767 protein-coding genes, 8 tRNA genes, 9 pseudogenes and 1 riboswitch (2 of these 785 only partly in view) are annotated in these 922746 nt (G+C 42.8%); of the genes and pseudogenes, 370 read left to right on the top strand and 414 right to left on the bottom strand.

The window, feature by feature from the left end; translation table 11 throughout:
- Window positions 1–569: the 3' portion of a FecR domain-containing protein gene (locus tag QQL36_RS03730; protein ID WP_321568962.1), read on the top strand. The gene continues 532 nt to the left of window position 1, outside the view; only the last 569 of its 1101 coding nucleotides appear in the window; its start codon lies beyond the left edge, outside the window; its stop codon occupies window positions 567–569.
- A gap of 84 nt (window positions 570–653) precedes the next feature.
- Here the strand turns inward: QQL36_RS03730 and QQL36_RS03735 are convergent, their stop codons facing one another.
- The 3 genes from QQL36_RS03735 to QQL36_RS03745 form a co-directional block, all read right to left on the bottom strand.
- A complete protein-coding gene (locus QQL36_RS03735; RefSeq protein WP_321568963.1) occupies window positions 654–1217 on the bottom strand; it encodes a hypothetical protein in 564 nt (187 codons plus the stop codon).
- Window positions 1218–1462: 245 nt separating this feature from the next.
- Window positions 1463–1783, bottom strand: a complete 321-nt coding sequence (locus QQL36_RS03740) for a LytTR family DNA-binding domain-containing protein (protein WP_321568964.1) — start codon at window positions 1781–1783, stop codon at window positions 1463–1465.
- A 15-nt stretch (window positions 1784–1798) separates the two neighbouring features.
- Window positions 1799–2062: a hypothetical protein gene (locus QQL36_RS03745; RefSeq protein WP_321568965.1), complete on the bottom strand. Its 264-nt coding sequence runs from the start codon at window positions 2060–2062 to the stop codon at window positions 1799–1801.
- Window positions 2063–2175: 113 nt separating this feature from the next.
- Here QQL36_RS03745 and QQL36_RS03750 point away from each other — a divergent pair, with 113 nt between their 5' ends.
- The 5 genes from QQL36_RS03750 to QQL36_RS03770 all read left to right on the top strand — a co-directional run bounded on the left by QQL36_RS03750 (window position 2176) and on the right by QQL36_RS03770 (window position 6568).
- Window positions 2176–2853: a hypothetical protein gene (locus QQL36_RS03750; protein WP_321568966.1), complete on the top strand. Its 678-nt coding sequence runs from the start codon at window positions 2176–2178 to the stop codon at window positions 2851–2853.
- Window positions 2850–3722 carry a hypothetical protein gene (locus QQL36_RS03755; protein ID WP_321568967.1) on the top strand — a complete coding sequence of 291 codons (873 nt, stop codon included), beginning with the start codon at window positions 2850–2852 and terminating at the stop codon, window positions 3720–3722. The genes QQL36_RS03750 and QQL36_RS03755 overlap by 4 nt, the downstream gene beginning before the upstream one ends.
- A 19-nt stretch (window positions 3723–3741) precedes the next feature.
- Window positions 3742–4320 carry a hypothetical protein gene (locus tag QQL36_RS03760; protein ID WP_321568968.1) on the top strand — a complete coding sequence of 193 codons (579 nt, stop codon included), beginning with the start codon at window positions 3742–3744 and terminating at the stop codon, window positions 4318–4320.
- Window positions 4292–4930: a hypothetical protein gene (locus QQL36_RS03765; protein WP_321568969.1), complete on the top strand. Its 639-nt coding sequence runs from the start codon at window positions 4292–4294 to the stop codon at window positions 4928–4930. The genes QQL36_RS03760 and QQL36_RS03765 overlap by 29 nt, the downstream gene beginning before the upstream one ends.
- A gap of 63 nt (window positions 4931–4993) precedes the next feature.
- Window positions 4994–6568, top strand: coding sequence for an alpha/beta hydrolase family protein (locus QQL36_RS03770; protein WP_321568970.1), 1575 nt, complete (start codon window positions 4994–4996; stop codon window positions 6566–6568).
- Here the strand turns inward: QQL36_RS03770 and QQL36_RS03775 are convergent.
- The 4 genes from QQL36_RS03775 to QQL36_RS03790 all read right to left on the bottom strand — a co-directional run bounded on the left by QQL36_RS03775 (window position 6554) and on the right by QQL36_RS03790 (window position 12164).
- Window positions 6554–7084, bottom strand: a complete 531-nt coding sequence (locus QQL36_RS03775; protein ID WP_321568971.1) for an RNA polymerase sigma factor — start codon at window positions 7082–7084, stop codon at window positions 6554–6556. The two genes, QQL36_RS03770 and QQL36_RS03775, sit on opposite strands and share 15 nt — an antisense overlap.
- A gap of 259 nt (window positions 7085–7343) precedes the next feature.
- Entirely contained in the window at window positions 7344–7682 is a 339-nt protein-coding gene (locus QQL36_RS03780) for a hypothetical protein (RefSeq protein WP_321568972.1), read from the bottom strand.
- A gap of 86 nt (window positions 7683–7768) precedes the next feature.
- Window positions 7769–9097, bottom strand: coding sequence for a RagB/SusD family nutrient uptake outer membrane protein (locus tag QQL36_RS03785; protein WP_321568973.1), 1329 nt, complete (start codon window positions 9095–9097; stop codon window positions 7769–7771).
- Window positions 9098–9110: 13 nt separating this feature from the next.
- Window positions 9111–12164 (bottom strand): SusC/RagA family TonB-linked outer membrane protein, encoded by a 3054-nt coding sequence (locus QQL36_RS03790; RefSeq protein WP_321568974.1) that lies wholly within the window; start codon window positions 12162–12164, stop codon window positions 9111–9113.
- 226 nt (window positions 12165–12390) lie between these two features.
- Between QQL36_RS03790 and QQL36_RS03795 the strand changes: the two genes are divergently transcribed.
- From QQL36_RS03795 to QQL36_RS03810, 4 genes are all read left to right on the top strand, one after another.
- Complete coding sequence (locus QQL36_RS03795) at window positions 12391–12939, top strand: RNA polymerase sigma factor (protein ID WP_321568975.1); 549 nt, start codon at window positions 12391–12393, stop codon at window positions 12937–12939.
- Window positions 12940–13013: 74 nt separating this feature from the next.
- Window positions 13014–14174, top strand: coding sequence for a FecR family protein (locus QQL36_RS03800; protein WP_321568976.1), 1161 nt, complete (start codon window positions 13014–13016; stop codon window positions 14172–14174).
- A gap of 26 nt (window positions 14175–14200) precedes the next feature.
- On the top strand, window positions 14201–15196 hold the full coding sequence (locus QQL36_RS03805; protein WP_321568977.1) for a hypothetical protein: 996 nt from the start codon (window positions 14201–14203) through the stop codon (window positions 15194–15196).
- Window positions 15197–15947: 751 nt separating this feature from the next.
- Window positions 15948–16199, top strand: a complete 252-nt coding sequence (locus tag QQL36_RS03810; RefSeq protein WP_321568978.1) for a hypothetical protein — start codon at window positions 15948–15950, stop codon at window positions 16197–16199.
- 106 nt (window positions 16200–16305) lie between these two features.
- Here the strand turns inward: QQL36_RS03810 and QQL36_RS03815 are convergent, their stop codons facing one another.
- The 3 genes from QQL36_RS03815 to QQL36_RS03825 all read right to left on the bottom strand — a co-directional run bounded on the left by QQL36_RS03815 (window position 16306) and on the right by QQL36_RS03825 (window position 24005).
- The gene (locus QQL36_RS03815) at window positions 16306–18807 is read right to left on the bottom strand and encodes an alpha/beta hydrolase family protein (RefSeq protein WP_321568979.1); all 2502 of its coding nucleotides are present in this window, start codon (window positions 18805–18807) and stop codon (window positions 16306–16308) included.
- A 317-nt stretch (window positions 18808–19124) separates the two neighbouring features.
- Window positions 19125–20561, bottom strand: coding sequence for a RagB/SusD family nutrient uptake outer membrane protein (locus QQL36_RS03820; protein ID WP_321568980.1), 1437 nt, complete (start codon window positions 20559–20561; stop codon window positions 19125–19127).
- Window positions 20562–20624: 63 nt separating this feature from the next.
- Window positions 20625–24005, bottom strand: a complete 3381-nt coding sequence (locus QQL36_RS03825) for a SusC/RagA family TonB-linked outer membrane protein (protein WP_321568981.1) — start codon at window positions 24003–24005, stop codon at window positions 20625–20627.
- 222 nt (window positions 24006–24227) lie between these two features.
- Here QQL36_RS03825 and QQL36_RS03830 point away from each other — a divergent pair, with 222 nt between their 5' ends.
- From QQL36_RS03830 to QQL36_RS03860, 7 genes are all read left to right on the top strand, one after another.
- Window positions 24228–24770 (top strand): RNA polymerase sigma factor, encoded by a 543-nt coding sequence (locus QQL36_RS03830; RefSeq protein WP_321568982.1) that lies wholly within the window; start codon window positions 24228–24230, stop codon window positions 24768–24770.
- Window positions 24771–25016: 246 nt separating this feature from the next.
- Window positions 25017–25265: a hypothetical protein gene (locus QQL36_RS03835; protein WP_321568983.1), complete on the top strand. Its 249-nt coding sequence runs from the start codon at window positions 25017–25019 to the stop codon at window positions 25263–25265.
- Window positions 25266–25517: 252 nt separating this feature from the next.
- A complete protein-coding gene (locus QQL36_RS03840) occupies window positions 25518–28100 on the top strand; it encodes an outer membrane beta-barrel protein (RefSeq protein WP_321568984.1) in 2583 nt (860 codons plus the stop codon).
- Window positions 28101–28301: 201 nt separating this feature from the next.
- On the top strand, window positions 28302–28853 hold the full coding sequence (locus QQL36_RS03845; protein ID WP_321568985.1) for an RNA polymerase sigma-70 factor: 552 nt from the start codon (window positions 28302–28304) through the stop codon (window positions 28851–28853).
- A 58-nt stretch (window positions 28854–28911) separates the two neighbouring features.
- Entirely contained in the window at window positions 28912–30021 is a 1110-nt protein-coding gene (locus QQL36_RS03850) for a FecR family protein (RefSeq protein ID WP_321568986.1), read from the top strand.
- Window positions 30022–30091: 70 nt separating this feature from the next.
- The gene (locus tag QQL36_RS03855) at window positions 30092–31060 is read left to right on the top strand and encodes a hypothetical protein (protein WP_321568987.1); all 969 of its coding nucleotides are present in this window, start codon (window positions 30092–30094) and stop codon (window positions 31058–31060) included.
- 111 nt (window positions 31061–31171) lie between these two features.
- Complete coding sequence (locus tag QQL36_RS03860; protein WP_321568988.1) at window positions 31172–32170, top strand: hypothetical protein; 999 nt, start codon at window positions 31172–31174, stop codon at window positions 32168–32170.
- On the opposite strand, the gene QQL36_RS35565 is transcribed toward QQL36_RS03860, so the two are convergent.
- Window positions 32131–32697: a MauE/DoxX family redox-associated membrane protein gene (locus QQL36_RS35565; RefSeq protein WP_415751065.1), complete on the bottom strand. Its 567-nt coding sequence runs from the start codon at window positions 32695–32697 to the stop codon at window positions 32131–32133. The two genes, QQL36_RS03860 and QQL36_RS35565, sit on opposite strands and share 40 nt — an antisense overlap.
- A gap of 849 nt (window positions 32698–33546) precedes the next feature.
- Between QQL36_RS35565 and QQL36_RS03865 the strand changes: the two genes are divergently transcribed.
- Both QQL36_RS03865 and QQL36_RS03870 read left to right on the top strand, forming a co-directional pair.
- The gene (locus tag QQL36_RS03865) at window positions 33547–34218 is read left to right on the top strand and encodes a hypothetical protein (protein WP_321568989.1); all 672 of its coding nucleotides are present in this window, start codon (window positions 33547–33549) and stop codon (window positions 34216–34218) included.
- 2 nt (window positions 34219–34220) lie between these two features.
- Window positions 34221–35921: a tetratricopeptide repeat protein gene (locus QQL36_RS03870; RefSeq protein WP_321568990.1), complete on the top strand. Its 1701-nt coding sequence runs from the start codon at window positions 34221–34223 to the stop codon at window positions 35919–35921.
- A 304-nt stretch (window positions 35922–36225) separates the two neighbouring features.
- On the opposite strand, the gene QQL36_RS03875 is transcribed toward QQL36_RS03870, so the two are convergent.
- On the bottom strand, window positions 36226–37074 hold the full coding sequence (locus tag QQL36_RS03875) for an HNH endonuclease (protein ID WP_321568991.1): 849 nt from the start codon (window positions 37072–37074) through the stop codon (window positions 36226–36228).
- A 161-nt stretch (window positions 37075–37235) separates the two neighbouring features.
- On the opposite strand from QQL36_RS03875, the gene QQL36_RS03880 reads away from it, so the two are divergent.
- The gene (locus QQL36_RS03880) at window positions 37236–39590 is read left to right on the top strand and encodes an ABC transporter permease (protein WP_321568992.1); all 2355 of its coding nucleotides are present in this window, start codon (window positions 37236–37238) and stop codon (window positions 39588–39590) included.
- Between the two features lie 6 nt (window positions 39591–39596).
- On the opposite strand, the gene QQL36_RS03885 is transcribed toward QQL36_RS03880, so the two are convergent.
- The 5 genes from QQL36_RS03885 to QQL36_RS03905 all read right to left on the bottom strand — a co-directional run bounded on the left by QQL36_RS03885 (window position 39597) and on the right by QQL36_RS03905 (window position 46885).
- Entirely contained in the window at window positions 39597–39749 is a 153-nt protein-coding gene (locus QQL36_RS03885) for a hypothetical protein (RefSeq protein ID WP_321568993.1), read from the bottom strand.
- A 33-nt stretch (window positions 39750–39782) separates the two neighbouring features.
- Window positions 39783–41306, bottom strand: coding sequence for a tryptophan 7-halogenase (locus tag QQL36_RS03890; protein WP_321568994.1), 1524 nt, complete (start codon window positions 41304–41306; stop codon window positions 39783–39785).
- On the bottom strand, window positions 41293–42717 hold the full coding sequence (locus QQL36_RS03895) for a radical SAM/SPASM domain-containing protein (protein ID WP_321568995.1): 1425 nt from the start codon (window positions 42715–42717) through the stop codon (window positions 41293–41295). The genes QQL36_RS03890 and QQL36_RS03895 overlap by 14 nt, the downstream gene beginning before the upstream one ends.
- 141 nt (window positions 42718–42858) lie before the next feature.
- Complete coding sequence (locus QQL36_RS03900) at window positions 42859–45129, bottom strand: hypothetical protein (RefSeq protein WP_321568996.1); 2271 nt, start codon at window positions 45127–45129, stop codon at window positions 42859–42861.
- Between the two features lie 247 nt (window positions 45130–45376).
- Window positions 45377–46885 carry a ferritin-like domain-containing protein gene (locus QQL36_RS03905; RefSeq protein WP_321568997.1) on the bottom strand — a complete coding sequence of 503 codons (1509 nt, stop codon included), beginning with the start codon at window positions 46883–46885 and terminating at the stop codon, window positions 45377–45379.
- Window positions 46886–47114: 229 nt separating this feature from the next.
- On the opposite strand from QQL36_RS03905, the gene QQL36_RS03910 reads away from it, so the two are divergent.
- The 5 genes from QQL36_RS03910 (at window position 47115) to QQL36_RS03930 (ending at window position 53551) form a co-directional block, all read left to right on the top strand.
- Complete coding sequence (locus QQL36_RS03910) at window positions 47115–49688, top strand: glycoside hydrolase family 78 protein (RefSeq protein ID WP_321568998.1); 2574 nt, start codon at window positions 47115–47117, stop codon at window positions 49686–49688.
- Between the two features lie 94 nt (window positions 49689–49782).
- Entirely contained in the window at window positions 49783–51276 is a 1494-nt protein-coding gene (locus QQL36_RS03915; RefSeq protein WP_321568999.1) for an acyl-CoA dehydrogenase family protein, read from the top strand.
- A gap of 277 nt (window positions 51277–51553) precedes the next feature.
- Window positions 51554–51766: a hypothetical protein gene (locus QQL36_RS03920; protein WP_083729295.1), complete on the top strand. Its 213-nt coding sequence runs from the start codon at window positions 51554–51556 to the stop codon at window positions 51764–51766.
- 642 nt (window positions 51767–52408) lie between these two features.
- On the top strand, window positions 52409–53341 hold the full coding sequence (locus tag QQL36_RS03925) for a zeta toxin family protein (RefSeq protein WP_321569000.1): 933 nt from the start codon (window positions 52409–52411) through the stop codon (window positions 53339–53341).
- A gap of 15 nt (window positions 53342–53356) precedes the next feature.
- Window positions 53357–53551, top strand: coding sequence for a hypothetical protein (locus tag QQL36_RS03930; RefSeq protein WP_083729299.1), 195 nt, complete (start codon window positions 53357–53359; stop codon window positions 53549–53551).
- A 135-nt stretch (window positions 53552–53686) separates the two neighbouring features.
- Here the strand turns inward: QQL36_RS03930 and QQL36_RS03935 are convergent, their stop codons facing one another.
- The gene (locus tag QQL36_RS03935; protein ID WP_321569001.1) at window positions 53687–54796 is read right to left on the bottom strand and encodes a Fic family protein; all 1110 of its coding nucleotides are present in this window, start codon (window positions 54794–54796) and stop codon (window positions 53687–53689) included.
- Window positions 54797–54882: 86 nt separating this feature from the next.
- Here QQL36_RS03935 and QQL36_RS03940 point away from each other — a divergent pair, with 86 nt between their 5' ends.
- The 3 genes from QQL36_RS03940 to QQL36_RS03950 all read left to right on the top strand — a co-directional run bounded on the left by QQL36_RS03940 (window position 54883) and on the right by QQL36_RS03950 (window position 57478).
- Window positions 54883–55338: a TonB-dependent receptor domain-containing protein gene (locus tag QQL36_RS03940; protein WP_321570538.1), complete on the top strand. Its 456-nt coding sequence runs from the start codon at window positions 54883–54885 to the stop codon at window positions 55336–55338.
- Between the two features lie 60 nt (window positions 55339–55398).
- Window positions 55399–56184 (top strand): SDR family oxidoreductase, encoded by a 786-nt coding sequence (locus QQL36_RS03945; RefSeq protein ID WP_321569002.1) that lies wholly within the window; start codon window positions 55399–55401, stop codon window positions 56182–56184.
- A 409-nt stretch (window positions 56185–56593) separates the two neighbouring features.
- The gene (locus tag QQL36_RS03950) at window positions 56594–57478 is read left to right on the top strand and encodes a helix-turn-helix domain-containing protein (protein ID WP_321569003.1); all 885 of its coding nucleotides are present in this window, start codon (window positions 56594–56596) and stop codon (window positions 57476–57478) included.
- Here QQL36_RS03950 and QQL36_RS03955 read toward each other — a convergent pair.
- From QQL36_RS03955 to QQL36_RS03965, 3 genes are all read right to left on the bottom strand, one after another.
- Window positions 57475–58464 (bottom strand): aldo/keto reductase, encoded by a 990-nt coding sequence (locus tag QQL36_RS03955; RefSeq protein WP_321569004.1) that lies wholly within the window; start codon window positions 58462–58464, stop codon window positions 57475–57477. The two genes, QQL36_RS03950 and QQL36_RS03955, sit on opposite strands and share 4 nt — an antisense overlap.
- 153 nt (window positions 58465–58617) lie before the next feature.
- Window positions 58618–59460, bottom strand: coding sequence for an AraC family transcriptional regulator (locus QQL36_RS03960; RefSeq protein ID WP_321569005.1), 843 nt, complete (start codon window positions 59458–59460; stop codon window positions 58618–58620).
- On the bottom strand, window positions 59457–59672 hold the full coding sequence (locus QQL36_RS03965; RefSeq protein ID WP_321569006.1) for a hypothetical protein: 216 nt from the start codon (window positions 59670–59672) through the stop codon (window positions 59457–59459). The genes QQL36_RS03960 and QQL36_RS03965 overlap by 4 nt, the downstream gene beginning before the upstream one ends.
- Window positions 59673–59925: 253 nt before the next feature.
- Between QQL36_RS03965 and QQL36_RS03970 the strand changes: the two genes are divergently transcribed.
- Window positions 59926–60630 carry a hypothetical protein gene (locus QQL36_RS03970; RefSeq protein WP_321569007.1) on the top strand — a complete coding sequence of 235 codons (705 nt, stop codon included), beginning with the start codon at window positions 59926–59928 and terminating at the stop codon, window positions 60628–60630.
- A gap of 24 nt (window positions 60631–60654) precedes the next feature.
- Here the strand turns inward: QQL36_RS03970 and QQL36_RS03975 are convergent, their stop codons facing one another.
- The 3 genes from QQL36_RS03975 to QQL36_RS03985 form a co-directional block, all read right to left on the bottom strand.
- On the bottom strand, window positions 60655–62364 hold the full coding sequence (locus tag QQL36_RS03975; protein WP_321569008.1) for a GMC family oxidoreductase: 1710 nt from the start codon (window positions 62362–62364) through the stop codon (window positions 60655–60657).
- A gap of 5 nt (window positions 62365–62369) precedes the next feature.
- Window positions 62370–62870, bottom strand: coding sequence for a gluconate 2-dehydrogenase subunit 3 family protein (locus QQL36_RS03980; RefSeq protein ID WP_321569009.1), 501 nt, complete (start codon window positions 62868–62870; stop codon window positions 62370–62372).
- Between the two features lie 86 nt (window positions 62871–62956).
- Window positions 62957–64369: a hypothetical protein gene (locus QQL36_RS03985; protein WP_321569010.1), complete on the bottom strand. Its 1413-nt coding sequence runs from the start codon at window positions 64367–64369 to the stop codon at window positions 62957–62959.
- 181 nt (window positions 64370–64550) lie between these two features.
- Here QQL36_RS03985 and QQL36_RS03990 point away from each other — a divergent pair, with 181 nt between their 5' ends.
- The 4 genes from QQL36_RS03990 to QQL36_RS04005 all read left to right on the top strand — a co-directional run bounded on the left by QQL36_RS03990 (window position 64551) and on the right by QQL36_RS04005 (window position 69151).
- Complete coding sequence (locus QQL36_RS03990) at window positions 64551–65099, top strand: hypothetical protein (RefSeq protein WP_083729319.1); 549 nt, start codon at window positions 64551–64553, stop codon at window positions 65097–65099.
- Window positions 65100–65495: 396 nt separating this feature from the next.
- A complete protein-coding gene (locus QQL36_RS03995; protein WP_083729321.1) occupies window positions 65496–66500 on the top strand; it encodes a hypothetical protein in 1005 nt (334 codons plus the stop codon).
- Window positions 66501–66606: 106 nt separating this feature from the next.
- On the top strand, window positions 66607–67599 hold the full coding sequence (locus QQL36_RS04000; protein ID WP_321569011.1) for a virulence protein RhuM/Fic/DOC family protein: 993 nt from the start codon (window positions 66607–66609) through the stop codon (window positions 67597–67599).
- A gap of 346 nt (window positions 67600–67945) precedes the next feature.
- The gene (locus tag QQL36_RS04005; protein ID WP_083729325.1) at window positions 67946–69151 is read left to right on the top strand and encodes a hypothetical protein; all 1206 of its coding nucleotides are present in this window, start codon (window positions 67946–67948) and stop codon (window positions 69149–69151) included.
- Between the two features lie 417 nt (window positions 69152–69568).
- Here the strand turns inward: QQL36_RS04005 and QQL36_RS04010 are convergent, their stop codons facing one another.
- Entirely contained in the window at window positions 69569–70819 is a 1251-nt protein-coding gene (locus QQL36_RS04010) for a DEAD/DEAH box helicase (RefSeq protein ID WP_321569012.1), read from the bottom strand.
- A 202-nt stretch (window positions 70820–71021) separates the two neighbouring features.
- On the opposite strand from QQL36_RS04010, the gene QQL36_RS04015 reads away from it, so the two are divergent.
- Together QQL36_RS04015 and QQL36_RS04020 are read left to right on the top strand one after the other, a co-directional pair.
- Window positions 71022–71294, top strand: a complete 273-nt coding sequence (locus QQL36_RS04015) for a hypothetical protein (protein WP_321569013.1) — start codon at window positions 71022–71024, stop codon at window positions 71292–71294.
- Between the two features lie 536 nt (window positions 71295–71830).
- Entirely contained in the window at window positions 71831–72379 is a 549-nt protein-coding gene (locus QQL36_RS04020) for a DUF1345 domain-containing protein (protein WP_321569014.1), read from the top strand.
- A gap of 142 nt (window positions 72380–72521) precedes the next feature.
- On the opposite strand, the gene QQL36_RS04025 is transcribed toward QQL36_RS04020, so the two are convergent.
- The 4 genes from QQL36_RS04025 to QQL36_RS04040 all read right to left on the bottom strand — a co-directional run bounded on the left by QQL36_RS04025 (window position 72522) and on the right by QQL36_RS04040 (window position 75907).
- Window positions 72522–73481, bottom strand: a complete 960-nt coding sequence (locus QQL36_RS04025) for an HTTM domain-containing protein (protein ID WP_143709021.1) — start codon at window positions 73479–73481, stop codon at window positions 72522–72524.
- 190 nt (window positions 73482–73671) lie between these two features.
- A complete protein-coding gene (locus QQL36_RS04030; RefSeq protein ID WP_321569015.1) occupies window positions 73672–74151 on the bottom strand; it encodes a hypothetical protein in 480 nt (159 codons plus the stop codon).
- A gap of 433 nt (window positions 74152–74584) precedes the next feature.
- Entirely contained in the window at window positions 74585–75406 is an 822-nt protein-coding gene (locus QQL36_RS04035) for a hypothetical protein (protein ID WP_321569016.1), read from the bottom strand.
- A gap of 240 nt (window positions 75407–75646) precedes the next feature.
- Window positions 75647–75907: a hypothetical protein gene (locus tag QQL36_RS04040; RefSeq protein ID WP_083727284.1), complete on the bottom strand. Its 261-nt coding sequence runs from the start codon at window positions 75905–75907 to the stop codon at window positions 75647–75649.
- Window positions 75908–76245: 338 nt separating this feature from the next.
- Here QQL36_RS04040 and QQL36_RS04045 point away from each other — a divergent pair, with 338 nt between their 5' ends.
- Genes QQL36_RS04045 through QQL36_RS04070 form a run of 6 tightly spaced genes read left to right on the top strand, consistent with a single transcriptional unit; the run spans window position 76246 to window position 80070 of the window.
- On the top strand, window positions 76246–76920 hold the full coding sequence (locus tag QQL36_RS04045) for an NUDIX hydrolase (protein WP_321569017.1): 675 nt from the start codon (window positions 76246–76248) through the stop codon (window positions 76918–76920).
- 3 nt (window positions 76921–76923) lie between these two features.
- The gene (locus tag QQL36_RS04050) at window positions 76924–77325 is read left to right on the top strand and encodes an ADP-ribosylation/crystallin J1 (protein WP_083727288.1); all 402 of its coding nucleotides are present in this window, start codon (window positions 76924–76926) and stop codon (window positions 77323–77325) included.
- Window position 77326: 1 nt separating this feature from the next.
- Window positions 77327–77863 (top strand): NADAR family protein, encoded by a 537-nt coding sequence (locus QQL36_RS04055; protein WP_321569018.1) that lies wholly within the window; start codon window positions 77327–77329, stop codon window positions 77861–77863.
- Window positions 77864–77870: 7 nt separating this feature from the next.
- On the top strand, window positions 77871–78401 hold the full coding sequence (locus QQL36_RS04060) for an RNA 2'-phosphotransferase (protein WP_321569019.1): 531 nt from the start codon (window positions 77871–77873) through the stop codon (window positions 78399–78401).
- Entirely contained in the window at window positions 78398–79339 is a 942-nt protein-coding gene (locus QQL36_RS04065) for an ADP-ribosylglycohydrolase family protein (RefSeq protein WP_321569020.1), read from the top strand. Before QQL36_RS04060 ends, QQL36_RS04065 begins: the two co-directional genes overlap by 4 nt.
- Window positions 79339–80070, top strand: a complete 732-nt coding sequence (locus QQL36_RS04070) for a metallophosphoesterase (protein WP_321569021.1) — start codon at window positions 79339–79341, stop codon at window positions 80068–80070. The genes QQL36_RS04065 and QQL36_RS04070 overlap by 1 nt, the downstream gene beginning before the upstream one ends.
- Window positions 80071–80088: 18 nt before the next feature.
- Here the strand turns inward: QQL36_RS04070 and QQL36_RS04075 are convergent, their stop codons facing one another.
- The gene (locus QQL36_RS04075; protein WP_321569022.1) at window positions 80089–80577 is read right to left on the bottom strand and encodes a hypothetical protein; all 489 of its coding nucleotides are present in this window, start codon (window positions 80575–80577) and stop codon (window positions 80089–80091) included.
- A gap of 193 nt (window positions 80578–80770) precedes the next feature.
- On the opposite strand from QQL36_RS04075, the gene QQL36_RS04080 reads away from it, so the two are divergent.
- Both QQL36_RS04080 and QQL36_RS04085 read left to right on the top strand, forming a co-directional pair.
- Window positions 80771–81217: a DUF1572 family protein gene (locus tag QQL36_RS04080; RefSeq protein ID WP_083727299.1), complete on the top strand. Its 447-nt coding sequence runs from the start codon at window positions 80771–80773 to the stop codon at window positions 81215–81217.
- Window positions 81218–81456: 239 nt separating this feature from the next.
- Window positions 81457–83685: an InlB B-repeat-containing protein gene (locus tag QQL36_RS04085; protein ID WP_321569023.1), complete on the top strand. Its 2229-nt coding sequence runs from the start codon at window positions 81457–81459 to the stop codon at window positions 83683–83685.
- A 277-nt stretch (window positions 83686–83962) separates the two neighbouring features.
- Here the strand turns inward: QQL36_RS04085 and QQL36_RS04090 are convergent, their stop codons facing one another.
- Complete coding sequence (locus QQL36_RS04090) at window positions 83963–84277, bottom strand: hypothetical protein (protein WP_083727303.1); 315 nt, start codon at window positions 84275–84277, stop codon at window positions 83963–83965.
- A 108-nt stretch (window positions 84278–84385) separates the two neighbouring features.
- Here QQL36_RS04090 and QQL36_RS04095 point away from each other — a divergent pair, with 108 nt between their 5' ends.
- The 5 genes from QQL36_RS04095 (at window position 84386) to QQL36_RS04115 (ending at window position 89215) form a co-directional block, all read left to right on the top strand.
- A complete protein-coding gene (locus QQL36_RS04095) occupies window positions 84386–85969 on the top strand; it encodes a flavin monoamine oxidase family protein (protein WP_321569024.1) in 1584 nt (527 codons plus the stop codon).
- 99 nt (window positions 85970–86068) lie between these two features.
- Window positions 86069–87262 carry a pyridoxal phosphate-dependent aminotransferase gene (locus QQL36_RS04100; protein ID WP_415751066.1) on the top strand — a complete coding sequence of 398 codons (1194 nt, stop codon included), beginning with the start codon at window positions 86069–86071 and terminating at the stop codon, window positions 87260–87262.
- An 8-nt stretch (window positions 87263–87270) separates the two neighbouring features.
- Window positions 87271–88254 carry a Hint domain-containing protein gene (locus QQL36_RS04105; RefSeq protein ID WP_321569026.1) on the top strand — a complete coding sequence of 328 codons (984 nt, stop codon included), beginning with the start codon at window positions 87271–87273 and terminating at the stop codon, window positions 88252–88254.
- 200 nt (window positions 88255–88454) lie between these two features.
- Window positions 88455–89000: a hypothetical protein gene (locus QQL36_RS04110; RefSeq protein WP_321569027.1), complete on the top strand. Its 546-nt coding sequence runs from the start codon at window positions 88455–88457 to the stop codon at window positions 88998–89000.
- 11 nt (window positions 89001–89011) lie between these two features.
- Window positions 89012–89215 (top strand): hypothetical protein, encoded by a 204-nt coding sequence (locus tag QQL36_RS04115; protein WP_321569028.1) that lies wholly within the window; start codon window positions 89012–89014, stop codon window positions 89213–89215.
- A gap of 79 nt (window positions 89216–89294) precedes the next feature.
- Here the strand turns inward: QQL36_RS04115 and QQL36_RS04120 are convergent, their stop codons facing one another.
- Together QQL36_RS04120 and QQL36_RS04125 are read right to left on the bottom strand one after the other, a co-directional pair.
- Complete coding sequence (locus tag QQL36_RS04120; RefSeq protein WP_143709026.1) at window positions 89295–90044, bottom strand: hypothetical protein; 750 nt, start codon at window positions 90042–90044, stop codon at window positions 89295–89297.
- A gap of 168 nt (window positions 90045–90212) precedes the next feature.
- Complete coding sequence (locus QQL36_RS04125) at window positions 90213–92345, bottom strand: elongation factor G (RefSeq protein WP_321569029.1); 2133 nt, start codon at window positions 92343–92345, stop codon at window positions 90213–90215.
- 431 nt (window positions 92346–92776) lie between these two features.
- Between QQL36_RS04125 and QQL36_RS04130 the strand changes: the two genes are divergently transcribed.
- A complete protein-coding gene (locus QQL36_RS04130; protein WP_083727317.1) occupies window positions 92777–93079 on the top strand; it encodes a hypothetical protein in 303 nt (100 codons plus the stop codon).
- A 64-nt stretch (window positions 93080–93143) separates the two neighbouring features.
- On the opposite strand, the gene QQL36_RS04135 is transcribed toward QQL36_RS04130, so the two are convergent.
- A complete protein-coding gene (locus QQL36_RS04135) occupies window positions 93144–94085 on the bottom strand; it encodes a hypothetical protein (protein ID WP_321569030.1) in 942 nt (313 codons plus the stop codon).
- A 39-nt stretch (window positions 94086–94124) separates the two neighbouring features.
- Here QQL36_RS04135 and QQL36_RS04140 point away from each other — a divergent pair, with 39 nt between their 5' ends.
- On the top strand, window positions 94125–95045 hold the full coding sequence (locus QQL36_RS04140; RefSeq protein WP_321569031.1) for a GlxA family transcriptional regulator: 921 nt from the start codon (window positions 94125–94127) through the stop codon (window positions 95043–95045).
- Between the two features lie 336 nt (window positions 95046–95381).
- Window positions 95382–96140 (top strand): DJ-1/PfpI family protein, encoded by a 759-nt coding sequence (locus QQL36_RS04145; protein WP_321569032.1) that lies wholly within the window; start codon window positions 95382–95384, stop codon window positions 96138–96140.
- A 541-nt stretch (window positions 96141–96681) separates the two neighbouring features.
- On the opposite strand, the gene QQL36_RS04150 is transcribed toward QQL36_RS04145, so the two are convergent.
- The 6 genes from QQL36_RS04150 to QQL36_RS04175 form a co-directional block, all read right to left on the bottom strand.
- Window positions 96682–97665 carry a GlxA family transcriptional regulator gene (locus QQL36_RS04150; RefSeq protein ID WP_321569033.1) on the bottom strand — a complete coding sequence of 328 codons (984 nt, stop codon included), beginning with the start codon at window positions 97663–97665 and terminating at the stop codon, window positions 96682–96684.
- A gap of 177 nt (window positions 97666–97842) precedes the next feature.
- The gene (locus QQL36_RS04155; RefSeq protein ID WP_321569034.1) at window positions 97843–98910 is read right to left on the bottom strand and encodes a saccharopine dehydrogenase family protein; all 1068 of its coding nucleotides are present in this window, start codon (window positions 98908–98910) and stop codon (window positions 97843–97845) included.
- 25 nt (window positions 98911–98935) lie between these two features.
- Window positions 98936–99373, bottom strand: coding sequence for a DUF6526 family protein (locus QQL36_RS04160; protein ID WP_321569035.1), 438 nt, complete (start codon window positions 99371–99373; stop codon window positions 98936–98938).
- Between the two features lie 440 nt (window positions 99374–99813).
- Entirely contained in the window at window positions 99814–100611 is a 798-nt protein-coding gene (locus QQL36_RS04165; protein WP_321569036.1) for an AraC family transcriptional regulator, read from the bottom strand.
- Window positions 100612–100946: 335 nt separating this feature from the next.
- On the bottom strand, window positions 100947–102365 hold the full coding sequence (locus QQL36_RS04170) for an aldehyde dehydrogenase family protein (RefSeq protein WP_321569037.1): 1419 nt from the start codon (window positions 102363–102365) through the stop codon (window positions 100947–100949).
- A 367-nt stretch (window positions 102366–102732) separates the two neighbouring features.
- On the bottom strand, window positions 102733–103293 hold the full coding sequence (locus QQL36_RS04175) for a Crp/Fnr family transcriptional regulator (protein WP_321569038.1): 561 nt from the start codon (window positions 103291–103293) through the stop codon (window positions 102733–102735).
- A 70-nt stretch (window positions 103294–103363) separates the two neighbouring features.
- Between QQL36_RS04175 and QQL36_RS04180 the strand changes: the two genes are divergently transcribed.
- On the top strand, window positions 103364–104350 hold the full coding sequence (locus QQL36_RS04180; RefSeq protein WP_321569039.1) for an NAD(P)-dependent oxidoreductase: 987 nt from the start codon (window positions 103364–103366) through the stop codon (window positions 104348–104350).
- A gap of 228 nt (window positions 104351–104578) precedes the next feature.
- Here QQL36_RS04180 and QQL36_RS04185 read toward each other — a convergent pair whose 3' ends face one another.
- Entirely contained in the window at window positions 104579–105427 is an 849-nt protein-coding gene (locus tag QQL36_RS04185; protein WP_321569040.1) for an NAD(P)-dependent oxidoreductase, read from the bottom strand.
- A 264-nt stretch (window positions 105428–105691) separates the two neighbouring features.
- Here QQL36_RS04185 and QQL36_RS04190 point away from each other — a divergent pair, with 264 nt between their 5' ends.
- The gene (locus QQL36_RS04190) at window positions 105692–106054 is read left to right on the top strand and encodes a DUF2809 domain-containing protein (RefSeq protein WP_083727341.1); all 363 of its coding nucleotides are present in this window, start codon (window positions 105692–105694) and stop codon (window positions 106052–106054) included.
- A 119-nt stretch (window positions 106055–106173) separates the two neighbouring features.
- On the opposite strand, the gene QQL36_RS04195 is transcribed toward QQL36_RS04190, so the two are convergent.
- From QQL36_RS04195 to QQL36_RS04205, 3 genes are all read right to left on the bottom strand, one after another.
- Window positions 106174–108342 carry a glycosyl hydrolase family 18 protein gene (locus tag QQL36_RS04195; RefSeq protein WP_321569041.1) on the bottom strand — a complete coding sequence of 723 codons (2169 nt, stop codon included), beginning with the start codon at window positions 108340–108342 and terminating at the stop codon, window positions 106174–106176.
- Window positions 108343–108473: 131 nt separating this feature from the next.
- A complete protein-coding gene (locus QQL36_RS04200; protein WP_321569042.1) occupies window positions 108474–109745 on the bottom strand; it encodes an HAD-IB family phosphatase in 1272 nt (423 codons plus the stop codon).
- Between the two features lie 103 nt (window positions 109746–109848).
- The gene (locus QQL36_RS04205; RefSeq protein ID WP_220388829.1) at window positions 109849–110205 is read right to left on the bottom strand and encodes a winged helix-turn-helix transcriptional regulator; all 357 of its coding nucleotides are present in this window, start codon (window positions 110203–110205) and stop codon (window positions 109849–109851) included.
- A 93-nt stretch (window positions 110206–110298) separates the two neighbouring features.
- Between QQL36_RS04205 and QQL36_RS04210 the strand changes: the two genes are divergently transcribed.
- Complete coding sequence (locus QQL36_RS04210; RefSeq protein WP_321569043.1) at window positions 110299–111075, top strand: alpha/beta hydrolase family protein; 777 nt, start codon at window positions 110299–110301, stop codon at window positions 111073–111075.
- 73 nt (window positions 111076–111148) lie between these two features.
- On the opposite strand, the gene QQL36_RS04215 is transcribed toward QQL36_RS04210, so the two are convergent.
- The 5 genes from QQL36_RS04215 to QQL36_RS04235 form a co-directional block, all read right to left on the bottom strand.
- Window positions 111149–112663, bottom strand: a complete 1515-nt coding sequence (locus tag QQL36_RS04215; protein ID WP_321569044.1) for a carbohydrate-binding domain-containing protein — start codon at window positions 112661–112663, stop codon at window positions 111149–111151.
- 55 nt (window positions 112664–112718) lie between these two features.
- Window positions 112719–113150 carry an SRPBCC domain-containing protein gene (locus QQL36_RS04220; protein WP_321569045.1) on the bottom strand — a complete coding sequence of 144 codons (432 nt, stop codon included), beginning with the start codon at window positions 113148–113150 and terminating at the stop codon, window positions 112719–112721.
- Window positions 113147–113485: a metalloregulator ArsR/SmtB family transcription factor gene (locus QQL36_RS04225; RefSeq protein ID WP_321569046.1), complete on the bottom strand. Its 339-nt coding sequence runs from the start codon at window positions 113483–113485 to the stop codon at window positions 113147–113149. Before QQL36_RS04225 ends, QQL36_RS04220 begins: the two co-directional genes overlap by 4 nt.
- 173 nt (window positions 113486–113658) lie before the next feature.
- Window positions 113659–115830: a glycosyl hydrolase family 28-related protein gene (locus QQL36_RS04230; RefSeq protein WP_321569047.1), complete on the bottom strand. Its 2172-nt coding sequence runs from the start codon at window positions 115828–115830 to the stop codon at window positions 113659–113661.
- A 67-nt stretch (window positions 115831–115897) separates the two neighbouring features.
- Window positions 115898–116218: a hypothetical protein gene (locus QQL36_RS04235; protein WP_321569048.1), complete on the bottom strand. Its 321-nt coding sequence runs from the start codon at window positions 116216–116218 to the stop codon at window positions 115898–115900.
- Between the two features lie 72 nt (window positions 116219–116290).
- On the opposite strand from QQL36_RS04235, the gene QQL36_RS04240 reads away from it, so the two are divergent.
- The gene (locus QQL36_RS04240) at window positions 116291–116872 is read left to right on the top strand and encodes a TIGR00730 family Rossman fold protein (protein WP_321569049.1); all 582 of its coding nucleotides are present in this window, start codon (window positions 116291–116293) and stop codon (window positions 116870–116872) included.
- 87 nt (window positions 116873–116959) lie between these two features.
- On the opposite strand, the gene QQL36_RS04245 is transcribed toward QQL36_RS04240, so the two are convergent.
- The gene (locus QQL36_RS04245) at window positions 116960–117919 is read right to left on the bottom strand and encodes a GlxA family transcriptional regulator (protein ID WP_083727361.1); all 960 of its coding nucleotides are present in this window, start codon (window positions 117917–117919) and stop codon (window positions 116960–116962) included.
- 689 nt (window positions 117920–118608) lie between these two features.
- On the opposite strand from QQL36_RS04245, the gene QQL36_RS04250 reads away from it, so the two are divergent.
- A complete protein-coding gene (locus QQL36_RS04250; RefSeq protein ID WP_321569050.1) occupies window positions 118609–119367 on the top strand; it encodes an alpha/beta hydrolase in 759 nt (252 codons plus the stop codon).
- 108 nt (window positions 119368–119475) lie between these two features.
- Here the strand turns inward: QQL36_RS04250 and QQL36_RS04255 are convergent, their stop codons facing one another.
- On the bottom strand, window positions 119476–119814 hold the full coding sequence (locus tag QQL36_RS04255) for a S24/S26 family peptidase (protein WP_321569051.1): 339 nt from the start codon (window positions 119812–119814) through the stop codon (window positions 119476–119478).
- A gap of 101 nt (window positions 119815–119915) precedes the next feature.
- Between QQL36_RS04255 and QQL36_RS04260 the strand changes: the two genes are divergently transcribed.
- The 4 genes from QQL36_RS04260 (at window position 119916) to QQL36_RS04275 (ending at window position 122035) form a co-directional block, all read left to right on the top strand.
- Window positions 119916–120458 carry a hypothetical protein gene (locus QQL36_RS04260; protein WP_321569052.1) on the top strand — a complete coding sequence of 181 codons (543 nt, stop codon included), beginning with the start codon at window positions 119916–119918 and terminating at the stop codon, window positions 120456–120458.
- On the top strand, window positions 120455–121006 hold the full coding sequence (locus QQL36_RS04265) for a hypothetical protein (RefSeq protein ID WP_321569053.1): 552 nt from the start codon (window positions 120455–120457) through the stop codon (window positions 121004–121006). Before QQL36_RS04260 ends, QQL36_RS04265 begins: the two co-directional genes overlap by 4 nt.
- 85 nt (window positions 121007–121091) lie before the next feature.
- Window positions 121092–121439: a nuclear transport factor 2 family protein gene (locus QQL36_RS04270; RefSeq protein ID WP_321569054.1), complete on the top strand. Its 348-nt coding sequence runs from the start codon at window positions 121092–121094 to the stop codon at window positions 121437–121439.
- 23 nt (window positions 121440–121462) lie between these two features.
- Entirely contained in the window at window positions 121463–122035 is a 573-nt protein-coding gene (locus QQL36_RS04275; protein ID WP_321569055.1) for a Crp/Fnr family transcriptional regulator, read from the top strand.
- Here the strand turns inward: QQL36_RS04275 and QQL36_RS04280 are convergent.
- On the bottom strand, window positions 122030–122632 hold the full coding sequence (locus tag QQL36_RS04280; protein ID WP_321569056.1) for a class I SAM-dependent methyltransferase: 603 nt from the start codon (window positions 122630–122632) through the stop codon (window positions 122030–122032). The genes QQL36_RS04275 and QQL36_RS04280 overlap by 6 nt on opposite strands.
- A 30-nt stretch (window positions 122633–122662) precedes the next feature.
- Between QQL36_RS04280 and QQL36_RS04285 the strand changes: the two genes are divergently transcribed.
- Window positions 122663–123121, top strand: a complete 459-nt coding sequence (locus tag QQL36_RS04285) for a YcxB family protein (protein ID WP_321569057.1) — start codon at window positions 122663–122665, stop codon at window positions 123119–123121.
- Here QQL36_RS04285 and QQL36_RS04290 read toward each other — a convergent pair.
- Window positions 123118–124386 carry an MFS transporter gene (locus tag QQL36_RS04290; protein ID WP_321569058.1) on the bottom strand — a complete coding sequence of 423 codons (1269 nt, stop codon included), beginning with the start codon at window positions 124384–124386 and terminating at the stop codon, window positions 123118–123120. The two genes, QQL36_RS04285 and QQL36_RS04290, sit on opposite strands and share 4 nt — an antisense overlap.
- 105 nt (window positions 124387–124491) lie before the next feature.
- Here QQL36_RS04290 and QQL36_RS04295 point away from each other — a divergent pair, with 105 nt between their 5' ends.
- A complete protein-coding gene (locus tag QQL36_RS04295) occupies window positions 124492–124845 on the top strand; it encodes a winged helix-turn-helix transcriptional regulator (protein ID WP_083727380.1) in 354 nt (117 codons plus the stop codon).
- A 33-nt stretch (window positions 124846–124878) separates the two neighbouring features.
- On the opposite strand, the gene QQL36_RS04300 is transcribed toward QQL36_RS04295, so the two are convergent.
- The 3 genes from QQL36_RS04300 to QQL36_RS04310 all read right to left on the bottom strand — a co-directional run bounded on the left by QQL36_RS04300 (window position 124879) and on the right by QQL36_RS04310 (window position 127169).
- Entirely contained in the window at window positions 124879–125154 is a 276-nt protein-coding gene (locus QQL36_RS04300; protein ID WP_321569059.1) for a winged helix-turn-helix transcriptional regulator, read from the bottom strand.
- Window positions 125155–125335: 181 nt separating this feature from the next.
- Complete coding sequence (locus QQL36_RS04305) at window positions 125336–126211, bottom strand: NAD(P)H-binding protein (protein ID WP_321569060.1); 876 nt, start codon at window positions 126209–126211, stop codon at window positions 125336–125338.
- A 76-nt stretch (window positions 126212–126287) separates the two neighbouring features.
- Window positions 126288–127169, bottom strand: coding sequence for an AraC family transcriptional regulator (locus tag QQL36_RS04310; protein WP_321569061.1), 882 nt, complete (start codon window positions 127167–127169; stop codon window positions 126288–126290).
- A gap of 100 nt (window positions 127170–127269) precedes the next feature.
- Here QQL36_RS04310 and QQL36_RS04315 point away from each other — a divergent pair, with 100 nt between their 5' ends.
- Window positions 127270–128433, top strand: coding sequence for an ATP-binding protein (locus QQL36_RS04315; RefSeq protein WP_321569062.1), 1164 nt, complete (start codon window positions 127270–127272; stop codon window positions 128431–128433).
- Window positions 128434–128610: 177 nt separating this feature from the next.
- On the opposite strand, the gene QQL36_RS04320 is transcribed toward QQL36_RS04315, so the two are convergent.
- Both QQL36_RS04320 and QQL36_RS04325 read right to left on the bottom strand, forming a co-directional pair.
- A complete protein-coding gene (locus tag QQL36_RS04320; protein WP_321569063.1) occupies window positions 128611–129447 on the bottom strand; it encodes a helix-turn-helix transcriptional regulator in 837 nt (278 codons plus the stop codon).
- A 9-nt stretch (window positions 129448–129456) separates the two neighbouring features.
- The gene (locus tag QQL36_RS04325) at window positions 129457–129849 is read right to left on the bottom strand and encodes a nuclear transport factor 2 family protein (protein WP_083727390.1); all 393 of its coding nucleotides are present in this window, start codon (window positions 129847–129849) and stop codon (window positions 129457–129459) included.
- Here QQL36_RS04325 and QQL36_RS04330 point away from each other — a divergent pair.
- The 3 genes from QQL36_RS04330 to QQL36_RS04340 are packed head-to-tail and all read left to right on the top strand — an operon-like array spanning window position 129848 to window position 131461.
- Window positions 129848–129973, top strand: a complete 126-nt coding sequence (locus QQL36_RS04330) for a hypothetical protein (RefSeq protein WP_321569064.1) — start codon at window positions 129848–129850, stop codon at window positions 129971–129973. The two genes, QQL36_RS04325 and QQL36_RS04330, sit on opposite strands and share 2 nt — an antisense overlap.
- Window positions 129974–130006: 33 nt before the next feature.
- Window positions 130007–130780, top strand: coding sequence for a helix-turn-helix transcriptional regulator (locus QQL36_RS04335; protein ID WP_321569065.1), 774 nt, complete (start codon window positions 130007–130009; stop codon window positions 130778–130780).
- Between the two features lie 60 nt (window positions 130781–130840).
- Window positions 130841–131461 carry a class I SAM-dependent methyltransferase gene (locus QQL36_RS04340; protein WP_321569066.1) on the top strand — a complete coding sequence of 207 codons (621 nt, stop codon included), beginning with the start codon at window positions 130841–130843 and terminating at the stop codon, window positions 131459–131461.
- A 208-nt stretch (window positions 131462–131669) separates the two neighbouring features.
- On the opposite strand, the gene QQL36_RS04345 is transcribed toward QQL36_RS04340, so the two are convergent.
- A complete protein-coding gene (locus QQL36_RS04345; RefSeq protein WP_321569067.1) occupies window positions 131670–132551 on the bottom strand; it encodes an SDR family oxidoreductase in 882 nt (293 codons plus the stop codon).
- A gap of 85 nt (window positions 132552–132636) precedes the next feature.
- On the opposite strand from QQL36_RS04345, the gene QQL36_RS04350 reads away from it, so the two are divergent.
- From QQL36_RS04350 to QQL36_RS04395, 10 genes are all read left to right on the top strand, one after another.
- Entirely contained in the window at window positions 132637–133221 is a 585-nt protein-coding gene (locus tag QQL36_RS04350) for a Crp/Fnr family transcriptional regulator (RefSeq protein WP_321569068.1), read from the top strand.
- Between the two features lie 370 nt (window positions 133222–133591).
- Entirely contained in the window at window positions 133592–134122 is a 531-nt protein-coding gene (locus QQL36_RS04355) for a GNAT family N-acetyltransferase (protein ID WP_321569069.1), read from the top strand.
- A complete protein-coding gene (locus QQL36_RS04360; RefSeq protein WP_321569070.1) occupies window positions 134106–134690 on the top strand; it encodes a hypothetical protein in 585 nt (194 codons plus the stop codon). Before QQL36_RS04355 ends, QQL36_RS04360 begins: the two co-directional genes overlap by 17 nt.
- Before the next feature lie 187 nt (window positions 134691–134877).
- Complete coding sequence (locus QQL36_RS04365) at window positions 134878–135393, top strand: sigma-70 family RNA polymerase sigma factor (protein WP_321569071.1); 516 nt, start codon at window positions 134878–134880, stop codon at window positions 135391–135393.
- A gap of 150 nt (window positions 135394–135543) precedes the next feature.
- Window positions 135544–136467 (top strand): alpha/beta hydrolase family esterase, encoded by a 924-nt coding sequence (locus QQL36_RS04370; protein ID WP_321569072.1) that lies wholly within the window; start codon window positions 135544–135546, stop codon window positions 136465–136467.
- A gap of 2 nt (window positions 136468–136469) precedes the next feature.
- Window positions 136470–136937, top strand: coding sequence for a CYTH domain-containing protein (locus tag QQL36_RS04375; RefSeq protein WP_321569073.1), 468 nt, complete (start codon window positions 136470–136472; stop codon window positions 136935–136937).
- Window positions 136938–136943: 6 nt separating this feature from the next.
- On the top strand, window positions 136944–137381 hold the full coding sequence (locus QQL36_RS04380; protein ID WP_321569074.1) for a hypothetical protein: 438 nt from the start codon (window positions 136944–136946) through the stop codon (window positions 137379–137381).
- 40 nt (window positions 137382–137421) lie between these two features.
- Window positions 137422–138666, top strand: coding sequence for a PQQ-dependent sugar dehydrogenase (locus QQL36_RS04385; RefSeq protein WP_321569075.1), 1245 nt, complete (start codon window positions 137422–137424; stop codon window positions 138664–138666).
- A gap of 490 nt (window positions 138667–139156) precedes the next feature.
- Complete coding sequence (locus tag QQL36_RS04390; RefSeq protein WP_321569076.1) at window positions 139157–139915, top strand: SDR family NAD(P)-dependent oxidoreductase; 759 nt, start codon at window positions 139157–139159, stop codon at window positions 139913–139915.
- Between the two features lie 178 nt (window positions 139916–140093).
- Window positions 140094–141002, top strand: a complete 909-nt coding sequence (locus tag QQL36_RS04395) for a helix-turn-helix domain-containing protein (protein WP_083722664.1) — start codon at window positions 140094–140096, stop codon at window positions 141000–141002.
- 137 nt (window positions 141003–141139) lie between these two features.
- Here the strand turns inward: QQL36_RS04395 and QQL36_RS04400 are convergent, their stop codons facing one another.
- The 6 genes from QQL36_RS04400 to QQL36_RS04425 are packed head-to-tail and all read right to left on the bottom strand — an operon-like array spanning window position 141140 to window position 150241.
- On the bottom strand, window positions 141140–143689 hold the full coding sequence (locus tag QQL36_RS04400; protein ID WP_321569077.1) for a TonB-dependent receptor domain-containing protein: 2550 nt from the start codon (window positions 143687–143689) through the stop codon (window positions 141140–141142).
- 59 nt (window positions 143690–143748) lie between these two features.
- On the bottom strand, window positions 143749–144135 hold the full coding sequence (locus QQL36_RS04405) for an HYC_CC_PP family protein (RefSeq protein WP_321569078.1): 387 nt from the start codon (window positions 144133–144135) through the stop codon (window positions 143749–143751).
- 52 nt (window positions 144136–144187) lie between these two features.
- Entirely contained in the window at window positions 144188–144493 is a 306-nt protein-coding gene (locus QQL36_RS04410; protein WP_321569079.1) for a hypothetical protein, read from the bottom strand.
- On the bottom strand, window positions 144490–144786 hold the full coding sequence (locus tag QQL36_RS04415; protein ID WP_321569080.1) for a hypothetical protein: 297 nt from the start codon (window positions 144784–144786) through the stop codon (window positions 144490–144492). Before QQL36_RS04415 ends, QQL36_RS04410 begins: the two co-directional genes overlap by 4 nt.
- 2 nt (window positions 144787–144788) lie before the next feature.
- Complete coding sequence (locus QQL36_RS04420; protein WP_321569081.1) at window positions 144789–149792, bottom strand: DUF4132 domain-containing protein; 5004 nt, start codon at window positions 149790–149792, stop codon at window positions 144789–144791.
- Window positions 149793–149815: 23 nt separating this feature from the next.
- Window positions 149816–150241 (bottom strand): hypothetical protein, encoded by a 426-nt coding sequence (locus QQL36_RS04425; RefSeq protein ID WP_083722658.1) that lies wholly within the window; start codon window positions 150239–150241, stop codon window positions 149816–149818.
- Between the two features lie 156 nt (window positions 150242–150397).
- Between QQL36_RS04425 and msrA the strand changes: the two genes are divergently transcribed.
- Window positions 150398–150892 (top strand): peptide-methionine (S)-S-oxide reductase MsrA, encoded by a 495-nt coding sequence (gene msrA / locus QQL36_RS04430; protein WP_083722657.1) that lies wholly within the window; start codon window positions 150398–150400, stop codon window positions 150890–150892.
- A gap of 131 nt (window positions 150893–151023) precedes the next feature.
- Here the strand turns inward: msrA and QQL36_RS04435 are convergent, their stop codons facing one another.
- The 3 genes from QQL36_RS04435 to QQL36_RS04445 form a co-directional block, all read right to left on the bottom strand.
- The gene (locus QQL36_RS04435) at window positions 151024–151212 is read right to left on the bottom strand and encodes a hypothetical protein (RefSeq protein ID WP_321569082.1); all 189 of its coding nucleotides are present in this window, start codon (window positions 151210–151212) and stop codon (window positions 151024–151026) included.
- Between the two features lies 1 nt (window position 151213).
- Window positions 151214–151642 carry a hypothetical protein gene (locus QQL36_RS04440; protein WP_321569083.1) on the bottom strand — a complete coding sequence of 143 codons (429 nt, stop codon included), beginning with the start codon at window positions 151640–151642 and terminating at the stop codon, window positions 151214–151216.
- Between the two features lie 101 nt (window positions 151643–151743).
- The gene (locus QQL36_RS04445) at window positions 151744–152076 is read right to left on the bottom strand and encodes a helix-turn-helix domain-containing protein (RefSeq protein ID WP_321569084.1); all 333 of its coding nucleotides are present in this window, start codon (window positions 152074–152076) and stop codon (window positions 151744–151746) included.
- A 115-nt stretch (window positions 152077–152191) separates the two neighbouring features.
- On the opposite strand from QQL36_RS04445, the gene QQL36_RS04450 reads away from it, so the two are divergent.
- Entirely contained in the window at window positions 152192–153043 is an 852-nt protein-coding gene (locus QQL36_RS04450; protein ID WP_321569085.1) for an alpha/beta hydrolase, read from the top strand.
- Here QQL36_RS04450 and QQL36_RS04455 read toward each other — a convergent pair.
- Both QQL36_RS04455 and QQL36_RS04460 read right to left on the bottom strand, forming a co-directional pair.
- Window positions 153012–153689 carry a response regulator transcription factor gene (locus QQL36_RS04455; RefSeq protein ID WP_083722654.1) on the bottom strand — a complete coding sequence of 226 codons (678 nt, stop codon included), beginning with the start codon at window positions 153687–153689 and terminating at the stop codon, window positions 153012–153014. The two genes, QQL36_RS04450 and QQL36_RS04455, sit on opposite strands and share 32 nt — an antisense overlap.
- The gene (locus QQL36_RS04460) at window positions 153679–155133 is read right to left on the bottom strand and encodes a HAMP domain-containing sensor histidine kinase (RefSeq protein WP_321569086.1); all 1455 of its coding nucleotides are present in this window, start codon (window positions 155131–155133) and stop codon (window positions 153679–153681) included. Before QQL36_RS04460 ends, QQL36_RS04455 begins: the two co-directional genes overlap by 11 nt.
- Before the next feature lie 98 nt (window positions 155134–155231).
- Here QQL36_RS04460 and QQL36_RS04465 point away from each other — a divergent pair, with 98 nt between their 5' ends.
- The 3 genes from QQL36_RS04465 to QQL36_RS04475 all read left to right on the top strand — a co-directional run bounded on the left by QQL36_RS04465 (window position 155232) and on the right by QQL36_RS04475 (window position 159374).
- Complete coding sequence (locus QQL36_RS04465) at window positions 155232–157574, top strand: outer membrane beta-barrel family protein (protein ID WP_321569087.1); 2343 nt, start codon at window positions 155232–155234, stop codon at window positions 157572–157574.
- Window positions 157575–157737: 163 nt separating this feature from the next.
- Window positions 157738–158460: a helix-turn-helix transcriptional regulator gene (locus tag QQL36_RS04470; protein WP_321570539.1), complete on the top strand. Its 723-nt coding sequence runs from the start codon at window positions 157738–157740 to the stop codon at window positions 158458–158460.
- Window positions 158461–158927: 467 nt separating this feature from the next.
- Complete coding sequence (locus QQL36_RS04475; RefSeq protein ID WP_083722650.1) at window positions 158928–159374, top strand: hypothetical protein; 447 nt, start codon at window positions 158928–158930, stop codon at window positions 159372–159374.
- On the opposite strand, the gene QQL36_RS04480 is transcribed toward QQL36_RS04475, so the two are convergent.
- Window positions 159337–159759 carry a helix-turn-helix domain-containing protein gene (locus QQL36_RS04480; protein WP_321569088.1) on the bottom strand — a complete coding sequence of 141 codons (423 nt, stop codon included), beginning with the start codon at window positions 159757–159759 and terminating at the stop codon, window positions 159337–159339. The genes QQL36_RS04475 and QQL36_RS04480 overlap by 38 nt on opposite strands.
- 123 nt (window positions 159760–159882) lie before the next feature.
- Between QQL36_RS04480 and QQL36_RS04485 the strand changes: the two genes are divergently transcribed.
- Window positions 159883–160896 (top strand): MBL fold metallo-hydrolase, encoded by a 1014-nt coding sequence (locus QQL36_RS04485; protein ID WP_321569089.1) that lies wholly within the window; start codon window positions 159883–159885, stop codon window positions 160894–160896.
- 27 nt (window positions 160897–160923) lie between these two features.
- Window positions 160924–161793 (top strand): helix-turn-helix transcriptional regulator, encoded by an 870-nt coding sequence (locus tag QQL36_RS04490; RefSeq protein WP_321569090.1) that lies wholly within the window; start codon window positions 160924–160926, stop codon window positions 161791–161793.
- Between the two features lie 156 nt (window positions 161794–161949).
- Here the strand turns inward: QQL36_RS04490 and QQL36_RS04495 are convergent, their stop codons facing one another.
- Window positions 161950–163248 (bottom strand): alpha-L-fucosidase, encoded by a 1299-nt coding sequence (locus QQL36_RS04495; protein ID WP_321569091.1) that lies wholly within the window; start codon window positions 163246–163248, stop codon window positions 161950–161952.
- A gap of 260 nt (window positions 163249–163508) precedes the next feature.
- Here QQL36_RS04495 and QQL36_RS04500 point away from each other — a divergent pair, with 260 nt between their 5' ends.
- The 3 genes from QQL36_RS04500 to QQL36_RS04510 all read left to right on the top strand — a co-directional run bounded on the left by QQL36_RS04500 (window position 163509) and on the right by QQL36_RS04510 (window position 166949).
- Window positions 163509–163811: a hypothetical protein gene (locus QQL36_RS04500; protein WP_321569092.1), complete on the top strand. Its 303-nt coding sequence runs from the start codon at window positions 163509–163511 to the stop codon at window positions 163809–163811.
- A gap of 17 nt (window positions 163812–163828) precedes the next feature.
- On the top strand, window positions 163829–164806 hold the full coding sequence (locus QQL36_RS04505; protein ID WP_321569093.1) for an SDR family NAD(P)-dependent oxidoreductase: 978 nt from the start codon (window positions 163829–163831) through the stop codon (window positions 164804–164806).
- 184 nt (window positions 164807–164990) lie between these two features.
- On the top strand, window positions 164991–166949 hold the full coding sequence (locus tag QQL36_RS04510) for a six-hairpin glycosidase (protein ID WP_321569094.1): 1959 nt from the start codon (window positions 164991–164993) through the stop codon (window positions 166947–166949).
- On the opposite strand, the gene QQL36_RS04515 is transcribed toward QQL36_RS04510, so the two are convergent.
- Window positions 166938–167381, bottom strand: a complete 444-nt coding sequence (locus QQL36_RS04515; RefSeq protein ID WP_321569095.1) for a GNAT family N-acetyltransferase — start codon at window positions 167379–167381, stop codon at window positions 166938–166940. The two genes, QQL36_RS04510 and QQL36_RS04515, sit on opposite strands and share 12 nt — an antisense overlap.
- A 314-nt stretch (window positions 167382–167695) precedes the next feature.
- Between QQL36_RS04515 and QQL36_RS04520 the strand changes: the two genes are divergently transcribed.
- On the top strand, window positions 167696–169363 hold the full coding sequence (locus QQL36_RS04520; RefSeq protein ID WP_321569096.1) for a GH39 family glycosyl hydrolase: 1668 nt from the start codon (window positions 167696–167698) through the stop codon (window positions 169361–169363).
- A 112-nt stretch (window positions 169364–169475) separates the two neighbouring features.
- Here the strand turns inward: QQL36_RS04520 and QQL36_RS04525 are convergent, their stop codons facing one another.
- On the bottom strand, window positions 169476–170357 hold the full coding sequence (locus QQL36_RS04525; protein ID WP_321569097.1) for an alpha/beta hydrolase family protein: 882 nt from the start codon (window positions 170355–170357) through the stop codon (window positions 169476–169478).
- Between the two features lie 286 nt (window positions 170358–170643).
- Window positions 170644–171249, bottom strand: coding sequence for a Crp/Fnr family transcriptional regulator (locus QQL36_RS04530; RefSeq protein WP_321569098.1), 606 nt, complete (start codon window positions 171247–171249; stop codon window positions 170644–170646).
- Between the two features lie 57 nt (window positions 171250–171306).
- Between QQL36_RS04530 and QQL36_RS04535 the strand changes: the two genes are divergently transcribed.
- From QQL36_RS04535 to QQL36_RS04570, 8 genes are all read left to right on the top strand, one after another.
- Window positions 171307–172113 carry an enoyl-CoA hydratase/isomerase family protein gene (locus QQL36_RS04535; protein WP_321569099.1) on the top strand — a complete coding sequence of 269 codons (807 nt, stop codon included), beginning with the start codon at window positions 171307–171309 and terminating at the stop codon, window positions 172111–172113.
- Between the two features lie 60 nt (window positions 172114–172173).
- Window positions 172174–173004 carry a hypothetical protein gene (locus QQL36_RS04540; protein ID WP_321569100.1) on the top strand — a complete coding sequence of 277 codons (831 nt, stop codon included), beginning with the start codon at window positions 172174–172176 and terminating at the stop codon, window positions 173002–173004.
- A gap of 5 nt (window positions 173005–173009) precedes the next feature.
- Window positions 173010–173567 (top strand): Crp/Fnr family transcriptional regulator, encoded by a 558-nt coding sequence (locus tag QQL36_RS04545; RefSeq protein WP_321569101.1) that lies wholly within the window; start codon window positions 173010–173012, stop codon window positions 173565–173567.
- Between the two features lie 68 nt (window positions 173568–173635).
- Complete coding sequence (locus QQL36_RS04550; RefSeq protein WP_083722635.1) at window positions 173636–174025, top strand: RidA family protein; 390 nt, start codon at window positions 173636–173638, stop codon at window positions 174023–174025.
- Window positions 174026–174041: 16 nt separating this feature from the next.
- Window positions 174042–174656: a hypothetical protein gene (locus QQL36_RS04555; RefSeq protein WP_083722634.1), complete on the top strand. Its 615-nt coding sequence runs from the start codon at window positions 174042–174044 to the stop codon at window positions 174654–174656.
- Window positions 174657–174659: 3 nt separating this feature from the next.
- On the top strand, window positions 174660–174788 hold the full coding sequence (locus tag QQL36_RS04560) for a hypothetical protein (RefSeq protein WP_321569102.1): 129 nt from the start codon (window positions 174660–174662) through the stop codon (window positions 174786–174788).
- A 31-nt stretch (window positions 174789–174819) separates the two neighbouring features.
- A complete protein-coding gene (locus QQL36_RS04565; protein ID WP_321569103.1) occupies window positions 174820–175536 on the top strand; it encodes a CHAD domain-containing protein in 717 nt (238 codons plus the stop codon).
- 46 nt (window positions 175537–175582) lie between these two features.
- Window positions 175583–177079 carry a DEAD/DEAH box helicase gene (locus tag QQL36_RS04570; RefSeq protein ID WP_321569104.1) on the top strand — a complete coding sequence of 499 codons (1497 nt, stop codon included), beginning with the start codon at window positions 175583–175585 and terminating at the stop codon, window positions 177077–177079.
- Between the two features lie 170 nt (window positions 177080–177249).
- Here the strand turns inward: QQL36_RS04570 and QQL36_RS04575 are convergent, their stop codons facing one another.
- Complete coding sequence (locus QQL36_RS04575) at window positions 177250–177876, bottom strand: flavin reductase family protein (RefSeq protein ID WP_321569105.1); 627 nt, start codon at window positions 177874–177876, stop codon at window positions 177250–177252.
- Between the two features lie 97 nt (window positions 177877–177973).
- Between QQL36_RS04575 and QQL36_RS04580 the strand changes: the two genes are divergently transcribed.
- Entirely contained in the window at window positions 177974–178540 is a 567-nt protein-coding gene (locus QQL36_RS04580; RefSeq protein ID WP_321569106.1) for a hypothetical protein, read from the top strand.
- A 2-nt stretch (window positions 178541–178542) separates the two neighbouring features.
- On the opposite strand, the gene QQL36_RS04585 is transcribed toward QQL36_RS04580, so the two are convergent.
- The 5 genes from QQL36_RS04585 to QQL36_RS04605 form a co-directional block, all read right to left on the bottom strand.
- Window positions 178543–179214: a hypothetical protein gene (locus QQL36_RS04585; protein ID WP_321569107.1), complete on the bottom strand. Its 672-nt coding sequence runs from the start codon at window positions 179212–179214 to the stop codon at window positions 178543–178545.
- Between the two features lie 12 nt (window positions 179215–179226).
- Complete coding sequence (locus QQL36_RS04590; protein WP_321569108.1) at window positions 179227–179460, bottom strand: hypothetical protein; 234 nt, start codon at window positions 179458–179460, stop codon at window positions 179227–179229.
- Between the two features lie 143 nt (window positions 179461–179603).
- The gene (locus QQL36_RS04595; protein WP_321569109.1) at window positions 179604–180158 is read right to left on the bottom strand and encodes a hypothetical protein; all 555 of its coding nucleotides are present in this window, start codon (window positions 180156–180158) and stop codon (window positions 179604–179606) included.
- Window positions 180159–180267: 109 nt separating this feature from the next.
- On the bottom strand, window positions 180268–180624 hold the full coding sequence (locus QQL36_RS04600; RefSeq protein ID WP_321569110.1) for a VOC family protein: 357 nt from the start codon (window positions 180622–180624) through the stop codon (window positions 180268–180270).
- 215 nt (window positions 180625–180839) lie between these two features.
- Window positions 180840–181190 carry a helix-turn-helix domain-containing protein gene (locus tag QQL36_RS04605; protein ID WP_321569111.1) on the bottom strand — a complete coding sequence of 117 codons (351 nt, stop codon included), beginning with the start codon at window positions 181188–181190 and terminating at the stop codon, window positions 180840–180842.
- A gap of 157 nt (window positions 181191–181347) precedes the next feature.
- Between QQL36_RS04605 and QQL36_RS04610 the strand changes: the two genes are divergently transcribed.
- Window positions 181348–182046, top strand: a complete 699-nt coding sequence (locus QQL36_RS04610; RefSeq protein WP_321569112.1) for a nitroreductase family protein — start codon at window positions 181348–181350, stop codon at window positions 182044–182046.
- 196 nt (window positions 182047–182242) lie between these two features.
- Here QQL36_RS04610 and QQL36_RS04615 read toward each other — a convergent pair whose 3' ends face one another.
- Complete coding sequence (locus QQL36_RS04615; RefSeq protein ID WP_321569113.1) at window positions 182243–183814, bottom strand: glycoside hydrolase family 31 protein; 1572 nt, start codon at window positions 183812–183814, stop codon at window positions 182243–182245.
- Window positions 183815–183917: 103 nt separating this feature from the next.
- On the opposite strand from QQL36_RS04615, the gene QQL36_RS04620 reads away from it, so the two are divergent.
- Window positions 183918–184472, top strand: coding sequence for an HAD family hydrolase (locus QQL36_RS04620; protein ID WP_321569114.1), 555 nt, complete (start codon window positions 183918–183920; stop codon window positions 184470–184472).
- A 129-nt stretch (window positions 184473–184601) separates the two neighbouring features.
- The gene (locus QQL36_RS04625) at window positions 184602–185183 is read left to right on the top strand and encodes a hypothetical protein (protein WP_321569115.1); all 582 of its coding nucleotides are present in this window, start codon (window positions 184602–184604) and stop codon (window positions 185181–185183) included.
- A 166-nt stretch (window positions 185184–185349) separates the two neighbouring features.
- Here the strand turns inward: QQL36_RS04625 and QQL36_RS04630 are convergent, their stop codons facing one another.
- Both QQL36_RS04630 and QQL36_RS04635 read right to left on the bottom strand, forming a co-directional pair.
- Window positions 185350–186069, bottom strand: coding sequence for a hypothetical protein (locus QQL36_RS04630; protein WP_321569116.1), 720 nt, complete (start codon window positions 186067–186069; stop codon window positions 185350–185352).
- 320 nt (window positions 186070–186389) lie between these two features.
- The gene (locus QQL36_RS04635) at window positions 186390–186524 is read right to left on the bottom strand and encodes a hypothetical protein (RefSeq protein WP_255373866.1); all 135 of its coding nucleotides are present in this window, start codon (window positions 186522–186524) and stop codon (window positions 186390–186392) included.
- A 149-nt stretch (window positions 186525–186673) separates the two neighbouring features.
- Between QQL36_RS04635 and QQL36_RS04640 the strand changes: the two genes are divergently transcribed.
- Both QQL36_RS04640 and QQL36_RS04645 read left to right on the top strand, forming a co-directional pair.
- Window positions 186674–186985 (top strand): hypothetical protein, encoded by a 312-nt coding sequence (locus QQL36_RS04640; RefSeq protein WP_083722616.1) that lies wholly within the window; start codon window positions 186674–186676, stop codon window positions 186983–186985.
- A 574-nt stretch (window positions 186986–187559) separates the two neighbouring features.
- Complete coding sequence (locus QQL36_RS04645; protein ID WP_321569117.1) at window positions 187560–188363, top strand: DUF5984 family protein; 804 nt, start codon at window positions 187560–187562, stop codon at window positions 188361–188363.
- Between the two features lie 189 nt (window positions 188364–188552).
- Here the strand turns inward: QQL36_RS04645 and QQL36_RS04650 are convergent, their stop codons facing one another.
- Both QQL36_RS04650 and QQL36_RS04655 read right to left on the bottom strand, forming a co-directional pair.
- Window positions 188553–189323, bottom strand: a complete 771-nt coding sequence (locus QQL36_RS04650) for an alpha/beta hydrolase (protein ID WP_321569118.1) — start codon at window positions 189321–189323, stop codon at window positions 188553–188555.
- A gap of 299 nt (window positions 189324–189622) precedes the next feature.
- Window positions 189623–190819 (bottom strand): serine hydrolase domain-containing protein, encoded by a 1197-nt coding sequence (locus tag QQL36_RS04655; protein WP_321569119.1) that lies wholly within the window; start codon window positions 190817–190819, stop codon window positions 189623–189625.
- A gap of 263 nt (window positions 190820–191082) precedes the next feature.
- Between QQL36_RS04655 and QQL36_RS04660 the strand changes: the two genes are divergently transcribed.
- Both QQL36_RS04660 and QQL36_RS04665 read left to right on the top strand, forming a co-directional pair.
- Window positions 191083–192165 (top strand): sensor histidine kinase, encoded by a 1083-nt coding sequence (locus tag QQL36_RS04660; RefSeq protein ID WP_321569120.1) that lies wholly within the window; start codon window positions 191083–191085, stop codon window positions 192163–192165.
- 10 nt (window positions 192166–192175) lie between these two features.
- Entirely contained in the window at window positions 192176–192874 is a 699-nt protein-coding gene (locus tag QQL36_RS04665) for a response regulator transcription factor (RefSeq protein WP_321569121.1), read from the top strand.
- Between the two features lie 74 nt (window positions 192875–192948).
- Here QQL36_RS04665 and QQL36_RS04670 read toward each other — a convergent pair whose 3' ends face one another.
- Window positions 192949–193323 carry a winged helix-turn-helix transcriptional regulator gene (locus QQL36_RS04670; RefSeq protein ID WP_083722602.1) on the bottom strand — a complete coding sequence of 125 codons (375 nt, stop codon included), beginning with the start codon at window positions 193321–193323 and terminating at the stop codon, window positions 192949–192951.
- Between the two features lie 152 nt (window positions 193324–193475).
- Between QQL36_RS04670 and QQL36_RS04675 the strand changes: the two genes are divergently transcribed.
- On the top strand, window positions 193476–194273 hold the full coding sequence (locus tag QQL36_RS04675) for an SDR family oxidoreductase (RefSeq protein WP_321569122.1): 798 nt from the start codon (window positions 193476–193478) through the stop codon (window positions 194271–194273).
- A 280-nt stretch (window positions 194274–194553) separates the two neighbouring features.
- Here the strand turns inward: QQL36_RS04675 and QQL36_RS04680 are convergent, their stop codons facing one another.
- On the bottom strand, window positions 194554–195348 hold the full coding sequence (locus tag QQL36_RS04680; protein WP_321569123.1) for a T9SS type A sorting domain-containing protein: 795 nt from the start codon (window positions 195346–195348) through the stop codon (window positions 194554–194556).
- A gap of 55 nt (window positions 195349–195403) precedes the next feature.
- Window positions 195404–195910 carry a hypothetical protein gene (locus QQL36_RS04685; protein ID WP_321569124.1) on the bottom strand — a complete coding sequence of 169 codons (507 nt, stop codon included), beginning with the start codon at window positions 195908–195910 and terminating at the stop codon, window positions 195404–195406.
- Window positions 195911–196567: 657 nt separating this feature from the next.
- On the opposite strand from QQL36_RS04685, the gene rhuM reads away from it, so the two are divergent.
- The 5 genes from rhuM (at window position 196568) to QQL36_RS04710 (ending at window position 202360) form a co-directional block, all read left to right on the top strand.
- Window positions 196568–196828 carry a RhuM family protein gene (gene rhuM / locus QQL36_RS04690; protein WP_321570540.1) on the top strand — a complete coding sequence of 87 codons (261 nt, stop codon included), beginning with the start codon at window positions 196568–196570 and terminating at the stop codon, window positions 196826–196828.
- A gap of 161 nt (window positions 196829–196989) precedes the next feature.
- The gene (locus QQL36_RS04695) at window positions 196990–197505 is read left to right on the top strand and encodes a hypothetical protein (protein ID WP_321569125.1); all 516 of its coding nucleotides are present in this window, start codon (window positions 196990–196992) and stop codon (window positions 197503–197505) included.
- Between the two features lie 744 nt (window positions 197506–198249).
- A complete protein-coding gene (locus tag QQL36_RS04700; RefSeq protein ID WP_321569126.1) occupies window positions 198250–199605 on the top strand; it encodes a hypothetical protein in 1356 nt (451 codons plus the stop codon).
- A 536-nt stretch (window positions 199606–200141) separates the two neighbouring features.
- Window positions 200142–201332: a 4-hydroxybenzoate 3-monooxygenase gene (locus tag QQL36_RS04705; RefSeq protein ID WP_321569127.1), complete on the top strand. Its 1191-nt coding sequence runs from the start codon at window positions 200142–200144 to the stop codon at window positions 201330–201332.
- Between the two features lie 152 nt (window positions 201333–201484).
- Window positions 201485–202360 carry a helix-turn-helix transcriptional regulator gene (locus QQL36_RS04710; RefSeq protein ID WP_321569128.1) on the top strand — a complete coding sequence of 292 codons (876 nt, stop codon included), beginning with the start codon at window positions 201485–201487 and terminating at the stop codon, window positions 202358–202360.
- A gap of 510 nt (window positions 202361–202870) precedes the next feature.
- On the opposite strand, the gene QQL36_RS04715 is transcribed toward QQL36_RS04710, so the two are convergent.
- The 9 genes from QQL36_RS04715 to QQL36_RS04755 form a co-directional block, all read right to left on the bottom strand.
- On the bottom strand, window positions 202871–203227 hold the full coding sequence (locus QQL36_RS04715; protein ID WP_321569129.1) for a hypothetical protein: 357 nt from the start codon (window positions 203225–203227) through the stop codon (window positions 202871–202873).
- A 510-nt stretch (window positions 203228–203737) separates the two neighbouring features.
- Window positions 203738–203812: transfer RNA gene (locus QQL36_RS04720), tRNA-Pro, on the bottom strand.
- A gap of 130 nt (window positions 203813–203942) precedes the next feature.
- On the bottom strand, window positions 203943–204392 hold the full coding sequence (locus QQL36_RS04725; RefSeq protein ID WP_321569130.1) for an RloB family protein: 450 nt from the start codon (window positions 204390–204392) through the stop codon (window positions 203943–203945).
- The gene (locus QQL36_RS04730) at window positions 204370–204651 is read right to left on the bottom strand and encodes an RloB domain-containing protein (protein ID WP_321569131.1); all 282 of its coding nucleotides are present in this window, start codon (window positions 204649–204651) and stop codon (window positions 204370–204372) included. Before QQL36_RS04730 ends, QQL36_RS04725 begins: the two co-directional genes overlap by 23 nt.
- Window positions 204641–205642 (bottom strand): ATP-binding protein, encoded by a 1002-nt coding sequence (locus tag QQL36_RS04735; protein ID WP_321569132.1) that lies wholly within the window; start codon window positions 205640–205642, stop codon window positions 204641–204643. Before QQL36_RS04735 ends, QQL36_RS04730 begins: the two co-directional genes overlap by 11 nt.
- A gap of 21 nt (window positions 205643–205663) precedes the next feature.
- Window positions 205664–205966, bottom strand: coding sequence for a hypothetical protein (locus QQL36_RS04740; RefSeq protein WP_321569133.1), 303 nt, complete (start codon window positions 205964–205966; stop codon window positions 205664–205666).
- Window positions 205967–206438: 472 nt separating this feature from the next.
- The gene (locus QQL36_RS04745; protein WP_321569134.1) at window positions 206439–207701 is read right to left on the bottom strand and encodes a DNA-processing protein DprA; all 1263 of its coding nucleotides are present in this window, start codon (window positions 207699–207701) and stop codon (window positions 206439–206441) included.
- 12 nt (window positions 207702–207713) lie between these two features.
- Entirely contained in the window at window positions 207714–209807 is a 2094-nt protein-coding gene (locus QQL36_RS04750; protein ID WP_321569135.1) for a RecQ family ATP-dependent DNA helicase, read from the bottom strand.
- A gap of 154 nt (window positions 209808–209961) precedes the next feature.
- A tRNA-Pro gene (locus tag QQL36_RS04755) sits at window positions 209962–210036 on the bottom strand.
- A 314-nt stretch (window positions 210037–210350) separates the two neighbouring features.
- Here QQL36_RS04755 and QQL36_RS04760 point away from each other — a divergent pair.
- The gene (locus QQL36_RS04760) at window positions 210351–212843 is read left to right on the top strand and encodes a glycoside hydrolase family 2 TIM barrel-domain containing protein (protein WP_321569136.1); all 2493 of its coding nucleotides are present in this window, start codon (window positions 210351–210353) and stop codon (window positions 212841–212843) included.
- Window positions 212844–213286: 443 nt separating this feature from the next.
- Here the strand turns inward: QQL36_RS04760 and QQL36_RS04765 are convergent, their stop codons facing one another.
- The 6 genes from QQL36_RS04765 to QQL36_RS04790 form a co-directional block, all read right to left on the bottom strand.
- Window positions 213287–214531 carry a multidrug effflux MFS transporter gene (locus QQL36_RS04765; RefSeq protein WP_321569137.1) on the bottom strand — a complete coding sequence of 415 codons (1245 nt, stop codon included), beginning with the start codon at window positions 214529–214531 and terminating at the stop codon, window positions 213287–213289.
- Between the two features lie 116 nt (window positions 214532–214647).
- Window positions 214648–215379, bottom strand: coding sequence for a hypothetical protein (locus QQL36_RS04770; RefSeq protein ID WP_321569138.1), 732 nt, complete (start codon window positions 215377–215379; stop codon window positions 214648–214650).
- A 190-nt stretch (window positions 215380–215569) separates the two neighbouring features.
- Window positions 215570–216412, bottom strand: a complete 843-nt coding sequence (locus tag QQL36_RS04775; protein WP_321569139.1) for an NAD(P)-dependent oxidoreductase — start codon at window positions 216410–216412, stop codon at window positions 215570–215572.
- Between the two features lie 44 nt (window positions 216413–216456).
- Complete coding sequence (locus tag QQL36_RS04780) at window positions 216457–216813, bottom strand: hypothetical protein (RefSeq protein WP_321569140.1); 357 nt, start codon at window positions 216811–216813, stop codon at window positions 216457–216459.
- Window positions 216814–217015: 202 nt separating this feature from the next.
- Window positions 217016–217486, bottom strand: coding sequence for a Dps family protein (locus tag QQL36_RS04785; RefSeq protein ID WP_083722589.1), 471 nt, complete (start codon window positions 217484–217486; stop codon window positions 217016–217018).
- Between the two features lie 18 nt (window positions 217487–217504).
- The gene (locus QQL36_RS04790; RefSeq protein WP_083722588.1) at window positions 217505–217807 is read right to left on the bottom strand and encodes a hypothetical protein; all 303 of its coding nucleotides are present in this window, start codon (window positions 217805–217807) and stop codon (window positions 217505–217507) included.
- 599 nt (window positions 217808–218406) lie between these two features.
- Between QQL36_RS04790 and QQL36_RS04795 the strand changes: the two genes are divergently transcribed.
- From QQL36_RS04795 to QQL36_RS04805, 3 genes are all read left to right on the top strand, one after another.
- Window positions 218407–219162, top strand: coding sequence for an intradiol ring-cleavage dioxygenase (locus QQL36_RS04795; RefSeq protein WP_321569141.1), 756 nt, complete (start codon window positions 218407–218409; stop codon window positions 219160–219162).
- Window positions 219163–219238: 76 nt separating this feature from the next.
- Window positions 219239–219733 carry a hypothetical protein gene (locus QQL36_RS04800; protein ID WP_321569142.1) on the top strand — a complete coding sequence of 165 codons (495 nt, stop codon included), beginning with the start codon at window positions 219239–219241 and terminating at the stop codon, window positions 219731–219733.
- Window positions 219730–220410 carry a pirin family protein gene (locus QQL36_RS04805; protein WP_321569143.1) on the top strand — a complete coding sequence of 227 codons (681 nt, stop codon included), beginning with the start codon at window positions 219730–219732 and terminating at the stop codon, window positions 220408–220410. The genes QQL36_RS04800 and QQL36_RS04805 overlap by 4 nt, the downstream gene beginning before the upstream one ends.
- A gap of 271 nt (window positions 220411–220681) precedes the next feature.
- On the opposite strand, the gene QQL36_RS04810 is transcribed toward QQL36_RS04805, so the two are convergent.
- Window positions 220682–223042, bottom strand: coding sequence for an outer membrane beta-barrel protein (locus QQL36_RS04810; protein WP_321569144.1), 2361 nt, complete (start codon window positions 223040–223042; stop codon window positions 220682–220684).
- Window positions 223043–223228: 186 nt separating this feature from the next.
- On the opposite strand from QQL36_RS04810, the gene QQL36_RS04815 reads away from it, so the two are divergent.
- Window positions 223229–224284 carry a sensor histidine kinase gene (locus QQL36_RS04815; RefSeq protein ID WP_083722583.1) on the top strand — a complete coding sequence of 352 codons (1056 nt, stop codon included), beginning with the start codon at window positions 223229–223231 and terminating at the stop codon, window positions 224282–224284.
- Between the two features lie 172 nt (window positions 224285–224456).
- Window positions 224457–225959, top strand: coding sequence for a glycoside hydrolase family 28 protein (locus QQL36_RS04820; protein ID WP_321569145.1), 1503 nt, complete (start codon window positions 224457–224459; stop codon window positions 225957–225959).
- Between the two features lie 159 nt (window positions 225960–226118).
- Here QQL36_RS04820 and QQL36_RS04825 read toward each other — a convergent pair whose 3' ends face one another.
- From QQL36_RS04825 to QQL36_RS04890, 14 genes are all read right to left on the bottom strand, one after another.
- Complete coding sequence (locus QQL36_RS04825; protein ID WP_083722581.1) at window positions 226119–226799, bottom strand: hypothetical protein; 681 nt, start codon at window positions 226797–226799, stop codon at window positions 226119–226121.
- 474 nt (window positions 226800–227273) lie between these two features.
- Entirely contained in the window at window positions 227274–229598 is a 2325-nt protein-coding gene (locus QQL36_RS04830) for a glycoside hydrolase family 3 N-terminal domain-containing protein (RefSeq protein WP_321569146.1), read from the bottom strand.
- Complete coding sequence (locus QQL36_RS04835) at window positions 229595–232786, bottom strand: alpha-mannosidase (protein ID WP_321569147.1); 3192 nt, start codon at window positions 232784–232786, stop codon at window positions 229595–229597. The genes QQL36_RS04830 and QQL36_RS04835 overlap by 4 nt, the downstream gene beginning before the upstream one ends.
- On the bottom strand, window positions 232787–234454 hold the full coding sequence (locus tag QQL36_RS04840; RefSeq protein WP_321569148.1) for a RagB/SusD family nutrient uptake outer membrane protein: 1668 nt from the start codon (window positions 234452–234454) through the stop codon (window positions 232787–232789).
- Window positions 234455–234465: 11 nt separating this feature from the next.
- Window positions 234466–237741: a TonB-dependent receptor gene (locus QQL36_RS04845; RefSeq protein WP_321569149.1), complete on the bottom strand. Its 3276-nt coding sequence runs from the start codon at window positions 237739–237741 to the stop codon at window positions 234466–234468.
- 148 nt (window positions 237742–237889) lie between these two features.
- Window positions 237890–238825 carry a FecR family protein gene (locus tag QQL36_RS04850; protein ID WP_321569150.1) on the bottom strand — a complete coding sequence of 312 codons (936 nt, stop codon included), beginning with the start codon at window positions 238823–238825 and terminating at the stop codon, window positions 237890–237892.
- Between the two features lie 69 nt (window positions 238826–238894).
- On the bottom strand, window positions 238895–239497 hold the full coding sequence (locus QQL36_RS04855) for an RNA polymerase sigma factor (protein ID WP_083722575.1): 603 nt from the start codon (window positions 239495–239497) through the stop codon (window positions 238895–238897).
- A 161-nt stretch (window positions 239498–239658) separates the two neighbouring features.
- Complete coding sequence (gene msrB / locus QQL36_RS04860) at window positions 239659–240174, bottom strand: peptide-methionine (R)-S-oxide reductase MsrB (protein ID WP_321569151.1); 516 nt, start codon at window positions 240172–240174, stop codon at window positions 239659–239661.
- A gap of 166 nt (window positions 240175–240340) precedes the next feature.
- Complete coding sequence (locus QQL36_RS04865) at window positions 240341–241309, bottom strand: tartrate-resistant acid phosphatase type 5 family protein (protein WP_321569152.1); 969 nt, start codon at window positions 241307–241309, stop codon at window positions 240341–240343.
- 49 nt (window positions 241310–241358) lie between these two features.
- Window positions 241359–242867: a RagB/SusD family nutrient uptake outer membrane protein gene (locus tag QQL36_RS04870; RefSeq protein ID WP_321569153.1), complete on the bottom strand. Its 1509-nt coding sequence runs from the start codon at window positions 242865–242867 to the stop codon at window positions 241359–241361.
- A 14-nt stretch (window positions 242868–242881) separates the two neighbouring features.
- Entirely contained in the window at window positions 242882–245878 is a 2997-nt protein-coding gene (locus QQL36_RS04875) for a SusC/RagA family TonB-linked outer membrane protein (protein ID WP_321569154.1), read from the bottom strand.
- A 27-nt stretch (window positions 245879–245905) separates the two neighbouring features.
- Entirely contained in the window at window positions 245906–246907 is a 1002-nt protein-coding gene (locus tag QQL36_RS04880; RefSeq protein ID WP_321569155.1) for a FecR family protein, read from the bottom strand.
- A 51-nt stretch (window positions 246908–246958) separates the two neighbouring features.
- On the bottom strand, window positions 246959–247507 hold the full coding sequence (locus tag QQL36_RS04885) for a sigma-70 family RNA polymerase sigma factor (protein WP_083722569.1): 549 nt from the start codon (window positions 247505–247507) through the stop codon (window positions 246959–246961).
- 141 nt (window positions 247508–247648) lie between these two features.
- Window positions 247649–249097 (bottom strand): MBG domain-containing protein, encoded by a 1449-nt coding sequence (locus QQL36_RS04890; protein WP_321569156.1) that lies wholly within the window; start codon window positions 249095–249097, stop codon window positions 247649–247651.
- 385 nt (window positions 249098–249482) lie between these two features.
- Here QQL36_RS04890 and QQL36_RS04895 point away from each other — a divergent pair, with 385 nt between their 5' ends.
- The 4 genes from QQL36_RS04895 (at window position 249483) to QQL36_RS04910 (ending at window position 253720) form a co-directional block, all read left to right on the top strand.
- On the top strand, window positions 249483–249839 hold the full coding sequence (locus QQL36_RS04895) for a hypothetical protein (protein WP_083722567.1): 357 nt from the start codon (window positions 249483–249485) through the stop codon (window positions 249837–249839).
- A gap of 148 nt (window positions 249840–249987) precedes the next feature.
- Window positions 249988–252810 (top strand): DUF4135 domain-containing protein, encoded by a 2823-nt coding sequence (locus QQL36_RS04900; protein WP_321569157.1) that lies wholly within the window; start codon window positions 249988–249990, stop codon window positions 252808–252810.
- 441 nt (window positions 252811–253251) lie between these two features.
- Window positions 253252–253596 carry a DUF1016 N-terminal domain-containing protein gene (locus tag QQL36_RS04905; protein WP_321569158.1) on the top strand — a complete coding sequence of 115 codons (345 nt, stop codon included), beginning with the start codon at window positions 253252–253254 and terminating at the stop codon, window positions 253594–253596.
- Complete coding sequence (locus QQL36_RS04910) at window positions 253589–253720, top strand: PDDEXK nuclease domain-containing protein (RefSeq protein ID WP_143708823.1); 132 nt, start codon at window positions 253589–253591, stop codon at window positions 253718–253720. The genes QQL36_RS04905 and QQL36_RS04910 overlap by 8 nt, the downstream gene beginning before the upstream one ends.
- A gap of 63 nt (window positions 253721–253783) precedes the next feature.
- Here the strand turns inward: QQL36_RS04910 and QQL36_RS04915 are convergent, their stop codons facing one another.
- The 3 genes from QQL36_RS04915 to QQL36_RS04925 form a co-directional block, all read right to left on the bottom strand.
- The gene (locus QQL36_RS04915) at window positions 253784–256150 is read right to left on the bottom strand and encodes a glycoside hydrolase family 3 N-terminal domain-containing protein (RefSeq protein WP_321569159.1); all 2367 of its coding nucleotides are present in this window, start codon (window positions 256148–256150) and stop codon (window positions 253784–253786) included.
- A gap of 11 nt (window positions 256151–256161) precedes the next feature.
- Complete coding sequence (locus QQL36_RS04920; protein ID WP_321569160.1) at window positions 256162–258216, bottom strand: beta-galactosidase; 2055 nt, start codon at window positions 258214–258216, stop codon at window positions 256162–256164.
- A gap of 63 nt (window positions 258217–258279) precedes the next feature.
- Entirely contained in the window at window positions 258280–258582 is a 303-nt protein-coding gene (locus QQL36_RS04925) for a hypothetical protein (protein WP_321569161.1), read from the bottom strand.
- A 230-nt stretch (window positions 258583–258812) separates the two neighbouring features.
- Between QQL36_RS04925 and QQL36_RS04930 the strand changes: the two genes are divergently transcribed.
- Both QQL36_RS04930 and QQL36_RS04935 read left to right on the top strand, forming a co-directional pair.
- Window positions 258813–260042: a peptidase U32 family protein gene (locus QQL36_RS04930; RefSeq protein ID WP_083722561.1), complete on the top strand. Its 1230-nt coding sequence runs from the start codon at window positions 258813–258815 to the stop codon at window positions 260040–260042.
- Window positions 260035–260259 carry a ferredoxin gene (locus QQL36_RS04935; RefSeq protein ID WP_083722560.1) on the top strand — a complete coding sequence of 75 codons (225 nt, stop codon included), beginning with the start codon at window positions 260035–260037 and terminating at the stop codon, window positions 260257–260259. Before QQL36_RS04930 ends, QQL36_RS04935 begins: the two co-directional genes overlap by 8 nt.
- A gap of 55 nt (window positions 260260–260314) precedes the next feature.
- Here QQL36_RS04935 and QQL36_RS04940 read toward each other — a convergent pair whose 3' ends face one another.
- From QQL36_RS04940 to QQL36_RS04970, 7 genes are all read right to left on the bottom strand, one after another.
- Window positions 260315–260644 (bottom strand): hypothetical protein, encoded by a 330-nt coding sequence (locus QQL36_RS04940; RefSeq protein ID WP_321569162.1) that lies wholly within the window; start codon window positions 260642–260644, stop codon window positions 260315–260317.
- A 346-nt stretch (window positions 260645–260990) separates the two neighbouring features.
- Window positions 260991–262064 carry an SDR family oxidoreductase gene (locus QQL36_RS04945; RefSeq protein ID WP_321569163.1) on the bottom strand — a complete coding sequence of 358 codons (1074 nt, stop codon included), beginning with the start codon at window positions 262062–262064 and terminating at the stop codon, window positions 260991–260993.
- A gap of 147 nt (window positions 262065–262211) precedes the next feature.
- On the bottom strand, window positions 262212–262787 hold the full coding sequence (locus tag QQL36_RS04950; protein ID WP_321569164.1) for a Crp/Fnr family transcriptional regulator: 576 nt from the start codon (window positions 262785–262787) through the stop codon (window positions 262212–262214).
- Between the two features lie 243 nt (window positions 262788–263030).
- Window positions 263031–263102, bottom strand: a tRNA-Met gene (locus QQL36_RS04955).
- 262 nt (window positions 263103–263364) lie between these two features.
- Window positions 263365–264261 (bottom strand): oxidoreductase, encoded by an 897-nt coding sequence (locus QQL36_RS04960; RefSeq protein WP_321569165.1) that lies wholly within the window; start codon window positions 264259–264261, stop codon window positions 263365–263367.
- A gap of 192 nt (window positions 264262–264453) precedes the next feature.
- Window positions 264454–266910 (bottom strand): TonB-dependent receptor domain-containing protein, encoded by a 2457-nt coding sequence (locus tag QQL36_RS04965; RefSeq protein WP_321569166.1) that lies wholly within the window; start codon window positions 266908–266910, stop codon window positions 264454–264456.
- Window positions 266911–267090: 180 nt separating this feature from the next.
- Complete coding sequence (locus QQL36_RS04970; RefSeq protein WP_321569167.1) at window positions 267091–267804, bottom strand: helix-turn-helix transcriptional regulator; 714 nt, start codon at window positions 267802–267804, stop codon at window positions 267091–267093.
- Window positions 267805–268164: 360 nt separating this feature from the next.
- Between QQL36_RS04970 and QQL36_RS04975 the strand changes: the two genes are divergently transcribed.
- A complete protein-coding gene (locus QQL36_RS04975; protein ID WP_321569168.1) occupies window positions 268165–268971 on the top strand; it encodes an oxidoreductase in 807 nt (268 codons plus the stop codon).
- A gap of 5 nt (window positions 268972–268976) precedes the next feature.
- On the top strand, window positions 268977–269786 hold the full coding sequence (locus QQL36_RS04980) for an AraC family transcriptional regulator (protein WP_321569169.1): 810 nt from the start codon (window positions 268977–268979) through the stop codon (window positions 269784–269786).
- Window positions 269787–270178: 392 nt separating this feature from the next.
- Here the strand turns inward: QQL36_RS04980 and QQL36_RS04985 are convergent, their stop codons facing one another.
- Window positions 270179–270880 carry a LytTR family DNA-binding domain-containing protein gene (locus QQL36_RS04985; RefSeq protein ID WP_321569170.1) on the bottom strand — a complete coding sequence of 234 codons (702 nt, stop codon included), beginning with the start codon at window positions 270878–270880 and terminating at the stop codon, window positions 270179–270181.
- Window positions 270877–271896, bottom strand: coding sequence for a sensor histidine kinase (locus QQL36_RS04990; protein ID WP_321569171.1), 1020 nt, complete (start codon window positions 271894–271896; stop codon window positions 270877–270879). Before QQL36_RS04990 ends, QQL36_RS04985 begins: the two co-directional genes overlap by 4 nt.
- Before the next feature lie 171 nt (window positions 271897–272067).
- On the opposite strand from QQL36_RS04990, the gene QQL36_RS04995 reads away from it, so the two are divergent.
- Window positions 272068–273363: a hypothetical protein gene (locus QQL36_RS04995; protein WP_321569172.1), complete on the top strand. Its 1296-nt coding sequence runs from the start codon at window positions 272068–272070 to the stop codon at window positions 273361–273363.
- Window positions 273364–274212: 849 nt separating this feature from the next.
- Here QQL36_RS04995 and QQL36_RS05000 read toward each other — a convergent pair.
- The gene (locus QQL36_RS05000; protein ID WP_143708822.1) at window positions 274213–274731 is read right to left on the bottom strand and encodes a hypothetical protein; all 519 of its coding nucleotides are present in this window, start codon (window positions 274729–274731) and stop codon (window positions 274213–274215) included.
- Window positions 274732–274751: 20 nt separating this feature from the next.
- On the bottom strand, window positions 274752–275228 hold the full coding sequence (locus QQL36_RS05005) for a hypothetical protein (protein ID WP_143708821.1): 477 nt from the start codon (window positions 275226–275228) through the stop codon (window positions 274752–274754).
- A 504-nt stretch (window positions 275229–275732) separates the two neighbouring features.
- Between QQL36_RS05005 and QQL36_RS05010 the strand changes: the two genes are divergently transcribed.
- Complete coding sequence (locus QQL36_RS05010; RefSeq protein ID WP_143708820.1) at window positions 275733–276239, top strand: nucleotidyltransferase; 507 nt, start codon at window positions 275733–275735, stop codon at window positions 276237–276239.
- Window positions 276240–276522: 283 nt separating this feature from the next.
- On the opposite strand, the gene QQL36_RS05015 is transcribed toward QQL36_RS05010, so the two are convergent.
- The 3 genes from QQL36_RS05015 to QQL36_RS05025 form a co-directional block, all read right to left on the bottom strand.
- Window positions 276523–276921: a response regulator gene (locus tag QQL36_RS05015; RefSeq protein WP_083722548.1), complete on the bottom strand. Its 399-nt coding sequence runs from the start codon at window positions 276919–276921 to the stop codon at window positions 276523–276525.
- Between the two features lie 485 nt (window positions 276922–277406).
- Window positions 277407–278891 carry an ATP-binding protein gene (locus tag QQL36_RS05020; protein WP_321569173.1) on the bottom strand — a complete coding sequence of 495 codons (1485 nt, stop codon included), beginning with the start codon at window positions 278889–278891 and terminating at the stop codon, window positions 277407–277409.
- A gap of 9 nt (window positions 278892–278900) precedes the next feature.
- Window positions 278901–279605, bottom strand: coding sequence for a response regulator transcription factor (locus QQL36_RS05025; RefSeq protein WP_321569174.1), 705 nt, complete (start codon window positions 279603–279605; stop codon window positions 278901–278903).
- A 133-nt stretch (window positions 279606–279738) separates the two neighbouring features.
- On the opposite strand from QQL36_RS05025, the gene QQL36_RS05030 reads away from it, so the two are divergent.
- Window positions 279739–281034 carry a spondin domain-containing protein gene (locus QQL36_RS05030; protein ID WP_321569175.1) on the top strand — a complete coding sequence of 432 codons (1296 nt, stop codon included), beginning with the start codon at window positions 279739–279741 and terminating at the stop codon, window positions 281032–281034.
- A 136-nt stretch (window positions 281035–281170) separates the two neighbouring features.
- Here QQL36_RS05030 and QQL36_RS05035 read toward each other — a convergent pair whose 3' ends face one another.
- The 7 genes from QQL36_RS05035 to QQL36_RS05065 form a co-directional block, all read right to left on the bottom strand.
- Window positions 281171–282070: a PorP/SprF family type IX secretion system membrane protein gene (locus QQL36_RS05035; protein WP_083722546.1), complete on the bottom strand. Its 900-nt coding sequence runs from the start codon at window positions 282068–282070 to the stop codon at window positions 281171–281173.
- A gap of 5 nt (window positions 282071–282075) precedes the next feature.
- A complete protein-coding gene (locus QQL36_RS05040) occupies window positions 282076–286830 on the bottom strand; it encodes a tandem-95 repeat protein (RefSeq protein ID WP_321569176.1) in 4755 nt (1584 codons plus the stop codon).
- Window positions 286831–287420: 590 nt separating this feature from the next.
- A complete protein-coding gene (locus tag QQL36_RS05045; protein WP_321569177.1) occupies window positions 287421–288563 on the bottom strand; it encodes an AhpC/TSA family protein in 1143 nt (380 codons plus the stop codon).
- Window positions 288563–289963, bottom strand: coding sequence for a RagB/SusD family nutrient uptake outer membrane protein (locus QQL36_RS05050; RefSeq protein WP_415751053.1), 1401 nt, complete (start codon window positions 289961–289963; stop codon window positions 288563–288565). The genes QQL36_RS05045 and QQL36_RS05050 overlap by 1 nt, the downstream gene beginning before the upstream one ends.
- A 3-nt stretch (window positions 289964–289966) precedes the next feature.
- Complete coding sequence (locus QQL36_RS05055; protein ID WP_321569179.1) at window positions 289967–293263, bottom strand: SusC/RagA family TonB-linked outer membrane protein; 3297 nt, start codon at window positions 293261–293263, stop codon at window positions 289967–289969.
- A 186-nt stretch (window positions 293264–293449) separates the two neighbouring features.
- Window positions 293450–294631 (bottom strand): FecR family protein, encoded by a 1182-nt coding sequence (locus tag QQL36_RS05060; protein WP_321569180.1) that lies wholly within the window; start codon window positions 294629–294631, stop codon window positions 293450–293452.
- A 63-nt stretch (window positions 294632–294694) separates the two neighbouring features.
- Complete coding sequence (locus tag QQL36_RS05065; RefSeq protein ID WP_321569181.1) at window positions 294695–295294, bottom strand: RNA polymerase sigma-70 factor; 600 nt, start codon at window positions 295292–295294, stop codon at window positions 294695–294697.
- Between the two features lie 517 nt (window positions 295295–295811).
- Between QQL36_RS05065 and QQL36_RS05070 the strand changes: the two genes are divergently transcribed.
- The 6 genes from QQL36_RS05070 to QQL36_RS05095 all read left to right on the top strand — a co-directional run bounded on the left by QQL36_RS05070 (window position 295812) and on the right by QQL36_RS05095 (window position 301173).
- The gene (locus QQL36_RS05070; protein ID WP_321569182.1) at window positions 295812–296297 is read left to right on the top strand and encodes a hypothetical protein; all 486 of its coding nucleotides are present in this window, start codon (window positions 295812–295814) and stop codon (window positions 296295–296297) included.
- 88 nt (window positions 296298–296385) lie between these two features.
- Complete coding sequence (locus QQL36_RS05075) at window positions 296386–297288, top strand: hypothetical protein (protein ID WP_321569183.1); 903 nt, start codon at window positions 296386–296388, stop codon at window positions 297286–297288.
- 130 nt (window positions 297289–297418) lie between these two features.
- The gene (locus QQL36_RS05080) at window positions 297419–297979 is read left to right on the top strand and encodes a hypothetical protein (RefSeq protein ID WP_321569184.1); all 561 of its coding nucleotides are present in this window, start codon (window positions 297419–297421) and stop codon (window positions 297977–297979) included.
- A gap of 103 nt (window positions 297980–298082) precedes the next feature.
- Complete coding sequence (locus QQL36_RS05085; protein WP_321569185.1) at window positions 298083–299030, top strand: hypothetical protein; 948 nt, start codon at window positions 298083–298085, stop codon at window positions 299028–299030.
- An 82-nt stretch (window positions 299031–299112) separates the two neighbouring features.
- A complete protein-coding gene (locus QQL36_RS05090; protein ID WP_321569186.1) occupies window positions 299113–300252 on the top strand; it encodes an RHS repeat-associated core domain-containing protein in 1140 nt (379 codons plus the stop codon).
- A gap of 174 nt (window positions 300253–300426) precedes the next feature.
- Entirely contained in the window at window positions 300427–301173 is a 747-nt protein-coding gene (locus QQL36_RS05095; RefSeq protein ID WP_321569187.1) for a DUF2310 family Zn-ribbon-containing protein, read from the top strand.
- A gap of 69 nt (window positions 301174–301242) precedes the next feature.
- On the opposite strand, the gene QQL36_RS35570 is transcribed toward QQL36_RS05095, so the two are convergent.
- Both QQL36_RS35570 and QQL36_RS05100 read right to left on the bottom strand, forming a co-directional pair.
- The gene (locus tag QQL36_RS35570; RefSeq protein WP_415751067.1) at window positions 301243–301629 is read right to left on the bottom strand and encodes an ATP-binding protein; all 387 of its coding nucleotides are present in this window, start codon (window positions 301627–301629) and stop codon (window positions 301243–301245) included.
- Window positions 301630–301791: a hypothetical protein gene (locus QQL36_RS05100; protein WP_321569188.1), complete on the bottom strand. Its 162-nt coding sequence runs from the start codon at window positions 301789–301791 to the stop codon at window positions 301630–301632.
- A gap of 418 nt (window positions 301792–302209) precedes the next feature.
- On the opposite strand from QQL36_RS05100, the gene QQL36_RS05105 reads away from it, so the two are divergent.
- Window positions 302210–302680 (top strand): hypothetical protein, encoded by a 471-nt coding sequence (locus QQL36_RS05105; RefSeq protein WP_321569189.1) that lies wholly within the window; start codon window positions 302210–302212, stop codon window positions 302678–302680.
- Entirely contained in the window at window positions 302655–303146 is a 492-nt protein-coding gene (locus QQL36_RS05110; protein WP_321569190.1) for a hypothetical protein, read from the top strand. The genes QQL36_RS05105 and QQL36_RS05110 overlap by 26 nt, the downstream gene beginning before the upstream one ends.
- A 943-nt stretch (window positions 303147–304089) precedes the next feature.
- On the opposite strand, the gene QQL36_RS05115 is transcribed toward QQL36_RS05110, so the two are convergent.
- Together QQL36_RS05115 and QQL36_RS05120 are read right to left on the bottom strand one after the other, a co-directional pair.
- Window positions 304090–304914 (bottom strand): transposase, encoded by an 825-nt coding sequence (locus QQL36_RS05115; protein ID WP_321570541.1) that lies wholly within the window; start codon window positions 304912–304914, stop codon window positions 304090–304092.
- Window positions 304915–305173: 259 nt separating this feature from the next.
- A complete protein-coding gene (locus QQL36_RS05120; protein WP_321570542.1) occupies window positions 305174–305812 on the bottom strand; it encodes an IS5 family transposase in 639 nt (212 codons plus the stop codon).
- A 304-nt stretch (window positions 305813–306116) separates the two neighbouring features.
- On the opposite strand from QQL36_RS05120, the gene QQL36_RS05125 reads away from it, so the two are divergent.
- From QQL36_RS05125 to QQL36_RS05135, 3 genes are all read left to right on the top strand, one after another.
- Window positions 306117–306515 (top strand): hypothetical protein, encoded by a 399-nt coding sequence (locus QQL36_RS05125; RefSeq protein ID WP_321569191.1) that lies wholly within the window; start codon window positions 306117–306119, stop codon window positions 306513–306515.
- Between the two features lie 309 nt (window positions 306516–306824).
- Entirely contained in the window at window positions 306825–307736 is a 912-nt protein-coding gene (locus QQL36_RS05130) for a hypothetical protein (protein ID WP_321569192.1), read from the top strand.
- A 166-nt stretch (window positions 307737–307902) separates the two neighbouring features.
- Window positions 307903–308388 carry a DUF4372 domain-containing protein gene (locus tag QQL36_RS05135; RefSeq protein ID WP_321569193.1) on the top strand — a complete coding sequence of 162 codons (486 nt, stop codon included), beginning with the start codon at window positions 307903–307905 and terminating at the stop codon, window positions 308386–308388.
- Between the two features lie 492 nt (window positions 308389–308880).
- On the opposite strand, the gene QQL36_RS05140 is transcribed toward QQL36_RS05135, so the two are convergent.
- The 14 genes from QQL36_RS05140 to QQL36_RS05205 all read right to left on the bottom strand — a co-directional run bounded on the left by QQL36_RS05140 (window position 308881) and on the right by QQL36_RS05205 (window position 335817).
- The gene (locus QQL36_RS05140) at window positions 308881–309429 is read right to left on the bottom strand and encodes a hypothetical protein (protein WP_321569194.1); all 549 of its coding nucleotides are present in this window, start codon (window positions 309427–309429) and stop codon (window positions 308881–308883) included.
- A gap of 5 nt (window positions 309430–309434) precedes the next feature.
- Entirely contained in the window at window positions 309435–309680 is a 246-nt protein-coding gene (locus QQL36_RS05145) for a hypothetical protein (protein WP_321569195.1), read from the bottom strand.
- A 75-nt stretch (window positions 309681–309755) separates the two neighbouring features.
- Window positions 309756–310139, bottom strand: a complete 384-nt coding sequence (locus QQL36_RS05150) for a hypothetical protein (protein WP_321569196.1) — start codon at window positions 310137–310139, stop codon at window positions 309756–309758.
- Between the two features lie 490 nt (window positions 310140–310629).
- Window positions 310630–310890: a hypothetical protein gene (locus QQL36_RS05155; RefSeq protein WP_321569197.1), complete on the bottom strand. Its 261-nt coding sequence runs from the start codon at window positions 310888–310890 to the stop codon at window positions 310630–310632.
- Window positions 310891–311122: 232 nt separating this feature from the next.
- On the bottom strand, window positions 311123–311524 hold the full coding sequence (locus tag QQL36_RS05160; protein WP_321569198.1) for a hypothetical protein: 402 nt from the start codon (window positions 311522–311524) through the stop codon (window positions 311123–311125).
- Window positions 311525–311559: 35 nt separating this feature from the next.
- Window positions 311560–312453, bottom strand: coding sequence for an RHS repeat-associated core domain-containing protein (locus tag QQL36_RS05165; RefSeq protein ID WP_321569199.1), 894 nt, complete (start codon window positions 312451–312453; stop codon window positions 311560–311562).
- 148 nt (window positions 312454–312601) lie between these two features.
- Window positions 312602–312823 (bottom strand): hypothetical protein, encoded by a 222-nt coding sequence (locus QQL36_RS05170; protein ID WP_321569200.1) that lies wholly within the window; start codon window positions 312821–312823, stop codon window positions 312602–312604.
- 1377 nt (window positions 312824–314200) lie between these two features.
- On the bottom strand, window positions 314201–315106 hold the full coding sequence (locus tag QQL36_RS05175) for a hypothetical protein (RefSeq protein WP_321569201.1): 906 nt from the start codon (window positions 315104–315106) through the stop codon (window positions 314201–314203).
- 23 nt (window positions 315107–315129) lie between these two features.
- Window positions 315130–323580, bottom strand: coding sequence for a hypothetical protein (locus QQL36_RS05180; protein WP_321569202.1), 8451 nt, complete (start codon window positions 323578–323580; stop codon window positions 315130–315132).
- Window positions 323581–323665: 85 nt separating this feature from the next.
- Window positions 323666–324451 (bottom strand): hypothetical protein, encoded by a 786-nt coding sequence (locus QQL36_RS05185; RefSeq protein ID WP_321569203.1) that lies wholly within the window; start codon window positions 324449–324451, stop codon window positions 323666–323668.
- A gap of 11 nt (window positions 324452–324462) precedes the next feature.
- Entirely contained in the window at window positions 324463–331824 is a 7362-nt protein-coding gene (locus tag QQL36_RS05190; protein ID WP_321569204.1) for a hypothetical protein, read from the bottom strand.
- A 30-nt stretch (window positions 331825–331854) separates the two neighbouring features.
- Complete coding sequence (locus QQL36_RS05195) at window positions 331855–332286, bottom strand: hypothetical protein (RefSeq protein ID WP_321569205.1); 432 nt, start codon at window positions 332284–332286, stop codon at window positions 331855–331857.
- Window positions 332283–333380 (bottom strand): hypothetical protein, encoded by a 1098-nt coding sequence (locus tag QQL36_RS05200; protein ID WP_321569206.1) that lies wholly within the window; start codon window positions 333378–333380, stop codon window positions 332283–332285. Before QQL36_RS05200 ends, QQL36_RS05195 begins: the two co-directional genes overlap by 4 nt.
- Window positions 333381–333387: 7 nt before the next feature.
- Entirely contained in the window at window positions 333388–335817 is a 2430-nt protein-coding gene (locus tag QQL36_RS05205) for a hypothetical protein (protein ID WP_321569207.1), read from the bottom strand.
- Between the two features lie 689 nt (window positions 335818–336506).
- On the opposite strand from QQL36_RS05205, the gene QQL36_RS05210 reads away from it, so the two are divergent.
- The 4 genes from QQL36_RS05210 (at window position 336507) to QQL36_RS05225 (ending at window position 343811) form a co-directional block, all read left to right on the top strand.
- Window positions 336507–338327, top strand: coding sequence for a hypothetical protein (locus QQL36_RS05210; RefSeq protein ID WP_321569208.1), 1821 nt, complete (start codon window positions 336507–336509; stop codon window positions 338325–338327).
- 369 nt (window positions 338328–338696) lie between these two features.
- The gene (locus QQL36_RS05215) at window positions 338697–339587 is read left to right on the top strand and encodes a type IV toxin-antitoxin system AbiEi family antitoxin domain-containing protein (RefSeq protein ID WP_220388880.1); all 891 of its coding nucleotides are present in this window, start codon (window positions 338697–338699) and stop codon (window positions 339585–339587) included.
- Between the two features lies 1 nt (window position 339588).
- Entirely contained in the window at window positions 339589–340389 is an 801-nt protein-coding gene (locus tag QQL36_RS05220) for a nucleotidyl transferase AbiEii/AbiGii toxin family protein (RefSeq protein ID WP_083730186.1), read from the top strand.
- Between the two features lie 62 nt (window positions 340390–340451).
- Complete coding sequence (locus QQL36_RS05225) at window positions 340452–343811, top strand: DEAD/DEAH box helicase (protein ID WP_083730187.1); 3360 nt, start codon at window positions 340452–340454, stop codon at window positions 343809–343811.
- Between the two features lie 384 nt (window positions 343812–344195).
- On the opposite strand, the gene QQL36_RS05230 is transcribed toward QQL36_RS05225, so the two are convergent.
- Window positions 344196–344942: an alpha/beta hydrolase gene (locus QQL36_RS05230; RefSeq protein WP_321569209.1), complete on the bottom strand. Its 747-nt coding sequence runs from the start codon at window positions 344940–344942 to the stop codon at window positions 344196–344198.
- A gap of 103 nt (window positions 344943–345045) precedes the next feature.
- Between QQL36_RS05230 and QQL36_RS05235 the strand changes: the two genes are divergently transcribed.
- A complete protein-coding gene (locus QQL36_RS05235; protein WP_083730189.1) occupies window positions 345046–345387 on the top strand; it encodes a winged helix-turn-helix transcriptional regulator in 342 nt (113 codons plus the stop codon).
- Between the two features lie 56 nt (window positions 345388–345443).
- Window positions 345444–345680 (top strand): annotated as a pseudogene (locus tag QQL36_RS35575) (Fic/DOC family N-terminal domain-containing protein); the annotation flags it as partial.
- A 29-nt stretch (window positions 345681–345709) separates the two neighbouring features.
- Here the strand turns inward: QQL36_RS35575 and QQL36_RS05240 are convergent.
- Window positions 345710–346183 carry a hypothetical protein gene (locus tag QQL36_RS05240; protein ID WP_321569210.1) on the bottom strand — a complete coding sequence of 158 codons (474 nt, stop codon included), beginning with the start codon at window positions 346181–346183 and terminating at the stop codon, window positions 345710–345712.
- A 58-nt stretch (window positions 346184–346241) separates the two neighbouring features.
- Between QQL36_RS05240 and QQL36_RS05245 the strand changes: the two genes are divergently transcribed.
- The 11 genes from QQL36_RS05245 (at window position 346242) to tnpB (QQL36_RS05295) (ending at window position 356929) form a co-directional block, all read left to right on the top strand.
- The gene (locus QQL36_RS05245; protein ID WP_321569211.1) at window positions 346242–346649 is read left to right on the top strand and encodes a hypothetical protein; all 408 of its coding nucleotides are present in this window, start codon (window positions 346242–346244) and stop codon (window positions 346647–346649) included.
- Window positions 346624–348042, top strand: coding sequence for a Fic family protein (locus tag QQL36_RS05250; protein WP_321569212.1), 1419 nt, complete (start codon window positions 346624–346626; stop codon window positions 348040–348042). The genes QQL36_RS05245 and QQL36_RS05250 overlap by 26 nt, the downstream gene beginning before the upstream one ends.
- Before the next feature lie 729 nt (window positions 348043–348771).
- On the top strand, window positions 348772–350304 hold the full coding sequence (locus QQL36_RS05255) for an ATP-binding protein (RefSeq protein ID WP_321569213.1): 1533 nt from the start codon (window positions 348772–348774) through the stop codon (window positions 350302–350304).
- Between the two features lie 126 nt (window positions 350305–350430).
- On the top strand, window positions 350431–352194 hold the full coding sequence (locus QQL36_RS05260; protein ID WP_321569214.1) for an SWIM zinc finger family protein: 1764 nt from the start codon (window positions 350431–350433) through the stop codon (window positions 352192–352194).
- Between the two features lie 164 nt (window positions 352195–352358).
- Window positions 352359–353750, top strand: a complete 1392-nt coding sequence (locus tag QQL36_RS05265) for an IS4 family transposase (protein ID WP_143709190.1) — start codon at window positions 352359–352361, stop codon at window positions 353748–353750.
- 467 nt (window positions 353751–354217) lie between these two features.
- Window positions 354218–354514, top strand: coding sequence for a helix-turn-helix domain-containing protein (locus QQL36_RS05270; RefSeq protein ID WP_321569215.1), 297 nt, complete (start codon window positions 354218–354220; stop codon window positions 354512–354514).
- 30 nt (window positions 354515–354544) lie between these two features.
- Entirely contained in the window at window positions 354545–355036 is a 492-nt protein-coding gene (locus tag QQL36_RS05275; RefSeq protein ID WP_321569216.1) for a hypothetical protein, read from the top strand.
- Window positions 355021–355671 (top strand): hypothetical protein, encoded by a 651-nt coding sequence (locus QQL36_RS05280; protein WP_321569217.1) that lies wholly within the window; start codon window positions 355021–355023, stop codon window positions 355669–355671. The genes QQL36_RS05275 and QQL36_RS05280 overlap by 16 nt, the downstream gene beginning before the upstream one ends.
- The gene (locus tag QQL36_RS05285) at window positions 355652–356119 is read left to right on the top strand and encodes a hypothetical protein (protein WP_321569218.1); all 468 of its coding nucleotides are present in this window, start codon (window positions 355652–355654) and stop codon (window positions 356117–356119) included. Before QQL36_RS05280 ends, QQL36_RS05285 begins: the two co-directional genes overlap by 20 nt.
- A 245-nt stretch (window positions 356120–356364) precedes the next feature.
- Window positions 356365–356688: an IS66 family insertion sequence element accessory protein TnpA gene (gene tnpA, locus QQL36_RS05290; RefSeq protein WP_321569219.1), complete on the top strand. Its 324-nt coding sequence runs from the start codon at window positions 356365–356367 to the stop codon at window positions 356686–356688.
- A 1-nt stretch (window position 356689) separates the two neighbouring features.
- Complete coding sequence (gene tnpB / locus QQL36_RS05295; protein ID WP_321569220.1) at window positions 356690–356929, top strand: IS66 family insertion sequence element accessory protein TnpB; 240 nt, start codon at window positions 356690–356692, stop codon at window positions 356927–356929.
- Here the strand turns inward: tnpB (QQL36_RS05295) and tnpB (QQL36_RS35580) are convergent.
- The 4 genes from tnpB (QQL36_RS35580) to QQL36_RS05310 all read right to left on the bottom strand — a co-directional run bounded on the left by tnpB (QQL36_RS35580) (window position 356833) and on the right by QQL36_RS05310 (window position 358431).
- Window positions 356833–357057, bottom strand: coding sequence for an IS66 family insertion sequence element accessory protein TnpB (gene tnpB / locus QQL36_RS35580; protein WP_415751054.1), 225 nt, complete (start codon window positions 357055–357057; stop codon window positions 356833–356835). The two genes, tnpB (QQL36_RS05295) and tnpB (QQL36_RS35580), sit on opposite strands and share 97 nt — an antisense overlap.
- Before the next feature lie 3 nt (window positions 357058–357060).
- On the bottom strand, window positions 357061–357387 hold the full coding sequence (gene tnpA, locus QQL36_RS05300) for an IS66 family insertion sequence element accessory protein TnpA (RefSeq protein WP_321569221.1): 327 nt from the start codon (window positions 357385–357387) through the stop codon (window positions 357061–357063).
- Window positions 357388–357626: 239 nt separating this feature from the next.
- The gene (locus QQL36_RS05305) at window positions 357627–357977 is read right to left on the bottom strand and encodes a hypothetical protein (RefSeq protein ID WP_321569222.1); all 351 of its coding nucleotides are present in this window, start codon (window positions 357975–357977) and stop codon (window positions 357627–357629) included.
- A 1-nt stretch (window position 357978) separates the two neighbouring features.
- Window positions 357979–358431, bottom strand: a complete 453-nt coding sequence (locus QQL36_RS05310; RefSeq protein ID WP_083730628.1) for a hypothetical protein — start codon at window positions 358429–358431, stop codon at window positions 357979–357981.
- Window positions 358432–358921: 490 nt separating this feature from the next.
- Here QQL36_RS05310 and QQL36_RS05315 point away from each other — a divergent pair, with 490 nt between their 5' ends.
- Both QQL36_RS05315 and QQL36_RS05320 read left to right on the top strand, forming a co-directional pair.
- Window positions 358922–359320, top strand: a complete 399-nt coding sequence (locus QQL36_RS05315; RefSeq protein WP_321569223.1) for a PDDEXK nuclease domain-containing protein — start codon at window positions 358922–358924, stop codon at window positions 359318–359320.
- Between the two features lie 453 nt (window positions 359321–359773).
- Entirely contained in the window at window positions 359774–359923 is a 150-nt protein-coding gene (locus QQL36_RS05320; RefSeq protein WP_179091415.1) for a hypothetical protein, read from the top strand.
- A gap of 91 nt (window positions 359924–360014) precedes the next feature.
- Here the strand turns inward: QQL36_RS05320 and QQL36_RS05325 are convergent, their stop codons facing one another.
- Complete coding sequence (locus QQL36_RS05325; RefSeq protein ID WP_083730442.1) at window positions 360015–360905, bottom strand: LysR family transcriptional regulator; 891 nt, start codon at window positions 360903–360905, stop codon at window positions 360015–360017.
- A 100-nt stretch (window positions 360906–361005) separates the two neighbouring features.
- Here QQL36_RS05325 and QQL36_RS05330 point away from each other — a divergent pair, with 100 nt between their 5' ends.
- The 3 genes from QQL36_RS05330 to QQL36_RS05340 all read left to right on the top strand — a co-directional run bounded on the left by QQL36_RS05330 (window position 361006) and on the right by QQL36_RS05340 (window position 364890).
- Complete coding sequence (locus QQL36_RS05330; protein ID WP_321569224.1) at window positions 361006–362265, top strand: serine hydrolase domain-containing protein; 1260 nt, start codon at window positions 361006–361008, stop codon at window positions 362263–362265.
- 3 nt (window positions 362266–362268) lie between these two features.
- Complete coding sequence (locus tag QQL36_RS05335; RefSeq protein ID WP_321569225.1) at window positions 362269–363429, top strand: MFS transporter; 1161 nt, start codon at window positions 362269–362271, stop codon at window positions 363427–363429.
- Window positions 363430–364194: 765 nt separating this feature from the next.
- The gene (locus QQL36_RS05340) at window positions 364195–364890 is read left to right on the top strand and encodes a Fic family protein (protein WP_321570543.1); all 696 of its coding nucleotides are present in this window, start codon (window positions 364195–364197) and stop codon (window positions 364888–364890) included.
- A gap of 20 nt (window positions 364891–364910) precedes the next feature.
- On the opposite strand, the gene QQL36_RS05345 is transcribed toward QQL36_RS05340, so the two are convergent.
- A complete protein-coding gene (locus tag QQL36_RS05345; protein ID WP_321569226.1) occupies window positions 364911–365324 on the bottom strand; it encodes a hypothetical protein in 414 nt (137 codons plus the stop codon).
- Window positions 365325–365330: 6 nt separating this feature from the next.
- The gene (locus tag QQL36_RS05350) at window positions 365331–365732 is read right to left on the bottom strand and encodes a hypothetical protein (RefSeq protein WP_321569227.1); all 402 of its coding nucleotides are present in this window, start codon (window positions 365730–365732) and stop codon (window positions 365331–365333) included.
- A gap of 221 nt (window positions 365733–365953) precedes the next feature.
- Between QQL36_RS05350 and QQL36_RS05355 the strand changes: the two genes are divergently transcribed.
- From QQL36_RS05355 to QQL36_RS35585, 3 genes are all read left to right on the top strand, one after another.
- A complete protein-coding gene (locus QQL36_RS05355; protein WP_321569228.1) occupies window positions 365954–367642 on the top strand; it encodes a hypothetical protein in 1689 nt (562 codons plus the stop codon).
- Window positions 367643–368080: 438 nt separating this feature from the next.
- A complete protein-coding gene (locus tag QQL36_RS05360) occupies window positions 368081–368449 on the top strand; it encodes a hypothetical protein (RefSeq protein ID WP_321569229.1) in 369 nt (122 codons plus the stop codon).
- Window positions 368450–369052: 603 nt separating this feature from the next.
- Window positions 369053–369184, top strand: a complete 132-nt coding sequence (locus QQL36_RS35585) for a hypothetical protein (RefSeq protein WP_415751068.1) — start codon at window positions 369053–369055, stop codon at window positions 369182–369184.
- Window positions 369185–369323: 139 nt separating this feature from the next.
- On the opposite strand, the gene QQL36_RS05365 is transcribed toward QQL36_RS35585, so the two are convergent.
- A complete protein-coding gene (locus QQL36_RS05365; protein ID WP_321569230.1) occupies window positions 369324–369728 on the bottom strand; it encodes a hypothetical protein in 405 nt (134 codons plus the stop codon).
- Window positions 369729–369847: 119 nt separating this feature from the next.
- Here QQL36_RS05365 and QQL36_RS05370 point away from each other — a divergent pair, with 119 nt between their 5' ends.
- Window positions 369848–370630 (top strand): transposase, encoded by a 783-nt coding sequence (locus QQL36_RS05370; RefSeq protein ID WP_321570544.1) that lies wholly within the window; start codon window positions 369848–369850, stop codon window positions 370628–370630.
- A 19-nt stretch (window positions 370631–370649) separates the two neighbouring features.
- On the opposite strand, the gene QQL36_RS05375 is transcribed toward QQL36_RS05370, so the two are convergent.
- The 4 genes from QQL36_RS05375 to QQL36_RS05390 all read right to left on the bottom strand — a co-directional run bounded on the left by QQL36_RS05375 (window position 370650) and on the right by QQL36_RS05390 (window position 380833).
- The gene (locus QQL36_RS05375; RefSeq protein WP_321569231.1) at window positions 370650–376208 is read right to left on the bottom strand and encodes a DUF6443 domain-containing protein; all 5559 of its coding nucleotides are present in this window, start codon (window positions 376206–376208) and stop codon (window positions 370650–370652) included.
- A 23-nt stretch (window positions 376209–376231) separates the two neighbouring features.
- Window positions 376232–379654, bottom strand: a complete 3423-nt coding sequence (locus tag QQL36_RS05380; protein WP_321569232.1) for a hypothetical protein — start codon at window positions 379652–379654, stop codon at window positions 376232–376234.
- 407 nt (window positions 379655–380061) lie between these two features.
- Window positions 380062–380298: a phospholipase D-like domain-containing protein gene (locus tag QQL36_RS05385; protein WP_321569233.1), complete on the bottom strand. Its 237-nt coding sequence runs from the start codon at window positions 380296–380298 to the stop codon at window positions 380062–380064.
- Window positions 380299–380485: 187 nt separating this feature from the next.
- The gene (locus QQL36_RS05390) at window positions 380486–380833 is read right to left on the bottom strand and encodes a hypothetical protein (RefSeq protein WP_321569234.1); all 348 of its coding nucleotides are present in this window, start codon (window positions 380831–380833) and stop codon (window positions 380486–380488) included.
- A 226-nt stretch (window positions 380834–381059) separates the two neighbouring features.
- Between QQL36_RS05390 and QQL36_RS35590 the strand changes: the two are divergent.
- A pseudogene (locus QQL36_RS35590) lies at window positions 381060–381806 on the top strand (recombinase family protein); the annotation flags it as partial.
- A gap of 748 nt (window positions 381807–382554) precedes the next feature.
- Here the strand turns inward: QQL36_RS35590 and QQL36_RS05395 are convergent.
- Window positions 382555–382628, bottom strand: a tRNA-Asp gene (locus tag QQL36_RS05395).
- A 276-nt stretch (window positions 382629–382904) separates the two neighbouring features.
- Here QQL36_RS05395 and QQL36_RS05400 point away from each other — a divergent pair.
- A complete protein-coding gene (locus tag QQL36_RS05400; RefSeq protein ID WP_321569235.1) occupies window positions 382905–383102 on the top strand; it encodes a hypothetical protein in 198 nt (65 codons plus the stop codon).
- Between the two features lie 43 nt (window positions 383103–383145).
- Here QQL36_RS05400 and QQL36_RS05405 read toward each other — a convergent pair whose 3' ends face one another.
- From QQL36_RS05405 to QQL36_RS05415, 3 genes are all read right to left on the bottom strand, one after another.
- Complete coding sequence (locus QQL36_RS05405) at window positions 383146–383346, bottom strand: hypothetical protein (protein ID WP_321569236.1); 201 nt, start codon at window positions 383344–383346, stop codon at window positions 383146–383148.
- A 141-nt stretch (window positions 383347–383487) separates the two neighbouring features.
- Window positions 383488–384507, bottom strand: coding sequence for a threonine aldolase family protein (locus QQL36_RS05410; protein WP_321569237.1), 1020 nt, complete (start codon window positions 384505–384507; stop codon window positions 383488–383490).
- Window positions 384508–385066: 559 nt separating this feature from the next.
- Window positions 385067–386227 (bottom strand): acyl-CoA desaturase, encoded by a 1161-nt coding sequence (locus tag QQL36_RS05415; RefSeq protein ID WP_321569238.1) that lies wholly within the window; start codon window positions 386225–386227, stop codon window positions 385067–385069.
- Window positions 386228–386713: 486 nt separating this feature from the next.
- On the opposite strand from QQL36_RS05415, the gene QQL36_RS35595 reads away from it, so the two are divergent.
- From QQL36_RS35595 to QQL36_RS05440, 7 genes and pseudogenes are all read left to right on the top strand, one after another.
- Window positions 386714–386920, top strand: a complete 207-nt coding sequence (locus QQL36_RS35595) for a DEAD/DEAH box helicase (RefSeq protein WP_368678263.1) — start codon at window positions 386714–386716, stop codon at window positions 386918–386920.
- Window positions 386905–387456 (top strand): annotated as a pseudogene (locus QQL36_RS05420) (helicase-related protein); the annotation flags it as partial. The gene QQL36_RS35595 and the pseudogene QQL36_RS05420, both read left to right, overlap by 16 nt.
- Before the next feature lie 35 nt (window positions 387457–387491).
- Window positions 387492–387935, top strand: a complete 444-nt coding sequence (locus QQL36_RS05425; protein WP_083730499.1) for a cold shock domain-containing protein — start codon at window positions 387492–387494, stop codon at window positions 387933–387935.
- Window positions 387936–388185: 250 nt separating this feature from the next.
- The gene (locus QQL36_RS35600; protein ID WP_083730500.1) at window positions 388186–388344 is read left to right on the top strand and encodes a hypothetical protein; all 159 of its coding nucleotides are present in this window, start codon (window positions 388186–388188) and stop codon (window positions 388342–388344) included.
- Window positions 388345–388494: 150 nt separating this feature from the next.
- Window positions 388495–388731 (top strand): RNA recognition motif domain-containing protein, encoded by a 237-nt coding sequence (locus tag QQL36_RS05430; protein WP_083730501.1) that lies wholly within the window; start codon window positions 388495–388497, stop codon window positions 388729–388731.
- Between the two features lie 27 nt (window positions 388732–388758).
- A complete protein-coding gene (locus QQL36_RS05435; protein WP_083730502.1) occupies window positions 388759–389031 on the top strand; it encodes an RNA recognition motif domain-containing protein in 273 nt (90 codons plus the stop codon).
- Window positions 389032–389041: 10 nt separating this feature from the next.
- Window positions 389042–389233 carry a cold-shock protein gene (locus tag QQL36_RS05440; protein WP_083730503.1) on the top strand — a complete coding sequence of 64 codons (192 nt, stop codon included), beginning with the start codon at window positions 389042–389044 and terminating at the stop codon, window positions 389231–389233.
- A 1498-nt stretch (window positions 389234–390731) separates the two neighbouring features.
- Here the strand turns inward: QQL36_RS05440 and QQL36_RS05445 are convergent.
- The 3 genes and pseudogenes from QQL36_RS05445 to QQL36_RS05455 form a co-directional block, all read right to left on the bottom strand.
- Window positions 390732–391268, bottom strand: coding sequence for a hypothetical protein (locus QQL36_RS05445; protein ID WP_321569239.1), 537 nt, complete (start codon window positions 391266–391268; stop codon window positions 390732–390734).
- A 4-nt stretch (window positions 391269–391272) separates the two neighbouring features.
- Window positions 391273–392652, bottom strand: a complete 1380-nt coding sequence (locus QQL36_RS05450; protein WP_321569240.1) for a M91 family zinc metallopeptidase — start codon at window positions 392650–392652, stop codon at window positions 391273–391275.
- Between the two features lie 126 nt (window positions 392653–392778).
- Window positions 392779–393333: pseudogene (locus tag QQL36_RS05455) on the bottom strand (DUF4238 domain-containing protein); the annotation flags it as partial.
- Between the two features lie 559 nt (window positions 393334–393892).
- Here QQL36_RS05455 and QQL36_RS05460 point away from each other — a divergent pair.
- Window positions 393893–394924, top strand: coding sequence for an alpha/beta hydrolase (locus QQL36_RS05460; protein WP_321569241.1), 1032 nt, complete (start codon window positions 393893–393895; stop codon window positions 394922–394924).
- 277 nt (window positions 394925–395201) lie between these two features.
- Here QQL36_RS05460 and QQL36_RS05465 read toward each other — a convergent pair.
- Window positions 395202–395290 (bottom strand) — tRNA-Ser (locus QQL36_RS05465).
- A 201-nt stretch (window positions 395291–395491) separates the two neighbouring features.
- On the opposite strand from QQL36_RS05465, the gene QQL36_RS05470 reads away from it, so the two are divergent.
- From QQL36_RS05470 to QQL36_RS05490, 5 genes are all read left to right on the top strand, one after another.
- Window positions 395492–396571: a fatty acid desaturase gene (locus QQL36_RS05470; RefSeq protein ID WP_321569242.1), complete on the top strand. Its 1080-nt coding sequence runs from the start codon at window positions 395492–395494 to the stop codon at window positions 396569–396571.
- Window positions 396572–396857: 286 nt separating this feature from the next.
- The gene (gene fabF, locus QQL36_RS05475) at window positions 396858–398120 is read left to right on the top strand and encodes a beta-ketoacyl-ACP synthase II (protein ID WP_083724852.1); all 1263 of its coding nucleotides are present in this window, start codon (window positions 396858–396860) and stop codon (window positions 398118–398120) included.
- A gap of 471 nt (window positions 398121–398591) precedes the next feature.
- Window positions 398592–401468: an excinuclease ABC subunit UvrA gene (uvrA, locus tag QQL36_RS05480; protein ID WP_321569243.1), complete on the top strand. Its 2877-nt coding sequence runs from the start codon at window positions 398592–398594 to the stop codon at window positions 401466–401468.
- A gap of 176 nt (window positions 401469–401644) precedes the next feature.
- Window positions 401645–402121, top strand: a complete 477-nt coding sequence (locus QQL36_RS05485) for a DUF6452 family protein (protein ID WP_321569244.1) — start codon at window positions 401645–401647, stop codon at window positions 402119–402121.
- On the top strand, window positions 402081–402974 hold the full coding sequence (locus tag QQL36_RS05490) for a DUF6048 family protein (protein WP_143708902.1): 894 nt from the start codon (window positions 402081–402083) through the stop codon (window positions 402972–402974). Before QQL36_RS05485 ends, QQL36_RS05490 begins: the two co-directional genes overlap by 41 nt.
- A gap of 23 nt (window positions 402975–402997) precedes the next feature.
- Here QQL36_RS05490 and QQL36_RS05495 read toward each other — a convergent pair whose 3' ends face one another.
- A complete protein-coding gene (locus tag QQL36_RS05495; protein ID WP_321569245.1) occupies window positions 402998–403441 on the bottom strand; it encodes a GNAT family N-acetyltransferase in 444 nt (147 codons plus the stop codon).
- Window positions 403442–403894: 453 nt separating this feature from the next.
- Between QQL36_RS05495 and QQL36_RS05500 the strand changes: the two genes are divergently transcribed.
- The 4 genes from QQL36_RS05500 (at window position 403895) to QQL36_RS05515 (ending at window position 414755) form a co-directional block, all read left to right on the top strand.
- The gene (locus QQL36_RS05500; protein WP_235643873.1) at window positions 403895–409378 is read left to right on the top strand and encodes an Ig-like domain-containing alpha-2-macroglobulin family protein; all 5484 of its coding nucleotides are present in this window, start codon (window positions 403895–403897) and stop codon (window positions 409376–409378) included.
- A 264-nt stretch (window positions 409379–409642) separates the two neighbouring features.
- A complete protein-coding gene (gene pbpC, locus QQL36_RS05505) occupies window positions 409643–412018 on the top strand; it encodes a penicillin-binding protein 1C (protein WP_321569246.1) in 2376 nt (791 codons plus the stop codon).
- 422 nt (window positions 412019–412440) lie between these two features.
- Entirely contained in the window at window positions 412441–413610 is a 1170-nt protein-coding gene (locus QQL36_RS05510; RefSeq protein WP_083724838.1) for a hypothetical protein, read from the top strand.
- Window positions 413611–413645: 35 nt separating this feature from the next.
- Window positions 413646–414755 (top strand): hypothetical protein, encoded by a 1110-nt coding sequence (locus QQL36_RS05515; RefSeq protein ID WP_321569247.1) that lies wholly within the window; start codon window positions 413646–413648, stop codon window positions 414753–414755.
- 41 nt (window positions 414756–414796) lie between these two features.
- Here QQL36_RS05515 and QQL36_RS05520 read toward each other — a convergent pair whose 3' ends face one another.
- Window positions 414797–416056: a replication-associated recombination protein A gene (locus tag QQL36_RS05520; RefSeq protein ID WP_321569248.1), complete on the bottom strand. Its 1260-nt coding sequence runs from the start codon at window positions 416054–416056 to the stop codon at window positions 414797–414799.
- Between the two features lie 18 nt (window positions 416057–416074).
- Complete coding sequence (locus tag QQL36_RS05525) at window positions 416075–416578, bottom strand: hypothetical protein (RefSeq protein ID WP_083724833.1); 504 nt, start codon at window positions 416576–416578, stop codon at window positions 416075–416077.
- Between the two features lie 133 nt (window positions 416579–416711).
- On the opposite strand from QQL36_RS05525, the gene QQL36_RS05530 reads away from it, so the two are divergent.
- The 5 genes from QQL36_RS05530 (at window position 416712) to QQL36_RS05550 (ending at window position 420785) form a co-directional block, all read left to right on the top strand.
- Complete coding sequence (locus QQL36_RS05530) at window positions 416712–418769, top strand: M13 family metallopeptidase (RefSeq protein ID WP_321569249.1); 2058 nt, start codon at window positions 416712–416714, stop codon at window positions 418767–418769.
- Window positions 418770–418868: 99 nt separating this feature from the next.
- On the top strand, window positions 418869–419087 hold the full coding sequence (locus QQL36_RS05535; RefSeq protein WP_083724829.1) for a hypothetical protein: 219 nt from the start codon (window positions 418869–418871) through the stop codon (window positions 419085–419087).
- Window positions 419088–419093: 6 nt separating this feature from the next.
- Entirely contained in the window at window positions 419094–419405 is a 312-nt protein-coding gene (locus QQL36_RS05540) for a YHS domain-containing protein (protein ID WP_320579155.1), read from the top strand.
- Window positions 419406–419655: 250 nt separating this feature from the next.
- Window positions 419656–420057: a hypothetical protein gene (locus QQL36_RS05545; protein ID WP_083724827.1), complete on the top strand. Its 402-nt coding sequence runs from the start codon at window positions 419656–419658 to the stop codon at window positions 420055–420057.
- Between the two features lie 338 nt (window positions 420058–420395).
- Window positions 420396–420785: a DUF1398 domain-containing protein gene (locus tag QQL36_RS05550; protein ID WP_083724825.1), complete on the top strand. Its 390-nt coding sequence runs from the start codon at window positions 420396–420398 to the stop codon at window positions 420783–420785.
- A gap of 828 nt (window positions 420786–421613) precedes the next feature.
- Here QQL36_RS05550 and QQL36_RS05555 read toward each other — a convergent pair.
- The 5 genes from QQL36_RS05555 to QQL36_RS05575 form a co-directional block, all read right to left on the bottom strand.
- Entirely contained in the window at window positions 421614–424856 is a 3243-nt protein-coding gene (locus QQL36_RS05555; RefSeq protein ID WP_083724823.1) for a TonB-dependent receptor, read from the bottom strand.
- A 413-nt stretch (window positions 424857–425269) separates the two neighbouring features.
- Window positions 425270–426676 carry a hypothetical protein gene (locus QQL36_RS05560; protein ID WP_321569250.1) on the bottom strand — a complete coding sequence of 469 codons (1407 nt, stop codon included), beginning with the start codon at window positions 426674–426676 and terminating at the stop codon, window positions 425270–425272.
- Between the two features lie 38 nt (window positions 426677–426714).
- On the bottom strand, window positions 426715–429546 hold the full coding sequence (locus QQL36_RS05565) for a TonB-dependent receptor (RefSeq protein ID WP_321569251.1): 2832 nt from the start codon (window positions 429544–429546) through the stop codon (window positions 426715–426717).
- A 154-nt stretch (window positions 429547–429700) separates the two neighbouring features.
- Window positions 429701–430120 (bottom strand): hypothetical protein, encoded by a 420-nt coding sequence (locus QQL36_RS05570; RefSeq protein WP_143708901.1) that lies wholly within the window; start codon window positions 430118–430120, stop codon window positions 429701–429703.
- A 233-nt stretch (window positions 430121–430353) separates the two neighbouring features.
- Window positions 430354–431190, bottom strand: a complete 837-nt coding sequence (locus QQL36_RS05575) for a UDP-2,3-diacylglucosamine diphosphatase (RefSeq protein WP_083724815.1) — start codon at window positions 431188–431190, stop codon at window positions 430354–430356.
- Between the two features lie 280 nt (window positions 431191–431470).
- Between QQL36_RS05575 and QQL36_RS05580 the strand changes: the two genes are divergently transcribed.
- The 8 genes from QQL36_RS05580 (at window position 431471) to QQL36_RS05615 (ending at window position 439262) form a co-directional block, all read left to right on the top strand.
- The gene (locus QQL36_RS05580; RefSeq protein WP_083724813.1) at window positions 431471–432124 is read left to right on the top strand and encodes a DUF47 domain-containing protein; all 654 of its coding nucleotides are present in this window, start codon (window positions 431471–431473) and stop codon (window positions 432122–432124) included.
- Between the two features lie 39 nt (window positions 432125–432163).
- Entirely contained in the window at window positions 432164–433168 is a 1005-nt protein-coding gene (locus QQL36_RS05585; protein ID WP_083724811.1) for an inorganic phosphate transporter, read from the top strand.
- A gap of 214 nt (window positions 433169–433382) precedes the next feature.
- A complete protein-coding gene (gene rfbA, locus QQL36_RS05590; protein ID WP_083724809.1) occupies window positions 433383–434246 on the top strand; it encodes a glucose-1-phosphate thymidylyltransferase RfbA in 864 nt (287 codons plus the stop codon).
- 165 nt (window positions 434247–434411) lie between these two features.
- The gene (gene galE / locus QQL36_RS05595) at window positions 434412–435440 is read left to right on the top strand and encodes a UDP-glucose 4-epimerase GalE (protein ID WP_083724807.1); all 1029 of its coding nucleotides are present in this window, start codon (window positions 434412–434414) and stop codon (window positions 435438–435440) included.
- Window positions 435441–435545: 105 nt separating this feature from the next.
- Complete coding sequence (locus QQL36_RS05600) at window positions 435546–436511, top strand: transketolase family protein (protein ID WP_083724805.1); 966 nt, start codon at window positions 435546–435548, stop codon at window positions 436509–436511.
- Between the two features lie 154 nt (window positions 436512–436665).
- Complete coding sequence (locus tag QQL36_RS05605) at window positions 436666–437217, top strand: RNA polymerase sigma factor (protein WP_083724803.1); 552 nt, start codon at window positions 436666–436668, stop codon at window positions 437215–437217.
- Between the two features lie 122 nt (window positions 437218–437339).
- Window positions 437340–438773: a hypothetical protein gene (locus tag QQL36_RS05610; RefSeq protein ID WP_321569252.1), complete on the top strand. Its 1434-nt coding sequence runs from the start codon at window positions 437340–437342 to the stop codon at window positions 438771–438773.
- 66 nt (window positions 438774–438839) lie between these two features.
- Window positions 438840–439262 (top strand): hypothetical protein, encoded by a 423-nt coding sequence (locus tag QQL36_RS05615; RefSeq protein ID WP_083724800.1) that lies wholly within the window; start codon window positions 438840–438842, stop codon window positions 439260–439262.
- A gap of 64 nt (window positions 439263–439326) precedes the next feature.
- On the opposite strand, the gene QQL36_RS05620 is transcribed toward QQL36_RS05615, so the two are convergent.
- The 7 genes from QQL36_RS05620 to purD form a co-directional block, all read right to left on the bottom strand.
- Window positions 439327–440088: an MBL fold metallo-hydrolase gene (locus tag QQL36_RS05620; protein ID WP_235643871.1), complete on the bottom strand. Its 762-nt coding sequence runs from the start codon at window positions 440086–440088 to the stop codon at window positions 439327–439329.
- Window positions 440089–440181: 93 nt separating this feature from the next.
- Window positions 440182–441474 carry a rod shape-determining protein RodA gene (gene rodA, locus QQL36_RS05625; protein WP_235643870.1) on the bottom strand — a complete coding sequence of 431 codons (1293 nt, stop codon included), beginning with the start codon at window positions 441472–441474 and terminating at the stop codon, window positions 440182–440184.
- Window positions 441474–443432, bottom strand: a complete 1959-nt coding sequence (gene mrdA / locus QQL36_RS05630; protein WP_321569253.1) for a penicillin-binding protein 2 — start codon at window positions 443430–443432, stop codon at window positions 441474–441476. Before mrdA ends, rodA begins: the two co-directional genes overlap by 1 nt.
- Window positions 443433–443489: 57 nt before the next feature.
- Window positions 443490–443999 carry a hypothetical protein gene (locus QQL36_RS05635; RefSeq protein WP_083724796.1) on the bottom strand — a complete coding sequence of 170 codons (510 nt, stop codon included), beginning with the start codon at window positions 443997–443999 and terminating at the stop codon, window positions 443490–443492.
- Complete coding sequence (mreC, locus tag QQL36_RS05640) at window positions 443996–444886, bottom strand: rod shape-determining protein MreC (RefSeq protein WP_083724794.1); 891 nt, start codon at window positions 444884–444886, stop codon at window positions 443996–443998. Before mreC ends, QQL36_RS05635 begins: the two co-directional genes overlap by 4 nt.
- Before the next feature lie 58 nt (window positions 444887–444944).
- Window positions 444945–445967, bottom strand: a complete 1023-nt coding sequence (locus QQL36_RS05645; protein WP_012787871.1) for a rod shape-determining protein — start codon at window positions 445965–445967, stop codon at window positions 444945–444947.
- 296 nt (window positions 445968–446263) lie between these two features.
- Window positions 446264–447541: a phosphoribosylamine--glycine ligase gene (gene purD / locus QQL36_RS05650; RefSeq protein ID WP_321569254.1), complete on the bottom strand. Its 1278-nt coding sequence runs from the start codon at window positions 447539–447541 to the stop codon at window positions 446264–446266.
- 174 nt (window positions 447542–447715) lie between these two features.
- On the opposite strand from purD, the gene QQL36_RS05655 reads away from it, so the two are divergent.
- The 3 genes from QQL36_RS05655 to QQL36_RS05665 all read left to right on the top strand — a co-directional run bounded on the left by QQL36_RS05655 (window position 447716) and on the right by QQL36_RS05665 (window position 452281).
- Window positions 447716–449410, top strand: coding sequence for a peptide MFS transporter (locus QQL36_RS05655; RefSeq protein ID WP_083724790.1), 1695 nt, complete (start codon window positions 447716–447718; stop codon window positions 449408–449410).
- A gap of 168 nt (window positions 449411–449578) precedes the next feature.
- Window positions 449579–451597 carry an OPT family oligopeptide transporter gene (locus tag QQL36_RS05660; protein ID WP_321570545.1) on the top strand — a complete coding sequence of 673 codons (2019 nt, stop codon included), beginning with the start codon at window positions 449579–449581 and terminating at the stop codon, window positions 451595–451597.
- Between the two features lie 180 nt (window positions 451598–451777).
- Window positions 451778–452281, top strand: coding sequence for a hypothetical protein (locus QQL36_RS05665; protein WP_321569255.1), 504 nt, complete (start codon window positions 451778–451780; stop codon window positions 452279–452281).
- On the opposite strand, the gene QQL36_RS05670 is transcribed toward QQL36_RS05665, so the two are convergent.
- Genes QQL36_RS05670 through QQL36_RS05680 form a run of 3 tightly spaced genes read right to left on the bottom strand, consistent with a single transcriptional unit; the run spans window position 452278 to window position 456154 of the window.
- Window positions 452278–453480 carry a DUF1501 domain-containing protein gene (locus QQL36_RS05670; RefSeq protein WP_321569256.1) on the bottom strand — a complete coding sequence of 401 codons (1203 nt, stop codon included), beginning with the start codon at window positions 453478–453480 and terminating at the stop codon, window positions 452278–452280. The two genes, QQL36_RS05665 and QQL36_RS05670, sit on opposite strands and share 4 nt — an antisense overlap.
- A 10-nt stretch (window positions 453481–453490) precedes the next feature.
- Entirely contained in the window at window positions 453491–454933 is a 1443-nt protein-coding gene (locus tag QQL36_RS05675; protein WP_321569257.1) for a DUF1800 domain-containing protein, read from the bottom strand.
- A 15-nt stretch (window positions 454934–454948) separates the two neighbouring features.
- Window positions 454949–456154 (bottom strand): molybdopterin molybdotransferase MoeA, encoded by a 1206-nt coding sequence (locus QQL36_RS05680; RefSeq protein ID WP_321569258.1) that lies wholly within the window; start codon window positions 456152–456154, stop codon window positions 454949–454951.
- Between the two features lie 40 nt (window positions 456155–456194).
- Here QQL36_RS05680 and moaC point away from each other — a divergent pair, with 40 nt between their 5' ends.
- Both moaC and QQL36_RS05690 read left to right on the top strand, forming a co-directional pair.
- On the top strand, window positions 456195–456677 hold the full coding sequence (moaC, locus tag QQL36_RS05685) for a cyclic pyranopterin monophosphate synthase MoaC (protein ID WP_083724778.1): 483 nt from the start codon (window positions 456195–456197) through the stop codon (window positions 456675–456677).
- Window positions 456677–457255, top strand: a complete 579-nt coding sequence (locus tag QQL36_RS05690) for an NTP transferase domain-containing protein (protein ID WP_235643849.1) — start codon at window positions 456677–456679, stop codon at window positions 457253–457255. The genes moaC and QQL36_RS05690 overlap by 1 nt, the downstream gene beginning before the upstream one ends.
- Here the strand turns inward: QQL36_RS05690 and QQL36_RS05695 are convergent.
- Together QQL36_RS05695 and QQL36_RS05700 are read right to left on the bottom strand one after the other, a co-directional pair.
- Window positions 457230–457646, bottom strand: coding sequence for a molybdenum cofactor biosynthesis protein MoaE (locus tag QQL36_RS05695; RefSeq protein ID WP_321569259.1), 417 nt, complete (start codon window positions 457644–457646; stop codon window positions 457230–457232). The two genes, QQL36_RS05690 and QQL36_RS05695, sit on opposite strands and share 26 nt — an antisense overlap.
- A gap of 11 nt (window positions 457647–457657) precedes the next feature.
- Window positions 457658–457888 carry a MoaD/ThiS family protein gene (locus QQL36_RS05700; protein WP_083724864.1) on the bottom strand — a complete coding sequence of 77 codons (231 nt, stop codon included), beginning with the start codon at window positions 457886–457888 and terminating at the stop codon, window positions 457658–457660.
- A 40-nt stretch (window positions 457889–457928) separates the two neighbouring features.
- Here QQL36_RS05700 and QQL36_RS05705 point away from each other — a divergent pair, with 40 nt between their 5' ends.
- The 3 genes from QQL36_RS05705 to QQL36_RS05715 all read left to right on the top strand — a co-directional run bounded on the left by QQL36_RS05705 (window position 457929) and on the right by QQL36_RS05715 (window position 460639).
- Entirely contained in the window at window positions 457929–458291 is a 363-nt protein-coding gene (locus QQL36_RS05705) for a DUF7009 family protein (RefSeq protein WP_083724772.1), read from the top strand.
- Window positions 458292–458294: 3 nt separating this feature from the next.
- Window positions 458295–459260, top strand: coding sequence for a GTP 3',8-cyclase MoaA (moaA, locus tag QQL36_RS05710; protein WP_083724770.1), 966 nt, complete (start codon window positions 458295–458297; stop codon window positions 459258–459260).
- A gap of 245 nt (window positions 459261–459505) precedes the next feature.
- Window positions 459506–460639 (top strand): PepSY-associated TM helix domain-containing protein, encoded by a 1134-nt coding sequence (locus tag QQL36_RS05715; protein ID WP_321569260.1) that lies wholly within the window; start codon window positions 459506–459508, stop codon window positions 460637–460639.
- Window positions 460640–460874: 235 nt separating this feature from the next.
- Here QQL36_RS05715 and QQL36_RS05720 read toward each other — a convergent pair whose 3' ends face one another.
- The 6 genes from QQL36_RS05720 to QQL36_RS05745 form a co-directional block, all read right to left on the bottom strand.
- Window positions 460875–461948, bottom strand: coding sequence for a HesA/MoeB/ThiF family protein (locus QQL36_RS05720; RefSeq protein ID WP_321569261.1), 1074 nt, complete (start codon window positions 461946–461948; stop codon window positions 460875–460877).
- A 1-nt stretch (window position 461949) separates the two neighbouring features.
- Window positions 461950–462495: a GNAT family N-acetyltransferase gene (locus QQL36_RS05725; protein WP_083724764.1), complete on the bottom strand. Its 546-nt coding sequence runs from the start codon at window positions 462493–462495 to the stop codon at window positions 461950–461952.
- Window positions 462496–462738: 243 nt separating this feature from the next.
- The gene (locus tag QQL36_RS05730) at window positions 462739–464196 is read right to left on the bottom strand and encodes an IS1182 family transposase (RefSeq protein WP_321568592.1); all 1458 of its coding nucleotides are present in this window, start codon (window positions 464194–464196) and stop codon (window positions 462739–462741) included.
- 157 nt (window positions 464197–464353) lie between these two features.
- Complete coding sequence (gene serS / locus QQL36_RS05735) at window positions 464354–465625, bottom strand: serine--tRNA ligase (protein WP_083724762.1); 1272 nt, start codon at window positions 465623–465625, stop codon at window positions 464354–464356.
- 144 nt (window positions 465626–465769) lie between these two features.
- Window positions 465770–467434 (bottom strand): NAD+ synthase, encoded by a 1665-nt coding sequence (locus QQL36_RS05740; RefSeq protein WP_321569262.1) that lies wholly within the window; start codon window positions 467432–467434, stop codon window positions 465770–465772.
- A gap of 183 nt (window positions 467435–467617) precedes the next feature.
- Window positions 467618–468301 carry a porin family protein gene (locus QQL36_RS05745; RefSeq protein WP_083724758.1) on the bottom strand — a complete coding sequence of 228 codons (684 nt, stop codon included), beginning with the start codon at window positions 468299–468301 and terminating at the stop codon, window positions 467618–467620.
- A 68-nt stretch (window positions 468302–468369) separates the two neighbouring features.
- Between QQL36_RS05745 and QQL36_RS05750 the strand changes: the two genes are divergently transcribed.
- Entirely contained in the window at window positions 468370–469419 is a 1050-nt protein-coding gene (locus QQL36_RS05750) for a hypothetical protein (protein WP_321569263.1), read from the top strand.
- A 442-nt stretch (window positions 469420–469861) separates the two neighbouring features.
- Window positions 469862–470158 carry a helix-turn-helix domain-containing protein gene (locus QQL36_RS05755; protein WP_083724754.1) on the top strand — a complete coding sequence of 99 codons (297 nt, stop codon included), beginning with the start codon at window positions 469862–469864 and terminating at the stop codon, window positions 470156–470158.
- Here the strand turns inward: QQL36_RS05755 and QQL36_RS05760 are convergent.
- The 6 genes from QQL36_RS05760 to QQL36_RS05785 all read right to left on the bottom strand — a co-directional run bounded on the left by QQL36_RS05760 (window position 470133) and on the right by QQL36_RS05785 (window position 474865).
- Window positions 470133–471893, bottom strand: coding sequence for a c-type cytochrome (locus QQL36_RS05760; RefSeq protein ID WP_321569264.1), 1761 nt, complete (start codon window positions 471891–471893; stop codon window positions 470133–470135). The two genes, QQL36_RS05755 and QQL36_RS05760, sit on opposite strands and share 26 nt — an antisense overlap.
- Window positions 471894–471983: 90 nt before the next feature.
- Window positions 471984–472370, bottom strand: a complete 387-nt coding sequence (gene apaG, locus QQL36_RS05765; RefSeq protein ID WP_072364286.1) for a Co2+/Mg2+ efflux protein ApaG — start codon at window positions 472368–472370, stop codon at window positions 471984–471986.
- Between the two features lie 119 nt (window positions 472371–472489).
- Window positions 472490–472816: a DUF4157 domain-containing protein gene (locus QQL36_RS05770; RefSeq protein ID WP_083724750.1), complete on the bottom strand. Its 327-nt coding sequence runs from the start codon at window positions 472814–472816 to the stop codon at window positions 472490–472492.
- 140 nt (window positions 472817–472956) lie between these two features.
- Window positions 472957–473877, bottom strand: a complete 921-nt coding sequence (locus QQL36_RS05775; RefSeq protein ID WP_083724748.1) for a DUF5777 family beta-barrel protein — start codon at window positions 473875–473877, stop codon at window positions 472957–472959.
- 34 nt (window positions 473878–473911) lie between these two features.
- A complete protein-coding gene (locus QQL36_RS05780; RefSeq protein WP_083724746.1) occupies window positions 473912–474460 on the bottom strand; it encodes a YceI family protein in 549 nt (182 codons plus the stop codon).
- Window positions 474461–474493: 33 nt separating this feature from the next.
- Window positions 474494–474865 (bottom strand): hypothetical protein, encoded by a 372-nt coding sequence (locus tag QQL36_RS05785; RefSeq protein WP_321569265.1) that lies wholly within the window; start codon window positions 474863–474865, stop codon window positions 474494–474496.
- 317 nt (window positions 474866–475182) lie between these two features.
- Between QQL36_RS05785 and QQL36_RS05790 the strand changes: the two genes are divergently transcribed.
- Window positions 475183–476463 (top strand): UDP-N-acetylmuramoyl-tripeptide--D-alanyl-D-alanine ligase, encoded by a 1281-nt coding sequence (locus QQL36_RS05790; protein WP_083724742.1) that lies wholly within the window; start codon window positions 475183–475185, stop codon window positions 476461–476463.
- 404 nt (window positions 476464–476867) lie between these two features.
- Here QQL36_RS05790 and mce read toward each other — a convergent pair whose 3' ends face one another.
- The gene (gene mce, locus QQL36_RS05795; protein WP_083724740.1) at window positions 476868–477269 is read right to left on the bottom strand and encodes a methylmalonyl-CoA epimerase; all 402 of its coding nucleotides are present in this window, start codon (window positions 477267–477269) and stop codon (window positions 476868–476870) included.
- Between the two features lie 100 nt (window positions 477270–477369).
- Between mce and QQL36_RS05800 the strand changes: the two genes are divergently transcribed.
- From QQL36_RS05800 to QQL36_RS05835, 8 genes are all read left to right on the top strand, one after another.
- Complete coding sequence (locus QQL36_RS05800; RefSeq protein WP_415751069.1) at window positions 477370–478584, top strand: IscS subfamily cysteine desulfurase; 1215 nt, start codon at window positions 477370–477372, stop codon at window positions 478582–478584.
- A 120-nt stretch (window positions 478585–478704) separates the two neighbouring features.
- The gene (locus QQL36_RS05805) at window positions 478705–479145 is read left to right on the top strand and encodes an iron-sulfur cluster assembly scaffold protein (RefSeq protein ID WP_083724738.1); all 441 of its coding nucleotides are present in this window, start codon (window positions 478705–478707) and stop codon (window positions 479143–479145) included.
- Between the two features lie 212 nt (window positions 479146–479357).
- Window positions 479358–480092 carry a gliding motility-associated ABC transporter permease subunit GldF gene (gldF, locus tag QQL36_RS05810; RefSeq protein WP_083724736.1) on the top strand — a complete coding sequence of 245 codons (735 nt, stop codon included), beginning with the start codon at window positions 479358–479360 and terminating at the stop codon, window positions 480090–480092.
- 35 nt (window positions 480093–480127) lie between these two features.
- Complete coding sequence (gene gldG, locus QQL36_RS05815; protein ID WP_321569267.1) at window positions 480128–481834, top strand: gliding motility-associated ABC transporter substrate-binding protein GldG; 1707 nt, start codon at window positions 480128–480130, stop codon at window positions 481832–481834.
- A gap of 221 nt (window positions 481835–482055) precedes the next feature.
- A complete protein-coding gene (locus QQL36_RS05820; RefSeq protein WP_321569268.1) occupies window positions 482056–484557 on the top strand; it encodes a bifunctional UDP-N-acetylmuramoyl-tripeptide:D-alanyl-D-alanine ligase/alanine racemase in 2502 nt (833 codons plus the stop codon).
- A gap of 53 nt (window positions 484558–484610) precedes the next feature.
- Complete coding sequence (locus QQL36_RS05825; protein WP_083724730.1) at window positions 484611–485267, top strand: lipoprotein signal peptidase; 657 nt, start codon at window positions 484611–484613, stop codon at window positions 485265–485267.
- Between the two features lie 428 nt (window positions 485268–485695).
- Window positions 485696–488569, top strand: coding sequence for a TonB-dependent receptor (locus QQL36_RS05830; RefSeq protein ID WP_321569269.1), 2874 nt, complete (start codon window positions 485696–485698; stop codon window positions 488567–488569).
- A gap of 207 nt (window positions 488570–488776) precedes the next feature.
- Window positions 488777–489751 (top strand): sulfite exporter TauE/SafE family protein, encoded by a 975-nt coding sequence (locus QQL36_RS05835; protein WP_083724726.1) that lies wholly within the window; start codon window positions 488777–488779, stop codon window positions 489749–489751.
- A 285-nt stretch (window positions 489752–490036) separates the two neighbouring features.
- Here QQL36_RS05835 and QQL36_RS05840 read toward each other — a convergent pair whose 3' ends face one another.
- From QQL36_RS05840 to fumC, 4 genes and pseudogenes are all read right to left on the bottom strand, one after another.
- Window positions 490037–490246 (bottom strand): hypothetical protein, encoded by a 210-nt coding sequence (locus QQL36_RS05840; RefSeq protein WP_321568094.1) that lies wholly within the window; start codon window positions 490244–490246, stop codon window positions 490037–490039.
- A pseudogene (locus QQL36_RS35605) lies at window positions 490247–490461 on the bottom strand (transposase); the annotation flags it as partial. It abuts the gene before it with no gap.
- The gene (locus QQL36_RS05845) at window positions 490445–491209 is read right to left on the bottom strand and encodes an IS110 family transposase (RefSeq protein WP_321566635.1); all 765 of its coding nucleotides are present in this window, start codon (window positions 491207–491209) and stop codon (window positions 490445–490447) included. The pseudogene QQL36_RS35605 and the gene QQL36_RS05845, both read right to left, overlap by 17 nt.
- Before the next feature lie 264 nt (window positions 491210–491473).
- Complete coding sequence (gene fumC, locus QQL36_RS05850) at window positions 491474–492871, bottom strand: class II fumarate hydratase (RefSeq protein WP_083724724.1); 1398 nt, start codon at window positions 492869–492871, stop codon at window positions 491474–491476.
- A 523-nt stretch (window positions 492872–493394) separates the two neighbouring features.
- On the opposite strand from fumC, the gene QQL36_RS05855 reads away from it, so the two are divergent.
- Window positions 493395–493655: a hypothetical protein gene (locus tag QQL36_RS05855; RefSeq protein WP_321569270.1), complete on the top strand. Its 261-nt coding sequence runs from the start codon at window positions 493395–493397 to the stop codon at window positions 493653–493655.
- A 349-nt stretch (window positions 493656–494004) separates the two neighbouring features.
- On the opposite strand, the gene QQL36_RS05860 is transcribed toward QQL36_RS05855, so the two are convergent.
- The 6 genes from QQL36_RS05860 to QQL36_RS05885 form a co-directional block, all read right to left on the bottom strand.
- Window positions 494005–494961, bottom strand: coding sequence for a sensor histidine kinase (locus tag QQL36_RS05860; RefSeq protein ID WP_179091060.1), 957 nt, complete (start codon window positions 494959–494961; stop codon window positions 494005–494007).
- Between the two features lie 127 nt (window positions 494962–495088).
- Complete coding sequence (locus tag QQL36_RS05865) at window positions 495089–496144, bottom strand: S41 family peptidase (protein WP_321569271.1); 1056 nt, start codon at window positions 496142–496144, stop codon at window positions 495089–495091.
- 143 nt (window positions 496145–496287) lie between these two features.
- The gene (locus QQL36_RS05870) at window positions 496288–496470 is read right to left on the bottom strand and encodes a hypothetical protein (RefSeq protein WP_143708803.1); all 183 of its coding nucleotides are present in this window, start codon (window positions 496468–496470) and stop codon (window positions 496288–496290) included.
- Between the two features lie 110 nt (window positions 496471–496580).
- Window positions 496581–497357: an enoyl-CoA hydratase/isomerase family protein gene (locus tag QQL36_RS05875; protein WP_083722291.1), complete on the bottom strand. Its 777-nt coding sequence runs from the start codon at window positions 497355–497357 to the stop codon at window positions 496581–496583.
- 246 nt (window positions 497358–497603) lie between these two features.
- A complete protein-coding gene (locus tag QQL36_RS05880; RefSeq protein ID WP_321569272.1) occupies window positions 497604–498323 on the bottom strand; it encodes a hypothetical protein in 720 nt (239 codons plus the stop codon).
- A gap of 54 nt (window positions 498324–498377) precedes the next feature.
- A complete protein-coding gene (locus QQL36_RS05885; RefSeq protein WP_320579267.1) occupies window positions 498378–498797 on the bottom strand; it encodes a cobalamin B12-binding domain-containing protein in 420 nt (139 codons plus the stop codon).
- Between the two features lie 215 nt (window positions 498798–499012).
- Between QQL36_RS05885 and QQL36_RS05890 the strand changes: the two genes are divergently transcribed.
- On the top strand, window positions 499013–500701 hold the full coding sequence (locus QQL36_RS05890; protein WP_083722288.1) for a glutamine--tRNA ligase/YqeY domain fusion protein: 1689 nt from the start codon (window positions 499013–499015) through the stop codon (window positions 500699–500701).
- Window positions 500702–500774: 73 nt separating this feature from the next.
- Here QQL36_RS05890 and gltX read toward each other — a convergent pair whose 3' ends face one another.
- Window positions 500775–502307, bottom strand: a complete 1533-nt coding sequence (gltX, locus tag QQL36_RS05895; protein WP_083722287.1) for a glutamate--tRNA ligase — start codon at window positions 502305–502307, stop codon at window positions 500775–500777.
- A gap of 73 nt (window positions 502308–502380) precedes the next feature.
- On the opposite strand from gltX, the gene QQL36_RS05900 reads away from it, so the two are divergent.
- Window positions 502381–503007: a polysaccharide deacetylase family protein gene (locus QQL36_RS05900; RefSeq protein WP_083722286.1), complete on the top strand. Its 627-nt coding sequence runs from the start codon at window positions 502381–502383 to the stop codon at window positions 503005–503007.
- A gap of 161 nt (window positions 503008–503168) precedes the next feature.
- On the opposite strand, the gene QQL36_RS05905 is transcribed toward QQL36_RS05900, so the two are convergent.
- Window positions 503169–504056 (bottom strand): hypothetical protein, encoded by an 888-nt coding sequence (locus QQL36_RS05905; protein WP_083722285.1) that lies wholly within the window; start codon window positions 504054–504056, stop codon window positions 503169–503171.
- A gap of 129 nt (window positions 504057–504185) precedes the next feature.
- Between QQL36_RS05905 and QQL36_RS05910 the strand changes: the two genes are divergently transcribed.
- The 3 genes from QQL36_RS05910 (at window position 504186) to QQL36_RS05920 (ending at window position 506210) form a co-directional block, all read left to right on the top strand.
- Window positions 504186–504956 (top strand): TatD family hydrolase, encoded by a 771-nt coding sequence (locus QQL36_RS05910; protein WP_321569273.1) that lies wholly within the window; start codon window positions 504186–504188, stop codon window positions 504954–504956.
- 46 nt (window positions 504957–505002) lie between these two features.
- On the top strand, window positions 505003–506037 hold the full coding sequence (locus QQL36_RS05915; protein ID WP_083722284.1) for an asparaginase: 1035 nt from the start codon (window positions 505003–505005) through the stop codon (window positions 506035–506037).
- An 86-nt stretch (window positions 506038–506123) separates the two neighbouring features.
- Window positions 506124–506210, top strand: a tRNA-Ser gene (locus QQL36_RS05920).
- Window positions 506211–506958: 748 nt separating this feature from the next.
- Here QQL36_RS05920 and QQL36_RS35610 read toward each other — a convergent pair.
- The 4 genes and pseudogenes from QQL36_RS35610 to QQL36_RS05935 all read right to left on the bottom strand — a co-directional run.
- Window positions 506959–507783: pseudogene (locus tag QQL36_RS35610) on the bottom strand (recombinase family protein); the annotation flags it as partial.
- 92 nt (window positions 507784–507875) lie between these two features.
- Entirely contained in the window at window positions 507876–508631 is a 756-nt protein-coding gene (locus tag QQL36_RS05925; protein WP_321569274.1) for an IS5 family transposase, read from the bottom strand.
- Window positions 508632–508740: 109 nt separating this feature from the next.
- A complete protein-coding gene (locus tag QQL36_RS05930; RefSeq protein ID WP_321569275.1) occupies window positions 508741–509439 on the bottom strand; it encodes an IS5 family transposase in 699 nt (232 codons plus the stop codon).
- 474 nt (window positions 509440–509913) lie between these two features.
- Window positions 509914–510984: an IS110 family transposase gene (locus QQL36_RS05935; RefSeq protein ID WP_321566421.1), complete on the bottom strand. Its 1071-nt coding sequence runs from the start codon at window positions 510982–510984 to the stop codon at window positions 509914–509916.
- 162 nt (window positions 510985–511146) lie between these two features.
- On the opposite strand from QQL36_RS05935, the gene tnpA (QQL36_RS05940) reads away from it, so the two are divergent.
- From tnpA (QQL36_RS05940) to tnpC (QQL36_RS05990), 12 genes and pseudogenes are all read left to right on the top strand, one after another.
- Window positions 511147–511470, top strand: coding sequence for an IS66 family insertion sequence element accessory protein TnpA (gene tnpA, locus QQL36_RS05940; protein ID WP_321566418.1), 324 nt, complete (start codon window positions 511147–511149; stop codon window positions 511468–511470).
- Window position 511471: 1 nt separating this feature from the next.
- Window positions 511472–511831: an IS66 family insertion sequence element accessory protein TnpB gene (gene tnpB / locus QQL36_RS05945; RefSeq protein WP_321569276.1), complete on the top strand. Its 360-nt coding sequence runs from the start codon at window positions 511472–511474 to the stop codon at window positions 511829–511831.
- 68 nt (window positions 511832–511899) lie between these two features.
- A complete protein-coding gene (gene tnpC, locus QQL36_RS05950) occupies window positions 511900–513654 on the top strand; it encodes an IS66 family transposase (protein WP_321569277.1) in 1755 nt (584 codons plus the stop codon).
- Between the two features lie 185 nt (window positions 513655–513839).
- Window positions 513840–514910: an IS110 family transposase gene (locus QQL36_RS05955; protein WP_321566421.1), complete on the top strand. Its 1071-nt coding sequence runs from the start codon at window positions 513840–513842 to the stop codon at window positions 514908–514910.
- Window positions 514911–515869: 959 nt separating this feature from the next.
- Window positions 515870–516145, top strand: a pseudogene (locus tag QQL36_RS05960) (DDE-type integrase/transposase/recombinase); the annotation flags it as partial.
- A 35-nt stretch (window positions 516146–516180) separates the two neighbouring features.
- A complete protein-coding gene (locus QQL36_RS35615; protein WP_415751070.1) occupies window positions 516181–516309 on the top strand; it encodes an IS3 family transposase in 129 nt (42 codons plus the stop codon).
- A gap of 210 nt (window positions 516310–516519) precedes the next feature.
- Complete coding sequence (locus tag QQL36_RS05965; protein ID WP_321569278.1) at window positions 516520–519117, top strand: P-loop NTPase fold protein; 2598 nt, start codon at window positions 516520–516522, stop codon at window positions 519115–519117.
- 594 nt (window positions 519118–519711) lie between these two features.
- The gene (gene tnpA, locus QQL36_RS05970; RefSeq protein ID WP_321569279.1) at window positions 519712–520023 is read left to right on the top strand and encodes an IS66 family insertion sequence element accessory protein TnpA; all 312 of its coding nucleotides are present in this window, start codon (window positions 519712–519714) and stop codon (window positions 520021–520023) included.
- Window positions 520024–520025: 2 nt separating this feature from the next.
- A complete protein-coding gene (gene tnpB / locus QQL36_RS05975; protein WP_321569280.1) occupies window positions 520026–520424 on the top strand; it encodes an IS66 family insertion sequence element accessory protein TnpB in 399 nt (132 codons plus the stop codon).
- A gap of 82 nt (window positions 520425–520506) precedes the next feature.
- Window positions 520507–522081: an IS21 family transposase gene (istA, locus tag QQL36_RS05980; RefSeq protein ID WP_321566678.1), complete on the top strand. Its 1575-nt coding sequence runs from the start codon at window positions 520507–520509 to the stop codon at window positions 522079–522081.
- Window positions 522082–522141: 60 nt separating this feature from the next.
- Window positions 522142–522900, top strand: a complete 759-nt coding sequence (gene istB, locus QQL36_RS05985) for an IS21-like element helper ATPase IstB (RefSeq protein ID WP_321566677.1) — start codon at window positions 522142–522144, stop codon at window positions 522898–522900.
- Between the two features lie 371 nt (window positions 522901–523271).
- Window positions 523272–524831 carry an IS66 family transposase gene (gene tnpC / locus QQL36_RS05990; protein ID WP_321569281.1) on the top strand — a complete coding sequence of 520 codons (1560 nt, stop codon included), beginning with the start codon at window positions 523272–523274 and terminating at the stop codon, window positions 524829–524831.
- A 19-nt stretch (window positions 524832–524850) separates the two neighbouring features.
- Here tnpC (QQL36_RS05990) and QQL36_RS05995 read toward each other — a convergent pair whose 3' ends face one another.
- The 4 genes from QQL36_RS05995 to QQL36_RS35625 form a co-directional block, all read right to left on the bottom strand.
- Window positions 524851–525855, bottom strand: coding sequence for a reverse transcriptase domain-containing protein (locus QQL36_RS05995; protein ID WP_321569282.1), 1005 nt, complete (start codon window positions 525853–525855; stop codon window positions 524851–524853).
- 770 nt (window positions 525856–526625) lie between these two features.
- On the bottom strand, window positions 526626–526883 hold the full coding sequence (locus QQL36_RS35620) for a DDE-type integrase/transposase/recombinase (RefSeq protein ID WP_415751055.1): 258 nt from the start codon (window positions 526881–526883) through the stop codon (window positions 526626–526628).
- Window positions 526793–527026, bottom strand: coding sequence for a DDE-type integrase/transposase/recombinase (locus QQL36_RS06000; RefSeq protein WP_321569283.1), 234 nt, complete (start codon window positions 527024–527026; stop codon window positions 526793–526795). The genes QQL36_RS35620 and QQL36_RS06000 overlap by 91 nt, the downstream gene beginning before the upstream one ends.
- A gap of 16 nt (window positions 527027–527042) precedes the next feature.
- Window positions 527043–527315, bottom strand: coding sequence for an IS3 family transposase (locus tag QQL36_RS35625; protein WP_415751071.1), 273 nt, complete (start codon window positions 527313–527315; stop codon window positions 527043–527045).
- 408 nt (window positions 527316–527723) lie between these two features.
- Here QQL36_RS35625 and QQL36_RS06005 point away from each other — a divergent pair, with 408 nt between their 5' ends.
- From QQL36_RS06005 to QQL36_RS06040, 8 genes are all read left to right on the top strand, one after another.
- Window positions 527724–529919 carry a peptidase domain-containing ABC transporter gene (locus QQL36_RS06005; RefSeq protein WP_321569284.1) on the top strand — a complete coding sequence of 732 codons (2196 nt, stop codon included), beginning with the start codon at window positions 527724–527726 and terminating at the stop codon, window positions 529917–529919.
- A 78-nt stretch (window positions 529920–529997) separates the two neighbouring features.
- Complete coding sequence (locus tag QQL36_RS06010) at window positions 529998–531206, top strand: HlyD family secretion protein (RefSeq protein WP_321569285.1); 1209 nt, start codon at window positions 529998–530000, stop codon at window positions 531204–531206.
- Window positions 531207–531253: 47 nt separating this feature from the next.
- Window positions 531254–531511 carry a hypothetical protein gene (locus QQL36_RS06015; protein WP_321569286.1) on the top strand — a complete coding sequence of 86 codons (258 nt, stop codon included), beginning with the start codon at window positions 531254–531256 and terminating at the stop codon, window positions 531509–531511.
- Window positions 531512–531568: 57 nt separating this feature from the next.
- Window positions 531569–533197 carry a vitamin K epoxide reductase family protein gene (locus QQL36_RS06020; protein ID WP_321569287.1) on the top strand — a complete coding sequence of 543 codons (1629 nt, stop codon included), beginning with the start codon at window positions 531569–531571 and terminating at the stop codon, window positions 533195–533197.
- 197 nt (window positions 533198–533394) lie between these two features.
- Window positions 533395–534177, top strand: coding sequence for a transposase (locus tag QQL36_RS06025; RefSeq protein ID WP_255373922.1), 783 nt, complete (start codon window positions 533395–533397; stop codon window positions 534175–534177).
- Window positions 534178–534255: 78 nt separating this feature from the next.
- Window positions 534256–534507, top strand: coding sequence for a hypothetical protein (locus QQL36_RS06030; protein ID WP_321569288.1), 252 nt, complete (start codon window positions 534256–534258; stop codon window positions 534505–534507).
- Window positions 534508–534546: 39 nt separating this feature from the next.
- Window positions 534547–535617 carry a TlpA disulfide reductase family protein gene (locus tag QQL36_RS06035; protein WP_321569289.1) on the top strand — a complete coding sequence of 357 codons (1071 nt, stop codon included), beginning with the start codon at window positions 534547–534549 and terminating at the stop codon, window positions 535615–535617.
- 33 nt (window positions 535618–535650) lie between these two features.
- Window positions 535651–535929, top strand: a complete 279-nt coding sequence (locus tag QQL36_RS06040; RefSeq protein WP_321569290.1) for an alkaline phosphatase family protein — start codon at window positions 535651–535653, stop codon at window positions 535927–535929.
- A 463-nt stretch (window positions 535930–536392) separates the two neighbouring features.
- Here the strand turns inward: QQL36_RS06040 and QQL36_RS06045 are convergent, their stop codons facing one another.
- The 3 genes from QQL36_RS06045 to QQL36_RS06055 form a co-directional block, all read right to left on the bottom strand.
- On the bottom strand, window positions 536393–536686 hold the full coding sequence (locus QQL36_RS06045) for an antibiotic biosynthesis monooxygenase (RefSeq protein ID WP_321569291.1): 294 nt from the start codon (window positions 536684–536686) through the stop codon (window positions 536393–536395).
- A 135-nt stretch (window positions 536687–536821) separates the two neighbouring features.
- Window positions 536822–537109, bottom strand: coding sequence for a PD-(D/E)XK nuclease domain-containing protein (locus QQL36_RS06050; protein WP_321570546.1), 288 nt, complete (start codon window positions 537107–537109; stop codon window positions 536822–536824).
- A gap of 27 nt (window positions 537110–537136) precedes the next feature.
- Window positions 537137–538351 carry an AAA family ATPase gene (locus QQL36_RS06055; protein WP_321569292.1) on the bottom strand — a complete coding sequence of 405 codons (1215 nt, stop codon included), beginning with the start codon at window positions 538349–538351 and terminating at the stop codon, window positions 537137–537139.
- Window positions 538352–538666: 315 nt separating this feature from the next.
- On the opposite strand from QQL36_RS06055, the gene QQL36_RS06060 reads away from it, so the two are divergent.
- Entirely contained in the window at window positions 538667–539449 is a 783-nt protein-coding gene (locus QQL36_RS06060) for a transglutaminase family protein (RefSeq protein ID WP_321569293.1), read from the top strand.
- Between the two features lie 165 nt (window positions 539450–539614).
- On the opposite strand, the gene QQL36_RS06065 is transcribed toward QQL36_RS06060, so the two are convergent.
- The 10 genes from QQL36_RS06065 to QQL36_RS06110 form a co-directional block, all read right to left on the bottom strand.
- Window positions 539615–540280, bottom strand: a complete 666-nt coding sequence (locus QQL36_RS06065) for an OmpA family protein (RefSeq protein WP_321569294.1) — start codon at window positions 540278–540280, stop codon at window positions 539615–539617.
- A gap of 10 nt (window positions 540281–540290) precedes the next feature.
- Window positions 540291–540941, bottom strand: a complete 651-nt coding sequence (locus QQL36_RS06070; protein WP_321569295.1) for a TerD family protein — start codon at window positions 540939–540941, stop codon at window positions 540291–540293.
- 13 nt (window positions 540942–540954) lie between these two features.
- Window positions 540955–541521 (bottom strand): TerD family protein, encoded by a 567-nt coding sequence (locus QQL36_RS06075; protein ID WP_321569296.1) that lies wholly within the window; start codon window positions 541519–541521, stop codon window positions 540955–540957.
- Between the two features lie 3 nt (window positions 541522–541524).
- Complete coding sequence (locus QQL36_RS06080; RefSeq protein WP_143708802.1) at window positions 541525–542850, bottom strand: hypothetical protein; 1326 nt, start codon at window positions 542848–542850, stop codon at window positions 541525–541527.
- A gap of 3 nt (window positions 542851–542853) precedes the next feature.
- Window positions 542854–546666: a hypothetical protein gene (locus QQL36_RS06085; protein ID WP_321569297.1), complete on the bottom strand. Its 3813-nt coding sequence runs from the start codon at window positions 546664–546666 to the stop codon at window positions 542854–542856.
- 7 nt (window positions 546667–546673) lie between these two features.
- A complete protein-coding gene (locus QQL36_RS06090) occupies window positions 546674–548296 on the bottom strand; it encodes a hypothetical protein (protein WP_083722274.1) in 1623 nt (540 codons plus the stop codon).
- Window positions 548297–548308: 12 nt separating this feature from the next.
- Complete coding sequence (locus QQL36_RS06095; protein WP_083722273.1) at window positions 548309–548647, bottom strand: hypothetical protein; 339 nt, start codon at window positions 548645–548647, stop codon at window positions 548309–548311.
- 2 nt (window positions 548648–548649) lie between these two features.
- A complete protein-coding gene (locus QQL36_RS06100; protein ID WP_321569298.1) occupies window positions 548650–550071 on the bottom strand; it encodes a hypothetical protein in 1422 nt (473 codons plus the stop codon).
- Between the two features lie 209 nt (window positions 550072–550280).
- Complete coding sequence (locus QQL36_RS06105) at window positions 550281–551144, bottom strand: SDR family oxidoreductase (RefSeq protein WP_321569299.1); 864 nt, start codon at window positions 551142–551144, stop codon at window positions 550281–550283.
- Between the two features lie 77 nt (window positions 551145–551221).
- The gene (locus QQL36_RS06110) at window positions 551222–551800 is read right to left on the bottom strand and encodes a Crp/Fnr family transcriptional regulator (protein WP_321569300.1); all 579 of its coding nucleotides are present in this window, start codon (window positions 551798–551800) and stop codon (window positions 551222–551224) included.
- A gap of 136 nt (window positions 551801–551936) precedes the next feature.
- On the opposite strand from QQL36_RS06110, the gene QQL36_RS06115 reads away from it, so the two are divergent.
- A complete protein-coding gene (locus tag QQL36_RS06115) occupies window positions 551937–553505 on the top strand; it encodes a sulfatase (protein ID WP_321569301.1) in 1569 nt (522 codons plus the stop codon).
- Window positions 553506–553861: 356 nt separating this feature from the next.
- Here the strand turns inward: QQL36_RS06115 and QQL36_RS06120 are convergent, their stop codons facing one another.
- Window positions 553862–554791 carry an MBL fold metallo-hydrolase gene (locus QQL36_RS06120; RefSeq protein ID WP_083722268.1) on the bottom strand — a complete coding sequence of 310 codons (930 nt, stop codon included), beginning with the start codon at window positions 554789–554791 and terminating at the stop codon, window positions 553862–553864.
- 264 nt (window positions 554792–555055) lie between these two features.
- Window positions 555056–555625, bottom strand: coding sequence for a Crp/Fnr family transcriptional regulator (locus QQL36_RS06125; protein WP_083722267.1), 570 nt, complete (start codon window positions 555623–555625; stop codon window positions 555056–555058).
- 145 nt (window positions 555626–555770) lie between these two features.
- Between QQL36_RS06125 and QQL36_RS06130 the strand changes: the two genes are divergently transcribed.
- The 12 genes from QQL36_RS06130 (at window position 555771) to QQL36_RS06185 (ending at window position 569239) form a co-directional block, all read left to right on the top strand.
- Window positions 555771–556664, top strand: a complete 894-nt coding sequence (locus QQL36_RS06130; RefSeq protein ID WP_321569302.1) for an NAD(P)H-binding protein — start codon at window positions 555771–555773, stop codon at window positions 556662–556664.
- 12 nt (window positions 556665–556676) lie between these two features.
- A complete protein-coding gene (locus QQL36_RS06135) occupies window positions 556677–557594 on the top strand; it encodes a helix-turn-helix domain-containing protein (RefSeq protein ID WP_321570547.1) in 918 nt (305 codons plus the stop codon).
- Window position 557595: 1 nt separating this feature from the next.
- Window positions 557596–558159 carry a Crp/Fnr family transcriptional regulator gene (locus QQL36_RS06140; RefSeq protein ID WP_321569303.1) on the top strand — a complete coding sequence of 188 codons (564 nt, stop codon included), beginning with the start codon at window positions 557596–557598 and terminating at the stop codon, window positions 558157–558159.
- 98 nt (window positions 558160–558257) lie between these two features.
- Window positions 558258–558764: a YceI family protein gene (locus tag QQL36_RS06145; protein WP_321569304.1), complete on the top strand. Its 507-nt coding sequence runs from the start codon at window positions 558258–558260 to the stop codon at window positions 558762–558764.
- 210 nt (window positions 558765–558974) lie between these two features.
- Window positions 558975–559424: a DUF4268 domain-containing protein gene (locus QQL36_RS06150; RefSeq protein ID WP_321569305.1), complete on the top strand. Its 450-nt coding sequence runs from the start codon at window positions 558975–558977 to the stop codon at window positions 559422–559424.
- A 39-nt stretch (window positions 559425–559463) separates the two neighbouring features.
- Complete coding sequence (locus tag QQL36_RS06155; RefSeq protein WP_321569306.1) at window positions 559464–560999, top strand: M20/M25/M40 family metallo-hydrolase; 1536 nt, start codon at window positions 559464–559466, stop codon at window positions 560997–560999.
- Window positions 561000–561116: 117 nt separating this feature from the next.
- Window positions 561117–563909, top strand: a complete 2793-nt coding sequence (locus QQL36_RS06160) for an outer membrane beta-barrel family protein (protein ID WP_321569307.1) — start codon at window positions 561117–561119, stop codon at window positions 563907–563909.
- The gene (locus QQL36_RS06165; protein ID WP_143708801.1) at window positions 563906–564667 is read left to right on the top strand and encodes a GLPGLI family protein; all 762 of its coding nucleotides are present in this window, start codon (window positions 563906–563908) and stop codon (window positions 564665–564667) included. Before QQL36_RS06160 ends, QQL36_RS06165 begins: the two co-directional genes overlap by 4 nt.
- 280 nt (window positions 564668–564947) lie before the next feature.
- Window positions 564948–565463, top strand: a complete 516-nt coding sequence (locus QQL36_RS06170) for a hypothetical protein (RefSeq protein WP_143708800.1) — start codon at window positions 564948–564950, stop codon at window positions 565461–565463.
- Window positions 565464–565639: 176 nt separating this feature from the next.
- Window positions 565640–566659 (top strand): sensor histidine kinase, encoded by a 1020-nt coding sequence (locus tag QQL36_RS06175; RefSeq protein ID WP_143708799.1) that lies wholly within the window; start codon window positions 565640–565642, stop codon window positions 566657–566659.
- On the top strand, window positions 566656–567348 hold the full coding sequence (locus QQL36_RS06180; protein ID WP_321569308.1) for a LytTR family DNA-binding domain-containing protein: 693 nt from the start codon (window positions 566656–566658) through the stop codon (window positions 567346–567348). Before QQL36_RS06175 ends, QQL36_RS06180 begins: the two co-directional genes overlap by 4 nt.
- A 112-nt stretch (window positions 567349–567460) precedes the next feature.
- Entirely contained in the window at window positions 567461–569239 is a 1779-nt protein-coding gene (locus QQL36_RS06185) for a hypothetical protein (protein ID WP_083722256.1), read from the top strand.
- Window positions 569240–569309: 70 nt separating this feature from the next.
- Here the strand turns inward: QQL36_RS06185 and QQL36_RS06190 are convergent, their stop codons facing one another.
- Window positions 569310–569834, bottom strand: coding sequence for a hypothetical protein (locus tag QQL36_RS06190; protein WP_321569309.1), 525 nt, complete (start codon window positions 569832–569834; stop codon window positions 569310–569312).
- A 465-nt stretch (window positions 569835–570299) separates the two neighbouring features.
- Between QQL36_RS06190 and QQL36_RS06195 the strand changes: the two genes are divergently transcribed.
- From QQL36_RS06195 to QQL36_RS06205, 3 genes are all read left to right on the top strand, one after another.
- Entirely contained in the window at window positions 570300–572216 is a 1917-nt protein-coding gene (locus QQL36_RS06195) for an SPFH domain-containing protein (RefSeq protein ID WP_083722254.1), read from the top strand.
- Between the two features lie 192 nt (window positions 572217–572408).
- Complete coding sequence (locus tag QQL36_RS06200) at window positions 572409–573884, top strand: serine hydrolase (RefSeq protein WP_321569310.1); 1476 nt, start codon at window positions 572409–572411, stop codon at window positions 573882–573884.
- Between the two features lie 128 nt (window positions 573885–574012).
- On the top strand, window positions 574013–576358 hold the full coding sequence (locus QQL36_RS06205) for a glycoside hydrolase family 3 C-terminal domain-containing protein (protein WP_321569311.1): 2346 nt from the start codon (window positions 574013–574015) through the stop codon (window positions 576356–576358).
- Between the two features lie 68 nt (window positions 576359–576426).
- Here QQL36_RS06205 and QQL36_RS06210 read toward each other — a convergent pair whose 3' ends face one another.
- Together QQL36_RS06210 and QQL36_RS06215 are read right to left on the bottom strand one after the other, a co-directional pair.
- A complete protein-coding gene (locus QQL36_RS06210; protein ID WP_321569312.1) occupies window positions 576427–577677 on the bottom strand; it encodes a sensor histidine kinase in 1251 nt (416 codons plus the stop codon).
- A gap of 60 nt (window positions 577678–577737) precedes the next feature.
- Window positions 577738–583827 (bottom strand): HAMP domain-containing protein, encoded by a 6090-nt coding sequence (locus QQL36_RS06215; protein WP_179091058.1) that lies wholly within the window; start codon window positions 583825–583827, stop codon window positions 577738–577740.
- 165 nt (window positions 583828–583992) lie between these two features.
- Here QQL36_RS06215 and QQL36_RS06220 point away from each other — a divergent pair, with 165 nt between their 5' ends.
- The 4 genes from QQL36_RS06220 (at window position 583993) to QQL36_RS06235 (ending at window position 592097) form a co-directional block, all read left to right on the top strand.
- Complete coding sequence (locus QQL36_RS06220; RefSeq protein WP_083722250.1) at window positions 583993–584409, top strand: response regulator; 417 nt, start codon at window positions 583993–583995, stop codon at window positions 584407–584409.
- Between the two features lie 96 nt (window positions 584410–584505).
- Window positions 584506–588492 (top strand): DEAD/DEAH box helicase, encoded by a 3987-nt coding sequence (locus QQL36_RS06225; protein WP_321569313.1) that lies wholly within the window; start codon window positions 584506–584508, stop codon window positions 588490–588492.
- A gap of 31 nt (window positions 588493–588523) precedes the next feature.
- Window positions 588524–591319 (top strand): PAS domain S-box protein, encoded by a 2796-nt coding sequence (locus tag QQL36_RS06230; RefSeq protein ID WP_321569314.1) that lies wholly within the window; start codon window positions 588524–588526, stop codon window positions 591317–591319.
- 31 nt (window positions 591320–591350) lie between these two features.
- On the top strand, window positions 591351–592097 hold the full coding sequence (locus tag QQL36_RS06235) for a tetratricopeptide repeat protein (RefSeq protein ID WP_321569315.1): 747 nt from the start codon (window positions 591351–591353) through the stop codon (window positions 592095–592097).
- 78 nt (window positions 592098–592175) lie between these two features.
- Here the strand turns inward: QQL36_RS06235 and QQL36_RS06240 are convergent, their stop codons facing one another.
- The 5 genes from QQL36_RS06240 to QQL36_RS06260 all read right to left on the bottom strand — a co-directional run bounded on the left by QQL36_RS06240 (window position 592176) and on the right by QQL36_RS06260 (window position 598140).
- Window positions 592176–593030, bottom strand: a complete 855-nt coding sequence (locus QQL36_RS06240) for a polysaccharide lyase (RefSeq protein ID WP_321569316.1) — start codon at window positions 593028–593030, stop codon at window positions 592176–592178.
- Between the two features lie 152 nt (window positions 593031–593182).
- On the bottom strand, window positions 593183–595780 hold the full coding sequence (locus tag QQL36_RS06245; protein WP_083722245.1) for a T9SS type A sorting domain-containing protein: 2598 nt from the start codon (window positions 595778–595780) through the stop codon (window positions 593183–593185).
- A 143-nt stretch (window positions 595781–595923) separates the two neighbouring features.
- A complete protein-coding gene (locus tag QQL36_RS06250; RefSeq protein ID WP_083722244.1) occupies window positions 595924–597354 on the bottom strand; it encodes a phytoene desaturase family protein in 1431 nt (476 codons plus the stop codon).
- A 284-nt stretch (window positions 597355–597638) separates the two neighbouring features.
- On the bottom strand, window positions 597639–597890 hold the full coding sequence (locus QQL36_RS06255) for a hypothetical protein (RefSeq protein ID WP_083722243.1): 252 nt from the start codon (window positions 597888–597890) through the stop codon (window positions 597639–597641).
- An 82-nt stretch (window positions 597891–597972) separates the two neighbouring features.
- Window positions 597973–598140 carry a hypothetical protein gene (locus QQL36_RS06260; RefSeq protein ID WP_321569317.1) on the bottom strand — a complete coding sequence of 56 codons (168 nt, stop codon included), beginning with the start codon at window positions 598138–598140 and terminating at the stop codon, window positions 597973–597975.
- Between the two features lie 563 nt (window positions 598141–598703).
- On the opposite strand from QQL36_RS06260, the gene QQL36_RS06265 reads away from it, so the two are divergent.
- Both QQL36_RS06265 and QQL36_RS06270 read left to right on the top strand, forming a co-directional pair.
- Window positions 598704–600203 (top strand): HAMP domain-containing sensor histidine kinase, encoded by a 1500-nt coding sequence (locus QQL36_RS06265; RefSeq protein WP_321569318.1) that lies wholly within the window; start codon window positions 598704–598706, stop codon window positions 600201–600203.
- Between the two features lie 13 nt (window positions 600204–600216).
- On the top strand, window positions 600217–600918 hold the full coding sequence (locus QQL36_RS06270) for a response regulator transcription factor (protein WP_083722241.1): 702 nt from the start codon (window positions 600217–600219) through the stop codon (window positions 600916–600918).
- Here the strand turns inward: QQL36_RS06270 and QQL36_RS06275 are convergent.
- The 9 genes from QQL36_RS06275 to QQL36_RS06315 all read right to left on the bottom strand — a co-directional run bounded on the left by QQL36_RS06275 (window position 600905) and on the right by QQL36_RS06315 (window position 611807).
- Window positions 600905–601186, bottom strand: a complete 282-nt coding sequence (locus QQL36_RS06275) for a hypothetical protein (RefSeq protein ID WP_321569319.1) — start codon at window positions 601184–601186, stop codon at window positions 600905–600907. The genes QQL36_RS06270 and QQL36_RS06275 overlap by 14 nt on opposite strands.
- 24 nt (window positions 601187–601210) lie before the next feature.
- Window positions 601211–601771 carry a cupin-like domain-containing protein gene (locus QQL36_RS06280; protein WP_321569320.1) on the bottom strand — a complete coding sequence of 187 codons (561 nt, stop codon included), beginning with the start codon at window positions 601769–601771 and terminating at the stop codon, window positions 601211–601213.
- Between the two features lie 19 nt (window positions 601772–601790).
- The gene (locus QQL36_RS06285; RefSeq protein ID WP_321569321.1) at window positions 601791–601988 is read right to left on the bottom strand and encodes a hypothetical protein; all 198 of its coding nucleotides are present in this window, start codon (window positions 601986–601988) and stop codon (window positions 601791–601793) included.
- A gap of 705 nt (window positions 601989–602693) precedes the next feature.
- Window positions 602694–603716: a family 43 glycosylhydrolase gene (locus QQL36_RS06290; RefSeq protein ID WP_083722237.1), complete on the bottom strand. Its 1023-nt coding sequence runs from the start codon at window positions 603714–603716 to the stop codon at window positions 602694–602696.
- A gap of 67 nt (window positions 603717–603783) precedes the next feature.
- Window positions 603784–604500, bottom strand: a complete 717-nt coding sequence (locus tag QQL36_RS06295; RefSeq protein WP_321569322.1) for a DUF3823 domain-containing protein — start codon at window positions 604498–604500, stop codon at window positions 603784–603786.
- A 10-nt stretch (window positions 604501–604510) separates the two neighbouring features.
- Complete coding sequence (locus tag QQL36_RS06300; RefSeq protein ID WP_321569323.1) at window positions 604511–606403, bottom strand: RagB/SusD family nutrient uptake outer membrane protein; 1893 nt, start codon at window positions 606401–606403, stop codon at window positions 604511–604513.
- A 20-nt stretch (window positions 606404–606423) separates the two neighbouring features.
- Window positions 606424–609822, bottom strand: coding sequence for a TonB-dependent receptor (locus QQL36_RS06305; protein WP_321569324.1), 3399 nt, complete (start codon window positions 609820–609822; stop codon window positions 606424–606426).
- A gap of 296 nt (window positions 609823–610118) precedes the next feature.
- Entirely contained in the window at window positions 610119–611183 is a 1065-nt protein-coding gene (locus tag QQL36_RS06310; protein ID WP_321569325.1) for a FecR family protein, read from the bottom strand.
- A gap of 75 nt (window positions 611184–611258) precedes the next feature.
- Window positions 611259–611807, bottom strand: coding sequence for an RNA polymerase sigma factor (locus tag QQL36_RS06315; protein WP_083722232.1), 549 nt, complete (start codon window positions 611805–611807; stop codon window positions 611259–611261).
- Between the two features lie 592 nt (window positions 611808–612399).
- Here QQL36_RS06315 and QQL36_RS06320 point away from each other — a divergent pair.
- Complete coding sequence (locus tag QQL36_RS06320) at window positions 612400–613374, top strand: YafY family protein (protein ID WP_321569326.1); 975 nt, start codon at window positions 612400–612402, stop codon at window positions 613372–613374.
- Window positions 613375–613487: 113 nt separating this feature from the next.
- Window positions 613488–614105 carry a GyrI-like domain-containing protein gene (locus QQL36_RS06325; protein ID WP_083722230.1) on the top strand — a complete coding sequence of 206 codons (618 nt, stop codon included), beginning with the start codon at window positions 613488–613490 and terminating at the stop codon, window positions 614103–614105.
- 12 nt (window positions 614106–614117) lie between these two features.
- Here the strand turns inward: QQL36_RS06325 and rnc are convergent, their stop codons facing one another.
- The 3 genes from rnc to QQL36_RS06340 are packed head-to-tail and all read right to left on the bottom strand — an operon-like array spanning window position 614118 to window position 616359.
- Window positions 614118–614840, bottom strand: coding sequence for a ribonuclease III (rnc, locus tag QQL36_RS06330; RefSeq protein ID WP_083722229.1), 723 nt, complete (start codon window positions 614838–614840; stop codon window positions 614118–614120).
- A 4-nt stretch (window positions 614841–614844) separates the two neighbouring features.
- The gene (gene fabF, locus QQL36_RS06335) at window positions 614845–616098 is read right to left on the bottom strand and encodes a beta-ketoacyl-ACP synthase II (protein WP_083722228.1); all 1254 of its coding nucleotides are present in this window, start codon (window positions 616096–616098) and stop codon (window positions 614845–614847) included.
- 24 nt (window positions 616099–616122) lie between these two features.
- On the bottom strand, window positions 616123–616359 hold the full coding sequence (locus QQL36_RS06340; RefSeq protein WP_012788038.1) for an acyl carrier protein: 237 nt from the start codon (window positions 616357–616359) through the stop codon (window positions 616123–616125).
- A gap of 362 nt (window positions 616360–616721) precedes the next feature.
- Between QQL36_RS06340 and QQL36_RS06345 the strand changes: the two genes are divergently transcribed.
- From QQL36_RS06345 to QQL36_RS06355, 3 genes are read left to right on the top strand one after another with little or no spacing between them, the layout of a single operon-like run.
- Window positions 616722–617807, top strand: a complete 1086-nt coding sequence (locus QQL36_RS06345) for an efflux RND transporter periplasmic adaptor subunit (protein WP_083722227.1) — start codon at window positions 616722–616724, stop codon at window positions 617805–617807.
- 12 nt (window positions 617808–617819) lie between these two features.
- Window positions 617820–620903 carry an efflux RND transporter permease subunit gene (locus tag QQL36_RS06350; protein WP_083722226.1) on the top strand — a complete coding sequence of 1028 codons (3084 nt, stop codon included), beginning with the start codon at window positions 617820–617822 and terminating at the stop codon, window positions 620901–620903.
- Window position 620904: 1 nt separating this feature from the next.
- Window positions 620905–622218, top strand: coding sequence for a TolC family protein (locus tag QQL36_RS06355; RefSeq protein ID WP_321569327.1), 1314 nt, complete (start codon window positions 620905–620907; stop codon window positions 622216–622218).
- Between the two features lie 43 nt (window positions 622219–622261).
- Here the strand turns inward: QQL36_RS06355 and QQL36_RS06360 are convergent, their stop codons facing one another.
- Window positions 622262–622939, bottom strand: a complete 678-nt coding sequence (locus QQL36_RS06360) for a carboxypeptidase-like regulatory domain-containing protein (protein ID WP_179091055.1) — start codon at window positions 622937–622939, stop codon at window positions 622262–622264.
- Between the two features lie 229 nt (window positions 622940–623168).
- Between QQL36_RS06360 and prs the strand changes: the two genes are divergently transcribed.
- The 4 genes from prs (at window position 623169) to QQL36_RS06380 (ending at window position 630619) form a co-directional block, all read left to right on the top strand.
- The gene (gene prs, locus QQL36_RS06365; protein ID WP_083722223.1) at window positions 623169–624095 is read left to right on the top strand and encodes a ribose-phosphate diphosphokinase; all 927 of its coding nucleotides are present in this window, start codon (window positions 623169–623171) and stop codon (window positions 624093–624095) included.
- Window positions 624096–624492: 397 nt separating this feature from the next.
- Window positions 624493–628314, top strand: coding sequence for a SusC/RagA family TonB-linked outer membrane protein (locus tag QQL36_RS06370; protein ID WP_321569328.1), 3822 nt, complete (start codon window positions 624493–624495; stop codon window positions 628312–628314).
- A 13-nt stretch (window positions 628315–628327) separates the two neighbouring features.
- The gene (locus QQL36_RS06375) at window positions 628328–629788 is read left to right on the top strand and encodes a SusD/RagB family nutrient-binding outer membrane lipoprotein (protein ID WP_321569329.1); all 1461 of its coding nucleotides are present in this window, start codon (window positions 628328–628330) and stop codon (window positions 629786–629788) included.
- A 108-nt stretch (window positions 629789–629896) separates the two neighbouring features.
- Window positions 629897–630619 carry a DUF2490 domain-containing protein gene (locus QQL36_RS06380; protein WP_179091054.1) on the top strand — a complete coding sequence of 241 codons (723 nt, stop codon included), beginning with the start codon at window positions 629897–629899 and terminating at the stop codon, window positions 630617–630619.
- Window positions 630620–630807: 188 nt separating this feature from the next.
- Here the strand turns inward: QQL36_RS06380 and QQL36_RS06385 are convergent, their stop codons facing one another.
- Complete coding sequence (locus QQL36_RS06385) at window positions 630808–631371, bottom strand: YcxB family protein (RefSeq protein WP_321569330.1); 564 nt, start codon at window positions 631369–631371, stop codon at window positions 630808–630810.
- A complete protein-coding gene (locus tag QQL36_RS06390; protein WP_143708795.1) occupies window positions 631310–631879 on the bottom strand; it encodes a hypothetical protein in 570 nt (189 codons plus the stop codon). The genes QQL36_RS06385 and QQL36_RS06390 overlap by 62 nt, the downstream gene beginning before the upstream one ends.
- 1118 nt (window positions 631880–632997) lie before the next feature.
- Here QQL36_RS06390 and QQL36_RS06395 point away from each other — a divergent pair.
- Window positions 632998–633753 carry a geranylgeranylglyceryl/heptaprenylglyceryl phosphate synthase gene (locus QQL36_RS06395; protein ID WP_083722217.1) on the top strand — a complete coding sequence of 252 codons (756 nt, stop codon included), beginning with the start codon at window positions 632998–633000 and terminating at the stop codon, window positions 633751–633753.
- Window positions 633754–633894: 141 nt separating this feature from the next.
- On the opposite strand, the gene QQL36_RS06400 is transcribed toward QQL36_RS06395, so the two are convergent.
- On the bottom strand, window positions 633895–634623 hold the full coding sequence (locus QQL36_RS06400; RefSeq protein WP_083722216.1) for a LytR/AlgR family response regulator transcription factor: 729 nt from the start codon (window positions 634621–634623) through the stop codon (window positions 633895–633897).
- 64 nt (window positions 634624–634687) lie between these two features.
- Complete coding sequence (locus QQL36_RS06405; protein ID WP_083722215.1) at window positions 634688–635725, bottom strand: sensor histidine kinase; 1038 nt, start codon at window positions 635723–635725, stop codon at window positions 634688–634690.
- A 463-nt stretch (window positions 635726–636188) separates the two neighbouring features.
- Here QQL36_RS06405 and dxs point away from each other — a divergent pair, with 463 nt between their 5' ends.
- Both dxs and QQL36_RS06415 read left to right on the top strand, forming a co-directional pair.
- Window positions 636189–638147, top strand: coding sequence for a 1-deoxy-D-xylulose-5-phosphate synthase (dxs, locus tag QQL36_RS06410; protein ID WP_321569331.1), 1959 nt, complete (start codon window positions 636189–636191; stop codon window positions 638145–638147).
- 113 nt (window positions 638148–638260) lie between these two features.
- Entirely contained in the window at window positions 638261–639295 is a 1035-nt protein-coding gene (locus tag QQL36_RS06415) for an iron-sulfur cluster-binding domain-containing protein (RefSeq protein WP_321569332.1), read from the top strand.
- 125 nt (window positions 639296–639420) lie between these two features.
- On the opposite strand, the gene QQL36_RS06420 is transcribed toward QQL36_RS06415, so the two are convergent.
- The 9 genes from QQL36_RS06420 to QQL36_RS06460 all read right to left on the bottom strand — a co-directional run bounded on the left by QQL36_RS06420 (window position 639421) and on the right by QQL36_RS06460 (window position 646317).
- A complete protein-coding gene (locus QQL36_RS06420) occupies window positions 639421–639795 on the bottom strand; it encodes a hypothetical protein (RefSeq protein WP_083722211.1) in 375 nt (124 codons plus the stop codon).
- 268 nt (window positions 639796–640063) lie between these two features.
- Complete coding sequence (locus tag QQL36_RS06425) at window positions 640064–640540, bottom strand: Dps family protein (protein ID WP_321569333.1); 477 nt, start codon at window positions 640538–640540, stop codon at window positions 640064–640066.
- Window positions 640541–640713: 173 nt separating this feature from the next.
- Window positions 640714–641124: an OsmC family protein gene (locus tag QQL36_RS06430; protein WP_083722209.1), complete on the bottom strand. Its 411-nt coding sequence runs from the start codon at window positions 641122–641124 to the stop codon at window positions 640714–640716.
- A 294-nt stretch (window positions 641125–641418) separates the two neighbouring features.
- On the bottom strand, window positions 641419–641946 hold the full coding sequence (locus tag QQL36_RS06435) for a YceI family protein (protein WP_083722208.1): 528 nt from the start codon (window positions 641944–641946) through the stop codon (window positions 641419–641421).
- Between the two features lie 168 nt (window positions 641947–642114).
- A complete protein-coding gene (locus QQL36_RS06440; RefSeq protein ID WP_083722207.1) occupies window positions 642115–643014 on the bottom strand; it encodes a helix-turn-helix domain-containing protein in 900 nt (299 codons plus the stop codon).
- Window positions 643011–643799, bottom strand: a complete 789-nt coding sequence (locus tag QQL36_RS06445; RefSeq protein ID WP_083722206.1) for a segregation and condensation protein A — start codon at window positions 643797–643799, stop codon at window positions 643011–643013. The genes QQL36_RS06440 and QQL36_RS06445 overlap by 4 nt, the downstream gene beginning before the upstream one ends.
- A gap of 70 nt (window positions 643800–643869) precedes the next feature.
- Window positions 643870–644811 (bottom strand): DUF3078 domain-containing protein, encoded by a 942-nt coding sequence (locus tag QQL36_RS06450; protein ID WP_083722205.1) that lies wholly within the window; start codon window positions 644809–644811, stop codon window positions 643870–643872.
- Window positions 644812–644977: 166 nt separating this feature from the next.
- Window positions 644978–645418 (bottom strand): large conductance mechanosensitive channel protein MscL, encoded by a 441-nt coding sequence (gene mscL / locus QQL36_RS06455; protein WP_083722204.1) that lies wholly within the window; start codon window positions 645416–645418, stop codon window positions 644978–644980.
- A gap of 152 nt (window positions 645419–645570) precedes the next feature.
- A complete protein-coding gene (locus QQL36_RS06460; protein ID WP_083722203.1) occupies window positions 645571–646317 on the bottom strand; it encodes a PPK2 family polyphosphate kinase in 747 nt (248 codons plus the stop codon).
- A 91-nt stretch (window positions 646318–646408) separates the two neighbouring features.
- On the opposite strand from QQL36_RS06460, the gene QQL36_RS06465 reads away from it, so the two are divergent.
- Window positions 646409–647272, top strand: a complete 864-nt coding sequence (locus QQL36_RS06465) for a DMT family transporter (protein ID WP_321569334.1) — start codon at window positions 646409–646411, stop codon at window positions 647270–647272.
- Between the two features lie 119 nt (window positions 647273–647391).
- Here QQL36_RS06465 and frr read toward each other — a convergent pair whose 3' ends face one another.
- The gene (gene frr / locus QQL36_RS06470; RefSeq protein WP_083722201.1) at window positions 647392–647955 is read right to left on the bottom strand and encodes a ribosome recycling factor; all 564 of its coding nucleotides are present in this window, start codon (window positions 647953–647955) and stop codon (window positions 647392–647394) included.
- 158 nt (window positions 647956–648113) lie between these two features.
- Window positions 648114–649001 carry an MraY family glycosyltransferase gene (locus tag QQL36_RS06475; protein ID WP_235643572.1) on the bottom strand — a complete coding sequence of 296 codons (888 nt, stop codon included), beginning with the start codon at window positions 648999–649001 and terminating at the stop codon, window positions 648114–648116.
- Between the two features lie 462 nt (window positions 649002–649463).
- Here QQL36_RS06475 and QQL36_RS06480 point away from each other — a divergent pair, with 462 nt between their 5' ends.
- Window positions 649464–650300 carry a transketolase gene (locus tag QQL36_RS06480; protein WP_083722199.1) on the top strand — a complete coding sequence of 279 codons (837 nt, stop codon included), beginning with the start codon at window positions 649464–649466 and terminating at the stop codon, window positions 650298–650300.
- A 143-nt stretch (window positions 650301–650443) separates the two neighbouring features.
- Here the strand turns inward: QQL36_RS06480 and QQL36_RS06485 are convergent, their stop codons facing one another.
- The gene (locus tag QQL36_RS06485) at window positions 650444–651670 is read right to left on the bottom strand and encodes an FtsX-like permease family protein (protein WP_083722198.1); all 1227 of its coding nucleotides are present in this window, start codon (window positions 651668–651670) and stop codon (window positions 650444–650446) included.
- A gap of 17 nt (window positions 651671–651687) precedes the next feature.
- The gene (gene rbfA / locus QQL36_RS06490) at window positions 651688–652062 is read right to left on the bottom strand and encodes a 30S ribosome-binding factor RbfA (protein ID WP_321569335.1); all 375 of its coding nucleotides are present in this window, start codon (window positions 652060–652062) and stop codon (window positions 651688–651690) included.
- 145 nt (window positions 652063–652207) lie between these two features.
- Here rbfA and QQL36_RS06495 point away from each other — a divergent pair, with 145 nt between their 5' ends.
- Window positions 652208–654037, top strand: coding sequence for an ABC transporter ATP-binding protein (locus QQL36_RS06495; RefSeq protein ID WP_321569336.1), 1830 nt, complete (start codon window positions 652208–652210; stop codon window positions 654035–654037).
- Window positions 654038–654133: 96 nt separating this feature from the next.
- Here the strand turns inward: QQL36_RS06495 and QQL36_RS06500 are convergent, their stop codons facing one another.
- Window positions 654134–655186 (bottom strand): TraR/DksA C4-type zinc finger protein, encoded by a 1053-nt coding sequence (locus tag QQL36_RS06500; protein ID WP_143708793.1) that lies wholly within the window; start codon window positions 655184–655186, stop codon window positions 654134–654136.
- A gap of 4 nt (window positions 655187–655190) precedes the next feature.
- Complete coding sequence (gene ileS / locus QQL36_RS06505) at window positions 655191–658541, bottom strand: isoleucine--tRNA ligase (RefSeq protein WP_321569337.1); 3351 nt, start codon at window positions 658539–658541, stop codon at window positions 655191–655193.
- A 263-nt stretch (window positions 658542–658804) separates the two neighbouring features.
- On the opposite strand from ileS, the gene QQL36_RS06510 reads away from it, so the two are divergent.
- The gene (locus QQL36_RS06510; protein WP_321569338.1) at window positions 658805–659269 is read left to right on the top strand and encodes a PepSY-like domain-containing protein; all 465 of its coding nucleotides are present in this window, start codon (window positions 658805–658807) and stop codon (window positions 659267–659269) included.
- A 525-nt stretch (window positions 659270–659794) separates the two neighbouring features.
- Here the strand turns inward: QQL36_RS06510 and QQL36_RS06515 are convergent.
- Window positions 659795–660706, bottom strand: coding sequence for an AraC family transcriptional regulator (locus tag QQL36_RS06515; protein WP_321569339.1), 912 nt, complete (start codon window positions 660704–660706; stop codon window positions 659795–659797).
- 406 nt (window positions 660707–661112) lie between these two features.
- On the opposite strand from QQL36_RS06515, the gene QQL36_RS06520 reads away from it, so the two are divergent.
- The 5 genes from QQL36_RS06520 to QQL36_RS06540 all read left to right on the top strand — a co-directional run bounded on the left by QQL36_RS06520 (window position 661113) and on the right by QQL36_RS06540 (window position 670372).
- Entirely contained in the window at window positions 661113–662792 is a 1680-nt protein-coding gene (locus QQL36_RS06520) for a hypothetical protein (protein ID WP_321569340.1), read from the top strand.
- A 150-nt stretch (window positions 662793–662942) separates the two neighbouring features.
- Window positions 662943–664922, top strand: coding sequence for a DNA topoisomerase (ATP-hydrolyzing) subunit B (gene gyrB / locus QQL36_RS06525; RefSeq protein ID WP_083722192.1), 1980 nt, complete (start codon window positions 662943–662945; stop codon window positions 664920–664922).
- Between the two features lie 367 nt (window positions 664923–665289).
- A complete protein-coding gene (locus QQL36_RS06530) occupies window positions 665290–665679 on the top strand; it encodes a hypothetical protein (protein WP_220388731.1) in 390 nt (129 codons plus the stop codon).
- Between the two features lie 243 nt (window positions 665680–665922).
- A complete protein-coding gene (locus tag QQL36_RS06535; RefSeq protein WP_321569341.1) occupies window positions 665923–668967 on the top strand; it encodes a SusC/RagA family TonB-linked outer membrane protein in 3045 nt (1014 codons plus the stop codon).
- A gap of 10 nt (window positions 668968–668977) precedes the next feature.
- Window positions 668978–670372, top strand: a complete 1395-nt coding sequence (locus QQL36_RS06540) for a SusD/RagB family nutrient-binding outer membrane lipoprotein (RefSeq protein WP_321569342.1) — start codon at window positions 668978–668980, stop codon at window positions 670370–670372.
- 45 nt (window positions 670373–670417) lie between these two features.
- Here the strand turns inward: QQL36_RS06540 and QQL36_RS06545 are convergent, their stop codons facing one another.
- Entirely contained in the window at window positions 670418–671119 is a 702-nt protein-coding gene (locus tag QQL36_RS06545; protein WP_143708790.1) for an SIMPL domain-containing protein, read from the bottom strand.
- A gap of 94 nt (window positions 671120–671213) precedes the next feature.
- Between QQL36_RS06545 and QQL36_RS06550 the strand changes: the two genes are divergently transcribed.
- Window positions 671214–673151: a lectin-like domain-containing protein gene (locus QQL36_RS06550; RefSeq protein WP_321569343.1), complete on the top strand. Its 1938-nt coding sequence runs from the start codon at window positions 671214–671216 to the stop codon at window positions 673149–673151.
- Window positions 673152–673237: 86 nt separating this feature from the next.
- Here the strand turns inward: QQL36_RS06550 and mfd are convergent, their stop codons facing one another.
- Window positions 673238–676612 (bottom strand): transcription-repair coupling factor, encoded by a 3375-nt coding sequence (gene mfd / locus QQL36_RS06555; RefSeq protein ID WP_083722186.1) that lies wholly within the window; start codon window positions 676610–676612, stop codon window positions 673238–673240.
- Between the two features lie 103 nt (window positions 676613–676715).
- Here mfd and QQL36_RS06560 point away from each other — a divergent pair, with 103 nt between their 5' ends.
- On the top strand, window positions 676716–677441 hold the full coding sequence (locus QQL36_RS06560; RefSeq protein WP_083722185.1) for a ferredoxin--NADP reductase: 726 nt from the start codon (window positions 676716–676718) through the stop codon (window positions 677439–677441).
- Between the two features lie 109 nt (window positions 677442–677550).
- Here QQL36_RS06560 and QQL36_RS06565 read toward each other — a convergent pair whose 3' ends face one another.
- From QQL36_RS06565 to QQL36_RS06585, 5 genes are all read right to left on the bottom strand, one after another.
- Entirely contained in the window at window positions 677551–678981 is a 1431-nt protein-coding gene (locus QQL36_RS06565) for a glycine--tRNA ligase (RefSeq protein WP_321569344.1), read from the bottom strand.
- A gap of 37 nt (window positions 678982–679018) precedes the next feature.
- Complete coding sequence (locus tag QQL36_RS06570; protein ID WP_321569345.1) at window positions 679019–679969, bottom strand: YihY/virulence factor BrkB family protein; 951 nt, start codon at window positions 679967–679969, stop codon at window positions 679019–679021.
- A 25-nt stretch (window positions 679970–679994) separates the two neighbouring features.
- Window positions 679995–680321, bottom strand: a complete 327-nt coding sequence (locus tag QQL36_RS06575; protein WP_083722182.1) for a nucleotide pyrophosphohydrolase — start codon at window positions 680319–680321, stop codon at window positions 679995–679997.
- A gap of 266 nt (window positions 680322–680587) precedes the next feature.
- Window positions 680588–681040 carry a D-aminoacyl-tRNA deacylase gene (gene dtd, locus QQL36_RS06580; protein WP_321569346.1) on the bottom strand — a complete coding sequence of 151 codons (453 nt, stop codon included), beginning with the start codon at window positions 681038–681040 and terminating at the stop codon, window positions 680588–680590.
- Between the two features lie 15 nt (window positions 681041–681055).
- Window positions 681056–682327 (bottom strand): hypothetical protein, encoded by a 1272-nt coding sequence (locus QQL36_RS06585; RefSeq protein WP_143708789.1) that lies wholly within the window; start codon window positions 682325–682327, stop codon window positions 681056–681058.
- Between the two features lie 159 nt (window positions 682328–682486).
- Here QQL36_RS06585 and arfB point away from each other — a divergent pair.
- Window positions 682487–682885, top strand: a pseudogene (arfB, locus tag QQL36_RS06590) (alternative ribosome rescue aminoacyl-tRNA hydrolase ArfB); the annotation flags it as partial.
- 25 nt (window positions 682886–682910) lie between these two features.
- Window positions 682911–684431, top strand: a complete 1521-nt coding sequence (locus QQL36_RS06595) for a lipopolysaccharide biosynthesis protein (RefSeq protein ID WP_321569347.1) — start codon at window positions 682911–682913, stop codon at window positions 684429–684431.
- 107 nt (window positions 684432–684538) lie between these two features.
- Here QQL36_RS06595 and QQL36_RS06600 read toward each other — a convergent pair whose 3' ends face one another.
- Window positions 684539–685174: an MBL fold metallo-hydrolase gene (locus QQL36_RS06600; RefSeq protein WP_083722177.1), complete on the bottom strand. Its 636-nt coding sequence runs from the start codon at window positions 685172–685174 to the stop codon at window positions 684539–684541.
- A gap of 56 nt (window positions 685175–685230) precedes the next feature.
- On the opposite strand from QQL36_RS06600, the gene QQL36_RS06605 reads away from it, so the two are divergent.
- Window positions 685231–688656, top strand: a complete 3426-nt coding sequence (locus QQL36_RS06605; protein WP_235643570.1) for a hypothetical protein — start codon at window positions 685231–685233, stop codon at window positions 688654–688656.
- A gap of 85 nt (window positions 688657–688741) precedes the next feature.
- Here the strand turns inward: QQL36_RS06605 and QQL36_RS06610 are convergent, their stop codons facing one another.
- The 5 genes from QQL36_RS06610 to QQL36_RS06630 form a co-directional block, all read right to left on the bottom strand.
- Window positions 688742–689095, bottom strand: a complete 354-nt coding sequence (locus tag QQL36_RS06610) for a diacylglycerol kinase family protein (RefSeq protein WP_083722176.1) — start codon at window positions 689093–689095, stop codon at window positions 688742–688744.
- A gap of 15 nt (window positions 689096–689110) precedes the next feature.
- Window positions 689111–690469, bottom strand: coding sequence for a cell envelope integrity protein CreD (gene creD, locus QQL36_RS06615; RefSeq protein ID WP_321569348.1), 1359 nt, complete (start codon window positions 690467–690469; stop codon window positions 689111–689113).
- 53 nt (window positions 690470–690522) lie between these two features.
- Window positions 690523–690828 (bottom strand): winged helix-turn-helix domain-containing protein, encoded by a 306-nt coding sequence (locus QQL36_RS06620; RefSeq protein WP_235643568.1) that lies wholly within the window; start codon window positions 690826–690828, stop codon window positions 690523–690525.
- A gap of 52 nt (window positions 690829–690880) precedes the next feature.
- Window positions 690881–691525, bottom strand: a complete 645-nt coding sequence (locus tag QQL36_RS06625) for a hypothetical protein (protein WP_320579501.1) — start codon at window positions 691523–691525, stop codon at window positions 690881–690883.
- 198 nt (window positions 691526–691723) lie between these two features.
- Window positions 691724–692908 (bottom strand): aspartate aminotransferase family protein, encoded by a 1185-nt coding sequence (locus QQL36_RS06630; RefSeq protein ID WP_321569349.1) that lies wholly within the window; start codon window positions 692906–692908, stop codon window positions 691724–691726.
- A 111-nt stretch (window positions 692909–693019) separates the two neighbouring features.
- Here QQL36_RS06630 and QQL36_RS06635 point away from each other — a divergent pair, with 111 nt between their 5' ends.
- Both QQL36_RS06635 and QQL36_RS06640 read left to right on the top strand, forming a co-directional pair.
- Window positions 693020–693553 carry a gamma carbonic anhydrase family protein gene (locus tag QQL36_RS06635; protein WP_083722172.1) on the top strand — a complete coding sequence of 178 codons (534 nt, stop codon included), beginning with the start codon at window positions 693020–693022 and terminating at the stop codon, window positions 693551–693553.
- Between the two features lie 467 nt (window positions 693554–694020).
- Window positions 694021–694176, top strand: a complete 156-nt coding sequence (locus QQL36_RS06640) for a hypothetical protein (protein ID WP_179091052.1) — start codon at window positions 694021–694023, stop codon at window positions 694174–694176.
- Window positions 694177–694509: 333 nt separating this feature from the next.
- Here QQL36_RS06640 and rsgA read toward each other — a convergent pair whose 3' ends face one another.
- From rsgA to QQL36_RS06665, 5 genes are all read right to left on the bottom strand, one after another.
- Window positions 694510–695451: a ribosome small subunit-dependent GTPase A gene (gene rsgA / locus QQL36_RS06645; RefSeq protein WP_083730124.1), complete on the bottom strand. Its 942-nt coding sequence runs from the start codon at window positions 695449–695451 to the stop codon at window positions 694510–694512.
- 114 nt (window positions 695452–695565) lie between these two features.
- Complete coding sequence (locus QQL36_RS06650) at window positions 695566–696576, bottom strand: VWA domain-containing protein (protein ID WP_320579508.1); 1011 nt, start codon at window positions 696574–696576, stop codon at window positions 695566–695568.
- A gap of 226 nt (window positions 696577–696802) precedes the next feature.
- Entirely contained in the window at window positions 696803–697789 is a 987-nt protein-coding gene (locus tag QQL36_RS06655; protein WP_321569350.1) for a hypothetical protein, read from the bottom strand.
- Between the two features lie 24 nt (window positions 697790–697813).
- Window positions 697814–698677, bottom strand: a complete 864-nt coding sequence (locus QQL36_RS06660; protein WP_083730127.1) for a DUF58 domain-containing protein — start codon at window positions 698675–698677, stop codon at window positions 697814–697816.
- A 48-nt stretch (window positions 698678–698725) separates the two neighbouring features.
- The gene (locus QQL36_RS06665) at window positions 698726–699727 is read right to left on the bottom strand and encodes an AAA family ATPase (RefSeq protein ID WP_083730128.1); all 1002 of its coding nucleotides are present in this window, start codon (window positions 699725–699727) and stop codon (window positions 698726–698728) included.
- 284 nt (window positions 699728–700011) lie between these two features.
- Between QQL36_RS06665 and QQL36_RS06670 the strand changes: the two genes are divergently transcribed.
- The 5 genes from QQL36_RS06670 to QQL36_RS06690 all read left to right on the top strand — a co-directional run bounded on the left by QQL36_RS06670 (window position 700012) and on the right by QQL36_RS06690 (window position 702526).
- Window positions 700012–700353 carry a hypothetical protein gene (locus QQL36_RS06670; protein ID WP_083730129.1) on the top strand — a complete coding sequence of 114 codons (342 nt, stop codon included), beginning with the start codon at window positions 700012–700014 and terminating at the stop codon, window positions 700351–700353.
- 37 nt (window positions 700354–700390) lie between these two features.
- Entirely contained in the window at window positions 700391–700921 is a 531-nt protein-coding gene (locus tag QQL36_RS06675) for a GNAT family N-acetyltransferase (RefSeq protein ID WP_083730130.1), read from the top strand.
- Window positions 700922–700936: 15 nt separating this feature from the next.
- Complete coding sequence (locus QQL36_RS06680) at window positions 700937–701596, top strand: peptidylprolyl isomerase (RefSeq protein WP_321569351.1); 660 nt, start codon at window positions 700937–700939, stop codon at window positions 701594–701596.
- 37 nt (window positions 701597–701633) lie between these two features.
- Window positions 701634–702014: a glycine cleavage system protein GcvH gene (gcvH, locus tag QQL36_RS06685; RefSeq protein ID WP_083730132.1), complete on the top strand. Its 381-nt coding sequence runs from the start codon at window positions 701634–701636 to the stop codon at window positions 702012–702014.
- Window positions 702015–702139: 125 nt separating this feature from the next.
- Window positions 702140–702526 carry a VanZ family protein gene (locus QQL36_RS06690; protein WP_179091366.1) on the top strand — a complete coding sequence of 129 codons (387 nt, stop codon included), beginning with the start codon at window positions 702140–702142 and terminating at the stop codon, window positions 702524–702526.
- A gap of 113 nt (window positions 702527–702639) precedes the next feature.
- Here QQL36_RS06690 and QQL36_RS06695 read toward each other — a convergent pair whose 3' ends face one another.
- Together QQL36_RS06695 and prfA are read right to left on the bottom strand one after the other, a co-directional pair.
- A complete protein-coding gene (locus QQL36_RS06695) occupies window positions 702640–703317 on the bottom strand; it encodes an OmpA family protein (protein ID WP_321569352.1) in 678 nt (225 codons plus the stop codon).
- Window positions 703318–703523: 206 nt separating this feature from the next.
- On the bottom strand, window positions 703524–704588 hold the full coding sequence (prfA, locus tag QQL36_RS06700; RefSeq protein WP_083730135.1) for a peptide chain release factor 1: 1065 nt from the start codon (window positions 704586–704588) through the stop codon (window positions 703524–703526).
- Window positions 704589–704662: 74 nt separating this feature from the next.
- Here prfA and QQL36_RS06705 point away from each other — a divergent pair, with 74 nt between their 5' ends.
- Window positions 704663–705805, top strand: a complete 1143-nt coding sequence (locus tag QQL36_RS06705) for an amidohydrolase family protein (RefSeq protein WP_321569353.1) — start codon at window positions 704663–704665, stop codon at window positions 705803–705805.
- Window positions 705806–705824: 19 nt separating this feature from the next.
- Window positions 705825–706916, top strand: coding sequence for a mechanosensitive ion channel family protein (locus QQL36_RS06710; RefSeq protein WP_321569354.1), 1092 nt, complete (start codon window positions 705825–705827; stop codon window positions 706914–706916).
- A gap of 69 nt (window positions 706917–706985) precedes the next feature.
- On the opposite strand, the gene QQL36_RS06715 is transcribed toward QQL36_RS06710, so the two are convergent.
- From QQL36_RS06715 to QQL36_RS06725, 3 genes are all read right to left on the bottom strand, one after another.
- Window positions 706986–707498: a hypothetical protein gene (locus QQL36_RS06715; RefSeq protein WP_143709156.1), complete on the bottom strand. Its 513-nt coding sequence runs from the start codon at window positions 707496–707498 to the stop codon at window positions 706986–706988.
- A 9-nt stretch (window positions 707499–707507) separates the two neighbouring features.
- The gene (locus QQL36_RS06720; RefSeq protein WP_235643989.1) at window positions 707508–708134 is read right to left on the bottom strand and encodes a MerR family transcriptional regulator; all 627 of its coding nucleotides are present in this window, start codon (window positions 708132–708134) and stop codon (window positions 707508–707510) included.
- A 126-nt stretch (window positions 708135–708260) separates the two neighbouring features.
- Window positions 708261–709232, bottom strand: coding sequence for a M23 family metallopeptidase (locus tag QQL36_RS06725; protein WP_083730139.1), 972 nt, complete (start codon window positions 709230–709232; stop codon window positions 708261–708263).
- A 290-nt stretch (window positions 709233–709522) separates the two neighbouring features.
- On the opposite strand from QQL36_RS06725, the gene alaS reads away from it, so the two are divergent.
- Together alaS and QQL36_RS06735 are read left to right on the top strand one after the other, a co-directional pair.
- Window positions 709523–712138, top strand: a complete 2616-nt coding sequence (gene alaS / locus QQL36_RS06730; RefSeq protein ID WP_321569355.1) for an alanine--tRNA ligase — start codon at window positions 709523–709525, stop codon at window positions 712136–712138.
- Between the two features lie 115 nt (window positions 712139–712253).
- On the top strand, window positions 712254–713297 hold the full coding sequence (locus tag QQL36_RS06735; protein WP_321569356.1) for a PDZ domain-containing protein: 1044 nt from the start codon (window positions 712254–712256) through the stop codon (window positions 713295–713297).
- 79 nt (window positions 713298–713376) lie between these two features.
- Here QQL36_RS06735 and QQL36_RS06740 read toward each other — a convergent pair whose 3' ends face one another.
- Window positions 713377–714729 carry an aldehyde dehydrogenase gene (locus QQL36_RS06740; RefSeq protein WP_321569357.1) on the bottom strand — a complete coding sequence of 451 codons (1353 nt, stop codon included), beginning with the start codon at window positions 714727–714729 and terminating at the stop codon, window positions 713377–713379.
- 325 nt (window positions 714730–715054) lie between these two features.
- On the opposite strand from QQL36_RS06740, the gene gatB reads away from it, so the two are divergent.
- Together gatB and QQL36_RS06750 are read left to right on the top strand one after the other, a co-directional pair.
- Entirely contained in the window at window positions 715055–716509 is a 1455-nt protein-coding gene (gene gatB / locus QQL36_RS06745) for an Asp-tRNA(Asn)/Glu-tRNA(Gln) amidotransferase subunit GatB (protein ID WP_321569358.1), read from the top strand.
- Window positions 716510–716521: 12 nt separating this feature from the next.
- Window positions 716522–717670 (top strand): TlpA disulfide reductase family protein, encoded by a 1149-nt coding sequence (locus tag QQL36_RS06750; RefSeq protein ID WP_083723008.1) that lies wholly within the window; start codon window positions 716522–716524, stop codon window positions 717668–717670.
- A gap of 117 nt (window positions 717671–717787) precedes the next feature.
- Here QQL36_RS06750 and QQL36_RS06755 read toward each other — a convergent pair whose 3' ends face one another.
- The 6 genes from QQL36_RS06755 to QQL36_RS06780 form a co-directional block, all read right to left on the bottom strand.
- Window positions 717788–719188, bottom strand: a complete 1401-nt coding sequence (locus QQL36_RS06755) for a RagB/SusD family nutrient uptake outer membrane protein (RefSeq protein WP_321569359.1) — start codon at window positions 719186–719188, stop codon at window positions 717788–717790.
- 11 nt (window positions 719189–719199) lie between these two features.
- Entirely contained in the window at window positions 719200–722205 is a 3006-nt protein-coding gene (locus tag QQL36_RS06760; RefSeq protein WP_321569360.1) for a SusC/RagA family TonB-linked outer membrane protein, read from the bottom strand.
- A gap of 266 nt (window positions 722206–722471) precedes the next feature.
- Window positions 722472–723860, bottom strand: coding sequence for a SusD/RagB family nutrient-binding outer membrane lipoprotein (locus QQL36_RS06765; protein ID WP_083723005.1), 1389 nt, complete (start codon window positions 723858–723860; stop codon window positions 722472–722474).
- A 47-nt stretch (window positions 723861–723907) separates the two neighbouring features.
- Entirely contained in the window at window positions 723908–726988 is a 3081-nt protein-coding gene (locus tag QQL36_RS06770) for a SusC/RagA family TonB-linked outer membrane protein (protein WP_179091115.1), read from the bottom strand.
- Window positions 726989–727902: 914 nt separating this feature from the next.
- The gene (locus QQL36_RS06775; RefSeq protein WP_083723003.1) at window positions 727903–728592 is read right to left on the bottom strand and encodes a LuxR C-terminal-related transcriptional regulator; all 690 of its coding nucleotides are present in this window, start codon (window positions 728590–728592) and stop codon (window positions 727903–727905) included.
- A 182-nt stretch (window positions 728593–728774) separates the two neighbouring features.
- Window positions 728775–731198 carry an efflux RND transporter permease subunit gene (locus QQL36_RS06780; protein WP_321569361.1) on the bottom strand — a complete coding sequence of 808 codons (2424 nt, stop codon included), beginning with the start codon at window positions 731196–731198 and terminating at the stop codon, window positions 728775–728777.
- Between the two features lie 117 nt (window positions 731199–731315).
- On the opposite strand from QQL36_RS06780, the gene QQL36_RS06785 reads away from it, so the two are divergent.
- Complete coding sequence (locus tag QQL36_RS06785) at window positions 731316–733457, top strand: two-component regulator propeller domain-containing protein (protein ID WP_321569362.1); 2142 nt, start codon at window positions 731316–731318, stop codon at window positions 733455–733457.
- Between the two features lie 17 nt (window positions 733458–733474).
- Complete coding sequence (recO, locus tag QQL36_RS06790) at window positions 733475–734206, top strand: DNA repair protein RecO (RefSeq protein ID WP_083723000.1); 732 nt, start codon at window positions 733475–733477, stop codon at window positions 734204–734206.
- Here the strand turns inward: recO and QQL36_RS06795 are convergent.
- The 5 genes from QQL36_RS06795 to rsfS all read right to left on the bottom strand — a co-directional run bounded on the left by QQL36_RS06795 (window position 734181) and on the right by rsfS (window position 738638).
- On the bottom strand, window positions 734181–734969 hold the full coding sequence (locus tag QQL36_RS06795) for a UDP-2,3-diacylglucosamine diphosphatase (RefSeq protein ID WP_321569363.1): 789 nt from the start codon (window positions 734967–734969) through the stop codon (window positions 734181–734183). The two genes, recO and QQL36_RS06795, sit on opposite strands and share 26 nt — an antisense overlap.
- Window positions 734970–735011: 42 nt before the next feature.
- Complete coding sequence (locus QQL36_RS06800) at window positions 735012–735446, bottom strand: hypothetical protein (protein WP_143708842.1); 435 nt, start codon at window positions 735444–735446, stop codon at window positions 735012–735014.
- Window positions 735447–735519: 73 nt separating this feature from the next.
- Entirely contained in the window at window positions 735520–736155 is a 636-nt protein-coding gene (locus tag QQL36_RS06805; protein ID WP_083722997.1) for a LutC/YkgG family protein, read from the bottom strand.
- A gap of 6 nt (window positions 736156–736161) precedes the next feature.
- The gene (ftsH, locus tag QQL36_RS06810; RefSeq protein WP_083722996.1) at window positions 736162–738186 is read right to left on the bottom strand and encodes an ATP-dependent zinc metalloprotease FtsH; all 2025 of its coding nucleotides are present in this window, start codon (window positions 738184–738186) and stop codon (window positions 736162–736164) included.
- 44 nt (window positions 738187–738230) lie between these two features.
- Window positions 738231–738638 carry a ribosome silencing factor gene (gene rsfS / locus QQL36_RS06815; RefSeq protein WP_083722995.1) on the bottom strand — a complete coding sequence of 136 codons (408 nt, stop codon included), beginning with the start codon at window positions 738636–738638 and terminating at the stop codon, window positions 738231–738233.
- Between the two features lie 247 nt (window positions 738639–738885).
- Here rsfS and QQL36_RS06820 point away from each other — a divergent pair, with 247 nt between their 5' ends.
- The gene (locus QQL36_RS06820; protein WP_083722994.1) at window positions 738886–739629 is read left to right on the top strand and encodes a biotin--[acetyl-CoA-carboxylase] ligase; all 744 of its coding nucleotides are present in this window, start codon (window positions 738886–738888) and stop codon (window positions 739627–739629) included.
- Between the two features lie 547 nt (window positions 739630–740176).
- Here QQL36_RS06820 and QQL36_RS06825 read toward each other — a convergent pair.
- The 4 genes from QQL36_RS06825 to QQL36_RS06840 all read right to left on the bottom strand — a co-directional run bounded on the left by QQL36_RS06825 (window position 740177) and on the right by QQL36_RS06840 (window position 742797).
- Window positions 740177–740512, bottom strand: coding sequence for a translation initiation factor (locus QQL36_RS06825; RefSeq protein ID WP_083722993.1), 336 nt, complete (start codon window positions 740510–740512; stop codon window positions 740177–740179).
- A gap of 15 nt (window positions 740513–740527) precedes the next feature.
- Window positions 740528–741406, bottom strand: a complete 879-nt coding sequence (locus tag QQL36_RS06830) for a diacylglycerol/lipid kinase family protein (RefSeq protein WP_179091114.1) — start codon at window positions 741404–741406, stop codon at window positions 740528–740530.
- A 19-nt stretch (window positions 741407–741425) separates the two neighbouring features.
- On the bottom strand, window positions 741426–742271 hold the full coding sequence (gene nadC / locus QQL36_RS06835; protein ID WP_321569364.1) for a carboxylating nicotinate-nucleotide diphosphorylase: 846 nt from the start codon (window positions 742269–742271) through the stop codon (window positions 741426–741428).
- A gap of 106 nt (window positions 742272–742377) precedes the next feature.
- Entirely contained in the window at window positions 742378–742797 is a 420-nt protein-coding gene (locus QQL36_RS06840) for a DUF4783 domain-containing protein (RefSeq protein WP_179091113.1), read from the bottom strand.
- Between the two features lie 291 nt (window positions 742798–743088).
- Between QQL36_RS06840 and gpmI the strand changes: the two genes are divergently transcribed.
- The 3 genes from gpmI to uvrC all read left to right on the top strand — a co-directional run bounded on the left by gpmI (window position 743089) and on the right by uvrC (window position 747235).
- Window positions 743089–744612, top strand: a complete 1524-nt coding sequence (gpmI, locus tag QQL36_RS06845; protein WP_321569365.1) for a 2,3-bisphosphoglycerate-independent phosphoglycerate mutase — start codon at window positions 743089–743091, stop codon at window positions 744610–744612.
- Window positions 744613–744849: 237 nt separating this feature from the next.
- A complete protein-coding gene (locus QQL36_RS06850; protein WP_083722988.1) occupies window positions 744850–745416 on the top strand; it encodes a hypothetical protein in 567 nt (188 codons plus the stop codon).
- Between the two features lie 16 nt (window positions 745417–745432).
- A complete protein-coding gene (uvrC, locus tag QQL36_RS06855) occupies window positions 745433–747235 on the top strand; it encodes an excinuclease ABC subunit UvrC (RefSeq protein ID WP_083722987.1) in 1803 nt (600 codons plus the stop codon).
- A gap of 111 nt (window positions 747236–747346) precedes the next feature.
- Here uvrC and gldN read toward each other — a convergent pair whose 3' ends face one another.
- The 8 genes from gldN to QQL36_RS06895 form a co-directional block, all read right to left on the bottom strand.
- On the bottom strand, window positions 747347–748381 hold the full coding sequence (gene gldN, locus QQL36_RS06860; protein WP_083722986.1) for a gliding motility protein GldN: 1035 nt from the start codon (window positions 748379–748381) through the stop codon (window positions 747347–747349).
- A gap of 10 nt (window positions 748382–748391) precedes the next feature.
- Complete coding sequence (gene gldM / locus QQL36_RS06865; RefSeq protein ID WP_083722985.1) at window positions 748392–749927, bottom strand: gliding motility protein GldM; 1536 nt, start codon at window positions 749925–749927, stop codon at window positions 748392–748394.
- Between the two features lie 57 nt (window positions 749928–749984).
- A complete protein-coding gene (gldL, locus tag QQL36_RS06870) occupies window positions 749985–750743 on the bottom strand; it encodes a gliding motility protein GldL (RefSeq protein WP_083722984.1) in 759 nt (252 codons plus the stop codon).
- Between the two features lie 251 nt (window positions 750744–750994).
- Window positions 750995–752290, bottom strand: coding sequence for an SUMF1/EgtB/PvdO family nonheme iron enzyme (locus tag QQL36_RS06875; RefSeq protein WP_235643675.1), 1296 nt, complete (start codon window positions 752288–752290; stop codon window positions 750995–750997).
- A gap of 478 nt (window positions 752291–752768) precedes the next feature.
- On the bottom strand, window positions 752769–754802 hold the full coding sequence (locus QQL36_RS06880; protein ID WP_321569366.1) for a thioredoxin domain-containing protein: 2034 nt from the start codon (window positions 754800–754802) through the stop codon (window positions 752769–752771).
- 170 nt (window positions 754803–754972) lie between these two features.
- Window positions 754973–755764, bottom strand: a complete 792-nt coding sequence (locus QQL36_RS06885) for a uroporphyrinogen-III synthase (RefSeq protein ID WP_083722982.1) — start codon at window positions 755762–755764, stop codon at window positions 754973–754975.
- Window positions 755765–755797: 33 nt separating this feature from the next.
- On the bottom strand, window positions 755798–756829 hold the full coding sequence (locus QQL36_RS06890) for a DUF4271 domain-containing protein (protein WP_321569367.1): 1032 nt from the start codon (window positions 756827–756829) through the stop codon (window positions 755798–755800).
- A 61-nt stretch (window positions 756830–756890) separates the two neighbouring features.
- Entirely contained in the window at window positions 756891–757724 is an 834-nt protein-coding gene (locus QQL36_RS06895) for an AraC family transcriptional regulator (RefSeq protein WP_321569368.1), read from the bottom strand.
- 142 nt (window positions 757725–757866) lie between these two features.
- Here QQL36_RS06895 and QQL36_RS06900 point away from each other — a divergent pair, with 142 nt between their 5' ends.
- Both QQL36_RS06900 and hemW read left to right on the top strand, forming a co-directional pair.
- Window positions 757867–759075 (top strand): MFS transporter, encoded by a 1209-nt coding sequence (locus tag QQL36_RS06900; RefSeq protein ID WP_321569369.1) that lies wholly within the window; start codon window positions 757867–757869, stop codon window positions 759073–759075.
- Between the two features lie 29 nt (window positions 759076–759104).
- Window positions 759105–760229: a radical SAM family heme chaperone HemW gene (hemW, locus tag QQL36_RS06905; protein WP_083722978.1), complete on the top strand. Its 1125-nt coding sequence runs from the start codon at window positions 759105–759107 to the stop codon at window positions 760227–760229.
- A gap of 37 nt (window positions 760230–760266) precedes the next feature.
- On the opposite strand, the gene QQL36_RS06910 is transcribed toward hemW, so the two are convergent.
- From QQL36_RS06910 to QQL36_RS06920, 3 genes are all read right to left on the bottom strand, one after another.
- Window positions 760267–761448, bottom strand: a complete 1182-nt coding sequence (locus QQL36_RS06910; protein ID WP_083722977.1) for an aldose epimerase family protein — start codon at window positions 761446–761448, stop codon at window positions 760267–760269.
- A gap of 102 nt (window positions 761449–761550) precedes the next feature.
- Window positions 761551–762525, bottom strand: coding sequence for a deoxyhypusine synthase family protein (locus QQL36_RS06915; protein WP_083722976.1), 975 nt, complete (start codon window positions 762523–762525; stop codon window positions 761551–761553).
- A 208-nt stretch (window positions 762526–762733) separates the two neighbouring features.
- Complete coding sequence (locus tag QQL36_RS06920; RefSeq protein WP_083722975.1) at window positions 762734–763255, bottom strand: hypothetical protein; 522 nt, start codon at window positions 763253–763255, stop codon at window positions 762734–762736.
- A gap of 253 nt (window positions 763256–763508) precedes the next feature.
- Between QQL36_RS06920 and QQL36_RS06925 the strand changes: the two genes are divergently transcribed.
- The 6 genes from QQL36_RS06925 (at window position 763509) to QQL36_RS06950 (ending at window position 768511) form a co-directional block, all read left to right on the top strand.
- Window positions 763509–764105: an ACP phosphodiesterase gene (locus tag QQL36_RS06925; protein ID WP_321569370.1), complete on the top strand. Its 597-nt coding sequence runs from the start codon at window positions 763509–763511 to the stop codon at window positions 764103–764105.
- Window positions 764106–764157: 52 nt separating this feature from the next.
- Complete coding sequence (locus tag QQL36_RS06930; RefSeq protein ID WP_321569371.1) at window positions 764158–764748, top strand: DUF2911 domain-containing protein; 591 nt, start codon at window positions 764158–764160, stop codon at window positions 764746–764748.
- 276 nt (window positions 764749–765024) lie between these two features.
- Entirely contained in the window at window positions 765025–766164 is a 1140-nt protein-coding gene (locus QQL36_RS06935) for a cystathionine gamma-synthase (RefSeq protein WP_321569372.1), read from the top strand.
- A gap of 132 nt (window positions 766165–766296) precedes the next feature.
- Complete coding sequence (locus QQL36_RS06940) at window positions 766297–767070, top strand: TIGR02757 family protein (protein ID WP_321569373.1); 774 nt, start codon at window positions 766297–766299, stop codon at window positions 767068–767070.
- Complete coding sequence (locus QQL36_RS06945; protein WP_321569374.1) at window positions 767063–768046, top strand: DUF6263 family protein; 984 nt, start codon at window positions 767063–767065, stop codon at window positions 768044–768046. Before QQL36_RS06940 ends, QQL36_RS06945 begins: the two co-directional genes overlap by 8 nt.
- 138 nt (window positions 768047–768184) lie before the next feature.
- Window positions 768185–768511: a hypothetical protein gene (locus QQL36_RS06950; protein ID WP_083722970.1), complete on the top strand. Its 327-nt coding sequence runs from the start codon at window positions 768185–768187 to the stop codon at window positions 768509–768511.
- A 1-nt stretch (window position 768512) separates the two neighbouring features.
- On the opposite strand, the gene QQL36_RS06955 is transcribed toward QQL36_RS06950, so the two are convergent.
- A complete protein-coding gene (locus QQL36_RS06955; protein ID WP_083722969.1) occupies window positions 768513–769175 on the bottom strand; it encodes a sterol desaturase family protein in 663 nt (220 codons plus the stop codon).
- Window positions 769176–769699: 524 nt separating this feature from the next.
- Here QQL36_RS06955 and QQL36_RS06960 point away from each other — a divergent pair.
- The gene (locus QQL36_RS06960) at window positions 769700–770707 is read left to right on the top strand and encodes a fumarylacetoacetate hydrolase family protein (protein ID WP_083723012.1); all 1008 of its coding nucleotides are present in this window, start codon (window positions 769700–769702) and stop codon (window positions 770705–770707) included.
- A complete protein-coding gene (locus tag QQL36_RS06965) occupies window positions 770708–771586 on the top strand; it encodes a flavin reductase family protein (RefSeq protein ID WP_321569375.1) in 879 nt (292 codons plus the stop codon).
- An 87-nt stretch (window positions 771587–771673) separates the two neighbouring features.
- Here QQL36_RS06965 and QQL36_RS06970 read toward each other — a convergent pair whose 3' ends face one another.
- Window positions 771674–772420 (bottom strand): DUF4197 domain-containing protein, encoded by a 747-nt coding sequence (locus QQL36_RS06970; protein WP_083722967.1) that lies wholly within the window; start codon window positions 772418–772420, stop codon window positions 771674–771676.
- 147 nt (window positions 772421–772567) lie between these two features.
- Window positions 772568–773401: a universal stress protein gene (locus tag QQL36_RS06975; protein WP_083722966.1), complete on the bottom strand. Its 834-nt coding sequence runs from the start codon at window positions 773399–773401 to the stop codon at window positions 772568–772570.
- A 115-nt stretch (window positions 773402–773516) separates the two neighbouring features.
- Between QQL36_RS06975 and lysS the strand changes: the two genes are divergently transcribed.
- Window positions 773517–775031, top strand: a complete 1515-nt coding sequence (gene lysS / locus QQL36_RS06980; RefSeq protein WP_321569376.1) for a lysine--tRNA ligase — start codon at window positions 773517–773519, stop codon at window positions 775029–775031.
- Window positions 775032–775106: 75 nt separating this feature from the next.
- Window positions 775107–777212, top strand: coding sequence for a S9 family peptidase (locus tag QQL36_RS06985; protein WP_321569377.1), 2106 nt, complete (start codon window positions 775107–775109; stop codon window positions 777210–777212).
- Between the two features lie 473 nt (window positions 777213–777685).
- On the opposite strand, the gene QQL36_RS06990 is transcribed toward QQL36_RS06985, so the two are convergent.
- Window positions 777686–778024, bottom strand: a complete 339-nt coding sequence (locus QQL36_RS06990; protein WP_321569378.1) for a tRNA-binding protein — start codon at window positions 778022–778024, stop codon at window positions 777686–777688.
- 153 nt (window positions 778025–778177) lie between these two features.
- On the opposite strand from QQL36_RS06990, the gene QQL36_RS06995 reads away from it, so the two are divergent.
- From QQL36_RS06995 to QQL36_RS07000, 3 genes and pseudogenes are all read left to right on the top strand, one after another.
- Window positions 778178–778996 carry an IS110 family transposase gene (locus QQL36_RS06995; RefSeq protein WP_321569379.1) on the top strand — a complete coding sequence of 273 codons (819 nt, stop codon included), beginning with the start codon at window positions 778178–778180 and terminating at the stop codon, window positions 778994–778996.
- A 17-nt stretch (window positions 778997–779013) separates the two neighbouring features.
- Window positions 779014–779141: pseudogene (locus tag QQL36_RS35630) on the top strand (transposase); the annotation flags it as partial.
- Window positions 779142–779351 (top strand): hypothetical protein, encoded by a 210-nt coding sequence (locus QQL36_RS07000; RefSeq protein ID WP_321568094.1) that lies wholly within the window; start codon window positions 779142–779144, stop codon window positions 779349–779351.
- A gap of 537 nt (window positions 779352–779888) precedes the next feature.
- Here QQL36_RS07000 and lptC read toward each other — a convergent pair.
- Both lptC and QQL36_RS07010 read right to left on the bottom strand, forming a co-directional pair.
- A complete protein-coding gene (gene lptC / locus QQL36_RS07005; RefSeq protein ID WP_083722962.1) occupies window positions 779889–780443 on the bottom strand; it encodes an LPS export ABC transporter periplasmic protein LptC in 555 nt (184 codons plus the stop codon).
- 33 nt (window positions 780444–780476) lie between these two features.
- Complete coding sequence (locus tag QQL36_RS07010) at window positions 780477–781112, bottom strand: LON peptidase substrate-binding domain-containing protein (protein ID WP_083722961.1); 636 nt, start codon at window positions 781110–781112, stop codon at window positions 780477–780479.
- Window positions 781113–781171: 59 nt separating this feature from the next.
- Here QQL36_RS07010 and QQL36_RS07015 point away from each other — a divergent pair, with 59 nt between their 5' ends.
- Window positions 781172–782221: a glycosyltransferase family 1 protein gene (locus QQL36_RS07015; protein WP_321569380.1), complete on the top strand. Its 1050-nt coding sequence runs from the start codon at window positions 781172–781174 to the stop codon at window positions 782219–782221.
- A 17-nt stretch (window positions 782222–782238) separates the two neighbouring features.
- Entirely contained in the window at window positions 782239–783282 is a 1044-nt protein-coding gene (locus QQL36_RS07020) for a glycosyltransferase family 4 protein (RefSeq protein WP_083722959.1), read from the top strand.
- A 68-nt stretch (window positions 783283–783350) separates the two neighbouring features.
- On the opposite strand, the gene QQL36_RS07025 is transcribed toward QQL36_RS07020, so the two are convergent.
- Complete coding sequence (locus QQL36_RS07025; RefSeq protein ID WP_321569381.1) at window positions 783351–784223, bottom strand: glycosyltransferase family 2 protein; 873 nt, start codon at window positions 784221–784223, stop codon at window positions 783351–783353.
- Window positions 784224–784273: 50 nt separating this feature from the next.
- On the opposite strand from QQL36_RS07025, the gene meaB reads away from it, so the two are divergent.
- On the top strand, window positions 784274–785170 hold the full coding sequence (meaB, locus tag QQL36_RS07030) for a methylmalonyl Co-A mutase-associated GTPase MeaB (protein WP_083722957.1): 897 nt from the start codon (window positions 784274–784276) through the stop codon (window positions 785168–785170).
- On the opposite strand, the gene QQL36_RS07035 is transcribed toward meaB, so the two are convergent.
- Window positions 785130–786239, bottom strand: a complete 1110-nt coding sequence (locus QQL36_RS07035; protein ID WP_321569382.1) for a chloride channel protein — start codon at window positions 786237–786239, stop codon at window positions 785130–785132. The genes meaB and QQL36_RS07035 overlap by 41 nt on opposite strands.
- A 243-nt stretch (window positions 786240–786482) precedes the next feature.
- Between QQL36_RS07035 and QQL36_RS07040 the strand changes: the two genes are divergently transcribed.
- Window positions 786483–786743, top strand: coding sequence for a DUF2024 family protein (locus QQL36_RS07040; RefSeq protein WP_083722955.1), 261 nt, complete (start codon window positions 786483–786485; stop codon window positions 786741–786743).
- Between the two features lie 65 nt (window positions 786744–786808).
- On the opposite strand, the gene QQL36_RS07045 is transcribed toward QQL36_RS07040, so the two are convergent.
- The 15 genes from QQL36_RS07045 to QQL36_RS07115 all read right to left on the bottom strand — a co-directional run bounded on the left by QQL36_RS07045 (window position 786809) and on the right by QQL36_RS07115 (window position 803210).
- Complete coding sequence (locus tag QQL36_RS07045; RefSeq protein WP_083722954.1) at window positions 786809–787021, bottom strand: hypothetical protein; 213 nt, start codon at window positions 787019–787021, stop codon at window positions 786809–786811.
- A gap of 101 nt (window positions 787022–787122) precedes the next feature.
- Window positions 787123–787692 (bottom strand): DUF420 domain-containing protein, encoded by a 570-nt coding sequence (locus QQL36_RS07050; RefSeq protein WP_083722953.1) that lies wholly within the window; start codon window positions 787690–787692, stop codon window positions 787123–787125.
- Window positions 787693–787787: 95 nt separating this feature from the next.
- Window positions 787788–788468, bottom strand: a complete 681-nt coding sequence (locus QQL36_RS07055; RefSeq protein WP_083722952.1) for an SCO family protein — start codon at window positions 788466–788468, stop codon at window positions 787788–787790.
- Window positions 788469–788597: 129 nt separating this feature from the next.
- Window positions 788598–789014 carry a cytochrome C oxidase subunit IV family protein gene (locus tag QQL36_RS07060; RefSeq protein WP_083722951.1) on the bottom strand — a complete coding sequence of 139 codons (417 nt, stop codon included), beginning with the start codon at window positions 789012–789014 and terminating at the stop codon, window positions 788598–788600.
- A 45-nt stretch (window positions 789015–789059) separates the two neighbouring features.
- On the bottom strand, window positions 789060–789734 hold the full coding sequence (locus QQL36_RS07065; protein ID WP_083722950.1) for a cytochrome c oxidase subunit 3: 675 nt from the start codon (window positions 789732–789734) through the stop codon (window positions 789060–789062).
- A 31-nt stretch (window positions 789735–789765) separates the two neighbouring features.
- Entirely contained in the window at window positions 789766–790323 is a 558-nt protein-coding gene (locus QQL36_RS07070) for a heme-copper oxidase subunit III (protein WP_235643655.1), read from the bottom strand.
- Window positions 790324–790356: 33 nt separating this feature from the next.
- Window positions 790357–791241, bottom strand: a complete 885-nt coding sequence (cyoE, locus tag QQL36_RS07075) for a heme o synthase (protein WP_321569383.1) — start codon at window positions 791239–791241, stop codon at window positions 790357–790359.
- Window positions 791242–791380: 139 nt separating this feature from the next.
- Complete coding sequence (locus QQL36_RS07080) at window positions 791381–793216, bottom strand: cbb3-type cytochrome c oxidase subunit I (protein WP_083722947.1); 1836 nt, start codon at window positions 793214–793216, stop codon at window positions 791381–791383.
- Window positions 793217–793331: 115 nt separating this feature from the next.
- Entirely contained in the window at window positions 793332–794366 is a 1035-nt protein-coding gene (locus QQL36_RS07085; RefSeq protein WP_083722946.1) for a cytochrome c oxidase subunit II, read from the bottom strand.
- Window positions 794367–794438: 72 nt separating this feature from the next.
- Window positions 794439–795647, bottom strand: a complete 1209-nt coding sequence (locus QQL36_RS07090; RefSeq protein WP_083722945.1) for a quinol:cytochrome C oxidoreductase — start codon at window positions 795645–795647, stop codon at window positions 794439–794441.
- Between the two features lie 41 nt (window positions 795648–795688).
- Window positions 795689–796345 carry a c-type cytochrome gene (locus QQL36_RS07095; protein ID WP_083722944.1) on the bottom strand — a complete coding sequence of 219 codons (657 nt, stop codon included), beginning with the start codon at window positions 796343–796345 and terminating at the stop codon, window positions 795689–795691.
- A gap of 78 nt (window positions 796346–796423) precedes the next feature.
- The gene (locus tag QQL36_RS07100; RefSeq protein ID WP_083722943.1) at window positions 796424–797026 is read right to left on the bottom strand and encodes a DUF3341 domain-containing protein; all 603 of its coding nucleotides are present in this window, start codon (window positions 797024–797026) and stop codon (window positions 796424–796426) included.
- Window positions 797027–797084: 58 nt separating this feature from the next.
- Window positions 797085–798572 (bottom strand): NrfD/PsrC family molybdoenzyme membrane anchor subunit, encoded by a 1488-nt coding sequence (gene nrfD / locus QQL36_RS07105; RefSeq protein WP_083722942.1) that lies wholly within the window; start codon window positions 798570–798572, stop codon window positions 797085–797087.
- Window positions 798573–798701: 129 nt separating this feature from the next.
- Window positions 798702–801806, bottom strand: coding sequence for a TAT-variant-translocated molybdopterin oxidoreductase (locus tag QQL36_RS07110; RefSeq protein ID WP_321569384.1), 3105 nt, complete (start codon window positions 801804–801806; stop codon window positions 798702–798704).
- Window positions 801807–801935: 129 nt separating this feature from the next.
- Window positions 801936–803210, bottom strand: coding sequence for a c-type cytochrome (locus QQL36_RS07115; RefSeq protein WP_235643644.1), 1275 nt, complete (start codon window positions 803208–803210; stop codon window positions 801936–801938).
- A 429-nt stretch (window positions 803211–803639) separates the two neighbouring features.
- On the opposite strand from QQL36_RS07115, the gene purN reads away from it, so the two are divergent.
- Both purN and QQL36_RS07125 read left to right on the top strand, forming a co-directional pair.
- Window positions 803640–804206 (top strand): phosphoribosylglycinamide formyltransferase, encoded by a 567-nt coding sequence (purN, locus tag QQL36_RS07120; RefSeq protein ID WP_083723010.1) that lies wholly within the window; start codon window positions 803640–803642, stop codon window positions 804204–804206.
- Window positions 804207–804246: 40 nt separating this feature from the next.
- A complete protein-coding gene (locus tag QQL36_RS07125) occupies window positions 804247–804912 on the top strand; it encodes a hypothetical protein (protein ID WP_143708840.1) in 666 nt (221 codons plus the stop codon).
- On the opposite strand, the gene QQL36_RS07130 is transcribed toward QQL36_RS07125, so the two are convergent.
- Entirely contained in the window at window positions 804890–806995 is a 2106-nt protein-coding gene (locus tag QQL36_RS07130; RefSeq protein WP_321569385.1) for a TonB-dependent receptor, read from the bottom strand. The two genes, QQL36_RS07125 and QQL36_RS07130, sit on opposite strands and share 23 nt — an antisense overlap.
- A 130-nt stretch (window positions 806996–807125) precedes the next feature.
- Here QQL36_RS07130 and QQL36_RS07135 point away from each other — a divergent pair, with 130 nt between their 5' ends.
- Window positions 807126–807752 carry an SCO family protein gene (locus QQL36_RS07135; RefSeq protein ID WP_083722938.1) on the top strand — a complete coding sequence of 209 codons (627 nt, stop codon included), beginning with the start codon at window positions 807126–807128 and terminating at the stop codon, window positions 807750–807752.
- Window positions 807753–807754: 2 nt separating this feature from the next.
- On the top strand, window positions 807755–808183 hold the full coding sequence (locus QQL36_RS07140) for a Fur family transcriptional regulator (protein WP_083722937.1): 429 nt from the start codon (window positions 807755–807757) through the stop codon (window positions 808181–808183).
- A 68-nt stretch (window positions 808184–808251) separates the two neighbouring features.
- Here the strand turns inward: QQL36_RS07140 and QQL36_RS07145 are convergent, their stop codons facing one another.
- The 3 genes from QQL36_RS07145 to QQL36_RS07155 form a co-directional block, all read right to left on the bottom strand.
- Window positions 808252–809973, bottom strand: coding sequence for a M3 family oligoendopeptidase (locus QQL36_RS07145; protein ID WP_321569386.1), 1722 nt, complete (start codon window positions 809971–809973; stop codon window positions 808252–808254).
- Between the two features lie 291 nt (window positions 809974–810264).
- Window positions 810265–810915, bottom strand: a complete 651-nt coding sequence (locus QQL36_RS07150; RefSeq protein WP_321569387.1) for a DUF5606 domain-containing protein — start codon at window positions 810913–810915, stop codon at window positions 810265–810267.
- A gap of 154 nt (window positions 810916–811069) precedes the next feature.
- On the bottom strand, window positions 811070–812458 hold the full coding sequence (locus QQL36_RS07155; RefSeq protein ID WP_321569388.1) for a lamin tail domain-containing protein: 1389 nt from the start codon (window positions 812456–812458) through the stop codon (window positions 811070–811072).
- Between the two features lie 211 nt (window positions 812459–812669).
- Here QQL36_RS07155 and QQL36_RS07160 point away from each other — a divergent pair, with 211 nt between their 5' ends.
- A complete protein-coding gene (locus tag QQL36_RS07160; protein WP_083722933.1) occupies window positions 812670–813659 on the top strand; it encodes an aspartate-semialdehyde dehydrogenase in 990 nt (329 codons plus the stop codon).
- A 288-nt stretch (window positions 813660–813947) separates the two neighbouring features.
- A complete protein-coding gene (locus QQL36_RS07165; protein WP_143708839.1) occupies window positions 813948–814199 on the top strand; it encodes a hypothetical protein in 252 nt (83 codons plus the stop codon).
- A 318-nt stretch (window positions 814200–814517) separates the two neighbouring features.
- On the opposite strand, the gene QQL36_RS07170 is transcribed toward QQL36_RS07165, so the two are convergent.
- From QQL36_RS07170 to uvrB, 4 genes are all read right to left on the bottom strand, one after another.
- Window positions 814518–815183, bottom strand: a complete 666-nt coding sequence (locus tag QQL36_RS07170; RefSeq protein ID WP_083722932.1) for a DUF2461 domain-containing protein — start codon at window positions 815181–815183, stop codon at window positions 814518–814520.
- Between the two features lie 35 nt (window positions 815184–815218).
- Window positions 815219–816298, bottom strand: coding sequence for a porin (locus QQL36_RS07175; protein WP_083722931.1), 1080 nt, complete (start codon window positions 816296–816298; stop codon window positions 815219–815221).
- A gap of 254 nt (window positions 816299–816552) precedes the next feature.
- Window positions 816553–817935: an ammonium transporter gene (locus QQL36_RS07180; protein WP_083722930.1), complete on the bottom strand. Its 1383-nt coding sequence runs from the start codon at window positions 817933–817935 to the stop codon at window positions 816553–816555.
- A 575-nt stretch (window positions 817936–818510) separates the two neighbouring features.
- Entirely contained in the window at window positions 818511–820565 is a 2055-nt protein-coding gene (gene uvrB / locus QQL36_RS07185; protein WP_083722929.1) for an excinuclease ABC subunit UvrB, read from the bottom strand.
- Window positions 820566–820784: 219 nt separating this feature from the next.
- Here uvrB and QQL36_RS07190 point away from each other — a divergent pair, with 219 nt between their 5' ends.
- On the top strand, window positions 820785–821582 hold the full coding sequence (locus tag QQL36_RS07190) for a S1/P1 nuclease (RefSeq protein ID WP_321569389.1): 798 nt from the start codon (window positions 820785–820787) through the stop codon (window positions 821580–821582).
- Between the two features lie 188 nt (window positions 821583–821770).
- Here the strand turns inward: QQL36_RS07190 and QQL36_RS07195 are convergent, their stop codons facing one another.
- The 5 genes from QQL36_RS07195 to QQL36_RS07215 form a co-directional block, all read right to left on the bottom strand.
- Window positions 821771–822694 (bottom strand): PfkB family carbohydrate kinase, encoded by a 924-nt coding sequence (locus QQL36_RS07195; protein WP_321569390.1) that lies wholly within the window; start codon window positions 822692–822694, stop codon window positions 821771–821773.
- 55 nt (window positions 822695–822749) lie between these two features.
- Window positions 822750–824159 (bottom strand): MATE family efflux transporter, encoded by a 1410-nt coding sequence (locus tag QQL36_RS07200; protein ID WP_083722926.1) that lies wholly within the window; start codon window positions 824157–824159, stop codon window positions 822750–822752.
- Window positions 824160–824566: 407 nt separating this feature from the next.
- A complete protein-coding gene (locus tag QQL36_RS07205; RefSeq protein ID WP_321569391.1) occupies window positions 824567–826576 on the bottom strand; it encodes an OmpA family protein in 2010 nt (669 codons plus the stop codon).
- A 16-nt stretch (window positions 826577–826592) separates the two neighbouring features.
- Window positions 826593–827603: a PorP/SprF family type IX secretion system membrane protein gene (locus QQL36_RS07210; RefSeq protein ID WP_321569392.1), complete on the bottom strand. Its 1011-nt coding sequence runs from the start codon at window positions 827601–827603 to the stop codon at window positions 826593–826595.
- A gap of 69 nt (window positions 827604–827672) precedes the next feature.
- A complete protein-coding gene (locus QQL36_RS07215) occupies window positions 827673–839381 on the bottom strand; it encodes a gliding motility-associated C-terminal domain-containing protein (protein WP_321569393.1) in 11709 nt (3902 codons plus the stop codon).
- A gap of 739 nt (window positions 839382–840120) precedes the next feature.
- Between QQL36_RS07215 and QQL36_RS07220 the strand changes: the two genes are divergently transcribed.
- From QQL36_RS07220 to QQL36_RS07240, 5 genes are all read left to right on the top strand, one after another.
- The gene (locus QQL36_RS07220; protein WP_321569394.1) at window positions 840121–842685 is read left to right on the top strand and encodes a hypothetical protein; all 2565 of its coding nucleotides are present in this window, start codon (window positions 840121–840123) and stop codon (window positions 842683–842685) included.
- A gap of 55 nt (window positions 842686–842740) precedes the next feature.
- Window positions 842741–843649 (top strand): transglutaminase-like domain-containing protein, encoded by a 909-nt coding sequence (locus QQL36_RS07225; protein ID WP_321569395.1) that lies wholly within the window; start codon window positions 842741–842743, stop codon window positions 843647–843649.
- Between the two features lie 81 nt (window positions 843650–843730).
- Window positions 843731–845515: a chloride channel protein gene (locus tag QQL36_RS07230; protein WP_321569396.1), complete on the top strand. Its 1785-nt coding sequence runs from the start codon at window positions 843731–843733 to the stop codon at window positions 845513–845515.
- A 73-nt stretch (window positions 845516–845588) separates the two neighbouring features.
- Window positions 845589–846122, top strand: a complete 534-nt coding sequence (locus tag QQL36_RS07235; RefSeq protein ID WP_083722919.1) for an NAD(P)H-dependent oxidoreductase — start codon at window positions 845589–845591, stop codon at window positions 846120–846122.
- Between the two features lie 2 nt (window positions 846123–846124).
- The gene (locus QQL36_RS07240; protein ID WP_321569397.1) at window positions 846125–847999 is read left to right on the top strand and encodes a monovalent cation:proton antiporter-2 (CPA2) family protein; all 1875 of its coding nucleotides are present in this window, start codon (window positions 846125–846127) and stop codon (window positions 847997–847999) included.
- Window positions 848000–848006: 7 nt separating this feature from the next.
- Here the strand turns inward: QQL36_RS07240 and QQL36_RS07245 are convergent, their stop codons facing one another.
- From QQL36_RS07245 to QQL36_RS07270, 6 genes are all read right to left on the bottom strand, one after another.
- On the bottom strand, window positions 848007–848255 hold the full coding sequence (locus QQL36_RS07245; RefSeq protein ID WP_083722917.1) for a hypothetical protein: 249 nt from the start codon (window positions 848253–848255) through the stop codon (window positions 848007–848009).
- 57 nt (window positions 848256–848312) lie between these two features.
- A complete protein-coding gene (locus QQL36_RS07250) occupies window positions 848313–848555 on the bottom strand; it encodes a hypothetical protein (RefSeq protein WP_083722916.1) in 243 nt (80 codons plus the stop codon).
- Window positions 848556–848903: 348 nt separating this feature from the next.
- On the bottom strand, window positions 848904–850481 hold the full coding sequence (locus QQL36_RS07255; RefSeq protein WP_083722915.1) for a DHA2 family efflux MFS transporter permease subunit: 1578 nt from the start codon (window positions 850479–850481) through the stop codon (window positions 848904–848906).
- 137 nt (window positions 850482–850618) lie between these two features.
- A complete protein-coding gene (locus QQL36_RS07260) occupies window positions 850619–851716 on the bottom strand; it encodes an HlyD family secretion protein (protein WP_083722914.1) in 1098 nt (365 codons plus the stop codon).
- Between the two features lie 41 nt (window positions 851717–851757).
- Complete coding sequence (locus QQL36_RS07265; protein WP_321569398.1) at window positions 851758–853158, bottom strand: TolC family protein; 1401 nt, start codon at window positions 853156–853158, stop codon at window positions 851758–851760.
- Window positions 853148–853774: a TetR/AcrR family transcriptional regulator gene (locus QQL36_RS07270; RefSeq protein WP_083722912.1), complete on the bottom strand. Its 627-nt coding sequence runs from the start codon at window positions 853772–853774 to the stop codon at window positions 853148–853150. Before QQL36_RS07270 ends, QQL36_RS07265 begins: the two co-directional genes overlap by 11 nt.
- 359 nt (window positions 853775–854133) lie before the next feature.
- Here QQL36_RS07270 and QQL36_RS07275 point away from each other — a divergent pair, with 359 nt between their 5' ends.
- The 4 genes from QQL36_RS07275 (at window position 854134) to QQL36_RS07290 (ending at window position 858218) form a co-directional block, all read left to right on the top strand.
- The gene (locus QQL36_RS07275) at window positions 854134–855024 is read left to right on the top strand and encodes a carbohydrate kinase (RefSeq protein WP_321569399.1); all 891 of its coding nucleotides are present in this window, start codon (window positions 854134–854136) and stop codon (window positions 855022–855024) included.
- An 84-nt stretch (window positions 855025–855108) separates the two neighbouring features.
- Window positions 855109–856212 (top strand): carbohydrate-binding family 9-like protein, encoded by a 1104-nt coding sequence (locus tag QQL36_RS07280; protein WP_321569400.1) that lies wholly within the window; start codon window positions 855109–855111, stop codon window positions 856210–856212.
- A gap of 24 nt (window positions 856213–856236) precedes the next feature.
- Window positions 856237–857328, top strand: coding sequence for a family 10 glycosylhydrolase (locus tag QQL36_RS07285; RefSeq protein ID WP_083722909.1), 1092 nt, complete (start codon window positions 856237–856239; stop codon window positions 857326–857328).
- Between the two features lie 596 nt (window positions 857329–857924).
- A complete protein-coding gene (locus tag QQL36_RS07290; protein ID WP_321569401.1) occupies window positions 857925–858218 on the top strand; it encodes a hypothetical protein in 294 nt (97 codons plus the stop codon).
- A 339-nt stretch (window positions 858219–858557) separates the two neighbouring features.
- On the opposite strand, the gene QQL36_RS07295 is transcribed toward QQL36_RS07290, so the two are convergent.
- The 5 genes from QQL36_RS07295 to QQL36_RS07315 form a co-directional block, all read right to left on the bottom strand.
- Window positions 858558–861008, bottom strand: coding sequence for a TIM-barrel domain-containing protein (locus QQL36_RS07295; RefSeq protein WP_321569402.1), 2451 nt, complete (start codon window positions 861006–861008; stop codon window positions 858558–858560).
- 57 nt (window positions 861009–861065) lie between these two features.
- Window positions 861066–862610 (bottom strand): RagB/SusD family nutrient uptake outer membrane protein, encoded by a 1545-nt coding sequence (locus QQL36_RS07300; protein WP_083729827.1) that lies wholly within the window; start codon window positions 862608–862610, stop codon window positions 861066–861068.
- Window positions 862611–862633: 23 nt separating this feature from the next.
- On the bottom strand, window positions 862634–865588 hold the full coding sequence (locus QQL36_RS07305; RefSeq protein WP_321569403.1) for a SusC/RagA family TonB-linked outer membrane protein: 2955 nt from the start codon (window positions 865586–865588) through the stop codon (window positions 862634–862636).
- A gap of 382 nt (window positions 865589–865970) precedes the next feature.
- Window positions 865971–867575 (bottom strand): DUF6377 domain-containing protein, encoded by a 1605-nt coding sequence (locus tag QQL36_RS07310; RefSeq protein WP_321569404.1) that lies wholly within the window; start codon window positions 867573–867575, stop codon window positions 865971–865973.
- A gap of 59 nt (window positions 867576–867634) precedes the next feature.
- Window positions 867635–868675: a WYL domain-containing protein gene (locus QQL36_RS07315; RefSeq protein ID WP_321569405.1), complete on the bottom strand. Its 1041-nt coding sequence runs from the start codon at window positions 868673–868675 to the stop codon at window positions 867635–867637.
- Between the two features lie 293 nt (window positions 868676–868968).
- Between QQL36_RS07315 and QQL36_RS07320 the strand changes: the two genes are divergently transcribed.
- Window positions 868969–869520, top strand: a complete 552-nt coding sequence (locus QQL36_RS07320) for a hypothetical protein (RefSeq protein WP_083729831.1) — start codon at window positions 868969–868971, stop codon at window positions 869518–869520.
- Window positions 869521–869601: 81 nt separating this feature from the next.
- On the opposite strand, the gene QQL36_RS07325 is transcribed toward QQL36_RS07320, so the two are convergent.
- From QQL36_RS07325 to QQL36_RS07335, 3 genes are read right to left on the bottom strand one after another with little or no spacing between them, the layout of a single operon-like run.
- Entirely contained in the window at window positions 869602–869817 is a 216-nt protein-coding gene (locus QQL36_RS07325) for a hypothetical protein (protein WP_321569406.1), read from the bottom strand.
- Window positions 869817–870872 carry a DNA polymerase beta superfamily protein gene (locus QQL36_RS07330; RefSeq protein ID WP_321569407.1) on the bottom strand — a complete coding sequence of 352 codons (1056 nt, stop codon included), beginning with the start codon at window positions 870870–870872 and terminating at the stop codon, window positions 869817–869819. The genes QQL36_RS07325 and QQL36_RS07330 overlap by 1 nt, the downstream gene beginning before the upstream one ends.
- Window positions 870862–871626: a DNA polymerase beta superfamily protein gene (locus tag QQL36_RS07335; protein ID WP_083729834.1), complete on the bottom strand. Its 765-nt coding sequence runs from the start codon at window positions 871624–871626 to the stop codon at window positions 870862–870864. The genes QQL36_RS07330 and QQL36_RS07335 overlap by 11 nt, the downstream gene beginning before the upstream one ends.
- 357 nt (window positions 871627–871983) lie before the next feature.
- Between QQL36_RS07335 and QQL36_RS07340 the strand changes: the two genes are divergently transcribed.
- The 5 genes from QQL36_RS07340 (at window position 871984) to QQL36_RS07360 (ending at window position 875746) form a co-directional block, all read left to right on the top strand.
- A complete protein-coding gene (locus tag QQL36_RS07340) occupies window positions 871984–872154 on the top strand; it encodes a hypothetical protein (protein ID WP_321569408.1) in 171 nt (56 codons plus the stop codon).
- Window positions 872155–872214: 60 nt separating this feature from the next.
- Window positions 872215–872287: transfer RNA gene (locus QQL36_RS07345), tRNA-Ile, on the top strand.
- Window positions 872288–872338: 51 nt separating this feature from the next.
- Window positions 872339–872824, top strand: coding sequence for a ribonuclease H-like YkuK family protein (locus tag QQL36_RS07350; protein WP_321569409.1), 486 nt, complete (start codon window positions 872339–872341; stop codon window positions 872822–872824).
- A gap of 495 nt (window positions 872825–873319) precedes the next feature.
- A complete protein-coding gene (locus tag QQL36_RS07355; RefSeq protein WP_321569410.1) occupies window positions 873320–874954 on the top strand; it encodes a carboxylesterase/lipase family protein in 1635 nt (544 codons plus the stop codon).
- A 42-nt stretch (window positions 874955–874996) separates the two neighbouring features.
- Window positions 874997–875746, top strand: coding sequence for a hypothetical protein (locus tag QQL36_RS07360; RefSeq protein ID WP_321569411.1), 750 nt, complete (start codon window positions 874997–874999; stop codon window positions 875744–875746).
- 1 nt (window position 875747) lies between these two features.
- On the opposite strand, the gene QQL36_RS07365 is transcribed toward QQL36_RS07360, so the two are convergent.
- Window positions 875748–876407, bottom strand: a complete 660-nt coding sequence (locus QQL36_RS07365; RefSeq protein WP_321569412.1) for a hypothetical protein — start codon at window positions 876405–876407, stop codon at window positions 875748–875750.
- A 27-nt stretch (window positions 876408–876434) separates the two neighbouring features.
- On the opposite strand from QQL36_RS07365, the gene QQL36_RS07370 reads away from it, so the two are divergent.
- On the top strand, window positions 876435–876884 hold the full coding sequence (locus QQL36_RS07370) for a hypothetical protein (protein ID WP_321569413.1): 450 nt from the start codon (window positions 876435–876437) through the stop codon (window positions 876882–876884).
- Between the two features lie 211 nt (window positions 876885–877095).
- Here the strand turns inward: QQL36_RS07370 and QQL36_RS07375 are convergent, their stop codons facing one another.
- The 3 genes from QQL36_RS07375 to QQL36_RS07385 form a co-directional block, all read right to left on the bottom strand.
- Entirely contained in the window at window positions 877096–877920 is an 825-nt protein-coding gene (locus QQL36_RS07375; protein WP_321569414.1) for an alpha/beta hydrolase, read from the bottom strand.
- A gap of 303 nt (window positions 877921–878223) precedes the next feature.
- Window positions 878224–878886 (bottom strand): CPBP family intramembrane glutamic endopeptidase, encoded by a 663-nt coding sequence (locus QQL36_RS07380; RefSeq protein ID WP_321569415.1) that lies wholly within the window; start codon window positions 878884–878886, stop codon window positions 878224–878226.
- Window positions 878887–879165: 279 nt separating this feature from the next.
- Window positions 879166–879960: a hypothetical protein gene (locus tag QQL36_RS07385; protein WP_321569416.1), complete on the bottom strand. Its 795-nt coding sequence runs from the start codon at window positions 879958–879960 to the stop codon at window positions 879166–879168.
- A gap of 84 nt (window positions 879961–880044) precedes the next feature.
- Between QQL36_RS07385 and QQL36_RS07390 the strand changes: the two genes are divergently transcribed.
- Entirely contained in the window at window positions 880045–880734 is a 690-nt protein-coding gene (locus QQL36_RS07390) for a hypothetical protein (protein WP_083729845.1), read from the top strand.
- Between the two features lie 44 nt (window positions 880735–880778).
- Here QQL36_RS07390 and QQL36_RS07395 read toward each other — a convergent pair whose 3' ends face one another.
- Window positions 880779–881732 (bottom strand): SDR family NAD(P)-dependent oxidoreductase, encoded by a 954-nt coding sequence (locus QQL36_RS07395; RefSeq protein ID WP_321569417.1) that lies wholly within the window; start codon window positions 881730–881732, stop codon window positions 880779–880781.
- A 100-nt stretch (window positions 881733–881832) separates the two neighbouring features.
- Here QQL36_RS07395 and QQL36_RS07400 point away from each other — a divergent pair, with 100 nt between their 5' ends.
- Complete coding sequence (locus tag QQL36_RS07400) at window positions 881833–882741, top strand: AraC family transcriptional regulator (RefSeq protein WP_083729847.1); 909 nt, start codon at window positions 881833–881835, stop codon at window positions 882739–882741.
- 237 nt (window positions 882742–882978) lie between these two features.
- Here the strand turns inward: QQL36_RS07400 and QQL36_RS07405 are convergent, their stop codons facing one another.
- Entirely contained in the window at window positions 882979–883650 is a 672-nt protein-coding gene (locus QQL36_RS07405) for a dihydrofolate reductase family protein (RefSeq protein ID WP_321569418.1), read from the bottom strand.
- A gap of 579 nt (window positions 883651–884229) precedes the next feature.
- Between QQL36_RS07405 and QQL36_RS07410 the strand changes: the two genes are divergently transcribed.
- Together QQL36_RS07410 and QQL36_RS07415 are read left to right on the top strand one after the other, a co-directional pair.
- Complete coding sequence (locus tag QQL36_RS07410; protein WP_321569419.1) at window positions 884230–885720, top strand: papain-like cysteine protease family protein; 1491 nt, start codon at window positions 884230–884232, stop codon at window positions 885718–885720.
- A gap of 5 nt (window positions 885721–885725) precedes the next feature.
- Window positions 885726–885911 carry a hypothetical protein gene (locus tag QQL36_RS07415; RefSeq protein ID WP_321569420.1) on the top strand — a complete coding sequence of 62 codons (186 nt, stop codon included), beginning with the start codon at window positions 885726–885728 and terminating at the stop codon, window positions 885909–885911.
- A gap of 158 nt (window positions 885912–886069) precedes the next feature.
- On the opposite strand, the gene QQL36_RS07420 is transcribed toward QQL36_RS07415, so the two are convergent.
- From QQL36_RS07420 to hflX, 4 genes are all read right to left on the bottom strand, one after another.
- A tRNA-Asn gene (locus tag QQL36_RS07420) sits at window positions 886070–886143 on the bottom strand.
- 66 nt (window positions 886144–886209) lie between these two features.
- Window positions 886210–887787, bottom strand: a complete 1578-nt coding sequence (locus QQL36_RS07425; RefSeq protein ID WP_321569421.1) for an ArnT family glycosyltransferase — start codon at window positions 887785–887787, stop codon at window positions 886210–886212.
- A gap of 334 nt (window positions 887788–888121) precedes the next feature.
- On the bottom strand, window positions 888122–888460 hold the full coding sequence (locus QQL36_RS07430) for a Rieske (2Fe-2S) protein (RefSeq protein WP_321569422.1): 339 nt from the start codon (window positions 888458–888460) through the stop codon (window positions 888122–888124).
- Window positions 888461–888466: 6 nt separating this feature from the next.
- Window positions 888467–889681, bottom strand: a complete 1215-nt coding sequence (hflX, locus tag QQL36_RS07435; RefSeq protein ID WP_235643979.1) for a GTPase HflX — start codon at window positions 889679–889681, stop codon at window positions 888467–888469.
- A 62-nt stretch (window positions 889682–889743) separates the two neighbouring features.
- Between hflX and QQL36_RS07440 the strand changes: the two genes are divergently transcribed.
- Both QQL36_RS07440 and QQL36_RS07445 read left to right on the top strand, forming a co-directional pair.
- Window positions 889744–891750 carry a S9 family peptidase gene (locus tag QQL36_RS07440; protein ID WP_321569423.1) on the top strand — a complete coding sequence of 669 codons (2007 nt, stop codon included), beginning with the start codon at window positions 889744–889746 and terminating at the stop codon, window positions 891748–891750.
- Between the two features lie 77 nt (window positions 891751–891827).
- Window positions 891828–892604: an enoyl-CoA hydratase-related protein gene (locus tag QQL36_RS07445; protein ID WP_083722013.1), complete on the top strand. Its 777-nt coding sequence runs from the start codon at window positions 891828–891830 to the stop codon at window positions 892602–892604.
- Between the two features lie 58 nt (window positions 892605–892662).
- On the opposite strand, the gene QQL36_RS07450 is transcribed toward QQL36_RS07445, so the two are convergent.
- Window positions 892663–893364 (bottom strand): porin family protein, encoded by a 702-nt coding sequence (locus QQL36_RS07450; RefSeq protein ID WP_083722012.1) that lies wholly within the window; start codon window positions 893362–893364, stop codon window positions 892663–892665.
- A gap of 163 nt (window positions 893365–893527) precedes the next feature.
- On the opposite strand from QQL36_RS07450, the gene QQL36_RS07455 reads away from it, so the two are divergent.
- On the top strand, window positions 893528–894268 hold the full coding sequence (locus QQL36_RS07455; RefSeq protein ID WP_321569424.1) for a tetratricopeptide repeat protein: 741 nt from the start codon (window positions 893528–893530) through the stop codon (window positions 894266–894268).
- A 3-nt stretch (window positions 894269–894271) separates the two neighbouring features.
- A complete protein-coding gene (locus QQL36_RS07460) occupies window positions 894272–894817 on the top strand; it encodes a metalloprotease family protein (protein WP_235643551.1) in 546 nt (181 codons plus the stop codon).
- On the opposite strand, the gene QQL36_RS07465 is transcribed toward QQL36_RS07460, so the two are convergent.
- The 4 genes from QQL36_RS07465 to gcvT all read right to left on the bottom strand — a co-directional run bounded on the left by QQL36_RS07465 (window position 894814) and on the right by gcvT (window position 901110).
- A complete protein-coding gene (locus tag QQL36_RS07465) occupies window positions 894814–898557 on the bottom strand; it encodes a DEAD/DEAH box helicase (protein ID WP_083722010.1) in 3744 nt (1247 codons plus the stop codon). The two genes, QQL36_RS07460 and QQL36_RS07465, sit on opposite strands and share 4 nt — an antisense overlap.
- A gap of 231 nt (window positions 898558–898788) precedes the next feature.
- On the bottom strand, window positions 898789–899520 hold the full coding sequence (locus tag QQL36_RS07470) for a 2-phosphosulfolactate phosphatase (protein ID WP_083722009.1): 732 nt from the start codon (window positions 899518–899520) through the stop codon (window positions 898789–898791).
- Window positions 899521–899522: 2 nt separating this feature from the next.
- Complete coding sequence (locus tag QQL36_RS07475; protein WP_083722008.1) at window positions 899523–899996, bottom strand: SRPBCC family protein; 474 nt, start codon at window positions 899994–899996, stop codon at window positions 899523–899525.
- A 25-nt stretch (window positions 899997–900021) separates the two neighbouring features.
- On the bottom strand, window positions 900022–901110 hold the full coding sequence (gcvT, locus tag QQL36_RS07480) for a glycine cleavage system aminomethyltransferase GcvT (protein ID WP_083722007.1): 1089 nt from the start codon (window positions 901108–901110) through the stop codon (window positions 900022–900024).
- Window positions 901111–901402: 292 nt separating this feature from the next.
- Between gcvT and QQL36_RS07485 the strand changes: the two genes are divergently transcribed.
- From QQL36_RS07485 to QQL36_RS07510, 6 genes are all read left to right on the top strand, one after another.
- Window positions 901403–903016, top strand: coding sequence for a M20/M25/M40 family metallo-hydrolase (locus QQL36_RS07485; RefSeq protein WP_321569425.1), 1614 nt, complete (start codon window positions 901403–901405; stop codon window positions 903014–903016).
- 113 nt (window positions 903017–903129) lie between these two features.
- A complete protein-coding gene (locus tag QQL36_RS07490; protein WP_321569426.1) occupies window positions 903130–903531 on the top strand; it encodes a hypothetical protein in 402 nt (133 codons plus the stop codon).
- A 14-nt stretch (window positions 903532–903545) separates the two neighbouring features.
- Complete coding sequence (locus tag QQL36_RS07495; RefSeq protein ID WP_321569427.1) at window positions 903546–904232, top strand: NUDIX hydrolase; 687 nt, start codon at window positions 903546–903548, stop codon at window positions 904230–904232.
- 173 nt (window positions 904233–904405) lie between these two features.
- Entirely contained in the window at window positions 904406–905317 is a 912-nt protein-coding gene (locus QQL36_RS07500; RefSeq protein WP_083722003.1) for an NUDIX domain-containing protein, read from the top strand.
- An 11-nt stretch (window positions 905318–905328) separates the two neighbouring features.
- Window positions 905329–906744: a nicotinate phosphoribosyltransferase gene (locus tag QQL36_RS07505; protein ID WP_321569428.1), complete on the top strand. Its 1416-nt coding sequence runs from the start codon at window positions 905329–905331 to the stop codon at window positions 906742–906744.
- A 265-nt stretch (window positions 906745–907009) separates the two neighbouring features.
- The gene (locus QQL36_RS07510; protein WP_321569429.1) at window positions 907010–908593 is read left to right on the top strand and encodes a transferase; all 1584 of its coding nucleotides are present in this window, start codon (window positions 907010–907012) and stop codon (window positions 908591–908593) included.
- Window positions 908594–908762: 169 nt separating this feature from the next.
- Here the strand turns inward: QQL36_RS07510 and QQL36_RS07515 are convergent, their stop codons facing one another.
- The 5 genes from QQL36_RS07515 to QQL36_RS07535 are packed head-to-tail and all read right to left on the bottom strand — an operon-like array spanning window position 908763 to window position 915727.
- The gene (locus QQL36_RS07515) at window positions 908763–911942 is read right to left on the bottom strand and encodes an efflux RND transporter permease subunit (RefSeq protein WP_321569430.1); all 3180 of its coding nucleotides are present in this window, start codon (window positions 911940–911942) and stop codon (window positions 908763–908765) included.
- A gap of 30 nt (window positions 911943–911972) precedes the next feature.
- Window positions 911973–913046 (bottom strand): efflux RND transporter periplasmic adaptor subunit, encoded by a 1074-nt coding sequence (locus QQL36_RS07520; RefSeq protein ID WP_321569431.1) that lies wholly within the window; start codon window positions 913044–913046, stop codon window positions 911973–911975.
- 37 nt (window positions 913047–913083) lie between these two features.
- Window positions 913084–914439, bottom strand: a complete 1356-nt coding sequence (locus QQL36_RS07525; RefSeq protein WP_321569432.1) for a TolC family protein — start codon at window positions 914437–914439, stop codon at window positions 913084–913086.
- A 42-nt stretch (window positions 914440–914481) separates the two neighbouring features.
- Entirely contained in the window at window positions 914482–915114 is a 633-nt protein-coding gene (locus QQL36_RS07530; RefSeq protein WP_321569433.1) for a TetR/AcrR family transcriptional regulator, read from the bottom strand.
- Window positions 915115–915124: 10 nt separating this feature from the next.
- Window positions 915125–915727, bottom strand: coding sequence for a TetR/AcrR family transcriptional regulator (locus QQL36_RS07535; protein WP_321569434.1), 603 nt, complete (start codon window positions 915725–915727; stop codon window positions 915125–915127).
- A gap of 299 nt (window positions 915728–916026) precedes the next feature.
- On the opposite strand from QQL36_RS07535, the gene QQL36_RS07540 reads away from it, so the two are divergent.
- On the top strand, window positions 916027–916539 hold the full coding sequence (locus QQL36_RS07540; protein ID WP_083721995.1) for a hypothetical protein: 513 nt from the start codon (window positions 916027–916029) through the stop codon (window positions 916537–916539).
- Window positions 916540–916690: 151 nt separating this feature from the next.
- On the opposite strand, the gene QQL36_RS07545 is transcribed toward QQL36_RS07540, so the two are convergent.
- On the bottom strand, window positions 916691–917950 hold the full coding sequence (locus QQL36_RS07545) for a pyridoxal phosphate-dependent aminotransferase (protein WP_083721994.1): 1260 nt from the start codon (window positions 917948–917950) through the stop codon (window positions 916691–916693).
- A 390-nt stretch (window positions 917951–918340) separates the two neighbouring features.
- Between QQL36_RS07545 and dnaN the strand changes: the two genes are divergently transcribed.
- From dnaN to QQL36_RS07560, 3 genes are all read left to right on the top strand, one after another.
- The gene (gene dnaN / locus QQL36_RS07550) at window positions 918341–919459 is read left to right on the top strand and encodes a DNA polymerase III subunit beta (protein WP_083721993.1); all 1119 of its coding nucleotides are present in this window, start codon (window positions 918341–918343) and stop codon (window positions 919457–919459) included.
- Between the two features lie 242 nt (window positions 919460–919701).
- Complete coding sequence (locus QQL36_RS07555; RefSeq protein WP_321569435.1) at window positions 919702–920508, top strand: sterol desaturase family protein; 807 nt, start codon at window positions 919702–919704, stop codon at window positions 920506–920508.
- Window positions 920509–920512: 4 nt separating this feature from the next.
- Window positions 920513–920773, top strand: a complete 261-nt coding sequence (locus QQL36_RS07560) for a hypothetical protein (protein ID WP_083721991.1) — start codon at window positions 920513–920515, stop codon at window positions 920771–920773.
- 26 nt (window positions 920774–920799) lie between these two features.
- Here QQL36_RS07560 and QQL36_RS07565 read toward each other — a convergent pair whose 3' ends face one another.
- On the bottom strand, window positions 920800–921315 hold the full coding sequence (locus tag QQL36_RS07565; RefSeq protein ID WP_321569436.1) for a lipocalin family protein: 516 nt from the start codon (window positions 921313–921315) through the stop codon (window positions 920800–920802).
- Between the two features lie 36 nt (window positions 921316–921351).
- Window positions 921352–921459: riboswitch (TPP riboswitch) on the top strand.
- A gap of 86 nt (window positions 921460–921545) precedes the next feature.
- On the opposite strand from QQL36_RS07565, the gene thiS reads away from it, so the two are divergent.
- Complete coding sequence (thiS, locus tag QQL36_RS07570) at window positions 921546–921749, top strand: sulfur carrier protein ThiS (RefSeq protein WP_083721989.1); 204 nt, start codon at window positions 921546–921548, stop codon at window positions 921747–921749.
- 82 nt (window positions 921750–921831) lie between these two features.
- Window positions 921832–922746, top strand: partial view of a phosphomethylpyrimidine synthase ThiC gene (gene thiC, locus QQL36_RS07575; protein ID WP_321569437.1) — the 5' portion only. The gene runs 687 nt beyond the window's last position; only the first 915 of its 1602 coding nucleotides appear in the window; its start codon is at window positions 921832–921834; its stop codon lies off the right edge, out of view.

The raw sequence follows: 922746 nt of genomic DNA on the forward strand, positions 1-922746 counted from the left end.
TCACACTAAGTGATGGATCTACGGTCTGGCTGAATTCTATAACCACACTTCAATTCCCTTTGTCTTTCACAGGAAATACAAGAGAAATATCCATCAATGGAGAAGCATACATTGAAGTTGCGAAAAGCACAAAACCATTTTTTGTCAAATTACCTGGCAAGATGCTCCAGGTATTAGGAACTTCATTTAATGTCAATACATATGATAGCAATAAAGTGCAGGTGGCATTGGTCAATGGTGCTGTCAAAGTACAGGATAGAATATTGCACCCAGGCCAACAGCTAACCTATACGTCTGATCAGATGGACATAACCACATTTGATGAATCAGCACTCCTTGGTTGGCGTCAGGGTTTATATATTTTTAACAATACTTCCCTTTCCGACATTATGAAAGTAATACCCCGTTGGTTTGACAAGCAGGTAATAATGGATAATCCAGCAAAAGGCAAATCCAGATTTACAGGAGTAATTTATAAAAATGAGCCAGTAGAGCATTCCCTGGATATACTAAAGGCTACCAACGACTTTGATTATTATATTCAAGGAGACATCATTCACATTAAATAAATAATTCCTTACAGTACCAAACTACTTTCCTATAGGGTTTACCCCAAAAAAGGCACTCCGCATATAGCGAAGCGCCTTTTCTAATTACAATACTACATCCATCATCGTCTCATTCGCCGGCAGATCTTTCGCCACCGCTCTCACCTTACTCCCCGCTACCACACCATTCGCCACAGTAGCCGTATACAACCAATCCAATCCATTCGCCTGCAGCACTGCATCTCCCTGCTCAACCACATCTCCATTCGCGGAATAGATCACCAACCTCACACTCGCCACCTTGAAATCATCCACTGCTCGCAAAGTAATCGTAGATCCAACCAGCCCATCATACAGCTCCGTATTGATCTTCGTAATCTCCGGCGCCTTAAACGCATCTCTCATCGCCAAATTATAAGCACTCTGATCGCCCTTTATCGCCGTTGCATACAGCGCCTTCAAATCAGGATCATCCATTACCGCCTTGGCATAGATGATACTCTGCTTGAACTTAGCCTGCACTTCGAGCTGTTTAGACGTAGCTAATACACGACTCGCACCTCGATGCTTACCTAGCCGGGTAGCCCCGGATTTTGACTTCGTAATAGTCAATATTCCTCCTATCGACCCTGAAGCTTCCTTCAGGATCAGGTTTTCTGATTTTGCCATAAAAATTAATTTTTGGGGTTACACAATTTTGAAAGGCCTTACTAGACATTTTGTCGTTGTGAGTTCGACTAAAACCATCCAGTGAAATGAAAGGTGCCTCTCCTTCATTCCGGGCACAGCCTGGATGATCGATGCCTTACGACAACAATATTAACACGACAATACACATCAAAATGAAGAATCTTTTGAGGAAGCTATAAGAAGGAGTTGGGAAGCGATAAAATGAGGTTAAATAAAACAAACAGTCACATGATGATACGAATCCGGCTGAATAACATGGGAGCATAAGCTCTTGACAGGGGAATATCCCTGTCAAGAACTTTAACACTAGAATCTGTCACACTGGTAATTTGCTCTAATGCAACAATGTAACTACGATGTACACGGCAAAAGAGTGCCACGGGTAGCTTTTTTTCCAGTTGGCTGAGCGTACTACTTACCAGGTAATTACCCTCTCTTGTGATGATCCTGGAACATCCGCCACTGGCTTCTACCAGTATGACGACTTGGCTATTCACCTTAGTGAAAAGCCCTTTACTTTGATGGACAAACAAATCTACAGACATAAATAAAGGTTGTTTTTAAATCTCCTTCTTCAGAATAAAAAGTCGTGCAGCCGTTTCTTCTGGGTCAAAATCTGGAAAGGCTCTACAGAACTCCCTTAAACAGAGAGGATAGTCTTCAGATTTACCCAATTTAGAACGGGCTTTACCCAACCTTCTATTTCCGGTTTTAGGAGATTTTCGGGTTAATAATGCGATATCCTCAGCGAATACCGTTGTTGCAAGGATGCGGACAATAATCTCACGCGGGACATTATGCCCATTTTTGCCACTTTCCAACATTGAATGTTTTTCATGTTTAATTTTATTTGGGTTTGATTTTACGTGGCATACCAAATATAAAAATTATTCTTTTTATCACAAACACTTTGAATCATTAAAATTCACAATTTCTCATGCCTGAAAAACATAAACAGCGTACCAGCAAATGGCCCTTACAAAAGAAAAAAGTATCTACTGAATTGATACACATAGCACGTGTAGCAAAGCTAATCCGCACCGTGTGTTGTTGTGGTCCTATCTACATGCAACCAGACCGCAGTAGATTTAATCAACTCTCAAAATTTATTGTTCGCAAGTGTATCATCACCGATACATTACAGCCACCTGGGAAGCGAAATATATTGAATGCAGATCTGGAAACGCTGAAAGGTTATGAATTGGATATAGAATGTCCACTCGCTGAACACCTGGATATTCAATATCAAATCAACATCGGAAAGAGGATTGATATTTATTTCCCTGCTTTTATCCCGGCAGTACAGATTAACAACCCATCCGATGCTACGCATTGCAGGTTAATAGCCGTGACCGCGTCCCTGGATTTCGGTTATTATTCTGCCGTCATAAAATCAGATCAAACATTGCTGATCCAACTTTCTCATGAACCGGTACATCCATTCACCCTGCAAATGGAACTACCACAGCCATCACATCTACCAATCTTCATTGTACTAGGCCTTTCTTATTGCAATGAAATAAATCTGTCAAAATACTGCCAGGCTGTGAGAATTTTACACATTGAAAATGCTAACCCTGTTTCAATTTCATCAACCCAAAATACAATCCCATGACCTTCCCATTTTTACCCCTTCATGATCTACGAAATTGTTTAGAAGAATATCTTTTTACTCCGGATGATGGTACCGGATTTCTCTATGAAAAAGCCCAGGCATGTATTGAGCATATGCACCATACGATCGCTGACTTCATGCTATCTCCAAAAGAAGATGCTGTACTCAAAAGATACATGCGCACCTGGCAGGAACAGATCAGGCAATTATTCGACCTGGTGCCATTGTCGTGGGTAGAAGATCTGGATCCGGATGATCCCCCTGCTTTTGACGATCCTGCCTCATGGCATAAAAACATATGCTATGAATGCTTTCGCCTATTAAAGGAGATGCAGACCCAATACCCTATCTATTTTGAAAAAAGCGGGGCACCGCCACTCATTTACATAGAAGTAGAAAAGTCAATGTTTCATCACAAAGTATTAATCATCGCACAATGGATGGAAAAAAAAGGGCCGCAACTGCAAAAACTATGGCAGATACTACACCTCTCCATCCAACGAATATGGAACCAGGAGTACATCCGGTTTAGCTACGGGGAACACGATTATACCTGGAATCTGATCACCCACTTAATGACCCAGATTGACACACATGGAGATAATATGGGACAACGTCATATGTACTCATTGCTGTTTTATCTCAACTTCAATGATACCAGCTTTTTGCAATACCTCATATCTGGTATCAAAGAAGAAATTAGTAGGACCATCATCCCGGATAAGAAAATTAAAATTCTAAAAAAGATGGATAGCACCATGGGAAAACTCCTGGTCAGAAATGACGTGGTACTGGATCCAGGTAACCCACCTATCAATATAATGCTCCAGCGCTGGCTAAAAGGACAGCTGGAAGAACTTCAGTCCTGATACTCAAAACCATATCAATATGAATTATATCATTCATCTCAACGCCTTTTTAGAAAAGGCAGCAAAGGAGGAATGGATGGTACCGCACCACTATTCCCTTTACATGGCGCTGTTCAACACATGGAATAAGTTAGGGTTCAGAAAAACCATTTACGTTCGCCGTGAAGAAATCATGCGGGCAGCTAAAATTAAGTCTAAATGTACCTATTACCGCAGTTTACGTGAGTTAGCGGCCCGGCAGTACCTGGTTTATCAGCCATCGGCCTCGAGGTTTACCCCTGCAACAGTTTCTATGGTCCCGATGGGGATACGTAATGAACCCCTACAGGTACCACCAAAAGGACCATTATTAGAAACTAAAATAAAATCTATATCAAATGATGTGTCAAACGGTCTGCCGACAATGGACGAAGTAATAGCTTTTTTTACCAGCTACCAGTATAGCCAGGAAGAAGCCCGGAAATTCTGGTATCACCACGAAGCTACCGGGTGGCTCTCAGGAAATACACCTGTTCAACACTGGCAACCACTTGCTCATAAATGGATGTTAAAATCCCCTCAATTTAAAAATGATGAAGATTATAACCAGTCTTTTTGATTATAAACAGATCCTTCATCTCCTGGCTGAAAAAGGCAGGGAACAGTTCGGAAAACACTTCCAGATTTATAATGAAGACCTTTCCGTACTGCTCCCTGTCATCGCCTGGATGCTGCGTGATGAAGAAGTCGCACAACAGCTCAATATCGACCTGCACAAGGGAATTTTCCTTGGAGGTCCTGTAGGAGCGGGGAAAACGCATATCATGCAACTCATGCGCCTGCTGGTGCCAGGACCTTTGGACTACGAAATGCATAATTGTGACCGGATCAGTACAGACTTCACGAGGAAAGGTCCAGGGATCCTCGATAAATACATAGGTAACCCCGAAAATAATGACAACAAAAATTACCGGGTCTGGTGCTTCGATGATATGGGAAGGGAAGATCAGGCGCATTACTATAAGATTACCTGCGAGGTGATGAAGAAAATTCTGATAAGGAGATATGAATTATTCACAAGCTACGGTACGGTCACCCACATTACATCATCTTTAACCACAGCTGCTATTGAAAAACGGTATGGCTCGGAAGTCAGGAGCCGGATGCGGGAGATGTTAAATAGAATAGTTTATGACAAGTACACAAAAGACAAAAGAAGAATCCTGTAAATCATACTTTTTACCCATCAGTATTGTCTTATAATTGATACCAACCACTTTAAGTCAGGTACTATGCCAGCTTTATTCACATTTCTCCTGTTAGCCTTCCTATTGGGTCCAATAGCTGCTATAGGTATGCGGCAGCTGAATGACAGCAAAACAGAGATCTGTTTTATAGGGAATCATTATGCATTATTACAAAACAAACTCAACTACCAGGAATACTACTGGAATAAAACAATCATTGCGACCCTCTACCTGGTAGACATTGCCACTGGCCTGAGATGGAAAATTGCAGAAAATCCAAAAGCCTTACTCATCAATGGCACATTATCACCAGCTGAAAAATATGCAACCTGGTATGATGTAGCGCTCAAATGCTACCGCATTTACGACATTTCAACCGGTACCACCCATTCTCTTCCTAAACAAATCACCGCTATTGTAAAATGGCAGGAAAACGACACCTCATTCATCGCCTATGACAATTACGACATCTGGGAAATGAACCTTACCCAATCCCGCTGCCTCACCAACCACTACGGCCGAAAACAAAAGATCATCTTTCGCCAACTGGATGATACGCTACTCATTGCCCTCAATACAAAAAACAAACAAAACGGGTTCTGGCGACTGACAAAGGCAGATCCCATGAAATATACCATGGATGATTGCCTGTACTATTTTCCCATCTATCCAATCGATCAATTCAAACCCATTTACGCCAATGGAACATACCTGGTCAATAAGCAAACAGCTCAATCGCCACCTAACCTTTACACCACCACAAATTTCAACATATTCATACCACAAACAGCCGTACCACCAGCCTACACCATTCAGGTCCAGATGATGCGCTTTAAAGGCATTACCGGCATCTTATATATGCCTCAAGAGATCAACCCAACCCAAAAGTATCCCATCATCTTCACCTACTATGGCAAATATAGCAACAACCTACACCGCCACCTTCCGCTGCAACTCAGCGAAGGCACACTCAATATTCCCACCTATATTAGCAAAGGCTATATTGTTTTCATTCCCGACATCCAAGTCAAACCTGGTGCACCTGGGGCGAGTACAGCGAAAACAATCATTAAATCTGCTAAACACCTGGGCAAATATCCCTTCATAGACAAAAAAAGAATGGGGTTGCAGGGCTTCAGCTTTGGCGGATACATCACCAATTACATCATCACACACTCAGACCTTTTCGCAGCAGCACAGGAAACCGCCGGCCCCACCGACTTCATCAGCGGGTACGGCAGTATCCGAAAACTAACTGGTAATAGTTACCAACCGCTATATGAAACAGGACAAAACGAAATGAAGGTGCCCCCCTGGGGAAACCTAAAAAGATATTTACGAAATTCGCCTATTCTAAAAGTGCATCATATCAATACACCGCTATTGATCATGCACAACGAAGATGATAACCAGGTTCCCTGGGCACAGGCAGCCGAACTCTTTACAGCGTTACGCCGATTACAAAAACCAGTCTGGTGGCTACAATACAAAAACGAAGGTCACCAATTAACCAACCTTGCCAATCAACAGGATTTTACTACCAAACAAATGGAATTCTTCGACCACTACCTAAAAGGCGGCCCAATGCCTGAATGGATGTCTGGTTCAGGGCAACCCTAATATATCTTTTAATGACTTCCTGGCCCTACAGATCTGGTTTCGTACTACCTCCACTTCAATATTTCTCTCAACCGCAATTTCTTTATAACTCTTTTGCTCTACCACATGTAACCATAAGATCTCTTTGCACGCAGGTGGGTACACCTGCAAAATCGCCTTGTGTATATTGGCCAGAAATTCCTTTCTGGCCAGCTCACTAAATCCATCTCCCTCATCTTCTACATTAGGCAATTCATTTGTCAGATTATTGCGTCGCAATTCATATGCAACACAGATCTCTAACACACGCTGATATAAATAATCCGTCAATGGCACATCCACATCAATCTGCTTTCTATTTTCCCACAACTGAGAAAACACCTCCTGCAAAACATCATCCGCTGCAGCAGCATCTTTTAAGATAAATAAAGCACGTAAATGTACAAATCCTCCATAAGTACAATAAATGTGTGTAAATGCAAGTTCATTACCTTTTTTTAATAGGGACAACATGGATCTTTCCTCTGCGTTTTTCATAACAGAAAGTTTTATTTATAGTAAAGTCGTTTCCGGACTATTTTAATTAAACTTATTCCGCGCTGGCATATAGTGGGAAACAATTAAAGTGTAATAGCATTCACACGATTATTGTAACATGACTAACATAATGATTAACAAATGCTCGCTTCGAAATTAACATTCTCACAACAATTCCATGCGATACCTCCAAAAGGAGGTGGTGGCTCCGGAAATCAATTCCCTTTTCCGGAGCGCTCCCCCCCAAAATAATCCCTCCCTACTGATCTTCATCCGCATAAATGGGTAAATTCCATGAAATCCCATTTGTTACCGTATAAGTAAATCCTCCCCCTCCAATGGTCGTAGTTGTCAGTGTAACATCCAGAAATAACGGAATAGTTGGATGTACGCTTAACTGCGTCGGATCTGTTTGGAAAGTTCTGTAAGGTGCTAAAGTTGCATACCTTAATTGCAACGTAGCACCATTTGAATAAAAAATCCCTGTCGTTGTCAAATACAGGTTATTGAGGTTGTAACTAGCCACCTTATAGGCCAGTAAAAAATTGACTACTAAAAAAAAAGCAGTCACACCGAGAAAGATTCTTGCTTTTTTCATATCCCAAAGTTTTATAAGTAAAGGTAGCATTACCCTTACGGATAAACTTAGGAATACTCCTTGCTAATTAGGATAAAGAACATTGATTAATAGCCTGCATTCTGCTTCAGATAAGGGTTTGCTCTCAACTCACTTTCCATCAACGGATACAATTGTTGATAAGCTTGCCAGTTACTGGTTTTCGTTTTCATCACCTCATCCATGTTTCCACTTCGTTTTAAATCAAACCATCTGTGTCCCCATTCACTGAATAATTCAACCCTACGTTCTTGTATAATGGCACTTAATATTTGCTCTTGCGTATTAGCCTTCAATCCCTTAATTCCAGCTCGCTTTCTAATTATATTTAGATCTGCCAGCGCACCATTCAGATCCTTCAAATGTGCTTTTGATTCTGCCCGGATCAGGTATAACTCACCAACTCTTATCATCATCAGATATTCTAACGGGTTATCCACAGGTAAGTCACTCTTATACTTAAAAGGATAACCATTTAATACCCAGTTCTGCTGCCGCTTATCTCCGACTTCAAATGCATGCAACAAAGATTTACTACAGGCTGCCAAGGTATCTACAAGAAATAAATATCCTTCGTCAGTATAATTATTCTTCACTGGTTGTAACTGCCAAATAGCTTCCCTGCTATTCTTCAGAAATACATTTACCAACGGTACAGTATCAAACAGATCCTTTTTTTTCAGTATGGTATCGGCTGCTTTTACGGCCTTTTCATATTCTCCCGTATATAAATAAACCCGCGCCAACAAAGCCTTCGCAGACCAAATACCAGGCCTCACCCGATCGGAAGAAACTGTTTCTACATCACCTGCCAGAAAATCTCCGCTCAATACCTCCACGGCATTATTCAGATCATTTACAATCTGTGCATAAACAGTCAACGCGGCAGTCCTCGGCTGTACCGCATTATACTTGTAATCCGTATTCAATAATAAGGGCACATCTCCATATAAATTAACCAGGTAGAAATAACTAAATGCCCGCACAAATAAAGCCTCTCCTTTTAATTGTTTTCGCACCGTCTCTTTCAAAGACTGACTTTTTTCTAGTCCTTCTAATGCCAGATTTGCCTGGTAGATATAATTATAGAAATCCGTCCAACAATCCACATCTCCTGCCACCAGTGCATTTTGATATACTGCTTGCAGGTTCATATCACTTGCCTGTAAGATGAATTCATCCGCCGAAAGTCCACACAGGAATGACAATCCTTTATTCCCTGTTACCGGACCACCACTACTCATTGTAGAATAAATACCATTTAAAGCGGCAATAGCGGTGGTATTGCTCTCATATACTGTTACTGAAGTAACTTTATCAGTAGGTTGTCCTGCATCTAAGATCTTATTACAGGCACTACCAATAATTACAATCATTACGATGAATAAATACCTCATGTGTGTGTGTCTTTTAAATTTGTATCTGGATACCCACACTAAATGATCTAAGTAGTGGCAACTTTGACCGGTTCTGTGTTTCAGGGTCCAATCCTTTATAGGGTGTAAGCGTAAATAGATTCTGGCTTTGCACATAAACGCTACCATCTTCAAGATGCAGCTTACGTAAGGGTAATCTCCGGGACAATGTCAATGATTGACACCGTAAATACGAGCAATCCACATACGCCATATCACTCTCCAACATTTTCAGATAGCTCGTTCTCAATGTTCCGCCAACAGTCAGGCGCTGATGCACTGCATTATCACCTGTGTTACGCCAATACCCTTCAATTGCATTTTTATCCTGGTTACGTTGCATACCGGGTACATATACACGATCATATAAATCACTCAATCCAACCTGCTTTACATACATAAACACCATATCCAATCTCCATCTCTTATACATAAAAGTATGCTGTATACTCCCGTAATAAGTCGGCGAAGTGTTCACCAAATAAGGCCTGGGCAAGTTTTCAGTTGCGGCCAACTTATTACCATTACCATCAGAAAAAAGATAAGCACCTGTTTGTTTATCCACACCTTCGGATTTGTATACGAAAATGGATCCCAGGGGCTTGCCTACCTGTAAATAGTTGCTATTAGCATCTGATCCAGGGTAGCATAAGAGCATATTTCGTGGGATAGTCATATTGACTACCGATGACCAACTAAAATTGGCCGTCGTAATATTCTGTGTACGCATTTCCAACTCCCATCCATAATTCCTGATAACTGCCGGTATGTTGCCAACAATCGTATTGATGCCCACCATCGTCGGCAGCGGATATGAAGCCAACTGATTCGTAGAGTGATAAAGGTAGTAACATGCGGACACCATCCACTTATCATTCCAGAAGCCGAGGTCTAATGCCAACTCCAGTTTCCTGGTTTTCTCCCTGGCCAGATCTGGATTAGCCAGACTGGAAGGAGACAACGCATACCCATTCTGGTAGTTGTTCACAGGCGTATATTCATCCATGTATTGATAGTCGCCCACCTGGTCATTTCCTGTTGAACCATAGCTCACCCTTGCTTTACCAAAACTCAGCACTTTCAAATTGGAATCAATTAAATGTTCTTTCGAAAAGATCCAGCCCGCACCTATGCCTCCAAAAGTTGCGTATCGGCTTCTGCTACCAAACCGGCTACTCCCATCTCTTCTTACACTTAGATTCACTAAGTACCTTCCTTTATAATTAAACCCGATCCTACCATAAGCAGCCAGGTACCTATACACGCTTTTATAATTAGTCCCGGAAATAGAATCTGCATAAGCCAGGTTATCATAATGCCCATCATCCATAAATCCACTGGCGACCATTGTTACCCTGCTTTCCGTAGCACCCTGGTAAGTACCTCCTGCTAACATATCCACTTTTAAATCACTGATTGAATCAGCGTAAGCGATTTGCGGTTCCATAATCGTAGATCCAGCCTGATAATAATACATAGTCATACTTCCGGTTGTACCATTCCTCACCGCAGGTGCTACCATAGTGATAGGCATGATCGTCTTACTATTTCCCTTCAACAACTGATCACCCAACAATAATTTCAGTTCCAATCCTTTGCTGATCAGATATTGCGCTGCAAAGTTCCCAAACCGGTTATGCACATTCGCTGTGAACTCAGGTCCTACTAGCCCGATGTAAGGATTCACCCAGGAGTAATTCAGCTCTCCGTTAATATATGCTGGTGGCGTATTGGGTGGCAAATAAATATTATTGGTAAAGTCGGATGATGGCAGATAATAATGGATATTAAAATAGCTCCAACTTCCATTTAGATGCAAACGTTGCGTAGGTGCTCCTCTTGAGGCACTCAAGTGCAAACCCCATCCCTCCTGGTAAAAATTGCCAGGATACACAGTACCATTTTTCTGATAATTCGTACCCACATAATACTGAGTGGTATCATTCCCACCCGTAAAGGCGGACTGCATATTGTAAAATTTGGCCGTTCCACCAATTAAGTCCTTTTGCCAATCAGTGTACCGGGTGGTATCCCATTTTAACAGGTCAGGCGCATTTTGCACCGTAGGCAAAATTTTATCATTAACAAAAGCTTGCCTACGCACATCCAGGTACTCTTTTGTATTCAACAGATCCAGGTGCCTGGGCACATTCGCCGTCCCTGCTTTAACATTTAATGATAATCTCCCTGGTCCTTTCTGTGCTCTTTTTGTGGTAATAACAATTACACCATTTGCACCTCTTGATCCATAAATGGCAGTAGCGTCAGCATCTTTTAGTACATCAATACTCTCTATGTCAGCAGGATTGATATAAGCCAATGCAGAGGATACGGCACCCCAAATAGATGACCCAAGGCCATCCGTAATCTGGGATTTCACAGGTACCCCATCCACAATGATCAATGGCATAGTACCATTGGTCAAACTTAACTGTCCACGAATTTTAATATCTATGGCAGTAGCAAACATGCCTCCACTCATACTGATCTGCAATCCAGGCACCTGGCCTTGTAGTTGGTTCAATATATTACCTGTGTACTGAAATTGCGGTTTTATTCCCGGCGCTCTGATCGCAGGCACGGTGTTCCCTGTATTCAACAGGATAGTTGTCATTTTGTACCCGGATACCACTACTTCATCCAGGTTCCTATTAAACATAATTTCCTTGATCCCTTTGTCCAGGTTCTTCCGGTATTGTAAGAGCTGCTCATCAGGTTTCCCCTCTCTGATGGCAATTCCATTGTCGACAATTTTCCAGACAAATCCCCTCTTTATTAGTAGATCAGCTAATACCTCTTCCAGTGGCACCCTCCAATAACTAATATTTACTTTCTCATTTTGGTTCAGTTTATCATTACTATAACCAAATACTAACCCTGTTTGCTTTTGAATTTCGCTAAATACATATTCCAATGTTACATTTTGTGCTTTTAAGGTTACTTTATACCCGGAATACTGGCCATACACCTGCAGCGGGACACAAGTAAAGATGAAAGCACAAAAAGTATAAATAACAACAAGACAATTTACAGGTGTAGGAAGCCGCATAACCTGATTTTACATATTTTCAAAAAACTCCAAAGTGTCTTTCAATAGATCCTCTCATGTTCACAATAATCACCGGGTGATCTAATTGCATATATAAGTAGCTTTTGAAAGCGAAAAGTACCCATACACGTAGAAGAATAAATTTCCACAACCATTAACAATGAGTTAACGAACAACGAAATTCCTATTCGTAGCTTAGATACTCAAAAAGAAACAATAGTGTTATATGAGCAATTGCCATAATCACATTGGGGATGACTTACTTAAACTCATTAAAAAAGGAGATGAGTTAGCGTTCGCAGCATTCTGCGATCTGTATCGCACATTCCTTTTTGTAAATGCCAACAAACGTTTGCAGAATGAAGATGAATCGAAAGATGTAGTACAGGATATTTGCATCTGGATTTGGGAGCACCGTGCATCCATCGATGTTTCAAAAGGAGTACAGGCCTGGCTGAGGGGAGCTGTACGTAATAAGACGTCGGAATTGATCCGACAGAAAATAGCACGCCGCAATAGAGAACAGCACTTTGCCGACCAACAGACACAGATCGTTCAGATGTCTCGCCACATAGAGATGAAAGAGCTGGGAGCGCAAATTAACTCCGCCATCAGTGCCATCTCACCAGCCACACGCCAGGCATTTATTTTATCTTATCTCGAAGATAAAAGTCTGAAAGAAATTGCAGAAGAAATGGGTATTAATGTTCAGTCTGTTAAGAACCATATTCATCGTGCCCTGAAACAGCTCAGGAAAAAATTACCCAAAAAATAGTCGAAAGGATAAGTACCTTTTCATTTTTGATCCTACATAGTAAAGTATAAAAGCTTTACTCAAAATTCCAGATCATGCCGGTAGACTCCGACTATATAGAACAGCTTGTGCTGGAAGAAATTACCGGGGTTATTTCTCCGGAAGATCATGTGAAGCTTTTAGAGCTGATAGCGCAAGAACCAAAGGCAAAAGCGATATGGGATGAGCTGCATGCTCAGTTACCAGAGAACTATATGGCGGAACTCCGTCAGAAACTAGCCGTGGAACTTCCTGCAGATGGCATCCTGGACAAGATCCGGGAAAAGCGAAAGGTGAAACGGTTCACCATAGTTCGCCAGGCTGCGGCTTACCTGGCGGCCGCAGGGGTAATATTATTATTGGTCAAACTATTATGGTGGCCAGCGCCTAAAGTGTCCCAACCTATTGTAGAAAATACCATCTCTACCAGGGGAGCCACCCTGGAGGTCCCGGGCAAGGGGAACTTTACATTGAATAAGCGATTTGACACCCTGTCTTTAGGAGTTGTCACAGTATATAAAAATGACGATACGATCTGGTGGACAAATGGGGGGAAAGTAACAGATGCACATGCTACAATTCCGGATGGAATAAGTTTATATATGCGGTTTCCGGATGGAAGTAAGATCTGGATGAATGCGAGGTCTACGATCAACTTCCCCATGGCATTCAATGGTGATAACAGGGAACTCTCCATAAAGGGAGAAGCCTACCTGGATGTAGCGCCTGATCCATTGCGGCCATTTGTAGTAAATGTACCAAATGCAAAAGTAGCTGTATTAGGCACGGCATTCGGAATTAATACCCTGGATGGGAAAAAGGTGTCTGTTGCGCTGACAAGGGGAAAAGTCCAGATGAGGACCTTTAAGGATTCTCTGCTACTCACTCCGGGTCTGGCAGTCTGCTTCAAACAGGGGCAAAAATTAAAGGCAGTACCATTTGATACAGCGGCGTTGCTCAAAAGACAGAAGGGGATATATACGTTTAATAATGCGACAATTGGGGAAATCGTGAATGTCCTCAACCGGGTAAGGCCAGTTCCACTGATAATACAAGATAATGTAGATACGATGAGATTTTCAGGAGCGATAAATATGAAAGCCCCCTTAGCAAGAATATTTGAAGATGTCAGGTGGGAAAATCAGGAATTAGACTTCGACGTTTCATTGAATCAGGAGGATTCGGTCATACATCTGCTTAGAAGAAGAGGCAGGTAGGTTATTCATCTCATTAAACCATTAGCATGCACTCAACACTTAATAAAGCCAATAAACTATTACTCATAGAGAAAAAGAATAAAGCGATGCTGCCCGATGGGAATCTACCTGAGGAATACCGTAAGCTACGGATCCCATCAACAGGTTATTATTTCCGTCAGGATCAGGATTGTGATATCCTTTCTCAACATATAGATGTCGGACCTTTCAGCCTTTGGATGCACGATATCTTCGCTAAGGAAGATATCGTGCTGTTACCCTATTCACCTTATCATATCTGGGCATTGCACTTTATGTATGAAGACAGCCTGGCAGCTGAAAAAGAGAATGGAAGTGAGTTTAACCTGGAAGAAAAGGAGTGTAATTTATTCAATCTTCAGCCTGGGCTACATAAGGTACCTATGGAGGCAGATAAGAAGGTATTATCTTTTCATGTTAATATCAATCCTGATTCTATACAGGGGTTAGTTACGAAGTATCCTTCGTTAAAAAACCTGCTTAGTCAGCCTTCTCCAGATGTAAGTAGTCTGATCAACGAATCGTCACATCATATCAATCCGGTTGCCGATCTGCTTATCCAGCGAATTCTTAGCTGTCAACATACGGGTAGCCGGGCTTATTATTTCATCCGTCGTTGTTGTGCAGACCTTTTTTTGAATTTTGCCAAACAGGATGCAGATGCACAACAACCGTTCTTATTTTCGAGTGTACTACACATGGATACTTATATTCAGTTATTTGAATATTTGGTAGAACACCCTCATCGTATACATTCCATTCCCGAATTAGCGTATATGTATTTTCAAACACCAGAGCAGCTAAATCAGGGGTTTGAACAACATTTCTCGATCAGCATAGAGGGATTTATGCATATGATGAGAATGATGATAACATATACCTTGCTTCACAAACAACAGCTTTCATTGACAGATATTGCTGAAACAGGTAAGTTTAATAGTGTGAAAGAAATGGTGGATCAGCTGGAAGAATATTACGATTGTACCCTCAAACAAATGCAATAGTACATTAATTAATGTCGTTTTAACCCTATGGAAACCGCCGTGTCCTGGTGTCTCAGGACACGGTTTTTTATTTCCCATAAAACACCTGGATCTCCTAAGTATTTGCCAATAATCTCAACTTACCTTTAGACTAACGAAAGCTATATTTTTCTTTTTTCATTCTGACATCCATTATTTAGTGTCCCACCAAACGACCAAACCTGGTCAACATTTGCTTTTTTCATAATCAATATCCATGCGGCAGCAGAAGTAAATCCGGAGAGGAGAAAATAATAAACAGGTACCGGATACCTGGATTGTCATTTGAAGTGTAGCGATAATATGGCCCGGATTTACTTTCTGCTGTTTTTTTAAGCATTCCGTTGTCTCCTAAAAAATGATCGACCCTTAGTAAGTTTTAAAGCTTATCCATCCGTAACTTTATCATCGTAACCCAAATGAGGCCAACGTTATCATTTAAACCTTATTAGAAATAAGACATTCTATGCACACTATTATTATACATATCCACCGATGTTAAATTGATTCTGAAAATCTCACATGCTTACCTCACAGATTAGCTAATAGCAAAGCTATATTCAAAACATATTATTTACAGGAATAGCCTAATGTATGCGTTATCGTAGACAAGGATCCATCTATACGCGCATATTGGGCCGTTAAAGGGGAGTGCCGAAAACCCTTATAAGAGAGTAGGCAGAATTATTAAAAGACAAAGTTTAGCTTTTTGAATCAAAAAGCAAATTTTACTATGAAGAAAGCAAAATTAATCTTAGCAGCAGTTGCTGTTCTCGCTATCACAGGTGGTTCTTTCGCGTTCAAAGCGTCTGCTAGCCGCGGTTCTGTTGACTACTTTACAACTAGCGTTTTCAACGACCCTGCTCCTGCAGCTAATGTAATTCATAATGGATTACCGAATGCTAATCCTACAGGAAGAGTGTATTGGACAATTGTCGCAGGCGCTCAGGCAACTGCCTATAGCTCAATATCAGCTGGTGCTTGAGAAAACACACTCAAAAATATATTGTGAAATAAAATTCGTAATATAACAGAGCAAAACTATAGTATCTCATAAATAGTGAGATACTATAGTTTTTTTATCTTATGTTTTAATCCGCCGGTGCCATCCAGCTCGGCAAATCTTTCCCTTTCAGATAGTGATCAAAAAATTGAATTTGCCTCACTGTATAGTCATAAGCATTATGCTTATCTCTTAATACATGATCCTCTCCCTTATATATTAACATCCATACCTTTTTACGAAACTGCCGAAGTGCATTAAAAAGCTCCAATGCCTGCCCAAATGGCACTGCTGTATCATCTGTAGTATGCATCATCAATAAAGGTGTGGTAATTTTATCAAGATAAAACAAAGGCGAATTATTTATATATCGCTGGGGATCTTGCCAAAGTTTTACATTTAATCTAATTTGCCCTTTACTAGTCATCCAATGCACACTTTTCCCTTGAGATGTAAGTCCACCAGAAAAAGAAATTAAATCAGTTATTCCGGATGCTGAGCATGCTGCGGCAAATATATTAGTTTTGGTTAAAATAAAATTTGTCTCATATCCACCAAAACTATGCCCTTGAATTCCCATTTTTGTTGAGTCAACATAAGGTTTTGTAGCCATATACTCGGCAGCAGAGACTACTGAATTATAAGCGCTCATACCTGTCTCTCCGAACTTATAATGAATATCTGGCACAAATACAAGATATCCCTGACTAACTATGTATGGAATATTTATCGGACCGATAAAAGTACGCGGAATAAGATAAGAGTTTAAATTGTTTGCGTATTCTTCATAATAATAGTAGATAATAGGATATTTTATGTTAGGGTTGAAGTTTTCTGGTCTGTATAGCACTCCCTGGCAAGAATCCCCATTAAACGTTTTCCATATATGCAATTCGCTTGTAACCCAGTTATATTTTTTTTCTGGGTAAACATCACTAACAGGAGAAAATGATTTAAAATCTTTAGTAACGAAATAATTAGGCGATTCTTCCGCGTTCATTCTCCTTATTAGCCAAACATTAGAATTGGTTGCTTTTATTGGCTGATTATCATATCCATTATCTATCAAAACATGAGGATTATAGTATACATAATCACTCATCACTATTTTTTGAGGATCTTTCTGGATACCCCATTTTATCCTATAAAAACCATTCTGCTTGTTTGAGAAATTGAAGCCAACCAATATCAACTCTTCTCCTTTCCTAAACTTGAACGTCGAAAGGTCTGCAACTGGGTAGAATACAATATTATTTTTAGCTCCATAACCATTTGTAATATTGACTGGAATATGCTTACCAGAAGGATCTGCCTGCCATATATCTCTTTCGGCATATAGTATAACCGAACTATCATCATCAAGCCAATAACTTTGATAGTCCCATGCACTCGTAAATTCGATTTTATAATAAGGATTTTTAATTTTCCCCATTTCTGATGTAACTGCACGGGTAATATTAACTTTATTACCAGTTATTAAATTCCATGTAAAATAATCCTTATTAAGGGAATCTTGATAAAATATGAAATGACCTCCTCTTGAGAACATAGGATATTCAATAGGCAAATTTGATCTTGTTCCGTCTTGCAATGACACAAACAAATTTTTATACTGACTTTGGGGATTCCAATCCTCGTCTTCAATATCTCCATTCCCCGAAAATTGTCGAATTAACCCCAAATCATTACCAATATCAATAATCGTTTCATTTTTCTTATTAATTGAAATAATTGTCTTTCTAATTAAATCAATTGCATAAAAATATTGAGGGATTTCTTTTGCAGTTCTTTCATATTGAGATTTCAATTTTGCATCAGTATAACTCCAAATAGTTACATTAGCATCCTTTTTTATTTTTTTTATATCATCATGACCTTCTTTAGGTTGAGCGACTATAAATAATTTATTTCCGTTCTCTGAAAATCTGTGAATCCGAATAATTTCGTTAGATGAATCAATTTTAATTTCATTGGTATTGAAAATTAAAATAGCCTTCTCTTGGCCTGAATTATAGACCCATATCCCCTTTTCTCCCAAAGCTGATATACCAATAAATGCAATTTTCTCATTCGCATAATCGAACAACAAATTTTTCACTTCCTCTCCTTCCCAAATAACATTATTTAACCCCGTCTTTAAATGGTAATACGAAATAATACGCTTATTATTCTGTCCTATCTTAATCAAAATCAAGGCATCATTTTTTTTATTATATTCATATCTTATTATGCTGTCCAATACAGCTGTAATTCTATCGAAGGCACCAACCACCGATAGCTTTTTTGGATCAGTCTTGGAATTATACAATAAATAGTCTGATATTAGCCTAAAGGAAGACACCCCTTCTATATAAGATATATTATCGGTTCCAAGAGTTAATATAGCTAAACTATCATTTGATAAAATAAAATATCCCCTTTTACCATCAGGAGAAAATGAAATTGAAGTAGTAGCTGTATTGAAAGTTTTCTTCCATTTATTTGAAATTGACTGAACAATGACCTGACTCTTAATACCATTTACGTTACTGGAGTGAGCAATATTATAGGATACATACTTTCCATCACTATTTATATTACCACGTTCCACCTTTGGCCAAAACATTTTGTAACTGACATAAAAAAAAGAAAACAAAAAACTGAGCAACTCTTTAAAGCATTCATTTTAAACAAATAGCACACATACACTAAATGAATAATAATCCATGAAATATAACTTTTTAAAAAAAGGGTCAACTTTTCAATAGTTGAAAAAATGTGTCTCATTTGAATTGATTTTAATTATAGATTTGGGTATTACAAACATTTCATAACGTGCAGAATTTGGTCTGCACGTTATATTCATTAACATAGAAGTAAACAAAAATACTTGCCAGAAATTTTATTGAATTTGGAGATAAAGAATTTTTAGTACCCTTCATTTTGTACTAAATTGGGACCATACTGCAATTCGAGAGTAGATATTGGATAATATTGATCATTACTACTCCAAACCCCTCCTTTATTAACCGCGATGTCACTCATTACATTATTAACAGCACCAGTTCGCTTCAAATCCATCCAACGATGTCCCATCTCCGTAAACAACTCAACCTGTCTTTCGTGCATTATGCTATCCAGTAATATTTGTTGACTATTTGTACCTTCATAGTTTGGAAGGCCAGCTCTATTTCTGATGATATTTAAATCACTTATCGATGCAGAAAAATTATTTAACTGCGCATTTGCTTCAGACCTAATCAAATACTGCTCAGCTAATCTAAGCATCATTTGATATTCTGTCACAGAATTATTCAATGTTGCATTCTTATACTTAAATGGATAGCGATAAAGTATACCCCCGACTGTAATAGTATCAATCCAATTCGTAAAACGTAAATCATTATTTTCAATACTATTCAATAATTGATAACTCAAATAAACCGGATTGTTATCACTCGGCCCGGTCCTTGGGATAACAAACAATTTGCCATCTTCAGTGTTCCATCCAAGGTTTACCGGTTGAATTTGCCAAATTGCCTCTTTGCTATTTTTCAAAAAAACATCCGTTAAATCTGTTAAACTAAATAGGGAAGTATTATTTATGACTTCAGTTGACAATACAACAGCATTACCATAATCCTTCCTATATAAGAAAACCCTCGCTAGTAATGCCTTTGCTGCCCATTTATTAGGAACAGTACGTTCTGTACTAACGCTAATAGCATCTTTACCAACGAAATTGGAATTAAGAAGACCAGATGCATCCTGTAAATCAGCCACTATTTGTTGATAAACTTTGCTAGTATCTGATCTAGACAGTAACATATTTATTTTATAATCACTTGTAATTGCAAGTGGCACTGGTCCATATAAGTTAACAAGATAGAAATAATTAAATGCTCGCAGAAATTTTGCTTCTCCCAATAATTCATCCTTAACAGCTTTACTTAGTCCCTTAGATGCAGATATGCCTTCTATAGCAGAATTTAATTGAAATATATAAGGATAGCAAGTAGTCCAGACATTAGGACCACTTGAATTTAATAATTCATTGTGATAAAAGGCAATGTAATTCTGATTAGTAACGCCACTATATAAGGTGAACTCATCAGCAGATAAACCTGGATAAAAGGACATAAAACTATTAATAGATCCCCCATTTGGAATCGTTTTAGAGCTCATACTAGCATATATACCATTTAAAACAGCAATAGCATTTGCATTGGTCTGATAAGCATCATCTCCTGACGTGTAGCTTACAGGAGTATCTACCTCAACAAATTTATTGCAATTTGTAAATGAGATCGTTAGGAGAAGGCCGATTATATTTAAGTAAATCGCCAAACGGTATATTGAGTTCATATATTTAAAATTACCTATTGTAATAGAAAAACTGTTTGAATCCATTTATATCAGAAAGAAGTTTCAAAGGCCCAATTGTACACCAAATACGAATGTCTTTAATGGCGGTAATGTTATACTACTTAATGATTCTGGATCCAGTCCTTTGTAATTAGTAAATGTTAAAAGATTCTGTCCTTGTGCATAGAGTCTTAAATTTGAAATTTTTGCACGCTTTAACCAATTCTCCGGCAAATCCCAACTCAGAGATAAATTCTTCAATCTGCAATAAGAGGCATCAGAATAAGAAGCATCACTCGCAACTGAGTATATATAATTTATAGCTAATAAATTATTAGAGTTAAATCTTTGATGAGCAGCATTATCATTCACTTTTTGCCAGCGATCTAACAAATATTTTGGTTGGTTTTGATTGAAAGAACCTGGGTATGGCGCGCCTGCAAAATAATTAGCACCATTTCTCGACATATACTGAAATAAAGCACTTAATGAAATTCCCATATAACTGAATGTAGTGTTTAAACCAGCATACAATTTTGGAGACAAATTAACGGCAGTTTGTTGGTCTGTTACAAACTTAGGCGTTGAAGTGATTGCTCCTTTCGCATCCGTGAACTGATATAATCCAGTTTCAGGATTAACACCTAGTGAATGGAATACTTTTGTAATAGTAAGTGGTTGACCAACTATCAGCGAATTTGCATATGAGGATGATGAGAGGTTTTTAAACGCAATTAGTTTATTACGAGGAATAGTTAGATTAAAATTAACGTTCCAATCAAACTTAGATCGCTTAATGACCGTACTTGTCACTGTGAACTCCCATCCACTATTTTGAACGGTAGCTGGATAATTGGTTGTAATATTTGAAACTCCCGCAATACTAGGAAGCTTATAAGGCAATAATTGATTAGAGGATCGATTTATATAATAATTGGCATTCAACAAGATTTTATCTTTTATAAATCCGAGATCTAGTCCAAAATTTACTTTTTTAGTTTCCTCCCATTGAAGGTATGGATTATTTATGCCATTTGACACCAACGATGAAATCCCCCTATATGGAACGCCAACAACCAAAGGACTATATAAATTTAAGGTCGCATAGTCTCCTATTTGGTCATTGCCAGTTGTCCCATAACTAAATCTCAATTTACCATAACTTAAAGCGGGCAAATTATTCTTCATAAAATCTTCACTGGAAAAGATCCACCCTAATCCTATTGCTCCAAAATTGTGAAACCTGTTCGCAGATCCAAATCTGCTGCTACCATCTCTTCTCGCTGATAAATTAACAATATACTTATTATTATATGCATAGGTTACTCTTCCAAAGAGACCGGCATACTTATAGACCGACATTATGGATCCTGTACTTATAAGTGTTGTAGCTGAATTTATATCGCCAATAGCCTGATCTGAATTGAATCCTGAGCCAAACACTTCGTTCCCCTTGGAATTATTCTGTTGAAGGGAACTACCTAATAAAAAATTAAACTTATTAAATCCAAATGAACGGTCATAAGTAAGCTGAGGTTCTATTATCCAAGTGTTTATAGCATAATTACCGTACACCCCAAATCTATCTAAATATTGTTGTATTTCTGGAATATAAGTAGATAAAGGTACTTGCATAATTTCGTTGGAGTGCATATTAGTATATCCCAAACTAGTCTTTAAATTTAACCCAGGCATAATAGTATAACCTAACAAAAGATTACTAACCAGGTTTTCAGTATTTATATTAATTTTTTGATTTAACTGAATTAAAGGATTGTTGAATGTTGAAGCGCCTGAAGCATTAGGCATAAAATTAATTGTTCCATCAGCATTATATAAGGGAGGAGCATCTGGTGCGAGAGTAACTGCATAATTAGTAAAATCTACATTAGGAAGCTTATTATTATCAACCAGATAGCTTCCTGAGAATTGCATCTGAAATTTATTATCATTAGAATTACTAGTAATATTAAAATGTACCGATCCTTTTTGATCATTAAAGTTTGTTGGCAACACGGTAGTCTCCCTATGAAAAGTCCCTCCAATAAGATATTGAATATTGTTATTACCACCTGATATAGATCCATTAACATTCATATATTTAGCAGTTTTACCGATCAGCTCCTTTTGCCAGTTTACATTCCTTGTTGAATCCCAAAAGCCATTAACATCATAATCAGTAGCCCCAACAGCAATTTTATCATTTAATTTCGCTTCATGTCTCATGGCCAGGTATTCAGTAGTGCTCATTAGATCCAAATGGCGGGCAACTTTACCTCCTCCCTGTTGATAATCAATTGTTACTTTAGTTTTCCCCTGTTTCCCCCTCTTAGTAGTAATCAAGATTGCTCCATTTGCAGCGCGAGAACCATAGATAGCTGTTGCATCAGCATCTTTTAAGACGGTAATACTTTCAATATCTGCGGGGTTAATAAAACTCAGAGTGCTTCCTTTTGATTGAGTATTATAACCCCCTACACCTAAAACTGTAGCAGTTATAGAGAGATTTTGCGAAGGGTAGGGTACACCATCGATTACATAGAATGGATCATTGCCCTTTAAAATACTATTCTGTCCTTGAACAAGTGTCGTCACTGCAGAGCCACTAAAGCCATTTTTTTGATCTATCATAATACCAGGAACTCTCCCTGAAATGGCCATCAGTGGGTTGGTAACAGGACTACGGGCGATTTCCTCACCTTTGATAGTCGAAACATTTCCAGTTAATGTTCGCCCAGTTGTAGAACCATATGCTATCACTACTGCCTCATCCAATGCACCGATTGCAATTCTCAACTTAACAATCAACTGTGCATCATCATTTACTACTAACTCTTTTGTCTCAAAGCCAATAGAAGTAACTAGGAGAACATCACCTGACTCTACATCTGACAAGCGAAAGTAGCCATCTGCGTCAGATTTAGTACCTTTTTTAGTGCCTTTTACAATTATAGTGGCACTAGGAATTGGACTTCCATTTGTATCTAAAATTCTTCCAGCTACCTCCATTTTGGAGTTCAAAAGCTTAGACTCCCCTAATACATTATCATCCGATTTGCCTTTAAATTGCTGCTTCAATAAGATCGTACCATCTCTATATTGCCATATAACTCCTTTTGAACCTAATATACTGGAAAGCACATCATCCAATTGCACCTGCTGAAATGCAGCTTTTATCTTTTCATTTAAATTTAAAGCGCCCGCCGCATACATAAATCGTAAGCCCGTTTGCTTCTCTATTTGCTTTAATACATTATCCATAGAAATATCATTACCAACAATAGTTACTTTTTGCTTGCCTTCTTGTTGGTGGGCCTGGGCACTTTGAAACATACAAGCATTAATAATAAATACGTACAGTAAGATTCTGGCCACTATTGTACCGCAAGGTGTAGGAATGCACATAATAGAAAATGGTTGGTTTTTGGTGATAAATACAGGCATAATACAGAATAGACGTAAGCTTCCCTTAGCCTTGGAATCATTCACAAGCATTTTTAAGCAATTCTCAGACAATCACTTCCCCTCTTTAGCAATAACGCTAATATTATATTATAGTTGAATTAAGTGATAACTTATATCGTGTAACATTTTAAAAGGTACTCAAAGGACTTAACGAAAATTTCATATAGTACTTTTTAACGCAGCATACGATATGATGGTATCATGTTACATTTAAACGATGCCGAACTGTTAGAGATGGTCCAGAAAGGTCAGGAAGGGGCCTTTACCATCCTATACAACCGCTACCAACCAACCATGCTGGCTATAGCCAGAAAAAAACTCGTAAGTCGTCAGGAAGCAGAGGATGCTGTCCAGGAAATCTTTACTTCTTTTTGGCAACGTCGGAATCAAATATCTGGTAAGATTCCTGTCAAGCATTATTTCCTTCGGGCTGTGCATTTTCAATATGCATATAGATGCAGGGCGAATGCAGTTGCCAGAAAATACGAAAAATTCCTGGAATCATCGTCTGTTTATGAAGGCTATTTGGAATTTCTCGAAAATAAAGAGCTTGGTCAACAAATCCGGATTGCCATTCAAAAAATATCGGCACCAGCCTGTAGAAAGATTTTTGAATTAGCATATATAGAGGATAGAAGTTGTAATGAAATTGCCAATTCTTTAAATATTCAGGCACAAGTCGTAAGAAACCAAACGAGCCGGGCTTTAAAAGTAATAAGAGATCAACTTAGGCAAGTAGTCTAAGCCCCCTACCAACCTTCACGTTTATAAATTTCACGTCTGTATTTTATTTAAATAACAATATGTGACAATCTATATTGTCACTCCAGATTTCTATTACGCCATCTCAAAGGTTTATTCCTTGATTAGTAAAGTAAATATTCCTTGCGCAACTAATTTTGTAAAACCATCAAAAAATAAAGCTCATACTCAATTGAAACTTAATACCACCACCCAAAAATTTCCATTCTAACATCTAAAAAAAACTCCATGAGAAAAGTCAGATTCATCTTGATTGCAATTGCTGCAAGTGGCATATTAGGAGGCACCTTAGCATTTAAAGCATCCAAACGCGGTGCAATTGACTATTTTACAACCGATCAATTTAATGCAGTAGCTCCTGCATCCAATGTCGTATTTGCAGCAGGGGTTCGCAGCGGTACTGGTACTCGGGTATATTGGACAATCGTAGCAGGAGCCCAAGCTCCCAACTTCAACATAGTTGTCGCAAACAATTAAGTATACCTCAATTTTTATAAATCAAAACAGAGGCAAAGATGCTTCTGTTTTGATTTTATTAACAACTCCCTGCAACCATTTCACAGTAGAATTTTTTCTTCCTAAATTTCTATAAATATCTTATTTTCACTCGGTCAAAATATTAATTACCATAGGATACTTATGCCATTGTTATAACAGCCCAGGACACAATATTATGACACCCTAACAGCCAGCGAAAATAGTATCCATTGTAAACTGATACTCCTTCTCATGATAAGGATTAAATTATTTGTTGCCCTCTTTTTTCTTGTGGCTCTTGCTCAAGGACAAAATAAGTATTCCATTGACGCAATAGTAAAGGACTCAACCGGACAGGTACTAATTGGAGCAAATGTTTGGATAATAAAAGGTCCAGATTCTTTTCACACTATCACGGATCAAAATGGGCATTTTACATTTCCTCAAATATCAACCCCTATCTTTAATATTAGAATAACGCTCTTAGGGTATGAAACCTATAATAATAAATATAACTATCCACTTATTAATAATCATATACAGCTTCCTGACATCCTGCTCAATATTAAAACAAACATTCTTAAGGAGGTGACTGTAAGAAGTCAAATATCTCCCATTACATTAAAAGAAGATACAATAGAATATAATATAAGCAAATTTCATTTAAGGGATAATGCGCTGTTAGATGAATTACTTAGAAGATTACCAGGAATTGAAATAGATCAAAATGGGAGTTTAAAATTCATGGGACAACCTATAAGTAAGATTAAAATTAATGGGAAGGATTTTATGATAAATAATATTAAGGATTTAATAAGAGTTATCCCATTAGAAACCTTAGATAGAGTGCAAATATTAGATGATTATGGAAAGCTAGCTGAGATAACTGGTAGAACACAGGGTATAGCAGCTGGTAAAGTTATTAATTTAGAGACAAAAAACACGTTAAACACAACCCAAAACCTAAAGGCACAACTAGGTGTTGGAACAAGCAATAGAATTCAATCCAATTTTAACGCATCTTCTATAGGTAACAAAAAACAAATTATTCTATATGGTACAACGGACAACACAATTCCTGGACAGGGAGAGATCGTTAGTAGTAGAGGTGCATTTTTATTTAGAAATCAGATCAATGATCTATTTTATACAAATGGAGGAATATTTGCTGACCATGAAAGCAATAAATTACAATCATATAATACAACACAAAACCTAACATCGGAGGGAATATTATCCATAAATAGTAACAGTACAACAACTAGTACATATAATAACTACAGCCTGGCGGAAACAATAGAATACAAGGATAAGAAACGAAATAAGATTAGCCTGCAGCTATCAGGCGAAAGAAAAAAACAAACAGATCAAAATAATACTATTTCTTCCCAAACCGGCTTACAACACATTGAACAATCTTATTCTAATATCACACATGCCACTATTCCCAATTTAAGGACTAGCCTATATGGCATTCATCAATTTAATAACCCAGGAGAACTATTAGCATTCAGTGCTACTTACAATTACTCAGGAAACACTAGTTATCAGAATATCATTAACGCCTCTACTTATTATAATTCAGATGATACAGCCATTAAAGATTCACTACAATATCAATTATTAAATAAGCAGAATAATGCATACAACATTACCTTCCAATCTTCCTATATAAAACCACTCAGCACTACTGCGTCATTCGAAATTCTTTATAATTTAAAATCAAACAATAATTCTTTTGAACAGGAAACACAATGGGCCGATAAAGAAGGGAAAATGAAAATAATAGACTCACTTAGCAACCAGTTCGATTATAGGATCACAGAGCATAAATCAGGCATCAATTTCAATAATAAAAAGGGTAAAATAGAATACACAATTGGAGTATATTATCATTTTGCTAAGTACAACTCAAACCAAAGCCAATGGCTAGTCCCCAATTTAAATATCAAATACCAATTAAATAAAACTTCAAGGCTTTCCTTACATTATGAAGGCCATCCCAATTATCCCGACAACCAGCAACTAAGACCTATTACAGACAGAACTAATCCATTGTTTCCAATAATAGGTAACCCAGATCTCAAAGCAGGATTATATAATATCTTCTTGCTAGAGTATAGCTTAGTAAAGAAATCCATTTTATTCATTAATATTAGATACACTCCTATTACTAATCAAACTGTCACTAACTCCATCCTTATAAAGGATACCCTTAATACAGTTACTCAAGAAACACACTACCTTAATACAAATGGCCTCTACCTCTTATCTGGTAACTACTCATGGTCTCATCCTTTCGATGAAGGTAAATATCAACTATTCTTCGAAGGTAACGCCAACCTTAACAACAACATTTATTACTTACAAAATCTCCGGAATTCCTCTCAGAACCTCATGCTCACTCAATCCATACGCCTGGGTATATATCAAAAGTGGATAGAATTGAATACAAGTACAGGGTATACTCACAATCAAACAACTTATTCACTTTCCCAAACACCTACTAGCCAAATTGGCACCTGGAATCTTGCGTTTAATTCCAAATTTTTCGCCGGCCCATCCTGGTCATTCTGGCTCGACCTCAACAAACAATTCAACTCCGGCTACGCCAACGGCGTCTCCGCCAATCCCACCGACCTCGCCGCCACTATTGAAAAAACCTTCCTCAAAAAAGCCCTCTCCTGCCGCCTCCAGGGATTCAATTTGTTAAATCAAAACATAGGCATCGCACAAACCATCTCCGGCAACACCACCACCCAAACCCGCACCAACCAACTCGGCCGTTACATCCTCCTCTCCCTCATCCTCGACCTCAAAAAAACCAAAAAATAAAACTTTCATGCCATTAACAATAAGTTAACTTAACTCTAACCCCTATTTATTAGCTTAGTATGTGTAATTATGGGGGATACCACTACCAGGTAATCATTAAAAGACATATATTGTGTCACTCATTCGTTATCGTATATAGTGTCATGTGAGTACACAACAACCTGACAACATTACTAACCAAGGCTGAATTTAACTTTCGTTATGCAAAATCTAACTAGCTATAACGACGAGCAACTATTTCTGTTACTGCAGGGAGGGAACGAAGAAGCGTTTAACACACTTTTCGAACGCTACCGCAAACGTCTGTTTCTGGAAGCTTTCACTCGTTTACAAAACGAGGAAGAGGCCAACGACATCGTACAGGAAGTTTTCATGTGGCTCTGGAAAAAAAGATCGACACTCGACATCGGGAATTGTCTTAAACCTTACCTGGTAAGGGTAGTACGTAATAAAGTGGTAGATCATATCCGTAAAACTACCACCGCGAGAAACCACCAGCAGCAATACCACTGGATCGCAGATACGCACACGACTAAAATACCCATGGAAAATAAAGAGCTCGGTCAGCAGTTGTCTGATGCGATTAATAGCATCACACCTGCCAGCCGCCTGGCTTTCGAACAACTATACCTCCAGGACAAAAGCCTGCGGGAAATAGCTGTAGACATGGATATAAATGTACAGTCGGTAAAAAACCATATTCACCGCGCCTTAAAAATGCTTCGCAAGAATCTGAAGCACAGCTTATCTTAGGCAAAAATTTACTACCCAAATAAGTACTTTTTCAAAATTTATACGATCTAAGGGAAATATGTCTGTAAATCCGGAATATATTGAACAATTAGTGTTGGATGAGATAGCAGGGGTCATTACACCGGAAGACAGCGCTACCCTCAGTAATCTCCTCGCGCAGGAACCGGAAGCGCTTGTCATTCGTAATGATCTTTATGCTCAATACGGAGAACACCCCGTCCTCGAAAACCTTGCTGATACACTCCCCGTTGAAAAAGTTTGGGCGGGCATCAGGAAGCAAAAACGAGGAAAGACATTATTGCGTACCAGTATCGGAATCGCCGCTGCTCTACTAGTTATTGTCAGCGCCTATACTATATTATTACCGGGTATTCGTCAGCCCGCTATCGTCCATGTTACCTCCCCAAAGAATGTTGCGCTGCAGTTGCCAGGTGGGCAAGTGGTCAACCTAGGCAACGCGCAGCAACAGGTACAGCTCGGAAACCTTACACTGCATAACCAGGAAAAGACCTTGTCATACACAGGTAGCACAAATCAACAAGCTACCCTCATCGTACCGGCTGGCAAAGACTATTCGATTGTACTTGCCGATGGTACCCTCATACAGCTCAACGCGGCCTCCAAATTAGTATTCCCCTTTGCCTTTACGGGCAATACCCGGGAGGTGACCATTACCGGTGAAGCCTACGTGAAAGTAGCCAAAGATGCAACCCGTCCTTTCATTGTACACCTGCCCAATAGTACCGTACAAGTGCTAGGTACCGAATTTAACATCAACACCTACGATAGTGGCCAGGTAAAAATTTCCCTTGTCAATGGCGCTGTCCGGCTTAAAACACAGCAGGATTCCCTGCTCCTTCACCCCGGATATGCAGTCAATTATACCCAGGGCGATAAACTCCAGGAATCCCCTTTTGATGAAGAAGATGTGCTTTCCTGGCGCAATGGCCTCTTTATATTTAAAAACGCCTCCCTGGTTTCGCTGTCCAGAGTCATCACCCGCTGGTATGGCATTCCTGTTATAACCGATAACGCTGCTGTAACTACCCGCCACTTCAGTGGCGCCATGAATCGTAATAAGCCCATAGCTACTTTCCTGGAAGGCTTGAAGTTCACAGGCCAGTTTGATTATTATTTCGACAAAGACAGCGTATTGCATATGAAGTAGTAGATATAACCAGAGGCTGGTATAGAAAGAAACCCCTTTAAAGTTTATCATGCATTCCACATTGTATAACGTGAACAAAAGCTTACCGCTCGAAAGAACCACATATAGGTATACACCTGCTGATAAAATTCCTGCTGAATACCACCAGCTCATACTACCAGGAGCTGGTGCATTTTTCCGGCAGGACCAGGAATGTGATATTCTCTCCCAGCACCTTACACTCGGCCCATATTCTGTATGGCTCCATGATATCTTTTCGAAACAGCTTATTCAACTACGGTCATATACACCCACTCCTATCTTCAACATCCAGTTCATGTTCGAAGATAGTCTGCCCCTACCTAAAGCTGGCTATACCTTGGATGAACGGGAATGTAACGGCTTTTACCTCTTCCCTGGCCAACCACAAAGGGCGCCAATGATTGCAGATAAGAAGATATTTTCATTTCAGATTAATATCCAACCCATGCAAATGGCGGCGCTCATCAATAAATATCCCCAATTCCAGGAATTGATGCATGGTATTCATCCCAGAGTTTCCTCCCGGATCAATCCCCGCCCCTATCATATCAACGCAGTCTGCGATATGCTGATCCGCAAATTCATGACTTGCCGTTATCATGACAGTGTTGCTCAATACTATTTACAACGCTGTGTATCAGATATATTAATCAATTTTACGGCCCAACATACTGATTCTCAACAGCCCTTCCTTTTTGCCAGCATGTTGCACACAGATACCTGTCATAACATATTCAATTACCTGGCTGACCATCCCCACAAGACACACTCCCTCCCTTCACTGGCTTATATGTATAGTATAGATCAGGCGGAAATGGAACAAAGCTTCCGCCAACACTTTGCCATTTCCATTAATGAATACATGCACATGATAAAAATGATGATGATCTGGCACACATTACAAACGCCCACTTTTCCATTGACAGATATTTCGCGGGTAACGGGTTATAAATCCACAGATGAATTAATAAATGATGTTGTAACCTACTATGGGGTAAATCCAACCGATCTTAGCTAAAGGATGTTACATTCTTAGGGGAAGTGCAATGAAAAATAAGTAATGCACGGAGTTTAATAAATAGAATACCCAAAGATAATCATTGCCATTTTTACCCAAAACGCTACTGCTATGCTCTCACGTCCAGCAGGAACTGAAAAACTCTTCTATGTAGAAAGAGGAAAAGCTGCCTATGATGAGGTTACAGCTCTCCCGGAAGAATACCTTCAATTGATTTTACCTTTTGCAGGCGTATACTATGAAAGTGACGAATCCTGCGACATCCTTAGTCAACACAAACAATTAGGACCCTTTTCATTCTGGATCCAGGAGGTCTACGCTCACCAGGACATGATGCTTTGCCCTTATACACCTTACCCCATCTGGGCATTACACTTTATGTATGATACCAGTTTGAAGGTAGAACTGTACAAGGATTCATCATTTACTTTGCAAGAAAGAGAATGTAACCTTTTCAGCCTGGAATCTGACCTACACAAGGTACCACTGAAGGCGGGACAGAAATTGCTTTCCTGTCATATCAATATCCTACCTGAAGCTTTTAAGGAACTAGCCTGGTTTCATCCTAAATTGGCTCGCCTGGCAGCTTTACAATCCAAAGGTGTAAGTGGAGCCCTGAACCAGTACCCATATCACATCAATCCCGTTTGTCATCTAATCTTAGAAAATATGCTCTCATGCAGGCATATCAATATACCTGCTGATGTGTTCTTAACACGTTGTTGCCTGGATTTATTCTACAACTTTGCCCAGCAGGATCTGCAACTTCCACTAGAAGTAGCCGATGTATTGCACACTGATCAGCTCAATCAGCTTTTCAAATTCATGACCGAAAAGTCATACAAAGATTTTTCCATACCAGCACTGGCCAGGATGTTTGATCTATCGGTAAAAGATCTCAGGGAAAGCTTCCTGAAACAGTATTCTATACCAGTCAATCACTTCCTGAGAATGGTAAAAATGATGATGGTATTTGAATTGCTAACAGAAAAAGCTACATCCCTATCTGCTATTGCAGATGCGGTAGGTTATGTCTGCTGGCAAGACTTGGATCTGTCTTTTAGATACTATTATGGATGTGGGCTAGAGGAACTGAGACGCGCCATGTGATGGCTACGGCGATATATCCATATACCAGCAATAGCCAATAGAATATAAACGCAATTGAGTATAAGATGATCCCTCCATGATAATAATTCTATTACGCCACCGCAGCTACATGGTAAATGTGCGCTGAGTTTCATCAATAGAATGATATAAATAGTAAAGGACAACATCAATCCCAAAGCAATATAAAGACCTCTCAACCGTAATGCCGGTACCATCAGCATAACAGAATCAATGATCTCCGCCAGGGGTACAACCCATGCTATAATTTTAGCCACAGGAGCTAATACGGGAGACATCCCTATTTGGGCGCTGAATAACGAAAAGTCTAGGAACTTACTGATGGCTGTATATACAAAGAGGATAACAAACAACATGCAGATAACCTCCAAAAAGAAAGCGTTCTTTTTCATGATGAGCATACTTGCAATTTTAAAGATAGCGCCCACAAAGACAATGGTTTTTAGGATATGACAATAATACTTAGGAGGAAAAATACAAACTACTAGCGCTGATAGATAAGACTCCATCAAATATTCTACATACCCCAAATATTAAGTCTTTTATAAATGACTTATTAGGGAAAGCCAATTATTATATTTCCTTGGTAGTATGGGATACTGAATTTAAATCTATTCCATATATGTTATACTCACACGTTAAGTAAAATAAAAAAATCTAAAAAAAGTTTACACCTCAATCATACTTTTCGCTTTTTAGTATTGTCTTATCTATACCCTCTAAAATGAACCAGGTTGATATTCATGTCAGCCATGCTCTTTGCTTTCCCTTTTTAACCTCGAAGGCACCTGGCATTATATAAAAACCAGGAGTCGTGTATGCGGAAAAGCTGCATACAACTATATACCTCATTATTAACCAGTTGTCTTTCCATACGAAGACAACGAACCAGAAAGTTGTTTGAATTCATTACCCATGTCACCCATTCAGCCACCGCAAAGGAATTTCCTTTGGAACGGTGGCTGATCGGTGATTTTTCCTCCTTCTCCAAATCAAAAATCCAACAAAAGTAGATTAGGAATAAAACCGATCCACGCATTAATTCTTGTGCAAAAGCACATGGCGTTTTTTTATTGCAGCGACCGCTTTGAGGGTAAGAACCCACCATAGACAATCCAACACTACAAATCCAATATTGGATATCCAAAGGCTTATAGCTGTAACAGCCAGCACCCCCAACTAACAAATATTCAGATGTTTCAATTTGATTAAGATAGGCAGGATTAATTAATAGGCTCAAAAAATACAAACTAGTTGGTATGCTAAAAAAGCGCTCAAATACCTAATTTTACATATGAACACATGTGCTTCTTGTTAATTTTCACCCCCCCAGTATTATCAGTAAAACATAAGTTTCAATGACACCCCCAATCGAGAATGACCACACAAGTGAGCAGGCAAATAATGCACAACTTAATTCGTGGCAAACAAAATTACTCCCATGGGTATTATCGCTAGTGACGATTATGATCCTTGTCTTCTTTGCGCTAGCCACTATTCAATTTAATTACTTTCGAAACCAGATCTCATCTAATCGCACTTCGGAAATAGACAAGTTCCTGTTGAGTCCGAAGGAAGCGGCAGCAAATGGTCCTATTGACATTGAATACACCAAATTGTACTGCCTGGCGAAAATGGAAGAAACCGTACTGAATAAAAGATATAGTCAATTAGGTTTCCTTTTGTTATCCCGTACATATATTAAATACCTGGGCTTTTTCACAGGAATGATATTATCCATTACAGGCGCTGTATTTGTAATATCGAAATTCAAGGAAGAGAAAGTTGAAATCGGCTCGGATATCAGCGAGAAAATAAAGTTCACGTTAGCCACCTCCTCACCTGGTATCATCTTCGGCATTCTGGGCACCATTTTAATGTCAATTACAATCTTTTATAATTCCCCAATTGGCGCAGAAGAGCAGCCTTTTTATTTAAATCAGTTTACATTATCGGCACTGCAACAAAACACGGTAGATTCCACCGCACAACCAAATCAAACACCAGCATTTCAACCTTTAAATCAGTAACCATGCGATTCTATCTCCTTGTAGTATTGATGTGTATTTCCATATTCACATCCGGCCAGCAGCTGGTCCCCAAAAACAGTTATGACCAGGTATCTTCCTTAATCGCACAAAAACAATATGATAAAGCGGAAACACAAATTAACAACCTACTGAAAACGTATCCGGGAAATAAATCATTGTCATTATACCTGCTCTACATTTATTGCCACAAAGGCCAATATGATAAAGCTAAGATCCAGTATAATGCCCTGCAAAAAATACGGCTGGACAATGGAGAAACAAATTGGCTGAAAACGCAAATAACAGATCCATACGGTCCATACTTATTCCCCTCCTCAAGTCAACCTGCAAATCATACCAGGAACCTCGCTACAGCAGCATCTACACTACCAACCGCTTCCCACGTGGGCAAACTCGGTATCGTTTATAACTGCTTTGACACCTTGAGCTCCGTAGATCTCTCCCAAATGAAATCGATCCAGGAACTGGAGAAGAGAAGATATACGACCGACCAAATGGACAAAGCGATCGCTACAGTAAAAGCGATAGTTGGTCCCCAAAATAAGATTAGCAGCCAGGGACGATTTATACTTGTAAATACCCAAAACAAGCTCTCTGATTCTAATATTCGTTCAGTAGCAAATGAATTGGATAAAACATGGCAGTTCTACACCCGGTATTTTGACATCGCACCATCCAATGATATCATTACCGTCTATTTAGTCCCTAATGCGGCCGAACTTAAAAGAATGGCAGGGATCGTACATGGAATACGTGCCCCCAATGTAGACCTGGGGTATTCATGTATGTATGATAATAGTATACTTAGCATTTGCAATACTGGCACAGGCACCCTGCACCATGAACTATTTCACATAGTAGCCAGGAAGAGAATGACCGATATACCCACCTGGTTAGATGAAGGTATCGCCTGTTTATACGCTGTATATCAATGGAAAAATGACACCTTGTATGGAGCTTATAATAATTGGCGCACCCAGGTCATTCAGGATGCGACTTACAATAGTACGCTGGATATGCCCAATCGTGATAATACAATCGCGGTGCCCTCGTTAAAAACACTTCTTAACTATTCATGGGATCAATTCAACGGCATAATAGATGATAATTTATGCAAGGTGGCGATCAACTATTCTCTGGCTAATCATCTATTGCTGTACCTACAGCAGAAAAATCTGCTCCAAAAAGTATTCAATGCATATAAAGACAGTACAAATATCCCTGACACAACCGCAATACTGATCGCTGACAAAGATAACATCACACCTTTTGAAAAAGCCACGGGCGAACCGATCACCATTACCACAGAGAAATTCAGAAACTGGCTCATAGAAAGATATCATCTGAATGAAGGTTTGTCATTTGATGAGAATGTCAATCCCGATTTTAATGACGCATTACAAACCTGTCAAGCAGTTATTGACATGATTATGTTAGAAAGACCGGGAGGTATAACAAGCAAGCAATTAAGATCATGGAGAGAACAAAAAGAGGCCCTATCTGATGAATATATTACTATATCAGATGCAGACCTCGAAAAAATCGTGCGTACAAAAGATAAAAATCCTGAATTATTTAATAGTGTTACAGCAAACCGCGAAAAGCTGGAAGCATTAGATGTGTTATATAGTAAAACACGTCAGTTAGAACGTACATTACGAAGCAGCTTCTTTTTAAAATAAATCCCTGATGCTATATGAGAGTTATACTCCTAATGGTAGTATTACTAATACCTTATGGTTTGAAAAGCCAGGAGCTAATTGTTCCTGGGACACTATCACTCAGCGGCTTTTTGTCTGACAGCAAAATATTATGCCTGAGGATAGCGGCCCACTTCAAAAAATCCAGTTCATCAGACCGTGTAAAGGGGATATATTGAAATATAATAGTGAGGCCTACCAGCCAGGCGGCATGTATGCTTACTATGCTTAATTTCTTTTGGGTGATCAATTTTGGGGGGGTATTGTAAATATCCTGATATTTTCCTTATACAACAACCCTCCTCACAAATTTATCCCATCGTTCATTCAGTGCCTCCCTATCGGGTCTTTGACCATCATTCCTGGTTCTTACTACAACTCCGTCTAATGCCTCATACTCACTACCTATTAAGTGGTCGCTAATATGTACTTCCAGTGTATCAGGGTCGATCGCGATCAACCCCGCATCAAACAAATCATGTACATCAGCACGCATTAATAGCCCATTGCTAGAATGATTATTTCCTCTCAAATAATGAGGTTCAATATGGCAGGCTTTTAATACTTGCATCACCCCACAACCGGTAATACAACATTGTCCATCGTAAACATCTAATTGCTTTTTCTTTAGCCTGTTCTGACCATTTCTGGACCGCTTATATATAATGGCTGCTTTTCGTTCCTTATCGTCTGGGGCTTCTGGGCCAGATAATACTGTATTAATGATGACGCTGACTTCTTCCTCCAGCATCTCCAACTCTATGTCCCACCAGACTTTCACGGGGCTTTCATCTGTATTATTATAAGCATATCCCGACCCTTCATACACAAAAGGGTCTCGATCTTTCGTCCTGGTAAAAATAAGCACAGGGAAATCTCCGCTTAACATTTCATCGATGATCGGTTGTCCTTTCCGAGAGTTAGTTTTCCCATACCAGACTAATCGATCTCCTTCCCAATGATTATCATAATCATGCCCAGTTCTACCGGCGTCGCCTATATTCGCAAAGACAAAAAAGCGGTCTTTGTACTCTATATAACCTGTTTGCCAATTGCCGATTTTTCTATCTTCTTCAGAAACACCTAGAATGTCAAATAATTCTTTCTTGTGGTAAGCTTTCTTGGGTATTAGCATAATTTCGCAGTATAAAATTGACTACCAAATATACAAATTCGAACACCCTATTCTCAAATCCGAACACCATCTAAATATTTATAATATCTAATACTTAATATTATAAATACTTAAAAAGTGGCCATCTTTTTGTGCCCTGCCTACTATCCAAAATCCAACCCATGTACAGAAACTATCTCAAAATCGCTTTTCGCAATATTATCCGGCATAAGTCCTATACCACTATCAATGTATTGGGCCTTGCAGTCGGTATGGCTTCCAGCATTTTGATATTGCTATGGGTACAGCATGAAAAGAGCTATGACCGGTTTCATAAAAACGCTGATCAGACCTATAGGGTCATCGTCAACGCCAGCGACTTTATAGCAGCGGTAAACCCTGCCGGGATGCCTGCAGGGTTAAAAGAGGCGATCCCCCAGATTAAGAATACAGTAAGGTTGAGCCATTTAGAACAACACCTCTTCCAGGTGAATGAATTGAAATTCGAAGAGAAGAGGGTATTCTATGCGGATCCGAGTTTTTTGGAGATATTCAACTTTGCCTTAGTAAAGGGAGATGCCAAAACGGCACTTGATAGAGTAGATGGGGTGCTCATCACCCAGAATATGGCTAAAAAGTACTTCGGTACGGAGAATGCGATTGGGAAAACGCTCAAAATAGATAATGGAAGCTCAATAACAGTAACTGGGGTATTGGCTAACATCCCTTCTAAATCCCACCTGCAATTTGATTTCATTTTGCCAATGTCTGCAATAGCGAATATCAGTTCAGACCTAATCAACAACACCTGGACCAGCTTTAATTTCTATACCTATATACAATTGGATAAAAGCTTTATCCCTACACCAGCAGCCTTATCCAAACTAAACGCAGACATTACCCGGGTATTTAAACAACATGTACCCACCATGAAAGCCGAATACATGGCACAACCCATAACCAGCATTCACCTATCACCCGCTGCGCAGATAGATTTACCTGGTCATGGGAATGTACAATATGTAAATATCTTCTTTATAGTAGCAATATTCATATTGATAGTCGCCTGTATTAACTTCATGAACCTCGCTACAGCCCGTTCTGCCAGAAGAGCAAAAGAAGTGGGATTACGCAAGGTAATAGGTGCGGTAAGAGGGCAACTGATCAGACAGTTTTTGGCTGAGTCATTATTAATATCCTTTTTCTCTTTGATACTGGCTTTAATAATTGTCTGCTTATTCCTCCCTGTATTCAATTTACTGGCGGATAAAGATCTAACCCTCCATTTAAAGGATGTAGGTATCCTATCAGGTATTGCACTCTTCACTGGCCTGCTGTCTGGCATATACCCCGCACTTATTCTTTCAGGATTCCAACCTATCAAAGTGTTGAAAGGGAATAACAACCTCCCAGGCGGAAATTTAATCTTCCGCAATGGGCTGGTGATCGTACAATTTGTGGTATCTATTGTACTTCTAATAGGAACAGTAGTCGTGTATAAACAACTCCAATACATCAGAAACAGTAACCTGGGGTTTGACAAATCTAACCTGGTCTATATACCCATCAATGGTGAATTGTCAGACAAAACAAAGGCATTACAAACTGCATTAGAACAAAATCCACATACAGCTAATTATACGATCATATCAGAATTGCCTATCAATATCATCAGTGGGAATATGAATGTAATGTGGGAAGGGAGAGATCCTAATTTGCAGGTAGTCATCCCCAGCATGGGCGTAAGTGAAAACTTTACAAAGGTCTTTCAAATAAACGTGTTGAGAGGGAGAAGCTTCTCTACCGCATTTAATGACTCAAGTAATTTTGTGATCAATGAAACGGCTGTGAAACTAATGGGAATGACAGTCGATAACGCCCTAGGCAAACCACTATCATTAAATGGTACCAGTGGCAAAATCATAGGAGTGATAAAAGATTTCAATTTCAAACCTATACAACAGGTCATTGAACCACTCATCTTAGGGCTTAATAAATATGGCGGGTATGCAGTAGTCAAAAGCCAGCCAGGTAGTACAGAAGCGACCATCAAAGCCTTAGAAAAAATAAACACAGACCTGAACCCTTCTTATCCTTTCACGTATAGCTTCCTGGACCAGGACCTGGCTAATCAATACAAAGGAGAGCAGCAGATGAGCAAGATCTTCAATCTATTCTCTATCCTGGCAATCTTCATTTCCAGTTTGGGATTATATGGTCTCTCTGCCTTCCTGGCACAACAAAAGACGAAAGAAATTGGTGTAAGAAAGGTATTAGGAGCTTCTATCCTAAACATCATTTACCTGCTGACTACGGGTTTCACCAGATTAGTACTAATAGCTGTCGTTATCGCTATACCTATTTCTATATTAGGAATCAATCGCTGGCTGGAGACGTTTGCCTACCATGTACATATTGGCTGGGGGGTATTTGTAATAGCGCCATTAACAGCGTTAGCCATCGCATGGATGACTGTGGGGTTTGAGATCTTAAAAGCAGCGATGGTGAATCCGGTGATAAGTTTGAAGAGGGATTGATGATGATCATTTGGCTGTTACAATAGCATGGATTAAATCGCTGAATGTCCTTGCTTTCAGGCGAAGTTGAGCCGGGCGTTGCGCACCTTTGGCGCTAATATTGGCGGAGTTACTGCGGTTGGCAAAGGTTGAATTGGGTTGTTGACGCTGTTTGGGCATGCTGGAGGTTTAACAATAAAAAGATACGAAATTTTATTGATCAGCCTTCATCATCACCCTGTTATATACTAACCATCGGATAAGGTCCATTCCTAATAATTGGATGCCTTCTTTAGCGGTTCGCCTGTCTAAGAGATGAACCATCTCTACTACCGGCTTTTCATTCACATATACAAAAGGTGCTTCATGACCGGGTATCCTGATGCCTTGTTCATACTGAATGAGCTCTTTTCCTAATACAGGGATTTGTTCTACTATAGCAGCAGGGTTTGTTATCAACAGATCATCTGCACTTAATTTCAATACCTGGTCCTGTTCAATAAAAAGCGCTTTGCTTCGTTTCTCCCAAAACGGACTGTCATAAATATTTTGTGACTGATAAAATTGCTGCGTCCATTTCACATGCTTACTCACCTCATCTGCCACCATGTTTTCATAAAACGCTATCCCCGCTGCTGCATCTCCTTTTAATAGTGTATTTACGACTACCGCTCCCTGCACGGCAGTTTTTAATGCTTTTTGCACCCCCTGTGCAGATAAAGGGTCCATGGTAAACACCGCATCTCCTATTTTAATAAAATTCTTCCCTACAGGCGATTCATCTACATAAGCAGTAGCGGTACACATCTTTACTTCACCAAAGTAGCCTGAATTTATCAATTGAGAATCCCTTATCAATTGAACATCACTCATCAATTTAGAATCCTTCATTAATTGGATATCCCTCGTCAATTGGATATCCCTCGTCAATTGAAAATCTCTCATTAATTGAACATCCTTCATCAATTGAGAATATCTAATCAATTGAACATCCTTCGTCAATTGAGACCTCCGCATCAATTGAGAATCCTTCAACAAAAACTTCCGCATCAATTGAGAACGTCCCATCTTATCCACAAAAAACGCTAGCACTGAATTATATCTCTGCACCTCACCCGGATCCGCAAATACAAACCCCATTCCCCCTCCACCCCAATACCAACAACTCTCCCCCGCTTCAATAAAAGTCTCAATAGATGAAGAACACCTCGCATACGCCGCCACCGTAACCGGCAATATAGCTCGACGGCGCCCCTTTAAGAGAGGTCGCCGTCCTGTAGCCACTGCCAGAAATCTTGCTGAAAATGATTGTTCCTGTTCTATAAAAACATCCCACCCGCCATGTATATTCTCTATCGGATACGCATTACCAAAAATCACACGCGCACCTGATGCATTCAATAATAACTGATCAAACCATCCTCTATCCACATGCCAACCACCTTCTTTTTCCACCACCTCATTACTCTCCCATAATAATAAAGAACGGGGAGACAAACGCTTTTCCACACCCATACCTGAACCCATACCCACACCCACACCTACACCTACACCAACATCCACTCCCAATACCTTCAACCAATGCTCCACACCTGGTGATAACGAAATCCCTACATGTGGCCTTGGAAACTGCATCTTCTCTATTATCACCACACTATACCCAAACTCAATCAGCCGCTTTGCCATCGCACTCCCAGCTGGTCCTCCACCGAAAATACAAATGTCATACTTTGTCATAACCAGGCATCAATCTGTTTATCCTTTCATAAGACTGCAATGTATAATGCAGCCATCCCCTGATATAATCACAAGCACCTCTGCCTCTTTCCAATACCTCATGATGACAACCACCTCCACATAAATACCTCGCCCAACAACCACTACATGGCTGTTGATGATGTACATGTCGCTCTGTCAACCATGCCTGTTGTAAAGCAGCATCCACACCTTTATCCACACTACCCATCTCCGCCCGGGAGTCATTCACGAACCTATGACAAGCCGCCAATTCCCCATTTGCAGATACTCCCAAATACCCCGCACCAGCTCCACATGGATAAGGTCGATGTGTAGACTTCGCAATTTCTTTATAAGCATTCACCATATTCAAAAACGGATATCGACGTCCATTCAACACCGCCTCTTCAAACTGTAACCCACAAGCTATCATCTCCGCTAATAAATGCTCGAGATCATAAGCACTCATTTCATTCGCCCCATTATCCGCCCGCAATAATGGCGAAAATCCTACACTATGAAATCCCATATTAATAAACGTGTCCAACGCCTTATGAATGTGAATATTCATCGGCGTAACAGTCACCCTTGCAGATACCTGCATTCGTTTTTGTAATGATAACAAAGGCGAGATATTCGCCATTACCTGGTCATAAGTACCCTTTCCATTTTTAAAAGTTCGTATCCGATCATGTTCCTCCTTCAACCCATCTAAACTAATCGTCACCGCAAAACCATACTCTTCAAAAAAAGAAGCATCTTCCTCCCTAATCAAAGTACCATTAGAAGTAATCGAGAATCCAATATCCACTCCGCGTGCCAAAGCCTGCTTCGCAGCATACGCAGTAGCCATTCGTATCCCAGCCCTATTCATCAGTGGCTCACCACCTAAAAAAGATAACTGCACCTTATCACCAGCAGTCTTATCCTTCAACAACAAATCGACCGCCTTAAAAGCCATCTCTGCATTCATACTACTCGCCGCGCCAGTTCCAAATTCACCCTGCCCCGCATAGCAATAACTACACCCCATATTACAACTCTGCGATATGGCCAATGACAATGCATGCAAAGGAGGATCGGGAATTGTATCATCTATCAAAACAGGTCCATCTATCTCCATACCTAAAAGCCCTAAAGCAATAGATGCATCATCTTTAGAAGATAATAATGAAGATATAAAAGCCGTCTGCTCAGGGTTGCCCCTGAACAAACGGCTGCCATTTGGTAAAAAGATTAAAGGCTCACCACTACCTGGTATCATATGGACATGCGCAGATCCAGGAGCTGCATCTTTTGCAATCTTGGCCGCCAGCTTAGTGGCGAGCTTATTATATGTACCCATTATGCCTGTTTTTGTAGGATCTGTGTTCTTTGTATTCTCTCCGCTAAAGCTTATTCCTAAGCTCACCAGATATAACCATTATGCCTGTTTTTGTAGAACCTGTTTTCTTGTATTCTCCGCTAATGCTTATTATCAAGCTCACCAGATATACCCATTATGCCTGTTTTAGTAGGATCAATTTCCTTTATACTCTCCACAATCTCCCCATCACGCCTGTTTTTTACCCCCATCAGAATCCAACGCATCATTCCCCTTCACCAAAAAATTCAACTCCCCTTCCCAATCCAAAAACAAATCATCATAAGTCAGCAAACGACTATCTGCCCGATTATCCGGAATATAATTCCCACTCCGCTTCTTCGCCATCCAGTTATCCCCCCGACTAATCCCATCCGGACCCGGCACCACATTCACATAATCAGGTCGTGACGCTGCCCAGTAATAACAAGCACACTCTCTATAATCATTCTGCCATGGCGCACATAACCCCTGTGTTAACTCACCAGCATTAATAATATCATTATTAATTGCCGTACTATTCTCCTCAAAGAAATTATTCACCGTCATCACCACGCGCACCAGATTAGCATTACCAGTATTCAGATCAGCCGCACTCACCACCACCTCTGTATTCGACTCATCTTTCGTAAAGTAGCACTCCACTTCCTTCCCCTGATGCTGTAATACATATGCCAACCCGTTAGACCACTCCATAAAAGACACTCCATTCGGATTAAAGGTATTGATCAAAGGCAAATTTCCGCTCCGTGGAAAAGTAGGTCCTTGTGTAGGCACCATAGTCGGTTTACCTGCCACGCCTACTAACCGATGATACAAGAGATGTGAAAATTCCTCCTCCGTTTCCACAATGAAGTTGTTATTCTCAATCAAAGTGATCCCTTTAAACGCACGTCTCCACAAGTTTCTAAAGTCCATCTCCAATCCAGGAAAACAATTTGAAATCGCACTCCTTGCCATCACAGAATAAGGATTCCCATTCCCTTTATAATGTAACTGACCATATACATCCGCCACAGGAATACTAGTCGTCGTACTGGTATTCAACTTCGTCGCACCTGCCTGAAACATAGCAGACGCCGCACTCTGAATAATCGTATGAATCTGTCTGTAAGTAAAACACAACGCCCTGCCATCCGCACCACGCATCATGGCTGGCATTTTACGTCTTTCCTCATTGGATAAGTTACCAATGGTATCCGGTCTGCGCAATGCACTGTCAAACCACGTACTCGTAGAAGGTGTACCAATACCATTAAATACCCGTTCATGAATCGCCCTCACCGCCAGGTTATCCACAATAGAAGGGGCCATGATCGGTTCATACATCCTGCCAAAGTCATTTGAATCCTGTGCAGGCATCATACTCGCAGGTCGTGGTCTGCCATAATAATTATTCCCATTCATGATAGCGGTATTCATGAGGCGTACCGTTTCCAACGCTCTTCTTACGATCTCCTGCGCTTCTTCTATAGGCACTTCTTTATCCACATCCGGACCTAATAAGATTTGCTCTATCTCATCTGTCACCACACGTACCGGCAATGTATCCGGTGCATACGCTGGTGGTCCTGCACATACATGCGCACTTGCTGTCAACAAAGTTCCATCTGATTTTTTCAACTCAATGGTGATTCTGCCATCACACTCATCATCCACATATCCCCAACTCACCCTGTTATTACCCTGATCATATCCCGCAAAAATACCCGCAGGATTAGTCAAAATCGGTCTTTCCTGATTACCTTCCACATAATTGAACCAGTCTCCATCCTTACTATACAATAAGAAGTCATCTCCATATTTTAAATACAATGGATCTGGCTCCGGCGCACTCCCGTCATCAGGAATCCTCGTGGTAGAACAACCATAGATCCTTCCAGGCCCAGGTGTGAACCTAAATCGAATTTGAGGAAAATCAGTCGTAGGCTGAATAAACTGCACATGGCCCAGTGGTAATTTTCTACCCGAAACAAAGTTGGCGCACTCTCCATCCACGGGTATCAATTGATGCGACTGTATATAAGTGATCTCCGCATTGATCTTATCCTTCTCACTCTGTGTACGACGATACAATTTTATATTCGCCAGATGTACATGCCATGAAATACTATCCAGATTATAACCCGCTTTTGTCAACAGGTCTATCGTCAGAGGAACCAACTGATCCGGATTGTCCGTCGTAATCGCAAACACTTCCAGGAAAGGTGCTACAGGCCGCACTGTACCATTTTTCACATCTATGTTAGTCGCATCTTTGAAGATGACTTTCTCAGGTGTGAATTTTGTCATGATCCCTGTGGCAGGATCTACTTTATAAGATTCCTCTACTGTAATTTTTCTAAAATCAAGTGGATTTGTCGGGTCTACATCCAGCCTAAAAGCATCCATAGGCAATGAAGAGGAACCCAATCGCCCAATAGCGATAGGAGGCAAAATCCTTAAACCAGAAATTTGCATACAATATGTTTATGTGGGTGAATTAAATGGTTACAAGAATGATGACATTCGGAAATGCGATCAATCTTCCGGTAAAAAATAAACAGTTACGTTAGTGATGATATCGGTTACTTCTATCCATCTTCCAGTAAAAACTTAAACAGTTACGCTAGTGATGATATCAGCTACTTCTATCCATCCTATCATAAAAAATAAACAGTTACGCAGATCAATTCCTTCCTAAAAAAACTAAACAGCGCCACCATCCCTACTTCATACACACCTTATCCCCCGCCAATATCGCATCCGCCACTTCCATCAACTTCTTATCCGCCGCCTGCAATGAATACAAATAAGTACTATACTGCTGATTCCCAAACGCCAGCAACGCTGATATAATCCCCGAAGAAGCATCCAGCAAATCCTTATGCACCCGCCACTTATTCTTCTCCCCAAATGGCAGATCCAGCGTATAAGGCGACAAAAACGGTGGTCCCGCCTTCTTATCCGTTCCCCCACCTGCAGGCAAATTCATCAACACATTCGCCAACGTTCGCAAATTATACATCTCCCCAAACGTCGCATGTATAATCATCCCTCTCGGTGAATTGACCATATCATTATACCCATCTCCCAACAAAAAACTATGCGTTAAAAAATTCAACAACATCCGATAACGCACATCGAATAAATTCGCCCAGAACTTCGTCTGAAAATCCGTAATCATACTCACCCCATCACTCGGTATAGCACTCTGCTCAGGAGATACATAAGGGTTCGTGAGAATATTCTTAGAAGGATTAAACGTTTCAGGCAATTTCCGCCATGCCTTATAAATATTCAAAAACCGCTGGAAATGCGATTCATCTGCATCATCCGCATCCGGGTTCTCCCCCTGCTCTGCAATCGCTTTCACAGCAGCAACGGTATCTGTACGACAAGTTAATGGCACCACCAACACATTCGGTGTATTCGCCGGACTCGCATGCGTTGAATTCCCCCTCGCACCATGATCATACCCACGTTGCCATTCATCCGGCTTCGCCTGAAAAGGATAGGTCTCCACACCAAAGACATCATCAGGTATCATCTCTTCATTTTCCAACAATTCAATGATGCTTTCAAACAACACACTAATCGGATCACCTATATTCGCCGAAGGCAGCAACGCTTTAATCTCCTGCTTGATCGCCTTTGTCTCTGCATCATCGCTATCCTGTACATTCAGCCACCCTGCAGGTGACTCTGCATATACATACTTCGCCAGCGATGCTTTGGACAATGGCTCTAACGTAAAATCAAACGGATACAAAGATGAATCATAAGGAAAATCCTGCCTGGCAAAATTCAATGGCGCACCGATCACCCGCAATACATTTTGAATAGATACAAAATGCCCCATCTCTTCCTTCGCAATACCCATGATGACTTCCTGCCAACTCTTCACCAGGTCTTTCTGTGCATCAGGCACATGGTCGCCACCCAGGCTGTAGGCGGCATAAAGGTATTGCACCATAAGACTGTGCTCTAACTCCGCATCCACATGGAGCATATAAGTTAACCAGTCCTTAGGATTGAATTCCGGCGGAATCAGCGGGCCTGCGGTAATACCTTCCGCACTAAATGTAGAGGCATCTCCTGTAATAAATCCGGAGACAGCTTCTGCCGTACCTTCCGTACTAATAAACGCTGCTGCTCTCAGGGCGGTGACACCCCTTCTTTCAGGACGTGCCTGATCCAGCAGAAATGACAAATGTCGCTGCATGCTACTTCTCATAGAATGAAATAGTTAGGGTCGTGAAGGTGATTGAGTTGTGGTTATAAATATGTTATAAAATGCTGCCTTAATCGATCATAATTCACATGAGGGCTTCTATAATCAGCATATTTAACGTCTCGAAAAAGAATATGTTCACCGCACAGAAAAAATTATAATTTTCTAATTCATTTTGATAAATTTATCTCCACAGGTCTAAATTCATTCACACATTCCACATCATGCTCTTATGAATAAGCATATCAGTCTTATTTTCTTAGCCCAGGCGCTCTATCTTTCCCTTTCCGCGCAGGTACAGGTTAAACAACTGCTCACGGAGGGGTTAAAAGATCCGCAAACTATTGACAATGCACATCCCCGCTTCAGCTGGAAACTCAGCACAGAGCAAAAGAATACCCTTCAATCGGCCTATGAAATCACCGTAATGGATGGAAAGAAGACCACATGGACAAGTGGTAAGATCACCTCCGACGAGTCTTTGCATGCCCCCTATGAAGGTGACGCCCTCACTCCTGGCAAACTATATAGCTGGAAAGTAAAGGTGTGGGATAACCATGGTCATAACAGCGCTTCTACCGAACCCGCTTACTTCCGCATGGGAATTACGAATTGGAAAGCAAAATGGATAGAACCCGGTTATACCGAACAAGCTACTAACCGCCCATGTCCAATTTTCAAAACCAGTTATCGTACTGGCAAGAAAGTAGCTTCGGCCATCGCTTACATCACCAGTCATGGTTTGTACGAAGCCCGCATCAATGATAAAAAAGTAGGCGACGGCTTCCTCACCCCCGGTTTCACCAGCTATAACAAACGCCTGCAATACCAGGCATACGACGTTACCAACCTCCTGCAATCAGGCGATAACAATATTGAAATCACCGTAGGTTCCGGTTGGTACAGAGGCACCATCGGCTGGGGAGATAATAAATATGGTAAGACACTGGGTGTGTTATACCAAATGGAAGTCACCTATACCGACGGCACTAAAGAAACCATCATCTCTGACGAACACTGGAAATCAGGCACCGGCAAGATCACCTACTCCGAGATCTATAATGGCGAATGGCAGGACAACCGCAAAGAAACCACATGGACAGGTGTGAAAGTGATCGACGTTCCCCTGAACAACCTGGTAGCAAGCGTGGCGCCTCCTGTTACCAAACACCAGGTCTTCAGCAATATCAAGATGCTCAAAACACCTGCCGGTGAAAACGTGATCGACTTTGGCCAGAACCTCTCCGGCTTTGTTCACTTCAAAGCTAGCGGACAACCCGGCGACAGCATCATCCTCGAACATGGCGAGATCCTGGACAAGAAAGGCAACTTCTACAATGCCAACCTGCGCACTGCTGCTGCTAAAGACATCTTCGTACTCAGCGGCAAAGGGGAAGAATACTTCGAACCACATTTTACCTTCCATGGTTTCCGATACGTAAGAGTCAGGACCAAAGCTAAAATGACCGGCATAGAAGCAGTGGCCATTTATTCAAACACACCCGCTACCGGCGATTTCGAGTGCTCCAACGCTATGATCAACCAACTCCAGCATAATATTCAATGGAGCCAGGTGGACAACTTCGTAGACATCCCGACCGATTGCCCACAGCGTGATGAACGTCTTGGCTGGACAGGCGATGCACAGGCCTTTGTGCAAACTGCTACCTTCAATCACAACGTCAATACCTTCTTTACTAAATGGCTCCGTGACCTGGCAGCTGATCAGTTACAAAATGGTTCCGTGCCTTACGTAATTCCAAACGTACTAGGCAATGACGCCACGGGTTCTGCCGGCTGGGGAGATGCCGCCACCGTAGTGCCCTGGACGATGTACCAGGTATACAGCGACAAGCGCCTCTTAGAACAACAATATCCTTCTATGAAGGGATGGGTTGATTTCATCCAACTGCAATCTCCCAATAACATGTGGGCAAGTGGCTCGCACTTTGGCGACTGGTTATCTTATAAATCAGAGAACCGTTATGCCGATACCTATACTTATATCACCACCCAATGTTACTACGCGTTATCCACCCAACTTGTGATTAACGCTGCCAAAGTGCTCGGCAAACAGGATGATGTGGCAAAATATTCCGCCTTACTGAAAAAAATCAAAGACGCCTTTTGTGCGGAGTATGTGACCCCCAATGGTCGTATCATGTCTAATACCCAGACCTCTTATGTACTGGCGCTGGCATTTGACATGCTACCAGAAAACATCAGGGCGATGGCGGCCAAGAACCTTGTGGATGACATTGCCAGCTATAATAATCACCTGACCACCGGTTTCCTGGGTACCTATTTATTGTCAAATACGTTGACCAGGTTTGGCTATACCGATGTTGCCTATAAGCTCTTATTGCAAGAGACCTATCCGTCCTGGTTATACCCTGTAAAAATGGGGGCGACCACGATATGGGAGCGTTGGGATGGCATGAAGACAGACAGTACCTTCCAGACAACAGACATGAACTCCTTTAACCACTACGCCTATGGCGCCATCGGAGATTGGATGTATAAAAACATCACAGGGATCAATATGGACTCATCCACTACCGGCTTTAAAAAGATCAGAATTATGCCGAGACCGGGTGGCAACCTGACTTATGCAAAGGCCAGTTATGAGAGTGGATATGGCAAAATTGGCGTAGACTGGAAAATTCAGGACACAAAATTTATCATGGATGTAGAGATACCTGTTAACACCACTGCCGAAATCTATGTACCTGGAAAAGAAGGGAAAGAGGAAGTCGGAAGCGGTAAATATCACTATGAATCCACTATAAATACCACAAAAAAGTAGACATTATCTCCGGATAATCATCGATTAATATTGGCAAGACAACGGTCAAAATCCTATATTTAGGCCCCGATTGCTTTTTTTAAAGGATGATAATATGGAAAATTCAAGGAGTCTAGCAGAGTTTATCGCTGATTTTGAGCGGGCGCTTAGACGAATATTTTATGAACAAAACGATATTAATCAGTTAAGTCTTCAGCGTGGCTTACCCGATAATATATGGAAGGATATTATGGACATGGCGCCTCTTTCTGTAGCCATACCAACGGCATACGGAGGTAGAGGAGCGGTTGTAAAAGAATGTCTTTCATTATTGTCAGCCGCGGCTTATGAGTCTTTGCCACTATCGCTGACCTTTGGGATTAATATCGCTTTGTTCCTGGAGCCGCTGGCCAAATACGGCAATGACAAAATAAAAAAGGAAGTATTTGACAACTTCCTGCACCACCAGAGTATGGGGGGCCTCATGATCACGGAGCCCGATTTTGGGAGTGATGCCTTGAATATGATGACGGCTTACAAGGAGCTGAGTGACACTTTCGCCATCAAAGGTTCCAAGCACTGGCAAGGTCTGACCGGCCAGGCAAACTACTGGCTGATTGCTGCCAGAAAGGAACAGGAAGATGGCAGTTTGTCAAGAGACGTTGATTTCTTCATGGCAGACAACTGTAAGGAAGAGCAAAAAATCATTGTGGAGTCATATTACAATAATCTTGGTTTGTACATGATTCCCTATGGACTGAATAAAATCGACATACAGGTGCCCAAGGAACAGATATTGATTCCAGAAAGCACCGGTATTAAGATGATGCTGGACATCCTGCATAGAAGCAGGATGCAGTTCCCGGGTATGGGTATGGGCTTTATTAAACGAATGTTGGACGAAGCACTGGATCATACCAAGAACAGGATGGTAGGTGCGGGCAACCTCTACGCCATGGACTCCATTAAGTTCCAGTTGTCACGTATACAAACAGCCTTTACCATCTGCTCTGCGATGTGTTACAAGAGTAGCAAGATCAGCGGTATTGAAAATAACCTGGCTACCGAAGGACTGGAAGCGAACAGTATGAAGGCCCTCGTGACCGACCTGATGCACGAGTCCGCCCAGCTGTGTTTGCAGTTGTCCGGCGCCAACGGCTATAAGATCAGCCATATTGCGGGTAGAGGTATAGTAGACAGCCGGCCTTTCCAGATCTTTGAAGGCTCCAACGAGATGTTGTACACACAGATCGCGGATGTAGTGATGAAGAAGATGAAGCGCCATCATACCAGCAGTCTGTACGACTTCCTGTCTACCTTCCCGTTGACACAGCGATCATCAGAATACTTTAAAGAACAGCTTGCCTGCGATATATCCACGACTTTGACCCAACGTAAAATGGTGGATCTGGGTAAAATCATCAGCAGACTCATTTGTACAGATTATACACTGGAAATGGAAGATGCAGGGTTCAGAAAAGACCTGGTAGAGAACTGTATTGGCAACGTGCGGATAGAAATAGCGCACCTGGTATCCAATCTTGGCATTCCGAACCTGTCGGTTCCGGTAGACGACTATCGGGCAGACAGCGACTGGTTCTCCCTATAAGAACGATATTTAGTTAATATAAGCGCTGGCAACAGCGCTTATGTTTTTTATAGCCAAAAATAAAACGTACCTTTGCTATAATTTAGCATCTGTCTGGCACTATTATATAATACTAAATTATCCAACACTAACAGCGATCCAGACTAATACTACACCTTGCTATTACTTATCTATTGAGATGATAGTTAGCCTCGTATGGGGATGCCATTTTCTATTAAATTTATTACTAACATCGATCAATTCCTTTTGATCTATTCTATCACCAATTTTTTTTACTATGGCAATAAGCTGGAATAAAAAGACAAAAGAGAATAAAAAGAAGGTTGCAAAGCAGCAGAAAGAGGACAGGAAACAGGAGAGGAAAGCGAATTCTGCAAAAGGACAAGGCCTGGAAAGTATGATGGCTTACCTGGATGAGGATGGCAATCTGACAACGGTTCCGCCAGAGGAACGTGAGAAAGTTAAAAAAGAAGACAAAGAACAAGAATAATTAAAGGGGAGAGCCCCCCCTTTAATTAATGTTCTAGTGGAGTTATGTTTTTAGTGGTGGGTTCACGTGTATGTTTTTAGCATTGCTTTTACCGCACTCTTTCTATGCTTAGATACAGGAATCTCCTTCTCTGTATAGTTCAATCCCAGAATACTGCTTTACATGCAACTTATTTACTCAATGCAATCGGGTAAATCCATACCTGCTTAATAGCTTATCATTTAAATACAATGAGAAGTGCTATCCGATTTGTCAAATAACCGGCCATTTATGATCAAGTATCTATAGCAGGTTCTTTAATCCTTCATTTTCCATCTCACTTTAAATGATATTATGGAGTATCGATCTCCCTGATTAATAACAATGTTAGTTTCATCTTTTGCGGGGGAAAACTAACAGTGCATCACAAGAGGAATAATCAAGGAATGTGAAAATGGGGGCGATGGTTATGAATCTGGAAGCTAACAAAGCTATCATTTGTGCACTACTAAGGTCAGACTTCTCACTCTTACATCATTATTAATCATGCAATTCTTAATCATAATAAAAAAGTAAAAATTCCCTTTTTTATTGAATTTCCTGATGTAACTTAATATTGTAATGGCCCTGTAATAGGGTTCATTAGCCAATACACCACGATTTATGAGTGCAAATTATTCTCGACTCCTTCGGGATGACGACTTAGTACAACATTTTATTGAAAAAGTTCTTCAATTCAGAACTACTCCAAAAATCATCAGGAAAATTGTGACAAGTGAGAAAATGTTGATGGATTTTAAGGAGGAAGAAAACACGTTAATTAGTACAAAGCATAGAGACAGAGATTATGTAAGTGAACTAGATAGATGGAACTTAAGAGAACGTATCATTTCCGAATTGTATACACTACAAAGATTGGAGAATGAGGATGAAACAACACTGGGGGCAGGAGGTGCCTTACCTCGCATACCTGTAAGATCAGAAAGAAGAGCCTTCATACTAATAGGGCCTCCGGCATCAGGAAAATCTTCTATAGCAAATGCTATATCTGAAGATGAAGGTGCTATCATCTTAGATTCTGATTTCGCCAAAAGGAAATTGCCTGAATTTGAATATGACTGCGGGGCAACCCTTGTTCAGGAAGAATCCAATAAAATTGTTTTTGGCTTTGGAGAAAACAATCCACAAAAAATTCAATCATTATATAACCGGGCTATTGAAAATGGGAACAATTTGGTAATTCCTAAAGTTGGACCAGATCCAAAATCTATAATTAAACTCGCCGAAACGCTGACTAAAATTGACTATCAGGTCAACTTAACATTAGTTTCTCTAAAACGGAGAGAAGCCACCATCAGGGCATTACATCGTTTTAATACTACCAAAAGGTATGTTCCACTGGGGTATATATTTGATCAGGTTGGAAACGACCCGCTGCTGACATATTACTTAGTGAAAGAGAAAGGACAGGAATTTTTCAGCAGCTTTGGAGCTATTAGTACAGATGTTAATCTAAACGAAGCCCCTGAATGCATTGATCTAAAAGGAGATAATCCGGCTAAAAAATATAAACTTAATCAAGATCGATTTTTTTAACCAAACTGGCTTCATATGCAAAAGAAAATTATGACCGGGAAAATTTCTAAAAAGAAAAACAGAAGAGTTCCTAGAGGTTTTAAAAAAACAGACGCGCTGGTAAACAAAATGGACAGATACTACAGAGCTCTCTCTTACATTTATAAAGTGGAATCCGAAGCAATTGATATAATGATTGCATCTACAAATGCTTTTATTGCAAAGCAATAAATTTGAATAGCGATGTATCTATAATAAAATCCTGCATTGTTAAAATGCAGGATTTTATTATTAAAACGAACAAACATCTACATAAAAAAATCTGGTCATCAGGATATCGATCTCCTTAAAAAAATTCTTCAAAATTTAAATATTCAGTGCATAATGCGTACTCCTCCCACCACCTCCAATATAAATAACCGCCCCCATCACCAACAGATCCTGCAAATCTCTCGTAGCTGTAGCCTTTGATGTTTTCGTTATAGACATATACTTCTTCGCATTCATCCCTCCTTCAAAACCTTCAGGCCCCGCATCCAGCATTTTCAATATCGCCTTCGTCTGCCGCTCATTCATCTTATCTCTTAAAAGATCCACGAACTTTGTTTTCTTCAATGTAAACACAACCAGTTGCGTCGCTTCTATTTGCGCCTTCAAAATAGTAGTTACGAAGTAATGCACCCACTCCGTAATCTCATTACTTCTCTGGGCAGATTTGAGGTGTTGATAATAAGCTTTTCTATCCGCTTCGATAGTCTGGGATAGACTTAACAATACAGGCCTTCCTACAGTCTGTGACAAAGCCTTCTCAGCAATCGCTCTTCCTATTCTGCCATTACCATCCTCAAAAGGATGAATAGATTCAAAATACAGATGTGCAATTGCAGAACGAATCGCTGGGTTCCTAATGGCCTTATTACCCCCTGGAGCAGTATCATTGAACCACTGAATAAACTGACTCATTTCTACAGCCACACTAGCCGAAGGCGGTGCCTCATAATGAACGGTCTCTTTTCCAAATGAGCCGGATATCACCTGCATGGGAGACGTTCCTTTTCTCCATGCACCAATATTAATATGACTATTTCCCTGCATCAGCAGGTGATGCCATTCGAACAGCATTTTCTTTGTCAGCTTTTGATGATAGGTGTCGCGCACGGTCACCATCAATTCACCAGCGCCAGCAGCACTAAGGTCTTTAAAAGTATGATGTGGAGTAGGCAGGCCTAGCTTATTTCGAATAGAAGAAATCACATCCTGCCGGGTCAGAAATTCGCCCTCGATTGCAGAAGTTTTCATCGCTTCTACTACCATGATTTGAATAATGACTTCCTGCTGGAGATCCTGTGGAATAGCGTCCAACATGCCAGTTACATAACCAGTTTTCCCCGCAAATTCATACAGCACGGCTTCTATCTCCGGCGTACTACTATAGCGGAATTCACGCCAATCAGGTTGTTGCCAATTGTATTTCATGAGCCGAATAATTAACTTATTCGGCTCAAATATAGCCATTTTCTGAGCCGATTAACCCTTTTACCAAAAATCCCCCAAACCATTCAATCCACCCCCTCCATCCTCCCTACCACCGAAATCTTTTCCCCCTCCTTCCCCATTCTCCCACCTTTACATTCCTAACCTACAAAAACGACTATACCCGCTGGCTACCATCTGCCATGCTCAACTATGCCATCAACGACAACCACAACCTCTCCTTCGCACTGAAAAGCGATTTCAACAGACCCTCCTTTTGGCAAATGAATCCATTCATGACCTACTCCAGCAATAAATCAGGTGTAAATGGCAATCCATTTATCAAACCCACCCAAAGCATTCACGCAGAACTCACCTACGTCTACCACCAGAATTATATCTTCATGACTAGTTATGGCAAAGAGAAAAGCCTCTTCCAACAAGTCGTGACTTTAATACCACCTGACACATTCATCTATTACTGGAACAACTACGGTTTCTCCAAATCCCTTGCACTCACCTCCATGATCAAGATTAATGAATAGTGTTAAACATTTCGAAGAAATCGTCAAGTCTTAGAACGTCGGTGCCATGATCTTTGCAGCATGAAAAAAACAATCTTCATCACCGGTACCTCAACCGGCTTTGGCCGTGAGGTGACTAAATTATTTCAGCAACACGGCTGGAATGTAATCGCGACGATGCGCAATCCTGACAAAGAAGCGGAGTTGCAGCAGTTGGAAAATGTACTTGTTACCAGGTTGGATGTACAGGACCAGACTTCTATTACACAGGCGGTGAACGAAGGGTTGAACCGTTTTGGCAAAATAGATGTGCTCATCAATAATGCAGGATATAGTGTGATGGGCGCTTTCGAATCTTCTACCCACGAGCAGTTACTACAAATGTACAAGGTGAATGTATTCGGTCTCATGGACGTGACACGGGCTATCCTGCCTTATATGAGAGAGCAGGGACATGGTACGATCATTAACCTCTCCTCTATCGCAGGTGTATTGGGTTTCCCTTTTGGGAGTCCGTATGTGAGTAGTAAATTTGCAGTAGAAGGATTTTCAGAATCTTTACATCATGAGCTCAAGCCTTTAAATATTGGTGTGAAACTCATCGAACCGGGCTCTGTCGATACGAATTTCCGTAACAACGTACAGTTGATCAAAAATGAAATTGCGGCTTACAATGAACATTTTGCAACTTTCATGGGCAATTTATCAGCTTTGACAGCGCCTATGAAACCAACCACAGCAGCAGATGTAGCGCGATTGATCTACGAAGCGGCGACAGACAATACAGACCGGCTGAGATATATGATTGGAGAAGATGCTGAATTTTATATTAGGAAAAAAAATAACCAGGAAATACCATGGCAATAATAGATGGACTGGAGAAGATGCTGAATTTTATATCAGGGAAAAAAATAACCAGGAAATACCATGGCAATCATAGATGTATTGGAGATGATGCTGAATTTTATAGCAATATAAAAACAACAACCAGCAAATAACATGGCAATCACAGATGTATTGGAGATGATGCTGAATTTTATAGCAATATAAAAACAACAACCAGCAAATAACATGGCAATCACAGATGTATTGGAGATGATGCTGAATTTTATAGCAATATAAAAACAACAACCAGCAAATAACATGGCAATCACAGATGTATTGGAGATGATGCTGAATTTTATAGCAATATAAAAACAACAACCAGCAAATAACATGGCAATCACAGATGTATTGAAGAAGATGCTGAATTTTATAGCAATATAAAAACAACAACATGGCAATCATAGATATAAAATCTATTGCTGACCTGCACGAGATTGCAGGTCTTGGGAAGCCGACGCACCCGCTTGTGGCTGCCATTGAAATGACTGGTGTAAGACAACCTACCCCATCCAACTCCTCCTACAGGTTGGGTTGCTATAGTATTCTATGTAAACAATACATTGGCCAGTTAAAATATGGTCAGTCCTATTACGACTTCGGTGAAGGTTCATTGATGTTCACCGCTCCTGGCCAGGTAATGACCCCCAGCCCTGGCGATTATGTCGAGCAAGGCTGGGGATTATTTTTTCATCCTGACCTGATTAATAATAGTCCGTTGGGACGTAAGATCATTGATTGCTCCTTCTTTCATTATGCAACCAATGAGGCGCTGTTCGTGACAGAAGAGGAGAAACAGATTCTCACGACCTGTTTTGACAACATCCGGAAAGAATATTCACAACGTATCGATAAGCATACCAATAGTTTGATTCAGTCGAATATCGCCTTGCTGTTAGACTACTGCACCCGGTTTTATGACAGGCAGTTCTATACGCATGAAAAGGTCAATACCGATATGGTACAGCAATTTGAAAAACTGCTGAAAGATTATTTTGCACAGGAGCATACAGCGCTGCCAGGGGTTGCTTACTTTGCAAAGCAGCTAAACCTTTCGCCGAATTACTTATCTGATTTATTGCAACGGTTTACAGGTAAGACGACACAGGAGCATATTCATTTGCAGGTGGTAGATATGGCGAAATCGCTATTGTGGAGTACGGAGAAGAATATTAGTGAAATAGCGTATTCACTGGGTTTTGAACATGCTTCGCATTTTACGCGGTTGTTTAAGCAGAAAACGGGTTATGCGCCGAGTGAGTTTAGAAGATTGAATTAACCATTCAACGCTTTCATCAAAAACTCAGGATACCTCGTCCCCGCCGCAATTCCCGCCGGCATAATCGCTTCTATACTTTGCAAATCCTCCTGCGTAAGCTGCACTTGCTCTGCTGCAATATTTTCTTCCAGTTTATGTATCCGCTTCGTCCCCGGAATAGCAATAATATGCTCCCCCTGCGCCAACACCCATGCCAGTGCTAACTGTGTAGGTGTACACCCTTTCTGCGCAGCCAATATTTTGATTTGCTCCACCAGCTCAAGATTCTTATAGAAATTCTCCCCTTGAAAACGTGGCATATTTGGCCGGTTATCTTTCAGATCTTCAGGTGATTTTATATCACCAGTCAAAAATCCTCTGCTCAAAGGCGAATAAGCGACAATACCAATTCCCAATTCACGGGTAACAGGTAGCACTTCTGCTTCAATCTCTCTACTCCAAAGAGAATATTCAATTTGTAACGCTGTAATAGGCGCTACCGTCGCCGCTTTTCTGATGGTAGATGCAGATGCTTCAGAAAGACCAATGTACCGGATAACGCCTTTATCCACCATATCCGCCAGTGCACCCACCGTATCTTCAATAGGTACATTTGGATCTACACGCCCCGGTGTATATAGGTCGATGTAATCTGTTTTTAATCTTTGTAAACTGTAGAGAATAGCATTCTTTAAATAATCTGGATGCGCATTGACAGGGCCAAAACCAAATCCTTTATTCGCTGCAGGGGCGAACATTTGCCCTGTCTTTACTGAGAGAAACGCTTTGTCGCGCTTGCCTTTGATCGCTTTGCCGATCAATTCTTCATTGTGACCGGTGCGGTAATAATCAGCGGTGTCTAAAAAGTTATGTCCCAGCTCAAGTGCTCTTTCAATCACTTTAATTGATTCCTGGTCATCTGCTACGCCGTAGGCGCCTGATAAACTCATACATCCAAGACCGATGGATGATACGAGTGGTCCGTTTGTTCCAAATTTTCTATTCATGGTTCAAATTTCAGAAGAACCACTTAAGCGGGCCCGGACAAAACGTATTAGTTCCCTGACAAATCCTGAATAAAGAAGAAGGATAGGAACTACCGGAACAATCCCCTCAAAAATCCTGCATAAAAGTGATAACGGTCTTCACCCAGCAGCCCATCACAAATCCTGAATGAACATTGCGATCGTCTGACCAGTGACCTTCTTAAATAAGCGGGAGAAGTATTCGGGATCATTAAACCCCAGGTCATAAGCCAATTCCTTAATAGAACAGTTTCTTGCATAAAACAACCTACGCTTTGCTTCCAGTATGAGCCGGTTGGTAATGAACTCTTTCGGACTCAAACCTGAATATTGCTTAACAATGCTATACAAACTGTTTGTATTCAAAGCGAGTTCTTCTGCAATCTCAATAATACTGGGATGATCCGTGAGATTGTTCTCTATTAATAATTTAAAATTGATATACTTAGCAAGCTTGTCATCCGCAGGCTGTTTATCCACAGCGAAATAAGCGGAATTGATTTCTGTTAATAAACTATTGAGATGCGCCAGTATCAGGTCGGGATCGGTATCCATAGTACTGAGCAATCCGAGTAGCATTTCAAAGATGGATTTCAGTCTGGCAGCTGCGGGAGGGGTGAAGTGGATTTTCTGGTTGTTGAGAGGATTGATGAGGAAAGGGTATTGCCTTGGTAAGAGCGACAGACTACTTTCCTCAAAGCCCAGTTTGAAAAAGTTAATCCCTTTTTTTGAATCAGGTACATGGTGGATTTGGTGCGGCAACACAAAGAGGAGCTCGTTTGCCTGTATATCGAAATGCTGTAAGTCTACGCCATGGCGGGTAGTGCCTTCCAGCACAAAAAGGAACAGGTAATGTGTTTTGCGATGAGCAGGCGAGTGGGGCCCCAGGATTTCCGGAGGAAGGCTCCCGAAAGTAGGGGAGATGATACGGATAGGGAGTTTGTTGTTTTGTGTATGTTGATGAAGGATGGAATTCATTGTATAAAAGTAGGGAATAACTCAACCTCAAAAAATGTCTTGCCTTCCACATCCATCAAGACCAAAGCCGCCATCATATACGTCGCATCAGTCGTCACGATCAGGGCATCTTTGAATGCTTCATAACTATTCCACGAGCCTGGAATACAAAGGATCGTCTTTGCTAAACGGGGAGCCGGAGCTGATTCTTCTTTTTTATTAAAGAGCCACATGTAACTAAGATCGTAATTTTTCCCGAAATTATATGATGCCGCTTTACAAACAATACACACCCTACTTTTGCACATAATCCGTAAAGCCATTATCCGCTACCGGCCCAATAAAATCAATGTCTGCAAAAGATTGTAACAGATCACCTCAACGGATCATCGATTCGAAGATAGTATGTTGTGTACACATAAATTATCACCAACAATTAATATGCCCCGGAATAGTTCTATATTTATCTCAATAAAATTTTAACCCATGAAGATCCCTGAAGCATTCAACGACATCATCAAAGACCACCTCAATGTCAATGCCGCCTGGCTACCGATTACAAACACCTTTCAACTAGGTGACTACGGCATCTTCTCCAACGGTGTATTTATGCAACTAGGCAATATCAAAGAATTTGGTATTACGTATGAAACCGCCGAAGGCCCGGATAGCAGTATCAACTTCACCTCTTCCGAAACCAGTGTAATCAACTTTTCAGGAGACGCACAGGTAGATGTGATCCCGCCCACAGCCATCGATGCAAAAGTGACCATGAAATTCGGCCGGAAAGGGTCCTTCTTTGTAAAATCTCCTGTGATACAGGTAAAAGTAATGCAGAACATTCACCAGATAGGCACACGGCTCAAAGCCACTGAAGGCTGGAAGAGAAAATGGAAAGTCGTACACCAGCTATACAACGCACAAGATGCAGCCATCTTCTCTACCATTGCAGCAGATACCGACCTCACTTTTAGTGGCGATGTAAAAGCACTGAAAGCCTTGAATTTAGGCGCAGCAAATATCAATGTAAATACTTCAAAAGAAATGGGATTAGAAATGCATGGAAAGGCGGGGATCATTGCCCTTGGGTTATTTAAATTAAGATGGCTGGGTGATGGTGTTAAATCAATGGACTTTACCCAACAAGATATAGAATTACTACATGGCGAGATAGAAGATGATAGCCTGTGAGCATTGCTCACAGGCCTTGTATCATTATATCGTTCCTTTCTTCATTTCCTTCACCGCATAATCCACCGCTCTTGCCGTGAGCGCCATATAGGTCAAACTCGGATTCTGCGTACTGGTCGATGTCATACACGCTCCATCTGTTACAAACACATTCTTCACCAGGTGCATCTGGTTCCACTTATTCAGTAAAGACGTCTTTGGATCATGCCCCATTCTCACACCGCCCATTTCATGAATATCCAATCCCGGCGCCTGTTTGGAATCACGTGTTTTCAAATCAGTAAAACCTGCTTTTGTATACATATCCGTCATCTGCTCAAAGAAATCCTTCACCATTTTCTCATCATTATCATCATACCCGATATCAGTATGTAACAATGGAATACCCCATTCATCTTTTTGATCCTTATCCAGGTATAAACGGCTCTGCTCTTTCGGAATCGTCTCTCCCATCATATGAGAACCCACACTCCACGGACCTAATTCCTTTTTGAACAAATTATCTTTCAGCGCTGTACCAAATCCATCTGGTTTTGAAAACGAAGGACGCATGGCATGGAAGCCGGCAGCATAACCTCTCAGGAAGTCAGTCTCCTGTTTCACAAGATTCCTGAACCTCGGTATATATGCACTGGTAGGCCGTTTGCCATCAGTCGTATATTCCAGCAAGCCTTCATACTTACCAGTGATCACGGCGCGGTAATTGTGAAAAGCAAAATACTTTCCTAACAAACCACTGTCATTACCAATACCATTCGGAAAACGATCAGAAGTAGAATTGAGCAGGATAATATTTGTATTCACCGCAGCGGCATTTACAAATATCACCGGTGCAAAGTATTCAGTAGCAGCATGCGTCTTTGCATCAATCACACGTACACCAGTGGCCTTGCCTTTCTGTGCATCGTAGATGATAGAATGTACGACAGTATCAGGTTTCAAAGTAAGATTCCCGGTCTTCTCCGCCCATGGAATAGTAGAAGCATTGCTACTAAAATATCCACCAAACGGACAGCCTCGCTGACACAGGTCACGCTTCTGACACTGCATTCTACCTTGCTGTTTATGGATTTCCTGTGGCTCAGTCACGTGCGCACAACGTCCATAAATCACATGTCTGTCTGTATAGTTTTTACCTACAAAGTCCTTGAAGTACTGCTCTACTTTCGTCAAATCCATGGGAGGGAGGAACTCCCCATCCGGCAAACCGGGTAAGTTATCTTTGTTCCCGGAAATGCCGGCGAACTTTTCCACATAACTATACCAGGGTGCAATATCTTCATACCTGATAGGCCAGTCAACCGCAAAACCATCTCGTGCAGGACCTTCAAAATCGTAGTTACTCCATCGCTGTGTCTGCCTTGCCCACAGGAGTGATTTACCACCCACCTGGTAACCGCGGATCCAGTCAAATGGCTTATCCTGTACATATGGATGTTCCTTATCTTTTACAAAGAAGTGAAGGGCATCTTCCTTGAATGCATAACATTTGCTCACCACCGGATTATCTTCTTTTTGCTGTGCGGTGAGTTGCCCACGATGCGCAAATTCCCATGGCATCATGCTGGTGGTAGGGTAATCTTTCAGGTGTTTAACGTCTCTACCTCTTTCGAGTACTAAAGTCTTCAATCCTTTTTCCGTGAACTCTTTGGCTGCCCAGCCGCCGCTGATACCCGATCCGATCACAATCGCATCAAAGTTGTGGCTGGTATCGCCAGTATTTATATTTGGCATACAATTTATCCTTTATTGACCAATACACTTCCGTGGAATCGCCCTGGCACAAGCTCGTAGGGGAATACCTTTGTGAGATAATATTCAGAGCCGGTATAACCCTGGATTAATAAGCCTTTGTAAGTGTGATAGAAAGCGGAAGCCTCTCCTGACTCAGCAGTGGTCTCTTCCATCTTTTTCAGGTAAGCGACATCTCCCTTTTTCCAGTCTTTCTGGAAGGCTTTCATACCGGTAAGGAATTTTTCCCTGTCTGTTTTTGTGAAACAATCATCGACCAGCGTGAGCGCATACTGATCAGCCTTTACCTGGATAGCTCCGGGCTTATCTCCGCCAGGGATCAGGGTGTCAGCAAGTGCTGCAAGAGAACCTGTTTCCTCAGCGCTAAGTACAAAATTATTGAGTTTTTTTCCCGGTGGCTTTTTCTCATTGAAACATGAGGGTAAAACAGCAAGACCGGCAGATACGAACAGGACCTGTTTTAAAACGGTTCGTCTGGATACAAGCATTGGCGCGTTAGTTTTTCATTACGACAATAAGGTAGTGGGAATATCCTGTATTTCCAAACATTTGGGATGAGTGGGGTATATAATAATCACTTTCCATACACCTTCATATCCCACAGCATTCCACCGAACGTAGCCCCTACAATCAGGTTAAATAACTGGTACCGCAGCACCACCGGCGAAGCCAGCACACTAAATCCAACATTGACCAACCAGTAATAAGTAACAATTGTCAACGCATACCTGAAATGTTCATTCGCAATAGCACGGCCTTCCTGGTATAAATACCGGATCCAGCCGATGAGAAAAACAAGCATGGTGATCACCATCAGATAAGGATAAAAATTAAACAACCGTAGTTCTTCACCCGCACGCTTAAACACATGCGTATCCTTATATTGAAACCACTCCTTGGCCACCGGCAGAATAGTATCCACATCATCATTATACACACTCAGATTCTCTGCAGGTGGAAAAACATACTGCAATAAATTCGGGCAGATATAATACTGGATATAAGGCACAGGATACCGTGCAATCAGGTACTTACCATAATCATTCAGCAACGGTGCGATCTCCGCCATTTTGCGCAGATGTCCTGCATTGTCAGAGATGTGTAGTGCACCGGGTTCTGGCTGTAGTGGCGAACCCGGATCCCAGATAAAATAAGCCATAATAGGGCGATTGGGTCTATCAGCCATAGGCACAGAATCCAGCCATTGATCCACGCGTGCCTGAATGTTGGTGAACTGTTTAGGCACCGTATCTTTGGATCTTACCGGCATATGTACATATGCATACACCGCATTATTCGCCATTTGCCAACCACTAAAAACAGAGAATTGTCGCCTGCCCATATGAGTCTCCGTCTGTCTCGTGGTATACAAAATAAAGGCGCCTACAAGGAAAACCGCCATTCCGACCGCCCACACTTTGACCCACTTTGAATACTGACAAAACACAATCACCGTCATACTGATCACGGGATAAATCAACGCATGATAACGTACCGTAAATGCCAGTAACAGCACAACGAGATGCACGCACAATAAAAAGAAGGTAGGTTTATAAGTCAACCGGAATAACTGCGCCATCCACACCAGACTGATCCCAATAAAATACACATCGCTGGCCACATAATTACTTAAGTAAAGAATAGCGGGGTTTAAAAAGATAACGGCGAACATGGTCCATTGCAGCCATTTGCTACAGGGTCGCAGTTCCAGTAAGGTATAAAAATAGTACAGACCACAGATGTGATAGATGAAGAACTGAATAAAAACCAGCAAAGTATCACTATGGGAAAAGAACCCGGCAAAACGGATCAGCTTAGCATACCCTACCGGCCATAAATTAGCATCAATATTGGTAACCGCACTCCGCAGGTAATTGTAGGAGTCCTGCATAAAGTTAGGATACGGATACAGGTATTTGATCAAAATAAATTGCAGGACCATTGTAACTCCTGCTAAGAAACAGTAATGGTATCGCATTCTCATCATACGGCAGGAATTTAATCATTTGATTCAATATAAAGTTAGGAGATCCCGCAAAAGCGCGTTGCACAATCATTAAAAAAATAAAACGCACCTTTAACCAATTCTTAACGAAACCCAAATTTTACTTTATTAGTTTAGTGTAGAAATCAAAATTAGTTTAGTGTAAGAAATTAAACTTGCCAGCATGCACAAAGACCTTATTCGGATATTTGAAGCCCAGGCCCCCAACGAATTATCTCATTTCTTTTACGACAATGCCATCGCCATAGACCAGCTGATTCAGCAGTACGATGCGTGGAACCTGGAAAACACCCGTCAACAGATACACCGTATTCGTGAAATCAAAAAAGGTATTCGCCAGCGCACAGCCGATCATGGCTGGACCGATATTGACGGATTGGATATTTGTTATCAGTTTACCAGGCCGGACGTACCTTCAATCAACATAGAAGCAGGGTTCATAGTTACGCGTACACAACCTGCGGGAGAGTTTGTCATCAATGTAACCACAACCGGTATAAAGGCGTGGAATCATTACGAAGACAAGCTGCTGCAGGAGTATACTACTTTTGAGCCTGTGATCGCCATGCAGAAGACGGTATTGCGGGTAGCGACTATTGGGGGAGATCAACACGATAAGATGGTGGATACACTTCAACAGGTATACGATTTTTTACATACATTGTGTGTTCAGGCACAGGTACACAAGGTGACAGTGCCCGGCTTATCTTAATCATAATCAACTAATTAACATCTCCTTTTACATCGGAACCCCTTACTCACCAAGCAGTCTTAAGTTATCATTTTTATCTTTTTTGTTTCATTAACAAGTCATTAACCACTTACCCCAATCATTTTGTTAGTTTAGCAAAATGCTGGTCAATGCATGTAAGAAAGGTAGTCATTAGAAGGCATAGATAACTAACTATTCCGGTATTGGAACATACTATTTGCTGTAATGGAGCGTCTTAAACCCCCAACAGTTTGAATACCTGGCATTGTTCAAACCCGGCTGACACACTACCTGGCAATTTGATCATCATATTCATGTTTCATATTTCATGTTTCATGTGAAAGTGTTAACTACCATTTAAGGTGTAAACAAAATCGCCGTTAAAAAAACACGATTATGTACCCAGTATTGCACGACGAAAATAAGCTGCTTTTAATTGACCGGTTCATCACAGAATATGTTCATGCTGGTCATGTGCCGACGGAGTATCTACAATTGGTAATTCCGAGCGGGGGGCTGTATTTTGAGTCGGATAATGACTTTGATATGTTGTCTCAGCATATGCAGCTGGGTTATTTTTCAGTGTGGTTACATGATATATTTGCGAAGAAAGATATTGTTCTTTGTCCATATTCTCCCTATCATTTGTGGGCGTTGCATTTTATGTATGAGGATACATTGCGGGCGGAAACGATCACTATTCCTGAGTTTATGTTGGAAGAGCGGCAGTGTAATTTATTCAATCTTTACTCAGAGATGCACCGGGTGCCCATGAAAGCGGGGCAGAAGGTATTATCGTTTCATATCAATATCATGCCGGCGAATATCCCGAAGCTGGTGCAGCAGTATCCGGGGTTGTATAATCTGGCGAATAAGCGGTTGGAGAAGATCAGTGGCGTGATTAATGACAGGCCTTACCGGATAAATGCCGTGTGTAACTATCTTGTTCAGCATATATTATCTTGTAAGTATGTAGAGGAGATGGCGCAATATTATATGCATAGGTGTTGTGTGGATTTGTTTTTAAACTTCGCCTTGCAGGATGCCACGCCACCGCCATCGTTACAGTTGTTTACGCCGATACAGACGGTGATGTTGCACCAGGTGTTTAATTATGTGACCACGAACCCGCATATGAGGCATAGTGTAGCGGAACTGGCGAATATGTTTAATATGCCGGGGGCGCAGTTGGCACAGGGGTTCAGACATAATTTTTGTATAGGGATCACGCCGTTTATTAATATGGTGAGGATGATGCATATATATGATAGTATCATGCAGAAGTCGCTTACCTTGGGGATGATAGCGGCGTCGACGGGGTATAGGAATGCGATAGATATGTTGAAAGAGGTGGATGCGTACTATGAGTGCAATGTGATGCTGATGCGAAGGGAGCAATAGGAGATGCTTGATGGTATTGGGTTTTATCAGATTGATCGTATGATGATTTTTTGGTTTGCTTATTAAATACAGGTAATTTTACAGCGTTAACAAGCCAACCAAAATTATGTTAGACCAACAAATTGCATTATATAATACTCCAGACGGAAAAACTGTCATTGATGTTAAATTAGAGAATGATACAATCTGGCTCACACAAGCACAAATTGTTGAATTATTTGATTCAAGTAAAGCCAACATCAGCGAACACATTAAATATATTTACCAATCTGGTGAATTAGACACAGATTCAACTGTTCGGAAATTCCGAACAGTTCGAAAAGAGGGTAAAAGAGACGTTGCCCGTGACCTTGAACATTATAACCTGGACGTAATTATTTCAATTGGCTACAGGGTCAATTCTAAAATAGGTACACAATTCCGGATCTGGGCAAATAAAATTCTGAAGGAATATCTGATCAAGGGGTATTCTATCAATGAAAAACGCCTTCGGGAACAAGCAGAACAATATTCTGCTCTGAAACAAACTGTTCATCTGCTGGGCAATGTAATTAATGCTTCCCAGCTCTCAGGAGATGAAGCCAATGGCTTACTTAGAGTGATCACCGACTACACTTACGCACTCGATATTCTTGATCAATACGATCACCGTACCCTTGCAATAGAGGGTGTTCATAAAGCCTCATCTTTCATCGCCACCTACGACTCTGCCATGAACGCCATCAAAGGCCTGCGTGACAAATTCGGCGGCAGCTGCCTCTTTGGCAATGAAAAAGACGACTCCTTTAAAGGCTCCATCGCCAATATTTACCAATCTTTCGGAGGAAACGACCTCTACCCCAGTATAGAAGAAAAAGCCGCGCATTTGCTTTATTTCGTCGTAAAAAACCATTCATTTTCCGATGGAAATAAACGCATTGCAGCCTTTCTCTTTGTATGGTTCTTAGAAAAAAACGGCATCCTTTACCGGACTGACGGTTCTAAAAGAATTGCAGACAATGCCCTGGTTGCACTCACACTAATGATAGCAGAAAGCAAACCGGATGAAAAAGATATCATGGCCCAGGTCGTCGTAAATCTGATCAATGATTATAATTAAATTAGCCGGGCAAGAATGCCCGGCCATATGGATATAGACTAAAAAATTCAATCAATGTGCAATGCTAGACTTTTGTTCTCAGAATTCGGTTAATGCGGAGTTAATGATCTCATATTTTTTCCCTTTTACTCATATTATTTATTATTCGTAAATAATTGTTGTTCATACGAATCCTTACCAGCACGCCATCTCCCTACTGCTACTTAGGAAAAAATGAACGAAATGAACAGGCCGTATGATCGATATTTTCATATATTGCATTTACTATCAGGATCACCTATACCTGATACCCTCCAAATAACTATGAATAAAATTTACTATTGTTAACCATTAGCGCTAGCACATTATGAAAACTCCCTTGAACCCGCTGAATCAGCTGGTAGAAAGCCTGCAATTCCTTAAACAGCCCGAGGACAATATTACACCGTATGAACTGATCGCTACCATACACCAGGGTACCATCAATGCCATCAGTCATCTGAAAGCAGCACTCGAAACATGCCGGTTAAACGGGCTGCATGAACAGGCCATGCAACGTTACATCCTCATTTGTCAGCAAAGGCTGTGTACCGTGATTGCTGAATTGCCGACATCCTGGTTGAATACAGAACTATCATCATCACATACCATACAGGAAAACACGGCCCTGTTACGTGCGGATATTTGTTTTCAGCTGGATGAATTCCTGGTTTACCTGAGGGATACGTTTCCTCAATATTTCAACCGGTTGCTACCCTTACCGAATATTCACAGGGAAATCATCAGACAACAATTGCTACCCGGGATACCGCTGATTAAAAGGTGGTTTGAGATAACGGATGATAGCTGCCATGACCTGCAGAATTTGATTATGCAGTTGTTTGATCAATTGGATCCGGCATTGCCTTATCAATTGAATGATGCGAAACTGCATTTTTTAGTACAGCTACACCAGCATTTACTACGACTACTGGAACAGGAGAATTATAATTTACAGCATCACCAGTTGCAGTATGTGTTATTTTGCCTGAACTGTAACACCACTGATTTTTATCACTATTGTACGACCTGGTTGACCAGGCAAATGCATCTGGCGAATTCATTCGAAGAGCAGATGAAGCTGTTGAAAGAGACGTATAGTGATATGCAGCAGTTGCAGCTACGCTCAGGGCAGGCTTATTGTCCGGATGCGCCGGCTATCAGGGATCTATTGCAGGAATGGCTGTTTGTAGAGATCAATTTTCTGGAACGGAAAATGCAGGAGGAGCCGGGGGGATTGATAATACCAGAGAAGATCCGGACGAATATGTCCGTGTCGATGATGGCGCTGATAGTAAGGTTGCTAAGAGCGATGGGGCAGCTGTCGCATAAGCATGCAGAGGAAGTGTTTCGGTTATTGCCGAAGTACTTTTCAGCGAGGAGGAATGAGCCGTTTACGGAGAGTATTTTTAGGGCGAAGTATAAGGAGGTGACGAATAGTACATTGAATAGGATAGCAGGGATAGGGCAGGAGTTGTTGAAGATGATAAAACCGGAAGAACGGCCAAGGAGAACGAGACGATCGTCTTTATAATATAAAAAAGCCCCCTCTGTTCGAGGGGGCCGAAATATTATTTTTCATTAATGCTGAATCTGATTTTGGATCTCTGGTTCCTGATCTTCTGACCCCTGATTCCTGAATTTTAATTCCAGTTTAGATTCCTGATTCCAAATTCCTGGTCTTCTGAATACTGATTCTGATTTCCGATTCCTGAATCTTTTTCCAGTTTAGATTCCTGATTCCAAATTCCTGATCTTCTGAATACTGATTCTGATTTCCGATTCCTGAATCTTATTCCAGTTTAGATTCCTGATTCCAAATTCCTGATCTTCTGAATCCTGATTCTGATTTCCAATTTCTGAATCTTATTCCAGTTTAGATTCCTGATTCCTGATTTCTGATTCCAAATTCCAGTTTAGATTCCTGAATCTTAATGTGAATTCCAATTTCTCACTTCTTCTTCTTTTTCTTCTTCACCTTCTCCATCTCCGCATGATGCTGGTCAATCAACAACTGCCAGTTATCATTCGGTATATCCTCAGAAAACTTAATCGTCTCCCTATAATCATTCTTATCAATCTTCATCACCGTAATTTCCTTCCCTAAATACTTTTGAATCTCCTCCAGCACTGGCTTCTCCTCATCACTACAAAAAGACACTGCCTGTCCTTTCTGCACCCCACGACCCGTACGCCCAACTCTATGCACGTAATTCTCCGGCACATCCGGCAAGTCATAATTCACCACATAATCCACATTCGGAATATCAATCCCCCGCGCATTCACATCAGTAGTAATCAACAACTTCACCTTCCCCGTCTTAAAATCCTCCATCGCCTCTAACCTGTTCTCCTGCTCCTTACCACCATGCATCACCAACGCCGGCACCTCTACCCTTGCCATCGCCGCCTGCACACGTTCTGCACGCACCTTTGTTCTCACAAACACCAGGATCTTCCCTTCCGGAAACTCCTTCACCAACCGCTCCAGGAAGAACCGCTTATCATCCATCCCCACAAACGCGACCGCATGCTGTACATTCTTTGACACCGGATCTTCAGGGGAAATCTGGATCCTGATCGGATTCGTCACCACAGAATAAGCCAGGTCCTTGATATCCTTATCAATAGTCGCAGAGAAGAACAAAGTCTGGTGCCTGCGGGACATATGTTTCAATACATCTCTGATATCCCTGATAAAACCCATATCCAGCATATGATCCGCTTCATCCAGGATCAGGGTCTCGGTAAAATTCAGGTCAATAAATCCCCTGCTGATGAGGTCAAACATCCTACCAGGGGTGGCAATGAGTACATCTACCCCCTGGGCCAGCTTTTTCAGCTGAGGACCTTCGTCTACTCCACCGAAAAGGCCTAATATATTCAGTTTGGTATACTTTGCGATTACAGTAAATACCTCGGCGATCTGGATCGCCAGTTCACGGGTAGGCACCATCACGACACATCTTACCTCTCCTTTCGTCTTTCTGGGTAGCCTATCGAGCTTTTGTTGCAGCAGATGCAGCACCGGGATGGCAAAAGCCGCGGTTTTTCCGGTACCGGTCTGGGCTATCGCCATTACATCGTCCCCCTTCAATATAGATGGGATCGCCTTAAATTGGATATCAGTCGGGCGTTTAAATCCCAATTCCTCCAGGCTTCTTTTAATCTCCGGGGAAATACGATATTGTTCAAATTTCATAGTGCAAAGATATGGGTGTAGGGGGAATGTACCGAATGTGGGGGGTAAAAGTGGTTTTCGGGGGTTGGATCTGAGAAGATTTTTCATCAATTTGAATGCGAAAAAATCAGGTTGAGAAAGGGATAATTTTTGTTTTTTTATTTAGAACAATCGCAGTAAATTCAATACCAGTAAAGGTTTTAAAATAAAAACAAATTAAATTATGAATGTCAATTTGCAACAGGAAAAGCAGACAATTTTGGATGCTTTGGATCGCACCCGAAGTGGTGTGTGGGCTACGGCGCCAGAAATTGCCGGGTATTCAGGCGTCAATCTCGAAAATGTATTAAGGATTGTGTACAATTCCCGTGAATTTATGAAATGCACTGTTAGAAGTGATGATGGATTGCCCATGTTTACATCCCGGAAGGTGTATAAGGCAAGATCTCCATTCTGGCACAAATTTTATGACTTTTTAAAAGGAGAGTATGTTTAATATCTCTATTTCCGTGCTTTATTGCATGTTAGGCGCATTGGCAGTATTAATATTGCAGTTTATTGATGACTCTAAATTAAAACTGGAAGAAAGGCCTGATTACCTATCACCTCTGTATTACATCAGAGGTATATTAGGACTTATATTGGCTGGCATTCTTGGCTATGTATATTTTCAAAATGTACCGCTTATTAGCAATACGTCAATTTATTTCCATACGGGTGCATCCACGCCATTAATCATAAGGACATTGCAGAACACTTTGCCTCCGACTATGAAGGTAAAAACTAAAAAATAGTGAAAAATGTAGCATTTAACCCCTAATTTTTCTCCCTCATAATGCCTAACTTGCTCATTCACAAAACTCTTCCACATTGGCAAAGGCAAAAATAGACTCCGGCATACCATCACGCTCCCCCCTCTCCCGATTCTTCATCAACCTTCACCCAATCAAAAGAGTCCTCATCGCCCTGCTCTCCTGCACCATCGTCTGGCTCTTTATCAAAAACGGAGACATCACTACTCTTCTCAAAACCATGATCCTCTGGGACGTGTTCTCCTTCGTCTTCTGCATCGAATGCCTTTACATTTTCTTCAACCGCACCACCAAAGAAATTCGCGCATACGCCAGACAGGAAGATGGCAGCCGCCTTATGGTATTCATCTTAATCATCCTCGCCTGCTTCGCCAGCATGCTCATGGTATTACTACTCATGCTATCATCAGAATCCAGGGAAGCCGGACTCGCACTCTACCTACCTGTCGCTGTGGCCGGCATACTACTCTCCTGGGCCATGGTCCACTGTATGTTTGCCATTCACTACGCCCATATCTATTATGACGATGCTGAAGATGATGACACCCGCCATGTAGGGGGATTAGAATTCCCGGAAGAAAAGAACCCTGACTATCTTGACTTTGCTTATTTCTCTTTTGTAATCGGCATGACATTCCAGGTATCTGACGTAGAAATCAGCAATAAAAAATTAAGAAGAATTGCATTACTCCATGGGTTGCTGGCCTTCGGCCTGAATACATTTGTTGTAGCATTAACGATAAACCTGGTAGCTGGACTTAGGAATTAAGGGTAACAAGCCCAGGCTATTAACAGGCAACATGACTTCGGAATTAATAATAACAAGCAAAAAAAATTAACACTAGCAAGGCTAAGGAATTAACCGTAACAGGCCAAAGCAATTAACTCTAGCAGGGCTAATTTCTTAGCCCTCACTCCAAACTCCAAAACGCCTGTGTCGCCAGCAACTCTGCCCTCCTCAACATCCTCCTCTCCCTCAATGGCCTCACTATCCCCCAATACACCTGCGCGATATACTCCCATCCAAACGCCGCTGTACTAAACACAATCATAATCCCTGCAAATAACTGCAATCCCATCACCACAGATATCCCCACATGTAACAACACCACCGCCACATACGCATACACCCTCGTCTTCCTCCACCAGATAAATAAAGGATACCCCATCTCAATCAACAACGTACTCCAGCAAATCAACTTCGCCACCCACGGATACCCTGCCAGCCACTTCATATCAAACCTCGCAAACTGCCCCTGCATAAATGTCTGCCAGATCGCCTCTCCATTCCACCACTGTGCACCCATCGCCTTTTCCACACCAGAAGCCAGATACACTATACATAAATGTATCTGCAATACCCTTATCGACAACCTATTCCACTCACTCACACTACTCTCATTATTCTTCCACGTAAATGACTCACCCACCGGCATGAGAATACAATAAAACAATGCAATATGCAAAAACGTCTCTACCCCATACGCCGCCATAAATCCTGTATTAATAAACATCAGGTGCAAGCCCCATGCTACAATTGCCGCCACTCTTGTAAACATCCCCATCAACAAAAAGATCAGACATGCCAAATACGCCCCCATCAACAGATACACCATACTATCCCCAGGTATCCCCGTCGCTGCCACCAGTGGCTGTAACCAGGATAACTGTGGCATCAGGGGCGACACAATCCCCTTACTCAATGACCATGGAATCAAACCATCCACACCATACAACATCACCACATTTCCCAACAACCAACATCCCTGCACCAATCCAATAAAAGCAATCCCAATTCTAAAAAACGCCAATGGCTCGCCAGACGTAGGCGATAAAAAAAATCGCTGTAACACACCGGAATACCTGTTCATAAAATATATTTATAGATGAAGTAATCATCTCTGGCAGGGGGTATTAGAAAACCTTCAGGAAATTTTTAAAAAACCTTTAAGGAATCTTTAGAAAACCGTTATGGAAACCGTTAGAAATCCTTTATGGAATCTTTAGAAAACCTTAATGAACCTTAAGATAATTCCTAATCCTCCTACCGGACATGTTTAATTATTGACTGTTCTTCCTATAATCTTTCACCAAAAACGCCTCCCATTTTGGCTGTACGCCTTCTCTAAAATCCTTCATCTCCGGCACCAGTTTACTAATCACCGTCACTCTCACCATCGTACCATCCGCACACTTTTTTAACACATATGCCGCACAACTCCTCGCCAGCAAAGGCTGCGCTTCTTCAATACTGAAAAAATTATAGATCGTCTGTATCCGTCTGTTACACTCGGTATTCTGTCCTTCCAATCTCATCACATGCTGAGATTTACCATCCGCCACTGTATACAATACCGCAATTTCATTCCCGATATGCGGAGCGAAAAAACTAAAAATGTTCCCCGCACCTGTAAAGTCGCCATACCCGGATAACCAGGTAGCATGCTTTGTCCACTCCTTAAAATGAGCTGCATGCAAAGCAGCAACCGTCAAGTGGAACAGCGCGATGCTCATCCAACAAATATGCTTCCACGTTATCATAAAAAAGGTTAAAATGAAGCAGGAAAAAAGTTAAAAGAAGGAGCCAGCTGAAAACAGCGTGTAAGATTTCCGGCTGGCCCCGGGGTTAAGTAGTAATAAATGGATGAAGGGCCAAAAATGTAATAGGGGTTAATCAAAGTCCGACATCAAAAACAAACAGTTCAAAGGGGTTAATGAAAAAAAGCTGGTCCAAAATGTTTCAATACAACCAATCAACTCAATAAAATTAATCACCTCTATACTATCAATCATCTCTATACAACCAATCACTTCAATACACCAATCACCTCAATACAACCAATCACTTCAATACAATCAATCTCCTCAAAGCAACTAATCCACTCAAGCCAAATATGCATACATCTTCAGATACCCCATTCGCGCTCAACTTCGATCTATACCAATTTATTCCCGACCTTCCATCATTGATGAACTAATTAATCCCTAATATCGCTCCTCCGGCTACCTCCTCCACATTCAACTTCTCAAACCCTCTATCAAGCAAAACAAAATTCGCCCTGATATCTTTCAACACCTGCGGATCAAAACAGCCAATCATATTCGGGAACTTCCTCCTCAAAATATCCTCCCATCTCAAACTGGTATAAATCGTCAGCTTACTCCCTGCACCTGGCACCTGTGTAATATCTCCCAATCCATAAAATCCTCTCGTAAAATAAGGCAGCGCCGTACCCTGTGGCAGTGATAATCTAAATTGCTCCAACGGAGACTTCGCCAATACCTTCGTATCCACCACATCCGGTTGCAACCTGCTCGCCGCTGTCAAAAACGTCTTCGTCGCCAACACCTGCTGCTTAGTAGACAATTCCGTAATCGTCAGATCAGCAAAAGTCTTACTATCAACTTTTTGTATTAACGAAGCCGCTCTTTTAGCAATATCCAAATAGGGAATCATGGTAGGACACGTCTTTATCCAGATCTTCTTAAACGGTGCTTTGGTATACCCAATCTTCTCCAAATAAGGAAAAGGAATACCGCCATCGCCGAATTGGGTTTCATCGGATAGACTTCCATAACTTGCTTTGGTGATGTAATTATTTCCTGGTAATCCGTCAAAAGTAAGCAGATAGGTCTCCGGTGAAAGGTCTTTCAATATGGCATCCATCTCATCACTGCCTGTGGCAGCAGCCACAGCCACTTCCGAAGCAGGACGCAGTGAAGCTTTCTCTTTTGTGCAGGAAAACAAGGTCAGTGCAGCTAATCCAGCTACACCCGCTAATAGTTTGCGTTTCATCTTTTGGGGTTTGAGGTTTTTAAATAACAATTGTTTACGGCACAAAAGTCATGGAATTACCTCTTGCCCACAAGCAGAAAAACACCTGTTTTCACAACGTAGAAATACGCAAAATATGGGGTCAACAAATCAATAGAAGGTGAGCTACACCATAAGGCATAGCCCACCAGATATATAAGTCATCGGTAATGCGCTTACATATCAATTTCGCTAGCTGTCATATAGATTACAGTAATTAGATCATCTGATCCAAACGATCTTCCCAGCCTTGCTGGATTTGTAAGTACCGGTAGCAGCATCAAAATAGTACGTACAGGTACCAAAGTGATCGAATTGGCATTCGTAATCATAACCTTCTACACCTGCTTCATAATAATTGTTACCGTACTTATAATATTGAGTTTCCTCACGGTGATCTCTGGTGAAAGAGCTGGCAATAGCGGAACCGGCACCAATTACAACAGCCAGTGTCATTAACGATAATTTTAAATTTTGAGTCATGGGTTTTACATTTTGCGGGTGACAGGGTTAACAAAACTGGGTACGTACTTTAAAATATGGATGATCAAGGCCGAAAAACAATGTAACGAAGATATAAGAGTCTGCTGCAATGCTGCCGCAGTAACAGGTAATCATCATTTTTAACTTTTTATGTCGGGACTTCACTGCTAAAACGGAATAATATTGAGCTTTACGACAATTACACCGCATGCACCCAAACAGGAATTCCCCAGTTCAATAAGTGTATTTTATACCCTCGTTAAAAACACCCGTCTATAAAATAATTTCTCCATATCAAAATCCCACCTTACCTTTGCGTCAAAATAACACAAAGACCCATGCCATCATTTCATAGTTATAGAAACCCATCGCTGGCAGCGGATCTCGTTGTGTTTGGTTATCAACAGGGCACCCTTTCCATCCTGCTGCTAAACAGGAATACAGCGCCTTTCAAAGATCAATGGGTACTCCCCGGCGCCTTCCTCCTCATGGAAGAACGCCTCCGTGATACATGTGCCCGCATTCTGAAAACCAAACTAGGTATGGACGACCTCTATCTCGAGCAACTCTCTACCTACGACGAACCCGACCGTGACCCAAGAGGCCGCGCCATCGCCGTTGCCCACTATGCACTGGTCAACCCCGCGCGATTCGCTATCACCGCAGGCACAATGGCTAATGATGTGAAATGGTTCAATGTGAAAGAGTTACCACCCCTCGGCTTTGACCATGATATCATCGCCGCCGATGCATTGAAAAGACTACAGCACCAGATCCTCTATTACCCTGTAGGCTTCGAACTGCTCAACGACCTCTTTACCATGCCGGAACTGCACGAACTGTATGAATGCATTCTGGATATCAACATCGACAGAAGGAACTTTCGCCGCAAAATTCTCGATGCCGGATACATTATTAATACAGGCAATAAGAGGGAAGGATTGCACAACCGCCATCCCGACCTTTATCAATTTAACAAGGAATTAAAAAGTATTCACCTGAGTTTTGGTTAAGCCATGAAATTATTCAGACCCGTAGGCATCAAAGAGTTGCAACTCATCCTTGACAGTAACTGCACCCGCTTTCCACCCCGATTAAGCTGGCAGCCCATCTTTTACCCTGTTTTAAACCAGGCCTATGCTGAACAGATTGCCAGAGAATGGAATACACAGGATGAAAACTCAGACTATTGTGGTATCGTCACATCCTTCAACATCGATGACGCCTATTACCAACAATACGCTCCGCAAACTGTCGGTGATGACATTCACCAGGAGCTCTGGGTACCCGCCGAAGAATTAGCGAATTTCAACGATCATATCTTAAATGGTATTCACATCGTCAACGCCTTCTTCGGAGAAAATTTCATCCGGCCAACAACCCCCATTTTACACCACACCCTTTCAAAATTTTATTAAGATGACATACGACAACAATTGGCTCATCGCCCAAAAACCAACCCCAACCCTCTGCTTCTTCTGGGGCCACCAACCCTCCAAAGATGGCAGTATTACCAAATCCTGTTTCAGCCAATGGTGGTATGCCCCCTTTACCGTAAATGAAAAGACATACCCCACCGCCGAACACTGGATGATGGCTGGCAAAGCCACCCTGTTCGGAGATACTGAAATTGAAAAACAAATTCTCAATACTCCTTCCCCTGCTTCGGTAAAAGCACTCGGAAGAAAAGTAGCCAACTTCGACCCTGCTAAATGGGATGCTGCCAAAAGAGAGATCGTGACCCAGGGGAATTTTCACAAATTCTCCCAACACCCGGATCTCAAAGCATTCCTGCTCGACACAGGCAAAGAAGTGATCGTCGAAGCAAGTCCCATGGATAGAATCTGGGGCATCGGCATGGCCGCTACAAATGTAAACGCCCCATACCCTGAAAAATGGCGGGGACAGAATCTCCTCGGCTATGCACTCATGGCCGTGAGAGATCTACTTAAATAATAATCCCATGAATCAAAAAGAAACATCCAAATTTCTCAGTCTCATCCTCCGCCATCAACCGGAGCTCATCGGACTGCAACTCGACAACAACGGCTGGGCAGATGTAGATACCCTGCTTGCCCTTGCCGCACGCCGTAAACGCATTACCAGAGAAGAACTCGAAACCATCGTGGCTGAAAGCGATAAACAACGCTTTGCTTTTAATGAAGACCATTCTAAAATAAGAGCCAACCAGGGACATTCTGTTCAGGTAGACCTGGAACTCCCTGTCACCAAGCCACCGGAGTTCCTTTACCACGGTACCACCGGCGCATTCGTGGACGAAATTCTGAAAACCGGTATTAAAAAAATGAGCCGTCAACACGCACACCTCAGTATCGACAAAGCCACTGCCACCAAAGTAGGCAGCCGCAGAGGCATACCTGTTATTTTAACGATCCGGAGTGGTGACATGCACAGAGTTGGCATCCCATTTTTTGTATCTGCAAACGGTGTTTGGTTGACGGACCATGTACCGGCTAAATACATTTCACAATGAGTACTCCCATTAAAAACGCCCTTTTGGGCCTCGCTGTCGGCGATGCCCTGGGCGTACCCGTTGAATTTCAGTCACGCGACATACTTGAAAAATACCCTGTCACCAACATGCGGGAATTTGGTACACACGGACAACCCGCAGGTACATGGTCCGACGATAGTTCGTTAACTTTCTGTCTCGCAGAAACACTGGTGAAAGGATATGACCTCCAGGACCTGGCGAACCGCTTTGTCAACTGGCGCTACCATGCTTATTGGACGGCTCACGGTAAAGTGTTTGACGTAGGTAACGCCACAAATACCGCTATATATTATTTGTCACAGGGTGCTCCTCCCACCACTGCAGGAGGTAACGATGAAGATTGTAATGGCAATGGCTCCCTCATGCGTATTCTTCCCCTCTTATTTTATATAAAGGACCTGGATATACATGATCGCTATTGTCATGTACGGGATGTATCGAGTCTTACACACCGTCATATTCGTTCCATCGCCTGTTGTTTTATTTACCTTGAAGTAGCTCTCCATATACTGAAAGGCGAGCCACCTGTAGATGCCTATCTCAATGCCATCAATGAAGTAAACAAATACTTCAAAGAGAACAATTTACCCGACGAGAAAGAACAGGGCATATTGGCAACTACACTTTCCGGCTCACTGGTAGATAAACCAATCAGTGAGATTCACGGTACCGGCTATGTGGTACGCACACTTGAAGCAGCTATCTGGATACTCATCCATACAAATACATATGCAGAAGCAGTGCTCACCGCTGTCAATCTCGGCAATGACACCGATACTACCGCAGCAGTAGCGGGTGGACTCGCTGGCATGCACTACGGTTGGGAAGAAATTCCTGCCGAATGGTTAAACATTTTAGCTGGAAAGGATAGAATTGAAGAACTGATTGCTAACTTGCAGGTCAAATTCAATATCTAATGGCCCGGACGTTTGTAATTGGAGATATTCATGGCGCATTAAAAGCATTGGAACAACTACTAGGTCAACTCCTGTTGCAACCAACGGACAGACTTATATTCCTGGGCGATTATGTAGATGGATGGTCGCAATCCGCACAGGTGGTTGAATACCTGATGGTGCTGCAGGAAAAATATGACTGCCTTCTCATCAAAGGGAATCACGATGCCTGGTGCGAACGCTGGCTGAATGGAGAAGATCCGGACCCGGTATGGTACAGGAACGGTGGTAAGCAAACCATAGCCAGTTATGAAAATATATCTTATGAACGCCGGTTAGTACACCTGGAATGGTTTAACAGGCTTACCTTGTATTATGTAGATGATCAGAACAGGTTATTCCTGCATGCAGGGTTTGCAAGTATGCATGGTCCGGAGAAAGAACATTACGATACAAACTTTTACTGGGACCGGTCGCTGTGGGAAATGGCGCTGTGTATGGATAAGCGGATCAAAAAAGATTCAATACTCTACCCGAAAAGATTATTACTATTTGAAGAGATTTTCATTGGCCATACGCCCACGGTGAATTATGATATCACCACACCAATGAATGCCTGCAATGTGTGGAATGTGGATACAGGCGCGGCATTTATGGGAAGGATCTCTGCCATGAATATCGATACAAAAGAGTATTGGCAGAGTGAACCCGCCTATGTTTTTTACCCGGGCGAAAAAGGTCGAAACAAATAAAAGACGGGTGTCCGTCTTTTATTTTACCCCCATTTCTTTCTTGACTAAAGTCATGTGCTCATCATTCGGATCTTCCTGATAATAATACACAATCCCATCTTCCACCACAATCCTGTTCTGCAAATCCTCATCACTTAAATAATTACACCCTTTATACACCAGCCATGGATCTGTTACCTGTTTCCATCCACTTTTCGTAAACGACCAACTACTCATCACATAGGTACATCCATGCAAAGGCGCCTGGTATACAGAAAGATCATCGCTGCCATCATTATTTAAATCCCCTTCATTAATCAACCTGATTTCCCCAAAACCTGTTACCAAAGGTTTGATATCCGGATTTGAAAACCGGATCACATACTCATCCTGACCTTCTTCTTCCATTGCTTTTCTGTACAATACGCCATATGCCAAATCCAAATTTCCATCTCCATTAAAATCCCCTTCGATCCTGACAGTATCAGGTACAGCTTCCGGATTTACAGGAGGCGCGCCTTCAGTCATAATGCCTGTATCAACGCTTGCTGAATGACTTAACAAGGAATCTGGGGTATTGACTGATTTTTTCCCAGAGGAGTTACATGCGACTACGCCTGCGAGAAGGATAAATAGAAGGCTTTTATACATGGATTTAGCTTATTCAGGCAAAAGTATTAATTTCATTTTGATAATACATAATACATAATACATAATACATATGCTCACTACTACTCTTAAAACACTCTTTCGCAGAGACCTTGAAAAATTGGTTCAGGAACTATCACAATATACTAATGAAAGTAAAATCTGGTATACAGAGAAAGGGATTAGTAACAGTGCGGGAAATCTCGCATTACATCTTGTTGGCAATCTGAATACATTTATAGGTTTACACCTGGGGAACACAGGATATGTCCGTCACCGTGAATTGGAATTTTCTCAGAAAGATGTAGCGAGAACTACATTGATTAAAATGATTGAGGATACGATTGTGGTGATTGATAAAGTAATGGATGAGCTGACACCTGAACAGGTAGAAGCATTATATCCGATAGAAGTATTTGGCGGACCGATATATACAGGACATTTTTTAGTACACTTAAGCGGACATTTAATGTATCATTTAGGCCAGGTAAATTATCACAGGAGGTTATTGGATATTTAACCCCGGTTATTTACTCATTTTTTTTCGGAAATCACATGTTGCTTATGCATGATTTTTCACTTCATACAGATGAATGCTTCCTTTTCATGCCCTTATCACTCAATGCAATAGCCGCATCTCACTGCGCCATGCTATCACCGAAAACCCTTGACCCGCAAACGTTTGCGTAAATATATCTACCCATACCTGATCACCTGCCAAACAAATCCATGTAAATTCAGGTAAAATAACTCTCCGTTATGAAAACACTTCTACTAGCGCTGCTATGTTTGGCAGGAGCTAACCTCTCCTATGCGCAAACCCTCTATGTTTCCCCCAGCGGATCAGCCTCGAACACCGGCACCAGCATCAGTGCCCCGACTACACTTGCCAACGCACTGGCAACGGTAACCGCTGGCAACACCATTTACTTAAGAGGAGGCACCTATAGCTTATCTGCTTCCGTGATTATCACTGCCAGTAACAATGGTACTTCTTCCGCGTACAAGAGTGTCGTTGCCTATACTGGCGAAACCCCTGTATTAGATTTTTCCAGCATGGCGATTGCCGATGCCAATCGTGGCGTCATCCTCGATGGCGACTATTGGCATTGGACAGGTATCACCATCCAGGGTGCTGGCGACAATGGCATGCTGTTGGCGGGCAACAGCAACATCATCGAAAAATGTATCTTTAAAGGCAACCACGATAGCGGTCTGCAATTGAGTCGCTACGTGACGTCAAACACCACCCTCGCTTCATGGCCTACGAACAACACCATCCTCAATTGCGAAGCGTACGACAACCAGGACCCAGACAATGAAGACGCCGATGGGTTTGCTGCTAAACTCACCTGTGGCACAGGCAATGTATTCAATGGTTGTATCTCTCACAACAACATCGATGATGGATACGATCTTTATGCAAAAGATGACACAGGCCCTATTGGTCCTGTCACCCTCATTAATTGCCTCGCATATGGCAATGGTACGCTGAGTAGCGGCGGTACCTCCGGCGATGGTGATAAGAATGGATTTAAATTAGGTGGTAGCGGTATTGCAGTAGCACATATCGTGCGTCGTTGTGTATCATTCAACAATGGCCACCATGGCTTTACGGACAACAACAACCCAGGTGCGATCGAAGTGACCAACAACACCAGTTACAACAATGCGGAATCTAATTTCAACTTCCGCACGGGTAGTACAGCTACTTTCAAAAACAACCTTTCTTACAATGCAGGTTCATCTGATGCCACCAATGGTACAGATGTAACGCCAACGAATGTATGGTGGAAGAGTGGCGCCAGCTCTAACACAGGAGGCCTGGTAGTAAGCAGTGCCGACTTCCAGAGTCTTTCTCCTTCTGTAACTAAAAACAGTGATGGCAGTCCAAACCTGGGCACCTTCCTCGCACTGGCAAGTGGTAGTGATATGATAGACAAAGGTGTAACTACTACAGGCATTACCTATTCCGGTTCTGCACCTGATATTGGTGCTCGTGAATCCGGTGGTAGTACGAATCCTTCTACTTATACCGTGAGCGTAACAGTATCTCCATCAGCAGGGGGAACAGTTACTTTGAGTCCAAGTGGCGGTTCATACACTTCAGGCACTGTAGTAACCTTAACAGCTACACCTGCCAGTGGATATACATTTAGCAGCTGGGGAGGTAGTGCGAGTGGTACTTCTACTACGACTACAGTAACAGTCACTTCAAACCTATCTGTAACCGCCAGTTTCACCAGTACCAGTACTGGTGGAGGTTCTACCCTGCATATAGACGATGCTGCAACAAGTACCGGTGGATATTGTAGTGCAGATGGCAGCAGACAAAATACCTATTCAGGTGCTGATGGCGGATATTATATCAACCTGAGTAACGCAAGTGGCAAAGGTGTGAATTACAGTGTGAGCGTGCCTGCCGCAGGAACTTATTCATTTGTATTCCGTTATTCAAATGGAGGTGCAACCGTATCGACCACTGCACGGTTATTAGTCAATGGCAGCACCGCAGTATCAAGTGTATCATTCCCCAAAACTACCAGCTGGACGGCATGGACCACGACAGCAGCAGTGACAGCTACATTGGCAGCAGGTGTGAATACGATTAGAATTGAAACACTCTCTTCTACAGAATTTGCATTGATAGACTGGTTGGAAGTAACAGGCACAACACCCACTGCAGGTGCTTGTAGTTCATCAGCAAGAGCAGTAGCAGCTGTAAAACCTGAATTGACAGATACAAAGGTGTACCCTAATCCAGCTAGCAATACCGCTGCTATTAGTTTTTATAATGAAAAGACAGATCGGGTACAGATTAGGATGTACAGTTCGAATGGGCAGTTGCTAAAGACAGTGGTGGATAAAGAGTTTCCGGCAGGTAATAATCAGTTGACGATGGATGTGAGTAGTTTGCCACAATCCCTGTATTTAATAAAAGTAGAAAATTCAGCAGGTAGTAATACCCTGAAACTGGTCAAACAATAATGGACAGACCTCGCCTTTTGTCTGTTGGCAGGGGCGAGGTTTTATTTTACGTGTTGAAAGGATTTCTCTTTTTGCCAGTAAGCCTTCGCAGGGGGAGGTCTTATTTTACATATTGAAAGGATTTCTTTTCCCGTCAGTAAGCCTTCGCAGGGGGAGGTTTTATTTTACATATTGAAAGGATTTCTTTTCCCGTCAGTAAACCTTCGCAGGGGGAGGTTTTATTTTACATATTGAAAGGATTTCTCTTTTTGCCAGTAAGCCTTCGCAGGGGGAGGTTTTATTTTACATATTGAAACAATTCCACTTCCCTATAAGTCAATTTTCGCAACCTGCCACTATAAGGCGCGGATACAATTGTAATAGCATATTCGATCGTTTCCCATTGATAATCATCGGCATCCTTTTTCCTAATAGCCTTATCACCGATCCGTTCCCAGGAAAATTTGTCCTGATGAGTCAGCGTTTGTTTTTCCCAGGAGTAATAAGTACCACTCCCATCAGCTTTAAATTCATAAGCCCATCCCCATATGCCATGTAAACCACTACCATCGTCCAGGTCATTTTCCCAGGTACCAAGAATCTCATCTACCATATATATAAATTTAAATCATACAATCAAGTTACTATAAATCCTCCTTAATTATTCTTATTTTAATAGCAGCAAGGAAGTATTACCAGAACAACCCATATATCAACCAAAATGTCAATTTCCAGAAGGGAGTTCCTCACCAGAACAGGAACAATGGCTGCCGCCTATCCGGCCATGCTGGCTTTAGGGATGTTACAGGAAGCGCCTGCGCATGCCTTTTCGCTCAATGGCAGTGGCAAGGGTAAACACATTATCATTCTAGGCGCCGGTCTTGCAGGAATGGCAGCGGCTTATGAACTATTAAAACTCGGCTACCAATGCACCATTCTTGAAGCCCGGCAGCGATCAGGAGGGCGTGTATGGAGTATCCGAAAGGGAGCGACGCATACTGAAACCGATCTTCCTGTACAAACGGCTACATTCGACGAAGGGCTTTATTTCAATGCGGGGCCATCGCGTATCCCGCATCACCATGCATTGACATTGCATTACTGTAGAGAGTTGCAGGTGCCGATCCAGGTGTATAACAACATCAACGAAGCGGCCTATTTCTTCGCCGAAGGCAAAGGATCGCTTTCCAACAGGAAGATCCGGGTCCGGGAAATTCACAACGATCTCCGGGGATATACAGCGGAACTACTTGCCAAAGCGATAGATCAGCACAAACTCGACACAGGTCTTACAACTGAAGATACCCAGAAAATACTGGAATACCTAAGGGCAGAAGGAGGGCTGGACATCGATAAATTGTACAAAGCCTCTGACAGAAGAGGGTACATCGAGGGTCCCGGCGCCGGCGAACTTCCCGGCAAAATCGCACCGGCGCATAGTCTGGCGGATATTATCAATTCCGGTCTTGCTGATCCTGACTTCTACAATGTATCTGAATATGTATATGAACTACAGATGACCATGTTCCAGGCGATTGGCGGCAATGACCAGATTCCAAAAGCTTTTGAGAAGAAGGTAGGGCAATGTATACATTTTGGCTGCGAGGTGACGGGCATTCACAACCAGGCAGAAAGTGTGAAGATTAGTTATAAAGACAGCAAAGGCGCCAAAGAAATCGTTGCCGACTATTGTATTTGCACGATTCCTACACCAGTGCTGAGTAATGTGGATAACAACTTCTCTTCAGATGTGAGTCGCGCGATTGACTACATTCCTTACATGATCACGGGCAAGATAGGCATGCAGTTCAAGAGAAGGTTCTGGGAAGAAGATGAACACATCTACGGAGGTATTACACATACGAACAATGAACTCACCCAGATCTTTTATCCGTCTTATGATTATCTATCTAAGAAAGGCATACTGCTAGGTTATTACAACTTTAATGAGAAAGCCCGACAAACAGGGAGTCTGTCGCACCAGCAAAGAGAAAAATTAGCGATGGATAAGGGGCGGTTGATACATCCGCAATATGATAAAGAATTTGAAAGTTCATTTTCAGTGAGCTGGCATAAGACACCTTATAGCATGGGTGGATGGGCCTTGTATAATAGTGCTACCAGACAAACACATTATAAAAGCCTGTTGAAGGCGGATAAGCGGGTATACTTTGCAGGGGAGCATACAACTTATCTGAATGCATGGATGGCAGGAGCGTTAGAATCTGCAAGAAGGACAGTGACGGATTTACATGCAAGGGTATCAGAACAACGGATCTCTTATCCAATTACAACCAACATCTAAAAACTTATGATGATGCGTACCACCAACAAATCAATTAACAGGCGGGATTGGTTAAAGGCCACCGCGCTATTTACGGGAGGGTTGACAATGTTGCCACCTATGTTGCAAGGGTTGCAGGCAGCGCCTGCTACGGAGGCTTCTGTTACAACGTTAGAACCTCCCATTTCAGCTTTAGGTCATTCCGGGTTAGCGGCCAACAACCTACAGACCTCATTGACCAGTTTATCTGCAGAAACATCTCCGCTCACGGGTTTACATGCCGATGCCGCTATTGAGCCCCGTATTCCCGGTATACTCAAAGCCCGCTTATTTGCCAATGAAAACCCATTCGGCCCTTCCACAATTGCTAAAAAAGCGATGATAGACAGTATGGACAATGGCTATCAATATCCATTCATGCTACTCAAAGACCTGGAAGCAAAAATTTGCGCCTATGAAGGTCTCGATGCAAAAATGCTCATGACAAGTGCGGGATCATCTCCTTTACTATTAGGAACTGCTATTACATTATTAAGTAATGGTGGAAATGTCGTCAGCGCAGACCCTACTTACGATGACTTACCCACCCGCTGTGAAAAAATAAAAGCCACCTGGATCAAAGTGCCGTTAAAAGCAGATTACACCCATGATCTGGATGCAATGGAAAAGGCGATTAATAAAGACACGAAACTCGTTTACATCTGCAATCCCAACAACCCTACGGGCACCATTGTAGACGTAGCGAAATTAAAAGACTTCTGCGAGCGGGTATCTAAAAAAGTCCCTGTCTTTGTAGATGAAGCCTACATTGATTACCTCCCTGATCCAGCGGCTACTACACTTATAGAAAGCGTAAAGAAAGGACAGAACCTCATCATCGCGCGCACCTTTTCAAAAGTATATGGGCTGGCCGGACTTCGTATTGGTTACGTCATCGCCCAACCAGCTATGATCGATCTATTAGGCCATTATTCCGCTGCCGGTGGATATGCATTGTCATTACCAGCTATAACTGCTGCATTGGCAAGTTATAATGACAAACCTTATATAGATGAAGTGAAAAAGAAGATGGAAGCCAGCAAGCGCTTCTTGTATGAAACACTGAAGAAAGAGGGGTATACGTATATTCCATCTCATACTAACTTCGTCATGTTCCCTTTAAAAATGGAAGGCCAGCGTTTTGTAGAAGAAATGGGTAAAAGGGGGGTAGGGCTGCGCAACTGGAAACTAAATAACGAGGATTGGTGCAGGATCAGCATTGGTCGTCTGGATGAAATGCAGGCATTTGCAGCTGCTTTTAAAGAATTATCTTAAATAGAATTATGCGCACACTACTATTATTATATTTTTGTTTTGGCTGGATATACACAGCATTCGCACAATCAAGACCCATTCGCACGGACGAATACGACAGAGCAAAGACATTTACAGTAAAAGACCTGGATAACGATACGTATGTAAAGTTCAACAACGCGTACGTACTGGATCGCTATGAAATGCGCAAACCGTATATCATCACGGGAGATGATGGATTGAAGAAACGTATCGACCTTTATCGCCTGGTGGCCAAAGACAGTATGATGGATATTGGTACTGTAATATTCTACACAAATGAGAAAGGTACTTTATACACAGCGGTATTGCCTTTGTTCAACAGTAATCCTGAAATCTGGAATAAGTATTTCGAAGATATTCATGCGATAGACAAAGTAGAGAAAAACTATGTATTGAAATTATCCTACGTGCTCTCGCGCGAGTTTAGTTTCCAATTATATAAATCCATGAATGCGGGGAAAGATGTAAAAGCAGAAGGCGCAACGTATGGTACCGACATTTGTTTTCCGGGAGATGAACAGGTGACACTTGCCGATGGTTCGCAGAAGACACTAAAGAACATTCTGCCCGGAGATAAAATCATTAGCCTCGATGCGGTGACACATACGACCAGTATTATGAAAGTAAAAGAACTGGTGGTACATCAACCGGCAAATTATGCAATTACGCAATTACTGGCGGTGCATGTAGTAGCGAATGATACACAGGATGCACATGTAGTAAGTATTTCTGGAAAGATACTACAGGCAACACCGAATCATCCCATACAAACATCAGCAGGGAAGAAGAAGATGGGAGAGGTGAGTGATGGAGAAGAGTTGTTGTGTATAGATGAGCAAAGCAAACAGGTACTCACTTATGTAGTGGTAAATAAAACAGAAAAAGCGAATGGTACGCAGCCTGTATATAATATTGTAGCAGAAGGAGAGGGGACGTTTATCATGAATAGCATGATGGTTTTGCAGAAATAATTTTCAGGTGATTTACCTTAAGAAAAAGCGTTACTTACTTGCAGTAAGTAACGCTTTTTCTTATAAATAACAATGGCATTATCATTTAAAAAACCACATTATAAACTGAAAAAAATATTGAATTAGTTGCGTGTTTTTTCAACCTATATTCGTTAGCTTTAGATAGACAATTCCATTGTAGAAAAACCAAAACTCGCAACATGTCAATCTCATTTTACAATTTTGATCATTACATAGAAGCAAATGAAAAACGGGATACAGCAATAAGAACCGAATATGATAAAACGATTAGTCGGGTATCAAACATTTTAATTATTTATTCAGGCATATCTGCATTTCTGGTTTCAATTTGTAAAGATTTTTATTCTTTTCCATTTAATATCTGGTATTTCACTGCATTGATGTTATTTGGAATTCTCTTCCTGATATCATTTGTGTATGCAATTCGATTCTTATTTCCAATCGTTATTCCGTTTCTTTTGAGACCCCAAAGGTACTTTGGAGAATTACGATCAGAGCTTGAAGCGACCTTCTCTTCTAATGAGTCTGAGATTACAGATGATATAAAAGAGCAGATAAATCAACAAATAAAAAGCTCATATTTAGAGGAATTAAAAGGCTCTATTGATTTTAATAGTAAGGTAGTTATACGCAAACAAGGATATTACAACAAAGCATTAAAACATGCAATATTTTGCATATTCCCATTCATCATATGCATCATATTTTATTTAAGTCATAAATAAAAACCAACAAAATGAATAAAAAAAGTGAAAGAAGGATTTCAGATTTTAAACTGCAACCTGAATCTAAACCTAATGAAGGAACCATGTTCTTTGGTATTCCTGAAGACCAGCAGATAAAAGTAGAACTTGGGTTTATTAATTTCTGGACTGGCAAAATCACTCCGGGTAAGTTCATATTACCAAATGGGAAAGTAATATTAAATTACCCATATTAAAAAGAGCGCATTTGCTTTCGTGCAAATGCGCTCTTCTATAAACTAAACTATTACTCCCCTATCTTATCAATCACCCCATCTATTGTTGCAACAGCGTATCCACCTCCGGTACCACCCCTTCACTATCCACCATCAAATCATTATACTCAATCCTACTCGTCTCCGACAAATCCCTCCTCACATCCCCCTCTTTCATCCCCTTCACAAATTCCCCTTTCTGTATAATACAAATCGCCCCATACACATTATTCATACTCAACTGTACCCACACCTCTGCACCTCTATTCCTCAACACATACGTATTCAACTCAATCCCCCCGAACCCCACAGTAAATCCTCTCTCCTTATCATAAATCTCATCATCGCCCACTCTCTCCATCTCCGCCTTTGTTGGTATATCGGTACTTACTTTCACACCTCCCACACTCGTTATCATCTTATCATAACTCTTCTCCACCTTCGAAATACTAAACATTGCCGGTTTACTTTCCTCCCTCACCAACTCCGCCTTAAACGTCTTCCCTTCCACCGGCATCAATTTCCCATCAGCGAGAAAATATTCCTCACCTCTATCTTTCAACTTCACATTCCTATACTGATACCCCTTCGGCGCAGGGAAAAAAGGGAAATCCCCCAAATCTAAATTCGTCTTTGGCACCTTGCTCATATTAAATGCAGCACGTGCAACAGCAGGATAAGTCTCTGCAGTATCTGCAGCTACCATAGTATCTGTAACAGTGCTATCATTATGAACAATAGGTTGTTTATGCGGTTGGCAGGCTGGAAGTATATACAATAGAGGTAATAGCGCATAGAGATACCGTTTCATAGAATGCATATATTTGGCTGACATTAAACAACAATCATGCTAATAAAAGTTGGATAGCTAGGAAGACAAATATAATACGCTCATATTCAATATACAAGAGGCCAGCCAAAAAGATTCGGCTGACCTCCTGATTTATCGGGATTTTACATAATCTGGAACGATATTCCATCACACCACCACACTAGCCGGCGCCAGCTCATACCCTTCAAACGTAATCGACACAGCAGCCCTTCCCGCACACAACGATCTCAACGTATCCACATACCCAAACAACTCTGCCAACGGCACATCTGCAGTAATCACCTGCGCATTCCCTCTCATTTCCATATTCCTTATCATACCACGTCTTCTATTCATATCCCCCGTCACCACACCTGTATATTCCTCAGGCGTAGTCACCTCCACACTCATCACTGGCTCCAACAATCTTGGCCTTGCCTGCGCCGCCACACTCTTAAAACCAATAATCGCAGCATGTTCAAAATCCAGCGCATGAGAATCATTATCATGTATCACACCATCCAACAACCGCACCTTCATAGACTGCATCGGATACCCAGCCAAAACACCCGTCTTCATCGCCTCTTCAAAACCTTTCTGCACAGCAGGAATATATTCTCTGGGAATCGCACCACCCTTAATCTCATTCACAAACTCCAAACCAGCTAACCCATCCGCACGAGGTCCCAGTTCAAACTGAATCACCGCAAAACTACCACTACCACCATTCTGTTTCTTATACACTTCTTTGTGGATAACAGAAGATGTAAACACCTCCTTATAAGCAATCTGCGGTTGACCCTTACTCACTTCCAACTGATAATTCGTCGCTATCTTTTCAAGTACAACTTCCAGGTGCAACTCACCCATACCTTTCAGGATCGTCTGTCCGGAAGCCGCATCCACACTCACCTGCAATGTAGGATCTTCATCCACCAATCTTGCCAGCACCTCACCCAACCTGTTCGCATCTTTCGCCAGTTTCGCTTCCACCGCATAACCAATCATTGGCTCAGGGAAATGAATGCTTTCCAAAGAAACAGGATGTGCAGGATCAGACAGCGTATCACCCGTACGCACTTCTTTCAAACCTACTACCGCACCAATATCACCAGCACCAATTTCTTCCACGGCTTCAAACTTGTCAGACATAATACGCAGCAATCTGCTGACACGTACTTTCTTATTCGTACGACTATTCCACACCATGTCACCAGTACGCAACGCACCAGTATACACTCTTACCAAAGTCAACTTGCCGGCATACTCATCTGCCATGATCTTGAATGCTAACGCTGCCAACGGGCTTTCGATTATAGTAGGAGAATGACGTTCACTTTTTGCTGCCAACGGACTTTCACTTCCCGCAAGAGATTGACCTTCGCGTTCTGCTGAAAACGAACTTTCACTTCCCACAGAAGATCGACCTTCACCTTCTTCAGCCAATGGGCTTTCGACGTCCACAGGAGAAGGCAAATAACGCACCACCGCATCCAGCAAAGGCTGTACACCTTTATTCCGATACGCCGCCGCTGCCAACACAGGTATCAACACACGACTCAGCGTGGCCTTTCTGACAGCAGTAACTAAATCCTCATCCGTTACACTAGCCGGATCATCTGTGTACTTTTCAAAGATATGCTCATCAACCAATGACAGCTCTTCCAGTAATGTTTGCCTTGCCTGCAAAGCAGCCTGTTGCAAAGTAGCAGGTATCTCAGTAACCACAAACTGTTTACCATCATCACTATTCCACACATATGCCTCCATAGTGATCAGATCAATCACACCAGAGAAATTATCCTCTGCCCCAATCGGTATCTGCACCGGCACCGCATTCGCCTGCAACATATTTCTAATCTCCCGGACTACATGCTGGAAGTCCGCACCCTGTCTATCCATCTTATTGATGAGCACAATTCTCGGCACTCCATACTTATCCGCTTGTCTCCACACCGTTTCAGATTGTGGTTGTACACCGGACTTCGCACAGAACACCACGACACCACCATCCAACACGCGCAGTGAACGTTCTACTTCCGCCGTAAAGTCAATGTGACCAGGGGTATCGATCAGATTAATCTGATGATCTTGCCAATAAGTAGTAATGGCAGCAGAAGATATCGTGATACCACGTTTTTCTTCCTGCGGATCACTATCCATGACAGTATTCCCTTCATCGACACTACCTAATTTATGCGTCAAACCCGTGTAGAACAACATACGTTCAGTGACGGTAGTTTTACCAGCATCGACATGGGCCATGATTCCTATATTCCTATATTGAGATAAACGTTTCATAAAATAAATGTTAAAAAAAAGCGCCTCCCGTTTGGTAACGAGAGGCGCTTGCTATGTGCAAATGCATTCCCTGTTACCGGACTAGTCTGGTAATTACGATAATCAATAATTTAATTGTCAGGAGCATCATGCTGTAAATAATATAATTGCTAAAAGATTAATTTGACTCACGGGGGAGACAAGGCTTACTTGAAAAACAATAAAAGCGATTGTGGGAGTGTGTAGTAGATGATACAACATATCCGGGTGCAAGGCTGCCTCCCCGTCTTAAATAAAGACGATACAAGTACTGGCAATTACTGCCCTTATTATTGTACGATATGAGTTGTGAGTAAACATGGTGCAAATATATAAAGAATATCTATGAAAACAAAATCCACATAGGGGGGCATTGATTATCAATACCCTTAATTTTGTCGTAATTTACTGTTATGACTAAGGATCGGAAATCACCACATATACTAAATACCTCTACGAATTTGTTAGGCTTTTGCCTGATCGTATTGACATCTATCAAGGTAGCGCGGTTCAATCACGTCACGGTGATTGATGATGTAACAGGTATAGCGGCTATATTGCTGATGGCCAGCTGTTTGTTTTCCTTCCTATCCCTGCGTTCTTCCAGGCCACAGTGGAGTGAAAAATTGGAGACGGCAGCTGATTATATCTTTCTTGCCGCACTGGTGTGTATCAGCATCACCATTATTTTTGTATCCTTTAATTTATTGACTTAAGCTTAGTCTGCTTTATTAGCATCCACTATCATAAAGGTTACATCCTTAATTTATTGAAGTAAACTTATTCTTCATTATTGGCATCCATGATTTCATCATTTTCCACTTTCAACATAAAATAAGGGAATGCGGATTTCTTCTTTTGCAACAACACAACAAATGGCTTATCAAAAATAAGATTGGGTGGACGCTTCACTTCTCCTGAATCCAATGTAGCCGCAGCTACTCCCAATTCTGCAGCATCCACTACTTTCGCGCCTTCCTGATCCAATGTAAATGAGGTCTTCTGACGGGCGGTTTTTATTTTATAGCTCTGTCCTTTTGCCTTAAAATCAATTCCTTCCAGTTCCTTAAAGTGCTCTTCCTCCATAAATTTCAGTACCGGTATCTGCAATGAAGCATACTCCGTAATCGTCGTTCCCTTTCTGATGGCTCCCTGGATTTGCTGCAGGATGACATGTAGGTTAGCGCCCTTATTAAATCCCTTTGCCAATATCATATCTGAAGACTTATCCTTTGAATCTAAGTTCATGACAAAATGATCTTCATCTCTATAATAAATAAGGTGCGCTTCTCCAATGATTTCCGGATCATAATCTATCATACCAAATGCTTTCACTGGCTTACCATTAAAAGTAAATGGCTGATGCAGTGGTTGCATCGGCACTTCAAACCCTAAATCCTTTTGAAAATTAACCAGTAAAGTAATTTGCTCCCCATCTATCCTCACATCCTTTTTATACTCCTTAGGACCTAACAGATCCTCTGATAACGGACTATCATTCATCCACTTCACCGCCTTCGCCTTATTATTAATTGGCGCACCTACCTGTTTCCTCATCTCATTCCATGCCAATGTAAAACTCGCCGAAAACGCGATATTCTTACTCACATCCACCGGCGTCAGCATATTGGGAACAATCTGTGATCTCGAATAATATCTTGTTTTTTTACAGGCGATCATCAGCACCATGGCCGCCAGCAAATAGGGATATAAAGTTTTCATAACTCTAAGTTATAACAAAAATCGGCTACCTTTACCCTGATGGTCAACAGGGTCATATTTTTCATAGCCAGTCAAACGCACATTCTCGATCTCGCCGGACCTGTACAGGTGTTCTACGAGGCAGCAGAATATGGGCATCCCTATGAAATTATTTATCTCTCCGATCAACCGGAAAAAGCCTGCTCTTCAGGTTTGATGATTGGCCAGCTCCAACACATTAATGATATTACGATCCGGCAGGATGACATCATTTTTATTCCCGGGTTTCAGTTGCAGGCGGACAATCATGCACTCAGGGATTGGTTGATCCACATCGCTCACGCTGGCGCCACCCTTTGCTCAGTATGTACAGGTTCCTTTGCCCTGGCTGCCGCCGGTATTCTGAATGGACATGGTTGTACGACCCACTGGAAATATACCCAACGCCTGCAGGAGGAATATCCGGATACAAAGGTTTTCACTAACCGCCTCTTTGTAAAAAGTGGTAATATCTACACCAGCGCCGGCATTACCACAGGTATAGACCTGGCGCTTTTTATTATTGAAGAACGCCATGGTCCTGCTTTTGCCTGGCAACTGGCTGCTGAACTGGTGGTGTATATTCGCCGTGATGGCGACGATTCCCAACAAAGCGTCTATCTGCAATATCGCCGGCATATTAATAATCATATTCATCAGGTACAGGATTTTATCATTCATCATCTTGACCAGAAGCTATCTCTTGATACTTTAGCGGCGCAGGTGCATACTGGTTCACGGAATCTGACCAGGATGTTTAAAGCTGCAACCGGGATTACTATTGGGCAGTATATTGATAAACTGAGGGTGGAGAAAGCGGTTAATTTGTTAAAGGAGAAAAACAAGGTTACGATTGTGGCGCAGCAATGTGGGTTTAAAAGTGTGGTGCAGTTGAGGACGATGGTAAAAAAACATACAGGGGCGTTGCCGTCCAAGGTGTAATGAGGTTGTTAAGGTGGTCGTTAAAGTGAGTTGTTAAAGTGGGTCGTTAAAGTGAGCTGTTAAGTTGAGTTGTTAAGGTGGGTTGTTAAGGTGAGTTGTTAAGGTGAGTTGTTAAGATGAGTTGTTAAAGTGAGCTGTTAAGTTGAGTTGTTAAGGTGGGTTGTTAGGTGAGCTGTTAAGATGAGTTGTTAGGTGGGTTGTTAAGGTGAGCTGTTAAGTTGGCTTGTTAAGATGAAACGTAAAGATGGCTTTTAAAGATGTCCCGATTCTTTCCTTCCTTGTCCTTCTTCCTCCTTTTTTCACCTCCTACCTTTGTCCCATAAACTTACCGCCATTATGAAACGGATCATTTCAATCGTGCTTTTTACCATGTTGACCGCCTTTGCCAGCGCACAAACCTATATTTGCCCACCCTGCAATGGCCCCAGCTGTGACACCCTCACCTTCACCCAACCCGGCAAATGCCCCCACTGTGGCATGAAGCTGATTAAAAAAGGAGATGAAATCAAGAAACTAAACGTCTGCTTCTACCTCTACGACGGCATTGAAGTCCTGGACTTTGCAGGCCCACTGGAAGTATTTTCCTATGCAGGCTGCAATATCTATATCGTATCCAAGACGACTGACCCGCTTCATGCCCAGGGTGTACTCAAGGTATTACCTACCTACAGTATCGAAAATGCCCCTCCTGCGGATATCTTTGTCACCTTTGGAGGCAATGATGATGTAGCAACCAATGACCCGGAAGTGATTAAATGGATTCAATCCCGGATTCCCAATACCAAATACTTTATGTCCGTATGTACCGGTGCCTTTATCCTTGGCAAAGCCGGTATCCTGGATCATAAAACAGTGACTACTTTCCACAACAGCATTGAAAACCTGCGAAAAGCATTGCCAAACAGCACAGTACTGGCTGATAAACGTTTTGTAGAGGATGGAAATGTATTAACAACCGCAGGAATTTCTGCTGGTATAGATGGGGCACTGCACCTGGTAGAGAAATTACGTGGACATGATGTGGCTATACAGATAGCGAAACAAATGGAATATGATAAATGGGTGCCAGGCGAAGGACTGGTTGTAAAACAATAACAATTAAAATCTGGCTGTAAAGCAATAAAATTAGAATCTGGTTTTCTAAAACAACAAAAACCAGCATTATATCAAGGTCTTCCTTGCGCCATCAAGAACCGAAAAAAACGAGGCTGTATCTTAAGTAAGATACGGCCTCGTTTTTTCGGATACCTAATGGAGATAGGTAGTACTTTAAGCACTTCTGAGGAGGTTTATTTATTTTTGATACACGCTCGTTTTTTCAGGTCTGATAGAAACATCATTCAGATACCTGATGGAATCAACTATTCGTTTAAGTGATACTCAGGAGGTTTATTTATTATTGATACAACCTCTTACTTTATACTACGACTGCATCCGCATATTTATATTACAATAGCCATTATCCTGCAACTGCCTGCTTTACATTACAATCGTTTCTTTATACAGCAATCGCCGCCATTATCCAACAACTGCATGCTTTATACTGTAATCGTTTCTTTATACAGCAATCGCCACCATTATCCAACAACTGCATGCTTTATACTGTAATCGTTGCTTTATCCTGCTACTGACGCTCTCACACCGCAATCGCCTCCTTATTATACTTATTCCGATACTCCACCGGCGATAACCCCGTCTTCCTCTTAAATACAGTTCTAAACGCCTTATTATCCGCATACCCCACCTCACACATCACCTCATTAATATTTTTACGGCTGGTTTCAAACCCTTTTTTGGCAGCTTCTATCTTCACCCGTTGAATATATTCAGAAACCGTATTGCTGGTTGCCTTCTTAAATCTCCTTTCAAAACTCCTTCTCCCCATCGTACAAAGCGATGCCAATTGATCAACCGTGATCCGCTCCTGAAAGTTTTGCTCAATAAAATCCTGTGCCCGCTTAATATCATCATCCAGATGATCCCGCTGTCCGCGGAACATGATAAACGGCGACTGACTAAACCTGTCAATTTCAATAGCAAAGAACTTCGCGCAGAAGATCGCCATTTCCCGGTCAGTATATTTTTCTACCAGGTACAGGAGTAAATTCCAGAAAGAATTTGCCCCTCCGCTGGAATAAATCCCGTTCTCATCGGTGATAATCCTGTCAGATACCATTTCCACATCAGGAAACATTTTTCTGAACAGGTGCTCAGACTGCCAGTGGGTACTGCACTTCTTACCATCCAGCAAACCAGTGGCTGCCAGCAGAAAAGCGCCTACACATAGACTGGCAACTTCCGCTCCGCCTGCATACTGTGCCCTGATCCAGGGGAAGAAATCGCTGTTGGCGGCAATGACTTTGTCCATTTCCCCGTTTACAGCAGGGATAATGATCAGGTCAGTAGTGAAGTTATCCTGTATACTCAGATCCGGGGTTACTTTACAAAATCCATCATATACCATAGCATCGTGGGTCAGGCCTACCAGTTGGATAGTAAATAAAGGATCTTCTCCCCGGTCGGTCAGGAAGCGATTCACGTTAAAGAACATTTTATGTGTGCCTTCAATACAGCCCAGGGACGCGGCACCTCTGGGAATTAATATAGATATGTGTTTCATGGTTGTAGGTCATATTGTGCGAACCCTAAGTTACTGAAAAATGTAACTTAATGACCGATGCCGATCAACCGGGTTGATGGCATGGGCAAAATGCCATTCTATGACCAATACGAATGCCATTCACCGGGGAAGGCGTAGCAGGGCCCGGTACGACTCACTATTGAAATGATGTGGGTTTTATGCAACAAGTTCTCTTTTTACACCTTCTATTTCCATAATCAACTCCGCCCCATAGGCAGTAGCGGGTGTTTGATATCCTGATTTAAAATCCTTTTTTAATACTTTCTTTGTAATCAACAGCGCAGCCAACGCAGTCAATGTATAAGCTTCAGGCACCACCATATTTGCAGTAAGCACATCTCCTTTCGCATTACTCACTTGTGCCCAGATAAGCGCATTCGTTTTATCCCTCATTACCTGATCCGGCCCCGGTGATTGTCTTTTAACAATCGCATTGGCAATGCCACGTACAAATTGCGTCTTCAGCAACCAATTATAAGCACCTTGTCCTTTCAGGAAAAACCAGGCCGCTTTGTTTATATTAATATACGTCTCAATATTCGGTATACCTGTGGAAACATAAGCCGTACTCAAATCGCCCCATGGCAAACTCATTGTGAACAACTTCTTTTTCACCCCGGGGAATTGCACATACATCCCTTTTTTCCCTACAGGTTCTTCCACCAATCTTCCATCTATTCTTGACAAACCGGGTAGTCCCAATTTAAGCACGGTATTAATAGCTGTTCCTCTTGATAAAGCACTATTCAATATAGCAAATGCAATCTTCAACGAACGTGCATCCGGCATTTGTTGTTTCAACCATAGCGCAAGACAGTCGGTCGGTACCACATCATAACCTGCACCCGGCAGCAGCATCACACCACTATCGCGTGCCGCCTTATCATAAGTACGGATCATGTCATAAATAATCGCATCACCATTCAAATCCAGGTAATGCCTACCTTCGGTAATACATGCTTCGACGAGTTGCTTCGCTGTAAAGTCGTACGGTCCGGCAGCATTTACAACTACAGCGACCTCTTGCAAAGCCTTTTGCATAGCAGGTTTATCCTCCAATGCAAATACCCTGACAGGCAAGTTCAACGCTGCCCCCAATTTCTCCAATGCCGGTTTATTTCTACCAGCCAATATAGGTTGCAAACCAAATGCTGTCGCGTAGCGTGCTATTAATTCTCCGGTATAGCCATTTGCTCCATAGAGCAGGAATGTTTGATCCAACATGGGAGAAATGTACAAATATTCTTTGTTATACTCTCATATAATCACCCTGCCAATCTACAACTGCACGCTTAATCTGATCAGGTGAGAGGTTTTCCGCAATGGCTCTTTTTACCAGGTCAGGCAATTCTCCATCAGATGCGAACCTTAGGGCTAAGATCTGACCAAGGGAAAGATTCTTTTCTAATAGCTCAAACCGCTGGCCGGTGATAGTGAAGTATCTGAACCTTACTTCTAATCTGACGATCCTATCCTGGGTAGTAAGGGCGTAATGCTGTCTGAGCATGAAGCCGAGCCAACCGATGATGAGCAATAGGAGGGTAATGAATATCCATTCCCATGATGCATCCGGATGTTTAATGGCGAAGGAGATACTGCATATTATACCCACTAAAAGGACAGGGTAGAATACGAAGTGATGAGGTGGGTAGTACCGGATGTGGTTTTGATAGTTTTGTTTTTCCATGTGGTAAAAATAGAAAAGTCCTCTATTGAAGAGGACAATCTTAATAAAATTATATTATAATTCTTACTGCTAAATAGCCATGAATCTCCTCAAAGCACCGTTATTGGACAGGATATCAATTGCTTTATTTACTTCCTGCATTTTTTAGGTACAGGTATTTTACCTTTCAGCTTATTCAGCCGTTCACTTACAACCATGGTTACCTCACGATTGAATAACTCACTGTGAAATTTTAATACTTTTTCCTCTATATCAAATTTAAGCTTTTTTAATAAATAATGCATTGGCCAGAACAGCCCCTTCAAAAGGAACGATATCATTTTGATAATCCATCAATACACGAAACTTACGCACTCACCCTCACTACCCGGCTCTTCGAAGACCTCATTCAACTTACGCACTCACTCTCACTACCCGCCTCTTCGAAGACCTCATCCAACTCACGCACTCACCCTCGACGGCGCCACCCCATACGCCTTCTTAAACACAAACGAAAAATGTGACAAATCCTTAAACCCAACTTCCAAATACACATCTGTAGACTTCCATCCCTTCTCCTTTATCAAATAATACGCATCCTCCAATCGCTTCTGCTGCAACCACTTCCCGGGTGTAGTATGAAACACCTTTTCAAAATCCCGCTTAAATGTCGCCAAACTCCGCCCTGCCAAATACGCAAACCTGCTAATATCCACATTAAATTTATAATGCTCATTCATATACGCCTCCAGGTCTATCTTCCCTGGCGCACTAAAATCAAACAACAAATTCTTCAACTCAGGCTTCAATTGCAATAACAACATTGCTGCCTCCTTCACCTTCATCATTGTCAACATGGGATTATGCACTCCCTCCCCATCTATATAAGGCTGCAATGAATCTCTATAATGTGTCAATAGCTGATGCTCTGGCAAATGGAAATTCTTCTCACCACGAAAAATGCCATCCGCTTTCAAGCCCATTTCCTGACTTAAACTATGTAATAACTCCTGATCCATCCTAATCCCCACTGTCTTAAAATCACCTCCTCCAACTGGTGGAATCTTTACAAACTTCGCCAGCTGATTTCTTGCAAAGAACCTGAAATCACCTTCTTTAAACACATAATGCACTCCATCTAAATACACCTCCTGCGTACCCGCGACTACATAACCCAACGAATGTTCTCCAATGAAATTCTCACCCTCTCTACTCACGTGATGGTAACAAGACACCAGTATTCTATCCTTTTCTAACATAAGTTACAATTAAATTTCGGCAGGAATTTCACTTCCTGCCGGTCATTCCTGTTCATTATTTCAAGCGTTATTCTGATCTGTTCATTCTCTGAACATAGCTATCAGCCTTACTTAATGCTTCTATCTATCTTACTCATTCATTCTCAAATTACAGCCAATAGCCTTACTCATTATTCCAACCCATTCAACCTCTCATTCTCTCAAAGCCACCAACCTTCCTCATTCCTCCAACCCACACTATCCAGCATTCCCTAATTACTGTTCTCCCCCTTTCTCTCCTCCAATCCACACAAACGCTCATTGCTGCTAACGTTGGCCCCATTCCACTTCATCTCTCAATCCCGAATAATCGTCTTCGGCTCCACATACTCCTCCAATCCAAAGGTACCATATTCTCTCCCTATCCCTGATTGTTTAAACCCACCAAACGGCGCCATCGGATCATGCTGCAAGCTATTCACCATCACTCTCCCTGCTACTATCTGCTCCGCCACCTTCCTCGCCCTCTCTTCATTCGTACTACTCACATACGCCGCCAATCCATATGTCGTATCATTCGCCATCGCTATTGCCTCTTCCTCTGTTTTATATGTCAATACTGAAATCACCGGTCCAAAGATTTCCTCCCTCGCTATCCGCATATCAGGCGTCACATTTGTAAACACTGTTGGTTTTACAAAGTTACCACCTTCCAATCCTTCCGGATGCCCTGTTCCACCAGCTAATACCTCAGCACCCTGCTCTATGCCTAATTGAATATAAGACTGTACCCGCTCATATTGCTTTACACTTACCATAGGCCCGATGGCAGTACCGGCATCTGCAGGATCACCCACCTTCACATTCGCCACCTCCTCTTTCAACAATGCCTTCACTTCATCCAAACGCGCCTCCGGCACCAACAATCTCGTACCCGCTATACATGCCTGTCCGCTATTCATAAAACCTGCGGCCACCGCCATCGGAATCGCCTTTGAAAAATCAGCATCATCAAGTATGATATTAGGAGATTTACCACCCAACTCCAACGTCACTCTCTTCATTGTATCCACTGCTCCTCTGGCGATCGTCTTTCCCACAGCTGTTGAACCGGTAAAAGAGATCTTCGCCACATCCGGATGACGTGTCAACTCAGCGCCTACTACATTGCCCAGTCCATTCACCACATTGTAAATCCCTGCGGGCAAACCCGCTTCATGAAATGCTTCCAGCACCACCTGTGTTTGCAATGCACTCATTTCACTTGGTTTAATCACCACTGTACAACCAGCAGATATTGCAGTCGCCAGCTTTCCACAAATGAAGTTCGCATTTGCATTCCATGGTGTAATGATCCCTACCACACCCAACGGCTCCATTCTCACTACTGACCGACCCACCTTTCTCTCAAATTCAAAATCAAATAATACCTCCTGTGCATGCAAAAAAGCGGCCAGCGCCATCTCTGTACTTGCCCTGGCACGGGATACCGGCGCACCGTATTCCTGGATAGTAGCTGCAGTCAGATCATCAATACGCAAAGCAAGCGCATCGTGTAATTTTTGCAGGTATTTAATACGAGTCTGCCTCGAAGAAATAGAAAACGTCTTAAATGCTTCCTTTGCACTTGCTATCGCCAGCTGTGTATCTGTTTCATCACCCAGTCTTACCTGACCAATGAACGCATTTGTAGCTGGATTAATCAGCTCAAACATTTCCTGTCCATGTGGAGTCACAAATGCCCCGTTGATATAAATTTTATCTATCGTTTTCATAATTGATATTTTGATAGATCAAAGGTAGGGAGAGAAGGGGTCACGCTGTTTTGTTCTAAAGCTCAAATTACTTTGTTATAAGGATCAGGTTACATAGTATAATCAATTAAAGTTGTGTTGCTACAAAGGAGGAGATTACCTTACTACAATGGATCAGCTTACCCTGCTATAAAGAATAAGGTTACCCCTTACTACAATGGATCAGGTTACCTTACTATAAAGAATAAGGTTACCTTACTACAATAGATCAGCTTACTTTGCTACAATAGATCAGCTAACATTATTACAATAGATCAAATTACCATACTACAAAGAATCTGCTTACCTTATCACAAAGGATCAACTAACCTCCCGTCAAATGCCCAGCTTACCCTGCATTCTCCTTCAATATCCGGTTCAAACTCCTTACACTAATCCCCATATACCCCGCCAGATCCTGTTTTGTAAAAGCAATCTGCTGCGCAGCCAGCATTTTCTGCAATTGGGGCAATAGCGCTGCCATCGTATATAGTTGTTGTCTCGCCATCTTCACAGAAGAATTCGCTACCCGCGTAGCCAGCAACCGCATCACCAGATTATTAAAAGCAGGAATGGTCTGTAAAAAATAATGGAACTGCCCGACTCCCATCGCATACAGACTCACAGGTGTTACGGCATCTACGCTACAAACGGTTTTTGTACCACGAATCGCCTCTACCTCACCCAGCATTTCACCTTCACCCAGGAATTCAAGTATGTACTCTTTGCCATTCTCTTCCGTAATCAGGGGCTTGACCACACCAGAGCGGATGATATATACCTGCAGTATCTCCTGCTCCTGGAATATAAACCGTTGTCCGGCATCAAATTGTCTCATGGTAATTGCACCACCCGCTGCAGGCAGAATGTCATTGAATAATTGTAATAATGCGTGGTTTGTTTGGATCATATTGTAAATTGGGACAAATGTCCCGCGATTAATGTTTACCCAAAGTAAATTTACATCCTCAATTGATTATATGAAAATACTCATTACTGGTAGTTCCGGACATCTAGGCGAAGCATTGGTCAGAACCCTCTCTCCGCAAGGACATGAGATCGTGGCCATCGATATACAACCTTCCTCTTTCACCACCCATGTTGGCAATATCGCCAATGCCACCTTTGTACAACGCTGTATGGAAGGCGTAGATATCGTACTCCATACTGCCACCCTGCATAAACCACATGTAGACACTCACTCCCGTCAGGAATTTATTGACACCAATATCACCGGCACCTTGCAACTGCTGGAAGCGGCGACTGCCAATAAGGTAAAGGCATTCATCTTCACGAGTACCACCAGCGTATTCGGTGATGCTCTGATTCCACCTCCTGGTCAGCCAGCGGCATGGATTACAGAAGATGTAACACCTCAACCCAAGAACATCTACGGCGTTACTAAAACTGCTGCCGAAGATCTTTGCCAGCTCTTTCACCGCAATCAAAAATTACCTGTTCTGATCCTGCGTACTTCCCGCTTCTTCCCGGAACAGGATGATAATAAAGGTATGCGCGATGCATTTGCAGATGATAATCTAAAAGCACTCGAATACCTGTACCGCCGTGTTGATGTGGAAGATGTAGTATCCGCACATATCGCTGCAATGCACAAAGCGCCAGAGATTGGTTTCGGGAAATACATTATCAGTGCAACGACGCCTTTTACGACAGCAGATCTTCCTGTATTAAGAGAGCATGCACCACAAATAATAAAACAAATTTATCCGGAAGCTGCAAACATTTTCGCTCAGCACAACTGGCAATTCCTCCCAAAAATAGATAGGGTATATGTCAATGAAAAAGCACGCAGAGAATTGCATTGGCAGCCACAACACGACTTTGGTGCTTTGTTACAAAAACTAAAACAAGGGCAATCTATAAAAAGTAAACTGGCAGATATGATTGGCGCAAAGGGCTATCACTCAGAATCCTTCTCAGAAGGCCCTTATCCGGTAAATCATTAAAGGCCAGGTAAATTTTAAAAGATTCCGTGGATCACTAAAGTCCTGTGAATAATCAAAGGCTCCATAAATTACTAAATGCTTTCGCATCATCAAGGTCTCCGTAAATCTTCAAACCCCTTTGAATCATCGAAGATGTTACAATTCACTAAACCCCACCAATCACAAACCTCATTAAATTCACCAACCTTATTAAAAAAGGCGGCCTTCACCAAGGCCGCCTTTCAATTATTATAACACATCTTTACTAATCACCGTCCAATCCTTATTCCCAAACCCTTTATCTATCCACTCATCCATCACCTTCGCCACCACCGGTATCACATTCAGATTCGTTCCCGCACTCGCTGTCGCATCCATAAACAACCCCGCATCTTTCCTCGCCATATTCAACTCCCATGATGGCTCATCATAAGGCGCTGACAACATCCGCTTCAACCTGGATGTAACAGACAAACCCGGATTCCAATCTCCCAACAACGTCAGAATATCATCCCCATTTACACCCAATGCCTTACCCACTGAAAGCATATCCGTCAAACCTGCTGTCAAACATATTAAAAATGAATTTCCCACCAGTTTCATAGCAGCAGCCTTCCCAACTTCATTTCCAAAATTCACCAGTTTACCCGTCATTGGTGCCAACACAAGCTCCAAATTACTCAACACAGCAACATCACCAGACACCAGCATATAACCCGTACTTTCCAATGCATTGCCCGGTCCCATAAACACAGGTGCATGTTGATAAGTAAACTCTTTCTCTTTCCATTCTTTTGTACGTGCCTTCGCACCCTCAACGGTAGTGGTAGTATGATCTATAATCACAGCACCCGGTTTTAATCCAGGTTGCGCTGCTGCCAACACTTCATTCACCGCAGCATCATCCTTCACGACTATATGCACATAATCTGCACCCTTCACAGCATCCGCCACATTCGCAAAAGCCTTCGCGCCAAAAGCCTCCATCGCTGTGGCTCTCGAAGTCGTTCTGTTCCATACCTGTACCTGCTCTCCCTTTTTAATTAAAGCCTTCGTGAAATTTGATCCTAAAAGGCCCATACCTAAGAATGCTCTCATAATTCCGTTATTTTTATTAAAGTTACGAAAATTCATCCTTTCGTTCCGGAACGACAACACCATTTGAAAGATACACCTTATCAAGAGATCCAGTTTCAGCTGATGCTGAAAACGGCAATTGAAGGATAGAGTCTATCAAGAAAATCACTTAATGCTGATGCTAAAACCACCAATTGAACCTTAAGCTGTAACCCGCAAATCAAAAAGTACCCCTTCCCGTTAATCCTGATACATCCGCTCAATTATATTCCTATCTTAGCACTCATGCTAAAGTTTAGTCTAAAGTATTTTTTGCTGGCCCTGGCCCTCTTTATTACCGAGGTATTAATAGCCCTATACGTACACGACTCCTTCATCCGCCCCTATGTAGGTGACTATCTCGTTGTTATCTTCATTTACTGCGTGGTAAGAAGCATCTACCAGGCGCCTGTAAAACGTGTTGCCCTGGGAGTATTACTCTTTTCTTACCTGATTGAGATCGGTCAATACTTCAATCTCGTCAGCATGCTGGGCCTACAACATAACAAAGCCGCCAGAATCATTATCGGCACCAGCTTTGCGTGGAGTGACCTGATTGCATATACTTTAGGCATTCTGACTGTGATACTAGTAGAGAAAAAACGATAGCATCCCCAATAAAACATTCATAAAAAAAGGCATTCACCAACAGGGAGTGAAAACCATTTTCAAAGAAAAAAGCGCTTTCACCATACGGCAAAAGCGCTCCCAGGTTTTATCAATCAAGATTACAATCGTATCAGTTTCACACTCTTCTTCCGCGTACCCACTGCGTTAGAAAGCTTCACTATCCATGTACCTACCGGTACCTTACTAATATCTACACTTATCATCTGTGCACCTTTCGCACCTGCTGTATAAACTTTCCTCACTACCGGGCCTGTACCATCCACACTCCACAATTCAAGTACCACCTGCTCACCAGCCACCGCACTTACTTTCACCTGCAGCGTACTACCTGTCACAGGATTAGGATATACTGTCACAGGAATAGAATCAGCTGTTTCATAAGTAGTATTCGCTACTCTTGCACTGCTGCTACAAGCACCCAGTGGCTGCCACCAGTAATCAGCAGTACCCGGTGTTACATTGTACAAACCATTTGCCAGTGACACATACAGATAGCCATTGTACACCACTTTATCACCCGCATTATACACAGAAGGATAAGGCTGGTAAGTTGCCACACCTGCACAATTACCCGTGCTGGTAGAACCAGAAACTGTAATACTCACCGCACTGCTGGTAGTAGAAGCACCACCGTTATCAGTTGCTTTTGCGGTCAGAGAATAAGTACCTGCTGCTACACTTGTCCAACTATAACTATAAGGAGAAGCTGTAGATGTACCTAATAAAGTAGCACCATTGTAAAACTCTACCTTCGCAATACTACCATCAGCATCAGCAGCACTTGCTGTAATGCTCACAGATGCCGGCGCTGTATAAGATGCCCCTGATGCAGGAGCCGTCAAACTCACAGTAGGCGCTTTGTTAGAACCTGAAGAAGAACCACAATCACTTACATAAGACCACACCTGACCATCACCCGTATGTGTATCAGGCTGTTCATTCTGTGTCCACCATTTAGCAGTATACAATTTACTATTGTACACGACCTGTGCACCACCCAGATAAATATCTGTCGCCGTCCAGGTAGCTACACCACTACAATTACCACCTGTACTACCACCACCCACGGTGATCGTTACTGTAGAACTGGTTGTAGCGGCACCACTGTTATCAGTCGCTTTTGCTGTCAGGGAATAAGTGCCTGCAGCTACACTTGCCCAGCTATAAGTATAAGGAGAAGCGGTAGACGTACCTAACAATGTAGATCCATTATAGAACTCCACTTTCGTCACACTACCATCTGCATCAGCAGCAGTGGCGGTAATGCTGACTGTAGCACCAGCTGTAAAAGTAGCGTTGTTAGCAGGAGAGGTAATGCTCACTGTTGGATACTTGTTTCCAGTATTGCCACCGCCTTTCACAACCACTTCATCGTGAATTGCAGACAACAATGAATAAGTACCCGTAGCATCCATAGATAATTCCCAAATCATGATTCCACCACCCTGATCATAAGCGAGGTCTGTTTTACTCTTGATGGTAGTAATACCATTATAACCTACACCATTATAAGTATCAGCATAAGGACTGGCACCTCTTGCGATCAGCGCAGCATAGCTTTCCCATGAAGGACGTCCGTAAAAAGGAACACCTAATACAGTCTTAGCTGCTGGCAAACCTTTGCCTTTCCAGTAAGAAATAGATTGAGAAGCATAGGTATAGGTAGAGTGATCATAATTATTATAATCATACGCCATCAGGTTCAGAAAATCTACCTGAGAAAATACGCTACTCAATACACCATCGCCGCCAGTACCTACTACGGCAGCGGTTAATAATTTACCCTGTGCATGCAGCGAAGTCGCCAACGCGGTCATGAGAGATACATAGTTGTTCGCAGAAGTACCCGCATCCGGATATTCCCAGTCAATGTCTGCGCCATCCAGGTTGTACTGGTTAACGAAGTTCATGATGTTCGTCACGAATGCAGAACGGTAAGTACTGTTGCCGGCCAGTGTCTCAAAACCACTGTCATCGCCATTGTTCCAGCCACCTACAGAGATCATCACCTTTACACCATTGGCATGTGCCAATGATACAAGGCTCTGTAATTTAGACGGATTATCAATGGATTGTAATCCACCTGTTGCTGTAGGTAATAAGAAGGCGTAATTAATGTGAGTGAGTTTGCTGTACTGTACAGTATTCACATCTCCCTGCCAGGAGGGCATGTAGCCGATTACTTTGAACTGTGCATGGGACAAAAAGGAGGTGATAAGCAACAAACAGGATAGTATTCCTGCTCTTATCATTTGTTTTGTTGTCATTTATTTGGTTTTTTAGGAATGGTTATTATGAGTATGCACAGTAGTCGTACGAGAGGGGCAACAGTACTATATTTGAGAAAAAAAAAGCTCCTGTCTTACGACAAGAGCTTTTTCAATATTTAGTTTGAATCTTAGTATAAATATCTAAACTTAATCGTTCCTTCTATCTCTTTCAATCCTTTCAGCACCTGCTTATCATACTCCGCCGTCACATCCGTAATCACATACCCGATCTTATCATTCGTCATCAGGAACTGGCTGATAATATTAATCCCTCTCTCGGCAAATACCTGATTCACCTTCGCAATCATACCCGGTACGTTCCGATGAATACCAATCAAACGATGTGCATTCTCCACCGCCGGTAATTGCAGATGAGGGAAGTTACTACTCTTGAAAGTATCGCCATTATTAATAAACCTTGCTACGCGTTTCGCAACGGACAATGGTTTCTTCAGGTTATCAAATACCACAATTCCACGGGTAGTACAAGCATCATAATCAATGTGTGCACTACCATTTCCCATATAACCTATTACTTTCAGCTTAGGTGCCTGGTCTAACAACGCCAGATCCACCTTTACACCTGCTGCCAGTAATAGTATCCCTGCATCGCCAATCGCTTCCTCAGAAGTTTCAATAGCAAACCCATCTTTTTTCAGAAAATCTACTGGTTCCTGCTCTACCTCCCCCACTACCACACAGGTAATCCTATTCTTTGGATAAGACAATGCACTTGGTAAGTTATTCACATACAGGAACTCATCAAAACTCGGTGTCACGTGATCTGCTTTCTCCGCCACCGCCTTACGCCTGATGTTCTCCGTAAAGGCAAAGAACTTCTTGATCATCCCAAACTCCTTCAGCTGGAAGTCTGAATGCCCATCCCCAATACCATAGATATCGCCGGATAATTGCATGTCTTTCAACAGCTTTACCTTACCACCTTCGTCAGAAAGCGGGTTGGCTTCATCAAAACCAATGATTTTACCATCAGCATCGAACACAAAAGTATTAGCGTATATATTCTCTTTTTTGATATGATAAGGCAGTACTACAGGGGTAATGAACTCCTTGAACCCACCCGAAACAATCAATACATCGTCCGCATGGTGCTTGAAAAACTTCTTATTCCTGGAAAAAGAGACGGACACCTGCTTTTTCAGGTGTTTGATCAGCAATCCCAGGTGCTCTTTGTTGGCTTCCAGGAGCTTCACCCTGCCGGAAAGACTCTCTCTGAAAGACAGTTTCCCTTCCATGGCCAGGTTGGTCAGATCTTCAATCTTCTTGTAGATGGCCTCCCGCTCCGGGTGGTCCTGTAATGAAATGCGCGCCAGCTCATCCAATGCTTCGACCTGCGTAAAAGTGCTGTCGAAATCGATAATGTAATAGTTTTTATTCACAGATCAATTGGTTTAAAGCTACGCTCAGTGGGGGTAGCTCCCCGAAACAGGCGCTAAAACTACAAACGAAATGGGAATTTTCTAAGGAAAAAATTAAAAGTTATTACTCCCATTCCCTTTTCCCCCACTCATGCAAATCCTGCACGATCTCCAGCAATGCCGCCCCCTTCTCCGTCACCTCATACTTCACCTGGCAAGGCATCGTATCCGGCACATTCAACTTTACAGCCAGCCCTTCCGTAACAATCTCTCCTAACCGCTTTGACAGTACCTGATCCGAAATAGTAGGAAACACCTTTTTCAGCTGACTAAACTGGTACACCTCCTGAGAAATACAAAATAGCACCTGCATTTTCCATCTTGGACTAATCAGCTCCAATACCTCCGACACCTGACAATGTTCTGCCAGTACCTGCAGGTTGTGTGCATTCATGGAGCTGGTCTTGACTTTTGTTGCCATAATTAAATCATTCATTATGCGACTCACTTTCGGGTGAGCTATTGAATACCCAAATGACTACGTCTACTTTTGAGGTACAAAAATATCACAAAAATGAAAAGGAAATTTTTCTATTGTCTGCTGCTATCTTTTGCAGTGGTTGGCTTAAGTCATGCCCAGACTTTCGTGCTGGTACATGGTGCATGGCATGGGGGTTGGTGCTGGAAAGAAGTAGCCAAAGAATTGCAGGCACAAGGGGCAGAAGTATACACACCCACTTTAAGCGGATTGGGAGAGCACCAAAATGTACTCGATACCAACATTAACCTGGAAACACATATCCAGGATATTGTCAATTTTATTAACATGCAGGATCTACATGATGTAATATTAGTAGGACATAGCTATGCAGGGGCCGTCATCGCAGGTGTGGCAGATCGTATACCGGCAAGATTGAAAAAACTAATATTCTTAGATGCGATGCTCATTGAAAACGGGAAGAGTGCACTCACATCACAACCAGCCAATCTATCTGACAATGTAAGAGCAGCCACCGCATCCAGCCAGGGATTATCAGTACCCGTATGGTCTCCTGAAGTTTTTGGGGTAACTGATCCTGCACAAATCAAATGGGTGAGCGATAGGCTGACACCACAACCATTCAGAAGCTTTGATCAAACATTATCTTTAAAGCATGTTTACGGCAATCATCTGCCACTTACTTACATTGCTTGTATAAAGCCACAAATGGCGCAGTTAAAGGTATTCGGAGATAAAACAAAAAGTAGCAAGGATTGGAGTTATTATGAATTGCCAACCGGGCACGATGCGATGATAACAATGCCAAAAGAACTAACTGCTTTATTATACAAAATATCGCAAGTACAATAACGCGAAATTGTAGCGCCGCAGGACCACACAAAAAAATGGCTTTCGCCGAAGGTGAAAGCCATTTTTAAAATATTTATCCTTCCGAAATACTCCCACCAATCTGCGTCACCGTACTACTAGTCGTAAACGTCGTTCCACTCGTTCCCCCAGAATAACTACCACTCAAATACAACCCATTAAAACTACTTCCATCCGTCACATTCCCACCTGTATACACTGTATAAGTAGTATTAGACTTCAACTTACTCCCTGCAAACAACAACGTACTAAACGCCTTTGGTGCCAAAAATGTCATCGCCTCTGTTCCATCCGCCGCTTCTATATGCACAATTTTATTCGCACTACCACTCCCCATCACCAATGAATTCACTGTAGACACACTCGCAGTCGGCTCACTCGTCGCACCACCAATACCTACTATCAAACCACCAGTTATCTTTAATGTACGTGCATCCACATCTATCCCCGCCTCCGGCGATCCACTACCTGCTGCCACTACAATACCACCCGTAATCGTAAACGTCCCATTAGAATCCATCGCATCATTACCAGAACTGATACTATAAATATGCCCACCATTTATATAAATAGCAGTACCTGCATTTATACCATCATCCACCGTATTCGTTGACACATACCCATCATTGATCGTCAACACACTCTTACTCTCAATACCCTCACCCTCTGTAGTCGTAATCGTAATATTCCCCCCATTGATCGTCACATACGGCGTAATCGTCTCATCCCCATCATCATAAGTAGCACCAATACCTTTCCCGGCAGTATTAATCACAAAAGTACCATCATTCACTACGATATACCCTTCCTCACACTGAATACCATCATCACTGGATGTTATCTTGACGGTACCTCCATCCGCAATGAATGCATCATTGGTATGAATACCATCATCCACTGCACTTGTCACCGTAATATTCCCTTCGCGAATACGTACATACTGATCAGAACAAATCGCATGTTTATATTTACCCGTCAGGTTCAATGTACCTGTACCACTAAATATAACCTGCCCTTCTGCAAACAATGTCCCTTTCTGATCTTCTGTAGATGTAGCATAAGTCGCACCATCTACCAATGTATTCGTCGTACCATCTGCCAATACGATAAACGCACGCTTCTTTGATTGCAAATTCAATGCAGGTCCGTCACTATTGGTAATAGTCGCACCATTCAATGTCACTTGATATTTATTGTCGCTATAGATCTTCACAGATCCATCAGTAGTAGTACCCGAAATAACAAACGCTACTTTCGATGTAGTGGCAGTAACGGTTACATCGTTACCACTGGTCGTGACTGTCACACCATTGCCATCTAACGGATTCGTAACAGTAACAGTCGTTCCAAAGTCAATAGTCACCGTACTGGAAAATGTAGAATTTTCCACCAGGTCATCTTCATCAGCAGCCGTCTCAGTCGAGCCTTCGGCCGTACCTGTCGTAAATGTACTGTCAATGCTGGAACCGGAGCCAGTTGTCGTCGTTGTGTCGTTCTTTGAGCAACCGGTAGTGAACACTAGGGCTGCTGCAAACAGCGCTACATAATAAGGTAATCGGTATAGTTGCATAACAAGTTGTTAAAGAATCTTTGATATGCAAAACACCTGAAAGTTTAATGATAATTTAACTTACCTTATTCAGATAGTCTTTCAAAGAGATGGTCATGAGATGGGTCCATCCGCCTCTGAAGCTGTCTACAGCGAAATCAGGATGCTGCGGGAAGCTATCCAATCCTTCGTGCGTCAATTTTAATCTTGTTTGATCTCCTTCATCAAATAGTTCAAACGTCACAGTAGAGTAACCTTCATAATCCTTGTATTGCCAACTATATTGTAATTTCTGAAGCGGCTCTGCAATCGTCACCTCGCAAAGATGAATGTATTGTTCGCCCTTATGCCCTTGTCCCGGAAAACTAAATTGAAAGCCTTTCTCTGCTTTAAAATCATCCAGGTTGAAATACCACTGTTTCATCTTATCCTTATCAGTAAGGGCCTCCCACACTTTTTCCACAGGCGCATTGAATGTTTCTTCAATTACAATAACATGGTTGCTCATTTCTTTTTGGATTTATGGGGTGATGAATTGTCTTCAAGAAAGTTTTTCAATGCCTGCATCTTGTGTTTCCAGAACGATTCATATTGACGGATCCATTCCTGTACTTCTTCTAATTTCTCCAACCGGGCCGCGCAATACCGCTCCCTGCCCTGTTGCCTGATCTCAACCAAACCACATTCTACTAAGATCTTTATATGCAGGGAAATAGCTTGTCTGCTCACATCAAAGTTCTCCGCAATCGCGTTGAGATGACGGGGCTCGCGGGATATCAGGTGAATGATTTCCCGTCTGGTAGGGTCTGCTATTGCCTGAAACACATCTCTTCTGGCTTCCATAAATACGCAAGCATTTGCTTGCACAAATAAACAAAAAAAAGGCACACGAGCGCCCTTTTTAAAATTATTTATTTTATAACTCCACCTATATGGGTAACCCTGCCTGTTATTTTAAAAGTAATGTCTGGTACATACGTTTCACCCACATAATATCAACTCTTAAATCTGTCAGTTTACCTCACCTGGTACCCCTCTGCTTTCAAGGCTTTCTGGATATCCATCGTACCGAATTGATTATCATGGATAAATAAATTATTCACCACCCGACCTACGCCGTAAACGGCCAGGCCATTCTTTGCTCCACTTACTTTATTTCGCTCTATAATCGCATCCTGTACATCATTCACTTCGCCCCCCGGAGATACCCGGATATAGCTTTTCCCACTTAAGACATTTCGCCTGACCAAAGATCCTATGTTTAATCCGGAATACCCTGAACCAATTATGTTAATCTGTTGATCCCCACGGAATCTATCTTTCTGATTTACCTGTGGAGTATAGGTGCCGTCACTTAATTCACAATCCACGATGTCAATGTACCAATTCGGCTGTCTGCCATAATTCACATAAGAGCCTTTGCCTATGATACCTGCGCTACGTTGCATTTTTAATCCTGCTATCACACAGTTTTGGGCTGAGCCATAGAATTGAAAAGCACCTGCATCTGTAGCGGTGTTATTCACAAAAAATAAATGATCGCGGATCGTTGTGATACTAATAACTGAACTGGTATCTGGTTGCACAAGAAATGGTTCATCCAGTTCGATCTGGTCCATGGTATGCTGTACGATTCTTCTGAATTGTCCCGACCCTTTGCCATCGATGATAAAAAGCCCACCACCAATCCATTTATTAGCAGCCCATTGAAAGGTACTGCCATCTTTTCTAAGAGAAATACGGTTGCCACTGGCACCGCCCACCTTTCCGAAATACCCGCCGCTGCCACCATCCAGCGTCATCACTTCCCGGTCATTGATATAATTGAAGGGGGTTACATTTCTGGCTTCGTACAGATCATAGCTTTCATTGATGGTAGCTCCATATCCATAGCCGTTAGTTTGTTTATAACAGTCTTCGAAGATCAACCCCTGCGGATGAATTTTCATATACGTCTTTACACTACCACCTGCTTTTTCAAATCTACAACGCTGAATAAATCCGCTCACACCTACAAATGAAAACATCCCCGCGGTTTTAAATACACAATCTCTTACCCTGATATCGTGTCCTTTTAACTGAATCCCTGTCTTATTCCATTTGCTATCCAGTTCAGCGAGGGCGTTGCCAATGTCTTGTTGTACGATGAGTCTTTCTAAAATCACATGACCATCGCCACTATTCATTATGATGCCCAGTGCCCGGGATGCCCGAATAGTAAGATCCGTGAGACCAAAGTGATCGGCTCCACTGATAAGGGTTGCAGCGGCAACAGGTCCAAAATTGATGACCGTTCCCTTTTGTCCTTTTACCATCACCCCATTGGGGATAACTAATCCCTCTGATAATATGTAGTTGCCAGCGGGAACATTTACAATGCCACCATCATGTGCAGCTGTCAATGCTTTTTTAAAAGCTTCGGTGTCATCCTGCGAGCCATTCCCTTTCGCACCATATGTTTTTACATTGAAGGCCTGCGTAGACCACATTGCTTTGTTCACGATATTGACAGTGAGCGGTGTGCTCCATGCTGTTTTGCCACCAAGGCCATTGTGACAAAATAACTGGTATTTACCTTGCTGGATAGTAGCGGGGAGAGTTACTTTCACAGAGTAATCATCATAGATGCTATCTACTTTTACTTTAAACATTTTCCCATTGCTAACCAATACCACTTGTCCGCTACCACCTTTGCGAAACAGGTTCTTCCCTTGTATCCTCAATATATCTCCTGCCGCAGCTGCATTATATCCATCCTCACTAATCACCCAGTTTACAACCGGCACATTTACATAAAAGCCACTGACAGCACCTTTATTGTCTGTCATACGCACACAATACACCCCTTGCTGCAAAGCATCGGGTATAATTACTTTAACAGACTTTTCATTTTGCTGTATCTTATCCACAGGCATCATTCTTTCGCCGGCGATCATCCTACTTCCTTTGGAATCGGGTAAATGATCTGGTTCCGGCAATGGCACGTATGCAGGAGGAGAGTTATCCACCCGGTCATCTGTGAGCCGGCCCACTTCAATTTTTGAAATCAGGTCAATACCTTCTCCTCTTATTAACACAGTTTCCCCGGGTGCGGTAGCAGCAGTGGTAACATGAAAGAGTTGTGGCGTATTCTGCGCAAATGCAGGTAAATAAAAGATAATGATGGCAAGAAAAAAGAGACGTTGCATAGTATTACTTGTTTCAGTAAACACTGGACTATACTATATAAGCGCAGAAACTATGCCATGGTTATTACTATTCAAAAGGAGTGAATGTTGAAAACAGGTTACCCATCTCTTCCAGTCCGCCTACGGGTACATATTCACATACAGCGGCATATTCTTCCCATAATTTTAATACGACCGGATGTGTATGTGCCTGTTCAATGGCAGCATCAGATTTCCATTCAAAAACTTCAACGACAGTGCCATTTTTTGCTTTCATGATAATGGGAGTTCTGTCAGAAACAAGATCTGCGCCTTTTAATAAACTGTAATGTTTACGGGTTAATGTATCCAACTCTTTTTCTTTTCCGGGTTTAGGGTGGTAGCCAACGATAACAATTCTTCCAGACATAAGTTATGATTTTTAATGGGATTAAAATACAACAAATCCCAGTACCTTTGCAACATCAAACCCATCAAAATAATGAAAAGTATAACTGTCTTTTGTGGATCCAGTGCTGGTTCAGATAGCATCTTTATGGAACAAGCATTTCAGCTGGGTAAAACACTTGGAGAAAATAATATCGGACTGGTATATGGAGGAGCAAAAGTAGGCCTTATGGGCGCAGTAGCAGATGGTGCACTGTCAGCCGGAGGTAGGGTGACGGGGGTGATTCCCGACTTTCTGAGAGCAAAAGAAATTGCGCATACAGGTTTGACAGAATTATTAATTGTGGATAGTATGCATACCCGTAAGACGAAGATGAATGAACTGTGCGAAGGGGTAATAACGCTGCCAGGTGGGTATGGTACCATGGAGGAGTTTTTTGAGATGCTCACCTGGGCGCAGTTAGGTCTGCATAGAAAACCTATTGGCATATTGAATACTAACGGGTATTATGATGCGATGATCACATTGGTGCAAACTATGGTGGATAAAGGGTTTTTGAAAGAGATCAATCAGGATATGATTTTGGTGAGTGATGATATTGATACCTTGTTGTATAAGATGAAGAATTATGTGGCACCTGCGGTGGGTAAGTGGATTAATAAAGATGAGGTGTAAATATTATAGCGCCGTCTGAATTTCAGTATTGATGAAGTATACCGCTTACAGCACTGTCTGAATTTCAGTATTGATGAAGTGTACCGCTTATAACGCCGTCTGAAAACGTTTCCTGTATTCGGACGGCGTCACATCAAATACCTTCAAAAACACCCTGCGCATATTTTCTGCATTCTTAAACCCGCAAGCAGCAGCAATCTCTTCCTGTGTCAGATGTTGCGCTGTCAAACTTCGACACGCTGCCTCCACACGCATCTTTTCCATAAACTTCACAGGGGTAATGTTCATTTCCTTCACAAACACCCTGGCAAAATTCCTTGGGCTCATCAACACTTTTTCCGCTAATTCTTCCACAGTTATTTCCACCTGCAAATTATCCATGATCCAATCTACCGCCTCCCGCACAGGGGCATGATCGATTGCCTGCGCAGCAAGTACCGTACTATATTGCGCCTGGTTACCGGGTCTTTTTAAAAACAACACCATTTGTCTGGCGATCTCCAAAGCAAACCGTTTCCCCATATCTTCTTCCAGCAATGCCAGTGCGAGGTCCATTCCAGTAGTAATCCCCGCTGAAGTATACACATTTCCATCTTTGACAAAAATCGGCGCAATATCCACGTTAACTGAAGGATAAGCTGCCACTAATCGCTCACACAAGCTCCAGTGGGTAGTAGCTTTTTTACCATTTAATAACCCAGCTTCCGCAAGGATAAAAGCTCCAGAGCAGACAGAACAAATTCTTCTGATCCGGGGGGCTTGCTGCTGAATCCATTCAATCGCTTTAGGATGGATATTTGCTGGCAGGTCTTTAGGCAAGCCTGCTATAATCAAAGTATCGATCGCTTGATGAAATGTAGCATAGTTATGCTCACAGGTAATATGCATACCCGATGAAGTCCGGATCTGATTCGTTGCTTCTAATGATACAATATGTGTCTGGTATATCGCCCCTGCCTTGTCGATGGCTTTGGTAAATACTTCCAGCGGCCCGGCAAAATCCAGCAGGGTGGAATTGTGCGTAATCAAAAAGACAATGTGCTTCACGAAAACAAAAGTAATTGGTTGGAAATATCCTTCACAAAAAACAAATGTAGCTGTTCGGAAATATGCCTTACGAACATAAAGTTACCGGCTTAGAGACATCCTTCACAGAAACAATGTTACCCACCCGGAAATACACCTCACGAACATAAAGTTACCTGCTTGAAACAATGTTACCCACCGGCTATACCCCTCACGAACACAAAGATACCTGCTTAGATACATCCTTCACAGAAACCATATTACCAACCGGCAATACTCTCACTAACACAAAGTTACCTGCTCTGATACATCCTTCACAGAAACAAAGATACCCACTGACAATACCCCTCACTAACATAAAGTTACCTGCTTAGATACATCCTTCACAGAAACAATGTTACCCACCGGCAATACTCTCACGAACACAAGGTTACCTGCTCTGATACATCCTTCACAGAAACAAAGATACCCACTGACAATACCCCTCACTAACATAAAGTTAACGGCTCAGATACATCCTTCACAGAAACAAAGTTACCCACCCGGAAATGCCCCTCACGAACACAAAATTACCTGCCCTGATGCATCCTTCACAAAAACAAAATTACCCACCCGGCAATCCCCCTTACGAACACAAAAATAACCATTTTGGCAGGAATTGCAGGTTCTTTGTCTTCCTGCCACCCAATCATTCCTTCTACTTTTGCTACATGGATACAATTCTTTTACTACATGGATGGCCGCAGACCTCGCATATCTGGCGGCATGTGATACCTGCCCTTTCTACACAATACCATCTACTGGCACCAGATCTGCCTGGTCTAGGCACTAGTCCTTTTGCGACACAGTATGATACCGGGCACATCGCTCAATTAATAAAAGATTACCTCGATGCCGAACAGGTACAACAGTGTCACATAGTAGGCCATGATATCGGTGGCTGGGTAGCCGTCGCCTTTGCCTTACAATTTGAATCAAGCTGTTTATCACTGACAGTGATGGATGCAGGGATTCCCGGATTGATGCCTTTGCAGATGTTCCAACCCGGCAATGCGGGAAAGGTATGGCAGTTCTATTTCCATGCGGTAGCTGATATTCCCGAAATATTGGTCCTCGGCAAGGAAGAGGAATATTTAAACTGGTATTTCAGTCACAAATCATATGTAAAAGGTACGATTGACAATGAAGTCTATTACAAAGCCTACAAAGGAAAGGAGCGCCTGGCAGCAGGTTTTAATTATTACAGGGCATTCAATACAAGTGCAGAACAAAACAAGGCGCAGCTAAGAAAATTGAAGATACCGGTAATGGCTGTAGGAGGGGAGTATGCAGTAGGAGAAAATATGCGGGCTGTAGCGGAGGTGTTGTCAGAAGCGGGAAGGACTGTGGTGATACCGGACTGTGGGCATTATATCCCGGAAGAACAGCCGGTAGCAGTGATGAGTTTGTTAAGAGAATTCCTGGAATAGTAGTGCTTTTTACTGAGAGAATTCCTGGAATAGCGGAATGGTGTTGGTTCCCTGTAAATTTCCAGAAACGCGCTGGTAGTTAATAGCTCTGTGTAAATAACTCAATAGCTATTTCGCCCCCGTCACTTCACTCCTGTAAATCACCTGGTGCTGATACTCCCCCAGCACCACCTTCCCATACACAATCCTCGTCCACCCATTCTCATACCCATGATTATTCGCAATCAAATACCCCTTATGGGCATCCATCTTAATCACCTTATGCGCATCAATATACCTCCCTTTCACCTTACAAAACACAATATCTCCAATCTGATATCCCTCCGCTCTCACAAACGTCAAGGTACTGCCACTCTTCAAAATCGGTAACATCGAACTCCCAAAGGCTTTCATCTTTCCCGTCCCATTTTGGGCCAATTCACTCTTTAATCTTTCAAATTTGTTCATCTTATTCAATTTTTAATACCCAAATATCCACCTCTCCTGCGCAGCTTTTTTGCGCAGTATTACATTTTTTTATATATTTATCCCTATAAAGACCTATTCCTATGAGCAACAATCTTGTCATCAATCAGGTGATCCCCCACCTGACCGGTTTGATGTTTACTGCCCCCGACAAATTTTTTGCCCAGACAAAAGCGGTCGCAGCAACAATGTCTCCTCAAACACTCCCTTTATTACGTAGTCACCTCCATTCGGACTTACCCGTTCCCGACGGTGTAGATCAGTCACAACTGGGCCTCACAGGATGGTTATCCGCCTGTCAGTACACCATTTTCGAAGTCATTTATCATATTGGCACCCCGGCAGTTCCTATGCTGAAAGAGATTGCCTTTGGCGAATACGGCTGGATCCAGGCAAATGCCCTCGACCTCCTGACCCGCTTCTATATGGATGGCAAATTAGGGGCAGAGATCATCGATGAAATTGATTCTAATCTGGGTGACATGCGATATGAATCACATTTATATTACGCACAACATTTGATAGCTTTGAGGCGCAAAGATCAACGATATGAAACGCAGGTGATTCAGCGGATAAAAAACCCACATCTGCATGACGCCATCAAAGAAATCATGAATGAAAGATGACTTATGAACGGCCACTAAACGAACAGGAAGAAGCCTACTTTAAAAGCAGACTAAGACACCGCAACTATTGCAGAATAGCCATCTGGCCATTACTAGGCATATTAATAGGTATATTGACACAAGCCTGGCAAGGGATTATTTTCTTTCTGGCAATGGGTACGTGGCTCACGTTTTTCATCAACTTTCACTACCGGGAAGTCAGGCGTTTCTTACAAAAAAATCGAATCACAGTACTCCCCATCCGTGCCACCCGATATCTAAAAGTGCGAGAACAGTTTGGTGATGGTGACTTATATTTTTTTCAATTAACAGATGATACGATCATTCTGGTGAATATGCAGACATCATTTGAACCAACAGATGATTTCGAAATTATCACGGGCTATGGTATGCATGACCAGATCATCTATCGATATTTTATGCATATTGGCGATCCTATACCACTTGTAGCTGAAATAAAAGATCCTTTAATCAATCCACCATTTGAGTTTACAGAATATCAAACTTATAGTGTGGCGCATGGCCAGATAGAAGATCTGTTAGTATAACCCTTTTTGTCATAAAACCCTTCAACTACTTAAACATTTTCCCCCTCCGCATTCCCGTCCTTTGCCCTAACAAAATCAACATCACATGATACCATCAGTTGAAACCATGATAGAGCAATACGTCAACACCTGGAATGCTACCCACCTCGACGCCTACAAAACAGGCTTCACCTCCTGCTGGGCGCCGGACGCCATTTACACCGACCCCAACCATGCCCACATCCAGGGTGTAGATGCCCTCGCCGAACTCGCCCAAACCTCCTGGAACAAAGTCCCCGGCAGAATATTCAACATCCTCAAACGGCCCGTTTTCCACCACAACAGTGGCCGATATTACTGGACCGTTGCCCTACCGGAAGGCCCCCGCCAAGGCCTCGACTATTTCGAATTCAATGACCAATTCCAGATCACCCGCCTTGTCAGCTTTTTTTAATATCTTTTGCATTAAAAGGCTACATGCACAACCGGTTCCTCACCAATTTAGCACTACACATATCCCTGGATCCATCTGAAACAGACCTCGTCCTGGCAAAACTCCATTCCCGGCAGGTAAAAAAGAATACCTACCTCCTGCGCGAAGGAGACATCTGCAGACAATTTTATTTTGTCAATGAAGGCTGTATCAGATTATTCCACACAGATAGTAAAGGTGAAGATCATAATATTTTATTCTGTCCCGAAAACTGGTGGATCACAGACATCACCAGTTTTTCGGGACAACTACCGGCATTCTATAGCATCAGTACAATGGAAGATTCAGAAATATTCTACTTCACTCATGATGAATTAGAACAACTCTATCTCACCGTTCCAAAGATCGAACGCTTTTTCCGTATATTAATTCAAAACGGCTTCAGCATGTATCAAAGGCGTATCACCTCCAATCTATCACTGGCGGCCGATGAAAGATATGCCCGTTTTAGTCAGCTATACCCCGGCCTCGAACAAAGAATTACCCAAAAACAAATCGCTTCGTATCTCGGCATTACACCTGCATTCCTCAGTATGATCCGGGGAAAGAAACTATGATTTCTTACACTTTATCAGGTAAAACGGATAGTTCTCCGTCACCTCATTGACTTCATACAATCCCGCATTCCCAAATTCCGCCTGAATAGACTCTCTATCATAAAAGTACATATTCACCCCACCAAACATTTCATATCGATCCTCACTCAACCAGGTACCCTGCCCATAAGTAGGCGCAGCTTTCGAAATCACCGTAAACACCATATACCCACCCGGTTCCAGCTGTTCATAACAATCCCGGATCAATTTCGCCCGCTCACTACCATCCAGTAAATGAATCAGTGCATAACAAAATACCCCGTCATATTTCTCTTTATCAAACGGCATCTCCGTAACAGAACCATGATAAATCGTCATGGCCGTTCCATAATGTTTGCGCGCCATATCAATGGCAGTCTGGGAGATCTCAATCCCCGTCACATCCATCCCATTCTCCCTGAAGATCTCCGCATTCCGGCCATAACCATACCCAGGTATCAACACTTTTTTCACCCCTTGCTGCAGGAAGAGTTCCTTTGTCAATATAGCCGATTGAGCAGGCTCAAAGCCCCACATCTCCTGCTTTTCATTAAAACTCTTTTCCCAGAATTCTGTCATAATTCTCTACCTTTATTAAAAATATTTTGAATGACGTCTTTTTCACATACTTCTAAAATATCCCCTGCAGCCTACATAAAATTCCTCTATGCCCAATTCTATAAAAAGCCAACGATCCTCGTTCTCTACCTCTTTGCTTTCTACTTTCTGACCCGTATCATAAATGATACCGCTGGTATCCCTTCATTTGAGTTTTATTTTATCATTTTCAGCGTTATTTTCCCTAGTTTGATGATATACATCACTTTGAAGAAACCAGGCGTAAAAAGGTACGTTTACGCCCCATTACAATATACCTTTACTGACGAAGCCATACTTATCCAGGGCGAAGACTTCAAAACCGAATTAAAATGGTCTGCCATCCGTAATGTGAAGGTAATGAAGCACCTTCTTTTCTTCAAAACAACAAGAACCAATGGTACCCTTTTCGATAAAGACCTGCTCACTCCCGAACAATTGGTATTTATCCAATCCAAAATAGCTGCTTAATTATACAGTTTCTTCGAATGTTGTTCGAATCCGCTTCGAGTGTTGTTCGAATGTTGTTCGAGTGTTCTTCGAATGCTGTTCGAGTGTTCTTCGAATCCGCTTCGAGTGTTCTTCGACGCTTGTTCGACGCTTGTTCGACGCTTGTTCGAATAAACCCCTACCAAAAACGCCCCGCCTAACAACCCCAAACTCACCCAAACCACCGCATGTACCCCTCCATGGACAATCACCATACCGCCTGCCGTCGTACCGATCGTGACTGCCAGATTGCCACAGGAAGTAAATACACTACTTATAAACTCCGGCGCCTCCGGTGCCGACGATATCACATTCATATTCGATATTAAAAATCCCCCCGTATGCACAAATCCCCATAACAACACCAACCCCACCATCGCATAAATACTCCCTCCGAAAAAATAAACCAACCCCAACACACCCCCTAACAAAAGAATAAACCCTAAGGTAGTCTTCTCCATACTCCTACTCAATAACCTTCCGGAAAGCCAGTTCCCCCCAATCCCCACCACACCAAATAACAACAACATCACACTTATCCACATTTCATTCATTCCCGTCACTTCCTTCAAATACACAGAAAAATACCCATAGGTCGCATACATCGCCGCTATCATCAAACAAGCCAATACAAACTGTCTCCACATCCTCACACTCTTTAACACGGCCAGTTGTGCGCCATACGATTGCCTGACACCCACCGGCATAGAAGGCATCAACACCCACAAACCCAACATCGACAACACATTCACACCTCCACACAACAAAAACGCTGCCTTCCAGCTAAACAAAGTAGCCATGTAAGCAGTCAGCGGTACGCCCAACACACTCGCTATCGTAAACCCACCAAACACAATCCCCGCCGCCCTCGGCGCTTCTTGCTCCGGCACACTTTTAATCGCGATCGTCAATGCAATCGACCAAAACACCGGATGCAAAAACGCCGGCAACATCCGCAAACACAACAAAACATAAAAGTTATGCGTACATGCCGACAAAAATGTGGATACTGCAAACACACCTAATACCATCACCATCGCATGCTTACGATTCAACCCCGAAAATAACAACACCATAAACGGCCCAAACAATGCAATCACCAATGCAAACGCACTCAATAACCACCCAGCCCTATCCGTTCCTATCCTGAATGCCGCTGCTAATTGCGGTAATATCCCGATCACACTAAACTCCGTAGTAGTGATCCCCAATACCCCCAATCCTAATAGATATAATTTCCCTTTCATGCGCTTACATATTTTTTGCGCAAATTTGCAGGAAACAATCACCCACCTGATTGTATATACTTTTTAGTATGCTACTTACTTTTAGGAAAGTAAACCAATAACAACATGCCTGAATTCTTTCACGACAGCAAACTATATTATACGCCTATTGAGTTTGCACTCAGACACATCGGCGGTACCTGGAAAATGCCGATACTATGGCGCTTACAAAACAAAACCCTACGCTATGGTGAATTAAAGAAAGATATTCCCCACATTACCGACAAAATGCTTACCACACAACTGAGAGAACTGGAAGAGCTAGCACTCGTAACCCGCACCCTGTATGCAGGTGTACCACCCAAAGTAGAATATACCCTCACAGAAAAAGGAATGAAAGCCATCCCCGTTATCGAAACAATTATGAAATATGGATTTGACCTGATCCAGGAAGCAGGCATCGAATACCCACCCAAATAAATAATCGATATCACCACCGACCTCATCACCCATTCAATAGGCGGAGTCAACATCTGACCCTACAAATTCCACCTTCATTTCCTTTACCACTGAACCAGGCCAAAAGTACATAAATACCTTGGCAGAAACCCCACCTGGAATAGCTGTCTGTAAGTCTTTAAAACGACGCTTCTCATGTTGTAAAAGCTGGAGAATCACTTCCATTTTCCACTTGCCATTCAGCACATCCAGGATGTCGTGTGCGACTCCCAGTTGCTGGTTGCAGTCCTTGTTCGAACTGAGCATTGTCTGTATTGGACATCCTTTCATACCATAAAAATAAATTTTTTTATGCCATCCGGATAATTGCTTTTAAAGTAGCCTGCTTACCAGCATACTACTGCGGATAAATATTACCTGAGATAGTTGCTTTCTTCAAAGGTTTGTCTACATAAAGATTTCCTTTCTACAAATCTACAAAGCCCCCTCTAAAAAGAGTTTTCAGCTACTTTTAAAAAGCAGCTGAAAACTCTTTCGCAAATTCTTCAATAGTTGTACGTCCCATTTCCTTTGGTGGATGCAGATCATAATCAGACCTCATGGCACCACTGTGAATCGCTGCGCCCAGTTCTACCAATGGTGTTACCTGAAAGGGTTGCATCCCTCGTTCTAACAGCGCCTTTGTTACCTGCTCATCTGATAAAGTGACCCATTGCAGATCAGGCTTCCCGATTGCTGCACCGATGGCCTTTGCAGCAGCACTGGCAGTGATATCTACACTGGCTACATAACGTACCAGATCGCTTTCTTTTTTCACTAACTCCTCTGCCGCAACAGTGGCAATATCTCTTGGATGTACCATCACTACCTTATCATCACCACCATAATTAGCACCAATAAATCCTGCATGTTTGATCATGCCCACAAAACTATACAAGTTGGTAAAAAATGAACCGGGACGTAAATGTGTGACAGCAACTTCATTGAGCGTATTAATAATCTGCTCTGCATGATAAGACCCCGTAATAAAACCAGTTCCATTTTCTAAATGCGCCCCCCAACTGCTGAGATGTACAATACGGTTTACACCAGCAGCGTTTACAGCCGCCACATAACTACGCGCAATGGTGGAATAATATTCAATATGATCAGGTGCACCGAAATTAGGTGGCTCCATCGCAAACAGTGCATCTGCTCTTTCCAAAGTCTTTGTAAGAAAATCAACATCTTCCAGTTTGCCGATAGCGGCCTTTGCACCCAACGCTGCTATATCCTGTTGCTTTTCGGGATTCGTGCTGATGACAGTAACCCGATGTCCCTGCTGTAATAAATCCTGCGTCAATGGCTTGCCTATGTTCCCAAGAGAACCAGTGATAACAATGTGCATGGTGAATTATTTTTTATAGGACAAAGATCTATCGATAAAGGGTTCCTGATAAGGGCTGAAAGATGGGAAGATTGGGTTAAAAGTCGGAACCTTGCTTGTAAGCAGCCGGTGACATACCGGTTTGGTTTTTGAAAAACTTACCAAAAGTAGATTGATCTGCAAAATGCAGCATGTCTGAAATCTGAGAAATATTCAGGGAAGGGCTCTGTAATAAAACCTTCGCTTCCAGGGTAACGGCTTCGGAGATCCAGTCACCCGCAGTTTTACCAGTGATCTCTCTCAGGGTTTCTGTGAGGTGTTTAGGGGTAATAAAGAGTTGCTCTGCATAAAACTTCAGACTCCGCTCTTTCATAGAATGTGTATTGACCAATCGCTTGAAATCCGCTACCAATAGTTGTCCTCTATTCAGGTTTGCGGTAGAAGCTGCTGTATAAATGGCGGCAATTTCATATAGCAAACTATTGATGAGGTTGCGGAGTACATCATCTTTATAAGTTTGCTCCTCAAGGCATTTCTGTTGCAAAAACCGGATAGAATTAATGATCGGCTGCGGTGAAAGTAAATCTATTACCCCCTTAGCGCCCGCCCAGAAGAAACTGAATTTATCAGGATTCACATGATTATTAGTGGTAATAAAATCTCTTGTAAAGAAGATATCTGCCAGCTCATATTCAGGCGACATGTATTTCCATTGTTTGATCACATGAGGAGCCAGAATAACCAGGTTTCCCGGCACCACCTGATAGGTATCGAGGTTGATGCTCACTTCCGCATGCCCATTTACACATACCCCCAGTTTGTAAAAGTTACTACGGTAGGGCTGGTCGATGGCGATCTTTGGAATCTCCGGCTTTTGTCCGAGGAAGAAGACACCCTGCGCATCGTTGGTAGTCAGCTGGCCGAGTTGATATGTAGGAATGTGGTTGCTCATTAATTGCAATGATAACGATTTTCTCAAACCAACAATTAACTACGCATTTTAAACATAAAATGTTCAAAATACGTAGTTAATTCAAATTTTCTATTCATTTTAAATATTATTTGTTAAATTTACATGGATGATAATTCGCAGATTAGAAGATAAAATAAAGCAAACGCTACAGCGTATTCCATCTGTTGCATTGATGGGGCCACGCCAGATTGGTAAAACGACCCTTGCGCTAAATATTTCTGAGGGAATACCATCAGTGTATCTAGATTTGGAGAACTCGCTTGATTTGGAAAGGGTTGCAGATATAAATACTTTCCATGAACAAAATAGCGATAAATTAATCATTCTTGACGAGGTGCAGCGTAAGCCTGAAATGTTTACCTCTTTAAGAGGTATTATTGATACTGAGCGCCGCAAGGGCAAAAAATCAGGACATTTTCTTTTCCTTGGTTCTGCTTCCATTGATCTTTTACAACAATCCAGCGAATCTCTGGCCGGTCGGATTGCTTATATTGAACTAAATGGAATTGATGCACTTGAATATTCTGGTGCATTAAATACACTTTGGTTAAGAGGTGGATTTCCAGAAAGTCTGCTTTCAAGTAATGATAAAAATAGTCTCGATTGGCGTCGCGATTTCATTCGTACCTATTTAGAGAGAGACATACCTCAATTGGGACCACGTATTCCGGCACACTCCCTGGAGCGTTTCTGGACAATGCTGGCACACAGCCAAGGTGGTGTGGTAAATTCCTCACAACTAGCCAGAAGTCTGGAAGTATCAGCTACTACGGTCAATCGTTATCTCGACCTCATGGTTGATTTACTACTTGTAAGGCGTCTGCAGCCATGGACTTTTAATATTGGAAAACGTCTTGTACGCTCTCCCAAAATTTACATCCGTGACAGCGGCATCACACATGCATTATTAAACATTGTTGCTTACAATGATTTGCTTAGCCATCCGGTCGTAGGTGGTAGCTGGGAAGGTTTTGTAATTGAGAATTTACTTTCGGTACTTCCAGCTAATGCTTTGCCTTACTATTATGGCACTCCGGGTGGTGCTGAAATAGATCTTGTACTGGAGTTCTCGGGCAATGAGAAATGGGCGATAGAAATTAAAAGAAGTTCATCGCCTGCATTATCAAAAGGATTTCATATTGCATGCGATGATATCAAAGCAGATCGTCGTTTCGTAGTGTATGCAGGTGATCACCGCTTTACAATGCGGGAAAATATAGTTGCTATTCCAATTCAGGAGTTAATGCAAGAGTTACTTAATCGTCATTAAAGCAAGACTGGGGAGGCGGCTACTTACAATTAATTTTTGTATACTTTTACGGACGGTTGCTTTCAGCAAAGACCTGGACGACGGCTCTTATGGTTATTACATAGGCTATAATGAAAAGGTTGAAATCTGTAGATTCCTCAACGATTTCAACCTTTTAGAATGGAATAAACAATAATATTATTGTCCCGTTCCATACACGAGCGTTTCCCGATACACCAATGGTGACACCTCTGCATTATTCTTAAAAAACCTGCTAAAATAAAACTCATCATTAAACCCCAACTCAAATGCAATCCGCTTCACCGGCTTCGCAGTCATATACAATTCCCGTTTCGCCTCCGTCATAATCCTCTCCGCAATCAGATGACCAAGGGTTCTGTTAAAATGCGTTTTGCTCAATTTATTCAACGCCTTCGGTGTAATATTTAATAACCCTGCATAATACCCCGGACTATGTTCCCTTCTATAATATTGCTCAATTGCATCCTTCAATGATTGCAAAATAAAAGGCTCATTACCTACAGGCACCACCACTTCCTGCCTTTCCAACTTCATCCTGGATGCATTGATCAGGAAGATCTTCAAAAACGCCATCACCACCTCATACTGTGCCAATGCCGGTCGCGACATCTCCTGTTCTATCTGTCTCACAATATTCATCAAAGACGCCATTTCATCCACCTGCAATTGCATCAACGGTGGCGCATAGATATTATTAAACAATACACCATTGCAAGCCACTTCCTCCTCATGTTGATAAATACAAAAAAAGTCAGGATGAAAATTGATCAACACACCTTCAATATCCCCTTTCACCTGAAAAGGCTGATACAACCCCAACGCCAACAACGTATTCTCCTGGAAAGTATATTCATACAGCTGTCCGCTTCCCTTTGTCACCAGCAGGATAGAATAATAATTATATCCTTTCTGTTCCTGCAATAACGCCCCTTCTTCAAGGCGAGACACCCTGAAAGCCATATTACCCGTCCGCGAACTGACCAATGTATACATACACTAAAGTTAGAAAAGTTTACGCTCCGATGCTGCAATCGCCAAATCATTTATACTGGCAAATCGTCTTTGCATCAACCCGTTCTCATCAAACTCCCAATTCTCATTACCATAACTCCGGAACCATTGTCCCTGTGCATCATGCCATTCATATTCAAATCGTACCGCTATGCGGTTATCCATAAACGCCCACAATTCTTTCTTTAATTTATAATCCAGTTCCCGTTCCCACTTGCGCTGCAAGAATGTTTTGACTGCTTCCCGGCCATTAATGAATTCATGCCGGTTACGCCATTCAGTATCCACGGTATAAGCTAAACTTATGCGTTCAGGATCTTTTGAATTCCAGGCGTCTTCTGCTTTCTGTACCTTTTGTAAGGCTGTTTCTAATGTAAATTTCATGATGCAAAGTTGCAACGATAACCATAACCAGTACATGGACAAATGGAATGAGTGCATGGACAATCCGGCCAGACCCGAAGCACTGGATGCAGAGAAAGAACTGGCGTTCTCTACGAATATTTAAGATAGAGGAAATTTCTCCTATCTTTATCTCATCATGCAACACATCCCCATCAGAACAAATACAAGTTTTAGCATCCGGGATATCAACGATTATATGTCCGGTCAGGATATGATTCAATCGCTCCACCGTCATGATTTCTACTATTTGTTAGTGCTGGAAAAAGGCGCAGGTACACATAGTATTGACTTCACAGATTATACGATTACCGACCATTCCATCTTCCTCCTTCGCCCCGGCCAGGTGCATGCCATCCACCTACATTCCAGCAGCACAGGGTATCTATTACAATTTAATCAAAGCTTCGATCCCAGTCCTTTATTGCACACTGCTGCACAGCAAAACTTTTATCAACTGGAAAACACACTTGCTATATGCACGCAAATCTTTGAAGAATTTACCCATTCCAAAGAAAAATACGAAGATGTCATAAAATCATTACTACACATATTTTTCATCCATCTGCTTCGCACACAAAAAACCCTCACTGCCAATGATGAGTTACATACCTTACAGACGCTCATTGCTACTCATATCACCACACATAAACAGGTAGCAGATTACGCCGCCATGCTACACTTATCCTCATATCAACTCAACGCCATTACCAAATCAGCCCTCGGCAAGACATGCTCTGCCCTGATCAATGACCACATCATCCTCGAAGCCAAACGCCAACTTCTGGCCACGAAGAACCTTGTCAATGAAATCTCCTGGGCACTAGGCTACGAAGACGTTTCCTACTTTATTCGTTTCTTCAAAAAACATACAGGTCATACCCCCGAATCCTTCCGTCAAAACTTTAAATAGATCCGATTCAATTTCATTTTTGTCCTATCAGCAAGCGATCATCTGTGATAAATTTGTGTCATGACAAACGAGCAATACAAAACAAGATGGGATAACCGCTATCGCGAAACTGATTTCGCCTATGGCAAAACACCGAATCTATTCTTCAAAGAATGGTTAGATCGGCTTGAAAAAGGCAGCCTCCTCATGCCCGCAGATGGCGAAGGCCGAAATGGTGTATACGCAGCGGCAAAAGGTTGGCAGGTAACCTCTACAGACCTGAGTCCGGAAGGGAAAATCAAAGCACTGCAACTAGCCGGTGAATTAAATACGAATCTTACTTACATCATAGGCGATCTCGAAACTATCAAATTTGAGCCTGCATCATTTGATGCCATCGGTTTGATTTATGCACATTTTCTTCCTGATAAGAAATCAATTTTACATCGTCAGTTAGATACCTATTTAAAACCCGGTGGCATTATCATCTTTGAAGCATTTAGTAAAAACCACAAAGCGAATGCACAGGTAGGAGGGCCTACAGAAATAGCATGGCTTTTCTCGGAAGAGGAGATAAAACAGGATTTTTCTGATTATGAAATATTACTATTGAAAGAAGAAGTGGTAGGGTTGGAAGAAGGGAAGTATCACAATGGAGAGGGAACAGTAATAAGATTTGTAGGAAGAAAAAAGGCCGTCTAGCGGTAGTATTTAATCCTTTGTGTAAATAGTATACAGTTGCCTATTATACTATTTACACAAAGGATTAAATACTACCCTTAATTTTCAACTTTGATTTTTCTCCTCTTTAGTTAGCGTCTAATTTTATACATAATATTTAAAACAGGAAAGGCAAACCTAAAAGATTTGCCTTTTTGTTATTACTTGATCAAACAAGGAGATATTTACCTTACTTAAAATAATTCTCCTCCATATCCTCAATCAATCCCACCTCCTTCGGCTGCCATCCCAATTTCTCCTGCGTCACCTTACCTGAACTTGGCTGATCCATAGACCACATCATCCCCAAAAGTCCCATGCCCGCACCTGCCTCTTCCGCTGGAATACTCTTCAAAGGAATATCCAGGTGCTTCGCCATCACACCCGCCAGTTCCTTCGTTGTAATACCTTCTTCCGCCACCGCATGATATATCGCCCCCGGGGTAGATTGCTCCATCGCCAGAACAAACAACCTGGCCGCATCATTCCGATGTACCGCTGGCCATCTATTCTGCCCTTCACCAATATAAAAAGCGGCACCACCTGTCTTTGCGGCATTGATAATAATCGGAATAAATCCCTGATCACCAGCAGCATGCACAGTAGGCGTCAATCTCACGAGAGAAGCATTTCCTCCACGCGCCACCACAGCAGCAACCGCCTCTTCTGTAGCAATTCGGGGAATTACATCTGTACTAACCAGTGGTTGATCTTGCTCCGTAGTTACAGTTCCCCTGGCAATCAACGCCGTTCCTGACGCCACAACTATAGGCCCTTTTACAACTTCGCCCATCGCCCCGATCACCTGCCGGTCCAGCTCACAATATTTCTTAAAATTAGCAAAGTCATGAATAAACCCGGTATGTATTATAGCATCTGCCTTTGCCGCCCCACTTTTAATACTTTCCAGATCTTCCAGGTGTCCTCTATGTACCTCCACACCTGCAGCTTCCAGTTTCTGCACAGCGGCATCGGTACGTGCCAATCCAATCGGATAATGCCCTGCCTTTAATAATTCCTTTACAATGGCTGAGCCAATAAAGCCCGTAGCGCCGGTCAAAAATACCCGCATAAAATTTTGATTTTATACTACAAATTTGACACAGAATAGGTGCTCAAAACAAGGTCATTTGACACAATTTTACTACTTTCAAGGTATGTTTGATCGTCTGGAAGCATTATTAACTGCGCAACATTCCTTTACACCTGAAGAGTTACAGGAAATCAATTCGCGTACATTAGTCAGAAAAGTACGCAGAAAACAACTCCTGCTCCAGGAAGGAGAGATATGTCAATATAAAATGTTTGTGGCCGAAGGCCTGCTCAAGACATATTATATAAAGGACGACGGTTCCGAGCATATCCTCGGATTCGCCACCGAAGGCAGCTGGACTACTGACGGCCAAAGCCTTAAGAACCAAACGGTGTCAAAGCTGAATATTGAAGCCATGGAAGATTCCGTTGTTTTATTATGGACACATGAGCACATCAGCCATTTGGTCAAAACCATTCCGGGTTTAAAAGCCTATACGCAAGATCTCATCAGCCGAAGCCTCTATTCCAGTTACGAAAGGATCCTGAGTAATATCAGTGCGACTTCCGAAGAGAAATACCAGGAGTTTGTGAATAAGTTTCCTGATTTACTTAATAGAGTACCGCTTCATCTGATCGCTTCTTTCCTTGGCGTATCGAGAGAAACCCTCAGCAGAATCCGCCATGCCCAAATGAAACAATCTCACTAATCCGGATTACTTAGATTGAAATCCTTATCCGCTATATAGAACTAATACATTCTCTAATCTGGACGACCTATCTGGAACCATTAGCCAAATATGTCATGCACAACTAATACAATCTCTAATCTGGATTACCTACTTAGAACCTTAGCCAAATCCACCATGCACAACTAATACAATCTCTAATCTGGATTACCTGCCTAGAACCTTTAGCCAAATCCACCATGTACAACTAATACAACCTCAAATCAGGACTACCCACATAGACAATTTAGCCATATCTGTCATGCACAACTAAAGCATTCTCTAATCTGGACTACCCCCATTATTACAAATGGACTACATGAATCATCCAGTCAAGTATTAAATTTGTCCTATGAGTTTCAATATCCAACCCACCTTAGAAAACGATCAAATTCTATTGGCACCATTGCAGCCAGCTGACTACAACGCCTTATACGCCGTAGCTGCCGACCCCGCAATCTGGGCCCAACACCCACAAAACGACCGTTGGAAAGAAGATGTCTTCCGCGACTTTTTTGATACAGCCATCAAAAGCCACGGCGCTTTCAAAATCATAGACAAAACCACTGGCGAAATCGCTGGCAGTACCCGTTACTATGAATTCGATCCTGCCCAAAGCACCATTCATATCGGCTACACTTTTTACGCCACCAAATACTGGGGCACCGGCTTCAATAAATCAGTAAAGAAACTCATGCTGGATTATGCCTTCCAATTTGTAAATAACGTAGGCTTCCATGTAGGTGCATATAATTTCCGTTCGCAGATAGCTGTAACCCGTCTTGGTGCACTCAAAGTAGCAGAAGTAGACATGGCTTACCCTGATCAACCAAACCGACATAATTTCGTATACAACTTACCTAAAAATGATTATCTGCTTTGAAGGTCCCAGTGCAATTGGCAAAACGACTTTATGCCAATCATTACAACAGGAATACAATATTATTCCTGAAGCAAATGTATTGTTCAAAAGATCCAGCAACGAAACTCCTTTTCAATATATTGACTACCAATGCAAGCGCTATCAATTAGCGAAACAACAAACGCCTTCCATATTAGATGGGGATATCTTCCAACCCTTATGGTATAACTGGACCTTTCAGGAGCCTATTAGCGCTGACTATTATATCAGGGCCATCGAAGAAAACCGTATTCAATTTCCCGATATATATTTTCTCTTTTATACAGACCTACAGGAATTAATCAAAAGAAAAGACAACGATGCTAACAGACAAAGAAGAAACTTTACCAAACATCTTGCACTCATTCATTCCCAACAACAATACTTTAATTTCCTAAAAGAACATACCAGTATCCCCGTAATATTCATTGAATATACCAGTGTAAAAGATACGAGAGATCACCTGCTACAACATTTATCCACATTTACGCCCTCCCCCAAAAATGACCTCGCTGATTTAAAAACAATTAGTCTTTGGCTACGGCCTTAACGGTCAGTTTCCAGTATTTCCCATTAAACAAAGTGAAGAATTACCTATTCTCATTGTATTTTTGAATCTTGAAAACCGGACCGTTATCATCACCAGAAATGTCGTATCCGGGATTGAAGGTGTCCCAGGCTTAACCAATGTGCCAGAGATGAAAAATTTCAAACACGGTGACTTAAAAGATTATTTCATGACGAACGAGATTCAAATAGCACTATACGATCATATCAGCGCTTATCTTCAAAAATTAAATGTAGATGAAAGCATCCTGAAAGACATTCGTCAGGATATCTTTCTCAAAGCCCATGATTCTATTGATACCCTCAAAGATCATAACAAAATCTTCTCCTGGCTGCAGGTGATCACCTACAATGCCGTGATCGATCATTATAGAAAAACGAATCGCGCTACGCCTGTTATCGATACAGAAAACAATCTGAATGAAGGAAATGAATCCCTTATCAAATGCATCTCCCTGCTCATTAAAAGCCTCCCTGACGAGCAAAAGCACGTTATGGAAGCAATAGAAGTCACAGGTATATCTCAGGTGCAATATGCTGAGCAATATAATCTTCCACTCAGTACGGTGAAATCGCGTGTACAAAGGGGCAGAAAAAAAATCAAAGAAACGGTGATGAGTAGCTGTTTTATAAGAACGGATAAATTCGGGAATGTGACTGATTATAATCTACCAAAAGGAATTTAAAGAATCCGCATTGATCAGCATTTTAACCCTCAGATACTTTCAGGGGATCCCACCCATTCCCCAACAAAATAAATTTACGCCCCCCTCCAAAAAATATTCCCAAAATCCTGCGTCTTTTATCCCCGCCCCCCCGTCTATCCCTATAAAATCATGAAAAAAATGATCTTAGGTGCTTTATTACTATTAATTACCGCGATCGCGGCCCTGTTTCTCTATTCATACAGATGGAACCTCTTACATCCCAACAAATCTCACACCCTGGGTGATCGTACATTCATCTACCATGTACCTAAACATCTAAAACCCAACCCCAAACTCATCATCATCTACCACGGCTCCCGCCTTAAATCCTTCATGATGCAAATCCTGACCGGCCATGAATTCGATCTCCTGTCAGATAAAACCCAGGATGCCATCATAGTTTACCCACAAGGCTATTTGAATAACTGGAATGATTGTAGGAAAATGGCCCCATTCCCCGCCAAACAACTTAACATAGATGACATCACTTTCACAAAACAAATCATTCACTACTTCAAAGAACAATACCACATCAACCAGGTTTACGCCATCGGCTTTTCCAACGGTGGCCAAATGGCCTTCAGACTCGCCGCTACTGTTCCGGATCTATTCACAGGCTTCGCCACAATAGGCGCCACCTTACCAGTACCAGCAAATAACCTTTGCGCAGACATCACACAACAACCCGTCTCCATCATCCTGATCAACGGCCAACAAGACAATATTGTCCCTTACGACGACGGCGAAGTCACCCTCGATGGCAAAAGCTTCGGCTACTCAGAAAGTGCACCATTCACCGCCGAACACTGGCGTGCTGCCAGCAATGCATCGCAGATATCAACAATACACTATGGAGACAATGCTGTTCAAACGAATTACTACAACAAGGCTAACAACAAAAAAGTAAGTTTCGTCACTATAAAAGACGGTGGTCACAATATCCCAAACAAGCATTTCCGCATTCCTATCAGTAAGTTAGGACACATCAATAAAGACATAGATGTCCCTGTCGTAATCTGGGATTTCTTCTTCAAAGATGCCCTATCTTTGTAACCATGGCACAAGAAATAGAAAGAAAATTCCTTCTCAATCTCTCCCAATGGCAACAAGTTGAAAAGCCAAAGGGAGAGCATTTCAGACAAGGCTACCTGGTCACCGACCCGCAAAAAACGATCCGGGTCAGACTGACAGATACCACCGGTTATCTCACTATCAAAGGGATTTCGGTTGGCGCCACCCGCCTGGAATATGATTACGAAATTCCACTCACCGAAGCCAAAGAGCTGCTGGATAATTTCGCTATTTCTGAACTCTCCAAGATCCGATATAAAATCACTTACCACAATAAAGTTTGGGAAGTAGATGAATTTCTTGGTGCCAACGAAGGACTACTGGTCGCAGAAATAGAACTGCAAAGTGAAGAGGAGGCATTCGATCTGCCAGCATGGGTAACGAAAGAAGTAACAGGAGAAGAGAAATACTACAACTCTAACCTGACCACACATCCCTATAAAAACTGGTGACCCAATATGATTATCTCATTTGACCTTGATGATACACTGATACCCGGTACTAAGAAATTCGATACATTGGAGCGTACATTTTTGCAGAAACTCTGGAAAGTAGAGAGGCTGCGTATTGGTACGATTGAGTTGATGAAAACCTGTAAGGCCAAAGGCCATAAGGTATATGTATACACAACATCTTACCGGCCACCACGCAAGATCTGGTGGATGTTTTACTTATATGGTATCAAACTGGACAAGGTGATTAATCAGCAGGTGCATAATAAATTTGTACGTATACCGGCGAAGCCATCAAAATATCCACCTGCGTTTAATATTGATTTGCATATAGACGATTCAAAAGGTGTGGAGATGGAGGGTAATCATTTTAATTTTCGGACTATAATAGTGAGTGAAGATAATTTGAATTGGGCGGAGGATATTTTGGCGGCAATTGGATAAGCCCGATTTTTGCTACACTTCATACTTAAATTCCATCAATATGATCAGACCTATTCAACTCTGTGCGACTGTACTGGCATTTACCCTTGTGTCGTGCTCCTCCTCAGGAGGCGAGCATGTCAATAACCCAACTGACAGTACGGGTACCGACAGTCTCCTCGCACCTGTGGAAACTAAAGCACCCAATTCCGATTACAAACCTGCCTTCAAAGGCCAAACCCGTATTGGTGGTGTAAAAACAAAAACTCCTTACGAATTCAAAGTCCTCACTACCGGACTCGAGAATCCATGGGGCATCACCCAACTACCAGACGGCCGTTTCCTCATCACAGAGAAAAAAGGCGATCTCCGCATAGCCACCTCTACCGGTGAACTCAGCGCTCCCATCACCGGTCTGCCAGCCGTAAATTCTGCCGGCCAGGGAGGTCTCTTAGGCATCCGGGTAGACCCTGATTTCAGCAAAAACAGAATGGTCTACTGGGTATTTTCTGACCCACTGCCAGAAGGTAACCTGACCGCCGTAGCCAAAGGCAAACTCTCCGCCGATGAAAAAACCATCGAAGGCGCCATCGTTATTTACAAAGCGACACCAGCCTACAATGGCATCCTCCACTATGGCGGTAGAATCGTTTTTGATAAAAACGGCAACCTCTTCATCAGCACGGGTGAGCGCTCTGACCTTCAGACCAGACCACAGGCTCAACAACTGAATTCCGCCCTTGGCAAAGTTTTACACATTACCAAAGATGGCCAACCTGTAGAAGGCAATCCATTTACCGGTCAGACTGATAAACGTGCAGAAATATGGAGTTATGGACATAGAAATGTGCAGGGATTGGCTTTCCATCCTGAAACCGGCGATCTGTGGGAAACTGAATTTGGTCCACGTGGCGGGGATGAAGTGAACCGCATCGAACCAGGTAAGAACTATGGTTGGGCTACGATTACTTACGGTATTGAATACTCTGGTGAAAAAGTCGGCGAAGGTATTCAACAAAAAGCTGGTCTGGAACAACCTGTTTATTACTACGATCCGGTGATCAGTCCAAGTGGTATTACTTTCTATTCCGGCAGCGCGATTCCTGAGTGGAAAAATAACCTCTTCATTGGCGCACTGAGTGGTATGCACATTGCCCGTTTGGTGATCAAGGATAATAAAGTAGTAGGAGAGGAAAGGTTGCTGGCTGATGAGCAACAGCGATTCCGGGATATTACTGAAGGGAAGGATGGGGCTTTGTATGCGATTACAGATGGTGGCAGGTTGTATACTATTCACAAGAAATAGTATTGACTGCTGCAGGATCGAAGCCATTCTCAGGAAATGAGTGAATGAATACCATGAACTGCTGCAGGATCGAAGCCATTCTCAGAAAAATGAGTGAATGAATACCATGAACTGCTACAGGATCGAAGCCATTCTCAGAAAAATGAGTGAATGAATACCATGAACTGCTACAGGATCGAAGCCATTCTCAGAAAAATGAGTGAATGAATACCATGAACTGCTGCAGGATCGAAGCCATTCTCAGGAAATGAGTGAATGATACCATGAACTGCTGCAGGATCGAAGCCATTCTCAGAAAAATGAGTGAATGAATACCATGAACTGCTACAGGATCCAGGCCATTCTCAAAAACTATTAAATTCTACCTCCAATAACTGAAGCAAAAATCAAATCATTTTCCAGAATGATTTGATTTTTGCAAAAAACAGATTGATTCCTTTAAACACCACCCGCCCATCCGCTGTTAACTTTGCTGTAAACATTACAAACAATGGCAAACAAAATAGCACTCATCACCGGCGGCAGCCGCGGCATAGGCCGCGACTCAGCTTTAAAACTGGCTGATAAAGGACTGGATATCATCATCACTTACAATACCCGCATCGAAGATGCACAATCAGTAGTCTCTGAAATCGAAGCAAAAGGTCAAAAAGCCGCTACTCTTCAACTGAACACCGGCGTGATCAGCACCTTCGAAGACTTCGCCACACAGGTAAAAAACACCTTAAGTACTCACTTCGATACAGACCACTTTGATTACCTGATCAACAATGCTGGACAGGGTGGATACGGCGCCATCACCGAAGTCACCGAAGCCTTCTTCGACGACCTACTCAATGTACATTTCAAAGGCGTATATTTCTTGACGCAAAAACTCCTCACTCTTCTGAATGACGGCGGTGGTATTGTAAATATCTCATCTGGTCTGACACGTGTATCATTCCCTGGATCTTCTGTTTATGCATCTTTTAAAAGTGCAGTCGAAACCTTCACCCGCTACCTCGCAAAAGAACTCGGCAGCAGAGGCATCAGGGCAAATGTAGTCGCACCAGGTGCTACTATGACCGACTTCGGCGGTGCACACCTCCGAAACAGTCCAGATACACAAAAAATAGTCGCTGGGGGTACTGCCTTAGGCAGAGTAGGAACAGCAGAAGATATTGGTGGTGCAATAGCTTTCCTGTGTACAGAGGATGCACGTTGGGTGAATGTACAAAGAATAGAGGCTTCCGGTGGGATGCTTGTATAATAAAAGGAAAGCTTCCATAACAACAGGATGCTTGCATAAGAACGGAATTCTCCTATAATTAAATGAAAGCTCCTATAACAACAGGAGACTAGACTTGTATAAAAAAGGAATTCTCTCAAATTTAAATGCCTGCCGTACTCACCACGGCAGGCATTTAACTAATTACTACCTTTATCATATGCTTACCACTACCTCTCTCGAAGAATTTTACAAACGTAACGCCGCCACCTTTCCTGCCGGCATTACAAAGGATACAGGACATTTCAATGTCTTCGACCCTCAAAAGCTCTTTGACAAAGCCACCGGTAACCGCATCATGCCCTACAGCCGCAGAGCTTACTATAAGATCAGCTGGCTCAATGGCAAAAGCCGCGCAGAATATGCTGACAAAGTGATCGAAGTTGAACAAAACGCCCTCCTCTTCGCCACCCCAAAAATCCCTTATCACTGGATCCCCGCTGATAGCAACCAGCATGGCCTCTTCTGCATCTTTACAGCTGATTTTCTCATGCCCCGCAAATCAGGTGTCGTATTGGAAGAATTACCACTATTCCAACCCGGTCATGTGCCACTATTTCATTTAAGTGAAGAAGAAGCACAGGAAGTAGCTTATATCTTCAGAAAAATGCAGAAAGAACTGGATGCTGATTACAAATTCAAATTCGACTTACTCCGTAATCTCGTCATGGAACTCATCCATTATGGTCAAAAGTTACAACCACTTACTGCACTCAATCCCGCACAAAACGCCTCTCAACGTATTTCCATGTTGTTCTTAGAACTACTGGAAAGACAGTTCCCACTGGAATCTCCTGAACAAAGACTAAGTCTGCGTACCCCAAAAGAATACGCAGACCGGTTAGCAGTACATGTAAACCACCTGAATAAAGTATTGAAAGAATCTACAGGTCGTACTACTTCAGAACTCATCAGCAAACGCCTGGTAGAAGAAGCTAAGGTCCTGCTCAAACAAACTAGCTGGAGTGTTGCTGATATTGCATATGTGTTAGGTTTTGATGAGGTATCACACTTCTCTAATTATTTCAAAAAACAAACAGCTGCCGCGCCGCTTACTTTCAGAACATAGTCTCCTCTCATGACCTCATTTGTGCGAATGCTCGTCCTTATAAATGAATTTCTTCTTCATGTAGTAATGGGGGCTAGGTTTTACGGCGCCAAATTATATAGATAATTTTAATAACCTATGCCCCCATTATTCAATCATTAAATTTTATATCTCAGTCCTCCGTAAAACATTCTTCCAATCACCGGTCCCCACACCATACTCGCATCAAAACCAGCACTAAACGGCTGTCCCGCATTGATCACCGGATCCTTCTGGTAAAAATTAGTCAGGTTCTCTGCCCCAACATAAATATCCAGTTTCTTCGCAAATGTCTTACTCGCCTGTGCATTCATCGTCACATAACGCTGTGAATACGCCTCCGGACTCACCGCCGTCATTGGTATACGCTTTGGTCCATTGTAATTCACCGTATAATCAAACTTCCAGGTCTTCACCCCATAGGCCAGATTTGCAAATACACGATGCTTAGCTGTCAGCGGCCGCTGTTTTAAGGTACCACTATAGGTCGTCTTTACATCAAAATAACGGTAAGCTACCCGCACATCCAGCTTTGGCAACGGCTCTGCTGTAATCTCCGCCTGCATACTATTGGAATAAGACTTCCCATCCAAATTATAAAACTTCACCGCTGTAGGGTTTTCTACATCTACTACCACCTGATTATTAAAATCATTCCTGAAATAATCCACACTCACCATCGCATCACGACCAAATAATGTCAGTTTCTGATCTATACTCATCCCTTTATTCCACGCTACTTCAGGATTCAATCCATACGCCTTCCCATCTGTCGCCCCTAAGATCTGTAACGTTCTCGCACTCGCCATCACACTCATATTCTCCGCCAGTATATTCGCTGTTCGCTGACCTCTACCCGCACTCACACGTACTGTTGTACCCGGAATAGGCTCATACCTCACATGGATGCGGGGTGTCAGAAAAAAACCAAACAGGCTGTTATTATCTCCACGCAAGCCAGCTACTACACTGAATTTCTCCACCGGTGCAAATGTGTATTCAAAAAATGCACCCGGTACCACCTCTGTTCTTTTATACTTCAGCGCATTGTATGACTCGTTATAATCATCATTCAAAAAGCTAAACCCTGTTCTGAATTTATGGGTCGTACTACCAATAATTGATTGATAGATCAGGTTCGCATACACACTCTTCTGGTCACCATCATACTTCGTCAATCCAAAGAAGGAATTCTGCGTATGACTAATTCCGGCTAACTGCAAACCAACGCTTTTGTAAGGCTTCGCCGGAAAGGTATACCCGATCTTTGCAAACGCTTCATATCTGTCAGTATTGATCCCCAATCCATACAAAGAAGAACCGGATTTATAATCGATCTGTCCTCCCTTTTTTTCATCCTTCAACACCTTCACACCAAAGATGGTCATGAACCCTTTGCCATTATCATACTTCCACCTGTTCACAGCACTGAACAGATTGCCCGTCGGCACATCTCTAAAACCATCCCTGGTGAAATCTACTTTCTTATTCACCAGAAAGTCGTCATGCAATAACAACCCTACCGACCATTTTGAATTGATCTTCTGCGCCAGATTCACATTCACATCCGTTTTGCCAAAATCATTCACATACACATTGGCATATAATTGTTCATTGCTCTCAGGTTTCTTTAATTCCACATTGATTTGTCCGGCTATGCTTTCATAACCATTGGCTACAGAACCAATCCCTTTGGTCAGCTGGATAGATTCTACCCAAGGCCCCGCAATTGAATTCAGGCCCAGGGGTGTAGCCAATCCTCTTGGACCAGGCAGGTTTTCCACTGTCAACTGTGTATAATTCCCACTCAGCCCCAATAACTGTATCTGCTTGGAACCCGTGATCGCATCATTATAAGATACATCTACTGATGGATTGGTTTCAAAACTCTCACTCAGATTACAACAAGCTGCTTTCAACAATTCTTTACTCGTTACTATTTCTGTTCTTGCAGTAGCCAGCGAAGATATTTGCGTCGTCTTCACCCTTGAATTCACCGTAAATTCTTTCAACTGCTGCTCATTCACCCTGTAATGACAACATTCTGGCAATGCATTGTAAGACTTTGCACTGGCCTTCCTGTTATCCACATCATGCCCTACTTTCAGTATACGCTCTTCAACGGCATTCAAATTAGTCTGTGAAGGATCATATTCCAGCTGCAGGGTTTTAGTGGCTACCTCCCAATGCACCATACTCACCCCATTGCCCTTTGCAGCAGTCTCAATTCTTTGCTGACATTGCTCACAAGCGCCGGATACTGGTATCTTAGCCTGATGCGCAGTGGATAACGGTGTCGTACTTTGCTGAGAGCCTGTTACAGGCGTCGTAACCTCATGTTCTGTTGTTGCCTTCCTATACTGACAACACCCTGGCAATGCATTGTAAGCCTTCGCACTGGCCTTCCTGCTATCCACATCATGCCCTACTTTCAGTATACGCTCTTCAATCGTATTCAAATTAGTTTGTGTGGTATCGTATTCCAGGTGCAGGGTTTTAGTCGCTACATCCCAATGCGCCATATTCACCCCATTGCCCTTTGCGGCAGTTTCAATTCTTTGCTGACATTGGTCACAAACGCCGGATACAGTTATGGATGTGTGTTTTTGTGCGGATAGGATATTGACATAGCATAATAGGAAACCTATTAGCATAATAAGCTTATACATAAAATTCTAAATTAAAAGGGGAAAAATTGCAGTTGGCTAATTAAACAAACACGGGGGGATCAAACTCTATAAATACAGTTCAGAATATACCTGGAGATAATATTATATAATGGTGGCCCATTACCATAATTAAACTGGTAAGGCAGATCTATAACAGGTGGAACACTCCATGAATTGAGCTGTACATTCAACAGCGTAAAGAAGAAAGTAGCAGGCACATTCACATGTGTAGCAGAGAAATGACTATCCTCTACCTTCAGGGTCTTAAATGTCGTTTCACAACAACCCTTGTGTTGTTGATCCATCTCACAATGATGCCCATCGGCGCTGGCCAGCCCAACAGACACTTCCGCCAGTTTACCACAACAATAAAACTGCTTTACACCCAGACCAACCAGTGTCAGGGAGTAAAGCAGTAATAAACATATTGCGGTTACCCTTTTCATGTACCAGCAAAGGTACAACTCAGGATGTATATAATTTCAGATAAGATGTATATTATTTCAGCAAGAGGTTGCGCCGGATCTTACCTGAATTCAGACAGCCCAGTTTCTGGCCGTCATATAACTCATATACATCGCAATGAAACTTGCGTCTCAATTGTCGAAGCACAGGTTTTAATTGCTTCCAGGTAGCATCATTCGCCTGTTTCAATGGCACACAGATACCCAATGCATCGCCCCCGTTTATACCCAGCCCAGGCATAGGAACTAATTCAAAAGGCAAACCCGGTGCATAAAATGCCTGCTGTATTTTCACGAAATCCAGCGGCCCTGCGCTTTCAGCCATGATATTAAAACTCATAATATGATATCTACACTTAGTAATTTAGGATGGTTGTACAGCTGAGAAATCCTGTCTTTCAACAAGTTAACTGTCGATGGAGGGATCTCCTGCCCCCTGGCGTCGATTTTTACCCTGTGCTTTGCCGATCGCGGCAATTGCACATCATAAAACCGTAATCTTCCCACTACAAACCGGATCGTCCTGTCTACATCCACCTCCGTTTTGAGAGTATGGTTGTAGATATACAGACATTCATTTGTGATGATGTTCGTGGCCTCGGGGGTGACCTCACCCCATTCTAAGTTATACATAATCAAAACGTTAACTGCTGAATAATGGTCGGATCCTGGATCTCTTTGTCCCTTGCGAGCAACAATACCTTGGACATCACTTCGGCCGACTTCGGATCGTCGTCGGCAAATGGCAGGAACAACCTCCCTCTTTGCTGAGAATGCACCGGCAGAATAGACAGGTACCTTCCCGGCATCATGTGCACAATGGCACTGCCCAGGTGTACGCTGTATTCGCCGTATTGCCCCTTAATTTTGGCGTGATTACCGATTACCTGCACATTGTCCAGTTTAAACAACCGTGCCGTTTCTGCCAGCAATACCGCCCTCATTTCGATAGTGGAGTGACTCGCCTCCGGATCTACACCACCTACATGTGCCACACTCACGACCAGGTCTATATCACGCATGACCTCACTGAAAATGCGGGGATCGATGTCTTTGAAAGCTACGTTCTTGTAAGTCTTCAGATCATGGAAGATCACCTGCTCCAACACCGGCGATTCTACTTCCGCAGGAGAGAACCAGTTCGCCTGTGCATACATCTTCACCACAAAGCCTTCTTTATGAAATGCCTTCTGCAAACCTTCTTCATGATCTACTTTCCAGCCTCTTGACTTCAGCAATGCCACCGTCTTCGCTGGCTGTACCTGGTGTCCGGCATAACGGCGGGAGATGGATTTCTCTTCCAGCTCTTCTGCCAATGGGGTATATAGCTCACGGAAGATCTGTTTGAAAGGTTGTTGTAAGCGCTGTTCAAAACAATAATGCTGGTAATCGCCCCAGCTACCACTGGCATAGAGATCTGTACAGTGCGCTATGCGAACCAATGCATCCGGCTTTATTGGAAACTGCTCGCCTTTTGCTGATACCAACCTATTATCTTTCCAGAAACCATGGCCTTTATCCGTCACAAATACCAGCTTTTCCAAATGCTTTGCTATTACTGGATGACTAAACAAATTAGCCAGCTCTGGCGCTTCAAAACCATCACCTCTTACCATAGCTTCTTCCAGTGATTTGCGGGAACGACGGAATTGCTCTTTCAGTGTTTTCTTAAACTCCTGTAGTTCCAGTACTTTCTTATCCTTCTTGTATTTCGCCGGTATAGCAGCCAGTTTTTTATCCCCCCTAAAAGCGACTACATCTGCTTCACCATCCTCTTCAATGATCAGTCCTATCAATACATCATCATACTGCACCTGTGTTTCTTTAGAAAGGATATTCTGCACCTGTTTGGTTTCCATGGCCCAGCTTAAGCGCATCGGATCAGCATATCCGGCATTCCTTGCCAGGTTCTCCATCGCAATACGGATCGCAATGCCTTCGCTGGTTTGCTTCTGCGCACCGAACTGTTTGCTTTCCTTTTTGAATTGCTGGATGTATTCATATCTGCCAAGTATATCCTTTTGTGCATTCGCCTTGCTCAACGGAATCAATCCATACATACGCAGGTAATCCTGGTCTCTTTTCTCTTTCACCTTTTGCGTCACCTCTTTGATCTTGAGATCACCGGTGATCACATCGGCGTACAAACGCGCCCGGCGATGACCATTCCCATCACTGATGTATTTTGCAGCATTATATACTTTTTGCCAACGGTCTTTACCTATTTCCTTGTACGCTTGCTGGAACCAATCTTTATCCACCGCACCATCTTTGAAGTCCTGCAATTCGATAGAGGTATACAATGCAACTGCACTTTCAAAATCCGCATTCTTCGCTGAATAGGCATCAGACTTAGTATGCACATGCAACCACCAGATAGCGGTATCCAATCCTTTCCAGTTCAGACAACCACTTACCAGCCGTTGCCATTGCGGCGCATACACCGCTGCTTCTATCAATCGTTCTTCTTTTGCACTGATAGCTTTCATAGCCTCATTAAATTTCTCCTGCGTATCAGTGGCAGATGGATAACATTTTTTAAGTAGCGAACTGAATAGCTGTTGTTTATTTTTATGATCAGCAGCATAAATGTATCCTTTATGCAGGGAGTCTTTGCCCAAGCCAGCCAGTATCTGAGCAAAACGATGTATACCTTCCAGTCTTTCTATTTCAGTAACAAAGGCAGATACAGGCGTAGCAGAGTCACCACGTTTCAATTCAATATCCAGCAGGTGTTCTCTCACACGGTTATACATAGGTTGCAGGAAAGGATAGTCAGCGAAATAATCACGCTGTCCCCTATACCTGCGCTTTGTGGATAACTCACGGATATGATTACGGGACAAGATTCCTCTGTACATTTCGCTTTCAGAAATTACACCTTTGCTAAATGCACTACAGAATAGATCCAATGGCGGCATAGCGACCATGATATTCTCCTTCAGTCCACTAAACTGCCGCCAGTGATAGAGTTGCCAGACAGCAGGCAGCAGGTGATCCGGGATCTCAGGCACATTGATCTTTAATAAGAACCAGTTCAGATTCTGATCTGCCTGCCAGCCATAATTATAATTTCCTGAAGTAAGTCGCTCATCAGGAATACCTGCAAACACTCGGGTAGTGGCCCCAATCAGGAATTCTGTTTTTTCCTTAAATGGAAAAATCAATCGCAGCGCACCGATGACACCTGTAATCAGGTGCAGCTTACCAGTGCGCACTTCCTTCGTAACATCATCCGGCAGGAAGAGATCCATTTTAGGAATAAATGAGGCTGCCAACGGATCTACATTCAGGTATGCATAATTGTATTGGTTAGCTGCAACACCATCCAGTATATACAGATCTCTTGGTTGTAACCCGGATTGTTCAAACCATTGTTTCCATATTTCAGGTAATGGATAGCTGGCGTATTGTTCTTCCGGTGTCTGTCCTTCAGGCGCTCTGTAATGCTTGCTACGAAAGGCATTCCCCAGCAGCAGTTTATAATTCGCTTCGTCATACGTCTCCACGTCGTACTCATGATCCTGATTCGCGAGGAACAGGTCAATTAGTTTTTTGATTTCACCCTGAATGTATGATGTAGGTTTAGATACGCCATATGGTCCTTCAGCAAGGCATTTGCCATAATAATCGTTCTCATCCACCACAGGTCTCACAACTGCCTGTATCAGTGCAGGATCATACAAACCATATCCATTCTCCTCATTATAAACGATGGTCGCAATTTCAGTGGTGAGCTGATTGAGTAAGATTTCCTCCTTCGGAGAAATATTCTTCCTTTCTTTAAATGCATCCAGCAAAGGTTTGATCTCAGCTGTCAAACGATCCTGCTGTTTACACTGACTGGCAATGTCCAGACCTGCAAGGCGCTGTTCAACATCACCTTGCAGCAAGGCAGTCACCCCATTCAGCAACAAAGCATCCGTTTGATTTAACAGGATCCCGATCGCCCTGCTTCTCATACCGCTGCTCTTGCGTTTCAGCATATCAATCAATACGGCATTCTCCTCTTCATCCAATTGTAATGTATCCAGTACATTGAAAGCTGTCTTTTGCAGGAAGTCGCCTTTCTCTTTAATGATGCGCATGGCAAAGTTGCGCTGAAACTGTGTAATAGCCTTTACTGGCTTAGTATTATCAAAATGGTACACGGCATATCCAGGCAGCATTACCCTGGCGAGTTTCTCTTTTACATCCAGGGCCATTTCATCAAAGTAGGAGAGTACAATATCCAGTCGCTCCTGGTATTCTAATACCAGTGTGAGCATAGCAGAGAGAACATTACTCCTGCTATAAGTGAGATTCAGCCAGGAAAATGCAATACCGTTGAAGTTCTTTTCCTTTACTTCAGAGCGTTGCAGGATCCGGTGCAGTTTATCAAACAATCCCGGGTAGTAGGTATCATAGTGGGGAGGATTGTAGTACAAACGTTTGTTCAACATATCCACAGCGATTGCATTGACTGCCAGACTTTCATCTTCAATGCCCGCCATGATCACGGGCAGATCCAGTTGAAAGTGACCTGCTTCGTGTGCAAACTTCACAGCTACCACCCGCTTCTCTTCCGACTTCGCCTGCATCAACTCCTGCAAATAAGGCAATGTCTGTTCTACATCATACACACCCTGTGCCCAGAGGGCCATATATACATCTGCATTATTCTTGCTTTTAACACCTTCCGGAATCTGGGAAGTTTCAAACATATAGGTACATGCTTTGCTGAGAAAAGCATTGATCGCCGATTCCTTTTCCGCTTCCCAGCTCACCCCTGCCCATACATCAATCGCCCTGATCACAGCAGCAAACCGGGTGAGCTTATTCTCAGCAATGACTTTGATCATATGTCTGAAAGCCCCGATTGTACTGGTATCAATCGATTCAACAATGCTTTGTCGCAGACCTTCCTGTCGCTGTGCAGCAATCAATAATTTCTCTACCAGCACCCAGCAATCTTCCCGTTCACTCATCAACAATGCTTTGATGATATTGTGGGAGACCTTTCCGGTTTCTTCTTTATTGAAAATAATATTTTCTAATAACTGGAAAATTTCTTCATTCCCATCATCCAGTGCTGCCGCCCATATATAATACAGGTATCCCATAGATCGCTGATGGTCCCAGATAATCTGTTCCTGTAAAGTCGTATCGTACACAATGAAGGAATAAGAATGGCCGTATTCCTTTTGATATACCTGGAAGATGGTATTCACCAGGAAATCCAGCTGATTGGGCAGGTACAATTCTCTTTTGCCCGGAGAGCGGAAAGAGCGGCGATAATAGCCTTTCTGATAGGTGAGTCGTGGGAATTTCTTCCATGCAATACGCACATACACCGCTTTCTCATCGCCAAAGATATAACGAAGCAGGTTATACATTTCAGGATCATCCCATTCATTATCAGGCAGCAATTTCACCATGCCCTCATAACGCGGGCTTCCGTATTGGATCTCAGTAGTAAAATCATTGTATCTAACAGTGTAGCCCTCTAATTGTCCCAATAGTAGCAGTGCTACTTCAGCATTACGTTTCGTAAGCAGTTCATGCGTGGCTTCGCCCTTGTATACAGACTGTAAAGTGGTAGTGAGGTTTTTCTCAAAGTCTGGAAGTATCCTCGTGTCGAGGAATTCTTTTGCATTCATTGTAAAATGATTTTTGGGTCCGGTTACCAAATACTACCGGAAAGAAATGTTAATCGAATAAAGGTGATAACTGTATCAGGGTTAAGGTCAAAATGATCACTTAATTGTTTCAGTTCTTCCTCGTTGGCAAATATGGCATACATACCATCTTCAAACGCCAGTAGTGCTGTTTCCTGCGCTTTGGTCAGATCTGCTTTTTCTTCATTGTAAATGCTTCCAAAACCGATCTTGCCATTGGCAGCTTGTCCCTCCATTTGTTCACTGGTCAGGTATGGCAATGCATTTGTTCCTGGTTTTTTAGTATTGTATGCATGTACCTGTTGTTTGACCACGGCAGTGATCAGCTCCTTCACAGTAGGTTTGGGTCCAATGTCATCCAGCTCTATTTTTTGTTTTTCAAGAATGGCATGTTTACGTCCCGCTTGTTTAATGTTGACAATTACGAACATCAGGGTTAAAAATTTAAACAATCCGGTGGCAATATATATAAATTATCTGACGAATGATCTCCATTTTTGACAGAGAGCGCCCATTAACTGCTAAAATGACTGTATATTCCCCTTTGGCATAAAAGATGATATTTATCAGTAATAAAAGTAGATAACATGGCTAATCAAACTGCAATACTTGCTGGTGGTTGTTTTTGGGGTGTAGAAGAGCTCATCCGTGAATTACCGGGTGTGATCAATACGCATGTGGGTTATACGGGTGGTGATGTGCCAAACGCGACATATCGGAATCATGGCTCCCATGCAGAGGGCATCAAAATAGAATTCAATCCTGAGGTGATTTCTTATCGCCAGTTGCTGGAATTCTTTTTCCAGATTCATAATCCGACTACCCGGAATCGTCAGGGGAATGATATCGGTATGTCTTACCGGTCTGCTATCTTTTACCTGGATGCAGCACAGCAGGAAACGGCTGAAGCGCTGATAAAAGAACTGGATGCGGCAAAGATCTATCCTAATCCGATCGTAACAGAGGTGGTACCTGCGGGAGATTTCTGGGATGCAGAAGAGGAGCACCAGGATTATTTACAGAAACATCCGAATGGATACACCTGTCATTATATCCGTCCCGAATGGGCATTGACGAAATAAGATTAAAGTTATACATACCAGGGCCTGCTGATGATTATCAGCAGGCTTTTTATTTTATATTACCTTTCCGCCCGAATAGTGAATAAACCAAAGGCGGCTCGGTGAGCGGCCTTTGGTTTGATGAGGAAGTTTTAACGGCACTTGATGGGAGGTGCCGGGGGGGGGCCTATCCTCACGCTGCTTGCAAAATATTTCAGACGGACAGCAAGTGCTTCTTCAAAGGTCAGGTCTACTTTACCTATATAACCTATCACGTGATGTTTACCTTCTCTTTTATCTTCTTCTATCATTTCTTCAAAACCTGAAATAAATTCAGCCATATTAAAAACCATTTAAATTGTTAGTGAATATATTGAATGTAGTAAACGACTTATCTGAATACTTTAATTGCCTGGTTGGATAATCCATATAAAGAAACCTATCCTGAAACAGACCGGCTATAAATGAATGTGTGTATGATAACGCATCCAAATCTGTCGTATCAAAAACAAACAGCCCCATTCCCTTTCTTTTTTTTATCAATTCTTTGGTCGATAATTCTCCAACCCAAATAAAGCCCGGCATAACCTTCTTTAACAAAGCATCCTTTGATGGTTTTGGAATAGAAGGATCTTTTGCCAGATGATCTCTAAATGAATCACTGGATGTTAAAAACATCCGGATAAATAATGATGAATGCAGTGCGATATTCAGCTCAGGCGTGCAAAGTATCGTCTCAGGATTGGAACAAATAACAATGGTATTGTCCATAAATCTGGGCACTAAAAAGTGAAACAATGGTTAATCTGGTTGCGTCTTTCTTATACGCAAGGTAAAGACATTACTAACGGATAAACAAATATTTTTTTCTTCTACTCAATCCTAAATAACTGCCCCCATCTTTTCAATTCTACTATTACCGGAATGATCTTCCTACCCACTTCCGTCAACCCATACTCCACCCTTGGCGGCACCTCCGGATACACCTTCCTTACTATCAACCCATCCTGCTCCAACTCCCTCAAATGCTGTATCAACATCTTCTCTGACACATCCAATATCCCCCTCTTCAAATCCCCATACCTCATACACTCCCCCTGAGAAAGCAAATTCAATATCTGCAACTTCCACTTCCCATTGATCGCATTCGACGCGAAACCCACCGGACACTCAAAAATCTTTTTACCTAATTTAAATTTCTCCATCTCAATCAATTAAATTTCAACAATTTTTACTTTAAAGTAAGTACCGAACTTTCCAGTAAGTACTTGACTAAAGATATATACTAAGATAGCTTTGCCCATAAATAATTAAAAATTTATGCGCAGCACAATCAATGTAGACGGCCTACAGATCAGCTACCTCAGCGGAGGAACAGAGAATAAAAAAGTCGTATTACTATTACACGGATGGCCACAAACAAGTTACTCCTGGAGATTTGTAATCCCCTCTCTCGTCAATGAAGGATATCATGTCATCGCCCCCGACCTCCCAGGAATCGGAGATTCTGATATACCCACATCATTTGATAAAAAACATATCGCAGGTATCATTCACAAAACTATACAACAACTTGGATTCAATGACATCTACCTCGTAGGCCACGACTGGGGCGCATCTGTAGCCTATAGCTACGCAGCACAATTTCCGCAGGAAACAAAATTACTCGCTCTGCTCGATGTACCACCCGTAGGTGAATACCTGGAAAAACTGCCGCTATTACCCAGAAATAACAAAGCCCTGTGGTGGTTCGCCTTCCATCAGGAACAATACCTCCCCGAATTACTCATCGCCGGAAAAGAAAAAGAATACCTCACCTATTTCTACCTCAATTCCTCTTTCAACAAAAGCGTCTTCGATGAATCTACCATCAATGAATATTGCCGCACCTATTCTCAAAAAGAAAAACTAAGCGCCAGTCTCAACTACTACCGTACAGTACTCCAGGATATTGATGATAATAAAACGATACTCCCCATGCCTGTACTGACAATAGGAGGTGAGCAGGGACTCGGCCACCTCGCCTATAATATTACAAAGACATTGGCTCCTGATATCACCAACGCTATCATCCCCAATTGCGGCCACTATATCCAGGAAGAACAACCAGCTGCCCTGGCCAATGAACTCTTACAGTTCTTTAAACAATCAACTTATACCCCGCCCCTCTAATACTCATCAACTGCACCCCCGGCTCCCCCTTCAGCATCTTCCTCAAATGACTCATAAACACATCCATACTCCTCGCATTATAATACGTATCATCCCCCCATATCTTCAACAAAGGCACCTGCCTTGGCACCAACGTATTCTTATGCTGCAACAACAACTCCAACAACGCCGCCTCCTTATAAGACAACGTATACCTCGACACAGATGTCTCCAACTCCTGCGTTACCGGATCCAACTTACAACTACCAAACACATACACAGACTCAACCTGCTGCCGCCCGCCGAATCTACTCAACAATGACTCCATCCGGATCAACAACTCCCCCATATTAAACGGCTTCCGCAAATAATCATTCCCCCCACTCTTAAACCCCTTAATCACATCCTCCGGCAATGACTTCGCACTCAAAAATATAATCGGCACTCCCGCATCCAACTTCCTGATATCCTCCGCCAATGTATACCCATCCTTCACCGGCATCATCACATCCAACACACATATATCCGGCGGCGCACTCCTGAATAATTCCAACGCCTGACTCCCATCCGTCGCCAACACCACCTCATACCCACTCTGCCCCAAACCATCACTAATGATTTGCGCCAACGTCAGCTCATCTTCTGCATACAATACTTTATACTTCATTATAAACAGGTAATTCTATGATAAATTCACTCCCCTTCCCCAACTCACTCACCACACGTATCTTCCCTCCATGCCTCTCTACTATCTGCTTTACATAATTCAAACCCAACCCGGATCCTTTCACATTATGCACATCCACATTATCCTGCACCCTAAAAAACCGCTCAAATATCCTCGCATGATAAATCTTAGATATCCCCGGCCCATTATCCTTCACACTGATTACAATGTGCTCCTCTGTACACGTACAACTCACATCCACCCGCACATCCTTTCCCCCATACTTCAGCGCATTATCTATCAGATTATAAAACACATTCGTCAAATGCACCGGATCCCCATCCAAAAAACAAGGCTCCTCAGAAGGATGATAATGTATACCTGCTAACTTATTCTGCAACTGCATCGATGTCACCACCTGCTCCAACCCCTGCTGCACATCATACAACTCCGACCGTAAACGCGTCTCCCCACTATCCACCTCATCTAAATTCAGCACCTTTTCTATCATCATATTGAGCCGGTGCAACTCCGTCTTACTAATATTGATATATTGCAACAACTTCTCCGGATCCGCCGTCAACTGATACCTCGTAATTGCATCCAACGCAGCCTCCATCACCGCCACCGGCGTTTTCAACTCATGCGTCATATTGCTCGTAAATGCAATCCTCGCCTGCGCATATATATGCTGATGCTTCAACAATCTAAACACAAAATAAAACGCAGCCCCCGTCAATAACAACATCAAAAACGAAGACAATAAATAATACCGCATCTGGTAAAACACAATCCCCCTCAATGAAGGCACCACCAACTGAAAGTTGTTATACAACCGGATATTATAACTACACGGCTCACTATGATAATCCGCCTTCCGAATCTCCGCAGCCGTATGATGATTTAAAATCGCCCCAGTCTCCCAATCATACTTTACCACAAAGTACTTCACCCTAAGATGATTCTTCAACAACTCCTGATCCACCAAACTATCCAACCGGTTATACTCTACCGAATCTAAAGCCAACTGCTCTTCCTCCGTTTCTCCATGTTCAAAAATGCGCTGTACCTTATGCTTCTTCCGCTCATAATTCTTATTCGGTATCCTGATACTGATATCTACTATTGAACTATCCCCCGTCAAATCCGAATCAAACCGGCTCATCACCTTATGCCCCCTCATCCTGCTATACGCCTCCTTAAACTGCAACCACTCCGGCGACTGAAAAAAGCTCAGAAAGTTGTCATTCCCCTCATTCCCCGGCAATAAGCTCAGGAAATTACTACTCCTCACCACATTATTCACCACCTGATCCAGCTCACGTTTCACCTGTACCTCCTGCGAACTGTATAACTGACTTAACCACGCCACCTGCAAAATGACACTGACGATCATCGCCACTATTACCAAAGGATATGCATATTTTTTAGAAAACCATTTCATGCTACAAAGATGGGGACTTTACCATCCCGAAAATACGATTTAACCTTATTTAACCTAGTTTAACCGGCCTTAATATCACATCGGAGTACGTTTGTTCCATGAAAACGATCTCCATACTCCTCCTGACCTTTATGCCGATTTTTGCAATCGCCCAGTCCAGTATCACTGGCACTGTCACCGATGCCGAAGGTCACCCACTCGATGGCGTTACCATTACCCTCAGCCAGCTAAACAAATACATCACCACCGCCATCACCGACCTGGGCCATTTCACACTCAAAGACATAAAAGGTATCAAAGGTCCTAATGGTATTTCCAATGCCCCATACACCCTTACCGCCACATCCATGGGTTATCAATCCTATACAAAAGAATGGCAACTCCCTGCCGATTCTATCCATATTATCCTACAGGCAGATCAAAAACAACTACAAGGCATCACCGTCTCCGCTGCCAAACCACTCATCGAGCGGCAGACAGATCGCGTGGTCTTCAATGTGGAAAACAGTATCATCGCCAGCGGTGGCACCTCCTGGGAAGCCCTGACTAAAGCCCCCGGCGTTACTGTCAACTCTGACAACTCCATCTCCGCTTACCGCAAAGATGTGCAGGTATACATGGATGGCAAACCGCTCCACCTCTCCGGCGATGACCTGGTGAATTACCTGCAGGGCCTCCCTTCTTCTACGATCACCAAAATCGAAGTCCTTACCAATCCCCCCGCCAGCTTCGAAGCGCAGGGTGGATCTATCATCAATATTGTCACTAAAAAAGTAAAAAAACAAGGCATCAACCTCGCCCTCAATGGCAACTACATACAGGGTATATACGGCTCCTACAATGGTAGCGCCACTTTCAACTACCGCCAGGATAAAGTGAATATCTATGGCAACTATGGTTACGGCCATAAACATACCTACATGGATAACAGAACCTATATCAATTTTGGCGATTCTTACTGGGCAACCAACGACCACACTATCCTGGCATCCAATAGTCACAACTACCGCCTCGGTGCAGATTACCAACTTACTGATAACCAGATACTGGGTGTGCTCGTCACCGGCAATAACCGCGCTGGACAAAACGAGGGGAATATCCCGACCAACATATACAGTGCTGACAAATCTACCCTTGACTCTACCCTGCAAACCAACTCTACCGATAAAAAATATGGCAGTGGCTATACCTACAATATCAACTACAGCCTGAAAATGGATAGTGGTAAACGCAGTTTTAATGTAGATCTGGATTACGCACCATACGCCACCAGCAGTTATGCACATGTAAACTCCGATAATGATTACCGCATTTATACACCGACTACACAACACATCAACATTCTCTCCGGCAAAGCAGATTACGTCTACACACTCAATAAATGGAACCTTACCTCCGGTTTCAAATATAGCAGCATCAAAAGCGACAACAAATTTTCCTTCATCGAAAGCGATGTACTCATGCCAGACAAAAGCAATCATTTCAGGTACACAGAAAATACTTCTGCACTATACACCAGTATCTCCGGCACTTTCAACAAACTAACTGTACAAGGTGGCTTAAGAGCTGAATACACCAACACCCGTGGCTACTCCATCTCACTGGATTCTTTAAACAAACGGAACTACTTCAAACTGTTCCCTACCCTTTACTTACAATACAACCAATTCCAGCTCACTTACAGCTACCGTATAGACAGACCTGAATACGCACGCATGAACCCAGCCAGACATTATTCATCTCCGTACAATTACTATGTAGGCAATCCTGCCCTGCAGCCTGCCTTTACGCACAATATTGAATTGGCCTACACCTACAAAGAAAACTACACCCTTACTGCGAACTATACTTCTACCAGCAATATATTCACCAACGTGACGGTACAGGACAACGCTACCAAGACCTACTACATCACCCACCAAAACCTGGGTGCAAGTATCAATAGCGGTCTGCGTATTTCAGCCGCCTTCCATCCGGCCAGCTGGTGGGATATAAATGCAGAAGCAGGTGGCTACTTCACACAGGAAAAATCTGCTTACCTGCAGGGGCACTACAACATCAAAATGTTCTCTTACGATGGCCGGTTGAATCAAACTTTCACCATCGATAAAAAGAATGGCATCGCTGCTGAAGTAACAGCTCAATACATTGGCCCCGGTATCCAGAATATCTATCGCAGTAAGGTGTTGAGCGAAGTAGACCTGGGTGTAAAAGCAAATGTGCTGAAAGGTAAAGGTACCCTCCGCCTCACCGCCAATGATATTTTCAATGCATTCACTTACCGGGTAAGCATCAATTATCTTGATCAGCAAAGTACCTTCTATCATAAGAATGAATCGAGACTGGCTACATTGAGTTTCTCCTTCCGCCTGGGCAAAGACATCAAAGCCGCCAGAAACAGAAACACCGCAAGTGAAGAAGAAAAAAGACGTGCGCAATAAGCACGTCTTTTTAAATCAAACTTTAATGCCTCGCCTGCTATTGCCCTCATAAATTGCAGGTATGAAATGGCTTTTCATTGTTTGCTTATTATTGCTGTAAAGCTGTGCTGCTACAAAAAATCTGAAAAATATTTTAACTTTCAGTATCAAAATTCACAACTACATACCGTCCCCTTCTCTACAACCCTACATCGATGGCTACCGCATCATCGATAGCGAGGTACTCATTGTCAATAGGGTATTACCGGGCATCGTACCTGTATTGGCACTGCGGTTAAAAGGCAATATCTCTTCCCAAAATGAATCACTGCCTACTTACTCGCTCTCAGGTCTGAGAAAAACACCCCGCCTCATTCAATATCATGCCGGCACTTCCAACCTGCTGATATTATTCAAAGAAGGAGGGCTCAATGCTTTCTTCGACATCCCTGCACATGAATTCTTCAATGAAAGTATCTCACTGGATAACCTGGTAGACATTTCCTTCTTAGAAGATCAACTGAGCGAAGGCACTGACTACATCGGCATCGTAGAAAATTTCCTACTACAACAACTCAAACACCGCACACCCGATCAGTTAATATTAGCAGCTACTAATGCAATCAAAGAACAACAGGGCAATTTAAATATCACTCAACTCGCCTCCTCCCTTTATATTAGTCAGGATGCATTTGAAAAACGTTTCAGAAAAGTGATCGGCACTACGCCAAAACAATTTGCAAGCCTCGTACGTATGCAATCCATCGTTAAAAACTATTCCACTAAAGACTTCACCCACCTTGCTCTCGAAGCCGGCTACTTTGACCAGGCACACTTCAACAAAGCCTTCAAACAATTCACCGGTCTCACGCCATCCAGCTTTTTCAATACACCTCCTCAATGGTAAATTTTACTATTTCCCAGAGATGGTAACAGCGAATGATTTACCTCAATGGTAAAATCAATGATTTTTACTATTCCCATATATGATAACAGCGAATCATTTACCTCAATGGTAAAATCAATGATTTTTTACTATTCCCAGATATGATAACAGCGAATGATTTACCTCAATGGTAAAATCAATGATTTTTTACTATTCCCAGAGATGGTAACAGCGAATGATTTACCTCAATGGTAAAATCAATGATTTTTACTATTTCCAGAGATGACAATAGCGAATCATTTACCTCAATGGTAAAATCAATGATTTTTTACTATTTCCAGAGATGATAATAGCGAATGATTTACCTCAATGGTAAAATCAATGATTTTTACTATTTCCAGAGATGACAATAGCGAATCATTTACCTCAATGGTAAAATCAATGATTTTTTACTATTCCCCGGCGTGATACCAGCGCATCTTTGCTACATGAAACATTTACTCATCGCATTGCTGCTCTTTGCTGGCACCGCAAAAAACACACAACACATGAAAGCTTTTGTCGTACTCGTTAAAGTACCACTTACTTACACTACAGAACAAGCCAAAGCTGTCAATCCCCAATGGGAAAAAGCCATTGCAGACTGGAAAGCATCCGGTCATTACATCACCAGCTTTGCCTATCCGGGAGAAAGTAAAGTGATTGCTCAACAGGCAGAGACGAAGAATCCCGCCCATCCTGAAGATAGTAACGTGACCACCCAACAAGCAACAATAGAAAACCTGAAACAGGTAAGTAGCATCCTGCTACGTGCAGAAAATATAGATGAGGCAACAATACTGGCCCAATCCTGTCCAATATTAAAATACGGAGGTAGCGTGGAAATCAGGGAAATCCCTAAGGGCGAACCGGCAATATTTCCTCCTTTACAATAGGCAAAATTTCTTGCTCTACAATAGGTAATATTTCCTCCTCTACGGCAGGAAATACCTCCTCCTTTACAATAAAAGAATTCCCCCACGCAGTCATTGCTTCCAATACAGGAATCAATGTCTCACCCAATTCAGTAAGAAAATATTCCACCTTTGGAGGCAACTGTGCATACACCACTTTCCGGATGATGCCATGTGCCTCCAATTCTTTCAATTGCTGATTCAACACCTGTCTGGATGCCTTTGGATTTTGCTGCTGCAATTGCCCGGGCCGGTTAATACCCTTGTAAATACTATATAGCAAACAAGGCTTCCACTTATTACCAATGATATCCATCGTCATGGCCATCCCGCAATCGAGGTCCTTCGGTATTTTACGCTCATACATATAACAAAGATACACCGCCTGTCAATAACCCGACATACGCATAATTTTATGCGTATGTCATAATCAACTGCGTACTTGACTCCAACGACATATACCGTGAATTTTGCCTTCAAAACAATCAAGATGAAACAACTTCTTTTTATTTTATTCCTGACAATTTCGCAACAAGCAAATTCGCAACAAGTCATTCCGCTACAACCCATTTCTCAACAAGTTATTCCGCAACACCCCACTTCGCAACACCCCATTCCGCTACAAGCCATTGCACAATTAAACCAACCTGGTTATTACCGCACTCAACTCGGCGACTACGAAGTGACTGCATTATCAGATGGCACGGTGCCTATTCACCTGCACGATATCCTCACCAATGTCTCGCACCGGGAAATCGATAGTTTGACGACACTCAGTTATCAAACACCCACCGAAGAAGCCTCTGTCAATGCCTACCTTTTAAAAATCAACGGCAAAAACATCCTCATCGATGCAGGCGCTGCTGAATTGTATGGCCCTACACTAGGCCACCTGCCAGAGAGCTTGCGCAAAATAGGCATAGCACCTGAACAAATCGATGCGATATTAGTCACACACATTCACACCGATCACACCGGCGGACTCATGCTCGATGGCAAAATGGTTTTCCCAAATGCCACCATTTACATCAGTAAACCAGAAGCAGATTTCTGGATGAATGAGAAAAACAAGACACCCCGCTTAGCCAAATGGTTCAAAGAAGCTGAAGACAAAGTAGGACCTTACATAAAAGCCGGCAAAGTAAAAACCTTTGAATATGGCACGCCACTTTTTCCCGGTATTACACCCATCGATGCTCACGGACATACACCCGGCCACACCTTCTATGCATTAGAGAGCAAAGGCGAAAAGATGCTATTCATCGGCGATATGATACATGCCGCCAGCATACAATTTCCAGACCCTGCCGTTACTATCAACTTTGATGTAGATGAAAAAAACGCCGCTATACAAAGGATCAAAACATTTAAAGATGCAGCTGCTAAGGGCTACTGGCTGGCCGCTGATCACATCTCCTTCCCGGGTATCGGTCATGTGAGACCACAAGCCAATGGCTATCTATGGATACCTATCAATTACAGCACATTAGGATCTGGCCAATAAAAGGTTTGATTTTCTTAACTTTGCCATATGGCAACAAGAATCAGTACCTGTATCGGCGCAGACTTAAAATCTAAAGGTTTTAAAGTACATGAGGTATCCGGCATCGTACCGGCCGCAGAAGTGCACGCCAGAAGGGATTATTATAAAATAGTGATGGTAACGGGGGATTTCATCCTGAAATTCGGAGATAAAACGATGGACATAGATGGTACCTACCTTTTCTTCGCCAATCCGAACGTCCATCATACGATTATCCCCCGTTCCCTTGAAAGATCAGGCTATGCCTGTGTCTTCACGGAAGATTTTATTGCTGGCAGGGAACTGACTGACCTGGTGCAGAATTCACCGCTATTCAGATCATCCGAATCACCGGTACTGCCATTAAACCCGGAACAAGTCGCATTTCTGACCAGCATTTACAGGAAAATGCTCACCGTATATAATAGTGATTATGAGCACAGAGATGAATTGTTCCGTAACTGTATTGAACTTATCATTCACGAAGCCCTACAGATTCAACCTGCCAACCAGGACCTGCGGGAACACAATGCCGCTGCCCGCGTCACCCGGTCTTTTTTAGAATTGCTGGAAAGGCAGTTCCCCATCGACAACCCTGCAGAACCACTCAAACTACGCACTGCACAGGATTTCGCCAACTCCCTCTCTGTACATACCAATTACCTGAACCGTACAGTAAAGGCCGTCACCGGCAAACCAACTTCCGTACTCATAGCCGAGAGAATTACCGCCGAAGCCAGGGCTTTGCTGCAACATACCAACTGGAGCGTAGCAGATATCGCCTATGGTCTGGGGTTTGAATATCCCACCTATTTTAATAACTATTTCAAAAGGATCACCGGCACCACCCCAAATGCCATCAGAACTACCAGGGTTTGAAAATCATACTTATTGATTTGATTCTCTTTAGTAAAAAATCGCCACATTCCTGACCTTTGTAGTATGAAACAATAAAACTACACTCCCCAAACAGGTTGCCAGCGGATTGAGCAAACAACCTATTGCCGTACTAAAGTCCAGTCAACTATTAAAGGGCTAATAGAGCGCAACTTTTCTAATATGCAGTGGCCCCGCATTCCCCGTAATCATCAATCGCCACTGCTCCGCATTCACCGGACTAAAAGTCTGTATCCGCTTATGCCCAACAGATTCTCCCGTCGCCACTTCTTTCCATTTATCCCCCATCATCGCCTGCAGACTATACGCTAAAATATTCTCCCCATATTCCAGATCTTCCATGATCATTATCTGACTGGCGGCTTTTCCAGTCTTATTTCCGAACTCAATAATGGATTGGGTTAAATTATTACGCACCGCCAAAGGTGCTGAAAAAACCTGTTTTAAACGATGCCCAAGACTATCAAAAACAAGCGAGTCTGCCTTTGGAATGAGTCCACTGGTATCCACCACCATACCTACAAGCATATTCGTATTCCTGCCTACACTCTTATAATACTTCTCCATCAGCTCCTTTACAGAAAACAGGTCCTTATCTTCACCAGCCTTCCACAACCATCCGCCATTCCATGCGTAATTTCTACGAATAGGAAAATCAGATTCCCCCGGGCACCAGTATTTCCCCTCCGGATCACCATGCAGACCATCTATTTTAACAGTGCCATCTGAAGCCGTCGTTTCATTTGCCCTGCTCCATTGTGGATAAGCTGCAAACCCATCTTCATTACCAATCCAGCGAATAGTATTGCCAGCTTTCAATGGCCCCTGAAATAAGATGGCTTGTGGTTGCTTGTCATGAATCATCTTCAGCACATCTGCCTCCAACCCATTTTGCAAACCTCCATCAAACCAGATTTCAAACATAGGACCATAGTTGCTCCAAAGCTCATTCAATTGGGCCAGCACAGCTTTGGTGTAAGCTTCGTCATGGGTGCCATAATAAGTGTTAGTATTTGTATTATAATAAAGCCCTGGGCGTAAGCCGTATTTTTTACAGGAGGCGATAAAATCCTGCAGGATATCTTTTTTATAAGGGGTATGTCCTACATTATAATCATTCACGGCAGAAGGCCAGAGGCAAAAACCGGTTCCATGCTTTACCGTGAGTACCGCATACTTTGCACCCGCTGCTTTTGCTGTCTTCACCCATTGATCTGTATTAAGTTTGGATGGATGGAAAATGGATAGATCAGGTAAGGTTTCTTTCTTTTTATAATCAAATGTTTCCGGTGCAAAGATGTTGATATCCAGGTGAATAATAACGCCCATCTCCGCATCCGCCCATGCAATCTGGTCTTTAGAAGGGAGCACCTGTTGAGAAAAAGATGGGATATACGCCAGCGTAATAAACAACGAAATTAAAGACAACCTGACCATAACGTTTCCATATTTGTATAAACTTACCCAATTTTGCATCTTTATCCTATACTTTATGCATGTTTATTACCCCAACGACATTATTTTGACCTTACTTGTTAAAGACGAGTCCCCGCGACTGTGGCAGAAGCATAAGGCTTAGTTTGAAATAGAGGAAAATTCCCCTGCCTACACCATGTTACATACCCCATATCTTTGCAATAAAGACAAAACACACCCAACATGAGGCACCTCAACAAACTGGTATTCTTATCTTTAGCATGCTATCTATCCTCACCATGACAGATATCTCACAAATCACCATCACAATCGCACCTTATGATGCAGCGCAATTTATCGACCATCACAAAATGGTCTTTCAAAATGCCGCGTCAACGACTATTACCATTTCAAAAGAAAAAGCAAGACGGGTCATGCAGGCACGCCTCGGCACAAGTAACTTCGATGATATGTTTGGTGTACAGGTCGGCCAGCAATATTTCGCTGAATCTCCCAGTCCATTACTGGAAAAATTAAGAGCCACAATCCCTATCGATAAAGTTATCGACGAACTAAAATCATAATTTCATTGCTGCGATAATTGGCGGAGATAATCAATATTCCGCCAATTGACTACATCCTTCCGCCTTTTGGCTACATTTCCACGCTGCAGGTACCTGACCTTTGTGACATGAAAGTAACACTCATCACTGGCGCCTCAGGTGGCATAGGCGAAGCATTCGCCAGACAACTGGCCAAAGAAGGCCATCATTTACTACTGGTAGCAAGATCTGCTGATAAGTTGAAAACACTCAGCGAACAATTAAGTCAGCAGTACAAAATCACAGCACATTACCTGGCCGTTGACCTTGCAAAGTCAGGCAGTGACCAAATCATAGCAGACGAAGTCGTTCATAGAAATCTACAGGTAGACTGGCTGATCAATAATGCAGGCATTGGTACCGGCGGAGATCTGATGATTCATCCCGATCTGCTGCAGGGTACGGAGTTGGCAAAGAAGATCCGGCAGTATGATTTCTTTCATTATGAGGTGAATGAAGCGCTAATTTTGTCGGCAGATGAAGAGCAGGATATAGAAGAACTGTTTAGGAAAATACAGCAGGAGATCAACAGGCCGATTGATAAATTCAGTCAGGATGTGTTGATTGCACAACTGGATTTATTATTCACTTATAGTAATCGTTTTTATGACAGACAGTTTATTACGCGGAGGCCATTAAACAATAACCTGTTGTCTTCATTTGAAATACTGTTAGATGAATTTTTTTCTCAAAAAAACATTAATACCGGCTTACCAACCATTGGGTATTTCGCAGATAAATTACACCTGTCTGCTAAGTACTTCAGTGATATGCTGAAACAGCTCACGGGTTTAACTGCACAGCAACATATTCATGAAAAACTGATTGAGAAGGCAAAAGAAAAGCTCTCTACATCTGAGTTATCTGTCAGTGAAATTGCTTATGAGCTGGGGTTTGAGCATTCACAGTCGTTCAGTAAGTTTTTTAAATCCAAGACGCAGCAAAGCCCTATGGAGTTCAGACAATCTATGATTTAATTTGTAGTTTTAATGCATGGACTTTTCATTCAGACAGCCCCTAAAACAAAAACAGCATCTTCGGTCAAAAGCCCGGTACAATAGGAGTAGTATATGCTAAAAAAATTCAAAAGGCAGGAACGACATCACTTGAATTTTTCCATTTTAAATTGTAGCTTAACCCTCCTCAGCCAAAAAGATTGTCATGCAAAAACTACCAGGAGCACTCCTGCTATGCCTCCTCACGTGTAAACTCTCTATCGCCCAAACGGGCAGTGCCAAAGAACCTGTAAGATACATAGGCGGTGTAACCGTAGATCCTTCTGTTCACGACGGCCGCCTCCGCTGGGCCATCGGCGTGGAAAACAGGCAGGTACTCAGGGCCAACCGCTCTCACCCTGAACTATCTGACAATTTCGGTTGGACCTACAACCACGCCCCCTTCATCGCCTACTGGAATCACCAATTTTACCTCCAATACCTCAGTAATCCAGTCAATGAACACGAAGCCCCCGGTCACACCCTTATTATGACCTCCAAAGACGGTCAGCACTGGACCCTGCCACAGGAAGTCTTTCCTCCTTACCAGGCACCTCCGGGTGTAAAAATTCCCGAAGGGTACAAGGGGTATATGATGCACCAACGCATGGGCTTCTATGTAGCACCCAACGGCCGCCTGCTCACAGTCGCCTTTTATGGTCATACAGAACACCCTTTCCGTGAAGGCGGCATCGGTCGCGTAGTCAGAGAAATTCACAAAGACGGCACTTTTGGACCTATCCATTTTATCCGCTACAGCAGTTATAATAAATGGAATGAAAGCAATACCAGCTTCCCATTCTACACGCACTCCACCGATACAGGTTTTGTAAATGCCTGTGCCGCCCTGCTCTCCGACAGGTTAATGAACTTCCAATGGCTAGATGAAGACAGCGGCAACGACGACTTCTATCCCAATTTCAAAACTTATAAAGACAGCGTGAACGCACTTTCCTACTTCCATCGCAAAGACGGCAAAGTAGTGGCCCTCTGGAAAAAATCCTGGACAGCCCTCTCTGACGATGAAGGCAAGACCTTTTCCAAACCAGTGAGAGTGCCTACTTTACTCATGGCTGGTGGTAAAAACTGGGGCCAGCGAACCAAAGACGGTCGGTATGCAATGGTCTACAATCCTATCGAAACACAGGAATACCGGTATCCACTGGCGTTAGTGACCAGTGATGACGGCATCATCTTCGATGATCTGCTGCTTGTACATGGCGAAGTTCCACCCCGCCGGTTTTATGGTAGATGGAAAGATTTTGGTCCTAATTATATAAGAGGTATTGAAGAAGGCAATGGTGTTCCACCGGGTAATGACATGTGGCTCGCTTACAGTGTGAATAAAGAAGATATATGGGTGGCACGTGTACCACTGCCGGTAAAGTATAAAGTCACGGGGCCGGTAAAAGATAATTTCAATGGTACAGGGAAAGATAATTTCACCGGCACTGTGAAAAACAATACCATCAACACAGGAAAAGACAATTCCATTAGTGATGGCAAAAGCAATTCAATCAGCGCGGGCAAAGATAATAGCATCAGTACTGTAAAAGACAATGCCATCAACCCGCTCAAAGACTGGAATATCTACGCCCCTCAATGGGCGACCGTTACCATCGCGAACAACGCCTTGCGACTTGCTGACAAAGATCCTTACGACTATGCCAGAGCTATTCGCGTATTCAAAGAAAGCAGGCAAACAAAATTACAATTGAAAGTCTCTCCTCAACAAAACGACCACGGCATGCTGGATATCGACATCACTGACCGATTTGGCAATAGACCTGTGCGCATCAGTTTCAGTGAACAAGGGTACATTACCGCACAGGATGGGGATTCCATCAAACAACTCCAACCCTACATACCCGGCACCTGGTACACCATCGACATTACGATTACCAATAAAAACTACGATATTACTATCAATAAAAAGCACTTCCTCCAACACGCACAACTAGCAGAAGCCGTAAAATCAGTAGAACGCCTTTCCTTACGCACGGGCCCTTACAGAAACTTACCCAATCGTAAAACACCTAATCAGGTAGAATCTGGTCCATTAGCAGGGGCAGACGATCCACTACCAGAAGCCGTGTTTTACATAGATGATGTACTAATTCAATAATAAATCACAATTCAATTCAACACCATCCACCGTCGCCCCCATCTTTTGATAAAACTCAATCGCATGGTGGTTCCAATTGGATACCTGCCACCTCACCTTTTTACAATTCCGGGAACGGGCCAGTTCAATCACCGATTGCAACAAGCCCTTCCCCATTCCCTGCCCTCTCACAGAAGGCTGTAGATAAAGGTCATCCAGGTACAGTGCCTTCCCACTCCAGGAATAATACGTCCAGAAGAAAGTAGCAAACCCTACAATGATACCATCAACCTCCACCACAAATGCCTGAAACAGCTCCTTATCAGCCAGCATCTGCTCAGGGGTAATACTGACCTTATCCTCTGATTTCTGGAAAACAGCAAACTCGCGAATTAGCAAAAAAATAGCTGGAAAATCTTTTTCTGTAGCAAGTCGGATAGAAAATGGTTGCATAACTTTGTCCGCTGAAATTTTGAAGGAATACCAATAAAAGGTAATCAGATTAATGGAATTTCGATAGTCCTTAGGCTGCTATATTTTACTATCCATATTCCACGCCGTTAAATAACTGGTTTATAGCCAATGATTGAATCGGCAGTTTGTGTATCTTGGCTACGGTATTCGTGCTCAGTTACCAAAAACGGATCGCCGCTCACCTTCAATGAGCTTCGCAAAACGGATTGCCACTCATGACCATTGAGCTACGCAAAAACGAATTACCGTCCTCGTTCAATGAGCTACCAAAAACGAATTACCACCCACGTCCAATGAAATTCAGATCACTGCTAACGATTTGTTGCCTGTATACCATTGCCACCTTTGGCCAGACCGCCATCCAGGTAGACCTCAAAAATGAAAAAGGCCCGCTCAAACCCATCTGGGCCTGGTTTGGCTATGATGAGCCAAATTATACCTATATGAAAGATGGGAAGAAACTGCTTTCTGAACTGGCAGCCCTCAGTCCCGTTCCCGTGTATGTACGTGCACATAACCTGATGAACACAGGCGATGGCGAAGCCGCCCTGAAATGGGGTTCTACAAATATGTATACGGAAGATGCAAATGGAAACCCTGTTTACAACTGGCGAATTGTTGACTCCATTTTCGACACCTATATCAACCGGAAAATGAAACCGCTGGCACAGATTGGTTTTATGCCGGAAGCATTATCCACACATCCCACTCCTTATAGACATTACTGGCAACCAGGACATGATTACAAAGAGATTTGTACCGGCTGGGCCTATCCTCCCAAAGACTATAACAAATGGGAAGAACTGATTTACCAATGGGTAAAACATTGCGTAGCCCGCTATGGAAAAGCAGAAGTAGAAAGCTGGTATTGGGAACTTTGGAATGAAGCAGATGGATACTATCTAATGGTGGATGACAAGATACCTACTTACTGCAAAATGTACGACTATGCATCTGCTGGTGTAAAACGCGCCTTGCCAACAGCCAGAGTGGGTGGTCCGCATGCTACAGGTGGAGCAGGAGAGTTCATGCGTCGGTTTATTACCCATTGTTTAAAAGAGAAAAACGAAGCCACCGGACAAATCGGTGCACCTATTGATTTCCTTGCCTTTCATGCGAAAGGGGCACCTGTGTTTACTAATAATCGGGTACGCATGGGCATGAATAATCAATTAAAAGATGTGAACCGGCATTTAAAGATCATTTCTTCTTTTCCGGAACTAAAGAATATCCCCATTATTATTGGTGAATCCGATCCTGAAGGTTGTGCTGCCTGTGGAATGAAAACAGATCCGCAGAATGCTTATAGAAATGGAACGATGTATTCAAGTTACACGGCGGCCTCTATTGCACGTATCATTGAGTTAAATGACAGTTATGGCACGAATATCATTGGTGCGGTAAATTGGTCTTTTGAATTTGAGAATCAACCCTGGTTTTATGGTTTTAGAGAATTGGCGACAAATGGTGTGGATAAACCTGTCTTAAATGTATTCCGGATGATGGGGATGATGTCAGGTACCAGGTTAGCCATTACTGGTGATGTAGCATATGATGCGCAATCTATTATGGCAAATGGAGTAAGAGGTGATAAAACCGATGTAAATGCGCTGGCAGCTGCCTCCAAAACAGCTACGACTATTTTATTATGGAATTATCATGATGATGATATTACCACGGGAGCATCAACAGTGGAATTAACTATTCAAAATATGCCCGGTAAAAAAGCGACACTTCATCATTATCGGATCGATCAGGAGTATAGTAATTCATATGAGGTGTGGAAGAAAATGGGATCACCTGCATCACCGACTCCGGCACAGTATACTACGCTGGAAAAGGCTGGGCAATTGGCTTTACTGAATGCACCTGAGAAAATCAAAATCACAAATGGTATTTACAAACTAAAAATAAATCTGCCAAGACAAGCGGTGTCACTGATTAAAATTACTTACGAGTAAAATTTCAGTATCATTCATCTGATTTGCCTGAAAGCAAATCAGATGAATGATACAATTCACTTTTCTTTCGACATCCTCACAAAATCAGCCGTAAATACCCCTTTCGGGATCATTACAGATCTCCTTTATTTTCAATCTTTCCTTGTGTTAATTCTCTTGCCGCCTCCTGCCACGCGCTATCCTGCGGATAAAACGCACTTCTCAGATACGCCCATGTCAATTGCTGTACTGCTGCTACTCTTGCAGGATTTTCATCTGAAGTCTCTGTTACAAGATAACCAGAAATACCACCCAGCAAATGTTCTCCACCATATAATACGGCCAATGATTTAGGGCCCGGACTCAATGTATATGGATCCGTAAACCAATCCCAGCCACGCACTGTCAAAGGTGAAATATCTTTATCACCTGCCACTACCAATGTCGGCTTTTTCATTCCACTAAAATCAGGATTCATAAACGAGTAATGCGTTGCTGCAAACTCGCTCAGATCTTTACCACCATTTCCACCGGCACATAACAATATCCCAACCTGAATACGCGCATCAGACATATCTATATCTTCTCCAATCACGCGCATGCCCAACAACATCCCTGTGGTCTGTGCACCAAATGAATGTCCAACAGCTGCAATACGAGTCGTATCCACGCGCTCACTCAAACCAGGCACCACACAAATAATATCATCTATATGATCCAGCACCTGTTTCATATCAGTTACCCGAATCTTCCAGATATCAGGCGTCCGCACATCATCCGGACTCAAACCTATTCTTTTCGAATCCAGAAAACTGGGCTGTATCACCACAAATCCCCTCGCCGCCCAATAATTGACAAGCGGTGCATATCCATCCAATGAATTACCATAACCATGTGCAAACAAAATAACGGGGAGCTGGTTACCTTTGATTGGAGCCGAAATCCGTACCTGTAAATCTAAACCACGTTCTGGTGCAGAAAGCACAACAGGACTAACTGAAATAACTTTTTCCATGAGCTTTTTTTACAAAGCTCCGCCGAAAATACCTGTGCCAATAATGACAATCAAACCAATCATTAAGATTTTCAAACCTCTTGCAAAATGTCTGCTGATCTGTATCAATATCTCACCCAAGCTTACCAAACAGGAACTACCCACTATTTACCATTTGCAAAATAACTACGGCCTGGAATCAATACCTCACCCTAGCTAACTAAACAAAAACTATCCACTACTTCCCCTTTACAAAAAGATTCCTGCTCCGCATCAATACCTCACCCAAGCTAACAAAAACCACCTACTACTTCCCCTTTGCAAAATGACTCCTCACCCTCGTCAACGTCTCTCTCGACATCCCTAAATACGAAGCCACCATATGCAATGGCACCCTATTAAAAATATCCGGATACTCCTCCACAAATGCCAGATACCGCTCTTCCGGCGTCGCACTGATCTGTTTATAAATCCTTTGCTGACTCGCATTATAACTATTCGACTGCAACCGATCCACCAAAGGTTTCAGTAAAGGAATCTGCTCCAACAAAAGCAAAAACGACTCCTTCGCCACAATCACCAACTCACTCTCCTCCAACGCCTGTATATTATACTGCGCCGGCGTACCATTACTATAACTCTCATTATCCGTAATCCACCAATCCTTAACCACAAACTTGAATGTATGCTCATTCCCTCCATCATCCAACCGATAAGATCGCAAACACCCACTCACCACAAACGCACTAAACCTACACACCTCTCCTTCCTGCAACAAAAACTCCTTCTTTTTTAAAACTTTAGAAACACAATGCGTCTCCATCAACTCCAACTCCTGCGGAGTCAAATTGATCTTATCACTAAAATATGCAGCCAGCGCACTAAACATCTTATCAATTAAATTTTGCGTCAAATGACTTTTTTTCCCCTACCCGGGACAATGACCTTTGCTTCATAAAATTAACAAATCATGGATAAATTGAATGTAGACATCCGGAATGGAGTAGCTTTCGCCTCGATCAATAACCCACCCATGAACGTGCTGGATGCCCCGCTCATGATCTCCCTGGCACAATTCGTTGCCGCTATGCAGGAGGACAAAACTGTACAGGTCATCGTCTTCCAAAGCGCAGATCCAGACTATTTCATCGCCCATGGCGATATGAATTACATCGTCAATCCCGCGTCCTTTGCCGACCTGGCCACCCCTGAAATGTTGCAGGCGCCGATCAATCCCATGCAACAACTACATGAACAGATCCGCCAGCTCCCACAGGTGACCATCGCTATCATTGACGGCTATGTACGTGGCGGAGGCAATGAACTGGCCCTTGCCTGCGACATGCGTTTTGCCTCCCTTGAAAAGGCACGTTTTGCCCAACCAGAAACCTTAATGGGCATCATCCCTGGTGGTGGCGGCACCCAATACCTAACCAGATTAATCGGCAGAGCACGTGCACTGGAGGTCATTCTCGGCGGAGAATTATTAGATGGTCTACAGGCAGAAAAATATGGCCTTGTCAACCGTGCATTGCCACAGGCAACACTATATAATTACGTCAATACCCTCGCCACCCGCATCGCCACTCTCCCCGAAGATGTCGCGGCATCAGCTGTAAAAGCAATCGATGCAAACGACCTGGCCACTGAAAACCAGCTATGTATGAGCCTCTTCACCAGACCTGTTACCTTAGCACGTACCAAAGCCGCCATGGAGGCCGGTGCACAGACACGCGAAGGCGAGAAAGACCTGGAAGGGATACTAAATAAACTGTGATTTATTATCTTTGCGAACAGGTACCGTGAAATCAGCACCGTATCTGTTCCTGACAAACCTTTGCAGGAATACCTGCAGGGATATATCAGCAAAAAATACGGAGAACAGTACCAGCAGAATAATGGTAAATACCTACTCTGCCTGGTACAGCTCTTCCGGATTAATGATCATCGTAATGCTCCTGAAAGATCATATGTACGTATCAAAGGAGCCACTTTTTTATCGCCGGATAACCAGCAATTCCAACTCCCCTGTCAGTTCGATACCTCACTGGTAGATGCTGACAAACATGCCAGCCGCGACCATAGCTGGAATATGGCCAGAGCCATTGATATGTTCATGACCGCTGCTGACAAACAAAATGTAACGGGTACACCTCATTCCAGCCAGGAAATCATAGCCTGGGAGCGATATCAACAACCCATCTACACAACCACCAACTATATAGATGGTGTGTATATGAGTTATAAGGAGTTTTTAAAAAATGCCCCTGCTGTGAATAACTTTACCATTAAGACGGAACCTGGCAAAGCCCATGTATATCATATCCATGATGATAGCAGTCGCAATGTGATTCCTGAACCATGGGGTATTTGTTACAAAGGACAATTATTCAGGTGTAAATGGAATAACTTTATCCCACTGAAACGAAGTGGACTGGCATTTAACATTATTGACAAGGATGCTGCGGATAGTGCCGTATTTGTGAAAGTATCAGGAGGACAGATAGTCGATGCAGTCGCAGCTTCAATATTTACAGGATATCTTGTTTTACCGTGGATGGGTCAGACGGATGGCCGCTCCAATTACTTTATCACCTATCAGTCCGATCTGGTAGATCGTCCATACGCTGGCATGATCGACCCGTTCACAGGAGAACTGATGTTCTGATAACAATGCAATTACTCAGAGACCATATTGAAAAAATACTACCGCTCACGGATGAAGAATTTTCATTTGTGCAGACACTCTTTACCACTAAAAAGTATAAGAAACATCAGTACCTTATACAGGAAGGGGAGGAGGTAAAGTATTGTTACCTGGTCATTTCCGGTTTGTTAAAACTGGTCTATAATGATGACAACGGGAAAGACCACATTGTCTCCTTCGCCATGGAAGACTGGTGGGAAAGTGACTACTCTGCATTTTATACCCAGTCAGTTGCCACCATGTCTTTAGAATGTATAGAAGACACAGAAGTCTACTGTTTCTCCTTCGAAAATTATAAAAAGCTTTGCGCGGAACTGCCTAAAATGGAACGTTTTTTCCTGCAGAAATCCACCTTTGGTTTCCTGGCGGCACAGCGCCGTATTCTCTCATTGCTTACTTCTAATGCCAAAGAGCGGTATGAACAGTTACTCAAACAACATCCGTCCCTGTTACAGCGGGTTCCCAAAAGTTTGCTGGCAGCCTACCTGGGGGTATCCAGGGAGACCCTGAGCCGGTTGGTGTGACATACCTCACAGCATAATAGTGAGGTAGATCAAGGGCTAAATTCCCTCCTTATCCTGAGCTTTGCCTCATGGAAACAAGAAGCATCAATCCCTGGACCTGGCAGGACGAACGTAGTTATTCCCAGGCAATAGAAGTAAAGAACGCCACCAGCACCCTGTACTGTGCAGGACAAGCAGCCGTATTCCCGGATGGCACCTCCAGCAATGAGGATATGAAAAGCCAGTTGCTCCTCGCCATCGCCAACCTGGAGCAGGTCATTTCAGCAGCCGGGTATACACCCAAAGGCATTGTCAGATTAAACATCTACACAACATCTTCAGCAGACCTCTGGCCACACTTTCCCTTACTACAGGAGTGGATTGCAAAACATGGCATCCGGCAGGCGACCACCCTCATGGAAGTAAAATCCCTTTTCGAAACATTGCAGGTAGAACTGGAAGCTACAGTAGTAAAATAATCCTAATTTTGTGCCCATGAGTTATTATATCCGTATACTGGGCACTCAAGACCCGGACATTCATCTCGACGATATTTCTGAAGAGCTGGACGCAGAAGCATTGTCAGCTCAATTTGGGGTGCTAAAAAATGAGAAACCTGAGAAATGGTCAGTGTTTGAATTGAAAAATGAAAAGGGGAAACTGCTGGCGACAGTAGAGCGAAACCCAGTGACAACCGAAGGCATTGGCCGGGAAGAACTGGATGAATTCAAACAGAGCATCCTCGAATTCCAACCGGCATCGGCAGCAAAGTGGCTGAATGAATTCTTTGATAGCGTGAAGGTGATATACGCGATTGAGTTACTACCAATCGGTATGGAGGCGGAGAACTATCATATCATTACCACTACACAGGGTATTATCTGGGAACAGGTAAATGGTATTCTGCAGGCGGATGAAGAAGGGTTTACAAATGAGGAAGGATATCATATACTCTGGCAGTTTCCGGATGATGCAGATGGCGAATGGAATTGCGCAGTGTTGAATGCTGAAGGGAAATGGGAGAATTTTAATATGGACCTGGCGGATGAGCAACAAAGGGAAGCATTTAAGGCAGGCAAGGTACCAGAAGGTGCAAAAAAGGTGAAATAACATTTGCCAGGGATCCCACATTTATTCCTGATTAGTCCGGATGGAAAGGTGGTATTACAGAAATTAGGAGACGGAACAGAGGCGAACTATGACGACATAGAAAAAGTGCTAAAAGAGGGGGCGGAGAATTGACACATGGCATACTTTTTCCGGTACTACTATTATGAAAAAGAAACGTGTGCTAAGAATCATTGGCCGGTATTACAAACGACTCGACAAAAAGAGCCGGCAAATGCCACCTGCATACGACCCGGAAGTGATTCACAAATTCAGGACAAACTATAAAAAACTAAAAGCTTTTCTACATATGATTCAGCTTCCGGGTATACCCGGTAAGCTGAAAGACTTTTATCACCAGCTCGGTACACTACGCGATCTGCAATTGCAGGAGCAGTATACAAAACACGATGCCCGACATTTACCCACTTATAGAAAGATTATACACAAGCAGACAGAACAATCTAAGGAACAATTGCATCAATCACTTGCCCAACAACCAGTGCGAAAAGCTAGTAAAAAAACATTGAAAGCGGTCAAAACCGGTTTCAGCCATAAAACTTATCAAAAGTATTTATCCGGAAAAACCATTGCTATGCAGCAAATGCTGCACCCCACCTCCTTTAGTGACAATGACCTGCATACCATCAGGAAAACCTTCAAAGAATTATCTAATAATAACCAGTTACACAGTTCTACATTACAGGATAGACTTGGCGACTACCAGGATAAATGCAATGCACTCCGGTTGCTCAGAAAATACCGTCCTGCTGAACTGAGTAACAAAGAAGCACAGTATCTTCAACACAAAGAGGAAATATTGGTGAAAGAGAAGAAAAGGATCAAAACCTGGTTAGCCCGGGCGTTAAAAACAATTTCCTAATGGCACCCCGTTTGATATAGCTAAATAACTAACAGTAAGATTAATTATGGGAAACGATAGTTTGTACCCTTACCAGGAACGGGACCTCAATATACTCTTTGATAAACTCACACATGCATCCAAAGGTTATAGGATCCTTTACCAACTACCAACAGGCGGAGGTAAAACGAGAATCTTTTCAGAGATAGCAAAGTGGTATGTCACGAACTTTAACAGACAGGTGATGGTATTAACGCACCGGACAGAACTCTGTAAACAGACCGCGACTACACTTACAAAAATTGGTATCAAAAATAAAGTGATCAATAGCACTGTCAAACAATTGCGTAAGCGGGAAGAACATACCTGTTATGTTGCGATGGTCGAGACATTGCGGAACCGACTGAAACAGGGTATTATCAATCCGGCGTCTGTTGGTCTTGTAATAATTGATGAAGCACATCACAATGCATTCCAAAAACTGTTGAATAAATTCCCACGTGCGATTGTAGTGGGGGTTACAGCCACACCGCTGAGTTCTAATGCAGACTTGCCAATGAACAAAACCTACCAGGAACTGATAGTAGGTGAAAGCATAACCGGTCTCATCAAACAGGGATATCTGGCCAAACCTGTCAACTGGAGATATGACGTGGAACTGAATTCACTTAAAACAGGGATATATGGGGATTTCACCATCAGCACTTCGGATGAATTATATTCATCCAATGCGATGTTGGAATTATTGCTGCATGCATATGAAACACATTCGAAGCATAAAAAGACACTGATCTTTAACAATGGTATCTTCACTTCGAGGAACGTGTGTAAATTATTTAAAGATGCAGGGTATCCTATCAAACACCTGGATAACCGTCATTCTCCTGCGGAGCGTGAAGAGATATTGAAATGGTTCAAAAAGACGAAAGGAGCCATCCTAACATCCGTCTCGATATTGACCACAGGGTTTGACGAACCTTCAATACAAACCGTTATCCTCAATCGCGCAACGACTTCACTGACACTCTATCACCAGATGATTGGACGTGGTTCAAGAAGATTACCCAAAAAGAAAAACTTCAACATCATTGATCTTGGTAATAACATCGATCGTTTTGGAGAATGGCAGGCGCCGATGGATTGGCAGCTGATATTTGAAAGACCGGAAGCGTATATGGAGAGTATGCATTACTTATCCACCAATGAGGCACGGGTGATTTCATCTGATCTGCGGGCTAAATTTCCCAATACATTACAGTTGTCTTTTGATATACAGGAGGCGCATCAGCGTGTAGTAGATGCAGGGCAAAAGCCATTGACAGTGATCAGGGATGCGATCAGGCAACATGCGATGATGTGTATTGAAAATAGTGATACGATACCACAGGCGCTAGAGCTGGCGGAGGTATTGGATCAGGAAATACAATGGAGGGTGAAGCAATATGGGAAATGCCTGGGAAGGGTGACGAAGAATTATACAGATTGGTTAGTGGCGGATTATAAAGAAAGGTTGAAGACATTGATACAGAAAGTGATGCAGAAAGGGAAGACAAAGGCGGCGTAATATCTCAGGGAGAGATTACTACGCCTTATACGAACACCACTAAAATCTCGTTATTTTTTTAACGCTGATTAAATCCCGTACTATGGTTAACGCTGATTAAATCTCGTACTATGGTTAACGCTGATCAAATTTCGTACTATGGTTAACGCTGATCAAATCAGCCACTGTGCCTAACGCTGATAAAGATGCTCCGGCACCTGCGCCAATGTAGATGCAAGTACCTTTACACCCAATCCATACAACTCCTGAAAACTCATGATCAACGGCCGCCATTTATCCGGATCCACCCGATCCGGCATATCTTCATACCTGATATCTTCCTGTAGATGCACCCGTTGAATCTCCAACTCCATCGTCAACACATTTATCTTCTCTCCCGTCAGCGGATGCACACTCACCAATGTCGCTTCCAGATGTACCGGACATTCTTCAATTCTCATGGCCTGCACACAATCAGCTGCTAACGGGGTAAACCCTGCTCTGCCAAATTTATCCGGTTCATACACATACCCTTTTATTAACTTCCCTTGCGGGACAGGATAAGTTCCCGTAGTTAATGCTAACCTATTCACCTGTGTAGCTTGCTCAACCGAAGGCAGGTTCAACACACACTCCTTTGTACGCAATAGATTTTCAGTCGTTTTAGAGCTGGCAGCAATGCCGATCATACAGCGATACCCTAACCAGAAGATAGACGAAATAGGAGCGAGATTATACGTTCCATCTTCATTTACAGTGCTGACTACCACCACTGGTGTACCGAAGTAAAGAATGGACGGATGACTTATGTAGTGCATAAATATTTGATTGTGATAGCAAAGCTGACACAATTTGAGTATAGCAAAAATCCGGTTCTTGCGAAATATGAAGTTTTTGTACCTTTCATATATGTCTATGAAAAATATAATCCTCCACCCATCCCAATACCAGGAGGAACGCACCAGCGATTGGATAAATAGATTCTTTGGGGTTCTATTTGGAATAACATTCCTCATCAGTATTCCCCTGATCTTCTGGACATTGAGTATATATTGGACTACGTTGATTGATGGATATTGCTTATTCCTGCTTGCATTGTTTATAGGTTTTTCAGTTACTATCCTGTTTAGGAAGCGGATAGATTTATCTTCCAGCAAACATGACTTACCACGTGGTGTGCAATTGATTTTGTTTTGTGTGTTTAATAGTTTTTCCTTTGGTACGATCATTATATTTTCCATACTGTGGGGGAATCAGGCATTTGGTGGTCGTTCCCATACAACCATGAAGATAGCAGTGACGTCCTTTGGGCATACACGGCCGACTAGGAATAATGATCCGGTACCGTTTGTGGAGGCGATTTATAAGAATAAAAAAGTAGGCAAGTATTATCCACGGTATGCTGATGTGGAGCATGTGGATAGTTTAAAGGTCAGCGTGATTAATGGGTGGTTAGGATTTGAGGTGGTGGTGGTGGAATAAATTTAATTATTCTCCAGTTGTAGATACTTGTTTAAACTCCAGGAGTAAAAATCCAAATTTTCTCTTGGAATAAAAAAGCCTTTGATGCTGTTGAGGTTGCGGATACAGATTTGGATATGATTTTTCTCACGTATACCAGCACCTTTAAAAGCAGGTCCGCCCTCAATGAATGCACAACGTACAGAGTCAAACATTTTGAGATCGCTCATACCATGTATTCCTATATCATTTTTGTAATTTTTAAAAATTACGGCATGCATATATTCAATAACTGCACAATCGAGCTCCCTTAATAACTTATCTTTATGTACATCACGGGCAATATTTCTATTAACTGGCAATGGCTTACCAATTTCGTTATATATCTTTTCCATCGCATAATAATAAGTCTTGAGCAATTCAATATGGCCGGAGTCTAAAAAATCACAACAGTGACCAAGATCAATTACTGCCCCAACGACAGCAGGCTCTTTGAACCTTCCTTGTTTTACCTTCTGCACGGCCCATTCACGGGCTCTGGCAAAATTATTCTCCCAGAAATAAAAACCATGACCAAGCCAGTCATGAGGTTCTTCACTGATCTTAATAATCTGTGGATGATGAACCAATGCATGGCATGTGGATTTATCACAACCGTGAAATCCAATTACTAAGTTGGACCTATTACTATACATAATAAAAAATGATTAAAATGTTTCGGAAGTATCAGTAGCAGTGGCTACAGTAGTGGAAGTAGCTGCGGAATTGGCTGTGTTTGCTGCTATCGCCCTCGCCAAATGTTGGTAGTGTTTCGTAAAGTTCCCATCCTTATCAAGATGGCCAGCACGCTGTAATGAAAGCAGTGCTTCTTCCCTGGTTATACCATTTTTCAGTATTCTTTCCGCCAAACTTTTCAAACGTTGGATATCTTGTGTGTTCATGATATAAAGTTAGGATTTTCGCTTAAAAAACCAAACAAAATAATTTCATAATAATCTGATTATCAATATAATAATAACAAGAAACCAATACAACAAAAAATCCCCATAGCATTACTGCTATGGGGATTTTCAAATGCATTTAATTACTCAACAACCACCGTCACTTCATTCACCTTCGTCAACCCACTCACACCCTCTCCCTGATACACTACCTTGTAAGTACCCGGATGAGTGATATTGTACCCTGTCAGCAAATCAATCTCAGCAGACACACTTCCTTTTGCAGCTACTTTAATATAAGCATCTGCCGGCGGTGGCGTCACTCTCTTCGCCATCACCCCTTTGTACTGTACTGCCTCGCCTTTGCTGTCAGTCACTTCAAAGAAAGAATTCATAAACCTTTGTTCAAACGGCGTATGCCATTTACAAAATTCCTGCTCCTTGTCAGAAGGATTGTTTACATTAAATTTCAGCAGAATAGGTTTGCCTGCCTTTACCTTCTCAGGTACAGACATTACAGTTTCGAGTACAGAAGCACTGCTCGTATCGGCAGCTACAGGTTCAGCTACGGCAGCAGTGGTATCCTGTGCCTGTTGGGTTGTGTCATTTTGTGCACTTTGTGCATTTTGGGACTGCTGGCATGCAGTGAAAGAAAAAATGGACAGACCAACTGCCATTGTAAAAAACTGGTTTTTCATTTAGATCAATTATGCCGGAAAATTAGTTCTTTTAAACACAAGAATATACTTCCTGAAGAAATACTTCCCAACGAGAATTTGACATGCTACAAGTATAGAGTTATGAAAATTAAGACTGCTGAAAAACAATACATACTGTGGTAGGATCCAACACGGCAAACTCTTTCAATCCCCAGGGTTGTTGTTTGATATAGTTCAGATTCGGATGTAAAATAGAAGGTCGTCTTGACTTAATATCAGCATAAATCGCCTCAATATCATCAGTAGCTATTCTGATTTCAGGTCTGCTATCTTTAGTAGCCAGCTCAGGTTCTACCATCAATTGAAAGGTCGCATTATCCCGACTCACGATATACAACACCTCATCATGGTAGCCTAATTTAAATCCAAGTCCATCAATAAAAAAATCCAGTGCCTGCTGGATATCTGCATAAAATACTTTGGGTAATACGGCGATGAGACTCATAATGCTAACATTTACATTTTTAGGAACTGGTCTACAATATAACCCATTATTTCTAATGAACGAGTTCCGCTACCAACAATCGCCACACAACTCACCACCGATGAATTCGACTACAATTTCGATAATATGGTCAACATTTAATTGTTATAATCCTTCATTCACAGGAACAGGTGCCTGGAAATAAGAAGACGTACCGAAAGCAGAAGTACCTGATATCATCTGGTAACACTCATCGGCTTTTCAAACTTCGCCGCATTAAAAATCCGCTCTCTATGCTGCAATCCCCAATCCGCCAATCCATCTGTCAACTCCTTCAAACTCTTTCCATATTGTGAGATCTTATAAGTCACCGTCAGCGGCTGACTCTCCGACACCTCTCTGATAATAAGTCCATTTATCTCCAGATCTTTCAACGCCCTGCTCAACACCTTCCCCGCTATCCCATTCAAATCCTTCAACAACTCTGAATACCGCATAGGTCTATAACAAAGATGTGAAATCAACACAAGCGTCCATTTACCACTCAGGATATGAAGGGTATCATCAATTGCCCGGACCTTTCTCATACATTCAGTGAATGTTGGATTATCTAAGTTTTCATTTTCCATATACAAGCTGGTTACTTTTTTGTCACTAAGGTTACCCGTATGTCACCACCATCGGGCCCCCTAAAGTTACTTATTTACGTCAAGTGAATTTACTTTTGTTAAAAATTGGAATCACATGAGTTTACTTGAAGATTTACAGTGGCGCTATGCCACTAAAAAGATGAATGGCACAAAGGTACCTCAGGAAAAATTAGATTATATCTTAGAAGCTGCCCGTTTGGCGCCTTCTTCTTCCGGTTTACAGCAGTATAAAATGATCGTCATTTCCGACAAGGCTTTGCTGAAAAAAATACAAGGTATCGCTTACAATCAAACCCAGATTATAGATTGTTCACATTTACTGATCTGGATCGCATGGGATGGGTATAGTGATGAACGGATCACCGGCGTATTCAACGTTATGATGGATGAGCGTGGTTTACCTCATGATACGATGGATGATTATAAGAGCGTGATTTTAAACCTATATGAGACGAAAGGACAGGAGTGGCAGGCTCATCATGCGGCAAAGCAAAGTTATATCTCCTTTGCAATGGCGATTGCTGCAGCTGCGGAGCAGAAGGTGGATGCTACGCCTATGGAAGGGTTCATTCCTGAGAAACTGGATGAATTGTTGAATTTAAAGGGAAGCGGGTATAAGAGTACGGTGATATTGCCGCTGGGATATAGGGAAACAGAGAATGACTGGTTGGTGAATATGAAAAAAGTGCGCACTCCTAAAGAAGCGTTTATTACTGAAATGACGATTGCAGATGTGGCAGAATTGGCAGAGACTGCGGCAGGATTGGATCTGAATACGATTATAAAGAAGTAATGAAAAGCGCGTGTATCAAAAGAAAGATACACGCGCTTTTTATTCAGATACCTGATGGAGCCAGGTTTCTATTTATTCGATTCTCAGAGGTTTTATTTTATTTATGATACAACTTCATTTTATTTAACCAATTTGTACACAACTCCAATTCAATTACCTCTCCAAACCGCCATTAAAAGATCCATTCATCACCTCCTTATTTAATCAACTCATACACCGGCAACCTATCCAACGCCACCACCTGCTCAATCGTCTTAGGCCCCTTAAACACCTCCCCTTTATCACTCCTCCATTTCCCCTTCGGCAACACAACAGACTGCTTTCCATCCTTCGCCATCACAGGCGCCACCAAATACTTATCTCCCAACATAAACTCACCCTTCACTTCCGCAAGCCCCTGCCCGGGAAACTCATACTCCATACACCTCACAATAGGCTCCCCATTGAATGCCGATGCCTTCGCCAATTGCATGATATAAGGCGTATATTTCTCCCTGATCTCCACCGTCTTCTTCACAATTGCTAAATGCTCCTGACTCAACACCCTCCATGGCGCCACCGAAAACTGCATCATCGGCATCAAAGCAGAACATTGCGCCGAACGCACTACCAACTCCTCATCCAATTTATCTCTTCCTATAAAAGATCCATATTCACCTCCGCCAATCATATCCGGACAAGTAAAATTATATCCCAACAACCCCGCAAGCGTAATATGCGGAATCAGTTTCTGCAGATCCACCCATGTGTGTTGCTTATCTCTTAATCGCTGCACCAATGGCTCTCCCGCCATCTTCCACATAGCACGGTATTCATTCAAAGCATATCCCAATCCAATCTCACCCCACAACTGACTATGATCATTAGGTATCGCTTTCTCATAAGAAACAGCATCAGCAGGATAAAAATCAGCATCACCTGCATCAAACTTAAATCCATCCAGGTGATAGGTATGCACCATATAATCCAGTCTTCCCTTAAACCATTCCTTCGCTGCCGGATTAGTAAAATCCAACACGGCACTATACCCATTCCACCATGTCAGGATAGCCGTGGTATCAGCCTTCTTATTCAGTAACAGCTTTTTACTTTGCAACTCTCTGAACACTTCTGTATCAGGAGAAATAAAAGGACTTATCCACAACATCACCTTAAAACCCATTTTGTGCAGGCTATCGATCATCGCAGTAGCATTTTCAAATCTATCTTTTCTGAAATCGAATCGACCATAATAGTCACCCCAGTTATCATCAATCATCAACACACCAGCTGGAAAACCATTCTCGATAATCGCCTTTGCATATGCAAGAATGTCAGCCTGGTTTTGATTGTACACCAGTTCAATCCATGTGTTATACTGAGGTCTGTACAATAACAGGGTGTCAGGCAATTTCCCTTTTGCAGGAAAATGTTTCTTAGCAGCATTCGCAAAAGCTTCTTTTAAATTATGCCCTATAGAGTCCAGCTCCACAGGTGCTGCAGCATTTGTGATTTCCAACACATCACCTTTCACAGTAAAGGTAAATGGGCCATCACTCCAAATGTATCTTCCACTGGTAGATAATAACAAAGGAGCTGCCTGGTTACCACCCGTATTAGCAAACAGGTTAAATGTATACCCGTCTTTAACCGGCATTTGCTGCCCTTCGGTCACAGCGCCACCATACCAGCGTTCGCCATTTTTTATTTGTATAGTCTTAGTTTGTGCATACGAGCACTTGCAGATAGCAACAATTAGAATAGTTGATAATACTTTTCCCCAGGGCATGATTTTGGTCGTTTTACTTTTCTAAAATAGGGTTATTTAAGGAGAGTGTGGTTACGCAACCGGTTGTGTGAATTTTAAAGTATATTTGGTAAATGCACAACCTATGCCAGACAAATCAGACAAGCTGCTAGTACTTGATCTTGACGAAACATTGATACATGCTACTTCTTCGCCATTGGCTGTACCCCCGGATTTCCAGTTTGATTTATATCATGTGTATAGACGTCCCGGGCTTGAGCAGTTTCTTTTAAATATATCCCAACATTTTACATTAGGCGTATGGAGTTCTGCATCTGATGAATATGTGGAAGAGATTGTGAAAACGATCACGCCTGATGCAATTGAATGGTTCATTGTATGGGGGAGAAGCAGGTGTACGATAAAACGGGATTTTACCTTGGATAATTATTACTTCGAAAAGAAGTTGGAGAAAGTGAAGAATAAGGGCTTTAAATTAGAACAGATAATTATTGTGGATGACTCGCCGGAGAAGGCAAGGAGTAATTATGGGAATGCGGTGTATATAGAACCATTTGAGGGGAATAGGGAGGATGATGAGTTGAGATATTTGCATGATTATCTTTTAACATTGAAGGAGGTGAGTAATATACGCGCTGTGGAAAAGAGAGGGTGGAGGAATAGAATGTTGAATTGTTGAATTCAAACATTCATCTTAACACATTCCCAATCATACGAACAACCATACAATCAACTAATTACCAACAACTTGTTACACTCAAAAACTCTTTGTATCTTCATATAATCCAACAAGGATGTGTAAAAAAACATGGTTTATAGCAATGAATTTCTAACACCACGTTTAACTGGTAAACGTTTTGACGACCATACAATTCCGTTAGACTTACTGGAAGACTTTGCGGCTCTGGAAGAATTGATTATTGAGGTCGCCAAATGGAAAAACCCGGGTTCTAATTTCAGGACTTGGCCATTTGATAAAAATGACAAACTGGTAAGCTTTGAATCCATTGATCATATATCTCTTCTTGATCCTTTAGATGTTCCTTCCAGGCTTGAAGAACTTGCTAATCTTGAAGCTGGCTGGTTAAATGGTGAAGGCGTAGCAATGAACAGGGAAGATTTAAACTGGTTCGCGGAATTGTTTGAGAATAATTACAACCCGGCATTACCCCTTCCTCATCTATATCCAACTCCATTAGGTGGGATTCAGTCAGAATGGTCTTCTGAAGCTTATGATATAAGTCTAAATATTGACCTAACTGAGAAAACCGGGTTTTATCAATCACTCCATCACAGCAGTGATGACGTTAATGAGGCTACATTAGATTTAACGAATGAGAGTGATTGGCAATTGCTTAACCAAAATCTTACAGGAATTTTTAACGCTTAGTACATGCAAAAGGATACATTGTTATTAAGACAGGTTCAACTTGCTTACAAGGTTGTAAGTACGGCGATCCATTGTTTCCTTCAGGGATTTGTGACATTTCATTTGTAAAGTTTTTGGCTTTACAAGGCGTCAAACTTCTTTTTCATCGGGTTGGGTTTATTATTTGTCAATCATATAAGCTATCGTACATATCATCCCATTCAGCATTTCTATCTTTTACCACACAATGCTTCAAATGTATTCGATAATATTTTTCTAATACTGCAAAAATTATATCTGAAATTAATTCCTGTGCTTCCTTCAATGGCATTGGATTTTCAATATCCTCCCGTCTGGCAGTTTTTAAAAAACGAACCAATGTTGCTAATGGGAAATCTAACCCATCTAATTTTGATTTGACAAGATCAAATGCCTGATGCATCCGATTAAAATCCATTCCATGACTAAGCACCAATAATAAATCTCTTATAAAAACCTCAGAAGGTACTAATTTAAGAAGATGCGCCATTGGGTTTTCTTCATCTTCTATCATTGGTTTATAAACAGAAAAATCAATACTAAGGGTTGTAGGAATATTATTAACCCGTTGAAGATTTACAGTGCCCAATGTATTCATATCAATCACCGTTGTCAGGGTGACCTTATCCACATTCTCCTTATTTTCAAAAACTAAATAGGACAATCCATCTATAAACCGCACTAACTGACGGGCTTGTACATTCACCTTTTCATCAGGCGTAGTCATTAAATATTCAGAACTAAATAGATACAGGGGTTGACCGTCATTGAAGAGACAGCATATCCTAAAGCCTTTATCTACAAGGACTTCTGTTAATCCAACTATGAAATTATTAGCATAATCTATTTCAAATGCCCAATTTGCCATTCAATTGAATTAATTATTATTATCTCAAATGTAACCTTATAAAAACAAAAATGCTATCACAAATTTATATTGATTCCATCACTATTTTGAACCAGGCAGAAGGTAGTGTTGTGCATGAGCCCACCCCTCCATCCATTCTCATTAAATTGAAGCAAGGTTTTACCAGTCAATCTGGCCAATAACTCTCTACCAATTTGACAATTTTTATAAGAAAATTGTATCTTCCCCCTATGCTAGCTGTACACTGGACACCCGTAAAAAACACAGGTAGAATTCTAAAAAATAGAATCACAAAATCTTCCAACGGGCTTTATTGTTTCTCACTTACCGGTCACAAATCCCCTGTCAGGTGGTGGATTCATTTCTTCAATCAATGCGATGTAAGACAAAGACAACAATACAATGGTATTGTCTTCCGGCTTCAACAGCAGGATATACCTGCCTACTTTTGGCAAGGTGATTCCATAAGGAAATGATTTTCAGCGGGTACTTAAACAAAAGTAATTGAATAGTGAGAAACGTGTACGTAGTGATAATTGGGACAATGCATTGTAGATGATATACCCAAAATAACATCCCTAATAACCGTAAAATGAAATATTGAATGAAGGATATCAGATCAGATGTTTTACAACTCATTGCCCTTTTAGAGAGCAGGCCATCCATGGTAATGGGCGTATCACCAAATTTTCAAACAATGGCAATGTATATTGAGGGGTATTTGTCGGGTATTAATCTGGCCTCTAATCCCAACATATTTCCAGGTATTGATCCATGGTTTCAGGAAAAGAATAATGTTAATAAAAGCCGTTCCTGGCTCTGGCATATCCAGAAGCAAAATAAAGGTAAGTCTGATGAGGAGCTGAGAAAAATCCTTCTTCAGACCTTTAGAGAATACGCTGAAGAAAAACTATAGATAGCCGTGCAAAAAAAATCATCCCTGCTGCCTCAGCAATAATACCAAAACAAAAAAAGCTCAATCAAGAATAATACTTATTCATTTAATGATCGCCATCAAAAACATCCTTTAAATACGGTTGTTGCTATTGTCTAAAGAGAAACAATGCCTCCGTTACCAGGTATTTTTACCTGTTTTTTAAATACAGTAAATCCTCTCATAACGCTACCACTTTTACTACATAATTTCATTAACCAGATTCTGCTGGTCCTGACATAAATTAACAGTAAGGAGAATAAACAACAACCCTTAACTATTACTGATATGAGTGGGAAGGTTGCATACAAAGAGCAATTTGGATTGGTAGCTGGAAAAAATAAGCTGGCTGAAAAACTTGTACTGAAACGCTGGCGTTTTTTATAGGATTTGTGAGGAAGCTGTCTCTAAATAAATGGAGGCGGCTTCTTTATTTATGCAATACCAGCTTCATCCAATCTCTCCGCAAAGGCCATTATACTACTCTTTGATACTACAATATACCCTTTATCACTTTTTATACTACCTTGCCTATACTTTTATTTTTTAATTATCTATGGCGCTCATTAATTTCAAACTCAGACATCCGGACAACATCTTTCCATGGGGCGATGCTCCAGATACAAGCATGCATTGGTTTGGACTCACGGATGGTGAATATTGGCTTGATTTAAATAAAGCCACTCTTTACGAATATACAAATGAAGTATTGGCAGGCGATGTGAATGCCTCTCACTATGTAGAGTACCAAATAGTTCGATTGATCGAAGATTGGACAAGCATATTTGAATCTATTGCTGAACCTATTCCTGATGCCTTTTATGCGATTGCCAGGAATAATAATCATTTATACAGGTTTTATGGCGCAGTCCAAAAATGGTTAGATAAATTGTCGGAAGACCCTTCAATTGATATAGATACCTATTACGATCGCTATGATAAGACGATCGAATGGATATACAGCAGAACACTTACCGCTATGCACTTAACAAGCGGACCGGGTATTAGTTTTTTCAGAAACAGGAATAATATTTCCATTGTCTGGAAAGCAGACCATCAAACAGAGAATAATATTCCTGTATGGACCGCTCAAAACGGAGAAGTTGAATTGGAATACGAAGTTTTCGTCAGTGAGATAGAAGATTTTGGCAATCGCTTCTTTCAGGCAATGGATACGCAGGTTCAGATAGCAGTAGAAAAAGATTGGGGCACTACACATATTAATAAAGAGCGGTTAATACAAGAACAGCAGGAAAGAAAGGATGAATTTCAAAAGAAGTTGGCTGTGTTAAAAAGCGAGCCTACTAAACACACAGATTGGGATTTAATAAATTCTCTGATAACGAAAATGTTTAGTTAAAGAAGCTATTTACGAGAATAGAATAACAAACAGTTATCAAATAATTGATTACATGTTGATCTTAATCCCCTGTAGGGATAAAAATGCAATCTAAAAACACGGTATCTGCAGCCATATCCGGGTTCTTATGTGCACGATCATGAACGGGCATGCACGTGCATAAAGCTTGTAGTCGGGATGGAGAGCGTATTATTCATCCAGGTAATTCGTGATAATTTTACTAATGGTATCTGCTTTATTAACAACCATGAGATGCCCTCCACCCTTAATGCGATAGTCAGGATGCACAAGCCTGCCGGTTATTACTCTATCGGCAGTACCGTGTATTTGAATAGTTCTCTCCGGGGGTACTTTATTATCCCAATAAGCAATGCTTTTCAGTGCCCAACGAAAAAAAGACACATCTGTTTGCGCCAATAAATTCGTTAATGTCTTTTTATCATTTGGGGACTGGGCACCAAAATACCGATAGGAGAGAAAATTAGCACGTTTTATTAATGGACCGGGAATGATTCGATATAATCCCAATTTCATGAAAAAGTACTGAAACCTGTTCAATTCATACTTTGTTTTGACTGAAGAGATCAACACCATTTTATCAATCTTTATCTGTTTTGAAACTTCCACAGCAACGATGCCTCCAAAAGAAAGTCCGATAAGATCCGGATTTTCAACGGTGATCTGGCTCTTTATCCTACCTGCATATTGCCTGATTGATTCAGTGGGCAACGCAGGAATCCAGTTTATGTAGACGATGTGATATCCTGGAAGTTTCAGGTTCATAAATATACTAGAGTCTGCTCCTATACCACTAAACAGGTAAACAGTTTTTTGTTCGCTTTTTGCTGTATCCTCCGGAGGTTGAGCCCCAGCCAGGAGGCTGCTGAACATACATAAAATCCAAAAAATCACTTTCACACTTTGCGTCATAGACTTCTTCACTTCTTGCTTAATAGCCATTTTTTAACATAATAGTTTGCGATAACAGGAGAACCCGCTGAAAAGTATTTCCTATGGCAAGTATAATACCATTTCTCAGATAGACCCCATTCCAGGAGCGATCAAACCAGTTAAAATTTATTTTATCGCAAACAGGCCCACTCTTAGACGCCCATATCAGGATTGGAACCTATACAACCATAGATCAACACTTAGCCGCCCCCGGTGATGAACATTCATCAATAGACTAACTTTTATGTTAGCAAGCCTTTCATCTACAACGCAATTTAGTAAACGTTTCAAAAGTCGAATAATGCAAACTATATTTTATTATCCCTGACGAAATACCCATATTTAAAAAGTTCGTCAAAAATTCCTTTAAAATAATATTTCAGCAGATCCTTCCTGTTGAGAGAAGTATTGGTAAAAAGAATCACCGCTACTTCCCGGGAAAGATCTGATAGCATTTCTGTCTTCACACCCGGATCTGTTCCACCATAACCTATCTTCGTGCCCCCATCTTTCGTAGTCCAGAATAGGCCCTCATTCTTGGTCAGTGGATTAATATTTTCAGGTTTATTGATGGCTGTAAACTGCAATTTTTGCATCCGCTCTATAGTTGACTGCTTAAGCATGTGATGACCGTTATATACGCCACCATTTAATAGTGCAATAAAATATTGTGACAATTCGGATACTGAGGTGCGCACCCCACCATCTGGATAAGTAGGAAGTCCGTAAAATGGAATCACTTTTAAAGAGTCGCCTTGTTTGTCATAATGCGTGGAATATTTTGACAGATCAATTTCTGTTTGAAACCACCCGGTATTCATCATCCCTAATGGTTTAAAAATATGATTCTTACTATATTCATTTAATGGTTCTCCCGTTACCTGTTCTACAATATACCCCGCCAATGCAGTAGCAATATTTGAATATTCCCAATAGGTGCCCGGTCTTTGGTTTAAAAAATTCCCGCTGGAATAATATTTACCTTTCGGATCAAAATAGTTTTTTAAGAAATCGCCCAGGGACTCAGGACTATCTCCTCCATAATGATAGGCATTGCTGTAGATGGGCTCCCTATCAGTAATGCCGGAGGTATGTGTTCCCAGGTGTCTCAGTGTGATCTTTTCATCAGGAAAATTGGGGTTGATGACCTTGAAAGGTAAATAGGTGTTGATATCCTCATCAAGGGATAATTTACCTTCTTCCTGCGCTTTCATTACACATACACCGGTAAACGTTTTCGAGATAGATGCGATGTTCATGATTGTATTTGGCGTAAAGGGGATTTTCTTCTCCTGGTCAGCATATCCGTAGCCTTTCATCCAAACCACTTGCTTATTCACGATTACAGCAGCACCAACGCCCACCATGCCAGACTGATCCATGTTGCTAATAATGATGCTATCCAGTTCTCTTGCTTTTACATTTTGCTGTCCTGCAGCCTGCTGCGTGAACAGCGCTGGAATATAAAAAAGAACTAATGCAATCAATGTTTTCCCTGTGTTCATTTTTTGTTTTTTTGTCTATTATATTTATCCCGCTCAAATGATACATTTCTCAATTGCAGTGGTATTGGTTATTTAAGATAAATATCTAACCAATACAGAAATGATAGCATAGATGTAGGAATGTTATGAGATGACAAACAGACATTTTCGGATGTTATTCAGTTTATATATGCATTTTTGAAGTGATTAACATCTAAAACATCCGTTTCATCGACAGGAGGGTATCAAACAGTCTAACAGTCGTATATTAACATTTGTTTGTCATGGCATTAATAGAAAGGATTGTAAAGTTTAATTCTGCACACCGCGTCCTCAGCCATTTGCTATTCTGGACGGCGGCCACCATCATATTTCTCAACAGGTATGATTTGGTTGAATATAAAGAGCCTGAGCATATCTTTTACAGGCATGTTTATTACATGTCTTTTATGATCCTGTCTTCCTATTTTGTAGCTTATCTGATTATACCTGCATTCATTGCTGGTAGGAGTTATTTATCGATATTGATTTTTTTTCTGGCGGGCAGTTATATTATATGTGTTGCTTCCAGGGCCACGGTGGTTTATTTGCTAGAGCCGCTAATCAGGGTACCGCCTTTTGGGCAGGAGTCACTTTGGGATATCATGACGGATTTTCCGAAGTTGTTTGTGCATTATTTTGCACAGACCTTTTCCGCAGCGTGGGTGTTTGCCCTGATGAAATTGATCAAAGATCAATACATTGTGCAGCAACGCAGCCTGGTTTTGGAAAAGGAAAAGGTACAGTCTGAATTAAATGTGTTAAAAGCTCAACTCAATCCGCATTTCCTATTCAATACATTGAATAATATTTACTCCCTGTCCCTGATAAATTCTCCCGTCACTTCGAAATCTATTGCCGGCCTTTCAGAAATACTTGACCACGTACTGTATAAATGTAATAAGAAGTATGTTCCCATAAGTGAAGAGATCAGGCTTATCAATAACTACATTGACCTTGAAAAATTAAGGTATAATGACCGTCTTCAGGTAAATTTTAAGTATTCAATAGATGAAGATGCAATGGTCGTACCCCTGGTGTTGTTATCACTTGTAGAAAACTCCTTTAAGCATGGAGCAGGAGAAAATATAGGGCACCCTGTTATTGATATAGATCTTAGTTTACAGGGAGGAAATTTTTATTTCAGGGTTTCCAATGGCTTTTTACCGGAGCCTGGCGAAAATAAAACAGATAGGATCGGGCTGATTAATATCCGGAAACAGCTTGATTTACTTTATGGAGACAGGTATCAACTACAGGTAAATACCGATGATAATATTTACGTAGTTTTATTGGGTATTCATCTCAATGGTAATGAAGTACAATAAAAATGACCGTATGAAAATAAAGTGCCTTGTAGTTGATGACGAGCCATTGGCCATACAATTAATCCAGAACCATATTTCGCAGCTGGATGGTTTTGAAGTAGTGGGCACCTGTTCTAATGCAGTGCAGGCTATGGAGGTATTAAGGTCGACCACTATCGACCTGCTTTTTCTCGATATAAAGATGCCAAAGATAACAGGACTTTCATTTCTCAGAGCTTTGCAGCATCCTCCTGCCGTAATAATTACGACTGCGTACCGTGAATATGCAGTTGAAGGGTATGAGCTGGATCTGGTAGATTATCTATTGAAGCCTATCACCTTCGAAAGGTTCATCAAGGCGATTGACCGCTTTTTAAGAATAAAATCCCCCGTGCAGCAACCAGCACCTGTAATTGGAGACAAGGAACTGGTTATGCATATCCGGTCTAAAGGTAAGATCCATAGAATCCAGATCGATGAGATTATTTATGTGGAAAGTATAAAGGATTATATAGTCATTCATTTTGCAGATAAAAAAATTACAGCCAAATATAAATTTGGGGATTTTGAAAAGGAATTGACAGGCAAACCCTTCCTTCGTATTCACCGTTCCTTCCTGGTGAACATAAATAAAATTACTGCTTTTACCGCGAACGATATCGAGGTTGGCGGAACTGAAATACCTATTGGGGCGAGCTATAAAGAATATGTATCAAAAATGTTGGCGTAATACATATCCTGTATGCAGGAAAACGGTACATCAATTTGAATGGCATTAAGATCTAGCCCACACCGTACATTGGTTTAAGCCTGGATCGACTTTTGATGCATTTTAATACTATTCTTATATTTGGTAATCGCATCATGCATTTGCCCACCTAATTCTGTCATAGCCATTAAAACTGGAATAACTGTTTTGCCGATCTCGCTTAGCTCATATTCGACACGCGGTGGTTTTTCGTTATAGCTATGCCTCAAAATTAATCCGTCATTCTCTAATTCCTTGAGTTGTTCAGTCAATATCTTGCGCGATATATCTGGTATTTGTACTGCCAGCTTTCCAAAACGAACAGCACCATTTACCAGCCGGCCCAGAATAATTGGCTTCCACTTTCCGCCAATATAGGTCATCGTGTGAACGATCGGGCAGGTTGATGTATGTTCTTTAAATTTCTTCATTGGTTACATGAATGTTACCACTTTTGGCCTTTTAGTTACATGAGCGTTACCACCTATTCACGTTGTGAGAATGAATAGAAGCAACCGTTTTAGTTACTTTATGGAACTAATTTAAATCAAAGCTAACGATAAGGGAATTAAAAAAAAATAGCATGAAAAGTAAACCAACAATAGATGCGGTATTAGCGGGTAAAATAGCACTGGTAACCGGCGGCACAAAAGGAATTGGAAAAGCGGTGGTTAAAAGACTAGAGCAGGCAGGTGCAACTGTTATCGTCACAGCCCGTAACCAACCGGAAGATCCCGATGTAACATATACATTTATAGCGGCAGACCTATCGCGGGCTGAAGAGGTCAGCAAAGTAGCAGATATTATTAATCAACAATTTGGGCGGATAGATATCATCATCAATAACATGGGGGCAAACGTGTATCCGGGTGGGGGCTTTAGTACCTTGACGGATGAACATTGGGACCAGGCCCTGCAGGTAAATTTGCTTGCTTCCGTTCGGCTGGACCGGGCTTTGTTACCTACAATGCTGGCGCAAAAGAGTGGTGTGATCATTCACATATCCTCTACCAGCAGCCAGTTTCCAATATGGGAGTCGACGATGGCTTATAGTGTTGCAAAGTCTGCATTGAATACTTATAGTAAAGCATTGGCAACAGAGGTAGCTGGTAAAGGGGTAAGGGTAGTAACTGTATCTCCCGGTTTAAATAAAACGGAGGCGATGACTTCCTTTTTGGAAGATTATGCAAAACAAAGCAACATCAGTGTGGAGGAAATGACGGGGAAACTTTTTGAAAGGTTAGGGGGTGTACCAATGGGAAGAATGGCAGCGCCAGAGGAAACGGCGGAGCTGATCTACTTCCTTGTTTCACCTGCGGCTTCTTATATCAGCGGAGCGAATTTAATTATTGATGGAGGGAATTTCCCGGTGGTGAAATGATGGTGTTGTTTTCGATTTGACCCAACGAGTTACTATTCGGTGTCATTGTAAACTGAGTTACACAGGGCGCATTAATTAATCAGGGAGAAGATAGTAAGGGAAGTTATTTGCAAATAAGACCGGTGGCTAAACTTAGCTACCAGTCTTATTTTACTATTATTAAACGCTACATCCTTCGGCATCTCCGACACTGATGATATTGGGGGTATAATTACCATCAGGTTTTTCCATTAGATACATATAAACGGGTAGTTGGTGTGCACATTCGTTTCCAATAAGTTTATTGCTTTATAAACCACTTCGCCGATATTCCTGATGAAGACCTTATCATCAGTAAATACATACCAGGCACCAATTTTTGTACATTTATCACCGTTTTCGAAACTGCCTTCTTATCCAAAATCTTCTTTCCCTGCGTGTCATAAACACTCAATAAAGCATTGTCGGCTATATTCACCGTTAGATAATCATGTGTGGGATTCGGATATATAACAACTGTTTCTTTACCTTCATCCTTCAGCAATGCCATCATCACCTCCAGTTCATCCGCGCCGATAGTAGGAATCGTATGTCTCTCATCACCATCATAATCATCTGTAACCGATGTGGAAGAAGTTCCCGCAACTAATGCACTGTCTCCTGTCAATAAATGCAGGTCGGCAGTTATCGTATCTACAAAAGATACAGGAACAGATATCGAATGTATATCCATATTACTGCTATCTTTAAATACAGCGAAACTGAGTGGTTTATTATACCATAATCCCACAGTTGCCGGATTTACACTATACAAATCATTATAGTCAGATAATATCCATTCCTGTGCAGGAACAGGCCGTTCATTCACCAAAGCATAATGTTTTCCGGTGCCGCCTGTCCTGGTATTGTAATAGATATTATTGACAGAAGTAACAATCGTACCCGTAAATCTTGATTTCCTGAACGCAGCAGAAATGTTACTACCGGCCGCAGTGCCCCCAATCGAAATGCTATTATAATAAGATGAAACAGCGGTAGAAATTTGCAACAGATTAATGCCATAGACCTCCGTCTTAGTCGGAGACAAACTAATCATATTATTCTGAACGGTAAAAGAACCTGCACCAGATGAGCCGTTTAACAACACCCCGCTAACTATTCCCGCTTTCTTTCGTCTGTCCGGAACCCTCAATATTACAATAGCGCACCGTATTCCTTTGGGCCCCATTTATAAAACGGATAGTAGAACTGCGTACTGTCAGGCTGCTATGTATATTGGTAATTGTCAGGCTTCTTACAGTGTCTGTGTCATGGATTCTTCCATCAATAATCACGCTATCGGCACCGTTTAGGTCAATCATGGCCGACGGCAGGTTACCACGAATAGAACAAACCGCAGAGGGCCGTATCTGTACGGTAATGTAATTGGAAGTGCCTTCACTTGCATTGAGCTTAGCGGTGGATGTTTCCGTCGTAGCACCTGTGATGGATATTTTTATTACCCCCTGGTGAATTCCTGCATTGATGCCATCAAATGCGCTTTTAAGCGTGGTATAAATGCTGTCGTGTAAACCGATGCTTGCATTTACTGATACCTGGGCATGTATAGAGTTAGTACTTATCAGTAACAATATAAGTGGTAAGTAGAATTTGTACATGGAATAAAGGTTTAATTATTGGGGATAACGGGTTACTTAAGTTAACGAATTAAGTTTATAATCAAATTCGTGTTAGAAAAACTACTTGTCATAGTAGGGGATGGGGAAGTATTTGTGATGGATAATATGGGATTTTAATCTTTTTATTACGATGAAGAATGATGTTAGAGCTGTAGCTTTTTATTGGTATTCGGGGAAATCATATTGAATTACTACGAATCGACTCTACTTAAAAAAATATGTTGGAAGCCTGAGGGTAAAATATATAGTTAATTTGAGAAAATATGGTACAGAAAATTCCAATTTAAGCATATTGAAAAAATGGTATAAAGAAGCATTATCTGACTTTTACCATTTTGTACATTGTCGGGGTGAACCGACACATTTCGAACACTTTCATTGAAGAATTAAACATGATACCTTTTGGTTGACCCCAAAAAGGGGGTCCGAGCTATTTTCAATTGAATTTCAAACAATTAACTATCATCTAAAAGAAATATTTAAAAGTAAAGAACTGGAAGAAGGGGCAACTATTCGAAAAATTCGGATAGTTCTAACAGAAGGGACAAGAGACGTTAATAGAGAATTGGATTTTTTTATAATCTTGCCATTGCTGTTGGTTACAGAGTTAATAGCTATGAGGCCACCCAATTTCGTATATGGGATTACAAACTTTCAAAAACTCTCCAACAAGTAAAAGTATTGAAAAGTTATATTGGCATCGCTAAAAACTATTTGATAGAGAAAGAAATCAAGGAACAGGAAAGAATTGTTTATATGTATCTGGATTATGCGGAAAATCAGGCAGCAAGGCAATTACCAATGAAAATGGCTGGTTGGAACCAAAAGCTGGATGCCTTTTTACAATTCGTCGGTGACCAGACACTTTTCAAACTTGTTTATAAAGGATTTGATTAAAATCGGACAATACTGCAAAAAAGACTAAAATGATCCTTTTTGCTTGAATAAAATTATTTCACCTATTGTTTGTCATGAGCCGGCTCCAGGAGTTATTCAGCCATATTTTTTCCGTAAATTGAGCCGAATAATTAAATTATTTTGCTCATGATATATAACGCATGAAACACATTTTCTATTTAATTTCCTTTACAGCCTGTTTATCTGTACAAGCCCAGAATCAATCCTCGAAAATAGCCGCTATCAGAGCTGCATATACTGCCATCAACACAGATATTGCCTATAAGGTAGTCAATCTTGATAATGAAATCCTGTTGGAAGATCACCCCGGCGAGGTTCCTGATGGAGGAGAAGAACTAACGGGCTATTTCAAAGGAAAAGAAGTAAAAAAAATAGTTTACTTTCTTGGTATATCCAGGGGGAATTATCAATATGAATATTACTTCGACAAAGGAAAATTGTGTTTTGTTTATGAAACATTTGATACTTTCTTGCAAATACCTACCGGACTAGATTTAAGCAAAACAAAAACGATATTTGAAGGTCGCTATTATTTCGATAATAATAAGCTCATCGCCTACAAAGTGAAAGGCACATCCCCTTACAGTCCCTATGCCGCAAGTGATCTCCCACAAATGGCAGCTGATCATCTGAATAGGTTGATAAAGAAACGCTGAAAAAATACAATTCCCGAAAAAGACGAACTGGGGAAATTCTAAAGTAAGAACAACAACCAAACACTCTTAATGAGGAATTTATGTTTTAGAGATAGATGCTGAAACTTTCCAGAAACTGAAGCAAAGTACATTCAGAAAAGAAAGCTGAGATTAAGATTGGATTGGACTATTCCCAGAAAGTCAGTTCGAATTTTCCTGAACAGATGGATTTAGCAATAGACTTATCGCTACATCTCTCTGCTGTATGGTGTGCCAGCAAAGACTAATGAACAGCTTCAAAATATCGTATTTCCGGAGGGAATTTTCTATAGTTTGTAAAATAGGGCATTTGAACTGAGAATGTTAACAGTCTCTTTACGCTCATCGCAAGCCTGAATGAGATTTCAGGGGATATAAAAAAAGACAGAGTAGTATTTCTACTACTCTGTTCAGCCAAGTCGGGGCGACCCGACACTGTTCGAACTTTTTTATCGAAGATTTGAGCAATACTATAAAGCACATGGAAAAGAGAGGCTGACTACAACTTATTATAATTTATAAATTGATTTTAAACACAATACAACTTATTGCTAATTAGCTTTTTAACTGTATCTTTCAACCCTCAATATTCCATCTATGAAATGTTTGTTTCTGATCCCTGTATTTTTGATTCTGGGCTTGGTTGCCTTTGGGCAAATAAAAGTTACCTCTCAGGGGCCAATATTTTCGAACGACGATAATCCTGGCATACAAAGAGTGTTACTTATGAAAAATGGCCAGACGTTTTATCTCTGTCTGAGTAAAGAATCATTGGTCGTTAGAATTTACTCTTCAAAGTTTACGGTAAAAGCTAACAAGAAATTATCTCCCCGTCTTGGCAAGGCATCCAGCTTTAAGATCAAAGGCCTATATGATATGAATGGAGATGTCATTCTATTGGTGAGTGCCGTGGTAGAGCACCAGTTAAAGTTGCAAAGAGTGATCATTGATGGTAATACAGGGGCTTTAAAGGACCAGCGTATTATTGGTGAGCTAGAGAAGGTCTCTTATTTCAAACTGGGTGGTGTGGCCTTTGGCGATGTGCCTGATCCAGATTTCTTTTCAGAAGAAATGCCGGAAGGGAATGGGTATGCGGTAGTGGCCATGAATAGTTTTCAGCCAGACAGAAGCAAGCGTATTGTTGTTTCTATATATGGTATAGATAACAAGGAGCTGAGCCATGCATTTTACAAATCTCCGGAGGAGAGGTATAAGTATATGCAATACTTAGGTATGGCCCCTATGGAGAAGAATAAGCTAGGGATACTGGCTTATGGTTATAATACATCATCCTCAGGTGGCAAAGAGTGTGAGTTGATATATGGTACACTTACTACAGGTGATACGACGCTGGAAATAGATAAACTGGGCACTTCCAAAAGAGCCTCTTCTTTTTCGATAGCGAGTTATAATGCATTGTCGAAAAAGATGTTGGTTGTAGAAAAGGTGGATAAGGAAGGATATACCTCAACGGTAGTAGATCCTTATAGTAAGACTGCTATTACAAAGATGAAGCTGAATAAGGAGCGGAACGATCTCCCAAGGAATATTTTTCCAAATGAAGATGGCTCCTTTACTATTCTGTATGAAGAATATGAGTTTTTTACAAATAATGGTCCTATCGTTAATTCCAGTCATTCACATTATGGAGACTTTTCCGTGAGTCTTATATCAAAAGATGGCACGCAGGAAATAGCAAATTATACTGTCCCCAGGAATTTCTGGCCCAAGCTGGGGAAAGATTTCCCATTGCCAGAACTAGCTGGTTATCTGAGTGCGGGCGGAAATAATTACCTGCTTTTAAATGATGATGCTGATAATGTAGAGCGTGTACAATCAGGGAAAAGAGTACATAGAGTAACCACGATGGATGATTGGAATGGATATTATTACACCCTGAGCGGGAAGGATGAAGTGCCGAAGGTGACTTCTCTTTTTGGAGAACCGGATGAAAAGCGGGTACATAATATGGGGGCTTATGCAGCTAGTGATTATAGAAAAGAAACAGGAATGTATGTAATAGTGAAACTAGAGCAGAGAGGGAAGGATACGAACTGGCGAATGGTATGGATGAAACCATAAATTGAAAAGGCGGTTTCATTCTTCAAAATGACATAACGCATTAATTTGATAATCATATATTTATGAGTTATTCCGCGAGTTAATTTAAGTATAAATTTTACTCAGGGAATAACTCACATAATAACTTGATATTCTTTGATAGAACAAAACCGGAAGAAAGGAGACCAATTGATCTCCTTTCTTCCGGTTTTATGTCGGGACGACTGGAAGAATTTCGAACGATTTTATTGAGGATTTACGTAGAGTTTTGCAATACTTCGAACAAAATGGCATAAGGTGACAAATAATTACATTAAAATTTGACGTTGATTGTTTGTTAACTGTTTTTATGGGTGCCGATATTGTTTACCTTATGGAAACGATTGATGCCGTTGGTGGTGACTTGAACACCAGTAATCATTCAGCAAAATAAGTGAATCGTCCAGGTAAAACCGTAATCTGTTAACCAATCACATATTCTGTTCAGCGACCTTTGTAGTAATTAAAACAGAAGCCACTAATGAAGTGGATTCTAAAAAATTCAAAGTGGAAATTATATGAAGGCTGAACAAAATAACAAGATTGAAGAAACCACAGTTGCCATCATCGGCGCCGGAGTATCCGGGCTAACGTTGGCAACTTTCTTACAAAAATCCGGTGTCCCCTGCATTATTTTGGAGCGGCGCGATCGCGCCTACATTGAAACAAGGCAGCGCGCAGGTGTTGTTGATGCGCGTGCGGTGCGCATGTTTGAACAATGGGGATTGGTAGACAAGTTGCTTAGCGGACCTGTGGCCCAGACTATTGATTATCGACTCAATGGCATCAGCCGTGTATTTGATGCCATAGCAGATGACGGCATTCAAAGCCGGTTCTGTACCCAACAGATGCTCGTGGGAAACCTGTTAAAGGAACTGATCGATGTGATGGAAGGCGACATCCGTTGGAACGTAAACGACATAACGATCCATAACGAAGAAAGCGAACGTCCGCAGATCACTTATTTCGATGCAGAAGGTCGGCATCAACTTGTCTGCACCTACATTGTGGGATGCGATGCTGACCGCGGTATGAGCCGACTATCAATTCCGGATGGTATATTGACCACATACAGTCATGAGTTCGGATATGCATGGCTGGCTGCGCTTGTTGAAGCGCCTGTTATAGGGCATCCGATCATGGGTGTCAGCGATCATGGCTTTGTAGCCCAGCTTCCAAGAGGCCCTCAAAGAAGCCGGTATTACCTGCAATGTGCGCTGAGTGACGGACCTGAGGACTGGTCGGATCAACGGATTTGGGATGAAATTCGTTTGCGACTGAATGATAGTACGATAGAGAATGCTGTAGTACACAATAAAGATTTCATTCCGCTACGGTCTGTGGTCCATTCACCAATGCAATACCGGAATTTATTTCTTGTAGGAGATGCTGCGCATCTTGTGCCTCCCGTAAGTGCTAAAGGAATGAATCTCGCTCTTTTCGACGTAGATATTCTGTCCAAAGCGCTACTGCAAGCTGTAAAAGACCATAACACATCGGCATTACAAAACTATTCCGAAACCTGCCTTCCTCATATCTGGAACTATCAGGATTTCGCTGTCTGGATGGCTGATACCATGCATGATGCCGGAGACCTTACGCTGAATGGTACCTTCCGCCAGATGACCGCCCGGGCACGCCTGGATAACTTGTTTAAATCTGATACGGCAGCTCGTATACACAGCGAATACCAGCGGGGAATGAACTGAGGCTGAAAAGCAAATATTGATATTTTGATAAAAACATTAAATGGTGAGACACAATTTGTCCACCTTTTAATGTTATTTGCAATATTATAGCTATGATTTTCTGGTGATCCTATTTTTTCCTAGTGCCTGCTAATGAATTAACAATAATTGATATGGGTAAAAAAGAAGGGATACCAGTTCACCGCATGGATGATTGGTTTTCCGGCGTTTATATAAAGCCGATGCATGTGAATAGGTTAGATCGTCCGGCATACGAAAAATCCGAACCTCACCGACATGATTTCTATTATTGTGTATTGTTGGAGAAAGGGAAAATAGAATTAGAGATTGACTTTGAAAAAATTCATTTAACCGACCATACCCTTTTTCTTTCCTATCCCGGACAGATCCATCGGATTGTTTATGCACAAATGGAGCATGGCTGGTTTTTGGCTTTTGATCCTTCCATACTGGATGAACAGCTAAAAAGCATATTAGATCAGTGCTTGTCAGAAGTTATGCATGTTCCGATATCTTCGGAACAATCGACCGGTTTATCCTCGTTCATTGAGCATTTATATTCAATTTATAATAACTCAGCTCAACTGTTTCGACAAACGATCACACAGTCTATGGTGACTGCGTTCGTTTATCAGGTCGCATCGGCTTACTTGTCTATGGAACGGTTCAACCTTATCAGGCATTCCGCACGCAGTATAGAGATTACAAAAACTTTCAGGCAAATACTACGTCATCATTTCAGATCAATGAAAAAGCCATCAGCCTATGCGGCCAAAATGAATATCACGGCAACATACCTGAATGATACTGTCAGATCTGTTACAGGGTTTTCGGTTACTTATTATATACACCATGAATTGATGCGTGAAGCCAGGCGGTTATTATACCATTCCGATCTTTCGATAAAGGAAATTGCAGGCACGCTGGGTTTTGAAGATGATAAATATTTCAACCGTTTATTCCGTAAGGTAGTCGGAGTTTCTCCGGGAGCATTCAGAAAAACAAGCGAAACATCTGTTCATTTATAATATTCGGTTTGGTATTGATTTTTGAGGGGGGGGGGTGGGGGATAGATTCTGTTTGGGGGAAAGGTAAAATTCGATTTCTACCTTATCACACGTTATGAAACGTCCGTATTCAGATTACATCTGGTTCCTCAATGGAAATCGCTTTTACTTTCAGGTATATTTTGTGCATGCAAGGTAATTCTGCCTTTTGAAACTAGAATTTTAAATGCGCAATAGTAATCTTCCAACTGATTTCAGAATAAATCAAACATAAAATGGGTAGAATCTGGTATAAACTTACCTAATTCTACCCATTTTTATCTAAGTCGGGGTGACCCGACACTTTTCGAACTTATTCGGAGCAGATTTGAGCATAATTGAACAATTTTGTTCAAGAATAGCATAATAGTTCGAAATAAATAATTGACTTTAATATCATAATTAACACGTTGGGGTTTCGCTATTAACGGTGCTATTGAAGATATGACTCTAGAAGAAGCCCGACAGCATTTTAGGTAAGGAGGCATTCTATTATTTTCTAACCAACGTATCTATCTTATATCCACTTCCATTACTAAGTGAATCTTTTGATATCGGTACCAACTTATTCGCTATTACAACAAAATTCAGAATAAAAGGATAATCAAATGATTTCAACGTCAATGTATCAGTACTTAAGGTCCAACTACCAAATATTGTATGGTTATAATTATTCATTCTATAAAACCCCTCAACCTTACATTCAAATTTACCATTATCATTTAAGGTTAATTTCCATTCCTTCCAATCTCCATCCATGCCTCTATTTCCTGCTTTCCCGACATAAGTTCCTAATATGCCAAACTGATAAAGTGGGAACAATGCTAAAAGGGTCAAATATTTCATCATATAATATCAATTAGAACTTTAAGTTATTAAAACCGTAGTTGATTTCTTCAAAAATTTCTTCCCATTAACGCACACCTCATCCCCTCTGTAATACACGCATCTCCAACAGTGATCACCATTGAAAACTCTCGAAAGAAGTGGCATGCTTTGAGCAGATCATTGCGGATTCACCTACGCCAGGCAAATCGTTTGATTATTAGTCTATAGCTATAAAACATAGCAGGATATTGAGTCTGAAGTATTCTATGGGGAATTCGGTAGAAAGTTTGTTAGCACCTTATCATCTGGCACTTGATTATTTTGTGAAGGTTGGGATAAGGATGATCCTGTGCGTAGGTTCCCATATTTGCCGCCAGTTTCCTTCAGATTCGCAGTCGCCCACGACAACCTTGCTCTTGGCTAACCCTTCCTACTGCAAAGTGGGTTCGGGACTTACGCTCTATAGCAGATCGCCATGCCTGGCGCACTAAAAAAGAGAACCCGCTCTGAGAGCGGGTTCTCTTTTTCCAGTCGGGGCGGCAAGATTCGAACTTGCGACCTCCTGCTCCCAAAGCAGGCGCGATAACCGGACTACGCTACGCCCCGTTTCCACTCACTATTTTTCGTAGTTGGGAGTGCAAAAATAATAACCTTTTTTCAAGTTGCTAAACTTTTTTTCAAAAAAATGTACCTGACCACCTAAAATGGTCATTTATGACAACACATATCCCGGAGTTTATCCCTTCAAATACTTGTTTAATTCTTCCACTAACAGGTAAACCGTGGTGCATGGGCATTGGTCTGAGTAATTCCGATCCCCCCGATAAGCTTCATGAAGACGTCTGGCACGACGAATAGCAAGATGCTGTGAAGCCCCATTTAATCCTTGATGTCGATCATAATGTCCTTTACAAAAAGCTATTGCCTTTGCCTCATTATGAAAGCTATCCAGTTCCCATCTATCTTTTAGAATTGTATATAAATCCCGTCGGTTTACATTCGCGTTAAGCTCAACATAATGAAGTGCAAACCAGAGTTCAAAAGCATCATTTGACCATGCCACTTTCTGACCATTATCCTGCGCTCTTTTAATCGAGCCATTGAAATCGTTAATCGTTCGGCTGAGTTGAAGCTTCGTCTGGTTTAACATCATAATCAAAAACTCACCAAATCTCGCGTCCTGCATGTTCTTCCTCTTGTTGCATTTTTAATGCATAATCTACAAGGGAATTTTTGGTATTCTTCCCTCCAATTATTAAAACAGTTTTAGAAGGAACAGGAAAGCTTTGAAAGTAAAATGGCTCAGTATTCTCCCCTTCACAAATGATCAGAAATGTTTTGTTTTTATCAATTTGCTCCTCTTTATAAGCATTGCCCCCGATAAAATTAATTGAACGAAGATATGCCTCATTAACCCGGGCCTTACTGGGTTTATTATATCCCATCCTGATCAGATTTATGCTTAACTACCCAATCAATTTTGTCCAGATAAGGTATAGCAGAATAAGAACCGTTCAAGTATTCTTTATCATAAGAGGCATCTTTTCTAACCCCTTTATATTCTATTAGATTAGTTAAAGTACTAATACCATACTTATCTTTATTTACAAAACAAATTTGATCCCTCCTCAGCTTTGCCCGTTTTAGCAGACTTGCATCATGAGTTACAAAAATTAATTGTGCATGCCTGGGATTAGTTTCAGAATTATTAAAAAGCTCAACAATCTTTAAAGTCAGATTAGGATGAAAGCGCGCGTCAAACTCGTCTATAATAATGATTCTTCCCTCCCATAGAGCTTCTAATATAAGTGCCCCAACACTAAATAGTTTCGCAGTTCCTTCAGATTCCCATTCCCCAAAAGGAACGATAATCTTATCAACAACCTCTCCTTCTTCGTTAAATTTGGAATGAACAGAAAAAAGACTGACCGGCTTTCTTTTATTGCCGTCCATGGAAGTGCTGATTTCCTTTTTCATTTCCAATTCAACTAAATGTTCTGGTAATTCAGCTATTTCCAAATCTTCAATCCCAGTATCTGCAGCCCTTAACAGACTTTTAATGGCTTCCTTCTGCTGCTCGTCACCTTCAACCATGGCAGTCATCGCATATTTTAATGCAGAGTCATCATAAACTCCATCAACTGCCATAATTCTACGTATATCATCCCGAATGCCACCTAAAAATTTATTTCCCGAAAGCGCAGCTGCGGTCAGAAAAAGAGAATCAGTTCGAAAAAGCTCACTATCTCCACTTTGGGCCTGCTTAATAAAATTATCCATGGCAGGCAATTCCTTTTCATTGATATTCATGCGTTCAGGAGTTCGCATAAATATTTCTGCCTGATGCTCGCCTGTTCCTGAATACAGCCACTCATAGGTTACCTTACCACTCAAAATTTGAAAACCGTAGCGGTAAACTATACTTTTGTGCAACATGATATATTGGAAAAATACAGGTTAGTCATCCCAGTTTGAAAGTAGCTGAAAACGATCATTCCATAAACCCTTTGGAATACCTTCTACAGCAACCGATCTGCTAACCATAAAACAAAAAGCAGCCATTGCTTTGGCAAGATTACTCTTTCCACTGGCATTACTCCCAAAAATCGCCTTCGATTTCAATAGTCGTAATGACTGCTCCTCAAAAACATGCCCTTCTTCTAATCCACTATCATTACTACGCAATGGGGTGGCTTCAAGGCTAAATTTTTGAAGATCTCTGAAAGACCGGAAATTCCCAAAGTGAAATTCTATAAACATAAAAAAATCTACCTTGTTTATTTGTGAAAAATCACAAATGATGGTTTTTAGGTCTTGGAAAGCTACTTTTTTAACCAACTACCTCTCACCCTTATTCTCAAGAGTCGAGAATAAATTGATTTAAATGAAACGTTCTTTCATTCTTAACAATACAGAATTTGAAATAGCAAATGAGGAAATGCTGGTTAACAGTTCAATCTTTAAAAATTATCAGATTATGCCGAAGTAATAACAAATAACCTAATGGCTTTGGCCCCTGTAATTGATAAATTATTATGTGCTGATTTTTTCGATGCCTGTAGATGGTAACAAACTATACCAAAAGACCGGAAAAAGGAGATCAGTTTCCCGATCTCCTTTTTCCGGTCTTTTGTCGGGGTGACCCGACACTTTTCAAACAATTTTATCAATGATTTACTTAACCTGATAACTTTATATAATAACGTATTATTTCAGAAAACTAATGCAAATCCTAAGGAACTATCTCCACATTTTTAGACAAACACCAAACATACCCTATTGATTCCTTTATCCTTACTACTGCAGCTTCTTTAATTGCTATTTCTATCCATGCGTCAACCTGTTTGGGGGTTAGGTGTAATGTATCTACAATTTCAGTTTTAGCAACTGGCTTATTTTTAAAATTATTAAACCAAAGAGCTATAAATAATTTAAAGAAATCTAAATCAGTTAATTTTATTTGCATAGTTTCTTTAGCTAATTCAGAATTAGCGCTCTCAACTGAAAATGTCTTTTTATCTGCCGAAATTCTACTTGTTTCATTTGCTTCTCCTGAAAATAAAGTAAGCTCATCTTTAGGCTGGCAGGTCTGAACCAAATCCGCAATTACAATACTATCGCCCTCAGGTATCCACCTACCTCCAAGTTTTACAATCTCCTGATTACCTTTTTCGGCAGAAGGATAAACCCAAACCGGAGCCCATTTATTCTTAAGATTTTCCTTTGCGCCTTCCCATGTACCTCCTTTTATATCAGATTTTATTACCACTGTAGCCTCTGACATCGCATAAATTAACTTGTTCCGCCCCATAGCATTTCCTGCATTGAAACTAGCTTCAGGATTATACGGAGATATCAGAACAAGTTTATTACTACTTATATAATTTCTATATTCAGAACTCGTAGACTTCTTTATTAAAGAATCAGCTAAAATACCTACGCAACTTCCTCCTCCAGAAAGTGAACCAATCATCGCAGCCTCATCAACACCTTTTGCACCACCAGATACAACACCAAATTTTTCCGAAGAAATATCCTGGCCAATTTTATGTGTTAAATTTATATCAGAATCACTTACATTACGGGATCCTACAACTCCAATATATTTTTCTTTTAACAACTGCGGATTTCCTACTCCAAAAAGAATATTTGGCGCTAAGTCCTTTAATTTTTTCCTGAATGACTCTGGATATAAAGCATCTCCTCTACTGATAATCCAAATTCCAGCCCTTTGCCATTTCTCTAAAGTTATAGCTAATGCAGCCTTTCTTTCCAATAATCCTATTAAACGGCTTTTGCTAATATTCTGGTCATTCCATTCTCCAAAAAGTGAAACAACATTTGTAGTTAAAAAATCTTCCGGATTCAAATTTTTTGTTTGCATCCATCTAACCAACCTATTCCATTCTGTGAGTGATAAAGGTTTATTCAGCTTATCAAGCTCTTTTGCGAAATAACATGTAAATAATAATATTGCTTTTGTTCTTTCACTCATTATATTATATTTTTAACTTACAGTAGTAGATGTAAGTGCCAAAGGATAGACGGGACCACTACCTGCATTGCGTAATAAAGCTGCTATAATTGTAAAAGTCCATCCTGAATCAATTGCATCATCTATCAAAAAAACCGGTCCGTCTAATATATTCTTATTAATCTGGAATGCTCCATCCAGATTATGGCATTGAAAGTAACTATTTTGTTGCTCTTTCTGAACACCAGTTTCTCTGATTTTCTCTACAACCGGGTAAAAAGGTAGTTTCAACTTCTCCGCTAAACGTTTTGCGAAATCGGGAATCAGCTCAGGGTGTTTGGTAGATGGTACACATGTAACCCAGGTAGGGTAAAATGTTAGCTCCCATCGTTGAGTGATCATCTCCACAATAGCGTCTACTAATTCTTCTCTAAAATGGCCATTGTGCTTATCGGCGGCTACAATTTTCCCCCAACCAGCATCCTCCCATCTCGACAACACTTTTCCGACCTCTGCTAATAAATGCGTTGGTAAGTTCCCTCTCCATCCATAAGTAGGTAAAGCGCCGACAGCAATTTGCTTACGAGGTTTAATATCAAATTCTGAATGTTTTAAAAATAACGAAGCTGTTATAATATTTTCATGGGATGCTGTTTCCGGGAAAATTGCCTTTCCCAGGCATCTGCTACATTTACCACAACGTTTGATAACAGTATCATCCAATGACGTTTGTAAATAATTCATTAAACAATCCCCATAATCTATATAGCGTTCTACCTCATTCCACTCTTTTCTTTTCTGTAAGGTAAGTCTGGCAATTTTTTCCTTATCCAATTTATATGGCGCAGGCGTTCTAAACCATTTCGTTCCGGTTTTAATAACAGGAGAAGGAACTTCAACATTAACATATTTCAATACCTGCTCTATTTGTCCTTTACTTAAGTTAATTCTACCAAATAAATCATTAACTGATAATCCATTATTTTTAGCAATCTCATCTAATATCAGATTTATCCGATCCTCAGCAGGAAAAGCTGAAGCCATAAAATGTTCATGAATTTCGTTATCCTCTTCTCCTGAAAGTAAAATACCATAGGCCTTCTTAATCGCCCTTCCTGCTCTACCAACCTGTTGATAATAAGAAATTATTGATCCCGGAGCCTGGTAATGAATAACAAATCCCAGATCTGGCTTATCATACCCCATTCCAAGTGCAGTGGTGGCAACTAAAACCTTAATTTCACTACTATACAACAAATCTTCAAGATGTTGCCTATATGCATCGGAATCCTCAAAACCATCATTTTCAACACCAGAAAAATATGCAGCAGTTTCAATACCAGCTTCATTTAGAAACTCTGATACCTGCATAGCATCTCGCTTAGTAAGCGTATATATTATCCCACTACCATCCAGAGTGGGAATATTTTCCTTCAACCAGGCAAGCCTTACGGCCTGGTCTTTCATTTTAATATTTTGAAGTACAAGGCTTTCTCTTACTAACGATCCTCTGATAATGTTAATACCTCCTAACTGAGAAACGATATCCTGAACAACCCTATTATTTGCAGTAGCAGTCGTTGCCAGGATGGGTAAGCCGACAGGCATTAATTGTAAAATACTGGTAATCCTCCTGTAATCAGTCCTAAAGTCATGCCCCCAGTCAGAGATACAATGGGCTTCATCTACTACGAACAAACCTACCCGGCTTGCAACCTCAGTCAGAAAATTCTCTACAAAGCCCTCATTAGCCAGCCTTTCAGGAGAGATCAACAATGCATCAACATCATCACTTAAAACCTGACGCTTAATATTATCCCAATCATTAGGATTAGTGGAATTTATCGTTACTGCTTTAATTCCTAATCTTGCTGCAGACTCGATTTGATTACGCATTAAAGCAAGTAATGGAGAAATAATTATTGTTGGCCCTTTACCCTGATCTCTGAGTATCCGGGTGCTTATAAAATAAACCGAACTTTTTCCCCACCCGGTTCTTTCTACTATAAGCAGTTTATTACCATGATTAACTAACAGGTCAATTGCCTCCCATTGGTTGTTTCTAAATTCCGCAGTAGGATCACCCAAAGAGGTTCTCAATAATTGTAGGGATGAAAGTTTATTCATATGTGGAGTATAAAACAATTACAATTCTAATTATCCAAATATACTTATTTAGATAACCAAACCCAACAAGACCAGATACATAGCTAAGAGCGTTAAAACAAACATTAAAACAAAAAGGAGATCAGTTTCCTGATCTCCTTTTTCCGGTATTTTGTCGGGGCGGCAAGATTCGAACTTGCGACCTCCTGCTCCCAAAGCAGGCGCGATAACCGGACTACGCTACGCCCCGTGATCCCTTTTTTCCCTTTCCTCACTACCATTCTTCGTCGTTGGGGATGCAAAGATAGGATTTGTTCAATTCATTCCAAATATTTTTTAAAAAATCTTGTGAAAAACTTTCCGCCACCTATTTTTCACCCCCATTTTTCCCGGGTTTTCTATACTGTTTGTTCGAATCTCCTATACTCATTCTATACTCTTTGTATACTCGTTCTATACTCTTTCTATACTCGTTCTTCGCTGCTAGTTCGCCGCTAGTTCGCTGCTTCTTCGATTAAAACCTTTCCCCAATTTTTTATATTTTTACCCCAATCCTGTGAAAAAATGAATGCCAAACTATTCCTCCGCCACCTATTCCTATTCACCTGTCTCCTGACAGCCACCTTCACCTTTGGTCAAAAACCGGAAGCCATCCGCCTTACCCAAAGAGAAATCCGCTTCGACAATAACTGGCTCTTCCAAAAGGACTCCCTAAAAAAGACCGTCCAGCTGCCTCACGACTGGAGCATCGAAGACCTCCCTAATCAAAACGACTCCACCATCATAGGGCCTTTCTACAAATACAGCCCCAATAAGGAACAAGGCGCCTACACCGTAGGCGGCACCGCCTGGTACAGGAAATCTTTTACCCTTCCAGAACTAAATGACCACCTGCTCCACATCCGCTTCGACGGCGTTTACATGAACAGCGACGTATGGATCAATGGCCACCTCCTCGGCAATCACCATTATGGCTATACTCCCTTTACCTACGACCTGACTCCCTACCTCTCCCCAGCAGGAAAAGTCAATACCATCGAGGTAAAAGTTAAAAACGAAGGACTCAACTCCCGCTGGTACACAGGCTCAGGCATCTACCGCCATGTATACCTGGTCAATTTGCCAGCGCAACACCTGGACGTGGAAAACATCGCTATCACCACAAAACAAGATGCGATCGAGGACATAAAAAACACAATTCAAGATTCCAATTCCTCTATCCAGACTGCAAAAACCACGGTTCAAAATACCACTACTTCTTCCTACTCCACAAAGACTACAGGTCAAGACGCCAACCTTATTTTCCCCACCACCGATCCTACCTTCCAAGCCAGCATCCACGTCAATACCACCCTCCCCGAAGGTACCCACCTTCACCTCCGCCTCCTCGACACCACCAACACCGTCGTAGCGGAGTCAAATACAAACACCATCACCATCAACAATCCACAACTTTGGTCACCAGACCGCCCTTATCGCTATAAAACCGAAATAACCCTCCAAAAAGACAATATTACCCTCGATAAAGTAATTATTCCAACCGGCATAAGAGAAGTCAAAATTGACCCTAAAATCGGCCTTTTAATCAATGGTACCCGCACCCTCCTCAGAGGTGCCAACATCCACCACGACAATGGCCTCCTCGGTGCCGCCGCCTTTGATCGTGCCGAAGAAAGGAAAATCGTGCTGTTGAAAGAAAATGGTTTCAACGCCATCCGTACCAGCCATAATCCGCCCTCTCCCAAATTCCTGGAAGTTTGTGACAGCCTCGGTATGCTCGTCATCGACGAAGCCTTCGATACCTGGGAAGATGAAAAAACACCTTCCGACTACTCCCGTTACTTCCGCGATTATCATACTAAAGACCTCGAATCCATGATTCGTCGCGACCGAAACCACCCCTCCATCATTATGTGGAGCATTGGTAATGAAATCTCTGAAAGAGCAGAGTTCAGAGGCATCCTTCTTACCAAAGAACTCAGCGCTACCATCAAATCACTCGATACTACCCGTCTCATTACCGCCGCTTTCAACAATTTTGGCCGTGGGTCCCTCAAATGGGAAGACGCAGATGCGCCCCTCGCTCTCCTGGATGTGGCTGGATACAACTACCTGTGGGGCAATTATTACCTCGATAAAAAGAGAGTACCCAACCGTATCATGGTGGGCACTGAAAGCACCGTTCAGGATTTACAAAATGCCTGGAATCATGTAGAAGGGCTAAACTGGATCATCGGTGACTTTGCCTGGGCTGGCATGGATTACCTTGGAGAAGCCGGTATCGGACACACCATTCACAGTGATAAGGACAGCGCACGCCTCACCTGGCCATGGTTCAATGCATGGTGCGGCGACCTCGATATTACAGGCGAGAAAAAACCACAATCTTATTATAGAGATGTAGTATGGAGAAGGAGCCCCATCGAAATACTTGTACACTCACCAGATACAACCAATGAAAAAACCAGTTTCTGGGGATGGCCGGATGAACTCCCTCGCTGGTCATATCCTAAACACCTGAGAAAACCTTTGAAGGTGAGAGTCTTTACCCGTGCCAAATATGTAAAATTTGAGCAAAACGGAGAGGTGCTGGCGACTAAAGAAACGGCTACTGACCTGACAGCTACTTTCGATGTACTGGTGAAACCAGGAACCATCGTAGCCAATGCACTGGATAGAAATAAAAAACCGATAGGAGTGAGATACCTCGTATCGACCTCCGAACCTGCGGCCATTGCTTTACATGCTGATACAACTACCATTCAGGCAGACGCTGAATCTCTTTCCTATGTCAATGTAGCAGTAATGGATGCTGAAGGGAATGTAGTGCCTTATGCCGACCTGAAATTAAATATCAGGATCTCAGGCCCGGCTGTGCTTGCAGGAGCGGGGAGTGGATGTCCAAATAGAATGGCCAGTTTCCAGCAGCCAACACTTACCACCTTTAGGGGGAAAGGATTGATTATCCTGCGGAATACCGGCCATGCTGGAAAGATTAAAGTAGAAGTAACCGGTGATAAGCTGAAAACAGGATATATCACCGTTAGAGTAAAATAAAATAAAGTAAAAATTGAAAACAATCGAGAATGCTAATTTATAGCTTACCAGATAGTCGATCCGGCAATTAGTAATTGATCCCATACCATAACCTAAATCTTATCAACTAAGCAATAAGCCAATTAGTAATTGATCCAATAACATAACCTAAATCTTATCAGCTTAGCAATAAGCCAATCAGTAATTGATCTATACTATAACCTAAATCTTATCAGCTAAGCAATAAGCCAATCAGTAATTGATCCCATACCATAACCTAAATCTTATCAACTAAGCAATAAGGCAATTAGTAATTGATCCTATACCATAACCTAAATCTTATCAACTAAGCAATAAGGCAATTAGTAATTGATCCCATACCATAACCTAAATCTTATCAGCTTAGCAATAAGGCAATTAGTAATTGATCTAATGCATAGCGCATAGAATTGAATGCCTACCCCCTAATGTATCACTATCGCATCATCCCCCTCATGCATCACAATCGGATGCTTAATCTGCCTGCGCCCTATCACCAACACCACCACAGACATCACCGCCGTACCTGCCATTATCATCACCATCGGCAACGCCGTATGACTATCAAACAAACTCACCCCCACTGATGCCAACGCACCTATTCCCATCTGCGTAGCCCCCATCAACGCCGCCGCACTACCCGCATGCTTCTTAAAAGGCGCTATAGACAATGCCGACGTATTAGGATTTGCAAAACCCACACAACTCAAAAATATAAATAACAACCCTATCACCTGCGGTAACTGATACCACCCCTGATATTCTCCCACCAAAAATAATATCCCCGTCAATGCCTGCGCAATCACCGCCACCTTTACCACCTGATCACTTCTATAACGACGCAACACCCAACTGTTCACCTGACTAGACCCAATCAATCCCACCGATAACCCCGCAAAGATCCAGCCATACACCGTCTTATCCAGATGAAAGATCTCCATGAACACCACCGGCGAACCCGATACATAGGCGAACAATCCCGCAAATGCAAATGAACCCGACAAGGTATAAGTATAAAACTGCGGCTCCTTTATCACCGCCAGGAAATTACTAATTATCGGCCCCGGCTTTAAAGACATATTCACATCCGGCTCATAACTCTCCGGCAATAAAAATATACTCGCCAGTAATATCAACAGCCCCAATCCACCTAATATTATAAACACCGCATGCCACCCCAAAGCCAACGTAACATAACCACCTACTGTAGGCGCAATCATAGGAGAAGCTCCTACCACTAACATCAACAATGCAAATACCCTCGCATTCTGCTCCACCGGAAACAAATCCCTCACCATCGTAATAGCAGCTACCGCCGCCGCACAACTACCAATAGCCTGGAAGAAACGTAATATCACCAACCCCTGCAAGCTATGCACCAATGTACAACCCGCAGATGCTAAGATGTAAAGACAAAGCCCAAAGTAAAGCGGTTTCTTCCGACCAAAACGGTCTAACAGTGGTCCGTATAATAACTGTCCGGCAGAGATACCGATAAAATAACTGGATAAGGAAAGGCCGACTTCGGCTGTAGTCACCCCCAGGTCTTTTGCAATGGAGTCAAAGCCTGGAAGATACATGTCAATAGAGAATGGTCCTAATGCTGTCAGTGATCCTAAAATAAAAATAAGAAGGGATTTCCCGCGCGACGAGGATTCCGATGTTTGCATAGCTCGTGATTAAATCACGAAATTAACCTGCTTTCAGCGAAAAAAAGCTTTTCCCATGATGGCAAAAGCTTTTTTCGGTAAAAAAAGGGAAATATCTATAGGGGATGAACTCTCTCTTACTTAAAAAACCCACCCGCCGTCGTCATCTTCTCCACCCATATCCCACACCCCTTCGGCAACACAAACTCACTCACCCCCACTCTATTCACTCTCGGATTCCAATCATACGTATATCCCATCCTCGTCCATGGATAATGCGCGCCACCTGGCGCCAGCGGCTGAAAATAAGATGAAATAATATACCCGTTAAACCACGCCTTATACTCCTCCGACACTCCCGCTGACAATACCGGACCCGCATGTGTCGTCGTCACATCCGGATTACCCGCAGGTCTATACAACTTACCCGCCGGTACCCATACCTGTGCGATATACCTATTGCCATTCACTGGCGGTAACCCCAGCATCTGGCTCAAACGCAACAATGTATCAGAAGTTGGTGAAAAAGTACTTCCCAACCTGTACTTCATCTGGTTGGGAATGAAAAGCCACATCTCTCCCCAACTATTATTGATCGAATCTCCGGGAGGAAAGCTATTAGGATACTTCATAAAAGTACCCATCAACACATACTGTTGTCCGTTAATCGTCTTCCATTGTAGTACAGGATTCCCTGCAGTGATCGTCTGCAGTGTGTCGATTGTTTTGGTAGTGTCTGCGATCATCGCCTGGTTAATGGACCTGTTATAAACTTTGTCCAACGGCTCGTTGCTACCATACCCATCCCGGGTGGTTTTACAGGCTACCGCCAATAGGGCGATCAGCATCAAATTGCGTAAGGTTTTCATGTCGGGGTGTAATTTAGTCAAAGTTAACATCCTCAAAAGGGATATTGTTCACCCCGCCACATGTATATGTAGGTTAATTAGTTACATAACCCCTCCACTTTAAAAAACCTTATATCATAGGAAAATTTGTTGTATCCAAAACATCAACAGGTGCATTCCGGTTTAGCCTCAAAGCCGGCAATGAGAGAGATCATCCTAAATACTTCAATATCGCAATCATATCCTCATCTCCCAATCCTTCCTTCACCGCACCCTCCAGCGCCTCATTCAATGTCACCCCTGCCGGCGTATCCATTCCCTGCTCTCTCGCCAACCTGATATCCTTTGCCAACAACTTCAATGCAAACGCTGGTGCAAAATTCCCATTAATAATCCCCGGTGTCTTTATCTTCGTAATCCCACTCCCTACACCACCTTCATTTATTAATGGTAACAACTTATCTGGTCCTATACCATGCTTTTGAGCAAATATCACCGCCTCTGCCAATCCCTGCACTGTAATACCCAGAAACGCATTGATAGCCAGTTTCGCATAGTTCCCCGCACCATTATCCCCCAACAACGTAGCCGACTTACCCAAACTATCAAACACCGGTTTCGCCCTTTCAAAATCCGCCTCATTCCCTCCTACCAATATTATCAACTGACGATCTTCCGCAGGTTTTACACTCCCCGATACAGGCGCATCCAGGTAAGCAATCCCCTTCTCTCTGACACGAGCCGCCATTGCCTTCGTCGTATCCGGAGATACTGTACTCATATCAATCGCCAGTAACCCATCAGGTAACGGTGCCGCCAGCAACTGATCCCAGATCTCCTTCAACGCTGCATCATCCGATACCATCGTAATAACACAATCGACATCCTTCACAAGTTCCGCCGGCGTAGCAGCCACCTTCACACCTGTTTCCTTTGCAAATTCATTTGCCTTAGCTACCGTGCGGTTATACACCGTCACATCAAATCCTGCTTTTACCAGGTTCTTCACCATAGGTTTACCCATGTTACCGAGTCCTGCCCATCCTATTTTCATAATTCCAGTTTAATAAAAATGCCGCAAAAATTTGCGACATTAAGTTACTGAGCAATTTTTAAAGCGGAGATATTTTCTTCAGGAAGTTGGAATACATTTCCTTTCAACTGTTGGCATAAACTATCTAATTCAGCTACTACTGCATCTTTTGTTTTGTTATAACACGCCAGATCCATGTCTATTGTTTTTTCCAGTAGAAAGTAATATTGTTTTATATTCCTGAATGCCTGTAATAAGATCATGGAAACGTGAGGGTCCCTGCCCTGTCGAAGATTAGAGATTTGCTTCGCGGTAAGTAATGATGCCGCATCCATCAACATCATACGCAGTTCGAAACAACTGTTCGCATCACTGTAATGTTCTGCCGCTATCCGTTCATTTATCTGCTGAATCTCTATCATAGTACATATGTATAAAAAATAGCATTAGTTCAATTTTCAAACCAAGCATAATTTAAATACAAAATTAACACCATATAAACACATGCAATAAAATAAAGATAATATTACACAACTCAGTGGAGGAGATTTTCCACAATTTGAGGGCATTAAAAAAACGCTTTTGCCCCTAAAAGACAAAAGCGTTTAACATAATTAATTTGACTTATTTCAAATAAGAACGCAGGAACCATGCCCACTCCTCATGCTCCTTCAACACACCTGTCAGGAAATCGGCAGTACCCGTATCCTTATACTCATCCTCCACCTTCTCTATATGCGCACGCACGCCACGAATAAGCGTCTCATGGTCATCCAGCAAATTCCTGATCTGGGTATTCTGATCATTCGTATAATCCCCTTCCTGCAGATTAGCCAGTTTCAGATAATCTGCCAGACGGCCTTCGGCATAATGTCCAATCTTACGTACACGCTCCGCTACCTCATCAATCGTTTCCGCCAGTTCAGTGTACAGTCTCTCATACAACTTATGTAACTCCATAAAACTAGGGCTCTCGATGTTCCAATGATAATTGCGGGTCTTCGCAAATAACACCTGTTCATCTGCCAGTAATTGATTTAAGATAAGGGCAACAGCTTGCGTGTTCTTTTCGCTGATTCCAATATTAGCTTTCATATCAAAATTGTTTATATTTTACTTAATCCTTAATTTCTGTAGCATTTCTGTTGTCAAAGTATCTGCCGATGGGCCATAACCCGATACAAGTATACCTTTCAGGCCATTTTTACACTCAATAGCATATACCGCTGCCTCGTCCGACGGATCCGAATTACCCTCATACCTGTACACATCCACGATACTGAAATCATCCACATGAATCTTATCCTCTGACGATACGATGTAATTGTCTTCCATGTTAAAATCAACAGTAAAGCCTTTTTTCTTCAAAGCGGCAATAGCATTGATAACAGTATCGTAGTGCAATTGGTGTTCCATAAATTAAATATTTAACAAAGTGAGCATATTCACATTCTTCCGCAGGAACAGGGGAAACTTCAAACAGTATGCTATATTAAGCATTTTTGTCCAAACACGGAAGGCCGCTCCTTGACAGAAACGGCCAATTGCAATCAAGCTCCACTGTATGAATAAAGGAAGGAATGAACATTTTTCCATTGAAACAAAGCTAACTCCCTAAACTGCTACTGTCAATTGACAAAACATATTATCTGTTGTACTTTTCGTGGGTACAACCTAAATTCTTTCCTTTAGTGACCACCCCGCCAATAAATCCTCCTTTATTTTTCACCTCTCATTACAAAACTTATAATCAGATTTCACCACATGAAATCATTACCCGCATTTTTTCAGACAATGCACTGCGATTTATAAAGACTTATTTTATATAAAATCGCCCTTAGACCAGTTAAGAATCCGAAAGTTTAATCTTAACCGGTTACTTTTTTTTAACGTAAAAAGCACCTTTTAATTTACCTCAACAATTCCACCCTTTACCGACAAAACTCGCTTCCAATCACGATTGTAGATACATTTACAAAAGCGACCAACACAAATATTTAATTAAACATCGTGCCATGGAAAGAAAAATCTTCTTGAAAAACACCCTCGCTGCTTTAGGTTTAGCAGCCGTTGCCCCACTGGCAGTATCGTCCTGCGGAAAAGACACAGATACGACTACCAGCACAGACGGTACTACCACTGACAGCACCACTACCAACACTGGAAGTACAACTACATCCTGCACTGTCACAGCTACTGAAACAGCAGGACCATATCCTACTAAAACCCCATCTTCCTATGTAAGAAGTAACATTGTCGATAGTCAAGCCGGTGTACCACTCACTGTAAAAATCACCATCGCCAATACAAAGAACAGTTGTGCTGCACTCTCCGGTGCACTGGTAGATATATGGCATTGCACCGCTGTGGGCTACTATTCTGAATATGTAGTAAACCCCGGTGGTGGATATTCCAGTGTTGACTATACCTCTTCTCACTTCCTGAGAGGACGTCAGACTACTGACTCCAGCGGATTAGTTACTTTCACCAGTATCTTCCCAGGCTGGTATTCAGGCAGAGCGCCACACATTCATGTGCATGTGTACAATAGCAGCGGTACTTCTCTGCTCATCACTCAGATCGCGTTCCCTGCTGATGTTTGTAACACGGTGTACACCACTGCTACTGACTACAAAGCACACGGTACGCAGGATACATCCAACACTGCCGACTCGATATTCAGTGACTCCCTTGCCAATGAACTCGCTACTGTAACTGGTAGTGTCTCGGCCGGCTATACACTGACACACACCATCTACGTCGCTGCATAAATTCATCGTATGAGCGTGTATCCAAAGATGCACGCTCTTTTTAATAAGGATACCTCCGCTTATAACTACAGTAACAATGAAGACCATCCGCCTCATATATCGCAAACTCATTGATGCATCGAATACCAAACCATGGGATCAAATGCTCTTCGAAGGCTCCTGGTATGAATACCTCCTGCAGGCACAAACATTCAATCCTGAAAAAAAGTACAACACCTTCGCTGAACTCATCGATAATGTTCCTAATGCAGACAGGATCCATTTTCTCGTTACACCTGCCATCATCGGCTACCTCAAACAACTGAATGGCAGAGTACCTGATATCACTAACAACATTGGTAAAACATTTTTACCATTCAAAATTTTCAAGTTCGAAATCGTCAACTCTGACATCACGGATAAAAAGAAACACCAGGTAGCAGTGAACTTTATTTCTGAACCGCTCACCTGGCATGACACCATCAGCAATCAGCTGCTGGTCACTATTAACAACGAACCGGATAATGGTGAAACACTCACAGAAATGTTCTCTATGCAACCATTCCTAAGTATTTATTCTATTCAATCATGATACCACAATCAAAAGGAAAAATGTACCTGTCCGATGAACGCGGCTACAACGAAATGCCTTGGTTCCGTACATACAATACATTCAACTTCGGCAGGTATTTCAATGAACACAAACAACCGTTTGGTGCACTCTATGTACTGAATGAAGATGTATTAGCTGGTGGCAATGGTTTTCGTATGGAAATCGAAACAGCTTCTGACATTATACTGCTACCTATTGTAGGCGCCATCACCGTCTCTACTGATGACGGACATAATGGTTTGCTGGAAGCGGGGCAAGTACAGGTGCTACACCTCATACGGGGTACTATATTCGAAGTACGTAATCCGTACGAAAATGACTTAGTGAAGTTCCTGCAATTATGGATCAAAGCCCCAAGAGCAACGTCAGCTACATTGACCACTTTTGACCTCAGCCATAAAGATCAGCTGCACACACTCATCAATAATGACACCTATTCCTTGTCTATCGGAAAATTCAATGGCAGGGCTGAAACCACCTACCCACTAAAAGATAAGGCCAAAGGGGTATTCGTATTTAATATAGAAGGGGCTTTTGAAGTGCAGTACAGACTGCTGCATAATGGCGATGGGCTTGCTTTGTGGGATGTAGATGCAATAGAAATGGAGGCGTTGTCGAGTGATGCCATCATCCTGCTACTGGAAGTGGCTATGTAAAAAAAAGCCCCGGGTAATCAGTCCGGGGCCGCATTTTCATCACTCTTCCAATTTACCGTCTTTATAAGGAGGTCTTGTTTACGCATACCTATTTCCTACCCTATAGTAGTAGAAGAATGTTCACTAAGATAAAATATTGTTTATCATTGACTGATGATGCGAATCAGCAAATGCTGTGATAGTAGTAAGGCGCTAAAAAAACTGCTACCGCATCTTCACGCTATTCGAATATACGGTAGGTTTGATACGCTGTCATAGTATGACAAAGCTACTAATTTATTCGTTCCTGCTCTTCCTTTGCCCCGCCCTCCTTATGGCTTTGTTTCGTCCCACCAAATGCCCTGAAATAGGTCAGTTTCATCACCGGAAAATAACTGGACTCCGCACTATACACCACTTTCGATTTTAAATCATGCGCCTCCTCTGTCAATTGACCAAAAGCAAATGGAATATGCATACTGGAAAATATATCCTCTACCGCAAACTGCAAAGTACCTTTGCCCATCTCTTTTTTCACACCTACGTTCACTTCTCCAAAACTACCTACCTTCTTAGACCCATCATAAGAAGGCCCCCAGTAAAAACCAGACAATTCACCAGACCACCCTTTTTGAAACTTAAATTGTTCACTGAAATTCACACTCCACGTAAAGTATCCTTTCTGCGCCGGCTTTCGCGTATAATCCAATTTAAATTGCCTGTAGGCCGCCAGCAGACTGTAATTCATACTCCACCAATCTGTCACCTTCACAGGTATACCTGCCTGAAACACCAGGTTATTCTGCCACAACATATTTTGTGAAGACACTATCAACACTGCACTATCCGGTGTTTCTGTCATCTGCCAGCGTACGATAGGATGATCATCTCTACTGGCTAAGATCGAAAATGAATAGCCTTTATAATTGTATCCTATTTTAAAAATATTCGTGATAGTAGGTATCAATGAAGGATTGCCTGATTCATAAGAATTAGGTCCTGTATAAGATTTATAAGAAGCCAGATCTGTATAAGCTGGCCGGGTGATTCGCTTATTGTAAGTGATAAACAATTCATGTCCGCCCGGGAATGTTTTATTAAAAGCAATGGAAGGAAACAGTTTTCCCATCTTACGAACAGTTGTCAACCGCGTATCGGCATATTCATACCTGCTACCCACTGTCAATGCAGTCGTAGAATCCAGCTGCCATTTTAGGGACGCATAGCCCGCCCCGATTATTTCTCTCATCACCCCATCATTCGTTGCATCCTTACCAGTTACATATTCACCATCTACCAGGCTTTTAATACCCGATGCACTTTCCGTACGGTTATAACTACCTTTTACACCTGCTTCCAGTTTCAATTTATCACTGAGCTGCGCTTTATAATCCAGTTTCACCACACCTACCTGTATCAATGTATGTGCATACCCTTCCTGTATGGGTGCAAACAAGGTATCGTTATTCCCAATCTCTTCTCCTTTCAGATTTACAAATGAATTCACCGCTTTGCTGGGGCGATCCATTGTATAGCGCAGGTAATCCAGGCTTACATTCAGGTGCTTTCCTTCCACATAGAAATCCGCAATCGTATTCTTCCATTTCATGTATTCATTGACATCTACATGATTGTATAAGATAGAATCAGGCAATACATTAAACATGCCGGTATTGATATTATGCAGATGCGTTTGACTATATCCAAACAGCAAACTACCGCCCATATGTTTGGAATCAAAACCTACTCTGGCGGTATGACTGTTCTCCACTGGCTGCATCACACCTGTTACATCAGAATAGGTCAACCCTCCATATAAAGGTTCTACAGCTGTACCGATCGCATGCCAATTCGCATTACTCCTGTTATGATTATAACTGTAGGAACCATACCACTTATTATATCCCAGTTGTACACTCGTACCTGCTTTCTCTCCCCAGCCATAGCCCGCAGTAGCGCTCACACTACCATTCAAACCGACATTGCTGTTCTTCTTTAAAACAATATTGATAATGCCGCCATCACCTTCTGCATCATAACCTGCACCCGGTGTAGTGAGCAGCTCGATCTTTTCCACATCGTCCGCCCGCATTCCTCTCAGCAAGGCTACTACCTGTGTAATGGGCATACGCAATAGCTTTCCATTCAGCATTACCATCACACTACTTTTTCCATTCATAGAAATACTATTGTTTCTATGATCGATGATAATACCCGGTGCACGTTCCAGCACCTCCAATGCCGCACTGCCTTTGGAGAGGATACTGCTTTCTACATTCACTACTATCCCCTGTTCCTGTTGCTGATAAAGTGGTTTCGTACCACGTATCACCACTTCCCCCAGTTGCCGGCGGTTAGTCTGCAATACCTGTACGCCTACATTTCGGGGTCCATCCAGGGGTAAATTTACACCCTCGTACCCAATCGCATTTATCCTGAGCACATATTGTCCCGCTGGCACTTGAGCGATCAGAAAACCTCCCTGTTCATCAGAGACGGCTCCTTTAAAAATACTGCTATCTGCAGCTTTCAGTATGATGACATTCGCAAAAGGAACCGGCGCCCCCTGCACATCCTGTAGTTTGCCACTGACCTGCGCCAGGGCAGGCGAGCAAATTGCGATGATATAGCAAATTAGAAAAAGGCGTTTCATAATGCTTGTTTTCAGCAAAAGAATCTAAATTCTTTTCCTCCGAAAAAAGCGTATGACCACCCGTTGTAAATAATTGATGAAATACCCCACACCCGTTCATGTACAACCAGGTGCATTTGATCATTTTCCCGTGTTATTTCATATAATTATACCCACTGCCACAGCATATTTTCGTAAATTAGGGATATGGAAAAGCATTGGTTATTTCGTTACAGGCTCTACCATCTGCCATTCTGGGTAATGTATCATTATGCATGGTGGGTAGTGTCTTATGGCGATCCGCTCAAAGCGGCCAATACCATCCTGTTCACCCCTCATGCCGTAGAGTTCGCATTTTACGTCGTTTTTCAGGCGGTGGCAGTATATTTCAATTTGTACTACCTCATTCCTCAATTTCTTCAGAAAGGGAAATACCAGGCTTACATGGGCTACCTGTTGCTCACACTGGCAACCGCCACCTTGTGTATAGTAGGAGGGTATTATCTCATTCCCACTCCCAGTGATCTTTGTTTCTTTGGATTTGTTGGCAAAGCCCTGCCCAGTACCATGGCAAGTATGACCCTGGCCATGAGTATCAAGCTGGCCAAACACTGGATGCAAACAAAAGAACGCCAGCAATTATTAGAAAAAGAAAAACTGGAAACAGAATTGCAGTTTCTGCGCAATCAGTTTAATCCACATTTTTTATTCAATAGTATTAACTCTATCTTCTTCCTGATCCATAAAAATCCTGATGTAGCAAGTGCTTCACTGGCCAAATTCTCTGAATTATTGCGGCACCAATTGTATGAATGTAATGATCCACACATTCCACTCGATAAGGAAATAACTTTCCTGGAAAACTTTATAGAACTGGAAAAATTAAGACAGAATAAAAGCACCCGCATACAAGTGCATTTTACTGACAAACCTGTTGCGCATATTTCAATTGCACCATTTATACTGATGACATTTATTGAAAATGCATTTAAACATGTATCAGGTCAGGATGCAAACTGGATCAATATTCACCTGGAAATAGAGGCAGATCAACTACTTTTCAGGGTCAGCAATAGCACGACAGACAAGGCATCCAGTCAATACAGCGGTATTGGATTACAGAATGTAAGAAGAAGACTGGACCTGATATACCCTGGTCAATACCAATTAGATATCCAGGAAAAACCGGACAATTTCACCATCCAGCTACAAATCAACGCCGACGCCGGTAATGCAATGGAGATACTCCCGCTTGCAATTTAAAATGCCGGTTAAAATAAGACACATTATTAAATCCACTCACGGCTACACATCGTACCCGGTGGAAATGCCTGCCGCAGGCACCCTCCCGAAAAAAATGGCTGCCGACATTAGTGGAAGCTGTTTTTTTCGCAATGAGATTATTATCTTGTTGCTCATATAAAACCAACACGATATGAGGGTATTGATTCTACTGTTATGTTTAAACTATTTTCAACTATCTGCGCAACAAAAAAACTTCCCCATCACCAGCTACGGCGCCAAAGGTGATGGCAAAACCAACAACACCACCGCCATCCAGGAAGCTATCGACAAAGCAGCTGCCGCTGGCGGCGGTACAGTAGTCGTACCAGCCGGTAAGTTCGTAACCGGTGTCATCGCCCTGAAATCTGGTGTCACCCTGCACCTGGCGCCCAACTCCTTCCTTCTCGCAACCACCAGCCGTAAGGATTATGGTCCAGCCAAAGCCTCTGCCCTGATCGTTGCCAACAACCAGCAAAATATCGGCATCACGGGGAAAGGGACCATCGATGGACAAGGAGAACTGCTCCTGAAAGATATTTTTGACATGCTAAAAAAAGGCACACTAAAAGATAAAGAATGGCAGCATTACAACGAATGGGGACAAATGCGACCTGAAGAAAACAACCGTCCAAAGCTGGTTGCATTCACAAATTGTCAGCACGTAACGGTGAAAAATGTCACCATCCTGAATGGTCTCTGCTGGATACAGGACTATGTAAGCTGTACGGACATGATCTTCGACAGCATCAAAGTGATCAGCAATACCTTCCTGAATAACGACGGCATTGACCTGGTAGACTGCAAAAATGTAAAGCTTACCAACAGCAGCTTTGACGTAGCCGATGATGGCATTTGCCTGAAATCGCACGATACCGCAGGACTTTGTGAGAACATCTACATCGCCAATTGTAAGGTACGTTCCAGCGCCAGTGGGTTCAAAATGGGCACCGCCTCCTGGGGAGGATTCAAAAATATCACTGTAAAAAACATCTATGTATACAATACCTTCCGCTCTGCTATCGCTATTGAAACGGTAGATGGCGGAATTGTGGAAAACATTGATATCAGCAATATCACAGCAAAGAATACCGGTAATGCCATCTTCCTTCGCCTGGGCAAGCGCCAGGCACGTCGTGAACCCGGTACCCTCAGCAAAGTGCGAATTTCTAATGTAAAAGCGGAGATCCCAGCTACCAAACCTGATGCAGGGTATAATATGGAAGGGCCAAGAGAGCTTTTTGAACATAACACTTTCCCTGCCGGCATCTATGGCATACCCGGTCATCACATACAGGATGTGACTTTGGAAAATATAGATATCACCTACACCGAGAAATCCAGCATGGCGGTAGCGAATATCAATGTAGATTCATTACATCGTATTCCAGAAGCGATCAGCGATTATCCTGAATTCTCCATGTTCAGAGAATTGCCAGCATGGGGTTTTTATGTGAGACATGCGGATGGTATTACTTTCAAAAATGTAAAACTGAGCTATACTGGAGAGGAGTTCCGTACAGCTTGTATTTTTGATGATGTAAATGGATTGAAACTGGAAAAGGTGAAGATAAACAAAGCAGCTTCCAGACCGCTGATCATATTAAATAATGTAAAGGGGCCGGTAGTAGACGATCCGAACCTGACTAAAGAATAATAAAAAGAACCAACATATTACCTGACGTCATCGGGTATCCGAATTTCCTGGGGCTGGCCAAAAAGCAAAATGAAGGTCGTGACAATTGCTTAAACGATGACAGGTCTCCATCAGGTACCCGAAATAAATAAGGGCTGACCATTACTTTTTGGTCAGCCCTTATAGAATAAATTCCTGTAATCGTTGTCTCGTCACCGTCTGGTTCCCCCAATAAAAAGCATCCGCCTCATTCAACCTGGCCATCCCCGCATCAGACTGCCCTGCCAACCAACTCACAAATTCGGCTTTAGCGGTAAATGACAGTACCTTATCATCCATGATCCCATCCCACAAACCACCATAATAATAAACCCCATTCCGGTATTCCAACCCCATTCCACAATAATCCCGGTGGCCAAATCCAAAATTAGCTGTCAGCAACCGTTCCGCCACCTTTTCCGCCAATTCCACCCCATAGCTTTCCGTCTTGCTTTCCAGCAGGCGGCGCCAGTTTTGCTGCTGTACCCTGGCCTCCTGATCTCTTTGTCTTTGCACCTGCAGTGCTTCCTGTTGGAGGCGGCCCTTGCTCACCTGCTTATACACAAATTGATCCATGAGCAGATCTGCCTGTACGATCAATCCGCCCAGTTCCGGCTCCTGGAATACGTATTTGGAAACCAGGGTATCCAATTTCTTATCTGTCGGCCATATCAATACCGGCTTTCCGTCATTTCTGATCCCATTCATGGATAATAATGCCGGCGTCTGAAATCTGATACTTCCGCGAACACAATGATATTTCTCCAGTATTACCCGGAGCTGATGGTCTATGGCTGATTGTAATTCTTCTCTGGACGTCATTAGGATAGCTTTACGAACCCGGCAACAATTTACACTATCTCAAATAAAAATGATTATCAACCAGTTTTTCTTTTTATTAAGAAAACAGGAGGGGTAATACCCTGTCATATTTTAAAAACAAACAATACCTTAGATAAGTATACTATAATAGTATCAACTCATTTTCCCCTCGTCACAAAGCAGACCCAGGTCACATGATTTATGATCCGGGCGCCCATGCCACTTTATAATATCAAATTGTAGGTCCGCTCATTGTTTCATTGACCACATACATGGTCTAACATTTCTATCGCCCTTTTGTTCAGGCAGCAAAAAAAAACAGGATATATCAAAAATAAATGAACCTCCTTAGACCAGCATTAATGGAAACCTGGCTCCATCAGGTATCCGAATGAAAAGAGCGTGTATCTTACTTTTGATACACGCTCTTACATTTATTTACTAATAATCTTAACAAAGACAGCAGCTTTCTATTTATTTACTGACAATTTCAACACTGCCTCGTAACCTTATATCCTTCGAAGAACTCCCGACCATAATCTCAAACTTCCCGGGCTCTACCGTAAAATGGTCATTGATATCCCACAACCCCAACTCATGCTTACCCAATTCAAAGCTCACTTCCTTTTCTTCCCCCGGGGCCAGCGTAATACGCTCAAACCCTCTCAACACCTGTGTATAAGTGATCACACTGCTAATAGCATCATGAATATATAATTGCACCACCTCATCACCTTTTACAGCGCCTGTATTTTTCACCTTACAACTCACTGTCACATTTCCCTCGGGTCCCTGTTGCGCAGGAGTAACTTTCAGATCACTATATCCAAATGTGGTATAACTCAACCCAAAACCAAAGGGATACAAAGCCCCCCATACCGATGTCTTAGAAGATGCCTCTGAACCCGGTTTAAAAGGAAAAGCATAAGGTATCTGCCCCACTGATTTTGGGAAAGTCACTGCCAGTTTTCCACCCGGATTATATTCTCCAAACAATACAGACGCAATCGCCTTACCACCAAACTCCCCCGGAAACCATCCATGAATAATAGCAGGAATATTCCGCTGTGCGAAATTGATCGTGGCCGCACGACCATCTAACAATACTAATACCACTGGCTTTCCGGTAGCATACACCGCTTCTAACAAACGTTCCTGTACCACCGGCAAGTCTAAACTTGTACGGGAACGATCTTCACGTACCGTTTTTTCAGAACCACCTAAAACCAGAATAGTTACCGCTGATTTTTTAGCCAGATCTACCGCCGCCTGTAGCATATTTTGCTCCGCACTATCAGCAGGAAAAGGTAAAATCTCATCTTCAGGAAAATGCGGCCCTATTATATTACATCCCTTCTCATATCCCACCATCGCACCTGGTAACATCGCTTTGATACCATCATACACCGTCATCAATGGTGCATTTGCAGGACCATACCTGGATAACAATCCTTCTACTTCTTTGGCATTGGGACCAATGACCGCCACTGATTTCAGCGACTTGCTCAATGGCAGCATCTGATTTTCATTCTTCAACAATACAATAGATTCCAGGGCGGCCTGCAGCGACAACGCCTGAGCGGCAGCCGTATGTACCTGACTGGCATCTCCTCTATATGGGTTGTCAAACAAGCCTAACCGAAACTTCACACGCAATACTTCTGCCACCCGCTGATCTAACATCTCCATAGATATTTTACCATCTTTGATTGCCTGTCGTAACGGATGCAGAAAATCCTCCGGTATAGAAAAATCAGTTCTGATATTCACACCTGCATTCACAGCCATCGCCACTGCATCTTCCATATCAGCAGCGACTTTATGCTTCTCATAAATGAACTCCAACGCCCTGCTATCAGTAGTCACATACCCATCAAACCCCCACTGGTGCCTTAATATATCCGTCAGAAAATAAGCACTCCCTGTTACAGGCACACCATCATAGTCATTGTAGGAACTCATTACACCCATAGGATGTGCTTCTGCTACCGCTACTCTGAAAGGCTCCAGGTACAAGGTTTTCATCTCTCTCGGCGCTACATGCGGATCCGTTCGGGTACCACCATCTCTACCACCCACCGGCACGGAATACACCGCAAAATGCTTGATTGTTGCCGCTACACCCTGCTTTTGTAAACCTAATATCATCTGCCTGCCTAACTGACCGACAAGGTAAGGATCCTCGCCATACACTTCTTCAGCACGGCCCCAGCGAGGATCCTGTACAATATCAAGTATAGGGGAATAAATATTAGTGTATCCTAATGCCATTGCCTCCTTTCCTTCAATAGCACCAATCTGACAGATCAGCTGCTTATCCCACGTAGCCCCCTGTCCACATTGTGCCGGGAAAGAAGTCGCCCTGTCATGACACAAACCTCTGATCCCTTCATTGGTAAAATCAACAGGAATACCCAACCTTGTATTTTCAATAAACCACTTTTGAATAGTATGGATTGTTTCAATATGCTTACTATAAGGGAAAGCAAATTCCGACTTGAATTTCCCAACACCATTATGTTCCTCATCAATATTACCAATCCCATCTTTCCAGATCTGATGCTGCCATTCGGGCGTAGGGAGGGCGTCTTTCAACACCCTTCCCGAACCATATAATGTGGCCAGCTGACAGGTTTTCTCTTCAACCGTCATCTGTGAAATTAAATCCCTGACCCGGTCTTCAATATTCGCCTTTGCATCTTCATACACATCTTTTTTTCCATTTTTGTTAAAATCAATCTGAGCATAAGAAATAGAGTGGAATAGTATAGCACAAAGTATTAGTAATATCTTCTTCATAATTTATAACTAAAATCATCATACAAAGGTTGCAAAGTTACTACATCCTTTGCTGTCTCTTTCACTACTGTGATCGCAAATATTTTAATGTTCTTATTCTCCGGCAGCTTGATCCGCTTTGCATGTGCAGGTATAGCTATCCGATATTTAAACATATAACTATAATTGTAGGCTTCATTCTTTGAGGGGTAAGCCAGATGCCTGTGCGATGCAAACCAAGCAATGTTGTCTTTTTTCACAAAAGGATCAGCGATACTTTTCACCGTGATCTCATCCTGCTCAAAACGCCTATTATAATACTGACCGATATATCCCGTCCATTCCTGAATACCTACAGGTACCACATGGTCATCAATCCGGAAATCACCCACCGTATCCTTATCAGCTACTGCTAAAAGATACACGGCATTATAGTCCCCATCCGGCAACACGATTTCCTGCCCTTTACAAATTACGGCATTGCTGTCTTCATCTGCACGACTCCCCATTTTAAAGGCCACATCTTCGCTCACAATCGTATCCGGCAACAGTTCTGCAGGTAAGCTATATCTGCCTTTCAGGTTACCATCGTCCCTGTTATTGTCATAGCTGAATGCATCTACATTAAAAGGTAGTGACACAGGCGCCTGTGCCACTACGCTCTTAACTGCTACAGTTGGAGCAAATTTTACAGCAAAGGATTTGATAGCATCATGTCCCATATCAAAAAATACATGCTGCCCATCAAACTTTGCTGGTCCAATCCGCTTTTCCTGGCCATTCACTTCGTAAGCATCTGCGATACCTGCAGAAAACTGTACAGTGACGCCATGTGTATCGATACCCAGCAGCTCGTTTAATCTCACGATATAATAATCATCAGAATGTTCCATTTTCTTGAACGCCATCAGGCCAATCTGTGGCGTACTAATTGTCAGCATAGCAACCTGTTTGCCATCTTTACCTGCATGCGCATCTGTTTCAAATGCCATTAAAGGTTGATTCAAAGCCTGTCCCTGCCAGGGAGTCAACCCTTTACGCCAATCGCCGGCATGTGCATAAATGCCATATTTAAATGCATGCCTGCCCCAATCCTGCGTACCCTGCACGACATAACGCTTATCAGGTTTAGGTGTGAACAACAGTGTCAAACGCAGGGTCGTATCATTCGGCTTATCTGATCCATACTTACAATCTTCCAGTATCGATACCCCGAATTGCCCACTCTTATCTGTCTGATCAAACCACTGATTGGAAGGCGCTTCGTAAGCCTTTTCATTGTTTCGGGGTCTTGCAATCGTGCCAACGCCCATGTTGTAGGTAGTGCTATCATTCACAGCTGTGAGTGGAAATGCCGCCTTCAGACTCACTCCTTTCGATTGCCAATCCAGCAGGTTATCAATCTCCAAACGTTTGCTTCCAGCGGCAAGACTCAAAATCTGGGTAATTTGTGAGCCCAATCCTTTACGGCTCACGGCTACCGCTATGCGCAATGGACCATTTTCCACCACGCGCAGTGTAGCTGATTTGTCCAGGTGATCAAATGGTGGTTTTTGACGCTCATCCCAGTCCATATTCCATGCGGGCCAGGTATAAGATTTTTCTGATTGAAAATCGAGTACAGCAGGGTTACTTAACAGCTCATGATTTGTAACCTTATCATAGATGCTGGCAATATTCCCATCTGCACTGATCTGAACCTTATAAAACTCATTTTCTAATGAATGATCGGTAACTTTCAAACCGGAGGTCACTTTTGTAACCTGGCTTCTTACATCATACACGGCCAATCCAACAGATGGCACCTTTGCCTGAAAGATGAATTTCAATGTGTGATCAGACACCTGCAATACCTGACTTTTAACAGGTACACCATCAGGACCATACACTGTAATCCCCTCCGGCACCTTATCAAATACTACACTAGCCGCCACTACATCCTCCCGTTCAATCGCCAATGGGTTATACACAACTACTGCCCGCCCTTTCACACGTGTATCCATCTCCTTCGCCAAAGCTTTCATTGAATTTTCCAACACAGCTGCAAACCCATTTGCCGCTACATACTCATCATTCCACGCATATTCATACGCTTTCGGAATAGACGTACCCGGCAATACATCATGCACCTGACTACCCAATACCAACTCCCACGCATTATTCAATTTATTGAAAGGATACACCGCCGCACCTTTATAATCTGCTACCACAGCCAGTTGTTCCGCTGCCTTCGCCAACAGTTCATTCTTCCTGTTCATCTTCTTCATGAACGCCTGTGAGGTAATAGAACCTGCACTATGCTCTGTGAGTAACAACTCTCCTTTATATGTTGGCAAATCACGCTGTATCTCCGGCGTAATGTCCTTAAAGATCTGATCAGAAGATGTCAACACTACCTTCAACTTGCTATCCGGATTATTCAAACTCCCTTCTGCATGTTTCACATCATTCTCCCTTGGTGCACCACCCTGATCACCTACACCATAATAATGAAAGTCAAATGCATATCCTGATTTCTTCCTGTTATTCTCCAATCGCTTACTCCACCCTTCATCCAGGTCCAACCTCACCGGTACATGACTCACATATGCCCCACCATTCAATGCAGACACCAGCCCACTGCCGTCAGGACCATACCAGGTTCCAATATTAAACGGAATACCCACTGCAGAGCCCCATGTTAACTTCTGTGTAGAAAACCCGATCAAACCAGCATGACGTAGCACCGTCGGCAAACTTGCAGGGAACCCAAAACAATCCGGCAACATATAATCCTGGCTCACGACACCAAACTCCTGCTGAAAGAAATTATTCCCATACAGCACCTGCCTCAATATTGACTCCGGTGTAGACATCACTGTCTCTGCCTCATCTACAGAAGATCCGGACACATGCCACCTGCCTTTCGCGATATAGTATTTCACCTGTTGATATAAATCAGGATAATACTCCTTCATCATATGATAGCGACGTGAGCCGGTAAAATTGTAAGCATAATCCGGATACTTCTCAAACAAAGGGAAGTTCTCCGTCATGATGCTCTTAATGTATTCATTGATCACCTGGGGATAATCCCAGTTCCATTCCGTATCCAGGTGTGAATATCCAATCGTATATAATACCTTATCTTTTGCAATGTTGTATTTAGTCTGTGCTTTTAAGCATGTAAAACACAGTACACCTGCAAAAATTAAAATCTGCTTTTTCATTTAATATCCGTCGTTTTGTGTTAACACCGCGCCTGTATTTAAATCAATATCAGACTGCGGTATAGGAAATAAATTCTGATGATCCAGTATCCCTACGCCAGGGTTCGAGGGATCATTATTATACTTCCTGACACGTTCTACCAGTTTTTTTAATCGCATCAATGTGAGCATCCGCCACTCCTCCGCATACAATTCTCTTGCTCTTTCATCCAGAATAAAATCGATAGTCACATCGCCTGCAGTAATGCTGGAAGCATGTGATCTGCTACGAACTATATTGATATCATCCGCGGCCTTGCCTGCATCCCCCAGTCCTAAATAAGCTTCCGCCCTTAACAGGTAGGTCTCTGCCAGACGCATAGCATACAGGTCTTTGTGATTGTACCCACCACCAGACCTCCCAAGGTCAGTATAGTGATCTAATGGCGCAGCCACTTTCATATAATAAGGGAAGAGGTATTGTGTCGAATCTTTCAGTGGACTTGATCGGCTGGTATACAGTTTCCAGTCGATCACTTTCCCATTATAAGAAGAAGCGGGGTTGTCAAAATAGAAATGTCTCTTAACATTGGCTTCTGTATTCCTGTCATCATTCCAGTCGCCATTCCAGATGTCGTAAGCAATGTAATTGGTAGGTCTGCACCAGGCGACTGGTCTGCCCAGCGTATCACTATAGCCGGTATAACTACCACTATACAATTCTCCCCGGATAGCTTTTACCCCATCAGGCGCATTACCTATTCTATAATAAGCAGGACCAAATGCACGTTCGCCAGAATACTGGCCACCACCGGTAGTATTAGGTTCATTCTGTATCACCCAGATGGCTTCTGTATTATTACTCAGGTTCTGGTTATCCATGGTAAACAGATCGAAGAATGCATTTTCGGTGGAAAAGATATTCAGCTGTGTACCGAACCGTGTTGTCATCAATGCATAGCCGTAATCGTTTATGACATGTGAAGCTGCATCTGCCGCTTCCTGGTATTTTTGTTGTGCCAGGTATACATCGCTTAACAAATGCCAGGCAGCACCCTGCGTCAATCTTCCGGAAGCCGCTTCGCTACCTCTCTTTGGCAGGTTGGCAGCAGCATACTCCAGATCGGATTCGATGAGGGCATAGACAGAATCCTTACCGGCTCTTACAAAATCAGTACGTGGCGTAGTAACAGGCTTTGTCAGCAAAGGCACATCACCATACATAGTTACTAAGATGCGATAACTGAATGCCCTGAAAAACCGTACTTCTGCTACATATCCTGCACGCTGCGTCTGATCCGTCCATTCAAAATTATCAATCCCTTCCAGCACCGTATTGGCCTGGTATACCAAATCAAAAGCCTTGGTCCAGTATTGCTGTGGCAGCGAACCAGTAGGTACAATCTCTGTATCCCAGTTACACAAAGTACCGCCAGCAGGGTCTTCACCATAATAGGCTTCGTCTGTACCCAACGCTACATAACAAAACATATACTTCTCGTCCACATTACTATACCAGTTACGCCCCAGGCTATACAAGCCCACTACCCCCATTTCTACATCACTGGGCGATTCAAAAGCATTGGCTGCCGATACAAAATCTATCGGTTTTTCATCCAGTACCTTATTACTACAGGAAGCCATCAAGAATAAACTAACCGCTCCCAGGAAAATATTTTTACAATTCATTGTCATCTTTTTTAGAAGGAAGTATTTACACCACCAATAAAGCTTCTGATCACCGGCGCCTGCACATCAGGATCCCAGCCGGACCATTTGGTCCAGGTATACAGGTTTCTGCCACTCAGATACACACGGAGGTTATTAAAACCCCACTTATTGATCAACTTGTTATTGAAATTGTAAGACAGGGTTACATCCTGCAGGCGTACAAAACTCTTATCCTGGTATACCGTAGGTGCAATCTTTGGATTGTAATACATACCTGGTGCATTATTCACAGGATTGTCCGGCCGCCAGTAGGCACGTACGTTAGGTCTGTTCAAACGATAGGCTTTGTCCGTACCGCCTGTCACCAATACGCTGGTATTGCCCGCCATATAGTAACCATTGCCACCCTGTATGGAGTTCAAAAAGATGCTCAATGAAAAACGTTTGTAGCTAAACATATTGTTGATACTAAAACGGTAATTAGCATCTGTAGAACCCAGAATTTTACGATCCCCATCTGCGGTGATCGTTGCATCTCCATTCTGGTCTTTGATTTTAAACTGACCAGGATAATAACCTGACATAATGGTTTTGTTAAACAAATCCTGCTCCTGCCAGATGCCCTGCGTTTCATAGCCGTACACGGCATTGATAGAATGCCCTACAAACCAGCCATTGCCGATATCCTTAGTCACATTATTATACAGTTTGGTAATCTTGTTTCTGTTGAGAGCGAACACAAACGCGGTAGTCCAGTTAAAGTCTTTTTGTTTGATGTTCTGTGTTTCCAGGCTTACTTCCACACCATGGTTTTTGATACCACCGATATTATCCCATACACTTGAGTTACCTGAAATAGTAGGAATCCCTCTTTGTACCAATACATCGGTAGTAGTCGCATGATATACATCAACACTACCACTGATACGGTTATTCAGAAAACGGAAGTCCACACCCACATTTACTGATTTTGTTTTTTCCCATCCCAGGTCATCATTACCCATAGAGGCGGCATAGATCCCGATAGCGGTGTTAGCGCCAAATACAGTATTGGTACTGCTCATTTCAGATTGGCTGTTGTAAGCGCCAATCCCCTGGTTACCGTTCGTACCGTATGACAATCTTAACTTCAGGAAGTCCAGCCATTCTGTTTTCTTCAAAAATGATTCTTCTGTCAGCACCCAACCGAGGGATACAGATGGGAAGTTGCCCCACTTCTTATTGCTACCAAAACCAGAGTAACCATCTCTTCTCACAGTCGCTGTCAGGAGGTAGCGGTCTTTAAATCCATAGTTCACTCTACCCAGAAAAGACCGGGTATACTCCCTGGAACCTGCGCTGGAACTGGTTTGTACTTCAGCCAGTTCAAGTGCGTTATAGCCCAGTTTTTCAGAGTTAAAACCCGTACCGGAGGCGGTTGTACTTTCGCTGGTCAGCTCCTCATCACTATGCAATAAAGTGACGTCGATATTATGTATCTTATTAAAAGTATGCTTGTAGGTAATGATATTATTGACCAGCCATTTGGTCTGGTTTGTAATCGACTTGCCGGCACTACCATTGACCTGAGCGCCCTCTGCTACTGACTTAGGGAAGTACTGAAAATGCCTGTTGAAGATATAGTTCTTGTTGTAGTTGAACTCATATTCCAACCCTTCGATAGCAGGTATTCTCAATCTGCCTTTCAGCACCAGGTTTAAATTATCCTTAGGTTCATTATCAGTAACATACAGATGTCCCAGTGGATGATAAGCATAGGATTCACTGGCAATATATACGGGAAACTGTCCTGCTTCATTGTATTTATTCCCCAGCGGACTGGCTATAAGTGCATCATTCAGCGATGTTTCCAATCCTGAATAATCACGGTGTGTATAAGTAGGATCGAATTCGATCTTCAACCAGTCAGTAATTTTATTTTCAAATTTGGCAAAGAAAGTGAGTCGTTTGAACTGGTCATTGACGACAATCCCCTGCTGATCGGCATAAGAAGTAGATAAATAGTAGTTGGTTCTTGGTGTTTTGCCAGATACACTCAGAGAATAGGATTGAATCGGCGCATCTCTCAACACCTCATTCAGCCAGTTGATATGATAACCTGCCAGGTAATTGTTTTTTTCTTCATCCGTTCGCTGGTAGGAAGCGACCACATCCTTGTCATTCACATCAGGTCTGACAGGTCGGTTATCTGCACTGCCAGGCCCTGTGGCATACCAGCTATACAGATCCTGCTGATAATAATAATCCACGAGTCTGCGGGCAAATGTTTCCGCATCCATAATCTTCGTCATCTGTGTATTAGCAAGATCCTGACTACCATAGTAAGCATTCAGACTAAAAGAAGGCTTATCAGAACTACCTGTTTTTGTGGTGATCACGAGTACGCCATTTGCAGAGCGGGAACCGTATACAGCCGCAGAACTCGCATCTTTCAGTACATCGACAGCAGCGATATCATTGATGTTCAGATCGGCAGTCGTCCCATTAAAGATCACGCCATCAACAATAATGAGCGGTACATCGCTCGCAGAAAGAGAGGTCTTACCACGAATAGAAAGGCCACCTGTTTCACCTGCCATACTACCACTCTTCGCATTCAATCCGGGTGTAATACCCTGCAATGCCTGTACAAGATCAGTAGTAGCGGAGTTTTCCTTTCCCTTCATATCAATATGAGAAATAGCGCCGGTAAGGTCTTTGGCTTTTTGCGTACCATAACCGACCACCACCAGTTCATTCAGTTTACCCATATCTTCCTGCATAGTGATAGACATATTTGTTGCCGCAACACGTTCTACAGTAACAAATCCGATATAACTAAATACCAGCATGGCATTGTTATAGACCTTGAGAGAGAAGTTGCCATTACCATCGGTAGTAATGCCATTATGTGTCCCTTTTTCAACAATGTTCACACCTACTAAAGGATGCCCTTTATTGTCAAGCACCTTCCCATTTGCGATTTGATCCTTTGCATGATAAATGACGATGGTGGTCTTGTAAGTTTTGAATTGGAGAGAAGTTTCTTTGAGAATGGACTGCAGAATGTCAGTAACACTTGTATTATTCGCCTGGTAAGAGATAGGACGTGTGTTGGATACATCTCTATCATCAAAAGTAATTCCCCAGTTACTTTTTTGTCCAATAATTTCTAAGGCCTGTGAAAGGCTGATCTTATTAAATGAGACCGATATCCGGACGTTGTCCAGTTCGTTGGCCTGGGCCTTGAGCACATGGGTAATGCTAAGGCAAAAAATACAGGCAAATAATAGTCCCTGCCTTAGCCCCCTAAGGTAATTTTCCATAAATTTGTGCGAATTTTCTAGTGTTATTTTTTCTGTGATTTTGAAAAAGTAATTCTCAGGAATGTTAGCGGAAGTGGTACCAGCACTTCCGTTTTTTTATGCCTGGAACGACGCGATGTGTGATGTTGCCATGTAGGTCATAGTTGTGTTAGTTTGCGGTGATTATAATTTTATTATCTGCTTGCCGGTAAGAGATCTTATTTGTCATGCTCAGAATTTGCAGCACTTCCTCCAGGGTGGTATTAGGCTTGATGACCGCTGTAAACGTCGGCATATTGGCATTGGGATTAGCGATCACCAGGTCGGCATGATACCATCTTTCCAATTCGGAAATTACGTCTGTTAACTTCGTCTGGTGAAACTGTATTTCTCCTTTTTGCCATGCTACAATCCGGGCAGTATTTGGGATAATTTCTTTTGTATTTGCAGTAGGGAATATAGTCAGTCGCTCATGGGCAGTGAGCACATCATAGTTGGATGCACCGGTTACCCCTACAGCCACCTTTCCTTCGGTGACGGTAACGATCGGTTGTTCTGCGCCATAGGCTTTGATATCAAACGAGGTACCGAGTACCTGTGTATAATAATGATCGAACGAAACGATAAATGGCTTAGCGTCATCCTTAGTGACCGTAAAAAATGCTTCCCCCTGAAGGGTAATTTTCCGCTCTTTGAACTTCTTATCAAATGTAATAGAGGAGGCACAGTTCAGCCATACATGCGAGCCATCGGCAAGTAATATGTCTTTATGCTCACCAGTACCGGTAGTAATGGTTTCCCATTGTGTACCTGTAAATAAAAACTTAACAGGTATGATGAATAATAATGCAATTGCAGCCGCCCAGTACCATATTCTTCTATCTGGCTTAGTGCGCATCTTTTTAGATAATCGCGCATATCTTTCAGCGGCAAGGGTCTGATCGGGGATGACATTGTTTGGCAAAGCTTCCCATTCCGCCTGTAAGTAAGCAGAAAAGGCGGCATTGTCTTCAGTTAACAACAACTGTTCAATCAGTTGTTGCTCTTCTCTGGAACATTCACCTGAGAAGTATTTTTTCAATTGCGTCGTTGGATCAGGTTGCACAAAATGTGTTTATACTATTAAATACAGTAAAAAATAAAAAGAGGTCTATGCGGAGGAAAAATATTTTTCTTAGCTGATAATCACGAGGTACATGACCATCAGAACTGCGTCAAAACCGGGGTGCATGAGCAGGTATTTCTTCAGCTGTTTGAGGGATTTAATGATCTGAAGGCGTACCGTGTCCTTAGAAATCCCCAATTCCTGGGCAATTTCTTCATAGGAGAGGCCTTCGAACCGGCTTTTCTGGAAGATCTCTCTACAGCGGTCAGGCAGGGTGGCAAGGGCGTCGTTCAGGATGGAAACGTATTGTTTCCAGACCATATCATTTTCAGGATTGATGTGGAAAGCGAGGTTGTCGATGGTGTCTGGGGTCAGCTGCTGGTGAGTCTTTTGCTGCTTTAAGGTGTTTAAAATGGTGTTTTTAGCGATTTTGAAGAGCAGGGCAGAGAAAGGCTTGTTTTCATCTATTTGTACCCTGTAATTCCAGACTTTTAAGAATACGTCCTGTAGGATTTCTTCGGCGATCTCCCTGGTAGGGACAATCTTAATGGCATAACGGAATACACGGTCCTGATAGCGGTAAAAGAGCTCCTGGAAAGCACTTTCCCTATCATAGTATTTAATCTCGCGTAATAATGACTCCTCATCAAGTTGTTGATAGTTCCTTCCCATATGACACTGCAAAATTATAGAATGCGGACAGTAAAGGGGATTAAGGTTAGGTTAATTGTATCTCGTAGCCAAAATAGTATAATCTTTCAGTTTTTTCATACAGGGGCAAAAAAAACGCCCCTGCTGTTGGCAGAGGCGTTAATTATTTATCTGACCATTTGTCAGTGACCATCCGGTTCAAAATCCAGGGAAACGGAGTTCATGCAGAAACGCTTTCCTGTAGGTGGAGGACCATCGTCAAAGATGTGACCTAAATGTGAATTACATCTTGCACATTCCACCTCAATACGTTGCATACCGTAGGAGTTATCTTCTTTATAGAGCACGCTATTAGGGCGGTCTGCTTCAAAGAAACTTGGCCAACCGCAGCTGCTGGCGAACTTAGCGTCGGAGCGGAAGAGTTTATTCCCGCAAACGGCGCAGTAGTAAGTACCTTTGGTATCTGCATCCCAGTATTTACCGGTGAAAGCCCTTTCTGTAGCTTGTTCTCTGGCTACAGCATATAAATCCGCAGGCAGGATCTTTTTCCATTCCGCATTGCTGACATTCAAATGGGAAGTGTCTGTGCGCGAGTAGTACGGGTTATGCATATCTGATTTATTTTTACTTTGCTGAGCGCTGCCGGTACAACTGAAAAGCGTACATAACAGCATACTCAGGTATAATGCGTTTCTCATTATTTATAGTATTATACTTATAATAACGAAATTCGGACCAATTAAGATTGCATGACATTTTAGCCCGGTCAGAACGCTTTCCTGTTAGTCGTGTTCCATATTTCCCCCCATCATTGGGTAAAATGATGCCATGAGGGAACAAATGGTTCCTGAATGGGAATATCGTTTACGCAACCGGGTAAATTAAGGTCTCATAGAGGAGTTTCCCTTCGTGATTGATCACCTTTACATTCAGTTTATCTTTTGCAACGGAGAAGTACATGAAGCCATAATCTGCCGCCTGAAAACGGCTGTAAGGCAATCCATCCTTAACTGGAGTGACTTCAGAACCGGCACCGGAAATGAAATAATGGGTGACACCGCTACTTTTCAGGTGTTGGAGAGAGTGGTCATGACCGGAGAGGTATACGTTCACTTTATGTTTTTCTAAAACCTCTTCCAACGTCTTACGAATTCCCAATGTATCATAATTTGTAGTCCGTGGTCCGGCAGTATACATGGGATGATGCCCTACCACGATCTTCCAGCGTACATCTTTGTCAGCAGCAGCCAGGGTCTGGTTGATCCATTCCAGTTGTATTTCGGGGTGTTGCCCTTTTACATGCGGGCCATATTCAGGGTTATCATAAAATTCAGGCAACATAGGGTTCGTATCAATAAAGAGCATCAACACCTTACCCTCCTTTCCTACAGAGAACTCTTTGGAATAATAACGTGCCGGCATCTTCCATCGACGGCTGATGTTGGTATATCGTACCTGGGCGTCAGGATCAGATTTATAATCATGATTGCCCAGGATCGGATACCAATCCCACTGAAGGGAGAAATCTGTATAGACGTTTTCAAAGGAATAGTGAAACAAGGGATCGTGCTCACTAATTACACCAGAGGGATAAAAGTTATCGCCGGTGGAGATAATAAATTGATTGGGGTGTTCGGTGGCCCACTTGCCCATCTGACGGGCTACGTGTAACTGATGATCGGCGCCATTGCGGCCCCAGTCGCCAATGGCGAGGAATTGTAAAGGGTAAGGTGCTGCTGGAACGTCTATGTTTGCGTAGGTACTTAAAGACGAAAGCACGGAAGTACTTAATACACTAAAAGCTGTCTGTTTAAAAAAGGTTCTTCTTTTCATTAATCACATTTGAAAAAATGCCGGCCATGTGATGGCCGGCATTCAAATATCAATACCCTGTGTTCTGCACTAAATTTGCATTCAACACGATCTCTGTAGCCGGGATAGGAAACAATCTTCTAAAAGTCCCCTCACCACCGGTCTTAAAGCCCCACGCATCTTCCCACTTACCAAAACGGATCAGGTCATTCCTTCTCCAACCTTCCCATGCCAGCTCACGACCTCTCTCATCCAAAATATCCTGCAGGGTGATTGTAGTCACCGTAGGTGCACTCACCCTTGCACGTACTTTATTAAACAACTCCACGGCTGTAGTGGTGCTACCCCCACTACGCAACAGTGCTTCCGCCTGCATCAGGTATACATCCGCCAGCCTCAGTACAGGAATATCATTGTTCTGATAACGGCTCACCGCATTCGGGTCAGGATAAAACTTGACAGACCTTGCACCACAGGAAACACCATTCACCTCCGCACCCACATTCATAGTCGCCGCATCTGTCAATGTAATCTCCCGGGTCAGGTTCAGCTGATAACTACCATTCTTCACCGCAGTGCCCGCAAAATCATATTGTAAACCCGATAACCAGGTCGTATCTCTTGCATCACCTGTTAAACTAAACAGATCAAAGAACTCAGGTGAAGTACACATGGCATTACTAGGACTGAAATTAAGCCCGTATTTCGCCTTCAATGTTCCATGCAGGGTGTAACGGGTAAAATAGTTTCCCTGTGCTTTATTGGCGTCAAATACTGCCACAAAGATGGTTTCATTGTTAGCTGTATTATCCGGACTAAACAGATCCATATAACTCTTTTCCAATGACAATCCTGATTCGCTCATGATCTTATTCCCATAAGTAACCGCGTCATCATACCTTGCCGTACCTGTATAATATTCTGCATTCAGGTACAGCTTCTGCAGCAATGCATACGCCATCCACAAAGTAGGACGTCCGTAATATTCCAGTGTTACAGTAGCAGGCGCACCTAATCCCGGTACTGCGGCCAGCAATTCACTTTCGATATAGTCAAATACTTCTGCACGGGTAGACTGGGTAGGGCTCTCTGTACTACCATAAGTGGTGATTGGTACATTGCCATACAAGTCCATCATATAGAAGTAAAACAACGCACGCATCGTACGGATCTCTGCCGTAAACTGTGTACGCAGTGCACTGGAATCAGCTTTTGACAACAGGTTCAATACCCGGTTACATTCCGAGATACCACTGTATCCCCAGTTCCATGGTGCATCCAGATCTGAGGTAGTCCAGCTATGTTTGTGCAACTTGATGTAACTGCCATTGTCATAATAGCTACCATTCCTGTTTGGAATCATTGCCTCATCGGTAGACAATTCTATGACTCTCCAGAAGTCAACCGCAAAGGACTGACTTGACATTTTTTGGTATACAGAACCAGTCGCCGCCACATAGCCTTGCTGTGTATTTGGAATAGTGGTCAGTTGTGATTCGACAGGCACATCCAGGTTGGTACATCCTGCTGCAGCCATCATCAGCGTAGCGGAAATAGCGATATATAATAATGCTTTCATTCTTCAGTGTAATTTTAAAATGTAACATTCAATCCCAGCAGGAACGTACGGGTTTTAGGATAGTAACTACGGTTGTCAATGCCTGGTGTCTGTCCAGACACGTTGATTTCAGGATCTATCCCTTTGTACTTTGTAATGATGAACAGGTTATTGCCCGAAGCATACACACGCAACTGATAGTTCTTCTTTGTAGCAAATGAATACCCCAGAGTAGCATTGTCCAGTCGCAGGTAAGAACCGCTCTCTACATAACGGCTGGAAATGAAATGATCCTTATCGTCATTGATAGATTCAGATAATGTACTTACGGGTACATTGGTGGTATTGGCATAAATAGGTGCATTCATATCAGCACGGGTGGCATTCAGGATCTGGTTGCCATACACCCCGCGTACAAAGATGTTGAGGTCGAACTGGCCATAACGGAAAGTATTGTTCCAGCCATAGATTAACTTAGGTTGTGCAGAACCGGTGACACGGAAATTCGTGAATGCAGTACTATCTGTAGACACCGTACCATCAGCGGCTACGAAAGTAGACCTGCCATCTGCATCTTTACCCGCATATTGCAGGGTATAGAAAGAACCCAACGGCTTTCCTTCTTTAATGATCTGGTAGCCACTGATACCAGATTGTCCGCGTGCACTGAATGCTGCCGTGTAAAACTGCGATGCACTAAACAGGTCGTTGGAGATAGAAGTGATCTTATTCACATTGTGCGCCAGGGTGACGGATGATGTCCAGGTAAACTTACCTGTCTTTACAGGTGTTGTGCTCAGTGCCAGTTCAATACCCTTATTGCTCATGGCACCCACATTCGCGGTCATTGTGCTATAAGGATATTGTGTAGTAGATACCGTGTAATCGCCAATCAGATCAGTCGTACGCTTGTCGTACACATCCACACTACCACTCAGTTTATTGCCGAACAATACGAAATCCACACCTACGTTCATCGTAGCGGTACGCTCCCATTTCAGATCAGGATTATCATTTTGTACAGGTGTCAGGGAATTGATCCATTCGCCATTATAATAGAAGTAAGAAGAACCGCTACCATAGATCAAACGGGAAGTGTAAGCATTGAAGCCGGTAGAATTACCCACCACACCATAACCAGCACGTACCTTCAGTACATTCACAAAATTCACATCTTTCATGAAACGTTCATTGTGGATATTCCAACCCACGGATGCAGAAGGGAAATAGCCCCAACGATTATTCTTACCAAATGCAGAAGAACCATCACGACGCAGAGATCCCTGAAACAGGAATCGACCATCATAATCATAAAAGGCCCTGCCATAAAAAGAGATCAGTCTCAGGGTAGACACATAGATATCACCATAGTTGACCGTCGTACCATTACCCTGACCCAGGTTATTCCACTTCAGATCGTCAGATACAAAGTTATAACCGCTCACCTGGTAACCATCGCCATTGCGATCTTCCTGCCAGCTATAACCACCCAGCAATTTAATGCCGTGCTTACCGAATCGTCTTTCATAGGTGGCGAATGATTCCAGTACTTTCTTGGTATTGGACACATTCGTACGTTGTGCATACCCTGTATAATCCTGTGCCAGCATAGAAGAACTGTTATAATACAGATCTGTATCATTGCGCTGTTTCTGATAAGAAACGGAGGTAGTAAAATCCAGTCCTTTCAGGATATTCACAGTTGCAATACCATTTATCAACAGGATGTTTGACTTGCTGTGAATGGTATTATCATTGATCAGCGCTACCGGGTTGTAATAACCACTGGTACCAGTAGTACGTGTTCTGTCTTCATAATAGCTACCATCTGCATTCTTCACAGGTACAGTAGGCATATAAGTAAGCATATTGCTCAGCACCTGAGAAGGGATCTGTTTACCATTGGTGATACTGTTGGTCACATTCATATCCAGCTTCAGCCGATCCTTAAAAGCACGATGTTGTATATTGGTGCGGATCACCAGTCGATCCATAGCAGATCCTTTGATGATACCTTCATTGTTCAGGTAGTTCACACTCACACCATAAGAAGATTGCTGGTTGCTACCACTGAAAGCCAGATTATGGTTGTGAGAAAAACCGGTACGGGTTACTTCTTTCTGCCAGTCAGTATTACTTACGCCATCATCATTGATCGCATCAATGGTCACATTATTCGCAGCCAGGTAAGAACGCAGCTGGGAAGCGGAGGCCATTTTAATGGTATTGGAAATTCTTTCTACCGCACCATACGTACTATAAGAGAGGTGTGATTGTCCGGAACGCACCTTGCGGGTAGTGATGATGATCACACCATTTGCCGCACGGGAACCGTAGATAGAAGTAGACACCGCGTCTTTCAGCACTTCCATACTTTCAATATCACCAGGTGCTACACTATAGATAGATGCACCTGGTACACCATCGATCACATAAAAAGGTTCGTAGGCATCCGTACCAGATCTGAAAGAAGAAGGACCACGGAGGATTACAGCCGCATTTTCATTGGGGTTACCACTTCTTGAAATATTCAGACCTGCTACTTTACCTTGCAGCATCTGCACCGGATCGCTATATACACCTATATTGAAATCTTCCTTCTTCACAGTGGTTACCGCCCCTACCATTTCACTACGGCTTCTGCTACCGTAGCCAATAACGACAACGTCGCTGAGCTGACCATTGTTTTCCTGCATTTTAAATGCGAGGGATAACTGATCATTGGCCTTTACGCTATAGCGCTCGCTTACGTGTGTGGTATAACCAATGTAACTTGCTTTGATCACATACCCGGTATCAGCAGGTACTTTTGAAAAGCGGAATAATCCGATAGAATCTGTGCGTGTTACCTTAGAAAAAGAAGAAGCATTACGGGTCAGGATGACAGTAGCACCGGGCAGGGGTTCTCCCTTTTCCGTTCTGATCAAACCTTTGATATCTCCCGTTTGGGCAAAAACTTTTAAATGCAGCAATACGGCAAATAAGAGCAGCACCGCGTGTCGCGGAAACGGTCTTTTTCCTCTAAATGTCATGTTATTCTGTATTTATGTATGATCCTGTTATCGGGTGATGTTGTACCCTGTAGCTGTTTTTTCGAGTTTTAATCCATTCACCAGTGTAATGACAGAGAGCAGATCTGCTACACTGTCAGTATCGGCATAAGTACCGGAGAACTTCATATTCTTCAACTGTTGTTCGTCGAAGGTGATACTGGTATGATAATAACTTTGTAAAGTAAGGAACACATTTTTCAGTGGTTCCTGGTGAAACACTTGTCCTTTAGTCTCATTAGCGGCAATCGTTGCAGGTGTGGTTTTCAGCGAAGGCAGCTTGTTATCAGATACGATAGCTTTCTCCTGCTGCGTGTTAAATACCAATTGTTGGCCGGGATTCAGGTATACTGGTTTAAAAGTGGTGCTGGCCTTTTTCACCACTACTTTACCAGAGATCAGTTGTACGTGTACTTCGCCTTTTAAAGCAGTGATACGGAAGGATGTACCCAATGCAGTCGTGGTCAATCCGCCCGCTTCTACAGTAAATGGCCTGTCTTTGTCTTTCGCTACATCAAAGAAGGCTTTACCTTCTAATTGAATATAACGTTGCTGACGCCCGAAGTGCAAAACATGTTTCAGTTTACTACCTGAAGAGAGTACGACTGTAGTACCATCTTCCAGCTGGTAAGTCTGGTCATGCTTTTTGTCGTTACTGATCAAGGTATACCTTACGGTGGTAGTGTCTACCAGCGTAGCCTGTAAGTACCGTTGTTGCTGTGGTTTCCACAGGAGCACACTTGCGCCTATTATTCCAATGACAGCAGCTGCAGCAGCTATTCTGCGGAAGTAATAAACCTTCGGTGTACGCTTAGTGTGTTGGGTAATGTATTGCCACATAGCCGCATCTGTTTCTTCAGGTATGCGTTGCTGTGTAACGAATTCCTCCCATTCAGGTGTACTGATCAGGTCATCTGGGTGTTCAGCAAACCACGCAGCGAGCATTTCCGCTTCTTCCGGACTACAATTGTTGGTAATAAAACGTGCAACCTGTTCGCTGGTGATCTTCATTTGAACTGTTTCTAACTACTATTCGTTTGTAAATTGGGAATACCCTGGCGCTTAATAATTTGTTAACATTAGGAGGACGAGGAGGAGGGCTTTGCGCAGCACACTTAGTATCCTGGAGATATGGTATTCAACCGTTTTGGGGGAAATAGACAGTTGTTGTGCTATTTCATTATAGGTCTTTCCTTCTTCTCTGCTAAGGCGGAACACCAGTTGGCCCTGTTCCGGCATGGCACTGAGAATTTTTTCAATGGCAATGCGGGTTTCGCGTGCCTGATACTGGTTATTGACGCTATCGTCTGATTCAGTAGTTGCTACTACGCCCATGCGTTTTTTCTCAACAGCTAGTTTACGCAACTCATCGATCATGAGAGAGCGGGCAATGCGGAAAATTTGTACATCTATATTAATATCAGGATTGAGTGTATCGCGGTGGGTCCAGACCTTTACAAAGGTTTTCTGTACGACTTCCTGTGCCAGGTACGCTGATTTTGTCCTGCCCAGCAGGAGGAAATACAGCTTATCCTTATACTCTTCATAAACAGACGAGAAGGCTTTTTGATTACCCTCCTTAATGTCTGCTACGGTATAACGTTGGCACATAGTTATGGAAAGGAGTTGTTGAAAAAGCAAAAATATAAAAAGAAGTAGCGCGGGTATATTAAGGTAATATTATCAAATTCCGGAAGTTAACCATCTCCATGTATGAAGAGTGCCCGCCAGTAAGCGGGCACTACCGGGTATTTATCTTGTCAGTTTTACAGTTCCCTGTTCTCTCACCACCTTTCCATAATAATCATTCCCCACTGCCATCCAGATATAAATTCCTTCCGGCACTTTCTTTCCTTTCATATTCGTACCATCCCAGGCAACTTCACCTTTCTTCGGTTTCTGATACACCTGGTTGCCCATGCTATCTAAGATATCAAAAGAAGTGATCGTCTTGATGGTCTTTGCATATACCTGCAACAGGTCATTCTGTTTATCTCCATTTGGTGAAAACTCTTCCTGCACCATAAATGCTTTTGGATTGGCCACACTGACTCTCAATGTATCGGTGGTCACACAGCCATTCTTCTGCATCATCTTAATAAGATAAGTTTCCGGTGCTTTCAAAGTTACTTTTGGATCACTCACCTTTGTATCAGTCAATCCATTATTAGGCGACCATTCATATGCCATACCTTCCATCTTTCTTGCATTCAGCTGCACGGGCTTACCCGGCTCCGCTTTCACAGTTGGCAATGCCTTCGCGGCCATTGGTTCAGTAATTTTCACATCATGAATACTTGTGCCACCCAAAGATGGACAGCTGAGTGGCGTAGCCGTCAATACAACGGTGTATGTACCGACCTTTGCATAAGTAAAGCTCGCACTGTTATTCTCACTACTCTGCCCATCGCCACTATGCCAACTATAATCTACCGCGCCTGTGGCCTTTGTTTTGTTAGTAAAATAAACAGAAGTACCCGTACAACCGCTGGCAAAAGTAAAATCAACAACAGGCGCCAATACCTGTGTCATAGCAATCACATTCGAAGTATTGGAACATCCATTTACATCCACGGCAATTGCCTTATAATCGCCGGGAGCCGACACCTCCAAAGAGTTGCCTTTACCCGCAATAGAATCATTCCTCATCCATGTATATGCATACTTGCCAGCTGCGCTTAACGGCAATGTCTTCAGGCCACAAATAACCGTTCCCTTATCAGCGGTAATTGACGCTACAGGCAATTTATTCACCGTCAGCATTCCATTCACGTAAGTAATATCATAGTTCTCAGCACTCGCTCCTGAGGGTATCAATACATTCGTAGCATCTGCCCTCACAGTAGGATGACTACTCAAAACGCTATCCGATTCATCATACACCCATCCTTTATAAGTTACAGTAAAGGTAGGATCTGGCATACCATAACATTTTGTAAAACTTTGTGCTGTAATGGTCAATGGTGCCTTGTCAATCGTGATTTTTTCAACCGTGCTGTCGGTAGTAATATCCACTACCCCCGCTTTCATAATCTGCACCATCCATTTGTGATCTTCCAGGAACACCCTTGCCACACTGGTATCCGAAGATGTGGCCTGTAGGGTATCGGGGATATTCAGCGCAAAATCCGGGTCCCCGTATTTTTTCTGTCCATATCCATTTAAACAAATGAAACACAATGCAATGAGTAATCGATTCATATTAGAGATTGCTATACTTTGAGACAAAGATAGCACTCCGACTCATTTATCAAAAATGTCCACCCACTTCATCAGCACTCAACAACCCCGACTTGATGGCGAACACGGCCAGGCTCACAGAGTTAAGAGGGCGATGAATCGGGAGTATTCACCGCCCTGTCTTCATGGTTTAGGGAGGGAAAAGGTGTCATTTTTGGTCTCAATGGACAAAAAGCCTGCGCTGATGATGTAAAAGTAGGGTATGTGAAAGGGGTAGGAAAGCGGGGGAAATGCAAATTCAATTTCTCACATAAAAATGGGGTCACATACCACATAAATATGTCTTTTCAAACAATCTGGTTTCACCCCTGTTCTTTTGTTGTATTCACATAAAAACAATCTCAACATGAGCACAGCAAACCTAAAAGCTAGCAAATGGAGCAAGACAGCTCCACTATCCGCCCTTGATACAATTCGCATCGAATGCGGCATCGATGAAGACTTCAGAAAAAAATTCATTGCAGATCCAGCTGGTGTATTAAAATCACATGGCATTGACGTACCATCTGATGTAAAGATCAATGTAGTACAGGATACTCCAAGCTCTTACAACATCAGCATTCCTCCTTTCCGGGGTAATGATCTGTCAGAAGCATCTCTGAAATCAGCAGCAGCAAGCAGTAGCGGCACTACCTGGTGTACGACCTGTACTGCTACTACCCCTATCTGTGCAGGCTCGCTGGCATCACTGACTTGTGCATAACACTATTACAAGAAGTTATCTTTAGGAGTAACCTGATGGATCTGAAATTTCTTCATTGAAATTTTTCTCCATCAGGTTCCCTATTCAAACCCGGTAAAGTTATTTTTAAGACAATATCTACTTTCCCACTTATCCGAAAACCACAACTATGAGTGCTGTTCTTGAACAAAAGGCGGTGTACGATATCAGCCTGGCATCCCGTATCAATAGTGAACCCGTTATACCTGAATTAACTGATCCCTTCTGCCAGCAGGCAGGTGCCTTATTACAAGTACGGCTACAGTCAAAAGGAATTAATATCCAGCCCCGTGTTTTGCAAGATCTGACAGATTGGTATGGTAAGATAATTGCCCGGTTGACAAACAACCTGCTTATTCAACGCTATTCCAGTTTCTTCCTGTCTGTATATCCGTTCTGGAGACCGAAAAACACAGCTCCTGGAGATTGTGAACCCGATGCATCCAGAGAAAAACTGGATGAATATATAATATGGGAAAGTGAACAAAACTTATTTTCCGGCAATGAAAACTATCCGGAGTTAACCCGCCTGCTTACACTCGCACAACAAAACTGGCTGACAGTTATCGAAGAACTCTTCGACAGGATACAGTTGCATGGTAAAGATGGCATCCCTGCTTTACATAAATTAACAGCCATCAGTTTCGGAATTTCTGATCCGCATGATCAGGGAAGAACGGCAGCGATACTGGAATTCGGAGAGGTAAAGATGGTGTATAAGCCTCGTTCACTGGATGGTGAATATGGATGGAATTACATATTGGATTACCTGATGGAGAAGGGGCTTCATTATGATTTCTTTTTACCCGGCGTATTAAATTTCGCGGGCTATGGGTTTATGGAATTTGTAGCACCTACGACCTGTCATGATCCGAAACAGGTAGCTGACTGTTATGAAAAATACGGCGCCATACTGGCGGTAGCACATGCTTTTGGTACATATGATCTGCACCACGAGAATATCATTGTACAAGGCGATAGTCCTGTCGTGATAGATGCAGAGCCATTATTCAGGTGCCTGTTAGCCAACTCTGAAACAGGAGAGAAACGATTACAACTGGATCGCAATATATCGCTGGAAAATATAGAATCGAGTGAATCGGTGATGGATATTGGGATGTTGCCACATACTATTTTGAGTCAGTTGGATAAAGATGGGAATAAGCATGTAGAGTTTATAGCAGGTGCCCTGCATGCCTTTGGCAGTGAGCCGATGAAGGAATTTGTATTTTGTGGAAGGGGATCGGACAATCTACAATTATTGGAGAAATGGTTTACGGCAGCGACCATTCCTAACCTGCCTTCATTGAATGGAGCACCACAATTACCCAAAGAATATTTACCCGAAATAGAAAAGGGGTTCCGTAACGCACATCAGTTTCTTTTAAAACACAGACAGGAGATCTTATATAAAGATAAGATGCTGGACCAGTTGCGTCACCTGAATTTACGGCTGTTATTGCGCCCCACAGTACAATATGGCGTAGTATTTATCCGCAGCATCAGTATACAATTATTGAGATCATACGAGCTGCGCAGACAAAAGATCATCGACGATTTAAGGATCCTGGGACAGTTGAGACTCGATGCGATTGATAACATTGAATTACATGAAACTGCAGGTATTTTAAATGGAGACATCCCCCGCTTTGATGTCCTTGCAGGTGGTACAAGTGCTTATGATACCAATTTGCTCTTTTCTCCCATAGAAATGGCAAAGCAGCGTTTTGAGCGCATCAACGAAAAAGAACTGGAACTACAGGTCGTTACTATCAAAGAAAAGATCTCAGAACAGTCACTAAAGGGACAACCCGCATTTGGCATTATTGAGTCGATCGTAAATGCGACGATCTGGAAAGATGGTATTCCATCCTGGGCATATACAGCTTATGCACCAGGTTATGGCTGTACCATGGTGCATTCTGACCCGGAAGCGCTGTATGATGGCGTACTAGGCACAGCAGTGGCTATCGCAGAAGCAGGTAAACTGGCTAACAATACATCCTGGATGGAGCTTGCGCTGCAAGCGATTCGTCCGCTTTCAAATCCAATCAGTGTAAACAGAGGAGGTGGCCTGGCAAGAGGTCTTGGCGGGGTTATCTATGGCATGATCAGGATTGCAGAAGCGACCAATACACCTGAAAATATACAACTGGCAAAATCAATTGCCATCAAACACTACAAAGAGATATTTGCAAAAGAAGAGCTGGATGAAATACTACACGGTCGTGCCGGATTTTTATTAGCTATGATCGCCTTGTACAAAAGACAGCCAGATTCTTTGCTGGAAACAATCATAGAAGAAACTGCGCAAACACTCATCACCCGATCTGTCTCTCATGAAAGAGGTACCTGTTGGAAAGTATTAGATGGACACTCTCTTCCCAACATCAGTCACGGCACCTCCGGAATGGCTATGGCACTGGCTCGCTGGTATGAATTATCTGGTGACGCAAAAGCAAAAAGTGTACTGCTGGGTGCTATGGAATACGATAATTCATTCTGGGATACGACAGAAAGTGGTTGGATAGATGCACGTGTAGCTTTCTTACAGGAAGAGCAGAAAACAACCTGGACATGGTGTAACGGCCGGAGTGGTGGGTTACTTTCCAGACTGGCGGTATCACAGGCAATAGGTACGCCATTTATCGATGACTATTCCCAACATGCATTGTGTGCCTCACATACCGACATCCTGCATGAATCGGCACCTGGCTTGTGTTGTGGTACAGCCGGGGCATTAGATACTTTATTGAAGATCAATGAATATTATCCTTCCGAAAAATTGCAATCGCATATATCGCAGGCGAATCGCCTGATCACTTCACATACACCTGATAGTCATTATTCCAATTTAATGCCTGCATTATTCACAGGTAGTGCAGGGTTGGCTTTTGCCATGATGCGGGCTGCGCATCCTGACAAGGTACAGTCAATGCTATGGTTTGGATAGGGGTGATCTGGTTTTGCCATAAATGATATTTGGCTGCGCATCCAGATATGATTTGATTTGAATCGCATAATCAGCTTTTTTTATAAGGGATCGAACGTATATGATGATCTTTATCATCCATACCTTCTACATGTCTTTTTTCATGATCGGGTATGCTTTCATACGCTACTTTTAGGCGTGCTATATCTTCTTCTGCCGAACTTACATAGAGGATGAACTCACCAAGTTTAAACACAATTGATTACTAATTGATTCATTTTTTGTTTCGATTCTTCTGCTGATTTCATTTCAAAAACATGATAATCAATATCTTTTTGAATTACAGTCTATCACAGTAATATCGCAGGTTTCAAGGCTAAATGTCATAAAAAAACAGTTGTTACTAAACTCCGATCTCTGCAATAAGTAAGTGATTAAAGACCAACTAAAATTGTTTGTTTTTTGAATGAATACGTTACTGTATTAAATGAGATCAAGAAAAAAGTCCAACAAGCCCAATTAAAGACAGTTATTGCAGCCAATAAACATATGCTGTTCCTTTATTGGGAAATGGGGAATTACATTCTTAAGCACCAACATGAACAAGGTTGGGGGGCTAAAATAATTTCTCTCCTTGCAGCTGATTTGAAAAAAGCGTTTCCATCGGTCAAAGGTTTTTCTTCCAGGCACCTGTTGTATATGAAGCAATTTGCTGAGGCATATCCAATAACAATGCTGCAAACATATAACCAATTGGAGGAAGATACTTTTGCTCCTCTGCAAAGGCAAAAACGAAGTCATGGCTGAATATGCCTTAAAAGGCATTGGCCACCCCATCGGCGTAGCCGAATACCAACTCGCCAAAGCCATCCCGGAAGAACTCAAATCTCAACTACCAGACATCTCAGACTTAGAAAACGAATTAAACTAACACACTCCAAAAATAGTGCAGCAGGTTGCTGCACTATTTGGAAAATTCTGAAGGCTTATCCACTTATTTTTCAAATGCTTTGTGGACCTTTTCTACTGTCAGCGCGTCATCCAGCGTGAAATCGGCTTGCTGGTGAATGTCCAGTGAAGAGCTACCCACCTTCACTGTATATTTTCCCGATTCCGCAACCCAGGCTTGCTGTGCTTCTATAAAGGAAGCCAGGTCTCTTGCCTGTAATTGTAATATCACGACTTCACTTTCACCGGGTTTCAGGACTTTCGTCTTGGCAAAAGCCTTCAGTTCTTCGTTCGGTTTGTCAATACTGTTATGAGGTGCGGACAGGTAGAGCTGCACGACTTCCTTGCCTGCTACCTTGCCAGTGTTCTTCACTGTCACGGTAACGGTCAGTTTATCTTTATCCACTTTCAGATCGCTATAAGCAAAAGTCGTATAAGAGCCTCCATAGCCAAATGGATAAGACACCTTGATATTCTTAGTATTAAAATAACGGTAACCCACATAGATACCTTCTTCGTAAGTTACGTCAGTAGGATTGTCAGCAGGAGTACCGAGCCAGTTCTTTGCAGAAGGCGTCTCATCATACTTCACAGGGAACGTCATGGTCAGTCGGCCACTTGGGTTTACCATTCCGCTGAAGATGTCTGCTACAGAGTTACCCCCTTCCTGACCTGGTTGCCAGCTCAGTAAAATAGCATCTGGTTTATCTTTCCAGCTCGCAGTTTCAATTACACCGCCGATGTTCAGGATCACTACTACTTTCTTTCCTTTTGCATGGAAGGCAGTGGTCACATTTTCGATCAGCGCTACTTCATCTGCAGCCAGGTTGAAGTCCTCATCTACTTTTCTGTCGCCACCTTCGCCGGAGTTACGGCCAATGGTGATGATAGCCAGAGCATCGGTAGTTGCTTTCTTATCAATGAGGGCTTTCTCCACATTCATCTCTTTCATACGTTGTGGCAGTGCCAGCAAACCATCTTTTACCTTGCGGAGAGAATCCTGGTAGTTCGCATTCTTTACAAAAGGAACATACAGTTGCTTCAGCTCCTGGTCCACTTTATAACCGGCATTGCTAAGTCCTTCTATCAGTGATACGGTGTACGCTTCATTCACATCACCACTACCGGTACCACCTGCTATGAAGTTGTAAGAAGTAACCCCAAATGCAGCAATCTCTTTTGTCTTATTGGTATAAGGTAGCAACTGCTTGTCATTCTTTAACAGGATCATACCTTCTGCTGCAGCCTGACGGGTGATGGCTGCGTGTGCTTTCAGAGCAGGTTTATTGCTGTAGGCATATTTCGCCATAGCCGGGGAGCGGAGTACAAAAGTGAGGATCCTTCTCAGGTCGGTATCTACTACTTGTTTCGTGAGACTACCACTCTTCATCGCATCGAGGATCGCTTGTTTTTGTGCTGGCAAACCCGGCATCAGCAGGTCATTGCCGGCAGAGAGCTGTTGTACTACATTGCTGGTGCCAGCTTTGAGTGCGCTAAAACCTGCATAACCACCAAACCAGTCAGTCATCACAAGCCCTTTAAAGCCCCATTCATCGCGTAGGATGTCGGTCAACAGATCTTTTCTTGCAGAGGTATAAGTACCATTGATCAGGTTGTAAGAAGACATCACTGTCCAGGGTTGAGATTCCTTCACAGCGATTTCAAAACCTCTCAGGTAGATTTCGCGCATGGTTCTTTCATCGATGTGTTCATTGATAGAAAGGCGATTCGTCTCCTGGTTGTTTGCCGCATAGTGTTTAATAGAAGTACCCACACCATTGGATTGCACCCCATTCACAATAGCAGCCGCCATCTTACCTGCAATCAAAGGATCTTCAGAATAATATTCGAAGTTGCGTCCACACAGCGGGTTACGCATAATGTTCAAAGCAGGTGCCAGTAATGCATCTACCCCATATTCCTTCACTTCCTGTCCCATTGCTCTGCCTACTTCCTCCAACAAAGGTGTGTTCCAGGTAGCAGCCAGTGCAGTACCTACCGGGAATGCAGTACAATAGAAAGTAGCTTTTGTATTCTCCCGGATAGGCTTGATACGCAGACCAGCAGGACCATCGGCTACAATCACCCCAGGAATACCCAGTCTTGGAATGGCGTAAGTACCACCAGCAGCACCAGGCACCTTTCCTTCAATCGCACCTGCTACAGGAGTGAGGCCATCGAATCCCGGCATACCCGTGCCTATTAACATACTTGCTTTTTCGTCATCCGTCATCTTGCTGATCAGATCATCTATCCTGTCATTGATCGACAACCGTTCATCTTCATACCTGTCCAGCTTTCCATTGCCATTTAAATCCCTGAAGGTATACCCGTCAATTGTAATGACTGGTGGGGCAGGTTTCCAGCTAATAGCCAGCAATGCCACGGCACCAGTCAGTAAGATTTTTTTCATATATCAATGATTTAATTGTTTTCAATAATTTTCACATCCCATGGCGCTAAGGTCAGGGTGCTTTTTTGATTCACTGCTTTTCCTGACAACAGTTCTTTGCCTGTTTCAAAAGGATAAGTCAATGTTTGTGGTGTGTCTGAATAATTAAACAAATAATGGATGATGCGGCCGGCTGGGTTCTTACCTGTTTTTGTAATGAGTGGGAAATGTAATTGATGTATGATTCCGGCATCCTGTGCACAATTCTCCATAATCTTTTCACAGAGTGCATTTCCTGGCATAAATGCGATATAAGTTGCCGTACCTTTACCATATTGGTTACGTGTCACAGCGGCATATTGCCCCCATTGTGCATGGTCGTAATACGCGAGTACTTTGGCAGTAGTAGGTGTCACTAACTCCATCCAGTATTTGATCTCATTGTCTTTTGCACCAAATGGGTCACCCTTCAAACCCACATGTTCAGGTACTACAAACTGGCTGTAGTAATTACCAGTTACCGCATTGATGCCACCCGGTTGTGGTGTATAACGCACCTGTACATTCTCATTGGAGAAACCGCTTTTGAAAGTATAGACGATGTGACCACCATTCCCAACATATTTATTGAGTCGCTGTAAAAGGCTATCAGAAGCTGCGTACAAAGCTGGCACCACAATCATTTTATACTGATCAAGGTTATTGCTGGAAGGGTCGATGAAATCAACACCAATATTCATACGATAGAGTGCATCATAAAATGGTCGCATGATATCATTGTATTTTTCGGGTGCCCCCCAACCAAAGCTGAAGGCATTAAAAGCGGTATTAGCTTCATTACTGAAAAATATGGCCACTTCATTCTTTTTGCTAAGATGCAGCAGGTCTTTACTCAGTCTATCAAAATCAGCCCCGATCGTGATGGCTTCATTATAAGTAGGATTAGGTGCAAAGTCGTGACTCAACAATCCTTTCCAGTAGGTCTCCGCACTATTATGAATAGAAGCCCAGTGCCAGTAACTCACCATATCCGCGCCACTGGCAAGATGACTAAAAGCCTGTAATCTTAACTGACCTGGATAAGGTGTCCAGTTGGCAAAACCCTGTGCTTCTGTTTCTATCACGAGATAATTCTGCCCACCTTTCATAGACCGGGCCAGATCACCGCCTAAAGAAATCTCTGCACCGGTCAACTGGTTCTGACTGGGATGATATATATCAATACCAGCAACGTCCAGTGCTTTGGCTGCGGCAAAGTGATCTACCTCGTCCTGAATACCATAAGAATAACCTTTCCAGCTCAGGTCAAAGTTCTGTGTGATAAACTGCTCCGGACGTTTGTATTCCCTCACGATCTTTGCCTGCCATGCCAGAAATTCCGTGACCAGTTGTCGCTGAAATTTCGCGAACTCTGCTTTCACACTGGCATTTACAGAACCGTTCACAGAAGGAAAATCATCCCATGTGCTGATACGGTTACTCCAATAGTTCAATCCAAATGCATTGTTCACACTATCCAAAGTGATGAACTTCTTTTGCAGATATTCCACAAAGGCCTTTTGCACATCAGGTCCTGCGGTATTGTAAGCTTTTGTTTCATTATCGACCTGGTAGCCAATGATGGCAGGATGATCTTTCACATGCTCCATGATCTTCCTGATAATGCGCTCAGCATAATACCGGTAATGTGGATTGGTAATATCCATATTCTGCCTTGGACCGAATTGATTCTGACCATAAGGAGTCGTGGCCAGTACATCGGGATACTTCTTTGCCAGCCATGCAGGTACGGCATAGGTAGGTGTGCCCACAATCACACTGATACCGGCTTTGTGCATAGCATTCAGTACCCTGTCGATATGTGTGAAGTTGTACACACTATCAGACGGTTCTTCAGTGGCCCAGGTCGATTCTGCTATACGCACCACGTTGATATGCGCGGCTTTCATCATAGCAATATCCTTATCCAGGCGGTCGTAAGGCATATATTCATCATAATACGCTACGCCGTAGAGCAAATGATCCTTCACCTGTGCAAAAGAAGTGAGGGCAGAAATGCAACAAGCAGTTAACAATAGTTTTTTCATAACATCAGAATTTAAAATTGAGTGACGCTTCCAGCGTGAATGGGCGGATATAAGAACCCGTCATCAATGAATTGTAGCACCGAGGCGCACACTTTGTCGCCAGGTGCGGTTAGGCAATTCTGACCAGTAAAAATAGACAACGGGCAGGTTATTTTCCTGGATGGTAATTCCAACTACGGTAGCTGGCAACCCGGTATTCACATCACGGGGACCAGTATTGTTGGCAGCGTTCAACATGACGTTCCTATCTCCTTCAGTTTTGTTCATTGCAGTTTTTGCGGCAGGTATGGAATCTTTCTTTTCATTGTCCTGGGCTTCTACCTGAGGGGTAAAAGTGGAAATCATCACTGAATTTGGATATTTCATAACGGAATAGATTGATTTTCAAATAAAGTGGGCATTGTTAACATATAGTGCAGCGTTACGCTTCACACAGAAGCAATAATAAGGCATTTTAGGAAAACCACAAATTCTTCTTAATATTTGAGACTGATCTTCGTCAGTGTGGTTGGTAGCAGGCGCTGATCTTCGTCAGGAACTGCGTTGATCGGAAAAAGTAACTTTGCAAGCCCGTCATGCCAACGGGATACACACATATGGACACAGAACTATTATCGCCTGCAGGCTCGTTCGAGGCTATGCAGGCTGCTATTAATGCCGGTGCAGACGCCATTTATTTTGGAGTAGAACAACTCAACATGCGCAGCCGTTCCTCCGGCGGATTTACCATCAGTGATATTGCAGAAGTAAGTGAACGTTGCCATGCAGCAGGGGTAAAATGTTATCTCACGCTGAACACGGTGATGTATGAATATGACATGCAATTGTTACAGGCGGTATTGAAAGCGGTGAAAGAAAACAATGTGGATGCGGTGATAGCGTCTGACTTTGCTGTGATACAGTCATGCGCCGTGATGGGTATTCCTTTACACATTTCCACACAGGCGAATGTGAGTAACCTGGAATCCGTGCAGTTCTTCGCACGCTTTGCGGATACGATTGTATTAGCGCGTGAATTAACGCTGAAGCAAATTGCTTTTATCTGCAACGAGATCAAACGCAAACAGATCAAGGGGCCTAACGGCGAACTGGTTAAGATTGAGATCTTTGTACATGGTGCGCTGTGTATGGCGGTTTCAGGGAAATGCTATCTGAGTTTGCACAGCAAAAATGCTTCTGCAAATCGTGGTGCCTGTTTACAAAACTGCCGCCGCAAGTATAAAGTGTCAGATGCAGAAACAGGAGAATCATTGGAGATAGATAATGAATACATCATGTCTCCACAGGATCTCTGTACCATCAATATCCTGGATGAAGTATTACAATCCGGCGTAACAGTACTAAAAATAGAAGGTCGTAGCAAAGGGGCGGATTATGTACATACCGTCACCACCTGTTATCGTGAAGCGATTACTGCTATACAACAAGGTACTTACAATGCAGCAAAGATCGAAGACTGGATGACACGCTTATCCACCGTCTATAACCGTGGGTTCTGGGAAGGATACTACCTGGGCAGAGAAATGGGGCAGTGGACAAACAAGCCGGATTCCATTGCAACAGAGAAAAAGATCTATGCAGGTAAAGGCGTACGTTTCTATCCGCAGATCAAAGTAGGGGAGTTCTTTATAGAGAAAGGCACCATACAGCAGGGCGATGAATTGTTATTAACAGGTAATGCCTTTGGGATGGAGAAGATCAGTTTTGATACAGTGCTGGTGAATGGAGAGAAAAAGGACAAGGCGGTAAAAGGTGATAGCATAACGTTTCCGTTTCCTCATAAGGTGACAGCAACAGATAAATTATATAAACTGATAAATGCCTAAGATTATACATTATAGAGATAAATGTATTGGTTGCGGTATTTGTTTTGAGATGCAACCGGAATTGTGGAGGATGAGCCGTAAAGATGGCAAGGCAGTGTTATTGGGAGCGGAGGAGAAGCGGGAGACGGATGTGTTGTTGGTAAATAATTTGCTATTGCAGGAGGCGAAGGGAGTGGCAGCAGCTTGTCCGGTGAAGATAATAAAGACAGTAAGTTAAAGAGAGTGCTAATGCACATTCTTTAACTTACTATAAAAATCGTTCATCATCAATCCTATATCCAGCGAAGTATACACCCTGATCTTCCTGCCAGCCGGATTATATTTATACCCCCCTTTATCATTGATAATGGGAGCATGTCTGATCGCATAATTGATGGAGGATGGATCTGGCTGAAAAGAAGGAAGGCAATATATTTCGGATTGTACAAGGTCATCTTAGTTTTGAATGCTTCAATAGCATTCTCAAATTCCTCTTTTTTCAACTCATCTGCACGGTTGGTGGCTCTTGCTACAGCAGTAGTAAGGCCATAACCAAAACTAACAATCGTTTTGTCGTTTATTGGTGCTATTTCATGTGGTGTAAAACCTGCCTGATGCAACACTTTCCAAAAACGATTACTTCGGCCGGAGAAGTGATTCCTTCCTCAGCAGATTTTAAACCTGGATTGATCCCGCAAAAAATCACAGTTAGTTTTTCGGCAATAAGATCAGGTAACATGAGTGGTGTTTAATTTGAGTAGTTTTCATTTGGATTCAGTCATTTGAACTTAGCCATCTGCAATCATGTGAATTCAAATGACAGAATTCAATCATGCGAAATTCAGAACAAAAGTAAATTTATTAAAAATGAGATCATTCATATTTTTTTTAGTATCCAGCCTTTACACCATGTCTCTTTTATCTTTAAAAAGTGGCCCTCTTTTGTCTTTAAAAATCAGCCTTCTTGTATCAGGGAATAATCCTGTCTTTTCTCAACTGATCAAACAATTCAAAGAATGAATCCCTCGTGCTCTTATATGCTGTAAATCCTAACTTTCTACTCTTAGACATATCTGTCATCACCTCAATCGGCCTTCCCAAATCCAGATCCGTATGCCATGCAGAAGCGACCTTCCCCATTTCAGTTTGCGTTAACCCATGCTCCTTAGCAATATTTTCCCATATGCCTTCATATGCTTTCAATCTTTCTTCCAGCGGATGAATTTCGCCATCAAATCCTACTGCCTCAACACCAAAATACTTTGCTATTTCACCCCACATCCAGCTCCATCTAAACACATCTCCATTCGTCACATTAAACGCCTCATTTTCTGCCTCCGGTGTCGTACCTGCCCAGAGAATCTGCTCTGCGAGAATACGGGCATCTGTCATATCAGAAATTCCATTCCATTGGGCAGCAGAACCTGGCCATATAAACGGTAATCCTTCCTGCTTACAGATACTGGCATACACAGCCAGCGTACTTCCCATATTCATGGCATTGCCCACAGCTTTACCAATAATCGTATGCGGGCGGTGAATGCTCCAATTAAATCCATCTCTTGCTGCGGCAGCATACACTTCATCTTCCTGGCTGTAATAAAAGTTGTCCAGCGGCAATCTTGGGTGTTCCTCATTGACCGGTGTCAATGGCAAAACGCCCGCTTTTACATAAGCATCAAAAGGCCCCAGATAATGTTTTAAACCAGTCACCAACCCTACATGACGCACAGATTTACGTGGCGATAACACCTGTAATAAGTTACGCACCAGTGCGCTATTCACCCGTATATTTTCAGCTTCTGTATCATTACGCATCCAGGTAGTGAAAAACACATGACTGGGGGTTACATCCTTCAGTGCGGCCTCCAATGAAGTTATATCCAGCAGATCCGCCGCAACAGGTATCAATCCTTTTACATCAGCTTTGGGTGATCTGGAAAGCCCATAAGTGGTCCATCCTTTTTCAATCAGCAATGCAGATAGATTCCCTCCTGCAATACCACTGGCGCCTACTACAAGTGCTATTTTATCCTGACTCATATCAATTGGTTTTATTGCAAAATTATCCTGTCCTGAGAAGACGAGGGTTGATCTGTGTCAAGAAAAATGTGGGTGCTCTGTGAAGGTGTTTTATGCAAAAATATCCAGCGATGAATAGATAGTATCAGGCAGTGCCATCGGCTTGCGTTATGGAGTCTTATTCCTTTTGATCCTGCTAATAGTTTCAGGCGCAAGCCCCAGATAGGAGGCAATCAATGTCTGAGGAATTCTTTTTATAATTTCAGGATGATGCTGTAAAAGATGTTGATATTTTTCCTCCGCAGTATGCGTAATTGAGCTCATAAGCCGGCGCTCTTTAGTAACAATACTATTCTGATATAAGATACGAAAATACCGTTCCATCACAGGTACCTTCACCAGCATAGCTTCATAATTTGGCAATGTAATTTGCAACACGTCTGTGTCTTCAATGGCTTCAATATTTAATTGTGCAGGCGTAGCAGACAGGAAACTATGGAAATCAGATACCCACCAACCTTCCCAGCCAACCAGGTTAATATGATCTTCTCCTTTATCATCCACATTATAAGACTTGATCAGCCCCTTGGCAATAAAACTCAATTGTTTGCAGGTTTCTCCTTCCTGCAACAAAAATTGCTTACGCTTGAATTTTCTGGCAGTAAAGAATGTTTTTATAATTTCTTTTTCCGGGTCGGAGAGGACGATCTTAGCCGCAATATGGAAAAATAGTGTGTTAAACATTCGCTGGTGTTTTATGGAGGTCTAATACAAACTTACGAAGCAGATTGCAAATCCTGAAGAATGATAAGGGTTAAGCAAAAGCTCCCGGAGTACAGGATAAATAGGGTATTGAGACAGCGGTTGTAAAGGTGATGGGGGTAAATGATAGCGGATTAAGGGTGCATCCTTATGGAGTAATGGGTTTGTTGAGCATTACATCCAATTGCATAAAAAAAGTCCCGGCATAGCCGGGACCGTTATTTGTAGCGAGGAGAGGATTCGAACCTCTGACCTTCGGGTTATGAGCCCGACGAGCTACCTCTGCTCTACCTCACAATGAGTTGCAAATGTATGTAAACAAATATCATCTACCTAATCTATTTTCAAAATTCAGGCGATAAGATCTTCGGATGCTTATAAAAAATGGGGTAAAAGTCACTTCTTCTATCACCGCGTCACCAAATCCGTATTAGATTTTCACTATTATTAATTAAATATCGAACTGCTATTCTAAACTCTCCTACCTAACAATAAATACGAATTCCGTCTTTCACTTTGATTAATACCCGCTGTTTGCCAGATCAAATACCATTTATTACTACAGGAAATGAATACCCGTTGCTTTTTCTGCGAAATTCCAAAGTTTTATAGCTGCAGGTTTATTCATTGCATTCTCTTGTATGGTGGCTTGAATTGGGTAGCCTCGTAATCCACCTTCTTCCGGCTCATACATATTTCCATTTACAACATCATTAGAAACTGCTGCATAAAGCAATGATAAAGCTCCTTGCCATGGTTCCATAAATGCGCCAAGTCGCTCTTTACCAATAGCAATTTCTTCTTCACTCAAATGCCTGGTCAATGCGGTATTATTTGCACCGGGTTGTGCAGCAATTGATAAAACCTTCTGGCCTTTTACTTTTATTCTGCGACTCAATTCAACTGAAAAAATCAAATTAGCCAATTTACTTTGTCGATATTCCCTTATTGCATTATACTCCTTTTCTAACCTTAAATTATCAAAATCAATTTCTGCACCTTGATAGCCGTTACTGCTGACTGTAACTATCCGGGAATCCGGTGTTGCTAAGAGCGATGCATATAAAAGTCCGGTAAGTGCAAAATGCCCCAGAAAGTTTACGCCAAATTGCAATTCGTATCCCTGCTCTGTTTTTGAGGCAGGAGGCATAGCAACCCCTGCATTATTGATTAGCAAGTGTAAATGCGGATGTTTCTGAATAAACCACTCAACGAATTCATTTATCTGCGTTAGGTTTTCCAAATTAAGTTGGGCAGCTTCTAATATTCCGTTCCCCCTATATTCCTTTATTTTTGCGATTGCCTGATGCGCCTTATTCAGATCTCTACAGGCCAGAATTACATGTGCCCCCTTTTCATATAAAGCAAGTGCTGTTTCAAAACCGATACCAGTATTAGCTCCTGTGACAATCGCTGTTTTACCGGTCAAATCAGGAATATTATTTTTCGTCCACATACATACATCATTTTACAAATTTATATGAATGCTTACGCCTTCAAAAGCAAGGATAAATTTATCCTCCTTTTACAATATAAGTAATGCTAATCATCTTTGACATTTAAAATCCTGGTAAACCCTTACCATATTAAGGTAATTGGTTAATTCCTCAATTGCCCACACAATCAATGTCAGGATGTTTTTCTATCCTTAAAATTCCCGGTTACCCGTTTCGCTAGTTGGTAGTTTCAGTTTGCTTGTAAAGCGGTTCAAATTAAAACTCAGATTGATCAGGAACACATCGGTTTCCGAAATATAATTTGTAGTGGTATAAAATGCAGGCCCCGAAGTAGTAATACGCTGTTTATTGGCACCCAGAAAGCCCATATTCATATTCTCCCATAACAGAGAAACTGTTAGACGACCTTTCATCAAACTCTTTTTAAACGAAGTATTGGGTACAAGGAACGCTCCGTCCTCTCCTTGAGCAGTGGGTCTTTTGGACAGGTAGTTGATATTAGCTTGAATACCCGAAGTCTTGCTAAGCTGGAAATTGGTGTTCACATTAAATGAGTAAGCCCATTTGTTATTAGAAATGGTAACTGGAACATTGAGGATTGAAGCAACTCCATGGATTTTATAATTGTACATATTGCCACCTATATACAGCGTCCACCATTTACAAAGGTTTAAATTCAATCCGGCCTCCACCCCCCAAAGGCGGGCAGCACCGGCATTAGTATAAACGCGGTTAAGGATAGTATCTGCATAAACACTGTTTAATCGCTGGATAGGGTTCTGAACATGCTGATAATAAATGGTACTGAAAAATAAGCCTTTATCAAATGTGTGGTTTACGCCTAGTTCAGCGAGGTCAACAAATTCTGGCAACAGGTCAGGATCGCCCGCCTCCAGTGTTTCGGAGTGCTCACGTTCCGGAATCGGATTGAGTTCCAGGTTGCTGGTGCGCTGTATCCGCTTACTATAGCCGGTCTTGAGTTCCCATGCTTTGTTGAAATGATACAAAAGGTTGGCAGCAGGAAACAAATTGGATAGGTTTAGGATGTGGGGATGAGCGTCATAGGATAAATGAACTGTCCTTGCCGCGTACTCATAACGCAGACCTCCATTATATTCCAGTTGACCTGCTTTGCCGGAGTACTGGCTATAAACCGAGTTGATCTCATTGATGGCGTCTGTGCTGCCTTTAAACTTAGCAATGTCAGGTTGCGAGGTTGCCGGAGTTACGAAGTAGTCGAAATCGCCGTGCTGGGTATCATGACGGAACTGGTAACCGCTTTCCAGTTTACCCTGGCCAATAGTAATTGTATAGTCCAGTTTAAACCGGTATGCACTGATCGGACGTTTATAGGGATTGTTTACATATTGGATGGTATCATTGGTATTGGGGTATTTCAGATTGCGGTTCAAAGTTCCGCCGTATAAGTTGTCATGTTCATATTGCAGCCCGGCCGTTAAGCTGGATTTATTGGCAAACATATGGGTATAGTCAAGGTTACCTAAATTAAAGGTGCCCTCTTTGGTTTGCAGATTGGAGTTAAAGTAGGTTGTGCTGTTGATAAGCGCACCGGTGCTAAGGTTGGAGGTACTATTATGATACAGCAGATCTGCTAAGCGTGCCTGGTATCTTTTTCCACTGTAAAAACCGGCCGAGATCACATTATTGGTATTAGCAGTATAAATTATGGAAGTACGCCCGGCATAGTTATAACGATCAAAGCTGCGCTCACCATTGGAGGGAAAGCGGGTGATTGTGTTACCAGTAATATTTTTGGTGTAAGCATTGCCTTCCCGGTATCCTTCATTGTCATTACGTGTATAATTTCCCCCGATCGAAACATCCCATTTTTTCTTTTTAAAATTGATCGTTATATCCCCATTAAAGCGTTGCGGTTTTTTCAGATTATTATAATCAGTGGTACTTGGCAGTCCACCCTGGGCATTGGCAATTAGTGTGAACCCGTCGTTAGCTCCCTTTTTAGTCATAATATTGATGATCCCACCGTGACCATCAGGATCATATTTCGATGAGGGCGCAGTGATTAGTTCAATATTGTCGATGGCGTTGGCAGGCAATTGTGTCAGCACAGTTTGTGCATCGGCCAGCACTGGTTTACCATTAATCAGTACCATAAAACCTGCAGAACCCCGCACACTGATGTCTCCCTGTGAATTGACTGTTACAGATGGCAGGTTTTTCAAGACATCGATAGCAGAGCCTCCTTTAGCAGATTCAAATTGCCCTGCATTATAACTTTGTTTATCGATCTTGTTCAATGCGGTTATTTTCTGTCCGGATATAGCGACTTCGTTGAGCATTTTAGATGAAGGTGTAAGCCGGATTATGCCCAGGTCAATATCCGAATTGCCAGCTACAATATTTTTTAGGTATTGGGGCTCGTAGCCAGGGAAGGTGATCTTTAGCATGTAGTTTCCCGGCGTAATCTTCCCGATCTTAAATATACCACTGGGGTTGCTGATACTGCCTGCTACCAGGCCAGAATCAATTGTGCTATACAATGCGGCACTTGCGTATTCCACGGGTGACTGACTTTGAGCATCGATGATCCTGCCTTTAATAATAGCATTTTGTGCCGAAGCAGTAAATATTCCAGATAATAAAATAAGGAGGCAGAGGAGTTTCATAATGGCAGATATTAAACCTCACAAAAATATTATCTGCCGCATCGTATTAATGGTAGCCTGCTATGCAATTATGGTATAATAAAATTAATGCCGCTTCGCAAAGGCCAGTTCCCGGTATATCCCCGGTGTAAGGTTGGTATACAGCTTAAAGAACTTTACAAAATGTGAGGGATCGGAAAATTACAGGCTGGCTGCAATTTCTTTGATGGATAATTCTGTATTGGATAACAGTATTTTGGCTTCCAGTACAATACGTTCATTCAATATCATAGAAGGTGTTTTGCCGGAGGCTGTCTTGCAAATAGTATTCAATTGTGCGCCCGGCAAATGCAGCATTTCGGCATATGCCTGTATTTTTTTGATCTGTTGAAAATGTACATTGACAAGGCTTTTGAATTGGTAATAGATCGGATTGAAGGGCTTGCCATCCTGTAATTGCGCATTCGATTCTTCGGCTGCCTTTAAAAGGATCAGTTGTAAATAGGCTTCTAAGATAGCAGGGGAAGCAGAAGATTGATAGTCCTGGCAAAAGCATCTGACCAGTTCTAACAACATTGCGTTCTCCTTTAGCTGCATAAGCACTGGTAAGTTATACACGATCTCCAGGCTTTTACGGTTCAGTAATTCTTCGCGAAACAGGATCACATAGCCTTTAGGTATCCGGGTAAAATCCCAGCAATGGACCTGGCCAGGCTTCAGAAAATAGATCGACGGTGGCAGTACGTCGTAGCTTTGGTCATCAATAGTATGGTAACCGGCACCATGTTCCAGCACGATCAATTCAAAATAATCGGCGTGCTTATGCGGCACTGTTGGCTTGATCACCTCTTTAAATGGACTGATCTTCAACAGCTGGTGACTATAGATCTTCGACTTAACAGGTATCGCTTTCATCAGTTACGAAGTTATCATAATCCTTTAAAAACAAAAAGGCAGAGTATCCGGAGTTGCTCTCAAACCTATAAACTTTTTAATTGGATTGATGGCGGGTGCATCAGAGGGATTCGCCTCCCGGACATGCTATATTCAAATATAACTTAGATTTTTTGATGGAGAAAGGAGGATTGGATGGTTTGGGAGGCATTTAGGCTAAAATAAGTTAATAAAATCCCGAAGTTGGTATTTTAGTTTGAATTAAATAAAATGGCCGGACCTGTACTTTTAATGGTCTGGACCTCTCACCAAACTAATCTGGACGTTTGAGAAAACCTTCGTGTAGAAGCTTCAACTAATTTTACACCATAAAAAACACTTATGGCAAAAACAGTTTTAGTTACAGGAGCTTCTGCAGGAATTGGAAAGGCAACCGCAATTTTATTAGCGCAAAATGGTTACAATGTTTATGGCGCGGCACGAAGGACAGAGAAAATGCGGGATCTAAAAGAATATGGTATTCAGCCGATTAAATTGGACATCACGAACGACGGAAGCATTTTGGCATGTGTTGACCAGATCTTTAGAGAAGCAGGAACCATTGATATATTGGTAAACAATGCGGGGTTTGGTACAGGTGGCGCAATCGAGGATGTATCAATAGAAGACGCCCGTTATCAACTGGAAGTAAACGTGTTTGGAGCAATGCGTTTAACCCAGTTAGTATTGCCCAAAATGAGAGAAAATAAATATGGTAAGATAGTAAACATCTCATCAATTGGTGGTAAAGTTGCATTTCCTTTGGCTGGGTGGTATCATGCCAGTAAATTTGCAATGGAAGCTTTGAGTGATGCTTTGCGAATGGAAGTAAAGGAATTTGGTATCGATGTGATCGTGATAGAACCGGGTGGTATTAAATCTGAATGGGCAGAAATTGCAAACGATCACCTGATACGTATTTCTGGCCATACAGCTTATAAAGAAATGGCTAAAAGTGCAGTAAAATCTACCCTTAATCTGAACCTGCCAGCACCTTCTGTCATTGCTAAATTGATTAAAAAAAGTATTGAAGCTACAAATCCGAAAACACGTTATGTTGGAGGTTTTGGTGCAAAACCAATTCTGGGTATAAGAAAAATTATTTCAGACAAATTGATGGACAAGATTATTCTTAGACAAATGAAGTAAATGTTATGGCAACAGTTTTTCAACATAATGTCGCACTTTCTTTCTTTAGCAAAGATGAGAAACAGGAACACGACCCATTTGTATACGAGCATGTGTTGGGATTAATCGTTTCGGGTGCAGTTGATTTCTACACAGATAATAAAGCCGTTTCACATTACACTGGAACATTGAGTTTAATACGGAAAAATCAGCTTGTAAAAGCAGTGAAGAAAATTGATTCCGTAAGTAATCAGTTTATTTCCATTAACATATTTCTGACACAGGATGCATTGAGAAAATACAGCCTTGAATATGGCATAAAATCAGAGAAAGTTTATAGCGGAGCCTCCAATGTGTTGTTAGAAAACGATGCGTTTATGAGAGGATATTTCGACTCATTACTACCGTATCTTGCGAAACCGGAGATCCTTACGTCCATTTTGGCGCAAGCTAAAACCACAGAAGCAATTGAATTATTGCTACGTAATCCTGTGTTAAAAGATTTCCTGTTCGATTTCAGCGAACCGTACAAAATAGATCTGGAAGCATATATGAACCGGTATTTCTCGTACAACGTTCCCCTCGTGCAATTCGCGAAATTAACAGGTAGAAGTCTTTCGACATTCAAGCGTGATTTTATGAAGATATTCAGCGTAACACCCGAAAAATGGCTACAAAAACGTAGGTTGGAAATGGCGCATTTTCTCATTTCCCAAAAGAACAGGAAACCGTCTGATGTTTATCTGGAAGTCGGATTTGAAAACTTATCACATTTCTCCACAGTATTCAAAAAAGAATTTGGAGTGAATGCCTCATCGTTGCAACAAAAGTATTGACCACTACCAGGGACACATTTCCCTGAATTGAGTTGCTCCATTACCACCTTATAAGCTGTGTTGAATCATCCAATTATGATTCAATTCACACATTCATGAGACCCTGCCCGGTTGCAGAGACTTCTAATCCGCTGATTCCTGATTTGCTTTTTTTCAACAGTAGGAGAACTAATGCCGGAGTTTTGCTTACACGTCCGGATTTGTTTTACTTTAAAGAATAGTTTTACAGAAATTGACCGAATGTGAATTCGGGAGTCATAAATAATCTTACAATTTTTGTGCGGTTCTGATGTATCACTAATAATTAATCAAACTGGGTTCAGCATGATACTGTCTGTTGCTTTTCGTGATTCCACTCCATAACGTAGTTGAGGCGCAATATAAAGCGAGTTCTATTGTATGTTTGTCAGATACCGTTTTATCGTTTGCTGGTTCCTGCGACTTATTGGTAATTTGTACCCTGCGATTAGAACCTGAGATTGCCCAAAGGTACTTATGTGATTTAAAGACACGATGTAGGACTTATGTATCTTTAAAAAAAGACCTTGTGGCAAACGCTCATTAATTGCTTTCAGGCTGGAGTATACTGTATATTTTCGTTCTGTAGTAACTATTTGTACATAGTTCAACATAGATTCAACAAATAATATATCTACATACGCTATTTTCTCTAAGCAATTCTCGCATTTGACATATAAATAGTCAGGATGTTCCAGGTTATTTTTTACAGTTAACGAACCACAAATTTTAACTTTTGCCTTTTCACAGGCTTTTGTAAAACGCTCAAACGTTACAGGTTTCATTAAGTAATCGGTGACGTTCAACTCAAATCCCTGCAAAGCATATTCAGGATAAGCGGTTATGAAAATAACCTGCTGGAACACATCATGCCGTTGTAAAAACTCAATACCACTCATCTGAGGCATTTTAATGTCCAGAAAAATCAGATCAACCACTTCGGTTTGTAAGATAGCTTTGGCTATAATTGGATTACGTGCTGTTCCAACCAGGTGTAAAAAAGGTATTCTCTCAATGTATCCTTCTATTTGTTTACGTACCAATGGTTCATCTTCTACAATTATACAGTTCATCATTGGTTTAAGATTAAATTTAGATAGATGTAATACTTATTATCAAGTTCTTTGGTAGTAAGTTCATATTTATTTGAATATAAGAGTTCCAGTCGCTGTCTTACATTCTGCAAACCAATTCCCGTGCTATTATATGTAGCAGATAAATGTTCCTTAACAGTGGCTGTATTCATACAATAAAAATGCAGTTTTCCATCTGTAAGCTGAATATCGATTTGTATGATATTCTCCCTGTCATCATCATCAGACACGTGCTTAAAAGCATTTTCAACGAATGGCATAAGCAGCAATGGAGAAATCGTCAAGTCGTTGCTATCTGCTTTTACATTTAAAATAGTAGTTGCTTCTGTACGTATTCGCTGAAGATTAAAATAATTTTCCAGATGCATTAATTCTTTGGACAAGGGAACAAAGTCAGCACTACATTCATATAATTGGTAGCGTAATAAATCCGCGATAGTCACTAATGTAACCTTTGCCTGTGGCAAATCAAAATCTAATTGTGTATAGAGACTATTAAGAGAATTAAATAAAAAATGAGGGTTAAGCTGTGCTTTGAGGTAGGTCAGTTCCGCCAGTGAGTTGGCTTTTTCCATCTCATTAAGCCTACGTTGGGTATTCACACGATCAAGTGCCAGCTTTAAAGCACCTCCTCCTAACAAACTCAACAATGCAATGAAGAAACGATTATACTGTAAATCAGTGTAGTTCCATGAAAAATTAAAGTGAATGGGAACCAGCATGTGGTTCAAAAATAGCTTCATAACAAAAGCATATCCGCCTGCCAGTAGTATAAGATATATTAACGATAGTACCAGCAGCTTTGTTACGTTCTTATGCTTAAAATAACGGGGCATCAGGTATGCATAAATGCCGTAAAAGGCACAAAGTATCAAACTTACATCGAGCGCTGAAAAGTAAAGACGGTTTCCCTTATCACTGATATAAAAATACGTGATCTGGTTCCATATAAAAAAGAACCCCAGCCAAAAGCTCACATGTAGTAGAAAACGTCGCATGAACCAAATTTATGAAAATGGCAAAAAAGTACATCCGTTTTATAGCAAATGTCTTATTTACAGGATTAACGGTAGTTATGCAAATGACATTACCTATTGTGAAAAGTATAAGGCCATTGGTATAATTTGAGATTACCATGTCAGACCAGTATTTAATTTTCACAAAAAAACATGAAAGCTATTATTGGATTGTTAATGCTAATCACCATAACTTTTCGTGGGATTGCCCAGGGAGTAGATACTGCCATGTTGCTTGCTGCCACTTATTTCAGGCAAGCGGACTCCGCAAGCAGCCGAAATTTTATGTGGAAACATCCCCTTTATGGCCCTATGTTACTAGTTGATCCCCATTCCAGAACCACTTATGCAAATATGCCGGATAGCGCAGGGGCCTTTACCTTCATAACAGAAGGCTTGTACAAAGGGACGTTACCTCAGGAAGTGATGGTTGCCAATACATCTATAAACTGGCAAGGACGGTTGTGGGCAATTATATTATGGCCATTACCAGTTGACATGGAGGAACGACTAAGCCTTATGTTACATGAATCCTTTCACCGCATTCAACATAAACTTGGGTTTCCTGCTCTTAGCCCGACAATAGACCATCTGGCAACTACTAATGGACGTATCTATTTTTTGTTAGAACTGCAGGCTTTAAAAGCAGCCTTAGCCAAGCCCCTCGATCAGCGTAAGAAGGATTTGGTGAATGCACTGCTTTTTCGCAAAAAAAGACAGGAATTATTTCCTTCAACGTTTGACAACGAACGCTTGCTGGAAATAAATGAGGGACTAGCTGAATATACAGGAATGCTACTGGGTAGACTACCTGGTAATATAAGACAACATTTGTATAATGAGATTGATAAGGCTGACACCAGGTTGTCATTGATTCGATCCATGGCTTATATAACCGGTCCTGTTTATGGGTATCTGCTTTATGAGAAATCGCCAGGCTGGACACAGTCAGTCGACTCAAATTCTTCATTTCCAGCTTTGATCAAAAAATATTACAAAGTGGCTGTGCCTGAACAAACGACTACTTCTGTATTGGCTAAACTGGAAAAGCAGTACAAGGGAGATAGTATCATACATGCTGAAAAAATGAAAGAGAAAAACAGACGACAGCAGGAAGATATTTATACCCGTCTTTTTACTCATCAACCGGTGTTGGTCATCAACCTGGTGAAAATGAACATCGTGTTTAATCCTAACAATTTATTTGACCTGGGGGAATTGGGTACTGTATATCCAACCGCAGAAATAAATGATGTTTGGGGAAAGTTGAAGTTAGTGGATGGTGGTATGCTCATGAAGGACTGGAAAGTGATCACATTACCGGCAATGGATAGTCTACATGCAAAAGATAGTATTGTACAAGGTAATGGATGGCAGCTGCAACTAAATAAGGGGTGGCGAATTGAAAAAATGGACAGCTTACAATCAGCGTTGATCAGGAAGGAATAATTCCCGGATTGCCCACCTGTCTGGCAAGGTACTGTTAACGAAAAAGGGACCGATCATCTTTTCGATAATCAGGCTCTTTTAGCGGGCTGGGAGGGAAAATTTCCGAACCAATTTATGGATGGTTTATCCGAAATTCATGATTTTATTAGTAGAATTCCTTATTAAAACAACTATAGGCAATTGCACTGTACTTATCTATCCTAATATATCCAAGCTCCAAAACGAGGGAAATAACAACGCCCTGGTTTGATTAACGAAGATTAAGCTGTCAATTTTAGCCCCATATATGCATTAGCAGCTCTGTTGAGGGTTTAATTTCATATTTCTGGATCATAGCATGCATCAGTTAGTGATCAAAACTATTTATTAAACTATTTTCATAAAAAAGACGTTAAAACTGATTTCTGAGATCCTGATCATCCCAAATTTCCGGTGCCATCATAATGAGTATTGAAATTTTGCTAATGAAGGGTATCAAGATGAGGACATGGAATACAGTTGCTCTGACCTGGAATCAATTTGTAAAACGACTACATTCTTCAGGAAAAATTGCAAAGTATATCTGCTTTTGTGGTATAATCTGAAATGTTAATTTAGTTATACATTGCAATCATATTTCAAAATCTGATTCGGCGAAAAGTGCTTTAACATCTCAATAGATGATAAAGTACTTTTCATTACTATTGCTAAGACTTCCAGGAATTCTCTAAACATGATCTGATAGATTTTGAATCCTTTTGCCATAAATTAATCTTTAAAGATAAATGAGTTGCTGGCAAAGGTAGGCATTTCACCTGTGGACTGGCGATTATAACAAACCAGGGACTGTATAAAATACAGCCCCTAGTTTCATTTATACTCCATAATTTTTTCAAACGACAATGTTGTCAGCCATGAATGCTGTTGAAAATGTTCAATACGAAACGCCCTATAATCTTTCTTGTGCAACTTTTGCATCAGCACATTATTATAGAAATTTCCAATTTTCAGCCTCAGATCTACTAATGGATAATTATATATGGCCTTGTTAAATATTACTTTTTCTATTTCTGCACACAGATAGCCTGCCGTCATCAATTCATGATTAATTAAAGAACGATGCCACCTGTTCCAAAAGTTAAAGATCACTTGCGAAAACAACTTTGGTTGACCGGCATAGTTATGCTCTTGGTAAACTAAAGGAAGTTTATGCTCCTTACATTTTGCAACAAAGTATTGTAAACAAGGACTGATATATTTCCTTTCGTCGAAATATGAAAGCAGTTCCTGATAATTTTCCGGACGGCCCACTACAATCGATAGGTCAACCTGACGAAGCGTAATGAATAATTCAAGGATTTTATCATATTCAATTACCGTTTTTTTCATAATGAATTTTATATAAGGTTTTATTCCATTATCCATTTAATATAATCCCAGATTCTAAATCTTGGATTTGCATTAGAAATATTTAATGGTTGCCCTCGGACAGTTTCATCTGTTACAATCCTTACTGCATTTCCTGTTCCCCCGGAACTCGGAGGTTCAGTGAGCAAGGTACCGGAAATTTCAAATTCCACATATGCTCCTTTATTTGCCTGTCCAAGATCAGCTTTATATGCAGGAACAAAAGGCTCCATTTCCACATCGACTCCAATGGGATTTTCCGCATAATCTTCAAAATTGAATTGATAAGGCATATGAGCAAAACCCTCTGTTAAGGAAGTATACACCCTGATCGTATCCTTTAAAACTTTGTATATAGCGAGATTTTTAAGTATCTGCGTGCTATCAACATGGCGATACCCGTTTAAATGATTAAAAGCCATCCAGTCAGTAGACAGGCTGGTTAAATCGTGTAGATAATCCTCAAACAACTGGATCATCTTGAGTAGCCCGTTGTGCATGTACTATTCCTGCTGATAAAACCACAATTAATAATATACAGATATTTTTCATATTTATTTATTATTGTACAGAAACGGGTACATAACCTCTTACGTCTTTACCTCCTCCAGACCAAAAGTAATTGAAGACTTCCTTAAAGAAGCACTTATAGCATTGTATTATGAAATGAACAAAGATAATTTTGAACAGCAGAAAATTTTAAAGGCCCGTCATAGAGAGGTAGATGAAAAGATCGATACTTTAGAGGAAAGCAAATTTACCACCGGTTTTGGTCAAAAAGTTTTATCTTCGATATAAGTCATGAAAAAGCTTACTCGCTATACAAACATTAGAGACCTAAAGGCAAGTAATAGCCAACAGCAGCCTCAACAGTCTGATTTAAAATATGAATCGGATTTAAGAGAATTTATTGCTATAATGAAACAACATTCTTCTTCTCCAAAGCAATCTAAGCGAAATAATTCCTCCAATAAGTCAAAGTAATGGAAAATAAGTTACTAGCAAGTGTTTTGAAAGTATGTAGCATACTTAATAAACATTCTGTTCAATATATAGTAGTTGGTGGAACCGCGGTTGCCTTGCATGGCTATTTTCGCTTGTCACATGACTCTTCCGGAGCTGTCATGGAAAAGCATGATCTTGATTTTTGGTATAATCCAACTTACGATAATTATTTTAAACTCCTTAATGCACTGGAAGAATTAGGGAGGGATGTAACTGAATTTAAAAACGAAATTGCCCCTAATCCGAAAAGATCATTTTTTAGATTTGAAGAGGAATATTTCAAAATGGACTTTTTGCCTGAACTGCTTGGCCTCTCTAGATTTCGTTTATCCTTTGAAAATAGAAGTGTTGCAGAGATTGATGACATTGAAGTGCCATACATAAGTTATGAAGATTTACTTAAAAGTAAATTAGCATTGGCACGAGAAAAAGATATAGATGATATTGAGCAGCTCAAAATCAGGAGAAGCCAGTCTGAAGAATAAATCAGCCCAATCGATATATTGAATTTCGAACTTCTCAAAACATTAAATAGTAAGGGTATAGCACTCATTAAACTCTAATCAAAAAACCGCCTTCAATCGAAAGACTTGAAGGCGGTTTTTTTTACGCAAAGGATATAAGTATCCGGAAAAGGTGCATAGTAGTTTTGTAGGGTCAATAAGACGACCACAATAAACTATAAACGGTGAAAAAGACAGTTTTAATTACTGGTGCCTTCTCCGGATTGAAATACTTCAGCAAAATGGATAGAATGTAATTGCATGTTCAGGACAGCGAATTAACAGCTTCTTCCGCATTCAGTAACTCCGTAACCGTCTGGTGCAACTGCGTTTTGGCAAATGGTTTTTTGAGAAAAGCATCAGCACCATTTTCCAGCGCTACATCCTGCGCGGCCGCATCAACACCAGAGATCATGATCACTTTTACAGTGGGATGTTCCTTTTTTACAACGCTAAGAAAGTCGATACCAAAACCGTCAGGCAGTCGATTGTCTAATAATATTAAAGAAGGCTTTTCCTGTAGAAGATATTCCTCAGCTTTAGCAATGCTTTGCACATGTTCTACTTTCGTTCCATTCCCTTCCAGTAGTATGTTTAGAAGCATGCACAGGTCACCTTCGTCATCAATGATCAATATTTTGTGGGGAGTAGTTTTAGTTTTCATACTTGCATTTTTAATTGTGGTTAGTGAATAAAAAAAGCATGCCAAATAGTAAGATTGTTAAAAATTAATATGTCCAGAGCGAAAACAATAATAAGCACTTCAGGACGGCATTACAGGCACTGGCTGGAAAATTTTACCCAGCGGTTATCGACGCAAACAACAGTTCGATTACTAGTTGAATCAATTTGATGCGGTTGAAATAAATAACTCGTTTTACAAGTTTTCACCCCGGCAATTTCACCCATGGACCTTTTACAGTCAAAATCATTTTTGATATGACTGGCAAAATCAGGTCTCTATTTTCTATATATAAAAAAGGCCTCCAGATTCACCATCTGAAGGCCTTTATATTTTGCTAAACATTAGCGTTTTTTAGCTTGGAGGAGAATTAAGTGATACTGATATTAAATATTATAGCTATTCCTTTGGAAAATCCGAATTGACAAATAGTGTCAGGCCTGGATATTTGTTTCCCGAATCGGAATTTACATACCAACTCCTGCTACTGCCGGCAGCACAAACCAGAATGCCGCGCCCTTGCCCGGGGCGCTATTTACCTGTATTGACGACTGGTGCAGCTCCAATATTTTTTTTGCGATAGCCAGACCGATGCCCATCCCTTTTTTGGGAAGCCCATCTTTATGTAAATACTTATACCGTTCAAAAATATAAGTTTGGTCTTCTGGTGCGATGCCGATACCAGTATCAGCAACTTCTACCTTTACACCGGCACTGGTTTGTTGTAATTGGATGGTGATACTGCCACCTTCAGAGGTAAACTTAAAGGAATTATCTATCAGGTTCTGCAATACCCTTTCAGTAAGCGCAATGTCTGCAAACACAAGTGGCAGGTTACCCTCAGTATTGAGGTTTAAGCTAATACCTTTTTCTTTTGCTTTGAGCTGGTAAGCCATCAGTATATCGGAGGCCAGTTCGCTAAGCAGGAACTGTTCTTTTTCCGGGTTTACCTGGTTGGCTTCCAGTTTGGCATATTGAAACAATTGCTCTACCAGCACTGATAATTTTTTGGAGCTGTCCAGCACTACCGAGAGGTATTTATTTTTTTCTGGTTCTGCCAGGCTATCTTTTTTGATCATCAGCGTCTCTACATATCCCTGCATAATGGATAAAGGTGTGCGCAGGTCATGGGATACATTGGCAATCAGCTCCTGCCGGAATTTATCTGTGGCACTTATCTTGTCGAAATTGTCCACGATAACGTCCGCCATTTCATTAAATGTAGAAGTGAGCATACCCAGGTTACCTTTGGCATGACCTTCTATGCGGGCAGAATAATCGCCTTCCTTAAACCTCCGGACAACCATTGCAATATCGCAGATACTGTTCGTAATCAGGAAAAAAGTAATGACGCCCACAATAAATGCGATTCCCAGGGCGCAGAAGAAAATATACATACCCAGGCGATAATACAAATGGCTATTAAGTGTAGTAAGTATTTCCCTTTGCTTTTCGCTGGCTAATACTGCATATACATAACCAGTCAGTTGCCCGTTCTCATATACCGGTGCTGCGGAAAATATACCTGGCTCGTCCGGCTGCTTGGGATTATCACCAAGGGGGCGTTCTCCATTTTTAACAGCCAGCCATTGTTTTACTTTGCTGATATCCACCTGATGGTTCTGGACCGATTTATCCGGAACAACATAGTCGGTGATCTTTCCTGTAGTATCCAGTAAATAGACTTCCACACTTGGATTGGCCACCATAATGGAATGAATAATATCGTGTGTTACGGTGGTGTCTGGTTGGCCATTTTTCAATGGATGTGTAAAGCTAGCCAGGTGTGATGCTACATTGCCATAGAGCTCCTGATGTGCCATCGTATAATAAGACCTGGATAACTTAGAAGCGATCAACACAAACACGATTCCCAATATGATAAGCAGGACAGAAAATACAGTGGCTATTTTCCAGAATAAAAGATTGCCCCGGATCGTTCTTACAGACATAATGTTGTTTTATAATTCTTCATTAAAACGGTACCCAACGCCCCAGGTAGTGAGGATGAATCTGGGGTTGGAAATATCCTCTTCAATCTTGCCCCTAAGCCGGTTGATATGGGAGTTGACGGTATGTTCATATCCTTCAAAATCATAACCCCATACGAGGTTTAACAAACGTTTCCTACTATAGCTTTTCCCGGGATTAGCTGCCAGCAGGGTAATCAGATCAAATTCTTTAGGAGAAAGATCTACGCGGGTATCATGTAGCATCACTTTTCTTTTATCCGTATCGATCTCCAGTCCTGAAAACCGTATGACAGCAGATTCAGGCAATTTTTCATGGACAGGCATAGCATCATCTTTCCTGCGGAAAATCACTTTTACCCTGGCAATAAACTCCCGTACACTAAAAGGTTTAGTCAGGTAATCGTCCGCGCCGGTTTCCAATCCTACTACTTTATCAATCTCTTCCGACTTGGCCGACAAGATTAGTATAGGTGTATGCCGGTCGGTTTGCCTGATCCTCCTGCATATCTCCATACCGTTAATTCCTGGCAACATAATATCCAGAATAATCAGGTCAAAGGATTGCTCTTTAGCCGTAGCCAATCCCCGCTGCCCATTACTTTCGGCGAATACATGGCAGTTAAGATCATTCAGGTGAATGCTGAGTAATTCTACAATATGGGTATCGTCTTCTATAATAAGCACCTTGTGCATAAATCTGAGGTATAAAATTTTATCAAAAATCAGTAAAAATACCGTGGAAATAGCGCTGTGATACTTTTGTTATACTTCTGCAATCGCTTTGGGATATCACATCTGTTCCTTTGTCTTATCAAAAATTAGACAAATGAAACAGAACATCCTAAAACCATTAACAGCATTATCTGTAATTGTATTTCTGGCAGCCTGCAGCAAAGACAAGAAAGCGGAGCAACAGTCCAACACCATTACAATAGAGAATGTACTGGATAGCAAACCATTAGTAGAATCAGGCACATTCAAAGGTACAGGAGCACCTCCGGTAATCCTTCCCGGGCAATCAGTATCTTTTACTTTCTCGGCAGCAAAGAACCAACGGCTCACTTTTTCGACTATGTATGGCTGGAGTAATGACCTCTTTTTTGCACCGGAGAACCCGGGTATTAAATTGTATAACGATGACGGTACACCAATCACCGGCGATGTATCGACCCAGATAAAGTTGTGGGATAACGGTACCCGCGTTAACCAGGCGCCGGGAATGAACGTTACACATCCCGGAACGGCGGTAACTACACCACAAAACATTAAAGAAGTAATGAGTACCGATGATTACGGTAATACATATCTACCGGCTTCCAGCCTGATCAAAGTATCACTGGCCTACAGCGGTAACTCTACGTTTACTGCTACGATTATGAACACCTCAGGCGGTACGTCCAACGAAACACCCTTCAGCCCGGGAGTTTGGGCTATATCTTATGTAGCTGGCGGCAACCTGTTACTTCCCGAGCCCATTTATTCAGCAAATAAACCAACAGCAAACGGCCTGACAGATATTGCAGAAATGGGAGACAATACAGCCTTAAGCACTTATCTTACTGGCATTACAGGGATCTTTACTCCTTTATCTCCGATATTGGTAGTCGTGTACGATGGCAGTGAAAATCCATTTTATAAAGTGGGTGAAAATGATCGCGCTGAAGGACTGAAAGACCTCGCGCAAAAAGGAAGTGCAGATGCATTGGCTGCAGTGCTGAAAACTAAGGCAGGGGTTAAGAATGTATATGTATTGCCTGCGCCAACCAGCACGGTATTACTACCCAAAATTAACGGCGCAGATGGCGGTAAAGTATCTCAGCTGCTTAATATAGTAGCAGGTGACAGGATTGCCATCGCAACCATGTACGGATTCTCCAATGATTGGTTTTTTGCCACCACTGGCAATGGTATAGACGCTACACAGAAAGGTGACGTATCAGGTTCTGTTGGTTTATTTGATGATGGAACGGCGATCAACCAGTTTCCAGGTGCAGGCATTACCCAGTTCAACCTAGCGGGTACGCCACTGCAGGAAAACATTCCTATACAGGCAGTACCGAATCCTAATAGTTTTACCACTTTACCCGATCTTACTAAAATCATCAAAGTAACCTTGCAATAAACATGATAATCATAAAGCAGCCGGCCAAAGTGAGGACCGGCTGCTTTTGTATATGACTCAATTATATTTGCGAAATGCCACCGGCAACGAATAAATGTTGAAAGACATTTGCCACTATATTACTAATCATCTGTATCTACTTCGCAATATTCACGCGCAGGTTGATCTCAAAACTATTTCCCATAATAGTACTATAGCCCGTCGTCTGGGTGATGTATATGACCTGCAGGGAAAAAAGTGATTGGTAATTTAATCCTGCTCCTGCGCTTACGCTTCCACTGCTATGATACATCCCTGATACATTGGCCCAGTCATCCAGCAAACCAATATTTACCCCTGCATCAATAATATTGTCAGCACCATTGATACCCCGATAGGCGATTTTAGGTTCCACTTTAGAAATCTCTGTACCCGTATAAAATTTGTAAGAGGCAGCAGTATAGTAAGTGGCAAGTCCGGAAACACCCCTGTTATCGTTTTTAAACGTCGATATCAGGTTCGGCAAGGCTGCCTGAACTGTTAGGTGCAGATCAGTATAAGCTACCCCAAAATCACTTTCAAAGTAATTATCCCGCCTGTTAAAACGCCCTATCGACGGGTCATTTGTCTCCCCATTTACACTTTTGGTATCAAGACGCTGAATGTCCAGCGCCAGTGATAATCCGAAATGTAACGCCTGTGCACGCATGCCCAATGGCAGGTGATATGCATAAGTAAGCCCTACCTTGGTACGCTGCAATAAGCCAGACTTATCGTTGAAAATATTCAATCCGGCACCTACCCTGTTCTTAAGGTTCGCATCGGCAGTAAAAGTTTGTGTAATGGGTGCGCCTGGGATAGCATCCCACGGACGTCTGTAGGAAGCATTGATATGAATACCTGAATCCAGTCCGGCCATTGCCGGATTAGCCAGGTATTGATTAAAAAAGTACTGTGATTCCGGTGGTTCAAAATTGGAAACCGCGTTACCAGCTGATTGCGCCTGTGATGCCTGTGCGCTACAAAATAAGAGTATGAGGGTATAGATTTTTTTCATGTTAATTATTTCTGATCGCGAACAATAGTGATGAATCCTTTAAATGTATGTTGTCCTGAAGGGAACGTTACAATGTAGTAGTAAGTGCCTTCGGCCAGCGGAGATCCATTAATTGTAGCGTCCCATTCATTCTGATATCCTTTTTTGTGATATATCAACCGGCCTGTGCGGTCATATATTTTCACCTCATTATCAGGATAACTGTCAATATTCCGGATCACCCATTTATCGTTAATACCGTCACCATTTGGTGTCAGCAGGTTTGTAGCATCCAGTTTATAATCATCTATTACGGTGATAACGATAGATCCCTGAGCGGTACAACCTCCAGCTGTAACTCCGTTTACAGTATAGGTGGCCGTTGCCTGTGGGCGAACATTTAAAGTAGCGGTGTTTTGTCCACCAAGAATGTTATCAGCATCCTCCCAGGTATAGGTTGCAGCACCTGTGGCTGTGAGATAGATGGTAGCACCCTTTGACACAGTGTTACCCTGATCACTGCTGATGCTGAGAACAGGAGGGAGTGATACGTTTACTGTAAATTGTGTACTGATTTCATCAACACCTCCATTGGCAGTACCCCCGTTATCTTTCACGGTTAATGTAACAATAGCGTTTCCTGTCACATCTGCTTTCAGCTCATAGCGCAATGTTGCAGTTCCATCACCATTGTCAGTGACTGTGAGTGTGGTGAATACATCATTGTCTGACGTGACTGTAAGTGTGTTGGTCTGAGTGCTCTCCGGTCCGGCAGAGATGCCGGTGACTGTAATAACCTGTTCACCACCTGCGCAGACTGTCTGATCTGCTACTACGCCTACTGTCGGTGTTTCGTTCACATCTTTCAGGAAGATGCTGACTACGCCTGCCGCACTTGTATTATATCCATCGCTGACAGTTACAGCGATATTGAACTGAGCAGTTTTTTCGAAATTGAATTCGTCAGCATCGTATACAGTTAATTGTCCGGTTGTGGCATCTATAGCAAATGCGGGCACGTTATCATTGTCTGTATCTTCATTTTGTGTGATCTGCCAGTTTTTCAATGTGCCGCTATTGTCTGTTGCTACTACCGTACCAATGATCGTATTACTGCTGATATTTTCAAACAGGCTGAAAGATTGACCGGCAGTCACAATAGGAGCAGAAGCATCTACCAGCACAGCATTCAATGAGGCAATGTTGTTGAGGGCCGGAAGTAATTCATTGCCTGCCAGGTCTGTGATCTTACCTGCAGGAATGCTTAGGGGGCCAGTTACAGCAATACCATCATTGTCTGTATCACCATTGACTACCGTGTAATTGAATACCAGCTGAGTAGCGCTAGTGCTTACGAGTGTAGCATCTACCTGCATGGTGCCGATCGTAACGGGCAGAGTTACGCCCGCGGGGTCTACTGTTATAGTCTCATCTACATTTACGTTGAAACTAAGTATTTGTCCGGCCTTATAAGTGCCATCAGCAGGACCCGTTACGTTTACTACGGCAGGTGCTTTTGTATCCACATACACAATTCCCGGCGTTGTCGTATAATTAATAGTAAGATCGGCAGCGTTACCAGCAGCATCTTCGATAGTGCCCATAGCAATCGCTGTTCCGATCCCGATTCCGTCAGTATCATTATCTCCTGCCTGAACGGTGTAACGGAATGTGAGCGTGTTAGTACCGGACCCGCTTATATAAGTAGCATACCCGGTTGTACTTCCTATCAGGAGGCTGATACGTGGTGTACCTGTTAAGAACACACTTTCAGGCCAGGTAACGGTAAGATCAATGTTTGTACCTTCTTTATAGTATCCTGGCGTAACGGTTAAGTTAGTCACTGAAGGAGCTATAGCATCTACAAGTATACCCGTGGTATTGCCAGGAGTAAATGTAAGTACGGCATTGTTACCAGCGATGTCTGTGATTGTAGTGGTACTCAATTGTAATTGTCCTATTCCTATTCCATCAGTATCCTGTTGTCCTGCCAGTATAGTATAGTGGTAAGTGGCACTAGTGGAAGTGGATGACAGGAAGGTAGCATTTACAGTATTTGTCCCAACCTGTATGGGCAAATATGAAGTGGCACCAGTGAGCGTTATAGCTTCACTGAAATTAACAACAAATTTCAGTTCATCTCCTGTTTTATAGGTGCTGTCTGCAGGTAAGGTAACCGTAGTGACTACGGGTGCTATACCATCTATCTGAAGATCGTTATTAGCAGATAATGATCCTGTGGCACCCGGTGCTGGCAGGTCTAATAACGCATCTTTACTGCCGGCATTATCTTTAATTGTACCACCGCTTAATGCATTCATTGAAGTATAATCCAGGTCGGCAGACAGGTCTCCGCTTTGTACAGTATAATTGAATTGCAGCGTATCTGTGCCTGTACCTGCAGCATAAACGGCATTTGGGTCGACAGTACCGGTTTCCATAATTAACACTGGCGTGCCGGTTACACTTACGACCTCGTTAAATACAACTTTCACGGTGATGAGATCCCCTGTTTTATAGACCTGATTCGGGTTAGTCGAAGTGACGTTGATGATGAACGGTTTTAACGGGCCTACTGCAATATCAATTGTTTTTGTATCCGTTTTTGCCCCACCGGCACCTGAACTACCCAGGTCACTAACTGTGATCTGTAAGATATCGGTACCTGTATAATTACCTGTTGGAGTGTATATAATTGTGCTTAAAGCGTTGTTGATATCTGTAAGCGTACCAGAGAAGGTGTTCGTAGCATCGGCGGTGCCTGAGCCAATCAAAAATACCAGTCCGGATGTAGACGGTAACGAGATAACACCGTGGTTGACAGTCATTGTTACCTGTACGGAATTTGATCCTGCATCCACGTCGGACACAGACACTTCATTGCTTATTACAAGATTAGTGTTCAGGGCTAATGTCTTGGCAGCAGGTACGGTAATTACGGGTGCATCATTGACCGATGTAATATTGAAAGAAATTGTTTTCGTACTTTCTTCACTGCCGGCATCTCCAGAAGTACCGGGATCTGCGCCGGTAAATCCACCATCGTTGATTGTAATAGTCAGTAATACGTTACCATACGTATTAAGTGCCCCTGTAAATCTTACGCTATCGCTTGAAATATAGGTATTAATATCAGCAATACTTCCTTTAATAATGACGGAATCGTTAGCTGATGGAACGATAGTAATTCCGGTAGCAGGGTTGGCAGACAATGTACCAACACCGGAATTAACTGATAATATTACTGTAACCGCATTGCTGCCGGCATCTGTATCTGAAAAATAGAAACTATTGATAGCAGCAGGAGTATCTTCCTGTGCAGCAGCCTGGGTCGTAGTAGTAATTACAGGCGTAGCATTCACGCTTGTAATTACAAATATCACTTCCGCTGTATCACAATTAGAAGGTATGCCATTATCACAAACCTGGTATTGAAATTTGTCTATACCGCCGAACTGACTATAGGGAGTATAGGTAAATGAACCGTCTGCATTAACAATAACAGTACCGCTTGCGGGTCCCCCCCCGGATATAAGAGAAGCAGTCAGTGCATTTCCCTCATAATCAGTATCATTGGATAAAACATTGCCAGTAACCGGGGTATTATCATCCCCCGTATAAACATCATCTACTGCATAAGGAGGTGTATTAACGCTGTTTATTGTGATGGTACAGGTAGCGTTTGCGCATGCACCCTGTGCATCGCAGTTACTATATACAAATTGATCTGTACCACTAAACCCTTTATTGGGGTAATAGTCAAAACTACCATCAACCGCCAGTCTGAGTATGCCGTGAACAGGCGCCGTAACCAGCGATGCCCGATTGAAAATACGGAGTGATCCGCTATTAGGATCATTGTCATTACTTAACACGCCAGTAGCTTTACTGACATATAGGGCAACATCCTGGTTGACTGTGTAATTATCATTGGCGGGGTTCGGAGTAACGTTAGTGCTTCCTATAAAGAAGAGTGTTTTCGCGTTACCGGAACAGGCTCCGTTAGGATCACACAACTTATATGTAAAACTGTCTAATCCTGCATAACCAGCATCGGGTGTATAAGAAAAACTACCTGAGTTGCTGAGAGATAAGCTGCCATGCAGCGGTAGAGAGACAGGACTAAATGTAGTGGCATCGCCATCCATATCGTAATCATTCGCTTTGAGGCCTGGGGCGGTTTGAGAAATGGCCTGATCTGTAGCGAGAACATAATATTCATCATTAGCCACCGGGGCGTGGTTAATATTGATAAACGATACCGTAATGTTGGCAGGAGAACTTATACCACCATTCCCATCACTTAATGTAAACTGAATGATACGTGGGTCCGTAGAGGGCCAGTAGCTGTAATTGTTATAGTAGGTAATACTCTGTAATAAAGCATCAATAGCCGTGGCTGTGGCATTACTGTTAAACCGGATTTTCAGGTTCCTGCCTGTTTTGCCACCCGAATATGCGGCGATTTGGGTGCCTGCATAATAGATCAGGTTTGCGTTGACAGTAATTTGTCCGGTAGTTTTGATACTGATTTCATCTTCACTGAATCTTGCACTGTTGGTAATAGAAACAGTTAATAGTCCATCGGTAAAGTTATTCGCGGTACCGGCTGTCACATTCGCATTGCTGCCTGCATCCAGCAGAACAGGGGCTCCTGCTACTGTAAAAGATACTGCGTCTCCATCCAGGTTGGCAATTGCCGGAGGGGTAATAGCATATCCTTTGGGAGTCAATATCCATAAAAATAAAATAAGGAATGTAAGGGTAGCTTTTTTATTCATAAATATCGGTATAATGAAAACTGATGGCAGGCAGCGTAGCTGGCATGCTTACTGAGGTAGTCAAATATTGTTGTGGTTAAAATATCTTAGAAGTTGTGTTGCATCTCTTGTTTATAGCAATTTTCAGTCGGATTTAGCGCTATAGGTGGAACAAATATACCATTTTCATACCCAGCGTCTCTAATAGCAGGCGTAAATTTAGAATAAAAAATGAGATAATTAAATTCTCAGATATGGGATAGAGGGTAAGGGTGCCAAGTAACAGGTGGATGGAAGTAGTGATCATTGTATAATATCCAAATGGGATAGGCAACAAAAGTATTGACAACTAGCGGGGCTAAATTCGATCCACTTCTTTTTAAAAAATGCCTGTAAAAGAGAATGGGAATAATCAAGTACAACCTACTTAATTATTCCCATTTTCAATGCGGGTAAAGAGGGATTCCCCCCGAATTCTTTTACAGTCAATGGTTTTCAAGATCGCCGCATTCGACCGCTCTGCCATTTCTCCACTGAAAATGTGAAAAACTGAATGAAATCAAAAGGCTTCTTATACGATCCTGCGTAGGCAGGAGGCAAATCTCCTCCAGCTATTTATCATTAACCGGTAAATATTTAGCAAGCAGGTCTAACAGTGCTGTTCCATGCACATTTTCTGCCAGCAACCTGCCGTCAGGTCCTACCAGGAAATTATGCGGAATGGATTGAACACCATATAAGGCAGGAACAGTTCCTTTCATCCCCTTCAGATCAGATATGTTGGTCCAACTGCTGATTTGTTCCTCACTGATGGCTTTCATCCAATCCTCCTTTTTGGTATCAACGGATACTGCTAATAACTGAAAGGAAGATCCTTTTATCATAGCATACAGCTTCTTCATAAAAGTCATCTCATTACGGCAGGGCCCACACCAACTGGCCCAGAAATCAATGAGCACGTATTTCCCGGCATAGCCAGACAGACTTACTTTCTTCCCGTCTGCACCTGTTAAAGTAAAATCAGGTGCTTTTTCTCCTGTTTTTATAATTGGGCGATGAGTTTCCTGGTTTTTGAAATAGGCCAGTCCATCAGGAGAGTTGGCAAGTGCGGGAGAGAACAGCGTATCAATATTGCCTGGTTCGGTCAACATCGATGCTGCAAGTATGGCGGCAGGAGAGTTGTTATGCGCACTTACAAACCCGGCAAATGCCTGCATCCGCTGAGGTTTTATTTTATTTAGCGAATCGTTGTAAAGCTTCATCACCGGTATATCTGCCTGATACAACGCTTTATAATAGTGCTCATGCAGCGGCCTCAAAATAGAATCATAATGCCCGGACATGGTGATCAACATCTTGTATTCCTCATTCAAAGCACTACCGGCCACCTGGGAACGGGAGAATATACTATCTCCCAAAATTTTGGTTTCACCAGGTGTGAGGAACATCCTAAGTATTTTCCTGCGGTCAGGAGCGCCGCTTTCAGCCGCAGCTCCTGCCGTCACCAATGTCAGCTGCACATATTTAGGGTAGTCTATGGTACCGGTAAGCTGGAAATGTCCATCCACTACGGCAGCACTATCAATGATCTCCTTATACACAAATCCTCTTCCAGTCATAGATAATGGAGTCACATATATTTTAGTCGCATTATCCATGCTGGTTAGTGTACCCTTAATCTCATAATGGCCCGCCTGTGCATTGGCTATGTGACCTGTCAGGCAGAGTATGGCCAGCCATTTATATTTTCTCATTAGTAGCCTGGATTTTGGGTAAGATGAATATCATTATACAATTCATTCAGAGGAATGGGATACAGGGCAGCATTGGAAGTCCAGTTACTTTTTTCTGCTCCCAGCACGGCATCTATTCTCCCGGTGCGTCTCAGATCGATCCACCGGTGACCATATTCTGTAAATAATTCGGTTTGTCTTTCCTTTTCAATCGCGAGCCTGACTTCTTCCTTTGAAGTAGCGGTGGTATTACCCAGCCCGGCCCTGTTACGGATGATATTGATGTCCGCAATGGCATCTGCGGTATTTCCTAATTCCATATTAGCCTCTGCCCGGATAAGGTATTGTTCTGACAGCCGGAGGTAAGTGACAGATTCTGCCAGGGAGGTAGTATTGGTTGCTTTCAATTTGTACTTATAAGGATAGTAATAGGTCACGTTATCAACCGTTACACTCCCTATCCAGTTGGATAACCGGAGGTCACCGGTTTCAAATGCAGCTAAAAGATGGTCAGAGATCAGGTAAGACGGAGTAGGACTGATAATGAGATAATATTGACCTTCAATTGTATACCCGGTAGTTCCGCTGGATGGTAGTTGCCAGATAGCTTCATTATTATTGGCTGTCATAACTTTGCCAATATTGGCAGAGGTAAGAAGGTTATAAAGTCCATTACTCTGAGCTATTACGGAATCAGCATAATTTGCAGCTTTTTGCCAGTTACCAAGATAGAGGTGTACCCTGGCCAGTAAGGCCATGGCCGCATATTTGTTAGGCATGATGCGTTTCCCACCGGAGAAGGTATAGTTCTTATTCAGGTTGGCAGCGGCACTCTCCAGGTCAGCAATGATTTGTTGATATACGGTATCAGTGCTGCTTCTGGCAATGTTCTTTGTCACTGTCACATTGGTAGTGGTCACCAATGGAACACTCCCCCATAAATTCACCAGGTAGAAATGACAAAAGGCTCTTACAAATTTACTTTCGGCCAGTGCATCCTGTTTGATTGAATCTGTGAGTGTAGCCGTGCTGTTGGTAATTCCTTCAATGATGCTATTGGCCTGGTAGTTGACTTCATAAAGGTCCGTCCACAGATCTTGGATACTGGTATTATCGGAGCCAATTGCGTTGTTGAGAAAGGGATCATACGTATCTGATGTACTATTGAAATCCAGTTCATCAGCTGACATACCTGTATACGAAGAGAGCCCCAGTTGTAGTTCATACGAATCAGAGGTAGAGAGTGTCACGAACATACCACTTATGGCAGCTTTCACAGTCGAATTCGTTGAAAATACATTTCCTGAACTTAGCTGATTGGACGGGACGTTTACATCAGCAAATTTTTTACAGCCTGCCACTAAAAGAAGGCAAAGATATATTGATATGATAGATTTTATATTGCGGATCATTTGCGTCATTTTTTAGAATGAAAGTTTTAAGCCAGCGGTAATGGTTCTTAATGGAGGAATACCTGCAGCCCCCGTTTCGGGATCATATCCGTCAAAGTTGGTAATGGTAAACAGATTTTGTGCTCTCACATAAATCTGTGCAGCTGTCATTTTTACACGGGATAGCCATTCGTTGTTAAAGTTGTAGACCAGGGATATATTTTTAAGACGCGCATAAGCTGCATTACTATACACTCCGTCTGATAGCTGGTATTTTACGCCGGATAAATAGGCAGACCCTTCGGTGTAAGAGAAAGTACGAGTGGCGATTTTCCCATTTGTTTCCTTGAACAGTGCATAAGACGATGCAGGCATATTAATAGGATTATAGCCTGTGGCAGCGATCAATGATTTTGCACCTTTCTTCATGTTTTTCCCGGTAAACTGGATGAAGATATCCAATTGAAACGCTTTATAACGGAATGAGTTATTCAATCCTCCATAGTAGTCAGGATTTGACTTACCTAAGTAAACATAATCACCCAGGCCATTTTTAGTAAGGCCTGTTTCGGAGCTATATGCGGTGGTCCCGTTGTTGTTAGCATCCAGGAAAGAGGGAAGACTGGTGGTAGCGTCAACGCCCTGGTATTTGTAGCCATGTACTGCACTCATCGATTCGCCTACTACATAGTTGTAAACATAGGAGGTACTGATGAGGGAAGGGAATGCGGTCAGTTTGGTATCGGCAAAAGTAATATTGAAAGCAGCTGACCAGGAGAAATTTTTGGTTTTCACTGGTTGAGCGGTCAGGCTATATTCCATACCTTCCTGTTTGATAGTAGCAGGAAGGTTCATATAAGAGGAAGAAAAGCCTGTCACAGTAGCAAGAGGGCCCTGTACCAGCGGATTATTGGTTTTGTTCAGGAACCATGCGCCGGTAACCAGGATCTTGTCATGGAGGAATCCAAGCTCTAGTCCAATCTCTCTTTTATGATTGACCTCCCATTTGAGATTAGGATTGGAGATCCTGCTGGGAATGATCCCCCCTACGCTATTATAGCTATAGTAGCTGGTAGAGTAGGTATCCAGGTATTGATAATTACTGATCTGGTCATTACCAGAGGTACCATAGCTGGCTCTCAGCTTCCCAAAGCTTAGCACCGGACTTAAAGGCTGCATGAACTTTTCCTGCGAAAAGAGCCATGCGGCGCCAATGGAAGCGAAACTACCATACCGGTTATTTTTGCCAAATTTGGAGCTGGCATCCCAACGGTAATTCGCATTCAGGATATATTTATTATCCCATTTGTAGTTGATACGTCCGAATACAGATTGATATTTGTATTCGGATGAGAATGTATAGACACTCAGTTTACCCGCAGCGCTGGGGCTGGTGAGCAATGCATCGGAGGTGTAGTTGGAGGCGACCAGGTAATATGGCTGGTCAAAAGAACTGGACTGAAATGTGGAGCCTGCAAGCACATTCAAAATTCCGTGGCTGATTTGACGGGAATACTCTGCCTGTGGTTCCACGTTCCAGGTGGTCAGCACATTCTCCATAAAGAGTGCACCGGGCAGCGTATTGTCGTATGGATTGATCGATTTGCTGTAGCTCAGGTTCTGTGAATTTGACAACAGCTTGTTATAGGAAGAGTTGAGTTTAAGATTTAATCCTTTTATTGGTGTATAGCCGAGAGAAATATTGCCGATGATATTGTTATTCTTCATACTATACTGCTTATACATATAAGCCAGTGGATTTTCATAATTAGTAGAAGAGCTGTTTATCCAATATAGATTGCCAGTACTATCATATAGCGGGAAGTTAGGTGCTTTTGTGAGTCCCACCATTGCCAGGTCGTAAGAATATCCTAACCGGACTACGTTATTATTCTTATCCCAGGACATGGTGGCTCCCATGGAGGCGGTGAACTTTCTATCGACGGAAGAATGTGCGGCTGTAAAATGTATTGCACCTCTCTGATAGTTGTAATCACCGGGAATAACTGCTGTTTCCTTGTGATAATTACCACTCAGCAGGAGGTTTGTTTGCTGACTGCCGCCAGTAAAGGAAACGGCTGCATCATTTGTAGTCGCTGCTTTCCCGATCATCAGCTGCTGGAAGTCTGTAGAGTGGGTGGTATCCCATACCATCAGATCCGGGGCAGTGCTGGCAGTAGGTGCGATATTTGAGTTGGCAAAAGCTGTTCTGCGAATTTCCAGGTATTTTTTCAGATCAAGTGCCTGTACGCTATGAACATCGCCTACACGGGTAGAACCGGTAGAAGCACTGACATCGAAACGCGTTTTGCCTGGTTTCCCTTTTTTGGTGGTGATCAGTATCACCCCGTTTGAACCACGGCTACCATAAATAGCGGTAGCATCAGCGTCTTTCAGCACATCAATACTTTCGATGTCTGCCGGATTAATATTGTTTAGCGGACTGCTGCCGAAAGAAGGTTTAAGATAGCCCACATTATTGCCGCCGGCAGTGTAAACAGCTTCCGATGTGAAGGGTACGCCATCAATGATATACAAGGGATTCGTACCGGAAAGGAGGGAGGCGATTCCCCTGATCTGAACAGAGATACCTGCACCTGGCGTACCGCTTTGCTCAGTGATCAGCAAACCGGGTAAGCGGCCTGAGAGTGCCTGCAAAGGGTTGGTAACCGGTTGTGACTCGATCTCTTTGGAACTGATAGTGGCAATATCGCCTGTGGAAAAGCGGCGGGTAGTAGTACCATATCCCATTACCTGTACCTCATCCAGCTTACTGCTGCCGGGTTTGAGGCGGACTGCAACAAAACTCCTGCCATTCAGTGGCTGTTCATAGTTATCATAACCTACATAGGATACCTGGATTACAGCGTTTCCCGGTACGGATTTCAATTCAAACCCACCTTGAATATCTGTACTGGTTCCTATTCTCGTATTTTTCACCTTGATAGTGGCACCCGGTAGTGGTGTGTTATCATTTCCTGTGACAATACCTTTAATGATGGTGTCCTGGGGGGCAGCAGGTGCATTCCCCCTGCTACGTTCAATAATGTAAATACTTTTGCCCCCGGAGATTTGAAAAGTAAGTGGTTGATCGCGTAGTACCTCTTCCAGTGCAGATTCCACAGATGCATTTACAAGGTGCACATTTACCGGGTGGCTCTGATCCTTTACCATGTTTACATCGTAGACCAGGTTATATCCGCTTTGTTTCCTGATTTGCTGTAGTGCATTTTCCAGCGGAACTTTTTGAGCAGTAAGGGTAATTTGTGCGATGCCTTTTGAATGAACCTGTAAGCAAGCGGCCAATAAAAGCCAGGCTGTAAGCTTCATAATTAAAAGCGATTTTGGTGACATAAATGGCAATATTTTGCCATTAGCAGTTATCTGCATAATTTTGGTTGTTTGGATATTAAATAATAATTAGTCCCCTAGACTATGTCTCATTTGATGTCCGGCTTTCACCGGTAGTGCTTGGACTCACTACCGGTTTTTTTACCGAAAAAAATAGTTGGCTGATTATGCTGGTTGAATAGTCAATGTTTTGTTCTCCCCATTAATTATATATTTTATATGATAAATCTCTAAAAAACGTAATGCATCTACCAGCGATGCGGACCTGGAAACGCTGAAATAATATTTTTTATCGGGCAAAGTCCCTTTTATTATTACCTGTACATCATACCATCTTTCTATTTCGTGCAGTATAGTAGCGATGTCAGCGTTATGAAAGGTGATGTTGCCGGTTACCCAGGCAATGGTTTCTTCTACATCTGCCTGATTGTTCACTTGTATTTGCTCAGTACCATTATGTATAACAGCTTCCTGTCCGGGTGTCAATAATTGTGATGCCTTACCAGTTTGTACTTTGATGCTACCTGTGACCAGCGTGATCCAAGTTGTATTTTCATTGTTGTAGGCGGTAACGTTGAATTTAGTACCCAGTACGACAATCTTTTTATCACCGTTTATGACATAAAAAGGTTTTCCTGCTACCGGTGCAATTTCAAACCAGGCCCTGCCTGTTATTTCTACACGACGTTCATGCGCATCAAAGGTAACGGGGAATCTCAGGGAAGAAGAGGCATCCAGTAAGATCCTGGTACCATCTTCCAATGTAACCGGGTATTGTTCACCTTTATAAGTAGTGAGAATATTATATCTTACTGCTCCACCTGGCTGCCCTTCATAAATTAATCCTTCCTGTTTATTTCTGACCAATGCATTCCCCTGTCTGGTGAGCAGCCCCTGGTGGGTACTGTCCAGCTTAATTTTGCTGCCGTCATCCAGAGTAAGGGTAGCAGCGGTACTGCCTGCCGGCAGATCGTGCGTAGTGGCAGCGAGTACGCCTTTGTGGGGAGCCGTTTGCCGTTGCCAGTTCAAATAGGCGCCTGCGGCTATGAACAGGAATATGACAGCTGCTGCGGCAGTCCAATATCTTAAACGTGGTCTTGTAACCCGGTTATTACCGGATGCAAATACACGTCTTAGCATTTTTTCACTGTCAATATTATTAATAGTATGGTCGTCGTCCATGTCCCTTTTATCCCACCATTGCTGCATCAGGGACTCTATTAGCACCTTATCTTCATCCCTGAAGGAAGCAATCGCTGCCCAGAATTCCGTTTGCTCTTCCGGCGTAGCTTTCCCTGTCGAATATTTTTCAAAGAGATATGAAAATCTTTCAGGAAATATTTCCATAATAGTTGCCCTTTATATAGTAAGACGTTTAAAAATGAGTGGAGTGGTATTGGAAAGAAAAATTTATTTCCAAAAGTTTATATAGTAAATTATTGCAATACTGTTCAGGCCATGTTGGGATAAAAACGCACGTAAGCTTTTGAGGGCCATTGACATGGTAGTTTTGACTGTTTCGGGAGATAACTGAAGAGCCTGTGCAATTTGTTCATGTGTCATGCCCTGTTCCCGGTGCATAATAAATATTCGTCTTCTTTGTGGGCTTAGATTGTTGATGGCCTCCTGTAATATGCGTTTGGTTTCTGATTCCAGCAGTTTGAAATCAGCATCTGCGACAGTACCTGCAGCCATTTGTGCCGCCACTACAGCCTGTAATTGCTGGCGGTGAGCCGTGAGGCGGAAAAAATCCATGGCTTTGTTATAAGCGACTTTTGAAAGGAATGCCTTTACATTCCTGACTTCAACCAGCAATTCCCGTCCTGTCCAAAGACCGGTGAAAATGTCAGAGGTTAATTCTTCTGCAATCTCAGGGATTTTTGTCATCCTGTGCAAAAAGGAATATATTTTCTCACAATACCTGTGATAAAGCACTGTAAAAGCGGATTCATCACCTTTTGCTATCAGTGGAAGCAACATTTCATCATTATAATAATCATAAGGCGACATATAGTTCCCTCCATTACATGGTCATAAATTTAAAAATATGCAATGGGATTACAAAGGGGAGAACTGGTATTTCTGAGTTTGGAGGGTTATTTATACACAGCTGGTCCAGTTGGGAACAGAGGACTGTTGTTCATGGAATGTTTTCTTCTTTACTTCCTGCTGCATAAAAAGAAAGGGAATAGCCCCTTTGCACTTCCTTTGAAAAAAGGACTAGTTATATAGCTATATCGATATTTAATTTGAATACCTCATAAAAAATAACAGATTTCTCATCGACGAGACTGTAAAATTTCCTGTGTTAATGGCCTATTATGGTTACTTATCATGGTAGGCACAAAAACCGGGGAAGGAGTTTACACAAAAAATTTACACTCCCTAGTGGCACCGTCTTTATTTACGAAAGATCAAAAGGATCCATCTAAAGAGAATCCGCCACAACCAATTTTGGTTGCTCCTGTGAATGCTGCTTTTTTAATAAAAGCAATAATTGTTATATTGGCTTTGTAAAAAAATATATATGCATTTTGTTCGATTTATTGCAGAGTTTATACGCCCTGCTATAACTGATTACCATCAATTGCTAATGGCGGATTTTGCAAATTCGCCACAATATGCAAGTGCGGTAAAGAACATTTTTTATTCCGATTTGACATTTCACCAATTTATTGAATGGCATAAGCATATTGATATTATTGATTTTGATCGTATTCAGCCGAAAACAATGGATGATATATTTGGAGAATATGGTAAACTGGAAGATTTAGAGCTTTTTGAATGTCAATTTAAATACGTAAATAACAACGAAGCTAAGCATTATCAATTTTTTCAGCAGGATACATATCCTTCTTTTGAATTAGCTGCTGCTTCTTTTCCTCGCCCTTATTTTTTAATTCGCGATGACTTCGTCGAATATTTGGATAACTTAATATTTTCTTCATTAACATCTTTTAGAAAGAATAGAAAGAAGTCACAGATTGAAAAAAGGATCCTGCTACAGATATAAAGCCTCCTGTTTTAGTACCTGTTGCAGGAGGAGCGTAGTTACTTCCATTATTATACCGACTTTTCCTATTTTACAGTATACTTGAATCATGAACTTTGTACGTTTTATTTCTGAGTTTATAAACCCTGCTATATTGGGTTATCATCAATTACTATTGGAAGATTTTGAAAAATCACCAGAGTATGCAAGAATAGTAAACAAACTTTTTTATTCTGATTTTTCATTTCGTAAATTCATTGAGTGGCATAGAGAAATCAGTATTATAGATTTTGATCAATTAGAATGGAGTGAGGTACTTGAGCCTTTACCTAAATTTTGCAGATTAGCAGACTTGGATCTGATCGAACATCAATTTGAATACATAAAGGATATTAAAACAAAAGGATATCAGTTTTTTCAGCGAGAAGTATATCCTTCTGCTGAATCAGCGGCTGCGTCTTATCCCCGTACCTATTTTTTAATTAGGGAGGATTTTTTGGAGTATTTTGATGAGTTAATATTCTCATCGCTACCATCTTTTAAAAAGAGCGTTTTACCTTCTCAGATTGAAAAGGAATTGTTTGAAGGGGTGTCAATTGTCTTTGATAAAAACAGGGAGGAGATGTACTTTGATAGTCTTGAAGGATATCTTTTCCCGGATTTATCATTTAAAATTAATGGGAAGACAATAAAATGTAATCTTCAAACTGATCTAAAGTCTTTAATATTCTGTAGGCAGTCATTTATGTTTTTTTATGATCAGTATGCAATAGACGAATATAATTCAGACTCTTCTACATATGGCAGGAAAGAACCAATTATAATGCAAGTATCCGGAAAGAATGAATATGTAGTTACAAACACACAGGAAGCGATAGATAGAAGTAGCAAATACATATTGTTGGTAGCAGATTTGTTTCTTCATTACTATACTGTTTTTGAGAAATGGGCTTCTGGATTTTTAAAGGAAAACTATACAAAAATCATTAGTCATCCAGAGTTTCAGGCTTAAGATGATAAATGCATTGTTTTTAAAAGTGCCTTCAGATTATACCTGAAGGCACTTTTTTCTTTATTAACAGCATGATAATTCTTCCTGACACCCTATAAGAGATACAGATATTGCTTTGCAAAACAAAAATGTGAGTCGAGCGACGGTATCATTATCTCAATTCGGCAACACAGTAGGTTACAGTTACAGATATGATCAGTTGAACCGCCTGAAGAGGATGCGCCAGCATCCATTGACAATTGGTGTTCCATCATGGGACGCATCTACAGCAGGTACAGCTTACCAGGAAGATGTAACCTATGATGCAGATGGTAACAGAGTGAGTAAGGTGTATACGCATGGTACACAGGTGGATAAGATGTGGTATGTGAGAGATGTATCAGGTAATGTGCTGGCGGTTTATGAGAATAAGGATGGAGATGGTAACGTTTATTGGAAGGAACAACAATTGTATGGGACGAGTCGTTTAGGTTCATGGTATCCTGATTTGAGTATAAATGCTGGTGCGAGTGGCACTGCTACATTATGGAGTGCTACTAATAAGAAGCAGTATGAGTTGTCAAATCATTTAGGTAATATTGTAGCTACGGTTAGTGATGAATTGAAATCAGATAATACAGCGTTGGTGTTGAGTGCGAATAATTATTATCCGTTTGGGATGATTCAGCCGGATATAGTCCCAAACCATTGACGGCTTACCCCAACGGAGTGTTCTCCTTTTTTTTACATGAACACTTTCATCCATAAGCCTAATTTTCAAAAATACATTATATCAAAAGGGGGCAGTAGATTATTTGAAAAAAGTGTATGGTAAATTGTTCCCAGAGCAAAAGCCCGATAGTGTGAATTGTCCAAGTTGCTCACAACTGCAAGATAGCGGGCATATTGAAAGTAATAATCCTGTGGGAACCTTTAATCGCATATTGAATGATCAAAAAAAGGGAATGAGAATAATAATTAAGAAGATATTAAACAAAATGGCAGCATTAGCAAGAATATGCAGTTTGGTGCCTTTGGTTTATGGATGTAATAATCAAGGGGCGGAAAATAGTTATAAGTCATTCCTTAATGATGGTAATGGAGGATTTATAGAAGTAGTGTTAAATGAAAATGGTAAAATTTCGGAATCATTTCAATTGAGAAGTGATTCCGTGAAAAATGGTAGCTATAAAAAATTCTTTTCAGACGGGACGTTAGAAAGTGTAGGCCAGTTTAAAAATGGAATGATGGATAGCTTTTGGACAAATTATTATCATGGAGGAAAAGTTAAAGAACAGCAATATTGGGTAAGTGGTAAACAATTTTGCGAGCAAAAAAGTTATAGACCTGATGGCAGATTAAAAGAGTTTGAATTTAAAGCACTTGATTTGGGAACAGTTTCATTAATACAATATGATGAGCAAAATCAAATTATAAATTGGGAAGGATTTCCTATTTATTGTGTATTCAATTCAAATAAAATTAAGCGAGGTGAGGAATATGTTTTAGGGGTTTTCTTTGGTGCACCACTTGCATTTGATATTGAAGTCAGAATTGAGGCGAAACGTATTAATGATAATAAAGTTATTTACTTAAAAAAATATGATGCGAATAGTGTTGAGATTTTAAACTTTGGAAGGAGAATTGTCATTAAGGAAACCATGCAAAAAAATGGTGACTATTTATGGGATATACACTTTCATTATAAAGGAGACAAAATAGGAAAAGATAAAACAGTGAATTTACGTGTTAAAGTCGAATGAGAAAATTATAAAAGATATTTTGTAACCACTTCGTCAACGGATCAAATACGTGATCTGTTTTACAAGAATATTTTAGATGTTGATGGATCTTCAATCGTTAGGTTTTAAGGCCAGTACGAATATATGGGAACCGGAGGTATTGGAAGACTTTAAGGAACGGGTGAGTATTATAGTGAGTAAGGTGTATACACATGCAGGGCAGGTAGATAAGACCTGGTATGTGAGAGATGCTACGGTTAATGTGTTGCCGATCTATGGAAATAAGGATGCCGATGGTAATGTGTATTGGAAGGAGCAACAATTGTATGGTACTGCTCGTTTAGGTTCATGGTATCCTGAATTGAATGTGTCTGCAGGGGCAATTGGTGCAGCCGAATTATGGAGTACTACGAATAAGAAGCAGTATGAGTTGTCCAATCATTTAGGTAATGTGCTGGCAACGGTAACTGATGAGTTGAAAGCTGATAATACAGCGTTGGTGATGAGTGCGAATGATTATTATCCGTTTGGAATGATTCAGCCGGATAGGAGTTATAGTAGTGGTGGATATAGGTATGGTTTTAATGGGAAGGAGAATGATGTGAAGGGAGATGGGAATCAGAAGGATTATGGGATGAGGATGTATGATCCAAGAGTAGGAAGGTTTTTGAGTGAGGATCCCTTGACTCCACAGTTTCCAGAATTAACACCATATCGGTTTGGTGGAAACAGTCCTATAGCATTTATTGATTTGGACGGACTGGAGCCTCCGTTCCCAATTTCTTTAGGTAGAGTTATTGAAGTAGTGAATTCTTTTGACGTAACCGCCCCTCCGCCTCCTGCCATTCCGATTCCGCCTGTCATAATTCTTAAGAATCCCGCGATCCCTGCACCTGTTTCAGGATTACGTGCGCTGGAAGGAGTACCTATAGATTTGTCGGAACCTGGTGTAATAAGGATACCTTCTACAGATTTGGAATATACTTTGCAGAGAGGACAATATAGATGGGCAAAATCGAACTATAGAAAGGGCGAGTTGGATGATCCGGACTATCAGGGGACTTATAAGGAAAAAAACAGGTTAAATCTGGTGAAAAACAGGGTTCAGATGTGCCTGGGTGGGCGGAGAATTACAGGCCACAATCAAATGAAGATCCTAAAGGTTTTGCCAGAAGGTTGCTGGATAAAAAGTATGGCAAGGGCAATTGGAAAGAAGGGCCAGGAACTGAGTATAACAGGATAAAGAAATTTGGAGAAAGACATTTTATTAATTCAATTGAGCTCATTCCCTATCCGTTTAGGAAACTATATGAAGATGCCACCAGGTATAATGAAGAACTGAAAGAGTGGGAAAAGCAGGCAGCTGAAATGATGGATAAGAGAGAAGAAAAAGGAATATACAAAAAGAAGGATGACTATGATAATTTATCAGCTCATATTTTCAGGTGATCCGATACCGGATGAGTTAAAGCCATTTTTTTTAATTGATGTACATGCTTTGCTGAATTCGTTAAATCGGAACAATCAAATTGTTTATAAGGATAACGTTGTGAGTTTTACGGCAGGTAAAGTTTACATTTTTATAAGTTGTCCGGGTGAAGAAGTAATATCAAACGGATTAAATATTTATGCAAAACAATGGATTAGCAATATTGAAGAAGATTACTCACTGAAATTATCAATTGAAAAAATAGGAGAACATCCGGAAGAACTAAATGGCAACTATTCAGAGGCGTCTGCGTATATTTTGTATGGGAACAGTTATTTGCCGTTGAGATCATTAGATAATTTTGATCCTATTCCGTTATATAAGTTTCCATATACCTATAGTGATAATGCATCTTATTATGATATAAATATGTGGCACTCTAATTATGATAATGTTTATGCAATATGGGATAGAGGGGATATTAATGAACCATATTTTAAGGAGCTACTTTCCTCAATCGAAAGTCAGTTGACAGTAGATGGAATAGAAATATGCAATCGAATCAAACAGCTTACAAATAAAGATTGTTATTTTTATTTGTTTAATTACGATAATGATGTTCCTGATGCGTGCCCTTCTTGTGGGGGTGCCTGGAAGTTAGAAAATCGAATACTGGATAAATTTGATTTTAAATGTGATAAGTGCAAAATCCTATCCAATTTGGGGGTTGACTGAGCTTATGATCTAATTTAAAAAGTTGTAAAGATAGCCTGGGACGGTTTAATAAAACCTGCATCAATTGTATCAGCAAATTTTAGAAGCAAACGACACATTGTTTTTATTAATATTGAATCTCTTTCGTACAGACTGATTATTCACTGCTTCATTGTTGACATAATGCAAACAGGTATGTTGATAACAAGCTCTAATCCTGTCTTCGTTGTTCATTTTTGTTAAAGGTAAGGGTGCGTATATAATGACCCGTGTATACTCATCTCCTCTGATAAATTTAGGCGCTGGAAGTTGAAACTCTTCAATTACCTCAATTGCTCTATCCACGCCACTACTTCGTTCTTCGCAGATATTAAGGCGACGCATAAGTGATGCAAGAGTCTCATTCCTTGACTTTGGAGCAGTATCAATAAACCGGTTGGTATCGACTAGTGGTGTACCTGGATTGGTTATTTCAATTCAGTCCTTAAATACTTCAACCATTACACCTGCACCGGTAATAGATAGATCCTGATGAATAATTGCATTTGCTACAAACTCACGAATAGCCTTGTCGGGATATATTTTCAATTGCTGCCGCAAAGCGGATTCTATTACTTCATTTGTAGGTAATTGATCCATAATATAATTAATCATACCTTCAAATCCAGTGGCATAGCCTTTAGGAATTCCCTCCTCCTCTATAAACGCCTTATCAGTTTGCTTCTAATACACCGATAAGGGCTGTTGATCTAGATGGTTTAGAATCTGCAATAATTAGTTATGGACTTCGAGCAACCGCAATTTTAGTTACTGGTAGCTATAATATTTTTGTAGGGATTGATTACAAAGGAAATGTAGGTTATGGTTATGCGTGGAGTCTGGGTTTTGGAACAGGGTTATACATTGGAGTAGGTCCTACTGTTACTATATTTCCACGGGCAACACTAGATCAAACTGGTGGATATGGTAGTAATATAGGGCCAATATAGGATTTGTAGAACTTTCAGGTGGATTAGATTTAAATTTATCTTATCAACAAGATGAAAAAACAGGACAATTGAATGATGTAAAACTTGGAGGAAGTTTGGCAATACCGCTTCCTGGAATCTCTCCTGGTGCCGGTATTAAGTTTCATGTAGATTCTGGCAATTCAACATTTAAATGGACAGGAGATCTTTCTGAGCTTGAAAATGTATTGAAGGATGCTGTACCAATTAGTCCAGATCAAATCCACGAACTTGTAAGACAGGCAACAACGTTACACGCAGGACTGATTGATATGAAAAAGACAATAGATGCGGTGGAAAAGAAGAAGGTGCAGCCAACTCCTGCGAATAATGCCTCTGCTCCATCTCGAGGAAGAAGCACTCGACCAGATACACCCGAGAAGGCTAATAATTCTTCTCGTCAAAATAATAATCAACATAAAAAAAAAGAAGTAATAATTCCAGAGGACAATCGAATGATTTTTTGTCTAATTTTTCAACTTAATAACCAAAAAAATGGATGTAAAATTTTTTCCAATTAAGACATGGCAAGTATCTACAAAGCTTAGCAAGGAGGATATTCTCAAAAAAGTATCTGATTCATCCGTTAGTAAATCCTGGAAGATATCTATGAAGGGTTTATTTAATAATGTAAATTTTACTAGTCAGCCAACAAATGATGGATTCATTTTAGTAATGGGTAACTATGGTTTAACTTATGCAAAGAATCCTCTCCGCCCTCCAGTTGACGTTCGTTTTGCTAATGTGAATAATTTAACATTATTGAATTGTACACATAAACTTAGCAACGGCACTTTCGCTAGACTAGTAATATTTTATTTTATTTTTATCATCATTTCATATTTTATGGGATTTAAAGATAATGATTGGGTAGGTATTGTTATGCCTTTAGGAATAATAGTAGTTCATTACTGCTTAGTATTATATAGTTTCAATAAGCAACTATTTAATTATGAAATTTTCATAGCTGAATTAATAAAGGAATGAGCTGTTGCTTTATTCTCTTCTCAAGATGCCTTCAGAAGAAAATCTGAAGGTATCTTCATATTACCTTAACAATAAATGAAATTTAAATCATTATTTATGAAATCCGGAAAATCTACCATTCAGTATGCAGGAATAGGTTGTAGTTATAGAATCGGCAATAGAAGCTTCAAAATTTTGATCAAAGAATAGGTACTCTGTTCTCGGTTTTCCGATACAATGTATCGAGCGTTTATCTTTTCCCAAGTATCCAACTGTGATATTTAGAAAAAAGTCCTGGAAAAAAAATAACTGCGCTGGCTTAGCAATAGAAGCGTTGGTTGAAGTTGCATACACTTTTAGATTACCTGTATATTTTGAGGATAATAATCCGGTTCATCTTTTATGGTTGTACTTACATACCTTGAAATATTGAGGTTGTACCCATTCTTTTCAATTTCATCGATAGAAACCCTGCGATCCTAATGGAGATGACGATTTCTTTAATGCAGTTCCAGGAGTTGACTGTAAGTGTTTATCTTCCTTTTAATAATGAAGGATATTACTTAAGAATGCTTCTTGGGGAATTAAGCAAGGGAATTTTCGAAAGGAATGGTGGATTAGATGAGGGCCTACTGGATCTGGTAATCCTTCATTATCTAATTATCTTGGGGTGAAGGTCCAGACAGAACGTTATTATTTATATTCAGATTTTTACCATAATCAAACTACGAATAGTAAAATATTTCATTTTTCACAAGACAAGGATGATAAGGTGAGTTATAAGATTTATGATTTCTCAAATTGGAATAAATAATATGATACGGAAAATATTTAATTTTATACCCTTGTTAATTGGGTTGTTTTTTCTGAGTAGTTTTTGTTACCACTATACTAAATACTCAAAGTTTTTTGATGGAGCCACCCCACATGAGGTGTATGATATGCTATCAGTTATTGAAGTTGTTTATACTTTTAATTTTCTACAAAAAAGGGTTATAAGAGCCAGCCATTGCAATGCCATCCATGTTTCAACAATTTTTTCATATCTGACAAGCAATGCTTTAAAAGCATCCATCCAGGCATTGGCATGTTCAATTTTTGTTCGTCTTTTGTAAAGTTGATCATCAAAATATCGGTATTCATCACTTTGCTTCTTTTGATTTCGCAAGTTGGGTTTTACATTTAATTCAATCTCGTAGTCAATGCATACTTGTTTTAAATCTTCGCTGTCAAATCCAGGATCGGCATTTACAAATATTCCATTGCAATTGATATCGGATTGTTCCAGAACCCCGATCATTTCTTTAAAGAGCTTCACTATATCGTATAAGTCATTATGCTCTCCACTTTGCGCTGTTGATACCGTCAGCATCTGACCTCTGTTGTCACATAAGAACAAACTATTACTGGTCTTTGAAGCTTTTCTGCCTTGATAACCTACCGCCTGGCCACCACGTTTGACTGGTGTATGGCTACCATCTAACTGGGCGCTTGACAGATCCAGCAGTTTCTTATTACAAGATAAAAGATTGATCCAAGCCCTCTTGAATGAACCGTCTTTACTCCATTTTAAAAAATACCTGTGAATATTTTGCCACGAGGTCGCCCCTTTATCAAAATATTCGCAAATACTCAACTCTCGCCACTGGCAGCCTGTTTTCATTCGCTTTAAAATCAACTGAACCACTTTTACTAAATCTATCCTGGCCTTAAAGCCTCTTTTGCCTTTGCTTAAATGTGGTAAAATCCAATCTCGTACCTTATCTTCGTCTATGAGTCCCAGAATTATTCGTTTTTATTTGCTAAAACAAAAATCCTTAATTCCTGGGACTTCCTTTTTTCCTTCAAAAAGTGTAAACAACTTCATTGACTATTATAGTTATTGGGGTTTTTTTTTGATTTTGCTTGGTATTATTCTGTCTTTTTTTATAAATAATAAAAAGTTGAAATGGTTTTCTATTTTAATATTGGTCATAACATACTTTATAATCTTTACGAATATGGGAAAGTTTAATCTGCTTTAGAGTATGTTTAAAATTTGAACAGTCCTATTTTAGAAGTATACTAATGAAGGCTACCTGGATGAAAGCAACAGCAGATTCTGGTAGCTTTTCATAGTCCTTCGATAACCTTCTAAAGTTATTGAGCCAGGCAAATGATCGTTCGACCTGCCACCTGCCTTTCTGTGGCACAAAACCTTTTTCTGACGGCGGTTTCTGCGTTATTTCCATTTTCCACTTATAATATTTTTCAACCATTTCGCTAAAATCTCCACAGTATGCTTTGTCTGTACGAATCAGTTTCATCCTATGACTAACTTTATCAATTCTCCACAGCAAATCAAAAGCGCCTATAGAATCATGAACATTTGCGCTACTGACACTAATCGCAATCGGTAATCCTAAACTATCAACTGCCAGGTGTCTCTTTCGCCCATTGATATGTTTGCCTCCATCAATACCGGTTTCTATACTTACAAATGCACTTTTCTTTACGCTTTGACTATCAATAGCACCTACTGATGGAGCGTAATTGTGTCCCTGATAAATTCTTTCCTTCCTTACCAATTTTAACATCACCTGTTCCAGCACTCCTGATTTCTTCCATTTGTCAAAATAGCAGTAAACTATCTGCCAGTATGGATATTCACTGCTTAGATTACGCCACTGACTGCCGGTTCTGCAAATCTATAATATAGCATTGAAGATAGTCCGAAGGCAATATTTACGCTTTCTTTTGTCCGTTAATATATTTTTAATACTTTCCCAGTGCGAATCGGTCAATAATGTGAACTTGCTTCTCATAGTTTGTTTTGTGGTAAATCCAAACTAATTGATCGATTCGTACTTTCCTAATTTTGGACCCACTGAAATTTAAACATACTCTAATATTTTCATCTTTGCCTGATTTTAAAAAAACAAGAAATCATCACAGCTCGAAAAGGAATTATTTGAAGGCGTATCTATCATTTTTGATAAAAAAAGAAATGATATGCAATTCTCTGATATTGTTAGCTATTTTTTCCCGGATTTATTATTCAAGATTAATGGGAATACTATTAAATGTAATCAGCAGACTGATTTAAGTTCCTTTACATTTTGTAGAAAAACATTTGCATTTTTTTATAGTCAAATTGTGCAGATAAAGGAAGATGAAAACCATCATGGTATTGTTGATTTTGATCGCAGTGAACCATTTGTAGTAAATGAACCGGGAAGTGGGTTGTTTTTAGTTACCAACTCACAGGAGGTGATTGATAGAAGTAATAAATTCATTTTATTGGTGGCAGAATTATTTCTTCATTACTATACTGTTTTTGAGAAATGGGCTTTTGGATTTTTAAAGGAGAACTATACAAAGATCATTATTCATCCTGAGTTTCAGGCTTAAGATGATAAATGCATTGTTTTTAAAAGTGCCTTCAGATTATACCTGAAGGCACTTTTTCTATATTTAATGCATTTGATGCTGCAGGATGTAAATCCGAATGGACAGTATGAATTATTTGATGAATCAGGTTCTCCACTTGAAGCGGGAATAAACGTATTGCATAATAACTGGCGTAATCCGATCTCTTATTTTATCTTCGTCTATGAGTCCCATATTTATTCGTTTTTTTCGCAAAACAAAAATCTATAATCTCTGGAACTCTTCCTTTTTTATATAAGTTTAAACAACTTCTTTGTAAAAATGTCTCTTATGAATTTTGTACAATTTATTGCTTGGTTCATTGAACCAGCTATCTCAGATTATCGTAAATTGTTAATGGAGGATTTTGAGAATTCGCCAAACTATGCCAGGATGGTAAACCAATTATTTTATTCTAATTTTTCATTTCAGGAATTCCTTGAATGGCATAAGCGTGTCGAAATTATAGATTTCGATTTAATAGATCCAATGGGAGTGGAAGAGAAAGATGGAGAATATTGCAGATTAGCAGACCTGGATCTGTTTGAATACCAATATAAATACATCAAAGATATTTCAACCAAAGATTATCAGTTTTTTCGGCAGGATTCATATGCTTCTGCTGATTTAGCAGCTGAATCTTACCCTCGTCCATATTTCTTAATCAGAGAGGATTTTGTAGAATATCTTGATGATTTAATTTTCTCATCGCTACCGTCTTTTAAAATAAACAATACACTGTCGCAGGTTGAGAAAGAACTGTTTGAAGGGGTGTCTATAATCTTTGATAAAAAGAGGAATGAGATGCATTTTAGTGGGATTTCAGGGTACGTTTTCCCGGATTTATTATTTAAAATAAATGGAAAGATTCTTAAATGTAATCTGCAGACCGATCTAAAATCTTTTACATTCAGCAGAGAAACATTTTTATTTTTTTATACCCAATATGTATCATTTACGATAGATGCACATCAACGGAGAATTCCCCATTTTAGTAAGGAAGAACCCTTCATAGTGGAGGCACCTGGAAAGAATATGTTTTTAGTTACAAATTCACAGGGGGTAATAGATAGAAGTAATAGGTTCATACTGTTAGTGGCAGAATTATTTCTTCATTACTATACTGTTTTTGAGAAATGGGCTTCCGGATTTTTAAAGGAGAACTATACAAAAATCATTAGTCATACTGAGTTTCAGGCTTAAGATGATAAATACATTTTTTTTAAAAGTGCCTTCAGATTATACCTGAAGGCACTTTTTCTATATTAATAGTCAGTATTGTCCGGGTAAAAAATAGGATTAAAACAAAAAAGGGGCAATTACGCCCCAATAGTTTATAATTTTGGGTTACCACACTCAAAACATAAACTTGGATAAAGATAGAAAATTTCCCGGACACCCGGTTTTATCACAAATATTAGATGTAATACCCAATTCACTAATACAATCAGCTAACCGGAAGCATAATTCAAACCGGTACTATAAGCGGCTGCCGCTGCGGGTTCATTTAGTAACGCTGCTGTATGGTGTATTCAGTTATTGCAATTGCCTTCGGGAGATTTGCGAAGGAATGCTCGGTTGTGAAGGGAAGTTATCTCATTTGGGTCTTGACAAAGCGCCTGCCCGAAGTACTATATCAGATGCTAATACGAACCGAAGCTACCAGGTCTTTGAAACAATCTATTACGGATTACTGAAGAAATATCATTCATTTATATCGGACAGCCGCCTGAAAGGCTTAAGTATCAGGAACCTGAAGATCATTGATAGTACAACGATTTCTTTGTTTAGTGAGATATTGCAAGGTGTAGGTCGAAACAGATTAGATGGTTCCAGGAAAAAGGGAGGTATCTAAAACAACCAGACCAACAACAATAACCAACCCTACCGTTCCATTAATATACCCATCATCTTTCAATACTTCCTTAAACGGACACCTGCAACTAAAAATAGTCCAACGTATGCCCCCGGTACCTGAAAATAATAAGTAATATAATTTCGGCTATTATTTCCAAAATAGTTTCCATCTTATTGATTTTTTTACGATAGCCCTTTATTGATTTCTTTTAAGACCATCCCCAATTTTAAAGACGAATTGCATCCCTAAATAACCGGCAAACGATTTAGCCTATATCAGTGAACAGAAAAGGGATAGAATGAAGGGGCAAGAGTCAATGATGCGAGCTAGGTAATGTACCCAAATTCCAATTTATTAATAATAAAAAACCGGAGCTATGCCCGGGTCTTTATTATAAGAATTCTATAAGAGTTCTTTTCTCAAGCTTCCTTTCGCACCGAATCCAAAGTCTCCTGCTAAATCCCCCTGCTTTGCGCAGATGTATAGGAATTAATATATACCTCCAGTATCAGTTTGAGCAACCAGCATTTGCAATTGCTTTCTTATTTCAGAAAACAACTTCCTATCGTTCTTACGCCAGGATATAAGCCTTGGTCTGCTTACTAATACCGCTGTGTTGTTATAATTGCAATTACAAGGGAAACGGCCCTCAGTTAAAAAAGAGCATATTTCATAATCTGCCTGAATAATAGAAATCTCAATGCTATGAAATTTGTTTTCAATAATCATTACTTTCTTTCTCTTACTTTTAAAGTACCTGAAAACATCTTTCAATTTCTCCTGCTTTCTCACACAATTACCCCCATAGTAATTTCTCTCATGCATAGGTAATAGGAACGCCTCTAAAAAGCTCTTTTCTGTCATTGTATCTACTTTAGTTATCCTCATATACAATTGCACCAAATCATCTTCACTATAATACATGTTAACACCATGTCCAGACCATAATTTATAATGATACTTTACTTGAATAAGATACTTTGCAAAACTTACTTCATAAAACGAGAGCATTAATATTAACACCAATAATTTTTTCATAAAGATTAATTTTCTTGTATTACATCAGGTACTCTGGGTACACCTTTAATTATTTTCTCTGCAGCTTCAGGGCTTAAGCTATTATCAACACCTTCAACTGTAGTAGTATTACCATCTGCATCTACATATCTTGTCCCGTAGTGCATCCATCCTCCCAAGCCATGATCATCAATATTGTTAGGAATTCTTTCAGAATACCCATAAAGGAATAACAAAAAATGGGTTAATTCATGACGTTCTGCTTGATACAAAGGATAAATGCCTCTTTGGGGATTAATACGAATTGATGAAAGCTGGGTTACACCCTTGTCATCAATCTTCTCTTTCTACATTGATACACCCTTTACTGTAGGTACAGGATAACAAAGGGGGCTTAATTCATCTGTTGCAATTTTTTGACTCCATAAATCATCTGCCAATTGGGTCTGCTTTGTAACTTTTGGATCAAAAGTTTTAAAATTGAACCTGAATTCCACTGGCAATCCATCTTCATCTAAAAAACCTTTCCCATTACCGTTATAACCTGTGTTAATCGCCCACCGTAAGCTACTCAGTTCTAAAAATTTATATGCACCATTTTTCCCTTTTTCATTAGCAGCAATATATACATCAACCTCTAAGACACGCTTGATTGGGGCAGCAATACCTGACTCTGCGTCAATTTTCATTATTCTGTAAGAAATCCGCTCCTGACCATCCAAATCCACCATACATACCGGACTGTTGCTACTAAATTGATAAGGGGGTAAGCATTGGATATTTATTGGACAGAGGATCCGTGCTTAAAAACTTACCTGGCCTCGGATCATATATCCTCATCCCATAATCCTGCTGATTCCCATTTCCCTTCACCTCATTATCATTCTCCTTACCATTGAACCCATACCTATATCCACCACTACTATAACTCCTATCCGGCTGAATCATACTTCTGTTTTTGCATAATTCCGGATGTTTTCAATACAATTAGGAATGGTGAGGACCGAGTTATTACCCTGCTCCGCATCATTAGGTGATTTATCAAAATCCTCCATTAATTGTTTTATGGTAACCAGAAATAGCAGGTTCAATGAAGTAAGCTATAAATTGTACAAAATTCATAAGAGATTTCTTCTCAAGCCGCTGTCTATAGAAGAAAAAGCGCCTTCACATTTGCAGATGTGAAGGCGCTCCATAAGATGATATTCTACTCTATCATTACTAAATAGCCTCATTTATATTAACCCTGATAGAATTTTTTATTTCGCTTTCTATTTTCCTCATATATTCAGAGGGGTCAATTGAATCAAAGATATTCTCTTCATTATCTTCATTAATTAAGTATCTAATCCGGTAAGATCGGTTACCAACTTTTAATCTGTAATATCTAAACCCTGATGAAATATTTAATCCAAGAGTTTCCAATCTAAAAGATAAAAATTCATTGACATCATATTTAACTGTTTTTTCTCTCTTTTTCATGATGATGCAATTTTCTATTTTGGAAAACCAGATCTCATAGTCATTGAAAGCTATTCTATAGGCAACTGAGATAGTCACACCAGTAATTAGGACATTAAATATGATATGCTCTATACCGAAATTTCTAAATAAAATATTGCCCAATACTAATAATAATGGAAAGCAACATAAAAGAAAAGTTATTATTCTAGCTGAGTTAGTACCCGTCGAAATTTTTATCATCTCTATTTTTTTAATCCTTAATGAATCTAACACCTACTTCAACATTATATTCTCCAACAATCATAAATCCTGCACCTGCACCATTTCCAACACTATTCTTGACGGTTGTTTTTTTTGAACCATCCTTTTCAACACTGGTCTCTTTGGATAGATTCACATTTATTGGACCATAAGAGGTACCTCCCTGGAATGCGGTTGTCTTATTGGTAACTTCTTTGGCTTTAGTATCATATGTGTATTCTATATTTCCACCTCCTCCTACGCCAACAGGTAACCCCAAAGCTGTTGCTGCATAAGACAGATTTAAACCCTGACTTGCAACAATAGTTCCCTCTTTTCCCAGGAAGTTAACATTATATTCAAATTTACCAGTATTAACATTTAAGTCTCCGCTAACTTTTAGCATTTGCATTGAGCCTAAATTGATATCAAATCCTATATTATTCTTTAACTCCAAAGCGGCTCTTGCCCCAAGTGAGAAAGCCCCTTCAACATGTCCGTAAACTTCAAGACTTGAATGTTTATAAACGTAATTTGCAAATTTACAACCGTTCGTACATTATTATAAATTGTACTAATTTTACTTATTGCCTCTTGGGCTTTGTATAAAATATCTGGCCAACCTTCCTCGTTACCATCAATATCAACAAACGTGACAGGCTTATTCCCTGCAAACTGATATGGAGTGTAAAATGGATAATCCTTCATCAACGGATCCCCGCTCAAAAATCTCCCCACCCTCGGATCATAAATCCTCATTCCATAATCCTGCTGATTCCCATCTCCCTTCACCTCATTATCATTTTCCTTACCATTAAATCCATACCTATACCCACCACTACTATAACTTCTATCCGGCTGAATCATACCAAACGGATAATAATCATTCGCACTCAATACCAACGCCGTATTATCTGATTTCAATTCATCACTTACCGTAGAAACAATATTACCTAAATGATTTGACAACTCATACTGCTTCTTATTAGTAGCACCCCATAAAGTAGCAGTGCCACTCACACCAGCAGTTATAATCAAATCAGGATACCATGAACCTAAACGACTAGTACCATATAATTGTTGTTCTTTCCAATAAACATTAGCATCACCATCCTTATTGCCATAAACCGCCAGTAAATCCCCAGTCGCATCCCTCACATACCAGGTTTTATCAACCTGTGTACCATGGGTATAAGCCTTATAAACACGATTCCCATCGGCATCATACTTATACTCAATTTCGCTGCCATCTGTCTTGGTGATCTTCTTGATTTTACCATACATCGTCCAAGTAACATTAGATATCCCTCCCTGCAAATCACTCACCATATTCCCAATCAAATCATATCAAATAATACGGGCCGGGTAGAGAATCAGCTGCCAATTCAAAAGAAGGATAAGCATATTGCCGAAAAAATTGGTAATGCTTTATATCACTATCTTTCAAGTATTTAAATTGATATTCAAACAGATCCAAATCTTCCAATCTTCAATATTCTCCCTGCTTTTCTTCTCTTTTTCTTGGTTTAATAATATCAAAATTTATTATCTGTACATTCTTATGCCATTCAATAAATTGTTGAAATGAAAAATCAGAATAAAAAAGTTTGTTTACTATTCTTGCATACTCTGGCGATTTTTCAAAATCTTCCAATAGTAATTGATGATAACCCAATATAGCAGGGTTTATAAACTCAGGAACAATTATCATTCTGTTCATATAACCAAAGCGTCTTCAGATTTTCATATGAAGACGCTTTGGGGAGAAAACGATTATTGCTTTTCATCTAAAGGCCGCTGTTGAATGTTCGCCCTATAAATATATCCTCTATCTATATCATAAGGAAATGAGGACGTATCGATTTTGATAAATTCAACCGCCTTTGAGAATTCATTCAGTGAGGCATTATTTACTAAAAACACTGGGTCATTAATTTGCAACACCCTGATTGGAAACGTAAATACCGGATAATTACGCGTTTTTTCAAGTTCTGAATAGAATGCAATCAATTTTTAATTAGCTTGCAAGTTCTGTTCAAAGTCCTATATGCTTTGCCAAAGGTGCCTGGATTTAGGGAATTTGGTCGCATAATTATTACCTAAGTATTGTAATCAAGGAATTATACTAAAATCCGGATGGCAAATGATCCTTGTATAATTTATTACCCGTGGTTTGTTCCCAATAATAGGAATGGGATTAGGTGAGTAACCCAATCCCATTGCATTAATTTGTATTAGTCTTTAAAGCAGATTAAACTTTCCCGTATTCGTAAAGATTATAAAGTATGTTATGACCAATATTAAAATAGAAAACCATTTCAACTTTTTATTATTTATAAAAAAAGATAAAATAATACCAAGCAAAATCAAAAAAAAACCCCAATACCTATAATAGTCAATAACTGATAGCATATCATACACCTCATGTGGGGTGGCTCCATCAAAAAACTTTGAGTATTTAGTATAGTGATAACAAAAACTACTCAAAAAAAACAGCCCAATTAACAAGGGTATAAAATTAAATATTTTTCGTATCATATTATTTATTCCAATTTGAGAAATCATAAATCTTATAACTCAACTTATCATTCTTGTCTTGTGAAAAATGAAATATTTTACTATTCGTAGTTTGATTATGGTAAAAATCTGAATATAAATAATAACGCCTACTTTAGTGCAAGGGAAAGTATGGGGTTAGTGGAAGCATTACGTTTTTGAGCCATATACCCCCTTATTTTATCTGAACGAAGGGAGTAAAATGAATACAAAAACTCAATCTTTTCTAGTCTTATTGGAGGGTAGCCAGAGGCAAAAAGGGGATGGTCAACATTTGCCGGAATGACAAAAGAATGAATTGAAAATTTCTGAGGAGAATAACTGGGAAATATTAAAACGAACCCATAATTATCATATTGAGAAATAAAATATCGGCAAATATTGCCTGGTCAACATGCTCCGGAATACCTGGTCAACATAAAACGGAATCTATACTAGAGAGTAAATAAGATCATTTAGTTATAAATAGAAAGCGCTTTCAGAATTCCATCCGAAAGCGCTTTCTAAAAAGCCAATAATAAGAAAATCAATATTAAAACTCTGGATGACTAATAATTTTAGTATAGTTTTGTCTTAAAAATTCTGTCGCCCATTTCTCAAAAACAGTATAGTAATGAAGAAATAATTCTGCCACTAATAAAATGAATTTATTACTTCTATCAATCACCTCCTGTGAGTTGGTGACTAAAAACAACCCACTTCCCGGTTCATTTACTACAAATGGTTCACTGCGATCAAAATCAACAAACCCATGATGGTTTTCATCTTCCTTTATTTGCACAATTTGACTATAAAAAAATGGAAATGTTTTTCTACCAAATGTAAAGGAACTTAAATCAGTATGCAAATTACATTTGATAGTCTTCCCATTAATCTTAAATAATAAATCCGGGAAAAAATAGCTAACAATATCAGAGAATTGCATGTCATTTCTTTTTTTATCAAAAATGATAGATACGCCTTCAAATAATTCCTTTTCAAACTGTGATGATTTCTTGTTTTTTTTAAAATCAGGCAAAGATGAAAATATTAACTCATCCAAATAATTAACAAAATCCTTTCTGATTAGAAAATATGGACAGGGCAAAGAATCGGCCGCTAATTGGAATGACGGATATTGATCCTGACGAAAAAATTGAAAATGAGTATTATTGACGTACTTTATGTATTTAAAGTCATACTCAAATAAATCTAAATCCTCCAATCTGCAGTAATTGCCGTGTTTTTCCTCCCTTGATCGAGGTCTAATAATATCAAAATTTATAATATTAGTTTTCTCATGCCATTCTATAAATTGTTGGAATGAAAAATTAGAATAAAAAAGCTTATTTAACATCCTTGCATACGCTGGTGAACATTGAAAATCTTTTATTAATAATTTTCGATAACCCAATATATTAGGATTAATAAACTCGGCTATAAAACGTACAAAATTCATAAATAAAAATAATGAAATTATAATTAAAGCGGTAATAAAAATTCTGGAAGCAATCCGGCTCCCCCTACTGGTACTATAATTGGTAGATCAATATCTTTTAGAGGGTTCTTTTTGTCCGCCGGTGAAGTTACAGGAGAAGGTTGTGGTTTCTGTTGTACCTTCCTTGCATTATAATATATTAACCCTGTTGTAGGATTATCAATATAATAAGTAAACACATAGCTACCGTCTCTTGACCAAAGCTGCCTTCCATTATTTATTGGTATTCCCCATGCTTTGTCCGTCCCCTTTCTAAAGGTTCCTCCTCCTAAGAAAGATGTACCGAGATTTAATTCTGCAACATAAGCTTCTATTTGAGATTTAGCTTTCAAATAATTAGGATATTTACCTTTCCAAGGATCATAGGATATTGGTTTCAATTCCCAAACCTGATTTAAAAGCCCGTTTACAACATCTGGCCTTTTACCACTTGGTAAAGTCAGGCTAGTATACCATTCGATGGGATTTTGCTGGTTGAGATAAGCAGACAAGGCTTCATGTGCTGCCGTACCTACTACTGTTGGATTATCTCGTGAACTTGTTCCAGACTGTAAAATACCAGTATCTCCCTCTGGATCATTATACCAAATAGGGTTATCCCGCATTACAGCATATGGACTCCAACTAACCTCCGGACGGGGATCCACATTCCACCTTCTACCTAACCCCGGATCATACTCCCAAAATTCCGCTGTATAACTATTCCCCTCTCCCTTTATTTCATTACTCTTCTCCTGCCCATTAAACCCATATCTATAAGATGACGTAGAATAATCCCTGTCAGGTTGCATCATACCAAACGGATAATAGTCATTGGAACTAACTACAAATGCCCCATTTTCAGCTGTTAATTCATCACTTACTGTTGCTACTACATTGCCTAAATTATTGGACAGTTCATATAACTTCTTACCGCTTGCACCCCAAACTGTACCACTACTGCCAGCGGATACATCCAAATCCGGATTCCAGGAACCTAATCGATTAAAACCAGTCAGTTGTTGCTCTTTCCAATATATTGTGGCATCCCCATCCTTATTGCCATAAATTGCCAGTACAACTCCTTTTGCATCCCTCACATACCAGGTTTTATCTACCTGCGTACCATGAGTATATACTTTATAAACACGGTTACCATCTGCATCATATTTGTATTCAATTGTGCTGCCATCTGATTTGATAATCTTTTTAATTTTACCGGTAACAGTCCAGGTAATATCGGAAATGCCAGCTTGTACATCCTTCACTAAATTCCCTATCTTATCATAACCATAATTATTATCAGACTGGGACTTCACATCGGTGGAATAATCTGTTGTCGAAATGTCATCTTTTACCTGTGCTAACTGATTATTCAACAGGTAACCGGATGCATCCCTATTATAACCATAGATCAATTTATCCATCGCTGCCTGCTTACCATTCGCCCCACTACCATTTCTGTTGTAAGTCATTATATTGCCATTTGCATCATAGGTTACATCTTCCTGGTAAGCTGTACCGGCTGTTGATGCGTCCCATGATGTAGCACCAATTGTCAATGGATGCTGGCGCATAGCCTTCAGGCGGTTCAACTGATCATATCTATAACTGTAACCTACTGTGTTGCCGAATTGAGATAATGATACCGTCGCTCGACTCACATTGCCGTTATACAGATTATGCCCTGCTGCGGAAGTACTGTTAGTCTGCCAAGTTAATGGGAAGATACCCACATTACCAATCGGTGTATAATCGCCTGTATAATAATCCAGTGTATAGCCAAATACATCAGGGCCTACTACACTATGAATATTATCAGCCAAACCATCCTTCCCCATATCGTTCTCCGCACCCAGGAATTGACCATTGACAACTTTTGGTTGCCCCTGCAAGGTATAAGCATAGTCAATACCCTGTACTAACAGCTTATTTCCTAACTCAGTACGAGATAAAGGACCATGCAAATAATAGGAATAATGTGCATCTGTATGTGGGTTTTCAATCTCCCAGCCATCTGTGCTGACTGAATTAATACCTGTCACAGCTTTCACCACCCTGTTATCTGCATCATATTCATAACCATAGTAGAACTGATCTGTTTTAGGAATAGAGCTGGTATTCAGATACTGATACCGCAGTTTATTTACTTTCCCTGATGCAAGATCATAGTTATATTCTATTTGCTTTGTTTCAAATCCTTCAATCTGTTGCCACATCGTTTTCACATTCCCTATCTGATCATAACTATAATAGGTAACCTGCTGTGGTGTAGTACCATCCTGATAAGACCTTGCAGCGATGCGCTTATGGAGGTTCTCCTGCGTATAACCAAATCCTTCATACTGTTTATCAAACAGGGTACGCGTAATCTGACCATTCGTACCAGAAGACGCAAATGCAGTCAGAATAGACTGTGGAATAAAAGCAAGACTATTATCCAATGTGCTACCATTACTCTTCTCACCCTCTTCAATAACACGATTCTGCTCGTCAAATGTAGAATAACCATGCTTGGCGCCTGACAATTGTTCTGCATTCTGAGAAGCGACATCCCGCCCCAGATAATCAAACCAGTGTTGCTCTTTACCTCCATCAGGCGAAGCCTGCAACGTAACCCCATTCAATGACTGGTATGCATAACTCGTCGCCAGGGTATGCGTCGGATAAATCGGCGTGACCGATGTCTCCGTTATATCTGAGCCTACACTACCCACACCACTCGTTGGCGTATTATACTTAAACCAATAAGTTGGTTTCAATGCAACATCACCAGCCGTGCTAATCCCCAGACAAGGATCCGCCGCATTCGCCGCAATCTCTGCCTCCGTCATCAGCCGGCTATACACACGCATATGTTTTACATAACCCAAATCCTGGGGGTACACCGGCGTACTGCTACCACTGCTTAATGCCCAACCACATTCTCCAGTCGTTGCATCAGACACCACCGGGCACTTTACTCCATTTATATAAACATCCCGATTATCATTATCCAAACCATTACCCTGCAACACAATATGCGTCCATTGCCCTAATGGCAGAATAGCCTGCATATCTGCATCTGTATGATGAGATGATGTCAGATCTACAGCACCACCACTCACTGTCATATCATATATATCCAGGTGTGCATAACGACCATCCAAACATACATTCACCAGGTATTTACTACTCCCTGTAGTGGTTACAAACTGCACCGATCCACCATTCGCCTTATACATCCAGAATTCCATCGCGCTATTGGTACCTAACGAAATCACGTTGGTTAAAGCCGTCATAGCTGAATCCACACTGGAATTAGTGATCGGACCAGTATAATTACATACCGGATCTACCAGTATTCTTGCCCGATCAATCTGGGCAAATAAAGATTCATCTACCAGGTGCACACCTTCTGGCGGCACCGTACGCACCAGATTACCCGCCTGATCATAGTAATACAATGTATGATGATAGATCTGCTGTTGACCCGTCAGCTTCACCGTCGGCTTTACACTACCGCAATAAGCAATGTACTCCTTACGGAAGATTCTCTTTACTTCATCTATATATTCATTATACAATACATAACCCGTAGCCGCCGCATCATTTACCTGCTGTACCATACATGCATAGGGATCTTCTGTTACCGTAGGATAAGCAACCTTATTCAGCAATATTGCACTGATGTCTACATCTATCTTTGCTTTATAATCTACATAATCATCATAAGTCAGCGTAAAGCCCCAACGCTGGTTCATATAGTTCGTAAATACCTCCCGATAGTTCGCATCACTTACATCAACACTACCACCCATATCCGTATTAAACGCACTGACTGCATCATTATAATCCCAGTAATTAGCTTCGCCTTTTGCATACCCATCAAAGAATACCGGCAACTTGATGCTGCTGGTTAGCAAGAACCGGCAGTTTCCACATCCATTCTGCAAAGTGAGCAACTCGTCTTTTGATAGCGTCATTCCATCACCAAATCGATTTTTCAACCAGGTATAGAATCCATCATTATCCCCAGTCGCAGTGCCGGATGCAATTTTTAAAGAAGATACTTTGTTACAGATCGCAAAATTCGTCTTACTGACTATTTTATCTGATGCCTGCATCTGTACATTATAAGGATAAGGTGCATCTATCAACCATGGGTTACAGATCATGCTGAAAGTGCTCAGTCCCAGGATACCTTTGATGGCATCTTTAAAGGAACTATAACCTCCTACCAGTGTGCCATTTGGAGTAGTGCTCGCTCCATATAGATGAGATGTATCACCTCCTGCCGCACAGATCTCGATAAGTGCTGCTTTTAAGGTTGCCTTTTTAGCAAGATAAGTGGAGTTGCTATTCAGACAGGCATCCAGCTTAGTCAGCCAATCGTCAGCCATGGTTTCACAATTTGAGTGCACCATCTGGGCTAACTGCAGGTTGAGACTATCTGTCAAAGCCGCTGCCGTAGAAGGAATATTCATATTACCACCAAAGGCAATATTTGTAACACGTGAGATCTTATATTTATAAGCTTCATCACAGGTACTGGTAGCTTCTATAGAGGCTGTTGCGGCTATAGTAGCTGTAGATTCTGTAGTGGTTGCTACTTCTGTAGTGGTAGCTGTTGATGCAGTCCTTGCTGCTGATGATGATTCAAACGCTATCACGGAAGAGGTACATTGAGTTTGTACCATTCCATAATCTAAAAGAGAATACTGGTTGTTAGGGTTTTCAGGTGACCACGTACCCGAAAGTGTAGTGGCATCAATCCTTATTGCCCCATATTTCACTACTCCATTGACAGTGGCCTTTACTACCACATAAGTATATTTTCCTGTCGGAATTGTTTCAGCACCAATATAGGAAACTCCAATACTCTTAGGATTATCCTGGCTGTTATAGATAGGTGAGAACCAACTCAGCTTCCAGTTAGCACAATCCCACTTCGTATCTTCATCGTCACCACCATCACCACTATTACTTCCACTGTTATTACAAATTACATTTGAAACACGGATTGTATTGACAGGCACATTATCAGGCACACAAAATACGCGTTCTGTTTGTCCAACTTCAAATGTGATGCCTGTTACATAAGTCACATTATCAACAACAGTTTCTGCAGGATAATAAAATTGTACGGTCGTAGCTGATGGCAAACCGATACCCGTATAAGTAATCTTAGCTACCTTTCCGGTACATCCAGACAAAGTAGCATCAGACTCGCTGATTACAAAGTCACTTACCTTCGCACAGGAGCTAAATACAAAACCGGAAGAATTACCTACCACACAGGCACTGCCACAGTAATTCGCACTCCTGATCTCCTGGTAATACCGTTGTTTCAATTCCAGGTAAAGTTCACGGTATGTACGGAATTCCACATCCGGAATACGACAGCTCTCTACCGGAGTACAATAGCTCCAGTTATCACTGGTCGTTCCTCCTCCCTGGTTCACACTATTGGTATTACCATCTCCATCCGCACAATACACGATGTAATCTACATATTGCTGTAGTGTTTTATTGGCCAGGGTATTTGTGCTAACACCTGTGATCCCCATCAACGTTGTATAATTGGAGAGGTCAGAGATCACCCTGGATTTGTAATCCGGCGCATAGGTGGTAAAGAATGGATCATTGTTTACCAGCCAAGAAGCATCTGTTCTGCTATACGTAACACCCGGCAGAATGGTGTTCAGGTTTGTGGTACTCTGCGCAACATTCTTCAAACGGTCATCCCAGCTTTCAGGTACACCATAAGCCTGGCAGAATTGCAAGGCACAATACTCCGGATGGTAAGGCAGGAACAAGGTAGCCCATTCAGACTTCCAGTATTCCACTAACATGGCCAGTGTAAAATCCGGGTCATTGGCAGACGAAGTCTGTCCATTACCCAGTTCCACCAGATTTTTCTGATAATTTACATTAGAAGGATTGTTAATGATCGGGAAAACAGTACGCCAGTTATTATACAATACGTTTATTCCCAATTCAAGGGGAGAACCCGATTCATCAAATAATGCATACTGTCCATTCGGACTTACATCCTGCAGCATCAAATGCATCATATCATCACATGGAGAAGTACCACAGGTACTCTGTAAAAGCTGACACTGGTTATACAATGCGTCATACTTTACACCTGCCCACTGCGTAATAGAGTCTGTCTTGGCCACCAGGTTTGCATCCTTTGTCAATTCGGTGACTATCCGGCTCACGAAGTCAACTTTAGTACCAAGAGAGGTCAGACAAGTTGCACAATCATTGAAACAGGCATCAAAATCCTTTTCATTTAATGTGGGATATACAAAACTCCACTGACTACGCAAATTGGTATTACTGCTTACAAAATCGCTGGTATAATTATCTATAGCGGTCTGTGACAAGCTCAGGGTAAAGGTGATGTAATAAGGTCCGGCCTTACCAAAGGTGGCAGGAATAGAACCTGTACTCACCGCTGTATTACTACAATTACTGGTCAGACTTCCAACAGGAATAGGACTTTCATTGTGATACACTACTTCATTACAATCATCAGTGACCTGTATATTCAGCTCATAGTAACAGTTGCTACAGATCTTCACACTATTTTCCTCATACGTCTTAATCAACTGTGCAATATTATATGTGATCGTCACAGGACCAGGCACCGCATTCAGATACGTTTTGACCGCTGACATGGATAACCTGGCAGCATCAAATTTGAACTGGCTTGTGTCTATAATAATAGCAGTGACCTCATGAGTTGCGGGTTTGCCGGGCAGCTCATCCAAACCTTCAGGTGCATCACCCGCCAATGCGCTGGCAATTACTTTACCTGATGCGTTGGCATATGATATTCCAATCTGTCCATTCCCATCTACAGTCATCGTTTTCAGGTAATGGCTGGCAAAACCGACATCATTACCAAATAACCTGTCCAGTTCCCACTGATCAGGTGTTCCGTAATAGATTCTTACAGCCTTGCTGGTTGCCTGATCAGGCCCCGGCTGAAATAATGCCCCTACGCCACCCTTTACCGTTACACGATTGGTGTTATCTGTAGTATACCTGGTTACAGAGAAAGGATATCCTCCCGCATCAGGTGTGTATTTATTAACAGAATTATTATCAAGATTATAAAATACGTTATCAGGAGAATAATACTGCCCCGCACCACCTACTGTTACACTTGTATTGGAGTTATCTACATCATCGTAACCAGTTGTACCCAAAGGTGCTGGTGTAGCTATACAATCTGTATTGTTGCCATATGCATAGCTATAATCATAAGTATTACCATCAGTAGCAGGATGCAATCCCTTATAATATTTAAGGGAATTATTATTCACCGGCGCCGGCATTATATTTACAACAGGACGCCCGACTTCATCATACAATATCTCCTGCACAACCGCTTTCTGCTCCGTGTTGCTGAGGGTCACCGCCTGACGCTCACGTAAAGAGCCATCCAGGAAATGGATCACTTCTTTTCGTTTACCGTCCTCTGCATAGGCCGCATCATAGGTCCAGTTAAAATTGGACTGCCTCCCGGCTGCAGGAACATCCATAGCCCCGATGAAGGTATTATCATCACGTTCCAGCTCGTAGTTCCAATCGCCCTCAATACGGTAGCCTTCATCATCATAATGAACAGGACGAATACGTATTAATATAAATGAATTATAACTTGTCTGGGTAATATCATAATATTCCTGTTGTACCGTTACGCGTGTAGCATTGTTTTTAAACATCTTCTGTACCATCGGCACAGTAAAATCAGGATAACTGGCATTGAGCTCCCTGCCAAAATCAGTACCCGAATATATAAACGTCCATTCAAGATCATATTCCTGTGCACCATCCAACTTATTCCAGGTCAATGATGCCTGGTAAGCAGTGGAATTGGAAGGCCCCATTGTAACATGCGTTATAATGGGCGTATTATTATCTATATCATATGTACGTTCTACAATCACCTGCCCCATCAGATGAAAAGCGGCCGGCAAATCGTCTCCCAACTCTGCACTGGTAAAATCCTCAATAGTTATCTGCACTTTGTACGAATTATCAAAGTGATAATCCGCGGAAGACTGGTAACTTGCCCCTGTAGTTGGATCATAGGTTACTTTCAGTTTAATATTGTCTAAAACACCCGGATCCGCCTGGTTAGGTTGTGACCAGTATTCAATCTTTATCTTCATTTCCGCTGAAAACGCCTGGGTGATCTTATTAACTTCATCTTTATCCAGGCTCAGGGTAATAATATTCGTCACCTTTCGGTTATTAATCTTACTCCAGTCAACGGCTGAGTTTTCAAACTTTTCATCCTTTACGATCAGGGTATCACCTTGCTTAAATTTTCCCTTCTTTTCGTGCTGGTAGGTTTCTATACCCGGACCAGTAGCGGCATGGCTCATGAGCCCTACAAGCAGGGAGATAAATAATAAGGTGATAAACCGGACAGGATAGCAAACAATCTTAGGCATAGGCCGATATAAATGGTAACTAAATAATGTTTTATTCTTTATTAAAGAATTTAGTCGCATAACATATATCCTTTAACTACTGATGTTAATACCTGACTAATTCATAGTCATTGATCGCAGATGTAATCACTCCGCTACGGACATGAACATATTTATCCATCCGCAACAACGGCGCTTTTGCAATCCCCATCTGCCAGTTGTTTATTTTCATCACAACCAGCTTATCCTTTGTATGGTCAGTGGCACGCAAAGGATCCGTCATCCGCATATCTGTCTGTCTGATCGTGCCAGTACTATCAAATAATAAATTGTATTCTCTGCAGCTCACATGGGTATCATTAAACAACGTGACCTTTGATAATCCACCTTTATCCGACCTTGATACATGATATGATTCCCTGGCGATGTATTTATTCTCCTCATCCAATGGTGAATTAAATGGAGAATTCACTGTTTTGTGTGGAGCCAGAAAGATCTTTCTTGTCGCGTGATCTACAGTAATAAAGCATTCTGAAAGAGCAATCATTTCCTGTTGACCAATTCGATAATAAGCCGTACTATCCTGCCTTGTATAGAAAAAGTCAGCCTGCATATTATTGCTTGAATCAGCCAGATCCTGCACAGCATAAGACCCGCTTAAGGTGTATACCTTCAATGTATCCAGCTGGTGCAATACTTTCGACATATCTGCCAGCGTGGCTATTTCTTCTTTACTGAGTTTGATGCCTTTGGGAGGAGCAAAAAGCTCCTCCATTGACATATCTTCTTCTTTAGCCGGTGTACTCACCCACTTTCTTACACCTGCAATAGCGCCAGCTGCTACTACCGTCACCAGGCCAACAATTACTATTTTCTTATGTATATTCTTCATGTTATTAGCAATTAAAATGGACTATACCTTATTTGAGAACGGTTTTCTTTAATAGTCATGATACCACGTTCTGTCTCCTTCTTAGTCCGTATCAGTGCACCTTCTTCATCATATTCATAGAATGTAGCATAGTTATTTTCATCCAGTTCTGCCATCAGCCACTGGGTTTTATCACTATACACATATGACTTCATCTGACCATCGAATGGGAAGATCCTGATATCATCAATTCTCAACCCTGCACCGGTGATACTGAGGCTGAAACTGCCCATTTCGGTAGTGCCTATCCAATCTTTGGAGATCGTACCTTCCATGAGTTTCCAGCCTTCTACAGCTGCTTTCTTCTTCAGTGTTACAGTATGTGCCCCATCATTCACTTTTACAGTGAGGCCTGGCGTGGAAGCCGGACCTGCATTATCATACACCCAAACAGAAAAAACATAATCCCTGCCCGGAAAAGGACAGAATCCTCTCAGTCCCAGCCAGGATGCCGGCTGACGGTAATATTCACCAAACTGGTTATTGGCCAGGTAAATACCAGGAGTATGTTCATAAGAGTATACATAACTGGACAGGTTAATACCAGCTGCAGGGAGCTTTAGGCTATAATTACCCGTATGCGCTATGGTTTCATCAAGGTTGCTGCTGCCATATACATTGTATATGTTGAAATTATCAGGTTTGCAGATGGCATTGGTAATATTTAGTGCATTGAACCCATAATCCTCAAATGCATCTGTGTACATTTCCCGCTGCTTCATATTACCTCCCACTGCCAGCGGTTTTGTTTCTTTAAAACCAAACCTGGCAGCACTATAGATATTCAGGGCATTTTTACTTTCTACTTCCTGTGATTGCCTGTCATACAAAGTGCTGGTAGTAGCTGTTACCCAGTTTGTACTGGTAGAGGTATTCCAGCTGGCATCATACCACCAGAATGGATAGAAGCCAGGCAGGTAGCCGTTATTACGGATTTCAGGGTTCACCGTATTATCAGTGACCAGGGTTTGTCCGGAGCGGTTGGCCATCCATACTTTTTGTTGAGATGGCAGCCAGTTACCAAGGTAACCATTTACATATGGGTTTAACACAACGCCATTCGGTATAGCAGGGCAGCCCAAAGGTTCAGCACAAACATCCACCTGACCTACTGTACAATTGAATTTACTTTCTACCACTTCATTGCCAACAACATCTTTTACATAAGTAAAATAAGTCTTGCCATCCTGGAAATCGGCCGTGGTGAAAATAGTCGTTGGCGTGATACTGGTATTCACAAGCTGCTCAATGGTGTTATTATAGACCTCTACACCGACAGCTCTTGCATCTAACTCATTTTGTGCTTCTATACGGATCACGTGTTGACCTGCTGCCAAATAGATGGGATATACCTTCCATTGATGGTATGCCTCCTCTACAGCTCCCATATCAGATATGTACAGCACGTCATCTATATAAATTTTAGCACTATTATCTACACCATATCCCAGGTAATAAGTCCTGGTCTCTGGTACTTTCAGACAAGCCTTTACTCCTATCCATTGATTACCATAATCACTATTTAACCAGAATCCTACTGTATTTAATCTGCCACAATAGCTTGCGGAACTTGAAACAGATACACGTGATTGAGAAGTCGCGCAGGTATCTGTACCCCAATAATTGCTCTTGATCGTAGTAACAGGTATCCCCAGTTCATCATAGATGATGGCTCCCTCTTGGCTGTATTCAGACCACTTGCTGCCATTTGCGATATTCAATCCCGCACTGGTATTAATAGTACTACTTGAAGGATTACATGCCTGCCCATCCGCACTTGGTGTAAATCCATCCGGACAACTACCTTTAGGCCTTGCCAAACCACAGGTCACCATACCATCGCATAAATTCAAAGCCTGTCCTGATGTACAGCCATAATTTTGCCCTAAATTATTGCCATAACCATCTGTATAGAAGATCAATACATCCGTTCTGTCAAGCAGGTCAGAAGAAGTAAACAAGGTGCTGATCTTACCAGGGTCACCTTCTTTCAATGTGGCCAGATCCATATTATTATATATATCAAGTGCCACTGATTGATCGCCCTTACTACTTGCCGCATCAAAGCGAATGGTATGCTTACCTGCTGTCAGGTGATAAGGATAGATCCTCCATGCCTCATGGAAGCTTTCGCTAGCCCCCCGGAAACTATCTACCTTGGCGCCATCTATATACAAACGCATCAGGTCATCAGATCCATACCCAAAAAAGTAGTCCCCTTCAGTAGGAACGGTGATACAAGTGGCTACCCCAAACCAGCGACCTATATCCAGTGTTTTTAACCAGATACCGGTTTTACTCAACCGGTCACATCCCACACAGTTATTGCCTCCCATCCAGTAAGCACCGGTACTGGTAGCAATTTGCTCCCTGGTGTCTTTGTCAAAAAAGAATGCTCCTCTTTTACCATATAACGATGACACATCGCCATGTACAAGTTGGAATAATTTGGGAGCAGTGGTGTAATTCGCTTTGATCACACAATCACCATTAGGTCCTTCATTATAACCAGTCGGACAACTTTTGATATTACAATCCGCTTCCTGTCCCCATGCCTCCTCATATAATACTGCAGAAGCATTGATCACCTTTAACCTTGTCAGGTCTTCATTATTAAGTGCTACCAGTTTTGTTCCTTCGACAGGATTTTTCAAACAGGTAATCACAGTGGCCTCGTTATTCAGTACGTTTCGATAACCAGACCTCACTACTTTTACATTTCCTGCATATCCTTTCACTACCCTTCCCACACCATCTATCACTCTCAATGCACTCGTACCACCAGTGGATGTGGGAGAATTCACTACCCATAACTGGTAGCCATTACCAACATCCACCAGTTCATCACCAGCTGTTAAGTAAGGAGAATAAGTACCGGAAACAACAGCATTCCCGTCTGTAGAGAAACCAGACAGCAGCATACCCATATTCTTATAAGCCATCCCCATACGACTATACATCCAGTAAGCAGGGATACTCAGGTTATAAACAGGATCATTGAATTCATTCTGTGTCTGGGTCAACACAGGTTCCCCTGTATATTTATCATACAACAATGTTTGTGTAGATATACTGGAGCCATTTATCCGCTTTTCTATTTTGGATACAGTCCCATAATATTGAATTGTCTTTACAACACTGGCAGAATTAAAGGACCTGTAATCCGTATTGCTATTCCATGGAAAATGCGGTACTGGTATAGGCCATGGGCCAATTGCCAAAACATCAAAACCAATATTGATGCTTCGACCAGTATTATACAGTTCACTGGACCGCATGTCTGCAAACACATCCACCTCTCTGCCAATCACCTGGTTTTTAGTGATCTGACCATTATTATCCACTACATCCACTGTATTACTGATACGATAAGTTCCACCCTCTTCCGTTGAATTATAAAAATATTCTACAGCAGATACCTCATCGCCCGATTGGTTAAATTCCTGATCCAGCTTAGGTTTTCCATGCATATCATTCAGGATCAAAGCATATCCCTGCGACATTGCCAGCTCATAAGTGGTACTGCCACCGAAGAAATTAGACCACCCGACAGGATTATGCAGGTAACTTTCCAAAGGTGTTTGTTTCACGACAACAGGATATTCTTTGGATGTATAGAATTCTTTGGATGTATAACCAGCCTTCAACGAAAGATTATAATCCTTGTCATAATTATATACCGTCACTTTTCGGTAGCCCACAGACGGCGCCGGGAATAAACTTTCTCCCATAGGTTGTTCCAGGTAGAAGTAATTGCTCAACCCCCACTTTACATCCTGTGTATAATTGACAGGCAGGTGCATGGCATTTTCATCACCACCTAATGAAGGTTCAAAAGTAGCTACGCCACTACTGATCGTTTCACCGTTTTCAGTAATTGTGTATTCATATCCCTGCTGATAATAGTAATCACTCTGCTCCCCATCCATACGGGACCAGCCATCACTCAGTGAAAGGTAAGATACCCTGATACCACCTCCCAGTTTATGTCCATCCCGTCTTACTAACCTCGCCATGCACTTATTGAGCTTGACGGTATTTGCAAAACCTTTCTTATAAGCACGTTTATTGAAATTGGTGGTCAGCTCCCCCATTGTTTTCAACGCATTCAGTAAAGCTGATATAACAGCTTTTACAGGCTTATCGTCGTTGATACGGTTATTATATCCCGGGTATGCATATCGCTGGTATTCCAGGCGCATCCGCTGCCAGGCTGCACTAATAAATGGATTCACACTGACACCTCCATCTTCGTCATCCTCAAAAACGACGCTTATCTTTCTTCCATCTTTGGTCGCCGTTTTTACTTTACCATACGCAGAAACAAAATCAAAATGATCATCCGTTGTAATCGTAGGATCATCCGTCATATTCACATAGAATTTTGCATACAGGTAATCAGATCCATTCAGGTATTTCTTTTTAAAATCGGCAGTGTTTTGTATCGTACTACCTTCATCACTTGCAGGCACCTCTATTTCTATTCCTTTAGCATCTTTAAAACTGTTCGTTTCTCCACCATTCGTTATCAATTTCGTGACTCGCGCCATTTGCATTGCCCGCTGGTCCTGTACATAGGCATAGTCATCCGATTCATAACCGACATTGATAGTTCCTCCCGATGGTAGCTCTATGGTTGTCAGCTGATAAGTATCCGCATTCTCCCACCTGGAGTCATAATCTGATTTGGTGTATGGAAACTCCATATTGTCCATCTCACCAAAACCAGAATTTTCATTATCTGAACTACCTTTATACATACCCCAACGGTCAGTACTCAGGAAAGCATAATCAGGGTTATTACCATAATTGAACCAATACGGATGATAGGTACCACCAGTAGATGACCTGTAATTAAAATGTACGGAGTACAGGGTGAGTTTACCATTAGCTCTTGAATCACTGTTAGGCGTGTTATGACAAAGAATAGTTGAATTATTATAATTGAATACAATCGTCTTCTTAGGTGTTTTTAAATCCCCCCTGGAAAATATCTTGATCGTATCCAGTCGTTTTTGCCCTGAAGCAGCAGACATTTTATTCCCGAGGGAATCTACTGCCTTCGCATCCTCCCTGTCACTGGTAATAAAATAAGCAACTTCATCTTTGGATTCAATAGATGTAATGTACCAGAGTTCCTTTTCACCATATACAAAAGATGCTTTATTATCGTCAGGATCAGCATTCAGACCACGGTGAAAATTCGCTTTATTGGGAGCTACCGGGGTTCTCCAGCTATAGTTAGTGGCTGTCCTGGTATAATTAAATTTAACGGCAGTACCTCTGTCATCTTCAGTAATACCATCCCCTGTCAGATCTACATAATCAGGTGACAGGATCTGTGTTAGCAGCCAGGATGTGGCATAAGCAGGTTGTTCTTCCCTATGATAATAATTATCAGTTTTCTTAGAATCTGCATGTCCAAATCCTGCTGTGCTGGGAATTGTAACGAGATTCGTAGTTGGATCAGGCGTATTCGTTGTTGCAAAAGTGTACTCTACCTGCTTTTTATTATAAACAGGAATACCATAGATCATCCTTTTACCATCGTCACCCATGACTGTGAACTCAGAAATGTGTTTCGCTTTTCTGAAATCACCTTGTCTGGCATCGGAGGTAGGGCTGAGTTTACTATAAGCATCAGGACTGAAAGCTGCTTGATCCGTGTTCACAGGAAGAGGAAAACTCAGGATCTCTTTGTCAAACCCCGCGGTTCTGGCTTCATCTGCTGTCAGCGCCATAATAGCTGTATGACGTACCTGGCGGCCGTCTTTCCTGAGTGGAGTACCGGATATTGATTTTGATTTATCAGCATTGCGTAATACACCAGTTGCTTTTTTGCCACTCAGCGGCACATTTACCGCATCATCACCCAGTACACGATTATAAAAAGTAGGATCAGCTGATTCTTTCTCACCTACCTGCTTGAAATAAGCAGATTCTTCGCTTTTACCATTGGTGGCAGCGAAGTCTCCATTGGCAAGGAAGTTGTTGCCATCCACCCATTTGCCATTAGAATTAGTTGCAGTCTGGTTGTATATAGAAGTACCGGCATGTCCATAGGCACCTACGCCCACTTCAGCGCTGGCAGAATTATTTTCCGTAACTTCTTCGGTAGCATTGTCAAAAAACACGCCGGTACTATTACGATATAGGCGAAACTCACCACTACCTGCCTGGTTGGTATAAGCAAATAGATCGGGGGTGGCAATAGGCAATGGCAGATTTTTCAGTTCAGGTATAACAGGGTTTTCTTTTTCACGCATGAAATCCATCAACGCATTCTTCACATCTTTTCCCTTATCAGCATACAGGAAACCATAAGCAGGCATACTACGCACTTTATTGGCGATCTTTCTAACGGTCTTATAACCAGATCCTCCAATACCACCAAATGCACCTTGTCCTGCAGGGCCTGCATCCAGGCTAAATGTAAAACCGCTGGAGGTAAAAGGAACATTCGTCTTTGGATAAAATGCAGGCGTATTAAAACTGATAGAAGAACCGATCCCGTTAATACTGCTACTACCACCATCCGACTTTTTAATGGACTTAATTGTACCATCCTCATTTTTAATTTCCTCTATTTTAGTACCCTTCACAGAAAAAGAAGTACCTAATGTCAGATCCTTCAATCCTTCGCGGGTATTGTAGCCGATACCTACAGATGCTTTAATGCTGGTAGAATTATAGTCATTAATTTGTTTTGTAAAAGACAAAGAGATACTAGGCGTTACCGTTACCCCACTCTGTGTACTGGATGTAATCCCCACATTTAAACCAGGTGTAATAGCCCCCCCCGTGAATTTAGATAATGACAAACCTGCATTGACACCCACTGATGCACCAACACCTGTATAGTTATCATTAAACACACCTACTGACAGGGAGCCACTCACCATACCACCAAACACTTCACCTCTTACACTGGCCATACCGCCATACACGATTTTCTCTTTCATATCATCATGTGTCACCACCTGGTCTCCATAGCTATCATCTGCCACACCTCTCAGCTGACGATTGATGGCACCTACATTCAAACTCCAGCCAAGCCCCACCCAGCTGGCTTCATCATCCATACCGGTACCTGATCTGTAACTCAGGTTGAGTGGGTAACCACCCACACTGCCCAGTGGAACATTGTATTTAAAATCCCCGGTAAACACGTCTACCAGGTCATTGGTATTTGCCGGCGTAAAGCCTCTTGCTTCTGGTTGTACAGGTCCGGAAGTAAGCGCATAAGTAGTTGCGGGTATTAATCCCTGCGTTGTTAGCAACGCAAGGAAAAAACAGGCAATCCGCTTACGGGCACGAATACTACTGATTATCATATCTTCAGTCTTAAAAGTCCTTGTTAGTAATTATTGCTGCTTAAATGGAAAGCTGATAATGTGACTGGTAAATAACCAATCCCTGAAAACGACACGTCTCAACGTATCAGCTGTCTCTGGCCGGTCAAAGACCAGCATATATTGTATACCATCCAGGTTACCATTCGCCATACGCACAGCATCCAGCGCAGGCAGGGTATCCTTTCCATTTACCATATAAAAAAGAGAATCGACACCGTAGTTAAAACGACTATCCGTTCCGGATGGCAACTTTTGCCCATTGATGGCTTTTACGACAAACATGAAGTACATTGTAGAGGCATCCTCTTTCTTTTCTTTCATGCTATGCAGGTACATCCGGTAATCACTCATTTCCCTTTCTGCTATTACAGTTGATGGCTCACGCTTTTTGCATGCAGCCAATAGTAACAGCAATGCCAGTATAGTTACTCCAGCTCTCATTCCGCTTGTTTATAAATGAATCTTAATTGTTTACGCGTACCGTCCGGCAATTTCACATCCATGATGTAGTAATACCCATCTTTGAAACTGGTATTGTCTGTCAGGTCAATGGTCACCTCGTTGTATCCTTTGTCAAGTGATACAGTAGGGAGTTTCTTCACAGTCTGATCAGGCTTTGTCAAACAGCGGATGCTGTAAGTCAGGTCAGCTTTCGCATAGTTATTTTGCAAGGCAAATAATAACTGTCCTCTTGCGATATAGAAGTTACCTCTGGTCAGGTCATCAATATTTCTGAAAGCCTCTACTGGCAAGGTGGTCGTATCTTTTTCACAATCCACGGTGAAAGACCAGATCTCTGACTGAGCCAGTATCAGCTCGTTCTGATAAGCAGTTACCTGCCATGCATATTGTTTACCTTCTACCAGCTCATTGGCAATAGAAGGATATAACAACATGGGCATAGGGATATCACGTTGATTGATAATAGCGAGATTCATACGCAATGCTTCAACCGGCTGTTGTCTATCCTTTACTTCTACCAGCAACAGGCGGTATTGGGCACCATTCACTGAAGGGATCAAAGGCTGCCAGTTGAACGAAGGGCGCTTATCACAGATCTTGTCTTCATCATATGGAGATATCAACTGCATATTGGTAAAGGGCTCCAGTTCATAATTGAAACATTGTTCGCCCAGCAATTCACTATTGTGGTTTCCCCCTTCATAGAGTTGAAAGCAGTATTCATAATCCCCTTCAGGGAAGTAACCACTCTGGCGGATGATTGTAGCGATCTTATTATTGCCAAAGCCTACAGCGGCATGATAAACGGCAGCTGGCGGTATAGTACCACTACCTGGCATGAGCTGAAACTGTGGTACATCAATGGTGACCACCGCACCAGCTTGTGCTTCTGTCACTACAATACGCAGGTTGGCAGTAGTCGTGCTACCCGTATTGCTGATACGTACTTTATAAATATTGTCGATTGATCGACCCTGTACCTCTGGAATAAATGTGAAAGTGTATTGGGCTTTGCCCTGCAGGCATAACATACCAAACAGCGCAGTCATTAAAAGTCTAAGTCCATTCTTCATATTGCTGTTATTTTATCAGGTATTGTACTGCCATAGCAGTATTGAATTTTCCGTAGTAATAGTTGGCGGAGGAGTTGAACAGGTTTTTTCTTACATCGGCAGATAGACTTACATTCCAGCGCTTATACAATTGAGTCGCCGCCTGCTGACGAACACCAATCTGTTCAACCACATCAACACTGTTCATATAGATCAGCGAGCTGCTGCAAGTTGTTTTTTTACCAAGGGTATATTGATAACCACCTTCTGTATTCAGGATATTATTGTACACAGCTGCGTTATTGACATCACGGCTATAGCTTAAGTTGACGATCACCATACCAGGACCGGCTACGACTGTCTGGGCAGAACCTATGTTCAGGAACAATGTTTTCACAGGCAGGTAATTCAACTGCTGAATACCCAGCGTGGAACTATTGCTGAATACATGACCATCGATCTTGCCATTTACCTGGGAAGTGAAGGTGATCTTGCGGTTCATATAAGCAGTGGTCTTATCTTCACGAAGAGAACTTTGTAAGAGATTCATCCCAACAGTTACTTTCTTTGTAAAGCGGTAGCGGCCGTCCACCGCATAGGTCATACTGGTTCGTTTCGTACTGGTGGTAGCAGAAGTCGCAAGGTCACGAATGTCAGTACGTACACTTACGGTCGCTTTATTTTTCTTCCAGGCTCGTTTTACATAAAAGCCATATTGCATGGTACCTCTGCTGGCGAAAGGAGCGCCGGGATTTACATATCCCAGACCGGAGTAGTTAACATATACCTTATGGGTCATGCCCCATTCCTTCACACTACCATTCAAAGTAAGACCTACAGATGCAGTTGCCCATAGATCGTCCAGCAGGGCACCGGCAGCAGATTTGGAAACACCTGCAGCATCAGAGGAATTACCATAGGTACTGCTGGATTTAGAGAGCGTCACATCAAGCGTCCCCAAAGAACCCAGGCTTACTTTCTCCCCGACAGATCCCACAAATACATTCCTGCTGATGGCGGAAGTATTGAAACCACTATTCGTTTGAGCTTTTGAGTTAGCATTCAAGGCAGAGAAAGAAGTACCACCTTTACTAAGTGATACACCTTGCATACTGTAAGAAGTCTTACCAGTAGCAGATTGCATCCCAACATCCTGTATACCCAGTTCGCTGCTGTTACCTGCGAGGAGACTGATGGCTTTATTATCTTTGAGGAAAGACCCTGCCACACCAGACATAAACAAGCTATTTGAATCACCCACACTACCCGCTTTCAGGGATTGCATGTTCGCCATCATCTTTTGCAAAAAGCTCATCTGCAAAAGTTTTCCGCCCATTTTAGCCGTGTTCTCATCTTGCTGCATCCAGTTTTCGATGTTCCCACTTACCTGCTTCTGGTTGCCCAGCAACTGGTTCATTTCTTTCACATCACCTATCTGGCTTTTCAATGCCAGCACTTTACGGTAATATTCAGACTGTTGATATCGTTTGTATAAAACCTGGTCATTACTATCTTTTGAAGCAGCTAATAGTTTGGCAGAATCGGCAGAAAAACTGATAGGCGAGGAGGAGCCCATGATAGACTGGCGTAGCTGTGCGGTATCATAATACATGAGCTGATCACCATTGATCTTATTTTTCATGCCTTCCTGTTCGAGCGCTTTTAGGGAGGAAGTTGCATAAGATTGCATGCTACTTTTGATATCCAGGTCTTCCAGGAAGTATTTCTTTAAATCATAGTTCTTCGTCAGCTGGCTGTTCACATCACTCAAATAAGCTTCCCTGTCAAAAGAGAACTGTACGAAATGAGCATCATTGAGTGAAGGGCCGGCATAATTATAACCGGATAAAGTGGAGTAATTAATTTGAATGGGGATACCACCTAGTTTTACAACATCCTGTACCACACCTTCATTCCACCAGCCGGACATCATAGCGGTAGTATCCATATAAGTAGTGGTCCAGGAGACACCTTTTAGTTGGTTCTGAGGTTTGCCTGGTAAGCTAAACTTACCACTGACGGGGTTGTTGTTCCTTAACGCATAAAAACCGCGCAACTTATTATCGATATAAGAAGCCGTTTTGGAGCTATCCTTCATATCATTGAACATGGTTTTCATACGTGCCATACCGATTGTACTCTTACCAGATTCAAGGTATTGGGTAAAAGCTCCTTTGGCAGAAGAGTTCATGCCACTTAAGCCTAATTTGCTGAAAGGAATACTATCAGGAGTAGGTGCACTTGCATGTATACTATCTGGTCCTGCCCGCTGATTTACAGCCGTAATAACGGCCTGTTTCAAAGCTGGCTGACTTAACAACGCACGATCTCCCAGGTCGGAAGGAATGGTGTCAGGGCTAACGGGTAAAAGGGATAGGTACGGCTCACCGGCAAATGCACGGTGCCCAAGCATTACCAATAGTAGGCAACAGACTACCGGTAATGCCTTTTTCAGCATTTTACACATGATTTAAAGGTTCAAACAGTAATGGAAATCATTCACGTCCCCCAAGGCATTTGAATAATAATTAAATACTGCAGTTAAATAATGGTACAAACAAAATAGCATACGTCATTACAGAATATCAAAAGATCAGGGATATCGTACAGAATCTTTGATATTTTAATCGGGCTATCTTTTCGTAGGTATTACTCTTAATAATTAATGCAAATAAAAAACAAATATCAATAGGATTATAATTTTATACTCAATTTTTATAATGACTAATATCACCTTTCATGGCCAATTTTGGCGGCTTATACTGCTAAAATGGTGAACACCATTAACTTTTATAGCCGAAACCCTTAAACACGCCTTTCACCGACCTGATTTTGTCTTTGATTTTTTATCAGAATTTTTAAATTTCCCGACTCTCATGTCTTTAATTGTTTACAAATATTTATGTAAGCATCACTATTAAGGATAAACATTAAGTAAAAGCCGAGAGTTTTTTTCATCGGTTAATGCACAATAATAGTTTTTGCGCGGTGAACTAGGATAGTTAGTAACGAACCTGGTTTCCCCTACAGGCATTCTGCGTAGCGGCATACCCATCCAATTTTATTTAAAAAAACGCCCGGAAAATCATTTTTCTTTACCGTTTATTGTCATATCATTGTCCCTATATTTTTAATTATCCCATACACATGAAATTTATTTATCTCTACTTGTTAACACTTTCGATCAGCATTCCCAGTTTAGCCCAGCAAAAATCTTCCGTAAATTGGGGGGAGGACATCAAACTTAAAAAAGGCTCAACAGACCTTAAAGTAGTTTGCACAGACAATACAGGCATCTACCTGGAAGAAGCCCACATAAAAATGAAATCTTATTTTGTGGTTGGCGCTACCTTCAGAGGATCGGGAACGCTTATAAAAATGAACGCCAACCTTTCAGAAATTTACCGTCGCAACTATAATAAAGATCTGCGTGGTAAAGAATTTGAACAATTTTTCCCCTTAGGCAATGACTTGTTCATTTTTGCATCCTCCTATAGCCGGGGAGACAGAATGCTTGAATTATTCGCAGCAAAAGTGAATAAAGCATCCGGCGATCTGACTGTAAGATGGCAACGGGTGGCATCCTTCCAGCAGGAATCAAAGAAGGATAAGATTGAGTTCAAACTGACCTACAATGCTGACAGCTCAAAGATGGTGCTGGTGAGCAGTATACAGGGAAAAGAAATGAACGAGTACAAGGTGCAGGAGTTTGACAGTAAACTGAAGGGTGCTAAACCTGTGGTGATCTCAAATGAATTTGAAGCAAAAAAATACCAGCTGGAAGATGTGATATATACTATCAACCGAAAGATAATCCTGGTCGGTCGTACTTATGAATATGAAGAAGGTAAAAAGAAAAAGGAAAAGTTCCTCGACTTTAACCATTACAATATTCGCGTGTATAATGAAGCCGGCAAACAGGAATCAGAAATTAATACAACCGTTAATGGTAAATGGCTGAGCAGTACCAAATTGCTGCAGGAAAAGAACCAGGACCTGATACTGGCTGCATTCTATAGCAATGAAAAGAAAAGCCGGAGAGTAAATGGGCTGCTGGTGCAAAGGATCGATGTCAATACAGGGAAAGTGATTTCCACAATCGATAAAGCCATTAATGATGCAATGCTGTCTAATGGTGATAATGTAGAAGATGATGATAAGGAAGATGGTAAGGAAACTAAAGACAATAAGAAAGACAAAGAACGCAAAGACGCCAAAGAAGATAAAGACGCTAAAAACAGTAAAGACAGTAAAACAGCTAAAGCAGGGAAAGAAAACACAAAAGATGGTAAGCAGGATACCAAGGAAGAAGGAGAAGGTTTCTCCCGGTACATGCAGTTCAGAAAGATCTTCTACTCCTCAGATGGTGGGTTGATGATACTGGCTGAATCTTTTGATACCTATACTTATACTACTTCAACTTACACACCAGGTACAAATGGTGCCCCCGGACACTGGTCATACACTACCTACAGGGTATATTCAAGCGGTGACTTGCTGATGTGTAAAGTGGCGCCCCAGGGTGAAATTGACTGGTTACAGGTATTACCTAAATCTCAGAGCGAAAGATATGCCGTTGGCACAACTTCAACCGGTGGTGGTGCAACAATTAGCGGTTTCAGTTTCTTTTCTTCTTTGAAAATGCCATTCTATTCAGGATTTGGTGTGGTCAGATCTGGTAATACCATTAACCTTGTGCTGAATGATAATCCTAAAAATGCCGGTGTAACTCAATCCGGACAGAAGGTAAAGTCTGTTACGCGGTTTGGTAAATCAGATTGTTTTATGATTTCCGTTGATGAGCTGACAGGTAAGATGAGCCGTAAGATGATTTTCAATAACAAGGAAATACCTACTGCTATGCCAAGGAAAGGCGTCGTATTAGGAAATAACCTGTATCTGGTAGGACGTAATGATAGGATGTTTGGCAAAACGAAGATCGCTGTCGGGAAAATATCAGTGAAGTAAATTTAAAGGCCTGGCTTTCTCATTCAGAAAGCCAGGCTTTTTATCATAATCTGAAGGCCTTCAGATCTTTCGACCTGAGGGCTTAAAGCTTGCGGGCAAATAGAGACGAAGTTCGAACCAGTTCGCAGATGATTTGTCTGAAATTCAGGCATTCATTAGGCAAAGTCATTCCCAAACAAAACTATTAGATGAATTGAAAAATCTCATTGGGATTGAGAACAATTAAGATTAACCCAGTGATGATTTTATAAAGCCTCATTTCCGATTATCAGCGGAAAATTCACGATTTGAAACCAAGGGCACACTTTCTCATTGACAATCAACTTATTAGATATCTTGTATCCATTTGGGGACTTAAAAAGTCCCCAAATGGATACAAGATATGTGTTTAGAGATATTTCATATCTTTGTGGGGACTTAAAAAGTCCCCAAATGGATACAAGATATAAGACTATATCAAATAAGCCGGCAGAGTTAATAAAACACTTTACTGATTTAAATCAGCCTGCTTTTACGTTTAGCGAAGCTAACGAGCTGCTAAATTCATCTTCTAAAGAAGCTGTTAAGAAACTAATGCGCGATATGGTAAAACGTGAGTTATTGTTACGTTTAAAAGATGGGGTTTATTGGATAATTCCGTATGAACAGGAAGCAAAAAACTATTTCCCCAATTGGCATATGGTCGCAAAATACTTGGTTGGTAATAATAAGTATTATATAGGGTATTACAGTGCGATGGAAATACATAGTCTGATCACACAGCCATCATTACTGGAAAGAATTGTAGTTAATCAACAAATCAAACCATCATTACTGAAAATTAAAGATGCAAAATTTCAATTCATCTATCACAATGCAAATCATTTCTTTGGTAATAAGCAAATATGGATAGATAGTTTTAATAAAGTTAGCTGTTCCGATCTGGAAAAAACTTTTGTCGATTGCCTCTATAAACCTGACTATGCGGGAGGTATCACCGAAATTGCAAAGGCACTATATAAATCCAGGGATAAGATAGATTACCAGAAACTTTATTTTTATTGCGAGCAGTTTAAAGCCCAGTCTGTAATTAAAAGATTAGGTTTTTTGCTGGAACTACTGGAAATTTATAATCCAATTATAGATCGCTTACAACAATTAACATCAAAATCTATTATCCTCCTGGAGCCTTCTTATGAAAAGAAGGGTAAGTTGGTCAGTAAATGGAGCATTCAACAGAATATAGAACCAAAAGACATTACTTCACCCATATTTACGTAATATGATTCATCCAAAAGAGATTAATGCAGTTGCGTCACAAAACAAATTAAAAGATACACAGATAGAAAAAGACTATGTACTTAGCTGGTTATTATTTGGGATTTCGGAAAATTCTTTCTTATCCGCTAACCTGGTATTCAAAGGAGGTACCGTTCTAAAAAAAGCGTATTTCCCAGACTATCGTTTTTCTGAAGATCTGGATTTTACTTTAATAGATAATAACATTACCAATCAACAATTATTAAATGAATTTGAGAAGGTATATGCGTTTGTTAAAGAAGAAGCCAATATTACTATGCGGTTTAAAGAAAGTAATGTACATGTAAATGGAAGTATAGGATTCTATATAAATTATATTGGCCCATTGCAGGCAAATTTGAATAGTAGAGATGTGAAGATTGATATTACAAGAGGTGAGATACTTGAGTTTCCTACCGAACAGAAAAGGATCTTTATCCTATACTCCGATCTTCCGGAAGAATCGTTCTCATTACAATGCTATTCATTGTCTGAGGTGTTAATTGAAAAGATGGCTGCTTTAATGGGGCGAACAGAGCCGCGAGATTTATATGATTTCTGGTATCTGAATGAATTAGAGCGGATAGATACTAAATATCATAAACCTGAATTTGAACGCAAAGCACGGAATAAAGGCCATAACCCAGCCGAATTTGAGAAAAGGGTTTTAGTAAAAGAAAAGAATCTGGAACAGGGCTGGCAAAGGAAACTAGAAGATCAGGTCTACGATCTGCCAAAGTTTGTTGATATTTTCCGTGAATCTAAAAGATATTTAAAATTATAAGTTTGCTCAGTAGACTATTTTAAGCCACTTCATTGAAATATTCTAACTTATAACACTCGAGTATGATGTCCTTAGAAATAACTGAAGAAAAATTAGACCTATTCCAATGTCTGTTTAAAGGAAGGGAGGATGCTTTTGCAGTTAGAAAGGAAAAAGATGGTAAGAGTGGCTATATAACTTGTTATCAGCTAGATTGGGAAGCCTATAAAACTCATAAACAGAAAGGTGGTACATTTCAGAATTTCAAAAACAAAACGTTAGTACCTCTTACCTCCAAAGAATTTGTTAACCATCTTACAGGCGTTCAGGTAATTGGTATATATCCGTTACTTGAGAATAATACTTCCTGGTTTGTAGCCGTTGATTTTGACGAACGTGGATGGGAAGATGAATGCCAGAAATTTTTAACAACCTGCGATCAATATAAAATACCTGCATCATTAGAACGATCAAGATCGGGAAACGGAGGACATGTCTGGATATTCTTTACGCAACCCTACTCTGCTTATAAAAGCAGGAGAATTGTAAAACACATGCTTCAATTGGCAGGTATAATTTCGGTATTTGACAAGAAATCCAGTTTTGATAGAATATTTCCAAGTCAGGATTCTCATAGTGGGGAAGGCTTAGGAAACTTAATTGCATTACCGCTTCAAGGTCAAGCTGTCGAAAAAGGCAATTCCTGTTTCATTGATCATGGGAATTTATTACCATTAGAAAATCAATGGGTATTTCTAAGTACCATTTCAAAAATAACTATTGAAAATATCGATGCTATTTATAACCAACTGTTTGATGCTACATTGCAACAACCAGATCCTTCTATAACTATCGTAGCAAAACAGGGCTGTCTTGAGATTAGCTTAAGTAATGTCATTACACTGAGCAGATCACAGCTTACACCGCAATTAGTAAGCTTCCTGAGAGACCATCTCAATTTCATTAATACTGATTATCTGATCAAAAAGAAAATGGGAAAATCCATTTACGGAATGGAAGCCTATTTCAAAATATTAGAGGAAAAAGGAGACAGTATTATTATTCCGCGAGGATTCATGCGTCAGTTAATAGACTATTGTAAAAAAGAAAATATACTCTATGAAATAAAAGATAAGAGAAAAAAGTATACTGAAATCAATATTCCCTCGAAAATACCACTACGCGATTATCAGAAAGCCGCAGTCGATATAACTGCGAAAAAAGAGTTTGGGATAATCGTGGCCCCTCCTGGAAATGGCAAAACGATAATTGCATTATCTATTATTGCAAACAAAAAACAACCCGCACTAATAATAGTCTACCGTAAGCAATTGTTTGATCAATGGATGGACCGGATACAAGATTTTATGGGGATTCCGAAACATTTGGTAGGGAAAATTGTAAGTGGGGAAAGGAAAGAGGGCTTACTAATAACTATTGCAATGTTTCAAAGCCTGGAAGTAATAAATGAAAATGATCCCATCTTTGAAGCTTTTGGAACGATCATTATCGATGAATGTCATCATATACCGGCTAAAACTTTTAGAGATACAATTAAAAGATTCAATTCATTCTACCAATATGGACTTACAGCAACTCCACTCAGAAAAAACAAAGACGAGCAATTAATGTTTTCCTTCATCGGCGAGGTTATATATGAAATGAAATCGAATAATGGAGGGGAAGTGGCGAATAATAGCCTCTCAATAATTGTCCGGGATACAGACTTGTTTGTTCCATTTGATTATAAAACAGATAAGTTTGAACCTCTAGCCCAGGTTCTCATTCATGATTCCACAAGGAATAATCTTATAATTAATGATATCAAAAAGGAAATCGGATCCGGAAGGAAAGGGTTAATCCTTACAGAAAGAAAAAGCCATATTGATACGCTTTGCCAATTTCTAAAACAACAATTTGAGATAATAACTTTATCTGGTGATGATAGTGAGCAATTGCGAAAATCAAAAATGAAGCAGATTGTTTCTGAAGAATTTCAAATACTAATAGCAACGGGACAGTTTATAGGAGAAGGAATAGACATAAACAATCTTGATTGTCTTTTTCTCGTATTCCCTTTTGCATTTGAGGGTAAACTAATTCAATACATAGGGCGAGTCCAACGCAGCAGCACTCCACCTATCATATATGACTACCGGGATATCAAAATTGGCTACCTGGAAAAGCTATTTAAACAAAGAAGCAAGCACTACCGCAAATTGCAAAAGTCTGGGCAATTGCAAAAACATGATGAGTTACTTCTTTTATTGGAAGGAGAAAAGGTTTATTTGAATTATAAAGAGAATGCCTTACCAATTTCTATTTTGGATCTTCCTTTTGAAATCGTAAAATTTAAAAGTGAGGTTGCCTGGAAGATAAGAATATTGAATTACAATGAGGCGGAGGAAGAAGTATTTGCTGAAATATTAGATTATCAGGCCGAACAAAACCCATCAATGGAAACTCAACTCAGCCTAAATCTATTAGGAATAGAAAAAATTAAATTCCGGTCAATTAATTCGGCTCATCTGCTAAGTGCAGTACAAATGAAACCTGTTAGACTCCAGGTGCCAGATATTAAAATACCATTACCTGATAACAATAATGAAATCGAGGTGGTCAAATCTATATCAAAATCTTTAAAACTTCCTTTGGATAGTCTAAAATTTGAATATGGTTCAGTATCTTTTTCCTCTTACTTAGAAGAAGTCAATAAATATGTAGATTTTAAGATTGAAAACGATGATATCAGGCCCGAATTTGAAGTATTGAAGGATTACTTTGCCAAAGTTCTTAAGAAGAAATTATTAACAGTAATGGTAAGGATCAAATTTGACAACTCCGACATTATATTTACGGAAGCAACTTCAGATGATATTGACAAGATAAACAGCAGTATAATTGAGAGTGTAAGATTTGAATTTGTTAAGAAAGATATTTTGGCAACCCGAAGTGCTACCAGCGATAATAGGTGTATGTCCACCATGGAGGATCTTGCATTGGCTACCAATAAACCAATTACAAATTTTTTCAAATCGGACAAGGATTTATTGGATGATATTCTAAATATCAAAAAGAGTAAGCACTATTTGCAGCTTAAATATCTTTCGAAGAAACATGAAGCATCAATCTTGAAAATTCGTTTTATCCTGCAACCGCTTTCATTTATTTTTTTAGTAATGGGAGACGGGAAATACCATCTCGTATGGGAAACATTAGATAGTAACGAGGCGACTTATATCTGGCATATTAATAAAACGAAAGAAGACCTTCGTCTGGCAATTGTAATGCTAGAGGATATCTTACAAGAAATCAGGAATACAGGCAAACAGGATTATTTAAAAAGGGAAAATCCAGATTTCAGTAGAATATTCCATGAGTATTCCGACCCTAAAAAAGGATTCGTCTTATGGAAGGGACAATTAGAGGAGAGACTTACCTGAATATTTAAAATTTATGGCTATGCTTTTTGAGTCCTCTAGCCTATCTATTCCAATGATGTTCATTAGCCTACCCCTAAGCCATTAAAATTACATAGTCATTAAATACTTATCCATCATTTAGAACCAACTTAATATCTGATATTAAATCAGTTGCGAAAATTCGGTCCTTTACTAAGAAATCCTTCGAACTAAAGAATCCTTCAAGTGCAATGACTTGAAGGATTCTTTAGTTCCTTGCGGCCCCAGGTATCGTAACCTCGAACCAATTATACAGGATTAGTCCGATTTAGGGTGTGTCCAGGTCAAAAGACTGAATATAGTATGATAGAAGTTCGGTTACCATTTAAAAAGGGGACCAGGTTTTCTATAGACAACCTGGTAATTCTATTGATTATCGTCTACAACTGCTCTCAACTTATCTGCCAAATTTTCTGGTTGCTCACGCATAGCGTAGTGGCCTCCCTCTAATGTATAAATTTTCCAATTTCTTTCTTTAGCACGGTCTGTTCCCATCTTGTCTATCATGCTACTGCTTACACCGTCTTTTGTCATCGCAATAAATACTGTTTTAATTTTCTTAACTAATGGATTGCTTATTTTTAGCGGTTCAGTGAAGGTTTTCAATGATTGGGGCACATCATATTGTGTCAAGTAAGCTGGTATCACAAAGTTGCCTTTTATGTTAGGTTTCATCATTATATCCCATAATCCTCCTACTGTAGCAATGGTCTGGGCACTTTCACCATCATTCGGAACCATTGCATCAAGATAAATAATTTCTCTGATGCGGTCTGGTAATTGCTCAGCAACACCAGCGATCACCATGCCGCCGTAACTATGACCCACTAAAATTATGTTCTGGAGATTTTCAAATTTAATAACGTTAACGATGTCGGCGATATAAGTACTAAGATTAATATTTTCGTTTGACAAGTGTGCACGTTCACCAAGTCCGGTTAGGGTTGGCCTATACACAATATCACCTTTTGCACTTAAAACCGAATCTACTTTAGCGTAGTCCCAGCCGCCATCGAAGGCACCGGGTACAAATAAGAAAATCCTGGGCTGATGCACCTGTCCAAAACAAATTGTGCTAATAGTGATGGCGAAAACCATAAGTGTTATTCTCATGTTGCTTTGATATTTTAAGATGTAAACCTATCTACATTTACTTAAGAAAAGATAGTTGTTACCTTTGGGTAAGTAGTTACCTTTGGGTGAATAGGTTTACAATATGGAAGCAAAAGAAGTTGAATGTCAATTTGAAATGATAGCAGCGAAGGATGCGCTGGAATTAATACAAGGTAAATGGCGGATACCTATAGTCCTTTCAATCGTTTATGGTAATAAGAGATTTGGCGAAATACAAAGGGCTATTTCAAACATATCCCCGAAGATGTTGTCACAGGAATTAAAAGTACTGGAGCAAAATAGAATTATTATACGCAAGCTTTACGACACTATGCCCATCACAGTTGAATATACCCTGACTCCTCTTGGTATATCAATGCAACCACTTTTGTTAGAATTATTAAAGTGGGGGAAAAATTTCAGGAAAGAGATAGTAGGTAAATAATTGATAGATAATTTGTTCTTCACATGGATCATTCCAATATATAAAAAGAAGCAAGTGCCAGTTCTGAAATTGAGAATGTGATTACAACTCAGGATAAACTTTATCAGGCATTATCAACTGATGCATCGATGATTGATCCTGCAACGAAGGAGGTGCTTCGCTATCGGGAAGCAGTTTTATATGGATTCAATTTTTATCAGGCAAAAAGGCTATTTAAATACCAGATTAGCACCGAATTACAAAGAACTTCATTTATATTCAATACCATGAATAGCATCAATGAGATGTTTTAAAGTTGGTTGTAATATTTACAATTAACTTTCTAAAAAGTAATGATCACAGAATCTCTTCTCCTCTCCTGTGGTTGTAGCAATTGTTGCTTCAAATATGCTGATAATCTGATAAAACTGCTATCCTTACATGCTCCTGCAACAGCATGCTGCTGATAACTTAAAAAGTAACGTGCATCATCATTACAGCCATTATCCGGCTTTAAAGTCGTATCATTGACTACTACCGCTACCTGCTGCGTCAACTCTTTCCATATTGCACTATCAAGGGCAAAACTATAACCATTTAAGAACGTCAGTTCATCCTTTTCTCCATGATATCCCTCTAATCCACGTTGATATCTGGAAGGTAAGGAATACACCAATACATTAACTTTTTTTCCTGCTTTACGCAATTGCACTATCAATGAAGTATCAAATGGAGAGGAACATGCATAATAGACGGTGTTAGTGTCTGAAAGCAGCTGTTTATAGGAGATTCCATATTTCTCAGGACTGCATGTCACATTAGAACTCGTTTACAGGAAAGTTCCTATTAGTAGAGATACTGCTTATTATATTTCGATGGCAACAGATACGACTGGAAGTCGGGTGATCTGGGCGAGCTTTTTAGGTTCTGCAATGATTTTTAAGAATGATTCAGTGTGGTTGGCTTCGCTTACCGAAAATCAAAATCCAACTGAGTTGACTCGGAAATCGCCTAAAAAACAAAACCTGCATAAGGAGCGAGGTTTCATGATGACTTGCGAAGAAAGAGGGATTTGCCCCCGAACCTGTTACCCTCAAATCATTCAGGCCATGACTGGCAAAATCCGATCTAAACGCAAAAAAAGCCTCCAGATTTCCCATCTGAAGGCTTTCAATTTTTTGCTAAACTATACAGTTTTTTTAGCGGGCTACAAGGGACAACTTTCGAACCTGTTTATAGAAGATTTATCTAAAATTCATGCATTTATCAGGAGAATTCAGTGATATAACTTCGATTGATAAAATATTATTTCGGAGTAGTTGTATTTTCTTTCAAATGATATGCAAGGTTGAAAGTTACTTCCGTTTATCTAATAAGTGCGAAAATCTGGCATTTGCGCCTTTGCTTTTTATGGGAATAATTTTGGTAAGCATAAATGGGGTTCCCTTATTATGCGGCGATTATTTAGATATTTCGCCGCAAGTATGCGGTAAATACTCCGTACATTCGCTGCAAAACCATAAATATTATTACGAATTTACCAATATTAAGTATATTCACCGCATAATTGCGGCGAATATGTATATACATGAATTGGACAGGTGGCCTTTCTTTACTTGGAATAAAGATAAGCTTGGCCCCAAATTAGGAGAAGTAAGATTTCGTCAGGGAAAAATCCTTGGCCAAATGAACGCTCTTGGATTTAAGCTGCAAGAAGAAACAATGTTACAAACATTAACATTGGATGTAATAAAATCAAGCGAGATTGAAGGTAAGTTGTTAAATCCAGAGCAAGTGCGCTCATCCATAGCCAGAAGGTTGGGAATTGATATTGCAGGAGCAATATATAGTGAACGTGATGTAGAAGGTGTTGTAGAGATGATGTTGGATGCAACTCAGAATTATAAGTCTTCTTTAACTGAAGAAAGACTGTTTGATTGGCATGCCGCACTGTTCCCAACAGGAAGGAGTGGGATGTATAAAATAACGGTTGCTGGTTGGCGTAATAATACTATGCAAGTTACATCCGGTCCAATGGGTAGAGAAAAAGTACACTTTGAAGCTCCTGCTGCAAATAAAGTGTCAAGCGAAATGTCCACTTTTTTACAATGGTTAAACAATGAACAGCAGGTTGACCCTGTAATAAAAGCTGCTATTGCACATCTATGGTTTGTTACTATTCACCCTTTTGATGATGGTAATGGTCGTATTGCCAGAGCTATTACTGATATGCAGTTAGCTCGTGCGGACCAGAATAAGCAACGTTTTTATTCGATGTCTGCCCAAATCCAAAAAGAGCGTAACGAATATTACGATGTACTTGAAAAAACGCAAAGAGGTGATTTAGATATCACTTTATGGCTGGAATGGTTTTTAAATTGTCTATATAGATCAATGGATCATACCGACCAAACTATAGGTAAAATTTTAGAACGCAGTTATTTCTGGGAAACTCATAATGATATAACATTCAATGTTCGCCAACAAAAAATGTTGCAAGTGATCTTAGATGATTTCTTCGGAAAACTAAATGTTTCAAAGTGGGCAAAAATGACTAAAATATCCACTGATACAGCATTGAGAGATATTCAGGATCTTGTTAAAAAGAATATCCTGGAACAGGAAGGTAGTGGAAAGAATACAAGCTACAGGCTTAAGAATTTTAATAAACAATAGCCTCTTTTGTTATTATCAAACCGCAGGTGGTGATCTGAAGAATATATAAGATAAGGAATTTCTAAAAAGCGAATAAATAGGAAAAGTTATACTTGAATTATCAACTATTAGAAACCGATATATGTAATAATGTATGATGAAAGTTCGGATAACCCAGATAGATTTTGCTAGGTTAACAATGGTTTATTTATAACCCGGAATGTTTGTATATACTAGTTTTAATATTTAGCCATCGCATTTATCATTAAACCAATAAATTTAATGGAGCAAATAATACTGGCAGCCTGGCAATCGGATTTTGTTAATCAATATTTATCTGACAGAAAATCAATATCCCTATTGGTTGCGCAACCAGGAACTACAAAAACAATAACTGTGTTGTATACTGCGTCCCAAATGATCAATAAAGGTTATTCGGATTCTGTTTTGGTGATTTATTGCTATAGGTAATATAGAGTGATAGCGAAGATTAAAGCAAGATTCTAAGGAGATGTACGTATGGTGGTGGTGCTGTCAACATATTTTAATTACATATAGACAGCTCGGTAGGGCGGCCGTATTGTTTTACATTCCGTTCAGAAATTGATGATTTGCTTCAGCATAGACATGTCTAAGAATTATGAAATTAATTCATAACACATAATTGGCACATTAGTAATGGTTGTGAAGGCTCTTATCTAAGGTATGCTTAAGTCCTTTATCATAGATTTTATTTTTAACTTTGTATGTATGAGGAAATATCCGATAGGTATACAAGATTTCAATGAAATACAAAATGGAGGTTATCTATACATTGATAAGACTCAAATAATCTACAATCTAATAGAATCAGGAAAGTATTATTTTCTTAGCCGTCCCAGACGATTTGGAAAATCCCTGTTGCTATCCACTATTAAAGAGATCTTTAGTGGAAACCGAGAATTATTTAAAGACCTTTGGATCTATGATAAATGGAATTGGGAACAAAAACATCCAGTAATACATTTAAGGCTAAGTAAACTTGACTATCAAAAATTAGGGCTATACGAAGCTCTTAGTATTGAGATAGGGGTTTTAGCAAAAGAGCAGGGTGTAGAACTGGAATCTAAACATTTAAAAGGAAGATTTGAAGAACTAATTCGGAAGGCTTCAGCTAATGGACAAGTTGTTATCCTGATTGACGAATATGATAAACCTATCACCGATTACCTGGAGGATCTGGAAAAAGTAGAGGAAAACCGGTCCATATTTAAGAGCTTTTATTCTGTATTAAAGGATTCAGACCCCTATATTCGTTTGTTGCTACTTACCGGAGTCAGCAGATTTCCTAAAGTGAGTATTTTTTCTGATTTAAATAACCTGAATGATATTACAATCCATCGAAAATATGCAACAATTGCAGGAATTACCCAACAGGAATTGGAGAGCGGTTTTGCGGATGAGATTGAAGAAATACAGCAACATCAACCTGATTTTTTAGGGAAGTTGAAGTCATGGTATAATGGTTATGCCTGGCATGAAGAAGCAGAACGTGTATACAATCCATTTTCTTTACTGAAATATATGGATGGTCGTGATTTCAGGAATTACTGGTTTCATACCGGTACGCCTACCTGGTTGGTGAACCTTATGAAACAAAATAGGGAATATGATCTGGAAACCGTACATATTGGCGAGAATGCATTAAGCAATTTTAATGTAGAACATATAGCTGTGATACCCGTACTATTTCAAACAGGATACCTGACCATTAAAGGATATAATTCCAATAATAGATTGTATGAGTTGGGATACCCAAATACAGAAGTAAAAGAAAGTCTGACGGACGCACTGTTGAGTGCTTATAGAAATGTATTTCCAGGCAATGACTCAATGTCTGTTACAGATGATTTGAGCGAGGTATTGAAAAAAAATGATATGTCTCAAATGATCAAAGCATTGGATGTACTGTTATCAACTATTCCTTATGATCATTGGAAAGCAGAGAGTGAATCGATTTTTCATATCATTGTGCATCTCTCCTTTAAACGCTTAGGTTTTGATGTACGCAGTGAAGTACATAGTGCTACCGGTAGGTGCGATGTGCTTGTATTCACTGATCAATATATTTTTGCGTTAGAATTAAAACTGAATAGCTCTGCGAATTTGGCCCTTGAGCAGATTTTTCAGAAAGGATATTTGCGTCCCTATCAAATGGATGCAAGAAGGAAAATCGCTATAGGCATCAATTTTTCCTCTGAGAAAAGAGCTGTTCAGGACTTTTTGGTTAAAGAAATAGAATAATAATTTATCTCCATAATGATATTTCCCACGGATAGAAATGAATATCTCTGCTAATAAAACCTCATCTTATCTTTGCTTAGTTACTAGCGTACAACAAATTTATTCCAACAAATCTTAATTTTATTTATGCTCACCCTGAAAAATTTTGAGCTACAGGTAAGTTCAACGATCATACAACGAGGGAGACAGTATTTCGAAGATGGTGCAGTAATCGATCTTGAAGAAACAGATAATAATTATTGGCAGGCTGAAGTAGCAGGTACTTCAACTTACTCTATTGAAATAAAACTGGGTAATAAAAACAAAATTGAAGATTATTCCTGCGACTGCCCGTATGATGGCGATACATGCAAACATGTTGTCGCTGTATTATTTCTACTAAAAGAAGAGTTGTCTGGTAAAATTGCTCGTGCAAAGAATGCCAACCAGCCGGATTTTAAAAAGTTATTGCAAAAGATAAATGTAGAAGAGTACCAGGAGTTTATTCTTGCACATGCAACAAAAGATAAGAATTTTAAATCTGTTTTTGAGCTATGGTTCGCGCACAAAGATGAACGTATTGATACTGCAAAAAAATATACAGATTTAATCAAAATTATTATCCGGAAGCATGCTTCAGAAGGTTTCATTGATTATCGGGCAACTTACAGTCTTACAAATGAAATCAAGAAATTGGTTGCAAAAGGAGATGCGCTACTGGCTAAAAAGAATTTTAGAGAAGCCTTTACCCTGACACGTGCCGTTTTAAAGCAAGTAACGGAACTTATTGAATATAGTGATGATTCGAATGGGAATATAGGGGATGCCATCTTCAGTATAATACAGCTGATTGAAAATATCTCGCTGGCTAAAGAACCAACAATTGAGCTAAAAGAACAAATATTTTCATTTTTACAAACGGAGTTAAGCAATCAGCTTTACTTTGATTACGGAGACTTTGGATATGAGATGATAACTGTTTATCAATCTCTGGCAGAGCTATTAAAAAAAGAAAAGGAATTCTTACAGTATGTTGATACGCAGATTGCAAAATACATAGCGGGAAAACGTGATTTTAGAAAGGATTATTTTCTTGTACGAAAAATTGAATTTTTAAAAGCAATAGGAAAGGAAGGTGAAATAAGGAAACTTATTCAACAGAATTTAGATGTAGTTGAAATCAGAAAGGGCGAAGTGGAAAGTGCTATCAATAAAAAAGATTTTCTGATGGCAAAAAAGTTAATAGCTGGAGGAATAAAAATAGCCGAAAAGGAAAAGCATCCAGGTATTGTTTCTGATTGGGAAGAAGAATTACTTCGTGTTGCAATTATAGAAAAAGATAAGGAGACAATCCGATTTTATACAAAGCGATTTGCTTTTGATCGCTGGTTCAACAGGGATTACTATATTCAATGGAAAAAAACCTTTACTAATACTGAATGGAGAACGGTAATTGAAAAATACATTGAAGATAAAATAACCGAAATAAACAAGCAGCATCAAAACAATAAAAGTAAACTATGGTATTCACCAGATGCACTTTCCCTTGATGCGCTCGCGCCTATTTATATTGAAGAGAAATATTGGGATAGACTCTTAATATTAGTGTGTAAGGAAACAGAATTGGATAGAATATTGCAATATCATGATCATTTATCCAAACATTATCCGACAGAATTAGTAGATCTATATATACCTGCATTTGAGCGTAAAGGAGATATTGCAGGTAATCGGGTTGAATACGCAAATCTGGCAGGTAAAATGAAAAGAGTCATTAAAAGCATTCCTGCCGGGAAAGAAAAAATTATTGGTGTGGCAAAGATGCTAAGCATGAAATATCCTCGTCGGCCGGCCATGATCCAGGAACTGAATAAAGTCATTATTTTAGAAAAAGGTAAATCCGAACAGTAATCAACTGGAAAGGTTAGGCCTGATTAAATAATCACATCCAATTTCGAATGCTTATAAAGGTGATAATAAGCATCTTAGAAATTCATCAAAATTTATTTAAAAAGCAAAACCCGCTCTATGAGCTACCGTCTGGACACATTTTATTTCTATTTTTGAAATAAAAAGTGCAAAGCAGGTATTTTTACGAGATTAAGGACAAGCGATTAATGAATAGGGGTAATTCTATTCTTAATCGCTTGTTTGCTAATAGTGTCCATTCGATTCGACGGTTAGCTAGTAATGATTCAGAGGCAAAAGCCATTTACCGTTTTCTACAGAATGACCATGTTAGTGAAGATGAGATCATCAGAAACATGTCTTCTAATTGTGTTAACTGCGTTGGAAGCAGGCCTGTCTTGTGCATACAAGATACCAGTGATGTTAATTTATACAATCACAAGAATAGGATAAAAAAGGACGATTATATTGGTACGACAAATGCGGCAACTAATGGTCTTGGGTTTCATATACATCCGGGACTTGTGATAGATGCAGAAAGTTTCATGCCTTATGGTTTTTCAACAATAAAGATTTGGAACAGATCCCATGAACAGGCGAAGAAAGATGTTAGCCATCAAAAAAAGATGCTTCCTATAGAGGGTAAGGAATCTTATAGATGGATAGAGACTTCACTAAAAAGTAAACAAGCTTTACAGTCAGCCAGTGAAATTATTATAATCCAGGACAGAGAAGGAGATATTTATGAACAATTTGCAATTGTTCCCGATTCTAAGACACACTTGCTTATCAGGGCCAAAACAAATCGGATACTACAAGGAAAACAAAAGCTCTTTGAATATCTTTCCAGCCAGCCTTTACAAGGCTCCTATGAGGTTAAAGTAGAAGGTGATAAAAGGAGAAGTACAACAAAAAGAACTGCAAAAATAGAGGTTCGTTTTTCGGCAGTGACGATCAGTGGAAATAATTATATTAATAAAAATCTTCCGAAAAATATAAGCCTATATGCAATAGAAGCTAAAGAGGTTGGTGATGATATAAAGACCCCCATTCATTGGAGATTATTAACTACAAAAAGGGTAGACGATTTGCAAACAGCATTGCTTTGTATAGAATGGTATACCTGCCGTTGGGTTATCGAAGAAGTGTTTCGAATTTTAAAGAAAGAAGGTTTTAATATTGAGGCGAGCGAATTATCGCAGGCCAAAGCTATACGAAAGCTATGCTTGATGATGCTTGAAACTATTATCAAACTCTTCATTATGCAAATCGCATATGCAATACCCGAAGAATCATGCCCTCATAGTTGTTTCTCCGCGGAAGAAGTGGAATGTTTAGAACATCAGATCGAACAGTTAGAAGGCAAAACGGATAAACTGAAAAACCCATATACATCTTCCGATTTGAAAAGATATATATGGGCTATAGCCAGATTAGGTGGCTGGAAAGGCTATCTATCCGAACGAAAACCCGGCATCACTACTTTTTGGATGGGGCTGCAGAAATTTACTGCAGTCATGCAAGGCTGGATTCTTTTTAGAGATCTGTCCAGACGGTAGCTCTATGAGCGGGTTTTGCTTTTTTGCGGGCCGGGGGGACAAGTTTCGAACCTGTTCGTGGATGATTTATCTAAAATATATGTTTTTATTAGCGAAATATGCTATTGAAATCAAATTATATAAAACTGTTGTGTACCCATCTATGTCTATTACGGTGATACTGGTCCGGCCCAAACGGAGGATATGCTCCGTTGGAGCTGGCCCAATGACCTCCGTATTAGACACCCATCTATTCTGAATTACTCAAACTCTAAAGCAAGATTGCATACTGTTTCGATTGACGGGAACTAAGCTATCATTTTCAGTATTATTTATTATTAAAGTGTATTCACGGTGAATATTTTCACCAAATGATGAATTCTTGCGGAAAACATTAGTCAGCGACATCTCAATTTTAATTTTATATCAAACTAAAATTGGGAATATTTTCTTCAATATTTGTATTTTTGATGAAAATATGCATCATAATGAAGTCAAAAAAGCATATTCTTTTTCCTAAGCAGCAGGTTCTACTGGAAGAGTTTGGTAACAGGATATCGCTTGCAAGGAAACGTCGTAGGTTAACTGCTACTCAAGTTGCAGAGCGTGCAGCTATTGATAGGGGGACACTAAGAGCGATAGAGCAAGGCAGCCCCTCCGTTTCCATTGGCGCGTTTATCAATGTATTAAGAGTGCTAGGTCTTCAGAATGAAATAACAAAATTGCTTGAAGAGGATCCTGTTGGAAGAAAATTACAGGATTTGAGATTAATGAATAAGAACTAATTGAAATGGCCAATACTGACATTTGGGTATATGCACATTGGAAAAGCATGGCTCAACATAAGTAAGCTCATTGGTTCGCTTTCCGCAGATTTAGGTAAAACGGGGCAACAATTCAGTTTTAAATACCATAGGGACTGGCTTGAGTCTGCAGAGCAGTTGTTGCTGGATCCGGAAATAGGATGGTATACAGGCACACAATATCCAATAGAAAAGGAGAATTTTGGTGTGTTTGTAGATTCCATGCCAGGCACCTGGGGTAGAAGATTAATGCAGAGAAAAGCCGCACAATCAGCAAGAGAAAAAAATGAGCACCGACCACGTTTAACCGATTTGGGCTATCTCCTCCAGGTTAGTGACTTTACAAGAATGGGAGCATTGCGCTTCAAACTTCATCCTGATGGTCCTTTTTTGAACAACGATAATGAAAAGCCCATTCCCCCATGGGCACATATTCGTGAGCTGCAGCAAAGTGCAGAAAAATTTGAGGCAAATCTGGTATTACTAACGTGGATTTTCAGGTAAAGCTGAAATTAAAGAACGATTCTGAAGTTTTTAAGGATTTAAAGGGATTGCAAAATGAATTAATCAAACAGTTTCCAGGTTTGTTCAAAGATGTGAGAGACGGTAATACTACCTATTCTGGTTCCATTAGCATTGAATTTGTAGATGAACTGAAGAAGGGTGTAGATTTTGGAACCGCTCTTGTTGACGATCCAGGTACGCCTGGAGGAGGATTGACAACTTTTGTAAATACAAAAGTTAATGGGAACACCGTTAATCCATATGATTCCAGAAGTGGCGTAGCTCTTAATACTCCTCGCGAAACAGCCACTGTGGCACGAGATATACTTCATGAATTAATTCATACTGCAGGACCAAATCACACAGATGACGCAAATCAGGCCACAGATATTCAAATAATCGCAACACCTATCATGGCTCCCGACGGATCCCTAATAAGAGTAAACAGAATCCTTGGTCCTGGAGCCCGTTTGGATTTGATAATACATAACATAATGAGCTATCCGGGTATTAAACTTAATGGGAAGCCAATAAACGAATATGTACCGAATAAATTTGATCGAAGTAAGGTAAGTCCAGGACAGATACTTCAAATCATTAAACAAATAGATACCGATGAGCAGAAAACGAAATAGGAGAGTCCTTTTAATCTTTGCATTACTATTTTATTTCTTTAAGTCAGTAGGGCAGCAATATAGTTGCTGCGATAGAGAAATCAAACCTTTTATTGAAGCCTTTAGGGAAGCAGAATCAGGGGAAATGGACTATACAGATACTTTTAAAAAAAGTATACGCCTGATTTTTGAAAAGGAATTTGATGATAGTATTATGGTGATGTTAGATGATAGTATTATTTACAATTCCATGATTATAACAAATAAACCTTATGCTCCCAGGGCTAAGTTTATTGATGTGGATTATTCCATGAAAAAAGATACACCATATTTGGTTATTAAAAGAGCAGATGGGAAATGCATCTGGTTCTATCTGATACCAGGTCATCGTGTTGCCTATATTAACTATTTTAAAGACCCTGGTGTGTGGATGGTAGAATTGTCAAATATACATAGGCAGTATATTTAGGAAATAATAAAATTAGGAACTGTGTATATTTCTATTAAGTATTTCGCAACATAATAACTGTTGCAAAAAAAGGCCTAATTCTGTCTCAAATAAAAAAAGCCTCTAGATGTGAAATCTGGAGGCTTTTTTATTCTGCGAAACTGTAAGTATTCGGACCTCGGCATTCCAGAAGTAAGCATTCGACGCGGAGCATTCTTACCTGCTAAAGAATAGCATCTAACTTTGCGTTCGAAAGAATAGCAAAAATGAAACAGAAAAAATCTTCATTGGCAGGTCGCCATCATTTTAGCGAGCAGGAGATCATTTCTGCTCTTGAACAGTTTACTCAGGCCGGCAATATTAGTGTAAAGGAGTTTACTGCCGCATTTCAGATATCAGCTGCTACTTTCTATAACTGGCGAAAGCGTTATGATAGTCAATTGATGGAAACCAATTCACCGGGAGGGTTTATTGAAGTAGACCTGTCGCCAGTTCAACAGGAATCTATTCCGGGAAGCATTTTTGCAGAATATCGTGGTATAATATTTTACCAGCGTGTAGAACCTTCATATCTAAAAGCCCTCCTGTAATATGTTATCACTAAGCGGTTATCGTCTTGTATTATGGAACAGTGCGACAGATATGCGTTTGAGCTTCAACGGATTGTCGGGTCTGGTTATCAATGAAATGAAAGAAGATACATTTCAGTATGGAACGTTATATGCATTCTTTAATCATCGTCGTACACAGGTTAAGATCCTGCTTTTATGTAAACATTTACATAATCCAAGCATCTTCACCTGGGTGAGACGACCGTTAAAAAACAAATAGATGATACCCTTAGCTAATGGATCAAGTGCCATTTGATTACGAACGATGCCTGATAACCCATTTATTCCCATCCGCATATCCGCTGCAGATGTATAGATATAAAAATTATAACCAGCTAATGACAACATTGACTAATGATTTAGCAAGGTGAGTAAATATTCTGCAGGCACAGGTTGATAAATTGCAATACCGCGCACTTCAGCAAATAAGTTTGAATTAACAGGCTCATTTGATGATGCTACAATTTTTACGGGAAGTATTGCTGGTGGAGATGATGGAACCGGTGAAGTATTGTTTGTTTTCTTTAACCAGTAATAAAAACTGCCTTCACTTATTTGATGAGCCCTGCAGTATTCGCTAATAATCATGCCGGAATCAGGCTGCTGACGAACGTGGAAGGCCATGTCTACTTTTAAGGGAGAACCAGGAAGAGATTTTCGAATTTGCTTCTTTCGCATCGTTTTAATTTTGATGCAATAGTCGGTATATTTAGTTACTATTTGGGAAGGCCGAGAACCGAATACTTACACCCCTAACCGCCCCGTAGACATTAGCTCGTGGATGTACGATAAAGCCAAAGATATAGATGGTGGCTTGCAAATTTTCGATAACATTATTCACTTTGATTTTTTGAGAAAGAGTATGCATACCTGGTACAAAGGATTCGGGAGTGTTATTACCCCCCTTTTGTACTTAATTATTTATTTTTCTTTGTCATAACACTATCTACATATTGCCTGGTCAACAGACATCTATTATTCCTGTACCACTTTTCCCAGTGCCTGATAGCTATATTGTAGTCTTTCTTTTTCCTGAATCCCACAGTGCTACTATAGTCGGCATTGGACCAGTATCCGGTCACTCTGCTTATATAAGAGAGCGATTTTCTATAATCGGATACGTAGGTCGTCTCATGTCTGTATTGACCTTTGATGACATTTAAATGTTGTCTGAATTCCTGACAAGTTTTATCATCAATAGTTTGACAGGTATGCCGATTACATGAAATTAAACCTACTATTAATGTGATATAAATTACAATTTTCATATTATTCAGGTATGACTTTTTTATTGATTTGCATGTCTTTTGATTCAACAGAAATTCTTTCTTCAAGAATTGTATTGTCTTTTTGCCTGTAATACTTATAATAATAAGGATTGTTATGAAGGAAATCAACTCTATTACCCTCCGAAATCTGTTCTTTTTCTCTTAATCTGGTATTTCCATTTACCTGGTTTTCTGCATTGATACCTGCTTGATGATCGTCATTAAAGCGTGCATCTTTAGTAGCTTTGTCATTAGGATCAACACCGGATTTTTGTAACTCAAACTGTTCAACTAATTCATGAATTAATACTCCTTCCGCTGTTCCTCCGGTTGTTGGTTCTGCATCGCTAATAGAGTTATGTTTTTGTATATCATCAAGGTCAATAGCACCTTGTTGATATGATCCAATATCTATTTTGGCAGAATTCTTATATGCCCAGACTGTTTTTTTCATTATACATGCTAATTGTATACGGAATGGGTCTGGGATGGTATATGATGTCATCAGAGAACCAAGAGTTTACGAATAAGGGTATATCCTTTTGATGCTCATGACAATATAGCAGGAGAAGATACAGGGAAACCCGGGTTATAGGTTGGGTTTGATAATAAAAGTAGTTATAGTTGTAGATAAATATTACAACACGTATGTTGTATAGTTGAATGATTGACGGTCTTACAGTACCCTATTAGAAATTAAATCCCTTAGTAGAATCGGAAGGACAGTGTTATTACTTAACTGGTCACTATCGTTTTGATATTCAATATTTTATGGCTTTAATGATTTTTTTTTGACTTGATAGTTGTCAATAATTAAAATAATTTTGCTGGACATTAAACCAATATTGGGCTAAGCGGTCGGGCTAAAATTTTGTAATAGATGAGTCATGTTATTGATAAATTCAATTCCTCTTTGTACGATTCCATTGCTAAGGTAATAGCCCATGCAAGGACAACAGTTTATAGGAGCATTTGTGGCCCGCCAACAGCATATCGTTACTGATACTTCTGATTTTTACATTGATCTGGTTTTTTATAATTATTATTTGAAGTGTTTCGTATTACTCGAGTTAAAAACACATAAACTTACTCATGAAGCCATTGGTCAGATGGATATGTACGTAAGAATGTATGATGATTTGAAGAAGAGCGATGATGATAACCCTACGATTGGTATTATTTTGTGTACAGAAAAGGATGAGACTATCGTAAAATATTCTGTATTGGCAGAAAATCAAAAGTTGTTTGCTAGCAAATATCGATTATATCTTCCTGACGAAAATGAACTAAAGCAATTGATTGAAGAAGATAGGATAAGATATGAGCTTGATAGTAAATTATAGTGAAGTTGGGCCGATATAATATTTCAAATCATTTGTCAATCTCTAAATTTCCTGGCCGAATCTACGGGCAGCTTACATAGCAGGTAGTTGTATGGCCTTGAAAAAGTAATTTACTCAGAGGATTATCAATAATAGACGGAGGTGTTTAGAAGCTCTTTCACCTCTTATTTTCATTAAACCGAAATGAAGTTTAGTGATTTCGAACCAACAGAATCCTTTACCAGGTTGAATTCTAATTCTTTGGGGCAAAAAGAGAAAATTGGATAAAACTACAAGATCCGCTCATAGAGCGGGTCTTGTAATTTTGCGGCCCCAGGTATCGGAACCTCGAACCAGATTATGCAGGATTGGATGGATTTAGGTAGTGTTTAGGCCCCAATGAGCGAATATAGTATGCTAAAAGTTCGAGGTTGGTATAGTTGCCATATTTGTAGCGCGATATAATTTAATACGATGTATGAACTTCAAAATATCAAAAAAGCTGATCAAATTATTTCAGAGATTCAAGAGGTAATTAGCAATTGGAAGGAATACGCCGAACAACAAGGAGTTAAAGAGGAATTAAAATTGGCAATCGCTAAAACACTTTTAACCTCTATTTAAGCTGGACGTTGTATGTAAATAAAAGAGATTATTGAGATTCCTTAATTATAATAATCGGCTAAAGAAGCACTTTTTTATAGCACTGCTTCTTTTAAAACGCAGCATATAACATGCGGGCTATTTTTATCTGTTCTGTTGTTACCCTTGTTTTGTCGTATACCAGAAATAAAGTGTTTTCAGTAGTAACATCCCCTTTCCAGATTAATTTCGTCTTCTTTTCATTAATAAGCTCAGTGGCAAGGTAATCCGCCGTAATAGTTAAGCCCGACCCACCACTTATGCCGGCCAGAATAACCTGCATATCAGGAATTGTAAATCTTGGCTTAATAGCCGGACGTTTCCTGAAATTATTAAGCCAGAACCTGCGGATAATAGGCAGATCGGAACTGTATGCAAACCATACCTGCTCAAGCAACCATTCTTCCACCATTTTCCAATCCTTTTTCTTAACATACTTATCAAACGTTGAGGTATCCATTGAAGGATTTCCGACAATCACAAAATTCTCTGTCAAAACAGGTTCATAAATAAGATTCTTTGTTTCCACTTTTTGGGTAGCAATGACAAAGTCAAGTTCTCCTTTGGGAAGCATGGCTACAAGATCTTTGGTAAGGCCAAAAGAAACTATCAGACTGGATGGAATATTTGTAATGAGTCTGGAGGAAATAGCATGGAAGAATTCTTTAACAGCACCTACCCTGATAATAGGAAGTTGCGAAAGGCAGCAGATTGCCTTGAAATCTATCTCCACTTCTTCCAGTTTTTCTAATGATTCGACGATCTGGGTGTAAAACAATTTGCCATAATCTGTGGGTACCAGCCGGGGTTTTCTTTCAAAAAGTGGTTTGCCCACATGTGCTTCCAGTGCCGATAAATGTTGGCTCACATTAGGCTGTGATATAAACAGGGCTTTTGCGGCAGCGGTAAGCGAACCAGTCTGATATACTGCCTTAAATGTCCTGTACCATTCTAAATTAACCATTCTTCAAAGCTATAAAATATTTTATGAGATATGATAAATCACCTTATTTTCTTTATTGAATCAGGAGAAGCAACTTTGCATCACAAATAGATATTACAACATGAAAACAATAGCATCTTTTTTTGTCCTTACATGGTTCTGTATAAGTACGGCTTATAAAGTATATGCGCAAACTAATACACTGCAAACCCAGCGAATTGATAACCTCGCAAAAGCACTCATCGATAAAAAACAGGCTGCTGGTATTGATATCCTGATTCTTAAAGATGGGAAACCGTTTTACAGTAAGGCTTTTGGCTATGCAGATGTAGAACGGAAGCTCCCAATGCATACCGATCACATTTTTCGTATTGCCTCTCAAACCAAAGCGATAACCAGTCTGGCCGCTATGATGCTTTGGGAAGAAGGTAGGTTCATGTTAGATGAGCCGGTATCGAAGTATATACCGGACTTTAGAAATACAAGAGTGCTGGACAAATTCAATGCTTCCGACAGCACTTATACAACTATTCCTGCCTTAAGGGAGATCACCATACGGGATCTTTTCAGACATACATCAGGGCTCTCTTATCCAGTCTTTTCCGGCAACCCGGAGATCAACGCCATTTATGCCAAAGCAGGAATCGCTACAGGCATTGGCAGCAAAGGAAGCCTGAAAGATCAAATAGCATTACTTGCTAAACAACCATTGGTGAATCAGCCTGGCGACAGATTTACTTATGGACTGAATAGTGATGTGCTGGGCTATCTCGTTGAAATCTGGAGCGGCTTACCATTGGATGAATTCTTCTATAAGCGCATCTTTGAGCCACTGGAAATGAAGGATACCTACTTTCATCTTCCTCAACAAAAAGCAGATCGTCTGGTAGCACTTTCGGTGAAGAATAAGAGTGACAGCAATTATAAAAATGTCAATAAGCTCATTTATGAAGGTAATGACCCCAACTATCCTCTCATGAAGAACATATATCTCTCAGGAGGTGCAGGATTGGTTTCCACGACGGCTGACTATGCAAAGTTTCTTACCTTATTTCTTAACAATGGGCAGGTTGGCGGAAAAAGATTGATTGGCGCAAAGACTTTGGAGCTGATGATAACAAATCAACTTGCTAATAATATAATCAGGCCCGGATCGCTTCAGTTCGGATTAGGAGTTGCCTTGGTTACTCCGGAGAACAAATTTATGCAAGCCATCAGCATTGGTTCTTTTTATTGGGGAGGGATATTTAACACTCATTATTGGGTTGATCCGAAGGAAAACCTGATTGGCCTGATTTATACGCAGGAATATGATGCCTACTCCGAAGACATCGGGCATTTATTTAAAAACGTGATTTATTCCACACTTGACAACCATTAATGCATGATAAAAAATGTTGCCTACATCGGATGCCTGGGCATGATGGGTGTTATTACCACTGAATTTGGAGTAATCGGCATTTTACCTCAAATAGCCGGATACTATCATATTTCCATAGAAAAGGCAGGTGTATTATTGAGTGCTTTTGCATTGGTGATATCTGTTACAGGACCTTTTATGACATTACTGACATCCGGCTTCGATCGAAAAAAAGTAATGATGATAGCAATTTCTGTTTTTCTGATAACAGGAATAGTTTCCTCATTTGCTCCTTCATTTTGGTTGCTCTTATTAGTGAGGATATTGCCTGCATTTTTACAGCCAGTTTATATTGCGGTTGCTATCGCTGCTGCAACTTCAGGCGTACCAGAGAAAAATAAAAATGAAATGATGGGGATAGTATTAGGCGGCATTGCTATTACAATGGTTACTACGGTACCTATTGCAACCTATCTGGCAAGCAGACTTAGCTGGCAAGTGTCCTTTATGGTACAGGCTGCAGTAACCCTGATAGCACTATTTGCTATTTGGAAAGGGCTGGCACCTATGCCAGTCCTTGAAAAGAGATCCTATGGAAGCCAGTTGAAAATACTTACCCGGACTACCTTTATCATCAGTATAGCAATGAACTTTTTCATGATTGCTGCCTGGTTTTCTACATACAGTTATTTTGCCGATTACCTGAACAAAACTAAAAACATGACTCCTGAAATGGTAAGCTATATGCTGCTACTATTTGGCATAACAGGCGTTTTCTCAAACTGGCTTTCCGGAAAGATGCTTGGCAAAAGTGTTCCGAAAACAACTGCATTATTCTTATCGGGTACAATTATTATTCCCTTTGCATTATATCTCTCAGACGGCAGTACGACAGCAACCATTGCCGTAATAGCTTTGTGGGGATTTTTTTATGCTCCCTGCTTCTTAAATGCATCCGCTTATATGATTTCTGCGGCCCCTGATGCTTTGGAGTTTGCCAATAGTTTGGCTACGTCATTTGGTAATCTGGGTGTAGCAGTGGGCACTACGGTAAGTGGATGGTTCATCTTTTATAAGGGGATCGTGATTGCTCCCTGGGTTGGAGCTGCCTTTGGTATAACTTCTTTAGTAATGATTGGCCTTAGAGCCGCTTGCTACCGATCAGGTTCAAATAAAAATTACTGACTTCCTTAACATGATTACATCCTATCTCTATTGGCTGGCGAAGTAGGCAAGAAACTCAAGAAAGCTTTTATCTGGAAGTCTGAGGGAATGAAGAATGATGAGATGTTACTTAAATTAAAGCAATTGGAGTTAAGATGTATAAGCAACAACTTAGTAGCGTGTTTCAGAAACTCTTTTACTGTGGTATTATCAATTATAGCTGCAAAAGCTGATCTTTCCTGACGGAATTATCTATGTTCGCAGATCTGTTAGGCAATACAGAGGCAAATGAAAAAGGACAAACCATCTTTCGATAATTTGTCCTTTTGAAAGCGGGCTACGAGGGACAGGTTTCGAACCAGTTTATGGAAGATTTATCTGAGATTCACAACTTTATTGGTAAAATGAAATTAAAAATCTATTGAAAGCCCGTTAACGATCATATATCATTTATATCCTGGGGTAATACCTGGTTTGAGATCGAAAAATCAGTATTACCAAATCATCTTCCAAAAAATATGAGTGACCAGCTACCCTATATCTACATCTGACAACAGTATTATATTATTGATAATTAATTGATTAACTGATTCTTTTTTTAGTTAATACTTGTCATGTATAAAAAACCGAATTATCTTTACATGACAATTGCCTCATGTATAATTTCTATGTATGAAACCTGATAAGCCATATAAATGATCTTATTCCACTGCCTCCACAAAGAACGATGATAGAAACCCTGCCTATATTAAGGCAATTGGTTAATTCGTCAGTGGTTTTAGCTGAATTAAAAGGGTTGGTAAATATTTACCCAACCCCAATATTTTGCTCTATGCAGTTATATTAAAAGAAGCAAGTGTTAGTTCAGAGATTGAAAATGTTATTACCACTCAGGATAAGCTTTATCAGGCATTATCTGCTGATGCATCCTTAATTGATCCGGCAACGAAGGAGTTGTCTCGCTATCGGGAAGAAGTTTTATATGGATTCAATTTTATCAGGCAGAAAGGATTTTTAAACACCAACTCAATTGTCAGTATTCAACAAAAGCTGGAAGAGAATAATGCAGGTATACGAAAATTACCAGGAACAGCATTGCGTAATGGAGCTATAGGAGAAGTTATTTACACTTCCCCTGATGACTATGATACCATCCTTAATCTGATGAAAAACCTGGAAGAATATTTAAATGATAAAGATGATCTTTCTCCCCTTATTAAACTGGCAGTGCAACATTATCAGTTTGAAAGTATTCATCCCTTCTATAATGGTAATGGTCGTACCGGAAGACCAAAGCGAGATCGATTTTACCAAACGACCAAGGCTGTAGAAAAGGTGGTATATTTAAGTCTAATGCAGGCACAAAAAAAATGGACCATGCCCCAAAGGGAATGCCCCAATATGTTATTACAATTTATTAATAGTTTTGGTCAAGAGCGATGCAACCTCTTCAAATCTAAGAACGATAGTTTACACAGTTAACTTAACACTCTCACTTTATTCTAATCTTTTGTAAACTGATTAGGTGAAGTAACATATAAACCCACTAAGTTCTTACAATAAAAAAGATCCCATATCACCTTTTTACCTTCAAGTTCTATTAATACCCCTCCTATACTAATTCCACCTATATGCAATTTCCCACTTATTCTCGATACATCTAAATGTGAAATTAGTTCCAAATCATAATATCTCCTCTTCCGAATAGGTATTCCTACGTTTGAATTATTTTTTTTTGAGGCAATTTTGAAAAGTTTTTCATCTCTTTTAGCATATATAATATACACTGATTCTACAGAATCGATACGTTGTATTTTATACCTATATACAGGATTGTGGATGGTGTCAAATAGCGATTGGGAATGCACTTTGATTGAAAAAAGTAATATAAATAAAATTCCTAGGTATATTTTCATATTTTTTTATTGATGATATTGGATATAAATGATGTTATCAGCCTTACCCTTCATTCTGTTATAATAAATAGTTTTTCCTCCATGAACTGGTCCTTCAACATCATTACCATTCGCATCTTGGAAGCCATTGTATTGTATGCCCGCTTCTTCTGCCGCAGCTTGGTGTGCCTGTTCATAGATACTATTAGGAGTACCTGCTGCTCCGGAGCCCTCCCCTCTTTGTAAAGATAATTTACCTGCCTCGAAGGACTCTGTCACTTCATCGAGCATGTCTTGTCCTGGTTTTCCATAGTAATTACTTTCACTACTGAGTTGAATAGGATTTACTTGCTGTAAGGATGTAGCAATATTATGATCTCCTGCACGGACAATATTTGTTCCAATATAGGCGCCACCAACTACTGCCATCAGAGTTTTGAGGATCGGTTGTGTTTTTAATAAAAGCCTCCAAACTTTCCATCTGAAGGCTTCTAATTTCTGCTAAACGTTGCCGTTTATTTGGCAGAGAAAAACGATAGAAAATAATAGGAGTGGTGAAAGATAATTTTTAAGATACTTATTTATTACACTTGTAATATTAAACATTTTAATTTATTGATAGTCAAACATTCTTATCCAATTAAATACCTATGTCCAGGACACTAGTAATTGCATTACTTAGCATTCTTTTACCTAATTTATCAGCATTCTCACAAGAAAACAAGCCACAGATTTCCAAAAGTGATGCTTTCGAAGAACCCGAAAATGGTGCCAGCAGGATATTGTCCATGAAGAATGGGAATACCTTGCTTTTTCATTTTACCCCGAAAAAAGGAATATACGTAACTGTATTCGATGCAAAACATCATATAAAAGCTACAACAAGGAATAAAGTGGACGGTTGGAAAGCGAAAGCCTTAAGAACATGCAGTCTGAAAGGTTACTTTGAAATAAATGGTCAGCCGGTGTTTTTTCTTACGCATAAAGAGAGAAAAAACACTGAGTTATGTAGACTCATCTTTAATACCCAGACAGGTGGGCTGACAAAGAAGGATGTACTTGCGGAGGTACCAGGTGTCGATTATACTGATTTTTATGGAACGGAGCATTTACCTACTGAGGCAAATCTGTTCGAGGTAGCGAAAGATCCGAATTCCGATAACTATGCAGTGGCAGCTTTTCGGCCGGAAGAGGCGCATAGGAAAATAGCCGTGATGCACTTTAATCGGAATAATAAGGAGATTAACAAGGCATATTTCGAACTTCCTAAAAGCAGGTATAATTACCTTATCAGCCTGAACCTGAATGTAATGGGAGATCAATCTGTATTTTTAAGTGCCTATGCTTATAGTGTAGCATCGAAAAGGGTAGAATCATCCAAAATCCTTACAGGGATCCTTAGAAATGGTAAAAAATCATTTGATTATCAATTTCTTGATTATACTGATGGATACCAGAATGTGTTCTCCGTTGTAAAATACCATCCCACAGATTCCTCTTTGTACCTGCTGACTGCAATGGATGCAAGAACTTCAGCTCATCCTGCTATTATGGATCTGAAAGGACCTGCTGATAGTTATGCACTGGAGATGAGTGTCATTGATCCTGTTTCCCTGAATGTGAAGAAGCACTATCTTGTTGAGCACCCCGTGCTATCAAAATATGTATCTGACCATTTGCATCCAAAGGATGCTTACTTTGCAGCCATTCAGGATTTCAGGATCAATGATGATAATACGATCACTTATCTTTTTGAAAGGCTGAGTAATCGGACAGTTACTACTAACTCTACGACTGTGGACGCAAAGGGGCATTTTTCGTCAACTACCCATGTTTACATAACTGGTCATTTTGGAGATATTGGCATCATGAAAGCCGATAACGATGGAAAAGAGCTGCAGAGCTTTGCAATTGCTAAAAACCAGACAGATGGTGCTTATACAAGCATTTTTAACCAATACCACAGACAGCAGGATGACTGGCGGTTTAGGACAAAGGGGAGGTATTATACTACACCGGATTTCTATTCTTATGATATGATGGCGGGATATGTGATTTATAATGACTATCCAGAAAACATCGACACCAAAAATGAAGAGACTAAATCAAAAGAAAATATGCATGCTGTGAGTGAGTCTAATACCGTGCTGGCGAGCTTTGATGGGAATAAGGTAACGAAGACATATTTGTTTGGGAAGCCAAATAATACAAAGGAGAATAGTAATTTCTGCCAGCTGACGATGAATACGCATGTCAATGATGGAAAGACACTGGTGACAATGATGATTGAGAAGAGGGGGAGAGAGAAGAAAGCGTATTTGGTCTGGGTTAATTTATAAGTTTGCTTTTAGGGGGAGAGGATTTATTAGTGAATTTGACCACATTCTCTGAATTTTACAGATTTCTGAATTAAATAGTTGCATGCCTCATAATGGAGAGGATTTGAATATTCTCCTTGTTTTCGAGTGTTGCTTTTTTGCAATTACTTAATTATAGCCCACAAAAATCAATTTCCACAATAGTTTTATCATCGCCAAAACGGAGTATTTCATCGTCTTTATGACGGATTGGTTTAATCACACTGAATAAGGTGCCGTAATAATGTAATCTCCGGACGAAATAGGAAGGCTTTTTGCGTAGCACTTCTTGAAAATAGAGAAGAAATTCTTGCCTACACTAAAGGTTTGTTCGGCAAGTTTACTCCATTAGTCTGGCTTAACCATGAATGGTCTACCTCATGAGACTCCAACCAGGTTGTATTTTCCGCAAAAGGTGGAATGATCGTTAAAAAAAATGGAAGACCTTATAAGAATGATTATGTTACAATATTTGAGTTTGATGGTTACAAGATCATTCGCATGTATGAGTATGGAGCTGCATTCTTATATTTTAGTCTCAGGATTTTACAGGTAACTGGTAATAGTGGACATGGGCAATCAGCGCAGCTTTCTATTTATAGTGCCGGACGGGAGGATAAGGCATTGAAATTATTAAACCCTTCTCTGGAAAATCTGGTAGCGGGGAATGTAACGAGGATGTATGAATTGATAGCCGGGGATATAAGGAATGGAACTCGTAATGCACCGACGTTTGGTGATGCAGTGTCGTTACATACGGTGTTGCAGGAAATTGAAACCAACAATTAAACATACCTGTTTATCGGCACTAAAAGCGATAATTTGAATTATCGCTTTTAGTGCCGATAGCGTTGAAATTTATAGGAATAATAAAAAAGCCTCCAAATCTTTCGACTTAGAGGCTTTAAAGCTTGCGGGCTACCGGGGACAAAGTTCGAACCAGTTTAGAGAAGATTTATCTAAGATTAACTCGTTGGTTTGCACAAATAATCTATCAATTTGATATTTATAATTAATTTATCCAGAATTTTAAAACTAGGGTAATTTTCACCTTCGTTTATAGAACGGGGGGGCGGAAGATCAGAATATTTGCGCTCATTATCTGATTATGGGCAAATATTATCAACGACCCTTAACAAAAAATTTTATAATTCAACCATTTCATATACTGGTCGGTCGTAATTACCTCCGGCTAAAGATACAATGGTATTTCCATCCTTAAAACCTCCCATTTCTGCTTTTCACTTTCTGTAACCAATTTTAGATTTTTAGAGATACCTGGTTCAAAAACCAAATCCAGCCATTACTGCGAGGTGGCAGCTTCATCATCCGCTTTGCGGATGATTTGGGTTCCCTGAAGGCATCAGAAAGATCATATATACAACTATCCTGATTAAAAATGTCAACTGGGGTATTCGGAAGTATACCAAAGCGAGATCCATTTTACCAAACGACCAGGCTGTAGAAAAAGTGGTGTATTTAAGTCTGATGCAGGCACAAAAAAATGGGCCATGCCCCAAATAGAATAGCCCAATATGTTATTACAATTTATTAACAGTTTTGGTCAGGAAAGATGCAATCTTCAAATCTAAGAACGATAGTTTACACAGTTAATTTAACACTCTCTAATGGGACACCTTCTACTTTACGAAATCTTATTCTATTACTGTTGTGCCATAAAAAACATAACACTTGTCATTGAAGAAAAGGCATTCCCTTTTTCCAAATCAAGTAGATATTTATTGTTTTCCATGTCTGTCAGTATAAACTGACTTCTACGGGCTTCAGGGCTATCCCAGCAAAAATGCCCGTCATCCAAATCTGCAACCATTATCTCATGGCCTTCTCCATTCCGGGCAAACCTGATTCTCCTCTTGGTAATTAATACCCAGTTATCTTCATCTTTTTTGTAAATAACCAGGCCTTTTTCATCCTCAGGAAGTCCTTTTAGCTGTAACGTATAGTTGCTTTCATTTTCTTCCGTTATTATTTTTGTCAACTCACCTTCGCCACCATTATTATTAAATTTTTTTAAAATAAGGTGAGGTCTTTGTTCTGTTCTTTTCATTGAAGTTGTTTACACTTTTTGAAGGAAAAAAGGAAGTCCCAGGAATTAAGGATTTTTGTTTTAGCAAATAAAAACGAATAATTCTGGGACTCATAGACGAAGATAAGGTACGAGATTGGATTTTACCACATTTAAGCAAAGGCAAAAGAGGCTTTAAGGCCAGGATAGATTTAGTAAAAGTGGTTCAGTTGATTTTAAAGCGAATGAAAACAGGCTGCCAGTGGCGAGAGTTGAGTATTTGCGAATATTTTGATAAAGGGGCGACCTCGTGGCAAAATATTCACAGGTATTTTTTAAAATGGAGTAAAGACGGTTCATTCAAGAGGGCTTGGATCAATCTTTTATCTTGTAATAAGAAACTGCTGGATCTGTCAAGCGCCCAGTTAGATGGTAGCCATACACCAGTCAAACGTGGTGGCCAGGCGGTAGGTTATCAAGGCAGAAAAGCTTCAAAGACCAGTAATAGTTTGTTCTTATGTGACAACAGAGGTCAGATGCTGACGGTATCAACAGCGCAAAGTGGAGAGCATAATGACTTATACGATATAGTGAAGCTCTTTAAAGAAATGATCGGGGTTCTGGAACAATCCGATATCAATTGCAATGGAATATTTGTAAATGCCGATCCTGGATTTGACAGCGAAGATTTAAAACAAGTATGCATTGACTACGAGATTGAATTAAATGTAAAACCCAACTTGCGAAATCAAAAGAAGCAAAGTGATGAATACCGATATTTTGATGATCAACTTTACAAAAGACGAACAAAAATTGAACATGCCAATGCCTGGATGGATGCTTTTAAAGCATTGCTTGTCAGATATGAAAAAATTGTTGAAACATGGATGGCATTGCAATGGCTGGCTCTTATAACCCTTTTTTGTAGAAAATTAAAAGTATAAACAACTTCATTAAATAAAGTTAATAAATTAAAATCTTTGTCATCTTAATTCCTTCAGGCACAGCTTCCTGGATTACTCCAAATTTTGCCCACTTGGCCGCCATTTGCTCGCTATACTTAAATGCTTCGGCGTATACAGAATAACCATATATTTCTAGCCTTGATGCGTGAGCAGCTCTCGCTTCCTGTTCCAGAAATTCCATAACCCGTCTCAAGCCACCAAGCTTTTCCCTTGCATTTCGGGGAAGCTCTATGGAAAAAATATGCCTTACAAAAGCACCATCTTTCATTCCTTTTACACCCCAAATTTTAGCATTTCCAACCATTTCAACCATTCCCTTATTTTCCATGCGTATTCCTATACCAAACATAACTTCTTCCATTTTGAGACCTCTCCTTGCAGCTTGAGTTGCAGCAGCAAAATTTTCTGTTTGCCTGAACGATCTGAGCATTTCTGCTTCATGAGATACTGCGCCAGCAGCTTTACCTGTTCTACCTAAAAAACCAGATGCGGCCAGATAACCAGCACCCTGTACTAATTTATGAGTACCAAACTCCCATGTGAAAGCATCTGCTGCGCTAGCTATTGTCGAGAAGCTTTGACCTTCAGGTGTCTCAAACATCTTCTGCTGACACTCTTTGGCCCAAGCCTCCTGGCGTCCTATTTCCTTACAACCAAAACAAGCATCTGGCAATACAATTGCTGCATGCTGATGATCAAGATCCTCTGTTATGGCGCCCGGTATTACTGGCACTTTAACTGGCTGACTAATCTTCAGCGGTTGCAACATGTTGATCTGAGGAATTCCTTCATGACGAGCCACCACTTGCACCACCAATTGCTCATATCCCTCAGTTACAAAGTGTACGTTACTATAATCCGATGTATAAGAGATAGAATTGACAGACGCTTTCTTTGCAGAGACTTCAACCGGATTTAACCAGCTCCCCCCTTTCAGACTAGCAATGCTTTGTTCATCCAGCGTATTCATCAACATCTTCAACCACCATGGTGGATCATCTCCGTGTGTATCATCACCCATTGGATCACTAAGATTCACCGGATTATCCATCATACCATTATACCCTGACATTGCGGCATACTTGGCGGCTACCGGATCAATCTGTAACCAGCGGCCCAACTGAGGGTCAAAAGTCCGATAAAAGGCATCATAAAGATCAAGCTCAAAATCTGTTATTTGTTCGATTCCGTTATACAGGAAATTATGCTGCATCCTGCCCAGCGCTTTGCTGCTCAGGCCTGTAATCTGCATACCGTAAGGATAGTATGCTTCCTCCTGTAATAAAGGACCTGTTTTATGTTGAATAACCAGATCATCGAAATAAACATCTGTATTGCTTTCATTGCTGATATATACATATAGATACCCGTTTTTACTGGCAGTAATCTGCCCGGTCAGGGCCGCCACTGCTCCAGGAGTACTAACTCTGACAGTATTACCACTTACCAGCTGGAAATTGTCATCAAACAGCACATAATTAAGATATGCTTTAGGAGTTGTGGAAGGAAGATTTGAACTTTGTTCATTGCTGATAAAGTTGGTAAAATCATCTTTATTTAGCAACAAGCCGTTAGCACCCTGGAGGATATTTCCCTTTCCATTATTTACAACACTGGTTGGCCCAAGCAGTACATTTATCAGTTGGCTTACTACATCAGAAGCAACACTATTGGAGGTATTATTATCCGTTGAATTTGTCGCATAATAAGACATGACCCCCATATTAACCTGATCTCCCGCCATTACGCGTAACACCTTACCAGTCCCAATTCTGCGCTCAGGATCGGCATAATTCAGTTTTACAAATTTACGGTTAGTGGTGCCGTTATAGTCATAAAATTTGTTACCCTGCGGAATATCATCTACATGCTCAGGGAAACTGAACAATTCACGCTCAGGTAATAATGGTGCCGGAGAAGGATTGTCTTCATGTGTAGCTTTATAACCATAGGTATTAGCCTCTTCTGTAAGTACCGTACGTGTATTGCCCAAATAATCCTTCAAGAAATAATCAAATACGAATGCATTATCCGTGTTTTTCCTGACGCGACCTCCATCAAACACTACAAATTGTAGTACGTTGTCTTTGTACATCGCTCCACTCAGCATAGTGTAAGTATGAGTTTCAGTACCATCACTTACCACTCGTTTGAGAAGATTGCCTGATACATCTCTTGTAAAGGTGATATATTTATTTGCATCACTGGTCAGACTTATTCTATCTGGCTTGCCCAGCAGATAATCATAACTGATGGTAATACCTCTATTCTTATCTCCGATTAGGTTCCCATTATCATCATAGGTGTAATCATCAGCGGTAGTTCTGCCACTGTAATTCTTAAAATCGCCCTGTTGCTTATCACCCTGTGAATCGGTTACCCTTTTTAGTTGATTACTGTTAGTATTATACTCATAAGTAAGATCATCCACAGTTGTCTTGACTTTTCCCGCAAGAACACCTTCCTCCTTCATTTTGATCAGATTACCTGCTTCGTCATATTGAGAGGACATGGTATAATCTTCTTCACTATTCAGCCAGTTATCATTTGTATTCTGCGAGTAATCAGCTTTAGTGAGGCGGCTATGACTGTCATAGGTATAACCATATGCGTTTGCTGCATCGGGACTTCCCTTTCTGCGCCAGGTAACTCCGGAGATGCTGCCATCTTTAGGCTTATTGGTAAACCCATTCTCATATGCCAGCTCCATGCCAAGGTAATTATTGCCCGATTTACTCTTCGAATAATCAGCATTCACTCCAATGAGACGACCCTTCAGATCATAGGTATAGTTCTGTGTCTCAATACCATTGCCTATTACAGTGGTTTTTATTTTATTCTGATTATCATAAGTGTTCTGTGTTAACATTTTTTCTGTACCCGGAGCGCCACTGCCAATAGCGTAATAAGTCTGCAATAATTTCCCTGATTCATCATATTCCATCCGCTTCTGAGTGATCAACAATGGATCAGTTGTACTCTGAGGATTACTAATGCGGGAATAAGAAGATAATGGCGTTCCATTATTGTCATAAAGTAATGTCGTTATATTAGTACCACCCTGAATGTTAGTGGATGCCATCTGTATGATCTCCCCTTTCTCACTATAATATAAAGTGTGCTTCAGCCATTGATTCGTGGCAGGTACAAGCAGCTTATATCCTGTCATTTTACCAATAGTATTTTTAGAGGGCTCACTGACAGTTACAGGATAAAGATTGCTACCTGCATTCAGTGTATAGTTTTTATCGAATGCATGCGCTTCCTGCCATTTGTAATTATCATAGTAGTATACCAACAAAGGTTTAGCTCCACTGATATTGGGCACGGGATTGCTTATTGTGAAATTGTCCGTTACATTTACCGCATTTGGATCTATTGACACAGCCAATTCTCCACCTGAAGTACTTTCGTAACCTGGTAAAAAAGTCACACTTCCAGATGCTACATAGGTTGAAGTGTTATCGTTGTGGTCGATATATATATCTTTATCAGCAAGTGTCGTTACTGAGACAATACTGCTACCACTTACTAGATCCATTTGCGCCTGAAGACCTTCACGGGTAGCAGTTGCATTCTGATACAATGACATCACCCGTATCCTGTCCTGACTATCATACGTGTACAGTATCCATTCACCCTGATTACGACTATTCAGCGTTTGGTCTTGTACTAATACTAATCTGTCATTTACATCATATACGTAATTAGATGTTCCTTTTCGTCCTGCCCCTTCCTCCGAAACTAATCTTCCTTTGGCATCATAATAGAACTTATATCCCAGCTGCTTCAGTAGGTTTTTATTATCAGTACTAACAGAGAAGTCCCAGGTTGCATTATCCCACCAGTTCTTAGTTGCAAGTGGAGGAATAATATAACGCAAATTCCCCATATCATCATAGACATAGTAAGTGCGCAGTTCATTTTTGTAATTACCATCTGCCCCCTCTCTGGAAGACATCAGCATTCTGCCATACAGATCGTAGAATTGTGTACTATAAATACCATTTTCATCTGTGGATTTTAGGACCAAAAGGTTTCCATCAGCATATTCTGCGACACTTACAGGAACATCTGTTTCTGCATCACCAATTTTCCATATTCTTACATGTTCATTACCTGTATTTTTAGTGATTTGGGAACCTGAGCTGACGTTTGTACCTATTTGATCTTTTCCGGGCAATTGTATTTTAAAATAACGGGATGCCGGAGATGCTTCATCCAGGTACTGACTATAAAAATAACTATCCTTATTTTGCGTCAATGCATTATAATAGGCTGGCTGTGCTGTCTTTACATCAGTTCTGAATGTACCCTGACTGGTACTGGTTGTAGCAGCCAGATAAGGGAGATGTCTTACCGTCTGACGCCCAAACTGGTCATATTGAGAAACCTGTACAAGGTCAGTATTGTTATTACCTACCTTTTGTAAAACTGATTCCAATACTCTGCTAAGACCATCAGAATAAGCTACATTCACACGTACATCTCTTTTACTGCTTAGTGAAGTCAACTGAGAAGCACTCGTTACCCCCGGTTTAAGTACAGTAAATCCTTTAACACTATTAAGCTTCGTTGCATTGACAGCACTATAATCGGGAGGAGTGAGCTGTGTTTGAGTACCTGCGCTGGAAGTGGTAACAGGAATATTTGGCGCAACAGCAGCTTTCACAAACACCTGTACTGTATTGCTGCTGCTGACTTGTGAACCTGAAGTTACTTTCTTTCTAAAATATGTAGTAGCGGAGAGTGCTGGTGGCTGATAGCCCGCAGCTGTAGCTCCGGAAATAGCCATCCAGGTCATCTCATCAGGGGATGACTCCCATTGATATGTATAACTATCGGTACCTCCGGCTGGGCTAATTGTTGTTGTAAAAGCAGCAGGAGCAGCACCGGCCGTTACAGTCTGGGAACTATTGATTGTACCGGCAGTCAGTCTTTTACTGATATCTATAGTCAATACATTTGAATAAGCTTCATTATATTGATCACTTACTTTTCTGCGGATATGATATTTCTGACTAATAATGGAACTCCCCTTACAATCCAATCCTGTAGAACCATAAATGGGCGTCCAATTAGTACCATCAGCAGATTCTTCCCATTGATAGGAATAGGCAACACCAAGTGCTGCACCTTTTCCTCCTGTGGCTGAAGAGGCATTTACAAAACCTGTATAAGAAATAATATCGTCCTTCACAACAGAAGTGATATTACCTGTGATAGTACCACCATTGATTGGGCTATAAACCGGCGCATTAAAGCACACGTCCATATCCATCGCACTCACAAAATATACGGCACTCACATAACCGCTACCAGCAATATTCCATTGAACTTTTACTGAGGCATTGGTGGAAGAACCCACAATTGTCCCGCCGGAAGACACTGACCAGTGAACATTAGAAACATTTAAATCTGTAATATTATAAGTTTCGGTTGTTCCTACAGGTACGGGACTTCTATCGGTACATTGGGCCAATAAATGGTTACTACAAAACAGCAGTACTAGCAACACCATTAATGGACGTCGAAAAATATAGGGAATTTTTTTCATCTTAATTTCTTGGAAGTTAAACCTTATTGTTGTCCATATTGATACTCTGAATGTGAGGTAAGGTTCCTGTCACTGTCATAAGTATTGGTCAATCTGCCCAGATTATCATATTCATAATAAAGTGCCATATTCTGAGCACTCATTGTACTGGATACTTCTGCCTGAGGAGTATAAGTAGTACTGTTTATTACCGCTTCAACAGGGTATAAACGCAACTCATCTAGTTGACCTGTTCCAGAGATAGTAAAACCAGAAGTATTGCTCAGCTCAAGTATTTTGAGTGTCCAGCCATTTCGGATAATGATAGCTGTTTCTGAAACAACAGTAGCGCTATTGATCGAAATACTTGCATTTTGAGACCAATAGGACAAATAATAATGCTTATTGGCATCCAGACCTGATTTTGAAATATTTGTTAGGCTTGCCATGTTAACGGCATAACTTCCGGTAGGCGCTGTACCAACATTGGTTGGGGAAAAACTGGAGCCTGATGTTGTTATTACCCAATTGCCCATTTGGCCCGGTTCAAAGCTACTATAGGCTATATCATTGATACTGGCATTCATAGCTCCTGCTATAACTTTTTCATTATTGTCGTCATAAATAAATGAAGTCATCTTGCCTGATGCCGTCTGTGTAGATACTCTTCCGGCTGCATTAAACGCAAAAGATTGCGCTTCCTTAAAGTAGGTAGTATTTCGTACCAAATTCGCAGGATCAAATGCACCTATTACACTTTGAGCAACCGGGCTATTACTTCTGAACTGATAAGTCTTCCCTATCCTGATATCACCATTACTAATCTTTGAAAATTCCCCAATCTCACCACTTACCAGCTGTGCTTCAGTTCCGTCTTTCAATAACCATGTTTCCTGAGCCACTGGTGCACTGATAATATTATTATCGGTCAATGTCTTTGTAATACCTGTACCAGTGTAATTGTAGGGATAATAGGTCCGTAGCTCTTCCTTTTCATTCAGGTTATTGGTTTTAGTAACTTTTATAATATTATTATAAGTATCATACGAATAATCTTCCCTACTCAGCATAAAATCAGGACCAGTATATACTTTTTCGGTTGTATATGCTATTTGCAGATTTCCTGTAATAGGATAATATGTTTCAGTATAAAAACCCAAACCGGAAGCATTGAAAGCATCCTGCGTTGTTACGAGGTAACTTTTGGGCTTATACACATTAGACGCAAAAAGCGGGTCCTGGGATTCGTTGACTTTAGCATTATACCTGTTATAGGACTCACTCACCAGCTCACCATTTTTATTAAAGACTGTTTTACGCTTTAGTGCGCCGTACACCCAGGGAAGACAACGCTGTTTTTGGGCATAGGTGATGGCAACTGATGGATAATTGATTGTAAAATCTTTATCAGAAGTAAACTCATACACTGATTTTCCCATGTTATCACTCGTACTTCCTTCATAAACTTCTACCCTTGAATACAGATTCGGTAGCAGATTCTGGCTTTTAGGGTGCGCACTGAGGTAATTTTGATAAGTCGTTGTAGTTGTTTTAACATCCGAAGTAATTAAATCAAATATTATATATAATGCAACTGATTCAATGGTATTATTCAAAATAGGACCAAGTTGATTACCGATAGAGGCATTATATTTCTTAGGATCATTAGCCATTGAATTCACATTCTTACTAAATGTTCCCGCAAAATATGCACCTACTAATTGTTGCCCTACTGAAATTGCAGTTTTATATCCCATACCGGCAAGAAAATAACTACCCTTGGTCGGAATATTCAATGTATTGGTAACGTCCTCTTCATAAACAGGCTCTTCATATCCCCAACATGAAGTAGTAGTTCCGTCTTCCTGCACATATTTATAATCACGTAAAATATCGCTATTAATATTATTACCGTCTGACAGAATAGTTTGCTTCACCCTAATTCCTGGACCATTCACTTCCTTAGTACCATTCCAGGCTTTGTTAACTTCATACACATAGGTAAGCACACCTCCATTAGGATATTTGATCCCCGTAAGAGTACCTGCTCCCATAATATTAATAGTGCCAATCACAGTTCGGTAATTCGCCAAACACAAATGTTGAATATTTGTATATATACCTATATCCGTATCAAAAGTAGAAGCGGTAAGACCATTGTAATAACCATAATGGTCCATCGCAGGTGTCAACCTACCCGGAACGCCCAAGGTACTTGTTCCAAGGTTATAAGTGAATTGATAAGGGTTATCTGCTGTTTGGTTTATTCCAAATTTACGAAATGATTTCAGGCATAACCTTGCATTTGCGGCCTCGGTAGCGGTAAAACCATAGGTAACATCCCGCAGGTTGGTCAAAGCGAAATACTGATAATCGAATTTATACCCCATTACTACAAAATTATCTTTTAAAATATCGATCTGTAATAATGCTTTATCGCCGGGTAGGTCAATTCTTTCTGTACTGGAGTAACTAAAAACAACCTTATTATTATCGGGTAAAGTAATGTTCAGCAAGCGCTTCATAATCCCACTATATAATGGGGTTATACGCTGAGCAACTATCTGCGTCAGCGAGCTACCATTAGGACTTGGGCTTTGGCTAAAAACGCCCTGCACCTCAGCAGTATATGCCAGATTGTAATCTTCATAGTTAAATGATATTTTTCGGTTGGTTAACGGATCAGCAATTTCTGAGAGATACCAGTTATTAACCGAATAATAATCCATTATGAGGTTACGCTGTTTTACAGTATAAGTTTCCAGATTGGCAGGGGCGGGATCCAGTACAAATCTCTTCTGGTCATATCCCTGGTATAAGATAATTTTATCAAGGACTTTCTCACTAAAGGTATAACGGATACCTTGTTCATCTGTAATAACAAATTTACTAAAGCGGGTAAGAATTTTACTGGCAGAAAGATCTTCTCTTATGATTTCAATTTTCAGGTTACTGTTGTCAAGTATTTTAATACTTCCATTAGTACCCACCAAGAAACTACCGTTTCTTCCATTAAAGCTAAAGTTAAAGACGTCTGCCTCCCTATCATCGCAGATACTGGGGTCTCCACGATAGAACAGGACACGTTCTTTAGTAATGGGTATCCAGGTTGCTCTTATGTTCATAGCTGTGTTACTCCAGCTACTATACAATCGCCCGGTAGATATCACATAACCATCCAGTGTTCCACCAACCTGATCGTCAGGCTCACCTCTTGTAGACCGTGTGATTACCCCACCGGCTTGTAACTGCCAGCCCAAGCCGGTATTAGAAGCCAATTCATTTACGGGGATACCATTGCCGCCTGTGTAGGTTAGATTGATTGTGGTATTTAGACGGTCGCTGTTACCATAGGAATACAACGGGAAATTTACTTCTGCCCTTCCCCTTGGCAGGTCTACTTGTGCTGATGAGTATTGTAAAGCCCAAAAAAATAACAAAGAAAATAACAAAATAAATTTGTACATAAGTATAAGTGGTTGGGTATGGGAAAAACAATTCGGCTGTCTATTGAGATTCATAACAACGTTCACAAATAACAATGCTAAACAGAATAAATATACAGGACAAATATATAAATATAATTATTCAAAAAACAAATATTATTTAATGACTGAAAGCTATTACCTATTTATTGGGTAACAGGAAAATTCTGAGGGGATAAGAAGAGTAAGCGATTCTTTTTTAATAAAGGGGGGCTCAAGACCCAAAAAAGAAACACACCCTTTTTAAGTTGTTACTACAAGCAGATTGTAACATCAAGTTATGTCAAGAGGAAAAGATCTTACTATAACATATTTCTAAATAAGCTTTTGAATTTCACAATATTTCACCACTCCATTCGCGACTAATTAATAAGCTTATTGATTTTCCATTAAATAAATTCTGTTGAAAAATTTTCGGCATTTTCTCTACCTTTTTCAATTACAAATGTTTCTTTATTGTATTGGGATTTTTTTGTCCAATTATAAGATCCATGTATTACAACTTTTAAATCAATAATGCAGAATTTATCATGCATTATATTGGAATATGGGCCAGAAGGTTTTTTAAGATAAGTATCAAAATGCTTGTCTATATTCAAGCCTGCTTTTGGGTTGAATATAGACAAGCATTATTATTTGAACATTTACTCCCTTCATTTTTTTTATAAATTTCCCGAAGAATAACATGGTCGGTAATCCAAGCAACTGCTACCCAAATTAAAAATTTTGCTTGTTGGATTTGTTCAATTATTTGGGCCTGTATTTCTTCAAAATGCACTTCTGTTGAAGTTTCTTCAATTAAATTAGCACCAATTATTTTATAAGTATATCTATTTCCTCAAATCGAAATCCATCCATCATTAATACAGTATTCATTTTCTTGATGGCAGCTGCTATTGGCATTTGTACATCAAACCATGCTGGTGATACTAATAATTCCAATCGGTTTTGAAGTTTAATAGTTCCATTTATTTCAGTTAGCTGTTTCCGTGTATATTGTGTTCGGCTTAGACCTTCAGGCATCCCCTGTTCATAGACATCTTTAGTTCCAACAGCATTAAAAAGTGCAATTAAGTCCTTTCCACATTTTGTAGGCATTACTTCATCTTCACCATTAATAAATTGTTCCAATTTTCTTAGTACCCAAGGGGACAATTTCATAACGATGTAGTATTAATTCTTTATACTGGCTATAAGATCATTAAAGAGGATCTAATGACAAGATGTTTTGTACTAATCTATAATTTTAAAACACCTTTCATTTGAACTTTGCTAATGAGGGTATCTATTTCAAATTTATTAATCAACGTCACTCAAAAGTTCGGCTAATAAACAGTTTGGGAATTATTCCAAACAAAAGCCTATCAAAGTTGCAACCCAAGCAGCTGTGGTATACACCAGAGTTTCCAGTAAGGAACAGGCAGACCACAATTTAGGTTTGGATGTACAGCGGAAATCAATCGAGGATTTTGCAAGACGTAGTAACCTTGGTGTCATAGATTACTTTGGAGGTACTTATGAAAGTGCCAAAACCGATGGCCGTAAAGAGTTTAACCGGATGTTGGATTTTATCAAACAGCGTAAAGGTAAAATAAGTCACATCTTAGTCTATGCTTTAGAACGGTTCTCTCGTACTGGTGGTGCTGCTATTAAACTTGCAGAAGACCTGCGGGAAAAATACGGGGTTACTATATATGCTGTAACCCAGCCTATGGACACTTCTAATCCCAGCGGTGTCCTACAACAGAATATTACCTTTTTATTTAGTCAGTATGACAACCAACTACGCAAACAAAAGGCCGTGGCGGGAATGGTGGAAAAGTTTGATAAAGGTATCTGGGTAACTAAACCGCCGCAGGGTTATGATATTGTGAAAACTAATGGTCAGCGTAAAATTGTTGTTAATGCAGTGGGTAAAAAGATTAGGAAAGCATTTATCTGGAAATCTGAGGGCATGAAGAACGATGAAATCATTGATAAGCTAAGGGCAATGGGAGTGAAGATGTATAAATTGCAATTGACCAAGATATTTAAACACCCTTTCTATTGCGGTATGATTAATCACGGGCTATTAGAAGGAAAGATTGTAGAAGGTGACCATGAGAAAATGATTAGCCCTGAAGTGTTTTTAAAGGTCAATAAAATTCATCAGGGTTCGGGTGGGGATGGAGTATCACATAATAAAGAACAACATAAAGTACCCATTAAAATCTTTATTAAATGCGACATCTGTAACGGGCCATTTACAGGTTATGTAGTTAAGGCCAAAGGCTTGTGGTACTATAAGTGCCGGAAGGATGGCTGTAAACGCAATAAAAGCGCTATAAGGATGCACGAACTGTTTGAGCAGTTATTAAACCAGTATTGTTTTGCTGCTACCATGAAGGACGCCCTTAAAGATGCCCTTATCGCAGAGTACCACGAAATGAATAATGACAATTTAGAACTACAGAAGGTACTATCAACCCAACTGACTGAGATAGATAAGAAAATAGACGGTTTAGAAGAAAGCAGGTATGTATTAAAGGAAATAGGGCAGGAAACCTTTGATAAGTTTTACTCCCGGTATAATATTGAGCGGGTGAAGATTTCTGAGGAACTGGAAAAATGTTCCAAAAGTATTTCGAACCCTGAAGAAGTAATAGACAATGCCCTTTCGATGTCTTCTAAACTCGCTACGGTGTGGCGTTCCAGCGACACTGGTGTAAAAGAGAAGTTACAAAACCTTGTCTTCCCCAACGGAATCATCTACGACCGGAAAAATGAGTCATTTCGAACTCCCAAAGTCAAATACATTTTCTCACGGATTGCCCACCTATCGAGCAATCCACCCCAAAATGAAAAAGGGACCGATCATCTTTTCGATAATCAGTCCCTCTTAGCGGACCAGACGGGACTCGAACCCGCGACCTCCGCCGTGACAGGGCGGCATTCTAACCAACTGAACTACTGATCCGTTTTTGTTCGTTCGGGACGCGAATGTACATAAATCATTTGAATTACCAAATTTCTTTAACTTTATTATCATCATTTTTTTCCCAGACATACAAATTCCTCCCCATCTGCACCCCTACATTTCACGTGTATGGTATGCCGGATGAACCGCTGAAAATGCCTTCCCCATCTTCGCTGATGGTCGAACCGGCATCATTTTCCAGCAGTCCGGAATGATCCTGGGAGGAGAAGAAATAACACTACCTCATTGTTTTCTGATAATACTGACAAGGATAGGATGATCAGTATACCTCTTAAGAAAAAACTCATCATCACAGACAATGGATTACCCCGGTTTCCGGATGGCACTGTCTTATTCAAAACCTTCTTACAGGCTGGTATAAAAATCGAGACAAGGGTATTGTTAAAAACTACTGCTGCCTGGGAAACCGGCACCTATATATTGGATGATGCCCAACACAGGAGACCTTCCTGAGCAAAGGAGGAGAAAAACGGTCCAATGGATAAGTAGTCTGGTCTCATTTATTATAAGCCTGATAAGCTGCTCGTCTTCTCTTCAGCATAGCTCGTAATGGCGTATCTACATACTTTAATATCAGATAACCCATTATTGTCAACACGGCTGTTCCCACTACAATGATCCATGTTATTTCAACAAGACTTGGTTTATACTTTTCAACATAACTCATAAACAGCCAGATGAAAGGATATTGGATCATGTAAATGGGATAAGAAATATCTCCCGGGAGATTACACTATATCTTAAAAGTTACAAGTGTTCGAATCCATCTAAAGATTGATCTACGGCAGTTGTGAGTGATTTTCTGTTGGCAATTTCTAATTAATATTCTCCTGGTATATTATTTACAAGCCCTCAAATCCCCCAAAAACGCCTCCACAGCCGCTGCCTGCGTACTCCAACTAGTAACAAGCCGAACAGCAGCCCGCTCTTCATCTATCGGTTGCCATACATAAAACGCATACTTTTCCTGTAATGTATGAATCACCCTCACCGGCAGTATAGGAAATATCTGATTCGTCTTTGATTCAATCAAAAAATCATACCCTGCCTTCCTGATACCATCTGATAACCTCCCCGCCATTTCATTCATATAAGCTCCTATCGACAAATAAGTATCATCTTTAAAAAGCTCCATGAACTGAATGCCTAACAATCTTCCTTTCGCCAGCAGTGCACCCCTCATTTTCAAATTATACGCAAAATATTCCTGCAAAGATGGATTGTTAATAACAATCGCCTCCCCAATCAACGCACCATTCTTCGTACCTCCAATATAAAATGCATCGGTATACTTTCCCAGATCTTGATAACTGATATCCCCTGCCATCATCCCCGAAGCCAAACGGGCTCCATCCAGGTAAAGCAGCAAACCTTTACGCTTACAATACTCCCAAAGCGCGATCAGTTCTGCCCTGAGATAATGTGTACCCAACTCTGTAGAATTCGAAATATATACCAGCCGTGGAAGTGGCATATGCACCGCCTCCACTTTATCAATAAAAGAAGCGACAAGCGCCGGTGTGAGTTTACCATCTTTGGCAATTACCGTTTCTATCTTATGCCCGGTTGCTTCAATAGCACCTGTTTCATGATGAAAGATATGTCCGGTGGTAGCAGCAATGACAGATTCATAAGGCCGTAATACAGAAGAAATAAAAGTAAGATTGGCTTGTGTACCGCCAGATACCAGGTATATTGCGGCATAAGGGTTATTAATTTTCCTCTTAATGAGATCAATGGCCTGTTGTGAATAATCATCCTCTCCATAACCTCCCTGTTGAATATCATTGGTAGCTGCTAATGCCTGTAAAATAGCAGGAAGCGCTCCCTCGCTATAGTCGTTTTTGAAACTTATCATATTGCAAAAATACAACGTGTAGGATATTGAAAGATGAAAGTTTTATCCTTATTCATTTTCATCTACAAATCATCCGGGGGAGGTTTATAAAGATCCCGTTGTATATATATTGGGAAAGTAGAAGTAGAATGTAGTAGTGAGGAATATTTTTGAGTTGATATAGGACTATTATTACTTCCCCTAATAATTTCTGCAAAACATACTCTTCTACCCACCCCGGAATATCGTCATCAATTACTTTTATTTCTTTTCCCTCTACTATTTCCAGAATCAAGCGATATTGCTCCCCGGAATTATCCAATATAAAACAACGATAACAAAAAGGGTAGAAGTACTTTGATTACGTTGTTTGCAAAAGAAAGGTTTAACTGATAACCATCTGCAACTGCCTTCTGATTTAATGAAGATTGATCAATAAAGGCATAAAAATTGCATAGTTCTTATCTTAAAATTACAAAATTTAGACGCAGATCGCCCCCCTACAAACTATTCAATATTATAACAAACAAGGGGCTGACCCAAAAGTCAAAAAGGGCTTTTTGGATCAGCCCCATTGAAGTTAGATGTGGTTACTTATTTTGATTTTCTTATCGGGATTCACACCCAATGAACGCATATGATTATAATGAGAGGCAATTGCAGCGGTAATTGTCGGTATGCAATTGTATTGGATGCCGAACTCCTCGCATTTCAATTGTACTATTTTGCTGAGTGCAGGATAATGAATATGACTTATACGGGGAAAGAGATGATGCTCTATCTGGTAATTCAGCCCTCCAACATACCATGTTATACAGAAATTACCAGGCGCGAAGTTTGCCGTAGTCTTAAGCTGGTGTACCGCCCATTCATTTTCGATTACAACATCATCTTCGCTGCAAAATGCAAATTCAGTTTCTTCCACAACATGTGCCAGCTGAAATACGACTGCCAACGACAGGCCTAATGTGATATGCATACACAAGAACCCTATCAGCCACTTTTGTGCGCCTACAAATATGACAGGGATCACGATATAAAAAATAACGTACAGCACTTTACTTAGCCAAAAAATAAAGTGCTCTTTAAAATTCATATGCTTTAACTCTGTGGTGTATATTTTCTGCGTGCCGTATTTCATGAAATCTGTAACAAAAATCCATAAAATAGAACTGAGCGCATAGACAAACCAAAGATATATATGCTGCAACTGATGAACTGGTTTCCAGACCTGCGTGCTGCTTTGCCTTATGATCGGGCTTTTGGCGATGTCATCATCCAAACCATCTACGTTTGTGTAAGTGTGATGAATGATATTATGTTTTTGCTTCCATATAAACGCATTGCTCCCTAAAGCATTTAGTGTAAGCCCCATCAAACTATTTACCCATTTTTTAGTCGAGTAACAGCCGTGATTCGCGTCATGCATTATATTAAAACCGATGCCTGCAAGAATAAACCCTAATAGCCCGGATAGTACAATGCCAAAGGGGAAAGAGTAATTAAATGCAAGCAGGTAGATATAGGAACCAAGAGCCAGTAAAATAAGAATAAAGGACTTTATATAAAGTTTCCAGTTCCCGGTTTTCTCAATACCGTTTTCGACAAAATAATTTTCTATCTCGATTTTAAGTGCCTTGAAGAATATGGATTTTCTATTGTAGACCAGCTTTCCCATGCTGTAAAAATGGGGAAAAAAAACAAGAAAAATCAATTTTTTAGCACCTGTTTTCCTGTTCATCTATTGCTTTTTATTGCTTATATCTTACGCTCATTTGGTTCGAACCTTTATAAAATGAAGCTTGTATAAATAAAAAGGTTTCAAACAGTGTCATCTGACATGTTTTATTTTTTTATCCGCGTAAAATCTGTTATCTTTATCGCTTATGGCATAAGTCTTGCCTCTCTGATTTGTATCGTTTCATCCTTTCTTCTCAGTCTTCGCTTTTCCGATTGCCAGTTGTTCCGTCAAATAATTACGGATAATCTTTTTCTTCAATAGGGTTGTGCCGATTGCTTTCTTAACAGGACATGAGCACTGCCATTCTTTAATTTGGCCCGGACATAAAGTGCATAATGCGCAGTTATAGTGCCGTAATCATATTGCTCACCATACTCATATACCAAACAAGCATCTACGATACAGTTGCCTGGTAATAATGTGCTGTTTTAGCACATATTCAATCACACCACCTCTAAAAACACAAAGGCGGCTCAATAAGTAATGATGACATTTAACGATTTAGATATTATAGCACCTATCCTACAAGCTCTTAATGGCAAGGGATATAAAACCCCTACATCAATACAACAACAGTCAATTCCTGAAATACTTTTATGGAGGGATCTATTGGGTATTGCCCAGACCGGAATCGGTAAAACTGCTGCCTTCGCTGTCCCTATCCTGCATTACTTAGTTGCAGTCAAAAGGTAGATAACAAAATAAGATCATTGATTCTTACCCCGACGAGAGAGCTAGCCATACAAATTGCGGAGAATTTCAAGTCTTATGGTGAAAAAATCAGATTAAGGTATACGCCTGTTTTTGGAGGAGACGCAGGAACAGAAAGATCGCTCGTTTTTACACGTACCAAACATGGCGCGGGCAAAATGGTAAAGCAACTGGAAGGAACCGGTGTTCAAGCTGCTGCAATTCATGGTAACAAATCGCAGAATGCAAGACAGAAAGCGTTAAGTGATTTCCGCCAGGAGCGCGTTAAAGTGCTCATAGCAACAGATATAGCGGCAAGAGGTATTGATATAGATCATTTGCCACGGGAAGTGAATTTCAATATACCGGAAGCTGCAGAAACATACGTACACTGCATTGGCCGTACCGGGAGAGGGGCAGCAGCTACAGGTAAGGCTATATCATTTTTCGATTATAAAGAAGCAGGTTACCTGAAAAGCATTCAGAAGCTGATAGGATTCCCGGTACCTGTATTAAAAGTACCTGCTCACCTGAGGTAATAAAGTTTACTCATTTCTAAAGAATATCAAAATACATGGCCGAAACATTTTTAAAAAAGGAACTGAAAAAGAAAAAAGCAAAAGAACGAAAGGAGAAAGTCGAGAAGATGCAGCAGCGCAAGCTCAACAACAAGAAAGGCAAAAGCCTGGATGAAATGATGGCGTACCTGGACGAAAACGGGAACCTGACTTCCCGGCCGCCGGATATGCGCAACCGCATAGAAATAGACCCTGCGGATATTATACTTGGGGCTGCACCGCAAGACAGGGAACATGACTTACTACACTCCGGTTTAGTACTGTCATTTGATGAAGCTAAAGGATATGGATTTATCAGCGACAGCCAAAGTAAAGAGAGCATTTTTGTACATAGCAACAATATTTCGCAATTGCTGAAAAAAGGGAACAAGGTCAGTTACGAATTGCAAAAAGGATCGAAAGGTTTTAGTGCTGTAAATGTACAGGTGCTAAGAAAATAGATAAACACAGAAGGTACAAAGCATTGTGCTTTTGTATCGTCTGTGCACTTTCCTGTCTTGCCGGATTGTCAATACTTACGTTTTTTCTACAGAAGTATATTTTTGAATTGGATGAAGGATTATACAATATAATAACGTACCTTCATGTAGATATTGATTTTCTGCCATTGCCCTCTCTGAACTGCAATCATCTTAATTTCATCTTCAGTTTTGCGTCTCAGTTGCCATTTTTATTTTTCAAACAGCAATTATGAGCATTTTCATAGGAAACTTGAGTCACATGACATCAAAGAAACAATTACATGATCTCTTCGCAGAATTCAGGGCAGTCAAATCCGTAAAAATAATCACTGATAATTTAACAAAACATCCCAGAGGGTTTGCTTTGTTGAAATGGCAGGGTGCGTAACTGGTAAAAAGGCAATAGAAAAGCTAAATCATAGCAGTGTGTAAATGCAATCTATAGTCTTGAACGAAGCACGTCTCAAAACGGCAACTCCATATCAGTTCGGTCGCAGGAGATAAGAACTATTCATCAGCAAGCTATAAAATATTCGTCATGAAAATCTATATCGGGAATTTACACCTAAAGGCATCAGAAACAGAACTGACCAAGCTTTTTGAAGCATTCGGCAATGTTTGTTCAGCAGGTATAATAATGGACAAGAAAAACGGCGGATCAAGAGGTTTTGGATTTGTACTGATGGAATCGCAGGAGGGAGGAATAAAAGCGATACATGCGCTTAATCAACTAAATTATAAGAATAAGTACCTGGAAGTAAGTGAAGCTATGTAAACCAGGTATGCAAAAGTTAATGTGCCCATGAAAATATTTATAGGCAATTTGGGAAACGAAATTGCATCACCAGATCTTTTCCAACTGTTTTCAAAGTTTGGTAAAGTAAAGTGGGCAGAAATTGCCAGAGACATAAATAATAATCCGCGTGGCTTTGGGTATGTTTATATGCATACAGCAACAGCAGGAGACAATGCAATTGCTGCACTGAACAAAAAAAAATTTATGCAGCAGCACCTTTCGGTAAGCGAGGCACTATGTAACGAAAAGACTATAGGAAAAACAATTTTTTATCAATAAATCAATAACAATGCAAGAAGGTACAGTAAAATTCTTCAACACTTCTAAAGGATTTGGCTTTATTACGCCTGCTGATGGAAGCAAAGACATCTTTGTTCATGTAACGGGCCTGAATGATGAGATCGGTGAGAACGACAGGGTGTCTTATGAAGTACAAAACGGCCAAAAAGGATTAAATGCGGTGAACGTTCGCGTTCTTTAAACCATTATAATTTATTTTCCAGCTCTGCGCATGCGCAGAGCTTTTTTATTTTACAGAATCTTTGCCCTCCAATATCTATTGCTTCCCCTATCTATGCATTTATTTTTTGCAGCCTATTTTTTACAAACTTCCACCAACAAACAGTTTTTATTACTTGGTTTCTGGTCACAATTGTAACTAAATGCCTGATCGAGTTAGATGTGAATGGCTGCCACAATGATTTAGTATAGCTGGATAACACTATAAAATCTCATTTAAAAATCTTACGTATAGTATTATTCAAACAGGTTCTTTCCTCTCAAGCACTAGCCGTATAAAATCGGCATTATTTGGCTACCGAATTAGAGCTCAGCATAACCCTTTACTGTAGCAGATTACAGGATTTACAGTCAAAATAAGCATAACCAGATTCGAACGAAAAACCAGCACTCAACACCTGATCGATTCCTTATACTCCCAATTCCACTGAATTGTTCCAGTTTCATTTTATCAAATATGGTACGCTACAAAGCCAACTGTCAAAATATTCTTTATTGAAAACAAAATAGCATACACGTTGGATGAAAAGACCCAAGAAAAGTTTCAGGAACTGTTCGGCTGGGTATGACAAGGACAGTGGCGGAATAGTAGAATTTGGGAAAATGTAGCTTCACCCTATCAAACCTTTAAGAAAAGATAGATTATGTGGCCAATTTTTTCCTCACAACTGGCTATCGTATGGCAGTCCAGAGAATAACAGCATGAAGGAAAAAATAAAAAACTGGTGTTTCCCAATGGAATTGGACAGGAAACGAAAAAGGATCGATCATCTTTTAGATAATCGATCCTTTTTGCGGGCTGCGGGGGACAACTTTCGAACCTTTTCAAAGAGGATTTATCTAAAATTCATAAATTTATCAGTTAAAATATTCCTATGAATACCAATCAGAAAATGATTTAGCTATATTCTATGACAAAAATGAACAAAGCAGAATTTTGGGCGAAAATATTGAAGATTATTTAGCTCCAATATACTCATCCGAAGCCCGATTTGTAATTCCTCTTCTAAGCAAAACTTATCCGGAAAAAAGTTGGACGAAATTCGAACCAGATAATTTTAAACAGCTGTTCGGAGAAAACGCTGTTATTCCTACCCGGACTCTTTGATAAGTCCAGAAAATATGGAGGTATTACCTTCAATGTTGATGATAATATAGATATTCAAGTTGAGCAAATTGGCAATTCGCTAATTGAGTAAATAACTTTGGAAAGGCAGGAAGAAGTAAACAAATTAGAAAAGGAAAAATCATAATGCGAATTATCTCTAAGTATTTTATTCATCAGATTAATCCTAATAATTGAAAGTCATAATAAAACTGTCCTTCGCTGCGTGCACATGAGACTGGCGCTTTGAAGAAATTGAAAAGGCATCTCGAGAGGGGGGCCTTTTAGTTTAAATACCTTCTTACAAACAAAAGCCGGGTGAAAAGTATCACCCGGCTTTTATATTCTATACATACTACTTTAAATGATGTTCTTTTTCTCTATGGATTAAATCTATCTCCGGAACTATAAAATCATTGAAATTTATACATTCAACGCTATACTTCTTTCCATGAGGAATTAACCGATATGCGAAAATGGTTCCGCCATGCATCTGCTCACTGGCTTCCGCATATTTCCTGATAGCGGTAGTATCCCATTTTCGTACTAAGAATACCTGTGACTGGCGAAAGGCGGTGCCTCCATTTTTCTTTAAATGCTTAAATTGACAATCATAGCTAAGACTATCATGTGATGACCATATCCGGGTATGAAATTCAGCACTTTCAAGCGTATAGTTATGTAGTACATACAAGGTATCTTTTCTCTGCCACATAGATTTGAGCTGGGTACTGTCGTACAGCATCATGCGGATATCATGGTAGCCAAACTGGGTTGGGACAATACCACTGCAGGCATCCATTCTTTTGGAAAGCGTGCTAAACTGCGCTGTTGTTTTGCAGGAATAAAGACCTAGCAAAATCAATCCAATCAAAATTTTCCTTTTCGGCATGTTTTTAATATTTAAATCCTGGTACTTTCTTCATCATTTGCTGGTAGCCTGTTACACTACACTCATCATAATACAATCTTTCATTCGTTCCGGCCCTGATTAAACGAGTGCTCTCAACGCCTTTACCATTTACATCAGGAGAATAAAACTCTCGTAATGGTAAATTGTTTTCAGCCCGAAGTTGATTTTCAATATGTGTTGCATATATCTCGCTTTTGAGAATTGTAGCATTTTTTCCGTCTGGTTTAGTTACTGTTATCCATGCGCTCTTATTATTGGTACCAGCCCAGATATCCCTCATATGTGCCATCTCATGCCCCAATCCTATGAAACCAGGTCGCGTGGTATTACCCTTTGTATCAGGACCAGAATCCATTTTTGAAGGATTCCATATGATAAAAGTTCCATTAGGATCTGCAATATTATCTCCATAACTTCCCATATCGACACTCCTGGGTTTGCCATTCCCATCTGTAGCATTAACGATATCATCTACCAATTTTTTACCAACATCTCCTCCTCTTTCTAATTGACTTAAAGCATCAGTCAGTTGATTTACATAAGGGTCACTACCGGCATACAGATTTCCTTTTTCGTCTACAAATCCGGTAATGCCGTTGTTGTCCTGTCCATAATGATATCTTGTAGTCACAAAATCACTTTCCCCTGTATTGGGATTAAATACACTTTCACTTATTGAATAAATGATGCTATCCCCATTAATGTCAACAATACTTAAAGGGTTATTGGCAGCATAATGATAAGGAGACAAGCTTTGATATTTATCTGCAAATTTGTCCTGTGTAAAGAACCTTCCAATTTGCGGATCATACGTCCTTGCGCCATAGTCATACCACTCAAGGCCGCTACCATCACTAAATTCTTCACGCTGTAATTCCTTACCATTATATTTCAGGCGGTTCGCAGCGTAGGCGGTGCCCTTTAAAGCATTGCTACTGATGCCTGCCATTGTTAAACCAAATGGATAATAGTGCGTTTCTTCTAATACAGGGCCACTCGATAATGCAACCGTGACATTGTCAAAAGTAACATCCTGTGCGGTTTCATTACTGGTGTAGACATACAAAAATCCTGTTTTTTGAATGGCCATTTTTTCGACCTTTAAATCCTGTAGTTCATCTGGTTGAGATTTTACCTGCCGAACCCCACTATTATTGCTTACTAAGTTAAACGCATCATCGAATAAAACAAAGTTTAGGTAAGCTTTAGGCCTGCCAGCCGTTTCACCGTCATTCTCTTTTTCTTTCAAACGCTGATAGTTATTAGAATAAAAATTTTCATTTAACGGATTCGTAGCCCGTGCTAAATCATGTTCACCAGTCGTGGATGTTTGTCCAAAAGCCTGAACAAGAGCCGCGATCATGTCTTCTGTAAGATTGCTGTTATTATTCTTTTCGGGAGCGCCTGATTTATAGAAGGCTTTCGCATTCCAATTTTTTTAGGATATGAATAAGAAATCATTATGATATTTTATTTACAAATTTGATAATCAGTTGTTTGTGTCGCTAACTATAGTGGCTTCATTGAAAGGGCAATCTCCAATAAAAGAGTTATGTGGTGTCCAAATAAGGAAACTGCCGGCCAGTAGCTTTTTATAATCTTCTTTAAATCTGAATGGTTGAGCAGCCAAAAGAATTCTTTTGAATTCCTGGTCAAGCTCCAAAGGAAAATATTCCTCTAGGCTTAAGTTTGCCAATTCGTTAAACTGATTTTTCAATCCCAATCCCAAATCATCGACAGAGAAAAAGTCTTTTGCAGTCTTAAATGCTTCATCATATTGTCGCACTCGCCACTTAGAGATATATGCAAATAAGAGAAGGAGCCTAAAATGATAGTTGGACGTAGTCTTTGTTTTATTTATTTCATTTATGACTGCTGAAAACATGGAGTCAAGAGACGCGTAAGCTTTCTCTAATGTATCGTCTTGAATTCCGTCTGGATTCAAAAAGGTATTCCGATCGGGTTCAACAAAGAGGTTTAGAGGATTGCTGTAGTAAAATTTTCCCTGCAGCTTGTCATAAATGTGAATTCGTCCGCTCTCATCAGCAAATTGTTTGTTTAACTTCTACTCTAATATATTGCGTTTTCTCCCCTTTAGAAGCCCCAATAACTTTTCCAGCATCATAAGCATAATAGGTCACTCCTTTACCTAATGGCACAACAGTCAGGATAAACACAATCTGTTATTGGTGATGAAATTCCTTTACGTGGTATTTTAAAATACCATTGTAGTAATCCACAACCGGGTAAAAAATCCTCCAAATCTTCCGAATTGAAGGTTTTTAAAACTTGTGGGCAGCGAGGGGATAAATTTCGAACCTATTTGTAGAGGTTTCATCACATTTTTATTATTACAGTTCATTTTAAAGATTGTGCTGTTGGTTAATTTTTTATTTTAGCCTGGTACATTTAAACTATAAGGATTATTGATAGGTGAGATTGAAAAGAAATATTTAAAACGATTAAATCCTCATTCGATAAAGGAACTAAGGTTAATCATTTAAATAATGGCTGGTCATTTATCATATTTATATACCTTCTTCAATCAATGCAACTTTTATGTATACCAATGCATCATTAGAAATATTACAGAAAATAAAATTATGAAACGAAAAACTCTCAGCATCCTCAAATGGACCTTTTTAACACTTCTATGCATATTTTTTTTAAAGGCATGTATTCCTTCAAAACAAAATACACTATCGATTAAGCCACGGCAATCAACTAAATATTGGGATCTAAAAACAGGGTCTAAAATTGCATATACTTTTATTGAAGGGAAGGGAAATAAAAAGCCTTATCCTATTATTTATTTACATGGAGGACCGGGAGGCTATGTGCATTCAAAAGTTATTGAAGTTCTTGGTCAACTATCCAAAGACGGGTTTGATGTTTATTTGTATGATCAAATTGGAGGGGGCTTATCTGCCAGGCTCAAAAACGTATATGAGTATACCGCAACTCGTCATCAAAAAGACCTTGAGGCTATTGTAGCGCTTTTAAAAGCAGAAAAGGTAATTTTAATAGGACAATCCTGGGGAGGAGCTTTAGCAACGCTATTTACAGCGGACAATCCCAACAAAGTAGACAAAATAATACTTACCTGTCCAGGTGCCGTAAAACCAGTAAATGATACTGTGGAAAAGTTGAAGGCCCCGCTTAGTTTAAATCTCAAAGATCCCATAGATGTCAACGGCAGTGTGATGTCATTTTTATTGAAACCAAGATTTATTGCAATTCGTTTTTGGGCATTACTTGGAAAGAAAATAGCAAGTGATGAAGAAGCTGATAGCTATCTCAACAAAATGGCTGAGTCCTTTACAAAGGGACTTGTTTACGATTCCTCAAAGACATTGCCTGAGGAAGGTGGTGGAGGGGGATATTGCAACATTAAAACACCTTCAAGTTATAGCAGAATTGCAGATCCACGACCAAAGCTTATTAATAACAATATTCCTGTTTTGATAATAAAAGGTCAGTACGATAATATTCCCTGGGGCAATACAAATGAGTATAAAGATATTTTTAAAAACAGTCAATTAAAAATAATTGAGAAGGCAGGACATGATATTTATATTGAAAAGCCTGACGAATATTTACAAGCAATGCATTTATTTTTAATTAAGAGTTCATGATAATAAACAGTTGTCAGGGGAGTGACTTTTAATGATACATGAAATCAGATATCCCTAAAAAATACAAAGCTTGCAAATTAATAATTTTGCAGGCTTTTTTAATTTGAAATGATCTCAATTGGGAAATCGGAGTTTAGAAGTGAGGATTTGCTTTCCGGATCTGTTCAGTCAAAATAATTTTCGATAAGACCACACATTCAATCTCAAATACAAAAAAGCCTTCAGAATTTTCTTCTGAAGGCTTTTAAAAACTTGCTAAATCAGTCGATTTATTTAGCGGTGAGAGAGGGATTCGAACCCTCGGTACAGTTTGACCCGTACGACGGTTTAGCAAACCGTTCCTTTCGGCCACTCAGGCATCTCACCGAAACTTCCCCGTTAGGGGTTGCAAAAATAATAATAATTCTTAATTCTCCAAAAGCAATTAGAAAAAATTAGAAAATTCTTCATCCGTTATAAAATTCACAATTAATCATCCCCCCATCTTTATCCCGGATTAATACTTTATCTTGTTAGTATCAATTGCGAACTGATTCCGCCAACGACTTACTAAAAAACCTACAACTGATGAAAGTATTCACTGACGTACTTACTGACCCAGTTTACACAAAGTCAACAAAGCCAGATTCGAAATCCAAAAAGTTCCTGAGATCGATGATCCGTGACGAACGCGACCTTCCATTTCTCTACCTCACCATCGAACTTACCCTCACCCTCCTGCCACTGGCCATCTTATTATTCCTGCCATTACCGACATTCCTGTGGTGGATAGCTGCCGCCGCTTTTACCATTTTGAACAACTTCAGGTATAAAGGCCCTTTTGGCCTCATGCTCCACTGTACCAGTCACCGGGTGTTTTTCGTTAAAAAATATCAGCTACTCAATCACTACCTCCCATGGATAATCGGCCCCCTCTTTGGCCAGACACCTGAAACATACTATAGCCATCACATCGGTATGCACCATCCGGAAAATAATATGCCGGATGATGAGAGTTGTACCATGCCATTTCAGCGTGACTCTGTCCGGGGATTTAGCCGTTACCTGGGTAGCTTTTTCTTTACAGGCGTGATAAACCTGGCCAGGTATTTCGTTAGAAAGCACCGGAAAAAACTGCTGATTCGCTCTGTAAGAGGAGAGATACTGTATATACTAATGTGTGTAGGATTGTCTTTTGTAAACTTGCCGGCTACTTTGGTGGTCTTCATCCTGCCATTTGTGATTTCCAGGATTATAATGATGGTGGGTAACTGGGCACAGCATGCCTTCATTTGCGCGCTGGATCCGGATAATGCTTATAAAAACAGCATTACCTGTATTAATACCAAGTATAACCACAAGTGCTGGAACGATGGCTACCACATCAGCCATCACATCAAACCCAATATGCACTGGACAGAACATCCTCTTTATTTCAAGCAAACACTACATGAATATATTGAGAACGAAGCCATTGTATTTGATGGCATCCACTTTCTGCATGTATGGCTGTGGTTGATGGGGAAGAGGTATGACCTGCTGGCAAAACACTTTGTAAATATTGGGAACCGGTTTAACTCGGATGAGGAAATCATGGCCTTTTTGAGACTGCGGACAAAGAAAATAGACCTGGCGACATTGCCGGTCACAACGGTAGCGGTTGCTTAAAAAAAGGCTAAATGAGGAGTACCTCATTTTCCCAAATCTGCCAATAAACACTCTAAAAGCATCTATTATACCGACCTGAACCGCCTGATATTCATCATCCCACCTACAAATTTTTATCAAATCATTCCCAACAAACTCACTACGGGAGGCCATCCGCCACCTCCCACCCCCTGACTTTCCCCCATTCTTTCCCCATTATATTATATAATTCTTATGATTATGCGTAATCATAAGAATAAGTGCCTAAATTTGCGCTCTAACTTTCGATTTTAAAGTTCAAAGCAATATGCGCACTGTTACGTTAAAAAGGGTTGTGGTTACCGGGCTTGGGGCCTTGACGCCTATCGGAAATGATGTAAACACTTTCTGGAATAGCCTTAAAACAGGGACCAGCGGTGCCGGTCCTATTACACGATTCGATACTACAGAGTTTAAAACCAAATTCGCATGCGAACTGAAAGGTTTTGACATAGAAAAGTACATGGATAAGAAAGATGCCCGTAAAATGGACATGTTCACCCAGTACGCAATGGTGGCCGCTCAGGAGGCTGTTGAAGACGCCGGCCTGAACAAGGAAGGTGTTGACAAAACTATGGTCGGTGTAATCTGGGCTTCTGGTAACGGCGGTATGCAAACCTTCGAAGACCAGATCGTGGAATTCACTCAGGCCAACTTCGTACCTAAGTTCAATCCGTTCTTCATTCCCAAGCTGATCTCCGACATCGCTGCCGGTCAGATCTCCATGAAATATGGGTTCATGGGCGTAAACTATTGTACAGTATCTGCTTGTGCTTCTTCCACCAGTGCCCTGGTCGACGCCTTCAACTTTATACGCCTGGGTAAAGCCAACGCAATCGTAGCCGGTGGTTCCGAAGCCCCTGTTACCCGCGCTGGTATCGCAGGTTTCAATGCGTTGAAAGCCCTCTCTACCCGCAATGACGATCCTACCTCCGCTTCACGTCCTTTCGACGCTGACCGCGATGGTTTCGTAATGGGCGAAGGCGCTGGCGCTATCATCCTCGAAGAATATGAGCACGCTATCGCAAGAGGCGCCAGGATCTACGCTGAAATGGTAGGTGGCGCAATGAGTGCAGATGCTTACCACCTGACTGCTACCCACCCTGAAGGTCTGGGCGCACGCCTGGGTATGACCCGTGCCCTCGAAGATGCTGAACTGACACCTCAGGATGTTGATTATATCAACGCACACGCTACTTCTACCCCTCTCGGTGATGCAAGCGAACTGAAAGGTATCATCGGCGTATTCGGTGATCACGTTACCAAACTGAACATCAGCGCAACCAAATCTATGACAGGTCACCTGCTCGGTGCTGCAGGTGCTATCGAAGCTATCGCAAGTATCAAGGCAACCCTGCATAACCTGATTCCGCCTACCATCAATACCACTACCCTGGGTGAAGGTATCCCAACCGACCTGAACCTGACAATCGGTAAAGCACAGGAACGCGAAGTGAATGTAGCCATGAGTAATACTTTCGGCTTCGGTGGTCACAACGCAATCGTAGTGTTTAAGAAATACAAAGCGTAATTGACGTATATATAATGTATAGAAAGGCTGCATCCACAAGATGCGGCCTTTTTTATGTCCACCCTGATTCCCCCCTTTCTTCGAATGCTGTTCGAGTGCCCTTCGAATGTTGTTCGAGCATTGTTCGAGCGTTGTTCGAGCGTTGTTCGAATGCTGTTCGAGTGTTGTTCGAACGTTGTTCGAGTGTTGTTCGACGCTTCTTCGACGCTAGTTCGACGCTTCTTCGACTACGCTATACCTTCGCCACCAACTGCCTACCAAAAGACCACCAAAAGGTCACCTCATTATCCCTCTGATATACAAGTGCCCTTTTAGCCCCCTTTTGGCACCGAATCGCTATCGAATCTCCACCGAATCTTTACTAACTCTCCAACCTCTTCACTAAAATTTTTAGCAAAATCACCATTTTTGACGTAGCTTAGTATTAAAATAAACACCATGCTTCATACCATGGTGACTCGCTAATCAAATATGGCAAAGAAGAAAGAGAATGCAACAACGCCGGTCCTCACACCGGCTACGGCAGATGATCAAATAGCTGTGTTTGGCGCCCGGGTTCACAATCTCAAAAACCTGGACCTCACATTACCTAAAAATAAACTGGTTGTCATCACCGGCATCAGTGGCAGCGGAAAATCCTCCCTGGCATTCGATACCATCTACGCAGAAGGCCAACGCCGATACATGGAAAGCTTTTCTGCCTACGCACGCCAGTTCATAGGCGATATGGAACGCCCCGATGTTGATAAAATCACCGGCCTATCCCCGGTTATCTCCATCGAACAAAAAACTACCAACAAAAATCCCCGCTCTACCGTAGGGACCATCACCGAAATTTATGACTTCCTCCGCCTGCTCTACGCACGCGTAGGTATCGCATACTCCTATAATAGTGGTAAACGCATGACCCGCTTCTCCGAAGAAGAAATCATGGACCACGTATTTAAAAACTACCCGAAAAAGAAACTCGTCATCCTCGCCCCCCTCATCCGTGGGCGTAAAGGCCACTACCGCGAACTCTTCGAACAGCTCCGCAAACAGGGCTACCTCAAAGTGCGCGTGAACGGAGAAATCCTCGACCTGAAAGAAAGGATGCAGGTGGATCGTTACAAAATCCACGACATCGAACTGGTAGTTGACAGGGTACAAGTGCAGGACGACGCCCGCACCCGCATCAGCCAGAGCATTCAAAAAGCCCTGCAGATGGGGAAAGGCCTCCTCTTCATCATGGACAACGACACCAACAAAGTCAGCCAGTACTCTAAACAACTCATGTGTGAAGATACCGGCCTCTCCTACGAAGAGCCCTCTCCAAACACATTCTCCTTTAACTCTCCATATGGCGCCTGCCCCCGTTGCAAAGGCCTCGGCACCATCTACCAGATAGATATGGACGCCGTGATCCCCGATCACAACGTCTCTATCAATGACGGTGGCCTCGCCCCACTCGGCGAAGCCAGAGATACCTTCACCTTTAAACAGGTACAACAACTCGCCAAAAAGAATAAATTCTCCCTGACTGCCCCCATCGGCAACCTGCCCCAGAAAACATTGAACCTCCTCCTATTCGGAGATGAAAATGGTAGCCTGGAAATGGACATGGAATTCGGGGATAATGGCGAAAACGCTTACAACTCTGACTTCGAAGGGGTGATCAACACCGTTCGCCGTTACTTCAACGACACTTCTTCAGACGCTGTACGCAACTGGGCCGAAAGCTTCATGAAACTACATACCTGCCCTGAATGTAATGGCTCCCGCCTCAAAAAGGAAAGCCTCTTCTTCAAGGTAGATGAGAAAAATATCTCCGAACTGGGGAACATGGACCTGGATAAACTGGCCGTCTGGTTCAAGGACATCGAAAAGCGACTGGACAAGAAACAAAATACCATCGCCAAAGATATCCTCAAAGAAATCAGGGAAAGACTAGGCTTCCTGCTCAACGTAGGTCTTACTTACCTCACCCTCAACCGTGCTACCCGCACGCTGAGCGGTGGTGAAAGCCAGCGTATCCGCCTCGCCACCCAGATCGGCTCCCAACTAATGGGTATCACTTATATCCTGGATGAACCCAGCATTGGGCTTCACCAGCGTGATAACATGCAACTCATCGACGCCCTCCGCAACCTTCGCGAAATGGGCAACACCGTGATCGTGGTGGAACACGATAAAGATATCATGCTCCATGCCGACCACCTCATCGACGTTGGCCCAGGTGCCGGTGTACACGGTGGCCGCATCATCGCCCAGGGTACGCCTAGCCAGATCCTGCAACTCGATACCCCCACCGCCGGCTACCTGAATGGTAAACAGGCAGGGACCATCCCCTCCGAAAGACGCAAGGGTAACGGGAAATCACTGGAACTAAAAGGCGCCACCGGCAATAACCTAAAGAACGTGAGCGTGAAACTCCCGCTAGGTACCTTTATCTGTGTAACAGGGGTATCTGGTAGTGGTAAGTCTACCCTCATCAACGAAACGCTGTACCCTATTCTGAGTCAGCACGCCTACGATTCCAAGCAAGACCCGATGCCTTACAAAAGCATCAAAGGCCTGGAAAATTTAGACAAAGTCATCGAAATCGACCAGTCTCCAATCGGTCGTACCCCCCGTAGTAACCCAGCTACTTATTGCGGGTTCTTTACGGACATCCGTACCCTGTTTTCCCAGGTGCCGGAAGCCAAGATCCGGGGCTATAATGCAGGTCGATTCTCCTTCAATGTGAAAAGCGGTCGCTGTGATGTTTGTGAAGGAGGGGGGATGAGAGTCATTGAAATGAACTTCCTCCCTGATGTATACGTGCATTGTGAGAAATGTAACGGCCGCCGGTACAATCGTGAAACACTGGAAATCAGGTACAAAGGCAAATCTATCTCCGATGTACTGGATATGACGGTCGATGAGGCAGTGGAGTTCTTCCAGCCCGTAACTTATATCTACCGGAAAATCAAGACTTTACAAGATGTAGGACTGGGATATATCACATTGGGACAATCAGCCGTGACCCTGTCAGGTGGTGAGGCCCAACGTGTAAAACTGGCGACTGAACTATCTAAAAAAGATACCGGAAAGACTATTTATATCTTAGACGAACCTACTACCGGTCTGCACTTCCAGGATATCCAGCTGTTGCTGAATGTGCTGAACAAACTGGTAGATAGAGGGAATACCGTGCTGGTGATCGAACATAACCTGGATGTGATCAAGATGGCCGATCATATTATTGATCTGGGACCTGAAGGTGGCGCTGGTGGAGGTACAATATTATGTACCGGTACACCGGAACAGGTGAGTGAATGTAAAGAAAGCCATACGGCGAAGTTCCTGAAGCAGGAGCTAAAAAGATAGTTTCAAAGCAGCCCGCAGGCTAAAATACAATCAGTTATCACTCGCCGCAGGCTAAAATATATCTCCCTAAAAAATCGCTTTTGTCATAGACAAAAGCGATTTTTTGTTTCCAGGTACAACAGATTCTACCCTCTAAGTCATTATCTTCGCCTCCAGAATTGTTATAACCAATAGGCATGAAATATATTTCCGGCATTATAGCCCTTCTACTCATAGCAGTATTTGCGGCTTGTGAGGATGAAACCAAGACCTGTGACCAAACCTTGCTCGCAGACCTTGGTATTAACTTTAAAAAAGACTCCCTGGATGGGTACATCAACAAAGACACCACCTGGCCCAAAGTGACGGTGTGTGCCCTTGACAAGGACACCCTCATCAGTCAGCAAGCCAGATCCAGTGTATATTTCGAACTCGACCCGCTGCACGATACCTGTCGTTACTACCTGAAACTGGACTCCACCGCCGTGGCAGATACCCTGACCTTCAGGTATACACGCACCCCGCACTTTGTATCTGCTGGTTGCGGCTTCGCCACTTTCTCCACACTGGATACGGTGATAACCACCTACCATACCATCGACTCTTTACATATAAATAACCGGGAGGTAACAAGTGATAATACAACGAACATTTCTTTATTCTTTATTTATTAGTCTCTTCGCGGTCGCCGCGCAGGCACAGGTGAAGAAGGATACCATTCCGGCGACTGTAAAGGATACGACTCACAGACCGTTATCAAACGCGCTGAAAATCAAAGCCGCCAATGATACCGTTATCCTGAAGACTAAATCAGGCAAGGACTCTGTCGCACTGAAAACCAAATCAGGCAAAGACTCTATTGCCCCGAAAGGCAAACCAATTGTTGCAAAAATCGAAGACAGCACCTACCTCTCTAACGCAGGTATCCGCATCGGTCTGGACATCAGCCGTTTTGCCCTGCTGTATTTTCAACCATATAGAACCGACATTACCGTTCAAGCCGATGTGCGCCTTGGCCAAAAGATCTATGGCGCCATCGAAACCGGCTGGAACCGCACTTCTCACAGCGATTCCAACTACACCTACAAAGGAAGCGGTATCTACAGCACCATCGGTATCGACTACGACTTCATGAAAAAAACAGAAACCACAGAACAGAATATGCTCTACGGAGGTATCCGCTATGGTTTTGCACATAATACCTACGAAGTACCTACTTACCTCATCACCAGTGATTACTGGGATGCATCTACCCAGGGGAGCTATCCAAAAACAAGTATGACTGCCCACTGGATTGAGCTGGTATTTGGTCTGAGAGTAGAAGCTGCAAAAAATCTGTTCCTGGGATGGGGTGTGCGAGAGAAAATCATGATCCACAGTAGTGCCAGCAAAGCATTTCCACCTATCGTAATTCCAGGATTTGGAAGCGGGTCGAAGCGGTCACAGTTCGATATGACCTACACCGTGTCTTATATGATTCCGATGTATAAAGTCAAGGTGCACGTACCGAAAGATAAAAAGAAATAAGGGGGAAGTGATTCCCCCCTTATTTAATGCCGTATCATATCAATATGCGGCAACCCATGATCATCATATTCCTCACTCACCTGCTCAAACCCTAATTCACTATAAAATTTCAGCAGGTACGACTGTGCACTGATCTTCACCGGCACCTTGCCATAATGTGCTGCTATCACGTCGAGCGTACGCTTCATCAACTCCTTTCCAACTCCCTTGCCCCGTGCCTCCTTCGCCGTTAGCACCCTGCCAAATGCCGCCTGCTCATATTTCTTTCCCGGACCAAAGATCCTGGTATACGCCACGACCTTATCGTTTTCTATCCCATACAGATGCAGGGCTTTCTGGTCATAATCATCCAGGTCTTCCGCCATACAGTTCTGCTCTATGATAAAGACATTGAAACGTATCTGCATTATGGCATATAACTCGCTATTCGTTAATTCCTCAAAGGATTTGGTAAACCACTGTATCATGCTGACAAATTTAATAAATGTGATGATTGTTATCAGTCCTAAAAAAGCCCTATTCACGCCTTCAAAATGAGTTTTATTGGCAAGATGGCTGGTTAAAGACACTCCTTTCCTTATCTTTGACGAGCCTTGGACCAGTTGTCATGGATACATTGAACCTGACAATCACCTTCGTAAGCCACTACCCGGAACAGCTTCCGGGAATAGCCACGAATATCCAAAGGCCGGAAAAAGGGGAGGACTATATAACTATATATGTGACCTATATGTTCGTAATCAGATCGTAAACCCAACCCCGGCTCCACCATATTAATTATTAAAATATATTTTAACATACCTTTATATCTTAAACCAGCATTTATCCACATGCATCCCAAAAGAAATATTGCCATACTTACTGGTATTTTCTGTCTGTTAATGTCATGTTTTTCAGCTTGCAAACAATCCAGAAAAGCAATGAACCCTGAACTGGCAAAATACATCGACGCCTATACCGCCGGTGTAATTTCCAAACAAAGTACTATCAGGGTACAGTTATCCAGCAATGTAAACGTTACCCACACCCAAAATGAGCCTGTCACCGAAGAACTCTTCGATTTCAGCCCGTCCATCAAGGGTAAGGCCTATTGGGTAGACGCCACTACAATTGAGTTTCGTCCGGATGCCAACCTGACTCCCGGCAAAACCTACACCGCTACTTTCAGACTCGGAAAAGTGATCAATGTAGAAAAAGCCCTTCGCTCTTTCGACTTCGAATTCCGTGTCATGGAGCCATCGTACGAACTGCAGGATTTTGGCCTTAAATCAGCCAGCAATACTTCCCGCGAAAAAATGGTCTACACCGGCGCCATCGTCACTGCTGATGCCGAAGATCCTCAACAGATCGAAAAAGTAGTCACCGCCCGCGCTGGTAGCAAATCCTTCCCTATCAAATGGGAACACAACGCTGCCGAAAGAACATCTAAGTTCACCATCGAAAACCTGACCCGTGCGCAGGATGGATGGAACCTGGACCTCGAATGGAACGGCGCTCCGCTGAAAGTTGAGCTATCAGGCAAAAAGCAACTTGAAATACCGGCCATCGGTGAATTCAAAGTACTCGATGTAAAAGCGATCATTGATCCTGAACAATACGTTCTCGTACAATTCTCCGATCCCATTAGCGTAGCCCAAACCCTCGATGGCCTCATCGGTATCAGCGGCGTTAGCGACCTGCGCTATACCATCGAAGGCAGTGAAGTAAAAGTATTCGCACCTAAACGTCTGGAAGGTAGCTTCTCCGTTGTGATCAACGAGGGTATACTGAACAGTTATGACGAGAAACTACTGCAGAGCTTCTCCGCCAATATCGATTTCGAAAATATTCAACCTTCCGTATCTATCCCCGGCAAAGGGGTGGTGCTCCCGGAAAGCAATAAACTGGTGTTCCCCTTCGAAGCGGTGAACCTCAGTGCCGTAGACGTGACCATCATCAAGATCTACGAAAACAACATTCCGCAATACCTGCAAAGGAATGACCTGAATGGCACGCAGGACCTGCGTCGCGTAGGTCGTCCGGTGGTTGAAAAAACCATCCGCCTCGATACCGACAAGTCACTCAATCTTCATAAACGTAACCGTTTCTTCCTCGACCTGGATCAACTGCTCCGCACCGAACCAGGCGCTATCTACCGCGTGACCATCGGCTTCCGCAAAGCATACTCCCTCATGGGTTGTGGTGCTAAAACCGACGATACCAAAAAAGAAGAACAGTCTGAAGAAGACTATTACAGTGATGGCTATGGCGAAAAGATCGACGAAGACGATGAATTCTGGTCCCGTTACGATAGCTACTATCCATACGGTTATAACTGGGAAACCCGCGACGACGCCTGCTCTAACTCTTATTACAACAAAGACAGATGGGCATCCCGCAACGTTTTCTCTTCCAATATCGGTCTGACAGCCAAGAGAGGGAATGACAACAGCATGCTCATTGCCGTTACCGACATCCGCGATACTAAACCATTAATGGGTGTAGAACTGGAACTGCTCGACTACCAGAACCAGGTGATCTTCAAAACCAAGAGCGATGGCGATGGTCTTGCAAACTTCGATCTGAAACGCAGACCTTACCTCCTGATCGCTAAGAAAGGTGACGAAAGAGGCTACCTGAAACTGGACGATGGTAACTCCCTCCCCCTGGGCCGTTTCGATGTGAAAGGGGAAGAAGTACAAAGCGGTATCAAAGGCTTCCTCTACGGTGAACGTGGTGTATGGCGCCCTGGCGATACCCTGTACCTTACCTTCATACTGGAAGATAAACAACAGAAATTACCTGCTGATCACCCGGTTACACTGGAACTCTACAATCCGAAAGGCCAGCTGTACAGACGGATCAACGCCCTGCAATCTGTAAATGGCTTCTATAACTTTATCACCGCTACCAACCCTGACGACATTACTGGTAACTGGACCGCGAAGGTAAAAGTAGGAGGTGCCCTCTTTACTAAAAATTTGCGCATTGAAACTGTAAAGCCAAACAGGCTGAAAGTAAAACTGGACTTTGGTACAAGAACAACCCTGTCCAAAGACGATGCTTCTGAAGGTACACTGAGTGCACAATGGTTGTTTGGCGCTACTGCCCAGCACCTGAAAGCAAAAGTCGATGTATCGCTCACCCAACAGGCTACCAGCTTTAAAAACTTTGCCGGCTATACCTTCGACGACCCTGTCACTCACTTTGAAGCTGAAGATAAAACCATCTTCGAAAGCGCCCTGAGTGAGAACGGTACCGCACCTGTAAAAGTGAACCTGCCACTGGGCAAAATCGCTCCAGGTCAGCTGAAAGCTAACTTCGAAATCAAAGTATTCGAGCCAGGTGGCGATTTCAGTATCGACCACTTCTCTATGCCATACAACCCCTTCTCTACCTATGCAGGTATCCGCATGCCGGAAGGAGATCGTACTACAGGAATGTTGCTCACAGACCAGCCACACCATATCAGCATCGTAAATGTGGATAACAATGGTAACCTGGTGCGTGGTTCCAGCAGTGTGCAGGTAGAACTGTACAAAGTTCGCTGGCGCTGGTGGTGGGATGAAGATGGTGAAGACGACTTTACCAACTTTACGCAGGATAGTTACAACCAACTATTGAAAAAAGAAACTATCGCGCTCAATAATGGTAAAGGTACCTGGGACCTGCAGATCAACTCTCCTGACTGGGGCCGTTACCTCGTAAGAGTGAAAGACCTGAAAAGCGGACATACCACCGGTAAGTCAGTATATATTGATTACCCGGGTTGGGCAGAAAGAGTGCAGAAAGAAAATCCTTCTGAAGCTGCTATGCTCGTGTTCACTTCTGACAAGAGTAAATACAATGTAGGTGAAGACGTGAACCTCACCATTCCAAGTAGTGAAGGAGGTCGTGGCCTCATCAGCATTGAATCAGGCAGCAAGGTGCTGAAATCCTTCTGGGTAAATACAAAGAAAGGACAGACGACCTTCAGCTTCAAGGTGGACAAATCCATGGCGCCTAATATATACGTGAACATTAGTTTGCTGCAACCACATGCACAAACAGCGAACGATCTGCCTATCCGCATGTATGGCGTAATACCACTGACGATCGAAGATGCAAATACCATCCTCAGTCCGGTGATCACCATGGCCGATAAACTGGAACCTGAACAGAACGCCAGCATCACCGTATCTGAAGCAAAAGGTAAATCCATGACCTATACCATCGCCATTGTCGATGAAGGTCTGCTGGATCTGACCCGCTTCAAAACACCTGATCCACATAGTACCTTCTATGCAAGAGAAGCATTGGGTGTAAAAACCTGGGATATCTTCGACTATGTGATCGGTGCATGGGGTGGCGATATGGAACGCATTCTGAGTATAGGTGGTGACGAAGGTCTGAACAAAAATGCAGGCGCTGCAAAAGCAAACCGCTTCAAACCAGTTGTATTATACATGGGTCCATTCACCCTGAAAGGTGGTGAAAAGAAAACACACAACTTCAAACTGCCTCCATACATTGGTTCTGTGAAAGCGATGGTAGTAGCGGGTCAGGATGGTGCATACGGTGCTGCTGAAAAAGTAGTAGCTGTGAAGAAACCATTGATGCTGCTCACATCACTGCCACGGGTATTAGGTCCTTCTGAAACCATTCAATTACCAGTTACCGTATTCGGTCTGGAAAACAATATCAAATCAGCGAAAGTAACACTGGCTACCAGCTCACTGCTGCAAGTGGTGGGTGAAAGCACGAAGACCGTTACCTTCAATCAACCGGGTGAACAACTGGTATACTTTGATGTGAAAGTGAAAGCTGCCGTAGGTGTGGCCAAAGTAAAAGTAACAGCTACCAGCGGCGCTGCGAAAGCAGAAGAACAAACTGAACTGGAAGTACGTAATCCGAATCCACTGATCACCACTGTACAGGATGGAACTGTAACAGGTGGTCAAAGCTGGACTGCCGATTACAAACCAGCAGGTATGGCAGGCACCAATACCGGTGTATTGGAAATCTCTACCGTGCCTCCGATGAATCTGGCAAAACGCCTGAATTATCTGGTACAATATCCACATGGTTGTGTAGAACAAACTACTTCTGCAGCATTCCCTCAACTGGTACTGAACCAGCTGGTAGACCTGAAGAGCAGTGAAGCTGCCAATGCAGATCACAACATCAAAGCGGCGATCAACAGACTGAAAGGCTTCCAGACTTCCGACGGTGGTTTGGCTTACTGGCCAGGTAATGCAGAATCAGATGAGTGGGGTACAAACTATGCCGGTCACTTCCTGCTGGAAGCACAGGCAAGAGGGTACGAACTGCCTGCAAGCATGCTGGACCAATGGAAGAAATACCAACGTAACAAAGCAGCATCCTGGACACCACGCAGTACCAACTTCTATGGTGGCGATCTCACACAGGCATATCGTCTGTATCTGCTCGCACTGGCCAAAGTGCCTGAGTTAGGTGCAATGAACCGTCTGAAAGAGTTCGCATATCTCTCTGATGCAGCAAAATGGAGACTGGCAGCAGCTTACAAACTCGCTGGTCAGCCGGAAGTATCAAATATGCTGATCAGAAATTTACCAACAAGTGTGAAACCTTATAAACAATTAGGTGGCACCTTTGGCTCTGATACCCGCGATAAAGCGATGATACTGGAAACACTCACGACCTTAGGTCAGACAGCACGTGGCAATGAACTGGTGAAAGAACTGGCTGCTGATATGTCGAAAGATGATTACTATAGCACACAGACCACTGCCTATACATTGATTGCGATTGCGAAGTTCTGCGGTACAAACAAGAATGGCGCTAAAGCCACCTTTACTTACAAGCTGAATGGTAAAGCAACCACTGTAAGTGCTACCTCTTACATCACACAAATCCCGGTTGTTACTACTACAGCTGGTAATGTGAGTGTGCAGAACACCGGTGGTAATATCCTGTATGCAAGACTGATCCTGCAGGGTCGTCCGGATGCAGGGCAGGAGCCTACTGTTCCAAACAATCCTGAAGTATTAGGGCTATCAGTAACTTATAGCACCCGTGACGGTCATCCGCTGGATGTAACGAACCTTCGCCAGGGTACAGACTTCATGGCGACTGTGAAGATCACTAACCCTGGTAAGCGTGGATATTATGAGCAGATGGCATTGACACAGATCTTCCCAAGTGGGTGGGAGGTGATCAATACGCGCCTGCTGGAAAGCGATAGCGCCTTCCATAATTCACCGTTTACATTTATGGATATTCGTGACGACAGGGTGTATACTTATTTCAATATTGAAGAAGGTAAAACACATACATACAATGTATTGCTGAATGCAGCTTACTTAGGGCATTATTACCTGCCAGCTGTGAATTGTGAAGCGATGTATGATAATACCATACAAGCCTTCCTGCCAGGTAAGTGGGTAGATATAAGTACGAAGTAAATTGACTAAATTTACTTCCTCTCAATAAAATGGAGCGTGTATCAAAAGTAAGATACACGCTCTTTTCATTCGGATACCTGATGGAGCTAGGTTTGCATTTATGCAGTTCTAAGGAGGTTCATTTATTTTTGATACATCCTGCGTTTTATTCGGATACCTAATGGAGATAGGTAGTCCTTTCAGCACTTCTGAGGAGGTTTATTTATTTTTGATGCACGCTCATTTTTTTGCCACGAGGGTGGCGGCCGGCTTAAAAAGAATTCTATGTGGTTGCGTAAAAGAAAATGGTGGTTGATTGTTGCTTCCATCTTGTTAATAACATATATTTTTTGTCTCCCCTCCCGTTTATTTACGGCCCCTACTTCCTTTGTTATAGAAGACAACAACGGCAGGCTGCTCAGCGCCACTATTGCCACAGATGGTCAATGGCGTTTCCCTGTTGATAAACCTGTACCTGAAAAATTTGCACGGTGCATTATCGCTTACGAAGACAAACGTTTTAATTACCACTGGGGTGTGGATATCATCGCCCTTGCCCGTGCTTTTAAACAAAACATACAACACCGCACTGTCATCAGTGGAGGCAGTACCCTCTCTATGCAGGTGATCCGCCTCTCGCGCAATAAACCCCGTACCGTATTTCAAAAGTTGATTGAAGCGGTACTCGCTACACGTCTTGAATTCTCATATTCTAAAAAAAGCATCTTACAATTATATGCTGGCAATGCACCTTTCGGAGGAAACGTAGTAGGACTGGAAGCAGCTTCCTGGCGCTACTATGGCCGTGGTGCAGAACAATTATCATGGGGTGAAACGGCGGCATTGGCAGTATTGCCCAATAGTCCGGCATTAGTACATCCTGGTCGTAACAGGCAGATCTTACTCACGAAAAGAAACCAGCTTTTAAACAGGCTGTGGAAGAATAAAACGATTGATAGCATCACCTGTGCGCTCTCTAAATTAGAACCTTTACCAGATCAGCCACAGGCATTGCCGCAGGATGCACCACACTTGTTAGATAGGTTCCGCAAAGATTACCGCACAGGCAGCACAGGTAGCACCCGTATCAAAACCACGCTGGAAGGTGATCTGCAAAGAAATGTTGCGAACATTGTAGAGCGCTATCACAATATTTACAAAGCCAATGGCATCAACAACGCTGCAGCAATTGTATTGGATGTAGAAACGGGCAATGCACTCGCTTATGTAGGTAATATCTATCATCCTGAAGATGCAGAAATGGAAAGCCATGTGGATATCATACAGAGTCCGCGCAGTCCGGGTAGTACATTGAAACCAGTGTTGTATGCAGCGATGATGACGGATGGCATGATACTACCACATAGTTTAGTACCGGATATTCCTACACAGATCGCAGGGTATACACCACAGAACTTTGACTTAGGATATGATGGTGCAGTGCCTGCCAGCAGGGCATTGGCAAGGTCACTGAATATTCCGGCGGTGCGTATGCTACAGCAATATCGCTATGAACGTTTTCATGCATTGCTAAAGAAAATGGGCATTACCACATTGCGACAACCCGCAGACCACTATGGTTTATCACTGATCTTAGGTGGTGGAGAAACCAATCTGTGGGAGATGTCTGGCATGTATGCAAGCATGGCGCGTACCTTGTTACATTTAGATCAATACAATGGTAAGTATGATGCAGATGATATTCATGCACCCAACTATATACATGGATTAAAAAGACCTTCAGAACATGCACCTACAGACTATGGTGTGCTGGATGCAGGAGCGATCTGGTACACCTTCCAGGCAATGGAAGACGTAATGAGACCGGGTGAGGAAATGCTCTGGCAACAGTTTTCCTCTTCACAAAGAGTAGCATGGAAAACAGGTACCAGCTTTGGGTTCAGAGATGGATGGGCCATAGGTGTCACACCTCAATATGTAGTAGGTGTATGGATCGGTAATGCAGATGGAGAAGGGAGACCGGGGTTATTGGGCGTAGCAACAGCAGCCCCTGTAATGTTTGATGTATTCAGATTACTACATACCAGTGGCTGGTTTACCACACCTTATAGCAAATTAAGAAAAGTAGAAGTGTGTAAACAAAGTGGCTACAGGGCCAGCGATCTCTGTCCAGACAAGGATTCACTATGGGTACCTGTGAATGGATTGCGTTCTGGCGTATGCCCTTATCACCAGTTAATACATTTAGATCATACAGGTCAATACCGCGTGACGGCGAATTGTGAATCGCCATCCATGATGCAACATGTACCCTGGTTTGTATTACCACCAGCCATGGAGTTTTATTACCGTACCAGACATAACTATGCTGCATTACCTCCATATAGACCTGATTGTATCGCGACCTTATCAGCTGATAAGCCAACGATGGAAGTGATATATCCCCGACCCAATGCACGTATATATGTACCTATAGAAATAGATGGCACAGCCGGAGAAGCAGTATTTACGGCCACCCACCGGGATACAAAAGCAAAGATCTTCTGGCACCTGGACAATAACTTTATCGGTACTACAGAAGAGTTTCACCAGATGGCTTTGCACCCGGCACCCGGTAAGCATATGCTCACATTGGTAGATGAAACCGGAGCTGAGGTGCATGTACCATTTGAAATTTTAGCGAAAGAAAAGGACAAGTAAAGTACATTGTTCATCTAAAAATGAAATTAAACTACATGATTGTAGTCCATGTGCTATAAGTCTTTGCCTGTAAAAAAACTGTCAATCTAAACGGTACGACCACTTTTCCTGACTTTAAACCGGATACTGCAAAGTGAGGGTAATACAAATACCTCATTATGAAACCTATTGCATCAATGAATTAAGGGATAACAGCCCGGTGGTGTCAGTATTTTCTTATGAAGAAGCAACTACTGACGGCACATACTATTAAAAATATCTGAAGCAAAGCAGACCAGCTATACATTAATTAAGAACTGATAATATTTTTAACCACCTGGCTTTCAGGTGGTTATTTTTTTACCTACCTACCAGATATCAGAAGAAACTAGATAAAGATTTTCCTTACATTATTTTTACTTGAAATATTTATTCCCTTATCTATGAAGAAAATTTACTTAATTGGTGCCATACTTGGTGCCCTGGTTTTCTATGCCTGTAAAAAGGAGGATAAAACCATCACTGTTACCAACACAGTGAATGACACTATCAATAAGACTGTTTGGTGGAGCGGTCAGGTTGACGCTAATACACTGACAGCTGCAATCAGTGTGGGTTATTCCACCAAAGTCGCTGATTCCGTATTACCATCCCCATCAACATCTGCCGATGCCCCCGTACTGGATACCATGTACGAAAGAACTTACAGTGTAATAGAAGGACAATATCTGACCATCTATCCGCCAAATCTTTCCGGCTATGTAGCAGGTTATTATGTGCAGATCAAAGGAGCCAGTTCATATTTCAAAGTAAATTACTCCACTGCGAATACACAACGTAAAGCTGCAAGAGCAGCGATGCGTGCAAAGCTGGCAGCAAGTGGTGCGAAAAAGGCCTCTCAATTGCCTGCATTTGTCCGTGGTAGCGGCGAGGGTTATATCGACTCTTCAATTGTAATCAAATTACCAATCTCCATCAAAGGCGATACTTTCTATGTGAAGTATGCAGCGTATGATACCTTGAACCGTGTGAGTAAACCTGTCACAGCTACAGTGATCGTATTACCCCAGGGTAGTACTACATTCAACGATTCACTGGCTGGCACCTGGAATTATGCAAGATATAAATATTATGGTACCAGTTCCTATGACAATGAATGGATAGTTGATACGCTGTATCCTTATACCCAGCAGTACTATACCTGCAACAATAATACTCTGACAGCATCCGAAGAGGCCACTGATATTTACCTGACTAGCTATGCATGGACTTATCATTGGGCGTTCACGTTCAATAGTCAGTATACCTATTCCTCCTCTTATAGCGGTAGTTACAGAAACCTGGACCTTGATAATTCGACTTGTAGCAGCTATGCATATACTTATGCAAATAATTATAATGGTATCGAGACAGGTGCTATTTCTTATGATGCTTCCAAACATCGCCTGATGTTCATCTACAATAACAGTGAAAGTGGCAACAGTTCAAACATCGATTTCAACTACTATTATTATTATGTATCTGAATTGACTGCCAGCAAACTGGTATTGACATATGATGATAATGAGACTTCTGACTACCAATACCTGTACATGTACGAATTCAATAAATAACTACACACTTTCCAAACTGAATTTAGATTAAACTTATGAAGAAAATTATATTATCAGGTGTGTTAGCCAGTGTTGTAGCATTCTATGCCTGCACAAAGGAAGGAACCACCACCACTATTACAAATACTGTACACGATACTACAATAGTAACAACCTATGCCAGTGGCATCGCCAATGCAGATACCCTGACTGCCGGTCTGAAAGTAGCTTATGGCAGCAGTGTAACAGGTACATTTCCTGCAGCGTCAGCTGATGCAAGTGCACCTGTACTGGATTCCCTGTACAATAAAACGTATACAGTGATCAAAAGCCGTTACCTGATCATCTATCCACCAAACGTATCTGGCAATGTAGCAGGTTACTATGTACAGATAGCAGGTGCTGCTTCTTATTTCAAAATTGATTATACGCAGGCATACGGTCTGAGAAAAGCGGCAAAGCAAGCGAGAGCTGCTGCTACTAAAACACCAAATGCCCGTGGTATTGGTGATGGTTATATCGATTCTACCATCGTATTCAAATTACCTGCTACCATCAATGGTGATACTTTCTATGTAAAGTATGCAGCGTATGATACCCTGGGTCGTGTAAGTGATGCAATTACTGCAACAGTACTGGTATTGCCTGAAGGTAGCGATAAATGGACCGATTCACTGACTGGTACATGGAACTACTATGGTCATAATTATTATTATAATGGCAGCTGGGAGTATACAGATTACCAGGTGGATACATTATATAATTATAACCAGAACTTTGATTGTAATAATGATCAACTATCTTTTGGATCGACTTTAACTATTCCTTATTATAAAAATATTTACCACTCTTCTTACAGTTTCGATAACTACTCATTTACCTATAGCTATTCAAATAATTATGGATACCTGGATATGAATACCTCAACCTGTAGTAATTATGTCTATAATTTGAATTATAGTGCCGATTCTGAAGAGGGAGGTTTTTCATACGATCCGGCCACCAAAAAGTTTACGGTGATCTATGACGGTTCTTCAAATGTAGATATTAGTTATGATAGCTATCATTTAGCTGAACTGACAGATAAGTATATGATTTTGTCTTACAAAGAGTCAGATAACGACTATAATGGGACGATAGATTACTACAAATACATAAAACAATAGCACTTTTATAAAAAAGGCGTCCCGAATCCGGGACGCCTTTTTTAATATCCATATTTTTCTTTCCACAACCCTCTCAGGTGCTTCCTCATTTCATCTTCCCTTGCATTCTTCCCCGGATCATACAGCTTCATTCCTTTGATCTGCTCTGGCAGATACTCCTGTGGAGAAAAACTGCCTTCATAATCATGAGAGTATTCATAGCCTTTGTTATACCCCATTTCTTTCATCATCTTTGTCGGCGCATTTCTGATATTCATCGGCACCGGCAGATCACCTGTTTTATTCACTACAGACAAGGCGTTGTTGATCGCCATGTAGGCTGCATTGCTCTTCGCAGAAGATGCCAGGTAAGTGGTACACTGCGATAATATAATTCTTGCTTCGGGATACCCGATCATCGTCACTGCCTGAAAACAACTGGTCGCTAATAGCAATGCATTGGGGTTCGCATTTCCAATATCTTCAGAAGCAGATATCAACAATCTCCTCGCTATGAACTTCACATCTTCTCCACCTTCTATCATCCTTGCCAGATAATAGACGGCTGCGTTCGGATCACTGCCTCTGATTGATTTAATGAAAGCAGAGATAATATCGTAGTGTTGCTCGCCTGACTTATCGTAGATAGCTACCCGTTGTTGTGCAATATCCATCACCTTCTGATCAGTGATCACGATAGGAGATTCCTGTTGCAGGGTGTTCACCACCAGCTCAAATAAGTTCAGCAATTTACGGGCGTCGCCACCAGAGATGTTGAACATCGCCCGTGTTTCTTTCAGCTCTATTTGTCTGCTGCCTAACCACTCATCCTTTTCCATGGCCTGGTGCAGGAGTTGTAACAATTCTTCCTCAGTCAATGGTTTCAACACATATACCTGGCTCCTGCTCAGCAACGCCGCATTTACTTCAAAACTGGGATTCTCGGTAGTTGCACCGATCAGGGTGATGATCCCTTTTTCCACAGCGCCCAGCAAGGCATCCTGCTGACTTTTATTGAAGCGATGAATTTCATCTATGAACAACACGGCATATCCTTGTTTTCGGGCAATTTCGATCACTTCGCGCACTTCCTTTACACCAGCAGCAATGGCGCTGAGGGTATAAAAGGGTACTTCCATGGTATGCGCAATAATATTGGCAATGGTCGTTTTACCTACGCCGGGAGGCCCCCACAGGATCATGGAGGGAATTTTACCTTGTTGTATGGCCTTGCGTAAGATGCTGTCTTTTCCGGTCAGGTGTTGCTGTCCCACCAGCTCATCCAGTGTCTGAGGCCGTAACCGCTCTGCTAATGGTTCCATATAAAAGATCTTAACGGGTTAAAATAAAGGCTCCTCATCCTGCCTGTTCTTCCACTGCTTCAGGAAGTTATAAGAGAGCAATACATTTGTAACAATTATTACTCCAATCAGGATAAAAAATACAGACATAGGGCTCAGCATGGCTCTCATCTTTCCCTGCTCACTGGTGGGGAGTTGTTTGATCACATCTTCCAACGGACCCAGGTTACCAGTTTTGAGCAGCAGAAACAGGGATAAGCCTGCCAATGCAATATATCCACCTACAAAGATGCTGATGCCACCAATGATCCGGATACCACCCGGCGTACTTTCTTTCAATACCATATTACGATCTAACAGCGCTTTTTGCAGATGGAGTGATAATATAGCATGAATTAAAATAGCTCCTAAAAAGATGCCGGCAGAAAGGATCATCAGGCTACCAGTGGTGAACAGTGTGATCACAAGTCCCATCAGAAAGAAGGTCGAGAACATGATATTAACAGCAGTGAGTCCTCTGAATAATTTAAACTTTAAAGTCATTGATCTCCGGTTTTTCGAGGTACAAACCTACCTAAATCTTCCCTTATAGCAAGATAAAAACAGCCGTCTGTAAAATCCGTATCTCACACAATCCGTGATTTAGCTATCTTTAAATACTAAACCTGTTTATTTTATGAAGAGCATTTACGCTTTACAACTATCGTTGTTGGCTGCCATCTCATGGACGGCCTGCAACAACAACACCACATCAGAACAGGCGGGGACAAACCAGGACACCCTAAAAATTCCCGCGTTTGACGTAAGTTCCATTGACAGTACTGTGAATCCCTGCGATGATTTCGACAACTTTGTAAACGGCAACTGGAAGAAAAATAACCCGGTTCCTTCTACAGAAAGCCGTTGGGGCGCATTCAATGTTCTTGATAAACAGAACAAAGAAATAAGATTGAAAGGCATTATCCTGGACCTGGCCGCTAAAAAAGACCTGAAAAAAGGTACTGAAGAGCAACAGATCTCCGATTTCTACCGCTCCTTCTATGATACTGCTACCATCGAAAAACTGGGTATGACCCCGTTACAGCCTTACCTGGATAAGATTAACGCTATCCAGTCACTGGAAGACTGGGCAAAAGTATCTGGTGAGCTCCAGACCCTGGGTATCAGCACAGTCGCCACTTTCTATATCGGCGCTGACTCACGTAACAGTAAGATGAATGCTGTATACGAGAACCAGGGCGGTCTCAGCCTCGGCGAAAGAAGCTATTATGAAAGAACAGATAGCGCTACCAAAGCGGTTCGCGATGAATTCGTAAAGCATATAGATAAACAATTCTCTCAGGCAGGTTTCAAAGATGCAAACCCAGGTCAGACGATCCTGGACTTCGAAACCAAACTGGCTAAACTGCAACTCACCAACGTACAGCTGCGTGACCCGGTGGCTACTTATAATAAGGTGGCTTTTTCTGAGCTGAAAAAACTGGCTCCGGAATTTAGCTGGGATGGTTATGCCGAAGTACAACAGGTGAAAGTCGATACCATCATCCTGGAAAACAAGGCATATGTCACCAATTCAGCTAAACTGGTAAAAGCAACTCCGCTGGAAACCCTGAAAACATATGCACGCTGGCAGACCCTGTCCCGCTTTGCAGGTTACCTGCCTAAGGCGATCGACCAGGAAAACTTCCATTTCTTTGCAACCGTAATGCGTGGAACCAAAGCACAGAAACCTCGTCTGGAACGCGCTATCCGTGCTACTGACGGTACTATGGGCTACCCACTGGGTAAACTGTTTGTAAAACAGTATTTCCCTGAAAGCTCCAAGCAGAAGGTATCTGAAATGATCGAAAACGTTCGTGCCGTATATGGAGAAAGAGTGGACAGCCTGAAATGGATGAGTGCTGCTACCAAAGAAATGGCGCACAAAAAGCTGAAATCCTTCACTTACAAAATCGGTTATCCTGATAAGTGGAAAGATTATTCCAGCATTGATGTGAAACCAGGTACACTGATCGAGAATGTTGTGGCAGCTACCAACTACAAACACAAGGAAGAGATCGAAAAGATCGGCAAGCCTGTGGATAAGTCAGAGTGGGAAATGACACCACAGACCGTGAATGCGTACTACAACCCACTGAACAACGAAGTCGTATTCCCGGCTGGTATTCTGCAACCTCCATTCTTCAATGCAGATGCAGACGATGCGATCAACTATGGTGGCATCATTGCGGTAATCGGGCATGAGTTTACCCATGGCTTTGATGACCAGGGTTCACAGTTCGATGCAGAAGGTAACCTGACTAACTGGTGGACGCCTGAAGATCGTAAGAACTTCATGACACTGGCTAACCGTTATATCCGTTATTTCAACGGTATCGAGGTATTGCCTGGCTTCCATATCAATGGAGCACTGACAATCGGTGAGAACATCGCAGATTTGGGTGGTCTGACACTGGCTTACCATGCACTGGAAAAATCCCTGAAGGGTAAACCGGAACCTGCAAAGATTGATGGATATACCTGGCAACAGCGTTTCTTCCTGGGTTGGGCACAGGTATGGCATGGCAACAGTACAGAAGCTGCGCTGCGCAACCAGGTGCAGACAGATCCACACTCACCGGCTACCAGCCGCATAGATGGCCCGCTGCCTCATCTGAAAGAATTCAATGATGCATGGGGATGTACTGGTGGTAAAATGAAACTGGCAGATACTGCGAGAGTAGTAATCTGGTAATTTAATAACTTCTCTATTTCAAAAAAGCTTTTGCCGGTGGCAAAAGCTTTTTTTTTGTAATTTTGGGTATCCTTTCACCAGATGTAAATATAGATCCATATGACAGGCATCTTCAGACAATACCGCACGGAATTACGCAACATCTTCATCTTAGCATTGGTCGTACTCGCTGTACCTTACCTCCCGGCTTTTGCTGATCTGGCATTGACCGCCAAGGGGTTGATTATAACAACCGCTATCATGGGTAGCCTGGTGCTGGCCATGATCATCAAACTTTACTTTCGCGTATTAGTGTTGCGTATCACCAAAGAAAACTAACACCTGATGAAAAAGATCTCTATAGTATTCGCAACGATAGCAGCAGGTGTATTTTTTGCCTGCAATCAACCATCTTCTGAGAAAGCTGCCGCAAAGGCAGACTCCGCAATGAGCACTGTCACTCAGCCAGCTGAGGATACGACAGCTTTGCAGCCGATCGCAGGAAAAGTGGGTGATCCGGTGTGTGGCATGCCTTATGATACTACGTACCATGAATTTAGCGTTTATAAGAATGATACAGTGCATTTTTGCTCTCCAACCTGTAAAAGGGTATTCGATAAGAATCCGGAGAAATATGCAGCTAAACTGGGTCTGTAAGGATCCATATAGAATTTAGTATACTTACCGACGTTGGGAATTATTTCCGGCGGAGAGAGATGTCATAAAGCCCCTTTTGAAGATCATGGGAGTAACTCCCTTGAAGCACATAAGCATTTTTGAGCATAACACACTGATTGTCAATCAGGCTTTAACATTTCCAAATCGACCAGCCGCCTTTTTTCGTCTCCAACCCGATGTAACTTCTTATAGTATTTCGCGTTCTAATTGATCATACAAATACGTGCGCATGAGATCTATATTTACGTGGCTGCTGCTACTCACGTTCTTCTGCAGCTGTGAAAAAAATGATACGGAGGCAACGCCTTCTATCGATGTGACCGGTTCCTGGGAACTGGCCGCCAGTATGAAACAGCCTGATACAACCTGGCAGGCGGTTGCTGCTGCGGATTCTGCAACGTATTCTTTTGATGCAAACGGACAGGTCTCCTATTCGACTAAATCATGGCGTACTACAGGCACCTATAAAGTGATTGCTGATGGGAGCAAGGTAAAGCTCATTATCAGTACGGATTCTTTGTCTCAATATCTGGAGGTGGAGAAGACGAGTGATTCTACGATCCGTGTGGATGACTGGTTAAAGGCGGTGAATAAGGGCTATACCAGTAAGCGGTTTGTCAGGGTTTTTTAAAAGAAACATCCCGGGATAATTCCCGGGACGGTCAGTTAAACAGCTTATGAAAATCTACGCTTACGTTCAGATTATTAAACTGAAGGTCGGTAGTTAATATTATGACAGTGTTACCAGAGGATTACCAACGTATTAACAATTAGTTGTAGCGACATATATGAGATTTGACAAGGTTTCTCCAACAGCCGCCCTTGCTCCTTATATTAAATACAATGATCGCAGAGAATACGCAGGCTGAGCAGTATACAGTTTTTTCTTCTACAAGATTAGGTTTCAGAACAGGGGATCTTTGGTTCAGGTCAAAGGTGTCATGGATCTTTGTATAAATTACTATAGCAATGTTTACATTACAAGAGATTAAAAATGCACATGCAAAGGTGAAATCGGGAGCTGATTTTCCTCAGTATATCAGGGATTTGAAAGTGCTGGGAGTGGTGAGGTATGAGACGTATGTGTCAGATGGGCATACGAGTTATTATAGTGAGAATGGGGGGACGGTTATTTCTGAGGAAAAGTATGATTTTTTGGAAGTGGAAAAAGTGAGTAATATTTCTGGTTTTAAGAATGGTTTGAAGGAGCATCAGGAGGGGAAGAGTGATTACATGGGGTTTTGTAGGATGTGTGCGGAGAGTGGGGTAGAGAAGTGGGTGGTGAGTATAGGGGAGATGAGGTGTAGTTATTTTGATGTGGAGGGGGGAATGATGGTGGAGGAGAGGATACCGGAATAAGGAAAATGGTTTATATTTGTGAAGACTAAAAAGCCAGGTGCTACGAACACCCGGCAGGTGGCTTCAGAAAAATAATTTCCATAAAGCCATTAGTTTTAAGCCGAACTCGACCAATTTGGTGAGACCGTCCAGGGTAACTAAAAACCGGGACGGTTTTTTTGTGTTTTTCATAATATATACAGGCTGTTTTTATCAGCCGCCTCACCGCAGAAAAAGCCGCAAGGCGGCTAACTACATTGTTATATATTACCAGCTATTAATCGCTACTTCAATAACTCTGATTCGTAGTCATTACTACAAATCTATCGCAAATTACTATACGAGAAATACTCAATTTTATGGATCAAAATGAAGTACAATCACTCCGCATGAGCACTCGCCAATCCTTTGTAGACAAGGGTTTATCAGCATATACATTTGAGAATTATTACATCATTTTTTGAATCATTTGGACACACATATTCAATGTAATTTTCTCAAAAAAAATAATGCGCGGATTATATTAAGAATGGGAGGACGATCAATTTTTATAAAGAATGTAAGGAAGATTTCGGAATAGTAAAATGTTGTAAATTTGAATTAATAAAAATACCCGGATGCGGCTAACACCCGGATATTCTTTTGGTCTAGTGAAACATTTTCCACAATACCGCAAGTTTTGTGACTACGTCCACCACTTTTGTGATGCCTTCCAGGGAACTACTAGAAACCCTGGAAGGTTTTCTTTTTTTATTCATGGTAAAAGAACCGGCTGTTTTATCAGCCGATTTCCACAAAAAAAGGGCGTATCATAAGATACGCCCTTCGACTTTTACATACTTTATCTAATTAGAAACTATACCTCAAACCTAACTGCATCTGATGTCTGCTCGAAAAGAAATCCTTTGAATAAGGAGTTCCTGGATTAGTCCATGTATAAACAGGATTTGTAGTCGCTGAACCAGCAGTCGCAGTCTTCAAACCTACACTCGCTGTTGAGTTGAATGTATTCGGAGAGAAGTACTGTATACCCCAATTCTTATTAATCAAATTCGTCACATTCACGATATCATAAGTAAGCGTGATTGTATGCAGCGTCTTACCACTCTTGAAATTGAAATCCTGTGTGAAACGGAAGTCAGCAGAAGTATTCCAGGGTGTACGACCACCATTACGTTCTGTAAACTCACCCTTACGTGTCTTCAGATACTTATTACCATCTACATAAGCAAAGAATGCATCTGCCATATCCTGATTAGCAGCAGTGAAGAAAGTACGAGCCTCTGCCTGATCCTTTGGAATATACACCAGACTTACCTGCTGTGGAGTACCCTGAATTGTACTGTTCACAAATCCGTAAGAGAAAGGAACACCAGAAGATGTATTAAAGAACACTGCAAAGGTTGCTACCCAACGATTCTCCTTAGTCCAGTCAACTTTGTAAGTAGTTGTCGCAACGATACGATGACGGATATCAAAGTTAGAATAAGCCAGACCAGGATTGTTAGGACTCAGTGCCTGATTCAGCTGCCAGTTAGACTCCATTGAGTTACGGATACCATTGGTGATATCTTTAGACTGACCATAAGTATACGCTACACTTGCATTCAGACCAAACTTCCATGTCTTGTTTGCCTGACCTGTAATGCTGTAACGGTAACCCTTCTTAGTATTTGATAACAGATAAGCGTTCGTATATTTAGAGTTGATCTTAGCACCAGTATAGATTGGCTGCTGGTGTTTAGTATCATAAGGCAGATAATAAGGATTATCAACCAGGTTTACCTGCTGGAATTTCAGATCGTTGATAGTCTTTGTATAAATACCTTCTACAGTGAAACGCCATTGGTTCTGTGTAGAATAATCCAACGCTAAGCTGCTTCTCCACATAGATGGCATCTTAAAGTTGTTGTCGATCATATCCACCTGTGTAGCACCAGTTGCATCATGTACATCTACACCCTGTGCAGTCACAAACTGTGCAGCACCCTGGCTGTTCACCTTTACAGGATTAGAACCAGTAGCAGGAGCATCGCTGGCGCTTGTATAACCGAATTTCTTATCGTACGCGCCATAAGTTACACCATTGTTGTAGTAAGCGTAACCTAACCATGCGAAAGGAATACGACCGGTGAAGATACCAGTACCACCACGCAGGATCAGACTCTGATCGCCATTGATGTCGAAGTTGAAACCTAAGCGTGGAGAGATCTGTACGTTATTCAGGTACTTGTTCTTGATATCGCTTGGTTTGGTATACGTATAAGTAGTACCATAATTTGCATCTACAGGAGCACCAGTTGTTTTCACGCTCAGCGGTTGCTTGTTAGGCAGGCTGGTATAATCTAAACGCACACCAGGAGTCAGTTTGAAACGGTCAGTGATCTGGATCTCATCCTGTGCATAGATAGAGTACAGGTTGATCTTGAACGCTGCTGGTGGGTGAGACATGATATAATCACGTGAGTTATCAGTGTAGTTGAAGTTACCACGTACACGACTTGGCTGATCAGCCAGGAAAGAAGCAATGCTGCTGTAGTCAACACGGCCATTCCAGGAGTTTACGAAACCATAAGTAATGTTGTAAAACTCGTTGTGTGTACCGATATTGATGTTATGTCTGCCTTTGAAGATGTTCACGTTATCGGTGAATTCAAAGGTCTTTTGTTTCATGTTGAAGATAGCCGCTTCACGGTCAGTACCTAAGAAGATAGTACCACCATTGCTCGCGATCTGGATCTGAGGCAGTGAAGGATCAGACAGTGGATCACGGTAATCATGAACACTGCTATAACCCAGGATCAAACTGTTTGACACCGTGTTGTTGAAATGGCTTTTCAATTCAGCAACTGTTGATGTCTGGTTGTTGGTTTGTTTGTAATCAATACCGCTGAAACGGAAGTTCTGTTGGTCACGCTCCAGGTTAGTCGCTTCAGAGAAGATGGTATTGTTACGGATAGACAGCTGGTGTTTGTCGTTGATATTCCAGTCTAAACGGTTAAAGAACTTAGTAGAGTTGGAATAGATATTATAGTTACCGTAAGTACCTGCGTTGTATTTACCAGTTTTATCCACATCCAGTGCACTCATGTGATCAGAGATCTGTTTAGCCTGATCAGCAGTCAGCAAGGTCATGTCGGAAGAGCCAGCAGCAAGGATCACAGGATCCTGACGACGGGTGATCTCTTCGTTGGTAAAGAAGAACAATTTGTCTTTGATGATTGGGAAACCAACACGTACACCTGTCTGGTATTCGTGGAAGCTGGAAGGCTCTTTAGAACCATCACCTGCGTTGTTTTTACCAATCATTGCTGCATTACGACCGAAAGCGTAAATGGAAGCATGTACTTCGTTAGTACCGCTACGTGTTACGGCATTGATACTACCACCGAGGAAGTTACCAATCTTTACGTCGTAAGGAGCCAGGTATACCTGAATGTCCTGAACGGCATCCAGAGAAACCGGGTTCGTACGGGTAGAGCTACCTGGCTGTCCGGAGCTGTTAGTCTGACCACCCAGAGAAGGGCTAAAGCCGATAGCGTCGTTATTGATAGCACCATCCAGGGTTACGTTGTTATAACGGAAGTTGGAACCCAGGAAGGAGTTGTTATTACTTTGAGGAGTACCGCGAGTGAAGTCCTGGAAACTACGGTTCAGAGAAGGCAATGTTTTCAAAGCGTTCTGACCTACACGGAAACCGCCTGGTTTACCAGTGTTGTTGCCTTTTACAACTACTTCGCTCAGTGCAGTAGATTCATCCTGCAACAGGAAGTTGAAGGTTACACTACCCAGTGATAAGTTGATATCAGTTCTTTCTTCCTTCTTAAATCCGATGAAGGTAACGGTGATGGTATAAGGACCACCAGGATTCAGGTTGTTGATCAGGTAACGGCCTTCGGCGTTAGTTTGTCCACCATATTTAGTACCGGTAGAAGTGTTTACAGCAAGCACTGTTACTCCAGGCAAAGGTTCGCCTTTTGCGCTTACTACCTTACCGGTAAGTTGTGACGTAGTAATCTGCGCCTCTACGTTAGTAGCAGCTAGTACAAGGATGCTAAAGATAAAAATTAGTGAAGAGTAAATCTTATTCACGTCTGTTAAATTTGACGCAAACGTATCTCCGTAACATTACGCGTGTGTTAACACAATATTAAATTAATGTTAACGAGCGCATGTAGCACTATGTACCAACGAATTACAAATGTATTCGATGATAATTTGTGGAAAATAATTTAAAAAGTGGCGTGTATAGCAAGCCATCACTCAGGTGCGGATAAGAAGAATTAGTTCGTTCGCTATAGGTATTCTCTTAGTTCGCAATATGTTCAAAAATAGGTGGTCTATGTTAAGGGAGTGTTACCCTAATATTAACTTTATCTCTGATAACTGTTAAAATTTTCACAAGAAGGTGAGCCATGGGAGCGGAAAAACACAAAAAATTGCTAAAAAAAGAAAACGCTTTAGCCAAAGGCTAAAGCGTTTTTCAAAATTGTTATGTAAGAATATTAATATACAGTTGTCTCTGCGCCTGCAGTAGTCCAACCTGTAGTCCAGTCATTAGTACCATCAAATGCACCAATGTAGGTAGTAGCAGTGAAACCGGTAGTCAGATTGGTGAAATCAGCACCTGTCAGCGCAGGAGAACCTGTCTTCAGCAGGAAGCTAGGTGTACCTACGTTAGTAGAAGAAACACCAGCAGAGAACAGGTAAGGATTTGCCAGCAGTACATCAGTAGCGTTAGTCAACACAGTTGTGTTGGTAGTAGCCCACCATGCAGTCCATGCAGCATTGTCTGTAGAGCTCCACTCGCTCTTGGTTACAGCTGTAGTGCTACCAGCGATGATGTTGTGAGAGAATACCAGGCTACCTTCAGAAGCGTTAGCAGAAGTCTTGTGAGATACAACTTTGCTGTCATCCAGGTAGAAACCGTAAGGGAAACCGATGATCAGAGAGTTGTACAGGCTCATAGATGAGTTACGACGGATCTGTACACCATGCTGATAGTTAGCATTGATAGAACCTGTAGAACCAGGACCAACGATAGTCATGTTAGAGAAAACTGCTTTCGTCTGTGGTGTATTGGAAGAACCTGTCGCATCGTTATCAGACTCAAAACCGTTTGAACCAGATTGGTCAGCAATAGTTCTGTAACGCTGTGCCAGACCGAACTGTACACGACCAGAGAAACCATTGTCAGTATCGAAATCATCATCCCAGGTATAAGTTGCAATCAGGTGATCACAATTTACAGTACCACCGAACCACTCGAAAGAGTCATCACCGGAACGATAAACCTGTACATAGCTGATAGTAGTACCACTACCAACACCGCCCATAGTCAGACCGTTGATTTCGTTATCAGGAGAGTAAGCAACACCTGCAAACTCGATACGTACATATTTCAGTACACCAGAGTTGTCAGCAGCGTCAGTACCACCGTAATAGATGTAAGTTTTTTCATCACCACCGTTAGTAGCTGTCAGACCACCTTCGATCTTAGCTTCGCCAGCAGTAGCGTTGATTGGAGCTTTACCCAGCAGGATAATACCACCCCAGTCACCATCCTGACGTGCACCAACTTCCTGTGCAGAGGTGAAAATGATTGGTTTTGCAGCAGTACCTGTTGCATTTACTTTACCACCACGGGTTACAACCAGCGTACCTTTGGATGCTTTATCACCCACGATGATAGTACCAGGTTCGATAGTCAGGGTTGCACCGCTCATTACATATACAAACCCCTTCAGCATGTATTTTTTGTCAGCAGATAAAGTTTGATTTGCTTTGATGTCTCCGGAGAGAGTTACGTACGTAGAATCAGTCGTAGATGTAGTGTTGTCATCATCTTTGCTACATGAGGTCATTGCCCCCAAAGATGCCAGTACCAGCAAGCCTAAAAGATACCTTTTCATGGATTGTCTAATTGAGTTTAGGTTCAGAAAAATTTAAACTACTTTGATAAATGATATGTAAAAGTCAATGTGAATGATGTGCCAGGGCGATACTGCTGTAACAGATAGTCTTCGCCGGAGTTGATGCTTCCTTTTTGATATACAGGATTATCGAATTTGTTGTTACCATTCTGGTCATAGTAGAACTGATAACGGGCATTTAACAGGTCTTTGATGTTCAGACGGAAACCACTACGCTTGCTCACATTCAGGTTAGCCTGGAAGTCCAGCAGGTTTCTTGGGCTTTCGTAGATGTTACCAAGTCTGCCGGAACCATCTGCGCCACCACCTTCACCTACCAGGTACAGACGCTGGCCGATTCTGTTATACAGCAGGTTAAAGCTCAGCTTATCATTAGGCAGTGCATAACCAAGACTTGTATTTACTACGTAGTTAGATTGACCGGATAATGGTCTGTCTTTCGCAGTAGTAGTTGTATTGTCAGATACTACAGATTTGATATAGGCTACGTTCGCATAGAAAGTCACATTGTCCAGGAAGCTATGCGGTGCTATGAATCCCAGTTTCTTTCGCACTTCTACTTCCACACCTACATTGTATGCATTCGGATAGTTATAAGGCGTTACATCATACTGGCTCAGACCAGAAGATGTTACCCTGCTTTCTATCGGGTTATTGAAGTATTTGTAGAACACAGATCCTGACACGACTTCACCTGCTGCAGGGAAGATTTCATAACGCAGATCCGCGTTATCAATCTGACTGCGCTTCAGGTTGATATTACCATTGATGAGTGAAGACATCTCATAGTCGTAATATGCTAATGGCGCAATCTCACGCAGCTCTGGTCTTGCTACTGTTCTGTAATAAGAACCACGCAGGTTGGAACGCTCATTCAGTGCATAAGTAATGTTTGCTGAAGGCAATACATCCAACCAGTTATTGTCCAGGTTAATAGATGCGTTATTGATTGGTGATTTCAACTTCATGGTGTACGACTCTACACGCACACCCCATACGATACGGATCTTATCAGAAAGACGGTTATCGAGTTGTGCATATCCTGCTGTAGTCAGTGTCGTCGCCCTGTATTCATCTGCTGTAGAGGTGATATCATTCAGGTCATAGAAATCCTGATCGATCACATCATCACCAAACAAGGTGCTGATTGGACGTTGTGCGACTACATCGCCACCATCTTTAGTGGGATCCAGTTTCATACCAATATAGCGGGCATGAAAATCTCTGGAACGGTACTGTCCTAACACACCTGCTTTGAACAGGCTCTTGTTGTCAAGGAAGCGGAAAGGATGTGAATAGTTTGCACTGGCGATATAGATGTTTTCATCCAGATCAGAAAACAGGCGGCTGTTGGCTTTACCTACCGATCCGATATCAGCTACCATTACAGCAGATGCATCATCGATGGCACGGCCATAAGATACTTTACGCTGGTCAGGCTGGTTGTTGGTGACTTTGTTGTAAGACAATAACCAGTTTACTTTACTTTGTCCCTGTCCTACCTGGTGATCACCTTCTACGGATGTTTTGAACAGTGATTTCTGAATCAGGTCAAATGCATAGTAGTTGATATACTTAGAGCTACCGATATTGTCACCTTCTCTATACAGGAAGTTGTCATCAAAGATCTTGTTGTAAATGTTTCTCCATACCAGTTTGCTTTTGCCAGTAGTGTAACCTACGTTTGCTACAGCACCCAGGTTAGAAGAGTATTTATACACATTGTCAGTATAATCGAAGTTGTCATAGTGCCTGATCATGTCTTTCGCCACCGTTTCATTGTGTGAATAAGTCACACCTGCAATCACACCCAGGCTACCATGTTTCTTAGTATCCCAATGATCTCCCCAGCTACCCTGCAGGTTGATGGCGGGTGCGCCATTGCGTTCTCTTACACGATAATCATTGTTCAGCGACTTCTCTGCAGCGCGTGTTTGTGCAGCACTCAGCTGGTTGTTCACGATTGCTGTAGTAGATGGAAAAGCTGATGGCAACTGACGTGCGCCATTATCAAAACCTAAGATATCAGTGCTTGTTTTATAACCCGTTTTGAAAGGCTGGAAAGTAGAAACGGTATTGAATCCGGTTCCTAATGAGATATCGAAGAATTGTTGTTCAGGAATTTCTTTAGTTTGTACATTGATCACACCACCCGCAAAGTCACCAGGCAATTCAGGTGTAGCGGATTTGGTGATAACAATGTTGTCGATCATATTCGCAGGAATGATATCGAATGAGAATGCCTTACGGTTAGGTTCTGTACTTGGCAGGTTGGCATTGTCCACCAGCGCTACATTGTAACGATCACTCAGACCTCGTACGATTACGAACTTATTATCCTGGATAGTAGTACCGCTTACACGCTTCAGTACTTCGCCAGTACTGCGATCCGGCGATTTCTTAATTACATCGGCAGAGATCCCGTCTGATACAGCGGCGTTATTTTTCTGCTGAGTATATAATGCGTTGATTGTTTCCTGCTTGAAAGAGCCTTTGATCACTACTTCTGCCAGGTTTTTGGAAGTAGGTTCGTCCATGATCACGGGCAGACTGGTAGCATTACTACCTTTTACAATCACTTCAGTGACTGCTTTAGTCTGATACCCCATGTATTTGAACTCGAGTGTATAGGTACCAGGTGCAATATTCAAAGTATAGTTCCCCGTTACATCAGTTACAGTGCCCTGGGTAGTCCCCTGGATTAATACGGTTACGCCAATTAACGGCTCCCCGGTTTTCTGGTCAGTTACCTTTCCAGTGATTCTTCCATTATCGAATGCAAAAGATGGCAATATAGCGCACAAAAGTATACAGACACATAAGAGTGCGGACTCTAAAAGTTGCTTCACAGTAGAAATGTTCGTTCGTGATAGATTGATAGTACCGCAAAAGTATAGGGGATATATAACCGCAGTGTTAAGGGAGCGTTACCAGAATGTTAACAGTTTACGTAGGTATGTTGTAGGTATAGGAATATAAGGTTTACATAGTGCAATATAATAATTAACAGGAGAACGGCTGTGGTCCTTGTCTGCTATTATTATGCTGGTTTATTAATCTTTCGAGCTGAATGTTATATTCGTTACCGTTAGCAAAGCCTGTCTTTGCAATATCACTGAGACCTTTGATCAGTTGAAACAGGTGCATGCTTTTGTTTGTAAACGGTTTGTTGTCTTTGTTACAGAGTTCGAGGGTAAAGTTGAATCTGTCTTCCAGTTCTTCTTCGAATTCACGAAGGCTCAGGGTTTCGTCGATGGGGTATTCAATGAGCATATTTTCCAGAAAGCCTGCTTCCTGCAAGGTATCGAAAGCATTAGCCGGGGAGTTCCGCATGTATACTGCAATGTTACACGAGAGTAATCGTTGGAACTGCATCTGCAAAAGGGATACTGTCATTAAAGGATGTAACTTCAATACTTTCATTTCACGTTTGGATTATTAATTCCAGTCTTACTGAATTTGTTTGCAAACTTAGTTCGTGTGTATTAAGTGAATATTAAGGGGGTGTTATCTAATCATAAATATATGTTAAAGTATAACATATATAACCTTGCATTTACACTTCAAACCAATCCATTTCCACTTTTAGCGGAAACGGATTGGTTTGGGGCAGGCCTGCGGGCCGGCTGAAATAGCAGGAATCAGAAATACCAATATTATGAATTAGGGAAAGTCACTGCTTTCGACAAATCAATATCCCCCCATATCTGCTGATCTTCTTCCTCTTCCGGCAGTACTACTTTTGTTTTCGTTACAGGGTATTGGTAGAGGGTCCATTCTTTATTTACATATTCGAGAGAAGTGAGGCTTTCCACCCAGTCGCCGGAGTTCAGGTACGTTACCGTCTTACCGTTATGTACCATTTCCTTAATGATTGGCTGGTGGATATGCCCACAGGCTACTACATCAAATCCTTTGTCAACAGCGATTTCAGCTACGATCTGTTCAAAGTCGGAGATGAATTTCACTGCTTGTTTCACCCCATGTTTCACCTTTTTGGAAAAGCTCATCTTTTCCCTTCCCATGCTTTCCAGGATATTGTTCACCAGGCGGTTGAGAATAATGAGCAGGTCATAGCCTTTGCCCCCCAGTTTTGCAAGCCACTTGGAGTTTTTCATGGTTATATCATATACGTCTCCATGAAAGAACCAGTGTTTTTTGCCGTCTACGTCCAGGATGAGTTTATTATCGATAGTGAGGTTACCCAAACCGAACCCGGCAAATTTGCGGAGGGCTTCGTCGTGGTTGCCGGTCAGATAATATACATCCGTTCCCTTTCCTGTCATTTTCAGGATTCTGCGGATCACCTTGGTATGCGCTTTTGGGAAGTAGCGTTTGCTGAACTGCCAGATGTCGATAATATCTCCATTGAGAATCAGTATCTTAGGATCGATGCTATCTAGGTATTGGACAAGCTCTTTTGCGTGACAGCCGTATATTCCGAGATGTACATCGGAAATAACGACTATATCAAGTGGGCGTTTATCGGACATTGTTTACGCTGGTGAACCGGAAAGCCGGATTCGTTGTTTCTAATGGTGATAAATAGTGTTCGCTCGCTGTAGGTGTATTTTGCCCCTGCGCTGGGCCTTTTCCGGATAAAATCATCCTTGAAAACCAGGCTCGTACACTGCAGGTTTTAACAATACAAAGAAAAAATTGCTATATTACTTTTATATTAATACAGTGTTAAGGAATCATTAAGAAAAATTATTTCTTGGAGGTATTGGTTGCGGAGAGCTATTTTTGCGCCAAATTCAAACTATATAGCGTATGGGAGGCTTTAATTCCTTTGTTAAATTGTTTATTCCTAAGGACAGGGTATTCTATTCATTATTTGAGGATGTAGCTGCCAATCTGGTGGAAATGGGAAAAGTATTGATAGAACTGGTAAATTCTACAGACCCTGCTGTAAGAAAGGATAAGACGCACCTGATCGAAAGACTGGAGCATAAGAACGACGATTTTACCCATCGCATATTCGTAGAACTGGGCCAGAACTTCATCACCCCTTTTGACCGTGAAGATATTCACCACCTGGCATCTACGCTGGATGACGTAGCAGATTATATTCATGGCTCTGCCAAACGTTTAGATCTGTATAAAGTGGTAGAAATCAGCGATAGCGTTCGTAAACTGGCAGACCTGATCTACCAGGGTTGCGTAGAGTTGCACAAGGCGATCCCTGAACTGAGAACCATGTCTAACATGCGTAATATCACAGATGCCTGTGTAAGGATCAACAGCCTGGAAAACCATGCTGATGATATCTATGATATGGCCATCGCAGACCTGTTCGAGAAAGAATCCAACAATGCAGGCGAGCTGCTGAAAATGCGTGAATTGTATCAGGCACTGGAAATCGCTACCGATAAATGCGAAGACTGCGCCAACGTGATCGAATCTATCATTATTAAATATGCATAGTCGCCCGGTCCTTAATGGCTCAATGCAAACTGTATTCTAATGGCCTTACTTGTCACAATTATTATACTGGCGTTCATCTTTGACTTTATCAACGGGTTTCATGATGCTGCCAACTCTATAGCTACAATCGTTTCCACAAAAGTGCTGACTCCGTTTCAAGCCGTATTGTGGGCTGCTATATTCAACTTTGCTGCTTTTTTTATCTCAAAGTACGTTTACGGGGAATTTAAGGTAGGTAATACCATTGCTAAATCAGTATTTGAGCAGTTTATCACCCTGAAAGTGATCTTCTCCGGACTGGTAGCGGCGATTGTATGGAATCTGCTGACCTGGTGGTATGGTATTCCATCCAGTTCTTCCCATACCCTGATTGGTGGCTTTATTGGCTCTGCCGTTGCTGCTGCTCATGGTAACTTTGACGTGATCAACTATGGTAAGGTAATGCCTATCATTTACTTCATTGTGCTGGCGCCCTTTATAGGGATGGCCGTCGCCTTTGTGATCACGATCATAATTATGAATGTTTGTCGCAAGGCAAACCCATATAGGGCAGAAAGCTGGTTCAAACGCCTTCAGCTGGTATCTTCTGGTGCCCTGAGCCTTGCCCATGGTGGTAATGATGCTCAAAAGGTAATGGGTATCATCGCTGCTGCCCTGGTAGCACATGGTATTATCCCTGACCTCATGCATATACCGAACTGGGTACCGTTCTCGTGTTTCGCTGCAATTGGTTTAGGTACCATGAGTGGTGGCTGGAAAATTGTAAAGACAATGGGGTCCCGCATTACCAAAGTGACTCCGCTGGAAGGTGTAGCCGCTGAAACCGCAGGCGCCATTACGCTTTACCTTACTGAAGCACTGGCCATTCCTGTAAGTACCACACACACAATTACCGGTTCTATTATCGGGGTAGGTGCTACCAAACGTCTTTCAGCAGTACGCTGGGGGGTAACAGTGAGCCTGCTTTGGGCATGGATCCTGACTATTCCGATCAGTGCTTTACTGGCTGCTGCCGTGTATTTTATCGTGAATCTCTTTATTTAAACGATCTTAGGATCTATATAGCCAGCCGGCGTGAGTAATACGGAAGTTATACTCACGCCGGCTTTTTTTATTGATATTTTTCCCGATGCCGCTTTTTTTTCCCCCCCATCCACCTATTTTTGTAAGGCTTTTGGAAAACCCAGTATCCTATTACATCAATGAGGCCATTATTGTAATGGTGTATTGATAATTGTTTATCATATAATAAACCGCAATGAAAGGTATTATCTTAGCCGGGGGCTCCGGCACGCGTTTACACCCCATTACTTATGCTATCAGTAAGCAGATCATGCCGGTGTATGATAAACCGATGATCTACTATCCACTGTCTACGCTGATGTTGGCTGGTATCAGAGAGATCCTGATTATTTCAACGCCTCATGACCTGCCTGCTTTCAAGCGGCTCTTTAACGACGGCAAGCAGTTGGGACTGGATATTTCTTATGCTGAACAACCGGAACCAAATGGTCTGGCACAGGCATTTGTGATTGGCAAAGACTTCATCGGGAATGACAATGTCGCCCTGGTATTGGGAGATAATATATTTTATGGCGCAGGTCTTGGTACCCAGCTGGCCAACAATGTGAATCCACAGGGAGGTATCGTATATGCCTACCAGGTATCAGATCCGGAAAGATATGGTGTAGTGGAGTTCGATGGCAAAATGAAGGCGGTATCTATCGAAGAGAAACCTGCTAAGCCCAAGAGCAACTATGCCGTACCTGGTTTGTACTTTTATGACAATACTGTGGTGGAGATTGCTGCTAACCTGAAACCAAGTGCACGTGGTGAATACGAGATCACCGATGTAAACAAAGCCTACCTGGAGGCTGGCAGACTGAAAGTATCTATCTTACCACGCGGTACCGCATGGCTGGATACGGGTACCTTCGACTCCATGATGCAGGCTTCCCAGTTCGTACAGGTGATAGAACAGCGGCAGGGGATCAAGATCGCCTGTATCGAAGAAATCGCTTTCAGACAGGGATTCATTGACATAGATCAGTTACACAAACTGGCGGCTCCACTGCTGAAGAGCGGTTATGGCAACTACCTGGAGTCATTGCTGAAACAATAATATTGAGATCCGTACACCAAAAAATCGCTTTTGCCGCCAGGGTAGAAGCGATTTTTTGCGATAAGCTGTTCCTGGCTGACCAATATTTTGAGAATATGGTATTTACGACATAAATTCGTAATTCGCTTTTTGTTACTTTGATACCAACTCTAAAAAACAAATCATATGAAGGTTCTTGTTACCGGCGGTTGTGGCTATATTGGCTCTCATACTATCGTAGATCTGATAAATAATGGATTTGACGTAGTCTCTGTAGACAGCAATATCCGTAGTAGTACACAATTGCTGGAAGGCGTAGAAAAAATCACAGGTAAAAAGGTCCGCAATTACAAAGTTGACCTCTGCAACCTGGAAGATACCCACGCCGTATTCCACGAAAACCGTGACATCATAGGTGTCATTCACTTCGCAGCCCTGAAAACAGTACCAGAATCAGTGTCAGAGCCCCTGTTATATTTCCACAACAACCTCACTTCACTGACTAATGTACTGAAATGTGTAAAGGAATTCAACATTCCTAATATGGTGTTCTCTTCTTCCTGCTCTGTGTATGGTAATACCAACGCCCTGCCAGTAGTAGAAGAAACCCCGCTGGGAGAAGCACAATCACCATATGCACGTACCAAACAAATGGGGGAACAGATTATTGAAGACTATAGCCGTGTAAACAGCACACAGTCTATCCTGCTCCGTTATTTTAACCCGGTTGGTGCACACCCTTCTGCCCTGATCGGTGAACTGCCACTGGGTAGACCAGATAACCTGGTGCCTGTGATCACCCAGACAGCAATTGGCAAAATTCCTAAGCTGACTGTATTTGGTCATGATTATGATACCCGCGATGGTAGCTGTATCCGTGACTATATATATGTAATGGATATCGCAAACGCTCATACCAGGGCATTGCAATACCTGATCGACAAGAAAAATAAGGCGAATTGCGAGGTTTTCAACCTGGGTACCGGTAATGGTGTAACCGTACTGGAAGCTATCAAGGCATTTGAAAAGATCTCAGGCGTGAAGCTGAATTACGAACTGGGCCCAGGTCGTCCGGGAGATGTAATTGCGATTTATGCGAATAATACAAAAGCTAAGTCCCTGCTGGGATGGGAGCCTAAAACAGGCATTGAGGATATGATGAGGACTGCATGGCAGTGGGAAGTAGCGCTGAGAGACAGGGTTTTAAATAATTAAAGTTTCATCCGCCTTAGGCGGATGAAACTTTTTTAAAATAGTACAGAGCTATAACATGCTCATCTTTTTTATTACTTTAGAGGCGAAATACTTATAACAAAGGCTATGGTAAAAGATATAAAACCATTAAATGAGAAGGAAACCCGCGCAGGATTTGGAGAAGGAATCCTGGAAGCAGGTCGTAGAAATCCAAATGTAGTGGCGCTGACTGCCGATCTGCTGGGCTCTATGAAACTGAACGCCTTTATCAAGGAGTTTCCGGATCGTTTTGTACAAGTCGGTATTGCAGAAGCCAACATGATAGGTATCGCTGCTGGTATGACTATTGGCGGTAAAATCCCTTATACTACCACGTTTGCAAACTTTTCAACCGGACGCGTATACGATCAGATCCGTCAGTCCGTTGCTTATTCTGACAAAAATGTGAAGATCTGTGCATCACACGCAGGTTTAACCCTGGGTGAAGATGGTGCTACTCACCAGATCCTCGAAGATATAGGAATGATGAAAATGCTGCCTGGTATGACAGTGATCGTACCTTGCGATTTCAATCAGACCAAAGCTGCCACTATTGCGATTGCAGAATATGAAGGTCCTGTGTACCTGCGTTTCGGCCGTCCAAAATGGCCTAACTTCACTGCAGAAGATCAGACTTTTGAAGTAGGTAAAGCGCAGATCCTGCACGAAGGTACTGACGTAACCCTCTTCGCTTGTGGTCACATGGTATGGCTCTCTATCGAAGCGGGTAAGATACTGGAAGAAAGAGGCTATAGCGTGGAAATCATCAATATCCACACGATCAAGCCACTGGACGAAGCAGCTGTACTGGCTTCTATCAAAAAAACCGGTTGTGCGGTAACTGCCGAAGAACACAACGTACTCGGTGGTCTGGGCGACAGCATCGCACAGGTAGCTGCACGTAACCATGTCGTACCTATCGAATATGTAGGTACTGAAGACACCTTCGGTGAAAGCGGTAAACCTTTAGACCTGCTGAAGAAATATGGTCTGGATGCAGATCATATCGTGGCTGCTGCTGAAAAAGCAATTGCCAGAAAGAAGGCTAAATAAGAGATATTCATCAACTTTTTATTGGACTGTAGGCTGACTATAACATGGTCAGCCTATATTTTTATCTCTTATCAATATTAAACTTTACAGTAAAAAAAACGTCTTAATAGATGGTTTTTAATTAAATTCCAGTCTTTAACCATTTAACCTTTGTATGGCCATCATTCAGGATGATAAGACATTGCTGAGTTTGTACAGAGATCCTGCCACAAGGGAGAAGGGATTTACGTATATCATTCAGAAATATCAGGAGCGCTTATATTGGCATGTAAGGCGGTTGGTGCTGGATCATGACGACGCGAACGACGTATTGCAAAACATATTTGTAAAAGTTTGGAAGAACCTGGAAGGCTTTCGTGAAGACGCCCAGTTATATACATGGTTATATAAGATAGCCACCAACGAATGCCTGACATTCCTGGAAAAACAAAAGAAAAATACCTCCGTCTCCCTGTCCGACGTGGAAACAGGACTTAGCAATACGCTTAAAGCTGATAGTCAGTTTGACGCGAATAAATTGGAATGGAAACTGCAGAGAGCAATTCTGGGATTACCCGAAAAACAAAGGATCGTATTTAACCTGCGATACTATGACGAAATGCCCTATGAAGAAATGAGCCGTGTGCTGGATACCTCAGAAGGTGCACTGAAAGCATCTTACCACCACGCCGTAAAAAAAATAGAAGAATTTATCAAGAACAGCTAATATTGCGACATTTGCTAATTTTTGGGGTGAAATCCTTAAATTATGAGATGAAATTGAAATATTTGAAGACGAAACGTTTCAGTCTTTAAACTATTCATATCTTTTGCCGTCTAAATACCGAGATGATACCCAAAGGCAACGATATTGCGAACGAACTTCAGGAGCTTATTCCTGGCGCTCAATGGCCACAAAAGGCGCCCCTGTCAGGGGTTCCGGTGGGCTACTTTGAGTCCCTGCCAGCAATGATCCTTGGAAAAGTGCGTCAGGTGGATGTGATGGAAGAGCTGCAAAGCCTCTCCCTCATGCTGGCTGCTGCACCAAAAACGTTCCCGATGACTGTGCCATCCGGTTATTTTGGTCAGTTACCTCAGTCAATCATTACACGTATCCAGGAGCCGGAATTATCGGGTGTATCCCGGAAATTACCTTTTACCCCTCCGCCTAACGGGTATTTTGAGCAACTATCCCAACAGATACTTGCAATTGTAAATGAAGAGCAGGAGCCCGAACTGGTTGGTATTTCAAGAGAATTACCTTTCACCGCTCCGCCTGCAGGGTATTTTGAGCAACTGTCACAACAAATTCTTGCACATGTAAATGAAGAGCAGGAACCGGCGCTAACGGGTATTTCCCGGAACGTACCTTTCTCTGCTCCACCAAAAGGATATTTTGAGCAACTACACCAAAGGATAATTGCACTCGTAAACGAAGAGCTGGCCCCGGAATTGACCGGTATATCCCGGATATCTCCTCTTACCCCTCCTCCAAACGGATACTTCGGGCAACTATCCTCACAGGTGATGCAAAGAATTCAGATGGAAGAAGCCGCTACTGAGCTGGCAGCTATCTCTCCATTACTGGCTACCCTGCCAAAAGCAATGCCTTTCTCCCTGCCTGAAGGGTACTTAGAGCAGTTCCCTGCCCAATTACTCCTGCAGATCCAGGAAGCAGAAAGTGTATCTCCTTTTGCCGAGCTGACCAGAAACACGCCTTTCTCTATGCCTGCAGATTACTTTGAGCAGCTATCTGCCCAGGTTATGCAAAAGGTAAGAAATGAGGAAGTAGCAGATGAACTGGCTGACATCTCTCCATTACTGGCTTCCCTGCCAAAAGCAATGCCTTTCTCTGTACCAGCCGGTTACTTTGACCAGCTGGATACGCAGGTAGTCTCTATTGCTCAGGCACCGGCCAAAGTGGTGAACATGCGCCCACGCAGAATGCAGTTCTACAAATGGGCGGCCGCCGCCTGTATGATTGCACTCGTAGGTACCAGCAGTTTGTTCTATATGCGCAACACCCAACATCCGGCTACTAAGGCAGTTATTAACCTGGCCGAAGCCAGCTTATCAGATGTAAGTGATCAGGAAATTTTGGAGTACCTGCAAAATCACATGGATGCTTTTGATAAAGAAGACCTCATGGGAGTAACAACCGCAGCGACTACCAAAACGACGACAGAAAATTCACCATTACCGGGTGGATTGTCTACCGAAGACATCGAAAGCTATCTGGAAAACACCGGTTCTTTAAAAGAAGAAAGTCCAATTAAAAATTAAATGAAACATTTTTACATACTGTGCTTACTGTTTATCACTTCTCTTCTGTGTCGACCCTCACCGGGTATGGCACAAAGTGGCGGCAGCGATGCTGAGATAAATAGCAAGATCCGGGCGGCGGAAATAGCTTACCTGGCTCAAAAGCTCGACCTTACACCAGACGAAGCCCAGAAGTTCTGGCCGGTGTATAACCAGTATACCAAAGAAGTAGAGATCCTGATCGCAGAAAGAAATAACCGTGCTACCCCTGCTAAAGAAAATAAAACTGAAGCAAGAAACAGTGCGCCGGATCAGGAATTAAAATATGACCAGCGTATGCTGGATATCAAAAACCATTACGATAAGGAATTTCAGAAAGTACTGCCAGCAAATAAAGCAGGGTCGGTGTTCAGGTCAGAAAGAGAATTCAGGAAAGTATTGTTGCAGCAGCTGAAAGAAAGACAATTGAGAAATGTGGGTGGACCAGGCCCCCGCAGATTTAGAAACTGATAACGCTAGATGTTATACAAGGAATAAGTAAAAGGAAAGCCTCCCGCAAAGGGAGGCTTTCCTTTTACTTATGCTTATTTGGAAATTTATTAAATGGCGTCTTTGTATCATGATAATAAAGAAACGTCCAATCCTCTTCTGCGCCCCGCTGTTTGAACTGCTCACGGAGTTCTAAACCACGCTTGCCATCGTAATCATACTTTGCTGCAAAGCGACGGATCATGAAGGACATTTGAGGCGCTTCGTCACCACCAAAAAAGACCTTACCATCTTCGTCGTTGATAAGAAATACCTGGTGGTAAGGGCAGTGACCGCCGGTTACCCAGTAACTAATATAATCGTCGATGGTACCATCACCTTCTGTGAAGACTACATTATCATAATTCTGAAGCAGGGAGATATCACTGCCGAGGTATGATTTGCCGTCATTCTCAAGCGCATACTGGAATTCCTGCCTGTTTACATAATAGGTAGCATGTGGGAATGTGAGCTGCCGCTGACCGGTGATGGGATCTTCTGCAGAAACGCCACCGGAGTGATCTTTGTGCAGGTGACTCATCAGTACTTTGGTGATTTCCATGGGGTTCACACCATTATCAATCAGATGCTGATGAATTTGCAGTACCCCATCTTTGTTGCGGAGCCCCAGTCCTGTGTCGAAGAGGATGAAATCCTGATTCGTGATCACAAGGAAAGGTTGAATTTCTACCAGTAAGGAACCACCAGTTCTTTGCTGCATGGTATCTACTGATGGATTATAAGGTACGAACTGTTTTGTAGCATCTACAGTGAAAGACCCTTCTGATAATGGAATAATACGTGCCATAGTTTCTAGTGCCAAAGTGCGTATGCAAAGGTACAAAATAAAAAAAGAACGCTCCTGCCATAGGCGGGAGCGTTCTTTTTTGTGGACGGGCCATTATCTTAATACCATCTGCCTGTCAGCATCCAGTCTCAACATTATAAATATCAACATCGTAAATGTCATCAACGACGAACCACCATAACTCACTAACGGCAATGGAATACCAATTACCGGTGCCAGACCTATCGTCATCGATATATTGATGGCCATATGGAAGAAGATGATGCTCGCGACCCCATATGCATACACCCTGCTAAACGTCGATCGCTGTCGCTCCGCGACAAATATAATCCGTAAGAGCAGGGCGACATATAGCCCTACAAATATGATAGAGCCCAGGAAACCAAAGTCTTCTCCCACTGTACAGAAGATGAAGTCAGTACTCTGTTCCGGTACGAAGTCATATCTTGTTTGTGTTCCTTTCAGATACCCCTTACCGATCACACCACCGGAACCGATGGCAATCATACTCTGCCGGGTATTGTAAGTCGCTTTCGGATCGTTCTCTTTACCCAGCATTACGTTGATACGCTTTACCTGGTAATCTTTCAGCACCTTGGTAAAAGCAAAAGGAACGATGAACATCACAAACACCGAACAGAAAGCATAGATACCTACGATCAGCGCCAGTTTGGAACGATGTCTTTTGATATCCCTGCGCATGAAATAAATGACAAGCGCTGTAATACCAGTAAATATGTAGAAGAGAATGTTCTTATCCACCAATAAGGCCGACAATACCAGCACAATCCCTGAGAACGCAATTACCAGCAATACCGCAGGCAACCCTTCTCTATACATCACCAGGAAGAAAGAGAAATACACCAGCGCCAAACCCGTTTCATCCTGCAAGATGATGATGGCGCAGGGAATCAATGCCAATGAAGCGGCAATCAACCGCGCCCGTAGCTTGGTAAAATCCGTTTCCAATGAAGAGAGGTATTTCGCTAAGGCCAGGTTGGTACATAGTTTCGTCAACTCTGCGGGCTGGAACTGAAAGCCTCCTATCACCAGCCATGAGTGTGAACCTTTTACATCCTTACCGATAGCTATTACCAACAGCAATAGTAATATACCACCTGCATAGAGCAGGTTGGCAGTAGCTGTAAAGAACTTACTATCCGTGAGCCAGATGATGGTAGCCAATACGGCGGATACACCCAGCCACATAATCTGGCGGGAATAGTTTTTATTCAGGTGAATGATATCGTTCCAGATATTATCGCCCTCTCTGTACTCTGCAGCAAAGATCGATAACAGGCCAACGAACACCAGTGCCAGATACAGACCCATTATAGGCCAGTCAATACCTTCTGTAAGCTTTAATTGCTGCCGGCGGTTTATCATTAGTTATTCGGGAAATAGAGTTTAAGTATTTGTTCTGTCGTCATTTTAGCCGAAGCTCCGTTCAGGGAATCCAGCTTGGATTTCTCTCTTACCACAGGATCGATGGTCGCATCGTTCAATGTTTTCATCATCTGTGGTTTGCGTTTTATTGATATGGTATCATTCAGGTATTTCTCAATCATTAAGCTGGCGATAGGTGCAGCATAGGTGGAACCAAAGCCTGCATTTTCCACGATTACGGCTATCGCAATTTTAGGATTGTCTCTCGGCGCAAAAGCTACGAACACAGAGTGGTTTTTCAGTTTGGTGAGCTTACCGTTTACAATAGCATTGTTCTCTGCAGTACCTGTTTTACCACACACAATGATGTTGTCGATACGGGCAATCATACCAGTACCTTTTTCCACCACATCCTCCATACCATAGATTACTGAACGGTAAGATGTATCTGATACGTGTGCTACCACGTGTTTTTCTTTGTATTTAGCCAGCAAATTGGTGTTGTCATTGTCTATACTGCTCACAAAGTGAGGTATATAGTAAGAACCATGGTTGGCAATGATACACATGGCATTCGCCATCTGCATGGGCGTAGCGACTACCTGGCCCTGCCCCATACCTACATATAGTTCGGAACAGGAGTTCCACTGACCACGATACAATTTATTCATACCTGTGGTATCGATGGCTTTACCACCTGATTCGCTCGGAATATCCACACCCAGTCTGTGACCGAGACCGAATGAGGAGATATAATCATGCCACTTCTGATGTCCTTTTTTTACACCACCCCATTTAGGCGCATCCACTTCCAGCCTGTAAAGGTGTACAAAGTAAGCATTACAGGAGTTGGCAATAGCCAGTCGCAGGTTCGCTGCGTGCCCCGGGTTGTGGTGGGTACAGGCAATCGGGCGACCGCAATAGGTATATGCACCAAAGCAGGGGAAACCATAACTTGGTGTAATTACACCTTCATCCAGTGCGATCAGGGCTGTCAGCGGTTTCATAGAGGATCCCGGTGGATAACCTGCCTGAATAGCACGGTTAAAGAGTGGTTTGGTCGTATCAGTAAAGAGACGGCTAAAGTTGCGTGCTCTGAAAGAACCTGTCAGCAGATTCGGGTCGTAGGTAGGTGCACTCACCATAGAGAGGATACCACCTGTCTGTGGATCGATTGCTACCACACTACCTATTTTATTACGCATCAGGTGCTCACCGAGTACCTGCAGATCAACATCTAAAGAGAGGCGGAGGTTCTTACCTGCAATAGCGGCGGTATCGAACTCCCCATGTTCATAAGGACCCTGTGGACGGTTCAGGTTATCCTTTACCAGGTATTGGATACCACGTTGCCCCATCAGCACTTCTTCGTAAGTTCTTTCCAGGCCGGTCATACCCAGGTAGTCACCCTGGTTATAGTCGCTGTATTGCGGGCGTTGCATCATCTGAGGGGAGATTTCACCAATATACCCTAAGATATTTGCAGCAGCGGCAAAAGGATAAGAACGGATCTGTCTGGGCACCAGTTCAAATCCGGGCTGGAACATATACATGCTTTCCTGCAGCTTACCGAACATATCCGGAGCGAGCAGGGGAGCAAAAACAGATACACGGCGGCTACCATTCTTGAGGATGGAGGCAGTGATCCGTTTTCTGAATTCTTCATTAGTAATATTCAGGATCTGGCACATGTAAGCCGTATCAATATTTTTGACATTGATAGGTGTTACGACCAGGTCGTACATAACATCATTGCTGAGGATACTCCGACCTTTGCGATCGAAGATAATACCACGGCTGGGGTAAACTACTTTGCGGAGTACCGCATTCGCATCCGCCAGCTTGGAGTATTTCTTCTCGACAACCTGTAAAAAGAAAAGCCTTGTTATGATCAACACGATCATGCCAAGGAAAATTAATTGTATGACCCGTTTTCTGGGTTGGTTATAAACAGACATTTCCCTGGAGATGCATTATTAATAAAAGTATCCTTCTATATAAAGATACTATACATTTTACTTCCTCGAAAAGAACAACAACTCATACAGCACGATCAGGAAAATGCTCGCAGCGGTAGAAAAGATGATCTTTAACAGCAGATACAGAAAGCTGCCAACATTGAATACCTCCAGTGAGAAGAAGACCAGATTGTGAAGGAATACCAGAATAGAAGCATAGATCAGAAACTGGGACACTCCCATACTTGTCATAGAAGGGGTCTTCTGCGTAGTTTCGAAACCACCTTGTGGAGAAAGGACATTAATAATAAATGGTCGTAGGTAGCCGATGAATACACAGGCAGCAGCGTGCATACCCATTGTATTCATAAACATATCGAGGCTGAGGCCCATGAGCAATGCCAGCAACATGAGTGCCGGACGGGGCAGGTTAAAGGGCAACAGCAGTACGAAAAGCACATAGAGATTAAAGCTAATCGATTGATGCAGCAAAATTCTGTTCAGAACAAATACCTGCAGCAACAGCAAAAGCACAAAACGGATTATATTTCTTAACAGTATGCTCATTGTTTGATCAGCTTGTAAGTTGAATCCTCCAAAGATTTTTGTTCATCCTGCAGCAGGTTGTCGATCACATATACATATTGCAGGTTGTAAAAGTTGGTGGCCAGGCGAATTCTAACATTGACAGAAGTGCTGGCTTTGTCTACCTCTTCGGTTGATTCTACATAACCGATCGGTATATTTTCAGGGAAGAAGGCGGAGTAACCGCTGGTGACTACGGTATCACCTTTTACGAGGTGTACACCTTTAGGCACGTCTTCCATGGTGGCATAACCGGCTTCGCTGCCATGCCAGCGTACCATACCCATTTCCTTACTGTGGCTCAGGCGGGCACTGGTACCGAAGTTACGACCTTTGGAGAGCAGGGAGATGATGACAGCATAGTGTTCATTCACACTGCGTACGATACCTACTACACCGCTTGGGCCAACTACGCCCATATTAGGACGGATGCCATCGGCACTGCCACGGTGAATGGTGATATAGTTGATAGGACTATTTACGGAGTTGTTGACTACCTTGGCAGCTTTGTACAGGTAGCGGCGTACAGCGGTACTGATCACTTTGCGGGTGGTATCGGTACTATACTGACGAATGGTATCAGATTTTACAATATTGTCGAGGATAACAGTGTCAAAACTTGTGCGCAGCATATTGTGCAGACGGGCATTCTCTTTTACCAGACTGTCATTTGTCGCTTTCAGGTGAAAGTAGTATTCTACGTTGTTGTAACGTTCGTATAACCTGGCGCTAATGTTATTGGCGGAATTGAGGTAAGCTGTTTTCTGAAAATCGTTGTTCTGGAAGACCAGCACTAAACAGATCACTTCCAGCAGCAAGAACAGAAAAAAATTAAAGTAGCGCCTTAAGAAAATGATGAGATTACGCACAGGATTTTATTTCTATAAAGAAGCCTGCAAAGCCGATAGCCCTGCAGGCCTCTCTGTATTATTGCATTAGGAACGGATACTTACCTACGTGTTTCAGTGCGATACCGGTACCTCTTACCACGGCGCGCAGTGGATCGTCTGCCACGTGAACGGGCAATTTGATCTTCTGGGTCAGGCGTTTGTCGAGGCCGCGTAACAATGCACCACCACCGGTCAGGTATAATCCTCTGCGGTAGATATCTGCAGCCAGTTCGGGAGGAGTTGTTTCCAATGCTTTCAGGATGGCTTCTTCGATCTTGAAAATGGATTTGTCCAACGCTTCGGCTACTTCCTGGTAAGATACCATGATCTGTTTAGGAATACCGGTTACGAGGTCACGTCCATTTACTGCTACATCATCTGGTGGGTTGTCCAGTTCTTTCAGTGCAGAACCGATCTGGATCTTGATCTGCTCAGCAGTTCTTTCACCAATCAGCAGGCTATGATAGCGGCGCAGGGCTTCCATGATATCGGCAGTGAACTCGTCACCGGCGATACGGATACTCTGGTCGCACACAATACCAGCGAGGGCAATCACGCTAATACCGGTGGTACCACCTCCGATATCGATGATCATGTTACCTACCGGCTCTTCTACGTCAATACCGATACCCAGCGCAGCGGCCATCGGTTCATGTATCAGGAACACTTCCTTAGCACCCGCCTGCTCGGCAGAGTCGCGTACGGCGCGTTTTTCTACTTCTGTGATGCTGGATGGAATGCAAATTACCATACGCCAGCTGGGAGAGAACAAAGGCTTCTTTGGATACACCAGTTTGATCATTTCACGAAGCATACCTTCTGCTGCATTGAAGTCCGCGATTACACCATCTTTCAGGGGACGAATGGTGCGCAGGTACTCATGTGTCTTCTCGTGCATCATCATGGCTTTCTTACCAACAGCCACAATTTTCCCGCTAGCGCGCTCTATAGCAACAATGGAAGGTTCATCCACTACCACCTGGTCATTGTGAATGATCAGCGTATTAGCTGTACCTAAGTCAATCGCTATTTCCTGTGTTAAAAAATTAAAGAACCCCATTGCTTAATATGGTCAAAATATTATTGTGTGCAAAAATGAATAATTCCAACGAATATACAATCTTAAAATTGTATGTTTTCTCAATAATACAACTAAATATTAAAAAATGTTATTTATTGTATTTGATGAGCCGGTTAGTAGTTGCAACAGTTAAAAACAACCTGTTAGCCGGTAAGTATGACTCTCGAAAACGCTTAAACGAATGATCGTTTATGAAATGGTATTGCTCTCTATGAATGAATGAGTTATGCGACAGTAGTGGTGCCTGCATAGCCACAGGCCAACCCTTGCTGGGCTTACACGAACTCGAATCCAATATCCCTCCTGTAATATTTGCCTTCAAAATCAATAGATTCTGCTGTTTGCCGGCTATGCGACAACGCAATACCCAGATCAGAAGCCAGTGAAGTGATGGTAAGTACACGACCGCCATTGGTGAGGATCTCACCGCCAGAAGCCCTTGTACCTGCCTGGAATACCAGCTGATCCTGCGTTGGGGCAGGAATGTTGGTAATGACCTTACCCTTCTCATACGCTTCCGGATACCCTCCGGCTACCAGCATTACTGTGGTCGCCACACGGCTATCCTCATAAATTTTTTGTGCAGACAGCTTACCGTCTATCACTGACTGAAACAGCTCCAGCAGGTCATTTTGCAGGCGAGGCATTACCACCTCCGTTTCAGGATCACCCATGCGACAGTTGTATTCTATCACAAATGGCGCTCCATCTACTTTGATTAACCCAAAGAAAATAAAGCCGTTGTAGACAATGTTCTCTTTGGCTAACCCGTCTACCGTAGGTTGGATCACCTGTTCTACCACCTGTTCCATAAATGCTTTGTCAGCAAATGGAACAGGAGAAACAGCACCCATACCACCAGTATTCAGGCCGGTATCGCCCTCTCCAATACGTTTATAATCTTTTGCGGAAGGCAGCAGCTGATAGCTTTTTCCATCCGTCAGCACAAATACAGATAATTCTATGCCAGAAAGGAATTGTTCTACAACAACTTTTTTGCTGGCATCACCAAACTTCGCCTCACGGATCATCTGGGTGAATTCAGTCACCGCAGCTTCGCGATCTTCGAGGATCACCACCCCCTTACCGGCAGCCAACCCATCGGCCTTGAGTACAATTGGGGTGGCATGCTGACGCAGATAGGCGACCCCTTCTTCGTAGGTACTCTCGTCAAACTCCCTGTAGGCGGCAGTTGGAATATTGTGACGGCTCATGAACTGCTTTGCAAATGCCTTACTGCCCTCCAGTTGAGCGGCATATGCAGAAGGTCCCATCACTGGGATGTGTTTCAAAGCTTCGTCCTGCTGGAAGAAATCGTAGATCCCTTTTACCAGTGGTTCTTCAGAACCAGGTACTACCAGGGTAATGGCATTTTTAAGACAGAAAGCCTTTATTTTATCGAAGTCGGACACCGCGAAATCAACATTCTCCCCATATTGGGCAGTACCCGCATTTCCGGGAGCGATGAACAACTGCTCACATAAAGTGCTCTGAGTCATTTTCCAGGCCAGGGCGTGTTCCCGGCCACCACTTCCTAATAGTAAAATCTTCATATTGTATATCAGTGTGTAATTTGAGCGAATTCAGCCATTTCAGCCCCGTTCTTCCAAATTTTTTGCAAAGAAAGGCCAAAATTTAACCAAAAGCACCATTTTTCTCTACAAAAAGCCTAATTTATTTATCTTGCCGCATTCATAGGACTATCTTATCAACAAAACTAACCAATTATGACTCAATCTGCTGTTGAGCAGCCTGTAAGTACACCAAAACAAAAAGGCGGCCATCACAAAGGCCTTTATGTTCTTTTTTTTACTGAGATGTGGGAGCGCTTCGGGTATTACCTGATGATCGGGATCTTCTTCCTATACCTGATTGATCCAACCGCTAATGGCGGTAAAGGCTTTGATACTGCCCACGCTTCTGATCTTGTAGGTTCGTACATTGCATTGGTTTACCTTTCGCCGTTCATAGGGGGGTTAATGGCCGACAGGTATCTCGGCTATCGTAAAGCGGTTATTTTAGGGGGTGCCCTGCTTGCCGCCGGTTATTTTACACTGGCCTTCCCCGGGGAATTAGCTATGTATACTGCCCTGACCCTGATCATTATCGGAAATGGCTTCTTCAAACCGAACATCGGCACCATTCTCGGGAACATCTACAACAGAGAAGACCTTAAACCTAAGAAAGACATTGCCTACAACATCTTTTACATGGGTGTAAATATCGGTGCCTTTATTTGCAACTTCGTGGCTGCTTACCTGCGTAACCACTATGGCTGGGGCCACGCTTTTACCGCTGCCGGCGTAGGTATGCTGGTAGGTTTGGTGATCTTCATCTCCAAATCCAAAGTAATTGCTGAAGGAGATATCCGCAAACCAGTACAGAAAGATGATATGCCGATGAGCAAAATCCTCGGACTGGTATTACTGCCAGCTTTCATCGCTGCTATCCTGGGTTACTTCATGTACAAATTCCTCGGGCATCCGCTATTTGGTACACCATCCATCGATGCATTCATGTTTGCCTGTGTACCTATCGTTATTTTCTACATTCGCCTGTATACTACTGCGAATAAAGAAGATAAACGAGGACTGGGTGCGCTGCTGGCCTTCTTTGCAGTAGCGATCGTGTTCTGGGTGATCTACAACCAGAACAGCACCGGTTTGACAATCTGGGCAGATCAATATACTGATCGTTCTATGTCAGAAGGTGTCGAAAAGATTGCGAAACCAATGGGTATGCTGCAAACTGTGACAACCGAGCCACACGCCGTCACCCAGATCGATGCACAATTCCGTGCAATAACTGATGGTCATGGCAATACCATTACCGTACAGGGTGCAGATCCTTACTTCCAGAACCTGCCAAAGGACAAATGGCCTGCCAGCGGCAAAATGCAACTGATTTCAACAGAGATCTTCCAATCTGCCAACCCAGGGTTTATCGTATTATTCACATTGTTAGTCCTCGGATTGTTCGGATGGCTCGCCAAGAGAGGCAAAGAGCCTACTACACCAATGAAAGTGGCAATGGGTATCTTCATTGCCGGCCTGTCGTCTTTACTGATGATCGTGGCAGCATCTATGACGAATGTGTATGTAGATAAAAGTTCTATGGCCTTCCTGGTAGGTACATATGCCATCTTCACTGTGGGTGAAATATTGGTAAGTCCGATCGGATTGTCTATGGTATCCAAGTTATCCCCTCCACGCCTGACGGCACTGATGATGGGTGGCTGGTACCTGGTGAACTCCATTGCTGGTAAAGTGGCTGGTATGATGGCAACTTTCTGGGATAACTTCACTGACAAAAAGGTATATTTCATGATTCTGACCGTAGCTGCAGCCATTGCATTTGTGGTCATGCTGATGATCAGTAAGTGGATTGCAGGTGTCGTAAAAGAGAAAACCGGATCTTATTAATACCCTCGAAAAAATATGCTTAAAATGCTTCTGCCGGCCGGCAGAAGCATTTTTTTAGGGGTAAAAGGGCTATATGTCTTATATTGCCTCCCAAACAAAATCTAACTATACCCACCAACAACAACTATGGCAGATAATTTTAAACCTTTTGTCTCACCCGAGGTGAAGATGAAAGAATTTACAGTCAAGTCCATTTTATTGGGCTGCATGTTTGGTATTATATTCGGTGCCGCCACGGTGTATCTTGCGCTGAAAGCGGGTTTAACGGTTTCTGCGTCTATCCCGATTGCAGTGATTGCCATTACACTCGGCCGGAGATTCTTTAAGACCACGATTCTGGAAAACAACATTATTCAGACTACAGGTTCAGCAGGTGAATCTATTGCTGCGGGTGTGGTATTTACGTTACCTGGTTTCCTCTTCCTGTCTGACCACAATGGTGATCAGTATTTTAATTACATCACGATCCTCATCCTTGCCATCTTTGGTGGTATCCTGGGTACATTGATGATGATTCCCCTGCGCCGGTCACTGATTGTAAAAGAACATGACACCCTGCCTTACCCTGAAGGTACTGCCTGTGGCGATGTACTGATAGCCGGTGAAAAAGGTGGTGACTTTGCCAAAACAGCTTTCTATGGTCTGGGCTTTGCAGTAGTATATGCCGTGTTCCAAAAGGTATTTCACGTGATTTCGGAAACACCTGCCTATATGACCAAACAGGTCAACAAATTCTTCCCTTCTGCTAAAATAAGTGCTGACATCACCCCTGAATACCTGGGTGTTGGTTATATCATTGGGCCCCGCATTGCCGGTGTACTGGTAGCGGGTGGTGTATTGTCCTGGTTGGTATTGATACCTTTGCTGGCCAGTTTACTGCCCGGTGACCTGATTGCTACACAACTGGTAAAACTGGGTTACCTCGCTAACCTGGCTACGCCTGGGGGTAAAGGTAACTGGAATCCTGCTACACATACTTTTACGGATTACTCTGCCGCTATCTACTTTGCCTATGTACGTCAGATAGGCGCTGGCGCCGTAGCAGCAGGTGGTTTCATCACGCTGATCAAAACCATTCCTACCATCATTTCTTCTTTCAAAGGTAGCCTTGGTTCCCTGAAGAAAGGTGAAGGTGCAGGTGCTGCAAATGTTGCTGTACCACGTACGGAAAAAGACCTGAATGTAAAACTGGTATTGTTTGGTAGCATTGGCCTGATCATCCTGATGGCGTTCCTGCCTCAGTTGCCAGGTCAGTCTATTGGTCAGAAACTGCTGGTAGGTTTGCTGGTGGTAATATTCGGTGCATTCTTCGTAACTGTATCCAGCCGTATAGTAGGTTTAATTGGTTCTTCCAACAACCCTATTTCAGGTATGACTATCGCTACACTGATGGGTACCTGCCTGGTATTTATTGCTGTGGGTTGGAGCGGTAAAGTATATGAGCCAATGGCACTGGTAGTAGGTGGTATGATCTGTATCGCTGCTGCGAATGCAGGTGGTACATCGCAGGATCTGAAGTCTGGTTATATCGTGGGTGCTACTCCTATGTACCAGCAGTTGTCACTGTTTATTGGTGCGATCGTATCATCTATCGTAATTGGTCTGACAGTGAAATTCCTCGATAAACCTACTGCTGTAATGATTGCGAATGGCGTAACTGACCACGCAATTGGCAGTACTTATTTCCCTGCCCCACAGGGTACACTGATGGCAACGTTGGCAAAAGGCATTCTCTCTAAAAACCTTGACTGGCAGTTTGTACTGGTAGGCGTATTCCTCTCTATCGTAATGGAGCTGTGTGGTATTAAATCACTGTCATTTGCAGTAGGTGCTTATCTGCCATTATCTACGACTTTACCAATTGCGATTGGTGGCGCTATTCGTGGTGTGGTAGATATGAAAAACAAGAAAAAGAATGTGACGGTTTCTGCTGAAGAAGAAGAGCTGGGTAAAGGTAATCTGTTTGCAACCGGCCTGGTAGCTGGTGGTGCGGTAGCTGGTGTGATCATTGCGATTATGGCGGGCTTCAATAGCACAGCAGGTGCACTGGATGCGATGAATATGGAAAATGCACTCTCTGGTGCATTGGGCGAAGAAGGGTATTATATACTCGGTGTATTAGGATTTGCATTCATGGGATGGGTGCTGTATCGCATCGCTACAAGAAATAAAGAAGCAGGCGCTTAATAGCAATACCTCTTTTAAAAAACATTCATGAAAGAGGGCATTCTCCAACGGGGGATGAAAACCATTTTCAGAAAAAAGCGTTTTTGGCCGATGGTCAAAAACGCTTTTTTGTTTACTTTTAATTATCGATTGACAATTAACGTCTTACATTTTCGTTAGCTATATAAAACCCAAAATCTCATGCGCCAATTAATTGCTCTAGCCGGAATCCTGTTACTGATTAGCGCCTGCAAGCACGATGACAACGAACCCATCAGAAAATTTACATCCTTCCAGGTAGACAGCCTGATCGTACTGGCTGAAGACCCAACTGCTGTGCTCACTCCCGCTAATCTTACAGATAACGACGCTATTAATGATTATCCTGTTCTAAACATTCTCGCTACCGGCAATCATGATGAAACGGTTCAATTCTCTTTGATTTCTGAAACCGAAAATATTCAAACCGGTGACTATTCTTCTACCATCTATGGCAATGCTTTTCAACTAGGATTTGCAGGTCTCGATTATAACCTGCAGGCGAATTTCAATTACGGTACGCTGAACCTGCATATTACCAAAGTAATAGATACACTCATCGAAGGTTCCTTTGATGGTGAACTCGTAGATACCACCGGCACTATCTCTCCCAAACCTTTGGTAAAAGGGTTCCTGAGGGTTGTATTCAAAAGAGATACACTCTAAATAAAAGTTAAATGATCGTAGTTATGTTTTAAGATCGTCTTGTCATCTGCTCCCAACCATTTGTTGAGCAGCGTGGCATATACACGCTTGAAATCAACTTTGTACTGCAGGTCTCCGTCCTTCAGATTCATCAGATCAGGACCATCGTTCAATAAACCCTGTTGCTTTAATCCACCACCTATCAGGAACATGTTATTCGCAGTGCCATGGTCAGTACCATTGCTGGCGTTCTGCTCCACTCTTCGGCCAAATTCAGAGAAGGTCATGACCACCACATCCTGAAAACGGTTATTGTTCTTCAGGTCTCTTGTAAATACTGTCACTGCATCGTCCAGTTGTTTGAAGAGGTTCTGTTGCTGTGCCTGTTGATTTACGTGTGTATCAAAACTACCATGAGATACATAATATACTTTGGTACTGATGTCGGACATGATCAGCTTTGAAATGGTACGCAGGCTCTTACCTAAATGGGTGGAAGGATAATCTTCTTTGGTCTCGTATGTTTTAAATTGCTTTTGAATGTAGTTGGCAGATGATAAGGTAGCGCCCAGTGTTTTGTACAGATAATCCACATTAGGTTCTTCATCACGATGCTGATGCATTAAATCATTGTACAATCCTGCATTGATACCACTACTTAATCTACCCGGATCATTGAATGCTAATCCTTTCTGGAATTCGCCTTTCATGGCAAGGCTCAATGTATCGTCGATTTCCAGTGCCTGCACTGGTTTATCACAATCTTTACATTGTGCATCGAGATAGCGGCCTACCCAACCATTGCCCCAGTAGTCAGTAGCGTTGCTGGCGGATTGCCAGATATCCATAGAGCGGAAATGCGAACGATCCGGATTGGGATAACCTACATTTTGCAGGATGCCCATACCCCCATCATCATACAGTGCTTTCATACCTACCATAGCAGGATGTAGTCCTGTTTCATCTGTGAGGGACAAAGCCTTTTCTCTTTGTATACCTAAGCTGGGCCGGAGTTTATAATAAATATCATTGCGATAGGGAATTACGGTATTTAACCCATCATTACCCCCTGACAACTGGATAATGACAAGTACCTTATTGCCCGGCGGCACCATGGCATGTGTTGAGTTTTCCAATGCTTTCAGGAACTTCGGTATGAACAAAGATGCTGATGCCAACGAGCCCGCTTGTAAAAAACGACGTCTGTTCAATATTAGCATACAATAAGTTTTAACACAATTGATATTCGGGTGTACTCATCACAGCGATAGTGACTGTCTTTATAAATTGTTCTCTGGATGTAACGTCTGCGTAGTTTTCCAGGATTTTTTTGCTTACGTTCTTACTATTTTGCAAGAGCGTATCAGCAATGGTGGTAGCCAGGTCTTCGCGATTTACATCTTTGTAATCTCCCATGTAATCATCCCAGTGAATAATGCCTTTGATCTTTCGGGCATATTGTTTTTTCGCTGCCTCATTTACCTGCTGTGTGGCTTTGTAACTTCCCATCCCCATTTCTGGCGTGATCTCTTTTGGCTGGATATTGAAATCTTTTTCATAGAGAATCATAGATGGTAATTGCATGCGATACATTAAGCTGGAACTATCTATCCAGTTACGACCACCGGGCCATCCGGCTACGTTTGGCGGGTAAAATAAAGTCTGACCCAATACCTGCTGAAAGGAGATCATCACTTCTTCTCTGTCAAAATCGACAGGGATCGTTCTACGAAAACCCACCAACAATTCAATGGGTGATTTGATATGGTTACCGATCAATTTACTATCGTAAAACCAGTCTGCCATGAAGATGTTGCGCATCAGTTCTTTGATGTCGTAACCAGAATTATAAAATTTATCTGCGAGGGTATTGATCTTTTCAGGATCAGGTGTTTCTTCATCTACAAAGAATTTATAGACTTTCGCGGTGATGAATTGTGCAGTCGCTTTTTTCTCTAAGAGAATTTTTAACACATCATCACCATTGAAATTCCCTTCTTTGCCAAGGATATTTTTCACACCTTCATCATGCGTCTTTTCTCTGAACACAAAATTACCATCATCATCAAAAGCCCATCCCGTGAAGGCTCTGGCTGATTCTTTCACATCCTGTTCAGTATAGTTACCACGCCCCATGGTGAATAGTTCCATCACTTCACGTGCGAAGTTTTCATTGGGATGTGCTTTTTTGTTTTGTTGATTATTCAGGAACTGTAGCATAGCAGGCGTTTTGGAGACAGCGGTGAGTAAGTCTCCAAAATTGCCCAGGGCATTGACTCTGATCACATTCAGCAATTGCTGGTTGAACAATACATTCTGTGTGCGACAGGCAAAATGCCCATGCCAGAAGAGGGCCATTTTTTCTCTTAATGGATGTGTACTGCGCACCATTTCATCTACCCACGATACATTCAGGTCTTTGATACCTTGCGTATTCATTTGCTGCACCATCTTTCGGGTATCAGCATCCAGATCTTTTTTCTTCCTGTAATCAGGCAGGTCGGACTGGTCAATGATCCTGATGGGAGTCGTCTCATCTTTAGCAGGACCAATAAGGATCTTGCTTACAATTTGTTTACGGCGCTTGTGGGTCCAATCAGCTATAACAGGATAGCGTTCTCCAAAGCCAGCCCTCCATGCGAGGTGCTGCATCTGCAATTTTTCAGGGACCATAATTTTATTTTTAGATCAGGATCTGAATCTCCACACTGGATAACTACTGCCTTTCTCAAAGTTTTCTTTTTCTGATGGCAATTCCAGAAACCCATCTGCCTGCAATAAAGCTGCCAAATCTCCGGAACCATGATAGGGTGGTGGCAAAGCGATGAACTGGCCACCCGCTACGGGGTGCAAACGAACAGGCATGAAATAGGTCAATGGTGGCTTGAAATGTACATCTGTACCCAATACAGCGTATGGTTCAGGCCCCGCTGTAATTTGTAAAGAAGCCTTTAACCAAGGCAAAACATAACGATAACAACACATGAACCCGGATACCGGATTGCCTGGCAATGCAAAAACCACAGGGCCATTTTCAAAGTATCCAAACAGGAATGGTTTGCCGGGGCGCTGTTGTACTTTATGAAATACCTGCTGCATACCCAGCTCTTCCAACACCTGTGGCAGGTGATCGTATTTACCAGCAGAGACAGCTCCCGTACAGATCAATACATCATGATTTAATAATGATCCTAATAATTGTTGTATAGCGGGTATATCGTCATTGACATGATAACAGGTGGCATGGATACCCAGTTCTGTATGTAGTGCAGCAGCAAGTGTATAAGAGTTGGAAGTACGTACCTGGTGTATATCAGGGGTTTCTGATACAGGTACCAGTTCATCACCGGTAGTGATAATGGCGACGTTGGGTAAGCGGCTCACACTTACCATTGTTTTACCGACAGACGCCAGTACACCTGTTTCTGCAGCTGTAATACGGGTACCTGCAGCGATCAATACCTGACCAGCAGCAGCATCGGCACCCTGACGGTGAATGTGTTGCCCTTGTGCTACACCCGCTTTGATAGTAAAACGACGGAAGCCATCGTGTTCCGACGCTTCCAGGTGTTCGTACTGGATCACAGTATCTGTCAGTTCCGGCAAAATAGCGCCGGTCATGACTTCCAAACAATCAGCCATGCTACCGAGTTGCTTTCTGGGCATACCTGCGGCCTGCATGTCTTCTACGCCAAATACAATTTGTCCTTTGGAATAGGCTTCAAAGTTGATGGCGATCCCATCCATCATTACGCGGTCATAAGGGGGGAAATCCCGATCAGATAAAACGGGTTCACGCAGTACCCTTCCTGTTGCGGAAGTAAATGGTACCTGTTCCATTCCGAAGTCTCTGGCTATCCCCATGACGGCAGCATAGGCAGCGATGACATCCATTAGCATATGTTAACAGGTTTCTTTGTAAATTTATTCTATTATGAGCAATGATTCAAGTAAACAGGGTTTTTCTCATCTGAATGCAGCAGATCAACCTACTATGGTGGATGTAAGTGGCAAGATGGTGACGGAAAGAATTGCGGTTGCAGAAAGCAGGGTCTTTTTGCCAGAGGTGATCCGGCAGCAATTCAGTGGAAGTGATATTCATACAAAGAAAGGTGCAGTGTTTCAGACAGCGATCATAGCTGGTATTATGGCGGCGAAAAAAACGCCTGATCTGATACCTCTTTGTCATACTTTATTGCTCGAAGGTTGTAAGGTAGATATCACTTTGGAAGGAGAGGAAGCAGTTGTGAGATGTACGATCAAAACTACCGGCAGAACAGGTGTGGAGATGGAAGCACTGACGGGTGCAAGCATTGCAGCATTGACGATCTATGATATGTGCAAAGCTTTCTCTCATGGTATGGAGATCAGGCAAACAAAATTGATCAGTAAAACAGGTGGTAAAAGAGATTTCTGATGTCAGGTTTATATGGATTGATATTATGTGGCGGGCGAAGCCTGCGCATGCAGCAGGATAAGAGCCAGCTGGATTATCATGGGTTGCCGCAATGGCAATATTTGTATCAGTTGCTGAAGCCACTGACGGAGAAAGTATTTCTTTCCTGTCGTGCAGATCAGGTGTTGGAGACTGAGCTACCTGTCATTATTGATAGTGTAGGTGATGCTGGTCCGGCAACCGGGATATTGAGTGCACATGCAGCTTTTCCGGAAAGCGCATGGTTGGTATTGGCGTGCGATCTGCCGTTGATCAGTGCGCAGAGTTTAGAATTGCTGATAGCATCAAGAGATATGAGCAAAGAAGCAACTGCCTTTATCAGTTCATTCAAACAATCACCGGAACCATTGATGACGATATGGGAGACCGCAGGATTAAAAAGGTTAGATCTTGAAAAAGGATGTCCGCGCAAAACATTGCTGAAAGCGGAGATCGCATTGATTGAAAATCCATTTGCCATAGAGCAGTTTAATGCAAATACACCTTCGGAAAGAGAAGAAGCCATGCGCGCTATTATGGATGCGCAGCTACCCAGATAGCACCATCTTCGAAGAATTCTTTTTTCCAGATAGGTACTGTTTGTTTTAATGTATCGATGGCGTATTGACAGGCTTCAAAAGCAACGGCCCTGTGAGGAGCCGCAGCAGCAATGACTACGACCGTTTCGCCGGGAGTTTTTTCACCTGTGATGTGGAGGATGGCGATGCGGTGAATGCCAAATGCTGAGATAGTATACTCTGCAATCTTTTCCATTTCAGAAATAGCCATCGGCTCATAGCACTCAAAGAATAATTTCACGACTTTCTTCCCTTGTGTTTCATTCCGCACATTACCCACAAACAGCACTACACCACCGCAATCCGGTGATTCCACAAAGTCCAGTGCCTGCTGCACATTTATATCAGGTGCTATGTGTACAAGGAAGTTCATATTGACATTTTTCAGCCGCCACTTACGGGAGGTATTACAGCAATCTCATCGCCGGGTAATAATGGTTGTTCATCATTTGCATATACTTTATTCACAGCTATCATCAAGGAGCGTAATTCACGCAGCGAAGGATATTGTGCATACAACCATTCTTTCAGTGTTGCTACGTCAGCAACGCCTGTAGTGGTGATAGCCCCTGCCCCGGCAATATCTTTTGCAATACCAAATAATAACACACGCATAGTTATAGATAAAGCTACGATAATGTAGTAATTTACATACATGAAAATAAGAATTCGCGGGAACAGTATCCGCTACCGGTTGGATAAACAAGATATTGCTACACTGCAGGAAACGCAGCAGGTAGAAGAGATCACTACGATTGGCGCCGGTACCCTGCAATTTTCTATACATGCAAAAGGGGAAGCGCCGGCCATTGCCCTGAATGCAAATGGGGTGCAATTGTTTTTGCCTGTAACACAGGTATCCGGGTGGATCACCACTGAGCAGGTAGGTTTTAAGCATGAGTTGCCAAATGCTGATGGCTCTGTACTACACCTGCTTATAGAAAAAGATTTTAAATGTCTGACCGAAAGAGATGAGGATGAAAGCCAGGCTTTCGAGAATCCTGCGCAGAGTTGCTAAATTATGTTGACAGACGCACATAACCGTATTATCAATTACATCAGGCTGGCAGTGACTGATCGCTGTAACCTGCGATGTACCTATTGTATGCCGGAGCAGATGCAGTTTTTGCAAAGGCGGGAACTACTCACCAATGAGGAGATCCTGACCCTGATGCGTCCATTGGCAGCAGCGGGGATTGATAAGTTACGGATTACGGGGGGAGAGCCTTTCCTGCGGAAAGACCTGCTGCCATTGTTAGCGTCATTAAAAACACTCATTCCCGAGATTTCTATTACGACCAATGGGGTGTTGACCCAACCTTATATTCCCCAACTAAAAGAGATAGGTATCCGGAAAATCAACCTGAGCCTGGATACTTTGCAAAGAGACCGTTTTCAGCAAATCACGAGGAGGGATCAGTTTCCTGCTGTGATGCAGACGTTGAACAGTTTGTTGGAACATGATATGCAGGTAAAACTGAATGTCGTGATCATGGATGGGGTGAATACAGATGAGCTACAAGCCTTTGCAGAACTGACGAAACAAATGCCGCTGTCTGTGCGGTTTATTGAAGAAATGCCATTCAATGGACAGGGACATGCTTTTTCAGGGAATCAATGGCATTACCTGCGCATCCTGGATGCTTTGCAGGAATACTATTCTTTGGAGAAATTGCCAATCCAGCCACAGGCGACAAGTATTAACTACCAAATACCTGGTTATCAAGGGCAAATAGGCGTAATCCCTGCTTATAGCCGTACCTTTTGTGGTACTTGCAACCGACTTCGCATTACACCTACGGGTGGGTTGAAAACCTGTCTGTATGGAGGTGATGTACTGAATGTAAGAGATTTACTCCGTAGCGGAGCCGGCAGTGAATTGATGTTACATGAGATTCGGCATGCACTTGGGCACAGAGCGGAGAATGGGTTTGAGGCGGAGCGCCAGAACCAACATTGGGATAGTATGTCTGTGATTGGAGGGTAAGGATGTTATGCCTTACAGGTATAGATGTTTATCCCTTATAGATAAAGGTATTATTCCTTATAGGTGTAGATATTATCCCTTATAGATAAAGGTATTATCCCTTACAGATAAAGATATTATTCCTTACTGGTATAGATATTATCCCAATTAGATAAAGATATTTTCCCGATTTGAGCTACTAATGGTCTTCTCCTGCTGTAATTTGTGGGCAATCTGATGGTCGCTTTCCCCACAGGTATCTGATAATGAAGAAGTTAATAGGCTGGTTACATCTCTGGCTGGGGCTTGCCTCAGGGCTGGTGGTTATTGTGGTTGCACTCAGTGGCAGCCTGTTAGTGTTTGAAGACGAACTGGAACACCTTTTTCAACCCTCTCTTTTTAATGTACAGTCCCCCTCAGGTGCCGAAAGAATGTCGCTGGACATACTGGCAGCGATGGTACACGATAAATACCCGGATTATAAACCGAATAATATTGAAATTCAACCTGAAGCAAACAGCACCGTCACTTTTTACCTGAAAAAGGGGAAAGAGAAAGGGAAGCTGCTGATGGTGGTAACAAATCCTTATAGCGGAAAAATTATTTATACAGGTACGCAGGATAAGCGATTCTTTGTGGTGGTGAAGAACCTGCACAGACACCTGTGTATGGGAGAAGCAGGTAAACTGATCACAGGTATTTCCTGTAGCATGTTTGCACTGATCATCATCAGTGGATTGATCCTCTGGTGGCCCAAAAAGAATACCCGCAAGCAACGAATGAAAGTGAAGTGGAATGCCAGCTTCAAGCGATTGAACTGGGACCTGCATGCCGTATTTGGGTTTTATATTCACATAGTTATTTTCATCACTGCACTGACAGGGTTGGTGTGGAGTTATAAATGGGTGAATAACCTGTTGTTCTATGCATTTGATGGCAAGCCACAACAAAAGATAGAAGCGCCTGTGAGCAAGCCGGAAAAGGCCAATGACATTGCATGGCTGGACAAAATATTCACAGAAACAAACCAACGACTCACTTATAATGGTATTGTAAATATCCGTTTCCCGGAAAAGAAAGATCAGGCAGTGAGTGTGGGAAAAGAGAATACAGACAGGATCACCACGCACATTGTAGACGTACTTTATTTCCAGGCAGGAAGTGGTGCATTTGTAGGTGATAAGTTATTTGCAAATGATACAAAAGGTACGCAGGCAAGAAGAATAGTCTATCCTATTCACACAGGAGGATTATTTGGCTGGCCGACCAAGATACTCGCATTTATCTGCGCGTTGATAGCTGCATCACTACCGGTAACGGGATTCCTGATCTGGTGGGGAAAAAAATCGAAGAAACCTGTGGTCAAAAAGCCTCTACAACAAAAGGCAGTTAGTATTTAAAATAAAACCTTTATGAAAGAGGGTATTCTCCAACGGGGAATGAAAACCATTTTCAAATAAAAAGCCCCTTCAACAAAAGGCAGTTAGTATTTAAAATAAAACCTTCATGAAAGAGGGTATTCTCCAACGGGGAATGAAAACCATTTTCAAATAAAAAGCCCCTTCAAAAAAAAGCGGTTAGTATTTAAAATAAAAAACGAGCCGGTATCAAAATCAGATACCGGCTCGTTTTTTATTAATAAGTGTTCATATTGTCGTCTATTTCATAAGCCCAGGCATGTATACCACCTGTTACATTATATACTTTAGGAAAGCCGGCAGCATCCAGTTGTTGTGCAATCATCATACTTCTCATACCATGGTGGCATAGTACAGCTATAGGAACGTCTTTTCTCAGTTGTGGAAGCACACCGCCTACCATACGCATAGGTATAAAAACTGCTTGCGGCAGTTTACATATTTCCCATTCATCAGGTTCTCTTACATCGATCAGTTGTACCTGTTTTCCTTCTTCCAGCCATTGGTGTAATTGCTGTACGCTGAGGTGTTGTACACCACCTGTATCGCAGGGGATATCGTATTCTTCCATGAGTGTAGTAATAGGTTGTCTGACAGGTTTGAATTGAAATACCTGGTGAATATTGTTGAGTGTATCGATGGTCAGTAACTGGTTACTCAATGGTTCTCCTATGCCACAAATAATCTTGACGGCTTCATTGGCCTGATACGTACCGATGATGCCTGGTAATACACCTAATACACCGATATCACTGCAATTCTGCATCGTACCTGGTGCTGGTGGTTCAGGGAAAAGACAACGATAGGTAGCGCTTTCTTTATAGTTGAATACACTTACCTGTCCTTCATATTTATGAATAGCGCCGTATACAAATGGTTTGTTCAATAGCACACAGGCATCGTTCACAAGATAGCGTGTACCGAAGTTGTCAGAGCAGTCGATGATCACATCGTACGATGCAAAAATTGACAACGCATTACCTGGTGACAACCAGGTATCGTGTGGTATGAATTCAACTTCAGGATTGAGTTGCTGTAAACGTTTGATAGCCGTGAAGAGCTTGGACTGGCCTTGTTCTGCGGTGTGGTATAAAACCTGTCTTTGCAGGTTGGTAATAGAGATCGTATCGTGTTCTACAATACCGATCTTCCCTACACCCATGGCCGTTAGGTATTGCAATACAGGTACACCTAATCCACCTGCACCGATCACTAAAATAGCAGCGTTGTGCAACAACGCTTGTTTGGCAGGACCAAATCCTTCCAGTTTCAAATGTCTGTCATACCGCATGTTACAATGGCTTTACTCTTTTCGACATCAGGATATTATCCACATAAGTTCCGTCTGGCTGGCGAACGCCTTTAGGCATGCGACCATATTCCATAAAGCCAAAGTTACGGTATAACTGAATCGCTCTTTCATTATTTGCGAGTACGCTCAACTGAATGATTTCCAATTGCGGATGTTGTTCTGCCCACCGTGTGGCAGCAGTCATCATTCTCCTTCCTATGCCCATGTTCCAGTAGCTGTGGAGAACGCCGATACCCAGATTACAGAGGTGAGCTTCTTTCGAAAAGGTGTTCTGCCGAATGGAGAGGGTACCTATCGGGTGCTTGCCGGCGAAGGCTAATAACAGCAGGTCTTTGGCATCTCTGGAAAAAGAGAGGATAAAATCTCTTTCATCTTCCACCCTCCAGGAAGCTGCTTCCTCGCGGGTATAAAGCAGGAAATCTGTTTCGCTGATTAACTGGCGGAAATAGGATAGGAGCACCGGCGCATCGTCCGGTACGGCCTGGCGGAGTTCCAGGATTTGACCATTGGGAAGGAAATGCTGCATATGAGGTACAAATGTAATAAGAATTCAAAGGGGCCTGAAAATAAAAAAGCCTCTGCCTAAGGCGAGGGCACTGAAGAAGTTGCCCTTTTATGAGGGATCTCTTAAAAAATGATCAGGTAGAACACGTTTTTACCTGATCGTTTTTTTTGTACAAGAACTCGTTATTGGGCTTATATGATGATTTGTTGCGCATGATTGGTAAAATCCAAAGTTCTCCGGGCAGTTTTCACCAACTTTCGTCTTTTAGAGGTTTAGTTTGATAATTCTTTTCAGATTTACCGTGAAGATCGCCAATGCACCTTGCATTTGCATGCTATCAATCCCATAGGATATTGCCCGATTATAGCCATGTACATTCTTTAACTCACTGTTTTTTGCCTCGATCTTATATCGCTGTCTGGCCTTTTCTTTATAATATTCACTTTCTTGAAAAATCATTTGTTGCTGGTGTAAGTTTGATTGTATGGATACAGAATAGCTTTTAGTCTTTGCTTCAGGCTTATAACAATTGTCCTTCAGCGCGCAGATCTTACATTTTTCAATGTCAAAAAAATAGGTATCTACCTGATTAGTACCTACATCCTTCCTGCCATTACGGACTTTTTTAATCGCCATATGACCGGCCGGACAAACGAACATATCGGCATCCTTATTATAATCAAACTTATCCTCATCCTTTCTAAAGCCCTGGGTAATGGAAGGGTTCAGCTTTGCTACCACTTGTATATTCTGACCCTGGTTATCTTTTAATTTAAGGTTTTCTTTGCCCGAATATGCGGAATCACCGATAATCGTATCAACTTCAATCCCATTGTTCTGGCTGATCTCCAAAAGTTTGGGCAACTCCGGGCCATCACCTTTTTCTCCTGATGTGACTACCGCCGCGGTTATGATACGCTCTTCTGTCATGGCAAGATGTGTCTTATAGCCAAAGAATGAACTATCCGCAGATTTGTGCCCGATCCTGGCGTCCAGATCTGTGGAGAGTATGTGGTTTTCTTCCGTATCCTCTAATGTTTCCTTTAGCAGGTTTAGCTTTTCTTTAACCGCAGGTATTGAACTTAAAGTCTGCTCTGAGCTAATACGCCTCTCAAGTTCTCTGCAATAAATCAGCTCATCCTGCAGATCATTCGACGTATTTTTCTCAGGCAGATAGCCCTTCATATCCTTATCTATGGCGTAAACTGCTTTGCGAAGTAATTTTGAACGTTCTCTTAACACATCAAGGGCCGAATAAGGATTCGATCTGGAGAGTGAATGGGTGGCATCAACAATGATCGATTTGGATTTAATAATTCCTTTTTCGAGAGCAATAGATACAGTTTTGCCAATCAGCAGATTTAACAGGTCTGTGTCTTTTAAGCGAAGCTTTCGAAATTTAGTCAGTGAACTAGGGTTGATAACAGCTTCCTCGGGAGACATATCAAGAAAGTATTTGAAGGACATATCATAACGGGAACGCTCAACGATATCGACGTCTGAGGCAGTATAGATCGTTTTCAATAATAAGTATTTGAACATACGGATCGGGCTTTCAGCCATGCGACCATTATTCAAACAATACTTATTCACCAGTTCCTGATAAATAAACTGAAAATCGATCAGTTCGTTAATCTGGCGGAGCAGATTGTCTTTAGGTACTATAAGATCGTAAAGACTCGAAAAAGAACTAAGCTGAAGTTGCTGTTGATGAGGTAACATGCTATGATATATTGCTGATACCTCTAAGATAATTGAAAGGGAGCAGTAAACTTGCGTTTGCTGCTCCCTTTAATATTTAAGCATCTTGGGACTTTTTCAGTGCCCTCGCCTAAGGCAGAAGCTTTTTTATATAGAATTTTGGCCAATGGCCTGTTAGTTATGCAATCTTGTCGCTACCAAAATAAGATCTCAGCACTTCCGGAATCACGATCCCTTCTGCAGTCTGGTTGTTTTCCAGAATACAAGCCAGTATACGTGGCAGTGCCAGGGAACTACCATTCAGGGAGTGAACCAGCTGAGGTTTTCCACCACCATCTTTGAAACGGATCTTTGCGCGGTTAGTCTGGTAAGATTCGAAGTTAGATACAGAGCTTACTTCCAGCCATTTTTGCTGTGCAGTGCTATATACTTCGAAGTCGTAGGTGAGGGCAGAGGTAAAGCTCATATCGCCACCACAGAGGCGCAGAATGCGGTAAGGCAGGTTCAGGGATTGAATCAGCCCTTCTACATGTGCCACCATTTCATCCAGTACTTCGTAAGATTTCTCCGGGTGCACAAGCTGTACCAGTTCTACTTTGTCAAACTGATGCAGGCGGTTCAGACCACGTACATCTTTACCATAAGAACCTGCTTCACGACGGAAACAAGGTGTATAACCTGTCATGCGCACAGGCAGATCTGTATCTTTCAGGATCTCATCGCGGTAGATGTTGGTAAGTGGTACTTCGGCCGTTGGGATCATGTAGAACCCATCTTCGCCAATGTGGTACATCTGACCTTCTTTGTCTGGCAACTGACCGGTACCATACGCAGAAGCTTCGTTGACCATATGCGGCACCTGGTATTCGGTATACCCCTTGCTGATGTTATAATCCAGGAAATATTGGATCATAGCACGCTGTAAACGGGCACCTTTGTTTTTGTAAACAGGGAAACCGCTACCAGTGATCTTATTACCGAGTTCAAAGTCGATGAGGTCGTATTTTTTAACCAGGTCCCAGTGAGGTACAGCACCTTCGTAGAGAGAAGGGATGGTACCACCTTTGCCTGTTTCCAGGTTTTCTTCCGGGGTTTTGCCGGGAGGAACGATGGCAGCAGGGAGGTTAGGGAGTTGTACCAATGTATCGTGCAGGGCCTTTTCAGTAGCGATCAGTTCTTCATTGATAGGCTGTAATTTCTCTTTTAATGATGCTACTTCCGATTTGCGCAGATCAGCAGTATCTTTCTGACCCTGAGCCATCAGTTTACCGATTTCTTTTGAAGCGGAGTTAACCTGGGCTTGGGTTTCATCATATTCCAGCGTCAGCTTTTTGCGCTTGTCATCCAGTGCCAGTACTTCATCAACGATCTGGGTTTCTTTGAAGTTTTTCAAAGCCAGACGTTCCAATACCAGTTCTTTGTTTTGACGAATGAACGGAACTTGTAACATTGTACGATCAATTAAATTTTGCCAAAGATAATAAAAGATATTTCATGCCTTGCCGCGGAGTAAGCATCAAAAAACCTCTTCCACCTTCGGTAGAAGAGGTTTTTTGACTTTGCGGGGCCTGCGGCCGGCCTAAATGCCAGGCTACTAACTCAGGTATTTCCCCACTATCGGTACCCTTCTACCTACTCCAAATGCCTTCGACGACACCCTGACAATAGGACAGAACTGGTTCCTCTTATACTCATTATTATTCACCATTTTAAGCGTACGCGCTACCAGTGCAGCATCAAACCCCTGTGCGATGATCTCTTTTGGCCCTTGTCTGCGCTCTATGTATTGATAGAGTATTTTGTCCAATACTGCATAATCAGGCAAACTATCGCTATCCTTCTGGTTTGGACGCAACTCTGCTGAAGGGGCTTTGTCAATAATATTCTGAGGGATGATCCCGCTATTCCTGTTGATGTACCTGGCCAGTGCATACACCTGCATTTTGTATACATCACCCAATACTGACAGGCCACCGGCCATATCACCATACAGGGTGCCATAACCTGTGGATAACTCACTCTTATTAGAAGTGTTCAACAGGATATAACCGAATTTATTCGACAACCCCATCAGGAGATTTCCACGAATACGGGATTGCGTGTTCTCTTCCGCTACATTGAATGGCAGCCCCTGGAAGTAAGGGTTCAGGGTTTGCAGGAAGGTTTCGTAAATATCATTGATGCGAATGATGTCGTATGGGTTATCTAAATTCTTAGATAAAGCCACGGCATCATCTACTGAATGCTCTGTTGAATAAGGAGACGGCATCAGGATTGCACGTACATTTTCCTTACCTAATGCCTCTACTGCCAGGGCTAAGACCACTGCGCTGTCAATGCCACCGGAAGAACCCAGGATGGCCTTTTTAAAGCCCATCTTCCGGAAGTAATCTTTGATACCCAGTAAGATCGCTTCATAAATGCGATCTATGTTGTGTTCGAACAACAACTCCGTTACAGGCACATATGGTTTTACGGGATGAGCAGTCGTAGCCAGTTGCAAAGGTTCCAGCTCCAAACCGTCGATGGCCTCTGTGAAGTAGGGGAATTCCTTAGCGATATTTCCCTGTGCATCGAAGATGAGGGATCCACCATCGAATACGATTTCGGTCTGAGAGCCTACAGTGTTACAGTAGAACATGGGCAGTTTGTACTTGCGTACATTGGCGCGGATAATCTCTTTGCGATCTTCGTCATGATCGTAGTCAAACGGAGATGCGGAGAGGTTGATCATCACATCCGGCTGTTGCTCCATGAGCTGATCCATAGGACAGATACGGTAGAGCGGGTTGTTGCCCAGGTTCCAGATATCTTCGCAAATGGTGACAGCGAGTTTCTTTCCTTTGAACGGAATAACGTTCCAGGAGAAGGATGGCTCGAAATAACGGTATTCGTCGAATACGTCGTAGGTGGGCAACAAGGTCTTGTGAATGATCTGTTTTACCTCGCCTTCGTACAGGAACCAGGCCGCGTTGAAGAGGTCTTTGCCCTCTGTTGCCGGGTTACGGCAAGGGCCACCTACCAGCACGGCTATATTTTGAGTATGCGCTTTGATGGTGTCAATAGCAGCATAGCATTGTTGAATAAAGTCTTCGAATTCCAGAAAATCTCTGGGAGGGTAGCCACTGACACAGAGTTCAGAGAAGACTACGAGGTCTGCGCCCTGCGCTTCGGCTGTCTTGATCCCATTCAGTATCTGCTGGGTATTCCATTCGAAATTGCCTATGTGATAGTTTTGTTGAGCCAGAATAATTTTCATCTGTAATAGCGTTGGACTGACACAAATTTCCTGAATTTTATAACAAAAACGAGCGTGTATCAAAAGAAAGATACACGCTCGTTTAATTCGGATACCTGATAGCGCCCATTACTATGCATGAGCTGTACAGGAGTTAATTTATTTATGAAACAGTGCGAATGGCCTGCGGCCGGCCTATCACCACTAAAAGAATAATCCTAATTTCAACGCTATGCTATTCATATTCACCTTCCCATCATTCCACTTAGCATTTCTCGTCACATCGATAAACCCATTCCTGTAATCCAATCCTACCAATCCGGTCAGATTCTCTCCCAATGGATATTCTACACCAGCACCCACCAGTAAGCCAATGTTCACTGGTTGTAAGTCTCTCAGTACATTCACTTTGTCATACGTCTGGGTCAGACTCACTACATCTGCACGACCTCTTACCGGAAAACTCACATAAGTACCGAACTGACCAAAGATACTCATCCCCGGTGCTGTTTCCGCCTTGAGTTTCAGTGCCAAAGGCACTTCTATATAAGTGGCTTTGATATTATATTCAGCAGGGTTCGCCTTATAATCATCCAATCCTTTTCCCGCATCATATTTCAGTTTGCTACCCGCAGTGGTAATCTGTAAACCGGTAGCAAAGGCATAATGCCCTGCCTCATCCAACAGGAAATCGGCCATCACACCGAAACTAATACCTAACCGACCAGCATTTCTATCTACTCCTGATTCCTGTGGAACCAGCAGTGATACGGTTGGATCCAGCCGAAATCCCAGCCTTACCCGGTGCTCCCTTATAGAATAATTACGTTGAGCATTGCTTATCAATGCTATATTTAATAGGAAGATCACCAATAATGCCTTTCTCATGATAATTTTATCTTTTTTTTAATACAAGGTATATAATATTTTTACCGCTCAGTAGTTTAAGTAGAAGTATGCAAAATAAGACTAATAAATTAACCGGTATTTGTCAGCAGATAATCTCCTATGTTCTCTTATTGCTCTGCCTGACAGCATGTACACATAAAAACGTGCCAGATGTAAGTAAAATTGACATCAGTGTACATATTGACCGTTTTGATCAGGCGTTGGACAAGTTGGATACGACAAATGTCACCTCCTCCTTACAGCAACTGGAGCAAAAATATCCTACATTTTTGCCCAGTTATATCGAGCATATCATGAATTTCGGTCCTTATTCCGATACTGGCCGACTGGTGTTATTGCAGACCAAAATGCTGGTGGGTAATAAGGATTTCCGGCTTTTGCAGGATTCTATCAATGCCCATTTCCCTGATGTAAAGAAAATTGAAGACGAACTGGCGCAGAGCTTTAAGTTCATCAAATATTACTTCCCCAATTTCCAGCCGCCTACCAAAGTGGTGACTTTCAGTTCTATGATCAGCAATTATGGTGCGGTCACCGTCGATTCTACTTTAGGTATCGGACTGGATATGTACCTGGGAGCAAATTTTCCTGTTTATGGTTTACTGCCGGATTATCCGGGGTATATGGTGAGAAAGTTTTCACAGGAGAATATAGTGCCTAACTGTATCCAGGTGCTGGCACAGCAATTATATCCGGGTGGTCAGCCGGGCGATAAACTGGTGATTCAGTTGGTGAATGCGGGCAAACAGCAATACTTTACAGAACAGGTGCTGCCTTATACTGACGATAGTTTAAGACTGGGTTATACTGGTGAACAGGTAAAATGGTGCCTTGACAATGAACAGATGATCTGGCAGTATTTTGTACAGCAGGATCTCCTGTACAAATCTGACTGGCAGAATAATATGCATTATATGAACGATGGCCCTTCTACCCAGGGTATGCCGGAAGGCTCTCCTGGCAGGATCGGTGCTTTTGTAGGCTGGAGAATAGTGCAGGCATATATGAAAGCGCATCCAAACGTGACCTTACAACAACTGATGGATAATAAAGATGCCATGGGCATCTTCCAGCAATCCAAATACAGACCTAAGTAAAAAATATGCATGAAAGAGGGAATTCCTCAACGGGGAATAAAACCATTTTCAGGAAAAAAATAGCGGTGGTGCTGAAAAATCAGCTTCCACCGCATTGCTAGCTCAACGTAAAAAATAGATACCGGATTGGGAAGAGTCCAGCCTTCCGGCTAAAAACTACTATGTATTGGAAAAAAATGAATTCCTTTTAACCCAATACCGATGCTATTCCATTGATAAAAAAGAGGGCTGAAATAAAAATTTCAGCGCCTGTAGCATACCAGTTTAACCCCAAAAAATGCTTTGCTTATTCCCCTTTTTATGATGTTGTTTGTGTCTCTTCTGTTTGTTTGTGATACAAATATATGGTGAATAATTCAAAAAAGCACACTATAATATACATATCACAATACCACTTGTATTATTGAGTTGATTATAGTAAACTTAGTTTGTTAATTGCACCATGGCTAAAGAAAAGAAGGAACCCAAAAAGAAGGCGGTTCTGGGTCATTTTGATCACGACATTTTCCTCGAAGAATTAGGAAAACGCATAAAATTTCTTAGAAAAGACAAAGGATTTAGGTCTTACGAGACCTTTGCCTATGATATTGACATCTCTCGTGTTGGAATGTCAAGATACGAATCAGGCAAGTTTGATGATATTCGCCTCAGTACATTGCTCAAGATAATTGATGGTCTTGAAATGACACCGCAGGAATTCTTTGCGGAAGGTTTTACCGTGACGAAGACGCAGGAGTAACCCGTTCCTTCTTTACCATATCAGCAGTGACCGTTATTTCTTCATTGTTGAACCGATCCTTGATATATGCCACGATCGATGCCACCGATTGATCATCCAGAAATGCGGCATGGGCAGGCATCACCCCATCAAAAGTTTTCCCATTCACCGTGATCTTTCCTTTCAATCCATTCAGTACGATATTGATCAATTGTTTTTTATCACCAGCCAGGTATTGCGAACCGGCCAATGGTGGATACCGGTTATTATCGCCTTTTCCATCCCGCTGATGGCAGGTAGCGCAATAAGAATCGTATAACATTCTGCCATGCATTTCATTACCCTTGCCCACCATATCCAGTACAGGATCTGGCACCTTTATATAAGTACGTGATTTTCGGGTTTCCATCGCAGTAAGTTGAGCAGCGTTGAATGATTTTTTACTTCCAGTATACATTACCCGCCATATCTTCCCTTTGTTGGATTCTGCTATGTACAGCGAGCCATCGGGGCCGGTAGCGAGGCCCATGGGGCGATAGCGGGCATCGCTGGTATTGAATACGGTATCTGTGTCAGTAAAGCCATCTGCAAATACTTCCCATTTACCTGTAGGGACACCTTTTTCAAAAGGTACAAAGCATACGATGTAACCGGCTTGCGGATAGGGTGCCCTGTCTGTAGAACCATGGAATGCTACGAAGCACCCGTTTTTGTATCTCTCTGGAAACTGATCGCCTTCGTAAAATAACAGGTCCATTGGCGCCCAGTGACCGGGAAAACCAAAGATGGGGATCGCAAAACTATCTGCTCTTGCGGTGATCTTTCCATCCCCTCCATAGCCGGGAGCCAGTATATTTTTGCCCTGCATATGATCAAAGTAGGCATAAGGCCAGCCGAAATTGGAATGAGGGGTTACTTTCAATAAAGGTTCCGAGGGCAAAACTGCTGCCTGCCAGGCAGAAAAGACACCGGGATAGCGGTTATGAAAGTTGTCCATGCCATTCATGGCTACATAAAGGGTATTGTCAAAAGGGCTCCAGGCAAGTCCTAAGGCACTACGAATACCAGTGGCATATAGTTCCCCATCAGCTTGTGTCTGCCCTGTTTTATTGGCATCGAAACGCCAGATACCACCATGTCCTTGCAGGTCTGGTGCAGGATCTAATCCTTTGCCACCCGGCATACCGCCGGGACCTGCGGTATTGATATCCTGTGCAGCATCGGTAGGTGCTCCGAATGGAACATAAATATGGCCATCATGATCAAAGACCAGTGGCTTGGCGCTGTGCCAGTGTTTAAAGAGTGCGGTATCTGTATCGGTGATGATGGTATCGGTTTTGCCTTCAGGAATGAGTTGGCCGGGAGTGAGCTTTGTACGCAATACATATTTCACTGTCGAGAAATACAGGTAACCGTTATAGATAGACATGCCTGCAGGCAATCCTCCTTCATCCTGATAATCACCAAAGTAAGCCACTACATCTGCTTTCCCATCTCCATCCTTATCACGCAATGCCACTGTGCCACCCCGGCCTTCCAGCTGTTCATTGTAAGCGAGTTTCACATATATATCCCCATTGTCATTCACGGCCAGGTGACGGGCAGGACCTATGCCTTGTGTAACTGTAACGGCAGCAAAACTATCAGGTAAAAAGAGGCCTCCATTATCCGGGTCAGGTGTAGGCAGGGTAGTATGTACAATAGTTTGTTTACACTGGGTAAGCACCAGCAATAGCAGGAGAAAGGAACGAGACATGATATCTTGATTTTGGTAGACCTGTGCGAACAAAAAAGATATCATGGCAACAGCTTGCCATGATCAATAAGACCTGTGTTAATCAGTAAATCAATTTAGCTTAAAGGGTACAATCATTTGAAACTCCGGGATTTTAACCTCGAACAGCTTCTTGTTGAGTTGATTCTCCATCTGGTAGGTACCATACATCTTGCCGATCTCTGTACGCAGGTTAGAACCTGATACGTACTGGTAGCTTTCGGTAGGGGCTAGTAGCGGCTGTACACCTACTACGCCTTCTCCTTCTACTTCGCGATGAGTACCGTTGGAGTCAATGATGTACCAATGACGGCGCAATAACTTTATGGGAAAGGTATTATTGTTTTCAATGGTGATACGGTAGGCGAACATAAACTCACTTCCAATCGGATTTGAATAATCCGGTTGATAAAATGTTTCCACGCTGATGGTGATTCCGTCTGTTACTTTTTTTACCATAGAACACCTCCGTTTGACGTAAAAATAAGCAAAATAAATCCAGTGTTATCAAAAAATATAAACTGATACGGACTTTAACAATTTCTTGCAAATTTAGCAAACAACTGTATTTCAACCACTTAACTAAACACCACCCGATTTACGATCGCAGTATTCTTCTCTGCGGCCCGGGCCGCCACCTCAAAACGGTTGGCGTAGTACCCCACTTTTTTACATTCCCAGAGATAATGCCAGAGAAAACGGAGCAATCCCAGCTCCTGATATTGCATAATGTGGCATACTTCGTGGCGCACCCACCATGGGTGTCGCAAAAATTCCTTGCGGGTTACACCATGGAGATGGATGGTTTTTCCAATCACCATGGCCATATTCTGGCTGTTCATCCGGCGGGCAGCCAGACGAGCTATCCAGGAATCCTCTTTGATATGGCAGACAATTTTTTCCATTGCACTATAAAAATACGAATCAATTTTATACCTCCCTCGCAGGCGCAAAAATCGTGCACAGCCAGCGTCTCACCCTTATAAACACAAAATGCTTTTGCCATGGGCAAAAGCATTTTGTGTCCGGAAGTTATATGAATTTTTTACAGTGAAAATCTTCTGGATATATTGAATCCCCATCTGAACTGTCCCTGCAACCAGGAGGTAGTGGTTTCAGGTATAAACTGATTTTCCAGTATAGCAGTTGAGTTGGTGAAATTGATATGGAATACGTGTCCGCCAGTTTCGATTTCCAATCCTACTGAGAGTGGGTTGTACAATTCGCGGCCCCTGTTTTTGAAATAATCTTTCGTTTCCTGACTGCGGAACGGATAGAAATATTCTACCAGCAATGCCATGCGGTTGGTGAATTTCAGGCGTCCACCGCCGCCTATTGCAAATACATCATTCTCGTCCATGTACGTGACCCGGTTGCGGTGTACCAATGTTGGTAACAGTGCCAATGACAGGCTACGATTGAATTTGCGGCCGATGATCACCTGTCCTGTATAAGAAACACGGTCACTGAATTTATCAAAATAAGCAGCATCCGATTTTACTGTGCTGGATGTAGCACCACTTGCTACTGCATTACCAAATAGGGTAACGGTTACGGGTACATGGTCGTCAGTAGTCTGTGTGATCAGCTGGTACTTGGCCAGGCCTTCATACAGCTGTGTAAGGCCACCAGAGCCTTTGGAGCGGGACAGACCTACCATGAGGCGATCTGTAACACCATATTCAAATGCGATACGGATATCAGAAGAGTTATCCAGCCCGAAAGCTGTTTTGCCACCACCGAATTCCCCGCCGATGTCACCAAAGCGGTGATCTACGCGAAAATCCAGTTCATGTTTTTTGAGGGTTTCAATAGAATTGCCCTGAATGATACGGGTTGATTTGAATGTCGCAATCACGGGTTCATGCTTCTTAGCGCTATCCTGAAACATATTTGCCAGATCATCCTGCGCAAAGGTGCTCAGGCTGTAGCAACAGCCGAGCAATAACAGATATATTTGCTTCATAGAAGAGTTGTGTTGTTGTGTTGTTTTAAATGGTTCAGGACGCAGGGGAATAGGCTCCTTTTACAGTCACTTCTATTACTTCTGCAATGTTTTTGACAACGAGCGTAGGTACTTTGATCTTGTGATCTACCAACCTGACATTGAATTTGGCATCGAGGGTTGGTTTACCGTCTTTGACGATGATGGTGCCTTTTTCGCGATACACTTTATCTACGCCATGCATGTTCATTGTTCCTTCTACAGTTACAGGATAGGTGCCATCCTTGTGCAGGTCAGGTATTTCCAGAATTTTACCTTTGAATTCTGCGGTTGGATACTTGTCACTCTCGAGATAGTTTTCGTTAAAGTGTTCTTCCATCAGTGTCTTTTTAAATTTAAAAGTATTGATGGCGACTTTGAAGTACACAGCGCCTGTTTTTTCATTGATAGCAGATACGGCTTTGTTGGTTACAGCATCAATGTCTTCCATGGGTGTAGCAGAAAAGAAAGACAGGGTTGTGTTCTTGCAGGAATAAACATCCTGGGAGTTGGCGCGAAGCTGTAACAAGAGCATGGTTGTCAACAGCACAATGCAATGTTTCATTGTTTTACTTTTTTAGGATTTTTGAATAGTAACTTATTCGGGCATTCCATGCGATATCCAGCAGTCGATGGAATCTTTCATGCCCTGGCTCAGTTTTGTAGAGCCGGGAGGCATATCGGCATCTGCACCTGTTACACGTGATTTCCAGAGGGCTTCATTACTGGTGATGTAACCTTTGATACCACTATAAGTAGTGAAATCGGTAGATGCAGTAGAACCGGTGCCTTTGTGACATCCTCTGCTGGTACATTTATCTGAAACAGCGGTCAGAATGTAAGCGGAGGTGATGACTGCGGTGTCGCATGCAGTGACGGTGATTCCTGAGTCGGGAGCTGGTGCTTTTTCGGCAGTACATCCGTACACGAGCAGGCTAAGTAATAACACTGGCAACGCGAGTGTTTGCATGGGTCTTTTCATTTGGTCATACAATAGCTGGTTTTGTCCAGCCAGGTCTTTTAATATGGTTGAGTGATGGTTATTTGAGTGTCGATATGGTTATATGTTGGAACAAATATAGAAGATATATTTATAAATAATATTTTATTTTTCACGGGAATTTTGGGGGGATTTTTGCGGTATAATGCCTGTGGATTGCCCCTGATTTTAGGCAGGTTTCCGAAAAAAATGCAATTCATTTACAGTAATTTCATTTTTTCAAATAGCAGACAAATGCCCCACCAGGGCATATAGCAAATAATTTTTATTAAGTTACATTTGTTTTTATGAACATAGCGCAGTTATACGAAGTTTACCGTAATCATCCATCTATACAGACTGATACACGCCAGCTCAAACAGGGCGATATTTTCTTCGCGTTGAAAGGTCCCAATTTTAACGGGAATACCTACGCAGCTGCGGCATTGGAAAAGGGTGCTGTACTCGCCGTGATAGATGAAGCTGAATTCAATACGCAGCCGGACAAAATGATGCTGACAACAGATGTGCTGTCTACCTTACAGCAACTTGCGTTACATCACCGGAAACAATTGAATATTCCTTTCCTCGCCATCACCGGTACGAATGGTAAAACTACTACCAAGGAACTGGTAAGCACGGTACTGGCGGCAGCGTTCAAAACAACCGCTACTATTGGGAATCTGAATAATCATATTGGTGTGCCACTCACGATTCTGCGTATTCCTGCGGATGCTGAGATTGCAGTGATTGAAATGGGTGCGAATCATGAACATGAAATTGAAGCATATTGTAAAATTGCATTGCCAACGCATGGCATTATTACTAATATCGGAAAGGCCCACCTGGAAGGGTTTGGTAGTCCGGAAGGCGTACGTCGTGCAAAAGGTGAGTTATATGATTTTCTGAGAGCAAACGAAGGCACTGTGTTCCTGTGCAACGAATATCCATATCTTGTAGAGATGAGTAAGGGTATTCCACAGGTCATTACCTATGGACAAAAAGGTGCTACTTACACAGGTGATCCTATTGCCGACACTGCACTGCTGAGTGTAAAAGTAACAAGCGATACAGCGACCGGATTGATCCCCACACAACTGGTAGGCGCCTATAATTTTCCGAATGTAATGGCTGCTGTAGCTGTAGGTTTATACTTCAATATTCCGGGAGAAACAATACGGGAAGCCATTGCTGGCTATGTGCCTTCCAACAACCGTTCGCAGGTGATTAAACAGGGTAGTAATACTGTGATTATGGATGCGTACAATGCGAATCCTTCCAGTATGAAGGCGGCGATTGAAAACTTTGCAGGTATTGAAGCTGCACAAAAAGTATTGCTGTTAGGTGGTATGATGGAGTTGGGTGCGGATAGTGTAGAAGAGCACCAGGCGCTGGTCGATTTATTGCAGCGAACTCATTGGCATGCAGTCGTATTAGTGGGTGGCGATTTCAGTAAAGTAAAACATCCTTACATATTCATGGAAAACTCAGCAGCAGCAGCGGAATGGCTGAAGCAGCAGGAGTTTACAGATACGTATATATTAATCAAGGGATCGAGAAGTATGGGCATGGAAAAGGTCATTCAGTAAGTTCTTTATTTATCTATTCCTGCTCCGGCGGGAATAGATCTTTCTATAAAAAAAGAGACCTGCAAGCTAAAAAGCCCGCAGGTGTTCATAACCTATGCCAACTTTAGAGTATTTTGAATATACCTCCCACATTCATTTTCCAATGAATTGGGTAGATACAATATGTTTAAGGTAATTATTAGTGGTAGTCTGTTGCTTTTTGTTGTGCATTTAAATTCTTAGGTATATTAAGCTCGATCATTTACATTTCCCGAACATTCCCAAGCTATAAGTTCTAACAAATATTATTGATGATTGTTTAAATAAAAAATGTTTTTCTTTTTGAAATTAACGTGTCTGCTACAGTGTCTGAGAAATATCTACGTAACCAGATAAAAGGTGGATTTTAAAAAACTGGAAATTTTTTAAAATATTTCCTGACACAGTTCTACAAGTACACCACTGGTATCCCGGGGATGTAAAAAACAAACTAATTTATTGTCCGCGCCCTGCTTTGGTATTGGATTTAGTAAGGTAAAGCCTGCTGCAGCAAGGCGAGCCATTTCTGCATGAATATCCGCTACATCGAAGGCGATGTGGTGCATACCTTCTCCCTTTTTTTCCAAAAAACGCGCAATCACACTTTCGGGGTTTGTTGGTTCGAGTAATTCTACTTTGGTTTCGCCTTTTTGAAAGAAAGCGGTCCTGACGGCCTCGCTATCTACCTGCTCCTGTTTGTAGCAGGAAGTGTTGAGCAGCGCCTCAAACAGGGGAATAGATTTTTGTAACGATTGTACAGCAATACCTATATGTTCGACTTTCAGCATGTTAGGCAAATTAACACAAAATGGCTAAATCTCCTTCGCAACGAATTCGTACCTTGATGATAGCAATTCGTTAGATTTGTAGTATAAACTTTTGTGTATGTTGCAACTGCCTGTGTATCTTGATAACAATGCTACTACGCCCCTGGATCCAAGGGTGCTGGAAACGATGCTTCCGTTCTTTACACAGCATTTTGGCAACGCCAGCAGCCGTCATCATGCATATGGCTGGGCTGCAGAAGCTGCGATAGATCTGGCCAGGGAACAGGTAGCTGCCCTGATAGGAGCCGATCCGAAAGAAATCATCTTCACGTCCGGCGCTACGGAAGCCGATAACCTGGCCCTGAAAGGTGTATTTGAAATGTACGCGGACAAAGGCAACCATATTATTACTACCGAAGTAGAACATAAAGCCGTACTCGATACCTGCAAACACCTTGAAAAGTTGGGCGCATCTGTGACCTACCTGAAGGTGAATGAGGAAGGTATGATCGACCTGAAAGAACTTGAATCAGCTATTACTGCTAAAACGATTATTGTAGCTGTAATGTACGCCAACAACGAAATTGGGTCTATCAATCCTATCCGGGAGATCAGTGCCATCGCCAAGCGTCATGGCGTACTCATGATGAGCGACATTACCCAGGCTGCGGGCAAGGTGCCCGTGAATGTGACAAAAGACGGTATTGACCTGGCTGCATTTAGCGCACATAAATTATATGGTCCTAAAGGCATCGGTGCATTATATGTACGTCGCAAATCACCCAGAGTGAAGGTAACTGCGCAAATGGACGGTGGGGGACATGAACGTGGGATGCGCTCCGGTACCCTGAATGTGCCTGCTATTGCAGGGTTTGGCAAAGCCTGCGAACTGGCCATGCAGGAAATGGAAGAAGAAGGAAAAAGGCTGGGAGCCATGCGCGATAAGCTGGAAAATGCGTTATTACAACTGGAAGAAACATATGTAAATGGTAGCCGCGCACACCGCCTGCCACATGTAAGTAACATATCATTCAGATATGTAGAAGGAGAAGCCCTGCTGATGGGCTTTGGCAAGGAAGTCGCTTTGTCTTCCGGGTCTGCCTGTACATCAGCATCGCCTGAACCTAGCTATGTGCTGAAAGCTTTGGGATTGGGAGATGACCTTGCACATTCTTCCCTGCGCTTTGGATTGGGAAGATTCACCACTGAAGAAGAAATAGATTTTACTATTAATGCTGTAACAGCAACCGTGAACAGACTGCGCGAAATCAGCCCCCTGTGGGAAATGTTCAAGGAGGGAGAGGACATGAATGCGATCGAATGGTCGCATCAATGACAATACGGAAAAATCTGGCCGTAAGATTGCTATAAACCAACTATAAAACGGCCAGACAGAGGCCTAAATACAGTGACCTGTGGCATGCCTCTGGATTATGAATGCTTTATACTTATGCTTATGTCTTACGCTGAAAGAGTACTGGATTACTACAACAACCCCAGGAACGCCGGCACGCTGGACAAAAATTCCCAGCATGTAGGTACCGGGTTGGTACACGTCTCGGAATACGTAGATGTTGTAAGGTTTCAAATCGAAGTAAACCCTGTCACACACGTGATCAGAGACGCACGCTTCAAGACCTTTGGCTGTGGGTCAGCGATTGCGTGTTCTTCTATCACTACTGAATGGATTAAGGGGAAAACAATTGAAGAGGCTTTCCGGTTAGATCATATGGAGATCGTGGAAGCACTGAGTTTACCTCCTTCTAAAATTCATAGTGCGATTTTGACGGAAGATGCGGTGAGGGCTGCCATCAATGATTATCGGTTTAAGAATGGGATGGAGCCTGCGGTAGAAGAATATGAAGAACCAGCTGACTATTACGACGAAAGGGATTGATTGATTGATTTTATCATCCTGCTTATGTAAACGACCGGAGCGCCTCCGGTTGGAAAAACTTTCTCTCTTATCCAATAAAATTTTGATTTAAGCGCTATATACATGGCGCAAAAAATGCTTTTGCCTGAGGCAAAAGCATTTTTTATTACTAATTATATTCTAACGCTTGCACCTTAAATAATATATATATTTGTACTTTCAGTCAAATTACTATGCTAGCAATATTCAGAAAGGAAATCCATCAGTTTTTCAGCAGCATCACAGGGTATATCGCTATTATCCTATTCCTGCTGGCAAATGGGCTATTGCTATTCGTATTCCCCGACACCAGTCTGCTGGATTATGGATATGCCAACCTGGACCCGCTGTTTGAGCTGGCCCCAGTTATTTACCTGTTGCTGATTCCTGCTATCACCATGCGCTCTTTTGCCGATGAATTCAAATCCGGCACCATGGAGCTGTTGAGCACCAAACCGCTCACCTGGTGGCAGATCGTGAACGGAAAGTTCCTCGCTGGCCTACTGATCGTACTGATTTCCCTGATACCGACTTTGGTGTATTACATCGCCATCCGCAGGCTCAGCGCTCCTAATACAGTGCTGGACAACGGTGGCATTACCGGTTCTTATATCGGGCTGTTCCTGCTGGGAGCCGTTTTCACCGCCATCGGTGTCTGGGCTTCCTCTCTGACCACCAACTCTGTGGTCGCCTTCCTCACCGCCATTTTCACCTGTTTTATATTCTATTATGGATTCGACTCACTGAGTAAGTTGCCTGCCTTCACCGGTTCGGCGGACTACTACCTGCAAATGGCAGGGATCCGCTTCCATTATTCTTCTATCAGCAGAGGGGTAATCGATAGCCGGGATGTAGTTTACTTCCTTAGTATCATTGCACTGATGCTCTATCTAACAAGATTGTCATTACAAAGAAGGATCTGGGATTGAAAATAAGACTGTCACACTAAGTAATTAATCAGATTGTGATTAACAGTAAGAAAAAATACCTGCAACGGGCAATACTCGTCATAGCTATACTGATAGGCGTTAACATCCTGGCCATGTACGTTCATACAAGATGGGATCTAACTGCCGAAAAGAGATTTACCCTTACTCCCAGCACCCGCCAGCTGCTCAAAGGGCTGGATAGCACTGTCACCATCGAGGTATTCCTCAAGGGTGATTACCCTGCTTCCTTCCGTCAACTGGCACAATCTACCCAGGAACTCCTGGAAGAATTCAGGGAAGTAGGCGGTAACCGGGTGCAGTTTTCTTTCCAGAATCCCGGTCAGGGCATGAATGATTCCGACAGGCTCGCTTTTCAGCAATCACTGGCTGAGCAGGGGATCATGCCTTTTAATATGCAGGTGCAGGAAGATGCGAACCAGGGATACTCTGAGAAACTGATCTTCCCGGGTGCCCTTGTTCACTATGGCAGCAAGACCCTCGGCATCAATCTCCTGAAGAACCAGGGTGGCCAGGATCCTATGCAAACCATGAACAGCTCCGAGGCACTGCTGGAATTCCAGTTTGCCAACGCTATATATCAGCTCAAACAAAATCACCTGCCACTGGTAGGCTACATGCTCGGCCACAATGAATTGCTGGGTGCCGAAGTACTGGATGCCCTTACCAGCATGCAAAGCAGCTACCTGCTCGACACGATTACCTTACAATACGTTTCTCACATTCCGCAGGATTTTTCCGCCATCGTGTTTGCAAAACCTGTTGACCGCTTTACGGATGAAGATAAGTTGAAGATAGATCAGTACGTCATGAACGGTGGTAAAGTGATCTGGTTTGTAGATGAACTGAATGTAGGTATGGATAGCCTGCAAAAACATGATACCTATGTAGCCATGGATCGTGAACTGAACCTGGAAGACATGCTGTTTCGCTATGGCGTGAGGATCAACCAGGACCTGATTCAGGATTTACAATGTGATCGCCTTCCACAGGTGGTGGGACATGTTGGGGATAAACCACAGTTTGACCTGCTCCCTTTCCCTTATTTCCCATTGCTTTCACCAACCGGTGCACATCCGATTGTAAAAAATATGGACCTGGTGCTGAGCCATTTTGCAAGCTCAATCGATACGGTGAAAGGGGGGGATATCTCCAAAACAGTGTTGCTGACTTCTTCCGGCAATTCACGTACAGAGCGTGCTCCTGTACAGTTGAGCTGGAACGACCTTCGTACCAAACCTAATCCACGCCAGTTCCAGCAGCATAACCTGCCGGTGGCAGTATTGCTGGAAGGACAGTTTACCTCCCTGTTCCGCAACAGGCTGAGTGTAGACGAGCAACAGCTGATTCAACAGGTGACCCGTTTACCATTTAAAGATCATAGTGATGTTATAAATAAGATGATTGTCGTTAGTGACGGCGACCTCATCACAAATGCCATTTCCCAGAAAAATGGTCCTATGCAAATGGGCGTTAACCTCTTCGACCCCTCGATGGTATATGCCAATAAAGAATTCCTGCTCAACTCGCTGGGATACCTTACCAACAACGCCGGCATCATGGAAGCGCGCAATAAAGAGTTAACCCTGCGCCTGTTAGATGCCGAAAAGATCAAGCAAAACAAGTCTATGTGGCAGGCTATTTGTGTCATTATTCCCGTTCTGCTAATCCTTTTGTTCAGGGTCATTTTCCAGTTCATCAGACAGCGGAAGTTCGAAAGATAAGGTCATTATTAATTAAGTGGTTACCACCTGAAAGCACACATTTATAACAATGTGCTAACGGTTATTCCCATATATTTGCCATTCATTCATCAAAAAATTGCGGCAACCATGACCCCACATTAGTAGTAGACGTCAACTTTGTTTTAATTAATTCTATTAAGGGAAGTGGAACAATGAGGCCGTCACTGGTCATTGTTCCGGCAAAATAAACTTAACCACAAGTGTATAACGCAGAAAGTATCAGCAAGGTGCTGAAAGGTGAGCTATTACAGCAAACAGGTAACCCGGAGATTGAACATATTCTGTTGGATAGCCGGAAGGTGATATTTCCGGCCACCTCTGTCTTCATTCCGTTGGTAAGTCCTCGCAGGAACGCTCATCAATATATAAAAGAATTGTACGAAAAGGGGGTCAGCAACTTCATTGTAAGTGAATCACCGGACCTTGCCCAGTTTCCAACGGCTAACTTTATATTGGTTAAAGATACAATGAATGCGCTGCACGCTTTGGTAGCGTATCACAGACAGCAATTTCATATTCCTGTGATCGGTATAACTGGTAGCAATGGTAAAACCATCGTAAAAGAGTGGTTGTACCAGCTGCTGGAAAAAGATTACAACATCATACGTAGTCCTAAGAGCTACAACTCACAGATAGGGGTTCCCCTTTCTGTATGGCAAATGAAACCTGAGCACCAGCTGGCCATTTTCGAAGCCGGCATCTCCCAACCCGGAGAAATGGAGCACCTGGAAAAGATAATCCGTCCTAACATTGGCATTTTTACTAATATCGGCGAAGCCCATAACGAGGGCTTCCTGAACATCCGCCAAAAGATCAACGAAAAGCTGGTACTGTTTTCCAAGAGCGAACTGCTCATTTACTGCAAGGATTACCTCGCATTGAATGAATGTGTCAACCAGTTTCACAACCTGGTGGGCAAGAAGGAAAACCTGGAGGGCTTACAACTTTGTACCTGGTCGCGCAAAACGGATGCTGACCTTAGAGTGATCAATGTGGAAAAGAACGGTACCCACTCCCACATCGAGGCCCTACATAAAGGGGAGTCGCTGAATATTACCATTCCTTTTGTAGATGAAGGTTCTATTGAGAATGCGATTCACTGCTGGGTACTGATGCTGTACCTCAAGATCTCTCCGGAAGTGATTCAGCAGCGTATGGATCAGTTGGGTAATATCGCCATGCGACTGGAGCTGAAACAGGGTATTAACAACTGCTCGGTGATCAATGACAGTTACAATTCAGATTTAGGTTCACTCAATATAGCGCTGGATTTTCTGCAACAGCAGCAACAGCACCCTACCCGTACCGTGATACTCAGCGATATTCTGCAAAGCGGCAAGAGCGATGCTTCTCTTTATGAAGAAGTAGCCAGCCTGATGCAACAAAAGAAGATCGACAAGGTAATTGGTATTGGTAAAAACATCTTCCGTGAAAAGAAGTGTTTCCAGCAGGTAGAGGGATTAAAGAGTACTTTCTTCCTCACTACAGAAGAGTTTATCCAGCAGTTTAACCAACAGGATTTTCAGCATGAGACCATCCTGCTGAAAGGAGCACGTGTATTTGAGTTTGAGCGGATAGGCAAATTGCTGGAACAAAAAGTACATCAGACCATTCTTGAGATCAATCTCAGCTCAGTTTCTCATAATATCAAACAATACCAGGCATTGCTGAAACCCGCTACCAAACTGATGGCGATGGTCAAAGCATTTTCTTACGGTAGTGGAAGTTTTGAGATTGCAAATCTATTGCAGTTCCATGGCGTAGATTACCTCGCCGTTGCGTATGCTGATGAAGGTGTTGAATTAAGACGAACAGGTATAACCATGCCGATCATGGTCATGAACCCCGAACCCAGTTCATTTGATGCGATCCTGCAGTGGAACCTTGAACCCGAGATCTACTCCCCGCATTTGTTACAGCAGTTTGAAGAAGAAGTTCAGATAGCAGGCAAGACCGGATTTCCGGTACATATTAAACTAGATACAGGCATGCACAGGCTTGGATTTGAGCGGAAAGACATTCCCGAGCTGGCTGCTATGCTAACAGATAATAATTACCTTACAGTTAAATCTATCTTCAGTCATCTGGCAGGTAGTGAAGATCCGGCACTGGATGAGCTGACCAAACTACAGGGTAAGCATTTCTATGAAATGAGCTATGAGTTGCAAAAGGCACTCGGCTATGCGGTGATCAGACATATTTCGAACAGTGCGGCCATCCTCCGTCACCCTGATTTACAACTGGATATGGTGCGGTTAGGTATCGGGATGTATGGCGTGGACAGCAGTGAGCAAATGCAGGCACAACTGAAACCGGTAAGCACACTGAAAACAACCATTTCGCAGGTAAAACACCTGAATACGGGCGATTTTGTGGGTTATGGTGCAAAGTGGAAGGCAAAAAGCCCGGCTGTGACAGCTACAGTGCGAATCGGGTATGCAGATGGGTATCCCCGCCGCCTCAGCAATGGCGTAGGCAAGATGCTGATAAGGGGTCAGCTGGCCCCGGTAGTAGGTGTGGTAGCGATGGATATGCTGATGCTGGATGTAACCCACATTACTGATATTGCAGAAGGAGATGAAGTAATAGTATTTGGCGAATCCTTACCTGTACAGCAGTTAGCCGCCTGGGCAGGTACTATACCTTATGAAATATTAACAGGAATTTCGCAGCGGGTGAAACGGGTATATTTTCAGGAATGATAGGAAATTCCGATTTTGCACATTATTATTAATTTTGATAAAAATTATACCCTTTGAAATATCGTCACGTAATATTGATTGTAGTACTGGTACTGGTAGTAGATCAGGCATTAAAAGTATGGATCAAAACCCATATGAACTTCTCTGATGAGATCATTATCTTCCCTAACTGGTTTAGGATTCATTTCATTGAAAACGATGGAATGGCCTACGGTATGAAGTTCGGTGGTGATTTTGGAAAAATAATCCTCACGCTGTTCCGCTTATTTGCGGTAATTATTGGTTTCAGATATATGAAGAAACTGGTGAAGCAGGATTACAGTAGAGGTTTGTTAATTTGTGGTTCATTGATTCTGGCTGGTGCCGCTGGTAACCTGATAGACAGTCTGTTTTACGGAATGATATTCTCTTCTTCCAATTATGCAGATGTAGCACAGTTCCTGCCTCCAGGTGGTGGATATGGTACTTTCCTGCATGGAAATGTGGTGGATATGCTGTATTTCCCGATTCTGAGGGGGCATTTCCCAACCTGGTTCCCGATCAATGCAGGTGAGTCTTTTGTGTTTTTCAGACCAATCTTCAATGTGGCGGATGCTGCAATTTCAGTAGGTGTGATCACGATCCTGGTGTTCCAGAAAAAGTTTTTTGCCAGGCACCACGAGAAGGAGAGGGAGCAGAGAGAGAGAGAGCAGGTAGCGGTGAGTAAATAAGGGTATCGAATGACTACTATAAAGTCAAAGCTCCTGTCTTATGGCAGGGGCTTTTTTTATGCCTTGCGATAGCAGGAGGTGTCTTTTGCGATAGCTGGGTTACCCTTTGCGATAGCTGGGATGTGCCTTGCGGCAGCAGGAGGTGTCTTTTGCGATAGCTGGGTTACCCTTTGCGATAGCTGGGATGTGCCTTGCGGCAGCAGGGACTTGCCTTTTGCGATAGCAGGGGCATATTTTTTTTGTGTTTACCCCCTTCCTCTCATCAAATTTTAACAATAAATTTTGAAATGCTGAATCCCCTTATTACATTTGTCCACAAATTCTATAGACTAATAGATATAAGAAAAGAAGAATAAGCTAAGGAACTGACCTGTAATTCATTATACATTCACTAAACTAAAGTCCTTTTACTAATACATATAAATTATATGCAAAACACCAGACGCCCCGTACGTATAATCTATCTGTGGCTCCTGACCATTCTCCTGCCGCTGTTTGCGCAGGCACAACTCAACGGCTCCTATATCATTTCCGGTAAGATCACCGGAGACAGCAAGGACCCCCTGGTAGGAGCTTCTGTACAGATTAAAGGTACCTCCTTCGGCGCCACTACAGACAGTACAGGTACTTTTCACCTTACTGCAAACACTAAATTCCCGTTCAAATTAGTTGTCCGTCTCATCGGCTATCAACCGCAGGAATTCGATGTAAAGAATAGCGATAGCCGTTTACAGATACAACTGGTGACGCAGAACCTGCTTGTGAACGAAGTGGTAGTATCCGCTTCCCGTCAGCAGGAAAAACTGATGCGGTCACCGGTGGCGATTGAAAAACTGGATGTAAAAGCATTGAAAGAAACACCGGCTGCCTCTTTCTATGATGCCATCGGGAACCTGAAAGGGGTGCAGATGACCACGGCAGGTTTGACCTTTAAGGTATTCAACACCCGTGGTTTCAATGTGCCGAACAACTTCCGCTTTATGCAGCTGGTAGATGGTGTGGATAACCAGGCCGCTACCCTTGGTGTACCACTGGGTAATGCCATCGGCCCTACCGAACTGGATATCCAGAGTATTGAAGTTACTCCCGGCGCCTCTTCTGCCTTGTATGGTATGAACGCCATCAATGGGATGTCTAACCTGCTTACCAAGAACCCTTTCCAATACCAGGGTATCAGTGTGTATCAGAAAATCGGTGCTAACCACTTCGATGGCAGTGGAGGTTCTCCAAAGGCATTGACTGAAACTTCTGTGAGATATGCGCAGGCTTTCAATGACAAATTTGCCTTCAAAATCAACTTCTCTTATATGCAGGGTACTGACTGGTATGCGGATAGTCACAATGACTTCAATCCCGGTACCAAGGCGAATCCTGACTTCCCTACGCTCGTAGGTGCGAACAACGTAGCTAACGATGCATGGAATAAATATGCTGACCAGAGTACTTTCCCGATCACTGATAAAAATGGTAAATCTTACAACGTAAGCCGTACCGGATATTGGGAAAAAGACCTGGTAGGTGATTACACCGTAAAGAACCTGAAATTTGATGGTGGGTTGTATTATAAGATCAGACCTAAACTACAGATTTCTTACAACTACCGTATTGGTCAGATGGATGGTTTCTTCCAGCGTGGTAACCGTATTGGTTTGAAAAACGTGGTAGTACAAAACCATAAAGTCGAGTTACAGGGAGAGGATTTCACTATCCGTTCTTATATGTCACTCGAAAACACCGGTGACTCTTATAATATGAACCCGCTGGCGGATAACCTTGAAAAGTCTTTCAAAACAGACAAGGTTTGGCAGTCAGATTATACCAAGGCTTTGAACTCCGCGCTGGATGCGGGTAGCGATATCGCTGCTGCTCACCGTGCGGCACGTGCTGCAGCTGATAATGGCAGATGGACACCGGGTACAGCGGCTTTTGATAAACAGGTGAAGTTGATCAAGAGCATCAACGACTGGGATATTTACCCTACTTCCAAAGATTCTACTAACAAGAGTGGTGGTGCTGCCCTGTTGCAGATGAGCCATTTCTATCACGGAGAGGGTACCTGGAACCTGCGTAAATATGTACACTTTGCGGATGTACTGGTAGGTGCGGATTACCGTACTTACGAGATCATTCCGGATGGCAACAACTTTGTGGATTTCACAAAAGCGCTGGCTGACCGTAATACACCGGGTGGTAAACACATCTGGTATGGTAAAGCAGGTGGGTTTGTACAGGCAAGCAAAACCTTCTTCCATGATCAGCTGAAACTGACAGCATCTTTGAGGTATGATAAGAGTCAGCAGTTCGATGGTAAGTTCAACCCTCGTATTGCGGCAGTGTATACCACACCTAATCAGCGTCATAACTTCAGGGCCAGCTGGCAGAATGGGTTTAGGTTCCCATCGCTGTTTGAAGCGTATTCTTTCGTGAATAACGGTGGGGTACGTCGTGTAGGTGGTCTGGCATTTATAGAAGAAGGATTGGGGTACTTTAAGAATTCCTTCCTGACCAGCAGTGCGACGGCATATACAACAGCGGTGAATAAGATCACCAATGCAGATGCAACAGTGACAAGGGCGGAGGCAGAGCAGCAAAGTGCAGGCGTACTGAAAGTAGCGAACCTGGACCCGATTGTACCTGAGCAGATCCATTCATTTGAAGCAGGGTATAAGAGTGTGTTGTTTGATAATAAAGTGTTTATTGATGTAGATGGGTACTTCAACAGTTACAAACACTTTATCGGGCAGGTGGAAGTGGCGGTGCCTAAGACGGGTAGTGTGAATGACCTGACTCAGTCAGTGCTGGATCAGATGTATGATAAGCAATACCAGAACAGGTATAGGGTGTGGACAAATAGTAAGTCTACCGTACAGAACTATGGTTTTGCACTGGGTGTGACTTACAATTTTGAGAAGGGATATACCCTTAGTGGTAACCTGAATTATAATACCCTGACACAGGATAAGACGAAGGATGATGCGTTGATTCCTGGTTTTAATACGCCGAAGTACTTTTCGAATGTGAGTTTTGGTAACAGGCAGGTGTTTAAGAATGTAGGGTTCAATGTGGTATGGCACTGGCAGGATACTTTCTACTGGCAGAATCTGTTTGGTAATGGTGATGTGCCGGCTTATAGCACGGTGGATGCGCAGGTGACTTATGGATTGCCCAAGATTCATACTTCCGTGAAGGTGGGTGGATCGAATATATTCAATACGGCTTACTTCCAGTATGTGGGAGGGCCTACGATAAAGGGTTTGTATTATGTGGCGATAACGTATGATTTGCCTTTTGCGAAGAAATAAAGGGGCTTATGAAATGCCCAGACAACAAAGCTCCTGCCGAAGGCAGGAGCTTTGTTGTTTTAGAGAGCTGCCTGCCGGCAGTTGAAAGGATTAAACTTTCCTTATTTTTCTCTTTCTAATAACTTTTTAAGGTTGCCCGCTTGGATAAACCGTTTATTCACCCTACCTTAGTCTATCTTATCTATAGACTAAATAACTAGAGAAATAATGTCGCATAACGAGGAGATAGAGCAAATAGAGAATCAAGTGGCCAGCCCTGAACGCCAGGAGGTCCTTATTGACCTTGTCAATGATGACAACCAGAAGAAGCCAGCTTTATGGCTCCTGATCGGTCTTATCGGGTTAGCAGTACTGGTAGGGGCAGGAATATTATATTATTTTAATACCTCCGAAGCTACGCACACCCGTATCTACGACTTTACGGCGTCTTTGTTCACCAGGGAAGTGTTGTTCTACATCTGTGTAGGATTGGCTGCTCAGATGGTGGATGGTGCGTTGGGTATGGCTTATGGTGCTACATCTACCTCTTTGTTGTTGGGTCTGGGTATTCCTCCGGCTATTGCCAGTGCGAGTGTGCATGTGGCAGAGGTGTTTACGACCGGGGCTTCTGGTATTTCACACTTCCGTTTTGGGAATGTAAATAAGAAACTGTTTATGGGCCTTTTGATACCGGGTGTGATTGGTGCCATAACCGGTGCGTTTTTATTATCTAAGGTGATTGATGGGGATGTGATCAAGCCATACATGAGTGCTTATTTGTTGATCCTGGGTCTTGTTGTGCTTCGCAAAGCATTTCAGAAAAAGAAGGCAAAGAGCAAAACGAAGAGACTGGGGCTGCTGGCATTGTTTGGTGGGTTTATGGATGCCATTGGCGGTGGCGGATGGGGTCCGGTTGTGACTTCAACCTTGCTGAGCAAAGGCCGTTCGGCTCATTATACAATTGGATCTGTAAATGCTGCGGAGTTCTTTATTTCTCTGGCTGGTGCGAGTACGTTTTTGTTATTTGGCGCTATTACCGGTTGGCCGGTGATTATAGGGCTGATTATTGGTGGGGTGATTGCTTCTCCTTTTGCAGCGCTGCTGGTGAGGAAGATTAAGCGGAAGCCGCTGATGATTATGGTGGGAATATTGATTATCCTGACTAGTTTACGGACTATTATAATGGCATCATTACATCATTAATATTATTTAATATTCATTATAAGACATAATAAGAAAAAGGGGTTGTAAAATTTACAACCCCTTTTTTCTTTGAAAATAGTTCGTCCAGGCCATAATTTGATATGACTCTATAGGATTAAAATTTTCTTTTCGTGCTTATAGCAACAATCGTTTGTACTTAGAGTCTTAAATCAGTTTTTTCTACAGGCTGAAAAAGCACCAATAAAAGGTCGATTTTTGTAACTTAGTAATCTTATTGAGATGGGGGTAATGCCTCAAGCTCGCGCAGGCGTCTGAGATAATTATTTATCTGCGCCTGCTTTCTTTTTTTAGCCACTCCTGATTATCAGGTTCCATATATGGCACTCTATTTTTGAGTATAAAATAAGCGGCAATTAGGATTTTGTGTGAAATTGCAATAAGTGCTCGTTTTTTGCCTCTTCGTATACTCAAAGTATAATATTTTCTTTTCAGATAAGTATCTTTCGTATGTGCTGCAGCCCATGCTGCTTCCACGAGTGCGGTTTTAAGGGATCTGTTGCCATGATTGATTCTTTCACTTTTCTTTTTCCGGCACTTTCATTATTACCAGGACATAAACCACACCAACTAGCCAAATGATGCTGATTAGGGAACGCATGCATATCTGTACCTATTTCGGCTAAGATGGCGGTAGCTGTTTGTTTTTGTACTCGGGAATAGTCTGAAGTAATTTTACTTCTTCCTCCCATTTTTTAAGTACTGATCTATACGGTTATCCACCTGACCAAGTAGGTCATTTAGCTGTAAAATAACAGTTTTAGACAGGCTGAGCATAAAACGGTGATGCTCATTAAGATGGCCTTCTAATGCAAGAATAAGCTCTTGTTTTTTGATTTTGAGCCTACCTTTTGCCAAATTGGCCAATATCATAGGATCCTGTTCTCCTTCAATAATGGCAGTGATCATTGACCAGCCACTTACACCGAATACATCACTGACTACAGTGCTCAATTTGATATTGGCTGTCTCTAAAATGTTCTGTAACCGGTTATATTCACTGGACCGCTGTCCTATTACTTTACGTTTGTATCGGTACAATTCCCGTAATTCGCGAGTGTATTGCGGTGGAATAAAACTTCCCTTTAGTAGCCCGCTTAGCAATAATTTTGCAATCCAGGCACTGTCATTGCGATCGGTCTTATGCCCCGGCACATATTTAATATGCCGGGCATTGACCAGAATAAGTTCAAAGTGAGGTTCCAGTATATTAAAAACAGGCTTCCAGTAAACCCCCGTGCTCTCCATTGCGACATGTGTAATGCCGGATTCTTCAAGCCAAGCTACCAGGTCCCTAAGTGAACTTGTGAAAGTGCTAAAAGTGCGGGTTTGTTCTTCCAACCCATTTCCTCTGATGGTGGCTACTACATTCTCCTGGTGAACATCGAGGCCACAGCCGCGACTCACAACCTGTTCAAAACTGATATGTGATTGTTCCATGGTAGTACTTTTGTCGAAGGTACCACCATTTTCATAGTCGTTTGTGAACCCGGTTCATGAGGGTTTTTTCTGAAAATGTTTTTCATTCCCCGTTGGTGAATTCCCTCTTTCATGACTGTTTTTATGCAGATTATTTGAGTTTTGGGCGGAGATGATCTGATCTCTTTATGCGGATGATTTAATCTCTTGTGCAGACGATCTGATCTCTTTACGCAGATTATCTAATCTCTTTGTGTGGACGACCAGATCTCCTTACTCAGATTACTAAATCTCTCCGACCATATCAATTGGGTTTACCCACGCATCAAATTCTTCTGGTTTTACATATCCCAGTTTCACCGCCATTTCCTTCAGTGTAGTCCCTTCTTTATGTGCTTTCTGCGCAATCTCAGCAGCTTTGTAGTAACCGATCTTCGTGTTCAGTGCAGTTACCAGCATCAGTGAGTTATCCACATGCTTCTTGATATTTGCTTCGATTGGTTCCAGACCGGTCGCACATTTATCATTGAAGCTTACACAACCATCGCCGATCAGGCGTGCAGAGTGCAGGAAATTATAGATCATTACAGGCTTGAACACATTCAGTTCAAAGTGACCGGTAGCACCACCAATGTTGATTGCTACGTCATTACCCATTACCTGTGCAGCAATCATCGTGAGGGCTTCACACTGTGTAGGGTTCACTTTACCTGGCATGATAGAAGAACCTGGTTCATTGTCAGGAATGTGGAGTTCACCTATACCGGAGCGTGGGCCGGAGCTAAGCATACGAATATCGTTTGCGATCTTCATGAGGCTCACTGCTACAGTTTTGAGGGCGCCATGTGCTTCTACGATTGCATCGTGTGCTGCCAGGGCTTCAAATTTGTTTTCAGCAGTGATGAAAGGCAGACCGGTGAGGTTCGCGATGTGTTTCGCTACATTCTCAGAATAACCTTTAGGGGTATTGATACCAGTACCTACGGCAGTACCACCCAATGCCAGTTCGCTCAGGTGAGCGAGGGTATTGTTGATGGCTCTCAGCCCGTGGTCCAGCTGTGATACATAACCACTTATTTCCTGACCCAGGGTGAGCGGGGTCGCATCCATAAAGTGGGTACGGCCTATTTTCACCACGTGCTTGAAGGCTTCTGCCTTTTCAGCCAGGGTAGCACGGAGCTTTTTGATCCCTGGGATGGTTACCTCGATCAGCATTTTGTACGCCGCAATGTGCATAGCGGTTGGGAAAGTATCATTGGATGACTGTGATTTGTTCACATCATCATTCGGGTGTATCGCTTTATCTTTATCAGTGAGTTTACCACCATTGTTTACATGGGCACGGTAAGCGATCACTTCATTTACGTTCATGTTGGACTGGGTACCTGAGCCTGTCTGCCAAACTACCAGTGGGAACTGGTCGTCCAGTTTGCCAGCGAGAATTTCATCGCAGGCGTTGCCGATCAGCGTGGCCTTTTCCTGGGAGAGAACGCCAGCATCCAGATTGGTGAGTGCTGCTGCTTTTTTGAGGTAAGCAAATGCCTGAATGATTTCTTTAGGCATTCTGTTAATATCCTGTGCTATCCTGAAATTGTCGATAGAACGTTGGGTTTGAGCACCATAATATGCGTCTACTGGTACCTGTACTTCGCCCATCGTGTCTTTCTCTATTCTATATTCCATAATGCTTGATTTTTTGCGGTACAAACGTACTAAATGTCAGTAAAAAAATGGCTTGTACAGGCAGGAAATTGGGGAATGAATGAAAATGAAACCATATGGGGCCTTAAGCAATGGATGGCCTGTACAAGCGAACTCTGGGGACAATGGATGTAGGTATAGGATAGGGATAAAAAACTTAAGGGTAAATGGACGAAAAGGCCTTTACAGACCTGATAGCTTAGGGGCGAATGAATGAAAACAGGTTAATGGATGGCCAAGACCGGCATAAAATCATTGGGGGCGAATGGATGAAAAAAACCTTTTCAGGTCTAATACTTTGGGGGCGAATGAATGAAAACAGGTCAATGAATAGCCAAACCGGCATAAAATCATTGGGGGCGAATGGATGAAAAAAACCTTTTCAAATCTAATACTTTGGGGGCGAATGAATGAAAACAGGTCAATGAATAGCCAAACCGGCATAAAATCATTGGGGGCGAATGGACGAAAAAAACCTTTTCAGGTCTAATAACTTTGGGGGCGAATGAATGAAAACAGGTTTAATGGATGGCCAAACCGGCATAAAATCATTGGGGGCGAATGGACGAAAAAAACCTTTTCAGGTCTAATACTTTGGGGGCGAATGAATGAAACCGTGTCAATGGATAGCCAGACCGGCATAAAATCATTGGGGGCGAATGGACGAAAAAAAACCTTTTCAGGTCTAATACTTTGGGGGCGAATGAATGAAACCGTGTCAATGGATAGCCAAACCGGCATAAAATCATTGGGGGCGAATGGATGAAAAAGACCTTTTCAGGTCTATATTTTGGGGGCGAATGAATGAAACCGTGTCAATGGATAGCCAAACCGGCAAAGATCATTGGAACGAGTGAATGAAATAAATTTTCGGGGGCGAATGGATGAAAAAAAGTTGGCAGGAAGATTTCGGATTAACCGAATATGTGAAACCCTGCCTTCAGTATTATTTGGTCCAAAGACCCAGTTGGGTTGTCCCCCCCAACTTTTAATGTGACTTTCGAATAGGGGTTAATGGAATCGATGAATCAAAGGTAAGCCCACCCGCCCCATGCAGGAAATACATTACACCAATCCTCTTTTTCAAGGGACGGATAGCATGATTACAGGTATTTTTAGGAAACAGTGATCCATAATGAAGCGGTATAATTGTCCGCTTCATCAGTCGTAGTAAGGGAATAATTGTTTTTATAGGTGGCATCCAGCCTTCTCTTAATGTTATCCATACCTATACCGTTGGACAATTCTTTAGGCCCCCTTTTCTTCCTGTTATGGGTAGAGAAGTAAATAGTACCGTCCTCTTCCGACACTTTTAACTGCATCACCAATGGATGCTGGTCATTATTCAGCTCTCCGTGTTTAAAAGCATTTTCTACCAACGTAATAATTACCAAAGGAATAATCCGAATGTCACTCATATCGCCACTGATGTCAAAAATGACCTGTAACCGGTTACTAAACCGGAGCTGGTTGATTTTGATCACATTCTGTACATGCTCTATTTCTCTGGACAAGGGTACGGTATCCACATCTGCCTCACCGGTATGCATAGAATAGCGCATGATTTCACAGAGGGTCAGTATGCCTTCCGACAATTCTTCGCTCACCATGATAGATTTGGCATAAAAGAGGTTCAGGGTATTATGCAAAAAATGGGGATTGATCTGTGCCCGCAAAAAGGCATATTCCGATTTAAGCCGGTCGGCTTCTATCCTTGCCTTTTCCTGTTCCATAACACGTAGTCGCTTTTCTTTGCTGACCGACTCCATACCGAAGTAATAACCAAAAGAGAAAAAACCATAAATCAGGTATACCCACAATGTATCCAGTAATAATTCGGAGAAGACATAGGGCGGAACAGTACCCGGTGGTTCGAAAGGTCTGATCAGGGTACCGAATGCAAAGTATAAAAATGCAGCAGAGAAAAACACGAACAACTCACCTGCTACCAGCAATGCATATTTTTTTGTGCTCAAAAATTTTCGGAGGATGATATAGTTTCCATAAAAAATATACACCACCGGCAACTCTGTAAATACAAAGTCGAGCAGGTCGAAAGTATACTTAGTCAATAAAATTTTTCGGGCTAATCCAATGAATATATAAATAGACCAAGCTAAAATGTGTAAGGCTATTAATCTAGAGTAGGCCCGGGTTTTCTTAAACGATTCCATTATTCCTATAAGATATACAAATTAATCAGCGATGTTCTACTACATACTGTACCCAATCTGTAGTATTTGCTGGAATTTCAACGTTTGGGGCAATGCCAATATTGTCAATAACTTCCGCAGGCATGCGTAGTGTGCGGGAGCTGGGTACGCCAAAGGCAAATAATGTACAGGGCATCATATACGGCACTACATCAGAGTAATCTACTACACCGGCAGTATGTGTGCCGAACAGTTTTACCTTTTTACTCTGGCGTGCTTTTAATACAAACATCTCTGTACTGCTGCCTACATTATGATTGATGAGTAGCGATACTTTTTTGGGGTAAGGGAATACCTGATCCATAGTCGTGGTATCATTATTCCATAACTGATATTCCCTACCTATGTGCGCTTTTAATGCAGCTGCTTCTTTTTTGAAAACGGCTTTCATACTATCACTTACATTTGGATAATCCGTCACTTCGTACAGGTTATGGATATTCTCTTCTGTAGCCAGTACCATGGCTCCTTCTGTAATGATAGGATTTGTATATAAGTAGGGTAATACGTTGTCGAATACAAGTGTGGATCCGCCCCTGTTTTCCCTCACATCGATGATGAAATGACTTGTCTTACTCAGCAGATCTTTGTGCAGTACAAGTAAGCTATCGACAATGCCTTTGTATTCAAGCCGTGCACTGGGTATGGTGAGTAAGCAGGTTTGATCATTGAGTATTTTGAAAGATGGATCCAACGAAATTTTAACAGGTTTTTTTCTGGGGAAGTAGGTATCAAGCATAGGATGTTTTCCGCCACGATTTACAATCACCATTAAATGTTTATCCTGGAAAAAGGTGGTCCATTTTTGTAAGATGGAAAAGCATACAGGCATAGAAGCAGTATCTGATACTTTTATTAAACTATCAGTAAATGCCTGGTATTGCTTTTTATTGGCAGTCGTGACTTTGTCCGGAAAGCCAATATAGTTCCGGGCTACTTTATCAATCAGGTATTGCAGACTTGATTTACAGGCGCACTCCTGTGCGATGGCCGGGAATAGATAGCCGCTTAAAATAATGGTTAAAAAGAGTCGTGTCATCATAAATGGTCAACATTGCTTGAGGATGTATCAAAGTTAAATGATCCGCCTGAGAATCGCTTAATGAACTACACGTTTCCTTCAGGTACCCGAATAAAAACAGGCTGTATCGTAATGGATGATACAGCCTGAAAGTGTGAAAAGGTTTAAAAAACTGCAACGTCAATAACCGTCGTTACCTGTGTAAAATCACACACCGGGTGTGTAGATTGACCTGGGCCATCGACGAGAATAGGAAATAAATGTTGCACGTTGAGTTTTGAAATTGTTACTTTTTCCAATTTCAGTTTTCTTGATTTTTTGAGGGCAAGGGTTGTTGTTGTCTTCATGAATAGGATTTTATGGTTATACCTGGTTAATATGCTTATGAAGTTATCACAACGGGTTACGCTCATCAATTATTATACACGGATATTGGCATTAAAAGTATAGATGTTGCTTATTCTCCAATGAATGATGCAGGTCGTTTTTGAATGAATGCAGACGCACCTTCCTGCATATCTTTCGTAGCAAAACAGGCTCCAAATTCATTGATTTCCAGCTCATAGCCATCTACATCTTTGTCCAATGCACCGTTTGCACATTTAATAACTCTGGCAATTGCAAGCGGTGCTTTCGCATGTATTTTTGCTAGTATTTCTTTTGTTTTTGTGAGTAATTCTTCTGGTGCTACTACGTGGTTCACGAGTCCCCATGTTAGTGCATCCTGAGCATTGATCATATCGGCAGTCATCATCAATTCCATTGCTTTGCCTTTGCCAATGAGAGCGGTGAGACGTTGTGTACCACCATAACCTGGAATGATACCGAGGTTCACTTCTGGCTGACCAAATTTTGCATTGGTAGCAGCGATACGAAAGTGGCAGGCCATGGCCAATTCACATCCACCACCCAGTGCAAATCCATTGACGGCAGCAATAATAGGCTTCGGACAATCTTCGATACGCTTAAAGATCATGTGACCTTTGTTGGCTAGTTCGATACCTTGTTGTGGGGAGAGACGTAGAAATTCGGCAATATCTGCGCCGGCTACAAATGCTTTTTCGCCAGTACCAGTGATGACCGCACTTTTTATTTCTCTGTCTTTGTATACTTCATCAATAGCAAGGGCCAGTTCTGCCATGACTTGTTGGTTCAGGGCATTCATCTTGTCCGGGCGGTTGATGTAGATAAATAATGTATCGTTTTCTAAGGTGGTATTGATCGTCTGGTACATGGTTTTTCTGTTTGGATATGTAATGTAAGATTTTTTTGCGGGCGATCACTGATACAATATTAACATGTGATTTATTCAACATCTATTACCTATACTCACAAAAAAATCCTCCATCATCATTTACAGATAAGGATTTCATATTTTTTACTCATGAAATATGGTTTGAGTATACAAGCAGCGAACTAGCAGCGAACTAGCAGCGAACTAGCGACGGCGAAGCACCGAACACGTGAAAATACTATCAGGTTAATACATCATCTTCCCAAAACGATCCAACTGGGTCGGCCATGTATCTCCGAAACTGTAGGTCAGGGTTACGAAGAACATTTTGGACTCCATATTGCGATAGGGGTAGGTGGTTACACCTGCTACGGTTTCTTTAAAGTCCTTGTTGAAGAAGTTATTAGGATAGTACTGTACTTTCAGGCCTATACCCGGGTAGAAGCGGAAGCCCGCGAACAGTGAAGGCATGAGTAGTGGCGTACGGTCACTGAACCATTCATTGAATTTCTTCGCCTTATCTCCATTTATAAATTGCTTTTCCTTATAATTAAACGCCAGATCGTACTGGCCACCCAGGAAGAAAAAGAAATTCTGCCCTCTTACATCACCTATTTTAAGTCCCAAAGGCACGCCCAGGGTATATACACGGCGTTTTAGCTTTGTACCGTTCTCTTTGGTGATGATCCCTATATTTTTAAGATCGACACCAGAATAGATTCCCAGCCACTTAGTAAAGTCATAATTATAATTACGGCCTACATTAAAGAACAGGGTAAAACGTGGAGCGGTGTTGACATGTGCGCCATCCATCTTTACATTGCCAAAAGAGAGGATGGGGCCATCTCCACCATTGGTAGCATAAACATGCTGACGGAGTTTCTTTTGTTCGGTCGTATCCTGGGCGAACAGGGCGAACTGGCACAGGCAGCATAACAGGGTAAACAGGCATGTCTTTATGTTCATGTATTACTTCTTTTCTAAAAAAGACGACCAGGTCGCTAAAAGGTTACAGAAATGCTAGAAATTTCTATGTGTAGCCACCCATTCATTGATATAGCTGGCAATATCTTCCGTACGGGTACCTGGAGGGAATAATTTGCCTACACCGATATCATGCAGGGTATGCATATCAGTTTCGGGAATGATTCCGCCACCTGTCAGCAGCACATCGTCCATCCCTTTTTCTTTCATGATGGCCATAATACGGGGGAAAACGGTCATGTGAGCACCCGAGAGAATACTGACACCGATAGCGTCTACGTCTTCCTGAAGGGCGGCGCTGACCACCATTTCAGGAGTTTGGCGAAGGCCGGTGTAGATCACCTCCATGCCGGCGTCGCGCAGGGCTGCGGCGATTACTTTAGCGCCACGGTCATGGCCATCGAGGCCGACTTTGGCCACGAGTACCCGGATGGGGCGTTGAGAGGGGTTGACCATTATATTGGTAGTTTTTCGTTTTTCCGTGAATTTATTTCCTAAATGTACGATTCTCTGAAAAAGAGAAAAATGATGGTATCTTTTTTCTTCATGATGGTTTTCATAACCTGTTCCTCTTTTACCCCTCATTTCTCCGAATAACGGATAAATAGACAGTGTCTGCGGTCGGCTTGGCAGATTTTGTTACATTTGTCCTCCGAAATAATTTAAACCTTATGAGCGAAGAAAGGTCCTTGAACTTCCTTGAACAAATCATCGAAGAGGATATTGCTAACGGAGTCAATGACGGAAGGGTACTGACCCGTTTCCCTCCTGAACCCAATGGTTACCTGCACATCGGGCATGCGAAAAGCATCTGCCTGAACTTTGGACTGGCAAAGAAATACAACGGCCAGACCAATCTTCGGTTCGACGATACCAATCCGGTAACCGAAGACACCGAATATGTGGAGTCTATTAAAGCCGACATCCAATGGTTGGGCTTCCAATGGGCGCAGGAACTCTATGCATCTGATTATTTCGACCAGATATACAACTTCGCTGTACAACTGATCAAAAAAGGGTTGGCTTATGTGGACGATTCTACTCCTGAGGAGATCGCCGCATCAAAAGGTACCCCTACCCAGATTGGTACACCTACTCCTTACCGTAGCCGTAGCATCGACGAGAACCTGGATCTCTTTGAGCGCATGAAGAATGGTGAATTTAAGGATGGTGAAAAAGTACTGCGTGCAAAGATAGATACTGAACAATTTGAGGAAGGCTCTCCTGAGCGTTCCAATATGCATATGCGTGACCCGCTGATGTACCGCATCAAGCATGCACATCACCACCGTACCGGCGACAAATGGTGTATTTACCCTATGTACGACTTTGCCCATGGACAGAGCGATAGCATTGAAGGTATCACCCATTCTGTATGTACGTTGGAATTCATTCCTCACCGTGCATTGTACAACTGGTTCATTGCACAGCTGGGTATTTTCCCTTCTCATCAGTATGAGTTTGCCAGGTTGAACCTGACTTACACTGTGATGAGTAAACGTAAGCTGCTGCAGCTGGTAAATGAGAAACATGTGAGTGGTTGGGATGACCCCCGTATGCCGACTATCAGTGGTCTGCGCAGAAGAGGTTTTACGCCTGCCAGTATCCGTGAGTTCTGCGAAAGGATCGGGGTACAGAAGCGTGAGAACGTTATTGACGTGAGTCTGCTGGAGTTCCTGGTTCGTGATGAGCTGAACAAAACTGCGAATCGTGTGATGGCGGTATTAGATCCTGTGAAACTGGTGATCACTGACTACCCGGATGATCAGGTAGAAGAAATGCCGGCGGATAACAATCCGGAAGATCCGGAATCTGGTTCCCGTAAATTGCCTTTCAGCAAGACCTTGTATATCGAAAGAGAAGACTTTATGGAGGAGCCTCCTAAGAAGTTCTTCCGTCTGGGACCTGGTCTGGTAGTGCGTTTAAAGAATGCTTATATCATCAAAGGCGAAAGCTTTGATAAGGATGAGAATGGCAATATTACGACTATCTATGCAACTCACTTCCCTGAGAGCAAGAGTGGTGGCGATAACAGTGGTATGACGGTGAAAGGTACCATTCACTGGGTGAGTGCAGCGCATGCAAAGACGGCAGAAGTAAGATTGTATGATCGTCTGTTCAATACACCGGATCCGGGTAATGAAGAGGGTGATTTCAAATCTTATATCAATCCGGATTCATTGACTGTGATTCCGAATGCTTTGATAGAACCGGGATTGGTGAATGCGAAGCCGGGTGATAAGTTGCAATTTTTGAGAAAGGGGTATTTTACAGTGGATACTGATAGTACTGCTGAGAAGATGGTTTTCAATAGAACGGTCACGTTGAAAGATACCTGGGCTAAAGAAACCAAGAAATAAGTAGCATATTTTGATCTTAAATAAAAACGAGGTTGTATCAAGCATACAACCTCGTTTTTTTTATAAGGCTATTTTATTCGTTAATAGCTTTCAGACCATTCATGATCCTTTGAATAGTTTCGTGCTTACCCAATGTGGCAGCGATATTGAATACAGGAGGACCAAACTTGCCACCCGTCAGCATAATACGGAAAGGCAATTGCAGTTCACCCATTTTAATATTCATAGAAGTCGCCAGTGTTTTGAAGCTTTCTTCCAGACTTGTCAGCGAGAAATCGGACAAAGTTTCCAGTATAGAAGCCCATTCCATAAAGAACTGTGTCTTATCTGCATTCCACTTAGGTTTCACCGCAGTAACATCCCAGCTTTCAGGCACCTCGAAGAAGAAGAAACCATGTTGCCAGATGTCGTTGACAAAGTCACAACGATCTTTTACCAGACCAGCGATGGTCGCTACGTATTCAGGTGATGCAGTGACGCCTTTTTCTTTCAATACAGGTGCAAACAGTGCAGCCAGTTTGTCATTATCAGCATTCAGCAGGTACTGGTGATTGAACCACTTTGCTTTTTCGTAATCGAATTTAGCACCTGACTTGCTGACGCGATCCAGGGAGAAACGGGCAATCAGTTCATCCATAGAGAAGATCTCCTGACCGGTACCATCATTCCAACCCAGCATAGCCAGCATGTTTACAAATGCTTCTGGCAGGAAACCATTTTCGCGGAAGCCCTTGGTCACCTCGCCGGTTTTAGGATCTGTCCAGTTCATAGCATACACAGGAAAACCGAGTCTGTCACCATCACGCTTAGACAATTTACCATTGCCATCAGGTTTCAGGATCAGCGGCAGGTGTGCCCATTGTGGCATCTGTGCTTCCCAGCCCAGGTATTTCCACAGCAAGAGGTGAACGGGTGCGGAAGGCAGCCATTCTTCGCCACGGAAAGCGTGGGTGATCTTCATGAGATAGTCATCTACTACTACAGCGAGGTGGTAAGTAGGCATGCCATCGGCTTTCAGCAATACTTTGTCATCGACAGTACTGGTATTAAACTGAACATGACCACGAATCAGGTCGGTAAAGCTCACTTCTTCGTTATCCGGCATTTTGATGCGGATCACGTGGCGGGTGCCATTTTTCAGCAGTTCTGCTGTTTCGGCTTCAGACAAAGAAATGGAGTTCTTCATCTGCGCGCGGGCAGCATGATTATATTGTGGCGATGGATTCTCTTCGGTTTTGAGACGGGTGCGCATCTCTTCCAACTCTTCTGGCGTGTCAAAAGCATAGTAAGCATAACCGGCTTTCACCAGTTGTTCCGCGTACTCACGGTACATGGGCTTACGTTCGCTCTGGCGGTAAGGGGCATAAGGGCCACCAACCAGCGGGCTTTCATCAGCAATCAGGCCACACCATTTCAGGCATTCCATGATATATTCCTCTGCACCGGGAACATAACGGGTCTGGTCAGTGTCTTCAATACGGAGCACAAATTCACCATTGTGCTGTTTTGCAAATAAGTAATTGAATAAGACCGTGCGTACACCACCCAGGTGTAATCCGCCGGTAGGACTGGGCGCAAATCGTACCCGAACTTTCTGTTGTTGCATGGAGCAAAGGTAAATGGAAATACGAAATACGCTTCATTTTGTACTACCTTTAAAATTAAATCCGAACCCATCCATGTTTTATCTGACCAAGACGCCGGCTATCCTGAAAGCCATCTATAAGAGTTGCACCTGGAGCCTATCTCCTGCACGGCCAGTGGTATACCTGACATTTGATGATGGTCCGCATCCGACTGCGACTCCTTTTATACTGGATTTGTTGAAGAAATACAATGCGAAAGGCACGTTCTTTTGTATTGGGAAGAATGTGGTGGAGTATCCGGAAATTTATCAGCGGATATTGGAGGAGGGGCATACGACGGGGAATCATACCCATAATCATGTGAATGGGTGGAAAACGGGGACAGATAAGTATGTGGAGAATGTGATGGAGGCGCGGAAGTTTATCAATTCTACTTTATTCAGACCACCTTATGGGCGGATTACGCCATTTCAGATAAAGCAGATTAAAAATTTGATACCGGGGGCACAGATCGTGATGTGGGATGTATTGAGTGCGGATTTTGACACGGAGATAAATGGAGAGGCGTGTGTGCAGAATGTGGTGTTTAAGTCAAAACCGGGGTCGATAATAGTGTTTCATGATAGTACGAAGGCATGGGAGCGGTTGGAGTATGCATTGCCGAGGGTGATGGAGTATTTTAAGAAGAAGGGGATGGAGATGGAGGCGGTGCCGGTTTAGTGGGTATACTTGCTGATGGAGTATTTTTAAGAGAATGGTTTGTTTAATTGTTTGCAAAAGGCAATCCTTGTTTATATAGAAATCAATCCTTGTTTAACGGGCATAAAAAACCCAGGTTCCATTCGCGCTTTCGGGCAATTAGAAACCTGGGCAATGATTTATTATTTAGGTAATGCGATAGTTTTTACCTTATCACCTACAGAGATCGTTACTGAGTCATCGCATACACCGTTACCATAATCTACGGTAGCAGTCAGTGAGTTGTAAGACACGGTTGCTTTACCTTTGCCGATATAAGCACAGCTCAGTTTTCTTTCCAGATAAGTAGAATCTGCTACAGTGATGTATGCAGCATTACCTGTTGCGTATACCAGGGAATCAGTACCTACATAATTGAAGATATCGTCAGACACACTACCCAGGGTAGCAGTGCCGGAGGTTTGAGTATAAGTACCGCTACCGCCGAAGCCTACAGTAGTAGAATCCAGCACGACAGAACCACCGGAGATTACAGACAGGTATTTGTATACGCTGTTAGAGCTGGTGTTAGTGATTGTCTGTGTACCGGTTACGCTTTTACCATTTACAGTATAAGTGAGTGGTTTTACAGTGATAGTAGAACCGGTGTAGTAGAAGTAACCCGTCATAGTGATCTGGATGTTACCAACGCGTACACGGCCGTCAGCGTCAGCACAACCAGTACCAAAGCTTACTAATATTGTTTTAGGCCAGCTGTCAGTCTGCACATTATCGACAGTGTAGCTATAGCAGGCACCTAATTTAGAAGTCATTTCAGTAGTAGGAGAAGCTTTACGACCAGTTTGAGTATATCCGGCATCCTGACATACTTCCTGGGCGATTACGAAGAGATCATCGAAATAGCTGGTTGCAACAGCCTGGTCTCCGGCAGCGGTGATAGTCAGGTTATCGCTTGTGTTCGTCTTGGTCACATCAGTCGTACTCTTGGAACAGGCGTAAAACAAGGTGGCAGTCAATAAAAGGCCCACAACACCTGCAAGGATACGGTTAAAGCAAAAGTAGCTTCTCATAGGATAAGTATAAAATTTTTAATGAGGTTTTGCGGCCGTACTTTTGTACGGGAGATCGCTGATATATTTATTAAATACAAATATAATATTTTCAGTCATCTTTCGGAAAAAATTAATATTTCAGATAAAATGCAATGGATTGATACACATGCCCATTTGTATGGGGAAGATTTTTCGGATGATAGAACGGCGACGATAGAGCGGGCCATAAAGGAGGGGGTATATCAGTTGATTTTGCCAAATATTGACAGTCAGTCGATTGAGGGAATGCTGGCATTAGAGCAACAGTTTCCGGGGGTATGTATTCCTATGATGGGGGTTCATCCCTGTTATGTGAATGACAATGTGGATACGGAATTGGCGGCAGTGGAGGGTTGGCTGGAGAAGCGACCTTTTAAAGCGATCGGGGAGATTGGACTGGATTTTTACTGGGACAAGACGTTTACAGCACAGCAGTATAAAGCTTTTAGGCGACAACTGGACCTTGCACGCCAGTATGGTATTCCGGTGGCGATACATAGCCGTGAGAGCACGCGGGAGTGTATAGATGAGGTCCGTGCATTGCAGGATGGCCGTTTAAGTGGGGTATTCCATTGTTTTGGCGGTACAGTAGAGGAGGCGCGTGAAATTATTGATCTCGGGTTTTATTTAGGCATTGGTGGTGTGGTGACTTTTAAGAAGTCAGGATTGGATGTAACGCTGGGGGAGATTGGGATGGAACACATTGTATTAGAGACAGATGCACCTTATCTGGCACCGGTTCCATATAGGGGGAAAAGGAATGAAAGTTCCTACATTCCATTGATCGGTCAAAAAATTGCAGATATAAAAAATCTAAAAATAGATGATGTGGCTGCAATAACTACAAGCAATGCGTTGAAATTATTCAAAACTAACTAACTGATTACGCGGTAAATTTGCAGGCATTTTTGATACAGCAGCTGCAATGAGTAAAATCCTTATAATTTACACGGGTGGAACAGTGGGAATGATCTTCGATGAAAAGACAAAGGCTTTGCGGCCAATTGGCTTTAACGAGATACGGAACAACTTACCCGAACTATACCGCATGGGCATAGACTTTTATGTGTATGCTTTTAATCCTCCTATTGATTCTTCTGATATGCAGCCGGAAATATGGGTAGAACTGGCTTCGATCATTGAGGACAGGTACGACAGGTATGATGGTTTTGTGATCCTGCATGGGTCCGATACGATGTCGTTTACAGCATCGGCGTTGAGTTTTATGTTGGAGAACCTGGCGAAGCCGGTGATATTGACAGGGTCTCAGTTGCCGATTGGAAAGATCCGGACAGATGCGAAGGAGAATATCATCACTGCTATGGAAATCGCTTCTACACGTCATAATGGGCATGTAGTGGTACCAGAAGTGTGTATTTACTTTGACTTCTCCCTGTTCAGAGGTAATCGATCCAAAAAATACAATGCGGAGAAATTTGAGGCATTTTATTCCATGAACTATGTGCCGCTGGCAGAAGCGGGGATAGATATCAAGTATAAGACACAGGCGGTATTACCATTGCCGACAGCGCCATTGAAGGTGCATAAGCATATGGATGATAATGTGACGGTGTTGAAGATGTTTCCTGGGATCACCAGAAAGGCGGTAGAAGCGACGCTGAATGTTCCGGGCCTCAAAGGAGTCATAATGGAGACCTTTGGGAGTGGGAATACAAATACGCAGCCGTGGTTTATAGATTGCCTTCGTAAAGCAATAGAAAAGGGCATAGTGATAGTGGATATTACGCAGTGTGATGGAGGATCTGTAGAGTTGGGTAAATATGAGACGAGCTCGCTGCTGGCGCAGATAGGAGTGATAAGTGGGCATGATATGACATTTGAGGCGGCGATAACGAAATTGATGTTTGTGTTGGGGCAGAATTTGGATGCGGCGGCGACGCAGGAGATGATAGAGACTTCGTTGAGAGGGGAGCTGACGCCGATAAATCATGAATGGTGACGAAGATCAGGGTAGAATTTTTGGGAATATTTTGGAAATGTGAGGGGAAAGGTTACCTTTGCCATCCGAAATAAAATTCAACCGATGGAGAAGTGCAGGAGTGGTTGAACTGGCACGCCTGGAAAGTGTGTAAACTCGAAAGGGTTTCAAGGGTTCGAATCCCTTCTTCTCCGCTAAAGGGGACTGATTATCTAAATGATGATCGGTCCCTTTTTCGTTTTGGGGTGGATTGCCCGATAGGTGGGCAATCCGTGAGAAAATGAAATTTACTTTTGGGGTTCGAAATGACTCATTTTGGCGGTCGTAGATGATTCCTTGAGGAAAGATGAGCGTTTGGAGTTTTTCTTTGGCACTTGTGTCGCTGGAACGCCATGCCATAGCGAGGTTTGAAGAAAGGGTCAATGCCTTTTCGATTGCTTCGTCAGGGTTCGAAATGTTTTTGGTGCATTTTTCTAATTCGGAGGAAATGGTGTCTCGCTCCTTACTGTATCGGGAATAGAACTTATTAAAGCTTTCCTCCCCTATTTGCTTGAGTACATACCTGCTTTCTTCTAAACTATCAATCTTCTCATCAATTTCATTTAGCTGCGCCGTCAGGATTTTTTGATGTTCGAGGTTGTCTTTGTTCAATTCATAATACTCTGCCAACAGGGCTTCTTTAAGGGAATCTTTTAGGCTATCAATGAAACAATACTGGCTTAATAGCTGTTCAAATAGTTCATGCATCCTTTTAGCGCTTTTGTTACACTTGCAACCATCCTTACGGCATTTATAATACCATAATCCTTTTGCCTTGACTATATAGCCTGTAAATGGCTGGTTACAGATATCGCACTTAATGAAGATTTTAAGGGGTACTGCATCCTGTTCTTTCTTATGCGGCACTCCGTACCCGCCAGAACCCTGATGGATATTATTGACCTTTAAAAATATTTCTGGGCTTATCATCTTCTCATGGTCACCTTCTACTATTTTCCCTTCCAATAGGCCGTGATTAATCATACCACAATAGAAAGGCCGTTTAAAGATCTTAGTCAGTTGTTGTTTGTACATTTTCACTCCCATAGCTTTTAGCTTAGAAATGATTCCCTCATTCTTCATGCCCTCGGCCTTCCAGATAAATGCTTTTTTGATCTTTTTTCCCACTTCATTTACGACAAGTTTACGCTGGCCGTTAATTTTCACTATATCATATCCCTGTGGCGGTTTAGCTACCCATATCCCTTTATCAAACTTTTCAACCATACCCGCAACGGCTTTCTGCTTGCGCAACTGGTTATCATATTGGCTAAACAAAAAGGTAATATTCTGTTGTAATACACCACTTGGATTCGAGGTATCCGTCGGCTGCGTGACTGCATATATGGTAACACCGTATTTCTCACGAAGGTCTTCAGCTAGTTTAATAGCGGCTCCTCCAGTTCGGGAAAATCGGTCTAGGGTATATACCAATATATGGCTGACCTTTCCTTTGCGCATTTTGATATAATCCAGCATCCGGTTGAACTCCTTACGGCCATCTGTTTTGGCACTTTCATACGTTCCCCCAAAGTATTCTACAATACCAAGGTTACTACGTCTAGCGAAATCTTCGATTGATTTCCGTTGAACATCCAGACTTAAATTATGGTCAGCCTGTTCTTTGCTGGATACCCTGGTATATATAACAGCAGCTTGCGTTGTTGCCTTAACTGGTCTTTGTTTGGAATAATTTCCAAATTGTTTGAATGCATTAATAATACTCATGCGGCTAATTTTTCAGGTGTTGGGTTAAGAATTATTACTTTGGGTTCGTTTGATTCTGAAAGACTAAGAGTATGTTTAAAATTTGAACAGCCTTATTTTAGAAGTATACTAATGAAGGCTACCTGGATGAAAGCAACAGCAGATTCTGGTATCTTTTCATAGTCCTTCGATAACCTTCTAAAGTTATTGAGCCAGGCAAATGATCGTTCGACCTGCCACCTGCCTTTCTGTGGCACAAAACCTTTTTCTGACGGTGGTTTCTGCGTTATTTCTATTTTCCACTTATAATATTTTTCAACCATTTCGCTAAAATCTCCACAGTATGCTTTGTCTGTACGAATCAGTTTCATCCTATGACTAACTTTATCAATTCTCCACAGCAAATCAAAAGCGCCTATAGAGTCATGAACATTTGCGCTACTGACACTAATAGCAATCGGTAATCCTAAACTATCAACTGCCAGGTGTCTCTTTCGACCATTGATATGTTTGCCTCCATCAATACCGGTTTCTATACTTACAAATGCACTTTTCTTTACGCTTTGACTATCAATAGCACCTACTGATGGAGCGTAATTGTGTCCCTGATAAATTCTTTCCTTCCTTACCAATTTTAACATCACCTGTTCCAGCACCCCTGATTTCTCCCATTTGTCAAAATAGTAGTAAACTATCTGCCAGTATGGATATTCACTGCTTAGATTACGCCACTGACTGCCGGTTCTGCAAATCCATAATATAGCATTGAAGATAGTCCGAAGGCAATATTTACGCTTTCTTTTGTCCGTTAATATATTTTTAATACTTTCCCAGTGCGAATCGGTCAATAATGTGAACTTGCTTCTCATAGTTTGTTTTGTGGTAAATCCAAACTAATTGATCGATTCGTACTTTCCTAATTTTGGACCCACTGAAATTTAAACATACTCTAAGAACATGTTTAAATTTCTTAACAACTCATTTTAGAAGAATATTAATGAATGCTACCTGAATGAATGCGACAGATGATTCAGGTAGCCTCTCATGATCCTTATCAAGCCTTCTGAAAAAATTGAGCCAGGCGAAGGATCTTTCTACTTGCCATCTACCTGTTTGTGGTATAAAACCTTTTGCTGACGGTGGTTTCTGAGAAATTTCCATCTTCCAGCTATACCAGTTTTCAACAATCTCACTGAACTCTCCACGGTAAGCTTTGTCTGCAAGGATGAGTTTCATTCTATGACTAAACTTATCAATTTTCCATAACAGATCAAATGCGCCTATTGAATCATGCACATCTGCTGCACTTATGCTAATGGCTATAGGTAGCCCTAAACTGTCAACAGCAAGATGTCTTTTTCGACCATTGATATGCTTTCCGCCATCAATGCCTGTTTCTATATTCACAAACGCACTCTTTTTTATACTTTGGCTATCAATTGCTGCCACTGAAGGAACATAATTCCGGCCCTGCCGCATTCGTTCCTTTCTAACCAGCTTCTGTAATGCCTTTTCGAAGAAGCCATTCTTTTTCCATTTGTTGAAATAGTAGTAAACTATCTGCCAGTAAGGGAAAGCGACACTCAGGTTTCTCCATTGACAACCCGTCCTGCAAATCCATAATATAGCATTGAATATGCTGCGAAGGCAATATTTACGCTTTCTTTTGGTAAGCATTTCAATGATGAGTTTTTCGCTGCATAAATATACAACGAGTATTCCTGATACTATAGTATGTGTTACATTTCTACATAACGATTCTATTTTTATTAAGCATACATCAATTCAAGTACACTTCAATAAACAGTCTTCTTTATTTAGAACTCAGCTTTATGAGCAAAAACAAAGAGCTGCAAGGTCTTATTAACTTCTTTAATAAAGGCATCTGTATTCTCGATAAGCAGTCATTTCGAATATATTACGAAGTGCTGCAATGCTTACTCAACGGTGGATGCCTCAATAACTTTGAAGAGTGTATCTGCTTAAATTATTAATTTTGTTAAATCAGATCAAACGGAGCTGGGCAATGCTGGCGAGCAACCCAGCAAGGGATAGCCTGATGCTGACGGAAAAATCCGATAATTGGTAAAGGCTCCCCATATGGGCTGCCTTTATCTTTTCTTGATGCTCCATGCCTTCAAAACGCACGCATTAGCCAACTATGCCTATTTCATACTCTACCTGGTTCCTCCACACATGTCTTATTCGACTTAGCAAATGTCTGGCGATCTTGATGATTGCCTTATTAGGTATCATTGTAGAGCAATATTTCTTGTATAACATCAACATGGCAGGATCTTTTCTTATTATTACCCAACTACTTTCTACAATTGCTGGCCGTAGATAGTGATTCCCTCGTTGCGTGATTCCTTTTATTACATCATTCTCACCGGAACTTCCTGTGTCAGGTACAATCCCGACATAAGAACACAATTTATCAAGCGTCTTAAATCGATTCATATCCTGTAATTCAGCCATAATTATCATCGCATTCACAATACCTATTCCAGGTATACTTTGCAACAATTTTTGTACCGCAGTATAATTAGGGTGTATAGATAATGTTCGTATTTGTTTGGTAGCTACACTCAATAATTTCCGGACTAGTAAATATTCCTCCAAGGCTATATTTAGAGCCATCTTAAGTGATTCCGTCTGACAAGATAAAGATTGAAGTGTAGCTATGAATTTGCGACTCCAGTATTGTTGTGGCTTATCTACATCCAATTTTAAGCCACTGAACATGAGAAGGTGCCATATCCTGTTTTTGCACCTCGTCTGATCTTGAACTAATCGGCCACGCTGCCGCACCAATGTACGCGCATGTTCGGCTTCCAGGTCGGGCACGTAAATAGGAGGTAATTCTGTCTTAGATAAATGACGACTTATTTTGCGTGCATCAATCTTATCATTTTTACGCCTTTTCTCTTTATCTGTACTAGGCACATCTGCCGGATTAGCAACAATACAATTTACCCCTAATTTTGACAAAAAACGATGTATACTAAAGCCACAAAAACCAGCTTCATAGGCTACCTGGTAACTGGCGCCAGGATATTTTTTCTGTAAGTGATTCACTAGTTGTTCTACTGAAGCTTCCTGGCTGTAATCTTCCAGTTCAAATTCATCATTTCTGATATTGACCCTCCAGGTCTTTTTGTGGACATCGATTCCGCAAAAGATTGTTTGTCCTTCAAAGTTGAGTTGCTTAACTTTAGGCATGGTTCCTGATTTTTTAAGTGAGTTAATGTCGTAATTAAATTTACTTAATATCAGGAACTTCTTTTTCGCTTATTCGCCCAGCTCATACATATGACCTCGACGCGGAGCATTCACCAAAGATATTGATTAGCTTCTAACTTTGCCTTCGAAAGAATTGCAAATATGAAACGAAGAAAATCATCCGTGGCAGGCCGCCATCATTTTAGTGACCAGGAGATAATTTCCGCACTGGAACAATTTACCCGGGCAGGTAATATTAGTGTTAAAGAGTTTACAGCAGCCTTCCAAATATCACCTGCTACATTTTACAATTGGAAAAAACGTTTTGGAAATCAACCAGCGGTGACCAATGCACCAGTAGGCTTCATTGATGTAGACTTATCACCGGTCCAGCAGGATTTAACACCAGGAGCCATCTTTGCAGAATATCGCGGTATCATTTTTTATCAGCGTGTAGAACCTTCCTATCTTAAAGCCCTCTTGTAATATGCTATCACTAAATGGTTATCGGCTGGTATTATGGAATGGTTCAACAGATATGCGTTTGAGCTTTAATGGTCTTTCCGGTCTGGTTATAAATGAAATGAAGGAAGATCCTTTTCAGTATGGAACACTCTATGCTTTTTTCAATCACCGTCGCACGCAGGTTAAGATCCTGGGATGGGATATAGATGGACTGGGCATCTTTTATAAGAGACTATCAAGAGGTACTTTTGGCACACCTGTATACAATAGTGAAACAAAGATGATGGTATTGAGCAAGAAGGATCTTTTGCTGATACTGGAGGGTGTAGAAGTTAGATTCCGTAAGCGTTATGAAAGATCTGTCAGACCTAAGAAAAGCTGATAATAAATTCATCAGAATTAATCACAAATGCTTGTGTTTGAAGGTTCATGGTAGTACCTTTGCACTCATTGAAACCTGAGATCATATATAATTTATCTGAAGCACTGGAACAAGTGAATGCACTGCAATTGCAGAAGGCAGATCTCTCCAATGCACTTACTCAGGAAAGACATGTATTCAGCCGCATTATTCAGGAACTCACAACAGAAAATGCTGCACTAAAGGAAGATAAAGAGCAACTGAAACGTTGGTTGTCCAATGAGCAGGAACGGGGAATCGATAAGGAGAGATTGATTGCTTCCCTGGAAAAAACTGTTGCTGAATTACAGGCCGCTCTTGCCAGTAAGACGGACGAAGCAATGCGTAAAGACTGGCAATTGAGAGAGCTGCAGGAGATGTTATTTGGGCAACGCAGTGAAAAATTTATTCCGGATCAGTCAGCTACGCAAGCTGCTATTCAGCAGACCCTTGGGGATGAATTTGATAAAAAAGAAATCGAAGCGATCATTGAACAAGCTGTAGTATCTTCTGCTACTGATACTTCAATAGTTACCAGCTCCAAAACCAGTCGGAGGAGAAAGCATCATAAAGCACATAATGGGCGAAGACCTGTCGCTGCTCATCTGGAAACAGAGACCATTGTTTATGATATTGCCGCAGACAAAACAGGCATGAAACCCATTGGGAAAAAGGTATCAGTTTATTACGATATTATTCCCGGAAAACTCATCCGTAAAGAAGAACACCACCTTCAATATAAATCAACAGATGGAAAGATACACTGTACTCCTGTCCAACCCAGGATGATAGAACGGGGGATTGTCAGTAACAGGTTACTGGCACATCTTCACAGTGAACGCTTTGTTTACTACATGCCATATTATCGGCAACAACAGCGGTTTGAGCGGCTGACAGGTGTTTGTTTTGCGGCATCGACGATCGACCACTGGGAGGAAGTTTGTTATAAGAAGCTGAAGCGTCTGCTAAAGCTCCTGAAGAAAACAATACAGACTGCCAGTTATATCAAGGCTGACGAGACCAGTTTAAAATATCTTCACGATGAAGGGCAGGGTAAAGCCGCCAATGGTTGGATGTGGGTCTTCCATGCACCTGAACACAAACTTGTACTTTTTGAATTTCATCCAGGCAGAGCTCATGATGTACCTAAGGAAATCCTGAAAGATTTTGCAGGTACATTACAAACTGACGCACTATCCTCTTACACGACTGCTTTTAAGCAAAATGATAAAGTCACGTTGATGAGCTGCCTTGCGCATATCCGCAGAGGATTTAAAAAGGCGCAGAGACAAAATAAAGCACTGGCAGACCAGGTATTGGTATACTTTAATATCATATACCGCATAGAAGCCTATGCTAAACGTAAACAATTTATCTCTGACCAACGGCTTGCCTTAAGACAGAAATACAGTAAACCCTTCTTTGATAAAATACGCAGTTGGTTGGATGAACAAAAAGATGAACATGTACCTGATAGCCTGCTGGCTAAAGCAATTAACTATGCGAATAATCAGTGGGATAAGCTGAATATCCTTTTTTCAGATGGGAAAATAGACGTTGACAATAACTCAACCGAGAATGCTATACGTCCGATCACTTTATTCAGAAAGAACTCCCTTTTTGCAAGTAATGAACATGGCGGGGAAAGAGCTGCATTGTTTTATTCCCTCGTGGAATCCTGCAAGATGAATGGGATTGATCCATTCGAATACTTAACTGATGTGTATAATCGACTCCACGATTGCACAGCTGCTGAACTGATACACTTGTTGCCTTCAAACTGGAAACCAATCAAAGAAAGATAGGCTCCTGTTCGATTAATCCGAAAAATCAAAGAACTTATTGATGCAAATTTAATATCTGTCGTTTGAATCCGGAAGATGCTCCGCATCGAGGTCATATGTATGAGCTGGGCGAATAAGCGAAAAAGAAGTTCCTGATATTAAGTAAATTTAATTACGACATTAACTCACTTAAAAAATCAGGAACCATGCCTAAAGTTAAGCAACTCAACTTTGAAGGACAAACAATCTTTTGCGGAATCGATGTCCACAAAAAGACCTGGAGGGTCAATATCAGAAATGATGAATTTGAACTGGAAGATTACAGCCAGGAAGCTTCAGTAGAACAACTAGTGAATCACTTACAGAAAAAATATCCTGGCGCCAGTTACCAGGTAGCCTATGAAGCTGGTTTTTGTGGCTTTAGTATACATCGTTTTTTGTCAAAATTAGGGGTAAATTGTATTGTTGCTAATCCGGCAGATGTGCCTAGTACAGATAAAGAGAAAAGGCGTAAAAATGATAAGATTGATGCACGCAAAATAAGTCGTCATTTATCTAAGACAGAATTACCTCCTATTTACGTGCCCGACCTGGAAGCCGAACATGCGCGTACATTGGTGCGGCAGCGTGGCCGATTAGTTCAAGATCAGACGAGGTGCAAAAACAGGATATGGCACCTTCTCATGTTCAGTGGCTTAAAATTGGATGTAGATAAGCCACAACAATACTGGAGTCGCAAATTCATAGCTACACTTCAATCTTTATCTTGTCAGACGGAATCACTTAAGATGGCTCTAAATATAGCCTTGGAGGAATATTTACTAGTCCGGAAATTATTGAGTGTAGCTACCAAACAAATACGAACATTATCTATACACCCTAATTATACTGCGGTACAAAAATTGTTGCAAAGTATACCTGGAATAGGTATTGTGAATGCGATGATAATTATGGCTGAATTACAGGATATGAATCGATTTAAGACGCTTGATAAATTGTGTTCTTATGTCGGGATTGTACCTGACACAGGAAGTTCCGGTGAGAATGATGTAATAAAAGGAATCACGCAACGAGGGAATCACTATCTACGGCCAGCAATTGTAGAAAGTAGTTGGGTAATAATAAGAAAAGATCCTGCCATGTTGATGTTATACAAGAAATATTGCTCTACAATGATACCTAATAAGGCAATCATCAAGATCGCCAGACATTTGCTAAGTCGAATAAGACATGTGTGGAGGAACCAGGTAGAGTATGAAATAGGCATAGTTGGCTAATGCGTGCGTTTTGAAGGCATGGAGCATCAAGAAAAGATAAAGGCAGCCCATATGGGGAGCCTTTACCAATTATCGGATTTTTCCGTCAGCATCAGGCTATCCCTTGCTGGGTTGCTCGCCAGCATTGCCCAGCTCCGTTTGATCTGATTTAACAAAATTAATAATTTAAGCAGATACACTCTTCAAAGTTATTGAGGCATCCACCGTTGAGTAAGCATTGCAGCACTTCGTAATATATTCGAAATGACTGCTTATCGAGAATACAGATGCCTTTATTAAAGAAGTTAATAAGACCTTGCAGCTCTTTGTTTTTGCTCATAAAGCTGAGTTCTAAATAAAGAAGACTGTTTATTGAAGTGTACTTGAATTGATGTATGCTTAATAAAAATAGAATCGTTATGTAGAAATGTAACACATACTATAGTATCAGGAATACTCGTTGTATATTTATGCAGCGAAAAACTCATCATTGAAATGCTTACTTCTTTTGTCTGTTAATATTTTTTCTATACTTTGCCATTGCGAATCGGTCAATAATGTGTACTTCGGTCCCATAGTTTGTTTCTGGTAAATCCAAACTAATTGATCGATTCGTATTTTTCAAATCTCCTGCCGCCTAATTTTTAAACATGCTCTAAGCTGGATAATCATTTTCGAAAAACTAGAAATTGTCTTACCAATTCTTATAATTACACTAAATAGGTTTTGTTCTCCTGCATTTTGAAAGCTTAATAAAATCTTGACTTATATGTACGATCAATACCTTATTATTTACAAACATATCTTACTTGCTATATGAATAAAAATACGGTCGATTTTAAGTTACTAGCAATAAGACAGATTCCAATTATTATCTTGAAGTATCTGCCAATATACTTAACAGGAAATTTATGGCAATGCGTCCTTCAGAAAAATGGGTGTCTGATATTACTTACATCTGAACCTAGGGCGGTTGGCTTTATCTTACCGTTATCATAAATCTGTTTGACAGAAAAGTTATAGGATGGTCTATGAGTAGTGGCATGACAGCGAAGGAAACAATCGTTGCTGCATGGAAAATGGCCGTCAGGAATAGGTTGGTGAAAAAACGTGTGATCTTTCATTCCGACAGAGGCGTACAGTATGAGAGTCACGAGTTCAGGAATTTATTTAAACGCAGGGATGTAAGGCAAAGTATGAGCGGAAAGAGTAATTGTTGGGATAACGGCGTAAAGGAGAATTTTTCAAAATCTTAAAATCAGAAATAGGTTATAATACCGCATATGCCTCAATTGAGGTCGCAAAAACGGAGTTATTTGAGTTTATTGGAATATGGTATAACAGGCAGCGGATACATTCTATACTGGGTTACTTAACGTCTGAAGAATATGGTAAATCTATTACAAAACAAGCAGCTTAATAGTTTGCCCGTTTTTTTGTTGTAAATCCACATTGTCTTTTGCATTAAAAGCATGTAAAATATTTTATCATAACGAAGAAATAAATATTCCTTAAGCAAAACACCCATAAAGAAAATAATGGGAGGTAGCTATTTTGAGTTCGAATTCGCATAAAACGTCTTCTTAATCCAGTATATCATAATATATATTTAAATTTTAATATATCCAGCATGACAAATCCGTATAGCAAGGCTTCTTGGAAACAGTATAAAAAAAGCCTGACACCAAAAAAAACATGGCAATGTATTTTCATTATAATAATTGCCCTAATTGGTGTAGATTACTTTTTACCATTATGGAATACCTATATTTTCGAAACAATCATTTGTCATATCAATGAGGGTGCTATTTTAAATATAGCTACCCTTATATTATGTGCATATTCAAGTATAAAGGTAACTCCTAAACTCAAACTAGGGCTGTTACCTTCAATAAATTCTGTATTTTTTTTCCTTACAATAGTTACTATATATATCTATTATGGAAGATTAAATAGTACGTATAATTTTTACACATTCAAAGACTTTCATATACCGTGGCTGGTTAATACGGATTTATTACTTTTGTCTTGCTTGTCATTATTAGATTTTCGTGCATACAACTCACCATTAATTGTCAAAAATCAATTTTCATTTATTGAGGACAATGCCATAGTAGACAAAAATAAAGATTCTGCTCACATTAATAGTGATGGATATGTAAATACCATCATTAACCGCATAAATAATAGCTCAACAATAAATTCCTTTGCTATTGGTATATCTGGCAATTGGGGAAGTGGCAAATCATACCTCCTGAATCTCCTGTATAATGCACTAGACAACGAGGACAATATTCGAATTCAGTTCAATGTATGGCGATACAATAATACAGAAGGAATTATTGAAGACTTCTTTAATGCAATCTCTAGTGAACTTAAAATGTATAATACTTCAATTTCAAGTAAAATCACAGATTACTCAAAAAAAATCATACAACCTGGAAAAGAAATATATTTCAGGTTAATGGATACTATTGTTAATGATTTATCAGATCAGGATTCTATCAAATCCAAATATGATAAAATCAATACTGAAATCAGGCTGACCGGAAAACGAATTATCATTTTTATAGATGACCTGGATCGGCTAGGCGGAACTGAAATCGTCTCTGTATTAAAGCTCATTAGAAATGCTGCAGACTTTAATAATACTTTCTTTATTGTTGCAATCGATCATGAATACGTAATTTCAACAATCAAAAACACCAATATCTTCTCCAAAGAGGAACAATATTTAAAAAAAGTATTTCAATTGATTGTGCCTTTACAAAAAATCAATAAACGAAACTATGTTGAGGAAATAAGGAATCTGCTAGGATACTCTACTATGGATTATTTTGACAAGGATATTATCGACAGTGCATTAAAGATAGTATCCTCCCAAGATAAAATATTAAAACAGCGGGGCCTTCCTGAAGGCATGCTGGAAAGCATGTTAGACAACATTAGGGATATAAAGAGATTTTCCAACGTCATAAAGCTAAATTTTGACTTATTGAAGTTTGATATTGATATGAGTGACTACTTCTTATTGGTACTTATCCAATTAAGAAATTTTAAATTATATCGGCTGATAAGTGATCAGATACTTATAAAAGAAGATGTATCCGACACAAATTTTTATTGTTTAAATGAGGAGGAATTAAAAAATTCGTTGGATCCAAAAGCTTTAACAACGCAGGAAACCATTCTTTTAGAAGAAGTTATTAATCTCTTACTTGGGAAAAACCAACGCAAAACAGAAGAAGTGCTCATTAATAAGGACTACTTCTGGATTTACTTCTCATTCCAATTGTTCAACAACATTTCATTTCGGGTTTTCAAGGAAACATTGGAAAAATCTAAAGAGGAAATTGCTACTACATTTAATAATTGGAACAATAAATATCGATATGAACTTATTCAAATTTTGAATAACTTACGTCCTGTCCAAAATATTGAAGAAGCAAAAAAAATGCTATATGCTTTTTCATCTATTGATGATGATAAGGACCATTACATCGAAAGAAGTAAAGATTTAATTAAATCCGACGGTTTCTGGAAACTTGATAATGATGATAACGTAGTCGAGGCTATTAGAGAAATTGTAAATGATGATAACCTTCCTGTTTACTCCAGAGCATCAATTGTGAATAGTCTGAATGAAATAGGAGAACAAAGAGGAAATATCATTTTCAACGATAATGAAATCATTTCAACTATTCAGCGCCTTTTTGAAGTATACCTTAAAAGTGGTAAAGCGTTTGATTATAATGGAAAAATTGAGTTTCTACTTAAAGCTGGTAATATTAATAGAGCTGCACAGTCAAAATATGATTTAAATAATGAAATTGCACGGCGATACGAAGATTTTCTATTAAACAATAAACGTGCCTTCGTCTCATTTATTCTGTATGTTATCCGCTCAAAATCTACACCCCGGCCTTTGTCGCAAACTTACGTATTTAACCCATTCATCAATGATATTTTCTCTAATAATCAATTAGATGAAATAACAAACTGGTTGAATAATATCAAAGAAGAAGAATTAAGGTCAGAAATAACACAGGAAGAGTTAGCTGCCTTTAATACAATTAAAAGCATAATATTAAAACATGCTGATGAATATAAAAATAACAGGGAATTTATAGCGGACAAGGAAGAAGAAGAATTTTTAATACCACATCTGGAAAAAACAGGACAGATAAAGAAGATTTCAACAGAGGAAGATGACGAACCAATGCTTTAAAGGTGAAGATTACTTCCACTTTAAAGCATATTTAATCAGGTGACCTACTACATGACTTAACTTATGCCCATTCTTCCGCTCAAAATTTTCCGTATCGTTACAATGTCATCCAACTTATTAATAAAATTACTCATTGTTCTTTATCCTCACATCATTTGTTTAGACTCAGGAAGTAGGAGGAAAAAGGGCGGGAATTTGAGGACCTTTGCGATAAGAATTGCACTTTTTAACTAAAAAATGTGGTAATTCTAGATAAATCTTCCATAAACTGGTTCCGGGTAGAGCGGTTCGTTACCTCCCCGCTCCCCCACAGTCCCGTACGAGCGGTTTTCCCGCATACGGTTCCTCTACTTAGGGTTTCGCTAACTGATAGCTGTGATAGATCTTTGGTCGAATAAGTGGTATCCATTCTGTAGTTAGCTTTGCTATCTTACCCCATGTCCAGACTCGTTTTCCGCCCCGATGGTTGAGCCATTTATGGAGCAGATGTTTGGTCCGGTTGTAATAAATATGCAGCTTCCTGGTATGCCTCCGGGCAGTTTAAATTTGGAAACGCGTAAGTTCTCTAACTTTCATGATCAATAATAGATCATAATGAGAACTAAAAAATCACAAGTCAATAAGGAGGAATACATGTTTTCCCTCATTGCAGAGCAAGCCACCAGTGGTCAATCTATTAAATCCTTTTGTGCCAGACATGGAATTCCTTCTGGCAACTGGTTTTACTGGCAGAAAAGGTACCAGCAAAGAAATTTAGAAGCTCATAGTGAAAATGGGAGTTTTACTTTGCTTCAAATATCACCGGATGTTGTCTCCTCTATTGACTCTGCCATCTTTGCTGAATACAAAGGCATGAAAATCTATCGTCCGGTACCGGCTTCTTTTCTAAAGGAATTAATTGGGTAGTTATGTTGCAGATTCATCCAGGGACAAGATATCTGCTGTATTCCAAATGGGCAGACGTAAGAAAAAGCTTTGATGGATTGAGTGGGCTTATCACCAACGAACTCAAAATACCGATTGAGTCCGGTGATGTTTTTATATTTCTCAATCGCCGGCAAACTCACATCAAGCTATTGCAATGGGAAGGGGATGGTTTTGGTATGTATTACAAGCGATTGGAAGAGGGTACATTCGAATTACCTTCCGGATTTATGGAAGGGACCCATAGCGAGATATCCAGTAAGCAGCTTTCTCTGATATTGCAGGGGTGTAATCGGCAATTACAACTACACAATTTTCGGCGAATAAGCCTGCAGAGTTTTCGGCAGCAATGCTGCCGAAGAAACGGCAACAACGATACATAATTTTCGGCAGCAATAATGCAGAGGTTTTCTCATCCTTCCCGGAGAAGAATGCCACATTAGCAGGGAACTTAAGTTTCCTGTCATGATGAATGCTTATTTAAAGAAAATTATGATGTATCAGAGTATTAAAGAACTACACGAACAAGGCTTTTCAATAGCCAAAATTAGCAGTACTATTGGTATTAACTGGCGGACGGTAAAGTCTTATCTGTCCATGACCCTGGAAGAATACAACCTGTTTATAGAGAAAAGAGCACAACGTCAAAGAGGATTGTCTGTTTACGAATCTTTTGTTAGGGAAAAGCTGGAGAAATACCAGGATACATCATCCGCTCAAATGCATGACTGGCTCAAAGAGAACTTCCCTGAGTTTCCTAAGACAGCCATTAGGACCATGTTTGATTTTGTAATGTGGGTACGTCGCAAATATAATCTGCCTTATATCAAACCGCTTAGAGAATATGAAATGTTGGAAGAGTCTCCTTATGGGAAGCAGGCCCAGGCTGACTTTGGAGAATATAATCTCCGCAATGGAACTGGTAAAAGGGTAAAGATATATTTTATCGCCATTCAACTATCCCGATCCCGTTATAAATATATCTGGTTTATTGGTAGGCCTTTCACGACTGAATTGGCTATTATGGGCCATGAACAGGCATTTTCCTTCTTTAAGGGCATCCCGGAACAACTAGTCTACGATCAGGATAAGGTCTTCATAGCAGATGAAAACATAGGAGATATCCTTCTTACAGATGCATTCCGGGCATATACCAGAGAAAGACCTTTTGAGCTACATTTCTGTCGAAAATCCGACCCGGAAAGTAAGGGGAAAATTGAAAGCGTTGTCAAATACGTTAAAAGAAATTTTCTGTATAACAGATGCTTTATCGATATAGAAAATTTAAATGAAGAGGCTTTACAGTGGCTAAACCGCACAGGAAACAATATGCCTCATGGAACAACAAAGTTACTTCCTAATGAAGAATGGCTGAAAGAACAACCATACCTGAGCGCTTTACCAGAGTTTATACAAACTACCAGTCCTGAAATTTACATGGTCCGTAAGGATAACACCATCTCTTATAAAAGTAATTTTTATTCGTTACCACTGGGTACTTTTAAAGGAAAAGGAACTGCCGTAGTAGTGGGTGTTGATATGCATATTTACCTGATTATATCCAACTTACAGGGGGATATATTATGCAAACATATGATCGCTGTTGGCAAAGGACAGAAAGTACTAAATACTGACCACAGAAGAGATAAAACCGTTAAGATTGACAAGTTGATTAATGAAGTCTGCGGTTTTTTGGAAGACGATGCAAATCGGGGTAGACAATTTTTAGAGACCATACGAGAAGTGAAACCACGTTATATAAGAGACCAGGTGCTGTTGTTCAGGGACACTATTGATATTTCGGACAAAGTGAGTGTTGGCGAAGCATTGACATATTGTTTGAACAATAATATTCAAAGTGCCAACGACTTCAAATCTATCGTAGAACAGCAGTTGAAAGTAAGAAGAGCAACATCCATCCTTAATTATCAGTCTATCCAGATGAATCCATTAAATGGAGAATTACCCCCTGTAGCTTTAGCAGAACCTGCTAAAAGTTCAATCGAAGATTACATAGATCTTTTTAGCAAACAATCTTGAATCTCTGTCCGGACGACTTACGCAAGCATATTTTATGTATACACAAAATAAAAATCAATCATGGAAAAGAAACAAACAATTAAACAGTATTGCCACCAGTTTAGGTTGGGCGGGATTTATAACCAAATCGATCAACTGGTATCAGCTGCGGAAGCAGCTGGTATTGGTTATCTGGAATACACCGTTAACCTGTTAAAAACCGAAGCGGTACACCGCGATTATAATGATACTCAAAAACGTCTTAAAACAGCACAATTACCCCGATCCAGCGACTTAAACCTGTTCCAGTGCAAGAATGATAGCGGATTGTCTAAGGCTCGCTTAAATCAGCTTAGAGAGCTTAACTGGCTTGATCAGGTTTATAATATTCTTCTTACGGGGCCCTCTGGAACGGGTAAATCCATGCTGGCCGCAGGTCTTTGTGCAGATGCGGTGCAAAAGGGATACAAAGCCTACTTCAGGGATATGGAGGGACTTATCAACATGTTCAAAATGAAAGATTTTTCTGCTTCCGCTAAGATTGAATATAAGAGATTATCCAAAGCCCATTTAATCGTTATAGATGACCTGATGTCGTTTCCTATTGAAAAAAATCATGCTGTCTCATTTTTTAATTTTTTCAACAGTACCTATGAAAAAACAGCCTTTATCATCACTACCAATAAGAACCCCGCAGAATGGGCTACTATGCTCAATGATGAGGTACTGGCAACCGCCTTACTGGACAGATTATTATTCCAGTGTGAAGTAATAAATCTAACAGGAAAAAGCTTCAGACTGGAAAATAGGAAAACAATTTTTGAGCTTACAAACAAATAAATAATACATTTACCTCACTCTGCAGTATTGCTGCCGTTTTTTAGGTATCATTGCTGCCGAAAATAATGTACCATTGTTGCCGAAAACTCTGTATTTATATCTGCCGAAAACTCTGCATTGTTATCTGCCGATTACAAGGGGGTCTCTCTGAAAAAAGCATTCTATCGAAAGCGGTATACCGCTACTGAGGGTTAAATAGATTTTCTGACAGTAATTGTTGGCTAACATCATTAGGGTGTTAGCTTTTTTGTTTTAAGGAACGGACCGTTCTTTATAAAATCAATAATCCATTATGGTTTATCCACTCCCATAGTGTATAAAAAATGATGCGATGGACTTGCACCAAAGCATATCAATGTTATCTTTGGGTAATGTCGGAATCTGCTGCAAATATTAATTACAAAGAGCTGTATGAAGCATCAATAATGATGGTTCAGCAGTTAAATAAAAGCCTTGAGCAGCAGCAGAAAAGCAATCAAAGTTTGCAGGACCAGGTTACCCAGCTTCAGTATCAGCTACAACAATTAACGAAATTATTAAAGGGATTTAAATCCGAACGTTTTTTACCTTCAGCTATATCCAATTTACAGCCAGAATTAGGGTTTAGTGCGGATGTAGCACCTCCTGCGACAAATCTTTCTGATGTAAAAAAGGTAAGCTATACCAAAACTAAGAAATCCAGTGCTGATATAGAAATATCAGATAATGGAACCAGACTTCCTGATCACCTGAGGCGGGAAACAACAATACTGGAGCCCACAGAAGATATTAGTGATTGTGAGAAGGTTGGAGAAGAGGTAAGAGAAACCTTAAGCTGGAAGCCTGGAGAGATCTTTGTAAACCGTACTGTAGTAAATGTTTATCGCAGGAAAACAGCTTCAAAGAGGGGAAAGGAGATTATTATCAAAGCGTCTTTGCCGGTTCGGGCAATAAAAAAATGCCTGGCAGATCCTGCATTACTTGCTCAGATAACGGTTGATAAGCTGGTTGATCATAAGCCGTTAAATCGGCAGATTGAAGCTTTTAAACGCAATGGTGTTGAAATACCTTACTCCACAATGGCTGATTGGGTAGGGCTGGTCGCAAAGGCATTAATACCACTTGGCACTATCCATCTGAAGGAGATGTACAAATATGAATACTGGCATGCAGACGAGACCGGCATAGCAGTGTTGGATAGAGCTAAGCAAAAAGAAACTCATAAAGGCTACTTTTGGACCTTTCTGACAGGTGATGGAAAAATGATTTATTATGATTACCAACCTGGCCGTGGAGGTGAAAGGCCACTCAATATTTTAAAGGATTTTAAGGGTCATCTACAGGCCGATGGTTACGCCGTGTACGACGAGTTGCCATTAGAGAATATTACAGTCTTCTACTGTATGGCTCATGCGCGCCGTAAGATTTATGATGCGCAGAGTAATAATGAAAAACTGGCATCATATGCTTTAAAGGAGATCGCGAAACTGTATGCGATTGAAGAGGCGTGCAAGGAAGAACAGTTGAATGAAGAACAAATAAAGGATCGCCGTAATAAAGAAAGTCTACCTATACTGAAAGCATTAGGTGACTGGATGAAAAAAGAGTATCAGCAACTCAGACCGAAATCCCTTATTGCACAAGCGTTTGCTTATAGTATAAAGAGATGGGAGAAACTAAGTCTTTATGCTCATACAGGTAATCTTATGCCCGATAATAATGCGATCGAGAGGTGCATGAGAAATGTGGCAGTGGGCCGAAAAAACTATCTCTTCTGTGGTTCTCATGATGCTGCACAAAGAGCAGGATTACTTTACTCGTTATTAGTTACCTGCAAACTGAACAATGTCAATCCATATAATTGGCTGAAGGATGTTCTAAGCCAAGATATTAATGAAATGCCTATCAATCGGATCAAAACCTTGCTACCATATAACTGGAAAGGCCAATAATCTTCAGCGAATAGAAGGACTACGCAAAGCTAGTATGAAAAATTGTATTCAAGTTTAAACTGCCCGGAGGCATACTCATGTAATGGGTAAAGCCTAAGAAGTCAAACGTTTTAATTGGATGATTTCCGCCCTTCTTTTCTTCTTCCAGATCAATTAATCTGGTCTTTTCAGGGTGCAAGGTCAAGCCAGATTTCCCTAATCGCTTCGGCAGTACTTCCATCACCCGTAAGGCATCTTCCCTGTTAGTAAACCCCAACAGAAAATCATCCGCAAAGCGGATGATGAAGCTGCCACCTCGCAGTAATGGCTGGATTTGGTCTTTGAACCAGGTATCCAAAACATAGTGTAAATAAACGTTGCTAAGCAATGGGGAAACGCTCCCCCCTTGAGGCGTTCCTTCTGTTGGATACGTCACCTGTCCATTTTCAATTATGCCGGCCTTCAACCACTTGTCGATCATTTTCCTTATCACACCATCTTTTATCTTTAGGTCAAGGAACTCCCGCAAACATTGATGATTGATACTCCCAAAGTAGTTTTGCATGTCAGCGTCTATTATATAGCGCATCCGGTTTACGCTCACTTCTCTGGATAATTCCTCCAATGCCTGATGTTGAGATTTCCCAGGTCTAAAACCATACGAACAGGAATAGAATATTTCCTCGTAGACTGTTGTCAGCACTCGGGTTACCGACGTCTGGAGTAATTTATCGTCCAACGTTGGCAAACCCAGCGGCCGGTATTTACCCTCTCCTTTGGGTATAAGTACTCGTCGGATATGGGGCGCACGATAAACACCGCTCTTAAATGCAGTCAATAGTTGAGGTATTCTTTCTTCTCTTTGCTTATTATAGTCAATCCATTTTTCTCCATCTACCCCGCTTGCCCCTTTCTTATTGAGGCTATCGAAGCAGGAATTTAACATATCAACATTAATAAACTCATGCAGGTTCGTCAAGGCTTCTCCCCGGTATTTCCTTGCCCGTGCCGCTATCTGCATCTCTACTGTTAACACTTCTTTCATGTCTCTGGTACATTTAGTGTTGCTAAGATGCTGGTTCCGTAAACAGACATCCCCCTTCCTTACTCAGTGGCTTTCATAGAGCTGATTTCCCACCTTTCTAACAGTACTATGAGGATGCTAAGACTGCCTTCGTCCTTCTCCTTGCCTTCGATCTCTCTCGGCGTGGATACCTCCCGATATCACCTTTTCTTAACGCAATACAAGGTGGTGATACTAACCTTGGATGCCTGGATTATTTATTGCTCGGTAAATCCTTAAATAAAAAATCCGACTTCCGTTCGGAGACGTTAGGCTCTCCTGTGTTCCCGTATTACCCCTGTCTACCTTTGATATGTTCTCAGACCCCGGTCGAATCGCCCCTGCTCGTCAGGTAACGCAGGTTAGATGTTGCATTAGCATTTCGAACAACTAAAGCTTCAACATTGAGGACAGTTTCGAGGTTCAATAGCATACCTTCAGTAGTCGCTGTCTACGCTTCGTGCCACCATTACTGATGACTACGCAAGACTCGCTTCCGGTGGTTGACTAGACCTTGTCGGGCAGGATTGAGAACCTGCCGGGTAATTTCGAGGCGTTTCATTTATAAATCCCCGCCTCACGGACTTTGCACAGCGCAATCGAATATTGTCCCCTGTAGCCCGCAAAAGGGAAACAATCAATATTGATTGTTTCCCTTTTTTTATGCAGATAAGTTATTGGTTAAAATATTATTTCCCATTTGGGCAGCCAAAATGATGTTTGTGCTTTTCGTGAGAGAACAGGATAAATAGTCAAGCTGCGTGTTTAAAAATAGATTTACCAAATTCTTCAGGGGACAAATAACCGAGCACGTCCCGGCAGTTGCCCTTCCGACTCATACTTTGCTTTACGGACGTGCCCCTAAGTAAATTTCTACATTCCTGAGAAGCATATTTTGCGTCCCTGTCTGAGTGGAAGATCATTCTTTCCCCCACTGAGCTGTTTCTGATTGCCATTTTCCATGCTGCGACCACTGTGGATTGGCTGTCATGTCTGAACTCATGGCCCATCCTATTATTTCCCAGTCGAAAAGATCCATAATAACAGTAAGATAAAGCCATCCGTTCTTCGTTCGGATGTAAGTCAGATCCGATACCCATTTTTCAGAAGTATGTTCTGAGGTAAACTCTCTGTTTAACAGGTTTTCGGACACTTCCAGCTTATGATTACTATCTGTTGTACAGACAGACTTTAAACTTGCCTGTAATAATGCTTCGGAACCCCTTCTTTTTCATTACTCGTGCTACTTCCGGCCTGGAAGCATACAATCTCTGAGATTTGAGTTCTTTCACTATTTTGGGACTTCCATACCGACCTTTACTCCGATGAAAGATTATCTCAAACTTTTCGCTCATCTTTTCCCTGCTTCTGGCAAGTAATGACGGTTCCCTGGGGAGCCAGTTGTAATAACCACTACGGCCTACTTGGAAAACCATACACATCGTCTCGACATCAAATTCTGCCTGATGGTCTTTTATGAACCTGAATATTTGTTTGTCTTCACTGGAGAAGATGCTCACTGCCTTTTGTTACGAACTATTCGTTAAAGCATTATAACTAATGCCCAACAACACAATTATTGCGCATAAAAACTTATGCTGTCATTTTCTGTATAGATAAATAGTATTTCCCTTATCGTTAGTAAATTATCGTACAAATATTTTGTACTGATAGTATGTGTCCTATTTTTTATCATTAAAAGTATTAACTTCTTTTTATCATTTTAATGCATTGTTTGTAAAAAACAATTATTACTTTAGAGATGATAACCAACGTTAAAGTATCCGCCAACCAGAAAGAATAAATATGAAATATTTGATTTAACCTAAACCAACATTTTAAGCTGAATAATGAAATATCCTTATTACCGTCAACATGACTTGATGGATTGTGGACCCACGTGCCTACGTATGATTGCTAAATTTTATGGTAAATCTTACGGCGCGGAATATTTAAAGAAAAAATGCCAACAGCATCGTTATGGGACATCCTTACTTGGAATCAGTGAAGGGGCCGAGAGCATTGGATTCAAAACCCTCGCTGTCAAAATTGATTTTGACACATTTGTAAAGAAGGCCATTTTGCCTTGCATTGTTCTTTGGGATCAGGTACACTATGTTGTCGTCTATAAAGTCTCGGCAACGCAGGTTTTAATTGCTGATCCGGCCAGAGGAAAATTAAAACTTACAGCGAATGAATTCAAGGAAAAGTGGTTAAGCATTAAAGAAGAAACGATCCGCTCCGGCGTTGTTTTACTATTAGATCCTGCAGCAAATTTTAACGATGCTGAAGAGGATGAGCCAGAACACAAAGCGGGGATTGATCTGAAAAATGTATTGGCACATTTTGGCAGGCTCAAAACCCTGATAGCCCAACTGGGACTGGGTATGCTGGTAGGAATGGTATTACAGTTAATCCTGCCGTTTCTTACCCAGTCATTAGTGGATGTTGGCATTGCAGGTAATGACCTGAACTTTGTCACGATTGTATTGGTGGGGCAGCTCATGATTTTTCTGGGAAGTACAGTCGTGGATTTTATCCGTAGCTATATACTATTACATGTGGGTACAAGAGTGAATATTTCTCTGCTCACAGAGTTTTTTATGAAATTGATGAAGTTACCTATGTCATATTTTGATTCCAAAATGACAGGGGATACCATGCAACGATTGGGTGATCATAATCGCATTCAATCCTTTTTCACGAATACCTTGCTAACTACTGCTTTTGGCATCGTCAACTTTATCGTATTCACTTTTCTTGCTGTTTCATATAGCGCTCAACTGTTTTTCATATTTCTTGGTGGTAGCATCTTATATCTGTTTTGGATACTAATATTTATGCCGGTAAGGAAGAGAATGGATTTCAGGCAGTTTAGTTTAAATGCGGGCAACCAGAGCCTTACGATCGAAATGATTCAGGGAATGCAGGAAATCAAGCTCAATAATGCCGAAAAGCAAAAGCGGTGGAAATGGGAGATTATTCAGGCCAGGATATTTAAACTAAGCATTCGCAATTTATTTATTAATCAGTTTCAGTCAGCAGGTGCGATGCTGATCAATCAGGCCAAGAATATCCTGGTTTCATTTATTGCTGCCAGGGAAGTGATTAATGGAAATATATCATTGGGCGGCATGATGGCCATTCAATATATCATCGGACAGCTGAATAGCCCTATTCAACAAATTATTCAGTTCATACAGGCATTGCAGGATGCTAAAATCAGTATGGAACGGATTAATGAGGTGCATAAAATGGAGGACGAAAATGCTCCTGGCAAGGTGTTGCTCGAAGGATTGCCAGCCAGTAAGCACATTGAGCTGAACAATGTTAGTTATATGTACCCTGGTTCAAATGATAATTATGTATTGAAGAATATTCAGTTACAAATCCCTGAGGGAAAAACGACTGCTATTGTAGGTACTAGTGGGAGCGGTAAAACAACGCTGTTAAAACTACTGCTAAGATTTTATAACCTCGAAGAAGGTGAAATCAGGGTAGGGGGATCCCGGCTTAGTCAGTACAATACTGGTGTGTGGCGCGGAAAATGTGGTATTGTTATGCAGGAAGGTTACATCTTTTCGGATACAATCGCCGCCAATATTGCAGTGGCAGACGAAACGCCTGACTACGACAGATTATTGCATGCTATCAAAGTAGCCAACTTACAGACCTTTATTGACTCTCTGCCCATGGGCATGAATACAAAAATTGGTAGCCAGGGTAATGGTGTTAGCCAGGGACAGAAGCAAAGAATTTTAATTGCCAGAGCTGTATATAAAGATCCCGATTATATCCTGTTCGATGAAGCTACGAACTCGCTGGATGCTAACAATGAGCGGGTTATTATGAATAACCTGGAGTCCTTCTTCGAAGGACGTACTGTAGTGATTGTAGCGCATAGACTGAGCACGGTGAAAAAAGCAGATAACATAGTGGTACTGCGGGATGGCCAGATTAAAGAATCGGGCACCCATGAATCGCTGTTGGAGCTCAGACAGGAATATTATGAATTGGTGAAAAATCAATTAGAACTTGGTAATTAACACGGCATGAAAAATCAGGATGCAAATTTATATTCAGAAGAAATGAATGAAATAGTAGGGCAAATCCCTCCTTTTCTAATGAAATACGGCATTTTCATATTTATTGCTATTCTGCTCTTAATAGGGGGAGTGAGCTGGGTAGTCAGGTATCCGGAAATTGTGGCTGGCAAAGGAACCATATATGCGATGAACGCACCTAAGACAGTGAGCCCAAAACAGGGTGGACAAATAGCCCGTTTATTGGTACAGGAAGGTGATACGGTCAATCCGGAACAAACGCTGGCCATCATGAAATCCATAGCAGAATATGAAGAAGTGGAAAAATTATCGTCTCACGTAAAGCAATGGTATGAAGCTGCCCAAAATGAAGAGTGGAGTAAAATCAATGTAGTACCATCTGATTATAAAAATATCGGCGAATTACAAACGGCCTTTCAATCTTTTTATTTGAACTATGTACAGGCCAGGAATTTTATATTCAATGGTAACTATGTTGCGAAGAAAAATATGTTGCTCAGAAGTATTCTTTACAATGATTCTCTGAAGCACAATCTGTTGAAGCAAAAGAGCATTTATGAAAATGACTACCAGCTGTCTGACAGCGATTTTAAAGCACAGCAATATTTATATAAAGAGCGGGTCATTGCTAAATCAGAGTTTACAGCACAGGAAAGCAAGCTACTAGCGAAAAAAGTACCGTTGGAAAATGTAGAATCAAATATCCTGAATAACAGAATCACGATGATATCTAAAGAGCAGGAACGGATGGACCTGGACGACCGGTATAACCAGTACAGCCTTAGCTTTAATCAGGCGCTTAATAACCTGTGGTTTGCTATAGGGCAATGGAAACAGCAATATATACTGAGTGCACCTGCCGGGGGACGGGTAGTATTTCAGGAAATGATACAGGAAGGTCAGGAAGTAGATGCCGGTAAAGCCTTGTTTTATATTGAATCGCTTGACCAGAACTGTTTTGCTCAGGTAAAGGTGCCTCAATCCAACTTTGGAAAGTTACAGTTAAATCAACCAGTAAGACTGGCGCTACCCAGTTATCCTTCCGAGGAATACGGACGGCTTTCCGGTAAAGTTACCTATATCTCAAGAATGCCGGATAAGGATATGAATTATATGGTGAAGGTGTTTTTAACAGACGGATTGGTGTCGGACCGGGGATTTCACCTGGCCTTCTCAAATGAGTTGCAGGCAGATGCTGAAATCGTTACCGGTAAAGAGCGTATTATTAACAAACTGATGGCTGCAATGAATAGCGGTTACAAAAAGTAAATGGAGGTATTATGTCTTTCCTGAAATACATACAAAAGCTTAGAGTCATGGATTCATTTATCAGAAGAAAAGCTACAGGTACACAGGAGCAATTTTGCAGCCGGTTGTGTATAAGCCGTAGTTTACTGAACAGTTATATCCATGAAATGCGGGAGCTGGGATTCCCGGTTAAATATGATAAGAAACGTAAAACCTATTACTACGAAGAGGATGGACAGATTGTAAATGAACTGTTCCAAAAGCGAATTCCAAAAGATGAAATGAAAAATTATAATGGAGGCAGGATAATAGTCCAGATATATTAGACTGTCAACTTCGAACTTTGCTTTTAATAATTAATATCTAATTAAAAGCATAAGCCAATGTTATTCCTATCCGCATTGTTTAGCCCGGAGATCAGCCACAATAGTGCAGAGACCGTACAACAATTATTATTATTAAAGAAGGTCAAAGTCACCGATAGCACCATAAACCGAAGTCTTGAAGAACATGCAGATTACCCATCGTTATTAAGTATTAGTGATGCGTTGTTCCGCTGGAAAGTAGATAATGTCACTATAAGGGCTTCGGTCGATCAGTTAAGGGCTTTGCCTTTACCATATGTAGTGAAGTTGCAGCACGAGCAATCTTCATTTTTCACAGTTGTGAAAGAATGGAGTAATGGAAAAGTGCTGATCAACGATGCTGTATCTAAAAAATGGCAATGGATGGATGAAACTATTTTCCTTGAAAGATGGAAAGGTTTTGTCATGCTTGCAGAACAAGATGCACAATCCGGTGAACAGGAATATGTAAAGCAAAAGAAAAGAGCCGACCAGAAGCAGCTTACCTTTTTATCAACACTCATTGTTGTGCTGGGTCTGTGGTTGGTCCCTGTCATTTTAAATATAGCCACTTATTCATGGGTGGCATGGCCGGCTGTTACTGCAATAACTTTAAAGTTTTTTGGGAGCTATATAGGTGGTTTACTGTTATGGTATGAGGTGGATAAGTCCAATGCTGGTTTACAAAAGGTTTGTAAAGCAGGTAAGAAAATCAATTGTCATGCTATTCTGAATTCCAATGCGGCAAAGGTATTAGGCAGGTTTAGCTGGAGTGAAATCGGATTCTTTTATTTTATTGGCGGCTTTATTTCGCTTCTGGTAACGGGTATGGATAATAATATCCTTACAGTACTGGCCTGGCTGAATGTGCTTGCGTTGCCCTATACTATATTTTCAGTTTACTATCAATGGAGAATAGCACGTCAATGGTGTTCTTTGTGTCTGACAGTGCAGGGTATACTGGTTGCAGAATTTATTATGAATCTGTTCGGTCATCAGCTAGCTCTGCCTGTCTGGAGTATAGCCGGGGCAATGACGCTGTTAGCCGCATTTTTACTGCCTGCATTGATCTGGTTTATCATTAAACCCATCTTTATTGCGGCAAAAGATAGCCGGAACCATGAATTGGAAGTGCTGCGTATGAAACGCAATCCCCAGTTGTTTCAAAGTCTGCTGCAGAAGCAAAGGGTCATCGAAAGCGATACGACAGGCCTTGGTATCAGTTTAGGTAATCCTAATGGTAGCATTAAAATAACCAAAGTTTGTAACCCATATTGTGGCCCCTGTGCTAAATCACATGTCCATATCGATGAACTCCTGGATGGAAATCCTGAAGTACAGGTGCAAATCATTTTTACTATGAAAGGGGATATCAATGATATGAATAATGTGCCTGTAAAACATTTGATGGCTATCCATCAGCTGGGCGATGAGAAATTGACCAGACAGGCCCTAGATGCTTGGTATAACGCACCTGTCAAAGATTATAATGTATTTGCCGCAAGGTTCCCTATGCATGAAGCCGTACAACAGCAGGATGCAAAGGTAGTACGAATGGGCGAGTGGTGCCGTGAAACCAATATCGCCTTTACGCCTACATTCTTCCTGAATGGCCGCCAGTTCCCAGATACTTATAGCATAAGCGATTTAAAATATTTCCTAAGCTAGCTAGGAAAAGGCTGTAGCTCTGGCCTGATAATGAGCAATTGTTTGATCTGTTAAAAAAGAATTATGAAATCATTAAGTGAAGTTGTTTACACTTTTTGAAGGATAAAAAGGAAGTCCCAGGAATTAAGGATTTTTGTTTTGGCAAATAAAAACGAATAATTCTGGGACTCATAGACGAAGATAAGGTACGAGATTGGATTTTACCACATTTAAGCAAAGGCAAAAGAGGCTTTAAGGCCAGGATAGATTTAGTAAAAGTGGTTCTGTTGATTTTAAAGCGAATGAAAACAGGCTGCCAGTGGCGAGAGTTGTGTATTTGCGAATATTTTGATAAAGGGGCGACCTCGTGGCAAAATATTCACAGGTATTTTTTAAAATGGAGTAAAGACGGTTCATTCAAGAGGGCTTGGATCAATCTTTTATCTTGTAATAAGAAACTGCTGGATCTGTCAAGCGCTCAGTTAGATGGTAGCCATACACCTGTCAAACGTGGTGGCCAGGCGGTAGGTTATCAAGGCAGAAAAGCTTCAAAAACCAGTAATAGTTTGTTCTTATGTGACAACAGAGGTCAGATGCTGACGGTATCAACGGCGCAAAGTGGAGAGCATAATGACTTATACGATATAGTGAAGCTGTTTAAAGAAATGATCGGGGTTCTGGAACAATCCGATATCAATTGCAATGGAATATTTGTAAATGCCGATCCTGGATTTGACAGCGAAGATTTAAAACAAGTATGCATTGACTACGAGATTGAATTAAATGTAAAACCCAACTTGCGAAATCAAAAGAAGCAAAGTGATGAATACCGATATTTTGATGATCAACTTTACAAAAGACGAACAAAAATTGAACATGCCAATGCCTGGATGGATGCTTTTAAAGCATTGCTTGTCAGATATGAAAAACTTGTTGAAACATGGATGGCATTGCAATGGCTGGCTCTTATAACCCTTTTTTGTAGAAAATTAAAAGTATAAACAACTTCAGTGAAAAATTTCAATTCCTGAATCTGGAAGCAGACAGAGTATTGACCCGTGATGAGTTAAAAAGTATTTATGGCGGTGCAGAATGTGGTGCGGCAGCAGGCGGCGCCTTATGCCCCGGCAACCTTTGCTGCAGTGTCTATGGCTTCTGTGGAGATACGACTGGGTATTGTGATGCAAATTGTGATAATCTATGTAGTGAACCAAGTGGTAAATGTACAACAGGCGGAGGAATGCCCGGTACTTGTACAGCAGTTACCTGTATTGCAACTGGAGGTTATTTCTACGAATGCTTGGCTTAAATTAACCATTCAACTGGCCTGATAATTTTTATTATCAGGCTTTTTTTTTAATTTAATAGTTATGATTAAATATATTCTGATATTAACATTGTTGTTACCAGTCCTGATAACGAAGGGCCAGTCATTTGAATTAAATGGTATTATTGAAGGGAAAGATAGCGGCGTTATATTTCTCTATTATAAAAGCACAGAACGATATCAATTGGACAGTGCTAAGATTAAAAATGGACATTTTCATTTTCAGGGGGAAATTGCCGGACCGGTAGTCGCTTCTCTGAATAAATTCAGACCGGAAAAGCTGAAGAGTATTCACGACCGGAATGAGTTCTATATAGACCCTACAAAAATGGATATCACTGTGGAGGCCGATAAGTTTGAGCATTTCACTCTGAAAGGTGCTGCGACCGACAAGGACCGGGTATCGCTTATAAAATCCCAACAGTCAGAACGGGATAGTATCAACCTGCTCTCAGCTGCTATCGAAGCCACCACTGATAAGAATTTAAAATTAACATACATTCAGGCTACCAACCGGCTTAACCATATTATTCGTGAAAAGGATTCGGTGTTCATCGTACATCATCCGGATTCATATGTTGCTGCAGATCTGTTGCAAAAAAGTATAAGTTTTCATACCATTAGTTTTACCTCATACGACAGCCTTTATCAAAGAATGCCACTAGCCATTCAGCAAAGTGAAGTAGGCAAAAAGATAAAGGTAACAGTTGACAAAGAGAAAGCAGTTTCACCAGGAATGATAGCACCCGCATTCCCTTCCATAGATACCCTGACAGGTAAAAGGGCCATATTGCTGGACTTCTGGGCATCCTGGTGTATTCCCTGCCGCCAGCTGGCTCCACAGCTACATCAGCTATATGAGCAGTATAAGGATAAGGTTGAATTTATCAGCATATCACTGGACAAGAATAAAGCTGACTGGATAAAAGCCACTCAGGAAGATAATATCAGCTGGGTGAATATACTTGAAGACAATCTCCAACAGTTATCCCGCAGGTACTTTGTATCCACTATACCTACTTATGTATTGATAGGCGCTGATAAAAAGATCATAGGTAATTATGCGCCGCTAACATGGCAGGAGCTCAAGACCGCGCTGGCTAATCTGAACTAATTATGAATTCCCCCTGCGGGGCCGGCAGTAGGTATGCCTTTCATTCTGAAGTTATATAAGTATGAAAAGGCTATTACTACTCCCACACTATTCCTGTTAGTGATGACAACTTTGGCCCAGCAAACAGGGCATGTTATTCTGATCACAATAGATGGTCTCAGACCCGACTTTTATCAGGTTGCTTCCTGGGATATGGAGAACCTGCGCATGATGAAAGATAGTGGTACTTATGCATATGGTGTGAACAGTGTATTCCCAACTGTCACCTATCCCAACCACACTCCCCTGATTACAAGAAATAAACGAGGGTAATTTTGGCTACATATCTTGGTTAACTGGATGTACGGTAAGGAATTTCACTAACAAACGAATAAATCTTAGATAAATCCTCTTTAAATAAGTTCGAAAGATGTCCCTTATAGCCCGCTAAAATGACAAAACCCGCTGTTAGTCAGCGGGTTTTGTCATTTTAGAATTATTGTAGCAATTGTAACTACTTATTATTCAACTGTTGTTGGTTCGAATCCCTTTTTATTTTACAATATTGCGGCAAACAAGCTTCAGAATACTTCAATAATCGCCGATAAAGCCATGCATCAAAAATCTAACTCTATGGGAAGTTAATTTTACGAATATGCAACATTTTTACTCGGTCGGCTGAGAAATACCATTCAAAAAACACATAGATTCTTGTGCAGGGAAAGCGGTTACCTATAGCCGCACGATTTAATTCCAGCCTTTTAGCGAATTTTAACGCCAGTTACGGAAAATAAATTTATAATTCAATTTCCTTGAAATGTTCTACAACTGGGAATGGATCATAATAATGATGCAATAGTTCCTTCCAATGCACATAGACATCGGATTGTCTAAAACCTATTGTGTGGTCTTCTAACTTATCCCATTCGACTAACAGAATATATTTGTTGACGTTTTCTAAACATTTTTGCAAACTGTGATGACGATAACCCGGTATTGATCTGATATATTGTCCTGCTTTCTTAAAATCTATTTCAAATTCCGGGTATAGTCCCGGCTTTATATACAAAATCGCTACTTCCAATATCATAATGTTAAATTATGCTATCCGCAGTTTGGTAATTAAGGAAGATACAAGATACCAAATGATGCTGATAAGTCTTGTTTCATGAACTCAAAGAAGATGTCAATAGAGATGCCGCTCCTGAATAAATGTTATGCAAAATCAGTTCACTTCTTTGACCAAAAATTCTTCAACAGATCGTTTCTCTGAAGAGAAGCTAATACCAATAGCTATTTTCTTTCTATCTTCTAATTGGTAAGGACGCAAATAACCTTTCTCAAAAATCTGATCCAGGGCCGACGGCGCAGTTCCATTCAATTTTAACTCTATAGCAAAAATAAATTGTTCAGTAAACACCAGTACATCGCATCTACCGGTGGAACTATGTACCTCGCTACGTACATCAAGGCCTAAACGTTTAAAGGTTAGATGTACGATGATATGAAAGATTGATTCACTTTCAGCCTTCCAATGATCCTAAGGGATGGTGGAGATAATTACATCCAGTGCTTTGATCATTTGAGGCATATTGTTATTTTTCAATGCCTTTCCCAAATCATAAGTGACAGCCATTGAGTCGTTGCCTGGAAATATATTTCGATAAGCACTCAACAGCGCATCTGTCAAACTTTCTTCTACCTCCTTATTTGGATAACCAAGCTCATATAATCTTGTATCTTCATCATAATGTTTAATGGTCAGATACCCGGTCTGGAACAAAACCGGTACTGACGCGATATGCTCCACATTGAAACTACTCAAAGCATTTTCTCCAATTCGTAAATTTTCAAGTTCAAATTCCCGGTTATGCTTCATCAGATTCACTAACCAGGTGGGTGTACCCGTTTGAAACCAAAAATTTTGAATCCGCCCAGACCCCATATAACTCAGCACTGAAAATGGATTGTATACTTTACTGGTACCGTCCCATGAATATCCGTTATACCATTCTTTTAATTTCTGTAAAATATCAGGCTGCGTTTGCTGAAGTACATTTATTTCTTCTTTAAAATCAGACTCGAGCTCTTGCTGGGTAATGCCCATCAATGTAGCATAATGAGGATTAAGCGTAATATCGTACAGGTTATTCAGATCAGAAAATATACTGACCTTTGAAAATCTGCTTACTCCTGTTATCAGCAACAAACGAATATATTCGTCAGCATCTTTTAATACAGAATAAAAACTTTTAAATACCGATCTGTTTTCCTCGACTTTCTCTATATTTTCCAGGTAATCGGTAATAGGTTTATCATATTCATCAATCAGGATCACAACTCTTCCATTGACAGAAGCCTTACGGATCAGTTCTTCAAATCTTCCTTTTAAATGACTGGCTTCCAGTTCCAGGCCCAGCCCTTTTGCTAAAACACCCATTTCCATACTGAGTGCTTCATACAATCCTAATTTTTGATAATCAAGCTTACTAAGCCTTAAATGTATCACTGGGTGCTTTTGTTCCCAATTCCATTGATCATAGATCCAAAGCCCTTCAAATAATTCTTTATTGGCGCTGAAAATCTCCTTGATAGTAGACAGTAATAGAGATTTACCAAAACGTCTAGGGCGACTCAGGAAATAATATTTACCTGAGTCTAATAATTTATGGACTAATAAAGTTTTGTCGATATATAAATACCCCTCCTTTCTTATTTTCCCAAAATCCTGTAAGCCTATTGGATATTTTCTCATAAAATCAAAGATAAAATAAAATCAATGACAAAGCTTTGTCACACACTCTTAGTAAGCACAAAAGCTAAGTGGTCCTATTTCCACTTTTATATCAGCCCATTGCCACAAAGCCAATAGCACCAGGCAGACATTGCTACATAAGGTATATAATTAAATACACATGTATGGCTTAAAGAAGAAATTTACATGTATTCAGGCCGAAGATTTGGAGTTTTGGGCTTATAATTCAATTTTTGCCAACAGGAATTAGTTTTTTTAGCAACTTTCAACATTATTTGGTACCCTTGAACATATTTTATAAATACGCTGGCTTTTATGCTCTTACAAGCTTCCTCCTTTTTTGAATTATATACTGAGTACCCTGTCACCAGTATTTTCATGTTACGTTCCAAAAGCGAACCTACACAGTTTATCAGGCAGGAAGCGTTTTTAACAACTCCGCTGGTGCCCGTGAGTGAATATATAGATGGGTATGGCAATATTTGTCAACGTACTATTTTACCTGTAGGAACTACCATCATTGAAAGCAGTGTTATCGCTGAGTGCGATGAGAATATTGATGTGAATCCAGACGCAGCATATGTACCGATAGAAGAGTTACCCGGTCTTGTATTGCAATTTCTACTACCAAGCAGGTATTGTGAGTCAGACAAAGTCGGTGAGCTGGCCATGGAAATTATAAAGGATATACAATCGGGGTATGAACAAGTTGAAGCAATCCGCCAATGGTGTTTCCAAAACATATCCCGTCAGTATGGTACTACCAATAGTTCTACATCTGCTGTGGATGTGCTGCAAAGCAGAACAGGTGTATGCAGGGATTTTACGCATGTAGCGATAGCACTGTGTCGAAGTATAAATATACCAGCCCGCATGGTGGTAGGATATCTGCATGATTTGAAACCAATGGATTTACATGCATGGTTTGAAGCGTATGTAGGGGATCGGTGGTATACATTTGATGCGTTGATGGAGAAACCGGTTGGAGGCAGGATCATTATGGCCATTGGCCGCGATGCGGCTGAAGTAGCTTTTGCCAGTCATTTTGGGGAGGTCGTGCTGGTGAAGATGGAGGTGAATGTGAATAAAGTGATTTAGGGAGGTCCATTACGATGGTAGCAAGTACTGCGGCGTTATCTACTGACAGCAGACTTTCTATTATGATGAGATTACAAATGATAGCAATGCTGGTTCCGGGATGATGAATAATATCATTCCAGAGCAGGGTTAAGTCTTGTGAGATGTTCATGGAAAATTTATTAACTATTCAATACTTACTTCTACCCGCCGATTTTGGGTACGCCCTGTTTCGGTATCATTTGTTGCGATGGGATTGTCAATACCTTTGCCTATAGCAGTGATCATATTTGCATCAACTCCTTTGGAGATGAGGTATTGCTTAAATGATATTGCTCTTTCCTGTGCCAGTCTCATATTTACAGAGATGTCCCCTTCACTGCTGGCGTAGCCATAAATGGTGATTTTATGTGCTTTCTTTATTTCCTTTACGACTTCGTCGGAAATAGCAATAGGAGCGGAGTTCCCTTTGTTGAATGAAGCGGCAATACGGGCAGGAGCAGCGACAGGGGGACGAACCCCGGCAGCGGTAGGAGCCCCCTCCGCAGAGGTATGAGCAGTGACAGGAGGAACCCCGGCAGAGGTAGGAGCAGGATCACTAGCAACAGGTGAATCAGCTACCGGGGCAGGAGTTGCAACTAAAGTAGCTGTATCCATAACCGAAGTTGTAGCAGCTGTATCCGTAACCGGAGCTATAACAACCGTATCAGCTACTGCTTTTTCCTTTTTCGGTATAAAATACCAAACCGCCACTCCAACAATCACCACTACCAACAATAACACTATCCACAATTTACTCTTCTTTTCCGCCACCGGAACAGGATCATTATTCTTACTAAGATTAAATGCCATAAAAATATTTTTAAGTGTACATATCAACTAATGTCTGTAAACTACCCGTATGCGCTCTACCCATCGCCTCAAACTCCCACGAATTCCCAACCCTGAATAAACGCCCAAACTCCACTGCATCCTCGTTCGTATATTTATCCTTCAGATCAAACCGCAATATTTCCTCCCCTGTACTCTCATTGATGATCCTGATATAACAATCATCCACCTGCCCAAAATTCAGGTTCAGCGTACGTCTGTCCTTCTTATTATCATGCGGGTATTTACAGATCGTACAGCAGATGATGATCTGCTCTACATCAGGTGTAATTTTAGAAAGATCAATAAACATATCATCATCATCTCCATCACTCCTTCTTCCATCAGGGTCATCTATCGCCCCCATGATTGCACCATCTTTGGTAATAGGCCGCATCAACCCTTTCTCTACCGGATCTTCTATACAATTGTCCATCCTTACCTGCCCATAAAAAATAAAATAAGAATCAGATGGAATCTTAAAACTCCCATTCAATGCAAATGCAGATACATCCAGATCAAACTCAGGTCCTCCCGGCTGATCGTTGGGATCCCATCCCATACCTATTCTCACTACCGTAAGACCAGGAGCCGCTTTTGACAAGGAGAATCTTTCTCCTTTTGTTAGATTAAAACTTCCCATAAAAAAATGATTATTATTGATACATATCAACCAGTGTATTCAGTCCTCCGGAAAATGCCTGCCCCACTGCTTCTACATCCCATTGTCCATTATTCCTTGACAATGTTGCAATGATCACAGAGTCTTCTTCTTTGAATTCCTCATTGAGCCGGTATTGACACAGGAGCGTATTATCCGCCTCATTACGAATATTGATATAAGCATTCCGCACATAACCGAAATGATGTGCCCTCGATGCTGCCTGATCAATGGTCACCGCAAAGTAGAGATACTCGATTTGCTGATCGACCTTTCCGAGATCAATGGAAATGATCTCATCATCTCCCTCTCCGGCGCCATCCCTGTTATCACCCGGATAGTAAGCAGCACCATCAGGACTGGTATTGTTATTATAGAAAACAAAAAACGTATCCTGCGGCAACTTGCCATTGGCCCCCATCATAAAGACAGAGAGGTCCAGGTCTACATTGTAACCATTTACATTTGCTGTATCCCAACCCAGTCCTGCTATTATTTTCCGCAATCCGGGAGTCGTCTTTTCCAGTGATACAGGTTTCCTTTTCTCTAAATGAATTGCCATAACTTACTTTTTTGATGGTGGTAATGGTGGTGGTAATGGAGGTTTATTCTTATTCACAACTGGCGGTAATGGCGGCTTTGCAGCTGGCAATGGCGGTGCTGATGAAGCAGATGAAGCAGCCGGAACTGCCGGTGGCAATGATGGAGCCGGAACTGGTGGTGATGAAGATGGAACTGAAACCGGCAGTGGTGATGAAGCACCCGAAACCGGGAGCGATGAGGATGGAACCGAACCCCTTGCTGATGACGGTGGCGCAACAACCTTTCGGAATAACCCCGCAAAAACCAACTCCATCGTATCTTTCAACCAAACAGGTTCTACTTTCTTCACACGAGGATATTTCTTCAATAACTTATTCAAAAAATAAGATGTACTGATTTCTTCTCCTACCAATAAAACAACTGTGTTATCCACATTCAATTTATTCTCTTCCAATAAACCATCGATATTGTTATACACCACCTGATCATTGGAATAAAACTGCAACCGTTCATTCAGTGTCCGCTCCTTCACCTGAAACCAATACTTATGCCCATCCGTCAGTTCCACTTCTCCCTTTATAACCGGTGAAAGATGATTGAGCTGATCTGTGCAAAAAGGCAGTATCGCACCTGTCTCCTTCTCTATATCAATCGACAAAAACGACTGCTGTGCAATAATGTATTCTATGATCATTTCAGCCAACAGCTTTACTCTTGGATCAGCGCCCTGCCCATCCATAGACAAGGTACTTACAGGTCCCTGCTGGAAATTTTCATACAACTTAAAATACAGTGTTCCATTCAGTCCATTCAATAACAACACATGATTACGGGGCGTAATAGCACCCCATCCTGCCAATACTTCAAACAACGCGGCATCATAATTCACCCTGCTTGTACTGAAATATCCTGCATCTATAAACAAACTTTCTATCAGCGCCTTCTCTTTGTCTTCGATATCCACATCAAATAAAAAATGAAGCGACAAATGCTGACGATAAGATTCTATTGAATCACTCTTATATAATACTGTATTGATAAAGAAAGACAGACATTGCTCTACACCATAGTAAAACAGTTGCTTTACAGGCTTCTTATTACCATATATGGTAAAATGCTTTGCCGGATCTTTGATGATCTCAAAATAGTCTCCATAAGCATTTGGATGATGCTGGTTGAACATATCCCTCGCCGCATTTCCAAATATGAAATCGTTCCCATTCACATAGAAATACAACAATACCTCGTTGCTATCCTTTATAATCAGGGGTGCATACGCATTACTATTAGTCTGGTACCAGAAAGAGACTAATCGCCTGGATATCTTCACTAGCAATCGATAGGTCATAGCTTACTGGATTTTGATTCCTTTTAACAGATGCTTTTCAAAAAACTTCATCCCTTCGAGTATGATGATAGGCGCCACATAATCAAACTTCTTCTGCTCATCCACTTTACGTTTCTTCGCTTCTATAAACTCAGGTATGCCCTTGATGTAGTTTTCGATATTCATATCCTGAAATCCTGCCATGAAGTCCGCCGAGCTCATTTTCAATCCGAACATGGAAGACGCCACCCTGTAGAATAAATCTGCAAAGTCCATAAACCGCGGACAAGGCTGGCTTCCCTGTGGTGGATAGTTGATGAAATAATCACCAATATGTTCCAGCATTTCCGGCGTAATTGAATTGGTAGATTCGAGGTATTTGAATTCGCCATTAGGCATGACTATACAGAAATGATCTTCCCCCAGAATCTCGATGGCCTGCTTATTGGTGGGCACTAATATCCTGGTAAGGTTCGTAGGAATAGCGAGCCCTTTTGATACTTCGTATTTAACATCTGTATAGCTGTCTCCTTTCTGAGAATTGATATCTATTATTTTCAGCGGACTTTGACTCACAGGAATGATGGTCTTTCTTGCCACCGCTTCGCCACCAATACCTCTGATGAACATCTGGGTATAGTAGTTATTTGCAGCAGACGGATCGACCGCATTGAACCAGTCAAAGATGCGGGCGCCTTTACCTGCAAAGGCAATCCTGATTTTTGGAGGCGTGTTTTTCACTGCAGGTGGCGCATCTTCGGAACGGATTATTTCTGTTCGTAGCTTATGTACCAGTTGCCCTGCATAGAACATGATCAGCCCTGTGATGTACAGGTTCACACTCATCATCTCTTTACACTCCGCTGCTATGAGCAGATAAAAGGTATTAAAGTCTGTATGCTCCAACCGGTCCAATACCTGTTCAAAGTAATAGGGAGCCGTATTTTCAGAAAATTTATTCTCTCCCTTGTTCAGTCCCTGGATCGAGATGCGTTTCCTTTCACACATTTTCAACAGCACGGTTCTGAAATTGGGGGAATATCGGGTGGCCTGCGCCATACGCTCAGCTGCAAAGCGAATGGAGTTTTGCTTGATCATCGCCTTGCCATCTAACATCTGGCAAAGTGCTGTAATATCTGTTGTACTACCACCAATATCAAAACACAGGATTAACTCACCTGCATTTATTGAATAGCCGCCCTGGGGCCTGACGAGATAATTCGCTACCGCACAGGCTTCTGACAAAGACTCCTGATTACCCAGTTCTTTAAAATCAAAACGAATAGGTGCCGTATCAAAAGGAATTTCTACGATCTCCTTCTTTTTTGTTTCCTTTTCATTGCCCCAGCCACTTTCATCACTTGCTCCCCAACCACCACCTGTATCACTGCCTACGCCCCAGGTACTTTTCTGCACATCACCAATATCCGACAGGTCAGATGGTGGATATGTCTTCAATTTAACGTTGCTATTGATAGGGCTGATATTCACTAACGAATCCCAGATGGCTCTGTATTCGCTTAAAAGGTCTTTGCCCATAGAAGAGGGATAAGACCATTTCAGCGTATGCGGCTCATGGTTTTCCTCAAAGAGCTGTGCATATACATGCAACATCAGCGTACTCAGGTAAGCCGTTTTATAACTTTTATCAATACGCTGTGTGGACCATTTCATATTGTATACCAGCTCTGCCGTCCCCACTCTGTTGTAGGTCAGGAAATACCTGTTATCCGATGCGCTATCAATAGGAAGGTTCTTTTCAAAACAAGGGAATCCACCTTTTACTGCATCTGACAAGAGAGAATCCGGCTGATTGTTCTTTTCATTCACAATCCTTCTGGGATCATGAATAGTGAGCACCGACTTGATAGAATTGGAAAAAATCTCATCATTCTGAAAGAAAAATATTTCATCTTCCACAGCCGGACGTTCATCATTATTTTTCAAATCGGTGGACAACAATGAAATCCTTTTGTTCGTGAGTTTCAGATCCTCTTTCACCTTATTATCACTTTCGGAATAGTAAGCAATGGAAGAATTCGTACTACCAAAATCCACGCCCAGGAAAGCCGGGTATAATGTCTTTGTCGTATTCAGCATATTCAATGGAAATGCCGGATCGTTCCCAAATGATTTGTATCGTATAATGCCAAAACCACAATCTACGCCTGCATGCGAGAACTTAATGCCTTTGAATGGCTGATTACTTTCGTAGATCTCATACTTATATTTGTTATCAGCCACTGCATTGTTCGATGCGATGTGAAGCTGCACCTGCGTATCAGGAACAGATACAGCGCGGCCTTTTTCCGCCAGGTAAAATGGGATACCTTTATCATCCAGCGCAATGCGGAAGAACTCGTCATTGACATTGCCAATAAACGGCGTGGCCTGGAATTTAGCATCGTTGTGAGGAATCTCGGAATACAGGAAATACCGGTTCCATTGTTTGGATATAAAGTTGGGCCACATCAGTATGTCTTTTCCCATAATGGCTTCCTGCGTAACTTTATACACTACCTGTCTGAGAATTTCATTGCCGGTATCGGTAAATAGTTTGAGGTGTACGATCAGCTTTTCTCCATCCCTGTCATTAGGATCATATACCGCAGAGATACGTGATCTGACATTAGAGTTAGGCGACAATCCAGCAAGCGCATCCAGGTTTGTTCCAAATACATTTAAGGCAAGCGGTGTCAATGGCAGCGCAAAGTATGTATAGTTATTAGGCTGACCCTTTGTTTCGGCGGCTAATAACAGTATGGGTTTATTAGATAAGAAGTTCTTTTTTTCAGCACCTTCTTTACCAAAATCTATCTGCGCAATTTCGGTGGAGTCTGGTAGCAGGAGATCTTTGGGATCAAATGGAATACTGTATGCTGAATTTTCTACCTGTGTGATGATGCCTTCAGAACCGAATAATAAAGTGGAATAATTAAATAACTTACTAAAGGGTAATGCAAACAGAGAACCAACTTCAGGAGGGGTGGAACTATCCAGTCTGGGAAAGTTTTTTTGCTCCTGATATCTCACCATATCCTTTATCCAATCCTGCAGACAGGCGCTGATATTTTCGTAGGAAGGTCTGATATCAGCCGGCAAACCACTAAAGTGCTGTTTGAATGACTGTATATTGTCCAGGATATGTTTGGCATATCCATAGATTAATTTCAGCTCCTGCTGGCCTGGATCAGATTTTAACGGATCTACAAAACGACCGCTTTGAATATTGATGAAAGGATATTTTCCTTTGATGTTATAAGATACCGAAGTAAAGAGAAAGCAATCGGGCGATGTACCACCGATTACATTTCCTTTGAAAGAGATCACATCTATAAACGGCACCTTCTCTGCATTATCAGCCAGTGACTGATCGCTCCATAGGGGTTGTCTTTCAAACAAAGCATTGCCAAATGCACCAGTGGGTTCATAAATATTTTCTGTATCGGGCAGCTTTTTTCCATCTGAATAAACGAGGGGAACGCGGTTTACTTCAATATCTTTATAGTTCAATGCGAGGCAACTGATAAAACCTTTCCACTCACTTACCAGCGATTTGTAAAACGACATGAGCCCGGAAGTAGCGGCATCCTGATCAATGATATTGTTCAAAGCGCTTTCGAACAGGGCCGCTCTCGCAAATACGGTAGGAATACCAGATACAAGAGTACCAATGTTTACAGCAGCACCGCCATCCTGTTCCACTGCTATCTCAGGAATAATGATATTTCTGGTAAAAACTTCCAGCTGTGGGATCTTGTCCCAGGCGAATTGCACGCCCTGTAGTTCTGTCTTAGGGTGTACCTTGATAGTTAAGGCTTTTATTTTATTGCTCATTGTAATTTCAGATTAAATGGAAGCCCTGTGAATGAGTGATTGCATTGTAGATATGAGCGAGGAATTTTTCTTTTGTGGTATTGACCTGTTGCTCTTCGGCTGGTCCCAGGTTGATCAGCTTTTTGACAAAGGTGTCATATCTGTTAGCCAGTAAACCTCCTTTAGGCCAGTGATTTTTTTCATCGGGGAAGATGGTGCCGACATCCAGTTTCTTCAATTCAGAGAGACTATCAGGGAAGGCTTTGCTATCGAAGATGAATGTACCCGGGGCAACCGTGTTCCTAACCTGGTACAACCAACCGGGTGTGAATCGTGCGCTTTCGAAGGTGTATGCGAATGCCTTGAAGTAGTCATTGATTTCACCGCATTCAGCATCGGTGATGGTATTATATTGGGTGATTTTTTGCTCCTGACACCTGGTAATAAAACCTTTGATACCGGCGTCACCGTTTGCCGCATTATTGACGGTGAGTGAAATATGTGCCAGTGAAAAGAAAGCGCCGATTTTGTTGGCGAATCGTTCTCCTGCTTTATTACCATTGCCCACAAAGTCGTGAATAGAGAAACTGAAGGCGTTGCTGTTAAAGTCTACGGCTTTGTATACGTACTCAGTTTTGTCTACATCCAGACCGGTTGTTCTGGTAAAGAAATCATAGGCAGCACAGGCAGCCAGTAATTCAGTGATATGTGCCGCATTTTCCTGGGTAGCACCACCGGTGATGGTTTGGGTACTGCCATTGTCTACAGGTTTACTTTCTACCGGCCAACCGATGTGATAGAGCATTTTATAGCATCGCTGTACGGTAGGATCACTTTGATAAAACTGCAGGGCAGCCTGACTATTCAGGGGAAAATAAGAGGCATCTGCGATGATACTATTTTCTTTATTGGCTTTCTGTTTGTCATTGGGCTTTTTGAAAGTAAAGTATTCAGTGAGCAGGGTAGAGCCGAACTTTGCTTTGGAGAAGTCGATGCTGGAAGCCCCTTTGGACCGGATCTTTATGAATTCCTGCAGGGCTTTGGGAATGATGGGAATAGAAGAAGCACCTGTGCCACCGAAGATAGAGCCGAAGATGAACACACGAGCATCTTGCCCGGCGAGTTCCAGTTTGGTAACAAATTCATCCAGTTCCCGTTCCTGTACTTTTACATCTGTGCCTCTTACAATATTTCTGGCTGCCTCGATCATACCATGGTACATGAGCATAGAGCCCAGGTGTGTTTGTGCACGGTAGCCATGAGAGAGGTCGAATTCCTGTACAGATTCGTTGTCAAGAAAAAGGTCTGAGATGAGTTTATTGCCTTTTTGTTGTTCAGGTGTGCCTGAATTCAACTTGGAAATATTTTTATAATTCTCTCTGCCCTGACCGGAATAGTTGGTATAAAACCGGTAGAGGTTTAGTTTAGAAGAGAAGAAGGTATTTGCATTGGGGGTACCGCCGGATTTAATCCGGTTGTATAATTGAATCAGTTTTTCCACACGGCCTTTGTTGCCATTAGCCTGATCTGTATCGAGTGTGAGCATTTCGATTTCCTTGCTGTCGAACATGCCTACTGCACAGAGGTGAGTGAAGGCTTCGAGGCAGCGCATGCCGGTACCACCGACGGCGATAACGAATAATTTGTCCATGATGATTGCAGATTAAAACCAGTGACCTAGCTTACCATTTGTGAAGATGCGGCTGAGGATGTAGCCTAATAGGATGTATAAGAAGAAGCCTGCTGCGGTGCCAATGGTTAAGGCGGCGATGTAATTTTTTATCACCATTCTGTTACCATCGGGCATGAATACAAAGAAGCCGAGAAGGAAGATGAGAATAGGATTTACCAGACATAATACCCAGAACCATAGTTTCCTGATTTTGGGATCTTTGGGTCTGCTGCCACCTTCGAATTTGATGAGGTTAGCGATGATAGCTGCGATGAATAAGATGACAAGGGTGATAATGACAGAAACGGTGTAGGCAGTAATTGATTCCATGATTATAATGTTTTGATATAATAGGTGTAGATCGTTTTATTTTCAGGTTTTAGTTCCAGTAAAGTGTTTTTTATAGATTCATATAGCGCGATATTGGGTGTTCCTTTCCCATTGACCCATTTGAATTTTTCCAGTTTTAGATTGTCGATATTGGGGGTAGCCGCAGTGAGCACGATATTTATTCTTAATAAAGTATCAGCTTCTGCAGGTGTAAACTTGAAATCGAAGGTGATTCCAAGTTCTATATGTTTGTTATCGCTTTTGCTGGTATTATCAAATAAGGGTTGATTCAGGTGGAAGTAATTGGAGAGCGGCTTTAATGTTTGCGGATGGTATTTGCAGGCATCTTTTATTGAGCCGTCGTCGTTATAGCATTCGAGTATTAATGGATCTTTTTCTTCGTCGGATATTTTGGTTTCACCATTTTTCCCTTTAGTAGTTTTGGGAGGATTGTGTAATGTGTAATCAGCTTTTGCAAAATTTGTGAAATCTGTAGTGGCATTGAAAGTTTGTACTTCGAATGCTTTGAAGATATAGCTATCCTGATTGCTAAGGTCTATGAAGAGATTGCGGAATATGTCGGAGAATTCTTCCGGCACCTCTTTATGTATGTCTGCTATATTTTTCCAATCAAGACCTAGTGGATAGTATTCATACCATTCACCTTTTATATATTGATCTTTCTTTAGGTCTAAATCATTTTTATTATTGTAAATACCACCTGATTTGGGGTCTGCATAGTTTGTTGATAAAGTATATGCGCTTGTAGACAAATCGAACCGGGTGCTGTAGGGACTGAGTTTAGGCGAGAGCTTAGAGAGTAGAATGTTAGTACTATTGAAGATGGTAAAATAAATATGTTTGTCCACATTACCTTCTTTATAGTCTACTATAAAAAAATGGATGGATTTACCTTTAGCCAACCATTTTGAAAATGGCAGTTTCAGATAGGCGGTATTTGTTACTTCAGTTTTATCATTCCATTCTTCGAAGTCTGTAATTAAGAGCGCATCATTATCGGCTGCTGTGATTTTTTCGACAGCTTTCTGGATAGGCGCCCAGATATCTTTATAATTACTTTGATTACTTATTTCCTGCCCAAGCTGCGTGGTATTGGTCACTGGTAATGGGGTTACCTCATTAGATCCCAGCTTATATACTTCAAACTTGTCGGTTAGTATTGTATTAAAACATTCTGACAGCAGACTGTTGACAGTAGAAGTTTTGAAGGCATTGTTAATACCTGCTGAGAAGTCAATAAATAAATCAGGGGTGCCGTTATTAACATTCGACTGTACATTGTTATAGGCATTGAGGCGTTCAGTAAGACCAGGGCCATAAGGGTCAAAGGAGGGCTCATGTTTGCATCCCCCGAAGCACGCCATCACCAGAAGGCCATATAAAAATTGGGAATTAATAATCATAACATTATGAATTAAAAGCTTAGTGTCTTGACAATAGAATTCCACCTGCACTGGTTATACACCAGCACCAGAAAAATACTATCTGGAAATATTCGTGAATTGGAGTTGTAAAATCAGGTGAAAATTAGAACTAATTTCCAACGCGACAAGTGCAGAAACGCAAAAAGGGGATAAATCCCCTTTTTTAAAATGATGCTTGAATATGTGGCTTATTTTAAATATCCTCCTTCCACAATATCCTCCAATATCCCTTTCTCTCTGGGCTCCCAGCCTAATATTTGCTTTGTCTCTTCAGCCGAAGGCATCACTCCCATTCCCGCAAAATGCGTAAACCATCCAAAGTGCGCTTCCGCATCTGCACCTGTCTTACTCACTGTTGGCATATTCAATCCATTCCCTATAGTCGTCGCTATATCTCTAAATGGCACTCTCACTTCCGCTACCGCATGAAACACTTTTTGCGCCGGCTGTTTTTCTACTATCAACCTGTATAATACCGCTGCATCAAAACGATGTACCGCAGGCCAGTTATTCTTCCCTTCACCAATGTAAGCTGATTCACCTTTTGCTTTAGCTATGTTAATAATGATAGGCACAAAACCATGATCACCTTCTCCATGCGTAGTGGGCGGCAGTCTTACTATATAAGCACCGACACTGCGGGCCGCTTCTTCTGTAGCCGCACGCGGTACCTTGTCTGATGGTGGAGGTGTATCACTTTCATCAACAGGACGTTCATAATTTAACAAACCAATTGCAGATGTAACGATGAACGGCAACTTAGTTTCTCCTAATGCTAAAATCAACTGATGATCTTCTTCACTACTTTGTTTGAACCGGGAGAAATCATGATTAAAAGCTGTATGAATAATCGCATCACATTGTACTGCACCTGCTTTGATGCTTTCAATGTCAGTGAGGTCTGCCATGTGAGCTGTTGCACCTATTTTTTCCAATGCTTCGGCATTGATATCAGAACGCACCATACCCAATACCTGGTGTCCTGCCTGTAACAGTTCTTTTACGATTGCGGAGCCAACAAAACCCGAAGCTCCTGTAACAAATACCCGCATAAATGAATGATTTAATTTGTTGATACAAAAGTCATTTAATGTGGTGATGTAAATGTGGTCATTTGACCATATTTAAATTAACGATGTAACTGTGCATGCCGGATACGGGTCAATGTCTTTAATGACATACCCAGATAAGCAGCGATCATATGGAGTGGAACACGGGAGAGTAAATCAGGGTTGTTAATAACAAAGTCATCATACTTTTCTTCAGGCGTACCACTAAGCGTGGTAAACAGCCGCTGCCGGCCGGTATAATTAATTCTTGAGACCAATTGCTGTGAATAAGTATTCAGCGCCGGCATCTCGTTTAATAAGGTATCAAATTCAGCCTTTGGCCATTGCAATACATCAGTACGCTCTATGGCAGCTATATTAAATTTTGAGGCAGACTGTAGGTGATAACTTTCCGGATCTAATATCCACTGATGCGCTGAAGAGAATTGTAAAATGTATTCAGTACCATCGGCCGCAGTACCGTAATTACGTAGTAAACCTTTTATTATGAACGTTTTATGCCGACACACCTGTCCCTGCTGCAACAGGTGCTCACCTCGCTGTAGCGTTCTGGGAACTGCGAATGCGGTAATCCGCTCTATCTCTTCATCAGAGAGTAGCGTTAGTGTGCGGCAATATGCTTGAAATTCAGCGATCATAACTCTCTCTAAAATTACTCCTGAAAAAAAATTCCACCAAATACTTTCATTCCGGGAATATATTTACTTTATTTGTTCTACTAAATCAGTAGACTGTTAGTCAGACACAGGACATTTACTTTTAACTAACCAGACCATGTTATTACGTCCATTTGGGTTGCTATGCGTGTTGTTGACAACAGTGTTGTATACACAGGCGCAGAACAGACCTAACATCATCTTTATCCTGTCTGACGACCATGCTTACCAGGCGACGAGTGCTTATGGTAATAAGCTGGTGCAGACGCCAAATATAGACAGAATAGCCAATGCAGGCGCATTGCTGAATAACAACTTTGTAGCAAATTCTATTTGTGGGCCGAGCCGGGCGACATTGCTGACGGGGAAGTATAGCCATAAAAATGGGTATACCCTGAATGAAAAACGGTATGATGTGAATCAGACCAACTTCCCTACACTATTGCAGCAGGGAGGGTATCAGACGGCGTGGATTGGAAAACTGCACCTGGGTAGTTTGCCGGTTGGGTTTGATTACTTTAATATCTTGCCGGGGCAGGGTCAGTATTATAATCCGGAGTTTATCAATAATCAGAATGACACGATTCAGTATAAGGGGTATGTAACGAATCTGATCTCTGAGTTCTTCTTTGACTGGTTGAAGAAGCGGGATACGAGCAAGCCGTTCTTTGCGGTAGTAGGAGAGAAGGCTACACATAGGGAGTGGTTGCCGGATGTGCAGGATCTGGGCGCGTATGATAATATTGATTTCCCATTGCCGGACGATTTCTTTGACAACTACGATACGAGATTGGCAGCGCAGGATCAGGATATGACGATTGATAAGACGATGCTGTTGGATCTGGATCTGAAAGTGCATCAGAAATTTGGAACAGCATTGAAGGATGCTGCGGACGCAGGACCTAATAAGCGGTATGTGAACAAGGGGTATGCAAGGTTGGATCCAGAACAGGCAGGTGCGTATGAGATGTATTATGGTAAGATTTCGGATGATTTTGATGCGAAGAAATTAAGTGGGAAGGAGTTGGCGAAGTGGAAGTTCCAGCGCTATCTGAAGGACTATTATGCAACGGCGAAGTCTTTGGATAGAAATATTGGGCGTATTTTGGATTACCTGGATAGTACGGGGTTGAGTAAGAATACGGTGGTGATTTATGCTTCTGATCAGGGGTTTTATTTGGGAGAGCATGGGTGGTTTGATAAGCGGTTTATATATGAGCAGTCTTTGAAGACGGCTTTTGTGGCAAAGTATCCGGGGGTGATAAAGCCGGGAACGAAGGTAGCTGGGTTTGTGTCTAATGTGGATTGGGCGCCGACTATTTTGGATTTTGCGGGGATAAAAGCGCCGGCGGATATACAGGGGAGGTCGTTCTTTTCTTTGTTGAAGGGGAAGGAGCCGAAGGATTGGAGGAAGGATGTGTATTATCATTATTATGAGTATCCGCAGCCGCATCATGTGAGTCCGCATTTTGGGATAAGGGCGAAGGATTTTGTGTTGGTGAGGTTTTATAAGGGAGTGGAGAGTTGGGAGTTGTTTGATTTGAAGAAGGATCCGGGGGAGAAGGTGAATGTGTATAAGGATACCCAGTATGTAAAGGTGGTGAAGGATTTGAAGGAGCGGTTGAGGAAGTTGATAGTGGAGTATGAGGATAAGGAGGCGTTGGAGATATTTAATAAGGAGATATAGAGGAATAGTCCCCTTGCAGGGGCTATTTTTTTTCCATTAAACTTCTCCATTTTTCAGGCCGTATACTTTCCTCTCTTAATCCTGCGATGCGCCATTTTGCATTTTCCATTATCACATTTTCTGATGCATTTAAGAGGCACCGGTGATGAAGATGATATGCATGTGTTGCTGTGCTTTATTGTACAGCAACACATGCTTTAGGGAGTTGGGGTAGATGTGTCCAGGTTAGTAAATGATGTATCCAAATTTTCTTACTTTTGATATATGCCGTATATAAGAAAGGAACCTCTGAAATACATACTCTCCGATTCAATCCGCAGGGGATGATATGGACACATTAGAAGAAAGTTTCTACACTAATGCAGAAACTTCACCGTCATATAATTAATAGGCAACCATTCATATCCTTTCCCCACCTTTTTCACATGTCCAATTCCTGGGAATGATAAATGTGGCGCGGCCACCCAATACCCTTGCTTTGCAGCATCATCAAAGGCTTTCGTTCTCGCAGCTTCAGCACCTGCAAATTCCACATCGAAATCAATTGTCACGCCCGGATCTACTAATTGTACCGCACCAGCATGAATGATATCACCTACAAAGACCAGTTTTTCGCCCTTGCTGGTCAGCATAAAAGCACTGTGACCTGGTGTATGCCCTGCCAATGCAATGGCACTGATACCCGGTAACAACTGTGCGCCAGGAGCATATGTTTTTACCTTCCCCGCCTGTTGATAAGGAGCAATTGATTGCTGTGCAGGATCAAAGAAAGAAGTCGCTCTTTTATTGGCAGTGGCTTTGTTGGCTGGGTTTAACCAGAAATCAGCTTCCGGCTGACTGATGTAAAGAGTGGCATTTGGGAAAACCATTTTACCACCTTCACTTAAACCACCTACGTGATCTGCATGCAGATGTGTTAATAAAACTACATTGATATCTTCCGGCTTATAACCTGCTGCTTCCAGGTTGTGACGGACTTTGCCTAAAGTGGCGCCCAAAAAGTTGCCCGTACCAGCGTCGATCAGGATGAGTTGATTATTGGTCTTTACCAGGTATGCAGTAATAGATGTTTCTACAATCGTGTCCAGGTAGTTCTGTTTTAACAGTGATTCAATTTCACCTGCTTTCTTTTCGTGTAATAAACCCTTTAAATTCAGGGGAACAGTACCATCGGAGATAGCGATGACTTCACAATCGCCTAATGTCATGCGATAGTAGCCAGGTTGCTCTTGTGCATAAGTGGCAAATGTTGCGAAAAACAGTAGAGAGAAGAACAAATATTTCATGTCGTTTGTAATTTGAGACACAAAATTGCTGCTCAAAGCACTGCTGTCGAAGGACAAATGTCACTTTAAAATTGTGACATTTGTAACACTATTTACGATACAAACGACTTATGTTTTTGCGGGTTACTCCAAGGCTAGCTGAAGATCTGACTGGATAATTGCATATGTTGCTCAAATTATTTACGGTACAAACGACTGATCGTTTCGCGGGTTACACCAGGGCTAGCAGGAGATCTGACTGGATAATTGCATATGTTACTCAAATTATTTACGGTACAAACGACTGATCGTTTCGCGGGTTACCCCCAGATACGTAGCAATCATCGCTTTAGGGATCCGGTTATATAAATGCGGATATTGCATTACAAAATGCTCAAACCGTTCTTTCGCACTTCCCATAATCATCAGCTGCACCCGCTTTTGCAATGCAACAAACCCATGGGCAGACTTGACACTTTTATAATGTTCATACTTCCAGAGTTCCCGCCCCACCTTCAAGGTATCTTCCAGGGTAATGGCCAATAACTCACAATCTTCCAAACATTCAATAGCGGTTTTTGAAGGGGTCTGATTTAAAAATGCATCCCGCTCTGAGATCCACCAGGTTTCAGCGGCGAACTGATAAGTATATTCCTTACCTGATTTTTCTTCAGTCATATAAGCGCGGAGACAACCTTTCAACACAAAGTATTCACACTTCACCAACTCCCCTTCCCTGACAAGCAGGTGATGTTTCTTCAGTTTAACAGGCGTAAAATGAGACAGGATATATTCAAATTCCTCATCAGTGAGTTTACTGATGGCTTCTATATGAGCTCGCAGTGGGTGCACCATGCTGCAAATGTAGGAAACTATAGTAAGATACCCCCAATATCACCGCCGCCAACAACGCGGAGAAAGATTTGAACACAACAACCTTAGATTTGGTTACGTCCGCGCACCCGTTTATCAGGAGTTTTGTGATACAAAATCAAATAGCATGAAAATCGTTTTAACAGGCTCCTTAGGCCATATCGGATTACCACTGGCACAACTTCTTCATCACCATGACCTGACAATCGTCACCAGCAAAGAAGATAGAACGGCCGCCATCAAAGCACTCGGCGCCACACCGGCTGTCGGTTCTATTGAAGATGCAGATTTCCTCACCCGCACCTTTACAGGCGCTGACCTCGTGTATACCATGATCCCTCCCTTTGTCAGCTACTTCGATCCCAATGTAGACCTGTACGCTGAATGCCAGAAAGTGGCAGACAACCTGACACAGGCTATCAGGCAGGCCGGTGTGAAAAGAGTCATTCACCTGAGTAGTATCGGTGCACATCTGGAACATGGCTCCGGACTCATTAAACTGCATTACAATGTAGAGCAGGCATTGAATACACTGACGGATGCAGACATTACCTTCATGCGTGCTGTAGGCTTCTATTATAACTTATATGCTTTTATAGGATTGATCAAACAACAAGGTATCATGGCTTCCAATACCGGTGGAGATGACATCGCTACCTGGGTAGCACCATCAGATATCGCCGCTGCAATTGCAGATGAAATCACACTGCCAGCTGCCCACAGAAGGGTAAGATATGTAGTAAGCGATGAACTGACCTGCAATGAAACTGCACAGATTATAGGTGAGGCTATTGGCAAACCCGGTTTGCAATGGATCGCACTTCCCAATGAACAATACCTGCAAGGTCTGATAGCTGCCGGTATGCAACCCGCTATCGCCCAGGGTATGGTAGAAATGTATGCCAGCGTGCACGAAGGTGTCCTGCAAGCTGATTACTTAAAAAACAGACCAGCGGAATTTGGGAAGGTGAAAGTGAAAGACTTCGCAAAAGACTTTGCCAACGCCTTTGCAGCAAAATAATTAACTTGTATGATGGCCGGAAAACGCATCTTTACTTTTAATACTATATCTGCATTTCACGAGTTCAGGGGCTTCCCTAAACCGGAGCATCCACTGATCAGTGTGATAGACGTAGCGCCTATCAAAGATATTCATATGGAAGAGCCGGTCAGTATTGTGTTCAATTTTTACCTGATCAGCATGAAGAAAGGCTACAATGTGAAAATGAAATATGGACAGCAGGAGTATGATTTTGATGAAGGAGTGATGAGTTTCATGGCGCCGGGACAGGTGTTTAGTATTGAACCCCTTTCAAAAGAAATAAATCAATCGGGATGGGTGTTACTGATCCATCCCGATTTTCTGTGGAATACGCCGCTGGCAAAGAAGATCAGGCAGTACCAGTATTTTGATTATGCAGTGAATGAGGCATTGTTTCTTTCAGAAAAAGAAGAGCTGACGGTTTCTGCTATTGTGGAGAATATTAAGAGAGAGTATCATACCAATATCGATCAATTCAGCCAGGAGATCATTCTGGCGCAGCTGGAATCGCTGTTGGCGTATGCGGAGCGGTTTTATCAGCGACAGTTTATTACAAGAAAAATCAGTAATCATCACATTCTGGAAAAACTGGAAGCATTGCTGACTGATTATTTTAATAGTGATGAGTTGGTAAAAAAAGGGCTACCCAGTGTAAAGTACATTTCAACAGCGCTGAATGTATCGGCGAATTATCTGAGCAACTTACTGAAGACATTAACAGGCAAGAGTACACAGCAACATATACAGGATAAACTCATTGAGAAGGCCAAGGAACAGTTATCTACTACTGATTTGTCGGTGAGTGAGATTGCTTATGGATTAGGGTTTGATTATCCACAGTCATTTAGTAAATTGTTTAAGGCGAAGACACAGTTATCGCCATTGGAATTCCGAAATTCATTTAATTAATATGGCAAATCTGGTACTGTATTGTCAGCAGTTTTCACCGTTGGAAGATGCTGTATTGTGGGAACTGACTTCGCAGGCGATCACTAAGTCTTACAACAAAGGAGACTTCCTGTTGCGGAGTGGGGAAACCTGCAGGTATCTTTATTTTGTTAATGAAGGATTGATCAAGTCGTTCTCTGAGAAGGATGATAAGGAGTTTATTATGCGGTTCTTTTCTGAGAATGTACTTTTTACGGTGTTTGATAGTTATTTGAATCAGGTGCCATCTAAGTTTAATCTGGTAGCGCTGGAAGATACAACTGTTACTATGATTCGTTATGAGGTCATGGAGGGGTTATGTAAACAACATCATGCTGTGGAGACGTTCTTTCGTAGGCTGGTGAGTATAGCTGCTACTAAGATGACGAAAAGGATCAGTGAGATGTTGGAAGAGAATGCGGCGGATAGGTACAGATTGTTTGTAGAGGAGAATAATGCAATTCATCAAAGGATTAGCCTGGGGGATATGGCGAAATACCTGGGAATTACACAGCAGTCGCTTAGCAGGATCAGGACAATCAGGTAATTTCAGCACTAGCCGGATCCGAACTATTCGTTGATTATTTACCCTATGGTAAAATATTCCCCCCTGCCTCCATATAGCTTTGACAAAAAATTAAAGCTATGACACAATGGAACATTGATCCCGGACATTCTCAAATCGGTTTTAAAGTAAAACACCTTGGCATTGCCAACGTATCGGGCTTCTTCAGGGCATTCAGCGGCACTGTACAAACTGATAATGAAAACTTCGAACATGCTACTGTTACTTTCACATTGGAAGTACAAAGCATAGACACCAATAATAAAGAACGCGACGGTCATCTTACCTCGAATATCTTCTTTGACGCTGCGCAATTCCCTACCATTACATTCAATGGCGTATTAGCCAATGATACTTTAAAAGGTGAACTAACCATCTTAAATAATACCCGGCCTGTTACCCTGCAAGTAGAACATACAGGCAGTGGTATTGGCAGGTTCAATGACCACAGAGCTGGTTTTGAAATCAATGGAAAGATCAACCGTAAAGATTTTGGTTTGAACTTTCACCTGCTTAATGATGCCGGTAACCTGATTGTAGGTGATGATGTGAAGTTATCTGGAGAAATAGAACTAATCCGCCTTTAGCAAGGTGTTTGTATATTCAGAAATATGAAATTTACCTCATCTTTTTGCTAACGAGCATCGATTGAAAAAAAACGGATCGTCCTGTCAGTATGCAAAAAGCGCTGAGCATGCTAAAGATCTCACTGGAAGGTGCCCACCACAGAGGCATGAACGACGCAAAGAATATTGCGAAAATTTTGCACTGGTGCTTCCAGTGAGTATTTTCGCAGCATGTATTCCAAACAGGAAGTTTCAAAACTGAAAGAGAATTTCTGGACCGCCTTTGGTCGATATATGAAACCCGTGCTATCTGCGGACGGGGAGCCTATTAGCTGGCTGAACTATAAGACAGGTGTTCCCGGTGTATTTTTTAAAATGGATGCCGATAGCCGGCATGCCAGCATTGCTATTGTCATTACACAATCGGATCCCCGGTTCTATGAGTTGTTTGTCGTCAACAAAACGGTTCTGGAAACGACATTGGGAGAGGACTGGCAATGGCAGGCCAATACCATGGACGAGTATGGAAAAACAATGAGTACCATCAGTACCCGGCTGGAAAATGTGAATGTTTTGCAAGGCGAAGACTGGCCTGCAATTATCTCATTTTTCAAACCCCGCATCATTGCACTGGATGAATTTTGGAGCATGGCTAAGTATGGTTTTGAAGGATTGTTATAAATTACGGTGATTAGTTAACCGTAATTAAAAGATCCGCACATGAAAATTTTATGGCTTTCTCTCATAGCTATTGCATGCCACCAAAACTGCCTTGCACAGGACGCGATCGATCCTGCCATCGTTCAGAAAATAATGCAGGCAGAATTTGCCGACTCTCATATTCCTCAATTAGCCCAGGGGCTGACAGACCAATCTGGTGGCCGGCTTACAGGTTCTCCTGGATTTAAAAGAGCCGCTGACTGGGCAGTACAGGAATTTAAAAAATGGCATGTGAGCTATGCCGGCACTGAATCCTGGGGCCCTTTCGGTATTCAATGGGAGGCTGAGAGCTTTAGCCTGGATGCCGTCACTCCTTATTATTTTCCGATACATGCTTATCCGGTGCCATGGTCACCCGCCGCCGATCACCTGCAGGGAGAGGTGACTACCATCACTCGTGAGCAATCACTGGACGCTGACTGGTTACAAAATCACGCTGCCCAATTCAAAGATAAATTCATACTGATCGAAAGCACCCCTGTAGATACCCATAAGAATTTTGGGGTGGCCGCTACCAGGCATGATCAGGCAGCACTGGACACTTTGAAAGATACCTACATGATATCGTCGGAGGAGATGAAACACATTCAAGTGTATCTTCATAACCTGCCCGTGTGTAGAAAGGCATTAAAACAGGCAGGGGCGATCGGTATCATTGCGGCAAGAGGAAACAGTCATAATGGTGTAGTGATGAACCAGGCCACTTATGGATTTAGAAAAAATAACCCCATGGTACTGCCTGAAGTAGATATCGCCAATGAAGATGCACAACGCATAAGCCGATTAAAAAAGGTGGTGCTGAAAATGAACCTACAGGTAAAAGCTTCTACAGAAGAAGTACCCGGTATGAATGTGATTGCAGAGCTAAAAGGGTCTAACCCACAATTGAACTCACAAGTCGTGATGCTGGGCGCCCACCTCGATAGCTGGACAGCCGCCACTGGTGCCACTGATAACGCTGCCGGTTGTGTTGTCATGATGGAAGCCCTGCGACTACTGGATTCACTAAAACTCAAACCCGGCAGAACGATCAGAGTCGCATTATGGGGAGGGGAAGAACAGGGCCTGCATGGCTCATTTAACTATGTCACCAATCATTTCAGGGAAAAGAAAACCAGACAAATAAAACCATCACAGTCAAACATTTCCGTCTACTTTAACCTGGACAACGGCACGGGCAGGATCAGAGGAATTTTCGCCCAAAACAACACCGCCGTCGTACCCATCTTCAAAAAATGGTTCGCGCCATTCGATACTCTAGGTGCCAATACTATTACTCTCCACAACACCGGATCCACCGATCACCTGTCTTTTGACTGGGCAGGAATTCCCGCCTTTCAATTCATTCAGGACCCTGTAGATTATAACAGCAAAACCCATCATACAAACCTGGACGACTATGATCATTTACAAATAGAAGACTTGAAACAAGCCGCCGTCATCATTGCCTGCTTCGCTTACCAGGCCAGCATCAGAGATGAAAAACTTCCTGCTAAAGCCATTGATAATACGCCTTTTATCTTCGACGGATTTTAATAAATTTTTGTTAAAATGAGATGCATGGGCACACAACTAAAAATTTAGTTTATTTTTGATTTGATAACCTAGAGGTACAAGTGTAGACGGATTAACCCATGCATCAAAATTTTACAAATGAAAGCAGGACCTATACTCCTTCTTCTTTGTTTGTGCTCATGTTACCTGTATGCCCAGCAGCCTTATGCCGTGAAAGGGAGTTTGACCGATTCAGCTGCTGGAATAAAGATTACTGATGCCACGATCAGCGTACTCAGAGCAAAGGACTCCACCCTTTGCAAGTTCATCTGGAATAACTCCAGTCACAATTTTTCTGTACCACTTAAAGAAAGTGGCCAGTTTATTTTGCTAGTATCCTACCCGGGATATGCAGACTACACCGCAGAGTTTAGCCTGGATTCAACTAAACCTGTGTACGATTTTCAGGGTATCAACATGCTCCTGAGGTCGAGACTATTAACGGAAGTACTGATCCAGGGCAAGAAAGCGGAGATGAAGATCAAAGGCGATACCACCGAGTATGACGCCTCTGCCTTTCACGTAGAGCCGAATGCAAAAGTAGAAGACCTGCTCCGGCAATTTCCGGGGATAGAAGTAGACAAAGATGGAAAGATCACCGCCCAGGGCAAAACCGTCAATAAGGTACTCGTGGATGGTGAAGAATTCTTCGGTGACGACCCTACTCTCGTGACGAAAAACATTCGTGCCGATATGGTAGACAAAGTACAGGTCTACGAGCGATCCAGCGACCAGGCAAACTTCACGGGGATTGATGATGGTAAGAAAGAGAAAACCATCAACATCAAACTCAAGGAAGACAAAAAGAACGGTTACTTCGGCAAGGTCGAAGCCTCTGGCGGTACAGATAATTTCTATACCGGTAAGCTAATGTTCAATGCATTCAAAGGCAAAGAACGATTCTCCGCTTATGGCATATTAGACAACACCGGCCATTTTGGTATGGATTGGGGTGAAAGCAGCAAGTATGGCATGAGTAACTACAACTTCAACTTTGGAGACGATGGCAGCATCCGCATCTCCGGGGAGACCAACGATGAGCTGGAAAGCTACAATGGTGAATACTATGGAGAAGGCCTGCCCACCGCGAAAAACGGCGGTGTGCACTACGACAATAAATTCAATAATGACAAGACTACCGTCAATGTCAATTATAGAATAGGGTCTCTGGCGGTAGATGGAAACAAGCGTGTAATTACACAAAACACATTGCCTTCTTCCTACATCAATACCACCTCTGATCAGCAATTCCATAATTATCTCTTCCGCCATAAAGGTAATGGCCGCTTTGAATTCAAACTGGACACCACCAGTACCCTCGTGGTGAATGCCGCCGGTGGTTCAAGGAACAGTTCAGTCGATAACGAGTATAATACTACCAGCCTGCGCCAGGATAGTACGCTGCTCAATACTAACAGCAGGGCAGTGCATTCTAAAACGGATGAAACCACCTTTAATGCCGGCATCTTATTCAATAAGCAATTGAAAAAGAAAGGCAGAAAATTCTCCATGGGTATCAGTGAAGGTTATACCCGTAATAATGGAAATGAGTTCCTGAAATCTGCTATTAATTACTATAATGAAAAGGAAGGACTGGATAGTAGTGTGGTCAACGATCAGAACAGGGTACAGCATAGCGACAACAATACTTTGACCGCTAATGCAACCTTCAATGAACCACTGTCAGACAAAGCACAACTTGCGTTCTCCTACGACTTTGTGCTGACCAATGCCAACAGTAACCTGAACACGTACAAAAAATCTGACTCCGATAAGTACGATGTACTGGATAGCCTGTATAGCAACGATTTCAAAATTGACAACGTCTCTCATCAGGGTGGCGCGATGTTTATTTACAAGGCGACTAAGTTCAGACTCAGTGCAGGTTCCAAGGTATCCAATGTATCGTTCGAACAACTGAACCGCTATGACAACAGCACCTTCAAACGGAACTTTGTCAATATCAATCCACAAGTCTACCTGACGTATACATTCAGTCAGTCAAAGTCTATGACCTTTAACGTAACCAGGAGAACGCAATTGCCCACAGTGACACAATTGCAACCTGTGAGAATTAACACCGATCCACTGAATATACACCTGGGCAATCCTGACCTGGATCCGTCTTATAGCGATGATATTTACTGGAATTACAATTCCTATAAAGCGATTACGCAGCAATACATGTACCTGAATGCGAACTTCTCGCTCAAGCATAATTCGATTGTATCGAATGTAGTAACAGATTCTGCCGGCGCCAGTACTTATCAATATGCAAATATTAAGAAGAATGGCTACAATGGAGGTATCTGGGCGATGCGTGATTTCAAAACCAATTGGTGGGGCATGAGCCTTGCAACGATGTTGTCTGCCAATACCAATGTGTCTTATAACATGGTGAATAATGTACTGAACAAATCGACGTCCTACACTATTTCGCCAGAGCTCACCCTTAGAAAGAATGCTGACAAAAAGGGTTACTTCGAAGTTAACGCCCGGCCAAATTATACCATTCAGAAGTCATCGCTATTGCCCAGCCTGAATAGTAATGGATTGGGATTCGATGCGGGTGCCGAGTTCCGGGTGTTCCTTCCAAAAAATTTCGAGTTTTATTCCAGAACGAATTTTACTTATTCTCCAAAAACCAAATCGTTTAATACAGATCTGAAGAGAACGATCTGGAATATGGAAGTAAGCCGGAAATTCCTGAAGGAAAAACAACTGAGAGTAGCGGCTTCGGTGAATGACCTGCTGAATCAGAATTCTGGTTTTAACAGAAATGTATCAGGTAGTCAGATTACACAGAATACCTACAGCACGATCAGAAGATATTTCATGTTCACCATCACCTGGGACTTCAATAAAATGGGTGGTGCAAAACCTAAATCATGAGAACGCTCTATATACTGATTGCTGTATGCTTATTGGGTATACAGTCATTGACAGCCCAACAGCGCTTTCCATCCAGCGGTACGATTACTTTTGAGAAAACGATCAATATGCATGCGTATATCAACAAACGCATTAAAGAAAGACCGGATGATGGTATGTCGAAACAATTTTTTGAATCGTGGCGTAATTCCAATCCTCAGTTCAAAAGGCTCAATGCAAAACTGAGTTTTGCTGCCAACCGAACTTTATTTACACCTATGCCAGATCCGGGGGCACAGGATTTTATGTCGAATTCACCAGGGGTCTATCAGGCGAACCTGATCTATACAGATTTGACTACAGGCTTGTATACCTGCCAGAAACAGGTGTATGGCGACAATATGCTGATCAATGACACAGCACGGGCCATACAATGGAAAATCACCAGCGAAACGAGGGAGATAGCCGGCTATCAGTGCCGGAGAGCAAATGCCATTGTGATGGACTCGATTTATGTGGTGGCGTTTTATACAGATCAGATACATGTGTCAGGAGGGCCGGAGTCTTTTACAGGATTACCTGGTATGATATTAGGCATTGCACTGCCACATGATAATGTAACCTGGTTTGCGACGAATGTAGACCTCACGAGTGTACCTGCCACAAGTATTGTACCGCCTAAGAAAGGGATGCCCGTGACAGCGGCAGGAATGAAAGAGAAGATTAAATCAGTATGGGGGAATAATGGTGGTAGCTATATCTGGTGGCTGTTATTATAAAAGTTGTTATAACAAGATGAAGGCCCACAACAGGGTTGGGATATACACTTAAAGAAACGGAAGCAGTAGTAGCAGGTGTTACAAATTGTCACATAGCACTATACCCACCTGATTGTGCACCGCAGTATTGTGTATAACTTAAGAGGTTTTGCAAATACAGCGAACTTAAAGTAGATGCCGTCAACACCTGCTGATGGGCATCCGGATTATGAATTTTCTCGGTTGCATCCAGATTTTAACCGGGGTTAAGATTTTCCTTAGGGATTCATTCGAGATTTGTATGACTAAAACAACAAACAATATGATCTCTTTATCCGTACTCGGCACCATCCATACGATCATTTCGATCGTCGCTATCATTTTTGCAATTGCAGCTTTTATCCAATTTGGCAAAATTCAACCCGGCACCACCACAGGGAATTATTACTCTATTCTGACCGTATTTGCCTGTATCACCGCCTTCGGCTTATCAAAAGCAGGTGGTTTCAATCCGGGTCATGCACTGGCGATCATGATTTTACTTTTTTTAGCAATTGCTTATTGGTTGCGTCGCTCCAATCAGGCGTGGACCAAATACGTACAGACCTTTCTCATGACCACCACCTTATTATTGTCCCTCATTCCTGCGGTGAATGAAACACTCACCAGGATACCATTGGGACACCCACTCGCCACCGACATCACCTCACCGGCTATCACCAAAACCCTCATGGGGTTATTGATTCTATATGTGATCGCCCTCATCATTCAAACCTTGTTCATTCGTAAAATGCAGACGGCTACCCACAAAGAGTAGCCGCGAATCAGGCATTAGAATGGCGTTCTTTTTCCTTATATCAAAGGTGTCCATTCCTGCTCTCTTTACCCAATTTATTCAACCATCAGGGTTATATTTTCAATAGTTCATTGAATAAAGTACCCGGATGGTTGAATTGAGCGAGGCAAAAGAGCAGGATTTGGTATTTTTATTATGTGGAACGAGTTATTTTCAATTTCAACCTGCGGCAATTGCAGTGGCTGGGCTGGGGCCTCATCTGCATTTTCCTGTTTACCTCGCTGCTGTCCATGAATACATGGCAACATGCGACTTTTTTCTCCCTTTACTATACCAGCTTTTACGCCATCGTGATCTATACAGACATGCTGGTGCTACAACCACATTTGTATAAACAGGGCAAAAAACCGCTGTACGTATTCGCTGTCATCTTTTTCATCCTGGTAATAGGTACTATCCGATCCTATGGAAGTTGGTATTTTTACAATTATTACTTTACCGAAAAACCGGAAGAAAAATTTAGCCCGGACATGATCGTGAGCTCTGTCATGGGTATGACCATCGTATACTTTATGGGCTTTCCCATCAGAATGACCATGGCCTACTTTAAACTCCGCAAGCAAACTGCCTCGTTGCTACTTGAAAAGAGTCAGGCAGAACTGAACCTCCTGAAATCCAAAGTACAACCACACTTTCTCTTCAATACCCTAAACAATATTTATTACGAAGCTTACCTTGAAGCTCCCCGCACCGCCCTGCTCATTGAAAAACTGGCAGAAATGATGCGCTACTTTATGGAAGAAAGTCCCCGGGAAAAAGTGATGCTGGAAACGGAAGTCCGGTTCATCGAAAACTACATCGGTCTGGAACGGATCCGGGTGCGTCACGACATTCAACTCGACTTTAATATGGAATACGACGGACAACTGATGATCCCTCCCATGCTCCTCATCACCTTTGTCGAGAATATTTTCAAACATGGAATTGACAAATGTGCCAATGAAAACAAAATCAGTATCTCCCTGACCACTAACAGTGAACACCTGCTGTTTGAAGCCGTCAACCACATCCCTGATTATCAAAGCGCTGTCAAAGCCGGTCTGGGGTTAAAAAACCTGACACACAGGCTGGATATTCTGTATGGCCATAAAGCCCAACTGGTATGTGGATCCAAAGATGGTACCTACACCGCCTCCTTAAAAATCCCACTTATATGAAACTGAACTGCATCATCACCGACGACGAGCCCAATGCCGTCAGTCTGCTGGAAGTCCTCATTTGCCAAACCACCGACTGGCAGATTGTGGCCAAATGTTTTAACGGACTGGAAGCCCTGCAGGCGGTAAAACAGCATAAAACAGATCTCATCTTCCTGGATATCAACATGCCCCTGCTGGATGGCATGTCACTGGCGGCATTACTGCCCGCTGGTATCAAGATCGTATTTACCACCGCTTACTCCGAATTTGCGGCAGACAGTTACAACTACTCTGCCATCGACTATTTACTAAAGCCCATCACCCTGAAAAGGTTCCTCGACGCTCAAAAAAAGATCGAAGCCGCCTTTGAGAACGGGAAAAGTGTCGTGGATAACGGGTATTTCTTTGCCAAAACCGGCAAAACCATCAAAAAAGTGCCTATTCACGACATCCTCTATGCCGAAAGTGAGAAAGAATATGTAAAACTGGTGCTGGAAAAAGAAAACATCCTCCTCTACCGCCGGCTCAAGGAAATTGAAGAGATGCTGGCGCTGCCCTTCCTCCGCATTCATCACTCGTTTATTATTAACCTGGATCACCTGCAGCAAATTCAGGATAACCACGTTTACATAGGGGATAAGCGCATCCCGATAAGTGACAAGTACAACGAAGCATTTTGGGAGGTCATCAATAGAAAAAAGATCTAAGTGGCAACACCTAAAAAACCTGCATAAAATCAGTAGAAAAGGCTGAGCTACATCAGTAACAAGACTGCTCACGGTCAGGAATCTAAAACGAATATCTGGTGAACTTTACCTAATGAACACTACGACGTTGCACCACTTCCATATCCCAGTACTCGGTCTGGGGTATACCATAGACACGCCAGCCAAAGTGGCGAGATTCGGGATCTCGTCAGTTATATCGATCACCGACGATGTTGTGATAGAGAGTATGCGGGCACATTATTCAAAACTTTTAGACCATCCTTACGAACCTATCAGCGAGCGCGCAGAAGACCACAGAGCCAGAAGAATAACAGGTTACCTTGACCTGATCCACGAAATGGTGGAACGCCAGATGACCATTTTACGCGAATTGCCTTTCTTTGAAGATAACGAACTGAGTAAATATTTCGAACTACTTCCAGACGATGTTCCCGTAAAACAACTGTACCTAAAAATGCTGGATGGTGAGCCTGTAGACCAGGATTACCTGCGTAGTCAGCTGGTAGCAGGTGCGATTGATGTGAACATCATGTGTAAGGTTGATAATTTGCGTACAGATGCGAATGGTGATTTGTTGCCAGAAAAATATTCTGATGCAATTGCTGCATTGAGGGGTTTTGCCGATAGTAAACTGAGCAGCTCTGTCGTATTGTCTGCAGGCTATAATCCACGCCTATACAACTATGTAGAGCAGCTGGCAGATTTCCTGCCTGACGAAAATGGGCAGCTGAAGAAAAAGATCATTCTGAAAGTGAGCGACTATCGCTCTGCACTCATACAAGGTAAACTGTTTGCCAAGAAAGGCGTTTGGATCTCTGAATTCAGAATTGAGTCAGGGTTGAACTGTGGCGGACACGCTTTTGCCACCGACGGTTTACTACTCGGACCTATTCTGGAAGAGTTCAGAACCAAGAGAGCTGATTTAGCTGCTGAGCTATTTGCGTTGTGCAGCAATGCAAAACACTATCCCGTACAGCCTCCACAACTGATCACCGTGCAGGGTGGTATTGGTACTGCCAATGAACAGGAGTTCCTTTTAGAATATTATTCCATGGATGCTACAGGTTGGGGCAGCCCATTCCTGTTAGTACCGGAAGCAACGAACGTAGATACTGAAACGCTTCAACTACTGGCTACTGCCCAGAAAGAAGACTACTATGTAAGTGATGCATCTCCACTGGGTGTGCCTTTCAACAACCTCCGCAGAACTTCGGCTGAAAAGCAACTGGAAACCAGGATTGAGAAAAAAAGACCGGGTAGCCCTTGCTATAAAAAATTCCTGGTGACAGATACGACTTTTACTAAGAATCCTATCTGTACCGCATCCAGAGAATTTCAAAACCTGAAACTCAAAGAACTGGAAGCACAGAACCTGAGTGGTGAGGAATACAAAGAAGCGTTTGAAAAGATAGTGGTAAAAGACTGTCTCTGTGAAGGTTTGACAAGTTCTGTACTGATCAATAACGGATTACCATTATCACATAACCTGAATGCAGTGACGATATGCCCTGGACCTAACCTGGCGTATTTTTCAGGCATCTTCTCGCTGACAGAAATGGTAAATCATATATACGGCAGGGTGAATTTGCTGAATAAAATTTACCGTCCGAATATGTTTATCAATGAGCTGCATCTTTATATGGATTATTTCAAAAAGAAATTAGCAACAAGCAGTTCATTGACAGCGCAGCAGGTAAAATCATTACAAACATTCAAGAAGAACCTGCTGAGTGGCATTGAATACTACAAACAACTGGCAGAGCAATTGAAGAAGGAAAGCAACGAATACATCGCACAAATGCGGGCAGAATTAGATCATGCGGTAATGACGTTGAATTTGCCCAGCTTCAATCCATGTCCAACAGTTTAGTATACAGGCATGCAACGGCCTACGATATACCACAATTAAAGACACTGGCAATTGCTGCCTGGTTAGATCTTTAGTCAATACGCATTGCCAGCAGGGCATTTCTGGAACTCTCAATGAAAGAGGTATCTGCATCGGGGGAACGCTTTTCGAACAAAAGTGTCAGTGTACGTCCTTTTCTCACCGTGGATGCCTCCACTGTCTGCAAGTAGAAAGAGTCCTGCTGGAAATTGCTCCCATAGATATAAAATTGATTACCATTGATATTCATAGTGGTATCAATGAGTAGTTGTTCATGCCTTGAAAATAACTGGTGAATAGCTGCTGCTGTATCGTGTATCTTGTCGATAGATAGATATACAGTGAGCCGGTCACTATTATTCAAAGGCAATGTTTTAGGCTGATAGCGGTACATAAGGTAGTCTTTCCCCATTTCATAATGAACAAAGGAAAATGCAGTATCGTACTGCGAAGGCAATTGGATGGTGATGACACCTACACTATCTCCTAAAGGGATTTTTCTGCCTTCCGGCAAATAAGCTGATTGTTTGCAGGCGAAAGCCATGCACAAAGGCATTACGAACATGTAAGTTTTCATAGGTTTAGGATATTATCTGGCCACTGTTCAAAAATATTTTTTCGCAGTGTGCTCATTAAAAATAACGTATTTTTTGATGGTAGTGGTATGTTTTCGAGGCATACTACCTTCAAAAAACACATATTTTTTTATGCCCTCTTCACAATTTCAGGCACTCCTTTCTTAAAAAGTTATTTTCCAATAATTTGCAGTTGTATATGATTTGTTAAAACTTTTTTGGAATTCAAAAAATAGTTATAACCTTTGTATGGTAATAATATTTACAATGTATAACAAGCCCGCAAATTGCAATTTTCGTAATCTGCACTATCTAATCTTCACAATTTTCAATACTTCCCCACCAGTATTTTAATTAAAGCATTATAGCTATTACGACTGTGCGCACGCGCAAAATTCACAGGTATTGGGACATACCTGACATGGACTCCTATTTCATATACTCAAATACATAAACCAACAACTTTTATGCAAACAACTGATGTAATCAGGTGGCTGATGCTGCTTGGCATCCCCGTACTATGCCTTGTATTGTACCGTTTCATTCTCCGCGTATTCTTTGGCCTTGTGATCGTACCCGAAGATAAAATAGGACTAGTCACCAAAAAATTCGTACTGGTGGGTAAACAGGAACTCCCCGAAGGCCGCATTCTGGCCACTAACGGAGAAGCTGGTTTTCAGGCCCAAACACTTGCCCCAGGTGTGTACTTCTGGAAATGGTTCTGGCAGTACGATGTTAAGTTCCAGGCTTTCACTGTGATCCCTACAGGTAAGATCGGACTCGTATTAGCAAAAGATGGTGCAGAGCTGCAACCCGGCGCTATCCTGGCCCGCCGCGTAGATTGCGATGCTTTCCAGAATGCAGAAACGTTCCTGAAAAGTGGTGGTCAGAAAGGTCGTCAAACGGCGATTATGACACCCGGTTCTTATCGTATCAACACCTTCATCTTTGAAGTGGAAATCACCGATATGGTGAATGTACCTGACAATGCGGTGGGTATTGTCACTACAATGGAAGGTAAGGCGATTGAAAACGGTCAGATCGCAGGTAAGATTATAGAAGGTCACAGAAACTTCCAGGATGCGGATGCTTTCCTTGAAAAGGGCGGCTACAAAGGATTACAGGAACAGGTGATCCTCTCTGGTTCTTACTTTATGAACCCATGGTTTGCAAAGGTAGAGATGCGTACCATGACTGAAATTCCTATCAGCCATGTGGGTGTTGTGATCTCTTATGTAGGTAACGAAGGTGAAGACCTGAGTGGTACCGATTTCAAACACGGTAACATTGTAGGTAAAAACTACAAAGGTGTATGGGCAGAACCATTAGGCCCCGGTAAGTATCCTATCAATACTTACATCATGAAGGTCGAATATGTACCTACTACCAACCTGGTACTGAACTGGGCGAGTGCCCGCAGTGAGGCCCACCAGCTGGATAAAAACCTCTCTACCATTACCGTGCGTAGTAAGGATGGTTTTACATTCAACCTCGACGTGGCACAGATCATTCATATCCCTGCCAGCGAAGCACCTAAGGTAATTGCCCGCTTTGGTAACATGAGTAACCTGGTCACTCAGGTACTGGAACCTACCATCGGCAACTACTTCCGTAACTCTGCGCAGGACGCTGAAGTGATCGACTTCCTGAAGAGCCGTAAGGAAAGACAGGAATCTGCGAAACTGCACATCGGCCGTGTGTTGGAACAATACAACGTATTCGGTGTAGATACACTGATCGGTGATATCGTTCCTCCTGAAAGCCTGATGAAAACACTGACGGATCGTAAGATCGCTGAAGAACAAAAGGTGACTTATGAAACACAGATGCGTGCACAGGAAACCAGACAGGTACTGGAAAAAGAAACCGCTATCGCAGAGATACAGAAAGATATCGTTAAAGCAGATCAGGGCGTATTGATTGCGGAAAGAATTGCAGATGCTTCTGTAAAGAAAGCAACAGGTGATGCAAACAGTGTACGCCTGCAAGCCAATGCAGAAGCGGATCGTATGAAACTGCTGGCAAGTGGTGAAGCAGAAAAAGTAAGAGTGCTGGCAAAAGCAGAAGCTGAAAGAACGGAATTAACGGCAAGAGCAGAAGCTGAAAAAATATCCTTAACAGGTAATGCAGAAGCTGAAAAGATCCTGGCGATTGGTAAATCAAGCGCTGAGTCTTATAAGCTGGCGGTGGAAGCTATGGGTGGTAACAACTTCACACAATTGAAAGTGATGGAAGCGATCGGTGAACAGCATATTAAGATTATGCCTGACATACTGATCGGTGGTGGTGGCGATGGCAACAATGGTCCTATTAGCGGACTGCTGGGTCTGAAGCTGCTGGAACAATTAGGTGAAAAGAATAATCAACAACTACCTAAAGAATAAACCGGTCCTGCATCCTTTGTTATCCCTATCCTTGTAACCTGAGAGGCCGTATCATAATCCAGATACGGTCTCTTTTAATTAGGGCACCAAATCCTCTTCCCCTTTTTTATCCCACATTCAAGTGGTTTAATCACATTTAAAATCTGGTGCAATCTGGCTGGATTAATATTGTCCTATCAAAATTGTACTGACATGAAATCCATTTTAATAACCACCCTGCTCAGCTCCAGTCTATCATTGTCTGCGCAAGACTTTCAGCTACTCAATGGCAATATATTGATGGCCCAAAAAGGGAAAGTCATTCACAGTCTTTCATATGGCTATGCCGATATGCCGTCGCGTACGCCGAATACTTTGGAAACACCATTTAACCTTGCTTCTATATCAAAGACATTTACAGCTACCGCCATTCTTCAGCTGATGGAAAAGGGGAAGTTAAACCTGGATGATTCTTTCCAGCAATACTTCCCTGACTTTCCATATCCCTACATTACGATCAGACACTTGCTCACACACACTTCCGGCTTACCTGATATCGAGTTGTTTGAACCATTGATCAAACAATATCCTGATACGATTGTAACCAGTCATATACTCATTGATCAGCTAAAGGCTGCACACAGAACACTTGCATTCAAACCGGGTGAAGCGTTTCGCTATTGCAATAATGGATTTGTATTATTAGGTCTGCTGGTAGAACAGATCAGTCATGAACCATTTGATGCCTATTTAACAAAACACATTTTTAACCCCGCACACATGTATGAAACATTTGTTTATGATCCTACTCAAAACAAACTGCCCACACAGGTCACAAAACATGCGTATGAAAGTTTTGCGATCGATACCTTTTCAAGAACAGGTGATTTAAAAAGATACCGGTATACAGACTATAACAATGACGCAGCAATTGGTGCATCCAACATCATCACGACGGTAAATGACATGTTATTATTTGACAAAGCATTCTTTCGTTATAAGTTACTCAGTCCTGCTACTGTACAACTTGCGCTCACACCTGTGAAATTGAAAAATGGAACTATTTACAGCGAAAAGGTAATGGATACCATGCAGGGTGACGGTACAGGTTCTTACGGCTTAGGCTGGGAATTATTTGATCAACCCGGCTATGGCAAAGGAGCAGGGCATGGTGGTTTCAAATTCGGGCTCGCTACTTTCTACTACCACAACCTCGATAAAAACCAAACGATCATTGCTTTTGACAACACTGCGGCTCCTTCTTTTGGTGCGATCGTCACCAATGCATTGCATATGTTAAACAATGAGCCACCGAAAAAAATCGATAATAAAAAATCATTGGCCAGAATATATGTAACTACCTTAGTCAAAGAAGGTGCTGATGCCGCTGCTACACAATTATCCCTGCTGAAAACTGACACTGCTCACTACTATCTGAGTGAGTGGGAACTGAACAAGGCAGGGTATGAGCAGCTTTATGATTACTACCGGATCGATGCAGCTCTGGAGATCTTTAAACTCAACTGTCTGCTATTTCCACTTAGTTTCAATACCTACGATAGTTATGGAGAAGCACTGAACAAGGCGGGTAAACGAAACGAAGCTATTGCCCTCTACGAGCGTTCCATCCAGATCAATCCGAATAATGAAGATGGCATGCGGGAGCTAAAAAAGATCAAAGCCCGTTAATAATTTATCACTCTGGGAGAAGATAAAATCACTTTAAAAATTATTTAAAAACTAACCCCTATACTTGTTATTTTTAGGACTCGCAATTCATCTAAATGAATGATTGTCAATAAATTTAACAGGTAACGATGAAAATCAGACAACGAATTATCATGCTTGGGGTACTGTTGCTGGCCGTTGGTCAGGCTGGTGCACAGACCTACAAAAATGCGAAAGCACCGGTTGAAGCAAGGGTGAAAGATCTGCTGCAACGGATGACGCTGGAAGAAAAAGTCGGGCAGCTGAATACACTGCTCGGTTGGCCTATGTACGAAAAGAAAGGTGATGCTGTAGGTATAAGTGAAACGTTCAAAGAAGAGATATCCAAAAGACATATCGGTAGTTTCTGGGCTACGCTCAGAGCCGATCCATGGACACAAAAGACCCTGGAAACAGGTCTGAGCCCTCGCCAGAGTGCTGAAGCCACCAATGCCATGCAGAAATATATGATGGAAAATACCCGCCTGGGTATTCCATTGATCCTGGCAGAAGAATGTCCGCATGGGCATATGGCAATTGGTACCACCGTATTCTCTACTTCTATCGGACAGGCAAGTACCTGGGATCCTGCTCTGATACAGGAAATGGCAAGTGCTATTGCTGTAGAAGCACGTGTACAGGGTGCACACATTGGCTATGGTCCTGTATTGGACCTGGTGCGTGAACCAAGATGGTCACGCCTGGAAGAGACTTATGGCGAAGACCCCTACCTGATTGGCCAGATGGGTATTGCCATGGTAAAAGGTTTCCAGGGCAGCAATATCAACAGTGGTAAAAACATTATTTCTACCCTGAAGCATTTTACTGCCTACGGTTCTCCTGAAGGTGGGCACAATGGTGGTATTGCACTTACTGGTCAGCGAGAACTGTATATGTCCTACCTGCCTCCGTTCAGAGATGCGATCAAAGCAGGTGCACTCTCTATCATGGCATCTTACAACTCTATAGATGGTATTCCTTGCAGTGCCAATGCTTTCCTGCTGAAGGATGTGCTGGTGAAAGACTGGGGATTCAAAGGCTATACAGTTTCCGATCTGCATGGTATTCCAAGTATGAATTCAAACCATCGTGTAGCAGCTGATATAGAACAGGCAGCAGCGATGAGCATCAATGCAGGTCTGGACAATGACCTGGGCGGTGCAGCCTATGGCGATGCACTGATCAAAGCAGTAAAGGATAAACTGGCGACAATGGCCACCATTGATTCTGCAACAGCACATGTGCTGCGCGTGAAATTCAAAATGGGGCTGTTCGAAAATCCATATGTAGATCCGGCAGCTGTTGATAAAGCAGTAGCCACTCCTGCGCATATTGCACTGTCTAAAAAGGTAGCACTGGAATCAATTGTTTTATTGAAGAATGAAAACAACCTGCTGCCACTGAGCAAGTCAATTAAGAATTTAGCCGTTATCGGGCCGAATGCAGACAATATCTACAACCAGTTGGGGGATTATACCGCTCCGCAGCCGGAAGAGAAAATTGTGACCGTTTTAGAGGGTATTAAAGCGAAGTTAGGAACAGGTACCAATGTGACTTATGTGAAAGGTTGTGCCATTCGTGATACTGCCAATGATAATATCGCTGCTGCGGTTGCTGCTGCAAAGGGTGCGGATGCAGTCGTGCTGGTATTAGGTGGTTCCAGTGCACGTGATTTCAAAACTTCTTATCAGGCTACGGGTGCGGCTGAAGTAAAATCAGGCGAAAACGCTGTGAGTGATATGGAAAGTGGTGAAGGGTATGACAGGGTGAGTCTGGATCTGATGGGTTTACAGAATAAATTGCTGAAAAGCCTGGCTGCAACCGGCAAACCGATTGTACTGGTATTAATTGAAGGCCGTCCTTTGAATATCACATGGGCTGCTGACAATGTACCTGCTATTCTGAATGCATGGTATCCTGGTCAGGAAGGTGGGCATGCGGTAGCAGATGTATTGTTTGGCGATTACAATCCTGCCGGACGTTTGCCAGTGTCTATTCCTAAATCTGTAGGCCAGCTGCCGGTGTATTATAACTATAAGAATGCTTCAAGACATGATTATGTTGAGATGACTTTTAAGCCACAATATAGCTTTGGATATGGTTTGAGCTACACTACTTTTGATTATGAGAACCTGCAGGTAAGTGTGTATGGAAAGAAAGTAGCGGTAAAGTTTATTGTGAAGAATACTGGTAAGGTAGAAGGAGATGAGGTAGCACAGCTGTATGTAAGAGATGATTATAGCTCTGTGGTGACAGCGAATGAACAGCTGAAACGCTTCCAGCGCGTGCATTTGAAGGCAGGGGAGTCTAAGGAAATTAGTTTTGAACTGAATCCCGAAGATCTGCAATTGCTGAATGCGCAGAATAAGTGGGTAGTGGAGCCAGGAACGTTTAGTGTGATGGTAGGAGGTAGTAGTGATGATGTGAAATTGAATGGTAGTTTTACTATAAAATAAAATGCGGTTCAAAATCTTTTGCCTCCGGCAAAAGGTTTTGAACCGCCGGGAGCCGCTGCTGCGGGGGCTTATAGCGCCTGCGGCAGCGGTTCTCTCTGTTTTACCGGTATACCTATTACGAATGTCGCTCCTTGTTCCAATTCCCCTGAAGCAGTAATAAAACCATTATGCTGCTCCATGATCTTCTTACAAATAGACAACCCAATACCCGTACCTTCTATCTCATGGTAACTATGCAGTCGCTTAAACACGATGAAGATATCTTCTGCATACTGGCTCTCAAAACCAATTCCATTATCTGTGATATAGATCTTATACAGGTGATTCGTCGCATCTTCCGGCGATTCTTTCTGCGCATAGATATGTACTTCCGGCGTCACATCTTTCTTCCTGAACTTCAACGCATTGCTGATTAAATTATAAAACAGCTGCCGCATCAGGGTTGGGATCACATGTATAGACGGTAATGGATCAATCTTAATAATCGCATTGTTCTGCTGAATTTTTATCTCCAGTTCGTTCAATGCATCTTTCACTATTTCATTCAGATCAGAGTCAATAAAGTCTCCACCCTGTATAGAATGACGGGAGAAACGGAGTAAGTCGCTGACCAATTGTTGCATGCGGATAGTGGCGTTCGTGATTTTCATCACATACTTATTCACTTCTTCGCTGCTGCTTTTTTTCTGAATGATCATATCGCCGAACACCCTGATCTTACGGAGCGGCTCCTGCAAATCATGCGATGCGATATAAGCAAATCTATCCAGTTCAGCATTCACCGCTTTGAGGTGAATATTGTTTTGCAGCAATTGCTTGTTCAGATCTAATACTCTCAGCTCAGAAGCTTCTCTTTCCTCTATTTCCTTCTGTAGGGAAGCATTGGCATTCAGTAGTTTTTGTTCCTGTGCGATGAGTGATTGTGTCTTTCTATACAACTCTACAAACAGGCCTACCTTGATACGCAACAACTCCGGGTTAATTGGCTTATAGATGAAATCGACAGCACCCGCCTTATAACCTTTGAAGATCACTTCTTCTTCGTGACTATGGGCAGTGATGAAGATGATCGGAATATCTTTTAGCTTCTCACGCTGATAAATGAAAGTGGCTGTTTCAAAACCGTTCATATCAGGCATCTGCACATCCATCAGGATCAGGGAGAAATCAAATTCTTTAAGCAGGATCTTCAATGCAGCCCTTCCAGAGTTTGCTTTGACGATGATGTAGCTTTCCCTTTCCAATATGGATTCTATTGACAAAAGATTATCCGGTCGGTCATCAACTACTAATATTTTTATGACATCGTGGTGCTGCACCTATTCAATTTTTTCGGAATGAATATAAATTAATATATTTATCGATATAAAGTATTTACATTAACGGTATAACCACACTCTCATCAACGATAACAGCTGATCTATCTTCAATGGTTTTGTGATATAATCAGATGCGCCGGCTTCCAGACATTTCTCTCTATCCCCCTTCATCGCCTTCGCTGTCACTGCTATGATCGGCAATGCACTGTTCTTATGTTCCCTGCGAATTTTCTGCATCGTCTCATATCCATCCATTTCCGGCATCATGATATCCATCAGCACAATGTCGATCTGGTTATTCTCGCTGAGAATACTCATCGCCTCTTTCCCACTTTCTGCCGTAATAGTATTGATATGGAAACGCTCAAATGCTGTAGTCAGGGCAAACAAGTTACGTACATCATCATCGACTACCAGTACATTCTTATGGATTAACACATCTTTCTGAGAACGCAGATCTTCGATTAGCTTTTTCTTTTCAGGTAATAATGCCTGGTGGTTCAGGTGCAACTGCATGATCGTTTCTTCCAGCAACAAATCCAATGAGTTAACGCCCTTTAGCAATATTTTATTGGCATATTGCTTCAGTTTGGATTTTTCATTGTTGGAAAAGTCCCGCGCAGAATATACAATGACAGGTGTAGCATTGTACCTGTTCACGGTATTTAATCCAGCCACAAAGTCTGCACCATCTATATCCGGCAACATATAATCTGCGATGATACAATCATAATTATTTTGATTGATGGCATCAAGGGCCGATTTTCCATTATCTACAAATTCCATTTCTATCAGCTCTCCATTGTCCAGGATACGGGCTATCTGTGATGCATCCGGCTCATTGTCTTCTACCACCAATACTCTCTTCGTCTTGCGCTCATGCTGATCGATGATACTGCTGAAGAGAATATTCAGCGCTTCTGTTTTTAATGGCTTCAGGTTGAAGCTACGTGCCCCACGGTGCATGGCCAGCAACCTGTTTTCTTCACCAGATATCAGGTGGATAGGAATATGCCGCAGGTTAATGTCGTTTTTAAACAGGTCAAGCACCCTCCATCCGCTGGCATCCGGCAACTTCACATCCAGTGTCACAGCGATTGGATTGAACTTGTTTGTGAGGTCGAACACTTCGCCAAAACTGGTGGCCACCACTACTTTTAGCCCCATCTCATGCGCCTTTTCCTGCATGATCTTCGCAAAGCGTACATCATCTTCCACGATCAGTACTACCTTGTCGGTGTCCATAATATGCGTTCTGTCGTCGCCTATCTCATTGATAATCTCATTCAGACCCTCCAGGTCTTTGGTTTCGCTCACCGTACGACTTGGTATCATCGGTGGTTCATATGGCTGCGGCAAGGTGTATTCACCCACCGTCAGACTACTTTGCTTCTCTTTTCTGATCACGGATGGATTATAGTCAAGTGGCAGGAAGAGGGTGAAGGTGCTACCCTTACCAGCTTCACTCATCAATTCAATTGAACCACCCAACAGGTCTGCCAGACCACGGCTGATACTCAATCCCAGACCGGTACCGCCATATTTACGGCTGGTAGACCCCTCTGCCTGCTGGAAGGCTTCGAAGATGATATTTTGTTTGTCTTTGGAAATACCGATACCTGTATCCCTGATTTCAAATGCCACCACTTTAGTCGCACTTTCCAGGCTGTCATTTTGTTGTTTCCAGTTGTGACGCGCTTCGTAAATACGGAGGCGGACTTCCCCTTTTTCTGTAAACTTAAATGCATTGGAGAGCAGGTTCTTCAGGATCTGGTTCAGACGCTGTACGTCGGTTTCCAGTGTTTGTGGCAACTGATCATCCATCTCTATTCTGAAACGCAGATTCTTGCTTTCAGAGATATGCTTGAAGGTCGTTTCCACAAATCCAATCACCTCATTGAAGCGAACTTTGATAAAGTCGGTAGAGATATAACCGGATTCGATCTTAGACAGATCGAGGATATCGTTGATCAGTTGGATCAGGTCATCCCCACAACTATGAATGGTCTTGGCGTAGCGCACCTGTTTTTCATTCAGGTTACCATCATGGTTTTCGTATAATTGCTGGGCCAGAATGAGCAGTGAGTTCAGCGGTGTACGCAGCTCATGCGACATATTGGCCAGGAATTCTGATTTGTATTTGGAAGTCAGCTGTAGCTGCTCTGCTTTTTCTTCCAGCGAGCGACGGGCTTCTTCCACCTCCTTGTTCTTGTCTTCCACTTCGTCCTTTTGTTTTACCAGCAGGTGGGCTTTATCCTGCAGCTCTTCATTGGTACGTCTCAACTCATCTGCCAATGACTGGGATTGCGCCAGCAGGTCTTCTGTACGGGAGTTGGCTTCGATGGTGTTCAATACGATACCAATAGATTCTGTGAGCTGACTGAGGAAGTCAAGGTGTGTTTCACCAAAGGCATCGAAGCTGGCCAGTTCTATCACCGCCTTGATCTCTGTTTCAAAGAGCACCGGCAGTACGATCAGGTTCATTGGCGCAGCTTCACCAAGGCCAGAGCTGATCTTGATATAATTAGAAGGTACGTTTGTGAGTAAGATTCGTTCTTTGTCGAGGGCTACCTGTCCTACCAAACCTTGTCCCAGTGAGAATTCGCGGCTGATGCTTTCTTCTTCGCCATATGCATAGGAAGCGAACAGTTTGAGTTTTGGATTTTCCAGGTTCTCTTCCTGTTCCAGTATGTAGAACATCCCTTTCTGTGCACGTACCACCCGCGCGAGTTCTGAGAGAATGCGGCGGGTCACGGTATTGAGATCTTTCTGACCTTGCAGCATCTGTGTGAACTGTGCAAGGTTCGATTTTAGCCAGTCCTGCTCCTGGTTACGAAGCGTAGTTTGTTTCAGGTTGGCGATCATCTGGTTGATGGTATCTTTCAGTTCTTCCACCTCGCCTTTCGCTTCTACGCGGATCATCTGGGTCAGGTCACCTTTCGTTACCGCAGAGGCTACGGCAGAAATTGCACGTACCTGCGTAGTGAGGTTTTCTGCCAGCTGGTTCACGTTTTCCGTCAGGTTTTTCCAGATACCAGATGCACCCGGCACACTTGCCTGACCGCCCAAACGCCCTTCCACACCTACTTCGCGGGCAACCGTAGTTACCTGGTCGGCAAAGAGAGCGAGGGTATCGATCATTTCATTGATGGTGTCCGTCAGTTGTGCTACCTCACCCCGCGACACGATGGAGAGTTTTTGCTTCAGGTTACCCGTTGCTACGGCGGTTACTACTTTGGCAATACCTCGTACCTGGTTGGTAAGGTTAGAGGCCATCATGTTTACAGAGTCGGTGAGATCCTTCCAGGTACCACCCACACCCTGTACTTCTGCCTGACCACCCAGTTTACCTTCCGTACCCACTTCACGCGCCACACGCGTTACCTCTACAGAGAAGGAGTTCAGCTGGTCCACCATCGTATTGATGGTATTTTTCAGATCAAGGATCTCTCCTTTTACATCGATCGTTACTTTTTTGGTAAGGTCACCAGAAGCCACGGCTTTCGTTACTTCGGCGATGTTACGCACCTGCGAGGTAAGGTTACCCGTCATCTGGTTTACAGAATCGGTCAGATCTTTCCAGGTACCAGCTACCCCCGGTACGAATGCCTGACCACCCAGTTTACCATCAGTACCTACCTCACGTGCCACACGCGTTACCTCAGAGGCAAAAGCACGAAGCTGGTCCACCATCGTATTGAGGGTTTCTTTCAGCTGGAGAATTTCTCCGCGTACATCCACCGTGATTTTGCGGCTCATGTCACCATTTGCCACGGCAATAGCCACATCGGCGATGTTACGTACCTGTGCCGTAAGGTTACCCGCCATCTGGTTTACAGAATCGGTCAGATCTTTCCAGGTACCACCTACACCCGGTACATTTGCCTGACCACCCAGTTTACCTTCAGTACCTACCTCACGTGCCACACGCGTTACCTCAGAGGCAAAGGCGCGCAGCTGTTCCACCATGGTGTTGATGGTATTTTTCAGTTCAAGGATCTCTCCTTTTACATCTACTTCAATTTTGCGGGAAAGGTCTCCATTCGCCACCGCAGTCGTTACTTCCGCGATGTTACGTACCTGGGAGGTCAGGTTAGAGGCCATGATATTTACAGAGTCGGTCAGATCTTTCCACAAACCTTCTACACCTGGTACGTCTGCCTGACCACCCAGTTTACCTTCAGAACCTACTTCGCGCGCCACCCTGAATACCTCACTACCAAAGGCGTTCAGCTGGTCCACCATCGTGTTGATGGTATTTTTCAGTTCAAGAATTTCTCCTTTTACATCCACCGTGATTTTGCGGGAGAGGTCTCCTTTTGCCACGGCAGTCGTTACTTCGGCGATGTTTCGCACCTGTGCTGTCAGGTTAGAACCCATCTGGTTTACTGATTCGGTCAGGTCTTTCCATGTACCACCCACACCCTGTACTTTTGCCTGACCACCCAGTTTACCTTCCGTACCTACTTCCAGCGCCACACGCGTTACCTCGGAGGCGAAGGAGTTCAGCTGATCCACCATCGTGTTGATGGTCTTCTTCAGTTCCAGTATTTCTCCTGCCACATCCACCGTGATCTTTTTGGAAAGGTCACCGTTTGCCACGGCAGTCGTTACTTCGGCAATGTTACGTACCTGACCGGTCAGGTTAGAAGCCATCTGGTTTACAGAGTCGGTAAGGTCTTTCCATGTACCGCCCACACCCTGTACTTTTGCCTGACCACCCAGTTTACCTTCCGTACCTACTTCCAGCGCCACACGCGTTACCTCAGAGGCGAAGGAGTTCAGCTGATCCACCATCGTATTGATGGTGTTTTTCAACTCAAGGATCTCTCCTTTTACATCCACCGTAATCTTGCGGGAAAGGTCACCTTTCGCCACGGCGGTAGTTACTTCAGCAATATTTCGCACCTGAGCTGTCAGGTTAGAACCCATCTGGTTTACCGATTCGGTCAGGTCTTTCCATACACCACCTACGCCTTTCACAGTGGCCAGACCACCCAGTTTACCTTCAGAACCTACTTCACGCGCCACACGCGTTACCTCGGCAGAGAAGGAGTTCAGCTGGTCCACCATCGTATTGATCGTGTTTTTCAACTCAAGGATCTCTCCTTTTACATCCACGGTAATTTTGCGGGAGAGGTCACCTCTCGCTACAGCGGTGGTCACTTCCGCAATGTTTCGCACCTGACCTGTCAGGTTCGAAGCCATTTGGTTTACAGAGTCAGTGAGGTCTTTCCATGTACCGGCTACCCCTTTTACTTCTGCCTGACCACCCAGTTTACCATCTGTACCTACCTCACGCGCCACACGGGTCACCTCGGAGGAGAAGGAGTTCAGCTGGTCCACCATGGTGTTGATGGTATCTTTCAGTTCAAGAATTTCTCCTTGTACGTCTACAGTGATTTTTTTAGAGAGGTCACCTTTCGCCACAGCGGTGGTTACTTCAGCGATATTTCGCACCTGGTCAGTGAGGTTACCTGCCATCTGGTTTACAGAGTCGGTGAGGTCTTTCCATACACCGGCTACGTCTTTTACCTTCGCCTGACCACCCAGTTTACCTTCAGAACCTACCTCACGTGCTACGCGCGTTACCTCGAGAGTGAAGAGGTTCAATTGTTTCACCATGCCATTTACCTCAGTGGCGATACGGGCAAATTCCCCCTGCAGCACGTGATCCTCAATTTGTAAGGGCATTTCCTGAGAGAGATTACCTTTTGCCACGGAGCTGATTACATGGGCAATTTCGATGGTAGGATGTACCAGATCAGAGATCAGGTTATTGATAGATACTTCTGCCATATTCCACGACCCTTTGGCAGTGCGGGGCATTTGTACCCTGTGATTCAGTTTCCCCATTTTCCCGATCGTATTCCGGGCCAGCATGAGTTCTTCCACCAATGTTTCGTTGAGGGCAATAATATCGTTGACGGTATCACAAATTTTACCGCTTAAACCAATATTATCTGCCGGCATCCGGACAGTGAAATTACCATTCTTAACTTCAGAAAGGACCTGTAACAACTGGCGCATATCCAGTTCGTCTACGACACTATCGGTCGCATGGTTGGACATTGGGGAAGACTGTGGAGCAATTTCCACATTTGTGGCAGGCAAGGGAGTGGCGGCAGAATTCTTCTTCCGGGTGTTCATGCTGAAGGTATTAGCGACTTTATACTTATATATGCTAAAAAATTATCTTTAATGCGTGCCCAATCAATGATTTAAAAACAAAAGAAGGTTTGTTCCAGGTAATCATACATTGTATGCTTTGAAATGGTAATTTAGCGTTACAGAAACGTTAAACATTACTAAAAGATGCAATTTTCAGGCCATTCGAAGCGGCTTATTCTGTTAGCAGAAGATGATATTGATGATCAGGAATTATTAGAAAATGCATTTAGTGAAATAGATCCTACCTGGCAGCTGGTGTGTATCCCTAACGGCAGAAAATTCATTAAATATCTGGAAAGTATAGAGGACAAGGAGCTTCCTGTGTTAATGATCCTGGATTATAATATTCCGGAACTAACGGGGGTTGAAATTGTAGAGGAGCTAAATGACCAGTCGAGGTATCTGGGAATTCCTAAGATCATATGGAGTACTTCAAGTAGTCCGGTATTTAAAGCACGTAGTATTGAACTGGGAGTGGTGGATTATATCACCAAACCCAGTGACCTGGCATCTTTTTTAACTATCGCAAAATATATGTTGTCATTTGTGAAAGAAGCATAAGATAGAATGATAACTCCAAAATTATTTACCCCAAAACATTCCACAACAGTTATGTCATCGCACAGGGAATGGTAGCCTTTTGCTACATTTGTACCAATGGTTGATAGCGCGCATTATCTGGATATTTATCACTCACGGAACGAGGAAACACAACTGGTAATAGACATACTAGCCGTTTACATCTACCCGGTAGATAAATACATGCTCTCAGATGCCGTGCTAAAGTTACTTGATATACCACAGGATGTAATTGCTGACATATTGGAAGAGCTCATAGCAGCGGGTATAGTGGTCAAACATGTGACCGGCAACTATTCACTCGATCCGGCCATGAGCTTTTTTTTATTCCCGGAAAAAGTAAGGCAGCCACAATACCTGCAATTAATTCAGCAGGTAAAACCCTACTCGTTTTATAGCAGCAACGCGAGGATTCAGGAACTACAGCAACTGTTGATCGCATTCTTCACAGGAGAGAAGTCGTTATTAAGAGCACCGGTGATGCGCATCAGCGGAGAGATCAATGAATATTTGCCTTATCTCTGCTATCTACTGTACTTTCCGGAATACAAGCCTTTATTGCAGCTGTTTGAAACTGATAGTGTTCAGGTCATTTATCAGGCGGCCATCAATCTGCAACTGCAAAATTTGTCGCCGGTTTCAATACTGGCATCAGCCCCGCCGATTATTAACTGGAATGTGTTGGAAGGTGCTATGAAACCTTCTGACGATCCGTTTTCACAGGCAGTGATTGCGCTCTATGACCAACAACCGGATGCTGCGTTTCTTTTATTTGAGCAAGGCATCAAACAGCAACCTAAAACCGATCGTAAACACATAGTACCGCTATCGCCGGTACTATCCTTTATATACGTCTTCAACCTGACCTTACTCCCTGATTCCCGATCATTTCCCCTGATCACGAAAATCGTGACCTTCTACGAGAAGAAGCTGAGAGCAGACATTACCCCTGCTATCAGTTTACTCCATTTCCATCAGGGCAGAAAAGAAAAAGCAGAAAACATGCTGCTGATCCTATTACAGGGCAATCATGGAAACCTGATCAGTTACCTGGCATTGATCTGCCTACAGATCTACCTGCCTGCCAGTAAATTGCTGAAGACCTACAAAGATCTCAGCACACAATTACTGTATAAAGGCATTCAAAATCACTACCGGTTCCTTACTTACGAATACCTCTACCTGTTTAAAGATGAGGGCTTTCGTAAGAAAGAAGATGCCTACCTTGAAGCGGCATCCGTCATCGGCAAAAAACCATTGCTCTCCCAGCTGAAAAGAACTGCGGAGTGGGAAAGGCTGTTGAAATTACTCTCTATACCGGAAGCACAGCAAGCGGAAAAACCACAGCAGACAACACGTATTGCTTATCTTGTAGAACCCACTACCAAAGAGATCCAGGTCATTCTCCAATCCTTTAACGATACCTCCGGGTGGAGCAGAGGCCGACCTGTGGACATGAAAAGGTTCAGGGAAGGGGTGATACCCGGTATGACGCCACAGGATGTACGAATAGGAGACTGCCTGATCAAACAAAGTTTCTATACTTACGGCTCGGACGATTATGTGTTTGAAGACAGGGTGTGGCCGGAAATGGCCGGGCATCCTTACCTCTTCATGGCCCATGATCCCGATATCTCGTTAGATATCGTAAAAGGAGAGCCAGAGCTGCTGGTCAATAAAACAGGTAAGGGATTTACTTTTGATAGTAACCTCCCCACCACCGATTTATCAAAAGAGATCATCTTCATCAGAGAATCTGAAACAAGACTGAAAGTATTCAGGTTGACGCCTAAACAACGTACCCTCTTACAAACTATTCAACAGATTCCCGTCGTACCTGCCGATGGCAAAGAACAATTGCTCACCGCCTTACAGCAAATAGGCGCACACATTACCGTACACGCCAATCTGGAAGGTACTTCCCTCAATATTCAGCAACGTAAAGGCGATACCCGCATCACAGTTCAGTTACAACCTACTGCTGATGCACTGAAGGCATCCTTCTTTGTAAAACCTTTTGGTGCAGACCCTCCCTATTGCAAACCGGGAGAAGGTGCAGCCCACATTATAGGTGTGATGAATGGGGAACGCTGTCAGGCTACCCGCGATCTGGAAGAGGAGAAAGCGAACTATGCCCGTTTACTGGAACTTATCCAACAGGCAGTGGCACAGGAAATAGAAGATGATCACATTATCTTCTCCGATCCCAGAGATTGCCTGCAACTACTTGAAGTGATTCACGAAAACCCTGAACTGGCTATTTCAGAATGGCCGGAAGGTGAAAAACTGCGCATCCGCAAGGTTGTCACTACCCGTAGAATGACACTGACAGTAAAATCGAACCGTAAGTGGCTCGAATGTCAGGGAGAACTGAAGGTAGATGAAGACATGGTACTGTCGCTGAAAGAATTGCTGGATAATACCGTACAACATAGAAGCCGTTTCATTCCACTAAGGAATGGCAGTTATCTGGCACTCACCAAAAAGCTCTACCGACAGTTACAGGAAATCAACAGCTTTGCCACCGCTGACCACGAGTCTTTGAAAATCCAGCCTATGGCTGCCCATATGCTGGATGAGATGCTGGAAGATGCGGGTAGCGTGGAAACGGATGCCGCTTTCAAAGCACAAAAGCAGCGATGGAAAGAAATCATATCAGTTACGCCTGCTATTCCGGAAGCTTTGCAGGCAACCCTGCGTCCTTATCAGGAAGATGGTTTCCGCTGGATGGTACGATTAGCGAATCTGGGTGCCGGCGCTTGTCTGGCAGATGATATGGGTTTGGGGAAAACCATTCAGGCTATCACCTTATTGCTCCACAGAGGAGCAGAAGGCCCTGCTTTAGTCGTATGCCCGGCCTCTGTATTACCTAACTGGATCAATGAGATCAATCGTTTTGCCCCCTCTTTAAGAGTGGTCGTGCTGCATGCAGGAGGAGACAGAAAAGAGTTGTTAGCTGCTGCAGGAGGTTTCTCTGTGGTCATCATCACCTATGGGTTGTTGCTCTCAGAGAGAGCAATACTCACTGCTATTGAGTGGGATACCGTGATCCTGGACGAAGCACATGCCATCAAAAACTACCAGACCAGAACAGCAAAAGCTGCCATGGCACTACAAGTACATTTCCGGTTAATACTCACGGGTACCCCTATCCAGAATAACCTGAATGAGATATGGAGTCTTTTCCATTTCATCAATCCAGGGCTGTTGGGTACACTCAAGCATTTTACCAGACAATTCACCACACCAGTTGTATATAATCCAGATAGCACCGTCAAGGTTCACCTGAAAAAACTGATCGCTCCTTACATGTTGCGCAGAACAAAAGGCGCAGTGCTGGATGAATTGCCGGAAAAAACGGAGATCGTCAAACTTATCCCTTTATCTCACGATGAAAGGGCTTTTTATGAAGCGATCCGTCTCAAGGCTATTGAAAACATCCGTAAGTATAGGGTCAGCGACAGCAAGCAACACCTGAATACCCTGACCGAAATAGGCAAACTTCGTATGGCAGCCTGCCACCCACAGATGTTGCATACGGAAGTGAATATCCCTTCTTCCAAACTGGCCACCTGTCTCGAAATTGTGGAAGAACTCATTTCCAATAAACACAGGGCGCTGGTATTTAGTCAGTTTGTACGCCACCTGGAACTGGTAAAACGAGCACTGGATGACAAAGGGATTTCCTACCTTTATCTGGATGGAGCAACGTCTATTCCTGACAGGGAAGAACGGGTGAAACAATTTCAGAGTGGCACCGCAGATCTCTTCCTCATTAGTCTCAAAGCTGGTGGGCTGGGACTCAACCTCACCGCAGCAGATTATGTCATTCACCTGGACCCATGGTGGAACCCGGCGATAGAAGAGCAAGCTTCAGATCGTGCTTACAGAATGGGGCAGACAAAACCTGTGACCATCTACCGACTTGTGATGCAGGATACAATTGAAGAAAAGATCATTTCCCTGCATCGGAATAAACGTGATCTGGCAGATCAATTGCTGGCAGGCAGCGATATTTCAGGTAAGCTTTCCACCGAAGAACTGATTGCTCTCATCGTGAAATAATTTGAGCTATATTGTATTTGAATCACAGATTATGCATGAGAATCCCCCATCTGATCAGACCGCTCCCGTTGGTCAGGAGATACAACAGATAAAAGCCACCCTTCATGCCGTAGGTATCGGTATTTGGGATATTGATATTCTTCAGAATAAAGTAATACTGGACACCACATGTAAAGAGCTATTCGGCTTACCGCCGGTGACAAATATTACCTATGAAATGTTGTTAGGCAGCCTACATCCGGCAGACAGGCAACAGGTGCGTGAGTCCGCTAAGAAACTCATACAAAAGCAAGTTGACAACAGCATCAACCTGCGATTCAGAACTGCCGATGTAGATAATCGCTCGCTGCGCTGGATACAGGTAAAAGGGCAGGTATACTTCACCCCTGAAGATTCAGCTGCACGCCTCTCCGGCATGGCGATGGACATCACCAGTGAAGTCGCCGCCAATGAAAAAGCCGAAGTAGCAGAAAGACTCTCCACTATCGCTATGGAAAGTTCCGGTGCCGGATCATTCACCATCGATTTCGCCAGTGATACCATCACCTATTCCCCCTCGCTCGCACACATGATCATGGGCGAACGGATGGGAGGCACTCAATTCAGAGATATTTTTCTCCCTTATGTACACCCCGAAGACCGCAAGATAAGAGAGGCCGCTTATGAAGAAGCCATGGACACTGGTATACTCAGCTACGAATGCCGGTTCATATGGAAAGACGGCACTGTACACTGGGTCAAAATCAGGGGTAAATATTACTATGACCTCACGGGCAGGCCTGTATCTTTTTCAGGCATCGGTCTGGATGTGACAGAATCCAGGGAACATACCCGTCTGCTCAAAGAAGTAGAACAACGTTTCCTCCTGGCATTTAATAATTCAAGTATCAGCATGGCCTTCCTTGATAAAAACGGGGTCATACAGGAGGTGAATAAAGCCTTTGCAGGATTACTGGGATATGCACAGCCAGAGCTGTCAGGTATGCACTACAGAAGTATTGTGCAGGCAGACTACAGAGGGGAAAGCGACAAGTTATTCGCCAGCCTTGTCAATGGCGAACAGGAATTTTACAACCAGATCAAACAATACTATCACCAGGATGGCAGTGTACGCTGGGTACAGGTGAACATTGCTACCGTGGCAATGGAAGAAGCCAATTCCACACACATCCTCGCTATCGCTTTTGATATAGGCAATGAAGTAGCCGTACGCAAAGAACAGCAACAACTCCTGTCATTGGTAGAAAACAGTAATGACCTGATCATGGTCAGCAACCTCGAAGGCAATGTCACCTACATCAACGAGGCAGGCGTCCGGTTGCTGGGCTTACCCAACAAAGCTTCAGCCATTACTCACTCTATGAAAGACTTTTTTGAGCCAACCTTTTTCAATCAGGTAAAGGACTCAATCATTCCCGAACTGCTCAGAGAAGGTAAATGGACGGGTAGACAAACCTACCAACATCAGGAAACAGGAGAACCACTGCCATTCATGACGAACGCTTTCAGGCTGGATAGCCCTATGAGCGGAAAACCGATTGCGGTAGCAGGTGTAGCCAGAGACCTGCGTACAGAACTGGAAACACAAAAAGCCCTTCTTGAAAGTGAAAACAGGTTCCGCTCACTGGTGGAAGAAGCACCTGTACCGACCGCCCTTTATGTAGGCAGAGAACTGATCATCGAAGTAGCCAATGAGGCAATGCTCAATTTATGGGACAGGGGTAGCGCCATCATTGGCCTTCCACTAACCAGGGCAATACCAGAGATTCACGGACACTCTTTCCTCAATATCATGGATCATATCTTCAATTCAGGAGAGGTATATCATGGTCGTGAAATGCCGATCGATCTTGTGATCAATGGCCGTGCAACACTTCTGTACCTGAATATTACCTTCAAGCCATTGCTTAATCCGCAGGGGGAAGTGTATGCTATTATGAATATGGCCACAGATGTAACCCAACAGGTACTAGCCAAAAATAAGATCCTGGAAAATCAGAGTTTCCTGGAATCTGAAGTACTAGAGCGTACAGAAGAACTGGCTGCTTCCAATGAAGAACTGGCGGCGATGAACGAAGAATTGCAGGAGGCAAATTTGCACCTGGTGCGTTCTAACCAGGAGCTGGAACAATATGCGTATGTAGCGAGTCATGACCTGCAGGAGCCTTTGCGCAAAATCCGGATCTATGCAGACCTGTTATCGAACAAAGATGACCTGAATATTGAACATAAACGCCTGGTAGACAAAATCAATCAGTCGTCCGAACGTATGTCTATGTTAATCAAAGACCTGCTGGAATTTTCCCGCCTGCTGGAAACGGGGAATATGATGCGGGATGTAGATCTGACAGAGCTGCTACTGATGGTGAGCAAGGATTTTGAATTGATCATTGAAGAAAAGAAAGCCCGGATTAATATTGGTAAATTGCCTGTGATACAGGGCGTGCCATTGCAAATGAATCAGTTATTTTACAACCTGATGAGTAATGCGTTGAAATTTACACAGGAAGGTGCAACACCGGTGGTAGAAATACAGGCCCGCGTTATTTCACTGGCAGAAGTGGCTAATTACCTGCGTATGCCGGAGCAGGGCAGACAGTATTACGATATTTCATTCAGAGATAACGGGATAGGCTTTGATAATAAATATTCAGAGCAGATCTTTGAAGTGTTTAAACGCCTGCATAACAGGAACCAATATCCCGGATCAGGTATCGGATTGTCGTTGTGCAGAAGAATAGTGGGGAACCATGGCGGACATATGTATGTGCTGTCAGCCCCAAATGAAGGGACGATCTTTCACATCATTCTGCCAGGAAAGCAATAACTGGATAAATCAATTTTTTTATTTTTACACCATGAACATTTTTGGCTTCTGGAACGACTCCTATTACCTGATTATTATTTTACAGATTGTTTGTATTATCCATTGTCTTAAAACAGGCAAAAGGGACTATATCTATCTCCTGATCTTCTTACCCATGATCGGATGTATCATCTACTTTGTCCGTGAAATATTACCAGAAATCAACAGGGGAGAGTTCTTACCTAACCTACAACGGGTATTTTTCCCAAAAGCCGCTATCAGAGAGTGGGAACACCGTCTCAGGATATCTGATACCGTTGCTAACAAAATGGGACTGGCAGCCGCCTACGCTGACCAGCAACAATATGACAAAGCCATTTCACTGGCAGAAGAATGCCGGAAAAGCTTTCCTAAAGATTTAGGCATTTTACAACAGCTGGGACGCTTTTATTTCTTTGATCAGCGCTTTGCGGACAGTATTGTCTACATGGAAAAAGCATTTGCACAGACAAATGCGAACCTGATCAAACAGGAAGATGAACTGATGTATGCACGGGCACTGGAAGCCACAGGTATGCTACCACCTGCTGAAGAGGTGTATAAGAAAGTGATTCGTGTACATCACTCTATCGATGCCATGTATCACTATGGCCTATTTCTCAAAAATCAAAACAGGAACAAAGAAGCGTTGCAACAGTTTCAGACTATTAAAGAAGAGTTTCACCTGCATCCAAGATATGTACGCAGGATGAATGCTCAGTGGTTACGACTCGCCAAGCGGGAAATGGCAGGTCTATAAACCAACAACTCCCGGCGCCACAGTAATGCGATACTGCTTTGCCAGGAGTGTCTGTGACTATACTTATCGAACTGCTTGTCAACTGCTGATCTTGTGCACTACAAGATTATCATAGTAGATGTATCCATCTGCTGAAGCTTCCCAATAGTCTTCACTACCACCCCTGAAGGTGTGGAAGGTCAATCCTTTGATCAGGCGTTTGCTGTCATTGGTTGTCCAGCGGATATCTCTGTCTAATACGATCGTATTGTCGATCACGTATTGAACGTGACCATCTGTGTTACTACCGGTATTGCTTTTTACATACAGGTGTACATGATACCATTGTCCTTTATTGAGGCTGCCTGAAGAAGGGTACGATTTACCGAAAGTTTCTCCATAGGTGCCTGATTGGTCTTTGAAGTAGAGATAGGGTTGGAAGAACACGCGGCCGGCATCGGTTTGATACCACATGAGGCGTGCACTGCCACCATTGCCATCCCATCCCGGGTCACCGCCGGTATTGCCATCGCCGATGGAAAAACCGAAGCCCAGCTTACCACCTCTGGACCATTCGAACTGACTATGAAAACGAATGTCATAGTCTACTTCATAGGCAGAGCCGTCCGAAATGTCGACATTGCCGATAACGCCGCCGGCGCCGGAGAGCGCATTGGCCAGGAGTTTAATGCGGCAGTTACCGTTGGAGATCCAGCAACGGCTATCGACCCAGCCGGTGATGTTGCCGAAGTCGGAGGCTGCTGAGGAGCTGGCGTAAGTACCATCGGCATAGTTGTTCCAGTTTACTGACCAGCTGCTGTTTATTGCTGAACCGACAGCAGTCGTTTGTAGGGCTGAGGCAGATGCGAGGGGTGGAGGTGAAGCTGCCTCCTTACTGCAAGCGCAGCATAAGATGAGGGCGTAGAAAGCAAATACGCCGAGTTTTGATGTCATGTAATTTGGTTTAAAGAGGGAATAAATGGTTTTTCAGGAGGGATGTCGTGTAGAAAGGACGGAAGTACCATTCATATTATAAAAAAAAGCGCTTGCCGAAGGCAAACGCTTTTGGATTGTAGAGCCGTGCGGCCGGCTTAAATAACGAGCGGCTATTTGGAAGAACGTCCGTTACTTACAATTATTTTTTGTCTTGATACTACCCGCTGCCGCTCATCTGCCACTGTAACTATATATAGGCCTCCCGGCAATCCACTCACATTCAGACTAATACTATTCCCCTGCGCTATGCGCGAAATATGCTTTACACCATTAATACCATATAATGATACTACATACTTCGCTACCTTACCCGGCAGGGATACATTCACATACCCTGAAGCTGGATTTGGCCATACATGGCAGGTAGGCACTTTTACTGTATCAATGGTAGTTGTATCAGGTACTACCGGTTCGTCAGGATAAGTAAATGGAAAATCGATCTGTGCCTGCTTAAACTGCATTTCCAGTTCATCATCCCACTTAAATGCAGTATCTGCCTGTTTCTTCAGACTATATTTCACAGCACCACTCCAAAAATGCACAAACTCACCAAGATTCAGATCACGGGTATACTCTCCATTATGCTGAGGGAAATATTCAGACAATAATGTAAAATATCTGTTCAGTGCAGCACTGGAATCAGAACGGGAATAAATAGGATAGAACCAGTCTCTGAACCAATGCGTACCTGGCTTAGGATAGTTCTCCACACCACCAATTACATCGTTGTAAGTGCCCTGTGCATCATCATTCCAACCCAATCTCTTTTCCACATCATAAATGAAAATCTCCATCCATTTACTATCATGCCATATTGCAAATGCAGGTGAATTCATGACACCCTTGCTACCACCTTCTACGATATGCCCAACCTCATGTATAGATGCACCAAGGTTCCAATCACTTCTCGTGGTCCAGTCACCACCCAGATCAGCGACGTTGCGATAATCGTGTGAACTATCAAATACAGTAGCCGGATGACCACCGGAGAACCCACTCACACTATGATATACCATGTTTAATTTCGGATCACTAAAGGTGCCGTAATTTGATTTTACATAATCCCACACCTTTGTCATATCATCATTCATCCAGGTCACCGTGCGTGGTACAGCACTATCATAGTACATATTGATGCTGCTATTGCTATACACCAATGATAATAGCTCTCTGTGCTCAAACCAATGCTCCTTCCAGGTAGCAGGTGGCGCATTTGTCAAAGTGGTATCACTCGCATATACCCATGCAGAATTGCCAGCGCTGTTTTCTGCTCTCACCCGATAATAGTAAGTAGTGAACGGAGACAATTCCAGTGAATAGAAATGAGTAGAGTTTGGATTTAATACTTTTGAAAAATCCCAGTTGCTGCTATCAGCAGACCGCTCTAAGCGATAACTGGTTTCAGTCGTTGCATTATCAGACCAGTCCAGAATAATCTGGTTGCCGGAAACGCTTGTGGTGACTAAGTCCGAAGGCGCCGCAGGTGCACCTGTAGGGAGAGAACCACTACCAGTACCATAGATTTCCAATTCTGAGAACTGAATCAAATCATCGCCGTTATTCGCAGTAATGTTTAAACGGTAGTATGTATAAGCAGTCGTGTTGGAGAATACAAAGGTTCTCTTTTTTTGTCTGCCTGTGAATACCTGATTTGTTTCACTATGCAGTGTTACCCACGTGGTACTGTCGTTAGAACCTTCAAACACCCAGTTTTTAGGGTCTCTGCCATCCGCATCATTACCGGAGGTAATGGCATACTGTGTAGCAACACCGGGATTAGCCAGATGATATATAACCCAGGTAGTTGGATTGTATGCGAGGTATTTGGTATAGATGCTGTTGTCAACAGTTTTTGCAATACCTTCTCCACCAGTGGTATTGAACTGGTCTGAAACTTTGCCATTTACATAATCAGTCAGATCAATGGCATAAGGTGCAGCAGCAGTTCTTACTACACCTGATTTTGCGATAGCAGATACACCGACTGTGTTGATAGCTCTCACATGGTAAATGTAAGCCGTACCTACACTCAGACCGCTATCGGCATAGTGATGCACATTTGCCGCTACAGTATCCAGCGTATTGAAAGTAACCCCATCAATAGAACTGGAAATGATAAAGCCTGTTTCATTCGTAGAATTATCCGACCAGCTCAGGTATGCATTGTATCCTGAAATGCTGGCGGTGAGTTGAGTGGGTGCAGCAGGTCCTGCAGCTGATCCGGACAGTCTCCATTCTGAAAACTGAATGGCGCCAGCGCCATTGCTGGCAGTGATGTGCAAGCGAAAATAAAGGTAAGCAGCAGTACCGGATACCGTATAAGTGTTAGTCTGATAGCGGGCTGCAAATGTTTGTGCAGTCTGACTATCCAGTGTTACCCAGTTACTGCCGTCATTGGAACCTAAGAGCACCCAATCCTTAGGATCTCTTGTCGATGCATCATTGGCAGAAGAAACGGAGTATTGGCTCAAAATGGCTGAATAGGCCGACTGATACTGTATCCAGATGTCTGTGTGGGCAGTATAGTACTTGGTGTTTACATCATTGTCAGTGATGCTCTGATAGTTTTCCTTTGCGTTGTCATCGTTGTTATACTGAACAGTGACGGTACCAGCATTTGCGGTAAGGTCTGTCTGGGCAAGGGCGCCAAGACTACTGCATAGGCATACAGCGAACAAAGATAGCTTTGTAAAATTACGGGTCATCATAAAGGGCGTTATGCGTTTAGTTAATAAAGTGCGCTCTAAAAATGTGTCTTTTGATTTTGGTCTGCAGTGTCAGGTCAACACGATTCTATATAAAAATAAGCACAGGTCGGTTACAAACCTGTCAATGGATTTCAAATGGATTGTTAATAGATATTAAAGATGTCTTTCAGGGATTTCTTTGCAGCGTGGTAGCCACACATGCCGTGAACGCCGCCACCGGGAGGGGTTGCAGAGGAACAAACATAAATACCTTTTGCAGGGGTGCTATAGGGAGAGAGTCTGATAGCAGGTCTTGTATATAGTTGTGTAATATCTAATATTCCACCGTTGATATCGCCACCAATGTAGTTAGGATTGTAGTCTTCCATTTGCCGGGTGTTCATGGTATGCCTGCCAATGATGCGATCACGGAAACCGGGGGCAAAGCGCTCTACCTGATTTTCGATCTGCGCAGTCATGTCTACTATAGAACCATGGGGAACATGGCAATAGGCCCAGGCAGTATGTTTGCCTTCAGGAGCACGGGTTGGGTCGAAGATGCTTTGCTGTGCCAGCAGTACAAAAGGGTTGTCAGGATGATGTCCTTTTGAAGTGAGTTGTTCATTGGCAGTGATCTCTTCCAGTGTATTGCCCAGATGCAGGGTACCAGCTTTGCGGCAATGTTCATTGACAAAAGGGATCGGACCATCCAATGCCCAGTCTATTTTGAATACGCCCATACCGTAGCGGTAGCGTTGCAATTGGTATTTGTATAGTCCTTTTATTTTGTCGCCAGCTATTTCCAGTAATTGTTTGGGTGTTACATCCAACAATATAGTGCGGGCAGGAGGCAGGTCATTTAATGAGCGTACATAAGTATTTGTCTGTATCTCGCCGCCAATAGATTCGAAGTAAGCTGCCAGTGCATCGGCGATGGCTTGTGAGCCACCTTGTGGTGCAGGCCATCCCTGCAGGTGACCATTGGCCAATAAGACCATTCCTATAGCCGCTGTCGTGAGGTTGGTCAATGGCTGAATAGCATGTGCCGCCATTCCGGCAAATAAGCCTCTGGCCGCCTTTCCCTGAAATCTGTTCGCTAGGGTTTTGGCTGGCAATAACGCTTTCAGCCCAAAACGCGCCATAGCACCGGGATGCTTTGGAAACGCCAATGGACCCAGTAACGCAGGTGCCAATGCTGGCCAATCCCTCACTACCGGGTCCATGAGTTGATGATATTTATGTTCGTCTATACCGAGTCCTTTTGCTGTCTCATCCAGTGAGCGATTTAATACAGCTGCGGTACCATCGTCAAATGGGTGTGCAGCGGCCACTTCAGGTTGCAGGAATTTCAGTCCATAATCTGCCAGTGGAAGGGTCCGAAAAAACGGAGATCCTGCTGCTAAAGGATGAATGGCAGAGCATACGTCATGTACAAAACCAGGCAAGGTGAGTTCTTTGGAACGGAGACCGCCCCCAATGGTATCACGACCTTCCAGCAGCAATACCTGTATACCCTGTTGTTGCAGGGTGATAGCTGCCGCCAGGCCGTTGGGGCCTGCACCTACTACGATTGCATCATATGCCTGTTTGTTCATATTGTTATTAATATTGCCCCGCTTCGATGGTACTTTCAGACAATGTATACCTTTTATCTACCTTATCCAAAATTACGTAAATGCATCACTACTATACGGCCTCAATAAATAACGCAGCATTTCCAAGGTCCATTATTTTAATAAAAATAATGAGAGTGTATCAAAAATAAATAAACTCCTCAGAAGTGCTTAAAGGACTATCTATCTCCATTAGGTATCCGAATAAAATGAGGCCGTATCTTACTTAAGATACGACCTCATTCCAATCTATTACCTGGGGCACTTTATCGTTCCATCATATCAAGGATATCAGTCCAGATAATTCGCGCGATCTGCTCACTCTCCACCATTCTGATCCTATCTGCCGGCATTGCCATACTGTCTTCCTGCCAATCCATATTATCCGGCATAAAATCTTTCAGAATGTTACCACTTGTGATTACTTCATAGGTGGTTTCATGACGTGCTTCATTTACACTGATTACAATTTGATAGGACCGACCCTCTATATATACTGTAATTGTATTCTTTACCATAACAAACAAAAATTAGTTGTGATATTGCGACAATAGGTCGCAACAGTGGGGTACAAATGCTGTAAGATCAGATATAAGAAAGCTAACCATGATTGGCCACGCGATGTCCCGCTTTTTTCGCCACGCCGGTAGGATGGGGTCCCCTGGTTTTTTCCTTGTTGGTGGTCAGGCCAATGGCTTCAGCCTGACTGGGGTGCTTCACTTTCTTTCCACTTTCATGCTTTGTTCCTTCATTTTGGTTTTTTGCCATGTCGACTTCGCATTTTAATGGGTGAGTAATAGAAGAACACTTAAGGTAAATCAAAAGGTTTGCCAGCTTGTGAAGGACAGGGTTAAACAATGTTAACTAGCTGATAATCATAATATAACAAATGAAGCTTCCTGACTCCGTCAGGGGTGGGTGGGTTAGGACTTATGTCTACAAAGTATTCCAATGGTCTCCTTACTTAAATTAATTACTCCCAAACCGGGCAGATTTTGCCTCCGGCAAAATCTGCCCGGTTTGAATCCGACCTTCTGTGTATTGCCAGAGGCAACACACAGAAGGTCGGGGGATAACAAAAACTGCATGCATACCAGGGGGCTAATAAGAATGAAAAACCTGTTGAGACCTGGTTCTCGGCCTGGCTTGCAGCATGCAATCTAAACTTCAGAATACTTGTATCGTGGTAAATTTTAGCACAAAGGAGAGGACACCGCCTCTATCAATAACGTTTAAACTATGTATCGCTAAATTACCGATACCTTTCATTAAAAGTTGTCAATGAATTTCAAACGAATTGTAAATGAAATTTAAATTCCCGATATTTAAATATGAACAGAAAAACGCGGTTGGGGTTTAAACTGGCGATTGAAAGAATATATTTGTCTTTCAGGAATTATTACATGAGGCATCCGGTTAAGGTTTACATCACTTCTTCAGTCATCTGTTTCATTGTATTGGCAATAGTCCAGATCATGTTAGTATACAATACCTATGATCTGCTAAACAGAAGATTCTACTATGAAAAGAAAGGACGTATCAATGAACGTTATACAAAAGCTATCATCAACGACCACGTCTTTCCAGGTGGAAAAGATATTATTGATGGCCTGTTAACACCGCAATACCACGAACTCGAAAAACTTTACAAAGCTGGTGATACCGCCCGCTTCAATCGCACATCCCAGATAATGCTCCGGAATGTTTTCAATACTCTCATCAACAAACAAAATGCAGATGCACTGCTGAGAGATATCAAACTCAAAGAAGGCATTCACGATTCACTCAGGTACCTGCTTGTTGTATCTCGCATTGACCTGCAGTTCGCTGATCTGAAATACGTAAACATCTATGACAAACGAAAAAAATACCCGCTCATAGACGATGCTATTCAAACACCCAAAGGGATTAAAATATTCGGCGACCTGGCTAACCCCGATGAGCAAAGTCAGATCATTGGTCTCTTTGTATCTGATCCAAAACCGTATACTTACGCCATTAGTTTTTCACTCTACGCCGATCCATACAACCGCCGGCAGGTAGTGTTCAAGCAAATGCAGGGCATCCTCACCATGAGCCTGCTCTCGGTATTGGCTATCATCATCCTGTTCTTCATCACACTCCGCAACTGGATCAAACAGAAGCATATTGCCGATGTAAAAACAGATTTCATCAACAATATCACCCATGAGTTCCATACACCACTCTCCGCCATCATGGTGGCCAATAAGAACATTCAGAACGAACGGGTGCTGGAAAATAAAACCGCTATCCGCTCCCTCTCCGACATCATAGAGCGGCAATCGCAACGATTGAAGCTACTGATCGGCCAGGTGCTGGACATTGCTACCATCGATAATTTATACGTACAGAAAGGCCCTGAAGACTTGAATGTGCTGATCAGTGAGATACTCACCGACTTTAGTATCAAGTTCCCTTCAGACAACCTTCAACTGTCTTTTATCCCTGGCCCGGAAACAATTATAGTCGATGCAGACAGTTTTCATTTTACCACCCTGCTGCTCAATCTCCTCGATAACGCAGTGAAATATAACCTGCAGGTGGTAAAACATATACAGGTCTCCACCATGGAAACAGAAACTGATATACAGATCTCGATCAGTGATAATGGAATTGGTATGGATAAAGAAACAATCCGTTATATCTTTGACAAGTTCTACCGAAATCAGAAAGATCTGACGCAAAATGCCAAGGGTTTGGGACTTGGCCTGCATTATGTAAAGCAATGCATAGATGCCCACCAATGGACAGTAAAAGTGGACAGCGAGCCTGGCATGGGAAGTACATTTGTAATCATTATACCTAAGTGAAAATTGTAAGGGGATGAAACACAAAATTCTGTTAGTAGAGGATGAAGCAGACCTCGGAAACGTTGTAAAACAATACCTGGAATTAATGGATTTTGATGTGGACTGGCAACAAAATGGCCGGACCGCCCTGGACCTGTTTGAGAAATCGCCCAATGCCTATCACATTCTCCTCATAGATGTAAACCTCCCCGGATTGAATGGATTCGAACTGGCGGAACAGATCATTAGGCTCAACAATCATGTCCCCTTCCTTTTCCTAACGGCAAGAGGGGACAAGAATGACCGGCTGAGCGGATTGAAGATAGGTGCAGATGATTATGTCGTCAAACCCTTTGATGTAGATGAACTGGTACTGCGCATCCGTAACATCATCAAGAGAAAGCAACCTGTTGTGAGCGCAGAACCAGCTCAACAGAGTGTGATCAATATAGGGACGACCCACCTCTTTGTAGATTCACTGAAGCTGGTGACGGAGCAGGGAGAAGAGATCATTCTCACTCCAAGAGAGTGCGATTTGCTGGTATTGTTCTTTAACAATGTAAATCGTGTATTGAAGCGGGAAGAGATCCTCACTAAAGTATGGGGCTCCAACGACTACTTTGTAGGCCGTAGCCTCGACGTATTCATTTCACGTTTTAGAAAGTATTTCCAACATAATATTAATATCAGTATCAAGAATGTATATGGTATTGGTTTCGTATTTAATGTGAAATAGCGATCGCCCTGTTAGCTCGGTTATAGGCTGTTTGCGTTTTATATTCAAACCACCTTTTGCCCAGCAGCTTGCGCATCGCATCGTCAAAACGGCGGGTAATAAAGATGTTCCTCACACCGATGGCCCGTTTGGTTAGCGATACCGGCAGTGCCCTGTAAGCCACAGAATATCCTGCCGTTTCATACTGTATATAATGCCAGTACCCTGAAGGAATAAAGATCGTATCTCCCACACCCAGCTTACACTCATATCCGTCTAACAGGCGCAAACCTGGATATTTTTCATAATCAGGCTACCGCAGGTCCGCCAGTCCATGAAAGTTCCAGGGTAAACGATATAACAGGTTTGCCTGATCGTTCGGGAAAAGCCATACCCGTTTTACACCATGCAATTGTGTGAGAAATACATGCGACATATCGATATCGTAATGGTATCGCACAGATGATCCCTCACCACCAAAGAACAGGAACGGCAACCAGGTCAGCAGATTGTCTGCCAGCTTTCGTACCTGCAGCTCCTTCCGGATATCCGGTCTTTCGCGCAGCAGGTTGAAAAGAAATAACCGGCTTTCAGTAGGTGCGGCTGCTATCAGATCGAGGTAATCCCCAAACTTCATTGTATTCCCAGCCTGACTGGTGGCCTTGTCCAGGTGCGCATTCTCTTTTTCATGCACTGCAACCAATGTATCACCGGCTTCTTTCTTAAAATAATCATAGTTCCATTTTGTCAATATTTCCTGGCTCTCCGGTAAAATAAAGTCCTTAATCAACGCTGGTATGCCGGGTGTTACAAATTCGGAAGTGAATTGTTCCCGGCTATAGCCGCTGACTATGTTTACTGGTTTCAGATGCATATGTGTACTTGTCTTTTATTTAGTGCCTGGTATCGATACAGACGATCTTTGATAAGGAATCAGCATTGGCTACCGCTACCTTAATGGCAGGGGCATCCTGCTGGTTATTTAACTGATGTTGTTCTACACTCACCGATATGGTAAATGCGGTAATCACCGCGATGACACCCAGGGATGCAAATGAGGCCGCATACTGTCTGCATAAGTTCAGTTTCATGACTTTTCGATTTAAAAGGTCTGCAAGGCTGCTGACACATCCCTACAGACCTAACAACAGAGAACAGAAGGTTGATTTTTGGACCCTGACCAGGTAGTATATGCATAGCAATACCATGTCCGGTAAAGGATCAATTATTTCCAGGGTGAATAATAAAACTGAATTTGCTTGAACAGTGGTGGACTGTATCAGGTGGTGGTAAGAACAAATTTAACGGGAGCTAACCTAATTTCCAAAAAATAGTCCATAAATTTTGTAGACTAAAAAGAAAGGGAAGGATCTTCAATATGGTACAGGAAACCACAATTGCGAAAACTCCCTTTCGCAGTAATTCTTTTGTGTTCTTAAATGAGGGTTATCAATGCGTCGCTTTTCTGCTGCTGTAGTGGTACACTGTTGTCTGATGTCTCTCTTTGCTCACCTTGCCTTTGTGGCCATAGATTTTGTTTACTAATACAAAAACAACTGTAATGCTCGCAATGATAACATAATGCAATACTATTGACGGCATATGTTTGTGGAATAAAATGTTGATAGTGCTGTTTAGTGCTGTTTTGCGGTGCGCCCTTAAACTTAACCGATTTCGTAGGAAAAGATACAGCAGTATCATGAATTTTGCATCACACTTTCCTGTCATTAACAAATGTTAACAACGCCCAATGAGCCTGCATTTATGTATCATTGCGAAACATATTAAATTAATAATTAAGGCACTCGTAATTCTGTCTTTACAGACACTGGTTTGCCCAAAACAGGCATCCCATCCTTGTCCCAGGTGAAGGATTGCATACGGGGGGAACGCCTGTTTCCGCACCCATCTCCTGCATGATCATTGGCATGATACAAGATCCAGTTTTGCTTGCCGTCAGGAGTTGTAAAAAAGGAATTGTGCCCCGGTGCATACACTCCGGTTTCAGGTGATTGCAGGAACATTGGCGTTGCATGCTTCTTCCAGCTGGCGGTATCCAGGAGGTTACTGTTCCCATCCGTTACCAGCATACCTAATGCATAATAATCTGTCCAACAGGCAGATGCACTGTAAAACAGGAACAGCTTATTACCATGCTTCAGGATCTCCGGCCCCTCATTTACATTGACGTGTGGCAGGTTCGGATCATTCAGGTCACCAAATTTCTCCCAGTCATAGACAGGGCGGGATAGTCGCACCCGTGGGCCCGTGATCGTGAGAGGATCCTTCATTTCTGCGATATAGATGTCCTGCTCTCCATTGTTATCCCCTTCCCAACCAGACCAGATCATATACAACTTTTGTTCGTGCTCAAATACAGACGCATCAATGGCCCACTTATCGGAAGGATCGGCCACCTTCCCTTTCATTTCCCAGGTACCTGCCATAGGATCGGGAGAACTGTTTTCCAGCACATAAATGCGGTGATTTTGGTTGTCGCCCCCATCCGCACAAAAATAGATATACCATTTGCCCTGCAGGAAGTGGATTTCCGGCGCCCAGATGTCTTTTGAATAAGGTCCGGTAGCAGGCGGTGTCCAGATGCTTTTGTGAGGGGCATCTTCCAGTCTTGCCATATTAGCCGTTTTCCAGAGCTCCAGGTGATTGCCTACGGTATGCATGTAGTAGTAATACCCATCTTTGTACGTTACCCAGGGATCAGGCCCGGAAGACAGGAGGGGGTTGTGAAAGGTGGTTTTCTGCTGTGCATTGCAGGCAAAGACACAGAGCAGGATACAAAGCCGGATAATAGATTTCATATACAAAAATTAAAAAACCGCTGAATGCAAATTTTCATTGCACTCAGCGGTCCATTGATGACAAATATTAAAGGTCAATTTTAACTATAGTAGAATAAAGCAGATCTTCCACACCGGCAATCTTCACCCCAATCCTTGCATATGCATAATTCTGAGCGCCCGTGGTACCTACTGATGACATAGAAGCTGGTATGTCTACAGACATGGCTACGTTATTCAGATCAGTAATACTGCTGCCAGCCAGCGCAGTCCGCACTTTATAATTGCTTTGATCTACGATGGTCGTCTGGTTCAGATAAAGATACACGTTTTCAATGCTTCTGGCATTCGCATCCGTGATAATCTGTTCCAGTTTAAAAGTAGCTGCTGCTGTCGTACCACTTTTTGCAATCTGCTGGTTACGGATCATGTAATAAGGCATTACCTCAATATTCATGGTCGTGCTGCCAGTCAGGTTCAGCGGAATAGTGTCACTATTAGTAGCGTTATTTGTCACTGATCTGAATGGCCCCTGACCAGCAGGGATAATCAGTTTATAATTACCGTTAAACAAGAGGGAAGAGAAAGAACCATCTTCCTGAATCTGCACCGCAATCGCGCCGCTCTTACCCCAACCTGGTTCCCATAGTTCAAAATATACAGCCAGCGAAGCAACATTAATGGCTTCTCCCTGGTAAGTGATACTACCCTTGAAGATAGTCTTTGGTTCATCATAATTATCCTTCTTGCATGCAAATGCAGTCATGGCAATCAATAGACCGGTGATATATTTTCTACGAAACATAATTTTCATTTTACTGATTAGGATTCTTTACCAGCTTAGGATTATTACTCAGAATGTCTGCTGAGATAGAAGAGTAATAATTACCCAGGTTGAAACGGTGTGCGGCAGTTACGTTAGCAGATTTCACCACTTTGAACACATATTTACCATCATTTGCACTACCTGGATTATAAATCTTGTAAGGCCAGAGACCATAAATCTGGGTATTTATTTTATCAGCTTTACCAATGTTGGATACCACTTCGCTTGCACTGATGCTTTCACCATTCCAGACTTTATGGGCCAGGCGCCAGCGTTTGTTATCAAACATTTCGTGACCTTCAAATGCCAGTTCTACTTTCCTTTCATGTACGATCCTGTCAAAGGTGATGTCAGCAGCAGTCAGTGGTGTCGTCAGTCCTGCTCTTGCACGCACAGTGTTCATATAACCAGCTGCTACAGCAGGCTGATTCAGTTCGAAAGCCGCTTCTGCTGCATTCAGCAACACTTCTGCATAACGGTAGCGTACCCACCAAACCTCACTTTGTGTACCCAGCTGTCCGGAACCTACTGCAGGATCCATGAACTTACGTACCAGGAAACCTGTCTGTGCAGAATATTCTTTACCATCGATAGGACCATCGGTACCTACTATCTGCACGCCTGTAGGGCCACCGGGAATGTTACCGATTTCACCATAAGTATCACCGCTGATGATGCTGTAAGCACCATTATTCCAATACATGATACCAGCCCAGATATCCAGGTCCTTGCCTTTGAATTTAGAACCAGGCAGCATAATAGTGCCCCCTAATCTTGCATCTCTGCCAGCGAAAATGTCACCCGGATTCTCGTAGTAGATATAGTCGCTGCCTGAGTTAGTAGCAAACGGTGCATATGTGTTATCCAGTTTTTCAAACTGCTCAGCGAGGTTAAGGGAAGGATTAACACGACCACCCTGTTGCTCTTCAGCTGAAGACCATGGCTGGTTAGCAATAGTCCATCCCTGTACCTTTCCGCTTTTCAATTTGAAATCCTGTGCGAAGATGACTTCCGGGTTGTTTGACTTATCATAAAAAGTGGCTGCGAAGTTGTCCTGCAGATCTTCCGCTTTCTTCTGATAAAGGGAATACTTACCACCATTAATAATCTCCTGTGCGGCCGCCAGTGCTTTCTGATAGTAGCCCGCTGCCTTATCAGCAGGTATACCTACTTCGCCCCCGGCAGTGGCTACAGATGGTGTACCTGCGCCATATTTTGCAATAGAAGCGGCATACAAAGCTGCTCTGGCCTGCATTGCCAATGCTACACCTTTGGTAGCTCTTGATTGTGTGGCAGGATCATCAGGTAACATCGTTTTGATGGTATCCATTTCTGCAATCACGAAATCATATATTTCAGATTCTTTTGCTCTTGCATGTTGCAGATAGGTAGGATCACCACTAAAGTCGTAAGTCATAGGCTCGGTGATCAAAGGAACACCACCCATACGTTTTACTTCTTCAAAATACAGTGCAGCACGCAGGAAACGGGCTTCACCTAAAAAACGGGTACGTGCATCTTCACTTAAGGCAGTAGCTGCAGTACACTTCTGAATAAAGAGATTCAGGTCACGCATCTGGCCATAATCCCACAGATTCCACCAGTCATAAGGATAGTCGATCTGCTGTACACGCCAGTATTCACTGGCCTGAGAAGGGAATGCTTCGTCAAAATTCGTATACTCAGCCCAGTTGGTTATAGTTTGTTGATCTACATAACGGTTATAGAGATCAGCCAATACTGACAATACCAGACTTTCACTTTTCCACACGGTTTCGTCTGTCAGAATATTGGAAGGGTCAGTTTGCAGGAAGTCAGCATCCTTTTTACAACCAAACACAAACACAAGGGCTGCTGATATGATTAACAGATATTTTCTCATCTAATTGCTGTATTAAAGGATCAAAAAGAAAGGTCAAAACCAATATTCACATACTTGCTTTGTGGATAGGTCAGACCGTTATCATCAGAGACTTCAGCGTCTATACCTGTCTTACGCAGATTGTCGATAGAGAACAGGTTGTAAGCGTTGATGTAAGCACGGAAACGTTCAATCCTGGCCTTGGCAAGGATGTTCTTAGGAATGGTGTAACCCAGTTCCAGTGTGCGTGCCCTGATGTAATGAACGTTAGTCAGCCAGAAGTCAGAGTTCTTATTGTAGTTGCTATGACCTCCATTGTTGAAACGCAGAGCAGGATATTTACCAGGTATCCATTTGCTGTTTACATCATAAGCATCTTCCCTGTGCCAGCGATCGTTATAGAACTCAGCCAGCAGGTTACCCTGGTTGGTGTAAGGAATACGCATTTCATAATTACGGTTGAAGGAGTAACCGGTACCCGCTGAGAAGTCGGCTCTGAAATCAAAGTTGCTATATGCTACCGTGAAGTTGAAACCACCATTCATGATTGGGTTTTTACCTGTACCCCATCCAATAGGACGTACATCCAGATCGTTAATCACCCCATCGCCATTCCAGTCTTTGTAAATCAGGTCACCTGGTAATAATGTTTTGTTACCCGCCCCGTCAACGTTTACTTTATAGTTGTTGATCTCGTCCTGTGACTGGAATTGTCCGATTACGTTATATCCCCAGAATGTATTGGCGTATCTGTTTTCAGCAGAGTTACGATAGTGATCAATGGAGTTCAGGAATACTGGTTTGTAGCTATCCAGGTTCTTTGAACGTGCATAAGAGAAGTTAGCACCTACAGTGAAACGTACTTTCTTTATCTCGCCATGGTAATTAATAGAAAACTCCGCACCGGATACCAGATCGCTCTTCACATTTTCTAAAGGCAGTGTATAACCCAGTTCACTTGGTATGAGGATGTCATATTTGGTACCCAGCAGACCCGTTCTTTTTCTCTTGAAATAATCAACCGCACCGCTGATCCGGTTGTCCCATAAACCATAGTCAGCACCGATGTCCAATGTTCTGCTTACATACCAGGAGATATTATCGATAGGAACACCTTTGTAAGAGGAACCGATCACTGATTTACCATCCAGGATGACAGTAGAAGAGTTATAGTTATAACCGGAGAGATAGTCATATGCAGACAAAGGAATATCATCATCACCCAGTTTACCATAAGAACCTCTCAGTTTCAGTTCGCTCAGGGTTTTCCTGCCACCTACGAGGTGCTGGAAGAATTGCTCTTCGCTGATACGCCAGCCAGCCTGCATAGCAGGGAAAGTACCCCAGCGTTTGTTAGGTGCGAACTTCCAGGAGGCATCTCTTCTTGCAGATACTTCCAGGTAATAACGGCTGTCGTAGTTATAAGTGAACCGGCCAATGTAACCCAGACGGGCAGTAGTAAAGTCACTATCATTATACGTATCCATTGTACTGAAGTAAATCAGTGGCAGATCGTTGGTAGTCGGCACGGCATGCAGCCAGTTGTCGATTTCCCTTCTCTTGATTCTTTCTGCTACTACGGTACCCCCTACATTATGCTTGCCAAATGAATGTGCATAGTTCAGTTGCAACTGAATGGTAGGAGACAGGTTGGTGTGGTTATCTCTTTCTCTCCATGGGTTAGAACTACCGCCAGATACATTGTAAGTATCAGTATTCGGATCATAAGTATATACATTGTAAGTATACTCGTGACCATTCATAATTCTGTTTGCATAGTAATAAGAGAACAGACCTCTTACGCTCAGACCATCGATGGGAAATTTGTATTCCGCAGTCAGGTTAGTCTGTAATACGCGCCAGTCTTCGTGCCAGTAGCCGGACAACTTCTTATTCTGTAATGCCCAGTTTTCGGTATTGTGACCAATGTTGTTTGGGTAATTTGGGTTATCGTTTGCATAAGGCCGTTCGATAGGCGTGTTACGCAGAATAGCGAAACGAGCTTCCCAGTAGTCATCTGTACCTGGTACACCTGGTTGGTCGCGGGTTTCAACACGACCATTGATCTGAGCACCGATTTTGAAGTTGTCAGAAACTTTGGCCTCGATATTACTCTGAATGTTGGTACGTTCGAATGTGAATTCTCTGCCCAGTACAGAATATTGTTTCAGGTGAGTGGCAGATACATAGTAGTTGATCCTGTCAGAACCACCACTGAAGTTCAGGTTCAGGTTTGTAAGCGGAGCATTGTCTTTCACAATAAACTTGTACCAGTCAAAGCTCTTGTAGCCTTGTTCAGTACCTGCTTTCCATTTTTCCAGTTCTTCTTTGGTGATGGTAGTAGAACCATACTGGTTCATTTCAGCATCAGCTTTACCAGCCATCCACTCATAGGCATTTACGCCTTTAGGGAAGCGGGTCCAGTTCTGCCAGCCAGTATATGCAGCCAGATTGATGGTGTTGCGGCTGTTCAGTTTACCTCTCTTGGTAGTAACCACCACTACACCATTCGCAGCACGCATACCATAGATAGCAGCAGAAGCGTCTTTCAGAACGGTGATAGTTTCAATATCGTTCGGTGCGATGTTGTTGAACTGACCTGCATCCTGTTGGATACCGTCAATTACATACAATGGATCGCCCATGTTACGGATTTGAATAGATGCACTCGCACCCGGACGTGAATCGGACATGCGGAAGGTTACACCCGGCAGTTTACCTGCCAGTACGGTACTTACTGTAGAACCAGCGTGTACATCGCCCATATCTTTAGCAGATATAGCGGCGATCGCACCGGTGAGTGATTCTTTCTTTTGTGTACCATAACCTACGATCACCACATCACTTAGTGAAGTAGCAGAAGGTTCCAGTGTTACGTTGATAACGCTCAGCCCATTGATCTCAACTTCTTTGGAAGTATACCCTACATAAGAGAAGATGAGGGTACCGGATAGATCCGGTGCATTGAAAGCGAAATTACCACCGGCATCAGTAACAGCACCGGCTGTACTATTTTTGAGTTTTACGTTTACGCCGGGGAGTGGTGTTCCTTTTTCGTCTACCACTTTACCCTGGATGCGTACAGCAGCATCAGCGGAATAAGTGATCTCCTCTGCCTTGCGTAATCGATTGAGCACAATTTGCCGGCCATCGACCTGATAGGAGAGTTGTAACGGAGCGAGTAACTTGTCGAGTACTTTACCCAGTGGCTCCTGTTTTGCTTCCAGACTGACTTTGCGGGAAGCGCTTATCAGCGTGGAAGAATAGAGGAATTTCACATCAGCCAGTTTTTCTATTTTAGACAGCACCTGATCAACAGATTGCTGACGGGCGTCGATAGATACAGGTTTGGTGAGAATTTCCTGGGCCTCAGTAGACTTTGCAAATGTGAGACCGGTACATAACGTGGCAATTAGCAGCTGGTAAAAGCATGTACGCATGACCATAAAGATTAAATCATGGATTCGTAGTCTTTTTTTCATAACTTGAATTGTGTTCCTGTTTGTAATGGGAAATAGAAAGGGTGTCTTATCCCAGTGGAGCGGGTATAAGGCGGTGCCGCAAGAGTATTCTTTCAGCCAGTGGTACGGCCATACCGCTGGCTTTTTCATTACGTGATGTAAAGCATAAGTATCAGTGTAAATTTTTGTTTGTTCTCAATAACGTATTTCGTGGAATAGTGTGTCAACGGGGGAACTCTCTACATTCCTTATTAGCTACGCGTACGTGAACACTATTAATGACATCCTTTGGTTGTAATTGTAATCTCATTTCCTTCGATCGTACAGTTTGCTTCCAGAGCCTGACAAATAAGCTTTAATTTTTCCTTTAGTGGTTCGTCATCCAGGGAGGCAGTGAGTCTACAGCCAGCCATCAGGTTTTTATCATAGTTGATATGAACACCATAGGCTTTTTCCAACAGGGTCAGCACACTATCTGCAGGGGCATCTGCGAATACAAACGAGTACAGCTCAGTTATAGTTGGCTGGGCAGATACTGCTACAGACATTGGCAATACATCTAACGCATGAGTGGAGCGTTTCAGTATCGCCTGCTGATTGGCAGATAAATTTGCCCGGGCATCGTTCGCTTTTGGTTGTATTGAAATAGCAATTTTTCCGGTTTTTACTGCTACACTTACCAGGGTATCTTCATCATAGGCTCTGACCATAAATGAGGTACCAAGGACGTTGATTACCATTTCGTTGGCATATACTACAAAAGGTTCAATGTTTCTTTTTACTTCAAAGAACGCGGCACCGGAGAGGTATACCTGACGGTGGCATTTGCCAGTGAGACAGGTGGAATAACTGATCCGGGCGCGGGGTTGCAACACCACAGAACTACCATCGGGAAGGCTGACAGTTTCGGGTTTCCTGCCTTTGTTGATATGCTCAACAAAAGTGTTTTTAGCTGTTTCAGCTTTTGCCACCAGTTCATGGTAAGTACTGTGATCCGGCTTGTGCAGGGTATACCACATAACGGTGGTAGCTACCAGGGCGATGAGCACAGCAGCGGCAGCCATATACAAGGGGCGGAGTCTCCGCACTGGTTGTTGTGGCGTATCCATGCTTTCGCGGATATTTTGCCAGATAGCGGCATCGACATTTTCCTTCAAACCAAATGCAGGAAGCTGTGACGCTGCCAGAATAATGGCACGGGCCTGCAATATAGCGGCTCGCTGATCAGGAAAATTTCGGGCGATGGATTCCCAATGGGCTGCGTTTTCGCCATATTTCACCCAGGCGACGAAACTGTCGTCGGTTACAAAATCGGCGGTATCGAAGTTTGAGTAATCCATGTATAGACATAAAGAAGGGGAAGGGGGTTTTTAACTCACTTATGTTAAAGTTTTTTTAAAAAAACTTTTGGGGGGCTACAGCAGCTCTCTTAATTTGACTACCGCACGCTGTACCAGATTACGAACAGATTGCTCATTGACGCCCATAATCCCGGAAATCTCTTCCCAGCTAAAATTATCATAAAACCGGAGGCGGATAGCCTCCTGTTGCCTGACTGGCAATTGTCGCATGGCTTTTTGCAAACGAAGCTGTTGCAACAGATCCTCTTCGCTCATAATGCGCAAATCCTCTGCCGAAGACTCCTCCTGCAATGACCAATCAAGGGCCAGGGCTGCCTTTGCATCCGATAACCGGTGCAAACGCCTCCGCAAAGACCTGAAAAGATAGTATTTGACAGAAGTAGTCGCTGAGAGATTATGCCTTGTACGCCAGAGATCGGCAAAAAGATCCTGCATGGCATCCTGCACCTGTGCAGCATCTCCCGCAAGGTGGTAGCCGTAGTTATACAATACAGCAGAAAAACGCCTGTACATCTCACTAAAGGCCTGTTCGTCGTCCTGTCTAAAGGCATTCCACAGTACCTCTTCCGCTATGAATGACTGATAGCTATTTCCAGACCCCAATTTACCTGATTTAAAAAAGTATCACCTGAAGTAATAGTATGGTTCACCAGTCCATTCTCACTGGCTGCGGGGACTAAACTACGAACTATAAAAATCATTTACGAATCATTGCTTATCCCGGGATGAGTTATACCCAAAAAAACGGGGCCTGATAAATATCAGGCCCTCCCCAAATTAACCATTAAAAAAACTCATTTGAATTTTGCTTGAAACAAAATTAGAATGAATCTTTTGCAAATCTGTTAATCATAAGTTAATGATTCTAAATAATATGGGGAGGTGATAACGGTAGAATTAGAATGATACTTACATGATCAAATAGGTGAATAAATTAGTCCAGGCCGCAGCAATCTCTATAAAAAAAAGGTCCCCGGAAAAAATTCCAGGGACTTACCATTTAACCTATATTCTGTACTGTAGCATCAAAATTTTAAATATTTTTCAGAGGCTTAGACTTTTTCTCACTTTCTATACTTCAAATCGTTTCTCTAAAGTTTTGCTCTCAAATATTTTCTGTATATAAGACGGTGATTAATATCCGAAGTTTAACGGGTTTCGATTTTTTTTTCAATTTATTTCTAAATTACCTGCTATGAACAGGATTGACCGGCTTTCCGCCATACTTATTCAACTACAGGGCAAGAAAATAGTGAAGGCTGCTGAGATAGCAGAACGCTTTCAAATCAGCCTCAGGACTGTATATCGCGATGTCAGGGCCTTGCAGGAAGCAGGCGTACCTGTGGGTGCGGAGGCTGGTACAGGTTATTATCTGGTAGAAGGATATCACCTGCCACCGGTGATGTTTAACAGGGAAGAGGCAGCTGCGTTGCTGACAGGAGAGAAGCTGATGGCCCAGTTAAGTGATCATTCCAATAAAAAACAATTTGGCAATGCCATGCAGAAGATCAGGGCTGTGCTGCGGACCAGTGAGAAAGATTTCCTGGAATCGTTGGAACAGAATATTGCGGTCGTTGCCCGCAGGGCTCCGGAAGATAGTGAGTTTCCAAACCGCTTCCTCTCAGATATTCAACATGCACTGGGCAAGCACCTTATGCTCAAACTGGATTACTTTGCCCTGCACAGCGAAACACAGACACATAGAGAGATAGAACCCATTGGTATTATATATATGATGGGGTACTGGTACCTCATTGCCTGGTGCAGACTACGCCATGCTTATCGCAATTTCAGGATGGATCGCATCCGAAACCTGGCTGTTACAGATGTTTCTTATGACAGGGATCGGCACATTTCTTTAAAGGAATACATGGAAAAATATGCGGAGCCTGCTGCTTATCCTCATGTAGTGAAGCTGCGGTTTAGTGCGGGTATGGCGAGAAAGCTGGGGAATCAGCGGTTTTATTATGGGTTGATGGAGGAGCAGACAATAGGAGAGTGTGTAGAGATGGTGTTCCTGACTTCTCATCTGGATTGGTTTGGGAAATGGGTGTTAACGATGGGAAAAGAAGTGGAGATTATAGGTTCGGAGGAATTAAAGGAACATATGCGCTTACTTGCCATCGAAATATCCGAACAATATTTATCGGATCGCTCCGCGATCCGATAAACGATCCGACGTTCAAAAAGTTGGGATTACGAAGCAATCCCAACTTTTTGAACGCTACTGACATAACGCTGTCACTCCCCATATCTTCCTTTGCATTATCAACGCTAATGCATATGTCCAAACTCGACCTCACAAAAACCTATAAAGAACTCTACACCGCCACCTCCAAACCGGCCCTCCTCTTCGTCCCCCCCGGTCATTACCTCTCCATCGAAGGCCAGGGCGACCCAAACGGCGAGCATTTCGCCGCATGTACACAAGCCCTGTACACAGGTGCTTACGGCATCAAAATGCATTATAAGAAGATGGAGCTAGACTTCGTAGTCTGTAAACTCGAAGGCCTCTGGTGGGTAAACGATGTGGAAAACTATAAAGATTTCAATGAAGTTATGCAGATACCCCGTGACCAATGGCACTGGCAGCTCCTCATCCGCATGCCTGACTTCATCAACAAGAATGATGTCAAAAACATCCTGAAAAGGGCTTATCAAAAGAAACCCATTCAATACTTCAACCAGGTATACCTCCAAACCCTGGCCGAAGGCCAAAGCATACAGATCCTGCACACAGGTCCCTACGCTACCGAACCGGTATCCTTACAGTTACTACACGACTTTATGAAAGAAAAAGGGCTGACCTGGAATGGCCGCCACCATGAGATATACCTCAGTGACCCACGCAAAACTGCGCCGGAAAAACTGAAAACAATTTTAAGGCAACCGGTAAAATAACAGAGAAACGGGTTACTTTTCCCCCAGCCCCAGCAACTCTATCGCCTGCTGTGCCGCAATCTGGCTGGCATCTTTCTTATTGAACGCCTTACCGCTGCAAATGAGCTCCCCATCTACTACTGCACCTACAGTAAAGATGCGGCGGCCATTGTCCATTTGTTCTTCCAGCAGGTCGAACTCCAGTACTTTGCCATGCTTATTCGCCCATCCGTACAGCTTGTTTTTGTGGTTCATTTCCACACTTTCAAGCATTTCCAGATCGATGTAAGGCATAATAATGCGTTGGTGCACAAACTGTTTGGTACGGTTATACCCTTTGTCAAGGTATACAGCGCCGACCAGGGCCTCAAGCGTATTACCGAAGATCTGGGAAATCTTCAGAAAGCTATTGTACTTATCATAAATGGTGAGCTTTCGCAATCCCATCTTGATAGCAATATCATTAAGCTGCTGGCGGTTCACAATCTTGGACCGCATTTCGGTGAGATAGCCTTCTGTCTTATAAGGATACTTCTTGAAGAGGTAATCGCCAACAATGGCACCAAGAATGGCATCCCCCAGGTATTCCAGCCGTTCATTGCTCTCCAGAAACTTCTCCTTGCTCGAGCGGTGGCTCAGGGCCACTTCATACAATGAGAAATTGCCTGGGGCAAAGCCCAGCAGGTTATACAGATCCTTGTAAAGACTTCTCTTACCGGATACAAATCGATATAAAAATCCTGGCAGTAATTTCACACAATCAAGCAACAAATTTTTTGAAAATCACGGATGCATTATGCCCTCCAAAACCGAAGGTATTGCTTAATGCAGCGTTTACTTCTCTATGTTGTGCGACGTTAAAGGTAAAATTTAATTTGGAGTCCAGTTCAGGATCATCCGTAAAATGATTAATGGTAGGAGGAATAATACCATGTATGACAGACATGATAGCCGCAATCGACTCAATTGCACCGGCAGCGCCTAATAAGTGACCGGTCATAGACTTGGTGGAGCTGATATTCATTCGATATGCATCTTCACCAAATACCTGTTGGATCGCTTTTACTTCGGCAACATCTCCCAAAGGAGTAGAAGTACCGTGTACGTTAATGTAGTCAATTGCATTGGGTTGCAGTCCAGCGTCTAACAGCGCCATTCGCATGACGTTCATAGCGCCTAATCCTTCTGGATGGGGTGCTGTGATATGATAGGCATCTGCTGTTGCGCCACCTCCTGCCAGTTCAGCATAAATTTTGGCACCTCTAGCAATCGCATGTTCATAGGATTCTAGCACCAGTGCTCCTGCACCTTCGCCCATTACGAACCCATCACGGTTCAGGTCAAAGGGTCTGGAGGCAGTGGATGGGTCATCATTCCGTTCAGATAGGGCCTTCATAGCGTTAAAACCACCTACACAGGCATCGTTTATAACGTTTTCAGATCCTCCGGTGATCATTACATCCGCTCTGCCGTACCTGATGTACTGCATCGCCTCTATAATGGCATTGGTAGCTGAAGCACAGGCAGACACCACAGAGAAATTAGGTCCTCTAAAACCGTGGCGAATGGAAATGTGCCCTGCAGCAATGTCGATAATTAACCGGGCTATCAGGAAAGGACTAAAACGGGGAGTTCCGTCGCCCTGACCGAAATCTTTCATTTCCTGACAAAAATTGATCATACCGCCAATACCAGATCCCCAGATAACCCCAACCCTGTCCATATCGACAGAATTACGGTCAATCCCGGCATCTTGCACAGCCTGGTCAGCGGCTATAACAGCCGTCTGTGTGAAGGGATCCATTTTACGGGCTTCCTTCTTGTCCAGGTAATTGGTCGCATCAAAGTTCTTCAGTTCGCAAGCAAAACGGGTTTTGAACTTGGAAGCATCAAATTGTGTAATAGGCCCGGCACCGGATACACCGTCCGTCAATCCCTTCCAGTATTCGGATACGGAATTGCCGAGCGGTGTAAGTGCGCCTAAACCTGTAACGACTACTCGTCTTGGTTGCATTAAAACAAATCTGATTAAGTAGGATTATTTTACATGTTCTTCCAGGTAAGCAACTGCCTGGCCAACAGTAGTAATAGTTTCAGCTTGTTCGTCAGGAATGGAGATGTTGAATTCTTTTTCGAATTCCATGATCAGTTCTACCGTATCCAAAGAGTCAGCGCCCAGGTCGTTGGTGAAGGAGGCTTCAGGAGTTACCTCAGCTTCGTCAACGCCCAATTTGTCAATAATGATCTTTTTAACTCTTGATGCAATGTCTGACATAATTTTAAGTGTTTTTGGTTTAAAACTTGAGTGCAAAAATATAATTTTTATTGAATTGACAAGAACAGAGCCGAATTTTACCCAATTTACTTTAGTGTTATAGATACTAAATCCATCCCCACAAAGGATTAGACAGATATTCCGAATTCTCCCCATCCCTGGAAAATACCCCCTTACCACACCGTATATGCTTCAATGTACACATATAATAATGCCCACATTTGCCATTCAACCTCCTTTTATGCCTCCTATATACGGTTAAAGGTCGATTAACTTTAATTAACACATGAACCTCCCTATCAGCAGGGGCTTTTATTAAATTTGCCCGGGCGATATCCCCTACAACATAAATATGCGAACAAATGACTGGTAACAAAAAGTTCCTGAAAACAGTCGTTTACCTGATCCTGGCTGTAGTTATTATCGGTATTATCTATACCAGGTTTGCTGCTCCTAAAAAAGAAGATGCAGCACCCAACAAAGAAACTGTACGTGGTAGCAAAGGGAACAAACCCTTGCTGGTAGACGCTTTTATTGTACATACCTCCTCCCTTAATGAAGTTATTAATGCGAGCGGTACCCTCCAAAGCAACGAAGAAGTCCAGATCCAACCCGAAATTACCGGCAAAGTCACTGGCCTCTTCTTCAAAGAAGGCACCCAGGTAGCCAAAGGCACCCTCCTCGTCAAAATCTATGACGAAGATCTTAAAGCACAGCTGGCTAAACTGCAATTGCAGCAACAACTGGCCAAAACTACCCTCGAAAGACAGGAAAACCTACTGAAAATCAATGGTATCAGCCGCCAGGATGTAGACGTTACCCGCAACCAGGTCAGCGCCTACGGAGCAGATATGGACTATACCCGTACGCTGCTTCAAAAAACGGAACTCAGAGCTCCCTTCAATGGCCGGCTTGGACTCCGTAATATTTCCCTGGGAGCCATCGTCAACAATACCACTGTTATCACCACCCTCCAGCAAATCGATCCCCTCAAGGTGGATTTCACCGTACCTGAAAAATACCGCAACGCTATCAAACAAGGCGATGCTGTTGATTTCAAAGTTGCCGGCGACACCCATTCTTATAAAGGACAGATTTACGCAATTGATCCTAAAATCGACCTCACTACACGTACTATCAAATTAAGAGCCATCGTTCCAAACCCCGGTCAGTTACTGCCCGGTGCTTTTGCAAACGTACAGATCGCTCTCCGCAATATGCCCGATGCCCTCATGATCCCTTCGCAGGCCATCATTCCAGGTACCCGCGATAAGAAAGTGATCGTCGCTGACCAGGGCAAAGCAAAATTTGTAGTCGTGGAAACAGATCTCCGCGATGCTGACAACGTACAGATTATCAGCGGTCTTAGCAAAGGCGATACCGTGATCACCAGCGGTATGTTGCAGCTCAAACCCGGTATGGTACTGAAGTATAACAAGATCAATTAAATAAACTAGACCATGAGCCTTCCCTCTCTATCGCTCAAACGTCCTGTGTTTGCCATCGTGATGAACATTATCATTGTCATCTTTGGCATCGTAGGCTTCAACTTTCTGGGGGTAAGAGACTTCCCTGCCATAGATCCACCCATTGTAAACGTACGCACCTCCTATGCAGGCGCCAATTCAGATATTATTGAAACACAGATCACCGAGCCCCTCGAGAAATCTATCAACGGGATAGCCGGTATCAAAAATATATCGTCCAGCAGTAGCCAGGGAACTTCCAATATCACAGTTGAATTTGAACTGGGTATAGACCTCGAAGCAGCTACCAACGACGTGCGTGATAAAGTATCACAGGCACTCCGTAACCTGCCTCCCGATATCGATGCTCCACCTGTGGTATCCAAAGAAGATGCGAATTCCGACTATATCCTCTCCATGACATTGCAGAGCAATACCCGCAATCAGCTGGAGATCACGGAATATGCGAACAACGTGCTGCTGGAAAGACTCCAGACCATTCCCGGCGTTAGCTCTATCCGTATACTTGGCGAAAAGAAATATGCCATGCGTCTCTGGATGGATCCTGCCCGCCTCTCTGCTTATAGCCTCACACCTTCCGATGTACAGGCTGCGCTGGCCAGAGAAAACGTAGAACTTCCCTCCGGTAAAATTGCCGGTAATGCCACTGAACTGACAGTACGCACTTTTGGCCGTTTGAATACGGAAGAAGATTTTAATAACCTGATTATTAAAAATGTCAATAGCAGCGTCATTCATTTCAGGGATATTGGTCAGGCAGTATTAGGTCCTGAAAATGAAGAAACGATTCTGAAAGAATCAGGTGTGCCCATGATCGCCCTGGCCCTTACCCCACAACCGGGTTCTAACTATGTAGCCATCACCGATGAATTCTATAAAAGATATGAACAGCTGAAAAAAGACCTGCCACCGGATCTGAGCACGAATATCGCTATCGATAACACCCGCTTTATCCGCAAGTCTATCGAAGAAGTGGAAGAAACCCTTGTCGTGGCACTGGTGCTGGTGATCCTCATCATCTACCTCTTCTTCCGCGATTGGCTCATGGCCTTCCGTCCATTGGTGGATATCCCGGTATCCCTCATTGCAGCATTCTTTATTATGTATATGTGTGGCTTCACCATTAATATATTGACACTGCTGGCAATCGTACTCGCTACAGGATTGGTGGTGGATGATGGGATCGTGGTCACGGAAAATATCTATAAAAAGATTGAAGCAGGCATGCCACGTATGCAGGCAGCGAAGGAAGGTTCTGAAGAAATATTCTTTGCCGTTATCGCAACCAGTATCACGCTGGCATTCGTATTCCTGCCGATTGTATTCCTGCAGGGGTTCGTAGGCCGCCTGTTCAGGGAGTTTGGGATTGTGGTAGCAGGAGCAGTACTCATCTCTGCATTTGTATCCCTCACGTTGACACCCGTATTGAATGTGAAGCTGGGTCGTAAAAAGCATACCCACTCCTGGTTTTATACCAAAACGGAACCGTTCTTTACCTGGATGGAAGATAGTTACCAGAGCGCCCTGGAGAAATTCATGAAAGTGCGCTGGATAGCTATCCTGATTATTTTAGGGTGTGTGGCCATGATTTACGTCATATTCCGCAACCTGCAGTCAGAGCTGGCGCCGATTGAAGACCGTAGCCAGTTCCGTCTTTCTATCTCAGCTCCGGAAGGTACTTCTTACGACTATATGGAACGGTACATGGATGGGTTAACCCAGTTTATGATCGATTCCATTCCTGAAAAAAATATCGTACTGACTGTGACTGCACCCGGCTTTAGTGGCGGTGGTGCGGTGAACAGTGGCTTTGCGAATGTGGTGCTCACTGAACCAACTGAGCGAACCCGTTCTCAAAAGGAAATTGTGAACATGGTGAACCGGAATATGTTCAGGTTCTCCGAAGGAAAGGTGTTCGCCATTGAACAGCAAACCATTCAGGTAGGTCGTCGTAGTGGTTTGCCTGTATCTTTTGTATTGCAGCATATCAACTTCGATAGTTTAACAAGGGTATTGCCGCTCTTCCTCGATGAGGCGAACAGTGATCCGACCTTCTCAGGTGTGGATGTGGACCTGAAGTTCAATAAACCTGAATTGCGTATTCTGATCAATCGTGCCAAGGCGAGTGAACTGGGTGTATCTGTGGATGACATTTCACAAACCCTGCAACTTGCTTTGAGTAATGTGCGCTATGGTTACTTTATCCGCAACGGTAAGCAGTACCAGGTAATGGGTCAGGTATTCCGTGGCAATCGCGATAAACCTACTGACCTGCAGAACTTCTATGTACGCAATAGCAGGGGAGAGGCTATTCAGCTGGATAACGTAGTAACGATTTCTGAAGAAACAAGTCCGCCGATTATTTATCACTTCAATCGTTATAAATCTGCTACTATTTCTGCGGGGCTGGCACCGGGTAAGACAATTGGGGATGGTATCGATGCTATGTACCGGATTTATAATGACCTGCAAAAGAAAGGCGTGATCGACGATTCTTACAATGCAGCATTGTCAGGATCTTCCAGAGACTATGCAGAAAGTGGTTCCAATACCATGTTTGCATTAGTGCTGGCGTTGGTATTGATCTACCTGGTGTTGGCAGCACAGTTTGAGAGCTGGGTCGATCCGTTTATCATTATGCTCACAGTGCCACTGGCATTTGCAGGAGCGTTGTTCTCACTGTGGGTCTTTGGTCAGACATGGAATATCTTCTCACAGATCGGGGTAATTATGTTGATCGGATTGGTGACGAAGAATGGTATCCTGATCGTAGAGTTTGCGAATCACAAACGGGATGAAGGACTGGAAAAAGCAACGGCTGCAATAATAGCGGCGACCATGCGTTTGCGTCCTATTCTGATGACGAGCCTTGCGATGGCATTGGGTGCATTACCAATTGCTATGTCACTGGGTGCAGCGGCCACGAGTCGTATTCCTTTGGGTATTGTAATCGTAGGTGGTATCGTCTTCTCATTGGTACTGACCCTATTTGTGATTCCGGCGATGTACATATTCCTGAGCAGAAGAAAACCAGTAACAGAACCAGTAAATGATTGACATGAAACGTATCCTCATATTCTGCCTGTTGCTACCCGTCTTCCATCTATCTGCACAGCAGGTCCTGACGGTGGAGCAGGCAATAGATCTGGCATTAAAAAACAACTATGATATACGGCTGGCAAAGAATGATGCCGCCATTGCAGCTAACGATTATGCCTATGCAAACTGGGCGTTTGCACCGAGGGTGAATGGAACCGCTTCAAAGGTGTGGAATACCACCCGTACCAAACAGGAGTTTGTAAATGGCTCCAAACGGGATACCAGTGGGATTCATAGTAATAACTTAACAGGCAATGTAACCTTATCATGGACACTCTTTGACGGGTTGAAAATGTTTGCTACCCGGCAAAAACTGGAGGTCATACGTGACCTGGGAGATGCCACCCTAAAAGATCAGTTGATGACGACTGTAGCCAATGTAATAGCAAGTTACTATGCAGTGGTGCAGGGCAAACAACAACTACATAACCTCTCAGAACAATTGTCTATTGCAGATGAAAGAGTGAAATTGTCTGATGCAAAATTTCAGACGGGGTTAGGACCCAAGACCGATTGGTTGCAATCAAAAGTAGATTACAATGCATTGAAAGCGTCTTATCTGCGGCAGCAGACGGTGATCGATCAGGGCAAAGTGATATTGAATCAGTACATGGCGATAGAAGGTGGAAATACACAGTACGAAGTACAGGATAGCATTCCGTTAAACACCGATCTTGCCTATGGTAAACTGAGAGATGAGATGCTACAACGCAACACCAGTCTGATGGTGGCAAAACAAAACCTGCAGGTTTCCGAGCTGGCGCTGAAAGAAAGTAAAGGTGATTATTTTCCTGTTATCAGCTTCAACTCCGGTTACAATTTTACAAAGGTAAATTCGAACGCAGCGACCAACTCATTCAGTCCTATCTTCAATCAGAATGGGGTATTGAACTATGGTTTCTCTGCCACGATTCCCATCTTCAATGGTTTGAATGTACATCGTCAGGTAAAGAATGCGCAGCTGAATGTAAGCTATCAGCAGCTCTCGCTGGAAAATACCCGCACAAAGGTAAATATGGCGCTAAGCAATGCATTCAAGGATTACGAATACTACAAGACAGCAGTAGACTTAGAGGAAGAGAATTTAGGGTTGGCGAGGGAGAATGCGATGGTCGCTTTAGAACGGTTCAAACAAGGGGTATCCACAACAATTGAAGTGAAAGAGGCGCAACAAAGTTTGGAAGATGCTTATAATAGGTTAATCAATGCACGATACAATATCAAACTCGCAGAAACAGAATTACTCCGCCTCAATGGTGATTTGATTAAATAAGGAAAGGGGCCCTTCGGTGCCCCTTTCCTTATTTAAAATCTCTTTATTCCTGCTCCTCCTCCTTCTTCACCGGCGGCAAATTCCCCGTCGCCTTATCCTTCTGATACTGTGCATAACTATTCTTTATATACACCATCAAATCATACTCCGTCGCATCCTGCATAAACTGGTACCCCGGCCTATACCTCATCATAAAACTATCCAACTCAGTCCCATTCAAATGCGTCATCCTCTCCACCAACTCCGGACTATACCTGTTATCTATATACTTTTCCTTCTCCCAATACACCAACTGCTCCTTAAAGTGTTCATTCCGCTTCCTCGTCTTACTAGGCACCAGGTACGTCAACGCCGTGATCGGGTGTGACGGCAATGTCTTCAACACATCCATCGCCCCTGGCTTCTTATACCCAAAATACTTTGCATATTCCTGCCTCGTAGCCGCCGAATCCTTCACATAGTTCCTTCCCCGCACATCTACCCGCTGAATATCGAGGATCCTCTTAGTCATATAAACATTAATGAACATGGAAGAAGAAGGTACTGCTACAAATTTCTTTTCATACGTCAACATGGAAAACTCCAGGGTATCTCCCGGCATCGCATCAATTTCAAAACGTCCACTCTCACTTCCCAAAGCACCTGTTCGTGTCTTTTTGTTGATAATGCTAACATTTGGAATACCCTGTCTATTGTCAATGTCAGTGATTAGACCCGACACTCTGACCTGCGCACTTGCGTGCTGCAGACAGAAAAACAGGCTAAAAAATAGTGCTCCAAGCCAAGCGGGAAGCGTTTTAATTCGTCTAGGCATCGCTCAAAAATAAATTTCCCCTCGCAAATGAAACGTTAAAAATATAGATTAATGTTCAAAAATCGGGGTTAATGGCTGTAAAACATACCATTTATTTATAAATAATTAATTTTAACCCTCATATATTCCAAACACTATGCCTCAGAAGATCATTTTTGCAACACAGCGCTATCAGTACCTCAAAGACCGTATTATGGCGCTGGCCCCCCACTGGGAGGAAGGTAAACTGGAAATCCGTGACTTTCCGGACGGGGAGCATTATCACCGTATCCGGAGCCAGGTACACGACAAGGAGGTCATAGTGCTGGGAGGTACTATTGATGATAAAGAAACCCTGGAACTCTTCGATATCGCCCATGGCTGCATCCAGGAAGATGCCCATTCACTGAACCTCGTGATCCCCTTCTTTGGTTACTCCACCATGGAAAGAGCCGTTAAATCCGGGGAAATCGTAAAGGCCAAAACCCGGGCATTACTTTTTTCTGCCCTGCCCGCTACTAATAGTGGCAACAAAGTATTGCTCATGGACCTCCATGTAGATGGTATCACTTACTACTTTGAGAGTGGGGTAAGACCCGTACACCTGTATGGCAAAGACCTGGTCAAAGAAGCTGCAATGGAATTAGGAGGAGGTGAACCATTTGTACTCGCCAGCACCGATGCAGGTAGAGCCAAGTGGGTAGAATCACTCGCAAATGATCTGCATGTGGAAGCTGCATTCGTATTTAAAAAACGTCTCTCTGGAGACACCACACAAATTACCGCTATCAGTGCTGAAGTAGAAAATAAAAATGTGATCATCTATGACGATATGATTCGCACAGGCGGCTCACTCATACATGCAGCACAATCTTACCTTGATGCAGGTGCAAAATCCATTTCAGTAATTACAACCCATGGGATCTTTGCCGGTGGAGGATTTGATAAGATCAAGAAAAGCGGCATCATTAAGAAAGTGATTTGTGCAGATACACACCCCAATGCATTGCACATAAAAGATGATTTGCTTATTGTAAAATCAGTAGATAAGATTATTGTAGACTACTTCCAACAACACGGGTAATCATTCTCATGTGAGTACTACTGCACAATTCCTACACCTGCCGTTGGCAAGGTGTTTGATATACAGCGTCCTGGAAAAAGGATGAGCTGTAGAGTAGTGCTGCGCAACAAACACAGAGACCATAAAAGAATTTTGATTTGTTTGAAGGGGTGCTTCACTGCAAGTGAGAGGCATGGAATTACTATATGCGGATGTTGCATTCTCACACCTATAGACCAACACTGTAAACGCCACTTATTACGGCATTTTACAGTCAACTCTAAGAAATAATCCTGAGCTGGTTCATTGTACCGGCGCTTTCGATTGTATTATAATTGAGTAAAAGAATCAGGTATTGTAGACAGGATAACGGAAACCTGTTGTAAAAAAATTTTAAACCAAATCTTCCAATATAACAATGAGAAGCCATGTACTTACCTGGTTATGGCTGTGCTTTGCTTTCTACTGTAGTTTAGGACCCAATAAAGCGAGCGCAAACGTTAACCGGCCATTCCTGACGCATACTGCAGTAAAAGCAGTTCAGCAACAAAAAGATACTACTGTGAAGCCATCCGCTTCGCCTGTAGTGATCACACCTTCTGCCAGCAAACCTGCCACAGATAAGAGTAAGCCAGCAACGGCCACCCCTGTGACCATCACGCCAAATAATAATAGTCAAAGTAAAGCGGATACTACCAAACCCGCTGCTACTGTGATTACACCGAACAATCAGGCGAGTGACAGTACCAAAGCGGATACTACCAAACCTGCTGCTGCTGTGATTACACCGAATAATCAGGCGAGTGACAGTACCAAAACGGATACTACCAAACCTGCTGCTGCTGTGATTACACCGAATAATCAGGCGAGTGACAGTACCAAAACGGATACTACCAAACCTGCTGCTGCTGTGATTACACCGAATAATCAGGCGAGTGACAGTACCCGTAAGGATACCGCCAAACCCGCTACTGCAGCCAGTGATAGCACAAAGACAAAATCTGCGGACACCTCTGCACTGATCCTTCCTTCAGATAGTAATACACTGAAAAAAGAGATCGGTCAGTTCACATTAAGTGGCGTGGTAAAACAGCCGGGAGGCCAACCTATCCCGGGTGCACAGGTTGTAAACCTGTCCACAAAACAAGGTGTCGCTGCCAATGTAGATGGTACTTTTTCTATCAAGGCTTCTCTGAAAGATACCATCAAAATATCGGCACCTACCTTCGGTGATCAGTCAATCCCCCTTACCAACAAGGATTCACTGCCAGTGACACTCACGACAGCCTCTACCGGTAAGAAACAATTGCAGGAAGTAGTTGTTACCGCACTCGGTATTCAGCGTAATACAAGAGCAGTCGGCTATGCAATCGAAAATGTAGGTGGTAGCGCTGTGCAGGAAGCAAAAGAAGTGAACTTTGTCAATGCACTGCAAGGTAAAGTACCAGGTCTGCAAATCTCATCTAATACAGGCTCCATGGGCGGTTCCAACAAGATCACAATCCGTGGTGTGAAGTCTATATTAGGTGATAACAACGCCTTCATCGTAGTAGATGGAACACCATTCGTCAATAGCAACAGCAACCAGGCAGGACAATTAAATGGTGGTGGTGGTTATGACTATGGCTCCTCTTTGCAAGACATCAATCCAGATGATATCGATAACATCTCTGTGCTGAAAGGTGCCGCCGCTACTGCATTATATGGCAGTCGTGGTGCAAATGGTGTGATGCTCATCACTACCAAAAAACGTCCTGATACAGGAGGTGGTATTGGGGTAACATATAGCCTCAATGCACAGGCAGATCAGGTATCTATATTACCTCATTACCAGAATCAGTATGGTGGCGGTAGTGGTGGAAAGTTTGATAAACTTTACTACAACGAACATCCTGATGCTTTCACAAGTGAGGCCAGTGCTACATATGACGATGGTGATGGTTTAGGAAGATATGACCTGATGCCGATCTACAAAGCAGATGAATCATGGGGTCCAAAACTGGAAGGACAGCTCGTCCGCCCATACTATTCCTTCGATAAAGATAAAGGTAATCCTTACTTCGGTCAGACTACTCCATGGGTAGCACAACCTAACAATGTGAAGGATTTCTACAGAACGGGGTATACTATCACCAACAATATTGCTATGGCCGGTAATAACGACAAAGGTTATTTCCGTCTTTCTTATGGCAATATGAACCAGCTATTCGTACTGCCAAATGCAAGTATGAACAGGAACAACGTATCGTTCAATGGTGGATATGAAATTGCAAAAGGACTGAAAGCCGTAGCATCTGTAAACTATACTGCATTCGCTGCGAAAGGCAGACCGGGTACAGGTTTCACAGGACCTAACCCAACCCTGCAATTCACCATGTATGGACAGCGTCAGCTAAACCTGGATATGGAAAAGAGATATAAATATGAAGATGGTTCACAGATCACCTGGAACCGTACATCATGGGATAATCCTGCTCCTGCTTCCAGCAATGGTCCATACTGGAACCGCTATATGGATTATGAAACTGATAGCCGCAACCGCATCTTTGGTAATGCAGGGCTCGATTATGAAGCGAACAAATGGTTAACTATCAGTGGACGTGTGTTCATGGACAACTACAATGCACTGCAGGAAGAACGTACTGCGAAAGATTATTTCGTAGGTGGCTATATCAAACGTTTACCAACTGCGAGAGAAATGAACTACCAGTTAACTGCAAATATGAAGTTCGACCTCGGTGGAAATTTCAAACTGAACGGTCTGGTAGGTGGCAACATCATGCATCGCAAATGGACAATAACTGGTGGTGCTACTAATGGTGGTTTGATTCTGCCATTGGTGTACAACCTGAACAATTCCGTAACGACTGCGACGCCGTACGATGAATATTATGAGAAACAAATCAACTCAGGATTCGCTTCCGCATCATTCTCTTACAAGAACTTCCTCTTCTTAGATCTGACAGGTCGTGCAGATTGGAGCTCTGCGCTGCTGAATGAAAACAATCCGTATGTGTATCCATCTGCATCAGCATCCTTTGTATTCTCCGATCTGCTGAAGAGCTGGAAGTGGCTGTCCTTCGGTAAATTGCGTGCAAGTGCTTCTGCTGTAGGTAACGATACCGGTCCATATAATATCCGTGATACCTATCAGTTTATAGCTGGTTATGGCAGCCATCCAATCACACAGGCGACTACTACTAAATACAATATGAACCTGAAACCTGAGCGTACACAAGAGTATGAAACAGGTATCGCCCTTAAGTTCCTCGATGAAAGGGTAGGTGTGGATTTCACTTACTATCAGCGAACTACCAAAGACCAGATCATGCAGCTCACAGTTTCTCCGGCTACTGGTTATACCACTACTTATGCAAATGGTGGTAGTGTACAGAACAAAGGTATTGAAGCTTCCTTATCACTGAACCCCATCCGTTTGAAGAACGGTTTCCGTTGGGATATCGTAGCGAATATTGCACGCAACAGGAACAAGGTGTTGAATATGGATATCGCCCAGTATGGCACTTCACTGACACAGTTAACAATCGGTACTGACCGCCGTACCACAAGAGTATCAGTAGTAGGTCTGGTAGGCCAGCCACTGGGTACACTGATGGGTACTGACTATGTGTACAATGATAAAGGACAACGTATCGTAGGGGATGATGGTAATTACCTGATCTCTGATATCAAACCTATCGGTTATGCCTATCCTGATTACACAGGTGGTATCAACAATACCTTCTCTTACAAAGGTATTTATTTGTCAGCGCTGATCGACTTCCAGCATGGTGGTAACTTCTTCTCTTATACGAATATGTATGGTAAGATCTCTGGTCTGCTGGATGTTACTGCTGCAAACAATGTACGTGAAACAGGTATTATCGCAGAGGGAGTAAAGGCAGACGGTACTCCAAACGATGTAGTGCTGGATGCGAATACATACTTCGTAAACAATGAAAACAAAACATTGAGTAAAGCGAACCTGTACGATGCAAGTTATGTATACCTGCGTGAAGTGAAACTGGGATATAATATTCCTGAATCATGGTACAAACGTTTCCACGCACAGAGTGCAAGACTCTCTTTATACGGCCGTAACTTATGGTTGATGCATAGCAATGCACCAAACGTAGATCCGTCCAATATTCTCAACTCTAATTCCAACATTGTGGGTATAGAGGGTGGTGCATTACCATCTATCCGCTCGTTTGGTGTTAACCTCAATGTTTCATTCTAAAAAGTGAACCAAAATGCTTAACCGTATCATAAAATATTGTTTCCTGTTTGCTTTCGTGGGACTGATCATGACCGGATGTAAAAAGCTGGACAGCATCAATTACGATCCAACTAAATCAACAACGACAGAACCTCCATATCTGCTGACTGGCGCAGAGAAAAGTGTGATGGATGTATTGTATAGCACATTACAGAATGGCTATATTGGTATGCACTATGCACAGTTCTGGTCTGGCAATACAAGAGTGGCAGACAGCCAGTATTCACTCGATGAATCCAACAACAATACACTATGGACCACGCTGTATGCAGCCTTACACAACCTGGATCTGATCCGTACGCTGAATACTGCGAAGGGCAATAATCCTGCGGCACAGAATCAGAATGCCATAGCAGGTATTCTGAAAGTATGGATCATGCAGATGCTGACAGATACTTATGTGAATGTACCATATACACAGGCATTGAATGTGACTGAATATATCACACCAGTCTATGACGATGCCAAAACCATTTACTCACAGCTCTCAGATACGCTGACAGCAAATATCAATGCGCTGGATGCATCACAACCTACCTTCGATGATGCAGACGTTATCTTCGGTGGCGATGTCGCCAAATGGCAGACATTAGGCCATTCGCTGATGCTGCGTCTGGCTATCCGTATGGCAGATCGTGATAACGCAAAAGCACAGAGTCTGATAGAAGCTAACTATCAGGGAGCAATGACAAGTAACAGTGACAATGCAGAATTTGCATACCTGGGTGCTGATCCCAACAGGTATCCGATGGATGAAACCAACAGACCAATTATTGACTTCTATGTATCTACCACGCTGGTTGATTATATGAGAAGTATCAATGATCCAAGATTGGACATCTATGCAAGACCAGTAGATGGTCTGACAATTGACACCATCTACGGTATGCCTTATGGGATGAGCACCACAGATGCAAATCGTCCTACATCAGCTTCTTATCCTGGCACTAAGATCTATTCGGCAGACATGAAGGCCATTCTGATGACTTATTCAGAAGTTGCCTTTACACTGGCAGAAGCAGCCGCAAGAGGATATGCAGTGAATGGTGATGCAGCCAGCTATTATGAAGCCGGTATACGCGCTTCTATGGAGTACTGGGGCGTAACTGACGGAGTGGATGAGTACCTGGCAACAGTACCCTACACAGGTGGTGAGTGGAAGAATGTAATCGGTACGCAAAAATGGCTGTCATTATATCCACAGGGTTTCCAGGCATGGTTTGAAAGGATCCGCCTGAATTTTACAAAACCTGATGGATCAGATTTATTTATTGCTCCGGTTTCAGGCTCACTGGATCAAAATGTAACGCTGGTCCCTTACCGGCTCACTTATCCGATAGTAGAGTCCAACTCCAACAGTACCAACTACACGGCTGCGGGTAGTGCAATTGGTGGAGACAACAAAGGCACCAAGAACTGGTGGATTAGTTACTAACACAACTATCACTTATAAAACCCTGCCGGCCAGCTATCATGCTGGCCGGCTTTTTTTATGCCCGTATTTAATTATTTTTACTGTTCAACCTATTATGTGAATCATTATATGCGCACAAAAATTTGCCTGCTGGCACTATGCCTGCTTATGGGCGGTCTACAACTTTCCGCACAGGAACTTACCCAGGGGTATAGCCACTGGTATACGTACTTCGGTACTGCACAGATAAACCAGAAATGGGCGATTGCATACGATTTTCAGGCGAGGATAAGGGATGGGATCAGTCGAAAGGGGCAGATCCTGAACAGGGCAGGGTTACAGTATACGCCTGGGAAGAATGCAAGCTATCTGCTGGGGTATTCATTTATTACCACCTACAGCGATGGGGCGGATCAATACTTTCCTGAACACCGCATTTACCAACAATTCATTTACAAAAACAACACACGCACTTTCAATATGACGCATCGCGTGCGATTTGAAGAGCGTTGGGTAGGGGCTAAGACAGCGGCTTCAAAAGATGTGCAATATTGGAAATATGGGCATCGCCTGCGCTATTTCAATCGTACACAGTTCCCGATCAGGAAGGAAGAAAAAGTGACTCCTTTTTATTTCGCCCTGCAAAACGAATTCTTCATGAATGTATTCAACAGTAAGATCAATGATAAATTCGTAGATCAGAATCGTTTCTTAATAGCGCAAGGCTACGCCTTAAAACCCAACCTCAAACTCGAAGCCGGCTACATGAATCACTTTGTACAACCAGCAACTGGCAATAAATCGATGACCCATATTCTACACTTAGCTGTATTCCACAATTTCGCCCTATAAACCCGCGATTGTTCAGAATACGCGATTGTTCAGAATACGCGATTGTTTTAGAATACGCGATTGTTTTAGACAGGCGCGGAAGCGCTTGTCTAAAACAATCCCTCCGCAAAAAAAATCGGGCAGTCCAAAGGACTGCCCGATTTTTTTTGCAACTAATTTATACCTCTTAGTTAGTCTATTTATTCAATTTAACTAATCTTATTCTTCGCCAACCGCTCAAACTCCCGCTGCTCCAACTCCGTCTTAAACGCACTCGTCGGCACCAAAAAGAAATCCTTCTTCCCCTTATACAAAAAGAAAAAATTCTTCGCCTTCACCACCTGTGTAAACACATGCCACGACAATTCCTTCTCCACATCACTATTCCTCGTCGTAATCACAATCCCTTCCTCTGAATAATTCAACCGGATATCATCCTGAAATGTCGCCGCATTATTATAAATCGACACCGGCAGCATATACCAAAACACCAATCCAATCACCACCGACATACCGAGAATCCCTACCAGGGCACCAACAGTCACCAGCTGATATGCATACCCACAAAGAGTAAACACCAGCAGTATAAAAAGCGTGTTTTTGAAAACTTTGATTTCTCCTCGCTGCAGGAAATGATAGCGCAATGCATGCAATACTTCCTCCTTATTGTAACTAAACTCCAAATGCATTATGGCAAGGCAGACATTTTTGTTATTTAACAACTGGAATGGAAATCTGGCTTTCCATTTCATCCCTGGTACTAACTGGCGCATATTTTTTATGACTGGCCACAGGTGCTTTCTTAGGTGTACCATCTGTCAGATCATCTTCGCTCAGCCCAGGGAAATTATTCTTAATAAACTGAAAATACTGTTGTAATGTCTTCGCATCCACTTTAAATGGAAACGCAGGTTCTTCGGCCACTGCTTTCAAGTCGCTCGTATTCATACGGGAACCATTCTGCAGGTACCATTTATACAAATCCACTATCCCTTTCTTCAAATCCTCCTCATACATCTTATCACCATCCTGATCCTTCGGTAACATCCATACGTACTCCTCAACGCGGGCAGCACGTGCAGTAGTTTTTGTTACGGTAGTCGCTTTATCAGAATTATCGCAGTTAGCAGATTTACATTTTTCCTTATCCCCCTTTTCACCTTCCTTATCTTTCTTTTTCTCCTCGTTCCAGGTCTTATCCAGCTTCCTCTTTCCGCTAATGGCGCTTGCTGATGATACTGTGGCACATCCGACCAACAGCAGGAACAGCAGCTTTTTCATAGTGTAAAATATTTGTAAGTCTAAAAATACAAAATCCCGGTCAAAAAATGGAAACTGTTTTTGCCTGAGGTTGCTTCTTTCATCTTCCAACAGGTCAAAATTCCCGGCCAAAAAACAAAAGCAATGGATAAACCATTGCTTTCGAGAGTCATTTTACATTGCATGAAGATTCACGCCTGTAGGAATCAATTGGTTTTTCATAGGACAGTAACCATAATAAAATTAATACAATAACAAATATAATAAATATATACAGTAATGGTGTAATCCACATAAATATTTGAAATACTTCAATTTATTAGATCAATCTTAATAAAACGTATAAAAAAATAATGAATTTATGGTAAATCCAAAATGAGACTTTTTACGAATATATGTGAAATGCCAACTTAGAGGGAGTCCTCACTTACATCTGCGATTAATACAAATCACCAGATAATCACCAGAGAGATAATGTGTAGAGCGAACTAATAGAGAAAAAACCTATGTTGAGAGTATTAATTGTGCTTTTGAACGATCAGAAGCTACCAGGAAAGTTATGCGGTAAAAGATCTTAAAATAGGTAAAAACAGACCTCAGAAAAAATAGTAAGGGCACCTGGAAAGGCGCCCTCAATTTGTTACTATCCTATGAAAACCCTATTTGAATACAAATGTAAGGGCATGTTATTTTTCTTTAAAATTTTCCGGGCACAATAACAAATCATTAACAAAGGCCCTGTACGCTAAGTCCTGAAAATGAAGCCAGTAGGTGGTTTTCAGGCACTCCCTGAGCGTAGGAAATCTGCATTTGTAAATTCGGCGCAAAGGTCCTCTGCTATTGGGTTTCAGCATAAACTGGCATAGCTATACTGTTAACTCACTTAAGTTTTTCGTAATTTGCTTGTATTTACTGCTCAAAAAAATATATATTTATTTTATATGATAAAAAATAACTTTTTAGCTGGTTAATCCGTTACACTTAAGTGAATGGCCCAAAGATTGCAGACTGTAAAATTGGAGAGAGGTCAAAATCACGTTATTTTGAATAGAAAATAGCTTCCATGCATATTTATCTAAGACTGTGACTTATTACCAAAAAATTTATATTTTTGCGACAACCGGAACAATGCTATTTTGATGCACAATAAAATATACAATTCTTTCATCGACAGGAAAGCAAAAGGACTCAAATCCTTTGCAGTTCTGATTGATCCGGATAAGGTAACTCCAGCAGGAGCAGCCGACCTGGCCGCTAAATGTACAGCAGCGAAGGTCGACTATATCTTTCTTGGGGGTAGCCTTGTGATTACCTCTCATCTAGACGAGTGTGTACAACAGTTGAAAGCCAACTGTGATATACCAGTAGTTTTGTTTCCCGGCAGCCCTTCCCAGGTTTCCCGCTATGCAGATGCGCTGTTATATTTATCCTTAATCTCAGGCCGTAATCCGGAATTACTCATTGGTCAGCACGTTATATCGGCACCCGCCGTGAAGAAGAGCGGACTGGAAGTGATTTCCACTGGTTACATGGTCGTAGATGGAGGTGCACCTACAACCGTATCCTACATCAGTAACACTACTCCGATTCCCGCAGACAAAGACGACATTGCCATGTGTACCGCCATCGCCGGCGAAATGCTCGGCCTCAAAGTAGTCTATATGGACGCTGGTAGCGGAGCCCGTAAACCTATTACTGAAAGTATGATTGCCCGTGTGGCAAGCCAGGTGAGTGCCCCAATCATTGTGGGCGGTGGTATCCGGGATGCTGAAAAAGCCTATCTGAACTGTAAAGCTGGCGCCGACATCATCGTAGTCGGAAACGCTATTGAAAAAGATGCTTCTTTAATCAAGGAAATTGCAGATGCTGTCCATGCAGCACCTGTTTTAAGATAATAGTTCCTGCAACTAAAAAAACTAAAGTCCCCTCTCCTGAGGGGACTTTTTGTTGTATTTCTAAGTTTTAAACCTGTGCTGTCTTTTCTGAAAATGGCTTTCATGCCCGTTGGAGAATTTCCATTTTCATGATTGTTTTATTTAGAGACTCATCATCTCCTTGAATTTCACGGCCTGCCTTCTGCTCACCTCTATCTTTTCACCCCCACGCATTTCCAGCAATAACCCGCCGTTGAAGTAAGTATCTATCTTTTCTATCATCCGCAGATTCACAATGTGCTTACGGTTTGCACGGAAAAATGTCCTTTCGTCCAGACGCTCTTCCAGCGCATTTAATGATTTCAGGATCAATGGCTTATTAGTTTCAAAGTACACCCGTGCATAGTTGCCCACACTCTCAAAGAGACGGATTTCCTGCAACTTCACAAACCAGCAACGATCTCCGTCTTTTACAAATACCTGGTCGTTTTCTGATAGAATAGTTCTGATCGCGCCTACTTCGGCCTGTCTTTCCTTTTCTTCCTGCTGATGCAGTTTCTGTATGGCATCGGCCAGCCTTTTGGGTTCTACCGGCTTCAGCAGGTAATCCAGGGCGTTATACTCAAATGCTTTCAGCGCGTGTTCGTCGTATGCTGTGGTGAAAATAACCTGGGGAGCTTTCTCCAGCTCAGCCAGTAAGTCAAAACCAGTTTTGTCAGGCATCTGGATATCCAGGAACAGGAGGTCCGGATGCAGGGTTTCGATCTTTTCCAGACCATCTTTTGCATTCACCGCTTCTCCTACCACCACAATCTCCGGATGGTCTGCCAGCAGCTTTTTGAGCTCACTTCTGGCCAGTCTTTCATCGTCAATAATTAAAGCTTTTTTCATGAGCAGTTGCTTGTTTTGATCGCTGCGCGCTAGTATAAATCTAAGAATTTTTTCAAAAAGTGGGTTATACCAATGGCATTACCACCTTTACCTCTACCATCTCTCCATCCTTGTTGTAAATATTGAAAGACGCCCTGCTGCCAAACAGCATACTCAACCTTTGTCTCGTACTCTGTATTCCAAATCCAAATCCCGGACCTGAGGCAGACAGTTGTCCTGTGTTTTCAATCGTTATCTCATGCTGCATATTTTTTACATGAGACGCAATCAGCACCGTTCCACCTGTGATAATCCTTGAAATCCCATGTTTGATCGCATTTTCCACCAGCGTTTGCAACATCATAGGGGGAATAGGCAATTCCAGGGTTTCCGGATCGATATCATATTCCACTTTCAATCTTTCTTCAAACCGGATGGTTTCCAATGCCAGGTAATCTTTCACAATACTCAACTCATTTTCCAGGCTCACAGTCTCCGCTTTTTCCACCTGCATGGAGCTCCGGAGTATGTTCGACAACTCTGTGATGGCCGTTCTGGCCCTTTGTGGGTTTTCATCTACCAATGCCCTGATACTGTTGAGCGCGTTAAAGATAAAATGTGGATTTAGCTGTGACTTGATGGTTTTCAATTCCAGCTCCTTCACCGTACTTTCCAGCTTCAACTTATCTACCTGGGTATTTCTGCTCCGGTCTATATAGTGCCACACAAAATAAATGAGCCACCAGATAGCCGTGATCAAAAAGATCGGTAAGAGGAAATTCACTGTTTTCAGATCTGTAAATGCCCGCTGCTGGCCCAGATCCCGGAATAAATTGCCAACGGCAATATTACCCACATAGATGATAACCCCGGCACCTACCGTCAATCCAAAAAATAACAGCATCTGGCTCTCAAAACTATATTGGAACCAGTTGATACGCTGCAGAATACTCCGGAGTAAATGGGTGGCCACCAGACCAAAAAATATAATGAGCAGCAGGTTGATAGTGTAGGACCTGTCTATACTTCCCTGGTAAGAATAGGCGAAGAATATATTCACAACAAAATAAGCAGCCCATCCAGCTATCTGACACCACCAATATTTTGATATTCGTTTAAACATCTATTTGAAATTAATAAACAACTGCTACATTTCAAAAATACCTCAGCGGCTGTAGCCCAACACCCTCCTGATATACCATATTTACTTCCGGCAAGATAGCAGGGGAGTTTTTTGAAAATAATCCAACCTCCTCCTGAATACCACATTCCCTTCCCACAAAGCAACAGGGGATTTTCCAATAATTATCCACCCACTCCTGAAATACCGCATTCCCTTCCCACAAAGCAGCAAGGGATTTTCCGATAATTATCCCCCACTCCTGAAATACCAAATTCCTTCCCACAAAGCAGCAGGGGAATTTTTCTGATAAATCAGCGGATATCTTCTATTTCAAAAATACCATTAGCCAGTGGTATACTGCAACAGGTGCAGATGTACGGATTTCTGCAAGGCCAAATGGTTGTATGTGCTGATTATTGGCAAATGAATTGCTAAGTGCATACACACATTATTTATCGTACTTTTGTTTATTAAAATCCTGCATCCAACAGATATGAATATTACGCCGGGCCCATTGCTGGGCAACATCCAAACCCCTGCTGATTTGCGGAAGCTTAGTAAAGAACAACTGCATGAGGTAAGTGAAGAACTCCGCCAATTCATTATTGACGTGGTAAGCGTGCATGGTGGCCACTTTGCGGCCAGCCTGGGCGTTGTAGAACTTTCAGTAGCCCTGCACTATGTATTCAATACTCCCTATGATCAGCTGGTATGGGATGTAGGTCATCAGGCATATGGACACAAAATCCTTACCGGCAGAAGGGATGTGTTCTATACCAACCGAAAATACCACGGTATCAGTGGTTTCCCAAAAAGAGATGAAAGCCCCTACGACACCTTTGGCGTAGGTCACTCCTCCACTTCCCTTTCCGCAGCCCTGGGTATGGCCATCGCTTCCAAGTTCAAAGGAGAAACCGACCGCCAGCATATTGCTGTGATCGGTGATGGCGCTATGACCGCTGGTATGGCCTTCGAAGCCCTCAACCACGCAGGCGTAGCCAATGCCAACGTGCTCTTTATCCTCAACGATAACTGCATGTCCATTGACCCGAACGTAGGCGCACTCAAAGAATACCTGACAGACATTACCACTTCGCCTACCTACAACAAGTTCCGTGACGACATCTGGAACCTGCTGGGCAAACTCCCCGTAGGCAAGCGCTTTACCCGCGATATGGCTTCTAAACTGGAAGCAGGTATCAAAGGCGTGGTATCCGGCTCCAGCAACCTCTTTGAATCCCTGAAACTCCGTTACTTCGGTCCCATCGATGGGCATAATATCACCAAACTGGTGGATACCCTGCAGGACCTGAAAGATATTCCCGGCCCAAAACTGCTCCATATCGTTACCACCAAGGGTAAAGGTTATGCACTGGCAGAAAAGGACCAGACTACCTGGCACGCGCCAGGCCTGTTTGATAAAATCACAGGCGAAATCTTCAAAAAAATACCTGATAAGCCACAACCTCCTAAATACCAGGATGTGTTTGGGCATACCATCATAGAACTCGCAGAGCAGAATAATACCATTATGGGTATAACCCCTGCTATGCCTTCCGGCTCCTCCCTCAAATACATGATGGAAAAGATGCCGGATCGCGCCTTTGACGTAGGTATTTGTGAGCAACATGCCGTTACCCTCTCCGCCGGTCTGGCTACGCAGGGTATGCGTGTATTCTGTACCATTTACTCTTCCTTCTTCCAGCGTGCATACGATCAGGCATTACATGACGTAGCTATTCAGAAACTCCCGGTAGTATTCTGCCTGGACCGCGCAGGCTTGGTAGGTGAAGATGGGCCTACCCACCATGGTGTTTACGACATTGCTTATATGCGTTGTGTACCCAATGTGGTGATCAGCTCACCGATGAATGAAGAGGAACTGCGTAACCTGATGTACACTTCCCAGTTGCCTACACAGCAACTACCTTTCGTGATCCGCTATCCGAGAGGACAGGGTGTGATGCCTGAGTGGCGCCAGCCTTTCAAAGAAATTAAAGTCGGTACCGGCCGCAAACTGCGGAGTGGTAAAGATGTAGCGATCCTCTCCCTGGGTCCAGTAGGTAACTTCGTAACTGAAGCCTGCAAAAACCTGCTGGCAGATGATCTGCAACCTGCTCATTACGACATGCGCTTTGTAAAGCCACTCGATGAAGAGATGCTGCATGAAATATTCAGCCAGTTCGATAAAGTGATCACTGTAGAAGACCATGCAGTCAGTGGTGGTTTTGGTAGTGCGGTACTGGAATTCATGGTAGATCATGGGTATACAGCGAAAGTAAAACGCCTGGGTATCCCTGATAGGATCATTGAGCATGGTAAGCCTGAAGAGCTGCACCGTGAGTGTGGTTTTGATGCGGCAGGTATTGCGGCGGCGGCAAGAGAAATGCTGAAAGACAAGATAACAGTAACCGCTGGGTAAGCGTATCAAAAGAATTGAAATAGCATTTAAATAATTTCAAATCCTTTAAAAAAAATAGCTTTTGCCAGTGGGCGAAAGCTATTTTTTTTAAAGGACTTCTTTTATTTGCACATATGTATTTACAGCTTCAGATCATCGCTATCATAAAAGAAACAGCCGATACCTTCACTTACAGGTTGCAGGCCGTGAATGGAGAACCAGTCACCTATGCGGCAGGGCAGTTCCTGACCTTTCTTATCGAATTGCATGGTGTAGAATATCGTCGTTCTTACTCCTTCAGCTCTGCTCCGGGGATTGACAAAGACCTTGCTGTCACAATACGTCGCAGGGAGAATGGAGAGATCTCCCGCCACATTCTTGATCACTGGAAGGTGGGAGACATCATCACCACCCTGCAACCCGCTGGCCGGTTCACGCTGGATGAAGTTCCTGAAAACCCTTTCGATGTATTTTTGTTAGGTGCCGGCAGTGGCATTACACCACTCTTTTCCCTGCTGAAATACATGCTGCATCATCATACAAATGCACATATCAAACTTGTTTATAGCAGCCCTACACAAGAGCAGACGATCTTTCATGAACAATTACAATCATTACAGTCGCAATACAATGAACAATTGCACATCATTTACCTCTTCAGTGCCGAAGGCATTGTGCGCAGACTGAGCAATGGCCTGCTGGAACCACTGGTAAAAGAGCAATTAAAATATGCTGCTTCACTCGCACAATTCTTTGTGTGCGGACCACCAGAATATATGCGTATGGCGCTACTCACACTCACCTTCATGGGGTATAACGAGCAACAGCTGCATAAAGAAAACTTTATAGTAAACACAGCACCTAAGCTGGCGCGTATCGGTGCGCCAACAGATAGTACTATCAAAACAGTACTGATCAAAAAAGGCAGTGAAAGCTATGAGCTTAAAATACCGGGCAATAAGAACATATTGTCCGAGGCCTTGGCTCAGGGCATTACTTTGCCATATAGCTGCAAAGGAGGAGTTTGTGGCTCCTGCACAGCCCGTTGTACGCAGGGAACAATATGGATGGCATTGAATGAAGTGCTCACTGACAAAGAGATGGCACAAGGCTACCTACTTACCTGCACAGGATATGCAGTAAGTGAGACTGTCATTATTGAAGTCTGATTTCCTTTCTGCACAAGTCATGCTGTAAGTAAGCCCCTCATTATTGAAGTCTGATTTCCTGCACGAGCTATACAGTAAGTAAGCCCCCTCATCATTAAAGTCTGTTTCCCTTTAACCAGGCAAGGTCATGAAAAAGCGGAGAATGCATTGAATTCTTCCTGCAATTCTATATATAGCTTTCTGAATGTTTGCATGCGATCTTCCATTGTGGCGCAGTCATCCACGGGACGGTCATCATGTAGTACGGCGAGCTGACCGTTGTTGGAGATCTTTTTTGCACACTGCTTTAAGTCGTGGAACATCTCATCCGATACCTCTAACTGACGGATGAATTGGTTTTGAAAATGCTCAATCTGGGCCAGAGAATCTTCGTCTGATTTCTTGCTGGACAATAATTCAAGACGATTTTGCATTGACCGGATGGTATCTCTGACACTATTCACTTCTACCTTCCAGTCCTGAATCTGTTCGAGCTCTGATGTTTGTGCTGAAACTTCCATAGTATTGATTTTGCTGTGAAAAAAAATAGCTGATCAATCATGCTTTTCTTGCGGAAACAAGTCCTGTTTATAACACATTTCTAAGATACAAACCTTTTCACCAATAGAAAAAGGCAATTTGCTTTTTAACAAATTGCCTTTTCCAACTATATAGGTGCTTTCCCTTTCACTATCGAAATCAAGCTGCAATCGAATTAAATATTACAACTCACTTTATAATATCTCTACATTAAATAGCAGTCTAAGCATTTAATGATGATATCTTTTTTTAGCGCAAGTATGCGTTATACATCCAGATTATTTTTTCCTGTTCGCGAATGTAGGTAGTGATGAGGTCATTGGTACCATCGTCACCTACTTCGGCGCTGAGGGCAGAGACTTCACGTTCTATTTCGATAATGGTTTGGAGGCCGGAAAGTACGTGTTGTACACAGGCGGTGTCCTTGCCTTCGTTTTTTATTTCGTGAATATGAGAGTCGGCGATGTAATCCGAGAAGGCGTGAGTAGGGGTGAACCCTAAGGTTAATATACGTTCTGCGATTTCATCAATTTTAGTTAATGAATCGGTATATAGTTCTTCAAATTTTATATGAAGTGTGAAGAATTTGTCGCCGCGAATGTTCCAGTGAAAGCCGCGTACGTTCATGTAAAAAACCTGGTAGGCGGCTAGCAGGTGATTGAGTTTTTCTGCTAGTTCTTTTGAGGTTTTTTTCTCTAGTCCGATATTGGTTACTGCGGTACTCATATGTTGTAGTTTTTTAAGCTAAAACACAAAATAAATGCCCAAATACCCTATGCCCTAATACCGAATGATCCTGGCGGAATGCTTCGCATTCCGCCAGGATCATTCGGTAGCGGATTCCTTTTCTTTCAGGTAAAGCCTGAAAGAAAAGGAATCCGCAAGTAATTTAAACAGCATTAAGCCAGACTGGCATCCAGCGTAATCTCCGTATTCAACAACTTCGAAATCGGACAATTCGTCCTCGCCTCCTCAGCCAACTCCGCAAACTTCGCTGCATCCAAACCCGGCACCGTCGCCTTCAACTCAAGATGACTACCAGTCACCGCACCATTCTCCAAAGTCACCGTCGCCTTCGTATCCAGGTTCTCAGGCGTAAAACCCGCACCTGAAATCAGGAAACTCAATTTCATTGTAAAACAGCCCGCATGCGCAGCTGCAATCAGTTCTTCAGGGTTAGTACCATTTCCATCCTCGAAACGGCTCTTATAAGAATAAGGGGTGCTGCTCAGTACAGCAGACTGTGTAGTAACTGTTCCTTTCCCGTCCTTTCCTGTACCTTGCCAGTTAGCAGAAGCATTTCTCTTCATGATTCAGTGTTTTGTGTAGTTTAAATAATGTATTTAAAGGGATCTCTAAATTACTACTTCTTTTACTGTTCTCAATCCCGCACCCACGTAGATTTTTCTCTACATTCGGGGAATAAAAAAACCGCCCCGGCCGGGGCGGCTACTCACTATTTCTGGCAATCTATCCTTCAAAAAAAGTTAATGCTCCAAACATCACATTTACTCACTCCACACTTCGATTTGTAGTAATGCTAATTCCAATCTAATGTTCCTTAATACCAGTCCTGATTGCCAGAAATCTTCCTCTATACCTGATTAGGCTTGTTTTACCAACTGCACACTCGCCAGCAGTTTCACTTCTTCACCCAGCAACAGACCACCGTTGTCGGTAGGACCATTGAAGGAAATACCATACTCTTTTCTTGCGATCTTACCTTTTACTTCAAAACCTGCCTTAGTCTGTCCATATGGATCCTTAACGATACCGCTGAATTCTACTGCCAGTTCTACTGGTTTGGTCACACCACGCATAGTCAGGTCACCAGTTACTTTATAGTTCTCGTCGTCTACTTTCTGAATACCAGTAGATACGAAAGTCAGTTTAGGGAATTGTGCTGCATGGAAGAAATCTTCTGCCTGCAGGTGCTGGTCACGTTGCTCATTCTTAGTAGTGATGCCAGCAACTGCTGCTTCGAAAGAGATCTTAGCATCGCTGAAATCATCGCTGCCACTTTCTACAGTAGCATCGTATTGAGTAAAATAACCAGTTACATTAGTGATCATCAGATGCTTAATCTTGAATTCTACATCACTGTGAGATTGATCAATTTTCCAGATTGCCATAAAATAAGAGTTTTAGTTTTTTGAATGTTTTTAAATATCTGAAGGATTAATTGCCTTGTTTGTTCGTTGTTTGATGATGTAAAATTAATCGTTGCAACAACTATTCGGAATGGATAAAAAGAGGAAAGTGGTGGACTTTTTTACTCCACCGAACTAACTAATTGATTATCAAATTGCAAGTTTCCCAGTCTCTTTGAATTCAGAAGGGGTCTGACCGGTATATTTTTTAAAAAAGCGACTAAAGTAGTGAGGATCTTCAAAACCTAACCTATATGCAATCTCTTTTGCTGACAAATCAGTATTATATAAATAACGCTGCGCTTCCAGGATTACCCGGTTACGGATATGCTCACCTGCCGTAATACCTGACTGCTGCTTGCTGATCTCATTCAGCAATACGGGCTTCACATGCATCAGACCTGCATAGTCAGATACATTCTTCAGGGTGGTATATTTATCTTCGATGAGGTTCTTAAACTGTAAAAATAAGGAGCTGTTGTGCGAAGCATGCTGATCCGGGGTAGCGATCATACTACTCCCTTTTATACGGGAGGCCAGTACCAGGAAATAGCGCAGCAATCCATGCAAAGCCGTATCAAAACCTGGCTCCTGGTCCGTCACTTCCTTCTTCATGAGCTGTACCAGCATCTCAAAATCTCTTTCCTGCTCTGGCTGCAGGGTAATCACTGTGCTGAACTGATTGTTGAAGAAGAGGGAGGAATTGATACCCATTAGCGAAGCAGCCTGATCTTTCAGACACATAAACGCGTCCTGGAAAGCAATCATATAACCTTCTACCTTTTCGCTAAAGGTCATGGTATGTACCTGGCCGGGGGCCAGGAAATAAAGTGTATTCTTATTTACTTCGTACGTCATTGCATCAATGGTAGGCTCAATATGTCCCTGCTTGATCCAGTAGATCGTATAGAAGTCATGACGATGGGGTTTACCGTTGGTGGCAAAAAAACTCTCTTTCAGCTCACAGAGACTGGAAGCAACAAAATTGCTATCCGCCTGCGCATAAGCCGGTAACGAAACGATCTCGATATGTTCTTTTTTGTCACTCATTCCATATCAAAAGCTCCCGCTACTTCCAGTTCACGGTCTTCAGGTTCTATAAAATCGATGATAAAATTGTTTCTGCCTTCACCCACCATAATGGTCATGTACTTCATCTGCACCAGTTCCAGCATACCCAGGAAGAGGAAAATGGCGTGCACCCTATCCTGACAATGATCAAAGATCTTTTCAAATGCCAGTGTTTTCTCCTTTTGCGCCAGTTCGATCATGTACTGACGGGAGCCCTCCATGGTGTAATCATATTTATATACCACGTGCTGTGGCTTGTTGTCACGCTGCTTTACCCTTTGCATCACCTTTTCGAAAGTCTGGGTGAGCTTGAAGAGGGTAAGGGTCTGAATCTCAGTGCCCTCGCTGGTGATTTCACCAATAGAAGACAACTCCTTTGCAATATTCCCTCTTTTGATCATCAGCATCCTGTCTGCTTCCTTTTCGGCCAGCTCGGCAGCCGCCTGCTTGAAACGCTTATATTCCAGGATTTTATCAATCAACTCCTGGCGGGGGTCTATTTCCACCCCCTGCTCATCCAGTTCTTTGCGGGGCAGCAGCATCTTGGCCTTGATACGCATCAGGGTAGATACGAACAGGATGAATTCGCTGGCCAACTCAATGTTGATGGATTCCAGGTGGTGAATATAATCCAGAAAGTCGTTGGTGATAGTGGTGATAGGGATATTATAGATATCCAGTTCGTCCCGCTCAATAAAGAAGAGCAGCAGATCAAAAGGTCCCTCGAACTGGGGGAGTTTTATCTTATATGAGTTCTCGGCCATAATATTATGATCCCTTCGCCTGGCAAATTCCGGGTGAAGGGATCATTCAAAAATAGGAAAAAATTCCCGCTTAAAACTTCGCTGAAAAACCAACGCCTATGACCTCTTTGACCTGCAGCCGGGGTCCCAATACACCTGTTTTGGGATTCACAAAGGACTTCACGTCATCGTCATAGATCATATCAAGTGATATTACTGCTGAGATATGTTTATTCACCGCCAGGTTGAGCGAATTGGTCATATACAGATCCACGTTTTGCGGATTGTTCCGATAATTGGAGTAGAGATCTAATCTGCCCTTGTACACAATCCCTTTGGCCAGTGACTGTACGGTATTGATAGTCAGGTAAGCACCAAATTCAGATTTGATATGCTTGCCGGTATCTACTCCAAATGAGCCCTGGGATGCCAGATAGTCGTCCATCACAAATACATAACGGCCGGTAACAGGAGAGAAGAAGATCGAAAACTGGTCGGTCGGCTTATAGTCAATACCCGGAGAAAGCACTAAATAAGCAGGTGCGAAGAACCTGGATGACAAAGTCTTGGAAGTATCCGTATACAGGTAACCATCAGTAAACTGACTACGAAGATCCACCAACCCTGACAGGTAAAAGTTTTTACCAATGTCATAACCATATTTGGAGGTTATGGAAAGCAGGTCATCGCTCTTACGGCCACCAAGGCTGGTCGTATTTACATAACCGTATGCAAGGTTCAGTACGTTGTCCCAGCTATGCTTCCCCTTTTTGTAAAAGGCAAACGCACTCAGGGAAGAGGCAACGGAGAAAGAGAACTTATCACCACCCGCAGCCCAATTGGTCAAAGATCCCTGGTTTACGTTCAGGTTGAACATGCCTCCTTTTTTCCAAACTTTGTTAGTAGTGTCACTGGCGTCTTTCTTAATTTTCCCGCTGGCTTCTTCGCGGGATGTTTTCATCCAGTCGTCCTGTGCATGCAGGACACCGAATGTGCATACCAGTACAAGGACTGTCAAAAAGGATCTTCTCATTACAATTTGTGGTTTAAATGCGGGGGTCAGCAGACAGTGAGACCTGTACAGCAGCTTACGAACCGCCTTGAATAAAATGTTCTTAAGCTGCAAAAATAATCAACTCTATAAAAAGCTACAAGGGGTCACCTATGGCAACCCCTTGTTTATTTACTTTTACGAGTAATTATCTTTTTTTCAGTTCGTCTCTGATTTCCATCAGCAACTTCTCCTGTGGAGTAGGTTCTGGTGGTGCCGCTGGTATAGCTGGCGCTTCTTCTTTCTTCCTGGTCAGGGCATTGATCCCTTTTACCAGCAGGAAGATACAGAAAGCGATGATAACAAATTCTATGACAGACTGGATAAAGAGACCATAAGATAATACCGGGGCACCGGCTTCTTTTGCTTTGGCAAGTGATTCAAAACTACTGCCCTTACTCTCATTCAGTAGCCAGTATTTTTCTTTGAAATCCACTTTACCAGTCAGCATACCCAGGATGGGCATGAAGATGTTATCGACCAGTGCTGATACAATCTTTCCGAAGGCAGCACCGATGATCACACCGACTGCGAGGTCAATTACGTTTCCTTTGGTAGCAAAATCTCTAAACTCTTTAAAGAATCCCATATAACAACTTTTTTGGTGACACGAACAAATTTGCAGGGCCAAGATAATATAATCCCTTTTAAAGACAATCTCAAAATCTACCGGAAGCTTGCTACGCAAGCTTCCGGTAGATTTTTGCCTGACAGCTGCGCTGAGCTTTGTAAATAAAAAAATCAATCCTTCAATGCAGGATATTTCATTTTTAATGCCAGCAGTGTATCCCTTAACGTTTTTGCTACTATGTATTCTTTATACCAGTTATCATCAGCAGGCACAATGATCCACGGTACTTCATCACAATGTGCAAATACATCTTCATATGCCTTCCTGTACTTCTTCCAGAACTTCGCTTCTATCAGATCTCCTTTATTGTACTTCCACATCTTTTTAGGATTCGTAGTCCGCTCTTCCAAACGCGTAGCCTGCTCTTCGGGCGATACATGGAGATAGAACTTCAGAATAGTCGTATTACCATGATCCGTCAGTAATCTTTCAAAATCATTGATAGCAGCCATCCGTTTTACAATCGTTTTTTCATTCACCCATTTATGCACTCTCTGTACTAATACATCTTCATAATGAGAACGATTGAAAACCATAATCATACCTTTAGATGGGGCATGCTGATGTACACGCCATAGAAAATCATGATCCAGTTCCTGCTCAGTAGGCACTTTAAACGCCCTCACATCTACCCCTTCAGGATTCATCGTACTCATCACGGAACGGATAGCGCCATCTTTGCCACTCGCATCCATTCCCTGCAAAATAATGAGGATAGCATGTTTATGTTCGGCATAGAGCAGGTTCTGTAACTCATCCAGCTCAGTTCTTATCTGGGCAGTCAGGGCCTGGGCCTTTTCTTTATCCAGCTTTTTGGGAGCTATGGTACTGATATCTGCCAGTTTTATCTTACTCATTCGCGTAGCATTTCTTCCTAGTGTAACAAAATATAAACCGAAGTGTTCTCAATTTGCGATCTTTGGTTGGCCATTCTAAAAATCTAAAAACGTGAGCCAACGAACACTCAACTGGGGGATATTTCTCCTCCTTTCCCTCACCTGGGGCAGTTCCTTCATTCTCATGAAACTGGGTATGGAGCAGTTATCGCCCTGGCAGGTAGCCAGCCTCCGCATGCTATGTGCAGGCATTTCATTATCACCTTTCTTTTTCCGCTTTATCCACCAGATACCTGTGAAAAAGCTACCCCTGATTTTTCTGTCAGGTTTATTAGGCAATTTCATACCTGCCTTCCTCTTCTGTATTGCCGAAATGCAGGTAGACAGCGGTCTGGCCGGGATCCTAAACGGATTCACCCCACTTATGACCTTAGTGACAGGGGTTTTGCTGTTTAATAATGCGATCATCAAGCGCCAGCTACTGGGTATCAGTGCCGGGCTAATAGGGGTCGTATTGTTATTTGCCTCTCAAGGAATCAGCACGAGTTATTGGTACTATGGCCTGTGGATACTTGTAGCCACTGTATGCTATGGTACGAATATCAACCTGGTTCGCAGGCACCTGAAGGATTATTCATCCGTACAGGTGAGTGCTATCTCCCTGGGATTCTGTGCCATCTTAGCTTTGCCGGTATTGCTGTACACACATTTTTTTGCACTGCTGAATGGCCCCGCTGTTCCATGGACCTCAATCGGTGCAGCAGCTACACTAGGCATACTCGGTAGTGGTATTGCGACCGTCCTGTTTTACTTCCTGATCAGCAGAACAGGGGCTATGTTCGCCAGTATGGTAACATATGCATTGCCCATTGTGGCGCTGGGCTGGGGTTTTCTGGCCGGAGAGCACATTACGGTCTTACAGATATTAAGTCTTGGGATCATCTTAGGTGGTGTATACCTTGTAAACAGAAAATAATTAAAGGGGGGATTGATTCGCTATAAATGAACCCCGGCTTCATCAAGGTATCCAAAAGAAAAGAGCGTGTATCAAAATTTTGATACACGCTCTTTTCTAAATATAAGCTTGACAACCATTTAGATCGCCATAATCTCTTTTTCTTTCTGTGCACAGTGCTTATCAACCAGTTCGATAAATTTATTGGTCAATGCCTGTACTTCGGCTTCTGCATCTTTTGCAGTATCCTCGCTCAGGCCGTCTTTCTGCAATTTCTTAATGGCTTCGATCGCATCACGACGGATATTTCTGATAGACACTTTACCATGTTCACCTTCACCAGCTGCTCTCTTTACAAATTCCCTTCTTCTTTCTTCTGTCAGAGGAGGTAGGAACATTCTAATGATGATACCATCGTTCTGTGGGTTAATACCGATATTGGAAGCAATGATAGCCCTTTCAATCGGCTGAAGCATATTTTTTTCCCAAGGCTGAATAGTCAGGGTACGCGCGTCAGCCACATTGATATTGGCAACCTGGGAGAGCGGGGTAGAAGAACCATAGTAATCTACGGAAATCCCATCCAGAATAGCGGGAGTTGCTTTTCCAGCTCTGATCCTGGACAACTCCAGCTCAAGGTGAGCGATCGCCTTTTGCATGGATTCGCTGGCATCGTCCATGATTAAGTTTAGATCATCTTGCATAGCAAACAAATAATTAAGTGCGTGCAAACCTACAGGAATTATCTGAGATTTTGAAGCCGGGATATGATAGAAATTGAATATAAGGGAAGCGGGGTGGACAATTGTAAGACTGCCGGCCCCTTCATACGGGAAAGTGAGACCTGTAAAACATCCCAGGATTATTTATCCTGTAAAATTCCTTTTGGATTAACTCTGATTACCGATTTCGGCATCACCTCTACCACTGCTTTGGCATCATTGACTGTTGCAATGGTAACCTTGTGCAGCATGTTTTCTTTTCTCCTCTTAGCCTGGTAAAGTACACCAGTGAGGATCAATGAGGAGCCAATCATACTACCCAGTAACCAGCCAGTACCAATATGTTGGAAATAAAATGCAAAAGCTATGTAAGCAGCATTTACCCCTACACATACCAGGGTAACCTGGCGGTGGTTGAGGTTCAATGCCAGCAGGTAGTGATGCAGGTGGTTACGGTCCGCCGCAAACGGAGAACGGCCATGTAGCATTCTCACTGCAAATACCCGCAACGTATCGAACAGTGGCAGGATCAGGATAGCAATCGCTACCGCAGGCACAGATTCTACAGGCAGCTTGCCCGCAGGATTGCCCGCCACTTCGATGAACTTAATAGTCAGGATGGCATTCACCAGACCCACCATTAGTGAACCAGTATCGCCCATGAAAATCCTGGCAGGAGAAATATTGTAAATCAGGAAAGCAGCTAAGCCACCTGCCATTGAAAAACCTAATACAGCATATACCAGTTGTCCGGTATAGAGGAAATATGTACCCAACACACCAGAAACCAGCATGCCTACACTACCAGCGAGGCCATCTACACCATCAATCAGGTTGAAGGCATTGATCACCACCAGGAATGTAAAGTAAGTGAGCAGCAGGCTAAAGTGTGGAGGCAGGGCGTTGAAACCCATGAAACCATACATACTGCTGATCTGTAAATTACTAAGATAAATTACTGCAAAAGAAGCCATTAACTGGCCTATGAGTTTCTTTAAAGGGGTAAGGCCTACAATGTCATCCTTCATTCCAACCATAAAAATCACGAAGAACGCAGCCACCATATATTGATATGGGGAATCAGCCAACGCAGGTACGCAAACCGACGTGGCAACAATGAATCCTGAAAAAAACGCAATTCCTCCTAAAGTTGGAATCCGTGACTTGTGAGATTTCCTTTCGTCCGGTTCGTCATATAAATGCTTCAGTTCTGCGACCCGGATTAACACGGGAATAGCGAAGTAGGTAATAACGAAACTTAGGACAGTAGCTATTAAAACATTCTCCATTTGGGATGGGACTTGGTCTATGTACAAAGATATTAATTTCAATCAAATGTGTATCACCTTATCTGAAAATATCCCCGATTACAGGGATGACAAATCCAGGTTACCGGATCATAAAGTTAAAATGAGGGGAAATAGGCAAGATTATGTGCAATTGTATTTAAATTCTATTATTTTCGCCTGATCAAAAAATTTGCAAGTATTATGCCACAGTTGAAAGATATAGCTACACAAATCAGAAGGGATATCGTTCGCATGGTGCATGGCTGCCAGAGTGGCCATCCAGGCGGTTCATTAGGTTGTGCTGATTTTTTCACAGCCCTGTATTTTAAGGTGATGCAGCACAAGCCACAACCTTTCGAAATGGACGGAGGTGATCAGGATCTGTTCTTTTTATCAAATGGCCATATCTCGCCGGTATTTTACAGTGCATTGGCCCGTTCGGGTTATTTTGAGGTGTCAGAACTGGCTACATTCCGTCAGTTGAATTCCCGTGTACAGGGTCACCCTACTACTCACGAAGGTTTGCCTGGTATACGTATGGCATCAGGTTCTCTGGGTCAGGGTTTGAGTGTGGCGATTGGTGCTGCGCTGACTAAGAAACTGAATAATGATGACCGTATTGTATTCTCTCTGCATGGTGATGGTGAGTTGGAAGAAGGTCAGAACTGGGAAGCAATTATGTTTGCTCCTCATCATAAAGTGGATAATCTGATCGCAACTGTGGATTGGAATGGACAGCAGATTGATGGTACTGTTGAGGCGGTAGCAGGATTGGGTGACCTGGAAGCGAAGTTTGCAGCTTTTGGATGGACAGTGTTGCATATGAATGGAAATGATATGGATGAGGTGGTTGCTACATTGGAAAAGGCAGTAGGTATGACCGGACAGGGTAAGCCGATTGTGATTTTGATGAAGACAATTATGGGTGCCGGGGTTGATTTTATGGAAGGGCATCATGAGTGGCATGGTATTGCGCCGAATGATGAGCAGTTGAAGAGTGCGTTGGGACAGTTGCCAGAGACGTTGGGAGATTATTAATAGAATAATAAGCGAAAAGAATTCAAAAAAATGGGCAGATCACTTCGTGATTTGCCCATTTTTTTTGTGGCCGGATTAAGCTTCGGCGTTAGCAGTAGCTTAATCCTTTATTAGCTGGCGCCGAAGCTTAATCCTGAAGCATTTTAGGTAGCCTTTAGCGCTACATGTTGCCGCCCCGCTCTCCTTGCCGGATACCAGCTGGCAGCTAATCCAATTACAACTATCGTAATACTTACCAGTACAAAATCACTCAAATGCATACTCACCGGGTACGCAGGTACTAAAAATGATTGCCCCTGCAATTTGATCAACCCAAACTTATCCTGTAGTATACAGAAGATAATACTGATTGTAAAACCTATTCCGGTACCGATCCCCGCAATAATCAATCCCTCCATAAGGAAGATGCGGGTAATGAGGCTACTCCTGGCTCCCATAGCCTTCAGAATCGTGATGTCTTTCTGCTTTTCCATAACCAGCATATAGAGTGAACCAATCATGTTGAAAGCAGCGATCACCATTATAAATGACATGATCACATATACCGCCCACTTCTCCGTCTGCATAATCGCATACAGCGCCTGGTTCTGTTCATATCTTGTCTGTATCAGGTAGCCATCTCCCAATAGCTGCTTCAGCCTTGCCTTCAGATCATTATCATTCACACCGGACTTAGCACCTACTTCCAATGCCGACATTTCATCTGGTCCCATGCCTAATACCCCTCTCATAAAATCGATATGGGTAATGACATACTTGCTGTTGAAGTCCTGTTGAATTGCAAAGGAGCCGGAAGGGTAGAGGATACCACTTCCCAGTGCATCTTCAGGTGTAGTTACACTCGTGATATTGCGACGGGGCAGGTAAACCGTCAGCGGTACAAGGCTTTTTTCTACATCTACCCCCAGCGCCATTTCCAGCTCCAAACCCAATACGGCTCTGTAAGCCAGCTCATCGCCGGTATCAAAATGACCACGCACCATGCTTTTATTCACAGCCGCTACCTTATTATAATTACTATCTACACCTTTCAGGATAGCGATTGTCTGATCTCCATCTCCGTATCGCAACACCGCTTTTTCCTCGATCACCTCTGCCATGTTTGCCACACCTTTTACCCCAGCTATCTGCTTAAGCTGTGCAGGTGTAAGATGCAAAGATTTCCCTGACGCCGGACTCACCTTTACAGAAGGGTAAAAGGTAGAATATAATGACTTGACCAACCCTTCAAAGCCATTGAATACACTAAGAATAACAATCAGGGCAGCCACACCGACTGCAATAGCCGATACGCTCACCCATGCAATAATATTGATGGCATTAGTACTCTTTTTGGCCCTGAAATACCGGGATGCGAACTGCCAGATCATACTTTTAGCTGAAATTCCTATTTGTTTTCCTTCCCGGCATCGTCGTCATTAATCTTCCTGAACAGTTCCTCCATCTTGAACACGTAATCCAACGTGTCATCGAGGAACAGGGTAAGCTCTGGTATACGGCGCAACTGTTTGCCTACACGATTGCCCAGGTCTCTCTTGATCACACCCATCTGTTCTTTGATTCTATTGATCATCTCGTGGTTATCCTTGATCTGGAACATGCTCAGGTATACCCTTGCTTCCAGCAGATCCGGGGTGACGCGCACTGCGGAGATGGAGATCATTCCTCCGTCTACTACATTGAATCCATGACGCTGGAATATATCACTCAGTTCTTTTTGTAACAGTTGTCCAATTTGTTTCTGTCTCTTGCTTTCCTGCATATTATACGAATTGTTAATATTGAGAGCTATGTAGTCCAGAGGTAAATCACTATTTAATATTATAGTAACTTGCAGCCCTGTTTCTATACTCTCTGGCAAAGATAAGGAAACACGCATGCGCGATACGATATAAAATAAAGTAAAGATGAAGACATTTTTTAGGTTGCTGGATTTATCCCGGCCCTATCACCACTATGTTCCGGAATACATTGTTTATATTATCCTCTATTCTATACTGGGATTAATGAACTTTGGCCTCCTCATTCCCCTGATGAGTGCATTGTTCGACACGGGGCACCAGGCGGTGGTGACCCAACTGCCGGAATTTTCCATGAGCTTCGGTTATGTAAAAGACGTATTTTATTATTTCCTCAACCAGCAGCTGGCATCAGGGGGTGGTAAATTCGGGGTATTGATATATATCTGTATCGTCCTGTTCATTACCATCATACTCAAAAACATCTTTGGCTACCTGAGCCAGAAAGTACTGACCCGTATGCGGGTGAACATGGTAAGAAAAATGCGCGAAAAGCTGTTTGACCAGTTCAGCACACAATCGCTCCGCTTCTTCCATGATGAACGTAAAGGCGATCTGCTCTCTACCATTAGCTCTGATGTAGTAGAAGTAGAAAACTCTGTAGTGACCTCTTTGCAGACACTGTTCAGAGATCCACTGGTGATCATCTCTACCTTTATCGCACTCTTCGTGATTTCCAAAGAGATGACATTATTTACCCTGGTGTTCTTCCCAATATCCGGTTGGCTCATCACTAGTGTATCCAAAAAGCTGAAAAGGCAATCCAATAAAGGTCAGAGCCTGCTGGGCAAAATCGTGAATATCACCGAAGAAACCCTGTCAGGTATTCGTATTATCAAGGCTTTCAATGGTGAAAAGTTCATTCGTGATAAGTTTGATAAGGACAATATTGCTTTTGCCCAAACGGTAAAAGCTATCCAGAACCAGCGTGAAATGGCCTCTCCGGTATCCGAAATTCTCGGTGTAATGGTAGTGGTGGTAATCATGATGTATGGCGGTTACCTGATTCTGAATCACAAGAGCAACCTGCAACCCGAAATGTTCATTGGCTACCTGGCCCTGTATTTCCAGATCCTGGCACCTGCCAAAAACATCGGTTCCGCTATCACGTCTATGCCTAAAGGTCTGGCTGCCGGCGAAAGGGTACTGCGCATCATCGACCTGGACAATGCCATCAAGGATAAACCAGATGCAAAGTCGCTGGAGGGATTCAAGGATGCCATCGTATACGACAATATCACCTTCAGATATAATGAAACACCTGTACTAAAGAATGTTACCCTTACCATTCCAAAAGGTAAGATGGTGGCATTGGTAGGTAAGAGCGGCGCTGGTAAAACCACCATGGCTGACCTGCTGCCACGCTTTTACGATGTACAGGGTGGTAAGATCATGGTAGATGGTCAGGATATTCGTGATGTAAAAATGCACGACCTGCGCGCTATTATGGGTATGGTATCGCAGGAAGCGATCCTCTTCAATGATACTATCTTTAATAATATCGCCTTCGGACAGGAAAATGCGGATAAGGAAGAAGTGATCAAGGCGGCTAAGATCGCCAATGCCCACGAGTTCATCATAAAACAGGATAACGGGTATGAAACTGAGATAGGAGATAGGGGTATGAAATTGAGTGGTGGCCAGCGTCAGCGTCTGACTATCGCGAGAGCGATCTTCAAGAACCCGCCTATCCTGATCCTGGACGAGGCCACCTCTGCACTGGATACAGAATCAGAAAAACTGGTACAGGATGCACTGGACAAACTGATGGAAAACCGTACGACTATCGTGATCGCACACAGGTTATCCACCATCCAGCATGCGGATATCATTGTGGTGATGGACCAGGGAGAAATTAAGGAGCAGGGTACACACGACCAGCTGATTGCAGTAAATGGTATCTATAAGAAGCTCGTAGAAATGCAGGAATTCAAATAGCTGAATGCAGTTACATTTCAGCTACCGCGATAATATTGCAAAGCAAAAGCCCGGATGGTACATCCGGGCTTTTGCTTTATCTTATAGAAGAGAAAATTACTTGCTCTTAGCCAATTTAGCTTCAATACTAAGGGTAGCGTGAGGAACCGCACGCAGCCTTGCTTTATCGATCAGCTTACCCGTCATACGGCAAATACCATAAGTTTTGTTCTCGATACGGATCATGGCTTTTTCCAGGTGATCGATGAACTGGATCTGGCGGCTGGCCATCTGGTTCAGCTGCTCTCTTTCCTGAGAACCGGAACCATCTTCCATACTCATGTATTTGTTTTCAGTATCGTCGGTACCTGCTTCATCCTTACGGGTGATCAGGCCTTGCAGATAAACCAGTTCTTTCTTAGCTGCTTCCAGCTTTTTCGAGATCAGGTCTCTGAATTCCTGCAGGTCAGCGTCACTGTAACGATAGATAGGTCCGGAAGGTTGTTCAGGTTGATCCAGTACGGACTTCGTGAACTCTGGCTGGTAGGTAACCAGGGTATTACCTTTGGAACCGGCTTTTTTGTCGCCTTTATCTACGCGCTCAACAGGCTTTTCAGCTTTCGCAGGAGCTTTATCTGTTTTCGCAGGCGCTTTTTCAGCTGTTTTTTTGCCGGCATCTTTCGCTACCGCTTTTTCCTTCTCGTCTTTTTCTTTATTATTCTTTACTGGCATTATTACTTCTTTTTCTTCTGGCTTGGAAATTAGTTTTTCTTTTACAGCAGGTGCGACTGGCGCAACTACTTTCTGCTTTGTATCAGGCACTTTCGTAGCTGCCGGCTTAACGGGAGCCATAGCTTTGTTAACGGGCTGCTTAGCTGCGGGTGCAGTTTCAGCAGGTGCTGGTTTCGCTACAGACTTGCTGGAAGGGGATGCTTTTGTAACTGTTTTATTTGTGGCAACAGCCTTTTGAGTAGCAACCGTTTTAGCGGGTTTGGCGGAGGCTTTCGACGTTAAGGTCTTCGCATTAGATTTTTCAGCCTGTACCGCTGTCTTTTTTGCAGTGGGTACGTGGGCCGCTTTCTTAGCGGGTGTAGCCTGCTTTACCGAAGCTTTTGTAGCCGGTGCTGCCTTCTGGGTCTTATTGATAGCAACTTTTTTGCCTGTTGCCATGGGATTAGCTTTTTTTGTTAACTAATACATTAAATGTCAAATCATTAACTTCAATTTCAACTCCATCCTGTAGTTCCGGCACTAATTCCACACTATCTGCCAAAATTTCCGTGCAAATATAGTCATTATAGTTAATAATCGCTGATTTGAGGCTTTCTGCAACCGCCATTTTTACCTGTATTCTGTCAGTCAGTTCAAAATCATTGTCTTTCCTGATTTTCTGAATACGGTTCACCAGTTCACGTGCATTACCTTCATCGAGCAACTCAGGTGTAATAGTAATATCCAGGGCTACCGTTAAGGCCCCTTTATTCGCTACAGTCCATCCCGGAATATCTTCTGAAATGATCTCAACGTCAGATAATACTATAAGTACTTGCTCATTTTCGATCAATAGATTAAACTGTCCATCCCTTTCTAATGCCGCTATATCTGCATCGGTGAAAGTTGTAATAGCTGCTGCTACTGCTTTCATTTTTGCCCCCATTTTGCTTCCGAGGGATTTGAAGTTTGGCTTGATCTTTTTCTTGATGAAACCGGCAGTTTCCGTAAGATAATCAATACCTTTCACATTGACTTCACTTTTTATGAGGTGAGCCACTTTTTCAACCTGATCCTTCAGATGTCCATCCTGAACAGGTATCAATATTTTCTGTAACGGCTGACGTACTTTAATATTTACCTTTTTACGGAGTGACAATACCAGGGAACTGATATCCTGGGCGAGCTGCATTCTTTCTTCCAGTTCAGCGTCGATCGCTGCTGTTACAACTGTTGGGAAGTCCACATGGTGCACAGACACCCTGTTGCTACGATTACTTACTTTATTCAGGTTGTTGAATAACCAGTCAGCAAAGAACGGAGATACCGGTGCCATTAGTTTGGACAGCGTTTCGAGACATTCAAAGAGGGTCTGATAAGCAGAGATCTTGTCATGTTCGTATTCCCCCTTCCAGAAACGGCGACGACAGAGACGTACATACCAGTTACTCAAATGTTCATCTACGAAGGTCTGTATTGCCCTTCCAGCCTGGGTAGGCTCGTATTCATCAAAAAATCCTGTAACGTCTTTTACCAGCGTGTTCAGCAGGGAAATGATCCAGCGGTCAATTTCTGGTCGCTGTTCCAACGGAATGTAGGCTTCCTTGAACGAGAAGTTGTCCAGGTTCGCATACATGGCAAAGAAATTATAAGTATTGTACAGGGTGCCGAACAATTTACGTTGTACTTCACGGATGCCATCAGTATCAAATTTCATGCTATCCCATGGAGAAGCATTGGTAATGAGGTACCAACGGGTCGCGTCCGCCCCAAATGACTCCAAAGTTTCAAAAGGATTGACCACATTGCCGAGCCTTTTACTCATTTTGTTGCCATTCTTATCCAGGACGAGTCCGTTACTCACCACAGTCTTGTAAGCCACGCTATCAAAGAGCATGCTACCAAGCGCATGCAGGGTATAAAACCATCCACGGGTTTGGTCCACACCTTCAGCGATGAAGTCGGCCGGGAAGTTTTGCTCAAAGGTTTCTTTATTCTCAAATGGGAAATGCCATTGTGCGTACGGCATTGCACCACTGTCGAACCATACGTCAATCAGATCTGGTTCGCGGCGCATAGGCTGACCAGAAGCACTTACCAATATAATGTTATCAACAAACGGCTTGTGAAGGTCAGAGGTCAGGTGCTCGATATAAGCAGCTTCAGATTCTTGATCAGCAGGCACTTGCATCACACCAGCTGCCAGAGATTTTGACAGTTCTTCACGCAATTCTGCCATAGAACCGATACAGATTTCCTCCGTACTGTCTTCTGTACGCCAAACCGGCAGTGGAGTACCCCAGTAGCGGCTACGGCTCAGATTCCAGTCAACCATATTCTCCAACCAGTTGCCAAAGCGACCGGTACCAGTAGAAGCCGGTTTCCAGTTGATCGTCTTATTCAGTTCTACCATTCTGTCTTTCAGCGCTGTAGTACGTATGAACCAGGCATCCAGCGGATAATATAATACAGGCTTATCTGTACGCCAGCAATGAGGATAAGTATGTTCATACTTCTCAACTTTAAAAGCGCGGTTCTCTTTTTTCAGTTTTACAGCGATGTCTACATCTACATCTTTGTATTCCGGATCGCTCTTGTAATTCTTTACATAGCGGCCACCGAATTCACCCACAGTATCCAGGAATTTACCCTGACGGTCTACCAGTGTGAGAATACCGATTCCATATTTCTTACCCACCTTGTTATCGTCCGCACCAAAAGCAGGAGCAGTATGTACGATACCAGTACCATCTTCAGTAGTTACGAAATCACCTATAATGACACGGAAAGGATCTCCTTCTTCAGGCTGTACATAAGGTAACAGTTGTTCGTAGCGAATTTCTTCCAGCTGGCTGCCTTTGAAAACGGCCAGCGTCTGCCATGGGATGACTTTATCACCTTCTTTATACGCAGCAAAATCGCCATCTTCACCTTCTTTCTTAAAATATTTACCAGTCAGGGCAGTCGCCATTACCACAAACTGTGGCAACCCGGTATATGGGTTAAAAGTGCGGATCAGCGCGTATTCGATATTTGCTCCAACGGTCAGACCTAGGTTGGAAGGCAACGTCCATGGGGTAGTGGTCCATGCCATGAAGAAAACTTCAGCAGCAGGATCTGCCTTGCGGGCTATTTCAAACAGGAAAGCAGACCTGTCTGATTCGATTGCCTTGAAAGTAGCTACGACTGTAGTATCCTTTACATCTTTATAAGTACCTGGCTGGTTTAGTTCATGAGAGCTAAGACCGGTACCAGCAGCAGGGGAATATGGCTGAATGCTCACGCTCTTGTACAGCAAGCCTTTCTTGTATAAGGTTTGCAGACACCACCACAGGCTTTCGATATAGTTATTTTCGAAAGTGATATAAGGTTGCTGGAGATCTACCCAATAGCCCATTTTACGGGTCAGGTCATCCCATTTATCTTTATATTTTAATACCTCGGTACGGCAGGTCTTGTTATATTCTTCAACAGAAATAGTCTTTCCAATATCTTCTTTAGTAATGCCGAGCGTTTTTTCCACACCCAATTCCACAGGCAGGCCATGGGTATCCCAACCGCCTTTACGCTTTACCTGGAACCCACGCATAGTTTTATATCGGCATACAAGGTCCTTGAGGGTACGGCTAATGACGTGGTGAATACCCGGTAAGCCGTTAGCACTTGGCGGACCTTCATAAAAAACGAAGGGGGTCGCGCCTTCCCGCAGGGAAACACTCTGCTCGAAAGCTTGTTCCTGTTCCCAACGAGCCAATACATCTTTCGCTATCTGCGGTAAATTCAGCTGATTATATTCCTGATATTTGCTGCTCATAAAACAATTATGCGCCCTTTGACGTTAATAAGTAAGTTGATTAAAATTCTGCAAAGTTACGGATTTTAGCCGGCTCTTATAAGGAAATCAGGACTAAAAACAAAGAAGTAAACCATTTGATTTTAATTGCTGGATATTTTTTGTATTTTTACAGTGCATTGGTTCGACATGAATCTTGGCATTGTTTTGGTAACTAACGTCGGAAGAATATAAGTTGAAAAAACTTAACCCAAAAAGAATTGATAAACCATATCTGATCAATTATGAGAAAGTTAGTTTTAATATTTTTTGTGGCACTTGTAACTTCCGGCACAACTTTTGCACAAAAAAAATCAGCAAAAAAAACAAAAAAAGTAGTTGCTAAAACAGAAATGGCAGCTCCGTCAGTTGTAAAAGATTCTTTTCAACAGACCTTTGCAGGAACGGACGCCAAATGGAGTAAGAACTACGGAGGCAATTGGGTAGCGAACTTTACCAAAGACGAAGTGAAGACAGCAGCAGAGTTTGATAAAGATGGTAAATGGATAGCAACCCGCAGCAATTATACAGAAGCTAATCTGCCAGGTGCAGTAGCTACAAGTGTAAAAGCAAAGTATCCGGCCGCCACCATCAAAGATGGTTGGAAAATAGAAAGGTCAGATGTTGCTTCTTATTATAAGGTAAATATTCAGGACAACGGTACAGAAAAAGCAGTGTTGATTAATGAGGCTGGTACCATTGCAGAATAATTACTTTCACTAATTAGTATTTCATAGGTATAGGGATAAATAGGACAGACCCTGCTCTTTTGGGCGGGGTTTTCTTTTGTTTTTAAACGGGTTGGGCTTGCCTATGGCAAGCCCAACCCGTTTAAAAACAAAAACCGTCTCGTGTAATACGAGACGGCTTTATGTAATTACGGTAGAAGACTTACCTGACAAAAAACGCACTTTCAAAAGGTCAAATATGGTGTTTGAGGTGCAAAATAATGGCTTTACTCAAATCTTTTGCCCGGTAAGCCTTCCCCATGGTCAAATCTGATAAGGAAGCTTATAAGGATGATCAGGATAGATATCTGCCGATCGTGATACAAAGATGCACCAATCTTCTATAGTTCCTTTTCGAATTCGGGAAAACTAATGATCGAAAAAGGAAAACCTCATCCAAATAAAAAACTTTATGAAAAAAGGAATTCACCAACAAGGATGAAAAACCCATTTTAGAAAAAAAAAGCCCCCTGTAAACAGGAGGCTTTCGATATAATAAGCTGATTATTAGCGCAATAACAATTCACATGGTTTCAACCCCGTATGCTTCTTAAACGCAGTGGAAAAATGTGAAATACAGGAATACCCCATCAAAATCGCCACTTCACTCACACTCATTCCCTTTTCGTACAGCAGCCCTTTCGCCTTCTCCATTCTTTCCTTCTGGAAATAATCATAAATGGTAGTACCATACATCGCCTTGAATCCCTTCTTCAGGTAACACTCGTTCATCGCTACCTTACGGGCCAGATCACGAATGGTAATAGGCGCATCCAGCTGTTCCAGCAAGATATCCTTTGCCTTCTCGATCTTTCCACGATCTTCCATATGAGTGAGGAAACGACAACCAAAACGGTCGTCTGTATCGTTCTGCACAAACTGGTCAGAGCTGAATAACAACAACTCCAATGCCTTGCTCTGCAAAAAGATATTCTTCAGTGCCCCTTCATAATTATGATGCACCATTTGCTCCAATACCTCTTTTGATTTGGTACTTGGCGCCAATGTCTTTACAAACGGCTTACGTGACTGCATGTCAAACAAGGTACTTGTCGTAGAGCCCTTCTGCAGGGTTTGTATGAACGACGGCTGGAAACGCACAGTGATCATATCGATAGAAGGCTGCTTGAAATTGCAGTTCTCCTTTTTATGTGCGCATACCTGGTCTGTACATCCTGGATTTTGACAATACTTATTCCCGGCTACACAATATCGTAGTTCCACAGCAGCTGATTGCCCTCTTTTTGCCGGTTGGTATACCACCATCGCTACATCTTCTACTGGCAAAGGGCGGTCATATGTGAACCGCTGCAATGTGAAATCGAGACAGTCCGGTACTGCCACGCTATCGGATACTGCCAACTCGAGCTGATCGCTCATAGCAGGCTGACGGATAGCCAATGTTAATATGTCCTGCAACTCTTTCAAATTTCCTTATCTATTGTTAAAATCCTGACAAAAATAGTCAATCAATTTTTAATGGAAACGGTTTTGACAGTAAGGTGACCAAAACACGTGGTTTCCAAAAGGGAACCTGGTGTAAGGTTCCAGATACCCCATCGTCTCTATAGCACGTCTATCACACTCTCAGGGAGATAACCCGCCTATAAGCCGCCCATAAGCCGCCTATATCCCGCCAATAACCCGCATCTATATAGAGGCGGGATATGTGCGGGTTATCTATGGGTTATTGACGGTTTACTCCTATGATAAGTATAGGTTTATCCTATGATTAAACCTATACCGCATTTGTATTATATAAGAAAACATACACTACTTTTACTTCCGGGTGCGTACTGGTATGAAATTCGTTCACTCATCCCTAATGGAAAGAAAATCCTTTATACGTCGATTCCTGAAAAAAGCCCTGATCATCCTGGCCAGCTTTATTCTTTTAGTCATGGCTACCGCATGGTACCTGGCCCACCGCTGGGATAATCAGATACGCATACAGCTTAAGAGCTATGTCCTCGACATGTCTGACAGCCTGTATAACCTTCAGTACAGTAAATTGCACCTCAACCTCATTACTGGTAGCCTGAGCCTTGAAAAAGTAAGCCTGGTCAGGGACTCCGCTGTCTATGCCCGCTTACAGCAACAGCACAAAGCCCCCAGGTTCCTGTATACTTTCAGCGCTGACGAGATCAACCTGAAATATTTCAAAGTATGGCGCTACTTCCACAGAAAACAACTGAGCGCCAGCTCCTTAGCGCTACATAATCCCAGTATCATACTGGAACTCAATACCCGGAATATCGATACGACCAAGCCCCGGAATGCCTATCAGAACATTTCGAAAAAAATCTCCTCGATACACCTGGGGAACCTGCTCCTCGACAATACCAACCTGAAGTATACCTATATCAAAAAAGATAGTAGCCTGATTTATACCCAGGTGAGTGAACTGAGTATACAGGTCAGGGATTTCCTCATCGACTCCGTAGCCATGCAGGATCCTACCCGCTACCTGTATGCCCGTAACTATATTTTAGACCTGAAAAATTACCATTATCGCACCCCGGACAGCCTTTATTGGATGAATGTGAGAGATGTACACTACAGTGCAGAAGACAGAAGTATCAAAATCAAGCAGTTCCAGGTAGAACCACGGTATAACAGGGAGCAATTCGACAACAAATCCGTCTATCAGCGCGACAGGTTCGATGTACAGCTGAATGATATTGATATTACCAACCTGGAACCTCGCTTATTGCTTGAAGATCAAATCGTTCAGGCCGGAAAAGTGGTTATTAACAGCGGTAACCTGGATATTTACCATAACCGGAATCTTCCTCCATCTCCCGGCAACAAACTGGGTAAATTCCCCAATCAGATACTGCTAAAAGTAGCGGTACCTATTAATATAGATACCATCATTGGCAAGAAAACAGACATTCTCTACTCGGAGATAAACCCGAAATCGCAGGAAGCCGGCAAACTTAGCTTCAAACAGGTGCACGGCATATTCCGGAATGTGACCAATATAGACTCAGTCATTGCCCGCAAGTCTATGCTCACCATCGACCTCGATGCCGTACTCATGAAAAGTGGTAAACTGAAGGCCCATTTTGGGTTTAGCCTGAAAAATAAGGGAGGCGGATTCTCCGTGACCGGGCAGATAAAAGATATGGATGGGAGAGAGCTAAACCCGGTATTGAAACCACTGGGCATGGTAGAAGTAAAATCATGTAAGATCAACGACCTGAGCTTTAGCATGAACGGCGATGAAAAGGGAGCAAAAGGAGAAGTGAAGTTCCTTTATTCAGACCTGAAGGTGAATATTCTGAAAAAAGAAGAAGGCAGCCATGAATTCAAAAAGAAGGGCCTGATCAGCTTTATTGCCAACCTCATGGTAATCAAGGATGAGAACCCGGGTAAGGGGCAAACAAGAATTGCACACCCTAACTATACCAGGGACCCAAATAAATCGTTCTTTAACCTGGTATGGAAAACCCTTTTTACGGGAATCAAGGAAACTGTACTTGGGGAACACTCACCCATATAACTGTTATCGAAATGTGAAAAAGCCGAGGTGAAAAAAATAACCCATCGGTACATCATTTTATTTGCACATTAAACATTGAAATAAGCCTCATTTTTCGTATTTTTGCACAATTCACGAGAATTCAACTCTAAACTACATTTTCACCCAAATATGAGCGAAGAAATAGCGCAAGTAACTACTCCAGCCCAGGGCGGCTATGATGCGGATAGCATTCAGGTACTGGAAGGTCTGGAAGCGGTGCGTAAACGCCCTGCGATGTACATTGGTGACATTGGCGTAAAAGGTCTTCACCACCTTGTATATGAAGTGGTGGATAACTCGATCGATGAGGCACTGGCAGGTTATTGTAAGAATATAGATGTCACTATCTGTGAGGACAACTCGATCAGGGTAGTGGATGATGGTCGCGGTATCCCGACAGGGATGAATACCAAAGAAGGCCGTTCAGCGCTGGAAGTGGTAATGACCGTACTGCACGCAGGAGGTAAATTTGACAAAAACACATATAAAGTATCCGGTGGTCTGCACGGTGTGGGGGTGAGTTGCGTAAACGCACTGAGTTCCCTGCTGCATGTAACCGTAAGACGCGATGGTAAACTGTTCGAACAGGAGTACTCCCGCGGTGTACCTCAATATGCAGTTCGTGAAATCGGTGACTCCGACGAAACAGGAACAACTGTACACTTCAGACCAGATAGCGAAATCTTCAAGGATACTACCTACAACAGGGAGATCCTCGCTGGCCGTCTGCGCGAGCTGGCTTACCTGAACAGGAAGATCCGTATCGTTCTTACGGACGATCGTGAAAAAGACGACCAGGGCAACTCTGTAAATGAAGTCTTCTACAGCGAAGGCGGTATTGTCGAATTTGTATCCATGCTGGATCGCAATGGTCGTCGTAACCCTCTGTTGCCTGATCCTATCTTTGTAGAAACAGTCGATGCTGCCAGCAATGTAGCGGTAGAAGTAGCAGTGATCTACAATGATTCCTTCTCTGAGAACATCTTCTCTTATGTAAATAATATCAACACCATTGAAGGTGGTACACACGTAGCCGGTTTCCGCCGCGCCATTACCCGTGTTTTCAAAAGCTATGGCGATAAGAACAAAATGTTCGAAAAGACCAAAGTGGAGGTAACCGGTGATGACTTCCGCGAAGGTTTGAGCGCTATTGTAAGTGTAAAAGTACCTGAGCCACAGTTCGAAGGTCAGACCAAAACCAAGTTGGGTAACTCCGACGTAATGGGTGTGGTAGACAGTTCTGTAGCTGCTGTACTGGATGCTTACCTGGAAGAACATCCACGTGAAGCAAAAACCATCATCAACAAGGTGGTACTCGCCGCCCAGGCCCGTGAAGCTGCGCGTAAAGCAAGGCAGATGGTACAGCGTAAGAGTGTATTGAGCGGTAGTGGTTTGCCTGGTAAACTGGCTGACTGCTCTGAGAATGATCCTAAAATATGTGAACTGTACCTGGTCGAGGGTGATTCCGCGGGTGGTACGGCGAAACAGGGTCGTAACCGTAGCTTCCAGGCTATCCTGCCACTGCGTGGTAAGATCCTGAACGTAGAGAAAGCTATGGAGCACAAGATCTACGAAAACGAGGAAATCAAGAATATCTTCACCGCCCTTGGGGTAACCATCGGTACTGAAGAAGATGATAAAGCACTGAACCTGTCTAAACTCCGCTATCACAAGCTGATCATCATGACGGATGCCGATGTGGATGGTAGTCACATTGCGACACTGATCCTTACATTCATCTTCCGTTATATGAAGGCGATGGTAGAACAGGGCTATGTGTACATCGCACAGCCACCTCTGTACCTGGTGAAAAAGAGCAAAGAGCAGATCTATGCATGGACGGAAGAAGACCGTAAAGCAGCGATCCAGCAACTGGCACATGGTAAAGAAGACAGCGTGACCATCCAGCGTTATAAAGGTTTGGGTGAGATGAACGCTGAGCAGCTGTGGGAAACTACCATGAATCCTGAACACCGTACCCTGAAGCAGGTAACTATCGAAAGTGCTGCCGAAGCAGATCGCGTATTCAGTATGCTGATGGGAGATGAAGTACCTCCACGTAGAGAGTTCATCGAGTCTCATGCGAAGTATGCAAAGATCGACGCCTAGTTAAAATTTTATATATACGCGAAAAAGACTGGTTCCGGCCAGTCTTTTTTATGTCATTATGATTCTGGCATATTCATAAAATTATCTAGTTAAACTCTAAAATTATTACCAAAGGTTAATTTTATACCATTTTGTGGAAGGTGTGGACAATTTATTTCTCTCTCATTTACAGTCACTTCGATCTTATTGTGAACATACCTGTTAAAAAACTTATAAATCTTTTATTTAATTCATCTCTTTTCTCTGTATTTTGCACTCCTATTTATCTCTATACCTATTGAATTTGAACTATCCTATGAAACCTAGCTCCCTCCTGGGACTTCTGTGTCTGGTGCTATCCTTTTGCGCATGTCAAAAGGAAAAAGCAGTGTCGACATCGGGATCCTTATCATTCGCGTTCGAAAGCACTGCTTTTTCAGCTAACACTGCGAGTGGTTATATGACCGATACAACTGGCATTGGCAAGAAAGTCCTGACCATTGAAGGTATGACCAGTAACCTTAGCAAACACATTGCAGTGACAGTTATATTTCCTGACACGCTTGCAGTGGGCACATATACAGAGGCAAATGGCGCCACCATATTATGGTCGCCTTCTTTGTCTGCAGAGGTTGCATCTTATCTCAGTACTACAGCGACAATTAAAATTACAAGCATAAATAGTAAGTATGCCGAAGGCACATTTGCCGGCATTTTAGACAATGGCGAGAAAGAAGAGCCATTAACGGACGGAATATTTAAAGTCAACATTTATTGATCATCGTTTTTTTTGAAATCTTTTTCCATCGTGTCCCGCTTGTTAAAGCGGGACTTTTTATTTCTGGTTAATATCTGAGCATAGATAGTTAATTACCATAAAAGGACTCGAAGCCCCACAGATTACATTTGGAGTAAATCATGAATTCTTTAATCAGGAACAATAAACAATAAAGGCCATTTGCGCAGATGGCCTACAGGGAGTTTTATTTCATCTTAAAAACCAATTTCTAATCTCCGTTGTATGAAGAAATTTTCATATTACCTGTCAGCATTGCTGGCGGGCTTGCTATTTAGTGCCCTTACCTTTGCGCAAAGCAGGGTGATACAGGGGACAGTGACCGATGAAAACACACATCCGCTAAGCTTTGTATCAGTTAACATTAAAGGGACCAACAAAGGAGTTGTCACTGACAAAAACGGGGTATTCTCGCTGGAAGTCGCACCCAATGCCACACTCATTGTAAGAGCCGTAGGCTTCCTCACCAAAGAAGTGGGTACAGGCAGCGGCCATTCACTTACGATCACCCTGGCTGAAAGCGCCAGCGACCTCAATGAAGTCGTAGTGACCGCACTGGGTGTAAAGAAGGAAAAACGTAATCTTACGTTCAGTTCACAGGAAGTGAAGAGCGATGAAATTCTGCGTTCAAGAGAGCCGAATATCGTGAATACGCTTACCGGCAAGGTAGCAGGCGTACAGGTCACAAATTCATCTGGCATGCCCGGTTCCTCCTCCCGTATCGTAGTGCGCGGTATCACGTCTTTAAACGGCGAAAATCAGGCTTTAATCGTGATGGATGGAGTACCTGTCAACAACGATGAAACAGACAATCCTAACGACGGTGGATCAGGCTCTAATCGTCTCTCTGATATCGACCCCTCTGTTATCGAAAGCATCAACCTGCTGAAAGGCGCTGCCGCTACTGCCATGTATGGTTCTGCAGGTGCCCGCGGGGTATTGCTCATCACGACCAAAAAAGGAAGCAACAACCGTAAGCCAACTGTTACCTTATCTTCCGGGTTATCTTTCGAACAATCTTATCTCCCTGATCGCCAGACCACGTATTCACTGGGTGAAAAGGGCATTTATTCTGATGGGGAAACGACCGCCACACAAAACAAAAATTCATGGGGTGCACGGATGGATACCCTGCGTGTGAACGGAGCAAAAGTACCTTTTCATAATCCAGCCAAAGAGTTCTTTAAAACAGGAATTTCTACCAATAATACCGTCTCTGTTTCTGGCGGCAATGCCAGCTCAAGTTATTTTTTATCATACACCTACTTCAATCAACAAGGTACCATTCCTAATACTGATTATACAAGGCATAACCTGTTTGCCAAATACACCACACAGATCCTTGATAATCTCTCTGCTTCCTTCCAGCTCACATACAGCTCTGTCAAGAACAACATCATGCCACAGGGATGGGGATTGGAGAATCCACTCTGGACCATCTTTGCCGCACCCGTTTCTTACAATCTGAAACCTTACCTGAATGAGGATGGCACACAACGTATGTATCGCTCCGGCCGTAACAATCCATATTGGGTATTAGACAATGTACTGAATACCACAGTGGTGAACAGGTATCTGCCAGTTGCCACTTTTGTGTATTCACCTACCAGCTGGCTTTCTGTCACTGAAAGAATGGGAGCAGATATGTACCAGGATCAGCTGCACTATCATGTCAACGTAGGCGATGTGACTTACACACAGGGTCTGGTACAGTCTAAAAATCAAACATTGCGTCAGTTCAACCACGACTTCATGGTGCAGTTGAGAAAAGAGGTGAACCCTAAGCTGAATACAAGTTTACTGCTGGGTAACAACGTCTATTCTAAATACAATGATGCTATGTCTGCCTATGGTTTAGGACTGGCAAAAGCTAACTATTACAACATGGCCAGTGCATCGTCTGTAACGTATGGGGAATCATCTACACTGGTAAGAAAAGTAGGCTTCTATGCACAGGGTGAAATTGATTACAACAGAACACTGATCGTGAATCTGACAGGTCGTTATGATGGTAGCTCTGTATTATCATCATCTAACAGGTATTATCCTTATGGTTCTGCGGCAGCGGCTTTCATCTTCTCTGAATTATTATCTGACAAACTAAAAAAGACGATCAACTTCGGTAAGTTCAGGGCATCTTATGCTGTAGTAGGTAATGATAACGTAGGCGCTTATGCCACAAATACACCTTATTATCAGGCAGTGATTTACGGTGATGTAAGCAGCAATTTAAACTTCCCTTATAATGGCCAGAACGGCTTCCTGCTCAGCACTGCATTAGGCAATCCGAATCTGAAAAATGAATTGCAGAAAGAATTGGAATTTGGTCTGGAAATGAAATTCTTAGATAACAGGTTAGGCTTTGAAACATCCTGGTTTGATCGTAAAATGTCTGACGGATTAGTAGAAGGCATTGCGCTGCCAAACTCCACTGGTTATAGTACTACCACCATCAACTCTGCAAAGATGGAGACAAAAGGATTGGAAGTATTAGTGAATGCAACACCTGTCAGAACAAAAGATTTTAGCTGGGATGTAACGCTGACTTATACGAAAATGAATAACAAAGTTACCCAGATTGGTGCTGGTTTGGACGAAACGAGTGTGGGTAGTTCATGGGCCATCGTAGGCCAGCCATGGGGTGTACTGAAAGGTACCAAATTCGCACGCACTGATGATGGACAATTGCGTATCAATAGTTCAGGGTTACCATACTCTGATGACAACAGCAATATACTGGGTAATGTCACCGCGAAATGGTTAGGTAGTATCACCAATCAGTTCCGCTATAAACAATTCGGATTAAGTTTCTTCTTCGATACAAAACAAGGGGGTCAGTTGCAAAATGCGGATGATGGATACAACCTCTTCTATGGTGTGTCTAAAGTAACGGAAAACCGCGCCGACAGAGTCGTGAAAGGTATCAGCGATGCAACAGGCCAACAGAACACGGTATCTGTAACAGGGCAACAATATTGGCAACAGGTGAGCGGTATTACGGAACAAGTGATACAGGATGCATCTTATATCAAACTGCGCAACGTAAGCTTCTCTTATTCACTTGGTCAGAAAGCATTGAGCCATCTGCCTTTCAGAAATGCGAGTCTTATACTGACAGGTCGTAATCTCTGGATCCACAAAGCTTCTAATTTCTCAGGTCCTGATCCGGAAGCGAATTCATGGGGGAACGGCAATAGTAGCTTAGGTCTCTACTCCTTTACTACACCGACTTCCCGCTCATTCGACGCTACGATAAAAATTACTTTCTAAATTTTCGAACATGAAGAAATCATTCATCATCATATCTATCTTCACAGCTTCTTTGCTGGCGGGATGCAAAAAGTTTCTGGATGTCAACGACAATCCCAACCTGCCTGAATCAGTGTCAGAAAGCCTGTTACTCGGCCCTGTAGAAGCAGGAGCCTCCACGTATGTAGCGAATGGCAATGCTGCTGTATTAGTGAATCAATGGATGCAGTATTGCGTACCTAATCAACCCATGCCGAATACAGCGAACTACCTGGTTACAACATCGACCTTCGATGACTACTGGGATTCATTTTATACGATTGAACTGAATAATCTGCATGTACTGAATATACAGGCCATCACGAATGGAAATAGCATGTATGCAGGTATTGCAAAAGTATTGACAGCGTATACAATAGGCACCGCTACTGACTTCTGGGGTGATATTCCTTATTCCGAATCATTTGAAGGCACTGACCTGAGTACCCCAAAATTTGATTCGCAGGAGAGTATTTACAACACGATTCAATTACTGTTGGATAGCGCAATTACAGCATTGAATGAAGGCAAAGGTTCTACGCCAGGCACAGATGATTACATGTATAGTGGTGATATGAGCAAGTGGATAAAGATGGCGTATACATTGAAAGCAAGGTATTATATGCACCTCACAAATGCGACTGGCCATACCGCGGCTGCACAGGCTTCGCTGGCATTAGATGCGCTGGCAAGTGGCATGAGTAGCAATGCTGACGATTGTTATTTTCCATATTCGGGTAGTGGTACATCTTCCAGTCCGTGGTACCTGCATTTCTTTAGTACAACAACACTGGTGTTATCATCACATTATGTAGACACACTGGTAGCAAGGGCAGATCCACGTTTACCATTTTTGGTAAGTAAAACAAATGCTACGGATGCATATGCAGGAAATGTAATTGGAAGTGGTGCGGGTAATATTGATTATTATTCTGTACCGGGTAGTTTCTATGGCGACATTGCTTCTAATGGGTATGTGTTGAATGCAGCAGAAGCTGATTTTATAAAAGCAGAAGCAACTTACATTGTGTCAGGATACGCTGCAGCACAGCCTATTTACAGGAAAGCGATTGTGGATAATATGGTAAAGGTAGGGGTGGATACAAGTAGTACTGCTGCACAAACTTATCTTTCAAACAGAGGAACATTGTCAGCAACAAATGCCATGCAATTAATTATTGAAGAGAAGAATATTGCGAATAATTTCTCTACTGAAAACTGGGTAGATTGGAGAAGGACGGGGTACCCTGTGATATCGCTGATTGCGAATGACAACATCACTAGTTTGCCTCGCAGGTTTTTATATCCGAATAGTGAGATCTCTACAAATGGAGCAAATGTGCCTTCAGTGAAACTAACAGATCGTGTGTGGTGGGATGGAGAATAATAAAATTAAAAGGAGCCAACCCCATAGTGGGGTTGGCTATATTGCTTACTGAATAGCGAAAACTGCTTTTACATCAGCTGTCACTTTAATAGTGCGGTAGTCAATATTCGTATCAGCAACAGCATAATCTTCTGATTTAAACGCCCTGTTCATAGTCGCATTGGCATATACAGGGAAAACCACATTGACATTATTTTCATTTACCTGCATAACTCCGCCTATTTTTTCCCCGATCCCTTCCAGCATTACATTTGCTTTATTTTTAGCAGCCTGCAATGCTTTTATTTTTACCTGCTGACGATATTCATCCATTTTGCTGGATGTCGCTTCACTGATATATACATTGGTAATACCTGCATCATCTATTGCATCAAAAATGGTGTTCACTTTTGTGAGACTGGTTACTTTCAGTCTGAATTCTTTTGAGGCATAGAAATCTGCATCCTTCTTTTTCTTTCTCCACCACTGATCGCCCGAAATGTTGGCAATGGTCAGATTTTCCGCTGCGATGCCGGCTTTTTCAACGGCTTTGGTCAATTGCTGTTCCAGTGTAGAAATGTCAACTTTGTTATTCTTGTCTTTCTGATATTCCTGTAGAGTGATGTTCAGGTAAATGATATCCGGAGTGATCTCCATTTCGGCAGTACCGTCTACAGCAATACTCTTCGTTTTTTTATCATTCGTATCCTGCGCAAATCCAGTGATTACCATTCCTACAACCAACAGTGTTAATAATATCTTCTTCATAGTATTCCGTTTTTTTCTTTCATGATGCAGGGGAAATATCAAATTCCATAAAAGGGGGGAAAGTTTTTACTATATTTAAGAATTCCAACTTTTTATGTCAACGTCCACGGGGTTTATTATGGTACTGTTTTGCCTGCCGCTTTTTGCCAATGCACAGGTGCAGACTCCTTATATTCTAAATGGTAGCGCTACACAACGTACCTGTAACTGTTATGTACTGACTCAGGATGTAAATACCTCGAGCGGGACCGTGTGGAATAAGAACCAGATTGACCTCCGCAATTCCTTTGACTATTATTTTGATGTAAACCTGGGTTGTAAAGACAGCGATGGTGCCGATGGCATTGGCTTTATCCTGCAGACAAAAGGAACGAACCTGGGAGCTACCGGGTCGGGTATCGGGTTTCAGGGTATCAGTCCTTCTTTAGGGATTATTATTGATACCTGGCAGAATGAAATTGACCATGATCCTTACTACGATCATGTGGCGATACAGATGAATGGAGTGACGGATCATAATGCTGTCAATAACCTGGCTGGGCCGGTGACGGCGCTGGATGGGAACGATAACATAGAAGATTGTAACTGGCATATATTCAGGGTAAAGTGGGATGCGGTAGCCATGCAAATGACAGTGAGTATGGATGGGGCATTGCGACTATCATTGCAGAAAGATATTGTGCAGGAAATTTTCAATAATAGCCCCTTGGTATATTGGGGATTTGCAGGATCTACGGGAGGAGCGTACAATGTGCAACAGTTTTGCGCAGCACTCAGACCAGAGTTAGCATTTAGGGATGATCAGCGGTTCTGTATAGGCGATCCGATCCTGTTTAGTGATTCATCCAAGTCCTTTGGTACGATTACAAGATGGTTGTGGGATTTTGGAGATGGCACTACGGCAAATGTATCGCAACCGGGAGAGCATCATTATGCAAAACCGGGTGTATATGATGTAACATTGGTGATTGAGGATAATAGTGGATGCATTTCGGATACCATGCACCAGCAGGTGACGATCGGGACTTATCCGATTGCAGGGATGTCTACCGATCCATTGTGTTTGGGACGAATAATGACGATCAAAGATGCAACGACACTGGAAGTGGGAACATTGACAGCATGGAATTGGGAGTTGAATGGACATACAGATAGCGGGAAGAATATAGTCGCTGATTTTACTACTCCCGGCACCTATCCCGTGCATTTATCTGTGTTGACGAAAGAGGGTTGTAGTGATGATACGATACAAATGCTTTCTGTGTATAATACACCTGTGATTAGTGCAAGTGGGGGTGATGCGTGTATAGGGGATGCCATTGATTTTTCGGGTACGAATCTTACACCTGCTATTGCATTAGCAGGCTGGCATTGGACATTTGGAAATGGAGATACATCCACCCTGCAGGATATTAGTTATGTGTATAAAACAGGGGGTGTATATACAGCGGGTGTATATGCTGTGAGCAGGGATGGCTGTTTGTCTGATTCATTCTGGCTACCTGTGAAGATAGTTGATATTGCATTGGATGCGGGACGCGATACGCTGATCGCGAAAGGGCAACCTTTGCAGTTGAATGCAATAGCAACAGGAGATAATTTAAGTTATAGCTGGTCGCCTGCTACAGGGTTGAATAATGTGATGATTGCAGATCCTGTGGCAGTGTTGTTTCAGGATGTGAAATATGTATTGACGGTGACTTCACCAGAGGGATGTGTACAGGTGGATAGTTTGGCAGTGAAGGCGTATACGGGGCCGGAGTTTTATGTACCAAGTGCTTTTTCACCGAATCATGATGGGCAGAATGATTGGTTCAGGGCAATATCGCCGGGTGTACCTCAACTGGATTTTTTATGTGTGTGGGATAGATGGGGCAAGGAGGTGTTCAGGACGAGTGAATTGACAGGGGCATGGGATGGCACTTTTAAGGGGCAGGATTCGCCTGTTGGGACGTATGTATACATGATACAGGGAACGGATTATACAGGGCATAAATTCAGCCGGAAAGGGACTGTAACGTTGATAAGATAAAAGACCAATCCCCCGGAGTTTTGCCTTCGGCAAAACTCCGGGGGATTGGTGTGACTGTCCTGCGGACGGCTTAAATATTTTATAACTTATGACCTTGCATCTTCCATATTTTTCAGGAAATTATACAGATCATTCATATTAGTAATTTTAGTCGCCACTAACATAAAGTTCGTACCTAACTGTTTCAGTTTCGCATTGTTCACCCTCGTCTGTACATAGTTCAATATATGATCAAATGTAGGCGATGTGAAGTAAGGCGAATCCGGGTTGTTGATAAAGTAACAACGTAATGTCTCATTCTTCATCATCATCTTCTCAAAGCCTAACTTAATCGCCATCCACCGACAACGCACCAGGCATAATAATTCCAATACCGGTTCAGGCAATGGACCGAATCTATCTTTCAGCTCTTCCTCAAATGCGACCAACTTACTTTCCAGCGTGATATTATCCAGTTCCTGATACAGGTTCAAGCGCTCCTGTATGCTCTCTACATAACTATCAGGAATGAGTATTTCAAGATCTGTATCGATGGTACAATCGCTTACATAATCCTTCTTCTCTTCCAGCTGTTCTTTAAAGAGATCTTTGAATTCATTTTGCTTCAGTTCGCGGATCGCTTCGTCCAGGATCTTCTGGTACATATCAAATCCGATATCTGACATGAAGCCACTCTGCTCACCACCTAAGAGGTTACCGGCACCACGTATATCAAGGTCGCGCATCGCAATCTGGAAACCACTACCCAGTTCACTATGTTGCTCCAGCGTTTGCAAGCGCTTACGGCTGTCAGCAGGCAATGTACTCATGGGTGGTGCCAGCAGGTAACAGAATGCTTTCTTGTTACTACGCCCTACACGACCTCGCAACTGGTGCAGGTCACTTAATCCAAAGTGATGTGCATTGTTGATGATGATGGTATTTGCATTTGGAATATCCACACCACTCTCTACTATATTAGTACATACCAGTACATCGTACTTACGATCGATGAAATCAAGGATCACTTCTTCCAGCTGATGACCTTCCATCTGTCCGTGTGCAGTAGCGACAGACAAGTCAGGGCATAAGCCTTTAATGAGACTGCTGATCTCTCCCAAACCTTTCACACGGTTGTATACAAAGTATACCTGTCCACCTCTTTCTGTTTCGTAATAGATGGCATCGCGGATCATGTCATGATCGAATACGTGTACCTCTGTCTCAATCGGCTGCCTGTTAGGCGGCGGCGTATTGATGACAGAAAGGTCTCTCGCTCCCATCAGGGAGAACTGTAGTGTTCTCGGAATAGGCGTAGCCGTTAGTGTCAATGTATCTACATTCAACTTGATGTGTTTCAGCTTTTCTTTTGCTGCCACACCAAATTTCTGTTCTTCATCCACGATCAGCACACCGAGGTCTTTGAACTTCACATCCTTGCTCAGTAAGGCATGCGTACCTACTATGATATCTATCTTTCCTTCAGCGAGTCGCTGTAGTGTGTCTTTCTTTTCTTTTGCAGATTTAAAGCGGTTCAGATAATCTACTGTACATGGAAAATCTTTCAGTCGGTCTGCAAATGTTTTGAAGTGCTGGAAAGCGAGGATGGTAGTAGGTACCAGTATTGCTGCCTGCTTACCATCTACGATCGATTTGAATGCTGCACGCACTGCTACTTCTGTCTTTCCAAAACCAACGTCGCCACATACCAGTCTGTCCATTGGTGCAGGCGATTCCATATCTCTCTTTACATCGGCAGTCGCCTTGCTCTGGTCAGGAGTATCTTCATAGATGAAAGATGCCTCCAGCTCTGTTTGCAGGTATGTATCCGGTGCATGCTGGAACCCTTGCTGGGCCTTGCGTGCCGCGTATAGCCTGATCAGGTCTTTGGCGATATCCTTAACCTGTGTTTTCGCTTTTTCTTTCAGCTTATCCCATGCATCACTACCCAGTTTATTGACTTTGGGTTCCTGGCCTTCCTTGCCGGTGAACTTACTGATCTTGTGCAGGGAGTTGATGTTCACATACAGGAGGTCATTGTTCTTGTAAATGATACGAATGGCTTCCTGCATTTTGCCCCCAACTTCTATCTTCTGTAAGCCACTGTACATACCTACACCATGGTCGATATGGGTTACGAAGTCGCCCGACTGCAATTCGCGCAGGGTCTTCATGGTAAGCGCCTTATTCTTGTTGTACGCCTGCTTTACCTTGTACTTGTGGTAACGCTGGAAGATCTGGTGATCTGTATAGCACACGAGTTTCAATGAATGATCAATGAAGCCATGGCTCACCGGCACCGGTATCGGGAAGAAGGTGAAGGTCGCTTTCAGGTCTTCGAATATGCTACGCAACCTTTCCAGCTGACGGGCATTTTCGGCGAAGATGAAGAGGTTGTATTTATTTTTATTGTGGGTTTCCAGGTCTTTAATCAGCATTTCAAACTGACGGTTAAAGACTGGCTGCTCCTGTGTTTCAAAGTTCAGTGGGGTAAAGTTACGGTTCGTTTCTTCCCACCATAATTTAGTGCCAAAGACGATGCAGTGCCTTTGCAGGATCTGCTGCATGAGGAGATGAGCCTTTACAAAATCCGTCTCCTTCAGTTCCATCTTCTCATCTTCATCAATCCTCACCTGTTGGCCGGATTGTAAGAAAGCATCCAGCTTCTCTTCCAACTGCAAAATTACCTCCTGCACATACCCCGGGTCTTTCATCCAGACTACGGTATTGGCAGGCAGGAATTCCAGCAGGGAGGTCTTCTGATGGTCCAGGTTATGGGTATCCATATTGGCGATCAGGGTTACCTGGGTGAGTTTGCGCTCACTGAGCTGGGTTTCCGGATCGAAGATGCGGATAGAGTCGATATCTTCTCCGAACAACTCTATGCGGTAAGGTTTTTCATTACCAAAAGAGTAGATGTCGAGAATACCCCCACGGAGGGCGTACTGCCCCGGTTCATATACGAAGTCAGTGAAGCTGAAGCCCCAGCTGACGAGTTTTTCCAGCAGATCGTCCACCTTGAGCACATCGCCGACCTTCAACTGGACCATGTTGGTGTTGAAGGCCACGGAGGCGGCTACCTTTTCCCATAGGGCTTCGGGGTATGTGACGAGGATCTTTTTGTGGATGCTATCGCCGGAGAACTTCATGAGGGCTTCGGTACGCAGCATGCTATGGCTGCTGTTCAGATCGCTGAACTGACCTACCTTTTTGAATGAATCCGGGAAGTAGAAGATATCGAGGGCCTGACTGAGTTGTTCCAGATCATTTTGAAAATAGGCAGCCTCCTCTTTATCATTTAAAATGAACAGGTGATTAACTGAAGACGCCAGTTCCCACGCGCCTGCCGCGATAAATGTGGGGGTGCTACCGGTTAATCCTGTTAGTTGAAAATACTGAGGATGGGACAAATGCATCCCTTTCACCAGCTGTTGCAGGCGGGTGTCGCGCTGGTATAATTGTAATACAGCCTGAATATTCATGAGGGGAGCAAAGTTACGAATTATTGGTCATTGTTTGATCTGATGAAAACGGTCACAGGTTCAGGAAAAATTCGCGATATTTAAGTAATAAATTCCACTTAATATGCTGGACCACTGGTATACTGGTTATGTGACCCGCATTCTGCAGGAGACACACAACACGAGACGGTTCTGGATACAGATAAGGGAGCTGGAAAGATTTGATTTTAAACCCGGACAATTTGTAACCCTGGACTTACCTATTCATGAAGAGAGAAAAAAGCGATGGAGGAGTTATTCTATTGCGTCGGCGCCGGATGGGTCGAATGAGTTTGAGTTGGTGATTGTGTCGCTGGAAGGAGGGGCGGGGACGACTTATCTTTTTAATGAGGTGAAAGTGGGGAGTGAGTTTCCTGTGAAAGGGCCGCTGGGGGTGTTTACGCTGCCGGAGACGCTGGACAGGCAGTTGTATTTGATTTGTACGGGAACGGGGGTGGCGCCGTTTAGGGCGATGGCGCATCATATACATACGCATCAGATACCGCATCAAATGATACATTTGATTTATGGGTGTAGGAAAGAGTGTGATTTGTTGTATGCGAAAGAGTTGTGGCAGTTGGAGGCGGAGTTGGAGGGGTTTAGGTATTCACCGACGTTGTCAAGATGTGAGGATGGGTGGACGGGGAAGAGGGGGTATGTGCATTTGATTTATGAGGAGTTGTTGGCGCTAAATAAGGAGCCGGCGTATTTCTTTTTGTGTGGGTGGAAGAATATGATTGATGAGGCGAAGGGAAAGATATTGGGGATGGGGTATGATAGGCATGATATACGTCAGGAGTTGTATGGATAGAAAATAAAGTAAAAAGCGAAAAGGCAGGGACCGGAGGTCCCTGCCTTTTCGCATAGCGGGAGTTTGTGATCCGGGCGTACGCCCGGATCACAAACTCCCGCCAATATTGTTATTCGTTGATTTTATTCAGAACGAGTTCTTTTACTTTATCCAGCGGGATTCTTTCCTGTTCCATGGAGTCGCGATAGCGGATGGTAACGGTGTTGTCTTCCTTGGTCTGGTGGTCGATGGTTACACAGAATGGTGTACCGATCGCATCCTGACGGCGGTAACGCTTACCGATCGCATCTTTCTCTTCGTAGAAGCAATAGAAATGTGGTTTACATGCATCCATCAGTTCTTTTGCTATTTCTGGTAACCCGTCTTTTTTAGTCAGTGGAAAGATTGCCAGTTTCGTTGGTGCCAGTTTAGCAGGGAAGCGCAGTACTACGCGGCTATCTTCTTTACCATCTTTGGACAGGTCTTCTTCTTCGTAAGCATTACACACAGTGAGGAGGAACATACGGTCCAGACCAATAGAGGTTTCGATTACGTATGGTACGTAGTTCTGATTGATTTCAGTATCAAAATACTGCATTTTCTTCCTGCTGAATTCCTGGTGTCTGCCCAGATCATGATCTGTACGGCTATGGATACCTTCTACCTCTTTGAAACCAATCGGGAATTCAAACTCAATATCTTCAGCAGCATCGGCATAGAAAGCCAGCTTTTCGTGTTCATGGAACCTGTACTTGGCCGGATCTGCACCCAGGCTCAGGTGCCATTTCATACGCTCCTCTTTCCAGTACTGGAACCACTCTTTCTGGGTGCCAGGGCGTACGAAGAACTGCATTTCCATCTGCTCAAATTCGCGCATACGGAAGATGAACTGACGGGCTACGATTTCGTTACGGAAAGCTTTACCTACCTGTGCAATACCGAAAGGTATTTTCATACGACCCGTTTTCTGCACGTTCAGGAAGTTCACGAAGATACCCTGTGCGGTTTCAGGACGGAGGTATATTTCACTTGCTTCGTCGGTTACGCTACCTAACTGGGTAGAGAACATCAGGTTGAACTGACGTACATCTGTCCAGTTAACAGTACCGCTGACAGCACATTTGATTTTGTATTCTTCAATCAGTGATTTCAGGCCAGCCAGATCATCAGCAGCCAGAAGGGCATTCATTTTAGCGATCAGGGCTTCGCCATCAGCAGCATCCAGTGTTTCTGCATGTGCTTCGATCAGGTGGTCTACACGGTAGCGCTTTTTGCTATCCTTGTTATCAATCATAGGATCACTAAAGCCGTCAACGTGCCCTGACGCCTTCCAGGTAGTCGGATGCATAAAAATAGCCGCATCGATCCCCACGATGTTTTCATGCATCTGGGTCATGCTTTTCCACCAATAGTCGCGGATATTCTTCTTTAACTGGGCTCCACACTGGCCGTAGTCGTATACCGCACTTAAGCCGTCATATATCTCACTGGACTGGAAAACGAAGCCATATTCTTTACAATGCGAAATAATCGCCTGGAATTTGTTCTGATCTGTTGCCATAATGGCGCAAATATATATAACTTTTTTGTGCCCGCTCTTATGGGGTAGGGGGCTTTTTTTTGGCAGCTTCCAGATTGGTTTCCAGCTCTACAGGTATCTCCTTTACATAGACTGCGTACTCATTGGGCCTGATCTGCTCCCCATGGTATTGTACATACACCTGTGTAAACTCAGCCCCAAAGTAGAGGATGATGGCAGAGTAGTATACCCAGAGCAGGATGATCACTATGCTTCCGGCCGCACCGTAAGCAGTGCCGACCTTGCTGGCGCCGAGGTAAAAGCCGATGCCAAATTTGCCTGCCATGAAGAGGACAGAGGTGGTCATAGCCCCTACGATGACATGTTTCCATTTTATTTTGGCGTCTGGAAGCACTTTGAAAATGATGGCGAACAACAGGGAAATGACGCCAAAAGTAAGGCACAGGTTGATCACATACACCAATACCATGGTCACTTCGGGGAGTAAACGGGCCAGTTGTTTACTAAATAACTCGATCAGACCGTTCAGCGCCAGGGATACCAGGAGGATAAATCCTAAGGAGATCACCATAGAGAAGGAGAGGAGGCGGTTGATGAGTATTTTGAGTATACCATTTTTAGGTTTGGCTTTTAGCTGCCAGATAAAGTTGATAGAATCCTGGATTTCGCCGAATACACCGGTAGCGCCAAAGATAAGGGTTACGATACCCACTACGGTGGCCCAGGTAGAATCACCGGAAAGCGCGGCGTTTTTGATCATCTGCTGGATCTGAAGGGCGGCGTCGTTGCCGACAAATGCATTGATTTGTCCGTAGATGCTGCCTTCGATAGCCTCTTTGCCCAGGAATACTTCGCATAGTGTGATAATCACTATGAGCATGGGAGCGATGGAGAAGATCGTGTAGTAAGATAAAGCGGCACTGAGTTTAAGTACCTTGTCGTCCATAAAATCACTGAAGGTTTGCTTCAGGATTTGCCAGTATTTCTTAAAAAATCCGGGTTTCTGCATATAGTTGATTTAACAAAAAACCTGCCTAGTGTAATTTTTCATTTTCCTTGTGCCTGGTGGCATCGCGGATGTTCTTCTTTTCGAAGTTCTTTGTGAGTGCATCGGTCATGTCGATGCCGGTTTGGTTGGCGATGGTGAGGAGTACCCACATGACGTCGGCCAGCTCATCGGCGAGGTCTTTTTGAAGGTCGGAGGGTTTAGAGGATTGGTCACCATATTTGCGGGCCATGATACGGGCTACTTCGCCGACTTCTTCGGTGAGGATAGCCATGTTGGTAAGTTCACTAAAATAACGAACGCCTACTGTTTTAATCCAGTGGTCGATCTGGTCCTGCGCTTCTTTGATAGTCATGTTTTAGAAGTTGCTTATTGGGTTTGTTTTTGTATTTTCTTTTGTGTTTAAATGCCGAAAAAATGAGGATATCATAAATAACTTTTACCCAAATTTACCCGGGTACCTGATGGAGAAAATTTTCGTATAAGAAATTCTCAGCGCCATCGAGTCACTTATGACAACCTCATTTTTCCGGGCGGGGGGCCTGCGGCCGGCATTTAGGATAACCAATGCCTGCTGGGCTTACCTTACATTCCTTTGATCCTATTGATTCCTTTGATTTATTATTCCTTTGATTTTGTATCGATCAATATTGTAACTGGTCCATCGTTCAGCAGATCTACTTTCATATCAGCACCGAAAATACCAGTAGCCACCGGCTTGCCGAGATCCTGACTCAACTGCTGTATCATCTGCTCATACAATGGTATGGCTATATCCGGCTTACTCGCCCGGATATATGATGGACGATTCCCTTTCTTTGTCCCTGCGAACAATGTAAATTGACTGACTAATAGTATACCACCATCTACGTCTTTTACCGACAGGTTCATCACGCCCTCCGCATCACCAAATACCCGCAGATTGACGAGTTTATTACTTAACCATGTAATGTCTTCTGCATTGTCAGCATCTTCTATCCCTAACAGTACCAGCAAGCCTGTCTGTATACTACCCGTAGTCTGCTCGTCCACGGTCACAGAGGCCCTGATTACCCGTTGTATAACTGTGCGCATAATGTAATTGTTTAGTTACTCCCTGTCTGCAATCTCCATGATATCTTCTGCTTCCAGTTCAGGATAGAAAGTCTCAATTAAGAAATAATAATACAGGTATATCAGTGCAAGATAAAATATAAAGTAATCATTGAAAGCATATGCTACCGTCAATATATTCAATCCGATCACGATGTACACAAATGCCTTACCAGCAGAGAGTTTCAGGTAAGCACCTATTTTGAGTAAATATAAAAATGCAAGTATACTGATCGCCACCAGCCGCAGACCTGTAGGTACAAAGAGCATGGTATAAATATTATAACCTGTGATGACGATACCCAATACAATCATTGCAATACGTGCATACCGTCGCTTTGCCTGCAGGTAGCTCGCTGCATTTTTCATATGCGTTTCTCTTTTTTCAGGTGCTAAAAAACAATAAATGGCTGCACCAATATTTGCTACAGGCAACAAATGTAACAACAACACCCACGGGCTGTAATGCCCGATAGTCAAGGATCTGCCGGTAATCACATTGCGTAGCATAATAGCCCCAACATATAAAAAGAAGATAGACGAGATCATAAAGAGAATACTCATGGGCGTAGATTCTTCCGGCATCTGTTGTCCTTCAAAAAGCATACGCACACGGGTACTCAGGTCACCAATACAACCCATATAACCAAAGAACAATACCATCCACATAAAGAGGTATTCCCACCTGTTGTACACCTGTACCTTAGATGGAAGCCGCTCCATGAAATGACGCAGACGGTAACCGTTTTCCACCAGAAACAGGATGACATAATAACACAGCACTTTCATGTACAGTATGACCAATGCAGACGACAGGTACACCACCTCTTTCAAAGTTCCTGTGAAAGGATAATTACTGCTGAAAGGATTGCCCGTCTTTGGCAGTAAATAAAATATAGCGGTAGCCAGCAGCCCCGCAGAGAACTTATTTTCTATACCCATTAGATGATAATGGGTGGTGATTGCGACAATATAAGCCGCGAACAGGTTGAGGTGACCCAGTGCCCCGGCGGCGGCAGGGTTGCCATCCGGCAAATGGTTCATGAGCATATGCTGCAGAGAAAAAGCAATGCCCGATACCAATACCATGATAAAAAAGTCCTTCCAACGGCGGCTCACCACAAATTCCCAGCTTAACAGACCTGTAATCGTGAGTGTGTTGACTATATAACCCGGTGCGTGTGGAACAAAAAACAGCAGCCATGCAATGACGGCTATAATCCAGCCGGATTTCAGAACGCGGAGTTGAGCAGGGTTGAAAAATGTCATAGTCAAGGGTTTGGGTTTATGTATCAGTGCATACAGAGCAGACAACGGTTCATTCCGCGACAGCGAAACACGCGCATTTGCCTGCCCGGTCATTGAATACTTGTAATAATTGTACCTTTATTAAATTACAATAAACAGTTATAAAGAAAAGTTAATTTAATGGACCTCGATCTCACGCCCGAGATTACTTTCCGAACTGCACGCAGCGGAGGTAAGGGCGGACAAAATGTGAACAAGGTAGAAACTATGGTAGAGGGGTACTTTGATGTAGCAACATCCCAATTGTTAACCCCCGAACAGAAAGCCCTTGTATTAGAAAAATTAGCCCACCGATTGACGAGTGAAGGCCTGGTTCAGGTTAAATCGCAGGAGGAACGGACACAGCTGGGCAACAAGCAGCTGGTGATCAAAAAAATGAACGATCTGGTGCAGAAAGCGATGATCAGACCTAAAAAACGCGTCGCTACCAAACCTTCCAGAGCTGCCAAAGAAAAGCGGCTAAATCTGAAGAAAATACAATCTGACAAAAAACAGCTTCGCCGGAAAGGGCTGGAATAGTTAATTTTGGTAAAAATACAGGGCATTGAGTAGTATTAAATCACTGGCAGGACAGACCATCTATTACGGCTTTAGTAACATCGCTAGCAAGTTGCTGAATTACTTTCTGACTCCCCTTTACCTGGAATTAATGACCCAGGCGGCATATGGGGAAATGTCTACTGTATATGCCTATGTCCCTTTCTTGAATATTATTCTCACGTATGGGATGGAGACGGCCTTCTTCCGCTTTGCCAAGCAGGAGAACAAGACGCAGGTGCTGAGTACATCTATGTTTTCCCTTATTTTTACCACTATTGGTTTTACTATACTGCTGCTCCTGATGCGGGGAACGGTCATCAATTCTTACATGGGTTCACTGGGGGGATTGAAAGGGCATCCCTGGTTTTATACATGGGTGGTATTAATTATGGCATTTGATGCGCTCACGGCGATTCCTTTTGCCCAGTTGCGATTGGAAAACCGGCCTATCAGGTATGCCATGATCCGCCTGTCTGGTATTATTACCACGATCCTGTTCAATATCTTCTTTTTGGTCGTACTGCCTAAGTTTGCTCCTAATGTAGTGAATACCAGCAACCAGGTAGGGTTCATTTACATGAGCAATATGCTGGGGAGTGGGGTGACCTTATTATTATTTTTACCACAATTACTGAAGATAAAGCCCAACTTCGATTTCACCCTTTGGAAGAAGATCCTCAACTATTCATTGCCACTGGTCATCTTCGGGATGGCAGGTATGGTAAACGAAACGTTTGACAGGGCCTGGTTCCTGCCGGAATTCCTGCCAGGGAATAATATGGAAGTGAAGAAACAGCTGATCGGTATCTATGCCGCCAACTATAAACTGGCGATCCTGATCACGATGTTCATACAAGCTTTCAAGTTAGGGGCGGAGCCTTTCTTTTTTAAGCAGGCAGAGGGGAAAGATCCACAGCGAACGTACGCGAGGATTATGAAATTGTTCGTCATCCTGTTGTGTTTTATGTTCTTATTCGTGAGTCTTTATCTGAATATATGGAAGATCTTCCTGCGGAAACCAGTGTACTATCCAGGTATGAAGATAGTACCGGTGTTGTTGCTGGCAAATATGTTCCTGGGTATTTATTATAACCTGACCATTTGGTTTAAGCTGACAGACAAGACGAAGAGCGGGGCGGTTATTACCCTGATCACTGCGGCGGCTACGTTCTTCTTTAACTGGTGGTGGATTCCGATATTCGGTTATTTCGGTGCGGCGCTGGCTACCATGGTATGCTATTTTATACAGATGGCGATTTGCTATTCATGGGGACAGAAGCATTATCCTATTCCTTATCATTTGCCAAAGATTATCACTTATATAGGAAGTGCGGTATTGGTGTATTATGTGTTTGATTTGCTAAACAGGACGATTTTGTCTCCGGGTGATGTGTATGCGGCAAAGCCGGGGAATTTGCTGGTGGCGACGGTGTTGTTTTTGGCGTATGTGTGGTTCCTGTTGAAAATGGAGAAGAAGGAGTTTGGGAGGTTGCCGGTGGTGGGGAGGTTTATTGCGAAATTATAGTTCTGGCATTTTTGCGTCCAGATGGGACAGAGCTTCGCTCTGTCCCATCTGGACGCGGTCCCGATTTTTTGGTGATTGGCTGAGCCAATCACCAAAAAATCCGGAGATTACAGGAACGGATTATGCTTCTTCTCATACCCTATCGTCGTCTCTTTTCCATGACCGGGCCAAACACTTACTTCATCCGGCAATACGAACAATTTCGTCTCTATACTGTTAATTAAAGTTTGATGATCACCACCAGGCAGGTCAGTACGACCAACACTCTGGTAAAACAGCACATCCCCACCAATCACAAACCCCTGCTTTGCGCAATAAAAACATACACTTCCGGGAGAATGCCCTGGTGTCAACAACACCTCCAGCTCATTATCTCCAAACTGTATCTTTTCCCCATCTTCAAAATATCTGGCCGGTGCCGGCGAAGCCTCAAAGGGTACCCCATACATCTGCCCTAATTCCGGTGAGCGCTCCAACACCACTGCATCCAGCGGATGGATCTCAAGCCCCACTCCATACGTATCAGCCACCAGTTTATTACCAAAAATATGGTCCAGATGACAGTGCGTATTCAACAAGCGGGTAACATTTAGTCCCTCTTTTTCGATATATGTTAGTAATTCTTTTCTTTCCGACTCAAAATAACAGCCCGGGTCTATAATTATACATTCCTTTTTTTCGTTTAAGAGCAAATAGGTATTTTCCTGAAACGGATTAAAGGTGAAATGTTTGATTTCAAGCATTGTTACCGATTTTTGTTACTTTTAATTAAGAACGCAATATTATCAATACTTTCTGTATGAACAGACTTATTACCAGGTTATTATTTACCGGTACCCTATTACTTGGCCCGTTTCTCCTCATGGCGCAGACCAATAGCGTGGAATTTGGACAGAACCGCATACAGCATAAGAACTTTAAATGGCGTTACTATCAAACCAGCCATTTCAATACTTATTTCAGCCAAAACGGTCTTGAGTTGGGGAAATACGTCGCTCAGGTTGCAGAAAAGGAGTTACCCCAGCTGGAAGAGTTTATGGAGTTCACCTTCCGTCAGAAAGTGAACATCGTTGTATACAATTCCTTTGGGGAAATGAAGCAATCAAATATAGGCATTGGCGTTGACTGGCAAAACACCGGTGGGGTAACCAAGCTGGTGGGGAATAAGCTGATAGTATACTTTGATGGCAACCATGAGCACCTGCGTTCCCTCATCCGCCAGGGTATTGCCCGTGTGATGCTTGAAAACCTCCTGTTCGGAGAAGATATTGGTGAGTTCGCAGGCAATGCAGTACTGATCGACTTTCCAAAGTGGTACACAGATGGATTCATTGCATATGCTGCTGAAAACTGGAACACCACCCTCGACGATCAGCTCAAAGATGCTGTACAGTCCAACAAGTATAAAAACTTTTACCAGTTCGCCTACGAACAACCTCTACTAGCTGGCCATGCGTTCTGGTATTATGTAGAAAGTAAATATGGTAAAGACGCTGTTCCTTACCTCATGTATATCTCCCGCATTAACAGGGGTCTGAAAAAAGGCTTTGAGCAGGTGCTGAACACCAAGCCTAAAGCTGCCCTGAAAGACTTCTTCGTATACAACACCAAGCGCTATCAGGACGATAACCGCCGCCGTCGCCAATCGACCAAAGGCCGTACCATTGCCGTGAAAGAACTGGGTAAAACCGATTACTTCCGCTTCCAGGCCAATCCTAAGAATGCCAGCTTTGCTGTTGTATCTTATACCAAAGGATTTTACAAAGTACAGTTGCAGACGGGTGAAGACAATCCTACCACCCTGCTGAAGAACGGTGTGCGTATGCAGGCAAACCAAATGGATCCTAACTACCCACTGCTGGCATGGAACCAGAAAGGTAACCGCCTCGCTATCGTATACGAATCAGAAGGCATGACCAAACTGATGGTATATGACCTGATCACCAAAACAAGAATGAAATATGACCTGAATAAGTTTGACAGGGTGATCGATATGAAGTACTTCTTCGAATTCGACAACTCACTGTTGCTCTCCGCTGTGAAAAATGGTCATACCGATATCTACGTTTACAGCATCAACAAGAATACGATCGAACAGATTACTAACGATGTGTATGACGACCTCGATCCGTCTTTCGTAGCCTTCCCAGGTAAGAGCGGTATCATCTTCTCTTCCAACAGGCCTTCACCTACTGCCAAAGGTGGTGATACCACCCTGCCGGCAGGACATTACAACATCTTCCTGGTTGACAACTGGAACAAGAGCGCGGACAAACAAATCACCCAGCTTTCCAATATGAAATATGGTGATGCACGCAACCCGCTTCAATATAATACCACACACTTTACCTTTGTATCCGACGCTAACGGTATCCGTAACCGTTATGCCGGTTTCTTCAGGACAGAAAGAGCCGGAGTTGACTCCCTCTTCTTTGTAGGTAATGAGATCCTGCATAACCCGGATCCATTGGAACTGGATTCTGCCCTGCAGGAATATGGTGCCAATGCACCAGATAGTGTGATGGCGGTATCTATTACGAAAGACTCTACTTATACTTTCCCACTCAGCAACTATTCTTATGGTATTAAGGAAACAAGGGGCGCCGGCGATCAAAGCGAGGTTTCCCAGGTGATCCAGCAATATGGCTATAAGATCCTGCAGAAGCTGAAAGTAGATACCATTTCCCTGAAGAAGCGTAATGTGAGCGATCGCCCTACGGCTTATCGTGCGTATGTAATGCACCAGGATAGTATCCGGCTGGGACTGCCTACTTACAAAAGTCCGCAGGCGCCTAAGAAGGATACAGTAAAACATAATGACTTCTTCCAGAGTGAGTTTGGCAATGAGCCGCAGGATACTACCAATAGAAATCTTACCGGCAACAATGCAACCGCAGATATGTCTGGCAATGGTAATCCGATCAAAATACCTATTGAGCCATTGCTGAAGAAAGCGAAGCTGCTGCCTTACAAGTGGAAATTTGCTTCTGACTACCTCATCCTGCAACTGGATAACTCTGTATTGGTGAACAGGTATCAGCCGTTTACCGGGCAGCCTTCTGGTCCGATCCAGTTGTCAGATCCGCTGAATGGTATGATCCGTTTAGGAGTGAGTGACCTGATGGAAGATATCAAGATCAATGGTGGTTTCCGCATTCCATCTTCACTGGATGGTACAGAGTACTTCCTCTCTGCTTCTTATCTGAAAAAACGCTTTGACTATAAATTCACTTACTACCGTAAGGTGGCGAAATATACAGGTACCGGTACAGATAGTTCAGGAACTGTGCTGATTGATTATCCTGCCAAGATGAAGACAAACCTGTGGCAGGTAGAGGTGAAATATCCGTTTGACGAAGCACGCAGCATTCGTCTGCAGGTAGGTTACCGTGTAGATAAGTTTGTGATTGCAGCTTCTGACCAGAACTCATTGAAATGGCCTGATTACCAGGATAAATATGTACTGAGCCGTTTGGAATATGTGTACGATAATACCATCAATCCTGCCATCAACATCTGGCATGGTACGAGGTATAAGATCTATGGTGAAGCATGGGCGAAAATAGCGGGTAATATCAATGAGGCGTTTGGAACAACAGATGCCACCGGCAAGGGTAGATTTACTTACAACATGGGGATCGATGCCCGTCACTATGAGTCTATCTATCGTAACTTTATCTGGGCCACCCGTTTCTCTATGGATGTGTCATGGGGTACCAGGAAGCTGTTGTATTATTTAGGTGGTACGGACAACTGGCTGAATCCTAAGATCAATACAAATACACCGGTAGCGACAAATGCAAGTTATGCTTATCAGACGCTGGCTACGCCGCTGCGTGGATATAAGCAGAATGCAAAGAATGGTAATAACGTGATGGTGTTTAACTCTGAGTTACGCTTGCCAGTGTTTGCAACATTCCTGCAAAGGCCGATTAACTCAGCGTTGTTGAGGAACTTCCAGCTGACACAGTTTATTGATATTGGTACAGCATGGAATGAGAAGCTGAGCTTTAAGGATGCGAATTATACTTATTATACTGGTAGTGATGGAACGATTAGTGTGAAGGTGAAAGAAGGTTTCCTTGGGCCGTTTGTAGGAGGATATGGATTTGGTGCGAGAACAACCATTGCAGGGTATTTCCTGAGAGTTGATGCGGGATGGCCGGCGATTGCGTTCTTTAGAGGAAGTCCGATCTGGTATTTTGGTATGGGAGTTGACTTCTGATTTTCCTGATAATATTGCAAATAAAAACGCTTTTGCCTTGCGGCAAAAGCGTTTTTATTTTAGGCGGGTCTGGCCAGCGGCCGGCTTAAAAGTAGGGGATGAAGATAAGCGCACCGACTATGATGGCGATGATGGCTGCGATTAATACGGCCCCTGCCGCTACATCCTTTATCCATTTCACGCGGGGATGATAGTCGGGTGCTACGTGATCCATTACCTTTTCCAGCACAGTATTTATCATTTCGGTGATCCAAACGATTCCTATCATGATGAGGATGGCAATCCACTGCATGTTTGTGATGCGGAAATAAAAGCCTGCACCAACAACGATAATCGTTGCAATGAAGTGCAGCAGGGCGTGTGGTTCAGAGCGAACAAACGCGATAATACCAGCAATCGCAAATCCAAAACTGCGCAGTCGTTTTTTGAGATAACTCATAGTTTTAAAGTAATCTTATTCATTACCCTTCAGCTCTTTCCATTTGATCTTACGGCTAAAGAACATTACGATAGCAAGTATAATGAATAATCCAAGGCTACCCATCAGTAAAGACAAGTCTTCGGCACGGAGAATGACATAAATAGCCCCATACAATATAACTAATACTCCACCAATGCCACTACCAACACGGAAATTGTTAAAGATACTTGCGGTGTATGCGGTGACAAGAACAATGGTCATACCACTTGCAATCAGGTAGGCAATACCGAAATTCAATTGTTCTGCCAGGGCGATTAATAAGGTATAGAAAAGCACGAGCGCAAACCCAATGAGGATATATTGTAGTGGATGTACATACAGACGCTGGAGTAATTCAATAAAGTAGAAAACAAGGAATGAAAGGCCGATAATGAGGATAGCGTATTTTACCGCGCGGGTAGATTGTTGATAGCCATCGACAGGCAGGAACAGCTTGATACCAAAATCATAGCTACGGAGGTTGACCTCATCTTTTGTGGTCAGAGATTGGGGGAAGTTGCGGTTCAGGTGAGATACCTGCCAGGCGGCGGTAAAGCCGGTAGATTTGACAACGGATTTCACAGGCAGGAACTGACCATCGAACTGGGGATTGGCCCAGTTGGAGGTGATATTGACCTGGGTAGTTTTACCAACAGGAGAGAAGTGCACCTGACCGGAGCCACGAAGATCAAGATTTATAGAAAAATTACCTGCCGTCCAGCCACTATCAGTTTTGGTCAATGGTATTCTTGCCTGCATCCCATTATTAAATACACTCTGGATGGTTACACCTGGAGAGAAGAGGTAGTCTTTGCCATTGAGCTGCATATTTGGTTGGTTACTGATACCTCTCATATCACTGACGCCTACAGCAATGACAGCTTCATTGATCAGCAATTTATCTGCAGGAATGTCTGTGGTAAGGGGCGCAAAGTTGCCACTCACCTGAAGATGAGAACTGTATACAACGGTTTCATAAATGCCACGGTGGCGCATTTCGGGTAGCAGTTCGCCATTGATGCTCAGTTTATCGGGCAGGAAGAGGGCGTAAGCGCGATGACCAGGGGTATCTAGATATGGAATGATGATAATAGGGCCGGTGAGGGTTTGGGCTTCGCCCCATTTACTACTGATTTCGGCCGTTGCTTCGTCACTACGTTGTTCTCTTTCCCTGATCAGGTTCATGATCATAGCAGTGGGAATGAGGAGCACGAGGACAAGGAAGCCGATGATGACGGCTTTGATAGCGTAAGCGTATCTTTTCATAAAGGAGTTTTTTCCAGGTAAAATATCTTCCCCTGGGGCAGGAGAATAGCTCTCCTGTCCTGCATTTGCAAGATGTTGATGTTCCATGATTATTTTCTTTTAAAGTGCTTTGAATTTCAAAGTATAGGGATAAAAAAAATTTACTCGATAGAGCGAATCATATTTTCAAGCGCAGCGAGGTGGCCTTTGAAAGCTTTTTCGCCTGCTTTGGTGATTTGATAAGTTGTATTTGTTTTGCGGCCGATGAAGCCTTTGTGCACTTTGAGATAACCGTTTTCTTCCAGTGTATTCAGGTGTGAGGCCAGGTTACCGTCGGTGAGTTCCAACATTTGTTTCAAATCGTTGAAGCTGACTTCCTCATTGACTATAAGAATACTCATGACACCAAGACGGATCCTGCTGTCGAAGATTTTATTCAGATTACCTATGGGATTGTTTATGGCCACTGCTTAACAGATTCAAAAGTTCAATTAATATAGCCTTGCTGTCAGAGAGTGATTACTCTTCTGATTCAGCATTGCGTTCATACTTCCACCACATCATCACGCCGTATACGATGTGTAATACACCGAAACCGAGGGCCCAAAAATACAGACCACGACGCAAATAGAAAACATTGATTATCCCCAGTATGATTTGAGCGATCCCAAAGTATTTGATATCTCTGAATGTATACTTGCTGGCGTTGACCAGTGCCAGTCCATAAAAGAGGAGGCAGGCGGGGGCCACGAGTACTTCAAAATTATTATAGACCATTCCGGCTATGAATGCAGCGCCGGCTACCATGGGGATGAGTCCACTATAGAAAACGTTGCGGGAGGTTTTGCCAAAGATGGAAGCGCCATCTTTATTGGCTTTGCGCCAGGTAAAGTAGATGCCGCCAGCCAATGCAATGCCCATGACGATGAGGCCGAGGATGGTGAGTTTTATTTTTAATAAATTGAAATCTTCTCTTACGAATATGCCAGAGGTGTTCCAGCGGTTGTAGTATTCACTGATCCAGACATCGGCGATAGCAGCACCCAGGAGGCCGGCGATGCCGGCGCATACGCCACTTAGTCCACTGAGGGAGATGAAGCGGCTGCTGCGGTCCATGATACGTTTAATATCACTTAAGGTAGATAGATGTTGCTGATCAGTCATACTAAAGTACTTTGGAATTCAAAGTTAGGATTTAGGTTGGAATTATAAAATTATTTTATTGGTATTTGGTAAAAAAGGCTATTATGAGGCGCTAACCCTGGGGGAAAATCGCGAAGTGATTTTACCCAGGGTTAGCGCAGGGAATCAGGTTTGGCCTGACGGCCAAACCTGATTCCCTGCTTTTGTGCGAGCCAGTTCTTAAGCAACAGCATTCAATACCGCAATTATAGTATCGCAGGCGAATTTGATTTCGTCTTCTGTGATAATCAGGGGAGGGGCAATGCGGAGGCATTGCGGCGCAAATAAGAACCAGTCTGTCATGACACCTTTCTCAATGCAGGCATCGATCACCTTTTTATTCACAGCAAAGCTTTCCAGTTCAACGGCCATCATCAGGCCCTGAGAGCGGATGGCTCTGATAGCAGGGTGTTGCAGATATTTATGAAACAAGGCTTCTTTTGCCCTGACGGTGTTTGTGAGTTTTTCTTCCAGCAATACTTTGAAACCCGCCATACCAGCAGCACAGATAACCGGGTGGCCACCAAAGGTGGTCATGTGTCCTAAGACAGGGTTATTGGTCAGGGTCCACATAATTTCTCTGTTGGCAATAAAAGCCCCCATTGGCATACCACCACCTAAAGCTTTCCCTAATAAGAGAATATCAGGTACAATACCGAATTGCTCAAAGCCCCAGAGGGAGCCATTTCTACCCAGCCCACACTGGATTTCATCTAATACGAGCAGGGTACCTGTTTGTGTACATTTCTCCCGCAGGGCCTTCATCCATTCCTGCTGCGGTACGATCACCCCAGCTTCGGCCTGTACTGTTTCTGCAATCACACAGGCCGTCTTTTCGGTGATGCGATCTATCGCCTCCCAGGTATTATATTTCAGGTGTTGGATATCTGGTAATAAAGGACGATACGCATTCCGCCATTCTTCATCTCCCATTATACTCATGGCTCCCTGCGTGGAACCATGGTAACTATTCTCAAATGCAATAATTTCCGTTCTGCCTGTGAATCGCTTTGCCAGCTTCATCGCGCCTTCCACCGCTTCTGCACCGGAATTCGTAAAGTATACACTATCTAAAGAAGATGGTAAATGCTGTGTGAGCAAGGTAGCAAATGCTACCTGTGGCGACTGCACCAGCTCCCCATACACCAGCAGGTGCATATATGTCGCGGCCTGCTCCTGTATAGCCGCCACCACCGCCGGATGGCAATGTCCTACATTACATACACTAATCCCCGCTATCAGGTCCAATAATTTCTTCCCATCCACATCCCACATGTACATGCCTGATGCCTTCACCATCTCAATGCCCAACGGCGCGTCTGACAATTGCGCTACGTGTCTTAAAAAAAGTTGCCTGTTATTCATTTGCCTGCAAAAATACGAAAATGATATGCCCCTGCGTATTAATAGTATACCTGATCCGGAGCATGAGTTTAATCAATTGTAAGTGGTAATTTGCCAGCAAAACAAAAGGAAATGCCATACATTCTGCCGGTAAAAGGAGTAATGCCTGAAATGGGAAAGGACTGTTTTATAGCCCCAAATGCGACAATCGTAGGTGATGTGATTATGGGGGATGGTTGTAGCGTTTGGTTCAATGCTGTGATCAGAGGAGATGTAAACAGTATCCGTTTAGGTAATAAAGTAAATGTACAGGATGGTGCCTGTATTCATGCTACATACGAAAAGACAAAAACTATCATTGGGAATAGCGTATCCATTGGTCATAATGCGATTGTGCATGGCTGTACCGTGGAAGATAATGTACTGATAGGGATGGGTGCTATTGTGATGGATAATGTACATATCGGCAGCAATACCATTATCGCCGCAGGTGCTGTGGTGCTGGAAAATACACAGGTAGAAGCGGGTGCTATTTATGCAGGAGTACCTGCTAAAAAGGTTAAGAATATTAGTGAGTCATTGATTAGCGGAGAGATCAGCAGGATCGCGAATAATTACGGCATGTATTCCAGCTGGTTCAAGGATTTGCCGGAAGAAGGGAAATAGGTTATTGCATCGTTTCCTGTTAGTTCAAGGATCTGCCGGTAGAAGGGAAATGGTTATTGCATCGTTTCCTGCTGGTTCAAGGATCTCCCGGTAGAAGGCAAATGGTTATTGCATCGTTTCCTGCTGGTTCAAGGATCTCCCGGTAGAAGGCAAATGGTTATTGCATCGTTTCCTGTTAGTTCAAGGATCTGCCGGTAGAAGGCAAATGGTTATTGCATCGTTTCCTGCTGGTTCAAGGATCTGCCGGCAGAAGGCAAATGGTTATTGCATCGTTTCCTGTTAGTTCAAGGATCTGCCGGTAGAAGGCAAATAAGCAGTCGCTGATGAATGCTATGCCAAATAGCAAACCATGAGGTTTTGTCTAAGGCAAAACCTCATGGTTTGAGAATATCTGTGCCCCAAAGCAGGTAAATGCATAACCTTTTAATGACATATTTTAATTATCTTGCATTTAATATCCTTACCCTATGCAGAAATTAATATTACTCCTGGTGCTGGGTAGCATTTTAGCTATCAGCTGTCAATCAGAGCAAAAAGGCTGTCCTAGCAGCAATTACTACTCTAATAGGAATATCAAGCAGAATAAGCATTCTTCCAAACAAATGTCTAACAGGGTATTCTAATGATCCGTACATTCTTTATTTGCATGTTCGTGCTTACCCTGATGGGGTTTAGTTCCTGTAGGACAAGGAAGACGGGATGTCCGCAACCGAGGAGTAACTGGGGGGCTGAGAAGATATTGGATGAGATGCAAGGAAAGCATCATAAGAAGAACAAGCATTAGTTGAATGCTGTTTGAGGGATTTCCTTCGGAAAACATGTAAAAGGTTTTTATTTTTTCTGAAGGATAGGACCAATTGCTTTTACCTTTTGAGAAGGATTTCCTTCCGAAAACATAAAGGAGTGTTTTTTGAAGGAAGAATTTAATTGATTCTTCTTTAAGAATTAGAAATCCTTTAATAACTCTCTTCCTGAATTGACTCCAGAATCGTGGCATAACTCACATACCTCTCCATATCAATTTCCCCTTCCTCCACAGCCGCTTTCACCGCACAACCAGGCTCATTGATATGCAAGCAGTTATTAAACTGACACTGTGTAAGATAAGGCTGCATTTCAAGAAAATAATGCGACAGCTCCGGCTTCGCAATATCCACAATCCCGAATTCTCTCACCCCAGGTGTATCTATCAACCGTCCACCCTGTGGCAGATCATACATCTCTGCATAAGTAGTAGTATGCAACCCCTTACCACTCCAACCACTCACTGCTTTTGTACGCAGATCCAGACCAGGTAATAAACGATTGATGAGGGAAGACTTTCCCACACCGGAGTGACCGGACATCAGGGTAGTTTTATCCTTCATCATGGTCTCCAGTTCATCTATACCACCGCCGGTAGCAGCAGAAACCAGTTTTACTGTATAACCGATATCTTCATACAGCGCCGCTAATTCAGCGAATCTGTCTATTTCTTTCTCTTTATAAATGTCTCTTTTGTTAAACACCAGCACCACTGGAATGTGATAAGCAGCTGCTGTAACCAGAAAGCGATCCATGAATCCATTGGAGGTTCTTGGTTCTTTTACCGTGCAGATGAGCATGGCCTGATCCAGGTTGGCCGCCACGATGTGCTTCGCGTTTCCTTTTTTATGTGGGGAGCTGCGGACGATATAGTTACGCCTGTCCCCAATGCCAGTGATCATAGCATTTTTTGCATTTGCATCACCTTCTTCAGGAACGATATCTACGATATCGCCTACGGCTATGGGATTGGTAGACGTAATGTCCCCATCCAGTTTCAATACACCTTTAATGCGTGCCTGGAAGGTTTCGCCGGTGGTGATGGTTTTTACGGTGTACCAGCTACCGGTGGATCTATAGATTAGTGCCTGCAAATGCTAAGATTATTATTAGGGTGTAAAAATACAAAAAACTCGCTTCTACCTTCGGCAGAAGCGAGTTTTTTGATATTGCCCCCTGCCGCTGGCGCGGCAGGGGGCAATATTGTTTTATGGCAGACTCCGGAATACGGTATATCGCAGCACTACTTCCAGCAGTATACAAGCCAATGCCAGTATAGCAAACGGGAAGAAATGTTCAGCAAATCGTTTGTAAGAAGTGATCTCTACCTTGGTCTTTTCCAGCTTATCAATCTCATCATAAATACTTTCCAGGTCCTTATTATTGGTAGCCCTGAAATATTTACCCCCGGTTTCTGTTGAAATCTTCTTCATCAGCGGCTCATCCAGCTGTACATCCTGCATAGCCATCTGAATACTACCATCCGGCATGGTCATCGGGAAAGGTGCCTTTCCGATCGTACCTACCCCTACGGTATATACCCTTGTTTTGAATGCCTTTGCAATTTCCAGCGCGGTGAGCGGATCTATCAAACCTACGTTGTTCACACCATCTGTAAGGAGAATGATCACCTTACTTTTAGCTTTACTATTACGAAGGCGATCTACAGCCGTGGCCAAACCCATCCCAATCGCAGTACCATCCTGCAGCATACCACTCTTGATAGCCGTAATCTGGTTTTTCAATACCGCATGGTCAGTAGTAATGGGACATTGTGTAAAACTCTCTCCGGAGAAGATCACCAGGCCAATACGGTCACTGATACGGCGATCCACGAAGTCGTTCGCTACTTTCTTCGCTGCTTCCAGCCTGTTAGGCTGCAGGTCTTCGGCCAGCATACTACCTGAAATATCTATGCTCAACACGATATCGATCCCTTCACTATCTATACTTTCAGATGTATTGCTGGTCTGAGGTCTTGCCAGCGCTACCACCAGCGCACTAAACGCCAGCAGTCGCAGTATCAGCAGGAGGGGGCGGAACCTCACCTTCCAGGATACCGGCAGTCCCTTCAGCCCCTGAAGGGAAGACATATCCATAGCCACCTGCTTTTTCTGCTGTTTTGCATAGTGCCAGTAGATCATCACGGGCACCAGCACCAGCAAGCCAAAGTAGGCAGGATGGGCAAATTCAATATTTTTCCAGACTGAAAAATCCATGTATATAAAATAATTTCCTGGTTCTAGTTAGTAGCCTGCTCCTTCGGTTTCTGAGGCGAATTTCGCTTGCGGAATACTTAGTTGCCTGCTCCTTCGGTTTTTCCTGCGTCTTCGCTTTCTGATCCCTTAGTTGCCTGTTTCTTCGGTTTTCCCTGCGTCATTCGCTTTCTAACCCCTTAGTTGCCTGCTCCTTCAGTTTTTCCTGCCTCATTCGCTTTCTAACCTCTTAGTTACCTGCTCCTTCGGTTTTCCCTGCGTCATTCGTCTTCTCTGCTTCTTTTGCTTTCTCTACAGCGGGTTTGGTCCATTCCACAATCTCAAAAGCCTGTGCCAGTGCGCGCTCATGCTCTTCAGGTGTAGGATGGAGCTTCGCGAATTTGGCCAGGTCAGCTACCGTCAGCAGGTCTCTCAACCTGTCGCGTTGCTGATTAAGGACCGTCACCGGTTTGATGTGTTGCAGCAGTTCCTCACTGGTTTGCTCCAGGGCAGGGATATTGAATTGCTGTTCGAAGTATGCGCGTAGTACGTCGGTGATGCGGGTATAATATTGCTTCACATCTCCCTGCTGCCACAGTTTCTCTTCTCTCAGCTGCTTCAGTGCCAGCAGTGCTACCTCGTAAGGTGGTACGGCAGGTGCTGTAGGTTTCACCACTGCTTTCTTAGGACGGCTGCGGAAATATACCAACAATCCTATACCTATGATGATCACACTGAAACCAATAGCAAAGTACAGCCAGTAATCCCAGAAGTTCCAGGGTACAGAGCGTACGTTTTTAATAGGTTTGAACGCCTTGGTAGTATCTACCGCAACGGTACCTACCTCTATGCGCAGTGAATCGGTGAAGGCTGAATCAGTCACCCCACCATTATTCAGCACATCAAATTTTAAGGCAGGGAGGTCCCAGCTACCACTGTCAAAGCTGGTGAGTACAAGGGTTTGTTGAAACACCTTGTTTCCATTGGCAGCAGAAGTATCGAGGCCGGTACGGCTTACTACTTCCCAGTGACTGAAAGAATCTGGTAATTGAGGGAATACGACATTGCCAACGCCCTGGTTAGGTACGGTGGCTGACAATATGAGTTTTACCTGCTCACCTATACGGATATGGTCTGTATCTGTACGGGCACTCACCTGCACCTGGGCCTGCGAAGCAAACCCATAACCCAGCATTGCAAATAAAATAAGTGTTTTAACTATGATCTGTTTACCCATGTTAATTTGCTCATCTTTAAACTATCACCTGTTTGTAAAGAAGCCTTTTAAAGCCTTTACATAATCTTCATCCGTACGAATGCTGATCAGGCTTGCACCACTCTTTTTGAAAGAATTGCTGCAATACTGTACGTGCTGCTGGAACTGTTGGGTATAATATTGCTGCACCTGTTTGTCAGAAGCATCTACCCATTGGCGTGCACCAGTTTCAGAATCCTGCATTTGTATCAGTCCTACCGGTGGCAGTTCTTTGTCACGCTGATCGTATACATGTACGCCGACCACATCGTGGCGTTTGGCAGCAATGTTCAGTGCATCCTGGTAGTCGCCTGTCAGGAAGTCGCTCAGCATGAATACAATGCTCCTTTTCTTTGTCGCATTGTTAAAGAAACGCAGTGTTTCCCTGATATTAGTGCCTTTGCGGGTAGGAGTAAAGGACAGCAGTTCGCGAATGATAAACAGGATATGGGATTTACCTTTCTTAGGCGGGATATATTTTTCCATACCGTCGCTGAAGAAGATCACTCCTACTTTATCATTGTTTTTGATCGCGGAGAAGGCCAGTACAGCGCAGAGCTCCGTAATCATACTCCGCTTGTTCTGCCGTACGGTACCGAAGAGGGAGCTATCACTCACATCTACCAGCAACATTACGGTAAGTTCACGTTCTTCTTCGAAAACCTTGATGAAGGGATGATTTAAACGGGCAGTCACATTCCAGTCGATAGCCCGCACATCATCGCCCACCTGGTAATCGCGCACCTCACTGAAAGACATACCACGCCCCTTGAAGGCGCTGTGATATTCGCCTGCAAAGATGTGATTGGAGAGACCTTTGGTCTTGATCTCTATCTGCCTGACCTTCTTAAGTATTTCTGCAGTATCCACCGGTTGTACATTAACGTTTAAAAAAACTGTTTGCTACAGAGGGGCCGATTAAGGTACTTCTACAGCATTCAGAATTTCGCTCAGGATGTTTTCGCTGGTTACGTTTTCCGCTTCCGCTTCGTAAGTGAGACCTACACGGTGACGCATTACGTCGAAGCAGATGCTGCGAACGTCTTCAGGAATTACATATCCGCGACGTTTCATGAAGGCATAAGCTTTAGCAGCCATTGCCAGGTTGATGCTCGCTCTTGGAGAACCACCATAAGCGATGAGCGGTTTCAGTTTCTGCAGTTTGTATTCGTCAGGATTACGGGTAGCAAATACGATATCGAGGATATAGCGTTCGATCTTTTCATCCATGTATACTTCACGCACCAGGTCGCGTGCCTTCATAATGTCGGCAGGCTGAATGATGGGATTGATCTTCTGAGAAGGCTGTGGGTTCAGGTTCTGACGGATGATGAGGCGCTCTTCTTCCCTGGTAGGGTAGCCGATCACCACTTTGAGCATAAAACGGTCTACCTGTGCTTCTGGCAGTGTGTAGGTACCTTCCTGCTCGATTGGGTTCTGGGTAGCCAGTACCAGGAAAGGCTCTTCCAGTTTAAAAGTAGTATCACCGATAGTGATCTGTCTTTCCTGCATTGCTTCCAGCAGGGCACTCTGCACTTTTGCAGGGGCACGGTTGATCTCATCCGCCAGGATAAAGTTGGCGAAGATAGGACCGCGTCTTACTACAAATTCATTCTTTTGCTGGTTGTATATCATAGTACCGATCACGTCCGCAGGCAGAAGGTCCGGTGTAAACTGAATACGGCTGAATTTACCGTTAATGGCAGAAGAGAGGGATTTAATAGACAGGGTTTTTGCCAGACCGGGTACACCTTCCAGCAATACGTGGCCTTGTGCCAGCAGCCCTATCAACAGTCTTTCTACCATGTAACGCTGCCCTACGATGACTTTGCCCAGTTCGAGGTTCAGCAGGTCTACAAATGCGCTGGCCTCGTGGATTTTTTCATTTAGTTGACGGATATCATACGAAGTATTCTCCATGCTTATTTATTATTTACAAGTTTGCTAAAGTAAAACTTTCTGCCAGTAAAACACCGCCAGACAAGCAGATATGGCCGTTAAAATGCTGTTAAGAATAGAATTACAAATTAAAATTTACAAATTACGATATGGCACTCAGATACATACATTTCTTAATTTGTAATCCTTGCATTATAAATAACGTATGTGACCCCCAAATTAATAAAGCCGGCGCATATTTATATCATCTTTTTTTATAACGTACATTTGCAGGGATAGAAGGTTCATAATTAAATAATTATAAAATGGCAGAGGAATTCGAGCAGCAATGGAAAAGGGTGCTGGATATGTTCACAGAGCGATTTGGGAAAACCCCTAACATGGAAGCGATTCTCTTTTTAATAGGTGCACAGGAACTGGGAAATATGAAGAAGAAGTGGACGAAGGAGCAGAAACAGGACCTGATGCATGTGGCAACATGTACTTTATTGAGTCAAAGCGGGTATTTTGAACTACAAGGGTATGACAACGATGGTTGGCCCCATTTCAAAGAAGCACAACCTGTACCCAAAATGAGTATGCCAGAACAGGAAAGATTTTTGCAGGAGCATATTATTGCATACTTTGACGATCAGGAGGGACGATAAAATTCCCTCCCTGATATAAATTACACACACCCTGGCTATGGATACATCATTACACGTTGTGCCCGTTTCTACTGAGTTGCTGGATTTACTGGTGATGCTTGAGCAGCGGACGTTTACCGAAACATTTGTTCATCAATACAACCCGGCGGACTTTAACGCTTTTATGGAAGAGAAAAAATCCAGGAAAGCACTAACAGCTGAAATGGCGGCCCCTGGCTGTTTATATTATATTCTGTACGAAGGCACTTCCCCCGCGGGGTTTTTGAAACTAAATTTACACAAGCAGCCGGATCATAACGGTCCCCTGGATCCCGCTCCTGTCATGGAGCTGGAAAAGATCTATGTGCTGAAAGCATTTCAGGGCATGAAAGCCGGACAGTTCCTGCTGGACTACGCACAGGAAGTAGCTGCGCAACATGGCGTAAAAACCATCTGGCTCGGGGTTTGGGAGTACAACACCAAGGCTTACCAATTCTACGAGAAGAATGGTTTTGAAAAATTCGGTAGCCATATCTTCATGATGGGGAATCAGGAAGATACTGACTGGCTCCTGCGCAAACAACTCTAAAATAATCATACCCCCATGAAACGATTGCTACTCTTTGTGTGTATAATACTCACACTCCCCGCTATGGCTGCTAAAAACCGGAAGGTAAAGATCATTACTCCCTATGGCACGATGGTGATCGAGCTGTATAACATCACACCAAAGCACAGGGATAATTTTATAAAGCTGGCTAAGCATCACTTCTATGACAGTACGTTATTCCACAGAGTGATCAAAGGCTTTATGATACAGGGCGGTGACCCTGATTCAAAGAATGCGGCAAAGGGAGCAATGCTTGGTAATGGAGATGTGAACTACACGATTCCTGCAGAGTTTCAGCTGAACCTGTATCACAAGAAAGGTGCACTGGCGGCAGCAAGAGACAACAATCCTGCAAAAGCAAGTTCAGGATGTCAGTTTTATATTGTGCAGGGAAAAGTGTGGACAGATGAGGAGCTCGACAAACTGGAGAAGGGTAGACTAGGGGGGAGGAAGATTCCCGTGGACCAGCGCGAGTACTACAAAAAGTACGGAGGCACACCACAGTTGGATCAGAGCTACACTGTGTTTGGTCAGGTTGTGGAAGGCCTGGACGTGATCGATAAGATCGCAGCACTAAAGACAGATGGTAATGACAGACCACTGGAAGATGTGGTAATGAAGGTGAGAGTGGTGAAGAAATTTTTGTTCTTTTAGGTTTTCCTTAATTTTACCCCTTAAAATCAAACTTGCCATGAATTTTCCGTCAAATCTGCGTTACACCAAAGATCACGAATGGGTGTTACTGGAAGGTAATACAGCTACTATCGGTATCACTGAATTCGCTCAGCGTGAACTGGGAGATATCGTATTTGTAGACATTCCTACCGTTGGTAAATCATTGGGTGCAGAAGAAGTATTCGGTACTGTGGAAGCAGTAAAGACTGTGTCTGACCTGTTCCTGCCAGTAAAAGGTACTGTAAATGAAATCAATTCCGAGCTGGATAGCTCACCAGAACTGGTGAACAGCGATCCATATGGCGAAGGATGGATGATCAAGATGACAGTATCTAACCCTGCAGATGTAGACGGACTGCTGGATGCAGCTGCCTATCAGGCACTTGTTGGCGAATAAGTCCAATAATTAATAAAAGGTTAAAAAAGTAGAGGTATAAGGTTCAAAAGTTGGGAACGACTTTTGAACCTTATACCTTTATGATTATTAATATTTACCCTAAAAAACAATTGGACGTGCCAGCAATGAGGATTATCAGATACTATTGGCCTGCTATATTATGGATATTGCTGGTGTTATATTTATGTACTATTCCCGGAGATAAGATCCCCAAGGATCCTTTCTATGAGAAAATACATATGGACAAGATCGTTCACCTGGGATTGTTTGGTTGTACGGTACTCCTGTTGTGTATAGGCTATTACAGAAGTAAAGGACATATTTCGGCGCTTACATTAACGCTGTTCTGGTTCACAGCAGCAGCGTATGGTCTGGCCATTGAGTTTATTCAGAAATACTGGGCGGTAGATCGCAGCTTCGATATGATAGATGCGGTAGCCGATTCAATAGGCGCCATGTGCGGGATCATTGCTTTCTTATTTATACGAAAGTGGTGGTTGAAAAAACAATAAAAACATTCATGAAAGAGGGAATTTGCCAACGAAGATGAAAACCATTTTCAAAGAAAAGGCCGTATCCAATGATACGGCCTTTTTTCATATATATGTGTATGAAGGAAATCCTATTACTGTCCTGATTCTTTCTGCGCATCCTGCTTCATCTTATCGTTCGCATAGATAGCGAATTCCACACGACGGTTCTTAGCTCTGTTAGCATCTGTGTTATTAGGTACTACAGGCTGTTTGGAACCATACCAGTATGTTTGAATACGGTTAGCAGCTACGTTCTGTGTTTTCAGGTAGTTTGCTACAGCAGTTGCACGTCTTTCAGAAAGTGCATAGTTGTAAGCATCAGTACCAGTGGTATCGGTGTGACCTTCTACACGTACGTAGGTGTCAGGATATTTATTGAGGATGCTGGCCAGCTGCTGAATGTTTGTCTGAGCGGCAGCAGTCAGGTCCGATTTATCAAAGCCGAACAGAATACCGGAGTTGAACGTTACGTTGATACCTTCACCTACACGTTCTACGGTAGCATTTGGTACGGTTGTTTTGATTTCCTGTGCCTGTTTATCCATTTTTTTGCCGATCAGTACACCGGCTCCGCCACCTACGGCAGCACCAATGATAGCGCCCAGGGCAGTGTTGCCTGCAGCTTTACCAATCACGGCACCTGTGGCAGCACCACCACCTACGCCGATGGCTGCGCCCTTTTGGGTATTGTTCATTCCATTCCAGGTACTACAGCTAAATAACATGGTGGCAGACAATACTACTGCTACGATAGGATTGATTCTTTTCATTGTACGAGTGTTTATTACTGAGAGATACGAGACAAATATGCTGCCAGATTTTGGTAGATCAAGGCAGACATGAATATAGGTATTAGTGAAAAAATAAATGTAATACTAATGTTTCATATTTGGGTTTAATAGAATAGGCAGGAATAAAGCGCTTTTGCCTACGGCAAAAGCGCTTTATTCCTGAATTATTATTGCGCTATAACTTATTAGCTACCCATTTTCATCTTCTCCACATTCTCCGCAAACTGTAACGCCTGCAGCATTTCCTGGATCTCTCCGTTTGTAAACGCATCCAGGTTGTAGACCGTCATACCAATACGGTGATCAGTTACACGACCCTGTGGGTAATTGTAAGTCCTGATCTTTGCAGAACGGTCACCAGTAGATACAAGGCTCTTACGCTGTGAAGCAATCGCTTCTTCATGCTTACGCACTGCTGCTTCGTAGATACGGGAACGCAGCATCTTCATTGCGATATCACGGTTAGAGTGCTGGCTACGTCCTTCCTGACACTCTACCACCACACCGGTAGGTATATGCGTCAATCGAACCGCAGATTCAGTTTTATTTACGTGCTGACCACCCGCACCAGACGAACGGAAAGTATCCATTTTGATATCTGCATCTCTTACATCCACATCCACTTCTTCTGCTTCCGGCAAGATCGCCACTGTAGCTGCTGAAGTATGTACACGGCCGGAAGTTTCTGTAGCTGGAACACGCTGTACACGGTGTACACCTGACTCAAACTTCAGGGTACCATATACATCATCACCATTTACTTCTACCACCACCTCTTTATATCCACCCACTGAACCAGGGGTTTCGCTCATAATATTGGTAGTCCAGCCTTTGAGCTCACAATAGCGGAGATACATGCGCAGCAGGTCACCAGCGAAGAGGCTAGCCTCGTCACCACCTGTACCACCCCGGATTTCAAGAATCGCATTCTTTTCATCCTGTGGGTCTTTTGGAATCAACAGGTTACGGATTATCTCCTCCTGCTCAATTTTCTGATTGGCCAGTGCTTCGGTTTCTTCCTTAGCCAGCTCCCTCATTTCTTCATCGCCACTATCCAGCACTTCCTTGTTAAAGGCAATACTATCCAGCAACTTTGTATAAGTATCGTACGCCTTCACGATTTTTTCCAACTGCCGGTACTCCTTGCTCAGTTTGCTGAACTGCTTGTTGTCGCTCACTATTTCGGGGTTGGTAAGGGCAAGGGAGACCTGTTCAAACCGGCCTTTAATCGCTTCTAGTTTATCTATCATAGTTATCTTTGTTGAATGGTCGGTGATCTGTCGACTTATCAATTGCCGGCAAAATTAACATCTTTAGGATAATTATGACCCAACAGCTAAAATTTAAAGGAACAGCCCTCTTTGACGGGCAGAAAATATTATCGGGAGACAAGGTCCTGATTCTCTCCGAAGACAGGACTATCATGGATATCGTATCAGCAGACCTCGCCGGCGAAGGGGTACAGGAAGTGGACGGGATACTCAGTCCGGGGTTTGTAAATACCCATTGTCACCTGGAATTGTCTCACATGAAAGGGATAATTCCAGAAGGTACCGGGTTACCCGCATTTCTAACACAGGTGATGGAAAAACGGGGGCAACAGGATGATGCCGTTATCAAAACGGCTGAGGAAGCCATGTGGGAAAGTGGCATTTCGGCAGTGGGAGATATTTGTAATGGCACTGCTACCCTTGCTCCTAAACAGCATTCCCCCATTTACTACCATTCCTTTGTAGAAACAATGGGGTTTGTACCTGTTGCGGCGCAGAGCAGACTGGATTACAGCTTGTCTGTACTGGAACAGTTCAGGCGTTTGAATGGTGATATGCATTCCTGTTCCGTGGTGCCACATGCTCCGTATTCTGTGAGTAAAGCGCTTTTTTCACTGCTGTCCGTGATACCGGATAATACCCCAATCAGCATTCACAACCAGGAAACAGCGGCTGAAAATCAATTATATGCTGATAAAACAGGTGCTTTCCTCGATTTCTATCAGCACTTTGGGATGGATGCAAGTGCCTTTGTACCCACAGGAGGCACCAGCCTACCTGCATGGCTGCCTTATTTTAAGCACCTGCCGGTGATATTGGTACACAATACTTTTTCTACCAAAGAAGATGTGGTATTTACTAAACAACATGCCCCTGATGCATACTGGTGCTTATGCCCGCAGGCGAATTTGTATATAGAAAAACGGTTGCCGGATATTTCATTATTACGCAGTGAGGGATGCGCCATCACGCTGGGCACAGATAGCCTGGCTTCTAATCACCAGTTGTCTATCTGGGAAGAGATACAGGCAATACGTGGACATTATCCGGAAATCCCACTGGAGGAAATACTGCAATGGGCCACGTTAAATGGCGCGAAAGCATTGGGTATCTCAGCCAGGTATGGCAGTTTTGAAAAAGGGAAGCAACCGGGTGTAATAGTTATTACTGATAAGGGTAGCAGAAGAATATACTAATATTGTAATTTCGCATAATATGACCAATGTACTAGACCAGGTTATTCTTGGCAACCCAATCCAGAATTACTTTATTCTGGCTATTGTGCTACTGTTTGTATCGATGATAAAACGGTATCTATCACAATGGCTGGCCAATCTCCTTTTCAAAGAAGTCAGAAAGTGGGCACCTGACATCGACCAACATGAATTTTCCCACCTGCTGCTGCGACCATTGGAATACTTCTTCCTGCTGGTCGCCTTCATGCTCACGATCGATCACCTGAACTTTCCACCGGAACTGAACATCACTGTTTACAATGGGTTTAGTCTGAAGGGGATATTAAGTACACTGCTGGAACTCGCGCTTACATTATCCATCATCTGGATCATTCTCCGTGTCATCGATTTCGTGTCGCTGATGATCAGCAAGAGTGCCGATTTGCTACATGATAAGACGGACAACCAGTTCATCGTGTTCTTCAGGGATTTCTTCAAAGCCATCGTCTTTATTTTTGGTGCCATTGCCTTTATCAGGATCCTTTTTGGGGCGGTGCTGGTCAATAAAATTATTGCGGGTCTTGGTATCGGTGCTGCGGCCCTCGCCCTCGCTGCCAAGGAAAGTATTGAAAACCTGATTTGTTCTTTCATCATCTTCTTCGATAAGCCTTTCCGGGTAGGAGATACCGTGAAGGTAGATACTTACCAGGGTGCTGTAGAAAAGATTGGTCTGCGCAGTACACGCATCCGCACCCAGGACAAAACCTTTGTGACTGTTCCCAACAAGAAAATGGTAGACAGCATCCTGGATAATATTTCGCTGCGTACGCAGCAAAGGGCGGTATTTCGCCTGGAAGTAGCGGGTGATACGGCTGCAGATAACCTGCTGAAAGTATTACAGGATTTCAAAGCCCTGTTGAAACAGCATGATAAAGTAGCAGACGGCTTTATTGTGAATTTGAACGACTTTACTAAAGATACGTACGTGATACAGGTTATTTACCTCACCAATGTGATTGAAGGGGTTCCTTTCAATCAATTGAAAAGTGAGATCAACCTTGGTTTTATAAAAATACTGGAAAGCCATGGTGTAAAATTATCCAGTACAACGGTGGAGATACACGAGAAATAAGTTATCCACTGTGCATAAAAAAAGCCGTTTCAGGATCCTGAGACGGCTTTTTTGTTAGTTTCTTTTATATCAATCTTTATCTTTTCTGTTTGCTTTCAGCAGGATTCTGGCGATATCGCCTTCGAGTGTATCCTGCAGGTCAGTGCTAACACGACCCAGTTCTTTTCCATCACGAACGATGATGAAAGTTGGTAGTTTCTTTGTCTGGTAGCCTGCCTGTGTACCTGTTTGCAGCTTTTCGTCAGCACCATAAGTGTGGATCTGTTCATCAGGGCTACCTGCCAGTATCATGATCTTGTAGAGGGCTGGCAACAGGCGGCGGCTTTCGTCATCCCAGGTACCAATTATCGCTACCACAGTGAATTTACCACGATTGTCCTTGATATAATTCAGCATGTTTTCATTGGGCTGATATTTGTTTACACCGGCATAGAACCAGGCAAACGAGCTATCGTTCATCAATGTTTTCATTTCGATCTTGCCTTTCAGCACCTTTCTTCCGTTAGATGCTGTGGATTGTGCATAAGATAAGGTAGTGGCAAGTAGGAGGCATGCCCCCATGAGTAATAATTTCAATCGCATAATTTATTTTTATAATTGTTCCTTCAGTTCGGTTAAAAATCCTTTTACCTTCAGCAAAGCCTGTACCATTTCAAAATTACGGGCTGCCAATTTACGATCTTCTTTTAACTTTTGCTTCGCACCCTCGATAGTGTACTTACGCTCACGTAAAAGATGATAGATCAGTTTCAGGTGTTGGATATCTTCCTGGCGGAACAAGCGATCGCCTTTTCTATTCTTTTTAGGTTGGAGTATATCGAATTCATTTTCCCAATAGCGGATCAGCGATGTATTGACTTTAAACATCGTTGCTACTTCACTTATGGAATAGTATTGTTTGTCAAGCGGCACTGCTTCCAGTGTCTTGATCAGGTCCGGATCGTCGGCCACTTCTTTCAGCGATTTGCGTCCCCGTTTCTTCTGGGGAGGCTGGGAGGCAGTTACAGATTGGCTGGATACCGCCACTGGTGGTGGTATATCAGGAGGTAACTGTACCTGTATCCTGCTGGGTATGTTTGGTAAATCGTTCTTCTCTTCCATCTTAGGTCGCTCCACAGCTGGTTTCTGCTGCGGCTCCGGTTCCTTTTCGGGAATGGGGGGCGCAGGGTCTGGTTTTTTAGGCTCCAGGTTTGAAAATAGATCCAGCTGTTGCATCATATCCATTTATGAATACCAAATTACAAAATTCCGGGGTAGTTTAATTTTTCTACTTTGGGTATATATTCAAAAAATCCGCTTTGGCGGGTGGCCGAAGCGGATTTCTTATAAGAATTTATGTATTTATTAATCAAATGATTGGTTGCCGGACCTTGCTATCTTCAGCATTCTGTCAAACTCTTCCGGAGAAAGGTCATTGAAGAAGAAGTACACAGGGTCTACTTTTTCCCCGTTCTTTTCCACTTCGTAGTGGCAGTGAGGGCCTGTTGACTTACCTGTACTTCCTACCCAACCTAGTACGTCGCCACGTTTTACAGCTGTACCTGTTTTTACTTTTATCTTAAGCATGTGGCCATAGCGGGTTCTGTACCCATATCCATGGTTTACAACCACATGGTTACCATAGCCTACATCGCTCATGCTGGCTTCTTCCACCACACCATCGCCGGTGGCGTAGATGGGGGTACCGGCAGGAGCTGCGAAATCAAGACCGGAATGATACTTTACAGTTTTGTATATCGGATCGATTCTATATCCAAAACCGGAGGCGATACGCTTCAGGTCTTTGTTGGAAACCGGCTGGATGGCCGGGATAGAAGCGAGCATTTTTTGTTTATTTTTTACCAGGTCATCAATCTTTTCATAAGATTTAGCCTGAATACCAATGCGATGCACTAATTCCTGGAGCAAAGCGCCTGTGCTGGCAATGATTTCGCTGCTGGAAAAAGAAGCCATCTGGGATAGCTCTTCTTCTTTGGCCATATTGCCGGCCCTGGCACTATCAGGGATAGGAGAGGCTTCGAATATGACGCGATAGATCTCATTATCACGGTGTTCCAGTTCGGCCAGCTGGGATTTGACTTCCTTCATACGGCCTTGCATTTCTTCATATTTCTCGTTCATCACTTCCAGATCACGGCGCAGGTTTTTCTCTTTTGGGGAATCCAGCACTCTATAAGATATGGACAGAAAAATAAATCCTGTGACAATGGCGGCTGAAACAAATCCTAGTATTCGTAATACCTTTACGCGCAGCGATACTACGAGTTTTTCGTATTTGAGCGTTTGAGTATTATAAAAGTATTTAACCTTCTTCATGTGCCGGGCTTATGCTTTAACAGCAGTAGTAAATTCTATCTGGGGGGCTATTCATACAATGAGGATGAAGTTGGGTGCGGCTTTTCAGTAATTCTTCGCCATTCTGACTTTTTCAATATTTTTGCACACCTTTCGCTTGTGCGACAGGGTGTGCAAACCTAAGGGAATTAGACTAAAAGGGCAATCTTTTGAGTGTCAATTTTCTAAACACCACTAGTTGGCTTAAAATACAAATTAAAGCCATTTAGGTGACACAAAATTATAATACATACTAATTTTTTCAAATACTTATGACTGCTTCCGAGATTCGCCGGCAATTCCTGGAGTTTTTTAAATCCAAAGGGCACCACGTAGTGCCATCCGCTCCAGTTGTATTAAAAAACGACCCAACCCTGATGTTTACGAACGCAGGTATGGTTCAGTTTAAGGACTACTTTCTTGGGAACAAAGTCGCGGAATGGAAGCGAGTGGTCGATACCCAGAAATGTCTCCGTGTAACAGGTAAACAAAATGACCTGGAGGATGTAGGTATCGATACCTACCATCATACGTTATTCGAAATGCTGGGTAACTGGAGTTTCGGCGATTATTTCAAGAAAGAAGCAATTGCCTGGAGCTGGGAGCTGCTTACGGAAGTGTATAAATTACCCAAAGACCGTCTCTATGTCACTATTTTTGAAGGGGATGCGTCTGAGAATCTGGAAAAAGACCAGGAAGCCTACGACTTCTGGAAAAAACACATTTCTGAAGATCGGATCCTTATGGGTAATAAAAAGGATAACTTCTGGGAAATGGGTGACACTGGTCCATGTGGTCCTTGCTCTGAAATTCACGTAGACTGCCGTCCGGATGCCGAAAGGAAACTGGTAGATGGTGCTACCCTTGTGAATGGCGACAATGCGCAGGTGATCGAAATCTGGAACAATGTATTCATGCAGTTCAACCGCCTGCAGGATCAGAGCCTGCAACCCCTGCCAGCCAAGCATGTGGATACAGGGATGGGCTTTGAACGACTGGTACGGGTGATTCAGGGTAAATTTTCCAACTACGATACAGATGTGTTCTCTGGCACTATTGATCATATCGAAAAACTGACTGGTGCTAAATACGAGGGAACTGACAGCAAAAAAGATGTCACTTTCCGTGTACTGGCAGACCACATCCGCGCTATCTGCTTTACTATTGCAGATGACCAGCTGCCCTCCAATACTGGTGCCGGTTATGTAGTGCGCCGTATACTGCGTAGGGCTGTAAGGTATTATTTTACCTTCCTGGATCGCAAAAAGCCTTTACTTCATGAGCTCGTACCTGTACTTGCACAGCAGTTCGACGGTGTATTTCCAGAACTGATTCAGCAGCAGGACTTTGTGAAGAAAGTAATTTTCGAAGAAGAAAATAACTTCCTTCGTACTATTGAAAGTGGTATCCGTCGTATCGAGGACTTTATTGCAGCAAACAGTAAGACGAAATTGGTGGATGGACAGACTGCTTTTGAACTTTACGACACCTATGGGTTTCCTTTTGACCTGACCAGCCTGATCGCTTCTGAGAATGGCTTCCAAGTAGATGAAGCGGGATATAAAGTTGCTATGGAGCAACAAAAAACCCGTTCCCGCGCCGCTACCGAACTGGATATGGGCGACTGGACCATCCTCGAAGACAGCGGTACCACCTTTGTAGGTTACAGCCTGGATACCACCCATACCAAAGTAACCAAGTACCGTAAAATCAAAGCTAAAGGCAAAGAACAATACCAGCTCGTACTGAGCCAAACCCCTTTCTACGCTGAAAGTGGCGGACAGGTGGGCGATACCGGTACACTGGATTTCAATGGTGAAAAGATCAGCGTAACTGATACCAAAAAGGAAAACGACCTGATCGTTCACTTTACCGACAAGCTGCCTGCTACTATCAATACCACTGTCACCGCGACTATCAATAAAGATAAACGCCAGCAGACTACCCTGAACCACTCTGCTACTCACCTCCTGCACGCTGCCCTGCGCCAGGTACTGGGTACACACGTAGCACAGAAAGGCTCGCTGGTAAACCCTGAAGCCCTCCGCTTCGACTTCTCTCACTTTGCAAAAGTGACTGACGAAGAACTGGCGCAGATCGAAGACATCGTGAATGAAAAGATCCGCGCTAATATCCCTGTCGTAATACAGGAACTGCCTAAAGAAGAAGCAATGAAACTGGGCGCTATGGCCCTGTTCGGCGAAAAATACGGCGATATTGTACGCGTGGTGATCATGGATCCACACTACTCTGTTGAGTTCTGTGGTGGTACCCACATTGGTAGCACAGGCGAACTGGGTCTCTTCAAATTCCTCTCTGAAGGCGCAGTAGCTGCAGGTGTACGCCGTATTGAAGGTGTAACCGGCGCTCATGCACTGGCTTTTGTAAATGAACAACTGCAACAGCTGAAAGAGGTGAAAGCAGTCCTGAAAAATCCAAAAGAACCAGTCAAGGCTGTTGAAACCCTGATCGCTGACAAAGCTGGTCTGGAAAAACAATTGGAAGTCTTTGAACAGGAAAAGGTAAAACAACTTGCTGCAGGTCTGCTGGAAAAAGCAGAGAAAGTAAACGGCATCAACTTCATCGGTAGCGTTGTGAGCGTGAACAGCGCCGACGCACTGAAGCAGCTGTGCTTCCAGCTGAAAACAGAACTGACTGATTACGTATTTGTCTTCGCTGCCAATGTAGGTGGTAAAGCAAACGTAGCAGTGATGATCGCTGATAATTTAGTGGCCGACAAAGGACTGGAAGCACCTAAAATTATCAAGGAGAAAATTTCCGGCCTCATCAAAGGCGGCGGCGGAGGTCAGAAATCCTTCGCATCTGCCGGTGGTCAGGAAACTGATAAGCTGGATCAGGTGATCAAAGCAGTAAAAGAGATACTCTAAAATTCTTTTCTATAGCGCCCTCCGACCGGAGGGCGCTTTTCATTTCCCCCTTGTCGATTTTAACTTTTCCTTTATACCTCCCCCCTATAAATTTGCCCTTGTAAATCATATAAACATGAATAAGCTCTTACAAAAATTCGCTTTAGCGGGTTTCACCTGCCTTACCTTTAGTATGGCTTACGCGCAGGAACCAGCACCCAAGGGCGATAAACTGGGTGAGTACGACGAGATCATTATCAAAAGAAACAGCAATAAGGACGGAAAAGTAACAGTCGAAATCAAGGATGGTAATGTGTTGGTAGATGGTGAGAAACTGGAATCCTACAAGGATGGAGACATCTCTGTATACCGCCGCAAGATCCGTCCGATGGATGGCAACAACTTCAACTTTAACATGCCGCAACACCGTAGCATGCAGTTCTTCGGTGAAGGACCTGACAACATTCGTCCAGGCAAAGCGCTGCTGGGTGTACTGACTGAAAAGAAAGAAGCTGCAGGTGCGACTGTGAAAGATGTGTCTAAAGAAAGTCCCGCTGATAAAGCTGGTTTGAAAGTAGGTGATGTGATCACAAAAGTAGATGCTGATAAGATCGAAGAACCCAAAGATCTATTTGAGAAAATTGGTAAGCACGAACCTGGCGATAAAGTGACTGTGACCTACCTGCGTGATAAGAAAGAAAGCACTGCTAACGTGACACTGGATGAAAGGAAGCAACCTGAATTTGGTTTCAACCGTGGTCGTGATGACAATGATGGGCCGGAAGATTTCTTCCGTATGATGCCGCCAAATGGTGGTCGTTTTGACTTCCGTGAAGATGAAGGTGGAGATGACGATCGTGGTGGGCCACGTAGTTTCAACAGGGATGACCGTCGTGAAAATGATGTGAAACTGGGTCTGTCTGTACAAGACACTGAAGATGGAAATGGCGCTGTGGTACTGACCATAGCCCCAGGTTCTGCTGCAGAAAAAGCAGGTTTCAAACCTAAAGATATCATCACCTCCCTGGCTGGAACCAGCATCAGTTCTACCCGCGATGTGACAAATGCGTATAGGGAAAATAAGAATAAGGGCACTGTGGATGTACAGGTGAAGAGAGATGGAAAAACACAGACCTTACAGGTGAAAGTACCAAAGAGATTGCATAAAGCGGATTTATAGGGCAAGCATATTGTTCCGCCTTTAGTAAAAAGAGGATGTCTCCATGAGCGGAGGCAACCTCTTTTTACATTTTATGTCATTATTTCATGAGCCTTTTCAGCAATCCCAACCCGCGATAGGGAGGGTATTTCAGCTTTATATCCAGCCAGGTACCGGTTTTCATCACGGCTTTGGCATGGGTAAAAGTCAGGAAGTTGTATTTGCCATGGTATTGCCCCATACCGCTGTATCCCACACCACCAAAGGGCAGTTCTACATTGGTGTAATGTCCTAATACATTGTTTACACAACCACCCCCAAATCTCAACTGTTCGATGAGCGTCTTTTCCGTACTGCTTCTATTTGTGAATACATAGAGTGATAGTGGAGTTGGATGCTGTTTGATATACTGAATGGCATCGCCCAGGTGTTCGTAAGTCATGATGGGCAGGATGGGGCCGAATATTTCATCGTCGATCGCTGCATTTTCCATGAGGGTAGGGCCGATGTACAAAGTGGAAGGATCAGTATCTCCACCATGCAGAATTTTACCTTTTGACAGGTAGCTATGGAGGGTATCGAATCGCTTTTTGTTGATGATACGGGCATAGTGTTTACTGAGGGCCGGATTTTCCCCATAATAGCTGGTGATGGTCTTTTTCATGGCAGTGATGAGGTCCTCTTTTACCTTGGCGTGCACCAGTACATAATCCGGTGCTATGCAGGTTTGGCCGGCATTAAAGTACTTGCCCCAAATGATCCTTTTGGCAGCTATCTGTATATCCACCTTATCATCTACCACACAGGGAGATTTGCCACCCAGTTCCAGTGTGACCGGGGTGAGGTGAGGGGCCGCCATTTCCAACACTTTCTTACCCACATTCGTACTGCCGGTGAAAAATACATGATCGAACCTGTGTCGCATTAACTCCGGAATCACTTCACGGCCTTCTCCATCTACAACGGTGATATAGGCAGGGGCGAAGGTATCCTGTATAAGAGAGGCAATTACAGCAGCTGTATTAGGCGCCATTTCTGAAGGTTTCAGAATAGCGCAGTTACCACCGGCAATGGCGCCAATGAGTGGGGTAATGATCAGACTGAAAGGATAATTCCAGGGGCCAATGATGAGGGTCTGGCCCAGTGGTGCCCGGTGAATTTTACTTTTGGAAGGGTAAAGCATGAAGGGACTGCTTACGGGTTCCGGGCGCATCCAGCGCTTCAGGTGTGTTAAGCAGTACTTGATTTCACCATACACCAACCCCACCTCGCTGCCGAAGGCTTCCATAGGAGGCTTGTGTAAATCGGCATACAGGGCAGCCATGATACCACGCTCGTAGCGTTTTACAGCCTTTTTCAGCAGCTTCAGCTGCTTACGGCGGTAAGCGTAAGGGAGCGTAGCGCCGGAGGCAAAAAAGGCCTGCTGTGCCTGATAAATATTTTCAATGCTCATGCTTGAAAGTTACTAAAAAGGCACAACCCGTATTTCCAGAATAGGGATAAATAGTGGTTAAATGGTAAGTCCCAACGTCGAAATCGCTACGCACAGTGGCTAATTACCGCTTTAAACAGGAAAAAGGTTAAATATCAGTGGCGTCAGGAGAATATAGGCCAAATGATCTGGCAAGTGGTCCCAAAAAAGTGGAAATACAGATTAAACAGTTGCAAGTGCAAGTTTAATAAAATTTTGTTAAAATTCAATATTACGTTTCAAAACGGTAAACATTCCCCTTTCTACCCGTCATTTTCTATATTTGCGTTCACAGCATAATAATAATATGAGCGCAAGCATCGATTTTGACAAATATGAGGTAGTGATAGGCCTGGAAGTACACGCCCAACTGCAAACAGAGAGTAAACTATTCTGTGGTGACAGTGCTGCTTTCGGAGGCGCTCCCAATACGCATATCAGCCCAATTACCCTGGGGCACCCGGGTACCCTGCCTAAACTAAACAAAAGGGCCGTGGAATATGCCATTAGGCTGGGTCTGGCCTGTGAATGCCACATCGAAAAGGAAAACTACTTTGCCCGCAAGAACTATTTTTATCCTGACCTGCCGAAAGGCTACCAGGTATCTCAGCATACGGCGCCTATCTGTGTAGGTGGCCGCGTCGTGATCCCTGCTGCCGATGGTGAAAGAGCTGTACAGCTGAACCGCATCCATATGGAAGAAGATGCCGGAAAATCTATGCATGACCAGGATCCGGACTTTACCATGGTCGATTTAAACCGTGCTGGTGTACCCCTGTTGGAAATTGTGACTGAACCGGACCTGCACAGCAGCGATGAGGTATATGCATTCCTTACGGTGCTCCGCCGCCTGGTACGGTGGGTAGATGTGTGCGATGGTAACATGGAGGAAGGTAGCATGCGCTGTGATGCCAACATCTCTATCCGTCTGAAAGGCGAGACCAAACTAGGCACTAAAGTAGAAGTAAAAAACCTGAACTCTATCCGCAATGTAAAACGCGCGGTAGAAGGTGAAATAAAACGCCAGATCACCCTCGTAGAGAGTGGAGGCACAATCGTACAGGAAACCCGCGGTTTCGACGCTGGCAGTGGTGGTTCTTACTCCCTGCGCTCCAAGGAAGAAGCGAATGACTATCGTTACTTCCCTGAGCCGGACCTCGCCCCCTTCTTTTTTACCGACGAATTCCTCGAAAGCATTCGGGCAGCACTGCCTGAGCTGCCTGAAGCACTGGTGCACAAGTATGTACAGCAATATGGACTCTCTGATTACGATGCCAAAGTAATTTGTGACGACAAAGCCACTGCTGACTACTTTGAACAGGTGGTAACGCAGATTCCAAAACACAAAGCAGTAGCTAACTGGCTGCTGGGACCAGTGAAATCCACCCTCAATGAAAAGGGCATTGACATGACGGTCTTTCCGCTGCCTGCAAAGGCGCTGGCTGCCCTTATTCAGCTGGTGGAAGATGGTAAAGTGAGCTTCTCCATCGCCTCCTCCCGCATATTCCCGGAACTGTTGCTGGAACCGGCCACTGCACCGCTGGAAATAGCTACCCGTCTCAACCTGTTGCAGGATAATAATGCAGATAATATTTCCCCCATCATTGATGAGGTATTAAATAAATACCCTGATAAGGTGGCAGAATTCCGCAAGGGGAAGAAAGGCCTGATGGCCCTGTTTGTGGGTGAAGTCATGAAAGCATCCAAAGGCAAAGCCGATCCAAAACTGACCAACCAGCTGCTGGCTGAAAAACTTAAATAACAACTGATCTATATGAAGAAATTAGCATTATGGGCGATAGCCTTCGGTTTTGTACTGGCGGGTTGTCACCAGCAAACCGAGAAAGGGAATTTCGTGATCAATGGCAAAATTGATAATGCGCCTTTAGGTACTGTTGTACTGGAAGAACTGTCTATGGATACCTTGAAAATAGTGGATTCTGTGACACTGACAGATGCCAGTGGCAAGTTTACCCTGAAAGGTATGCTGCCAGAACAGGGACTGTACCGTATTCGCTTTGGCGAAGATGAACAGCACTTCATTCTGCTGGCACTGGATGCAGGTACCATGACTGTGACTGGTGATCTGAATAACCTGGAACTGGTAAAATTTGAAAATGCTGAAGCTTCTTCTGAACTGCAACAGCTGCTCAATGATGTAAGCTCTAAAAGCCGTTCACTGACAGAAGAAAGTATGGCACTGGATAGCATGGCGAAGAGCGGTGCCGGTGATAGCGTGATACAGGCAAAATCCAGCGTACTGGAAGCAAAAGAAAAAGAAGTAACTGATTTTGTAATGCATGCAGCTACTACTTCCAAAAACCCTGCTGTTGCTGCGTTTGCACTGAGCATGATCAATCCACAGTCTTTGATGAGCAGTGGAAAAGAAATTGCTGAAGTGAAGAGCCATTTCCCTACTAACTCATTGGTAGTTGGATTAACTGGTAAACTGGAGCAGATGCTGAAACAACAGGCTGGTGAAGTAGATGCGAATATGACTGCATTGCAGGTGGGTCAGGTAGCACCTGATTTCTCTTTGCCAGATCCTTCTGGGAAGATGGTAAGTCTGAGTTCTTTCAAAGGTAAGTTTGTGTTGGTTGATTTCTGGGCGAGCTGGTGTCAGCCTTGTCGTATGGAAAATCCGAATGTAGTGAAGGCGTTTAATGCTTATAAGGATAAAAACTTTACTGTACTGGGTGTGTCTTTGGATAAGAAGAAGGAAGCATGGGTAGAGGCGATTCAGAAAGATGGTTTGACATGGACGCATGTAAGTGATCTGAAATTCTGGGAGTCTGCGGTAGTACCTTTGTATGGAATTAATTCTATTCCGACGAATATGTTGCTGGATCCGGGCGGGAAGATTTTGGGAATTGGATTGAGAGGAGAGGCGCTGGAAGCGAAGTTGAAAGAAGTGATAAAATAACTGGGATTTAATATCAAACATGAAACGCTTTTGCCTACGGCAAAAGCGTTTCATGTTTGGGGTTGGGGCCTGCGGCCGGCAAATGCGGGTTTGTTGTGCAGCTGAAATGTAGGGTTCTTAGTACCCGGCGTTTTGTTGTATGTTTTTGTTTACATCTATTTCTCTTTGAGGTATCGGTGGGATCACTGTTGGTGAGGTAGCAGGATACGTACAGGCAGGTGTATTTAACTCCACTGCATCACCACAAAATGTTCTTACAATATCCTGTTTGTTCCTCAACAGATCGAAGTAACGATGCCCTTCGAACATTAATTCTTTCCTTCTCTCTAACAGTACATTTGCAAGTACATCTGCATCAGGAATATTAACGAGATCAGGTAGTTTTCTATTAGCACGAATAGCATTTACATCTTCAATAGCAGCTGCATAATTACCCAGCTTTGCATTTGCTTCTGCACGTATCAGGTATTGCTCTGAGATACGTAATATCTTAGGACTATACAATCCTGAAATCCCATCCTGACCATAGAATTTCTCATTTTCATATTCAGTAGGGCTTCCACTAAATGGCAGTATAAATGATGTGTAGCGTGCATCATCAGTATCAAATACTTTTACGATATCTGGTGACACCCGAATGTCTCCATAACCGGGTTTCAGATATATTCTACCTACATCATCAGAACCTAATGATTCAGTAGACAATACCCTGAGTGTGAAAATATCTTCACTTGTACCAGGTGTGTTGTAGAAATCTGGTAAATCTTTTGCGGTGACTATTGCATATTCACCTGAATTAATTACTACAGAAGATTCCGTTACAGCATTTGCATTATCACCTTTATAGAGGTATACTCTTGCGAGCAATGCAGATACCGAATATGCGTTTGCGTTATATGGATTGCCGGCATCACTTTCCAGTAATGATTTCGCTTGTGTAAGATCATCGATGATCTGTGTATACACTTCATCCTCAGTATTTCTGGCAGGAGAGCCTACTTCAAATTTAGTCATAACAGGAATGCCCGGTGCACTACCACCACCAATAGCATACGGCTGTGCAAAAACCCGCAGCAAATCAAAATGTGTGAGTGCTCTGACAAACAACGCCTGACCTAATGCACTATTCTTTTCTGCATCTGTACCATCTTTTAATGCAGGAATACTGTTGATGATATTATTTGCTCTCAGCATGACAGTATATGTCTGATTCCAGAGGTTTGTGATATCCCCGTCAGATGTGAGCCAGGTGACACGAAATGTAGAAGGAAAGCGATTACTGTTAGTCGCAGACAAGTATACATTATCAGCAGCCAATTCAGGTATCACTAAAAAATTTCGTCCATAATAATTCACGGAACGCATACCTGCATACATACCGCTGATACCGGCATTTACCCCGGCAATATCAGTAAGTGCATCTTCAGTAGGCAGTTGTACTGCTGGCGATAATGTGAGCTTATCATTGCAGGCAGTAAAAGATAGTAAAAGGAATATATAAATGATAGAGTTTCTCATGTTTCAGCAGTTTAGAAGTTTACATTTAAACCCAGACTTACGGTCTTTGAAGGAGGATATCTGAACGTTTCATTGGCAGTAATATCCTGCTCCGGATCCCAGCCGGTATAGCCTGTCCATGTAATTAAATTGGTACCTGTTGCAAATACATATGCCTTTGTAATTTTTGCATGTTTTAACCATCTTGCAGGCAGATTATAAGAGAGCGTTACATCCTTGAGTCGAAGGAACTTACCGTCTTCTAAAAACCTGTTGGAAGTAACGGAACTTGCAGAGTTATTACCTCCTTTTTTAGGCTTAGGTCGTTCTGCAATATCACCCGGTTGACGCCAGTAATTTTGTCCTTGTTGTTTGCTATAATTGTAACCAAAGTATACACCATCTGCATCTGATACTGCCCTTGTCTGGTTCAGCACTTTATTGCCTGTCAGACCGTAAAACATAAATGATAATCCAATACCTTTATAGGAGAATCTGTTAGTCAGTGAACCTATATATCTTGGTTCTGCATTGCCCGCCACTACTTTGTTTGCAGCATTCAGGCTACTGGTTGTTTTGTTATCGATAGTGTACCATAATGGGTTTCCATTTTCAGGATCAACACCTGCCCACCTGGCCATGTACCAACTGGTTACATGATAACCGACACGCTGTATTGAAATAGAACCTGTGATATCCTGTCCGCCATACAATTCAAGGATCTTATTTCTGTTCATAGAGAAGTTGAGTTCTGTCTGCCACTCAAATCCATTGAATTTTATATTCGTGCTGGTCAGCATAGCTTCAATTCCTTTGTTCTGTACCCTGCCCACATTCGCCTGTTGCTGTGTGAAGCCACTGGTACTCGATACAGGTGTATTCATCAACAAACCATTTGTGATACGCTTGTATACATCGAACGTCAGTTTGAGTCTGTTATTCAGCACAGCTGCTTCCAGGCCGATGTCAGATGATTTATTCTTTTCCCAGGTCAGGTCTTTGTTGCCAATGGTGCTTGGTGCATTGCCAGGTGCACCATTGTAAGATGTATTATATGCATACAATGCAGTAGCGACAAAGTTGTCAAAGTCGGCATTACCGGTGAGCCCATAACTACCTCGCAAACGCAGATCGGACAAGATTTTCTGCGATTGCATGAAAGGTTCATCTATCAGTATCCAGGAAGCGCCGACAGAGTAGAAATTACCAAAGCGTTTGTTTACGCCAAAACGGGAAGAGCCATCATTACGATAGGTGGCATTGAGTGTATAACGACCTTTGTAATTATAGTTGAGTTGTCCTAAGTAAGACACAAATGTATAGTCAGTACCGTTACCATTCACATCCTGAGGTGTAGAGGTCACATCCAGTACTTTCAGGTTACCGGATACAAGACCGATACCTTCTGCACCAAAGCTGATGTTGTTAAAGCGATCGTATTCCATCACCGCGATATAGTTGAGGGAATGATCTTTTGCAAGCGGAATGCTACCCGAGGCAGAGAGCTGATTGGTCAACGTTGTATTGCGCACTAACTGGTCGAAGATATCACCACTCTTCAGGGGTTCTGCACTGTTATAACCATCGTGGGTAGTAGGATCAGTGAACAGATGTGCATATCCATATACCAGGTCCATATTTACCTTTTCGGAGATCTTTAGCCAGTCAGTAAATGTATAAGATACTGTCAGGCCACCCAGACCTCTGAAATTATTCAGCTTATTTGAGTTGCGGGAATAGGAGTAGAGGAAGTTATTCTTGGAAACCGCTTTAAACTCCGTTTCGTTGCCCGTATACATACTTCCGTCTGGCTTGTAAGGACTCTGGAAGGGAGAGACGAAAAAAGCGCCTAAAATAGGGCTGGAATAGAAATTTCCTCCACCTGCAGAATTATAGTCAGTATAGGACAGGTTCAGGTTGAGTGCCAGGTCGATCTGGTTATTCACTTTGGAAGTCACGTTGGACATTACAGAATAGCGTTTCATACCTGTGCCGATCATTGGACCATCAACCTTTTCATATCCGCCGGAGGCGTAGTATTTCGCTTTTTCGGTACCACCGGAACTGGTAACACCGAGTACATGGTTAGTACCTCTTCGCCAGCCGGCTTTGCCCCAGTCAAAGGCGTTGTCGAGTAGCGACATGGGAAACTGTGCATCAATATCTGCCTGAGATGTGCCATTGATGGCCAGCAGATCTCTGTCGTAGTGCAGGGCTTCGGCAGGTGTCATTAATTCAGCGTGGCCTCTGGTCATTTCTGTTTTACCATATTGTGCATTGATGCCGATTGTAGAAACACCGGATTTACCTTTTTTGGTGGTAATCACAATGACGCCGTTAGCGCCTCTGGACCCATAGAGGGCAGTAGCGGATGCGTCTTTCAGCACGGTGATAGTTTCCACATCATTGGGGTTCAGATTTGCCAGCAGGTCATTGCTTTGAACTCCCAGTGAACCTGCGGCATTCAGGTCTCTACCATCGATGATCACACCATCCATAACATAGAGTGGAGAGGAACCGGCGCTAATAGAGCCTATTCCCCTGATTCTGACAGTTTGAATAGCGCCGGGCATACCTGAGTTGCCGCCAACGAAAACACCTGGCGTTTGGCCCTGTAATGCCTGATTAATATCAACGTAGTTTTTGTTCTCAAGGTCTTCGGCAGTGACTTCACCAACAGCGCTGGTTCGGGTTCTTCTGTTGGTATTTGTGTAACCAGTAGCGATGTATTCGCTCAATACGTTTTGGTCCGTCCCCAGGGTTACAGATACATTTGTCTGACCGGTCATTGCGACAGTAACGGATGAATAGCCGACAGACGATACCTGAAGAGATTGGCCAGGCTCCAGACTGATAGAGAAATTACCTTGCTGATCGGTGGTAGTTCCTTTATTTGTTCCTGCTATTCTGATGGTGGCAAGTGGGATAGGTTGACCATCGCGGGCATCGGTTACTTTTCCTTTGACGGTACGGGTTTGGGCATGCGTGGACACCACGCTGATGGCTAGTAATAGCCATAGGAGTACAGATGTTTTCATGAGGGAGTTAATTTAAAAGATCAAAGTGGGTTATGATAGGTGCATACATAAGGGAACTGCACGCCACATGGGCACGATGATGGCTACAAATAGGTATTCTTTGGCTTTTAAAAATGATGGATCGTTGTGTTCAGATTTTGGTTCTTAGCTATTTTGAGTTTGGATTATTAGTCTGTACTAATATAAAAAATCGGGGGAGAAATAACAATTAAAAAAGGCGTGCATCTTAGAGATACACGCCTTTTTGATATTAAGAGTTGAAAGGATTACAATGCATCCCACCATACTGCCTCGAAGATGTCATCATGGTTGACAGCGTTTGCTTTGTTGTAAAGCAGTTCGTTATTTTCAGTAGGCAGTCTTCTTGGAATTGCGTTAGTACCGGTTACGTTGTCTGCGTTTGGAGTCAGCGTTGGGTAACCAGTTCTGCGCCATTCAGCCCATGTTTCGATCTGTGTGAACAGTGCGATATATTTCTGGGTGGCAATTTGTTCTTCTGTGATGGTCGCAGCTGTAGCAGAAGCGTGAGCAGCGATGTAAGTAGCATCAGGAGCGGAACCAGTCACCTGGGTTACAGCCTTGATCACAGCCTGGTTGTAGTAGGTAGCAGCATCGCCCAGGTTACCCAGACGGAAGCTAGCATCAGCCTTGATGAACAGGGCTTCGGAGTAAGTCACCAAAGGAATTGGTGAACCAGCACCAGCGATGTAAGAACCTACGTTGGAAGCTGTGGTATTTTCGGAAGAAGGAGCAGCACCTTCATAAATACCAGCGGCTGTTGTATCTGCATAGTAAGGCAAGCGAGGATCGCTGTCAGCTTGCAACATATCAACCAGGAATTTACCCATTTTGATATAGTTCGCTCTATCTGTATTGAATGCATACCACTGGTTTTGTTCAGCGGTAACAGTTCCATAAACAGCCATGGCATCACCAGCATCAGTTACGCTTGAAAGGTAACCCAGTGCAGTAGTTGCAGAACCAGTAGCATCACCTTTGCTCAAACGGTTAGCGAAACGAGCCTGCAGGATGTGCGCAGTATTTACCCATTTAGTCAGATCGCCTCCGAAGATGAAGTCGTCAGAACCCATTGTGTAGTTGTTAGTACCATCGGTAGCATTCAGGGTAGTGATTGCTTCGCTCAGCAGCGTCTGAAGGTAAGCATAGACATCTTCCTGTGTATCGAATTTAGGAGTAGTGTTACCGGTAATATTACCCAAACCAGCTTCGGTAGCAGGTACATCTCCCCATATATCAGTAGCGACACCCAGTGCCATTGCCTTCATGATTTTCATTACAGCAGCATACTGTTCGTTGGTAGCGCCGTAATTTTCGATCAGGTCATTTGCGGGCTGAACAACATTATTATATAGGTTGTTCCAGTCGTTTGTATTAGCAGTATTCAGCAGCTGGTACTCATCGATTTCCAGCATCTGGTTAGATACACCACCAGTTTGTTGAGTCAGGGTAGCAGAGATTCTTGACAGGGTACCTGTGTAGGTGCTGTAAAGGCCCAGTTCTGCTGCTGACAGGATCAGCGGCGGAGTTGCAACTGTTGGGTTATTAGGGCTTTCACCATAACCTTCTGTGAACTTTGAGCAGCTTTCCGCCATGAATAACAGCGGTAATGCTAAGAATATTAAGACTTTTTTCATGACTTAGTCGTTGTAATTATTTTCAATAATACCTTTTAATGCACACCTTAGAACCCAACTCTCAGACCAACTGCATAAGTTTTAGTACCTGGGTTGTTGAAGTAATCAAAACCAGTCAGGTTAGAGCCGGCACCAGTTAAGCTGGTTTCAGGATCTACACCTTTATATTTGGTATGTAACCACAGGTTACGACCAGTTAGTGTCAGTTCTACAGATTTAATAGGGCTAGCGTTTCCGAACTTGTATTTATAACCCAGGTTCACCTCACGCAGACGAACCCATGATCCATCTTCAACAGCGTTTTCAACGGCATAACCAGATGCGTCACCTTTATAAACACGGAAGTAGTTCTGTGCAGAAACTGCTGTTGTATTTGCAGTATATTTACCGTCAGCACCTAATACCACACCTGGAATTACATAGGTTCTTTCGCGGTCTGCAGATTCAGCTGTTCTACCCAGGTTGTTCATTCTTGCATAGGTACCATTCCAGAGCTTACCACCATGTCTTACATCAAACAGAGCAGACAGGGTGAAGTTCTTGTAAGTGAAGGTAGTTCTTCCACCACCAGTCCAGTCTGGGAAAGGGTTACCGAGGTTACCACTAGCGGTTGCTACCTGAGGTAAACCATTTGCTTTAATGATGATCTGACCATCTTCATTACGTGCCCATTTAGAACCGTACAGTGCGCCATAAGGCTGACCTACGATAGCATAAGAACCGATAGAAGTGAAGGCAGATTCAACACTATTTTCATCAACACCTTCAGCCAATGCCAATACAGTATTTTTGTTTCTAGCGAAGTTGATCTGCACATTCCAGGTGAAGTCTTTCAGTTTCACCACATCAGCAGATGCCATTACTTCAACTCCCTTGTTCCGCATTTTACCAGCGTTATCGAGAATGTACTGGAAACCAGAAGAACCTGCGATTGGTCTGTATACGAGGATGTCGGTGGATGTCTTATTATAATAAGTCAATTCCACATTCACACGGGAGAATAATTTGAAATCCAGACCGAATTCTTTTTCCACACTTCTTTCTGGTTTCAGACCGATGTTACCCAGTGTGCTACTCAGGCTCATACCGTTCTGACCCATGAAAGGGAAGTAGTTACCATCAGTAAAACCATCCGCGAAGGTTGGGCTGGTATACACTGTATTTGCAGAGTAAACAGCAGGGCTCTTACCACCGGCAGCTATCGCAGCACGGATTTTACCGTATGTGATTACGTTATTAACAGGTACAATCTCAGAAAATACCCAGCTACCACTTACTGAAGGGTAGAAGAAATTGTTTTTAGATTTACCGAAAGTGGAAGACCACTCGTTACGCCCGGTAGTAGTCAGGAAGAACTGGCCTTTGTAACCAAATTCCAGATCATAATATAATGCAGATGTTCTCTTGATTGTAGTAGAGTTATCAGCATACAGCGTAGAAGCGTTATTCAGGTTATAGTAATTAGGAATAGAGAGCTGAGTACCTTTACTATAATCATTCTGCCCCTGTTGCTGTAAAACGTTACCACCTAAGTTAGCAGTTACATCCAGTTTATCAAAAGTCTTATGGCCACTCAGAATCAGATCTGAATACAGATCTCTGCTGGTGAAGGTATTTTCTTCGATCTGACCCAGGTAATCACTGATCTGAACAGATCCGATTGCAAATACCTGTTTGCTGAACTGGGTGTACATATCAACACCAGTACGGTTGCTTATTGACAACCAATCAGTGATTTTGAAGGTTGTATTCAGGTTACCGTAGAAGCGGTCAGTTTTATCTTTGTAAGGGTTGTTATACAGACTCCATAATGGGTTGTCGTAGTAGAGGTAGTAATTTTTGCTGGAACCATCAGAGAACTGGTAGTCCATCAAATTCCAGGATGCAGGAGCTCTCATCAAGCCCAACATTGCACCGGAAGTGTTAGAACCATTCTGTGCTTTAGTGCCTTCAGTCAGTACATAAGAAGCAGATACTGCCATTGTCAACCTGTCAGAGATTTTAGAGTCCGCGTTTACACGTACAGTAGTTCTCTGCAGATCAGTAGTAGGGATCACACCTTGCTGGTCCACACGGTTCAGGGACAAACGGAAAGAACTATTCTCGTTACCACCGGTTACAGATACATCGTGTGTGAAGTTCTGACCAGTCTTAAAGAAGTTTTTAGTATTGTCGTATGATTTAGCACCGCTTACAGAACTGATTAATGGGCCCCAGCTTTGTGGAGAACTGGTAGCGAGACCTCCTGGGTCGTATACTGGAGTAGTACCAGCAGCACCCTGGCTATAAATATGTTGTTCGTCAGGAAGTTGGCTTACTTTATCAAAACCAGCATTGAAGCTGTAATTTACCCTGGTAGCGCCAGAACGACCTCTTTTAGTAGTATAGATGATCGCACCGGAAGCAGCGTTTGCACCATACAAGGCTGCCGCAGCAGGGCCTTTCAGTACGGTTACGGTCGCGATATCGTCAGGGTTGATATCCAACGCACGGTTAGAGTTGTTTACACCCTGCAGGTTAGAGTTGTAAGGGTAGTTTCTTGCAGCAGTAGAGTTTGTACTGTTATCCATAGGCACACCATCGATAACGATCAGTGGCTGGTTATCCAGGTTGAAAGTAGCGTTACCACGGATGATGATCTTGGTAGATGCACCCGGTGTACCACCGGAACCTATTACCTGTACACCGGCAGCCTTGGAAGCCAGCGCCTGGATTACGTTGTGCTCGTTAGAGTTGATCAGCTCATCAGAACCGATCTTCTGAACGCTATAACCCAGGGATTTCATTTGTTTAGAAACACCCAGTGCGGTTACCACAACCTCATTCAGTTGTTTATTATCTGTACCGAGGGCTACAGAAATGTTTGCTGCACCGCCTACGGCTTTTTCCTGGTTAACATATCCTATGAAGGAGAATATCAGCGCATCGTTTGCACCTGCATCAATTTTATAACTACCATCGGCACTTGTAACTGTACCTTTGCCAGTTCCCTTCACTATAACTGACACTCCAGGTAAGGGAGACCCGTCTTTGGTATCAGTTACCTTTCCCGTAATTGTTCGTGTTTGTGCGAACGTGTGCAACACGCTCATGGCCACGAACAGCCATAGGAGTAATCCTTTCTTCATAAAAGATAATTGATTTGATAAAATGAACTTGTTAACAATTATATCAGTATTCCTCATAAGCAATAAGCAATATTCAATTCATAAAAATGCAAAAACCATTTCCCACGCCACTACAGCGCATAACAAAGCAGTATAGAATTCATAAGCAAACAGGTAATTCTCTTGTTCATTTTAACGTCTCCACGTTCTCCCCCGTTACTGTCAATGCTGTTTAAATAGAATACAAGCGACCCCTAATTCTGTGTAACCAAATAATAATAAGTCCTGACTTTGTTAGATCATCTTTAAGCAAAACCAATAAAATTAACAGTTTACTACACGTCTCCATGCAATATTTCCGGGCACCAAAATACAGTTCACAAGTTTTGTTCAGTAAGCACCTCACGTGATTATGTTGTCATAATATTGGGTTGTATGCACAATACATATCCGTCTCAGCAGCTTCTTACATCTACAATTGATTTTGGCTTAGATTTCTGTTGTTGTAATGTTACTTTATTATTATTTAATAGGTCGGCAAGATACTTAATAAAATGTTAAAACCCATATACAATTTTCATGTTATCCCGGGTAGTTTTTGTCATATAATTGTAATAACAGAATAATATAGAGGGTTTCAAGGGGCTACTTGTCTAAGTTAAGTTTCAACATATTGTCAAAATAATGTTATAGAAACCCTATTTTTTTATCTTGATAAAGTCATATTAAATAAAACATTAAAGGGCAAGCGGTATGATTACCGCCTGCGCGCTCATCAACCAAAATCTAAATCCGGGTTAAACCAGATTTAAATAAAAATGTACGTCTAATAACAGTTTAAAGGGGAAATTGATCAGCATTCCACATATACATACCGCTGGCCGGCCCTCTTATAAAGGCTGGCAGCGCTCCCTCCCCGAATTGTCCACTTTCCCTTACGACAGGCTAAGTGGTTGTGTCTTCAACAATTCCAACAGCGTTTCATAGATATCCTCATTCCTGTTATTGTACCGGAACTCACATTCCTTCAGGTGAAGATATACCGTGCTGCGGTTCAGACCCTTGAATTTGGCCAGACGATGCTTGGTTAGCCCCCAGAATGCATCTACATCCTCGGAGGCATTGTTGGTTCCCTCATTTTCAAGATTGTAAAGCCTGTATTGCCCCAGATCAGCGACATTGCTGAAACGCCGGATCTTGTCTGCTGCAGCCTGGGTCTCCAATATTGATCGGTTACTCCTGACTACAGAATGAATCATGGAACGGCTTACATCGGGCAAAATCTCAGTATGCAGACGGTCAGATGCGCGATAGATACCAAAGACAACTGGCTTGATATTCCGGCTGACATCTGTTTTTACGGGAACTGGGGAGTCGGAGTCTTGAGTGGCTGGGACTGCTTTCCGTTCAGTAGTAGTTGAACGTAAGGGGTCGGTTGGCAATAAAGATTCACAATGCCGGGCTATCTGTTGTCTGATTTTCTTAAGATAACTGTTAACAGTAACCCGACTTACTCCACTTATGCTGGCAATCTGAGTGGCCGTGAGATCCTCGGCAAATAGCCGTAGTATCTCCTTAAATTTACGCTCAGATAAATGAGCGCCCTTTAAGTATTTGTTTTTCATGAACTAAAAGTGGTTAGAATGGCATCATAAACCTCTTATTTTTTAATGGGTATAATACACCCTTTTATACAAACGGCTAAAAGGGGGGGATGAGTGCCCCGCACTAGATTATTTGAAACTAAAAAGCTCAATGCCAGCGCGCTGGCATTGAGCTTTTAGCTAATTTGGATATTTTTTAGCCGCTATTTTTCGCCTTGCTCGCGGTCTTTTAAACCAAGTTTAGACATATCTACATCCTCTTCATCATCCAGTGTATTCCACAACTGTTTCTTCTGCGCCTTCTTTATCAACCCTTTCTCCATCCATAACAACAAAGCAGGCAAAATTGTTAAATTCGTAATCATCGCCAGTATCAATGTCAGTGATGTCAACCAACCCAATGCCTTGGTACCTCCAAACTGAGAGAAAGCAAAGATCATGAAACCTGCAAACAGGATCAGGGAAGTGTATACTATACTCAAACCTGTTTCATGAATAGTCTGTTTTACTGTCGCAGAGATATCCAGATTATGATGGGGTAACTCCTGCTTGAAGTTCACCAGGAAACGAATCGTTACATCAATCGCTATACCCAGCGCCACACTGAACACCAGTACCGTAGATGGCTTGAGCGGTACACCAGCCCAACCCATCACACCTGCTGTCAGTGCCAGCGGAATGATATTCGGAATCAGGGAGATGATCAGCATCTTGAATGAACGGAACAGATACAGCATACAGAAGATGATGAGTATAAAGGCCAGCAGAATACTCTCCATCAATCCATCGATGATGAAACGACTACCTTCCAGGAAAATCACCGTGCTACCTGTATATGTCACCTGGTAATGCGCTGTATCGAATATTTCATTGACTCTTGGTTTCAGTGAATCCAGGAGGATTGGTAAACGACGGGAACCTACGTCAGCCATATTTACACTCACCCTTGCTACCTGACGGCTGCTATCCATAAAGTTGGAAACCAGTTTTGTAAACATTGCTGCTTCCTTGCTAGCATTACCCGTATTCTTCATACGCAGGTAAGGCGCCAGGAAACCGATATCAAATGAGTTAGGTACTGCGTAGTTAGTACTGTCGCCATTGTAATAAGCCTGCTTTGCAAACTTAATACCCTGCACTACCGATAGTGGCTGTGCAAAGTCTGGTTGTGATGTTACCAGTTTAGACAACTGATCCAGTTTATCCAGCGTTTGCAGGTTGATTACACCATTCTTCTTTTTGGTATCTACAGCTATTTCCAGCGGCATTATACCCTTGAAATTGTGCTCAAAGAATTTGAGATCGGTATACAACCTGTCTTCCTTCGGTACATCGTCCAGCATAAAGCCTTCTGATTTCAGACGAAGCATACCGGTAACAGCTACGATCACCATCACTGCTGTACCAATGTATACCACAGGTCTGTATTTGAATACCAATGCATTCAGCCCATCAAGAAATGCGCGGAAGAAGCGGTTATTCATGTAACTGGTATGCTTCACCTTAGGTGCTGGCAAATAGCTCAATACCGATGGCAGGAAGATAAATGAGATCACAAAGATCAGCATGATATTCAGACCTGCTACGATACCAAATTCTTTCAGCAAAGAACTCTTGGTAAAGCAGAACACACCGAAACCAATGGCAGCTGTCAGGTTCGTAAACAAGGTCACGATACCCATACGCTGAATCATGTGCACCAGTGCCCTGGTTTTGTTCTGATCCTTTGCGAATTCTGTATGATATTTATTGAGGAAGTATACACAGTTCGGTATCCCTATCACCACTATCAACGGTGGGATCAGGGCTGTAAGCAATGTGATCTTGTAGCCTAACAATACAATCGTTGCTACTGACCAAACCACCCCCATCGCTACTACGATCATTGACATAAGCACAGACCCCAATGAACGAAAGAATACGAAGAGGATAAATGCTGTCAATACAAATGACAGGATCAGGAACATCTTCATCTCTTTTGCTACCATCACCGCCATGATTGTGCGGATCAGTGGCAGACCACTCATACGTACCTGTGTATGATGTCTGGCGCCGAAATCATCGCCCAGCGTCATAATGTCATTTACCACCTTAGAACGACCGGCTGTAGCCATCACCTGCTTGTTCACACTGATCATCATGAGATAAGCGTGTGTATCAGGATTGTACAACAGCCCTTTGTAAAAAGGAAGGTTATGAAATACATTACTCAGACTATCCAGCACCACCTGGTCCTGAATATTACCTTTGAATAAAGGCTGTGCGACAAGTTTGTGCGTACTGTCGTTCTTCAACAGATTGATGGCAACTGGTACACTCAGTACATTCTCTACATAAGGCACCTTCTTGAGGTCTTCATTGAGCTTTACGTAGTCTCTGAAAAATCCGGCATTAAAGAAACTGTCAGTCTGAACGCCCAATACGACCATGTTTCCATCCTGACCAAAGAGTTTTGTGAATTCCAGGTATTCCTGGTACTTCGGATTGTCAGTAGGAATGGCTTTGTTTGACTCATAAGATAACTGGACCTTGCTGGCGAAATATCCCATTACTGCGGTAGCTGCTAATAATGCTATCAGCAGTGGGAGCCTGAATTTTAGTACGAAACCCGCTAAGCGTTGCCACATAAGCATCGTTGAATTTAGTAGGTCGTAAAGGTAATTAAAGTTGTCTAAAAAAATGGGGCACTCAGCCTATATAACAGTAATTGTCATAAAGTAACAACATATAACTATTTTTGATGCATGTACCGGTTTCTGCTCTCCCTGTATCTTTTGTGCCTCGGTCCGCTGCTGCTATCAGCACAAACCCTTATCGGACAATGGCAGTCATGGTTACCCTCCCTGCCAGCTATCTCTGTAGCCATGCAAGGAGACAAGGTATATTACGCCACCAGTTCCGGGTTGTTTTCCCTGACCACTGGCGCCGAACAGGACATTACCAGGTATAGTAAAGTGAATGGTCTCCACGATATTGGCATCAGCACCATCTGTAGCAATGAAAACGGGGTACTGATCGCTTACCGCAACAGCAACCTCGACCTTTTGAGTGGAAGCAACAGCTATAACCTGCCCGATTTACAACGCAAACAAACCGCTGAGGATAAGACGATCTACCGTATTTATGCAGGTGGTACTAATACCTACCTGTGCACTGGATTGGGGGTAGTGGTGGTGAATACGACAGTACCCGAAATAGCGGCGACGTATGCCATCGGTTCTGTATATGGTTTTACCATGCTGAATAATCAATTGTATGCCGCTACATCTGCAGGGGTGAAGACTGCTCCATTGACTGGCAGTAACCCTTCCGATTACAGAAACTGGTCTATGGTAGGGCAGTTGACAGATACAGTGGATAATATTGTTTCTTATAATGGGCAGTTGATCTGTCAGCAGCATCAAAGTCTTTATATTTTGAATAACGGAGCATGGATACCCTACTACTCAGGTGCTACAAACATCGCTGTACAGGGTGACTACCTTACCGTTTCCAATGATACCAGTATTGTATATATAGGAAAAGACGGGAATGCCGGCACCCCCATTCAAAATGCGTTATTAAAAGCGATCCGCCAAACGACGGGGAATAACCAGTATACCTGGGTGGCCGACTCCCTGTACGGGTTGCTGCAATATGATGGTCAGGAGTTCTCTGCCATCAGCCTCAATGGCCCGGCCAGTATACTTACAGGGCAGCTGCTGTTTTACAACAATACCCTATACGCCCCTGCTGGTGGCGTTTCTGATAGCTGGGTAGCTAATAATAACGCCGGCGTTTACTATACTTATAATAGCAGCGGGGAATGGCATCAATATACCGATAACCTTCATGACATTATCACCATGGCTCCAGATCCTACAGGAGATGGGATGTATGCCGGCTCCTTTGGGGGAGGTCTGATACATATAGCCGCCGACGGTACCCGTACCTATGCCCTGCAAGGACAAAAAATCAGTGGTCTTACCAACGATGCCTCCGGCAATCTCTGGATAGCCGTTTATGGCGCTACCTACAACCTGGTATGTAAAAAACCAGATGGTACCTACCTTACTTTTCGCAGTACTTATGCACAAAGTGGCAATGCCATCAGCCAACTGGTCGCTGACGAAGCCGGGCAAATATGGATCGTATCTCCACAGAGCAACGGCCTTTTTGTATACAACACACTCACTAACGAATGGAAACAATTCAGACAGGGGAGTGGTCAGGGCAACCTGCCATCCAACGATGTATACTGTATAGCAAAAGATAAGAATGGTAGTCTCTGGGTGGGAACAGGCACCGGTATCGGCGTGATAGGATGTAGCACCTGCGATGCCGTCTGGCCGATTATTCAGCAGGACAATTTTGCCGGCTACCTTTTCCAGGATGAACAGGTGACGGCTATTGCCGTAGATGGCGCCAACCGTAAATGGGTCGGTACGCACAACGGTGTATGGCTTGTGAGCGAAGACGGCACCAGCATCGAAGAAAACTTTACTGCCAGCAATAGTCCTCTACCCGGCAACCAAATTTATAGTATCACTATCCATCCTACTACCGGCGAGGTGTATTTTGCTACCGATCAGGGTTTGATGTCGTACAGAGGCACTGCCACCGAAGGCAAAACCATGAGCAAAGATTCCGTACTGGTATTTCCGAACCCTGTGCCACATGACTACAGCGGCAATATTGCCATCAATGGTTTAACTGAAAATACATTAGTGAAGATTACCGATATCAACGGCAGAGTGGTATATCAAACGAGGTCCAAAGGTGGTCTTGCACTATGGAGTGGGCTGGATTATACAGGTCACCGACCTCAGACAGGCGTTTACCTTGTATTTGCTTCCAGTGCTACGACGGGAGAACATCTTGTAACGAAGATAGTGTTTATTAATTAGCCTATTTTTGCACTGTAATGTTACACAAAACACGTGGTATAGTCCTCAGAACGGTTAAGTATGGCGAAACCAGCGCCATTGTGACCATCTTCACAGAGCTGTTCGGTATCCAGTCTTATATGGTCAATGGCGTTCGCTCTTCGAAGCCTGCAGCCAAAGGCAACCTGTTTCAGCCAGGTAATATACTTGAACTTGTGGTGTATCATTATGAGCAGAAAACCATTCAGCGTATTTCTGAATTTAAGCTGGGCTATATCTGCACTTCTCTGCACTTCAATATCGTAAAGAATACTGTTGCGCTCTATCTCATAGAACTATTACAAAAAAGTCTGAAGCAACCGGAACAACACCTGGAGCTTTATTACTTTGCCGAAACTGCACTGGCGGCACTCGATCAGGCACCATTGAATGTTGCAGCAAATATACCTTTGTATTTTACTTTGAAACTGGCAGAACAACTGGGTTTCCGCCTGAATGGAAGGTATTCTGAATATGCCCCGTTCCTCGATTTACAGGAAGGCTCATTTACAGATCTGCCTCCACACCATAACAACTATCTGGATGCTGCGAATAGTGAAATTACAGACAGGCTATTCCAATGCCAGGCATGGGAACAACTGGGTGAAATAGTGATGAATAAAGATAAAAGAAGACGATTGCTGTATGCTTACCTGGACTTCTTCAAGCTACATATGCCTGACTTCCAGGAGATGAATTCTCCACCTATTTTGCACGAGATTCTTGATTAACATACTTCAGGGTAGTGGTCGTACCATCGAACTCCGCATACGTGAAGTAACGCAGCCAGTCACCCAGGTTGATATAGTGACTGTTGGGGCCTACCTCCAGATCTAAAGGCAGGTGACGATGACCGTATATAAAGTAGTCGTAGTGGGTCGTTTTTAAAATGTCTTTGCTGTATACTGCCAGCCACTCATTCTCTTCTCCAAGGAATTTTTCTTCATGCTCTCCGCCGGTAGCCGTGCGGCTTTTACGGCTGAAGTAGTTAGCGAGTCCAATACCCCATGATGGATGAATAAGGGAAAATAACCAACGGCACACAGGATTACGGAACACCTTTTTTAGCATCTTGTAACCATGATCGCCGGGGCCTAAACCATCTCCATGACCAATGTAAAATTGCTTGCCAGCAATGTCGTAAGTCTGTGGTTCGTAATATACCGGAATATCCAGTTCATCTTCGAAATAGCCATTCATCCACATATCATGATTTCCAATGAATACTGAGATGCCAATACCGTTGTCACGCAGTTCTGCCAGCTTCCCCAACAGGCGGGTATAGCCTTTAGGAATCACCTCCTTGTACTCAAACCAGAAATCGAAGATATCGCCTACGAGAAAGATATGGCCAGCATCCTTAGACACTTCATTCAACCATGCTACGATCTTACGCTCCCGATCCCTGCTGCGTACCATATCTGGTGCACCCAGGTGAAAGTCTGAAGCGAAATAAACACGTTTGCCAGCCGGAAGTTGAATGTGATGATGCATGAGCCTTTTAATTGCGCGTGCAAAGATGAAGAAAAATTGTGATTACCTGATACCAGCTTCCTGTACGGCGGTTTCGATATCGGTGATATCTGCCTTTACCGGATCATTGTAGCTGTCGAACAGGAAGACTTCCCAGGCATATTTTTCATGCATGAGGTTAATGTCTACGTCTTCGCCGTTCTTCTTATGAAACTTCAGTTTCAGCTTAGAGGTGCTGATGATCTTTACACCCAGTTTAGCGAGGTAAGCACTGTCTGCTACCAGGGCTGCATTGTTGGATTGTTCCATAGCAGCAAACGAGTTCTTGCTGAACGTATTTTTCAGGTAGGTCAGCTTATCGCCTGCGGGATGGAAAATAACGGCACAGGTATCCGTAATGACGAGGGTGGTGGTAGAATCTTTAAAGTTACCACCTCCTCCACTACCACAGGAGGCGCACATGACGATGATGGAAATAAAAAACAATAACCGTGTCACTTGCTTGATTATTTAAAAGAACAGCGCATGACGAGGTCACGCGCTGTACGAATATTGTTAACTGATAATTGACTTATTCATCTACCAGAAATACATACACTTCTTTCGGACCATGTATACCTACTACCAGTGTTTTCTCAATGTCTGCCGTGCGGCTTGGACCAGAGGCAAAGTGAATAGAGGAGGGAAGGTCTCCCTGATATTTCTCTTTCATTCTTACGATGGCATCTTTCAGGTCAAACACCAGCTGATGAGTATATGCGATCACCAAATGTACGGGTGTATATACTGATAGTGCTCTTCCTGAAGGCTGTGCTGCGCTAAGTACGATAGTACCTGTGCGGGCCACCAGCATTTCGCAGTCAGTAATGGCTGCGCTGGCAGAGTGCATATCACCTTTGTTGAGGCCTGACAGTTGATTCAGCTGCAGATCTTTGATCAGTGACGGGGTCTGGCAGATGATATCTGACCATTCCCTGGTGGCGGCCAGTGCCTGCAGGTTTTCCAGCAGTTCGGCCTTACTGGTACAAAAAACGAATTTGCCCTGCAAGCGGGCAAATTCTTCTGCAAATTTCATTTCCAGTCCTTCATGTTCCTTCACGAATACGGAGTTGTTGCCCTCCGAGTTAGGGAAGGGCAACTGTACCGACTGGCTTAATGCATTTCTTACTCTTTTGAGAATATTTTCCTTGGCAGGAGATACTTTCATATCAACTTACGCATTAGCAGTAGCTGGTGAAGGATTGATCAGATCACTAGGATGCACACCGTCAGTAGTCAGACCTTTGTTGGCTGCCAGGTGTTCTCTGTGTACATCGTAAGGACGTCTGCCGATCAGTCTTTCCAGATCTGCCTGGTATAATACTTCTTTTTTAAGCAGTTCACCAGCCAGCACTCTTACATTGTCGATCTTATCAGACAATAGCGCTTTGGTACGCTGGTAAGCTTTTTCGATCAGGGCACGTACTTCTTCGTCAATCATTTTTGCTGTCTCTTCAGAGTAAGGCTTGGTGAAAGACTGATCACTGTTCGGATCGTAGAAGGATACGTTACCAACTTTATCGTTCATACCATACACGGTTACCATTGCATAGGCCATACGGGTGATCACCTGCAGGTCATTCTGGGCACCGGTTGATACTTTACCGAATACGATGTCTTCTACTGCGCGGCCACCCAGGGTCATACAGATATCGTCCATCAGCTGTTCGGTGTTATAGAGGTATTGTTCTTTCGGTAAGTATTGTGCATATCCAAGTGCAGCTACACCACGGGGAACGATTGTTACTTTCACCAGCGGATTAGCATGCTCCAGGTACCAGCCACAAATAGCGTGACCAGCTTCATGGTATGCGATAATCTCTTTTTCTTCAGGAGAGATGATCTTGTTTTTCTTTTCCAAACCACCGATTACCCTGTCAACGGCATCGTTAAAGTCATCCATTTCTACTTCCGTCTTGCCTTTACGCGCAGCGATCAGGGCTGCTTCGTTACATACGTTGGCAATATCGGCGCCGGCAAAACCCGGAGTCATGGAAGCCAGTTTCTTGATATCGAGGATTGGAGAAGTCTTGATTGGTTTCAGATGCACATCGAAGATCGCTTCACGACCAGCCAGATCCGGCTTATCGATAGAGATCTGACGATCAAAACGACCTGGACGCAGCAGCGCACTATCCAGTACATCCGGACGGTTGGTGGCAGCGAGGATGATGATACCACTGTCGGTACCGAAACCATCCATTTCTACCAGCAGCTGGTTGAGGGTGTTTTCACGCTCATCGTTGCTCATCATTACATTCTTACCTCTGGCACGACCGATCGCATCAATTTCATCGATGAAGATGATACATGGTGCTTTTTCACGGGCCTGTTTGAACAGGTCACGTACACGGCTGGCACCCACGCCCACGAACAGTTCTACGAAGTCAGAACCGGACATAGAGAAGAATGGTACCTGTGCTTCACCGGCCATTGCTTTGGCCAGCAGGGTCTTACCAGTACCCGGAGGGCCTACCAGTAGTGCACCCTTTGGTATTTTACCACCGAGGGCGGTGTATTTTTTCGGATTCTTCAGGAAGTCTACGATTTCCATTACTTCCACCTTCGCTTCGTCGAGACCGGCTACATCACTAAAGGTGATGTTGACACGGGTACCTTTGTCGAAGAGGGTTGCTTTAGACTTTCCGATATTGAAGATGCCGCCAGGGCCTCCACTGCCACCGGCAGGTCCACCCATTTTACGCATCAGCAGGATCCAGAGGCCAATAAGCAGTACCAATGGTAACAGTAATTGAATGAATGGTTCAAACCAACCCTGTCTGTCTTCGTAGGTGACTTTCACCTGGTCTTCCAGTGGGGTATTGGCCTGTGCCTTGTCCATATCAGTCTTGAAGCTTTCTTCACTACCAATAGTAAAACGGTAATGAGGACCCTGGTTTACACGCCCCAAGTTGCCTTTAGATACTTTGTCAAATTTGGGTTCATTAAGACGGTCTCTCTTTATGTAAACCTCTACTGATTTCTTATTTACAACCACCAGCTTATCTACATCACCTGGTTTTAGGTAATCCAGCTGGAATTCCTGCCAGCTTATATCCCTGGGCGGTGGGTTAAAGGGAAACCAGTTCATTGCCAGCAGGGCAATACCTATAAAGGCATAGACCCAGTATATATTGAACTTTGGTCCTTTTTTAGGCGATTTGTCTGACCCCTTGTTGAAGTTGTTGCCTCTTTCCATAATCTTTCGCTCCTTTACGGATGTCGGGTAATAGTTAAAAGTTATTAGTTAGTCTCATTATGCTCCATTCGTTCGGCATCACTCCACATATCTTCCAGACCATAAAATTGTCTGGTTTCCGGTTGGAATACATGCACCACAACATTCACATAATCTACAAGAATCCATTGTTGTGCGGTAAAGCCCTCATGTTTGTAAGGGGTTTCTCCTGTATGCTTTTGCACCTGATCTTCCACGAAGTCAGCAATAGCCCGCACCTGTGTGTTGGAGTTAGCCTCACATATAACAAAGAAATCAGCCACAGCTTCAGGAATCTGGCGCAGATCCAGGGAAACTATGTTTTCTCCCTTTTTTTCCTGGATGGCCTTGATGATGGTGGAAAAAATCTCGCTTTCTCTACTCAGGCGCGTAAGCGCTTTCTTTCTCGTACTCAGAACGGTTAAGGGTGCCAATAAAATCTCTTTTGGTTAAAAATAAACTTTAATTGTCAAAATTACTAAACAAGCCTGAAATAACGCCGGAATAAAACGAAGGTACCTCAAGGTGATGACCGAACGTTTGCCGGGTGTTAATGCTTAAGAACCACTGACTTGCTATGGCTTTCGGCAGCTTGGCACGAGGCCGTTTTTATGACTGTTAAGGAAAAGATAAAATGATTTACTTTGCCTTTTCAAAAATAAACCAATCCATTTCTTTCCAATGACAGGACAGCCTTTTTATATCTTAGATTCAGTAGACAGCACCAATAACTATGCCATGGAGCAGGTAAATACAGGCCTGGTGACATCCGGTACAGCCTGGTTTGCAATGGAACAAACTGCGGGAAAAGGACAGCGTGGAAAGCAATGGTCATCGCACAAAGGTGAAAACATCGCTTTGACGATAGCGCTACAACCCACTATGCTACCACTTTCCAGGCAGTTTTTGCTGAGTGCGGCAGTAGCGCTCGGTGCTGCTGATTTCTTTGCAAAATATGCTGGTGATGAGACAGCTATTAAATGGAGTAATGATATTTATTGGCGTGACAGAAAGGCAGCAGGCATTTTGATCGAAAATGTACTGCGTGGCAATACATGGCAATATGCCATAACAGGTATCGGGTTCAACATCAATCAGGCTTCTTTCCCGTCACATTTACCGAATCCGGTGTCACTCAAACAAATAACCGGGAAGAATTGGGATTCAGTGGAGTTAGCACAGGATCTGTGTACGTTTCTGCACAAGAGATTTGAACAATTACATCCTGCTTATTATAATGATTTGCTGGAAGAATATAAGAGCAAACTGGTGCGTATGAACAAACCCGGCCTATATCGTAAGGATGGGGAGATTTTCGAAGGCATCATCAGGGATGTACTGCCAGATGGAAAATTATGCCTTGAAAAAGCAGGAAATATTTTAACGCTCGGATTTGGGGAGATCGAATTTATTTTTCCTAAGTGATATGTCCGGTTTTGTTTGTTGCGAACACTTAAAATGATACGGATTACGTGCCGCGGTCATGTTTAAGAATATAGGTTGGATGACGGGGTCACGTAATCCGTTATAATATCTTGTTTACTGCAGAGCGGGTAGTTGGTTGTTGTTTCATAGCAGTTCATCAAAAAGCCAGATGAAAACAAGATTTTGGTTGATAAAGGGTAGGACTAAATTGTGAAAATTTTGTTAATTTATCAAATTAAAAAATGCAACGGGGAAACATATAATTTTAATTTCTAACTGTTTATAACTTATTCACTACCATTAAAAGTAAAGTTAGGGGCTTTTTATTGCAGGATTCAGATGGCGATCTTTCGCTAATTTTATTGTAGGTTGAACACCACCCTCAAAGCTCCTGCAAAAAGTACATTCGCTGTTCACCCGCGCTCAGCAAATCCCTGCCGAACTTTTATCAGTGCTACCAGACGTGGCTTTGAAGAGCCTGCGAACTTTATACACTTTTTCAAAAGTCAGACCGGGCATACGCCACTTACTTACAGAATGAAATAAGTTATTTGGCCTTATACCCCCAGTCCTGCAACCATTTGATCACTTTCTCTTTGTAATCACCCTGGATCAGGATCTGCCCATCTTTTGCACTGCCACCGGTACCGCATTTTGTTTTAAGGTCTTTGCCCAGTTTTTGCAGGTCTTCATCTTTCCCTACGAATCCATCTACCAGTGTCACTACTTTTCCTGCACGCTGCTTCGTATCCAGCTTTACACGTAACTGCTGCTGAGCAGGAGGGAGGGTGTTCACGTCTTCCTGTTCATTATCATTATCTGGTGCAAAATTGGGATCTGTGGAATAAACGATCCCGCCGCCGCTATTTCTCTTTTTGGACATACTTCTAATTTTAAATTATGCAACAATCACCTGCAGGGAAGCGGGTTCTATCCTGAAGAGTACCTCCCCCTGACTGGTAAGGGGTACTGCATCTCCATCTACCTGCAAATAGGCCAGCTCCGGGCTCCTGACCAGGATTTGCTTACCCATGTAATGGTTCATGTAACTGGTCTTGTCGATATTGCCAATCAGTGAAAAGAAACCCAAAGGTACTAATCCAAAGAAAGGCATAGGTGGCACCACACAAATATCCAGGTTGCCATCGAAGACACTTGCGTTTGGCGCCAATTTGAACTCATATCCAAACTGGTTACCATTAGCTACTGTGAACATAAATGCTCTTTGCTCCAATTGCTGCCCGTCGATATCAATTTTATAGGAAGGCCCTTTGTACTTGTTGAAACTGCTGATCACCAGCTTGGCATAGCCCCACAATCCTCTCTTCTTCGTATTTCTGAACTGGTCGGCAATGAGGGCATCAAAGCCAACGCCGGCATTGCTAAGAAATAAGTGTTCGTTGGCATAACCGATGTCAATAGGTTTGCGCTTCCCATTGGCGATCAGTTCCAATGCCAAAGGCACTTTTAGCGGAATCTTCAGCGCCCTGGCCAGGCCATTACCACTGCCCAGCGGTATCACAGCGAGTGCGGTATCAGTTCCTACCAATCCCTGTGCGATTTCATTGATGGAGCCATCTCCACCTACTGCTACCACTGTATCTACACCGTGGGATGCAGCTTCGCGGGAGAGGTCAGCACCATGTCCCAGGTATTCCAGGTGTTTAATTTCTACTTGAAAGGCCTTAGGTGTCAGGTACCGCCGGATCACGCCTTCTAGTCGCTTCTCTCTGTCAGTACCGGCTTTCCGGTTGATGATAAATAATATCTTTCTCAACGCTAGGGATATTTCTGTTTTAAATTGCTTTCAGACTCAGGTCAAGACTCACCGCATGGTGAATGACCGCTCCTGCCGATACGAAATCCACTCCCGTCTTTGCGTACTCTTCGATCGTATCAAGGTTAATGCCTCCTGAAGCCTCTGTTTCATATTTCCCATCTATCAGTAATAATGCCTGGTGCAATTGTGCTGGTGTAAAATTGTCCAGCATAATGCGATGTATCTTTCCAACGGTCAGTGCTTCTTTTACATCATCAAGATTACGGGTTTCCACTTCTATCTGCAAAGGTAATCCGTTCTCTTCGAGGTAAGCAACCGTTCTGTTTACAGCGGCAGTGATGCCACCTGCAAATTCAATATGGTTATCTTTCAGCATTACCATATCATACAGTCCCATTCTGTGATTAACACCCCCACCGATTTTAACCGCTTCCTTTTCCAATAGGCGGAAGTTAGGCGTCGTCTTGCGGGTATCCAGCAGTTTGGTATGGTAGCCACTCAGGCGCTGTACGTATTGATTGGTAAGAGTGGCAATGCCGCTCATGCGCTGCATGCAGTTCAGTACCAGTCTTTCGGCCATGAGCAGGGTATGTACGGAAGCATGCACTTCAAAGGCTGTTTCGCCGGAGGTCATTACTTCACCATCTTTCTTCAGGGGAGTAAATACGGTTTCAGGGTCCAGCAGGTGGAAAATGGTAGTGGCTACCTCCATTCCTGCTAAAATGCCATTCTCTTTTATCTTCAACCTGGCACCACCTCTGGCATTTGCCGGTATACATGCGAGGGTAGAGTGGTCTCCGTCTCCGATATCTTCTGCCAGTGCGTTGCGGATAAGGTTTGTTAATGCTGGTTCCTGTAACATACTATTGCTTTGAGACAACGAAAGTAAGAGAATTTTAAATCACGCTTTCAAACAAAAAAAGTCCGGAGATGTACTCCGGACTAAACAATATCAATCTTAACAATCATTACTTGTTTTCAAAACGAAGCTCGTTGAGTACCATTGAGCCTCCCTTTTTTTGTAAGAAAAAGGACGTACGATATGAACCGCCGGAGGTACCCATATTACCGATACCGAAGCGGGATCCTCCACCGCCTTCTCCCTGATGGATCAGTTCGAAGGACTTGACCTGATTCTTTGAAAAAAAGTCTTTCAATATTATTTCAGCCTGTGACTTGCTATAAGAGCTGGATTTACCTGAGATGTTGATTTCAACAGTATTATCAAGATAGCGGGAGAGTGAACCAGCATCGCCCGATTTGATGGAGCTGACTACATCTTCAAAAGGTCCTGCAGCAGCGGGATTTAAAGCCGATGCTGACATTGTAAATGCAGTGACAATGCCTGCTAACAGCACCACTCCCAGCACATACATTATCTTTTTCATTGCCAGTATTTTAGTAGATAGTAAAGTTTTCATCATCAATGTGAAATGGGCTAAAACTATGCCAAACTGCGGGTTGACGCGGAAAATACAATTATCGTTGTATCATCCAATTGGTAATTAATGCAAATTTAAAAATATATAAATTTAGATTAAAACTTAAGTGCGTGTTATGACATCTAAATTCAGAAGGGGCTGATATGAATTTTGCTGCCAAATGATCAAATTACTAGTGGAATTGAAGTATGCTTGTTAACTTTACGACCTTACTGCTTTAAAATCTCAACCGGATATATGGAAAAGAAAAAAGCCATGCTCGTTATCATGGATGGATGGGGACAAGGACAGGTTCCTTCCGCTGACGCAATAGCAAATGCCAAGACACCTTTCGTGAGCAGTCTTTATTCAAAGTACCCACACAGTACGCTCGTGACTTGTGGCGAACAGGTAGGCTTACCGGACGGACAAATGGGCAACTCAGAAGTAGGTCACCTGAACCTTGGTGCTGGCCGTATTGTATACCAGGAACTCCAGCGTATCAATGTAGCTGTCCGCACTGGAGAACTGGCATCTAACGCTGTGTTGCAGGAAACTTTCAACTACGCTAAAGACAAAGATAAAGCCCTTCACCTGATTGGTCTGGTGAGCGACGGTGGTGTACACTCTCATATTACCCATCTGAAAGCCCTGACCCAGATCGCGAAGGAAAAAGGCCTGACCAAAGTATATATCCACGCCTTCACCGATGGCCGCGATACAGATCCTAAAGGTGGCCTCGGCTACTTCTCTGACCTGCTGCCTCACCTGGCACAAACTACCGGTCAGGTAGCCAGCATCACAGGTCGCTACTACGCTATGGACCGCGATAAACGCTGGGAACGCGTAAAACTGGCTTACGATGCCCTGGTAAATGGTACAGGTACCCCTGCTACCGATGTACTGGCAGCTGTAAAAGCTTCTTACGAAGCGGGTGTAACTGACGAATTTATCAAACCAGTGATCATCACTGACGCTGCTGGTAAACCAGTGACCACCATCCAGGACGGTGATGCCGTTCTCTGCTTCAACTTCCGTACTGACCGTTGTCGTGAAATCACCCAGGTGCTCACTCAACAGGCTTTCCCTGATTTCGATATGAAACCACTGAACCTGTTCTACACCACCATGACTGAGTATGATAAAACATACAAAGGCGTGCACGTGATCTTCGAAAACGATAACCTGACCAATACCCTGGGTGAAGTGCTGGAACAAAACAGCCGTACCCAGATCCGTATTGCGGAAACTGAAAAATATCCACACGTATCTTTCTTCTTCTCCGGTGGCCGCGAAAAAGAATTTAATGGCGAACGCCGTCTGATCGTATCTTCTCCTAAAGTAGCTACTTACGACCTGCAGCCAGAAATGAGCGCATTCGAAGTAACAGATACCATCGTAGCTGAAATCAACCAGAAATCAGCTGACTTCATCGCCCTCAATTTCGCTAATGCTGACATGGTGGGGCATACCGGTATCTGGGAAGCCGCTATCAAAGCAGTAGAAACTGTAGATACCTGCGTAAGCAAGGTAGTTGCAGCTGCGCTGGCGAACGATTATACCGTGTTCCTGACTGCTGACCACGGAAATGCTGACTTCATGGTAAACGGCGACGGTACACCCAATACCGCTCACACCCTGAATCTTGTACCTTACTTCATCATCAGCAATGATTTCAAAGGTGAAGTAAAACCTGGTAAACTGGGTGACGTAGCACCTACCATCCTGACCCTGATGGGATTACCTATCCCTAAGGAAATGAGTGGTAATGTCCTTGTTTAATTGATGCACTGACAATACAAAAAGGCCGTTCTGTGAGTACAGAACGGCCTTTTTATTTTTCCCCATTACCTGTAACTATTCACGTAGGTAAACCGTTTTACGTTTTTAGTGCTCTCGACAGATTTGCTCATGCATCAGATGCGCCGTCTTCACGGCGCATTATTTTTTACCGCTTACTTTAGCAGCAGTTCAGTTTGCTGTTCCTTTCAATTCCTCATACTTCGCTACCTTTGCTGCATGAAATTTTTCTGGACATTACTGACTGGCACTATACTCTTTACATCCTGCAAAACCGGCTCTTCCACCCCTTCTCCAACTGGCAGCGGATACAGGGACCTAAAAGGCTTCTTTCAGGATGAGCTCAACGGACTGGAACTACAAAAACCCGGGTTATTCAAAACAGTTTCATTGAATACAAAGCATGATAGTGTCACTATCACCGCACCCGATTCCCTGCAACTACATAATATGCTCGCACCCTTTATGGATGTAGACCTCCACAAACCAAGTTTGCAGGGTGCCTACGATACCATTTTGCTGGCAGATCAGTTCACCGGCAAGCGTTCCCTGATGTACAAGGCAAAAGATGATGCGACCCTGCCCCAGGAAATTATTATTGAATTGGACAATGCACAACATATCACTGCCGTACAACTGAACAGACATGTACGCAACCTCGTTTATGAATACGAACAAAACCTCGAGTATCAGCACAATCATCATATCCGGATCACGACAAGACAGCATATCGCTTTCCTGCCCGAAAAAGAACTGGATATTAAGATTGCGATGATGCACCTTTAATGACTTTATTGATCAGATGACAGCAGCGGAGTTTTCACAGATATCACATACCATTCCCCTTCAACCCGGTATTTATAAATACTATAATGAAGGTGGCGAGCTCCTGTACGTGGGCAAAGCGAAAAGCCTGCGGAAACGGGTGAGCTCTTATTTTGCAAAGAATCACGATAGCTTTAAGACCAGGAAACTGGTCGAACATATTCATCATATTGAGTTTACCATCGTTGGCTCCGAACAGGATGCTTTTCTGCTGGAAAACTCACTGATTAAACAGTTCCAGCCTAAGTTCAATATCAACCTCAAGGACGATAAAACATATCCTTATCTCGTGATCAAACATGAGTCCTTTCCAAGGGTGTTATTTACCCGGAATGTGATTAAGGATGGATCGGAATACCTGGGGCCTTATACTTCCGTGTGGAGAGTCAAAGAACTGATGGAAGTGATCAGGTACAACATTCCATTACGTACCTGTACACTGAATCTTTCTCCACAGAATATTGCAAAGGGTAAATACAAAGTATGTCTTGAATATCATCTGGGCAACTGTAAAGGTCCTTGCGAAGGCTTGCAGACAGAAGACGATTACAGAGAAGGCTTGTCGCAGGTAAAGAACATACTGAGAGGCAACCTCTCTCCAATATTGCAACTGTTTCGCACACAGATGCAGGAGCATGCTATGAACATGGAATTTGAGAAGGCAGAGATTATGAGAAAGAAGATTGAAAAACTACAGGATTATCAATCCAAATCCACCATTGTAAATACAAAGGTGGGCCATGTAGATGTCTTCTCTATCATCAGTGAAGGAAACCATGCATATGTGAATTACCTCCGTGTGTTGAATGGAACAATTGCGGATACAAAAACAGTGACACTGGAGAAAAAACTGGAAGAAGAAAATGAGGAGGTGTTGGCGTATGCGATCAACTATCTGAGAGATGCTTTCAAGAGTGTAACAAGAGAGATCATTGTGCCCATTGAAATAGAATATCCGGAAGAGAATGTAATAGTCACTGTACCCAAAGGAGGCGATAAGAAGAAACTACTGGAACTCTCTGAGAAGAATGTTAATTACTTCAAAGAAGAGTTGCATCGTAAAAAGATCCTGCACCTGGAAGGCAAGAGTGATATGGAGAAGAAAAAGGTGTTGTATCAGTTGCAGGCAGATCTTGAACTGGTTGATTTACCCACGCATATTGAGTGTTTCGATAACTCGAACTTTCAGGGTGCATATCCGGTATCTGCCTGTGTAGTATTCAAAGATGGTGTAGCGTCTAAAAAAGACTATCGTCATTTCAATGTGAAAACCGTAGAAGGGATCAATGACTTTGCTTCGATGAAGGAGGTCGTATTTCGCCGTTATAGCCGCTTATTGGCAGAGCAGCAGCCATTACCACAGCTGGTGATCATAGATGGTGGTAAGGGACAATTAGGGTCAGCAATGGAAAGTATCAGGGCATTAGACCTGGTGGGTAGTATGACGGTAGTGGGGCTGGCTAAAAATGAAGAAGAGATTTTCTTTCCGGGCGATAAGGATAGTATCAAATTGCCTTATGATAGTGAGAGCCTGAAACTGATAAGAAGAGTACGTGATGAGGTGCATAGATTTGGCATTACTTTTCACAGGAATAAGCGAAGTAAAGGAACGTTTAAAAATGAGCTGGAAGGAATAAAGGGGATAGGGGAGAACACGGCAACGCAGTTGTTGAAAACGTTCAGGTCAGTGGCAAAGATTAAGTTGCTGGCGGAGGATGATCTGGTGAAGGAAGTAGGGGCGGCGAAAGCGAAATTGATTTACACTTATTTCCATCCATAAACCTAAAAGAGAGCGGGAATTGCGAATCGATTCCCGCTCTCTTTTAGCAAGAAAAAAGGGATCGCGCAATGCGATCCCTTTTTTCTTTTAATCTTTATCTGCGAGCAGCTATTAATACTGCCACATATCCTGTTCTTTGTTGAAGATCTTATCCTTAACAGCCTGACCTTCCAACAATCTCATAGTACCGTCTTTGATATAATCTTTAATCTCACGGTTATAAGTATTGTTTTCTTTGGTCACATAGCTGGTGAAGAAACGCATTTCAAACAGATCTTCCCAACTCATGGTAGCCGCATCGTTATTCTGGTTGTATACATCGTATTTAGCCAGGATAGGACGCATATCAGGATAGTACACCCAGAACAGCGGGATAGCCGCGCGGAAGGAACCATCTTCGTTCATACGGGATACCATTGGAGCGATACCGAGGATACGAACTTTCAGTTGGGACGCTTCTTTGTCGAATACCCAGATTTCTTTGATCTTATACTGAACTACAGTACGAGGATCGAATTCATCACGGGTAGTTACCATCTTCTCTTCACCTGTTACAGGGTCGATACTACGGATGGTTTTTTCTTCACCGCTCAGTTTATTCTGGATCTCACCGTAAGCGATAGGGGTAGTGAACCTGTCATCGATAGCGCTGAAGGCTTCTACCTGCTTGCTCTTGATAGCATCGAGCAGGATATTAATGAACAGCTGGCTTGTACCATTTTCATCCTCAACATTATATTGAAAAGGAAGGTTCATCTTTTCGCGGGTATCTATCACCTGCCAGATTCTCTTTTCCCAGAATTCGTCATCTGAGCGAATGTGATCATAGGCAATAGGCGTACGGTCCTTGATGAAGTTCTTTTCAGAGATACCATCGGTACGCTGTGATTTGCGCGGTGTATCTACCGCCATACCGAAACCATCCGGGCGCAGTGATGTTCCTGGGGGGGGTGGAGGGGGCGGTGGCGGCGCAACGCTGTTACCTGTAGCAGGATTTACTACGTTAGCATCTTGGGTAGCTGCATCAGGGGTCGCCGATTTACGACGTGTACTACCTCCCCGACGTTGTGCATCAGCCTGAGATGCCAGCAGGAGTACCAGCATAAGGGAACACCAACCAATTTTGTTAAGGATGACTGCTCGCATAGAAATAATATTAGTTTATCTTGAAATTGATATTGCTCATATCTCTTACTTTACCATCCGGACCCTTTACACGAACGTTGTCGAAGTAAACCTGGTCACCTGGTTTCAGGCTACGGATAGCACCCATTACAGAGCTAGGGAAGTAAGCGGAATTTGCCTCACCTTCAACATAATCGCCGGAACGAGGTTGGATACCGATACGGTAACTAACTACATCGTATTTTACACCGTCGAATACGAAGTCTTCCAGATCAGCACGCAGACCGCCCTGTACTTTGAACTCAGCAGCTTTCATAGAAGGGCCTTTGCTCAGACCTACTTTCAGCACTGGATCAGGGATGTATTTGATACGAAACTCTTTGGAACCTAAAGTTTTTTGTTTACCATCGATATTAGCACTTACAGAGATAACTGCTTTACCTGGGGAGCTTACAACTACGGCATATTCACCAGTAGCTTTCTTCGTCATAGAACCCGCAGAGATGCTAGCGCTAACTGCTTCACCTGGTACTCCACCTGCAGATACTGAGATTGGGTTTGATAAACCAATGTACAGTACGTTCATTTTATCAGCAGAGATAGAAGTAGTAGAAGCTCCTACGCTATAAGGCTCATTGAAAGGCAGGGTCTCAGCAGTGCCATCTGGTTTCTTGATCGTTACAGTACCAGAGATAGTTTTTTCACCGATACCGGAAACTGGCATAGTATAAGTACCCAAACCGTCTACCGCAGTAATGTTTTGACCATTCACCACGATGTCTGGATTCACAGTGCTGCTGTAAGCACCAACTGCGATCTGAGCTGTCAGCGTTTGACCTTCCATCAGATTCTTGGAATTCAGGGAAACCAGTGGTCTGATCTTGTCGAAACGAATGATGTTTTTGCTAATCTGGGCCAACAGATCATCGATGATCAGTGACTCAGAGTTTTTAACGTCGTTCTGGAACTTACTCAAAATGGTAACAGCTGCGATAGTTGGCACCATTTCAAAGTGATAGCTGGTCCAGTCCTTCTTTTTTGGTCCGTGGCCGCCGTGAGACTCACCTACAACTATTTTCAGTGGTAAGGATTTGGCAAAAGCGGCAGTATCCTTAGGATCAACATAAGTCAGCAGCTGCGCACGCAGTTCTTTCAGACGTTTTTCCAGTTCAGGTCCTTGTTTGCGATTTTCCATGACGCGTGTTGGAGCGTCCAGGTCAGATTTAGATTTGATGTCACCATATTCGTCCAGTCCACCTGATTCTCTGATGATCGTGTTCTTTAACGTATCGAGATATACATACATTGCCTCAGACAGTTTTTTTACTTCTTCAGCTTTTGTTTTCAGAGGACCTACTTTACCTGGATCAGATTTCATCTGATCTTCGAAAGTGAGGTAGGTGTTTTCATTCTTGTCGGTAATCGACTTATTCGATGTAATAATTGAGTTGTTTACTATATTAAATGCGTTCAATATCTCAGCAGAAACGTTCAATGCAAGCATGGCCGTCAAGACCAAGTACATGATATTGATCATCTTCTGCCTGGGATCTTTAGGTAGTGCCATAGTTTGTTTTCAGATTAAATGATTGTCTGTTGTTAATTCCAAAACTATAAGCGTACCTTATCTACCTGCACCATGCATAGCGCTGAGCATGTTACCGTAAACGGTGTTCAGATTGCTCAGATTTTTAGCGAGCTGGGAGATTTGATCCTGAGTTTTACGCGCGTCATCTACGCTGCTGGTCATAGCTGAAGAAACTTTGAGCAGATTTCCGTAGAAATTGTTCATTGCTTTCAGGTGATTGTTAGTGTCCTGGAGTTCCAGTTCATAGATAGCATTCAGAGAAGCCAGATTCTTGGTCATACCCTGCATTTGCTCATGGAAGTTTCTGGTAGACTCAGAAGCACTGTTGAAAGAAGCAACAGCCGATGCTGCTGTAGTGTAAGCGTGAGCAACGTTTGTAATTGCGCTGGCAGCTTCCCTTGTTTTCTGGGTGTAGTCGCCTGTAGCCGCAACGACGTCGCTAATGTCCCTCATCTTATCGACGGTGGTACCTAATTTCTGGAAGTTCTCGCTCAGGCGTTGTAATGATACAGGAGTGATGTCAGCTTCTTCCAGCATCTTGTCCAGGCCAGCCAGAGCAGGGCTACCACCGGCAACAACAGAAACGTGAGTTTCGCCGCCGTGATCTCCGCCACCACTATCTGGTACGAATGCATATACAAAGAAGATTAATGCCTCAGTGCTCAAACCAACGATCAGGGCGATATCCGCGCCTGGCCAGTGTTGCAGTTTGAACAACGCTCCGATAATTACTACTGATGCCGCGATACAAACAAAGAAATTAAGCCATTTCGATGTAGTAGGATTCATAGCCATAGGTCAAAATTTACTGGTTAAAGTGTTAAAGGTTAAATTGTTGTTATGGAATAGTTGTTGCTCATCGATGATTTGCGGTTTCACTATGTACATCATACGGTTTCTCATGTTGAACATATTTTAAGTTGTTTAACATACACTACATGCCTGTCCCAAAGGCAACCGGAATAAATCCCGGTACAGCTTCGATCTGTGCCTGTGTCCTGCCCATCTATCCGTAATGCTGATTATACTATTGAATACTTGCCAGATTAATGGTGACCAAAATCATTTTTAGAACGGCTCAGGAATGCAATCGTACAACGGAAACCAATGTAAGATTTAGCACTATCCTGATACTCGTAAGAGCGGGTACCTGTTTGAAGGAAATATCCGATGTCTTTCCAGCTACCGCCTCTTACAGCTTTACGCTTCATTTTTGGTGGCGCATCATCCGTTACGTCCATACGGAGGTATGGGTTCATGTCAGATGTGAAGGAGTAGGCATTCTCATAGAAGATATCCTGTGTCCATTCCGCTACGTTACCAGACATGTTGTACAGTCCGTAGTCGTTAGGCCAATAAGCGTCTGCTCTTACAGTGTAGAAACCACCATCTTCAGGATAGTTACCACGACCTGGTTTAAAGTTCGCCAGCAGACAGCCCTTCTTGTTGCGGATATAATAACCACCCCATGGATAAGGAGATTGCTCTCTACCACCACGTGCAGCATATTCCCACTGTGCCTCGGAAGGTAACTGGAATTTATCTTCAGTAAACAGATTCTTAGAGATACGATAGTCTTCCCAGAACTTACTACGCCATTCAGCGAATGCGTTTGCCTGGTGCCAGGTCACGCCTACTACCGGATAATTATCAAATGCCGGGTGCCAGAAGTACATTCTCGTCATAGGCTCATTGTAAGCATAAGAGAAGTCTCTGATCCAACACAGGGTGTCAGGATATACAGCTACATCTTTCTTTACAATGAACTTAGAACGTGGCTTGTTTGCGTTCTCACGCAGCTTTGCCTGCTCCCAGTTGAAAGTTTCTATATGATACACCAGTTTATGTACGTCGAATTCCTTACGACCGTACAGGCGATCCTCCGGAGCATATGTCATTTGCTCCAGCTTATCAATGGTGCCTTTATCTTTGTAATTGATCTTCTGCTTCCAGTCGATCACATCCTGTCCACCATCACTCTTTACATGGCTAAGCAGAATGTGCGCGATAGAGTCTGTCACCCATTGTACGAACTGACGATACTCGTTATTTGTAATTTCCGTAGCATCCATATAGAAGCCGGAAATGGAAATAGACTTGTTACGAGCAGTGTACGCATAGTTCAGATCCTCATCGCTGGGGCCCATATGAAAGGTACCTGACGGTACATACACCATTCCATAGGGTACAGGAGGGAAATACTTCGGTCTGGGACTAACTCCAATCAGCTGTCCTTGTGCATTTTTGGGGGTTTTACTACCACCGCAGCTGGCTAGCAGGCTAACCAGCAATACTGCTAACAGACCACTTGAAAAATTAAGCTTCATAAGGGTAGCTTTCATTGAAAATCATTTATTTCGATACAGCGACGCAGTTCCATTGGCCGAAATGAGACTGCTTGCCGTCGCTAAGTTCTGAAACATGGCCGAAGTCTTCCCGGAATCTCCCGGTTAGACCGATAAGCCAACCAGCCATTCACATTTTTTGAATTTTAAATGACTCTAAAGCTGCTGATTTATAGACAACTCCAGATATAACTGGTTGCTCGCTTGTTGGTTTCTTTAATATCTTGCCCGATCAGGTCGTGTTCTCAGAATCAGCACCTTTTGCCCATCACTCACCCGTTTGAATCTTAAGTAAGATAACAAATGTAACGATTAATTTTAATCCGTAGTTAGTTTTTAGCCAACTTTTTCATTCGCTCATAGGACCGATGACAATTAAATTAAACGTATTTTTTAACATTTTATTATATCTGACGAAAAATCCTTTTTACCGTTTCCTTTTTACAGAGATATGGTCATGCAAGATACATAAATATTATTTCAAATTAATAATTTCGTCTATATAATTCACAGGTTTAATGCAATGATAATCTTCGCAAACATAGATCAGCGTCTCATCCGCCCGCTCCCTGTGTGACAGTAAGGGTTTTTCAGGATCATCATGCGTTGCTCCCAACAGTACCTTAAACGGAATATAACGCTTATTAGTATCCTCCATTCTCAACTTATAATCCGGCCCTACAATCGCAATTTCTTTCACGCCTTGTACCCTTTGCAACAGCAGTCCAGACCATACCCCCAATGACGTAGGATACCTCACCGTAGTTTGTGCCTGACCCGCCTGCATTTTTAAGGATCTTTCCGCCCATTCTTTTTGGTCGAATACAATACTCAGGTACCATAAGTTGGCTGCCATTACTGCATTGCCACTTGGCGTAGCTCCGTCGTATACTTCCTTCTTTCTGACAATCACATCAGATTGACTCTCAACAGTATAAAAGCAATATACACCGGTTTCGTCAGAAAAATGCTGCAAGACAAAACTTGTTAGGGAAAAAGCCTTGTCCAGCCACGTTTTGTCTCCGGTTACCTCCTGCAGGGCAATCAACGCCCTGATCAACCAGGCATAGTCATCCAGAAATGCCGGATATTTTGCCTGTCCATTTTTATAGGTATGATAAAAGGAGTCCTCTCCATCCTTCCGGAAATGTGTCCAGCAAAAATCTATCGCCTTCAGAGCCATGTCCCTGTAACTTTCTTCTCCTGTTGCAGCAAAGGCTTTACAGCAGGCATGTATCATCAGGGCATTCCAGCCTAATAGGAGCTTATCGTCCAATCCCGGCCTTATACGTTGGCTTCTTACCTCCATCAATTTGGCAAGGCCAATGGCCAGCTGTTCGCTCAGCGCTGTCTCATCCACCTGATTTTCAGCAGCAAAGGCCGACAGCGACTGTTTAATCCATAGTATGTTGGTCTCTTCCCAGTTTCCCTCTTCACTGATATCGTAAAAGCGACAAAATGCGTCTGCATCTGATCCTAATATTTCATCTATCTCTGCCTTGCTCCAGGTATAAAACTTACCTTCCACCCCTTCCGAATCTGCATCCAGCGCGGCGTAAAAAGCACCACCCGCATCCGTCATTTCCCGCTGTACAAAAGTCAGTGTTTCTGCTATTGTAATGGAATACAACGGATTGCCTGTTACCTGGTAAGCTTCACTCATCACATCTACCAGCAATGCATTGTCATAAAGCATCTTCTCAAAGTGCGGCGCCAACCATTTGGCATCGGTGCTATAGCGGGCAAAACCGCCACCGGCCTGGTCATAGATACCGCCCTGTATCATTTTGTCCAGCGACAGCAGCGCCTGATCCAGGGCCGCCTGTTCTCCGAAACTATGATAGTAGCGCAGCAGGTACTGAATGATAAAAGTGCCGGGGAACTTTGGAGCATTTCCAAATCCTCCCCATTCCTTATCAGCCTGTTGCATTATGTTGTTGAAAATAATATCACATTGGTTGCGAGTGAATTGTTCTTCTTTGGGAAGCAGGTTGATTGTGCTACCAAACTTGCTGGCCTGTACCAGGTGATCACGCATGTTAATAGCCTGTGTCTCAATGTCTTCCCTTCTGTTTTTGAACGCATCAGACAGGGCCAGCAGCAGTTCCTGCCAGGAGGGGCGGTTGTAAGCTTTCATGGGAGGGAAGTAGGTACCTCCATAGAATGGCAGTCGCTCCGGGGTCAGGAACATATTCAGGGGCCAGCCGCCAGATCCGGTCATAGCCTGCAGGGCGTCCATATAAATATGGTCCAGGTCTGGTCGTTCCTCTCTATCTATCTTGATATTAATGAAGTGTTCGTTCATGATCCGCGCAGTGGCTTCGTCCTCGAAGCTTTCGCGTTCCATGACATGGCACCAGTGACAAGCGGCATAGCCAATGCTAACTAATATTGGTTTGTCTTCTGCTATTGCCCTTTGTAAAGCCTCATCGCCCCAGGGGTACCACTCTACAGGATTGTGCGCATGCTGTAGGAGATACGGGCTCGTCTCGTTAGATAGTTTGTTCACGGTTATGGTCTTCCAGTAATTCCTTTTTCCAAAAATAAGAAGGGACAGCGATTGCTGTCCCTTAAGGTATATTAATTTCCTGTTTTTTTTACAGATTATTTTTCTATTTACCCTGATTAACAGGTAGAAAGCTGTTATTCTCAGTTAATTCTACCTGAAATTAGGAAGATTTATTTCTTGTTGGTAGTAGCCAGGTATTGTTCCAGGGCAGCTACCATAGAAGGAGCTTGTGGCGCAGGTGCTTTTACATCCAATCTGAGACCGGCCTCTTCTACCGCAGCAGAAGTAGTAGGACCGAAGGCCCCTATATGAGTGCCATTCTGCTCAAACTTCGGCATATTTTCAAATAGCGACTTCACTCCGTACGGGCTAAAGAACACAATCATGTCGTAATCTTTGCCAGACAATACTTCCTTTACATCGTTCGAAACGGTTTTGTAAAGGGTAGCAGTTGCGTATTCACATTTGTTGGCTTTAAGCCACTCTTCAATGTCTTTCCGCTGGCTGTCAGAACTAGGGAAAAGGAATTTCTCGTTATCGCGATGCTTATTCATCACTTCCAGCAGACTTTTGGTAGAACCATCAGCCCCATAGAATACCTTACGCTTGCGGTAAAGGATGAATTTTTGGAGATACAACGCAATTGCTTCTGTAATGCAGAAATACTTGCAATCCTGCGATACTTTGATTTTCATTTCTTCGCAAATGCGGAAGAAATGGTCTACAGCATTACGGCTCGTAAATATCACGGCTGTAAAAAGCTGTATGTCAATCTTCTGTTTCCTGAAATCTTTCGCGGACAGTCCCTCCACCCTTATAAACGGATAAAAATCCAACTTCACATTGAATTTTTTCGCTAGTTCAAAGTATGGTGATTTTTCTGTTTCAGGCTTAGGTTGGGAAATTAGAATTGACTGAATCTGTTTCGCTTGCAAATCTTTTTTTGGCCCGCCTTTAATCATACGTTTTTTTGCTCTTGTGTTAACAATAGGAGATCAATGACCGCCAGTTAACCAGACCAGCAGCACCTTTGTAATTATTAATACCGGCGCTACTTCGAATGCGCAAAGGTAAAGAAAAAAATGTAATCTGCTGAAAGATAAGTATTGCTTTACCACTGAATAGGACCTGATATACCTGTATGCGACCAATATTACTATAAAAAAAACGGATATGTACAGGAAGGCTTTTGCCAGTTCAGGCCTGCAAAAGGCCAGAATAACGAGGAATGGCACTAGCAGAATTCCCAATACTTTGTTGATCAGATACAAAATAAAAATATATGCATCTGCCAGCTCCACACTACCGAATAACCAGCCACAAAAACGCAACATCACATATTTTATACTATAGACCAGGGCAACCAAAACGATCAATGCCGGTATTACCATCCATGCATTACTGCCGGGTATATAGTTTTGGCGATACATGAGCAGATATAAGTACATGGCCAGGCTAATCACAAAAAATATATTCAGCAGCAAGTTGGGGAAAGGGCTCTGTGACAACTGATCTTTCAGCTGACGCTGGCTCAGGGTTGGGTTCAGAAAGGCCCTGAACAGATCTGTGAAATACTTCAGGTAGCTCAACCGGATTATTCCCAGTAATAAAACGACTCCTCCCATTACATATACCAGCCAGTCAAGGTCTCTGTATGCACGGACTGGATTGAGGTCCAGCCTGTGGGGCTTGTTCAGTTTCAGAAATATATTGCTGGCGGTCAATGTCTTTAGATACTTCTCATAAATCGTTTCCTGATGCAAAGGTACGGCCGGTACCTGCGGAATCGTATCAGTACGCAGGGTGTCAGTGCCGGCTATCACAGGGGTAGCAGACGCTGCCGGTTTTACACCCACACTATCTTTTTTTATTACAGGCACCTTCTTCTTCACCGGCTTCACGATTCCTGTATCCTTACGGACAAGGCTCTCTGTTGCCACAGGAGTCGTAGGCCTGACTGCCGCACTGTCTTGAGCAGCTATCCGTAAACAGGGTAATATGAACAGGAACAATAACCAGCTTCGCACCTCAAATATTTTTTTATGCTGAAATATGATTGCTGGCAAAGATATAAAATAAGTCCATCGTCTATAGGTGCTCTGCATCTTTTCTGTATGATCCGGGCTGTATCCCTTTGCGCTGTTTAAAATAATGTGATAAATGACTGGCATCCGTAAAGCCGAACTCGAAGGCAATCTGCTTCATCGTTACTGTACCCGAAGCTATCCGGTTTTCTATTAGCTTAATCCGGTAGTCGTTGACATAATCCCGGTAACTTACATCGAAGTTTCGCTTGAAATAAGCACTGAAATAATTAGGGCTTATGTTGAAGTGGCTGGCGATATGCCTGATCTTAGTTAATGAGGGGTCGTAGATATGCTGATGAATATATGAGATCATTTCCTCTTTGTCGGGCTGTCCCTGGTCGATTCTCACATTCATACGAATCATCGCCTCTCTGATCAGCCCGAAAACCGACAATACCTGGAAGTACATCAACGGTGAGTTCGATATATCCTTCTCCTGTTTCCAATAAATGAGCAGGTTATCGATCGTATTACGCAGCACCACTTTCCCAGCCTCATCCATTACCGGCTTCATTTCCTTGAGAAGGGTAAGGCGCATGATCTTTTCAGGAGAAGCAGACAGGGAAAGATAACTTCGTCCACTGAAATAACTGTCTGTAAATTTTATAAAGATAAACCGGCTCCGCTGGCCGATTTCAAAATAATGCTCATCCTCAGGAGAGATCAAAAACAGGTCTCCCGCCTCATATGGAATTCTGTTATTGTTATGCTGGTGGATGCCATCACCCTTATATACATAAATCATTTCGTAATAAGTATGGCTATGCACCGGCAAATGGTAGACGTCTGTATCCATTTCGTCTATTTCAAGTGGCTCAAACTGTCTCCGCTTCATCTATTAAATTTACAATAATATATCCTACATATACCATTTTCGCCAAAGAATACTACAGGAACTTTGCAGATGAATACACCTGAGTGTAATGCTCTTTTAGCCTGTACTACTTACACTCCTATTGTTAATTAAATAATTAAATATGCAAGCAGCACAAAATGCTGGTGTTTCGTTGTCGAGAGTCCGTTCGACCATAGCGGAATTCGTTGCTTTTACCTTTATTGGATACTTTACCATTGGTCTTGCACTGGCGGTATTACCATTCTTTATTTATCACGACCTGGGTTTTAGTACAATGACTGCAGGTGTAGTGATCAGTCTTCAATACATTACGACTTTCCTTTTCAGAGGGTATGCTGGTAGCATCGTTGACAAACAAGGACCTAAACCCGCTGTGATAATGGGGATGATTGGTTTTGGCGTGAGCGGAGCGCTCCTGGTTGTCGCTTATTTCTTTAAAGGTATTCCTGCGCTGAGTCTTTCTTTGCTCATTGTGACCCGCCTTACGACTGGTTTTGCTGAAGGGATGATTGGCGCGAGTCCTATTAACTGGGCCATCCTCGCTGTAGGAGATGAACATACCAGCAAGGCGATCTCTTATAATGGTATTGGTAGCTATGGCGCATTGGCCATCGGCGCTCCTTTTGGTGCTATACTCCACCACAATTTTGGAATGAGCACTATGGCTGGTCTGATTATGATATGTGGTATCGTGGGATATTATTATGCCAGGGGTAAAACACCTTTGAAATCTACATCTACCGCCCCAAGACAACCTTTCATGGATGTATTCAAAACGGTGACACCGTTTGGTGTGTGCCTGGCGCTGGGAGGTTTAGGTTTTGGCACCATTTCTACTTTCATCACTTTGTATTATTCTCAACTGGGATGGCAGGGTGCTGTAATGTGCCTGTCTACCTTCAGTATCAGCTTTATACTGGGTCGTCTGTTCTTCGAAGATTACATCAACCGATATGGTGGTATGAAGACGGCGATCTTTTGTCTGCTCACAGAAGCCATTGGTTTGGCCATTCTCTGGCAGGCATATAGCCCGCATATCGCACTGGTAGGCGCTTGTATTGCCGGGTTTGGTTTTTCGCTGGTATTCCCTGCACTGGGAGTAGAGGCGGTGAAACTGGTGCCTGCATCCAACAAAGGGGCGGCTTTGGGTGGCTATGGCTTATTTATTGACCTTTCTCTGGGCATTACCGGCCCACTGGTAGGCCTTGTGGAGAGCACTTTTGGCATGGGACATATCTTTATGTTCAGCATGGTGATGGTGTTCACCGGGTTTATCATTGCCGTGCTCATAAATTACTGGCAGCATAAAGGCGAAATTCCTGTGCGCTAAAATCGCGGATAAATACCCACCTTTGCAGAATGGCGGGTATTTATTTGCATATTCCTTTTTGCAAGCAGGCTTGTTACTATTGCAATTTTCATTTCTCTACTTCATTGGCGCAGGAGCCAGCAGTAGTAACAGCCTTATTAAAGGAAATTGAGTTACAAACAGCATATCTGTCTGGCGAACCTATTAATACAATCTACTTTGGAGGCGGTACGCCAAGTTTGTTACCTGAAAAAGACCTGCTCCGCTTATTAGAAGCAATTCATAAAAACTTTACTGTCAATACTGGTGCCGAAGTGACGCTGGAAGCCAATCCGGATGATCTGACTCCTGAAAAGCTGCATATGCTGCAAAATGCGGGTGTCAACAGACTGAGTATTGGTATTCAGTCCTTTCACGAGGAAGACCTGAAATGGATGCATCGCGCACACAATGCTAAGCAGGCAAAAGAGTGTATTCTCCACGCGCAGGATGCAGGATTTGAGAACATGACAATTGACCTGATTTACGGCGGCCCAACCCTGACTGATGCAGGGTGGGAGTACAATGTACAGCAGGCAGTGGATTTGAAAGTTCCTCATCTTTCCTGTTATGCACTGACGGTGGAAGCAGGTACCGCATTAGATCATTTTATCAAAAAGAAGAAGATACCTGCCATTGATGCAGATAAAGCAGCCAGACATTTTGAGCAATTATTGAAATGGACAGAAGATGGTGGATATGAGCAATACGAGATTTCAAACTTTGCCTTAAAAGGATGGCATTCACGGCACAATAGCAGCTATTGGCAAGGGGCGCCCTATCTGGGTTTAGGTCCTTCAGCTCATAGTTTTGACACAAAGTCAAGACAATGGAATGTGGCTAATAATGCATTGTATATAAAAAGTCTGGAACACGGGAAATTGAACTTTGAAAAAGAGGAATTGACACCCGTAATGATGTTGAATGAATACTTAATGACATCGTTAAGAACTTCAGCAGGATGTGATCTAACCACCATTGCCGACAGATTCGGAAATGACAAAAAAGAAAAAATTCAAAAAGAGGTTGCTAAGTATTTGTATAAAGGCTGGATGCGTCAGGAAGGAGAGAAGCTAATGCTAACACCAGCAGGCCGGCTATTTGCAGATGGTATCGCCTCCGAATTATTCTTCTAAAAAAAACGCCCCCCAGGGCTGGGGGGCGGGAAAATATTTATTTAACTCCAAATTTGTAAATACACTCAGAAGTATAAGTAGCACCTGGTTTCAACACCACGCTTGGAAACGCCGGCTGATTCGGAGAATCAGGAAAATGCTGTGTTTCCAGACAGAAAGCTCCACGATGTACATATGTCTTATCATCCTTACCCTTATCGGTACCATCTAAGAAGTTACCACCATAGAACTGTACACCTGGCTCAGTTGTCCATACTTCTAAAGTACGGCCACTGGTAGGATCTTCTACCTTCGCTGCCAGAGACAACTCATTACCTTTCTTGTTAAGTACATAGTTATGATCATAACCACGACCAAATTTCAGCTGCTCAAAGTCTGCATCTACTCTCTCTCCAATCTTGGTCGGAGTAGTGAAATCCATTGGCGTACCTTTTACTGCTTCTAATTTACCAGTAGGAATCAGCGTGCTATCTACAGGAGTAAACTTATCTGCATTGATGGTCAGGATCAGATCATTGATATCACCATTACCAGCACCATGCAGGTTAAAGAAAGAGTGGTTAGTTAAGTTAACAACAGTTGCTTTATCTGTAGTAGCTGAATAATCGATTTTCAGTTCATTACTGTCAGTCAGCGTGTAAGTGAGGGTGATATCCAGGTTACCAGGATAACCTTCTTCACCATCTTTTGATACGTAGTGGAGTTTCAGTGAGTTAGGGGCAGTTTGCTCAGCATCCCAAACCACATCGTTGAAACCTTTTTTACCACCATGCAGGTGATTTTGGTTATTGTTGGTTGCCAGTGTATATTCTTTGCCATCCAGTTTGAACTTTCCCTTTGCAATACGATTACCGTAGCGGCCTACGATACCACCATAGTATCTTTCTTTGGTGCTAACATAGCGGGAGATGTTGTCATACCCCAGTTCTACATCTTCCAGCTTGCCCGATTTATCAGGCGCCAGCAGACTTACGATTTTACCGCCATAGTTTGTAATGGCAACCTGCACATTACCTTTACTTTTCAGGTAATACAATTTTGTCTGTTTACCGTCTACCGTGCTGTCGAAACGTGCAGCAGGTATCTTCCCTTCGATTGAAAGGCTGTCTTTAGTGGTCTGCATACTGTCTACTGAATTATTATTGGATTTTGTACCAGACTGGCAGGCGCTTAAGCTAACAGCGGCTGCCACCGTGAGTAGTGGAATAATGTTTTTCATGCATTGGAAGTTATAAGGGTACAATATACGCTTTTCTGTCTAAAAGCAAAGAGGGCCCGACATAATGATGTCGGGCCCTTTAACTATTTTTCAAGGTAGTAATTACCAACCCAGCAAATAAGAGAATATCAGCGGTGCTACGATCGTAGCATCAGATTCCACGATAAATTTCGGTGTATTGATATCCAGTTTACCCCATGTGATCTTCTCATTAGGTACTGCCCCTGAATAAGAACCATAAGAGGTAGTAGAATCAGAAATCTGGCAGAAGTAACCCCAGAAAGGAACATCATGCCATTCCAGATCCTGGTACATCATTGGTACCACACAGATTGGGAAGTCACCAGCGATACCACCACCAATCTGGAAGAAACCAACACCTTTACCACCGGAGTTGTGTTTATACCAGTCAGCCAGCCAGATCATGTATTCAATACCACTCTTCATGGTAGAAGGCTTCAGTTCACCCTTAATGCAGTAAGAAGCGAAGATATTACCCATGGTGCTATCTTCCCATCCTGGTACTACGATAGGAATATTCTTTTCAGCAGCAGCAAGCATCCAGCTATTCTTTGGATCGATCTCGTAGTGTTCTTTCATCACACCACTCAGCAGCAGCTTGTACATATATTCGTGCGGGAAGTAACGTTCACCTTTATCTTCCGCATCTTTCCAGATCTTGTGGATATGTTCCTGTATGCGGCGGAAAGCTTCTTCTTCAGGGATACAGGTGTCAGTTACACGGTTGAAACCATCCTGCAGCAGGTCCCACTCTTCCTGAGGGCTCAGGTCACGGTAATGAGGAACTCTCTTATAGTGCGTGTGCGCTACGAGGTTCATGATATCCTCTTCCAGATTCGCGCCGGTGCAGGAGATGATGTCCACTTTCCCCTGACGGATCATTTCCGCGAAGGAGATACCCAACTCGGCAGTACTCATCGCACCCGCCAGAGATACCAGCATTTTGCCCCCTTCCAGTAAGTGAGCTTCATATCCTTTAGCAGCATCCACCAGTGCAGCCGCATTGAAGTGGCGATAGTGGTGCTGGATAAATTGAGAAATTGGACCTTTGTTCATTTCCGTTGTTGAATAAGTTTAAATCTTGAAACAGAGGGGCAAAGGTAAGGATTTTGAAAAGATTTCAATTCAGGCGCAACAGGGGAGCAGGTTATCATTTTGCTAATGACTATAAAAATTTTGCTAGTGCCTGTAAAAACAAAAACCGGGGTAATAAATACCCCGGGTTCCAAAAATTAACAATAGTCTTCTTTAACTTAAAAGCAGGTTATGCTTTTTTCAGGCGCTGGTGTACGCTCAGGTCGCCGTTAGCACTTGCTTTGATCACCTTCCAGGTATTGTTACCTTCCAGTGTTACATAATACGCTGTATTACCATCACTCTGGAACTCTACTACCCAACGGATAGCTTCGTTTGGATAACGCTGCGCCAGTTTTGAAGCAACAGACAGCGGGAGGTTGGCTGCGTCAACATAACGACGCGTAGCCAGCAGATGACCTTCTCCATCAAAATAAGCCGTTACGTTACGCTCATTCAGCATGAACTTAGCCATAAAGGTCTTGTTGTCATCACTGTACCATTTGATGGCAGATGCTCCGGTAAACTCCTTATTCAGAGCGGTTTTCAATGTACTGGATGCTTCCAGCTCATTGGCGCCGGTACCTGCAAAAGAGTAGATCGAGGTAAATAAAGCAATTGCTACCAGGAGCAACAGCTTTTTGAAATGGCCAAAAGGCCTTACACCCACAGGTGCAATGTGGTTACTGATTTTTGAACTGAATTGTTTCATGGCGGAAACTTTATTTTGTTTGATGAGTCAAAGGTACATGGTTCCTGGCTGGTAGGTCAAGGCTTTTGTTACAAATGGAGAGTCACTGGATAAGATGTGCGCAATCTCCTGTAATGTTGGGGCGATATTCCTTTACCGGACACGATATACAAGCGTTACCATAGAAGAGTTGCACTGGAAGAAGGAAAGTTGCAGGCGTCACCGTTAAGCTTTTGTTAAACTGGACAAGGAAAATAAAATCTATCTTCGCTATATGAATTTTCTCGCTCATGCATATTTATCATATCACCAGCCTTCCATCACTATCGGTAATATGATTGCCGACTTTGTGAAAGGAAAGCACTGGCAGGATTATGATACAGGTCTACAGCAGGGCATTCGGTTGCATAGGCTTATAGATTCTTTCACGGATACACATCCTGTCACACTGGAAGCGAAGAGATTCTTTCAACCCGGCTGTGGCAAGTACAGCGCCGTATTCATCGACATTGTCTACGATCATTTCCTGGCCAACGATACAACCCGGTTCCCCGGCAATACACTGGCCGCCTTTGCACAGGAAGTATATACTACACTAAAGGAACGACATTACCTGTTACCCGTTGGTTTTCAGGAAGTATTCAGGTATATGAGTGAACAAAACTGGCTGTTGGGTTACCAACACAAGGATGGTATTTACAAAACTTTCAGCGGCATTGTCAGAAGAAGCCGTTACCTGGAAGTAACTGCCGACGTACCTTTTGCAGCACTGGAAGCAAACTATGATGCACTCGCTGCCAGCTACCAGACCTTTTTTCCGGACCTTGTCACCTTTGTGCAAAATGTACCGCCAGCACCTACATCTGTATAACTTTAATCGTAGGTTTGCGCAACTATATTTTTTGAACAATTAAGAGCTATTAATGAAGCAAGTATTCATCGCCACACTGATTACCCTGTTTGGTTGTAGTGCTGTGTTTGCACAGGACAAAAAACTGCCGCCACTGGATTCCAGCCCTATGGACATGGCGTATTATCCCGTAATGTATCCTTATGTTGTGAGAGTAAAAGGAGAACCAGGCGCCCTCGTGGCCCGCGTGATCTACAGCCGGCCACAGAAGAAGGGAAGAAAGATCTTTGGCGATCTGGAACCATACGGTGAACTCTATCGCCTGGGTGCGAACGAAGCTACTGAAGTGGAATTCTACCGCCCGGTTTCAATCGGTGGCAAACTGGTGCCAAAAGGTCGCTACACCATGTATGCCATTCCCAACGAAACAAAATGGACCATCATCATCAACAGAGATAGTGACATCTGGGGAGCATTCAAATACAGCGAAGCAAAAGATGTAGTAAGGATCGATGTACCAGTGACCAAAATGGATACCCCGGTAGAACCTTTTACCATGGTATTTGAGAAAGCTGATTACGGTGCTAACCTGATTATAGCATGGGATGTAGTGAGTGTGAGCCTGCCTGTGAAGTTTAGCAATGCTGCTCCTGTAAAAAAATAAAAGGCGGTAAGAATACCGCCCACGAATTTTAACCATATCCTATGAAAAACCTGAACCGAAATTAGACGGAAATACTGCGGGAATACTACGGTATCCGCTTAACGTATAAATTTAGTTCGTGAACGTAGCGAATTCATCCGTGTAAATGATTCAGATGGCTGTTTTTGATTATATGGCTTTTTGGTATACGTAGTTCTACGCATTTTGCCGTTTGTGGGATGTACTGAGGATCGTTACCTTTGGTCCTTTCCTAATAAACTACAAAATCTTACAGGCATGAAGCTGGGAACTAAACTCATTCACGCGGGAGTAACGCCGGATCCGTCTACCGGCGCCATTATGACCCCCATATTTCAGACCTCCACTTATGTTCAAAGCGCCCCCGGCCAACACAAAGGATATGAGTATGCCCGTACCCAGAACCCAACCCGTGACGCCCTGCAAAATGCACTGGCAGCCATAGAAAATGGGAAATTCGGTATCTCCTTCGGTAGTGGCCTGGCCGCTACTGATGCAGTCATGAAACTCCTGAACCCCGGTGATGAAGTCATTGCCAGCAATGATCTTTATGGTGGCACTTACCGCATCTTCACAAAAATATTTGAGCGCTATGGCATCAAATTCCATTTCATAGGTATGCAGGATGCGCAGAACATCCGTAATTATGTCAATGCCAATACAAAGCTGATCTGGATAGAAACACCTACCAATCCGCTGCTCAACATCATTGACATTGCCGCCTGTGCACAAATTGCCGGCGAACATAAAATACTGCTGGCGGTAGATAATACCTTCGCCTCTCCATACCTCCAGAATCCACTGGATCTGGGTGCGAACATCGTTGTACACTCTGCGACCAAATACCTGGGGGGCCACAGCGATGTGGTGCATGGCGCCATCATCGTGAAAGATGAAGACCTGGCCAAACAGCTATATTTCATTCAAAACAGTTGCGGAGCAGTACCTGGTCCACAGGATTGTTTCCTCGTGCTGCGTGGGTTGAAAACCCTGCATGTACGTATGCAAAGGCATTGTGAGAACGGGGCTGCGGTGGCACACTTCCTGCGCCAGCACTCCAAAGTAGCCAAGGTATACTGGTGCGGTTTTGAAGACCATCCAAATCATGCTATTGCTAAAAAGCAGATGCGTGGTTATGGTGGCATGATCTCATTTACGCTAAAAGATGATAGTATAGAAGCTGCGACAAAAGTATTGAGCGGTACCCACCTGTTCTCCCTGGCGGAATCACTGGGTGGCGTGGAGTCCCTGATAGGGCATCCTGCGTCTATGACGCATGCCTCTATTCCCCGTGAAGAGCGCATCAGCAATGGTTTAGTTGATTCGCTGATTCGATTGAGTGTAGGTATTGAAGATGCAGACGACCTGATCGCAGACCTTTCAAAAGCTATTGGATAATTGAAATCGCTTCTGCCTCAGGCAGGAGCGATTGTTTTTTGGGGACATTTGTTTTCACAATTTTACTTATTTTCAATGCGTCATGCTGCAATCTTATGCGAGCCAACAGACAAACCTAACCGAATAACCACCATGAAATTCCAGCAACTGAAGGCGTTTTTGGATACCAAAGCGGCATATTACAATACTCCGGATTTTATAGCCGGAGATCCTATTACGATACCGCACAGGTTTTCCAAACTACAGGATATCGAGATCGCAGGACTTTTTGCAGCCATACTTGCCTGGGGTAACCGAACCACCATTATCAATAAATGCACTGAACTGATGAAGTTGATGGACAACGAACCCTACGACTTCATCAAAAACCACCAGCCCAGAGAACGTATAAAGCTCATGCAGTTTTGCCACCGGACATTCAACGGGATAGACCTGCTCTATTTCGTCGAGTTCCTGCAGCACTACTATAGCAACGTCACTTCCCTGGAATTTGCCTTTAGCGGCCACATAACCCCTAAAGACGAAACCGTTGAAAATGCCCTCATAGGGTTTCATAAGATATTCTTCGCCATGGAGCACCCGGAAAGGACCCGGAAACATATTTCCACCCCTGCCAGGAACTCCGCCTGTAAGCGCCTGAACATGTATTTGCGCTGGATGGTCAGAAAAGATGAAAATGGCGTGGATTTTGGACTATGGAAACACATCCGCCCTTCACAACTGGTATGTCCTGTAGATGTGCATGTAGGAAGAGTCGCTACCAGACTGGGATTAATCTCATCAGCCAAGTCAGACTGGCGTACTGCGCTGGAATTGACAGAAAAGCTAAGGCAGCTGGATCCGGAAGACCCTGCCAAGTACGACTTTGCGTTGTTTGGCCTCGGCGTAATAGAAAAATATGTTTAAAATATATAGCGTAATGATGAAGCGATTTTTTGTGTCAATGGCTCTGGGCGCTACCATAGCCATGCCGGCATTTGCACAACAACAGGATGATAAAAGAGATTATGTAGATCTGAGCTACAATTTTCTCAAAGGCCAACAGTTCGAGCTGAAACAGGAAAGCCGCAGCGAAACCTATACGACAGTAGATGATGTCATGCAACGCGTAACACGCGATTTCAATAATACCATTGCTATCGAGGTGACCGAAACTTCAGACGGACATGCTACCCTGACTTTCAAATACAAAGAGCTGAAGTTCAATTTCAATGCACGCAATCAGAACATCCTGGTAGATGCTGCCGTGCCTAATGAAAAAGAACCTTTCCAGGCTGCCCTGAAAAGTATTATCGATCAGCCATTCTCTGTCGATATATCGTCCTCAGGATACATCAATAAAGTAATGGGACTGGACGATCTGCTGGACAAAGCATCGGCTACCTTCACGAACCTGAAACCAGATGAGCAGACTGCTTATAAAAAGCTAATGAAAGACCAGTTTGGTGCCAATGCATTCCGTACCTGGTTAGAACAACTGCTGGTGATCTATCCGGTGCGTAGTATCAAAACAGGTACCCGCTGGGAAGAGAACGTACCTATCCGTACCGGATTGGTAGGCGATATTTCCCTCTACTGGAACCTGCAAACATGGGATAGCCAGACGGCAAAGATCAATGGTACAGGTAAGGTCAACACAAATAAAGTAGAGACTTTTACAACCGATGATGGTATCGAAGCTACTGCTGAAATCAATGGCGATATCATGACGAATTATCTCATAGACCGCACATCAGGATTCCCTAGTATTGCTTCGCAGAATACAGAGATGAATGGTACGTATACTTACAAAGCGAATAAAGCGAAGAAGATTAAAAGTGATGTGAAAGTACCGGTGAAGATTGTGACGAATGCGTCTTATAAAATTAAAAGAATGAAATAACTAAATAAAGAAATTAAAGCAATTAGCAGAACCATTTTGCTGAAGTAAAATGGTTCTGCTAATTGCAAAAAAATTGCTGCTGCCATTGGCAGCAGCAATTTTTTTAAAGAATAAGATGAATAAATTAATACGGATACAATGCAGCTTTTACCAGAAACAACATTACAACTTGCCGAAGATACTTCCCTCACAATTCCTGATCACATTACCTACGAACAGTTAAAAACATTACTCGCTGCAAAGCTTGAAGCCATGATCAATCAAGACTTTCAGCAGTTCTTGCTATTGCTGTATAAAATCGATGTAGCAGAAAATAAAATAAGACAGGTACTGGCTGATGATACAACCGGAGAGGTCTATCATAAAATTGCGGCCTTGCTCATAGAGCGTCAGCAGCAAAAAATTATCTCCCGCAAAACCTTTACCAGACCCGCCAGCGATGACGATGAAGAAGAAAGATGGTAACCTATTTATCAAACATCAGTTCACGCACTTTCGCTTTATCTTCTTTCTCTTTCTCTAATTCAAATGATGTTTTGAATACCCAGTCCCACAAAGAAGAACTCACACCAAATCCTTTCTCTTCTGCCTTATAGTGATGCAGATGATGATTGCGCCACAATGGTTTCATAAATTTAAACGGTGGATTCCATGCATGAATCGCATAGTGCATGCTGCCATAAATCAGGTAGCCTAACATAAATCCCGGAAAGAACATATAAGTATACTGTCTCAGGAAAATATACTGCACACCAAATATCACAGATGCCAGTATCAGACTGGGCACAGGTGGCATAAACAACCGTTGCTTGTCGCGTGGATATTCATGGTGATTACCATGCATCACATAGATAAACCGTCTTACTTTGGGATTCTCACTACTGAAGTGAAACAAGTAGCGGTGCATGATGTATTCAAAAAATGTCCAGAATAACATTGCACCAAAAAAGATCGTTAATACATTAGTGATGTTAAATCCTAATGAGGTGTTACTATAATAAAGGCTATACCCGATAATTGGGATGTACATGCCCCAAATCACCAATGGATGTGTTTTGGTGAGCATTTCTAAATATCTGCTCTCAAAAAGCCTCGCCTGTCCTTTGTTCTTAATCTTATCAAACTTCATGACTCCCTTTAGATTTATTTGCAAAATTAAAAGCCTTAAAACCCTTTATTCTTCTCGTTATATCATTTGCCAAAAATTCATATCCGCTAATATTATGCCGATATTGCCTCCCCTTTTCTGTATGTATTTATGAATTACATCAGGGTCCTTTTTCTTCCTTATTCATATTGATAAATTATCTCACCTGTATTTAAAAAAAGGGATACCTTATATATCCATTCTCAGTCCCTGCGGGTATTATTAAAGATTCTCACATATGATATTGATCGTTCCTTTTTTATCCTTAAAGAAGAAAAACTTAACATCCCTATCACAATAAATTGCCGTGTCATAATGTGGATTTGCTACCTCAGCAGGGTAGTCTGATAAATATGTATACAGCAAAAGATCATCAATTGTTGAGAGATTGTCCTTTCTCAATTTCGATATTCTCACTGAAATCACCTATCAATCCACTGCGGGCAGATGACCCATTAAAATGTATAAGCTATATTTACAAATCATACAACCAGAACGTTAATTTTATGAAACTTGTTACTTACCTCCGGGAAGAGAGCGACCAACTGGCAATATTAGTAGACAACCAGCTCTACAATACCCAGGACCTTCACCCAAATCTCCCCAGCAGTATGCAAATGTTCCTACTCATGTGGGAAGATGTGATCGACATTGCAAAGGAAGCCGACGCACAATTAAAAGCAGGCAAACACGTAGGCATCGCTAGTCCCATTCCACTGGAAAAAGTTACACTAATGGCCCCCGTGCCATTCCCCAATTCCTGCCGTGATGGTTACGCATTCCGTCAGCACGTTGCTTCTGCACGCCGCAACCGCAGGGTAGAGATGATCGCAGAATTCGATCAGTTCCCGGTTTTTTACTTTACCAACCACAATGCTATTCAGGGACCAGGTAATGTATATTGCATGCCTGATCACTTCGAAAAACTGGACTTTGAACTGGAAGCTGCTATCGTAATCTGTAAAGCAGGCCGCAACGTTCCTGCTGAAGAAGCAGATGAATACATCGGCGGTTACATGATCATGAATGATATGAGCGCCCGTACCCTGCAAATGGATGAAATGAAACTGAACATGGGCCCCTGCAAAGGCAAGGATTTCAGCACCGTGATCGGTCCTATGCTGGTGACACCCGACGAACTGCAACACCTGCTCACAGAACCTAAACCCGGTCATACCGGCAATGCTTATAACCTGAAAATGACCTGTCACGTAAATGGTGTGCAGGTAAGCGAAGGCAATATGGCAGATATGGACTGGACCTTTGCCGAAATCGTACAGCGCTGCTCTTATGGTGCGAATATCATGCCCGGTGATGTAATTGGTAGTGGTACCGTAGGTACCGGCTGCTTCCTGGAACTGAATGGCACCGGCAAACTCAATAATCCTGATTATCCTGAACAATGGCTACAGGCCGGCGATGTGGTAGAACTGGAAATTGAGGGGCTGGGAAAACTGACCAATACCATCGTTGCAGAAGAATCAGATTTTTCGATCCTCAAACTAAAGAAATAAATGCAGATCATTCCGGGGCAGGTAACCACCGCCGTACTGCAAGGTTATTTACAGGGCGCCATCGCTCCCAGACCTATCTGTTTTGCAAGCACTGTCGATAAAGAAGGAAGACCTAATTTATCGCCATTTAGCTTCTTCAATATCTTCGGAACTAATCCTGCTACGTTGATTTTTTCACCTTCGCGCAGGGTCAGGGACAATACGACCAAACACACACTGGAGAACCTTTACGAGGTAAAGGAAGTCGTGATCAATATGGTGAATTATGCCATGGTGCAGCAGACTTCTTTGGCCAGTTGTGAATACCCGAAAGAGATCAGTGAATTTGAGAAAGCGGGGTTTACAGCAATTGCTGCTGAAAAAGTACGGCCTTTCAGAGTAAAGGAAAGCCCGGTGCAGATTGAGTGTATTGTTAGGCAGATTATTGAAACCGGTACTGAAGGAGGTGCGGGTAACCTGGTGATTTGTGAACCTGTCATGATCCATATTAGTGATGAAGTGCTGAATGAGAAAGGAGGGATTGATCCGCACAAACTGGACCTGGTAGCGAGAATGGGAGGGGACTATTATTGCAGGGCTTCCGGCGATGCGGTATTTGAAGTGGCAAAGCCGAATACAGCATTAGGGATTGGGATTGATGCCCTGCCCTTGCATATCCGGAATAGCAGCATTCTGACCGGTAATCATTTGGGACAATTAGCAAATGTGCATGAGCACCCGGTGATAGATCCGGCATTTGAGGATGAGCACCTGAAGAATATTTTCCAGTATTATAGTATTACGCCTGATGAGATGGAGCGGGAGTTGCATGCATACGCCCAACGGCTATTAGACAAAGGGAAAGTAGCAGAAGCGTGGCAGATACTACTTGCTGTATAAATCAAAAGGGTTGCGGCCGGAGGCTGCAACCCTTTTGACACCAGGAGATGAGGTTTGCCAGAGGCAAACCTCATCTCCTGATAATAATTATTTCGCTACACTTCCAAACACCTTCTGCAACAGCGCACTCGTTCTCGCCGTTGAATTATTCCTGATATTCTTCTCTTCAATTTTAATCTGATCAAACAGTGCATTCACTGCCATTCCTGTCACATAATCCTGCAAATCCGGATTTGCCTTTTTGAATGTAGTCGGCAGCTTATTGTAGGAATTAATGATGTCAGCATAATACTTAGTAGCGTTAGTGCTATCCAGCGCACCTTTTACTACTGGCGCAAATGCAGCTTTCAGATCAGTAGTGGTTTTACCCTTGAAATATACTGTAGCAGAACTATCCGTTCCTTTCAGAATGTTTAGCGCATCAGCAATAGACATTCCCTTGATAGCAGATACAAAAATTGGCGCTGCAGAACCTACTGCTTTTTCAGCTGCACGGTTGATAGACAGAATTGCCTGATCTACCTGTGCACCCAGACCAACACTTCTCAATGTATTCCCAATCTTAACGGCATCAGGAGGTAATAACAGTTTGTATACCTCACTGCCAAAGAAGCCATCTGTTTTGTTCAACACTCCGATACCTGAAGTCACACCTTTAGAAAGTGCTTCTTTGATGGCACTACCTGCATCACTCTCAGAAATCCCGGTAGTACTACCTGATGCACTGCTGGCTGCACTACTTACTGCCTTACTCAAATTCTTCAGTATCTGCGCCTGAGATACCGTCCCTAAAGAAATACCTGCCAAAAACAGAAGACATAGTTTCTTGTACATATTGATTGAAGTTGTGGTTTACATGCAAATTAGTAACAATATTTAATCTACCAATTCAATTAATGATGAAGGGTAGCTCATCGCACAGCAGCCCCGGATCGCAATGCGATCCGGGGCTGCTACAGGCTATAAATGTAACGTATTTTCCTATTCGTGTATTGCCAGCAAAGGGATATGACTGTGAAAAGCCAGCTGAGTAGTCCGGCTCCTTCTGAACATTCCTTCAAAAAGCCCATGTTTCCGTGGGATAATAAAGATCAGATCGGCGCCTTCCTTTTCTGAAAAATCCATGATCCCATTCACCACATTCTCATTGTCTACAAAATGGTAAATTGGGTTATACCCTTCCAGCAGGGTATCCAGCAGTAAACTCTCCATAGGTGTTTCACCTGCCAGCCCTTTCCCGGAATGATCGATGTTTAACACATGCAGTTCTGCATTAAAGGTACTGAGCAAACTCTTCAGGGTTCCAATGGGCGTATTTTCCCCCATATGTTTAAAATCACACGCGAATACGATCTTCCGAATAGGGTGGTACACGGCATCTCCTGGTACAATAATCACCGGACAAGCGGTATGCCTGGCCACATCTACCGAATTGGAACCAATGAGAATCTCTTCGAAATGACTGCCCCCTTCCGTACCCATTATAATCAGATCGGCTTGCTGATCAATGCAAAATCCATCAATATTTGCTGCCAGCAGGTGATTTTCTGCCCGCAGATCCAGTATTACATTAGCAGGAATTTCGGTTGCCAGCTCCCTTTGCATCTTTTCCAGCCCTTCTTCACTGGCCGCCTTCAGGTCCGCAGGATCTACCATCGGAATAGCCGAAGGCATATCCGGCACCGGCACTACCAGCTCATATGCATGGTACAAAACAACCCGGGAAGCCCCCATCTGGCTTGCCAGTCCCAACGCATAGCGGGCGGCATTATATGCTGCTGCTGAAAAGTCCGTAGGAACAATAATAGTTTTCATCTCATTACTGTTTTTAGTGTGGAATATGTAGAACCTATGGAATAAAGAGAAAAATTAATGCCAAAGGGGAGAAAACAGTTATTTTTGCACTCCATTATTGTAATTCAGTATTTACATGACATCACTATCTGAGCAAGAGATCATACGCAGGGAAAAACTGCAGGAACTGGAAAATGCGGGCATCAACCCCTATCCGGCGGAAGAATATCCCGTTAATAATACTGCCGCAAATATAAAGGCCGTATATAGTGAAGAAACAAAAGACCAACTGCAAAACATTTGCGTTGCAGGCCGTGTCATGAAGAAACGGGACATGGGGAAGGCGGCTTTCATCAGCCTCCAGGACCATACCGGCTCTATTCAGTTGTATATTCGCCGCGATGATATCTGCCCTGGTGAGGACAAGACCATGTTCGATACTGTTTTCAAAAAACTGATCGATCTGGGGGATATTTTAGGTGCTAAAGGCTATGCTTTTGTGACCAAAACAGGCGAATTGTCTATCCATGTTACACAACTGGATTTTCTCGCTAAATCTCTGCGCGTACTGCCAAACGTAGCTGAAAAAGACGGTGAAACATTCGATGCCGTAACCGATCCTGAATTCAGATATCGCCAGCGCTACGTAGACCTGATCATCAACCCGTCTGTCAAGGATACCTTTATCAAGCGTACGAAGATCATGCAGACCATCCGTGATTTCTATAACGACCTGGGTTACCTGGAAGTTGAAACACCGATCCTTCAGCCTATTCCTGGTGGCGCCACTGCACGTCCGTTCAAGACACATCACAATGCACTGGATATTCCATTATATATGCGTATCGCCAATGAGCTTTACCTGAAACGTTTGATCGTAGGTGGTTTCGATGGGGTGTACGAGTTTGCCAAAGACTTCCGCAACGAAGGTATGGACCGTACCCACAACCCGGAATTTACCGTAATGGAAATGTACGCCGCTTACAAAGACTACGAGTGGATGATGCGTACCACAGAAACCCTGCTGGAAAAGATCGCCCTCGCCCTGCATGGTACTACCCTGGTACAGGTAGGAGAGAAGGTGATCGACTTCAAAGCGCCTTTCCGCCGTGTCACTATGTTTGATGCGATTAAAGAACATACCGGTATCGACATTTCCGAAATGGACGAAGCACAGCTGCGTGATACCTGTAAACAACTGGGTATCGGCGTTGCACCTAGCATGGGTAAGGGTAAACTGATCGACGAGATCTTTGGCGAAAAAGCTGAACACAACTATGTACAGCCGACCTTCATCATTGACTATCCGGTGGAAATGAGCCCGCTCACCAAGAAACACCGTAGCAAACCAGGTCTGGTAGAACGCTTTGAACTGATGGTAAACGGTAAGGAACTGGCCAACGCTTACAGCGAGCTGAATGATCCTATCGACCAGCGCCAGCGCTTCGAAGACCAGGTGAAACTGATGGAAAGAGGTGATGACGAAGCGATGTACATCGACTACGACTTCCTCCGTGCCCTGGAATACGGTATGCCACCAACCTCCGGTATCGGTATTGGTATCGACCGTTTGACCATGATCATGACAAACAACCTATCTATCCAGGATGTGCTGTTCTTCCCACAAATGAAACCAGAGAAGCTCCAATAGTCTTCTCTTTCAACCTTATATCCAAAAAATCCGGCTCTTAATGGCCGGATTTTTAATTTACAACAAATCCGATCTATGCAATTACGTCACTTTACCCGCTACATGGCAGCCCTGGGTCTGTTATCCGCGCCACTATGCGCCCAGGATAAAAAAGACCTTACCTACGAGCAGATCTGGAAAAATGCCCCTTCCGGCATTTCCCAGCCACTCCCCAACATAACCGGTTGGGCTGATGACACACATTATATCGAAGTGCGCAATGGCAAGTCTTACAAAGTAGATGTAAAGACGGGTGCAGCGACCGACTATTCCCAGGCCGGCATTGCCGTATCTGTTCAGGATCACGATATTATCTACACAGCTGCTGATGGTACTACCACACAACTGACAAACGATACGCTCACAGAAAAGAATCCTACGATCTCTCCTGATGGGAAATATGTGGCCTTTACCCGCCACAATGACCTCTATAGCGTAGAAATAGCCACCAAAAAGGAAACCCGCTATACCAGCGACGCTTCTGACGTGGTATACAATGGTTACGCCTCCTGGATCTATTATGAAGAAATTCTGGGCCGTGCCTCCCGCTACCGTGCTTTCTGGTGGAGTCCCGATAGCCGCTACCTGGCTTACATGCGTTTTGACGACTCACAGGTACCCATATTCCCTATTTACAGCGAAAAAGGGCAGCACGGCTTCACAGAAAACACCCGTTATCCAAAAGCCGGCGATAAAAACCCGGAAGTGAAAGTAGGCGTGGTGCCCGTAGCTGGTGGTGCTACCACCTGGGCAGCTTTTGACGAAAAGGCAGATCAGTACTTCGGTACCCCTTACTGGACAACCGACAACCACCTATGGATGCAATGGATGAACAGGGGACAGGATAACCTGAAGATCTACGATATCAACCTAACCACCGGCGCTAAAAAGGAAGTGTACGATGAAAAACAGCCTACCTGGATCGACTGGAAGGATGGAATGACTATTCTTGAGAAAGGTAAAGGATTTATCATGAGAAGTGATAAAACAGGCTGGTCACACCTGTACTGGTACAATATGGACGGCTCACTCAAAAAGCAGCTCACGACCGGCAACTGGACGGTGAACTATACCGTAGCCCTGGATGCAAAACAGGAACAACTCTACTTCGTAGCAAGAAAAGAAGCTTCTACCCGCACAGATCTTTATAAGGTAAACCTGAATACAGCGGCAATTACCCGCCTCACCTTCGGCGAATACTACCATGCTGCGACCGTAAGTCCCCATGGCGACTACTTCATTACCACCTATTCGAACCTCAATACACCTGGCCGCATTGCGCTGGTAGACAATAAAGGCAAGGTAATCAGAGAATTGGGCGATAGCAAAGGCGCTCAATTAGCCAGTTACAACCTGGCCGTGCCCAAATTAATGACTTATACTACCCGCGACGGGTTGACCCTGCCAATGACGGTTACCATGCCACTACATATGCAGGAAGGCAAAAAATACCCTGTACTCATCAGTATCTATGGTGGGCCTGATGCAGGCACCGTATACGATCGCTGGAATGGCAACCTGACCGCACAATGGTGGGCCGAAAAAGGTATTATCCAGGTGGTAATTGATAATCGTAGCTCTGGCCAGCTGGGTAAAATGGGCATGAACTACATCCATCGCAAAACGGGTATCTATGAAATCGAGGATTATATGGATGCCACCAAATGGCTCCGTTCCCAGGCTTATGTAGATACAAACAAGGTTTGCATAACCGGTGGCAGTTTTGGGGGGTATATGACCTGTATGGCACTGACCTATGGCGCTTCCGTATTTAACTATGGTATGGCGAACTATTCGGTGACCGACTGGCAGCTCTACGATAGCCATTATACAGAAAGATATATGGATACCCCTGCCGAGAACCCGGAAGGTTACAAGATCACTTCGCCTATGCATTACCTGGACCGCTATAAGGGATTAATCAGGATCGTACATGGCACCATGGACGATAATGTACATATGCAGAACAGTATCCAGTTGGTGAATATGCTGGAAGACATGAATAAGCATTTTGAATTTATGTTAGTTCCGGGAGAGCGTCATGGGTGGAGAACCAGTATCAAGATGAAGCATAGTGATATGGAGATGTACCGGTTTATCTATCGCTATTTACTGGAAGAGCCGTTTCCGGCAGAGTTATAAAAAAAGAAACGGGGCTGCAAGACTACAGCCCCGAAAAATTTTAACCATATCTTTATTGAAAAACCTATATCAAAGGTGCACGTATTTTGAATACACGCAAACCCCATTCTGGTGAATGCTATATTTTTGTTTGGGAACGTAATAAAAAGGAAGTTAAACGTACCGGCTTTTGAAGGGGAAAATCAGTTTTTGAGGGGTGAACGTAACAGATGAGCCGTTAATGGTTATACCTGCCTAAAATATAGAAGGGCGGTAAGAATACCGCCCTTGTAATAATTTTAACCATATCCTATGAAAAACCTGAGTCAAAGATATAGTCTACAAAAATGAGTTATCTTCCTATTTCCGTGAACGTTATAAAATAGTTCGTAAAACAGTAAGAATGAAGAGGTCAGCTGATACATATCAAATAAGATAATATTAATTAATTTTTAAATTGTAAATATTCTTAATTACTAGCCAATACACCATTATCATCCTACTTGCAGGCCATTCTGGACCGCCCTGTCTGGTTGTAACAACACTACTTCTTTATCCGCGCCCACTACACCACGTACCAGACATTCAGAGAAAAAATTAGCCACCTGCTTCACTGGAAAGTTCACTACAGCAACCACCTGTTTGCCGATTAACGTCTCTTCACTATATAATTTGGTGATCTGAGCAGATGAACGCTTAATGCCCAGCTCGGGACCAAAGTCAATTAATAACTGGTAAGCAGGGTTCTTTGCCTTGGGAAAATCGGCTACTTCTATAATGGTTCCTACCCGAATGGCTACCTTTTCAAAATCCTGCCACGTAATCTGTTCCATAATGTTATGATATTGAGGTATTAAGATAATAAAAACCTTCATGAAAGAGGGAATTCACCAATGGGGGATGAAAAACATTTTCAGAAAAAACCCTCATGAACCGGGTTCACAAACGACTATGAAAATGGTGGTACCTTCGACAAAAGTACTACCATGGAACAATCACATATCAGTTTTGAACAGGTTGTGAGTCGCGGCTGTGGCCTCGATGTTCACCAGGAGAATGTAGTAGCCACCATCAGAGGAAATGGGTTGGAAGAACAAACCCGCACTTTTAGCACTTTCACAAGTTCACTTAGGGACCTGGTAGCTTGGCTTGAAGAATCCGGCATTACACATGTCGCAATGGAGAGCACGGGGGTTTACTGGAAGCCTGTTTTTAATATACTGGAACCTCACTTTGAACTTATTCTGGTCAATGCCCGGCATATTAAATATGTGCCGGGGCATAAGACCGATCGCAATGACAGTGCCTGGATTGCAAAATTATTGCTAAGCGGGCTACTAAAGGGAAGTTTTATTCCACCGCAATACACTCGCGAATTACGGGAATTGTACCGATACAAACGTAAAGTAATAGGACAGCGGTCCAGTGAATATAACCGGTTACAGAACATTTTAGAGACAGCCAATATCAAATTGAGCACTGTAGTCAGTGATGTATTCGGTGTAAGTGGCTGGTCAATGATCACTGCCATTATTGAAGGAGAACAGGATCCTATGATATTGGCCAATTTGGCAAAAGGTAGGCTCAAAATCAAAAAACAAGAGCTTATTCTTGCATTAGAAGGCCATCTCAATGAGCATCACCGTTTTATGCTCAGCCTGTCTAAAACTGTTATTTTACAGCTAAATGACCTACTTGGTCAGGTGGATAACCGTATAGATCAGTACTTAAAAAAATGGGAGGAAGAAGTAAAATTACTTCAGACTATTCCCGAGTACAAAAACAAACAGCTACCGCCATCTTAGCCGAAATAGGTACAGATATGCATGCGTTCCCTAATCAGCATCATTTGGCTAGTTGGTGTGGTTTATGTCCTGGTAATAATGAAAGTGCCGGAAAAAGAAAAGTGAAAGAATCAATCATGGCAACAGATCCCTTAAAACCGCACTCGTGGAAGCAGCATGGGCTGCAGCACATACGAAAGATACTTATCTGAAAAGAAAATATTATACTTTGAGTATACGAAGAGGCAAAAAACGAGCACTTATTGCAATTTCACACAAAATCCTAATTGCCGCTTATTTTATACTCAAAAATAGAGTGCCATATATGGAACCTGATAATCAGGAGTGGCTAAAAAAAGAAAGCAGGCGCAGATAAATAATTATCTCAGACGCCTGCGCGAGCTTGAGGCATTACCCCCATCTCAATAAGATTACTAAGTTACAAAAATCGACCTTTTATTGGTGCTTTTTCAGCCTGTAGAAAAAACTGATTTAAGACTCTAAGTACAAACGATTGTTGCTATAAGCACGAAAAGAAAATTTTAATCCTATAGAGTCATATCAAATTATGGCCTGGACGAACTATTTTCAAAGAAAAAAGGCGGTAAGAATACCGCCTAATAATTTAACCATATCCTATGAAAAACCTATTGTAAATATATACTGACCGTTTTGTAGAAAAACCTGCCATTTAGTGAATGTTATAATTTTCCCAGTGAATGCACGATTTAGTGATTATTCGAACATATGCCAGAGTATCATTATATTATAAAATAGATGGCTACATGCACATACTTAATGGCATGGTTCTTGCGTTTTATAAGTACAAAATTTTAGGTTAAAAAATAGGTTAAAGCGAAACGGCCCATCATTGCGTATGCAATGATGGGCCGTTCTCGTTGAGTGAATATCTTTAGTCCAGCATGGTGGTATCCTGTACCACAAACGGACCGGTAGGATGCAGGATGGTGTAGTTTGTAAAGTCCTGATTGGAAATCAGCCCGGTACCATATAAGGTATCTGTTTCCGTACTTATCCTCACCGGCGTATTGGAAATAAACTGTTGCTTTTTAGAATCCCAGTTCAGCTCCTCGCAGTCCAGCCTTTCTCCTTTCTTGTTGATAACCACCACGTGGTCTTTGAGAAAGACATTGGCGTCATTCTCAAAGTATTTGCCATAGCGGGCTGTCAGGGTGCTCTCTACGCTCAGGGTATCGTTGTAAAACAACACCTTCAGTCCGTTATTGAACTCCACATAGATAGGTACCGCCAGGTGGCGCAGCATAGTGGGGGCTGTCAGATTGGCTTTTACGTGCCCATCCTGACTGTACAGGGAGTTAATATTCTTCCCTTCCTCTACAGCAGCGGCTTTTTTATCGAGGTTCATCACAGCCTCCATATCGTTTTCGCACGATACGGTAGCTATCAGGACCCACAGGAACGCTAAACGCGTAATGATTTTCTTCATATATGTGCTTCGGGCAGCAAAATTATGCAATTCCTAAATATCACCTGCTGATAGGTTTCGAAAATGCCCATTCAAATTCACCCGGTCCTTCAACCGTTCCATTTCCGCCATGACAGGCACGACCTTTAGCAGGTGTCGCTTCAGGTATTCCAGCCGCTGCATTTCCTGGAACAGGTGAAGCAACTCATACTCCTCATGCAGTGACAATCCCGCATGATGGGCCAGGTCGTATGAAAGCAGGTCAGCATCTTCCTTTTTAAAGCTCTTATTCACCTGCAGCAGGTTGTGCAGCTCTCTTACAGCCTGCAATACCTGTTTTTGTAAGCGCTCGCTTGAGTTAAATTGATTTTCCGGGTAGTTGACTATAGCGCCTGAGTATAGCTTGTCAGGAATGGATTTGATCACTTCCAGTACGCGAAACACCTTTGTGCCCCTGGTTACGACATCCAGCTCCCCACTCTCGTAAGACTTTTCCACTCGTACTACCTCTACCAATGTACCGTACTCTACTATCTTATGGTTAATCACTGCTGGAATTCCAAAAGGTTTCTGCTCGGCTATACATTCCCGGATAAGCTGTTTATATCTCGGCTCAAATATATGCAGGTTTAGCTGCTCTTCAGGATAAACCACAATACCAAGCGGAAATATTGGAATGAAATTCGTCATGGTTTCTAAATTATAGAATATATCTTTAACCCCAAATTATTAGCAACTGCTTAACTTATATGCCACAACTATTATTCGACTGTGAGAAAATGAAATACCCCAATACAGGACTCTTTGAATTCTGCAAACAACTGGGATTGGCTCTACTTAATAATAAAATGGCAGATGAGGAAATGGTCTATTATGTTCCGGCACAGTATACCGGTTATTTTGGAGAGAATGCGACTTATATCAAAAAGAATTCCCTCCATAAGCACTGGATGCCGACCTACTTTAAACCAACCATATGGCATACCACTTTTCAGACGTCAAGATACATGCCATCAACAGGTAGAACTAAAAAAGTATTGACTATCCATGACCTGAATTGCATTCATGAAAAGATCCATCCAAAACAAATAAAAAGAACCTTAAAGGCTATCCAGGAAAACATTAACCGGGCAGATCATGTTGTAACTATTTCTCAATTCGTCATGAATGATGTGAAAACACACTTGCATTTGAAAGACAAATCTGCAAGTGTAGTGCTGAATGGATGCCACTTAGAAGAATATCCTGACTTTAATGCACCGGCTTATCATCCTACTAAACCATTTCTCTTTACCATTGGAGGCGTCAATGCCAAAAAGAATTTTCATGTATTGCCAGCGTTACTGGTTGGTAATGATTATGAATTGATCATAGCAGGGCCTATTTTCGATGACAATTATAAACAGCATATCCTGATGACAGCACAGGCACATGGTGTTGCCAGCAGGGTAAAAATAATAGGTGCCATATCCTATCCCGATAAATACTGGTATCTTCGCCATTGTGTCGGTTTTCTATTTCCTTCTATTGCTGAAGGTTTTGGTCTTCCCGTCATAGAAGCTATGAACCTGGGTAAGCCATGCTTTCTTTCTGACAAAACAAGTTTACCTGAAATAGGAGGACCTCTTAGTTACTATTTTCACGATTTTGAACCAACCACTATGCAGGAAGTTTTCAGGAATGGCATACAGGATTACCTGAAAAATAATCCTTCCGAAGCTATAAAGGCATATGCAGCACAGCTAAGCTATGATAATACGGCCAAAAACTATCTGAGTATATATCGCAGCCTTTATTAAACGCAACTTTCATTTTTATGCACCGCATCGGTCTGGATTTCGAAAAATTAAAGTATCCACACAACGGTCTTTACACCTTCTGTTTACAATTAGGACAACGACTATTGAACCTGCAGCGGCAGGATGAACAACTGCTGTATTATATGCCCGAATCCTTCACTGAATTCGATGGCAGATTTGAAACCATTCCTTATAAATGGTATGACAGATATGCCTTCTATCCTGAAAAGATGGACGTATTTCATGCTGTGCACCAGACAGGGAATGTCTGGCCCAGAAGGCAGGCGAAAAAAGCACTGGTCACTATTCATGATCTGAACTTCCTGTTTGATCAACGGCTCAGGAACTGGCAGAAACAGCATCACCTGCGCCAGTTGCAGAAACAGGTAGATGAAACGGATATAGTCGTTTCTATCTCCAAGTTTACATTGAGTGTGATCAGGGAACATATCAATGTGCCGGAAAGTAAATGTCATATCGTATATCAGGGCTCTGAAGTAAAACAGTTTCCGGGGTTCGATGCTCCTTCTTATAAACCACAAAAGCCTTTCCTGTTTTCTATCGGCATGCTGACGCCAAAGAAGAATTTCCATGTGCTGCCTTCATTGCTGATAGGGAATGATTATGAGCTGATCATCGCCGGCAGACAACAGGGTGACTACATCAAAAAGATTGAAGCAACAGCGGCAGAATTAGGTGTGAGCAACAGGTTGAAACTGGTAGGAGGTATTACAGACGAAGAGAAATACTGGTATTATAGTCAGTGTCTGGCATTCCTGTTTCCTTCACTGGCAGAAGGCTTTGGCGCACCTGTGGTAGAAGCCATGCACTTTGGCAAACCGGTGTTTTTGTCTGACAAAACAAGCTTACCCGAAGTAGGAGGGGCCGTCGCTTATTACTTCCGTGATTTTGCACCCGATGCTATGCAGGAAGTTTTTGCGAAAGGGCTGGAACACTTTGCCGGCAATGATCGTGCAGATGCTATAAAAAAACATGCCCTGCAATTTAGCTGGGATGCTAATGCAAGCGCATATTTTGAATTATATAGGAGCCTCTTTTAAAGCCGGCCACAGGCCCGCCCGCTCCAAACAAAAAGAGCTTTTGCCAGCGGCAGAAGCTCTTTTTGTTTCTAAATTTTTATATAGTTCCGGTAATCGAACAAACGCTTCCCGGTCCTTTTCTCTATCCAATACAGGATGCTATCCTTGAAACCAAATTTCTTCCTGCTGATATCGTGCTCAAACTTCCAGCCTTTCTCATCAATCCTTGACTGCATCACAGATGGATGTGTACCCTTGAACAGTTCCAGACTATCTACCACTCCATAATCAAACTCCTGGATATTCACCCTCTTCTTCATCTTCTCATCATTCCCGCCATGGTACAACTGGTATGAATTATTCAGCTTCCGTGCCTGTGCTTCCGGATCCTTTACCCATCCATAATGATAGATGTTGGCATCGATCTGTTTTACATGCAATTTCTCTCCTTCTTTTCTGAAACCCTGTGCATCGCGGTAAGAAGAGATCTTCTTATCATTTCTGATCACTCTTATCTCATTCTTATACCACACTCTTGAATCACCAATATAATCGTAGCTACCAAAAAAGTGCATGTATTCAAACAACAAACCTTCTACTCTAGGATCATCTTTATATTTCTCCATTGCAGCCCTTATCGCCGCATAATCTCTTTCATGCACCACCTCATCTGCCTGGATATAAAAACACCAGTCTGCATCGGGACTTACATGTGCAAATGCCTTGTCTGTTTCTACAGCCAGAATACGTCCTCCTTCTTTCAGAGAATCGTCCCATACAGAATGTGTAATCTTAATTTTTGGAGAATCGATTGACTGAATGAGTTCCAATGTTCCATCGTCAGAATCACCTACACTGACAATCACCTCATCGCACAGTGGCAGGATTGACCTGATAGATGCCAATACAGGATAGTCATATTTAACGGCATTGCGAACAAAAGTGAATCCGGCTACTTTCATATAATAGTTATATTGGCTGCGAAGATAATCCGTTATTCGTAATTTAGAAGATGCGTTCTCTATTGACAGACCTCTTACAGGGCTCACCCAGGGCATTGGCCCGATGTATTACCCTGGTGGAAAATGAAGCCAGTGGGTACGAAGGACTGTTGGCAGACCTTCCTGCCAATAACCATACCCGGGTGATCGGCATTACCGGCCCTCCCGGTGCTGGCAAAAGTACGCTCGTGAATGGCTTAATTGAACTGCTGCTGAAACAAGGGAAAAAGGTAGGCATCATTGCCGTTGACCCCAGTTCTCCCTTTAATTACGGCGCATTGCTGGGAGATCGGGTACGTATGGCCCAGCATTTTAACAACGACCATGTTTTTATCCGCTCTATGGCGAGCAGAGGGGCATTGGGAGGATTAAGCCCAAGGATCATTGAAGTAAGCGACCTGATGAAAGCCGCTGGTTTTGACTATCTCTTTATAGAAACAGTAGGAGTGGGGCAGAGTGAAGTGGAAATAGCCGGAATTGCTACCACCACAGTAGTAGTGGTCGTACCGGAAGCGGGCGATGAAATACAAACCATGAAAGCAGGGTTGATGGAGATCGCAGATATCTTTGTGGTGAATAAAGCAGATAGAGATAATGCAGATGCATTTGTAAAAAACCTGCGCATACTGGCCCATAGCCGTGTACAGGAAACAGCCGTTTTAAAAACAGTCGCTACTACCAACGAAGGCTTAACTGCATTGATAGCAGCCATTGACCATCATCAACAACAACTGACCCAACATCCGGAAAAACACGCACAATTACTCACCGAGAAAGCCTGGCAACTCATACAACGCCAACGTATGCGTCCCTTTAACAGGCAGGAATTGTTTCAGCAAATAAAAGCAGCACTTGAAAAAGGAGACTTTAATTTGTACCGTTTTTTACAATCAGTTTACGGAGTATAAAAGCAGGCATTACAGCTACTATCACAGGTAGAATGACCATCCATTGATGTGTAATTTCTATGGATAGTATAATTGCTGCCAGTATGATGGGGAGTCTTCCCGTGAGCAATGCTGCGACACCCACTATGGCAGCCACTCCAAATGTCGTATCATGCACACCAAACAACATCGAAAACAGCAATATACAGCCTGTTCCCAGTGCACCACCTATGAGCACCAAAGGTGTAATCATCAACGCACTGCCAGGTGCACCTGAACCTGCAGCCAAAGCAAGCATTGCAAAACGTACCAATGATAACCCCAGGCAGATCTGCAGATTCATCTGACCGTTATACAGCACTTCTAAAAAGTTATTCCCCGTACCCAATCCTTCAGGTCGTAGCCAACCTAAATAACCAATGATCACAGCAGCAACGACCGGCAACCATTCCCGTTTGTAAGTGATCTTTTCCATCACCTTTATCAACCCCGTTAGTAAAATGCCAAATAGCGATACGACTATACCCGTTATAAAGTATACAGTTAATCCTGAAATCGTAGTAGCGCCTAATTCATGTATGGGAAAAACAGCTCCCCAGCCATGAAACAAAAAACAACACAACGCACCTGTTGCAGCCGACAATAACATGGCGACAACATTCAATAAGGTAAACTCGATAAAACCCAGTTCAAAGACTAATACTGTCGCTGCCAGCGGTGCATGCATCATATATGCCAATGCAGCTGCAAGCGCCGCTGCTTTGAGCAACTTCTTTTCACCCAATACAAATAATCCACTTACAAAAGTACCTTCCACACCAAATGGAAAACCTGTGCCGGTCATCAACAGCGCACCGAGAGGAACCAGCATTTTCTTTCCGAACTTTGCAATCAGGGCACCAGCTACAGCACCTGCTATTGGAATAAGGATGATCCACACACCTAATCCGGAATTAGTAATATCAGGTATATCCGTTTTGAATGCTCCTAAAAAGCAGACCCAGGTGATGAAGTTTATCAGCCGCGCGAGGCTTTCAAACACCAAAGCGGCAAGTACAGCAGTCAACACAGCTAGCCCAATGTTTTTCATATTCTTAACTTCCAGTTATGTTAATGACTCGTTAACAGAAAAGAGTGTTTCTTTAAAATCAATTTAATTCCTCATTTATTACAATCTAATAATAAAATTATTAACCTGATAATCACTAATTCATTTTTGTGAGTAATCGTTCGTCAATAGCATGTTAAAAATTTCACGCCGTATCCCCCCCTACATACATTTGTGTCAACCTAGATTACTGTTATTGATAAATTGATAATTAACCACATATCCATGGAAGTTGCTATTTTCGACACCTATGTGAAACGCCGTGAAGGAGGCTATATGCATTTTGACATTATCGTCTCCGTTGATACTAATTACGAAAGCGTCCTCACATTTGGTAATGCTTACCTCAAATCCCGCTCATTGACTGCGCCAGTGATTTCCTCCCGTGATTGCAGGTTCTGCCATATGCAGGAAACAGTTCCTTCATGGGAAAAGAATATCCAGCAGCAAGGCTATCATATTTACGAACTGGAAGGTTGCAGGTAAAATCTTTAAATACAAAGGGCTGACCATCGCTGATCAGCCCTTTGCTAATAATGATTTGTAATAGTTTATGCCTGTTGTCTGTTATTCCTGTAATAACGGAAGCCCAGAAATGCAATAATAATGAGTGGCGTTACTGCCAGCATCAAAATACCCGCATTCAATCCTTTCGCAGGTCCTTCTCCCAGTTGCTGTGCCGTCTTGGTACAAAGAGAACACTGTGCCATGGTTTGTGTGCTCAGGGCAAGGAGTATCAATGCTATTTGTCCAATCTTTTTCATACCTCAAATTTACGAATTTTAATTGCATCTGCCTTTGGCATAAGATGTAGAGAATTGATTTCTTCAGCGAAGATTTAATCAATTTTCGTCCATTCCCATTATCAATAATAAGGCGCGATCATTACATACACAATCACCCCGGTTACCGCTACATAAAACCAGATCGGCCATGTAATTCTCGCAATCTTCTTGTGCTTCTCAAAGTCATTCTGGAACCCACGCAGCAATGTAAACAACACCAGCGGAACTATAATTCCAGCCAGGATAATATGCGTGATCAGGATAAAGAAATATACATACCTCAATCCACCTGCCGCTGCTTTCTCTGCTTCTGTTACAATATAGTTATGATCTACATCACCATACATAGTCGACTTTACAAAGAAGTGATACGTTACATACGATACCAGGAATATAGCTGACAGCGCCACCGCAATCAGGTTCGCCACCTTGTGTGCTTTAATCTGCTTCATCTTGATAAAATACAGACTTGCCAACAACATCACTGCCGTAGCTGAATTCAGCGCCGCATGAAACAACGGCAATACCGAAACATTAAACCCCGCTTCCATATGCTGGCGCGGCAAAAACATCAGGAGCGCCACGACTACCGGTATCGCTACGGATACAATCGTAATAGGCAGGTTTAGATTTTTGTTTGTAAGACTCATATCAGGATATTTAAAGCAAAAAGTGAAACGGAAACGCTACACCTTAGCGTCTACACATTTCACTTTTATGCTTACTTTTCATTTATTTAATTTTCTTATTCAGTACCTGGATTCAGAATCCTTTGCAGGAAAGGAGGACGATGCTTTGCCTTCTCCAGGTGCAATACAGCGATATCATTTGCGACCTGACGAATTACATTGCTGTCTGTTCCATCATAATACCCCCTGATCTGGCGATCCTTGTCCAGTAAGATCAGTTTCTCTGTATGGATAAAATCATCCGGTCCGCCATCTCCCTCTGTCACACTTACAAAAAACTCATGTCGGGCCAGATCATAAATATCCTTCTTACTACCGGTTAGCAACCACCAGTTATCAGGATTAATATTGCGTTTTAACCCATATTGGCGTAAAGTCTCAGATGAATCTCTTTCCGGATCTACTGTCAGCGACAGCAGTTGCAGTAAAGTATCACTCTTAATATACGCTTTTTGTAGCTTTTCCAGATTTGCCATCATCTTTGGGCAAATGCTGGGACAGGAAGTAAAAAAGAAATTTACCAGCACCATTTTGTTTGGCAGGTCATGTAAGGATACCTGCTGGCCCATCTGGTTGGTAAATGTAAAATCCTTTACCGTATGGTACACCGTATCATACGTTTGCTTCCCATCTTTCATCACAGTATCTACACGCTCCGCAATATAATGGCGGGGGAGTGGTACTGCATCCTCCCGATAGTGATCTACTATCAGGTAGCCCACCAATGGCAACAGCACGGCGAGTACTAATCCTAAAAGTCCTTTCTGTGTGATGGCGTATGGTATTAATTGTGAACAAAAAATTACGCTTTACAATATCCGCATCGCTGGGGACAATGTAAAGCGTAACAGTATAAAAGTAATGAATTATTCGTGGTGTCCCTCTCCGCCTTCGATAACCTGTACTTTCTCAACTGGTTTTGGAGTACCAGGAGCCAGGTTCTTACGCATGTTCTTCCATGAATCACCATCAGCCAGGAAGGCGATGATAAACCAGACAAACAGGAGCAGCGGCATGAGGATCGTCATGATCAGATTCTTGATCTCGTGACCAAGGTGCATGAACTCAGCTACGATAAAGAATGCCTTCACAATGGTCAGACCAATGAAGATAGAGTTTACCAGCAGCTTAGGAGGAAAACCTGTGTTCAGGTGAACCAAAGCCAGCGCGATTTCAACAACTGTAATCGCTAATAAAATCCAAAACGTTTTCCAGATGCTCTTGGTAGAGCTATCAGCTACATGAACATCGTGACCCGCGTCTGTATATGTTGTATTTGACATGTGTTCTCTTTTTAAAATTCCAATTTACTAAATTCCCAATTCCGATTAGAGCAGGTAGAAACAGGTGAATACGAATACCCAAACCAGATCCACAAAGTGCCAGTACAGACCTACTTTCTCAACCATTTCATAGTGACCTCTGTCTTCGTAAGTACCTTTCAGTACGTTCGCCAGGATAAGGATGTTCAATATTACACCAGAAGTTACGTGCAAACCGTGGAAACCGGTGATAGTAAAGAAAAAGTTAGTAAAGTTAGGAGAACCAGCAGTACCATCAGCATTTGCAAAAGGATTACGACCCCACCATGCACCTTCGTGCCACAGGTGTGTCCACTCCCATGCCTGACAGCTCAGGAACGCGATACCACCGATGATCGTCCAGACGAGCCACTTAGCTACATCCTGCTGACGACGCTGGTGACCGGCATGTACAGCCAATACCATGGTTACAGAACTCATGATCAGAATGAATGTCATCAAGCTCACAAATCCCATTGGAACATTTGCATGTCCCAAACCTGGGAACGAACGGAACACCTCGTTAGGGTCAGGCCATGAAGTACTCATGAAGCGGATCGTTCCATATGATATCAACAATGCTCCAAAGGTGAAGGCATCTGACAACAGGAAGTACCACATCATCAACTTTCCGTAACTCACATTAAAAGGAGAATGTCCCCCGGACCACCATTTTTTCTTCGCTGTAACTGCTGTATCCATTGTTTGTTTTGTAAATTAATTTTTAGAAAGTTTATCTGGCGATACTCAGAAAAATCAAAAGGTAAATCCACAGAATGTCTACAAAGTGCCAGTAAGTAGATGCTACCTCAATCGGAACTGAACTGTAGCTTAATACTTTGGTTCTAAAGGCTCTTCCAAACAAAACCAGCAAAACGACTACTCCCCCCAGTACGTGCAGCAGGTGTACACCTACAATCACATAAATAAAAGAAGCAGATGCCGGGCCATTTAAAGGCAGCCCATTATGTGCCATCTGTGAAAATCCAATCCACTGACATACCGCAAATGCTATTCCTAACAGAGCGGTCAGCGTGATCAGCTGTTTGTATGCCTGCATATGTCTGTTTCTGAATTGCTTTACAGCCATCTGAACAGTTACACTACTGGCCAGGATTACTGCGGTGCTCACCCAAAAGATCATAGGCAGCTCAAAAGTGATCCAGTTTGCTTGCGATCGCTTTACTACATACGCACTGGTGAAACCAATAAACATCATCGTAATACTCCCCATAGCAATCCATAGGGAATATTTGTGTGGATGTATCTTTTTACGTTGTTGTAAACTCATCGCCTGCATCACTATTTATTCTTTAAAACCTTATTAAATGTTATGCACTTTGTCAGCTAATAATGCCAACTGCATGATTGTAAGATAAATGTAAGATCCGAACATCAGCTTACGTGCTGCTGCAGCATCACATTTTCTATACAAGTTAATCGCACGGTAAAGGAAGAAAAGCGTGGCCAGAAACACAATCACTGCTGAAATGGCACCGCTGATCCTAAACAGATAGGGGAGACCACCCAGTGGAATCAGGAGGAATGTATACATTACTGCCTGAATAGCGATCATCCTGTTTGGCTCTGAACCGTTTGGTAATAATTTGAACCCGGCGTTTTTATAATCTTTATGTCCAACCCATGCAATCGCCCAGAAGTGTGGGAACTGCCATACGAATTGAAGCGCATACAAAGACCATCCGCCAGCGCCCAGTTCATCCGCTCCGGCTGCCCAGCCAATCAACAGTGGCATCGCTCCCGGGATTGCACCCACAAACACCGCCAGTGAATTCCATCTTTTCCAGGGTGTATAGATAAATGCATACACTACCAGCGATAACAGGCTCAAACCAGCACTCAGCCAGTTGAATGCCCATGCCATGATCAATACACCGGAGATAGCTGTTGCATAGGCCAGGATCCTGGCTTCTGTTTCAGAAACACGGCCAGAGGGCAGGGGCCTTACAGCCGTACGTGCCATCAGCTTGTCTGTCTCTATTTCCAGTAACTGATTGATTGTATTTGCTGAGCCGGATACTAATAAACCACCGGCAAATAATTCAACGATTTTTATCAACGAAAACTCCACCCCAGGAACGAGTAAGTAACCCACTACACTGGAAAACACCACCATAAAGGTCAGGTTAAACTTCATCAGCTGAGAATAATCCTTCACCTTACTGGCTACAGCATACGACAACGACAATTTTATGGAGTTTGCTCTTATCATTTCTTAGTCCAAATCTGCGAGGTGCGCGCTCACAGGGGTCCAAAAATATCAATCTTCACTTTCGTTTTTGAGCTGCCCTCCCTTTTAGCGGGGGAGGGCAACCGGCAGGTCAGGATTAGTGACCGCCGTTAGCTTGTTCTTCCGGAGACAGTGGAACGACCTGAGGAATGAAATCCTGACCATCCTTGCTGTAATCGTAAGCCCAACGGTGAACCTCAGGGATCTCACCAGGCCAGTTACCGTGACCAGGATTAATCGGAGTCGTCCATTCCAGGGTAGTTGCATTCCATGGGTTCTGAGTTGTTAACTTACGACCCTTGAAGATGCTATAGAAGAAGTTGAATACAAACAGGAGCTGAGTAGCAAATACCAGGATCACCACGATAGAGATGAAGTGGTTCAGATCAGCGAACTGTTTGAAAGACTCCCAGTTAGAGTAGTCATAATACCTTCTTGGCATACCCACCAGACCTTCATAGTGCATTGGCCAGAAGATCAGGTAAGCACCACACAGGGTGATCCAGAAGTGGATGTAAGAAAGGGTATTGTTCATGTAACGGCCAAACATTTTCGGGAACCAGTGGTATACACCGGCGAAAGTACCGAAGAAGGCAGATACACCCATTACTATATGGAAGTGCGCGATTACGAAATATGTATCGTGCAGGTGAATATCGATAGAGGAGTTACCCAGCCAGATACCAGTCAGACCACCGGAGATGAATGTGCTCACGAAACCGATGGAGAACAGCATACCAGGAGTAAAACGGATGTTACCTCTCCAGATCGTAGTGATCCAGTTGAACACCTTGATTGCAGACGGTACCGCAATCAGCAATGTCAACAGTACGAAGAAGGCACCAAGGAATGGGTTCAGACCAGTTACGAACATGTGGTGCGCCCATACCAGGAAAGCCAGGATAACGATCGCGAACATGGAACCAACCATCGCCAGGTAACCGAAGATAGGTTTGCGGGAGTTAACCGCCATTACTTCAGATACCATACCCATTGCAGGGAGGATGATGATATATACCTCAGGGTGACCCAGGAACCAGAACAAGTGCTGGTACAGGATAGCAGAACCACCTTCGTTGCTCAGTGCTTTACCATTTACGAACAGTTCGCTCAGGTAGAAGCTGGTACCACCATGGCGGTCGAACAGCAGAAGGATAAAACCTGACAGTAATACAGGGAAGGAAAGTACACCCAGTACAGCTGTGAAGAAGAAGCCCCAGATAGTCAGTGGCATCTTGGTCATAGTCATACCTTTGGTACGCATGTTCAGAATAGTAGAGATATAATTCAGACCTCCCAGCAGCTGAGACACTACGAAAAGTGCCATTGCCGATAACCAGAGGTCCATACCAATTTTAGAACCGATTGACGCATCGCCCAGCGCACTCAATGGCGGATAAGCAGTCCAACCACCAGATGCAGGACCAGTCTGTACAAACAGAGAGCTCATCATCACCATGCTAGCCAGGAAGAAGAACCAGTAGCTCATCATGTTCATGAGAGGAGAAGCCATATCGCGGGCACCTACCTGCAAAGGAATCAGCAGGTTGGAGAAAGTACCGCTCAAACCGGCAGTTAATACAAAGAATACGAGGATTGTACCGTGCATTGTTACCAATGCATAGTAAGCTTCGTCAGTAATACGGCCACCTTTAGCCCATTTTCCCAGTATGCTTTCCATCCATGGGAAAGTAGCATCAGGGAAACCCAGTTGCAAACGGAACAGTACAGAGAAGAAAGCACCTATGATAGCCCAGATAATACCGGTAATCAGAAACTGCTTAGCGATAGTTTTGTGATCCAGACTGAAAACATACTTCGAAATGAAGCCGCCCTCATGGTGCTCATGGTCATCGTGACCGTGGCCATGATCGTGCCCGTGGGCGCCGTGCATTAGCTCCTGTTGACTGTGCAATGTTGCTTCGTTACTCATAATCGGTGCTATTTATATAAAACTGATGTGCGTTCAGTTTTTCTTATAATTATTTAATGTCCTGTGCGTCTTGTGCGTCTAAAAATTCTTCTCTGGCTACAAAGTTACTACTTCACTAGTTTTTAGCCACTGCCTTTTGGGTGCTGTCAGCAGCAGTTGCTGCAGGAGCGGGAGTCGCGCTTTCATGAGCAAGATCAAACTGAGCCTTCTGCTTAGCAGCCCAGGCATCGAATTCTTCCTGAGTTTCTACCACGATGTTTGCCTTCATAGAGTAGTGACCTTTACCACACATCTGATCGCAGGAAAGTTCGTACACATAATCAGGATTGTCCATCTTCTGTCTCATTTCCTTTGTGGTGAACTTTGGAGTTACCCACAGTGTAGTTGGGATACCTGGAACAGCATCCATCTTCATACGGAAAGCAGACAGACCTACGTCATGGATTACGTCGCGGGAACCAATGATGAATTTCACTGGTTTGTTTACTACCAGGTGAATGTCGGTTGTCATGAAGTCATCCTTATTCAGCTGATCGTCCCAATCCTGACCTACAGGGTTGTTGGCATCGTTGATGTTTTTGAAGAACTTACGGCCCAGCTGACCATCTTTACCAGGGTAACGAACCAGCCAGTTGAACTGCTTACCAGTTACTTCAACTACCATTGCATCTTTCGGTGCATCGGAAGTGAGGCGGAACCAGTGTCTTAAACCGAATGCTACCAGGATTGTCAAGGTGATAGCAGGTATTACGGTCCAGATTAATTCCAGTTTATTATTGTGAGGAAAATAGAAAGCTTTCTGACCTTCTTTTTCCTGATATTTAAATGCGAACCAGAAAAGGAGGATCTGGGTGATAACGAAAACGATACCAGTGATAACCAGTGTCCATTTAATCATGCTGTCGATACCTTCACCCTGTACAGATGCTGATTCAACACCAATTTTACCTTTCAGTAACTCATTACAGTAGTAAACACCTATCAGGCCCACCACCAGGAACACGATCATCAGGAAGCCGTTCACCTTGTTAGATTGCTGGCGCGACTTCTTTTCTCCCTTTAATATCGACACATATTCGCTGGCCTTCGCAATCTGGAAGATGACTACGAATATGAGCACAACTACTAAGACTGCTAAATATCCTGACATTGCTATTTTGAATAATTAAGTTATCTAATGCTTTACGATTTACCTAAATCTATCTCTCAGTATTACGGCCAATTAAACCTGGTGTATAATACTTTCTTTCAGATAAGGGTGGTTCTTTGGAACCAGCGGAGCCTTAGTCAGATTTCTTGACACGAGGAAGATGATCAGACCAACAAAACCTACGCCAATACCAAGCTCATACCAAGGGAACACGAGGTGCTGATAAGTACCAGGACCAACCATCTGCCAGAAGTCCATCCAGTGACCAGCGATGATCAGCACAGTGATGAAAGTCATAGAAGACCAGTTACGTTTGTTATCTCTGCTCATCAGGAACAACAGCGGAGTGATGAAGTTGATGATCAGGTTCAGGAAGAAAATAGGTCTCCACTCACCCCACAGACGAGGTTTGAAGTAAATAATTTCTTCTGGCATATTAGCATACCAGATCAGCATGTACTGGGAGAACCAGAGGTAAGTCCAGAAGATACTGAAACCGAAAGCGAATTTACCCAGGTCATGCAGGTGCTCTTCATTCACATTTGGCAGGTAGCCATTACGTTTCAGATAGATAACCCACAATGCGATCAGGGAAATACCAGATACCCAGCTACTCACGAAGGTATACCAGCTATACATAGTAGAGTACCAATGTGCATCGATACTCATTAACCATAACCAGGGAGAGGTAGAACCAACGCTCAGTGCGTAGATTACTACGAAACCACCGCACATTACAGTATTTCTCCAGAGGATGCGTTTACCGCTTTCTTTAGAGAGATCCCATCCATCTTCTTCGATGGACATGTTGCGGAGTTTAACAGTGAACAGTATCCAGAGACCAATTGTCAGGATAGCAGCTACTGTGAAGAAAGTAGGATTCAGGAATGCCTCTTTCCATTTCAGGATTGGATCGTGTTGCACATGTTCTTTGTCAAGCCAGTGGTAAATATGACCAGCTTTACCATAGACCAGGAACATCAGAATTACGAAAAAGATACCACCTAATACAGGAACAGCCATTGAGATGGCTTCCGGTACGCGACGGAAACCAACTTGCCATGCACCATGTGCCAGGGTAGTGGCACCAATAAAGAAGGCACTGGCTAATACTACAAGTAGAAAGAAAGAGCTGTTCTGCAGGAGGCCAGCCCAGAAACGTGTGGAGCCATGCTCACCACTAAATGCGAAAAATCCGATCAACAAAGTCAGCAAGCCAATCCCCATTAACACGAAGCTGGTCGTCTTTAATCTTGCCGGTACTACAAATTGGTCCTTCATTACTGTATATTAAAATACTTAATTAATGCTATTATATTCAATTACTTATGTGCAGTGCTGTCCGAAGTAGGTGCAGCTGCTGCAGGTGCAGGAGTTGCAGCTGGGGTACTTGCATCACCATCTACCAGGGTAGGAGGGTTCGCACCACCGTTCTGCACACTGCGGATATATGCAGCTATTTTCCAACGCTGTGTTCTATCCAGCTGGCTGGCGTAGCTACCCATCACGTTGTAACCATAAGTCATTACGTGGAACAGGCGACCTTCGCTGTAGCTGGCTTTCGCACCGCTGGCCAGGTTGGCAGGAGCAGCTACATAAGGACCATTACCATCCTTATACAACGGACCGTTACCATCCAGTTTAGTGCCATGGCAAATACCACAATAAATATTGAATAAACGTTTTCCTTCCTCCAGATCCGCTTTCGCCAGAATCAGTGGATTTTTAACACCGTTAGCTAACGCAGTATCTTCTGCTTTCAGATGGTAAGGCAATAACTCTCCTCTCTTCACGGTGCCATCTACAGGTTTCATAGATGATACCTTCTCATTATAGAACTCATAAGCACGGGATTCATACATGTCAGGCATGTAAATCCTTCCGGGCTTTCTGTTATTCTCTCCCCTGTTGCATGATACCGATACCAAAGCTCCACTTACCAAAGCAGCTGCGATCAATATGTTGGAAGTCCTTTTCATCTGTTTATTATAATTCAAGCTTATATTCTGTATACTTCTCTGTAAGTCTGCTTTACAGCGAAGTTTTAAAATCGTTGTTTACGCGTTTACAGGTGCAGTCTGTGCGTTCTTGTACAGGGTAGGTTCATCATCCTCATCGAAACGACCGTACCACCATCCTGCTTCCGCACGCTGTTCGTTGATTTCCAGTCCACCAGCTTTTGCCAGCAGGGCTTTCACTTCTTCAGCGTTTGTTTTAGCAGTTACCTCGATAGCCATTACAAACAGATCGTCTGTCTGACGTGGATGGAAGATGTGTTTCTTCACACCTGGCATCAGGTTACACAGGTAGCAGAAGGTCATTACCATACCTACCGCAGCGAACAGAACTGTCAACTCGAAGGTAATAGGTATGAACGCCGGTAATGGAAAGTGTGGCTTACCACCGATGTTCAAAGGCCAGTCTGATGTAAAGATCCAGCTCATGCAGGATAATGCTGTCGTAGTACCACAAACACCATATATGAAACCGGCAGTGTGCAGGCTGGTTTCACGAAGACCCATTGCATGATCAAGACCATGTACTGGAAATGGTGTGTATACATCATGGATTTTGTAGCCCGCAGTTCTTACTTTTTTAACTGCCGGAAATAATACCGCCTCATCATCAAAACTTGCTACAACGAAATTTTTAACCGCCATATGTTTAAAAAAATTCTAAGTCTAAAATGTCTTTGTCCAGATTTCTTACAGCTAACAATTAATTGTGAGCGTGTGCTACGGCATGACCTGCATGTCCGTGGTCGTCATCATGATGACTATGAGCGATGTGCTCAAATTCCTCTGCGGAAAGTGGCTCCAGTTTCTCCATGTTGTCTCTCTTGAAGCTCTCACCGGAAGTTTTCAGTACGAACTTGATTTCCGCTACTGCAATTACCGGGAAGTATTTAGCAAACAGGAAGAAGCAGGTGAAGAACAGACCGAAGGTACCCATGTAGAAACCAACTTCTGGCCAGGATGGACGATAGTAGCTCCAGCTGGATGGCAGATAGTCACGATACAGGGAAGTACAGATGATTACGAAACGCTCGAACCACATACCGATGTTCACAATGATTGACATCACGAATGTTACTACAATGTTTCTTCTCATTTTACGGAACCAGAACACCTGCGGCGTAATTACGTTACAGGTCATCATGATCCAGTAAGACCAACCCAGCGGACCAGCTGCGCGATATTTATAGAATGTTGCAAACTCGTAAGGTACAGCTGCATACCATGCCATGAAGAGCTCAGTCAGGTAAGCACAACCTACTACAGAACCGGTCAGTACGATCACTTTGTTCATGGCTTCCATGTGGCCCATGGTGATGTAGTCTTCCAGTCCTAATACTTTACGTACTATGATCAGCAGTGTATTTACCATCGCAAATCCGGAGAAGATCGCACCCGCTACGAAGTAGGGAGGGAAGATGGTAGTATGCCAACCAGGTATTACTGAAGTTGCAAAGTCAAAAGATACGATAGTGTGTACTGAAAGTACCAGTGGGGTAGACAGACCTGCCAGTACCAGAGACAGGGCCTCGTGACGCTGCCAGTGTTTTGCAGAACCGGTCCAACCGAAAGATGCTACACCATACAGCAGTTTACGCAGTTTGGTCTTTGCTCTGTCACGCACAGTTGCAAAGTCAGGCAGCAAACCTGAATACCAGAACAGCAGAGATACTGTGAAGTAAGTAGAGATCGCAAATACGTCCCAGAGGAGTGGAGAGTTAAAGTTCACCCACAGTGGACCACGGGTATTTGGATAAGGCAATACGAAGAAGGCCATCCATACACGACCCATGTGGAAGATCGGGAACTGACCGGCACACATTACCGCGAAGATCGTCATCGCTTCTGCCGCACGGTTTACCCCTGTACGCCATCCCTGACGGAACAGAAGGAGGATCGCAGAGATCAGCGTACCCGCGTGACCAATACCTACCCACCATACGAAGTTGGTGATATCCCAACCCCATCCAATTGTTTTATTCAGGTTCCACACACCTGTTCCATAATAAACTTCCCAGGTCACGGAGAAAACACCCCATAACAACAACGCTACGGAAATGAAAAAGCCTACATACCACAGTTTACCAGGTTTCCCTTCAATAGGGCTGATGATATCTTCTGTTACCTGGTGGTAATTCTTCTCCCCATCAACTAATGGTTCTCTTAGTGTGGATTCGTACTTTAAATGCATAATTCTTTAAGCTTTAACCCCTAACCTTTACTTGCGCTTCAGAATAAGGAGCTTTTATTGTTCTAAACTTAAAACTTTATCTCTCTGTTAATCTTTCGTTCTCGTTAGCAAAAAGCCAGCTTACGCTGACTATGCTTCATGATGAGCAGCTTCTTCCTTCTTACCTTCTGCCTTAGGCTCAGCATCTTTGTTTCTGATCTTAGCCAGGTAGTTGATGGAAGGCAGCACGTGCAGTTGTTCCAGTACATAGTACATTCTGCTCTTCTGCTCTTCGTTACGCACTTTATAGATACGGCTTTCCTTATCGTTCACGTTACCGAATACGATTGCATCTGCGGAACAAGCCAGTTGACAGGCAGTTCTTGCTTCACCATCCTTCATTGGACGACCAGCTTTCTTTGCAGTCAGTTTAGCATCCTGTAATTTCTGTACGCAGAAAGAACATTTTTCCATTACACCACGGCTACGAACTACTACATCAGGGTTCAGTACCATACGTGTCAGATCATCGTTCATACCACCTACATCGTACAGGTTGTTCTCGAAGCTATCTGCACCATTCCAGTCTCTCCAGTTGAAGCGACGTACTTTGAACGGACAGTTGTTAGCGCAATAACGAGTACCGATACAACGGTTGTAAGCCATCTGGTTAATACCTTCAGAGCTATGGTTGGTAGCTGCAACCGGACAAACGTTTTCACAAGGAGCGTTGTCACAGTGTTGACACAGCATAGGCTGGAACACTACTTCCGGATTGTTCTCATCACCGCTGAAGTAACGGTCGATGCGGATCCAGTGCATTTCATGCGCCTTGATCACCTGCTCTTTACCAACTACGGATACGTTATTTTCAGCCTGGCAGGCAATGGTACAAGCACCACAACCGAAACAGGTGTTCAGGTCAATTGACATACCCCATTTGATACCCTGATACTGGTGAACATCCGGGTAGAGGGTACCATTCTTAACAAAGTTGCTGGTGCTATCCTTTGGATTAGAAGCATCGTAACCAAACTGGTCCAGTTCTCTTCTATCTTCGTTCACTTCTTCTGGGTTCTTGATGAACTCTTCCAGGGTAGTTTCCTTAACGATAGGACGACCTTCGTAGCTATTGTGGGTCTGGGTTACACCAATCTCATAAGTCTGACTGGTTTTTTCAACAACCACTTCAGGAGCGTAAAAATCGCGGGTTATACCGTTGAAGCTTACAAAGTTGTAAACGTTCTTACCTACACCAGCAGCAGCTTTACCTGCGTTAGCGTTACGGCCATAACCAACTGCGATCGCGATCACTTCAGGATGGATACCTGGCAGGATCAGCAATGGTAAAAGCACCTCTTTACCATTGGCTTTTATTTTCAGAACGGTCTTATCATTGTTGATTTCGTAATCATCACCCAGCTCACTACCGAAAGTTTTAGCCAGTTTGTTGGAGATTACAGCGTAGTTATCCCATGTAGAACGGGTGATAGGGTCAGGCATTTCCTGCAACCAGGGGTTGTTGGCTTCCTTACCGTTACCAATTGCGACTTTTTCATACAGTACCAGTTCCAGGCCATCTTTGCTGCTTTTCTTAACGCTACCGATTTTAGCAGCTGCATCAGCTACATTGCCAGCGAAAGAAGCACCACCTAATGCAGGAGCAGTAGCTGGTTCGATCACACCATCCTGCAGCGCTTTGTCCCATGCTTCCTGGCTACCCAGTTTAGCAATCCACTCATTCTTCAGGAAATCTTCCCAGGCAGTCGTGTTGCCACTCCATGCCAGGAGGGTAGATTCAAATGCACGTGTTTTGAACAGCGGCGCAATGGTTGGTTGTATGAAGGAGAAATATCCGGTGCGGCCTTCAGCATCACCCCAGCTTTCGAGGAAGTGGTGAGCAGGAGCAGCGAACTTAACGTTCTCGGAAGTTTCGTCTTTGTGAGAGTTGAAAGAAACAGTCAGCTTCGTTTTCTTCAGACCTTCTGTGAAAGCGGCTGCGTTGTAGTAATCGTAGCTAGGGTTCACACCGTAGATGAACAGACCGCCCACAGTACCTGCGTTCAGATCTTTCACCAGTGTTTCCATTTCGCTATCGATACCCTGACGGTAACCTACAGTAGCATTCCAGTCGATAGTCGTACCGTTAGCGCCGATCTGGCTGTTGATCGCATTTACGATAACCTGTACGTTTACATCGTTGGAACCTGCTACTACGATGGATTTACCATTGTTTGCCTGCAAGGCTTTCGCAGCTTTCTGAATACCTTCTGCCAGACGTTTGTCAGTGATGGCAGGAGCGCTAACGTTACCACCCAATGCATTCAGCAGGGCCAGCGCAACGTCACCAGTTTGAGAAGGCTTGTGTGTATATCTTTCGTCAGCATTTGCACCGGTTACACTCATCATGCTCTCGAAGTGGAAATGTTTGCTCATTTCCGGCTTCTTCTCATCGATTTTACGAGTAGAACCGTATTGCTTAGCATATTCAACAGGGTTTAACCAGGTACCCAGGAAGTCAGCATTCAGGCTCACGATCACTTTGGCATTTTCAAAGTGGTAAGCAGGAAGTGCGCGCTTGCCATAAGAAGCTTCGTTAGCCAGCAACATACCGGAGTATGAAACTGCATCGTAAGTTACATGGCGGAAGCCTGGATATTTAGCCTGGAAACCAGCGATTACTTTTTTAGTAGAAGGACTGATGATAGTAGAAGTCAGCAGTACAACCGGTGCACCTGCCAGACCGGCGAGGGCAGCGCCTACCTGTTTGTCCAGTTCGGACCAGGTAGCCTCAGCGCCTGCGATAGTTGGGAAACGCAGACGGGCCGCATCGTACAGGCTCAGAACAGAACCCTGTACTCTTGCAGTAGAGGAAGTACCAGTGATAGAAGACAATTCGTTACCATCCACTTTAATTGGACGACCTTCACGGGTTTTCACCACTAAAGGAACGAACTCCCCATCAACAGCGTATGTAGAAGCGTAGTAGTTAGGTACACCTGGAGTGATTTCCTCTGGCTTATTTACATAAGGTATTGCTTTTTTCACAGGTATCTCACAACTGGCAGCGATAGTAGCAGCTGCAGTAGTGAACCCCAGGTACTTCAGGAAGTCCCTGCGTGGGGTAGTAGCATTCAACAGGCTTTCACTCTCCTCAAAAGGCAGATCCTCTCTAAATTCGTTATTCACAATCTCCTGATGTTCCTTGGTATTGTGCAACTCCTCCAAGCCTTTCCAATACTTTTTTTGCTCCATGTTATTTATACTAACGAGTTACGGATTATAATTAGCATTATGAAGAACGATGTATGAAGCTGGTATGATAACGATCTGTTTTACGCTACTACTTTGCTTCCTCCACCAGATTTATCTTCACTTATTATATTAATAGTGACATTTCTGACATTCAGTACCACCAACCATTTCAACAGTCACGCTGTCGATCTTGCCATCTTTCACATCCTGGTGGAACTTCTCGAAAATGCTATAGTATTTGTTGTCAGCAAACTGCACCTTGGTAGTACGGTGACAGTTGATACACCAACCCATTGACAGATCCGCGAACTGATGAACTTCATCTTCTTCGGTGATCGGACCATGACAAGTCTGACACTGTTGCTTACCAGCTACTACGTGTTGAGAGTGGTTGAAGTAAACGTGGTCAGGCAGGTTGTGGATCTTAGTCCATGGAATAGGTTTGCCTGGTTTAGTGTACGCTTTCGCTGTAGCATCCCAACCTACGTAGTCGTACAGTTTGGCGATTTCTGCTGTACCATTGATCTTCTTGCCTTCGGCATTGAAGAGATCACCACCACTGTATTCGCTGATCACTTTGTGACAGTTCATACAAATGTTTTCAGAAGGGATCATTGCATGCTTACTCTTCTCAGCACCAGCGTGGCAGTAAAGACAGTTGATCTGGTTCATACCCGGGTGAACTTTGTGAGAGAAGAAGATTGGCTGCTCAGGCATGTAATCTTTTTGACGACCCAGACCGATTGCACCATTGATAGTGAAATAACCACCAACCATGAACAGGAGCAGGATCACCAGCGCGATGTATGCTTTGTTTTTGTAGAATGGAACAGGTTCTGCAACGGCTACGCCTTCTTTGTCAGCAGCAAGTTTGTTCAGGTTGCTGTTGATCTGGAGGAGAATTAATGCAACTACTGCGAGGATCAGGGTAATAATACCAAAAAGGAGGCTGTTGTTAGCGCTTCCTTCTTCAGGGTTAGTACCTGGATTGCCAGTTGGATTGGTAATTTTATCAGTAGTACCACCTTTAGCTTCTTCCTGCGCAATGAACGCCAGGATATCATCGATATCGGCGTCAGAGAAAGAAGGGAAAGCAGGCATCGCAATATTGTACTCTTTGTACAGAGCATTTGCATATTGGTCTCCAGAAGCCAGTACAGATGCTGAATTATGGATCCACTGGTGTAATAACTTCTTATCACTCCAACGGCCTTCAACACCCGCCAGGGCAGGACCAGTTAGTTTCTTTTGGACATTGTGGCAAGATGCGCAGTTATCCTTAAACAATGCTTTCCCTTTGGAAGGATCGGCCGCCTTTACAGAGAAGGAAGCAATCAGACCAACGCATAGGACAAGAACACTCACAAAATGCTTACGCATACGGATGGAAACACGACGATACACAGCCTATTTAGTTTAGATTTGACCTTAAGTTTCTTTAAAAAGTGCCAGCAAAAATAAGACACAATATTGACAATTTATCAACAATTATAAAAAAATCTTACTTGCTTCACTAATTCCTTTTCCCTATATATGACGCGGCAAAGCGCGTATTGATCAGATACTTTTACATAAGAAAAAACATGATAAATATCATAAACTACACATTGGGTTCTTAGCTTCCTTGCAAACCTACATATTATCATGTATTGTAATATGGCATAGAGAGGGGATAAATTCCAGAGCTGTGTCTTGCCTTAATTAACCTCTTTTCCCTGTGAATGGTTCAAATATACTCCGAAAATTTTGGGATCAAAACAGGCCCTGCCAGACATCTGCCGATATTTATCTAATTTTGCAACTTCTTCCTTTAAAAAGCAAACAAACTTCAACTTGAAAAATATAGCCATCTTCGCTTCCGGTGCAGGTAGTAACGCGCAAAAGATCATCGACCACTTCAGAGGCTCCGACAAAGCCGCCGTTACACTCATCCTGTGCAATAAACCAGGAGCCGGTGTTTTTACAATTGCAGAGAATGAACACATTCCTTCTATATTAATAGATAAAGAAAGATTTTTCAAAAGTGATGACTATATTCAGACATTAAAGGAAGCAAACATAGACCTGATCGTACTGGCTGGTTTCCTCTGGAAAGTACCTGGCAACCTGGTACAGGCATTTCCAGAGCGTATTATTAATATACATCCGGCATTGCTACCGAAATATGGGGGCAAAGGCATGTATGGTCACTTTGTGCACGACGCCGTGATCTCCGCAAAGGAACCTGAAAGTGGCATTACTATCCATTTTGTCAATGAAAAATATGATGATGGAGCTACTATCTTACAGGAACGTTGTACCATCACCCCGGACGATACCCCGGAGACCCTCGCAAAGAAGGTACAGGTGCTGGAACACAAGTTTTATCCACTAATTGTGGAACGATTATTGACTTTATAATCAGTCATACTTTCAGCTAAGAAGCTGGTAACTAAACTTTATGAAACGACCACTGCTTGTTACATGCCTGTTACTCCTGGGGATGCTTTCAGCTATTGCCCAGGATAGCAAATCCCCTTTTCGCAGGTCTACCTATATCAAGGTAAACCCTACTACGCTTATTAATGAACTGGATGTATCGATCGAGCAGGAACTGAGCGAAAAGCTGAGCCTCGAAATCGGTGTATCAGCTATCTATACCGATTACCCGGATTATCTCCTGTCTAAAAAAATCGACGTCGGACAGAAAAAACCGGATATCACTACCGAGCAGTTTGTAGATGGGAGAGGACTGGGATTCAGGGCTGGCCTGAAGTGGTACCTGTTTTCTGCAAGAGATGGTTTATACAGGGCAATGGGTACTTACTTCGAACCCGTCTTCTTATATAAGAAGGTATTCTACCCCAACCAGGATGTAGCCGTCAATGACAATAATTATCAACGCTCTGCCAGCAAAAATGTATATGGCTTCCAGATCCTGCTGGGCCGGCAGATCACAAAAGATAAAATCGTTTTTGATCCATACATAGGACTGGGTATCCGTACCAAAGTCTATCGCTACCAGAATTTTTCAGATAATAATGGAGCTACCGAGACGAATGATGGCAGACTGGTGAGTGTACTGCCAAGCATTCAGCTGGGTATTAAAATTGGACTGAAACTTTAATACTGCAATTCCTACCTATATTATATATACCTGATCGCCCATTCGGCGAGGCCGCGAAATACTCGAAATATTTTAACCGGTTCATATTGGCCTGGTAAACCGTATTCAATACATTATCTACCTGGAAAAACAGGTCAAACTTTTTTGCAATGGTGCCGCCTGCCCCCATATTTAATAATACATACCCATCCGTCGCCGTCTCTGTATTGTCTACGCCGTAAAAGTGGTTTTGTCTTGCGTAGCCGTCTACTTCTATTTTACCATACATGTTCGGGAATACCGCTTTCCATTCTGAACGCGCATGCAACGGGGGAATAAAAGGAAGATACTTTGCCTGATCACCATGCTCCCTGATGGATGCTGCGTTTTGGTTTAAACCAACTGTATAGGCGAGGCTAGTGTTAATTTTCAACCAGTTAATAGCACGGGGGTGAAGGTTAAGGCTGAATTCTCCACCATAGAGCCTTGCTCTTGATTGCTGGTATTGGTAGGTCGCATTGCCAGGTACGATCACCACATCATTGAGACGGGCCTGATAGATGTAATTGGTAATATTATTATTAAACAACTCCACACTGATATCCAGGTCGCCCAGGTAGGCGAGAAAGCCGATATCTTCCTGTAAATTGAATTCCGGGTTGAAACTGCGATTGCCTAAATACACAATGTGTGCACCCGGGTCGAGGCCATTTGAGCCGATCTCGGTAATGTTGGGAGCACGGTAGCCCCTGGCGATATTCGCTTTTAGCAATAACCGCTCGCTGAGATTATAGGTAGCGCCCACGCTGCCGGAGATACCATTATAACTATGCACGAATGCGGTAAACTGGCGGAAATCATCCCAGTGAATATGGCGATGATCATATCTTATACCTCCGGATACATCCACAGGTCCGAAAGATTTTCTAAGGAAATAAAAGCCCCCGATGTCAAAGAGGTTGTAGTCAGGGATAGGGAAGTCGGTGGCATTCTGGCTACGGTTAGTCTGGTACATACCATTGACCCCGGCTGTCATTTCTATACCTTGTATAGTTGGGAGATTATAGCGAAAGTCGTAGTTCAGGGTATTTAATATCAGGTCAAGACCGGGTTGTTTGGGGGTGAGGGGGTGGTTGTATTCCTGCCGAACGCTTTGTTGCAAGGCGATATTAGAAAAGAAATTGCCGATTTTGGTACGATTGTATAGTCTGTAATGACGAATGTGCTGATGCAAATCGTTGATGGTGTAGGTTTTTAGTAAATGATCCGGAACTATCGGACGGTTTTTGATATCATCGTCAACCCCTTCGGTCACCTGCATGGTGAATTTGCGGGTGAGGGAGTCGCGGCTACCGTCAGGGATTTCCTGTAGATTATTATATAGGGTAGTGGCGAGCAGCGAATAGCCCCATTTTTTATCTACCCTGGCCATAGCTGTGCCATTCAATTCGCGGAAGGCCGTGCCGTATACATAGCCATCGGCGGCGTTGCGGTAATTATGCGCCAACTTACCGCTGAGACGAAAAACATAGTGCCAGTCGTTTTTATGATAGGAGAGGCCGAGGGAAGAACCGATCATACCATTGTTCGTCTGGTATTCTGAAATGAAGTTGCCTTTGAGTCTACCGTCTTCCCCGGTTGGGAGGTCGGGGATCATGTTTATCACGCCCGCGATGGCATCGGAGCCGTAAGTAAGACTTGCCGGGCCTTTTACGACTTCAACTCTACCTATACCATATTGATCTACTTCGATACCATGCTCATCTCCCCATTGCTGACCTTCCTGGCGAACCCCATCGTACAAGGTCAATACCCTGTTATAGCCGAGTCCCCTGATAAACGGTTTGGAAATATTGGGACCGGTGGTCACTGCGGATACCCCGGGAATGGATTTCGTAATTGCATCGATGAGATTGGTATTTAAATGAGTGGTCATCTCTTTTTTGGTAATGACGGAGATCGGGACGGGGTTCTTCCTGACCGTGGTGGCACGGGTCACACCGGTTACAATCACCTCATTGAGGTGAGTGGTCTGGAGCGAATCCGTTTGGGCAAAAGAAGCCATGCTACAGAGTATGAGCACTGCAGTTAGAAATCTAAACATGTATATTTAATTTTCACGAATGTATTTTTTTAATTTTTCATTACAAGAATTAATTTTTAGGCTGGCCTAAATTATAGGGTAATAAAGAAAACACCTACCTTTGCATTATATAAATAACAGATCGGCGATTATGTCTAAGAAGAACGTCTTTTTAATCACCTTTTTCGTGCTATTGGCCATAGCCTTCATGGGATACTCCGGCTACGTGATCAGAGGAGAACAGGGTGATTTCTTCGGCAGAGAAAAACTGCCAGTGCTGGGAACAAACGGCCATATTGTAGGGGGCTTTTCATTTACCAATCAGGAGGGCCGTACCATCACAGCCAAAGATGTGGAAGGCAAAATATACGTAGCAGAATACTTTTTCACCACCTGTACCGGCATCTGCCCAAAGATGAACAAGAACATGGAGAAAGTATATGCTAAATATAAAAACGAACCTAAGTTCAGAATCCTCTCCCACACCGTAGATCCTGAGAATGATAGTGTCCCTGTATTAAAGAAATATGCTGAAGAACACGGCGCCGACCCATCCAACTGGTGGTTCCTGACCGGTTCTAAAAAAGAATTATACAAACTTGCGAGACAAGGTTATCTTGTAGATGACGGCACCTATGCCGGAGACGAGGACTTTGTGCATACTCAATGGTTCGCTCTCGTAGATGGCGATGGTCGCATAAGGGGATTATACGAAGGCACTAAAGCCAATGATGTAGACAAGATGATCGTCGATATCGACAGGCTGCTAAAGGAATAATTATGGACATCACGCACAAAACACATATCACAGAACTGCTGAGATCGAGCAAACTCAGCATCACAGATACGCGGTTAAAGATCCTGGAGCTGTTCATGGAGAGTAATGGCGCACTGGAACATAGTAGTTTTGAAAAACTGGCCGGTCAGTCTTTTGACCGTGTGACCGTGTATCGCACTTTGCAAACTTTTCTTGATAAGGGATTGATCCATACCATTCCCACTACCGATACCAGTATCAGGTATGCCCTGTGCAAATCTGATTGTTCAGAACATGATCATCACGATCACCATATTCATTTCAGATGTGAGAATTGTGGGACTACGATTTGCCTGGATGAAACGGAGATACCTGTGATACAGCTACCGAAAGGATATGCTGCGCATAATGTAGATGTGGTGGTAAGTGGGGTATGTAAGGAATGTAAATAGCCGGCCGCAGGCCAGCTCTAAATAAAAAAAACGCTAATGCTTCAGGCATTAGCGTTTTTTTATTTGATCTAAATCTTTTCGATCTCGGACTGTACAAAATCTGCCAGTTCCTTCACATAAGCAGGAGAGAAGTCGAACTTTATCCCCGCTGCTTTATACAACTCCGGCAATGTCCGGGTACTACCCAGGCTCAACGCCTTCACATAGTTATCAAGTGCCTGTTGTTTGTTTTCTTTGTATTGTTTCCACATCGCAATCGCACCCAGCTGCGCAATACCATACTCAATATAATAGAATGGCACTTCAAACAGGTGTAACTGACGCTGCCAGCTAGCTGCCCTGGATTCTTCCAGTCCGGTGAAATCTACAGTATGGGTTGAGAACTCTTCCAGTATAGACACCCAGGCAGCTGTTCGCTCTTCCACAGTGTGCTGCGGATGCTCATACACCCAGTGCTGGAACTTATCGATGGTGGCAATCCATGGGAAAATCACAATTGCCCTTTCCAGCTGTTGCAGTTTTGCACGGCGCAGTTCATCGGGATTACTGAAGAAGATATTCCAGTGGTCCATCGTAAACAGTTCCATACTCATGCTGGCTACCTCGGCAATTTCCATTGGATATTCCTTGAAGAAGCTCATTTTCAGGTTATGGCTCAGGAAGGAATGTACCGCATGGCCACCTTCGTGTACCATGGTTGTCAGGTCCTTCATTTGTCCGGCTGCATTCATAAAGATGAAAGGCACACCGGTTTCAGCCAGCGGACAGTTATATCCGCCTGGTGCTTTTCCTTTGCGACTTTCCAGGTCCAGACGGCCCATTTTCTGCATCACACGCAAACAGTTGCCAAAGAAAGGGCCCAGTTCATCGAAGGTTTCAATGGCTTTATTGATCAGTTCTTCGCCGGTGTGGAAAGGTTCCAGTGGTTTCACACCTGCTGGTTCAGCCTCACTATCCCATGGTTTCAGCACATCAAGACCCAGTTTCTGGCGTTGTTTTTCCTGGAAGTTCTTTACCAGTGGCAGGATGTGCTCCTTTACAGCTGCGTGGAACTGGAAACAATCTTCCTTGGTATAATCGAATCTGCCCAGGTCTTCGAACTTATAATCCCGGTAGTTTGCAAAACCGGCATTCTTTGCTACCTGGTCGCGCTTTTGTACCAGGGTGGTATACAGCTGATCCAGCTGATCCTTGTCCTGGAGGCGACGGGCAGAAGTTTTACGGTATACCTCTTCCCTGAGGGTGCGGTCGCTGCTTTCCAGAAAGCGGGCTGCCTGCTGCAGGGTATACTCCTGGTCATTTACATTGATAGTCATTTTGCCTACAATCGGACCATATTGCTGAGATTGTACGCTCAGTTCTGCCAGCAGGGGTACGTTTTCCTCCCGGAACAGTTTTACCTGTTTCTTTACGGAGCGCAGGTAGGTGGCATAGAGTTCCTGATCCAGTTGGTCCAGGTATTCGCTTGCCAGCAGTTTTTTGTTCAGGGCATCCGTATAAGGTTGTAACTGAGGTTGTATTTCCATGCAGAAGTAGGCGAAAGCCTCTTCCAGGGATTTATCTGTAGTGTCGCAGGTCATGCGGATCTGACGCCAGGCGACGTCTTCGCTGATCACTGCATCCAGTTCGCTGATGTCTTTCAGCCATTTTTCCAGCGTTGCCACACTATCTACCGGTCTTTCTAACAATTCATCATAATATGGCTTCAATACTTCCCACGTAGTCACCTTAAAGTCTTCAGACAGGAGTGTACGTGGCTGTTTATCAATATTTGCGTCTAATGTCTTCATAATACTAAAATAAGAAATTAATGTCAGAGCTATAGTGTGTCTTTACCATAGCTTCGCTGCTGAAAGGTCACTAGAAGGGCACTATAAGGTCACTTCAATATCCCCGGGATAATGAGGTGACCTATTGATGATCCGTTGGTGACCTGTTGGTATCGAAGCTATAGTATAGCTTAGTCGAAGAAGCATCGAACAAGCGTCGAAGAAGACGTGGACTTATAACAATAAAAATGCCTGACGGAAAACGCGATTGCGCTTTCCGCCAGGCAATATTTTATTCCTGAAAGGAAAATACTATTCCTCGGTCTTCTTCTTCTTAGGAGCAGCCTTCTTTTTAGGTGCTTCTTCGCCTTCAGCAGCAGGAGTTTCTTCCTTCTTAGCCTTAGTTGCTTTTTTAGGTTTAGCAGCTGGTGCTTCTTCACCTTCAGCAGCAGGCGCATCGTCCTTAGCTGCAGCTTTTTTAGGCTTAGCTGCCTTTTTAGCAGGTTTTGCTGCTTCGTCTTCAACTGCTACAGTTTCGGCAGCTACTTCTTCAGCAACTGCTTCCTCTGCCTGCTCGTCGAATCTCAGCAGGTCATTGCTTTTGAGGATGGTATACCATTTTACCATCTTCTTCATATCACTCACATACACCCTTTCTTCATCGAATTCAGGGAATACGCTTTTGAAGTAAGCTTTGATCGCATTATTGTCAGCCTTAGCATCCACCAGGGCAGTTTTACCATCTTGCTCCTGCATAGCCTTGAATACTTCCGCCAGGTTTACGTTTTCGCCTGTGGTAAATACTTCAATGCTTTCCAGGGGGGTAAAATTATGGATGCGCGAACTCACAAAACGCGTACTCTTGTCTTCCAGAGATCTTACAATGGCACCATCCTGTTTGCTGGCGATCAACTGAAATAAACCGCCCAAACCGGTTACTGCAACTATTTCTCTATACTGCATGTTCAAATTTTTAAGAAGCGCAAATATAAAAAATCGTTTCTATCCGACAAATTGATCCTCCGTATACTTTCATTTTCTTCCTAATGATCAACTTCCCTGACTATTAATATATTAAAAAAATATTTGTCATTAGCAACTATAAATGTTGACAAAATCAGGCATTTTTTCTCTTTGCCAATACCAGCGGGAGCTTCCAGCGTTGCACATCTCCTTCAGGATCAAGGAGGGAAGCAAATACGACATATATGCCAGTTGGGGCTATATTGTGTAGATCATCTGTACCATCCCAGGTAAAAAATCCTTTTGGCGGGAGTAAAAAATTGTTGCAAATGGTTTTGACTAATCTGCCCGTAGCATTATATATAAAAATATCGGCTACTGATCCGGGACCAGTTAGTGCATAACTAATCAGTGCCACATCATCCATTCCATCATTATCTGGTGAAAACACTTCAGGGCTCAGGGTCAACTTGCGGGTCAAATCTACTGCGTTTAACTGCTGGGAATTTGCAATTCCCGGTGTCGCATATCCCACCGTGGAGGATGCAGAATGCCAATTAGAAATTTGTTGTGTGGGTGCATTTACATCGAGCCGTTCTAACGATACACCTTTTGTATTTTTTGCTAAAGGAAAATGCATGGCATCTGAGTAGTGTAATACATCGATGGTATCGCCTTTACTATCCAATATAAAGATGGCTCCTTTTTCATTTGTCAATGCAGGCAGCGACATTTTATAAATATGATCAGGATACGTACAATGATATTGTCTGCACAATGCATCGGGATCACTCGTAAATGCAGCATAACTACCCGGGGCTAATGTGCCTGAAGAAAATGTAACAGGATCAGTAAGCCCACCACTTGTTTTCTCTCTTATAATAGATAATTGTGAAAGTGACACAGGTTGTGTACCATTATTATACAACTCTACAAATTCAACATCACCATCGTATAATATTTCATTGATCACTACATGTATATTTTCAGTATCTGCAGGAGCATTACCAACAATGACATTATCAAAAATATGCTTGCCTGCAAATGAAGCAATGGATTGCCGCACTACAAATCCCATCACAGTAATAGCACGATAAGTACTATCTGTTGCAGTTCCTTCTACTACATCATTTACCTGTAGTGTCCATTTATATTGTTCACTACATGTCACCCGTACATTTAAAATATTAGTTGTATGGTCAGTGATGCCATCTCTGCCATCTATGAGTAATACAGGTGTTTTATGCGGATCTTTCCGGTATAAACAGACTTCATCTTTCGTGTTACCTACCCTTACGAAATACCCACTGATCAAGGAATCCATCAGGTCACGTTTATCTGCACATAAGTATGCATCTACATAGTTTAAAGATGAAGTATTGAAGTTGAGTTGCATCCACCATTGCCAGCTATTGTCTGCAGGTAGTGAAGAAACAGTAGATATATAGAAATTACTATTAATCTGTTCGAAGCTACTTTTTAGTTGTCCATTTTGAATTATCCATGCGGAGTCGGTGCCACGCCATCGCGTTGCATCTTTCATATCTTGATAATTAAAATATTCTTCGAATTGGGCGTGAGAAGAAAGGGCATGCAAAAGCATGCAAACACAAACAATGGGAAACCTCATTTCTTAATTATTTACTAATGATAAGTAGTTAAAATTAGTGAATTTCTATGATTCATAGACATACATTGAAAACCGATAAGGTTGTAGTAAATTCGCATCTCCAAAAAATTAAAATGTAAATACAATGAAAGTTGCCGTAGTAGGAGCTACCGGACTGGTAGGCTCAAAAATGTTACAAGTGTTGACGGAAAGAAATTTCCCAGTTACAGAACTCATACCAGTAGCCTCTGAGAAGTCAGTAGGTAAGGAAGTAACATTTAAGGGCAAGCAGTATAAGGTAGTCAGCGCAGATACGGCAATTGCCATGAAGCCAGCAGTAGCCCTGTTTTCTGCAGGTGGTAGCACATCTACAGAGTGGGCACCTAAATTTGCTGAAGCAGGTATTACTGTTATTGACAACTCCTCTGCATGGAGAATGGATCCTACCAAGAAACTGGTAGTACCAGAGATCAATGGTAAAACACTGACTCCTGAAGATAAGATCATTGCCAATCCAAACTGTTCTACCATCCAGATGGTACTGGCATTAAATCCACTGCATGAGAAATATAAGATCAATCGTGTAGTAGTATCTACTTATCAGTCAGTAACCGGTACTGGTGTAAAAGCAGTAGAACAGTTAATGAATGAACGTAAAGGTGTAGAAGGACCTAAAGCTTACGCTCACCAGATAGATCTGAATGTGATTCCTCAAATCGATGTATTCCTCGAAAACGGATATACGAAAGAAGAGATGAAGATGGTGAAGGAGACTGTAAAGATCATGGGGGATAGTAACATTCGTGTCACTGCTACAACTGTTCGTATCCCTGTAATGGGTGGACACAGTGAATCTGTGAACGTTGCATTCGATAATGAGTATGAATTGAGTGAAGTACGCAGCATTTTAGAGCACACTCCGGGTATAATAGTAGTAGATGATCCTGCAAATGCAAAATATCCGATGCCAAAAGATGCACATGAGAGAGATGAAGTGTTTGTAGGTCGTTTGCGTCGTGATGAGACCCAGGAGAAGACTTTAAACATGTGGATTGTCGCAGATAATCTGCGTAAAGGTGCAGCTACCAACGCAGTGCAAATAGCAGAATTTTTACATGCACAGAAATGGATCTAATTAATCCATCCGTGATATTCGCTAACGTATATACGTTATAACATAAACTATTGAGAGCAAGTGACCTACCACTTGCTCTTTTTGTATCAATTAGTATTATTCTGATGAGAAATTTGTATCACCACAACAAAAATTACACAGAAGTAGTATTGATTAATGAAGGATAAAATTCAATTTTGGTACTAATAATCCTATGCCAACTTACTTCTGCCAAAAAAGTTCAAACTTAAAGAAAGTAAGGTGCTGACAGAACTAAAATTCACAAATCCGTAAACACCCTTAAGTCCTATGAAAACCAACGCCAATCGTGAGCTTTTATTGATGCACAAATTTACTGAAGAGTGGAGCAACAACTTTTCTTCACAAGTATCACGCATCATGAACATTGTGGATCAACATGATACACTGGATGGCATTATCCCAATCATTGAGGTAGCCAACGTGTATAACCAACGTTTTGCGCATACTAAAACGGACAAAGAAAACCTGTTGAAGAATCGCAAGGCAAGGCCATTTGAGTTCCTGATCCACAAAAACTAGCCAGCAAAGTATTCGTCCCGTATTTATCTGTTGGCCTTATTAACATGTGTATATGTCAGGTATACATATCCGGCAGATAGGACTACAGACGAGTCTATTTTGTGGTGGAGATTGTCTAAGAAATCGAAGAGTGTATTGTAGAAGAACGTTAATTGCCTGTGCTCCAAGTCATGCACAGGGTTAAAATTTTTTGTCCTACTGAAGACGGTGTTGAAAACGGAAAAAGGGCTGACTAAAAAGCCTATAACAGTCATTGCACAACAAGTGCAGCAACCATAGCTTTTTGGTCAGCCCGGAGATTGGGTTAAGATGGAACCATTATTCCAGGTCCAGTGCCCGATCCATGAATTTTACAAAAGGCTGCATGACAGCAAAGATTTTCAGAATTTCTCTAACAAGTGCAGGCTGTAAGGCAGCATCGTCCGAGATGTGGTGCCATACTGTGAAGCTTTTTAGTTTCAGGTAAGCTATGGCCGGATTGTCCGGCTGGTACCCCTGCGGCGCAGTTTTGAGTGCTTCTCCCTCTATTTTACCAAAGTAGCGGATGAAATCCTTATTGGATATAATCTGCTGGAATTCCTCAAAGTTGTAGTCTATTTCCTGTCTTACTTTCTTTAATACGGATGCTTCAGGCATCCAGAGGCCACCGCCTGCAAAGCTATTTCCACCTGGTTCCAGGTGGAAATAATAGCCCGGATGGGGTGTTTTGCGACCACCGGGGGCAAATGCAGCGCCCATATTTGTTTTGTAAGGTGTCTTGTCTTTTGAGAACCTTACATCTTTGTATATACGGAATGTACAGTCCTTTACCTGTAGTCCGATCAGTGCAGGATCCTGTTTGCACAGGCCATCCAGTATCTGCTGTACTACACTATCAAAGTCGGATTTGGCCTGTTGATAGTCCTCTTTATGGTCATCAAACCATGGCTTATTGTTATTCTTGTTCAGTGATTTCAAAAATTTCAACGTGGTGGGCTGTAACATGCATCAGATTTTGTACACAAAATATAAAATAGCTTTTAGAAATGGTACGTTGCAGCCACTAAAACGTTTGGAGAGGTGCTTACAGGCGCACCGTCGTGTTTGTTGAAAATATCTACTGATGCTTTGTCGAGTCTGAATTCAGGGATAATAGTCAGGTTGCCTACTTTATAGTTCACAGATACCGTACCTGCCATTACATGACCACCGGTAGTACCAGCAAAGGTCTTGAGGCCATCGGCATCATCAAAGTACTCTCCCCTTAATGTTACACCCAGTGTCTTGTTGAAATCAATGTTCATGTATAAAGCCGATCCCCACCATTTGGCAGTGTTATCGATTGCTTCTTTTTCACGCGTATTCTTGTAGGTGCTCACAGTACCATTGTAACCAAATCCGATTGCATCACTCACATTATAGAGTGCTACGAAGTCTATCTGATGGTTCTGAATACCGGCAGTATCGCGGCCTTCCAGGTAGTTCAGGTAGAGTTTGAGTGGTGTAGTATTGGCACTGTAACCAATCTGTGCGCCGATATATTTGCTATTCGACCAGGAAGCCGATTTGAAATCAGTAGGATTGAATACACCAAACATTGCTGTCAGGTGCTCATTGATGGTGATATCTGCCTTTACACCAGTATTGAAGAAAGGACCATTGCTGAACATATAACTCATACTGTAGTTCCTGTTCTGATAGGCATCTACAAGCTCATAGCCAACGTGTGTGGCAAAGCTACCCATGCTGATTTTCAGTTTATCCAGCACCTGGTAACTGAGGTAGAGCTGTTTGACTGCCATTTCCATACTTCCCTTATCAGCGGGATGATCATTGTATGAAAACTCCGCAGCTCTTCTGCCAAATCCAAGATCGGCTACGATGCTACCTTTCTGGAATGTATGCTCTGCTTTGAGTGAGAACATACCCAGTTCAAAACTATTGTGCGAATTAGTGAAGCTTGTCTTATTGTCTGTGCTGTTACCGTTGAAATTATACTTGTAATAAACATCTGCTGATCCGGAGATATTCACTAATGGAGCTTTGGTAGAATCCACCGTTTGGGAATAGGCAAAAGAAATCTGGCTGACAGCGAAAGCTGTCAAAAAAAGTTTTTTCATGCAGTAAAATTTGGATGATAAAAGGAGTGTGCTAAATCTACGTGGTGGCTGCTTCTAACGATAAGGGCCAGTTAAGGCAATAAGAAAGAATAGCTAATAATTAACCTTGGGGAAGGAAAATTTTTACACGAAACAAATAAGAAATTGGTTGATAAAATATCTGGTTGATAAAATGTTGCTATCTACAATTTCCCGTGTTAATTATTAGCTATTCTAAATGTTTTGGGTATATCAAACTCACTATATAATCTTCATTAGTCTACGATTGGCTCTTCCTTGAGTGTGCCATTGTCGTATACGCTCATCATGTTTGGATGATAGCTTTCGTTGTGCTGTGTAGCATCCAGACCCAGTGCTTCTTCTTCTTCGCTTACGCGGAGTGGGTGGAAAGCATCAATCAGTTTGAAGATCGCGAAGGATACAACGAAGCTGTATACTACTACGATTGACAGACCGATGAACTGAGTTTTGAACAGATCGAAGTTACCATAGAACCAACCATCTACTACGTTCACAGCTTTTGTAGCGAATATGCCTGTGAGCAGCATACCTACCATACCACCGATACCGTGACAAGGGAATACATCCAGTGTATCGTCGATAGCGGTTTTAGATTTATAATGAACCATCATGTTGGAAATGATCGCAGCAATGAAGCCCATGAAAATACTCTGTGGGATACCTACGAAACCTGCAGCAGGTGTAATAGCTACCAGACCAACTACGGCACCGATACAGAAGCCCAGTGCAGAAGCTTTACGACCACGAACCACATCGAAGAAGATCCAGGACAAACCAGCAGCAGCAGCAGCAGTGTTAGTAGTTGCGAAAGCAGATGCAGCCAGACCACCAGCTGATACAGCGGAACCGGCGTTGAAACCGAACCAGCCGAACCACAGCAAACCAGTACCTAACAGTACGAATGGAATGTTTGCAGGTTGCAATTCTTTCTTTTCAATATGATCTTTACGGCGTTTCAGTACCAGGGCACCAGCAAGTGCAGCACAACCAGCAGAAATGTGTACCACTGTACCACCTGCAAAGTCGATTACACCAAGCTTGAAAAGGAAACCTTCCGGATGCCATGTCCAGTGTGCAATTGGACAATATATCAGTAAGCAGAAGAGCACCATAAACAATACGTAAGATGTAAACCTGATCCTTTCAGCTGTAGCACCTACTACCAAAGCAGGCGTGATAATCGCAAATTTCAGCTGGAAAAGCGCGAACAACAGTAAAGGAATAGTAGGAGCACCAGACCATGGCGCGCTGGAAGATACCCCCTTAAAGAAGAAGAAGGTAGATGGATCACCGATAAAACCGTGATAAGATTTACCAAATGACAAGCTGAAACCTACAGCTACCCATAATATACTGATCAGGCCCGTAGCTATGAAGCTCTGCATCATGGTTGAGATCACGTTCTTGCGGTTCACCATACCACCATAGAAAAATGACAGACCAGGTGTCATGAAAAATACCAGGCAGGTTGATACCAGAATCCACGCGATGTCACCATAATTGTATTTTCCCTCAGTATCTACAAAAAGTGGCTCATTCTTCATGAATAAACCAATTATCGCCACCAATCCCAGAATAATAAAGGGTAAATAGTCTTGAAATGATGTTTTCTTCATAGCAATGCAATTTTAAATTTCTTCAATAAAAGTAGGGATAAATTTAAATTATCAAATAGATGGGGTCAAAAATAGAAATCATCTTATAAATACAGGCTAAAAAGGGTCAAATGCTAACTATATTATAATTAATAATAATATTAATAATGATTTTGGTCATTCTGTGAGTGGAAGAAATGATTATATCAAAATATAACTTATTGATAATAAGCTCATTATTTGGTACTTAAGTAGGAATTAACAATTTTCTAACACAGGGCTTTTGAGTATTACTGCATTTGGGAGATGAGGCTTGCAATTTTATGTAAAACAACTACATAAACATTATTTATATTTTGTTACGTTGTACGGATTTACTTTAAACCCAATATCATATATTAAAAATTACAATATTAATTTTACTACTTAATGGTTTCTTAGAGGAAGTGACTTTCATTTTTAGACACATTTTTTGATCTTTTTATAATCCAAACCATGAAAAAAAGGTTTTGCCAATGACAAAACCTTTTTTTCATGAAAGAAGGTTGAAAAATCAAAGGTTAAATGCCCTCAATCTTCATATTAAGATAATTTAATTATAATTCTTTCATAGCATCGAGCTCACGCTGCAAAGCAAACATCTGGTCGCGGAGTCTGGCAGCTTCCATGAAGTCCAGATCTCTCGCCGCCTTCTCCATATCCTTTTTGACTTTGGCGATTGACTTCTCCATTTGAGGAATGGTCCTGGAAGCGGCTACCTGCTTGGCGTAGTCCACGGCATTTTCTGCTACCAGGGTTACCTCATCATGTACGGCCATCGGCGAATTCTCATCGAAGTTCTTGATTTCCAATACAGATGTCTGCCCCATGATCTGCTCCCTGCTCTTCAGCACCGTTCTTGGGGTAATACCATGCAGTTGGTTGTAGGCAACCTGCTTTTCCCGGCGACGGTCAGTTTCGTCGATGGTACGCTGCATACTGTCCGTAATCTTATCCGCATAGAAGATCACCAGTCCATCTACGTTACGCGCCGCCCTACCTGCTGTCTGGGTAAGGGAGCGCTCATCACGGAGAAACCCTTCCTTGTCCGCATCCAGGATGGCGACCAGCGTCACCTCTGGCAGGTCAAGCCCCTCACGGAGGAGGTTCACACCCACCAGTACATTTATATTACCTAAGCGCAGATCGCGGAGGATTTCTATTCTTTCCAGAGTATCCACTTCGGAGTGGATATACCTTGACTTAATATTAATACGCTGCAGATACTTGTCCATTTCCTCGGCCATACGCTTGGTGAGGGTCGTGACCAGTACACGGCCGCCACTCTGCACACGCTTGTCTATTTCTTCCAAAAGATCATCTACCTGATTTATACTGGGCCTTATTTCAATAGGAGGCTCCAATAGACCGGTTGGTCTCACTACCTGTTCTACCACCACACCTTCTGTCTGACGCAGTTCATAATCACCAGGTGTCGCACTTACGAAGATGGCCTGGTTCACCAGGTTCTCAAATTCGAAAAAGTTCAGTGGGCGGTTGTCCAGCGCAGAGGGGAGGCGGAAACCAAAATCGACAAGAGTGAGTTTACGGGAACGGTCACCACCATACATACCGCCAATCTGAGGGATGGTTACGTGGCTCTCGTCTATTACTAACAAGAAGTCTTTCGGGAAGTAATCCAACAGACAGAATGGACGGGTACCAGGCGTACGTCTGTCCAGAAAGCGGGAGTAGTTTTCAATACCGCTGCAATAACCCAGTTCCCTGATCATTTCGAGGTCATAATTGACCCTTTCTGAGAGACGCTGGGCTTCTATATGTTTTCCTTCTGCACGGAAGTAATCTACCTGTGCTTTCAGCTCATCCTGTATCTCAAAAATGATCTGTTGCATCATATCTTTTGGAGCGAGGTAAAGATTGGCAGGGAAGATGGCGGCGTTGTCCATGGTGCCGATCCTTTTCCCGTTCTGTATATCAAAGCTTTCGATCTCTTCTACCTCATCACCAAAGAAGGTAATTCTGTAGGCATAGTCTACGTATGGCAGATTGATGTCTACCGTATCACCTTTTACACGGAAATTACCACGGTTAAAATCACCGGTGGTACGGGTGTACAAAGAGTTCACAAGACCATGTAAAACGGTATTACGACTAATGGTCTGGCCTTTGTGTAAACGGATGATACCATTTTCATAATCGGTAGGGTTACCCATACCGTATATACAGGATACACTCGCTACCACGATGATGTCTCTGCGACCGGAGAGCAGATTGGTAGTGGCTTTGAGACGCAGCTTATCCAGCTCTTCGTTGATGGCGAGATCCTTTTCTATATAAGTATCACTAACCGGCATGTATGCTTCAGGCTGGTAGTAGTCGTAATATGACACGAAATATTCGACAGCATTGTCGGGGAAGAACTGGCGGAATTCGCCGTAGAGCTGAGCTACCAGTGTTTTATTGTGGGTGAGCACGAGGGTAGGGCGCTGTACCTGTTGGATCACATTGGCTACAGTGAAGGTTTTTCCTGAACCTGTTACCCCTAGCAGGGTTTGGTAAGGAGCTCCATCCTGCACGCCTTCCACCAGTTCTTTGATTGCTCCCGGCTGATCGCCGGAGGGAGCGTAAGGTGAATGAATTTTAAATGGCATACCCAAATTTACTAAGAAATGGTTAAACGATCGCTGCAGCCTTCGGCAATAGCAATATAGGGCCGGCAGCCGGCAGCATGAAGGAATTGAGTCACTGGCTGGAAGTACGCCGGCATGCTTTTGATGGTTGCTGATGAGAATTGGATGACTGGTCAGTAGTATCAATGATAAGTCATTACCTTTACTTTTTAGTGACTTAACCAGCTCATTTATTTTTTTATGCTTAAGAAGTTATACCTGCTTGGTCTGGGCCTGATATTACCGCTCATACCACTATCTGTTTTTGCATGGGGCGTGACGGGACACCGCATTGTTGCTGAGATTGCTTACAGACACCTTACACCCAAAGCCTTAAAAGCCGTTCAGGCCATTCTTGGAAAAGAAAGTATGGCGATGGTATCTACATGGCCTGATTACATCAAGAGCGATACGACACATACTTATGATCATCGTTATAGCTGGCACTTTGTCGATTTTCCTGCGCATATAGATAAAGCAGGAATGGAAGCAACGTTGAAGACAGTGAAGAAAGAGAATCTGTATGATGAGACCGAAGCGTTGATCAGTGAATTGAAATCCCGTAAAGGTACTAAAGAAGAACAGTGGCTGGCAATGACTTACCTGATACATATGATTGGAGATATGCATCAGCCTTTGCATGTGGGTAGAGATGAAGATCAGGGTGGTAATAAGATTCAGGTAATGTGGTTTGGTAATCAGTCTAACTTACATAGAGTGTGGGATGAGCAGCTGATAGATTTTCAACAGCTGAGTTATACAGAGTATACAGCCGCGCTGGATACGGCAGATGCCGGACAGATAAAGGTGATGCAGAGTGGAAGTGTGAAGGATTGGTTGTATGAGTCTAATCAGATGGCGGATAAGATTTATGATAAGACGCCGGCAGGAGAGAAGTTGAGTTATAAGTATAATTATCTTTTTGTGAAGGATCTGAATAGTCAGTTATTGAAAGGAGGGTTAAGACTGGCAGCTATCTTAAACGAAATTTATAAATAGCAAAAAATGAGGTTGTCATAAATAAAACCTCTGAGAATCGAATAAATAGAAACCTGTATCCATTAGGTATCTGAATAATAAGAGCGTGTATCTTTCTTTTGATACACGCTCTTTTTTTTGGCAGGCACCTGCGGCGGGCTTTTAGTTGAAAACAATCGCAGCGGCTTATGCCCAAAAGATTTATTTAACTATACTAAATCAATATCGAAATTCACTAACTCTACAAACTGATCCAGTCTCGCTGTAATATCTTCCTGCGTAATTGTCTTCAAACGATCCGCACCAAACTTCTCCACACAGAAAGAAGCCATTGCAGAACCAACAATAATCGCAGTCTTCATATTTTCAAAAGAGATATCTTTTGTTCTTGCTAAGTGGCCAATGAAACCGCCTGCAAATGTATCGCCAGCACCGGTTGGATCGTATACATCTTCCAATGGTAATGCAGGTGCAAAGAATACATGGTTCTCATGGAACAACAACGCACCATGCTCCCCCTTCTTGATGATCAGGTAACGGGGACCCATTGTCAGGATCTTACGCGCCGCTTTTACCAATGAATATTCACCAGACAGCTGACGAGCTTCTCCATCATTTACCAGCAGCACATCTACTTCTTTCAGTACTTTTTTCAGATCATCCAGCGCTACTTCCATCCAGAAGTTCATTGTATCCATTACGATCAACTTAGGCCTGGTCTTCATTTGTTTGATCACAGACATCTGTACCTGTGGTGTAAGGTTACCTAATATCAGGAACTCACTACCCTGGTAGTTATCAGGAATCACAGGGCTGAATTCAGCCAGTACATTCAGCTCAGTGATCAGGGTATCGCGGGTATTCATATCCATATGATACTTACCGGACCAGTAGAATGATTTTTCATCCTTCTTTACCTGAACACCTTCCAGTGCTACGCCCTTGGCCCCCAGGGATTCCAGTTCTGCTTCAGGAAAATCCCCGCCTATTACAGATACCTGGTTAATAGGTTGTACGAAATTGGATGCAGCCCATGCAATGTAAGTAGCGGAACCACCTACTATTCTTCCTGACTTTCCAAATGGGGTTTCTATATCGTCAAATGCCATAGTGCCTACAACTGTGAGCGACATGTGTTAATCGTTTTAAATGAGTTTAGTTAGATATTTTGAACACGCGCAAAGGTAATTAAACTTTTACCCGCTTCCACCATCCTTTTCTGAATATGATGATTGATGCTATAGCCATCACGGATTCTGCGGCCGCTATAGCCGTGAAAACCCCGGTAGGCCCCCAGTTCAGATGTACTGACAATACCCACGCCAGCGGCATCTGCAACATCCAGAAACCAAAGATATTGATGATAGTAGGAGTGCGGGTATCGCCGGCTCCATTAAATGCCTGCGACAATACCATGCCATAAGCATAGAAGATATAACCCAGACTTACTACCTGCAATGTCTGTGCACCATAAGCCACCACCGCAGCTTCCTTCGTGAACAACAGGATGATGGGCTTCGCTGCCAGTATGAAGAAGAGCGATACAAAACCCAAAAAGACCATATTGAAAAACGCCGCTCTCCACACAGAACGCTCTGCCCTCTCTGGCTGCCCTGCACCGAGGTTCTGACCCACCAGCGCTGCGGCCGCATTCGCCATGCCACTAGCCGGCAACAGGGTGAATATTACCACTCTGATAGCTACGGTATACCCTGCCACCGCCTCTTCGCCAAAGCGCGCAATCAGGCGTACCAAAAAGATCCAGCTGGTCGTATTAATGAGCAACTGAGCTGTACTACCCATGGCAATCTTCAGCAACCTGCCGATCAAAGGGAAATCAGGCTTTAAATGATGGGCAGATATTTTTATCAATCCCCTGCCACCAAAAAGATTATACAGTTGATACACTACGCCCACACCACGGCCTATGCAAATGGCCAGTGCCGCACCCATCAATCCCATGGCAGGTATTGGGCCCAAACCATTGATGAATAAAGGACATAAAATGATGTTCACAATATTCGCAATCCAGAGAGAACGCATCGCCATAGCAGCATCGCCCACACCTCTGAATATACCATTGATCAGGAACAACAATACGATCACCAGGTTACTACCCATGATCATACGGGTATAGATATTACCATGCTCTACCACCTCAGCAGGAGCGCCCATCAGCGTAAGCAGATCGCGGGCAAATACAACACCCAATATGCTGATCAGCACCGAAAAGCCCACAGCGATATACAATGACTGAACCGCACTATGCGCTGCCGCATCCGGATCCTTTTCACCTGTACGCCGCGCCACCACTGCCGTGGCCGCCATACTCATCCCGAACGCAATGGTGTATACCAGTGTCAATATAGATTCAGTTAAGCCTACTGTTGTGATGGCATGGGTACCCAGCTTGCTCACAAAAAATATATCTACTACTGCCAATAGTGATTCCATCACCATTTCCAGTATCATGGGTACAGATAATAAAAAGATGGCCCGGTTAATACTACCGGTCGTAAACTCAGTCTCTGTGCCTGATACTGCCGATATAAATAACCGGAATACCCTGCGCAGACGATTGTCAGCTACCTGCTGCATTGTCAAATTGTTATAGAAGTTAGCAATGAAAGTTGGTACGGATGTACCGCAAATTTGGAGGTCGAAAGAAGGATCACGGACGTACCGGATCGGGAATTACATTTCCATAGTTCGTTGATTGAAGGATACTAAGGTAGTTTTTTTTCTCTTAAAGCTGGCTGGAAGAATAAATACAAGATAATCTTATAGCAATTGTAACTTTTTATACCCTATACCCGTTTCATGAAAACTAGCGAACCCCATTTAACCTATATTTTTATTCTAGCCCTGACATCAATTATACGGGGATCATGCTTTACACTTCATAAAAAATAATGGCCGGTCTTACAACCGGCCATTATTATGATGGTCCTCTTTTCGATAGGATATGGCTCCCACCTCGTGGTGGGTTTAACCTTCTTTATAGATTATTGCGATAACTGGGTTACGCGCAACACCTTGAACTCTGTTCTTCTGTTCAGCTGTCTTCCTTCCGGATTATCCTTACCGTTAGGCAGGGTATTCGGTGCAATCGGCCTGGTTTTACCATAACCTTTCGCAATCATACGGGATGACGGGATACCTCTGCTGATCAGGTAATCAACACAGGATTGTGCCCGGCGCTGAGATAATTTCATGTTATAATCATCCTTACCCTTACCATCTGTATGAGCGCTCATTTCAATGATAATATTCGGATTATCCAGCATAATAGAAACTACTGTATCAAGTACAATCAGTGATTGCGAACGGAGTGTCGCTTTATCAAAGTCGTAATAGATATCTTTCAGGATAATTGGCTTGCCTATTTCATAATGTTTCAGACAGATGGTAGGACTCTCCATGGAATCCACTTTCTCCAGCTGATCTGTATTGATAAAGATCGCTTTGGAGAAGTAATTTTCTTTCTCCGCCATGATCTTATAATTCATTCTAGGCGCTACTTCAAAACGGTAACGGCCAGTTTCATCCAGTGTTACCTGTTGCAGTACTTTTTGCTGAACGGTATCAATCAGGGTGATCTTTGCACCTGACAATGGCAGGTTGTTATCACAATCCATGACCATACCATGTATTGACTTGGAAATCCTCTTGATGTTAAACAATTCCAGACAACATACAGATTCTCTGTCAGAGCTGATGTAGCCACCATTCATAGGGTGCGACCAGTCAGACGTCGCGTAGTAGATATCATCTTTTGGAGAGTTCAGTGGTGCACCTAAGTTTTTAGGAACTGCCCAACTGCTGAAATCCCCCTCGCTGGAATAGAAATCCAGTCCACCCAACCCCACACGGCCATCGGAACTAAAGATCAGCATATGCCTGTCGCCATCATAAAAAGGGGCCTGTTCCTCATCGCGGGTATTGATACCAGTACCCATGTTTCTGGCAGGACCCGGGTTATTTTTATCCAGCATGCTATACCACAGGTCATTCTTACCCATACCACCTGGTCTGCCGGAAGCAAATAACAGGTACTTCCCATCTGCAGTTACAAATGGCTGCATAGAGCTATAGCCATCTACGTTTACGTTTGGACCTAATGCCTTTGGCTCTGACCAGGTGCTGCCACTACGGGTACTTGAATAAATAGCAGCAACTTTTACCCCGTTTTTATTTGTCCAGCGGGTCAGGTAAATGGTATTGCCATCAGGGCTGACCGCAGCTACACCCTGATCTATACCCTTTACTTCAGGTATGGCAAGGGGGCGGCTATTACTGAAGGAAGCATCCTTTCCATCGGCCTGAAATAAACTGTTGATATAAGGATTTTCCTTTTTCTTTTTTTCCAGTATTGTCGTATCAGGGCGGGAAGAAGTATACAGCAGAACATTTTTCCCCAGCAGGGAAGGAGCGTAGTTAGCACCTCCTACGTTTACATCGCCATTCAGTTTTGTAACGATGTAACCTGGTGTACGACTGGCTTCTGAGATCGCAAATTCACAGCTGGCAGTTTCCAGCGCTACCCGCGCACTTATTTCATCTACCTTGGTATACTTGTCCTTAAACTGTTTGAATTGTTCAATAGCTTCGGGATACTTACCATTTGCACGCAAACATACGCCATACCAGAAGCGGGCCAGTGGAAACAATTCATTGTTGTTGTAGCTCACCACCTCTTCATAATACTTCTCTGCATTCCCAAAATCGTTATACATGCGGTAAGACTCTGCCAATCTATACTTCACAGTTTCATAATCTTTGATCTTACCTATATCTTTCCCTTTTTTGCCAGCCTGGTAGGGCAGCACTTCATTCGCATTTATTTTGAATGTACCCAGTGCTCTGTTGTAATACTGCGCAGCAGAATAATAGTCTTTGGCTTCGTAATACACATCGCCTGTCCGCTTATAATCGTAAACGTACTGTGCCTTTAGAGAGTGAACCGTAAATAAGCAGCAAACGATGGCCAGCCAATAGTGTGCAATTTTTTTCATCCGTTATTTTTTTGTTTTACAACCGTGGGCATATGAAGTATTCCTCTCCATACACTTTCTTCTTGCGGCTGATGAAAGACAGGGAAATTTCGAAACTGTTGCTGCCATTTACCAGTCTTCTCAGATTGGAGGCGTTTACATCATAACTGAGGCCCAGTACAAAGTTTCTGAAATGAAATCCGGCAAATGGAATAGCAGAATCATTCCAGCGGTAGTTACCACCTATGAGAAAATCGAAGTCTTCATTTACCAGTACGGATCCATACACACCTGCTACTATTTCTTCGGCATTACCCTGTCGCAGGTACATACCATTTGGGGTAAGGCTAAACACATCATTTATCTTAATACGGCTACCACCATGTGCGAGGTAACGAACAGGCAGTTTCCTGTTAGCCCCTGTCACGAAAGGATCTACAGGCTGTGTAAGATGGCCCGCAGACACCCCTACAAATGGGTTAAACTGGTGATTAGGGTTACCATCAAAGAACATCGCACCGGCGGCGGCATCAAATACATTTGAGGAAGTAGTATTGATATTCTCTCCACTGGATTTTGTAGGGTCGAATCCAATTACAGGATCGTACTGGCTACCCAACTGCCATTTAGATGGATCAATACGGCGGTTGATCATACCTGCCTGCACACCGAATACCAGCTGACTGGTGCCCGTAGCGCCGAAACGTACGCCCCTGTATGAGAAGCTGGCCATTCCATTGAAGTAATTGTAACCGGCATCACCTGCTTTCATGTTCGTCACATTGATACCAATCCCTACATTGTTCGCTGCTGCTGCATCAAATGAGAAGCCCATAGTAGAAAAAGGTTGCCCAATATTCACCCATTGGTTACGGTAATTGGCACTGGCTCTGTAGTCGCCGTCGATCACACCTGTCAGTGCGGGGTTGAGCCACAACGGATAAGCATAGTACTGAGAAAAATGGGGGTCAACCTGCGCCCTGGTTAATTCTGGCAGAAACGCTGCAGCCGCCATTAATGCAATAGCAAATATATTCTTATTCTTCATCGGAAGAGGTTTATCGTTTGATATTAATAACCGGGATAGCGTCTGTCACTATCCCGGTATCTGTATTAGTTATCTTACAATGGTGACGGTACCTTTCTTGTTTACAATCGTACCATCCCGCAGCGTAGCTTTCAGTACATAGATGTACACGCCTACCGGCTGCTGAACGCCGCTCATCGTACCATTCCATCCTCTAGCCTGATCCCTGGTTTCGTAGATCAGCTGACCATACTGGTTGTAGTACATCATGACGATAGAGGCGACCTTATTGCCGTATACATAATGGATGTCATTGAAGCCATCTCCATTCGGTGTGAACACATTTGGAACAAAGATGCTGTTGCCTTGTGGGTTCTTCGATTCACCGGTTACGGCATTAGACAGGGCACTTGTTTCACAGCTTTCGCTACCCAGTGCTCTCACCTGTATCGTCACTGGCTGACCAGGCGTAAGGCCATATACTGTATGTGTAGTACCTGTGCTGCCAGAGCTTGGCGCAGTATAAGTCGTACCGTTGTTCGTGGTCACTTCATAACCGGTTGCACCAGCTACAGGATCCCATGTGAAGGTCACAGCATTAGTAGTCGTGAGCGCAGTGTCAACGCTTACTACCGGTGCACTGAGCGATTGCAGAACTGTTACGGTAGCTGCCACCCTGGTACCGCTTGTACAACCACCTGAAGAAGCAACTTCTACATAGTAAGTAGTCGTCGCGGTGATGGCAGGAGTGGTGAACGCTGCGCCTGTTGCTACTGCAGTTCCACCTGTTGCGGTGGTATACCAGCTAAAGGTTGCACCTGTTGTAGTAGATGTCGCTGTTAGCGTTGCACTCGAACCTGGGCAGATACCAGCTTCATTGCCGGATACAACTGCATTGTTACCAGGTGTGCCGATGGATACTGTTACAGCTGTGCGTGTATTGCTTGCACAACCATTTGGATTTTGTGCTTCCACATAGTACATGGTAGTGCCTGTTATAGCAGGAGTCGTGAAGGTAGATCCTGTGCCGGCTGCTGTTCCACCTGTATTGGTTGTGAACCACTGATAAGTGAGACTTGCATTCGGATTTTGTACCTGCAGTGTTGCAGTAGAGTTTGCGCAGGTTACGACTGCGGAATTCACTACTACTGGTGCAGCAGGTGTCGCATTCACAGTTACCTGTACCATGGTGCGGCTTACGCTTATACAACCACCGGTTGCTGCTTCCACATAATAAGTAGTATTAGCGGTGAGCTGTGGTGTGGTGAAGTTTGCACCTGTGAATACTGGTGTACCACCGGTTGCAGTTGTATACCATTTATAAGAGTAGCCTGATACAGGACTTGTTACTGAGAGTACCACAGTGTTGCCTGCGCATACTGTCGCACCACTTGTAGCTACTGGTGCATCGATCGTGTTCACGATTGTTACCGTTACACCTCTGCGTGCCAGGCTGCTACAGCCAGAGCTGTTCAGAGCTTCTACATAATAGGTAGTATTCGTGCTGAGGGCAGCTGTTGTATAATCAGGGCCTGTAGAGAGCAGGTTACCGCCAGATGGTGCATCGTACCAGCGATAGGTAAGTGATGCATCCGGATTCAGTACTGAGAGGGTAGCAGTACCACCTACACAAGTAGTTACATTGGTAGATACTACATCAGGCGTAGTAGCAGAGTTGTCTACCACGATGCTGCCTGCTGTACGGGTAGCGCTTACACAACTTGTACCGATCAGGGTCTGTACATAGTAAGTCGCATTTGCAGTTACTGCTGTTACATTGAACACAGGACCGGTGAATACCAGGGTACCGCCTGTAGCAGCATCATACCATTGGTAAGTAGCACCTGTCTGTGGATTCAGTACGGTCAACGTACCATCGTTTCCAGCACATACTTTCACGCTGCCAGACACCAGGGTTGGTGCATCAGGTGAAGTACCTACTGTCACTGTCGCACTTACTCTTGCGCTGCTGCTGCCACAACCGGATGTTGTATTCACAGCTTCTACATAGTATGTAGTAGTCGCAGTCAGTGTAGGTGTGGTGAAGGTTGCACCGGTGAATACAGGTGTACCACCTGTTGCTGTTGTATACCAGTTATAATCTACGCCGGTAGTTGTTGATGTCACACGCAGGGTGACGGTGGTACCGGAGCAGGTTGTTACATTATTTGATTCGAGTGTCGGAGTTGCTGCTGGTGTTGCAACAAGCACACTTACTCTTGCTCTTACTGCACTGGTACAATTACCATTGCTGGCCTCTACATAGAAATCAGTGTCAGTGTTGATGACAGAGGTCGTAAAGGTTGCGCCGGCGCCCAGTGAAGTACCACCAGTTGCTGTGCTGTACCAGCGATAAGTGAATGCTGCATTTGGATTCTGCACAGAGAGCGATGCAGTATTACCCTGACATACGCTTACTGAAGCAGCGGTCACTGTTGGTGTACCTGGAGATGCGATGGCTACCACACTCACTTTCGTACGACCACCCGTATTCACACATCCGCTTGCATTTACAGCTTCTACATAATAGTCAGCATTCGCTGTTACATTTCTGATCGTGATAGAAGCACCTGAACCAACCAGGGTACCTGCTGTAGCAGCATCATACCATTGGTAGGTCACGCTGCTCTGTGGTGTAGATACAGACAATACTGCATCCTGACCTGTACATACATCTACGCTGGTAGCGGAAACTACCGGTGCATCAGGATTCAGCGATACATTGGCGGTCGCAGTTACTCTTGCACCACCTGCTGTACAACCAGATGCTGTGTTCACCGCTTCTACATAGTATACTGTAGATGTAGTGAGTGCACCTGTTGTATAAGTCGCACCTGTAAATACCGGTGTACCGCCAGTGAGGGTAGTGTACCAGTTATAAGTAATACCAGTTGTGCTGGATGTTACTGTAAATATTGCCTGCTGGCCTGAACAGATATTTACATTGTTCGCCGTCAGGGTTGGGGTTGGAGCACCTGCTCCGACAGTGACAGTGGCTTTCACTCTTGTTGCGAGTGTACAGCTGCTGTTGCTGGTTTCTACATAGAAGGCAGTATCTGCTGTGAGTGCATTGGTCACATATGTAGTGCCGGTGAACAACAGCGTACCACCTACAGGAGCGCTATACCACTTCGTCGTGATATTAGTACCTGTCACTGTAGCAGTGAGGGTAGCAGTATTTCCAGAACAGATATTCGCGCTGTTAACTGTAGGCGTGGAGAGCGCTGGTACTACATTCACTGCTACAGATACCCTGTTTGGATTCGCACAACCATTGGATGTACGTACTGTCTGTGCATAATAAGTAGTATTGGCAGTCAATACCGGTGTGGTAAAGGTCGGACCATCGCCTACCTTAGTACCCATAGCATTGTACCATTCTATAGATGCTACAGCGCTGGCTGTTGCCGTGAGGGTAGCAGTTGTACCACTACAGATAGTAGTGCTTCTTACAGCAACCACTGGTGCAGATACCTGGCGGGAAGCGTAGTATACGCGGAGGGTCACCAGTGCGGAGATCACACCACCTCTGAGTTTCACCTGTACGCGGTCGTAAGCTGCACCTGGCGCAAAGGCTACGGTGAACTTATTGCTGCCGCTCAGCAATGATACTTTCAGGTTGCTGCTATTGAGCAGGAGTGCATCGTTGTTTGCAGTGGCGCCATTGTAGCTGGATATTTCTATCGCACCCAGTAATGAAGCGTCTAATACCTGTGCAGGCAGTTCCAGCACCAACCTTACGCTATCACCTGCGGTAGCAGCGTCTGGGAAGATGAGGGATTGCTGTACACTTCCACTACCAGCCGCCAGTGGCACTGACAGCAATGAATAGTTATCAGTATTTACATCTGTCGTATTTGCAGCATCCTGTACAGAACACAATACGCAGATAGCAGTTGTGCTGTTAGTTTGTGCATTTGCAAAGTCGCACGCAGTATTTGTTGCTACTGTTACTGTGAGCGGTACAGCGGTACGCTGACTGCCACAGGTAGCAGAATCTGCCACGGCTTCTACATAATAAGTGATATCACTGGTCAGTGCACCTGTAGTGAATACATTGCCTGTGAATACAGGTGTACCACCTGCAGCATCTGTATACCAGTTGTAAGTAACACCCGTTGTTGCAGGAGATACTGTCAGCGTTGCTGTCTGGCCGGAAATTACCTGACCATTAGCTGGTGATACATTTACAGCTGGTGCACCCGGAATTGCATTCACTTTTACAGTGGCTGCAGTTCTGGTAGCACTTGCACAGATACCTGCTGCCGCTTCTACATAATAAGTAGTAGTGGTATTCAGTACCGGTGTAGTGAAGGTTGCACCTTCAAATATAGCTGTGCCACCTGTTGGTGTGGTATACCAGCGGAATACAACGCCATTGGTTACAGCAGAAGCTACCAGTTGAACAGCGCTGCCTGCACATACCTCAGCAGATCCTGGTGTTACCGTTACGACTGCTGGTTGTGTGATGACATTTGCAGTCACCATAGTGCGGGTAGTGTTGGAACAACCTGCTGCATTGGAAGCCTCTACATAGTATACGGTAGTTGTGTTTAAAGCAGGAGTGGTAAATGAATTACCGGTAGCGATAGCCGTACCACCTGACAATGCGGTATACCAGCGATAGGTCACGCCTGTTACCGGTTTCACATTGAAGGTAGCAGTGCTGCCACTGCACACGGTGATGCTCGTTGTATCCAGTGCTGGTACATCCGGAACAGGATCTACCACAGCAGTAACCGGTACCCTTACAGGATTAGGACAGGTCAGGCTTGTCTTCACTGCCTCTACATAATAAGTAGTGGTCGTGTTCAGCGCTGGTGTCTGATAGCTGGTGCCAGTGAAGATGGAGGTACCACCTACAGCTGTTGTATACCAGCGGAAGCTTACGTTGGATGGACCTGTTGCCAGCAGGGTAGCACGGTTGCCAGCGCAGATAGTATCACCTGTTACAACCGGCAGACCTACCAGGCGGCTGGCGTAGTGAATGTTCACTGCGCTAAGTGCGGTGGCCAGACCAGAATTGAGGCGTACTACGATCCTGTCGAAGAGACCTTTAGGCTTGAAGCCTACCAATGCCTGTGAATTGCCACTGAGCAGACTCACATTGATACCTGCAGCATTCAATGCTACAAAGTCATTGTTGGAAGTAGATCCATTATAAGAACCTACCTGAATAGTACCTAACAGACCTACATCGGCCAGTGAGTTAGGGAAAGACAGGCTAATCTGTACGCTGTCATTCAGTTCGCTCACCTGCGGGAAGATCAGGGTTTGCTGTACATAGCCACCCGTCAGACCCAGTATTACATGCAGGGTAGAGTTGCTGGCAGTACTGTTGTCTACAGACAGGGCTGGGTTTTCTACATAGCAACCTATGCAGATACCATTGGCTGTATTGGTTTCTGATGTAGCGGCATCACAAGGGATGTCGTTATTACCAGGAATCACGGTAGCGGTTACAGACACGCGGGATGCAGTCTTACAACCAGCAGCATTCACTGCTTCTACAGTGTAGGTAGCTGTTGCCGTAATAGCGCCGGTATTGAATACGGCACCGGTAAAGATAGAATCGCCGGCCGCATTGTACCATTTATAAATCAGGTTCGTTCCGGTAGCATGCGCGGTGAAAGTAGCGCTCTGACCACTGCTGATGGAAGTACCCATCGGTGTTACAGTAAGTCCGGTAGGTACTGCATTCACCGTCACAGCTACCCGGGTCCTTGTTGTGCTGATACAACCATTATTATCTGCTTCCACATAGAAAGCAGTATCGGCTGTCAGTGCGTTAGTCGTATAGTTTGGAGTAGATGCCAGCAGGGTGCCTCCTGTAGCAGCAGTATACCAGCGGAAGGTGGCTCCGGATGGCGCTGTTGCCAGCAGGGTTACCTGGTCGCCTGCGCAAATATTCTTAGCAGCAGCAGTCGGCGCCACAGGTGTATTACCTACGCTCACCATCACTGGTACCCTGGTTGGGTTTGCACAACCAAAGCGGCTGGCTGCTGCATAGTAAGTAACCGAAGCGTTGAGGGCTGCTGTAGTAAAGGTGTCGCCGGTAGCTACAGCTGTACCACCCACTGCACTGGTGAACCAGGCAATGTCCGCATCATTGGTAGATGTTGCGATAAGGGTTGCCGTATTACCGCTACATACATTCACATTAGATGCAGATACATCTGGTCTTGGTGTCACTACCGCTGCGAAGTAAACATTCACAGTCGTCAGGGCAGTCAGCAGACCATTGATACTTACCATCACACCATTAAAAGTTTTGGTGGTAGGTATGGTCACTCTGAACTTGTTGCCAGTATTCAGCAGGGTAAGACGGATCGGGTTATCACCGAGAGAACGCGCATCACCATTGGCAGTGGCACCATTATATGTTTCTACCCTGATACCACCCAGCAATGTAACATCCGCTACTTTGCCAGGAATTTCCAGATCCAGCGTGATGCTGTCACCGGCTGGGTAAGTATTGTTATACCTCAACAACTGACCGATGTAACCAGCAGCACTTAAGGTAGCATTGATAGTGGAAGCAGAGTTTGCATTCTGATCTACTGCCAGTGCAGGATTGCTTACAGAACACAACAGACATACACCACTGATAATAGGACTTTGCTGTGAAGTAGCATAACTACAAGGGGTTGGCTCTGTAGGCAGGTTGATATCTACCCTTACAGCTGTACGGGTAGCGCTGGTACAACCATTCACCGGATCTTTTACTTCCACATAGTAGATAGCCGCTGCTGTGAGCGCACCTGTGGTGTAAGTGGTGGAATTTGATTTCAGCAGATTGCCACCTGCCGGTGCATCGTACCAGTTGTATTGATATGCCGGGTTTGGACTAAGCACCGTGAAGGTAGCCGTCTCACCGGAGTTGATAGTTTGTGTAGCCGGATTTACCAATGGCTGTGGTAAACCTACCATTACGTAAACTGCTTTACGCACAGGGTTTGCGCAACCACTGCTCGATACGCCTTCTACATAGTAGATCGCATTGGTTGTTGGTGTTACCGCATAGGTAGCACCGGTAGCCAGGGCTGTACCACCCGTAGGCTGGGTATACCAGCGGAAAGTAGTACCAGGACCTGTCGCCTTCAGGGTTGCTGTAGCACCCGCACATACATACACTGTATCTTTTTCTACGGTAGGCGTACCTGCAAAGATCTCTGCTGAATATACTTTCAGGGCTGTGAGTGCTGTAGCCAGACCACTCAACCGGATATTCACCCTGTCATAAGCAGCACCAGGAGCGAATGTATAAATCAGGTCTCTGTTACCATTCAGCAATTGCAGGTTCAGGAGACCACTGTTCAGAGTCACTGCATCGCTATTAGCAGTTGCATTGTTGGAAGAAGAGATCTCGATACCCGCTAATGCGTTCAGATCTGTCAGGCCTGTATTGAAGCCCAGCTTGATCCTGACGCTGTCTCCCTTCACACCAGGTGCAGGGAAAATAAGGGATTGCTGTACATAAGAACCTACCCCCAGGATAGTGTGGATCACAGAAGCAGTAGCAGTACTGTTGTCCACCGCAGAATCCTGTTTCTCTACATAGCAACCTACGCAGATACCACTGGTAGTAGATATCTGTGAGGTAGCACCACCACAATCAATATCCCCAACAGGGGTTGGACCACCTGTGCCATTCAGCGTGATAGCCACTGGTGTACGCAGGCTCTTACAGTTTGCATCGCTGAGCGATACAGCTTCTACATAATATGTAACATTCGCAGATACCGGAGGGGTAGTGAACTGAGATCCTACATATACAGGCGTACCACCGGTAGGCACTGTATACCAGTTATACTGGTAAGCAGCATTTGGCGATACAACATTGAAAGTAGGCGTTGCGCTTTCTGCTACGGCAGCAGAAGATGGAGTCACATTCACACTTGGCAAACCAACTTTCACCTGTACAGGTGTACGTTTTTCACTACCACAACTATCAGCACCAACAGCGGCTACGAAGTAGGTAGTGTCTTTAGTGACAACAGGTGTAGTGAAGGTCGTGCCATAACCTACCGGCGTACCACCCGTGTAGGAGGTATACCATTGATAAGTATAGCCAGTCGGACCTACAGCAGTCAATGTAGCAGATGAACCGCTACATGCATATATAGTGGATGCGGACACCTGAGCGATCGGGGTCACCACCTGTGCATAATAAATATTGTAAGAAGAGAGGGCGGCAAGTAAACCATTCAGGCGAATTTCGACCCGGTCAAAATCTTTGGTCGCCACAAAGGTGTAGGCCGATTGCTGTGCTCCACTCAGGAGACGAACGCTCAACAGCCCAGGAGACAATGCTACCATATCTGCATCAGCTGGACGCGCCCCATTCCCTGTACCTACGCTTAAACCAGCTAGCAAAGTTGCATCCAGCAGACCAGTGCTCGTACCAAGGCCAATACGGATAGAGTCACCAGCTTTTCCTGATTTAGGGAATACCAGATCCTGGTAAATAGTTGCACCCAGACCGACATTGATACGCATAGTAGCCCCTGTTGTTGCAGATGCATCTACTGCATTGCCAGCGTCAGACACACCACACAACAGGCAGAGTAAACCGGTAATGCCATTGTTCTGTGTAGTAGCGCCGCTACAGCTCAAGGCACCATTGCCGGTAGTATCAGTTACATCGACAGTAACAGCTGTACGTTCTATACTGATCAATCCATCAGTCGGAGACACCGCTTCTACATAATAAGTCTTATCTGCATAATTGGGAGGGGTAGTAAAGGTACTACCTGTATGTACAGGTGCACCGCCGGTAGGCACATCGTACCAGTTGAATACCGCATTAGGGATGCCTGGTATACTGGCAGTAAGCGTAGCCGTCTGACCTGCATTTACATTGGCAGGACTGGGGGTGACCGTTACCGGTATCATCGCCGCTGCTTCATAAATATACAGTGAGTTATCAGTAGCCACCAGGCTGCTGAGGTCTATTGTTGCTGCATCAAAATCCTTAGTAACAGGGATTGCCACGCGCACGCTGCTGATTGTATCTTTTGATAAGAAATCCAATGTTAATAATGGAGAGTTCAATGCCGTACGATCATTGTTGCTCACATTGTTCAGGGAAGTGGTTACCCCGATATTACCCAGCAGGGATACATTGGCAATCGGATCACCTTTCACACCCAGGATCAGGATAATGCTGTCACCAGGGTGATAAACACCAGGGAAGGTGATCTTCTGACCTACAGAAGTAGCTACACCCAGTGGCAGAGAAAGACGGGAAGCTGTAGTCGTATCACCGTCAATAGCCAGCAGCGGATTCTGTACACTACAGAGTGCACAGGCTACGCCGGTAGTAATAGGAGAAGTCTGGTCAGTGCCATATGTCCATAATGGGCCATTGCCGCCACCTATAGTGACAGGAACTGCGGTACGCACAAAACTGGTGGTGCCGGCAGGATCAAGTGCTTCTACATAATAGGTAGTATTGCGGATGAGCGCAGGACTTGTAAAGGCGCCAGCACCGCTGAATACCGGTGAACCACCGGTAGGAGTAGTGTACCAGTTGTAAGTAGGATTGGAGATCCTGATAGAAGGCGTTAAAGTAATGCCTGTGTTATAAGCAGTTTTTGCCGGATTAGGCGTCACTGATACAGGGATCATAGCCGCTACTTCGTACAGTTTGAGTGAACCGGATATACCCAGCAATCCGCCAAAGTCAACTTTCACACCATCGAAAGTATTGGTAGCAGGAATAGTGACTTTGAACTTGCGTGCGTTATTCAATCCTCCGCCGAGTACCTGCAATTTCACAACAGCATTGTCCAGTGTTCTGGTATCATTGTTAGATACCGCAGGACCCGCAATGCTATTCTGGTAAGTGGTTACAGTTACTTTAGGCAGTACTACCGTCGCAAGGTTTTCAGTAGGCGCTTCCAGGAAGAGGACGATGCTATCGCCAGCCTGATATACACCTGGCATTTTTACCAACTGGCCTATGGTAGACAATATACCTAATGGTACAGTCAGGGTAGAGGCAGTAGTGGTATCGCCATCTGCAGCCGATGCAGAATCTGTCACAGTACAACCAGCACAGGCCACGCCACCGGTGATGGGGCTTTCCTGATCCTGGCCATAACTCCAGATAGTTCCCGGACCGCCTGCTACCTTGATAGTGACAGGTGTTCTGACATAGCTGCTCAGGTTATTATTAGGATCATAGGCTTCTGCATAATAAGTAGATGTTCTGGACAGGGCAGCCGTTGTAAACGGATTACCAGTAGATACGGGAGCACCGCCAGTAGGAGTAGTATACCATTTAAAGGTTGGCGTGCTCACTCTTGAATCGATGCTGGCTGTCAGGGTTTCTGTGTTGCCGGCTGTGATAGTAGGTGCCGCAGGAGAAATAGTTACCGGAATCACGGCAGCTGCTTCATAAATGCGCAATGCACCAAAAGCAGTAAATGCAGTACCAAGATCGATTCTTACACCATTAAAATCTTTAGTAGCAGGAATCGTAACTCTGACTTTAGGTGTATTGCCCAGACCCAGACCGGATGCCTGTAAATGTACCAGACTATTATTGAGCTGGATCGCATCATTATTAGGAGTAATACCCTGATAGGTAGATATCTGGATAGCTGATAATGCAGCGACAGATATTAACTGGCCAGGTACGTCCAGGTCCAGCACGATATCATCACCGGCTTTGTAGTTGCCAGGAAATGCAATGTACTGCCCTACAGTGGACAATGCACCTACCGGCATGGAGAGGGTAGAGGCAGTGGTGGTATCACCATCTATTGCATTGTCCGGGTTGTCAACTACACAACCAGCACAGGCCACACCATTCGTCAGTGTGCTGACTTGCCGGTCGCCATACATCCAGAGCAAACCAGCGCCGCCACCTACCAGTACTTGTACGGGTGTGCGTACAGGGCTTACCAAACCATCTGCAGGATTGGTAGCTTCTACATAGAAAGTAGTTGTGCGGTTTAATACAGGGGTTGTAAAATTAGTGCCACTGCCAATCGCAGTACCACCATCAGGTTCAGTATACCATTGAAAGGTAGCTCCTGGAATACGAGGCAAAGCCGCAGAGAGGGCGACTGTACCACCAGTGATGACTGCAGGGGTAGCAGGTGTCACTGTTACAGGCTGAAATGCGGTTACTTCATACACACGTAGTGTACTGAATCCACTTACGACTGCAGAGAGGTTCAGCTGCACTTCGTCAAAAGTATGTGAAATGGGGACAACCACCCTGACTTTTGGTGTACTGCCGATGCCTAGTTCCAACAGGTTTAACCTCACCAGATTATTATTCAGCGAGATCTGATCGTTGTTACCCACACCTGCATTGAAGGTGCTAACAGAGATAGCACTCAGCAGGGAGAGGGAAACATTCTGGTCAGGAATTTCCAGGTCAAATGCAATCGCATCGCCTGATTGATAAGTACCGGAAAATGTGAGCTGAAGCCCTACACCGCCGACAACGCCGACAGGCAGGTTCATAGTTGCAGCAGTATTGGCGTTGCCATCTACAGCATTTGCTGCGTCACTCACACTACAGGTAGCACAGGCCAGACCAAAGGTGACTACATTCGGATTCCCTCCGGAACTCCAGAGGGGGCCATCAGCGAAATAAGTACCTGAAGTATACCAGGTTTGCCAGTGTGGTTGCTTTCGCAAAACAGGTGCATAGGGGTGTAGCGCTGCATACGCCTGCAACCATGACAGGGCGTTGTTGTTTTGAATGTCGTTGCTAAAGTCGGCAGCAACTGGCGTAGAAGTTTTCTTAGCAAAGGAAACTCCTGCCGGCAACCCAACCATGCAAAGACATGAAAAAATAGTAAGGATAAAAGCTCTTAGGGAGCCTTTAAGAGTAGCGTTAAGATGCATAGAAATCAATTGGTTCGGGTTATAAAGCGTGTATGTTTTTCACAGTTTTTGTTTTCACATTCGTTTTTCAAGGAATTCAGGTCAATTATGCATCACATCGAGTCTGGCGTCCATAGGCCACTCAGTAGGATACACAGCACACATATATTAATGTCTATGCATTGGCACGGTCATGAAGGGGAGTAGCAATAAATACGATATGGCTAAAACAGGGGTAGTCTGATTCGGTTGATATATACACGAACTCACATTTTTAAGAACCCATCGGTCAGAATACGGTACGAATGTAGGTTGATAGGGTGGGAAAGCAGCTGTTCTTTTCGTTCAGTATTTGAACGATATTCATTCTATTCATTTCAATATTTCAGAAATCTTTTTATCCAGTTTTTTTCTACCACACAACATATTTGTTGTAGTACTATGATTAACAACGTATTTAGTTGGCAGTGCTAATATGAAATCAAACCAATAAAATAAAAATTATTTTTAAATAGACATTGCCGCATTGTTATAAACAATTATTTTATATACAATTTTAAATATCATTCATTTATATATGTTTCATTCATTTTGTTCATTTTTATAAGAAAAAATCTAAACTAAAAACCGCTACGTAAGTTTATCCTTGATTACCAAAATCCGATTACAAAAATCCATTTCTTGTCCCCGTATGATAGATCTCTCCTATGACTTTATCATAACTCTTCAGAAAGAAGTTTCGAGACGTTTTGGCGTTGACTCTGTAACGGCTAGTGACTGCAAACGATTGTCACTCGCCATATCCGATGTAACCGGCAAATTGGTTAGTGAAACAACTTTAAAGAGAGTTTTTGGGTTTGCTGTAACACAGCATAGTTTTTCGCGCTATACTTTGAATACCCTGGCGCAATATTGCAGTTATAAGGACTGGGAAGATTTTCAGACCAGACATTTCACGCAATCCACTCCCGGGGAAGTCGTAAAGGATGGTAAATGGGCAGAACTAAAAAGTAAAGGAGCTGCCGTATCCCATTATACCTTAGTAACACTGAAGAACCGCTCCGGCATTCCATTTCAGAATACTGTGTCAAGGGCATTCAGCGTTGCCCACATAGAGCGGTTCCTGGAAGGAACATATCCTGCTACTGCCCTCATTGCGCCAAGCGGATGGGGTAAATCCACTACGCTTGTACACCTGGTAGAACACTTCTGGTATAGCAAAGAAGCAAAGTATCCACACGACATATGCTGGTTCATCCACGCACACGCCGCAGGGAGCTTATTTCTGCGTGGTCTCAATCTTAGTAACTGGCTGGATGATCAGCTCAGCCTCGGACAACGGGAAAATTTCAGGGAATACTTTAAAGCACATTTTGATAAAATAGGCGGTAGACTCATACTCATTATCGATGGCTTCGACGAAATCACGATGTCCAGCGATAAACTGAAACTGATGTATACCAAGCTGGAAGAATTTGTCTACTCCAATGATGAATTCCCGTGGATAAAAGTGATCCTCTCTGTTCGCAGCAATACCTGGTCAGAAATATTTCACAATGATCAGCGCATGCCGCCATTCGGTCGCTATTGGTACCTGGGTCCTGAAATGGATGAAGAAACCAATATCAACATCCCCCGTATGACGGAACAGGAAGTAAAGTCCGTGCTCTATAACCATCGCATGGATCCGTCTGTAGTACGTACTTTCAGCGAAAGTTTCCTGCAAAAACTGCGATACCCTTTTTATCTGCAACTCTTTTGTCAGCTCAATACAGGTGAGAACTCATTTATCAATGAACACCTGAGCCTTTATGAAATGGTCTCGCGATTCGTGCAGATGAAAGTATTCAGCACGAACAATAACAATTTTAAGATCAACATCATTAATAAGCTCCTGGAGCTGCTCGACTATGGCAAGAAGGGGCAATATGTCGACAAGAGCGCACTCCTGAATAAGAATGCAGAATTATTCTCCGCGTACAAAGAACTCCTCTCTGAAAATATACTGGTTGAAGAAAATCTGAGTCAGGACATTATGTTCTACGTGAAGGTTCGTTTTGCCCATCAGTTCCTGATGGAGTACTTCATGGCCATGCACTTTGTGGCGCAGGGTCAGCACCAGACAGGAGAAGGCGTATTTATGAATGTGATCAGCCATCTGCCATCCTCCACCTTCCGTACGGGTATCTTCAAGTGGATGCTGCGCTACGCCATCAACAACGGGCAGCAGGAGAGCATCCGGCAGATGTTCCACCTTTCCTTATCCAATATTGAGAAATCACAATTGCTGGAATACCTTGCTGTACATTATCAGCAGGAAGGAAACAGGGAAATGTCGCTGAAATCCATCTTCCCGATGGGTTACTTTAAAAGGTATCCACTCAGCAAAATCCTGAACGACAACTTTATTCATTTTGGTAAGCGGAAAGTGCTGGTCGCCTTGTTAGACCTGGCAGAACTGCCGGAAGATAAACTGAAGATCAGAAGCATCCTCTTCATTATGTCGCTCCTGCAACTGGATGCAGAGCAATGCGAACAGGAACTGCATTTCATCAAAAAAATCGTTCAACGCGAAATGACGGAAGAAGAGCTGTGGGTCACCCCCTACGACCTCTTCCTCTTTATATATGAATACCTGAAATTTGGTATCGTCAACGAAAGCATCAAAGATAAGCTCTACAGTTATGGACGATATCTGAATGGAAGTACCAGACAGACACCCTCTGTGTCACATGAACTGGTATTCAGGTTTTCAGGGTTTGCCTTCGCACTGCTGCATGATTATGGCCATATGGCTAATTATTCCAAACGGATCTTTGAATGCTATCCGGCACTGGTGTATCAGAAGCACGATCCTGTCAGGCTTTCTTTGCTGAGCTGGCAGACCTATGCCGCCATTGGCCACCATGATCTTACCAGCGCCCTGAAAATCAGCAGGCATGCCGAGCTGTTGTTAAAAAACTATTCATTTGATCATACCAATGGCAGACACCTGGAAGTATTGCACAAACTGATGCAGGGATATGCCTGTATGCTTGAAAATGAATTAAATAAAGCCATACGACTGACAGAGACAGCCATGGAGATTTCCCAGAAAATGGATTTGAAGTTACTGATGATGATGGCAGTGCAATTATTACAAAAAATCTACACGGCCCTGAAGGCCGAAAAACAATTACATATTACACGGCAACAGCTGCAATTAATAGGCACCAGCACGTCATTCAAGCAGCTGGATAAGCTGTGGGGACAATAGACATTCAATTCTGCTTTTCATTATCTGGCATAATTTTGCGTTATTGCATTCCGTAATGGCCATAGATGAAAGTAAATATTCTGCTTTTCAGCAATTTCTGCTCAACCTGCTGAGCCTCTTGACAATCCTTCCGCTGGCACCATATCTGAACCGGTATATACCACCGCTGGTTGAGGATGGCTGGCACCTGGATATGCTGTTGGCCGTACTCTCCTCATTCATGTTCACCCGTCTATTACTCTGGGTATTCAAACCGCTTATCATTCCTGCATTTGTATTAGTTGTCGGTATATTATCCTTCAATTATTTTGCTGATAACTATACCTTTACCAATGTGTTGAATGATTATAAAGGGATGGTACAAGGCAACTGGGGGGCAAAAAACTATAAACAACTGGATATCCTCAGTTTATACCCCCACCGCGTAGAAACCTACAGAGATAAAACAGTGCGTGGTATTCGTGACAAGGTCAACTATAAAGATTCCCTGGTACGTAATTTCTCCATTTACCATTCTGTAGAAGATTTTGATGAATATTTCCCAAAGTATGGGAAAGTAGCCCGTTATCTGGCGCTGTTCAAATACATCAATAAAAATTTCCGCTGGGTACCCGATACCCGTCGTGACGAATATTTTGCTACGCCACAGGAAACCATCCAGAATGGTATGGGCGGCGACTGTGACGACCATAGTATATTGATGGTATCCTGCCTGCAATCTATCGGAGCACGTTGTCGTATAGTACTGATTCAGGGACATGCTTATCCTGAACTCTACTGTGGCAATAAAGAAGATTTTGAAGTCATGAAGCAGGCAATTATTACACTGTTTCCTCATCCATCTATTAAGGAGGTCCACTACCACGAAATGAAAGGCGAATACTGGATAAACCTTGATTATTCTGCGCGCCACCCTGGTGGGCCTTATCTGAATGATAAGGTATATGCGTTGATTGAAATCTAATAAAAACCGATGAGTCAATTTAAAAACATAAAGAAGTTTCACTCGTTTTTGCGCTTTAAGCGCGATTTTGAGCGGTACAGTATGCGAAGGGTCCGAAGTTATGAGATCATCATTCACTGGCTGCACAGCAAAATGAACAGAAACCAGTTCCTTGTACTTTCAGGTATTCTGGTCGGCCTGGTCGCTGGTTTAGCAGGGGTGATCTTAAAAACCCTGGTCCACTATATCCACTATTTTATTACCTACAAAGTTCACTTTAGTACACAGGTCTTTTTCTACGCTATATTCCCTTTCCTTGGTATTGTACTGACTACACTCGTCGTTATCATATTTTTCAAGGGCCAGTCCCGCAAAGGCGTCGGGCTTATTCTTTACGAGATTGCACAAAACTCCAGCCTGATTCCACCGGTTAAAATGTATTCACAGATCCTGCAAAGTGCTCTGACAGTAGGTTTGGGAGGTTCCGCAGGTCTGGAAAGTCCTATTGCCGTAACAGGCGCCGCTATTGGTAGCAACTATGCACGCAATTACCACCTGGGGTATAAAGAAAGAACACTGTTACTGGCAGCCGGTGCCACTGCAGGTATTGCAGCATCTTTTAATGCACCGATTGCAGGGGTGATGTTTGCTTTTGAAATTTTGCTTACGGGAGTGGTGTTTTCAGATTTCCTGCCTTTGATACTGGCGGCGATATGTGGTAGTCTTTTGTCAAAGATCATTTTACAGGAGGAGGTGCTATTTCACTTTGAATCCAGGCAGGCATTCAATTATCACAACGTTCCATTTTATCTTATACTCGGATTATTAAGTGCTTTTTACGCACGTTACTATATCGTCATTTCACAGAAAGTAGAACACTTCTTCCATCGCCTTAAATGGAGTGCCCTCCAAAAGGCCGTACTGGGAGGACTGATCATTTCTATCCTTTGCGTACTGATGCCACCACTGTTTGGAGAAGGGTATTCAAGTATCAAACTGATGGCCAATGGACAGGCTGATGAAATCATCCGGAATAGTTTCTTCCGGTATATACCAGCTAAAAACTGGGTTTTACTGGCATTTCTGGGATGTACCTGTTTACTGAAAGTATTTGCTTCCTCCATCACCATTCAGAGTGGTGGCAATGGTGGTAACTTTGCACCCTCTCTTTTCGCAGGTGGTGTATTGGGATTCTTCTTTGCTATGCTGTGTACACAGCTGGGATTTCAGGATGTTCCTGTTACCAACCTTGTAATCGTAGGCATGGCTGGTGTAATGAGTGGTGTGATGTATGCCCCGCTTACCGCCATCTTCCTGATTGCAGAAGCCAGCTCCGGGTATGACCTGTTCATACCACTGATGATTGTTTCCTCTACATCTTTCCTGCTGGCAAAATGGTTTTCCCCTATCTCGCCGGAACTCAAACAACTGGTAGATGAAGGCAAGATCTTTACAAAAGAACATGACCGGAATATCCTCTCCTTACTCCATACTGAAGAACTCGTAGAAAATACAATTCAACGAATAGATATGAACGCCAGTCTGCGTCAGCTGATTGAGCTGGTAAAAAGCAGCACCCGGAATGTGATCGCAGTCGTTTCTCCCGAAGGTAAACTGGATGGAGTCGTGACACTGGATCGTATACGTCCGATTATGTTCAACCAGCTGATCTATGACACCGTCACTGTGAAAGAAGTGATGCAGCAACCACCAGCATTGATCGGCCTACATGACAATGTGGTAGATGTAATTACAAAGTTTGATGAAGTCAAAGAATGGAACCTGCCGGTAGTAGATAATGATATACTGGTAGGATTTATCTCCAAATCAAATATCCTGAATCAATACAGGTTATTACTACAGGAATATTCTGGCGATAAAATATAGATTCTATGAATTATGTTTTACAAATCATCGATCTCCCTGATTTGTAAAACGTAATTCGTAATTTCCATCTTCTATGTCAAGAATTCTGATTCTATTCGCGCACCCGGCCTTCGAAAAATCAAGGGTCCACCATCAGCTGCTGGCCACTATCCGCGGTATGCAGGGGGTGACTGTGCATGATCTGTACGAAACATATCCTGATCTCAACATCGATGTAAGACAGGAGCAGGGGCTATTACTACAACACGATATTATTTTATTCCAACATCCTTTTTACTGGTACAGTGCACCCGCCATGATCAAGCAATGGCAGGACCTCGTGCTGGAGCATGGCTGGGCCTATGGTCGTACGGGTACGGCTCTCCGGGGCAAGCGCATTACGAATGTAATTTCAGCCGGGACCATGGAGACCGCCTATCAGAAAGACGGATGGCACCAACATCCATTGACCGATTTTCTGTTGCCATTCAAACAGACAGCTACACTTTGTAATATGCAGTATCTGGACCCATTCGTGGTGTATGGCACTCACCAGATGGATGCCACCGTCATCAGTGAACAGGCAATCAGTTACAAACAATTTCTGGAAAACTTAAGGGACCGATAACTATGGAGCATTCATACTTTTTTATAACCATGATCTATCTGGCAGCGGCAGTGGTGTTTATTCCCATTGCCAAAAAGCTGGGCCTGGGCTCTGTACTGGGTTATCTGCTGGCAGGGGTAGTGATTGGACCTTCCCTCATGGGTTTTATTGGCAGTGAAGGACAGGATCTTATGCACTTCGCAGAGTTTGGCGTGGTGATGATGCTGTTCCTGATCGGGATAGAATTAGAACCTGCCTTGCTATGGAACCTGCGGGCACCGATATTGGGGCTGGGGGGATTGCAGGTGTTGATCACTACAGCAGCGGTAGCGGGTTTAGCCTTGTTGCTGGGACAACCACTCAATGCTGCACTGGCATTGGGCATGATCTTATCCCTTTCTTCCACAGCGATTGTGCTGCAAAGTCTCAAGGAGAAAGGACAGTTGTCTTCTGCTGCCGGTCAAAGTGCATTTTCAGTATTACTGTTCCAGGATATCGCAGTTATTCCTATGCTGGCGGTTTTTCCACTGCTGGCAGGGACCTCTTCAGAGGGTGGCAGCCATAGCGAGTCATCATTAAGAGATAATTTACCAGCATGGGGACAAACGCTGGTGGTACTGGGAGCTGTGGTCGTGATTGTGGTAGCAGGGCGGTACCTGTTAAGACCCTTATTGCGCATTATTGCTGCGACAAGGGTAAGAGAGTTGTTCACAGCATTTTCTTTATTGCTGGTAGTGGCTATATCTGTGCTCATGTCGCTGGTGGGATTGAGTCCGGCACTGGGTGCCTTCTTAGGTGGCGTAGTACTGGCGAATAGTGAGTATCGTCATGAACTGGAAAGTGATATTGAGCCATTCAAGGGGTTGCTGCTGGGACTGTTTTTTATGGCCGTAGGCGCGTCTATCGACTTCAAGCTGATACTGAGTATGCCTTGGGTGATTTTAGGGCTTGTAATAGGCTTAATGGCACTAAAGTCCCTGATACTGTTAGGGTTAGGCAAGATCTTCAAGGTCAAATTTGAGCAAAACCTGTTGTTTGCCATCGCTTTATCGCAGGTTGGAGAATTTGCCTTTGTATTGTTATCATTTTCCAACCAGAATAATATTCTGCCACAGGCTACTGTGAGTATACTCACGGCGGTGGTAGCGATCAGCATGGCGCTGACACCATTACTGCTACTGGCTTATGAAAGGTTGATACAACCCCGGTTCAGTGTGCAGCCTGCGAACACGCGGGAGGCAGATGAGATACAGGAAAAACATCCGATCATCATTGCCGGCTTTGGCCGTTTTGGCAATATAGTAGGCCGTTTTCTCAGGGTAAATGGAGTGAAAGCTACCATTCTCGACCTGGATTCTGACAGGGTAGATGCCCTGCACAACCTGGGTGTGAAGGTATATTATGGCGATGCTGCCCGCAGAGACATGCTGGAATCAGCAGGGGCTGCAGAGGCCAAAGTGATCATTGTAGCGATGGATACAGTAGAGCAGACGCTGGAAGTAGTACGGGTAGTGAGAAAACACTTCCCTCACCTGCAAATGTTGGTGAAGGCAGAGAACATACCGGATACTTTTGAGCTGATGGACCTGGGTGTACTACACATCTACAGAGAAACCCTGGATACATCCCTGCGTATGGGAGCAGATGCCCTGCAGATGCTGGGTATCAGGGCGTACCATGCATACAGGAACGCAGGCACCTTCCGTAAGCAGGATGAAAAAGCCATGAAAGGGCTATCCGCTATACGCGATGATAAAAAGCTGTATATCAATACTGTGAAGGAACGTATTGAGGAGTTGGAGAAACTGATGTCCGGCGAAAGAACAACCCGGTTTAATCCGTCTGGTTTGGGATGGGACGAACAGTCACTGATAGATGAAGCAAGGCAGGACGAGTAAGGAACCCTTACCCAGCCAGCGCTTCTTCAATCTTTTCAGCAATAAAGGCAATGAGTCCGTGATCTACTGATTTGGAGGAGTGGGGCACCTCACTGATAGCACGCAAGCGACCTTCTTCATCCTGTTCAAATATGACTTCGTGTTCTTCTACGGTAACTTTAAATGCAATCTTATAAGTCTGTACCCATGGCCGCACTTCGATGATGTGCGGTTTTCCTTTGTACTCAAATTTCAGAATAAAATTAAAATCCTCCATCGGACTATTTCCCAGTGTTTTTAATAATGGCGTCGGTTAACAAAGGTCAGCGGCCGGTTACACATCGATGCTTCCATCTATATCCATACTACGGTTGCGCATTCTTACTTTTTCATCTCTTGAGAGCTGATGTATGAACATCAGAGAGAAGAATGCAGCCGCACTAATGATGAAGATGTAGCCTATAAAGCCCAGGGTGTGAAATACCCGGAACCAGGCCCAATCGTTTGTGATAGCATATTGTGCTAATACGGCGAATACTGTTCCTATGGTAGCAAACGCAAATGCAATTCTCTTCATAAAGGTAAATTTTGGGATCCGGTTTCGATCTTTTTCCTTTTGGTTTTTTACAATACTGTCCAGATGCTGTTAAACAATGACAATTCCGATGCTAATATTTGGGGCAAACCCAATGCCACTGCATTAGGTAGCATAAAGGTACTATACCCAGGTATATCTTCGAGTATTTTTTTCCACATTTGTGGCAAAAAATGAAAATGTGAATAACTATTGTTGGCAAATTGTACACATATGCATATAGAAAATAATATATTGGCAACGGACATAAGAAAGCCGGAGTAAGAATACTCCGGCTCATTACCTAAACCTACAACTGTTACACTGTTAGTAACATATCTTTAATATCTTTTAGTGCATTGCACTTGCGTCTAGTTTACCTTGTTGTTTGTTGCTCTTCACCATGAGTACGAATGGTACGCAGACGAGGAACAGGATGCCGAGATACAGGAACACATCCATATAGGACATTACTGTCGCCTGTTTCAATACGCTGTACTCAAGTCCCTGATAAGCACTACCCAACGCTGATTTCGTATCCATGCCCTTGCTTGCCCAGGAAGCTGCAGCGGAATGGACTCTGTTCATCACTTCAGGATTGTTGGTATCCAGCTTGCTCACCAGGTCCATACGGTGCAGCTCATTACGTCTTGACACGAAGGTCGTAATCAGTGCCACCCCGAAGGAACCTCCCAGCTGACGCATCATACCCGTGAATGCAGCACCCTGACCAATCTGTTGTCCTTTCAGGGTAGAAAGAGACAGTGCTGTGATCGGGATGAACAGCATACCCATACCAATACCACGTACGATCAGCATCCAGAAGAAATCATCTTTACCTGTATCGGGAGTTATGATTTTGTATCCCCAGAAGCTATATACAAAGAACAGCACCATACCTGCGGCTACCAGATACTGATTAGGTATCCCTTTTTCCAGCAGCTTACCAATCAGTGGCATCATAACGGCGGTCATCAATGCCGCCGGTATCATGAGCATACCTGACTGAGTTGCGGTCCATCCAAGCAGTCCCTGCGTATACAGTGGAATGATGAAAGTAGATCCGTACAGACCGAAACCTAACAGGAAGGATAGTAATGTACCTACCCGGAGGTTTGGATTCGCCAATACCCTTAACTCTACGATCGGATTTTTATATACCAGTTCTCTCCATATAAAGAAGAAGAAACCTAATACCGCAGCGACACCTAATACGAGGATGGTTGTATCGTTGAACCAGTCATCTTCCTGTCCGCGTTCCAATACATATTGTAGCGAACCAACGGCCATTGCCAGGAAGCCAATACCCCACCAGTCAATTTCACTCGCTGACTTCTTCTCTGCATATTTAGGACTACGTACGAACTGCAGTGTAAGCAGTGTAGCAATCACCCCGATTGGAATATTAATGTAGAAGATATATGGCCACGCGAAGTTATCTACGATATAACCACCCAAAGGAGGGCCGAGGGTAGGTCCGATGATCACACCCAAACCATAGATGGCCTGTGCCATACCACGTTTTTCAGGAGGGTAGCTTTCAGTGATAATCGTTTGAGAAGTTACCAGCAGTGCACCACCACCTAAACCTTGTATGAAGCGGAACAATACCAGTTCCCACAATGTGTGTGCGTTACCGCAAAGGAAGGAGGAAATGGTAAAGATTATTATAGAAACTGCAAAGTAGTTACGTCTACCGAATTGTTGTGACAACCAGCTGGTCATCGGAACCACGATTACGTTACCAATCGCATACGCTGTGATCACCCAACCGATCTCACTCAAGGTAGCTCCCATATTTCCGCGCATGTCATTCAGAGCCACGTTCACGATGGTGGTATCCACGATCTCCAGCAAGGCGCAAAAAATGGCAGTGATTGTAATGATGACCCTGCGGGCACCATATTCTACCAGATTCTCTTGTTGCATGATGTTGAATTATTTTATAGTGATCAATCCGCAGATGTTCAATTACGAATTACAGCCAAGCGATATTTATATCCAGTCTGAAGTACGAATGTGAGTCCTTTCCCGTAATTCGTAATTGATCACCGGCGATTGAAAAATTAGTCGAGGTGAACATCCACCAACACGTTCATACCTGGGCGGAGTTGTTTAACTTCTGGCTGTGAAGATGCATTTTCGAATTCGATCTTTACAGGCAGACGTTGCACCACTTTCACGAAGTTACCAGAAGCGTTATCTGGAGGCAACAGTGCGAAACGAGCTCCGGTAGCAGGAGAGAAAGAAGCTACTTTCGCTTTCAGCGTTTTACCTGGAAAAGCGTCTACATGTACTTCTACTTCCTGACCTGGTTTCATTTTATCCAGCTGAGTTTCCTTGAAGTTAGCAACTACCCATATATCGTTGGATAATACTACGCTGAACAGGGATTGACCAGCCTGCACCAGCTGACCTGGCTGTACATAAATTTTTGACAGTTCACCATCTTCAGGAGCGAGAATGATAGTATAGCTCAGTTGCAGTTTTGCATTGTCTATTTCTGTCTGACGTTCTTTGATGATCGCTTTGGCAGCATTGATAGATTCAGCAGTAGCATTTGCCTGGGAACCAACAGCGCTGGTCTGGCGGGAAGCTACTTCTTTCTGCTCCTGCAATACTTTCAGCTGACGTTCAGCAGTTTGCTTCGTAGCCAGTGCCTGCTCATATTGTTGCTGAGTGATAGAGTGATCTTTGATCAGGTTGTTGTAACGTTCGTAGTCCTGGTTTGCACGCCATACGTTTACTTCAGCAGCTTTGATCTGTGCATCTACAGCACCGATGTTAGCAGAAGAAGAAGCGATGTTGGAACGGGCAGCAGTAGTATTAGCAGTAGCTACAGATACCTGTGCTTCTGCTGCAGCCAGAGCGGCTTCAGCCTGTGCCAGTTTGATCTTCAGATCACTGTCATCGAGGATAACGAGGGTGTCGCCTTTCTTAACTTTCTGGTTATCTTTTACACGTACTTCTTTCACATAACCGGTTACACGAGGGATAACAGGGCTCACATTTGCTTCAACCTGAGCGTTATCTGTTTCTTCGTGGTGTTGACCATGAATATATTTAGTGATACCAAATGCACCACCACCTATTACCAACACGGCCAAAACGATGATGAAGGTGGAGTTCTTTTTCTTAGGCGCTTGATTTGATTGCGTTTCCATATAATGCGATATATGATATTAATAAGTTGTTACTGAGATAATTATTTACCGGTTGTAGTTGTGGTACCGGTCGTTGTAGTTCCTTCTGTACCTGCTTCGTTCAGCACACCTGCTGTTTCCAGTAATTTGGAGTAAGCAACCATTGCATCTGCTTTTGCGAACGCATAGTTCAGTTTTGCCTGGATATTAGCGACGTCAGCTTCGAGCAGATCGGTAGTCGTAGCGAGGTTATTTTCCTGCTTGTTCTTTACGATCTTGTAGTTCTCTTCGGCCTGGTCGATGGCTTTCTGGTACATATCGATCTTCTTCTGGTTTACCAGGTAGTCCTGATAAGCTCTGTTGATACTGATGTGAATGTTATCCTGCAGCATCTCTTCATTTACACGTACCTGCGCCAGCTGTATCTTAGCATCATCAACTTTCACACTGTTTTTCCAGAGGGAAGAAATATTATATTTCACACCTACACCTGCATTCACTGCATTGGTTACTGAGAAAGCATTAGGAATAGTCAGTGCTACATAACCACCAGTAATTGCTACGGAAGGATAGTATCCACCTTTTGCAGCTTTCACACCTGCGGTAGCAGCTTTTTCGCGAGCCTGCAGTGCAGCGTTATCTGTGCGATTGGTCATTGCTACCTGCTCCCATTCTGCTACACCTTTACCATTTGCTACCACACCCTGGTCGTAAGTATCGGTTACCGCTTCCAGGTCAGTGCTTTCCGGAATCCCCACCAGCAGGTCCATTGTGATGCTTGCAATTTTCAGGTTACTTTCTGCTTCCAACAGGGACACATCTACGTTTGATTGTTGCAGTTGTACTTTCAACAGGTCGTTTCTTGCTACCAGCCCGTTCTTTTCGAGGTTGGTAAAGTCTGTTACACGCTGTTCCTGTTGTCTCAGGTTTTCTTTTACCAGTGCTACAGCCTGCTGTGCTTTGTACAGGTTGCTGTATGCATTGATAGTATTCTGGATAACTGCTTCACGATCTTTCACTGCATCCAGTCTTGCTGCTTCTGCCAGGTATTTGGCAGATTCTTTCTGGCTCTGGATCATGAAACCGGAGAAAACCGGGATGGATACATTGGCCAAAGCGTAGGCGAGAGAGTTTACTTTAGGAAAAGAACTACCGCTACCAGAGCTATCGCTGCTACCCCCCAGGAGTGGACCGTATATGTTTGGTGAGTTGATTCTGAGGTAGGAACCAGATACACTGGCTTCGGGTAATTGCGCGTTTTTAGCTTCTTTTACTGAGGACAAAGCCGCATCTATTTTGGTTTGGCTGAGCTTCAATTGTTTGCTGTTCTGAATACTAAGCGATATGGCTTCCTTCAATGACAGGGTTCTCTTTTCCTGCGCCTGACTGCCAAAGTATGACAGCGTCAACAATACTCCCACTGTCAGAGACCATAATCGCCTGTATGTGCTATTAAGCTTCATGGATAAGAATGGCTTTTAACAATTTTTTTAAATGATTACTGATATGTATAACAAGATGCTGCTGTAATTGATCATCTGTAAGATGCTCAAGCCCGGAAATTCTGGCAAAATGATGCCTGGTGGACATTATATGGTTGGTTGTACCTATCATAGTATTGACCATCATCAATATGTCGACCCCCTCATTGAACACCCCTTTTTCCTGCCCTGCCTTGATAAATGAACTGATGATACCATGCACTTCCATTTTATTCTGGTGGATCAGGTCGTTCACCCCGAGATCAGCCTGAATCTGCGCGCGCATCATCATCAGATTAAAACAGGGATTATTGAAGATCCGTCCAACATATGTATCCACCAGCCTGTCAAAGCGGGTTTCGAACGTAAGTGACTCATCCGTCAGCACAGTTTCCAAAACTGATTTCCACCCCACGATCCTTTTCAGAAAAATCGCTTCAATCAATTTCTCCTTTGAACCGAAGTAGTAAGAAATCATCGCGATGTTCACATCAGCGGCATGAGCAATATCCCTGACAGAGGTTCCGTGAAACCCCTGGGAGGCGAACAGCTGTTCTGCTGCATCCAGGATTGCTAATTGCTTGTGATTGTATTCCATCTTCTACCGAATTGTGGGCACAAAGTTAAACAAACATTTAATTTAATCAAACGATCGTTTAAATATTTGGTAAAAAAGTGCGTTTTTAAGCTGATTTTAAGGTTGCCAAGGAAAATGTAGGTTAATATAATATGACCAGGCACGCGTGAATAAACTGGCAAGATGAAAATCAAAATGAACAAAATGGTTTAGTTGAGTCTGGTTAACTTAGGTAAAACAGCTTATTTGAACATATTGTCCATTGTTATAAGTTCTTTCTTAGAACATCCAAGATTGAACGTGCCAACTCCGGAGCATTGTCCAATGCTCTGGCTTTTTAACTGAAAATCATTAATATGCGCCAGCTTAACAGAATAATCATGAAACCGTATCAAGTTGCCTGCTTCGGAGAAATATTATGGGATATACTTCCAGATAAGAAATTGCCAGGTGGAGCCCCTATGAATGTGGCTTATCACCTGCAGAAACTGGGAGTACCAGTCGCGATGATATCGTCGACGGGGGATGATGCAGATGGAGATGACCTCCGACAGGTCATGCAACAGCTACAGTTGGATACCACCTTTATCCAGAGAGATCCGGCACACGAAACCGGAAAAGTGTATGCCCGCCTGGCAGCTACAAATGAAATGCAATACGAAATTGTACAACCAGTAGCCTGGGATTTTATACAGCCTTCTGCTGGCCTGCAGGAAATTGCAAAAACACCTGGATACCTGGTATTTGGGAGTCTGGCTTCGAGAAATGAGGTAAGCAGAGAAACCTTGCTGTCACTGCTGAATGGTGATCGTACACTGGTATTGGATATCAACCTGCGCCCGCCTCATTTTACACAGGAACTGGTGGAATTGCTTTTACAACAATGCCAGATCCTGAAGATCAATGAAGCAGAACTGAAACTGATAGGAGACTGGTACCAGTTTCCGGCAGATATGGAAGAAAGAGTCCTTGCATTTAGTCAGAAATATGACATACCTACCATCATCGTGACACTGGGTGATAAAGGGGCGGCTTTACTCGAAGACAACGTCTTTTATCAGCATCCGGGATATCAGGTAACGGTCGCAGACACGATTGGCAGCGGCGACGCATTCCTGGCTGGTTTCCTTTACAACAGGATTATCAATACACCACCAGCAATCACACTGGCTTACGCCTGTGCATTGGGGGCACTGGTAGCCTCGTACCATGGCGGTTGTCCGGCATATAATCCGGATGAAATCATTGCCCTGATCCAACAGGTAAAGTGATAGAATATTCTTAATTCATCAACAATTCATACCATCCATTGAGTTTACTTGAAAACCCCAGTTGACTTTTATTATATTTAACTCATGTCTCAACTTATCCGTCATGTGATTGCAGGATTGGGATTGGCCTGTCTGAGCCTCCCTTCCTATGCACAAAAGAAAGCAGCCTATCTGGCTCCCAGACAATATCAGGTTTATCAAACCACCACACCCATTAAGCTGGATGGAAAACCAGACGAAGCAGCCTGGCAAAAGGCTGAATGGAGTCAGGATTTCACAGACATAGAAGGGGATAAACAACCTGCTCCTGCTATGCGCACCAGACTCAAAATGCTGTGGGACCAGGATCATTTGTACATTCTGGCTGAACTGGAAGATGCCAATATATGGGCCACTCTCCACCAGCATGATACCATCATTTACCATGACAATGACTTTGAAATATTCGTAGATCCGGATGGCGATACCCACCAGTACTTTGAATTAGAGATCAATCCATATAATACGGTGATGGATCTGTTCATGCCCAAGCCTTACCGTGAAAACGGAGATGCCCTCATGAACTGGGATGCACAAGGCATGCGCACCGCTACACATATCGATGGCACACTGAATAAACCTGGCGATAAAGACAAAAAATGGACGGTAGAAATGTCTATTCCATTTAGTGCATTTGGTTTCTTTAACCAACATATCAGAATGAAAGACAGTACCATGTGGAGAATCAATTTTTCCAGGGTAGAATGGGATACTGATATCGTGAATGGTAAATATGTAAAGCGTAAAGATAAAACTACCGGCAAGCCATTGCCAGAACATAACTGGGTATGGTCTCCACAGGGCATCATCAATATGCACGCACCAGAGAAATGGGGCTACCTGTTCTTCGTACAAAAACCGGTAGGCAGCACACCAGTTAAAATAGCTATCCCTGCTATCGAAGAAGCAAAGGAAAATCTCTGGGAAGTATATCATCAGCAAAATGCTTACCGCCAGTCACACGGACGTTATGCTTCATCACTAAGTGACCTTGGTATCACTGAAACGACATTTACAGCCTATGGCATTACTTATACATTGTCTATGGAAGCAATTTCAGGACAATTTACCGCTACGATCAGCGACAAGACAGGCGCGCACAAAGCCAGTATAGATCAGGAAGGAAAAGTAACAACCAAAAAACACTAACAACATTATTACAGGTCCAACACTATGAACAAACGTAATTTCCTTAAATCAATCGGCCTTGGCAGCGTAGCCATCATGGGGGCCGGACTTCCTGCTATCGTAAAAGCAGAAAAAACAGCTGATGCAGATGCTGCTGCTACCAAAATCAAACACCGCGTTTGGATCAATCCAGATGAAAAGGATACTGATGCAGACATTCGTCAGCGCTATGCGGCTTATAAAAAAGCAGGTATCGGTGACATCATGTTTGAAGCAGACAGCGAAAGACATTTCAGAATTGCAAAAGAGAACGGTATCAAAGCACACCGCTGGATCTGGACCATGAACAGGGGAGAGAAGGAGTTGCTGGAAAGCCATCCGGAGTGGTATGCGCAGAACCGTAAAGGTGAAAGCTGTGCTACACATCCTCCTTACGTAGGCTATTATCGCTGGCTCTGTCCAAGCAAACCTGAAACTGTTAACTACCTGAAAGAGCAGGCTGAAGCAGCGTTGTCAAAAGATTATGTAGATGGATTACACCTGGATTATGTAAGATATTGTGATGTGATTCTGCCCGTAAACTTATGGAGTAATTACGGTATTGATCAGTCAAAAGAATTACCGGAATACGATTTCTGCTATTGCGAAACCTGCAGAACTAAGTATAAAGATCTGTATGGCAAAGATCCGCTGGAGCTGCAACATCCTGACCAGAGTCCTTCCTGGCGTAAGTTCAGGTATGACCGCATTACAAACGTTGTGACCAACCTGGCGGATGTAGCGAAAAAACATAAGAAACCTATTTCAGCAGCAGTATTTCCAACACCTGAAATTGCGAAACGCATTGTAAGACAGGATTGGACTAACTGGCCATTGAATGCAGTATGCCCCATGATATATCATGGATTCTACCAGGAAGGTGTGGGCTGGATAGGCGACGCAGTAGCTGAAGGTATCAGGGGATTGGATGGTCGTTTCCCACTGTATGCAGGTTTGTACCTGCCGGATTTCAATGGTAACATGGCTGACCTGGAGAAGGGTATCCGGCTCGCGATACAGCATGGTGCATCTGGTGTATCACTGTTTGGTGGTGTGACACCTGAGGTATTGCAGGCATTGCAAAAAGCGACTGTATAAACATTTCATTTTGCATTTGGTAAAAAGACCGGGGATCTTTGCAGGTCCCCGGTTTTTTATGCGTCAATGAAAAACATGTTTGTATATTCAAAGACCAGGATTGGTCTTTGCTGAGTTAAGCTAAACATGAGCCGTTGTATATGTAACATTTCAATAATAGCAGGTAATAATTCTTTTTCTCTTATTGGATAAATTGAATCAGGAATATTGAATCAGGAACCAGGAATAGTTCCTGCGTGTTTGGTCCTCGATTTGTTACTTATGACTTGTATATAGACACCTCCTTAAACCAGGAATGGAACAAGGATTTTTTAATGAGATGAGATTGTATATGTTCATCGAAATATTTTTTATGAATACTGTTTATGAATACTGCTTTTAAATAATGTTTTAAAAAAATCCGGCTACCAGGATTAGCATCCGGTTACACATATGAATTATCCCCTAATTTTTTAATATCACTATTATTAGATCACCCATACGATCGAATATAATTCAATAAGATACCGGGTTTCAGGAATGAATCCCGGGGTATGCATTATAAGCTGTTGTTAATAGTGGGTACTATTAATAACCCGTTATGAAAACATCTATGTATGAACCCAAAATCAAAATTTTTGCTGAAGAAAGTAGACGGTAATACTCCCCCCTCTCTTCAGTCAAAGAAAGTAGACGGCTATTCAACCCTCTCTGCGCTCAAAGACAGCAGGTGGCAATACTCCCCCTCTCTTCAATCAGAGATAGTAGACGACAATACTCCCCCTCTCTTCAACTCCCCAAAAGTTAAAGACCAGGTATCAGTAATAATTCCCGGGTTTCATATTTCTACTATACCCTATGAGAAATTTACCGCTCTGAAAAACATAACATTGAGAGCAACACTCTTTTGAAGCGCTGTTTTGGCAAATAATGTGGTAATGGAAATCTTGTATATAAATGAATAAGCTGTGTCATCTTAACATAGGTTGTGGTTAACTATTATCAATTGTACAACTCGAATTTACATCATACTTTTAGGTTTTCCTCACGCCATTTCGTTCATTCTTCTATGTTAGTGTTCACCTTGTTCATTCTTAAATATAAAAAATCATGAAAGAGAGAATTCACCAACAGGCATGAAAACCATTTTAAGAAAAGAAGGCCGGCTGGTTCAAACCAGCCAGCCTGTAATCTTGCCTGGTCCCGGTGGAGGCAACCAATACCTACCCCCAACCGGGTAACAGGCTGCATCAAAATTCCACCACAATCCTATCCGCACTATTTTTTATGCTCAGTGCCTGCACCTGGCAAACAGCTGTTGTGGCATACCCACCCTGTGGATCAAAACGGGAAATAGGAGAGAGGAAACTGATGCCGGAAGATAATATAGGTTGTACCCCACCATTGACTTTCACCTGCTGCAATGGCCCAAACCCATGCAGTATCAGGCTGATATTACTAAACTTTGACGTGTAGCTGCCTGTTGCCTCGTCAAGGATCAGCTGGTGATCATAGCGTATTGTTCGCTTGTAATAACCACCCTTTTCATAATCATATGTCTGCCCATCATCTTCATAATAAACAATCGCATTGGCAGTATCCCCTTTATACACATGCAGGTACAACGTATCATTCGGCCGCTCCGCCGTAGTCTGTACCAGTGATTGCATCGGTACTATACTGCCTGCCTTTACATATACTGGTAGCTCATGCATCCCCAATGTATTGATCTTTATCTGCCCACCTGCTATCTGTTCATCTGTATACAGATCATACCAGCCACCCTGTGGAAAATAGATTTCTCCATACTGCTGGGTACTTTCAAAAGGCGCAATCATAAATGCATTACCCAACTGAAACTGTTGCTGGAAACGGCTGTCATACACACGCGCATCCTGCGTGTAATTGATAGCCAATGAACGCATCACCGGCATACCCGTCTCCATCGCTTCATAAAACACACTATAGATATATGGCAATAACCGATAGCGCAGATTGATATAATTCCGCGATACCTCCAGCGCTTCTTCTCCAAATGCCCATGGCTCTGCCGATTTAGTATTGACAGCTGTATGATTCCTGAAATAAGGCAGGAAAGCACCCAGCTGCATCCATCGTGTATAAAGACCAACTCCCGCATTGCCAGTAAAACCACCGATATCCATTCCTGTAAACGGTACACCACTTATGCCCAGGCTATTCATGATACGTACTCCTGCCAGCATATGATCATCTTCAGCCCTGTTATCACCAGTCCAGATAGCTGAATAGCGCTGTAAACCCGCATACCCGGCCCTTGTGAGTATGAACGGCCGTTTATTCATTGCCCCCCGCGCGCCTTCATAACTTGCCCTCACCATTTCCAATCCATATACATTGTGCGCCTGCCTGTGTGTTGTGCCATGACCATCAAAATCAAACAACACATTATCCGGCATCTTTTGTCCCCAGGTCGCGATTTCATTCATATCATTCCAAAACCCGGCTACGCCTACATCTACATATGACTTCAATTGCTGCTTCCACCAGTTACGTCCTTTCTCACTCGTAAAATCAGAAAAGTGGCACCAACCAGGCCATACCTGCCCTGTATACAATTGTCCATCTACATACTTGATGAACACATTTTCCTGCACACCACTTTCATAGGCGGCATAACCTTTCTCCACTTTGATTCCAGGGTCATTGATAACAGTGAGTTGAAATCCCTGCTGCTTTAGTTTACTGATCAATCCTGCCGGATCAGGAAAACGATTTTTATCCCATGTAAACAGTTTATAAGCATCCATATAATGAATATCCAGTGTAATCCCATCTGCCGGTATTTTCTTTTCTCTCAGTGTCTGTGCAATACGTAACACCTCCTGATCGGGATAATAGCTATATCGGTTCTGCTGATAGCCCAGGCTCCACAATGGCGGCATATGTATTCTACCTGTCAACCCTGTATAAGCTTGTATAATACCCGCTACAGAAGGTGCATGAATAAAGTAATAATTCATTTCACCCCCTCTCGCTGCAAAGGATGAAAAACGATTATTACTGGCGCCGAAATTGAAATCCGACTGGTACGTATTATCCAGGAAGATCCCATAATCCAACCCATGATGAATACCTATGTAAAAAGGAATAGTGCTGTAAAGCGGATCCTGATCCGTTCTATAACCAAATACATCGGAGTTCCAGTTTGTATACGCAGTACCTGCTCTATCCAGTGGTCCGTTCTTTTCTCCCAATCCGATAAAGCGCTCTTCTGGCTGCATTTTCCTGTACGCTGTTACTGTATTATCCACCCATGAAGTCGTTAATCCGCTTTCTTCTTCGTTGATGGGCTGACCATCCGGGGTATAAAAAGAAATGGAGAAAGGCCGTTTACTCACACGGGCTTGTATGAGTGTGGTGGTAATGTTGATCTGGTCATTCGCTTCTTTGATAGTCGCTGACCCGGGAGATGGATGGGCCATAACCGCATAAGAAAAATCATCCCCCAGCGGCTGCCGGTCCATTCTTACCCTGATCACGCTATCATTGTATATACTTATCTGTACATAAGCATGTGTAGTAGTAAGGTTCACCTGGCCTTTCCCAATGCGTACCTGTTTTACATCGCCTGCATTCACGACACCATTCTGGGCAAAGAGCACCCTGCTGCCTGATAGTGTCGTCAACACTACCATAGCAATCCAAACTAATCTGTTCATATGATGACTTTAACAACATCAGCCGACGGCGACAGATCCGTCAGCTGATGTATGTGATTAATAACCTGTGTTCTGAACCAGGTTCTTATTAACCGAAAGGTCGCTGGTGGGAATAGGGAATAACAAATATTTAGGATCGTCAGCAGGTTTCAGCTGCCATGTATCGAGGAATTTACCAAAACGGATCAGATCCTCTCTGCGCCAGCCTTCCCAGTACATTTCACGGCCTCTTTCGTCAATCAGGTTATCGAGGGTCAATTCTGTAAATGCAGAAGCACCACGTTTTACTCGCAGGTCATTCACTACTAACAATCCACCTGCTGCATCGCCAGTGCGCAGCATTGCTTCTGCTTTCATGAGCAATACATCTGCATAACGCAGAAACACATAGTCATTGCTCGCGTTATTACTATTCCTTGATTCTTTGGAAGTCAGGTCTGGCGGATATTTCACCACACGGATACCGGACACTTCCAGGGTCGCCTGATCTGTTTCCTGCAATTTCAGTTCTCTTGTAAAGATGAGTGCATGACCCTTTCTATCTTCAAGCGCTACACCACCGGCCCCATATTGTTGCCCAAGCAGGAAGCCTACTTTCAGACCTGTTACATCAGTCACACCAGCATAGCTGCCACCTCTGCGGGTATCGGTGGCCTCAAACTTATCATAGAAATCTGAGATAGTCGTGAAGCCATTCCATCCGCTTGGATCCTGATTATAGTGCAGAGTAGGGGCCCAGCGGCAAAAAGAAGAGTTACCACTTCTGGCAGTACTATAGCCAGGTCCATTGCGCTGGGTAAAGATATTTTCTGTACCGATTATATCATTATTGTAAGCGAAATTGGAAAAGAAATTATTGGCCAGGCTATACTTACCTGATGCAATAATCTGATCTGCCAATGTAATCACCTTTTGCATATCCGCTGCATCAAAGGTGGGTGATTGTCTGTTCAGAAACGCTCCTCTGTTCAGATAAACTTTCATGAGCAATGCCCTTGCAGCATTTTTATTGGCGGTATAAGCCTGTGCACTGTCAGAAAGTGTTGGAATGATCGCTTCCAGCTCACTGATGAGATAGTCTGTTGCTTCGTCTGCCTTCAACACTTTAGGTGCATTCAGCAAAGTATCGCCCGGGTTACGGAAAGGTACCTGTCCCCATCCATCAAGGGTCGCAAACATCGAAAATGCACGCAGAAAACGGGCCTCTGCCGCCTGTGCATCGCTGGGCTTGAAGTTCAGCACGTTCGTAGCCAGGAACTGCAACTGAAGAATATTCGTAAATGCATTACTAATGAAGGTATGGTCCGAATTCCAGTTGTGTAGTTTCAATGCCCGCCATACCCCATTATCATCCCAGTCACCACCGCGGGTAGGCGCCACGGCTTCGTCAGCTGTCATTTCGCATAAGGCCCAATAGTTGGATTGGTCCTGAAAAGGCAACTGAAGTCCATCGTAAGCTGTCACCAATAGTGCAGCCACTTTGATCACAGAATCTGCCTGAGACTTGGTTAATGTGGAACCTAATTTTTCATCCAGTTTCGTACAGGACGCCATTCCACCTATTACAAGTACTAGTATTATATATGCTATTTTGGATCGCATGTCAGTAATTTTTGGTCAGTGATTTATAACGAGAAATTGATACCAGCGAGGAAGCTCCTGGCTGTTGGATAAGGTGAGTATTCAATACCCAGAGATGTAACCCCGTTGATGTTTTTATCCGTATTTACTTCAGGGTCAAATCCGGTGTATTTGGTAATGATAAAGAGGTTCTGACCTGTTAAGTAAACAGAAGCGCTCTTGATCACCTTTCCGATGTTCCCGATTTTATAACTGAGGGTGACGTTATCCATTTTCATGAAATTGCCTTTTTCAAGGTAACGGCTGGATACCGTGATGGGGTTGGACAATGCCTCTTTGGTACCCACCAGTTTTGCGGCGATATTCCTGGATCCCAGGTTGCCGATAGGCAACACTGTATTGGCAGTGTTATTATAGATATCGAATCCGAAAGCACCGTGCATATTCGCACCGAGTGTCCAGCTTTTATAATTCACGGAGGTGATGATACCCATCATGGTCTTGGGGTTAGGTTGCCCCAGGAAGTACATGCTGTTACCATTATCCTTGTATATACCCTGGCCATTGTCATCAAAGCCTTCGAACTGTCTTACATAAAAAGAGTTCAATGGCATGTTGTTCACCAGGCGCTGAGCATAAGCGTTAGACACACCTTGCCCGCTGATGGAGCCAGTCAGTACCGGAGGGCCATCGTAGTTTCTCAGCTCGTTGGTCAGGAAAGTGGCATTCACCCCCAGATCCCACGTGAAATCTTTAGTCGCCACCACATCGCCACGAATTACGATTTCAAACCCTTTGTTGATCACGTTGGCAGGCAGGTTGATCCAGTAATTGGATGCTGGTGCCGGCTGAATAGCAGGGAAGTTGAATAGCAGGTTAGTAGTATTCTTATTGAAGTAGTCGACGCTACCATACAATCTGCCGTTGAAGAATGCATAGTCAATACCGGCATTCAGCTGTTTTGAGCTTTCCCATTTCAGATTAGGATTGGCCACATTACTCAGACTGGCGCCTCCATTGGCGTTGAGGGTATATTGTTCCTGTGCAGCACCTGCAGGGAACTCCTGGTTACCGGTGATACCCCAACCTACGCGCAGTGCCAGCTGGTTGATGGTCTTATTATCTTTCAGGAAAGACTCATTGGCGATATTCCATTTAGCGGCGAAAGAAGGAAAGTAACCATATTTATTGTTCTCCCCGAACTTGCTGGAACCATCTGCTCTCAGGGTAGCGGTCAGCAGGTATTTGTCAAAGAAGTTCAGGTTAACCCTGCCAAAGTAGGATTGCAGTTCTGACTTCGGATTTCTAAAGGAAGAAATGAATGTATTGGTCTGAGTAGGATTCTGCAGGATATCTACATACTTCAGCTCATCGGTGGTAAAACCTAAACCACCCATACTACGGCCTTTGTAGTTAAACTGCTGGCTTTCATAACCGACTACAGCGCTAACGAACAGGGCTTTCGTCACCTGTTTATTATAGTTCAGGGTGTGGGTGAACAACTGGGATGTCAGGGTATTGGTTCCATAATAAGCCTGCCCGTTATCCTGTACACCAGTGATATTAATAAAGGAAGCAATCTGCGTTTCCCTTTCACCCACCTGATGGTTGATGCTATAAACAAAGCGGTATTCCAGGTCGTTGGTGATTTTGATATAAGGAGAGAGGTTCGCCAGAATGCTGTTCACATTCACCACATCATCATAAGCGGCGGACATTGCCTCCGGGTTGATGGCTGAACCGGCTCCCAATATGTTAAAGGATCCATCTGCCTTACGAAGCGCCAGGGTAGGGTTCCATTGCAATGCCTGACCGATAAGGCTACCGGTAAAACCGGCGTCATTTGTAATTGGCGCAATCTGTTCCGTGGTATGTGCAGCCTGAATAGAGTAGTCGATACCTATTCGCTGGTTGTCCAGTAATTTAAACTGGCCATTCAGATTGGCAGTATACTTTTTCAGACCGGTTTTCTTTACGATACCCTGTTGATCCAGCATACCAAAAGAAGCACGGTATACGCCATTATCATTTCCACCGCTAAGACCCACATTCACATTGTGAGTGACACCTGTACGGAGAATGCTGTTCATGGCATCTACATTGCTGCCCTCATCGCCGGAAGTGAGGTTATATTGTTTCAGTGCTGCTCTGTACCCTGCGGCATCCAGTACATCCAGTTTTTTCAGAATACTGCTGGCACCAGCGGAGTAATTGACATCCAGTTTTGGAGGCCCGGACTGTCCCTTCTTTGTAGTAATGATCACCACGCCATTGGCACCTCTGGCACCATAGATGGCGGTAGCAGATGCATCTTTCAATACATCCATGGATTGGATATCGAAGGAGTTGATAAAATTAAGCGGGTTGGCATCCGGGGTCTGACCTAAACCATTTGCATTCACAGATGGTTTGGCGGTACGACCATCCAGCGGCATACCATCTACCACATATAGCGGTTGGTTACCGGTTCTTACAGAGGAGTTACCACGAATTCTTACAGTAGTGGCGCCACCTGGTGCACCACTGTTATTCATGACCATGAGGCCGGCTACCTTACCCTGGATCAGCTGATCGGGGGCGGTGACGATCCCCTTGTTAAAATCGGCCGATTTGATCGAGACAACCGAACCTGTCAGGTCCTTTTTGCGGGTAGTACCATAACCTACTACCACCACATCGGTGAGGGTAGTGCTGGTAGGTACCAGTGAAATGGAGAATTCAGATTTTCCGGCGATGCTCACTTCCTGGTTTACATAACCGATGAAGGAAATAACAAGCGTGTTCGCATTGGGGGGAACACTTAATTTAAAAGTACCATCTACAGTGGCAGCAGTACCTGTGCTCGTACCTTTTACCTGAACGGTAGCACCTGGAACGGGGTTGCCATTTTCGTCTGTTATTTTACCGGTGACGGGCCGGTTCTGGGCGCTGGCTATGCCTGCTACTAGCAGTAATAACGAGCATAATAGCCGCACCTTACAAAACAGGAGATTGGTCATGGATCAGTTTTTATTGGTTTGTGGAATATTGATGCCGTATAGAAAAATGAAATGAATGGAGTGTACGGTCAGGCATGCTGACGTACTTAGGTCCATTAAAAAAATGAGAAAGACAAGTTTCAGTCCGTTACAGGACTGTCATCATAACTGGATCTTTCATAACTGGAATTAAAAAAATGCTGCGCGTCCGGGTCACTACAGTTTACAATAAACTACAACACAGGCTTTGGTTGATGATTCAAAATAAATCGGATTGAACAGGTGGGCAATTTATATGGCCCTGATATAGAAAATAATATTTAAAACAGGTTTTCTTTCATAACAAATTAGTTAATAGTCAATTACTTACAAACGAATTATGAATTTATATATATAATGGTTTCTACAGTGCTTTTATGTCCATTAGCCGCTCTTCAAACTCCTCTTTTGGGATGATTGCCTTGTTCTTGATCTTGGTTTTATAGGTGTAAATCGTGTTAACAGAGTACTCCAGAATCTGGGCAATTTTTACATTGTCATTGATGCCTATCCTTATTAAGGCAAAAATACGAAGATCTGTATTGAGCAATTCATCTTCTTTTAATCTGATCTGGTCTTCTTCTTTGAAAAAGGAATTAAATACGGTGACGAAGTTGGGGAAGATGCGGAGGAAAATCCTGTCAAAGTTTCTGAACAATTGTTCCCTTTCATCCTTCAGGTCTATATTATTTACCAGGTATTTGACCTCGCTATATTTATTATCCGACAATTTCTGGTCGGCCAGCTTTTTGAACTTCTTAATTTTGTCGAGGTAAGCAGAGTTGATCTGGAAGCAATAACCGATATATTCTTCTTTGATTTTATTCGCCTCCATCAGTTTCTCGTTAATTTCCTGTTGTACGGCATGAGCTGTAGTAATGGCCTGTTGGGCAGATTGCAACTTTTTATACTGCTTGAGTATAATGATAGCCAGCCATACCAGCACCAGGAGGAGAAGCGTAACGATAGTGGCGTATACGAACAGCATTTTTTTCTGTCCTTCTACCGTATTGATTTTTTCCCCCTCGATGATGGGAACAATGGCACTTAGCTGCACTTTTCTGAGACGGGCGCCGTAAAACGAGGCATCGGTGACAGCATATTCTATGTACCGCGAGGCATTCTTTACATCCTGTTCTTTAAAAAGGAGACTCGCCAGAATAAACATGGCAGTAGTTTCCTTGGTACTGGATTTAATATCTGCCATGGCAGCAATAGCCATCATAATGATAGCACTATCCTTTTTGCCGGTACGAATAAAAATGTTTCCCAGAGAAGAAGTGGCAATCGCGGTTTGGTGTACTGTCAGATCTGTATGGGCCACCGCTAACCGATAATAATAGGCCGCACTATCCAGGTTACCTGCTTTCTGATACATCAATCCATAATTATAGTCGTAACTGAAACTATGGGGTTTAAAAAGTACCAGTGCGGAATCTATACAGGCACCTCCCAGCTGGGTATAACCGGGTGCAAAATATTGGTCGCTGCTATAATCCGTAAGGTCATAATAATAACGGCTCTTCAATGCGTAGTATTCTGCCCTGGCGCTATCAGGCAATTTATGCACATCAATCACCGCCAGGTAATCGCCGGTTTCTTTAAACATACCCGACGACAAAAGCACAAATCCCAGTTTAACACCCGCATAATTGATCCGGCTGGAATCTTCCATCTTTTCCGCCAGGGATTTTAATTGCTGGGCGTACGCGAATGCAGAATCGAATTTAAAAACTTTGAACTGCTCATATAGCTGCTGGCAGATATCAAACTGTTCCCGAAGGGAAAGGGAATGAGTACTTATTAATTCAGCTCTCAGCGCATTGATCTGCCTGAGTTTGTCTGCATCATACACAGCAGCCTGTTCGATAGTATGGTTTAACCGTTCCAGCAAGCTGTCATTTTGGGGGAAGGCGTGGAGCAGCCCATAATGCATGAGCAAAAACAGCGAGATGATCTTACACTTCATTCGTTCAATTTTGTGGAATTGGGTAGGAGAGTATGGTCACTCCTGAGCACTACAGTTTTCTACGAAGCTGCGCTGGCTTCTTTATCTTCCTCATCATAACCGGTTATTCCATTTTTAAACTTCCAATATATGCGCTTTCTGAGACCTTCAGGTGCTAACACCCTCATTCCATCTCCATAACCAAGAATTTCTCTTTCAAGTTCCAGGTTCAGCTGTACCTTGATTTTAATAACAATTCCATCCGCTCTGTGTTCAAGAATTTCCTGGGAATGGTGCATGGGTTTAGTAGCAATATAAGGCGCATGTTCCTGGCTAACAAATAGTTTTACATTCTTAGCACTTTTTTCATTGGAAACCGTCACCCCGACTACGTCATGGTAAAACTCGGCAGGTGATATACGGCCATTTTCTACATAGAGCGCTTCCGGACAAAAGCAGATTGATTCAATTCTGTCCAGGGCCAGGTTCTGAATTTGTGCAGTTTTGTTTTTCACCCCTACTGCAAACCACCTGTTTTTAAACTCCTTTAGCCACCATACATGGAATTCGAAGGTACTTTCTGCTCTGGCCCTGAACGATTGGTAAGTAATGGTGACCGCTTTTTGCTGAATGATGGATTGATATATAATCTCCAGGTGTTCCAGTCCTTTCAGTCTTTCATTTTTTTCAAAATCGATCACTGATTCAGTCTGGTTCGCTGCGGAGTAAACGTGGTCTTCCAGTTTCTGTACCACTTCATTCAGATTCGTGAAATGAGAGAAGCCTTTAAACTGTTTCAGGATTTCCACCGCTTCATTCATTCTGCCCAGATCCTGTTCACTCAGTGGAATATTTGTGATGCTATAGTCAGCATCTTCGTATGTATAATACTTCTTACTCACTACTATGATCGGAGCATTATATCCCAGTTTGTCACTACGCATAGTTTGAATATCCGCCTGCACGGAGCGACGGCTAATGCCCTTGTCAATACCTTCATAATCGTACAGCGCATCAGATACAGCATCTATCAGGTCTTCCAGGGTCCACTTCCTCCGGCGGTTTCTTAAGCAGGCGTCAATGGTTTTATATCGGATTAAAGCATTCTTATTAGCAGGCATTTCCGGGATATTTTTTCAAAAAGTAGGAAAAAAAATTAATTGCGCAAAAAAACTGCGCAGTAGACATAGACATTTGTATTGTCGATTTAACAATAACGACAATACGAACTTTTACGGCTTTTCGTCCATTAGGACATTTTTACAATTTGTGTCTTTTAGTTTAGGAGTGGCTTTTTTAAGCCGCTCTGACCTAACCCCAAACAATACTAATAATCAACCACTTACATCTCTGAAAAACAAAACCCCTGTTTTCAGGGATTCTCAGGGATCGTAATCCGCACTACTTTTACATCATGATCAGGTACGGCAGTATAGCACTAGTAATCTTGGCCCTGGCTATTGGAGGCTATGTTTTACTTGCCTACAAATTCGACACAATCATAGTATATGACAGGGAAGCAGCATACACCACAGTTGGTAGACACCTGTCAGTACAGCCGGAATTCATGATCAATGCCAACCAGGAAGTGCGGGTGAATATTAATTTTGAAGATGTACACGAATCCGCCTTGCTGAAAAACCTGGAAGTAAGTCTTACACCAGCGGGAGACACATCTAAAACCATTCCGCTACTTTCTGTCACAGTCAGCGACTGTAATCCTGGAAATGGAGCTACTACATTCACTGAGCTTTCAGAAAATTGTAAACTGCTTCAACCTGGGTATTCAACTCCAACCAAATCTTTCACATTCGCCTTTGATGCGAATACCGTGCGCCGAAATGCTTATCTCGTCAGAATACGGGGTAACATTAATACTGATGGCAGCAATGCTGCGACTCCTTTTGCTAAGGAGATCAGTATCGAGAAGGAAACAGTGCTGCGGGAAAGAAGCTGGTTGTATTAAATGCGAACGATTCCTATGCCTAATAAAAACCCGATTTTGAGATTATTCCAATCTATCCTATGACAACTACGCAGGTATTCTCTACTTTTCCTTCAAATCTGATCGGCGCCCTGACCTGCCAGGTCGCCGATCAGCCTGGTAGGTTATCTCTTTCCGACCAGCGCAAAGGCAGCGAAAAGTATCTTTCACACTATCTGCACCTTCTATACAGGCAATCAATGCAGCTACAGCAACTGTATCAAATACGTCATTGATAACGGTAAACCCTTTCTTTGCAATAGCTGTTCGATGATCCATTATTGATAGAATTGTGTTCTGATGGTGATCAATAGTTCATTCGTCTTTGCTTCATCCGGCATCTCCGGCAGATCTGACTGCTCGTAGAGTTGTTCTATCCGGTCCAGCTTTTCATCTACCATATTCAGGAGATCGTTGTACTCAAAGCCGCCACTTTTTATTTTCAGGAGGAACTCCCTGTCCGGTCTTTCTACAATGATCTTTTTATGTACAGCAATTTCCTCCGCCATATTCAGCAGGCGAAAAGTGTGCATCATATTTTTTGCATCGTAGTTCTTACCATGCGAAAGGGTATTTTGAAAACGCACATCGTTTCTGTTCTCTACCCATTCCAGGTATTCTTTGTATTCACGGCAGTAAACGGAGTAACCATCTTTATTGAACTGCATCACGGCAACAGGGGAGAGGTCCTTCGGAATGCTGCTCAGACGAACATCATTGGCATCTTCGCCGGATATCATCCCTTTTAATGTACCCCCTTGCCGATGATACACTAAGTATACATCTCTAAAATGTGGTACACTGGTCAATCCGCAATCTTCTTGTTTAAAGTGATACTTTTCTAACCATGTAGCGAGTGGAATACTTCCATTTTCATCAATAACGTAACAGAATTCAGGTACACCCTTTCTCACTTTTTCTGCAGGACGGTTGATCATTTTATTCAGCCCTTTCGCTTTTTTTATCTGCGAAGCGGCATAACCAGCAAAAGTATCCTTACATAATTTCGAAAGAAAAGCTGACGGTTTAATCAGTTCCATCAGCGGATGTCTGAACAGCACACAGCTTTCCGGTGTACCCAGTAATTCCAGGATATTAGGATTGTTCTTTTGTAATAGTTCCAGGAATCTTCCTATTTCAAAATATACTTCGTCGTTCGTTGCATTGGATACCTGTGGCGTATAAGTAAAACCATATAGCTCCTGCTGAGGTAATACATAAATTCCTTTCAGGTCTGTATCTGAAGTGGCAGAATGCAATTGTTGGGAGCGACTGCCGCTGATGGCCTTCAACAACAGATGTTGAGGTTCATTCATTAATTGCTCAAAGGTCATAGTTACGAATGTATTTTCTAAACAGCACATCCAGTTCAATCGTATCGTTCTTAAGTGGCAGCAGGTTGGCTGTCTTATCATTACAATATTGAATTGTATCAGCTATCCATTGTTGAAGAGCCATGACAGGTGAGATCAATGTTCTCTCATCAGCTGCCTGTTTTTGAACCAGCAATGCATCGATGGTTTGTTGCCATTGCGCATCGGTGATCAACGTTCTCAGTACATGAAATTCCATGGGAGGCACCTGTCCTTTTTCTACAATCCACTTTGCTGCCAGCAAAGGTCGTAGTGCATAGAAATACTTTTTGATCCGGACCTGGTCTCCCTGTAAGTCATTCTCAAATGTATTTTTCGCCATGGAAATGTAGTGGTGACAGCCGGCTCTTTCAGAGAAATATTTATTCGCAAGTGTCAGTAATTCAGTCTTGAGTTCTTCGTTAGCGATATACAATATAGGTGATTGTATCCATTCGTATAACGGTGCATTTGACTTCAAAAAAAGTTGCAAAGCTTTGCGCAAATCCCACCCCCCAATGTCGAGTACTTCATTTACCGGTAATTCAATGACATCTTTTCTGTCAGCGATACTTAGGTAATCATTTAACGGACGGATGTAAATAAATCGAACATCGTAGTCACTGTCAGGTGACGCAAATCCCCATGCTCTACTACCTGACTCACAGGCATATATGATTTTTACGCCCTGACTTTTTTCAATCATTGACAATTGTTCTGCGATGATTATTCTCATTTTTTTTCTGCTATTTTAAGGTCAACAACAATTGAATTTTCTGTTAATTAGCTATAGGAAAGCAATTCAAGCTAAAAAAAACTTTTGAAATATTTGTGTAGAATGAAAAATTTATTTCATCTTTGCATCGACAAAATTATTTAAACAATTCACATATGCAGTACCTCGTATTAAAAAATATAGACACAGTCGGTCTGAAGATCGGCACCGTCCGCGGGGAGTGTTATGTCATGAAATAGTACAATCAACTAATTCAATATAACAAGAGCCCTGCAAGGAATTGCGGGGCTTTTTTCATTTACAAACCGACAAAAATTAATGCGCATGCAAATGCAGTTGATATCCATACAATTCTTTATGCTAGCCGATCTACAAAGATCAGGCATATGGGAAGCGTATGCACATATATCAACAGTTGGGAAAAGTGGAAGTATTGGATTTGGTACACCAGTTGGTGATGATTGTAAAGAAAATGATAGCGAGCGCGAGCCGGAAATATATCAACGACCTAGTTATATCTGGACATAATTAACAATTATGTGCTCAGTTAAAAAACCCGGTCGTTACCAAACGGCCGGGTTTTTTTATTGGCCTGTGGCGCAACGGTTAGCGCGGTTGCCTTATACGCAAACGGTTACTGGTTCAAGTCCAGTCAGGCCAACAAACAAGAATGTAAAAAAGAAAAAACGCAAACAACAAACATGACGTAGCCATGGAAACTGTAAGAAGCTGGAGAAGGCTCAATGGTATGAAAATCACAAGCCCCATCGAAGATGAAATTGAGAAAGTACTGTCTGCCGAAAGTGGCGACGGCAATGCACTGAAAGTGTTTATAGGTACAGATAGTCAGAAGAAGGGAAAGGTCGTGGAATTCGCCACCGTGATCGTTTTCCTGAGGAAAGGTAAAGGTGGATTCATGTATATACTGCATGATTCTTCTATCCGCAGGATGAGTATAAAGGAAAGGATGCTCGCAGAAGTAGGCAAGAGTATAGAAGTTGCTTATTCACTGTGTCACCTCTTTACTAAGTACAGTGTAGATATGGAAGTACACGCTGACATCAATACGAATCCAGCTTTTAAAAGTAACGATGCGCTGAAAGAAGCGATGGGGTATATCACAGGAATGGGATTCACCTTCCGGGCTAAACCTCATGCTTTTGCAAGTACAAGTTGTGCGAATAAAATTGTTCATTAATCAATTCAATATAATGATCTACCTAACTAACTTTATTTATGTAGACCTTAGTTTCGCTGGGAACGAAACAGTTGATAAAATTACTGCCAGGACCGGATCTGACCCCAGATCAACTGATGGATCCAAGCTGGCGCCAACAAGCATGCACTGGGGTGCAGGTCTTGTTGATAACGGTGGAGTACCAATGCCTTCAGGGTATAGGACTCTACCTATCCCCAAGTGGTCTGGATAGTAATTTATCGGGCAAGTAATTTCACTTCACCTTTAAAATAAGATTTACTTATATGGTGTATGGCCTGAATACTGATACCAATATCCTGTAAGATATTGGGCCAGTATTCAGGGCCTTTGCCAAAAAATGTATACTGCTGCCAATACCAGCTATTGGAGTAGGATTTTTTTTATCTCATAAAAAGCATATACGCCGGCAAGAAATTTTCATACAATCGCGTTCATTAATTGCGTACATTAAATCTACATTATAACCCGAGCAATATGAAAAGAGTTCTTTTGACACTAGGCGTGCTGGTACAATTGGCCTCTCTGAATTCATTTAGTCAGATAAAAGATCAGATCACCATTCACAATGGTATCGTTCAGGGAGTACGGGAACCGGGATCACCTATTCTAATCTTCAAAGGCATCCCTTATGCCCAGCCACCTGTCGGCCCTCTCAGATGGAAAGAGCCACAACCCGCTAAAAACTGGAAAGGCATCCGCAAAGCAGACCACTTTGGTCACAATGCGATGCAGAAAAACATCTTTGGCGATATGTCTTTCCGCTCATCAGGCATGAGCGAAGACTGTCTCTACCTCAATGTATGGACACCGTCCAAAACAGGTAAGGAAAAACTACCTGTATTAGTCTATTTCTACGGCGGCGGCCTCGCTGCCGGCGATGGGTCAGAACCACGTTACGATGGCGCCAGCATGGCGAAAAAAGGTATTGTAGCCATTACCGTCAATTACCGCCTCGGTATCTTTGGCTTCTTCTCGCATCCTGACCTGACACAGGAATCCCCTCACCACTCTTCCGGCAACTACGGCTATCTCGATCAGCATGCCGCCCTGGAATGGGTACGTGACAATGTCGCTGCCTTTGGTGGCGATCCAAATAAAGTGACCATCGCAGGCGAATCTGCAGGTTCTATCTCCGTATCCGTACACATGGCCTCTCCGCTCTCCAAAGGGCTCATAGCAGGCGCAATAGGGGAGAGCGGCGCTGCCATCAACCCTACATTGTACCCTGTACCACTGGCAGAAGCAGAAGCACATGGTACCTCATTCGCAGAAAAGATGAATGCCAACAATCTGGATGAACTCAGGGCTATTCCCGCAGAGAAACTGCTGGACTCTGTATTCTCTGTGGCCACACCTTACTCCTCTGCAACTATCGATGGCTATCTTATTCCCCGCTCACTACCTGAAATCTTCGAAGCAGGCGAGCAGGCACAGGTTCCCCTGCTGGTAGGATGGAACTCCGCAGAAGTACCTTTTCAGGCGATTATGAAGGCAGAAGCGCCTTCGCCTGATAACTTTAAAAAGGTAGTCAGCCAAACATTCGGAGATAAAGCTTCCGGCATCCTGGAGCTATATCCTGCCAATAGCGAGGAAGAAACCATTCGCTCTGCTACCGCATTAGCCAGCGATCGCTTTATCGTATACAGCACCTGGAAATGGGCAGATCTGCAGGTCAAAACCAGCGGTCAACCCGTATACCGGTATATATTTTCACGTATCCGCCCGGCTATGACTCCTAAAATGGGTAACGCCACCCCTGGCCTTGCCGGAGGTGTAAAAAAAGGCGATAACTCTAAACCAGCGCCTCCTAAATACCCTACCGTAGGTGCATCGCACGCTTCTGAAATCGAATATGCACTGGGCAACCTTTATAGCAATAAAGTATATGCCTGGACGGCTGATGACTACAAAGTATCCGCTACCATGCTGGATTACTTCGCCAATTTCATCAAAACCGGCAATCCCAATGGCAATGGCTTACCATTATGGGAACCCATCACCAAAAACAGTAAGCGTATCAACTACATGGATATCAATGTAAAGAGTGAACTGAAAGAAGAAACAGACAGAGAACGATATCTTTTCCTCGATAAGCTTTATATGAAATAAAAAAATCCCGGTTACATGTAACCGGGATTTTATCTTCGCGCCATGAAATTCCTCTACCTGCTGCCTTTTTTTGGAATCCTCATAGCCTGTGGACACACTTCCAGCCCTCCGGAAGAAGTGTTTGCTTTCGATTATGAACTGCTGGAAAACCTATACCACCAGAGTGATTCCGTGATTGTACATGGCGATACGGTAGAGACGATCAGCTATTCTTTGGATACCACCGTCATCCAAACAGGCATTTTCGCCTATATGCAGCATGATTTCGAGATCTATGCACCTCCGAAGCTGATTGTACTCACAAGGAGGGCACAGGCATTAAAAAAACAGGGAAAAGACGCTACGGATGCGTTCAGGGAAATAGTAATCAATTATCCGGCAGAACTGGAAGAACGGCTCTATGAAACCTCAGACATGAACGATCATTGCCAGATTTCTGTCAATACCGCCATGCTGGGCGCTTATGCCAATGAACAACTCAAAGACATCGATTCTGCTATCAATATATTAAAGCCACAATTGGATAATGTGGAATCCTGGAGCTCGAGAATCCATGAAATGTATATCAGGCTATGTGTGGAGCGGTATGGTAAGGAAAAGGTGATCCAGGAGCTGGAAAACTGCAAAGCAACACTGGCGCATACGGATACTCAACCAGAAATTGCCGAATGGGCGGTGACGGTATTCGGGGCAAGAATAGGGGATACGGGGATGAATGGCATGACACCCGAAGAAGCAGAAGCAGCTATCGATGAAATAGTGATCAATGATATCTGTAAACTGGTCAACTAACTTAAGCATCTTCAAACATCGTTCCTTTCAACCAATATCCATAACCGTCCATCGCCATCAACAATTCTTTCTTTAAACGCAGGAATTCCGTAGTATCGATCTCGCCATTCAAACGCCTTTCTTCAAGTGCCTCCATATCCAGTTTCTTTTGTTTACGCTTTTGGGCATATCCAAACAACTCTGCATCCTTTTTTCTTTTTTCAATATACCCCTCAGTTTGCAAATAGTGATTGGGCTGGTCTGTAACCCTTTCCAGTGTATATCCACCCCTTTCAATACCGATCAACTTCTGGTATTGCAAAGTAGGTTGTTGCCGCACGAACATTTCGAATCCGTCACTGATAAATGATATATCTCCATTACGTGTAACGATCGTCCAATTGTGCCCGGATCTTTCAATATAATCAATCTGAAATCCATCACTCCTTACCACATCCATATCGAATCTTAACTCCCTGATTTGCTTAAACACAAACGTACAGGGAGCTATCCAGAAAGTAAACCTGAATCCTTTTACCGCTGGTTCATTAGATTTAAAAATATAATCTATATCCAGTTCCAGATCTCCCGTCATGGCCATCTCATATATGGTCACGTCATGCCAGTTCATTTTATCAAAATCCACCTCAGTCCAGATTGGCTTTTCTAAAATATATTCCATACTGTATATTACATAAAAATTAACCCTTTGATAAAAAAATTACTTACCCGTCCTTATCACCTGTTTTTGCTGATGGCAGTCGTTCTGTTCGTCTTATCCTTCTTTCATTTCAATAACTCAGTAGATTTTCATGCACATGATACCTATTATGTCATGAATGTTCCTTCTATTTACTGGGGCCTATCGCTATTCTTTTTGCTTTTCTGGATGATCTATCACTTCAGCTATCGGTTATTATACAGCAATAAACTTATTTGGTGGCATCTCATGGGCATTATAATTTCCATTGCTGCAATTATTCTGTTTGGTCGATACCAATTATCCGGCATTAGGCATTATTATCAATACTCCAACTTTGAACAGGTTAACACCTATCAACAGATAGGACGAATCATTGCGGTAACCATTATTGCCATTCAATTCCTTTATCCCATCAACCTGGTACTAGGGCTAATAAAACGTTTCAAAAAGTGGTAATCCTATACTATTTCTATACTCATCCTATACTTGTTCTATACTATTTCTATACTATTTCTATACTATTTCTATACTATTTCTATACTCATTCTATACTCATTCTATACTCATTCTATACTGCTAAAAGCTCGCTACAATACTCCTTCTATACTTAAAACAAAAAAAGGCAACCATCTCTGATTGCCTTCTTCTATTGGACTTGATTCTTCTACTATCCCTTGATAAATTCTAATAGATCCTTATTAATAGTCGCCGCTTCTGTCGTTGGCATACCATGCGGGAAACCCGGATAAGTGATCAGCTTACCATTCTTCAGCAACTTAGCCGCCTTTAAAGCAGTGATCTGGTAAGGTACAATCTGATCATCTTCCCCATGCATTACGAGCACAGGCACCTCTACACTCTTCAGATCTTCTGTAAAATCAGTTTCTGAAAAAGCCTTGATACAGTCATAATGAGCCTTGATACCGCCCATCATACCCTGACGCCACCAATTATCTTTCACACCCTGCTTTACATCTGCACCTTCACGATTATAACCAAAGAACGGAGTCGGGAAATCATGGAAATACTGTGCTCTGTTAGTACCAGTACCTACACGAATTTCATCGAATACAGACAATGGAACACCATCAGGATTGCTCTCTGTCTTCACCATAATAGGCGTTACAGCACTGATCAGTACTGCTTTCGCCACACGACCGTTACCACCATGTTTAGCCACATAGCGGATCACTTCACCACCTCCGGTAGAGTGGCCAATGTGAATCGCATTTTTCAGATCCAGTGCTTGGGTCAGTTCTGCCACATCTTCTACATAAGTATCCATTTCATTGCCGGTAGCTGTCTGTGTAGAACGGCCATGCCCTCTGCGGTCATGTGCAATGACTCTATAACCTTGTTCAACGAAGAACAGCATTTGTAGATCCCAGTCATCAGAAGATAAAGGCCAACCATGATGAAATACAATTGGCTGCCCGGTACCCCAATCTTTGTAATAAATCTCTGTACCGTCTTTAACTATAATCTTACTCATATTGCAGTTTTGTTTAGCTTTTTTGTGATAACTAAAGTTACTTCGAAATTAGATTGGGAAATGACCAAGTAACATGCCATATTATCGGTTTTCTTGTCCGATTCATGGCTTATTTTAAGAAGCCTTAAAACACCCGTTGCTACAAAGAATAATATGATCAAAAATGATAATGGGAAAGGCTAAATATTTTCGTCTCCTGTTTGCGCTATAAACAAACAATGCAAAGCAGAATAACAAATCTATAGAACATAAAATACTACAGTACTTTCACAAGTATATTCAAAACGGGGTTCAAGGAACAAATTATAGCTTAACCTTTTTATAAAATTTCTTCAAATACCATGCAGTAAAAAGTGGCAATGCAAAGATCTGTAATAAGAATACCAGCAAAGAAGGAATTCCTGTTAATCCTGCACTACTGCCTTTGACGAATAACTGCTTTCCCAATGGTCCTTCCGAAAAAACAAGAATATTGATAAGATTCCATCCTAAGTGTAATCCTATGGGTAAATACATGGTTTGCGTATTTGCAAAAGCATACGCCAGCGTTAAACCGATTATACCGGTAATCACCAACACCAATAAAGCCGTCCCCGGATTACCATATACTTCATAAGAAAAGATGTGATAGATACCAAAGCATAATGCAGATAATATACATGCCTTGGTGATGCCTAGTTTCCTGATAGCAATATAGAGCAAAGCACCTCTGAATGCCAGCTCTTCAAATAACACTGATTTCAATACCCACCAGATAACATTTATTGAAATCATTTTATGAAGCCTCCAATGAATGGTAGTGAGCATATGATACACCGTACAGCAAATAGCCGCTCCCAGTAATCCATACCCCAGGTCCCGCATTCTTTTGGGTTGAATACCGATACCCAAAACAGTGAGATGTTTCTTTTCAAAAAACCAGAGTAATAACCATGAAATGATCAGCTCGACTATAATACCAACCATGTATATGTTTAATTTTTAAATCTAAAATTCTTATGTTGCTTTGTGAATTATTTATTATCAACAACCTATGCTTCTGAATGTACCTGGCTTTAAATTAACATAAAGCCATATCAACACCGCACCAAACACCGCCACGACGCTGGCTACTCCGGTAGAATTACAGACAGCGGGCGGATCGTTATTCAAAAGAACTGGTATACCACCGTAAGTGTACAAAATGCATACATCGTAAAATGGAAAAATTTAGGGATAACTCTAGCCAGCGCAGACATTCATCTCTTAGGGATTTTCTGTGTCCGAATGCGACTCCCTGATCTTTGTTGTAAATGGGATGATCTGCATTTCAGTCAATTTGTTTTTTAATTGAGTAGCGTATCTGTGTGCGAATTCCTCCCGTTCGCTGGCAGGTATGCTTCTATATAGACCCCATCGTTGATCCCATGCATCATAGCCTTCATCCTCATTTCCAGGGCGCTCCACCACTGTCAGGTAATGTACATAATGCCCTATTTCATGCGGCAGGCTCCTATATAATTGTGTGTTCCGCACATGCTCCGGTGTCAACTCTGCCGTCAGCGACCTGCCATCGTCTACGAAAGGATGTCCATCTTCTTTGAGCCGGTTTATTTCTTTTTGATCATTTAACGCAAGGGATCTGGCCCATTTCAGTGGCTTTGTATAATCGGCAGCTTCCAGAATAATAGCAGGCCCGTAATTCTTTTCAAACTCATACGAATACATCAGCCGTCCCCATACAGGAGATAGTATATTTTCCTTTCTTTTGGGCTGACGGAGTATGATGAATTTCAGACCTTTACAATCTTCAGGAGTAATGTGCTCAATTAATGTTGTAATATCTTCAATAGAACAGGCATGCTGTGAATCAGATCTTGTTTCTTCTACTACAAACAGGAGCTCATTCCCATTGATGGCCACCTCATGTTTCGTATAATTCCCCAGACGTTCATAAAAGCCCTTCAGGTCTGGACTACGGGGAATAGTCAGCTTATTAGCCTGACCATGGCCCTGCTTTTTAGTACCGATATTCCTATTTCTTCTTAACGGGTTGAACATAAAACAAGTATACAAAAACAGGACGACAATCATGATACATCACTGATACAAAAAGTTTACTTTTAGGGTCCTAATACCTATGATATGTTTAAGACAAAAGAACCTGAAACTTTTGAGCTGGTAAACATTGATCCGGATGATATTACCTTCTTCATTCCGGAAATTGAAGCTTATTTCAGGATCCATTTTTATGAGGAAGAATTACTCAGGGTATCCACATTCGGTAATCTCTGTGACCTCATTGTCAACAAGTTAGAAGAGAAAGAAACCAATGACTGTACCACCCAACAGGCATTCTACAGAATCCGAAAGGCAATCATGGAGGGGCAACTATATGATCAACATAAATTGAGTCCCAATACCACGCTGGAAGAATTATTCCCTCTCAAACAAAGATATCAGCTGATCGAAAAATTTGAATCCCATTTAGGCTTTAAAGTGCAGCTGCTTGAACCCGGAAAAGGGTGGCCGTTATTCATAGGTCGATTCGCACTTCTTGTATCCGTCGTTACCCTGTTCTGTTCTATACTGGTCGGATTTGCAGGCATTATCCTTTCCATGGCCATCATTGCACTTGCAATAATGCCGGGCAACAAACTTGCAATAAAAACAGTGAGAGAACTGGCAGAAAAGATCGCAATGGAGAACTATAATCAAATAAGGCGTACACCTTCCTCCGTCGATCAGCAAGCAATCGTTATAAAAGTAAAGGACCTCTTCAGGAAACAATTCGGCTTAGAAGATTACGCGCTCACAAGAGACGCAAGGTTTTAGAACGACAGGATTGAGAGGGTATTACCCTCCCAATCCTTCATCACTTACATCCCCGTTAGTTGTGCAGAAAGCTCCCAAAGGCGCTTTGCCTGCCCGGGGTCAATGGCATACGTTTTCACACCTGTCAAAGTCGTTTCCACTGAAACGTCCGCAATATTGCAGTCCTCACAATATACCCCGCCAAGCCCTTCCAGCAATGGCGAAGTGGCAGCCCATACCTGTGTCGCAGCGCCCTGTTCCGGCGTTTTAAAAGTCGGATCTACCACCTTTCCTTCCCGGTCAACCCAGCCCCTATTGACCATTTCATCATTGGTTAAAAATCGCTGAAGCGGCGTGAAAATTTTTCCGGGATGAAGCGAAAATGCGCTGATACCAACGTCTTTCCCCAATTCATCTAAGTGAACTGCAAATAATGCATTGGCAGTTTTGGATTGTCCATAGGCCTGCCACTTATCATACCCTTCATTAAAATGTAAATCATGCCAGCGGATGGCAGAATTCTGATGACCGGCAGACGAAACGGCAATCACTCTTGCATCGCCAATTAACGCAGGCCATAGATGATTAACCAGCGCAAAATGTCCCAGGTGGTTGATGGCGAATTGCGATTCCCAACCATTTCCTATACGACGTTCAGGACAAGCCATGATACCTGCACTGTTGATGACGATATCAATATGCTTTTCTTTGAACAGAACAGTATTTGCAAATGCCCGCACACTATTCAGATCGGCTAAATCCAGCTGGCCTACCTCAATACCAGATGACCCATTGAAGCCTGGCAATCCATTGAAGGTTGCTCTTGCAGCATGAACATCTCTCGCTCCGACAATAATGCGGGCGCCAGCCTCAGATAAGGCACGACTGGTAGCTAGTCCCAAACCAGAATGACCACCGGTAACGACAACAGTTTTTCCATGTAAGTCCAAACCGGTTAGCACATCACTCGCTGTGGAGCTTTTATCGTAAGGACATATAATCGGGTGTTGTTGACTCATTGTAATTCGTTATTATTGAACTCTAAATTACTATGACTGAGCTAGACGATCTATACACTTCAGTCCAAAATACTTATTCAATCGTCTAAGTTTTTAGCTTATGGATGTATTATCAGATGTATTGACCTTTCTCAGACCACAAACGTTTGTATCCGCAGGATTAGATGCGGGTAAAGAGTGGGCCATCCAATTTCCAGGGCATGAAGGAATTAAATTCAATGCAGTATTAAAGGGCAGTTGTTACTTACAGGTGGATGGTGACGAAAATGTATATCACTTAAATGCGGGTGATTGCTTTTTACTCACCAGCGGAAAGCCATTTGCGATGGGTTCGGATCTATCAATCCCGAAAATCCACTCAGACACGATTTATAAACATGCAAAAGAGGGCATTGCCACATGCAATGGGGGTGGCAGTTTATTCCTGACAGGGGCACGCTTTCATTTCAATGATCAATCCGCAAAATTGCTTTTTGGGCAACTTCCGCCAGTCGTCTATGTCCCTGAAAAATATGATCAGGCAGCAGTACTGAGATGGGGAATTGAGCGATTCACGACCGAGTTCCGGTCAGAACGGTTTGGCAGAAGAACCATCCTTGAACACCTGGCACCGATCATGCTGGTGCAGACATTACGCATATATATGTCTTCTCCTGATGCCAAAAATCAGGGATGGTTTGCGGCCGCTGTTCATCCCAACCTAGGGGCGGTTATGCAAGCGATACATAGCAGCCCTCAGGAGAAATGGACAGTGGAAAAGCTGAGTGAGATAGCGTTTATGTCCCGCTCAGGATTTGCATTGAAATTTAAGCAGATCATTGGTCAGGCGCCATTGGAATATTTAACGCATTGGCGAATGTTTATGGCAGCAGAATCCCTGAAAAGCACGGGCCTTGCAATATCCGAAATTGCTTTGTCAGTTGGGTACGAGTCAGAGAGTTCGTTTAGTGCTGCTTTTAAGAAGGTAATGGGCGTACCTCCAAGGGCTTATAAAGGGATCAGCCATTAAATAACCGGTTCCGTTTTATCTCACGGCCTTTTCTCAATAAGACAGCATGATAAACGGTGGATACATCATTGTACCAGTTTCTGATAATAAACAGGATCAATATGATCTCTAACCGGGTGGCTAATCCAAAATAGAAGCAGCATTGAAATAAGATGCCGGCTTTACAGCTCAGCATGATTTGAATAATTGAAGCCAGTATTGTCAACGCCCATATTTTGGATGCGATGGCATGAGTGGCTACTTTTGGTCATACTCCTTCTTCCATTTCTTCCTCCTTGCCATTTCCTGCTCACTCACCTCATTCGACACATATGATCCCACCCTCACTTCTCCATCCGGCTCATATCTAGCGACAATCACCCCGGTAGTCGAAATCCCTGACTCCGTCATTTTCCATTGCTGCGCAGCCGTGCCGTCTGCAAATAACTTCTTCCCTTTCCCCAAAGTGATTGGGTATATCCATGTATACAGCACATCCACCAATTGATTCGCAAACAACGTCTGTGCCAATCCACCACTACCATGCACCAGCAAATTCGGACCATCCTGTTCTTTCAATTTCTTCAATTCATTCACCACATCCTTACTAATCAATGTCGAATGCGTCCATGAAGTATCGATAGGCGTAGTTGCCACCACATACTTATTGATTTGATTGAACCTCTCACCAATCGGATTATTGCCATTATAAGGCCAGTAGGCTGCAAATATCTCATAAGTGCGCCGCCCCAGCAACAAATCAAATGGTTCCGCCATAATTTTAGTTAGCGCATTTTTCGTCAGCTCATCCGAATACCCAAACTGCCATCCTCCCCATTTGAATCCATTTGTAGTATCTTCTTCCGGTCCACCTGGTGCTTGCAGTACACCATCCATCGTCAGAAATGTAGTTACAATTATTTTTCGCATGGCTTGTATTTTTATTAACCTAAAGCTAATGCTCTTTAAAAAAATGAATAGGGTAGGAGTGCGACAATTATACTGGTGGCTTGCGACACCCCCCTGTATGACTTATTGAAGTTCAGTGATTTTTAATACCCCTACTGTCCATTTATTGGAATAACGCCCTTCTCTTCAAGTAATCGCTTAAGATTGGTTGCATATCGATGTGCAAAGGCTTCCTTTTCAACTGCAGGTATCTTATTATAGAAGTCCCAACGCTGTTCGCATAATTCCAGCGCTTCATCTTCATATCCAGGCCGTTCAACAATAGTAAGATAATGGACGTAATGCCCAAATTCATGCAGAAGAGTTCTGTATAACTGAGTATTCCTCACATTCTCCGGCTTCATATCTGCAATCCCAAATTTGCCATTATTAATGAAATTATGTCCATATTCCCTTTATCTCTCAAGTTCTTTTTGACTTCCTACTGAAAGAGAATTCTCCCATTTTATCTTTCTGGGATATTCTCCAACCAGCTAATTCAGGATTTAATGGATTTTTCGGATCTTTAATGTAACAAAGAATAGTTAATTCCAATTCGTTATGAGTTTAATTCAATTTATGATATCAACCAAAGAAGATTGTGTTGATGACATTCTTGACCTAATAAAGGAGGTCTACAAAAAACAAGATGTAGATGTAGAAAATAATATCGCTAACTTAATAGAACCACTTAAAGATGAATTATTCTTTTGTATAGAGTACCCTTATGTTGATAAGTTTTACAGAGATACCTATTATACCTATTTCTCTTCAAAGCATAATGAATATCCAAGAGATTGCATTCGAGTTTCTTTATTTGAAACGCCAATTCAAACAATGCATTTTCTTGAACCGACCTATAGGGAAGAATTGGCTAATTTCTTTAGAGGTTACTTTATTATTAGACCAACCTTTCCCAATGTTATTGGCAGAACTTTAATTAATAAGAATGCGTTTAAGGTAAATGATTTCCTGATTTGCGAGTATTCTGCGAACGTATCGATTAACGGTATTAAATTTCCTATATCAGGTTTCCCATTTAGTTCTCAAGATGAAGAGACAATAACCTGTGCTGAAACCTCCATCTGGGCTTTGATGGAATATTTTGGCCATCGCTATGCAGATTATAAACCAACTGCTCCTTCTAAAATAGTAGACATATTAAATAAGCAATCAAGTGAACGTTTGCTTCCGTCTGCAGGGCTAAATGTTAACCAAATATCCTTTGCGTTAAAAGAATTTGGCTTTGCCACTCAGATTTATGAAAGAGATACCTTTGGAAATGAATTTCAAAATATCATATCCACGTATATTGAATCAGGTATTCCTTTAGTATGCATTTTAAAGTCGGACGATTCAACGGTAGCACATGCCAATTTATTAATTGGTCATGAAACTGATGAATCGTTAGATTTAACGACGGTTCGCAAAAGAAAATTAGATTTTAACAGGAAATATCCTTTAAAACCGGTAACTAAAGAATTCATCGACTATGGAGATATAGAAAAAAGATTCATAGTTAATGATGATAACTTAATCCCATATGCAAAAATAACTCTTGATAACCCAACAGAACATTTAGGAGATGGCTTTGAACAATATCAAATTGCATATATCATTGTGCCTCTCTACTACCGTATCTATTCAGATGTTATAAGTGCCAAGGACTTAATTCTAAACATCTTAACAGATGATGCATTAGGGTATGTTTTTTTTAATGATTTTACTTTTAGATTCTTTTTAACCTCTAGCAGATCGTTCAAGGAACATATAGCGAACTTGGCAGCCTTAGAACCAGAAATAAAACAGACTTTAATTCTTTCAAAAATGCCCAAATTTATATGGTGCGCTGAAATATATCAAAAGAATGATTTTGGCTCAGGAGTGGCAAAAGGGCTTATAATCATAGATGCTACAGAAGGAAGACAATGGATAGACGCAGTAATTTTTGCTGGTTACCCAAATAGAATTATTGTAAGAATAGATTCAATTTTAGTAACTTTACAAAAGAGATTTACCGAATACTTGAAATATTCAAATAATCTTAAATAAAAATAATGGCGATACAAACATTAAAAATATCAACTAAAAACCTTCCAATTGGATATACAATAATACCATCTCAGACTATTAAAAAGTCTAAGAAAAGGATTAATGCTGCAATGAAAATTACCACAAAAAAGTTTCAAGAAAAAAAATTAGCATCTTTGGAAAAAGCCTCTAAAACTTTTATTTCTAAATAACTAATTAGGAAAATATAAAATGGAAATAGCCGGTTTAAACCGGCTATTTCCATTTTATATTTTCTATAGATTTCTAATTCTAGAAATAAAGGGATTAATCAATGCCAATGATATAGAAACAAAAAAGGCCTGCATCACTGCAAGCCTTTTCTCTTTCGCTCCCCCTTCAGGACTTGAACCTGAGACCCTCTGATTAACAGTCAGATGCTCTAACCAACTGAGCTAAGGAGGAGTGTTTTCCCCGTTTCGGGATTGCAAAGATAGGAATTTTTTTATTCCTCCAAAATATTTTTTAAAATTATTTTACCAAAACCAATAAACGCTCTCCCACTGCCCCTTTCCGCGTTGAAAAATTCACAAACTCACCATCCAACTTCGTCACCGGAAAATGCGAAAACGACTTCACTACCTCACACGTATGCCCCTGCATCTTTAATGAATCTACCTGATCCCTCGTCGTATACACCAACACCGGCGGCAGCAACAACGTATCCGACCTCAACACCGGCGCATCCAGATAAAAATTAAACGCATAAGAATTCGCCTTATACAACAACACCGCCCCTCCACGCAAATGCTCATTCGCATAAAACGCCGCCGAACTCCCACTCTGATACCCCAACACATCCGCATAAAACAACCCATTCAAAAACAAATTCAATACCACCGACATCAAACACGTCCTGAAAAATACCTTCTCCACCTTCACCATAAAAAACACCACTACCACTGCCACTATCAACCCCACAAAAACCCAATTAATTTGGGGCCGGTATAAAGCCCATAATCCCACTATCGCCACCGCCATGATACTAATAATCACCTTTTGCGTAATCACGAAAAATTTCGGCTTATTTAGCGAAAGTATATACTGCGCCGTGAGTATCGCAAAAAACGGAAAAATGATATTCAGATAATGCGGCAACTGAAACTTCGACAAACTAAACAACACAAACGTCGACAACGCCCCGCTGATACAATAAAATTCCACAGCTACCTTCCGCTTCCTGATAAACTCTACTACCGCCGCATACAACATCACCGACCACGGCAAAAATGCCCACAATACCGTATGAAAAAAGAACGAAGGATCACCAGAACCCTTAATAGGACCCGTATTCATAAACCTTCCAAACTGACTATCCCAAAAGAAAAACCGAATACCAGATACCCCTGTTCGCCCAAATACCACCTTCTCCGGATGCGCATCAAACTGTGTATACAACGCATACAACTCCGGCGTGATAAACACCAATACCAACACCCCCACTATCAACCACCGGTAATGAAACAACTCCTTCCACTGCTTCGTAAATATATACTGCCCGGCTATCGCACACCCCACCGGCACTAACGCAAACGGACCCTTGGTCATCACCGCACATGCTGTAAACAAAGCACCCAGCAATAACCGGCGCTTATATAAAAAATAAACAGCACCAATGATCAAACCAGTCAGATAAGGCTCCGCCCGTACATCCGTACTGGATATCACAAGGTGCTCCGCCGTCAGTAATATACATACCGACCACCGCGCCACCTTCTCCCCATAAAGATCAAAGGCAAAACGATACGTAAAGTATACCCCCATCATCAAAAAGAGAAAGGCAGGCAACTTGTATGCAAATGTGTTAATCCCGAAAATCTGATAGCTAAAAGCCATCATCCAGAAAGGAAAGTGAGGTTTGTCCAGCCACTCCTGACCATCCGCAAATAAATTCAGATAATCATGATGCTGCACCATATACTTCGCAATACCAGCATACAATGCACCATCGGGCTCCATAATTGTAACAGACAATCCTGTCATATGCATGAAGATAAGCAGGCCAATGATCCACCAGCTTATCTTCTTCTCAGAGAAGTTATCAGACATGCGCAAATATTACATCGCTGAAGCTAATTAGCAAGGTCTTTAATAGAAATTTAACACGGCTACCAAATACAATCTGGCTTTCAACCGCTGCCACCAAACAAATAGAACTCTCAACCGCTACCACCCAAATAAATAGGGCCTTCCACCTCTTCCTCCAAAACCCCCTCTCTACCACCCAAACAGCCCTGTCTTTTCAATCGAGCTGTCCACCTCTACCATCCAATAACCAAACTATTCAATCGGGCATTCAACCTCTACCAACCAACCTCTACCAACCAAATTCTACCACCCAAATAAATCCAACCTTCCACCTCTTCCCCCCAAAACCCCCTCTCTACCACCCAAACAACCCTGTCTTCTCCATCCCCAAATACCACCCATCCTCCCGCTTTTCAACCGGATACGTCTTCAAAAAATACCCTTCCCCACTGGTATTCCGCCCATTCTTCACACTAAACCTATACCTGTGCAACGGACATACCACATTCCCATCCTCATCTACCCAGCCATCCGCCATCACACCACTGGCATGCGGACACTTATACGCAAACGCATACAAAGCCCCTTCATACCTGGTAAAAGAGATCTTTTTCCCCTCTACCTCCAGTATGGTCAGATCCTTCTCGCCAATCCCCGGATCGGCAAAACGATGCCATGTATACGTCTTCGCCATAAAAAATTAATAGAAGAATTCTGTTTTATAAGGATAACGCTCCCGATACAGCTGCGCCACCTTATCCATGATCGTCTTTCGCAACTCATCGATGTTCTGACGTTCCAGCGCAGAGATGAACACACAATTCCCCTGTGTCCTGGTTTCCCAATCACTTTTCAACTGGGCAAGTATATCCTGCTTCACATCATCCGCCAACCACTTGTCGAAAGTATTCTTCTCGTACAGATCCATCTTGTTAAAGATCATGATGGTCGGCTTGTCAAACGCTTTCAGCTCCTGCAGGGTGCGGTTCACCACCTCTACCTGATCCTCATACTGCGGGTGAGAAATGTCTACCACATGCAGTAAGATATCACTTTCCCTCACCTCATCCAATGTAGACTTAAAGCTCTCTACCAGGTGGTGAGGGAGTTTACGGATAAACCCTACCGTATCACTCAGCAGGAAAGGCGTCTGTTCAAACACTACCTTACGGGTAGTCGTATCCAGGGTCGCAAACAGCTTATTTTCTGCAAATACCTCACTCTTCGCCAGCGTGTTCATAATGGTGCTCTTACCTACGTTGGTATACCCCACCAGTGCCACACGGATAAACTCCCCACGGTCCTTACGCTGTGTAAGTGATTGTTTGTCAATCTCCAACAACCTCTTCCTCAACAGAGAGATCTTATCCTTCACAATACGACGGTCCGTTTCAATTTCCGTTTCACCCGGACCACGGCTACCAATACCACCTCCCTGTCTTTCCAGGTGACTCCACATACCTCTCAGTCTTGGTAGTATATACTGGTACTGAGCCAGTTCCACCTGCACCTTGGCCTGTGCTGTACGAGCCCTGCGGGCGAAGATATCCAGTATCAGGTCACTGCGGTCTATCACCTTTATTTTCAATACATCCTGTATATTAGATATCTGGGAACCAGTCAGTTCATCATCAAAGATGACCAGGTTGATATTTCTCCCTTGCACAAAGTCTCTTATTTCTTCCAGCTTTCCCTTTCCGACGAAAGTTGCTCTGTCAGGATGCTGCAGTTTTTGGGTAAACCTTTTAACAGTCGTAGCGCCGGCCGTCTCTGCCAGGAACACCAGCTCATCCAGATACTCCTGTACCTGACGCTCGTTTTGCTGCTCCTTGTGTATCAACCCCACGATTACCACCCGCTCTTCCTGCTCAACAATTTGTTTTTTCTCAATCAATGTCTGTAATAATTTTAGCAAAGGTAAGAAAAGGCATCAGACTAACATTTTTCCTACTTTTAGCGTCCAAACAAAATCTGAACATGCATAAACCTCTTTTGTTAACATCACTATTCATCACAACTATGGCAATGGCCCAGGAGAAAATGACACCTGAACGGCTCTGGCAACTGGGCAGAGTGAGCGGGGAATCAGTTACAACAGATGGAAAGTCTGTAATTTTTAGCGTGTCCAACTATAACATCGCTGAAAACAAAAGTGAAAAGAACCTCTGGTCCATCCCTGTGACCGGTGGCGCTGCCAAACAGCTCACCACCACCCCGGGAGGCGAAGGAGACGTAAGTACCCTGCCTGGCAACAAAATCGGCTACTCCCTCAAAGGACAATGGTGGGAAATGAACGCCGATGGCAGTGGCGCTACCCAAAAAACACACGGAGAAGAAGCGCTGTCAAACATCCGCATCTCTCCCGATGGCAAATACATCCTCTTTTCTAAAGAAGTAAAACTCCAGAAGGTAAGCGGTGCCGACCACTATCCTGACCTGCCAAAATCCAATGTGCAGATCTACGATAACCTGAACTACCGCCACTGGGATACCTGGGAAGACGGTAACTTCCAGCACGTTTTCTACGCCACTTATGAAGATGGCAAAATCGGCACCCCTGTCGATATCATGCCGGACGAACCCTACGATTGTCCGACCATGCCATTCGGTGGTGCTGAAGATATGATCTGGAGCCCCGACAGCAAAAGCATCATTTATGTCACCAAAAAGAAGGTAGGAAAGGAGTACGCCCTTAGCACCAACACCGACATTTACGAATACAACCTCGCTGACAAAACCACTAAAAACCTCTCTGAAGCTAATAAAGGATACGATGTGAGCCCGGCTTTCAGCCCTGACGGCAAATCCCTCGCATGGCTCTCTATGGCCCACGATGGTTACGAATCCGACAAAAACGACATCACTATCCTGGATCGCAGCACCGGCACCAAAACCAATCTGACCAAAGACTGGGACAACACCGTCGCTTCTTTCCACTGGAGCAAAGATGGCAAACAACTCTTCTTTCTCGCAGTGATCAAAGGCACTGAACAGCTGCACGAACTCACCCTGGCTTCAAAAGCAATCCGCCAGGTAACCACCGGCGACTTCGACATCTCCGGCATCGTAGGTCAGGCGGGCAATACCCTGGTAGTAGCCAGCACAGATATGAACCATGCCGCAGAGCTCTTTACCGTAGCCCTGCCAAAAGGTACTATCACTCCACTCACCAGCGTGAACAAAGCCATCTATGACAATACGGCCATGTGTAAAATAGAAAAGCGCTGGACCAAAACTACCGATGGCAAGGACATGCTGAGCTGGGTGATCTATCCGCCTAACTTTGATCCAAACAAGAAATATCCCACCCTGCTGTATTGCCAGGGTGGCCCTCAGTCTGCTGTATCACAATTCTATTCTTTCCGCTGGAACTTCCAGCTCATGGCATCTCAAGGCTATATTATCGTGGCACCTAACCGCCGTGGTATGCCAGGTCATGGCGTGGAGTGGAATGCAAGCATCAGTAAAGACTGGGGTGGTCAGCCGATCCGCGACTACCTGAGCGCCATCGACGATGTAAGTAAAGAAGCATATGTAGACAAGACCCGACTGGGTGCCGTAGGCGCCAGCTATGGCGGTTACTCTGTATACATGCTGGCTGGTGTACACGAAAACCGCTTCAAAACCTTTATCGCCCATGATGGTCTCTTTGATCTGAAAAGCTGGTATGGTACTACCGAAGAACTGTTCTTCGCCAACTGGGATATCGGCGCTTACTTCGATCCTGCAAATGCCAATGCTTACAAGCAATTCAACCCAAGTGAATACGCGAATAAGTGGAATACACCTATCCTCATTATCCAGGGTGGGGTTGACTTCCGCGTACCGATCGAGCAGGGTTTACAGGCTTTCCAGCTCGCACAGCTGAAAGGGATTAAGAGCAAACTACTCTACTTCCCTGAAGAAAACCACTGGGTGCTGAAAGCACAAAACGCCATGGTATGGCAACGTGAATTCTTCAAATGGCTCACTGAAACTTTATAATACCAAAGAGCGTGTATCAAAAAAAGATACACGCTCTTTTTATTCAAATACTTTTTTAAGCCCAAACATTACCCCCAATGAACACCATCAATCTCCACGTGCAAGACAACATTGCAACCATCACGCTCAATCGCCCCGATGTTTATAACGCATTTAATGATGAACAAAGCTATGAGCTGCAGGACGCCCTGAAGCAGGCAGAAAAAGATCCACAGGTAAGAGCCGTGGTCCTCACCGGTGCCGGCAAAGCCTTTTGCAGCGGACAGGACCTGAAGGCCGCCATGGAAGCCGGCGATCGTAAGCTGAGTGAATCTCTGCACAAACGGTACAACCCTATCATCCGGGCCATCCGCAATATGCCCAAGCCCGTTATCTGCAAATTGAATGGCGTAGCCGCCGGCGCTGGATGCTCGCTGGCACTGGCCTGCGACCTGATCATTGCCAGCGAAACAGCCTCAATGATTGAAATCTTTATCAATATCGCCCTGGTGCTGGATTCCGGATCATCTTATTTCCTGCCCCGTACTGTTGGCTACCACAAAGCGTTCGAGCTGGCCACCAAAGCCACAAAACTCTCTGCCACCGAAGCCATGGAACTGGGACTGGTCAATAAAGTAGTAAAAGGAGAGGAGCTGGATCAGGCTGTTGAGACAGAAGCATTGTTTTATGCCAATGCACCTACCAAAGCCATTGCATTATTAAAGAAAATGCTGACCAAAGGAATGACTGAAGACCTGGATACCGTATTGGATTACGAAGCATACTGCCAGGAAATCGCCGGTAAAACTACCGACAATAAAGAGGGAATCAAGGCATTCATCGAGAAAAGAAAACCTGTCTTCACCGGTAATTAAAATAAGTAGCGGTCTGACCAAAGGTCAGACCGCTACAAAATATGTTATCATTATACGACTAGAGGCCGCTCAAGCTGATACCAAAGGAATAAGCGTTTACTGAATATGAGCTGTTATCTTTAAACATTCCATTCAGCGCATAAGTACCAAATATAGCAAAGTTGCCATAACCTACTCTTGCTGTACCTACCAGACGGAAAGTATTAAACCAGTATGTACTGCCTTCTTTTTCAATAACTTTAAAACCACTGCTGCTACCAACTGTACGGGTATGGGCATTCAGCAGATAACCCGCTTTCAGACCAATCGCACCCTTGAAACCTTTGTTAGCATTGTCTGGTACCTCACGGAAACGCAGTTCCAAAGGGATCTCCAGGTAAGTAGTACTCAGTTTTGATTTCTTATACGCATCTGTAGAAGTTTTGGACGGAACACTTGTATTCGTGATGTCCAGCGTCATGCCGTTAAAAATATAGTTGTCAGACCCTATTCCTAAACCTGGCGCAATGCTCATATTACTTCCTGGCAGCTGTATGTCGTACATCAGGGCAACATTAAACGTCCGGTTAAACTTGGTATCGAGGTTACCAGCACCTGTACCAGTCAGGCCAACATACCCAAATTCGATCACCAGGAAGTCCTTGGAATGCTTATTGCCCGTCTTTGCTTTTGTCGAAACGATAGTGCTAGGCGTGTTATCCTGGGCAAAAATTCCGAAAGAAACGCCCAGTAAACCAAGCGTAAAGAATATTTTCTTCATGTTTAAGTATAAAGTCTTGAAAAAGAATATTAGGCAAATTTAATGGAATAGGAATAAAACAAAGGGTTAAAATATTCCCAAAATCCCCTTCCGGCTCAGACCTCCCTTTTTGTAAAATGAATTTTAATCTATAACTTTTGCGGTTTAATCTGTTTTAATACCTATGATCGAGAATGCCCCCAACGAACAGGAGGAGCAGGAATGCCCTGATGCCTGCTTTCAATGTAATAGCCCGGATTATGAACCTGGCTATACCGTCAGGTTATGTAAAACATGCCGAAAACGATTTAGCCGCTACCCGTTAAAGAAAAATATCTTGCTGGGAACCATCGGGTTAGGTACCCTCTTCGCCGTTTCTCTATACAGCTTCCAGTATCACTTTAAGGCCGCTATCTCTTACGAGAAAGGAATCACTTATGCTGATAACCGGGATTTTGTGTCTGCCGAAAATGAATTTCAATCCATACTTAAGAGGTACCCACAGAACGGTGCTTCCAAAGTTCATCTGCTCACTGCTTATTTTTACAATAATAAATTGGAAGCAGCTGATTCGATAAGAAATGAATTAGAAAAAAATCCATCTCTCAGGTATAAAGAGGATCTGACAGAAGAAGTAGCCACTTTTAAAGATCTGTGGGATAAAACCCACGCTCAAAATCCCGATCTGGCCACTGCCGGGGAGTGCCTCGAAAGAAACCGTCTGCCTGAAGCAGACAGCATATTAAGAAAACTCGTTCATGCTAACCCTACCAACTGGACGGCATCTCTGCTGCTCTCTAAATGTCTGAGACAGGAACAAAAATACACAGAAGCGCTATCCATATGTGATCGCATGCTATCCTATAATCATCAACTCCCAGCTGCGCTCGCAGAAAAAGCGACCCTGCTGAAAACAGTAAAATAACTTATGATCTTTGTACCCGGTATATATATCATGCTCATCACCTTCCCAGGTGTAGTAGTCCATGAATTCGCGCACCAGTTATTCTGCCGGATCTTCGGCGTTGCAATATTTGAAGTAAAATATTTCCAGATGGCTAACCCCGCCGGCTATGTAAAACATGAACCGGTACGTAATCCCATTCACCAGCTGTTCATCTGCATCGGACCATTTATTATCAATACCTTACTGGGACTGACAATCGCCTTTCCTGCAGCTGTACCCGTATTTATTCTTGGTGAAGGGAACTTCCTGGATTTTGTCATGCTGTACTTTGGGTTCTCTATCGCTATGCATGCCTTTCCCAGCACCACAGATGCCAAAGTGCTGTGGGACACCATCTGGCATGGAGACAATATACCATTATGGCTCAAAATCCTCACCGTTCCCATCGTAGCGCTTATCTACCTGGGTGCAGCAGGATCTATGTTCATGCTGAATTTACTATATGGAATGGGAATCGCGTTTGGCTTACCAGTGCTGATTATGAAATTCCTGGCTAATTATTACTAACTGAAGAGGTACAATACATCTTCCTTCGTCAGCTTCTTGATAAAACCGCTATCGTCAGCAATGATTTCCTTTACCAGTGATTTCTTACGCTCCTGCAGCTGAAGGATTTTTTCCTCTACGGTATCCTTACAGATCATGCGGTAAGCAAAGATGTTTTTCGTTTGCCCAATACGGTGCGTACGGTCTATCGCCTGTTGCTCTACAGCCGGGTTCCACCATGGGTCTACAATATATACATAGTCTGCCGCTGTGAGGTTCAGACCCACACCACCCGCTTTGAGCGAGATGAGGAATACACGGCATTCTTCATTGTTCTGGAAATTCTGGATCGCCCTTTCACGCTCGCTGGTACTGGTGCTACCATCAAAATACTCAAACTGTACTTTCATGTGCTGCAGCTTTTCCCTGATCAGGCCCAGCATGCCGAGGAACTGGGAGAAGATCAGCACCTTGTGGTTACTGATGTTCTCTGACATTTCGCGGGTCAGCTCATGCAGCTTCACGGAGTGATTTGGATACTGTTCTGCCTCATTGAGGATAGCAGGGGAGTCACAGATCTGGCGCAGTTTCATCAAACCTTGCAGAATGGTAAGCTGTGAACGCTCCATACCCTGATCTTCTATCACCCCCAGGATCTTGCTACGATAAGAGTTGCGGTATGCATCATAAATATGCCTTTGCTCCGCATCCATTTCACAGAAGATCACGGTCTCAATCTTCTCAGGCAGATCCTTTGCTACCTGCTCTTTAGTACGGCGCAATATGAAAGGATAGATCAGTTTACGCAGGTGATCCTTGCGCTCTTCATCCTGGAACTTGTCAATCGGTGTGGCAAATTCATTGCGGAAGAAGTCTACACTACCCAGCATTCCCGGGTTCAGGAAGTTCATCTGGGCATATATATCAAAGGTGTTGTTCTGCATCGGGGTACCACTCAGCGCCAGCTTATTTCGGGTATTGAGCAGTTGTGCAGCCTTGGTCACCTTACTTTGCGGGTTCTTGATTGCCTGCGATTCATCCAGTACTACATAGTCCAGCGCCAGTTTCATCAGCAATGTAATGTCACTGCGCAGGGTACCATAGGTCGTGATCAGGATATCGAATTTTTGTAATGTTTCTGCATCCTTCAGCCGGGCAGGACCATGATGTATATGATATTTCATGGAAGGGGTAAACTTCCTGATTTCATTTTCCCAGTTGTAGATCAGCGTAGTAGGACATACTACCAGCGCCATGCACTTGTCGTCGTTTTTGTTCTTGTAGTGCTGTATAAAGGTCAGCGCCTGAATGGTCTTACCAAGACCCATGTCATCTGCCAGAATACCGCCCCACTTCACTTCGTCGAGGTAGTTCAGCCACTGGAACCCGCTTTCCTGGTATGGACGGAGGGTCGCATGGAGGTTGTGAGGCAGGTCGATGTTGCGGATCTCGTCGAACTGCAACAGCTTTCTACGCTTGGATTCCAGCTCCATCAGGATCGCTTCGTCATCAATAAACTCATAGAGTTCATCTATCACGCTGAAGTTATACTTACTCAGTTTCAGCGCACCCTTATCTTTTTCTTCCCCGATCTTGAAGAGCAGGGAATATTTCTTCAGCCATTCTTCCGGCAGCAGACCCAAAGAGCCATCTGCCAGTTGTACGTAGTTCTGTTTGTTGTTCAGCGCGTGCTTGATATCGCGGATGCTTACTTTCTGATCACCATACAATACTTCGATCTGGGCATCGAACCAGTCGATGCCGGAGCTGATCTGTAAGTTGGTAACCGGCTTGTAGGCACTGAATTTAAAGTTCTTCAGGTTCTCAAACCCAAACACACGTACATTCATTTCCTTCAGGGCATCGAAGAAGAGGAAGAACCAGTTGTTCTTCAGTGCTTCTTTTGCTCTCAGGAAGAAGTAGTTGTTATTGGTAGGTGTGGAGAAGCTGGTATGCAGGGCAGACAGCTTTTCTACGAACTGCTGTTCCGCCTCTTTATTACGGTGAATGATCAGCACTTTGTTCCCTTCCTGCACGGTGATTTTCGAATCATCATTCCACTCCACTTCCTGCCCATGATAGGCGAATCCCGGCTGGATAATGAACGTTTCACCTACTTCACGCAGGAATACCCTGGCCTCAGGCACTACATCGTCTACTTCTGCCAGCAGGGTATGATCAAATTGTATATTATACTGTTTGCTCAGTGGCAACAGGTAATCTTTCAGATAAGTACCCCATTCACCAGCCGGAATGCGCAGGCGACCCTGTTCGCGGAACAGTTCTACATGCAGTGCATCCTGTGGATTTTCGAACAGGTACAATACGCCATTTTTCAGAAACAGGATCGGGCAGTCCCATTCATTGTCCGATACACTCATCAGTTCCCCCTGTATAGATACATGACAGGTGATATCAATGGCATCCTTGCCTGCATGTGTCTTGAAAATGGGTTGCAACCTTTCCCCTGCCAGCTGTACCACCTGGAGGTTCCTGGTTTTAAATGGCTGACGGTTGGTCAACAGGAACAATAAGCCATGAGCTGCTATCTGCGGAAACAATTTGGCAAGCTTGGGATGCAGGTATTCCAGCATCAGCTCCTTGGTTTCCGTAGGCAGGGCCGACTCGTTATTGTCGTGGGTGATGTTTTCCCATATGCCCGCAAAAGGGGAATTCTTGCTCAGGAACTTGCTCACTTCCGTACCCTGCACCTTACGGATAGGGGTGATCAGGTCGCGATCAGGTTCTTTATATTGGTAAAAATCAACGTACTTGGTCAGGTCCAGCCTATTCACCAGCGATACAAACGCATCCCCCTCATCATTCACTTCTCCGCTCACCAGGTCAATCCTGAAGAAAGGGTACAATGACTCGTTGGCATTGAATACAATACCCAGTCTGTGAGTGATCACAGCCGCAGTTTCAGTAGGAGGGGGCGGTGCTGGCAGACGGCCGGCATTCAGTCCATCTACTCTTTTGATACTCGGATCCAATACCCGCAGGAACGGTTTTCCTTCCATATAAGAGAAGGTGAATTTACCATTCAGATCATCGCTAAGAGAGTAACCATACAGCGCAAGCAGTTTGTTCTTCTCCTTATCCCAGTTACGCAAACTATCAAAGTAGTAAGCCCCCTGGGTATTCAGCAGGTTCAGGAACAGGGCGGTTTTATGCTTACAGATCGCATGTTCCGACTCATCACAGGTACAGCTGGTATCAAAAAAACGCTCCTCGTTCCGCTGCAGAATAACAGGGTATTCGGTACCGTTGTCTTTCACAATCGCCTCTACTTTCTCATCTTTTGCTGACTGAACTTTGATGGCTTTGCTCTGTTTGGCCAGTTTCTCCGCTTCCATGAACAGGTCATTGGAGGTAAGGAGCTTCAGGGCCTTTATATCAATCGACTTAATTTTCACCAGTGTATGCTGCTGGCTATATGAAATTCCAAAACTTTCAAACTGGTTCTTGTCCAGCATTTCCTGCAACTGGAACATGGCAGCAGCCTCATGGCGGCAAATGTCTCCCAGGTTGTAGGGACATTGACAGCGCACAGACATGTTGCTGGTCTCGTGATATTTGTTGATGGAAACGCGGTAGTAGTTAGCATGGGTATCGCTCTTCACCCGAAAGGTGGCCGATTTCAGGATAGGGTCTGCCTCAATCAATTCCACACCACCATTAGCAAATATGCGTTTCCCCCTGCGGATCACCTCATCGGTTCCGTTATTGTACACATATTTGAGCAACTGGGGTAGCGACATAGTATCAGTTTGCCTTATTTTATTCTGACCACTTGCGGGTTAAAAACTAAAATATTTAGCAGATGGCTAGAAGGCAATTCACAAAAGTACACAGAAAAATCGTAAAAAAGATGAGCGGGAGGGACGCAGTGAAGGGTCAGACAAGGTCCCTGCAGACAAACCCCTGAACAGAAGGGGGTTTCAATAAAATGAATAGCCCCCGGCAAGGAAAATCGCCGGGGACTTTAAGATTTATTTTACAATTACCAACTCTCCATTTTTATAAAGCGGAAGCACATTTGCCCCGTCGGGAGTCAGGCAATACTGAATGTCTTTTTGCAGACCAAACTTCGCCAGACGCTTGTAATGCGATGCCTGGGTCATCATTTCCTGGATATTATCCTTGTTGGAGGTATACAGCATTTCAGCAGCCAGGGCAGCATCATCATTAATAATGAAGTGCTCCTTAATGCGACTGATCACAGCACCGGCAAAGAGCGTGTCTTCCAGGTTCACCTTATCCTTCCAGGCAGCGCAACCCAGTATCACAGGGCGCTTTTGCGCAATCAGGTAATCGCACACCGCAGAGAGATTAGGGAAAGAACCCGTAATGATCTGTTCCGCATCCTTAGCCATATGCAACAGCTTGGTGCCATTGGTAGTAGTAAGCACCAGTGTTTTGCCCCCGATAAACCCGCGGGTGTATTCAAAAGGCGAATTACCATGCTCCAGACCTTCAGCTACCCGGCCGTCTCTTTCACCGGCAGTGATCGCCCCCAGTTCGGTACCTATACGGATACAATCCGGCACGGTGGCTACCGGTATTACCCTGGCAGCGCCATTGTACAGTGCTGTACAAATGGTGGATGTGGCTCTCAAAACATCGATAATCACTACAATACTACCTTTTATCTCATGCAGGTGCAGTAAAGCAGGCGATAAACATACTTCTAAAGATGGTAACTGTGTTTCTTCTTTGCTCATTATCAATCTAATATTACTCTCCATTTTTCGGTCTCCGCATAGTCCTTGATGACATCATTACGCATCTTCAGCAACTGCGTCATGTACCTGTTCAGATACAACTTCTCAAACCATCTGCCCAGACGCCCGTAAGGGGTGCCATATTCAAATACATCAATAGCTATCGTAGCATTTTCGATTTGCTTAAAATGATGTTCATGCTTCATATAGGTAAAGTCTCCGTTTACCATCTCGTCACAGAAATACTCTTTATGGCGCATCTCCGTAATGCGGGTGGTCAGCTGTCTGATTTTACCCAAATGTTTAGCTTGCCAGGTCACTGTTTCGTCAGCTTCAATCAGACCGTTTACACAGCCTTTTATCGCGTCTTCCTGCAGGTGCGACATACTGCGCTTGTGCAGGGTGATACTCCGGCTCAGGTCAAAAACCCTGTCCATTGGAGCACGAATTACAGTAGTTAGATGAATGGTAGGCATAGCGATATGGTTTTAAAAAGGTGTATTAGCTTAAGAACGGTACTTTCACCACCTTGGCTTTCAATAGCTTATCCCTTACAGCTACAAAGATCTCGGAATCCAGTGCGGCAAAAGGTGTTTGAACATAGCCCAGACCTACCGCTTTCTGCATAGAAGGCGATTGTGTACCAGAAGTAACGCGGCCTATGACCTGACCATTGGCATCCTTGATTTCATAGTCATGACGGGGAATACCCTTGTCAACCATTTCAAAACCTACCAGTTTCTGTTTCAAACCGGCAACCTTTTGCGCTTCAAAGATACTACGTGCCGTAAATTCTTTTGTAAATTTCGTGATCCAGCCCAGACCAGCTTCAAGCGGAGAGGTGCTGTCGTCAATATCATTGCCATACAGACAGAAGCCCATTTCCAGTCGCAGGGTATCTCTTGCTCCCAGACCAATAGGTTTCAGACCTTTAGGACCACCCACCGCGAAGATGGCATCCCAGATCTTGTCTGCATTATCGTCTTTATCTTCAAAATAGATCTCAATACCACCAGCACCGGTATAACCTGTAGCACTGATGATCACATTGGATACACCTGCAAATTCACCTTTCGCGAAAGTGTAGTATTTCAGGTTTACCAGGTCTGTACTGGTCAGGGATTGCAGCATGCTCGCAGCATTAGGCCCCTGAATAGCCAGCAGACAGGTGCGGTCAGAAATATTCTGCATGTCCACACCCTTCGTATTGAATTTGCTGATCCAGTTCCAGTCTTTTTCGATGTTGCTGGCATTTACCACCAGCATATATACCTTATTTTCCTCGATGCAGTACACCAGGAGGTCATCCACAATACCACCTTCTTCATTAGGCAAACAGCTGTATTGTGCTTTCCCAGCCGTCAGTTTGGAGGCATCATTACTGGTTACCCGTTGAATCAGATCCAGCGCATGCTCCCCTTTTAACATGAACTCACCCATATGGCTGACGTCAAATACCCCGGCATTCGTACGCACGGCCTGATGCTCATCATTGATACCAGTGTAAGAGATAGGCATGTTATAACCTGCAAAGGCTGCCATCTTAGCGCCCAGCGCTATGTGTTTGTTTGTAAATGGTGTGTTCTTCATAATCTAATGATCGGTGCTTGTTTTGGGTATGCTTATAGTTTAGTTTTTGTTTAAGCCCCGCAAAAATAGGTTGATTTTCCAAATTCGGCGAAATTGGACCAATAATTGCCTTTTCCGTCACAATAGTTATGCTGCAGCGTCATAAATTTGAACCGGGAATCTAAACAACGTAAAGGATATGAATGTTATTATCCCGCGGTGTATGATTTGCTAACCAACAACTTAGATACCGGGTTATCTCTTGCTTGGAATGACTATCGTCTCTTGATCTCTTTAAAATATGCATACAACTGTGAAGCACTCCATTTGGCTGCTGGCGCTCGTGCTGCCTTCTGCGCAACTGACCGCCCAAAAGAAAGCCGACCGTAAGACTCTGGGAAACCTACAGACCCACATTAGCTACCTGGCCAGCGACAAATTGGAAGGACGCCTCACGGGCAGTCCCGGTGAACAATTGGCGGCTAGCTACATTTCAGCACAAATGAAACAAGCCGGCCTGACTCCCAAAGGAGACAATGGCTACCTCCAGACGTTCCCTGTCAATGAAGGCAAAACCATCGATCCTGCCAGCTCCCTGACAATTAATAACAACGCGCTCATACCCGTTGAACAGTACATTCCATTGCCTTTCAGCGCTCAAAAGCGTGCAAAAGGCGATGTAATGCCAGCGGTAAATGAACCGGATAATATCTGGTTGCTCAATGTAAAAGACATTGAATCTGATCCACATACTGATCCGCTGGAGATCTACCACCAGGCAGCTGCCGAAGCAGCAAAAGCCGGAGCAACCGGGGTTGTTTTCTACAATGGCCCTGAAACTGCTGCCGATGTACATAAATGGTTGTCAAAAGAAACCACCCCACTCACCATTCCGGTAATGTGGGTGACAGACGGCATCAGCAAAACCATGGAAAATGCTGAAGAAGTTCAGGTGAGTATGAACGTGGTCTTTGGCGCCAATAAACGCACCGGCACCAATGTAATCGGTTTTTTGGACAATAAAGCACCTGCTACTATCATCATAGGTGCTCACTTTGACCACCTTGGCAAAGGAGAGGACCATAACTCCCTGGCCCCCAATGATAAATCTATTCACAATGGCGCCGATGACAATGCCAGCGGTACAGCAGCGCTGATTGAACTGGCCCGCTTACTGAAAGCTGCGCATTTCAATAAATACAACGTCCTGTTCACCGCCTTCTCCGGGGAAGAACTGGGCCTCTTTGGTTCCAAATATTTCGCAGATCATTCCCCTGTGGAGCTGGGATCGGTGGATTATATGATCAATATGGATATGATAGGCCGCCTGGATACATCCAAAGGTTTGCAGGTAGGAGGGGTAGGCACCTCTCCCGTATGGCCGGAGGTCGTAAAAGCAGCGGCGCCGGCAGGCATAAAACTGACTTTCGATTCTTCAGGCACAGGGCCTTCCGATCATACTTCTTTTTACCTGAAGAATATACCGGTGCTGTTTTTCTTCACCGGCTCCCATGCTGATTATCACAAACCTTCTGACGATGTGGACAGGATTAATTATAATGGTGAAGTGGTGGTGCTGAAGATGGTGTATGATATCGTGGAAAAAACGAATGGCATGACCAAACTGGCATTTACCAAAACGAAGGATAAGCAGATGGCTACCAGTACCCGTTTTCCCGTGACCCTGGGTATTATGCCCGATTATACCTGGCAGAAGAATGGGGTACATGTAGATGCGGTCACAGAGGGAAAAACCGCATACAAAGCGGGTTTAGCTGCGAATGACATCATTATTAAGCTGGGTAACCATACTGTCTCCAACCTCGAAGATTACATGCAGGCCCTCGCCAGCTTCAAAAAAGGCGACAAGACAACTGTATGGGTAAAAAGAGGTGCACAGGAAAAGAAATTCGATATCCAATTCTAAACAGACCACAGAAGACGCATACGCACGCACAAAAAACGCTTCTGCCATACGGCAAAAGCGTTTTTTGTGCTATTTTTTCTAAATCCGGTATCTTGCAGCTTCAATATCGTGATATGAAGCCTGTTTTGTTGATATTTACGGTAGCCACCTTCTTCTTTTCGTGTAATCAGTCGCGTAACGATAACCGGGATGCCTCAGCTTACGACGTCGTGACCGGGAAAAGCTATGTGCTACGCAATGCCCAACCAGTGAGTAGTGACTCCCTTACCAATATCGTCTTACAGCGTCAGGAAGAAATGGCCCGCATACTGGAAAGACATGGGTTCAAAAAACACCTCGTCACCAAAGACAGCCTCCTCTTCCGCCGTGCAAACGGGTTGGAAGTTATGCTCGAACTACCGGCGCCTGAAGATGCCTGGCAGTCAAATACGATCATCGCATTTGACCCGCAGAAAAGCCCGCTGTTCATCAACCTGAAAAAAGATAGCACGCAGGTGACCAATTATATTAAATAACCCTCTTACATCATTTGGGACCTAGACAAGACATACGCCTTTGTGTTGATGCAGTTGTATTTGGTTACACTGCCAAAGGAAGCATTTCCGTATTGCTGATCAAACGGACAATAGACCCTTTTATTCATGACTGGGCACTACCCGGTGGCTTCGTACTGAATGGCGAAACACTGGAAGACGCCGTGACACGCGAACTGCTCACCGAAGCCGGTGTGCACATCAACTACCTGGAACAGCTGTATACCTTCGGCAGACCAGAACGCGATCCCCGTGGCAGGATTATTTCCATCGCCTTCTTCGGACTCGTCAATCCTACTAACTTCAAGCTGGCAGCCAGCTCAGATGCTGAAGACGCCCGCTGGTTCGATATAAAAAATTTACCCGCATTGGCGTTTGACCACGGCGAGATCGTATCTACCGCTGTCAAAAGATTGCGTAACAAAATCCGGTACGAACCTATCGGCTTCGAATTGCTGGATAAGAAGTTTCCTATTTCTGACCTGGAAAAACTGTATGAAACTGTTCTGGACCGCCCTATAGACAGACGTAACTTCCAGAAGAAAATGAATCACTTTGGGATATTAATGGAACATAATGAAAAACTAAAACATCCCTCCGCAGGCAGACCCGCCAAGTTGTACAGTTTCAATGAAGAACGGTATTTTCAATTGAAGCAGGAAGGAATTATGTTCGAAATCTAATGGATCATAACTGACATTCTTTATATCCCCCTACCTGTCAAAAAGGAGGGGGAATTTTTTTATCATTGATAATCAATACGTAAACTATATTTGTGTACATTTCACCAAAAATATTTTGCGTATATAAAAGAACCCTTTTATATTTGTGTAGAAGTTACACAAAACACTGGTATATGACAACGCTAAAACCGACAGGAGTAATCATCGCCCGCTTTCAGACACCCAGCCTTCACGAAGGTCACCTGGAACTGATCCGGCAGGTAAAGCAAAAGCATAACCGCCTTATCATCGTACTCGGCGTAAGCCCGGTGAAAGGTAGCCGCAAGCATCCGCTGGATTATTATACCAGGGAGAGAATGATCAAACAACTCTTCTCCGATATCATCATCCTCCCGCTGAGCGATCAGGCCGATGATAAAGTATGGTCCTCCAAACTGGATGAATTGCTCTCGACTAACTTCCCCCACGAATCATTCGTGCTGTACGGCAGCCGGGATAGTTTCATCCCTTACTACGGTGGCCGATATCCAACCAATGACCTGCCTCCTGTAAAGGACTACAATGCTACCGCCCTGCGCGAAGCAGTGTCTGACAAAGTATTTGATACTGAAGAATTCAGAGCCGGCATTATCTACAATACATACAATCAGTTTCCGAAAGTATATCCAACCGTAGATATCGCCGTATTCAGACACAATCGCACAGAATTGTTACTGGGTCGCAAACCTGCCGAACATGCCTGGCGCCTGCCCGGTGGTTTCACAGATCCTGAAGATCAAAACTTTGATGCCGCCGCCCGCCGCGAATTGCAGGAAGAATGCGGTCAACTGGAAACCAGCCCTATGCAATACGAACTCTCCATGCAGATGGACGACTGGCGCTACCGCTCCGAAGTAGACAAGATCATTACGACCTTATTCAGTACTGACCTGATATTCGGAGAACCCATTGCTGCCGACGATATCGCCGCCCTGCGCTGGGTACCGGTTAACAAGCTCAGTGAAATGATCGCTAACGGTGACATCCAACCTGTACACATCCCATTGCTGGAAAAACTTGCTGATAAATATTCTGCTAACGCCTAAATCAAAGAATCATGACAAAGGAAAACCTCATACTCTTAGCCGACGCCTATAAATACTCTCACCACAAACTGTACATACCCGGTACTGAATATATCTACTCCTACCTTGAAAGCCGGGGCGGCAAGTTCAACGAAACTGTATTCTACGGTCTCCAATATCTGCTCATGGAATACCTGCAAGGCGTAGTGATCACCAAAGAAAAAATTGACGAAGCAGAAATTGAATTGAATGAAGTATTTGGTCGCAACGATATATTCGATCGCACCAAATTTGAATATATCATCGAGCAACATGGCGGTCGCCTGCCAATAAGAATCAAAGCCGTTCCGGAAGGTACCGTCACCGCTACACACAATGTACTGATGACTATCGAAAACACCGATCCGAATTGCTTCTGGCTCACCAACTTCCTCGAAACACTGCTTATGCAGGTGTGGTACCCAAGTACCGTAGCTACCATGAGTCGTGAAATTAAAAAAGTCGTAAAGAAATATTACGATGAAACCGCCAGCCCCGCATCTTTCGCAGGCATCGACTTCGTGCTGAATGACTTCGGCTTTCGTGGCGCCAGCTCTGTAGAAAGCGCAGGATGGGGTGGTAGTGCACACCTGATCAACTTTGCAGGTAGCGATACCATCATCGGTTCTACATTTGCCAAAAGATATTACAAAGCACCCACCGCTCCCGGCCTCTCTATTCCTGCTACAGAACACTCTATCATGACCTTGTTAGGTGAACCGGGAGAAAAGGAGATCTTCAAACATGTACTGGATAGTTTCCCAACCGGCACCATTGCCTGCGTATCTGATTCTTACAACATTATCAGAGCTTGTGAAGAATACTGGGGTACTGACTTGAAAGAACAGATCCTGCAAAGAGAAGGTACATTGGTGATCCGCCCTGATAGCGGCGATGCTGTTGCAACCCTGTTGAAAGTATTCGAAGTACTCACGGAAAAATTCGGCTACACGATCAATGAAAAAGGTTACAAAGTATTGCCTCCGCAGGTACGCGTTATCCAGGGTGATGGTATTAGCTATTCTTCTATCCCCACCATCTACGAAGCATTGAAAAATGCCGGTATCAGCGCCGAAAACCTGGTATTGGGTATGGGTGGAGCACTATTACAGAGAGTGAACAGAGATACGCAGGAATACGCTTTAAAATGCGCTTACGCAGTGGTAAATGGGAAAGGCATCAATGTACAGAAAAACCCATTGGAACTGGATGCAAACGGTAACACCCGTGTCTCTTTCAAGAAATCCAAATCCGGCAAACAGGTATTAGTGAAAAAAGATGGCGCCTTTGTCACCATCCCCGAAAGTGAGTCTGCCGGCCTTAAAGATGAATTGATTACCGTGTTTGAAAATGGAGAAATAAAAACTTCATATACATTTAACGATATCAAGACCAGAGCACAGATCTGACCTTTCATCTATTGTTTGTCTCTTCATACGGCCTGCGGCAATTCCTGAAATGCCCGCCGCAGGCCTCGTCCTTAGCAAAAAGAAACGCTTCTATACAGAGCTGGTACAACATCGCACCTAAGCCGGCTTTACAAATAGTTATACTCCAGCATGGAGGCGTTACTGCAAAAAAAGCCGGCTGTTGACCTTCTTAACACCCCCTCTCTTGCCTGTGTAAGAGGGAGGGTGTCTTGTGTAAATACTCACTGTTTTGTAATTTCCCACCATGTTTTTACTAATTCCGGGTAGACATCACCTATTGTCAGACTTTCAGTTCAAGTACCTGCACAGATTATTGCAGAACCAACTGGAAGGAGAGCAGGATGTTCAGGGCCAGGCTATGCCAGCTTCCGCTATCACAGCGGTTATATTTGCCGTTACTTCCGCCAATCACCTGGGTACAAAGCGTAACCCGGTTCCTTTCTATCTCCGCTCCATGATCATCCAGGAGTTTTCCAGTTATCTGGATATCCCTGTGTTTGTATATGGAATAGACGATGTGGGCGAGATCAATGACTTCGCAGGCTATACACTCAAGAGTATCCGTCATAGCAGCGAAGGTTTGCACCAGCTCACGCCTGAAAATACCGTGGTCATTTGCAGTACACCGGTAAAGGATATGTACACTTCCCTTGGGTACAAAGTATTGCCTGCGGAACTGGATATCACCACCGGCAACCTGGAACATCCATTGCCGTGGGACATCGTTCGCCTCATTGCCCAATCTCCGGACTGGCAAAAGGATAGAACAGTATTGGATCTCATCCATCCCGCTTCGTTCAAGATCTGGAAGCAGTACAAGATAGGGGAGAAGGTACAGCACATTCTCAAAGACCCCATCATTGGGGCCGATGGCGACCTCACCACTACCCGCGATTACAACGCCTATGTAAAACAAATGGACGATATCGCCGCCCTGAAATACCAGGAGACAGCACCCTATATACAACCCGGCAACATCGGTGATATTGGCTGTGCAGCCGGCTCATGGATCAAAATGGGCTGCGAGGATGATCGCCTCCATGAATGTGATTTCTATGGTATCGAAGTGTCCCGTCATCTCTTTGAAATATGCTACCAGCGTAAACACAATGGCGATTTCGCAAATCCATCCGTCTTCTTCTCCCAGAAGAATGCGGTGACCAGTCTTGTCTTTGATGCAAGTAGTATGAACACCATTCATACCTCTTCGCTCACCCACGAAATTGCCTCTTATGGCAGTGAGCAGGACCTGCGTGATTTCATCGCCAACCGTTACCAGGAGCTGGCTCCCGGTGGTGTATGGATCAACAGGGATGTGGTAGGACCTGAGAACAAAGACGAGGTCGTGTTACTCTGGCTGGATCATACAGATGGTGAAAACAAACTTCCTGCACAAGGTATCACCGACAATCAGGAACTGGCTGCTGCATTGGAGAAACTCTCTACCCGTGCTAAGTTCATTCGCTTTGCCCAGGATTTCCGCCACCAGGAAGATTATAAACTGGCTTATGAATGGATCACCATCGGCGGGCAAACCTATTGCCGCCTGCGTATGCAGGATGCCTGTGAGTTCCTCTTTACAAAAGATTATACTGATAACTGGCTGAGTGAAATGCACGAAACCTTCTGTTTCTGGAGTTTTGCTGACTGGCAAAAAGAGCTGGAAACTGCCGGCTTCCGGGTAGATAGATTGTCTAAGCCATACAGGAATGAATGGATTGTAGAAAACAGGCTGGAAGGGAAAACAAAACTCTTCAGGCAGGAAGAAGATCAGTTACAGGAGATACCGTTCCCTGTATCACATATGCTCCTCTTAGCAAGAAAGTAATTTAAGCCGGCCGCAGGCCATCAACAAGCCTCCGCGAAAAAATCGCTTTCGCCAAAGGTAAGAGCATTTTTGGGGTTCAAACAAAAAGGCCGGAGTAAGATTACTCCGGCCACTTCTTAAACCTACAACTGTTACACTGTGTTTGTAACGTATCTTAAGTATCTTTTTTCTAATTCAATGAAGCCTCCTCAATCTCTGCTGCATAAGGCGCCACCAGTCTTTGTCTGATCAGTCGCTTTGCAGAAGGCTTATTCCATCCAAACCTGTCCATAAAACCATCCACAATCTTGTACACCACCGGTACTACAATCAATGTCAGGAACATAGAACTGATCAGACCACCAATGATCACCCACGCCAAACCATTCTTCGTTGCAGATACACCACCCGTTGCCAACGCAATCGGCAACATACCAATCACCATCGCAATCGTCGTCATCAGGATCGGACGCAGACGCGCATTGTTCGCATGAATCAGCGCCTCATTCGTAGACTGACCCTGCTCTTTCATCTGGTTCGTAAAGTCCACAAGGATAATCGCGTTCTTCGCCACCAGACCAATCAACATAATCATACCCAGGATGGTAAAAATGTTCAGCGTATTATTCGTCAGCGCCAGTGCCAGCAAGGCACCAATAATCGCCAGCGGAATAGAGAACAACACCACGAAAGGATAAATATAGTTGTCATACAGCGCCACCATGATCAGGTATACCATCACAATAGAGATCAGCAATGCTGCACCCATCGTACCAAATGAATCTCCCTGATTCTCCGCATCACCCGCCCACAGGTAACTTACACCCACCGGCTTGCGCAGTGGCTCAATCTTTTTGGCAAATTCTGCCTGCACCGTACCAGATGGCACACCAATCACCTGAGATTTTACAGATACAGATGTATTCTTATCCCTTCTTTCCAGCTGACTTGGACCAGAACCTTCAGAAACGGTAGCGAACTGTGATAATTTGACCAGCTGTCCTTTGTTATTTACAAACTGAATATTTGATACATCCGTCAGATTCTTTCTATCAAAATCATCAAAGCGGATATTGATATCATACTCATAATCCCCTTGTCTGAACTTAATCTTACTATCATCAGCAGTACCACTAAAAGCGGTCTGCATAGTACCCCCCACATTCTCCAGTGTCAATCCCAGCGCAGACATCTTATCACGATCCACCGCTACGTTGATTTCCGGGTTACCTTCTTCTACAGAGAGCTTTACATCACTGGTACCATCTATTTTCTTCAACACTGCCATCGCCTCTTTTGCAAACACCATGGCACTATCCAGTTCGGAACCCATTACCACCAGTTCAATCGGTGCGGATTCCGCAGTACCCAGGATGCTCACATCCATGGTTTTTACTTTTACACCTGGCAGTATCTTACGTAACTCAACTTTCATTTGCGCCGCATAGATATCTGCACTTACCGCGCGCTCTTTAGCATCTACCATCATCACCGTGATCTCTGATTTATAGGCGGTAGACTGCGAAGTACCAAAACCATCCTCACTCGTCTGACCTACTGTCGTAATCAAACGGGTTACTTCTTTCTGTTTGGAGAGTAAAGCTTCCGCCTTGCGGGTAGCCTGATTACTCTGTTCTACAGATGCATCTTTTGGCATCTCTAACACTACGATAAACTGTCCGCGGTCACCTTTCGGGATAAATTCACCTCCGATATAACCATTCACTACCAGGCTGAAAGAAGCTACCAGCAATACAATCGCTGCCAGAATTGTCCAGCGCTTATGGTTCAGCGCCCATTTCAATATACCTGTCATCCACTCTGTAAAGGATGTCAGCTGACGCTCAAACCACAGAATGAATTTCTCAAACCAGTTCTTACCTGTGATATGTTCCAGCTTACCAAAGCGGGAAGATAACAGCGGCACGATCATGAAAGAAGACAATAAACTCAACATGGTAGAGATCATCACCACCACACAGAACTGACGCACAATCTGCGATACCATTTCATTCGTCAGAGAGATCGGCAGGAATACAACCACGATTACCAGGGTAATGGATGTGACGGTAAACCCGATTTCTTTCACCCCGTCAAAAGCCGCTCTTACCCTGTTTTTACCCATCTCCATGTGACGGTAAATATTCTCCAACACCACGATCGCATCATCCACCAGGATACCTACTACCAGCGATAAACCCAGCAGTGACATCAGGTTCAGAGAGAACCCCATCAGCTTCATTCCAATGAAGGTCGCTACCAATGATGCAGGGATAGAGATCATTACGAAGATCGCACTACGAATGCTGTGCAGGAACAACAGCATCACTGCAGCCACCAGCAGGATCGCGATCATCAGGTCATGAATCACTGAGTCAGCAGATTCCAGGGTAAAGTCGGAAGAGTCATTCGCAATAAAGATCTTCAGGTGGAAAGAAGCATAATCACGTTCGATTTCAGCAATTGCTTTCTTCATTTCCTCACTCACAGTTACGGCATTTGCATCGGACTGTTTCTGTACCATCAGCGCTATCGCACTTGAACCATCCACACGCGCAATACGCTCTACATCTTTCTGCGCATCCTGTACATCTGCAATATCTTTCAGTCTCACCTGTGTACCATCATCATTCGTAGTGAGTACCAGGTTACGCAGCTGATCTACATCTTTATATTTACCAGCCAGACGGATCAGGATCTGCTGATCGAGTGTCTTTACCTTACCGGTAGGGAAGTCAAGGTTCGCATTCGTTACTACAGAACGTACTGTATTGATAGACATTTTATAAGCTTCCAGCTTATGAGGGTCTACATTGATCTGTATCTCTCTTTCCTGGCCACCAACCAGTGAAACCTGGGCCACACCACCCAGACGGGACAGCAAGGGCTGGATCTTCTTATCTACCAGGTCATAGAACTGCTTACTATCCATATCAGCGGTAGCAGACAACGTCATGATGGGTAAGTCATCGAGAGAGAACTTAGACAGCGAAGGCGTTTTTGCATCAGAAGGCAGATCAGACAACACCGCATTCACCTTTCTCTGCGCATCCTGCAGTGCAATGTCTACATTCGCATCATTACTTAACTGTACCGTTACAGTAGATAAACTCTCGTTGGATTTGGAAATGATCTTTTTGATCTTCTCCATAGAAGCCACCGCATCCTCAATCTTCTTGGTGATAGTGCTTTCCACCTCTTTAGGCGAAGCACCGGGATATACGGTAGCAATAGTTACCACCGGTTGACTAAACTTAGGCAACAACTCGTAGTTGAGTGACTGATAACTCATCACCCCCAACAAAGTAAGGATGGTGAATACCACGACTACGATAGTAGGCCGCTTGATGGATATTTCTGTAATCTTCATTGTTTTCTTTTTTTACCCGGAATGTCCTGATTATCCTTTCGCCTGTTGTTGCACAGTAACCTTAGCTCCATCTGTCAGGTTGATCTGACCGGCGGTGATCACCGTTTCACCTTCATTCAGTCCTTCCCTTATTTCTACTCTGTCACCGAAAATGCGGCCTGCTACTACTTTACGCAGCTTAGCGGTATTGTTTTCGAATACATATACCTGGTTACTGTTTACACCACCTACAAAAGAGGTGCGTGGAACCAGGATCATAGGCGCAGCATTTTTGATATCGAAATGAGCGGTACCAAACATACCGGCACGCAGTTGCTTGCCGCTGATGTTAGTTACTTCCATTTCTACAGGGTAGTTCAGGGTATTATCACCTTTGGCAGCAATGAAAGTGATTTTACCTTCATAGCTTACTTCAGGGAATACGTTAGTCGTTACATTTACTTTATCGCCTTCTTTCAGGGTTACTACCTGTATTTCCGGTACGGATACAGCGAGTTTCAAACGGCTTACATCCACGATGTCGAACAGTTTGTTGCCAGGAGAGAGGTACGCACCCTGTTCTACATATTTCTTATTGATGATACCGGATATCGGTGCTTTGATATAAGTATCGCTCACACGACGGGTAGCAGCGGTGTAGCGGGTTTGTGCCAGTTCATACTGAAGGGTGGCATCGTCCACTTGTTTCTTTGTCACACCACCAGTTTTAAAGGCAGCTTCATATCTTTCTTTATCTACACGCAGTTGTTCAAGATTTACTTTGGCTGATTGCAGATCAGTACCCAGGATCTCACCATCTACATAGGCGATCACCTGACCTTGTTTTACTACGCTACCTTCGTCTACCAGCAGTTTGGTAATACGGCCGGAAGTCTCCGCCAGGTAATCCAGTTCACGTATTGGTTCAAAGTTTCCGTTTGCGAGGAAACCCTGTGAAAAATCTTCTTTACTCACCTTTTCAGTCAGAACTGGTATCTCACCGGCGTTGCTCTTTTTTACAAATTCAGTTTTGGCTTCGTTGGCTTTTTTATTGGCACCTAGTTTCCACATGATCAATACCACAGCGGCGATGGTCACTAAGCTCCAGATAATAATTTTTTTCATAAAGGTCCAGTATACAGTTTTAAAGAAGGTAATTTTGTTAGTTCAACAGGGATTTAAGATTCCCGTTGGATTTTATAATGTCCAGTTCAGCCAGTTTATATTGCAACAATGCTTCGTTGTAATTATTCTGTGCTTCTGTGAGCGAAGTTTCTGAATCCAGCAGGTCTGTCAGGCTGGCCAGTCCCAGGTTGTAGTTGTTCTGGGTGGAGGTATACACCTCATTGGCCAGTTCTACGTTTTCCTTTTGTGCATGAATGGTGCTCAGGTTGTTCTGGGCCTGCAGCTTGGCATTTTCAAACTGTGTGTTCAGTGCCAGTGCTGTTTCTTCTTTCTGCTTGCTCAGTTCTTTCAGTGTCACATTTGCCTGGCTTACTCTTGAGCGACGTGCAAAACCGTCGAAGATAGGCACCTTCAGTGTCAGGCTTACAGAAGCCATATCGTACCAGCTGGAAGTAGAGCCCCCTGATTTGGATTTAAGAAAATCGAACTTATCGCTGATACCATTGTAAGAGTAGTTACCACCCAGCTGCAGCGTAGGGTAGAACTGCGCGATGTACGCTTTCTTCTGATAGGTTTGCAGTTCTTCCTGCTTGCTCAGCAGTTTATATTCAATCCTGTTGTCCAGTGCCACGCCTCCGAAATCGGCTGCATTCGCTGTTTTGCTTTCGATCTCCTTGAAAGAGGTAGCCGGCAGTTCCAGCGCTGTACTCATGGACATACCCATTTGCATTTTCAGCTGATTGGCCTGGATCAGGAATTGGTTTTGCGCATTGATGCGCTGTGTTTTATAGTTTGTAAGGTTTACACGCATTCTGTCCAGGTCTATTTTGCGGGCAAGGCCATTTTCAACCTGTGTAGCAGTAGTGTTTACCAGTTTTTGCAGTTTGTCAATATTTGCATCCAGTACAGTGGTTTTTTCACGGCTTACCAGTGCTGCATAGTAAAGACTGGTTACGTTGTAGATCACAGTCTCTTCACTCTGCGCGGTCTGCATACGATAGTATTCTTCACCTGCTTTTGCGGCTTTGAGACCGGTAAATACAGACTGGTTGTATACTTCCTGAGTTACAGAGCCGGAAGCTGTGAGGTTGTGCGTCACACCTGCGGTCAGCAGTACGGTTTTGCCTGGTTCCCCGACAAATTCACCGGGAATAGGTAATACCTGTTTCTTGATATTGTTTGTATAGCTTCCGTTGGCATTGACTTGCGGCAGTGCCTGACCTCTTACTTCACTGGTCTTGAACCTCCCCATATCTTCTTCAAGCCTGGTGCGGGCCAGGGCCTGATTGTTGGCGAGGGCATATTTCAGGCAGTCCTGTAAAGTCAATGCGGATTGTGCATAGGAAGCCCTGATCCCCGCCAGGAGGACAAGTGTAAACATGATCTTTTTCATCCGTATGTTTCTTTGAATTACTTTTTAGTTGCGGATTCGGTTTTAATGAGCGATGCCGGTTGTAGATTCTTCGTGTATATGTAAATATTGTGCTGCCAGTTTTCTTCCTTCAAGGGTAGCTACTCCCAGAATAAAATGTTTCGTTAGTTGTTCCATTACTTCATGCATGTCGAACTGCATGACCGGGTACTGTTCAGGATCGAATACGGTTTCGAGTTGTAGTTGCCTCATACGGCTGATGATGTTCATATTCAGATCGCTTCTGTACACCCCTTCTTCAATGCCACGCTGTAAATTCTCATTAATACTGTGCAGTACACAATCCTTCTTAAATTCTTCGATTCGCTTCCAGATAGCCGGATGGTATTTCTGTATTTCGTACAGCATGACGGGGTTGATTGTTTTGCCCATCATCTCCATATATTCCAGCTCTTTGATCAGCTCTTCAATGGCATTGGCGGAGTTTTGGCGAAAGTCCTGGAAATGCTCGATATGACTGTCAAGTACGAATTTCATGCCTTCCAGCACCAGGTCTTCCTTGTCTTCAAAATGCTCGTATACCGTCTTTTTGGATACGCCGCATTCTTTTGAAATGTCAAACATCGTTACGCCCTTGATGCCGTACAACCGGAACATCCTCAGCGCTGTCTCCAGTATCCTTTCTTTTACGCCCATGTTAACCTCGTTACTTTATGCCTTTAACAAAAATCTCGGTAAGTAACCGCTGTTTATCTATTACCTTTTCTACTTCTTCTGGCTCTATTTCCAATTTAGGATTGAAGCAATCCAATGCCGAAAAGCGCAATCCTTCTATAGCCTGACTATATAAGGCGGCCATTTCGCTGGTATTTTTGATCTTAAAGTCACCTGCTGCCACACCTTTTTCCATCACCCGGGTCATCATGGCCAGTTCTCTTTCCTTCATGATCGTCATGGCACGGATGGTCTCTGCACTATTATCATTCAGGATCTTGAACATTTCCAGGCGGCAGTACCTGAGTACAAACTGTCGTTTTATTTCGAGGAGGTTCATAAGTATGCTGGCCGCAGGCAGATCTTTATCTGCTTCTGCTTCCTGCTCTGCTCGAAAGAGCTCTCCGATCCTTTCGAGCACGGCAAAGTGCAGACTCTTTTTGTCGGAAAAATAATAATATAAGGAAGCCTTTGAACAATGCAGATCGTCCGCAATCTCATTCATGGTAGTCTTGGAAGCAGTGTAGTTAGAGAATCTCTTTAACGCTGCATCCACGATCTTATCCCGCATTTCGTCCTTGGTTTCTGCGATCATTAACTTTTTGACTTTTTTAGTTTCGAAGTCAAAAGTAGAAAAGTTTAATCAAATAGAGAAGAAATGACGTCATTTAACAATTGATTAACTTTTCGAACTAAAAAGTCAAAAAGTTAGAATAGGTCGATTTAAGTGTATTTCAATGAGTTATAAGTATCATTATATATAATTGGTCGGGAACGAGTGTTTACCAATAGAATTTCAGGTTTAGCCGACACATTTCGACTATACATCTCAAAAAATGAAATTTATGCGCTATAGGCATTCCTTTTGCCTTTATATCAGCAAATACAATCTATATGAAAAAGTTTATTTTCCTTTTTGTAGCAGTGATCGGATTCACTGTAGCCACTCAAGCCCAGGTAAATGTTTCTGTCAATATTGGCGCACAGCCAGCATGGGGTCCTACCGGTTATGACCACGTAGATTATTATTATCTGCCAGATATTGATTGTTATTATGACGTAACAAACAAGGTATATGTATATCCTAATGGCAATAGCTGGGTAAGAGCGAAACAACTGCCTGCTAAGTACCGTAACGTTGACTTGTACAATGCGCACAAGGTAGTGATCAATGGTGAAAAAAGACCTTATCAGAATGCTACCAAATACCGTCAGGAATATGGTGGATACAAGGGTAAACATGATCAGAGTCCTATCCGTGACAGCAAGGAAGAAAAATATTACGAAAGCAAGGGTCATCCTCAGCACTCACAGTGGCAGAAGGATCATCAGAACAACGGTAAGAAAGGTAACAACAGAAACAACAGAGACAACAGAGACGATCGTCAGGGTCCTGACCGTCACTAATTATTCGAAGGAAGGTCTTTTATCCCCCCTCAAAAAAAATAGCTTCCGCCAGTGGCGGAAGCTATTTTTTTATAAAAAGAAAGGCCGTCCCACTGAGTGCAGGACGGCCTTCTATATTGTAATGCTTGCCATACAAATATCTTCTGACAGCTTAGCTCAGTTTTTCGAGCGCCGCTTTCAGAGTAGCCAGCATAGCTGGGATTTCTTCTTTTACGCAGGTACCTACGCTCAGGCGATACCATGGAGATTGCTTGCTTGCACCGAATGCATAGAAAGGAACAAGACCCAGTTTCGCTTCGTTCAGCAGGTAAGAAGTTACAGCTGCCTGGTCTTCCAGTACGGTACCATCAGCAGTTTTCTTGCCTTTCAGATCGATTTTCAGGGTCAGGTAGATAGCAGCCTGAGGAGCAATTGCTTCTACAGAGTGACCTGCTTTTTTCAGTGCATCGAAACCTTCATAGATCTTTTCGAGTCTTTCTTCAACTTCAGCTTTGAAGCTTTTCAGGTAAGTGTTTACTTCTCCTTTACGACGCAGGTAGCGGGCAGCAGCATGTTGTTCTGCCATAGGGCTCCATGCACCTACGTGAGACAGGATGGCTTTCATCTTGCCTATTACATGTGCAGGACCCAGCGCCCAACCAACTCTAACACCGGTAGCGGCAAAAGCCTTACTCATACCATCGATGAAGATAGTGTAATCTCTCAGTTCAGGACGCAGACCAACAGGGGTGTGGTGGTGAGTCTGACCGAAAGTGAGCACCCAGTACATCTGATCGAACAGTACATACAATGGTTTCTCGTCAGCGCCACGGCTCTTGTTTTCAGCAATTACCAGGTCGCAGATCTCTTCCAGCTGTTGCTTGCCAAAAGCAGTACCGGTTGGGTTCTGCGGAGAGCAGAGCGCCAGCAGGGTAGCACCTTTCAGCAGCGGTTTCAGCTCAGCTGCAGTCGGCATGAAGTCGTTTTCTGGTTTAGTTTCCAGCACTACGTGTTCAGCCTCCAGGAAGTGGGTATAATGGTTGTTGTTCCAGGATGGAGTAGCATAAACTACCTTCTCACCCCGGTCCAGGATTGTTCTGAAAGTGGCATAAATGATAGGACGACCTCCACATGAAATCACGATCTCTTTGGTCGGATCATAGGTCAGCTGCTCATGTTCGGCAATGAACTCGCTTACCGCCTTTCTCAGTTCCAGGATACCATCTGCTGGTGGGTAGTTGGTTAATCCTTCCTTGTAGGCAGCAATGATCTCTTGCTCAAACTCAGCCGGAATAGGGAATACTTTGGGGTCAAAATCCCCAATCGTAAAATTGTAGATTTTCTCACCCTTGGCCTGCTTCTCCTTTATCTCACCGGCCAGCTTAATAATTTCAGACCCGATCAACGTTTCGGCTAAATGAGACAGTTTCATAACCCAAAAGATTTTTTAGTGTTTAATAGATTTTTTGCGCCCGCAAAGCTAACGGATATGCAACTCATTTAAAACAAATGGCGGATTTTTTTACAACATTCCAAATTTTAACGTTTATTTTTAAATTAATTCAATAAATACGCCTTTTTATGAAATATTATCTAACATAACATTTTGTTATAATGTAGCTTAGTTTATAGGAGAGTACACATTGACATAGGTCTTTTCCACATACCCATGCAGGTTTCATGTGGAAAAAAGCTATAGAATGCCTGATTCTAACGCTGTTCGTAGATTGACAATTCTTTCTATCTTTGTTTGCTCAGGTTGTATAACCTCACCGCCTTTACAGCGGGAATTCCTTAGTAAGTATAATAACAACATATCAACATGAAGTTTATCGTTTCTTCCTCTACTTTGTTAAAACAATTACAGCAGATCAGCGGGGTTATCAACTCCAACACGGTATTGCCTATATTGGAGGATTTCCTTTTCATCATTGACAGGAACGAACTAACAGTAGTGGCTACAGACCTGGAGACTGTTATGAAAGTGAAGCTGGAGGTAGAAGCCAAGGAAGCCGGCCGCATCTGTATTCCGGCCAAAATCCTGATGGACTCCCTGAAAAATCTGCCTGATCAGCCACTGACTTTCAACATCGACCTGAACTCCTACGCGGTTGAAATCACATCCGACAACGGTAAGTACAAGGTGATGGGTGAAAATCCGGAAAACTTCCCGAAAGAACCGGCAGCAGATGATACCACTTCCTTTACAGTAACCTCTACCGCACTGGTAACAGCGATCAACAAGACCCTGTTTGCCGTAAGTAACGATGACCTGCGCCCGGCAATGACAGGCGTGTTCTTCGAACTCACGCCAACCAGCCTCACTTTTGTAGCGACCGATGCGCACCGCCTGGTGAAATATGTTAGAACTGGTCTGGTATGCCCTAAAACAGAGACTTTCATCGTGCCTAAGAAGCCGTTGAACCTGCTGAAATCAGCCCTGCCTGACAATGATAGCGAAATCAAGATTGCTTATAGCCAGAATCACTTCTTTGTAACACACGATGGTGCACAAATGATCTGTCGTCTGATCGATGCCCGTTTCCCTGATTACAAGGTGGTAATTCCAAAGGATAATCCTTATCGCCTTACCCTGGTAAAGAGCGATTTCCAGAACGCCCTGAAACGTGTTAGCGTATTTGCAAACAAGAGCACCAACCAGGTAGCCCTGAGCATTACTGGTAGCGAACTGCAACTCTCTGCACAGGACGTGGATTTCTCTTTCGAAGGTAATGAGCGTATGAACTGCTCCTACACCGGCGATGATATGCAGATTGCATTCAATGCAAAATTCCTCATCGAAATGCTGAATGCTGCAGAAGGTGATGAAATTACAATCGAACTGTCTACACCAACCAAAGCAGGTATCCTGAAACCTTCTGAAAAAGAAGAGAATGAGGATCTGCTGATGCTGGTAATGCCGCTGATGCTGAATAATTAAAAAATCATTTTATTTCATTCCTGCTGGCGACCGCCAGCAGGAATGAAATACCCGCAAAAAAGTCACTTCCGCCTTCGGCAGAAGTGACTTTTTTGCTTGATGAATAATTTTCTTTTAATACATAACCCAATCACCCACATAAGCCTGCCTAATTTATTGTCCCACAGCCACTTTCAGCCTTTTTATTCCCCAAATTTTCCGTAATTTAATACATCCATTGTCCCATAAATAAATTCCCGTATATGGAATCGTTCTTCAATAACATTCCTTCTTACTATCGCACCGCAATACTCGTTGGTGGCCTGGTTCTCCTTTGGGTCTTCGAAGGCGCCTTCCCCAGATTGTATTTCAAATCGAACCGCTACCGCCACGCCGGCACAAACCTCTTCTTCACCCTTACCACTGCCGTCGTAAACTTCGCCCTCGCCTTCCTCATCGTAAAAGCATGCACATTTACGGCCAATAACCATTTTGGCCTTCTTTACCTTGTACCGCTACCTAACTGGCTCCATGCCATGCTCGCCATCCTTATGATGGACCTGATCGGGGCCTACCTCGTTCACCTGATCCAGCACAAAATAGCCTGGATGTGGCACTTCCATAAGATCCACCACATCGACACCGCTGTAGATGCCACCACCGCCCTCCGGCACCACCCCATAGAAAGCATCTTCCGCGTCATCGCTCTCTTCGTCGCTGTCATCACCATGGGTATCCCCATCTGGATGGTATTCCTGTACCAAACCATCTCTGCATTCATGTCCCAGTTCAACCATGCTAATATCCACCTCCCTAAATGGCTGGATAATGCCCTGAGCTGGATCATCGTATCGCCAGACATGCATAAGGTACACCACAGCCATTTCCAACCGGAAACGGACACTAATTACGCTAATATTTTTTCAATTTGGGACCGCCTCTTTGGCACATTTAAGAAGGTAAATGATACCACTTCTCTGAAGTATGGCCTGGATGAATACCAGGACGAAAGGTATCAGCAGATAGGGGCACTACTCAAAGCACCATTTGACAAACCTTTAAATCAATAAATATATGCAACAGCACACCACTTCGTCCACGTCCACTAAAGTTGCCTGCTACATTTCCCTGTTCGCAGGCGTGTCTTCCGCTGTGTATGCATTCGTGGCAAGAAACCCTGAAACAGGTCTTGTCTTTGCTATTGCAGCCATCATCATGGGTGGACTCTCAGATATAAAAGCCCGTAAGAATATTGATGATATGCAGGTCGCTACCGCCGGTATATTCATGGCCGTTGTTGCCCTCGCTGTTACCTTATGGCAAATGTATAGCTGATTCACTCCGGAGGGAGAGGCGTGAACTTACTTACGTGACTTCACTTTTTTCCCTCCAGTTTCTTTCCTGTATTTTTCCAGGTATCCCTCTGCGGCCTTCACAGGAAACAATACCAGTGAAGTATCCGTAAGGTCTCTGATAATTACAGTATCTATGGTTCTTGTACTATCCGATGATTTCACTCCTTCTGCATGATTCCACAGTAACAATGTATCATGTTGTAACTCCCATTTTTCATACACCAGCGAGTACATATTGATCGCAATCGCTTTCCTGTTTTTCTTCAATTCCATACCCTGCCACTCATTGTCCTTTCCCGTTACAGGCTGCAACCACTTCCCAATCAGCTTTACCGTGTCGATTACGATGGTATCAGCGGATACGGTCACAGTTGAGTCTTCTACAACCGAAGGCACTGTATCCATTGCAGGCGCATATACCGGGGTATCTACAACAGCCTCCTCTTTCTCAGGCTTACGCGAGTGATGACAGGCAAATGAAAAGATGGTGATAAAACTCACCAGCAGCAAGCTATTTTTCATACGCTCAAAGATATGGACTTTTTCCCCTACCTTTATGCTTCACTTTAGGGGTGTTTTCCAGGCCACCATACCCGGAAAGCTGAGATGAGACCCTCAGTACCTGACGCAGCTCATACTGCCGTAGGGAAAAGTACTTGATACAGCTTCTTTTGCTGTAGATATAAGTAACCTGAATCCTCACATCTTCTACCATCCTTAAAGTTTATTGTTTCACCTTAATTCATGTATTCATGGAAGTGACTGTAAACAATAAACTTTATGCGGTGCAGCAGGGAATAACCATCGCTGCACTCTTACAGTTTATTCAACTACCATCCGACAAAGGACTGGCCGTGGCTATCAACAGGGAGGTGATCCCTAAACCCGCATGGCCGCAACACATCTTGCAAACCGCAGATAGTATTACCATCATCCGCGCTACACAGGGAGGTTAATTTTTTCATTTAATTATTTGTGCACTGCAGGGCATCCCCTCGCAGCAGGACTTCTCATTTCTTCACCCATCTTATTTGTTGTATGAAAATCGAAAACATTTCACGCAATCCACTACCCGCATCCAGGAAAATCTACATTAACGGCGTTGCTATGAGAGAGATAACGCTAACACCTACCCGACTGTATGGTAGTAAAGGAGAAACCACTCCTAATGAACCACTCATTGTATACGATACCAGTGGCCCTTACACCGATCCGGCTATTGAGATTGATGTACGCAAAGGTCTGCCAAAACTGCGCGCCGCATGGGCGCCGCAAAAAAACGCCACACAGCTGCACTATGCCCGCAAAGGGATCATCACGCCCGAAATGGAATACATCGCTATCCGCGAAAATCAAGGTGCCGCACAACAACATATCACACCTGAATTCATCAGACAGGAAGTTGCCGCAGGCAGAGCTATTATCCCTGCCAATATCAATCATACAGAGTGCGAACCAATGATTATTGGCCGTAATTTTTTGGTGAAGATCAATGCCAATATCGGTAACTCCGCCGTCACTTCCAGCATTGAAGAAGAAGTGGGAAAAGCAGTGTGGGCCTGCCGCTGGGGCGCCGATACCATCATGGATCTCAGCACCGGCAAAAACATTCATGAAACACGTGAATGGATCCTGCGCAACTCACCTGTACCTATCGGCACTGTACCCATTTATCAGGCATTGGAAAAAGTAAATGGTAAAGCTGAAGACCTTACCTGGGAGATATATCGTGATACCATTATCGAACAGGCAGAACAGGGCGTAGACTATTTCACCATCCATGCCGGCGTACTACTCCGCTACATCCCACTCACCGCCAATCGTATGACGGGCATCGTTTCCCGCGGGGGCTCTATCATGGCCAAATGGTGCCTGGCACACCACCAGGAAAACTTCCTCTACACCCACTTCGAAGAGATCTGCGAAATCATGAAAATCTATGACGTCTCTTTC

It is taken from the genome of Chitinophaga sp. LS1, from assembly GCF_034274695.1.
Lineage (GTDB): Bacteria > Bacteroidota > Bacteroidia > Chitinophagales > Chitinophagaceae > Chitinophaga.

Bases quoted from the DNA above. Each gene is read 5' to 3' on its own strand.
- QQL36_RS05190 (WP_321569204.1), bottom strand. From the start codon at position 331,824: ATGATAATCAGTAGTATTCGTGCCCGTAAGCGGATTGCCTGTTTTTTC.
- QQL36_RS05750 (WP_321569263.1), top strand. From the start codon at position 468,370: ATGCAAAATAAGACTAATAAATTAACCGGTATTTGTCAGCAGATAATC.
- QQL36_RS07445 (WP_083722013.1), top strand. From the start codon at position 891,828: ATGAACACCATCAATCTCCACGTGCAAGACAACATTGCAACCATCACG.
- QQL36_RS05350 (WP_321569227.1), bottom strand. From the start codon at position 365,732: ATGGCAGTAGTTGGTGGCGCCTATATTGGAACAAATATTGTCCGTGCA.
- QQL36_RS04855 (WP_083722575.1), bottom strand. From the start codon at position 239,497: ATGGGAAGGAACTATCAACAACTTGATGAGGAGTCATTATTACGCGAG.
- QQL36_RS06245 (WP_083722245.1), bottom strand. From the start codon at position 595,780: ATGATGACCCGTAATTTTACAAAGCTATCTTTGTTCGCTGTATGCCTA.
- QQL36_RS06295 (WP_321569322.1), bottom strand. From the start codon at position 604,500: ATGTTTCGTAGAAAATATATCACCGGTCTATTGATTGCCATGACTGCA.
- QQL36_RS06265 (WP_321569318.1), top strand. From the start codon at position 598,704: ATGAACAGAAAAACGCGGTTGGGGTTTAAACTGGCGATTGAAAGAATA.
- QQL36_RS06585 (WP_143708789.1), bottom strand. From the start codon at position 682,327: ATGACATTTTTCAACCCTGCTCAACTCCGCGTTCTGAAATCCGGCTGG.
- QQL36_RS03975 (WP_321569008.1), bottom strand. From the start codon at position 62,364: ATGCCAAATATAAATACTGGCGATACCAGCCACAACTTTGATGCGATT.
- QQL36_RS04535 (WP_321569099.1), top strand. From the start codon at position 171,307: ATGGATAAATTGAATGTAGACATCCGGAATGGAGTAGCTTTCGCCTCG.
- QQL36_RS06885 (WP_083722982.1), bottom strand. From the start codon at position 755,764: ATGATTAAAGGCGGGCCAAAAAAAGATTTGCAAGCGAAACAGATTCAG.
- QQL36_RS07225 (WP_321569395.1), top strand. From the start codon at position 842,741: ATGGCCATAGATGAAAGTAAATATTCTGCTTTTCAGCAATTTCTGCTC.
- QQL36_RS05520 (WP_321569248.1), bottom strand. From the start codon at position 416,056: ATGGAACCATTAGCAGAGCGGTTACGGCCTCAGACACTGGATGAGCTG.
- QQL36_RS05195 (WP_321569205.1), bottom strand. From the start codon at position 332,286: ATGAGAGCTGGAGTAACTATACTGGCATTGCTGTTACTATTGGCTGCA.
- QQL36_RS05360 (WP_321569229.1), top strand. From the start codon at position 368,081: ATGATCGTTAAAAAAAATGGAAGACCTTATAAGAATGATTATGTTACA.
- QQL36_RS04205 (WP_220388829.1), bottom strand. From the start codon at position 110,205: ATGGCAACAAAAGTCAAGACCAGCTCCATGAATGCACACAACCTGCAG.
- meaB (WP_083722957.1), top strand. From the start codon at position 784,274: ATGCGTTCTCTATTGACAGACCTCTTACAGGGCTCACCCAGGGCATTG.
- QQL36_RS05830 (WP_321569269.1), top strand. From the start codon at position 485,696: ATGCAAAACACCAGACGCCCCGTACGTATAATCTATCTGTGGCTCCTG.
- QQL36_RS06390 (WP_143708795.1), bottom strand. From the start codon at position 631,879: ATGAAAAAGCTGCTGTTCCTGCTGTTGGTCGGATGTGCCACAGTATCA.
- QQL36_RS07200 (WP_083722926.1), bottom strand. From the start codon at position 824,159: ATGCAGCAGGTAGCTGACAATCGTCTGCGCAGGGTATTCCGGTTATTT.
- QQL36_RS06425 (WP_321569333.1), bottom strand. From the start codon at position 640,540: ATGAGTACCGCAGTAACCAATATCGGACTAGAGAAAAAAACCTCAAAA.
- apaG (WP_072364286.1), bottom strand. From the start codon at position 472,370: ATGGTAAAAAAAGTAACAGACGGAATCACCATCAGCGTGGAAACATTT.
- QQL36_RS07340 (WP_321569408.1), top strand. From the start codon at position 871,984: ATGCTAGCCGATCTACAAAGATCAGGCATATGGGAAGCGTATGCACAT.
- QQL36_RS07080 (WP_083722947.1), bottom strand. From the start codon at position 793,216: ATGAGTAACGAAGCAACATTGCACAGTCAACAGGAGCTAATGCACGGC.
- QQL36_RS04785 (WP_083722589.1), bottom strand. From the start codon at position 217,486: ATGAAAGCTAATATTGGAATCAGCGAAAAGAACACGCAAGCTGTTGCC.
- QQL36_RS03850 (WP_321568986.1), top strand. From the start codon at position 28,912: ATGTCTGTAAATCCGGAATATATTGAACAATTAGTGTTGGATGAGATA.
- QQL36_RS04025 (WP_143709021.1), bottom strand. From the start codon at position 73,481: ATGAACAGGTATTCCGGTGTGTTACAGCGATTTTTTTTATCGCCTACG.
- QQL36_RS04150 (WP_321569033.1), bottom strand. From the start codon at position 97,665: ATGAAACACATATCTATATTAATTCCCAGAGGTGCCGCGTCCCTGGGC.
- tnpB (WP_321569220.1), top strand. From the start codon at position 356,690: ATGTTATCACTAAGCGGTTATCGTCTTGTATTATGGAACAGTGCGACA.
- QQL36_RS05410 (WP_321569237.1), bottom strand. From the start codon at position 384,507: ATGATAAGTTTCAAAAACGACTATAGCGAGGGAGCGCTTCCTGCTATT.
- QQL36_RS07010 (WP_083722961.1), bottom strand. From the start codon at position 781,112: ATGACGAATTTCATTCCAATATTTCCGCTTGGTATTGTGGTTTATCCT.
- QQL36_RS04425 (WP_083722658.1), bottom strand. From the start codon at position 150,241: ATGTTCGTAATTGTCAACATTAAACAAGCGGGACGTAAACATGCCATT.
- QQL36_RS06230 (WP_321569314.1), top strand. From the start codon at position 588,524: ATGCATGAGAATCCCCCATCTGATCAGACCGCTCCCGTTGGTCAGGAG.
- QQL36_RS04355 (WP_321569069.1), top strand. From the start codon at position 133,592: ATGAGTTTCAATATCCAACCCACCTTAGAAAACGATCAAATTCTATTG.
- uvrC (WP_083722987.1), top strand. From the start codon at position 745,433: ATGACAGCAGCGGAGTTTTCACAGATATCACATACCATTCCCCTTCAA.
- QQL36_RS05770 (WP_083724750.1), bottom strand. From the start codon at position 472,816: ATGGAAAAAATTGTCTGCCATATCAAAGAGGATTCCTGGATAGCTCGT.
- QQL36_RS05040 (WP_321569176.1), bottom strand. From the start codon at position 286,830: ATGAATAAAAAAGCTACCCTTACATTCCTTATTTTATTTTTATGGATA.
- QQL36_RS05030 (WP_321569175.1), top strand. From the start codon at position 279,739: ATGAAACAGAACATCCTAAAACCATTAACAGCATTATCTGTAATTGTA.
- QQL36_RS06055 (WP_321569292.1), bottom strand. From the start codon at position 538,351: ATGAGAAAATATCCAATAGGCTTACAGGATTTTGGGAAAATAAGAAAG.
- QQL36_RS05095 (WP_321569187.1), top strand. From the start codon at position 300,427: ATGATAATTTATCAGCTCATATTTTCAGGTGATCCGATACCGGATGAG.
- QQL36_RS07175 (WP_083722931.1), bottom strand. From the start codon at position 816,298: ATGAAAAAACTTTTTTTGACAGCTTTCGCTGTCAGCCAGATTTCTTTT.
- QQL36_RS03820 (WP_321568980.1), bottom strand. From the start codon at position 20,561: ATGAACTCAATATACCGTTTGGCGATTTACTTAAATATAATCGGCCTT.
- QQL36_RS05485 (WP_321569244.1), top strand. From the start codon at position 401,645: ATGAAATATATTTCCGGCATTATAGCCCTTCTACTCATAGCAGTATTT.
- mrdA (WP_321569253.1), bottom strand. From the start codon at position 443,432: ATGTCTGTTTATAACCAACCCAGAAAACGGGTCATACAATTAATTTTC.
- rfbA (WP_083724809.1), top strand. From the start codon at position 433,383: ATGAAAGGTATTATCTTAGCCGGGGGCTCCGGCACGCGTTTACACCCC.
- mfd (WP_083722186.1), bottom strand. From the start codon at position 676,612: ATGAATATTCAGGCTGTATTACAATTATACCAGCGCGACACCCGCCTG.
- QQL36_RS07275 (WP_321569399.1), top strand. From the start codon at position 854,134: ATGAAACCGTATCAAGTTGCCTGCTTCGGAGAAATATTATGGGATATA.
- QQL36_RS07065 (WP_083722950.1), bottom strand. From the start codon at position 789,734: ATGGATACAGCAGTTACAGCGAAGAAAAAATGGTGGTCCGGGGGACAT.
- QQL36_RS06690 (WP_179091366.1), top strand. From the start codon at position 702,140: ATGAGGATTATCAGATACTATTGGCCTGCTATATTATGGATATTGCTG.
- QQL36_RS03995 (WP_083729321.1), top strand. From the start codon at position 65,496: ATGTACCCAGTATTGCACGACGAAAATAAGCTGCTTTTAATTGACCGG.
- QQL36_RS06960 (WP_083723012.1), top strand. From the start codon at position 769,700: ATGAAACTTGTTACTTACCTCCGGGAAGAGAGCGACCAACTGGCAATA.
- QQL36_RS05550 (WP_083724825.1), top strand. From the start codon at position 420,396: ATGTTTACATTACAAGAGATTAAAAATGCACATGCAAAGGTGAAATCG.
- QQL36_RS03885 (WP_321568993.1), bottom strand. From the start codon at position 39,749: ATGCCCAAACAGCGTCAACAACCCAATTCAACCTTTGCCAACCGCAGT.
- QQL36_RS05910 (WP_321569273.1), top strand. From the start codon at position 504,186: ATGCAATGGATTGATACACATGCCCATTTGTATGGGGAAGATTTTTCG.
- QQL36_RS03905 (WP_321568997.1), bottom strand. From the start codon at position 46,885: ATGAGAAGTAGCATGCAGCGACATTTGTCATTTCTGCTGGATCAGGCA.
- QQL36_RS04345 (WP_321569067.1), bottom strand. From the start codon at position 132,551: ATGCGGGTATTTTTGACCGGCGCTACGGGCTTTATTGGCTCAGCCATT.
- QQL36_RS06170 (WP_143708800.1), top strand. From the start codon at position 564,948: ATGACTAAAACAACAAACAATATGATCTCTTTATCCGTACTCGGCACC.
- QQL36_RS04265 (WP_321569053.1), top strand. From the start codon at position 120,455: ATGACTTATGAACGGCCACTAAACGAACAGGAAGAAGCCTACTTTAAA.
- QQL36_RS04550 (WP_083722635.1), top strand. From the start codon at position 173,636: ATGGAAACAAGAAGCATCAATCCCTGGACCTGGCAGGACGAACGTAGT.
- QQL36_RS07045 (WP_083722954.1), bottom strand. From the start codon at position 787,021: ATGAAAAAGATTGGACAAATAGCATTGATACTCCTTGCCCTGAGCACA.
- QQL36_RS04985 (WP_321569170.1), bottom strand. From the start codon at position 270,880: ATGATGAACTGTATAATTGTAGAAGATGAACCATTGGTACGTAAACAA.
- QQL36_RS07555 (WP_321569435.1), top strand. From the start codon at position 919,702: ATGGAATCGTTCTTCAATAACATTCCTTCTTACTATCGCACCGCAATA.
- QQL36_RS07035 (WP_321569382.1), bottom strand. From the start codon at position 786,239: ATGAAAAACATTGGGCTAGCTGTGTTGACTGCTGTACTTGCCGCTTTG.
- QQL36_RS06080 (WP_143708802.1), bottom strand. From the start codon at position 542,850: ATGACCTATCGATTGCTAGTGAAGATATCCAGGCGATTAGTCTCTTTC.
- QQL36_RS04760 (WP_321569136.1), top strand. From the start codon at position 210,351: ATGAATGCCAAACTATTCCTCCGCCACCTATTCCTATTCACCTGTCTC.
- QQL36_RS03825 (WP_321568981.1), bottom strand. From the start codon at position 24,005: ATGCCTGTATTTATCACCAAAAACCAACCATTTTCTATTATGTGCATT.
- QQL36_RS05545 (WP_083724827.1), top strand. From the start codon at position 419,656: ATGAGATCTATATTTACGTGGCTGCTGCTACTCACGTTCTTCTGCAGC.
- QQL36_RS05755 (WP_083724754.1), top strand. From the start codon at position 469,862: ATGGCTAAAGAAAAGAAGGAACCCAAAAAGAAGGCGGTTCTGGGTCAT.
- QQL36_RS03755 (WP_321568967.1), top strand. From the start codon at position 2,850: ATGACCTTCCCATTTTTACCCCTTCATGATCTACGAAATTGTTTAGAA.
- QQL36_RS06625 (WP_320579501.1), bottom strand. From the start codon at position 691,525: ATGACTGATCAGCAACATCTATCTACCTTAAGTGATATTAAACGTATC.
- QQL36_RS06575 (WP_083722182.1), bottom strand. From the start codon at position 680,321: ATGACTATCAAAGAAGCGCAGGACCAGATCGACCACTGGATTAAAACA.
- QQL36_RS03955 (WP_321569004.1), bottom strand. From the start codon at position 58,464: ATGAATAGAAAATTTGGAACAAACGGACCACTCGTATCATCCATCGGT.
- QQL36_RS05965 (WP_321569278.1), top strand. From the start codon at position 516,520: ATGACAAATCCGTATAGCAAGGCTTCTTGGAAACAGTATAAAAAAAGC.
- QQL36_RS04990 (WP_321569171.1), bottom strand. From the start codon at position 271,896: ATGCGACGTTTTCTACTACATGTGAGCTTTTGGCTGGGGTTCTTTTTT.
- QQL36_RS06725 (WP_083730139.1), bottom strand. From the start codon at position 709,232: ATGAAGAAGGTTAAATACTTTTATAATACTCAAACGCTCAAATACGAA.
- QQL36_RS04925 (WP_321569161.1), bottom strand. From the start codon at position 258,582: ATGAAATATCCAAATTCAGTGATGATTTCCACTTTTACCCCTCAGGTA.
- QQL36_RS04500 (WP_321569092.1), top strand. From the start codon at position 163,509: ATGCTATCTATCCTCACCATGACAGATATCTCACAAATCACCATCACA.
- QQL36_RS04945 (WP_321569163.1), bottom strand. From the start codon at position 262,064: ATGAGTCAGGATAAAATAGCACTTGTAGTAGGCGCCAGTGGTATTGCA.
- QQL36_RS05845 (WP_321566635.1), bottom strand. From the start codon at position 491,209: ATGGAACAATCACATATCAGTTTTGAACAGGTTGTGAGTCGCGGCTGT.
- QQL36_RS04805 (WP_321569143.1), top strand. From the start codon at position 219,730: ATGATACCACAATCAAAAGGAAAAATGTACCTGTCCGATGAACGCGGC.
- QQL36_RS05015 (WP_083722548.1), bottom strand. From the start codon at position 276,921: ATGAAAACTAAAACTACTCCCCACAAAATATTGATCATTGATGACGAA.
- QQL36_RS04615 (WP_321569113.1), bottom strand. From the start codon at position 183,814: ATGCCCTGGGGAAAAGTATTATCAACTATTCTAATTGTTGCTATCTGC.
- QQL36_RS06130 (WP_321569302.1), top strand. From the start codon at position 555,771: ATGAAAATCGTTTTAACAGGCTCCTTAGGCCATATCGGATTACCACTG.
- QQL36_RS05045 (WP_321569177.1), bottom strand. From the start codon at position 288,563: ATGAGAAAATATAAATGGCTGGCCATACTCTGCCTGACAGGTCACATA.
- QQL36_RS07560 (WP_083721991.1), top strand. From the start codon at position 920,513: ATGCAACAGCACACCACTTCGTCCACGTCCACTAAAGTTGCCTGCTAC.
- QQL36_RS07170 (WP_083722932.1), bottom strand. From the start codon at position 815,183: ATGTTACAGCCCACCACGTTGAAATTTTTGAAATCACTGAACAAGAAT.
- QQL36_RS07325 (WP_321569406.1), bottom strand. From the start codon at position 869,817: ATGGATCATCGAACAGCTATTGCAAAGAAAGGGTTTACCGTTATCAAT.
- mscL (WP_083722204.1), bottom strand. From the start codon at position 645,418: ATGGGATTCTTTAAAGAGTTTAGAGATTTTGCTACCAAAGGAAACGTA.
- QQL36_RS06895 (WP_321569368.1), bottom strand. From the start codon at position 757,724: ATGAAGCGGAGACAGTTTGAGCCACTTGAAATAGACGAAATGGATACA.
- serS (WP_083724762.1), bottom strand. From the start codon at position 465,625: ATGTTACAAGTTCCGTTCATTCGTCAAAACAAAGAACTGGTATTGGAA.
- QQL36_RS05875 (WP_083722291.1), bottom strand. From the start codon at position 497,357: ATGTACCAGACGATCAATACCACCTTAGAAAACGATACATTATTTATC.
- gldL (WP_083722984.1), bottom strand. From the start codon at position 750,743: ATGGCTATGAATCCTACTACATCGAAATGGCTTAATTTCTTTGTTTGT.
- QQL36_RS03795 (WP_321568975.1), top strand. From the start codon at position 12,391: ATGAGCAATTGCCATAATCACATTGGGGATGACTTACTTAAACTCATT.
- QQL36_RS04680 (WP_321569123.1), bottom strand. From the start codon at position 195,348: ATGATTAGTTTGTCTCCGACTAAGACGGAGGTCTATGGCATTAATCTG.
- QQL36_RS07545 (WP_083721994.1), bottom strand. From the start codon at position 917,950: ATGAAACTGTCTCATTTAGCCGAAACGTTGATCGGGTCTGAAATTATT.
- QQL36_RS06805 (WP_083722997.1), bottom strand. From the start codon at position 736,155: ATGAAAGTATCTCCTGCCAAGGAAAATATTCTCAAAAGAGTAAGAAAT.
- QQL36_RS04070 (WP_321569021.1), top strand. From the start codon at position 79,339: ATGGCCCGGACGTTTGTAATTGGAGATATTCATGGCGCATTAAAAGCA.
- QQL36_RS04790 (WP_083722588.1), bottom strand. From the start codon at position 217,807: ATGGAACACCAATTGCACTACGATACTGTTATCAATGCTATTGCCGCT.
- QQL36_RS07250 (WP_083722916.1), bottom strand. From the start codon at position 848,555: ATGAAGAGAATTGCATTTGCGTTTGCTACCATAGGAACAGTATTCGCC.
- QQL36_RS07100 (WP_083722943.1), bottom strand. From the start codon at position 797,026: ATGGCGGTTAAAAATTTCGTTGTAGCAAGTTTTGATGATGAGGCGGTA.
- QQL36_RS03775 (WP_321568971.1), bottom strand. From the start codon at position 7,084: ATGAAAAACGCAGAGGAAAGATCCATGTTGTCCCTATTAAAAAAAGGT.
- QQL36_RS07520 (WP_321569431.1), bottom strand. From the start codon at position 913,046: ATGAAAAAAATTATTATCTGGAGCTTAGTGACCATCGCCGCTGTGGTA.
- QQL36_RS04095 (WP_321569024.1), top strand. From the start codon at position 84,386: ATGTCAATTTCCAGAAGGGAGTTCCTCACCAGAACAGGAACAATGGCT.
- QQL36_RS04520 (WP_321569096.1), top strand. From the start codon at position 167,696: ATGAAATTCAGATCACTGCTAACGATTTGTTGCCTGTATACCATTGCC.
- uvrB (WP_083722929.1), bottom strand. From the start codon at position 820,565: ATGCCATTTAAAATTCATTCACCTTACGCTCCCTCCGGCGATCAGCCG.
- QQL36_RS07245 (WP_083722917.1), bottom strand. From the start codon at position 848,255: ATGGAGGATTTTAATTTTATTCTGAAATTTGAGTACAAAGGAAAACCG.
- QQL36_RS06185 (WP_083722256.1), top strand. From the start codon at position 567,461: ATGAACACTACGACGTTGCACCACTTCCATATCCCAGTACTCGGTCTG.
- QQL36_RS07220 (WP_321569394.1), top strand. From the start codon at position 840,121: ATGATAGATCTCTCCTATGACTTTATCATAACTCTTCAGAAAGAAGTT.
- QQL36_RS06395 (WP_083722217.1), top strand. From the start codon at position 632,998: ATGCACAATAAAATATACAATTCTTTCATCGACAGGAAAGCAAAAGGA.
- QQL36_RS03890 (WP_321568994.1), bottom strand. From the start codon at position 41,306: ATGACAAAGTATGACATTTGTATTTTCGGTGGAGGACCAGCTGGGAGT.
- QQL36_RS06285 (WP_321569321.1), bottom strand. From the start codon at position 601,988: ATGAAACTGAACTTATGCAGACAGTATGCGGCCTCATTTGCATCCCTG.
- QQL36_RS06720 (WP_235643989.1), bottom strand. From the start codon at position 708,134: ATGATGCAACAGCTGGATCTATTTTCAAACCTGGAGCCTAAAAAACCA.
- QQL36_RS06655 (WP_321569350.1), bottom strand. From the start codon at position 697,789: ATGGGTAAACAGATCATAGTTAAAACACTTATTTTATTTGCAATGCTG.
- QQL36_RS07365 (WP_321569412.1), bottom strand. From the start codon at position 876,407: ATGGAATATATTTTAGAAAAGCCAATCTGGACTGAGGTGGATTTTGAT.
- QQL36_RS04675 (WP_321569122.1), top strand. From the start codon at position 193,476: ATGAAAAGTAAACCAACAATAGATGCGGTATTAGCGGGTAAAATAGCA.
- QQL36_RS04700 (WP_321569126.1), top strand. From the start codon at position 198,250: ATGAAAAATGGCCAGACGTTTTATCTCTGTCTGAGTAAAGAATCATTG.
- QQL36_RS06040 (WP_321569290.1), top strand. From the start codon at position 535,651: ATGCCTTTCATTCTGAAGTTATATAAGTATGAAAAGGCTATTACTACT.
- QQL36_RS07150 (WP_321569387.1), bottom strand. From the start codon at position 810,915: ATGCAGTATAGAGAAATAGTTGCAGTAACCGGTTTGGGCGGTTTATTT.
- QQL36_RS06795 (WP_321569363.1), bottom strand. From the start codon at position 734,969: ATGCATCATCACATTCAACTTCCGGCTGGCAAACGTGTTTATTTCGCT.
- QQL36_RS04510 (WP_321569094.1), top strand. From the start codon at position 164,991: ATGCAAAAACTACCAGGAGCACTCCTGCTATGCCTCCTCACGTGTAAA.
- QQL36_RS05415 (WP_321569238.1), bottom strand. From the start codon at position 386,227: ATGAACAGGAAAACAGGTGCTAAAAAATTGATTTTTCTTGTTTTTTTT.
- QQL36_RS06535 (WP_321569341.1), top strand. From the start codon at position 665,923: ATGAAGAAATTTTCATATTACCTGTCAGCATTGCTGGCGGGCTTGCTA.
- QQL36_RS06155 (WP_321569306.1), top strand. From the start codon at position 559,464: ATGAAAATTTTATGGCTTTCTCTCATAGCTATTGCATGCCACCAAAAC.
- fumC (WP_083724724.1), bottom strand. From the start codon at position 492,871: ATGGAATATAGAATAGAGAAAGACACGATGGGCGAAGTACAGGTACCA.
- QQL36_RS07190 (WP_321569389.1), top strand. From the start codon at position 820,785: ATGCTTAAGAAGTTATACCTGCTTGGTCTGGGCCTGATATTACCGCTC.
- QQL36_RS04110 (WP_321569027.1), top strand. From the start codon at position 88,455: ATGTCAATCTCATTTTACAATTTTGATCATTACATAGAAGCAAATGAA.
- QQL36_RS06205 (WP_321569311.1), top strand. From the start codon at position 574,013: ATGAAAATCAGACAACGAATTATCATGCTTGGGGTACTGTTGCTGGCC.
- msrA (WP_083722657.1), top strand. From the start codon at position 150,398: ATGGCTAATCAAACTGCAATACTTGCTGGTGGTTGTTTTTGGGGTGTA.
- QQL36_RS04220 (WP_321569045.1), bottom strand. From the start codon at position 113,150: ATGAGCAACCATGTTATTGTAATTGAAGAAACATTCAATGCGCCTGTG.
- QQL36_RS04875 (WP_321569154.1), bottom strand. From the start codon at position 245,878: ATGACATTTAGAGGAAAAAGACCGTTTCCGCGACACGCGGTGCTGCTC.
- QQL36_RS03935 (WP_321569001.1), bottom strand. From the start codon at position 54,796: ATGAAATACAATTGGCAACAACCTGATTGGCGTGAATTCCGCTATAGT.
- QQL36_RS05235 (WP_083730189.1), top strand. From the start codon at position 345,046: ATGGAAGCAAAAGAAGTTGAATGTCAATTTGAAATGATAGCAGCGAAG.
- QQL36_RS04820 (WP_321569145.1), top strand. From the start codon at position 224,457: ATGAGGGTATTGATTCTACTGTTATGTTTAAACTATTTTCAACTATCT.
- QQL36_RS05320 (WP_179091415.1), top strand. From the start codon at position 359,774: ATGTATGAACTTCAAAATATCAAAAAAGCTGATCAAATTATTTCAGAG.
- QQL36_RS04920 (WP_321569160.1), bottom strand. From the start codon at position 258,216: ATGAAAAAACTATTGTTAACTGCTTGTTGCATTTCTGCCCTCACTTCT.
- QQL36_RS04375 (WP_321569073.1), top strand. From the start codon at position 136,470: ATGGCACAAGAAATAGAAAGAAAATTCCTTCTCAATCTCTCCCAATGG.
- lptC (WP_083722962.1), bottom strand. From the start codon at position 780,443: ATGAAGAAAATCATTACGCGTTTAGCGTTCCTGTGGGTCCTGATAGCT.
- rodA (WP_235643870.1), bottom strand. From the start codon at position 441,474: ATGATAAACCGCCGGCAGCAATTAAAGCTTACAGAAGGTATTGACTGG.
- tnpB (WP_415751054.1), bottom strand. From the start codon at position 357,057: ATGTTGTCATTAGCTGGTTATAATTTTTATATCTATACATCTGCAGCG.
- QQL36_RS05865 (WP_321569271.1), bottom strand. From the start codon at position 496,144: ATGATGACACGACTCTTTTTAACCATTATTTTAAGCGGCTATCTATTC.
- gpmI (WP_321569365.1), top strand. From the start codon at position 743,089: ATGGAAAAGAAAAAAGCCATGCTCGTTATCATGGATGGATGGGGACAA.
- QQL36_RS04410 (WP_321569079.1), bottom strand. From the start codon at position 144,493: ATGAGTTTTAATATCATGGCTGAAAGCGCAGGGCCGCTGGATTTCGTG.
- QQL36_RS04715 (WP_321569129.1), bottom strand. From the start codon at position 203,227: ATGATGAAATATTTGACCCTTTTAGCATTGTTCCCACTTTATCAGTTT.
- QQL36_RS03845 (WP_321568985.1), top strand. From the start codon at position 28,302: ATGCAAAATCTAACTAGCTATAACGACGAGCAACTATTTCTGTTACTG.
- gldF (WP_083724736.1), top strand. From the start codon at position 479,358: ATGCTAGCAATATTCAGAAAGGAAATCCATCAGTTTTTCAGCAGCATC.
- QQL36_RS05720 (WP_321569261.1), bottom strand. From the start codon at position 461,948: ATGCGGTATGACAGACATTTGAAACTGGAAGGATTTGGTCCTGCCAAA.
- QQL36_RS06435 (WP_083722208.1), bottom strand. From the start codon at position 641,946: ATGGCAATCTGGAAAATTGATCAATCTCACAGTGATGTAGAATTCAAG.
- QQL36_RS04115 (WP_321569028.1), top strand. From the start codon at position 89,012: ATGAATAAAAAAAGTGAAAGAAGGATTTCAGATTTTAAACTGCAACCT.
- QQL36_RS05575 (WP_083724815.1), bottom strand. From the start codon at position 431,190: ATGTCCGATAAACGCCCACTTGATATAGTCGTTATTTCCGATGTACAT.
- uvrA (WP_321569243.1), top strand. From the start codon at position 398,592: ATGGCAAAGAAGAAAGAGAATGCAACAACGCCGGTCCTCACACCGGCT.
- gyrB (WP_083722192.1), top strand. From the start codon at position 662,943: ATGAGCGAAGAAATAGCGCAAGTAACTACTCCAGCCCAGGGCGGCTAT.
- QQL36_RS04360 (WP_321569070.1), top strand. From the start codon at position 134,106: ATGATTATCTGCTTTGAAGGTCCCAGTGCAATTGGCAAAACGACTTTA.
- QQL36_RS06380 (WP_179091054.1), top strand. From the start codon at position 629,897: ATGCGCACAAAAATTTGCCTGCTGGCACTATGCCTGCTTATGGGCGGT.
- QQL36_RS05775 (WP_083724748.1), bottom strand. From the start codon at position 473,877: ATGAAGCAAATATATCTGTTATTGCTCGGCTGTTGCTACAGCCTGAGC.
- prs (WP_083722223.1), top strand. From the start codon at position 623,169: ATGCCTCAGAAGATCATTTTTGCAACACAGCGCTATCAGTACCTCAAA.
- QQL36_RS05925 (WP_321569274.1), bottom strand. From the start codon at position 508,631: ATGAGAAGCAAGTTCACATTATTGACCGATTCGCACTGGGAAAGTATT.
- QQL36_RS04600 (WP_321569110.1), bottom strand. From the start codon at position 180,624: ATGAGTCTCATCGCCGTATTACCCAAAGTATTTTATGCAGATATCCAG.
- QQL36_RS04440 (WP_321569083.1), bottom strand. From the start codon at position 151,642: ATGGACAATACCATTGTTATTTGTTCCAATCCTGAGACGATACTTTGC.
- QQL36_RS05255 (WP_321569213.1), top strand. From the start codon at position 348,772: ATGAGGAAATATCCGATAGGTATACAAGATTTCAATGAAATACAAAAT.
- QQL36_RS06875 (WP_235643675.1), bottom strand. From the start codon at position 752,290: ATGAAAGCTACCCTTATGAAGCTTAATTTTTCAAGTGGTCTGTTAGCA.
- moaC (WP_083724778.1), top strand. From the start codon at position 456,195: ATGAGCAATGATTCAAGTAAACAGGGTTTTTCTCATCTGAATGCAGCA.
- QQL36_RS05175 (WP_321569201.1), bottom strand. From the start codon at position 315,106: ATGAATTTTGTACGTTTTATAGCCGAGTTTATTAATCCTAATATATTG.
- QQL36_RS04455 (WP_083722654.1), bottom strand. From the start codon at position 153,689: ATGAAGTATAAAGTATTGTATGCAGAAGATGAGCTGACGTTGGCGCAA.
- QQL36_RS04390 (WP_321569076.1), top strand. From the start codon at position 139,157: ATGGCAAACAAAATAGCACTCATCACCGGCGGCAGCCGCGGCATAGGC.
- ftsH (WP_083722996.1), bottom strand. From the start codon at position 738,186: ATGGAAAGAGGCAACAACTTCAACAAGGGGTCAGACAAATCGCCTAAA.
- gcvT (WP_083722007.1), bottom strand. From the start codon at position 901,110: ATGAAGAACACACCATTTACAAACAAACACATAGCGCTGGGCGCTAAG.
- QQL36_RS03980 (WP_321569009.1), bottom strand. From the start codon at position 62,870: ATGCTTGTATCCAGACGAACCGTTTTAAAACAGGTCCTGTTCGTATCT.
- QQL36_RS07095 (WP_083722944.1), bottom strand. From the start codon at position 796,345: ATGAAAAGGACTTCCAACATATTGATCGCAGCTGCTTTGGTAAGTGGA.
- QQL36_RS06105 (WP_321569299.1), bottom strand. From the start codon at position 551,144: ATGCGGGTATTTGTTACAGGAGCTTCGGGTTTTGTTGGCTCCGCAATC.
- QQL36_RS06770 (WP_179091115.1), bottom strand. From the start codon at position 726,988: ATGAAGAAAGGATTACTCCTATGGCTGTTCGTGGCCATGAGCGTGTTG.
- QQL36_RS05675 (WP_321569257.1), bottom strand. From the start codon at position 454,933: ATGGTCCCTGAAAAATTGCAGATGCAGCACCTCGCATGGAGGGCTGGC.
- QQL36_RS03765 (WP_321568969.1), top strand. From the start codon at position 4,292: ATGATGAAGATTATAACCAGTCTTTTTGATTATAAACAGATCCTTCAT.
- QQL36_RS07540 (WP_083721995.1), top strand. From the start codon at position 916,027: ATGAAAAAGTTTATTTTCCTTTTTGTAGCAGTGATCGGATTCACTGTA.
- QQL36_RS04975 (WP_321569168.1), top strand. From the start codon at position 268,165: ATGGCAAAAACAGTTTTAGTTACAGGAGCTTCTGCAGGAATTGGAAAG.
- QQL36_RS05220 (WP_083730186.1), top strand. From the start codon at position 339,589: ATGATTCATCCAAAAGAGATTAATGCAGTTGCGTCACAAAACAAATTA.
- QQL36_RS04215 (WP_321569044.1), bottom strand. From the start codon at position 112,663: ATGCAACTATACCGATTACCTTATTATGTAGCGCTGTTTGCAGCAGCC.
- QQL36_RS06320 (WP_321569326.1), top strand. From the start codon at position 612,400: ATGAACAGGATTGACCGGCTTTCCGCCATACTTATTCAACTACAGGGC.
- QQL36_RS05205 (WP_321569207.1), bottom strand. From the start codon at position 335,817: ATGCTGAAAAAGGCATTACCGGTAGTCTGTTGCCTACTATTGGTAATG.
- QQL36_RS05155 (WP_321569197.1), bottom strand. From the start codon at position 310,890: ATGAAAAAGAGAGAAAAAACAGTTAAATATGATGTCAATGAATTTTTA.
- QQL36_RS05310 (WP_083730628.1), bottom strand. From the start codon at position 358,431: ATGAAAAAAACAGTCTGGGCATATAAGAATTCTGCCAAAATAGATATT.
- QQL36_RS04960 (WP_321569165.1), bottom strand. From the start codon at position 264,261: ATGTGGACGAAAAATAATATTCCTGATTTGACCGGTAAAACAGCGATT.
- QQL36_RS05225 (WP_083730187.1), top strand. From the start codon at position 340,452: ATGATGTCCTTAGAAATAACTGAAGAAAAATTAGACCTATTCCAATGT.
- QQL36_RS06475 (WP_235643572.1), bottom strand. From the start codon at position 649,001: ATGAAGGATGACATTGTAGGCCTTACCCCTTTAAAGAAACTCATAGGC.
- QQL36_RS07525 (WP_321569432.1), bottom strand. From the start codon at position 914,439: ATGAAAAAGATCATGTTTACACTTGTCCTCCTGGCGGGGATCAGGGCT.
- QQL36_RS04250 (WP_321569050.1), top strand. From the start codon at position 118,609: ATGGATACAATTCTTTTACTACATGGATGGCCGCAGACCTCGCATATC.
- QQL36_RS03960 (WP_321569005.1), bottom strand. From the start codon at position 59,460: ATGAATTCCATCCTTCATCAACATACACAAAACAACAAACTCCCTATC.
- QQL36_RS06715 (WP_143709156.1), bottom strand. From the start codon at position 707,498: ATGCGATTGAAATTATTACTCATGGGGGCATGCCTCCTACTTGCCACT.
- QQL36_RS06240 (WP_321569316.1), bottom strand. From the start codon at position 593,030: ATGACATCAAAACTCGGCGTATTTGCTTTCTACGCCCTCATCTTATGC.
- QQL36_RS04175 (WP_321569038.1), bottom strand. From the start codon at position 103,293: ATGATCCAAACAAACCACGCATTATTACAATTATTCAATGACATTCTG.
- fabF (WP_083724852.1), top strand. From the start codon at position 396,858: ATGCGCACTGTTACGTTAAAAAGGGTTGTGGTTACCGGGCTTGGGGCC.
- QQL36_RS06125 (WP_083722267.1), bottom strand. From the start codon at position 555,625: ATGGTGCACCCACTGCGAGCTCATATAGAAGCCATCAGTAAACTCACT.
- QQL36_RS05835 (WP_083724726.1), top strand. From the start codon at position 488,777: ATGTCGCATAACGAGGAGATAGAGCAAATAGAGAATCAAGTGGCCAGC.
- QQL36_RS06995 (WP_321569379.1), top strand. From the start codon at position 778,178: ATGGAACAATCACATATCAGTTTTGAACAGGTTGTGAGTCGCGGCTGT.
- QQL36_RS07470 (WP_083722009.1), bottom strand. From the start codon at position 899,520: ATGAGCAAAGAAGAAACACAGTTACCATCTTTAGAAGTATGTTTATCG.
- QQL36_RS03735 (WP_321568963.1), bottom strand. From the start codon at position 1,217: ATGGCAAAATCAGAAAACCTGATCCTGAAGGAAGCTTCAGGGTCGATA.
- QQL36_RS05075 (WP_321569183.1), top strand. From the start codon at position 296,386: ATGAACTTTGTACGTTTTATTTCTGAGTTTATAAACCCTGCTATATTG.
- QQL36_RS05430 (WP_083730501.1), top strand. From the start codon at position 388,495: ATGAAAATCTATATCGGGAATTTACACCTAAAGGCATCAGAAACAGAA.
- QQL36_RS04435 (WP_321569082.1), bottom strand. From the start codon at position 151,212: ATGGCTGAATTTATTTCAGGTTTTGAAGAAATGATAGAAGAAGATAAA.
- QQL36_RS06100 (WP_321569298.1), bottom strand. From the start codon at position 550,071: ATGATTATTAATTCCCAATTTTTATATGGCCTTCTGGTGATGGCGTGC.
- QQL36_RS06150 (WP_321569305.1), top strand. From the start codon at position 558,975: ATGTATTCCAAACAGGAAGTTTCAAAACTGAAAGAGAATTTCTGGACC.
- QQL36_RS06495 (WP_321569336.1), top strand. From the start codon at position 652,208: ATGAAGACATTTTTTAGGTTGCTGGATTTATCCCGGCCCTATCACCAC.
- QQL36_RS06180 (WP_321569308.1), top strand. From the start codon at position 566,656: ATGAAACTGAACTGCATCATCACCGACGACGAGCCCAATGCCGTCAGT.
- QQL36_RS06750 (WP_083723008.1), top strand. From the start codon at position 716,522: ATGAAGAAATTAGCATTATGGGCGATAGCCTTCGGTTTTGTACTGGCG.
- QQL36_RS05930 (WP_321569275.1), bottom strand. From the start codon at position 509,439: ATGCTTACCAAAAGAAAGCGTAAATATTGCCTTCGCAGCATATTCAAT.
- QQL36_RS04340 (WP_321569066.1), top strand. From the start codon at position 130,841: ATGACAAACGAGCAATACAAAACAAGATGGGATAACCGCTATCGCGAA.
- QQL36_RS05620 (WP_235643871.1), bottom strand. From the start codon at position 440,088: ATGGCACGTATTATTCCATTATCAGAAGGGTCTTTCACTGTAGATGCT.
- QQL36_RS04030 (WP_321569015.1), bottom strand. From the start codon at position 74,151: ATGATAACGTGGAAGCATATTTGTTGGATGAGCATCGCGCTGTTCCAC.
- QQL36_RS07380 (WP_321569415.1), bottom strand. From the start codon at position 878,886: ATGGTTGGTATTATAGTCGAGCTGATCATTTCATGGTTATTACTCTGG.
- thiS (WP_083721989.1), top strand. From the start codon at position 921,546: ATGGAAGTGACTGTAAACAATAAACTTTATGCGGTGCAGCAGGGAATA.
- QQL36_RS06600 (WP_083722177.1), bottom strand. From the start codon at position 685,174: ATGCTTGAAATCAAACATTTCACCTTTAATCCGTTTCAGGAAAATACC.
- QQL36_RS07270 (WP_083722912.1), bottom strand. From the start codon at position 853,774: ATGGAATACAATCACAAGCAATTAGCAATCCTGGATGCAGCAGAACAG.
- QQL36_RS05680 (WP_321569258.1), bottom strand. From the start codon at position 456,154: ATGGATGTCATCGCTGCCTATGCTGCCGTCATGGGGATAGCCAGAGAC.
- QQL36_RS05405 (WP_321569236.1), bottom strand. From the start codon at position 383,346: ATGATCCAATATCCTTTCATCTGGCTGTTTATGAGTTATGTTGAAAAG.
- dnaN (WP_083721993.1), top strand. From the start codon at position 918,341: ATGAAGTTTATCGTTTCTTCCTCTACTTTGTTAAAACAATTACAGCAG.
- QQL36_RS07475 (WP_083722008.1), bottom strand. From the start codon at position 899,996: ATGCCTACCATTCATCTAACTACTGTAATTCGTGCTCCAATGGACAGG.
- QQL36_RS06930 (WP_321569371.1), top strand. From the start codon at position 764,158: ATGAAGCAAGTATTCATCGCCACACTGATTACCCTGTTTGGTTGTAGT.
- QQL36_RS04350 (WP_321569068.1), top strand. From the start codon at position 132,637: ATGTTTGATCGTCTGGAAGCATTATTAACTGCGCAACATTCCTTTACA.
- QQL36_RS07085 (WP_083722946.1), bottom strand. From the start codon at position 794,366: ATGTCAGGATATTTAGCAGTCTTAGTAGTTGTGCTCATATTCGTAGTC.
- istA (WP_321566678.1), top strand. From the start codon at position 520,507: ATGATGAATGCTTATTTAAAGAAAATTATGATGTATCAGAGTATTAAA.
- QQL36_RS07400 (WP_083729847.1), top strand. From the start codon at position 881,833: ATGGATGTATTATCAGATGTATTGACCTTTCTCAGACCACAAACGTTT.
- QQL36_RS04910 (WP_143708823.1), top strand. From the start codon at position 253,589: ATGGCTGAATATGCCTTAAAAGGCATTGGCCACCCCATCGGCGTAGCC.
- QQL36_RS06605 (WP_235643570.1), top strand. From the start codon at position 685,231: ATGAACAGACTTATTACCAGGTTATTATTTACCGGTACCCTATTACTT.
- QQL36_RS04610 (WP_321569112.1), top strand. From the start codon at position 181,348: ATGAGTTTACTTGAAGATTTACAGTGGCGCTATGCCACTAAAAAGATG.
- QQL36_RS03835 (WP_321568983.1), top strand. From the start codon at position 25,017: ATGAGAAAAGTCAGATTCATCTTGATTGCAATTGCTGCAAGTGGCATA.
- gltX (WP_083722287.1), bottom strand. From the start codon at position 502,307: ATGCAACAACAGAAAGTTCGGGTACGATTTGCGCCCAGTCCTACCGGC.
- QQL36_RS06270 (WP_083722241.1), top strand. From the start codon at position 600,217: ATGAAACACAAAATTCTGTTAGTAGAGGATGAAGCAGACCTCGGAAAC.
- QQL36_RS04565 (WP_321569103.1), top strand. From the start codon at position 174,820: ATGAAAAAGAAACGTGTGCTAAGAATCATTGGCCGGTATTACAAACGA.
- QQL36_RS06045 (WP_321569291.1), bottom strand. From the start codon at position 536,686: ATGATATTGGAAGTAGCGATTTTGTATATAAAGCCGGGACTATACCCG.
- QQL36_RS03920 (WP_083729295.1), top strand. From the start codon at position 51,554: ATGGCAATAAGCTGGAATAAAAAGACAAAAGAGAATAAAAAGAAGGTT.
- QQL36_RS04075 (WP_321569022.1), bottom strand. From the start codon at position 80,577: ATGACTGAAGGCGCGCCTCCTGTAAATCCGGAAGCTGTACCTGATACT.
- QQL36_RS07025 (WP_321569381.1), bottom strand. From the start codon at position 784,223: ATGAAAGTAGCCGGATTCACTTTTGTTCGCAATGCCGTTAAATATGAC.
- msrB (WP_321569151.1), bottom strand. From the start codon at position 240,174: ATGAGAAACGCATTATACCTGAGTATGCTGTTATGTACGCTTTTCAGT.
- QQL36_RS06565 (WP_321569344.1), bottom strand. From the start codon at position 678,981: ATGGCAACAGATCAGAACAAATTCCAGGCGATTATTTCGCATTGTAAA.
- QQL36_RS05000 (WP_143708822.1), bottom strand. From the start codon at position 274,731: ATGAAAAAAACGGTAATTGAATATGATAAAATCCTTGAATTATTCATT.
- QQL36_RS04060 (WP_321569019.1), top strand. From the start codon at position 77,871: ATGAATCAAAAAGAAACATCCAAATTTCTCAGTCTCATCCTCCGCCAT.
- QQL36_RS05905 (WP_083722285.1), bottom strand. From the start codon at position 504,056: ATGAGAAGCTACTTTTGCTTTAACCGTATCCTTGCAGGTGTTGTGGGC.
- QQL36_RS05390 (WP_321569234.1), bottom strand. From the start codon at position 380,833: ATGAAATTGTCCCCTTGGGTACTAAGAAAATTGGAACAATTTATTAAT.
- QQL36_RS35595 (WP_368678263.1), top strand. From the start codon at position 386,714: ATGACATTTAACGATTTAGATATTATAGCACCTATCCTACAAGCTCTT.
- QQL36_RS04740 (WP_321569133.1), bottom strand. From the start codon at position 205,966: ATGTTTATAGAATTTCACTTTGGGAATTTCCGGTCTTTCAGAGATCTT.
- QQL36_RS05715 (WP_321569260.1), top strand. From the start codon at position 459,506: ATGAAGAAGTTAATAGGCTGGTTACATCTCTGGCTGGGGCTTGCCTCA.
- QQL36_RS04100 (WP_415751066.1), top strand. From the start codon at position 86,069: ATGTTGCAAGGGTTGCAGGCAGCGCCTGCTACGGAGGCTTCTGTTACA.
- QQL36_RS04280 (WP_321569056.1), bottom strand. From the start codon at position 122,632: ATGACAGAATTCTGGGAAAAGAGTTTTAATGAAAAGCAGGAGATGTGG.
- QQL36_RS07145 (WP_321569386.1), bottom strand. From the start codon at position 809,973: ATGAAGACATTAGACGCAAATATTGATAAACAGCCACGTACACTCCTG.
- QQL36_RS05440 (WP_083730503.1), top strand. From the start codon at position 389,042: ATGCAAGAAGGTACAGTAAAATTCTTCAACACTTCTAAAGGATTTGGC.
- QQL36_RS03910 (WP_321568998.1), top strand. From the start codon at position 47,115: ATGAATAAGCATATCAGTCTTATTTTCTTAGCCCAGGCGCTCTATCTT.
- QQL36_RS06405 (WP_083722215.1), bottom strand. From the start codon at position 635,725: ATGTTTAAACGAATATCAAAATATTGGTGGTGTCAGATAGCTGGATGG.
- QQL36_RS04800 (WP_321569142.1), top strand. From the start codon at position 219,239: ATGAAGACCATCCGCCTCATATATCGCAAACTCATTGATGCATCGAAT.
- QQL36_RS04735 (WP_321569132.1), bottom strand. From the start codon at position 205,642: ATGTTGCACAAAAGTATAGTTTACCGCTACGGTTTTCAAATTTTGAGT.
- QQL36_RS03830 (WP_321568982.1), top strand. From the start codon at position 24,228: ATGTTACATTTAAACGATGCCGAACTGTTAGAGATGGTCCAGAAAGGT.
- QQL36_RS05805 (WP_083724738.1), top strand. From the start codon at position 478,705: ATGTCTTACGCTGAAAGAGTACTGGATTACTACAACAACCCCAGGAAC.
- QQL36_RS06970 (WP_083722967.1), bottom strand. From the start codon at position 772,420: ATGTACAAGAAACTATGTCTTCTGTTTTTGGCAGGTATTTCTTTAGGG.
- QQL36_RS04775 (WP_321569139.1), bottom strand. From the start codon at position 216,412: ATGAAAATAGGATGGGCAGGACTCGGTAACATGGGTAAACCTATGGTG.
- QQL36_RS04545 (WP_321569101.1), top strand. From the start codon at position 173,010: ATGCAATTACTCAGAGACCATATTGAAAAAATACTACCGCTCACGGAT.
- QQL36_RS03875 (WP_321568991.1), bottom strand. From the start codon at position 37,074: ATGCTAATACCCAAGAAAGCTTACCACAAGAAAGAATTATTTGACATT.
- QQL36_RS06140 (WP_321569303.1), top strand. From the start codon at position 557,596: ATGGCAAATCTGGTACTGTATTGTCAGCAGTTTTCACCGTTGGAAGAT.
- QQL36_RS07410 (WP_321569419.1), top strand. From the start codon at position 884,230: ATGAGTTTAATTCAATTTATGATATCAACCAAAGAAGATTGTGTTGAT.
- QQL36_RS06740 (WP_321569357.1), bottom strand. From the start codon at position 714,729: ATGAGCATTGAAAATATTTATCAGGCACAGCAGGCCTTTTTTGCCTCC.
- QQL36_RS06985 (WP_321569377.1), top strand. From the start codon at position 775,107: ATGCAATTACGTCACTTTACCCGCTACATGGCAGCCCTGGGTCTGTTA.
- QQL36_RS06225 (WP_321569313.1), top strand. From the start codon at position 584,506: ATGGTTGATAGCGCGCATTATCTGGATATTTATCACTCACGGAACGAG.
- QQL36_RS04145 (WP_321569032.1), top strand. From the start codon at position 95,382: ATGAAACGGATCATTTCAATCGTGCTTTTTACCATGTTGACCGCCTTT.
- QQL36_RS07505 (WP_321569428.1), top strand. From the start codon at position 905,329: ATGACAAAGGAAAACCTCATACTCTTAGCCGACGCCTATAAATACTCT.
- QQL36_RS07360 (WP_321569411.1), top strand. From the start codon at position 874,997: ATGAAATTCCTCTACCTGCTGCCTTTTTTTGGAATCCTCATAGCCTGT.
- tnpB (WP_321569276.1), top strand. From the start codon at position 511,472: ATGCTATCACTAAATGGTTATCGGCTGGTATTATGGAATGGTTCAACA.
- QQL36_RS04255 (WP_321569051.1), bottom strand. From the start codon at position 119,814: ATGAACAAATTTGAAAGATTAAAGAGTGAATTGGCCCAAAATGGGACG.
- QQL36_RS04995 (WP_321569172.1), top strand. From the start codon at position 272,068: ATGAAAGCTATTATTGGATTGTTAATGCTAATCACCATAACTTTTCGT.
- QQL36_RS07155 (WP_321569388.1), bottom strand. From the start codon at position 812,458: ATGAAAGATGCAACGCGATGGCGTGGCACCGACTCCGCATGGATAATT.
- QQL36_RS06735 (WP_321569356.1), top strand. From the start codon at position 712,254: ATGAATAAGCTCTTACAAAAATTCGCTTTAGCGGGTTTCACCTGCCTT.
- QQL36_RS05305 (WP_321569222.1), bottom strand. From the start codon at position 357,977: ATGAAAATTGTAATTTATATCACATTAATAGTAGGTTTAATTTCATGT.
- QQL36_RS07440 (WP_321569423.1), top strand. From the start codon at position 889,744: ATGCATAAACCTCTTTTGTTAACATCACTATTCATCACAACTATGGCA.
- QQL36_RS06190 (WP_321569309.1), bottom strand. From the start codon at position 569,834: ATGAAAACTTACATGTTCGTAATGCCTTTGTGCATGGCTTTCGCCTGC.
- QQL36_RS06420 (WP_083722211.1), bottom strand. From the start codon at position 639,795: ATGGAAGTTTCAGCACAAACATCAGAGCTCGAACAGATTCAGGACTGG.
- QQL36_RS06015 (WP_321569286.1), top strand. From the start codon at position 531,254: ATGGATTCATTTATCAGAAGAAAAGCTACAGGTACACAGGAGCAATTT.
- QQL36_RS06915 (WP_083722976.1), bottom strand. From the start codon at position 762,525: ATGAACAAAGGTCCAATTTCTCAATTTATCCAGCACCACTATCGCCAC.
- QQL36_RS05050 (WP_415751053.1), bottom strand. From the start codon at position 289,963: ATGACGCAAATGATCCGCAATATAAAATCTATCATATCAATATATCTT.
- QQL36_RS04225 (WP_321569046.1), bottom strand. From the start codon at position 113,485: ATGGAAGCCAGAAGAGATGTGTTTCAGGCAATAGCAGACCCTACCAGA.
- QQL36_RS06560 (WP_083722185.1), top strand. From the start codon at position 676,716: ATGCTGGACCACTGGTATACTGGTTATGTGACCCGCATTCTGCAGGAG.
- QQL36_RS04040 (WP_083727284.1), bottom strand. From the start codon at position 75,907: ATGACTCAAAATTTAAAATTATCGTTAATGACACTGGCTGTTGTAATT.
- QQL36_RS05730 (WP_321568592.1), bottom strand. From the start codon at position 464,196: ATGTTACCTCATCAACAGCAACTTCAGCTTAGTTCTTTTTCGAGTCTT.
- QQL36_RS06825 (WP_083722993.1), bottom strand. From the start codon at position 740,512: ATGTCCAAAAAGAGAAATAGCGGCGGCGGGATCGTTTATTCCACAGAT.
- tnpA (WP_321569279.1), top strand. From the start codon at position 519,712: ATGAGAACTAAAAAATCACAAGTCAATAAGGAGGAATACATGTTTTCC.
- QQL36_RS05525 (WP_083724833.1), bottom strand. From the start codon at position 416,578: ATGACTTTAAAGTTTAAATTATTCAGAGGACTCACTGCTGTTAATATC.
- QQL36_RS03750 (WP_321568966.1), top strand. From the start codon at position 2,176: ATGCCTGAAAAACATAAACAGCGTACCAGCAAATGGCCCTTACAAAAG.
- QQL36_RS06430 (WP_083722209.1), bottom strand. From the start codon at position 641,124: ATGAAGAGAAATGCTTCTGCTAACTGGCAAGGTACAGGAAAGGACGGG.
- QQL36_RS04395 (WP_083722664.1), top strand. From the start codon at position 140,094: ATGCTTACCACTACCTCTCTCGAAGAATTTTACAAACGTAACGCCGCC.
- QQL36_RS04585 (WP_321569107.1), bottom strand. From the start codon at position 179,214: ATGTATAGTAATAGGTCCAACTTAGTAATTGGATTTCACGGTTGTGAT.
- QQL36_RS05010 (WP_143708820.1), top strand. From the start codon at position 275,733: ATGGAAAATAAGTTACTAGCAAGTGTTTTGAAAGTATGTAGCATACTT.
- QQL36_RS05725 (WP_083724764.1), bottom strand. From the start codon at position 462,495: ATGCAGCATTTCCTTCCCAATGGTCAAATCCTGGAACTCCGCCAGGCC.
- QQL36_RS07050 (WP_083722953.1), bottom strand. From the start codon at position 787,692: ATGAGTCTTACAAACAAAAATCTAAACCTGCCTATTACGATTGTATCC.
- QQL36_RS05600 (WP_083724805.1), top strand. From the start codon at position 435,546: ATGGTAAAAGATATAAAACCATTAAATGAGAAGGAAACCCGCGCAGGA.
- lysS (WP_321569376.1), top strand. From the start codon at position 773,517: ATGACATCACTATCTGAGCAAGAGATCATACGCAGGGAAAAACTGCAG.
- QQL36_RS06460 (WP_083722203.1), bottom strand. From the start codon at position 646,317: ATGAGTAAGATAAAACTGGCAGATATCAGTACCATAGCTCCCAAAAAG.
- QQL36_RS04880 (WP_321569155.1), bottom strand. From the start codon at position 246,907: ATGAAGATCACCAGCGAACAGGTTGCACGTTTTATTACCAACAATTGT.
- QQL36_RS04485 (WP_321569089.1), top strand. From the start codon at position 159,883: ATGAAACAACTTCTTTTTATTTTATTCCTGACAATTTCGCAACAAGCA.
- QQL36_RS04325 (WP_083727390.1), bottom strand. From the start codon at position 129,849: ATGAAATTTACATTAGAAACAGCCTTACAAAAGGTACAGAAAGCAGAA.
- QQL36_RS06235 (WP_321569315.1), top strand. From the start codon at position 591,351: ATGAACATTTTTGGCTTCTGGAACGACTCCTATTACCTGATTATTATT.
- QQL36_RS05580 (WP_083724813.1), top strand. From the start codon at position 431,471: ATGGGAGGCTTTAATTCCTTTGTTAAATTGTTTATTCCTAAGGACAGG.
- QQL36_RS05210 (WP_321569208.1), top strand. From the start codon at position 336,507: ATGAAATTTATTTATCTCTACTTGTTAACACTTTCGATCAGCATTCCC.
- nadC (WP_321569364.1), bottom strand. From the start codon at position 742,271: ATGTTACAGGAACCAGCATTAACAAACCTTATCCGCAACGCACTGGCA.
- QQL36_RS35600 (WP_083730500.1), top strand. From the start codon at position 388,186: ATGAGCATTTTCATAGGAAACTTGAGTCACATGACATCAAAGAAACAA.
- QQL36_RS05615 (WP_083724800.1), top strand. From the start codon at position 438,840: ATGGCACAAAGTGGCGGCAGCGATGCTGAGATAAATAGCAAGATCCGG.
- QQL36_RS04315 (WP_321569062.1), top strand. From the start codon at position 127,270: ATGATAATTCGCAGATTAGAAGATAAAATAAAGCAAACGCTACAGCGT.
- dtd (WP_321569346.1), bottom strand. From the start codon at position 681,040: ATGCGCACAGTTATACAACGGGTAATCAGGGCCTCTGTGACCGTGGAC.
- QQL36_RS06090 (WP_083722274.1), bottom strand. From the start codon at position 548,296: ATGGACAAATTATTCGTTATCGCCGTCGGTGGTACCGGCATGCGCTGC.
- QQL36_RS04295 (WP_083727380.1), top strand. From the start codon at position 124,492: ATGCCTGAATTCTTTCACGACAGCAAACTATATTATACGCCTATTGAG.
- QQL36_RS04090 (WP_083727303.1), bottom strand. From the start codon at position 84,277: ATGGTAGATGAGATTCTTGGTACCTGGGAAAATGACCTGGACGATGGT.
- QQL36_RS04010 (WP_321569012.1), bottom strand. From the start codon at position 70,819: ATGAAATTTGAACAATATCGTATTTCCCCGGAGATTAAAAGAAGCCTG.
- QQL36_RS05270 (WP_321569215.1), top strand. From the start codon at position 354,218: ATGAAGTCAAAAAAGCATATTCTTTTTCCTAAGCAGCAGGTTCTACTG.
- QQL36_RS06785 (WP_321569362.1), top strand. From the start codon at position 731,316: ATGTACCGGTTTCTGCTCTCCCTGTATCTTTTGTGCCTCGGTCCGCTG.
- QQL36_RS04795 (WP_321569141.1), top strand. From the start codon at position 218,407: ATGGAAAGAAAAATCTTCTTGAAAAACACCCTCGCTGCTTTAGGTTTA.
- QQL36_RS35565 (WP_415751065.1), bottom strand. From the start codon at position 32,697: ATGGAGTCTTATCTATCAGCGCTAGTAGTTTGTATTTTTCCTCCTAAG.
- QQL36_RS06165 (WP_143708801.1), top strand. From the start codon at position 563,906: ATGAGAACGCTCTATATACTGATTGCTGTATGCTTATTGGGTATACAG.
- QQL36_RS05090 (WP_321569186.1), top strand. From the start codon at position 299,113: ATGGATCTTCAATCGTTAGGTTTTAAGGCCAGTACGAATATATGGGAA.
- QQL36_RS06850 (WP_083722988.1), top strand. From the start codon at position 744,850: ATGAAATTTTTCTGGACATTACTGACTGGCACTATACTCTTTACATCC.
- QQL36_RS04380 (WP_321569074.1), top strand. From the start codon at position 136,944: ATGATTATCTCATTTGACCTTGATGATACACTGATACCCGGTACTAAG.
- QQL36_RS06065 (WP_321569294.1), bottom strand. From the start codon at position 540,280: ATGGCATTTAATCTTAGTAAGAATAATGATCCTGTTCCGGTGGCGGAA.
- QQL36_RS04655 (WP_321569119.1), bottom strand. From the start codon at position 190,819: ATGAACACAGGGAAAACATTGATTGCATTAGTTCTTTTTTATATTCCA.
- tnpA (WP_321569221.1), bottom strand. From the start codon at position 357,387: ATGCGAAAGAAGCAAATTCGAAAATCTCTTCCTGGTTCTCCCTTAAAA.
- QQL36_RS04450 (WP_321569085.1), top strand. From the start codon at position 152,192: ATGCGCAGCACAATCAATGTAGACGGCCTACAGATCAGCTACCTCAGC.
- QQL36_RS04695 (WP_321569125.1), top strand. From the start codon at position 196,990: ATGAAACACATTTTCTATTTAATTTCCTTTACAGCCTGTTTATCTGTA.
- QQL36_RS05160 (WP_321569198.1), bottom strand. From the start codon at position 311,524: ATGCAAATGCTAAAAGTTAGCGGAGACTTAAATGTTAATACTGGTAAA.
- QQL36_RS06760 (WP_321569360.1), bottom strand. From the start codon at position 722,205: ATGAAAACATCTGTACTCCTATGGCTATTACTAGCCATCAGCGTGGTG.
- QQL36_RS07530 (WP_321569433.1), bottom strand. From the start codon at position 915,114: ATGGGCGTAAAAGAAAGGATACTGGAGACAGCGCTGAGGATGTTCCGG.
- QQL36_RS07205 (WP_321569391.1), bottom strand. From the start codon at position 826,576: ATGAAAAAAATTGCACACTATTGGCTGGCCATCGTTTGCTGCTTATTT.
- QQL36_RS06900 (WP_321569369.1), top strand. From the start codon at position 757,867: ATGCAAGCAGCACAAAATGCTGGTGTTTCGTTGTCGAGAGTCCGTTCG.
- QQL36_RS04705 (WP_321569127.1), top strand. From the start codon at position 200,142: ATGAAGGCTGAACAAAATAACAAGATTGAAGAAACCACAGTTGCCATC.
- QQL36_RS05745 (WP_083724758.1), bottom strand. From the start codon at position 468,301: ATGAGAAAGGCATTATTGGTGATCTTCCTATTAAATATAGCATTGATA.
- QQL36_RS03985 (WP_321569010.1), bottom strand. From the start codon at position 64,369: ATGATGAGAATGCGATACCATTACTGTTTCTTAGCAGGAGTTACAATG.
- QQL36_RS04830 (WP_321569146.1), bottom strand. From the start codon at position 229,598: ATGAAGAAGATATTACTAATACTTTGTGCTATACTATTCCACTCTATT.
- QQL36_RS07060 (WP_083722951.1), bottom strand. From the start codon at position 789,014: ATGTCAAATACAACATATACAGACGCGGGTCACGATGTTCATGTAGCT.
- QQL36_RS06675 (WP_083730130.1), top strand. From the start codon at position 700,391: ATGGATACATCATTACACGTTGTGCCCGTTTCTACTGAGTTGCTGGAT.
- tnpB (WP_321569280.1), top strand. From the start codon at position 520,026: ATGTTGCAGATTCATCCAGGGACAAGATATCTGCTGTATTCCAAATGG.
- QQL36_RS04525 (WP_321569097.1), bottom strand. From the start codon at position 170,357: ATGGAAAAAGTTATTTCAGTTAGTCCTGTTGTGCTTTCTGCACCAGAA.
- QQL36_RS06195 (WP_083722254.1), top strand. From the start codon at position 570,300: ATGCAAACAACTGATGTAATCAGGTGGCTGATGCTGCTTGGCATCCCC.
- QQL36_RS07240 (WP_321569397.1), top strand. From the start codon at position 846,125: ATGGAGCATTCATACTTTTTTATAACCATGATCTATCTGGCAGCGGCA.
- QQL36_RS04575 (WP_321569105.1), bottom strand. From the start codon at position 177,876: ATGCACTACATAAGTCATCCGTCCATTCTTTACTTCGGTACACCAGTG.
- QQL36_RS04170 (WP_321569037.1), bottom strand. From the start codon at position 102,365: ATGAAAACGATAGATAAAATTTATATCAACGGGGCATTTGTGACTCCA.
- QQL36_RS04270 (WP_321569054.1), top strand. From the start codon at position 121,092: ATGATACCATCAGTTGAAACCATGATAGAGCAATACGTCAACACCTGG.
- QQL36_RS04640 (WP_083722616.1), top strand. From the start codon at position 186,674: ATGAAGGATATCAGATCAGATGTTTTACAACTCATTGCCCTTTTAGAG.
- QQL36_RS05365 (WP_321569230.1), bottom strand. From the start codon at position 369,728: ATGAAAAGAACAGAACAAAGACCTCACCTTATTTTAAAAAAATTTAAT.
- QQL36_RS07110 (WP_321569384.1), bottom strand. From the start codon at position 801,806: ATGGAGCAAAAAAAGTATTGGAAAGGCTTGGAGGAGTTGCACAATACC.
- QQL36_RS06110 (WP_321569300.1), bottom strand. From the start codon at position 551,800: ATGATCGCTGAATTTCAAGCATATTGCCGCACACTAACGCTACTCTCT.
- QQL36_RS04625 (WP_321569115.1), top strand. From the start codon at position 184,602: ATGGTTTATAGCAATGAATTTCTAACACCACGTTTAACTGGTAAACGT.
- QQL36_RS05230 (WP_321569209.1), bottom strand. From the start codon at position 344,942: ATGAGAATAACACTTATGGTTTTCGCCATCACTATTAGCACAATTTGT.
- QQL36_RS04750 (WP_321569135.1), bottom strand. From the start codon at position 209,807: ATGAATAAACTTTCATCCCTACAATTATTGAGAACCTCTTTGGGTGAT.
- QQL36_RS04035 (WP_321569016.1), bottom strand. From the start codon at position 75,406: ATGAAACGCAAACTATTAGCGGGTGTAGCTGGATTAGCTGCACTGACC.
- QQL36_RS04620 (WP_321569114.1), top strand. From the start codon at position 183,918: ATGCCAGACAAATCAGACAAGCTGCTAGTACTTGATCTTGACGAAACA.
- QQL36_RS05020 (WP_321569173.1), bottom strand. From the start codon at position 278,891: ATGTCTGTAAGAACGATCCGGGGCAATCTTTTATTCTGGAAAATAGCC.
- QQL36_RS05995 (WP_321569282.1), bottom strand. From the start codon at position 525,855: ATGAAAGAAGTGTTAACAGTAGAGATGCAGATAGCGGCACGGGCAAGG.
- QQL36_RS04290 (WP_321569058.1), bottom strand. From the start codon at position 124,386: ATGAAAGGGAAATTATATCTATTAGGATTGGGGGTATTGGGGATCACT.
- QQL36_RS03740 (WP_321568964.1), bottom strand. From the start codon at position 1,783: ATGTCTGTAGATTTGTTTGTCCATCAAAGTAAAGGGCTTTTCACTAAG.
- QQL36_RS04765 (WP_321569137.1), bottom strand. From the start codon at position 214,531: ATGCAAACATCGGAATCCTCGTCGCGCGGGAAATCCCTTCTTATTTTT.
- QQL36_RS04045 (WP_321569017.1), top strand. From the start codon at position 76,246: ATGCCATCATTTCATAGTTATAGAAACCCATCGCTGGCAGCGGATCTC.
- QQL36_RS06695 (WP_321569352.1), bottom strand. From the start codon at position 703,317: ATGAAAAGAATCAATCCTATCGTAGCAGTAGTATTGTCTGCCACCATG.
- QQL36_RS05900 (WP_083722286.1), top strand. From the start codon at position 502,381: ATGTTTTATCTGACCAAGACGCCGGCTATCCTGAAAGCCATCTATAAG.
- QQL36_RS04260 (WP_321569052.1), top strand. From the start codon at position 119,916: ATGAGCAACAATCTTGTCATCAATCAGGTGATCCCCCACCTGACCGGT.
- QQL36_RS06705 (WP_321569353.1), top strand. From the start codon at position 704,663: ATGACCCAACAGCTAAAATTTAAAGGAACAGCCCTCTTTGACGGGCAG.
- QQL36_RS04120 (WP_143709026.1), bottom strand. From the start codon at position 90,044: ATGAAACGGTATCTCTATGCGCTATTACCTCTATTGTATATACTTCCA.
- QQL36_RS06570 (WP_321569345.1), bottom strand. From the start codon at position 679,969: ATGCAGAAACCCGGATTTTTTAAGAAATACTGGCAAATCCTGAAGCAA.
- QQL36_RS05275 (WP_321569216.1), top strand. From the start codon at position 354,545: ATGCACATTGGAAAAGCATGGCTCAACATAAGTAAGCTCATTGGTTCG.
- QQL36_RS07425 (WP_321569421.1), bottom strand. From the start codon at position 887,787: ATGTCTGATAACTTCTCTGAGAAGAAGATAAGCTGGTGGATCATTGGC.
- QQL36_RS03870 (WP_321568990.1), top strand. From the start codon at position 34,221: ATGCGATTCTATCTCCTTGTAGTATTGATGTGTATTTCCATATTCACA.
- QQL36_RS05260 (WP_321569214.1), top strand. From the start codon at position 350,431: ATGCTCACCCTGAAAAATTTTGAGCTACAGGTAAGTTCAACGATCATA.
- QQL36_RS06640 (WP_179091052.1), top strand. From the start codon at position 694,021: ATGCAGAAATTAATATTACTCCTGGTGCTGGGTAGCATTTTAGCTATC.
- QQL36_RS35625 (WP_415751071.1), bottom strand. From the start codon at position 527,315: ATGTGTATGGTTTTCCAAGTAGGCCGTAGTGGTTATTACAACTGGCTC.
- QQL36_RS06920 (WP_083722975.1), bottom strand. From the start codon at position 763,255: ATGAAACAATTCAGTTCAAAAATCAGTAACCACATTGCACCTGTGGGT.
- QQL36_RS05380 (WP_321569232.1), bottom strand. From the start codon at position 379,654: ATGTACAAATTTATTTTGTTATTTTCTTTGTTATTTTTTTGGGCTTTA.
- QQL36_RS07515 (WP_321569430.1), bottom strand. From the start codon at position 911,942: ATGAAGATTACAGAAATATCCATCAAGCGGCCTACTATCGTAGTCGTG.
- QQL36_RS04900 (WP_321569157.1), top strand. From the start codon at position 249,988: ATGAGTGCTGTTCTTGAACAAAAGGCGGTGTACGATATCAGCCTGGCA.
- QQL36_RS05915 (WP_083722284.1), top strand. From the start codon at position 505,003: ATGAGTAAAATCCTTATAATTTACACGGGTGGAACAGTGGGAATGATC.
- QQL36_RS07330 (WP_321569407.1), bottom strand. From the start codon at position 870,872: ATGACCTTTGAGCAATTAATGAATGAACCTCAACATCTGTTGTTGAAG.
- QQL36_RS07350 (WP_321569409.1), top strand. From the start codon at position 872,339: ATGGAAACTGTAAGAAGCTGGAGAAGGCTCAATGGTATGAAAATCACA.
- QQL36_RS07320 (WP_083729831.1), top strand. From the start codon at position 868,969: ATGATCAGGTACGGCAGTATAGCACTAGTAATCTTGGCCCTGGCTATT.
- QQL36_RS03780 (WP_321568972.1), bottom strand. From the start codon at position 7,682: ATGAAAAAAGCAAGAATCTTTCTCGGTGTGACTGCTTTTTTTTTAGTA.
- QQL36_RS05570 (WP_143708901.1), bottom strand. From the start codon at position 430,120: ATGAAAGTATTGAAGTTACATCCTTTAATGACAGTATCCCTTTTGCAG.
- QQL36_RS07385 (WP_321569416.1), bottom strand. From the start codon at position 879,960: ATGTTCAACCCGTTAAGAAGAAATAGGAATATCGGTACTAAAAAGCAG.
- QQL36_RS04770 (WP_321569138.1), bottom strand. From the start codon at position 215,379: ATGAAAACCTTACGCAATTTGATGCTGATCGCCCTATTGGCGGTAGCC.
- QQL36_RS04000 (WP_321569011.1), top strand. From the start codon at position 66,607: ATGTTAGACCAACAAATTGCATTATATAATACTCCAGACGGAAAAACT.
- QQL36_RS05170 (WP_321569200.1), bottom strand. From the start codon at position 312,823: ATGATAATTGTTCCTGAGTTTATAAACCCTGCTATATTGGGTTATCAT.
- QQL36_RS06215 (WP_179091058.1), bottom strand. From the start codon at position 583,827: ATGAACACCCGGAAGAAGAATTCTGCCGCCACTCCCTTGCCTGCCACA.
- QQL36_RS05530 (WP_321569249.1), top strand. From the start codon at position 416,712: ATGAAGAGCATTTACGCTTTACAACTATCGTTGTTGGCTGCCATCTCA.
- QQL36_RS04495 (WP_321569091.1), bottom strand. From the start codon at position 163,248: ATGGTCAGGTTGTCTTTAATTTCGTTGTTTATTACGCTGGCGTATATC.
- QQL36_RS05535 (WP_083724829.1), top strand. From the start codon at position 418,869: ATGACAGGCATCTTCAGACAATACCGCACGGAATTACGCAACATCTTC.
- QQL36_RS05100 (WP_321569188.1), bottom strand. From the start codon at position 301,791: ATGGATCAATTACCTACAAATGAAGTAATAGAATCCGCTTTGCGGCAG.
- QQL36_RS04160 (WP_321569035.1), bottom strand. From the start codon at position 99,373: ATGGAAAAACAAAACTATCAAAACCACATCCGGTACTACCCACCTCAT.
- QQL36_RS07195 (WP_321569390.1), bottom strand. From the start codon at position 822,694: ATGTCGCTCACAGTTGTAGGCACTATGGCATTTGACGATATAGAAACC.
- QQL36_RS05705 (WP_083724772.1), top strand. From the start codon at position 457,929: ATGAAAATAAGAATTCGCGGGAACAGTATCCGCTACCGGTTGGATAAA.
- QQL36_RS04665 (WP_321569121.1), top strand. From the start codon at position 192,176: ATGAAAATAAAGTGCCTTGTAGTTGATGACGAGCCATTGGCCATACAA.
- QQL36_RS05500 (WP_235643873.1), top strand. From the start codon at position 403,895: ATGAACCCTGAACTGGCAAAATACATCGACGCCTATACCGCCGGTGTA.
- QQL36_RS07215 (WP_321569393.1), bottom strand. From the start codon at position 839,381: ATGGTTGGGTTGCCGGCAGGAGTTTCCTTTGCTAAGAAAACTTCTACG.
- QQL36_RS03900 (WP_321568996.1), bottom strand. From the start codon at position 45,129: ATGCAAATTTCTGGTTTAAGGATTTTGCCTCCTATCGCTATTGGGCGA.
- QQL36_RS03800 (WP_321568976.1), top strand. From the start codon at position 13,014: ATGCCGGTAGACTCCGACTATATAGAACAGCTTGTGCTGGAAGAAATT.
- ileS (WP_321569337.1), bottom strand. From the start codon at position 658,541: ATGAGCAGCAAATATCAGGAATATAATCAGCTGAATTTACCGCAGATA.
- QQL36_RS04475 (WP_083722650.1), top strand. From the start codon at position 158,928: ATGAAACATTTACTCATCGCATTGCTGCTCTTTGCTGGCACCGCAAAA.
- QQL36_RS06440 (WP_083722207.1), bottom strand. From the start codon at position 643,014: ATGAGTGACAAAAAAGAACATATCGAGATCGTTTCGTTACCGGCTTAT.
- QQL36_RS07090 (WP_083722945.1), bottom strand. From the start codon at position 795,647: ATGAAGGACCAATTTGTAGTACCGGCAAGATTAAAGACGACCAGCTTC.
- QQL36_RS06135 (WP_321570547.1), top strand. From the start codon at position 556,677: ATGGCCGGAAAACGCATCTTTACTTTTAATACTATATCTGCATTTCAC.
- QQL36_RS03950 (WP_321569003.1), top strand. From the start codon at position 56,594: ATGGCAATCATAGATATAAAATCTATTGCTGACCTGCACGAGATTGCA.
- QQL36_RS04330 (WP_321569064.1), top strand. From the start codon at position 129,848: ATGATGCAAAGTTGCAACGATAACCATAACCAGTACATGGACAAATGG.
- QQL36_RS06910 (WP_083722977.1), bottom strand. From the start codon at position 761,448: ATGAAAAACATTATTCCACTACTCACGGTGGCAGCCGCTGTTAGCTTA.
- QQL36_RS03745 (WP_321568965.1), bottom strand. From the start codon at position 2,062: ATGTTGGAAAGTGGCAAAAATGGGCATAATGTCCCGCGTGAGATTATT.
- QQL36_RS04915 (WP_321569159.1), bottom strand. From the start codon at position 256,150: ATGAAAAAAATCTTACTGACTGGTGCCGTGGCATTGCTGGCTATTAGC.
- gldN (WP_083722986.1), bottom strand. From the start codon at position 748,381: ATGCGAGCAGTCATCCTTAACAAAATTGGTTGGTGTTCCCTTATGCTG.
- QQL36_RS05690 (WP_235643849.1), top strand. From the start codon at position 456,677: ATGTCAGGTTTATATGGATTGATATTATGTGGCGGGCGAAGCCTGCGC.
- fabF (WP_083722228.1), bottom strand. From the start codon at position 616,098: ATGCAACCAAGACGAGTAGTCGTTACAGGTTTAGGCGCACTTACACCG.
- QQL36_RS06375 (WP_321569329.1), top strand. From the start codon at position 628,328: ATGCTTAACCGTATCATAAAATATTGTTTCCTGTTTGCTTTCGTGGGA.
- QQL36_RS06670 (WP_083730129.1), top strand. From the start codon at position 700,012: ATGGCAGAGGAATTCGAGCAGCAATGGAAAAGGGTGCTGGATATGTTC.
- QQL36_RS04230 (WP_321569047.1), bottom strand. From the start codon at position 115,830: ATGCAACGTCTCTTTTTTCTTGCCATCATTATCTTTTATTTACCTGCA.
- QQL36_RS05110 (WP_321569190.1), top strand. From the start codon at position 302,655: ATGGATGTAAAATTTTTTCCAATTAAGACATGGCAAGTATCTACAAAG.
- QQL36_RS05885 (WP_320579267.1), bottom strand. From the start codon at position 498,797: ATGGTCAACCCCTCTCAACGCCCCATCCGGGTACTCGTGGCCAAAGTC.
- QQL36_RS35620 (WP_415751055.1), bottom strand. From the start codon at position 526,883: ATGGGCCATGAGTTCAGACATGACAGCCAATCCACAGTGGTCGCAGCA.
- QQL36_RS05330 (WP_321569224.1), top strand. From the start codon at position 361,006: ATGAAAACAATAGCATCTTTTTTTGTCCTTACATGGTTCTGTATAAGT.
- QQL36_RS05890 (WP_083722288.1), top strand. From the start codon at position 499,013: ATGAGCGAAGAAAGGTCCTTGAACTTCCTTGAACAAATCATCGAAGAG.
- QQL36_RS05065 (WP_321569181.1), bottom strand. From the start codon at position 295,294: ATGTCGCCTTATGATTATTATAATGATGAAATGTTGCTTCCACTGATA.
- QQL36_RS05355 (WP_321569228.1), top strand. From the start codon at position 365,954: ATGTCCAGGACACTAGTAATTGCATTACTTAGCATTCTTTTACCTAAT.
- QQL36_RS04580 (WP_321569106.1), top strand. From the start codon at position 177,974: ATGAAAAATATAATCCTCCACCCATCCCAATACCAGGAGGAACGCACC.
- QQL36_RS04015 (WP_321569013.1), top strand. From the start codon at position 71,022: ATGAATGTCAATTTGCAACAGGAAAAGCAGACAATTTTGGATGCTTTG.
- QQL36_RS07305 (WP_321569403.1), bottom strand. From the start codon at position 865,588: ATGACCAATCTCCTGTTTTGTAAGGTGCGGCTATTATGCTCGTTATTA.
- QQL36_RS05150 (WP_321569196.1), bottom strand. From the start codon at position 310,139: ATGGTGGATTTGGATGGTCAGGAGCGGATTTCTTACAGAATAATGAAA.
- QQL36_RS04190 (WP_083727341.1), top strand. From the start codon at position 105,692: ATGCTAAAGTTTAGTCTAAAGTATTTTTTGCTGGCCCTGGCCCTCTTT.
- QQL36_RS05200 (WP_321569206.1), bottom strand. From the start codon at position 333,380: ATGAAGAATGGACTTAGACTTTTAATGACTGCGCTGTTTGGTATGTTA.
- tnpA (WP_321566418.1), top strand. From the start codon at position 511,147: ATGAAACGAAGAAAATCATCCGTGGCAGGCCGCCATCATTTTAGTGAC.
- QQL36_RS04320 (WP_321569063.1), bottom strand. From the start codon at position 129,447: ATGTATACATTGGTCAGTTCGCGGACGGGTAATATGGCTTTCAGGGTG.
- QQL36_RS06450 (WP_083722205.1), bottom strand. From the start codon at position 644,811: ATGAGAAGATCCTTTTTGACAGTCCTTGTACTGGTATGCACATTCGGT.
- QQL36_RS06310 (WP_321569325.1), bottom strand. From the start codon at position 611,183: ATGGATTACTCAAACTTCGATACCGCCGATTTTGTAACCGACGACAGT.
- QQL36_RS04370 (WP_321569072.1), top strand. From the start codon at position 135,544: ATGAAAAAAATGATCTTAGGTGCTTTATTACTATTAATTACCGCGATC.
- QQL36_RS05790 (WP_083724742.1), top strand. From the start codon at position 475,183: ATGAACATAGCGCAGTTATACGAAGTTTACCGTAATCATCCATCTATA.
- QQL36_RS04165 (WP_321569036.1), bottom strand. From the start codon at position 100,611: ATGTTAGAAAAGGATAGAATACTGGTGTCTTGTTACCATCACGTGAGT.
- QQL36_RS06350 (WP_083722226.1), top strand. From the start codon at position 617,820: ATGAGCCTTCCCTCTCTATCGCTCAAACGTCCTGTGTTTGCCATCGTG.
- QQL36_RS04950 (WP_321569164.1), bottom strand. From the start codon at position 262,787: ATGTTTAACACACTATTTTTCCATATTGCGGCTAAGATCGTCCTCTCC.
- QQL36_RS07140 (WP_083722937.1), top strand. From the start codon at position 807,755: ATGGACATCACGCACAAAACACATATCACAGAACTGCTGAGATCGAGC.
- QQL36_RS04305 (WP_321569060.1), bottom strand. From the start codon at position 126,211: ATGCACATTGTTATCACTGGTTCTCTTGGGAACATAGGCAAGCCATTG.
- QQL36_RS03760 (WP_321568968.1), top strand. From the start codon at position 3,742: ATGAATTATATCATTCATCTCAACGCCTTTTTAGAAAAGGCAGCAAAG.
- QQL36_RS05140 (WP_321569194.1), bottom strand. From the start codon at position 309,429: ATGAAAAAATTATTGGTGTTAATATTAATGCTCTCGTTTTATGAAGTA.
- gldM (WP_083722985.1), bottom strand. From the start codon at position 749,927: ATGGCACTACCTAAAGATCCCAGGCAGAAGATGATCAATATCATGTAC.
- galE (WP_083724807.1), top strand. From the start codon at position 434,412: ATGAAGGTTCTTGTTACCGGCGGTTGTGGCTATATTGGCTCTCATACT.
- QQL36_RS05285 (WP_321569218.1), top strand. From the start codon at position 355,652: ATGAGCAGAAAACGAAATAGGAGAGTCCTTTTAATCTTTGCATTACTA.
- QQL36_RS05060 (WP_321569180.1), bottom strand. From the start codon at position 294,631: ATGGAAATATTTCCTGAAAGATTTTCATATCTCTTTGAAAAATATTCG.
- QQL36_RS04335 (WP_321569065.1), top strand. From the start codon at position 130,007: ATGCAACACATCCCCATCAGAACAAATACAAGTTTTAGCATCCGGGAT.
- QQL36_RS04055 (WP_321569018.1), top strand. From the start codon at position 77,327: ATGACATACGACAACAATTGGCTCATCGCCCAAAAACCAACCCCAACC.
- QQL36_RS04210 (WP_321569043.1), top strand. From the start codon at position 110,299: ATGAAAAGGAAATTTTTCTATTGTCTGCTGCTATCTTTTGCAGTGGTT.
- QQL36_RS05450 (WP_321569240.1), bottom strand. From the start codon at position 392,652: ATGATCGCGGCTCTTGTTCAGGCTTTTGGACAAACATCCACGACTGGT.
- QQL36_RS07280 (WP_321569400.1), top strand. From the start codon at position 855,109: ATGTCTCAACTTATCCGTCATGTGATTGCAGGATTGGGATTGGCCTGT.
- QQL36_RS05935 (WP_321566421.1), bottom strand. From the start codon at position 510,984: ATGCCTAAAGTTAAGCAACTCAACTTTGAAGGACAAACAATCTTTTGC.
- QQL36_RS03930 (WP_083729299.1), top strand. From the start codon at position 53,357: ATGCAAAAGAAAATTATGACCGGGAAAATTTCTAAAAAGAAAAACAGA.
- QQL36_RS05515 (WP_321569247.1), top strand. From the start codon at position 413,646: ATGAAGAAAATTATATTATCAGGTGTGTTAGCCAGTGTTGTAGCATTC.
- QQL36_RS03860 (WP_321568988.1), top strand. From the start codon at position 31,172: ATGCTCTCACGTCCAGCAGGAACTGAAAAACTCTTCTATGTAGAAAGA.
- QQL36_RS06775 (WP_083723003.1), bottom strand. From the start codon at position 728,592: ATGAAAAACAAATACTTAAAGGGCGCTCATTTATCTGAGCGTAAATTT.
- QQL36_RS07135 (WP_083722938.1), top strand. From the start codon at position 807,126: ATGTCTAAGAAGAACGTCTTTTTAATCACCTTTTTCGTGCTATTGGCC.
- QQL36_RS06070 (WP_321569295.1), bottom strand. From the start codon at position 540,941: ATGGGAAGTTTTAATCTAACAAAAGGAGAAAGATTCTCCTTGTCAAAA.
- gatB (WP_321569358.1), top strand. From the start codon at position 715,055: ATGAGCGCAAGCATCGATTTTGACAAATATGAGGTAGTGATAGGCCTG.
- QQL36_RS03915 (WP_321568999.1), top strand. From the start codon at position 49,783: ATGGAAAATTCAAGGAGTCTAGCAGAGTTTATCGCTGATTTTGAGCGG.
- QQL36_RS06820 (WP_083722994.1), top strand. From the start codon at position 738,886: ATGACAGGACAGCCTTTTTATATCTTAGATTCAGTAGACAGCACCAAT.
- QQL36_RS04745 (WP_321569134.1), bottom strand. From the start codon at position 207,701: ATGAGTGAAAGAACAAAAGCAATATTATTATTTACATGTTATTTCGCA.
- QQL36_RS06305 (WP_321569324.1), bottom strand. From the start codon at position 609,822: ATGCGTACATGCTTTTACCAGCTGCTAATTGCCACGTTATGTACCGGT.
- QQL36_RS04125 (WP_321569029.1), bottom strand. From the start codon at position 92,345: ATGAAACGTTTATCTCAATATAGGAATATAGGAATCATGGCCCATGTC.
- QQL36_RS05185 (WP_321569203.1), bottom strand. From the start codon at position 324,451: ATGAAGAATATACATAAGAAAATAGTAATTGTTGGCCTGGTGACGGTA.
- QQL36_RS06085 (WP_321569297.1), bottom strand. From the start codon at position 546,666: ATGAGCAATAAAATAAAAGCCTTAACTATCAAGGTACACCCTAAGACA.
- QQL36_RS06120 (WP_083722268.1), bottom strand. From the start codon at position 554,791: ATGAAATATTTGTTCTTCTCTCTACTGTTTTTCGCAACATTTGCCACT.
- QQL36_RS06415 (WP_321569332.1), top strand. From the start codon at position 638,261: ATGTATTTACAGCTTCAGATCATCGCTATCATAAAAGAAACAGCCGAT.
- QQL36_RS05375 (WP_321569231.1), bottom strand. From the start codon at position 376,208: ATGAAAAAAATTCCCTATATTTTTCGACGTCCATTAATGGTGTTGCTA.
- QQL36_RS07180 (WP_083722930.1), bottom strand. From the start codon at position 817,935: ATGAAGAAAACATCATTTCAAGACTATTTACCCTTTATTATTCTGGGA.
- QQL36_RS05870 (WP_143708803.1), bottom strand. From the start codon at position 496,470: ATGAAGACAACAACAACCCTTGCCCTCAAAAAATCAAGAAAACTGAAA.
- QQL36_RS05695 (WP_321569259.1), bottom strand. From the start codon at position 457,646: ATGAACTTCCTTGTACACATAGCACCTGATATAAATGTGCAGCAGGCA.
- QQL36_RS04180 (WP_321569039.1), top strand. From the start codon at position 103,364: ATGAAAATACTCATTACTGGTAGTTCCGGACATCTAGGCGAAGCATTG.
- QQL36_RS06665 (WP_083730128.1), bottom strand. From the start codon at position 699,727: ATGGAGAATACTTCGTATGATATCCGTCAACTAAATGAAAAAATCCAC.
- QQL36_RS04570 (WP_321569104.1), top strand. From the start codon at position 175,583: ATGGGAAACGATAGTTTGTACCCTTACCAGGAACGGGACCTCAATATA.
- QQL36_RS04980 (WP_321569169.1), top strand. From the start codon at position 268,977: ATGGCAACAGTTTTTCAACATAATGTCGCACTTTCTTTCTTTAGCAAA.
- QQL36_RS06290 (WP_083722237.1), bottom strand. From the start codon at position 603,716: ATGAAATCTATTATCCGGCTTTGTATCCTGCTCTGTGTCTTTGCCTGC.
- QQL36_RS06975 (WP_083722966.1), bottom strand. From the start codon at position 773,401: ATGAAAACTATTATTGTTCCTACGGACTTTTCAGCAGCAGCATATAAT.
- QQL36_RS05645 (WP_012787871.1), bottom strand. From the start codon at position 445,967: ATGGGGTTCTTTAATTTTTTAACACAGGAAATAGCGATTGACTTAGGT.
- QQL36_RS04155 (WP_321569034.1), bottom strand. From the start codon at position 98,910: ATGTTGGATCAAACATTCCTGCTCTATGGAGCAAATGGCTATACCGGA.
- QQL36_RS05435 (WP_083730502.1), top strand. From the start codon at position 388,759: ATGAAAATATTTATAGGCAATTTGGGAAACGAAATTGCATCACCAGAT.
- QQL36_RS04780 (WP_321569140.1), bottom strand. From the start codon at position 216,813: ATGATAGAGATTCAGCAGATAAATGAACGGATAGCGGCAGAACATTAC.
- QQL36_RS06500 (WP_143708793.1), bottom strand. From the start codon at position 655,186: ATGGCAACAGGCAAAAAAGTTGCTATCAATAAGACCCAGAAGGCAGCA.
- QQL36_RS06355 (WP_321569327.1), top strand. From the start codon at position 620,905: ATGAAACGTATCCTCATATTCTGCCTGTTGCTACCCGTCTTCCATCTA.
- QQL36_RS04630 (WP_321569116.1), bottom strand. From the start codon at position 186,069: ATGGCAAATTGGGCATTTGAAATAGATTATGCTAATAATTTCATAGTT.
- QQL36_RS06680 (WP_321569351.1), top strand. From the start codon at position 700,937: ATGAAACGATTGCTACTCTTTGTGTGTATAATACTCACACTCCCCGCT.
- QQL36_RS03785 (WP_321568973.1), bottom strand. From the start codon at position 9,097: ATGAGGTATTTATTCATCGTAATGATTGTAATTATTGGTAGTGCCTGT.
- QQL36_RS05250 (WP_321569212.1), top strand. From the start codon at position 346,624: ATGCATTTATCAGGAGAATTCAGTGATATAACTTCGATTGATAAAATA.
- QQL36_RS07315 (WP_321569405.1), bottom strand. From the start codon at position 868,675: ATGCCTGCTAATAAGAATGCTTTAATCCGATATAAAACCATTGACGCC.
- QQL36_RS04400 (WP_321569077.1), bottom strand. From the start codon at position 143,689: ATGTATAAGCTTATTATGCTAATAGGTTTCCTATTATGCTATGTCAAT.
- QQL36_RS06480 (WP_083722199.1), top strand. From the start codon at position 649,464: ATGCCACAGTTGAAAGATATAGCTACACAAATCAGAAGGGATATCGTT.
- QQL36_RS07020 (WP_083722959.1), top strand. From the start codon at position 782,239: ATGCACCGCATCGGTCTGGATTTCGAAAAATTAAAGTATCCACACAAC.
- QQL36_RS06710 (WP_321569354.1), top strand. From the start codon at position 705,825: ATGACCAATGTACTAGACCAGGTTATTCTTGGCAACCCAATCCAGAAT.
- QQL36_RS07510 (WP_321569429.1), top strand. From the start codon at position 907,010: ATGTTTTTACTAATTCCGGGTAGACATCACCTATTGTCAGACTTTCAG.
- QQL36_RS05445 (WP_321569239.1), bottom strand. From the start codon at position 391,268: ATGCCGAAAAGGAAAATTTTGATTGGATTGATTTTGCTAGGTCTTTAT.
- QQL36_RS04660 (WP_321569120.1), top strand. From the start codon at position 191,083: ATGGCATTAATAGAAAGGATTGTAAAGTTTAATTCTGCACACCGCGTC.
- QQL36_RS06075 (WP_321569296.1), bottom strand. From the start codon at position 541,521: ATGGCAATTCATTTAGAGAAAAGGAAACCTGTATCACTGGAAAAGACG.
- QQL36_RS06925 (WP_321569370.1), top strand. From the start codon at position 763,509: ATGAATTTTCTCGCTCATGCATATTTATCATATCACCAGCCTTCCATC.
- QQL36_RS04885 (WP_083722569.1), bottom strand. From the start codon at position 247,507: ATGTGCCAACGTTATACCGTAGCAGACATTAAGGAGGGTAATCAAAAA.
- QQL36_RS05345 (WP_321569226.1), bottom strand. From the start codon at position 365,324: ATGAAAATATACCTAGGAATTTTATTTATATTACTTTTTTCAATCAAA.
- QQL36_RS04590 (WP_321569108.1), bottom strand. From the start codon at position 179,460: ATGAACACACAAGATATCCAACGTTTGAAAAGTTTGGCGGAAAGAATA.
- QQL36_RS06035 (WP_321569289.1), top strand. From the start codon at position 534,547: ATGATTAAATATATTCTGATATTAACATTGTTGTTACCAGTCCTGATA.
- QQL36_RS03925 (WP_321569000.1), top strand. From the start codon at position 52,409: ATGAGTGCAAATTATTCTCGACTCCTTCGGGATGACGACTTAGTACAA.
- QQL36_RS04935 (WP_083722560.1), top strand. From the start codon at position 260,035: ATGCCTAAGATTATACATTATAGAGATAAATGTATTGGTTGCGGTATT.
- QQL36_RS04420 (WP_321569081.1), bottom strand. From the start codon at position 149,792: ATGAATGCAAAAGAATTCCTCGACACGAGGATACTTCCAGACTTTGAG.
- QQL36_RS04275 (WP_321569055.1), top strand. From the start codon at position 121,463: ATGCACAACCGGTTCCTCACCAATTTAGCACTACACATATCCCTGGAT.
- QQL36_RS07040 (WP_083722955.1), top strand. From the start codon at position 786,483: ATGGAAGTTGCTATTTTCGACACCTATGTGAAACGCCGTGAAGGAGGC.
- QQL36_RS04130 (WP_083727317.1), top strand. From the start codon at position 92,777: ATGACTAAGGATCGGAAATCACCACATATACTAAATACCTCTACGAAT.
- QQL36_RS05560 (WP_321569250.1), bottom strand. From the start codon at position 426,676: ATGAAAAGGTATCTTTTAGGCTTGCTGGTACTGGCATCTTTGGGGGCA.
- QQL36_RS06520 (WP_321569340.1), top strand. From the start codon at position 661,113: ATGGAAAGAAAATCCTTTATACGTCGATTCCTGAAAAAAGCCCTGATC.
- mce (WP_083724740.1), bottom strand. From the start codon at position 477,269: ATGCTGAAAGTCGAACATATAGGTATTGCTGTACAATCGTTACAAAAA.
- QQL36_RS05215 (WP_220388880.1), top strand. From the start codon at position 338,697: ATGGATACAAGATATGTGTTTAGAGATATTTCATATCTTTGTGGGGAC.
- QQL36_RS06400 (WP_083722216.1), bottom strand. From the start codon at position 634,623: ATGAAAAAAGCTTTAATTATTGACGATGAAAGACTGGCCAGAAGTGAG.
- QQL36_RS06940 (WP_321569373.1), top strand. From the start codon at position 766,297: ATGAAATTCCAGCAACTGAAGGCGTTTTTGGATACCAAAGCGGCATAT.
- QQL36_RS05605 (WP_083724803.1), top strand. From the start codon at position 436,666: ATGGCCATCATTCAGGATGATAAGACATTGCTGAGTTTGTACAGAGAT.
- QQL36_RS07490 (WP_321569426.1), top strand. From the start codon at position 903,130: ATGAAGCCTGTTTTGTTGATATTTACGGTAGCCACCTTCTTCTTTTCG.
- frr (WP_083722201.1), bottom strand. From the start codon at position 647,955: ATGCAAGATGATCTAAACTTAATCATGGACGATGCCAGCGAATCCATG.
- QQL36_RS06020 (WP_321569287.1), top strand. From the start codon at position 531,569: ATGTTATTCCTATCCGCATTGTTTAGCCCGGAGATCAGCCACAATAGT.
- nrfD (WP_083722942.1), bottom strand. From the start codon at position 798,572: ATGCATTTAAAGTACGAATCCACACTAAGAGAACCATTAGTTGATGGG.
- tnpC (WP_321569281.1), top strand. From the start codon at position 523,272: ATGTCGGAATCTGCTGCAAATATTAATTACAAAGAGCTGTATGAAGCA.
- QQL36_RS06300 (WP_321569323.1), bottom strand. From the start codon at position 606,403: ATGAGAAAATATCTGTTAATCATATCAGCAGCCCTTGTGTTTGTGTTT.
- QQL36_RS04930 (WP_083722561.1), top strand. From the start codon at position 258,813: ATGGACACAGAACTATTATCGCCTGCAGGCTCGTTCGAGGCTATGCAG.
- QQL36_RS06765 (WP_083723005.1), bottom strand. From the start codon at position 723,860: ATGAAAAAAGTCTTAATATTCTTAGCATTACCGCTGTTATTCATGGCG.
- QQL36_RS05855 (WP_321569270.1), top strand. From the start codon at position 493,395: ATGAATGAAAACAGGTTTAATGGATGGCCAAACCGGCATAAAATCATT.
- QQL36_RS06635 (WP_083722172.1), top strand. From the start codon at position 693,020: ATGCCATACATTCTGCCGGTAAAAGGAGTAATGCCTGAAATGGGAAAG.
- QQL36_RS04835 (WP_321569147.1), bottom strand. From the start codon at position 232,786: ATGAAAAAGCAGATTTTAATTTTTGCAGGTGTACTGTGTTTTACATGC.
- QQL36_RS05760 (WP_321569264.1), bottom strand. From the start codon at position 471,893: ATGTCTCGTTCCTTTCTCCTGCTATTGCTGGTGCTTACCCAGTGTAAA.
- QQL36_RS04840 (WP_321569148.1), bottom strand. From the start codon at position 234,454: ATGAATTGTAAAAATATTTTCCTGGGAGCGGTTAGTTTATTCTTGATG.
- QQL36_RS06650 (WP_320579508.1), bottom strand. From the start codon at position 696,576: ATGGATTTTTCAGTCTGGAAAAATATTGAATTTGCCCATCCTGCCTAC.
- recO (WP_083723000.1), top strand. From the start codon at position 733,475: ATGTTACACAAAACACGTGGTATAGTCCTCAGAACGGTTAAGTATGGC.
- QQL36_RS05585 (WP_083724811.1), top strand. From the start codon at position 432,164: ATGGCCTTACTTGTCACAATTATTATACTGGCGTTCATCTTTGACTTT.
- QQL36_RS06115 (WP_321569301.1), top strand. From the start codon at position 551,937: ATGTTATTACGTCCATTTGGGTTGCTATGCGTGTTGTTGACAACAGTG.
- QQL36_RS06250 (WP_083722244.1), bottom strand. From the start codon at position 597,354: ATGAACAAACAGGCATATGATGCAATCGTAGTAGGTGCAGGCCCCAAC.
- QQL36_RS04725 (WP_321569130.1), bottom strand. From the start codon at position 204,392: ATGCAGGACGCGAGATTTGGTGAGTTTTTGATTATGATGTTAAACCAG.
- QQL36_RS04385 (WP_321569075.1), top strand. From the start codon at position 137,422: ATGATCAGACCTATTCAACTCTGTGCGACTGTACTGGCATTTACCCTT.
- QQL36_RS06945 (WP_321569374.1), top strand. From the start codon at position 767,063: ATGTTTAAAATATATAGCGTAATGATGAAGCGATTTTTTGTGTCAATG.
- QQL36_RS04240 (WP_321569049.1), top strand. From the start codon at position 116,291: ATGAAAAGTATAACTGTCTTTTGTGGATCCAGTGCTGGTTCAGATAGC.
- QQL36_RS04965 (WP_321569166.1), bottom strand. From the start codon at position 266,910: ATGAAACTCCTCTGCCTCCTTATTTTATTATCTGGAATATTTACTGCT.
- QQL36_RS07455 (WP_321569424.1), top strand. From the start codon at position 893,528: ATGATCGAGAATGCCCCCAACGAACAGGAGGAGCAGGAATGCCCTGAT.
- QQL36_RS07500 (WP_083722003.1), top strand. From the start codon at position 904,406: ATGACAACGCTAAAACCGACAGGAGTAATCATCGCCCGCTTTCAGACA.
- QQL36_RS04670 (WP_083722602.1), bottom strand. From the start codon at position 193,323: ATGAAGAAATTTAAAGAACATACATCAACCTGCCCGATCGTTCACACG.
- QQL36_RS06630 (WP_321569349.1), bottom strand. From the start codon at position 692,908: ATGAATAACAGGCAACTTTTTTTAAGACACGTAGCGCAATTGTCAGAC.
- QQL36_RS03945 (WP_321569002.1), top strand. From the start codon at position 55,399: ATGAAAAAAACAATCTTCATCACCGGTACCTCAACCGGCTTTGGCCGT.
- QQL36_RS05180 (WP_321569202.1), bottom strand. From the start codon at position 323,580: ATGCCTAAGATTGTTTGCTATCCTGTCCGGTTTATCACCTTATTATTT.
- QQL36_RS06385 (WP_321569330.1), bottom strand. From the start codon at position 631,371: ATGCGCCAGTTAGTACCAGGGATGAAATGGAAAGCCAGATTTCCATTC.
- QQL36_RS04460 (WP_321569086.1), bottom strand. From the start codon at position 155,133: ATGAAATGGTTTTCTAAAAAATATGCATATCCTTTGGTAATAGTGGCG.
- QQL36_RS05245 (WP_321569211.1), top strand. From the start codon at position 346,242: ATGGCAACAGATACGACTGGAAGTCGGGTGATCTGGGCGAGCTTTTTA.
- QQL36_RS06550 (WP_321569343.1), top strand. From the start codon at position 671,214: ATGTCAACGTCCACGGGGTTTATTATGGTACTGTTTTGCCTGCCGCTT.
- QQL36_RS04895 (WP_083722567.1), top strand. From the start codon at position 249,483: ATGAGCACAGCAAACCTAAAAGCTAGCAAATGGAGCAAGACAGCTCCA.
- QQL36_RS07565 (WP_321569436.1), bottom strand. From the start codon at position 921,315: ATGAAAAATAGCTTGCTGCTGGTGAGTTTTATCACCATCTTTTCATTT.
- QQL36_RS06095 (WP_083722273.1), bottom strand. From the start codon at position 548,647: ATGGAATCAATTACTGCCTACACCGTTTCTGTCATTATCACCCTTGTC.
- QQL36_RS03970 (WP_321569007.1), top strand. From the start codon at position 59,926: ATGAAGATCCCTGAAGCATTCAACGACATCATCAAAGACCACCTCAAT.
- QQL36_RS03965 (WP_321569006.1), bottom strand. From the start codon at position 59,672: ATGTGGCTCTTTAATAAAAAAGAAGAATCAGCTCCGGCTCCCCGTTTA.
- QQL36_RS07460 (WP_235643551.1), top strand. From the start codon at position 894,272: ATGATCTTTGTACCCGGTATATATATCATGCTCATCACCTTCCCAGGT.
- QQL36_RS04195 (WP_321569041.1), bottom strand. From the start codon at position 108,342: ATGACAACAAAACAAATGATAAGAGCAGGAATACTATCCTGTTTGTTG.
- QQL36_RS04825 (WP_083722581.1), bottom strand. From the start codon at position 226,799: ATGACGTCCAGAGAAGAATTACAATCAGCCATAGACCATCAGCTCCGG.
- QQL36_RS05325 (WP_083730442.1), bottom strand. From the start codon at position 360,905: ATGGTTAATTTAGAATGGTACAGGACATTTAAGGCAGTATATCAGACT.
- QQL36_RS06280 (WP_321569320.1), bottom strand. From the start codon at position 601,771: ATGCATCTGAAACCAGTAAACATAGTCAGCGGCTATAGCCGGGAACAA.
- QQL36_RS06540 (WP_321569342.1), top strand. From the start codon at position 668,978: ATGAAGAAATCATTCATCATCATATCTATCTTCACAGCTTCTTTGCTG.
- QQL36_RS05540 (WP_320579155.1), top strand. From the start codon at position 419,094: ATGAAAAAGATCTCTATAGTATTCGCAACGATAGCAGCAGGTGTATTT.
- QQL36_RS07255 (WP_083722915.1), bottom strand. From the start codon at position 850,481: ATGCAACAAGAGAATCTGGTAGAATATGGTGCCCGCAGGGTCATCATT.
- QQL36_RS05495 (WP_321569245.1), bottom strand. From the start codon at position 403,441: ATGATACAGTGGTTTACCAAATCCTTTGAGGAATTAACGAATAGCGAG.
- QQL36_RS04140 (WP_321569031.1), top strand. From the start codon at position 94,125: ATGGTCAACAGGGTCATATTTTTCATAGCCAGTCAAACGCACATTCTC.
- QQL36_RS07375 (WP_321569414.1), bottom strand. From the start codon at position 877,920: ATGAGTAAGATTATAGTTAAAGACGGTACAGAGATTTATTACAAAGAT.
- QQL36_RS06260 (WP_321569317.1), bottom strand. From the start codon at position 598,140: ATGGCAAAAAACCAAAATGAAGGAACAAAGCATGAAAGTGGAAAGAAA.
- QQL36_RS05610 (WP_321569252.1), top strand. From the start codon at position 437,340: ATGATACCCAAAGGCAACGATATTGCGAACGAACTTCAGGAGCTTATT.
- QQL36_RS06060 (WP_321569293.1), top strand. From the start codon at position 538,667: ATGCTCTTACAAGCTTCCTCCTTTTTTGAATTATATACTGAGTACCCT.
- QQL36_RS07235 (WP_083722919.1), top strand. From the start codon at position 845,589: ATGTCAAGAATTCTGATTCTATTCGCGCACCCGGCCTTCGAAAAATCA.
- QQL36_RS03770 (WP_321568970.1), top strand. From the start codon at position 4,994: ATGCCAGCTTTATTCACATTTCTCCTGTTAGCCTTCCTATTGGGTCCA.
- QQL36_RS06965 (WP_321569375.1), top strand. From the start codon at position 770,708: ATGCAGATCATTCCGGGGCAGGTAACCACCGCCGTACTGCAAGGTTAT.
- QQL36_RS03805 (WP_321568977.1), top strand. From the start codon at position 14,201: ATGCACTCAACACTTAATAAAGCCAATAAACTATTACTCATAGAGAAA.
- rbfA (WP_321569335.1), bottom strand. From the start codon at position 652,062: ATGCAGGAAAGCAAGAGACAGAAACAAATTGGACAACTGTTACAAAAA.
- QQL36_RS06345 (WP_083722227.1), top strand. From the start codon at position 616,722: ATGACTGGTAACAAAAAGTTCCTGAAAACAGTCGTTTACCTGATCCTG.
- QQL36_RS04865 (WP_321569152.1), bottom strand. From the start codon at position 241,309: ATGAAAAGAAGAACCTTTTTTAAACAGACAGCTTTTAGTGTATTAAGT.
- QQL36_RS05780 (WP_083724746.1), bottom strand. From the start codon at position 474,460: ATGAAACATTGCATTGTGCTGTTGACAACCATGCTCTTGTTACAGCTT.
- QQL36_RS07070 (WP_235643655.1), bottom strand. From the start codon at position 790,323: ATGAGTTTACAACAACGTAAAAAGATACATCCACACAAATATTCCCTA.
- QQL36_RS06010 (WP_321569285.1), top strand. From the start codon at position 529,998: ATGAAATACGGCATTTTCATATTTATTGCTATTCTGCTCTTAATAGGG.
- QQL36_RS05035 (WP_083722546.1), bottom strand. From the start codon at position 282,070: ATGAAAAAAATCTATACCCTCATACTCTTATTTTGTAGCGCACAGGCA.
- QQL36_RS05470 (WP_321569242.1), top strand. From the start codon at position 395,492: ATGAAAGTATTCACTGACGTACTTACTGACCCAGTTTACACAAAGTCA.
- QQL36_RS04480 (WP_321569088.1), bottom strand. From the start codon at position 159,759: ATGTATGAGCGTAAAATACCGAAGGACCTCGATTGCGGGATGGCCATG.
- QQL36_RS04870 (WP_321569153.1), bottom strand. From the start codon at position 242,867: ATGAAAGCATTATTATATATCGCTATTTCCGCTACGCTGATGATGGCT.
- QQL36_RS07285 (WP_083722909.1), top strand. From the start codon at position 856,237: ATGAACAAACGTAATTTCCTTAAATCAATCGGCCTTGGCAGCGTAGCC.
- QQL36_RS04815 (WP_083722583.1), top strand. From the start codon at position 223,229: ATGGAAAAGCATTGGTTATTTCGTTACAGGCTCTACCATCTGCCATTC.
- QQL36_RS07535 (WP_321569434.1), bottom strand. From the start codon at position 915,727: ATGATCGCAGAAACCAAGGACGAAATGCGGGATAAGATCGTGGATGCA.
- QQL36_RS05055 (WP_321569179.1), bottom strand. From the start codon at position 293,263: ATGAAGCTTACAGCCTGGCTTTTATTGGCCGCTTGCTTACAGGTTCAT.
- QQL36_RS04415 (WP_321569080.1), bottom strand. From the start codon at position 144,786: ATGTATAACTTAGAATGGGGTGAGGTCACCCCCGAGGCCACGAACATC.
- QQL36_RS07405 (WP_321569418.1), bottom strand. From the start codon at position 883,650: ATGCGAAAAATAATTGTAACTACATTTCTGACGATGGATGGTGTACTG.
- QQL36_RS04050 (WP_083727288.1), top strand. From the start codon at position 76,924: ATGAAATTATTCAGACCCGTAGGCATCAAAGAGTTGCAACTCATCCTT.
- QQL36_RS04085 (WP_321569023.1), top strand. From the start codon at position 81,457: ATGAAAACACTTCTACTAGCGCTGCTATGTTTGGCAGGAGCTAACCTC.
- QQL36_RS04555 (WP_083722634.1), top strand. From the start codon at position 174,042: ATGAGTTATTATATCCGTATACTGGGCACTCAAGACCCGGACATTCAT.
- QQL36_RS03810 (WP_321568978.1), top strand. From the start codon at position 15,948: ATGAAGAAAGCAAAATTAATCTTAGCAGCAGTTGCTGTTCTCGCTATC.
- QQL36_RS05635 (WP_083724796.1), bottom strand. From the start codon at position 443,999: ATGAGCATACTGTTAAGAAATATAATCCGTTTTGTGCTTTTGCTGTTG.
- QQL36_RS05070 (WP_321569182.1), top strand. From the start codon at position 295,812: ATGCATTTTGTTCGATTTATTGCAGAGTTTATACGCCCTGCTATAACT.
- QQL36_RS05025 (WP_321569174.1), bottom strand. From the start codon at position 279,605: ATGCACAAGGTGCTTATTATAGAAGACGATACCCATATTGTAGAATTA.
- QQL36_RS07130 (WP_321569385.1), bottom strand. From the start codon at position 806,995: ATGTTTAGATTTCTAACTGCAGTGCTCATACTCTGTAGCATGGCTTCT.
- QQL36_RS05400 (WP_321569235.1), top strand. From the start codon at position 382,905: ATGATCAGTATACCTCTTAAGAAAAAACTCATCATCACAGACAATGGA.
- QQL36_RS04845 (WP_321569149.1), bottom strand. From the start codon at position 237,741: ATGGAAAATTACCTTAGGGGGCTAAGGCAGGGACTATTATTTGCCTGT.
- gcvH (WP_083730132.1), top strand. From the start codon at position 701,634: ATGAATTTTCCGTCAAATCTGCGTTACACCAAAGATCACGAATGGGTG.
- QQL36_RS04105 (WP_321569026.1), top strand. From the start codon at position 87,271: ATGCGCACACTACTATTATTATATTTTTGTTTTGGCTGGATATACACA.
- QQL36_RS04515 (WP_321569095.1), bottom strand. From the start codon at position 167,381: ATGCAACCATTTTCTATCCGACTTGCTACAGAAAAAGATTTTCCAGCT.
- QQL36_RS07290 (WP_321569401.1), top strand. From the start codon at position 857,925: ATGAACCCAAAATCAAAATTTTTGCTGAAGAAAGTAGACGGTAATACT.
- QQL36_RS06220 (WP_083722250.1), top strand. From the start codon at position 583,993: ATGCAATTTTCAGGCCATTCGAAGCGGCTTATTCTGTTAGCAGAAGAT.
- QQL36_RS06255 (WP_083722243.1), bottom strand. From the start codon at position 597,890: ATGGTAAAGAATACAATTACAGTATATATAGAGGGTCGGTCCTATCAA.
- QQL36_RS07210 (WP_321569392.1), bottom strand. From the start codon at position 827,603: ATGAAGAATAAGAATATATTTGCTATTGCATTAATGGCGGCTGCAGCG.
- QQL36_RS04365 (WP_321569071.1), top strand. From the start codon at position 134,878: ATGACGAACGAGATTCAAATAGCACTATACGATCATATCAGCGCTTAT.
- QQL36_RS05125 (WP_321569191.1), top strand. From the start codon at position 306,117: ATGCAATTCTCTGATATTGTTAGCTATTTTTTCCCGGATTTATTATTC.
- QQL36_RS07015 (WP_321569380.1), top strand. From the start codon at position 781,172: ATGCCACAACTATTATTCGACTGTGAGAAAATGAAATACCCCAATACA.
- QQL36_RS07430 (WP_321569422.1), bottom strand. From the start codon at position 888,460: ATGGCGAAGACGTATACATGGCATCGTTTTGCCGATCCGGGGATTGGC.
- QQL36_RS07295 (WP_321569402.1), bottom strand. From the start codon at position 861,008: ATGAACAGATTAGTTTGGATTGCTATGGTAGTGTTGACGACACTATCA.
- QQL36_RS05665 (WP_321569255.1), top strand. From the start codon at position 451,778: ATGCGCCAATTAATTGCTCTAGCCGGAATCCTGTTACTGATTAGCGCC.
- QQL36_RS04065 (WP_321569020.1), top strand. From the start codon at position 78,398: ATGAGTACTCCCATTAAAAACGCCCTTTTGGGCCTCGCTGTCGGCGAT.
- QQL36_RS07395 (WP_321569417.1), bottom strand. From the start codon at position 881,732: ATGAGTCAACAACACCCGATTATATGTCCTTACGATAAAAGCTCCACA.
- QQL36_RS04235 (WP_321569048.1), bottom strand. From the start codon at position 116,218: ATGTCTGGAAGAATTGTTATCGTTGGCTACCACCCTAAACCCGGAAAA.
- QQL36_RS06200 (WP_321569310.1), top strand. From the start codon at position 572,409: ATGAAATCCATTTTAATAACCACCCTGCTCAGCTCCAGTCTATCATTG.
- tnpA (WP_321569219.1), top strand. From the start codon at position 356,365: ATGAAACAGAAAAAATCTTCATTGGCAGGTCGCCATCATTTTAGCGAG.
- QQL36_RS03790 (WP_321568974.1), bottom strand. From the start codon at position 12,164: ATGCGGCTTCCTACACCTGTAAATTGTCTTGTTGTTATTTATACTTTT.
- QQL36_RS05655 (WP_083724790.1), top strand. From the start codon at position 447,716: ATGACTCAATCTGCTGTTGAGCAGCCTGTAAGTACACCAAAACAAAAA.
- QQL36_RS06755 (WP_321569359.1), bottom strand. From the start codon at position 719,188: ATGAGAAACTCTATCATTTATATATTCCTTTTACTATCTTTTACTGCC.
- pbpC (WP_321569246.1), top strand. From the start codon at position 409,643: ATGTGGTTGCGTAAAAGAAAATGGTGGTTGATTGTTGCTTCCATCTTG.
- QQL36_RS06145 (WP_321569304.1), top strand. From the start codon at position 558,258: ATGACACAATGGAACATTGATCCCGGACATTCTCAAATCGGTTTTAAA.
- QQL36_RS05335 (WP_321569225.1), top strand. From the start codon at position 362,269: ATGATAAAAAATGTTGCCTACATCGGATGCCTGGGCATGATGGGTGTT.
- QQL36_RS04005 (WP_083729325.1), top strand. From the start codon at position 67,946: ATGAAAACTCCCTTGAACCCGCTGAATCAGCTGGTAGAAAGCCTGCAA.
- QQL36_RS07310 (WP_321569404.1), bottom strand. From the start codon at position 867,575: ATGAAGTGTAAGATCATCTCGCTGTTTTTGCTCATGCATTATGGGCTG.
- QQL36_RS04810 (WP_321569144.1), bottom strand. From the start codon at position 223,042: ATGAAACGCCTTTTTCTAATTTGCTATATCATCGCAATTTGCTCGCCT.
- QQL36_RS03865 (WP_321568989.1), top strand. From the start codon at position 33,547: ATGACACCCCCAATCGAGAATGACCACACAAGTGAGCAGGCAAATAAT.
- QQL36_RS04685 (WP_321569124.1), bottom strand. From the start codon at position 195,910: ATGTACAAATTCTACTTACCACTTATATTGTTACTGATAAGTACTAAC.
- QQL36_RS06950 (WP_083722970.1), top strand. From the start codon at position 768,185: ATGCAGCTTTTACCAGAAACAACATTACAACTTGCCGAAGATACTTCC.
- QQL36_RS03880 (WP_321568992.1), top strand. From the start codon at position 37,236: ATGTACAGAAACTATCTCAAAATCGCTTTTCGCAATATTATCCGGCAT.
- QQL36_RS06610 (WP_083722176.1), bottom strand. From the start codon at position 689,095: ATGAGTTATCTCAAAAAACGACTGCGCAGTTTTGGATTTGCGATTGCT.
- QQL36_RS04890 (WP_321569156.1), bottom strand. From the start codon at position 249,097: ATGAATCGATTACTCATTGCATTGTGTTTCATTTGTTTAAATGGATAT.
- QQL36_RS07465 (WP_083722010.1), bottom strand. From the start codon at position 898,557: ATGTCGCTACCCCAGTTGCTCAAATATGTGTACAATAACGGAACCGAT.
- QQL36_RS06445 (WP_083722206.1), bottom strand. From the start codon at position 643,799: ATGGCCGAGAACTCATATAAGATAAAACTCCCCCAGTTCGAGGGACCT.
- QQL36_RS04405 (WP_321569078.1), bottom strand. From the start codon at position 144,135: ATGAAAAGGGTAACCGCAATATGTTTATTACTGCTTTACTCCCTGACA.
- QQL36_RS04650 (WP_321569118.1), bottom strand. From the start codon at position 189,323: ATGGCTATTAAGCAAGAAGTGAAGAAGTCTATGACGCAAAGTGTGAAA.
- QQL36_RS07165 (WP_143708839.1), top strand. From the start codon at position 813,948: ATGAAAACCAACGCCAATCGTGAGCTTTTATTGATGCACAAATTTACT.
- QQL36_RS04020 (WP_321569014.1), top strand. From the start codon at position 71,831: ATGATCCTCTGGGACGTGTTCTCCTTCGTCTTCTGCATCGAATGCCTT.
- QQL36_RS07390 (WP_083729845.1), top strand. From the start codon at position 880,045: ATGTTTAAGACAAAAGAACCTGAAACTTTTGAGCTGGTAAACATTGAT.
- hemW (WP_083722978.1), top strand. From the start codon at position 759,105: ATGGCGGGTATTTATTTGCATATTCCTTTTTGCAAGCAGGCTTGTTAC.
- QQL36_RS06840 (WP_179091113.1), bottom strand. From the start codon at position 742,797: ATGAAAAAGATAATGTATGTGCTGGGAGTGGTGCTGTTAGCAGGCATT.
- QQL36_RS04445 (WP_321569084.1), bottom strand. From the start codon at position 152,076: ATGGAGAAATTTAAATTAGGTAAAAAGATTTTTGAGTGTCCGGTGGGT.
- QQL36_RS04465 (WP_321569087.1), top strand. From the start codon at position 155,232: ATGAAAACGATCTCCATACTCCTCCTGACCTTTATGCCGATTTTTGCA.
- QQL36_RS05005 (WP_143708821.1), bottom strand. From the start codon at position 275,228: ATGATCCAGTTGTTTGAGGATTATCTACACGATTTAACCAGCCTGTCT.
- QQL36_RS05130 (WP_321569192.1), top strand. From the start codon at position 306,825: ATGAATTTTGTACAATTTATTGCTTGGTTCATTGAACCAGCTATCTCA.
- QQL36_RS04730 (WP_321569131.1), bottom strand. From the start codon at position 204,651: ATGGGATATAATAAACCCAGTAAGGCCCGGGTTAATGAGGCATATCTT.
- QQL36_RS04080 (WP_083727299.1), top strand. From the start codon at position 80,771: ATGCTCACTACTACTCTTAAAACACTCTTTCGCAGAGACCTTGAAAAA.
- QQL36_RS06510 (WP_321569338.1), top strand. From the start codon at position 658,805: ATGAGAAAGTTAGTTTTAATATTTTTTGTGGCACTTGTAACTTCCGGC.
- QQL36_RS04185 (WP_321569040.1), bottom strand. From the start codon at position 105,427: ATGAGAGCATTCTTAGGTATGGGCCTTTTAGGATCAAATTTCACGAAG.
- QQL36_RS07125 (WP_143708840.1), top strand. From the start codon at position 804,247: ATGAAACGACCACTGCTTGTTACATGCCTGTTACTCCTGGGGATGCTT.
- moaA (WP_083724770.1), top strand. From the start codon at position 458,295: ATGTTGACAGACGCACATAACCGTATTATCAATTACATCAGGCTGGCA.
- QQL36_RS05670 (WP_321569256.1), bottom strand. From the start codon at position 453,480: ATGCTAATATTGAACAGACGTCGTTTTTTACAAGCGGGCTCGTTGGCA.
- QQL36_RS07160 (WP_083722933.1), top strand. From the start codon at position 812,670: ATGAAAGTTGCCGTAGTAGGAGCTACCGGACTGGTAGGCTCAAAAATG.
- istB (WP_321566677.1), top strand. From the start codon at position 522,142: ATGGAAAAGAAACAAACAATTAAACAGTATTGCCACCAGTTTAGGTTG.
- QQL36_RS07265 (WP_321569398.1), bottom strand. From the start codon at position 853,158: ATGAAGCTTAATAGCACATACAGGCGATTATGGTCTCTGACAGTGGGA.
- QQL36_RS06485 (WP_083722198.1), bottom strand. From the start codon at position 651,670: ATGATCTGGCAGTTCGCATCCCGGTATTTCAGGGCCAAAAAGAGTACT.
- prfA (WP_083730135.1), bottom strand. From the start codon at position 704,588: ATGATAGATAAACTAGAAGCGATTAAAGGCCGGTTTGAACAGGTCTCC.
- QQL36_RS06160 (WP_321569307.1), top strand. From the start codon at position 561,117: ATGAAAGCAGGACCTATACTCCTTCTTCTTTGTTTGTGCTCATGTTAC.
- QQL36_RS07335 (WP_083729834.1), bottom strand. From the start codon at position 871,626: ATGAGAATAATCATCGCAGAACAATTGTCAATGATTGAAAAAAGTCAG.
- creD (WP_321569348.1), bottom strand. From the start codon at position 690,469: ATGGAACATCAACATCTTGCAAATGCAGGACAGGAGAGCTATTCTCCT.
- QQL36_RS04490 (WP_321569090.1), top strand. From the start codon at position 160,924: ATGGCAACAAGAATCAGTACCTGTATCGGCGCAGACTTAAAATCTAAA.
- QQL36_RS04135 (WP_321569030.1), bottom strand. From the start codon at position 94,085: ATGAAAACTTTATATCCCTATTTGCTGGCGGCCATGGTGCTGATGATC.
- QQL36_RS06935 (WP_321569372.1), top strand. From the start codon at position 765,025: ATGAAGCTGGGAACTAAACTCATTCACGCGGGAGTAACGCCGGATCCG.
- QQL36_RS05425 (WP_083730499.1), top strand. From the start codon at position 387,492: ATGGCCGAAACATTTTTAAAAAAGGAACTGAAAAAGAAAAAAGCAAAA.
- QQL36_RS04645 (WP_321569117.1), top strand. From the start codon at position 187,560: ATGGCGCTCATTAATTTCAAACTCAGACATCCGGACAACATCTTTCCA.
- QQL36_RS06370 (WP_321569328.1), top strand. From the start codon at position 624,493: ATGAGAAGCCATGTACTTACCTGGTTATGGCTGTGCTTTGCTTTCTAC.
- QQL36_RS06030 (WP_321569288.1), top strand. From the start codon at position 534,256: ATGGCGGTGCAGAATGTGGTGCGGCAGCAGGCGGCGCCTTATGCCCCG.
- QQL36_RS06545 (WP_143708790.1), bottom strand. From the start codon at position 671,119: ATGAAGAAGATATTATTAACACTGTTGGTTGTAGGAATGGTAATCACT.
- QQL36_RS07355 (WP_321569410.1), top strand. From the start codon at position 873,320: ATGAAAAGAGTTCTTTTGACACTAGGCGTGCTGGTACAATTGGCCTCT.
- QQL36_RS05660 (WP_321570545.1), top strand. From the start codon at position 449,579: ATGAAAGAATTTACAGTCAAGTCCATTTTATTGGGCTGCATGTTTGGT.
- QQL36_RS04605 (WP_321569111.1), bottom strand. From the start codon at position 181,190: ATGAGAAAGGTCCGGGCAATTGATGATACCCTTCATATCCTGAGTGGT.
- QQL36_RS03990 (WP_083729319.1), top strand. From the start codon at position 64,551: ATGCACAAAGACCTTATTCGGATATTTGAAGCCCAGGCCCCCAACGAA.
- QQL36_RS06340 (WP_012788038.1), bottom strand. From the start codon at position 616,359: ATGTCAGACATTGCATCAAGAGTTAAAAAGATCATTATTGACAAATTG.
- QQL36_RS05740 (WP_321569262.1), bottom strand. From the start codon at position 467,434: ATGAAAATTATTCTGGCTCAACAAAACTATCACATAGGCAATTTCGAA.
- QQL36_RS05955 (WP_321566421.1), top strand. From the start codon at position 513,840: ATGCCTAAAGTTAAGCAACTCAACTTTGAAGGACAAACAATCTTTTGC.
- QQL36_RS06005 (WP_321569284.1), top strand. From the start codon at position 527,724: ATGAAATATCCTTATTACCGTCAACATGACTTGATGGATTGTGGACCC.
- QQL36_RS05460 (WP_321569241.1), top strand. From the start codon at position 393,893: ATGAAACGAAAAACTCTCAGCATCCTCAAATGGACCTTTTTAACACTT.
- QQL36_RS05785 (WP_321569265.1), bottom strand. From the start codon at position 474,865: ATGCAAACACTCGCGTTGCCAGTGTTATTACTTAGCCTGCTCGTGTAC.
- QQL36_RS05510 (WP_083724838.1), top strand. From the start codon at position 412,441: ATGAAGAAAATTTACTTAATTGGTGCCATACTTGGTGCCCTGGTTTTC.
- QQL36_RS06780 (WP_321569361.1), bottom strand. From the start codon at position 731,198: ATGTGGCAACGCTTAGCGGGTTTCGTACTAAAATTCAGGCTCCCACTG.
- QQL36_RS04300 (WP_321569059.1), bottom strand. From the start codon at position 125,154: ATGAAAGGATGTCCAATACAGACAATGCTCAGTTCGAACAAGGACTGC.
- alaS (WP_321569355.1), top strand. From the start codon at position 709,523: ATGACTGCTTCCGAGATTCGCCGGCAATTCCTGGAGTTTTTTAAATCC.
- QQL36_RS06990 (WP_321569378.1), bottom strand. From the start codon at position 778,024: ATGGAACAGATTACGTGGCAGGATTTTGAAAAGGTAGCCATTCGGGTA.
- QQL36_RS04710 (WP_321569128.1), top strand. From the start codon at position 201,485: ATGGGTAAAAAAGAAGGGATACCAGTTCACCGCATGGATGATTGGTTT.
- QQL36_RS07300 (WP_083729827.1), bottom strand. From the start codon at position 862,610: ATGCGATCCAAAATAGCATATATAATACTAGTACTTGTAATAGGTGGA.
- QQL36_RS07260 (WP_083722914.1), bottom strand. From the start codon at position 851,716: ATGGAAACGCAATCAAATCAAGCGCCTAAGAAAAAGAACTCCACCTTC.
- QQL36_RS05315 (WP_321569223.1), top strand. From the start codon at position 358,922: ATGCAAGGACAACAGTTTATAGGAGCATTTGTGGCCCGCCAACAGCAT.
- QQL36_RS05880 (WP_321569272.1), bottom strand. From the start codon at position 498,323: ATGAACATAAAGACATGCCTGTTTACCCTGTTATGCTGCCTGTGCCAG.
- QQL36_RS05700 (WP_083724864.1), bottom strand. From the start codon at position 457,888: ATGCGTGTGTTATTATTTGGTATTGCAAAAGATATTGCCGGGGCAGGG.
- QQL36_RS07450 (WP_083722012.1), bottom strand. From the start codon at position 893,364: ATGAAGAAAATATTCTTTACGCTTGGTTTACTGGGCGTTTCTTTCGGA.
- QQL36_RS03840 (WP_321568984.1), top strand. From the start codon at position 25,518: ATGATAAGGATTAAATTATTTGTTGCCCTCTTTTTTCTTGTGGCTCTT.
- QQL36_RS04970 (WP_321569167.1), bottom strand. From the start codon at position 267,804: ATGAAAGCGATACCTGTTAAGTCGAAGATCTATAGTCACCAGCTGTTG.
- purD (WP_321569254.1), bottom strand. From the start codon at position 447,541: ATGAAGATTTTACTATTAGGAAGTGGTGGCCGGGAACACGCCCTGGCC.
- QQL36_RS06955 (WP_083722969.1), bottom strand. From the start codon at position 769,175: ATGAAGTTTGATAAGATTAAGAACAAAGGACAGGCGAGGCTTTTTGAG.
- QQL36_RS07230 (WP_321569396.1), top strand. From the start codon at position 843,731: ATGCGAAGGGTCCGAAGTTATGAGATCATCATTCACTGGCTGCACAGC.
- QQL36_RS07415 (WP_321569420.1), top strand. From the start codon at position 885,726: ATGGCGATACAAACATTAAAAATATCAACTAAAAACCTTCCAATTGGA.
- QQL36_RS06325 (WP_083722230.1), top strand. From the start codon at position 613,488: ATGTCCAAACTCGACCTCACAAAAACCTATAAAGAACTCTACACCGCC.
- QQL36_RS04285 (WP_321569057.1), top strand. From the start codon at position 122,663: ATGACGTCTTTTTCACATACTTCTAAAATATCCCCTGCAGCCTACATA.
- QQL36_RS04595 (WP_321569109.1), bottom strand. From the start codon at position 180,158: ATGAAAAACCAGTTTTTTACAATGGCAGTTGGTCTGTCCATTTTTTCT.